This is a genomic window from Microbulbifer maximicatervae (SeqCode) (genome assembly GCF_052467815.1).
In genome coordinates, this window is sequence record NZ_CP174326.1 from 3,013,477 (window position 1) to 3,936,222 (window position 922,746).

The following is a 922,746-nucleotide window of genomic DNA, read 5'->3' on the forward strand; positions in this document are numbered from 1 at the left end:
GATTGGTTTGGCTGGCTATAACCTGTTCTTGGCTATCACTGTCTATCCACTCGTAAATGTTGCTAAAAAGCTGGCTGTAGCAGTCAAGTGTAATATTTTCCTCACCATAATCTCTTTGCAGCTTCCTAAATGCAGTTTCTACGACGATGGATTCCGGATTTCTATTGGGGCGCCATAGATTTACTTCAATATCATTGATAACGCTTGCTAGCTTTACCAGCTTTGGATCTGAAACTTCGAAGGACTCTACTAGTACTTCAAATGTTGATTGGTGCTGGGTGCGATGAAAGGTTGCACCTTCGGAGTCAAAACTTGCTGATTTTTTTGGCTCAAAAGTATCGCCATGTAGGGGGTGGATAATTATTCGGCTGCCGGGATCCAAATGCTGTGAAAGTAACCATGCTGATGCCCACTTGTCTGGCCCAAGTCCATGCGTGGTGTGGTAGGTGGGTTTAGGGTCGGTAGCAGTGGGGCCGGAATTGGCGCTTACAGAAAGGAGTACTGCGGTCGAAAGTAGAAAACAAGATGCTAAATTTAATTTGATCACGGAACAGCCCATAAGTAGCGGCGCAAAATAAATAATTTTTTATGCGCCACATTATTTTTTACATAACCGAAAATTTTAGCAAATATTTGCTTTCTAGTGAAAGCGACTTCTGCTATTTGCTTGGGTGAAGTGTGAAGTTGGTTTGTTTTGGTTGCATGAGCACGATTTTATTGACCGCAATGTCAGTTATGGGAGTTTATGTATTTTGTTCTGGGTGCTGCTGGTACTTATATATTAGTTGACATTTTTCTTCGAACTTTGATTATAATCGTGCCATCTAACGCTTGATGACGCGTTGGTTGTAGTTTTAAGGAAGGAAGCACTCAAAAAGTTTGACTGAGTGCGAGATGCATAAAGGGTGCAAGGATTGCTGTTGGAAGAGCAGTATTAAGCAAGTGGTATCAGTGCCCATTTCGTTTTTTTAATTTCTGCGGTTTTTCCTCTCAGTCTTTCTCTGAGATAGCTTGATTGCTTAGCTTTCTTGCTGCCCGTTATGCCTGGATTGATTCAAGGTGCAAATTGGGAAGGCATGTTCATGCGCAGCACGGCTTATAATCATTCACGGCTTTTGGCGTTTAAAAAAGATGCTCGACAGCTGTTGCAGTACTTGTGTGTTTCATTGCTATGTGCTTCGGCATATACATATGCCGAAGTTGCGGTGGATGAAGAAGTTTCTCCCTGGCAGCTTTCAATTGTTGGTGCCAGCACAGGTGATGTCGTTCTAAGTGGCGATGAGCAGGCATTAAGTCTTGGGATTTCAGAAATTTGTGTAGCTGAAAATCTTGTTTCTGAAGATTTTTCCTCCAGTTCAAGTGAGGACCTGGCATCGCTTGGGTTTCATAGTTTTGGTGACAAGGCCTTGTCGGTACTGAATGAACGTGTCACTGTAACCGCACAAGTTGACCAAGTTCTTTTAGCCCCGACTGTGCTAAGTGATTCAAGTGAGATTACTCTCAGCGCTTTCATTAATTCATCAACGGATGTAGATGCCGGCACCGATTCGCTCAGTATCTATTTAACTGATGCCGAATATGTTGGCTATGGGGTCCAGTATCAAGGGGACGGTACGACAGGTGTTTGGGCCCTTGTTCACTTTACAGGCGTAGACAGTCAAATCAATTTGGCTCAGGTAGCTGCGGCTGGTAATCATCCAACTACAGGGCAAACTGTTACCTTGAATCGCTCTGGCGATACTTTCACAGCTACTGTTGGAGGGGCTGATATTGGTCTCTCTTACACGGTCGGTAGCGGTATCGGCGACCTATCTCGCTATGGTATACGGGCCACATCGCTGGAGATTAGCGACAACAATTACCTAGATAATCTAACATTAACTTTTTCCTCAAGTGCTACTTGCCCTGCCTTAGCAGATACTGGTGAGTGGGATGATGCCTATTCTTTACACTTTGTATATCAAGAGTTGTTACAGCAGGGAGAGTTATTCGCCCGCTTATCCAGTCATAGTAATAGCGGGTCAGGTATTGCAGGTATTGCATTACGAAATGGCACTGCAGCAACTGATAAAGCTGTTGCGCTAGTGATGGATCCGGCCGATAACAGTATTGGACTTTTCACCCGAGATACGGATGACGCAGCCAACACATTAATTACCACTGGACAAACCGGTGCTTTACCCCAGTGGTTAAGATTGGTACGTGACGATGACACTATCACAGCTTATATCTCTACGGATGGTGTGAGTTGGACTCAGGTTGATAGCGTTTCAATCAGCTTTGACGATATTGTCAAAGCCGGAATTGCGGTGGCAGTCACCGGAAGCGAAGACCAATCCCTTGAGTACGATAACCTCAGCGTCTTGAGTGAGTTGTCCGGTGATATTACTACAGACATAGAGCTTGCGGCACATCAAACCTATTTGGTGACTGGTAATGTAGATGTTAATAGCGGGGTGACTCTTACTATTAATGAAGGTGCTACCATCCTCTTTGAGGGAAATTATACATTTGAGGTGAATGGTAGCCTAACCACTTCCGGTGGGGTGGATACGCCTGTGGTATTTACTAGTGCACAGGTTTCGCCAGTCAAAGGTGATTGGTATGGCATCGTGGCAAATGATGGTGGTTCATTAGATTTAAGTTATACCACCATTGAATACGCCAATTATGGGCTTTATGCGAAATCCGGTAGTAACTTTAGCCTCAACAATAGTACTTTACGACACTTTGACGAGCACGGTATTTACGCCCATAGCGCTATGGGTTCAATTAAGAATAGTACAATTCAATATGCAGATAATACCGGGGTCTATCTGTATGGAGTAGCAGATGTCACCGTTAGTGATAATACGATTACAGATAACCAATATGGCTTTTACATTAAAGGCAATAGTGGTACTGCTACAACCCCAACTATTACCGGAAACACTATTACTGGTAACAGTAGCTATGGCCTCTACTTGTATGGAGTTAATGATGCGGACTATGACCCGCAACCGGTGATTACGGGGAATAGTATTTACAGTAATAGCAGTTATGACTTGTTTACCTACTATTACGAAAGTGGTGCGCTCAATATTGATGCTTCAGGCAACTGGTGGAACACTACAGATCCAGAATCTATTGCAGCAGAAATCTACGATTATACGGATAGTACTTCTTACCGTCCTATCGTGGATTACAGTGGCTATCTCGATGCTGAGGATGGAAGTGCAGCAGTTAGCTATAGCTTACTTGGTTATCTGACAAGGGATACCACTTTGGTGTCGGGCACCACTTACACCCTCTTGAGCACAGTGCATGTGCAAAGCGGTGTAACCCTGACAATTGAGCCCGGTGCTCGTATTGAAGTCCGTGATAATTTTAGGCTCAAGGTTTTTGGAGCCCTGGAGGCTCAGGGGACTAGTGATAGTCCAATTGTATTTACCAGCGATAAGGCTACTCCCAGTGTTGGTGACTGGTATGGAATCGTGGCAGAAAGTGGCGGCACGGTAACTCTGGATTATGTGACATTAGAATATAGCGACTATGGGCTGTACGCGGATGCGGATAGTACATTCAGTATTAGCAATAGTACCTTGCAATACTTTGATGAAAACGCTGTATACGCCTACAAATCCAGTGGCTCAATTCATAACAACATAATTCAGTATGCAGATATTGCTGGGGTGAGCCTCTACGGTGTAGCAGATCTCACCGTAAGAGATAACCTAGTCACGAATAACCAATACGGCTTTTATGTTAAAGGTTATAGCGGTGTTGCCACCACCCCAATCATTACTGGTAATACCGTTACTGGTAACAGTCGCAATGGTTTTTACCTACATGGAACTTATACAGCAGAATACGACCCTCAACCGGTAATTAATGGAAATAGTATTCACAGCAACAGCAGTTACGATCTGCAAACTTACTATTATGAAAGTGGTGCGCTTACCGTTGATGCCGCAAGTAACTGGTGGAATACCACAGATGCTGAATTGATCGCAGCAGAAGTTTATGACTATTCCGATAGTACTACTTACCGACCTGTAGTGGATTACAGTGGTTACCTGGATGCCGAGGATGGAGATGAGGCAATTAGTAATGGCTTGCTTGGGTTCCTAGCCGAAGATACCACTCTGGTGGCGGGTACAACTTATACGCTCTTGGGCACTTTGTACGTGCAAAGTGATGTAACCCTGACGATCGAACCGGGCGCTCGCATTGAGGTCGCTGGCAATTTTAAACTGAAAGTCTTTGGCACCTTGGACGCCCAGGGCACCAGTGGTAACCCCATCGTATTTACCAGTGATGAGAGTACCCCCAGCGTTGGCGACTGGTATGGCATTGTAGCGGAAAATGGCGGCACGGTGACCCTAGACTATGTGACGCTGGAGTATGGGGATTATGGCCTGTATGCAAACTCGGGCAGTACTTTTAGCCTGAGCAACAGTACTTTGCAGTATTTTGATGAAAGTGCTATCTACGCTTACAGCGCCAGCGGCTCAATTACTAGCAACACTATTCAGCATGCCGATAATGCCGGGGTATATCTCTACGGTGTTGCGGATGTCACCGTCAGTGACAATACGATCACGAATAATTACTACGGCTTTTACATTAAAGGCTATAACGGTGTTGCCACTACCCCAACAATTACAGGCAATACTGTTACCGGCAACAGTCGCAACGGCTTCTATTTACGTGGTGTTTACAGCGCAGAATACGATCCACAACCGGTAATTACCGGCAATAGTATCCACAGTAATAGCAACTACGACTTGGAAGCGTACTATTACGAAACTGGTGGGCTTACGATCAATGCTACGGGCAACTGGTGGAATACCACGGATGCCGGATTGATCGCAGCAGAAGTTTATGACTATACCGACAGCACCACTTATCGGCCGATCGTGGATTACAGTGGTTACCTGGATGCTGAGAGCGGAAGTACCGCGACCAGCAATGGCCTGATTGGTTTCCTGGCCGAGGACACCACTTTGGTAGCGGACACCACTTACACACTCTTGAATACAATATATGTAGAAAGCGGTGTGACCCTGACGATTGAACCCGGCGCTCGCATTGAAGTGGGTGGTAATTTTAGGCTCAAGGTTTCAGGCACCCTGGATGCCCAGGGCACTAGTGACAGCCCGATCGTATTTACCAGCGATAAAAGCGAGCCCAGTGTCGGGGATTGGTATGGCATTGTGGCAGAAAGTGGCGGCACGGTAACTCTGGACTATGTGACGCTGGAGTACGGGGACTATGGCTTGTATGCGAACTCGGGCAGTACTTTTAGCCTGAGCAACAGTACTTTGCAGTATTTTGATGAAAGTGCCGTTTACGCCTATATCGCCAGTGGCTCGATTAATAGCAATATTATCCAGTATGCCGATAATGCCGGGGTATATCTCTACGGTGCTGGGGATATCACTGCTAGTGATAACGTTATTAGCGAAAACCAATACGGCTTTTATATTAAGGGTTATAGCGGTGTTGCCACCAGCCCAACAGTGACAGGTAACACGCTTACAAATAATAATTACGGTTTTTATATTCAGGGTTCCAGCAATGGTGGCACTAACCCAACCATTACCGGCAATACTATTACTGGTAATAGCAGCTATGGCTTCTATTTGTATGGGGTTCGCAACGCGGAATACGATCCTCAACCAGTAATTACTGGCAACAGTATTCACAGTAATAATAGCTATGATCTGTATACCAATTATTATGAGAGTGGTGTGCTTACCCTGAGTGCCACAGGTAACTGGTGGAACACTACGGACTCCGGGGAAGTTGGGGCAGAAGTTTACGACTATACCGATAGCACCTCCTATCGACCGCTGGTGGATTACAGTGGTTATCTGGATGCCGAAGATGGTAGCTCAGCGATTAACAATGGCCTGATTGGTTATCTGACCGAGGATACCACGCTGGTGACGGGCACCACTTACACGCTCTTGAGTACGGTGTATGTAAAAAGTGGTGTGACCCTGACGATTGAACCGGGTGCTCGCATTGAAGTCGGTGGTGACTTTAGCCTGAAGGTTTCTGGCACCTTGGACGCCCAGGGCACCAGTGATAACCCCATTGTATTTACCAGTGATGAGAGTACCCCCAGCGTTGGTGACTGGTATGGCATCGTAGCGGAAAGTGGCGGCACGGTGACCCTGGACTATGTGACGCTGGAGTATGGGGACTATGGCCTGTATGCAAACTCGGGCAGTACTTTTAGCCTGGGTAACAGCACTTTGCAGTATTTTGATGAAAGTGCTATCTACGCTTACAGCGCCAGCGGCTCAATTACTGGCAACACCATTCAGCATGCCGATAATGCCGGGGTATATCTCTACGGTGTTGCGGATGTCACCGTCAGTGACAATACGATCACGAATAATTACTACGGCTTTTACATTAAAGGCTATAACGGTGTTGCCACTACCCCAACAATTACAGGCAATACTGTTACCGGCAACAGCCGCAACGGCTTCTATTTACGTGGTGTTTACAGCGCAGAATACGATCCACAACCGGTAATTACCGGCAATAGTATCCACAGTAATAGCAACTACGACTTGGAAGCGTACTATTACGAAACTGGTGGGCTTACGATCAATGCTACGGGCAACTGGTGGAATACCACGGATGCCGGATTGATCGCAGCAGAAGTTTATGACTATACCGACAGCACCACTTATCGGCCGATCGTGGATTACAGTGGTTACCTGGATGCTGAGAGCGGAAGTACCGCGACCAGCAATGGCCTGATTGGTTTCCTGGCCGAGGACACCACTTTGGTAGCGGACACCACTTACACACTCTTGAATACAATATATGTAGAAAGCGGTGTGACCCTGACGATTGAACCCGGCGCTCGCATTGAAGTGGGTGGTAATTTTAGGCTCAAGGTTTCAGGCACCCTGGATGCCCAGGGCACTAGTGATAGCCCGATCGTATTTACCAGCGATAAAAGCGAGCCCAGTGTCGGGGATTGGTATGGCATTGTGGCAGAAAGTGGCGGCACGGTGGCCCTGGACTATGTGATGCTGGAGTACGGGGACTATGGTCTATATGCATCAGAGGGTAGTACCTTTAGCCTGAGTAACAGCACTCTGCAGTATTTTGATGAAAGTGCTATCTATGCTTATAAAGCCAGTGGCACGATCACTAACAACACTATTCAGCATGCGGATGTCGCTGGTGTATATCTGTATGGTGTGGCGAATGTTACTGCTAGCAATAATATGATTACCGAGAGCAGCTATGGCTTTTATGTTAAAGGCTATAACGGTATTGCCAGCACTCCAACAATGACAGGCAACACACTTACAAATAATAATTACGGTTTTCATATTCAAGGTTATAGCGGGGGTGCCACTAACCCAACCATTACCGGCAATACTATTACTGGCAGTAGCAACTACGGTTTCTATTTATACGGAGTTCGAAACGCGGAATACGACCCTCAACCAGTAATTACTGGCAACAGTATTCACAGTAATAATAGCTATGATCTGTATACCAATTATTATGAGAGTGGTGTGCTTACCCTGAATGCCACAGGTAACTGGTGGAACACTACGGACTCGGGGGAAGTTGGGGCAGAAGTTTACGACTATACCGATAGCACCTCCTATCGACCGCTGGTGGATTACAGTGGTTATCTGGATGCCGAAGATGGTAGCTCAGCGATTAATAATGGCCTGATCGGTTATCTGACCGAGGATACCACGCTGGTGACGGGCACCACTTACACGCTCTTGAGTACGGTGTATGTAAAAAGTGATGTAACCCTGACGATTGAACCGGGTGCTCGCATTGAAGTCGGTGGTGACTTTAGCCTGAAGGTTTCTGGCACCTTGGACGCCCAGGGCACCAGTGATAACCCCATTGTATTTACCAGTGATGAGAGTACCCCCAGCGTTGGTGACTGGTATGGCATCGTAGCGGAAAGTGGCGGCACGGTGACCCTGGACTATGTGACGCTGGAGTATGGGGACTATGGCCTGTATGCAAACTCGGGCAGTACTTTTAGCCTGGGTAACAGCACTTTGCAGTATTTTGATGAAAGTGCTATCTACGCTTACAGCGCCAGCGGCTCAATTACTGGCAACACCATTCAGCATGCCGATAATGCCGGGGTATATCTCTACGGTGTTGCGGATGTCACCGTCAGTGACAATACGATCACGAATAATTACTACGGCTTTTACATTAAAGGCTATAACGGTGTTGCCACTACCCCAACAATTACAGGCAATACTGTTACCGGCAACAGTCGCAACGGTTTCTATTTGCATGGTGTTTACAGCGCAGAATACGATCCACAACCGGTAATTACCGGCAATAGTATCCACAGTAATAGCAACTACGACTTGGAAGCGTACTATTACGAAACTGGTGGGCTTACGATCAATGCTACGGGCAACTGGTGGAATACTACGGACTCTGAATTAATTGCAGCAGAAGTTTATGACTATACCGACAGCATCACCTATCGGCCGATCGTGGATTACAGTGGTTATTTGGATTCCGAGGATGGAAGCTCAGCGGTTGGTAATGTTTTAAATGGTTACCTGACCGAGGATGCCACTCTGTTGGCAGGTACTACTTATACCATTTTGAGTACAGTGTACGTGCAAAGTGGTGTAACTCTGACGATAGAACCGGGCGCTCGCATTGAAGTGGGGGGAGGTTTTAGTCTTCAGGTTGCAGGTACCCTGGATGCCCAGGGTACTAGTGACAGCCCAATCGTATTTACCAGTGATAAAAGTGAGCCCAGTGTCGGGGATTGGTATGGCATTGTGGCAGAAAGTGGCGGCACGGTAACTCTGGACTATGTGACGCTGGAGTACGGGGACTATGGTTTATATGCATCAGAGAATAGTACCTTTAGTCTGAGCAATAGCACTTTGCAGTATTTTGATGAAAGTGCTGTCTACGCCTATAAAGCTAGTGGCTCTATTAGTAACAGCATTATTCAGGATGCAGATATCGCTGGGGTGTACCTTTACGGTGTAACAAATACTACTGCCAGCAACAACTCGATTACCGGTAGCAATTATGGCTTTTATATTCGGGGTTATACCGGTGTTACCAGTACTCCAGCTATAACTGGTAATACAGTTAGCGGTAACAATTACGGCTTCTATATTCAAGGCTATAGCGGTGGCACCACCACTCCAACCATAACTAGCAATACGGTTACCGGTAATAGCAACTACGGTTTCTATTTGTACGGAGTTCGCAACGCGGAATACGATCCTCAACCAGTAATTACTGGCAACAGTATTCACAGTAATAATAGCTATGATCTGTATACCAATTATTACGAGAGTGGTGTACTTACTCTGAATGCCACAGGTAACTGGTGGAACACTACGGACTCGGGGGAGATTGCAACAGAAGTTTACGACTATACCGATAGCACCTCCTATCGACCGCTGGTGGATTACAGTGGTTATCTGGATGCCGAAGATGGTAGCTCAGCGATTAATAATGGCCTGATCGGTTATCTGACCGAGGATACCACGCTGGTGGCGGGCACCACTTACACGCTCTTGAGTACGGTGTATGTAAAAAGTGATGTAACCCTGACGATTGAGCCGGGTGCTCGCATTGAAGTCGGTGGTGACTTTAGCCTGAAGGTTTCTGGCACCTTGGACGCCCAGGGCACCAGTGATAACCCCATCGTATTTACCAGTGATGAGAGTACCCCCAGCGTTGGCGACTGGTATGGCATCGTAGCGGAAAGTGGCGGCACGGTGACCCTGGACTATGTGACGCTGGAGTATGGGGACTATGGCCTGTATGCAAACTCGGGCAGTACTTTTAGCCTGAGCAACAGCACTTTGCAGTATTTTGATGAAAGTGCTATCTACGCTTACAGCGCCAGCGGCTCAATTACTGGCAACACCATTCAGCATGCCGATAATGCCGGGGTATATCTCTACGGTGTTGCGGATGTCACCGTCAGTGACAATACGATCACGAATAATTACTACGGCTTTTACATTAAAGGCTATAACGGTGTTGCCACTACCCCAACAATTACAGGCAATACTGTTACCGGCAACAGTCGCAACGGCTTCTATTTACGTGGTGTTTACAGCGCAGAATACGATCCACAACCGGTAATTACCGGCAATAGTATCCACAGTAATAGCAACTACGACTTGGAAGCGTACTATTACGAAACTGGTGGGCTTACGATCAATGCTACGGGCAACTGGTGGAATACCACGGATGCCGGATTGATCGCAGCAGAAGTTTATGACTATACCGACAGCACCACTTATCGGCCGATCGTGGATTACAGTGGTTACCTGGATGCTGAGAGCGGAAGTACCGCGACCAGCAATGGCCTGATTGGTTTCCTGGCCGAGGACACCACTTTGGTAGCGGACACCACTTACACACTCTTGAATACAATATATGTAGAAAGCGGTGTGACCCTGACGATTGAACCCGGCGCTCGCATTGAAGTGGGTGGTAATTTTAGGCTCAAGGTTTCAGGCACCCTGGATGCCCAGGGCACTAGTGATAGCCCGATCGTATTTACCAGCGATAAAAGCGAGCCCAGTGTCGGGGATTGGTATGGCATTGTGGCAGAAAGTGGCGGCACGGTGGCCCTGGACTATGTGATGCTGGAGTACGGGGACTATGGTCTATATGCATCAGAGGGTAGTACCTTTAGCCTGAGTAACAGCACTCTGCAGTATTTTGATGAAAGTGCTATCTATGCTTATAAAGCCAGTGGCACGATCACTAACAACACTATTCAGCATGCGGATGTCGCTGGTGTATATCTGTATGGTGTGGCGAATGTTACTGCTAGCAATAATATGATTACCGAGAGCAGCTATGGCTTTTATGTTAAAGGCTATAACGGTATTGCCAGCACTCCAACAATGACAGGCAACACACTTACAAATAATAATTACGGTTTTCATATTCAAGGTTATAGCGGGGGTGCCACTAACCCAACCATTACCGGCAATACTATTACTGGCAGTAGCAACTACGGTTTCTATTTATACGGAGTTCGAAACGCAGAATACGACCCTCAACCAGTAATTACTGGCAACAGTATTCACAGTAATAATAGCTATGATCTGTATACCAATTATTACGAGAGTGGTGTACTTACCCTGAATGCCACCGGTAACTGGTGGAACACTACGGACTCGGGGGAAGTTGGGGCAGAAGTTTACGACTATACCGATAGCACCTCCTATCGACCGCTGGTGGATTACAGTAGTTATCTGGATGCCGAAGATGGTAGCTCAGCGATTAACAATGGCCTGATCGGTTATCTGACCGAGGATACCACGCTGGTGGCGGGCACCACTTACACGCTCTTGAGTACGGTGTATGTAAAAAGTGATGTAACCCTGACGATCGAACCGGGTGCTCGTATTGAAGTCGGTGGTGACTTTAGCCTGAAGGTTTCTGGCACCTTGGACGCCCAGGGCACCAGTGATAACCCCATCGTATTTACCAGTGATGAGAGTACCCCCAGCGTTGGCGACTGGTATGGCATCGTAGCGGAAAATGGCGGCACGGTGACCCTGGACTATGTGACACTGGAGTATGGGGACTATGGCCTGTATGCAAACTCGGGCAGTACTTTTAGCCTGAGCAACAGCACTTTGCAGTATTTTGATGAAAGTGCTATCTACGCTTACAGCGCCAGCGGCTCAATTACTGGCAACACCATTCAGCATGCCGATAATGCCGGGGTATATCTCTACGGTGTTGCGGATGTCACCGTCAGTGACAATACGATCACGAATAATTACTACGGCTTTTACATTAAAGGCTATAACGGTGTTGCCACTACCCCAACGATTACTGGTAATACTGTTACCGGCAACAGCCGCAACGGTTTCTATTTGTATGGTGTTCGTACCGCAGAATACGATCCGCAACCGGTAATTACCGGCAATAGTATCCACAGTAATAGCAACTACGACTTGGAAGCGTACTATTACGAAACTGGTGGGCTTACGATCAATGCTACGGGCAACTGGTGGAATACCACGGATGCCGGATTGATCGCAGCAGAAGTTTATGACTATACCGACAGCACCACTTATCGGCCGATCGTGGATTACAGTGGTTTCCTGGATGCTGAAGACGGAAGTATCGCGACCAGCAATGGCCTGATTGGTTTCCTGGCCGAGGACACCACTTTGGTAGCGGGCACCACTTACACACTGTTGAATACAATATATGTAGAAAGTGGTGTGACCCTGACGATTGAACCCGGCGCTCGCATTGAAGTGGGTGGTAATTTTAGGCTCAAGGTTTCAGGCACCCTGGATGCCCAGGGCAATAGTGACAGTCCGATCGTATTTACCAGCGATAAAAGCGAGCCCAGTATCGGGGATTGGTATGGCATTGTGGCAGAAAGTGGCGGCACGGTGACCCTGGACTATGTGATGCTGGAGTACGGGGACTATGGCCTGTATGCAAACTCAGGTAGTACTTTTAGCCTGAGCAACAGCACTTTGCAGTATTTTGATGAAAGTGCTGTCTACGCCTATCAAGCCAGTGGCACGATCACTAATAACACTATTCAGTATGCGGATGTCGCGGGTGTATCTCTGTATGGTGTGGCGAATGCTACTGCCAGCAATAATACGATTACCGGTAATAATTATGGTTTTTATATTAGGGGCTACAGCGAGGTTACCAGCACGCCAAGCATAACTGGCAATCTGACCACGGATAATGACTTTGGTTTTTATATTCAAGGTTATAGCGGTGGTGTCACCAATCCAACCATTACCGGTAATACCGTTAGCAGTAGTGGTACCTACGGTTTCTACTTGATTGGCGTAAGTAATGGAGACTACGATCCAAGCCCGATAATTACTGGCAACAGTATTCACAGTAATAGTAGCTATGAACTGTATACCAACTCTTATGAAAGTGGTGTGGTCACCGTGGATGCCACGGGTAACTGGTGGAACACCACAGACTCCGGGGAGATTGCGGCGGAGATCTTTGATCACACTGACAGTACCTCCTACCGACCACTAGTGGATTATAGTGGCTATCTGGATGCCGAAGATGGTAGTTCAGCGATCAGCAATGGCTTGAATGGTTACCTAAGTGAAGATACCACTTTGGAAGCGGGCAACACTTATACCCTCTTGAGCACTGTATACGTGCAAAGTGGCGTGACCCTGACGATTGAGCCCGGCGCTCGCATTGAAGTGGGTGGTGACTTTAGCCTGAAGGTCTTTGGCACCTTGGATGCCCAGGGCACCAGTGATAACCCCATCGTATTTACCAGTGATGAGAGTACCCCCAGCGTTGGCGACTGGTATGGCATCGTAGCGGAAAGTGGCGGCACGGTGATCCTGGACTATGTGACATTGGAGTATGGGGACTATGGCCTGTATGCAAACTCGGGCAGTACTTTTAGCTTGAGTAATAGTACTTTGCAGTATTTTGATGAAAGTGCTATCCACGCATACAGCGCCAGCGGCTCAATCAGTAGCAACACTATTCAGCATGCCGATAATGCTGGGGTATACCTGTACGGTGTGACGAATGTCACTGCTAGCGATAACGTGATCACCGATAACCAACACGGTTTTTACATTAAGGGCTATAGCGGTATTGCTACCACACCAACGATTACGGGAAATACTATTACCGATAATAGTAACTACGGCTTTTATTTGTACGGAATGAGGGAAGCAGAGTACGATCCGCAACCTGAGATTACCGGCAATAGTATCCACAGTAACGGTAGTTACGACTTGTATACGTATTATTACGAAAGCGGTGTAGTTACGGTTAATGCTACGGGCAATTGGTGGAATACTTTAGATTCAGGGGAAATACAGGCAGAAGTCTACGATTACAGCGATAGCACTTCCTATCGACCGTTAGTGGATTACAGTGGCTACTTGAGCAGTGCCAATGGAAATTCCGTATACGATCACTACCTCCGCTTGGATATTGATACTGACACGAGCTTGGCTGCGGGATCCTATATTGTTGTTGACGATATCAATGTAAATAGTGGTGTGAGTTTAACGCTGGAAGCTGGAGCAATATTGGTATTCCCTGCCGGTCACTCACTAACAGTAGAGGGAGATTTGGTAGTTAGTGGTTCCAGTTTACAGCCGGTAATATTTACCAGTGAGGCCCAATACCCTGTGGCAGGCGATTGGCAAGGTATCGTCGTAGCAAGTGGTGGCAGTGTCAGAATTGATAATGCTTACATCCAATATGCTGAAAATGCAGTCTCTACGACTTCGCCTTCTGCGTTCAGTGTTACCAACAGTATTATTACTGACTTTAGCGAAAGCGGGATCAGCATTAACAATTTTACCGGTGGCACGATTACCAATAATTTGATCCAAAATACAGGTTATATTGGTACCGGGCTAGCCCTGGATACTGCATCCCCAGCAGTAACTGACAATATTGTTACTGGCTTGAATTACGGTGCCTATATTACCGGGGCCTCTTCACCGAGCTTAACGGGTAATAGTTTTATCGATAATAATTATGGTATTTACCTGAATGGTTCGGGTAGTGATGCTACCAATCCAACGCCCACGATTACCGGCAATGATCTCTATGGTAATACCAATGGCAGTTTGTACCTCAATAACTATGGTAGTAGCTCGGCGGTGGTGTTGAATGTTACTGGCAACTGGTGGGGCAGTGCTGCACCAGAGTGGGGGGTAGATATTATCGGGGTTGATTCACCAGAAACTGCAGTAGATTACAGCAGTGCCCTGGCTGCAGAGATTCGAGTAATAACATCCGACTTAAACGGAGATTACGAATACTTTTCCCCAAATAGTGATGGCACCCAGGATTCATTAGCTATAACTGCCACCTTGAGTTCAGCTAGTAATTGGGATCTGGAAATCAGTAATGAATCCGGAACTGTTGTGAATACTTTCTCTGGAACTGGTACAGATATTAATATCGATTGGGATGGTACTGACAGTGGCAGCACCGTATTAAATGATGGTCGTTACTATTTATTCTTGAAGGTAACTGATGCGGAGAATACCAGTTATCGCGCGGGTGCTATTTGGGTAGAGCTGGATAACACTGCCCCTATAGCCGAAATGACTAATGTAAATAACGGCGATACCTTATCAACTGGGATTACGGCTCTGGAGATTGTAGGCAGTGCTACCGACAGCTTCTTTGTTGACTACACCGTGGATTACCAGCTGAGTGGTGATACCGATAACTGGGTAAGCCTCGAATCTTCAACATCATTGGTAAGTGAAAGCACTCTCGCTGAATGGGTCGTTAGCTCGACTGACGGAACTGTTGAGGCACCGGCAAATGGTGACTATCAGGTACGTTTGGTTGCCAGTGATAGGGCGGGGAATATCTCTACGATTATTCGTACGGTTACTCTTGACCTGATTAGTATTGCCAATGTTAGCCGTAACCAAACTACGGTTAACCCAGTTTCTGGAGAGAGCCTGGTAATCAGCTTTGACTTGTCTGCCGGCGCTACTGTTACGTTGGATATTAAAGACGAGCAAACTGAAGAGCTGGTTCGCAGTGTGGTGGAAACCTTTGATAGTGCGGGTAATTATTCCCTGAGTTGGGATGGCAAGAATGACGAGGGTAATTATGTTCAGGAAGAGGCATACACCTATGATCTCACCGCAGTGAGTGGAGGTGTTGAAGGTGTGTACGCTATTGAGAATGTAGGCACCAGTAGTGATGTCTTAATAGGCAGTATGGACTCCACTATGAATGCAGCACAGAACGACTTTATGAAAGCTGCAGTCACACCCACTTCGAATGTGCGTGTCTATATGGAAGTGACACCAAGTGGAGGTGACAAGCGCATTGTCTACGATAACGTTCCTATGGAAGCTGGCGCTCACTACTTGGTGTGGGATGGTCGCACCGCAGATGGCGTGCTAACTTCAGGATCTTTTTCCACCTATGTGCCTTATCCAGAAGTTCTGCCCACCAACGTGGTAATTATTGACGGCATAAACCCAAGTATCAGCGGCACACTGGACGCACCCAACATCGAAGTAAAATCCGATCCCTATCTGATGTACCACAGCTACGATCAAATCTCGAAAGTGGCTTACTTGTTGGATCAGGACTCCTACGTAACCTTCAAACTGTTACCGCCGGATATCGGTGACCCGACAGATGCCGGAGCGATCACCTTGATCGATAACCAGCTGCAAGCCGCTAATGACAGCGATGGCGCAGTAGCCACTCACGAGGTGGAGTGGACCGGTTATGAAGAGAGCGATGGCAACGCGATTATGGTCTCGGATGAAGGTGTGTACAGTTTCTGGATAGAAGCGACTTCGGCAACTACCGGAGCCAGTACCACTTACTACGGCGCATTGCAGCTGTATCAATAATGGTTAGAGCGCTAGCGGTGTTTTAGTTCACCGTTAGCGCCTAACTGACAAGTCGGCGCTAAATCAAAAAACAACCAAGAGAACAACGTGAAAGCCTTACTAAAGTCCAACGTGGTCATTGTGACTTGTGCATTGCTATGGTGTGCCTGCGTTTACGCAGAAGAGGATATTGCTTACCTGGCCCCGGGCAAACAGGGGTATTGGCAGGTATGGGTAATGGATACCCAGGGCCAACAACACCGGCAGCTCACCCACTCAGCCTTCGATAAAAACAGCCTTAGCTGGTTTCCCGATGGCAAACGTTTGCTGGTGAATGGCAGCCAGGGTGAACTGCATGAAGTAGAGCTGGCCAACGCCAAAGAATTGCCAATAACAATGCCGCTTAAAGGTTTTATTGATGCGAGCCTAGCGCCAGATGGAAAATCTGTAGTCTTTTCTCTCAGTACCTCCGACAGTGTTGACGATAACAACTTGTGGCGATTGCCATTGGATGGCAGCGACCAGCAAAAACTCACCAATATGCGTCATATGCAGCACGAACCCCGCTGGCATCCAGATGGCAAGACCGTGTATTTCTTGTCCGGGGATGGTGGCGAAGCCCACGATATCTGGGCGTTGGATTTGATTTCCGGAAGCAAGCGGCAACTGACTTTTAACAGTCTTTACAATTTTGATGTTGTCGCCGACACAAAAGGCCGATTGGTATTTTCCAGTAACCGTGCCGGTAACTACGATTTGTGGTTGCGCGAGAGCAACGGAAAACTCAAACAGCTAACCACCGATGCCGCACTGGATGCCGCCCCCAGCTGGTCCCCGAAAGGTGATGCCGTTGTATTTCAGTCTACCCGCGACGGTGCCTATAACCTGTGGAGGTTAACGCTCGATGATGGTGAGTTAACCCAGCTGACCCAATTTACCAGCGGTGCCCGTAAACCCCTATGGCGGCCACAACCCGCGCAAGGCAAATCAGTACTATGAATAAGATGTTAAAAAAAATCGGCCTCACCGCAGTATTGGCCGCTCTGGTTACGCCCTTGGCTGGCTACGGACTGTCTATTTCCGGGGTCAATATTGAATCCCGCTCTTTTGCCCCCGCCCAGGGTGAACAGTTCACACTGAATTACCATATTGATACGCAAGCCAACGTCACGATTAATATCTACGACGCTCGCGACCTGCTGATCAAAACGGAATACCGCGAACAGCTGGCGGCGGGCGATCACCAGTGGCAGTGGGACGGCACCGACCAGCAGGGGCGCCCGGTACCCGCAGAGGCTTATCACTACACCATCAATGCAAAAGCCGGTGAGCAAACTGCCGAGTACGACCTGACCGATATTACCGGTGGTGAAAGTGTCGCGGTGAACGATCTAAGTTGGAATGCGGAGCAGGGCAGTGTGGATTACACCCTGCCGCAAATGGCCCGCGTCGCAATTCGGGTGGGATTAAAAAATAACGGCCCACTGCTGAATAATATTATCGACTGGGTGCCGCGCGCGTCTGGCCAACAAAAAGAAGCCTGGGATGGACAAGATGCCTCCGGCGCCCTGAATTTAAAGGGCCACCCAGCGCTGGAATTAATTCTCAATGCCTTCGCCTTACCCCGCAATACCATTCTGGTGAGCGGAGATAAATCATCTTCTGGCGCCCGCTTTGTACAGGATATGCCGTGGGGCCAAAGCCCGCGACAAAAAAAGAAATCCCATCGCCCGCGTATTCACGCCCCAGCGCAACGGGACGCAATGAGCCGGGGAGATTTCCCGCTGGAAATTTCACTGGTGGGGGACTACCCCCAAAATAGCGAAGGCACCCCGATAGTTAGTGGCACTGTACCGGTACGTATTAATGTACAGCCGGAGCATATCGCGCAGCTGGCCTCAAAAAGATTTGAGCCTGTGTACTTTGTCGACGGACAGTACATTTATGAGAACGAAGTGGGTTACTTCCCCACCACTTATCGCTGGGACAGCCGCAACCACAACTCAGGCGAGCACTATCTCACCGTGAATTTGCGCGGCTACCTGGGCAACTTTGGTATGGCCACCCTAAAAGTGGTTATTGAAAAGCCCCAGGCCGATGATTCAGCGAAAACTCTCGCTCATAAAGATTAACTCTAATGCGAATTAGATATTCAGAAGGATGTGAACCATGAAGCGAACGACGGAATTAATCCAGATTCTATCCCTGGCAATTATTGCGCTTTTTGCGAGTACTGGAGCTTGCGCAGCCAAGCCGAGCGCCCATATCCAGCAGGTCTCCCAAGCTGAGGCTCAAGCGGCGGTTGAACAAAAGGAATATAAGCGGGCGCGGGCCTTGTACAACCGCCTGCTGCGACAGCAACCGCAAAATTACCCGGCCATGATTGAATTGGCCCAGTTGGAAAAAAAGCTAGGTAAGTACGAAAAATCCAAGAAGCACGCTTCAGTGGTATTGAAACAAAATAGAACCCATCGCCAAGCCCTGCAATTGTTGGCCCAAATCGCCATTCAACAGCAGCAGTGGGCAGAAGCGGAAACCTATTTCAGCCGCTTAATAAAAAACCACCCGGAATACGGCCACGCCTATCTTGGTCTAGCCCAGGCTTACCAGGCACAGGGCAAGGATAAGCAGGAACAAACCGCTTTGAAAGATTATCGCCTGTGGCGTGCCGCACAATAATATCGTCCGATTTGAACTGAATAAGAATCACACTCCTGGCCAGAAGTTGGGGGATAGGGAATACCCATGAGCAGTTTTGCCAACAAAATACTAAAAACACCGCTAAAAGCCCTTGCTGGATTTAGCAAAACTTTGGAGGGCGCCCGGCGCGTCTGCGCAAGCGCGAACTCTATTTGTCCGCCCCTAGCTTCAGCGATGCTGGCTTTAACCCTGGCCATAGCCGCCAGCCCCGGTCAGGCCCACACCTTTGGTGGTGGTACTGGCTCTAACAGTGATGATAGCGCTGGCGGTGATAGTGGCGATGGGGGAGGCTGCCCCGAAGAGGAAGTTGAAGGGGGTACGGTCGTACTTTACAGCGGACAGGAACGCCACAAAGAAACCGATATGGTGGTCAATGGCAGCTACCCGATTCAAATTATACGCAAATACAATAACCAATCGGATTATGATAGTGCTCTGGGTTATGGCTGGGCTTTCGATCACGATTACCGCTTGTATGAATACCCCGATGATAAAGTAATAATCCGCTATTGTGCCGGGCACCGCGCTGAGTTTGTTTACAGTGGCGGTGCCTATGTGAGCGATGTAGCTGGGTTGCGTGGAACCCTGAGTGAAGATAGCGATGGTACCTACACCTTTGCCCACAATAATGGACGTAAAGATTACTACGATGCTGAAGGCCGACTGACAGCACGGGAAAATAAAAACGGTCAGCGCCTGGAGTTTACTTACAGCAGTGAACGCTTTCCTATCGTCGGTACTTCTCTTTATTCCGTCGATCCCTCTAAGCCGATGACGGTGGCCTATAGCTACCAGTTGCAAAAAATTGAAGAGCGCCTGGCAGATGGCAGCCTGAGTGGCAACTACGTTAGCTTCAGTTACGATAGCGACACCGGCCGTGTTACCCAAGCGGTGGACCACGCCGGCCGCACTATTGTTTATAGCCACGATACGCTGGATGATAGTGAAGGTAATGCCCTAACTTCAGGCAACCTGATTAAAGTCACCGGCCTGGAAGGGCTGGTATCTACTTATAAATACGAAGATAGCAACGACGGCCACAATCTAACCTACTTCCAGGTGGGTGAAAATGCTACTCCCTATGAGGAAACTTACGATTCAGAAGATCGGGTAATCAAAGAGGTCTACGGCAATCTAACCTTCGAGTTTGACTATGTTACTGAGGGTTATGAAACTGAGGTCACTACCACTGTTACCGATGCCGATGGCAATAATCCTTATACCACCACTGAGCGCTACGTGTTTAACGAAGATGGCCGCACAGTGGAGTATGAGGACCAAGCGGGCTATCTCACCGTAAAAACCCGCGATGCTAATAATAACGTTACTCGTGAAGAGCGCTATGGCCTGGCCGATGACAATGGTGATCGTACTCTAGTGCGCGCTATCGATTACACCTACAACACTGATAACCGTCGCTTGAGTAAAGCGGTTAACCTGGCTAGTGGTGAAATCATTACCACTAGTTGGACTTACGAGAGCGGCTGGATAGCCAGTGAAGAGGTAGTTTCCACTGCTGATGCCACCACGGTGTTCCGCACCGAATATACTTTTAATTACGATACCGACGGTAACCCCCAGACCTTAGCCAGTATTAAACAATTAAAGGCAGATGGGGGCTACCAAACCACCGGCTTTACCTATAACACCCGCAATCAGCTAACAGTGACTACTTACGCCGATGGTAGCCAGTATGTGCTGGAATACGAGAATGAAAGTCTTTACCCCACCAAAGAGTATTGGAAAGACAGCAATGGCAACAGCCTGGCTACCGGGGTGCAACGCTACACTTATGACCAAGTGGGCAATCGTCTAACTGCTACTGATGCCATGGGCAACACCACCAGCTTCGCCTACGACGATAAAAACCGCCCAGTGCAGGTTACCAACCCCCTGGACGAGGAAACCCACTATACCTACGTAGATAATGACTTAGTGCAAGTGGAAATGGGGAGAGTTACAGACACTTTGAGTGGTGAAGTTTCTTCCGGGCAAATCATTCTGTTCAAGTACGATGGAAAACGCAGGCTTACCAGCATCGATCGTCAGGATAGTACCGGTGCCAACTCCACTTACCAAACTTATACTTACGATAGCCGTGGGCAGCGCTTAAGTACTACGGATGCGTTAGGTAATACTATTACCTTTAGTTATGATGTGCACGGTAACCTAGCCAGTATTACTGACCCGAAAGGTAGTGTGGTAAATCATAGTTATGATGCCTTTGGTAATGTAGTTAGTACCACCGATTCGTTAAATCGTGTCATTCTGTACACTTATGATGAAGTGAATCGTTTAACCAGAGCCGAACAGCAAGGAATAACCCCCAGTCTGGTTACATCCTTTAGTTACGATGCTAGTAACAACCTCCTGTCAGTTACTGATCCGAAAAGTAATACAACTAGTTATACCTATGATCGATTAGGTCGCACGATCGCAGAAACCCGCCCTGGTGGGGAAGCGATTAACTACGCCTACGACAGCCGCGGCCGCCTCACCACTAAATCCGGTACTCGTGGCCAAGTGTTGGTATATAGCTATGAAGATTGGGGTGGATTAGTAAGTATTGAACATTTTGGAAGCGCTACAGATTATGCGAGTAATAATATTGAGCGTGCACAGAGTTTTACCTACAATGACAATGGTCAACTGACGCAAGCTATTGATACAGCCATACAAAGCTCCGCACTTTATACAAATATTTACGATGCATTAAATCGTATATCCCAAACCACTAGCCATTATATACCTGGTGGAGATAGAGTTCTTAACTACACTTACAATTCTCTGGGTAAGTTGAGTAGGCTCAGTCTTGATAATACTGCTGAGCTAGGTGGCGTTCTAACCAATCATAGTTTTAATTATGATGATTATGCTCGCTTATCGAGTGTCACTTTGGCAGGCCAGACTCATTCATTGGCTTTCGATGAAGCTGATCGTTGGGTTAACCTTAATTATGCATCTGGAGTTCGCCGTACCAATACCTACAATACCGATGGTACTTTAGCAGGTTCTACTGTTACTAATTCCTCTAATATTGTCTTGGAGTCCTTGGGCTTCAGTTTTGATGCAGTAAAAAATATCATTGAATATAATGACAATGATGGCACCCAATTGTTTTCTTATGATGGCGTAGATCGACTAACCAGGGCTGACTATCCAGATAATACTGCCTTTACCGATGAGGTCTTTGCCTACGATGGGGTAGGAAATCGAGAGGATCCGAGTGATAGCGCGGCCTACGAATATAACAGTAACAATCAATTAATCAGCCAAAACAATAACACTTTGATCCGTGCCTATGATGATGATGGTAACTTAACGTCTATTACCGGGACGGAAAATAAAATATTTACTTACGACCTAGATAATCGCCTTACAGGCTACAGTGAGGCCTCCACCACCGCGAGTTATGGTTATGATGTTAGTGGCAGGAGGCTCTTTAAAACTATTGATGGTATCACCACCTGGTTTTTATGGAATGGCACCCAGCTAATAGCAGAGTTTGAAGAGAGTGATGGCACTGCGAGTCTTACCCAACGCTACGATTATTTACCCAACGCTTATGCCCCGCTTCAGGTTGCAGATACTAACGGAACTTATGTGGTGTACAGTGACCATCTGGATACGCCACGACTGTTGATCAATAGTGATGAGGAAATTATTTGGCGCAGTACTCGTAGTGTCTTTGGGGAAACTGTTGTTGATAATGATGTAGATGGGAATGGACAAGGAATCGTATTTAATGTGCGCTTTCCTGGGCAGTATTACGATGAGGAAAGTGGTCTAAATTATAACTATTATCGAGATTATGACCCCAGTTTGGGGCGATATTTACAGAGTGACCCAATTGGCTTAACTGGTGGAATCAATCTATATAGTTATGTTAATCAGAACCCACTTGCTGGATTTGATCCCACAGGGCTTTATGCAATACCCACTGAGCTATTAGATAACTGTTGGGTAGTTATTGTTAGTTCCTATCTTAGCAGTGATACTGAAATCACACATGGGCCTATTACACTGAAAGAAACTGCTCTTTTAGCGTATAGAAGAGGTAAGCAAGCCATTTTGGTTTCAAAAACCCTAAAAAGCGCTTATAAACTTCCAAAGCCAAACTTTAATATGGCTCTTTTATCAATAAAGGTTTGGGAGCAAACTAATACTTGGGAAACCATCGTATATGCAAATTACAATTACGAGATATGGTGCACCGAAGAAGATGAGTGTGGGAATGAAGAAATTCACAAAGATTGGGGGATGTCTCACAAAGAAGAGATAAGAAGAAAAACGAAAACCAAAACGTATGAATGGGCAGAATATGATAAGGTTATAGATATATGATTTGGTTAAATCTTTATTTAAGTTAAGTAAGGTCGATATTCATAGCTACTTCGAATATGTATGGAGAGAGATGGTTTATATGTGTATTGGTTTTTTTGTCACTTGAATTTATATTTTCCATATTGGCTATATGTATAATAATTGTCTAGTGATGGAGAGTAATTTCTTGAACGAGAAAGTACGCAACAGCTATGTACCATGATGAGGTCAGAGAGATTAATCAATATTATTCTTGGGAGTTCCTGGGGAGTTCCTGGACACCCAAAGATTGAAGATTCGAAATCTTTACGCCATTTTCTAGTAGTTGAGGAATCTATTCCGAAAAAGATATCTATTTGGCGTAAAAAATTATCACGGAGTGTTATTCAGAAGTGGATAGAGAGGCCGAGGTAGGCACACAGCTTGTTTAGTGCACTTTGCAAGCAGTTTTCATGCTATTTAAATGGGGCAGGGGCTAAGGAAGCGTTGACAGTCCCGCAGCCCGTGCACCCAGCGCTTGTTTTATACAGACTTGCCTGACTAACTCTGCCGAGCCAATCAGGTGTTTAAAGCGACTTTCAAAGTGACGGTTTAGGTAGAGCCAGTGTTTTTCCGGTATACCTAACCGTTCGAGGATCGGAGGAATATTTTCATCAATTGTCCCACGCTTTTGTGGATTGAGTTGGCGGCCACTCCGGTCTACCAGTTCTAAATAGGGAGATTCTAGGACAGCCAAAGAAGGGAGGATGGAGCCAGTAACAAAACTGACTCCCTCTCTGGCGGCTCTTTCTCTTTGATTAAGAGGTAAAGGAGACGAAATGCTGGGAATTGGTAGTTAGGTTTTGGGAATCGCTATTTTTGGATAAAAGAGCAGCTATCGAGCACTTGGAGTAGGGATAAATTAGAAGGGCGTAGCTGAGAGGAAGCGCCGGCAATCAGCTATACCATGTACCCAGCGTTTATCGAGTTGGATGCAAGCTTGCTTTACCGCCTCCACCGATCCCACTAAGCCTTTAAAGCGACTTTCAAAATTTCGATTGAGATATCGCCAGTGCTTGGGTGAAATGCTGAGCCGTTCAAGGATAGGGGGCGTGTTTTCGGTAATACAGCCTCGTTTTCTGGGGTCTAAATGCCGACCACTCCAGTCTACCAACTCCAAATAGTGATCCAATTGAAAGGGTAGCCCTTTTGGCATATTCAAACGATCACCGCCGACAAATGGAAGTAAATTTTTTGGCTGCTTGCCTGAGACTGTCGTACGAATACGCTGTTGAATCGAAGTGTAATCAGATTCTTCAGGTGTCTTGGCAATATTGGCACGGATCGGGTTGAGGTCTACATAAGCCATACAGGCGGCAAGGGCTCTTTCATCCAGTAAGGCCTGGGACTTAAAACGGCCTTCCCAAAAGCGACCTGTACACTGGTCCTCGGCATTGGCCTGGCGAGCGATAGATTCATTTAAGCAGCGCATAAACCAGCTAATATCCATTAGGCGCTCCCGCCATAGGGAAACAACTTCTTTTAGTTTGGTTACCTCACAGTGATCGAGGGCATCGCCCTGAAGATAGCGCTGAGCTAAGCTGGAAGCCTTAAATAGCTTTTGCCAGCGAGTAATTACCTCTGTAATAGACCACTTGTTAGCCGATTCTGTGTCAATATATAGCACTATATGGTAGTGATTACTCATTACCGCATAGGCGGCAATATCTAGAGCAAACGCCTCGGCCAACTTATACATACGGCTTTCAATCCATTCGCGCCGATGCTCATAATCTTTTCCGGATTCAGTATCTCTACCACACAGAAATGCACGCCGCACACAGCGGGAAACGCAGTGATAATAGGGTGTTGTATCCAGAGATATCTGGGCACTTCGCGGTAGAGTCATTGGCTGTACGCACAATTTGCTGTATGAACATACAGTATTTTGTGAGATTTTAATCTTTTGTCAATAGGGCTGGCGGTTTATACTTTCTATTTCGTGGATGTCCAGAACTGTTGATAGGGGGTGCGGCAGGGGAATTATGGCTAGATTAACAGCTGGAATATATTTGGTGTGGTCCTTATTTTGTATAGGTATTTTTTTGGGATTGATCATTATGGGGTTGAGATATAATCCAGGTGGTTTATTAACCTTGGATATGCTTTTGATGATCTCTTCGATGCTTTTTTCACCTATCTTGATTTTTATTGTTGGGTATAGACGGCAAGTGTCTAGATTATTGTGTGCAGGGATGTTGATTACATTAACTATTAATTGCATGTATTTGTTTTTTTTCGATGTGGGGCAGGTTTCGATATTTTTGGTTAATGTAATCTTTTTAGCTTTATTGCTGGTATTCGGATTTTGTAAGATTTCCAAAAACAAAAAGGACAGCCATGGTATTGGAGGGTAAAAGCTAGGTGAGAACTTCTGTGCCACAGTAAATTGTAAATTCCTGAGATAGATTCTAGGACAGCCAAAGAAGGGAGGATGGAGCCAGTAACAAAACTGACTCCCTCTCTGGCGGCTCTTTCTCTTTGATTAAGAGGTAAAGAAGACGAAATGCTGGGAATTGGTAGTTAGGTTTTGGGAATCGCTATTTTTGGATAAAAGAGCAGCTATCGAGCACTTGGAGTAGGGATAAATTAGAAGGGCGTAGCTGAGAGGAAGCGCCGGCAATCAGCTATACCATGTACCCAGCGTTTATCGAGTTGGATGCAAGCTTGCTTTACCGCCTCCACCGATCCCACTAAGCCTTTAAAGCGACTTTCAAAATTTCGATTGAGATATCGCCAGTGCTTGGGTGAAATGCTGAGCCGTTCAAGGATAGGGGGCGTGTTTTCGGTAATACAGCCTCGTTTTCTGGGGTCTAAATGCCGACCACTCCAGTCTACCAACTCCAAATAGTGATCCAATTGAAAGGGTAGCCCTTTTGGCATATTCAAACGATCACCGCCGACAAATGGAAGTAAATTTTTTGGCTGCTTGCCTGAGACTGTCGTACGAATACGCTGTTGAATCGAAGTGTAATCAGATTCTTCAGGTGTCTTGGCAATATTGGCACGGATCGGGTTGAGGTCTACATAAGCCATACAGACGGCGAGGGCTCTTTCATCCAGTAAGGCCTGGGACTTAAAACGGCCTTCCCAAAAGCGACCCTTTTCACTGAAGTCTAGTGAGGCGCCCTGAATGATCTTTCTTTGGTGGGTGGCCAAATGCCAAGATTAATACCTTGGGCAGGGTGAAGGCCTGAACCTAAATTCACGAGTTGAAAGACAGGGCTAGCCTACTGATATGTTTCCAGTCGGTTAAAGTTGATGTGGCGCACAGCCATGACACTCAACTCAAATGAAGATCTGCTCGACACTATCGTTGGGTAGAGATTCATTACGGATAGGGAACCGCCCATTGCGGACCCGCATGATGGGTGGTGTGGGGGCCGGTAGCTAAAAACTACCGGCTACCCGATTTAAGTTTCGTTTTCAATTTTTGAGATCATTTTCTCGATGTGCTCAATAACTATCCATGGGTCAGATTCGTCAAAAAGGTGCGACGCATACATCATAGTAACTGCCTCCGCATTGCGAGTGATAGCCCTTAGTTTTTCTTGAGACCGATCCCATGATTTAGTGTATGTATCTACATCTTTATAGCTCATTTTCGTCTGCCGAATACTGACGTGAGGAATGCCTCTAGACATGACAGTGATAGGTAAGTCACTGGGAATTGAATAAATTGATGTATGTGATGAAGCCTCTTCGAAATCCTCGAAAGAGTGATGATTACGCTCCCAATCCATAATCCACTCCATGGTTTTCCAGCCTTCCCGTGACATTGATGACTTCATGTCCTGATACCAGCTTTCGTGTGCCGCATCTACAAACACGATACCTTTAACAACTTCAGGTTTTTGGTTGGTAAAAGCTCTTGCCACTAGGCCTCCGAACGAATGGGGAACAAGCACTACTTTGTTCCATTCTAACTTCTCAGTAAGAGTTGTTAGCTCATCGGCTAGCTCAGACATAGTTCTAACTTTTGGATCGCCATAAGTGCTCATGCCATATCCGGCGCGATCGTACATACACACCTTATAGTTAGCAGGATCAATATTTCTAAATGTATTTTTATATGTTGATTGCACGTTCAGACCCATACCTGCGACGAGCAGTATCGTCAATTCCCCGGTACCTTTACATACATAGCCTATATTCTTTCCGTTAACTTCGACGGATAAGTGTTCTCGCTCTTGAGCCGATGTCATCAAAGGAAGTAACGCTATATGTAGTGCTAATAGATATTTGAACATTAATCAAAACCTCATAGAAACTTAACGCTAAGCTAACCGGCAGCCAGTGCGAAGCACGCTTTTGGCTGTCCGAGGGAGGCCGCTTGCGGCCGGAGTGTAGTTGAGCGCCTTGTTACACATTTACCCCATAACTCTCTAAGTGTGATTTGATTATATGTAGTTTTCTAGAATCACTGCCGAAGTTACCTGCAATTCTAATACACTGCGAGGCTGAGTAGGACGAGATATCACCACCTAGCTCTAGCAACAGTAGAAGCATATCAGAGTTTCCATGCTGAATTGCTTCGCTTACAGCTTGCTCCTGGATAGGGCTACCCAATGACCTTAAAAGCTCAACCTCTTCATATTTCAATTCCAACGCACACCATGTAAGTACATTCTCACCAATGGAGTTAGTTTGCTCTAAAATTGAGGGGTCGTCTTTGCTCATATCCGCGACCTTTTCAGGCGACTCATTCAAGACCACATCTAGCAATCTATCAAAGCCCAAATTCCTTCTTGATAAAGTCATATTCTCTTTATGGTGTGTAACGCTGAGTGCAGGGGAAGCTGGAACGCAGTGTAAGCTTTCCCGGCGCGTAGCACCCTCGCTGCCACGATTTGTTATGTGCTGATCGATGCTTCAATTTTAGCAACCGACTCTAGTACTGATAAATTTGTTGTATCGAGTACTGTTGAGTTTGCACCCGGTATTTTTGCCGCAAAATCAAACTTTTCGAGATAATCTAGTAAATATTCTTTTTTTTGTATTTTGTTTGTGTTTTTGCGACCTTCGCTTGTCACTCGACGAATGTGTTCATCTAGCTCGCACTCTAAGTGTACAAAATCAGCACTTATTTCATGCCTGTTTAAAAAATCTAGAAGTCCATTTATAAAGTAATCACTGCTTGGAGACACATAGCAAAAAGTGAAGACTATGCCGCTGGCACTATCTTCAGCAATAGTTTCAAACGCATCTAGACAAATTTTCCGCTGATGTCGTTCAAAGCCATCATTTCCAAAACCAATCACTGCGCTGGATATATCGAATGCAAGATGCTGTGGAAAAAGTTTCCATCCATTTCGCTTCGCTAACTCGCGAGCAATGCTCTCCTTTCCTATGCCTGAAGGCCCATAGATCATCACGAACTTCAATTTCCTACTCCTTTAGAGCACATAATGCCCGCGGAGGCCCGTAGGACCGGAGCATTCTGCTTGCGTTTGTTATGCGTGATCACCATGGAACCGCGCTCTTCTGCACGAAGCACGCTGGAGTCAGTGAAAATGTCTCTACTGCACCATTAACTTCTTCAGTAGCGCCGAACCTCCATCTTTTGAAGCTTTTGATTATTGCTGGCCGTAACGCTTCAGGGCCTGAATTTATAACGATGTTCTCTGGCTCACCCATTCTTAGGGAGAAGTGCACAACAAATGTCGCTCCGTCACATAGCTTACGATTCTCTCTACTAACCTTAGGAGAAACCATGACATGTATAGTGCCCTGTGGAGGGCAGTAATCATACTCACTACAAGCTTCAACCGCCTCCGTTACACTAGACACTGAAAATAGTAGAGCAATTAGTATCTGCTTAATTTTCATGACGCATAACGCCTTTAGCAACGGAAAATTACGGAGCCGAAGGCGCAGTAAGTTTTCCGTTGCCTAAAATTGTTATGAGTTTCATAGCTGCTTACTCCAATCCCTACCTCTTACTGTAGCCGTGTGGGCAGGGTCCTTTTCCTTAGCTTTTTGTAGTAAAGATAGTACTACCTTATCATCTTCCCACTCTGGGACAGGGTACTTTTCATGCATTACAGCAAGAACCCTAATCATACCCCAGGCTCGGTTCAACTCGGCCTCGCTTTCAAAGCACCCTTCATGGGGTAAAAGTTGATTCAAGCCATAAATTATATTGGATAAATCTTCAGCAAGTCTTTTGCGGGCCTCATCAGGCTGGTTTATGTTGAAATACTGGAGCGCTGTAAAAGGCAGGCGAATATCATAAAGGGAGTCTTGGAGTACGGACTCGCTATTTTCATGGGGGCACTCAGATGCGGCTGCATTTACTGCAATGGATAATAGTAGCGATAGGTATAGATATTTCATCGGTGCCTACTCATAACATTTATATAGTAATCATTCTGATCACTATTATCCTGATTACTATCTCGGAATCAATCTAGTTGGAGAGAGATAAATTTTCATTTTAAATCAGAAGGTTATACGAATTTGGGCTAATCGTACAAAATGGAAAAACGATCATCATGACTACTGTCAAGCAATATCAGAAAGCTCTTAACTTGTTGAATTATATACTATTTCAGAGTTATTTATCGTTAGTAAGAAAATAACGGTCATGATGATCGAAAATCTGACGAGCTAGCGCTTGCTAACTTTATTTGGACCTCGTGTAAGATAGGTTGAAACGGCAAAAACATACAGAAAGTGGGCTATAAACAGAGTGGAATCCTAGGAACAGTTACTCTGAATAGCTGACGATTGAGTAGTAGAAGTCTTGTGGGAAAAATCAGCTCTATTTTTGTTTGAAGTAGTAATTTATGTGGTGGTTATCTGCTTAAAAGATCAAAGTATTAAGGCGGCTAAGGAGAGGTTCTGGCTCTCCTTAGCCGAGTTTAGGGCGTGAAGCAGCTAAAAGATAGGGCTGTGTGCAGTATTGCTGCTTGACACTGATCATTGAGAGCTGGTTGAGCGGCTAGCTTCTATAGTGGCGATGTGAGTACATTATTGAACTTAGGTGAAAGCTATTTTTGAGTGTTAGTGATTTTACTATACGCAGGATGAGGATCTCGATAGATCTTGCTGGCTTTGAAAGCCTGTCAATTCAATCAAGCATGGGATTTGAAATACTGTACACAAAGCCGCTGCTTCAGCTCTTCCCGTTGTAGGGTTTACGAGCTATAGACTCATTAAGTAGTACAAAAGCAAACTTGTGATCAGTAGCTATTATTTATTACCGCTTGTTCTTTTTAATACGAAGATAGACCTCCTCACGGTGCACGGATATTGACTTTGGGGCGTCTATGCCGATGCTTATCTGGTTTCCCTTAACTTCCAATATTGTGATTGAGATCTTTGCCCCAATTCTGAGGTTTTCACCAACTCGGCGGTTTAAAATTAACATATTTCGTTCCTGCTGATTTGCAAAATAGAAGATGGCCTTCCGTAGTGGGAAGACTCAAGAAGTAATGTGTGGGATTTGAAAGAGGTGGGGCGCGAGAACGATAGGCATAGAAGAAGAAAAGGCGGGCGCAACGCTCCCAGAGCTTGAGGACACTCTCCAAGCTGCTGAATCTACTCCACTTTATTGAAGACGAGCGGGTATCTAGCGTATGATGCATATAGCCAGTGCGTCCTGAGTATTTTTTTTTTTTTTTATAAATAAAAAAAAATACGTGCTATCCAGGAGATGGAGGTCGGCCCTCCGTTATCGCTTTGCAGGAAGTGATAACAAACCCCCTCAAGGTGATCGGAGTAAAGAGCTTTGGTTAGAAGCGCTTGAGGAAAAGGCGTACGAGATACGTCAGGTATGTTGTGTAGAGACGAATGCAAATGAACCACTGATGAGGTGTCGAAAGCGTATTACCAAGATGATGTCAAAACCCGTGCACTGGCTAAGTGCGGGGATAAGCTTGGAGGTTACCTGTTTACCGACCGAGTGGCATCCGGCATAGAGGTGGCGTGAACACACAACAGGCTTTTGGGTGGAACAGGAGAACCTGTCGTCCAGGTGTTAAGGAAGAGCGTCAAGTAGAGGCCCTGCAAGACGTTGAGTACCAAGACTGGTCACAGGGGCGGAACAACCCGTAGTAGTGGAGAAGCGGCTGTAATGGACGTGGAGCGAAGGGGTTGTCGTATTCGGCGACTAACCGTGTAATCAACCCAGATGGGGAGGAATTAACGATTAGCGCAAAGCCATTCAATATTCCCAAGCGAGCGGTTTGGGAAGCGTGGAAGCAGATCAAGGCCAATGGCGGCGGAGCGGGGATTGATGAGATAACGATAGAGCAATATGAATCGAATCTCGCCAAAAACCTGTACAAGCTATGGAATCGGATGTCATCTGGCAGCTATTTTCCATCAGCCGTCAAACGAGTGGATATTCCGAAACTCGATGGCAGCCTGCGACCACTGGGTATCCCCACAATCGAAGATCGCATTGCACAAATGGTGGCTAAGCAACTGCTGGAGCCAGAATTGGAGAAGGTATTTCACCCCGACTCCTACGGCTATCGGCCAGGCAGATCTGCTATAGACGCAGTGCGTCGAGCTCGACAACGATGCTGGGATAGAATCTGGGTAGTTGATTTAGATATCAAAGGTTTCTTTGACAATATTAATCACGAACTCCTGCTGAGGGCATTAGATAAACATAATAATCATCGGTGGGTCAGACTCTATGTACAGCGCTGGTTAACGGCTCCAGTACAACATCGGGACGGACAGCTTGAAGAGCGAACACAAGGTACTCCACAAGGGGGTGTAATCAGCCCGCTACTGGCAAACTTGTTTTTGCACTACGCGCTGGACGCCTGGATGGTGAGAACGCACAGAGATATTCCTTTTGAGCGTTACGCGGATGATGCTGTTTACCATTGTCGTAATCCTCGAGAGGCGGATCGCTTACTGGCGGCTCTAAAAGCACGCCTGACTACCTGCGGGCTTGAAGCTCATCCAGAGAAAACCCGCAAGGTTTATTGCAAGAACAGCAACCGCAAAGACAACCACCCTGTGATCCATTTTGACTTTCTGGGTTATCGATTTGGTCCCAGAAAAGCAAAGAATCGCCATGGACAAACCTTCACTGCCTTTGGTCCATCAATGAGCCCAAAAGCTTTCAAGAGGATCAAGGATAAGGTTAGGCAATGGCGTGTGATTAACTGGGTGGATCGATCACTGTCGGAGATGGCACAAGCACTTAATCCAGCAATACAAGGATGGCTGAACTACTACGGTCACTTTGGGCGGAAATATGGTGTTTATCGACTTCAGAAGTATCTTGACCAAACGCTGATGCGTTGGGCCAGGAAGAAGTTTAAGCATCTGAAGCGAAGCTGTTTCAAGAGTTGGGTCTTTATTGGAAAGGTTCGTCAACAAATGCGTGGCTTGTTTGCACACTGGAGAATGGGAAGATTGAAAATGTGCTGAATACGAAGAGCCGTATGAATTGAGAGGTTCACGTACGGTTCTGTGAGAGGCTGAAGGGGAAGTTCCTTTGGTCTACTCGACTTTTGATAGTGTAGATATCAATGTGGTTAGCTGGCCCCTGGTGTTGGTAGCACCTTGGGTCAGCGCCTTTTACTTATTCTTATATTGCTCTAGCGTTCTCCTTTAAGTAGATGAGTCTTTTTCAGACTTCTTAGGTCTCTCTTGTAGCTTACTTGAACCTCATAGAGACTCATTCATGTAAACTTTATATGCCGATACATATCCATCGATTTTACGTAGCTTTGATATTAAAACAAACTTAATAAAATCCAATAAGATCATTTTTGTGCCTATATTTTGTAAATTTTCACTTCGAACTCATTGAATCACTGGTAGTAAGCCTCAGGTTGAAGAATCTATTTTTAAACTTCGGGTTCGAGGTTTGTATGGCTTACTAGCCGAATTAGATAGTTCTGAGTGAAGTTATTGGTAGGTTTGGACACCTTAACTTTGTGGGGAGACTCTACCCATTTACAAGTAATATCCTTCTAATTCGGCTGGTCTTTCTCTTTTGTGGGTTACATTCTTAGTTTATTTAATTGGTATCGTTGCTAATAAATATAATTATCCACAATCCACCAAAAATAGAATTTACTTTTCGATCCTGTGCTTTTGGCTAGCTCTTTCATTTCACTAAGGCTATGTCTATCGTAGTAGCTCTGATCCAAAATTACCCCTAGGGGCTTGGTGAGTGTGTTCAAGTTTTCTCGTGGATCGTCTTCGAGCAATAATAGTTCGGCATTAAAGCCTGTGGAAACTGAGCCCACCTTATCGTTAATGCCCAATGCTTTTGCTGGATGATGGGTTGCTGCTCGCAATACATCTTTAACAGGAATCCCCACCTCCACTAATCGTTGCATTTCTTGAATAGTGCCCAAGCCGTTGGGCGTATAGAAGGTTCCTCCGTCTGATGCTATCAGTATCTCAACACCGGCTTGGTTTAGCTGCTTGGCCATATCTCCGAAAATGTTGGATTTACCCTGCCAATCCTGTTGCGCTTTAGCGCTATGTATCCCATTAACCTTCTGCTCACCCATTGCTTTTATCGCGGGGTGATTGAGCTCGAGATCATCAGCTACGCTGTGCCAGTAGTCTGGCCCATGCTGCGCGACCTGTGCTACGTTGTCATATACGATTAATGTAGGGCTAACTGGTACGTTGCTATCTAATAGTTGCTGCACAATTTCATCGAAGCTCTCCTGCTGATAATCGTAGTTCAAATGTGCCTGAAAGATCATTTCCACATGCTCTAATGACTGCGGTTTAGCCGATAAGTATTCATTGAGAGTAATACCAAAAGGCGGGTGGCCAGCTAAAGGCATGCCGAGCTTTTGCGCCTCATCAGCTATAGCGAAGAAAACCTCACGGGATAAGCCGTCATAAACTTTAACTTGTTGGTACCCCTGCTGATATTGCTGGCGAACCAGCTGGCGAGCCTCTTCTTTACTACCAATAAACTTGTGGTGTCGGCCACTGGCATAGTGGGAATGTTGATTAACAGGTGCACCGGATAACACAATATGAGGGCCGGCTATATTCCCAGTATCGATCCATTTTTTAAGGATACGCTGAGGGGAATTGCCAGCCATAACTCTTGTGCGAGTGACGCCGTGCGCAAGCATAGCTAGTAGATCGGACCGACCCCATACATGGCTGTGCATATCGATTAAGCCTGGCATCACATATTTACCCAGGCCATTAATCCTCAGCTCGCCTTCAATCTCAAGTATTACATCGCTAGTTATTTGGGTAATTCTTCCATCTTGAATGACGAGGTTTTGGTTACTTGCGGCTGTATTATGCTGGGTGTCGATGACTGTGATATCGGTAACTACAATGCGAGCATTCTGTTCAGCTAACCCGTAGGAAGAGGGAGGGAAGTACCATGCACATCCCCAAGATCCGAGCGCAGCAACGCTAATGAACACTAAAATAGCTACCGCTGCTTTCCATGAACGAGCAAAATAGGAAGAAAACCTCATAATGACCTCTTTTGAATCAAAGAGGCCAAAATGCCAAAATTATCAGCTTCTAGCGTCCGAAATCCAGATTTTGCACGTCCAAAGTAACCATTATTGAGGTTTTGCTGCTAAATACTGACTAGGAGTCATCCCAAGGTGGCGCTTAAACAGGCTGTTGAAGCTGGATTTAGAGTTAAAGCCCGCTTCAAGTGCAATATCGAGGAGACGAACTTTTTTGTCCGAATCACTCTCTTTTACTGAATCAAGTTGCGAAACTACATCTGCCAAACGTTGGGCATTAACATAGTCATTAAAGTTACCGCCATAGCCCTGATTGATGGCCCAGGAAATATCTTTCTCTCCAAGCCCTGTATGTTGTGCCAAGTCCCGGAGGGATAGCCTTGGTAGGCGATAGAGCTGTTGACTATGAACCTGTTTGTTAAGCTCCTCGAAAAGCGTATCCGCCTGAGTCGTTTCGTCAGCTTTGCACTTTCCCTTGTCACAACCCTCTATTACGGATAAGCCCAGCGCTTGTTCACCATCGGTTAAACCCGCAAATAGCTGCGGTTCCCTAACCGCGCGAATTACAAGCAAAGCAACAATCAAAAAATAGCTCAGTTGCATAACAAGGTACCATCTGAGCAAAAGAGGAATGGGTAAGTAAGGTTGCAAGTTATGCCGCACTGCATCCACCAGTGCAACGCCAACCAGAACCCATAGGATACGCTTAACCCAATCAGCTCTCAATTTGTTAGCATCGGAGCGGTTTTGGGGCAAGATATGTTGATATCGAATAAGCGCTTTTATACTTAATGAGAAATAAACAATCTGACTTAAAGTACCGGCCGCTAAAACCCACTGGGGCCAGTGATTAAATAATAAACTGATTGCTGCTGGTACTAAGTGCACCCAGTGTTTACGCTGTTGTTGATAATTGGTGGATATTAATTGTGCAACCACAGCAAAAAATAATGGGCCCATCAATAATGAGAACGAAGGCGTGATTAAATAGCCAAGATTAACCACTTTCGTTTCTTCTACAAAATTAAATACCATCAATAATGCAGTGGCGCCTAATAAGTATCGGATTGCTGTAAAGCGGTTTTGCGCCCAAAGTAATGCAATACCTAGAGTCGATAGGGTGATAAAGGCTATCTGTAAAAAATTAGATGCGGAGTAACTTACCATGTTCGCTCAAATTATAAGCTATAAATCGATAAACAGAATTTCTTAAGTGGGAACATCGTTCGAAGCTTCCTGTTGAGCTATATTGTGAGGTGTCGGTGGCACATATTTTATAGCCAAAAGTTTCTCAATATATTGCAGTTTTCATATTTCATAATACTGGGTGACTGCTATATCTTTATTTACTGGTTTTTCGTAATTGTATAAGCCCTTCAATAATCAGGGTCGGAGGGTTAGTCGGCTTTAAGGCCTTTGAATATGGACTTAATTAGGTGGTTATATTTCATTTGGAAAGTAAAGCATAAGCAGTCAAGCCTAAAATTATAAGGGCTCCCCCCAAAATGTCCCACTGTCTTCCCTTTCTTGTAGGGTTGACGATAGTTTGGATGTGTGCCTCGTTTCCTCTGTCGTTTTCTTCAGCATTTTTTGCTTTTTCTATAACCCATTTTATTTGTACATTCAAATTTTTAAGTTCATCTCTAATTTCAATTAATAGCTTTTCTTGCTTATCCATTGGTATCTAATTACACATAACGTTGAGGCAGGGAAGTTCAATCAAAAGGTGATTTTGACGGTTCATTATTTGGCCGGATTAAAGAAAATCATCACTTTTACTATAGACAAAATCCTCTCCGCTAACTTTTTTGGCTGTGTTATAAAATTCTTCGAGAGTATCTATTAATGCTGCCTCCGGCGTTTCTCCGAAGCCGCTGATCCATTGGGGATGGTCATCTTGACCCATTACCGCAATGTTTGGGGTGCCAATAAATTTTCCGCTCTTATTTTCAAGAATTTTTATTTTTATGCAAGGGATGGCTAAATCCTTAAGTGGTGGCCCAACTTGAAAAACTGCCACAATTTTTGATATGGGTCCAAATTTGTCGCTGTTAATGAGTGTCCAATCTTTCATTTTTTAGGGTTTGTTAATATAGCAATAGTGGGTAAAGTTAGGTTGTTTTTTGCTTTTTAATATGTCGAATAAAATTCGTTAAATCTTTATTTTATGGGAGGTTACGTATGTCTTTACTCAAAAGATGATATCAAAGGCACCTGCAGAAAATCTAAAATGAAGATTTTGCTGAAAGTGCCTTTGTTTCGCTAAAAAGACATCAAATATTTTAATCCATCATCCTGAATCTGGAAGCGTTACCAAACACATCATTGCATGAATTATCAAATGCAAATTCAACCTGCTTATTCATAGCCTTGGCAGATAGGGCCACACTGGTCATGAGGCTACAGAATTCCTCACCAATATTACAGGATACAGCTTTGTACTCTGCGCATGAAGATGGTGGCGGGCTTGATAGATCTGTAGATAGCCAAATAATTGCATAATCGCTATGGATATCAATCATGGTGATTGTCTGCTCGGTATTTGGTAGTGCGGCTTGAGCTGCGTTGGATGCTACTAGTGCACTAATGGCTAGAATTTTTTTGTTGAATATTTTTTTCATTGTTACTTTTATTCCCTTTGATGTTAGTTGGTGTAAGGTTGTGCTTAGAAGCTCAGCTTTAGTGGTTGGCTGTAATATTTTGTACGGTTGCTTTAGTCGTGAAACAGCTTAACAAAACCCGCTGATTGCCCCTTTGATAGGCAGTTTGATTCCCCAACATCATACTGAAATTGTACTGGTTTATTGGCGATGAATGCACTAGTAGCCAGTGTTACTACAATGTCTGTGGCATCTTCATCATCAAGGGAAAACTTGAATCTCTTTGTCTCAGAGCAAACAGAACCCGGAACTTCTCGGTCAACATACACGACAAATGTATTTGAAGTATTGCTGACCCCCACATTTGTTATATTCATTTTCTCAACATATTCATATGCTTGTAGAGGCATAGAAAATACTGACAGTACTGCCGCTAAGCTTATCAGTTTAAAAGCTTCAATTCTTAACATACTTAATATTTACCTGGTTAGTATTATGGTTGCTGCCCGAAATCAACACAATTAGAAAGCTATAACACTCCAATATCTTGGAACGATTGTGCAAATATCAAGGTGAGCACTGTGGCTACTATCTCATGCTTTTCAGGAGTAGGTAAATATATTTTCCGTATGCTAATTTAGAGAGAATTGTTGAGGTGGGAGGTAACGGTTGCTGTGGCTATGATTTAGCCTCAGGCTGTTCGGGGCAGTGCTTATGGTTTGGTAGAAAAGAGCTGAAATATTGAGTGCTTCGATTACCTTAAATAAGGGTGGGGATTCTTAGGCTGATTATTCCAGATGCTGATTGAATGAGATCCATATGTAAATTTTTCTATCGTATTGGGAAGATAATATAACTTATTTTTGAAAATTTCATAATGGAAAAAATTAGCTTAAGGTGATTTTACGAGTCTCTATTTTAAATCAAAAGATATAATTTCCTGAGATAATTGAAGTTTTGGAAGTCTTTTTATTACCGGTCTAGCTTGAAGTGTATGCGGATACTGGGTGCTAGAAATGGGAGGGGTACGAAGTTATTGCTGAAAAGTAGGTAGGAATGGCTGCAGGAAACCTGCAGCCATTGGGACTTATTTCCAGTTCAGGATAACCTTACCGGATTCACCAGATCCCATGGTATCGAAGCCTTGTTGGAAGTCATCGATCGAAAACTGGTGAGTGATAATTGGGGTTAAATCCAGGCCGGATTGAATCAGGCTGGCCATTTTATACCAGGTCTCAAACATCTCACGGCCGTAAATGCCTTTGATCATAAGGCCTTTAAAAATAACCTGCCCCCAGTCGATCGCCATTTCACCTGCAGGGATACCGAGCATAGCAATTTTGCCCCCGTGGTTCATTGCGGCGATCATATCGCGGAAGGCGACGGGTACGCCGGACATCTCCAGGCCAACATCAAAGCCTTCGCTCATTCCCAGCTCGTTCATCACATCGCTGAGGTTTTCCTTGGCAACGTTTACGGCGCGGGTAGCGCCCATCTTGCGTGCCAGGTCCAGGCGGTATTCATTGATATCGGTGATAACTACATGGCGTGCGCCAACATGTTTGGCGACTGCTGCAGCCATAATACCGATAGGGCCGGCGCCGGTAATCAGTACATCTTCGCCTACCAGGTCGAAAGACAGGGCCGTGTGTACCGCATTACCGAGGGGATCGAAAATAGAGGCGAGATCGTCAGAAATATTATCCGGGATCTTGAAGGCATTGAGCGCGGGGATTACCAGATACTCTGCAAAAGCTCCGGGGCGGTCGACACCGACACCGTAAGTGTTGCGGCACAAGTGGCGGCGGCCGGCGCGACAGTTGCGGCAGTGGCCGCAGGTAATATGGCCTTCACCGGAAACACGGTCGCCCACCTGGAAACCTGCAACTTCCTGTCCCATACCGACAACTTCACCCACATATTCGTGGCCAACCACCATAGGGACAGGAATAGTCTTTTGAGACCATTCATCCCAGTTGTAGATATGCATGTCGGTACCGCAAATCGCGGTTTTGTGAATCTTGATCAGCAGGTCGTTGTGGCCTGGTGTGGGGGTTTCCACATCGGTAAGCCAGATTCCCACTTCAGATTTCAGCTTGGATAGTGCTTTCATTGTTTTTAAAACTACAAATGGCAGGGCGCGGTGCCGCTCCGGTGAATTCCTTGTGAGAATTACCGTATCAGCACCGCTGTTTGGTTTAGATAATATTCAGTTCGCGGCCAACTTCAATGAAGGCATCGATACACTGGTCGAGCTGCTCGCGGGTGTGGGCGGCGGACATCTGGGTGCGGATGCGGGCCTGGCCCTTGGGCACTACCGGATAGAAGAAGCCCACTACGTAGATACCGCGCTCCAGCATCTTGTCAGCCATTTTCTGCGCCAGGGCAGCATCGCCAATCATCACCGGGATGATCGGGTGGTCGGCACCAGCCAGGGTAAAGCCGGCTTCGGACATACGCTTGCGGAAGTATGCGGAGTTGTCGCGCAGCTGTTCACGCAGCTCGCCGCCTTCAGTCAGCATATCCAACACTTTCAGAGAGGCGGTGACGATCGCCGGGGCTACAGAGTTGGAGAACAGATAGGGGCGCGAACGCTGGCGCAGCATATCGATAATTTCCTTGCGGCCAGAAGTAAAGCCGCCGGAAGCGCCGCCCAGGGCCTTGCCCAGGGTGCCGGTAATAATATCGACGCGGTCAATCACATCGCAGTATTCATGGGTGCCACGGCCGTGGTCACCGAGGAAGCCCACTGCGTGGGAGTCGTCCACCATTACCAGGGCATTGTATTGGTCGGCCAAGTCGCACACGGCTTTGAGGTTGGCGATAACTCCGTCCATAGAGAAAACGCCATCAGTGGCGATCAGTTTGGTCTTGGCGCCAGCGGCGTCTGCGGCCTGTAGCTGCTTCTCCAGTTCCGCCATATCGTTGTTGGCGTAGCGGTAGCGCTTGGCTTTACACAGGCGCACGCCGTCGATGATGGAGGCGTGGTTGAGGGAGTCGGAGATGATGGCATCTTCCGGGCCCAGCAGCGTTTCAAACAGGCCGCCATTGGCGTCGAAGCAAGAGGTGTAAAGAATGGTGTCTTCGGTTTCCAGGAATTCAGACAGGCGCGATTCCAGCGCTTTGTGAATGTCCTGGGTGCCGCAGATAAAACGCACCGATGCCATGCCGAAGCCGTACTGTTCGAGCCCCTCTTTAGCCGCTTCAATCAAGTCCGGGTGGTTGGCCAGGCCCAGGTAATTGTTCGCACAAAAATTCAGTACCTGGGTGTCGTTGTTCACCTGGATCTCAGCGGCCTGCTGGGAGGTAATGATCCGCTCGCGTTTGTACAGGCCGTCTGCATCGATCTGTTTGAGTTCGCTGCGCAGGTGCTCAAAGAATTGTTCTGGCTTTGACATGGTATTGTTTTTAGCTCCTGTCGGGTGCTCTTGGCACAGGGTAACGGGCGCGAGCTCGCGGCGCCTGTTGGTTCTACTTTATCCCGCCAGTTCGCAGGCCTCATGGGCCGAAATAGGGTGCTCACTGGCGCGGCAACTGGTGGCAAATTTTAATGCCTCTTCGGCAGTGTCGAACAGTAGTTGCCACAACAACTGACGATCACCTCTTCTCACCGCGCGTACTGCCGTGTGGCTTCTTTGGCTGGCAATTTGAATTTCGATAATGTCTTTACTGGAAAACGGTGATTCGGACATGGTCCCTCCAATGGTAAAACTATGGAGGACTGACGTGGAAGCGGCGAAGTGATGTTCGCTAATCCGGTTGGTTTGCTCTGGTAGAGCCCCATCCTCCCCGCAGGCCTTGTGTGCCGCAGAGAGAGAACCACCTTGCCCCGGTCGGCAGGTTGGCGTTGGCGTCAGCCACTCTCGTGATGTGCGAGCAAAGATAACGGGGAGGGGATTAGCAGTCAACAGTACCGCCCCCATTAGAGGGCGGTGCAGAAGTTTATGCGGGAAGCTGCACGGATTTCAGTTCGATAAACTCACCGAGACCGGCCTCACCAAACTCGCGTCCGTTGCCGGAGCGCTTGTAACCGCCGAAGGGGGCGTCGTAGTTAAACTCACCGCCGTTGACAAAGCAAAGGCCCGCTTCAATGCGACGAACGATAGGCATGGCGCTTTCGGCGTCTTTAGCCCATACGCCGCTGGACAGACCGTATTCGGTGTCATTGGCAATGGCGACGGCTTCATCCATATCCTTGTAGGGGATCAGGCAGGTCACCGGGCCAAAGATTTCTTCCCGGGCAATGGCCATATCGTTGTGAACGTCGGCAAATACCGTGGGTTTCACATAGAAGCCTTTATCCAGTTCTGCCGGGAGTTCCAGACCACCGGCAACCAGGCGGGCGCCTTCCTCAATCCCTCTTTTGATATAGCCGCGCACTATTTCGAGTTGTCGCGCAGAGGACAGCGGGCCCATAAAGGCATTGGCATCAGTGCCCATGGCCACTTCTTCAGCCACCTGCTTGGCAACTTCCACCGCCTCTTCATAGTGCTCAGCGGGAACCAGCATACGGGTGAGTGCGGTGCAGGTTTGGCCACTGTTGATAAATACATCTTCGCAGCCCCAGCGAACTGCTGCTTTAAGATCCGCATCCGGGGTGATAATCAGAGGCGATTTGCCACCCAGCTCCTGGGTTACCCTTTTAACTGTGGGCGCTGCAGCCTTGGCAACTTCAACGCCTGCACGGGTGGAGCCGGTAAAGGACACCATATCGATTCCCGGGTGGGATGACAGCTCTGCACCGACGACTGAGCCAGCACCGGGGATCAGGTTAAATACGCCCGCAGGAACACCGGCTGCTTGGATAATCTCCGCCATGACGAAATCCTGTAGCGGAGTGGTTTCCGAAGGCTTGGTAATCATGGTGCAGCCTGCTGCGAGAGCCGGGGCCACTTTGCCGACAAATTGGTGCAGAGGGTAATTCCAAGGGGTAATAAAGCCACACACGCCAATCGGCTCCCGGATTAATACCGAGTGGGCCGCCTTTTCGGTCTCTTCCATGATTGAAGTGCGACCGGCGTAGTAACGCATGGCGTAGATAGGGCCATCCACATGCAACCAACGGGTGATATGGGCGGGGCAACCCAGGGTTTGTGAGATCGCCTGGATCAAGTCTTCCTTGCGCTCTTCCATTCCGTCAGCAATGGCATTCAGCAGGGCTGAGCGCTGATCTGCGCTGGTATGGCGCCACTTGCGAAAGGCGCTGCGGGCAGCGGCAACGGCAATATCCACATCCTCAGCAGAGCCTTCCACCACCTGGCAAATCATTTCTTCAGTGGCGGGGTTGATCACAGGATGGGAACTGGTGCCGAGGGGCTCGCGCCACTCACCATTGATAAACAGTTTGTCGGTATGCAGCTTGCTGAAATCTGTCATGTCACGCTTCCGTTTGCTTCGCGCCAGTTCAAGGGGCGGTGATTTCGATAATTGTTGGTGTTTTGCGTTGCAGGGCTTCTGCGACTGCCGTAGCTAATTGCTGTGGTTTGTCGATGCGACAACCTTCAGCGCCAAAAGATTTTGCCAGTGCGACAAAATCCGGAGTGCGAAGATTAACACCTTCTTGAGGTACTTCAGCGGCATCCATAAAGTCGCGAATCTCTCCATATCCGCTGTTGTTCCAAACCAGTATTGGCAGGGGCAGTTGCTGTTCTACTGCAACGGCCAGCTCACCGAGAGTAAACATCAGGCCGCCATCGCCGATCAAGGCAACTACATCCCGCTCGCTGGATAACTTGGCCCCGATCGAGGCGGGCAGGGCAAAGCCCAGCGTGCCATAACCGGTGGTGCAGGTAATATGGCTGCGAGGGTGGTACAGCGGCAAGGCGTGGTTAGTGTTATAGGCCAGTTGTGTGGAGTCGGTAACCAGAATTCCCTCATCTGGCAGGGCTTCGCGCAGAGCTTCAACCCAAGGGAAGCGCTCCTCAGAACCTTCCCACCATTCTTTGCGGCAGTTACCGATTAATTGTGAAACTTCCTCTTCTGCGCGCTGTTTTGAGCTCTCTTCGCACTGAACCAGGGCTTCGCTTAATTGCTGAAGGCTTTCTGCTGCATCCGCGCAGATGGCCAGGTCCGGCTGGGCATTGCATACCAGCTGAGCCGGATCAATGTCGATGCGGATCAGTTTGCCGGAGAAAGCGTAATCCTCTTTCACCAGATTGCGATCGGTTTCCGAAAGCTCTGTGCCAACGGCCAAGACCACATCGGCAGCTTCCACTCGCTCACGCACGCAGTCAAAACTGAGATTGGCTCCGCCACACAGAGGATGTCTTTCATCGACAACGCCTTTGGCCGCCAGAGACAGGAAGACTGGAGCTGCAATTTTTTCTGATACCTGTGTTGCCGCCTCTCCAGCAGATTGCGCGCCACCGCCCAGCAGAATCACCGGGCGTTCGGCAGCTTGCAGCCACTGGGAAGCAGTCGCGATAGCTGTCGCATTGGCTGCCGGTACCATGGCATTGGGTGCCGCGCGGTAATCGTCCAGCTTGCCGGACATAGGAGCCGGGAATAAATCGATAGGGATTTCGATATGGACAGGGCCGGGGCGGCTGGACTGCAATAGCTGGAATGCCCGTGCCATTACTTCCGGTAATTGTTCTGCCTGGGTCAGGGTGTGCTGCCAGATACAGAAGCCTCGACTGGCATCGCTTTGGCGGGGTAGCTCATGCAGGCGCCCACGGCCCATGCCAAGGTCTTCCCGGCGATTGACGGCGGAAATAACCAGCATGGGAATTGAATCTGAGTAAGCTTGCGCCATCGCAGTGGCTGCGTTGGTCAGCCCCGGCCCAGTGATCAGGAAACAGACACCGGGCTTGCCGCTGGCGCGGGCATAACCGTCTGCCATAAAGGCGGCGCCCTGCTCATGCCTTGGCGTGATATGCATCAAGTCGCTACCGGGCAGGCCGCGATACAGTTCAATAGTATGTACGCCGGGAATCCCGAAAACTTTTTCTACCTGGTATTCGCGCAGCAGGCGCATCAGCACCTGGGCGCATGTGGGCGCAGAGGACATAAGCACCATTTTCCTTATTCGTGTAAAAATGCAGTGAGCCTAGCGGCCCACCAAAAGCCGTGCAAGCAACCGCAGAGTCTGCATCTTCACAGGCAATATCGCAGGAAAATTGAGATTCACCCGGCACTGCGGCAGGAAACTTTGTACGCTTGGGTTGCTTTACCTGTCAGTAGATTTTGAGGAATTTGACGAGGTGGCTGCCGCACAATAGCCTTCCGGCACTTCGCTGAATAAACTTTGAGCTAGAACAACCGAGGAAGTATCACCATGGAAATCGATCAATGGCGTCGGGAATACCAAATGGGTGGTTTAAGGCGCTCTGAATTGAAGCCGACCCCCGTGGAGCAGTTTCGCAAGTGGCTTGCAGAAGCTGTTGAAGCAGAATTAGTTGATGCCAGCGCCATGTGTCTTGCCACCACTAACGCGGACGGGCACCCGTCGCAGCGGATTGTTTTGCTGAAAGGCTTCGATGAGAAGGGTTTCGTTTTCTATACCAATTTACAGAGTGATAAGGCCCGGGATATGGCCGTTAACCCTCAGGTGTCGCTGTTGTTTCCCTGGTGCCGTCTCGAGCGGCAGGTGATTGTTTATGGGAAGGTGGAGCCCGTTTCCCGCGAGCAGGCAGAGGCCTATTTCCAGTCGCGCCCCCTGGACAGCCAATTGGCCGCGTGGGCTTCGCATCAGAGCCGGCCGCTTTCGTCCAGGGAGGAACTGGAGCAGCAGTTTGATAAAGAGAAGGCTCGCTTTGCCGGTAAAACAATTCCATTGCCAGAATTTTGGGGCGGTTACTGTGTGGTGCCTAATGCGGTTGAGTTTTGGCAGGGGGGCGAAAATAGATTGCACGATCGTTTTATTTATCGCCGTGAAGAAAATGATAGCTGGAATATAGAACGTCGCGCCCCCTAATTTTCATATTTATCTTTTCGTGGCCCAGCCCTTTGGGCCACAACTAACCGCTGAATCACGCTTCACTTTGTGAGTACCTATCCCCTGATACTGTTTTATAGCGATGTCTTATCTGGCAATTTGTGGTCAAGGCCGCTTAGAATAATGCGCCATAAATATAGCTAAAACTATTGTCTTAAAAATTCTATAGATTCGATCGTTTTTGCAATTCGAATCCAAGGGTAGGTAGGGGAAATATGGCCATTATTGGTATCGACTTGGGAACCACAAATAGTGCTTGCGGGGTACTGACTGATGAAGGGGTAAAACTAATTCCCAATCGTTTGGGTGAAATTTTGACCCCGTCAGTTGTGGGGCTTGATGATTCTGGCCGACTGCTAGTCGGCAAAACGGCTAAAGAACGTCTTATTAACCACAGTAGTACCACTGTGGCTGCGTTTAAGCGCTTGATGGGCACAGATCACAAAGTTTCCCTGGGGAAACAGAAATTTAGTGCAACAGAACTCTCCTCGTTAATTTTACGTGCGCTCAAAGAAGATGCAGAAACTTTTCTTGGTGAAGAAGTAACCGAGGCTGTAATCAGTGTCCCAGCTTATTTTAATGATAATCAGCGCCATGCTACCAAGTTGGCAGGAGACCTTGCGGGATTAAAAGTAGAGCGGCTAATTAACGAGCCAACTTCGGCGGCCATTGCTTACGGTTTACACGACAAGCGTGAAGGAAACTTCCTTATTTTAGATCTTGGGGGTGGCACCTTCGATGTTTCCATCCTGGAATTTTTCGATGGCATTATGGAAGTCCATGCCAGTGCCGGAGATAACTTCCTCGGTGGAGAGGATTTCGTTGAGGCAATGATCGATGATGTCCTGGCTGAGTTTGAAATTAAGAAAGAAGCCTTAAGCCCTCGCGATTTGCAAAACTTATATATGCAAATGGAAAGCGCCAAACGTCGAGTCAGCCAGCAGCCTGAGCAAAAACTTGAATTACAACTTGATGGACGCTCCCTGCAATTCCAGGTGACCCCAGAGTGGTTTGAGAAACTCAGCACACCTCTGTTGTTAAGAGCGAAACGACCAATTGAGCGGGCAATGCGCGATGCAGATTTGCCCCCACAGAAAATTGATGAAGTGGTATTGGTTGGCGGTTCGACGCGCATGGCCCAGTTTCGTTCAATGGTGGGCCGAATGTTTGGTCGTCTGCCAGCCTGTCATCTGGATCCGGACACTGTCGTTGCGATGGGGGCGGCTATTCAGGCTGGCTTAAAAGAAAAGAACTCAGCACTGGATGATATTGTCCTGACCGATGTATGCCCTTACACCTTGGGAACTGGGGTTATCAATGAAGATAATCCTCAGCTCGGTGCTTACTTTATGCCTATTATTGAGCGCAATACCGTTGTACCAGTCAGTGTTGTAAGGCGGGTTTGGACTGCTCGGGATGATCAAACCCAACTTTGTGTAGACGTATACCAAGGAGAGAATCGCCTGGTATCTAAAAATGTGTACCTGGGTGAGATGACAGTTCCTGTGCCGAAAAAGCCTAAAGGGGAAGAATCGGCAGATATTCGCTATACCTACGATATGAATGGGCTTTTGGAAGTGGATGTGACCGTGGTCTCCACGGGTAAAACCTTCAACAAGTTAATCGAGTTTACGCCGGGAGCTCTCTCCGATATACAAAAGGCTGAAGCCCTGCAAAAACTGGCAAAACTAAAATTCCACCCTCGAGAAGATGAAAAAAACCAGGCAATCATTGCTCGTGGTGAGCGCCTGTATGAATCCAGTTTGGGCGAGCAGCGTGAGTATATAGCTCAGTTGCTATCATCCTTTGATAGTGTCCTAGAAAGACAAAATCCTACAGAAATTATTAAAGTGCGAACTGAGGTTAGTGAAATTCTGGATCGTTTGGATGGTGAGGACTGGATTTGATGAATCCCTGGGCCATTCTTGAAATTAACCCCGTCACTGATGCTCGGGCGATTAAGCGTGCTTATGCAAAAAAACTTAAGCAAACTCGCCCAGATGAAAAACCGGAAGAATTCCAGGCCCTTCATGCGGCTTATAAGCAAGCACTGAAACTGGCCGAGCAGTTACAAGAGGAGGCTACTGGGCTTACGGAAGCCTCCTTGGGAACTTCTTCAACAGGGCAGGCAGAAAATACAAACCATGAGAGGGTTAATAGTGAAAGGGTAGCAGTATTAGAGGGAGCGCAGGAAGTTGAAGTGAGGCCTTCTGCTGATGGAATATCAACTCCGCCAGTGGCTGAAGAACTCTCAGTGAAACAAGAGAGCGATTCTGAACCCTTGGAGCAGAGCGAAAGAGTTTCCCCTGATAAGCAGTCAAGTGAATCTCAGGAGACGCGAGACCCGGATAGAGATTTGCGTATCGAAGAATTTCGGCGGGTACTTAGGCAAGTTGATGAGATGCTCAATAATCATTTGGAAATGAGCTTGGAAAAAAATTGGGACTTTCTCACCAAGAGCCCCTATATGCTGGATGAGGAGTACAATTGGAACTTAGGTCTTTCGGTATTTGAACGCTTTGCCCAATTTAATCAAAGTGCTGTAGAGGGGAGGGGATCTACGAGATTTCGCCCACAAGTAACGCCGAATATTTTGCAGTACTGTGATCAGCTGTTTAATTGGCGAGGTAATGCGTCTTACCTCTACCAAGCGCTCGATGAAAAGTTGTGCAATAGCATATTTAATAGCTTGGAAATCCATGAGTCCCGTATTGATCCCTTGCAAGGGCTTCGTGGCGGGGGCAAGGTGGAGGCTCAAAGTGAAGGGGAATTTGAAGAGCATTATGAAAGGTACTTTTTTGGTGATTTTGTACCCAGAAGTGTTGCCCTCTTTTTAGACTTGGTTATGACTTATATGGTCGTTGGCTCTCTTGCTACTGCGGCAGTGATGAAACTCTTTGATTTTCCGGAAGCTGTAGCAGCCGCAAAAGTCATGCCTTTTTGTTTTGGAGCCTACCTGGTGTTTGCTTGGCTATTTGAGTGTTCCAAACTTCAGGCAACACCCGGCAAGTATATAATGGGCTATCGGGTAACCAGTCAAAAATTCGAGCGGATTGGATACTTGCGAGGCCTTTGGAGAACTGTAAGCTTTGCCTTCACTAGTGCATTTGGGCTTATTGCATGGATTATCAATTTCTTCCTGGTTGGAAAATTATTGCATGATCGGTTAAGTCGCACTTATGTCATTAATATGCGTAAGACCCATGAAGAGCATTTGCGCCGTTTGAGGAAAGCTTAGCTTTAGGGCGGGGATACGTTCCCGCTCTTCCCTTATTATATTTATTAACTAGCCATACAGATAAAATATTAGGCTAAAGCAGCCACCTTGCAGAGGCATCGTGGCGGGGGTGAAGTAGTAAAGGTTAATAACGAAGCTATAATTGATGACTGCGAACAGTATTATTTTGGCTATTTGTTGGCTAAGGGGGGGGCTGTTTTGCGGGATTTGTTCCTACTTTATGCAGTTATTAGTTTTTCGACATCGATTATTCTAATGAAGGCCTCCGAGAAACCAGACGGTATTGCAACCTTGGAGGCTGCTGGAATTTGCGTTTTGGAATATTTATTCTTTGTCTGGCTATTAGGTGGCTCTCGATTTCCGGCTACTCCGGGGAAATGCTTGATGGGCTAAGACCAATCGTCAATTTGGGCATATTTGTTACTTCTTCTCTTTTAATAGCTTTGCAGTGAGTAAAAGCTGTAAAGTTTTCTTGAATGTTTATGGTGGTACTAAGGGGGGCTAGCCATCTAACTGAAAAATATCGAATAACTGGCTAGCCAAGATGAGTTAGAATCTGAGGGTTTTTTTTGGGTGTTTAATTGTTGTTTACGTTGAAATATCCAAAGGTCGGGTAAATGCCATCTTCATAACATGAATCTAGAACATAAAAACTAGCTTTTTTTCCGGCAAAAAATGCCGCGGTTAATAAGCTTAGAGTTTCTTGGCCGTTTTCGGCATCTTTGCTCCAACGTATCGAATTGCTGCTGCAGCTATCTGGACCAACTGTTTGATCCAGATAGACGTAGCAGGTTGCATTATTCATGTGGCAGCCTACCTTGTTAATAGTGACATCACCAGATGAGCCTGCGGCGAAGGCGCTTTTTGATAGGGTCATCACAATTAATGCAGTCAGAAATTTGAATTTCATAGGGATCTCCAGCTTATGGTGTTGTTTCATTAATTCTAAAGAGTTTTGATGGCTTATCAAATGGTAAATTACTAATCTATATGTTTTCTATTTTATGCCGGGTTGTTATTTATGTCATAGTTTTGAGCAAAATATCAAGCTCCACTTGGTATGCAAGCACCATTTACGGGTGTTGTGAGGCGCTGAAGTAAAGGTGGTCTTGGGTAGGTGTCTAATTTGGGGTCGATAGAATAAGTATGTACGGATCATAATGATGAGATTCTTTTTAGTATCTGGGGGTGCTTGAGTTAGTGTGTGCCAGCCCGAGTTAATTTCTAGCAGGTGTATTTTTTAAAATATCTTAGGCTAAAAGTAGAATTTTATGTTGTGTGAGATGCTTCTTATAATTGATAGATGGAACATTTGTTCATGTTTTATCTTTTGAAGAGGAGAGATTTGAAATTTCTAAGTCAGCACATCTTTTAATGCCTACCAAATAGAGGCATGGGTCGGGTTTTTGGTGGTGTGACGACAGATTTACTTTGTAATGATTTGCGGTAGCTTTTTGTTTTGTCGTACTATTTTGGGATGGTCTCTTTCGGGGTGGTATTGACCTGTTAGAGTTGACTAGAGATTTTTGTCGTTCTCATGGGCGAATTTCACTTTGCCGATATGAGAATAAATTTTGTACGGTTTGGGATAGGGAAGTTTATGTGGGAGAATGTTAAGAAGCTACCTCTTGTTGGGTGTCTGTTGTTTGCTTTGCCAGATGGTGTGTTGGCTCAAGAGGAGATGACGGCTGCAGCCGACTTGAAAGAGCCTGAGATACTTATATTACATGGAGAGGTTGCTACTCCAATAATTTTTCCCCCGGGAAACGTTGTGCCTGATCATATAGAGGCATTTGGTTTTTATCACTCGGGTAAGTACGTTGATTATATTTCGGAAGTCGCTCCTTTTTCGACTTTTATTAATCTGCATTGGAGTAATGTGGATGAGAAGTTGGCAGAGGCTAAAAGGCATGGGGTAAAAGTTTGGGTAGAGCTGGCGCCTATATTTTTTGATTCACAGTCGGGCTACACCAAAAGAGAAGATTATCTTGAACAGTGGGAAGCTGCTAAAGAAAAATTAAAGCCTTATGAAGATATTATCTATGCGCTAGACCCTTTGGATGAGCCTTTTTATCGGTCAAGTATGAGCGATGGTGAAGTAAAAGAGTATTTGGATGAAATAGGCCTTATTTTGATGCAGGACTTTCCTGATGCATATAGAGCTATAACTTTCACAGAGGATAGTGTTGAAGGAGTGTTGTATTGGGGGACGTATGTAGATTGGATCTCTCCGGAAGGAGATTATAGTGGGTATAGTGAATATATGCCAATCAATTACAATTTGTTTGGTGTAGATAAATATAAGGGTGTTAATTTTCAGGGTGGAATGACCGATCTTTTGAGAGAAAACGTATGGGCAGTATGGGAGCATACGGGCGCTTTGCATGATGCTAAGTTTTACATAATCCCTCGTGCATTTATGACCGAAAACACAACTTATGGCTATCTTACGGAAGAGCAATTGATAACAAGAGCTCAACAAGCTTATGATCATGCTGTGAGGAATGAAGATGTGATCGCCATTTATCCTTTTGCTTGGCCTGAAGTGTATGCAAGTAAAGGGACTCTTTACGGGCCGCGCTATGTCCCTGAAGTAGAAGAAGAGTACCGAAAAATTGGTAAAGCGATTAAGCTGTTCAGGGATTAATTAATAGATTCCCTATGCAAGTCTTTCTGTTTTAAGTCTTGCATAGGGTGTTGTTTTAGTGAATTTGGCTTTGCTATATTTCTTTTCTCAGTGTTAGCAATAACACCTTATTGAAGGTTTATTTAGGACTTGATTGTTTTTGAGTTTCTAATTGAGAGAACTTGAGCCTGAATAAATTTTGTTCTCTTATATGGTTGTCTGAACTTAATAATCCAACCTTGAATATAATTAGTGAAATTAGGTAGCTAGAGATTTGGCTACTTTTACATCTATATTTGTATGGAGGTTAGTATAGTGCGAGAATTGGAGCAGTTTTTCTCTTCACGGGCTTTTAAGTCATTTGTATCTCTCGGGCAATAGAAATATCTGATTTATTGTCGTACTAATCGAGATTGGAAAAAGTATTTTGGGATCATTCTCTGCTTGGGGCTCTATTATTATATATGCTCTATTTTGATCTTAATTAAGCTTCATTTTTGCAGGATGCGCAGTCTGTAATACAAAGTGAGCATCTATCTTCTTCGGTCATGGAGGGCGTTTTTTGAGTTTTTTTCAGCAGTTAAAGAAATGGTGCTTAAGTGGTAGTGAAGTAAATTTATTTTTTCCAGGCGGCTGGCTTAAAAATGGCCCCTATTTGAGGTCCGGCCCCCATCCTGGAGGCCGGAAAATAAATTATTCTTCAGTCCATATCTGAAGAGAAATTAATTCAGCACGATAACCGTTGCAGGTATCCTCTACGTAAGCCATGACAGGCTTTTGTGCCATTTGCGCAGACAGTGCTATAGATAATATATGGTCCATCATCTCATTATCGTTTTTACTGACAAAGACACTTGAACTCCATTCGCAGCCTGGGTCTGTACCATCGTATGTGACCTGTCTGTCGAATTGTATCACGATACCATTCTTACCCCATGCAGTTTCGATCCATTTAACGTAGAGTTTGTTGTCTGAATCGGATTTTACTCCAGCTTGTGCAAATACCGGTAGCAGGCAAACAAATAGAGTTATAATCACTCTCATATTTTTAAGTCCTTGTCGTGCTTGTTTTTAAAGTTTTCGTAATATACTTTACTTTATGATTTTTTCAAGGCCTTACTCGGGGGGGGGAAATACTCTTTTTGTATATTTGTTGGTAGGTTTTATTGATTCTTATTGTGTTTGTAATCAATGTCAGTTTGTTGGTGGTTGGGCAAGGTGCGCTAGGAAGAATATTTCCAGATGGTACCTTGGTTCTAAATATCTTTTCTGTCCCTTTATCATAGCCTGGATTGGCAGCACTATCGTAGTTCTCATTTTCAAATGCGCGCTTTCATAGTGTAAGGCTATTGTAGTTGCGAGATTTCAGTCTTTTTGCTAGTTGAGAGAAGTCTTTTACTGCATAAGCGGAGGCGACTTTACTACAAGTCCCCTCGCGACCAATAAATACACGCTTTTTCCCGAGTCGGCATTGCGTGCTGCATAGGTCAATTCATTATCTAAGATTTTCTTATCGGCCGACAAATACCGCGGCTTCCAATGACGTGTCGGTTAAGGCTCTTGGCCTGGTTTAAAGGCGTATGGAGAGGGAGGGCCGAATCCAGCGAACACCCCGCCAGGGTTTCGTCTCCTCCGCCACCTTTAAAATTGCTATCGATAAAGAGTTACAGTTCCTCTTCGATAAACTCAAGAAAGTGATCGGCGCGCCCACCGAGTTAGGCTTCTCTGATTACGTTAGCATAGGGGTGAAGTTCATTGCTCGCACGGCGAAATATTGGTTGTCAGCAGCGTGGAGGATATCCAGCAGATTTACAGGATATATCAAAGCTCATCGGGAACCTGCTCTTGAATAAGGTTGGGACTACTTACAGGGGGGGGCTAGAGGTCATCGGTCATAAAGTGACAGGGTGGCGATCAGTATTTTTTGGGGTATGAGAGAGTAAGTGTTACGTTATTTCATCATTGTTAATTTACGGTAGGCACTAAGAGTGCTTTTTGTGTTTTACGAGGTGGTAGTCTACCTTTTCCACCTAAAAAAGAGCTGTTCAGGGGATTGTGGTGGCTGGTGAATAGCGACTCCTGTGGTGTAGCCAGATAGTAACACCATAATGAATATGTGCTGTTTCCGCTACTATATTTTTTGCGTTTCTTGTGGTTTTAAAGGTTAAGTTTTGTTAGGATGCCGCGTCAATTTTTAAGTTGCTGATTAATTATTATACTGGGCTTAATAAGTGCTGAGTAATTGTCCAGTACTTTCGGGGCGATTGAAGAATTTTGCTTGTTAAAAGCTAAACGATATAGAGAGTTAAACCGTACGGTATCAAAGGTTATTTGGGGCTGAAAAGTAGCAGCTACTAAAGAAAGATTTAGCATTCATTGTTGGGGATTATATGAAGCTCAATTCAAACTATTTAGTTCAAACTATGCTAATGGGGCTCGCCCTATTTGGTGGTAGTGCATATTCAAGTGCATCTACTATTGCACCTAGCAGTATTCATTCTAGTGAAATTTCATTAGTTGATAATGAAAGTGTTGATACACTGCGTGTAAGACCTGCTAATTCTAATGGAATTTCTTGGAATCAATTCAACACCTTCTCTGTATCTGGGCAGCCACTGCAATTATTAAATATTCCCGGGTTGCTAGAGGATTCTACGCCTGTTGAGGCGGCTTCCTTAATTGTAATTATCGCTGATCGTATAAGCCTAAGCGGCCTCGTAGAAGTAATGGGGGCACCAGCAGATGTATTGTTTTTATCCAAGGATGAAAACGGTAGTATTAGCTGTCTGAACTGTAGTTTTAGTAATATTCCTCGAATCACTATGGCCGCTGCTCAGCCGTCAAAGACAATTAGTGATAATGTTGCAGATATTGGCGAGCTAACAGCCACCAGTGGCTCCATCAGTCTTTCAGGGATGAGCGCTCCGGGAGCATTGTTGGTAGAAACCCTATCCGATGAGCTATTCATTAGTGGAGCCCTAGATATTCACCAGCCGGCCAGTAAGGATAGTAATGGCCTTATTCCTGATGAAAATGGTAATTACCTACTGGGAACAGGTCTGGTAAATGCCATGGCTGGCGACATAAGCTGGAATTATGATTTACAAAAGATAGAAAATATTATTCCGAAATCTGGGGCGGTATCCCAGACGCTGGAAGGATCAATTAGGGCTGCGGCTGTCAAGCTCACTACCGCAAATTGTTTAACACTTGATACTGAGATTGATACCACCTCTGATTTCTTATCATCAGTACGTTACCAGAATCAGGTTGTGCTCTCTGGAGAGTCTGTAGAGGTACAAACTTTTGGAGTATGTGACACGACTGTTACGGAAGATATGACCAGTAATGGTGATATTACTATCAAGTCCAATGGTTCCCTATTGTTTCCTTCCTCAAATGTGAATATTGAGGGTAAGGGCGTAACGGCAATTGCAAATGGGCGACTTGAAAACAAATCTGAAATTTTTGCACATACGCTTAAGGTTGCCTCCGATGAAATTGTGAATTTCGGCCTGCTGGAAGGGGGAAGTACTTTATCGGCGTGGGCAGACAATAATGTCTACAATCAGTTTGGAGGTAAAATTACCGGAGGAGTTGTAGACGTACAATCTCAAAACGGTTTTGTAAGAAATGGCTCTCGCACTCCTTATCTGCCAAATGAATCTTCCGTAGATGACTTGCTAACATTTTATGCTGGCGATTTAACTTTAGAAAAGCCGGAAACCTCTGAATTTGGCACCTATTATCGATCTGGGATAAATGTAAGCACGACGAGTAATTTTTCACAGCCTTCAGATACATCCGCTCATATTATTGGTGAATATGTCCGGATTAAAGCGAAAGGGGTTGAAAATATTAATCCCTACTGGGAGAAAGTTTCTGACGATAAGACCACTGTTCTCCTGAGAAGTCTGGTAAATCAGACCACTATTTCAGGTGAAAATGGTGTAGAAATTCAAGCCCAGAACTACCTGTTAAATTCATCAGCGGTATTGCGGCTAAATAAGGGTAGTGGAACTCTTAAATTAGAAGGTAAGTATATTGTTAATGAGCGATATAGAAACTTAACTCTTCTAGATCAAACTTATTACACTATCTTAGATGGTAATACTACAGAAAATATTGAAACCTACGAAACCAGGGCGTATACATATTCCCCACCAGGGATCATAGTATCACTTGGTGATTTAGAGACTTATGCTACAGCAGGGTTGGTGAATAACGCCGCTTATTTAGAGGTTTATGGGCAAGCACTATTTGATACACCTGTCGTTCATGATTATGGTATCTCGCATAAAGCAATTAGCAAAGAAACTACCACGACAAAGGTTTATTTGTGCGAAGATTTAAGAGGTCCGGGAACAGTCTTTGTTCCGTGCTCCGGTAGTGATGATTATGTACCGGTAATGTCTGGCAATGAAATTGTTGTTGCTGAACCTAAAGATGCTGACTCACTATTTTTTGTGCATGGGAATGTTAAAGGTAGTGGCGAGTTTGAAAGTATAACTCACAATACTTTTGATGGTTTTAAAGAGGTTGCTGTATCTGATTTGGTTATAAAGTATAGCCCAGATGGTTGGAATAATTATGATGATGTCCTAATGCCTAGTCAGCCAGGTCAATCCTCGAATGTTAGCCTTTATGAGGTGAATCATGTATTTGAACATTCTAGTAATCTGACCAATGATACCTTACAAATTTTCTGGACCCACAATTGGGATGTCGAACTTAGGGCAAATGAACAAGTACAAGGAATTATTGGGTCAAATTCTGAAGATAAAACTGAAAGTTTTTCCCTTTTTGAAGTGATTAAAGATATGTTTGAGTCACTTAGTAATGTGATTGCTGATTTTCTAAATGAATTTGACTGGTGGAGTTAAGGGCTTAAAAAATAAGATGAATCAAGAAAACACCACTGTCACCAGTTGTAAAAAGAGAATAGGGATGCGTTTCTTTACCCACTTGGTCGCTTTCTGTTTCCTGTTTCAGACAATGTTGCCAGCTTATGCGGCAGCTTTGTCATCAGGGCAAATTCAGCAAGTTCTGGATTCCATTGCGGAAATTGAGTTTTCTACCACTAGTGGTAGCTATCAATATACGGCGGCGCCTTATATTGATACATCCGCTCAAGATGGATATTCCAACATCCAGGACTTTTATGGAAGATTACGGGATGAATATATTGAATCCTTAGGGTCGCCTACCTATGTACCTATTGGGGTAGGGGGTATCACTACAATCCTCCCAATTTATGATAACCCCAAGTTGGTAGGGGACAGCTTTGTACAGTCACGATATGTTAGAGATCAAATACAAGAGCTTCTGGGTAGGCATTTAATCGACTCTGATAGCGCCTACTTTAAAGATGAAACCAGCCAGTTAAAGACCTTGTATGACAATGCGTTTCTCTACGCGAAGTTGGCGAGCACGACAGAGATTTACGGTGATCCAATTTCGGAAAGTAAATTTGATCGCGAAAATAGCCCTTACGATATGGTTTGGCCAGAACGCCGGGTTATCCACGGAGAAACAGTAATTGTCCCTGTTGTTTATTTGACAGAGCAAACAATTGCTGAACGACGAGTGACTGATCATAGTGTTGGTTTTAATAGTAATGTTAGCTTTAGTCGTATCAATATTCAGGATGTTGATATCAAGCTTGGCCGTGAAGCATTCCTAAATGTAGCCGGTGATTTTGTAGTACAAAATAGCAGTGTTAGTGGCTGCGAGCTGGATATAGTAGTAGGTGGATCACTTCGTTTACTATCAAGTCAAGTTGATGCGTGTGGCAATCTAACAATTGCCGCTAACAGTATTGAAGCTTCTACCCTTGTCCACCGTTATGATTTTGGTAATGAAACGGGGGGCTTCTTTGGCGAGGTGACTTCGATATCTGCGAGTGGTGATTTACTAGTTCGCAGTAGTACGAATATCATCTTACAAGGCGTTACAGTGAGTGCTGGAGATCAGCTAACTTTTGCGGCGAACGGCAATATATTTATAGGTGCACAAAATATTACCTCTAGTTTTGAAGGGGGGCAGGGTGGTTGGTATGTCCGCCGATCAGGAGTTAGCTATCTGCAGTCAAAACTAACTGCGGAAGAAACCATTCAACTGATTGCTGGGGGGCAAATTGTTCTGGATGCTGCAGAAATTGTTAGCGATCGGGGACATATAGAATTACTTGCGGGCTTGGGTATAACTATTGAGGATGAGCTGGAAACAGTTCAGTCCTTTAAGAAGGGGAAGTTTGGTAAGCGTAAAATAGAGGAATCCATTTACCAAACCATAGCCATTCGTTCTTTACTGGATGCAGGAAAAAATATCAGATTGCACAGTGATTTCGGTGATATCACATTAAGAGCTGCTGATATTAAGGGTGGCCTGGGAACCGAGGTTAAAGCTGCAGGGGGTAAAGTTAACCTGCTGATGACAACTGAAACCGATCATTACACCTATAGTTCGGTTAAAAAGGGGCTGTTTACAGTAACAACGAAAAATAAAGGCCATATCAAGGAGACTGGTGTACCTAATACCATTGTGGGTGGTTTTGCTGTAGAGGCTTTAGGTGGAGTTTCAGTTGAGTATGAGGGGAATCCTGAGCTATCCCTTGATGAGCAGATTGCGGAGCTGTCTAAATTTGAAGGTATGGAGTGGATGGCAGATGTCCGAGCATCTTCACCTGAAGTAGATTGGACAGCTATTGAGCTTCAGTATGAAACTTGGAAAGAATCTAATACTAGTATTACCCCTGCTTTTGCAGCTGTAATAGCAATTGCAGTTGCTTGCGTAGCTGGCCCAGCAATTGGTAGCTTTGTGGGAGAGTTTGGTGGTGTAGCTGTATCTGCAGCAATTAAAGCAGGTATGACATCGTTTGTTAGTCAAGCAACTCTTGCCGCAGCTAACGGTCTTGTGAATGGTGATGTGGGTGGGGCAATGGAAGACCTTGCCTCCAGTGACACCTTAAAGAGCTTAGCAGTGGCAATGGTTACGGCCGGCGCAATTGCCCAAATCGATGCGGCTATTTTTGATATTGATACAGAGTCTGTTAATGAAGCAGCGACAGCAGCTAAAGATTTGGCAGAAGCTGGAAATGCTACGCAGGCTCAAATTCAGGCCGCAGTTGATGCGGCAATAAAAGAAGCCTCGACTCTTTCACTGGAAGCGCAGCTAGTTCAGACAGTTACCCATGCTTCAGTGAATGCCGGTATTGAAACTGTAATAACCGGGCAAAACTTTGAAGAGAGTTTTATGCTGTCCCTCGGTCAGTCAGCTGTGAATTCTATTGGCAAGCATATGGCAAATGAAATTAAAGCCAATTGGGATGGGCCAAATGCAACTGATCTTGATACCACTATCAAATATATTGCTCACGCTGGCGCCGGATGTATTATCGGTGCAGCAAAATCAAGTTTGAGCAGCAATAGTAGTCAGGAGGGGTGTCAATCTGGCGCTCTTGGAGGAGTCGTTGGAGAGCTGGTCTCTGATGTGCATAAAAGCCAGTCGCAGATTGCTGACGATGTGGCAAATTTGGAGAGATTTCTAAAGGATAATGGATTAACTGATCCTAGTATGCTTACACCGGATCAGCTAGAGCAGTTTTCAAAGCTAGATGTCTCTGCTACCGTTAGTGAACTATTGGAGTTACGTAGAGATGGTATTAACTTAGCTAAGCTGGGAGGCGCTTTAGCGGCATTTATTAGTGGTGCCGATGCATCTCAAGTCAATATTGCTGCTTTAACGGCTGAAAACGCCGCAGCAAATAATTCTCTATATTTACTGCCTCTTGCCTCAGAGATGTTAAATGTAGTTGAGCTCGTTTCTAATAATGAAAGCTTGTATCAATTATACCTGGCATGGATCTCTGGAGATGAATATACATTTCAATTGGCCCTGATGGTATGGGGTGGAGAAGATCAAGAGAATCCTACTTTCTGGGATAGGATTAATATTTTTTCAAGATATAATCTAAAGAAAGAATATGTACGAAGAATGAGTGTCTGCCCTAGTACAAGCCTCACACAAACCTGTGATGGTCGTACTATTACACCAGAGATGGCTGAGACTTTTTCGGAGCTTGTAGGAGGCACGCTTGGAGCTGTGACTCCGGGTGAAGCTGTAGTGCTATCCGGTGAAGCTCTTCTTGCTAAATTAGCATTACAAAAAAGTAAACCGCGATGGAAAGGCTCTTCAGATAACGTAGAACTTCCTAATGGTAGCGCTATTGAGGAAACTGTCACCGTTAGACGAGTACAGGGAGGAACAGATCCTGACCTTAATAAGCAAAGTAAGTTTTTGATCGCTGTAGATGACACAAATAATGCGATAATCAAAAAAAATGAAAGGCTAAATGTAAGCATCGGCGATGATTTACATGCTGATTATTTTTTATCCAAAAGACCTGGTGCTGAGATTGTTGAGTTTCAGATTCCTAAGTGGATGGATGATTTTATTGAAGAGTCGGCACTGCCTCAACTGAATGCCAGTAGCAATCCACTGTATGATAAGCTAATAATACCATTGAGAAATGACCCGACTACTCCTGGCCGCTCGTTTGAGTTCCCACCTATTTGGGCCTCTTGGCTGGAAGAGGTTGCTATTCCTGGGTCCGCAAAGATAGTTAAGGAGCATGATTAGGAATGTCACTTCAAGAAAAGATTGTTGCAGTTGTAAAGTTTAAGGACGAAATCTCTTACTATAGGAGCAAGCGTGCAGATTGGATTCTGGATTTGAATAAGTTGAGACAAGCTTATATCGATGCGGGTTACTCTATGCCGGAGCTTGATGATTCAGATAGGTTTGGTATCCACTCTATTGCAGATAATAATTTTGAATTATTTTTGCAAAAGATGGAGCCGAAGAAGATTCAAAAAGACACTCTTAGCTTGCTTCTTGCGAAAAAATTTCCTTCTGCGCATTCATGGTGGGATGTTGGTGAAATTTTTCCGACAATTTTTGTCGATTTCGACCGCAAGGTGGTCGGCGCATTCTATTATGAGGGAACCAAAATGGAGGTTTATATTCCGAATGAATGGAAGGGAGAGTTTATAGATTTTTCAAATGATTACCCTGAAGAGGTATTCCCAAAATCTGAAAAATTTTGGATAAAAGGTGATTCTGATCTCTTGCAGATATTGAATGAACGAGGCCGCAGTAAATAAGTTTGTTTATTTGCCTATTCAAAGATATTGTTTGGTGTCGTTACGGTGTATTGCGGTGGTTGCTAGAAAGCAACTACCGTAATAATTTCTGAAGAAAGATCTAAATATATGTTTAAAATTAGAGGCCATTCGCATAACCGGTAGTAGGGTGTGTAATAGTTCGGGCTTGATTTAACGGGATGTCCTCTGAAAGACAGATAACTATTAAATCAAGTCGAAACTGTTGGTAAGAATTTTTTCAGTTTATTTTTAAAATTTCCACCTTGCCAGGTCTCGCTATTCAGCACAGTAAGGCTATAAATTGAATTATTTCTCGCTTCAAATTTGTAGGGATGTCAGTTCAGCGCGTGAATAGCTGCAAGTATACTCTATATATCATTACGGAATTTTGAGTATCTGTGTTGCCAAGACAATGAATAACATCTGACCCATAATCTTACTATTCACGCTGGAAAAATTGCCTTGGGATCATTCATGTAGCCTGGATCTGTAGCGTTATATGTAGTCTGTCTATCAAGATTGATAACCAAGCTATTATCCTCCCATCCGGTTTTAATTCACTCAATGTAGAGCTTGTTGTCTGATTTTGGCTGTACCCCTGCCTGTACGAAGGCAGATAAAAAGCAAGCAAAAAAAGTTATCTAAAGCCTTGGTTCGATAGATGTCTTTTAGGAAAGTATGCCCAATTTCTGTGCTGACTGGACTTGAGCATAGGGCATAATAGGTTCATCTGTGAAAGATTTAGTTAGTCTTTCTGAATTAAAGAAAAATACTGAATAGGCAATTTTTCATTCAAGTGCTATCCAACAAGGTATGAGAAATTGTCTATAAATTAGGCTGACGGTATTGTATCAAGTGTTATTCATTCCATACTCGTATAGAGATAAGTTCAGGTCTTTGATTGAAGCAATCATCCTTAACATATAGTGTGACAGGTTTGTGAGCCATTTGGGCACCCATGGCTAATGATAAAGTCTCACTGTGTAAGTTATCCTCATTAACTTTAATAACCACACTTCTTGTCCATTCGCAATTGGGGTCTGTACCGCTATAAGTAATAGTCCTATCGAATCCTATTGCCAGTGTGTCTTTACTCCAGCCGGTTTCTATCCATTCAATATAAAGCTTGTTGCTACTATCGGATGAAACTCCTGCGTAGGTTAATGTGGGTAATAAGCTGGCGAATGCTATTAAAAGTCTTTTCATTTTTAATCCTGAGGGGAGGGAGAATTATGGAGGGGGAGGAATATACTTAAACAAAATTATTTTTCAAGCTCTTACTTATCCTGAATCAAATAGACAGCTCTTAGAAGGAATATTTCCTAGGTAATACACTGGTCTTAAATACCTTTTCTATCCCTCGATCATAACCTGGATTAACAACACTACCGTGATTCTCATTTTCAAATACACGCTTTCTTAGGGTAAGGCTATTGTAGTTACGGGACTTCAGTCTTTTTACTAGTTGAGAGAAGTCTTTTACCGCGCAAACCGAGTCGATTTCACTGCAAGTCTCCTCATCACCAATAAATAAATATACGCTTTTCCCCAAATCCGTATTGCGTTCCGCATAGGCCAATTCGCTATCTAAAATTTGCTTATCGGCCCACCAAATACTGGGGCTTCCAATAACATATCGGTCAAAGCTATTGGTGTAGTTAAAAAGTGCATGGAGAGCTAGAAGCCCACCCAGGGAATGGCCCACTAGGGTTTCGTCTTCTTCGTTACCTTTAAAATTATTATTGATAAAGGGTTTGAGTTCCTCTTCGATAAACTCAAGAAAGTGATCGGCGCCTCCACCTAGTTCGGCACCTTTGATCACACCAGGCACGGGGGTGAAATCCAATACTCGTTGGGCGAAATTTGGACTGTCAAAAGCGTGGGAGATACCGACCAGAATTACAGGGGGCATTTTGACATTGCCAAACTCATCGGGAACCTGTTCCTGAAGAAGGTTAGGGGCTGTCATAGGGAAATGCAGAAAGCCATCGGTCATATAAATGACTGGATAGCGATCGGTGTTTTCCGGGGTGTACGAGAGAGGCAGCATTATGTCGATAACGTACTCACGCTCTAGTAAATCAGAGTAGAAGTTGTATGACAGTATCCCTGGGCGGGTGAAAGTTGTGGGTTCGGCACTGCCGGCTGCTGCCAGCTGGCAACAGGCACTAAGAATACCTATCACTAATAATCTAATTATTTTCATTACTATCCCTGAGGGGCGCTGAAACTTACCTGTTATCGCCCTGCTTACTAGAGGTATCTATATGGAAGCCTAACAGATAGATAAAGGGAATCGCTAGCTGGGGAGGGGGTTACTGCCGCAGGAATCACTCTTCATCGCAAGTTTTTGCTCAAGAAGTGGTCGTAATCACAGAAATAGGGATATTGCACTTGGGAACCACGCCCACTGAGAAGAGGATGGGCGGGAAGGGGATGTCCCCTCCCTGGTTTAGGCAATGACGTTTTTAGTGTTGTATAGGTGCTGGGCCATCCGCAGAGAGCCGACTTCACCGGACCTTCCCACTAGTTTTGGCGCAACGATATACCGTTCAATATTACTTTCTGAGACTTGGGGAAAGTAACCACCGGCTAAGGCTAGGAATTTTTGTCTTATGCGATTGAATAGGTGCGCCTGTATCATCACTCCACCCCCCAGTATGATCCGCTGTGGTGAGTAGCAGCTGGTAAGGTTGACACACATAGTGGCCAGATACTCCGCCTCCAGGTCCCAGGCCGGGTGGTGTTGTTCCAGGTGTTGGCCACGCAGTCCCCAGCGCTCCTCTATCGCAGGACCTGAGGCCAGTCCTTCAAGGCAGTTGTTATGAAATGGGCAGTTGCCTTTAAAAGAATCCTTTTGGCTGTCTCTAGGCATCAACATATGCCCAATTTCCGGGTGCATAGATCCATTGATCAGCTGCCCGTCGATCATAATGCCGGCGCCGATACCGGTACCGATGGTGACGTAGACAAAGTTCTTTACATCTGTAGCGGCGCCGCAGAGGTGCTCTCCAAGGGCGGCGCCATTAACATCTGTATCGAAAGCAACTGGTACCGACAGGGCTTGGCTGAAGTAGCCAGCCATATTGGTATTGGACCAGCCAGCTTTAGGTGTTTGGGTGATATAGCCATAGTAGGCGGATTCTGGGTCCAGGTTTACCGGGCCAAAGCTGGCTATGCCCAGCGCAGAAACGGTGCCGTGGCGCTGACTGCTTTCGTGAAAAAACTGAGCGACCTTGGATAGCGTATGTTCTGGGTCGGTGGTTGGGAAGCTGGCTCGCTCACGGATGTCATTAATCCCAGCGGCTACCACACAGTTAAATTTGGTACCACCGGCTTCAATTCCGCCGAGCAAGGTATCTACCGCATTGCCTTGCATTTCCATCCTAATCCGCTCCCCGGGTTACATAAGTTATTCGTATTATCAGTTGATGGTTGCTGAACTTACACCACTGATAGTTTATAGCTGGTTATATTGTTTCTGAAAGAAAAAAACCGAGCGCCGGTGGGGGCCAGACGCTCGGGGTTTGCAAAGCTATGGGCAGAACTGCAAACCACTTACTAGAGTAGGGAAGAACAACGATCAAAAAGCGTAATTGAAACTGACGCTGGTGGAGCGGCCACTGATAGCCCGTCCGCGTACTATGTCTCCAACTTCTGCGTAAGACTCTTCAACTTCGGTAACAACAAATTCATCGGTGAGGTTGTTTATATTAAAGGAAACGGTAAGGTCTTCTGTCAGGTAATAAGAACCAAACAGATTGACCAGGACATAACCTTCCTGTTTCAACTGGTTGGAGTCAGAAACAAAATATTCTGTAGACCCTTGGAGGCTTGCACCAAATGTAAAGTCATCACCAAAGTTATATTGCGGTGTAATCGTGTAAATGAAATCAGCTTGACGGCGCGGCGTATTTCCTACGACAGAACTGTCGTTGGCATCTTTTGAAATTTCGGCGTCGGTCCAGGTGAGGTTTCCATTTACGGAAAAGTCTCCATAACTGTAGGCTGCTTCCAGCTCGATTCCTTGGGCTTCATACTCGCGTACAAACGTTAAGCCGCTAGTGATTTCTGCATTGGTCTCTTCAGTGACCGTATTGAAGTAAGTTGCAAAGAAATCCAGATCGCCGGTTGAGAGTTTGTATCCAATTTCCAGCTGGTCCACAGAGTCGAAACCATCGGTGGTGTCAGTTAGGCTTCCGTCACTGTTGAGGGCGCCGCTAATTTGTAGAAGCCGATCGGCAATTGCTCGACCGCCCTCGCTGTAGCGGGCAAAAATAGCCATGCTGTCGTTGAGAATATAATTCCCACCGAGAGAGAAAGAGGTGTTGTCTGCATCGTAGTCAACGAGCTGGGTGGATCCATTGGCCATTGTGATGACGCCGCCGGTGAATCCAAAGGCATCGGAAGCGCTAGCACTTTCCACATCGCTGATAATACCATCGCCATTCAGATCGTAGTCTGTATCACCACCACAACAGCTGGAAACCAGGGAGCCTTTGGCATTGACCATATCGTGGCGGGCACTGACATCGAAGGTAAAGTCGCCGATGTCGATCGCCACATTCATATAGGGTGCATAAGTTTCATATTCCAGGTCCCAGGCCCAGGAAAGAAAGCTTGCAGACCAGACCCCATCATCTACCAGTACATCTCCGTTGGCATTGGCAGTTATGGTGAGGTTTTCAGAATTGCTGCCGTCAACAGTTTGAACTAGGGCATTCCAACTATTCCAGCTGGTTTTGATATTTTGGTTGGAGTAATAGAACCCACCGGAAACAACAATATTATCGCCAATTAATTTATCGACTTTAAAGTCGTTAACTATCAGACCCAAATCGTGTATTTCTGTATCAAAGAGCAGGTCGACATAGGCGAGGCCTTCGGCCTCTTCACCATTGGCATAAGTCACCGTTGTGCCGGCGCTACAGTCTATGGCCTCTCCGCTACTGCCTACGGCATTTGCACAAATGGTATCAGCCATATCCTGTGTGGATTGTGGTCCGTAATCGCCGAAAGTATCGGTAAAGGGGGAAATAAAGCTGCCGCTAACATCAGAAATTCTGAATTTGTCGGTAACAGTCCAGCCATCATTAAATTCGAATTTGGTTTCAAAGCCATAGGCTTCCACCAGAGATTCGATACCGTCGGATAAGTCGCGGGTTACCGGATTGCCGTAGGCATCAAAAGTGGAAATGTATCGATAATTATCGGAATGCAGGGTTTGGCTGCTGGCATCGAAGTTGGCAACCGTGCCGAATTCACCATCGCCCTTATAGGTTACAGGGCCAGGAAGATAAGTTGTTACCCGGTCATCGAGATGTTTGTAATAGAGGCGGACATAACCGTTATCAAACTCTTTGGTGAGGTTGGCCTTGAGTTGGCCGCCGGAATCCCCATCAAAGCCGGTCTCGCGGATGCCTTCTCCCTCTCTTAAAAATCCGCCGACATAGAATCGCAAAGTGTCATTCAAGTGGTGGCCATAGCCAAAGTCCAGGCGGGACTCATCGTAGTCCGCACCAAACGAAAGTCCTACATTACCACCTTCTTCTTCGCCGGTATTGCTGATCATATTGATCACACCGCCAGGGGAATTACTGGCAAAGGTGGAGGCAGAGCCGCCGCGTACGCTTTCTATACGTGCGAGAGAGGAGTCGGTGCGAACAAAGTTGTCAGTGTTACCGAAATTAATATCGCCGTATTCTAATACAGGCAATCCGTCTTCCTGGATTTGCATATATTTGGAGCCGCCAGTTGCCAGGGGAATACCTCTAACGGTGATATTTGCATTGCCGCCGCCACCGGAGGATTCCGCCCGAATACCGGGTAAGCTGCGGAACAGCTCTGCGGTAGAGCGCGGGGCGTACTTCGCCATTTCCTCAGTGTCCAGTGCACTAACGGATACGCTGGATTCCATCTTGGTAACCGGTCGAGCGGTTGCGGTAACCATCACCTCTTCAATTTCCGGCATTTCCTCAGCTGTTGCCGGTACCGCTACGCTGGAGGCCATGGCAACTGCCAGGGCTATGGAGTGTGGTTTAAAGTGTTTCTGTGTCTCTGAACCTGCTTGGAAGCCCTCTGCAATCACGGCGCTCTCCTCAATCATCTCTTATGGTTATTAGATTTTTCACGGCCCGTTCTCTGCGGGCTCGAGACTCTCTTCCTGTTACCGCATGGGTGGGACCTCTCCCCGCGAACACATTTATTAAATCACTGTGATTTAATAAAGGCAATACGAAAATTTGCGGAATTTACGCATTGGAATTAGCAAATAAATAAGTAGACCAAAGAGAAGTAGTGATTTTTGCGGTATCTATCTTTGCTTTTGGTGACAGCGCTGCTTGTCTTTCTAAGTAACACTGGTTCCGAGAGAAGGGGATACGGGGCAGTAGATGCTTCCGGTGAGCATCTACCTAAGAATTTTTTTGCGATTCCTGCCTGCTAGTCTTTGGCCAATTCCAGTTGTCCATCGTCCATAAACTCGATGCGTTTGGGGTCGCAGATACCGCCGATAAAGTTGCCCTCGGCATCGTCCCTATTAAAAGCCAGCAGATACCAATGTTGGTCCGGCCCCTGAATGACCCGGCCAGAATAGAGTGATCCCTGCTGGTCTGCGCCGATAAAGCCATCTCCAAGTACTTCGTATGGGCCATTCAAATCATCGGCGACAAAATATTTTGTGCCAGTCAGTGGTGTACCCTGCATGGATTGTCGATGGGCAGCGCTGTGGAACTTTGTCGATACTGAGCAGAATAGGTAGTAGCGGCCATGGATATATTCAATTTGCGGTACTTCCATTTCACCATACCAGCCGGGAGCCAGTACCGGTTGTCCTACTTTCCAGTGAATTAAGTCTGTTGAACTGGCATAGCCAACTGCGCCACGCCCATCAGGGCTGCCCTGGTTACAGCGCGCAGTGAGATACATATGGTAGAGATTCTGCGAGGGGTCTTTAACGATCCATGGGTCACGCCAGGATGCATCGTGCCAATATTCAAGGTTCAGGCCATCGTAGAAATTGGGATCTAATTCCACCAGGGGGTTGTTGGGGTGTTTTTCCCAGTGTAATAAGTCTTTGGAAGTTGCCAGGCAGACCCGCTGAACCAGGCCTTTCTCCGAATATTTAGTACCGGTATAAAACATATACCAGGTATCGCCTTCCCTGTGTACACAGCCGGTCCAGGTAGTGTAAGAGTCTGCAGCTTCCTCACTGGCGGTTGCAGTTCGAGGTGAGGGTTTTAATGCATCCTGGAGCGTTGTCCAATGAATAAGGTCCGTAGAAACGGCATGACCGACAGATACATTCCAATGGCGCAGCTCAGGATCGCCCAGTGATTTATCGGCTTGAAGGTAAAATACATGGTACTGGTCGCCGTCCTGCGCGAACCAAAAATCCCATACCCATTTATTATCGAGATTAAATGCCATGATATTTACCTCATTAGTGCTGATTGGAAATTTGCCGGTGAGTTATTGCTTTGATTATTCTTAAGGAGCCCAGAGTTATTTTTATGCTTTTCTGGGGTTCCAATTAAGGCGCAATCAGGTAGATATTCTTCCTGGTATGCCGCCCTTTAATAGAACTGTTTTATCCGGTGCAAAAATTGAGTAAAAAGGCAAAATCGCACCGCCTGTGGCGATGGCATCGACTCCAATTTTTCCACTGACAATTTTGGGCGCAAATACGCCTGAAGGCGCCACCTGCTTTATCCTGCGAGAAATCATTTCGACCAGTTCGTCTAATAAAAAGCGGGGTAAATGCGCATCGACAATAATAGCCTCCAGGTCCAGTACGCTGTTTGCCGATAGAAATGCATAAACCAGCGCATCTGCACAGTCGTCCAGCCACTCCTGGATCTGAGGGCGGGCCTGGTCCATTACCGTTTCAAGTTCGGAAGTGCTGGTAATTTCGATGCCGCACTCTCGTAAATGTCTGCGCAGCCCAAATAGTGAAGCGCGATTGAGGAGTAGCTCAAATGCCCCTTGATTTTCAGGGGTACTGCTAAGTTTTGAGGGGGGCACTGGCAGGGAAACCAGATTGCCCGCATTGCCATGGACGCCGGTTTCCAGGCTGCCATTTAATACCAGGCCTCCACCGATAAAGGTCCCGATATAAACGTAGAGAAAATTGGATATGTCCTGGCCATTGCCAAACTGCAATTCGGCAACAGCAGCAGCGGAACAGTCGTTCTCGAAGAAGACCGGCAGATGTGTGCGCTGAGCAACTTCTTCAGCAAAATTAATTTCTTTCCACTGGGCCGCTAGTTCCTCGCTCATATTGAGCTCTTCAGTCCAGGCGCCGATAAACCAGGGCATAGCGATACCAACGCCCACTAGTTTCCCTCTGTCTTTAGCGGGTAGGGTATCAGTAAGTGCCTGGAGGCCCGATTCAATTTTTGCCAACAAAAATTCGGGCTCCGGGAATTCAAACTCGTGGCAAATCTTCTTTAGTACTGTGCCACCAAAATCCATTAGTAGCAGCTCGATATTGCGCCGTCCCACCTTGATACCGACAGAGTAAGCACCAGTAGGGTTAATAACGTACATAATCGAGGGTTGGCCTTTACCGCCCAGTCGCCGCCCCTCTCGCATTACCAGCCCTGCGCTTTCCAAATCATCGACAATTCGGGTAACCGCCTGAGCAGTGAGGTCAGTTTGGCGCGCTAGGTCGGACTTGGAGGCTGCGCCAGTCTTCCGCAGGGTCGTAAGCACCACTCGCTCGTTATAACGGCGTAAACCACTGGAATTGCTACCTTTACCCATCCGTGCCCCCTGAGATGAAACGTGATCTGATCCGGCCACTGATTGTCCGGTTCTATTGTTAAAAGTGTAACTTTAAAGCCTTTGCTTAGTCTATTGACTTCGTTGGCACTAAGATCAGGGTTTATGTAACCTATTGATTAATATGGCTTTTTTTGTTTGTTGAGGCTTAGCTTTACTTAATTAAATCACTGTGATTTAATTTTTGCCCAAGTTCAAGCAAATCATTCTAAAAATACGCTGCTAGCAGTGAACGAGGAAGTTATGCCGGTCGATTTTGGTCTCCACCCAGTCGATGCGACCATTCTGGTCGTCTATTTCGTTTTCACCATCGCCCTTGGGCTCTTCCTAAGTCGCCGCCACGATACTGCAGAGGACTACTTCCTGGCTGGGAGGAAAATGGTATGGCCCTTGATTGGCTTATCCCTGTTCGCTTCCAATATATCGAGTACCACTTTGATCGGCTTGGCCGGAGATGCTTACAGCACTGGCATAGCGGTCTTCAACTATGAGTGGATGGCGGCGGTTATCCTGGTTTTTTTTGCCGTTTTCTATCTGCCGACAATTCTTCGCTCGCGCATTTACACGATGCCGGAAATGCTTGAGCGTCGCTTTAACAGCACCGCGCGCACTTATTTTTCGGGATTGACTATTTTCCTGAATATTGTGGTTGATACTGCAGGTAGCCTCTATGCAGGGGCCCTGGTAATGAAATTGATATTTCCTGAATTACCAATTTGGACCACGATTTCAATTTTGGCGGTGATCGCGGGTATCTACACCATCTGTGGAGGTTTGGCGGCCGTTATTTATACCGACACCATTCAGGCGCTGCTGCTGATATTTGGTTCAATCCTGATCAGTATTTTTGCCCTGGATCGCGCAGGAGGTTGGGAAAATGTTGTATCCCAGGTCTCGGCGGAACAATTGAGTCTGATACGGCCCATTGGTGATTCGAGCGTACCCTGGTTGGGGCTAATTACGGGAGTCACTTTGCTGGGCTTTTATTTCTGGTGTACTAACCAATTTATGGTGCAAAGGGTACTCAGTGCAAAAGATGTTAATCACGGCCGCTGGGGAGCCTTATTTGCCGGTCTGCTCAAACTTCCCGTGCTGTTTATCATGGTTCTGCCTGGCACTATGGCGATTGTTATTTTCCCCGAGCTAGAGCGCGCAGATATGGTTTATCCCACTCTGTTATTTGAGCTGTTGCCTGTTGGTATCCTGGGGCTAGTGTTGGCAGGTTTTGTTGCTGCACTAATGTCGCAAATTGATTCCACGCTTAATTCAGCTTCCACGCTGGTGACCATGGACTTTGTGCGGAAGTTTTTTCCGGGCCTAAACCAGCACCAGTTAATGCGTGTAGGTCAGCTGGTCACCTTTATCTTTATGATACTTGCCGTACTTTGGGCACCACAGATTGAAAGTTTTGGTTCCTTATTCCAGTATCTGCAGAAGGTACTTTCCTATGCAGTTCCCCCTGTACTGGCACTTTTCCTGATCGGATTCTTTTGGCGTGGTGCTAACTCCAAGGGAGCCATAGCTACTTTGCTGTTAGGCACCTTGGGCGGTGTTGGCCTCTTTTTTGTCAATGAAGTCTTCGACTGGACAAACTTACATTTCCTCTATATTGCTCCAATTTTATTTGTCTTCTGTTCACTGGTATTGGTGATTGCCAGCCTGCTTTATCCTACTGAGATTAGCGAAGAAGCCAAATCTTTCACTTGGTCTAAAAGCGATTTTGACACTGAGACCGTATCCCTGAAAGCACAGCCACTATGGAAAAACTATCGAGTTCAGTCTGTGCTACTGCTTGTGGTTACTGCGTTGGTGGTGGGTTCGTTCTGGTAGCGCGAAGTCAGATTACTTCTATTTTTCACCCCACAGGATGGAAAACTTAAACAATAAAGGCAATACAGGAGGGTTGGACACGGACGAAGTTGACAAAAGGTTGTACTCAGATAGTTGTATCCGTTTAAAAGAATAATCTTATAAAGAAGGTGTTGACTATGAAGTATTTCGTCACAGCGATGTTAGGTTTATTGGCTTCTGTGCAGATTAGTGCAGCAGAAAATATTTTGGATCAGTACTTTAATACATCAGATAATGGTGGGACCCTAAGGTACGATACAATATTTCAGTATGGTAAGAGCGGGAATGGTAGCGATTTCGATATGTGCGATAGCTATGTTACCACCCGAATCCCTGGAGACAAGATCACCGCTATAACCAGTTTTAGCGGTGATGAGAGAATCAAAGGGTTAAAACTCGAATACTTATATGCAGGAGATGAGGAGGTTGGTAAAACCACTATCTCCGGGTATCGAAAGTTGCTTGGTGCTACCGAATATATTCAGGGTTGGCGCTTCTATAAAAAGCGCGATGGCAATATTTCCAGGATTCGAGTCTACTTGAAAGACATGGCGGATAACTCAACCCGTGATATTACCTTTGGAGGTAATAATGGCTGGTATAAGTGGGAGGAATACCATCTAAGTATTGGAACCCGGTCAGTAGTTGGGTTTGCTGGTACTGCGAGTGATAGTAAAGTTTGGAGTATCTACCCATGCGTTGCGGATCGTTTGGAGTTGGTGGAATCTGGAGTAGAGATTCACTGGGATCAGATTGTGGAAACTCCCAACAATACCAGGACATTCTTTGGTGAGAGATTGCTTGAGAACTCCGGCAGTATTGCCCAAAACGACAGTACAGAAGTCTGGTATACCGACGGGAAGAGTGAAACAGATACCTGGACTAATACTATGGGTATTTCGGTTACTGCTGGAGTTAGCTTGACCGAGGGTTACAAGGTCGGTGTTCCCGGCACTGTTGAAAATAGTGGCTCCATTACATTCAGTTTTTCTGAGACTTTTAGTGTTTCAACGACCGTTGGGGAAACATCGACCAAAAGCAACCAGGAAACTGTTAAAGATGCCATGCCATCTAATGTACCCGCCTATGGATTGATGATGGCGCGGATGATGGTGGAAAATAGCGAGGTTGAAGTTCCCTATACCACAACGGTCATGAATCCCCATAATGGTGATGAGTTCGAGTTGAAAGGAGTTATCAAAGGTTCCAGCTATTCCAATGCGCGGAAGCGCTGGGATGAAGTAGGGCGGGCCTATCCGACTCGTTATGAGATATACCAGAGTTATGCTTGGGTGATCGAGTACTATGGGTTGGAAAATGCAAGTTTGATAGATGATCCGGATATTTTCTAGATTGACATTGGTAAGAATTGACTGGCTCAAATTATAAAGAGTCAGTCAATCATATGAGATTTGGCTATTCATCCTGAAACCTGATTGAGCCTAAACGAATCCTGTCATCTTCGCATCCATAATAACTGAACCTAACAGTTTTTTGGGACATATAAGCGGAAAGTAGAAAAGACACCTTGGTGTTGTATATAGCAGATTCGTCATTAATAAGAAAAAAGGTGCTTTTACTCAAGCAGCTCACCTCTGTCTCTGGATTGACAAATCCTCTAAGTCTGACATCTACACCATTTGAGTGTACTTTCAAGTAATATATTTGCGCCTTCTCTGTCCAAGCGGCTTCACTGATAAGTGGCAGTGTAAATGGGATACTCAAAAGTAAATATTTTAGAGACTTCATCCTTGATTCCTTGCCCATTCATAAATGGTAATTAAACCCTTGCTCTCCGTGTTGGTTAACTACATCTTGTAAAACTATAGCAAATAAAGTCGCTTGAATAGGTGGCGCTCTGCGTCGTAAAGTGCTTTTCGAAGTAAGTATAAACGCCCATTCTGGCATAAAAATTATGCTTCCAGTTTGGGCGTGAATAAATTGAGGTCAAATGAGGGATATCACGCAGTAGTAGCTTCTGGCAATTTCAGGTCACTCTTTTGAGCAGTGGCAGATATTTGAGTGCTAAATAGCTTCCGTGATAGCAAGGCAGCCATAAATGCCAAGACAAATAAGGCGCTAAACACCATTCCGCCGGTAATAACCGTAGCTAGACCGCGATAGATCGCTGCGCTACTTCCGGGGTTAAGCACTAAAGGGATATTGCCAAAGATACAGGTAATTGTCGTAAGCATAATGGGGCGGACACGCAAGTTGGCAGCCATATATATCGCCTCTAATTGATTGGCACCGTTTTGCAATGATTTATGAAATTGGTTGACTAGTAGTATTGCATTATTAACTACCAATCCCATTAAGATCACAAATCCTATCATGGTTATTACATCCAAACTTTGCGGAGTAAATAGATTTAAAACTTGTAAGCTAAGCATTCCGCCTGCGAATGATAAGGGTACAGCACAGAGTACTGCTGCTGCTAACTTTGCGGACCTTTGGGCGAAATACATTAATAAGGCCAATACTGCGATAGCTGCTGCAAAAATCTTTAGAAACTCACTGAGGAACAGGTTGAGTTCATTGGCGCTACCTCTAAACTGTGTATGAAGATCATTGTAGGAACTTTCTGATAAAAACTCATTCACAGATTGATCAACATCCTCGACAAAAGACTTCATAGCAACGCCTTCGGGAGGAGTTAAGTTTATTGATGCGCTCACTTCCTGGCCGACACGAAGTATACTGGCTGGCGCTTGAGTGATTTTGGCGTCGGTCAATTCACGTAGAGGAATAAAACCGTGATTGTTAATCAGTATCTCTGTATTTAGGAGTATCTCAAGATTTTGCGGTTCTCTTGCTTTAAAGTAAAAAGGAAGAGTATTGGTCCCCGTATAGAAGTGGCCAATATATATTCCATCGGTTAAAGCCATCAGGTGATGATTTAATTCCGATATTGTAATACCTAAACGAGCTAATTGTACTAGCTTGGGTTGAAATTCAATACGAACCGCTCTATTTTGAAGTGCGCTTCCCTCTTGAATTTGCGCTTCTGGAAATTCTAAGCGTAAATGACTCATCAGCTCACTCCCTGCCATCTGTAGTCGAGATAGCTCTGCCCCTTTGATATCTAACTGGCTAATACGGTTGTTGGGTAGGGCAAACCTTAGTAAACCACCTTGCCTGAAATGTATTCGAGTCCCAATTAGTCCAAATAGAGCTTTTTCATTTAGCCAACTCTTTAGTTCTTCAAAATCCCAGTCCCCTTTTGTGTATAGATAGAGATTGCAATTATTTGGGTTGCAAATTATTCCATAGGTTGAAACTTGGTTCTCTATTTCTTCTCTATTGGCTGTGATTCTATTTACGACCCGTTCCCCAATTTCATTTTTTATGGTCTCTGTAGATAAAGGACTTTCAAAGTTGATATAAACAGAGACCATATTTTGTTTAGGGTCTGGGAGGACATCAATGTCAGGGCTGGAAAAGAAGGTAGCGATGAGTGCGACGGGTAATCCTAACAAAATCACAGTGGAGGCTAGCTTAGGATTGCTTGTAGAACGGATAGAAAGCTTCACCCACCATTCAAGCACCTTATTGATTTTAATACTACTGGATCCCTCCTCAGAAATTTCTGCTTTTCCAAGTAAGTATTTGGCCAATGAGGGTAGTATTAGTAGAGCAAACAATAGTGATGCTAATAATGCACTTGAAATTGTGAAGGCCAGATCTTGAAAAAGCTGCCCTGTTGCTGACTGCATAGCAATAATGGGCAAGAATACGATAACACTGGATATTGTAGATGAAACTAATGAGCCCGAAACTTCTTTAGTTCCCCGCGTGATACTTTCCTGAATATTTATACCCTGCTTGCGCAGTCTTTGAATGTTTTCTACGACAATAATTGCTGCATCGACCATTAGCCCGATAGAAAGTGCAATCCCTGCAAGTGAAATAACGTTCATACTTCTATTTCCAAGATACATTCCCAGAACTACCAGAGAGATACAAATGGGAATGCTTAGAAATATCAGGGTTAGAGTTCTGGGGTTACGTAAAAACCAATAAATAACCAGGCAGGCGAGTAGTGATCCCAGCAAGAGGCTTCCGTATACCAGACTGAGGGAATTCCGAATACCCGTGGAGTCATCCCGGCTTATGGCGAGCTTCATCCCCAATCGATTTAACTCTCCGTCATTTAATTCTTCTATTGTTGATTTGAGCTGGGCGATGGTTTCTAGAACATTGACATTTTCGGTAGGGCGTAGATAGAAGTATAGAGATCTATTGCCTTCAAGGGCAAAGTATAACCAATCTGAAGCTACACGCTCTTTTACCGAAGCAATATCCGAGAGTTGAATGATTTGGCTTTCTCGTGTTGCGATAGGTAACGTTGAGAGTTCCTCTAGTGGGATCTGACCCTTGAAATGAAGGGCATAATCTTTTGACCCAATTTTTAGATTTCCACCCGATCGATCTGTTAAGTTGTTTAGATTTTCGGTTATCTCACCAATGGTTAAAGAGTACCGAGTCATCTTTTCCGGGTCGAACTCAATATCGACCCGTTGGGCAGTGGGTGTGCCGGCTTCTTCAATGGACTGTACACCAGGAACTTTACTAAAGGCTGGCTTAACATGATTTATAAACGCGTCGATTAATTGAAGTTCGCTAGCCGGTTTCTCAGAATATAGGAAAAAGGATCCAAGCGTAGCCCCTGCGCCATTTGCAAAATTGAATACATCCGGTGTGCGAACTTGTGTTGGCCAATTGGGTACTTGGTTGATTTTGGAGAGGACCTCAATATACATTTGCTCCATATTTGCTTCCGAATGGAAGTCAATTACGGTCCAGGCCCAGCTACTATTAACATTGGTTTGCAATTCTATTAGGTGGCTTAGGCTGGAGAGCTCCTGTTCTAGCGGAGCAATTAGTATTTGTTCTATTTCTTCTGCGGTCTTTCCAGGCCAGGAGGTTGCGAGTGCAATTTGTGGGCGGTTAATAGATGGAAGTAGGGCATTTGGCAAATTTAGTCCAGCTATAATACCTGCAATAACTAGTGCGAAACTGCAGCTTAAAACTATTGAGCTATATTTTTCAATGGATTTCACGTGGCTGTCCTCCTGGTTGGAGAGACAGCTTGATTGGGCTCCAACCCTTCGTGGCCTTTCACCACCAATAGATCTCCTGGTTTGATCGTTGAGCGTACAATAAAGTGATTTTGAAGAGTATCTATTATTTGTATGTCTTTACTAACAATTCTTTTATCGCTATTCACGGCCCAAACTTTATATTGGTGGCCTTCGAGTAGTACTGCATCACTTGGAATCTTGGTGATAAGCTCTTGTTGGCTCATGCTCGAGAGAGAAGTCAATACTGTCATCTCAAAACGCTGTCCAACCAATAAGGACTGAAATTTCTCTCTACTCGCTTCAAAATAGAGGTTTAGGTTCTGTGTTTCCGGGTGAACTGTATAGCTGATATTTCTAAGCGCAATATCTTGTCCTTCCAGCTTAAAACTGCTATTTCGCTCTATGTCATTTTTATCTAAATGCTCTTCAGGGATGCTGCATTCAACTTGGGCCGTCGTAATGGGAAGCAGCTGCATGATTTTTTGTCCCGGATTAAGTCGTTCCCCAGGGTTGGCTTCTATACTTAATACCTGACTATCGGCTTGTGCAAAATGCTTCAGTTTTTTTAATCGGTACTCAGCTATTTTTAGCTGTTCCTCAAGTCTTTGCTTGGTTAATCTGTGGGTATCTACATCTAGTTTAAGATTGTTTAGGTGCGATGGGGATACCATATCGGATACTCGAAGCTTTACTAGTCGGCCCAGCTCTTCTTCGGCGTAATTAAGGTGGATTTTTGTAGTCTCTATATCTGTGCGGATTATTTCAATTTCTTGATTCAGGTAAAAGTCATCTTGCTTTGCCGCCAGTTCGCCTGCTCTGATAATGGAGCCTGTTGGTTTTACGTGTGTAAGCTCTGCCTCAGCATGGCTTGATATTTGGTGTAAAGGGGGCATAGCCACTGAGCAATAGACATTTGTACTAATAAATTGATTCCAGGAGTCTACCGGTTCAACTAGAACAGGAATTCTATCCGTGGCAAATAGTTTTGAGCTAGACAAAAGTATTGTTAGGGAGAGTTTAAGAGTAACCGTATATTTAGAAGTGATATTTCTCATCCTAAGGCCCTGAATAAAATTATTTTCATGTCTCAAGGTGTTGCACAATTTTCTGGTTAGAATATATACGATCCGTTGCCGCCTGAAAGCCTATGCTTGCCATTAAGATATATTTGAGATGCTTTATACACAATTCGCGTTCGATAATATGAGAATCAGAAGGGATGAATGGTTTTCTTTAATTTAAACGGTTGAGTCAGAACGATTGGTTTCAATTTAGGAGGTGTATATTTTGAATATTGATTTAGGTTTGCTGGGGTTATATTGAAGGTGTGATTTGAGGTTTTGATAGACTAATTGCACATTGGTTCCAATTGGGGGGGTGGTGTCCACTTCGGATATTGTTACAATTGCTGGCTTTACATTGAGGAGATTTGATTATGGGTTTTAAGAATATTTGGATGGTGGGTGGTCTACTTCCAGTATTGCTGTTTTCTTCTGCGAACTCTGCATCAAGTAGTATTTATTGTGTTGGTAAAGTTGAAGATTGGGATGTTACTAAGGCAGGCTATTTTTACGTGGATGGCGATTGGAATAGCTCTGATGAATCACAGCGAATGTGTAATGTCACAGCGGAGTATGATGGGGTTAGCGTTGAGGTTTGCAACGTTTGGGTTTCTGCGATAATGGCTGCTACCGTTGCACAGAAAACAGTAAAGGTTAAATATTTAGATGTAAATAGTTGCAGTGCCGATGATCTGGGTACCTGGTCAGATACCGTTGCGACGCCAGAATATATTCGTTCTTACAAATAAGTAGGTAGTATTTGAGCGGGGGGTTGTAGGCAAGCCCTTCTAATTTGAGCCCTAATAATTAATTAGGGCTCAAATTTCTTAAATTGGGCTCTGGGGTTACTAGTCAAGGATATCAATAGATGTGGCTGATTCGCAATCGCTGGTGTCATCTGCCCAAACATCTATTTTGCTATTAGAGACCAATGCAGCGGTTAATGCTGAGTAAGCTCTGTTCATTGCATCAATATTGCCATCACCATTAATAAGGGCTGAATCGAGCTTGATTCGTGAGTCCACGCAAATACCTGTTTCGCCTGACAAATCTTTGGTTGTGGTTATGCTCTGGACGGTAAACTCAGAATCGGCGACTGTTATTGCTGGTGTAAATAATAGGAAGCCTGGGGCAACTTCCAACTTCATGATTTCGCCAGCAGGTTTTGAGGTGGTTATATAATATGGCTCTTAGGTTTTCTGGGCCTATTAGGGGAATAAAGATACCCATAGAGCCTAAGATATCAGATTTCTCATACTGCTTTAAAGAATATTAGCTGGCGTAGGGGTTGTTATTTCAGCGCATCTCATCTAGGTAGTCATGATAGAGTTCGCTGCACCTTTTAACTATAGACTTCCGCTTTTGAGACATAATTTTTATGTATAGCAGGGCGGTCAATTTTTGTACTTAATTAATAGAACTCTACCTGATAGTTTGGTAGGATCGCGGCGTTTTCTGTATGTCGGGCAAGAACGCTTAATTTTGTGATGCTGATACCGCTAAATATTGGGCTTACATAAATAAGGCTGTATTAAAGCATCGAATCATCACTAGGCGCTAAATTTGATCGGGGTTTGGGGGAGTAGTGAGAGATTTTGTTTCAATGGTAGAGTTCGGTCGGGTATCGGCTGGCCGGTTAGTTCAGTTGGTGTTAATAATGTGCTTGATGGCAGTCTCAGCGATTGCAAATGCACAATACTATATTTATGCCCCATCACAATCCTCAAGTGGCAGCTATACGGTTAAAGTAAACTGGGGATATATAGAACATATAACGATCAAGGAGTCAAAGCAGGGTGAGGGGCAAATCCGGGAAGTAACCCTTGCTTATGGCGAAGATCTTGACGTGAGTGGCTATAGTGAGGGTGTTTACACCTATCTGGCTACAGTTAAGCTGATAGATGAAACAAATACCGGTAGGGATGTCACTTACACGGATAGCACTGAAGTACTCAAAGCCTTGTCATCCCCCTCCAGTGCTTCTATTAGCGATTCCGCAGGTACGCTCGGCGATACAATTGATCTCACTTGGAGTGCGGTTTCTGGCGCAGATTACTACGATATAGAGTTTCGAGTGGATTCTGGCGTATGGCAGGATCTAGATGAGGTGGATTCTGATCAGCCTAAATCTCTGAGTGTTGAGCTGCTACACGCAGGGTCGGTAGAATTTCAGGTACAGGCGTGTAAATTTAGTAATTACGGCACTGGGAATTATATCTGTAGTAGCGGTGAGGAGTCTGAGGCAATTGATGTCTCTTTGCCTATATCTGCTCTAGATTTCTCATTGGATAACTACGGTTATGCCGTCTTTGTTGATGACTATAACAGTGACGGTTTCTTGGATTATCACTTTTACAGTAGTGAAAGGCTTCTCATTTTACATGGTGACATTGCCACTCCTATTACGTTGCCCCCCAATCCAATCTTTACTATTTATGGTTCCGAGCCTAGAACTTGGTTTGATGGGGATACCCATTATCTGGAATATGAAAATATTTCTGAAGTCCTATTGGCTGACGCGGTCCAACTAACCTTCGGAACTGATTACCTGGTAGGTGATTTTGATAACGATGGACAGGTTGATTTCCTGTTCCGTGGTGAATCAGATGGGGAATTGCCATTCATTGTTTATGGTATTAATCAGTTCAGCTACCCCTCTGCAGCTGACGATATTGAAAATGAAACCTTGGCAGGGTTGGTTAATGATCGTAGTAATAGTATTTACATTGACGATGTAGGTGGTAATGGATCAGATGACCTTATTATTGATTCTGGAAGTAGTCTAATAGCAGATACCGCCTACTTATCAGTTTCTGGCATGCCTACCACAGAAACTGAGCTTATTGAGCCTGAGCTGGAAAATGCAAATATTGCTGGTAGTCTCTCAGGTACTGCAGCCGTCTCCCCTTCTGGGGCTGCAACCTATAATTTGCAGCTAGAACTTCCTCAAGGTTCAGGTGGCCATACTCCCGAACTGTCCCTTGGCTATTCTAGCCAAGGTAGAAATGGCTTAATGGGGTTAGGTTGGGGAATCTCAGGCCTTTCTGTTATCCGTTATTGCCATCGGACCTTAGTGCATGATGACTCAGAGGTGCTGCTTGGTGAAAAAGATCGCTTCTGTGTGGATGGACAGCGTTTGGTTGTTACTAGTGGTAGCTACGGATCTGTTAATTCTACTTATGCGACTGAACTAAATAGCTTCCGCACCTTTAAGGCTACTGGCAGCGGCAGTATTACAGGATTTGAGGTAACGACCAAAGGTGGTGAGACCGCTTACTACATAGTTAACAGTGGGGGCGACTCATTTGTCCTCGATAAGCTTTACGATAGTTCGGGCAATAACGCCATAGAATACTATTACATAGAAGATAGTAATGGCTTCAGGATTGACCGCATAGAGTATGCTTTTGGCACTGGCTCTGAAGCAAATGCAGTTATTCAGTTTGAATACGAGAGTCGCTTGGACTTTGTTCCCGAGAACCTCATGGTGGGTGATTACCCATTGAAACGCCGCCTTAAGGCGATCTCTATTACTAATAATGACGCTAGTTTCAGGGAGTATAACCTTGGCTACTTATATGAATCGCCAAGCACTGAAAACCCTCCCCTAAGTCGCCTATACAGTATTCAACAGTGTGTTGGGAATAGTTGTTCAGAGGCAACGACTTTTGACTGGCAGGTAGTCGACGCCCTTGGATTTAGTTCCACAGAATATACAACCATGAAGTTCCATTCCAATGCCAACAGGTTCCAGCCTGGGCGTGTTGCTGACTTGAATGGCGATGGAATGGACGATTATATTTGGTTCTATAAGAACAGTGATGAAGAGCGATACCTACAGGTTGCTTTGTCAGATGGCGAGAAGTGGGATGTTCAGGACACCAACCACTCAATAAGAGCCTATTACTACCTGCGTTATGACTGGAATCTGTTGGATTACGATGGTGATGGTCAATTAGATTTCATTCATCGGCAGAGTGATAACAGTTGGGCTGTGAGGCTGTTTGACGGCACTAAATTTTCTTCGACGGCAACAGAGATCATTCCTTCTGGAGCGGGTACTCAAAGTGTCTTATCTGATATTACCGGTGACGGCTTAGGTGATCTTATTATCAGGGATACCGATAAAAAGGGTATCAGTTTCTATTACGCTCAAAGAGGGCAAAACGGGGTGGTTTCTTATCCGACCAGCCCTAGTAAATCTATTGCCATAACGGATAGCTCAAATCAGGATTGTAATTCTTCTGTAGAGGTTGGCGATTTACACTCTATGGAAGTTATTGATTCCGATGGGGATGGTCGCACAGAATTCCTAGTACCTGTTATTTATAAGTGTGATAAAACCTATAGGGGTTGGAGAACAGTTACTCTCTCATCGAGTTCATTTTCAGGTTTCAACTGGGAGCAGGCGAACACCCATAATTATATCTGGCTTCCAGCAGACCTTAATCATGATGGCCTGACGGATATGATCCTGAAGGATGAAAATGATGATTGGTATTATACCTTGTCGGATGACGGTGATTTAGATAACTACATTGCCTTGTCAGAAGTGACAGGGAAAAAGGTTCAGCTGGTTGATTTCAATCATGATGGGTTTCTAGATATCGTTTGGCCTGGAGACCAGTTAAAAGTTAAGTTGTGGAATGGCAGCGGCTTTGATGGCGTTATTGAAACAAGTATATCGGCTGGCTCTGGTGATAGTATTCACGCAACTTACGCCGATATAAATGGAGATGGATTCCAGGAGTACGCGCGAATTTATGATGGTGAAAGCAATCACTACGTGAACTTTTATGCGCCAAATGCTTCATATTCGGCTAACAATGTTATTAAAGCGGTAAATGGTGGCTTGGGCGAAGAATCCACTTTCACATATAAGCCGTTAACGGATACGAGTGTTTATGTAAAAGGGCAGGGAGCTGCGCTGCTCGATTACGAGTCTCCCGTATTTGATATTGGTGGAACCAGCTACATAGTCTCTCAGCTTGAGTTTTCCATGCCCACGGCTTCCAGCGCCAATAATACTGAGCAACTTACCTATAACTATGAAGGCCTGCGCTTCCAGGGTGGCGGTCGCGGTAGTTTGGGTTTTGAGAAAATAACCACGACAGATAGCCGCACAGGGTATACCACAACAACTTTCGCTCAAGAATTTCCCTATATCGGGATGCCTTTGAGTGTTAAGAGGTACACACCTCAAGGTAAGCTGCTCTATAGTCAAGCCAATACGCTCGCCAAGCGTGGAAGCTCTACAGCGCCCTATTGGCCGTATACCGAAGAATCTACAGAAGTTTTCTACTTGCTCAAGAGTGATGGCGCTGCCGCAGGTAGTAAGTACAAAACCGTGGTTACTGAAAACACTTATGATGATTATGGCAATCTCGAAGAGTCCACGGTAAGTACCAAAAATGCTGCAGGTGGTGTAGTACAAAAAGTTGTTCAAGAGAATGGGTTCGATGGGGAGACCTGGTACCGAGAAAAAGGACGGGTTACCAGTACTAAAATTACCACTACTCGCGGCAGTGATGTAGAGACTCGAGAAGTATCTTTTGAGTATTACCCGGAGGGCGGAAGTCAGTATGGCTTACTAAAAGCAGAGCATATTGAGCCCGAATACAGTGGTGAGGACGCCGCTGAAATTAAGCTGTCGACGACCTACACCTACGACGATTATGCAAATCGGTTAAGCACAACTAAAAAAGCAACTGAGCAAGCTTCAGAGCCGAGTCGTACAAGCTACTCAGAATATGATGCGGATAAGCGCTACGTCGATAAGGTAAGGGATTCTGATAATCGCTTGCTCTCTGACGTGGTGAGTCGCGATGATATGGGGCTGCCCACCAAGACCCGAACTTACCTGGATGCCTCGGCTTCTAGCTATGTAACCACGACCTACGAATATGATGCCTTTGGCCGTGAAACTTACAGGGCGACTGACGGTGCTCCCTCGGTAACTACCGAATATGGAATCTGTAGTGGTTCAAAGTGTAGTCATAGCGATGCGGCCACCTATGTGTTGACCACCAGTGAAACAGGGGCTTATTCCACGACCTATTTCGATATGCTGGGCCGCCAGTTGCGCCAGGAATCCACTGGCCTCACCCAAAGCCAGATTATTGTTACCGATACGGAATACGATGAACTGGGCCGGGTTGAGCGACAAAGTGAACCTTATACCAAGGGCACCGTGGCCGAATACTGGACAACCAATTACTACGACCTGAACTCCAGAATCACCTCTGTAGAGCTGCCAGATAGCAATACAGTGAGTAATTCCGAGCTGACGCTGGAAAATAATCTGGTGGTGGCTACCAGCACCAACCCAGGTAGCCAGAATCGCACGGAAAAAACCAACGTCTTGGGTGAAGCGGTTTATATCCTGGATCACTACCAAGGCACGGTGGAATATCAGTATGACCCGGTAGGAAATGTGACTGAGGTTATCAGTCACGGCCGCTCCAGTGAAAACCTGGGTATTACCATTACCGCCAAATATGATGCCCGTGGCCGCAAAGTGGCCATGTCCGACCCGGATAAGGGTGACTGGACTTACACCTACAATGCGTTTGGTGAGCTGGTTGAACAGGAAGATGGCAAACAACAGCGCACAGTAACGGAGTACGATCACTACGGCCGCCCACTGCGTCGTACCGACTACACGGCCGCCGGCAGCGAAGAGGGTCATACTCGCTGGTACTACGACGATAAAGATGCTGCTGGTGTTTCGGTTGCCAATGCGCTCGGCAAAGTGACCGCTGTCGTCATGTCAGCAAGTGCCAATGATGAGCAGTGCTACACTGGCACCTCCCACTATTGTGCGATCTATTCATATAACTCCCTGGGGCAGCAGACCGCAGTAGCAACGGGCCTCGGCACTGTGGGGAATGAAGAGTTTTTCGCCTCAAGTGTGGGGTACGACAGCTTCGGCCGTCCCCAGTATCAGTACGATGTTTTGGATGGCGAAGTGTCCAATGGTGCAAACGGTATCACCAGTGGTATCCAGGAGCACTACACCAATACTGGCGCTTTGGAATATGTCACCGACCTGAATACCGGGCGTGAAGTTTACCGGGTGCTCAGCTCCAATAGCCGTGGCCAGGTAACGGACTTTGATATCAATAGCGGCGGTGTTCGTATTAGTAATGGCTACGATAGCGCCACTGGACGCCTGTTGTCGCAAAAGGCCGATAACTCCGCATCTGCGACTACCGTTCAGCAAATGGCTTACGGTTGGGATGCCGTGGGTAATCTGGTAAGCCGCAACAACCAGCGCACCGGCAAGAAGGAATCCTTCTGCTACGACAACCTCAACCGCCTGTTGCAGGTTAATGCCAATACCACCAGCACCAGTAGCTGTAACTCCGACGCTACTGACACCCAGTATCAATACGACAGTATCGGCAATATCCTCAGCAAAGATGGTGCCGCTTATCTGTATGAAAGTGCCAAGCCCCACGCAGTTACCAAAGCGGCCGGGGTGGATTACGCCTACAACGATAGCAATGGCAACCTGACTTCCGACAGCACCGGCAGGGCGTTCACCTACACCACTTTCGATAAGCCGTCCCTGATTACCAATACCCAGAGTGGTGACAGCACCGCCTTTACCTATGGCCCGGATCGCGCCCGCTATCAGCGTGTTGATACCCGCTCCGATGGTGAGGTGGTTACGACTCTCTATCTGGGGGGCGTAGAGCGGATACATTATCAATCTGAAGGAAGCTACCACTGGAAGCGTTACCTGCCCGGCGGTGCCGTATTTACCTACGAAACCAACGGCGCCTATGAGCAGCAATCGCTAACGGAACGCTACCTGCTCACAGACCATATTGGCTCAACCGATGTGGTGCTGGATGAAAATGGCAGTGTGCTCGAAAGCCAGAGTATGGCCTTCGATCCCTGGGGTAAGCGCCGCGATAGCGATTGGGATTCCCTGGAGATCAGTGACCTGATTGGCAGCAGTTACCAGCTGATGGATAGCCTGAATGAGGTCACCACTCACGGCTTTACCGGCCACGAGATGGTGGACGCCCTCGGCATTATTCATATGAATGGCCGTATCTACGATCCCAACCTGGGCCGCTTCCTGCAAGCGGACCCGATGATTGATGGAGTTGAGGATACCCAGGGCTATAACCGCTATAGCTATGTAAAAGGCAACCCGCTGACCTTGACTGACCCTACTGGTTACTATAGCTGGGGAGACTTTAAAAAGGATACTAAAGAGGTCTGGGATAGTATTACTCGTAGGGGTGTTCAGGTGGGTACCGATTCGAATGGCAATTATAGTTTTAGCATCGGCCAGAATCCGGACCATGCGGGTTTCTGGGCTCCACAGGGCGCAGGTGGTGCCCAGGCACCAGAGGGGGCTTCTTCTGCGACCTTTGCCAGGGATAACAACGATAGTGTTGAATTTTATGAGTATTCGGCACAGGGGCGTGGAGGTTTTGACTCAACTGTTAGTGAAGAAGCTCTACTTTACCTAATCAAGTCTTATGGTCTAGACGGTCGTATAGGTGAGGGAGATGCGCCAGTCGGGCGTCCAGCTGGGTTAAGTGGTGAAGAAAGAGCTGCGCTAGATGCGAAAATTTCAGATCTCAACAAATACGCAGGAAAGGGCTTTCAGGGTACTCCTGATGCTGTGGCAAAATGGCTGCATGCCAATGCTTATCAGCTATCTGTAGATTATGGTGTTGAGCTAGGCGCGGCCATCAGAGTTTATGACAATAAAGAATTTGGCTTTAAGGAAATAACAACCGACTATTATGCAAATAAAGTTGACATTGGCACAAAGACTCCATGGCGAGCGGGGTATAGAGGTAGGTGGCATACACACCCAGAGTCAAGTAACACTTTTTGGGAGTGGGATGTTTATCCGAATTTGACAAATGCAACAAATGGTTACTTGTCCAGTCAGGCTGGGCTAGAGAAGTTTGACTATAAAAAGATGAGTGACTCAATGCAAAGTCAACTAGGCGTTCTGATGACCAGCAAGCAAATTAAACAATTTAAATATAAAGTGATGAAATCAAGAGGGGAGCCGTATGTTTACAAGATTAACTAGCGTTTTACTCTTTTTTCTTATATCTGTCAGTGCTTTTGGCCTGGATATAATGACGGATGAGGTTAGTTTCATACAACTTGCCGCCTCTCCTGAAAAGTATAAAGGCAGAACTATAGAAATAGCCGGTGTTTTAAGTATTGGTGAGAGCGGCCGTGGGTATATTTTTATGTCAATAGAGCAGTATGAAAATCTTGTCATACCTAATGCTATCCGGGTTATTGTGAGCGAGGAGTCTCGGGAAGATATTGAGGAGGGGCAATATGTGCGGATTACAGGTGAACCTGTAGTAGATGAAAAGGGAAATTTACTTTATTTCAATAATGGAAGAGATATAGGGCCTATTCTTTGAATGAACAAATCTAGATATTTATAGATAAGAGAAAGGCGCTGGCAGTATTACTGGCGCCGATCTTTAGCGGTAATTTCTTTTACTTTAGATCTAAGCACTATGAATCCCTGAAGAGTTTCACTTAGAGCTTGAAATGCTGAATTAGGATACAAGCAGTAGGGAGAGTGTTGGGAAATCGAGTGGGAGTTAGCTGGGGGCAGTAGAAAGGAGACGCCAGCAATCGCTTATACCCAGTGCCCAGTGTTTATCGAGGTGAATGCAGGCCTGTTGTAAATCCCACTAGGTCTTTAAATCAGCTTTCAAAGTTTTAATCAGCGTGGAGCCAATGTCTCGGTGCTATACACAGCCGTTTAAGTGTAAGGGGCGTGATTCCAGATATGGCACCTACACAACTTAGGATGTATAAGGCTATGGCTGACTTGGGACTAACTTTTTCTACAGACCAAAGCTAATCGAGGGTGTTGCGGTAAAAGCTGTATCTCGCCCTGATTTTCACGCAAAATCTGGAGTAATCCAGGACATCCAAAGAATGGAGAGTCGGAATCTAGACAAGAATTTTTTCGCCACCACTTGGTAGCCGGTATATCTGTCTCAAAATAGATGGCAATTTGGCGTTAAAAGATCATTTGGGGAGTCCATAGGGGATCAGGCGGGGTGTAGAGTCGGGAGCGATGGAATGTAGGGGCAGCTGATAAGCGGATTTCTGTAATCTAGCAGGGGGCGGGGCTAAGAAAGCGCTGGCAATCGCGCAGCCCGTGTACCCAGCGTTTATTTTGCTGCGCACAGACCTGGCGTACCGCTTCGGCCGAGCCCACCAAGCGTTTAAAGCGACTTTCAAAATTGCGGTTTAGGTAGAGCCAGTGTTTTGGCGAAATACCCAGCCGATTTAAAATAGGTGGGATGTTTTCGGGAATAGCGCCGCGCTTTTTAGGGTGCAGCTGCCGGCCACTCCAGTCTACCAGCTCTAAATAGTGATCCAGCTGAAAAGGCAAGCCTTTAGGCATATCCCGGTGCTCTCCGCCCACCAGCGGCAGTAGGCTTTTGGGCTGCTGGCCTGAGATGGCTATGTGGATGCGTTGCTGGATCGAAGTGTAATTGGATTCTTCTGGAGTTTTAGCGATACCAGCACGGATAGGGTTGAGGTCCACGTAAGCCAGGCAGGCGGCAAGGGCTCTTTCATCCAGCAAGGCCTGAGACTTGAAACGCCCTTCCCAGAAACGACCGGTGCAGTTGTCCTCGGCATTGGCCTGGCGGGCGATGGACTCGTTCAGGCAGCGCATAAACCAGCTGATATCGACCAGGCGCTCGCGCCAAAGGGATGTCACCTCCTGAAGTTTTTCCAGCTCGACGGCATCTAGGGCTTCACCGCGAAGATAACGTTGGCTCAGCGCAGAACCTTTGAAAAGTTGTTGCCAGCGTTCAATTATCTCGATAGTGGACCATGAGTTTGCTGTGTAGGTATCGATATAGAGCACAATATGGGTGTGATTACTCATTACCGCATAGGCAGCGATATCGAGAGCAAAGATTGAGGCCAGCTTATGCATCCTGGCCTCAATCCACCGGCGTCGGTGCTCATAGTCTTTTCCGGATTTAGCATCCCTACCGCAAAGGAACGCTCTACGCACACAGCGGGAGACACAGTGATAATAGGGTGTCGCATCGAGAGAGATTTGCGTGCTGCGCGGAAGAGTCATGGATTTTTATCTTTGACTGTACTTATATCCAGTATTTTGATCATTCTGCCTGTGTTGTGTCAATTGACTTGACGCTTTAAGCTTCTACTTTGGGGTACTTTGGTGGGTGTCCAGAATTGTCTGACTTTGGGGTACTTTGGTGGGTGTCCAGAATTGTCTGCACGACAGGTGTTGGAGTTATCGGTGACCCCAGTGAGGCACTCAATACCGATTTGTCAGTATTTGTGGATGCATATAGAGCTGTATATTACCCTCTGGCAGGTCTTTGGGGAGATGCAGTTGGTCATTATTACGATTTACGAACATCTTCCACTGGAGATAGTAATGGACAATAGAGCCCTTACTACCTAGGCAGCAGCAAAGAATACAGTCGACTCTTGAAAAAATGATTTCACAAGTTTTCTATTTTTCTTGATGCTCTGCAAATCTGCATTTGCACGACTCAGTAGTGTCTCACCTTTTTTCAGCGGCCTCTTTGAAGTCCCTATATTTCTCATATGATTCCAGACCAACTCATCTGGATTTAGGTCTGGTGCATATGGCGGTAAGAACACCATTTCAAGCTTTCCATCCTGTGAATCGACATACTCCAATACCTTTTTCGATTTGTGTACTGGGTGCCCATCAACAATGAGAATCACTGGTCTTTTCTGACTTCTCTGGAAATTTTTGAAGCATTCTACGCACTTTTCTGCCGTGAACTTTCCACTATAAATATGATACCAGAAGCCACCTCTATTCGATAAAGCTGAGATCGCATTGATTGACTGTCTTTGACCACTCGTTTTTACCACTGGAGTTTTTCCTTTTTCTCCCCATGTCCTTTGGAGTGGATCGTCTGATCTGATACTAGCCTCGTCCAGCCAAAATATTTCTGCACCAGTTTTTTTCGCATAAGATTTAATCTTTGGATAGACTTCCTTTACCCATTTATTCACCGCCTTCTCATCTCTCTCGTAAGCTCTTCGTAGAGGCTTTTGTGGCGTCAGGCCCAGTCGATGTAGAAGTGTGCCGACACTAGAAACGCTAAGTTCAATTTTGAATCTCTCAAAAATCAAATCCGATACGATCTGACGTGTCCACAATCCGAAATCAAAGCCATATTGCCTTGGATCGCCACCAATAATCCATCGTTTGACTTCCTCTTCTTCAATAGCTGACAGTTTTCTACCGCGTCCAGGTCTAATTTTTGGAGATAGCGCTTCAATACCTTTCTCCCGAGCAGTCCTTAACCATGGGAAAATAGTTCTGCTCCCCAGCCCTAAGCTACGACTAACCTCCGCCGCAGATTCTCCATCAAATACTCGCTGAACAGCAATTTTACGTATGAGGTGCTGCTCCTCAGTACTAAGTTTTCTGGCATCGTATTTCATGCAGTTTATATTACCAGGGTGTACTGATTATTTCTGCCCCGCTAGTAAGTTTGCTCTTTTCATATGCTTCTCTGTTGTGATTTTTTATTTGTTTTGGTCAGTAAAGCAATCACGTCAGGATTTTTTTAACAACATAAAACTCATTGATACAAGAAACATAGAAAGCGTTGTCTTCAAGGTGAGAGGGAAAGAGTTTGAATTGTTGCCGAAGTACTTTGATGAGTTTGCTGGTTGCTTCTCTGAAGTAGAGGTTGGAAATATCCGTGTAGGGGGTGAGGTTGCGGAACTCCGTATCTACCTAAAGTCGAAGGGGATATTCTATGCACAACTTGGACTGGTTCATGATCGTGAGCTTGTCAAATTTGGAGGTTTGCCCATGAAATTTATCTGGCCTGAGAAAAATATTAATATAGGTCGTGGAGGTTTTATGGGGGCAAGTGATTGTCTATATTTGTATTTTAAACAAGGTCTAAATTTGCGTGATTAAATTCTCGCCTGATAGTCGTCTTGGGTATCCATAGAAATCAAATCTAGACACCCAGAGCCCCAAAGATTGGAAAAAGGCGCTTGTAGTATTACTGGCGTCGATCTTTGGCGGCTATTTCGGCAGTGGTTCACAGCTAGGCGCTATTGAGCCAGGTCCAGGATCGCCATAAATTGAGTGAGTGAAAGGTACTAGCTGATACGAAGGCACTTCTTACGGCTTTTACTTCTTTGATTGATACTAAGGCGTAATGAAAGTATTAAGAATCAGGTTTTGGGTTCAAAAATTGCGGCTTTAGATAAAAACAAAGTGGAATATAGGTTAGGGAAGGGGGGAATAATCAGCAGGGTGCTGTAGAAGGGTAGCGTCGGCAATCGTCGATGCCGTGTACCCAGCGTTTCCCGAGTTTGATACAAACTTGTCGTACAGTCTCTGCTGATCCAACCAGGCCATTAAAGCGGCATTCAAAATTACGACTGAGATACAACCAGTGTTTTGGTGGTATACCCAGGCGTTCAAGTATGGCGGGAGCCTTCTCAGAAATGGAGCCGCGCTTTCTGATATCTAAATGTCGACTGCTCCAGTCCACTAGCTCTAAATAGTGATCCAGCCGAAAGGGCAACCCTTTCGGCATATTCGGTTTCTCACTGGCTACTCCTCCTGATACGCACATAAAGTTCTTCGCGGTAAACAGGCAGGGATTTGGGGGCATTGATCCCTATCTTCACTTGATTGCCCTTAACCTCCAATACTGTAACTGAGATATTGGTTCCGATTCTTAAGTTCTCGCCGGTCCGGCGCTTTAAAATCAACATGGTAATTTCCTGCAGAAACTAAAACCGTGTGCGGATCTTCCGCATGGGGGATGCTTGGTAAATATTGCGTTGCAGAAGTGAAGGGCGGTGCACGAGAACGGTAAGCGTAGAATAAGAAAAGACAGACGCAACGCTGCCAGAGCTTGAAGAATCTCTTCAAGACTCTGAATCTGCTCCACTTTATTGAAGACGAGCGGGTTTCTAGCGTATTATCCACTGAGCCACTTTGATACTAGGGTTATCAATTTGGTTAGCTGGCCCCTGGTGTTGGTAGCACCTTGGGTCAGCGCCTTTTACTTACTCTTACGTCACGCTACCGTTCTCCTTTGAGGGATGGGGTTGGAAAACTCTTGGGTTTCTTGATCTTTTGGTTGCGAGCCTATTCAGGCATACTCAATTACGGCCAAAATATCGATAAATATCTGCCAATTTTACGCAGCTTTGACACTAAAACAAACTGAATAAAATCTAATAAGATTATTTTCGTGCCTATATTTTTATGGGCTTTATCTATAAAAATATCAACTTCCTATTAATAGCTCGCGCTTAAGTTGAGATTGTCCTGATTTAACAAGCCGAATTAAAAATTAATAATGCCTCAACAGCGGTCGCAGTAGCTTCGAATACAATGCCTTCGGCGAGCGTACTGTCAGCTCCGGTGCCAAGATCCAGGTGGCAGGCACCTTCTACGATAAGCTCGGCCGGGTTCCCGGCACGGTCAATAATAGCGATACCATTGCCAGGCTGTACGACCAGGACAGCCACTTCGGGCTTTTAACCACCGAAGCCCATATTCGTCTGTTTGAGTATCAGCTGGGCACCTATCATCGGATGGCTACCTGTACGGTGATCAATGAAGAAAAAGTCCTTCAGGAAAAACTGCCAGGGGTACGCCTTATCACCGGCCTATCGCTAGCTGCTCCGCCGATGGTGAAATCTTCTGCAGTCGTTATAACAGCCTGTGAAAGCGCCAACCCCCACGTGGTTGCCAAAGCTACTGGGGTTGGTTGAGTCTACAACAGTGGTAACCTGGCTTCCGGCGTACTGGCGGGGTGTTCACTTGCACCATTTTCGATTGACCCCTGGGGTAAACGCCGCGATAGCAATTGGGGTTCCCTGGAGATCAGTGGCCTGATCGGTAGCAGCTACCAGTAGATGGATAGCCTAAATGAGATCACCATTCATGGCTTTACTGGCTATTAGCTGGTGGATACCCTTGGCATTATCTATATGAATGGTCGTAACTAGGACCCCATGATTGAGTTGAGGATACCCACGGCTATGCTCGTTAGGGAGGTTCATCAGCCGTACACCCACAATCTATTTTAAGTTCGAGGCGGATAGAAATAAAAATACTGCTGCCCACGATTTTGGGCGCGCTCTTGGGCTTGGGTATCAGAGGAATTTTACCAATAGCTTAATATCTTATGGTCAGCCTAGATCTGGGGTCCTGTATGATAAGGAATTTGATTGGCTGTTGTCCCAATACGGAGGTTAGTGATGCGTTTTCGAAAACATTATCTACTGTTCCTATTTGTCTTACTTGGTATTAATTCGCACGGTGATGTAGCCTTTGGTAAATGTACATTTACAGGCGAGAATGTCTGTGTTAGGCGTGGCGAGACAGGGAGTCGATATTTTTCCGTAGAAGCCAGGAATTATCGAGGGCATGAGATAGTATGGTTATCGAAAATAGATTCCGAAAGTGCGGTATATAAGTGGAGCAATAGCTCGGAAGGTAGGGCATCATTCTACGTTTTTCCGAAGGGATACTCTCCGAAAAGAGCGGGTGAGATTAAGGGACGGGATGCTATTCATGTAAGGCTTAACAATAGCTCTGCTGAAGAAAGTGTTGAGCAGTTTTTTAGTGTATACGAAACCGTATCTAGAGCTAAGTTTTCAGCGAGGGAATTTGAATCTGTTTTTTCTGGTTTAAGCCTATGGAAGCGGTTTCTTCATAGGTACGGAGATTTTAAAAAGGCTTACCTTAAAGCTGAAGGAAGACCTGTCGAGCTGAAATCGGTAGTATATGCTTCGACTCCTGAATGTAACAATTGTCTTCATTTTATATTTTCAGGGGAGGGTGGGCGCTGGTTGCTGTCTGGTGTGATGGTTGATTCAAGTGTAAATATATCTGACTTGGTGAAGCTGGATTGATAAACGAAATTAAAAGCAGCAATGAACAGGAAAAAATTTAGACGTCCATAGATTAGAGAAAGGCGATAACGGTATTGCTGGCGTTGATCTTTAGGGGGCATTTCAACTTGATTCAGAGATAAACGTTGTAAAGTCGTGGAGTTTCACTTAAGGCTTGGAATGATGAATTTGGATAAAAGGAGAAGGGATAGTGTTGTGGAACTGAGTGGGACTTGGCAGGGTGTTGTATAAATGAAGCACTGGCAGTCGCTTATGTTCTGTATCCGAGTTGTTGCGCATCCCCTACCGATTTGAAGTGGCTTTCAAAGTTTCGACTGGGCCAGAGCCTTTGTTTTGATGATATACCCAACCGTTTAAAAACAGGGTGTAAGAATGGTACTGGGGTCTAAGTTTTGGCCGCTTCGCTCTATCAGCTCTGAGTAGTGATCCAGCTGAAAGGGTAATCCTTTTGTATATCTAGGCGCTTACTGTCAGCAAGTAGTAGAAGTTCTTTGGCCTGCCGTCCCGAGATTACCGCACGAATACGCTGTTGAGTAGAAGCATGATCATAGTCTTCAGGAGAGTTTGCCTTATTGGCTCGTGTAGTGTTGAGATTTACATGAGGCATGCAGGCGGCGAGGGCTCTCTCATCCAGTAAAGCTTGGAACTTAAAGCACCCCTCCCAAAAGCGGCTTGTGTGGTTATCTTCCGCATTGGTCTAGTGAGCGATAGATTGATTTAAGCGTAATATGAACCAGCTGGTATCCGTCAATTATTCTCTCCAGAGGGCGATAAGTTCGTTGAGCTTTTCCATCTCTCTGTGGTCAAGGGTATGGCTCTGAACGTAGAGTTGAGTCAGTATGGAAGTATTAAAAAGCTCCTGCCCGCGATGAACGGTTTCAGTGTCGGACCAAGTTTTGGCTGTAGTTGAATCAATATAGAGCACGATATGGTAGTGATTACTCATTACCGCAAGGGCTGCGGCTTCAAGGGCAAAGGTGCCAACCAACGTTTGTGCTCTGGCTTCAGTCCAGTGGAGCCGATGCTCATAGTTCTTCCCAGATTGAGTATCTTTCCCATAAGGAATACCCTACGTACACAACGGGAGAGGCAAAGATGGCAAGTTGTTGCATCAAGAGATATCTGTGAGCATTGAGGTAGGGGTATGGGATTTAAGCATGAATGTTTCTATATCCAGAAAATTGTGGCGATCCCTATATTATGTCAATGGATTTGACGTTTAAATATACTTCTTCTATGGGTGCCCGGAAATACAATGTTGCATTTTTTAAGTACCCCTGCCATGAAACAAAATTCTATTAAAATCTTAGAATTATTAAGGTCTGTAAACATAAAATTACCGAAAGTATTCTATAAAAATGATTGGCTTTCTGGGGCTAAACTATATTCAAAGGGTGAAAGTAGTATTATGGATCTTGTGCTTCCTGTAAAGAGTATTACTTTTTGTGGGTAATAAGATGGGTGGCGGTAATGGGTTTTAGTATTTCCTATCACAGTACAATAAAGGTTGCTTAGAGTTGGTCAGCTGCAACCCCCTATTCTAAAAAATAAGGGGAGCATTTTTTACTTGCTAAGCTTTATATAGGTGGCTTCGTTACAGCTTGAACTATCTGAATAGCTATATATGCTTACTCTCTTTCCTGTGGTTAATGCTGCTATAGATAGGCTAAATGCTCTGTTGTGAATGTCTTGATCTCTTCCACTACTTCCAGCTGAATCTAAGGGAAAATAGATTGTTGTATCTTCGCAAGGGTAGCTATCATTACCGTCGGTAACAATAATCGCAAAACCTTCGCCGTTAGATTTTGTATTTGTAACTGCAGAAATTTCTACATCAGTAGCAATCCAGCCTGCACTAGCATTTGCCTGCACAGAGAGTGCCATTAAACTGCAAGAAATAATTTTTTTCATGCTTAGATCCGCTATAAGTTTTGAGTGAGGTATTTTATAGTTTTTTTGTTGCTCGTCAAATAAATATTAATTGATCCTGTTCAACTTTTTTCCAGTTAAAAATTTCTATTTTCAGGCTTATTTTCTCTCGTGTAAGTAATTTGTGTTGGCCAAGCCTGTTTGTATATAAGAATGGCTGCACAAGATGAATATAAGGTGGCGCCTGCTTTAAAAGAGGAGGCTCTCCAGGCAGCGTTTAAGTCAGTTGATATTCATTAAGTTTCCTTGAATCGGGCTAATTAACTCTTCAGGCTTTATTTCTTTATTATTATCCGGAGAGGATTCCTAAATGGGACGCTCGACCATATTGGAGGTCTTGAATAGCCTTCCCCAGTAGATGCTGGCCTCGGCTTGTAGTGGTTTACTAAACCCGGGTGCCAATTAGGGTGGTAAAGTTGCCACCGAAGATAGAGGCGTTCTATGAGTAGGCAGCGGCGATCCTTTTCTCCCGAATTTAAATTAGATGCTGCCTGCTTGGCTGTGGATCAAGGCTATTCAATCCCTGAAGCGGCCCGATCGCTGGATGTTGGTACAAGTGAATGGATACCCTCTCTCGGATACAACTCCATCACAGAAGGGGGCCGAGACATCAGTCATTACTTGGTGACTTACCACAACTGGGAGCGTCCCCATCAACATAATGACGGATCGCCGCCTGCAAAAGCGGAAGAAAAACTTAACTTACTGTCCGGAAATGGTTGACCAGTACAGTTTTAGGGGGCATAACTTCGCAGGAGTATTTTTTAATGTGAGGTAAAGTACCACAAAGGTATGGGAGTCAATAGTTCTAGCTGACCGCAAAGAAAGTAATGGCTAAGGCTGTATGATTGTTATTGATTTAAACTTTTCTTCCGGTTTTTGAATTTTCTTATTACGTTATTTTTAGAGTGTATGCTGTCCGCGTGTAGTGATGTTTAAGATGAGGGTGGGTAAATTTTGATTGAGGTTATTTATTATTTGTCCTGATTTTTATACGGTGCGAATTAAGGTGAGTTGTGTGTGACCGTTTGCGTCATGTAGGTGCAGGGCTGGATTTTTGTGAACTTGTAGCTCATCAAAAATCTATAGTAATATGCAATCAAGATATTAAATTTATAGTTAATTTGGGGTGTGTGGTTACAATAAATTTACTGTGATGATTGCTGATGAAAATATATATTTTAGGGGATGAATTTTGAATAACAAAAAATTTTTATTGTTTGGCTTTTTTCTGGCCTCCGTTAACGCTTATTCTGATAGTCAGACATGTACTGGCAATGTTGCTACAGTAGAAGTTGCTGCAAATGGAAATATTCACGCTAGCATACAGGATAGTGGTGGAGATACTAATTTTTATAGTGTTGGAATTTGCAGGGTTACAGAAACCGTGGGTGAGTTTGCTGAAGAGTCCTGTAAGGCAGCCTTAACTCTTCTAACCACGGCACATGCGACAGGAAAGGAAGTGACCTTGTGGTTTCGAGAGGAGCAGTTTTCTTCTTGTACTCAATCATGGGGGGAGGTTTGGTCTCAGGGCGTTTATCATCTTCGGTTAAAGGAAAACTAAGAGCCCAGGTTTTCCTGATAGATGAAGAGATATTAGCCGGAAGAAGTCCAATACGCCATGTTGATCCGTAAAAGACTGGATACAGAAGCTTTGGAAGCATGGCCCCATAGATTGGAGAAAGGCACCAGTAGTATTATAGGCGCTGATCTTTAGTGGCCGTTTATAGCTTTTGTCCAGCTTTTTGTTGAGTTGGATAGAGGTCTCTAATATTGCAATGCCATGAATGCTAATTCACTTCGGTTGGTTGATTTTTTGACTTGGTACTTTCGTCAAGGTTAGCGGTGGATCTCTCTAGTTGTTACTAATTTGGCGGTGTTGTAAGAGTTTATTTTCCTTAATTAATGTAATTGAGTAGGGGGTTGGTGGTAGTATGCGCGGAGTTTTCCTTTAAGTTAAAGTCTCAGAGAGGATGTTCTGAAATGAAGATAGCATTACTATTGTTTTGTGCTTTGTTTTCGGTAAATGGGTGGGCTTCTGGTGGATACATAGCTCAAAGTGTCGAGATTACGGCAGTGGCAAATACCGCAGCAAATGGTATGTCTTTTACGGTGAAGACAGCTAATGGTAACGGCTTATGTAATGGTGAGTCCATAACCTTCCCTTTGTCGGTGGCAGGTAATGCAGGAAATAATGAGGAGATTCATAGCCGAGCCTACGCTGCTGCTCTTACCGCGCTGACAACTGGAAAGAAGGTTTCTATATATAGCTATGAGGACTCCTCGGTTTGTAATCGTGCGGCCTTTATCGAGATCTTTCAGTAAGTTATTGGTTTTTATTTTATAAATTTAGGGTGGAGACATGATAAAATTTAAGGCTTTTATTCTTTTAATTGTTCTTTCGTTTCCAGCGGTTGCGGATGAAATTTGGTTTACTTCAACGATCACAAGAGTATATCCCCATGGAGATGGCCGATTCGTTATAACGTTTGCTGACGATTCTACCAGCTGCACAAACGGTGTTGATCCAAAGTACCATTGGGTAAAGGTCGGGGAGAAAGGTGTTACAGAGGAAGGGTTAAATCTGATGTTTGGTGCAGCTTTAGCAGGAGCTGCAGCAGGAAAACAAGTTCGAGTTAATTTTGATGATAGCACGAGCTACTGTTATATAAGTAGGTTGTTTGTTATATATTGAGAATATGTATAGCGATATCCGCAAAATAGTGAAATGTAACAAGCTGCCTGCGGTTATATGATTGGCCTGATAGTGAATGATATTTATTCTTTCACTATCAGGTCGGCTACTACATATCTTAAGCTTACTCTTCTCGTCTCAACTCTAAACGCTGAGATTCGCGGATACGAAAACGCCGCTTATTTTCCCGCTCACCACGAATACGTACTCGTTCACCAGATTGCATTCCTTTTTCTTTCGCCTCCCGCGCATCGATGAAATAGTATTCACCGGTAGTTTCGTCTTTTACTGAGAAGCGGTGATCCACTTCTCCAGTTTGAAAGTTCTCGGAGATCTCTTCCTCTAAAACGCCAGTTACGGTCTCCTCGGCCATTACCGAAGAGGAAAGAGCGAGAAGCAGGGCTAAGGGTAGATTTTTCATTGCGGTCATACTCCCCATTAAATTATTCATCGTAAGTTACGGAAACAGTTGCAGAGTTATTGCTGCTGTCAGTGGATAGGAATTCAATAGTGATCCCAGCGGATGAGTCAGTAAAGCTCTCCCCAATAGTGGACAGTGTGGCGACCTGATTGGCGGTAACATTGTTATTGCTAGTGCCGCTAAGGTAGTGAACCGTTACCGCATTTTCGTGATGTGGGCGGGGATTGAGGGTGTCGTGCTCAACATGGTATTCGATGTAATAGTAGTTTTCCCCATTTCTGCTACCAATACTCTCTACTTTTAAGAGCTGGGGAAGAGTGCCACTAAGCTCACCTGCAGTAAGCTCTATAGCTTGAAACTCAATACTAGTAGTACTGCCTGAAACTGCCTCAATGGTTTCAGTGTATCCGGGGAATGAGTCATACCACCCCATATAGTCACGGTGACCGCTTCCGAATAAGCGCGACTGCCAGGCATTGCCCATTAGGGAGCCGTCACTGCCATACTCGCTCTCACCACTATCGTTGGTGTCTCCATCATTATTATCGTCATTGCCGGCGTGGCTCAGGCCAATATTGTGGCCAATTTCATGGCCCATAATCAGTTGATCGCTATCGGCAATTATCATACTCCAGCGGCCACCAACAGAGGCCACCCCTGTGCCAACTAATCCCGCGCTAGCTGCAGCTTCAGGGAAAATGTAGACCCGGTGACGCCAATCACTGAGATCTACAGGTTGGCTATTGGAGTCTACATAGTTACTTTCAATCCAGCTGGTTGCGTTATCTCTCCAGGTATAGCCGTCATCGTTATACTCGCTGCCAGAGCGGGATTGTGCATCTTCGATACTCAACACCCCACCATTTTGGCTGTCAGGAATGCTGTAGTTGAAGCAGTCGATAGAGGTGCTTTCATCGCTGTCTTCTCCGTAGCAGTACTGGTCCAGTGCTGTGTCACTACTAAGGTGGCGGCTAAACTTCAGTTGTCCCAGAGAATTCTCCTGGTAGGCATTGTCGAGAGAATCTGTGTCATTGAAAGCCATATCGGCGATTTGGGAAACACTGAGATCATCTTCTACAGAGACGTCTGAGAAGTTCATAAAGATAAAGACGATGCTGCTCTCTGTAGCTTCGATGGTTTGAACTGAGAATACAACATAAAGAGTGCTGCCATCTGTGAGTTCAAAAGATATAGTATCTTCCACCGACTCGCCATCGTTTAAGTTCTGAGAATTGGTGTTTAATTGGTATTCCCAGTTGCCACTTTCATAGAGGGTAAAATCACCGTAGTCTCCGGCAACACTATTGGCCTGAAAGGTGGGGCTATTACTATCAGTATCTTCAAGGGTGAGGGTTCCACTGGCGTATTCTTGTGACCCTACGACAAGTGTTGCCAGGGGGCTACTGGGGTTAAAGGTGTACCCGCCCGTATCTTCCCCCTCGTTATCGGAGTCGTTACTGTCACTGCTATCAGTGCTTGTTTCCGTTTCAGTAGCCTCATCGCTGGAACTGCTACTACTGGAGCCGCCTCCGCCGCAAGCTGTGAGGAGAACGGATAAGCTGAATGCTGTAAGGAATTTTAGGGTATCAGGCATGACAAACTCGACGTATTTCTTAATGCAAGTGAGCGGGGCGATCTGTATTTGATGGACAGCTGCTTAAAGGTCCGGTTCCTATTGGGTAGTAGTTAAATAACCGAAATTGGATTCTGGGTCACCGAAGGCTAAATTGCTATCTGTTTTTTGGCAGGTTGTGACGGTGTTGGACCATTGATTGTGATTATCTTTAAGTAGTGTGAACCTGGTTTCGGCAATTGATGACAAGGCTCTTAAGGGTTAATAGGTTAGTGGGTAGGATAAAAGAGATAGCCCAAAAGTTAAATGAGTCGTGCAATATATCTATGGGTTTTCTTTAGGGATCGGAGCTTATGGTTTAGGCCTGCGGTTGGGCAAAGAGAAATAAGGATGTTATCAGCTGCTGAAAAATCCAAGGAACGAGGCAACAAAGTTACGTTCATGGAGGTTCTTTCCTGTACAGGTCTTTTTCTGCTGGTAGCTAATGCCAAGTAGCTACCTTCTTAAATCTTAATTCTACTTATTCTACCGGGGATATTATCGGTTCTCTTCATGGCGTAGGGGGTTATTGCAATGGAGAAGTTAATAACGTTGATGAGCGCAATACACCCGTAGATGGTTATAACCTTGGATTAAACTATCGGTGTTTTGAGTTTGTAAAGCGCTATTATTTTGAGCGTGTTGAAAACTGAATGTTTATATGTTCGGCCACGCTAAAGATTGCTCTGACCTGACCGTTGATCATGGAAGTTTCTATACCTAAAGAGGACTTCTGCAGTTTTTCAATCAAGACACTATGCGTCCAGATGTCGGTGATATCGTTGTCTATAGCGGTTCTTTATTTAATCCATTTCTATTGTCTTAATTGCAAATGAGCTGAATGGGGTCCTAGGGGGCATTCACAGGAATACCCGCTCATTTTCTTCATCGCGATGGCGGTCCCCTCTTATTTTTAGTCGCCAGGGTGCTAGCGATTAGGTAATGATCGTATTCTTGGTTGATTGCAAAACAGCCAACAACAACTAGGGTTAGTGATCTGTAAGTAACTGCTTCCGCCAATCTCCATTAGTAGCCATTTATCCGAGCGATATACCATTTGTCTTACCGACTGGCTTGGCTCTGGGAGATTGCTAGTCTGCCTCCATTGAAGGGAGGTAACTATGAAGTCTTTCTATATCTGGGCTCTATCTCTAATGTTTGGCAGTGCCATCAGCCAGGCGGGTGCTCTTGAGTCGCAGTGGGAGCTGGCGATGGCGGCTGCTTATAACCGAGCTTCCGATAGTGCACTCTTCGAAGGAGAGTCAAATGTGTCTCGACAAGCCTTGCTGCAGGGAGCCTTCCAATATGAAGCCTGGGAGGGGCAGGTCTCTGCTTTCCATCAGGCTGAGAGAGGTGGTAGTGAAGACTCACTGCTAGTGGTTGCGGAGCTTTTCCGGCAAGGGAGCTGGCAGGACTGGGATTGGCTGATAGGTAAGCGCCGATTGGATTTTGGGGTTGGTTATGGGCATCGTCCGCTAGATTGGTTTTTGCCCATGGAGCGAAACCCCGTTTCACTTCAAGTGAACGAAGGTGTTGGGGTGATGTCAGCGAGTCATTTTACTGGCAGTGGCGAGTTCAGTGTAATGTTGGTGGATGCAGGTATTAGCCAGCATTCTGGTGGTACGTTGCCAAAGGGTATTGCAGCTCGCTGGTATCAGCTTGGGGCAAGTGCCGAGTGGCAGTTGTTGGGCTATATCGATGACAAGCGAGGTGTTAACTTAGGTGGTAGCTGGGTTAATACTTATGGAGAGCAATGGGAAGCCCATGCAGAATGGCGTTATCAGCAAGACCATTGGCGCTGGCAGCCCCCGGAACTGAAGGCCATACCGAAACAAGAAAAAGAAAATAATGGTTGGCAGGCTCTTATAGGAATGACTTGGGCAAATAGCGCTGGGCATTCCGTAATTTTGGAGTACTGGTTTGATAGTCGCTCCTGGGGCAAAAATGAGTGGGATCAGGTGTTTGACTACAGCCAGTGGTACCAAAATCAGGGGGTGCAATGGGATAGCTTTCGTCGGTCCTCTGCGATGGCGTTTTCTGATGAAAATGCCTTGAGGCACAATCTGCTTTTACATTGGATGCTTTCCAATAATGAATATCACCCTAAAGTCGATTTAATCTATACACCTGAAGATAGCGGTCTTATTTTAACTATCGGTGGTGAAAGGAAGTTAACTGAAGATTGGGTACTTGGTGCGTCTGCAAGATTTTTTGGTGGTCGTAACGAATCTGCTTTTGCACAGCTTCAAAGCCAGGCCGCATTTACTTTCAGTACGACGATAGTTTTTTGAGTGGAGTTAATGGTGAACTTGTTCAAAGAGTATTTGCGCACTTTGATAATTTGTGTGGTGGTAGCGGTAATTACCCAGGCCGTGTGGGGGGGAGGCTATTTTCTGAATGGTGTGATTTCTTTTGGGTATGGATTTGTAGCTCTATCTACACGGCAACTAGCCTGGTTTTTTAAACCTGCTTGGTCTTCTAAAGTGAAGCTAACAGTTACAGCTTTTGTGGCCTTCACTGTAGGTTCTCTACATGCTTGGTGGTGGATATCGGGCTTTGCAACTTTTCGAGGACTTGACTCTTTAATCATTGCTATCCCTATTTTTCTTTTCGTATATCAAATCGAGCTTAATCGAGAGCAGTCTCGCCAGCTGGAGAGAGAGCTTCAAGAGGCCAAATTACAGCAGGCTGAGCAGCAAAAGAGTTTGGCCCAGAGCCAATTAAAAATACTGCAAAGTCAAATTGAACCTCACTTTTTATTCAATACACTGGCTAACCTCAAAATGCTTATTCGTCATGATCCCCCAAAAGCAGAGGATCTTTTAGATAACTTTAGTGAGCTTTTACGCTTTAGTCTGAAAAAATCCCGCTGTGATCAGGTATCTTTAAAAGTTGAACTAAGTAGCTTGGAGTGCTACTTGGAAATACAAAAGATACGTTTGGGGTCAAGGCTAGAGTATGAGGTTGATTTGTCTGCGGATATTAGCTTGGAAACAGTTGTTCCTCCTTTATTAATGCAGCCTTTAGTGGAAAATGCGATTTTTCATGGAATTGAACCTGCAGCCAATGGTGGATTGGTTAGATTGAAGGTTAAGCAACAAGAAGAACAGTGGATTGTCGAAGTAGAAGATAATGGTGTGGGACTCGCTGCCGGTATCAATAAGCTTAGTTCAGGTAAGCACAATGGAATTGCATTGAGCAATATTCGGGAGCGACTTTCTGCTCTTTACCAAGAGCGTGGTAAGCTATTGATCCAAAGTAATAAACAGGGTGGAGTTACTGCCCGTTTGGAGTTTCCATGCGTGCCATAATTGCAGATGATGAACCCCTATTGCGCCATCATCTTGATCAAATGCTTGCAGATTTTTATCCTGAGCTTGAAATAATTGGGAAGGCGGTCGATGGAGAAGAGGCATTAAATTTATGCCTAAATAAAAAACCGGACGTGGTTTTCCTGGATATTCGTATGCCAGGGCTGGATGGGCTAGCAGTTGCAGACGCACTTAAGAAATCTGATAAGCAGCCAATCGTTGTGTTTGTTACAGCATATGATGAGTATGCTGTAAAGGCTTTCGAGCACGAAGCTGCGGATTACTTGCTTAAACCGATTGATGAGAAACGCTTGGCGCAAGCCTGTGAGCGTATTCGTCAGCGTTTAAAAGAGCGGGAGGAGAGTGGCGTCACTGCAGGCCCTGATATAGAAATCATACTCAAGCAACTCTCGACAAGTCTACCGGGGTACTTACACTGGATTCGGGCGAGCAAGGGAGAGGATATTTACCTGATCGCCTCCGATGAGGTTTCAGCGTTCGTTGCCGAAGATAAATACACTACAGTTTACTCGGAACAAGGTCAGCATATAATTCGAACGCCATTAAAGGAACTTTTGTCCCAATTGGACCCGGATTTATTTTGGCAAGTGCATCGTTCAACCATTGTTAACGTGAAGCGTATTCAAAAGATTAGCCGAGGATTGACTGGTGGCGTCACTGTCGTGATGAATGATGGTCGTCACTATACAGTTAGCCGGCGGGCTACCTCTATGTTTAAGTCTATGTAAGAGAGGGTGGTTTGTACTTTTTACTCTCCAAAAGTGTTTGGATTTTTTGATGGATAAAAATGAATGAATTCACTGCGCACCAGGAAGGCTTTGAATACATTATTAGAAGCTTGTAATCAACTTCTGTGCTCCATAGCATATTGGAATAAAGTGTGCTTTGAGACACTGCTTGCTCGTAAAGATAACGTTTAGCCCCTTCTGGTTTTCTCAAGTTAGAAGTCTTTACGATTACTGAACACTAGCCCCAGTTAGGCTGTGACTCGGCTGCCTTGGGTAATTCAGTGTTTGCTCAGTATTGATTTTGATGTCGCGTTGATGAGGTTGTGAGAATGGTGATTCTGAGTTTTAAGGCAGAATAAAAATAAATTGTGGTATTGGTCTCGCTGATAGTCTAAAAAGGGATCTGTGTGGAAATTCTACTTGTCGTATTTTCCATAAAAGTTAAAGAATTTAGTTGTAGTCCTTCAGTATGAGAAATTTGATAATTTTTATCGCCCTTGTTGTTGTAATTCAAAGGTGGGATGACATCAGTCGTGTTTTTTTGTCATCACCTTCTATGATGGATGTCACCTCCGAAGTAGAGGCGTCGGAAGGGCAGGTTATTCTATATGCCACTAAGTGGTGCGGATACTGCAAGAAAGCTAGAAAGCTAATGCGTAAAAATAATATAGACTTTGTTGAGTTTGATATTGAATCATCAAAGGAAGCGAGAGCACAATATGATCGCTTAGGTGGTAACGGGGTACCTTTGTTGCTAGTTAATGGTGAGTTGATACAAGGCTATAATGCAGGGAAAATACTTCGAGCTTATCAAGGCTCTGAATAGTGCGCCCATAGTCTGTCATGCAATGGTAAATATGAAGGGGCGGTCATTTGTTGGCATTTTCTCTGTGTAATTCGCAGTAATTTACTTTTTTAGGAATGACCAGGATAATTGCCTGCAATACGCACTTGCATATAGCAATAGTCCGCTTGAATGAATGATATAGGTTTTTCGGTGTAGATAACACTTCAGGCCTCCGGATCCGACGGGGGTTTTTACTTAAAAATCAGACCTGTACTCTTACATTTTTATTAAGAAATATTGGTGCTTCTCAATAAGAAGTTTGATTTTGGGGCTGCTGTGCCAATTATTTATAATTTGTGAGGCTTTACCTTACCCATTTGTGGTTGTGCTACCGGAGCCTACTTAGCTTTGGTGTTAAAGTTCTAGTGGAAATTCAATAGTATTTACCACAGTGCAGATGCTTGTGCACTAATTTTTATATCTGCTAATAATGGATCTATTATGCTAAACAGTCTCAATTTGGCTTCTTACGCTATCTCTGTTGATGGTATTGAGGACTTAATTGAAGTTAAAGCGCCTTACTTTGCACTAGAGTCTTTACACTTTGATGTTGATGGTTGGCTGATTTCAAAGGTACCGATTCAATGTAAAAGTACTTTTGAAAAGACTTTGATGGATGTATCTGAAATAGGTAGGCACTTAGCCATTTTAGGGTCATGTTTTGGAGCATTGGCGAACCCTGTGAAGTCCAGGCATTACTACTTGGCTTGTAAAGCTGACCTTACAACCTTTGATAATTTTGTGTCAGATGAGCGTCCTGAGTTTCTCTATGCGAGAACTAAAGCAGTATTCACTAACAAAAGAGAGCTGGTTGCTGAGGCTGAGTTGTTTGATACTGTAGGTGAGGTTGCGGCTAGACTTGAAGTTACATACCACGTAATGAAGGAGAAATCCTTCCACAGAATCTACAGCGGAAGTATTCAGGATATATCCCCTTCTATTGAGGGTGTTAACCCTTACGAGAAAAGTATTGATGTAAAAGTCCTCATGGTTAATGACCAAACTTTAAATGCAACAATCGGTCGGGTGACACCTGAAATGTGTCTAGGACATTTCGATAAGGTGAAAGCGTTACCCGTAGCAATTGCCGCTCAGTGCTTGTTGAAGTCATGCTGCCTATTTTTAAGGAATCTACTAGGTGAGGATGAGGCAAAATTTGTCCTGACGTCAACAGAGTTGCGAGCAGCTAATCTGGCTTTAGCTGGCCAGGAGGTGGATATTCATGTTTCCCTTGATGGTATTGAAGGTGACACCTATATTGTCCGCAGTATTGCTAAAAACAATCTTGGAGAGGCGGTAGGCGAAGCGGTTAGCTACATTAAAAAAGCTATTTAGTCTTCTATTCCATATACTTCAATATGTCGGTATGAGATGTATTCATCTTATACTGACAATGCTTTCCACAGAATCTATATATCAGCCAAAATCCTGCCTAAGAATAGTGATAAGTCAATATTTTTCGCTATGAAGCTGTAAAACTGTATGTCCTTTCAGTATCTTCCCTAATCCGTACCAGTTTTTGAAAGGAGAAGATACGCTTCACATAGAGTCACCTAATTACCACTCATGCTAAGCCAATTTTTAGTAACCTTTCCGGCATCGGCGGCGTCCGAAGAGAGACGTAAACCAGTCTTGGAATGAGTGCCGATAAATCAAACCTCCGATTAAAGCGATATTGAAATTCTGCCAAATAGCGCTGTGCATATTTCGGCCTAATAGAATGGTAAGTACTACGCAGTGCACTCTTTAAATTACCAAGTACCGTATTTACCCAATAGAACTCAGGCTCTTCAACAGAAGCTCTGCCACCACCACAAACAATTTTGTCATGCACACAACCGGCCTCCTTAATGGCATTGAAGCATGGAAGACCATCTGAGATGACTGTGCTGCCACTACAAAGGGATTTTTTACTCCAGGTTGAAATTTCACTGCTTTTGAAGCCCTTGATAATTGAGAGCTTAATACGGGTTGGATGTCCCTCCTTGGTTGTTTCAACGGCAGCTACAAAGGGAGTTTTACCCTTGGCTCCGCGCCCCGGTTTGCATCCAGTACGCTCACCACCGAGATAGGCATCATCTAGTTCAATAAAACCGGATAGTTTGTATCGCTGGTCTCGCTCCATCATCACTTGCATGAGTTTCTGCTTCATGCGCCATGCTGCGTTGTAAGAGATGCCCAGATGTCGAGATAGCTCCATACAGGAAATACCCTTCTTATCCTGTGTAATCAGGAAGATACCGAGAAACCAGGTGGTAAGGGGGAGCTTCGTAGAGTCAAAAATCGTACGGGAGGTAATCGATGTCTGACGTCGACACCGGTTACATTGCTTAAGCTTGCGATAAGCGAGGTCGCAATGCTTGTCATGTCCGCAGTGAGGACAACTAAAGCCATTGGGCCAACGCCATCGCGACAGCGCATCGAAGCACTGTTCCTCGCTGCCGTACATTTTGAGGAATTGGATCAAACTAATCCCCTTCTGAAACTGTACCTTGTTGCGAGCCATGCTGTATTCCCTTGCAGATCAACGAGATATCTGTATTTATATACAGTTAAGATTGACTTAGCAAGAGTGGTAATTAGGTAGAGTCATGTGGAGTGTGGATGCTGACTAGGAGCACGAAGGAATCTAGTTACTGTGTATTTCGGGATGGTGTATTCGCTCTTAATTTCCAGCAGTACCCTCAATTAAAGTTGTAGATCCACTTCTATTTAGCCATTCAGCATTGCTTATTCCCGCCTATCGCACCTGGTGACTGTTTATCGCATCTTAAAGATCATTAGTCATGCTTCGGTTAGCCTGCTCCCAACTTGAATACAGGGAGAGACGTAATGAAAAATTTGATAGCAGCACTGATTGTTAATTTGGGAGCAAGTACCTCCTCCTTTGCCGCAGTTGATGCGCAAATGGAAGACTTATACCAAAAAGCCACAAAGGCGGGCGGTACGGCAGTGATGGCGTCTTATAAGGCTTTCAAACTGGCGCAAAAAGAAGATCCGTCTGATCCTATTGCACTCTTTTATCTGGGGGCCAGTGAAACACTAATGGCAAAAGAAAGCTGGTTTCCCTGGAGAAAGGTCAGTTATGCAGAGAATGGAATTGCCCGTATGGATAAGGCGCTCACCATAATTGAAGAAATGGATAACCCTGGCCGTTCCTCTCAGGGGATGCCTCAAGACTTGCTGCTTAAAGGCATTGCCGCAACAACTTTTACTAAAGTTCCAAAGTTCTTTAATTCTTTTGACCGTGGGTTTGAACTTTATCATGAGTTGATGGGTGATCCACGCATGGGATATATGCCTCCAGACGCTACTCGCTGGATTTACTGTGGCGCATTGCAGGCTGCAGAGCTTGAGGGTGACAAGGAGTTAGTGAATTTATGGGGAGTAAAGGCTGAGAGTCATGGCATATCAAATCCATGTGGTGATGTTAAAAAATCTGACTAATAGTGCGAACAGGTAGTGAATCTATGTTACAGCTCACTCATATTGAAAAGACTTACACTTCCGGTGAGGTTCAACTTCGGGCCCTAAAAGATGTGAATCTGGATATTCGAGCAGGCACTATGGTAGCTCTGTGCGGACCATCGGGGTCTGGTAAAAGTACCTTGTTAAATATTTGCGGGCTACTGGATCATGATTACAGCGGAGAAGTCTGCTTTGCCGGTGAGGTGTTGGGGAAAAGCCATCGGCAATCAATGAAGATCCGTCGTACCCAGTTGGGTTTTGTATTCCAAAAGTTTAATTTGGTTCCGGTAATGACAGCCTTTGAGAATGTAGCCTTTCCACTTCTTTTGAATGGAATCAAAGAAGGTGAAGTAAGGCGGCGTGTAATGGGCATGTTGGATCATGTCGGGCTGTCCCAGTTTTCCAACTACAGGCCAGATCGACTTTCAGGTGGACAACAGCAGAGAGTAGCAATCGCTCGAGCACTGGTGCATCAGCCCAAACTGGTAATTGCCGATGAACCTACGGCCAGCTTGGATAGTGTTACCGCACAACAAATTATTGAGTTAATGAAAAATTTAGGAATGGAGCAAAAAACAGCTTTTATTGTTGCCAGTCATGATGATCGAATGACTCGTCATTGCGATAGAGTTGTTGAGCTGAAAGATGGTGTAATTCTGCAGGAGAGTGCTTTATGCGTCGCTTAAAAGTCGCGGTTTTAAATTTATTGCGCAATCGTCGCAGAAGCTTTCTTGCCGTTGCCATTATCTCCATTGTGGTAACGGCCTTGATGACCTCCGGAGGTTTTGGCCTCTTTACATATCAATCCCTTAAAGAGAGCGCGGCGCGTAGTGAGGGGCATTTGGTGCTAACACAGTCGGGATATTTCTCTTCTGATGAGGACTTCCCTCTTCAGCTTGGTTTAGATAATGCCAATAAATTACGTAGGAACTTGTTGGTTGAGGAAAATGTGAAGGCTGTGCAGCCTAGAGTTTATCTGCAAGGATTAATTTCCAATGGTGATAAATCCTCTATTTTTTTAGGGCAGGGGATATTGCCAAGTGAATTTCGGGTGAAGGGGCCTTTTCTAAATGTCACTGAGGGCAGTATTTTATCAAACCGTGAAGATATCAGTGATCCTGAGATTATGCTGGGTAAGGATCTCGCAAGAAATCTTAATGTAAGGCCAGGGGATTATATTACTTTAATGTCCTCTACCATTCATGGGGCTCTCAATGCAATGGATTTTAAGGTTAGGGGAGTTTTCGGGACTGGTGTTCCAGATATGGATAAGCGTCAAGTATATATTTCTGTTCAGGCTGCGCAGTTCCTTTTAGATAGTGATAGGGTCTCAACCATGGCAATCTATGGCTACAGCCTTGATAAGACAGCGAGCTTACAGGAAAAACTGCGGGAGTTAGTTCCTGAGCTGGAAATTACAACTTGGGAGGATCGTGCCTTTTTCTATCAGGGAGTGAAGAATCTTTATGATCGAATTTTTGGGTTGATGGGAATCATTATGGCACTGGTTATCTTTGTCTCGCTTTTCAATACGCTGGCAATGTCGGTAACAGAGAGAACACGGGAAATAGGTACCTTGTCCGCATTGGGTGCATCCAAAGTGGAATTGATAACAGGGTTTATATTGGAGGCTTTAGTACTTGCGGTAGTGGGTTCTTTAGCCGGTGTTATTTTGGCTGGTCTGATAAGCGCTGGATTGATGATGTTTGACATTACTATGCCGCCACCTCCGGGAAAAACAACGGGATATCCTTTGACTGTTTATTTCTCTATTAACTTGGCTTGGATGATTTCGGTTGCAATAGCTGCGATATGTGTTTTTTCATCTTTCCTTGCGGCGCGGAAAGGTGTCAATAAACCGATTACCGAGGCATTGGTCCATGTATAAATTAAGATTAGGTAAAGTTAGCTTGGCGATTGGTTTGTTGTTGATGTTCTCTCCCTTTGTTTCAGCTGGGACTGAGGATAAGGAAAGTCATTTTTCCGCTGTACAGGTTGAAAGCATGTTGGCCAAAGCCGATTCCTATCGTCTTGGAGAGTCATCTTCAAAAGTTGTCACCAACATCCAGGTTTTTAAACAGGGAGAGTTAGAAAGCGAAGATCGCTACCATGTTTATACTCGCCCTGAGAGAAAATCATTGGTGGTATTTAAAGGTGTTGGTGAAGAGGGGCAAAAAATGCTGATGCTGCAGGATAACTACTGGCTATTGATGCCCCGCAGCCGCCGCCCTATCCGCATTACACCGATGCAAAGATTGCTGGGGGAGGCTTCAATTGGTGATATAGCCACTTTGACTTGGAGCCAGGACTATCGGGGTCAATTCGAAGCAAGTGAAATTCTAAAGGGTAAATTGACCTACAAACTTCAGCTGGAGGCAAAAACCAAAGGAGCCAGCTATCAAAAGATAACATTGTGGCTTGATAGTGAGAGTCTCTTCCCAATCCAAGCGGAGCTTTACTTGAAATCTGGGAAGTTGGCTAAGGTTGCGCATTTTGTATCAGGGATAAAGGATGAAGAGCTGTTTGTGGAGGAGATGGTTTTGGTTGATAGCATCAAAGCTACCACTGAAACCAGAGTTCACTACGAAAGTAGCACTGCGCATCAGTTAGCGGAAAAATTTTACAATCCGGCTTACTTGAGTCGACAGTCAAAAATGGATCTGTGAGAGTGGATCTGAGCGGGTAACTGCCTCTGCCAGTATCAATTCCGATACTGGCAGAGGTGCGGAAAATTAGGCTGCCTCAATTGATGCTATTTGAATTTTCCGCTCTTCGGAAAAAGCTCTATCAAGCTCTTCTGCCTCCCTGAGACGTTTTATTTTATCAAAGAACAATTGGGCTTCAGGAAAAGCCAATTTCAAGTAAGCGAGCCATTGCTTAATACGATTGCCCAGATACTTGGAAGGGTAAACTTCTCGGGTGGTTTGATAGTAACCCCAAAGAATTTCGATAATCTCTTGCCAGCCCATTGCTGTATAGCTCTCACCTGAGCAGTAGGCTTTTATCTGCTTGCCCAAATCTGGCCTGGCTAGCAGGCTGCGACCAAACATAAATGCTTCGCATCCGGTTACTTCACGGCAGCGTTGAAATTCCTCAAGTGTCCAGATATCCCCGTTGGCAATGACTGGGACTTCGAGGTTTTGGCGAATTTCACCGATGTATTCCCAGTAGGCTGGGGGTTTATAGCCATCGACTTTGGAGCGAGCGTGTACTGCCAGTTCATTTGCGCCGCCAGCTGCTGCGGCCTGGGCGTTATCCATATAGCTAGAGCGATCATTAAAGCCCAGTCGGATTTTTGCGGTGACCGGGATGTTTTCCGGGACAGCACGGCGAACGGCTCCTACAATAGCTTCCACTCTGTGAGGGCTTTGCAATAGGCAGGCGCCACCGTCGCTATTATTTACTGATTTTGCAGGGCAGCCGAAGTTGAGATCAATTGCTGTAGCACCGAACTCAACTGCTTTTACTGCATTAATTGCCATTGCATTAGGGTTGCCGCCTAACAGCTGTAACCGAACTGGAATCCCGCTTGGGGTCTTGGCACCTTTGTCGACCTCTGGGCACAAGCGGGTGAATACTCTGCGAGGCAAGCGAGTATTAGTGACACGAACAAACTCTGTAACACAGATATCGACCCCTCCAATGGCGGAGAGCAGGGCACGCACGTGATGGTCGATTACCCCCTCCATTGGTGCCTGGTAAATCGTAGGTTCTGGGGTAGGTGTCTTGTCGGTCATAAGTCAGTTGAGAGGTAAATCATAAATCTAAAGGCGCATATTCTATCAGCAAGTTATTGTAATGGCGCAAAAACGATCATTCTTCAGTATATAAAAGTAGGAGAAATAAACTCAGCCTATTGATGTTTCGCACCAAAATTGGGCGTGGCAATTTAGACCCCTCCGTTGCCCCTGAAACCAATAAGTGTTTGATTTTAAAAGCAACTTGTATTGATAATAGAAAAATATCAGCATTTTGGAACTAACGAATTTTTTCCTGTGTGCCCGCTCTTTTTGGGGGAGGACCAGGTGCAGCGGCGGTTGAAATTACCGGTCTAGGGAATAAGATTCCGATGTGCAGAAATTTGGGACGGCTGGGCTAAGTGAGATTTTCCCGGGCAAGTTTATTGGTTGTACGACATAAATTTGTTTAATTGTGAGCGAAGATTTTACATATGCACAAAATATCAATTGGGGTGTTTCAGCTGTCCTGAATAAATAGGTACGTAAATTCATAGTGTTACGGGGACAGATGAAACCGTCCGGAATGGCTGGTTTTATTGCCTGGTGCCAGGGGGAATAAACAGTGCAAGAAACACTTTTGCAACAGGGGCTAGATATCACCCTGTTTGGTATGGGAATTGTTTTTACTTTTCTGCTATTGCTGGTGATCGGTACCGGTATTATGTCGAGAATCATCTCCCGCTATTTTCCCGAAGCGGAGCCCGTATCCCACACGCCTTCCCCAACCGCAGGGAATGATAAGGCCCATTTACATGCGGTGATTAAAGCGGCGATCGAACAGCATCGCAAAAGACGCTAACCACCAATCGCTTCCAAACAATTTCCAATAATTTCTGCCGAGAGAGATAACCCATGACTGAGGTTAAAAAGCCATTGGGGATTACCGATGTAGTCCTGCGCGATGCCCACCAGTCACTGTTCGCTACCCGACTGCGACTGGACGATATGCTGCCGATTGCTGAGAAGCTCGATAAAGTTGGCTTCTGGTCTCTGGAGTCCTGGGGGGGTGCCACTTTCGATTCCTGCATTCGCTATCTCGGCGAAGATCCCTGGGAGCGTATTCGCGAACTGAAGAAAGCTATGCCGAATACGCCCCAACAGATGCTGTTCAGGGGACAGAATATTCTCGGCTACCGCCACTATGCGGATGACGTGGTTGAGAAGTTTGTAGAGCGCGCTGCAGTCAATGGGGTAGACGTGTTCCGCGTGTTCGACGCGATGAACGATATGCGCAACCTGAAAACCGCACTGGCTGCGGTGAAGAAACAAGAGAAGCACGCTCAGGGCACCATCTCCTATACCGTGAGCCCAGTACACACCATGGACTTGTGGGTGGATCTGGGGCGCCAGATTGAGGATATGGGAGCGGATTCCATCGCGATCAAGGACATGGCCGGTCTGCTGCGCCCCTATGAGGGCTACGAGCTGGTGAAACGTTTGAAGGCCGCCGTGGACATCCCCATCCATATGCAGTGCCACGCTACTACTGGTTTATCTACGGCTACCGCTCTCAAGTGTATTGAGGCGGGTATCGACAACGTGGACACCGCGATCAGCTCTATGTCCATGACCTATGGTCACAGCCCAACCGAAGCGTTGGTGGCCATTTTGGAAGGCACTGAGCGGGACACTGGGCTGGATATTAACCTGCTGGAAGAAATCGCGGCCTACTTCCGTAACGTCCGCAAGAAGTACGCGAAGTTTGAGGGTTCCTTGAAAGGCGTGGATTCCCGCATCCTGGTGGCCCAGGTACCCGGTGGCATGCTCACCAATATGGAAAACCAGCTGCGCGAACAGGGTGCCGGGGATCGCCTGGATGATGTACTCGAGGAAATCCCCCGGGTGCGTGAAGACCTGGGCTGTATCCCGCTGGTTACTCCCACGTCACAGATTGTGGGCACCCAGGCGGTACTCAATGTTCTGACTGGAGAGCGTTACAAGTCGATCTCTAAAGAGACTGCCGCCGTCTTGAAAGGCGAATACGGTGCGACACCTGCTGAAGTTAGCCAGGAGCTGCAGGTCCGGGTCCTGGATGGAGCGAATCCGGTTACCTGCCGCCCGGCGGACCTGTTGGCACCAGAGTTGGACAAGTTAACCCTGGAGCTTCAAGAGAAAGCGGGTGAACAAGATGTGGCCCTGACCGATGGTGCGGGGGAGATCGACGATGTGCTTACCTATGCACTCTTCCCGCAGATTGGTCTGAAGTTCCTGAAGAACCGTGGCAATCCAGAAGCTTTTGAGCCAGTACCTACCGGTAATGAAGGTGCTGCAGTCAAGAACGACAAAGGTGAAGAAGTTTACACCGTGACTGTAGAGGGACAGAGCTACACCGTCACTGTGGCTGATGGTGGCGACTTAACCAATATTGCCCCAGTGTCTGGTGCTGCTCCAGCACCTGCAGCTAGTGCACCTTCCGTGCCTGCTACCGGAGGTGAGCCTGTTAATGCGCCTCTCGCTGGAAATATCTTCAAAGTAATGGTGAAGCCTGGGGATCAGGTGAGCGAAGGCCAGGCGGTGTTAGTACTGGAAGCGATGAAGATGGAAACTGTGGTGAGTGCCCCTCGTGCCGGTAACGTCGCCAGTGTGGCAGTAAAAGAAGGCGATTCAGTGGCGGTGGGTGATGCCCTGCTGTCTATTGCATAGCCAAAGGTAGGAGTCACACGTGGATAATCTGATTACTCTTTGGCATTCCTCCGGTGTCGCGCAGATGGCATCGGGCCAGTTCATTATGATTTTGGTGGGCCTGGGCCTGCTGTTTTTGGCCATTCGCAAAAACTTTGAGCCCCTGCTTTTGGTACCTATCGGTTTCGGCGGGATCCTGGCCAATATTCCCGGCGCTGATTTGGCACTCTCAGCCGCAGAGACAGCCCTTACCCAGGGAGATGGAGCTGTTTTGGCGCAAATGGCCCAGATCCTGGGCCTTGATAGTACTTCAGCTTTACCCGCGCTAAAGGAAGCTCTGGCCAGTGCGCCGGCAGCCGTGCAGGTACAAGCAGCTGAGTTTGCCCGGGATGCCGGTTTCAATAACGGTATGTTGTATAACTTCTATTCCGTAGCTATTGCTTCCGGCATTGCACCGTTGGTGATTTTTATGGGCGTAGGGGCTATGACCGACTTTGGTCCGTTACTAGCCAATCCGCGCACCTTGTTCCTCGGTGCAGCGGCCCAGTTTGGGATCTTTGCCACGGTGCTCGGTGCTGTGGGTCTCTCGGTAGCGGGAATCATGGACTTCTCAATCGCCGATGCCGCTGCGATCGGTATTATCGGTGGAGCAGATGGCCCTACAGCTATCTATGTTTCCAGCCTATTGGCCCCGGACCTGTTGGGGGCTATTGCTGTAGCGGCTTATTCGTATATGGCGCTAGTGCCTATGATTCAGCCGCCGATTATGCGAGCCCTGACCACTGAGCAGGAACGCAAAATTGAAATGGTGCAATTGCGCCATGTGAGCAAGCGGGAAAAAATTGCCTTCCCGATGTTGCTGCTGATTTTGGTGGCCCTGTTCCTGCCGGCTGCTGCACCGCTATTGGGTATGTTCTGCTTTGGTAACCTGATGCGTGAGTGCGGAGTCGTTTCCCGGTTGTCGGACACTGCTCAGAACGCGCTGATCAATATCACCACTATTTTCCTGGGACTTTCCGTTGGTTCGAAATTGGCGGCAGACAAATTCCTAGACCCTAAAACCCTGGGTATTTTGGCTTTGGGTATTGTGGCGTTTGCGATCGGCACTGCGGCTGGCGTGTTGATGGCTAAGTTGATCAATGTATTCAGCAAGCACAAGATTAATCCATTGATTGGTTCTGCCGGTGTTTCTGCCGTACCTATGGCCGCGCGGGTGTCCAACAAAGTGGGGCTCGAATCCAATCCTCACAACTTCCTGCTGATGCACGCAATGGGCCCCAACGTAGCTGGTGTTATCGGTTCTGCGGTGGCTGCGGGTGTGATGATCAGTATGGTGCGGAGCCTTACTGGGGGTTAGTTGGGGGCCGTTGAATTTCAAAAAAGGGCGAACTTTGTTCGCCCTTTTTTATGGCTGCAGGAAAAGGCTGAAATAGTGTTGTCTTTAATTGAGGCTTTGCTGGCCTTTTGTGCGCTTTAAATGTAGGGGTTCGATGGTTGGCTATTGTCAATCGACGGGGTTCATTTTGAGTTAAGGTTGATTGCGCTATATTCATCATCAAGTTTTAGTTGAAATAGAAATTTACTCGGAAGTAAGTTTATGCGCAGCCTGCCATTTATTATTTTTTTTACACTTCTCTCCTCCACCGTTTTTGCTCACGATAATCATCAAACTGCAGAAGAGGTCCGCCAGCTAAAGAAAGAGGTGATTAAGCTCCGTAAAGAGGTGCATGCTGATCATAAGCAGAGTGTTGGAGCTGAAAGTGTCCGTGATCTAGAGAAGGAGGTGGTCAGGTTGCGGAAAAATGTCCACCAACTACAGGATTTGATTCTTGAATTACAGGCGACTATCGAAGCTCAACCTCACATAGTGCAGTCGGCTCCGGTAGCGGAGCGCCCTAAGTGGGTTTGCTATATGAAGGATGCCAGAGCTGGCGGAATGCATGCAAATGGTTTTAGCCGTGTAGAGGCGAAAGGAAAACTGCTTGAAACCTGTACCCAGCGCGGTGGTATTTGCTTTGAGAGCGGAATCAAATGCTCTGAGTGAGGAAGCCATTTGATTCTGAGTCATAGGAGAGTGGCGGTTAAAAGAGATTGCCACTTTCCATTTATTTTAAACTTCTTTTCCTCACCCAATACCATCAAAGTTAAGGCTGCTTGACTTTAAGAAGTGAGCGTCAAGCATCTTAAATAATGAGTTGCGCCCTTTTTGGTGCAGCTCTTCAGGGGAACCATGGACTTTATAGTATTCAGGGAATAATTGGGCGATATCTTCACTTGACCACTCTAGGTGAAACTGTAAGCCCAGCACTTTTTTGTCGAACAAAAAAGCTTGATGAGGGCATAAGTTGGACTCAGCCAGGCATCTTGCGCCCTCTGGGATAGCAAAGTAATAGCTATGTGCCTGGAATACCGTGTGTAAATTTAAATCCAGCTGAGTAGAAGATCTTATAGGTAGCCAGCCCATCTCTTCGTGGGGGAGTTGTTGTATCTCTGCACCTAATGCATAAGCAAGAATCTGTGCCCCTAGGCAGATGCCTAATATTGGAATAGGTTGTTCAATGCGGCTTTTTACCCAGGCAATTTCCTCGGCAAGCCAGGGCAGGTTTTTATGCTCGCAAACATCCATTAATCCGCCTAATAGAATAATGCCGCGAAAGCCGTTTTGAGGAAGTGGTGACTCCTGTGGTTTAATGATAGTAAGCGGTATTTGATTCTCTACAGCCCAGTCATAAATATACCCAGGGCCCTCTTTTTCTTCATGTTGAATAACCAGAATTGGCTTGCTCATTTATTGGAAATCCTGGCTTTCAAAATACAGCTCTTCTTTAAAGTGAATTCCCGCTGCAGTTAGATTCTCCGGCCAATTGCTCTCTGAGAGTGGATTGGTGCTGCCGCTGTAAATTTCATTGGGTTTAGCTTCGTTAGTATTAACTAACAGTACTTGGTCGAAGCTGGGGGTGGATCCAATTTTATGTACAAGCAAAGTGAAGTTTCTATGGGGTATTAGTTGATAATGCCCATTTTCTGTTCGGGAAAGGGGGGTATCCATTAGTCGAGAAGTCACTCGGAAAGTAACAGCCCGCAAAGCAAGTTTTCCACCTCGTTCAAAGTGCCCTGTAAATATTTGGGCGTTAAAAGTATTGATTTCTCCCTCGCGTAATTTGCGCAAAGAAAGCTTCTCCGGAAGTAGTGTGACCAACTCGTTTCGCTTGAGAAGATTTTGTACTTCTTCCTGGTCTTTGGTCTCCAACACCAAAATAACTTGATGGTTGTGTTTTCCGCCATGTAGCGGCATGTGAGTGGCAATGACTTGCCCATCGACGGTAAACATGGCCATTCCATGAGTTCCGATCGAATTGTCTTCCTGTGCTAACGATGGCTGGGCAGCGCACAAGCTTGTACTGATTATCAATGCTAAAAAGAGAAGAATATGTTTCATCGATTTTGTGTCGCTATAACCTTGGATACAGAGGATTCTAAGCGTACATTAGTGATCAATCGATTCTGAAATAGAGACAATTGATTCCATTATGGAAATAGAGGCACTTGAGAAGTTTCTCATTATTGCGGCGACGGAGAACCTGCAACGCTCTGCAGACAGGCTGGATACCAGCCCGGGTGCATTGAGTAAAACCCTGAAGCGCCTGGAGACTGAGCTGGCTACTCGACTGTTTGATCGAGTCGGCAAGCAACTGAAAATCAATGACGCAGGCCGCAGACTGCAAAGTCGGGCGGTTGAAATGGTGGCGATTGCCAGAAGGGTTCGCTCAGAGGTTGGTGAACTAGGGGGAAACCAGGAGTGCCGGATTGCTGCTCCAACCATGTTGCAACTGGCCTGGGGTGCGTTCATTCAGCGAAAATTCCTCGCCGAAGAAACCGCAGTACGGTTGTCATTTACCTCGGCCTATGAAGCCTTGGCATTGAAAATGTTATCCAGGGGGGAGGTGGACCTGGCCCTGATAACTGGGGCGGTGTTGGGGCAGGTTTCCTCCACGATGGAGGTTCTACCTTTGGGTTCACTCTCTATGTATATTGCCGCAGGACCTGATCACCCATTGATAGCGGAACCAGGCACGCAAGTGAAGGCTGCATTGTCAGATGTCCTGCAATACCCATTTGCCGCTCCGAGAATTTCTCCTTTCTGTGGTGAAGAGCGGGGGATAGGTAGCGATGGTTGGCCAGAAATAAATTATCCTCGTAAGGTGCAGGTCGTTGTAAATGACTATGGAGTTCTTTGCCAACTTGTACTAAATAGTGGGCTACTCGCTTTTTTACCTGAATCTCTCATAACTGAAATGGGTGGGGTGATCGTTAGGGTGGAGGATGGCCCTGTAAAATCTAGAGAAGAACTCTTTGTTGCGGGAAGGAAAGCGGACACCACTTGGTTAAGTAAATTCCCAGCTTGGGTTTAGTGCTTGGAGTTGAGCCAGTTAGGCCAGCTTCCATAGTGGGTGATATCGTTTGCCCCCTGGATGCCCCAGCTTTCACAAATAAATCCTGTCTCCCAGCTTCCATTGGCCAGCTCAACTTTTCCTATTCCAACTGGAGCGGGTATTGCAGCAACAAAACTGCCGAAATATTCAGCTGGTAACTGCCATATTTCTACCCGGATGGCTTGTCCCCCTCCGGATTCATCGCGAACCAGAGCGGGGCGCTCCCCCTCGGGGAGAACATAGAGTCGGTATTGGTGACTGGTTGTTGTTTCCTGAAATAACTGTCCTCCCCGCTCAGTGAGTTGCCAGTTGAGAGGTTGCCCTTCGAGATGTGCACCACATACTACAATTTTGATCAGCTTGTCCGGTGTAGCCAATTGGCAAGAGCTGCTGTCTTGGTTGGATATCTCTCCTGGACGTTTTCCTGTAGCAGCCAATGGGAGATTGCAGGTCTGGTGTAAACCATTAGCAAAACTCAGTAGGGACATATCGCAATATTTCTGGCTAAACAAAGTAACTCCCCAGCTAATTCCGGAACTAAGAAAGCCAACGGGCACTGCGGTCGCAGAATAGTCCAATAAGTTCATAAAATTTGTGTAAGTTCCGAGAATGGAGTTTCTTTGAATGGGTTGCTTGGATATTTGCTGGCGGGTGTAAGCAGTCGGTATAGTGGGAATAATGATAAAATCGACATTCTCCAGTGTTTTATCACAGATTCTTTTTAGTGCTTTTAGGCGATATTGTCCCAAGAAAGCATCAGCTGCAGTTTTTGTTTTCGCGGAGTTAATAACCTTCCGGATTACCTCTAGCATAGATGCCGGTTTTACGCCTTGAGTTGCAATCCAGCGCTCGGCTACCCAAGGACCTTCGTACAATAGCTTTGCGGCTTCTATAAAAGGGTTAAAGTCTACAGTTACAGCCTGTCCGCCCAGCGCTTTTAATTGTTTGATAGATTGATAAAAGAGTGCCTGGGTTTCCTTGTTCCCTTGAAAATCGAGTTGCTCAGGTATACCAAAAGAAAAGCTTACTTTATTATTAGAGAAATTTTCCTGGAAATACCGCAGCCTATTGAAAAATGGGGTGGTACGACTATAGATATCAGCCGAATCAAATTTCGCAGTAATATCAAGTAGCTTGGCGGCATCTCGACAGCTTAGAGCGAATATTGATACACAGTCGAGACTCTTACAGGCCGGGACAACCCCTGTAGTGCTCAGCAGTCCCCGAGTGGGTTTGTGGCCTATTAAATTATTGAGTGCTGCAGGTACCCGCCCGGAGCCAGCAGTATCAGTTCCCAAAGCAAAACTGACTTGCCCAAGTGCTGTGGCAATAGCTGATCCCGCACTACTCCCGCCAGAAATATACTCCTGGTTAAAAGAGTTTTTACCTTCTCCGTAAGGGGAGCGAACACCTACTAGGCCGGTGGCGAATTGATCGAGATTGGTTTTGCCGAGCGGCACGGCTCCTGATTTAATCAATAGCTTTACAACAAATGCGCTTTCGCGAGGGGTATAGCTAAAGTCTGGGCAGGCTGCTGTTGTGGGCACTCCAGCAAGATCAATATTATCCTTGATAGCAAAGGGCACTCCGTATAAAGGTAGATCGATGGGCCTTACTCGGTCCAATGTTTCTAGATAGGGCTCTAGCTCTTCTCTGGTTAATAAGGTGATCCAAGCGTTATAGTTGGCTTGCTGCTGTGCTTGTTTTAATAGGCTCGTAATGAGTTCACGCGGTGTTGTAATACCTTTCGAGTAGGTGTTTCTTAGATGGTCTAGCGTTAAATCGTGGGCCATAAAAGGGTTCCGAGAATAACTTCAACTAGGGAGCCTCTGAATAACTCCGTGATACCTCTGGCATGCAGAGCGGTTCACAATCAAGGCGCGGCTTCGCAGGAATGTCTAGACCTTTCAAGAAGTCGCAACGCGGAGTGTGAATCGCTCTGCACGCCCCGAAGGGCGGGCCTTGAAGGCCACAGCTGCTGCGTTGCAGCTCTTGCAAAGGGCTACGGCCATTCGCGGCGAGCTGCGCCTAACATCTGCAGCCTTCAAGACCCGCAGAGGCATTACGGAGTTATTCAGAGGCTCCCTAGATACCAGACTGTTATTTACTTCGATGTTTGTATTACTAAGATTATATTTTTTCAAGAATTATCATCTCACTGTAAACCGCATAACTTTAGATTTAGCAAATACATAATTAGTTTGATGCCCTCTCTGGTGGACAGGGTGTCCCTGCTGCAATCCAGCCTTTCATTGCTTCAATGAACTTGTCGTGGGGGATATTTACCGGCTGACGGCTGTCACCGGGGTGCCAGCCCCACAATACCAGTGGGCTGGTACTAACAAACTCCAGTTGACTGGTTGGTGCTCGCCCGCCGTTGTCCTGGGGAGTGGTTAGAAGTTTGCAGATTTGAGCTGAGGATTTTTGTGACCAGTTCAACTCAATAGGTGCCATGATCCACCCCGGAGCTCCAGGCGCACCGGTAACAGGGTTGTTTTTATTTGAATGGCAGTTATTGCAACGCATGGTACCTGCCCCCATATTATCTGGACCACGCTCCACCCTGGGAACATGGGGAGACCCTTCATTTATAAGCGGCATCTCCAGCTGGTGGCAATTGAGGCAGCGTGGGTTCAGAAGGACCTCTACGATAGTTTCCCAGTCCTGGTGCCCTGGAGTACTAGTGGCCTCCTCTTGCTGGGATGAACCTCGATGTTGATCGCAACCGGTTAACGTGAGGAGTGCTATGGCACACAAAGCCAATAGGGGGCGAAAGAGAGCTGTGTCTGGCCGCATTTTCATTCGGCTTGCCTTTAAGTTCGATTTTCACTCTCAAACATAATTGGGCCTGAGGACTAGTGATAGTTTCGAGATTGATTGCCGCGTCAAAAGATAGACCTGGCGGGTTCAGCTCTATTGAGCTGTGACCAGCAATTCATGCTTGGGGGTTAAGGCGCCGTAGTACGTGGTATGATAGGCGCGTTTTACTTGTTTGATTCTTATATAGCGGGCGCGACTTTTAGCGTCTAGGAGAGTGTATGTCCTGGTTAGGGGCGGGGTTAGGTGCAGGCTTTGGTTTTATGTTTGGCGGCCCAATTGGTGCGGCATTGGGAGCCTGGATCGGCAGTTCATTTGGTTCCAGTTTGCAGCAGCGCCTCGGGAAGGCTGCTTCGGCCCTGAGCAGGGATGGAGCCCAGACAATCTTCATCGTGACTCTATTTTCGATGTTGGCGAAAATGGCCAAGGCAGATGGCCTGGTTTCTAAAGCTGAAGTGGAGTTTATAGAGGGGTTTATTAGAAACAACCTCCGTCTGGGCACTGAAGAGCGCAAGCATGCAATCCGTATTTTTGAAAATGCCAAGACTGATAAGTACAGCATTTACGATTACGCAAAACAGTATCGCCAACTGGTTCGCGATCAAGCAATGCGGGAAATGGTGTATCGCCTATTATTTGCAGTTGCTTATGCCGATGGTGAATTACATAGCGCAGAAGAAGAGATTTTAAAACGCATCACTGTTGATCTAGGGTTGCATGAATCTTTATTTGCGGCAATGCAAAATGAGTTTGTGAACGGGGGGAGGAATACAGTTGCAAACCTGGAGCAGCATTACGCAGTGTTAGGTTGCACCCCGGAGACTAGCGATAAAGAACTTAAATTAGCTTATCGCCGAAAAGCAGCAGAGTATCATCCAGATAAAATTGCTTCCAAAGGGTTGCCTGAAGAGTTTATGCGTCACGCTGATGACCAGATGAAAAGTATTACTGTTGCCTATGAAGCGATTGTTGAGGCGAGAAAGCAACAGGCTAAGGTTGTCAGTTAGGTTCTGGAGAGCAGCCTTGCTGTATTGCAAATAAAGGAGTTGATAGATGAGTCTTGCTGAGACAATTAAAGATAAACTGACTGCGGAATTTTCACCTCAGCATATTGAAGTGCAATGTGAAAGTCATATGCACAATGTACCCGTTGGCTCTGAAATGCACTTTCGGGTCGTTTTGGTAAGTGAGGCGTTCAATTCTGCAAGGAAGGTACAGCGCCATCAAAAAGTCTATGCGGCTTTGTCTGAAGAAATGGCTGGCCCAATACATGCTCTGGCTCTGCACACTTACAGCCCGGAAGAGTGGGAGGGACAGGCCCCCCAGAGTCCTGAGTGCCAGGGTGGTGGAAAAAAGTCGTAATTTAGCGCTTTATTTAAAACAATTCAGACAGGTTCCAGTTCTGGGGCCTGTCGCGTTTTTCATGTAAATAGCCATCCAAAGATTTTCAGTTTCTTTTTGCGTCACGAAAGCCCTCATAAATTCTTACTGGTTGATAAGAATCAGTAGTGAATTGGCGTCTATTTTTTGTTTATAAATTTAGATCTCTTCATACCGCTCTTGCTCTGGTGGCCGCTAGAATTCCAAGAGGCGCCTATCCATTTTAAAAATCATACTTTGTTCGGGAAAACTAAACGCCAAAAAACGGTTTAAGTGCCAGAAAACAATAAATACTTTTTTACACGCCAACATTTGTTTGTTTTTTCTACACCTGTTACTTCGTGCGACTAGACTGACCATTGATTGGGCTGATTGCTGTTTGATCTGCTGAATATCAATGGAGTTACCACAAATGAAGATGACGCGTATTCTGATCCCCGTTATGACGCCCCTCGCCTTAGCAATCTCTAGTGTCGCTTCGGCAGGACCGGCTGGCTATGCCCCTCCCCCACCAAAGACCCAGGAGTTTAAGGTTCGAATTGGTGGGGCCTATATCTCGCCCAATTCGGACAATGTCACATTTGCTGACAGATGGCTCGAAGGGCCAGATGATTTTATTGACGATTGGGGTGCATTCCGCTCCAACGTTGATCCCAGTGATGAGTGGGGCTGGTTTATCAATGTAGAGTGGCGGGCTACCGACCATATGAGTGTATCCCTGAGTTACACCGAGGGTGACCGCCATACAGGAGGAGATAATAGGCCCTGGCTACGTCGCTTTAACCCGGACTTTGACGAGTTCCATCGCCGCCGCGATTTCGCTAGGTGGAAGCCTCAGATCACGGCCGCCTATCTGAATTATTATCCGTTAGACCCCAGCTGCATGGTTCAGCCTTATATGGGAGTAGGTATCAACTATACCGACTTTACCGATGAGCGTCTGAGACATTGGGGTTGGTGGGATTACGATGATGATAATGAAGTATTCCGTCCTTGGGATGGTCGTGTAAATCTGGGTGACAACTGGGGATACACTTGGCAAATTGGTGTCGACTTTAATTTCGGTCATGATAGTAGCTGGCTGATTAACCTTGCCGCTATTTACTATGATGTAGATACCGATATTGAGGTGGATGCCTTCTGGTTCGATACCAATGATGATAATGAGTTCTATCGTCACAGATTTGGTGGTGATTATCTCTTTGACCCCTGGTCATTCAATATTGGTGTAGGCTACAAGTTTGATTTCCATTGGTAATCAGGCGCGCAGCCAAAAAAGGGCGCTTCGGCGCCCTTTTTATTTAATACTGGAGTGACCGCAATGGAGTCTACTAAATACTTTTTTGGGGTGGAGCTGAATTGTTGATTACAAGTGACGTTTATATTGATCGCAGTTGTAATCTTTGAATTTCTCTCTTAGCTTACGGATTTTGTCTTTCCACTTTTCCATTTGCTCCCCTGATCCACCATCTTTTCTTTCTTCCCGAAAGTGCTCAATTTTTTGTTGCCATTTTTTACATTTCTTAAAAGATGCATCTTGCTGTGCTGCTGCCGGGATGGCAGCTGTGAGTGCGGCAATAAGAGTGATAGTCAGACTAGTGGTTTTCATAATAATTATTCCAGGCATTGCTGGATAAATGATCTCACTCTGTTTGCACAAAGTAAATCTAACTGATCTTAAAAAACTAACTTATTTGATTTCTTGTGAGCTGTTTAAGACGTTTTAAGCACGGAAGTGATATTTGGAGTGGGAGAGGGTAAGGGCTCCTTGGGGAGTGTTTAGGGGCTAGCTCCAGTGGTCTGTGGCAGTTAGCGGCTGCAATTTAATGATAAAAAGGCCCGTCAAGTTACGGGCACTTCTTATAATGACTTACTTCGGTGATTACTGATTTGAAGGAAAACTGAACTGAATGCCTTCCCTTACGCCACTGGCAGGCCAGCGCTGGGTAATGGTTTTGCGCTTAGTGTAAAAACGCACTGAATCGGGGCCGTAGGCGTGGAGGTCGCCAAACAGTGAACGCTTCCAGCCACCGAAACTGTGATGTGCTACCGGTACCGGCAGAGGTACGTTGATACCGACCATTCCAACTTTAATATTGTCGCTGAAATAGCGTGCGGCCTCACCGTCGCGAGTAAATAGACAGGTGCCGTTACCGTATTCATGAGCATCGATAATATCCATGGCCTCCTGCATGGTTTCGACACGCATCACACAGAGTACCGGGCCAAATATCTCCCCACTATGAATCGACATTTCCGGAGTGACTCGATCGAACAGACAGGCGCCCAGGTAATTACCATTTTCAAAACCGGAAACGGTTTGGTTGCGCCCATCTACAGCCAACTCGGCACCCTCTTCGATACCAGCGGCAATATAACTCTCCACTTTTTGTAAGTGTTGCCGGGTTACCAATGGCCCCATATCGCTTTGGCTGTCCATACCATCGCCGATTTTCAGATCAGCAATTTGTACTTTGAGCTTCTCAATAAGGGCGTCGGCGGTTTCATTACCTACCGCTACAGCGACAGAGATGGCCATACAGCGTTCACCACAGGAACCATAGGCTGCGCCCATTAGAGCAGCGGCAGCGTTGTCCAGGTCGGCATCGGGCATGATGATCGCATGGTTCTTGGCACCGCCAAACGCCTGCACTCTTTTTCCATGAGCAGTGCCTGTGGTGTAGACATACTCTGCGATCGGAGTCGATCCCACAAAGCTCACCGCTTGGATACGTTTATCAGTGAGGAGTGTATCGACAGCCTCTTTACCGCCGTTAACCACATTCAGTACCCCTGTAGGGATGCCGGCTTCTATACCCAGCTCCGCGATAAACAGTGCGGAGGAGGGGGTGCGTTCGGAGGGTTTTAGTACAAAGGTATTGCCGCAGGCAATTGCCATGGGCCACATCCACAGGGGGACCATAGCGGGGAAGTTAAAGGGGGTTATGCCGGCACAAACACCCAGCGGTTGGAATTCGCTCCAGGAGTCTATTGCCGGCCCGACATTTTTACTGTGCTCGCCCTTTAGCATTTCCGGAGTAGAGCAAACGTACTCGATATTCTCGATGCCCCGCTGTAATTCCCCCATCGCATCGTCGAGGACCTTGCCGTGCTCCAGGGTAATCAGTTCACAGATCTTTGCGGCGTTCTCCTGCAGCAGGTCTCGCAGGCGGTACATAATTCGTACTCGCTTGGCCGTCGGAAGGTTTCGCCAAGCGGGGAAGGCTGCTTCAGCTGCGCTAATGGCCTCTTCAACAGTCGCTTTAGAGGCTAGCGAAACCTGGGCGATCACTTCGTTGGTGGAGGGGTTGGTGACCTCTTGGAGTTCGGAGTTACCTGCGGCACCGGTGTCATTAACCATGTTGCCATTAATCAGGTGGCCGATTACTTTCATAGTTCTCTCTCAGTCGGGTTTATCAATTATTGTTCTACTGCTTTGCCCCTTTGTAACACAGCTCTGTGTTTTGGGGAAAAGCTCCCGACTGTTCGGAGTTATTCGTGTTTGGGAAAATCCCTGAGAACCGCCAAAAATGCATCGCCGAAGCGTTCGAGCTTACTGTCTCCAACGCCGGAGACCGCTAATAGCTCGCTGCGTGTTTGTGGGTGGGCTTGTACCATGCCGCGCAGGGTCGCATCGTGGAAGACGACATAAGGCGGCACGCCGCGCTCTTCTGCCAACTGTTTGCGACAGTTGCGCAGGGCTTCCCAAAGCACTTGGTTTTCTGGGCTGAGATCATCCAGGCTGCGACTGTCACGGCTCTGCGAGCGCGCTGCTTTCGGGGGAAGCTTGCGCAGGTTGAGAGTCTCTTCCCGTCGCAGCAGCGGGCGACAAATTTCAGTGAGCCTCAGCCCCTGGAATTCTCCCTCGACCTCCAGATAGCCGCGAACAATCAGCTGCCGCACGACTGCCCGCCATTCGGCCGCGCTCAGGTCTTTGCCGATGCCATGAGTGGAGAGCTGGTCGTGCTCGAATTTGCGGACTTTCTCGTTCTCGGAGCCGCGCAGTACATCGATCACGTGGCTGGCGCCAAAGCGCTGTCCGGTGCGATAGACACAGGAGAGTAGTTTTACCGCTGCCTCACTGGCATCCCAGGTGGCCGGTGGCTCCAGGCAGGTATCACAGTTGCCGCAGGGGTTGTCCAGTGGTTCCGCAAAATAGTCCAGCAGGGCCTGGCGGCGGCAGCTGGTGATTTCACACAGCCCGAGCATGGCATTCAAGCGGCTGCGTTCCTGCCGCTTGTGCTCTTCGCTGCCCTCTGAGGACTCCACCATCTGGCCGATCTTTACCACATCCTCGAGACCGTAGAGGAGTAAAGCAACTGAGGCCCCACCATCGCGGCCTGCACGGCCAGTTTCCTGGTAGTAGGCTTCGATACTCTTGGGCAGGTCCATGTGAACAACGAAACGCACATCCGGTTTATCGATCCCCATACCAAATGCAATGGTGGCGACAACAATGACGCCCTCTTCATGCAGGAAGCGGCGCTGGTGCTCGGCGCGGGTCTCGGCGGGTAGCCCGGCGTGATAGGGCAGGGCAGTGAAGCCCTGCTGGCTCAACCACTCCGCAGTGTTCTCCACTTTGGCTCGGGACAGGCAGTAAATAACCCCGGCGTTGCCCTGATGTCCGTTCTGTAAGAATTGCAGCAGCTGGCGGCGCTGGTTGTCCTTGGGCTCAATGCGGTACTGGATATTGGGGCGGTCGAAGCTGCTGACGAAGTGGCGGGCCTCTTCCAAGTCCAAGCGGTGAGCAATTTCTGCACGGGTGCGCTTGTCTGCTGTCGCTGTCAGGGCAATACGGGGCACCCGGGGGAATTGCTCGTGCAGGCAGTTGAGTTGCAGATAGTCGGCGCGAAAGTCGTGCCCCCACTGGGAAACACAGTGGGCTTCATCAATGGCAAACAGCGACAGTTCAACCCGTTGCAGTAATGACAGGGTTCGTGGCTGTAGCAACCGCTCCGGGGCTAGATAGAGGAGATCCAGCTCACCGTGTAATAGCTGGCTTTCGATTGCCTGGATTTCGTCGTAGGCCACTGATGAATTCAAGTAAGCGGCGCGGATGCCGGCTTCCTGAAGAGCTTCTACCTGGTCCTGCATCAGGGCAATCAGGGGAGAGATAACAACTCCACACCCGGGGCGCGCCAGGGCGGGAATCTGGTAGCACAGGGATTTACCACCGCCGGTAGGCATTAATACCAGGGCATCATTGCCGGCTACCAGTGTGTCGATAACCGCTTTTTGAGGATCGCGGAAATCGGTATAGCCAAAAACGTGTTCGAGAATATGCTGTGGGGAATTCATGGGCGGGGAGTATACCTTGTGGCTCGACCGTGCGCGGTATGTTTATTGATGAGTATGCCGCTGAAATTGAATGAAATTGACGGCTTTACGCCTGTGACATAATTCGCGGGTTATAATCCTACGCCATCACAGCGGCAAGCTAAGGATAGGGCTATGCGCACATTGATTTTGTCAACTGTGTTGTCGTTGACGGTTCCTGCCGGACTTCTGGGGTGCACCTCCACTTCCCCTCATAATTTGGTTCAATCTGTTGTTGCTGACACCCACCTGGGGTGGCAGTCAGCACCGGAAAACCAATTGGCATTTTCCCTGGCGACTGCATCGGGTGTTGCCCAGGTTGAGCTGCAGCCTTTGCCGGAAGAGTTTACGGTGGTCACTCTTGAATTGCCCGGTATGCAAAAAGTTGAAAATGTTCAGTGGGAAAATGAAGAAGGGAAATTCACTACGCTGTATGACGGCGAGGCGAGTTTGGAAGGCGTCAGCCTACAGAGCAGGGGGCATGGCTATCGCTTGCAGCTGCAGTTGTCTGCGATGGACTATATCAGGGATGGGGGTGTGCTGACCGTTACAGATCAGCGTTAGAAACTCTAGTGGTGCTCTCAAAGCCCAGTCCCGCAGGGCGAATCAAATAGAGCTGTTTCCAGTACTTTCCAGTTACCCAGAGCCCATTTTTGGCTTTGTCCCAGGCGATCCCATTGGCCACAGTATCTGGATGGTTCTTGCCGGCGGGATTGAGGTCACTTAGATCGATAATGCCGCGCACTTGGCCACTTTCCGGATCTATGGCAATAATCCGTTTCTCTTGCCAGATATTTGCCCAAATCAGGCCCTGGGCAAATTCTAATTCATTAAGCCTGGACCAATTTTCACCTCCGCCTTGAACTTTGAGATGCCGGATCACCTCAAAAGTATCGGGATCGCGGAAAACCAGTTCGCCACTGCCATTACTCATGATTAGCTGCTGGCCGTTACTGGTGAGGCCCCAGCCTTCACCTTGATAGTGCATGACCTTCAGATGTTGGAGCTTGTCTGCGTGGTAAATATGGACTTCTCCTGCCTTATAGGTCAGCAGGTAGAGTTTATTGTTGAGAACTGTGAGCCCTTCGGCGAAACGGTTCCTAGCCAGCCATTTGCGTCTTACGGGATTGGCTCCAGGGTCGGTATACTCGGCGAGCCAGGAGCGGCGGTAGCGACCACTGCTCTCCCACCAGCGTTGACCATCGTAGAAAAGCCCCTGGGTGAAATGGTCCCCTCCACGCTGGCGCTCTTCCAGGATGGAAAAAGGGATTGTCTGGAGTTGTGTCTCTGCAGCTGCACTTTGCGGCCACAGGGCGTAAAGCAATAACAGTATCCAGCTGTTCACGAGAAGTCGGTTCATTAATAGCCTATGACCAGAATTAAAACTTTTATCACTTTGACGCTGCTGGGTGGACTTGCAGTAGTGCTGCCTATAGCTATCTTTGCCCTGCTGTTTCAGTGGCTGTTCGGTCAAGTTAGTGATCTTGTAGCCCCCGCTGTGGTGTGGCTTGAGGCGCATACAGAGTTTAAGGATACCCTTGCCAGGCTTGTGGTGATAGCCCTGATCCTTGGTGGTTGTTTCGCGATTGGTTTGTTGGTGAAAACCAGTATTGGCAGCTGGTTGCACCGCCATGTGGATCACTGGTTGGGGCGCCTGGCACCGGGTTATAGCACCATCAAAGATGTGGTGATCCAGTTTATTGGCGGCGGTGGTGAAGGTGTTCTGGCGGGGCCGGTAGCCAAGGTCCGTATTCACGGCATTAATAATCCACTCACAGTCACCGCAATTGTTACTTCTCAGCATCCCAATGGGGATATGACTGTCTATGTGCCCACAGCGCCGGTACCCACCTCCGGGTTTGTGTTTCACGTACCGGCAGAGTGCATAGAAATACTGCCCGGCGTGAGTGTTGAGGCGGCGATGAAGACGATCGTCGCCTGTGGTTCCGGTAGTGCCAACTTGCTGTCTTCAGAGAAGAAGGAGACTGGAGTCCCCTCTACTTGATATCCCGGTTTCTCCCCAGATCGCGAATGGCAAAGCGAGCCGGGTGCAGTGCTTTGGCCAGGGTTGCGCTGACCGGAAGGGGCTCGTTGAGCATCCAGGCAGTTAGGACTTCGGCAGTGAGCGGTGCATAGGTAAAGCCACGGGAACCCAAGCCTCCCATTACATAGAGGCCTTGCTGGTAGCCAGCCCGCTCGGGAACGTACTGCTTGCGGTTCTTGCGCAGTGCGACATAGGTAGCGTTGATAGAGTCCCAGTTGGGTAAGGGGCCGGCTAAGGGTAGGTAGTCGGGGGTCGCTGCGCGCAAAGCCGCTCGGCCAGAGAGAGACTGTTGTGAGAACTCATCCGCTATTTGCGGCAGTAGCTCTGCCAGGGTTTGTAGATTCTCGCTGTGCTCGCTAACCCGTAGATCAGTAGCGGTCTCCTTAAGCTTAAATGTGGCCCCAAAGCTCTGGCGGCCCTGATAGGCTGGAGTGATATAACCCTCACCGCACAGAGCCATTTGTAACTGCGAAGAATTTTCAGTGGCGGCTGCTCTGGACACCTGCCCGCGAATTGGCTTCAGGGGGAGGGCCGCCGCAGGGGCAAATTGGCGAATGTCATTGGCACCGCACAGAACTACCGCATCAAATTGAAAGTCACTGCGGTCTGTTTTTACTGACCAACCGCTCTCTTCTCGCTCTAATTCTTTTACCAAGCTGTTGCTGTGCAGGGTGATATTTGGATGCTGCAATAAAGTGGCGCAGACTTTGCGCGGTTCAATCCACCCGGCGTGAGGAAAGTGCAGTCCACCCACGGGTAGGTCGACGCCGGCCAGGGAGCTGGCCGCTCGAGCATCGACAGGTTCAGCCAATAGCTGCCCATCGCTCTCCGCCAGTGTAGCGGCAACCTGACTTTGTAATTGCTGTTCCCGCTCAGTTTGCGCCAATTGAAGCAGACCGCTGAAGTGGCTCACTTTAGAGCAGCGGCTGCGATAGTAGCGCTGGGCAAACATCAAAGCGTGGAGATTGAAGTCTCCGTTGGGGCCGGGCTTGGGAGATAACTTGGCGTATAGAATTCCCTGGTCATTCCCAGAGCCGCCAGAGCCGGGTTCCTCACCCTGTTCAAATACCTGAACATCGATGCCGCGCTCTGCCAGTGCCCGGGCAATAGTGGCACTGGCTATTCCCGCGCCGACAATAGCGACGGTTTTAGGAGGCTTGCTTTCCTGGTGAGGCAGGTGCCACGGAGTTTCTCTGGTTTCGCTCACTTGTGGGCTCTCCAGAGTGCCACACAGCATCTCTCTTTTGCGCCCGAAGCCGGGAACCTTGCGCAGGGAAAAACCGGCATCGCGGAGTCCGCGCTTAACCAGCCCGGCACAGGTAAAGGTGGCGAAAGTGGCGCTGGGACTGCTCAGAGCGGCCATGTTGTTAAACAGCTCTGGTGTCCACATATCCGGGTTCTTGGCTGGGGCAAAACCGTCCAGGAACCAAGCGTCTACCTGGTGATCGCTGTCCCTTTGCAGGCGCAAGCTGTTCAGGGCCTCACTTGCCTCCCCGATAATCAGGGTCAGGCTGACTGGGCCAAAGTGCAGCCGGTGAATGCCGGCGGCCAGCAGGGGAGGGTAGCTATCAATCAAGGGCTGGGCGAACGGGGCCAGTTGTGGCCAGAGATCCAGTGCCCTGCGCAGGTCGTTGGGACGCAGTGGGAACTTCTCGACCGAAATAAAGTGCAAGCGAGCACTTTCCGGGGCTGTTTTCTGCCAAAGCTCCGCAGCGGCGAGAAAGTTCAGGCCGGTGCCGAAGCCTGTCTCGGCAATGGTAAAGGTGCCGTTCTCTGCGAGCTGTTGCCAGCGTTCAGCCAGGGCATTTTGCTGCAGGAAAACGTAGCGGGTTTCCTCCAGGCCGGAGGCGCTGGAAAAATAGATATCGTCGTAGGCGCGAGACAGCGGTTGGCCGTCTTCACGCCATTCAATTTCTGCGTACTTCTTGTCCGGTTCGCTCACAATAAGACTTCCGTCAGCCCCCATCCTGCAAGCCAAACTCGCGCATTACCTGGTCGCACCAGCGCTGGATACGCTCCTCGCTCAGATCGAATTCGTTCTCCTCATCCAGGGCCAGCCCGACAAACTGGCTGCCATCGGCAGTTAGCCCCTTGGACTCTTCAAACTCGTAACCTTCTGCGGACCAATAGCCCACTGCACGGGCTCCGCAGGCGAGGAGCTGTGAATGCAAATAGCCCAAGGCGTCCTGGAACCACTGGGGGTAGCCTTCCTGATCACCCAGACCAAACAGCGCGACCTTTTTCTCGTGCAGGTCCAGCGCGGCCAAGTCGTCCCAGATATTTTCCCAGTCCTCTTGCAGTTCGCCGTAGTCCCAGGTGGGAATGCCGAACAAAAGGAAGTCGTAGTCTTCGGCGAGGCCAATATCCGCCTCTGCGATATTGTGGATATCAATCCATTGAGGACCGATACACTGGCGGATCTTCTCCGCAGCCATTTCGGTATAGCAAGTGCTGGAACCGTAAAAGAGTCCGATTGGGGCTTGGGAACTTTGCATAACAGGTGAACTTCTTACTGCTGGGACACGGCGCCACTAAAATCCAATTGTCGCCAAGCCTCGTAGATAACAATGGCGGCGGCATTGGACAGGTTGATACTGCGGCTCTCGGCACGCATGGGGATACGCAAAGTGTTTTCGGCCCCTACTGCTTGCAGGAACTCTGCGGGTAGCCCCCGGGTCTCCGGGCCAAACACAATGGCGTCATCCGCCTGGAATTCGATTGCGGTATGGCTTTTGCTTCCCTTGGTGGAGAGCGCCAGCACCCTGGCGGGTTGTTCGCTATCGATAAAGGTCTGCCAGTCCTTGTGGCGCACCACGCGACTGTACTCGCTGTAGTCGAGGCCGGCGCGACGCAGGCGTTTGTCATCCATATCGAAACCTAAGGGCTCGATAAGGTGCAGCTCTGCCCCGGTATTGGCACAAAGTCGAATAATATTGCCGGTATTTGGCGCTATTTCAGGTTGGTATAGAACAATCTTGAACATGAGGTGGCGTTTGCGCTGGAGAGACTTCTAGCTAGACCGGACAGCAGTGCCCGGCCCTGTACGGCTGCGGATTATTCCACAATTAGATGGGGGTGGCGATCTCCTCGCAATCGATCTCGACCCCGAGTTCATTGGCAATCTGGTCCAGATCGTCACGCAGGCCGTCGAGATCTATGTCTTCGGCCACACTGATAGTGCACTCGGCATTAAACAGGGGCTCACCGCTCCAGGGGGTGCTGCCGTAAGTGGTTTCCAGATGCTCCATATTGATATGGTGAGCGGTAAGTGCGCGCGAGATCTCGCGGACTATGCCGGGACGGTCGTTGCCAACCAGTTTCAGCGTCAGCGTTTGCTGGGGTTTGGCGGATACTGCAATGGCATCTTCAATGACCAGGTTGTAGCCTGCGTTTGCCAGGGCTGATAACGCCTCTTTAAGTGTCTCGCTTTTATCTGCGGGCACCGCCACCCGCAGGATTCCGGCAAACTTCCCAGCGAAGTGGGCCATATGGCTGTCTTCCCAGTTGCCGCCGTTATCTGCGATAACTGCTGAAAGCTTTTCCACGACACCGGGCTTGTCATCAGAGATCATGGAGATAACGAGATGCTGTTGCATATAGGGTTCCTTTGCTTCACGAGAGACGTTGAGCTGACATTGTAATAGGATCTCGTCGAATAACTCTATCGGCCAATCTCAAAAGCGTTATTTTGAAACCAATATCCAAGTACTTTAACGAGGGACTGTTGATGAACGTGATTGCTGACTTATGTGTGATCCCTATCGGCGTTGGTGTTTCCGTCAGTAAATACGTTGCTGAGTGCGAGCGGGTGCTGGAAGAGGCGGGGCTTTCCTATCGCCTGCACGCATACGGTACCAATATCGAGGGGGACTGGGATAAGGTGATGGCGGCAGTTAAAGAGTGCCACGAGCGGGTGCATCAAATGGGCGCCGACCGAATCAGTTCCAGTCTGAAATTGGGAACTCGTATTGACCGCGAGCAATCTATGCAGGATAAGGGAGCCTCTGAACAGCTCCGTGATACCTCTGGCATGCAGAGCGGTTCACAGTCAAGGCGCGGCTTCGCAGGAATGTCTAGACCTTTCAAGAAGTCGCAACGCAGAGTGTGAATCGCTCTGCAAGCCCCGAAGGGCGGGCCTTGAAGGCCACACCTGCTGCGTTGCAGCTCTTGCAAAGGACTGAGCCATTCGCGGCGAGCTGCGCCTAACACCTGCAGCCTTCAAGACCCGCAGAGGTATTACGGAGCTATTCAGCGGCTCCCAAGATCGACAGTGTGCAAATGAAGTTGGACCAACGATAACAACACAGGAAAAACTATGACGAGCAATTTTAAGAAATCCCTGGTGGCCCTGGCCGGTGCCCTGGCTTTGGCGGGCACAGCCCAGGCTGCAGATTTCTCTGCTGCCATTAAGGGGGATCATCGCAACAAGGATTATGTCGCCCGTGATCAGTACCGCAATCCAGCGGAGACCCTGAAGTTTATGGGGATCGAGCCGGATATGACGGTAGTGGAAATTACTCCGGGTGGCGGTTGGTACACCGAAATTCTGGGGCCCTATCTGAGCAAGGAAGGGACCTTATATGCGGCGCACTTCCCCGAGAATAGTGAGTCCGACTACTTCAAGCGCTCCCTGAAGAACTTCAAAGCGAAGCTGGCTGCCAATGATAAGGCCTACAAGAAAGTGATTGTGACTGAGTTTGCCCCGCAAACCGGTCGCGAGATTGCTCCGGCAGGCAGTGCCGATGCCGTAGTAACTTTCCGCAACGTACACAACTGGATGTATCGCGATTATGCCGATGAAGCTTTTGCCAGCTTTTTTGCCGCGCTGAAGCCCGGTGGTGTTCTGGGGATCGTTGAGCACCGTGCCAAGCCAGGTACCAGCCTGGAAGATATGGTGAAAAGTGGTTATGTCACCCAAGAGTATGTTATCGACCTGGCTAAAAAAGCGGGCTTTGAGTTCGAAGAGGCCAGCGAGGTAAATGCGAACCCCAAAGACACTGCTGACCACCCCAAAGGCGTATGGACCTTACCACCGGTAATGCGCTTGGGTGAAGAGGACCGTGAAAAGTATCTCGCTATCGGCGAGAGCGATCGTATGACCCTGCGCTTCCGCAAACCCAAGTCCTGATCGTTTTACAATATTCTGGGGGTGGCTATGGCTGCTCCCAGCCTACCTGAATTAGTCGCTGTATGATTATTCCCTTCGAACAACTAGATGCCGATACTCTGCAAAGTCTGCTGGAAGAGTACGCCACTCGCGAGGGCACCGAATACGGTGAACGTGAAGTGGAACTGGTGGACAAAGTTGCCAGCCTGCGTCGCCAGCTGCAATCCGGCCAAGTGGTGATCTGGTTTGAGCCCGGTGAAGAAACTGTAAACCTGGTCCTGGCCGAGGACCTGCCCCCCGATGTCTGAGTGGTTGATCGATAGCCCGAGAGAGCCCCTTGCGCGCTTTCTGTTTGCCCATGGCGCCGGGGCACCGATGGACAGTGAGTTTATGCAGTTCCTGGCGCAGGGGTTGTGTGAGCAGGGTGTGGAAGTTGTCCGTTTTGAGTTTCCCTATATGGCGCAGCGGCGCACCGGGGGAAGTAAGCGGCCACCCAATACCATGCCCCAGCTACAAGAGTCTTTTCGCAAGCAAATCGTCCATTTTGGCCCCGAATTGCCCCTGTTTATCGGTGGTAAGTCCATGGGCGGGCGCGTGGCGAGTCTATTGGCGGATGAATACTGGGGGCAGAAGGCGATTGCCGGTGCCGTATGCCTGGGGTATCCGTTTCACCCCCAGGGCAAGCCGGAAAAGCTGCGTACCGAGCACTTGGTAGATATTCGCTGCCAGACCTTGGTGATACAGGGAGATCGGGACCCATTAGGCAGCCGGGCTGAGGTAGAGGGCTACGGTTTGGCGAACACCGTTGAGGTCGAGTGGCTGGAAGATGGCGATCACGACTTTAAACCCCGTCGCGCCAGCGGTTTTAACCAGCTTCAGCATTGGCAATCCGCAGTAGAGTTGGCTGCCCAGTTTATGCTGCGATCTCGAGGACAGTAATGCGCTCTTCCCGCACCATCAGTGGGTTGAGTAGATTCATCTGTGCGCGGCGCTCCTGGCTGGTATACCAGTGTTGCCAATGGAGTTCAGATTGCCATTTGGAGAGTGTAAAGCGCCGCAAGGGATTGCCTTTTTCGATATAAGTCTGCCCCTCGATAAAGCCTACGGTGCGGTAGGCGCAAGTGAGGATTTTGCGGGCGGCCTCTTCATAGCTGCCCTGCATTTCTGCCGCAATTTCCCGTTCTATCAACACATAGATCATTGTCAGCCCGAATTGCGTAAGTCCTATGAGGATTTTAGTGCGGGCGCAGGGGAATTACCGCGCGGCACTCATTCCTCTGGAGATGACGACGGCGGTAAAATTGCGCACAATGATACCTATGAAGTCAGATCACACCTTAGATGCCCGTGGCCTCCTGTGCCCGGAACCCGTCATGATGCTGCATTCAGCGGTGCGCAATGTCGCCGATGGTGAAGTGTTGAAAATGGTTGCTACCGACCCCTCCACTCAGCGGGATGTGCCCAAGTTCTGCCAATTTCTTGGATATGAGCTGGTACAGCACGCAGAGGAAAAAGACGAATTTGTCTACTGGATTAAAAAAGCGGAATAGCGGGTCGCGGTTGCTCCAGCCCCCATGCCATTGGCGGGGGCTGGCACACTCCTGAATATTAAGACCCAACAGTCCCTAGGGGGCTGTCACCAGGGCAGCGATAGCGGCCAGGGCTTCGGGGTCCTCGGATTTAATTTTGTTAGCGATATGGTGTTGGAAAAAGTACCGGAATCCCTCGCTCTCCTGCGCGGGGTACAGGCAGTGATCCCCCGGTAAAACCGGAGTGGTTTCAACAATATCGTGGTCTATTAGCATGCCGTGAATCTCCCCGTCGGCGTGCAACCTCCAGCTGACGACCTCAATCAGTGTCAGGTTCTCTCGCTGTTCATCCATAAACACAGCGTGGGTGCCGATGGTGTCGGGGATCTCCTGGAGTACTTCCTCAGCTTTATTGCTCTCGTATTCAAAGTATTCCGCCGCAGTCTCCAGCTCGACGATCTTGTGAATGGGGGGCTGATGGAAGATTTCCTCGATGCCGGGGTCATAGTAGCCCTCAAAGCGTCCGTCGAGAGGGTCCTTGATGTCGGGACAGGCCACTATGGTGTTTAACCAGGGAACGAGGCCTACGACCTCGCCATTTGCTTTGAGACCCCAGCATAAAACTTTCAGGCTATATAGATCTGTGCCGCTGGAGTTGTTGGAGTAGAGCATTTCCAAGCCGTCTAGCTCCGGCGAAAGACGAATAAAGCGCCTGTCCGCAGAAGTTTCGATGGGCTCGCCGGTGAAGAGGTCAACCACATTGTTGATGCTGTGGTCTGTCATGGAACACCTCCTTGCAGGGCCGGTTGTATACCGTCTCCACGTCAGATGAAGGTGCGACAGCGAAATGCCCTACCTCTGAAGGAAGACTGGGGCAGGAGGGTGTTTGATTGCTTTAATTCCCTCCTCGGGGAGACGCTAGAAGGACACGCCCTCTGCGGCATCCCTGTTCCTAAAGGTATATGTTGATTTGCCGAAATACAACCAGCGCCTTTTGCGCCCCGCAAGCGCCTGCACTTTGATCGGGGCGCAGGCGTTGATATAGTCCCCGCCTTTGAGGTATCCCGGAGAACGCCTTGCCTGTTGCAACCGCAGAAATGGCTTCTGTTCCTACGAAACTGCCAATGGCTGATCGTATCATCAGAGTCTTCGATCACTGTTTTTCAGACCCAAATGGGCTCAATACCCGACTTCGCGGGGGCTTCTGCGAGCCCTATTACCGGCCCAGGGGGGAAGGTCAAACCTACCACCAGGTAGAGTTCACCCTGGACTATGCCGCCAGCGCTTTGCATGAAGTGGCGCACTGGTGTGTCGCCGGAGAGGCCCGGCGGCAGTTGCCAGATTACGGTTACTGGTATGCGCCGGATGGCCGCAGTGCTGACCAGCAGGCTGAGTTCGAGCAGGTAGAGGTCAAGCCACAGGCCCTTGAATGGATCTTTGCACGGGCTTGCGGACTCAAGTTCCGCGTGAGCGCCGACAATCTAGAGAATGGATTGGGCGCCAGCGACCCGTTTAAAAAGGCCATCTGGCAGCAAGTTCTGGACTATTGTGATACCCGGCCCAACCCTCGGGCCCGTGCATTCGCCGAAGCCCTGATGCAGGAATTCGGTTGTCCCAATCCTTTTGACCGGGGCAGCTACCAATTGGCGGATCTCTCTTGAATAGTTATCTCATAGACGCATCGGTATATATTTTTCGCTACTACTTTGCGCTGCCGCCCAACTGGGAGAGTCGCAGTGGCTACTCCACTGAAGCCGTTTACGGCTTTACTAACTTCCTGCTGGATATGTTGGCGCGAGAACCGAGCTATATTGCCTGCGCCTTCGACGAATCATTGGGAAGCTGTTTTCGCAATGAGATTTACCCTGACTATAAGTGCAGTCGCGCACTACCAGATGAAGCCCTGGCTTTCCAGCTGGCGGCGTGCCGGGAAATGGCTGAGGTACTGGGTATTGCCAGCTTTTCCAGTGAGCGCTACGAGGCCGATGACATACTGGCCACGTTAACCCGGAAGCTGCACCGGCATAACCCAGTGGTCGTGAGCCGGGACAAGGATCTGGGGCAGCTGCTGGCTCGGGGCGCTGTATCCCTGTGGGATTTTGCCAACGACTGGCACCTGGATGGCGAGGGCGTACGGGAAAAGTTCGGTGTGCGCCCGGAGCAGATTCCCGACTATCTGGCCCTGGTGGGAGACACCAGCGATGATATTCCCGGGGTACCCGGCGTTGGCCCAAAGACTGCGGCACGCCTGTTAGAGGCATTCGACACTATAGAAATGTTGCTGGAGCAGCTCGATACCCTTGCCACAATACCCATTCGCGGAGCCAAGGGATTGGTGGCCCGGATAGAGGAATACGAAGAGCAGCTGCACCTAGCCAAGCGCCTGACCAGTCTTGAGGAGCGGGTTCCTCTGGATATAAAACTGGCAGATTTGCGCCCGCAGCCGGTAGATGTCTATCTGGCCCGTGCCCTGGCGGAGGAATTTGGTATCGGCGGCCTCAGCAAGAAGATTGAACGCACCTTAGCGGGTGTTGATGGAGAACTTACATGACGGATAGCGCTGCACAGAGTGCGGGATTAAAAATTGTCGCCGATGAGAATATTCCTGCGTTGGAGGAGTATTTCGGTGATCTGGGAACGCTGGAGCGCTACCACGGCCGCACCTTGAGCCGAGAACAATTAATTGATGCGGATATTTTGTTGGTGCGCTCGGTCACCCAGGTTGATCAAAGCCTGCTGGAGGGGACCCGGGTGCGCTTTGTTGGCAGCTGCACCATAGGCACTGATCACCTGGATACCCAGTGGTTGGAACGCAATGAGATCTTCTGGAGCGCCGCGCCTGGCTGCAATGCCAACTCCGTGGTGGAGTATGTTTTCTGCACCCTGGCGGCACTGGAAATTGACTGGCATGGGCGCAGCTTCGGCATAGTGGGCTGCGGTAATGTTGGCGGGCTTTTGCAGCAGCGCTTGCATGCCCTCGGGGTTTCCTGTGCAGTTTACGATCCCTGGCTACCGGAAAACCCGGATGCGAGTGAGCTGGCAAAGGTGCTGAGCCAGGATATTGTTTGCCTTCACGCACCGCTGGTTAAGGGCGGCACCTACCCCAGTTTCCATATGATTGGAGCAGAGCAGTTGCGCCAGCTTCGCGATGGCAGCGTACTGATTAGCGCCGGCCGGGGTGGGGTGGTAGACAACCGGGCACTGCTGGCGGAAATCCAGCAAGGCAAGCGTTTTACTTCCGTACTGGACGTATGGGAGAACGAACCGGATATCGATACTGAATTATTACAGCATGTTGACCTGGGGACACCGCATATTGCCGGTTACAGCCTGGATGGGAAGCTGGCCGGCACCCGTATGATTCGCGAGGCCCTGTGCCGGGAATTGGGTATTGCACCTATGTCTGCGGAATGTCAGCCGGCTGTTACCTCTAAAGAGATCACGGGAGACTCAGCAGAAGAATTACTGTTGCAGATGTACAACCCCCGCGCGGACGATCGCCGCCTGCGCGCGGCGGCAGCAGGTGATGTGCCGATGGAGAAGGCTTTTGATTTGCTGCGTAAAGAGTACCCCGAGCGCCTGGAATTCAGTCACTACAAAACTTCAGCCCAGACTTTGGGTGACGAAGAGAAGCGGCAACTGGAAGTGTTGGGGTTGGCGTGCAGTTAAGTAAGCAAGTAAAAAAGCTTGGTTTAATTATTAACCCCTGGGCTGGCATTGGTGGCCCGGCGGGTCTCAAGGGGAGCGATGGTGCCGAAACGGTGCAGCGCGCGCTGGACGCAGGTATCGAGCCCCAGGCAAATCAGCGTGCGGCGCTGGCCCTTGAGGAGTTAAAACCCTATAAGGATGAGCTGGAAATCCTGTGCTTTGCCGGCGATATGGGGGCCAGTACAGCGCGTAAACTCGGTTTTTCTGTCTGTGAAGTGGGCGTGGCCGAGTGCTCGCCATCCTCCCCGGAAGATACAGAGCGTGCAGCAGCCACTATCCGCAACAATGGTGCAGACCTCATTGTTTTTATTGGCGGTGACGGCACTGCGAGAAATATCGTCAATGCCCTGGGGGATAATTTCCCGGTACTCGGTATTCCCGCCGGAGTGAAAATGCACTCCGCCTGTTTTGCGATTTCCCCTAAAGCGGGTGGCGAGGTTTTGCGCCGTCTGATGGCGGGGCAGTTGGTGGACCTCGCTGAGCGTGAAGTGCGGGATATTGATGAGCAGTCATTCCGCAGTGGGCGGGTAACCACGCGTTATTACGGCGAATTGCTGGTGCCCCAGGAAGGTCAGTTTTTACAGGCGGTAAAAAATGCCGGCCGCGAAGTGGAAGAGCTGGCGGTTGCGGATATCGCCGCAGAGATTACCGAAGATCTGGACCCGCAAACCCTGTATGTCGTTGGCCCAGGCTCTACCACTTTGGCAATCCTCAGCGAGTTGGGCTGTGAGGGAACCCTGTTGGGGGTGGATTTATTACTGGATGGCCAGTTGTTGCAGCTGGATGTTAGTGCGCCGCAAATTGAACAGGCCATCGCCGATCACAGCGGGCCGGTAAAAATCATTCTCACCGCCATTGGTGGCCAGGGTCATTTAATTGGCCGGGGTAACCAACAATTGTCAGCCAATGTACTGCGGCGCGTTGGGCGTGATAATTTAATCGTGGTTGCGACTAAAACAAAAATTACGGAATTGCATGGGCGCCCGCTATTAATCGATAGCGGTAACCCCAAGCTTGATAAACGGTGGAGTGGTTTTATTCGAGTGGTTACCGGCTACCGGGATGCCATTCTTTATCCACTGAGTAACGGGGATATTGAATAAGCGATGAGTGCAGATTGGCAGTTACTGCTGGAGCAGGTAGGAAATAAACTAGGACAAAATGTTGGCGACAGCCGTCGTTTTTTTCACGGCCGGGGTCGCAGCTACGAGGGCTTGGAGCAGGTCTGCGTCGACAGCTTTTTCCCCGCTTTGTTAGTGACTTTTTTTGAAGAATATGAAGGTGAAGTAGAGCTGTGTGAAAAACTCTGGCAAATGGCCGAGGCGCGAGGTTATCAGGGGGTCGCTGCGCAGCGACGTTATCTCCCTGGGGCACCTTTACAGTGGCACTTTGGCGAACCGGTAACAGACCCGGTCGCGCAGCGTGGAGACCTTAAATTCCCCCTCACGTTTGATCGACAAAATGTGGGTTTCTTCCTGGATATTGAGCCGGGCAGGGCCTGGCTTGAAGAGCAGGTGCGTGCAAGAGCTGGGCAGACGTCGGCAAAAATGCTCAATCTTTTCGCTTTCACCTGTGCCTTTTCTGCGGTCGCGCGAGCGGCAGGTGATATCGATATTGTAAATGTGGATGTCAATCGCGGTGTTTTAAATCGCGGACGGGAAAATCACGAGGTTAATGGGCTGTCGCTCAAAGGGGTTCAGTTCCTGCAATTCGATGCACTGCGTCAATTCAAGCGCTTCGACCGTCGCGGCCCCTTTGACCTGGGCATTGTCGATCCGCCGACACGACAGAAAGGTCGCTTCGATGTCAGCCAGAATTATGAAAAGTTGCTGAGGCAGCTGCCCGCTTGTCTCGCCGCTGAGGCGGATCTGCTGATGGTAATCAACTCGCCCCGGCACAGCGAAGCCCAGTTTAGAGAGTTAATCCTCGGATCTGACAGCGGTTATGAAGTTGTAGCGCGCTTGGAGCAGAACCCGGATTTCCCTGATCGGGACCCGGATGCTGCCTTAAAAATGCTGCACGTTAAATATCGTCGCCAATCCCAGTAATAGCGATTGCCAATGCCGCGCATTAAAGCGCGGCAAACTCCCGCATCAAGCGCTCCATCAGCGCCTGCAACTGGTCTGATGATCCCTCGCGCACAGCGCTGTTGAGCAACTGGGCGTTGCTCTGCCCGGACTCAGCCCCGGCATTAATCATTAGCAGGAAACCCTTGTGGGTTAATACCGCATCCTCCATCGCCTCCTGGCGCACCAGCTGGGAAAAGCTGATATAGCCACTCTGCTTAAGCCAGGTCATGGATCCCAGGCAGGCTAAATGGCGGGGGGAGTGCAGCCCGTACTCATCCGGTGAGTCGGGGCCGGAAATATCTTCCACGTAAACGGTTGCCGGTACCGGGAATTGATTAAACATTGCCAGCAGTACCCTGCCGGCATCCCGGTAAAAATCGTGAATATGTAAATCGTCCAGCATCAGCAGGAATATCGCTCCAAAAAGTCGCGCAGGCGTTCCATCGCATGCGATAAGTCGTCGGCACGGGGCAGGAAGACAATGCGCAGGTGGTCCGGTGCATCCCAGTGGAAGGCACTGCCTTGGGCCAGTAGTATTTTTTCCTGGCGCAGGAAATCCAGCACCAGCTGCTCGTCATTTTCGATCTTATGATGATCCAGATGCAGCTTGGGAAACAAGTAGATAGCACCGCTAGGTTTGACACAGCTCACACCGGGAATGTCATTGAGCATGCGGTGGGCCATATCTCGCTGTTGGCGCAGGCGCCCGCCGGGCAGGACCAAATCGTTAATACTCTGGTAGCCACCGAGAGCGGTTTGTACTGCGAACATGGCGGGTACATTGCCGCACAGGCGCATGGAAGCGAGTATTTCCATCCCCTGGATAAAGCCCTTGGCCCGGTGTTTGGTGCCGCTGATAATCATCCAGCCAGAGCGGAAGCCGGCCAGCCGGTAGGACTTGGACAGGCCGTTAAAACTCAGGCAGAGCACGTCCGGGGCCAGCTTGGCCATCGGGGTAAATTCCGCATCGTCGTAGAGAATCTTGCTATAAATCTCATCGGCGAAGATCACCAGGTTGTGACTGCGGGCAACCTCGACAATATCCTCCAGTAGTTCCCGGGGATAAACGGCGCCAGTGGGGTTATTGGGATTGATAACCACTATGCCGCGGGTTTTTGAAGTGATTTTTGCTTTGATATCCTCAATATCAGGCAGCCATCCGGACTCCTCATCGCAGCGATAGAGAACCGGCTTGGCACCGGTGAGGTTGGTGGCGGCCATCCACAGGGGGTAGTTGGGCATTGGCAACAGCATTTCGTCGCCATTGTTGAGAAGGGCCTGGGTGCTCATGGAAATCAGTTCGGAGACGCCGTTGCCCAGGTAAATATCGTTAATCTCGACACCCGGGATACCCAGGGTCTGGCACTCTTGCATAATGGCCTTACGCGCAGCGAAGAGCCCTTTGGACTCGACGTAGCCCTGTGCCTCAGAGAGATTGTGAATGACGTCTTGGATAATCTCGTCGGGGGCGTTAAAACCGAAAGGGGCAGGGTTGCCAATATTCAGCTTGAGGATGCGGTGGCCTTCCTCTTCCATGCGCTGGGCCTGCTCCATCACGGGGCCGCGAATTTCGTAGCAGACGCCGTGCAGTTTTTCTGATTTATTGATGTCCTTCATGGTGACCTGGAAGCTCTATTGCAGAGCAGGAGCGGCCCAGGGCCGCGAGTTCAGTGCGCGAAAACCGGGTAATGTCCACCAGCGGTAGGTACCACTCCTGCGGGAAACCGGGAACCGATACATATAGGCTTTGCCACAAGGCGGCGCCTGACCGGAAACCCCAATTGATTACGGAAACACTAGAGTATGTCAAAACAGATGGATGAGAACTACTGGCGGGATAAGCTTACAGATGAGGAGTTTGAGGTCTGCCGGGAAGGTGGGACAGAGGCGCCGTTTAGCGGCGAATATTGGGATGTTTTTGACGATGGCGTCTATCGTTGTCGTTGCTGTGGCGAGGTTTTATTCGGCTCGCAGTCAAAATTTGAGAGCGGTTGTGGTTGGCCCAGCTTTGATGCAGAGCATTATGAAGGTGCGGTGAAGGAGCTGCCTGACAGCAGCTACGGTATGCAGCGTGTAGAGATTCGCTGCAGTAAGTGCGATGCCCATCTCGGCCATGTATTCGACGATGGCCCCACTGATACAGGGCTTCGCTACTGTGTGAACTCGCTATCGGTGAAGCTGGACCAGGGCAGCGATGAAACGGAGGATGACACTGAGTGACGGAATCACACTGGAGTAATTGGCTATTGCGGGTGCAGTGGATTCTGTTACTGCTGATCGTCTTTGCGGCTGCCGCCTTGCGTTACGGGCTGCTGCACTTCTCTGTGGTTTTCAAAATATTTGTGTTTTCTGGCGGTGCAGCCTTGGCAGTTGCACTGTTGAGTTTGGTTGTTTTTGTCTGGGGAGTGAGCAAGAGCAAGCCGTTGGTGCGCAGCAATGCTCTATGGGCGGCGTTGCTCGGACTACTGCCGGTGGCAATACCCCTGGTAACTGTGGGCAAGGGCAACTTCGATGTACCGAGGATTCACGATATCAGTACCGATACCCGCAATCCCCCCCAGTATCAAGAGGTATTGAAGTTGCGCCAGAAAGGCGATAACAGTGCCGAATACGGTGGAGAGAAGGTGGCCGAATTGCAGCGGGAGGCAGATATATATGCCGATATAATGCCGTTGCACGTGGACTTCCCGATAGCTCGTACCACTGAGATCGCTGCTGAAGTGGCCGAAGACCTGGGCTGGAAAGTGGTTGCCTATGAGCCTCAGCGGGGCCACCTGGAGGCTGTAGCGAAAACACCGATCCTCGGTTTTACGGACGATATCGTTGTACGGGTCAGCGCTGACGTGGGTGGTGGCTCCAAAGTCGATGTGCGTTCCAGCTCCCGAGTCGGGGTCAGTGACTTGGGTACCAATGCGAAGCGTATCCGCCAATTTCTGGAAGAGTTGCACCTGCACGCGCTGGTGCTCGAGGGAACTGGCACAGAGCGGTACTAGAATGCACTCCAGAAATGGCTGGGTTTTGTAAGTGTCTGACAACAAAAGAAAAAAAATCAAAAAGAGTGTTGACAGGTTTAGCGGTGATCCATAGAATGCGCCCCACTTCTGACGCAGGGCTACACTCAAAGGTGGAGCGAAACGACAGAAGGTTTCTGGGTCCCCATCGTCTAGAGGCCTAGGACACCGCCCTTTCACGGCGGTAACAGGGGTTCGACTCCCCTTGGGGATGCCACGCGGGAATAGCTCAGTTGGTAGAGCGCAACCTTGCCAAGGTTGAGGTCGCCGGTTCGAACCCGGTTTCCCGCTCCAATTTTCCGCTTTGCGAGATGATCTCTAGTCAACTCGGAAAGCACGCCACCGAGAAATCAGTGGCACTGCCATGGACAGCATGGCAGCACCGGATCGCAAGATCGAAGTGCAAGTTTCTGTCCCCATCGTCTAGAGGCCTAGGACACCGCCCTTTCACGGCGGTAACAGGGGTTCGACTCCCCTTGGGGATGCCAATACGATCCGGTAGCAGTGCTGCCGGATCAATTGCGGGAATAGCTCAGTTGGTAGAGCGCAACCTTGCCAAGGTTGAGGTCGCCGGTTCGAACCCGGTTTCCCGCTCCAATTTTCCGCTTTACGAGATGATCTCTAGTCAGCTCGGAAAGCACGCCACCGAGAAATCAGTGGCATTGCCATGGACAGCATGGCAGCACCGGATCGAAAGGTCGAAGTGCAAGTTTCTGTCCCCATCGTCTAGAGGCCTAGGACACCGCCCTTTCACGGCGGTAACAGGGGTTCGACTCCCCTTGGGGATGCCAATACGACCCGGTAGTAATGCTGCCGGGTCAATTGCGGGAATAGCTCAGTTGGTAGAGCGCAACCTTGCCAAGGTTGAGGTCGCCGGTTCGAACCCGGTTTCCCGCTCCAATTTTCTGCTTTGCGAGATGATCTCTAGTCAACTCGGAGAGCATGCCATCGAGAAATCAGTGGTATTGCCATGGACAGCATGGCAGCACCGGATCGAAAGGTCGAAGTGCAAGTTTCTGTCCCCATCGTCTAGAGGCCTAGGACACCGCCCTTTCACGGCGGTAACAGGGGTTCGACTCCCCTTGGGGATGCCAATACGACCCGGTAGCAGTGCTACCGGGTCAATTGCGGGAATAGCTCAGTTGGTAGAGCGCAACCTTGCCAAGGTTGAGGTCGCCGGTTCGAACCCGGTTTCCCGCTCCAAAAATAAAAAGCCGCTCAATCGAGCGGCTTTTTGTTTTTCCGATATAGTAATTCTTATCTTCTGCACGGTTACTTTTGCCCGGGACTCCTGCAAGTTCCGGTTCGTCCCACCAAGTGACGTGTATGAAAAACCCTAGCTCCCCTCAGGTTGAAATTATTCGGGCAAGCGCGTTGAATAACGCTCCCCACTATAGGAGTGCAAGATGAGCGCTGCGCTATCGATCCATAACTTACAGAAAACCTACGACAATGGTTTTCAGGCCCTGAAAGGCATCAGTTTTGACGTGCAGCCGGGAGACTTCTTTGCGCTGCTGGGTCCCAATGGGGCGGGGAAGTCCACCACAATCGGTATCATCTGTTCCCTTGTGCGCAAAAGCGGTGGCTCAGTGTCGATTTTTGGTGAGGATATCGACGTCGATTTTGCTGCGGCCAAGCGCCTGTTAGGTGTTGTGCCACAAGAATTTAACTTCAGCCAGTTTGAGAAAGTGTTCGACATTGTCGTTACCCAGGGCGGTTTTTACGGTATGCCGCGCAAACTGGCTGAAGAGCGCACTGAAAAATACCTGAAGCAGCTGGGTCTGTGGGATAAGCGCGCTACCCAGGCGCGCATGCTCTCCGGCGGTATGAAGCGCAGATTGATGATTGCCCGCGCGCTGATTCACGAACCAAAATTGCTGATTCTGGATGAACCCACAGCTGGAGTGGATATAGAACTGCGGCGTTCTATGTGGAGTTTCCTAGAAAAAATAAACCAGCAGGGCACCACAATTATTCTCACCACCCACTATCTGGAGGAAGCCGAGAGCCTCTGCCGCAATATAGCGATTATCGACAAGGGCACTATTGTCGAGAACACTTCGATAAAGTCACTGCTGAAAACCCTGAACCGGGAGACCTTTATCCTGGATTGCGCAGAATTTCTCACTGAGTGCCCGGACTTGTCCGGTTATGAAGGGCGTTTGCGAGACAATCACTCACTGGAAGTCACTATTGAAAAGGGACAATCTCTGACCGAGGTATTTGCGTCATTGCAGCGACAGGGCATCACAGTCACCAGTATGCGCAATCGCGCCAATCGCTTGGAGGAGTTGTTCCTGTCCATGTTGTCGGAAGAAAAAATGTCGGGGCTAGAAGAGTGAAGGGCAGATTAATCTGGATATCATTCAGCACTATTTACCGTCGGGAAGTCCGGCGCTTTATGCGTATATGGCCGCAGACCCTGGTACCGCCGGTAATCACTATGTCACTGTACTTTGTGATCTTTGGCTCCCTGATTGGTCGGCGAATTGGTGATATGGGGGGCTATCCGTATATCGAGTTTGTTGTGCCGGGTTTGATCATGATGTCGGTGATTACCAATTCCTACGCCAACGTAGTTTCGTCTTTTTACAGCGCTAAATTTCAGCGCAGTGTGGAGGAGCTTTTGGTCTCGCCAACGCCGAATTGGGTGATTATGGCGGGCTATGTTCTCGGTGGCGTGTCACGGGGATTAATGGTGGGGTTGATAGTGACTCTCGTAGCGATGTTTTTTACCTCGCTGACGGTAGAGCACATCTTTTTCACGGTAGCGATTGTATTTTTGACAGCGGTGCTGTTTTCCCTGGCCGGGTTTATCAATGCTATTTTTGCCAATAGTTTTGATGCTATCTCTATTATTCCGACCTTTGTATTAACTCCCCTCACATACCTGGGAGGTGTGTTTTACTCTATCGACCTGCTGTCGCCTTTTTGGCAGGGGTTGTCGAAATTGAACCCCATTCTTTATATGGTGAACTCCTTCCGTTACGGCATTTTGGGTGTTTCCGATATTAATGTTGTCGGGGCATTTTTTGGCGTCCTGGTATTTATTGCGCTTTTGGGATCCTGGGCCATTTATCTGATGAGCCACGGTAAGCGACTGAGACATTGAGAAATTTATGACAAGAGAAGACTGGCAAAACCTCCCCCTGGGGCAGGAGACCACCTACGAATCCACTTACAACCCCGAGTTGCTCCATCCAATTCAACGCTCAGTATCCCGAGCCCAGTTGGGACTCTCTGCCGGCGCAATGCCTTTCTTTGGAGAGGATGAATGGTGGGGTTTTGAGCTTTCCTGGCTGAACCCCAGGGGCAAACCACAGGTGGCGGTGGCTCGTTTTAGTTTTCCTGCGGAAAGCCCCTGCATGGTGGAGTCAAAATCCTTCAAGTTGTATTTAAACTCTTTTAACCAGAGCAAGTTTGAATCCTGGAGATTGGTACAGGATGCACTGGTGCGGGACCTCTCTGCAGCGGCGGGGGCAAATGTCGGCGTTACCCTGATGGATGTGGAAGATGCAGCGCTGGCAGTTGAGAAGCCAGAGGGTTATTGTCTGGATCATCTCGATATAGAAGTGAATAATTACGAGCCGGATCCTGCACTTCTCGCCTTCGAAGGCGGTGAGGAAGATGTGAGTGAGGTTCTTTATAGCCACTTGCTGCGCAGTAATTGTCCGGTAACGGGACAACCGGATTGGGCGACAGTGGTTGTGGACTATAAAGGACCGGCACTGAAGCGAGAGGCACTGTTGGCTTATATTGTTTCCTTCCGCGAACACCAGGATTTTCACGAGCACTGTGTCGAGCGTATCTTTTGCGACTTGCAACAGTTGGCGGAATTTACCGAGTTAACTGTATGTGCCCGCTATACCCGTCGTGGTGGCTTGGATATTAATCCGCTGAGATCGACTCGCATTGAGAAACGTATGCCTCCGCGTTTTGCCCGTCAATAATTTCCTTTCTTAAGTGCCACCGGAGTCCCCGGTGGTACGGTCCTTCAATTTCAATCTTTGCTTGGTGCCGGCCTGGGTTGGCGCTGCGGACTCTTAAGCTACGCTTTCCAGATAGGCCGGGGAAACCGACAGTGTAGTTGTGTTGGCCACCCCACAGGAGGTGGAGTTGAGGCTGACAGATGGAGATTAATACGAAGTCCCCAGTAATCCCTGCCGTAGTAATCGGTTTTGCCCCACTTCTTTTTTCCCAACCTTCCACTGCAGAAGTTTATGTTAAAGCTGATGAACTGATACGGGTGATTGAGGCCCAGCAACAGCAGCTGGAAGAGCAGCAGGCCCAGATCCAGCAACAACAGGCAGACCTCGAAGCCCTGCGCCGGCAAATTGAGCAAATGCAGCGGGCATCACCACCCCGCCCCTCAATGGAAGTAATTCCTGTGCAACCCGCTGAAGCGCCAGCGAGTAAGGGAGAGCTAAATGATTTGCAGCGACAGATTGAGGAGATACGCCAAGTGGTCCCGCCCGGTTCGCTACCTCCGCCGCGGGCCCAGTCTGATCAGGCAGTACCTGACCCCAGTGATATCGAAGATGTGATTGCCAATGCGACAACGGAGTGGCCCGGCTCCATTCCCCTGTTGGGAAGCACCATGAAGGCGAAGCTCAGCGGCTTTGCAGACCTGGACGTTAATTATGATACTGACGCGATCATCAGCCCCGCACAATTTGTTCCTGCCGATATTGTGACTTTCGACAAGACGGCTGCAGAAGGAGCAGACGGGCAGACAGAATTTACCGTGCAGACCTCCAGGTTGGTATTTGAGACCCTGCAGCACTGGGAGGGACGTGAATTTAAAACCCTGATTTCGATGGACTTCCTGCAGGACTCCAGTGTTACCACTCCCAACCCCCGTATGCGTAAAGCTTATGGAGAAGTGAGCAATGCGCTTTGGGGGGGCAGTATTCTTGTAGGGCAGCAGTGGTCAACATTCGCGAACTTGGAAGCGGTCCCCAATACCCTGGATTTCCAGGGGCCTAATTCGGCATTTGGCTTGCGCCATTCAATGGTCCGATGGATTAAGAGGTATGGACCACAGTATTACTTTAAGGTGGCTATTGAAGCGCCAGATTCACAAATATTCGAGGATGCAATCGAGGTTGCCCGCTGGCCCGATGCGGTATTTGCCCTGGAGTCGGACTTGCCCAAGTCCCAGGTACAAGCGGGTTTGGTATTAAGGGATTTGCGCGCGAGTGGCGATCCGGATTCAGCCGTATCGACTACCGGCTGGGGATTAAATTTAAGCGGCACTTTCAATATGCCCGGCGCACTTTCTAAAGACGTTCTTTATTACTCTTTGTCCCTCGGTGCGGGATATAGCGGTCTACTTAATGATGCGCCACCAGATGCAGCTTATGATTTTTTTGATAACTCCGTAGAGGCACTAAACACTACAGCCTGGTATCTGGGGTACCAGCACTGGTGGACTCCTTGCCTGTATACCGTGGCGACCTACGGTAGGGTGAGGCAGGATAATCTGGACTTCCAACCCGGTGAGTCCTACAAAGCAACCCAATACCGCAGTATCAATATTGTCTGGTTACCCTTTCCCCGTTGGCTGACTGGAATCGAGGTACTCTACGGCGCTCGCAAAGACAAAGATGGAGATAGGGGCTCTTTGGTTAGGACACAATTTACGACCCGAATGACGTTTTAAAAAAGTAAAGTGTTTAAACGAGGTGTTCAGGTTTATGCGAGTCAAACGAGAGAAGCTATTTCAAGCACGAGTTATTCGGTTGTTATGCAGCCTTTCAGTGATTTCTCTTCTGCTCGGATGGACTTCAGCCAGTACCGTGGTTACGCGGGTATGGCAGTCCCCATATATTGGTATTCAAAGTTTAGGAAAAACCCTGGTACTCGCATATACCCTGGTACCGAGGCCGATAGTCGGTGGGCAGGTAGAAAGGGAGTGGGTCATGCAACTGCAGGATACGGGTATTGATGCGCATTCCTGGAGTGCTCTCGGAGCAATAACGGGTGTTCCCTCAATGGGGGATATTGCACCCTTACTCCGGGAGAGAGGATTTGACACTTTATTGGTTACCCAATTGTTGGCATTAAAACGGATCAACCCGAATATCCGCAACTCCCAGGTTGCTGTTGTGGAGACACGTCTATATTCGGCGCCTAGTGACGAAGTTTATTGGTCGGTTCAGTCGGATACTTTTTTATACAAGTATTCAGGGGAGGAGCTGCGCCATCCCAATGAGAGAGATTTACGCGAGTTTGTAGAGGTGATGATTCGCACTATGTCTGGCAATGGCGTTTTATAGCCGCTAATTTATCGTGATTTTTATCGAACCTTTCTCCAGGCCAATAAAACTGTTGTATTCAGCTATTCTGGTGAGACAAACCGTTGATGGGCCTATCAAAGAGTGCGCGTTCAATGGTTCGAAAGGGAATTCAAAGCGTTAGCAGGAATAGATGCCGGCTAACTACTTTTGGCGGTAGGCTTTACCATGGATTGGAATCTAAAAGCCCCTGTGGTTTTTTGGCGTGCGTGTCTAAGGTGCTGGAGATGTGTTGATGTACACGCTCCACGATTATTATTTATTCTGCCAGTTTTTCTTTCAATTTTATTAATCCCCTATTCAGCCAGTGCTTCTGAAACCTTTCTGATGCCGTTGGGACCAGTGGCAGAGGAGCAGAAAGTACACTTCTTTTGGGCTATGGCACTCACCATGGTCGCTGTTCTCCCGGTATTTATCCTGGTGCCAGTAATCCTCTTTAAATACCGAAGAAAAAAAGGTCACGGATTCTATGCGCCAAAATGGGAAACCTATGGTCCGCTCGAAGTAATTATGTGGGGTGTGCCATTCCTGGTCATAATTGTGCTGTCAGTGATGCTCTGGCGTGCAACGGCACGGCTCGATCCCTACAAGGAAATACAGGGCGTTGTACCCCCGGTAAAAGTGCAGGTGGTGGGGCTCGACTGGAAGTGGTTATTTATCTATCCGGAGCTGGATATTGCAACAGTCGGTGAATTGGTTGTACCGGTACACACTCCAGTCTCCATGATATTAACCAGCGATACGGTAATGCAGTCGTTCTTTATTTCTGCATTGGCTGGGCAGATTTATGTGATGCCGGGTATGACGACAAAGCTCAATTTTATCGGTACAAAAACCGGCGACACCAGAGGGGAGAATACCCAATACACCGGCAATGGTTTTGTCGACCAGAATTTTGCAGTCAAGGTTGTGACTGATGAGGACTTTGAAACCTGGGTAAAGCAAGTACGGACGGGTGGGATTGTCCTGAGTCCAGAAAATTATAACCGCCTGGCACAGCGAAACACCAAAAAACAAGCATACAAAGTCTTGGGAAATAGCAAGATGCCAGAAAATACACTGTATTTTAACTTGCCGGGCACAGACCTTTTTCACGAAATAGTAATGCGTTATCACTCCGGTAAACCGCTGAGCATCGAAGAGCAGCCCGGCACCCGAAAATTCGGCCGGGGCGAGGATGATGCCGAGGGAGCGCAGCCATGAACAATTTGGATTACGGTTGGCTGGGTAAGCTTAATTGGGATTCTCTGGTGTTTAGCGGGTTTCTTGAGCGGCCCTCTGTCAGTGAGGCCGTTGCCAGTGTGGCGGGCTCGATAGTAATACTGGCAACAGTGGGAATCCTGTTTTTATTGACCTGGTTTAAAGTCTGGGGAACACTCTGGCGGGATTGGTTGACCAGCACTGATCACAAAAAAATCGGCATTATGTATATCGCTTTTGCGATCGTGATGTTGGTTCGAGGTTTGCTAGAGGGAATGGTAATGCGTGCCCAGCAAGCCGCCGCACCGGAAGGTTTCCTCTATGCAGATCACTTTGCCCAGTTGTTCAGTACGCATGGCACCATAATGGTGTTTTTTGTGGCAGTTCCGTTTTTGGTGGGCCTCATTAATTTCGCTATGCCGCTGCAAATTGGTGCCCGTGATGTGGCCTTCCCGGTACTTAATCAGATCAGCCTGGCGGTGACAGTTTCCTCCGGTATTTTGTTGATGGTCTCTCTGGTGGTGGGGCAGTTTTCTACAGGGGGGTGGTCGGCTTATCCACCTTATACGGGGGCGGATTTTAGTCCCGGGGTTGGGCCTGACTACTGGATATGGGCGATCGTATTTTCTGGGGCGGGCACGACATTAACGGGAATTAATTTCACCGTCACCGTGTATAAATGCCGTGGTCCAGGAATGCACTTATTCCGTATGCCACTGTTTTGTTGGACCGTACTCTGCGCCTCCATTCTAATGATTTTCGCAATGCCGCCCCTTAGCGTTGCCGCACTAATGTTGGGCTTGGATCGCTACCTGGATTTCCACTTCTTCACCAATGACCTCGGTGGAAATATGATGAACTATGCCAATTTGTTTTGGCTCTTTGGTCACCCTGAGGTCTATTTGTTGGTGCTGCCAGCCTATGGTATTTTTTCCGAGGTCTTTTCCACCTATTCGGCCAAAACCCTGTACGGCTATAAATCCCTGGTGATTGCTACCATGTGTATTGCGATCCTGTCCTTTACGGTGTGGTTGCATCACTTTTTTACCATGGGGCAGAGTCCGACGATCAATATTGCCTTTGGTATAGCGACTATGCTGATCGCGGTGCCGACCGGGGTGAAAGTTTACGACTGGATGGCGACCATGTATCGCGGTCGAATACGTTTTACCACTCCAATGGTTTATGCCATCGGCTTTTTAATCCTGTTTGTGATTGGTGGTCTATCCGGCGTTATCCTGGCTAACCCTACCGTCGATTTCCAAGTGCACAATACACTGTTCTTGGTGGCGCATTTCCACAATGTTCTGATTCCCGGCGTGCTGTTTGGAATTTTGGCAGGGTACAACTACTGGTTCCCCAAAGCATTTGGTTTCCGCCTTAATGATAAGTGGGGTAAACGCTCAGCCTATCTCTGGTTTGCAGGATTTATGGTGACATTTTTCCCGCTCTATGGCGCCGGCTTATTGGGAATGCCAAGGCGATCATTCAGCTATGCCGATCTCACATTCAAGCCTTACATGATCGTTGCTTTTATTGGCGCAATGATTGTTCTGGCGGCCTTAATCTCGCTGGTTATTCAATTTATCGTAAGCATCAGAGACCGAAAGAAAACCCAGGTTCCTGTGGGTGATCCTTGGGATGGACGCTCCCTGGAATGGAACTCTCCCGCTCCGGTACCGGCTTATAACTTTGTTGAAATACCCAAGGTTACTGATCGGGATGCATTTACTGAGGCTAAGGAGCATGGTGAAGCCTATAAGCGGCCTAAAGTCTATCGAGACATAGAGCTCCCTAAAAATAATCCTCTCGGATTTATTTTGTGCGTTGTCAGTGGAATTTTGATGTTTGCCCTGGTTTGGTACATCTGGTGGCTTGCACTGATCTCCGCATTAACCATTTTGGTTGCAGTTATCGCGGCCACCTTCCGCAAAGAAACGGAATATATTATTCCTGCCAGTCAGTTAGAGAAGGATACGGAAGCTTGGTTGGCCTTGGTCGAGAAGAGCGAGGCAGTGAGCCGGGACCTGGAAGATTCCCCGCGAAATGTCGGCCTTGCGAAGCTGGAGATCTAAATGAATCCCGTCTCTTCACCGAAAAGCCCGGGCAGCATCAATCCCCACGAAGCCATCCACAGAGATCCCGATATGGTGATCTTTGGCTTCTGGGTCTTCATGATGAGCGACCTGATTTTCTTTGGGGTGGTATTTGCGATTTATATCACCATGGTGGGCGCTACCGCCGGAGGGCCGGGCCCGAAAGAGCTTTTTGATTTCGGCAGCTTGTTCGCCCAAACGATGCTTCTTCTAACCAGCAGCCTCACTGCGGGTATTGCGACAGTTATTGTTAAGCATGAACGCAGTCGCGCTGCCTTTCTATTTTGGGTGGTGATAACCCTGTTGCTGGGCATGGGTTTCCTGGCGTTGGAACTGTACGACTTTGCCGGGATGGCCGAGAAGGGCGGGGTGCCACAGCGCAGTGGTTACCTGTCAGCCTTTTTTGGCTTAGTGCCCTTGCACGGTCTCCATGTTACTTTCGGTTGTCTGTGGATGATCGTTTTGATCGTTCAGGTTTTCACTATGGGATTGGGAGATGTCGTAAAGCTGCGCTTTCTGCGCCTGGCATTGTTCTGGCACTTCCTCGATTTGATTTGGATCGGAATTTTTTCCGTGGTTTATTTCGGTGGCTGGGTCTATGGCTAAAGAACCGACTTTTGCGCAACACCTGCGTCTGTATATCACAGGTTATATCCTGTCTATTGTGCTCACTCTGGCGGCTTTTGCCGCAGTGCTGACGATCGGTAGGGAGAATAAAAGTGTCTTGATTCTCGTTGCGTTACTAGGGGTTGCGCAACTGGTGGTGCAATTAAAATATTTCTTGAACGTAACGACCCAACGGGACCGGAGGGATAACCTGGCGTTAATCCTTTTCTCTAGCTTAATTCTTTTGATTATTGTGTTGGGTACAGTCTGGATTATGGGGAACCTGGCGGTGCGTATGCATACCACTATGTAGAAATTTGAGCCTACACACCTTTTATAAAACTAGATAATGACTTTGCTCTTCAGGTTGGATGCTGCTTTTTGCAGGGACTGTAAAACCTTTTCCTTATCGTAATTTCGGATTTTATCCAGGTCTAAATGCATTGAGAATCCGGGGGCATGCTCCTCCAGGTAACTCTGCTGGCCACCCAGGTTCTTACGCAGATCAGTAACCTGGTAAACCTTCACCGGGGTACTAATACCTTTTACGGTGATATGCCCTTTGTCCCGGCACATAACCGTGTGTTTGATCATGGCCCAGGTCTCGTGGCTAATCAGGATTTCTCCCGGCTGGGCGGCGCCTTCCAATCGCGAAGCGAGGTTAACGTGGGTACCCATCACCGTGTAAGACTGGTAGTTAGCGGTACCAAAAATGCCGACAGTACAGTAGCCGGTATTAATACCCATACGAACCTGCAAGGGGCGCGAGATACCTTTGTTATACCATTCCTGCTTCATTTCACGTACGCGTTTACGCATCGCCAGGGCCATAGCTACGCAGCGCAGAGCGTCTGACTTTGGTCCTTTACTCTCATCGTCCCCAAACACAACCATTACCGCATCGCCGATAAACTTATCGATAGTGCCGCCGTATTGCCCAGCGATGCGTGCCATTTCAGAGAGGTAATTATTGAGCAGCTGGGTAAAGGTCTCTGCCTCTAACTCCTCGGTGAGCTGGCTGAAGTCTTTGATGTCAGAAAAGAAAACGGTGAGGAGCTTTCTCTGGGTCACCAGAGCTTCTTCATCCCCAGTAGTGACAGAGCGCCACAGCTTTTGTGGCAAGTACTTGGAAAGTTTGTAGGAGCGAACCTTGCTAACGCGCTGCTCAACCATCAGGGAGTGATTGGCTTCCTTAAGCTGGCCAATCTGGCGGTGGGTAAAGAATGCATAGGCGCATAAATAGGCCAGAATACAGATCAGGCTTACGGTGCTGATAGTGAGGTCAGCGCTCACCAATAGGGATGGTTCGTGCATCAGGTACCCGATAACGACCCCAACCAATAAGCCGGTATTGTGCTCAAACCAAGCGCGACCGCCGCCGCCCCCAGTGAGGGCATTCAGCTGGACCATGGTAACCAGCAGCAGCGAGGGCAGCATGCTGAAGTCTGCCAGGGATATGGTGATGCCGATCAGTACTGTATCCAGGAAAGAAAGGCAGCGGCGGGTTTTCAGTGCTTTTTTATCGCCAGTTTTGTAGAGGATAAATTGGGCGAGAGCGGTATAAGCAATGATAAAAAGAGCAGATCCGGTAATAACCAGCTTGTCTGATTGCCATGGCGCATCCCAATTCACCGCGTTTGCCAGGGTGCCGGCAGCGGCAAATAAAATCAGGGTGCGAAAATAGGTGGAGTAGCGAGGGTTAACATTCCGCCCCGTGCTCTCCTCAAGCTGGTCCTGCATTTGTGTTGTTCTTTGTCCGTTTGAGCAGAAAGTGAACACCTTGCGCGTTGGCGATAGGGTGGCTCCGATTTCCCCATCCACCGTATAGCCACGCCGTGACTCCAGCAGCGCAGTTTACTCTTCCGAGGAACAGAATGCGAAAAAACTGTGCATGCAAGTGATATTTTTCTCGTTGTTGTTGCCAGTGATATTACCGCACCTCCAGCCTCAGAACCTCCCAATTTTCATGGCAGATTTGCATTTAGGCAGGCGGGGCACCGTCAAGGCTTTGCGTAACAGGGGGTATATAGATAGCGATCACTGACTCTACAGCGGATGGAGAATTATGACAGAGTGCCTTTCTGACATTATTAACCTAGATCAAACCGAATTCTGGAGTCCGGGTGTTTTGCGCCGTGATGAAGGGAGGTGTGTCGGCAAAAGATAAGTTGCGCTATAACTACTTACTTTAAGGGCCCAAGGAAAGAGAAGGCCCCGAAAGCTATGTTAGTCGGTACTAGTGTAGAGCCTGGGTTTAGGTGACTAATCGAGCCTTCCATCTAAACCTGCGACATCTCCTGAGCCCATTTGAAAGAGTACATAGCAATGGTACTTGCGGCGGCTGACCCAAAACACCTTTATGAACCCCCGTTTTTACTGTCCGAGATACTTTTTTCGCATTAGTGCTTGCACAACCGGGTACATTTGGGTAAAGTGCGCGCTCTCTCGACGACACAGCAGCTATCTTCCTGATTTCCTTGAAGATTTCTCTGGAGAAAGAGGCCGCTACAAGGCGGAGAGCCCTCATGGAGGGTGACAATTTGGTGAGGTGTCCGAGTGGTCGAAGGAGCACGCCTGGAAAGTGTGTATGTCGCAAGGCATCGAGGGTTCGAATCCCTCCCTCACCGCCATATTCTAAAAGCCCGGTTTATACCGGGCTTTTTTGTTTCTTCTCTCGCATAATTCCATTCTGTCTTTTGGTAGTTCCAGCCGTTATTTGTGACACTTTTTTTGGTTCTTCAGGACGGGATGCCCCAAAGATTGGCCCAAATTCGAATGGGCTTAAAATCGATGAGTTATTTGATTTGAGGGAGCTGTAAAAGGCTATTTTCACTCAGGATTTTAATTGATCGTTTTATATTTCCTCTCATTCTGGGGCAGTTTTTTCGTCTGCCCAGGTTATTTTATTTAAGTTAGTTTCGTGAGAGTGTTCACTGCGAATGTAATTCCCTGCCGCTATTTTTAAATTGTAGCTACATTCTCTAATTCGCAGCTAATTCACGGTTATATATTAAATTTCCTGGCTAAATTATCTTCGTGATTATTGCCTGCTTGGTGGTGAATTCTTACTTACAATCCTTATATATTTTCACAGTATGCAGGGTTTGGCATGTAAAATTTACTTATGCCGTCAATGACGGCCACTGCTTCGGTATTATCGAGCGAGATACTATGAATCAAAAAATTGCTAAGGCTGTGAGCTGCTATTGCGACTGAGGTCAAAATGGTGTGTGAATTAATATGGCTGGAAGATCTACGCATATGGTTTATGTGATAACAAAGATATTAGCCAATGATGAAAGCCTTCCAGTGCATGTATCGATCAATATCAGCACTGGGGATACCCGGTGCTTGATTGTTAGAACTACTTATCAGGCTGACTCTATGTCAAGAGTCCGATTACTTTAATGGATTTTATTGAGCGGTTGATCAGCGATTTATCAGGGTTGGTTGTGTAGATACTATCCTTGAGTTTTTCAATTGGGACGTTTGTGGAGTGAAAATTTTTGTGGAGACAGGGAGAGTTGAAATACAATATATTGGACAGATTTAATTTAGTTGGTCTTTAGTGGATGAATGGTATTTACCATAAGGTGAATCTATACAAGATCGGCGATAAATATGGATTACTATGATGTGAACCATATTTTCTCAGGAAGTGGCTCTAAAATCTGTTCGAAGTTTTGTTGTATCTCATAATGTATTAAATGGAATGTGATTTTGAAAAACCTGGATGTAAGCTACCCTATGCACAGTGGTGTGCTGAAAAATTCTATCGCTGGTATTGCTTTAATCTGCGCACCGTCATTGATTCAGGCGGATACATTAAGTTCAAAAATAGACCTCGGTGAGGCATTTCCTTTCAGGTTGGAGGATGGGGTTGATCATGAGGTAGATTTAGATATTGGCTATCAATTCGATAATATCGAAAGAGTTTGTGTCAATACTGAAGTTAAAGATGGAGATGCGAATTCGGCAGTTTTTATAGTAGAAAAAGAATTTATAGATCCAGATATCCCTTGGATTTCTGCCCAATATACTCTGGTGGACCTGTTATATAACCATGCTCTGCCAACTCCGGACAACTCCAATCCTTCTTCACAGTTACAAAATTTCAACTACTGTGTTGATGAAAATAGCTTATTGTCGAAAAACCTACTGGATGGGGAGGGTGAGATAAAGCTCAGAGTGCAAGGTGGTTATGTAGAGCTATGGGATCTTGAACTGGTTGTTGAGGGTGACGTCTCTGACACTCAGTTAGCGATTGTGCTTGATGAGCCTGCCGAGTTTTTAGTTCCTTCCTACGGGGGAAGAGTCAATTATGATGCGAGTATACGTAATTTAGACTCTTCACAATCGTTGGTTACACTTGAGCAATGGAGCCTACTCACTTTTCCCAATGGGGATAGTTATCCCATTCATAATTCACGAGATGTTGTGCTGAATTACTCTGAGACAAAGGACTACACTCGGAATTATCTAACTATACCAGAGTGGTTTGAGGCCGGAGATTACGAGTTAACTTGGTATGTAACTAATCCAAGCACTGGGGCTCGAGTAAAAGACAGCCTGTATTTCACAAAAAGTGCTGACTAAGTTTTAAATTGTCAGTGGGCTGGGGCACTTATGCGCCCCAGCCTTCTATTGAACTGAAGTAGCGAGCACTGAGAAGTATCACCGACGAACCTTGGAGCGTTCTGGAAGAAACTTGCCCTGGTGGCCACGTTATAGTTTTCTTTTATTGCCTTTAACAGGATGGGCAGGACACTTTCTTGAGGTAAGTTTTAGACACCGATAGGTTATGAAAAGGTACTAGCAGTCAATTTACACCCTGTACTCAGGCTGTATCGGGTTGGATATAGATTTGCCATGCAGTCTTGACTGGTTCCACTGGGCGTTCCCCCTTTCTTTCCCAGATCCTCCGCCATACCAGCCCCTTATTACTTGGTCGGCGTGCGGTGTTCAAATTCTAAATGGTATTGGTCGTATGAGCGCACACAATTTGTATGAAATCTAACCAGGAGCATTGGATGTGCACCAAAGAGAATGTACGGAGCTCATTCATCTCAGATTTCACTGGAACTTTCTCTAACATTTGGGTAAAGTGCACTCTCTCTCAAGGCTAAAGTAGCTATCTTATTGATTTATTTGAAGATTTCATTAAGGCGAGAGAACGTTGAAAGACGGACCGCCCCAACAGGGGGTGACAAGAGAACTTGGTGAGGTGTCCGAGTGGTCGAAGGAGCACGCCTGGAAAGTGTGTATGTCGCAAGGCATCGAGGGTTCGAATCCCTCCCTCACCGCCATCTTCTAAAAGCCCGGCTTATGCCGGGCTTTTTTATTTCTGAAGCTTTTGTTCTTTAGTCTTGAGTATCAAAGACCTTAGCTGTCACTGCTTTCTCCTATAGACGGAGGAGGCTGCTAGGCAGAGACCCTATTTATTACCGCAGTACTCATCAAAATTACTGGGAGTGTTAGCAAAGCCAGCCTTCTCTGCAAGTTCCCATGGTCGTTCGCATTCTTTAGTTTTACTACACCAAAGGTAGCCGGCTGAGTTTATACACCCGTGGGCATCCTTGTCTGAACCGACCGGTGTGGTGGGCTTGGGATCCTCTGGAGTATCTGAGGAGCACCCCATCAGGGACGCGACTAGGATAAAAGCGGCGGCTTCTTTGATTTTGAGCATTACAATCACCAGAAAGTTAAGGTTATTGTTAAGGAGCCTCTGAATAACTCCGTGATACCTCTGGCATGCAGAGCGGTTCACAGTCAAGGCGCGGCTTCGCAGGAATGTCTAGACCTTTCAAGAAGTCGCAACGCGGAGTGTGAATCGCTCTGCTTGCCCCAAAGGGCGGGTCTTGAAGGCCACATCTGCTGCGTTGCATAGGGCCATTCGCGGCGAGCTGCGCCTAACACCTGCAGCCTTCAAGACCCGCAGAGGCATTACGGAGTTATTTAGAGGCTCCTTGAGTATACGATTTAGTGCAGTACCCTTCACAAGCCGTGCCTAATCGTTACTTCAAGGCCAGTTCAAGTGGGTCTTTTAACATTATTATTAAGTTTGAAAGGGTATGGGGTTGATAAGCCCCTTCAGTCTAGTAGCTTATCTGCAAATCTGGCTATACTTAAAAATCACCCTCTCGATAACTCTCAAAACTCCTGGTTACTTTAATATCCTGTCTTAGGGCTGTGATATCTCTATCGCAGGAAAAAATAAGTCCGTAAGTAGTAGCGGATTGCCTAAATTTACAGCATTTCATACTGACTTCACCATACTGGCAAGCAGCTTTTCACATGCTCTATAGAGAATAGGTTCTAGCTCTTTTGCTCCAAAAACAGGCCTATATCTGAGCATCCCTCTTAGGCTGAATACTCCTGAAAAATATTCTCTCCATGGCATTTTCTCTCGAGCCCTATAAGAGGAGTGTGTTTTTTTGGAGTCGGCGTAATAGAGTCGAGCTGCGACTTCAATCTTTGGCCGCCAGAATACAGGCATTGCACCAAATTCTCCAAAGCATGCGGTGTCAAACTCACCCCCTCTTACTTTTAAGACTACAACCTCTAGTGCTAAATCATTGGATTTAGGTTCTATTCGACTCGATATATGTGGTAAGGAGAAAATTTCTACCAGCCTATGACGAATGCCCGCCTCTAAATCTTCGCCCTTAAAAGCCCCCCAAGCACCAATCTTGCTAAATTCATTCTGTGAGACGACAATCATTTTATCCAGATAGACTCGTGGTTTACTCTTTTTAAATAACTTTGAGAACATTCTTACTGTAGCCAGATATAGGTTTTGTGAGGATGGGTACAAGGGTTAGTGCTAGAGGTATCGTGTGAAACTGACATCCTATTAGACATGGAATGATAGGTTTTCTGTCTATATTTTGCACTACTGTTAATGGCTAAATTGTACCTCCCATGGGCAAAGAGCGAAATAGATATTGCTTGTCGGGAACCATCTTTTCTCTGCCGCCCATGATGACCGGTTGTAGCATGAGCTTGAATGAATGATGTTAATAAACTAAAGGTATAGTGTTCTTGGGGGATTAGTTACCTATTAGTTTTGGTAACTCTCTCATCGCTAGAAAGGACACTACGCCAACGGTATTAGATTCTTCATTAAAACGATTAAAAAAGTAAGTTTTCATGCCTGCTTCTATACCAGCCTGAACTCCCACTGGCCCATCATCTATAACGGAGCAGTTCTCAGGATGGTAGCCCATACTTTTTGCGGCATGCAGGTATATGCCTGGATCAGGCTTCCATATGCCTACTTCATATGAACTGAATAAATTATTTCCGAAATACTTAGATAGTCCACATATATCTAATGCATGCTTGATTTTTTGCAGGGGGCCGCTAGATACTACCGCTTTCTCACCATCAAGTGCCTCAAGAGCGTCTGCTACACCTTCAACAGGTTTTAACTCTCTGGTAAAGAGTTTTGTGACTATATCGCGATAAGCTGCAACAAAATTTCTTTTCAGTTTGATATTATTCTCTTCTTCTAATAGGGGTAGAATGCTTGCCAGTTTCCAGCCCCAAATCTTATGACCAGTTCATCAGCATCTAGTTTTATTCTGTAATTTTCGAACATCATAGCTAAGCCAATACTGGAGAGATGTTCGCTATCAACTAAGGTGCCATCGTTATCAAAAAGTAGGCATTTGCTCACGGACGAAGCTCCTATTGATTTCTATTATGTTACGCTATTTTTCCCATAGTGAGTTTATATAAATGATATATAAAGCCGCCGCCGCAATAGGCATGAAGTGCCACCAATAAGAGGAGGCACCCCCTCCGAGGTTGTATTGGTATATAACAATACCGGCGGCAAGTATGCTAATTGAGGGTAGTAAGTATAGGGAAGCAGCAAGTATCACTGATGAAAGTTTTGATAAATTTCCTCTATTAGCTACGCCACCTCCAGCGAATGCGGCCATCATAAAAAGGAATCCGCAAAAAGACAATTGAAGAAATGAGCCTACAATAACCCAAGTTAAAGACATGTTGATCCGTCTCCTTTGTACAATTAACTCTAAAATCCTGCCGTGCTAACTGACCCTGGTGAGAGTATTTCTGCTTTTTCTTTTTTGTGGCTTATTATTCTAATTATATGATTTATTGCGGGGTCTTCTCCTGTGAAATACTCTTCAGATGAGAGTGTTACGGGAACATGTGGTGCAATCCAGATACGATGATCTTCGGCCTTTGAGGCCTGATGATATTGAGATGAAATAATCCCCCAGACACCGCTGTAAGGAAGTTTAAACCATCCCGCTTCACCTAAATGGTTGGGTCTGCTCCCACTTGGTTCACCGACAATGATGATGTCAGTCAAGCGATCGAGGTCTGCAAGTAACAAATGTGCAGCGGAGAAGGTATTCCGTCCAATAATCACAAATAGATTATTCTCTTCGCTATTTTCTGAAAAATGAATTAACGATCTTGTTAAGGGAGGGATAATAGAACCATTGCCGCCGCTGTTGTGACGCAAATCTAGAACAAGATTTTTGACTTTTCTACCCTTGGTGAATGCTGTGATCTTTTTGCTGAATACGTCCAGTGGGTGTGACTTATCTTGTGCGACCCTATTAAATTGTAAATATAGGAGATCATAGTCAGAATTGTATTCAAGCCAATAGTTTTCTTTCTTGTTCTTTAGGTAAAGTAAGTTGTCCCTATTATTAGGTGCGGGTAAGGTTGGAAAACCTGTAAACTTGAAAGGTTTTCCTGATAGAACTACTTGCTCTTTGGCTCCTGATTTTTCTTCCAAAGTTAGTGGGATCTTCGATGCACTTTCTACTATGCCTAAACCCTCGAGAACCTCCGGTAAGGCCAGATAGTAAGGCCCCAGCCAGTATTGTTGCATTTCGTTATCGCGGGCATTTACAGTGGCAATCTTTTTCATTGCTGCATCTATCGGCTGGTTGGCTACAGAAAGGAGTTTTTTTCCTACAAGATGCTTATATTCAGTATCGGCACCTACAATGAATATCCCATCATTAAACCAATAGAGCTGGATGGGTAACTTGCTGAATGAGCCATTCCTAGAGTAGGTTGGGACAATAAAGTTGTGTCCATTCCCTAAGCTGGCAAGTAGCGCCATCATTCTAAATACGATTTGTTGGTCGGTTAAGTGAGGGATTTCTGTTTTAATTTTGTTTATGTGTAATGCTAGATCTTCCTTTGATGAGTGATGGTAGGGGTTAACATGTAGGCGTAATATTTCATCAGCTAGGAAGTTTAAATCTGTCATCCAGCGTTCATCTCTCGATAAATTTTCCAGCTGGCTTTCCCCCGAAAGCTTCTTATACATATCGTCTTGAGATATGTATTGAAAATCGCTGCTGCCAATGAGACTCTTCCGGTCATCCCATCTGGAATCGAGTGCTTTTTGAATCCAGCCCAGCGCTTGGTCCTTCTCTTCCATTTTGGAATGACATTGTGCAATTTTAATCATTATATCGTTAGAGGGGGATGAAGCTGATCTTATCCTCGACATGATTGTCCCTAGTTCTAGGGTTCGTTTGAGTGAGGGAATTGCTTTGTTACATTGGTTCGTCTCAATGTATCCATGCCCGAGTAAAAACCAAATGTCTCCATCATCTTTATATTGGGCGGTTAGTTTTTCGAGCAAGGGAATAGCTTTTTCCCAGTCATCGGTTTTTGCGAAACTTACTGCTTGTTCTCGCTCTATCCAATATTCGGAGCCGCTAGAGGGAAAGGACTGGGAGGGCATTTGACCAATAGCGCTGTTGGTCATAAGGTCTGCCTTTGAAGCGACTACTTCAGGTGATGGAGTTAAGAAAAATCCGAGTACCGAAAAGGTCAAAAAAATTTTCATGCTTGTTTGTGCTTATTCTTTTACGATTGAGATTCTTAGGGGTAAGCTTGAATCGGGTATGCCTGAAGCAACATTAAACTTAATGTTAGTAATCGCTTTACTGTTTTTGTTAATGGGGGGCTCATTCCCTGCTCGTAAAGGCGAGTTTGAGTCCTAAAGCTGCGAAGCTACCAGCAAAGGCTCGTTGAATGATAACGCTAATTTTTTCTGAGTGAATAACATAATTTCGAATGACTGTTGCTAGTAAGCCATAAACAATGAAAACCAGAAAGGTCATAACCATGAAGGCAAGCCCAAGTATCAGCATACTATCTACGGGGTTCTGTATTTGAGAGGGAATAAACTGGGGTAAGAATGCCAGGAAGAAGATGGTTAGCTTTGGGTTTAAGATATTAATCATAAATCCCTTGAAAGCAATTGAAGTTAAACTCTGTTTCTTTTGATTTTCTTCTAGAGTCAGAGAGTTGCTGGATTTAAGCATTGACCAAGCTAAGTACAGTAAGTACGCGACCCCTGCATATTTTACAAACTGGAATGATAATGCACTGGTATGAATGATTACGGACAGCCCCATGATGCAAGCAAGGATAGAGGGGATGATGCCTAGCGTACAACCTAACGCTGCAGAAATACTTGCCCTTTTACCCTTGAATAGCCCCGCAGCAACTGTATATAGAACTCCCGTTCCCGGTATCAACACAACGATAAAAGAGGTAATCAAAAACTCAATGCTTATCATAAGGACAAGTCCTGACATAAATTATAGATTTAAATGCTGGATTCAGGGATAACCCTTTTGAATGGTGGCCTCTCAATCTTCTTCAATTTTTAAGCTTACACTAGCTATTGGTGTTCCTGGGGGAAGGCCGCTGAGTTGCTCATGTATCTGTCCTAACAGATCTAGATGGACTTCCCAAGATATAGATTGATAATTTTCTGTAATGTACTCCCCGCCCATTATCGGTGGTTGGATTGGTGAATAGCAACAACCATTGAGTTAATGGTTGCTCCACTAACTCAAGTAATAATCTATATTTAAACCAGTGGCCCGGAATATCTTTCATTGCTGCCATTATCTCTCGGAATGCATTCCGGGATTTAGCGGCAAGTTCCATTTCTCCTGTGCCAGTATCTAGGAAATAGACACGTTCCTTGTTCAGTAGGCCTTCCTTCCTTTTGAAGAATAAATCCCCCATGGAGGTCAGAAGGCACATGGAGGCCTTTTTGCCAACTAGCCATCTCCAGCATTCAAGGGCATCTCTTTTTCCTGGATCAGTAACTGGAGCAAAAATATCTACTTCATTATCCATAATGTATTTCTATATGCCTGCGGTAAAATTGCCAAAAACTAATGATTGTTCTTAATCAAAGCCTCTGTCACACGTCCATGGTGCTACGTCAAGAGTTTTGTGGAGATAATAGTTCGCTTGCAGGTTGAGCGGAGCCGAACTCTTGTTGGCCCTTTCTCCAGAAATAAATGCTGATACAAAAAATAACTACAGGTAAAACCATACCAAATTCATTGAGATACCAACCTGAATCTGTGCTTTGTAGGGTCAATGGATTAAAGAATTTTTGAATAAATGCATTGTGGCTCATGTGGAAAATAACGGCAGGCCAAACACTGTTAGTCTTTAATCTTACGTAAGTCATGATGACTGACATTGACATTAAGCCTAGCGTAAAGAAAAACAACTGATAGCTGAGAGGGGCTGTTTCATTCCCGTAGACACCTGCTACCATCATGGGCCAATGCCAGGCGGCCCATATAAACCCAGAGGTTAGTGCGATCCCTGAGAAGGACATAAGCTTTGAGAGTTCAGGTACAAGCAATCCACGCCATCCAATCTCCTCTCCTAAAACTCCAGGCAGTATCAATAAAAAGCTGATACTTGCAGTAATTAAGAATCTAAAGAGGATTACACTGGTATCACTCCAGCCATCTACTTTATACCCTTCTCTTAGTGCCGTAACGTATTCTGAGTTATACCACTCCCCGAAACCTAAGATCCACATAATGAGGTAGGCAGCTGCTACATAACCCAAGGGTACCAAGTAGCTTAACCACTGATATCTCCAGCTTCCCCAAGACCATCCTAAGGAGCCCAGGCTCTTCTTGAATATCAAGCATGTTGTGACCGTGGCAAGCCCAACAGAAAGCATTAAGGGTACTGCGCTTTCCATGTGAAAAATTAGCCAGTATCCGATAGGGTAGAGGCTCGCTGTGAGAATTAAAAAAACAGCGATAATTTTGAGCGAACTCAGCGATTCTTTCATCTAGATCGTTAACTCCGTGTTATCTTGAAAATGGCTAATCTACAGTATGTCTATGTGCGAAATAGGATATCTCTTGTACTGTTAATGAGTGGGGATTACAAGAGGCGTAAAGTGTTGAAGGTTGACCTGCAGAGTACTGTTATTGAGGTAAGGTTAAATTTACATTTTCTGAATCATATTTTCTAAATGCGGGAGGAATTGCCTATCAACTGTCTCTCGAATTAATGTTCCTTGGATTTTTTACTGAGCTATTCGATTATAGTGAATTCGATCAGTTTTTCCTTACTTTTACCTAAGCGGTTTTGATCTTACCAGACGGGTCATTGTATTTTCTTGTAGATTCGTTCAATGACATTCTGTATGGGATGTTTAGAGTTGTTAAAACAAGTGTATTAGCCTCAGGTAAGTATTTTGTATTTGATAGAAGTTAGGCCATGACTGTAGCCGCTAGGTTAATAACTGCTAACCGAAGTAGTTGAGGTGCTATATGTGGTTGAATGCCTGTACACTTGTACAATGAAGGGGCTACGTCCTCCTTTCTATAGCTTAATGCTGTTAAGTAACCTAGAGGGTAAGACATCGCTCGGAAAGTGACGTATAGGTAGTGTCCGGCGATTTAGTTATTGAGCCGTTTAATGTGAAGCGCTGTGCTGCTCCTGAGTTATAAAAGGGCATTGGTTAATGTTGTTTCCACTCTATGGTATCGCCTAAATTTTGTTTTATGTTTTCAAACATTGCGACTCTGCTAGAGTTGGGGAATTTTTGGATAAAGAAGTCGATTTGCTGTTTTGCTTTGGGGATGTCTTGGTGATAGATATGCAAGAATACATAACCAGATTCGACCTCACTGTTAAGATTGGGGCTAAAATGTTCTTTTAGTATGGATAAGCTTAGCTCTGCTTTGTCTAAGTATGCGGGGCCAATTGACAGGTAGAAATAGGATGCTGAAAAGTTGCACATCACGGACTTTTTAAAAGTGTGAAGACACGCACTTAGGTTATTGAATGCTTTTTCCGCGCTACCCTCTACATCCATGTTATGGCCCTGTCGGTAAAGTTCTGATAGCAGGTAAAGCGACTCTTCTGAGCCATTATGTACTGTGTAAAATGCTTCTGCTTCGGAAACTAATACAAGCCATTTTCGATAGATCAACTCTCTTTCTTTCTCATTTGTAAAACTGGGTGGGTATCCACCAATAAACTGATTGAGTTTTAATATACTCTGTCTAATCTCCGAAAAGGACATCGTGGGTGAATCTATTACTGGGGGATTTAGTTCAAATATCCGTTCTTGGAGTGTGGTGCCAGGGATGTTGACTTGAGATGAAGCGTTGGCAGAAAGAAGTGTGATGAAAGTTAGTGCTAAAGATAACTTCATTATTCTGTCTCTTATATCCTTGCTGTAATGGTTCTCGACCTTTAAGTAGTATAGGGGATAGCTATTGTTACTACATACCGATTTCTTAACCATCTAAATTTTTTCAGTCGTATATTAGCTTAATGATATTCATTCGTTGGAGTGGGTGGATAAAGTACACTTGTACCGATTTTTGCTCATGTCAAACTGGATTGGCTTCTTGACGGAGCTCAAAGCTATAATCAAAATGCTCCCCCAGCAGTAATTAGCCGCAGTTTAGCTTTATGCGACTCAAGTCTTTATTAATAGTGTCCATGCTGACCCTCAGCGGGTGTTATGAAGTAACCCCTCAATCTTATGATCGCAGTGAGTGGTTGCCACGGTGGTCTGATGTCGATGGTGATTGCCAGAATACTCGCCAGGAGCTATTGATCCGTCTCTCTTTGGCTCCTGTTGCCTTCAGCAATGAAAAGAGCTGTACAGTGGTTTCAGGCCTGTGGATGGATCCCTATACGGGACAGTTTTTTGAAAAAGCTTCGGATCTGGATGTGGAGCATATAGTACCGCTATCTTGGGCTCATAAGTACGGTGGTGCTAGCTGGAGCCGGGAGCAGCGTAGAGCTTTTGCAGAAGATCCTGCAAATTTGTGGCTGGTTGATGATGGCCACAATCGCAGTAAGGGAGATAAAGGGCCCGATCAGTGGCTGCCGCCCTATAAGCCAGCTCAAGCCATTTATATTCGTCAGTTTGAGGTTGTGGCCCGTAAGTATCGGCTTGGAGACTGAATACGACACTCTACCGTTAGAGCTGACATTGAGCTGATTTTTAAGTAAATCGGCTCCTGATGGAAATCACTGATCTCCGGATTATTTAGATTCTTCACTCCTTGCTCCCCATCCTATTATCTCCTTCGGGTTAATTGGCAATAGTGATATTTAGCTATCCACCTAACCTACAGGTCCTGGCATGAACGCTAGTCAGAAATGGCATTAATGTACACTTCGGTTAAAGCACTGTGACTTTCTTCTCTTGCTGAATATTCATTTCTGCGATTACTTGCTGCTTAGATAGGGTGGGGTGTTACGAATTTGGCTTCCTTGGGTTACATAATTAAAGTGATATTTACAGGCATTGAATTGAGTTCAAAGATGATAGGGGAGAGCTATGGATAGAGTTGCTGGTATCTCGGCGTTTGGCATGGGGTTAATTTATATTAGTGCGTTTGTATTCTTTGGTGCTTTTTGGTCTTTTCCATCGGATGGGAGCCCCATAGAAAAAATGATGTTCTTGGCAGAAAATCAACTGATTTTTAATATTGCCTATACCCTTATGTACTTGGTTTTTGCGATCTTTCTGGGCTGTGTGGTAGTTAGCTTATATGAAAAGCTAAAAAGTAAGAGGAGGGAGATAGCTGCATTGGCATCCTTGTTCGGAGCAGTCTGGGTGGGCCTTGTCATAGCGAGCGGCATGATCGCAAATATAGGGCTCGCCTATGCTTTGGGGCTTATGGAGGTCAGTGTTCAGCAGGCTTTCGATACCTGGGGAATAATATACTTGATGGTTGAGAGTCTTGGTGGTGGCAATGAGTTGGTGGGTGGACTTTGGGTTCTGCTAATTAGCATTGCTGCATTGCAAATTGGACTTTTTTCCCGGCCATTAAACTTTATCGGAGTGTTAGTGGGAGTGGCGGGAATTGCGACTATCTATCCGGACGATATCTTTACAGAAATATTCGGAATTTCCCAAATAGTCTGGTTTATTTGGTTAGGTTTCTCTTTGCTAAGGCTGGGTAGGCACAGTCAAAAATGGGAGGCAGCAAACTCTATTCCGAGCGCTAATAGCTAAAGGTGTACATAGGTAAAGCCTGCTTCTTCACATGGAATGCGTCTGGACAATAAAGTTTGTATGCAAGTGGGTAAGGATGTGTTTTTGATTTTCCCCAAAAAATGAAAAATGCGTCTATCCTTTCAATGGGCCAAGCATTCGTTGATTCAGTGTCTTGGCTTGCGTTTCCGCTGTCGTAAGGCTGGTGAATCCGGGGCTATTCCTTGCCTCGCTGTTTGTCGCAGTCATTTTAGTGACTTGCCGGCCAGTCCTCCCCGGCCCGTGGGTAGCGAGCGGATTGCACATTACCTGCAATTGATTCACGGGGTGATAACCCTGGATATTTTGGAGATCTAATTGTGAAAAGTAAGCAGTTCATTCTTCCTTTGGTAATTGCCAGTCTTGCTGCTTCTGCTGCCTTCGCGGATAACCATCCCAAGAAGCCGGCGAAAGACTGGACCTGTGCGGATTTCCTGGCTATCGACGATGAGTTTAAACCTAAAGCAGTTTATTGGGCTGCCGCCTACGCCAAGAAAGGCACGGAAGAGGGGGATATGCTGGATATTGAAGGCACAGAAAAAGTGACGCCGATGGTGATTACCGCCTGCACCAAAGCGCCAAAAGAATCTTTCTGGGCTAAGTTCAAAGATGAGTGGCACAAGGTGGGGATGCACCACAAGAAGGACAAAGCTGAAAAGCAGATGATGAAGATGCAGAAAAAAATGCAGGATGGCACTCAGATGAACAATAGTAATGGTGGCAGTGGCACAAACGGGACTAACCAGTAGGCGCTGTTCGTCAATACTTGCATTGCTATTGTTCTGGGCCCGGCTTGTGCCGGGCTTTGTCTATCCTGAGATGGAGATTCACCAGCGAAATGGTTTCGGTTAGTATTTATGGTGAATGGACGAAAAGTAGGCAAATGGATTTGTGATATGGGAAAGACTGTAAGAAACGAAGCCAGGCGCGGGAGAACAATTAGCCGTTCTACCAGGCTCTTCTGGGGTGGGGTGCTGTTGGCTGGGTTGTTCCTGGCGCTGTTTATGCATTCGGCAAAGGCAGTCGTTTGCTAATTTGCCTTGATATGTATGGCGCCCCCGGGTGGACTCGAACCACCAGTCCGGACTTAGGAGGTCCGTGGTTTATCCTGTTAACCGACGGGGGCGGGTATCAGCACTGCTGAAGAGCGGCGCTATTCTAGCCTGTGGAAAGCCCTGTGTCATGTCATGCTTTTCACTATTAACTCACCTTCCATCAAATCGTACCAATTTGTTGTGTCACTGAGGGTAACATTGGCGCCACCCGGTTACTGCTATTCCCGTCGTTCCCTTTTCTTAAAATTTTCGAAAAACTTTCATAAATCTGTCTTTTTTCTTCGCTACTTTGACTTCGAAATGGCGGTTTTTGCGGATAGCTTTGTTCGGGGATCAGTTGGAAAGTTTTGAAGTGAAAGCGGCATTTCCACTTGATAAATTATTGCTTGACCACGATTGATTGAGCTGGATAACCTGCAATTGCACCCTTGGTGCGATAAGGATATTTCTGCTTTCTCTAATCAAGATTATGGAGTTTCGTATGAGCGGCCACGTTAACGAAAGACGCCTAGATTTTGATAATGTGGGTATTCCACAAATTGCAACTGAAGTGCTGAAGGAAGCTACCTCTCAGCCACCACGCGACGCACGTCGAATGGTAGAAGACAAATTGGAGGAAAAGCGTTTAAGGCGTGAATTAATGGACTATGATTTCGACTAACGAAATATGCTGAAACTTTAACGGCTACAGCCAGCTATGCAGGGTGCAGATAATAAATAAAAGTAATCTAAAAATAGGGTTGCTTAAACTGTACTCTGCGTAGTTAATAGATTTTATTGAAAATTTGCCTTTCCTGCCCAAGTCACTGCTGTTTTTCCCTAGCTCTTCTCTGTGTTTTTAAATCGTTGGGCTCTGTTTCCCCGTATTGTATTTCCCATTAATTAAAGTTGTTAGGTTTATTGCTTTTACAATGGTTGCTTTGAAAAGAGGGAGGAAGATGTGTATGTACAGAGCCCGTAAGGGATGCGGGCTCTATCGTAGGTATTGAGTTGACTGTAGCTACATATTTTGTGTGGCCGCAGAGTTGCCTCCAAAGCAGCCCAGCAGACGCTTGAGTTTTGAAGTTAATTTGCCGCGCTTGGCCTTTCTGTTCTTGTCAGCATCGCTGACTAACCAGGCTACCTGGATAACCAATCTTTTACCCTCAAAAGGCAAGTGCCCATGGAACGAGTTATCGGCTCGCTTAAATGCGGCCAGGGTACCGTACGAAGGTTTTACTTCCGGGGCTGCGGTATCTTCAAAGTTATCGCCGCTTTTTAAGAAGCGCAGGCAGCCTGTGCCGTCCAAGGACCACTCCGGGTTTAGGTAGAGCAGGGCGGTAGCAATTTTTGACTGTCCGTCGGTATGGATGCGGCCGTGGCGTTTCTTGAGTGTACGGCTAATGGAAACATAGGTTGGGTATTGAGAAAGATTCTCAATACCCAGGTTGTTGCCAATAGCATCGGCAAATTCCGGAGCCCTAAACTGTTCAATCAGTTCATTTATTGTGGTGCCACAACTGCTTTTATCGTAGGGAAGGTAGCCTGCCCCTTTAAGCTTTGGGAAGTCTTTGACAAAGGATGCCATCAGGTTCTCGGCCAGCAAGTTCTTGGCAACGAAGAAAGGAAATGGCTGTTGGTGAATCTGGCTTTCTTGGCCAATTAAAGTAGTAGCGTCGAGCCACGGACCGATATGGGTGGCGAGATTATTCATAGACACGCATCCTTACGAGCAGAGGGATAGGCCCTTCTTGGGGGCCAGCTTTATGTCGACCTCTGAGATTACCCACTTCCTTGAGGGTACAGCGAGAAACAGGTACACCGTCTCACGACGGTGTGAAAATACCAAAACTACAATTCAGTGCCAATTTAAATAGCGCTTTTCAGTGTGAATCAGTGGGCATTCTTGCGAAAGATCAAGGGTTGCTAAAATGTTGCTCGCTGAGACAATGCAATTAGCGCTGGTGCCGGTATAATGCCGTTCAGATTTGTCAGAGCGGTTTTATCCTGGAATGTCTGTGACCCCTAAGTCCCAAGTTGTGCTGCAAGTGAGAGATCTCGCCTGCGAAAGGGATGGTCGGCGCTTATTTGAGGGCCTTCAGTTTTCCCTTCAAGCCGGCGCTGCAATTCAAATCAAAGGCAGTAATGGCGCGGGTAAAACGACCTTGCTGCGCACTTTGATTGGCAGTAGCAGTGATTTCACTGGAGAGATCCTTTGGTGTGATAGCGCCTATCCGCAATCGCTCTCGGCGATGCGTGAGTCCTTACTATATATCGGGCATAGGGGCGGAGTGCGCAGTGGCCTGACTCCGCTGGAAAACCTCACCTGGTATGGTGCTGACCATGAGGACGCGCTCAATGCGCTCGACAAAGTCGACCTGACCGGCTTTGAGGATAGCTTGTGCCACTCCCTTTCCGCCGGCCAGAATCGCCGGGTTGCCCTAGCGCGATTATTTCTACCTGATTCCCCTCGATTTTGGATACTCGATGAGCCATTGACCGCCCTCGACGTTGTGGGCGTTGCTGCTTTGGAAGAGCAAATGGCGGTCCATCTTTATAGCGGTGGTTCAATTCTGCTGACCTCACACCAACCTCTGTCATTAGCCGGACTCAGTGAGGTTAATTTGTCTGACTATTCAGTCTCTGAGCCTTTTGAGGATTTTGGGGGAGAGCATGTCGACAGTTGATGTCCAATCGCCGGTGAGCGAAGTGCGCAGTGGCCCCGGTTTTATGGCGCTGTTTCGGATTGAAATGCTCCTGGTGTTGAGAAAACGAGCAGATATTGCCAACCCCTTATTATTTTTTGTGACGGTTTTAGCACTTTTGCCGTTAGGGGTAGGACCTGAGCCCGAACTTCTGGCAAAGATGGCTCCGGGCATGATCTGGGTAATGGCCCTACTGTCCACCATGCTATCCCAGGAAAGCCTTTTTAAAGGTGATTTCGAAGATGGCACCCTGGAGCAGCTCACCCTGTTACCACAACCGCTTTACTTTGCGGTTCTTGCAAAATCCCTGGTGCACTGGATTGCCACAGGCTTGCCGCTGGCATTGCTGTCGCCGCTGCTCGCCTTAATGCTGAATCTGCCCGTGGATGGTTATGTTTGTTTGCTGGTTTCCCTATTGCTGGGAACCGCGAGTTTGAGTTTGATCGGGGCCATTGGTGCAGCACTCACTGTTGCCTTGCGCCGCCCCGGTTTGCTCTTGGCACTAATTGTTATGCCGCTGTATGTGCCCGTGCTAATCTTCGGCACCGGCGCAGTTCAGGCGGCAATTGATGGCTATGCGTACAGCGCCCAACTGGCGATATTGGCAGCACTCCTAGCGGCTGCTGCGGCACTGGCGCCACTCGCTGCTGCGGGTGCAATACGTATTAGCCTGGATAATTGATTTGGAGGTCTTTCTTGGCTTGGCAATGGTTTCACCGCCTGGGTTCGCCCCGCTGGTTCTATCAAAAAACTGAAGCCTGGCTGCCATGGCTGGCGCTGGCTAGTGTTGTATTGCTCGCTGTAGGCAGTGTTTGGGGCCTGGGTTTTGCCCCAGAAGATGCCAAGCAGGGCAATAGCTATCGGATTATCTTTATCCATGTGCCCGCCGCCTTCCTGGCACTGGCCGGTTACTACATTATGGCGATCAGCGGTGCTATCGGCTTGATCTGGAAGATGAAGCTCTCCTTTGCCGTGATGCGCGCTGCCGCGCCGATCGGTGCGGTATTGACCTTTGTCTCGCTATTTACCGGTGCTGTGTGGGGTAAACCTACCTGGGGTGCTTACTGGGTATGGGATGCCCGCATTACTTCAATGCTGATACTCCTGTTTCTCTATGTCGGCGTTATGGCACTTACCCACGCAGTGAACCGGGAGCAAGTCGCCGACAAAGCTTCTGCGTTGCTAGCCTTGGTGGGTACCGTGAATATCCCGATTATTTACAAGTCCGTAGACTGGTGGTTTACCTTGCACCAGCCCGCGACCATTCGCCTGACCGAATCCAGCAGTATTGATCCGAGTATGTTCTATCCGCTGCTGACCATGATTATCGGTTTCTACTGTATGTATGCCTGGACCCTGCTGACTCACACTCGCACTCTGCTGCTAAAGCGCGAGATGCGCACCAAGTGGGTACAGGAAGAACTGGTGGGAGGTCGATAAAGTGGAGTTTCAATTTGCCAACCTGGCTGATTTTCTAACGATGGACGGCCACGGTGTATTTGTGTGGGTGTCCTACGCGGTGACTTTCCTGAGTCTCGCGGGAATGGCTCTCTACCCTTACATTGCCCGCCGTGGCCTGAAGGTAGAGCTGGTGCGACAGCAGAAAATTGCCCAGCGCCGCCGCCAGGCAGTGAGTGAGCGCACAGTAACCACAAAGAAAGAAACAGCAGAGGAACCGGCTTAATTTCAATTTGCCGGGTTCCAGCGGATAGGGCGATGGAGAACCTATCAGCGCAATAGAATTAAATAGTTATGGAGTAGGACTTAGACAATGCACCCTGTACGCAAGCAACGCCTGATACTCGTACTTGTCCTGGTGGTATTGTCCAGTGCAGCAGTAGGTTTTGTAGCCTATGCGATGCGCGGCAATATCGATTATTTCTATGCCCCCAAGGCCTTTGCAGCGGGTGAAGTCCCGATGGAAAAGCGGATTCGCGCGGGAGGCTGTGTTGTCCCGGGCAGTGTGCAGCGAGCTACTGATAGCCTGGAAGTCCAGTTTGTGATTACCGATGGCGAGGCTCAACTCTCCGTAGTCTTCGACAAAATCCTGCCGGACCTATTTGCCGAAGGCGAAGCGGCAGTGATTACCGGCCAGTTGATGCCAAGCGGTGTTCTGCGTGCGGACCAGGTGCTGGCCAAGCACGATGAAACTTATACGCCACCAGAGGTAGCCGACACCATGGTTTCCCATGAAGGTTGTTCCGATGGAGCGAAAATATGATCCCTGAGCTGGGCCATTTTGCGTTAATTGTCGGCTTGCTGCTTTCGGTTGCTCTCGCAACAGTGCCGATGGCCGGTAGCTATTCATCGCGCCCTGTGTGGATGGATGCGGGGCGTCCGCTGGCTCTGGGTATTTTTGCGTTCGTTCTGATCGCTTTTGCCTGCCTGACCACTTCTTTTGTGCAGAGTGATTTCACGGTTAATTACGTAGCACAGAACTCCAATAGTATCCTGCCGGTTTATTACAAGGTTACTGCGGTATGGGGTGGGCACGAGGGCTCCATCCTGTTGTGGCTATTGATCCAGGCTGGTTGGGCTGCGGCAGTAGCGCTATTTGGTAAGCAACTGCCCCCAGAGCTTTCCGCGCGGGTCTTATCCGTACTCGGTTTTGTACTGATCGGGTTTTTCCTGTTTATTCTGTTTACCTCCAACCCATTTGATCGCACTCTGCCATTCCCGCCAATGGAAGGTTCTGATTTGAACCCGCTGTTGCAGGACCCGGGTATGATTTTCCATCCGCCCTTGCTTTATATGGGGTATGTGGGTTTCTCGGTAGCCTTTGCTTTTGCCATTGCAGCACTACTCGGTGGCCAGTTGGACGCGGTGTGGGCCCGTTGGGCAAGACCCTGGACGGCTGTGGCTTGGGGCTTCCTGACACTGGGTATTGCCCTGGGTAGCTGGTGGGCTTATTACGAGCTCGGCTGGGGCGGCTGGTGGTTCTGGGATCCGGTTGAGAATGCATCCCTGATGCCTTGGTTGGTGGGGACTGCCTTGATGCACTCCTTGGCGGTAACTGAGAAGCGTGGGCTGTTTAAGAGCTGGACTATCCTGCTGGCGATTTTCGCTTTCAGTCTCAGCCTACTCGGCACCTTCCTGGTGCGCTCAGGGGTGATTACCTCGGTGCATGCATTTGCTACTGACCCACTGCGAGGCAGCTTTATTCTGGGCTTCCTGGCTGTAATTGTCGGCACTTCGCTGCTGTTGTTTGCCCTGCGCGCACCGACAGTGAGCGCTCGCAGTGTTTTCTCTTTCCGCTCTTTGGAAACCTTCCTGCTTGGCAATAACATCCTGTTGATGCTGATTATGGGCATGGTTTTGACCGGTACTCTTTACCCGCTTCTGGCCGATGCCATGAACTGGGGCAAGGTGAGTGTGGGTCCGCCCTTCTTTAATCTTTTCTTCGTGCCACTGATGGTTGTTCTCTGCCTGTTGGTGGGTATGGGCGTGCGCGCCAACTGGAAAGACAGCCGCTGGGACAAACTGCTGAGCGCATGGCGTTTGCCATTTGTCGCTTCGTTGGTAGTTGCGTTGCTGTGGACCCTGGCCCTGGGAGATTTCCACTGGGGAGCGGCGCTCGGAATCTTTATTGGTATCTGGGTCTTTGCTTCCAGCCTCGCTGATATCGTGGCTAAAACCCGCAACTCCAGCTCATTCTTTGCCGGCCTTAAGCGTCAGAGAGCCAGTTACTACGGTATGCATATCGCACATATTGGCCTGGCAGTTTCGGTGTTGGGGGTAGTACTAACTACCGTTTACAGCATTGAGGAAGATGTGCGTATGGGGGCTGGGGACAGTTTCCAGGTTTCCGGTTACGACTTCAAATTTGACGGAGTTCGTATGGTTCAGGGGCCTAATTACCGAGCCTTTGAAGGTGTACTGCATGTCAGTAAGGACGGGAAGCCGGTTGCAGAGCTGCATCCCCAGAAACGCAATTACCTGTCTGGTGGCAACACCATGACAGAGGCAGCGATCGATACCGGATTCTTCCGTGATATTTATGTGGCCCTCGGTGAGCCTATGGACAGGTCTAACCCAAGCGGTGATTGGGCTGTGCGACTTCAGTACAAAGCCTTTGTGGTTTGGATTTGGCTGGGTTCGCTATTGATGGCGATTGGTGGAGCTATTGCTGTAGCGGATAAGCGCTATCGCAAAGCGAAGGCCGCTAAACCTGTAGATGTAGAAGTTACAGGCAATGTTGCTACGGCGTATTAGTTGGAAAGGATAATGTCTAGACTCAAACTCTTTTTGCCCCTGGTAATATTTGTCGTGCTGGCCCTGTTATTTTGGCGGGGCCTCTACCTGAATCCACAGGAAATGCCATCTGCCCTGCTGAATAAACCTGTACCGGAATTCTCTTTGCAAAAAGTGGCGGATAACAGCCAAATTGTAGAGAAGAAAGATCTTCCCAATGGCCCGCATTTGATGAACGTATGGGCCACTTGGTGTGTAGCTTGCCGGGTAGAGCACCCCTATTTGAATGCTCTGGCTGAGCAGGGTGTGCCGATCGTTGGCGTTAACCTCAAAGATGAGGATGAGGCAGCAATCAAGTGGTTGGAGAAATTCCACAATCCCTACTTGTATAGCCTCGCCGATAGAGATGGCCGTTTGGCTCTGGACCTCGGTGTTTTCGGTGCGCCGGAAACTTTCCTGGTGGATTCCGAAGGGACTATTCGCTGCAAACACGTTGGCGTTGTCGACAATAAAGTCTGGCAGACCAAGCTCCAGCCCTTGTACGAAAAATTAAAAAACCAGCGCTGGGACGATATTGTCGGTGAGTTATCAGATTCCCTCATCTCCCGTTGTCAGTGAGACAGAAGAAAAGAAGAGCCGTTTTATTTGTTGGCTGGGGCCAGTAGAGGATAAAGCGGCTTTTCAGCAACAGCTGGATACTGTCCGCGCTCAATATCCCGATGCAAGCCACCACTGTACCGCGTTGGTGATCGGCAATCCTTCCAACCCGGAAGTAATGCAAGCAGATGACGACGGCGAGCCCGGTGGTAGCGCTGGGCGGCCAATGCTGGAATTGCTGTTGAAGCAGGGGGTCGGCAATGTGGGCGCTATAGTGACCCGCTATTTTGGTGGTACTAAGCTTGGTGTGGGTGGCTTGATGCGTGCCTATCGCGGTGCGGTAGGTGCCGCGTTGCAAGATATTCCATTGCAGCCCTTTGTTCCCCTGATGCATGTTTTGGTTCGCTGTGATTTTTCCCAGGAAGCCCGCCTGCGCTTTTTGGTGGGACGTCACCAGGGGAGTTGTGGGCAGGCGGAATATGCCAGTGATGTCACCGTGCCAGTTTCACTCCCCCAGGATCAGTGGTCGCAATTGCAGGCGCAACTATTGGCAGAGGGCTTTCAGCTTCTCGATGATCAATAGTTCATTTCAAATGATGCCGTACTTGGCAAGCTTGGCTATCTCAGCCCCGGAATAGCCAAGCTCAGCCAGGATATCCTTGGTGTCTTCTCCCAGGGTAGGTGCCCGCTTGAAATTAACCATCTCCCCATCGCAGCGAATTGACGGTGCCAGTATTTTAATATCCTTGCCGTGATCACCGGGTATTGTTTGGATGCGGTTGGTATCGGAAACAAAGGGGTTTGTTAGCGCCTGCTCAACATCATATACCGGGGCTGCCGGCACCTGACCAGCTAAAATTTTTAGCCACTCTGCGGTATCTTTTTTTGACAATATCTCATCGAGTATTTCAGTTAACTCCGATTGGTTTTTCCTACGCTCCCTAAAATTTGCAAACTTAGGTGCGTCAGCTAATTCCGGATATTCAATACATTGACACAGGGCTTTCCAGAACTTTTCCTTATTGCACATCAGGTAAATCCAGTCGTCCTTTGTTTTATAAAGTTGACAAGGGCTCAGGGAAAAGTGTGCCGATCGCGGCACCCGCTTTTGGTTGTGCCCTGCATTTAATTGCCACATGGCCACATAACTTAAATTATATAAAGCGTTGTCAAAAAGACTGACATCAATATCTCGACCCTTGCCAGTTTCCCTAGCACTAAGCACTCCGGAAACAACGGCCAGCGCGAGAGCTACTCCAGTGGATAAATCCACCAAGGACAAGCCACACCGGGTGGGCGGACCGTCAGGGTCACCTGTTAATTTGAAATATCCTGCTTCCGCCTGCACGGGGTAATCATACCCTGGCCATTTGGCCCTTTCGCCATTCCGGCCGTAGGCCGTCAAGTGGGCGCAAACAATTTTGGGGTTCAGCTTTCCCAGTTGTTTGTAAGTAATACCCAGCTTGCCCGGTACGTCTCCCCGTAAGTTATCGGTCAGGGCATCTGCGCTAAGAATTAATTTGTGCAAAATTTCCTGCCCCTGGGGAGAGGAAAGGTTGAGGGATAAGCTGCGTTTGTTGTGATTGAAAGCCTGGAAAAAAAGGCTGCTATTATCCCCGGATTCACTTTCCAAGAAGTAAGGGCCTACGGTACGACCGACATCTCCGCCACGAGAGATATCTTCGATCTTAATGATTTCTGCTCCCAGATTTGCCAGATACAAAGTGCCAAAAGGGCCGGCACCATATTGTTCCACTGCCACAATCCGCAATCCTGAAAGAGGTAACATGTCGGAATATTCCACTAAATACAGATACGCCGTACCCCTCAGCATAGAGCAGGAGCTGTAAATTCGATGGGGTTGATTGGTAGATATTGAGAATAACTGGTCACTCGTATTTTGGTGATCTGGCCGCTAGGTAGAGCTCACGGAAGGTGGATGTCGCGATTTAATACAGAGTTGCTAGTCTTTTGGGTGAGCTACTGGATTGGTTCTGAATCCGGTCGTTGAGAAGGGCACCGGGAATGGATATCCGGCTATCTGTCAATTTGTTGAAAGGGTGCCGCTAGATGGGCAGTGTCATTAACAGAAGCAAGTACTTTCGCAGTGTCCTGTTTGTTCCTGCGACCCGGCCGGATCGCTTTGAAAAAGCGGTGGCCAGCGGAGCAGATATTGCCTGTGTGGATCTGGAAAATGCTGTTTCCCTGGCAGATAAAGATACCGCAAGGGAGCAGGTGGTCAAATTATTTACAGGAAAAGAGGTTACCCCCACTCAGCGAGCATTGAGAATCAACCAGCTTGACAGCGATTGCGGCATCAAGGATATGTTGATGCTGCTAGATCTACCGCAGCTGCCAGATGTTGTGATTCTTCCCAAGGTTCAATCTGCAGAAGAAGTGATTGGTTTTTGCCAGGTTATGGCCCCCTCCCACAAGTCGATCCGAATAATAGCCCTGATTGAATCCCCTAAAGGTTTGGAGAATGCGTTGAGTATTGCCCAGGTAGAGGAGGTAGTCTGCTTGGCCTTTGGTGCAGCTGATTACAGTGCGGCCGTTGGGTCAGATATGAGTTGGGATGCTCTTCTATACGGCCGAGGGCGACTAGTTCAAGCTGCTGCATTTGCCGGTATTGATGCTGTCGATGGCCCCTTTTTGGAATTGGAGGATGAAAGAAGTCTATTGGAGGAAACACAGAGAGTCTCTGCCCTGGGTTTTTCCGGAAAAGTAGCTATTCATCCAAAGCAAATTAAGCCAATTCACCGAGGATTAGCACCATCCAGTGAAGCGCTGTCGCATGCTCAGCGAGTACTGAAAGCTTATAAAGAGAACCATGGTGGGGTCCTTGTAGTTGATGGACAGATGGTGGATATGCCTGTGGTTGAGCGGGCACTGAAAACTGTGGCGGCCTCGAAGGGATTGTGACAAAGCTGTTGTAGAGTCAAACTCACTGGAGCCTTTCGGTTATGTAAGAGGTTTCTATGCCCCGCTATTACTTTCCTGCGTATATTAAAACCGGCGAAAATCACTACAGAGAACGCTATGGTCTCGATTTCGAAGACTTTAAAGTCGGGCAGGTTTTCCGGCATCGGCCTGGAGTCACCATAAGCCAGCATGACAATAAAGAAGAATGTATCAATACATTGAACCAAGCAATGCTACATTTTGACGAATGTTACACTGCTCAAACCGAGTTTGGTCGACCGTTGATAGATACTACTCTGGCTGTTCAGCAACTAATGGGGCTAATCTGGAAAACTTACAATCGTAGAAAGAAAATAATAGGGTGGAGAAAAATTTCTATGGTAGCACCAGCTTTTGGCGGTGATACTTTATACTCTGAAAGTGAAATTCTGGAAGTGAAGGCAGGAAGCGAACATTCAGAAGCTGGTTTAGTGCGAATTGGGATTTATGGTAGGAACCAGGATAAAAAGACTATTTGTGAAATGCATTGCGATATGCTGATCTACAAGCGCAATCGCCTACCTTTCTCAGCTAATGGATATTGATGTGAACCCATAGCCTCTACGCTTAGGTAGCCTCGATGAAAGAATCATTTAATTTTTTACGAGAAATCGAAAAGGATGTCTACGTAGAAACTGTAGGCATCGATTTCGAGGATTTTGAAGTGGGGCAGGTATTTGAGCATCGCCCAGGAAGAACATTTACTGAGGCCAGTTGCACTAACTATGCGCTTCATTCATTTGATCTTACTCCATTTATTACAGATCAGGTTTATGCACACCGAGTGTACGGTAGTAGAACGCGTGTTTTGGAAATTTTCGTGCTCAGTGCTATGGCACACACAACAAAGACATTCGGTAAAGTTGTTGCAAATTTAGAGATGGTTGATTGTGAATTACAGCCTGTTTTTGTGGGAGATACGCTCTACTTTGAATCAGAGATACTATCTAAGCGGGAGTCAAAGTCACGTCCAGGCCAAGGGCTGCTCAGTATATACTCGCGAGCAAAAAACCAGCACGGTGAAAAGGTGTGCTCTTATAAGCGAACACTGTTAGTGTACCGCAAAAATTTCGGCCCTTATGAGGCGGCTGGATATTGAATGATGAATTCCATATGGGGAAAGGTGTCGTTTTTTTGCTGTGTTTTTTGGAGAATCTATATTCTCATCGGTGTTGATCAGGCTGATTCTTGATATCTAAAGTAGAGAAGTTGTTTGTTAAATGCCTAGATTATAGAGTTGGCTGATATAGATAGCCTTAAGTTGGAAGTATTTTGGGGCTTTCATTTATTCTTCCAAATACATCTCTTTCGAGTTCAGTTTGTTGATCCTGTAAATTGTCAATAGCTGGGGTCAAGCTCAGCTTGGCGTATTTACTTGTATATTTTGTACCAATTATTAGTTGTTGGGCTTTTAACTGATTGTTGGTTTATCCTTCTTTGAGTGTTGTAACAAGTGATACAATAATGATTCGGTTTTAATATAATGATATGAATGTAAAAATTAATGAAGGAATGGTAAGTGGTGGATGATAAAAAATATGCAGGGTTTTGGTTGCGGTTCGCTGCAAACATGGTTGATTCTATGTGGCTGACAGTGGTCATGTTTACTCCAATTATAATTGTGATATGGGGTGAATATCTTGAGGCGGACAGCGCTGCCTACATAGCTCTATATCTTTTTTCCCAATTTATTCTGCCTGCCATACTTGTGCTCTGGTTTTGGCAAAAATGGCAGGCTACTCCAGGTAAAATGGTTTGTGGTATTAAGGTTGTAGATGCGGAATCGCACGAGCCTCCAGGGCTTCTTAAGTACTCTTTAAGGTACGTTGGCTACTTTATCTCAATGATTCCTTTATGCCTGGGCTATTTCTGGGTGGGGTGGGATAGCAAGAAGCGGGGGTTTCACGATTATCTATCCAAAACTGTGGTAATACATTCCTAACAAATCTAGGTGATCGGGGAAATTACGAGTCTTTTGGATCTGTAATTTCCCACTGCTGAAGGTCTTAATTTTCAAGGGTAGAGATCTGCAATGAAGTCGAAAGAAAGATGGGAAAAGATTCGTACTAAAGGGTCGCTTTATTTTGTATTGACGAGAGGGGTGCTGGCGGCAGGTTGTTTGTTTATTTTCCCGGGGTTTTTATCAAGGCAGTTGGCTAATAATTAGCCTGTTTTCAGCATGGAGACATTGCCGGTATTATTAGGCTGCCTTGCTTCTGGTTATCTTTTGGCTGGCATAATCTGGACGATCAATGAAGCCAGGTACAATGGGCATAACTTTTAGCAAACAAAAGTTAACGACCGTTCGGATACTCTGATCTGAATTATTTTATAGGGAATTTTCATTAGACTTAAAAGAGTTGAATTTGAAGGCAACCTATCGAGTTTAATTTTGTTCCTTTTAGGGTGCTTATACGTATTGTATCCAATCTGAATGATTGGTCGAAAGGATTTTTATTTTTTACTGGAAATTTCCGTATATATATCTTCTTGTTCTTTAGGAGTCGTAGATATGGGATGTGTTTGTGGAAGATCCTGTCTTTTACAAGCAGGGAAAGCACTGCTGGTGGTATCTCTTTGAGTAATAAGTTTTTAAATGCTGTGGAATTAAATAGACTGATGGACTTTAGTTGACTGATTGAACCAGTTCCAGCTATAAAAGCGATTTCCCGTCAGGCTGCCTGCGCTTAATTTCGTTTATTGCTTAAAAAAATATTAGGATAGCTAAGATGTGTGGTACAAAAGATACAGTTATAGGCATCCATTAAGTAGCGGCGGTATCTGCTATCTAGATGTATTCGTATAGGTTGTCGGCGGCTTTACGTCTGCATTTGTGGCATCGCTACTAAAGAAAAATTCGTGCTTCTATGGTTTTATATTCCGTTTACTTTTCTCGGTTTCTGGATGGCAGAGAAAAGCTTTGCAAATGAAGGTGGGAGAATACGTAAGCGTCGATTTTAATTATATATTGAGCAAGCTAACAAATACCTAAGGGAGGGGGTGAGTAAGGTAGAATACTCAATCAGAGGGTGGAAATATATGGAGATATACCTGGGGGTCTGGAAAAGTATAAAAACTTTAATTGGTCATTTAATAGTTGCCCTAAGTTATGAGTAATATTAGTTTAAAGTGCGTTTTACTTTAATAACAATTTTCGTTAATTGAGATGGTGTCCCTGTAAAAAGGTGGGGGTTATAGAAAATATAAAAAGGCCTGATTTTGGTGGGTTTAGATGGTTATCTTAAATGTCAATGTATTTAAAGTTCAAGCTCAAGGCGCTTAATAGGAAATGTGATCGAATATTTTTCGATAACATAAAGTGATAGGTGGCTTACAATCGATTTGAGAGAAGGTAAATTGATGGTGTCTGAGGAGAAATTAGATTTGGGGTCTATGATTGATGCTGTGTCTGATAAATAGTATTGAAAATTTGATGAGATATGGCAATATTTGTTGATTAACTATGTTGCAAGGATTTTGGGTGGGTGAATCGATAGTCAAGTTATTTTAGTTTGACTGGTGGGAGGTTGATCTAATGTTTGGCTGGATGAATTCTGGTTGAACAAGAAGTATAGTAAAATTTTCTGCAGATTTATTTTCCCTGCTAGGGAGTATTATGTTAGACACAGAAGAACATGACATTATTGATACGGCTAAGACATTAAATGTTGGGGCAGTAGTTCCAGAGCTTTATAAGGATGCTATTAGTCCTGCCGCAAAAGAAATTGGAAAAGGTCTTCAGACTATTGCTAAAGCCGCGAACCTTGCACTGCGGCCAGTGGCTGGGCTTGTTTGGGGGTATGAGAAAATTGAAGACTATATTGCCTCAGAACTCCCCAAAAAGATAAGATCTAAAGACCCTAAAAAAATTGTTACTCCAGAACTCCATTTGGCAGGACCGTTACTTGAGTCTTTAAAGTTTACAGGTTATCAAGATATATTAAGGGAGATGTATTTACACTTACTGGCTACTTCGATGGATAAGGATGCTGCTATTAGAGCTCACCCAACATTTGTTGAAATTATTCGGCAATTATCGCCAGATGAAGCTAAGTTATTGGCATTTATTGGCGCTCTTCCAGGTTATCCAGAAATAGATGCTAACTGGTTTGCCCGTAGTTGGTGGAAGTATGAAGTTTATGGTGATATGAAAAATCGATTCAAAGCCATATGCGAAAGGGCTGAGGTGAAATGTCCTGAGCTGTATTTAAGCTATCTTGATAATCTTCGGAGGTTACAGCTTATTGATTTTAAGCAAGAAGTCGGCGAAATTGAGATTTCAAATTCAGGCGGTAACTTGAAAGTTGAGCAAGAAAGCCGAGAATATATGTTTGTAACAAGCCTTGGTCAACAATTTATAGATGCGTGTTTAGGTGAAAATATGGAAGATGTTGGGGAGGGATAGGTATGTAGTTTGTTGGTAGCCAAGTGTGTACATTGGGAGTATTTGAGAAGGTATCCATTTCACTTTGGTTTTCTAGGCGTACTTTGAATATTTTTCTGGTGAAAATTAAAGCGTTTCGCAAATTTAAAAATTTGTATGTCCGGCTAAAAATGATTGGTAACTCTAAAGGTGGATGGGGCAGGCTTGGCCTATCAGGAAGATCTTGATGTTATTGATGGTGCTATTGCTTAGATAAAAGGCTAAATTGTTTTGGGTGCTCTAATTATATTAGTTCTATGAGAGATCTAGGAAAAAAGAGAACTTATCTGATATGTCAGGATGATCTTATTGATTTATATACTAAATATGGGCTTATTCATCTTGGTAAATCCGATTCTAGTCATGGTGGGTTGAACTGCCATGAAATATCTCTTTTGCTATAGGGTAAGCAATACTAGTATGCCCATATTTCCTCAATTACTTTCTGGGTATATTTTGGATTTAATCTATATCTATTGGATTAAGTTATTTCAAATAAAGTTGCTTTAGGGATTGCAGAATTTGTTCATTGCTGCCTACCCCGCCTTCGGGGATAGCAGCTTAAATCTAACGTAGAATATTTATATAGCACTTTGACTCAGCTCCACTTCCATGTTGTGCGATGCGGTGAATAGATGGCGGCGCCTGACAACTGCTTCAGATAGCAGCTCTAAAATATGGTAGGTATCCTTCCATCCGATACAAGCATCGGTAACGGATTGCCCATAGCGCATATTGGCTGGTTTGCTGATCTTTTGATTGCCCTCTTCGAGGAAACTCTCAATCATTACGGCTGAAATGTTTTGTTGTCCTGAACCCATTTGATCGCACAATGAATCTACAACAACCATTTGGTTACCATGTTTTTTTTGGCTATTCCCATGACTGCAATCAACCATAATGCCGGTCGGTAGCGATACAGAGTCAAGTTGGGATATCGCCAGTTCGATGTCTTCGGGGTAGTAATTGGGTATTGTTCCTCCGCGAAGAATTAAGTGGCAATTAGAGTTGCCTGTAGACTGAACTGCTTCAAACTTTCCATTGCGAATCGTGGTGCAGAATATCTGTTGAGATTGGGCAGCTTGAATCGCATTCATTGCAACTTTGATATTTCCGTCGGTACTGTTTTTAAATCCGATAGGGCAAGGAAGTGCTGAAGCTAATTCCCGGTGTGTTTGTGATTCTGTGGTGCGGGCACCAATGGCTCCCCAGGAAATCAGGTCTGCGATGTATAGTGCGTTCAAGGGACAAAGAAATTCGGTGGCTGCTCCCATGCCCAGAGCATTGATATTAAGCAATAGTTCCCGAGCCATAGTGAGCCCAGTATGCATATCGGCACTACCATCTAAATTGGGGTCGTAAATAAAACCTTTCCAGCCGATGGTGGTACGTGGCTTTTCAAAATAGGTACGCATTACCAGGCAGAGATTACTTTCAAACTGGGACTTAATCTCAGATAGCTTTTGCGCATAATCTAGTGCGGCGATGGGGTCATGAATTGAACACGGGCCTACCACAACCAAAAGTCGATCATCCTCCCCTCGTAATATTCGGGAAATCTCATTACGGGTTCGTTCAATAGTTAAAGCGGTAGTAGATGGGCATGGCATTTTTCGGATTAGCTCATCATTACCCGGAAGTTGCATATGAGTCCGTGCGCTCAAAATAGCAGGAACGTCAGACATAAAATGGTCCTTTTCTTTTAACTGAGATAGCGCTGTTATTGTCGAGATTGACTAATACTCAACGATGCTCAATATGCCGTCTTGATGTGGTTGATATGTACCAGTGTAGGTATTTCCACTGAGAACTCTGGATGAGAGATCCCGCAAAATTTTCAGTTCTAATTTTTGTTGCAGGGGCAGCAATGTTGTAATTTCAGCATCCAGAAAGTCAAAGTATTTTCCAACTAGAGGATATAGTGCCTTGAAAAGGCTTTCTTTAATGGAGAAAGCCATAGTCAGCCACTGTTCCTGGGGGAAACCGCTCTCTGAAAGTAGGGATTCTTCTGAATCACTGACTATATTACGCTTGATTTCTTCAGCAGTTTTACCTGCAATAGTTGTTTCATAATCAATCCCAAGTCCTTGAGAAGTAGTGCTGACTGCACAGATTGCTCGGTTGCCTGCATGGGTAATCGAGGCTTGTACTCCCTCTGGCCATACTGGACTGCGGTTTATACCTATAGGGATTTCTCTCACTGGCACACCCAGCTCGTTGAGTGCAAGGTGAGCACAGCTTCGTCCAGCAAGAAATTCAGCTCGTCGTGATGGGACGGCTTTTACTAATGAACTTGGAAAAGGAATATTCAACTGGGAGAAGAACTGATCATCATACCTTTCCGGGCAAAAAGTAGTCTCTACCATATGGCCCGTAAAGTACTTGGACTTCACCACCTTGTATCCACCTAAAAAGCTGGGTATCGGGTTGTCAATTTTATAAGAGGATTCCCAATTCATGATGCTGTGGCTTCAGTATCCATTTTTTCTTTTTTCGGGGCGGGGCTTTTAGGAGGCGTTTGCGATTTATTTTTAATAAATACAGCGTCCTTCAAACTTCTGAATCCCAAGGACATAGCAACAGTAATGCCAATTGCTGTAGCAGCAAAGTAGAGAGTACCGGCCATTGGGGCAAACAGCTTGCCTAAGATGCCGAATCCCATTGCGCCAAAAGTATCGCCGGTTACATTTTGGGCAGCCCAGAGACTGTTAACTCTTCCTTGTAATTGGTTAGGAGTATGACTCTGAACCAAAGTAATCTGAATTAGTGAACTAATAGCCCCTAAATAGCCATAAGCGACTAGTGCAACTAAAGCGATATAGAGATGGTTGGCGAGAGTGAGGCCGCACAAGGCAACAAAAGAGAGGGTGCAAGTGAGTAGTAAAACAGCACCGGGACGTTTTAATTGGGGCGCCCAGCCGCTGGTTAGGGCACCCAACATAGCCCCTAAGGGCACAGCAGAATACATCAGACCGATTTCGAATGCACCTCCACCAAAAATAACGGTAACCATTGCGGGGAATAGAACGCGGATGCCTTTGCCCAGGGAATCCAATGTCCCTACTGCAATCGCACTGCCAACAATTCTATGACTGAATAAAAATGAAAAACCCTCAGCTAGTGCTTTTAGAGGTTGCTTTTTCGGCTGCTTTCCTGGCGCCATGGAGGGCAATCGGGTCAGCGGGATCAGCGTGGCAAAAGTACCTAAGGAGGCCGCGGTATAGTTCCAGCTGATATCAGTGGCGGCAATAATCAATCCGCCAATTGCCGGCGAGATAACGGTACCGATACGTACGGTGAGCATGCCCAAAGCATTGGCAGGGGCAAGATTCTCTTTGCCTACAATTGAGGGAATTGAGGCCATTAATGCAGTGATACCAATTGCACCAAACAAACCACTCCAAATTGAAAGAGCATACAGGGCTATTAGTGAGGGTGATGTAAAGAAGCAATTTATAGCTAATGCAGCAAAACCCAAGCCGCAACCGAAGCGTCCAATCAAAATCAGTGTGCGGCGGTTATGGCGGTCGGCGAGCACACCTCCCCACAGCAAGCCAATAAACATGGCTATACCTTCCAGAGCCATAATGACTCCTACCTGGATAGTAGAGCCTGTCATTGCATGGACTTGTACCGGCACCGCGACTGTTAACATCCCCAGGGAGATAATCGAAATCATCCTGGCAACAAAGATCATGCGGAAGTTTGCATTGCTCTTGAGCAAGTCAAATCTCATAAATAGTGAACGGTTCATAGGGATGTTACAGCCTCTTGGGGATCTGCTTTTTCTGTCTGGTTAGTTAAAGTTGGAACCCTTGCCAATATACCGTTGAGTAGGGGCCCGAGCACTTCAAGAGATGTCGGCGATAGAATATCGTCATGGGCAAAAGGCAATCGGTGTTGTTGCATGTCATTCAGGAATGGAGTCCAGCACTTATCTACGTCCCAACCTTCAGGCAGTGTCTTTTCCGCAACAAATAATTGCACATTACCAGAATAGGGTTGGGTGTCTGCATCCGATAGCAGGCGTACAGTATCATCGTAATTCGCTACGATATCGTTAAACATTTTGGTCTGCTCTGCCAGTGTTGCTTCATCGGCAAATTCGCCTTCAGCTGCGCTGAGGAATTGCTGTTTCTCGCGCTCTACTTCTTCCCTGGCTTCATCTTCGGTGGGTCGTTTCCATTCCTGGCCTTCAGGTGGGTAAGTATCGAATAATCCGACAAAAGCTACCTGGTGGCCGAGTGCCGTCAGCTTGGATGCCAGGGCTACGGCAACAGTACCGCCAAACGAGTAACCCATTAAGTGATAGGGGCCTTTGGGCTGTGCACTTAAGAGGGTTTGTAAGTAGCGCTCAACGGCTTCGTCCATCGATTCACTGATAGCTACAGGGCCGTTAGGTCGCGGTGATTGAAGGCCAATAATCGGCCAGTTTCCTTTAAGGTATTTGGGGAATCCGGTGTACTGCCATGAAAAACCTGAACCGGGGTTAATACAGAACAGCGGCGTACCTGTTCCACCCCTAATCGGAAGAATATTGCCGAAGCCCGCTTTTTCAGGGTCTTTGCGCAAATTCTCATCGGTCAAAACCGCCGCAAGTCCCTCAACAGTAGGAGATACCATAATTTGTCCTACTGTTACTGGAAGGGACAAGCATTGGCGTAGTTCTGCAGCTAGCCGCATAGCCAGTAGTGAATGACCACCAAGCTCAAAAAAGCTCACTTCTGCTGTTACAGATTCCAAGTCCAGCATCTTGCAGAAGGCATTGGCAATAATTTGCTCAGCCCCTTCACTGGGGGGACGGCCGGAATCAGTTTTATTGCTTTCTGGGTCTGGCAGTGATTTTCTATCGAGCTTGCCATTGGCACTGAGTGGGAACGTTTCCACAGCAACCAATGCTGACGGCACCATATGTGCGGGTAAGGATTGAGTCAGCTGGTCCAAAAGTGGGCTAAGAGTCTCCGGGAACTTTTCTGGGTTATCGAGTATTACGTAAGCGACCAATTGACGGTTGTCACCTGTTGCTTTGCTTTGGCTCAATACGCGCGCGTGAACGGCAGCCTGCCTCACTCCCTCCAAGGAAGATAGCGCTTTTTCAATCTCACCAATCTCAATTCGCATTCCACGAATTTTAACCTGATCATCACTGCGCGCCAGATATTCCACGTTACCATCAGGCATCCAGCGAACGACATCACCGGTGCGATACATTCTCTCGCCTACTGCATAGGGGTCGGCTACAAACCGCTCGGCAGTCAGGCCGTGCCTGTTGAGATAACCGAGTGCGAGCTGCATACCGCTTAGGTAGAGTTCTCCGGGAACACCGATGCCTACCGGGCGTAAAAATTGATCAAGAATCCTCAGTTGGGTATTCCAAACCGGTTTGCCGATAGGTATGCCTGTACCTTCTCCAAGATTTAACCCTAAATCAGCGGGGCAGTATGTAACGTCAACAGCGGCCTCAGTGGGGCCGTATAAATTGTGCAAAGGCGCTTTAAAGTAACTTGCATAGGCAGAGGCAAGTTCTTTCGAAAGTGCTTCGCCACTACAAAATACCCGGCGCAGCGACTTGGTAAGAGGTACTGAAGATGGCTGGCTATCCAGGTAGTCCACCATGGCTGCAAGCATTGAGGGTACAAAGTGCATGGTTGTTACCTGGTATTTGGAGATAATCTGCAGTAGATGCTCGGGATCTCTGTGTGCTTCCGGTGGGGCCATGACCAGCTCTGCCCCCCGGATCAGTGGCCAGAAGAACTCCCATACTGAGACATCGAAGCTTGATGGTGTTTTCTGCAGCACTACATCATTTTCTGTGAGATTGTATTCCGCTTGCATCCAAAGCAGCCGGTTCACTATGGCTTCATGGGAAACCAGAACACCTTTGGGGCGACCTGTCGACCCTGACGTGTAAATCAGGTAAGCGGGATCTTCCGGTCGAATTTCTACAGCAATTAATTCAGTGGGTGACGACTGCTGGAGAAGATTTTCAATAGCTAGTACAGGTGCGGTGCAGGGCACCGCAGAATTTTCACCAAATCGGTGAAACTGATTTTCTCCAGCAATTATCAGTTTGGGGTTAGCATCCTCCAGCATGAGCGCCAAGCGTTCATCCGGGTAGCTAATGTCCAATGGTAAGTAAGCGGCTCCGGCTTCTATTACAGCTTGTAGGGAGATGCTGAGCTCAACACTGCGCTCAACAGCCACGGCGACAATATCGCCGCGACCCACGCGCTGAGCGTTGAGTTGTGCAGCAATACTGCGAACACTTTGACGCATACTTTGATAGTCAAAGGAGCTGATTTCGTCTGTGAGCGCTCTACCATCTGGGCTAACTTGAGCTTGCCTAATTAATAAATCGCGTAAAGTGACACGATCAAATGTCTGTTTGGTGTCATTGATACTTTCAAGAAGCTTGTGCTCAGTGTCCGTCTGCAGGGACATGGCAACCAACGGTTGTTCTGGATTTTCGGCAACCTGTGTAAGCAGGTCGATAAATCGATGAACAAGGTTTACAGCATTGACAACCGCATCCCGATATTCAAAAAGTATTCTCGGTTTTTCTCCAGGTAATACTAATAGTGTCAGTGGATAGTGAGTAAACCCGCGATTTTGAACTGCATTTAAATGAATCCCGGCGTGATTCTGCTGTGTCAGAGCTTCGTCGGCCGGGTAATTTTCCACAACCAGAAGTGTATCGAACAGGGTATCTGTGCCGGCAATACGTTGGATTTCACCCAGGCCAATCCCGTCATGATCAAACAGTGCGATTTGTTGCTTCTGCAATGATTGCAGCTGCTTGATCAGAGGTTGTTGAGGTTGCAACTGGACACGAACGGGTAGGGTGTTACTGAATAAACCAATCACCTCATCAATCCCATCTACCGCACTGGATCGTCCAGAAACTGGGCTGCCGAATACTACGTCATTGCGCCCGGTTAATGATCCCAACATTGCGCCCCAAACACCCTGGATCACTGTATTGAACGTGAGTCCTTCCTGTTGGCAGAGCTGATTCAGCTGTTTGTGTAAGTGCTCACAAAGTGGGACTTCTATTTCATGAACTGTTTCTTTATCGCGACTCTCTGCGAACGCGATAGTGGGGGTGACACCTTTGAGAAGATCTCCCCAATGCTTGATGGTATTTTGTTTTTCCTTATTAGACAGTTCCATTACTACCGGACTGTAACGGTTAGGTTCTGATGTGACTTTCCCGGTATCCTCTCGATAAGCTTCAAGCAGGTCCTGCAATAGAATTGGAGTCGACCAGCCATCGATAACCAGATGGTGTGCAGTGATTAGCAGAGCGTAATTTTCTACTGATGTTTTTACAACATGAGCATGTAGCAGAGGTGTACGGGTTTCGGCATGCATACGAATATCAAAATGCAGCCCGGCCTGCTGCAGCTCCAGATTAAGTAGCATCTCCTGTTGCTGTGGTTCTGGTAGCTGGCTCAAGTCAATTTCTGTCAAAGGCCATTTTCCAGCAGTATCGGCATCGCTACTGATTTGGGGAATAAGCTGCAGAGGGGCATCCCAGGATTCGCAGTCGAATAGGGCTCCTAGTTGAGGGTGCTTAGCTAAAGTGGAGTTTAGGGCTCGGCCCAACCGGGAGATATCCAGTTCGCCTTCGAGAGTTAATTTTGTCGTAAAGCTATAGGAGTTTTCCTCGCTACCCAATTGGGTCTGGAACAGTAGACCTTCCTGCAGGGGAAGCACAGGGAGTACAGCGGTCAGAGGGCCATATTTGGTCTCTGCTTCAACCAGGGGTAATCCCAATCTCGCCGGTAAAATTTCTTTGGATTGCTTCTCTAAAGGTGTGAGATTGAGGGCAATCTGCTCAGCAGAGCGCAACTTGAAAATTTCTTTTGGGCGCAGGTCGTAGCCAGCTTTGCGCATTGCCGTGCAAAGGCGCATTGCTGAAATGCTGTCTCCTCCCAATTGGAAGAAATCATCTTCTGCTCCAATATTGTCGATCTCCAAAGTGCTCGCAATAGCGCTACACACAAGTCTCTCAGCGGTTCCTATTGCCGCTCTTGAACTTTTTTGAGGCGTCGCAGAAGGCATTGGCAAGGCTTTTTTATCGAGCTTGCCACTCACAGTTAGAGGAAACTCTTCGAGAATAATTAAGCTAACAGGCACCATATAATCTGGTAGCTGCTCGTTCAGTTGTTGTATAAGTCGGCTCTCAATCTCCTGCTTATTGCCGTTAGACGGTGTCTTCAGCGTACAGTAAGCAAGCAATTGATTTCCTGTAGCAATTGGTTTGGCAATTACAGCCACTTCTTTGGTTTCGTCGAGAGATGAAAACGCAGCTTCTACATCGCCGAGCTCAACCCTGAATCCGCGTACTTTTACCTGGTTGTCACAGCGCCCGATAAACTCCAATTCTCCATGGGTGCCCCAGCGAACCAAGTCCCCAGTTAAGTACATAACTTTACCGGGGCGGTAGGGGTTTGCTACAAAGCGGCTGGCAGTGGTTTCTGGGCGGCGCAGATATCCAATGGTCATATTGTCCCCTGCGAGATAGAGCTCGCCGGGGACACCAATGGGAACTGGACGCAGTCGTTTATCCAATACATAAACTTCGGTGTTGGCTAGCGGACTACCGATAACCGGGTCCACCAGATCTGTGGATACCTGTGCACTGGTCGCATAGACGGTGAATTCTGTGGGGCCGTAAATATTATGCGCTTGCAGTTTGGGGAACTGTTGTAATTGAGACCATAAGGCTGGAGATATGGCCTCCCCGCAAATATCCATCAAGATCGGGTGATGGTGGCCTTCATCCATAAGTCCGGCTTCCATTAGTTGAGTAGCCAATGATGGAGCGACGGCAAGAGTATCTATTTTTAATGTGCGGATAGAATCGATTAACCCATAAACATCTCGTTTGGCATCGTCACCAAACAAGTGCAGCTCATGGCCGAGCATCATAAGAAGAATTGGATCCCAGGATGTATCAAATGAAAATGAGCCAGTCAGTGCTACCTTTAAGCGGGTGTTGGCACAATGTTCAATGGCATTTTCAAAAATTTCCTTTTGCAGGGCTAGCGCCAGGTTAAGGAGCGCCCCGTGAGGTACCATTACACCTTTAGGCTTTCCGGTAGAACCTGAGGTATAAAATATATAGGCCCTCTGCTCCCCAGAATTAATCAATGCCTGGTCGCTATACGTTTTGGGGGTGGCAAGCGCTGCTGCATTCAGATGCACTTGGTCAACAAAGGATGGAAGCCTGTGGGCATGATTGGATAATGTAATAACCTGTGCCGGCTGCGCATCGTCACACATAATGGCAATACGCTCATCCGGGTGCGTAAGGTCGAGCGGTAGGTACGTGGCACCAGAGTAGAACACTGCCAGGATGGCGGCAATAGAGTCAACGGTTCTTGGCAGAGCGACGGCAACAATGTCCTGTGGTGTTATTCCCTTGTTCTGTAAGGAAGCACAAATCTGTAGCGCGCGCAGTGAAAGTTCACTGAATGAAATTTCCTGCCCCTCGAAAACCAGGGCAGTTTCATTGCTGCGAGTGTGCACTTGCTGTAAAAAAATATCCAAGGCACTGATATGACTTTCAGTATTGGTGATTTCTATGCCTTTAGCCCAGCTGTCGATAAGGCCTTTTTCACCGATAGGTATTGGAGAGAATTCACTGGATAAACAGTGGCTATTATGGTGAGCCTGAACAAAGAGATCGCTGATTCTATGTCTGTGGAGTTCTAGCTCCTTTTCACTGTATCGATGAGCGTTGGCTGCGAGTTCAATAGTTATTGTTTCTTTGCCGAAGTAAATTGAAAACTCTATGTCTTCAATGGGGCCTGTTGCTATTTGATAGGTTTTACCGGGGGCCCCATCAAAATTGAGTGTGTAGTCAAAGATCTTGCAATTGATAGTGGGGCCATACAGACGTCTGTGTGAGCCGACCAGCCCAAGATCTCTTTGTAGCTGCTCGGATTCGTAGCGCTGATGTTTACGGATTTTGCGTAATTCCCTGGATAGAGAGCGGGCAATATCAAAAATATTTTGCTCGGCGCTGATTTCAAGTTGTAATGGCAGTACATTAGCAACGGGACCTGTAGAGTTAAGCGCGGAGGAGCCCATACGCCGCATAAATGGGTAGCCTACGGTAACTTTATTGCTATCACATATTCTGGATAAATAAATAAAGATCATTGCTGTGGTAAGGTCGACCACCGACAGTTTCTTTGCGTCCGTCAGCTGGGTTAGATCTTCAATTAAACTTCGAGCTATCGAAATACTTTGACGATGCACAAGGCTGTTGGCGTTGTCGAGCGAGCTGGTAGTCTTACTCGACAACGTCAGTGGTGCTGTCAAGCCCTTGGCGTATTCTGTCCAAAAGGCTCGATCCTGTTTGAATTTTTCCGATTCGGCATACTCTAAGTACTCATCAACGACTGCGGGAAACCCCGTAAATGGAGAGCTGGCTATTGGTGCACCGTTAGTAAGTGCATTATAAATTTTCTCGATTCTTTTAGTGAGGGCGGTAAAGCTGAAGCCATCCACCATTAAATGGTGATAGCGCTGGTACCAGAGAAAGTGTTGCCCATTTGAACTATCGGGTAACTGAAAAATAATATGATGATAGAGGCAAGTTTCGCTATCTGCTCTTAATTCCCCTTGAATATCATTGAGCATCAAGGATTTTGCAGAAGCTACCGGATCAAGCGGATCTTCAATTTTTATGAGGTCTACAGCGTTTAAGGATTCAGGTTCGGGCGCTGACTGGAGCTGTTGGACCGGAACGTTATCTTCCTGGTGATATTTTGCATGAATCGTGTCAGCTTCACTTAATCCAATATGAATAGCTTTTGTCAGCAGCTCCACATTAATTGCGCCGTGGATCTCTACATACTGGGCCACGGCGAAGGTATTGCTGCTTTCCGAAAGTTGATCAGCCAACCAGATTCCTACTTGAGGTCCCACCAAAGGGTACGTGTTATCGCTAAGCTTACTTGCAGAAATGGTTGCGCTTTCTTCTTGCACAGTAACAATCCTTTTTCAACATATTGAGTTGGCACAATGTCTAGGTGGGAAAAAAGTGGCCAAATATTTCGTCCTGATCTACTTGGCCACGCCCCTGAAATATGAAAATAGTGTGGCACAGACCTTAGCCGTATTTTCAAGCGGGTGTTGCTGGCACTTTCCAGCTGCAGTTAGTCCCTTAACCGCCAATAAATAGAGTCTTAAACCTCTCAAGTCTCATTGGTTGTATTTACTCTTTACGAGAAGTAGCACAACCGCAGAAACTGACGGCTATCAATGATTGAGGCTTTTCCAGTTCTCTTCTACATATTCAACACATAGTCGACGATCCTGAGGTCCATATACTGTCTTCCAGCCCCTTGGGATTCCTGCAAATTCTGGCCACAGACTGTGTTGGCCAAGATCGTTAGTTAACACAAAAAATTGGTGGCTCTCATCATCAAATGGATTTTGGTATTCTGATTGCATAGCAACTTTAATCCTGATAACTGAAATTTTGTAATAAATATGAAAGACCCGTGATTAGTCCCTCACGCCAACACAGCGTGTCGTGTCCGCCGACAAATTTCTGGTACTTAACATCAAAGCTTTTACTATTTAGGACTTTATTCAGCTGGTCATTTACTCTGATTAAGGAATATTCCCGAGTGCCCACTTGCTGAAAAATCTTCAGTCTGGCTGGCTGGTAGGTTTCCGATAAGATCTGCTCTGTGAGCCAGCCTTTGTCAGCGCTGTTATTATCTTTACCCATGAGTTTATTGTTTGGCCACCAGAAGGAGCCTGATTGGCTTAATACACAGCCAAATCTTGCGGGCCACTTTAATCCTGCAAACATCGCAGCTAGTCCACCATAGCTTTGTCCAGTAACAATTGTATGCGCTGGATTTTCAGTATGAGGTAGCTCTTCTTTAATCTGGGGGATCAGTTCTTTCTGAATTGCCAGCCAAAAGTCCTCACTACAAGTAAGATCTTTCTCTCGCTGTTTCCCGTTGACTGAATCAATTAATAAATAGAGTGCCGCAGGTAAATGTCCGGATTGTGTCTGTTCCTTCAAAACTGAGAAAATAGGCATTTCTTTTGCCCATCGATCACCATCCAATAGAATTACAAGTGGGCGCTTCTCAGGATCAGATGCTTTGCCACATGCGTAGGTCCAGACCCTGCGGCTAATTCCCAGGATGGAACTTTGCCAGCACACTTCTCCCACGCCGGAAGAATTTTTATTTTCCGACTCTGAAGACTCAGGTTTTAGATCGAATTTTTGCCATAGACTTTGCTCCATAAGTCCTGGCAAATGAATTGCAGAAAACTTTTTGTTCCACGAACCGACACTCGGCGCTTGTCGATTCAGCGGGTCGGGTATGGCTGCTTTAAGCAGGTTGCGCCACCAATGTCTTTGCATTTTCCGGGAATCGTCGTTGGGTTGAAGTGCTTTTTCCCAGTTGGAGCCGATCCATTTTTCTGTAGTTGGAATTAAGCGATAGCTACCCCGCCAGGATTTTTCGATCTCTACTTGCCAATACCACACATCTGTATTTGGCAACCGTTCTAGGGAGGGCGGTGAAAATGTATGGTGGTTCGTTACACAATTTATATCGATATAAACTTGTTTGATCGGTGAGTGAGATTCGCTACCATCTGGATCTCTCCACAAAAATGTCAGAATTAAATTTTCTTTATTCGAGGGATTTTTATTAACAAGCGGTAGCCCCTGCCTTTCCATCTCCGACCACCAAAGCGCGCTGCCAATCTCAGAAACACTGGATTGAGTAATACGCAACAAATTTGAGTGCATGACAGCGGTCATGGCATTCCCGTTTTTAATGGTTAAACTTTCCATGAGTTTTATGAAAAGTCATGTGCTTAGTTCTACTTTTCAAGAAGTAGTAATAACTTGCCAACAGGCTACCGCAAGAGGATGCTTGGTGTAAATAGAAATTATTATCATTCGCGTCTTGTGTGGGGCAATTCAAAAACTCAGCAAGGAAAATTTTATTTAGTTGCATGGTTTGACGGCAATTAAATGTGACGGAAATTGCAAGAGGTTACTGAAAAACAGAGAAAATCTGCCTGGGTGGTTACAACTGAAATAAATAAAAATTTATTTTTTAGATCACTCTTGTTTTTTTGTCTCGCACATTTAAACGTTTGCCTAGCTTCTTAGCTCGTGTGACGCCTCCCTCGCTGCCTTTCTTGCAGATACTTCTCAAATATTGAGTACACCAATTGACAAATGCTTTTGGGTGTGAATTATAATGATAGTCATTCTCATTTGCATATTCAATGGAGTGTCCGTTTATGCTCTTCCCGACTCAGGACATGGAATCTGGACGATCGCCTATTTCCAATTCCGCTGATTTTTTGTTTTCCTCCTCTTACAGAAGCTTGCGGGGCAAGGGAGTTTTTGCAGAGATCAACCAGCCGGTGATACCGGGAGCGAGTGGAGGTAGCCAGCTATTTCACGAGTCGGTGCAGGGGGCTCTTGCCAAGGCGAGAGAGGCGGGAATCTGCAACCCTATTGTAATTGGTGCAGTTCCTTTCGACCTCAGCCAGCAGTCTCGCTTGTTTATTCCTGCCGACTGTGAGTTTTTTGATCGCAGAGAAATGGTTTCAGCCCTTGAAGGAAAGTGCACGTCTGTCCCCCGGGTAGAAAAGATGCAAAGCGTTCCCAGCGAGTGGCGCTTTAAGCAATCGGTGGAGCAGGCGATTGCTAATTTCCAACACAGCGAATTACGTAAAGCCGTACTGTCCAGGGTACTAAACGTAGAGTTGGCTGATAAAGTTTCTGTTGATGAAATTTTTTCAAGATTAATTGTGCAGAATCCCTCCGGTTATCATTTTCGGGTCCCCATTGAGGGAGATCAGGAGCTTATCGGTTCAAGTCCTGAGTTGTTAGTACGAAAAGTAGGAAGCGAACTGACTTCCAATCCCTTAGCCGGTTCAGCTAAACGGCAGAACGATCTGGAGAAAGATAAAGCTGTAAGTGAATCGCTACTTACTTCTGCAAAGGACAGCTACGAGCATAAATTGGTCATTGATGAAATTCGCCAAGTACTCACACCGTTTTGTAGCTCGCTCGATATCCCTGCTGCTCCTGCACTTATAAGCACCCCGGCTATGTGGCATTTATCGACTCTCATCCACGGTCAGCTGAAAGACCCTGAAATTTCTGCTTTGGAACTTGCTTGTCAACTGCATCCAACGCCTGCTGTTTGTGGCTTTCCCACAAAAGATGCTCGTAATTTAATCCGCTTAGTGGAGTCTTTTGAAAGAGGTGTTTTCACTGGAATGGTGGGGTGGTGTGATGCTGAAGGTAATGGTGAGTGGGTAGTTACTATTCGCTGTGGCACGGTTAACGGCAATCATGTTCAATTATTTGCTGGGGCGGGTATTGTTGAGGACTCCTGCCCTGAATCGGAGTGGCTGGAAACTGGTGCGAAGTTGGGCACAATGCTCAATGCTCTGGGAATTACACAGCAGGAAGCACTTTAATGAGTATTGAATTTACGCCCTGGCCAGAGTCGGAGACTCGCCGTTATCGGGATCTTGGCTATTGGGAGGATAAGCCGCTAACGGATATCTTGAGAGTGTCTTGTGAAAGAGATGCTAATGCCACAGCAATTATTTGTGGTGGTCGACATTTCTCATATGCCCAATTAGATCAGCTTTCTGATAACCTGGCTCGCTCCCTGAAATCAAAGGGGGTTAAACCTTACGATACGGCCTTGGTCCAGCTACCGAATATTGCTGAATTTTATATTGTATTCTTTGGACTGTTAAAAGCAGGTGTCGTTCCGGTCAATGCGCTGTACAGTCATCAGCGCTTGGAGCTATTGGCTTATGCTGATCAGCTTCACCCTACTCTTATTATCGCCTCGGCCTCCCACACGTTATTTTCTGATGTTGCTTTTATAGAAGAGCTAAAGCAGAAAACTTCCTCTGTAAATCATGTATTGTTGTGGGGAAAGGATAACTCTGCCGATTCACTTGATGCCAGTATAAATATAACGGAACCTAATGGGGAATTAGAGCCAACTCCTCCTGGAGAAGTTGCTTTTTTTCAGCTTTCGGGTGGCAGTACCGGTACACCAAAGCTCATTCCCCGCACCCATAATGACTATTTATACAGCGTTCGTAGAAGTGCAGAGATATGCGATCTGAGTCCTCAGACCCGGTATTTATGCGCACTTCCCGCTGGACATAACTTTTCATTAAGCTCACCAGGTTCTCTTGGGGTGTTTGATAGCGGCGGCACCGTAATAACAGCTTCTGATCCAGAGCCATTAAATTGTTTTGCGCTGATAGCAAAGCACGAAGTTAATATGGTGGCACTGGTACCTCCGGCGGTTTCACTTTGGCTTAAAGCTGCCCCGCAGCACAGTGAAAAGTTGACCACGCTTTCTCTAATACAGGTGGGTGGAGCAAATTTTGCTGAAAGTGTCGCTCGCAGAGTGCCGGAAGAGCTAGGATGCCAACTGCAACAAGTATTTGGTATGGCTGAGGGTTTGGTTAACTATACCCGCTTGGATGATGATACTGCTTTGGCTTTTTGCACCCAGGGATGCCCCATGTGCCCTGATGATGAAGTCCGGGTCATTGACGAGAACGGAGATGCGGTTCCTGCCGGAGAGACCGGTATGCTGGTTACTCGAGGCCCATACACAATACGCGGTTACTACAACAGCCCGGAGCATAACAAAAAAGCTTTTGACAGTGAGGGTTTTTACCGCACCGGGGACCTGGTGCAGCGTGATGACCGTGGATACTTGAAAGTAGTGGGTCGGCAAAAGGATCAAATCAATCGCGGTGGAGAAAAGATAGCGGCTGAAGAGATAGAAAGTCTTTTGTTACGTCATGCATCCATTACTCAAGCGGCCTTGGTAGCAATGCCGGATGATTTACTGGGCGAGAAAAGTTGTGCTTTTTTAGTGTCAAGTGATGATAGCTTGCGCCCTGTAACTCTGAGAAAGTACTTGCGAGAGCTCGGGGTAGCTCAATTCAAGCTGCCAGATAAATTTAAATTTGTGCAGACTTTGCCGCTTACTCCGGTAGGAAAAATAGACAAGAAAATTTTGCGCAAAGAACTGCTTGAAAGTATAGCCGCTCCAAAGATTTAAGGTCTTAATATTTATGTCAATTCCATTACTGGATAACTATAGTCTACCCACGATTGATTCTCTCCCCCAAAATAAGGTGGGCTGGAAGATTGACCCCTCCAGAAGTGCTTTGCTTATTCATGATATGCAGGAGTATTTCGTCCGCTTTTTTGGTGAAGGAAGCGAGTTGGTCCGCAATATAGAAAACAATATTGTTGCGGTGCGGGCTTGGGCTAAAAAGCATCAGGTACCGGTAATTTATACGGCTCAACCCACTGAGCAAAGCGATAAAGATCGCGCATTGCTAAACGATATGTGGGGGCCAGGACTTACCAAAGCTGACCCCAGCTTGCAAAAAGTAGTGCCTGCTTTGACGCCAGATGAAGATGATATTGTATTGGTTAAGTGGCGATATAGTGCTTTTTACCGATCTGAGCTTCAGGAAATTCTTGCAGAGAAAGGAAGGGATCAACTCTTGATATGCGGTATATATGCGCATATCGGCTGTTTAACCACAGCATTGGATGCTTTTATGCGAGATGTTCAGCCATTCATGGTGGCTGATGCTGTTGGTGATTTCTCTGAAGAAGAGCATCTTATGGCACTTAAATATGTAGCTAATCGTTGCGGAAGTGTCATTGCAACAGATGATGTCGTATCTCTCGGGGTTTCATCAAAGGATAAGTTAACCTGGTCTTTTCTCAAGGAGCAATTGCTGGAGCTGATTGATGAAGAGCCTGACCAATTTGATGCAGATGAAAATCTCATTGATTATGGGCTGGACTCGGCCCAGCTAATGGGCTTGATTACTGATTGGCAAAAGCTAGGAGTCCAAATGACATTCGAAGAGCTGGCTGTTGCCCCCTCACTCAATGGGTGGTGGAAGCTGATTCAGGGTAAATACCCTGAATTAAAAGAGTAGTGGACATATGAATTTTTCAGGGAAAAGGGTTTGGGTTACCGGTGCCGGTCGAGGAATTGGGGCAACCATAGCGAATTTGTTTTGTGAACATGGTGCTGCTGTATTTGGTTTAGATATAAAATTTCCTGAGGCTGAGTATGGTTATGAGACTGTCCCTTTGGATCTTTCAAATTCAGATCAGATTGTTCAGGTTTGTAAGGGGTTACTTACTGACAACCTGGGCCCGGATATTCTAGTTAATGCAGCGGGTATTCTACGGATTGGAGGTATATCCGAACTGACACTTTCCGATTGGCATGATTGCTTATCAGTAAATGTGACAGGCCCCTTTAATTTGATAAAAGAGCTGGCGCTCCATTTCAAAAATCAGGGTAAAGGGGCTATTGTAAATGTAGCCTCTAATGCAGCCCATGTTCCAAGACTGGGAATGACGGCATACTGCGCATCAAAATCTGCCCTGGTTGGACTGAGCCATTGCGTAGCTCTTGAGCTAGCAGAATATGGCGTCCGTTGTAATTTAGTTTCACCAGGATCTACAGATACTGAGATGCTGCGTGAACTGTGGGGAAGTGAAGGCAGTGAGGCTGCTACTGTTGCCGGTAATCCAGAAGGATATAAGCTGGGTATCCCCTTAAAAAAGATCGCGAGTACTTCTGATATAGCAAATACTGTTATGTTTCTAGCCTCGGATATGGCTGCGCATATCACCATGCAAGATATTGTTGTTGATGGTGGGGCAACTTTAGGAAGCTAAATAGCCCTTTATTGTTTTTCTCCTCCAGGTTCTGATATCTGGGGCTTGGGGGGGGGCAAGTTTGGTATTCAATGCCAAAAAGCAACTTTATCTAATCGGGTTCACCCCACTTCTATTTCCCTTGCTCTGATTCATTTTAATCAGAAAGGTGTCTTTTTTTACTTCTTTTTTGTCTTTATTTGATTGAAGGCAATACTGTATCTTGCCAAACCTACCCCTTGAGTGAGTCATTTTACCTGATACCCGACAGTTGCCAGTAACCAATAGGTGTAAGAAGTGTAGTCGGTACAAGTATACTAATTCAAAAGTGATGTTTTATATGAAGCTTAGATATTAGCTGTTGCGACTGTCTTCTAGTGTTGTCTCCTCCGTCTTTCGCTTTAACCTTTTATGGTTTTGCTTTTTGTTGAAGTTTGATAGGGTGCGCGCGAAAAAATTGTATCCTTGGGGAGGGATGTTGTGAGATTTATTAATAGACCGGTCATTGTTGCATGCAGTTTATTTCTAAGTGCATGTGGGGGTGGTTCATCCGATGGGGGGGCAGATGATACTGTTGCCACACCAGCATTTTCAGAAGCGGCGATCCCCTATCTGTATTTTGATTCCGCAAAAGTTTTCACTTTTGAATGGTCAGATATTGATGGTGCTACTTATTATCAGCTTCTTGAGAACAAGGATGGCCAGTCTGGCTATGAGGTGGTTAGTGACCCAATTTCTGTAGGCTCTGAAGTTGTGGAAATCAAGGTGCCTGTATTTGAGCGACTGAACGCTCGTTATATATTGCAAACCTGTGATGATATAGCCTGCCTGGATTCAAGAGAAATATCGATTGATGAAGAAGTGTTCGAAAGTATTGGTTATTTTAAGTCTGGTAATACTGATGCCGGCGATCAGTTTGGTTGGTCTGTTGCGGTTAGTGATGATGGCTCTGTCATTGCTGTTGGTGCTACAGGTGAAGATAGTAATGAGCTAAGTGAATTCAATAATGCAGCTAGCGGATCGGGAGCTGTATATATTTTTGACTATGGTGAGGATGGGTGGGTTTACCGAGATGTTTTAAAAGCTTCCGTAGTTGAAAGTGGGGCTGCATTTGGATCTTCAGTTAGTATCAGTGGTGACGGGAATACTTTGGCTGTAGGTGCTTATAAAGAAAATGGTGAGGATGACAATTTTTCAGCTGGAGCAGTTCATATATTTACTCGTGAGAATTTGGAGTGGACTCACAGCGCTAAACTAAGAGCAGATAATCATGGCTACTATGATTTTTTTGGGCGGGCGTTGAGTCTAAGTGGTAATGGAACAACCTTGGCAGTAGCAGCCCCATCTGAAGATAGCAGTGTTACTGGTATCAGTGCCGGCTTTGATAATGATTATGCTCTCGATTCCGGTGCGGTGTATATATTCCAGTACTCCGGGGTTGAGTGGAATCAGGAAGCCTTCTTGAAGGCAAGTGATAGCAATGCAGGTATGGACTTTGGCTCATCCGTGAGCTTGAGTGATGATGGTTCCATTTTGGCAGTTGGCGCTATTGGTGGAAACGGAGCCAAAGGAGCTGCTTATATATTTTCCAATAGTGACGGTTGGGTTCAGGAGCAGTTACTTACTGCAGGTAATGCAAATATAGGGGATCGCTTTGGTTGGGATGTAAGCTTTAGTGGCGATGGTACCCTACTTGCGGTGAGCGCAACGCTCCAGGCAGGAGCCTCACAAGATCCCGATGACCTTAGCGGCTATAACAATGGTGCTGTCTATTTGTTTTCCCACGATGGAGATGCTTGGTTTCAGGATGAATATCTGAAAGCGAGTAACACTGATGAAGGTGATGTCTTTGGTTCGGCTATTAGTCTTAATACTGATGGCTCACTACTTGCGGTAGGGTCTCAGGAGAGCAGCGCTGGCAAAGGCTTCGATGCTGATGCCAGTGATAATTCGGCAGCGAATGCAGGTGCTGCTTATCTCTACAAGAAAATGGATGGACAATGGGTTGAGAGCGCTTACCTGAAAGCGAAAAATACTGATGCGGGAGATTACTTTGGGACTTCAATTGCTATAAGTGGTGATGGAAACACATTGGTAGTTGGTGCTTCTGAGGAGCAGGGTTCAGGAGCTGATCAGGACATAAATGATGCAGATGCTGCGGGTGCTGTCTATATTTATTAATTAAATCTCTCTTTTATTTTTTTTTACCTGAAGGGGCTTCAATCCGAAAAGGCTATAATTTGGGTTGGAGTTCCTGTAAGCGGTTTGCGGAAGTGATTTTCTAGCTTTTTTGCTCCCAGTGCTGCAAAGAAAGGCAGCAGTGTTCGACTTTCTATCTCTCTTTCGGAGTTTACGCAGGGTTATTTGAGCTTGTTAATCTTTACTGAGAGCCCAGCGTACGGTGGTTTTGGTAATATGGTTCCAACAGAGTACACTAAATACTAAACATCCAGAAATTACCTCGAACCCTTAACATCGCGGACATCCATAAAGGCCCCCATAATGTCTGCTTTTTCTTTAGTTGATACAAGGGCGTAATGAGAAAATTAACAATTATCCTTTGCATTTATTAAGGTAAAAACCAAGAGGAGTTAAGGTAGCTAAGGAGGGAATAATCAGTAGGGTGCTATAGAAAGGTAGCGCCGGCAATCGCGGGTGCCGTACCCCCGGTGTTACTGAGCTGTTTGCAGGCTTTTAGTACGGTCTCTGCTGATCCAACTAAGCCTTTTAAAGTGGTTTTCAAAGTTGTGACTGAGATAAAGCCAATATTTTGATGGTATACCCAGTCGTTCGAGTATTGGGGGAGCGTTCTCAGAAATGGAATCGCGCTTTCTGGGATCTAAACTTTACCATTCCGGTCCACCGGCTCTAAATAGTGATCCAGCCGAATGGGAAGTCCTTTAGGCATGTTTAGTCGCTCATCGCCAACAAACGAGAGCAGCTCTTTGGGCTGCTCACCTGAGATTGCTGCATGAATACGTTGCTGAATGGAAGGATAGCAAGAATCTTTCAGGGTTTTTGCTATTTTGGCTCGGATAGGATTGAGATCGACATGGGCCATGCAGGCAGTGAGAGCTCTCTCATCTAGCAAGGCCTGGGATTTAAAGCATCCTTCCTAAAAGCGGCCTGTGCAGTTATCTTTCACATTGGCCTGGCGAGCGACAGATTCAATTAAGCAGCGCATAAACCAGCTGATATCCATCAAGTTTTCTCTCCAAAGAGCAATAAGTTCCTTGAGCTTTTCCATCTCACCGTGATTAAGGGTGTACCTCTGAACATAGTGTTGAGCCAGTATGGGAATATTAAAAAACTCCCGCCAGAGATGACTTCAGTGTCGGGCCAAGTTTTGGATGTATTTGAGTCAATATAGAGCACAATATGATAGTTATTACTCATTGCTGCATAGGCTGCGATATCAAGGGCGAAACTGCCAGCCAGTTTTTGCATCCTGGCCACAATCCACTGGGGTCGATGCTCATAGTGTTCCCTGGCTGAGCATCTTTCCCGCAAAGGAATGCCCTGCGTACACAATGAGTGACGCAGTGATAGTAGGGTGTTGCATCAAGAGAGTTCTGTGAGCATCAGGGTATGGTTATGGAAACAAATTTAATATATTTTTATATACAGTATGTTGTCGTGATCTCTTTGTTGTGTCAATGTATGTGACGTTTAGACTTTTTTCTTTGTTGTTTTGATGAATGTCCGGAAGCAACATTTATACAACGTTCTACGGCCGTTGGGTTAACTTGCGCCATGAATACATCAGACGTTTTTAATAAGTCGAAAGTCTTCAATGGCCTAGATGGTCAGACTTGGCTTCCAGGAAAACTTTCGGAGAAATTTGAAGGTGCAACTGTTAAATGATCGAGCTTTTATAAGGCGAATCTTGTCAGTATTCGTAACCGCTAGCGTATTATGGTTATGGCTAACCCAACTTAAATTTAAGTATAGTGAGTCCTATTTATTGTTGCTTCAGTCATTGGGTGTTGTGTTGCTTGCTGCTCTTATAGTTAGACTTAGGTTAAACTTGGTTTGCGGAATTTGTTTGGCTGTTTTCGGCGGGTGGGGCGTAAGTTTTATAGCGAGTGTTATTTTGGAGGCTATATTTCTACCTGGTTTTATAGCGGCGATACTTAGTCAGTACCAAGCAGGTTTTCTTTGGGGGCAGGTTCTAGCGTGGGGCGCCTTTTCTTTTCTGTATGGTGGGGCAATTCAGTCTGCTATAACTTACTTGGAATTCCGGGAATAATTTAAAGGAGGGAATCCTGGGTGCCGAATGATTGTAGAGTTGAAATAAAAAGGGATCTTTTGTGCAGCTACGTTGCGAATTGAATAAAGGGTAGGCTTCTTCTTGACCACTAAACGACAAAGTTCAGTAGCGCAGGGTTTTGTCGTTTCTTAAAGTTCGCTTTACCCCTTAGTTGTCTTTCCCCTCTAGTTTTTTTCACAAAACTAGCAACCCCAAAATCTGTGTTTGCTAGTCGGTGTCTGGTAGATTTTTGGCTAGCTAATTCTGGGTATCCAAAATTGTGAGCCTTTCGGCGGTATTAGTTCTATGGATTACGGCAATGGTATCAGCCAGAGCTATAGCTACGACCTGGATGGCCGACTGGAAACTGTAAGTGCCTCGGGGATCGGTAATGTTCGCTCTGAGTTTTATACCTATGACTTAGCCAACAATATCACCTGTATAGAGGATAACCTGGATAACGCCAAAGACCGGGGATTTATCTACGATAAGTTAAACCGGCTTACGGATGAAGGCTATATCGAGGGAGAAAACAGCTATCACTACGATTCGGTAGGCAATCGCACCCAGCAGGATACTACCAGCACCGATGATATTGAGAGCAGTACTGTTTACAGCTATGAAGCCAGCTCCAACCGCCTGACCAGCAAAGGTGACGAGGCCTGGGTGACCGATGAGGTAGGCAACACCACTAGCATGGGGAATGGTGCCAAGCAGTACGCCTACAATCATGCCAACCGCCTTAAAACCTATAGCGAAGACAGTATCCTTAAGGGTACCTATTATTACAATGCCCTTGGCCAGCGAGTGCGCACAGATAAAACAGAAGATAATCTGCTGCACTATGACTTGGGTGGCCAATACCTGACGGAGACCAATATCGCTGCCGATGACAGTGAGATTCAAAGCCAGGTTGATTATATCTATCTCGACAATATGCCAGTGGCGCAGATTGAGATTAGCTATAGCGAAGGGGAGGTACAGGGTAGCAACTTAACCTATTTGCATACTGACCATCTAAATACTCCGCGTATTGCTACAAATGAAAGTGAAGCGATTGTTTGGCGCTGGGATAGTGATGCATTTGGTAAGTCCGAGCCTAATGTTGATCCAGATGGTGATACTAACCTGGTATTAGTCAATCTTCGATTTCCTGGGCAAGTCAAGGGAGATGAGGCTGAGCATTATTATAACTACTTCCGAGATTATGATGCGGGTAGTGGGCGTTATTTGCAAAGTGATCCTATAGGGCTCAATGGTGGAATAAATACTTACGGATATGTTTATCAAAACCCTGTCGCGAATGGGGATCCTACAGGATTGGTCTGTGGTACTGGGCTTTGTGTGGGAGCAGTAATTGGTGGAATAAGGGTTGCACAACTTGGGTATCGTGCTTATAGAAGCTATAGAGCTGTGCAGGCCTTATCTCAACTCAGCGAAAACGTAAGCGACTTACAAAGCGAAATCGAATATGAGGCTAATAAAAGTGAGTATCATAACCGTTGCGATGAACCTGAACCGCCTGGGTTTCTTGATCCATGTGATAGGGCGAAGTGGCAGCTCAAAAAGGCTCAAGATTGTAGGAATCTGAGGCAGTCAATGACAGATAGGTGGTTTAATGGAGTGCCAGATGAAGAGCATATGAGGCACATGCAGCAAGTGGATAACCAAATTAAAAATGCTGAACGTGCAGTAAAGCAAAATTGTCCTGAGCAATGTCTCTAAAATTAGCTAGCAGGGTAAAGCAGAATGTTTAAGTCGTATGATGAACTATTGGAGTTGGCGCCACTGATGACAGTGGAGGAGTTAATTCTTAATGGTTTTGATCCTACAGTGCCAGATTCTGAAGGGGTTTACGTTTTGAATCCTGTTTGTAGAGCATTTAATGTGGATTTTGCACGGCAGTTGATAGGCGCTGGTGCTGATGTTAATGCTAAAAGTAGTGATGGGTTTACCCCGCTACTTTCATCAATTGACCGCTCAAATGTTAATCCTAAGGGTGCTTTAGAAATTATTTCCTGTTTGCTGGAAAATGGAGCTGATATTGAAGGTCGTGGTGATTGGGATAAAACTCCATTTCTTAAATCATGCACAAGAGGTGTTTTAGAGGTGACTCAGTTATTGGTTGGCAATGGTTGTGATACTCATGCGCAAGCTAATGAAATAGCCGGAAAAATGGATGGGGCGGACTTTGCAAATATGCCATCAAATTCTAATGAGTTTAAGTGCTACATTAATCAATTAGTATCGTAAGTCTATTGTCCTTTAGCCATAAATTTGAGAGTCCTTAGATTGGATGGCTGGAACCTTGGTCTGAAATTGTGTGCCGTCACTAAATGGGCGGCACATCACATTCTGAGTATTCATAGATTGGAAAGAGGTGTCAGTTACGCGATAAGTCCTGATTCTGGGGGCTCTTTATCTCTGATTTATAAATTTTGGACGTGAAATACTGCGAATTTGCACTCAGGTTTTGGAAAACAGTGTTTCCTGAAAAAAAATCGGAAATTTTGGTGTCAAGTGTTTGGTGAAGGCTAGATTAGCTGAGAAAATGTGCTAGCAGTCACCCATGCCCGGTACCCAATGTTTATCGAGGTTGCTACAAGCTTCTTCTACTGCTCCTGCTGATCCCATCAAGTCTTTAAAACGAGTCTAAATTCTGGGTGAGATATAGCCAGTGCTGGGGTGAGATACCGAGACGCTCTAAGATGGGGGGTGTGTTTTCGTCAATACAACCTCTTTTTTGGGGGCTATATTCCGACACCCCCAAACCGCTAACTCTAATTAGTGATTCAGCTGAAAGGATAGTTCTTTCGGTAAATACAAGCGCTCATTGCTGACAAAGGGAAGTGGATCTTTAGGCGCTCACCTGAGGCTGCCGCATAAATGCGTTGTCGAATCAAGGTATAATCAGGCCTCACAGGTATTGCCGTTACAATTGGTTTAACCTAAAAATAACCAGATAGGTGCAATATGGGGTGATGACTTGCTACTTGGTAACTTTACACCTTAGCCCTATTTATCCTTACAATAGATTCGCGGTCTTCCTGCCTTTCGCAAAGGAGCATGGCAACGTGCATAAAGCTGATAAGCTATTTAGTTTATCGGTAAACGTCTGCTTTCTTCTGTTTCCCCCTTCCAGCTAGCTATGTGATTGAGAGTTTAATTCTTCAAGCTTTTCGAAAAAGCACAAGGGGAATTCCAATTTAAACAGCAGCTATTGGTTATTATCTGAGATTTCAGAAGCCAGAAATGATAAAAATATAGGCACGAAAATGATCTTATTGGAATTTATTAAGTTTGTTTTAATGTCAAAGCTGCGTAAAATCGATAGATATTTCTAGTATTTTGACCGTAATTGAGTGAGCTGATTAAAGCGGCTTTACAGGCTTGAAAGCCTAGAGAGAGCCGAGAATTTTCCAAAAGACCCATTCCCTAAAAGGAGAACGGTAGCGTGACGTAAGAGTAAGTAAAAGGCGCTGACCCAAGGTGCGCGAACACCCGGGGCCAGCTAACCAAATTGATACATGTCCTATCAAAATGGCTATATGGATAATACGCTAGAAACCCACTCGTCTTCAATAAAGTGGAGTACATTCAGTAGTTTGGGACCGATTCCCAGGCTCTGGAAGTCTAGCGCCCGCCTTTTCCTCTTCTGTGCCTACCGCCCTCGCGCACCACCCCACATTTCCTCCAAACGTTGAATCACAAGTTCCCCCATCCCGGAAGTGCCCAAACTTTGATTATTGAAGGAAATGAGAATGTTGATTTTAAAGCGACGGACAGGTGAGTATCTAAGAATTGGATCAAATGTCTCAGTCACAGTGCTGGAGGTAAAAGGTAATCAAGTTAAGATAGGTATAAGCGCACCCAAGTCACTGCCTATCCACCGTGAAGAAGTCTATGTGAGGATCAAAAAGAAACAGAAATTGGAGGCTTGAATATGTCGTAAGGAGACAATTCCGGGGGGCAGGCGATTAAGAAGCTAGACTCCAAGCATAAAGTTTTAGCCTTTGGCTGGCAGGCGATATACGCACTCTGGTTCGAGTGTCTCTTTGCTGCCAAAAGGCTCTTTTGAATATCAAAGCTAGTTAGGTGGCGGAAGGGCTAATTGTTTTCTGTTAGGTGAACTTTAGAACTCTCCGTTTCTTTTTGTATTACAAGTTGAACTTGCAATCCTTGCTAAAAAGCCAGTTTTTATTTATGCCCCTTTGAAGATACCTTCCACCTTATCTCGATGCAGCGATATTTCCGAGCTTCTTTCGCAATTGCACTCAATAGGGCTTGGGTAATCTCTTCTTTTCGGTTTGTATCGCAATCCTCGATATATAGCTCACTGATAATAGCCCAGGCCGCCGAGCTTTCACTTTCTGGAATAATATTAAAGCTGATATACCCCTCAAGGTTGTGGTCTTGTTCCACAACTAGCACTTGATGCTCTTTCCTCTGAAATAACCTATTTTGCAATTCAAATTGGGTAATATGGAAAGAGTCAGTTGAATTATTATGCCTGGCTAAGCAGCGCATCATATTGTAGAGATAAAAACAGTCGGTGGGATGGGCGTGGCGAACAAACATATCAGTACCAATTAATCAGTATTTCTTTGAGTAGGCGTTTGATAGCTTGGCACATCCTTGTGCCAAGTTATGTCATCCTGGAAAAGGCTAACAATAGGAGTTAAATTGATTTGGCTGTTTCTTGGATGAGGGTAAACCCTTCATCTAGCCATCCGGTGATGCCGCCGATCATTTTCTTGACCGGCCTGTTAAGCGTGGCCAGCCTGATAGCAGCTTTTTCTGTCGCATTACAGTGTGGGCCTGCACAATAGACAACAAATAAAGTATCTGAAGGGTATTCGCTCAGCCTGTCTTTATTGATACGGCTGTATGGTAAGGATTCAGCTGTTTGTATATGTCCGTTTTTATAGGCCTCTTCACCTCGCACGTCTAAAAGTACAAAGTCCTTGCGATTTTGGCTGACTGCGTGGTGTACATCCCAGCAGTCTGTTTCAAAAGATAGGAGGTTTTGGAAGTGGTTTAGCGCATCTTGGCTGTTGGCAGCGGGTACTCTACTTACGGCTGAACTCATATATTACTCCCGGTGGTTTCTCGGTGTTCGTCAGATTTCCAAGTGGCGATAGTGTCCCTTTTTGATTGCTCCCGGGCGATCTACCTCTGAGCCAGATAGCATTAATTTTGCGCCAATTCTGCGTGCAAACTTGTGGGTCGGCCTTGGCTAGTGGGGTTCGGCTTTACTTATTTGAGGATGATGGTGATTTACCGATCAAATAATGCTTCAAAGCTTGAGGGTTTTATTCCCGGCATTGCTTTCAATAACTGCTCAACTGGGTATGCTGGATTGGATTTATTCGTTAACCTAATTTAATTAACTGCTGAGGGTTAGGGGTACCTATGTCGACGTTGGCACAAAAGCCTAATAAGAGCCAGAAAGTGGCTGTTCTCGCCCACCGGCAGGTCTCACTCTTCGAACTCGGTTGCGCTACCGAACTCTTTTGCCTACCCCGACCTGAACTTAGCGAGCTCTACACCGGTGAAATTGTGACTTTCGCTGAGGAAAACCCTCTGGCGACCGGCGGTCTGGCTCTGGCTTGTCGGCGGGTAGAGAGTTTGATGGATTATGATCTGCTGGTGATTCCCTGTTGGTCGACCAATGCACAACCACAAGATGCTTATTTGGAGCGCGTACATAGGGCGGTGGCTGAGTTTGCCGCTGCCAGCCGCCAGATTCTTACTTTTTGCTCCGGTGCTTTTCTGCCTGCGGAACTGGGACTATTTGATGGTCGGCAGGCGACTACCCACTGGTTGTTTGCGGATCGTTTTCGTGAGTGCTTTCCTGCGGTGGAGTATGTGGGAGACGTTCTCTATGTGTGGGAGGATGCACTGGCTTGCGCAGCGGGTAGTAGTGCCGCCATCGATCTGGGCATTGAGTTTTTGCGGCGCAATCACGGTTATGAATTAGCCAATTCGGTGGCTCGTCGGTTGGTGATGGCACCCCATAGGCAGGGTGGCCAGGCCCAATATGTGGAGATGCCCGTTGCCAAACGGCCAGACCACTTCTCCGCCGCGCTGGATTGGGCGATTGGCAATTTGGATGGCGCTATCAAAATTGATGATATGGCGCAGCGCGCTCATTTATCCCGCCGTAGTTTTGACCGAAAGTTTCGCCAGTCGATGGGAATTGCTCCCAAGGAGTGGCTGATTCAGCAGCGCTTGCGGGCGGCGCAGAAGGCGCTGGAGTCCGGTAGGGAGTCTGTAGATCGGGCAGCCCAACTGGCTGGTTTTGAGAGTAGTGCGACATTGCGTCACCATTTCCGTCGGGCGTTTGGGATCTCACCCAGTGAATATCAGCGCCAATTCCAGGTTTCCGCCAAAGTGGCGCTTGAGGCTTAACGTTGGCCGCGTGTTGGTACGGCTATGGGGAGTCGGTACCTTTGGTTGATACACCCCCGGGCACTAAAGGGGTATGATTCGGTCTCTATTGCCTGATGACAGTACAGACTACGAAGGAATTATGACGAAACAGCGCGTATTAACCGGTATTACAACAACCGGTACTCCACACCTGGGGAACTATGTGGGTGCAATCCGCCCGGCGATCGCCGCGAGTCAGGATGAAAACAACCAATCGTTCTACTTTCTGGCCGATTACCATGCACTGATTAAGTGCCAGGACCCGGCACAGGTCCATCAGTCCACCCTGGAGATCGCTGCAACCTGGCTGGCCTTGGGCCTGAATACCGACAATGTGGTGTTCTACCGTCAGTCCGACGTCCATGAGATTCCTGAATTAACCTGGCTGCTCACTTGTATGACCGGCAAGGGCCTGATGAACCGTGCCCACGCTTATAAAGCAGCGGTAGATGCCAACCGTGCCGATGGCGAAGATTCCGATTTTGGCGTCACCATGGGGCTGTATAGCTACCCGATCCTGATGGCCGCCGACATCCTGATGTTCAACGCCAATAAGGTGCCGGTGGGTAAAGACCAGGTACAGCATATCGAAATGGCTCGGGATATTGCCCAGCGCTTCAACCACCACTACGGCGAGCACTTCGCTTTACCAGAAGCGGTAGTTGACGACCACGTAGCTGTGCTGCAGGGCCTGGATGGTCGCAAAATGAGTAAGAGTTACGGCAATACTATTCCGCTGTTCCTTCCTGAGAAGAAGCTGAAAAAGCACATTAATAAGATCAAAACCAACCTGCTGGAGCCAGGTGAGCCAAAAGATCCGGATACTTCCACTGTATTCCAGGTTTGGCAGGCATTTGCCAGCGAAGAACAGACAGCAGAAATGCGCAAAGCTTTTGAGGAGGGCATTGCCTGGGGTGAGGCCAAGAAGCAGTTGTTTGAGCTGGTGAACGGCCAGATCGGTGAAGCTCGCGAGCGCTACAATGAGCTGCTGGCTAACCCGGACCAAATTGAAACGGAGCTGGAGAAGGGGGCTATTAAGGCTCGCGCTTACTCTGCGCCCTTTATCGAGAAGTTGCGTCACGCGGTTGGTATCCGCAAGATAGGTTAAAGCTTTTCCTGAAAAAGCAGGAGGCCATGGAGTAGCGGCCTCCTTTTAAATAAAAAATAATAAATGTACAGGGTGCAAACATGGAAAACGTTCAGGCAAATCCTGATGCCGGCAATAGTGCCGATAATAAAAATGGCTGGATTAATCGAGCGCTCAATTTTATTGAGGTTGTCGGTAATAAATTACCCGATCCGGCTGTTCTGTTTTTGATCTTGATGGTGGGAATCTGGGTACTCTCCTGGCTTCTCTCTGGTGTTAATTTCGAAGCCTTACACCCCGCTACCGGCGAGGCGATACAGGTAACCAACCTGCTTTCCAGTAGTGAAATGGCTCGCTTCCTGTCTGGCATGGTAACTACCTTTACCAGTTTTGCGCCCCTGGGGGTAGTACTGGTAGCCATGCTGGGGGTCGGTGTGGCTGAGCAGAGTGGCTTTATCAATGCGGTATTGAAAAAGCTGCTGGCGGTAACGCCGCAGATGCTTCTGACACCTATGTTGATTTTGGTGGCCATCGTCAGTCATACAGCCGTAGATGCAGGTTATGTATTGGTAATTCCTCTCGGAGGGGTGATCTTCTATGCGGCAGGGCGCCACCCTTTGGCGGGTATCGCTGCCGCATTTGCCGGAGTTTCAGGCGGCTTCTCTGCCAACTTTGTTCCTTCAGCGATTGATCCCTTACTGCAAGGCTTTACCCAGACAGCGGCACAAATCGCCAACCCGGAAATGCAGGTAAACCCCCTTAACAACTGGTTCTTTACTTCGGCATCCTGCCTGCTTGTGACCCTGTTGGGGTGGTGGTTGACGGATAAAGTCATCGAGCCCCGCCTCAAGAATGTAGAGGTGGATGGCGATGAAGCGGATATGCCAGTAATGCAGGAACTGGGCGCCCGCGAGAAAAAAGCCATGTACCTGGCGGTAACTGTGATGGTGGCGGGTATCGTCGGGCTTGTGGCCTGGATGCTGCCAGAGACCTCAGCCTTGCGCGATGCAGAAGGGGAATTAGCCTCCTTCACTGCGCCAATTATGAAGTCGATTGTGCCGCTGATCTTCCTGCTGTTTGTGATTCCCGGTGTGGTGTTTGGCTATGCGGCCGGTACCTTCCGCCAGAGTAAGGATGTTATTGATGCGATGTCCAAAACCATGGGCTCCATGGCTTATTACATCGTGATGGCTTTTTTCTGTGCGTTGTTTATCTCTGAGTTTGCCCGCTCCGGTTTGGGTACGCTGCTTTCGGTAGAGGGAGGGAGCTTGCTCGCGGCGATGGAGCTGCCGGGCCCGATTACCCTGATGGGCATTATTGTACTGGTAGCCTTTATCAACTTATTTGTGGGATCTGCCTCTGCCAAGTGGGCGCTGCTGTCCCCCATCTTTGTGCCTATGTTGATGCAGATCGGTTTCTCCCCTGATCTCACCCAGGCCGCTTACCGGGTAGGTGATTCCTCCACCAATATCATTACCCCGTTGATGCCTTACTTCCCCTTGGTGGTTGTGTACTGCCAGCGCTATGTGAAGGGAACGGGTATTGGGACACTTGTATCCATTATGTTGCCGTACTCCATTGTGTTCCTGATTTGCTGGTCGCTGTTCCTGGTGGCTTACTGGACACTGGGAATGCCTTTGGGAGTGCAGGCTAGTTATACCTACCCTTGAGTGGCTGGAGCACCCCTAGGCGAATTGGTCGAATAAAATAAAATACTAAACTGGATGGCGGCTGCTGAGCGGTCATCCAGCTATCTTCTTGTGTTCAAGCCGAATCTAAACCTCCTGAGCCCCATTCTAGGCCTGAATTAACTGGTAAAAACGTGCAATTTAGCTGCTGTGAGATTGTCTTTCTCTGCTGGTATTTTTGTCATTAACTGCCGCGAGGACATTTTTAGTAAAAAAATGTTCCAATAATGTTGTAGATGATAACGATTCCTATTAGGATTCGCGACCAGTTATCAAGGTCACACCTAAAACGTGATCTATCTAAATTCAGTTGGCATTGAGAGATCTCTATGAGTACCGCTCGAACGAAAAGTATGCAAAAAGCTTCTCCTGTAATTTCTGGAATCAGCCGTTCCTTGTTGGCACTGGCTATTGCTGCGGGCGGTTCTTCTGTAGCGTTTGCTGCGGATAACACAGATGATCGTATTGAAGAGGTAAATGTAACCGGTGAATTGAACCTGTCTCGCCAAACCTCTATCGGTAAGCTGGATATTCCGGTTGATGAGACTCCTTTTTCCATCTCTTTACGGGATAAAGACTTCCTGGACTCTATCGGTGCCAAGTCCGTTCAAGATGCTTTGCAGTATGTCGCTGGCGTTAATGGTGGGACTTATGGTGTGGATGCGCGCGGTGACTGGTCGACAGTTCGCGGCGTAGATCCGGTTATGTTTATTGACGGCCTGCAGTCTATCTTTGGTAGTTACACCAGCTCTCGCGCTAATGCGTATGCTTTTGAGCGCGTTGAAATCCTAAAAGGACCATCTTCCGTGCTTTACGGTCAGGGTTCTACAGGCGGTATTGTGAACCTGGTCTCTAAGCGCCCTAAAAATGAGTTTGGTGGCGAAGTGATGGTTCAGGCTGGCGACTACGATCGTCTCGTTTTTGCTGGTGACGTTACTGGAGCGATAGATAGTTCCGAGCAATGGCTGTATCGTGTAGTTGGATATGACCGTGATGCGGATGCTCAAGTTGATCATGTAGATGATAACAGCACCCTGTTTATGCCTTCAGTGTCTTGGCGCCCGAGTGCTAATACTGAAGTTACTTTCCTGACCTCCTATCAAAAAGATGAATCTGGTACTACCACCGCATTTTTGCCTTGGGGCGGTACCCTGATTGATAACGCAAACGGTGATATTCCCACCGATACTTTCTTAAGTGAGCCGGGCTGGGATAAATATGATACAGAGCAAACCTCTTACAGTGTTTGGGTTGATCACCGCTTCAGTGATAGCTGGGCATTAAATGCCGGATTGCGTTACTCCGAAGGGGAAGTTGATTACAACTCTATGTGGACCAACTTTGATGCCACGCGCCTCAACCCGGATATCAGTGAAGCAACACGTACTATCTACATGAGTGATGCGACAAGCGACCTGCTCATCTTCGATTTGCGTATGTCTGGGGAGTTTGCCACAGGCGCATTGGAGCATCAGGTTTCTTTTGGTCTGGATAGCCAGGATGCAACAACAACCAATGATCGTCTGTATTTGTATGGCTACGGCGGGACCATTGATATCTTTAACCCGGTTTACGGTTACGTGCCTGCTGGTCTGAGTAGCTTGAATGACTTGGAAGGCTTAACTGATTACTGGTCTGAGAGCAGTACAGATACCGAGCAGCTTGGATTCTACTTCCAGGATCAAATGAGCATTCAAAACTGGATTATCACCACTGGAATTCGTCGCGATAATGCGAAGTCCGACTCTGGTGATTCTTCATTTGAGGATGATGCTACGACTATGCGCTTTGGTGTAATGTATGCCTTCGATAACGGTATCACACCTTACGTAAGCTATTCTGAATCTTTCGAACCTGTAAACGATTCTGATGCGAATGAGACTCCGTTCAAGCCAGTTGAGGGGGAGCAGGTAGAGGCAGGTATCAAATACCAACCTGAAGGTACCAATCTGTTGATTACAGCCTCTGCTTTTGAAATCAAGCAGAAGAATTTGCTAGTAGACGATTACGATAATGAGGGCTACCAAACCCAACTTGGCGAAGCCGAGCTCGATGGCTTTGAATTGGAGGCAGTAGGTAAGCTTGGTGATTTGAGTCTGGTTGCCAACTACAGTAGCCTCAACATTGATGAGGATATCGAAGCTGTCCCTGAAGAGCAGTTTTCCGTCTGGGGGAACTATGACTTTGGCAACCTGTTACCTGGTTTGAATGCCGGCATCGGTGTTCGTTATGTGGGTCAAAGTTATACCGGTGTCGAAGATTCAACCGGAACCTTCCCGTCCTATAACCCGTCATACACTCTGTATGATGCCGCTATCGGCTATACCCTGGAAAGCTGGAAGTTCCAGTTGAATGCAAAGAACTTGACCGATGAAGTTCACACTACCGCTTGTCTGAGCCGAGGTGACTGCTTCTACGGTGAGCGTCGCTACGTAACTGCGGAAGCACGCTACACCTTCTAAGTTAGTGTAGGCAGGGAGTTTGTCCGCAGGGGGAGTCTGTGGGCAGGCTCCCTTTTTTACGTTTTAGCAATCAGACGGGAATTGAATCCCGCTGTGATGGTAATACCAATGTCTTTTTATATGATTGCCGGTGCCTCCAGTGCTTTTGCTTTAGCTGGTATTTTGCTCCTTTATTCCGCCTGGAGCCGTAGTGGGGCAGAGCCAGTACGCAGGTGGGGTGGTTGGGCTGCCATGGTGTTATCGGCCATTGGCTGGAGCTCAATTGTTGGAGTGGAATTCGGAATTAGTATTGCCACTCTGATTGTGATGCTGGGGGCCTTTGCTCTGCTGGCTCTAAAGGCAGACTGGCCCAAGGGTTCCAGGCCGATTGAAAAACAGCGCTCGGGGACACCCGAATCTCAAGCCCTGCTTCTATTGTGGTTGCGGGGCTTCATGCGTTTTATGGCAGCCTTTCTGTTGCCCACTGCTAGTGGCCTAATCGCCGGTCTGCTTTTCTTCGGTTTTACCGGGTTTTCTGAAGCTGCCCGATTAGTTGGTGGTGCCTTCATGTCAGTGACCATTTGGACCCTGGCGATGATTTGGTGCTGCGCTGATAAAAAACTATTACGCCCTTCGGCTGCCCTGTTGGCGTTCTCAGCGGTTAGCGGTTTGTTATTGGCATTTTCGCTTCCGGCTTCGGCAGCATAAATCAACGGACTTGAGCAGGAATTTAACGTGAAACTTTCCTTTAAACCGACCCCTGGCTTTGTCCGTAATATGACTGATGGGCATTCAGTTCTCGGTCTGGCGATATCCACCCTTTTATATATTGTTTGTGTCAGCGGAACACTGGCGGTTTTCTACAATGAGTTCGAACGCTGGGAGCAGGCCTCAGAGTTGGAAAACCTTAATGTTGAAGCCTCTGTGTACCGGACTGCGACAGAGAATGCTATCGCGCTGGCCAAGCAAGAAAAGGAAGATCTCGAGTCAATCAAATTCACCATCCCCAATCAGGATATGCCTAGATTGGTGGTTGAAGTTGGTGATATGGAGCGGTATGTCGCTGAAGATGGCTCCCTGCTTGGTAAAGTTGAACACGAATGGACCCACTTCCTAGCCTATTTGCATTTTGCGCTCAACCTCCCGGTTGGCTATGGAGTTATACTGGTTGGCCTAATCGGTGTGGTGATGTCAGCATTGATTGTCTCCGGTTTGTTGGCCCATCCAAAAATCATTAAAGATGCTTTTTCTTTTCGCCTTGCGGGCTCTAAGCGCTTGCAGCAAGTGGATTTACATAATCGGTTGGGTGTTTGGGCTTCACCTTTCCATCTTGCTATCGCTATTACGGGTGCTTTTATTGGGTTGTCCCAGGTAGCTGCTTTTGCAATTGCCGGCGTATTCTTTGATGGAGATACGGAAAAGGTCGAGCATATGCTCTATGCGGACCATCCAGTGATGGAGGAAAATGCTCCTGAAGTCGATTATCCAGACTACGCTGCGATCTTGGCAACGATGGATCGCATCGCACCGGAGGAGGAGCGCACCCGTATTGAGGTAGCATTCCCAGGGCGTGAGGGTCAGGTTGTTGAGGTGTGGACTCGGGTTCCTGAGCGGTTAGTCTGGGGTGAGCGATATCACTTTAATCCCGACGGCAGCCTGATTCAAAAAGAGGGCTGGTCTGAGGGCGATGGGGCCAAGCAGGTTTATCTTTCTACTTACCGCTTACACTTTGGCCACTTTTCAGGCTTTCCGGTGAAAATCGCCTACTTTCTGTTAGGGGTGGGAATGTGCCTGCTGGTGGTATCCGGTATTAATATCTGGTTCGTACGCAAGCGCCAACGTGGTAATCCTGCTGTGCGCCTTGAGCGAGTCTGGACTGCCCAGGTATGGGGTATACCATTTGCTATAGCGCTGAGTGCGGTTACCTACCTTGCCTTTAAGCTCAATGCGGCACAGGTATTCTGGTTGGTGACTTTGCTGCTAAGTGTTGTGGCGGCGTTTGTAGGGACTGTGGCTAAGTGGTCCATGTTTCTGCGGATTGCAACCATTCTCGCTTGTGTTGGAGCTGTAGCGGTGCATGTTGCGCAATTTGGTGGGGACTCCTTTGTGCGGGCGTCCCTGGTAGCTAATGCTGTTTGGCTGCTAATTGCTGCAGGCATTGCAGCTTCATGCTTTTACAGCAAGGCTCGCCAGAGAGGTAGTGAGCCTGTGCCTGCCAGTGCCAGTCCTCTGGGTAGCAATTAATTTCCTGGGCTGCAGTAACCCTGCAGCCCCCTGGCGCCCCCTCAGTTATGTGCGGGGCGAAGCATCTCGATATGCGGGATACCATCCTCCTGATATGGCTCAGACACCTGCTCAAAGCCAAACTCTCCATAAAATCTATCCAAATGTTGTTGAGCTGAAATGCGAATACCAGTGTTGGGGTATTCTTCGCATGTGTGCATTACGGCTCGGCGAATCAGCTCCTTGCCCAGGCCTGTTCCGCGACTGGCTTCTGCGGTTAACACTCTTCCTATCGAAGGTTCCCGGTATTTAAGACCTGGGAAAACAACTCTCAGGTAGGCCATAACCTGCGGGTTATTTTCGTCGCCCTCCCAGCAGATCAGGTGCCAGGAGTGTTGGTCTTTACCATCGGCATCCTGGTAGGGGCAGTCTTGTTCTACTGTAAAAACCTCCTGCCTTATTCGTAAAACTTCATAAAGTTGACTGAGCGTAAGCTCATTAAAGCTGCACCATTGCCACTGCATAAAGGTGAATTCCAAATTATTGTCACTAATTTTTGTATTGTGATTGGAGTTAAAGGGTATAGGTTATTTATAAGATCGATAAATTTTAATTGGATGCTTGATTATCAGCTCTGTGAAAGAATCCATGCTTCAGGTAGTGAATAACCTGAGAGATAACTTTTTTGTCTTTCATCATAAATACGTGTGTGACGGGCATTTGTAGGTGATCGTTCATGCCGTCCAGTTTTGTACTGGATACAGAGACTTTACCATCATCGGTCTCAGGAATAAGGCGGGACAGGATCAAGTTGATGCTGCGAGTGCCGGCAATAATACCTACATCAAAATCGGCGCTTCCAAGTTTATTAGGGACGCTCATCTCGCCGGTACCCAACTGCAGCCCGGCATCTCCAAACATGAACTTAAAGCCGGGAAATGATCCCAATTTATCGACAACTTCACTGCCATTGTTAGGTGGGCCCAACATGACAACGCGATTCAGGTTTTTGATTTCAGCTGAATGTAGATATTGCCTTACCAGAATGCCGCCCATGGAGTGAGTGACAAAATTGATTTCTTGCGCGTTACCGCACTCCTCGACAGCAGGCGCTATGGCCATGCTAGCCAAGGTTTCAATGGAGTGCTTGGTCGAAGGGTAATCAATATTGACCGTTTGGAAACCTTCGGCATCTGTGGCCTTTGCCAGTTTCTCCATTGAGCTATCTGATTTGGCTAGTCCATGCAATAAAATCACACAAGCGGAGTGAGCACTTGCTGATAGCAGCGTAAATGCGGCGGCAATTATAAAAGCGAACTTTTTCATCGGTTTGAACTTCCTGTCGACTTCTCGTGCCTATTCGTGTGGCGTTGTTGTCGGAGCAATTAATTTGGATTGGGTTGAAGTTGGCAGTGTTGGCGGAGAATGTCCGCTGCCCGCTCCGGTTTATCGGGGGTGATCACGATAGTTTGTGTAGCCAGACGCAGTACGACAGATTTTTGCTGATCGGTAGCAAATGCACGATAGCGCCCCAATTTTTGGTTTTGAAACAGGCCTATATAGCCAAATAAGCCGGAGTTGCCAAAGATGCGGACTGATCCTTGCATGGCGGTTGAGTCGGGGAATGCTTCAGATAGCCCCTCCAAGGAGATGGTGGTTTTCCAGCCCGGGCGCAATATCAAGAGGTTGCCATTTTTGATGGCGTAACCACGGATGGCAAAGAAGGCGCTGAGAGCCAGTATTGCCGGCGGAAGTGCTATGGCAATGCTATAGAGGGTAGATGGAGCAGCTGGTGCTCTCGATGCCAGAAAGAGCGGCAGTCCCAGTAGGAGTAATGTGCATATGGCACTGATAATTTGGAGCTGGCGGCTCCACGGCGCTTTAAACGCAATTGTTGGCATACTTGGTTTAACTCAACGGATTACCTGAATGCCTCAATCATAGTGCTATTGGAATCTGCTTGGCAAAGGTAGAGATGGTTTGGTTTTAACGGTTGCTCGCTATGGAAGACTGTATTTTGATTAACGAGAATTCCCAGTCAGCCCTTGTGGTCGAAGGGGGTGCTATGCGGGGGATTTTCGCTGCAGGCGTATTGGATGCATTTTTGGAGGTGGGCTATCGGCCATTTGATTTTGCGATCGGTGTATCCGCAGGCTCCACCAACTTGATTGGTTATCTGGCGGGAAACCATGGGCGAAGTCGGCAAATACTAATGGACCATGCCCGGCGGGCGGACTTCATTGACTGGCGCCGCTATCTCCGAGGCGGTCATTTTTGTGATATTGGCTGGTTGTGGCATGCGTCATATCAGGATATTCCGCTCAGTGTCGATAGTTATGTTGAGAATGGAATACCGCTTTATGCCGTGACTACCAGTATCAACACGGGGGAGGCTAGATACCTGAAAGTAACTCCGGAAAACATGCACCAGGTTTTCCCGGCTTCTTGTGCCATTCCGGTTGCTTACCGGGGGTTTCCTGAAGTGGATGGGGAGCCTATGACCGATGGTGGCCTGGCTGATTCGATACCGATTATTCAGGCCTATCAGCAGGGGGCCAGAAATATAACCGTTATTCTTTCGCGCCCTCTGGGGTATCGGAAAATTAAGGGGCCTGCTCCAAAGTTTATCAAACAGTTTTTCCGTGATCATGCCCGGCTATTTGAGGCCGTGCTGGAGAGGGGGGAGAAATATAATCGGGCTCTGGAGTTTATCGAGGTGCCTCCAGAGGGGTGCCAGGTTTCGGTTATTGCGCCTCCAGACAATTTCCCGGTTAAGCGTTTTACCCAGGAAGCAGAGTTGCTCGAGGAAGGTTATGAGAGCGGCAGGACCCGGGGTTGGGAATTTCTTCGTGAGCTTCCCGGTCAGCGGGACTCTTTACCGTCAATTGAATAGTAGTGCCGGTATGAATGGGTTGATTGAGCTTAATCAGAATGTGAATGGTGAGGTAATCGACTGGTGGAAATACGTTTGCTCGGAGTGACAGATGCGCCCGCCATATCTGCATTTTATCTATCTAATGAAGAGCACCTGAAGCGCTGGGAGCCCATACGTGAGCCTGGTTTTCACAGTTCCGGGTCCTGGATTCGACGCATCAGCTCTGGAGGAATTTTAAAGTTTGCTGCATTAGAGTCCGGGTGTGATCAGTTACTGGGCGTTTGCTCCTTGACGAATATCATCCGAGGCCCATTTCAGGCCTGTAATATGGGATATGCAGTTGACCAGTCCCACGAGGGGCGGGGCTTAATGGGGAGCTTGTGTCGTCATGTCGTTGATTATGCTTTTGACACCTTAAATTTGAATAGAGTGATGGCCAACTACATGCCTGGTAACGATAGGTCGGCAGCCCTACTGGAGGCGTTGGGCTTCGTTGTCGAGGGTAGGGCGGCAAAATACCTGAAGATCAATGGATGTTGGGAGGATCATATCCTCACGGCGAAGCTAAACCCCAGATCCTTGGATATTTAATGATATTCGTTGAATGAGGCGCCAAATGGCATTTACTTCACTGTGTGTCTATAGGAGTCTTGGGTAGGACTGAGATATTGTTGCTAACCTATTGCGATTTCATGGACGACTTCGAATAACAGTTTTGCGGAAGGAGAAAGGGATGAATGGTAAGTGCCTATGCGGTGGGGTTGAGTTCCAGCTGGAAGAGCCAATTCCAAACCTTTACCAATGCCATTGCTCGCTCTGCCGCAAATTGAGTGGTTCCGCCTCGGATACTGCCATGTTTATTAGCCGGGATCAGTTTCGCTGGGTGCGGGGCTTAGACAGAATCTCTTCATTCCGGACTCCTACGGGCTATCGATCTGACTTTTGCGGTGGATGCGGAAGTACAGTTCCTCACTTAATGAGTAATACAACGCACTTCTGGGTGCCTGCTGGATTGCTGGAGGGGGATATCGATGGGAAGGTCGTGGCCCATCTTTGCACTGAATCCAAAGCATCCTGGGATGAAATTTCTGGTGAGGCGGAGTGCTTTAACGAAATGCCGGAGCTGGAGCGATTGATGCATCTATTGCATGGCGGCGAAGAAGCAGTGGATGGGGAATGGGAGGAGAGCCAGGCGGCTTCAGCTGAAGTTTAAAAAACCAAACTCTTTTCTAATTAGCGCATACAAAAAAGCCCCGCTCTTGCGAGCAGGGCTTTTTTGTATATGGCGGACCGGACGGGACTCGAACCCGCGACCTCCGGCGTGACAGGCCGGCATTCTAACCAACTGAACTACCGGTCCGCATTCCTGCTTCTCTTGGTTGCTCTTGCCGGGCAAGAGTAAGAGAAGTGGTGGGTGGTACAGGGGTCGAACCTGTGACCTACGGCTTGTAAGGCCGTCGCTCTCCCAACTGAGCTAACCACCCCGTGTCAGGAGCTGCGTATCATAATGATTTTTTTACTTAGGTCAACAACTTAGGGAAGTTTTTCTAAAAAAGTTTGCGTCTGGCTTTAAGTGTGAGAAGCGGGTGTGTATTTGAAGAAATTGCTGCTCGTCTATTGGCAATATTTGGTAATAAAACAGGGTGCTACTTTCATTGCCCCGGTTTTCTATTAATTTTGTTAGTCGGTCTGCACAGTTTGTGGTGGGGAGTGGGGAGGTGGTTGTGTATTGAAAAGTGGTTTTGAATTTTTCATATACAAAAAAGCCCCGCTCTTGCGAGCAGGGCTTTTTTGTATATGGCGGACCGGACGGGACTCGAACCCGCGACCTCCGGCGTGACAGGCCGGCATTCTAACCAACTGAACTACCGGTCCGCATTCCTGCTTCTCTTGAACGCTCTTGCCGGGCAAGAGTAAGAGAAGTGGTGGGTGGTACAGGGGTCGAACCTGTGACCTACGGCTTGTAAGGCCGTCGCTCTCCCAACTGAGCTAACCACCCCGTGTCAGGAGCTGCGTATCTTAATGATATTTTTTTTACGGTCAACAATTTTGTTGGAAGATTTTTAAAATTTTTTTTAAGAATAAAAAACATCCAGAAATTGTTTAAAAATTAATTAATTAGAGGGTTTTTTGAGGGCTTTTTAAGCTGTTTTTATCGGTCAAAATCAGCTGCGTAGAAATTCAGAAAATAAAAATTCAGGCTGGAGAAAATTGTTGCAGAAAAATTTTGTCGGCACTGCGCCCGCATTATTTTTTTACGCTGAGATTTGGTTATTTTTTTGTGGCTCTTTCAAATTTCCAGCGTAAGCAACTGAAAATAAAATGTGAGAAAAATGAAAAGATATGAGGCACAAACAAAAAAGCCCCGCTCTTGCGAGCAGGGCTTTTTTGTATATGGCGGACCGGACGGGACTCGAACCCGCGACCTCCGGCGTGACAGGCCGGCATTCTAACCAACTGAACTACCGGTCCGCATTCCTGCTTCTCTTGAACGCTCTTGCTGGGCAAGAGTAAGAGAAGTGGTGGGTGGTACAGGGGTCGAACCTGTGACCTACGGCTTGTAAGGCCGTCGCTCTCCCAACTGAGCTAACCACCCCGTGTCAGGAGCTGCGTATCTTAATGATATTCTTCGTGGCGTCAACGCCTTTTTTGAATTTTTTTTTGTCTTTCAATGAGTTAACGCGCTTTTGTGTGAATTCGTGGGCGTGTCCGCCGGGGGGGGACACTGTTATAATCGCCCCAATTCCCGTTAGTTAGAGCGTGAGAAAAGCTGTGACACAGAAGACCTGGCTGGCCCAACTTGTACTGGCATTCGGTATGTTTTGCCTGTCCATCGCTGCACATGCGGTAGTGGAGACACAAAAATTGTCCTCTCCCGAGCTGGATGCAAGGTATCGCGTGCTTATTGAAGAGATGCGATGCCCCAAATGTCAAAACCAGAACCTGGCAGACTCCGATGCGTCTATTTCCTCGGACTTGCGCCGTGAAATCCGCCGTTTGCTGGAGGAGGGATTTACGGACCAGGAAATCGTTGACTACATGGTGGCCCGCTATGGGGATTTTGTGCTCTACCGTCCACCTGTTCAGAAAAATACCTTGATCCTGTGGTTGGCTCCGGGAGTCTTTGCCGTTTTCGGGCTTCTGGCCTTGATTGTGATCGTGATGCGCTCAAAAAGTGGTACCGGGGCTCGCCAGGATGACAGCAGTGGGGAACTCACTGATGATGAGCGGCGTCGATTAAAGCAGTTGTTGGGAGATGGAGCTGTAGATGAAGGTAATAGCGGGAAGGAAGGTAAATGATTGATATCTGGTTTGGTGTAGCCCTACTGCTACTGTTGGTAGCTTTTGTATTTTTGATTCCTGCTTTGAGAGCTGCAGGCAGACGTCGCAGCGGTAGTAGCAAGCGAGAGGCTATGGCAGCGCTCTACCGGGAGCGCAGTAAAGAACTTCGCGCTGCGGTGCAGAGCGGTGCGATGGATGAAAAGCAGTTTGCCCAGCTGGAGGCAGATCTCGCGCGGGAACTGCTGGCGGCTCAGCAGGAAAGTCAATCTGGTGAAGCCAGGCAGGGTGGCGGCCGATTGCTAATCGGGCTGGCGGTTTTGGTGCCTGCAATTGCAGCAGCTGCCTACGGGTTTTCCGACCGACCGTCCGAAGTAGCTTTGTATCGCGATATGGTGGCGAGCCAAGGTGGGCACACCTCTTCGGAGGAAGAGGCAAAAATCACCCGTCAGTTGCAGGAGCGGGCTAAAACTCATCCAGATGATCTTAGCAGTCGCTATATATTGGCGCAGCGGCTACTGGTGAGTGGCGATTTGGCTGGGGCGGTAGATTCCTATCGCTATGTTGTGGCTCGCGAGCCCCAGGCGGCCAATGTTAAAGCTGAGCTGGCGCAAGCGCTGTTTTTTGAAGGCGGTTCCAAGATTACCGATGAAATCCGCTCCTTGATTGAGCAGGTGTTACAGGTGCAGCCATCCAATGGCACTGTGCTGGGCCTGGCGGGTATTGCCGCTTTTGAAGATGAGGACTACCGTAAGGCTCGCCAGCATTGGCAGCTAGCACTTAGCCAGCTTCCCCCAGGATCTGCAGCAGCAGAGGCGCTTCAGGCTGGCGTTGCCAGGGCTGAAAGCGCTTTGGCAGACAGCGGTGAGGCTGTAGCGGTGCTGGCAAAGGTAGAAACGAAAGAGAAAGGCCCGCAGATTCGAGTTCAGGTCAGTTTGGGGGAGGGAGTTGAAGCTCCAGAATCTACCCCGGTATTTATCTATGCACGCAGTGCTGCGAGCCCGATGCCTCTGGCTATTGTGCGCCTCACGGCTGGGCAGTTACCGGCAGAGGTTGTGCTGGATGAGTCCCGAGCAATGATGCCTGGAAGCTCCATCGCCACTGTCGACTCTGTACAGTTGGTGGCGCGACTGGCCATTAAGGGGGATGCGCGTCCGGCTCCAGGGGATTGGCAAGGAATGATTAGTGAATTACCTAAATCCCGCTGGAGTGAAACTCAGTCAATAGCCATCGATAGTCAGCTGTAACTGGCTGTGACTGTCGAAAATGAGGTCACAGTGTAAGCTGTGGCCTCATTTTTATTTGCGGCCGGATGGCATTCTTGCGTCTAATTGGCCTCAAGCTCACATTGCCCCGATATTGATGAGTTCTATTGGGGCAAGTTGGCATTTGGTAGCGATCGTCATGTTTGACTTGACCGCTGCTTGGTCGGATTGATAATCCCGACTGAACATTACTGTGAAGAATAGCGCTGAATGCTCTGGCGACACCAAGTAAGATTGAAGGTTTGGTGTCCCGCCCGGCAGAGAAAAATATCGAGTTTATAAATACATGCGTCTGAAGTGCATCAAGCTAGCGGGCTTCAAATCTTTTGTTGACCCTACCACTGTCTATTTTCCGACAAACCTCAACTCGGTGGTGGGTCCCAATGGCTGTGGTAAATCCAACACCATCGATGCGGTGCGCTGGGTAATGGGGGAATCTTCCGCAAAGAACCTGCGCGGCGATTCGATGACGGACGTTATCTTCAACGGCTCCAGTGGCCGCAAGCCCGTGGGGCAGGCCTCGATTGAGTTGGTATTTGATAACTCTGAGGGCAAGCTTTCTGGAGCCTATGCCTCTTTCTCGGAGATTTCCGTCAAGCGCAAGGTAACCCGGGAAGCACAGAACACCTATTACCTGAATGGCGAGAAGTGCCGCCGCCGCGATGTAACCGATCTCTTCTTGGGTACCGGCCTGGGCCCGCGCAGTTACGCCATTATTGAGCAGGGCATGATCTCCAAGTTGATCGAAGCCAAGCCCGAAGAGCTGCGCGTCTATATCGAAGAGGCCGCCGGTATCTCCAAATACAAGGAGCGCCGCCGGGACACCGAAAACCGGATGAGACGGACTTCGGAAAACCTTGAGCGCCTCACGGATATCCGCGATGAGCTGGATCGTCAGTTGTCCCGACTGGAGCGACAGTCCGCCGCAGCGGAAAAATACAGCCGATTTAAAGAGGAAGAGCGCAGCCACAAGGCTAACTTACAGGCACTCAAATACCGCGAACTGGATGACCAATCCAAGGCCAAGCAGCAACAAATAGGTGAGCTTGAACTCACCGTTGAAGAGCTGGTTACCCGCCAGGTCACCTGTGACACAGGCATTGAGCAAAAGCGCGTGGGGTACCACGAGCTATCTGACAGCTTTAACGAAGTCCAGGGGCGCTTCTACGCCGTCGGTGGAGATATCGCCCGCTTGGAGCAGAGCATTGCCCACGCTCGTGAGCGCTCTACTCGCCTGCATTCCGATTTGGCGCAAACCGAACAGGAATATCGCGAGGCGGAGACCAACCTCGAAGTGGATCGCGAAAAAGCGGCCCAGTTTGAGGAGGAACTTGAGATTATCCTGCCGGACCTGGAGATGGTCTTGGCAGCAGAAGAGGAATCTGCTGCGGCGCTGCTCGAATCTGAAGAGCAGATGCGCAATTGGCAGAACGAGTGGGACCAGTTTAACCAGGGTGCCTCTGGCTCCCGTCAGAAAGCTGAAGTGCAACAATCCCGCATCCAGCACTTGGAAACTTCTGGCCAGCGGCTGCTGGAGCGGATCAATAAGCTATTGGCGGAGCAGTCCGGCCTCCAGGTCTCTGACGACGATGAAGAGACACTGCAGCTGAACGAGCAGATGGCCGAGCTGGAAATGCAGGCTGAAGAGCGCCGCGAGGAAGCGGCAGAGCGTCGTGAGTCTCTGGACAGTCTCCGTGTGCAGGAGCGGGAGCTGGCTACCGAACTCGATCAGTTACGCTTGCAGCTGCAAACCGGGCGAGGCCGTCAGGCGTCTCTGGAAGCCTTGCAGCAAGCTGCTTTAGGGCAAGGCAAGGCAGTTGAGAATTGGCTGCAGCAGCAAGCCCTGGCTGACAAGCCCCGGCTCGCTGACCAGATTAAAGCCCAGCCCGGCTGGGAAACCGCAGTTGAAACTATCCTCGGCCCCCAATTGCAGGCGGTATGTGTTGAGCAGCTCGAGTCCGTGGCTGAAGGATTGGCGGCACTGGAAAGCGGTCAAGCGGTTCTGATCGATAACAGTGCTGTAAATAGCAGTGCGAAGGGAGCACTTCCTTCGCTGCAGGATATGGTTCAGGGGCCGGCCTCTCTCTCCGGCATCTTGGCGGGAATTTATACCGCAGAGGATTTGACAGAGGCGCTGTCCAGACGCGCGAGTTTGCAAGCTCATGAGTCTATTGTGACTCGCGATGGGCTCTGGCTCGGTCCCAACTGGTTGCGAGTGAATCGTGCCAGTGATGCAGAGGCCGGGGTCCTGGCGCGCAAGCAGGATCTTGAAACCCTGGGGCAGGAGTTGGCCCTATGTGAGGAGCAAATAGAGAGTATTGCCGAGCGACGCGAGTCCCTGCGCACGCAAACGGTCGATCTTGAGCGCTCCATCGAACAAGCTCGCAATGAGTCCGACCAGCTCGGGCGTCGCGAGGCAGAGCTGCGCAGCCAGTTGTCCGCCCGACGGGCGCGTGCGGAGCAGATGAATGAGCGCCGTATCCGAATTGAGCAGGAAATCGATGAGGTGCGTGAGCAGCAGGAGTTGGAAGGGGAGTCCCTGTCGGAAGCTCGTCTAATGCTGCAGGAAGCTGTCGAGGCGATGAGTGATGATACCGATCGTCGCGAAACGCTAATGGCACGCCGGGAGGAATTGCGCGAAGCTTTGGATGCCGTGCGCCAGCGCGCGCGGGAGGACAAGGATCGCGCCCATGAACTGGCTATGCGCGAGCAGTCAGTGCGCACCCAGATGGTGTCTCTCGAGCGCACTTTACAGGTGATGAGCGAGCAGCTGGAAAGGTTGCGCAGTCGTCGTCAGCAATTGCAGGAGCAAATGGAGGAGACCCAGGACCCCTCCCAGGATTTTCAGGCTGAGTTGGAAGAAAAACTCGGCGAGCGCATTGAGGTGGAAACGGAACTCGCCGATGCGCGCAAAAAGCTGGAGGAGGTTGAGACCGGCCTGCGTGAGCAGGAACAGGAGCGCCACAAAGTGGAGGCGGCTCTTCAGGGGGTGCGCGCCCAGCTTGAGCAGGAGCGTCTCGCTGCGCAGACTCTGGAAGTGCAACGAAACGGATTGGTAGAGCAGCTGCGCGAGAGCGAGCACGATATCGATCAGCTGCTCGAACAGTTACCTGGCGATCTGACGATTAAACAGGTACAGGAAGATTTGGAATTGGTAGCTGCGCGTATCTCGCGCCTCGGGCCGATTAACCTCGCCGCTATCGATGAATACAAGCAGGAGTCTGAGCGCAAGAACTACCTGGATCGCCAGCATGGGGATCTGATGGAAGCGCTGGAGACTCTGGAAAATGCAATTAAGAAAATCGACAAGGAAACGAGAACCCGCTTCAAGGAAACTTTTGATCAGGTAAATGCGGGCCTGCAGGAACTCTTCCCGAAAGTTTTCGGTGGTGGTAATGCCTATCTGGAACTTACCGGTGAAGATCTGCTCGATACTGGTATCGCGATCATGGCCCGCCCGCCGGGCAAGCGCAACAGCACAATCCATCTGCTCTCGGGTGGAGAAAAAGCGCTGACGGCGATCGCATTGGTATTCTCGATTTTCCGTCTGAATCCAGCACCTTTCTGTATGTTGGATGAGGTGGATGCTCCCCTTGACGATGCTAACGTTGGTCGTTACGCACGAATGGTTAAAGAAATGTCAGAACACGTTCAGTTCATCTATATTACCCACAACAAGATCGCAATGGAGATGGCGGATCAGTTGCTGGGGGTTACCATGCACGAGCCGGGTGTATCCCGACTGGTGTCGGTGAATGTGGAAGAAGCAGCCGAGCTGGCTTCTGCATAAGGGCGTAAAGGGAGAGGCGCTAAAAAATGGATAACTGGCTGGTTACAATCCTGGTTGTCGTTCTGCTGGTCGTTGTGGTCGATGGCATACGCCGGGCGATCTTGCGACAGCGCGCGGCAGTTAAGGTCTCCCGCAATCTGTCGCGGGCCATGCAATCTGAAGTAAAAAATGAAGCTGATCCGGTCTCAGAGAAGGCTGAAGAAGAACCCCCGGTCCGCAAACCTCTAGAGACGCGAGAGCCCAAGCCCGCGAACAGCGAACTGCCCGGGCAGGCTCGCGTTGTTCAGCGCCGTCCGCTAGAGGATGCGCTACATGTGAATCGCCAGGTGCAGGAGAGCTTTATTTCCTCGCGCAAACCGCTCGCTGGCAGCAATCCCCAGAGGAGCCCGGAAGAGCAGGGTATCCTCGATTTGGAAGATCAAGTCCCCACCCTGATGGAGTCGGTCGGTGAAGAGCAACGCTATGAGCCTGCATTAGATGAGGCTGAAAGCCTAAATGCGGTGGATAGCGCTCACAGTCCTGAGCATGAAGCGGTGCATGAGGATTCTCAACCCGAGCGATCTTCTCAGTCTCCAAGCTCTGGCAGTGTTGGTGAAGGTGCTCCCACCCGTGAGGTGTTGGTGATTAATGTAATGGCGCCAGAAGGAGATTACTTCGAGGGTAATGACTTACTTCGGGTAATGGTTGCCTGTGGCATGCGCTTTGGTGAAATGAATATTTTTCACTACCATGAGCACGGCGGTGCTGATGGGGCCATTATCTTTAGTCTCGCCAATATTGTTGTGCCCGGCGTTTTCGACCTGGCCCAGATGGAAGAATTTGCCACGCCGGGTGTCAGCTTGTTCCTGACACTACCTGTGGAAGGCGAGGCGATTAAAGCTTTCGATCAACTGCTTTCCACCTCATACAAAATTGCCGAGCTGCTCGGTGGCGAATTGAAGGATGAGAATCGCAGTGTATTTACCGCGCAAACGGCGGAGCATTATCGTCAGCGGGTTGTGGAGTACCAGCGTCGCAGGACTTTAGCGATGGCACAAAGCTAGCCCGCAATCTCTAAATAATTGTTGCCATTTTTAATGCGGCCCGGGATGCCGGCTGATTTTCATTTTGGAAATTAGCCGTAAGCTCGGGCCGTATTTGCATGTAAAATCGAAATAATTTTCTAACTATTATTTTTATTCACTCGAATTGCCGATGACTCATCAAACTATTTCCCCTCAAGTGCGCGAACGTGTTCAGGAATTACATGAAATCCTCCAGCGTGCGAATCACCAATACTATGTGCTTGATGATCCTGAGTTGCCGGATATTGAGTACGACCGGCGCCTGCGCGAGTTGCAGGACTTGGAAAGTGAATTCCCTCAGCTACTGACACCGGATTCTCCCACCCAGCGGGTAGGCGCAGAGCCGCTCTCCTCTTTTCAGGAGGTTCGCCATGAGGTGGCGATGTTGTCTTTGGATAACGCCTTTAATGATGAAGAGTTGCTGGAGTTTGACCGCCGGGTGTGTGAGCGCCTCAACAGTAAAGGGCCGGTGGAATACGCCTGTGAACCCAAGTTAGACGGTATCGCTATCAGCCTTTTATATCGCGACGGAGTGCTTGAGCGAGCGGCAACGCGAGGGGATGGCACGACCGGTGAGGATATCACCCAGAATGTACGCACCGTGGGATCTGTACCTCTGCGTTTGCGTCAAGCAGATGGTATTGAAAAGTATCCGGGTGTATTGGAGGTGCGCGGCGAAATCTATATGCCGAAAGCGGGCTTTGCCGAATTGAATCGCAAAGCGGCTGAGGCGGGCGAGAAGCTTTTCGTAAATCCTCGAAATGCCGCTGCCGGCAGTTTGCGTCAATTGGACTCCCGTATAACAGCACAGAGACCGCTGGAATTGTGTGTGTATGGCACTGGCCTTGTAGAGGGCGGTGAGCTGCCGGAAAAGCACGTTGAGACTTTGCAGCTGCTGGGGCATTGGGGCTTCCGTACAAACCGAGAGATGCGCGTCGCTAAGGATATTCAGGGCTGCATCGACTACTACCGGGAAATCGGCGAGAAGCGCGAGGACCTCGCTTACGATATTGACGGTATTGTTTTTAAGGTCAACAGTATTCCCCTGCAGCGCCGTCTCGGTTTTGTTGCCCGCGCACCCCGTTGGGCCATGGCCTATAAGTTTCCCGCTCAGGAGGAAATGACTGAATTATTGGATGTTGAATTCCAGGTGGGGCGCACCGGTGCGGTTACCCCGGTTGCTCGCCTGCAGCCGGTATTTGTCGGCGGCGTTACCGTTTCCAATGCAACTCTGCACAATCGAGATGAGATCGAGCGCCTCGGCGTACAGGTGGGTGATACCGTCATTATTCGCCGTGCCGGAGATGTTATCCCGCAGGTGGTTTCTGTAGTGGAGAGCAAGCGCAAGCCGGGTGGCCACGCTATTGAATTCCCCACGCATTGCCCGGTATGCGGCTCGCCGGTGGAATCCACGCCTGGTGAGGCGGTGGTCCGCTGTAGCGGCGGCCTGATTTGTAGTGCCCAGCGCAAGCAGGCCATCAAGCATTTCGCTTCGCGCAAAGCGATGGACATTGATGGGCTGGGAGACAAGCTGGTAGAGCAGCTGGTAGATGAGGACTTGTTACACTCGGTGTCCGGGCTCTACCACCTCACCTTGGAGCAGGTGGCGGGACTTGAGCGAATGGGGCAAAAGTCTGCCCAGAACCTCCTTGACGCACTGGAGCGCAGTAAAGAGACCACGCTGCCTAAATTCCTCTATGCCCTGGGTATCCGGGAAGTGGGTGAGGCTACAGCGCGCAATTTGGCGCGGCACTTTGGCGAATTGAACCCGCTAATGTCGGCAGATGTCGAGGCTTTGCAGGAAGTTGAAGATGTGGGCCCAGTGGTCGCTCATTTTGTTGCTGAGTTTTTTCAGCAACCTCATGCCCAAGAAGAGGTGGAGGCACTGCAGCAGGCGGGTGTGCATTGGCAAGCGGAGGAGAGTGACGAGCAGGATCAGCCCCTGGCAGGGGAAACCTGGGTGCTCACCGGCAAACTGGAAACCCTGTCCCGCAGTGAAGCAAAAGACTACTTACAGAGGCTGGGTGCGAAAGTCGCAGGAAGTGTTTCCGCCAAGACCGGCACTCTGGTTGCCGGGCCAGGCGCTGGCTCAAAATTGACCAAAGCGCAGGAGCTAGGTATCACAGTTATGGATGAAGAGGCGCTTCTGGATATGCTGCGCGAAAGGGGCTTTGAGATTTAGTTCTGGTATTTTAGGCGGGGCACCATTAGTAACTGAATAGCCGAACTTTTGAGCACTTTGCAGGTTCGTGTTTTGTTTTGTGGCTTTCTGGTCGCTTCGCCGTTAAAGTTGATGCCTTAGATCTGTTTTGCCCTGGGTACCTGATGTCCAGTGGCACTGTGGTAAGGAATGGAATTAATGCTTCAGGGCGATCAGGAATCCATCGTTTACGGTTGTATCAAAGACAGCAATAGCCTCGCTGGCGGCAGCGATCGGCGCAGGGTGAACCGCAATGCTGTGCTCGCTCTGCCCAGTGCTGATGAATGGCCATTCCTGTGCCGGGATATGTTTGCTATTCCCACCATTAAGGTGAAGCAATCTCAGTACCAGACCGATGTTATCCACTTTGGCGCTTCCTATCGGGCGGTAGAATACGAGTGGGATTTGTGGATACAGAAGTTTGAAGAGTTGCTGAAGAGTATGTATTGGGTTTCGGCAACTGTGCATTTGGAAACTGAGCTTTCCGGCGTTCACTCTTTCAGCTGGGAGTCCGCTGGCCTCTATCACGAGCCTGGCAGCGGCGATATGCAGGTTCGCTGCGAATGGACCCAAGAGGGTCGGGTGAGTATCTGATTTTTCTGGCCCGGTTGGTCCGGGCTCTCTCTTGCCTAATTGCCGCAAAGCAGATTTAAATAAGTAGCCCTGTCACAAATCCTATCTCTCTTTTTCTTTCCGCAACTATATTCCCTGATAGTCTCTGGAACTGAAACTTTGGTCTGTTAAAGTGTCTTTGCCGAACGGTACCAAGGTGCCGCGGCCGAGAAGCTGTAAAGCCAGATTATAAGAATTGGCGCGATCTGGGCGCCCTATCAGGAAGGAATACACATGATTAAATCCAGTTCTCTGCTGTTTGCCAGCGCACTGATGTTGTCGCCGCTGTTACATGCGTCTGAGCACGAAAGCAAAATGGATATGAGCAGTAAGGCCCCAGCAGATGCCAAGGTCTATATTATCTCGCCGAAAGATGGAGAGAAGGTGCCCCAGACATTTACGGTGAAGTTTGGTTTGTCTGGTATGGGTGTGGCACCGGCGGGTACCAATCAAGAGAATACCGGCCACCATCATCTGCTGATTGACGTGGATGATATGCCGGATATGAGCAAGCCTTTGCCGGCGAGTAAGAACATCATTCACTTTGGCGGCGGGCAAACCGAGACTCAAGTTACCTTGCCACCCGGCAAGCATACGCTACAACTAGTTCTGGGCAACTATATGCATGTGCCACATAAAGAGCCTGTGATGTCCAAGAAAATTACCGTCGTGGTCGAGTAGGGCTGCAGCGGCTAAATAACCTTCTGTCGATGCATTAAGCGCATCTGGGGAGAGTGAAATGGGTGGCGAATTCCGCACTGAAAAGGACAGCCTGGGCGAAGTTCAGGTGCCGACTGAGGCGATGTATGGCGCGCAAACCCAGCGCGCCGTGGAGAATTTTCCTGTCAGTGGTCACGGCTTGCCAGCAGAGTTTATCCGCGCCATTGTGCTGATAAAGAAATCTGCCGCGGAGGCCAACCGGGACTTGGGGTTGTTGGATAAAGCCCAGGCTGAGGCCATTATCAATGCCTGCGACAGTCTCGGTGATGAGGAGTATGCCACTCATTTCCCTGTCGATATTTACCAGACAGGTTCTGGTACCAGTTCAAATATGAATGTTAATGAGGTGCTCGCCCACCTCGCAGAAAAGCATAGTGATCAAACCATCAGCCCCAATGATCACGTGAATATGAGTCAGAGCAGTAATGACGTGGTTCCCACCGCAATTCATGTGTCTGCCCTGCTTGCAGTGCGCGACACCCTGCTGCCTGCGTTGCGCCATTTGCACACTGGCTTGTGCGACAAGTCCACGGAGCTTGAAAGTATTGTAAAAACCGGTCGCACCCATCTGATGGATGCAGTGCCTATGACAATGGCGCAGGAAGTTGGAGGCTGGGCTGCACAAATAGAGGCGTGCCGGGAGAGAATTCGCGCGGTAATGCCTCGGCTTGCCCAGCTGGCTCAAGGCGGTACGGCGATTGGCACCGGGCTCAATGCTCACCCGGATTTTGCCGAGCTGTTTGCACAAAAAATCAGCGCCCACACATCTCATCAGTTTCGCCCGGCAGAGAACTTTTTTACCGCAATTTCCAGTCAGGATACGTCGGTGGAATTGTCCGGGCAGCTCAAGGTGTTGGCAGTTTCCCTGATGAAAATTGCCAATGATTTGCGTTGGATGAACAGCGGTCCGCTTGCTGGCCTCTCCGAAATCGCCCTGGAGGCCTTGCAGCCAGGGAGCAGCATTATGCCGGGCAAAGTGAACCCGGTTATTGCCGAATCAGTTACTATGGTTTGTGCCCGGGTGATGGGTAATGACACCACAGTGACCGTGGCGGGACAGAGCGGCAATTTTCAATTGAATGTTATGTTGCCTTTAGTAGGCAGTACGCTGCTGGAAAGTATTAACCTGCTCGCGAATGCATCGACCCTATTGGCTGATCGAGCCGTTGCCAGTTTCGCGGTGAATCGGGCGCATATTGAGGGAACCCTGGGCCGCAACCCCATTTTAGTGACCTCCCTTAACCCAGTGATTGGCTACCTGAAAGCGGCGGAGATTGCCAAGGCCGCCTATGCCAGCTGTAGGCCAGTGCTGGATGTTGCTGTTGAAATGACGGACCTGGATAGAGAAACGCTTGAGGAATTGTTAGATCCCGCCCATTTGGCCAAGGGTGGGCTGATCAGCTAGGGGCAAAAAAGGCGATTCCCAACAGTATTAACGATATAATGGCGGTCAGGCACATAAGCCAGTGCAAAAGCCTTAACAGCGTGGCTCGATCCTCTGGTTCCAGCATTCTTCTGCTCATTGGTGCCTCCTGCGGCGTTGACAGGAACCGGCCAATCCCTCACGATTCGACGCCGCGTCGGTACTGGGTGCCGACAATACAATGGTAGCGCCACAAAATGTGGCAGTCTCACCTGTTTTGAAAATCAATGTATCCAGATCGTCATGGCTAAAAGAAGTCGCCGCTCCTTTATTACCAGTGTCCTCGCCTGTGTCGCCTTTGTAGTGGCGGCAGTCTACAGCTGGGACCTGCCCGTTAAGGATGTTGTCACCTATTTCATTCTTCTGTTAGTGATATTACTTGTCATCATTGCTCTGGCGTTTGGGTGCGGGGCTTTATTGAATTGGTTGCGCAGGCGTAAATAATAGATGGCGTCAACGGAAGAGGATATTCGCATCCCTATCGCCTACCTCGAGCGACTGCTCGAAGAGGCGACCAGGCACGGGTGTGATCGCAAGGAGCTTTTAGCTTCTGTCGATATCGATGAGTCTGAATTGCAGGGCGTATCCGCATTTTCAGCAGTGAAGTATGGCCGCTTGTACCAGCGCGTGATGTGGCTGGCGCAAAATGAGTGGTTTGGCATGCTTAGCGGTGGAAGGGTCCGTTCCGGGTCTTTTCGCTTGTTGTGTCTGGCGGTGGTGAATTGTGCAACCCTCCGCCAGGCGATTACGCTCTGTGCCGAATTTATGGAAATCTGCCGAGGTTTTAAGGTGAAGCCGGTACTCGGAGAAGGTGGCCATGGGCGCGAGCGGGTTGAAATTTGCGGGATCAGTTCGCTGGGCAAAGGCGAATTTGAGCAGCTGCTGAATAACACGAGCCCCAGTGTGGTGCGTACAACTCTAGCGGTTTGGCACAGGTTTTATTGCTGGCTGGCAGGGCGGGAGATTCCGCTGGCCAGGTTGCACTTCTCATTTGCTTGCCCGGAAGAGTTTCGCAGTCTCGCGCAAAGCGAGGCTAATGAGTTGTTATTTGAGCAACCGTTTAATGCGCTCGAATACGATACCCGCTACCTGGAATACCCTGTGGTGCAAAGCCCGCAGATGGTTGAGGACTTTATTCGCACCGCTCCTTACCACCTGGTGATCAGCGACGGCAGTGCCAACAGTATCAAAACCAAAGTAAAAACCATTTTGAACCGGGATGTGAGCGAGTCCATGCCTGCCGCTGAGGCGGTGGCGGAGAGGCTCAATATGTCGGTCACCACGTTGCGACGTCGTCTTCAGCAGGAGGGTACCTCCTACCAGAAGCTCAAAGACGAATGTCGGATGGAAGCGGCTTTTCACTACCTCAGCTGCCCGGATCTTTCCAATGGGCAGATCGCAGAGATGCTTGGGTTCGATGAATCCAGTGCTTTCTTCCGCGCCTTTAAAAAATGGACGGGAATTACGCCAGGCGAGTATCGCCGGGGTGGTCGCGCTGCAGCTGGCCTGGATATTTGACTGGGCCAGTCACCTTTTTTCATCCTCTCGCCTCGATTTGTCACCGCTTTGGACGGGTTTGGCCATAGAGGGGGCTGCTCGCTTACTACTATGATGAACCAATCTTAGAAATTAGTCATAAATATGACTGGATGGTTTTGCCTCCGGTCCCAAACATAAGCGAATTGAGGTTATCAGGATGACCGATATCAAAATGCCACTGCGTGATTTGCGTTTCGTAATGCGCGAGATGCTGGACTCAGAAAAGCATTATGAGTCACTTGGATATGAGGAGGCTACTCCTGATGTCGTGGATGCCATCCTGGAAGAGGGTGCAAAGTTTTGTGAAAACGTTATTGCACCGCTGAACCAAATTGGCGACCAGCAAGGTTGCACCTGGAAAGATGGTGAAGTTACTACCCCGGAAGGCTTTAAAGAAGCCTACCAGCAGTTTGTAGAGGGTGGCTGGGCTGCGCTGCCTCACGATCCTGAGTACGGTGGCCAGGGCCTGCCGCCCTCGCTCGGCACTATCATGAGCGAGATGGTTGGCACCGCCAACTGGTCCTGGGGCATGTACCCCGGTTTGTCCCACGGTGCCATGAACACCCTGGAAGAGCACGGTACTGAAGAGCAGAAGCAGGTTTACCTGACCAAGCTGGTTGAAGGTAGCTGGACTGGCACTATGTGTCTGACCGAGCCTCACTGCGGTACCGATCTGGGTATTCTGCGCACCAAGGCCGAGCCGAATGACGATGGCTCCTACGCGATTACCGGCACTAAGATCTTTATCTCCGCCGGTGAGCACGATATGACTGACAATATTGTTCATATCGTACTCGCCCGCCTGCCAGACGCACCTGCTGGCACCAAGGGTATCTCCCTGTTTATCGTACCCAAGTTCCTGCCGAACGCTGATGGCTCTGCCGGTGAGCGCAACGGTGTGGTATGTGGTTCCCTCGAGCACAAAATGGGTATTCACGGCAACGCCACTGCAGTGCTGAACTTTGACGGTGCTAAAGGCTTCCTGATCGGCGAGCAGAATAAAGGCCTGAGCTATATGTTCACCTTTATGAACACTGCGCGCCTGGGTACTGCTCTGCAAGGCCTGGCTCACTCCGAGATCGGTTTCCAGAAGTCCCTGGCTTATGCAAAAGATCGCCTGCAAATGCGTTCTCTGTCCGGCGTGAAAAACCCGGAAGGCCCGGCTGACCCGATTATTGTTCACCCTGACGTGCGCCGCATGCTGATGACCCAGAAAGCCTTCTCTGAAGGTGGTCGTATGCTGGTTGTTAAGTGCGCACAGCTGGTTGATATCACTCACAAAGGCGATGCTGACGCGAAGAAAGCCGCTGACGATATGCTGGCTTTCCTGACGCCGATTGCAAAAGCATTTTTGACAGAAGCCGGTTTTGAATCTGCCAACCTGGGTATGCAGTGTTTCGGTGGCCACGGTTATATTGCCGAGTGGGGCGTGGAGCAGAACGTACGTGATGCGCGTATCTCCACTATCTATGAAGGCACCACTGGTATTCAGGCTCTGGACCTGTTGGGTCGTAAGGTTCTGATGACCCAGGGTGAATTACTGCGCGGTTTCACCAAGCAGGTTCACAAATTCTGCCAGGCGGAAATTGATAACGAAGCACTGGCGCCTTTCGTTGCTAAATTGCAAGAGCTTAACAAGCAGTGGGGCGACCTGACCTTGCACGTTGGCGGCAAAGCTATGGAAAACCCAGACGAAGTCGGTGCTGCTTCTGTAGATTACCTGATGTTCTCCGGTTACACCGTACTGGCCTTCCTGTGGGCACAGGCGGCTAAAGTTGCCAATGAAAAACTGGCAGCGGGCACTGGAGAAGAAGATTTCTACAAGGCGAAAATTACTACCGCGCGTTTCTTCTTCGAGCGTATCCTTCCTCGCACTTCCAGCCACGCAACGTCCATGTTGAGTGGAGCAGGCAACTTGATGGAATTGGATGCCGAGCATTTTGCATTCTGATCCCGCTCTGAAATGAAAACCGCCGGCAAATGCCGGCGGTTTTTTTGTGAGTAATAAAGCGGCTTAAACGGAGAATTTCCGATGCAATTGCCGGATTCAGTTCAAGAGCGCCTGTGTCACTTAGCTTGTTCGTACCCGCTGGCTCGGGTACAGTTCCGGCTGCCAGATGCCTGTGACTTCTATGTTTATGTCACCGAAGTATCTAAAAATTACAAAGTGATTTCCGAATTTGGTCAGACTGATAATCCAGAACTAACATTGGAAATGGAAAACAGCACTCTCAGTGCTATATTGGACGGTCAATTAAGTGGGCGTCACGCCTTCCTTTTGGGGGATGTTCAATATTCTGGAAATCGCGAGTTGGCCGCAGCATTGGCAGGTTTATTTCCTGCGAATAGTGAAGAGGGAGATCGGTAAAGAGAGGTTTTAAACCTTCTTTTTCACCGTCTCAAAGATACTACAAACAATAAATAAATTCTCGCTCGCCCAGAGATATGGCAGCTTTCGCCTATGGAGACGGAAGGTGTGGGCAAGCGACGACAACAATCAGGAATGGGAGAAGAGAGTTGGACATTGATCGCAGCATACTTGATGTCTTTAAAGGCGCTTGCGCCAAATTCGGTGACCGGCCGGCTTTCACATGCCTGGGGCGTACACTTTCAATCAATGATATTGACACGCTAAGTGGAAAATTCGCCTCTTATTTACAAAATCATACCGACTTGAAGCCCGGTGATCGCATCGCTGTCCAGCTGCCCAACGTGCTGCAGTACCCAGTAGTTGTTTTTGGTGCACTGCGCGCAGGTTTGGTTGTAGTAAATACCAATCCGCTGTACACGCAGCGCGAGCTTAAGCACCAGCTGAATGATTCAGGGGCCAAGGCTCTGGTCGTACTGGCGAATATTGCCGATACCGCTGCTGCGGTGGTTGCTGAAACCGATGTAAAACAAGTTATTGTTACTGAGATTGCGGACCTGCACAGTCCGCTGAAGCGTACCTTGATCAACAGTGTGGCGAAGTACGTTAAGAAAATGGTGCCCGAATTTTCGTTTGCCAATGAAGTTAGCTTCCGCGATGCAATGGCAAAAGGCGCTGAGCGTCCTCATAAGGATGTTGAGCGCACCAAAGAAGATATTGCAGTTCTGCAGTATACCGGCGGTACTACCGGGGTTGCCAAAGGGGCAATGCTGACTAATGGTAATCTGGTTGCGAATATGGAGCAGGTTCGTATCGCATTTGCCAGTGGTATGAAAGAAGGTGAGGAGTTCTATATTGCACCTTTGCCTCTTTACCATATCTACGCATTTACCATCCACTGCATGTGCCTTTTCTCCACGGGCAACCACTCGTTGTTAGTGCCCAACCCGAGGGATATTCCGGGTTTTGTGAAGATGCTGAAAGGCCTGCGTTTCACTGGATTTGTTGGGCTCAATACCCTGTTCAATGGCCTGATGCGCAACAAGGATTTTGCTGAACTGGACTTCAGCAAATTGCACTCAACAGCTTCTGGTGGCATGGCGTTAACTCGCGATACTGCTAAGCGCTGGGAGGAAATGACCGGTTGTATGATCATGGAAGGTTACGGTATGACTGAAACCTCCCCGGTTGTTTCATTTAACCCCACTGACGGTGTTCAGCTGGGTACAGTGGGCGTTCCTGTTCCCGGTACCGAGGTCAAGGTTGTCGATGAGAATGGCAATGACCTGCCAAACAACTCTCCTGGCGAGCTGTGCGTGCGCGGACCTCAGGTGATGAAAGGCTACTGGCAGCGTCCGGAAGCGACAGCGGATACCATCGACAGTGAAGGTTGGTTGAATACCGGCGATATGGCCGTTATTCAGGATGATGGTTACATCAAAATCGTAGATCGCAAGAAGGACATGATTATTGTGTCCGGCTTCAATGTATATCCCAATGAGATTGAAGACGTGATCAGCGCGCATCCGAAGGTCACTGAAGCTGCCGCTATCGGTATCCCGGATGAGAAAAGTGGTGAGCAGGTGAAGCTCTTCCTGGTGAAGGCTGATCCATCTTTGACTGAAGATGAAGTTGTCGCCTACTGCCGTGAGCATATGACGGCTTACAAAGTGCCGAAGCATGTGGAGTTCCGTGAGGACTTGCCCAAAACTAATGTGGGTAAAATCTTACGCCGCGAACTTCGCGATGAAGAGTTGAAAAAGCTTGAGGCTACTAGCGCTGCTTAAGTCGCTATTTAGCTAAAGAGCTCATTCGCATAAAAGGCCCTGCTGGAGACAGTGGGGCTTTTTTATTGGTTTTGATTCAGGGAGAGGCACCTGCAGCTAATGCAGGGTTGATATTTGGGGTGGGAAGTTTGGTGGCACCGAGGAGGTGCCACCAAGGAAAAGCGGGATATTTATCCTGCTTGGTTATTTGCGGCTTTCGGCACTGGCGTCGCGAATAGCGCGGAACTCATTGCCTTCATACCAGTTGGGCCAGTCGCGGCTGTTCGCCAGCTTCAGGCCCAATTGCAGGCCCAGTTGCAGATTCATAGCGGCGCCTTTCAGGTTCCAGTTGGGGTCGTACTCATCTCCCGGCTTGTGGTAGTGCTGGCTGAGATATTCCTTGTCCTTGGATTGTGCCCACTCCCGGCCGTGCTCATGGTTTTCGCTACCGGAATCAAAATACAGCATTGGCACGCCTTCTTTTGCCAGGCTGAAATGATCTGAGCGATAGAAGTAGCCGCGTTCCGGGTGCTCTTCAGCAGCCAGATAGCGGCCCTGCTTTTTGGCGGCTGCTTCTAAGAGATTTTCCAGCTCGCTGCTGCCGAAGCCTACGACGGTGATGTCTTTGGTGGGGCCCAAGACATTCATGGCGTCGAAGTTAAAGCCGGCAACCGTCTTTTCCAGAGGTTCAACTGGGTTGGCGGCATAGTATTTGGAGCCGAGTAAACCGGACTCTTCAGCAGTTACTGCAACGAATACCAGGGAGCGATCAGCTTGATCCTCTTTTACTGCTTGGGCTGCAAGAGCAAGTAGTCCGGCGGTGCCGGTGGCATTGTCCACTGCGCCATTGAAGATATGGTCTTCGCCAGAAGCATTTCTGTTGACCCCTAAGTGGTCCCAGTGGGCAGTGTAAACAATGGTTTCATCTGCGTACTTTTTGCCGGGTAACTTAGCAATAACATTGCGAGAGTTGGACTTCTCAAGGCTGTTGCTGAGTTCGATGCTGGCTTTGAGTTCCAGTAACTTAGGCTTGAATCCCGGTGCTTTTGCAGCTGCCATTTCTTCGGCCAAATCGAGACCTGCTGCCTGGAACAGATCCTTCGCTGCCTGGTTGGTGATCCAGGCCTCAATCGCCACGCGGTCGATATTCTTGTTTTCTGCTTCAAGGGTTACCTGGGCGCCAGACCAAGAGCCGCTCACTACCTCCCAGGGGTAACCGGCAGCGCCATTCTCATGGATGATAATGGCCCCTGCGGCGCCCTGACGGGCAGCTTCTTCAAACTTGTAGCTCCAGCGACCGTAGTAGGTCATGGCATTGCCGTTAAATAGAGCCTCATCTTGGGTGGCATAGCCGGGGTCATTCACCAAAATGACTGCGGTTTTGCCCTCCATATCCAGACCTGCGTAGTCATTCCAGTTGTTTTCTGGAGCTACGATGCCGTAACCGACAAAAACCAATTCGCTTTCATTAAGGCTGGATGCGCTGGTTTGGCGCTGGGTAAACGCGACCATATCGTCAATAGGTTTTAGAACCTGGCCCACACCTTCGCCCTGAATAGTAAGGGGGGTGGATTGAATATCCATTTCTACAATGGGGACTTCCTGGAACCAGCTGGGGTTACCGTCGGAGTCTACGGTACCAGGGGTAAGTCCGAGCGCCTTAAATTGCTCTGCCAGATAGTTTACCGTCAGCTCTTCACCTTTACTGGCGGGAGCGCGGCCTTCGAATTCATCGGAGGCCAAAACGGCGACATGCTTGTGCAGGTCGGCAGCGACAGTATCAATTTGAGCCTTCTCAGCGGCTTCTAGATTGAGCTTTTCAGTGCTGTGCTCGATATGTTCTTTATGGGAGTGCGCTTGTGAGCTGACTTCTTCGTTGCCCTTGCTACAACCGCTGATAACACCGCCGATGGCTATAGCTAAGCCAAGGCGGCGCCAGGTGGTAGGAATTCGCATAATTTTGTCCTGACAGTCTTGTTAGGAGGCAGATTATGCCTGATCTTGTCTTAACTAACGACATATCAGCGATCAGTGGAGAGTAGAGTGTGGCTGGGCCCAGAGCTATATTCCCGTTTTGGTAATTTAGTTGAATATGGTGACAGGATTTGTGTTTGAGAGGTTTCAATAAAACTCGCCTTGGATAGGAGGCTCGGGCTTAGCCTCCTATCCAGCCTAAACCCTCAAGTCGAGATTTTTGAGGTTAATTGTGCTGCCACTGGCCCTCAGTTATCTGGTCCTGATAGTTAATCCACACCTTGTCATAGCCAGTGGTTTCCTTGGCATTTTTAAGGGCTTGGTTGTCCTGGCTATTGGTGGGGGCGGAAAACACATAGTCATTGTCCAGTGCCTGGCACACCCCGGCACCATAAGAGAATGGGCCTGTGGAGGCGCTGACCAGCCAGCTACCGTCAGCCGTGTTCTTACATGCGAAGCTATATTGGTTGCTGCAGTTGGCATCATTCCAGCGCCCGTTGCCCCACTGCATGGCGCAGTCCTCATTGTTCAAGTTATTTGGCTCATTCTGATCCCATGACCAAATAGCTGCAGCGATGCGGCCATCAGTCGTATTCATATTATCGAGGTTGATTATGTTGTGACCTATAGCAAAGCCATTGCGAACATCATCGGCTGTGATTCGTTCAATACCACCGCTAAAAATTTCCCCTATGGTGCCAATAGTGGTGCTGTCTTCCCACACTCGACCGATTTCCCCTAATCCGGTGAAGGCCATGTTCTTCATGTCACCATTTCCAGAGCAGCCGCTATCTTTCCACACGACGACTTGTTTCCCTGCAGCAAGCACATCATTTTTTGTAAGGCTGCTGGGAATGCTCTGGCAGCCGCCACTGTAGAAAATCTTATCCCCGAATCGATCGGTTATTTGGTTGTAGAGATCTTGATGGCGCCCATCAGAATGGTCCTCAATATATAAAATGATGACTTCGTCCTGGTTGGCACTGTCATTTAGCCAGTCCTTTATTTCGTTAAATCCTTCAGTCGCGTACTTGTCATTGATACTGCAGAGCCCATGGCACAGAAGTAATCTTTTGGGATAGGAAAAAAGGCTCTCCATTTTCGTTGTCCAATGGACATCCAGTTCTATAAAGCGAGCTCCCATGCGCAATTGATCTTTTATGGAATGCTCCTGTTGAGGGTCCAGGTAGCGACATCCCACTGAGAAGTTACAGGCGCGATACACTTCTGAGTTGTAAGAATTGTGTGTCCCCAAAATATTGTTTTCACTCATGGGAGTGTGGTTGTCTATTTGACGCTGTAGATCCAAGGCTGTGCCTGTCCAGCTGTTTTGGAAATCAGAAATGCTATCGGCCCAAAGGGGGGGAGAGGCGAAGGAAAGTACAAATAGAATCGATAGGATCATCTGTCTGATAGTGTGTTTCATTATTTTTCTCCGGACTGAGTAGATACGCTACCTTTGCAGTAGACGCTAGTGAATATTTTTTAATTTTTATTGGTGTGTGGTGCCTTAAGGTACCGTTTTTATTATTTTTGCTTTTTACTACGAATTGGACTTTTTTGTCTATGTGAAGAGGGTTGGTTTCTTGTTGTTTTCTGGTGGCATCATAATTCTATTGATAATGGATGGGTTGTGTAGCTCTCTCAGCAATAAATGCCGATAAATTATTCAGGGTCTTTCCTTGCTTTAATTAACAAGCTGCATAAGGGGAATTATGCGACTAATGAATAAGTGGGTTGTTTTGCTTGGCTCCTTTCCAGCCACCTTTATTTTGGGGTTGGACTACACCATTGTCAGTATTGCGCTGCCGACAATCCAGCAGAGTTTAGGTGCATCCTTTATTCAAACCCAGTGGGTTATGAATATATTTATGTTGATGCTATGTATCCTGATGGCCAGTATGGGGAGATTGGGGGATATTGTGGGCTCGCTGAAGATGCTCAATATTGGATGGGTATTACTTGCAGTTAGCTCCCTTTTCGCGGGATTGGCTGAGGATCCACTTTGGTTAATTGTCTGGCGGGCCTTTCAAGGTGTCTCCATTGCCATAATCGTGCCGAATAATATTGCGTTGCTGTCCCACACTTTTGTAGAAAAAGAAGCTGGATTTGCAATGGGATGGTGGATGTCGGTATTGGCTGTCGGCTTTGCCCTTGGTCCGGTGTTGGGTGGGGTCCTATGTGAGTATTTGTCTTGGAGGTCGATCTTTTTTATTAATATCCCCTTTGTGCTGGTCAGTATGGTGCTTGGCCTTTTTGTAATGCGGAGCCCGCAAAATTTAGATAAAGAAAAAAGTTATATTGACTGGCGTGGAATGATACTTCTTGCGCTTAGTGTGGGTTCGCTAGTGGTGTTAGTAGTTGAAGGGGCGCAAGTGGGTTGGTTGAGCTGGCCGATACTGTTGTTATTGGTTATTTCTATATTGAGTTTTATTGCCCTTTTTCGTGTTGAGCGAAAACTGGAGCAACCGTTGATCCATTTTGCCTATTTTAAGAATTCGCTATTCTCTGCTTGTGTTTTAACCAATTTTAGCTTGTTGATATTTCTCATTTCTGCTTTCTTTTTATTGCCATTTTATTTGCATATTGTGCGTCAGGATACAACGGTAATGTCCGGCCTGATTTTACTCCCTATTACCTTGGTGATGGCTTTGGTATCTCCTGTGGCGGGCAGAATGGCAGCTAATTCCGCACCTGCGGCTCCAATCTTAATTGGTGTCATATGTATTTTGATTGCGGCAATCGTAATGACGCAATTCTCAGTGGATACCAATTTTTCAACGCTTTTGCTGGCTTTTATACCTTTTGGTGTGGCTTGGGGGTTTGTATTTAGTGCGACAGCGCCAATCGCTATTGGCGCTTTGCCGCCTAATAGTGCAGGTATAGCAACCGGAATGTTGTGGGGCATACAAAACATAGGCGCAGCACTTGGTTTGGCTGTAGTGGGTACTGTATTCCGGATAATGGAAAAACAGAGTTTGCTAAATCAATTGCAGGAAAGTGGGGTGCAGATTACCAGTGCACTGGAAAAATATATCGATGCATTGCTGATTAATCCTGAAAGGATAGAGCGTGGCGCAATGGGGGTGTCTGCTGCTCTGCACAGTCGCATCGCTAACATGTTTAATGAGGCTTTTGCCCAGGCTTTTCAGTCGGTGATGTGGGGGTTGGTGGTATTTACTTTCCTTTTGTTGGTTGCTGTAGCTGTATTATTAAAAAAATCACAGCGTAATAAGAAAAGTTAGAGATGTTGTTTTGATGATCTCTGCAATCTTTGAAATATAGAGGCTATCCTGTGACTTTTGGCTCAAAAATAAACGCCTACTCGGTTTTTATAAATCAATAATTGCAATAAGAAAAGTCTCTCTAAAACTGGGCTGCCGTTTGAAACAGCCCAGCTCAAATTAATTTCTCTTACCGGTAACGGTGATTTAGTTCACCGGATAGAGGTTATTTGAGTGTTTTTAACACTTCGCGAATTGGGAAAAGAATATCGCGAGCGAGTTGTTGGCTTCGCGCCGGGGACCAACCTTCGATCAAGTCGGGCAGGTCATCATTGTCTTTAAACGGCATCTCCAATGTTAGAGCCAGGGTGCGGAATTGATGTCCAGCCCAGGCGGTACCAATTGTCAGATTTGCTTCGCCGGGTTTATCCAGCTCATATCCATGCTCCGTTTGGAAGTCGGGGCTGATGGCCTCATAAGCTTGCTTAAATGTCTCTTCCAACTTGGCGTGGCGCTCGTCATAGCCGGGAATACCTTCACAAGCCGCAACAAAGTTATAGGGCAGGGCTTCATCACCATGAATATCCAGGAAGATATCTCCGCCCAGCTCCAGCATCTTCTCCCTGACCAAAAAGACCTCCGGGCTTCGCTCCATTGTGGGGTTGAGCCACTCACGGTTCAGGTTGGCGCCCGCAGCGTTAGTGCGCAGATGCCCGCGAACGCTGCCGTCGGGGTTCATATTGGGTACTACATAAAAAACGGTATCTGCCAGCAAGCTTTGCGCAGTAGGATTGGCATGGTCGAGCAAGGTTTCCAGGAAGCCCTCGACAAACCATTCTGCCATGGTCTCTCCTGGGTGTTGGCGGGCAATCATCCAAACACGATGTTTTGCGGTGTCGGCGTTGCCAACCGTGAGCATGGTCATATCGCGCTCATCAAGGGTTTTACCGAGAGTTTGCAGTTTGACCAGGTCGTGGCTCTGCGCCCAAGCGAGCAGGTCCAGGTGGCGTTCCCAGGAGTAGGGGGCAAAATAGGCGAGATAGATACTGGGTTCATCCAGGGTTACAGTGAAGTCCAGAGTATTGCCGTCGTAGTTGGCGCCAATTCTGAACCAATTTTGACGATCGTAAGAGGCACAGATGCGGTAGTTTTCCCAGCCTTCCGGGTAGGCGGATTTGCCGGCATTAACGATGCGCAAGGGATAGCTGGTGCCAATATCGCCTTCCAGACGAAAGTGAAACCATTGGTAGAAGTCAGAATTGTTGTCCTGACGGATTGCTAGCTCTATTGGATTGCTGTCGGTATTGATAACTTCGATATTGCCGCTGTCAAAGGCGCTGCTGATATACATGTAGAGAGCTCCACTCTTGTTCTTGGGCGCAGGATACAGCGGTAGGGGGAATTTTCCAGGAAGAAAGGTAGGGGATCTCGCCAATTTTGGGTGCGATAGGACGAAATCTCCTTTATTTAGTGAAATAGAAAAGCACGGCATCGATAAGGATACCGTGCTTTAGCCAATCCCTGGCGGCACCTGCTACGACTACTGCTCCCTGAAATTTCCGGTGTCGGACCCCAGGCGACTGCTTACTGCCCGGTCAGATCACAAGTGCGTCACTCCACACTGTCAGAAATTAGTAAATCTCCTTAACATCCCGCAGCAAGTGCTGGTTAAAGTTTAGGCAATCGAGCCTGTTTGATGTTGTACGAACGTTTCGATCGGCGTAAATTTGATGATCTTTTTGTCTCAGGGCTATCTGACGTGAATTTGTACAGATAGAGAATAGATCCCATGGCATTAGTGGGAATAGAAAGAACAAGTAATAGCTCCGCATAGGGGGCTTTCGTGAGAGGTGACACCATGAATAGAGTGATTAAACGAAGTGTCGTGGCATCCGCTGCGCTTGTAACAGTGATGAATCTGAGCGCCTGCGGCTATTTCCTGTACCCGGAGCGCAAAGGGCAGGCGGGTGGGCGAGTTGATCCTGCGGTCGTAATCTTGGACGGCGTAGGCCTGCTATTTGGCCTGCTGCCGGGCATAGTGGCCTTCGCTGTCGATATTACCAATGGCACTATTTATTTGCCGCCAGGTCACAGCTCTGTGTTTGATCGCCATTTAAGCAGTACTGACCAGGGGGCACCTGCGGAGGTTACAGACGAAGAGGGGCAGGTCTGGATCCGACTTCCGGTGGAGGGCGTCGATGAGAATACCCGACTAGAAGTACTCAGTGATCAGTTATCAGGGATAACAGGGCAGCAAGTAGAGGCTGAAGATATTGTTTGGTTACAGGACTCAGCCGAGCTTCGTGCAGTAAGCCGTTTCCAGGCTGCGTCTCGCTAGTTTTTCCTAGCTCTGAGCGCCTCGGGAGCTAGGCTCCCGAGCTTAAGCTGTTGAAGAGACCTTTCAGGTGGCTGCGCCAAAGGGGGTAAGCCCCTCGAGGGCCAAGGGGATAACGCTTGCAGCAAGCAACAATCCCATAGCAATGTTAAAGCTTCGTAAGTAGCGTGGTTCAGTCAGGAACCGTTTTAGCCCAACGCCAAAGAATAGCCAAATGGCAACGCAAGGCCCGCCAATGGTGATAAATGCCAGTGCAACCTTAACAACTCCCGACCATATTTCTGTGCCGGGACTGGTGAAAGCAGCCAGTGCTCCAGTGGCCATAATCCAGCCTTTAGGATTGATCCACTGAAAAGCCATCGCCTGAGTAAAGCTCAGGGGTTGGCTTGAATTTCCAGAACCCATTTCCCGGGTCGAACCAATTATCCATGCCAGGTAGAGTAAATAGGCAATGCCTGCCCAGCGAATTACCTCATGCAAAAAAGGGAAGTGATTGAAGGCGGTTCCCAGTCCCAAGCCAATGGCAACCACCATGGCGGGAAATCCCAGCCAAATTCCCAGTAGGTGAGGTGTTGAACTGTAGATGCCGTGATTGAGTCCTGAGGACATAATCATCAGGTTATTAGGGCCCGGTGTAATACTGGCTGAGAAAGCAAAAAGGGCGATTGGCAAAAGAGATTCAATCACAGGTGTACCAGAGGAAAAGGCGACTTCATGCTAATATGCGCGCGAATAATGGGTATCACAAGTGAAATTTATAGACAGCCATTGCCACTTTGATTTTGAGGCTTTTTCACTGGACCGGGATCAGGTGTGGCAAAGATGTCTCAATGCCGGAATAGATAGGGTCATTATCCCCGGCGTTTGCGAGGCTCAGTGGCAGTCGTTGGGCGCTCTGGTATCGGAACAGCCCGGTTGGATGATGGCTGCTGGTGTTCACCCTTGGTGGGTGAAGAAAATCCCGCAAGATTCCAGCTGGCGGGAAAACCTGATGGAGTTGGGAGTACGGCTTAGTGAGAGCCTTGAGAAATACTCATGTGTCGCTGTTGGAGAGTGTGGCTTGGATGCCTCTATCGGCACTGACTTGAATAAGCAGGAAGATATTCTCAAGCTTCATTTGGAGATTGCTAGTAACCATGAACTGCCGATTATTCTGCATGTTCACCGGGCCCACAATGAACTCCTGAGGCTGTTAAAGCAATTCAAGCTCCCCCGGGGAGGTGTGATCCACGCTTTCAGTGGAAGTGAGCAAATGGCGCAAGAGTACTGGAAGCGCGGCTTCTATCTGGGTATCGGTGGAACAATTACTTACCCACGGGCAGCGAAAACCCGACGGGCTGTGTCACGTGCGCCGCTGGAGAGTTTACTGCTTGAGTCGGACGCCCCGGATATGCCCCTTTCAGGTCAGCAGGGTATGCGTAATAGCCCTGAAAACCTTTCTAAAATTGCACAAGCACTGGCTGATTTGCGGGGAGTTTCCGTGCGGGAAATCGCCAATGCTACCTGTCGAAATACTGAGAAGTTATTTTCCCTATGAGTTTTTCCGCTGAATCATTCAGGCAGTCATTTCCCCTCTTTGCTCAAGAGGAGAATAAGGAGTTGGTATACCTGGATAATGCTGCAACGACGCAGAAGCCAGAGGCAGTGATTAATGCTGTACGCGATTACTATGTGCACAGCAATGCCAATACGCATCGCTCCAGTCACCGTTTGGCGCGTAAGGCTACAGAAATGGTGGAGCGAGTGCGTCGCCAAGCGGCACAGTTTGTTAATGCTGCCAGCACAAGGGAAATTGTATTTTGTCGCGGTGCTACTGAGGCATTGAATTTGTTGGCGCACAGCCTGTGTAGTGAGTTGCAGGCTGGGGACGAAATTGTCATCTCAACAGCGGAGCACCATGCAAATATTATCCCTTGGCAGATGGCGGCCAAGCGATTCAATTTGAGTTTGCGCTATGTACCCCATGTAGCGGGTGTCCCGGAATTTGATCGCCTGGGAGAAGTGCTGAATGAGCGCACAAGAATTGTATCCCTGACCGGTGGTTCCAACGCACTCGGATTGCGGCCGGACCTGGCTGCAGTGAGGCAATTGCTGCGCAGAAAGCACTTGATGTGGATTGTTGATGGCGCCCAGTTGGCAGCTCATGAAGTGATTGATGTACAGAAAATTGGCTGTGATTTTTTTGTTTCCTCCGCACATAAGTTTTATGGCCCATCAGGAATTGGTTTCTTATACGGTAGGGAAACACTTTTGGAGTCTATGCCGCCATGGCTGGGTGGTGGAGAAATGATCTCCGATGTTGAGCTTGAAACGAGTCATTATGCAGGCTTGCCGCACAAATTTGAGGCAGGCACTTCTCCGCTGGCGGCAATAGCGGGTCTTGGAGCGGCACTGGAATTTCTTGAGCAGCAAGATAGGGTCGCAATAGCGGCGCATGAGCAGAAATTGGTGCGATGGATACATCGCGAACTGATAGCGTCCCCCAATTTTAGAGTTATCAGCCAAGTGCGCCACAATCTGGGTATTGTCTCTTTTGTGCCTATTCATGGTAGCGCTGCCGATTTAATGCACTGGCTGGACGAGCGCGATATTGCAGTGAGAGTAGGCCATCACTGTGCACAATTGTTAGGTAAAGAGAGCGGTGATTTGGTGACGGTCCGAGCCTCAGTCGCAGCCTACAATACCGATAGTGATATTCAGGCTTTTTTGCAGGCCCTGGAAGAGTATTGTGAGATCCAGAAGTCAATTGAACAGGGGGATAGTATTCAGAGTGATGAATGGGCCAGGGATGATTTTTCCTCGTTATTGCTAGAGAGTTTGGTTTCCCAGCGCAACTGGCAGGGACGTTATAGAGAATTAATGCTGTGGAGTAAAACTATTGCTCGAAAGCCCGAGATACGTACCGAAGAAAACCTGGTGCGGGGTTGTGAGTCTGCAGCTTGGTTAGCGCACCGGACAGAGGGTGGTAGGCACTATTTTGGATTGGAAAGCGACAGCCGGGTTGTAAAAGGCCTGGGTGCGTTATTACTTTCACAAATCGATGGCCGCACGGCTACTGAGATTAGAGAGAGAGATCTTTCCCTGTTATTTGCTGAGCTGGGGCTCGGAAAGCACTTAAGTGAATCGCGCAGCAATGGTTTTTACGCATTGCTGCAACGTGCTTTGAATCTGGTGGAGCAGACCTCCCATTAACTTAACTGGAGCGGGGTATGGGGGTCTCCACCGCAATAGGCCCGATATTGGAAATAGGCTTTAAACCAAACAGCGGCCGTAAAACTGGATTTCTTCGGATGATAAATTCATATGAAGCCCAGCAGCCGAAAATAGTGATTAATAATACTAGCAAGGGCTCCAGGATGGGCCCCAGGGCGAGTTGCCCCAATTGATACACAGCGATTACGGTAATGGTTTGATGGAGGATATACCAGGGATAAACCGCTTCAGTGGCATAGGGTAACCAACGGAATTGCTTATTGAGAAATCGATAAGCGCAGGCTAAAACAGCCAGGAGCCATACCCATCGATTTGTATAGATAACAATAAAAAGCAGTATTTTTTGGGCGGGCATACTGCTATCAGGTAGTACTCGATCAAATAATAGATATAGGGCGAAAGTGAGGGGCGCTGCAATAACCAAGCGATTGCGCAATCTTGCCAGTATTTCCCAAGGGGCGTTACTGCTGACCAGCAAGTAGCCGCAGAAGAAATAAGTAAAAAATCTGGCATGGGTGTACCAGTCGTCGACGACGGCATAGTTTATCCCACCAAAGCGCGGAAATAGGACCAGGCCGTATACCATCATGGGTACAAGCGGCAGAATTAGCAGTTGCCAAGATTTAATATTCTCCATGAATCGGCCCAGCCACCGTTGGTGTTTAAACCACAGGGCTAGAGGAGTAAGGGCCAGGGTGTAGCATGCCAGATAGGGTAGATACCACAGATGGTTCCAGGTCAGGCCAAACTCACTCCCAGCAAAGGCATTCTCTGGCCAGGGGCTGAACGAGAAGTACTTCAGCAGGAATGATAAGTATCCAGGCTCAATAATGCCGTTGCTTAGCGCTTCATAGTAGGCCTGGGGTGGAACCACCACCAGCATTCCAAATGCTAGCGGAATCAATAGCTGCTTCATTCTTCTCAGTAAGTAACCCCCAGTGCCCAGCTTGTGGAAGAGAAAATAGCTGGCTGCACCTGAAATCAGGAACAACAACGGCATCCGCCACTGGTTAACCGCTAGCATTACCAGTTGTAGTGGCTCGCTTTGGTAGCTGCTTTTTACATGCCACCCCCATTCCGCGACATAGGCCATTCCCAGGTGGTAGAGAATAAGTAGGCCAAAGGCTAGTACACGAAGGGCGTCAATATCGTGGCGTCTCTGTGTTATTGAATGCATAGGTTTCGTCGTTCAAGGCTGTTTTAGTCGCTTGCTATGCTCCCGTTAGTATTTGCCATTAGCTATCCCAAAGTGCCGATTTGTAGGGTATTAGGGGCCAGTGGTGGTTTTTGGGGGTGAATTGGGGGTAGACTGCCGATGAATTTTTATACTGGTTCAGGAGCAATGACGGTTCAGCAGTATTTGATGCACCGGCGACAGTTTGAGGTGGGATTCTGGTTGTTGTTTTTTGTCGGCCAATGGCTTGTTCAGTTCGCTTTGGCATACTTTGATCACCGCCGCTGGGGTTCTATTTTTCAGCCATGGGAATTTCTGGTGTGGGAGGGAACCAGTATCCTAATGATCGCAATCTTATTTCCGCTGATATTGCTTCTTGATCATTATTTCCCCCTGCGTAAGGGGAGAGTTCGGCAGAGCTTGGCCATACATTTATTTTTCACTTTGCCTTGGTCCTTGATCCACGTTTCCGGCATGGTGTTTATGAGGACGGTCATTTACCACCTCAATGATGGTTCCTATAACTTTGGTAACTGGCCTGTAGAATTTTTCTATGAATATCTCAAAGATATTCAAACCTATGCCGCTCTTTTAAGCTCTGTTTATTTGTACCGCTTTTTGTTGGTACGTTTACAGGGTGAGGCGCGCTTACTAGAGGAGCCAGATGAGGGAGATGCTGCTGAGCCAGTAGAAAGGCCGGAGCGTCTTCTGGTGAAAAAGCTGGGAAAAGAATTTCTGGTTAATGTGCAGGATATCGAATGGGTAGAAGCTGCTGGCAACTATGTCAATCTGCACTTGGGCGATAGAATTTACCCCCTGCGGGAGACTATGACCAAGTTACTGGAGCGTTTGGATCCAGGATCATTCGCTCGCATCCACCGCTCCTATATTGTGCGCTTGGACTCTATTGCGGAGATTGAACCCCTGGAGAGCGGTGATGCGCGTATTCACTTGGTTGGCGGCCAGCTGATCCCGGTGAGCAGGCGCTACCGCGATCAGCTGAGGGCTCAATTAACCCCGGCTTAGTTTTTTGCCTGGAGAAGTCGCTCGATGGCCCGGTTGGCGGCCAAAAACCCAAAGGTGCCGGTAATCATAGTTGCCGCACCAAAGCCGCCACTGCAGTCTAATTTAACACCGTCCTGCATAGCGCTCTTCTGCTGGCATACTTGCCCATCTGGCTGCGGGTATACCATTGCTTCAGTGGAAAAGATCGCATCGATGCCAAACTGGCGCTTGCGACTCTTCTGGAAGTTGTGAAAGCGGTATAGATGTTGGCGGACTTTTGCCAGCATCGGATCATTAATTGTACGGCCGAGATCGGCGCACTCAATGCGATCGGGGGAGCGCTTACCTCCTGCGGAACCAACCGTTATCAAGCGTATTTTTCGGGCTTTACAGTAAGCGATCAGGGCGGCTTTTACCCGTGCAGAATCTATTGCATCAATCACCACATCGATAGGGTGTATATCGGGATTGATCAGCTCTGAGAAATTGTCATTAGCGATAAAGTCCTCTTCCGTATGAACTGTAATCTCCGGGTTAATCTGCCGTAGGCGCTCTGCCATCACCTCGACCTTGATATGGCCTACAGTATCGGCGAGTGCGTGGCTCTGACGATTGGTATTGGTGATGCAGACGTCATCCAAGTCTATTAGCGTCAACTGACCAATGCCGCTTCGCGCCAAGGCCTCTGCGGTCCAGCTCCCTACGCCACCAATACCGATCACCAATATGTGAGCAGAGGATAAAATTTCGAGGGCCTTATCGCCATACAGGCGAGCAATGCCGCCAAATCGCTGTAAATACTGGTCAGACAAGCTCATCTGGGGTCTCTTCAGGTACATCTTCCAAAAACCGCTGTTTGTCAGCGTCACACGGCAATAGGCAACTTTCCCGTTGACCAAACCAGCGATAGCGGTTTCGAGCAACCAAGTCGTAGAGCCAATCCCTTGCCGGGCGGGGAATGTAGCGCAAAATGGCCAATAAACGCCAGGGTTGTGGTAGGCGGCTGGCAATTCTCAGTGCCGCTTCACTTTTGTAAAAGGATTGGTAAGTGCCACCATGTCGTTCCAGCAAAATCATGGTCTGGTAAGTGTCCAGCGGCAGGTTCAGCTGTTTAAGGAAGTGTTGGCCTGCATTGGACTGCACTCGGCACAGGGTAAAGCGCTGCTCTCTGTCGCGCTTGAGTATTAGTTGACTCCAGCGATTGCACAGGTTGCAGATGCTATCAAACAGGATGATGTTGTTTGGCAATGACATTGAGGAAGGGGGAAACGCCGCGCGACTGGCGGCGTTTCATATCATGGGATCAGTGCACGTGACCGTGGTCAACCTCTTCAGCAGTCGCTTCGCGCACAGAAACAACTTCGATTTCGAAGTGCAGCTCAACGCCGGCGAGGGGGTGGTTGCCATTGATAGTGACTTCGTCGCCGTCGATGTCGATAATTTCCACTTCAATCGGGTGACCTTCGGTGCTCTCTGCACGGAATGCCATGCCTACAGATAACTCTTCAACACCGCCAAAGGCACTGCGGGGCATAGTCTGGATCAGCTCTGGGTTTTGCTCCCCGTAGCCGTCTTCTGGAGCAATTACTGCGGTAAATTTGTCACCAGGTGCCTTTTCCAGCATTTCGCGCTCAAGCCCTGCAATGATATTGCCGACCCCCTGCAGATATTTGAGTGGCTCTCCATTGGCTGAGGAGTCAATGACTGTTCCGTCAGCATCTTTCAGGGTGTAGTGGATCTCCACAACTGTGTGGTTGGCAATCTTCATGAATAATCTCTGATATAAAAGAGTATGTGAATGAGCGCTTACCGCTGCGCAATAAAACGGGGGGGTAAAGGCTGTGAAGCGCAATTGTATTGACAGGGGCGGCGCGCCGCAACTTGTGCGTTCGCGCTGCTGGTAAAGATTAGCAAGCGATTGATAGGTCTTGCTCACAACCGCCATAGAGGTTGGTTACGACTGTAACCAGCTCTGTGCTGAAGTCCGGCTGGTATCCCAACTCTAACAAGCGCCCCTCAAAATATTCCAACATTGAATCAAAGAGCTCAGGGTTTAGTCCCCTGGCTAAAAAGCGTGCGCGACTACTCCGGTCTGGTTCCGGTGTTGGCGATAATGCGTGACTTAGAAATTGGGCTTGGCGACTTAACTGTTTGCGGAAATCGCAAGTTTCGTAGGCTGAAAGGTGGTGGCTGAGAGCACCGTAAAATTCACTGACTGTACGGTTAACAAATTTAGCACCACCGACCTGATCCAACAGGCTTTCCATATCTCTCCCCCCGGTGAGCAGTTGGCACTGATTTAAAGTTTACCCGCAGAGCCGAAAAAGTATTTTGGTTACAAGAAGCACAATGTGCATTGGCTCAATGGCGGTACAGCATTAATTGGTGACGAGCCTAAGACATATTCTTTCTGTATGCCAACTTGGTTTAAGAAAATTGTCATTCTGTTCGACAGGTTGTCATATATTAGAGGCTTATTTCGCCAAAGAGGAAAAATAGTGTTTGTGCAAGTATTTTCCGTGTCTTTACACTTTATTTTTTCCGCTTGGTGTTAGACTGCACGTTTGAACCAAATAAAAAAATTCAACCTTTTGGGAAAGTTTATGGCAAGTATTTTTACTCAGATAATTAATGGCGATTTACCTGGCAATTTTATTTGGAGAGATGAAAAGGTCGTAGCTATTTTGACCATTTCACCCATAAAGGCTGGTCATTGTTTGGTCATCCCTGTTGAGGAAATTAATCATTGGGATGATGTTCCAGAGGAGCTGGCGACTCATCTAATGCTGGTTGCGCAAAAGGTGGCGAAAGGGCTGAAAGCAACTTACTCACCGAAGCGAGTGGGCGTGATGATCGCTGGGATTGAAGTGCCACATACCCATATCCACCTGATACCCGTAGATGAATTGTCAGACTTTGACTTCTCTAAGCAAAAGCCTGCTTCTTCAGAGCAGTTGGCACATGAGGCGGAAAAGATTCGACAATCCTTAAAGGAACTGGGCTTTAGCGAGGCGGAGTGCGGCTAGGACGTTAAGATTGATTTTTTAGACTGGTCGGTCATATGGTGTCCCCAAAATATTTGTGGGACACTGCATCCAAGTCCCCCGCTTACTGAGTCACATAGGTATGAACTGGTAACAACGATGAGATTCCTCTAATGATGATTTTGAAGAAGACGCTCTTTGCCCCGCTGCTAGTAGTCCTCGCTACAGTCGCTGCGTTTTGCACTAATGCCCAGGCAGAAGAAATGGAAACTAAGCGTTTCGATATGGAAGGGTTCACTCAGGTGTCTCTCAAGGGAAGTTCTCACTTGAAGTTGATTCAGGGGGACAGTTTTGAGGTTGTCGCTGTCGGCCCTGTCAGCACAATGCCCTACGTCAAAGTTGAGGTAAAAGGGGAAAGGTTGGAGTTATCTGTGGAGGAAAACACCCAGAACCTTTTTGGATTTGTCACCATATCCCGAGGGCAAGGAGATGAAGTTAACTTCACCGTGACTATGCCTAAAGTTGAGGCGCTTAAGGTGACTGGCTCTGGTGAGGCTAGATCTTCAAGTGTTGAGAGTGAAGGCCTAACTTTGGGGGTGACGGGCTCAGGAATGATCAATATCGACAAGGTCGCTGCGGAATCCTTGAAAGCGTATGTTACTGGTTCCGGTGATTTGTTCCTCAATAAGGCATTGACTGTCAAAGGGGAAGTAGCGGTGACTGGCTCTGGCGACATGAAGATAAGTACTATTACCGGTGAGAGTTTACTTGCGGAGATACAAGGTTCCGGCGATATATTGGTTGGCGGGCGAGTTGCCGATGTGAACGTTCGCCTCATGGGTTCAGGTGATTTTATTGGCCGCAGTCTGCGCGCCGATAATGCCAGCGGTTCAATAATGGGATCGGGAGATATTGTCTTGAAACGGCCGGGAAGTGACTCCTTCTCAGTAATGGGGTCGGGAGACGTAGCGCTGGTTGACTAAGCGCGGCTCCTGAGCCCCCTTGCATCTAAGGCGTTCGGCCAGTAGGGCTGTGCGCCTATTTCTTTTTGGGGGTATTCTTGAGCCTCCATCATCCTCTCTATCCCCATTTCTGGAAGTCAGCTTTATATGGAACCCAAAGTGACAGAGTGTGTGTCGCTGGACCGCGAAGATTCTATGTCTCGCGAGAGTCAATCTCGCCCACATTTAAAAGAAAAGCTACGGCGCTGGAGCCGAGAGGCCCAGGATAAATCCCACTGGGCCGCCGAGCGCTTGTTGGACCGACGCATCTGTATCGGTATCACTGGGCTCAGTGGTGCTGGGAAGTCCACGTTTCTCACCAGTCTGATATACCAACTCTGCAATCCGGAGAGGTCCCAATTACCTGGTTTTGCCCCTGCACTCAATGGCGATCTGTTGGGGGCAGAGTTGAAGCCAGCGCTGGACTCTGGTTTGGCGCCGTTTGACTACCAGACCTGCCTGTCGGCACTGATGGCTGAGCCACCTAGTTGGCCACAGAGCACTAGAGATGCTTCGGCTATGGAGTTACACATCCATTTACGCAGCCGGCGCCGTTTTCGGGGTAATGGTAGAAAGACGTTGGTAGTGGAGTTGCGTGACTACCCAGGGGAATGGTTGATGGACTTGCCGCTATTGCGTATGGACTATGCAGAGTGGTGTCGTCATCAAGCACACCTATTTTCTACAGATGCGCGATCAATGCTGGCCCCCCGGTTGATAGCTCAGCTGGCAGCACTGTCCCCCCAGGCGAATGCCAGTGAAGTAAATTTGGACGAATTATGGGGGGAATACAGAGCTTATCTCCTGAGTTGCCGAACCAAGTTGAATCTCAGTTATTTACAGCCTGGTAGAGCGCTGCTAGATGAGGAGGCGTACGGGGTAGTTCCACTCCTGGATTTGCGTGGTTTAGATGCTGGGCAGTTAGCTGTTTTGTCTGAGAGTAGTGTTTTTAAGGTTTTGCAGGCGCGTTACGAACGCTATGTGCAGGCGCAGGTAAAACCCTTTGTAGACAGCCATTTTCGACATATCGATCGACAACTGGTACTGGTAGATATGATTGGCACTCTATTTGCTGGTGAACAGTCCCTGGAAGATATGCGTCTGGCATTTGCTCATATCGCCGATACATTCCGCTATGGCGAATCGGGGTTTTTAAGCAAACTATGGCGCCCAAAGGTTAATCGACTCCTTTTTGCTGCGACTAAAGTCGATCAGGTACTTGCTGCCGACCACGATGCTTTGAGGCAGCTTCTAGGCCAGCAGTTACAACAGACTTTCTCCGATGCCCGCCACCGGGGTTTGCCGGTATTTAGTGAGGCGGTTGCCGCGGTTCGCTGCTCTAGAGAGGGGCAGAAGAATGGACGGAGAATGCTGATGGGTTATGACCTCGAGGGCCAGTATTTAGGTTTTGAGAATGCGGAAATTTTTGCCCAGGCGCCCTATGAAGAGCAGGGGTGGAGCCACTATGCGGGAGCTGCACCACCACAGCTGCGGCCTCCAGTGGGAATGCACGCAGGACATATTCCACATATACGGGTGGATGCTCTTTTGAACCTTCTGTTGGGAGATAAGGTTTGATTAATAGTGATAAAAATACTGAGTACCGTCGCGAAACACGTATCGAGTCGCTAGATGAGCCCGGGCAGGAGGTCCCGCACAGAGATGCGACGCGGGTGGAACCGCTTGCGGAAGAGTCAGGGGAGATTCCTAGGTCCATAACTACTGGAGAGTCTCTTCCAGATCGGATTGCTTTCTCCGAGTTGCGCCTACCCACTTTCCGGTTTAAGTGGCTAAAGCCAGCAGTGCTCTCTGCGCTTGCAGTAGTGGTGGCCGTGGTCGGATGGGAGTTTTATGGACTTTATCAATGGGCTGTAGACAAGCATTGGAGTCTGGGACTTTTTGTGGCCGTTTTGATGGCGGGCTTCGGTGTAATCATTGGCAGTTCCGTGTGGGAGTTTTTCCGAGCGGGGCGCCCACTGAATAAGCTTGAGAAAACTCAAGCCATTGCTACTGAAGTCCGAGACTGTCGCAGTCACCAAGAGGCGCAAGTATTCAGACGCAATTTGCAGGAGCACTTTGCCGGTAAGCCCCAGGGGGTGCTGCTCAATCGAGTCCTAGATGAGGCAGCTGACTATTACGATAGCAGTGAGCTGTTAGAGCATTTAGAGGTTACCTTCTTAAATGCCCTTGACCAAGAGGCTCTAAGGAGAGTCGTACGCCACTCAACGAGCACTGGTGCACTGGTTGGGCTGAGCCCTTTTGCCAGTATCGATATTCTGGTTGCCCTGAGGCAGTCACTGCGAATGATTGATGATGTGGCGCAAATTTATGGCGTGCAGCCGTCTCTAGTGGTGCGATGGCGCTTGTTCAAGAGGGTTTTGTCTCTGGTCGCCTACACTGGCGCGAGTGAGTATGCGATCAGTGAAATGTGGCCGGAACTTGTTGGCGATAGCATGCTCAGTACAGTCTCTGTGCGTTTGGGGCAGGGGGTCGGAGCCAGTCTGTTTGTTGCGCGTATCGGCTTGGCGACAATGCAAAGCTGTCGACCAATCCCTTTTACTGAAAAGCAGCGCCCTCGCCTGAGATCAGTTATGGCCCGTATTGGTGGTGGCCTTAAAGAGAAGATGCCCGAGTTGTTTTCTATGGTTGGGCTTAGCTCGCGAAAGGAAGCAAGGGCTCGGAAGGCGGGTACCGAGTAGCTACTGAGATCGTAAGCAAATCTCTTGGGCTGCCTATTTGATGTAAGGGGGCGAAAACCTGCCCCCTTAGTCAGCAACTTATTGAAACTGTTTTTTCATCAGTATACGAGTGTGATGCCGATCAACCAGTTGGGCCAAGGTTTCATAGCGGCGTTGTATAAAGGGTGCGGGGTTGTTATTTCCCGATTCATCCCGATATTCAACACCAGACCGGACGTGTTGGAGTTCCTTGGCTAATTCTCTGATGGCTGAAAAGATTTTTTGTGTGTCATCTTTACTATGAAATACTGAGTTTTTTGTGGTGTCCGTTAAGTAGTCATCGCATTCGCTCAGCCAGTCTAACCGCTGTTCCAGAAACTGTATTGTATTGCGAATTCCCCCCGTGTATTCGGGGTTGAAATTGTGATTGATATACTTGTCGAGGCTGCGCATGCCTGAGCCGACAAACTGCTCAACCACATCGCCGCAGTATTTTTCTGATAGATAGGAAGGGTGAGACTTTGCGCTGCTTAAATTGCTGATGAGCAGTAGAGAGGTAAGCAATAGGGCGCGCTGCATCAATGCATTTGAGTATCTCATTTTATTGCCCATAGGTTTTGCTCTTATTAATGGCTGTTATTTTATCCGCCTAAGGTCTTTTTTGTTGTGCAATGTCCTTGGCGGGCTGATATCTGTGACAGCAGTCACATGAATATCTAATGCAAAGTCAAGTGTCAATGGTTATTAAGTAAGAATTGTCAGCTTGAAATGGTTGTGCACGACAAACTTAATATTTTGCTGTGTAAAAAGTATTCGAAAGTATCGCTAAGTGGGAGTGTATTTTGGCTGAGTATGACTTTGATCTGTTCGTTATTGGTGCAGGTTCTGGAGGCGTTCGTGCGAGCAGGATGGCTGCGGCTCAAGGTATGAAGGTCGCTGTGGCTGAAGACCGTTACATGGGAGGAACTTGTGTAAATGTAGGCTGTGTTCCCAAGAAATTATTTGTGTATGCGAGTGGTTACTCTGCAGATTTTTCTGATGCCCGGGCATATGGTTGGAACTGTGCGGATGTTGCGTTTGATTGGTCGACACTCCGGGATAACAACGCAAAAGAAGTAGCCCGGCTCAATGGGATTTATCGCAACCTGCTGGAAAATTCTGGGGTGGAAACTCTGAATGGTAGAGCCAGCATTAATGGGCCCCATAGCGTAGTTGTCAATGGTAAAGAAGTCACTGCAGAGCGTATTTTGGTGGCGACTGGCGGTTGGCCATTTATCCCGGACATTCCTGGCCGTGAGTTTGCGCTGACTTCTAATGAAGTGTTTTCAATGGAGGCTTTTCCCAAGCGTGTATTGGTTGTTGGAGGCGGTTATATAGCTGTTGAATTTGCAGGTATCTTTGCTGGCCTGGGAGCAAATGTGCACCTGTCGTATCGTCGGGACTTGTTCTTGCGGGGGTTTGATCGCGATATTCGCTCTTTTGTTCGCGATGAAATGCAGAAGAAAAAAATCGAGCTGAAATTCAATCATAACGTTGTGTCTATCGAAAAGCTCCAGGATGGTAGTTTACTTGCCCATGCTGATGATGGCTCCAGTATTAATGTGGATATGGTGCTGTATGCCACTGGGCGTGTCGCCAACACTGCAGGGTTGGGGCTTCAGGAGCAGGGGGTTGTCTTGCATAAAGATGGAACAATCTCTGTCGATGATAATTTTAGGACAAGTGTACAGTCGATCTATGCGCTGGGGGATGTAACTGGCGAGCCTCAGCTTACTCCTGTTGCTTTGGCAGAGGCTATGGCTTTGGTGAAGCATTGGCGCACAGGTGAAACTGCAGAGATTGACTATAACAATATTCCGACAGCGGTTTTCTGTCAGCCGAATATAGGTACTGTGGGGTTGTCGGAGGAGGAGGCGCGAGACTCTGGTCTTAGTGTCACCATTTATAAGTCTGAATTTAGACCAATGCGTCACACTGTTAGTGGCAATTCAGAGCGGACACTTATGAAGTTGGTTGTGGATGCTGCCAGCGATAAGGTGATTGGCGTGCATATGGTAGGGGATGACGCGGGAGAGATTATTCAGGGAATTGCTATTGCTTTGAAGGCTGGGGCGACTAAAAGTACCTTTGACTCAACAATTGGTATTCACCCTACAGCAGCTGAGGAGTTTGTGACAATGAGGACGCCTAGCGCTTAAATGTGAGCTGTTATCTTTGTATAAGAGTTGCGCTTGAGGAGGGTGATAAAAGGCGGCGGATGGGCCGCCTTTTAATTATATAGCGATTTTTAGCTAGGCTCTTCCACCACCACCACCTCCTGTATGGCTTGGTGTCGCCGAGTTTTCTTGCGTTCGCTGCGCTCTTTTAGGCAGCGTTCGGCAGAGGCAAATGTGTCGTTTACGGCTCGGTGGATCGATTCGTTCTCACTACTAATAGTCACGGGATTGCCGCTAATGGCAAGCTCTAATGATGCCTTGAAGTGTCTGCCTTTAGTTTTGTGTTGATGGGGGGCTTCGAGGACAACGCGACTATGTATGATGTCGCCACAATAACGTTCCAGCTTGTTTAATTTCTTGGACACGGTAGTCGCCAGGGCGGCTGACTTGTCGATGTCGCGGAACACAATGTTATCGTTAGGCGCTGATTTCATGGGCACATACCTCCGGTTAAAAGAAACCATGCAGGCCGCTGTTGCGGTTTGCTGTAAAGAAGGTAGGGCGCCCTAGTGGGAGGGTTCGAGGCTGCAGTTGAAGCGCCGAGCTGCCGGAATCGCAACGATTGTTTGCTGACAAAGCAGCTATGGGTGTTTTACGTCCGGGTCGGGTTTCCACTGAGTCCAGCGATCTTCTCCCTGGTATCCATAATGCTTCCGCTGAAAAAAAAATCAAGCGCTATTGCGGAAAAATTTCACATAAATTTGGGCGCTGTGTCACTTTAGTGACTCAACATTGTGTATTTGAAGGTTAATTGATCAGCCGGTAGGCTCAGATGGACGCAAGGTCATTGCCGATAGCTTGCTCCGTGCGTAAAATTGACCGCATTGCGCAGTATCTTCACCTTGCTAGAAGGCATAGAAAAACTGCGCTTCCAACATACGAAACACATCAATTCGAGAAATGGGTTCAGGACGATGGCGGTAAAGCGGTGTTGCTCGCTTCTTTTGGCGGGCTTAGTGGTTATAGGTGGGGCAGTGGCACAAGCGCAAACGCCCCTCACGGCGGAGAAAAACCGCCTTGCGCGGCTAGAGCAGTCTCTTGAAAACAGGAGTGTTGTGCTTGAAGATATTGAGAATGAGCTGCTCTCGTATGAATATAAGCTCGAGCAAGCCCAAAAGTCCCTTGATGAGTTGCGTCTGGAATATGAGGCGAGTCGCCAGGAACTCAACCAAGCGAATCGAGCTCACGAGTCAAGCTCCAACTCCGATACTGAGCGCCGTTTAAAGAAGGCCAAGCATGCATTTGCTATGGCGGAGAGGGGGGTGGATAGCCGCTCACGTCGCCTTGACTTCATCAAAGAAAATCATCAGCAATTGCAACAAAAACTTGTTGAGGAGAAGCAGGCAGTTGTTGATGCAAAAGCGAAGATTTCTGCTCAGCAGGATAAAATCAGTGCGATGGTCGAGGATATGCTTGCAAAGGCGGAGGCGTCTGAAAGAAGAGCTGCAATGGCGAAAGCCGCCGCAGTAACTGAAAAGCCCAAGCCCCCTAAAATTCGGGCTCAAGTTGAACCGCCAAAGCGTGAAGAACCGGCGAAGGAAGAGGTTACTATCAAGCGCGAGATTGACGGCGAGCTGCTGGAATATGTGAAGCGTGAGACGGCGCGCCTAAATGACCTCTTGGCTGATGAAGAGGGTAACGACAGGAAAACATTTAATAACCTTGAAATGCGCCCAATTGGTGGAGAGAGGGTTCCTTTTGAATTTCTGGGTGAAAATCAGTATCGCCTGGTGACTACTGTTGAATCAGGCCGACAAACTTACAAGATTAATACCTGGAAATTCCGCCGCACTATCCCGGCTGAGGACGATGGTGCTCGCTATGTCTTTATTTTTGATGCGCGCCGCCTATCTAGGCCGCGGTTGGTTATGTACCCAGAGTATGTATTGGCAGAGTTAAACTGACCACCCCAGTTATACCGTTAAGTAAAAAAGCGAGCCATTGGTTCGCTTTTTTACTTTTGGGTACCAGGTAAAGTTCTGTAATTCCGCAGGATTATAATTGTGCGTTTGAATTTTTTAGTGGGCGTAGGGTTGTTGTCTGCAGGGGAGAGTAGCGGCTGCCATATTGGCTGGGTTGGCTTTGGTAGAGCGTGATGTTGTTTAGTGTTAGTGGGTGCTCAAGCTTCAATGGAGAAAACCATTGAAATTGCTTACCGCTCCTGCATAGGGTGATATGCGGACGATAGCGCCGGCTCTCTGCCGGTAAGGATAGCCTTTTGGCTAGCTGCTTGATGGATTCATGTAGAGCCTCCAATTGCTGGGTAGCCACAACTTCTGCTGCAATTAAGTGAGCGTCATTGCCCGGAAAGGTGCCGAGTTTAAAAAAATTGGTTTTCAATTCAGTTGTGGCCTCTGCAATGGATGTGAGCCCGGTTTTAAGTAGAGGGATTACTTCAATAGGTAACTGGCCTAGAAAACAAAGGGTGATATGACGGTTTTGGCGGGTTATCCAGCGAGTGCTGGTAATTGATGCAGCATCTTGTTTGCGCTTTATGGCGACCGTTAACTTATTTAAAAACTCCTGTGTCGTTTCATCTAGCTGGATGCCAATAAAAATTCTGCAGGTGGGCTCGAGAAGCTTTTTGTGAGTTTTTGACATAAAATTTATCTTTCACCCTTGAATAAGAAATCTCTGCCCATATTTCTTTTATGCAGGCGGTAGCTTCAATAGAAAGTGCCCCTGAAAAGAGTCTGGTCATTTGACGGACGTAGTTTCAAATATTGCTCTGAACTGAGGATATGATAATGCGTAATTTTGATTTCTCCCCACTTTATCGATCTGCTATTGGCTTTGACCGTATGGCCAGCCTGCTTGATGCAATGACCACTAGCGAGCAAAAGCAGCCTTCCTACCCCCCATACGATATAGAGTTAACCGGTGATGATAGTTACCGAATTACTATGGCTGTTGCCGGCTTTGAGCAGTCTGAACTTGATATTCAAGTAGAGCAAAATCGTTTAGTGGTTAGCGGTACTAAGCCGGAAAATAATGGTCAGGGGAAGTATTTACACCGGGGTATTGCCGCAAGAAATTTTGAGCGGCGCTTTCAGCTCGCTGATCATGTAAAAGTAACTGATGCAAAGTTGGCGAATGGGTTGTTGCATGTAGAGTTAGTGCGTGAAATACCTGAAGCAATGAAGCCGAGAAAAATCTCGATTACAGAAGGCAATATTCTCCAGCATGCAAAGAGTGACACCGAGTCCAGTGCGGCAGTAGCGTAAGTTGTCACTGCAGTGTCCGCTGTGCCGCCATCGTGCGGTGCAGCCTTACCATCGAGATAAATTCCGCAGCTATCATCAGTGTGATAACTGCGCGCTCGTATTTGTTCCCCCGAAATTCCACTTAAGTCCCGATGAAGAAAAAGCTTACTACGACCTTCATGAGAATTCGATAGAGGATGAAGGTTACCGTCAATTTCTCAGTCGTTGCGCGCAGCCCTTGCTAAAAGAGCTGAAGGGCTCATGTTGTTATGGTCTGGATTTTGGTTGCGGGCCGGCCCCCTTGTTGGCCAGAATTTTAGAGGGCAATGGGCATAGAGTCGATCTGTATGATCATTTTTATGCGCCAGCTCAAAAGGCGCTGCATGGGAATTATGACTTTATCGTCGCAACAGAGGTGATCGAGCATTTGGGGCAGCCTGGAGCGGAGATCGAGAACCTCTGGGGTAGGTTGCGCACCGGAGGTGTTATGGCCCTGATGACCAAATTGGTTATTTCTGCGGAGCGTTTCGCCAATTGGCACTACATTAGAGATCCTACACACATTTGTTTTTTTAGTGTGAAGACATTTGAGTGGTTGGCTCGGTCACTAGGTGCCGAGCTCCAGTTTGTCCATAGTGATGTTATTTTTCTGAGAAAATTAAGTATTGACCCTGAATAGTTTAGCGCGCACCGTAGTGCGGTATTCGCTGGGGGTGGTTGCCAAAAACTTTTTAAAAAGTGCAGTGAAATGCCCCATATCCTGATAGCCAACTTTTTCAGCAATTTCATTGACCGATAAATTACTTGATTGCAAAAGTTCGCGCGCCATATCAACCCTGACATTTTGTAAGTATTGCAAGGGTGTCTGTCCTGTTGCTAGTTTGAACCGGCGATTGAATGATCGCACGCTCATGTCAAAGAGTTGTGCCACTTCGCTAAGGCGTACTTCAGTATTGCAGTGTTCTTTGAGCCAGGCTTGGGCTTGAACGATATCTTCGTCTGGATGTAGCTGAACAGATCCCTCAGAATAGGCGATCTCTTCAAAGGGGCGGCGAATTTCGTGAGAGAAATTTCGCTCCACATGGCTGGCAATGGCTGGTCCATACAGTTGGCGAATCATGTGAACGGTAACGTCTGCCAAGGCATTGACGCTTGCTGCACAGAAAAGCTTGTCTGCTTGGGTGATAAAATATTGACGCTTTAACTTTACCTCTGGATAGTCTGAGCTGAATTGATCAAAATAATGCCAGTGGGTAGTTGCGGGCTTACCGTTTAGAAGACCTGCTTCGGCCAGAAAGCACACCCCGGTACCCACAGCGCTGATAGCGGCCCCTTGTTTTTCCTGCTGGCGCAGCCACTCTAATATTTTTCCGCCTCGTTTTAGGGCGGGGCGGGGGTTGCGCCACATGGTCGGGATGTAGATTAGATCGCTGTCTGGTGCATCGCTGAGAGCGACATCCGGCTGAAGGGTAAATCCGCAGCGGGTATTTACTGGTGTCCCATCCAGACTGGCGGTCACCAATTTTAGGTTGCCCTTGATACCCTCCACTCTTGCGCGACTCTCTGCGCCACGGAGCATCTCGAGGGGAAGAACGGTGCCGGTTGCCAGCATCTGGTCGATAAGTAGAAAAGTTACTGTTCGCATTACATATCTGTGCGCACTTGCGCTATTGGCCAAAACACTCAATTTTGCTGGCCAGTATGCCCATAACTGGACAGAATCGCCACCCCCTACACTCGCATCTCTTATTTTTATAGTGTTAAGTACTTGGCTGGAGGTCAGGATGCAGCGCCTTCCCGTAATCACCGCATTCGGTGGATTCAACCCTGCTGGACGTAGTTCTTTCCATAAGGGGTACTCTCGCCTCGTGCTAGACAAACTGAGTAAGAAAGAGCGGGATAGCACTCTTTCCGACCTGGCTGCCCTGATGGGCTTGCGAACCGGAGACAACGCCGAAGGCATTTTGGATCCTGCCCTTGAGCAGCAGGTGTTGGATGGTACATTGGTGCGCGAACTAGAGAGTCGCTATTACGACTACCGCAAGTGCCATTTCCATCAGTCTGCCCAGCTTGCAAACCCCCAGGGCCTGACATTCGAAATTTCCACCCGGCAACTTCCGCAGCCTGTGCCAGCTCATTGGCACTTGGAGCATATCCAGGGTGGTAGGGTTCGAGTCACCACAACTGAGCTGTCAGTTTTGTTGGATAGCCACCGCGAGATAAGTGTGGCCGCCGCCGGCCAGCTCCCAACTGGATTTGAACCGGGCACTAAATATAACTCTCGATTTCATCCTAGGGGGTTGCAGCTGGCCCTCTTGGGTGCGTCAGATGCGGTGCAGTCTTTGGGGGTTGACTGGGATACTGTTGTGTCTGCGGCTGGGCCGGGGAATATTGCCCTCTATGCCGCCTCGGCAATGAGTCAGCTGGACCCATTTGGTAACGGCGGTCTATTGCAGTCTCGCCTGCGAGGTAGTCGCGTAAGTTCTAAACAACTAGCGCTTGGTTTAAATAGTATGCCAGCGGATTTTGTTAACGCTTATGTGCTCGGAAATGTCGGTTCTACCGGCGCTGTTGCCGGTGCTTGCGCGACCTTCCTGTACAACCTTCGCGCTGGCGTTGAAGATATTCGCTCGGGTAGGGCGCGGGTCGCTGTAATTGGTGCGGCTGAGGCGCCCCTTGTGCCTGAAGTTGTCGATGGCTATTCAACGATGGGTGCCCTTGCCACTACCGAGAATTTACGCAAGCTTTTCCCCGGAGAAATTGATTATCGACGCACCAGTCGCCCGTTCGGTGAGAACTGTGGCTTTACCTTGGGTGAGGGTACCCAGTGGGTCATCTTAATGGACGATGCTCTGGCGCTCGAGTTGGGTGCTTCTGTATATGGTTCGGTTGCCGGTGTGTTTACCAATGCCGACGGCACAAAGAAATCGATTTCTGCGCCGGGTCCCGGGAATTACCTGACGATGGCCAGAGCAATGGCGGAGGCGCGGGCAATTGTGGGTGAGGATAGTTTGCGGCGTCGCAGCTTTGTGCAGGCCCATGGCTCCAGTACGCCGCAAAATCGAGTTACTGAGTCCGCCATTTTTGATCGTTTGGCCGGCGCATTTGGCATTACTGAATGGCCGATTTGTGCGGTTAAGGCCTTTTTGGGGCATACCGTCGCTTCAGCCAGTGGGGATCAGTTAGTTACAGCGTTAGGTGTATTTGATCGCGGCATACTCCCGGGAGTGACCACCGTTGATCGCATCGCTGACGATGTTCATTGTAAGCATCTTGATATCTCCCTGGAGCATACGGATAGAGGGCGGGGAACGCTGGATCTTGCGTTCCTAAACTCAAAAGGTTTTGGTGGTAATAATGCGACAGCGACAATTTTGTCGCCCCAGATTACAAAAACAATGATGGAAAAGCGTCATGGCAAGTCTGCGATTACAGCTTCTCAAGTGCTAAATGAGAAAGTTGTAGAGCAGAGTGACAAATACAATGCCAAGGCTTCTCGCGGTGAACTGGATGTTATTTATCGGTTTGGTGAGGGCATGATCGACGAAAATGAGATAGCTATCTCAGAAGAGGAAATATGTTTGCCCGGGATGCCGCCAGTGAAGCTGCCAAATGGAAATCCATTTGAAGATATGGTGTGATTGGTTTTCAAGTAATACCTCAAATGTGTTGATTTTTACCTGAGGGAAAATAACGCAAAAGGAGCTTTTGGGGAGCATGGATGATCCTGAAGAGGATGTTGGCGCCCGTTTAAAAATGGTGCGCCACATTTACGGTATTTCGCAGAGGGAATTGGCGAGGCGGGCTGGGATGACTAACGCAACAATTTCTTTTATAGAGCTTGGAAAGGTTAGCCCTTCTGTCGGTTCGCTACAGAAGATATTGGGTGCAATACCTATGTCGCTAACCGATTTCTTTTCCCTGGAGATGTCGGGCGCAAAACAGATTTTTTTTCGTGGAAGTGAAGTGCCAGACATCGGTCACGGTACTGTATCCTGCCGTTTGTTTGGAGGAGCAAAAGCAAACTGCGGCATGTCGCTATTGTGGAAAGTGTTTCCCGCTGGGGATGACGCCGGCTTTTCTCTCGAATCTGCTGAGGGGGAGATTGGTGGGGTGGTTGTCAGTGGTGACCTGGAGGTTACGGTTGGCTCCGACTTTGCCCTGCTGAGTACCGGCGATGGGTATTATTTTGATGCTCAGCGTCCGCACCGCTTTCGAAATACAGGTCGCTGTGACTGTGTAGTTGTCAGCGCAATGATGCCGGCTTATGGGCATCCCGACCTTCAAGAGCCCAACTCCTGAAAGATGGTTTAGAAAAGAGGGAGTTCGTGCCAAGTGGCTGATAGGGCGGCACGATCCGAGATAGACTAGCCCAGCTTTAATTTCTTTCCGTTCGCAAACTGGCGAATTTCTGTACTTTGGCACTCCTGGTGCCACTCCATTTGTAAGAAATAGTATTCAAACAATCGTTTGAATCTGGCTATACTACGGCTGACCAAATTGGGCCTAAGTGTCACCGCGCTGTGCGGGGCGGCCCTTGGTTGCACAAAAATTCCGACCCCGGGCCCAGGATCGCGGCCCAGAATAAAAGAGGTCAATCAATGTTATTTAGTGGCAAAGCGCTCACGGTACAGATGCTGGATAACGGCATCGCCGAGCTCAAATTCGACCTGCAAGGCGAATCCGTCAATAAATTTAACCGTCAGACGGTTTCTGAATTCTCCCAAGCGCTGGATGCTATCGAAGCAGCGGATGGTGTAAAAGGTGTACTGCTGACCAGCGGTAAAGGCGTCTTCATTGTTGGTGCTGATATCACTGAGTTTGGTGGTGCCTTCTCTGCAGGTGCAGAGGGCGTTGCTGATCTGATGAATCAGAACAACGAAAATATCAACCGCCTGGAAGACCTGCCGGTACCGACTGCGGTAGCAATTAATGGCTACGCGCTCGGCGGTGGTTTTGAGGTGTGTCTTGGCTGTGACTTCCGCCTGATGGGTGAAGAGGCCAAAGTTGGCCTTCCGGAAGTTAAGCTGGGCCTGATTCCGGGCTGGGGTGGCACTGTTCGCCTGCCGCGTGTAGTGGGTGTTGATGTTGCTGCTGAGTGGATTGCAGCGGGTAAAGAGCAGAAGCCTGCCGCCGCTCTGGAAGCTCACGCTGTCGATGCGGTGATCCCCACTGCCAAGCTCAAAGATGCAGCGATCAAGCTGCTTGAGCGCGCTATTAATGGCGAGCTGGACTACAAAGCCATTCGCGAGCTAAAGAAATCTCCAATCCCCTTGAATGATACCGAAGCGCTAATGGCCTTCTTTACCACCAAGGCATTTGTGGGTCAGCAGGCGGGTAAAAACTACCCCTCTCCCGTAGCTGCGGTTGAGTCAATCGAGCAGGGTTACAAGTTGACCCGTGATGAAGCGCTGAAAGTCGAGCAGGAAAAGTTCATTTTTTGCGCGCAGACCGGCACTGCGAAGTCTTTGGTAGGGTTGTTCCTGGCTGACCAGGCAATTGGTAAGGTTGCCAAAGGTTGGGAGAAGAAGGCCGATAAGCCGATTGAGCGTGCGGCAGTATTGGGTGCTGGCATTATGGGTGGCGGTATCGCTTACCAGTCTGCCTACAAAGGCACTCCGATCAAGATGAAGGATATCGACCAGAAGGGTATCGACCTTGGTCTGAATGAGGCGAACAAGCTGCTGTCCAAGTTGGTTGATCGCAAGCGCCTGACCCCCGTTAAAATGGGTGAAGTGCTCAACCGTATCGAGCCTACCTTGAGCTACGACGGCTTCAACGATATCGATGTTGTTGTGGAAGCGGTGGTTGAAAGTCCCAAGGTGAAGCATGCGGTATTGAAAGAAGTGGAAACCAAAGTAAGCGAAGACACTGTAATCGCTTCTAACACCTCCACTATTTCTATTAACCAGCTGGCTGAGCCGCTCTCCCGTCCGGAGAACTTCCTCGGTATGCACTTCTTCAACCCAGTGCACAAAATGCCGCTGGTTGAGGTGATTCGCGGAGAGAAAACTTCCGACACCGCTGTAGCTCGCGTTGTTGCCTACGCAAATAAGATGGGCAAGAAGGCTATTGTTGTACGCGACTGCCCTGGATTCCTGGTTAACCGCGTTCTCTTCCCTTACTTTGCCGGTTTCTCCATGCTGGTGCGCGATGGCGCTGACTTCCAGGCCGTTGACAAGGTGATGGAGCGTTGGGGTTGGCCGATGGGCCCCGCTTACCTGATGGACGTTGTCGGTATCGATACCGGTGTTCACGCGGAGAGCGTAATGGCTGAAGGTTTCCCTGAGCGCATGGGTAAAACCTTTACCGCTGCTTCCGACGTTATGTATGAGGCGGGTCGTTACGGCCAGAAGAACAACAAAGGCTTCTACAACTACGAGCAGGACAAAAAAGGTCGCCCGAAGAAAGTGGCTACCGAAGAGTCCTACGAGCTGCTTAAGCCGCACGTTGCTGAACGTCGCGAGTTTGAAAAAGACGAAATTATCGAGCGCATGATGGTGCCTATGGCAACCGAGCTGGCTCGCTGCCTGGAAGAGGGTATTGTGGATTCCCCAGCTGAAGCTGATATGGCGCTGATCTACGGCATTGGCTTCCCTCCGTTCCGCGGTGGAATCTTCGCGTGGCTGGACAGCATTGGTCTGGATGAATTCGTGAAGATTGCCGATAAGTACGCCGATCTGGGTGAGCTGTACAAGCCGACCGATCGCATGCGTGAAATGGCCGCAAGTGGCAAAACCTACTACGGCGACAAGTAAGGAGAATAGCGATGAGTTTAAATCCTAGAGATGCCGTAATCGTCGACTACGCGCGTACGGCCATGGGTCGCTCGAAGAATGGTGTATATCGCCATGTTCGCGCCGATGATATGTCCGCTGAGCTGCTGAAAAAGTTTATGCAGCGCAATGACAAGCTTGATCCCGCCGAGATCGATGACCTGATCTGGGGCTGTGTTATGCAGCGCGATGAGCAGGGCTTTAACGTAGCTCGCTTTATCCTGCTGCGCGCTGGTCTGCCACACACTATCCCGGCGCAAACCGTCAACCGCCTGTGCGGCTCATCTATGTCCTCCCTGCATACCGCAGCTGCCAACATCCAGGCTGGCGTTGGCGATGTGTACGTTGTGGGTGGTGTTGAGCACATGGGTCACCTGAACATGATGGAGCATGTTAGCCCCAACCCAATGCTGGGTCGCTATATGGCTAAAGCTGCCGGCTCCATGGGTATGACTGCTGAATACCTGGCGATGATGCACGGTATCCAACGTCAGCAGATGGATGAGTTCGGTGCGCGCTCTCACCATCGCGCCGCTGAAGCTACCAAGGCTGGCAAATTCAATCGCGAAATTATCGCTATTGAAGGTCATGACGATGACGGCGTACCTTTCCTGGTTGAGGCGGACCAAACCATCCGTCCGGACACTACCGTGGAAGGTCTGGCTCAGCTGAAACCAGCATTCGATCCGAAGCACGGTCAGGTAACAGCTGGCACCTCTTCTCAGATCACCGACGGTGCCTCTGTGATGCTGGTAATGTCCGCTGAGCGCGCTCAGGCTTTGGGTATGACTCCTATTGCCCGTGTGAAGGAAATGGCGCTGGCTGGTGTTGATCCGTCCATTATGGGTTATGGCCCGGTGCCCTCTACCAAGAAGGCGCTCAAGAGAGCGGGTCTAACTGTTGGTGATATCGACAAGTTTGAGCTGAATGAAGCATTTGCGGCGCAGGCGCTGCCGGTGCTGAAAGACCTGGATCTGCTCGAGCAGATGGATGAGAAGGTCAACCTGTACGGTGGCGCTATTGCCCTGGGTCACCCCTTCGGCTGCTCTGGCGTGCGCATTACCGGCACCCTGCTGAGCGTTATGCAGAATGAGGGCGGCAACCTGGGTGTGTCTACCATGTGTATCGGTCTGGGGCAGGGTATTACCACTGTTGTAGAGCGAGTCTAAGGAAATTAGACCCCGAAAAAAGGCGCCTTTGAGGCGCCTTTTTTTATTTTATGAGAAAAGTGTTCAGTAAAGTGTTGAAGACCCCAAAATGCTGTGGCACAATCTGCACCCCTTGTCGCGATGGGCTCTAAAAAAGTAGCGAAAGCGCTTAAATATCAAAGAGTTAGCGGCAGGTTCGATTTGGGGACGTGGTGAAATTGGTAGACACGCCAGATTTAGGTTCTGGTGCCGAAAGGTGTGGGAGTTCGAGTCTCCCCGTCCCCACCAAATTAAAAGCCTTGAAGTCCGTGTGACTTGCCCTGGAGGGGTGGGTGCGGGCTTCTTGTGTATTTGGCGGCAGCACAAAAGTATTGTTTTGGTGCTGGGCCTACGAGGTTACTGACTAAGTCTCGGTGACCCGGTATTCGTTGGCGCTGCGGCGCGATTACAGAGATAGTCTCACGAGGATAAACATGCAGGTTTCCATCGAAACTACTTCCGGTCTGGAGCGTCGCTTAACGGTCAACTTGCCGGCAGAAATTGTCGACAAAGAAGTGGATAAGCGTCTCCAGCAGGCTGCTAAGACTGTTCGCATCAATGGCTTCCGCAAAGGCAAGGTGCCGATGAAGGTTGTTCGCCAGCGCTTTGGCGCCGGTGTTCGTCAGGAAGTTCTGGGTGAGGTAATGAGCCGTTCTTTCTACGAAGCGGTACAGAAGGAAGAGGTTAAACCTGCCGGCCAGCCTAGCATCGAAGCTAAGCAGACTGCTGCTGGCGAAAACCTGGAGTACGTTGCTACTTTCGAGGTTTACCCTGAAGTTGAACTCGCTGACCTGGCTGAGATCGCTGTAGAGCGCCCTGTTGCAGAAGTTACTGATGCAGATGTGAAGAGCATGATCGATGTTCTGCGCAAGCAACAGTCTTCCTGGAAAGATACCAAGCGCAAAGCTCAAAAGGGCGATCGTGTTGTTATCAACTTTGTTGGTCGCAAAGACGGCGAAGAGTTTGAAGGCGGCAAGGCCGAAGGCCACCAGTTGGTACTGGGTTCCGGCCAGATGATCCCTGGCTTCGAAGAGGGCATTCTGGGCATGAAGCCCGGTGAAGAGAAAGACATTGATCTGACCTTCCCGGAAGATTACCAGGCAGAAGAGCTTCGCGGTGCTGCTGTTACCTTTAATATCAAGGTGACTTCTTCCGAGAAGCCTGAACTTCCCGAGCTGAACGAAGAGTTCTTCAAAGCTTACGGTGTTCAGGAAGGTGGCGAAGAGAAGTTCCGTGAGGAAGTTCGCAACAACATGCAGCGTGAGCTGAAAAATGCCGCTCTGAACAAAGTTAAGACCCAGATCATGGATCAGCTGTTCGAGAAGCATCCAGTTGAGCTGCCGTCCGCTCTGGTTGCCAGTGAAGTAACTACCCTGCGTGGTCAAATGGTTCAGCAGTTTGGTGGCCAGATCAAGGCTGAAGATGCCGAGCGCATGTTGCCTGACACTATGTTCGAAGAGCAGGCAAAACGCCGTGTAGTTCTCGGTTTGGTAGTCGGTGAGATTGTTAAGCAGAATGAACTTTCTGTTGATGCCGATCGCGTAAAGGCGAAAGTTGAAGAGCTGGCTTCTACCTACCAGCAGCCGCAAGAAGTGGTTGACTACTACTACAGCAACCGTGAGCTGCTGTCTGGTGTTGAGTCTGTTGTACTGGAAGACCAGGTTGTTGATCACGTACTGGCTTCAGCTAAAGTATCTGAAGTTGACAGTAGCTACGACGAAGTGATTAAGCCGCAAAAACAAGGCTAATCTCTCACTTCATTCAGGTGTAAGGTGGCGTCCGCTCAAGCGTGACGCCCCTACATCTCCTTCCTTTTTACCGGCTGGCTTTCTCTCGCCTGACCGGTTAAGCTCTGAAAACCAAATTTTTCAGCATGGGCATACGATGCCTATTCGCTGGCCTGCCGAATACGCCACAAAAGGAAGCAATGGTACCTATGGCACGAATTGATTTTCCAAAAGCTTCGATAGAGCCCTCAGCATCAGGTTTAGTTCCTATGGTGGTAGAACAAACCGCCAGAGGGGAGCGCTCATTTGATATTTATTCTCGCCTGTTAAAAGAGCGTGTGATTTTCCTGGTCGGGCCTGTAGAAGACCACATGGCCAACCTAGTTGTTGCGCAGCTGCTTTTCCTCGAGGCAGAAAATCCAGATAAGGATATTCACCTCTACATTAATTCACCGGGCGGTTCGGTAACTGCCGGCATGTCTATCTATGACACCATGCAGTTCATTAAGCCTGATGTCAGCACTATGTGCATTGGGCAGGCCTGTAGTATGGGCGCCTTCTTGTTGACTGCAGGTGCTGAAGGCAAACGCTTCGTAACACCAAACTCCCGTGTGATGATTCACCAGCCCAGCGGTGGGGCCCAAGGGCAAGCGAGTGATATCCACATTCACGCCCAGGAAATCCTCAAGATTCGTCATCGTTTGAATGAGCTCATGGCACATCACTCTGGACGTCCAGTCAGTGATATTGAGAGGGATACAGAGCGCGACAACTTTATGAGCGCCGATGAGGCCAAGGAATATGGCTTGGTCGATGATGTATTGTCCCGCCGACAGGCATTCGATAAGTAGATTTTTCTACATTAAAAGTTTGCCGGAGGCGGATTTCAGCGAAAGTTAGTTTTTTTGACAGGCTGGCTTTCGTTGGGACTTGAAAATTACGCCAAAAGGCAGCATCTTGCTGGGTAAGCTGAATTTAGGGCCCTGGCCGGCCAGTGACGACGGAGTATTTTGATGACCGACAAAAGCAGCGGAGAAGACAGCGGAAAATTGCTGTACTGCTCTTTCTGTGGCAAAAGCCAACAGGAAGTGCGGAAGTTAATCGCTGGGCCGTCAGTCTTTATCTGCGATGAATGTGTCGAGTTGTGTACCGACATTATTCGTGAAGAAGTACAAGAGACTGCGGAGGGCCCTGAAGGGCGCCTGCCGACACCCCGTGAGATTACTGAAATCCTCGATCAGTATGTGATTGGGCAGGAGAGAGCCAAGCGTGTGCTGGCTGTCGCCGTATACAATCACTACAAGCGTCTTCGCACCAAGTCTGGTGTTAAAAGTAAGGATGAAGTAGAGCTCAGCAAGTCTAATATTTTGCTGGTAGGCCCAACCGGTAGTGGTAAAACCCTTCTTGCCGAGACCCTGGCTCGCCTGCTCAACGTTCCTTTCACTATTGCCGATGCAACCACCCTGACCGAAGCTGGTTACGTGGGTGAGGATGTTGAGAATATCATCCAGAAGCTTTTGCAGAAGTGTGATTACGATGTAGAAAAAGCCCAGCAGGGTATCGTCTATATCGATGAGATCGACAAAATTTCGCGCAAGTCAGACAACCCTTCAATTACCCGTGATGTGTCCGGTGAAGGTGTGCAGCAAGCGCTACTGAAGTTGATTGAAGGCACTGTGGCGTCTGTACCGCCGCAGGGTGGACGCAAGCATCCGCAGCAGGAATTCTTGCAGGTCGACACCTCCAATATCTTGTTTATTTGTGGCGGCGCTTTTGCGGGGCTGGATAAGGTTATCCGCGATCGCTCGGAGAAGGGTGGAATTGGTTTCAGTGCCGAGGTTAAATCAAAGGATGGCACCAGTAATTTTGGTGAGATCCTGCGTGATCTGGAGCCTGAAGACCTGGTTCGTTACGGGCTGATCCCGGAGTTTGTTGGACGCCTACCGGTGACCGCAACTTTAGAAGAGTTGGACCGTGAGGCTCTGGTACAGATTCTCACCGAGCCACGCAATGCCTTGACCAAGCAGTACGCAAAACTGTTTGAGATGGAAGATGTTGAGCTGGATTTCCGCCCCGATGCGTTGGATGCAGTTGCCACCAAGGCAATGGAGCGGAAAACAGGCGCCCGTGGCCTGCGCTCTATCATGGAGTCCGTATTGTTGGAGACCATGTATGACATCCCATCCACAGATAATGTGGTGAAAGTTGTGATTGACGAGGCGGTCATTAAAGGCGAATCAGCCCCGCTGCTGGTTTATGAGAGTGAGTCCCAGCCGCAGAAGGCGGCGCCGGAAGAGTAGCTCAAATCCCACCTCAAAAAGCCCCAATATTGGGGCTTTTTTTATAGTTTTTTCTGATTACCCGGGTATCTAACTACCTGTCTGGGTATTCCTGGCTCGAATAGCACTCTTAGCTCGGCACAAATTGGTCGCGAGATTAGACTTGTATTTCGGGCCCTTCCCCCCCATTACTAGCATCTGAAGGGCGGTGGCCCAGGTTAAGCTGTCAATTCCAACAGCAGCATGATGCCGCGCCAAATACCCAGTGATAGGGCCGAGAGGAGTTCTATGGATCAGTCATCCGACACCACACTTGAATATCCGTTGTTGCCATTGCGCGATGTTGTTGTTTACCCCCATATGGTGATCCCGCTTTTTGTCGGCAGGGAAAAGTCCATAGAGGCCCTGGAAGAGGCCATGCGCAGGGATAAGCAGGTATTGCTTGTGGCGCAGCGAAAGGCATCTGAGGATGACCCAGGTGCAGACGATATCTATCGCGTGGGCACTATTGCCAGTGTCTTGCAGTTACTCAAACTCCCCGATGGCACTGTGAAGGTGCTAGTAGAAGGGGGAGAGCGCGTAAATATCCACGAAGTGATGGAAAGGGAGAACCATTTCGAGGCGACCGTTTCGCCGATGGAGACGCAGGAGTTGCCGGAAGGCGAAGCAGATGCCCTTGTGCGCTCTGTGATGTCTCAGTTTGAACAGTACGTTTCTGTAAGTAAGAAAGTCCCCAATGAGGTTATTACCTCTCTGTCGGGAATTGATGAACCTGGCCGCTTGGCAGATACCATTTCTGCGCATATGTCCCTTGAGTTGGCTCAGAAGCAAGAGCTTCTGGAGACTCTCAGTGTTAAAGAGCGTTTGGAGCATTTGCTGGGCCTTATGGATGCTGAAATCGACCTGATCCAGGTGGAAAAACGCATTCGTGGGCGTGTGAAAAAGCAGATGGAGAAAAGCCAACGCGAGTATTATCTCAATGAGCAGATGAAGGCGATTCAAAAAGAATTGGGCGAGATCACCGAAGAGCCCAATGAAATTGAAGAGCTGGAAAACAAAATTGCCGAATCCGGCATGAGTGCGGAGGCAGAGAAGAAAACCCGCGCTGAGCTGGCTAAATTGAAAATGATGTCGCCTATGTCTGCGGAAGCTTCGGTTTTACGCAGTTATATCGACTGGATGTTGAGCCTGCCCTGGAAAAAAGCCAGCCGGGTGAGACACGATTTGGTTAAAGCCGAGGAAATTCTCGAGAAAGAACACTACGGCTTGGAAGAGGTTAAAGAGCGGATTCTGGAATACCTCGCGGTACAAAAGCGAGTGAAGAAAGTGAAAGGGCCGATCTTATGTTTGGTTGGTCCTCCCGGGGTGGGTAAAACCTCCCTTGGTCAATCTATTGCCCGAGCGACAAATCGTCAGTATGTGCGTATGGCCCTGGGCGGCGTTCGCGATGAAGCTGAGATTCGCGGGCATCGACGCACTTATATTGGCTCGCTGCCGGGCAAGCTGATTCAGAAAATTTCGAAAGTTGGAGTGAAGAATCCCCTGTTCCTGCTCGACGAAGTCGACAAAATGGGGATGGACCAGCGTGGCGATCCCGCCTCAGCGCTTCTTGAGGTTTTGGATCCAGAGCAGAATAAAACCTTTAATGACCACTATTTGGAAGTGGACTATGACCTTTCCGATGTGATGTTTGTCTGCACCTCTAACTCGATGAATATTCCAGGTCCATTGCTCGACCGTATGGAAGTTATTCGAATCCCCGGTTATACCGAGGACGAAAAACTGAATATTGCACAGCGCTATCTTGTGCCGAAGCAGCGTAAAGCCAACGGTCTTAAAGATGATGAGCTGGATCTCTCCGATGACAGTATTCGAGATATTGTCCGCTACTACACCCGTGAAGCGGGTGTGCGTGGTCTGGATCGGGAGATTGCCAAGATCTGCCGCAAGGTAGTAACCGAGCACGTTCGCAATCCTTCAGAGAAGAAGGCTGTAATACAGCCAGAGCAACTTGAAGAGCTTCTCGGTGTTCGCAAGTTTGATTTTGGCCGTGCAGAGGAAGAGGACAAAATCGGAATTGTCACCGGTCTCGCCTGGACCGAGGTGGGTGGTGAGCTTCTTAACATTGAAGCTTCAGCTGTGCCGGGTAAAGGGCGCATGATCAAAACCGGCTCCCTCGGCGATGTTATGCAGGAGTCTATTCAGGCGGCCTTGACGGTTGTGCGTTCTCGCTCCCAGGCACTGGGAATAGGTCCGGACTTCCACGAGACCCGGGATATTCATATCCACGTGCCTGAAGGTGCCACCCCGAAAGATGGCCCTTCGGCGGGTATTGCCATGTGCACCGCTTTGGTGTCTGTATTAACGGATATTCCCGTTCGCTCAGATGTGGCGATGACTGGAGAAATTACTCTGCGTGGAGAAGTTTTAAGAATTGGTGGTCTTAAAGAAAAGTTATTGGCAGCGCATCGGGGCGGTATAAAAACTGTACTGATTCCTGCTGATAATGAGCGAGATCTGAAGGATATTCCCGATAATATTCTTCAGGATTTGGTAGTTAGGCCCGTCAAGTGGATCGATCAGGTACTTGAGCTGGCGCTCGAGCACAAGCCTGAATCCCTGTCTGATGAAGAGTATTCCGCCTTACAAAAAAAGGCAGAGGAGCGCTCGCAGCGCGGAATCCAAACTCACTGACTCTTGTAATGGGGTGACTTTTGTCGCCCCTTTACAACTTACAAGGCCAAAACTTCGCCAATCAGGCTGTCTGCGCTGCTTGAAAAGTGTGCATCTGCCCGGAAACCCGCATGGTTCCTTGACCCGCTTCTGGGCAGTTGGTATAAAACGGGGCTTATTGCCCGGCGCGTAAATTGCCGAAGGCTAAAAAATTTAAAGTATGGGTGTCTCTTGTAGATCACCCGAAGCATATTTAAAAAGAACAGAGGGATTAAGCGTGAATAAGTCCGAACTGATTGAAGCAATTGCCGCATCTGCAGATATTCCAAAAGCAGCAGCTGGCCGTGCTTTGGACGCAATGGTTGATAGCATCACTGATGCCCTGAAAAAAGGTGATCAAGTTGCCCTCGTTGGCTTCGGTACCTTTGCTGTGAAAGAGCGTGCAGCTCGTACTGGTCGCAATCCTCGCACTGGCGATCCCATTGAAATCGCTGCGGCAAAAATTCCTAACTTCAAGGCCGGTAAAGCCCTGAAAGACGCTGTAAACTAAGTTTTCAGCAGGCTTTGAGACTTTGTAAAAGAGTCTGATTGTCAAAGAGGCGTGTCAGTTGGGATACGCCTTTTTTGTATCTGATAGCAGTTAAAACAATTAATTTTCGGAGCTGAGCATGCTTCAGTCCATGCGTGACAACCTGAAAGGGACAGCCGCGATTATTGTCGCAGCCTTTTTCGGTTTTATTATGGTCATTGGGGGAATTGATTTCTTCACCGGTGCCAGTGGAGGTGCTGCCGATGCGGTAGCCGAGGTTAATGGCGAAAAAATTACAAACTTGGATTTGCAACGCGCAATTCAAAATCGCCGCAATATGATCATTAGTCAGTACGGCGAAGATGTGCCCGCTGATTTAATCAGCGATGAGCAGTTGCGTGAGCCAGTTTTACGCCAGTTGGTTTCCAGTGCTGTGATGCGCCAAGCCGCCCAGGACAGCGGTATGGTGATGAGCTCTGCGGCGGTCGACAGAGCGATCGTGGGAATCCCGGCTTTTCAGGTGAACGGCAGTTTTGATCCGCAGATGTATCGCGATGCTTTGCGTCGTATGGGGTATAGCCCCGCAGGCTTCCGCCAGATTATGGAAAATGATATGGCGTTGGAGCAGTATGCAAACAGTGTGGTTGAAAGTGCTTTTACTACCCAGGCGGATGCAGAACAAATTGTTGCGGCCTCTATGGAAGAGCGTGATTTTGATTACGTGGTGATGCCTGTTGAAGGCCTGCTAGCAGAGACTCAGGTTTCAGATGCTGAGGTAGAACAGTACTACCAAGAGAATCAAGGGCAATACCAGCGTCCAGAGCAGGTGGCGGTTGAGTATATCGAGCTAACTCCTGGAGTATTTGCCGGTAACATTGATATTTCTGAAAGTGATGTTCGCGCTCAGTACGAGCAAGAGCTGACAGGATTCGAATCGAAACTTCGTCGTCGCGCTGCACATATTTTGCTTGAAGAAGCTGACGCAGAAAAGATTGCTGAGATTCAGAGCAAACTGGATGCCGGCGAAGATTTTGCCGAGTTGGCAAAGACTTACTCCCAAGACGTAGGCTCTGCGGAGGAAGGTGGTGAGTTGGGTTACACCACGGGTGATGTATTCCCAGAGGCATTCGAGCAGGCCTTGGCCGCGCTTGAAGTGGGTCAGGTTTCTGCTCCAGTGACCACCGATAGTGGAACTCACTTTATCAAGCTGTTGGAAGTAGAGCAGAGTGAACCGCCGAGCTTTGAAGAGCAAAAAGTGGCGATCGAAAAGCGACTGCGGTCATCTGTTGCCGAGCGAGAGTTTGTTGATGCCTTGTCCCGTCTTGCCGATCTGGCATACAACGCGGATAGCCTGGCTGAGCCCGCTGAAGAGTTGGGTGTTCCCCTGAAGACTGCCGATCTGTTTTCGCGCGAGAGCGCATCTGGCGTGCTTTCTAACGGGCAGGTTATCGAGGCTGCCTTCTCTGTGGAAGTGAAGGAGGATGGCAATACTTCAGATGTGATCAACCTGAACAATGAGCACTCTGTCGTTTTGCGGGTCACCGACTCTAAGCCCGCAGGTACCTACCCTCTGGAAGAGGTTCGCCAGCAAATTGTTGACCGTTTGAAGCGTGATAAGGCCAGTGAGCAGTTGGCTAAGCAAGCGGAAGAGCTGAAAGAGAAACTCGCTACTGGTACTAGTTTTGCGGAACTGGCGGAAGCGCAAGGTTTAACCCTGGAGACCAGTGATAAAACTCGTCGCGGTGGTTTTGCTCAGCGCGGCGAGATTAATGCCAAGGCATTTGCATTGCCTGCACCATCTGCTGGCAAAGATGAAGTGACCAGCTTCGCTACAAATAATGGTGATCTGGTAGTTCTCGATCTGCGCAGCGTGCGCCCGGGCGAACTGTCCAAGCAGAGCAAAGAGCAGCGTCAGGCACTGATGCAGCAATTGGCCTCTGTAAATGGTGGGGCTGAGTTAGCAGCAATCCAGCGCTACTTGTCCGATCAGGCAAAAATCGACCTGACCTCTTCTGCCGAGTAACGGTTGTTATCGAGCCATAAAAAAACCCGGCAATTGCCGGGTTTTTTTATGGCTAACTCCTGTAGGGAAGTGCGCGCTTTAAGTGTTGCTGGCACTATCCACAAATAAGGTTAAGCGCTGTCCGGGTTGTAAATACTTGGACTTGTTTATTTTATTCCAGCGGAGAATATCATCGATTTCGATACTGAATTTATTGGCTATCCGATATAGAGAGTCACCGCTGCGTACCCGATAAGAAACTTTGCGGGTAGTGCGGTTGTTCTCTGATGCTGCGGGGGAGCCGTTGTAAGCTACCAGGGTGCGTCCAGGGCGCAGGGTGTCTCCCGGTGCCATGCTGTTCCAGCTGGCCAGTTGCTTTACGGTCACATCCAGCTTGCGTGAAATCCCCCAAAGGCTGTCGCCAGGGCGTACAGTGTAATTAACTTTCTGGCCCTTGCCGGAAGACTGCTTGCGTTTAACTCGCTGATCGAGTGCGTAGGCATACTGTCCTGCAGGGCCCGATGCGCTGGGGATTAACAGTGTTTTACCGGCGCGAATATTATTGTTCCGCAGTTTGTTTGTCTCGCGTATAGCTCCCACGGTGGTCTGGTAGCGGCGAGCGATAGTGGAAAGGGTGTCGCCTCGGGCAATGGTGTAGCGCTGCCAGCTCACCCTCTCTTCCTTGGGAAGTTGTGCCAGGGCGTTCTCAAACTTTTCCTGGGTCTCTATTGGAATCAGTAGTTGGTGGTTTCCGTTGGGGTCGGTTGCCCAGCGGTTATAGCCTGGGTTCAGTAGGTACAGCTCTTCAATCTCAATTTCTGCAAGTTCTGCAGCTTGGGCCAGATCGATCTGACTGCCTACATCGACACGGGCGTAGTAGGGTTTGTTGGCGACGTCATGTAGCGGAATCTTGTAGTGGTCGGGGCGGGATATTACCTCTGCCAGTGCTAATAGCTGGGGCACGTAGCTTCTGGTTTCCCGAGGCAGTTTAAGGTCCCAATAACTGGTGCCGAGCCCACTGCGGCGATTTCTTTCTACGGCTCTGCGAACTGTGCCTTCGCCGGCGTTGTAAGCGGCCAGTGCCAGCTCCCAGTCCCCGTCAAAGCGATCGTGGAGGTAATTGAAATACTTTGCTGCGGCCTGGGTGGATTCGTGGACATCGCGGCGGCCGTCGTACCACCAGTTTTGTTCAAGTCCAAATGAGCGCCCGGTGGCCGGGATAAACTGCCACATTCCGGAGGCTCGGGCATGGGAGTAAGCAAAGGGGTCGTAGGCGCTCTCGACAATGGGGAGCAGTGCCAGCTCCAAGGGAAGGTTTGCCTGTTCCAGCTGTTCGGCAACATGGAAAATATAACGGCGGGAGCGCTCGCTTACACGAGCCATATAGCCCTCATTACGGGCAAAGTAAGCAATATATTCCTTTACCTTAGGGTCACCGGTGCGATGGTCCATGGCGAACCCCTGGCGCAGTCGGGCCCAAATATCCACCGGAGGTTGGGCGGCCTTTGTAGGCTCGTGTTTTTTTACAACGGGATCACTCGCGACAGAGGTTTCCTCTGCAGGGATATTTTCAGTTTCAGGCGTAGGCCCCTGTTCCGGCAATTGCGAGCAGGCTCCTACCGTAGCAGCTAATAATGCTACGGCAAAATTCTTGTGAACCATGTGTGATATCCGCGAGTCTTCTTTTAATTCATCCCGACGCATTTCAGAACAATTATTGGTAAAGCATCAGGCATTTGGTCAATTACTTTTGATTCTAATTAAGCAAATTAGTTTCGGTCAATATCTTTGGTTAAAAAGCATACAAATTGTTAGTTTGTTATCCAGTTTGAGAGGAGTTTAGGCGAAGTTGGGGCTTAGAAGTTATCCTTCCAGTCGCGTAAGCTTGTAAAAACGGCTACATCATCATTTTCGGGAAATGGATCGGTTTGAAGGTGGGCCACAGCCTGTCTGACATCCGGATATGCGCAGCGAAGAAATGGGTTGGTGTCCAATTCCAGAGCGATAGTTGAAGGTAGGGTTGGCTTGTTATCCGACCGCAATACCGCACACTGGGAAATCCTTTTTTCAATAGCTTGGTTTTTGGGTTCTACCGCTTGAGCAAACTTTAGGTTAGCGAGCGTGTACTCATGTGCCGGATATACTAAGGTTGCAGGGCGTAACTGGCTGAGCTTGTGCAGCGAATGATACATCTGCTCAGGGCTACCTTCGAATAACCTGCCACAACCTGCAGAAAAGAGAGTGTCACCGCAAAAAAGGTGTAATTGTTCCTTGGCTGCCCCTGTGGTTTCATACAAAACCAAAGCCAAGTGGTCTAGAGTGTGCCCCGGTACGGCGTATATTTGGAGGGGCATGCCGAGGATTTGCAGGGAATCGCCACCGGCAATTGGGTGCGTGACGCCAGGTATGTCTTCTGGGCCGTAAATGGGGCAATGATATTGATTGGAAAGCTGCTTGATGCCACCAGTGTGATCATAGTGGTGGTGAGTGATAAGAATGCCATTAAGTTTATTCCCCTGAAGAGCCTTTTCAACAGGCGCTGAATCACCAGGATCGACCACCCAGTGCTGACCATCCTGTTGCAGGTGCCAGATATAGTTGTCATTAAAGGCGGGGATTGGCGTAATGGATAGCATAATCGGATCGTCTTTTCACTGAATGGAAGAACAATATCACGGAAGGTGAATACTCGTGTGATCTGTTACATATGGGCCGATTTGCTTAGAGTAAGGTTTTGGCGGGATCACCCGAGTGTAAAATTAAAAAAAGCGCACTCGACTCAATCTATGGAGATATGATGACCGGAAAGTTCAGACCTGGTAATGATGAGGACTTATCCCCTCTTGGCAAGGTTTGTCCGGCGCTGTCCCATTGGTTTTCAAGTTCATTGGGTGAGGAAATTCTCTCGCAACAACTGGCATTGGCCCAGCCCCTGGTAGAGGGCTTTTTCGGTTACCACCTTCTCCAGGCCAGTGTGACCCATTCTGTCGATTTTGCAGCCTCTAGTCGTATCAATCATCGTTTTCGATTGGGGGCGACAGCGGAGCAGGATGGGGCTGCAATAGTCGAGTTTGAGCAATTACCACTTCCTTCCGATTCTATTGATGTAGTACTGCTGCATCACCTGCTGGATTTCTCCAGTCACCCTCACCAGATTCTGCGGGAAGCGGCCAGGGTTTTGATACCCGGCGGTCACATGCTGTTAATCGGTTTTAACCCGTTTTCCTTGCTGGGCTTGTCTCGTCTGCTGTTTTCCAGGGGGGCCTACCAGCGCGGAAATCAACTGCGGGCCGCCCGAATTGCCGACTGGATGAATCTGTTGGACCTGCAAGCCGACAGGATAGATCGCGGGTTTTTCCGCTTGCCATTACAGCAGAAGGAGTTGTTATCCAAAACTGCCTGGATGGAGCGCTTCGGCTCCCGCTTGCACTTGCCTTGGGGGGGCTTTTACATCATAGTCGCCCGCAAAGAAGTGGCACGTGTTCGCACCATTAAAATTAATTGGCGGGCCGAGAGAAACCCCGCTCTGGTTGCCACCCCGTCGAGCCCTCGCGTTGCAGCACGCGGGAAGCATCATAAGCGCTGATTTCATTTAAAATCGGCCTCATATCTACTTTTGGCGTAAGTTTTGAAACAAATTACTATCTATACAGATGGCGCTTGTCGCGGCAATCCTGGTCCTGGCGGCTGGGGTGCCTTGTTGGTTTATGGTGAGCGGGAGAAAGAGCTGTTTGGTGGTGAGGCACATACTACCAACAATCGCATGGAGCTGCTGGCTGCGATAAAAGCCCTGGAGGCTCTTAAACAGCCGTGCAAAATTGATTTGCATACTGACTCCCAGTATCTACGCCAGGGGATTACTGGGTGGATTAATAATTGGAAAAAGAATGGCTGGAAGACAGCGAGTAAAAAACCTGTAAAGAATGCAGACTTGTGGCGTCAGCTGGATGAGAGTGTCGCTCAGCATGAAGTGCAGTGGCACTGGGTAAAAGGCCATGCGGGTCACCCGGGTAATGAGCGGGCTGACCAGTTGGCAAATCGCGGTGTCGATGAGCTGGAGTCCTGAAGGGGAAATTACACATGCGTCAAGTAGTTCTCGATACAGAGACAACAGGTCTCGACCCCAAAAGCGGTCATCGGATCATTGAAATTGGTTGTGTGGAGTTGGTTAACCGAAAGTTGACTGGCCGCCATTACCACCAGTACATCAATCCTCAGCGACAAGTGGAAGATGGGGCTATTGAGGTCCATGGAATTACTAATGAATTCCTGGCGGACAAACCCGTATTCGCTCAGATCGCCGATGAATTTATGACCTTCTGTGAAGGTGCAGAGCTGGTTATTCACAACGCGCCCTTCGATGTCGGTTTTATTGATGCTGAGCTGAGGCTGCTGGGTAATCCGCGCTGGCGCAATGTCAATGCGCATTGTGGGGTTTTGGATACCCTGACAATGGCCCGGGAAAAGCACCCCGGGCAGAAAAACAATCTGGACGCCCTTTGTAAGCGCTACTTTGTCGATAACTCCCAGCGGGATTTGCACGGCGCATTGCTGGATGCGGAGATTCTTGCCGACGTCTACTTGATGATGACCGGTGGCCAAACCGATTTGGTGTTGGCACAGGGTGATTCCTCGGAAGGGGAGGAAGGTAAGAAGGCGGAAAATGATGCGGCGGGTGAAGCCATTCGTCGCCTATCGGCAGATCGCGCGCCCCTGCTAGTAGCGCGTGCTACGCCACAGGAAGCTGAAGCGCATCAATCGATGCTAGGATTGCTGGAGAAATCAGCGGGCAAACACTTCTGGTAGCACATCAATGAAGAGGTGTTTTCTTTAATCTTGATGTTTATTGCGCTTTTCTTTTTCTGGATGGGTGGGAATTATCAATCCCCACCCATCCAGATAGTCTCTTATACAAGCTCTCTTTAGATCGCGTAGACCACGCAAATCAAAGCAACAATACTCAGTACGATGGTGTAGGGCAGAGCCATGATCACCATGCGGCCATAAGATAGGCGTATGAGAGGTGCCAGGGCCGATGTTAGCAGGAACAAAAATGCAGCTTGTCCATTGGGAGTGGCAACGCTGGGTAGGTTGGTTCCGGTATTGATGGCAATGGCCAGCTTGTCAAAATGTTCTCGGGTAATGTCACCTGCGGTGAGGGCAGCCTTAACTTCGTTAATATAAACCGTTGCCACAAAAACATTGTCGCTAATCATCGACAAAATACCGTTTGCCATGAATAGCAATCCTGGCTGCTGTTCGGGCTTTTGTGCGAGAACGAAGTTGGTTACAGGCTCGAATAGGTGCTGCTGGTGAATCACTGCAACAATTGCAAAGAAAACCACGAGCAGTGTAGTAAATGGCAGTGCCTCTTCAAACGCGTGGCCGATTCTAGCTTCTTGAACAACGCCGTTAAACGAGGTCAGAAGTACAATAATCATCAGGCCAATGATACCGACTTCGGCAACATGAAATGCCAGGGCAAAAACCAGAACCACAGCGACAATGCCCTGAATCCACAGCTCGGCAACCTGTGCCGAGGTGCGCTTCTTTTCTTCCTCTTTGGAAAAATTAACCAGTACCTCACGTACGGCGCTAGGGAGCTGGGCTCCATAGCCAAACATTTTAATTTTCTCCAAAAAGAAACAAGTAGCTAAGCCGGCAAAGAATGTTGGAATGGTTACTGGAGCCATCTGCAGGAAAAACTGTACAAATTCCCATCCGGCTTTCTCAGCGATCAGTAGGTTTTGCGGTTCTCCAACCAAGGTGCAAACACCACCGAGAGCAGTACCTACAGCGCCATGCATAATCAGGCTGCGAAGGTAGGCTCGAAACTGGTCCAGGTCCTCGCGGTGATACTCTACGACATGCTCATCGTTGGAGTGGTCGTGGTCATGGTGGTGGTGTGGCTGCTGGGAGGCGACCCGGTGATAGACCGAGTAAAAGCCTACGGCAACTGCAATCAGGACAGCGGTTACGGTCAAGGCATCTAAGAATGCTGACAGCACTGCGGAGACAGCACAGAAAAGTAATGACAGCAGTGATTTTGATTTCACACTAATCAAAATTTTAGTGAATACATACAGAAGCAGGCTCTTCATAAAGTAAATGCCGGCCACCATAAACATAAGCAGCAGAATAACTTCAATATTCTCAACTACCTCGTGGTAGACGGCATCGGTGCTTGTCATACCCATCAATACGGCTTCAATTGCGATCAGTCCGCCGGGTTGAAGTGGGTAACACTTCAGGGCCATCGCCAGGGTAAAAATGAATTCTGCAATAAGGACCCAGCCTGTTACAAAAGGCCCCGATACATACAGTATTAATGGGTTGAGAAGCAAAAAGGCGGCTATGGTCAATTTGTACCAATCAGGCGCTTCGCCGAGAAAATTTTCGGCAAAGGCGCGACCAAATCCGCCGCCGGATGCCGCAATGGTGTTGTTGTAAGTGTTCATCATTTACTTCCTTGGTTAACCCATTGGTGTGGGTCAAAATGGAATCTTTGGGAATCGGCGGTGTATGCGAAATAGATACCTGAGCTCAATTATCGCTGCGTGCTTCCCCGGGTTTATTGTGCACAGATTGATTGGTTTTTGTTCTTTAACACAAAAAAACGTACAACTTTAAACTTGAAAGTAGCAAACGCTACTGGGTTTTCTGGAAAATTCAAGTAATTTAGGGGCTTCAGCCCCGTCGCTAGGTTATTTGTCGATTATTCGGTGGAAATTGTTTGGCGAAAGGTGGACTCTTTTATTTATTGGGGTAAATTGCCCTTAATGAGGCCAGAATCATCCTGATCTGGTTGTTTTTTGTTCGATTATAGGAAGAATGCAGCGGTGCAGCCAAAGACTGAATTGCGCAAGATCAATATCACTTCTGTCAATGTAGTGAAGGATGAGCTGGTAGCTACCATCGATAATGCCGCCTCACACTTGGATAAATTTGCCGCGGATACTTCCCAAAAGCAGGCTCTCGAACAGAGCTTGGCTGCACTCAGGCAGGTTAGTGGAGTATTGCAGATGGTGCAGCTCCAGGCAGCTGAGCTCCTCGCCCAAGAGAAAATCAAAGCGCTTACAGAGGTGTTAGAGGAGAGACAGAGCGCCTCAGAAGAACTGATGGAGGCGCTGGGCACAGGTTTTTACGTAATGGGACGCTACTTGGATTTTGTCCAAAGTCGTGCCATTGCCCGTCCAGAATTGCTGATTCCCTATATCAATAATTTGCGCGCGGCCCGGTCCCAGCCCCCTGTGCCGGAAAGTCATTTTTTCCGTTGTAACTTGGAGGGGGCTGTGCCTGGTGCAGGGGCTTCTGCGGTAATGTCGGAAGACTTGAATAGCTTTGTTCGCCGATTCCGTCATATGTACCAGGTTGGTTTGTTGGCTCTGTTGCGAGGTAAACCTCGGGGCCCAGCGTACACGATGATGTCTCGCGCCCTTGAGAGAATCGCAAGCATCACCATGGGGCGCCCAAACGGGCGTTTATGGGTGGTAGCAGGGGCGGCACTTGCAGGAATGGCCTCCCAGGAAATGCGCATCAGTCGATCCCGGGTGATGGTTTTCAGTATGTTTGATCGCTGGCTGCGAGCATTACAAAAAGAGTGTGATACAGCTTTAGATCAGCCTGCGCCACCGATTTTGCTGAAAGAGTGCCTCTATTGGCTGACTCTTTCCAAGCCTGAGGGCTTTGGTGGCAAGTTGCTGGAAGCCTTCTCCGCAGAGGCTCTTGATTACAGTGAAGAGGAGTTAGAGAGGGAGCGAGCCACCCTTGGGGGCCCTGGCGCCACGGCAATTACCGCAGTTGCTAACGCCTTGGAGGAAGAGTTGTCCGGTGTGCGCCGAATGTTGGATGACGCTGAGTTAATTGGTACTACTACCTTGGATGCAGAAGATGGCCTCGCTTCTTCTCTACAGAGAGTGGCCGGTACCTTGCAGATGCTCAATTTTAAGCGGGTTGGAGAGAGTTTGCGCAGCGCGGTTGCGGAATACCAGAGTGCCTCTGGCGCGGGCGGTTCCATAGCGGACAGCGCACTGCAGAAACTGACAGGCCAGGTGTTGATGGTCGATAGCACGGTAAGGGCTCTCAAGCAGAGCACTTCTATTGATCTGGATGAATACGGTCATGCGGATATTGCCTTTGAGCACAGCCAGTTGGCAGAAGCGGAAGTGGCTGTACTTAAAGAGGCCGAAGCCGGTTTGGCGTTGATTAAGAGAGCGCTGGCGGCCTATGCAGAGTCCGACTTTGATCATGGCCATATTCGCAATGTTTCCACTACTTTGAACTCAGTGCGCGGAGGCTTGATCGTTCTCAACTTAAGTAGAGCGGCGGCCGTAGTTGAAGGTTTGCTGAACTTTGTTGAGACTGTTATCGACCGCCATGATGCCGGTCCTGAAGTAGAGCAATCTTTGCATATTTTTGCCGATGCGATTATCAGCCTTGAGTACTATCTGGGAGAGGTAAAGCTGCATAGGCAAGCAGATATTCAATCCCTCAGTCTCGCTATCGAAAGCTTGACTGCTCTGGGTTATCCCGTTGAGGCCGCATAATTAAGGAGGTCTCCTTGGTAGATAAGTTTGTCCCAGCGGGTAATGTGTGGGCAGTTCCGGAATTTTCCCAGCATATCCTGATTGCTGATGGACTGATTCTCTGCCGAGGAGATTTTTTCCTCCACGACGCCCAGGTGTTGGTAGCGGAGGCTGTTCAATCCAGCCACTACTTGGGAGAGTTAAGTGGGCGGGCGTGTGGTGTCCACGTTTTGTCTCGCCAGGTTGAAATTGCCGGCTATGAATGGCGAAACCTGCGCAGCCTGCTGACTTTGGTTGAGGAGCCGATGTTTGCATTGGCTGGGCGGGCGCTACAGATTTCCCATTGGGATAGCCAACATCGATTTTGCGGTCGTTGTGGCACTCCTACCATCTATCACTCTAATGATCGCGCTCGCACCTGCCCGGCTTGTGATCTCACTGTCTACCCCAGAATCTCCCCCTGTGTAATTATGCTTGTTACCCGGGGAGATGAGTGTCTCTTGGCTCGTCATGCCTCGCGTCGAAATGCAACTTATACAGCCCTCGCTGGGTTTATAGAGCCCGGTGAGAGTGCTGAGCAAGCGCTGGTGCGTGAAGTCTATGAGGAAGTGGGGCTCAAAGTGGGTGCCCTGGAGTATGTGGGGAGCCAGTCCTGGCCTTTTCCCGGGCAGTTGATGATCGGGTATTTGGCGGAGTGGCAAGGTGGGGGATTGTGCTTGGACCCCAATGAGATAGAAGAGGCAGACTGGTTCCACTACAGTTCATTGCCAGCTATACCGCCCATACAAACCCTGTCCGGCCGCTTGATCCACACTTTTGTTGAAAAGGCTGCAACGAAGAACCGCCCGTAAGGTTGGTTTAAAGATGTTGCGCAGTATCAGGGAGTAGAAATCATAATGTATATAGCGATTACCTTTATTATTGCCATCCTGGCGTTGTTGTTAGTGTTTTGGGGCGCGCGAGTCCTGCTATCGGGAAATTGGTTCCTGGGGTTTATACGTGGTTTCGCCGGTCTTTTTCTTTTTGCAACTGCCCTTTGGATTGTTCTGATTGCTGCAGATGTTTACAGCTATAGAAACCTGGCTGAAGAGCACAGTGTTGGCATTGTTTCGTTTCGAAAAATTGCCGAGCAGCAATTTGAAGTCAAGTTTTCCGATGCGGATGGTATAGCGCAAAAGTTTGAATTGCTTGGGGATCAGTGGCAGTTGGATGCCCGAATGCTCAAGTGGCAGGGTCCATTAGCCCGCTGGGGAATTAAGCCCGCTTATCGTCTAGATAGGTTGAGTGGTCGCTATCTCACGCTGCAGGATGAGCGAGCTCGCGAGCGTTCTGTCCATGAAATAGAGGGGGCGAACTATGGCGTGGATGTTTGGCAGTTTGTACGCGGTGTTGATCGCAAGTTGCCCTTTGTTGATGCGGTATATGGCAGTGCCACATTTCTACCTATGGAGGACGGTGCGGTTTACGAGGTACGTATTAGCCACAGCGGTTTGTTGGCTCGCCCCCTTAATCAGCGAGCAACTTCCGCCCTGGAAGGTTGGCAGTAAAATACTGAAGCTAAATAAAAATTAGTTATGACGGAAAATGGAGTCTAAGTGGAATTTTTAATTGAATACGGCCTTTTTCTAGCCAAAATTGTTACGGTTGTTGTGGCCTTAATGGTGTTGATAGGTTTTATTTTTGCAAATCGAGAGCAGCTGAAAGAGCGTGTTCAGGGACATATCACAGTTACACATTTGAATGATCGCTATGAGCAGTTTAAAGAAACACTGCTTGAAGCTGTGATGGATAAGCACGAATTCGCCCGTCGTAAAAAGCAAATGGCGAAAGAGAAGAAAACTCAAGAAAAAGCCCTGGCTAAAAAACATAAAGCTGAGAGCAAAAAGCAGCCGGAGAAAAGTGCTGCTACTTCTTCCGACGTTGCTAAAGAGGAAGGAGAGCATGAGTCCAAGAGTATAAAAGGGGAGTTGGTCTCCGAGCGCAAGCGTGTCTTTGTTATGCAATTTAATGGGGATATCAAAGCGAGTGCGCTTTCCCACTTGCGTGAAGAGGTGACGGCCATTCTTCAAGTGGCAGAGCCCGGAGATGAAGTTCTCCTTTGTCTTGAAAGCCCTGGGGGCATGGTGGCGAACTATGGCTTAGCCGCCAGCCAGTTAACCAGGATTCGCAGTGCAGGTATCCATTTGACTATTGCTGTCGATAAAGTGGCTGCCAGCGGGGGCTACATGATGGCCTGTGTTGCAGACCGTATCCTGGCAGCACCCTTTGCGATGTTGGGCTCTATTGGTGTTTTAGCTCAGATGCCGAATTTTAACCGCCTGCTGAAGCGCAATGATATCGATTACGAACTGTTTACTGCGGGCCAGTACAAGCGCACTGTAACCATGTTTGGTGAAAATACTGAGGAAGGTAAACAGAAGTTCCAAGACGATTTAGATGAGATCCATATTCTGTTTCAGCACTTTGTCGGGGAGTACCGTCAAAAACTCGACGTTGACAAAGTTGCCACGGGCGAGGTTTGGTTCGGGCAAAAAGCCCTATCCTTGGGACTGGTCGATGAGCTGAAAACATCAGATGAATACTTGACCAGTTGTGCTAAGGACTGCGACTTGTATCAGGTGGAATTCAAAGAACGGAAAAATATTGCTAAGAAAATAGGGCTGGCGGCAGAAGCAGGTGTGGAATCGGCGGTCACTCGTCTCTTTTCACGGCTGGCAGCTCTGCGTCATCAGGCTCAATAGTTGTAACGTTACAGGTTGATAGTGCTGCGGGATATACCCCATGGAAATAGAAAAGGATGAGAAATTTCGGGCAGTTCAGGTTGCCGAAGTAGCTTCGGGAAAGTTTGACCAGTCTGTTGTTGAGCGTCAACTTTCTGAGCTTCCCGATAACCCCTTGCTGTTGGCCGTAAGTTATTCATCCTTGAATTTCAAAGATTCTTTATCTGCGTTTGGCAATCGTGGGATTACTAATACCTACCCCCATACCCCGGGTATTGATGCGGTGGGCAAAGTGCTATTCGATCGGAGCAAGACGTTTCAACCGGGTGCCGAATTATTGGTCAATGGCTACGATTTGGGCATGAATACTTCTGGTGGACTTGCAGAGCGTATTGCCGTTCCTCCGCAATGGGCCTTGCCAGTCCCCGAGGGCCTAACAGCTTGGGAGTCTATGGCACTGGGTACGGCGGGTTTTACCGCCACGCTGTGTGTTGAAAAGCTCCTGGAGTCCGGCGCATCTCCTGAGGATGGAGAGATTCTGGTAACAGGTTCAACGGGGGGCGTCGGCTCTGTTGCCGTCGCCTTGCTGGCAAAGCTAGGCTTTCGTGTCGCAGCAGTGACGGGAAAGTTGGAGTCTGCTGATTATTTGGCGAGATTGGGCGCATGGAAGGTTCTCGACCGGGATACACTGGCCCCTTTTGCCAATAAAGCGATGGCCAAGCCATTGTGGGCTTGGGCTGTAGATACTGTGGGCGGGGAAACGCTTTTTAATGTCATTAAATCCCTGCGCTACGGAGGCGGAGTGGCTGCTTGTGGTATGGCTTCAGGTGCTCAATTTCACGCCAATGTATTTCCATTTATCTTGCGCGGTATTAGTTTGTTGGGTGTGGATAGCGCTGTTTTGCCGATAGAAAAGAAGGCAGAAGTATGGAAGCGGTTGGCCAGTGAGTGGTATATCAGCGATAAGCTCGACAGTATTGCGGAGAATATTAGCCTTGATCAGGCTCCAGAGTTTCTTGCGCGCTTAAATAGAGGGCATGGAATAGGTCGTTACGTTGTAGATATGGCGCTCTAATAGATCTATCGATTTAGAATAATAAGTACATTTAAAAGACTCTATTTATCTTATCAAATATCCCCGACAACTCTGAATCTGAGTTGTATATGGGCTTTTTTCTCAATAGCCTTTAAGCGGACTCTGTTGTTTGCGGGCTTGTTGTATTGGAAGAAAACTTTGTCGACAAGTAACAGTGAAAGTAACAAACCTGGCCAGCGTAACGCTCTGGTTCTCTCTGGGGGAGGTGCGCGTGCTGCCTATCAAGCGGGCGTTTTAAGGGCGCTTGCGGAACTGGTTCCAGAAGATAATCCTCGGCCCTTTCAAATAATCTGCGGCACCTCTGCAGGAGCTATGAACGCGATGCTTCTCGCCTCTCATACAGGCACCTTTAAAGAAGCCGTCGACAGAATGTGCTCAGTTTGGTTGCAGCTTAGTGTTGAGCAGGTTTATCGCACCAGTTGGCGTAGTTTACTTGGAAACCTGTTTTCTATCAGTCGTTCGCTCTTGAACCAAGGTGTGGGTAGACAAAAACCTTTGGCACTCCTGGATAACAGCCCGCTGCGCAGCTTGGTTGAGCGCGAGATTAACTTTGACAATATTCAAAAAAATATTTCGGCTGGGCATTTGCATGCCACAAGTGTTAATGCGCTTTCTTATAGTGAAGGGCAGTCCGTCAGCTTTTTTCAGGGAGCGGAGAATGTTAAAGGGTGGCAGCGGTTTCGTCGCTTTGGAGTGCCTACTCAATTAACTTCGGACCACCTATTGGCGTCAGCAGCAATTCCTGCCATTTTCCCGGCGGTCAAATTGGATGGAGTTTATTTTTGCGATGGCGCCATTCGTCTGATGGCCCCGATTAGCCCGGCTCTGCATCTCGGTGCCAAGCGTGTCTTTGTGGTGGGTGTGTCGGACAACCGTTCTCCAGCCCATTGGGGGAGTCGCAACAGTCCTGCGCAGATGGAGTCCCCTTCGATGGCACAAATAGCTGCTCAGTTATTCAATGCCGCATTTATCGATAGCTTGGAGGCAGACTTGGAGCATCTGGATCGAGTAAATATGTTACTTGACTATGTGGATCCAACAGATCACACGGATTTGAAATTGTTGCGTTCGGTAGAGTCGGTTGTTATTGAACCCTCGCAGAGTTTAGGGCGTCTTAGTGGCAGAAAACTTGGTCACCTTCCCTCGGCGCTACGCTGGTTATTCCGCTCAACGGGTGCGACCAATCCCGGTGGCGGTGTTTCTGCAGCCAGTTATTTATTATTTGAAAGGCCATATATCGAAGAACTTATCGATCTCGGCTATCAGGATGCCATGTGGGAAAAAGATAAATTGCGCAGTTTTCTACAGCCGGAGCCGGAAGGTAAAACTGAGCGCAAGGGGCTCTTTGGGATTCGCAGTAAATCTCAAGAAGAGGCTTCTCACGGTAATTCTGAACACTGACCTTAGTTTCTCTCCCCTCATTGGCGTGACTAGCGTCTTTCATCTTAGTGAATATTTTTTCCTCAAGTTTCTAAAGGGCGTTAAACGCCCTTGAATCCATTATTATTCCGCCAAGGCGGCGGGAGTCTTTGCAAGCCTTTCACATTTATTTTCGCGCTCTCTTATAGTTGTCTTGGACTATGTGTGCTCTCGCTCATCCGAACAAGTAGCTTCTATATTTAATAGTGATGTCAATGCTGTCGGGTATTATTCAAGATGTTTTCTGTGTTTTTACTCGTGACTCTTTTTTCATTTAGTACAGGTAATCAGGATTTCGCCCAGATGATCGGTAGGGTTGATCGGGTTGAATATTTGGGGGGAGGCTTGGTTGTTTCTGGGTGGGCTTGTCAGAAAGGAGTATTCAAGTCAGTTTCTGTTGGTCTTTATCTAGGTGGGGATAGTAGAAGCGGGTTTCCGATAAAAATTTCCAGAGCTGATCAGACGTCGTCAAAAGGAATTGCCAATATATGTGATACTCAGGGCGTTCCCCATGGATTCAAGTTCTATTTGAATTATGAGGAAATGAAAAAATTTGTAAGAAAGAAGATCTATGTATACGGGTTTTCATCAAATCAAGGCAGATTCAGTGCAATTTCAAATTCTGGTAGATATCGGGTTGGGATCCCCTACATGAAATATACCGATATTACCTTGTTGCGAAGAACTTTTGATTTGCAACCACTGGTAACGTTTGATGATCAGCATTTAAGTTTAATTCCAATGCCCGGTTATGGGTATGCACTAGAAGCTCAGTATATTCCTTATGAAAAGGGTTCGGAGAGAATTAGCACATCAACACAATTAGCCAAATCTGTTTCATCGGCAACTCTCGCTTACGATGTGAAGTTTCATCGGAACTTCGAATTTGTTAAGGGCGGTAAGCTACACGGCCTTGCTGGTGGGGGACAGGCTTCAGGATGCGTACCTATTGATCCGAAGAGTTGGAGTGTGCGGGTTAAGTTTGGTGCGGAGGGTAGGGTTGGGCTCTATACCTATCATCAGGATAGAGTCGCTCGGTGTGGAGATGGGTATCAAGGGAATGACAGTTTTAGGTTTGAACGGGATATCTGGTATCGGATTGAGTTGTTTGTGCAATTAAATAGCAGCGCAAATAATGCTGACGGATATATAGAGCTATTTATAAATGGCAAAAAAATTGTAGAGGAACAAGGGTTGCGGCTGACGGGTAATGATAGGGTAGCTATTGATAAATTTCAGTTCAGTACTTTTCATGGCGGTAGTTCAGCTTTGTGGTCACCCTCCAAAAAAGTCTATGCCTACTTTGACAATATTTCAGTGAAGCAAGGGAGAAAGATATATGGCCTTAAGGGGGCTGTATGCGAAAATGAGAAAGCTGGAATATACAGTGGGTCGGGAGCTTGCTGTTCCAGCTCGTGTGGGGCCTGTGGCGGCCCTGGGTGCGGCCAATTAAATGGCGGAAGCTCAGCCTGCTGCACATCGGAAATTATTTATTCAGCGCCATTGTGCTCCTATCCTGGGCAGGTCGCCCCATGCACTATGTAAGGCTTGAGGGTTTCTGAGTAACTTGGAGGCTTTATAAATTAAAGTTTCCATTTAAATCGCTGAATTAATTGTAAGAAACTTCCCTGTATTTCGCATTGCATTTTCAGCTGAGAACCGCTCACCGGATGTTCAAGCTTAAGTTCACATGCGTGCAAAAGTAGTCGAGAGCACTCGAGCCTGCTGGCAAAGAAGCGATTATGGATTGACTTTCCATATTTAGGGCAGCCAATTAGTGGGTGGTGGATATGCTTGAAATGCCTTCTTATTTGATGGCGTCGCCCTGTTTTCAATTGTATTTCTACTAGGGAATACCGGCTGGTCGGGTAGCGGTCAACCTCATAAGGTAGCTCAATAGTCTCCAAGCGCCGGTACAATGTAACAGCCTGCTGACGTGGCAGATCCGTTTTTGGTCGCTTCCTCTGGTGTTTGAAGTCGGCAACGGGGGGGAGGGCATAGTCAATGACACCTTCTTCCGGGCTATACCCTCTGCATACAGCAATATATTTTTTTGATGATAAATCACTTTCCAGCTGCTGCTGTACCTGCGCAGCAATCTCACTGCTTTTGGCAAAAATAATAACACCGGAGGTAGGCTTATCCAGTCGATGTACTGGATAAAGAAAGCTGCCACATAGGTCCCTCAAATATTGCAAAAGTACACGCTTTTCATGACGGTCTATTTCTGATCTATGAACAAGCCACCCCTCTGGTTTATAAGCGGCAAGTAAGTAGTCGTCTTCAAAGAGAATGGTAGGTTCTTGAGTGGTCATTTTGGGGGCGTGGCGACTGGACTGTAATTTCGGTAGCACGATTTTATGGCATTGCGAGCCCTCAAGCTATGTTGAAAAGTAAAAGTTGGTTAGTGAATTCAGGGTAGAGTTTTTATCGATAGGCAAAAAACAGGCTTGACATGGTACCAAATGAGAATAAACTGCACCTAAATTCCATTGCTGATCTAGTTTCAAGGTTGGCATTCTAATTGGCAGTATTTTTGAAGTGGATCGCACCACTAAGGAGCCGTGAAATGCGAAATGTAGATATCAAGAGTTTATTTGTTTAATCACTTTTCACGCGCTTGAGCTTGGAAAGTGATATTGCTTTCCAAGCCAGACCTTCCAAAAGCCCTGGCAAATGCCGGGGCTTTTTTGTTTTAGCTTGGATTGCCGTTTCAGTTAAGTGGATTAATCCAGGGATAAAATATGCCTGTAAAAACAGTGTTAAATCGAAATGCACCGCCTGGCACGGTACCGGTAAAAATCTATACCGATAATATTGAGCCCCAGGCAATGCAACAGTTAAAGAATATTGCCCAGCTTCCTATTGTGCACTCCCATGTTGCTGCTATGCCGGATGTGCATTTGGGAAAGGGGGCAACGGTAGGATCGGTGATTCCAACGGTAAGTGCGATAATTCCTGCTGCCGTTGGGGTGGATATTGGTTGTGGAATGAATGCGGTGCGAACTTCGCTACAAGCCCATCAGCTGCCAGACAATCTGAAAGCACTGCGGGACGCCATTGAGGTGAAAGTGCCGGTTGGTCAGGGACGACATAAACTGATCAGCGCCAGGGAATCTGCCTGCAAACTTTTAGCTCCCGGTGTGGATAGATTGTTTTCAAAGCATCCAGGGTTATTGAAGAAGCTGCATCAACCACAAAAAACCTGGGTGACCCAAATGGGTACATTAGGGGGAGGCAATCACTTTATCGAAATTTGTATTGATGAGAGTGGTGCTGTCTGGGTGATGTTGCATTCGGGGAGTCGAGGGATTGGTAATGCTATTGGTCAGCATTTTATCCAGTTGGCCCGACGGGATATGGCTGGGCATATGCACAATCTTCCGGATAAGGATCTGGCCTATTTCTCAGAAGGCTGCCAGAATTTTGACGATTATATTGAGGCGGTTAACTGGGCACAGGAATATGCGCGCTGGAACAGGCAGGAAATGATGAAGCTTGTGCTTGGATGCCTGAAGGTAAGCTTGCCAAAGTTTACTTTGACTACAGAGGCAATTAACTGCCACCACAATTATGTTGTTCGCGAGCGCCATTTTGATAGAGATGTATTCGTGACTCGCAAAGGGGCTATTAGTGCTCAGAGAGATCAACTGGGAATTATTCCCGGCTCTATGGGGGCTAAGTCATTTATCGTGCGTGGGCTTGGCAATAAGGAATCTTTTTGTTCTTGCGCACACGGAGCTGGCCGAAAAATGAGTCGTACAGCGGCTCGCCAGCGTTTTACCAGAAAGGACTTGGAAGATCAGACCCGAGGTGTGCAATGCCGTAAAGATAAGGGCGTTCTGGATGAGATTCCTGCTGCTTATAAGGATATTGATCAGGTGATGGAGAACCAGTCGGATCTTGTGGAAGTGGTACACACGCTACGCCAGGTAATTTGTATCAAGGGGTAAATATGGAGGTATCAATACAAGTTTTGAGTGAGAAGATATTTGGAAGAGTGGATCTACTAAAAGTAAAAGGTGAAGTTTTATGAAAAAGAAAGAAAAAATTCGTAGTTACGTTGCGCGTAATCCGCTAATGAGAAAGGGCGGTGCCCACGTAAAGGCAAAATCTTCGGGGCGTTTCGCTAGCAAGCAGAAGCTGCGTAAAGAGGTGCGGGAGTGCGACTCCCGCCCCCAGGCCTTTGCTGCTATTTTTTCTTTGATATCGCCTCTTTAGCTAGCCGTGTTTTCTGCTAGCCTATTTCCCATCAGGCCAGTTGGGTAGAGCTTCCAAATATACCCAGCGCTTCTTAAATAACTTAAATAGTGAAATTTCGTGAATCAGGTGTTCTTGGTCATTTTCTGTATACCAAGCCTTAAATTCCACAATCGACTTTTTTAGTCCCGCCTTACTCTTAATAACTTCCAATTGTGTCCACTGGGTTTCAATATCCTCAGCTTGCAGTTCTGGGCAGGTGTCGGGATGCCAGGTTTTTTTCAGGTACCGAAAATTTCCGGTTGCAAAGGCCGTATAGCGACTGCGCATAACCGCTTCTGCATTATTGGGGTAAGCCTTTCCCGACAAATAGAGTCCGCAGCAGGTATCAAGGGGCTTGCCCGATCCACAGGGGCAGTACCGATCCGTCATAAATCACCTCTCCAGCGTGAGCTTAACGCTCTCGCAACACTTTTTAGCCATGTTTTCTGGTGGGGGAGCGTAGCATAGCTTGACCTTTGAAATGTTGCCGCTAAGATACCGACCAACCGGTTGGTTTTGATTGGTGATGCCCAGGAGGTCATGTGTCGAGAGTCGACAAAGCTGCCATTGTGCGAGCAGCAGAAGAAGTAGTCCGGGATCGCGGGGCGCGCAAGTTGACCCTGGATGCGGTGGCTGCACAGTGCGGGCTCAGCAAGGGCGGTTTGATTCATCATTTTCGAACTAAGCAGTCACTCCTGAAGGCGATGCTGGAGGCGGCAATAGCTCGTGAAGATGACAGTGTTGCCACTTTTGTGTCCTCCGGGGACAGCTTGTTGGTGTCGCGCTTGAAGAGCATTTTTGAATTGATGGAGGACGACAAGGGGCTGCCTCGCTCACTGATCGCCGCCGTGGCCGAAGACCCCATGTTGCTGGGACCGGTAAAAGACAAAGAGGAGCAGCAGCGTCGCGATATCTGCGATGCGTATCGTGACCCGGAAATGGCGGAGCTGCTAATCCTGGCGGCCCAGGGCATGTTCCTGGGGCGCGTACTCGGTGTTGTTGAGTCTGAAGACCCGATTATTGAACGTTTACAGGGACGTCTGCTGGCGCTCTCTGCCGACCTGAACTAAAGGTCAGCCCCAGTTAATACAGTTTGTGGATGATGAATATGAATATATCGCCAAGATCGCGTTTCTCATTGGCCGTTTTGATCGCAGCAGTTGCAGTTCTGGCAGGATGCTCCGAATCGAAGACGGAGCAGGCGCAAGCAGAGCACGTCTGGCCCGTGAAAGTAGCTACCGTTGCCAGTAATAACCAGGTCAAAGATCGACAGTTTGCCGGTCGTGTTAAGGCAGTGCAGAGTGTCGACCTATCTTTCCAGGTTGGTGGGAAGCTGGACAAGCTCACAATTCGCGAGGGTGAAATTATTCCAAAGGGAACCCTGATTGCAGAACTTGATCAGCGGGATTACCTGCGCAGGGTAAAAGAAGCCCGATTAAATGTAGAGTTGCTGGAAAAAACCCTCAATCGTCAGCGCTCTCTGGCAGGGTCAAAAGTTATTTCACAGCAGCAACTGGATGAAACAAAAAGTAACTTTGACTTGGCTAAAGTTACCCTGGAACGTGCTGAGCAGGACCTGGCTTATACCCAGCTAAGGGTTCCATTCGATGCTTTGGCGACTCGCCAGCTGGTAGAGAATTACACCAACGTCCAGGCCGGCCAGGCAATTGTCCGTTTGCAGAATATTTCTGAAGTTCGAATTCAAATCTCCGTGCCTGAAAAGCTGTTGGCCACGGTTAATGAAGAGCAAGTCAACTCCATGACCGCCGAATTTGAATTTTTGCCGGGCAAGGAGTTCCCACTTACTTACCGTGAGCATCAGGCTGAGGCAGACAGCGTTACCCAGACTTACGTTGTCGAGTTTGGAATGCCCCGCCCCGAAAATGTACAGATCCTTCCCGGCATGACCGCTCGCGTTAGTGTGAAGTTGAATAAAGCGAGTGGCGACCTGTGGGTTCCCCTTTCAGCGGTGCAGACTAGCCCGGAAGGTAAGCCCTATGTTTGGCAAATTAATGCAGACCAATCTGTTTCCAAATCTTCCGTGACCCTCGGGCGTACTGATGGTGAGTCGGTTCAGATTAAAGATGGCATTAGCCCCGCTATGAAACTGGTTGCTGCCGGCGGCCAGCACCTTTATGACGGTGCAAAAGTACGCAATTACGCACAGCACTAATTAGTGTGTTAGCTCTGGCCCTGTTAACAGTAGGGAAAATGTTGTGAAGATTTCTGACATATTTATAGAAAAGCCAGTTTATAGCTGGCTGTTGATGCTGATTTGCTTAATCGGTGGTCTTTGGGGGCTTTCAGATATTGGCCGCCTGGAAGATCCTGCGTTTACGATCAAGGAAGCCCGTGTTTACACCTTCTACCCAGGCGCTAGCGCCCAGCGTGTAGAAGAGGAGGTCACCGAAAAGCTTGAGGTGGCCATCCAACAAATGGGGCAGCTGGACAAGGTCTCTTCCACCTCAAGCCCGGGAATGTCTGAAATTCGGGTGGAAATCAAAGATCAGTATGCCTCGCAGGAACTTGCCCAGGTTTGGGATGAATTGCGGCGCAAGGTTAATGATGCTCAAAGTGACCTGCCCAGCGGTGCTTTACCCTCTATTGTGAATGATGATTTTGGTGAGGTTTACGGTATTTATTATGCGATTACCGGAGAAGGGTTTTCGCTGACTGAAATGCGTGAAATTACCAAAGCGATTCGCCGGGAGTTACTGGGAGTTGAGGGGGTTGCCAAGGTTTCCCGCTCAGGCATTATCGACGAAGTGGCTTACCTGGATATTGATGAATCCCGCCTGGCCCAGTTTGGTTTTTCCCTGGATGACTTAGCACAGGTACTGCAATCTGAAAGTTCGACCCAGAAAGTCGGCGAGATTGGAGGCCAGGATTTACGTACCCGTATACTGGTTGATAATCCTGCGAGTGACCTGGAATCCATTCGTAATATTCTCGTCGGCGTGCCCGGTTCTACCGCGATGCTGGCCGTCCGTGATATCGCCGATATTTCTCTCGGTTACGATGAGAGCCCCAGCTTTATTGCCCGATTTGATGGTAAGCAGGCCATTCTGCTGGGTGTGGCCGGTGCGGAAAATACCAATATCGTGAACGTTGGCAAGGCGGTAGAGGCCAGGCTGGAGCAGATTAAGCAGGCATTGCCCCTGGGTGTAGAAATCCATCCTATTTACGAGCAGCATCAGGTAGTAGAGGAGAGTGTTGACGGTTTCCTCTTTAACCTGGTTTCTTCTGTCGTGATCGTTACTCTAGTACTTTGTGTATTTATGGGCTGGCGATCCGGTGTTGTGGTTGGCACTGTCCTCGGTTTGACCGTTTTGGGCACCGTGTTAATCATGAACCTGTTTGGCTTGAATTTGCAGCGGATCTCTCTCGGTGCCCTGATTATCGCCATGGGTATGTTGGTTGATAATGCCATTGTGGTTGCCGAAGGGATGCTGATGGGGGTTCAGAGAAAAGAAGAGCCTAAGAGTGCTGCCAGGCGCGTAGTCCGCCAGACTTTCTGGCCACTGCTGGGTGCGACCATTATCGGTATTATGGCGTTCTCCGGTATCGGTCTGTCCGATGATGCTACTGGCGAATTCCTTTTCTCCCTGTTTGCGGTAATTGGTATCTCCCTGTTACTCAGCTGGATACTGGCGATTACTATTACCCCTTACTTGGGCTATCACCTGTTTAAGCCGGGTAAGCAAGCCGACTCGGATGATCCGTACGATGGCCGCTTCTACAACATGTATTCCGGTGCTTTATCAGGAGCGTTGAAGCGCAGGGGCCTGACCATTGCAGTACTTATTGTGGTGACCCTGGCCAGCTACTTTGCTTTCGGGTTTGTGAAGCAGGGATTCTTCCCCAATTCAAATGCTCCTCTTTTTTATGTTAACTACTTCATGCCTCAGGGCAGTGATATTAACCGTACGGACAAGGCGCTTCAGGAAGCGACTGCATTCTTTCAGGAACAGGATGAAGTTGTCTCCGTGACGGCAGTAGCTGGTCGCGGAGCCGATCGCTTTATGCTGACTTATGCTCCCGAGCCACCCAATGCGTCTTATGGCCAGTTGATTGTTCGCACTGAAAACCGGGAGCAAATCCCCCAGTTGATTGAGAGCGCCAAGGCGAAGTTGCGTGTAGCGCAGCCGGAAGCATTGATTACTTTCAAGCGATTGGTGTTTGGTCCCGGTGGTGGTTCGGATGTTGAGGTGCGTATTTCAGGTCCGGATTACCAGACACTGCGTACCTTGGCAGTCAGTGTAGAACAGCAGTTCCGTGAAAAAGGACTGGAAGATATTCGTCACAACTGGCGCAGCAGAGAGCCTACTCTGCACGCACATCTGGATGATGAGCGGGCGCGAGTTGCCGGCGTTACCAATGCTGATGTCAGCCGTATGATTCAGTTTGCCACTGCGGGTTACACCGTTGGCGACTTTGAAAGCGGTGACCGTATTATCCCTATTGTTGCCCGTATGCCAGAGGGAGATCGCAATCAGGTGGGTTCACTGGAAGACCGCTTGGTGTGGAGCCCCAATGAGCAGGGATATATTCCGGCAGGACAGTTGATTACTGATTTCGAGTTAACCGCTGATGAAGGATTGATCCAAAGACGCAACAGGGTGCCGACTATTACCATCAGTGCGGATGCGCCTGAAGGTGTTACAGCAATGTCAGCCTTTGGCCGTATACGTCCCTGGGTTGAAGAAATGAAGTTGCCACCTGGCTTCAAGATTGAATTCGGTGGTGAGTACGAAAGTTCTACCGATGCGCAGAAGTCGTTAGGTAAAGGTTTACCCTTGGGCTTCCTGATTATGATCCTGGTGTCGATACTGCTGTTCGGTACTGTTCGGGAGCCGGTGATTATCTGGCTGGTTGTTCCTATGTGTCTCGTCGGTGTTGTTGTCGGGTTGTTGGCGACGGGATTACCATTTGGATTTATGTCTCTTCTCGGTGTCCTCAGTTTGTCTGGTATGTTGATTAAAAATGCCGTGGTATTGGTGGATGAGATTGAGGTTCAGACCCATGCGGGCCTGCCGAGGTTGACAGCTATCCAACGGGCCAGCGTTAGCCGTTTGCGTCCGGTATTCCTTGCCGCTGTCACTACTATTTTAGGAATGTCCCCGCTTCTGTTCGATGCTTTCTTTGCGGATATGGCGGTGACAATTATGGGTGGGCTTGGATTTGCTACGGTGTTGACACTGATTGCAATCCCTGTGTTCTATGCGGTATTCCACAAAGTGAGACCCAATGAAGTAATCGGCGGGGAAACTGAAACCAAAGAGAAACGCAAAGAGGCGGCTATTAGCGAACCTGTATCCGTTTAAAACATGCTAGCCCTAATTGGGGGCTGATTTAAGAGTCCCGTACCAAGTTTCTATTCGCTTGGTACGGGATTTTTTTTGTCTTCGTTTTTCATCCATTAATTACCAGGTTGTTTTCTGAGAGGGAGATTTTCATTGAAACATATGAAGAGCTTTGTGCAGAAAATTAAATTTATTGAACTAAATTATTCTTCGTCTGTAATCAAACCTTATTAAGTCTGTCATTTAGCACAACTACTCTATGCCGCCTTTATAACTGGAACTGCCTTCGGGTGGGGAATCAACGCATTGGAGTGGCAATGAAAAATCATAAATTTTTCAAAAGAGCAGCGTTAGCTATCGCTATACCGGCAATTTTGGCTGGTTGCAGTGACGATAATGATGATCCGGTAGTGGTAACTCCAGATCCGGAAGTGCCTGAGGAAGTCAGTCTATTTGAATCAGTTGCTGGTTCTGAGGTTGCTGCGAATATTGGTCCCTCAACAATGCAGGTGCCACATGTTGTCGCCACGGCTGAAAACGTCAAGGTAATTAATCTGCTCAGCAATGGTTATCTCCCCACCGATTACTCCAGTGAAAACGTTCCCCAACAGGATATGCTTCCTATATTCGAGGAGCACCCAAGTCTCGATGCTGCGGATACGGATGGCCTTTATGTATTGTCTGGAGAGCCCGATGGTTTGGGGTATCTGGATAATGACGACGGTACATTTACCCTGTTTATGAACCAGGAACACTACAACTTTGTTGGCGGTGATGGGGTGGTGCTGGAGAACTCAAATCGCAGTCTCCGATCGACAGGCACCTTCATTTCAAAGTGGGTAATCAATAAAACCACCGGGGAAATTGAGGGTGGTGAGGACCTGATTAAAGGTGTTTATGCCTGGCGGCGTACCCTGTATGACACGGATGGTGAGGTTGCTGAATCTCCAGGATATACCTACGTAACACAAATGAAACCCTATTTTGATGCGGATGGGGACCTTGTGAATACGGGAGCATTCGAACGCTTCTGCTCCGCAACTCTGCCAGCTGAAACTGCTTTCTATAATGCGGAAAGCGGCAAGGGCACCCAGGTGCGGATGTTCTTGACTGGCGAAGAGAGTGACGGTGGCGAAAGCCTCAAAACTTACTACGATGGTTTGGTTGAGAAGCGTGGTTATGAGGGGTTGCGGTTTGATGCTTTTGGTAGCATCAGTGGTGAGGCGAGAGCCAAGAGTGAGATCGAGTCTGTCTACGAGTACGATAAATCGGAAATTTATATCGGACGCGGTATCGCTGTTTTGACAACCGGAGACAATGCTGGTGATGCTTATGAATTGCCACTACTCGGTAAATCTCGCTTTGAGAATATCGTACCCAACTATAAAGCACAGGATAAAACCATACTGCTGTCTGTCGATGATGAACGGCCTCGGGGTGATGAGGATGATGCTTATCGCAATGGAGGTTTTCTCACAGTCTATGTTGGTGAAAAAACTAATGAAGGCAGTGAAGTTGATAAGGCTGGCTTGACCAATGGTGAGCTGTATGCGGTTCGGGTTCTGGATAGCGATGGCGCGCCGGTGGTTGATTTTAGTGATAGTAACAATCGAGCGCTGTTTGACGATAACGAATTGATGTTTGAGTTGGTACAACTCTCCAGCCAGGATACCGACGGAGATGGGAAGCCAGAAGATATTCGCGATATGAGCCAGCAGGCCTTCCGCATTCATACCACTGGAATGGATGTCTCCCAGTGGCGTTCCCCGGAAGATGGTGATTGGGACCCATTAGATCCCAATAGCTTTTATTTTGGAGCCAAGTACGGTGTATACCAGCTTGAGTTTGCGGATATCACCAATCCAACAGATGGTGGAATCATCAAGAGAGTAGTGAGTAGCAAATCCGATGGCGATATAACTGACAACTATGAGAATTTCGACAATATGGCAGCGGTTGCTGGTGTCGATAATAAGACTCGCTTGGTGTTGCAATTTGATAAATCTAATTATTACTCACCAATCTACGTTCTCGACCCTGAAACCGGAGAGATGATTCGTGTTGCCGAATTTAACCCGGAAATTATTGGCGATAGTGAAGACGAGCTCGATCTGAAGATCGAGAAACAGCTGGCAAGTGGAGAATTGGAAGCTGAGCCTACTGAGGAGGAATACCAAATGCTGCTGGAAGAGCATGTGGCGAGTAAGCCCTACCGTCAATACTACTCACAATCCTCCAAGGTTCGCAGTGGGCTGGATGATACCGGGATAGAGGCTGCGCTCTCTACCGATGCTGAAGCATCCGGGGTTATTTATGTGGGCGATATTCTGGGTGATGGTTGGTTCTTGAGTTCAACCCAGTTTCACTATGATTTTGAAGGTCGAGTGGATAGTTACCTGAATTCCTTTAATGTGCGTGACCAAAAAAATGGTCCCACTACACAATTGATTCAGGAAATGATGGCCGGAGGACAGTTGCACGCAATCTATATCCCTCAAGCGGTAGGGCTGGACAAGTAGCAAAATCTATCGTTGATAAATTATGCCCTGTCAAGCGTTAATCAGGCAGGGCATTTTTATCAGGTGTAAAAAAATTGATCGAAATATCCTGCTCTTCATTACCCTTGCTATAGCCCTATTTTTTCATTTGGGGTGTTTTGTATAACGTTTGAACCATTTCTTATTGATTTGAACCGCCACATACAATTGGTACACACTTTCTTGTAACCTAGCGCTCTGGTTTGATTGGTAGTTGATGTATGAGCGTTCGGTCAGTTTCTAAGCTTTTTTCCATTGCTGTAGTTTTCTCCTTCAGTTTTTCCGCTTTTGCAGCGTCCTATGATCGGGCGGAGTGGCTGCCCAAGTGGTCTGATTCCGATCGGGATTGCCAGGATACCCGCCATGAGTTGTTAATTCGCTATTCACTGTCCCCGGTAACCTATACCCGCTCCAATCACTGCAAAGTAGACACCGGTTTGTGGCTGGATCCCTACACAGGCGGCTTCTTTGTAAAAGCTTCAGATCTTGATGTGGAACATATTGTGCCTCTGAAGTGGGCGCACGATCACGGGGGAGCTGATTGGACGCGCAAGCGAAAGCAGCGGTTTGCTGAGGACATCGAGAATTTATGGCTGGTTGATGACGGTCGTAACCAAAGTAAAGGCCACAAAGGGCCGGACAAGTGGATGCCGCCCTATGGACCGGTCAAGCAAGTTTACCTCAAGCGGTTTATGGCAATCGTAGATAAGTATGGTCTTCAATTGAGTGCGGGCGAGCGCCGCAAATATCAATCGCTAATGGCGGATGGCTGAGGACAAGTAATCTCCGGGGGGTATAACAAGGTTCCGGCATCCGTTAGAATTTTGTTGTCCCCCAGGAGTTATTTGCAATGCAGCACCACCCCAAGAAGTTAATCGAATACTTTCGGCGCTGCTATCAAGCTGACAGTTACGACCTCTCCCTCAACAATATTCTAAACCTCAAATCGAATCGGCGTCTGTTCTTAGATGAGCGGGACTATTTGGGGGTTGATGAGTTACCACGTGTACCTGTCTCCGCTACTGCGGGAGCAAAACTGCTGGAACAAGTGGATGCTTACCGAAAGGAGCGGCGGCTGATTTATGGTTGCCTGTTTATTTGTGGTAACTACGCTCTCCAATCTGGACTAAGTGCAAAGCGCAAGCTCTGTGCACCACTACTTTATTTTCCCGCCAAGCTACATTTTGATGAGGATTGTTTTGTAGAGATCAACTCTGCAAACATTCACGTTAATCTCCCTGTTTTACGTCAACTGCTTAAACCTGATGTTGAGTCCTCCATAACAGATAGTTTCCCGGTGCTTGCTTCGCCACTGTCTTCGACACAGCTGGCTGACGTCGGTCGCTGGCTAACCCATTACACTATTTTGGAAAATGTGGAGGAATTGGGGCGCTGGCCTAACCTGAGTGGTAAGGCAGCTGTTGAAAGTGCATCGAAGGGTGCTCAGTTGTCCTTGGTCTCGGCGGGTGCGGTAATTCTTGCGGATAGATCAAGGGGCTCTCGTGGAGTACTGCACGAATTACAACTTTTAGGCAGGGAAAAAAGATTATCTCCTCCGTTACAGGCATTGCTGGGAGAGTGCCACTGGGAAACGGCACAGAAAGCGTGTGAGCCGGATATGCTGCCAGGTCTGTTGAGTGGGGCTCAGGAGGGGGCACTGGAAAATGCGGCTCGCTTTCCTCTTAGCCTTGTTTCAGGTCCGCCCGGTACGGGAAAGAGTTTTACGATCGCCGCTATGGTTCTCGATCGAGTGCTGCATGGTGAAAGTGTTTTGGTGGTATCGAAAAACCAGCAAGCATTGGATGTGGTGCGGGATAAATTGCGAGATGAGTACGGACTGACTCAGGGGTATGTACATCGAGAGGAGCGGGGTTTTATCCCCAGCTTAAAAGCTCATCTGGATAGGCTGCTGAAAGAGGGGGTGGAACTTCCAGAGAGAAAGCCTGCCCAGGTGAAGAGGGAACTGAAGAGGGCTTATCGAGCCTTGAGGGGCTTGGAAAAGCGCTTCTCCAAAGAGCTGGGATTGGCGCGCGCTGTTAGTGTAGGTCGATTTGCTCAGTGGGTAGCGCGACATGCCTGGAGCTTCTTTGCAAATCGATTGAGTGTTAAAAGTCTGTGGCAATCACAAGGTGCGATTGATGATTGTCGGCGCAACTTTGAAAGTCTGGCAAGTCAGTATTTGAATACTTATCGCCGCGATACATTGCACAGACTGCTGGAAAAGAATCGGGGTACCCTGAGCCAATTCAATCAAGCCTTGCGATCTCGAACTTCAAAAGTACAGGCGGAGCGCTTTGCCCAAACTGATATGCGGGTGGTAATGCAGGCGTTCCCCATATGGCTGGTGGAGGCAGATGAACTCAATGAAGTGCTGCCGTTATCGCCCGCCATGTTCGATTTGGTAGTCTTTGATGAGGCAACCCAGTGTGATATTGCGAGTTCACTGCCGGCTCTGTTTCGAGCTGAGCGGGCAGTGATTGTCGGTGACAGTAAACAACTGCGGCATGTTTCATTTCTTTCCCGCAACCGGCAGCAAAGTATCTGGCAGGGAGTGGTAAAAGATGCCGGGGTGCCGCCAAAACTGAGCTATAGGGATCAATCACTTTTGGATTTGGCTTCAGACGTGATTCCCACTCAACAAGCTGTTGTGATGCTGGATGAGCACTTTCGCAGCCATCCAGAGCTGATCGCATTCAGTAACCATGCTTTTTACTCCGGCCGCTTGAAAGTTATGAGGGCCAGGCCCAAACCATTACCAGAGTCGGCGCTAGAATTTTATCAACTTCCAGGGCGCCGGAGAAAAAATGGGAGAAACACTGTAGAGCGCGACTGGGTTATTGCGCAATTGAAAGCGCATTTCGAGCGCTATGCCGATGCTGCAATTCGGCCGTCGGTCGGTGTTTTGTCTCCCTATCGGGATCAGGCCGATTATTTGGAAGGGGAGTTGATTAAGGTCTTCTCCTCTCAGAAGTTACAGAGTTTTTCTGTACGCGTTGCCACGCCCTATGGTTTTCAAGGAGAGGAGCGAGATTTAATGCTTATCTCCATGGCTATTGATAGTCAATCGTTGCGGGCAGCCAGCTACTTAAACCGGGCGGATGTGTTTAATGTTGCAATTACCAGGGCAAAAGAAAAGCAGTTGGTTGCGTTGTCGATTGAGCCCCAAGCTCTCCCTACGGATCATCTCTTGCGTCAATATGTTGAGTTTCCACACTCCGTTGGCAGTCATTTGCAGGGTGATGAAATCGTATGTCGTTTTGCGAGTGAAGTTAGCCATTTATTAACCCAGCACGAAATTCCCCATTGGGTAGGCTTTCCTGTGGCTGGGCAGATTGTAGATGTGGTTTGTGCTGTGAGCGGGCGTTTTATCGGTATTGACCTGATTGGGTATCCCGGCGACTACGAGTCTTACTTTAGTGTAAAGGTCTACAAGGCATTGTATCGGGCGGGCATTCCGGTCTTTCCCCTGCCGTATATTAACTGGCTAAAAGACCGGCAGGGCTGCATCGAGCAGTTATTGACGATCCTTCAGCAGGAAGGAAAAAGTGCCTGTATCTGAAGCTGCTATTCCTGACGGTTAGTGCCGCTGCATAGGGCTCAGAGATGAAAGTTACGCCGCAGCTGCTAGTCTTCAAGGAGATTTGAGCAAAATTCCAGAGTAGATCTATGAAATCCTGGTTGCTGATTCTCTCCCTCTCGGTGGTTGCAATTGCCGGAGTGCAAGTTTCTTTGGCTGATCCCCAGCAGGTTCAAGGGGTGCGAAGTCCCACTTTAAGTTTCTGCCAGGCGCGGTTCTATGAGGAAGAGGACGGACGCCTCTACTGTAACTGGGCAGTCAATTTCAGGTATGCCTGCTTTGTTTGGTGGCCAACGAATAAGATTATTCCTGCAGGGGCCAAGCTTTCAGAGCCTGAGGTTGTCGGAAAGTGCGGTAATGGTGAGCCAGTCGTCAAATTGCATCACTACTAACTCACCTGTAAAGAAGCTATGCAGGTGAGTCGTGGATACCCCGGTTTTTCAGCGGGTAAGCTTGATTACTGACGACGGAGTCAAAGTGTGATCGCGTGTACTGGTGTCCAAGGAGATGGCGTGTTAGCTTTTCTCCTGCTCGGCATAGAGTCCTCGATCTTGCAGCTCACGGGCCTGTTTGAGGATTTCAAGCATGGCGCTGTCCTCCACCGACATGGCATCGATGATGGCTGCCAGCAGATCTGCTGAAAACATGCACTTGCTGACTTTGCTGCGCAGGTTTTCCGGTGTCATTGAAATTCCTCTCTCGGCCAGTGCTTGGGCGAGATCTCCGTAACGCATGCCCTTTAGTGCCATTGATGCGCGCACATAGCGAGCAATTGCCTGCTTGTAAGGGGTCAATGCTTGCTGGTTGCTCAGGCTTTGCTTGTGGTCCATGGGCTCTACTCCGTCCTATTCACTATCACCAATGTGGTAAATATTATCTTTGTGTGTATTATTTGCAACATTAGTTTGTAATAAGTTATTGACCGCAGATTTTTTGGTGCTATATTTGTGACCAATATTCCACAGCGAGGGAGTTGAGATGACCTGGAACAATGAGAACCTGCGCCAATTGGCGGAAAACCACTCCGGATGGGTGGTCGAATCTGAGGGGGATTGCCTCAGTATTTCCAACGATGAAGGCGTCGATGCGTTTGTCTATGTTGGCGAGAAGCAGATAGTTGTAGAGAGCATTCTGTTTCCCGTGAGCCAGGTAGATGATGTGGCAGCGCTCAATGAAATGGTTCTGCAAACACATCAGCTGGTGCCCCTGACAGCCATTGCGATCAAGAATATTGGTGGTGAGAACTACTACGTCGCTTTTGGTGCTCTGTCGGTGTCCAGCAAGGACGAAGTTGTTATCGAGGAGGTTGAGACCCTGTTTTCCAATGTGGGTGACTTCCTGGATTTATTTGCCGATCATTTTGAAACGGAGGGTGTAGCATGAGCCTTAAGAGAATTTGGACTGCTTTGAAAGGCGCAGTTAACGAAGGAACAGAAGCAGTAGCGGATAGCCAATCGATTCGTATTCTTGACCAAGAATTACGCGAGGCGAAGGAAGAATTGAAAGCTTGCGATGAAAACCTGACCAAAATCATGGCGAAGCGCAAACTTACTGAGAGTAAGGTCCAAGCGCTGCAAGCCGACGTTGAAACCTATAGCACTCACGCAATCAACGCGAGCGAAAAGGGCGATAACGAACTCGCTCTTGAGTGTGCAGAGCGTGTTACTGAGCTGGAAAGCCAGCTGGAAACTGAGCGCAGCATCCTGGATGGATTCCTGAGTTCAGAGAGCACCCTGAAAGGTAACATTACCCAGGCAAAAACCAATGTGCGCCGTATGGAGCAGCAGATTGACCAGATCAAAGCGACTGAGTCTGTTCAGAAAGCACAGGTAGCGGTTTCTTCCCGCCACATGGGTGCGAACAGCAAGATCAAAACAGCGCTGGACAGCCTGGATCGCATCAAAAACAAGCAGGAGCAGCGTGCTGCTGAGCTTGAAGCTGCGGAAGAGCTGGCTTCAGAGGAAACCGGTTCCAGCCTGGATGCCAAGCTGAAAGCGGCGGGCATCAAGCCCGGCGGCCAGAAAAGTGGCAGCGATAAGTTGGCTCAACTGTTAGCGGGCCGCGAAAAGGCTTAACACAGTGCTGCTTTATCGAGTGCGACGCCTTCTGGCGTCGCTTTTCATTCGGGCCAATGTAACCACCATTCTCATAGCTGTAGGCAGCTATGTTTTCATCTCCTATTGGCTGCTCAAAATTGCCGGTGAAGCTGATATTGTCGCGGGCGAGAATTTCTTTTACTGGTTGGTTGTTACCGCATCGACAGTAGGTTACGGCGATTTCTCCCCGGTAACCCCTGAGGGTAAAGTCGTAGTTGCCGCTTGGGTGATCCCAGTGGGCCTCAGCCTGTTTGCCATGGTGGTCACAAGAATTGGCTTTGCGGTTTCAGAATTTGTGCATCGCGGCAAGAAGGGCTTGCGTATGACAAACCATATTGATCACACAGTAATTATCGGCTGGAACGGTACCAGAACGCTCCGCTTGATTGAGTTGCTACTCTCCAAAACAAACGGTAGCGCAGCAGAGATTGTCCTCTGTGTTGAAGCCGATATCGAAAATCCGATGCCGGGTAAGATTGATTTTGTCCGGGTGGAATCGTTTTCCCACGGGGAAGGTATGCAGAGGGCAGGATTGGCCGATGCCGCTCGAATTATTATCGACAACCCTCTGGATGATGTAACCCTTACAACCGCCTTATTCTGCGACAAGCTCAGCCCGAACAGCCATAAAACGGCTTATTTCCAAGATGAAAATGTGGGTGAATTGCTCCGTGCCCACTGTCCCAATATTGAATGTATTCCCTCTGTCGCTGTAGAGATGTTGGCAAAATCCTCGCTTGACCCCGGTTCCGCAAGGTTGCACCGACAGTTGCTCGATAGCACTTACGGCATGACCCAATACAGCGTTGAATATCGGGGTGAGAAGCCTCTTCCTGTCGGTGAATTATTTGACCATTTCAAGCGGGATCTCTCTGCGACCTTAATTGCGGTACGTAGAAAGGGCGTGGTTAAAATTGACGTGAACCCGGGGCTTACCGATCAGGTCACCGAGGGCGACATGCTGTATTATATCTCTGCAAAGCGGCTCGATGAAAAAAGCTGTTTCGATATAAAAAGTAATGAAGAAGGTGTTGGTACATGTTTACCAAACTGATAAATAAAATAAAGGGAAAGGACGCTCCAAAGGTCAAGACTCCAGAAATTATGGGCTTGCGAATGGGGGCGAGTTTTGAGCTGGACCCTTTGGCTATTCGCCTGATACTCGATGAACTGACCATTGAATCCTGTTCACCGACCCAGATCATTAAAGCGGCCGGTGTTGTCGAACTAGATGGTACCTGGATTTATCGCTTTTACACTGATGATGATGCCTGGCTGCAAGTGATTGCTGAGGGCGGTCAGCGGGATGAGCATGTGGTCGATGTAAAGCTGTTCCATTTTTACGACACTCTGGATGTCGGTTCGGAGCAGGCTTGGAATAAATTGTTAAAGAGTGATATTGGCGCACCCAGTTATCACCTGCAGGATCGCTCTTATAGCCGTGTATGGACCGCAGCAGGGGACTACCACAACCCAGTGCATATGGCCGAGAAGACTTACGATGAAGATGGTGATTATTCAGTAACGGATCAATTCACCATGCTTTTCGAGCGCGAATTGTCTGATCAGCAAACCGAATCCCTTTTTCTCTCAGCTGAAGAGAAAGAAGAGGATGCAGGCTACTTGAGCCGCAGCTTGGTGATTAGCACCGGCATTACTCTGACCCCCTCACAAATAACAATACACGGATAATAAGGAGATATTTAATGGACCAGCCTTATGATTTACTGACTGGTATCTTGCATTTTGCGGCCTACTTTGGCCTGTCGCTGGTACTTTTGATCGCGTTTAAATTTTTATACGCACTGGTGACGCCTCACGATGAGTGGAAGTTGATCCGCGAAGATAAGAATACGGCTGCCGCCATTGGTTTTGGTGGTGCTGTTTTGGGTTTTGCAATTGCCGTTGGTGGTGCTGCCAGTAACTCTATTTCTATTGTCGATTTCGCCATCTGGGCCCTGGTTGCATTGATCGCCCAGTTAATTGCTTTTGCCATTATCCGCTTTGGGTTTATGCCGCGTATTGTTGAGCGCATCGAAGATGGAGAGGTGAGTGCCGGTGTTATGTTGGCTGCAACTACAATCGCTGTTGGCGTATTGAATGCGGCTTGCATGAGCTACTAATTGGGGGTGGTAATGAAGCGTACCAAGAATATTAACCTGGCAAGGATGCGCAAGGGCGGTGGCTCCAATTTTTTACTGCGCCCACTTGCCTTAGGTGTAGCGGCTGCCCTGGTCGGTTGCTCCTCAGATGAGGAAGTTAAAGTCGTCTCTTCAGTAGATGACTGTGTGGCCAATACCCCGCTGGACGAAGCTCAATGTGAAGCAGCTTATCAGCGCGCGGTTGAGGAAGCAGAGCGCACCGGGCCCAAATATTCCCGTCTCTCTCAGTGTGAGGCTGAGTTCGGTAGTTGCCAAGAGACCAGTAGCGGCGTCTGGATGCCTCTGATGGCGGGCTTTATGGTTGGCTCCATGCTCAATGACAGGGATCGCCACTACAACTATGGCTACTACAACCCGGTCTACCGTTATTCAGGCTCCCGTTATCGCGACAAGCTGATGACAGCTGACGGCGGTATTATTGGCGACTATGGCCGTTCATCTTATAAGGTGGATAAAAGCGCTACGGCACCTAAGCCTAAAGTTACCAAAACTGTTTCCCGTGGAGGCTTTGGTGCTGTGGCATCGGCCAAATCCAACTGGGGAGGGGGGCGCTCCAGCAGTGGTGGTTCGCGCGGCTGGGGAGGTTGATTTGTGCTGAGGTTGCCGATTGGTGAGCGCCCGCGTTGGCAAGAGCGAGCGCAGGAGTTTGGGTTTCACTTCCATACCATGTATGGCGAACCCTACTGGGATGAAAGCGCCTACTATCAATTCTCTTTGGAGCAGATAGAAAAGCACATTGAAGATCCCACTGAAGAAATTCACCAGATGTGCCTGGATGTCGTTGCCCGTGTGCTTGAGGATGAGGAGTTGCTGAGGCGGTTCTGTATACCCGAGCAGCACTGGGACTTTGTGCGAGCATCCTGGCGTAACGGCGACCCCAGTCTCTATTCTCGCCTGGACTTTGCCTATTCCGGCCAGGGGCCGGCAAAGCTCTATGAGAACAATGCTGATACTCCCACTTCTCTGTATGAAACCGGCTTCTGGCAGTGGTTGTGGCTACAGGACAATGTCGATCGCAGGTCTCTGCCGCTACAGTCTGATCAGTTCAATAGCCTGCAGGAAAAGCTGGTTAACCGCTTCCATGATTTACAGTTCCTGACCCCGGGGCGGGAGTTGCATTTCGCCTGCTGTAAAGATACGGAAGAGGACCGGGGCACGGTTCAATATTTACAGGATTGTGCCTCCGAAGCGGGGATCAATAATCATTTTGTCTTTATCGAAGATATTGGCCGGGATGAAGCGGGTCAGTTTACCGATTTGAATGATCAGGTAATTACCTGGATGTTTAAGCTGTACCCATGGGAATTTATGCTCCGAGAGGAGTTTGGGACCCTGTTGGCAGGAAGCAATGTCCGTTGGTTGGAGCCGCCCTGGAAGGCGATTATTTCCAATAAGGCGCTTCTGCCAATGTTGTGGAAGCTTTTTCCAGAGCACCCGAATCTCCTTCCCTCTTTTTTTGAGGATGAGCTGGACAAGGCTGCGGATTTCCCGGAATTAGTTAAGAAGCCAATCTTTTCACGAGAAGGGGCGAATATTTCGGTAGTAAAAGGGGCGGATACCACTTTGCTGTCCGATGGCCCCTATGGGCAAGAAGGATTTATCTATCAGGCTCTGCATCCTCTCCCCAAGTTTGGAAAGAACCATACCCTGGTGGGAAGCTGGCTTGTTGATGACTTGGCAGCGGGAATGTCCATCCGGGAAGATTCAAACCTGATTACCCAGGATATGAGCCGTTATCTGCCACATATCATCCTCTAGGCCCGCCAACGACTGCAGGCGCTGACATCAAGCCGGCGCCTGCTCAATCCTCTTCTTTAAAAGTTATAGTGCAGCCGCAGCTCAAAAAAATTCACTCCGGAATTTTCAGAACAGGTTCCTGCATTTGAGTAGTGCAGTGCGTAAGTTGTGACTCCCCAGCGGCGCTCACTCCCAAAGTCAGAGCCCAATCCGATTCGATCCTCAAACTGGAAATGACATCCCAGAGTTGTGTGATTTGTGTTTTTACTCACAATATTGGATTCAGTAATGTAACTGGCCCCCACGGAAAACTCGAAGTAGGGAAAGATAGGCTTGTCCCACTGGGGTAGGTACTCAAGCCTCCATACCGGGCTCACTGACATACCGTGAACTAAATCCTCTCCCCGTTTGGAGACGTCTGGATCGCCATCGTCCAGGCCGGATCGCCATTCAAAGTAACTGGTCTCCAGTCGCGTTTTGAGCGTCCATTTCTCAGCAAGGGACCACTGCCAGGGTAGGTCCTTGGATATGGCAAGGCGATATTGGGTGAGTTCATTGCGACGATTGGAAAATCCCGGGCCGGCTCCAACAATTGCAGCCCACCGTTTATCCGGGTTTGTTGCCGTTTCAGCCAAAGACCAGGCTGGAAGCAAAAGAGAAGAAAATAACAGACACAGGCCGAGCCTGCGGATAATCAAGTACAACATCATCCCTGATCCTACCTTTCCTACTACGAATGGTGACTACAAGAAAATGATTGGTTAGGGAAACTCAAAATCATCCGGGTTCTTTTCCAGTGTAGACAGAGGTGAGCGAATATAGGTCTTTTATCCCAGTGGTAATTTACTAATGGGAATAATTTACTGGGCTGCAGTTGTATTTGTTGCCAGGAAAACGCTTGCAGTGACAGTTTAAAAAAAGCGGTGACAGTAATGGTTTTCTTATATGTAACGAGGTTTTTTCTTAGGATGAAATACGTGTTTGTAGGTTGGGGTGGCTGCCAATCCCCGTCCTTCTGGCAACTGTTGTGGGTAGGCAGTCTCGAGAGATTTATGGTTTTAAGACAGTCAGGTTTATCTATTTTGAATTGTAATAGGAGGGCTATTCGTAAAAGAGGGTGTCATCTATTGATAATTATTGGGTGTGGGGACTTATATTAAGTTAAAAATCGGTTGTGAAATTTCTCATCCTGTTGAAGGTTTGCTTCTCCTCTATTTAAGGATTCTCTATGGTTTTTCGTCTTATTTTTTAATTGATAATTTATTTTTGAAAAAAAATACCTCTTGATGTTATGTTTTAAGAAAAATGGTGCGCTGGTGGTCTTCTGAAGTTTGTAAATTTATATCAATAATTGTCAGGAACCGTGCTGTTAAGTAGCGGTCCATAATTCTGTCGCCAACATTACACATCGAGTATGTGTAATCAGGATAAGGACCTGGTTCAGCTGGGGAAGGAGGTTGGACGAAATTGAATAACAGGCATAGATATGATTTTACGAAAAACCAAACTAGCATCTGCAATTAAACTACCCGTATTAAATAGTGCCCTGATGGCAATAGCACTGGCCGGTATGAGTTCAAATGCACTTAGCCATGGCTATGTAGAGGCCGCTGATGGCGGCGTTGCATCCGCTCGTGGAACCTTGTGCAAATATGCTCTCGATACGGGAGAGATGAATGTTGACTGCGGTGCTGTTCAATGGGAACCGCAAAGTATAGAAGGGGATGAAGGTTTCCCTGAAAGTGGTCCTGCTGATGGGCAGATAGCCAGTGCAGGAGATAGCTCCTGGTCAGAATTAAATGAGCAGTCCTCTGATCGCTGGGTTAAGAATTATATTAGCTCCGGTTGGCAAACTTTTAAATGGCGCTTTACCGCCAATCATGTAACCCGGGACTGGAAATATTACATTACCAAAGAAGGTTGGAATCCAAATGCGGTTTTAACCCGCGACCAATTTGATCTGGATCCATTCTGTGAGGTTGATGGCAACTATGAGCAGCCTGCGGTAAATACGACACACGAGTGTCAGGTGCCGGAACGTGAAGGCTACCATGTAATTCTTGCTGTGTGGGATGTGGGTGATACGGTTAATGCTTTCTATAACGTTATCGATGTCGAGTTTGATGGTGATAATGTTGTCAATACTGACTGGAGTGTTGGGGGCACTATTAACCCAACTCAAGATCTGAATGTGGGTGATAAAGTTTACACTCGTGTATTTGATAGCTCCGGCGAAAACTCTTCATACTCTACTGTCCTGGAAATTGCTTCGGATGAACAGGGTATCGCTGAAAACTGGTCTCACGATCTGGCTGAGCTGATCAACCAGGAGCAGAGCAGCATCCGCGCCGGTGATTATGATGGTAGCAGCAGTTTTGAGCCTCTATATGGTATCAACAGTATCTACTTGTTAGAGAGTAGCAGTTTAGAAAATGTTGAAATTGGATATGAGCTTGTTCAAGACCAGGATGATGACTCTACCGATGACGACAATAATTCCGGTGATGATAATTCGGATAACAGTGGAGACAATGGCGACTCTGGAAATTCCGGTAATTCCAGCTGTGAAGCGTTTGTGCAGCAGTATGGCGGTGATCCAGGTTACTCGATTGGCGACGTAGTTATCTATGACAATGTTGCTTATGAATCTACACATGAGCCAAACTGGTGGTCGCCGAGTGCCGCGCCGCAATTCTGGAATGAAACTACCTGTGATGGCTCCGATAGTGGCTCAGACGATAGCTCTGATAACGGCTCCGATGACAGCTCTGATAGCAATAGTGGAGACGATAGCTCTGCAGTTTCCTGCCCTGAGTTCCAGCAGCCTTACGCGGGTGATGACGGTTACCAGGTTGGAGATAGAGTGACCTTCGGTGGCCAAGTTTATATCTCAACCTATGGACCAAATTGGTGGTCTCCATCTGCTGCTCCGCAGTTTTGGGAAGAGAGCTCCTGTCAGTAGCTGGCAAATTCAATCACCTACCAAAAGGTAGGTGATTGAACTGGGTTCGATCTAAGAGCATGGTTTCCTGAAGTCGGACAGATTTATTAACCTATCTGGTGTATTACTTCTTGTGATACACCAATCTCGCTCTCTCCTGTTAGATGAACAGGCTTAATTCTTCACTCCTAATCAGCTCTCTGCTCCTGGGTTGAGATAATCAAGCGTTGTTAGTGGATGGCTCCACGAGTAATGATCAATCCCCATTTCTGCACTATGTCCGCTTTATTGGGTCAAAAATGGCTCAACAGTTAGCTTGCACGCCTGATATTTTATCCCCATGTCGGTATTTGCGATCGAATAATACCGTCTAGCTCTGGAGCTATAAATAAGTAATAGCAATTGCTTTTTTAGGCTTGGTTATTTAAATGCTGGATTATATCGTCTGTCATTCCAAGTAAAATTTAGTTGAGTAGATAGAGTATTTCAGGGGCAATAGTTGCTGAAACTGGAAAATAAACTATTTGCCTAGTCTAAGTGTTGATCTAAAAGTCTAACTGTCTGCATAGAAAATTGTTAATCCCTTAAGCGGTGTTTACATTGGGTCATAGTGAATGTGCAATGTATTTTATTATTTTACTGCCTTAATAGCGTGAGAGTAGAGGGTGCTTCTATAGGTTCTGTATGTGTGTGATCTCAAGAGTATATTTCTCATAGCACTGCCTGGGAGTTGTCATCTACTGGCAATTTAATTGTTTCGAATGCTCAGGGCCTTGCGTATGACGACTTTGTTTTTGTTGTGCTGACTATGATTTTCGCGTTTAGATGTTAATTGTAGTTACGTATTTATTAATATTTTTTAGTATTGGGTTTTTGGTTGGGAATTGGTTGTGTAAGTTTTTCTTGTGGTGGGAAATTCCATTGGTTTGAATTTAATGGGTGTGTAAATTTATGAAAATAATTGTCAGGAACCGTGTTGATAAACCGTGGTCTATAGGTTTGTAATAATTATTATATTCGAGGTTTGCCTCGCCAGGTAATACTAACCTGTTTCAAATGGGGAAATTAGACAAGGTTGAATAACAGGTAAAGAGATGAATTTACAAAAATCCAAACTAGTATCGGTAGTCAATCAATCCGTTTTTATGTGCTTGCTTAAGGCTGGAGTATTGTTCGAGGTTAGATCAAAGACTTTTAGTCGTAGTGATGAAGAGGCTGCCGATGGGTAAATTGTCGGTGCGGGAAACAGCGTCTGATCGCTAATTTTAAAATTATATTCGCTCTGGTTGAAAAACCTTTATCTAGCACTTTTATGCAGGTCCATTGTCCGCAATTTATTGAGAAAATGGTCTCCCTTAGTAGCAGGAAATGGGAGAGCGAGCCGTATTCAGCTTGGCTCAGCATCTAAAAAATAACTACCTGATAAGAGAACCATTTTGATGTTTGGCTTTCTCTTCATTATCGGCGCCATGTCTATATGGATGTATGAAATTAATCGATATGAAGCGGTGGGGATCAACATAGGGGGCAGGTTTGTAGTTTGCAAGCAGAGACTTGCGAGAAATATTACTCGGCATGATTTCTACAGCCTGATGCGATTTACGAAAGCATACTTACGGCCACTGATAGATGTACTGATTCAGCGCGCCCTTTAATATCTAAGGACGTAATACAATGAACCATATCTTTTTAAAAACATCAGCCTGCTTTTTAGCTGCCGGCTTATTACTGGCAACGGATGTTGTACAGGCTCAGAAGACGAAGGGTAAGCAGCCCAAGGGACAAACCAGTGCTTATCTAGGAGAAACCAGCCGATCAACTCTTTCCAAAGGTGTACTTGATCGGCTTGAGCGGACATCGGGGAAGTCTGGTGAGCTTAATAGACCTAGAGACCGTGTTGTATTTTGGTTTAACACGATGCTCGACTCATCGGCTATCGATCATACTCCCGACCCTGATACCGGTGAAGTGGATTTCTACCAGGGGGGGCCTACCCGGTCCAGTCGCGCATTCGCCATCGTACAAACTGCTGTGTTTGACGCTCTGAACGCCTTTGACGGCAAATACCAACCTTATAATGACCTCGGTGTGCTCGACACCAGAGATGCATCCAAAGATGCAGCTATCGCTTACGCCGCTTACGAAACCTTGCGCGCACTCTATCCTGATCAGTCAGAGCGGTTGCAGGAATTACTGCAATCCGACCTCGACCAGTCAAGAGATAGTGCTGAAAGGATTGCCAAGGGCCAAGTGATCGGCGAAGCCGCCGCTGCGGCCATGCTCGCGGTGCGAAGCAACGATAAGGCCGACCACTTGGAGCCCGCTTATGGTGAGGGCGGTGCTGTCGCGGATGGGGATGACACCTATCACTCTACATCGGTCAACACGGGGGCTACGGTACCGGGAGAATGGCAGCCAGATCCTGTGGACCCTGTTGGCCACGATTCCGTGGCTCTCGGAGCCTATTGGGGCAGTGTGACACCTTTTTCACTAAGTTCAGGTGATCAATTCCGCAGTCCGATTCCGCCTACAATTACGTCTGAGGAATATGCCGAAGCCTATGAGGAGGTGGCAGCCCTCGGCGGATCCCCAGCCAATACTATTACCCCATCGACGTCCACGGCAGAGACACGATTTATCGGGAATTACTGGGGATATGACGGTGTACCGTTATTGGGCATTCCCCCGAGACTATATAACCTTATTGCCCTGCAGGCGGCACTGGATAACAACATCGAGAATGAGCTGGATCTGGCCCGGTATTTTGCTTTGATCAATGTGGGGCTGGCGGATTCTGGTATCGCTGCGTGGGATAGCAAATACTATTACAACTATTGGAGACCGGTTACCGGTATTCGCATCGATGACGATAACCCATCGACCTTGCAGGATGAGCAATGGTTGCCGGTAGGGGTGTCAGTCATCAATACCACCATAGCGATTAGGCCAACACCGCCGTTCCCCTCCTACCCATCGGGTCATGCTACCTTTGGTGCTTCCACCTTCGAGATTATGCGCAGCATGTTTGGAGACCAGCCCTTTACTTTTGTATCGGAAGAATACAATGGGGAAGGCTTCGATCCATTCACGCCGGATACACCGAGGCCTTTGGTACCTGTCCGTTTTGAATCCTATACCGCCGCTCAACAGGAAAATGGCCTCAGCCGTATCTATAACGGTGTGCACTGGGACTTTGACAATATTGCAGGCCAAATCATGGGCGAGCAGATCGCGCAGAATTTAATGAACAACGTCGAAGCGTTTAGCTTGATTAGTAGATCAAGGACTCGCAGGTAAACTATTTTTACGCTATGAGCTAAATTCTCACTCTCCATCAGGTGCCGCTCCGTAAGGGGCGGCCACACCAAAGGTAACTCACCGTATGAATAGCAAACGATATATTGCAGTGGCAGTGTTCGGAATAATCGCTTTTGGGTTTTTAGCTACGCACACACTCATAGAGCCAGTCGAAAACGAGAAGGTCTGGGTAGGTAAACAGGAGTCGGCACAGGATGTTGAAAGCGTTATCCACCCCGCAAAAACACCCGCTTCAGTGGCACTGGCTAGCAACGACATTAAGGCTGCATTCGAGCGGGATACTGTTATCAAGTTGAATAGTATTGTTCGTCGTTCCCTGACTACTATTCGTAAGTATGATGCTGAGATAAAGGCCGTCCGAGCGGAGAGTCTTGCGGCGACTCAAGGCCGGGTTGATGGGCAGCAAGTGGCATCTGCGAAGGCAAGTCTCGCCAAGCTGCAGGAGTGGGATTTGGAAGCATCCAGGGCTCTCAAGGATATGAACGCAGCCGTTGAGGAGCTTGAGGCAAGTGGAGAACACTATAACGCAGCAATTTTAGCGGGCATGGTACGTTTCGTGGAGACTGTGTCCACTGAAATAGGAGACGAGCACACCAAGCTGACAAGATTGGTGGGGAAGGGGACCGTAGCGGCAAAATTGTGACATACCACTAAGAAAGCATCGGCTTGAAAATTATCGAGATTGTACTGAGCGGGAAGATGATGATATATCGATTGATTTTGGTTTGGGGGCTGCAAGCGCTAAAGTAAAAGGAAGTTCTGTTTGAGCTGCTTTTGGGCGGCCTTATCCTGATTACTTTATCACTTCACTTTTTACAGCGAATTATCATAGAGGTCATTCCATAAGCCAACAATTGGTATCTGAACTCTGTGGCGTAGCTGTCAGCTAGGCTGGTTGCGGCGATTCAGATAGAGTTTGTTTGTTACCTGGGTAAAGTTATTTTTCCGCTGGCAATCATCTCTTCAATCTTTTTACTGAGGCGCTCGAACGTAAATGGTTTCTGAATGCAATCCAGAACCCCGTCAGAAATTACTTCCTGAACTTTACTATCCACGCTGTAACCGGTGGAAAGAATAGCTTTCACTTCGGGGTTAATCCGTTTTAAAAAAGCGAACAATTCTTGCCCATCCATGCCTGGCATAATCATATCCAGCAGGACCAAATCTACTTCATCACTATATTTTCGGTAGTAAGTTATTGCCTGCTCCGCCGTTGCAAAGGTAACGACGTTGTGGCCGTTCATTTCAAACAGGGCTTTAGAGTAGGTGCGGACAATTGCCTCATCGTCGACAACCATAATGCGCAACTTGCGCTCGCGAGCCAGTTTCTTGGCCTGGTAAGTTCTCTTTTTGGCTGGGGGCTTGGAAATTGGCAGGTATAGCTTAAAGCAGCTGCCAATTCCCTCACGGCTCTGACACTGTATAGCGCCCTTATGTAAATGAATGGTGCCGTGCACTGCGGCAAGGCCCAGTCCAGCACCACGTCCACTTTCCTTGGTGGTGAAAAATGGTTCAAAGATACGACGCCGCACTTCGTCAGACATGCCAGTGCCGCTATCGGTAATTGTTATTAAAAGATATTGACCCGGTTGAACTTCAAAATCAGCGATAGAAGCTGATCTTTCAATGGTGATATTAGTTGTTACAAACCTCAGTGAACCACCGCAGGGCATGGCATCCTTGGCATTGATCCCAATATTCAGTAGGGCGCTCTTAAGTTGAGCGGGATCACCTACGATATGTGGGCGACTTGCATTTAACTGCTGCTCAATTTCGATTCTACGATCAATTGTGCGGGTCAGCATGGCGCAAACATCACGAATAATTTCGTGAGTATTACAGTCCTTAAGTTGGTAATTTCCTTTTCGAGCGAAGGTAAGCAGCTGCTTGGTAAGCTCTGCCGCATGCCGGGCTGTCGTTAATATATGATTGGTATACTCATTGATGCGGGCATCAGTGGATATTTGCCGAATAACTTCAGCATAACCATTGATCCCATGAATCATATTATTGAAATCGTGGGCAATTCCACCAGCAAGCTCACCGATGGCTTGCATTTTTTGAGCTTGTCGAAGCTCTTCTTCTAGCAATCGTTGTTTAGTGATGTCCGAGCCAATGCTGAGAATTCCCGCAGGATTGCCTTTTTCATCTGAAATGATTTTATTGGTCCAGGCGATCCATATACGCTTACCGCTTTTGGTAACGTTTTCATTAATATTGTAACGGTGTTCTTCTGGGGATTGGCAAATACGCTCTATCAATTGCCGTAGATCTCGGCCGCTTGTCTCGCTAGCAGGGACAATTGTACCAATTAAGTGTCTGCCAATTATCTCGGCTTCTGTATAGCCAAATAACTGTTGAGCGTACTCGTTAAAGGATGTGATACGACCGTGTTGATCGCAGCGCATAATGATCGAATTGGCATGTTCAACCAGCTCCCGATAACGTTCCTCACTTTTACGCAAGGCTTCATAGACTTGAGTTGAGTCTTTATCCGAATTGGTAGCAATCGATGGGGAGAGCGGAAAAATGGGCATGTTGTTTTCCTTGATCACCTATTTTTCCTCCTGAATGCGGCGGCCTGTTTTCCCGCCAGAAATTCCACCATGAAGATGTTCAAAAGTATATAGGCAGGGCGGTGTATTTTGACCGTATAGACATTCTTTGTTGACTGGCTGTTCTTTTTAGTTCGTTATGTCATCCCGTGTATTTTCGCGTTGCAGTAGCGATGCTTGCAGGCTGCTATGAATACTTTTGTGAGGGGGTATTTGTTTATTGCCGGTCATTTGTGACAAATTGGGTAGTGGCTCTGTCGGTACAAACTGGTAGCATTCACCGCCAATATTCAAAACAATTGGATGAATGACTATGCAGCTGCAATCCCGAATTCTCGGGCGCAGTATCGCGGCTCTATTAGGTGCCTCGCTACTGCTGTCCGCATGCGGAGAGAAGCGTGTTGACAGCGAACCGAGATCCCTCGATTTCGCTCGTGTGGATGCCTTCCCCTCCACTTATTCTGTAACTCAGTCCCGCCCTGTGTTGATTCAGGGAGCTACCCTGCTTACCGGCACTGGGGAGCAGCAAGAAAATGCGGACCTGTTGTTTGAAAATGGCAAGATCAAGGAGATCGGTAAGGGATTGCAGGCCCCCGAAGGTGCCTTGATTGTCGATGGCAAAGGTAAGTGGGTCACTCCCGGCATTATCGATGTGCATTCTCATCTGGGTGATTATCCAGCTCCGGGGATTGAATCTGCCCAGGATGGCAATGAGATGACCTCGCCAAACACTGCCCAGGTTTGGTCGGAGCACTCTGTCTGGACCCAAGACCCCCAGTTTCCCTTGGCTCTTGCCGGAGGTGTAACAACCCTGCAAATCTTGCCGGGCTCGGCTAACTTGTTTGGCGGCCGCAGTGTCACCCTGAAAAATGTACCCGGCCGCAGTGTTCAGGATATGAAATTCCCCGGCGCTCCCTACGGCTTGAAAATGGCCTGTGGTGAAAACCCCAAGCGGGTTTACGGTGGCAAAGGTAGCTCCCCCTCAACTCGAATGGGTAACGTAGCCGGCTATCGCGATGCCTGGATTAAAGCGAGTGCCTACAAACAGGAGTGGGAGGATTACGTTGAGAACGGAGGGGATGAGCCCAAGCGCGACCTGCAAATGGAAACTCTGGCGGGCGTACTCAATGGCGATATTCTCGTCCACAACCATTGCTACCGCGGTGAGGAAATGGCGGTGATGATGGACGTTGCCAAGGAATTTGATTTCAAAATTTCCACTTTCCACCACGCAGTGGAAGCTTACAAGGTGGCTGACCTGTTGGCTGAAAACAATGTTTGTGCGGCAATGTGGGCTGATTGGTGGGGCTTTAAGCATGAGGCCTACGATATGACCGAGGCCAATATTGCCATTGTGGATCAAGCCAAAGCCTGCGCAATGATTCACTCGGACTCCGGTGTTGGCGTACAGCATTTGCACGAGGAGACCGCGAAGGCAATGACTGCAGGTCAGCGTGCGGGCTTCGATATTCAGCCCAAGGATGCGGTGGTTTGGATGACCTTGAACCCCGCCAAGGCTCTGGGTATTGCCGATCAAACTGGCAGCCTTGAGAGCGGCAAGATGGCGGATATCGTTGTTTGGTCCGGCAGCCCCTTCAGTGTTTACACCCATGTAGATCAAGTTTTCATCGATGGAGAATTGATGTTCGATCGCGCGGACAAGAAACGTCAGCCACGCACCGATTTCGAGTTGGGTATTCTCGATGCAGAGGGAGAGCGACTGTGAGAAAAGTAGCTGTTTATTGTGCGCTGGCCCTGGGGTTGATGTCAGCCGCTGGCCAGGCAGAGACCATCCTGATCAAGGGTGGCAAGGTACACACCTTGGCGGGGCAGGGCAGCCTGGAGTCCGCAGATATTCTGGTTGTGGATGGCAAGGTCCAACGGGTGGCCCCCTCATTGGAGGTGAATGCAGATCAGGTAATTGATGCGCGCAACAAGGTGGTGACGCCGGGTGTGATAGCGCCCATTTCTGAACTGGGGTTGGTCGAGATCAGTGCGGCCAGCGCCACCAATGATCACCAGGTGACCGGTGACAGTATCGGTAGTGCCTTCAATCCGGTACCTGCTTACAACCCTAAGTCCACCCTGATCCCATTCAACCGGGCGGGTGGAGTCACCAGTGCCGTTGTTTCACCGGGAATCAGCACTTGGGACAGCGGTGCTATCGATGCTCAGCAGATATTTGCAGGGCGCAGTTTTGCCATCAAGTTGAATGGTGAATTTGATAGCGTCAAAGTAAAGAATGTTGCGCAAAAAGCTTATCTGGGAGAGTCCGGTGGTGAATTGGCCGGCGGCAGCCGTGCCAATGCTTATGCCAAGGTGGAGAACGCTCTGCGTGAAGCTCAGGAGTATCGTGATAATCGTGCAGCAATTCACCGTGGAGAGTGGCGAGAGCTGGATTACGATCTGGCAGATCTGCAAGCTCTGCAGCCGGTGATCGATGGTAAGGAGCCTTTAATGGTAACTGCCAACCGTGCCAGCGATATTCTTGCTGTGCTGGAGCTGGCTAAAGCCTACAAGGTGAAGCTCGTCATTGTCGGTGCAGCAGAAGGTTGGATGGTTGCAGACAAACTGGCACAGGCCCAGGTGCCTGTAGTCATAGATGCGATCAACAATATTCCGGCTTCATTTTCCAGCTTGGGAGCGCGGCTGGACAATGCTGCGATTCTGACCAAAGCTGGGGTAAAGGTAGCAATCAGTGGGCCCGATTATGTGGCGACTCACAATGTCTACCTTTCCCGTCAGTCCGCCGGAAATGCTGTAGCCAATGGCTTGCCCTATGAGGAAGCCCTAAAAGCGATCAGTAGTAATGTTGCTGAGATTTTTAATCTTGAGGGCGGTACGTTGGAGCAGGGTGCGGTTGCGGATATTGTGATCTGGAGCGGTGATCCCCTGGAAGTTACCAGCTACGCTGAGCAGGTCTTGATTGAGGGTGAGAATCAATCTCTGGTGAATCGCTCAACGCGCCTCAGAGATCGACACCTCAAGCCCGCAAAGGGCCATGAGTTTGGTTACAAGCACTAAGATGCAAAGAGCGGGCTTCTAGCCCGCTTTTCTTTTTCCGCCTACCTGTTGGTCTGAAAGGTCCATTGGCTTGTACAGGATTTGTGTGGCGGAGTACTTGCTTTCGGGGATATATTCCCTGGCCAGATTGATAAGAACAAGGAAAAAACATGGCGAATATCACAGCACTCTACACCGGCCTTTGTGCGCTTCTGATTATTTACTTGGCATTCAGGGTAGTCGAGTTTCGTCGCACAAAGAAAGTGGGAATTGGAACCGGAGATGATCGTTTCAATGAGATTAGGGTGCGAGTTCACGCTAATGCGATTGAGTACACTCCGATAGCGCTGCTTCTATTGCTGGCTGCAGAGTTGGGTGGATTGCCCGCACTGTGGTTACACCTCTTTGGGGCGCTCTTTTTTATCTCACGGGTACTTCATGCCTATGGACTGACCAAGGGCAAAGGCGGGCTGCACTTTGGACGCTTCTGGGGAACTTTAATCAGCTGGGTCGTTATCGTTGTGTTAGCGGTCATTAACATTGTTAATGCCGTAATTAATCTTTGAAGTTTATTGGTGAGGCTCAGTATGAGCCCCACGCAAAAAAGCCCGGTAGAACCGGGCAGAGTACAGGGATGAATCTATAAGCGTTTACTGATTGGCGGCGAGCGGAGTTACGCGATCATCTTCGCTTTCCTGCACCATGTTTTCGTCTTCTTCGAGCAGTACTTCAGGCTTCCCTTTACAGGCTTTAGCCAGGGCATCGCGGCGTTTGGCCAACAGCAGGCCGATCTCTTCGCCCACTTGCTCATCAATGCTGTCGATGTGGCGCTCAATCAGCGATGTGATGTTAGCTGCGAGCTCCAGCATCTTATCGTGTTCTTCAGCGTCTTTTTTGTTGTCGAACATTGCTCCGTCTCTATCGCATTTCCAAACAGCTACTACGGCCATCGTGTGCCTCCCAATCGTCTATTAGACTGTCCACTTAGTTTGTATGCCGCTACCCTAACTGTATAAATATTCAGTGTCAACGATGCGGTGAAGAAAGGGCCCTATGCGGTCAAAAGACCAGCAGGTGCGATGATTGGTCCGCCATTAAGCGTGAACACTGTCATAATGTGCATACAGCCAGACGCATTCCCCCCGGGGCGACTGGCTGTCTTCACATCATTTAACAGGCCCGCTTGCGGGCCTGTTTTTTATTTGGGTGTGGTGAAACTGAGGTAGTGAAGTTTTCTGCAGGCCTGAGGCTTTAGATGCTAAGGATCAGCCGGGCAGCCAGTCCTATCAGTAAGATCCCGAAAACCTGTTGGATGCGATGGCCAATATGCTTGCTGACCAGCTGGCGTTTACGGCTGGCGTGAACCGCCAGGGCAACGATACAGTACCAAATTGCATCCACTCCTGAAACCAGGGCCGCCATGCCCAGCTTGGTGCTCAGGGCCTGTTGTTCTGACACAAACTGGCTGAATAGGGCGGTGAAAAATACGGCGATCTTGGGGTTGAAGAAGGCAACACCAAAACCTTGAGCGATAGAGCGCTTCAGGCTCTGGTGTGGAGGTTGTACGGTTGCAGTACCGGTACCCGGTGCGGGCGCACTGAGGGCTTTCCAGCCCAAGTAGACCAGCATTGCTGCACCGGCCCACTGCAGAATGTTAAATAGAAGAGGAGAGCTAGTAATCAATACCGCCAGGCCAAATGCGGTAAGAATTGCGTATATAGCGACCCCGGCTCCGTGAGCAATAGCGCTGGCCAGGCCTTGCTGTAGGCCAGAGGAAGCGCTGCGTAAGACGATAAGAAGACTTGGTCCCGGTGACATGGCACCGAGGGCACAGATCCCCGCGAGAGATAACCAACTGAGTAAATCCATTATTTAAAGCCGCCCCCTTGAGCCAGCCATTCTTTTTCTGCTTGAGTGGAAGTGCGACCCAAAGCCGCATTGCGGTGAGGGAAGCGCCCAAATCGCTCGATGACCTCTTGATGGGCAAGGGCGTATCGATAATGAGTGTCGAGATAGGGCGAGGCAATTTTGTCTTCTGCGAAGGTTTGCTGCAACTGCCGAAAGTAGTCTACCGAGCGCTGCTGGGTCACGAAGTCTTCGCTGTGCTCTAGCGGCATGCCCAGGAATATCTGCTGGTAGAGCCCAAGATTCGGGGCCTCTCCGCGCTGAATCAGTGACATCGTAATTGCCAGTGCCTGGGAATCTGCAGCGAATGCCTGGCGAGTGCCCCGGTAAATGTTTCTGGATAATTGGTCACAAACCAGTAGCAAGGCGAGTTCGCCTTCCAAAGTTTGCCGCCAACGGTCCAGCTCTCCACGCTGCGCTGACTCGGCAATAGCTCCAAATCTTGCCTTGATGTCGGCGTCCACTTCCGGAGTAGCGGCAAACCATAAACCCTGCTTCTCCGCAGCAATAGAGTTGCCACGAATATCAGTGCTGCCAAACCAAAAAACCAGGACATCATCAGGGGTTGTCATATCGAAGTTCTCATTCCGTATTGTGTTCCGAGTTTATCCGATCGTTCCAGCCCAGTGATGACCATTAGAAGGTGGTTCCAAGTGTTGGCGTAAAAAAAATTATACAGCTGCATCCAACTGGGCTCCCCGAATCGTCATAGTGGCGTACAAGGGAAAAACGGGAGATCACAATGTTTACTGCGAGATCAACTAAAAAGGTACAATTTTGCGTCGCGCTATCTCTAATAGTTGCGGCTCTGCAAGTGGGTCAGGCTAATGCCTCCGAGCTGACGCTTTCCCAGGATGGGATTCACCGAGAGCTCACACAGAAAATTGATCAGCAAATACTTAGGAAGCTTGGTGAGTGCACTGATAAGAGTGAGAAGGTTAGCCGGCTAACTCCTGTGCGTATTGCTGAGGAAAAGGAGCCCCGAGGAGGAATGGCTTACCCCTACTCCAAGGCTCGAATGATGGTGATGTAGGTCACCTCCCCCCAACGACGGTTCACACCACTGATAACGAAAATGATTAGAGAGTAAGTAATGAGAGCGAGAAATAAACAATCATTCCAGGCAGTCATCTGCTGTTGGGTGGCCATTGCGGCATCCAGCATAAGCATGGGCAGCTGGGCCCAGGAGGAGGACTCATTTGTCCCAGAGCCCCCGCCGCCGCCAGGTGTGGAGGCCTCCGAATCTGAAACCCGCGTCCGTATATTGCGTGAAGATGGTGTTCTCACGATCAAATCCGAAGGAGAGAATGGTGAGAAAAGTGAAGTGCGGGTTGACTTGGGGCAGGACTTTGGCGGCCCCCTAAGCCAGGAAATTATTGAACGGCTGAAAAGCAAGGGCATTCTGGATGTAGACGGAAAGGTTACCGAAGATACCCTGAATAGCGTACCGGACAATGTCAAAATCAGGCTATCGGAGAGTCGTGACTACCGGGGTAGGCACTGGGACCATCATGATTCACACCACTCTGGAAGTGATGACTCATCTGTAATCCCAATAGTAGCGCTGCTCTGTGTATTTGGCATGCCAGTATTTATTGTCTGGTTGGTAACGCGCAGCAGCTATCGCAAGAAACAACTGGTTATGAGCAATATCAACCAGATGGTTGCTGATGGTCGGGATGTTCCCCCGGAGCTAATTGATCTTTTGGATGAGAGAGAGCCAAATAGCTCCAGTGATCGCGGTATCACTCTGATCGCAATAGGCGCTGCAGTATTCCTCTCCCTCTCAGCTCTTGCAGGTATTGGAGTAGGCAGTCTTGGCTTGATCCCTCTGTTTATCGGTGTGGCTCGCTATGTGAACTGGAAGCTTGATAACAAGCAGGTGTAGGAAAGGCGAGTATGGACCTCAATGACGAGGAATTAATCAGGCGAGCCGTCAAAGACGGGGACCAGCGGGCATACGCCCAGCTGGTTCGTCGCTATCAATCTCAGCTGCGATACTCGCTCCGACAGCTGTGTGATGGTGACCAGGGTCTGGCAGACGATATGGCGCAGGAGGCCTTTATTAAGGCCTATAAGGCGTTGCCGGCGTTCAGGGGGGATGCCCGCTTCAGCACTTGGCTGTACCGTATCGCCTATAATCTCGTCATGAGCCACAAACGTAAGAATATGCCCGATGTGGATCAGGAGGCAGTGGATAGGGCTCAGGCCGATGAGACTATCGAAGAATCCCGGCAGTTAGGGATGGCTAGGGACCTTACTGCCGCGATGGATACCCTGAGTGGCCCGCAACGGCAAGCAATCCATCTGTGTATGCACAGGGGCTTTTCTCACGAGGAGGCGGCAAGTATTATGAAATTGCCGCTTGGTACGGTAAAATCCCATGTCAACCGTGCTCGGGCCAAGCTGCGTAGCTTGCTACAGCCCTGGCGTGAGGAGGTGGTAAATGGTTAACTTTGAACAGCGCAACACGAAAGGTAACGCCTTGAGTGAAATGGCATTAGAGGGCAACGACCGGGAGTTTGACGCCTGGCTAAGCGAACAGCTCCAGTTCAATGAGCCCCATTTGGATAACGATGGTTTTTGTGACCGTGTGATGGCCGCGCTCCCTGAGCAGCCTAAACGCTCAAAGCGTCGTTCCAGTTACTCTCAGTACATTGCGGTAGCGGCTGCCTTAGGGATCATTGCCTGGCAGTTCCCTTTCAGTGAGGTAGTTGCCGAGATGGCCAAGCAATCCATTAGCTTGTATAGCTTGGTAGGTGTTGGACTTTTATCTTCTTTAGCGGTAATGGCCGGTGGCATTTTCGCCGCACGCCGCTAACGAGAGCCTGCCTTTATGGAAGCCCGCGCCTAAATCAAGATAGGGCGGGCAGCTTCCTTTTTATTGCTTTGCAAACTTTCCTTTAATTTTTAGTGGGCGCACTTCACATTAAGAGTGTGTCTGGCCTTCGAGTAGATTTTGTCAGCCTTTGCAGCGAGCGTGCTCTTCAGTCTGGTTGCACATCTCTTTCAATATGGTTTTCCCCGCCTCTTCATAGCCATTGTTCAGCAGGTATTCTGCTGTCTCAACTGTGGCATCGATCCCGGTGGAAATTTCTTTGATGGTGTATGCGATATGGAGTTTTAATTCGCTGGCTGCGTTTTCAGAATCGGAAATGGCATGGTGGGCCATCAAGCGCTGTAGGGTATTGGTGGGAATAACTACTTTGAAGCCAAATTTATCTGATAAATTATGGTAGTGATTTGTCAGTCCATCAAATCCACTTACTTTAAGTTCGTAAGTAGGTTCCCACCCTGCAAAGGTGTGTTGTAGGGCAAATTGCATAGAGTGATGTTTGGTCGTTCTGTGGGATTGCTCTGGGAATTTCTGGAAGGTAAAGGTTGCACCCGGTACATTTGCGAGAGTTTGGCTCAACTCGTCAAATGGGACTTGCATATGATTCCCCTCGTTAGCGATGGTCACGGTCAGCGGGGAAAGCTCTTTGAGTTGTTTAGGTGCTAAATTGGAAACTCGCTCGGTTATATATTTATCCTCTAATGATGGGCTAAAAGCAAAGTACTGTGAAAATGGTGCTTTGTCGTTTAGCCAGTAGTCCAGTACGAAGCGGCCAGAGTTGGAGTGCCCAGACAAAATACTAAAATCTGCGGTTCGATAGTTTTTATTGACATAGGGCACAACTTCGCTCGCTAGGAACTGAGAAAATGCTGTCAATTTACCTTGATCCGGGCGCAACTCCTTGCCCATTCCCTCTACACCAATCACGATAAAATTGGGCACTTGGCCTTCAAGTAAATCGACAGTAGACAAAGTAGAAAGCATGTCCCACTGAGCGTGTAATACGTAGAGCACAGGATATTCTTTGTCACTATCCTTATATTGTTCGGGAAGTTTCACCAAGATGGTTCGGTTTTCACCAAGAAAATCTGATTTGATTTCCGTCTTTTGTGCGAGAATAAAATCTGAAGCATTTGCTATCAGCGAACAAACACTTATCAAGGCTAAAAATAGAACTCTCATTTTCCACTCTCCATGTAGGTATTATTTTAGGGGGTAATGTAATACTAAAGTTCGGGTTAAATTAACCAGCTAAAACTGGTTGAAGAAAGCTGCTTTTGCCTGCTTGTCAGGTATTTTCAGTAGAGGGTACTCGTGTCGACGTGCACCGATGTTTGTGCCGAAAGAAGTTGCCAATTTATTGTTATATGACTTAAATCTATTTATTGACCCTTTAGATGTCAAGTGCCTTGACTGGGAGATATGCCTTGTTGAGCGGGGGTAAGTCGAAGAAGTAGGGCCTGCAGACTTAAAGCTTAGGGCTGGCTGAAGTCAGTCTGCCCTAAGTTTAACAAAATAGTGAATGCTACTTAGTTTCTATATTCTCCAGAAATTGATCGACCACTGCATTGAATTCATCGGGTCTCTCCCAAAACATCATATGCTTTCCCATATAAGCGGTAGTGGCGGAAGGGGTATTAGCTTTGATCCATTTGTCAGCCACTTCCTTAACTTCATTTCGTACCACATATAGCATGGGAATCTTCCCTTCAAGGCCGATAAGGTCTTTGCTGTAGTCGAGGTAAAAACCAGTAGCGTTGGTAATTGCGGCGACGCTGCTAGAGGTTTGATTGGCGATATTAGACACCCAGGCAATATTTTCTGCAGTGGGATTTTCAAGCATCCATTTGACGAACTCTGCAATCACATTTTCGCGATCCTCAATAATCCCCTCAGTGAATGAGCGCGAGTATCCGTCTGAATCATCATTCAGATACCAGACCCACTCGTCCCGGCTGGCCCCAGAAATATCCGGACCAGTGTCGATCATAATCATGGCTTTTATCTTGTCAGTGCCGAACTGGTTGAGATAGGCCAGTTGCTCGGTCACTCCATAGGACCAACCCGCGAGAATCACGCTATCAAGCCCCAGCCTGTCAATCAGTGCAGCTAAGTCCCGAGCGTGTTGCTGATAAGTATGGCCCTCAACAGGCTTGGATGACATGCCCTGGCCGCGGGGATCATAAGCTAGCGCGCGATACTTGGTGGAGTCCTTGAAATGGGCAAGTTGATGCTCGAAAACCTTTGTAGACATCATCCAGCCGGGAATAAAGATGATTGTCGTATCGCCATTACCCGCTTGTTCGTAGTGGATAGTGAGAGAGTTGTCGATCTTAATTCTCTCTGCTGCCACATAAGTAGAAAAAATAGACAGGATGCTAAATAAAATTACCAGATGAAGAGTCTTCATGACGCAAATTAACCCAATAAAATTTCTATAACGTTATCAGAGGAAGTTCGTAGGCGAAGGGGCCTCGGCTACCAATATTCGCTTATGCCCACATTGTACCGTGGAATTACTCCTGTTAGTTGTTGCTACAATATTGCCGGCCATATAAATTGCACAAACGTCCGTTTTATAGGGTTTATTACTTAAAGCCAAAGTAGGTGGGAGCTTACGGTAGTTGGTTATGATTTTTCCCATTTGGGTTGGTATAAAAATCTATATTGGGTGTGATTGCTCGGTATTTATCCAGAATGATCATAATGAAGAATAAAGGAATAAGTGACAGTGCTGAGAAGTGTAGTGCAATGAATTTGGTCTCCTCTTGTATGGGAGTGGAGGAAAATATAATTACTTCGATAATAAGTAAGAAAATAAATAAAAAACACTTATTGAAATCTGATATTGAGTCAAATATTTTGGGACCCAATATCCAATGCTTCCAGGATTTGTGCGCAATAGCATCTAGTAAGTAATAGAGACCGCAGGTAAAGCTAACCGATGTTGTAAGCAGTAGTTCAAATACCCAGGCGGGAGGCTTGCCTGGTGCGGGAGGCCAAGCATTCGTAACTCCAAATTCCGTAAAAGAGAGAATGGCAAAGAGACCGGTCGCCAGCAGTACAACTGGAAATCGAAAGACTAAAATTACCATACAGATTGCAGCAAAGGTCTCGAATACTCTCTGGGTTGGCATAAAGATCTCGGCGTGATCCGCTACCCAGGCCAGGGCTCCCCGATACCAATACGGTGTATTCCCGTATTCGACATAGGAGTTAATGAGACCTCGGTACCCTTCTACAGTAAACCAATTTAATAGCCCATCCTCAAAAACCTGAAAGACTAACATTACCCCGATGGTGAAGGTAAAAAGATCAATCCAGCGCCCTAATATCGGAGTTGAATCCTGTTTGGGGGGAGTATTTCGATACTTGTCTAAATACTTTGAAGCTATTGATAAAATGGCAATGGTAATGCTGGATAGGGCGCTTACAGTGAATACGTAATCGCCACCATTACGTGACATTGTAAAGACCCCAAATAAGAGAGCAGATGCTACAACAATCGCACAACCCCAGGTTAATAGGCTTACTCTCGGTGCTATCACCGCGCCTAAAAACCGAGAACGAAAATTGTATTGAGAGTCTTTATGGAGCTTGTAAATGCTAACTGCCAAGATTAAGGCAAATAACGCAGGTGACAAAAACTCGAAGTACCAGCTGTTTTCTCCCATGTAAGTCAACCCCCACAGCAAGATAAAGCCGAAAAACATGAGTGTCGCGCCCAAAACAATAAAAACACGCAATATCAAGAGGGTTCCAGCAAGCAATAGTGCCAGGTGGAGTGTATAGGTCACAAAAGCTGAGTAGGGGATAAGGTAGCTGACCAGTGATTTGACAAGTGCAGGTGTGCCCTTAGTCTGTACAAGCTGATGTAATAAACTTGCGAAGACATCCGGTGCCATTTGCCCATTAAAAAAGCGCATGATAACTAACTGAATACAGGCTGCGCCTAAGAGGAGGCTGATAATGGCTAGCCAAGTAGTTTGAGATGTGGCGCTTCTTGCTTGCTCAGTACTTAAGTGTAGGCTGGATATAAGCATGTATCTTATCCGAGGCCCTTTAAGATTGATTGCCTTATTAGTGATTATGGCAAATTAGGTAAATAACTTACAAATTTTCGCCATGTTGATACTGTTGTAACTACAAGGCTGGCTACAGCCAACCTTGTAATCGATGAGTTGATAAGAAATTTCCAAAGCGACATTTGGTGACAGCTTTAATTATGAGTTTCTCCACTCTGCAGCCAGGTCAATTGCTTGCTGCAAGATTGGCCACTCCAAAAGACTTTGCTGGTATTTGGTAGCTTTCTCGCTTAATGAGATATTATAAACATATAGTCTATAAGCGAGTATTGCGTAAAATGCGTCTACAGCCCCAGCAGAGCCGAACATGAAGGGCAGTTTTGCTTTCGAGAAAATATCTTCAATCCTTTTTAACTCAGCCTGAATTCCAGAGTTAATATCCGGAGAGGAGTTGCTTTTATCTAAAGTGAAAGGGCAGTTGCTTCTTAAAGCGATAAAACCGGAGTGAAGTTCAGCACATAGGCTTCTTGATTGTGCTCGCTCAATATTTGAAGAAGGGTACAAGATGCCTTTGGAGAGCTCATTAAAATACTCAGCGATTGCTAGTGAATCATGAATGTAAGTATCTTCAAGCAACAATACAGGTACAAGTCCAGCTTGGGAATATTTAAGTACTTCGTTTTTGTAGTTAGGGCTGGAGAGGTCTATGGCTTTGATCTCAATGTCAAGGCCTGCGATTTGGGCGCATATCCAGACTCTTAAGGACCAGGTGGAATCAGTGCCTGTGATTAATTTCAAAACATGTACTCCTTTTTGGTGTTGCTGGAGAAAGTGGCAGGGTATTCAAGAGTATCCGAGAAGCTGTATGTTGCCTCCCTTCGCGATATTTAGAATAGAGTATACAGAATCTAGTGTTTAAACATTATACTGAGACTTTCATGCTGACTGAAAATTTAAGGGTGAATTTAGAGGTAGCATTAATTAGTCAGGTAGCTTCTTCAGTAGTTCAATAATGTTAGGTTTTTCATCTGTTTTTCTCATGAAATACCGGGGGTATACCTTGTTTAAGTTTGGACCTCTCAGCAGAAAAATAAATTCTCCGCCTAATGATGACCCTTGGATATTGCCGAGTTGATAGTGCCACATCTCCCAAAATTCTACGTAAAATTCCGGGGGGGATATGATCAAGATTGTTTTTAATTACACCATTTGGCATCAATTTAACATGGAGCCTAATCTTATTCCCTGATAAGGGACTGGTTCTCCCATCTGGATTAAAGGTGATTTCTCCGCTTGAGGTGATCATATCTACCTTTTGAACCAGAGCATGTGGAACGTGATCGGTGCTTTCTAGAAACTGTCCCAGTGTTGCAGGCTCTATAGCTGTTCCATTTGCACAGCTAGAAAATAGTAGAAAGAAAATCAACTTTTTCATGAGTATTATCTATTTTTGTAGGTTATACCAGGCACAACATTGATTGCCTAGGGCGGAGCTTTTTAATAGCTGTTTTCGTCAGTAATGTTAGTATTTCTGTCTGGTTTCGATGGTTTTTCTATTCTAGTCAGAATATGAAGAGCCAATTCACAAGCCGCTACTTACTTGTACCTCATTATTCATTGGTACCTCAATAATGGCCAATCACACCATCGTTTACAAAGAGATATCTATATGCTTTGGTGTTAAATCCTTCTTGAGTTGAATTTTGGTGGTTGCTATCTAGGGCTTTAGTAAGTATTTGTTCGGGAAACTCCTGTAACAAATCGTCGGCATGTACGATAACGGTTGTCGGTAAAAAGTGATTGTAAGAAGGGCTTTTGATAGAGTTTTATTATACCTTGTCTGCATCTTAATAAGTCTGAATAAATTTTTTAAGGCAAATGCTGGATCTGTGTTTGTGGGCGTATGTTGTGTCGGTTGGTATGTTCTCGAATTTTGATGTCATAAAGGGCTTTGGTACACTCCTGTCAAATTATTGTTTTAAATATCACTTGTTTCGCGGATCATTATTTTCAGGAGGTGCTATATAAGTATGTGTTATGAAGTATTTTTTCTTGAGCGGCTGTAGGATGTAGGTTGGGTTTTTATGTTAGATGGATTTGGTTACTGCTAATTTTATAGGTTTTGTTCGATGAAATGTTCGGAAATATAGTCATTTAGCCGTTTCCAGTTATGGAGGCTATATTTGGCATCTGTTCGAGATGGTATCAGTGTGAGAGAAGCCCGCCAGCAATTTGAGTTGGTGGAGCTTGCTGACGGAAAAAGAAAGTTTGTGTCATTTCTAAGAGTTCATCTCAAGTGAGATGAAGGTTATATGCTGAGAAAGTAAAAGAATAAGCAAGAGCTTTTAGGGTTCCTAGATGGCAAGATTTGGAGCTCGAAAAATTCTGTCGCGAGGAACAAATTGAATGTGAAGGTCCCGAGAAATATTTGGTTCGCTGATATGCGAATAATCTCCGGTCGCTGTGAATTTATACATTTGTAAATTTCGTCCAGCGATATACCTTCCTAATCCCCAATAGCCTTGGTAATTAATGGCCTGATCATCAGGGATTTGATTTGCAAGAGTGCTTATTCTGCGATCAACACGTCGATTTCCAATCATGTTCCTTCCCATTCTTAATCCTGTTACGTGTGCAGACCCAATAGGGATTATTCCTCCTGGGCGCCCACCTATATTAAAATGGTGAATAACACGTCTCGCTATTCCTTTTTGACGTTTTTCTGAAGATTTCCAAGCTCCATTTCCTCTCCATGAGTCTACGCATGCTATATCCCAATTTTTTCGAGTAGCCAATTTGATTAATAGCTCTGATGTTTCAGTGTCAGTTACACCCCCTGCGAAGTAGTCTTTTATCCTTTGAGGGTAAGTGGCTAGGCTCCCCGCAGCTTTAATTTCATGTGGTGCTTCAACGAACAGCGAGTGAGGTTGATCGCTATTGTCCGCTATAGCTTCAGCAGCAAAGGAGAAACCGTGGGGAACATCGTTATGTGGCTCTTGTATAATTACTAGGCCGCCGGCCTGTAAAGTAGCTCGAACACGGGCTTTTGCATCTTGCAGGGTTATATTATTTACTGGCATTTTTCTATCTCCATCTTACTATAGAATGACTGATTCAGAGTCAAATGTAATCGGTATCCCTCTCGTTGAGGAGCACCTTTTATTTGGCTCGGACTCAACTACAAATGCAGGAGTTATCATAATTCGGTTTGTGTCATGCTCATTTAATTATCAAGCTACTCTTCATTAAAGTTGGGTTCAAGCGATAATTTCAGCATTCTTTTAATGTTTACTTAAATTCACGAATTATTTATTTATCGGCTCGTCGTTATGGTAGATGGTGGCTGCCTAGTAATGCTGTAGCTACTTTTTTGGTTTGTAGCATGGGTTCTATTTTTTCTGCTGGTCGTAAATTTCTGTGCCGGATATGGTTGGTATTATGGAGGGGGTGATTAAATTATTTAGATTTTTATGATATTGTTCTTTCTGGCGTTTTACTGAATTACGGTTCCGAGTCATCCTGGCATATGGGGAATAACTTTCTTGTGAAAAACAGTAACGAATTGATAGGGTGTTTCGAGTACACACAGCGAAGTAATTATTATTGTGCATTGCTTGCAATGCAGGATGCGTCTCTATTATTTTGAGCTTAAAAGCTATAAAAGATTTTGGGAGGGCTTCTATATTTCTGCTATAGCAAGTAAAAATATCGGAATCTTCAGGGCGAGTTTTGAAGCAATTAAATAGGCTAACTCTTTGATTAAAGTGGGTTAAGAGGGAATGGTATAAAAAGCAAGCTGCCGATAGGCAGCACTTTGAAGTGGCTAGTTGCTTAGCCCTAATTCCCGCTCAATCTGAGCCTTTTTCCAAACTGAGTAACTGGCTGGTATCTTTGCCTCTTTGGTGCCATCGGCAATAATGGCGCGGCCGAGGTTTGGCCAGCATAGTACGGCCAATACCCTAGGCGCGATTACTTGGAAGACTTTGGGTGGCCCCATTAAGGATTTAAGCCTCTGTATTAATGGTAGCCAGGATGCGGGGACTACCTGTTCTGCGATCATCCATGAGGCCTGGGGATCACTGCCCAGTTGCTTTGCCAAGGATTCATAGCGCAATGTAGCGGCTCTCAGTGAGGCTTGGGGTGGTGCGAGTATGACAGCGCGGGCCCTTCTCTCTGCACAGAGCAAGCAAATCTCTTTGGGGAGACCGCTACTTTCTGCAAGCTTTTGGTTGAGTGCCCATCCACTGGCTTTGATATCGCATTGGCAGATAGAGCAGTTATATTTCGGGTTTTCAGGGGTAAATACAGAGCTAACTTTTTGGGGGCGTTCGCCATTTTTCCAGATGAGAGAGTGTCTTCGAAAAATATTGCTGGCAAAGTATCGGGTATAGGTCAGCCAGTCGATATTGGTTACATTGCCGAAACGGTCTTTGTGTACAACGTCGGGAATATTGTGGCTGTAAAGGTGACGTAAGCAGTGAGGGCATGGCTTTAATTGATCCTGGGGAAATGACTTGCACGCTTCGCTATAGTCACTACTGATCCAAACCGGCCCCTTATAGCTATTCACTATTGGGCATTTGGGGTAAATATGAACTTGACCAAAAGAGTCCGGGTTTTGTTCCAGGCCAAATAAAAAAACCGGAATACCCCGGTAGCGCCAAGCCACAGGTACGCTATCCAGATCGCTTGAATCGAGTTGCATTCCAGTACGGATGGCTTTGGCTAAGCTGTTTCGATCAGACATTTCAGATAAGCGCTGTGCTAAGGGGCGTTTGCCGGCTGGGAATGAATCTCCACCGCTAATCTCATAGGATACTGACAATGCTCGTGTGGCGCTTGGCAGCGCTGTGATAGCCTGACGGTTTTGAATAGGCTGAAATTTTGTGAGGTTCACAGAGCTTCCTCAAGGATTTGCAGGATATGGCTTTCTGAGTCTCTAACTACCCTGAATGCTACCCGGCGGGAGCGATCCGGATCTTCTACCCCATTCTTATCCAAGACTGGGCGAGCCGAGGAGTAACCGACAGCTGCTACCTTGGCCCGTACCAGGACGGCTTGCTGCGAAGGCAGTAATGAATGGGCATATTGCATTACGGCTCGTGAGCGCTGTTGGGAAAGTCGCAGGTTGTGGAAATAACCTGCTTCCGGTGCGGATTGGTCTCCCCATTCAGAGCTTGTGTGCCCTTCGATCTGTATTGCGGCAATGGAATCCATATAGGGCGTCAGCACTTCGATGTAGCGAGGTACAAAGGAGGACATAATCTCGCGGGCATTGTCGCTTAGGGTAAAGTCACCGGTTTTAAATAAGGCATCACTGTTATTAAATGAGATGGCCAAGGTTTGCTTATCCAGGGACGCTCCCCATCGAGTTAAGTCGTGGGCAAATTCCTGTTGCAGAGTTTGATAGATGGCCAACTGGGTGTCCCGGTAAGACTCAGCGAGTTCACGAATCTTGGCACGTTCGTCGATAAGGGAGCGCATTACAAAGACGGCAATACAGAGAAATACCATCATCAGGCCAGCCATCATGTCCGATAGACTAATCCATTGACTATCGCTGGACTCACTACTGGCTTGCGTGCTTTCAAACATGCGCCTCTCCAGTGATTCTCTGAGCCTGCGCATCGATTCTCTTCATTTGCTGGATGAGCTGGCGGAAGTCTCTGGAGAATTCTCCGCTTAAAGTGCCTAGGGCATCGCCCATCGCTGCCATAACACTATCTACTTCATCGCGTAGACGCTCATCCAGAAGCTCATATTGGCGCTTGATGCTGACATCGGCATTACTCAGATCGCGAGTAATCACTTGTGACAATTCGGTAATCATCTGGTTGTGAGTTTTGGCGATCAGCTGAGCTAGCTCGGCCATGGATTCCCGGTGACTGGTAGCCTGCTCGTGAATTGCTTTAGAGAAGTGGTTGGGGTCCATACTGGTAACCACATCGGCCAGGGCTACGACCCTACTGGTTCTTTGGTCGAATACTTCCGCCTGGGTCCTACTCAGGGAGATCAGGTTGGAAACCTGGGCCCCCAGTTGCTGTTGAGCTTGGTCAATTCCTCGGGTGAGCGCTTCAAACTTGGGCGCAATATCGGGGATCGATTGCTGTAGAACTTCAATAGAAGCTTGCTGCTCATTCAGCATGATTGATATCTGCTCTGCGTGATTGCGCTGCTGCTCTACCAGGGTGGGAATCACGTTGAAAATTTCTGGCAGCTCAGTAATACGTTGGTGTAACAGTAGAAGGTTTTCCTGAGCACCATTAATTTCATTGAGAAGAGTTGCAGTTTGGTCGCGGTAAATAGTTGCGAGTTCTGCGTGCTGCTGATGCTGATCTATTAGGGCTTGCAGGGCAGGGGATACGGCCTCCAATTGCTGGGTAAACTGCTGTAGGTTCTCACCCATCTGGGCATTCAGGCCGCTATTAAACTTTTCTACAACCGCAGTGAGTGACTGTAGGACTTCATCACTAATCTGTCGCTGGAATTTTGCCAGATCTTCGCGCTGGCCATTAATAGCTTGCAGTATGTCATCTGCTGTCGCTTTAGGGGCTTGTTCTTTAGTGAATATTTGAAAAATTGTTCGCAATATCAGGGAAAGGAAGAGCCCCAAAATACTGGTCATAAAGGCGGTTTCCAGACCTTGCATCAGTTCTGAAATTGAGGTGTCAATATCGTTTAGATCAAACCCGTAGATACCGATAATGATACCGATAAAAGTACCTAAAATACCGAGGGCCGTCAGTAGTGATGGTGTTTCCTTTACAAAGCGGGGAAACTTGCCTAAAGGGTAGAGGATTATGGCTATAGCACCAATGGCAAGCATGACCATAAGAAAGGTGTCGGTAACCTGTTCCGCAGACAACTTGGTTAACCAGTGGTAGAAAAACTGGGTCATTATTTATCCTTTACAACTTTTTGCATTGTTATTTCGTGATAAAAAGGTCCGTTGGGTATTCGCCCGGTTCCCTGGCTGAGTACTTTCATCTCTGGTAGAGATTTCACAACATCGGTGATGGTGCGGAGTTGGGTTTGCTTACTACCTGAAGCGTGAATATAGGTTCCAACCTGGCCCGACTTTTGAATTTCAAATACACCACAGTTAACGGGAAGCTTGTTTTGTTTAAATAGCAAAAAGTGCATCACGCCACCCTCACTGAGATATTGATACAGGGCCTTAGTGATCGATTGTATTTGCTCGGTGGAAAAGAAGTTGAGAAGATCCCAGAGGAGGATGCAATTGAGATCCTTTGGCAGAGTTGCTTGTCGCAATGCGGCCTGCACCGCTTCTTCAAATGGCACTTTTCTGCTGGTTTGCCAAGCGAGTGATGAGTAAAAATCAGAAATAAACAGTTCACCGACCTCCCTTTGGAGGTGCTCCATATTTCTCCCAGCCTTTTGCCCAATATCCAGAACTTTGCTGACCGGTGAGCGCTTAACGTGAGTCAGGGCGGTGCCTAGAGCGGTTAGCGAAATATTAGTAAGGCGGTTTTTCTGGAAGGCGGATACCGCTGCTGATGATCCACTGGCCATTACGGAAGTTGGCGATTTTACATTGCCATATTCAAACATTAATTCGATAAGGTCTTTACGCATCCCCTCTCTTTGTAGCAGGGAGGAGCGCAGGGAGAAGTTGCCCATAGTCTTCATTAAATTCAAGGATGAGTACCTATAAGTGGGCAGTGGTTCTTCCATGTGGAGCGGCTCTGTATTGAAGGTAAAGCCAGAAAGGCGCTTAAAGTCAGCGGGCCCCTTGGGCATAGTGCCGGTGTACAGCATTGTATGGAAAATGGTACGAGGCTTTAAGTGGGGTCGGATTTCCTCAATGAGCTTAGTAATAAGCTCAGGCTCCATAAAGTTGAATAGATCCCAACAGAGCACCACATCAAGCTTGATTCGTTGGGGCTTTTTGGTGAGATATTCAGAAAGCTTATCGGCCCTGACTTCTTTATCGAGGGCAGAGGTGTCCAGTAGCAGGCTGCGTAAATCTTCGATAAATGTCTGGCAGGAGCGCTCCAATAAAGGCTGTGTGGTGCCAAACGAAAGGCATCCCAAATCTAAAACTTTACTACCCGGTTGAATGACTTCATCCACCAAAGCAGCAATACCAAATGAATGATGCTGCAACATATTTCCCACACCAAAACTAAAGCCCCGGCATTAGCCGGGGCCCATATTGAGGACTAGCTAAGAAGGTTTCTTAGCTTTCCTCAGCTTCTTCTTCGGTTTCTTTAGCGCCGAAGAGGTAGTCGCTAGTGTCGGACAGGCGAGAGGAATCGCTTGTGCTCGTGGTGCTGGAGGAGTAGGTAGAGCTACCGCGAGTACGGGCTGCCGGCTTTTCTTCTGCTGCGGGCAGGTCTGGGTGTACCAGACGATCAGAGAACTCCTTGTGGCGCTCTTTCATTTCGGAATCGGTATCAACCATGTCCATGGAGCCACGGAATTTACCGCCGTCGTCCAGCTTGATTCTCGGTGCAATCAGATTGCCATTAACTTGTGCGGTGTTGCGAATTTCGATCAACTCATCGGCAAGGGCATCGCCGTCCAAGGTGCCTTCTACAACAATATTTTTTGCGTGGATATTGGCAGTAACTGCACCACCAGTGCCAACAGAAAGATTGTGGCCAACCATGATCACAGTACCATCAACAGTACCTTCCACGTGCAGATCTTCGGTACCGATCAGCTCGCCACGAAAGTTAATACCTTCACCCAGCACTGACTTGGAGCCGGAGCCCGAAAGAGATGATTGCTGCTCAACAGCGCTCATGCCTGCTAAAAATGGTGTGGAGTCATTGCTTTTGTCAGTGCTCATAGAAATAAGTCTCTCTGTTTAGAAAAGTCAGCTGTTGCGTCGATTGCACCGATAACCGTGGTTACAGGGTTGTCGATACGTTGGGTTTTTGTTAAATCGGAAAATCAAAATTTTCAAAAGTGATAAGGCACTTTTAATGGCGGGTACAGATTATTTTGATACTGAATAAATCTATCAAAGCAAACGACCCTACATTTATGTCAATTTTTTTTCTTTGCCATGAGTGTTTTGCTAAAAAAGAAAATTAGACTATGAGTGCTTTTGGTCACCTAAAATATCCCTGTCTCTGCCTTTTCCCTATTGTGCACATACCTTAAGAACGACTTCCTTTGTCCTTTTACAGTTTTCGTCTCTCTCGTAGAGTTGCAATGCACATTTTCTCGTGCTTGCATCAAGGTGAAGAAGAGGTTCTTCCGACCTTAAGCTACGATCGATTTTTGCGATTGCTCTTGATATCGCTATATTCTCGCTATTTACTTCAGACTTGACCTGTAAGTAAATATTTACTTCCTTTTGTGGAGGGCATACTTCTAATTGTCTGCTGATGGGTATCGAGCCTACTGGCACAAAACAATATATGATTGGAATACTACCTACAGCGAGCTTACCAGCGTTTTCGGTCCGGCAATCAATCAAGCTGACCTCGACTTGAATGCGCTGAATTTAGCACGGATTGCATGCTAAAAGTGTGACTTGTAGCACTTTTTGGTCGTGATGATCGTCGTTTCTTGTTTTTTAATCTACTCGCGATTTTCGGTATAAAATATTGCTGCAATATGCGACGTATTCATATGTAAAGAATTGTTTATGTTGGCATCTGGATTAATGTCTGAGCCTTGCATTCTTCCGCTTCCAAAATCTTACCCTAAATGTAAGTGTGTACTTATTTGCAATAACTACTAGGTGTGCTCAGGAAGGCAGTTTTCGCTAGGATATATATCACTCGCCGCATACCTCTCAGGCCCACCCACAACAAGGTAGGCCTAGGAGATATTCCTGATAGCGTTGATGAGGTGCCAGCCTTGCTGGGCAGGCTAAATTTCAGGGGTAATTTGGATTTTAAACGGGGTTCCGTTTGAAGTTTTAAGCTCTACCTCTGCAGCTTGGTTGAACCCTGTCACCAGAATGGGGCTTGCTATCTGCTTATAACCACTAGAAGCCCCAAATTCATATATTTTCGTCTGTAATCGAATTTGGTTTTCAGAAACTTGCTCGGCAGATACCTCGAACCTAAGTGTGTTTTCGATTTGGATTTCGCTTTCATCTCCTTTGTTATTGAGGAGGCGGACGGAGGCCAGGTTCTCGTTTCTGGTGCTGGCATCTACCTTAAGCATTATTGGAGAAGCTGACGATAAGGAGGTATACAAGAGCAAAGTCGTACCCAGGGCCAATATTGCGGTGAGATATTTTCTGCCCTGCTTGGCCATCGATATTTTCGGGTTTTCTTCAAGGATTATATCTATGGGCTCCAGTGAAAATGCTGAAGATATTGCTTTAATTGAATCTTGAGAGGCATTTCCACTTTTTTCTATCCGTTGAATGGTTCTAAGGCTTAATGATGCAACATCGGCTAGTTGTTGTTGACTCCAAGCTCTAGTTGTTCTCAGTTTAATAATTTTCTTTGAGTTAACTTTCATTTCCATACTTCTGTCCCCTGAAAATTGAGCTCCATTTTCAGGGGGGCAGTCCTTATTGGTTACGATGTTCCTGCGACGCTTACCTGACAGCTATATGACCTTGTCCAAATAATAGACTGTCTGTGCAATTTACGGTCAATGGTGGCGTGTTTGAAGGTTAGGTGATTCACTGATGTACTACAAGGGGCGCGCAATCTTTAACTATTGCCCTGGATCTACATTCTGGGTCAGGAAGACATCTATAGGCTCTAAGTTCTCACTTTGAGATAAGTAAAAGGCTAGGGTGTTGAGTCAGGTTGTAACTGGAGGTTCGGATAGTGGCTCTTCTGTTTTTTTTGGGGGGGGAAGGTTACCACTAAGCAAAGCCAAAGAGCTTTCAATGAGAATATGTAGCAAGATGACTTATGGAGCTTCTGAACAATTCCGTAATATCTCTGCGAGCCAGAAGCATCACGGATTTATTTAGAGACTCCTTATATAAATTTAACTCTCCAAGCTATTAAATCTTAATACTGCCGTGAAGATAATCTACAGCGCCTCCCTTAAGAGAGACTCTGTTACTATGCAGTTCGCAGTGAATTAGTCCAGTCCGCTTGGAGAGTTGCTTAGCTAAAAGTACATCCTTTTTAAATTGTTGGCTCCAATATGGTGCCAGTTGACAGTGCGCTGACCCTGTCACAGGATCTTCGTTTACCCTTAATTTTGGATAGAAGCATCGGCTAACGAAATCAATATCGTTACTTGCTCCAGGAGCGGTAATGATAACTCCTCGTTTATCCAGCTGGGAAAGTTTTATAAAATTTGGATTTACAGATTTTAGATCGGTTTCGCTACCTAACACAGCTATATAATCATATGCGCACAGAACTTCTCGCGGAGTGATGCCGAGGCCATCAATAAGAGCGTCTGGTGCTTCTGTGGATATCGGAATGCTAGCCGGAAAGTCCATGCTATAGACAGCTCCCGATCTCTGGACTAACAGTGGGCCGCTTTTTGTATCAAACTGGATGGTTTGGCCTGAGTATCTTAAATGAGTAAATAGAACGTGGGCAGCTGCGAGTGTGGCGTGGCCACATAAATCTACTTCTGCCTCAGGAGTAAACCACCTCAGAGAAAAGGAATCTTCATTTTTAACAAAGAATGCGGTTTCAGAGAGGTTGTTTTCCTCAGCTATCTTTTGCAGTGTCTCATCCGCAAGCCAGTTATCAAGAGGGCACACAGCAGCAGGATTACCTTCAAATACCTCGGAGGCAAAGGCATCTACTTGATAAATTGCTAGTTCCATTAGTTTTTTCCTTGAGCAATAGATGCTATTTTCGGTCAGTATAAAATTATTGTGATAGTTGGTGTGTTTATGCCAGATTGCTTTGTGGTACCAATTTTCTAAGGCTAAGGGAAGCTAGGATACTTATACCTGGGTGTCCTTTAGGGCGGGTCTTCAAAGTCCACAGAGATATAGCTAATTATTTACAGGCTCTCTAACTGCGCAAAGCGACGTTCGTAATAAAGCAGGCCGTTAGATATACGCATAATCTCAAGAAGGTCTCCAGAAGAAAATCCAACAACAATTTTAATCGGTGCTTCTTCACTGTATTGGAGAAGTTGTTCGTTTTTGCAGAGTTCTCGTGCTAGGAGGGATGTATAGCATAAGCTGAAACCAATGTATCCGTCTCTATTTAGGTGTTTCGGCTTGTTAGCTCCTTTACACAAGGCTGCAATATTTCTCAAATATCTCGAGCCCAAATCAGAATTCGAATATATCCAATCCCGTCTGCTTTTAAATAGTTGAGGAAGTAGTGTTAAGCTGATATCCGGGAATTCCCGGCCGATACTATCTCTGAATTCACGCAGCTCGAAATATAGGACTGAAGGAGAAAGCGAGTCCCCAGCAGCTACCAGTTCTGTATCGAACCATGTTTGGGCTAGGTCAAGTTCATCCGTTCCTAGCATAGTGGGCAGCTTTAGCCATGCCAAATTGGGGGTTCGGCCATCAGCCCAAAAAGAAAGGTTTTCAAGGCCGTCTTGGATGGATTCGTTTTTTTCCAGCGTATCGAAAATCACTTCATAGTATTCAGCTATAGACAAACCCCGAACTCCTGTCATATCCCATTTTTGCTCAGTATATCGATCAAGCAAGCCAGTGGGGACGTTTTTGGCATCTCCTTCTGATTCAGCAGTATGTGCGCTGGGGCGCAATCTAAAACAACCATCCCGTTCGAAATGAAATTCCAACAAAAGCAAAGAGAACGGACAGTACTGTAACTGGGATAATATGGTATACCAGTGCAGTGAGATTTTTTTCAGAAAGATTTGGAATGATTCGCAGCCTTGCGTCAATTGCCAGTAAGAAAGTGCATGCCAAAAGAATCAGTTTGAAGGATACCAGGCGAGAAATTGGATTGGAGAAGTTGAACCACTGCGATAAGTCAGGCAGTAGGGTATATGAGAGATATAGCCCGGAGAGTATTTGAATGAGCAGGGCGGGGATGCCAATCTTTTCGTAGCTGCTTTCAAACCGGGAAAGAAAAGCTACATCCTTATCCCGTAAAACTTTGGGTAGTATTGTGCAGGCAAGTATCAGATGCCCACCGGTCCAAATTGTTGCACCTAGAAGGTGAAAAAAAAGTACTACGTTGTACATCCTGTCCCCCAGACAAATCCTTGTTGGGGGACTATAGCGCTAAAATCTACGGGTGTCTGCTGCCAAATAGGGGTAGAAAGTAGCGTTGTCTACTCCCTGGGTTCCGGCCGTGACCAAATCCAGTAGGCGCCGCAGCTGATGCCGCCAATGGTAAAGCAAAGAAGGTAAATATTACTGATATGAAGGATGGCAAAAGCTAGGGATATAGCCATTGTCAGGCTGGCCAGTAACTTGGTTCTGCGGCTTACATAACCACTGCGCCAAGTCCGCAATAGATGCCCAAAGAGATGGTGTTCTTCGATCCATTGGTGCAGGCGCTGGGAGCTGCGTGATGCGGCCCAGGCACCGAGGACAATAAATACAGCCGACGGCAGGCCGGGAAGAATGGCTCCGATAATGCCAAGGGCGATAAAAAAGCAAGCAGCGGCGCCCCACAGCCAGCGCATCCAGCCCTTTGCCAACGGCGGGGTGTAGGACATTACGCTGTCTTCAGTGGATTCTTTCATTCGGTACCTCTACCTTCTAGCTTATTGCAGTAGTTGTGCATCAAAAGTAACAATATTTGTCCGCTTGGTCTGCTTGCTCATAAGCAGTTTGCCCAGCACCTAGTCAATAGAGTCAGCAGGCCGATAGGTCGCTAGTGCAGGGTAACGGATTATGTGGATGATTTCCTCTGTCCAGGGAGGTGACTTTCTGGTTTATGTGAAACCAGGCCTCCCAGTTCTGAGAAAGCAATTTATTTTGGTTAACGAATAAAAAATTCGACCGGAACGGCCATTGTCAGAGGATCACCGGGTACCTCTTCTGGTGGTCTAGGCAGTGGTTCTGCCCTGCGCACCAAAGCCACGACTTCTCGGTCGAGAGCCGAGATACCACTGGCTCGGTGCAGCTCAACCTTTAGTACCTTGCCTTGCCGGTCCATCGTGAATTGTACCCAGGGAATACCCTGTTGACGCCGTATTTGGGCGCTACGGGGGTAGCGTTTTCTTCGCTCAAGATGAGCCTGTAATTGGTTCTGCCAGGTTAATCTGGCTTGTGATTCCCTCTGGTTCAAGGCGCCCACTTCCGGTGCCGCAGCTTGCTCTGCTTCTGCTACATCTGCCGCGAGAGGGGCTGATGTTTCTTCAACAACAGTTTCTCCAGTAGCCTCTCCACTGGAGTCTTGTTGCTGTGCGATTTCCTTCTCTTCCACTGGCTCAGGGGTCTCTTCCTTTTCCTCCGTGGGGGGCTCCTCTTCGGGCTTCTTAATGGCAATTTCCGAGGGGGCTTCTGGCAAAATAACAGGCTCTGACTGCGCAGAGGTTTTTTGTGGCTCGCTGCTCTGCTGGTTTGCGGGAGAGGATTCCTGTTGTTGAGGACCTACCGGTAGCGACGTGGGTGGTGCCACTGGAGCGGCTACCATACTGACTTCAAATACCTGTGGTGCTGCAGCAGGGGGCAGCGCCAGTTCGGATTTGGGCTGCCATAAAAAATAGGCGGCAATAAGTCCGTGAAGGGCTAGGGCGCAGCAAAAGGCGCTGAGCGATAGAAAAAATCGCGGACGCTTCGCAGATTTTACCTTCGGGCCGGCCAAGAGGCTCATTGGTTTACGGTCGCCGGTTTATCCAGACCTACCAGAGCGATTTTCTGGTATCCGGCACTGGCAAGGCGGTTCATCAGGTCCATCAAATCCCCATATTCCACTTTGCTGTCGGCACGCAGCAGGATTTGCTGTTCTGTGCCAATTTCATTTGCCAGGAGTTCAGCAGCTAAGTTCTCCCGCACAATAACTTTGTCCTCACCGAGAGTCAGGGTGAGGTCCTTTTGCAGGGTGAGATATTTCGGATCTTCTGCCTGGGGTTGTTGTGGAGCTGTCGCCGAGGGTAGATTGACGGGCACGCTTACAGTGGCCAACGGAGCCGCAACCATAAAAATAATTAGCAATACCAACATTACATCGATAAAAGGTGTGACATTGATATCGTGCTGTTCTGGCAGTTCTTCGCTATTGCTGCTGTTGAGATTGAATGCCATTAGTTGACGCCCTGAACTTGCGGTATCGCGCGCTTTTTGTTCGCGCTAACCAGTTCGGCGAGCGGGCGCGCATTTGGATGATGGCGATCCAGGTCCCGACTAATCAGTACCATTAAGGCGGTGACATTATCGGCCAATACCGCACGATAGTTGCCGATAGCCCGGGAAAAGTAGTTGTAAATTACTACCGCCGGAATCGCAGCAACCAGGCCGATCGCAGTTGCCAGCAGGGCTTCGGCAATACCTGGAGCCACTACGGCCAGGTTTGTGGTTTGGGTTTTTGCGATACCGATGAAACTGTTCATGATGCCCCAAACAGTTCCGAATAGACCGACAAAGGGGGCGACGGAACCGATGGTTGCCAGAATTCCGGTGCCACGGTTCATGTCGGTAGCGAGAGAAGCTTGGACTCTTTCCAGGCGAGCCAGAACACGTTCTTTTAAGCCGTCATCTGACACTGGGCCACCAGAAGATAAGTCGAGTTCGTGACGACTCGCTTCTACCAATAACAGGGCACCGCCGGTTTGGCCTGAAAGCTTCGATTCGGCATTGGCGAACGTCTTGCTTTGGATCAGGATTGCCAATAATTGTTTGGCCTTGCGACGTGTTATTACCAGCTGCACGGTTTTAAAAAGCCAAATAGCCCAGGTTAAAACAGAGGCCAACAGTAGGCCGATCATTACGCTTTTAACGACGATATCCGCGGCGTGATACATTCCCATGGGAGATAAATCGTGTGCGCTGAAAGCGGTATCTCCAATGTTGGAGGTTGCAGTCGAGGTAGGGTTGTCTTGATTTTCTTGCAACCCCACGGAGGTTTCCACATCTCCCTCGAGAACTATTTCTGTATTGCTTTGTTCGCTTGAGTTGGAATTATTTTCCTGCGCTAAAGCCGGCAATGGGCCCAATGTGCTGCCTAGCAGGCACAATAAAATTACAGTCCAGATTTTCATTACCGACTCCTGGCTTCAGGTGAAAAATAAATTAGGGTGTAGCGGGCGCTAATAATTGTTCGACATTTTGTCGTGCAAAAGCAAAGGCTTGTTTGGCCCCATTGAGGGCTACTTCTTTTTGCTCTTGGTTGAGTTCAAGAGCATCTAACGCAGTTTTGAATTGGCGCCAGTGTAACCCGCGACCGTCTTCATGTCCTGCCAAGTGGCGTGCGCCGAACTCTTCTGATAAATCCAGATGTTTGCGCGCGTACTTGAGAAGGAATGCCGCTCCTAAGTTGGAGCCTTCAACTACGTATAGCCAGCCCAGTGCAGAGTGGAAATCAGTAATTGTGACTTCTGCTGCGGCTTGTTGATCAGCTTTTAAATCGCTCTCGGGCATTTCGAAATCAGCACAGTCCTGGAGGACTGCTTCAGAGCGGTCTCTCTCTTTCAGGCCGGGCAAAAAATTATTTAATTCGTCACTTTGAAACCAATCAGACACCGCTTGATGCAGTCGCGATTGCGTGCGAACAAACAGTGCATACCGCTCGCGATTGGAAAATGGTGACAGGGACATAATGCGTTTATCAAGACTCTCGTGGGTCGTATTAGTGCCTTCTTTCAGCCAAGCGGAAAAGGTGGGCTCTTTCGGTTCAATGGATTGGCATTCTGCTGGATTGCTCACGGGTTTTTTCCAAAACAAATTAAACAATAACCGCCCGGTTATTCCGGTGGCTTTGTAATGGGTGACGGACCAAATTCAAATTAACCCATCCCGTTGATCAATATTTTTTGAAAAATTCACCGGGTTATTCCAAATTGATATAACATTCTCAGCTCAGCCACTTTAAATGAGAATAGATATCATTTACAGTCCCCGCCCTCAAAAGATTACAGCGCAAGGTCTGAGTTTTGGCCCCGGAAACCCCTTCAACCCCAGGATTTGATGAGCTTTACCAAGAGCACCACGAGTGGCTTGTCCGTTGGATAGCGCGCCGAACTTCCGGTGTTGATAATGCCCAGGATTTAGCTCAGGACACTTTTATTCGTCTGCTGGATAGGCCGAGCCTGCCTGCGGGGATTCGAAGCCCGAGGGCTTGGTTAACCAAAGTGGCCGGGAACCTACTGATCGACCAAGCCCGTCGCCAAGTGCTGGAGAAAAATTATTTAGCGCTGCTGGAAAATTTGCCGGAACCGGAATGTCCTTCCCCAGAAGATAAGTGGGAGCTATTGGGGCTTTTGGAGCAAATTGATCAATTGCTCAGTGGTCTGCGCCCGATAGAGAAAACGGTATTTCTAATGGCGAGACTAGACGGCTTAACATACCGCCAGGTGGCTGAGCAGCAGGGGCTGAGCCTTTCCTCAGTAGAGAAATATATCGCAAAAGCCATGCTCAAGTGCTATGCCGCTGCGTACGATAACGAATAATTTTCTATGGACTTGGAACTTGCTTGCTGATGTCAAACGCCCCAGAAAAAAATAGAGAAAAAATTCCTGAAGCAGTACTGTTGCAAGCCGTTAGCTGGCGCGTTCGCCTGGGTTCCGGCGAGGCGCTTGACTCAGAGCGCGATGCTTGCAGTCAATGGCGTTCGGCGGACCCTCTGCATGAACTGGCGTGGCAGCGTTTTGAGCGGATGGAGTCGCCTCTAGATACGGTGGCTCGCCGAGCGCCGCGTTTGGCCCATTCCACCCTAAATCAAACCGATGCAGAAATTCGCCGTTTAAATCGCAGGGCTGCTCTTAAAACCATGGGCGGTGGTGTCCTTGGGGCTTTTGCCGTTGGCCTGGTGGGATATGACACCGGTTTGCTGAAGTATATGTCTGCTGACTATTCCTCTGGTTCTAAGCCGGCCCAATATACTCTGGATGATAAGAGCCAAGTCTGGCTAAACACCGGTAGTGCCATTGAGTGGGAGTCGGGCACAGCAATCCGTTCCCTTGTGCTGACTAAAGGTGAAATGCACTTGACCAGTGCCGCTGACCCGAGGCCAATGCAGGTATCGGTGCCTCAGGGGCAGCTGATTTCCCGTGACTCGCGCTTTTTTGTGCGCAATGGCGATGACCACACGATTTTGCAGGTTGTGGAAGGTGGGGTGCAGGTTCAGCCGAGTGCGGATATAGAGCCCTTTGCAGTTAAAGCGGGTGAGGCTTATCGCCTTACTGGAGCCGGTTCGCTCGCTCTGGACAGCAAGATGTTTGATTACAGCGGATGGATTGACGGGGTGCTTTCAGCTCGGAGCATGCCATTAGGAGCACTGCTTGAAGAGTTGTCTCGCTATCGTGTTGGTTTTTTACGCTGTGATCCGGCATTAAGGGATCATCAGGTTTCCGGGGTTTTCCAGCTTCACGATATCGACACCATCCTAAAAATATTGGCGCGTTCGGCGGGAGCTGAACTGAGCTATACCACGCGCTGGTGGGCAACGGTTCAATTGCCGGGCTGATAGTAAGTCGCATCGCTCCCTGCCTTCCCCTATGCGTTCGGGCTGACGGTTTTTTCGGAACGGGCAACCTTTAATTCCTGCTCTTATTGCCAGATGACCACAAAAAAGTTATCCGAAGGTGTCATTTTTTATTTTTGATGACGCTTTTGATTGCTAGTTTTCCCTCCGAAGCAAAAAAACAAAATAATTCTCATTTAGTTTACGGGTTTTTGGTTTTCGTTCGGCTTCCTAGTTATACACCTGAGAATAGGAAGCCGCTTAAATGCAGTCCCGCGCCCCAAAACATATTTTGCCCACCTTGTTGGCACTGTTGTTGGCCGTAGTTCCCGTATCGAGTTTTGCGCAAGCCCAGCAGGGCAATACAGCGTTGATCGAATTCAGTTTGCCTGCGGGCAATCTGGGGGATGTGCTCAACCTCTACTCGCGTCAGGCTGGGGTAACGCTCTCTTTCGACGAAAACCTGGTGGAAACTATTTCTGTTCCAGCACTATTTGGCAGCTATCGTGCAGAAGAAGCTCTGTTGAGCTTGTTGCGCGGTACCAATCTGCAAGCGGTTCCCGTTGGTAGTGGTGCCTGGCTGATCCAGTCCGCTGGCGAGCAGGATCTGATGGTACTGGACAGCATCCAGGTTGAGACTCGAGATGGTGGTGAAAAAGACCAGGAATTTCGCGAGTCCGGTTCAGTAAATATTCTCACCCAGGAAAATATTGAGCGCTTTCGCGGTACCAGTGTTGGCGATATTTTTCAGGGCACCCCCGGTGTACTTATCAGTGAAAACCGCAATTCCGGTGGTCTGGATGTCAATATTCGCGGTATGCAAGGGCAGGGTAGGGTTCCTGTCTTAATCGATGGCAGTCGCCAGGAAACAACGATTTATCGCGGTTATGCCGGGGTTTCCAGTCGCAGTTATATTGACCCAGATCTGATTGGGTCCTTGCGTATTGATAAAGGCCCAGTAATGGGTGCCGAGGGCACAGGCGCTACCGGTGGCGTTGTCAGTGTAAATACCCTGAGAGCGGAAGATGTCGTAAAACCCGGCGAATTGTCGGGTTTCCGTGTTCGTGTCAGTGGTATTGGAAACAATAGCGAAGCCCCAAAGCCCGGTACCTACGCAGGCTATTACCTGCCGCGAAATGCATATCGCTCCGATTGTCGCTTTGCCAGCTATTGCACAGACGACTATGCAATGCCGGAGAGCTTTGCGCCTGATTACGGTATGGACAGTCCCAGCTTGTTGGATTTCGAAGGTTACGCGGCGAGTTTTGCAGGCGCCCAGCGTTTTGAGTGGGGTGATTTGGTGGTGGCCCACGCTCAACGTGAGCAGGGCAATTACTATGCGGGTACTGATGGTCTCGCACCGGAAGTGATTGTTGGCGAATCTCAAGAGTTGGCCTGGTATACCGAAACCCCGGTCACTCTTGTAGGGGCATCTCCATTCCGCGCGGGCGAGCAAATCCCCAATACCAATTTTTCTAGTGACTCCTGGCTATTAAAAAGCAGCCTCTACCTGCCAAAGGACCAGAGCCTGGAGCTGGGCTACCTGCGCTATAACAGCATTTATGGCGAAATGATGCCCTCCCAGATTGTTTCTTTTGGGCAGGCGCGCCAGTGGCTTGATAGTGAGGTACTGAACCAAACTTATACCGCTCGTTACCGCTGGCAACCCGTAGAATATGACTGGGCAGATTTGCGTATTAATTTCTGGCATACCGATGCGGTTACCGACTTGAATACCCCTGATGTGGGTTCTGTTGAGCTGGAAGACAATACTGCGCGTACCGATGACTATCAGCGATTTGGTTTGGATATAACCAACAGCATGCGCTTCTACCCCATGGGTGAGCTGCGCTGGGATTACGGTATTTCTGCTCAGTGGGAAGATATGGATACCGACACTCCGGCAACCGATAGTTTTTATTCCGGTTCTCGCAGTGGTTGGCGCGATGAATACAGTGCATTTACCAGTATTGAGTGGCAACCATGGCCGGAGTGGACTCTTGAATCAGGGCTTCGCTATACCCGTTTCTCCTCAAAAGATAACAATGCACTCCCGCTAAGTACCAGCGACCCTGCATGTGTTGCTGATGGAGAAGGTGGCTGTTTACCGGTTCACTATAAAAATAATCACTCTGGCACTGCGCCAATGGTGATCCTGACCTGGGAGCCGATTAAGGGCTTACAGTTTTATGCCCGCCATGCACAGGCATTGCGTATGCCGAGTCTTTTTGAAAATACCTCCGGTTGGTCGGTGAGCCCGGCGCTGGATATTCCACTGAGCCCTGAGCACGCTAAAAATAATGAAGTTGGGATTAACTACCTAAATGGTCAGTTATTTGAAGCAAATCATCAGCTGCGTGCAAAAGTAGCTTACTTCGAAAACCATGTTGATGATTATCTGACTCGCACCCAGCCCAATGCCTGGGAAGAGTCCCAAGATGGTCTCGACTTCTTCCGCATGCGTAATATCGACAGTCTCGACTTAAAAGGTTTGGAATTGAACCTTGGTTATGATGCTCACTGGTGGTTGCTGGAGCTAAGCGGTACCAAGTACAGCCATATAGAAGTCTGTAACGTCGGCAGTTACGTTCGCTACTACTGCACAGATTGGGGCATCCCGGAAAGTTATATCAATAACATGATCCCGCCAAACTGGCATGCCAGTGCTCATTTTGGTCTGCGTTTGTTCCGCAAAAAATTGGAGCTGGGTGTGCGTGGCACCTTTGTTGGTGAGCGGAATTCTATCCCTCGTTACAACGCACCCACTAGCTTTAATGAGCCTGTTTTATGGCACAGCTATGAAGTGCTGGATATTTATACCAGCTACCAATTTAACGACAGTTTCTCGATGGATTTCACCGTCGATAACGTGGCCGATAAATATTACCTCGATGCTTTGAGTCTTGGTCTTGTTCCCGCACCTGGGCGCACTGCGAGACTCAGCCTGACTTATCAATATTAATTATTTGGAGCACCACAGATGAAAAGAGCAATTGCCCTATTGGGCATGCTATTTCTGTCTCTCACGCTCGCCGCCTGCGGTGGTGGATCGGGCGGAAGTTCAGTTAAAAAACCCACTGCTAGTATCAGTTTGTTGTCTCCTGTGGATACTACTTTCTCTCTGGCAGATGGTGACGTTACTGTTCAGCTGAATGGAACTGATAGCAGCAGCCCAAGAGATGCGAATCTCACTTACCGGTGGGAGCTGATTGAGTGGCCTGAGCTTAGTTTAGCTGAGCTTACCAGTGCAGATGATGCTTACACTGAATTTACCGCAGACCTTCCAGGGGACTATGTGGTAAGCCTGATTGTCGATGACGGTACTGAAACCAGTGAAGCGGCTCGTATGACGTTGACTGCAACCAGCCCATATCCCGTAGCGATTACTGAACCTGTACACAGCATTATTCTGGGTACGGAAACTCTGGGTCTTGACGGTAGTCTGAGCACGCCCCCGACTGGTGAAACTGGGGACCTGGAATATTTATGGACCCTCGTTGAAAAACCTCTAGATAGTGCCGCATACCTGATAAATAGCGATTCAAGCAAGCCGACATTGCATTTGGATATCGAAGGCGAGTACAGGCTTGAGTTGGTTGTAACATACAACGGCGTTGCCAGTGAGCCCGCAGAAGTTCTGGTGACAGTTTCGGCGGGTGATGCACCTCCCGTTGCAGTGACAGAAGAGCAGACCATTGTTCTCGGTGAGCAAGTTGTATTGGATGCTAGCGAGAGTTATGACCCTGAGGGTAATTCGCTGCAATATCGTTGGAAATGGGATTCCAGTCCAGTTGAAACGGATGGCGTACCAATTCCTGAGTTGAAAGGTCAGACAACCTCTACTCTTAAGTTCACACCTATAGCTGCCGATACTTACAATTTGATTTTGTTTGTTTTTGACGGTGCTAGAAAAAGTGAAGAGCGTGAAGTCACTATCGTAGTGGAAGCCGATTCCGATGCGGAAGTGAATGAGGCTCCAATCGGTGAGATTGAAGCAACAGGTTATTACCCATCCTACAGTATTGGAGAGCAGGAGCTGGGGCTTCGTGCGGAGTTCAATTTTGTTGGCTATGACCCGGAAGGCGATGCCCTGCAGATTATTGATGCTGAGCTAATCGAAAAACCTGACGGCAGCGTTGCAGAATTGGAAGACATTGGCTCCTGGAAGCCAATGGGTAAAAAAATCCAAGAGTTGGATGTTGTAGGCACTTATCGTGTAAGCATGACTGTTTCTGATGGGGCCAACAAGGTGACTTTGGAAGCGACTATGGAAGCGAAGATTGGTAACGTAAATGGTTACCCTTCCACTCGAAGTGTCGAAGCCCAATCCAAGTCTGTTCTGGTGGGAGAACCGCTGATCTTTGATGCTTCCAGTAGTGACCCCAATGATGATCCGATGACTTTCCATTGGGAGCTGGTAGATAAGCCGGATGGTAGTAATGCGGTTATTGAGGCGGTCATTGAGCCCGAGAGTCAGGAGCTTCGCCGAGCGCAGGTAATTACCGATGTGCCGGGTTCCTATACTGCGCGTTTAATCGTAAGTGATGATCGTGGTTTATATGCAAAGACGTATTCTGAAGATGACGGTCTAGCTAAAATTTCCAATGCAGTACCAGAAATTCGCTCCGTAGTTTGGGCGCGCAACTGGGGTAGTCTGTCTACCGGGGAAGATTTCTACCAAATTCTACCGTGCATGTCCCTGTTGCACCGCCCGGTCGTAGTTGACCCGGATGGTGATGAAGTATTCACCTATGAAGAGCTGCATAGCGCTCCAGAAGATGGTGAGTACACGAGCTATCCTGATAGCGATGACTGTGAAAATACGACTGGCACTGTATTTTCCAAGGCGGGCACTTACGTATTCCGCTACTATGCTACTGACTTAATTGATAATGCGCCGAAATATGATTTTGTTGTAGAAGTCGAGCCCATGAGCAATGCTAAGGGCGTTCGTCTGCGGAATATTAACTCCTGGGATGAAAGCCTTTGGCTGCCGATGCCCTATGAGAATATTCCGACTTACGCTACCCCGTCTAACTTGCAATGGGATACCTCCGCGACGGAAGAGGAATACTTGCAGTGGTCAATGACTGCCGTTGACTCCGACTACACGATTGAAAATGTACAGGTTCAGCATATCAATGGTGACTTGAAAAGCCTCGCTCCCTGGTTTGAAGGACTGGAAGAGGGGCAAGTTATAAGTAAAGGCGAGTCTCTTAACTTTAAAACCTGGATGCCGGCTGTGCCTTGTATTCGTACTGATGACAAAGCAGAGGGATTCCATTTCTCTTTCAATATTAAAGAAATTCCGGAATTGAGCTTCACCTATGAAACCTGGGTGGCTGCTGATGACGGTATCTTTGGTGATTGGAGGGAGTGTGAAGCAGGGGAGTTGGATTAAATCTCCAGTGACTTTCGCAAGAACTCGGACATTGTATTTGAGTTGAATAAAAGGGCATCTATCACGATGCCCTTTTTTGTTGAAGCCTGTAGTTAAAAACTACTCTGCTCCCAATCATTGATTGTTTCTAAAGCAAACTGTTGGCTCTTATCGCTTTCATCACATTTGTAAACCTGAAGACGCTCACCTACGTCGGCTGAACTACCCGGTGCGTCTATACAGTAGGTCCAGTTCTTATCGCGATTCTGGATGATTCCACTTTCCTGGATTTGCCATTTTTCCGAATTGCCGCCGTCACAATCCCACAGGTGCATTTTATCGCCGTTATCAGCAGAGCCAGTGTTGAAGTCAACACAGTATTTATTATTACCCTTAGGGCGGAGTTGGCCTTCAGCAGTGTAAACAAACTGCTGTTCATTGCCGGAGCCACAGTTGTTCATATTTAGGTTTGAGCCATTGCTATAGCCCTGGGAGACGGTCATGCACAAGTCAGCATTTGACGCAGAACGGATTCTCAAATAGCCGGGAAGACTTCTCCTTACTCCTACAAAAGGAATTGCCGTGCCAGTATAATTGGGGGTGGTTGCGACTGTATCAGGATCTATCCCAATTGCAGTGGCACCATGTGCGATTGCTGTAAATATGTAGCCGTAGTCGGTATTGCTAAAATCGCCAGAACTATCCCATAGGTGCATCAGCTGTTTGGTTTCAGCGGCTGCGTTGGCTGTTATCTGGTAATGATCGCCAGCCTGGACATTGCCGCAAAATATTCTTTGCGAACTACTGCTGTCTATTGAATCAATGGAGCCGGTAAATTCTTCTGGATCTGCGGTATCTATATCAGGACATAAAAATGCGCTCATCTCGTAAGAGTCTAATGCGGATTCCATTCGATTATTGACGTTGCCTGACTGTCCTCCGGTAAAAATAACGATTACTTTTTTGCCGTTATTTAATAAGTTGCCAACGCTAGGCCATCCTGTACTTTTAAGCGTGGTACGGTAATTTTCTGAGGAAGAAATTTGTTGTAAATATGAAAGCATATCCTGGTAGCTGTACTGGAGGTCGCCCAGCTCTTGTTGGATATACTGGTCAAGCAAATAAATTTCATCTGCATACCAGGCGTTAAACCAATCTAAATTGGTTTTCATATCGATATACAGCATTATTGGCGCTTCAATAGTGTTAACGGAGAGCCAGGATTTGATATCGCCCAGACAGTGTTCCAGACGATCATCATCTCCGTTGCTATTGCACATGTGATTACCGATGTCGTTTTGTCCATGAGCAACATAGGGCCCATGGCTGCTACCCTGCCAGGCACCGTGATCTACGACATCGATTTCCAGTGATCGAAAGCCTTTGTCGAGCCAGTCAGTCAGTGTTTCACCGTTTTCTAGCCGCTCATAGCTGTTATGGGGCTGTAAGTAATAAAGCTCATCAATACGATGCTCACTGGTGGCTGCTTCTGCTTGGTAATCGGGCCAGTGAAAAGTGTCAGCTTTACTGATGCTGGGTATAGATACCGAAAGTGATAGACATAGAGCGCCTGTAGAGAATTTGAGGAAGGACATTGGGGTTCCTGTTATCGTTTTAATAGTATATTTATTATTGTTATATAAAAAGTGTGTTAATACTTTGTTACCAGAACTCGATAATTTAAGCCTGTTAATTAACTGTTTTTTGTCAAACGGCTTGGGATGCGTAGATTTTTATTTAGATTGCAGGTAATTGTTCGTAAGTAGGGAAGTATTTGGAGTTTTGTGTTGAAAGCGAGGGGTTTGGAGAAGAGTACTTTAAGGAAAGTACTCTAACATCTAAAGCATATGCTTGTATTTGGCGATGCTCCATCGTGCACGATTTATTGCTATTTACGCCCCATTCTCTTATCTACCTGCTTTCTCTCCCAATCTTCACCAAAGAAATTAAATAAATTGAAGGTGCTAATTGCATGGGAGGCGAGCCCTATACCCCAGCCAAATGCCGCCCAGAGTGACCATAAGTATCCGGGAGCGAGTATTAAGTTGGCAATTACTAGCCCCGAGATAACCAATAAGTAGGTGATTAGGTGTTGGTAAAAGCTCTTCAGCTTTTTGACATGCTCAATGACTTCTTTTTCTTTGGGGGAGATCTGGTCTTGGGAGTTCATATTGATGACCTCGGCTGATTAGCTACAGCAGTGGGGAATATTATTATTCGAGTTATTTTCAAGTTTGGATAGAGATATTAACCACAGGCAATGAAATGTGGCAAGTAGTGAAATTTTCGAGTGTATGTAGGATGCCCGATGCGACCGGGCATCCATAAAAGGGTACTACACAATACAGTCTGGCTGTTCTGAAGGGTGGGCCTTAATAAAGGCCGGCAGTTCATTGCAAGCGTCTGTGATTTTCTGGATTTTGGGGTACTGGGTCATATCCAGGCCAAAGCGTTCCGCACTGTATACTTGCGGGAGTAAGCAACACTCGAACAACCCTGGATTGTCTCCAGCGGCGAAAGGCGAGGGTCTTAATTGCTTCTCCAGCGCGGAGAAGCCCAGGTGTATCCAGTGCTGAATCCATTGAATTTTTTGCTCATCACTGACTTTGAGTTCAGCCTGGAGGTACTGCAGAACCCTGAGGTTCTGTATAGGTTGAATATCGCTGGCAATACTTTGCGCGAGCGCGCGGATATGTGCGCGGGCCTCAGGCGCTTTTGGAAGTAGCGCTGGTTCTGGGTGGGTTTCATCCAGCCATTCCAAAATGGCGAGGGATTGGGTGAGACTGGTTTCGCCATCATTCAGGGTTGGCAGTAGCCCGTGTGGATTCAACGTGCGGTAGTCGTCTCCGTGCTGATCTCCCTTGAGCAGGTTTACCGGGTGATACTCGTATTCCAGGCCTTTCAAATTGAGCCCGATACGCACTCGGTAGCTGGCGGATGAGCGAAAGTATCCGTAAAGGTCCATTCTCTTTCCTTTTCTTTGTTTTGGCGTTTGGCTGTTTGAATGTCAGCCTTTTTGGTGTTGTCTGGATGCGCTGTATTCACTTTGGCTTCCAGGAGTTTACATAATCTGTTAGCTCCACGGCATGGGCATCCGGGAGAATATCCCAGGGGGTGCGGCTGTCGATCATTACAGCAACTTCATCGGTTTCCTTGCGCGCATGCCGGGCCCCGGTAGCAAATGCCTTGGGGTGGGGGCCGTGGGTGAATCCCATGGGGTGGAGGGTAAGCATCCCCGGATGAATATTGTCGCGGCTAAAGAAGTCACCGCGGTGATAGAAGATGAGTTCATCAAAGTCATCATTGTTGTGAAAGAAGGGGACTTTGAGTGCGCCCGGGTCACTCTCAATCGGGCGAGGTACAAAAGTCGCTACAACAAAACCTTGTGCGACAAAGGTGGTATGAGCCGAAGGGGGTAGATGGTAGCGGTGGCTCATCAGCGGGCGTATATCGCGCCAGTTGATACGAACGGTTAGGTTGTCCCCAGTCCAACCACAGGCGTCCAGTGGGTTGAAGGGGTAGGTAATGGTCGACAGCTGTTGCCGGGCTTTAACTACAACCCGCCACTCATCATCGCCCTGTTGATCGAGAAAGGCTTTATCTATACGAGGCACATCCAGCATCGCCTGGTCAAAAATTGCATTGGGGCCAAGGATGCCTTTTTCGGGGAGCTGAAAATGGCTACCTATCGCCTCTACCATCAATAGTTCCAGCGGCTCATCCTCTGTCGGCGTCAGGCGCCATAAGGTGCCGCGGGGCAGCAGGATATAGTCGCCATCGCGAATAGAGAGATGGCCGAAATCACAGAACAAGTCGCCACTCCCATTGTGTATAAACAGGAGTTGGTCGCCGTCAGCGTTGCGCACCAGATGATCCATAGGCTCCCGGCAGGTCCAGAGGGCGACCTGGCTATCCTGGTTTCGCAGGATCGGCTTTTGATCCCAGGGGCTTGTTCCTTTGTGCTTCATTTGCGTGGCATCAAAAGCGTGGGGACGCAGTGGACCTTCGAACTGGCTCCAGCCGGTGGGGGGATGGCGGTGATAGAAGTGGGTGCAGGGCCCAAAAAAACCCTCTTTGCCCATTTCCCTTTCAAAGCTGTTGGGTGGGAAATCTGCATGGGCTTGGCGGCTTGTATTTCCTTCCGTTCGCGGAAAGCTGATCCACTGTTTCATGGCGTGGCCTCGCTTCTGTGCGGATGGTTCGAAGGGGTGGCGAAAAATTGAGCATCTCAGCGCCACTTACACGCAAATTTCTTGCGCCATAGACCCAATTAGTTCGCAAATATGGCGCAAAAAAACCTATACTGTCCGGCCATTTTTTCGTATGGCCCGGTAACTTTTCCAGAAAGTATTTGTGCCGATAGTGGTTACAATTGAAACCAATGTTAGTTAAATTGAGTATCAGGTACAACCGGGACACCCGAGCAGGCAGGTTTGAGGGCAGCTATGACAATCGAACAAAACACGCGACCCACCGTTGTTGAGAACGACGAGCTGCGCCTCGAAAAGTTCTTACCCTACCGCCTCTCGGTACTTTCCAACCGAGTGAGTAATGCTATTGCGCAAGCTTATGGTGCGCGCTTCCACCTCACCATTCCTGCTTGGCGGGTTATGGCAATTCTGGGCCGTTTTCCCGATTTATCCGCCGCCGAGCTGGTTGAGCAGACGGCGATGGACAAGGTGGCAATCAGTCGGGCCGTCTCGTCCCTGTTAAAGAATGACTACATTACACGCAGTGAAGATCCCGGTGACCGGCGCCGGCAAGTGCTGAACCTGTCGGAGCTGGGGCGTGATATTTATGCCCGCATAGTGCCGCTGGCCCATCAGTACGAGAATGACTTGATGGCATCCCTCTCCACTGAGGAGCGGGAACAACTGGATTGCATTATTGATAAGTTAATGGTGCGCGCGAAGGAATGGTCTGAGCGCGGCCTCGTTGATGAATAAATGAGATAACTAAGAGGAGTTTTCAGATGTTTGAGCATTTAAACAGCCTTCCGCCAGATCCGATTTTGGGCCTTTTGGCCAGCTACCGCGCGGATGAAAACCCCAGCAAAATTGATCTCGGTGTGGGCGTCTACAAAGATGAGGCAGGCCATACCGCTGTCTTGCAAGCCGTTAAGGAAGCAGAAACCCGCCTATTGCAGGGTGAGGAAACCAAGGCCTATATCGGCCCGGCCGGAACTCCGGGTTTCAACACCGCCATGCAGGAGCTGGTACTGGGTGCCGGGCATCCTGCGTTGGTGAGCGGTCGCGTTCGCTCAGCTCAAACTCCCGGTGGATGTGGTGCTTTAAGAGTTCTGGCGGAATTGATTGATCGCGCCAAAGCTGGGGCAACCGTATGGGTGAGTGACCCCACTTGGGCTAACCATGTGCCGCTTCTGGGTAATGCGGGCTTGCAAATCAAGAGCTACCCCTACTACGACCGCGCTACCAGTAGTTTGCAGTTCGACAAAATGGTCGAGACTCTGAAGGATGTGGGTGAGGGCGACGTTGTTCTTTTCCACGCCTGCTGTCATAACCCCTGTGGTGCGGATCTGTCCCGTGAGCAGTGGAAAGTGTTGGCGGAAATGGCGCAAAAGCAGGGCTTCACACCGTTTATCGATATGGCCTATCAGGGCTTTGGCGAGAGCCTGGAAGATGATGCCTACGGCCTGCGCTTGATGGCTGAATCTGTTCCAGAAATGCTGGTTGCGGCTTCCTGCTCGAAAAATTTTGGCCTCTATCGCGAACGTGTTGGCCTGGCTATGGTGATTTATGCGAATGGTGAAGCTGCCGATAAAGGCCATAGCCAGATGCTGAGCGCTATTCGTGGCAACTATTCCATGCCACCTTCCCACGGTGCTGCCATTGTAGAATCTATTCTTACTGATGCGGGACTGAAAGCGAACTGGGAAGCTGAGCTGACCGAAATGCGCGAGCGTATTAACGGTTTGCGTGCTGGATTGGTAGAAGGGCTCGCCGCAGCGGGTGCTGCCGGTGAGTTTGGCTTTATCCGCCAGCAGAAAGGGATGTTCTCATTCCTGGGTATCAATCCTGAACAGGTACAACAGCTACAAAAAGACTATTCCATTTATATGGTGGACTCTAGCCGAATCAGCATTGCCGGCCTGGGCTCCATTAATATGGAATACTTCTGCAAGGCTGTTGCCAGCGTGCTGTAATTTCGGCACATTTGGGGGTGAGCAATATGCTCACCCTTAAGATTTATCCTTTAGAAGTAAGAGTGAAAGATGGAAGTTGAGCTAGGAGTCCCAGTGCCCGAATCCCCCACCCAAATTTGGACCCCCCAGAGCTGGCGAAACTTCACCGCACATCAACAGCCCCAATACACCTCTGCTGAAGACGTTACCCAGGTAGCTAAACAGCTCTCTGGTCATCCGCCCCTGGTCTTTGCGGCAGAGGCTCGCGAACTTCGCCGTCAGCTGGCTCAGGTTGCCGAGGGGAAAGCCTTCCTTTTACAGGGTGGTGATTGTGCTGAATCTTTTGCCGATTTTAATGCAAACCGTATTCGCGATACTTTCAAGGTATTGTTGCAGATGGCTGTCGTGCTCACCTTTGCCGGTAACCTGCCGGTGGTGAAAGTTGCGAGAATGGCCGGCCAGTATGCCAAACCCCGTTCGGCGAATACCGAGACGGTGAACGGAGTAGAACTGCCCAGCTACCGTGGCGATATTATCAACGGTATTGATTTTACCGCTGAAGCACGCATACCTGATCCACAGCGGATGGTAACTGCCTATAACCAGTCTGCTGCGACTCTTAACTTACTGCGGGCCTTTGCCCAAGGTGGTTTGGCAGATTTGCACCAGGTACACAAATGGAATCTCAGCTTCCTGAAAAATAATCCACAGAGGGAGAAGTACGCCCAGTTAGCTGAGCGCCTTCAGGAAGCTTTAGAATTTATGGCGGTATGTGGTGTTACCTCTGAAAACACCCCCGCAATTCGTGAGACGGTACTCTATACCTCTCACGAAGCACTTCTACTCGAATATGAGCAAGCGCTGACTCGCACTGATAGCCTCACTGGTAAGTGGTATGACTGCTCTGCACATATGTTGTGGATTGGTGAGCGCACACGACAGCTGGATGGTGCTCATGTGGAGTTTCTTTCTGGCGTTTGCAATCCGATTGGGGTGAAAGTTGGCCCCAATATGCAGCCGGATGAGTTGTTGCGTTTGATCGATAAACTTAACCCTGAGAATGATGCGGGTCGCCTCACCTTGATCACCCGGATGGGTGCCGATACCCTGGGTGAAAAGCTACCGGCTTTAGTGCGCGCTGTGCAGGCGGAAGGGCGCTCAGTGGTATGGAGTACGGACCCGATGCATGGCAATACCGTTAAAGCGGGTAACGGCTATAAAACGCGGGATTTTGATAAGATCCTGCGGGAAATTCGTGAGTTCTTTTCAGTGCATTGGGCTGAGGGAAGCCATCCCGGCGGTATCCATCTGGAGATGACCGGTCAGCATGTTACCGAATGTACCGGTGGCGCCTGGAAAATTTCTGAGTCAGATTTAGCTAGCTGTTACCGCACCCAATGCGATCCGCGTTTGAATGCCGATCAGGTATTGGAGTTGGCATTTTGTGTTTCTGAATGGTTGCGAGCAGGTCGAATTTCTTGATTTGCAGTTCGCCATAGTTCAGAGATCTTGAATCTAAATCCCCTTATCTTGACCCTTTGGTTTAGGTAAGGGGTTTTTTTATTTTCCCAGCGTAAAATTACCGCTAATTTACCTTCCCTGGTTGCCTTCTTCATTGTAAAGAGATGCCCGGTTTGCATTTCAAAGGTTAATGCTGATAATTCCATGGGTTAACTGATAATGACAATCTTTGGGGATGGATATGAAGAAGATCAATTCATTTATGCTGTTAAAGGTGGATAGTATTGTAAAGCAGCTATTCTTGCCATTTTTTGCGCTGATGATAGGTTGCGCCTTAATTATTCTTCTTGGTGGCTACTTTGAAATACCTTATTGGGGGGTGTTATTAAGTGTAGCTGGTTTTTGTTTCGCAACTAAACCTCTAGAAAAAACAATTCGCCCTTTATCTTTCCAATTAAATCGATTCCCACAACGGGATGCTATTGAAGCCACAGTCAGATATAAGGCCGCGAACATTAAGGGGGCTTTAGTCTCTGCAAGTATAGAGGGTGATAATTTGCATGTGGTAACTGAGGGGCATAAGAAATCAGGTGAAATCAAGCTGCCAATTGATGAGGTTGGAGGTAAGTTATCTTCTTTTCTTGTTGAGGCTGTAAGTAATTTGGAGGGAATAACTTCTCTCAACGACAATGCTCAGATTAAAGAGACGGGCATGGACGTCCATAAGAAAGTTAATCTTGAAAATATAAGCCTTCTTCGGATAGGCAATATACGTCACTTTTTGACAGTCAAGCTAATCCTGATTCTTGTGGGTATTTCTTTGAATGTGTGGATGTTGAGTTTTGTTTGATGCTGCGGTATTTGGGTGAGTTAGGTGGGATACTGGCTTTACCTAAAAAATACAATTATGGGGTTTCTGATTAACGGAAAGGTGGTGTAATAGTGCGTACTCTGGAATTTTTGCTAGGTTTAAGTCTTGTATGCCTTGGAGTTTACAGGGCAATCAATATTGAGATCGATATTTACGCGATAATGCTAGTCGTGCTTGGTGTAGGTTTAATGGCACGATGGTCCGGTTCCTCCAGTAGGGGGGAGGATGATGGTTGGTATGATAGTGATTCAGATAGTAGTTCGAACGGCAGCTCCTACAGTAGCGATGATTAGGTTATCTCGTCTGGCAAACTGTTGTTAAAGATTGCTATATTGGCCCGTTGTGCGTGCGGTAACTTGCATTTGTCAGGATGATCTATTGCGCTGTTGATACTCGCCGATTCTATGTGCAGGAGCCTTGGTTTGTAGGGGGAGAGGCAGCTCCCTTTCTGATTAATCCCCTGGTATTTCATTCCCCTTTCTATAACTGGCATGACTATATTTTCAATATAGTTATGTCATGTTCACATGCAGAAAGAGCACAACTCAAGATTGTCGAAGAGTGTGGTGTTCAAATTATAATCGAGATTGCTAGAGAAAGCTTAGAAATAGGGTGTAATCGATTTTGGTCTTTAAATCTGTATCATGTACCATTTTGCACTGGCTTGGAGCTTAAGTGAGTTGTCCGCAGTGCTAGCTAACCAGTTTGAAACTGGTTTTATAGGGATAGAGCAAAATGACAGATATGGTAGAGGGACATTACTCAGTCAGTCGCAGGAAGTTTTTGGCTGCAAAAATATTGGGGGTATTGTCAGCATTAGTAGCAGTGCTATGGGCACTTACCCAGTATCTATTTCCTGAGCCCATGATTTACCTATACGGCATATGGCGCCCTGAGTATTTTGTAGCCTTTATGGCTATTGTGATTGTGTGCACTTCGCTATCTCTGTGTATTTGGAGCTACTTAAAAAATCGCTACCTATTTGGTGTGGTTGTGGTTTTGGCTTATTCGATCTCTTGTTTTTCATTTTTTATTCTGGGGAAGGAGTATCACAGTCCGGATTTTGCTGCAGTTCTTCCAAAAACGACTTCTGAAGGAGGTGTTGTTTACCTGCAAGGGGTCGAGATCCATCACAATCATTGTGTAAGGCAGGGCGGTACAGTGCAGTGCCGTATGACAGTGACTAATCGGAGAAGTCATCAAAAAGTAAGGCTTTCCTCCTGGCGCCTGATTATGAAAGATGGCGCTGTCTTCAAGGAGTATGAGGCATTTAGGGGGGGGCAGGAGGTGAGGGGGATGGTACATCTGGAGCTTCCCCGCGGTTCTGAGGCTGAGCTGGAAATCGTATTTTTTGAAGTCCCTGAGAACTATACTGAAATCTTGAATCTCGGTTTTAAGGCTGGGGGTAAAGAGTTTGGATTTAAAAACATAAATGTCAGGTAGTTTCTTCTAAAAATAGAAGGGTAATGGAATCGGTAGGCTTGAAGCCACAGAAATTTTCCACTTAGGTGTTGTTTGCAGTGTTATCAAGTGTGGATTTGAAACGATATATTCGTGAGTTCTGGTTGTTTGGCTTGAGGCAGGCTTATGCCTGTATTTTCGGTGGCTTCTTGCTGGGAATTATGATTGTCACCAACTATTGGTACCCACTGGAATCGATTCACCGGTATGACTTTATCTTTCTGGCTGCTATAGCCTTTCAGGTCTTTCTTCTAGCTACAAAACTGGAAACATTCAGGGAGTCAATAGTTATTGTCGTATTTCATGTCGTTGCGACCGTCATGGAGATATTTAAGACATCTGACGCTATTGGCTCATGGAGTTACCCGGAAGAGTATTTCTTTGGGATTGGTAATGTGCCACTGTTTACAGGGTTCATGTATAGCGCAGTGGGCAGTTACATTGCTCGAGTGTGGCGAATTTTTGAATTTGAATATTCTCACTATCCATCGAAATTGCTGACAGTTGTTCTGGTTGTGTTTATCTATGTCAACTTCTTTACACATCACTATATCTGGGATTTCCGCTGGGCGTTACTAGCGGGAACAGTGTTATTGTTTTATCGAACCAATATTTACTTTAAGGTCGTTGAAAAGCATCGCTCTATGCCGCTTCTTTTGGGGTGGTTGCTGGTAGCACTGTTTATTTGGTTTGCTGAAAACATTGCTACTTTTGCAAATATATGGATTTACCCTAATCAATCCCACGAATGGCAAATGGTATCCCTGGCGAAGCTCAGCTCATGGTACTTGTTAATGTTGCTAAGTTTTGTGTTGGTCTCATTGATAAGTAATATAAAGATCCGACCTGTGGCGGTAGCCAATCTGAGTGAGGAGGGTAGGTCGCCTGCTTAAGGCGACCTATCTGCAAATACGAAGAGGTCAGGACATCGTGGGATAATTGGTATAACCGTTTGCACCGCCTTGGTAGAAAGTGCTCGGGTCTGCTTCATTCAAGCTGGCCCCTGCTTTAAATCGCTCAAGTAGATCCGGGTTGGCCAGGAATGGAACACCAAAGGCCACTGCATCCACCTGTTGCTGACCAATGGCCTCATTGGCCTCATCTCGCCCGTAACCCATATTACCGATTAAGTTGCCCTTGTACTGGTCCCTGGCGGGGGTCAATACATCTCCAAGTTGCTCGCCTAGAAAGTCCGCTCGCATCAGGTGCCAGTAGGCCAGATTAAATTTATTGAGTTTGTTGGCGAGCCAGCGGGTATGTCCCACGGGATCGCTGTCTTTCATGCTATTAAATCCGTTTAGGGGGGATGTTCTTAATCCGACCTTGCCCGAGCCCCAAACCCCGATGACGGCATCCAGAACTTCGAAGAGTAGGCGTGCACGATTCTCCAATGTCCCACCGTATTCATCTGTTCTTAAGTTTGAGCCATCCCGCAGGAAAGTGTCCAAAAGGTAGCCGTTAGCACCGTGAACCTCAACTCCATCGAAGCCGGCGTCTCTTGCATTGACTGCCCCTTGCTTGAAAGCCGCAACAATTTCTGGGATCTCTTGGGTTTCAAGGGACCTTGGGGTGGTGTAAGGTTTTTTTCCATTCGGTGTGTGGACCACATCATCAATGGCTATTGGGCTTGCAGCTACTGCGGTTGTGTCATTGTTCAAATCAGGGTGACTAGCCGGTCCACCGTGCCACAGTTGTAAGAATATCTTGCCGCCTTTTGCGTGAACCGCGTCAGTGACCCTTCGCCAGCCTTCAACTTGCTCCTGGGAATAGATGCCGGGCTCATGGATGAAGGCTGAAGTACCTTCGGTAACCATTGTGGCTTCGGCAATAATCAGGCCGGCACCCGCCCTCTGTGCATAGTACTCAGCCATTAAAGGGGTAGGTACATGGTTTTCAGCTCTTGCGCGGGTCAGGGGGGCCATCACCGCACGGTTAGTTAGTTTTACATCACCTAATTGAATGCTTGAAAACAAGTCTTGTGTCGCAGTCATCTTGTTCACCTAAAATGTTGTCGCTAAATGCAGTTGTCTATCGATGGCGCACAGACTATGCTCTTGGGTAATTTGAAACAATAAGGCATTTGGAAATTGATTGTTCGCGATTTGGAAACTATAGACTTCCGAACTTTATCTATCTTTGTGACCACTTGCAGACTGATGAGTCTGACTAACTGCGCTGAAGAGCTGGGATTACCCAAATCTACGGTGAGTAAGGCCATATCGAAGTTGGAAGAACAGTTACAGGCCAAGCTGTTGGAGCGATCTACCAGGAAAATTGAGATTACTGATGCAGGTAAAGTCACTCTGCGTCGCGCTTCTCTACTGGTAGAGGAGTTCAAGTCCTTACGTGAAGATGTGCGGGAAATAGAGCAGCAGGTGCAGGGCCTTTTGCGTATTTCAGCACCTCCAGCCATGGGAAGTTATTTGGCCCAGTATATCCTTCCCCCATTTTTGCAGCAGTGGCCTAAAGCCCAGGTATCCCTGGAGCTCTCCAACGCTTTTGATGACCTTTTTATTCAGGGGATAGACCTGGCAATTCGTGTTGGGCAAATTGCAGATGACCGCTTGGTAGCAAAAGAGGTTGGGTATACGACCCAGGTATTGGTTGCAAGCCCACACTATTTAAGGGAGCACGGGATACCCGAATCACCAAAAGACCTTCGTCAGCACAATTGTATTACTGCTGGCGTGGCCCAGGAGTCTGCCATTTGGAGTTTGGTATCCGAAAGTTCAACAGAATCAGTCGAGGTGCGCAGTAATTTTCATTGTGATAACCCGGAAATGGCTAAAAGAGCTGCCGCAGGGGGAGTGGGTATCGCTCAAATTCCTGTCAATAGCATGATCTGTGAGTTGGAGAGACAGGAGTTGATTCGTATCTTTCCAGACTGGCATGCGATCTATATGCCTATCTATTTGGTCTATCGGACTGGAGTCAACAAGCCAAAGCGAGTCTCGGCTTTATTGGACTATTTATTGAGCATCAAGGAGCGTTTTGAGTTCGGCCCAGATCACCAGTTATGCCAATATAAGGAGTGTCCACTTGGAGCTGGGAAAAAATAGGGGTTGAACTGCGCTGCTTTAAAAGTTGCATCATCTCCGGCGCAGAAAGTCTTGTAGTTTCCTGAGTTGATTAAATGTAAATACTATTTAGGTGTTTGCTTTCGTTTGGTCTTCGAGACAGCACTTGGATTTTTACTGAGGAAAAATAAAGCATGATCTCTCACATCACACTTGGTGCTAATGATTTATACCGGGCAAGCCAGTTTTATTCGCAAGTTTTCGAGATTTTTTCCTGCTGAAGAGGTCTATCGTTCTGATTCAGTAATATTTTGGCAGTTTAAGGGCTCTCTGACAAAGCTGGCAATTACTGTGCCGTACGATAGGCAGGTCGCAAGCTTTGGTAGTGGCACTATGCTGGCCCTGGATATTGGAAGTATGAAAAACATTGATAAAATTTACTCCCTAGCCCTTAAGCTCGGGGGAGTGTCAGAAGATAATCCGGGTTATAGAGATTCAGGCTCTTTTTACGGTGCATATTTTAGGGGGTTGGATGGGAATAAAATTGCCATATTTACACGTAAGATTTCAGGGTAGATTGGAATGAGAAAGTTGGTGAGTTCTGGCTCATATCTTGAAGAACCCATAGGTTTTTCCAGGGCCTGCAGAATAGGAAATCAAATTGCCGTTTCTGGCACGGCACCTTTATTGGATGGAAAATCGGCCTATATTGGTGATGTTCGTGGTCAGACGAAGCTTTGTCTGGATATTGCCGTTACTGCGCTGAAGGAGGCTGGTGGAAACCTGCCTGACGTGATACGAACGCGTATAATGTTGGTTGATATTAGGTGCTGGGAGGAAGCCGCGAGAGCGCATGGAGAATTTTTCTCGGATATTCGACCTGCATGCACTTTTGTGGAGGTAAAAGGATTTATTGATCCCGACTGGCTGGTGGAGGTCGAGATGGATGCGATTGTCTTATAGACTTCTTGATCTGACTGACCGCACTACTTATTAGGTAATTTCAGTTTCCATGATGCCCTGATAGGGCTACTACTCTTAAATACTAAAAGCAATAACCCTTTCGTGTTTGTCAGCAATTCAATCAAGACAGTTTGGGTAGGTACTCCCGGCGATGTTCCCTGACCAAAGATTATTGTTAATGCTACAGTCTTCGGCTTCGAATAGATCAAAAAGGTCGAATATTCCATTGCCAGTTGTAGTGTTAAAAACTATGCTATTACCGATAACATCAATTCCGGCAACATAAATCCCGTAGGCACCATTGTTGCTGCTGGTATTTTGGCTAAGGCCATTGTTAGACGCTAAGCTCTGCAATAAAATTCCAGATGATCCATTACCAGTTACTGTATTATTTGAAACAGTGCATGAGCTACCCCCAATGACAATGCCTGTACTGTCATTATTCAAAATAGTGTTGGATACAAAAATATTGTAGTTTCCGTATAGCTCGACTCCATCACTATCCGAGCCGGTTATGGTGTTTTCTATTATCGTGTTGGAAACTCCAAATATCTCCATGCCTTCATCACCGGAGGACTCAATAGAATTTTGAGAAATATAATTATAATTTCCATTGATGTCGATGCCATCGTCTGAATCACTCCCGTCTCCCACTGTATAGTTGCCAATTACAGCATTGCTATTACTGCTCACGACAATGGCGTCATCTAGTGGGAAAAATATGTTGATACCGTATACGGTATGAAATCCTCCATCTGAAAGAACAATCGCATCGTTACAGCCATTTATTGTTCCTGTGGACAGTTCACCGGATGAACCCGTAAGAGCTATGCCATTTGACTGATCCAGCCCCGAGCAGGTCAGTGCGAATCCTGCCATATAAAGACTGCCACCGGGCCCCTGAATGGTTAGGGCTGCACTGTTGGGGTCGTCGATTGAGCAGGTTAGATCCTCTGTAAGTGTGGCTGGTTCTGTAATAATGTCGCCACATTCTATGGCACTAATATTTGATGACAATGAGATCCCTAAAAGTATTAGGGTTGCGTATAGAGTTTTTGGGTAATTAATGGGGTGCAACATGTTTAACTCCTTTTAACAGATTTAGCAATTGTAGATAGTTTCAGTTGGATGCGCTTGCGAGGGTAAATTTAGGTGTCTGTATCTTTTAACGTGATGAATGGAAAATGTATTTTCTAGGTGTATGGTGGTTTTTAATTAGGCGCTTTTGGAGTGGTAGGGTTGTGTATATTTGAGGGAGCTGGTTTTAATTCGGGGATGCAGTATGACAATAAAAAGCGATTCTCCTTTTTAATAGAGAATCGCTTTCAAGTTCAAAGCGTGGTTGACAGGGAAGTTAACTATCTAGCACTTTTTGAATTCTTTGCCTTTTATTTCATCCAGGGCTTAATTCAATCCAAGCAGGATGGGTCAGACGTGGTAAATGTATTGTTTTGCCAGGTATTACTGTCAGTACAGTCAGGGTCAAGTGGATCAAATAAGTCGTAGGTTTGGCCCTGTGATACGTTACCAGAAATAGTATTGTTGGTGGGCTCATCATCCAAGATGAATATCCCATTAGTGCCATTGTTAACGACATTATTATTGGAGATACTATTACTGTCGCCTTGATCTAGATTGATTCCCCCTTCCTCATTATCAGAAACATTATTTAGCGAGATAGTACCGTTGTCGCTATCAATTTCAATGCCACTACTGCCATTGTAAGCGGTAATGTTATTCGTCACATGCGCAAAGATGCCATCAATCTCTATGCCGTCATTATCAGAGTAGTAAACTTCGTTAGATGTCACCGTGTTGTAATCTCCTCCAACCTCAATACCTTCGTCACCGGCAAACTCAATGATATTGCTGTTGACGAGATTGTTATTCCCCTGAATATCAATACCTTCATCGGAGTCTGTGCCATCGCCAACAATATGCATATTGCTAACTACGTTGGAGTCACTTTCGACATAAACAGCATCATCACCAAAGTCCGTGATAGTGACACCAGTGACATAATGGTTGCCGTTTCCTCCAAGAGTCACGGCATCTCCGCAACTGATTACACTCCCCCCGGTAAGTCGGGCACCACTCCCGAGTAAAATAATACCAGTGCCAAATTCATTGGTAGAGCAAGTCAGGCTGTAATCGCCCATTGTTAAGCTACCAGATGGCCCTTCTATTGCTATGGCGACAGAAAATTCATCAGCAATAGTGCATGTTAAATCACTGTCGAGAGTAGTAGGTGTAGTTATTACATCACCGCAGCTAACAGTCTGAGCCTGTGAGCCTGTGGTAATACCCATTGCCAACACTGCTATAGCTGCGCTTAGAGGTAAACTGGATTTCTTCTGCATGAGTCTGTCCTTAACTTTTAATCAGTTGAACGAGTGATTTAATAGAGTAAAAAACCAGATTTCCGGGTTTGTTATTTGTGCTTGAAAAAGAGCACCTGCGTTTCGTTTAAATATTGCCCGATTTGTCTCGGTTAGATAAATATTGTTTTGAAGTTTCTATAGTATTTTTTAATGAGAATGATTATAAAAAATCGCATAAAATGCGTAAAAGTATTCCTGCGACTGCAAGTGTTATTGTAAAGTTCGCTGATGTATATGAAAAATTTTTTAATGCGGTATTTGGTTGTCGTTAAATAGCTTTTGCTAAGGGAAACTATTTTAAATAATTATGGGTTTCACATTGGAATGATATTTTTCGAAAGATAAAAGTTTCTGCTAATTATAAATAGAAATAGGATTTCTTAAGTTCATTTAAATCTGTCGGCCATGTTTGTGCTGGTTTTTAAATCGGGGTAGATCTAAATGCCAGCTACTGCATTGAGCAAAACCTGGTTTTCAATCTGAGCAATCATGTGCCCATGATGCTTATGTACTAATAGGTGCGAGATAACAATCTTTAAAAATACACAATGGAAAAGATGTGGCGCTTGTTACGATTCTCTGTTGAGGGGTTGTTTGGGCGAGACTTAAGGTGCATCTTGATGATAGGAAGAATTACCTATGACCCGGTAAAAGCTTTAGGTCGAAACTGTTATTGTGGCCGTATCAGGGTTGCAATCGAGAGGAAGCTGTATGGGGAGTTATTTCGCTCAGACTCTATAGTCAAATTTTTAGGAAGTTATCGCGTATTTCTTTCACTTTGCCGCAGTCATGGCTGAGAATGGCGGTAGTATTGGCGGGCATAGGCCAACTGGGGTTAAACTCCCGCTCTTAAAACTATTACAAAGCTCTATCTTAGAGGAGATACCAATGCGTCAAACAATGATCGCACTATCCGTGGCCGCAGCTCTTGCGGTAGTGGGCGGTTGTGGTGAAAAGGCACAAAAGGCTGAGGTGGTCAAAGATACCGTGAATGCGGAGAAGTCCATGGCTGTTAGTCCTGAGCACGCCAGCAATATGCTTTTGGCGGAGTGGACAGGCCCTTTTGGTGGTGTTCCTGCGTTTGACAAGATGAATCTTGAAGATCTCAAGCCCGCGATTGAAAAGGGAATAGAGATGAACCTGGCAGAGCTGGACGCCATTGCGGCAGACCCTGCTGAACCGACCTTTGCCAATACCTTTGTGCCGATGGAGCGCAGTGGAGCTGAGTTGGGCCGCGCATCTTCTTACTACGGAATTTGGGCTGGGAACATGTCTTCCCCTGAATTCCGCAATGTCCAACGCGAATTGGCACCTCTTTGGGCTGATTTTGAGTCCAAGATTTACCAAAACAAGGCTCTCTTTAAGCGTATCAAATCTATCTATGACCAGCGTGAGTCTATGGATTTGGACGCGGAGCAAAAACGTGTTGTTGAGCTGGTATATACCCAGTTCGCAACGAACGGCGCTACCCTGGAAGGGGAAAAGAAAGAGCGCTATGCAGAGATCAATAAGCGCCTGGCAGAGCTTTACACGAAGTTCTCCAATAACGTTCTCGCAGATGAGGAAGGCTACGATATCTTCCTGACCAAAGACCAGTTGGGCGGTCTCCCGGATTCCTTTGTTGCCGCAGCGGCTGCGCTGGCGGAAGAGAAGGGAGAAAAAGGTAAGTATGCTATTACCAATACTCGCTCTTCCATGGCCCCCTTCCTGACTTACTCAGACAATCGCGAGCTACGTAAGCAGGTTTGGACCAACTACTACAGCCGGGGTGACAACGGTGATGAGCACGATAACAACGCTATCATCGCTGAAATCCTGAAGCTACGCGATGAGCGCGTTGGCCTGCAAGGCTTCGACAATTACGCCCAGTGGCGCTTGCGTGACCGTATGGCCAAATCGCCAGAGCGTGCCATGGACTTAATGGAAGCGGTATGGCCAGCTGCAGTGGCTCGCGTAAAAGAAGAAGTGGCTGATATGCAGGCTGTGGCTGATGCCGAGAAAGCCAATATCACTATTGAGCCATGGGATTATCGCTACTACGCGGAAAAAGTTCGCAAGGCCAAATACGACCTGAACTCTGATGAAGTGAAGCAGTACCTGCAGCTCGATAACCTGCGTGAAGCTATGTTCTATGTAGCTGGCGAGCTATTCAACTTTGAGTTCACTCCAGTGAAGGAAGGCACGGTGCCGGTATTCCATGAAGACGTTAAGGTCTGGGAAGTTACCGACAAGACCAGTGGTGACCATATCGGCCTCTGGTACCTGGACCCATTTGCCCGTTCAGGTAAGCGCTCTGGGGCCTGGGCAACCATGTACCGCGACCACTCAACTTTTGATGGCAAGAAGAATGTTCTTTCTTCCAATAACTCCAACTTTATCAAGGGGGCTCCGGGTGAGCCTGTATTAGTAAGCTGGGATGACGCTGAGACCTTCTTCCATGAGTTTGGCCATGCGCTGCACTTCCTCGCCTCCAATGTAACCTACCCGACCCTGAACAGTGGTGTGCGTGACTACACCGAGTTCCAGTCCCAGTTGCTGGAGCGTTGGTTGTCTACCGATGCAGTTATCGATAACTATTTGGTGCACTATAAGACCGGTGAGCCAATTCCGGCAGACTTAGTGAAAAAGATCAAGAAAGCAGCCAAGTTCAACTCAGGATTTGCCACTACGGAGTACCTGGCATCTGCACTGGTGGATATGAAGTTCCACACCGCTGATCCTGAAGGTATTGATCCAGACAAATTTGAGCGTGAAACCCTGAAAAAGCTGGGTATGCCGGATGAACTGGTTATGCGTCACCGCTCCCCTCACTTTGGCCATATCTTCTCCGGTGAAGGCTACGCAGCTAGCTATTACGGTTACATGTGGGCTGACGTACTGACCTCGGATGCTTCTGAGGCATTCGCTGAGTCCAAAGGCGGCTTCTACGATAAGGACGTAGCGGCGAGACTGGTGAAATACTTATTCGCCCCTCGCAACGCCTTGGACCCGGCAGATGCCTATCGCTCTTTCCGTGGTCGCGATGCCAATATCGAAGCGTTAATGCGCGATCGAGGCTTCCCGATCCCTGAAAAGAAAGCGAGTACGGTAGCTGTTAAGGACTAATTAGCAATAGTCCCCGTGACGAAAGAGCCGTATCATTCGATGCGGCTTTTTTTTGATTTAACTTGGTCTATGAGTGTTTCAGCTGGTTTCTGATTTCATCCTCTGTGAAATTTTTTTGCTTGTTTAGCCGCAGCCGCTAATTAATTTAGCCGGCAACATAGTTATTTTGAATATATTCCCGATGTTTAGCTTTATTAATGACCTTCAGATTTGAAGGATTTCTTTATAAGAGTTAGTGCGTAGCTGGTACTAAAATAAGCTTTGGGATACTGGCAGGATCTGATGACAAAGGTTAGCTGTGGGGTGAAAATAAGCCATTGTTTAGCCAACCCGAAATCTCAACACTGTTTTCAATTTTTCCGGTACCACCTTCCTGGTATCAGAAAGATAAATTTCCTTGTGTACCTTGGATAGGCGATTTAAGCCCTGATCTTTAGTAAAGGCTTCCATTTTCTCAAAGCTAATTGGCTCATCTTCAAATCTCCCTAAATGGAGCATTTGTACACACTTTTCCTCTGAAATAGTTTCAAAGTTAACTTGATTCAGCAGTGGATTTGTTTTTTTGTTTTTAACGGAGTTAAGCATTTCCTTGAATAAAGGTAGCTTGACAAAATCAGGTTGACGTATTATCAGCTTATAGGCGAAATCCTGCTTCTTGATCTCCCCAGAATAACTCTCCTTAGCTTTATTATTGATATCCCAAACTCCCTCTAATGGGTAGACTGTGAAATCAAAGTATCCACTCGGCTTCTCATCCATTTTTTTGGGAAGCATTTTGATGGCATAAGCCAAGGAATATAGGGCGCCGATACGGCTCGTAAACGCCTCTTCGGCGGGGCTTCCTTCCCCATGAATAGTGATGTAATTGAGTTTTGGGACCTCAATAACTTCAGGTTGAGTTTTAGGGATGTAGAGAGATTTTTCTTTTTTTCGCCATTCATGCTTTGCTGACATAGTAGTTCCCTAGGTTTTGTTATATTATTTTACTGTTTTTATATACAGTATTCAAGATGGATGATTAATTGTTGATATTTGGTTGGTCAAGTTAGATTAGTCGAAAGGATTTTTGCCACTTAGAGTCGATTAGCTTTTCGGTGACTTTGAGCTTGGCGCGCTGAGTGATACTTGAGCGATGATTAAAAGGTGCGAGTCTGCCATTCTGGGTAGGGACTGAGTGTTGACAGTTTTATTGGCGCCTAGTTGTAATATCTAGTGAAAGTCGCAACATATCTTTGTGTTGAACCCCGTCTTCGACAATGGGCTGATCATAATTGTGTAAAAAATAATCTTTGTTGACAGATTCTACCCTGAATCCATGGCGCTGATAAAAAGTTAACTGATAGCCAAAAGTACCGGTTCCCAGCTCTACCCTGTGAATCCCTTTGGAGCTGAGCTCTGAAAGAGAGAACTTTAAAAGTTTTGAGCCAATCCCTTGCTGTCGCATTTCAGGGGACACTGAAATATTAAAAATCTCAGCGATTGCTGTGTCGATTTCTTTTACTACGCAAATACCTTCCACGGTACCTGCATCAATTGCTGCGAAGCACCATGACTCGGGTAAATAAGTGTCTATTTTCTTTTTAGAGGGGTCTGCTTCAAGCAAAAGATATAAGGGAGCATCACTTACGGGTATTTGGATGTATTTCATAGCGCGCTCGATACTGTTTCTACTAGTGACATTAGCCCTTGTGCGCTTTATTCATAAATTTATCTAGTATGCACAAAAAATAGTATAGAAATACTGTAATACAAGTCTATTCACGAAATAGTGAGGGTAGTTGGCGTTTATATGGGATACTGCCTTTCGGCAGTATCCATAGGCTTGAGATTCTGAGGAAATTGATGCTCAGTATCTGGCTGCAGGGGTTTACGGTAAACTTGTTCTCCCTCAATCCAGGTCTCTAGAATCTGTACTTTCCAGATCTCTTGAGGATCTATGGTAAAAATATCCTTGTCCAGCAAAATAAAATCGGCGAATTTTCCGGCTTCAAGGTTGCCGATGACTGTTTCCTGATGGCTGGCATAGGCTGCATCCAGTGTAAAAGCGCGCAGGGCTTGTTCCAGAGTCATGGTTTCTTCTACGCGCCATCCTTTACTGGGGTTACCCTGGCGATCGCGACGAGTAACGGCGGCGTGTAATCCAAAAAGGGGGTTCGCGGGTTCTACAGGGAAGTCGGAGCCTGCGGCTATAGGGGGGCCTTGTTCCAGTAGTGTCTGCCAGGCGTAGGCGCCGATCAGGCGTTCATTCCCCAGGCGGTCGCTGGCCATATTCTTATCGCTGGTAGCGTGAGTGGGTTGCATAGACGCAATCAGGTTAAGCCGGGCGAAGCGCGGAATATCTTCCACCTCAATAACCTGGGCGTGCTCCACTCGATGACGATGGCTAGCCTGGCTCTCTGCCTTGTTTAGGGTTTCCAAATGGTTCAGTACGATATGGTTAGCCCTGTCGCCGATCGCATGTACGTTAACCTGGAAGTTATTGTCGGTAGCTAGCTTGAGCAAAGTCAACATTTTGTCTTCCGGGTAGAGCAGCAGCCCCTTTTCCTGAGGGCGGTCGTGGTAGGGCTCCAGCAGGGCTGCGCCTCGGCTGCCAAGTGCACCATCGGCGGAAAGTTTGATGCTGCGCATATACAGGCGATCTGATGGCTCGCCAATATGTCCCGCCCGCAGTAATTGAGCATAGTTGTGGCTCTCTACTGAAAGCATAGGGTAAATACGTAAAGGAATGGCCTTCCTTTCGGCTAATTCCTGATAGGCGTGGAGGGTCTGCTCATTGATGCCAGCATCATGGACACTGGTCAACCCCAGAGAGAGAGCGGTGGAAAAAGCTTTTTGTAAGCTACTTTTTTGTTGGGCCAAAGTGGGTGCGGGTATCGCCTTATGCATCAGGCTCATGGCGTTATCGATCAATATGCCTATCGGTTTGCCGTCCTTATCCCGCAAAATCTCGCCTCCCTCTGGCGATTGGGTATCCTTGTCAATCCCTGCTAGCTCTAAAGCTTTGCTATTAGCCCAGCCTGCGTGTCCATCGACCCTGCGTAACCAGATTGGCTGGTCTATTTGCAATTCATCGAGATGCCTGCGGGTTGGAAAAGATTTGTCGGGCCAGGTAACCTGATTCCAGCCGCGGCCCGCCAGCCACTCATTGGGTCCCAGGTTTTTTGAGTACTGTTTAATTGCTGACAATGACTCCGCGAGAGAGTGATCTCGTAAATCTAATTCTCCAGTGAGCTGCCCAAGGCCCAACATATGTCCATGGGCATCAATTAAGCCAGGTAATAGTGTCTTGCCTTGGGCATCTATTTTTTTTGCACTGGGGTACTTATTATATAGCTCAGCTATTTCGCCGGTTTCTAATACCTTACCTTGCTCGAAGGCTATAGCGTTAAACTGGATAATATCGCTATCCGTAGTATGGTAGCCGGAAATGTTATGGATAAGTGTTGTAGCCGTAGAACTACTAGAGTTGACGGTAAGAAGTAGTGAAACCAGAATCTGGGCAATCCGCATAATGGGGTGTCCTGTTATTTTCCTACCTTCCATTCTATGGTGACTGAGCGACCAATGGGAAGAGGTGTTCAGGATGAATGTATTTGCAAGAATATCGAGCGAGAATAACTAGATTAAGCTGGGTAGAGGCAGGGAAGAAATAGTTGTGGTGGTTTGAGGTAGTTAAAAAATTGAATAACTTTGATTAGTTTGCCTTCCAAATTATTTCTATATGTATGTAATTTTATTTTCTTTTCATAATTAAGCTGGAGTTTCGTGTTTGTACTTGTCGGGTGTAAATATAAATTCCTGATCGAAACAAATATGAATTATTGGTTTTGAGGGAAAGTGACACAACTTTCTCCAGGCAAATAGTATGAGCTAGCTGCTTAGGAAGCGCCGCTAGATACTAAAGTGGCGCTCCTCTCTCGTGTTAAGCATGCATTAATACTTGTGACAATATTTTTATATAGTAATGCTTTAGTGAGTACTTGGAGGTTTCCCACTTGCTTTTATGTTTGCCACTTGTCTTATTCCCAGGCCAAATCTTTTGGCTACGGTTGACCTGGACTCCCCTCCTTGCAGTGCATGTAAAATCTCACGATTACGCTCTTGGATGTCGATCTGCCTTGAAGTTGGTAAGGTAAGATAAGTACCACCATAGGCGACGCTAAGGATCTGTAGTGACTTGATTGGCAATATGTCAATAAGTTTGCTTCTTGTTGGGTATTTGGGGATATAGACATCTTGCCCCCCAAATGTGGAAATAAGAATGAACATATCTGCATACCCAATCAGTTCGATAAGTTCTTGCATCAGATCTGGTAACTTCTTGTGATCAATCTCCGCATTGTGCAAGCGGTTATGGTTCTCTTGCTTCATACCGTCGTCCTTGTCAGATAAAGCTATTAACGAGGGTACGATTAACTATATCTTGTGGCGTAGAGTGAAACGTTTCCCTGTGTATTGAGATGCATACTTGTGAAGTTTGTAAATAAAAAGGAATTTTTTTCTATACACCTTTTGGCAGTATTAGTTTCTTAGGGTTGTACCGAAAAAGTACTGAAGCTGGCCGTTTTTATCGGTGTTAAAGTCATTATTGATGTATTAATTTTTCTAAGAAGATGTGTTAGTAAGTCCCTTTTTCTAAAGGAGGGGATGCGAGGATGTGTATTTCTAAGGCTGCTGGATTTTAAGTTTCAAGAAAGAGGTTTGTAAGTTAATAGTTTTCCGGATAACCCTTGGTAAGATTGGTGATTTATCCAGTTGCGCTAGAATCTAAAAAGGTGGGACGTAAGAGTATGGCTTGCCGTAGCTTTTTTCAAGTTGATAGCACTTTTTAGTTTGGTGATAATTATAGAGTTTTATGTCTCCGCTTTATAGATAGTTCTATTTTTGGTGTTTAACTTTTATTCTTATATTGCTGGTGTCCTCCTTGTAGTTTTTTCTGTAAAAAATTGTCGTGATTCCTTTGAAAGGGGGTGGTCGGAAGTTTTCTTGGGGGCTTGGTTGTAGTGTGTTTGTGTTTCTTAATGTGAAATATATATTGGCTAATTGGTTTCCTGTGTGGATTTCTACTTTTATGAGCTGCTCGATAGCTTAGATTATTTATATCGATTTGATAGTGGAAAATTCCTTGTGGTTTAGTGATCTATTTGTATTTTGGTGGGTTGATTTCGTCAGGAGCGAGAAGCAATTCTGCAAGAACCCATATTGCCCCAATTCCCGGAAGTGCGACTAGCAGCATGCGGCGTGGGAGTCCTGAGCGCTGAAGGCGTTTACTGCATACTGTAAACGTGGCCCAGGCTATAGATGTTTGAAGCGGAATAAAGATAGCTGCGAACACTATTTCAGCAGCCCTCCAACTGTAATTGCTATAGTTAAAACCACCGAACTCCAAAACGAGACCTAAGGTCAATTGTATATAGACCACTGGGAGTATAAAAAATAGCCAAAACTGCTTCCGGGTTACGTTCCCCTCAAAACTGAAGTAAAACTGTAAAAAACTTGGCCTTTTCATAGGGCTTCTTTCCATTTGGGGTTGTGAGCGTCAGTGTGTGACTAATAGCGATTGTTCGGCGTTTTGAGGTGATTTTTTGCTTGTATTTATACTTCTAAGTCGGGTTCTGTATTTCTTTTCTTGAGTGAATATCTTGCGAACATATAGACGGGTTTCTGCACCACGGCAATAGCCATATCGAACTATTGGATTATTGTAGAAGTCCGCTTTTTGGAGTAATAAGATATAGTCTTCAACACCTTTACTTCTATTGGTTGAGAACCATTGGTTAGGGTTTTCCCCTGCTTGTTTAGCTAGTCGCTGGGCATCTAGCACGTGTCCAGCGCCTGCATTATAAGATGCAAATGTAAAAGCCATTGCGTCTTGTACAGGTAAATGTCTCCATCGCTCGTACTGTTTTACGGTGTATTTAACTCCACCCTTAATATTTTGTGCTGGGTTAAAACTATCAATTACCCCCATCTCTTTAGCTGTTTCAGGCATTAATTGCATTAGTCCCTGTGCTCCAGCGCGAGATACTGCATCTGATTTGAAGTTTGATTCTGCTGAGCTTTGAGCGGCAAGCCACACCCAATCAAATGGTTCAGTTTCGAAACGTTTAAATAGCTTGTCCCATGGGCTTAAGGAACCTTTGGGAGGCACATATAAATCTCGTCCGCTTTCTTTTCGAAATCTTAATCGGGTGAGGTGAGATTTAATTATGGACTGAGCTTCATCGCCTTCTAGCCAATTGTTTAAGGAGTTAAGTAGTGAGCTATCGCTATTCTTATCTAATGCAAACGCAATACGCCGATTTACTCCAAATACAAATGATGTATCCAAATTTTGATTGTATCCATTACTTCCATTGACGATATGTTCATCGGCGATTGTAAAATCTATCTCTCCTGTGCTTACAGCGTCTATTAATTCAAGTACTGATATCTTTGAGGATGCGGGAGTTATGGTTATTGCTAAACTATTGTCAGGATTAGTAGGGAATCGTAAAGGAATATTTTTTGACTTTGCAAATGTCGTAATTTCCTCCAGGTAAGCGCTGTCGGTATGTATGGTTAATACTTTTCCTCTGAGTTCTTCAAAGTTAATTAGTGCAGGTTTTGTTCTTTGTACAATTACTTCCCGTGTTTCAAAAAGTGTGCTACTAAATACCAGGTTTTTTTCTCTACTGCTAGTATGAGTCAGATCTGATGCTGCTATATCTACCTTTCCATTCCTAACCATAGTCAGGACTTCATTTATTGAGGCCGCCTTTTGAAAATCTATTTTCAGGCCTAAAACGTTTGCGTAAGCTTGTAATAGGTCACACTCTAATCCAGCAGGTTGGTCTTGGTGAAGGTAACACCCCACGCCATTCATGCGCGTAGCTACGGTCAGAATGCCTGACTCTTGGATGACATCCAAACGTTTTTTAGATGGAATACTGATAGATATAGAAACGCTAATCAAGATTAACATAGTAGGTAATAACATCCACAATCTATTTGTATGGATCATGGTTTATTCCTCAGTTATTGATGACTGAGAATATTTGTCAATATCACTCTTTATATAAATCGGGAACTATTTCCTAATTAACTGAATCTTCGATGACGAATAGTCTGTGATTGCTGCAAACATACAAGTCTTTAAAAAGGAAATGACATGGCTGATGAAAGTGATAATAAGTTGGAAGGGATTGATCCGGCGCCTTACCGTGATCGGCTAGATCCAAAAGTTTCTGATCAAACTACTGGAAGTACTGCGCAAAGCTTAAATCTTGATGGCTTACGTGATTTATCTGCACTATCTAAGTTGCAAGTTCGTGAGTTTACTCATACGAGTTCTACTCAAATGCAAGCCACATCTAATGCTATGACACAAATGGCTGCGGCGGGTGCTACGGCAGTAAATTCTGTATTAGGAGGTAGCGTTAAAAGTAAAGAGCGTAAGTCTTCTTCCCTGTCAACTGATTACTAACAGGGAAAAGCTTCCTGATTATCAGTAAATACTGATTCAAATACAGTGCTAGAGCCCAATAACTGGGCTTGTAATTAACTTTGATAGGAAAAAAATTATGTCTGATGAAACTAAAACAGAGGATGGCATTCAGCCTTCACCTTACCGTGATCGTGTAGATCCAAAAGTATCTGACCAGACGACTAGTTCTTCGTCACAAAGTCTGAACTTGGATGGCTTACGTGATTTATCTGCCCTTTCCAAGCTACAGGTTCGAGAGTTTACCCATACGGGTGCTACTCAGATGCAAGCCACCTCCAATGCAATGACACAAATGGCGGCGGCTGGTGCAAAAGCAGTTAACTATATTATGGATGGTGGTAAATAAGGCTGGCAAGCCTTAAAGGGGGGGCAGTGAATCCATCACTGTCCCTTTTATGCAAGGAGCATGCTATGAGCGATACATTTCGAGACCGGCTGTCAGGGAAAGTAGTGGACCAGATGGCGACCTCTGCGGCGTTGAGTCTTCATCTGGATAGTTTGAGAGATTTGTCGGCGTTGTCAAAATTGCAAGTTCGAGAGTTTACTCATACTGGTGCGACACAAATGCAGGCTACAGCAAATTCTATATTGCAGATGTCTGCGGTAAGTGTACGTACAGTAAATCAACTTATTTAATTGATTATGAGGGTTAATCTATGGCGAAGTCGGAAGATACATTAACTATTCGTGAGCTTTCCGGAGAAAAGGGAAGGCTTATTGATGTCATGTCAAGTGCTTACCTCCAGCGTTCTATCAATAGTGCGGTAGAGACTACTTTACAAGATCAAGTGAATGCACGAAATCAGCGAATGCTATTGATGACAAAGCAACTGAATAAAATTGTCGATCTTTAAGATCAATGGATGATGAAGGGGGGGCTGCAAAAGAAGGGAAGAAAATGTCTTCCTCTTTTTTGGTTCAATCAGCGGCTGATCATTTACGGGATACCGCTCTGCAAACCTCCACTATTGCCGGCAAAGCTTTTCAAAAATGGTTGATGCAGCCACTAAACTTGTTCTTTCTGCTGATTATTATTGTTGCTCATATTCAATTGATTGTGGCAGTAGTTCAGAGTTTTTTGATGTTGTTGTTATCAAAGCTTATGGGATAGAGGATTCTATGTATGTCTGATAATGAGCCTGATTTTAACAGTTACTTGCCGGAAGATTTTGAGGAGCAACTTGATAGGCTCATTACGAGCCAGGGCACAGATACCGATCTGGGGCAAGAGTTGCAGCAGTCAATTATGGATATATGCCGTGAAGTTAATGATGCCTTGACTAAATCGTTCTCGGATATATCAAAAACAGGTTTTGAATTGGAAGTCAAAGACAAGCAGCAAGGAGATAGCAATGAGTGAGAAAGTTGAAGATGCCACCCAGCCGGATGTCAGTAATATTTCAAAGCAGATTGTAAGGAATACTGTAGAACTACAGGGGATTCATTTTCTTCAGGGGAAATTTGACTCATTGCGAGATGAACGGCTGAGTAATATGATGCTGAAAAATAATATTATGATGAAATGGTTGCAGAATCCATCAGATACTCATTATAAGGAAATAATTACTAGTATCGGGATCAATTCTTTAAGGGATGATGTGAAGGATTCATACAGGTATGCATTAGATATGGTGAGTCAAAAGAAATGAAGTTTTACCAATTGTCCTCAAATATGATTTTTGCCTAATCCTTCAATTATCTTTTATATTCGCAGGTTGAGGTTAAGGGAGTAAAACGTGCATAGAGAACTTGCCTCAAGGGGCGAATTTTTAATTTCGTCCCAAGTGACTATGGATATTTAAATTTAGATTATTGTTTTACTGGGTCTATACGTATTAAATGGCCCTTGGGTCCATCCGTGAGTATATAAAGACCGCCATCATGGTCTATTTCGACATCGCGTACACGGTCCCCAATAGGTATCCTTAGCTCGTCAATAGCGGCATCATCTTTTATCTGAATGACCCGTAAATCTTCACTAACTAATCCGGCGGAAATCAGTCTTCCTCTCCATTCGGGGAAGGTATTGCCGGTATAGAATGCCAGTCCTCCAGGGGCGTGGGTATCGAGCCAGGCCAGTGCGGGCGAGGTAAATTCTGCATCCTCGATTTTGAAGGCTATATTGGAGCCATCCCGGTAGTCCCGACCAAAAGTGACCCTTGGCCAGCCATAGTTACTACCAGCTTTGAGGCGGTTCAATTCATCGCCTCCAGCGGGGCCGTGTTCGGAGGACCAGATCTCTCCACTTTGTTGATCGATCACCAATCCTTGGGGGTTGCGGTGGCCAAAGCTCCAGATTTGCGGCAGGGCATCTGCTTGGTTTTTGAAAGGGTTGTCGTCGGGAATGGATCCGTCCCCATTTATACGAATAATAGAGCCGAAGTGGGTTTGTAGGTTTTGGGCCTGTTCCCTGGCAAAAATATCGAGGAATTCTTGCGGGGGATTACCGCCATCGCCAATGGTAGCCAGCAACGTTTTATCAGGTAGGAACGCGAGCCGGGAACCGAAGTGTGCGCCGTTATTTTTACCCTGCGCGGACTTGAATATCTCTTCAAAGTTTTCCAACTTGCCGTTATTCCATTTAGCCCGACCAATGGCAAGTCGGTTGTTGTCCATATTGCCAATGGCATAACTGAAGTAGAGCATCTGGTCTTGAGGGAAGGTGGGGCTCACAGCGATATCCAGTAGGCCCCCTTGGCCAAGAAACAAGATTTCTACTGGAAACCCGATAGGGCCCGCCAATAATTTTCCATCTTTTACAATTCTGAGTTGTCCGCTGCGCTGGGTGATAAGAAAACTTCCATCGGGCAGGCTGGTTATACCCCAAGGGTATTCAAGTGGGCCGGCGATTGAAGTAAGGGTAACCTCTTCGGCGAGCGGGATAGTGCCCCGGGAAATCAAAGGATTACCCTGGCTATTGGCAGCAGTGCTAAAAAAGATGCAGATTGTGACAACTACACTAAGGAGGTATTTCACCACATGGCCTCTATCGATTTGTCTCGGGATTGAGCATAGATAGAGTAGTCACTGGGGAATGTCCAGGCAGTGCGCCAGGGTAACTGTCAGGGCGTTAAATCACTCTGTAGGGAGGCGAATAGATGTCCCGCTGGTTGATTATCGCAGGAATAATTTTAGTGCTGGTTGGGGTGCTATTGCACTTTTCCCCTGGGTTATTCAGCTGGTTTGGGCGCTTGCCGGGAGATATTCGCGTGGAGTCGGGGCGCACCCGTTTTTACTTTCCAATTGTGTCGATGATTATCGTTAGTTTGGTATTGAGTTTACTGGTGAATTTATTTCGACGTTAATAAAAAACCGCCAGGGCAACTATCTCCTGGCGGTGAGAGGGAGTTTAAGGAGTGTAGCGGAAGCGCATCAGCTTGTAGGGCGGCTTGGTATTACCAAGGCCAGAACTGAAAGCAGGGTGCTGGTGAAGCTGATCCTGGGTGATATATACCCAGCCATTGCTAATGGCGAGGCTGTCAGGCCAGGAGAGTTGTTTGTCCTGTAGCAGAATTTGGTAATTGCCCTGGGTGGTTAGTCCAATGGCGTTATTTTGCAAGTCGGTAACCAGCACGCCACCTCCAGGTGCCATAGCAATGCCATCGCTGGGGTTTTTGGGGCCAAACTCTTCAATTTGTGTGGTTAGTTTGCTCTCGGAAATATCGGCGTCCGCCAACTGCGCCGCAGGAAGGCGGAAGATTTTATCGCCGCTGAGGCTGCCAAAGTAGAGCCATTCAGCCTTATCGTCCAGGGCAATGGGATTGAGACCAAAGTGCAGACTTTTATTCGTATCACCTTCAGTTTTAGCCGCTAGCAAAACTCCGCCGATGATGAGATCCTGCTTTGGCGGCATAAATTCATTAGCGCTTTCCAGTACGCGCCGAGAGCGTCCGGTTTTCAGGTCGACGACAATAATTGCCGGTTTGGTCGCGCCGTTAAAATTACCGAAAGACATATCGGCGATGTAGATTTTTTGGCGCTTTTCATCCAGGGAAAAATCCTGCGGAAATGAATTTTCCACTAATGCGGACTTGGAGATTTCAATCTGTTGGTGCAGTTTATTATTGACGCTGTCCCAAGCGACAAGTTGGACGGGTGTATTTTCACCGCCCATATCCAAGATCCAGACGATGCCTTTGCTATCAGAGTGAATGCCAATTACTGATCCAAAGCCCACTTCACCTTGTTCAGGCCCATCAGCCCAATCTCGATTGGGAAAGGGTTGCTTGGAGCCGTTGGCCATTACCTCGAGTACTTTTAGTTTTGGCGCATCCAGTGGGTGCATGCTGACCAGTACCCGGCCATTGGGGGTGACAGTGACACCGGCAGCGCGGGATTCGCTGAATTCAGTGACTGTTTGCAGGGACTCCGCTTCAGCTGCGTGAGTGACACTGGTGGCTAAGCTGCCAACACCTGCAAGAGCCAGAGCGGCAAATAGTATTTTTGGGGACTTCATTGCGACTTCCTTAAATTTTACGGTGTTTTAGTTTTTGGCTTGTTTGCGCAGCGCATCTTCCAAGGCGCTGAGCTTTTTGTTGCCGATATAAAGCTGGGACAGGGCAGCCAGGGCGGCGCTGCCAATTTTCTGTTTGGCATCTTTGCGCACGATGAGCGTTGCTTCATCTTGAGTGCCGAGAAGCCCTTTGGGCTCTTTTAGTGCGCGGATGGTGTAGCGGTTGTGGAGAAATTGCGGGTGCCACAAGGGAATCACTACCCAGCGCTCCTGCGCTACGGCGTCTTCAAAACGGTTGAAGCAGTCCGCTTCTGTTCCCGGTCGGAATTCGTAACCTGCCTTATCAAGACCATAGGCATGAATCATTTCAGTGGAAAAGCGGCTAATACCGGCACCGGGATTAATTCCCTGGATCAGGCGATCCATACGGGTGAGAGCAGGTTCGCTGAGTAGGTCATCAACACTGGCAATTGCTTTTTCGGGCACATAATCCGGCACACCCCAGATACAGTAGGGCTCATACAGCACGGTCACTTTTTCGACCTGGTCCAGCAGGGGATTCAGGTAGACCTCGTGGCTGGAGGGCAGCCAGGCCGAAGTTAAAAGGTCGATTTCCCCGTTTTTTAACAGCTCGAAGGCCGCCTCATGGGGGGCGGACTTGAAGCTGGTTTGGTGGCCGTGAGCCTCAAGAACCTTGGCGACTTCCCGGGTGCTGGCCTCGTGGAAAGAGAGCGCAATGTGTCCGATGCGAATACTGTTATCCATACCGAAACTCCCTAGTGTAAGTTTGTGACTGTGCAGTAGTGGCTGCGATAGGGGTATTGTGGTTGCTTTGATTTACCGGATAAACTGCAATTAATAGAAATCAATATTCGATATTTCCGATCAATGCTGATAGATAATCTCAAGTTGTTCCTGCAAATTGTTGATAAAGGTAGTCTGGTCGCCGCAGCGCGGGACTCGGGCCTATCTTCCAGCAGGGTTTCCGAGCGCCTTGCGGCATTGGAGTCGCACTTTGGTGTGGTGCTACTGAATCGAACAACCCGGGCAATTAGCCTGACAGAGGAAGGTCGCACCCTGATTGAGGGTGCTAAACAGATTCTGGGTGAAGTGGATGACCTTGAAAGCCGTATCCGATCAGGGGCACAGACCCTGTCCGGTAGCATTCGCGTAAGTGCCCCCTGCGACTTGGGGCGGGCGATTGTGGCCCCGGAAATTGACCGCTTCTTACTGGATCACCCGGCTATTTCTATTGAATTGCTGTTGTCGGATGGTTATGTGGACATCGTCGGTCAGGGTATTGATATTGCCTTGCGTTTCGGCACAATCACCGACAGTTCACTTCGGGTCAGGACCCTGAGCCAAAAACAGCGCATCCTCTGCGCTTCTCCCAGATATTTACAAGAGCGCGGCACTCCACAAAAGCCTGACGACCTGAAGGGTCACAACTGTCTGGTAATGCGTTTCGGTGAAAACCTGGATAACCACTGGCGCTTTCTCGACGGCCGCGATGGATCGGGGAGTGAGCAAACTGTGGTGGTGCGTGGTGACCGGGTGACCAATGACGGGGAACTGGCTCGCCAGTGGTGCCTGAAGGGAAGTGGCATTATTTTAAAATCAGAACTGGATGTAGGGCCGGATATCCAAGCGGGCAGGCTGGTTCGCCTGTTAGAAGAGTACACTCCACCGCCGGTACCGCTTCAAATGTTGTTCCCACCAAGCCGGGCCCAGCCGCGCCGGGTGACGGTGTTTGCAGACCGATTGGCCATTAAGTTTGGGCTTACTGCGGCAAGTGCTTAGCAGGCTTATGTCTGTCAATTTTTACTTTGAATATTCCATTTAATTGCTTTGGGGCTGTGGCATTTTTTTATTCTTCTATAATTAGGTTTATGACTTTCTAGTTCAATTTATCTCAGTGCCGATATTAAGTATTTAGTGGCGGAGGCAGTTAATGATACTAGACATCATCTATGCAGTAATTATTCTGTACTTATTACTTTGCCTGGTTCTCTATTTTAAAGACAAGTCCTACTTCTATAAGAATTCGGTCATTATCCAAGCTCCGCCAGAGGCCCTGTTTGATTTTGTGGTAGACCTGCGTAGCTGGGAAAGCAAATATCCCAATACTTTGTTTGCTGAATACAATTTAGGGGGAGATAAAACCACGGTGGGTAGTGTTGCGATCGAAAAGTACTGGGGTATCACCGGCTACCACGTAATGAAACATCAATTAATGAATTATGAGCGACCCAACAAAATTGCCTGGGAGGGAAAGATAATTTACGGCGGAGCACTAGTTCTTCTGTTTTTACCGATCACCAAATATATAACCGGTCATTTTAGTTACTCCATAACTGAAATGAAGGGGGGATCAAGCCACTGGGAGAGGCAGTGTTATTTTAAAATGCACTCGGCTAATCCATTATATCGGTTGGTTTACCTGATCTACATGCCACTATTCAGACTTGAGCTGTTGAAGGCGTTACGGCTGTATCAGGCGGAAGTGAAAGAGATGATGGAGAAAATCTACACGGATCAGTTTTAGTTTTGTGGGGCAATAAAAACAAAAAAAGGCCGCATGGGAGTACGGCCATCAAGGGACTTATTTGCGAGGTAGGAGAGTGTAAAACTCGTTAATTAAAAATCGTATCGGATTGACGCAGAGAAAGTACGTCCCGGCGCAGCATTGACAGAAAGATCACTGCCTTCATCCCAGCCTGCAACATTCAGGTAGGGAACGTAGTATTTATCCATCAGGTTGTTAACCGCCAAGTTCACAGACATGGAGTCCATTACCTGATAACCCAGGGTCCAGTCTACAGTGCCATAACCGGCAGTTTCAGTAGCGCCGTCGTTCACTTTTTCCATACGGTCTGCCCAGCGTACCAGTACCTGGCTGGAGAGTTTGGCTCCGCTGTAGCTGGCACCGACCACGCCAGACAGTGGGCTGATGCTGGTTAGGTATTCACCGGTGGTGTCGTTTTCACCGCGCTGGTAGCTGGCATTAGCAAACAGTTCGATCGAAGGAGACAGGTACCAGCTGGCGCTCGCCTCTATACCTTTGATGGTGACAGATTCGATGTTCTGGTACTGGTACTGCTCAAATACATGAGAGAAACTACCGTCGTCATCGAATACGGTTTCGCTATTAACGAGTGTGGTTTCCAGGAAATCATCGTATTCGGTATAAAACGCTGCAGTACTGAAAGCTACCGGGCCCAGGTGCCCGCGCAGGCCGAGCTCGAAGGTGTCACTGGTTTCCGGTGACAGATCGTCGGCGGGAAGTACCTCATAGATGTAACTGGAGGTCGGCTGCAGGTAGTGCTCAATGTAAGCTAAATCGTAGGCCGGTACTTTAAAGCCCTGTCCATATTGGGCAAAGGCAGATAACTTTGGATTGATTCGATACAGAGTGCCCAGGTTGAAGGAAACATTGCTTTCTTCAATGGTGGCAAATGGAGTGCCGTCAGTCTTCAATGCGCCGTTCGGGTCCATTTCGTACCAGTCGTAGCGCAGGCCCGGGGTAACGGTCAGCTGGCCATTGGCGAATGACATTTCGTCATTGATAAACAGGCCGGCGCGCGCCACTTCGTTTTCTGGGAATTTCTCGGTGGTGGAGTCCAGGGTGGAGCTACCCGCAACTTCACGGTATTGGTGAACGGTACGCTCGCTCTCGGTTTGCTCCAGGTCCAGACCGTAACCCAGGGTATGGGTTTCATTCAGGGTTTTGCTGGCGTTGGACAGCAGGCCGATAGTGTCCTGGCGGTAGAGGCCGGTTTCCCACATATCGCGGATTTCGATCACGCCGAACATGGGGGCGTTGATGTCCAGTTGCCCGTACTGCTCGTCTTCCTGTTCAGACTTGTTGTTGTACAAGCTGATATTTACCTGATCGTAAATCGCAGTTGGAGTCTCGCTGTGGTAGCGGAGCTGGTATGCAGTGGTCTCTTTGTCGGAAACAGATTGTTCAGCGACGATGTTGTAGCCGTAGTCGGCGAGTCCGCGGAAGTAATACAGCAGGCCATCGGCACTGTCACCGACAGTTTCCTGGTTCCAGTGGTCGATGCTGAAGCTGATAAAGTCTTCGCCACCCAGGTTGTATTTACCCTTGTACAGGATGCTCTTCGATTCAATCTCGAAGGGGTCCTGGGTTTCGTCGTAGTTCTGTTGTTCTTCACCATCGCGGAAGGTGGTGTGCAGCAGTTGCTCAAAATTGCCGGTGCGCAGGGCAAGGGTAGGGGAAACATTTTTCTGGCTGGTGATGCCGTTGTAGCCGGTCTTGATAGAGCCGCCAAACTGCTCGCCATCTTCCAGGTAGTCGGAAGCATCTTTGGTGGTGAATACTACGATACCGGCAAGGGCGTCTGAACCGTACAGGGAGGAGGCTGCGCCTTTGGCAACTTCAACCTGCTTTAGGGTGTCCACTTCAATAAAGCCGCGACCAATAATGTCGTTTTGGCCATTGGCGCCATAACCCTCGTTCACCCGCATACCGTCTTTGATAATCAGTACACGGTCACCGCCCATGCCGCGCACCAGAATATTCTGCGCGCCGCCAGCCTCACCGGTTACTTCAACACCGGGCTCGTATTGGAACAGTTGGTTCATGTCATTGAGCTGAAGTTGCTCAATTTCTTCATTGGTCACCACGGAAACGCTGCCCGCAACGTCTTTCAGGGGTTTTTCTGCGCGCCCGCTGACGACGATCAGCTCGAGTTCATTGCTGGACGGAGAGGTCGGGGTCTCTGCGTACAGATTTGAGGCGGAGGCTAAGCCCAAAATGGCTGCTGCTAGTGGGCGACGTTTCATGGTGAATTCCTTGATGTCGTTGATTCGGTCTGCTCGTTAAGGGTCTTAGTGCTGCCCTTTCGCTTGGTCTTGTCGACCAGTTCGGAGCGAGATTATATGGATACTTATTAAAATGTAAAGCTAAATGCGAATCACTATCACTAAGATTAAATTTGACCTTGTGAGTTTCTTTGGGTAGTTTCCGCCCAAATTCGTGAACAGCATCAATTTCCGGGCTTGGGAGGCTTGCGGTGAATATTCAATCAGTTGAGACCTTAATGGCGGATGTGGCCGACTTGTTTATGGCCCCAGTATTACTGGCAATCCTGGTCCTTTTTATCTATTCGCTATATGCCGCAGGGCGCTTTATTTCACTGTGGATGCTTCGCCGCAAAAATGCCGGAGCCTATCGGTTGGCATTGAAGCAAGGTCGGGTTGAGCGCCTGCCGGGCTACCAAGTACACAACTTTTACGTGAATAACCCTTTGGCATGTGACGACGAATTGGAAGTTTTTGCGTTGAGAAAACTGGAACTGTTGCGCATGGCTACCCGGATTGCGCCTATGTTGGGTTTGATTGCCACCATGATTCCCATGGGGCCGGCACTTCGCGCTCTGGCCGATGGCAATATTCAGGGAATCAGTGAAAACCTGATTATTGCTTTCGCCGCTGTGATCTGGGGCTTGGTAATTTCCACGATTACCTTTTGGCCTGCCTCAGTGAAAAAACGCTGGTTTGCCTCTGAGCTGATCAATATCCGCAAGCTGAAGGAGGCCGACTGATGCGCTTCCTAGACGAAGATGAAGAACTGAATCCTATTCTGAGCGCAGTGAACCTGATCGATGTGTTTCTGGTCATTATCGCCGCGCTGCTGATTGCCATTGCGCAAAACCCCTTGAACGTTTTTTCCAATGAAAAGGTCACGGTAATTAAAAATGCCGGCGAACCCAATATGGAAGTGATCGTCAAGGACGGTAAGGAAATCAAACAATACAAATCCACCGGGGAAATTGGCTCAGGGGAGGGCACCCGTGCAGGTGTGGCTTACCAGATGGCCGATGGCAGCCTGGTTTATGTACCGGAAGGGGAAGGTAAAGATGCTCCCGCCGGTGAAAAAGCTTCGGGGGGGAATTAGTGGTGCGTAATAAACTGTGGGCACGTTTTGTGTGCCTGTTGATGAGCTTGGCCTTTGCAACCTTTGCTCAGGCCAGCGATAAACCCAAAGTACTCTTGATGATGTCGAGCCACACGGCCAAGGCGAAAGGTACATTGCTGGCTGATCTCTCTGCAGACCAACCCTTTGAGCTGGAGATCTTTAACAGCAAAGGTAAGAGCGATGAGGAAATTGACCTGGCTTGGTCTTCCGCTGACCTGATAATGTTGGATGGCATCAACCCGGCGCTTTCTGCTTTTATGTTTGGCAAGTTCCAGCCAATGCTGGCCAAGCATCCGCAAGTTCCGGTGATTTCCCTGGGGGATGCAGATAATAAGTCCATGAACCAAGGGTTGGCAGAATCCGAGCATCGGGCGATTGCCGCTTATTTTAATAATGCGGGCCGCAAAAACTACCGTCATATGATGCAGTTTTTGTCGGCAGAGGTATTTGACCTTTCCAGTGGCTCAGTACCGGCACCGATAATTGTACCCAAGGTGGGGTTTTATCATCCCCGCTTTGAGCAGCTTGTCACCGATAAAGAGGAATTTTTCTTTGACTGGTTAAAGCCCGCTGAGCAGCAGCCAGTGATTGCCGTGGCTATCCATCGCTCCGTGGTGGATTACGAGCAGCAGCAGGTTGTCGACACCCTGTTGAATGGTCTTGAGGCTAAAGGTGCCAAGGCTTTCGCCTTCTTCTTTGAAGGCGAAGACTTGCCGCTTTCCTATCCGGACTTATTGCAAACCGAAAGCGGCAATACCCGTGTCGACTTGATGATTAATTACCGCTCCCTGCACTATGTCAGCAAACGTCGCGCTGAATTTGAGAAGCTGGGAGTGCCGGTTATTCACGCGCTCAATTACACCGAGGGCAGTGAAGAAGAATATTTTGCTGATAATAGCGGTGTATCTCCATCCCTGACTCCATTCTTCCTAGTAATGCCTGAAGATACTGGCAGTATCGATCCGGTGATTATCGCTGCTCATAAAGACGGCAATAAAGTAGTGATGGATGTACAGATGCAGGCCTTGATAGAGCGCGCCTGGAATCACGCCTCCCTCGCTTATCAAAGCAACACCAATAAAAAGGTGGCAACGTTTATTTGGAACTACCCGCCTGGGGAAAAAAATATCGGTGCGGCTTTCCTGGATGTACCCAGCTCGATTGAGTCGATTGCCCAGGCAATGCGAGAAAGAGGCTATGAGGTACATATCAGGGATTCAAAAACCCTTATCGATTGGGCCGGGCAGTTGTTGCGCCCCTATTATCGTCGCGAAGACAGCGTAGCCTTGATCGATAAAGGGTTGGCTGATTGGATGCCGCTGTCCACCTATCAAGCCTGGTTTGACCAACTGCCTGCAACTGTGCGGGACCCTATAGTAGAGCGTTGGGGTAAGCCGGAAGACAATGCCATGTTGGCCGAACATAACGGCGAGCCTGCATTTGTTATTCCCCGGATGACCCTCGGCAATTTGATTGTGTTGCCGCAAGGCGTTCGCGCGGATAATGCCAAGGATCACTCTTCCCTCTACCACGACATGAAAACCCCGGTGAACCACGCCTACCTGGCGGTTTACCTCTATGCGCGGGAAACCTTTGGTGCTGATGCCTATATTCACCTGGGAACCCATGGCTCCCAGGAGTGGCTCAGTGGCAAAGAGCGGGGCCTGTCGGTTTACGATGCACCTAGTTTGGCTCTGGGAAATATCCCGGTGTTCTACCCCTACATTATCGATAATGTGGGAGAGGCTATGCAGGCCAAGCGCCGTGGCCGTGCCACCATGATCAGCCACTTGACCCCAGGCTTTGCGAAAGCCGGCCTATATGCGGAAGTGGCTGAGTTGTCCGAGTTAATTGGCAATTACCTGGTATTGTCTGAAGGGCAGACCCGGGCCAATACCCAAGAGCGTATTATCGGTCTGGCCGAAGAGCTCAATATGCTCAAGGATCTGGAAATCAGTGCTGAAGCCTTAAGTGCGGATTTTGATGGCCAACTGAGCCGCTTGCAGGATCATTTGGGTCAATTGGCAGAGATGAGCCAGCCGCTGGGCATCCATCGTTTTGGTCAGTTGCCAAAGACCGAACATCTCACCAGCACCATGTTGCAAATGTTGGGTGAAGGGTTTATCACCGCAGCGGATGAATATGAGGCGGAGCACGGGTTGCGTTTGCCGGAAGAGCAAACCCGGGATGAGCGCAATGTTGTGGCTTTGGAAGCGCAGGCGGGGTTCCAGTTGCTGGATACCTTCCTGGAGGGCGGTGAGCTGGAGCAGGTTCCTGAGCCCTTGCAGGCCCAGTTGGATCAGGCTCGGGAATACTCCGATAACTTTGCCAAAATTGCCGAGCTGGAAAACCTGATGTCGGCACTCGATGGTAACTACATTCCTGTAAGCCATGGGGGTGACCCGATTCGCAACCCGCAGGCGGTGCCCACCGGCCGCAACCTGATTGGCTTTAACCCGGCTAAGGTGCCGTCGAAAGAAGCCTATGAAGCTGGTGTACAGCTGATGGACCAGACCATTGCTGACTACCATGCAAAGCATGGCCGCTTCCCGGACAAGTTGGCTTTCTCCTTGTGGTCCCTTGAAACCATGCGCCACCAGGGTGCCCTGGAAGCCCAGATCCTGCACGCCCTGGGCCTAAAACCCAAGTGGAACCAGCAGGGCAATGTTACCGGTACAGAAGTTATTCCCTACTCGGAATTAAAGCGCCCGCGTATTGATGTCGTAATCTCTGCGACAGGCCTTTATCGGGATGCTTTCCCCAACGTGATGCTGTGGTTGGCAGAAGCCATCGATAAAGTGGCGCAGATGAAAGAAGACAATAACTTTGTCTACCGCCACAGCCAGGCATTGCAACAGCAACTGTTGGAAGACGGCAACAGTGAAGAGGATGCTCGCTATTTGTCATCGGTGCGTATCTTCTCCAATGAAAGCGGCAACTATGGAACGGGCCTTGCCGCCGCCAGCCTGGCCTCTGACAGTTGGGAGGGGGATGACAAGCTCGCTGACCTCTATATGCGCCGTATGGGCTTTGCCTATGGCAAAGATGAATCCCGCTGGAGCGAGGATCAGCGCAGTGTTGAGCTGTACGGCAAAGTGCTGTCTGGCACTGATGGGGTGATTTTCTCCCGCTCCACCAACCTCTACGCCATGATGACCAATGACGATCCCTTCCAATACTTTGGCGGTATCGGTCTGGCGGTTCGCAATCTGGATGGCGCAACGCCGGAAATGTATGTTTCCAATTTGCGTCGCAAAGATAACGTAAAAGCGCAAACCCTTGCGGAGTTCATTAACCAGGAAATGCGCAGCCGTTACTTCCATCCCCGCTGGATTGAGGCGATGCAGGATTCCGGCTACGCAGGCGCTACCGCTATCCTGGATCGCGTCAATAATATGTGGGGCTGGGAAGTAATGACCCCGGAAACTATTCGCGACGACCAGTGGCAGGAAATGTTTGAAGTCTACGTGGATGACAAATATGAAATGGATATGCGCGAATTCTTCGAAGAGCACAATGCCGAGGCCCTGGCCCAGATGTTGGAGCGAATGCTGGAAGCGGTGCGCAAGGGATATTGGGATGCGAAGCCTGAAACCCTGAAGAAAATGGTAGAGACCTATACCGAGCTGGCAAATCAGTTTGATGTGGCTACCGACAATGACAAGTTCAAGGAATTCGTCAATCAGCAGGCATTAGGGTTTGGCCTCGCGGCCCTGGCCAATGCCCAAGCATTGGATAACCCTCAGGTTAGCAGCGCCAATGCTGCGCAACAGGTCAGTGGCCAGAAGCTGGAGCAGGTTGCAGAACCGACTCCCAGTGATAAGCCGGAAAAGCTGATATGGCTACTGTTGATGGCTATTGTGTTGGCAGGCTTTGTCAGCGGTTTCTTTGATCATAAGTGGGTGCGAACCAAGCCCGCTTAATGCCCTTCTTTAACGGCACCTGATCTGCTTAAGACCGGGTGCTGTTAACCTCCATTTGTTTTACCCCTCCCGCGTAAATAATCTTAAAGCTGCCTCGGCTACAGGGTTAAGAATTGTTGACCCCGGCAACTATTACTCTCTTACTGTGTTAGCTTTCTATATAGAAGGTGAAAAGTGCATTTTGATTACTGTGTAAAGCATTAAGCTTGGTGCGCTTCTGACTAAAGTTGTCTCTCGAAAGGAGGTTGGAACGATGGGAAAACGATATCAGGCGGCCTTCTTGGGCCTTATCTCGATTACGGCAAATGCGTGGTCCCTGGAGAATCACTACTCTGGTGCTGGGAGTGTGGCTGAGGATTCTACCAAAGTGGAAACACAGAACCTGTTTTCCTGTGCTTCCGGTCGCTCCCGGTTGTCGCCAAAGGGGGTGAAGCAGGTAGAGGGCAAAGCCTTTACCGTTCCGGCTGAAGTGAATTACAGCAAGCGGTACTTTGCTGCGGATCTCTATAACCAGTGCTCTGGGGTCACCCCACCCTCATTGGGTGATATTGATCTTACAAAGGTACCGGTGATCGATATCGACAAAGAAGGTGAGGTGGTTACTGGTTATATCTTTGCCGACAATTATTTTGAGCTATATATCAATGGCAAGTTAGTTGCTGTTGATCCGGTTCCATTTACGCCCTTTAACTCCAGTGTGGTTAAGTTCAGGGTGAAGAGGCCCTACGATATCGCTATAAAAGCGGTTGACTGGGAGGAGAACTTAGGAGAAGGCACAGAGAGTAACAGAGGTGTCCGCACCCATGCCGGTGACGGTGGCTTTATTGCCAGCTTTTCAGATGGCACCAAGACGAATTCAAAGTGGCATGCACAAACTTTTTATACAGCACCTATTTATGATTTGGGGTGCTTGAAAGAGCGGGGAGAAGAGCGAACCTCATTGGACTGTGCTGAGAGGCCCCCAAAACCAGGTGCACAAGTCTATTCTCTCCACTGGGATATTCCGAAAAATTGGAAAGTCGATGACCGCTACCTTTCTTGGCCTTATGCGACAGGATACACGGAGCAGCAGATAGGTGTGGACAATAAAGCGGCGTATATGAATTTTCGGAAACAGTTTTATGGCAGTGGTGCTAAATTTATCTGGTCAAAAAATATAGTCCTGGATAATTTGGTGTTGTTGCGCTATCGAGTTGAGTAACGGTGTCACCACTGGCCAATTAATTACTGTGCGCTGAAGTTACTGCGTACATCTCTATCTCTACCCAATCAAGAATTAACAGATTGTCTGAATTGCCTGCCTAGTTACGATTCTCCAGTTTGTCCTTATATTCACTTTTTTCTAACAGAAAATTCCTTTCCAAAATTGAAGAGAAATTTTGAGCTCTCACTTTTTTCTTCTATTGTCTTTCGCACGCTGAAATTGTTGATCCTGCTTAAAAATCTACCAAATTTGTTTCCTATGAAACTTGTTTTTTTGGATTTTACAAATGGTTCCAGCGCGTCTTCGGGGGGGGCGCCACTGGTATTTGGCTTGAGCTAATTTGGTGCAGAATGGGTTTTCGTGAAATATGTCTACTTTAATTCCGAAGTTCTCCACAATTTTGAAAAATAAATTAGATTCTGTTCAGTTTTTATGAAAATTATGTGAAAAATTTCCCAAAAAAAAGCTGCGTGATAATTAGGATCGATCGTCTCAACTAAATATCGAATGTTAAGAATCGTAAAGATGCCAACATGAGGTGGGGCTGGTTAAGCTGTCAATAGGACGTGCTTTGCCGTTGCACGTAGCATTATTTTTGAGAGAAAAGCTTGTGAGAAAAATAATTCCTCTCGTCGCCATTGCTGTGGCAGTAGGGTATTTCGTTTGGGCCAAAAGCCAATCTGAAGGTCAAAAACCAGTCGCTGAGCTGGAGAAGCCCAAACCTGCTATCAGTAAATCTGCTGAAAAAGCAGAGCAACTCAAACCTGAAGAGGTTCAGACAGGTGAAGAGGAACTCCTTGGAGGTGATGAAGAAAAAGCACTTTGGGTCGAGTCAGAGCTGGCCAGGAAAGTTCTTCATGAAAATGGCCGCTTACCAGTAGATCTCAATGGTGAAACCTATCTCGAGCTGGATATTGAGATGCTCCGGAATCTCACAGTTGGTGATTATGTCGACATTGACTTGCCTGGCATTGAGGGTGACTACGATGCACAAGTTGGTAGTATTGAAGAGCATGCCAGTGGTAATAAAAGCTTACAATTAAACTTCCCGGGAATGACTCGCCTGCATGGCGCAACTTTTACGCTCGGAGCAAATTCCGTCTATGCTCAGCTAAACCTACCTTCTGGATCATATACGATGGAAGCTCAAGGTGGTTTTGCATGGATAGCGCCTAATGGTGCATTAATTAAAAACCACGTAGAGAAACATGATAAGGATATGTCCTCGGAAGCACCTCGTGACAAAGATTGGTCGGATGAAGATGTACCTTTAAATGACTTCAAATAAGAAGAAATTGATTCATGGCGATTGTGCTTTGAATTAATAATCAGGCAAAGGAAGGCCCAAGAAAATCCTGCGAATACCGGGGGCTCGTCTCCTCAGGCGATTAAAATACTAGGGATAGCTTTTTAATCGAGTCAGGGTATTAAAAATGTATTGTTAACTCCTTTGGGCAGCAATTTTAATTAATTGCTGGGGGAGGAGTGTGCACTACTTATTATAATAAAAGGAGTCTTATAATGAACCTGAAGAAAAGCCTGGCCGCTGCTATTGCAGCGATGACGGTTTCCGGCGCTGCAAGCGCGGATACCGTTGATATTGCTATTATGTACACCACCCAAGCGGCGGAATACACTGGTGATATCTCGGCCAAGATCGACAACTATATCAGTTATGCCAACAATTCTTTTTCAAGAAATGGTATTGATATTCAACTTAACTTGGTAGATAGCTGGCATGCTTCCAGCTCTGACTACCGTGTAAACGAAGATACCCTAGATCTGATTACCTTTCACAGCACTGTAAATAGCTGGCGAGCCTCTGAAAAGGCTGACATGGTAGTATTCCTGGGTAAAGCCGAAGAGACCGTAATTGATGGCAGCACCTATATCACTTGTGGTATTGCCTGGGTTGGACAGGGTAGCAATGGCACCATGTACTCCAGCGCAAAAGAGCGTGCTTATAGTGTAACTGGCGTTGACTGTGGCTATAACACTTTCGTTCACGAGCTGGGCCACAATATGGGTCTGGTTCACTCAACCAAGCAGGGCGATACCTCTGGTGGTGTATACTCTTACGGCATGGGTCACGGTGTAGATGACAAGTTCTCTACCATCATGGCCTATCCTTGGAGATATGGGGAAAACGTTACTCAGTATGATTGGTTCTCTGATCCTGACTGGTACGAGTGTGGTGGCTTGGCCTGTGGTGAGCGCTCAAACGGCGTAGACGTTTCTAACGCTTACCGTGCTCTCGGTCCTATCACCGATGATCTCTCTGGTTACTACTAATCGGCACTAATCTGCTGAAAGTAATTGTAGAGATTATTGGCTTATAGCCAAGGGGAAATCGGGAGGTGCTCTCCCGATTTTCTATCTGTAAGGTAAGGTTAGCTATTTAACCAAAAAATCGAATACTGAGCGGGTAGCGCCAGAACTGGCCTTCATTGGCCCGGATTGCACCAATCACAATAAATATAACATTGATTATTGCTAATGCAATCAGCCCAAAAATACCGATAACAAAAAATATCAGTATGACGGAAATTATAGAATAGATAAGCAAGCTTAACATCCAGTTAAATATCATCTTGCCGTGTTTATCGATTTCTTGAGAGCGGTCCCTTGTTGTTGCCCACATAATAATGGGTAAAACAAAACCAGCACCAGGAATTACGATCCAAGCCAATTGACTTAGATGAAGCAGCATTATGAAGGTATTTAGTTCCATATCCCAAGGGCGATAATCTTCCATTTAGCGAATTTCCTTTTATCCAATATCCTGTGTGAGCAGATTTACCTAGCTGGCTCGTCCGGTTGATAGATAGAAACCCCAGTCATCCCTCCCTTGCGCAATAGCAGCTCGGGCAGCTTTATCTGCATCATAACTTACCTTAAAAAATTCTGCGCTCCAGGTTCCGTTTTTGCTTCTCTCTATCAGGGCGTAACTCGCATGGGGGCTAAAGGTTTCCATAATATGGGGTTGCGGTTCACTGTCAGTATAAGCCGGTAGCCCAGCGCTGCCTGGATTTACGACCAGCTGGCCACTACTGACAGAGATACAGCGTGGTTGATGTGTATGCCCACATAGAATTACTTTTGAGGAAATCTTTCCAAGGAGGTTGAGGATTTCATGGTTGGAACGTATCTGGGGGCGGCCGCTGCTGGTATCTTCCAGCAGATATATGAGGTCACTACTGGGTGTTCCATGGCAAAGAAAGACTTCATCGGTGATTTGTAAGCTGGGTGGTAACTGCTTCATCCATAATAGTGGTTCAACACCAAGGTCTTTCAGAATAAATTGCAGGGTTGGGTTGCTTTCTATTTCGGTAGATGTGGCTTCATATATTTGTCGGTCCTGATTACCGCGAATTGTCGTGTAACCTTGCTCCATTAAGCGTTCATAGGTGAGTCGTGGCGCAATAGGGCCATATAAAATATCACCCAGGTTCACCGTTAGATCGGCGCCTCTCTTTTTTAGATCAGCAACAATGGCATCGAGGGCATAAACATTGCTATGGATGTCAGACAGGACCGCTATTCGCATTGAGCTCTCCGCTGGACTGCTGAAAGTACTTTGACTGCCGCTATATTTTCACAGAAAGCTTCCTGTCGTCCATAAAACCATAAAAAATCAGCGGTCAAAAGCCAGGCGAGAGGCCAAGCCGAGGAAAATAACTCCAAGGAAACTATCCAGGTGCCGCTGAATATTGGCCTGTGTAGCAAGAGATTTTCCCAGCTTGCTAAACGATAGGGATACCAGGGTGTTAAAAGCCAGCGCTGTAATGCTTAAGAGTACGCCCAATACAAGGATTTGGGTCGTGATTGCTTGGGATGACACGGTAAATTGAGGCAGGAAAAGGCTAAAGAAAAGTAGGGCTTTGGGGTTCATTAGGTTGTTGAGTAAGCCCCGGGCGATCAGCTGTGTTGCCGGCAGAACCACGGTATCTGGTTGGTTATTTTGTCTCACTTTATTTTTGCGCCAATTGCGAAGGAGTGACAATCCAAGCCAAGCTAAATATACGGCGCCTACCAGTTTTACTACCAGTGCTACCAGAGGCATCGTCTGCATGATATGTCCGAGTCCGAGAGCAACTAGCGCCGTTTGCACTATCCCAGCAGTAAAAATGCCCAATGAGATCATTACTCCTGCAGCGAATCCGCGAGCCGAAGAGTAAGCAGATATTAACAGTAGGTCTGGACCAGGGGAGGCCGCTAGAACAATCGCTGCGATCAAGAAGGCGGGTAAAATACTGAGGTCGATCATATGAGGGGTGCCTTGAAATTGCGATTTTATCACAGCAGGTGAGTTTAATTCTATGATGGCCGTGCCTTGCTTTTCCCAGGCTTCTACAATAGAAGTGAGTTCTACGACAGGGTGCAATGCTACCAGTGAGCCATATAGACCGTGTGTTAGTGGTTGGTGCGGGTCCAACGGGGTTGGCGGCAGCTTGTGCTTTGTCTTTCTATGGAATCAAATGCCGAATAGTTGAACGCCGTACCAAGCCCAGTGAACTCTCTCGGGCAGTCGGTATTTTTCCCTGCACCATCAGGCGCCTTCTTAAGGTTGGTGTTTCAGATAACTTGGTATCTGAGGCGATGCGACTCTGCAAAGTTCAATATCTTCAAGCGGGTAGGCCGCTATTATTTTTGGATAACCGGGGCGATGCATATAAAGAGTATGTGGGCTTTGGGTTACCGCAAAATCGCACTGAGGAGATCTTGAAGGACGCTCTGCTCACACAGGGTGTTGTAGTTGAATACGGTATTGCCGCTATTGAGGTGGACTCTAGTGAGCACAGAGTGGAAGTCACCCTGTCTGACGGTAGTGTCGAATGCTTTGACTGGTTAATTGCTGCTGACGGAGCTCATTCAACAATTCGTGAGAAGCTGAGTATTCCATTTCCTGGTACAGATTTGCCGGAACCTTGGGGAGTCGCTGATGTAGATATAGAAGGAGAGTGTGATCCTGATTTAGTTAGCGTGGATATTCAGCGGCCCGGCAATCAATTTACAATTACTTTACCTATGGGTAAACAGCGTTTAAGAGTAGTTGCTACCCAGCCAGATGCGTTGGGAGCATTAGATGTGCCGCTAAAAATTAAGAATATCCATCGCTCCGGTAGTTTTCAAATTTCAATCCGGCAGGCGAAGAGTTATCGCTCCCAGCGCGTACTTTTAGTCGGAGACGCCGCTCACTGCCATTCTCCCGTAGGTGGCAAGGGTATGAATCTGGGTATTGCCGATGCGATAGCTGCAGTTGATGCGATTATAAATGGCACAGTAGATAGTTATTCAGTTGAAAGACATAAAATAGGCGCGGCGACGATTCGAAAGACAGAAATCGTTAGGCGAATGATAAGCTCAAATTACTGGTTTAATAAAATGCTGATACGGATGCTGGCAAAGCTCATCGTAACTTTCCCTGTAGTGCGACATGCATATACTCAAAATCTGACCAAGCTTTAAATGAACGTTTATTCTTTAAGGATTTCGTTGTAACCGTAGGTATCATTGCCGAAAACCTGAAAAGTGTTGACTTTAGGGATATCATATTCAACAAGTCCCTCATAGGTTGAATATAAATCTTTTCCGTAGGGGGCTACCTTTATGTGGTTGGCAGTGCATCTTCCTGCAAAGGAGAACCTTCCACTATTATCGCTGGTATTGGAATAGGAAGCATGAAAGTTCAATGGAGAAAAGATCAAACACTCCCCAGCTTTCATCTCTAAATCTACCACCATAAATTGATTAAGGAAATCATCTCCAATTAATTTTATGGAGCTAAGTAAAATAAGGGTACTTTTATTAATAAGCTCCGGAGTTTTGGCAGCTGGACCTAAATACTCGTCCACTATTTCACGGCCTGTAGGTAAGTATTCCCTATTTGGATATACCCAGCCATTCATATCAAGGAGGGTAGCAACTGCTTTATCAATGATATAGGGCCAGGGTGTAAAAACCCGAATATGGCCCCATTCCAGCATGGTGCTGCCGGCCGATATGCCTTTCTATGACACCAAGCGCTTTAATTTTCTCGACAAGAGCTGTGCAACGGCAGTAATTGCAATAGGCCCTACACCAATGATAATCGCGTCATGTATCTTGTTCATTAGTCTCCTCCAAAATACCTGGAATTAAAACAGAAGGGTGTACAGGTAACCCGCTGTGACAGCCATACCTAAAACCACCACTAAAAATGCTGTGATCATCTGGGTTTTAAAGATGGACCTTAATAGGATAACTTCTGTCAGGCTGGCGCCAGCACTGCCGATAATTAGTGCCATTACCGATCCGAGAGCCATGCCCTTTTGCACCAAACCAGCACTCAGAGGGATAACAGCAGAGGCACGTATATAGAGTGGAATACCGATTACAGCTGCAATTGGAATCGCGTACCACTTGTTTTCTCCTGCGTAGGTTACGATCAAATCAGTAGGAATAAATCCGTAAATGAGTGATCCCAGAGAAATACCGAGCAGTAAATAGGGGAGTGTTTTTTTAAAATCTTTCCAGGTGGAATTCCAAATAATGACCCAGCGATTTAGTTTCTGGGTTTCTACTCCCCCCTCAGAATCACAGCTATTTGCCGGAGTATTGATACAGCAGGTTGTAGTTTCTCCAGTTTTTGCAGCTGATGATAGAGAAGATATTGTTGCTGTATTGGTTGCGCCAGTTGTAGTCAAGACTCTATTATTAAATGCCAGATTATTGGCTATCTCTTTGTTCTCATTGGATGAAGGGGGATTTTTACTATTTGTGTCTCGGTAGACGCCATCGCGGACAAAACGCTCGAATCCAAATTTTTCCAGTGCAAATCCCGCAGAAATTGACACAGTCATCGCTAGAGTGAAATAAAAAATCGCTACGTTGAGACCAAATGTAAAGATCAACAAGCCAATAACAATCGGATTAAGTAGAGGGCTGGAGAATAGGAACACCATCATTGGTCCGAAACCAGCGCGGGCGCGAAGTAGTCCCTTCAAAAATGGAATAGTAGAGCATGAACAGAAAGGTGTAATGGAGCCAAGTAATGCGGCTATTACGTAGCCTCGGCCATTGCGTGAGCTTAGGGTCGCTTGGATTTTTTCCGGTGTAATGTACTGCTGCAATACACCAACGAGGTAGCTGATAGCTAAAAATAATACTGTCAGCTCAACTGCAAGAAAAGCAAACATAGAGAGAGCTTCTTCTAGCATGGATACGAACTCTGGGGGCATTGTTTTAGCTCCTTAATTTAATTTGTTAGTACCAGAAATATAGAAATAATGAATTTTGTCAGTGTGTTTTCATTAGCTTTGAAGTGTGATTTATGGTGCCAAGAGATCCCTTTTACGGATCGCTTGTGATGTTGTCAGGCGACATTGGATATCAGTGAATCTAAAACGCCCTTGCCACTATGCACGCCACCCTCCATTTCCTGAGAGGATTTACTCCGAACTAAGTAGCCAGCAAAACCTTGCTCTGAAGTAGCTGGTTGACCATTGAAATGAATAGTAAACATACCTATTTCACTGATTAAATCGCCTACTAAATATAATTCAGAGTCCCTGACTACCAGGGCGGGATTGTTTCTAGGGGGCGGGCTCAAGCGTGGCATTAGTGCCCAGGCAGGGTATTCGTCTACTGAGAGCTGTTTGAGTTTCAGCTTGATATCCTGGCCAAAGACACAGTGCCCGCCGCCTTCTCCCTGATTTTTGAGCACCCACTTAGAGGCGTTCTGCTGACTGAACCATTCTATCGTCTCTGATGAAATTGGTTGCATGTCGCCAAGTAGTGACTTGATTAAAACCGCTTCATCCTGGGATACATTGAATCCGGTTAGCGTTTCTACTGACATGGACGAAAGGATCATTTGTACACGCTTGCTGGTAGCCAGTTGTTGGCTTACGGTTGCATTAATTGCGATCCGATGGCTCTCAAGCAAAATTCGCGATTGCATCAGTGTTTCACAGCAGCGCTCGCTATCCAGGTCTTTGGCGACATAATCACAGTAGTTGTAGCCGGCTCGTAAATACACGCAATCTACAGGGCCTATTCCTTGCAGCAGGAGCCTATTGTTGGGGCCTGTTACCAGGCCCGCTTTGAGTTCGCGAAAGGTCTTTCGTACCGTACGTATGCCTTTTTCAGCTAAGGCATATTCAAGAAGGTGTTGGTCGAAGACATTGTCTTCATACTCCTGTATCACCATTAGAAATGTTGGGCTGCCACCATCTCCAAATTCGCTTTTGATGGCTCTTGTCGCATCGGCAAGGCCTTGGGAGAGTCGCTCAATTGCTGGGTTCTCTATAGGTTGGCCGTTCGAAGTATTGGACCAATCGGAATAGGTCTCAGGACTTTGCGAGTGGATGAATTGGTGCAATTCGTAAATACGCTGCCCGAAGGGCCCCATTCCTGCTGCGATTCCATTGAACTCAATGAGCTTTGGTCCTTGGCTCACATCGTCCATAAAGTCACTTCTCATAACCAGGAGGGGGAGGCGGGGCGCATTTTTTATTTGACCATGCATGGCGAGTAAGGCACCGAAAAACGGGTCTCCATGTGCAACAGGCCTGATAGCTTCGTGAAGAAATTGGTGATCTTCTGAGACTTGATGGATCAGCTTTCCCAATAGGGGTACTGCTTTCTTTAACGTCTCAAACCGTTCCAGGGCGATAATACTTGGGGTAAGGCTAAAAGGTACATGGCTCGCTGAGCCACGACTAGATTTGAAAGCCAGGCCATGGGCAAGCCCCCACTCTACCGCTTCATTGGCTGCCTGAATGGCGTTTGGATGGCTCTTACTCATGGGTTTCCTCTGGCCTTTGCATACTGGGGCACACAATTTAGAATGTGCTGTATTTCTAGAATAATAGAAATATAGGGATTAAGTAAAGGTGTGTGTTTGAGTTATTTCCGAGGTATCTAAGAAAGGTATCAAGGGAAGGGAGCCAACTAAAGCTGGCTATTGCTGTAAATGGTCATTCTAGCGGTACTTAATGCAGAATTTAGGGCCTAAATGTACCTATCGGGGTGAAGAGAGGAAAGTTCGGACGTCATCGATAGAGGTCGCCCAAAGCAGGAGCGACATTGTTCAGTGCTGATCCGGTACCGCACACTTGATATCAGGACACTTTATCGGTGTATTGAAATCATCGTGACAGCATTCATCTTGTAAAAACTGAATAACCTCAGTTAAGTGCTGATATTCGGCTACGCAGAACAGGGTTCGGCTCTCACGCCGCTGGAAGATCAATCCCGCCGAAATCAGACTGGAAATATGGTGGGAAAGGGTTGATCCGGGGATATCCAACTGCTCCTGGATGTTGCCTACAGGAATACCCGGTAGGCCAGCTTTGACTACTTTTTTGTAGATCAACAAGCGGGTTGGGTGTCCCAGCTCTTTAAGCGATTTGGCTACTTCTTCGATTTCCATCATGATTTGGTCATAAGTTCTATATTCGTCGAAATATATACAGTTTAGTGCTAAAGATAAAGTGTCGTGTGGGGGGCTGCTCAAGTTAGTGCTGCCACTAGTTTCTTAGGATATTGAGAGGAAGCTACATTACTTATATTTCTTTAAACTATATTACCAAACTTACCGAAATAACGCTTTTACTGCTAATTGCCCCATAGTAGAAGGGTTAACACCGATTCTGAAGTAGACTCATTATCATCCAGAATTTCATTGTAGCCGTAAGAATCTTTGCCAAACACCTGAAAATTACCTACTTTGGGCAATGTGAATTCCAGCAAGCCCACCATGGTTGAAATGTTGTCTTTGCCATAAGGAACAACTTTTATGTAATTAGCTGTATACCTCCTGGCAAACGAAAATCGAGATTTATCTTTTGATGTGTTTGCATAGGATGTGTGCATATTTAGGGGTGAGAAAATAAGGCATTTACCGGCTTTCACTTCCAGGTCTTTTACCTCTAGATCAGCAAAGAGATCTTCTTCAATAATTCCCCTTGCGTTGAACAAAAGGATGGCCCCTTTTTGAAAGATCTCGCCAAAAAGGAATTGCTTGGCAACTCCTTTTCGTCTTCAGCGCTAGAAAACAGGTTGGCCAATGTACTTTTCTTTCTCTTCGGTGGGGCTTTCATTTAGGTTGCCCAGAGATTTTTATTTCAGGAGTTTTTAATGCAAAAGTCTTTAGTGTTAATGAGTTGATCTGAGTCTCAAATTCGAAGCAGTTGGATTAACGGCATAGGCATAGAGAGCAGCTAAAACGCGATCTGAACATGAAAGGGCGCCGTTAGCAGAAATAAAATCTCAGCTTATGTGATCGGCGCCCAGGTAACTTTGGATTGCTATAAATCTTGGCCTCGCCAAGTTTTGGCTAGCAGGCTTACTGATGTTTAGCCAATTCGACCGGTCCATGGTCATCACAGTGATCACCATGAACATGGTGAAGTCGCCCGTTAACCAGGTAGTCAACATGATCTCCGTGGGGAACCTGCTCATGGCCACAGTTTTTGCCGTGGACATGGGAGCTGTCGTAGCCCCCTGTAACAGGGTGGCAACCCTCCGGGTTTTGGGTGCTTACTTCCAAGACGTGCTCGTCGTAGTGGTCTTTGTGGGGATGGTGTAGGTGGCCGTCATGGAGGTAGCAGATATGGTCCCCGTGGCGAATAGCTGTGTGGCCACAGTGGCTATTATGTGTATGTGAATGATGCTCCGCCTGTTGGCACTTGCCTTTTTCCACGATAACTCTCCCGGCCGCTTGGCACTTGCATGGAACCACTCGTCGCCGAATGCTTCTAGAATCAATAATTTGGCGCCACATTTGGACAGCCCTACATACTAAATCTAAGAACATCCGGGTGTAGTTTCCAAATATGATCTTCTATCAATGGCAGAAAATCTGCCCCTACCCCTCAAATCTTGATCTGCGATGGCCTTACGGATGACTAGTCACTCAAATCTAGCCATTAATTCAATTTGCAATCGATTGCATTTGCGCATTATAGTTAAAGCACGGTGCATCAAGTGCGTTTAGCAACTCTTTATGCAATCGATTGCATAAAGCTTTATAAAAATAGCACCGCAGTATCAGAACATATAAGAATGACGACGAGAGGGAAGAGTTGATGAGCAAGAAACCATTGGCGCAGGCCGTATCCATGGCCGCGCTCTCCGTTGGTCTTTGCGGCTATGCCGCAGCCCAAGAAATTAGCCCTGAAAACGATATGGTGATGGAGGAAGTCATCACAACAGGCACCCCTGGCGGTGCAGGCATGCGTAAGCTGGATGCCAGCTTTTCTATCACAACTTTAAGTGATGATGAGATTGGCAAAGCCTCTCCTTCAAGTACTGCAGACCTGTTGAAGTCCGTTCCAGGCCTGTGGGTTGAGAGCTCTGGCGGTGTTTCTGGGGCAAATATCGATGTTCGCGGTTTCCCCGGCGGTAGTGATGCACCCTTTGTTACGGTATCAATGAATGGATTGCCTCTGTATCCAGCGCCAACACTCTCATTTTTAGAAAACTCTTCTCTATTTCGTGTCGATGAAACTATTCAGCGAGTGGAAGCTCTGCGCGGTGGACCCAATCCGGTTTTCTCCAATGGCCAGCCAGGTCTGACTACCAACTTTATCTTAAAAGAAGGTACTGAAGAGACTGAGGGGCGAGTTAAGTACACTTTATCTGACTATGATCTGCAGCGAACAGATGCCGTGATGACCGGTAAGATTTCGGATGATGTGTACTACATGGTTGGAGGCTACGTATCTTCTTCCCCTGGCATTCGTGATGCGGGTTTTGATGCGGAAGAAGGGCATCAATTTACCCTGCATATCACCAAAGAGATGGATAACGGCAAAGCGGGTTTTTACATCCGGGATACAAAAGATACTGGTACCTGGTATTTGCCCAATGCTGTATTTCTGGAAACAGATTATACCCAGGTAGGCCCCAGTAATCGCAAGGTTTCTGTACCTATTACTCTGGCTGACGGTAATGGCGGCTCAGAAACTACCTGGGAAACTTTCGATATGGGCGAAGGGCGCGGGTGGAATGGTAATGTAGCCGGTGCTTATCTGGAGCTAGACTTGGGGGATGGTTGGAGTCTCACCGAACGCTTTGGACTTACAGCAGGTAACGCTGATACTTTGGGTTTTGTTCCTAATGGTGCGCCTGTATCGCTGAACGCCCTAACGGATCAAACTGTAGTAACCGCCTCTGGAAACGAACTTAGTGGCGATACTGTGGTACAGCAGTTTGGTGCCTGGGTAGTACGCAAAGATATCGAGGCTACGACAAATGACATTAGCCTGGCAAAAGAGTGGGATAACTTTAAAGTAACAGCCGGTTATTACACCTCAAGCTGGGAAGTTGATGAATGGTGGTCCCTGGGTAACCAGAAATACTACGTACTGGGTCAAGATGGGGAGCTGATCACAGGAACTGCTGATGGCTCTGAGCTAACTGGTGATCTCGCTTGTAATACATCCGCAGATATTTCCACTTGTGATTGGAAATATGATGTGGATGCCGTGGGTGATGCCCGTGAAAACGCGCTTTATCTCGCCGGAGAGTTCTACTTAGGGGACTTTACCTTCGATCTGGGCGTGCGTTCCGCAAACCGCAAAACCAATTACTCCGTGGATCATGGTGAGCGAGACGGCAATTTTACCACTTATAAAGCGGACGAAGATGGCACTGCTTATACTGCCGCAGTGGACTGGGCGTTTGCCGAAAATATGGGCACTTTCTTCCGTATAAACTCCGGCTTTAAGTTCGCAGACTTTGACAACTATCGTGAGTTCGGTGATAGCTTCATTGCTGGGTCTGACCTTGTAATCGACATTGACCAATACGAACTGGGTTATAAATTGCAGGAGCAAGATTATTCCCTCTTTGCGACTCTGTTCTACAACGAAACCCAGGGCATGCCTGACTGTATCATTGGCAGCAGTACCTGTACTCGTTTAGAGACTGAGGCGCTTGGTCTCGAATTGGACGGTAAAGTTCACTGGGGAGATTTCACCTTTGGGTTAAATACTACCCTGCAAAAGCCAGAAATCACGAGTGGTGAATATGAAGGCAACCAGGTTATGCGTCAGCCTGAATACCAGGTGCGCCTGAGCCAGAATTATGATTTCACACTGAATGACATTGATATGGCTGTGTATACCGATATTAGTCGGGTAGGTGATCGCTTTAATGGAAGCAAGAATGAAGTAACTTTGCCAGCCTATACCAAAGTTGACCTGGGTGCAGTGGCCTATATCAATGATATTACTGTCCAGTTGGCTGTGGACAACTTAACTGATGAAGATGGTATCACCGAAGGTGATCCCCGCGATCCGCTAGCGTCCAATGTCCGCTACATCTTACCGCGCAATATCAAGCTCAGTTTCGCGTACGATTTTTAACCTCATGCCTCTCCCATAGGCTTCCAAGCTTTGCCGCACACTTCTCCAGTGTGCGGCTTTTTTATTGCCTGAAAAATTTAACTACAATCCATTTTCAAATCCATACAAATAATGAAGCTTCGATCTTTGTGGTCTAACCCAAATCCTTCCGGAGGCTCCCCAATAAAGTATGTGGTTAAACTGCTTTCATGAAGCGAAATTAGAGTCGAGGTGGAGAGCCCTAAGGTCATTGCAGGTGTGAAACCTTAACGTTCGTATGCAAATTTAAATTGGCAGTGGGAGATAGTTCTACTAGGTTATGAGCAGTTACTCCAATTCCTATTGCTAGCTGTATGTTGACGTTCGGACTAAAAAGTGGCATTAAAGTGGCGTAAGGGTTTGTTAGCTGTACTCTTTTCCCCTACTTTTTATTAGTTTAGTAATGTTTCATATATATTGGTTATTTTGGGTTGGTACATTTTTGGTAATATGAAAAAATTTATTGGATTTCTTGTTATTGTTTTGGCAATACCACTGCTCGTCTATTTTTTTACCTATAAGGGGGAGAGAAGTTTTACCAATCATCATGGCCTTCCAAATGTTAATCTGGTTGTCGATAATGCATATTCTCTTTGGTTTACGCCTTATGATCCACTGATGGGGATGTATAATAATATAGGAGGGAAACTTGGATTTATTGTCTGTAGTGATGTACCTAATATCGCTTACGGAATGGCTGGATATTCATTTCAGGTCTTATTGAGAGATAGTTTTGTAAAAAATCCAAATTTTTATGATGCTCGAAATGGTAATAATCCAGAGAGTCCATTTTTCCATCGCCGAGCAAGAAATCTATATTCCTATTTCCAGTCTATTCAATCTTTGAAACCAGTATCTTATAAGCCGCAGTTGGGGGATCTGGTTTTTTATAGAAAGACTGAAAAAGGATATATTGCTCATGTTGCTTTAGTTACTTATGTTGATGGTGGGGGATATAAAATCATGGAGTCAGCACCCAAAACCCTGTTCGCCAGGGAGGTAGACATGGATTCTCCAGTGAAAAGGGGTTGGATCTTGGCGGGCTTTGGTAAAGTGTATTGAGGTGTTGTCCATGATTCATAGTCATGAGAGATATTGTTCTTACAGTGATATATGCATCCCAGTGACTTTTGTAGCCTAATTTCTCCTAGGCTCAATTCCTGTTCACTGATAATTGAGATATATTGCTGGTAGACAGCTTACATCCAGATGGGTATTTCAATACATCTAACATGTTTTTAATGGTAAGAAGTTTGATTAATCGGCTGTACTTAGCTCAATGGTTTCAGACTTGCCAGATTGGCATTATGAGGTAATTTAAGTGATCTGGCGCCTAATAAGGTTTCTAAATGTAAAAATTAGAGATCGTGCCATGTTTTAGGAGCATATTTATCCTTATTATCTAGTAGGATAATAGGTATTTTTCTACAGTTACCTTTTCAGATTTGAAGCACCGATAAAAGCGCCACAATGGATGATCTCTGGATTCCCACTGATCTAGCTTTTCAGAAGCAAGGCGCTAACTTAACTTTCAACTAAAAGAGGGTTGCCGATGTCTATTGAACGATTGAGAACTCCTGAGGAGCGTTTTTCTTTACTACCGGGTTTTCCGTATACCCCTAACTATATTGATAGCCTGGAAGGCTATGATTCTATGCGTATGGCATATATCGATGAGGGGGAGCAGGATTCGGATACCACCTTTCTTTGCCTCCATGGGGAGCCCAGTTGGGGTTACTTATATCGGAAAATGATCCCAGTTTTTGTTGAGGCAGGACACCGGGTAATTGCTCCAGATTTGTTTGGATTTGGTCGCTCAGATAAGCCCGTCAATGAAGATGTGTACACTTTTAACTTCCATCGTAACAGCCTGATGCGTTTGATTGAGCATTTGGATCTTAAGAATATTACGCTGGTTTGTCAGGATTGGGGTGGACTTCTGGGATTGACACTTCCAATGGATATGCCGGATAGATTTACCCGATTACTGGTAATGAATACGGCTATCGCAGCAGGGGATGGCGCATCAGAGGGGTTCTACCACTGGCGGAACTTCTCTGTCAATGTGCCTGAAATCCCTGTGGGAGGGCTCATTGCCAATGATGCTCAATCTGAGGTCAATTTATTCGATATAGTAGCCTATGATGCCCCTTTTCCAGACAACCGCTATAAGGCTGGCGTTCGTCGATTCCCGTCAATTGTACCGGTTGATCCTGATATGGAGGGAGCAGAGCTAGGGGTAAGGGCTCGAGAATTCTGGTCTAGGAGCTGGGGTGGTGAGAGCTTTATGGCGATTGGAATGAGGGACTTTGTACTTGGTGAGAAAGTGATGGAGTTGCTGAGGGGAACCATCAAAAACTGCCCCGAGCCTCTCAAAATAGCGGAGGCGGGCCACTTTGTGCAGGAATATGGTAAAGAAATTGCTGAAAAGGCTCTCAGCCACTTCAAGCTTTCCTCTACAGTAACTGAAAATTAAGAGCGTACTAGTGCCGGGATAAGTTAGATCCTGGCGCTTTATTCCTGTGCAGCCTAAGAGGTTTAGGTTGCTCTCATCTTTCATAGCTAATTTACCACTGGGACTCTGTTTACCTTAGTCTTGTCATCAAACTTCAGTGTGCTCAAAGTGGGGCTTTTATCGATAACTATTACCTTTTATAAGGTAAATGGTATTCTGCACAGCTCGAATAGATACCTTAAGCCATTATTTTGAGTTGGGGGTTTAATATGATCAATGGTAGCTGCCACTGTAAAAGTGTCAAATTTGTAGTTAATGAGAAATCACTGGATGTTCGCAAGTGTTATTGTGAAACATGTAGAAAGCTAAGTGGAGCTGATTATTCAGTGGTGGCATTGGTGAATAGGAGTCAGTTTAAGATTATTAGTTCTCCCCAGAAGCTTTTACAATATATTTCTAAACCAGGAAAAACTCGGCACTATTGTCCCACTTGTTTTGCCCCGGTTTTTGTTGAGGTAGAACCCCAATCTAATCTCTGCCGGATTCGTCTGGGATTACTTGATGATAATCCTGAAGTTAATATATCTGGTCACATGTGGGTTAGTGAGATGCCCTCTTGGTGTAGTATTAGCGATAATCTTCCGGTATTCACTCACGATTACTCTGAATGATAAGACAGAGTTAGAAACTGTGGGCTGGTAAGTTGAGTTGTAATGAAAGGGTATTTGAATGAGAAGTATATTTGTTTTATTTTTGTTCTTTTCGGTTAATGTCCTAGGGGAAGTAGCACATTTTCGTATAGATTCAGAGATCCTGGGAGAGGAGGTTACAGCTCGCGTATCTTTACCGGATACCTATCACCATTCTGAGAGTTTTTCTTATCCTCTACTAGTGATATTGGATGGCTCAACGCAATTTAATCATATGGCGTCTAGTGTACATTTTTATAGTACCTATGCTGTTATACCTGAAATGATAGTGGTCGGTATCAGCACTCAGGATCGGCTCGCATATTTTACTCCCACTGAACCCGAAGCCTACGCGGGGCGCTCAGGCAAAGCTGACAAACTGACAAAATTCTTGGAAGACGAATTCTCAGGAATCTTGAGTGAGAAATATCGAATTTCTCCATATTCTATTATCTCAGGTCACTCACTTTCTGGGCTATATACTAGTTACTTGGCAATTAATAATGAATCTATGTTTGATGCAGCAATTTCAATTAGTCCCAGTTTATGGTGGGATGATTCATCTCTTATAGATGATTATAAGGGTAGCCATGCAAGTAAGGAGAATAAGCCTTTTAGATGGTTTCTGAGTATGGCAAATGAGCCAAATGAAATGCCGTCGGCTTTTAACGGTATGCTTCAAGCATTAAATGATATGCCAAGATCAGGATTGTACTTCTCTTATGCACGATTCCCCAATGAAACACATGACAGTACACCCTTAGTAGGCAATGCAAAGGGGTTGCAAGCAGTTTTCTCTGGTTGGAATGCTGTGCCTGAAATTGATGTTATGTCTTTAAATGAATTAAAAGAGTTTTATAGTTCTAAAGTTGATGAGTATGGCTATTTATTTCCACTTTCTGTACATCAATATAATGTCTATGGGCTTAAAGCGGCCTATGAAGGTAAGACTGATTGGGGGATTGAGATCCTAGAGCAGGGAGCTAAGGAATTTCCCGATTCTGAGATTTTATGGGATAGTTTGGCAACTGCCTATAAGTTGGGCGGAAAACTAAAGGGTGCAATGAGTGCTTCAGATCGAGCCGTTAAGTTAGCAGAAGAGACCAACTCAATCTTTCTCAGCGAAATAAATACTCAAAATGCTCAGCTTAGAGCCACGCAGGTAGAAGGTTCTTTGGGAGATATATAAGAGAGAGGATAGGGTAGTACGAGCATAAGATTACAGTAGGATTTTGGGGCGATAAACTTGGTATACACATTGGAAATTTCATACTTCAATAGAATCTGTAGTCTTTATTAGAGAGTTTAAAGTGAAGTTTAAAGACAGTCGTGGAATTATTCTGACTATTTTGGCAATGCTCTGTTTGGCTGGTATGGATGCAACAGGTAAGGTTCTCGTTCAGAACTATTCTATCGTTCAAATAATGGCGATTCGTTTCGCGATATTTTTTTTCATCGTTATAAGCTTGGCGAGACTCAAAGGGAGCTTGGAGTTAGTGCGAAGTAAAATACTTGGCACTCAATTAGCCCGCTCTATTGTTCTCGCCCTTGAGGTGTCAGTATTTGTTTTTGCTTTTAGTATGATGTCTTTGGCTGATGTGCATGCTATAGCTGCGACAACCCCATTATTCGCAATATTAATGGCTGGATGGTTTTTAGGGGAGAGGATAGATACAAGGAGCTGGGTAAGTGTTGCGGCTGGATTTATAGGTGCCCTTATTATCATTAGGCCTGGAATGGGAATGATGGGTTGGCAAACCTTGATCCCCATCTTGGGAGCTATCCTATGGGCCGCATATCAAGTGCTTTCACGCCGTGTTTCACACTTTGATAGTGCCGATACAACCGTTTTCTATACCGCGACTATGGGTCTTATTATTTTTGGAAGCTTAGCACCATTTTATTGGGTAGAGCCGACAGTATCAGGGTGGCAATTGTTGATTTTAAATGGGCTCTTAGGTGCAATGGGCCACTATTTACTGATTAAGGCACTGGCACTTACTCCAGCTTCTATTTTGCAGCCCTTTAGTTACGCTTTACTATTTTGGGCTATTGTTATTGGCTTTGTAATCTTCGGAGATCTGCCTGATGGAATTACATTATTTGGCGCCTTCGTAATATTGGCTGCGGGATTTTATGCTTCAGACCTAGGCCGCGCATTGATTGGTGTTTCACAGATTAAGGCCAAAAAGGGGAAGGATGATGCTGAATCAGAGTCAAAGTTAATGAGTTAAAAAACCAATTTGATAAAGGGCGCTCTAATGATGGTAGTTGAGCCCCATTAATATATCGGTGGCGAAATTGTTTAACGCCACCTTGAATTCAGTTAGTGATTAGGTATCTGTTCTTAGAATATTTAAAACTCATGCGTCACGATGCTCAAGGAAGCCGCCATCTACCCAATTGATTATCAAGTCAACATACTCTTGTCCAGCATCTTCCGATGAGAAGTGAGATGCGTTGTCAAATATAACTAGCTTGCTATTGGGGATATGCTTGGATAAGGCAGTCGCATTATCCACTAAAACAAATGGATCTCTCTTGCCCCAAGTGATCAATGTCGGAACTTTAATACCATTTAGTTTTCTCTCAATCCATGGAAGCTCTTTCGAATAGCTTCCAAAGAAACTGATGGCGCACTTGTGACTATCACTATTAAAGGCTATGTCATAGTACTCTTGGATAGCTCGTTTGCTGGGTTTGTAGTTGTGATAGCCGTCTTTGACGGCAGTCAGGAAGTTGGTTTTCATTACTGACTTCTTGTTTAAGCCTTTTGCTATCCAGCGAACCATTCGGGATCTGACAACGGCCATAAGAATAGGAGAGAGTTTTGGAGGGAAGGTGCCTGGGCCGTCAAAGATATTGAGACTCAAGAATCGTTGAGGGTGGTTAATAACGGCCGCTAAAGCAATAGGCACACCCACATCCGGCCCTACCAGGTGGGCCTGCTTGATGCCAAAATGGTTCATTATTTGAACAAGGGCTTCGCTCAGGCTGCTTGGAGACATATCTCCTTCCTCCGCTTTTGATAAGCCAAATCCTGGGATATCAAAGGCTAGCACATCAAACTTTTCACTAAATGCTTCAATGGATGACTCCCACATGCGAATACTTTGGGGTAGACCATTCAGCAGTAGTAGGCTGGGAGCCTGAGGTTTTTCCTTGCGTAGAAAGCGAATGTTAAATTTCCCTACAGAGACAAACTGCGGTGTAAATATATCGTCAGCGGTTGAGGGTCTATTGGAGGCGTATTGGGTGAGGGCCTTGTCTAAGAGAGCTTGGGTCATAACAGGGTATATATCTATATGGGTCTATAGGTGATTTCGGGTTAAGTTACTTATTTATACTAGGTTACTCACTTGAGAGTTGGTTGCCAATAAGGCACTATTAAGTGGTTAAGTTACTTTTTGATAACCTATGGAGTGGAAGGGTGGGGACGCAGAATAAAAATAGTGAGAGGCGCGTGTTTGTGAATGATGATGAATGTCCCGTTCGTAATGTAGTAGCTCAAATTGGTGACAAGTGGTCCATCCTGATATTGTTTGCCCTTGTTGATGGTCCAGATCGCTTCAACTCCCTGAAGTCGCGTATTGAAGGGATTTCACAGCGAATGTTGACGCAAACCCTGCGTGACTTAGAGCGCGATGGTTTTGTACTCCGTACTGTCTTTGCGCAGGTTCCAGTTAAAGTGGAGTATGAATTAACTGACCTGGGAAGGGGGTTATCTGCAGCTGTGTGGAAGTTAGTCTCTTGGGCAGATGAACATCATCCCGAGATTCGTAAAGCGCGCCTAAGATATGATGAGGATAATCAATCGTAGATTAAGGATTCTATCTTCTATTGTCCCCATTTAGGGCTTTTCTCAAAGATTCTTAGCCTGCTTTATAGTAAATCATGATTTGTACTTGCAATTTAGTTCAATAGAGCCTTTTGTAGCTGAAGCATTACTGTAAATATATAGTTAGAATGATTGGCAATCTTAGTTTTCTTGAACTTGAGGCATAACGGAATAGGACTTACAAGTAAATTTAAATTTCTTACCCTTGATAATTAAATAAAATCGATAAATATAAGTAATTAGAAGGTGAGTCATGGATTTTTTTGAAATTAACCGACACTCCTGGGATAGCCGCACCCGTATTCATGTGAAGTCTGAATTTTATAATATTGATGGATTTCTAAGCGGAAAATCTACCTTAAATGAAGTCGAGCTTTCAGATATAGGTAGTGTGTCTGGAAAAAGTTTACTCCACTTACAGTGCCATTTTGGATTGGATACCTTATCTTGGGCTCGATTGGGGGCGAAGGTGACGGGAGTTGATATTTCTTCTATAGCCATTGCTGAAGCACAGGTTCTTTCTGATCGTTCAGGTTTACATGGAGAGTTTATCTGCAACGATATCTACAGTTTTGGAGAGTCAAACAATAAAGAATTTGATGTCGTCTTTACTTCCTACGGCGCACTCTGTTGGTTGCCGGATATTGAACGATGGGCATCAGTTGTTGCTCAATGCTTAAAGCCGGGGGGGACTTTCTACATCGCAGAATTTCATCCATTTTATGATATTTTCTCTGGTTACACATACTTTCATCGAGCCGATCCAGATATTGAAGAGCAGGGTACCTATACAGAGAATGATCGGGGTGACAAGTCTACCCTAGCCACCTGGTCACATCCGATTAGCGATGTTGTGAGTGCATTATTAAAATATGGTATTCAAATCGCTCAACTAAAAGAATACCCGTATAGTCCTTACAACTGTTTTGATGGCATGGAGGAGCGTGAGAAGGGGAAATACTACCTGTCTTTTAAAGGACATGAGATTCCGCTAATTTATACTATTAAAGGTGTCAAAGTTACTTGAGACAAAGAGCAATAATAGTAATCAGGCTGGCGGTAGATTTGCGCAGATTTTTTTTGGGGGAGGGAAAAGGAGGGTAATGAGTGCCGCCCCCTTAAACTTCCCATGTAAAGGCCCATTGGCTTCATATCCAACACTGCTTTCTTGCGTTTTGTCTAATTGGCGTAGATAGCCACTATTTACCATTCACAGATGTTTAGATTCCGTACTTAGTTGCCATTTCTTTAAGAGAAATTTCTTATAGCCCTTTTAACAAGCTGGATCACACTCTGTTCAGGAGAAGGTCATTATTAACTGATTTTATAGAGGGTAGTAAGATGGCTATATGGCAATTACAAGGTATGAAGTGTTCTTTATCTATATTTGCAGGTGCTTTTTGCTTGCTAATATCCGGGCTTGCATCGGCGGTTGATTGTGGTGATACCATTAACACCCGAGAAGTTTTGGATGATGATTTGGTATGTACAGATAATATCGCGATAACCATTGTTGGCCCAACTGGTGGCCTGGATATGAATGGTCATACCATTACTTGTGACAATAATTCTGCAATAGGCATAGATGTTGTCGGTCTTGTGGGGTATTTGGAGGGCGCAGGTACTATATCATTCTGCCAGACGGGGGTTAGATTGGCTGGTGATGGATTTCATAATGTAACCAATATTTCTGCTAACAATAATGACTTTGTAGGGTTGGCAGTATCGAGCGACTTCAATCTAATTACTAATTCAAGTGCTAATGGTAATGGTAATACTGGTATATTAGTTACGGGGCTAAGAAATACCTTGATCTCAAATATTATCGAAAGTAACTTACTAGATGGGATTCAGTTGGATGGTGATGCCCCAAATTTAACCCAAAATTATATATATGATAATAAACGATATGGAATTTATATTGCTGATTCCAGCTTCGGGAACTATAGCCAGAACACCTCTGAGATGAATGGTTCAGTGGGTATCTATATGGAAGCGGATAATCAGTTTTTTAATTATATTCTCAACAATACATCTGAGAGTAACACGGTTTTTGACTTGGAAGAACTAAATGCAAATGCATGTAGTAATACCAATGTTTGGCTTGGAAATACTTTTACTACTGCTAACCCCAGCTGCTTAAATTAGAGCTGCCTGCAAGGCTCATCCTAAAGTAATCTGGGTGAGCCTGTGTTCAATTCGTATCCGCTCAACCATTTTGCTTGTTGTTCTATAAGGATTAAATTTCACTGATGCATTATGTGGTAATGTAATATCAGACATATTTATAACTCTGATTACAAGGTGCTGATTAATCCATGAATCCTGATAACTTAATTGATCATCCTGAAGGCGGGAAATTTCTTCAGGTGTTTAAGTCAAATTCAAAAGTAACAAGGGAGGATGGGCAGAAGCGAAGTGCATTGACGCATATTTACTTCTCCCTACAGAAAGGTGAAGTGTCGAAATTTCACCGGGTCGAATCTGATGAAATTTGGAACTTATATCAGGGGGACGGCTTGTTTCTTTATATTTGGACTGAGGGGGATAGCTGTTTGCAAAAGATTGAAATTTCTGCAGAGAATAATACATTTTGCTGTGTTGTTCCTGCTGGCGCTTGGCAGGCTGCTGAGCCAATGTCAGGCCCCGTGCTTGTGGGCTGTTCGGTGGGGCCTGGGTTCGAGTTTTGTGACTTTAAATTGATTGATGTTGAAGATCCAATAACAGGTTATATCTGCAAGATAGATCCTTCCCTGGTAAGATTTATTGAACAATAGGATTTTATCGAGCTGCCACTAGATTATCTAATAGTGTCGATTGGCAATGTTATTTTAGCTTGGAGTTGTTTCCTGCTGATGTCTTGGACATGAAAACATCCTTCTTGTCCAAATACTGGTTTCAAAATATAACTGGCACTTATGATGAAAATTGTGCTGCTTCACTGAGCCAAGTATTGCCGTGATAGCAATGTATTTAATAGTTGTTGGTATTGCTGATTCCCTGGTAACTAAAGAATATCCGCCCCCGTTTTATCAGGCGAAGTAAGGCCCCTTAAGCTGATAACTTTTTCGTTGAGAATAATTTCTCATGGTTGATTCTCAAATTTAGACCAATATGGGTTAGGTCTACTTTATAGGTGGGCGTTTATAATTTCGCTTGAGGAGATTTTATGAAAGATAGATACATCAAACGGCCTTCAGGTTTGATTCGTATGTTGTTTGCAGGATGTGTATTGATTACATCCTACGGCGCAAAGGCTGATGTCTCCTGCGGTGATATCATTACTACAGCTGAAGTTCTCACGGAGGATTTGTCTTGTTCATCAGCGTTTGACCTTGCACTGACGGTCGTTGGACCTGGCGGTTATCTTGATTTAAATGGATTTACTATTGAGTGTGATTTTGATGTTGATGGGATATTTCTAGATGGCACTGGAGCTGTTGTCACTGGGGGAGCTTTATCAAATGGTAAGGTGCAAGGTTGTGGGTTCGGTGTAGAGGCAATCGGAAACGGGGCGCATACGGTGACAGGTATAGCCTTTGAGGGCAATGCCGTTTCAGTTGCTTTTGTGTCAGACAATAATACATTGTCTAACTCGGTAATCTCTGAAACTACGGAAATTGGAGTAGCTATAAACGGCAGTAATTCTACACTTATTGCAAATGAAGTCTCTACATCTACCAGTGCTAGTGGAGCTTGGGGGGTGATTCTTCAAGTGGGTGCGGACAGCTCTTATCTTTTGTCGAATATGGTATCTGGTTTTGATCAGTATGGAGTGATTGTTTGTAGTGATAGGAATGTTATCTCGCAAACTGTTGTAGAAGGCAATGGAGTGGAAATTACTAATACTGCAACTGGTGTTTATTTACCGGGAGATACTTTTGTTTGCGATGACGGTCAAGAAGGCAATACCATTGTTAGTAATGAAGCGACTAACAATAATAATGCGGACCTTGGCGATAATAACTTCCCATGTGTGAACTCTTGGGTTGGGAATACGGCTGATGCTGTTGAGGGCGCTTGCTTTGAAAATTAGAGGTTGAATGTCTCTAATAAGCATGGCTGCTACTTTTTACATCTCCAAAGCAATATGTAAGTTGTAGAGGAGTAGCAGCCTTTAGCTATTAATAATGGAATAGCAATTTGGTAGAAAGACTCTATCTGAGCTAAATGCTTGCTCTATAAATAGGCTTTCACTCTTGTGCTTATCTCACTTCATTCGTTAACAGCCAAGCCTTTATTTTGGCGCATACCCGATTCTGCTAGTACTGATAGAAAGAAATCATTTGGCACAAATTGTTCCAGACTGTCCAGCGTATAGTCTGCGTCCTTTAACGAATCTGGATTACCTATGCCTACAGCCGTCATGCCATTTGCGAACTTAATTGCACTGACTCCAGCGGGCGCATCTTCAAAAGCAATGCAAAACTCTGGATCAATTCCGAGGCCTTTGGCGGCGGCTAGGAATATATCTGGTGCAGGTTTAGGTGCAGATTTTTCTGGGTCTGCAATAACAGAAAAGCAACGGGATATTCCCAGGGCTTCCAATACCGCCGGTGCGTTTTTACTCGCTGAGGCGAGGCCGACCGGAATATGCTGAGAATTTAACCATGCGAGCAGTTCACCGGCGCCCGGTAACAGGTCTGCGGGGGATAGGCTGCGGATTAATTCCTGGTAGCGGCTGTTTTTCCTTGCAGCCAGTGCAATTTTTGCTTCTTCAGTGTAATTGCTGCTTTTTTCCCCGAGAATCACCTCAAGGGAAGCCATTCTTTCCAGGCCCTTTAAGCGCTCTTCAGTATCCGCTGTCCAGGAAAGGTTGAGACCTTCAGCCAGCTGTTGCCATGCGATCAGGTGGAGACGTGCGGTGTCTGCAATAACGCCGTCGAGATCAAAGATTGCTGCACGATAGATCATCAGGATACCTCCTCCATCGGTGCTATTTGAATGGTTTCTGTTTGCCCTGGTGTCTCCAGGAATAGAATTTTCTTGCCGTGATGAAGGCTGAGCGCTTCACCTTTCACCAAGGTGTACCTGGCGCTGTAAGAATCGACATCGATTGCGATCGTGCGGCCACGGAATTGCAACCGGAAACGATAGCCGTCCATTCCATTGGGCAGGTATGGATTGAAGTTGAGTTCATTGCCGTGCAGGCGCATTCCTGCAAATCCCTGGACCATACACATCCAGGTACCTCCCATGCAGGCAGTGTGTATGCCGTGCTGGGTATTGTTGTGGTGGTTATCCAGATCCATTCGCGCAACTTGCTGGAAGTAATTCAGCGCTTTATCCGGATACCCAACTTCACTGGCAATAATGCTGTGAATACAAGCGGACAAAGTGGAGTCGTGTGTGGTGAGCGGTTCGTAGAAGTCGAAATCCCGCCGCTTCTGCTCAATTGAAAATTCTGAACTCTCCAGTAACAGGCCAAGAACGACATCCGCCTGCTTACAAACTTGGTGTCGATAGATCACCAGGGGGTGATAGTGAAGTAACAGCGGGAATTGATCGGCAGGCGTTTCGGCAATATTCCAGCGGGGTTTGTTTAGAAAACTATCGTCTTGAGAATGTATACCCTGCTTTTCATTGTAGGGCAGATACATGCTTTCTGCGGCCTTGGCCCAGTTATCAATTTCCTGTTTGTCGAGTTGAATACGCTGGGTTAACTCATCGCATGCTGCAGGATCGAATGATTTTAACCACTGTAATACTTCAACAGCATATTCAAGATGGGCCTTGGCCATCAGGTTTGTGTAGAAATTATTGTCAACCAGGGCAGTGTACTCGTCTGGTCCGGTAACCTCATTAATGCAGAACTGGTTGTCGCGAAGTGCGTTGAAGTGGCCAATCTCCAACCACATACGCGCGCCCTCTATCACGACTTCTGCGCCCTTGTTGCGCAGAAAATCGACATCACCGGTAACCCGGCAGTAATGTCGCACGGCGTAGGCAATATCCGCATTGATATGGTATTGCGCAGTGCCTGCCGGGTAATAGGCTGAGCACTCCTCACCGCCGATGGTGCGCCAGGGAAACAGTGCTCCCTTTTGAATCGACATTTCCCTCGCCCTTTTTCGTGCGGCATCGAGGATTGAGTAGCGGTATTCCAGTAGACCGCGCGCTAATTCGGGTTGGGTGTAGAGGAAAAACGGTAGTACATAGATTTCTGTATCCCAGAAATAGTGACCGTCATAGCCGTCACCGGAAAGTCCTTTGGCTGCAATATTGGTATTGCCATCCCGACCTAGGGATTGGAACAAGTGGTACTGGTTGAAACGTATTCCCTGCTGCAGGGCATCATTTCCACTGACCTGAATATCGGACTCAAGCCAGAAGTTGTCCATTTGGGCACGCTGGGTTTCGATATGGTCCGCAAAACTTTTAGCCGCACAGCGCTCCAGGTAATGATGCAATTCGCCAGCTGATATCGGCTCAGCATTTTGCTGTGCAAAGTAAGCGACGTACTTGGTTAGGCGAATAGGGGTGTTGCGGCGGGCAGCAAAGCGATAGTCAACCGAGACGCAGTCTTCACTGCGGAGGTTATTGGACGTGTAATCGCTGTCACTCTCACAAAGGTGCAGGGCTGCGCATCGTATAGAGAAGCCACTGCTCTTAACGGATAGAGGCAGGGCTAAATAACCATCTTCAGCTGTATTTTCCAGCCATTCGATATCTCCCCGGTCAATAGGGGAGGCAAGGCGTGGGTCCTCACTGCGTTCTGCCTGGGCAAGGTCACCATCAAGGCAGGATTGCAGGTGTACCTCTCCGTCAAAATCGATGGGAGTGAGTTCCAGTTGCAGAGCTAATAGGTTTTTCTCACTGAGGGAAACCAGGCGCTGCACTTTGAGTTCAATGGTTTTTCCTTTTGGGGAGCACCAAGTGAGTTTTCTCTCGCTGAACCCCGCGGCCATGTCCAGCCGGCGCTCGTAATTGAGTAGCTCGCCTTGGGCGAGACTAAAACGTTCTCCATCCAAGCTGATATAAATGGTCTTGCCGTCGGGAACCGTCAACATCCTCTGGTTGTTGCGCGCGTAGCCATAAGCAGACTCACCATAGGTGATAGGTTCGCTGGCGTAGACTCCATTCAGGTAACAACCATCCGTAAAGGGTTCTGGATCGAAACCCTCCTCAAAGGTACCGCGCAAGCCGATATAGCCATTACCGAGGGAGAATAGGGTGGCATTGAGGCTGTAATCTTCGGGCTGGAAGGTGTCCTCCACCAAGTCCCAGGGGTGGATCTTGTGTTTGATTTGTTGTTTTTGCTTCATACCACTTTCACTGGATTGGAGATTGGGTTCTAGGGCCGGGTCTGCTGGGCCTCCGGCTACTGGCATTCAGTCTATCCGTAGTTGATGTCTTTTTGCAATCGATTGCAAGATTGAGATTGAGCCTGGCTGTTACTGGAAGATGGACCTGATTTTCATCTCCGAAAAGTCTGTAACCTGCTGAAAAATAGAGGTTATTTTCTTTTTCTGGGTCAATTGCCAGTTGTTTTGTGACTGATCGGCATAAGGCATTCCCAAATTTTCATTGATTTTTATGCAAACGATTGCAAATTTTTGCCAGACTGATACATACTGGGTCTCTTCAGGCATTGGGGCGGAGTCGCCTTTCTCCACAAAGTCTGGGTAAAAAATGTACAATAACAGGTTGGTACGGCTGACTGCCTAAACCACAGAGCCAGATAGAATCCACTATGAAGAATCAGCGCATACTCCTATCTCTATTCGCTATCTACTTTGTCTTTGCCATTTTGTTGAACAGCGTGGGTACTGTGATCCTGCAGGTAATCAATACCTATGGGGTGAGTAAGTCTGCTGCGAGTGTGCTGGAGGGGTTCAAGGATATCCCCATCGGTATTGTGTCTTTCCTGATTGCCTCCCAGCTTCCCCGACTGGGGTTTAAGCGGGCGATGCTGACGGGACTGGTAATCGTCACCCTGGCTTGTACAGCTATGCCCCTGTTACCCGGGTTTTGGACGGCGAAGTTATTGTTCTTGTCGGTGGGTGTTGCGTTCGCATTGGTAAAGGTTGCCGCATACTCCACCGTGGGATTACTAGCGCAGGGCCGCAGCGCACATGCGAGCCTTCTAAACACCCTGGAGGGGGTGTTTATGGTGGGGGTTCTCAGTGGTTACTGGCTGTTTAGCGCTTTTATTGATTCATCGAACCAAGGGTCGACTGCCTGGCTCAATGTCTATTGGGTGTTGGCGGTGGTCTGTGTGATTGCATTTGTATTGCTCTGGTGCACAGAGCTGGATGAATCCGGGGCGCGAATCGAAGAGGCTAGCCCGAAACAGGACTTTATCGCGATGATAAAGTTGATGGCCAAACCCCTGGTGTACATCTACGTGATCTCAGTATTTTTCTATGTATTGATTGAGCAGGGGATAGGAAGTTGGTTGCCGACCTTTAATAATGAAATTCTTAAGCTGCCGGCTGCAATGAGTGTTCAGGCTGCAAGTATCTTTGCCGCAGGGCTGGCGTTGGGGCGACTTGGTGCCGGTGTGATGATGCGCAAAGTACACTGGTACCCGATGCTGAATGTCTGCTTAGTTGCGATGGGATTACTGGTGGTCGTTAGCTTGCCCCTGGCGAGTAATATTGTGGCGAATCCCGATGTAAACTGGCTTAGTGCCCCAGTGGCGGCTTTTGTTTTACCACTGATTGGCTTGTTTATGGCACCTGTATACCCAGCTATCAATTCTGTGATGCTCAGTTCATTGCCCACCCACCAGCACTCTGCAATGACAGGTTTACTGGTGATTTTTTCTGCGCTGGGCGGTACAACGGGCTCACTGATTACCGGGTCGGTTTTCGAGGCTTTTGATGGCCAGGTGGCTTTCTACTTATCCCTGGTACCCATCACAGTAATTCTGATTACCCTGTTCTTTTTCCGTCGCGCCGTAGAGCGGGGGGATGAGACGCTTGAGGCCTCAGCCCCCCTGGCTGGGTAACAGGGTGGTTTTACAAACTTGGGCGACGGGCCTAAGATGGCATTTTTCCCGCGAACAAGGTGAAGTACGCCATGCCCAAGGGGTCCTCCTCTCCCGTTTCCATGTCCGATATTGCTCGGTTGGCGGGAGTTTCTGAATCTACTGTTTCGCGAGCGCTGAACGATAATCCATTGATTAACGAAAAGACTCGCGAACGTATTCAAAAAATCGCGAGCTCCATGAATTACAAAATCAATGAGAGCGCGCGAAACTTACGCCTGCAACGCAGCCATACAATTTCGGTTGTGATTAATACGGGGCGCAGTGGCGGCCAGACATTTTCTGATCCATTTATGATCGATATGATTGGTTCAATTGCTGATCGCCTCGCGGTGCATAAATACGATTTACTGTTTTCCAGCAGTATCACCAGCCGCTCGGATTGGCATTCTTATCTGATGAGTTCCAGGCGGGCTGATGGCGTTATTGTGATAGGCCAGGGGGTGGACGATACCCCACTTCGTGATCTGCAGCAGCAGGGGGACCCTCTTGTTGTCTGGGGAGGGACCTCAAGGCAGGGGGCCGAATATTGCATCGTCAGTAGTGACAATCAAATGGGCGGGCGTCAGGCCACAGAACATCTTCTGAATTTGGGGCGGCAGCGTATTCTCTTTCTGGGCGATACCGCACACCCTGAGGTTAATGGGCGCTATGAGGGGTATTGTGCGGCCCTCGATGGGGCCGGTCTGTCGGGTTCTATCAGGCAGTTGGCAGCAGGCTTTTCCAGCGAAAGTGGTTATCAATCCATTGTCGAGTTGGTTGAACGGGAAGGGCGTAGTTTCGATGGCATCTTTGCTGCCAGCGACAGTATTGCCATGGGGGCGATCAAAGCGTTGCAGGCCGGTGGCCACAAGGTACCTGAAGATGTTGGCATCGTTGGCTTTGATGATATTCCGATTGCTCCATTTTATACCCCTCCGTTGACCACCATACGCCAGAGTATCCACCGGGGGGGGGAACTGATGGTGGAGAAGATGATGCAACTTCTCTCCGGGCAATCGGCGGAGCCTGCTGTGCTGCCCACAGAGTTGGTAGTGCGAGGTTCTTGTGGCGCCAATCCGGATTACCAGCCTGTAGAGGAATTCTTTCAGGATGGGCAAGGCGAGGGCTAGGTAGCTCCCTCGCACCTCTGTTCTTGTTCGCCATGAGGAGTAAAGCTAGTGTCCCTGCCGTTCACTGAGATTGAGCCACAATTGTAAAACTGATCTCTGTGGCTGGACTCAAAGCATGGCAGGCGAAAAAACTAAACTGACCAGAACCCAGGTATTGGGGTTATTTGCCCTGAGTTTGGCAATATTTCTGATCGGGAATGATCTCACGGCATTTTCTGTGGCAATTCCTGCCATTGAAAAAGACTTCAACTCCGACATCACCACTACCCAGTGGATTATTAATGGCTATACCTTGGCTTTTGGCGTGCTGCTAATCTCAGGTGGGCGCCTGGCGGATATGCTTGGCCGGCGTAAGATTTTCTTTATTGGCATGGCCGCGTTTGCATTTTTTTCCCTTCTTGGTGGTATAGCCACCAATATCCCAATGCTGCTGGCAGCGAGGGGGCTAATGGGCATCGGCAGCGCCCTTATGTGGCCGGCAATCCTGGGGTTGATTTACGGAATGTTGCCGGAAGACCGCTCGGGATTTGCGGGAGGTTTGGTGATGGGTATGTGCGCCGCTGCAAATGCGATTGGCCCGGTATTGGGGGGCATTCTTACGGATTTACTAAGCTGGCGTTGGATATTCTTCATTAACTTACCGGTGGCTGCATTGGCATTTTTTGTCTGCTGGAAAGTTATCCCGGATGATACGCCGGAGAATGTCACAGAGCGTATCGACTACGGTGGTGTAATTACCCTTACTTCATCGCTGTTTTGTTTACTGTTGGCACTGGATTTAGTCGTGGATATCGGCTTTAAAAACCCGGTGATTATTGCCTTGGCCTTGGCCACCTTTCTCTTTATGGGGGCATTTATCCTGGTGGAGCGCCATGTGGGCAGGGATGCATTAATTCCCGTAGATGTTGCTACAAATCATGGTTTTTTTGCTGCAGGAATTGCCACTTTATTACTGTCTGTCGTGTTCTTTGCTGCATTGGTATACGTTCCTCAGTATTTGAGTAAGGTTCACAATCATTCGGCGATGTTTTCGGGGATGGGTCTGCTTCCTATGATGGTCTCATTTGGTTTGGTGTCTTTTATTGCCGGTGGGCTATACGAAACTGTAGGGGCAAAAACCATCGTCTCATCAGGTACTATTGCCATGTGCATCGGTATGTTTATGCTTTCTCACCTGCATAAAGAAACAACTTTTGTACAGATGATACCGGGGCTGGTGGTTCTCGGGGCGGGCATTGGTCTTTTTTACTCTGCCATCACCACCGCTGCGATTACGGTTGTTGCGCCAGAGCGAGCGAGCTTGGCAGGAGCAATTCTCTATATGTTCCAGATTGGTGGGGGGGCAATAGGCTTGGGTATGAATACAACAATTGTGGCAATGGCTCCCAATATTTCTACGGGGATCGATCGTGCTTTTACGGTAAATGCCTATCTAGCTATGGTGGGGTTGGTAGTGTGTCTGTTATTTGTTTCAGGGAAGCCTGAGGATAAGCCCCCCCTGTCGGAAAAGTAGTTTACTGCTCGCTTAAATCTTTATTGCCTATTTCTGCAAAATTCACATTCGTGATGATGCCATTTGTGTTGTAACTAAGAATTAGTACTTTTTGATAAGAAGCCGGTTGGAAAATAGCCTTATTGGTCTGGCTATACATATAAACTTTGGCTTTCTCGGACTTATTGCTGATCAAAGGGTACTGGTACTCACCGGAAGGTTTACCCAGTAGATCCAGCGCTTCGAGAATACTGGTTTGGCCTTCACTGATAAGTGGTACTTTTGACTCATCAAAGTCAGTAGAATCTTCGGCGAGAGAGCTGACAAAATCCTGTCCGACTAATTTATCATTGTAAAAGTAGAAGCCCTGATTGCGGGTACCGCTAATATTTTTGCTAACCGCCTTTTTACCAGTAGTGGGGTAGGCATAAGCGAGTGTTAAAACTTGTTGATTGTTTTTTACAAATACGCCTTTTTCATAGGGTTTGCCGAGCTTTTCTTTAATTGTCTGCTCAGTATCTACACCGAGTGTTACATCGTTTTCCCCCAGGGGCTTGGTGCCAATACCGGTACACCCGGATAGCATTAATAGGAAAAAAATAACCGTTACCAGTCCTTTCACTACAACCTCCTGCACTGTATTTCCCAGGTTTTTGGCGACCTCGAATTTTCGGCGCATCCTACAATCGGCATGTATTAATTACCAGTAATTTGTAAAGCAAATCGATGTCCCGAGATTACAGCGCTATGACAGGAATCGAGCGGGCGCGGAGAAGTGCACTGATTAAGTCACATTGTACGCTTCTAAAAAATTACAGCGTAATGAGTGACATCTGTATTAGAACTCAGTTCCTGAAATTGCCTCATTACGCTATTACTTTTTTAAGTAAAACTGAAAAGCGTTTTTCACCAGGACTTTTTCTGCTAGTGACTCATCGAGACTGTCGTGAATTAACAAAATGTCTTCAGGCTTGAAAGGGCGGGGTGCTCGAGTGGAGGGAAGATCAGAGCCGAACATCAGACAGCTGGGGTTGGCTTGGCAGAGTTCGAGTACTGCCACTGCTGGATCGAAGTCCAGGCGGCCGAAGCCGCTCGCTTTTACCTTAACCCCTTTTTCTGCCAACTTGAGTATGGTGGGAAAGCCACGCTTACTGAGCCCCATATGATCTATAGAGAGTGCCGGCAGCGCGATTAGCTTGTTATAGAGACGGTCCAGCGCAGATGACTCAATGTAAAGCTCGACGTGCCAACCGGCCAGTTCAAATACACGTCGAGCCAAGCTGTCGAGGCAATCCACTTGCTCCGAGCTGCCCCGTACCAGATTAAAGCGCAAAGCTCTAACCCCGTGCTTGTGAAGTGACAAAATGACGGTGTCGGGAGTATTTGCGGATAGCTGGGTTACCCCAACATAGTTTTCGCCCAGCTTCGCCAGGGCATCAATAAGGTAGGCTTGGTCTTGCCTCTGGAATGAGCCGGAAACCACTGCGCCACCCACAAGCTGGTAATTTTGTAACTCGCGCCGGTAGTCGTCCAAGGTAAATGCTGGCGGCAAGTAACCGTGATTTGGGAACAAGGGGAATTGGGGGTTAATGATGTGGAAGTGGCTATCAAAAATTTGCAGCTTCTGCGCTCTCATGGTCTGGCCCGCCAGGCTGGTTTAGATTTCCTGTATGATCCGTATACGATCTGTAAAAGCTCGCTGTGAGACAGGAATATCTGGGGCAAAAAGTTCCCAAGAGTGAATCACGCCGGGCCGAACATGTAGCTCTGTACTCACACCGGCATCGGTAAGTAGGCGCGCGTATTGAATATCTTCATCGCGAAAAATATCCAGTTCGCCAACGTCGATAAATGCGGGGGGCAACCCTTTGGCATCTAACAGGCGCGCCGGAGCCGCGTGAGGACTGACGGTGGGACTACCTACCTGGTTGCCCAGGTAAGCGGTCCAGCCTGTGAGGTTGTCTTCGTAGGTCCAAGTAATAAATGGCAATAATAAGGGGTCGGGAGTAACCGTCCTGTCATCCAGCATTGGGTATAACAATATTTGTCGTGCCAGAGGCGGACCTTTCTTGTCGCGAGCCATAATTGTCAGGGCTGCGGCCAGCCCACCTCCAGCACTATCTCCCATAATGCCAATTCGCACTGGATCAACGGAGAGCTCCTGTGCGTGTTGTACAAGCCAGATAAATGCTCGATAACAATCATCAATCGGTTTAGGGTAGGGGAATTCTGGGGCTTTCCGGTAGTTTACTGAGAGGAAGGGGACACCACTGGCGGCCACATAATTAGCAACAACCAACTCGTAGCGCGAGATATCGTGGCAGATAAGCCCGCCCCCATGAATATAGAAAATAGCTGACCCTGGATTGCTATTCGTCTTTTGATACCAGCGCAACTGTATCTCATCTTGATCCGCGCTTTTGATTGCGAAGTCCCGGAAGGACACACCTGGGGGAAAGCTGTGTCCCAGAAATAGTGCCTGGGTGACTACTTCGCCATTCCTGCGGCGAGTTTCCACGTCCCCAATAGGTGCTGCAGCAAGGGTATCCAGCAAGTCACCGAATTTGCTGAGGGCGGTAGAAAAGTCTGGGTCCAGGGAGAAGCTCATTGATGAGTATCCTTATCAGAGTTCCTATCAGATCTGGGCCCTCAGCCAAGCGTGGGCCCTTGCTAAATGTGGACCTTTAAAGGGGAAATGTCAGCATCCTCAGCAGGGTTCGGCGACACCGCTTTCCGTCATTAAAGTCTCAATTGAGGCCATTGTGGATGCCGGTTGCTGCGCTTTGTTCTCGCTATACCGCTCGGTCAGGTAGTCACCTTGGTTACGCATCAGCACAGTAGTCTTAACAAGCTCTTCCAGAACGTCGATCACTCGGTCTCTAAATGGAGAGTCCTTAAGTTGCCCCCGGTTATCAAATTCCTGCCATGCCTTGGCAATAGAGGATTGATTGGGAATCGTGAACATACGCATCCAGCGGCCGAGAACCCTCAGGCTGTTGACTGTATTAAATGATTGGGAGCCGCCGGAAATTTGCATGACTGCCAGGGTTTTCCCCTGGGTTGCCCGGCTCGCTGATTGGTCTAGCGGCAACCAGTCGATCTGGTTTTTGAAAACGGCAGAAATATTTCCGTGTATTTCTGGGCTGACCCACACTTGACCTTGGCTCCAGGCAGACCATTCACGAAGCTGTTGAACCTTTGGGTGATCCTGGCTGACGCCGTCATATAGGGGCAGGTCAACGGGGTCAAATAAGCGTACATCTGCACCAAAATGCTGCAATATTTCAACAGCTTGGTTGGCTAGTAAGCGGGAATAGGAATTGGGCCTTAAGGATCCGTACAACACTAGAATCTTGGTGGGTTCACTACTGGGAGGAGAGTCCGCCAGGTGATTAAGAATATTGCTGGGGGTGTGGTTCGGTAGCATCATGAGTTACCTCAAAATTTCTATATTTCTGTAATAGTCGAAATAATTGATTTGGCAACACTTTGCTCTTGCAGCTTGACCTAGCGCAAAGAGAGTCATTCACCTCCTCTTAGGAGAAAGAACTGGGCAGTCGAAAAATGTGGGGGCGGTAAGAAGTTCTGGAAGCCAAGGGGGGGTTGACTGGCTTCCATCTTTGTAAATCCAGTAGTAGGTTGCAGGGGTATAAGGTGCCCCTGCTACGATCTTAGTTAGGCTCTTTTTTCATTTCGAGAAAATCAATCCCATCCTCTTTGGCACCTTCCTCAAGAGCATATTTACCTGACTCAAGGTCACTAGCAAATTGAGAATACATATTAGTGATGGATGGACTGCGTAAGAAAGCTGATTTGGAGTCGTACTCAAGCAGAACAATTTGCCCATTGCTACCATTCTTATCTGCTTCTAGGTCAACATAGAGTGTACATGTACTGCAATCATCACCAATCGGTATTCGTTTAGTGCTGAAATCAAAAGAGTCTGACTTAATTCCGGGGTCTGCATGTTTTAATGGCAGCTTTCCATAGTGAAGCTGTAGTTCAATATTGGTAATTACATCAGAGATAGGAAGAAATTGAAGCCCATAGACTAAGTTAGCAATAGCTCTTGATTTTATGCCATTATGAATTTTATAAAGCTCATATAAATCGCGGGGTAGTTTATAACCAATAACGGACTCTAGCTTTTCTATTTCGGTCCCAGTAGCGGGCGGATTTAAAGCATCATAGATTTGTGGGGCATTCTTTTTTAACCAGATATGAATACGGGGCCATGATTTTGATAGTGTTTCTGATGACATAAATTCTTTGTATCATAAGGTAAAAACAGCATAAAAAGGATAACATATTTTCTTTGTTTAAAGTCGGATTCAATAGAGACTTTCTTTTTAAGTGTACTCAAGTGTACTCAAGTGTGCTCATACTCAGAGAATAGTTACTTACTTATTTCTCTTTGCTCGATCACCTCAATATTGAACCTCTCTGATAAGGTTGGTTCTTCAAAGTACTGATTAACTTGTTTGAAGGTCTCTGGATTATCAAAGGTGGCTCTTTCAGGGTGTGATTTTTGTCTTTGGGTGATGCGCTGTAAGCATAATTCATCCTCTGCTTTCAAGTAAATTAATTGATGGGGAAAGAAATTATCCTGAAGTATCTCTTTGAACCAGGATCGTTGTCTTCTTGTATTACCTGGAAAGTCCAGTATTACAGAGGTGCCATGCTTTAAAATATTCTGGATATGAGGCTTGATTATTGATTTTAACCTTGCAGAATATTCTATGTAGTTTGAGAGTGAGCAAATCTCACGAGGGTATAAATTTGAAAGCCACTCATTTTCGGAGATAAGGATAGCTCCCGTATTTTGTGCCACTTCTACCGCCTTGGTACTTTTTCCTGCCCCCATCTTTTCACAAAATAAAATAAGAGTTCCGTTCTCTTTCATCGCTCTTTCTGTTTGATCTGTAAGGTGAGTTTTTTCTTGATAAGAATCACGCCTGAAATTTAACATTTGGTAAATAATGGGAGCAGCTGAGGGGGTGAGTACGGTGCTTCGGAGGGAGGATGGATTTCCAATACCTGAGTGCGACTATAAATTTAAAGTAATTGTGCGGATTTAGAGTGAAGGTCCAATGTCTTAGGTGCTCACACCAAACTCAATGACGAGTTTGATATAAGCACCTTGTCTTTGACTAGCTACGGCACTTGATAAAGACCATGGATTTTGACCAGCTTTCGGTAGCATCGAATTCTTTTATCAGAGGATCTTCAGTAGCTCCCGTGAATTTTCTTAACCCATGGGAAATCATATAGATAGGTATATAGGATGGGGGCTCTGAATCTGTTAAGTATGTACACACTTCGAGCTTCCTTGCGCCTCCTTTATCAAGAGAGTTGATGCTGGAGAATAGTTTGGTACGATCCTGGTCAGGCAGAGAGCCAAATTCCCTATTAAAAATTACTCTTAGTACATTATGCCCAGTTTTGTCACTTACTCTCTGTGTATCGAAGTAGGCAAAGGCACTCGCAATCATTAAGAGCTCAGCAGCATTATCAAATTTGGCCTCTTCTGCGCATGTTTTGGCGGCAGCAGTAATGTCTGTCGGTGTGTGAGTGGATTTTACTGATGTTGCACTGATGCACCCAAGAGGAGGCGTTGTGGTTTGACTGTCCTTGGTAACATAATTGTTGGCCTGCACGCCGTGAGTAAATACGAAGAGCAGTAGAGACAGGATTAGAGGCAGCGTTTTTCTCATGTGTCGAGATTCCTTAACTGGATGCCTCCTTAATCATAGACTCGGAAGTGCCAGCAGTATCTCAACCCCTAGAAAATTTAGTCAATAAGTGGTGTGTGATCTGAATGAAACCTGCCGCCTGGATGTGAATTTATACATTTCAGGGGCTACGGAAGAAAAGGTTCAGGCAGATATGGCACTGGAAACGTTAATTGAGGGAGTGTCGCTTTAGCCGTAAAGGTTTAGTACCTGCGAGGCTTGGCGACACATCAATATCTTCAATGTTGTCGAAAATTTTGTTTTAAAGGTTTGAAGTTAACCTTGTTGAGGTTTTGAAGCCTATTCTGTATTTGATTTCGTAACGTTTGAACCCTGAAATAGCAGTTTTATCAGGTCCTGCGTGATAGCTTCCTGGTGTTCGGTCCTCAAGTCTTTCATATATTCAGACTCTCCTGGGACTACTATTTCCGGCAATATTTCTTTAACGGCAGCGTCGCCGTTCCACTCTATGGTAGCTTGGCTATCGAAGCTGGTTCTAAATTTTATGTATTTGTCTTTATCAATAAAAACATAGCTGTTTGAGAAGTACTCAATATCGTATTTGTTAATGAGGGTGAACGAAGATTTCTTTCCTGTGAAAACCTTTTGTCCAGTATTAAAGCTAAAGTTTTCGATGGTCTCGTCGGATCTGGATTTGTAGTGTCCTTGCTCTATAGCCATGTCAATTTCATCTATAATGTCGCCCATTTCAATGGAGATTGTTTCGTCTGTATCGTCCCATGAAATACTGTCGATTGGGTATATATAGATATTAATAATATCGGTAGGGTATTGCTTGTTGTCGTATTTTAGTGCGATGCCTAGCATGGGTTCATCGAAGATGCTACTTTCAGTGAGAACAAAGCTCTTTGTCTCCTCCGGGGTAATAAGTTCCTGTTGGTAATTGCTTGCGTTGTTCGGACGTATCGATCCACATGAGGCTATAACGAGGCTAATTATTACAAAAAGTGCTTTGGTTTTCATTCTCTCTCCCTGATAAGGCTGACTATTTGATTTGAGGCGTTTAGTTCTGTTTATGCAATACCTGAATAAGATGGCCACTCCCTGAGCGTGCGGATCAATACTGTATTTGACTTATGACAATACAGAAAGGCGTATTTTTCATTGCCTGCTTACTGTTAAGCTCTGTTTTATGGCGATTAATTCCTAATTACGACTTATTTTTTTAAACGCCAGAATTGATTCTGACAAATCCCTGATTTGATTGCACGGATTTTTGAGGGGCTCGTCTATACCCTTGTTATCGTTGAATGCGGAAAGTAAATATCCCTCGCTATTAAGGGCCTGGGAGCAGAAGGTATTTATTAGTGATTTCTAATAATGAAATAAGTGCTTGGTTAGTGGAATGTTGTTTGTGAGTTGGCGGGGGAATCATCTGGCTTAATTTTTTAGACTTGGCGGTCGTAGTTGGCGGTTAAGGCTTTTTGCTTGAATGTGGGGATGGTTGGTTTTTGGGGACTTTATTAATGGCGCATTTTTCACAAAAGAATAGAAAATTACAAAGTTGCCTTATGTTCTTAACTGACTAGTCACAATCTGTATTTACTATTTGTATCTTCTGTAAGTAAGTCTTATTTCGCAGGTTTAAGTTGGAAATAGATATTTGTCAGAATTGAGAGATACGTAAATTATGAAAGTGTAAAGTAGGGTAAATGACCGAAATTGACTGACTGGTACTGTTGTAATTTAACTATTCGTGACACGTGTGCACGCTTGTTCTAATTGATCAATTCAACTGGGGGGAAATAGTTACTGGATTTTTATTTGTGAGGTAATTATTAAGATACTTATCAGGAAAAAAATAATGAATAAAACAGTTGGTTTGGTATCAAGTTTAATTTTGGGATTATCTCTGTCGATGTCCGCCATGGGAGAGATTGATTCCGGTGATGATAAAGTGAAGCGCCTGGATTTACAGGGGCAGATTGATACAAAGGCTCCTTTATCAAAGACCTTGTGGGCGGGAGCGCATAATGCCTATGCATCCTATCAGTGGGATCAGGGTGTATATACCGATGTAAACCAGTGGTACGCGCCGGAGAAATTGTTCAGTCGCGGAATACGCCTGGTCGAATATGATACTTATCCTGCTTCGAGTGTCAGCTCAACACCGCACCTGTGTCATATGGGCCTGGAAGAGGCCACTATGTGTATTTATATGTTTGGCACAGCTGCAACCTTGGGGGATGGGCTGGATGAGATTAAGGATTTTCTTGAAGATAATAATGATGAGGTCATATTCCTAAAGTTTGAGGCCTACGATTCTGATTACCACCAGAACTTCCGCAATAAGATTGGTGAGAAAATTGAAAGCAGGTTGGGGGATCTGGTATTTAAGCCTACCGACTGGGGCTATACAGAAGATGATTGCGCCTCCCTGCCGGCGCAAACACTGACTAAACAGGATGTGTTGGATGCGGGACGCAACGTTATCCTATTTATTCAGGTGCCCAGAGAGTATCCGCACACTGGTGATAACAATCTGTGTGATTACCATGACGAGTCAAACACATCGAAATTCAGACGCAATGTCTGGATCGGTGTGGATGAGATGGATGCATCTGGAAACCTCACTTCCAATGAGCCACTTGCACAAAATTCCAGCCAGTTAACAGCAGATATCGACGGTAATGCTAGCGCAACCAGCCACTACAACAATGGGAATTTAAGTGTCGCCCTGGATGCAACAACGGAATATAACAAGGATGACATCAAGTATTCAGGCAGTGAGATCCTGGAGAAAGCAGTATCTGGGTATAACATGCTTGAGTTGGCGCTGGTGGAGGCCAATGCGACCACTATAGGTGCTTCTAAAGCACCCCAGATTGAAGATTTTACGTGGTCTTGGCGGAATGACTCTCCCAGTGGTAACAATAGTTGCGCCTGGTTAAGTAATGACGGTGAAATTCGCGACTATAGCTGTAGTACGGAGCGAGTGTTTGCCTGTGTAGACGATGAGCGAAACTGGCACATCAGCAGTGCATCGGGAGCCTGGAGTGAAGGTTATTCCGCCTGTGAAGCCGATGGCTATCGCTATGGAATGCCTTATAACGCTTTGGAAAATGCCGCTCTCTATGCCAAGAGGAATTCAGAAGGTGTAACTACCTCGGTTTGGGTGAATTACTACGAACCATTTGATGGGTTCTGGATCGCCAACCAAGACAGCTACTCGGATTTTGGCTATATCAAAAAAGATGTTGTGGGTGGTACCGGAGGTGATGCGTTTGATTCAATCGACCTGGTAAAACGTAAGCTACTCGGCAGCGGTACTATGAATCTGAAATCTGTCCAGATTCGTTCCGGTGGTCGAATTGACGGTTTTAGAGCTTGCTATGAATTTAAGCAATCCCTAAGCCATGCCACAGCCAGTGATCATGAATATTGTATTGAATACGGTGATGGAGATGGTGGCTCGATGGGGAGTGTGCTGAGTTTTAACTCCGCCAGCAGCGAGTATCTGGATGACGTTAAAATTTGTGTCGACGATGAAAAGCATGAAACAGGTAGTGTTTACTACCTTAAATTGACTTCGAGCAATGGCTCATCTATTTCCGGGGGGACTCAGCAGGGGACTTGTACAACTTATTCTTCCACTTCATCCCAGCAAATTTTTGCTTTCCACGGGCGCCACGGTGATGAAATCAATGCTTTGGGCGTGCACAAGTTGTCCAACAGCTTGGTAAATCCAGGGTACTACGCAACCGAGTGGCTGGACCTGGATGATCCCTCCTCAGGTGGCATTGATTATGAGAGCTTTAACGAACACAAGTCAGCGGGAAATATAAGCAATAGCTGTGCTGTCAGTGATGTTGCTGGTATTGAGGCAAGGGTTGTTGATACGAAGTTGGATTATTCCTTAACCGGCGAAAGCATGCATATAGGCGATATCGGCACTAATTACCGCTTCTTTTGTGCAACAGAGGATTGTAGTGACTACGAAGTAAAGTATTTCTTCACTAACGCAGCCTGCCTACCTTAACGACTCACAATATCCCGGCGGTGAATATGCTGCCGGGATTCCTGTTACTACTCACTCACTAAAGGAAGCTCTCTCGGCTGAATACGGGGATTTCGCCTATAGTCGAACTCAAGCAATGTGCGGTATCAATCGGCAGAGCGAAGCCCATGAAATATGACGAGATACATGAGGATCATGCTGATCCCCTGATCAACCAATTACATCGAGCAATAAAATATGCCGTTAAATTTCTCGCCATTCTTATGGTGTTGGTCATATTCTGGACCATTGCGGATGTCGTCTATGTACTTTATGAAAGGCTAATGGAGACGCCATTCCTATTGCTGGATATGGAAGATATCCTCGAGACTTTTGGGGCCTTTCTCGCCGTTCTTATTGCCATTGAAATTTTCACTAATATCCGACTCTACCTGGGTACTAATGTGATACCGGTGCAATTGGTATTGGCTACAGCCTTAATGGCTGTAGCTCGGAAGGTTATTGTGCTCGACTTAAAATTTGTTAATGCGGAGCAAATAGTTGGAATTGCCCTGGTGACTATCGCCCTGGGAGTTTCCTACTGGCTGGTGAGGGAGAAAAGTAATAAACCTGGTTAGTACTTGTGATTTTTTGTCCTTGATAATGCTCACTTTATGATTTTATTTTTTGTATTTATACAGTTGGCTAAAATAGAATCATATCGTTAACTGCATTAATAGCTACTTACAATAGTTAGCCCGAACTAAGAGAGCCGGGCATTTGGCTGAGTGCCAAACCCACGATAAACCTTATTAATGAATAAGTCTTTCTGCTTCAATCGCACGAGGTGGTTGCAGGTTGTTACTGCGAAAGGTAGCTGCACTAATCCTTGCTTCTGGCCAATGGGAACTAGTGCCATTAGTGGGTTTCGTTTATAGCTTTTGGTACTTTTTCCTTTTCTATTTCTGGCGATGGCCTTTGCCAGGTATTCACCTTGCTGAGAGGCGAGGTAGCCCAGTTTGGCCTCACCAATATCGGCAATGTCTCCGAGTGCATACAAGCTTGGTTCGTCAATAACTTGAAGTCTGTTATCGACTTTCACAAATCCCTGCTCATTAAGGATATGCGCTAAGTGCGGTTTTAGGTAATCATTGTTGGGCAGCGCACCAATTGCTTCAAAAACCAGGTCTGCATCGCTGGCTTGGCCATTGTTGAGATTTATATAGCGGCCATTTTGATTTTGGTAGCGGCTGTTAAACTGAATTTCTACACCTAAATTCTCTAATTGTCTCTGGGCTTTGATCTGTGCTTTAGGCTTGAAGTTGTCCAATAAGACCTCTTTATTGTGTGTCAGAATTACGTGAGTGCTCGGCATAGCGTGCGCGATCTCTCCTGCCAATTCGACACCAACGACCCCTCCACCTATCACCATGACTTTCCTTGCTTGTTTCAGTCGCTGATGCTCGTTCAACAGTTCTTGGTTTCTGGATTGAATATCCATTGCGCAAAGGGATTTGGCCATTGGCATACTCGGATATCGGGTGCCGGAGGCGAGTATGGCACTGTTGAAATGTAACTCTGTTCCATCTGCCAAACGCGCTGATTTCGCAGACATTTCCATTACATCTCCCTGAATGAAGCGGCCATAGAAAAAGTCCCTGTAGTACTTGCGCGCTTGATTCCCGGTACTGGATGGATCGGTTACATTGCGCAAGGTGGCAAAAGTGACTTCAAAATAATCTTTTTTGTCTACCAGAATGGTATGGAGCCCATGTCTTTCCAGTGCTTGCGCGACAGACACACCGGCGAAACCACCGCCTACTATCAATACTTCCGCTTTAATTACCATATTTTTCAACCATTAGAGGGTGTACAGGTCATTTGAATCCATTTTATGGTGTAGCGAATATGCTGTGAATGTGTGATTGTGAGACTCTGATGTGCATATTTGCACATGCTGAGCATTGGGGGCTTGAGGTAAATAATGGATAAATGGACTGAGTTAAGGACCGCTTACAGGCTGGCCAAACTGGGCACTCTGAGTGCAACGGCCCAAGAGATTGGTATTCATAGGTCCACTGTGATGCGCCATATTAATGTATTGGAGGAAAGCCTTGGGGTTGTACTATTTCAGCGTAATGACAAAGGCTATATTCCAACGGAGGCGGGGCTGGAGGTTATGCGCCTGGGAGCGGTGACGGACAGCCATTTTTCTCAGTTGTCATCGCGGTTGCAAAGCAAAGAGCAGAATTTGCAAGGCAACCTCACCATCACTTCTGTCGGCGAAATGGTAGACCTGTTGATGCCGATAATTAAACAGTACCAGACGCAGCACCCAGGTATGCTTGTCAATTTAATCGGGGATCTGCGCAATTTTAACCTAGAGTACGGTGAAGCTGATATTGCGATTCGTGTCGGTGAGAAACCAACGACACCTGATAATATCGTGTTGCCGTTTTTCACTACAGAATTCGTTTTCTATGCACACAAATCCTATATTGAAGACTATGGGCTTCCCGATAAAAGTAACCTTCAAGAGCACAGATTTCTGGCTTTAGGTGATCGCCCGTTACACTTTGGCTGGAATGAATGGATTTATAATCATATTCCCGATCAAAAGATTGTGCTGACTGCTTCCAGTCAGCAAATTCTTAACCAGGCAGTGCTTTCAGGCTGCGGTATTGGCGCCATGCCGAGAATCCTGGCTAAAAAATTTGAAGACATTATTGAGATTCCTACGCCTGAAAGCTGGCAAGTCTCAACTTGGATACTTGTTCATCGCGATATGTTTAACATGCCAAAAATCCGTGAGTTTCTTAGCATCTTAAAGCTCTGGCGAAAATGAACAATACCAAGTGCCAGCCCAGAGAAAATCATAATAGCGGCCATTAACTTTTCTGAACCAATCGATTCGCCAGTTAATAACCAACTGAAAAAGAGTCCAAAAACGGGGCAGAGTAAACCTAAAGGCGCAACAGTAGACAGCGGGTACTTAACGATTAACCGGTTCCAGAACCAGTATCCCAGCAGAGTGGTTGGGTAGGCCTGAAACAATATGGAGAAAATTAACTTTCCACTAAGGTTGTTTTGAATTTCATAAAATATATCCGCACCATTTTTAATATAGGTAGCAGCGAACAGTGGTAACGGTGCAAAAAATAGCCCCCAGACAATAAAGCTAAATACTTGCTGTGTGCCACTGGCCTTTACAATGAGCCCACTGATGCTCCAGCTGGTAGCCGCTATTAGGATAAGTGCAATACTGATAAGGGGCACAGTGCCATCTTCAACCATCAAACTTAGCAACAGCCCTCCCAAGGCAAGTAGAGCCCCAAGAGCTTTCTGCGGGATAATCTTTTCTTTCAGGAATACCCAGCCGAATAGTAAGCTAATCGCAACATTTACTTGCAAAAGAAGTGAGGCCATTCCCGCAGAGAGTCCGCTAGAGATTGCCCAGGTGGCCATCCCCCAAACCCCACAGCCAAAAGTCAGGCTGTAGGCCAGAACGTACTTCCAGCTGACTGTCGGCCTGGAAACGAAAAGCACTGCCGGAAAGGCTGCCAAAGAAAAGCGTAAAGCCACCAGAAGGAGTGGGTCCAGATCTTCCGTTCCCATCTGAATAACAATGAAGTTGAATCCCCACATTGCCATTAGTAGCACACCAAGTAATAAATCCGAGTACCGCATCAGCCCCTCCAATTTGTCTCGGGGCTAACTATCCAAGAAATAAAAAAAGGTATACAGATGCAATTTTTGTATAAAATAGGTATACAGTTTGGGCGGAGACGGAATCGGAGACGGAATCGGAGACGGAATCGGAGAGGGGATAGGTGCGGTATAAAGAGCTTGCCGAACGCTGTATAGAGGATATTCAGTCAGGGAGAATACCCAGCGGTCATAAACTACCGTCCCTCAGGCGGTTCGCTGCACAAAACGAAGTGAGCCTGACAACAGCCCAAAGTACGTACTACTTGCTGGAGGAACTCGGCTGGGCGAAGGTTCGACCGCAATCTGGATTCTTTGCCTCAGTTCCTCCCAGCAGTAACCCGCCTCCCATAATGCCCGCATTCACCTGCCGAACAACAGATCCAGTAAATCACGATTGCTATTTCCGTGGGTTGGGAACAGGGCCATTGGGTGTTGCGTCTTTATCTCCAGAGCTATTGCCGTTAGATTCCCTGGAGCGCAGTATGCGGCGGGCAACCCGAGAGGCTGGCGCCAGTATGCATGGCTATCCGGTTTCCTCAGGGGAGCCGCTTTTGCGCAGTGCGCTTAGTGCACACTTTGCCAGTTATGATTTGCATTTCTCTGCCAATGAATTAGTAGTGACGAATGGTTGTATGGATGCCGTCCGCACAGCGATTGCCATTACGACTAAGCCCGGTGATGCGGTTGCGATCAGTTCTCCTTGTTACAACGGTCTTCTTAATCTGTTGGCGTTGATGGGGCGAAAAGTTGTTGAGATACCGACTGTTGAAAACGGTTTAGACCTCGCACAGCTAGAGCGCTATATGCAGCAGGGATTGGTCCAAGCGGGTCTTTTTAGTAGCAGTCATATGAATCCTACGGGTGTGTCCCTGAGCTCGGAGCAGAAAGAGAACCTGGCCGCACTGGCTGGTAAATATCGGGTTCCAATTGTCGAGGATGATGTGTATTTGGAGCTCGGATTTCAAAGAAGTCTGCCCATGCCCGTGCGCTACTGGGACCGGAGCGGGTATGTGCTTTGGTGTGGCTCTATCTCCAAGACATTGAGCGCAGGCTATCGCCTGGGGTGGTGCTTACCAGGAAGGTATCGAAAACAATATGAACGCTATCGATTTACCGAAAGTTTCGGTGTGAACTTGCCCGTCCAATTAGCGGTAGCCGATTTCATCGGTACCAATCAATACTCCCGTCATGTACAAGGGCTCAGGCAAAAGCTTGCCTTCCAGGTCGCATCCTATCGCAACTACTTAAGTTCATCCTTGCCCGATGAATCGCGTATCAGTGACCCCCATGGAGGAATGGTGATTTGGTTGCAGATCCCAGGGTTGGACAGCCGGAGTCTTTGCCGTATGGCTTCCGAAGAAAATATAGCCTTGTTGGGCGGTGCAGATTTTAGCACGCTTGATCTCTACGGTGATTGTGTGCGGGTGAATTGTGGTTGGCCGCTTGAAAGTAAAGATGGAGGGAAGACTGAGGCCGGATTTCAGCTGGAACGTTTTATCGAGTTAACTCACTCATGCCGATAATTAATATTATTCAGATATTCACAACCTTGGAAGAAGGTACCTGAACTTTCATATCGTTACACTGCTTTTGATAGTTTTTTTTCCTCTGCTAGAATCCGCGTCCCTTTTAGGATGATTGTTCACGGAGGACATCTAATGAAAACTCTTGCCACTTTTACAGCAGCGATTGCTATTGCCGGTGCGGTTCCCGCTCAAGCAGAACAGACTTTTGAACTGCCTAAGTTTAGTCAGTGTTCTGTAGCAGCTTCTGCAAGTAATACTAATGATCGCGAGGTTTATCGCATCTTTTCAGACTTCTATTATGAAATAGAAGACTCTCGAGAGTATGCAGTTAAGGCTGTGCAATACTGGGCTGAAAGCTTTGCAGAAGACTGTGCCGGGGAGACAACTCAAGTCAGCCTGGATATGGTTCAGTGTGATAATTTTATTGGCGGTGCGCCGGTTTGTAGAATAGAAAGTGATGAAGGTGATTACGTCATTGTGAAAGACTATGTTGATTCAACCAACGTAGTACTCTCTCAACATGATCAACAGAATTGGCCAGGAATACATTCTTCGAATGATCAGGAAACTCTGTGGATGGCCAGACCTGAACTCTGCTATAGCGAGCTTCTGGAAGGGGGTATTGATTCACAGGCATATTACCTGGATGCCTATAACTATCGCTACTTTGGTGATTACCGCTATGTATTGGCAAGGAGCAGCCGCGATTTAGTGCAAACTCTTGACAGCCAATACAGTCAGTGTGAATACGATGCTTCGGGAATTGAAGCCTACAAAATGCAGTGTTCTGAGACCTCCCAGGGGACGAAGGTGTGCGCAACTGCACATACTGGCGCCGGCTATTTCGTATTCGTGAGTGACGATCATCACGGCATGCACGTTATTTTCAACCGCTGGGACTGATTACTCTATTAGTCCACTTATACAGCGCCTCCCTGTAAAGGGAGGCACCTGATTGCGAACCCTAATTAGCTTGCTCTATACAGTGCGCAGAGCTTATTGCCAGCAGGGTCTCGTAAGTAGGCGAGGTATATTGGGCCTACGGCGCTATCCCGTACGCCTGGAGGCTCTTCGCAGCTGGTACCACCGTTGGCAATACCTGCAGCATGCCAGGCATCAACCTCTTCAGAACTGTTTACTGTAAAGCCAATAGTGCTGCCGTTGCCATGGCTTGCGGGCTCCCCATTGATGGGTTTGGTGATGGCAAAAATACCGTTGTCATTAAAATAAAAGTAGCGGCCACGATCATCAATAGTGCCGGGTTTGTAACCCAATATTCCAAAAGTGGAATCGTAAAATACCTTTGATTCCTCGATATCGTTGGCCCCGACCATAATATGACTAAACATTAATGTCACCTTAAATTAATTTTAGGGTAGTTGTGCATAAAATATTGTATACCAATACAATTAAACATCAATGAATAATCATTTTCTCAATGTCTAATAGAATTGTCATATATCCACTGCTTCCTAGCTGTACCTCTTAGGGGGGCTGATGCAGCTTTCGATCTGTTGGCGCATATATATGAGGTGCCTCATGGATATATTAAATATTGTGCGATTCAATGAGTGTTAATATTTATTTTAAATTCTGTTGTTGATATTAGTCTGGTGGTTGTTTTGGGCGATATCGGATTTCTTATCGATATTTTTTTGTTTGACTGATTGGTATTTTTTATTGTCCTGTTTGATAGGTTTTGTTTTCTAGTTTGGTTTGTTTTTATTGTTGTATAAAGGTTGATGGTGTGAATTTTAAGGGGTTAAAATTCTAAAGGGTTGATTTGATAAGAATAATAAGTGGTTTTCGCCTAAAGGTTTATTTTGGGCGTGAATTGCGCCAATTATTTAATTAAAAATTTAATTTTATGGTCAGATTAAGCTGCCGACCGTATTTTTTAGGGATAAAAAATGAAGCGTCGAGATCTATTGAAGGCCGCAGGTGTAATGTCTGCATCACCGCTTATGGGAGTGGCATCAGTTAAGGCTGGGGCAGGCCATACTTTGGATGGCTATAGTTTCCCAGAGTCAATAATGGTTGGTGATTTGTCAGATTCCTCCGGAGTGCTCAGTGTAATACAGGGAATCTTACCCGATGATGTTATTGGCCATCTTCTTATGGCTGAGGGTATTCCACTGGCGTCCAACCATCTTACACCTAATGGAAAGGGAGCTTTGACCCGGCTCGACTTTACTGGGCGGAGCAATAACAGTGAAGTTCCCTATACCCGAAAAATGATACGTACCGCGTCTGCGATAATGCAGGAGCAGGATTTAACAGGTTTTGATAAATTCAATTTGTTAGGTGGGACAATATACTCAAGCCCGAATCTGGGATTTATGAACTACTGCAATACGGCCCCCAACTACATGGGAGATAACCGTTTTGCAATGAGTTATGAAGGGGGTATGCCCTATGAGTTTGATGCTACAACTCTAGAGATGGTAACCCCTATTGGAGAAGTGGATGAATGGAAATCGAGCTTACCTCCGCTGCTTGAAAATCTAACCCCAGAAAAGTGGCTATTTCCCCAGGTTCGGACCACCGGTCACCCTTTCTTTGATCTGGAAACAGGTAACTGTATCACTATCAACTATGGTGGAAATATTGGTGATTCTGGTAGCTCAGGATTTATTCGATTAATTCGCTGGGATCGAGAGGGTGCATTTGAAAGTTGGAACATTCGGGATCGTCAGGGTAACAACGCCTATATTGCTGCAAGCTCACACTCTCTTGGAGTAACGCGAAATCATATCATTGTCTTTGAAACTGCAGCGAGAGTTGAATCTACCCGAATTATTGGAACAAGAATAGTTCTGCCTCAAGAACACCGGACCCGGTGTTGGGTTATTCGGAAGGCCGATATGGTGCCGGGTGCTGATACTATTATCGCAGATTACCTGGAGCTCGGCTTTGATACTTCGGACATTGTCTGCAACTACGATGACAATGCGGGTGAGATTACCCTGTATGGCCAATATATGGGGGCAATGGATAAATCTGAGCAGTTATTCCGCTTTGAAATCCTGCAGAAGGGAGGTTTGGTACCCAAGTGGTTGTCCGGATACCCTGCAGCACCGCTGGATGTTGGAGGTTTGGTACGTGCCCGGATTCGAGTTAACTCAAATTCAGCTATTGAGATAAAAGAAGATTACCGGGTTATTCGGGATGATGCGCTTTCCTGGGATATGAATGATCCGGCTTACCGTGGGCACTTCCAGTTCCCTGAAACCTTTGAGCACCTTTATTGGGCTGCTGTGGGTTACAGGCCTGACCATATATCTATGCGGGTTTCCTGGGCATATCGCGATTATCCTGAGCGCCACTACGGCTATTGGAATATGCCTGAAGAAAGTCGCCCTTCCGCCTTGATTCATATGGACTGCGTCAATATGAAGATTGCGGATGCCTTTCAGTTCCCAGAAGATTGCGTAATGCGTACCCCGCAATTTATGGCCCGCCCGGGCTCCACGGCCCAGAACGACGGTTATGTGATTGCAGCAGTTGTACGCAAATATCCAACGACATCCGATTCCAATGGTAAAGAGTTTTGGATTTTTGATGCGGCACGTCTCAGCGGTGGGCCAATTTGTATCCTAGCTAACCGATCACTGGAATTTGCAACCACGAATCATGCACTGTGGGTGCCATCCATTGGTCGTCGCCCTTTATCAGCCTACCGGTCAAATTATGCTGATTTTCTTCGCAGTAAGGCGCCTGATCACAGCAGTAATGTTCGGGACATTATCGATGGGGAGCTGCTTCCCCGTTTTGGTTGATTTATCCACCAGTCTACGTTAATGCAATAAAGGGAGTTTAGGTATGTGTGCAGAAATAATAACCAAATCCAAACATTTATTGAGGTGGTGTAAAAAAGCTCTTTGTATAGTGGGTGTTTTCATGGCTGCTACAAGTGTTGCAGAGCAGCTACCGCCACCAATTGAAGTGCCTGAGGTATTAAAAAACTACCAGGATACTCAGGATTGTTTCCCTGGTGTTATCCATGATCCGACCAGTATTGATGAAGTTCAGCAGATAGTACGTGATGCAGCGGATCAAGGCCGTAAAGTGATGACCGGGAGTCGCCGATTCAATAGTCAGATTGATGCGGCCTGTGCAGGAAATGGAGAGGTGCAAATCACTCTGGAAAATATGGATCAGGTCGTTAGCCTGGACAAAGATAACCTGTTGGTTACTGTCCAGGCTGGTATGAGATTCCGGGATTTTACCGCTTATCTTCGAGAGCATGAACTAAGCGTGCCCATGGTGACAGAGCTGGCCATATTCACGATAGGCGGTATGCTGGGAAGCGGTACTCACGGTTCAACTTTTACACAAAAAAGCAGCATGATCTCTGATTATGTCACCGAATTGAAGTTGGTTGATGGCAATGGGGACTTACGAGTAATCAATGGTGAGATGCTCAATGCCGCCAGGGTAAACCTAGGTGTTTTAGGCGTAGTTGTTGAAGTGACCATAGAGGTTGAACCTGGCTATAAGGTACAAGCAAAAGTAAAGGGGTATCACAGCGATGATGAGCTGGAGGGTGTTGTTCTTGATTTGGCTCGAGATAATCATTCAGCAAATGTTGCCTGGTTCCCGGGATTAGGGCGTTATACCGTAACAACTTACAACAAGGTACCTTTGTCTACTAAGGGTAATGCCTACAACGCCCAGGCTGATGTGTCAGACTTTTCCGAATATTTATTTGGATTGATATTCGATAGCCTTCATGAAGCCGACAGTGCCACACTGCAGTGTTTTGCAGCCTCCCTTCGCCATACTGCACGCTCCAGTTCCTATTTCAGGGATGTTGATTCAGGCCTGAAGAAGTTGATCAAACCCACTGGGCATGCGGATCTGATGCAGCACTTTGTATGTAAAGAGCCCGACAAATGTGTCTGGGACAACCTTCCAATTGCACTTCAGGAGGTCGCGATTCCCTTTGAAGAGCTGCCCAACTGGATTGGAGATGTCCGCCAGATTATTGCAAATAGTGAAAAAACCTGTTTCCCACTGAATGGTATTTATTTTCGTTTTGGCAAGGCTTCCGATAGTTATTTAGGGATGACAGCAGGCCGTGATACAGCGTTTGTAGGAATTGAATATACCTTGCGTCAACGAGGTGAAGCTGTGCCCAAGAACTACTTTGTCAATTTGGAAATTGAGCAGATGTCTCTCAGGAAGTATGGAGCCAGGCCTCATTGGGGTAAGAATTCAGTCGCTATCTTTGAGGATATGGCCGCGCGCTTCCCTAAATGGTCCCAGTTTATGGATGTGAAAGAAGAGTTGGACCCAAATAATATGTTTTCCAACCCCTTCTGGGATCGGGTAAGTGGGGCTGATCCGTTGGAGAATTATTTAACCCCTGGCTGCAATCCCGATGGTCAGTGCTATTGTCAAACAGATGAACACTGTGAAGAGGGTTCCAGCTGCCAAGCGGGAGTTTGGTATTCAGACGCAAGGATTTGTAAAGCTGATTAGAGCGCCTTAGGGGGGGATAATTCCACCCCCTATATTTAATTGATAGTGAGTAATAATAAGAGGCTTTTAACTGCTGAGCGGGAAAGAATACTCGAGAGACTAAGCCTACAATCGGTTTTCATGCCTTATAGGTATTCTTTCCCTGCTCTTTATAATTAAGTTACAATTTGCTGGTCACAGCAATTGGTAATGTGCTCCCTCACAAGTTGGCAGAAGCGTGCAGGATTTTCGAGAGGTAGCATATGATTTGCTGAGCTTACCTCTTGTGGATGGGTGCCTGGGATTAATGTTCCCGCCGCAAGCGATACAGTTTTAAATAGCTGGCGAGTATTGTTGCCGTAGGCCACGGAAACTGGAATAGATATGCCTGATAGGCTACTAGAGTTCAGTGCGGGTTGTTCAGTTTGATTAAGCTGTAGAGGCAGGGTGTAGGCATTATCCAGCTGCTGTACACGATATTTAAGGGGCTGCTGAGAGAAGTAGCCTGCTTGATTCCCAGAGCCGTTGATTAGTAGCTTAACGGCAGTATCCAGCCCACCCTCAGCTGTTGTTTTGAAAATTTCTGCAAACATAGTTTCAGCATCTCGGCGATACTCTTCCATGTTATTGCTTTCAATGTATCCCGGATATCCAGGCTCATAAAGGTACAGACTTTTGATTAATTTAGGTGCCTTTATGGCAGCATTTAAGCTCACATCGGCACCATAGGACCATCCTACTAGGTGGGCAGGGCCTATATCTAGGGCCTCAATCAGCCCTACTAGGTCTTCTGCATGGGTATCAATTCCAAAGGGGCCTTCTGAAGGGTTACCCGGGTTACCGAAATGCCTTTGGGTGAATGAAATCGCTTTAAATTCATTTGATAGAATTTTGCAGTGTTCTTGCCACATACGAGCATCGGCCAGTGCACCATGTACAAAAACAATGGGTTCTCCCTGCCCCTCCTGGAAATAAGAGATAGAGTGGTTGTTTACAGTGATAGAGTCTTTTGGATTTCCGTCCATGGGGCTAGCTTCCTGGGAGCCACTTTTAGCGCTTATCATAGTCTATAGGAGCTTTATGCTTAACATTTTCTAGTTCAGTTGTTAGGAGAGAGAGACAGCTGCCCTAATGGCTCTCTTATGAGAGTAAACCGATAGGTCTCCTAAGGGTAATCAACGAGTTTTTCGGGTATAGTTGATTTGTTTTGACGTAGCAGGTGGATGTATATGGAATCGCTGATAAAGGACCGCTTGAAATCACTGGAAGTAGAGCGAGATATTGAAATTATCTATGCTTGTGAGTCAGGAAGCCGCGCATGGGGATTTGAATCCCCTGATAGTGACTGGGATGTTAGGTTTATCTACAAACGTAATATTCAGCAATATCTCACGATAGGTACTCCCAGAGATGTTGTTGAGGTTCCATTTGATAAGAAACTTGGCGATGAACTGGACTTGGTCGGCTGGGATATTAAGAAGACTTTAACTTTAATGAGGGCAAGTAACCCCACTTTAATCGAGTGGCTATTTTCGCCAAAGGTCTATTTCAGAAATGAAGATATTTTGGGGGCACTGCAGGATTTGGCTCTAAAATGCTGGCAGCCGCGAGCATTAGCTCATCACTATGTCAGTATGGGGTTTAATAATTACTCCAGGTTTGTTCGAGAGGATGATCGAGGCTTTAAAGAGATTAAGGTCAAGAAGTTACTTTATGTGCTGCGCTCACTGCTTAATGCGCTGTATATAAAAGAGTTTAAAAAATTCCTCCTGTGGACTTTAGTCATATGTACACCGAGTTGTTGCCTTCCACAGGAAATGAGTGGCTTCTGGATATTCTTTCCAGTTTGATTTTGAAAAAGAAGGAGCTTGAAGAGGGCGATTTGATAGCCGTTGATGGCAAACTGGATGGCTGGATACAAGCAAATCTGGATAGATCTGGTGCCAACTCTATAGAGGAAAGGCCAAAGTTGGATCTTCCAGAATTTGACAGGCTTTTTCGTAAAGTGCTGGGCGTATAGCCTTTTAAATCGGGCGGATTGGAATTTTGTGCATAGGCGGTGCGCATAGGGTTTGGCGAGTAGCGGGAAGAGCAGTTGTGGGGATTAGCCCGAATTAACAGGTAACTATATAGCCACCTGTTACCTTGTGATAACGTTATATCTCACCTAATTTCGAAAGGGATTCCCGATGAATATATGTATGAAAGTGCTACTACTGGCTGCCTTATTCACTCTGGGTGGCTGTGCCTCATATACTACTCCTGGAGGCTCGGTGCATCTGAGTGAGCTGGCGGATGCCGATATCAATGAATTGATGTCTAAAGAGCCAGCAACGCCATTCCCTGCAAATATCTCGGTTGCCCGAGTTCAGGCATCAGGGTACCAATCTTACCGGCTCAATAGCTTTGGCACAGGTCGCTATAGTGTTGTTACGACTCGGGAGGTGGAGACTGAGGGGGATTTTCTTCGTTTATCGCAGCTACCGGCAGTATCCAATGTAGCGCCGCTTAATAAAATCCTTCTGCCGACTAATCTAGACTCAGTACGGTCACTTCGGGAGGCTTCGGCGCGGCTAAAAGCTGATATTTTGCTGGTGTATACTTTTGATACTTCTTTTCATGCCGGTGAGCAGAAATTTGCACCACTCAATGTTATCTCCCTGGGTTTTTTAAAGAACAAGGAGGTAAAGGTAACAACCACAGTCTCGGCAGCATTTTTTGATGTCCGCACCGAGTATCTGTTCGGTATTTCTGAAGCCACAGCAACAGACAGTACGAGTGCTAGTGTTTGGAGTACCTCGGATGCGGTTGATGATTTACGGGTTGCGACAGAGAAAGCCGCGTTTCAGGACTTACTGCCAGAAATTGAGAAGGCCTGGGCGGGTATTCTGGCTCAGTACGCGAATTTTACCTTGGAGTGAATGGCTTGCTTCACTACTGAGAAAGGTTAAACCGGGTGTTAGAGAGCCCAATGGGCTCTCGTAATAATCTTACTCGTCTGGTTTAAACTCAAGAATATCGCCAGGCTGACACTCAAGTGCTTCACAGGTTGCCGCCAAAGTATCAAACCTTACTCCTTTCACTTTGGCGCGCTTCAATAGGGATAAGTTGGCTTCGGTGATTCCAATCTGAGCCGCCAGTGATTTCGAGCTGACTTTACGTTTAACCAGCATAACGTCCAAATTGACAATAATTGCCATGCTGAATAAACTCTTTGTTTTCTTGGTCAATTTGTTTTGCGGCGCGAAAGGTATAAAGAATGCTCACCAAAACAATTAGAGTAAATATCCTGCCTATATCAAACTCAATGAGCAAAGTAAGCTCATTGCCGTGCAAGTGGGATAGGTAGCTAATCCATTTATGTAACCTGTGTACCTAGTCGGGCATCGTGGAGTGCGGGCCTACCCCAATTACGAGACAATATTGAGCAAGGGATAAGAATGAATAAAGTAGCCGCACTAATAATACTGTCTATGTTAGGCTCATTCTCTATTGCTGAAGAAAGAATTATTGCTGTTGAAGGCTCGGGAGTGGTCGAGGCTGTGCCTGATCTTATTCGTATTGGGTACAACGTATTCAGTCTGAGTAAGAACGATCCATCTGAAGCCAAGGCAAAAGTTGATGAGATTTCATCTTTGTCAGTGCAATCACTGTTAAAACTTGGTATTGCCGAAAAAGACATAACATCCTCTTCACTGAATATCGAAACAGCTGAAGATTATAATGATAATGGAAATGCCTTTATCATAGGTCATTTGGTGCGTAGGAATATTGATATCGTCATCCGAGATGTCAGCCTTTACGGTGAGGTAATCCAAGCCCTGGTAGATAGTCATGTATCAGAAATAGATAGCATAAAACCAGATGTATCTAACTATGAAGAGTTAAAGCGAGAGGCTTTGGCTAATGCGGCTCAATCAGCAAAATCTAACGCTGAGTTCTTGGCCAAGCAGTTTGGGGCTGAATTAGATAAGGTGCACCAAATAGGCAAGCAGAATATACGTCGCCAGTACAGCCTCGAAGAAGTCGTAGTAACTGGCAGCAAAAGACGTGCCTCAAATATAAAAAGCACACAGTACGAGTTCAAGCCAGGCAATGTAAAAGTATCATCGGAGATTTACGTCGAGTTTCAGCTCAAGTAAAGCTCTCGAGAAGGACTGCCGTACTGGTAGTCCTTGTGGTGCCCTATCGAGAGGGGGCATAAAGCTAAGATAACGCTCCTTAAACTGTTATCTTTTCTCAATAGCTTGAGATGGTAGCTTTATGACCGTGACGTAATCAACAAAAGGCAGTTGCAGTTGATTCGATTAGCAGAAAGTTAATTTTGGCTTTCCAGCAACTGATCCAGCGGCAACTCAGTGCGGTAACGCACCTGCTTTAAAGAGAAGCTGCTTTTAATATGATCGATGCCTGGGAGTTCAGTGAGTTTTTTATCCAGGAATTCCTGATAAGCCTGCAAATTGGGTACAACAACTCGCAGCAGGTAGTCGAAATCACCGGTCATCAGGTAGCACTCCATCACTTCCGGCCATTGGCCGATAACCGATTCGAAGTCCTGCAACTCTTTTTTCACTTGGTGGTTAAGAGTAACCTGGATAAATACACTTACCGGTAACCCAACCTTTTCCGGTTCAAGCAGGGTAACTGCGCGTTTTATAAACCCTTGCTCGTTTAGATTTTTAACCCGCCGTGAACAGGGGGAGGGTGAGAGGCAGACTTTTTCTGCAAGCTCAATATTTGGAATGGTGGCATCCTGTTGAAGGATTTCCAGAATTTTCTTGTCGATGGCATCCAGTAAATAGGCCATGGTTATATTCCGTATCTCATCTCTCTGAACGTACGCCGGTATCGCCGGCTGCTAATCATCAACCTGCCAGTGAATCTTTGCTTCCCAGCGTTCTCCGGTAAATTGTGTGCATTGCGTACATGGTTTTTTTTGGTTTGTTATGGCAGTAGCTTCCTATACTGCGCATCTTTTGTGAGACCTTCTCGTTTTTTATTAATTTCCCGCTTATGGGTACGTTGCCCAACCGGTTGATACTGGTTAGCTGTAAACGGACGGAAACTGATATCCCCTGATCAGTTCCAGGCTATGCCTCTCAAAAAGCAGAACCTTTGGCGCTTATTTAGTCACACAGAGTGTGAAGGCCAGAGGCGAGCACCATAAGAGGGCATGTCCTTTCCGTTGTATCCCCCAAAATACTTCATTTTGAGTGATTTGTTGCCAGTAGCTGGTCATCTTTAGCGAGTTATGGCGGCATTATGCCTGAGTTGGGCCAATTTTGGTATGACCTGCTCTGCCGGGCAGTGTTAATTTTAGCGCTATTAAACAGCTCTGGTCTGTTCTGCTGTAACTCGGGAGATGCCGCGAATATTTTTGCGACATGTTACTGGCGTCGAGAACCGGAGTGATGAAAGCAATAAAGATAAAATAGGTGGTACCCATGGCAATGGTCGAAGGCGATCAGGAATTGGGCTTTGATAGCGAGTATTCGCTGAAAGCGGCTTTTACCCGTGAATCTGGCCGTGTATTCCTGACCGGAATTGACGCCCTGGTTCGTTTGCCCTTAATGCAAAAGCGCATGGACGAGCTGGCGGGCCTCAATACAGCTGGCTTTGTTTCCGGTTATCGCGGTTCCCCATTGGGCGGTTACGACCAGGCCCTGTGGCGGCACAAGAAGCTATTGGCCGAGCGGGAAATCCATTTTGAGCCGGGCATTAATGAAGACCTGGGGGCGACCAATATTTGGGGCACCCAGTTGCTGGATCACTATCGCCAGCAGGCAACGAAAGACGGCGTCTTTTCTATTTGGTATGGCAAGGGCCACGGTGTAGATCGCACCGCAGATGTTTTCCGCCAAGCCAATATTCAGGGCACCTCAAAACTAGGTGGTGTTTTGGCGTTGTGTGGGGATGACCACACTGCAGAATCCTCCATGTTTTCCCACAATACCGACCAGATTTTTGAGTCGGTAATGATGCCGCTGATATTTCCGTCCTCCATTGATGAGTACCTGACCCTGGGCCTCGCGGGCATTGCCTTATCCCGTTTTTCGGGCTTGTGGGTGGGTTTTAAGGCAATTACTGAAACTGTAGAGGCCGGTGCTTCCTTGATTGTGCCGGAGTTGCCCCAGTTTACAATTCCAGCTGACTTCCCAATCCCGCCACACGGCCTGAACTACGATCCCCACCTGAATTGGCCTGCGGAGCGCCTCGAATATGAGCGCCGTATGCTGGAGGAGCGTTTGCCTGCAGCCAAGGCATTCGCCTATGCCAACCGCCTGGATAAAACCACCCACAGTGCGGAGCGAAAACGCTTCGGCATTGTAACGGTGGGTAAGGCACACGGTGATTTGCTTGAGGCTTTGAAACTGCTCAACTTATCAGAGGCAGATCTGAACTCAGCAGGCATCTCCATCTATAAAGTGGCGATGTCCTGGCCGCTGGAGCCTAGGGGCATCAGTGAGTTCGCCAAGGGCATGGAGCGCTTGCTAGTAGTCGAGGAGAAGCGTCCCCTGGTGGAGGATCAGCTGAAAAACCTGCTCTACGGTTGGGAAGATAGTTATCGTCCGAAGGTAGTCGGCAAGAAAGACCTGGATGGCAAGGATCTGTTGCCGGCAGTGTGGGGCTTTGGCCCGGATCAGGTGGCCAAGGCCATTGTCCGCTGGCTGGTGGATACTGAACTGGCGGCACAGCTGATTCCCCTGGCAGAAAAACTGGGGGGCAATGTCGCTGCAAAGGCCCAGGGCTTGTTGGCTCGTGAACCCATTTTCTGTGCAGGTTGTCCTCATAATACTTCCACCAAATTGCCAGAAGGCAGTTTGGGGAGTGCCGGTATTGGCTGTCATATTATGGCTTTGGGTAAAGGCCTGCGCACTGATACCTATTCCCATATGGGAGGCGAGGGCGCCCAATGGGTAGGACTGCACCGTTTCTCCAGCGCCGAGCATATTTTCCAGAATATGGGCGATGGAACCTACAACCACTCCGGGCTATTGGCCATTCGCCAGGCCGTGGCGAGCCAGGTGAATATCACCTACAAAATTCTTCTGAACGATGCGGTGGCCATGACCGGTGGCCAACCCGCTGATGGCGAAGTTAATGCTCCCTCCCTGGCTGCACAGTTGCTGGCCGAGGGGGTTGGTACGGTTATTCTTTTGACCGAGAACCCCGACCACTGGCGTGAACACCGCGGCCAACTGCCCACTGCCGTAGAAGTTCTTCCCCGCTCTGAGCTGGACGCCGTGCAGCGTCGCCTGCGGGAAACTGCCGGTGTGACGGCGATTATTTATGAGCAGGTCTGTGCGGCCGAGAAACGCCGCCGCCGCAAGAAAAAACAGATGGTCGATCCATCCCAGCGATTGCTGATTAACCACCGGGTCTGCGAAGGCTGTGGCGATTGCAGTGTGCAGTCCAGCTGTATTGCCGTGGAGCCGCTGGAAACCCCGTTGGGGCGCAAGCGTCAGATCAATCAGTCCAGCTGCAACAAAGATATGCGCTGTGCCGATGGTTTCTGCCCGAGCTTTGTCACTGTGGAAGGGGGAGAACTGAAAAAGCCCCCGGTGCAGTCCCTGGCGGATGCCTTAGACGTGGCTATTGCCGGATTACCTTCTGCACCGGTCGCGACTCTGGCCCAGCCACTCAGTATTTTGGTGGCCGGCATTGGTGGCAGTGGTGTGCTTACCGTGGCGGCACTGCTGGGTATGGCGGCGCACTTGGAAGAGAAGGGCAGTACAACTTTGTACTTTACCGGTCTCTCACAAAAAAATGGTGCCGTAGTGGCTCATGTAAAAGTGGGAGAAAACCCCGAGGCGATTACCACCGCTCGTATTCGCGATGGTGCGGCGCAGTTGTTATTAGGCTGCGATATGGTCACCGCCGCTGGCCAGAGGACCAAATTTGCCACCGACGAAATGCGTGCCCTGGTAAATACTGCTGAAGTACCGGTAGCTGCCTTTGTTCGCGACAACGAGCTGGCATTCCCCGCCGATGCGACCCAACAGAGTATTGAGTCCCTGTGTGCGGAGTATTTTGCCTTTGATGCGAATAAATATGCCCAGGCACTGTTTGGCGATACCGTAGCCAGTAACTTGATGATTATGGGTTTTGCCTGCCAGAAAGGACTGCTGCCAATCGGTGAAGCGGCCCTGGAACGGGCCATTGAACTCAATGGTGTGGCGGTAGAGAACAACCTGCGCGCTTTCCGCGCTGGCCGTTTACTGGCGGAAAACCCTAAGGCGATCGAGCAATTGGCAGTCCCGGCCAAGCCGGTGAAATTGGTGGAGCCTGAGGAGTCGGTGGAGCAGTTGCTGGAGCGATTGGCAGCAGAGCTTCGCGACTATCAAAGCCCGGCCTATGCGGCAGAGTTCCTTCGCCATATAGAGGCGCTGCGCAAAGCAGAATCCTCACTGCCAGCTGCTCGGGGCGATCTTACCCGTATGGGTGCGCGCAGCCTTTATAAAGCGATGGCTTATAAAGATGAGTACGAAGTGGCGCGCCTCTACACCGGTGAAGATTTCAAGCGACAGCTACGTGAGACATTCAGCGGCGACTACACCCTGAAATTCCATATGGCGCCGCCGCTTCTTGCGCGTCCCGATAGCAGTGGTCGCGTGCGCAAAATGCAGTTTGGCCCCTGGATGGGCAAGCTGATGCCGCTGTTGGCTAAGGGCAAAGTTCTTCGCGGTACTGCACTGGATGTCTTCGGTTACACCCAGGAGCGCCGTGCTGAACGGCGCTGGGCCCAACAGGTGGCCAAAGCAGTTGATAGCGTAGCCGCGCATCTATCCGGCGAAAACCTGTCAGAGGCACAAGAGCTGCTCGAAATCCCCCTTCAAGTGCGAGGCTATGGCCATGTGCGCGAGGAAAAATTCGCGGCGGTCAGCGATCGTTGGGATGAGCTTTCTGCAGTATTTGTGGATGGGGAGCAAGAGCCGACTTCTCTGGCGGCGTCCTAGACGCCGCAGCTCTTTTAATCGGTGTCAGCCCGGACGAAACGGGATAAGGCGGTTTAGCAACCAGCCGCTGACACCGGTAATCGCCACCGGTGCCTGTACCGCAGAGAAGCACAGGCACTCTTGATCTTCTGTGACCGTCGGGCGGTGCACGTCGCCGGGTTCCCGCAACAGAAAGTCCCCTGGACTATAAACACCATCGCTATCAGAGAAGCTGCCGTACAGAACTAGGGTGAGTTCGTAGCCCCGGTGATCGTGCTCTGCAACTTTGCCGCCACAACTCAGGCGATGAAAGCTCACTTCATATTGATCCTGCCCGGTTTTTAGTCGACACATTTTTAGGGCGGGCGCGATAGCTTTCCACTTGATCGGGGGATTTTTCTCCAGCAGCTTGTGCACGACTGGCGGTGCATCCGCCAGCATGGGCTCTGTGGATTTGGATCTCTCTGGAGCCAATTGTTGCGCCGATTCAGCTGCCTGATCAATACGTCCCATCAGGCGTTGGAAAGCCTCATCGTTTACTGCCTGTGGTACACAGGACTCCAGAATGGAGCCACCCAGGGTGTTCATGGTTTGATACTGAGCGCGACACTCGGCACACATTTGTATATGGGCGGAAACGACCAGGCTGGCGCCTTTGGGAAGGCTGCCGGAAGCGTATTCAAGGAGTAAATTTTTATCGGGGTGGTGGCGAATCATACTAAACCTACTTGGCCAACCTCGCTTGTAACTTCTTTAGGGCCAGTCGCACGCGGGACTTTACCGTGCCCAATGGTAATTCCAGCTCCTTGGATATCTCACTGTGGGATTTTCCCTCCATATACGCCTTTTCCAAGACGTGGCTCTGTTCTGCTGGCAGGCTGTGCAGGCCTTCCGCAACTTCCTTTTCGTTGCGTCTTCTCTGTAGAAATATCAACGGTTGGTGCTCGGGGGTTTCATCCCAAACATCCATGGCTTCAATAATCTCGGCGTTTTGATGACGCCCGTTACGGCGCAACATATCGATACGAGTGTTGCGCATAATGGTGAATATCCAGGTGCTGGCAGAAGCCTTACTGGCATCGAAGCTGGGGGCCTTGCGCCAGACTTTAAACAGGGTCTCCTGAACTAGCTCATCGGCGGCTTCAGCGCTAATTGCCTGGGTGGTGCGGCTGTGATGGAAACCCTTAATTAGTGGGGCAAAGTGGTGAAAGAGCCGCTCAAAGGACTGGCGATCACGCTCCGCACCGACTCGCGTCAGCAGGGCACTCCAGTCCTGGTCTTCTCTTTGTGGCAGTTTCACCGGGCGTATTTCACTTCTTGCTTGGGGGCTATGCGCCATGTTAACGGTCTTACTGTCGTTGTCGATACTCACGCAATCAAGCATGTCTGGAAATTAGAGTTGGGAGCTGTTGTGGTACATCCGTGTACCACATTCTGCAACAGACTCTCAGGGGGAGACTTCCAAGTTGTCTGATAACTACTTACGCAGAGAGGGCATAACTGGATCACTCTGGCCTACCTTTTATTGAGCGGTGATCCACCCGATGGGGTGTGGCGTATTTATCTGCAGCTAGAACAGTAAGGAATCCGATGATGAGCGCGTTGATTGAGGAGCTAGAGGAGTACTACAAAGACTTCCTGATGCAGGAAACTGGCAGCCTTGGATCACTATATAGCGACGATGTCATTTTTTGTGACCCGTTGCATCGGATAGAGGGATTGCCTGCTCTAAAGAGTTACTTTGCGGGAATGAGCAGGGGGCTTACCCAGTGCCGCTTCCAATTTGATGATCTGCCGGTATTGGGCGAGGGCAGCGCCTGCCTTTCGTGGACTATGCACTACCGACACCAATCACTCAAAGGTGGACGCCCATTACAACTTCGTGGCTGTAGCCTGTTGCGTTACACCGATAAGATTCACTACCACGAGGACTTTTACGATATGGGTGCCATGGTCTACGAGCAGGTGCCGGTATTGGGCTCCTGCATAGGTTTTATCAAGTCGCGAATGGAGCGCAACTAAGTGTCCCAGGGTATTCGCGATAAAACCATCTGGATCACAGGTGCTAGCTCGGGTATTGGGCGCGCGCTTACATTGCGCCTGGTGGAACAGAATAATTTTGTGATTGCCAGCAGTCGCAGGCTCGATGCGCTGACGGAGTTACAGAACATAGCCCCCCGTCGCCTCAGGGTTTTGGACTGTGATCTTAGTGATGATGCGGTGATGCCGGGTGTTACTCGGCGATTAGCGGACTTCACAGATCACCTGGATATGGTGATTGCTTGCGCTGGTACCTGTGAATATGACGACGACCTTCAATTGGATGTCACCATGTACCGACGGGTTTTTGATGGCAATTTCTTTGCCTTGGTGAATACCTTGAAGTGCGCGCAGCCACTGTTAGCCGCAAGCCGGTCTCCGGTATTTGCCGCGCTCGGCAGTCTCTCGTCAGTGGTACCTTTTCCCCGCGCCGAAGCGTATGGCAGTTCCAAAGCGGCGGTGGCCTATTTTTTGGAGTCGGTGCGCGCCGATACCAGCCTTACTCCACTTCGAGTGGTCCACATTCGCCCGGGGTTTGTCGACACCCGCCTTACCCAGCGCAATGACTTTGACATGCCTTTTTTAATGACTCCAGAGCAGGCCGCCGAGCGCATTGAACAGGGGCTCTGTGGTGTTGGGCATACAGTCGATTTTCCCAAACGGCTCAGTTGGCCTCTGCGGTTTCTGGGTTTTTTCAGCTCAATCTGGTTCCGTTTTTGCGTACCCAAAATGACAAGAATCCGCACACTAAGGAAGAATTGATGCGAATCGCTATTGTTGGCAGCGGCATTGCCGGTCTTACTGCCGCTTATCTATTGAATCGAAAGTACGATGTCACCCTGTTTGAGGCACAGGCGCGCCTGGGAGGGCATACCGCTACGGTTGATATTGACGAGGGGGGACGCCGGTTAGCCGTGGATACCGGCTTTATTGTTTACAACGACTGGACCTATCCGAATTTTATTCGCTTGCTTAAAGAGCTGGGAGTTCAATCCCAACCCACCTCCATGGGCTTTAGTGTGCGCTGCGATCAGGAGGGGTTTGAATATGCGGGTAACAATCTCAACAGCCTGTTTGCACAGCGCTCGAACATCGTCAGCGCTGGGCACTGGCGTATGCTCTGGGACATTGTGCGCTTTAACCGCAATGCCCTCCGCGACTGGCAGGAGGGGAGGCTGAGCGAGACATTGACCCTGGGTGAGTATCTACCTGCGAACGGTTACTCCGCGGAATTCGCCAATCGCTATTTGGTACCTATGGGATCTGCTATCTGGTCTGCCAGTATGGCGCAAATGCTGGAGTTTTCTGTCAGTTTCTTTGTCCGCTTCTTTGTCAATCACGGCCTGCTCAACCTGGTGCGTCGCCCGCAGTGGCGAGTGATTAAGGGTGGGTCGCGTGAATATATTGATCCGTTAATACAATCTTTCGCAGATAAAATTCGCTTATCTACGCCCATTGAGGCCGTGCAACGCTGTCGAGAAGGTGTGAATGTTCGCACCGCTGCAGGGGAAAATCTGGAGTTTGATGCCGTTGTTTTCGCTTGCCATTCCGATCAGGCCCTTCAATGTTTGACCGACCCCAGCGGCAGTGAGCAAAAAATCCTGGGGGCTATACCCTATGCAAAAAATGCCGTGGTCCTGCATACAGACAGCACCTTGCTACCCCGTCACCGTCGTAGTTGGTCGAGTTGGAATTACCAATTGCGCAGTGAACAGGATGCACTGCCTGTTTTGACATACAACATGAATATACTTCAGGGCTTGAATACCGAGAAAACCTATTGTGTCACCCTGAATGCCGAAGAGCGTATCGATCCCAAGTCTGTGCTCGGTCGTTTTGAGTACGCCCATCCTCAGTTTTCTGTGGCCGGAACGCGAGCGCAACAGCAGTGGGATAGTATTAATGGTGTTAACCGCACCTGGTTCTGCGGCGCTTACTGGGCAAATGGATTTCATGAAGACGGTGTAACGAGTGCGTTGCGAGTGGCTCGGGGGTTGGGTGTTGACTGGTAAGGAGGCCGGTATCATGGAAAGTGCGATTTATACCGGGTGGTTGGAGCACCGGCGCTTTGCGCCCAGAGCTCATCAGTTTCGCTACCAGGTTTTTATGATGTACGTCGATCTGGCAGAGGTGGAAGCCATTTGCCAGCTTTCACCTCTTTGGTCCTCCCAGCGGCGGGCACCTGCGAGATTTTGTCGTAGTGATTTTTTTGGCGATGAATCCCTCAGTCTTGATGAGGCGGTTCGACAGCGGGTGGAGGAGGAAGTGGGAGAGCAGCCTTCCGGGCCTATTCGCTTGCTGGCCAATTGGCGCTACTTTGGCTACAACATGAATCCGCTCAGTGTTTACTATTGTTTCGATGCTGAGGGACAGAATGTGGATTGGCTGCTCCTGGATGTGCACAATACTCCCTGGAAAGAGCGTCACAGCTATGTTTTGGATTGCCGTAATAATACCAAGTTGCAAAAAGCGACCTTCGCAAAAACATTTCATGTCTCGCCTTTTATGCCCATGGCCCAAGGGTATCGATGGAGGGGGACAAAACCTGGAGAAAAGCTGACAGCCTACCTGCAAAATTTTGATGCGAGTGCCGATGATACAGAAGATGGCACTCGCCCAATGTTTGATGCAACCCTGAGTTTACAGCGCTGCGAAATTAGCGGCCGATCGCTTAATTCAATATTGATCCAGTACCCCTTGATGACCGTAAAAGTTATAGCCGCCATTTATTGGCAGGCACTGAAATTATGGGTCAAGCGTATCCCGGTATTTTCGCATCCTCGCGACGATGCTGAGGTTCAGGCAGGAGATAAACAACTATGAGAGCAGTTCAGGAAGTTGATCAGGCTTCGTCGTCAAAATCAGAAGTATCGGCACAGTCCTGGCTCGTTCGCCTGGCCCGCAAGCTGGTGTTGGAAAAACTCAAGGGTATTGATCGTGGCCACTTGCTAATTGAAGAGGGGGAGCAGTGTTACCACTTTGGCCAGAGGCCAGAAGAAGCAGAGATCTCGGCACATATTTGCCTACACGATCCATCCAGCTATATACAGGTGCTTTTAAACGGAACCATTGGTTCTGGAGAAGCCTTTATGCAGGGCGCCTGGACCTCAACCAATACCGTGGACCTGATTCGCCTGATGGTGGACAACATGGAATTGGTGGAAGGTATAGATAGCCGATGGAGCTATTTACCCCGGTTAGGCCTGCGCTGGTTACATCAGTTAAATGCGAATAACCGCAATGGCTCACGCAAGAATATTTCTGCACACTATGACCTGGGCAATGAATTTTTCCGGTTATTTTTGGACAGGACCATGCTGTATTCATCTGCGGTCTACCCGTCTGAAAATGCAACCCTGTTTGAAGCCTCAAATCATAAATTGGAACTGATCTGCCGAAAGCTAAAGTTAAAACCCTCCGATCACCTCCTTGAGATTGGTACTGGGTGGGGGGGGATGGCCATTCATGCAGCCAAGTACTATGGCTGTAAAGTAACAACCACTACTATTTCACAAGAGCAATATGACTATGCCCGTCAATGGGTAAAGCATGAGGGTTTAGATGATCAGATAACCCTGCTATTACAGGACTATCGGGACCTGAAAGGTCAGTACGATAAAATTGTATCGATTGAAATGGTGGAGGCAGTAGGGCACGAATTTCACAAGACCTTCTTCGCTGGTTGTAGCGAATTACTCAAAGAAGATGGCTTAATGGTGATGCAGGCAATCACCATTCGCGACCAGCGCTACCACGAGTATCGTAAAGAGGTCGATTTTATCCAGCGATATATCTTCCCTGGTGGCTGCCTGCCGTCTAATCAGGTTATCGCGGACCATATTGCCAATTCAACAGATATGCAGATTGTTGGACTCGAAGACATCACCGCCCATTACGCCCGCACATTAAGTGACTGGCGCAAAGCATTTCTTGAGCGAATTTCCAAAGTGCGCGAGTTAGGTTTTGATGAGCGCTTTATCCGTATGTGGGAATTCTATTTATGCTATTGCGAAGGGGGATTTTTGCAACGAGTGATTGGTACCGCCCAATTTGTGTTCGCCAAGCCCCGGTACTTAAGGGGCTTCTGAACAACTCCTTGATGCCGCTGTCTCGCAGAGCGGAGTGTGAATCGCTCTGTAATCCCTGAGGCGTGGACCTTATAGATCACAACTACTGTGTTGTCTTGCAAAGGGCTAAGCCTATTCGTGCCGAGCTGTGCCTAATATCTGCAGCCTTCAAAACCGTACGGAGTTATCCAGATTCTCCTTAGGTGGATCCTGTTAGTTTACCACGTAGGTAAATATTCTACTGCTAATTTTATATAAGGAGGGAGAGTGAATCCTTTGTTGAGCTGTTTGAATTTTATCTGGATTTAATTTGTTTGATAGAGTGGACGATAGAGTCTTCCTATATGATTTTTGTCAGTCAGGTTTGCAGTATGTTGTCTTGGTAAATCTATCTGTGCTTTGCTTTTTAATCTTGTGTGAGAATTGTAAAGGTAGTCTGCGATTTATTAGTTGTTTGTTAGGCCGAGCTGTCAGGGTAGGTGAAGCTTTTGATGATTAAAAATATAGGATGTGTTGAATCTTTGATGAGCTAAGATCAGTCTAGGCATGACATTATTCTATAAGATTAAGTTATTTTTATTGTTGTTATCTTGATGCTGATAAAGCTGTGGCTACTTGCGTTTTTTTAAGGTTTTGGAATAGTTGATAAATGTTGGTTTGTTGAGTGAAGATTTTTGTTAATTGTGCGTGTCGTTAGTTTGTTTTGGAATTTTTTCAGTTCTTAAAGTTTATTCTTTGGGGGGAATTGTGACCTGGCTGACATTCTGATATTTTTTGCTCCATTATTATCATTTCCGCGATCTGTATTACTTTACTCAATAGAGGCCGTTAATGATGAAAACCATAGTTCTTTCTTTATTCCTAGCCGTACTCTCTGTGTCTGTCGCAGCTTCAGAGGTGGTTTCTTATTCAGCGTCAAGTCGAATAAAGGTGGCTTATTTTGAAGTGTCATTTAATAGTGATCCTGAAGAAACATTTGTTTTGCAGTTAACAGATCCGGATAAAATTAAGGAGGCTCGAAGAATACTCTTAAATGGAGAGGAGGCCTTTTATCACTTTATTGGTTATGTGGTTCCAGGGGAAACCTTTTACAATCCAGGCTGGAGTTTTCATGTGGATACTGACTCTATAGATTTTGCTGAGATATCCATTGAGGTTTGTGATTCTTCAGCACAGTATGTAGAGGACAACTGGGAAGAAGTCGGTGGCGCTTTTCTGCCAGGTAATATCTGGTGCCCCTGGAGTTCTACTCTGGTTAGAGAGCTTCATCTTTACTCTTTAGGACTGTAAATAGAACTTCCCATTCTTCATGAATGTATGATCCCTTATAGTTCAGCTATGAGGGGTCTCTATTAATATCCTGATTAATTCTGGTGTCTATAATAGGCATAACTTTCTTCCGGTAAGCTCTATAGGTGAGTCTGAAAAGGAAAGTGTTGGTAGGAGGTATAACTACTAAAAGACAGTGCAAGTTATCGCTGTGCTGTCGTTTTCCCTTGGAGGAAAGTGAAATGTGGCGTTTTGTCGCGAATGCCCTACTTTTCGATATCGCCTGGCCACTGTGTGTCATAGTGGCCAAGGTGTGGTTGGTGGTTCCCTTTACTCTGTTCAACCTTTTTGTACATCTGCGCTATATCGCCAATTTGCCCAGGGAACCGCTTTGGTTAGCGGGGGTGTTTATCTTTGGTGTGTCTATAGACTCTATCTTGTTTCATTTGGGGGTGATGCGAAATGACAGCGGTTCCTCCTGGCCTCCCTTATGGCTGATTTGCCTGTGGTTGAACTTTGCCATGACCTTGCGATACAGTTTGGTCTTCTTACAGAAAAATCTATGGTTGGCGGTAATCCTGGGTGGTTTTTTTGGACCATTTAGCTACTTTACCGGTGCATTCCTAAATGGCACTGTGGAATTGCACAGACCTCTGTGGCAATCCCTGGGAATACTAAGTGTAATTTGGGCCTGCATCCTGCCATTGTTTGCCTATTTGGCAAGAAGGATTTGTCAAAAGGAGGTGAGCAATGCTTGAATTTATTGCGATGTCGGCTATTGCCGGAACTAACTGTCACTATGAAGGGCCTTTTCTGGCAAAAGGTTTGGCCTATGATCCGGATAATCAACAGTTGCAGTACTGCGAATATTATACTTCGCAAGATAATGGCGAAATAACTGTTTTCTACTATGCTCCCCAGGGTGATTTGATAGCAGAGAAAACCCTTCGAGAGCGAAATGGCCCCGCAGCTGGTCGCAGTGCCTTACCTAGTGCCACTCAAATAGATCGGAGGCATGGTGAAGTTCGTGAGGTCCTTTGGGATGACGGCCAGTGGATGATGCGCTATAAAGCCAACGAGGATGAAGCTTGGAAAGTAAGTTTGCAAGAGGCACGAAGTGTTGATGTAGTTGATGCAGGCTTTGACACCTATGTGCGTGACCACTGGGACTTATTGTCTTCAGGAAAAACTCTTAAATTCAATTTTGCTTCGCCATTGCATGGTCGATCGATAAAGTTGCGCGCTAAAGCAGTATCCTGTAGTCAATCCGCTAGTGATAATACCTGTATACGGGTGGATGTGGCCCAGCCTCTTATCCGTCTTTTCGTAGAGGACTTAAATCTTACTTACGATACAGACAGCCGGCGGTTAAAGAGCTTTAAGGGCATAGTAAATATCCTCGATCCACAAGCGAAATCCCAAGAGTTAGAAGTGTTTTACCAATATTCAATTCTGCCAACAGGAACCCTGCCTGCAGATCCATAGATAGAAGGCGCTCTGCACTAACAGCTATACGCCTATTGGGTTTGTTGTCCAGCGGGTCATTCATTTTTAGGCGCCTGACTGGCGCCAAGTTCTACCAGCAGCTAAACCTAAAGAAGAAAAGCGTGACAAGCTCACTATCCTGTGGTGAAAGCGATATGGGGTGTTTGATGAAGACTGCTATTTCTGCAACTGCTGGAATTATGATGTCGCTGCTTTACGGCTGTGCTGCTCAGCCAGAGCAGGTTCCCGGTGCCGGTGGAATTGTTATCGATACCTGGGGCGTTAATATGAATCAGTATCAAGCGGACCTTGCAGAGTGTAAGGGAATCGCTTACTCCACATACAGTGACCAAGGGCGTAGAACAGCTGCCGGAGCTGCAGGTGGAGCAGTAGTCGGCGGTGCGCTCGGTGCATTAGTCGGCGATAGTGGCCGTGCTGCGGTAGCTGGAGCCGGTGCCGGCGCGCTTGTCGGGGGCTTGTCAGGAGCAGGTAGTGCGAGCTCAGAGGCTACCTACATCATTAAAAATTGCCTGGTTGGTCGCGGATATCGAGTATTGAATTGATCTTCTGCGTAAAACTGCGGTCCAATTTTCCATCAGTCCTCTGCTATTCAGCAACCTCGCAGGACTTGGCACTGGCCGGGGGAAGTACCCCCGGCCTTTTTTCTGTTTTGCAGCTCTAAGGAGCCTCTGAACAACTCCGTGATACCTCTGGCATGCAGAGCGGTTCACAATCAAGGCGCGGCTTCGCAGGAATGTCTAGACCTTTCAAGAGGTCGCAACGCGGAGTGTGGATCGCTCTGCATGCCCCGAAGGGCGGGCCTTGAAGGCCGCAGAGGCATTACGGAGTTATTCAGAGGCTCCCTAATTCCAATCTTTTATTTTTTACCGGTTATCACTTTTAATTTTTATGCTAGATAGTAAGGCCGCCGGCTTACTAGAAAATAAAATTGTAAGGATGTAATAAAGTCCACAGCTGAATGGCGTCTAAACTTTTAAGATAATTTTCGATTTCCTTTTTTTGGGGAGCTCGCCATGTCTACTGCATCCACTATTAATGCCTATGCAGTCTTAGAGTCCGGTGGTCCATTTAAGACCTATCAAATTGCAGCAGGAGAGCTGGGTGCAACAGAGGTTGAATTGGAAATTATGTACTGTGGCATCTGCCATAGTGATTTGAGCATGATTGAAAATGAATGGGGTATTGGACAGTATCCGATGGTTGCCGGTCACGAAGTTATCGGCCGTGTCACTGCGATGGGTGAGCAAGTAGCTCATCTTAAAAAGGGGACTGTTGTTGGGTTGGGTTGGAATTCTGGCTACTGTGAAACATGCCATACTTGCCGAATTGGTGATCTCAACTTATGTAGAGAGGCAAAGTTCACCATACTCACTAATGGAGGCTTTGCTGATAAAGCCAGGGCGGATATGAGTAGCCTGGTTGTTATTCCTGATGGTGTGGATTATGCATCGGCCGGCCCCCTTTTATGTGCGGGTATTACCGTATTCAATCCATTGGTCCAATTCGATATCAAACCCACTGACAAAGTGGCTGTAATTGGTATTGGTGGCTTAGGGCATCTTGCCTTGAAGTTTTTCCATGCCTGGGGGTGTGAAGTTACCGCGTTTACATCCAGTGAGGAAAAACGTAAAGAGGCCTTGGCTCTGGGCGCTCATAAAACACTGAATTCCCGTGATCCCGCAGAGATTCAAGCGGCGGCAATGAGCTTTGATTTTATTCTGTCAACTGTGAATGTCAGTCTTGATTGGGATCTGTATATCCAGGCTCTAAAACCAAAAGGGCGTTTACACTTTGTTGGAGCTGTAACTAACCCAATACAATTTACTCTATTTCCATTATTGTTTGGACAGCGCTCAATCTCAGCATCTCCTGTCGGCAGTCCCGGCACGATCGAAACCATGCTTGAGTTTGTAGCGCACCATAAGATTAAACCTGAGATAGAGATTTTTCCAATGAGCCAGATAGAAGCGGCATTTGAGCATTTAAAATCAGGTAAGGCTAAGTACCGGATTGTTTTGTCGCAGGAAGGGTAGGGTTGTATTTATATTGTAGTTGTAGTATTTGCTAATTGGTGCTTTTAGGAGTGGCAGTTGTCATGGTGCAAGGCGGGTGCTCATGTTCTTAACAAAAATAGAGATATGTAACAACAACTCACAAATCAGGAAGTATCAATCTTTGCATAGGAGTACCAAGTAAAATAGCTCTTAGAAGGTCTTTGGAGCAAGTTAACTTGGGGCCGAAGTCGTGAGCTGGTGAGGCATAAAGCATTTGTAATTACGACAAATATAGATTTGATCTAAGGGGCCCGTGGGGGTGATGAATTTACAAATCGGCTCACATGTTAACGCTTCCGTAGGGGGGGTTATCTATCAATTAATATATATAAAGGAATACTTTTATAAGATTGCATGTAAATTCAACCAATGACTAAGAAGAACTTTGAATTATTTCATTACTACTTAAAAGCTAGAGGTGAGCCTTACATCCACCAGTTGAACCAACCCTGCTTTTTAAGATTTCTTTCTTTATCCGCAACTGCCTATTTTCGTGCTGTAAATGTCTCAACGCTGAACCTTCGCTAGTATACAACCTTGAACGGATTCCTGCTTAAACTCGTTTATTCTTTTCATCGATTGCTGGATGAATTTCTATTGATCCTATCCATCAATAACCGACGCACTGCCGAGCAGTTAGTTGCTCCTCAAATGCCTTAAGACTGAGCTGGCCAATGGCGCTGCGACGGCAATTTTATATACCCAAATACGGCCTCTCGCGTGAAGGACCTTGTGAGAAAGCGATCGCCATGGAATTGCCCCTACTTTAATTAAGTGGAAAAAGTGTAGTCTTCTAATCTCCTTGGCCTCCGAACCCTAAGCATCCTCACCCTCAATTAACTGCCTGCGTTGTGAACTATACAGATTACTTATAAAGACATATACCTGGGCTTTCCATTAGCCATGAACACTACTTTATTAAAATCGAAATAAAATAAAGAGCAGGTTTCGACTATAAGGTGGTCTTCTCACGATTTTTTACGTTATACTTCGGCCGCCAAACTGAGCGAATCATGTATATCTAATTACAAATGGACGGTAAATATCGATATGATGAAACAAGTAAGTAGAACAATAGCAGCCTTGGCTTTTCTATTAGGCTCAAGCATTACTTTTGCTTATGGGGATGGCGATGACCCTCTCTGCACCTATGGCTGCCTTATGTCATCTAGTGCGGAAATTACTGAAATAAGAGCGTATACCCACGTCGGAGATCTAGTCGTCGCCGTTGACACGGGGTTTGACGAGTGCCCAGAAGGTGGGTTTGTTGAGAGTAACTCCGATAATCGTGCAGAATTAACATCACTGCTGTTGAGTGCTTTTCATGCAAGCACTCAAGTGAAACTTCAGGTCTATAGAAGTAATGAATGGGGTGCTACATCAGGAAAGACACATTGTATGATTAGGGCTGTAAGACTGTACCAATAATAGGATTGGACAGTAGCTGCGGTCTGCCATGGCCTTTGTTGGCCATGGCATTAATTCTGTAGCGATTGATTTTCTTGCTTAGTCAAACTTAGGTGTTAAAAATAGTACTGAGGTGCAAATTATATTCATGTTGACTGCATTACTTCTTCCTTAGTGCATCATGGCCGAATCTTCGATGATATAAATAACTCACTCAGATTAATTTTTGCTTAAGAAGGATTATGTAGGCTTATAATTCAGTAGGCTTTTGCTCCTCAAAGGGAAAATTATCAAACTCAATGCGCCGATAAGAACCTCTACGAAAACGAATTTGTGCTTAGTTTTATTTAACTGCTCCATTTTATCGATTGCTTCATTCGGGTCTTCGTATATTTGCTTTATTTCCTGCGCTTCATTTATTAAAAATGCCTGAAAGGCTGATATGTGTATATGGTTTTTATTGCTGAGTGTAACTCAAGCTGGTGGTTTAAAAGTTAACTGGCATCAACTTCAGAGTCTGTTTTCATTTCAGTTTTTATTTGTATAATAGGTCTCCTTGTTTCTACCTCTCCGTATTGATATTGGCCACAAAAATTAGATGCACCTGAAAAATTTTTTAAAAAAATATGCAAAAGAAAAAGTAGAAGAGTTCAAGCTAGCTTGGCACAAAGTCTTTAACTCTTTTCATATTCTTTACCTTTGTATCTTTATTTACTTTGGTTGATTGGGAGGTGCGAGGCCATGCCAGGTAGCAGCAACTTCAAACCGTCATATATATTGATCCTACCCATTAACAACGGATACACTGCTAAACGGTTACCTTAAATGCCTCAGGGCAGAGGTAGCAATTGGCTCTGTGAAGGCGATATCATTATAGTCTACCTCTATATACTCAAATATTATTTTTCGTATGAAGTACCTTGTAGGAAAACGATTATCATGAATTGACTTTACTTTAAGGGAGTTTGGCTTCAAGTATTAAGTACAATTTCGATATAGCTCCTTTCCATCAAAGGCTTGATTCTTAGCCAGAAGTGGGGGGCTTGAAAGGGGGGGGATATACGAGAGACCTCTAAATACTTGAACTAAATATAAAAGTAGGTTTCCTTTCAATTCACGATTATACGTATGGGCTGACTTCTCTAAATAAAATCTATGTATCCTCATAACGCAATGAATACGCTCATTGTTCTAGCGTGATTGTCACAGCCACTCTTTGAAACTAAGAGCCTCTAAAATAGTTTTTGTGCAAAAGAATTTATCACTCTTTAAATCTTAGCCCATCAGCTAATAGTGAGACCATACGTTGAACTTGCCCAGATGAGTCTTCAGATGAGGACATCCCTAATCTCGCAATTCCTCCAAGTAGTTCATCTGCAGTTATATCTGAACGAACATCTCCCGATTCTATTGCTGCACCTAACACCATAGACAGGGTAGGCCTTAAGTGCTGGTCAAAATAGCTTGGAAGGGTTTCAAAGGCTGGATCACCTGAGTGCAATACTTCGGATAGCCCTCGCTTAGTGGCAAAAAAGGTCGCAAATGTTTGCATACAGCTGGCCAAGGCTTCAAAGGGAGGTAGGTGTTTTGCTTGTTCTTCCACTTCTTCAGAGCAGCTATCGATCTCCCTGCGGAAAACTGCCGCGATCAGGTCTGCCCGCTTTGGGTAGTGCCGATAAAGGGTGCCGACACCGACACCGGCCTTACCCGCAATCTCCCGCACTGGGGCATCTACGCCTGAGGTGGCGAATACTTCCTTGGCTGCCTGGAGCAGGGCGTCATGGTTGCGCTTGCCGTCTGCTCGCTTACGTTGGCTCGAATTAGTGTCATCAGGTTTTGGCATATCTACCCCTTGCTAAACGGAACATTGTTCCGTATATTTAATCGGAACGTTGTTCCGATTTTGCCATAGCCATTTGCTGGAGCCAATGGCCCATGAGCTGTATCTATGTGGAGACTGACGATGCACGGTAGACCAATTGCATTAATAACTGGTGCCAATAGGGGAATAGGATTACAAGTCGCGAGGGACCTGAGTGCTAGAGGCGTTTCTGTCTTAGTTGGGGCTCGTGATTTGAAGCTGGGGCAAAAAGCCGCTGATTCCATAGGCGAAAGCGCTTGGCCTATTCAGCTAGATGTTACTGATGAAAGCAGTATCCGAGCTGCAGCCAACACTATAAGAAAAGACTTTGGGCGTCTCGATATATTGGTTAATAACGCGGCGATTAGCCATGCAGGGGAGGCTGGAGTCACTCTGGCGGAAATCGGCAAAAAGACTCAGGTTAGCGCTGTAACTTTGGCTGAATTACGAGAAATATTTGAAACTAATGTTTTCGGGGTTGTAGCGGTTACCCAGGCAATGCTACCTCTTCTCAAACTCTCTCCTTCTGCCAAAGTAGTTAATGTTTCTAGCGGTACTGGCTCGTTGATGAGCCATTCAAATCCCAACAATCCGGCACGAAAAATGTTTGGTGCCTACTCCATGTCAAAAACTGCGCTAAATGCTGTAACTATGGCTTTCTCAATTGATCTTGAAAAATCAAACATAAAGGTAAATGCCGTATGCCCTGGGTTTACTTGCACTGGCTTAAATAATTACGAGGGTGAGCAAACTGTAGCAGAGGGGGCGAGGGAAATTGTGCGTGTCGCCCTTCTGGGCCGAGAAGGGGATTCTGGTACTTTTACTAGCTTTAATGGTTCTATGCCATGGTAATTCGGTACTGATTGCAAATACCAGTGGCCACTTTACCGAGTTCTATTAACCCCATCGATCAAGTGGGAAATTAAAGTTGAAGGAGAACAATTTATGACAACTTCAGATCACACATCAGTAAAAAAGCAAGGCCCTTTTGTTATACATCATGCTGTATTACTGCCTGACTCGGTCAGGGGGCAAGAGCTAAAGGTTCGTGTAATCGCACCGGTGAATGGTGAAAACTTACCAATCGTTATCTTCGCCCATGGATACAAATCACCACCTTATGGATACGCTCCAATAACTGAATTTCTCGCCTCTTTGGGTTTTGTAGTTCTGCAACCAGTTTTCCTGGATTCTGAGGTGCCAGATGATGACCCTAGAGTGCCTGAAATCTGGCAGTATCGAGTATCTGACATGAAGAGAGTTCTGGATGAGCTGGACAGTATCGAGAAAGCTGTTTCCATGTTGCGCGGCCGTCTAGATAAAGAAAAGGTAGTTGCTATTGGGCATTCCTATGGAGCACAAACTGTAGGTATGTTACTGGGGGCTCGGGTATTAAATGAAGACAATATCCCAGGCCCCGATTTATCAGATAAGCGGGTGAGAGCGGGTGTTTTACTTTGTGCAACTGGAACGGGCGGAGAGAACCTATCCCCTTTTGCGGCCAAATTCTTCCCATTTATGAATCCAAGTTTTACGGAAATGACTGCACCATGCTTAGTTGTTGCAGCGGATCAGGATGATTCTCCATTAAGTACCCGTGGACCAGACTGGTTTACTGATGCTTTTACTTTGGGAACTGGTGCAGAGTGCTTGCTGACCCTTGTGGGGGCAAAGCATTTACTGGGTGGAATTAATGGGTATGGCGTTATAAATGAAGAAGAAAATAACCCTGCCCATGTATCAATTGTGCAGGCCGCAATTTCTGCGTACTTAAGTAAGCAGTTCTATGAGAAAAAGTCCGATTGGGAGGCATTACTAAGCACGCTAAAAAGCCAAGATCCATCTATTGGTTTTGTTGAAGAAAAGTCAGCCAACAATTTTATGGCTTTATAGTCTGGAAACCTGTTAATTCGTTTCATTCAATTAATCAGTTTTTCTGGGCAGAAAGTGAAGCACCGCTTTGCCTTTAATCACGTCAACCTTTAGTGAATGATCTGGTAGTGTGATGAGTATACTTATCCAGGCTTTAATTGCATTGTAGTGAATACTATATTGAGTCTCTATATCGATAGAATATCTGATTCACACCCAGGAAAAGATATAACGATTGTAAGGCGTATTATTTAGAAAGCCAGGACTATAAATGGCAGGAATATTGGTTGTGTGTAATTTATACAATTTCATGGAGTTTGATTCCTTATTCTATTCTGTGTCAATATTTCTGACATGTATCGTTGTGGCTTTGTTGGGTGCCCTACATTGCTAATACAGTTTGGAATTTTAAGAAAAGGGTTGTGTTGTGAACAATGCCATTTATTGTAGCTCTATATATTTCCCAGGACTTAATCAATGAGAGTTGCGATACTGGTTGTGTTATTGCTAGTTAGTGTTGTTTATCTAAGCAGGCCGGAGAAAGCGAGCGAATTACTTGCTGAGTACTGTGAAGATTCTCATCCAGATAAATCATTAGCCTACTGCAGACAGCAAATAACAACGCCTAAAATTAGATGTGATGTGCTGAAGGGCACTTTAGAAAAAGATGGTACTTGTGTTAGGTGGGGACCGCCAAAAGGAAGTAGGCGCGGGCTTGATAATGATATCAACTTGTAAACTTTCGCTGACTTAGTGAGCCTAAAATAATCCTTAGATTTATTTGCCACAGCTCTAAATTGGGGTAATTAGCTAAGTGAGCTGATATCTACAGCATCACTGCCTATATCTTCAATCTATAAGTACTTAAGATCTAGCAGGGTTCCTATCTCAGCAAAAATTGCAGTATTCAGTTCTCTAATTTATGAGGCTGTCCCGAGAGCACTTTCACATTTGAAGTCAAAGCTCCTCTCCAAAATCGGCTGTAGTTTCTTATCCGGAATATAACCCCTTAGCCAGCTGAGCGGCTCTCCGTTGGAGGCGATAAGGAAGCTAAATGGAGTGCCGGGAGTTTCGCCCAGTACTTGTTGAAGCTGTGTGCTTGCCTGAAGCATGGGAAATTCCGGGCGTAGCTTTCGATATTCGGCCAGTAGGGCTTTTCGGGAGCCATTGATACCTAGAGCGATGGGTTGAAACTGTTGGGGGCACTCGCTGGTAAGCCGGTTGAGTGCTCGAACCTGGCGAAAGCACCAGGGGCAGTTCGGTTCAACCAGTACTATTAAGCTGGGTTTCCCTTTGAATTGCTGCAGGTTGATACGCTCGGGGCCGGCGAGGCTGCGCAGTTCAAAATCGTAAAGGAAAATGGCAGCTTCTGTCGCGCCAGCAGGCGCGAACAGAAGTGTGATTAGTGCGAGCCAGGTTCGCATTACAGGTTCCAGTCGAAGCCCAGGTAATATTCACGCCCTCGTAGCGGGCCGTAGATATAGGCTACGTCGTAGGCACCACTGGTATCCCAGAATAGAGGGCTCTCACCTTCCTCAACCTGGGTGTAATCTGTCAGGTTGTTTCCGCCCAGATACAGGCTCAGGTTTTCAGTGACGTCAAAGGTTAATTTAAGATCTACTGTCCAATAGGCGTCTGCGCTCGTGCTTTTTAAACTGGAGTCGCCCAACTGGTTGAAACCTTCGTAGCCAAATTCATCCAGATCCCGGGAGCCTACCCAGGTAGCGCTGGCGTATAGCATCCAGTAGTCGGCTTTGTAATCCAGATTAAATAGTGCACGCTGCTCTACTGGAGCAATGGCAAAAGATTCCCGGAAAACATCGTCGTAATCATAGGTCTCCAGTGTGCCACCGATAGACAAATTTTCGGTAAGCGCATAGCCGAGAGTGATATCGGCAGCACCTACGGAGGCGCTTTCCTGCATCTGGGTAAGCAGTGGTACTCCATCCTCGGTTTCGCTCAGTGCTGCGAGGTTATCTACTTCGGTAAATGCCAGTGACAGGGTGCTGTTGAGGCGTTCTCCCTCGAAGCTCAATGCATAAGTTGCAGATAGAGATTTTTCAAGGTTTTCGATCTCGATGGCAAAGCCATCACCGGCATCAAGAATGCCGTGATCTGTTTCGAAAAAGGATAGGGGGGCTCGGTATCCTCGTCCCAGCGCTACCCGGGAGGTCCACTGGTCGTCGTGCAGATAGCGGAGGTCTATACGCGGGGCGACCACCGTTTCATCGATCTCTGTACCGGGTTTTTGCTCGGCGACAAAGTCGGCTTTGGCGTTGTCTACGCGTATGGCCAGTGCCACTTCGAGGTCCGCTGAAACGGTCCAGGTGTCCTGTATGTAGAGGCCGGTGGTCTGGTAGTCGAAACTGTCTTCGATGTAATTATCGCTTTCCTCTCCTGCGACAGAGTCGGAACGCATGGATTCATCACGAAGATCGACACCAAAGGTGAGCATGTGCTGATCGTTAAGGATCAAATTGTTGCGCAGGTCGAAGTAGTTGAGTGTGTCTGTAGCGGTGTAATCGAACCCTTCGTAGAAGGAGTCCTGCTTGTGCTCAGACCAGGCGACAGTAAACAGCGTGTTATAGGATTCGCTGAATTCGTGGAGCCAACTTGAGGAAATTTCACTGCGAGTGGTGGAGATCCATTCGGTGGTTTCCCAGGGTTTGCCAATGTATTGCTGCCGCACATCATCGTCGACAAACAAGTGGTCAGATTCCACACCATCGTAGCCTTGTAGGACGGAACCAATGCTGTATCCCTGAGGGCCGCCAAAAATACTGGAGTCGGTATAGGCTGTGCGCAGTACCACGTTGTCCCGCTCACCCAGGTCATGGGAGAGGCGAACTACATAGCTGGCGTTCTCTTGCAGCGGTGCTTCGCTAACTCCGTTGTCATCATTGTCCATCTGGTGGTGCTTATCATCCTGAATGACCAGCGATGTACGGGTGCGTTCATCATCGCTTACATAGCCGCCCATCATGCCTAGAAAGTAGCTGTCGTTGTCCTCCATGGAGGCATTGATGTTGAGGCCGGTTTCCTCGACTTCCTTGGAGATGACATTGATGGTTCCGCCGATTGCTTCGGGTGCGAGCAGCGATGCTCCCGCACCTCGGGCCACTTCGATACGAGAGACACCTGTTGTGGCCAGTGCATCCACTGCGTAATAGCCAGCCATCATGGTGTGAAGAGGAACGCCGTCGGTGAGGATGGTGGAGTGCTCACCGCGCATGCCGTTCAGCATTATTCGTTTGACCCCGCACATGGAGCACTCATTGGAAACCCGAACACCGGGGGACTTTTCAATGGCGTCAGTGAGGTTAACCGCCTGCAGGGATTTGATCAGACTTTCATCAACAACCTCAGTTTTCTGGATTGCATCCAGCAAGGCTCCGCGCTCATAGAGGCGCTGGCGCACACCGACTACTACGGTTTCCTCCATTACCGTGGGCTGATCTGAGGGAGTTTCATTGGCGAGGGAGGCGGGTACTGCGGCTGCGAGTGCAGTAGCTAGCAGGGTTTTGCGAAACATGAGAGGACTTCCAGCAAGTAAACTGCCGAATATGATAATGATTCGCATTTGCGCGGCAAGCGAGCAAAGGTGGTAGTTTTAGTGGCTTTGGATTTAGCGGGCCAGGAGGTATGGGCTCTAACTTGGAGGGGGCACTCAAGGGGCCTATGAGTTTCTTTGGGTTGGCTTAGTGTGCTGCTCTCATGAAAGAGTTGGAAAACCTTGGCCGATAGATTGCGGTTGAGGCCCGCTGTGGGCCCTCATTTAAGGGGAAGTTGATTCTCAGCGTTTTCTGTTACTGAGTTTCTGCTCCCTTTGAATACGTATATAAATTTCTTCGCGGTGAACTGCTAGGGATTTGGGGGCATGAATCCCGATCTTTACTTGGTTACCCTTAACCTCCAGCACTTTGAGTGAGATGTCTGTTCCAATTCTTAGGTTTTCACCAGTCCGACGCTTTAAGATCAACATATTTTTTCCTACTGAATTTCAAGCTATTTTTTTGGCTCCGAAACCGGAAGGCTTAGAAAGTCGTGATTGCAGGAAGGGCAGGGGGGGAGCGCGAGAACGGTAAGCATAAAAGAAGAAAAGGCGGGCACTACGCTCCCAGAGCTTGGGCAATCGCTTCAAGCTTCTGATTGCGCTCAGCTTTATTGAAGACGAGCGGGTTTCTAGCGTACTATGCATACAGCCATCTTGATAGGTGATTTATCAATTTGGTTAGCTGGCCCCTGGTGTTGGTAGCACCTTGGGTCAGCGCCTTTTACTTACTTTTACGTCACGCTACTGTTCTCCTCTAAGAAATGAGTCTTGGATTTGCTTGAATCAACAATCCTTAAAAAACTGCTGAGTAAGACTCTAATTCCGATAAATATTCATCAATTTTACGCAGCTTTGACACTAAAACAAACTTAATAAAATCCAATAAGATCATTTTAGTGCCTATATTTTTGTGTTTGTTTGAAAAGTCTACAGCGGTTTGTTGTATTACTGGGGGGAAGGATAACGCTGCTTGTCATTCTCTATATTGGTTTTTAAAACTAATACCATCAGTTCAATTGAGCCCCATTTGCTGACCAAAATTTTCATCGGACTTTGCGATTTTTGGACGTGTCACAGGGGCTTAACGTTGGTATTGGCCATGCAGGTTTACATTTCCAACCTTTCTTTTAATGAAATACTTAAGGGGTACTCAACCTCTGAGGGAAGAAGATTTTCCGCTTGCTCAAATTCTCTAGCTTTGACTAGTTGGTGAATTCTGTGGGCACTTTCGGTTACATCAGTAATTTTCTGAATCCATTCATTAACGTAAAGCATTACAGCTTTATTCGACAGCCCAATCTGAATAGCTCTGTGAGGAAGGGGTTCCAGATCTAAACTCCGTTCAGGGTCCCATTGAATACGGACAGGTGTAGTTCTCTTAGCTTCCAACCATACTTCTTTCGTTTGGTATTGATCGGTTTGGTGGCTAAGCAGGCTATTCTGTAAGGCCCATTCAAATCCTTCTCTAGTGATATCTATCGCCAGAATGCGGTTTTGCCCGCTGTCTTTTTCTCCCCAACCCGAACGGTACATCATCCATAGGAAAGAGGGTTTAATCCAGGTCATACGTTCCATTTTGAATGGTGGGGATACAAAGGTTCTGTTTTGTAGGGCGGAATTTGCAATGGCTGTGTTGTATGCTTGGTAGACGCGAATGGTGTGATTATTAAAGCTAGCGCGGATCTGGCGCGTGGGGATAGTCATTTCTTAACCTCTAAATACATACTGTAATGTTACAAGTGGTTAAGTCATTAGTAAAATTCTATGCAAATTTACTCCTCAAGAGGAGGAGTAGTAGAGTTCGATGATATAACGAAGCTCTACTACCAAATTATTAGTTAATTATTCATGCTTCAATAATCAGCACTAATCCAAACATTTTCAAAGTCGGTATAACCATAGATAGTAATATACCAAGTGCCCGATTGAGGAGCGTTCAAATTTATGGATTCATAGTTGCCCCAGTTTTCAGAAGCGTAGTCGGCATTTGACTCAGTGGCGGGTTCACCGTGCTTGATGTAGAGATCTGCATCACCAATGGAGTTGAATAGCGCTGCACCCGTAGCTACAGAAAGCTGGGTCGCTCCTTCAGGAACTTCAATCTTAAACTCTAATTGATCTCCTGCATGGCCATTCAGGTCAGAGATAACTTCGCCGGGAATTATAAATTCATCAGTAGATGATTCAGTAAAAGAGCCGGTCAGGGATACTTGATCGAAGTCTGTATAGCCGTGGAGCATGACATGCCAGATCCCGGGAGTTGGGTTTGCTATAGCAACGGACTCCTCATTGCCGCCTAAATAGGGCCGATAATCATAGACCGATTCAGTAGGTCTGCTAGCAAAACGAATATAGAGATCCGCATCGCCACTACCACCGGTCATCTCAAATGAAAGGTCGCTGGCATTTTCCGGTACTGTGATGGTGTAGAACAACGACTCTCCTGCACTGGCATTAAGACCGCTGACAGGTTTCTGATTAACCAGAATATTGTCGGACTGATCAGCCAGGGTTACCGTTGCCGTTAAATCTACACCCTCGAAGGAGCGTTCGATAGGAGACAGTAATATGTACCAGCGGCCGGTTTCAGGCGAAGTGATCTCAATATCTTCAATATTACCGCTATTTTTAGAACTGAAGTCAAAATCGGCTGGGGTAGGTTGGCGATTATAGGCCACATACATATTCATTTCACCGCCCAGTTCATCGCCTGAATTGTCAGTAATAACTGTCAAGGTTTGAGCATTTTCGGGCACGTCGATATGGAATACTTTTTCGCCTTTGCTACTTAAGTTCTCTCGCGTTTTTGATGGAATAAGAGTTAGCTCTGCCTCCTCATCACAAACTATTGAGTTACCGCCTTTAGCGGGGCTGAAGCTAATGCTCCCTTCATTAAGATAAGAATCAATTAACTCAAGTGCTTCGCAGGAGTAGACATCGAGGAGATTGTCCGTAACATCAATATCAGTTAAGAAATGTCGGTCCATTACCCACTCGAATTGCGCAGTGCCCAAGTAGTTGCCGGCAATATTTAATGTTTCTAGACGTTTAGGTAATTCGGGTAACTCTGTGAGGTTTTCATTAACAGCGGTTAAGTGCTTTAAGTATCGGAATACGTGAATACCTTGCAGTGACTGGATTTCCCCGTTGCCTGGAGTGCGAATTTCTTCAATGTTTGCTGCTTCCAGGCTGTCGATCTCACCATCGTTGTTTGTGTCGAAATAGGACGTCAAATATGACTTGAATGCAGGGTCAGGAATATTAATATTGACCGCACCATAGTGGGATGCTGCCGCAACCTGATCACCGCCGCCCAAGTCGATACGCTGGGCCATTATACGGCTGAAGTGCTCATAACCCGTTTTAGGGATAATAGTCTCTTGGCCATTAACCGAAAATGCACGTGATGGATAGTGCATGACAGACAGGAAGTCATAGTTACTGTAGTTGTGGGTTTGCCGTATATCAAAATTGTGGACATACTCGGGTTTAATATTATCCTCAATGATTTCGACATATTCATCACGATCAGATCGCTGATGTTCATGCCTCATACCAATAACATGGCCCAATTCATGGACAATAATGTACTTGGTATCCCAGTTGTTCATGCTGAAGAATTGCCCGCCGCCAGTTTTTCCAACCATGGAGCGGTTTTCAGTTCCGTTTCTTACGTGAACGTAGTCTGATTGATCGGTGCGCCTTAAAAATTGTAAGTCTGCAATTTCTTCCCAGACTTTGGTGGCGTCGATAAAACGCTGTTGATTTTCTTCAGTGACACTATCGTAAAAGTCGTAATATATGATTCCATCAGGCCACTTATTCGCTGATATTTCAACAGCGGACATAATGCTAACTTGACCGGAATCCTCTTGAACTGGCTCCAGCATATCTCCGGTCAGCTGGTATAGTTTGCCATCAATAATGACTTGGCTCGATTTGGGTTGCTCTTCCAATTGAGCAAACTCATTGCCGGTGTAACTTGGTATCGTTATATCTACAGCCTGACTGTATGCCACTGCCGACTGCAAGGTTAGAGTCAAGGTCGCTGAAATTCCCAGTGCTGTACTGGTAAATAGTTTCATTTTCATGTTCCTGCTTTGAAAATGTTTTTAATGTTTTGCCAAACTTTTATCCATAAATAGTCGAGTAGGAGGCATGTCTGATTAACTCTGGCAACAAGTTAAATCAGGATGAATATGCCGCCGCGCGGGAGAATACCGATGTTTGGATTTGAGGTCGATAGGTGGTTTTAAGTTGATTCAGAATGCGAGATTTGATTCGTGGCATTTCTCGAAGGATGGGCTTACGAACGAGATAAAATGTAGAGGATGACTATCAATTTTCGAGTGTATATCTTGGTGTTATTAGCAATACTTGTATTCTGAATATTAGAGATCACCCAGGTGCTTTGTTAGCTGGGTAATTAGTGCCAGATTCAAATCCACTTGCTCTAAACTACGAATATCTTCGAGACAATTTCATATGAATGAGTGGGGTCGTATCCAGTTTGGGGATATGGGGCCACGTCAACCAGTCGTACAAACCCCTCAAATTGAACAACAAATAGCCTGGAAGGCAGTAGAGTGCCCTGTTAGCCTCTCTTGCAAGCTAGATAGGAAGGAGCGGGCCTATGCAGGAGTCGGATGTTGCCAATCGGCTAATCGATGCGGCGCGAGAGTGCTTTTTGAACGATGAGTACCAACGGGTCACAACTCGCCAGATTGCTGCTAAGGCTGGAGTGGCGGTATCGATGATTCGATATTACTTCGGTAGCAAGGATGGCCTCTATGAAGATATGATCCGCCAAACCCTTCTGCCATTGATCGAGGCCGTAGAGCAACTCAGCCTTGATGGCGATTGGGATTTTGGAGATTTCTTTGCCCTTTACTACTCCACCATGCAAGAGAATCCCAAGTTTCCGGCTCTGATCCTGAAAGTCATGGCCCTTAATCAAGGGCCGGGGAAAAATGTGATCCGTCAGCTCCTGGAGCGGGGGCGTCAAAGGGGGTCTCGGCGGTTAGCTGAAATTAAGGGTGAAGAAGCTGAACCTGAAGACCCCAAGTATGATTTACTCAGGATTTCATTTGTCAGTTTGGCTATGTTGCCGATGTTGGCCAAACCCGTCCTGGAAGAGCAAATGGGGCACGTTATGGACCCCGATTTCTTAAAACAGCTTGCAGAGTTTAATGGCCGACTTCTGAAGTCAGGTTTGCAAAGCTTATAGCGATATGGCCTCAGCAAGTTGACGCCTGTCCCTTTTATCTATTTTTAATCAGATGTTATTTCTGAGGAGTTCTTATGCCCCAGTCAATGCAAAGAAATAGGGCCGTAAATTGGGTCTTTCAACGCGCTTCTAATATGATTAATAGTATTTGTAATATTCCTAATGCTCTGATGCCGCCGCCATTTCGAGTAATGCAAATTGGATCGCTATTTTGGCAGTCTAGATGTCTGTATACGGCTGTCCGACTCAATATAGCTGATCATATTAACGGTGAAGTTGTTCCAGTAGAAAAACTGGCAAATGATTGTAATGCAGATAAAGAGCATCTATATCGATTGATGAGGATGTTGTGTGCAATGGGGATTTTTAAGGAGGTAAAAGCAAGGCACTTTTCACACAATCGAAACTCTGAAGTGTTGCGCAGTGATGCCAGTAACAGCGTAAGAAGCATGGTGCTTATGCATAACTCCCCTGAGTTCAGCAAGCCTTGGTTTAATGGGTTTGAAGACCATATTAAAGATGGGAGTGTGCCTTTTGAAGGTGTTTATGATCAGGAAATGTTTGATTATATGAATGATCATCAATCTGTGAGCACGCTGTTTTCGGACGCTATGGATACCGTTGATAATCTTACCGGGCTACAGTATTTACAAGATTTTGATTGGAGCAGGTTTGATAGGATTATTGACTTGGGCGGGGCAAAAGGCAGCAAAAGTGCGAGTGTCCTCTCTTCATATAAACACATGATGGCGATGGTGGTCGACAGGAATAATGTTGAGGGGACGGCAAGAGAGTACTGGAAAAACTCATTGAGTGATTCAGTTGAAGAGCGATTGGACTTCTTCCCAGCAGATATTATTAACGATAGGCTGCCGGTAGCTAATAGTGATAAGGATATCTACTTGTGTACGGCCGTTTTTCACTTGCTGAATGACAGTAAGGCAAAGCGACTCCTTAATAATATTTACTCTGCCATGCAAGGGCAAAATGCTACGCTCACCATTGTTGACGCAGTATTACCTGAGAAGGGCGCAGACCTTAATTTGGCTGCCATGGACATGCAGATGTTGATGGGAACTCGTGGGCGGGAGCGAACGTTGAGTGAATGGAACCAACTCTTTAGTGATAGTCCTTTCTACTTGGTGGAGACAGTCTCCGTGCGTACCTTTGCAAAACTGATGGTGTTGAAAAAGAGAAAGGGTTAGGTGCTAAGCAGTAAGTGGGTGTCAACAAGCGCAATGTTAGTAATTATGAAAATGAAAAAACATTGCGCTTATTGTATTGGTGGCACGAATAGTCCGCTTGTCAATTATAGATACGCCAGCAAGCCAATATCCGTAGTAGCTTAAAGTGCAGTATCACCTGTATTGGTTTTATATACGCCTATATTTACCTATAGCCTCTTTCTGCTAGTCGACTAAGGTTTCGGCCTTTGGTGTCTCAGTGGATATTACAGAATTACTTAGGGGGCTCTGAGCCAATATATTTGAAATTACTGGATCTTAGCTATGTATCTAGTGTCCCGTCTAATAGGCAGCTTGCTAGTTTTATCGGTTATTTATGTGGGGTATGTTTGGGCTGATCTTGAGGATCGAGAGCTAGTTGCTGGGGTTACTTATGATATTCCAGGGCTGGCGTATAGAGAACCCTCTTCTGGCGCTATAGAAGGCTTTGAGCCTGACCTGGTCAGGGCAATTGGGGAGAAGTTATTTGGCGGCCCTGGCTATATAAGGCTAACCCGTGTGCTGGATGAGGATCGTATAAAGGCACTTGAAGACGGAAGAGTGGATATGGTGGTATCCCAGTTTACCATCACTCCAGAGCGCGAAGAAAAAGTGGACTTTTCGATTCCTTATTACGTCACTGGGGAGGGTTTACTGGTCCATAAAGATAGCGATATTGAGAGCTTTATTGATCTGGAAGGTAAGATAATTGCTGTTACTAAAGGCTCACTTTCCCTAAAAAGAATGCGTGCTGTCCTGCCGTCATTGGAGGGGGCAAGATTGGTTGTAGCGCCCACAAGCTCAGCGACCTTAGAGGCTGTTCAAAGCGGAAATGCTGATGCTGCCTCCAATGACATTATTAACCTAGTACTTTTGCGTAAGGCATCAGCCTATCCGACTTTATATCGTCTGGTGAATATTAGTGGAGACTTCCCGCCAAAGCCCTTTGGTATCGGTGTTAAGAAAGGGAATAAGGAACTGCTCGAACGATTAAATGCTGCTCTAGAAAGCCTAAAGGAGAGTGGGGAGATCAATAGAATGCTGGATAAGGCCGTTTCCAGTGTGGGTTCAGAGAATGACCCTGATGATACCTTCAGCGGCTCACAGTAGAATAGTCGCCGAAGTATCCGTACAGATAAAGTCTAATTAGGGGCGATATGACTACTAAATCCCCCAGTGTCTTCTTTTCTTTGCTTTTCAGCTCAGTCCTTTTCTTGGCTATTACTTACAGCAATTATCTACTGGGGAATTCCCCGATGCAGGCTACCCATTCGATCTTGGTGGAAACGGATGCACATGAGGGGCTTGTTTATGTACCCTCCCAGAAACGTCTCTACTTCACCAGTGTTCCAGATTTAGAGATTGAGAATCCACAAATATCGATCCGTTACTACGACTTTATTACTGGCGAAGTTGTAACCTGGAAGCACCGAAGCAATATGGCAAACAGCATGTGGCTTAGCAATGACGGTGAACATTTATTGGTTGCAGAGCAGGGGAAAGGAGCAATCCCGGGCGCTATCAGCCGCATAAGCCTTTCAGACGGTCAACGAGAAGTGTTCGTAGATGCCTATAAAGGTAAGCCATTTAATTCACCCAATAAAGTTGTACAGTCACCCTCTGGCTGGATCTACTTCACCGATCCAGATTATGGCTACAACCAAGGCTTCAAGCCTGAGCCAATGTTAACGCCAGCTGTCTACGCTTTTGATCCTTCAACAAAAATGTTAATTCGCTTGTCAGCGGAGTACATGATGCCTCATGGGTTGGCAATCTCTCCAATGGGCAACCAAATTTATATTGGTGATACTGCAGCTATCGATGGAAAGAATCCTTACAACCCCAAAAAAACAAAAGACATTTATGTAAGCTCTTTGCTAACCCCGGAAAAATTGGAAGAGAAGCAATGGGTGTTGTCGGTACCAGTAGGGATTCCTGATGGTTTTATTGTTACTGGCCCCAAAAATGATCTGTGGGTGGCGGCAGGTGACGGACTGCGACACTATCGAGAGAACGGCTCCCTGGTTAATCTTTACCCTGTTCCCGGCGGTGTGTATAGCGTAGCAACTGACGGTAAAGCAATTTACTCATCAAGTAATACCGCTATATGGAAGACAATTCCCCGAGGGGAAGAGGGGGGATAGTTCCTCTTACTTTTGGAGTGTTATTACCTGTTCGATCTGTCTAGCTACGGCAAGTAGTGCCAAATCCGCTCCAGGTAACCCATCTATCTCCAAGCCCACCGGTAATCCATTGGTACCAGGCCCGATGGGGATGCTGATGCTTGGGGCACCGGTAACTGGTGCGGAGACATTGTTGTATATCAGTGTGTCCAGGGTGGGGAGTGTCTGTCCATTTAGCTCCAGTTGATATGAGGATGTTTCCAGGGGTTGCGCTTCGATAGGTGCAGTTGGAAATACGATCGCGTCCAGTTGATGCTGCTGGATGATCTTCGAATAGCTCTCGTGCACAGCAGGCAATTTCTTTAAGGCCGCTTGATAAGCTGAGTCTGGCGGTGCCTTAGGGCCGAGCACTGATTCCTGATAGACCTCTTTCACATCCTCACTTTTGATCATTGCTACCAAACCCTCTAGTTGAGTTTGCGGTTGATAATTCGCCAGAAAATGCCCCATGGCTGTCCGCATCTGATGAAATCCGACGGGAAATCCGATTTCGAGAGCGGCGCTGACTATTGGCGAAAGGTCTACTTCTACAAGGTCTACTCCGGCATCAATAAGGGTGCTTATTAGAGCCCTGAAAGACTGGTTTACTCCAGGTGAGAGGTTGTCAAATAGAGGGTGGGCAAGCCCCAAGCGCAACTGATTGATTGGCTTGCATTGGGGTACGGAGCCCCTTGTCATCACTTCAAACAGATAGATGGTATCTTCGACACTAACAGCCATAGGGCCGATAGTGTCAAATGCTGGCACAGAGGGTACGACTCCCTGGCTGCTAAGGCTGCCAGTTGAAGGGCGAAAGCCAACAATACCAGTTAACGCCGCCGGTAATCTGACGGAGCCGGCGGTATCGGTGCCGAGGCCAGCGGGCACAATCCCCGCGGCTACAGCAACAGCGGTGCCCCCCGATGAACCGCCGGGGAAGTAAGCGATGTCCCACGGATTCCTTACGGCACCAAATGCAGCGTTATTGGAGGTTACGCCAAAGGCGAGTTCATGTAGATTGGTCTTCCCAACCACTATGGCCCCACATCCCTCTAGCCGTTCAACCACTGGGGCAGAGGACTTCGGCAGAAAGTTCATGCCAAGGGTCCCAGCAGTGGTATGCATACCCTTTACATTGATATTGTCTTTAACAACGATGGGGATACCGGCAAGGGGCCTACGGTGGCTACCGGAGGCCAATTCCCTGTCAATGCATTTGGCTTTTTGAAGGGCGCCATGCCGATCGAGGCAGATAAAAGCATTGAGTTCGGAATGAGCAACTGCATTGTCACAAGCTTCTTCAATCAGTGATACTGCGCTAATCTTTCTTGCGAGCACCATCTCCACAAGCTCATGAAGGGAAGTCGTCATAGTTTGCTTACTAGCTTCTGATTGTACTTGGGATCTTAGATCATAGTGAGAAAGAAAGTAGGACGATAAGAATGATATTGGCTAATTTGATAGCACTAGCCTTGATCTCTCCGAGGCGTATCTGATGGTGAAGAGTGAGCAGCGCGTTTCTGGCCATTGAAAATATGAGGGTTATGGGTTTTGAAAATTGATGTATTACTGTTTGATCTCGGCGGCGTACTAATAGAGCTAAAAGGCCGTCCATTACCAACCGGTAAAGCGCCTGTGACTGATGTCATTATCTCCGGTCCGGTAAGGCAGTTTGAGAGAGGAGAAATCACCACGGAAGAATTTGCAAACGCTTTAAAATCTCAATTGGAAATAGAGGAATCGATAGAGACTATTATCGATCATTTCACAAACTGGCCTGCTGGATTCTATCCAGGAGCAATTGAATTACTCAGCTCTCTAGAGACAAACTACAGAGTGGCCGCATTGACAAATACCAATGAACTTCACTGGCCACGCATCACTCATGAATTTAATGCACATAACTACTTGGGCCGAATATTTGCTTCCCACCTTATAGGTATGGCAAAGCCCGATGAAGCATTTTTCAAGCACGCGCTTGAGCAGCTGGAAGTTGAAGCCAGTAGTGTTGTCTACATGGATGATATCCCTAGAAATGTAGAGGTGGCGAATAAGGTGGGTATGAATGCGTTTCATACGAAGGGCTTTAATTCGGTGTTGGAAGTGATAGAACGTTTAAATGTTCAAAAATAGATTTTTGGTAGTAAGAAAGCTTGAGGTCTAATAGGTTATTGTGTAGAGGTAGTTTCTTGGCCTTTAAAATCTACTTAAGCCATCCAGACATGCCTGCCCTCAAAGTTGCTCCCTCTTTCTAAATATTAAGTTTTAGGAGCCTGTTCACGGTTCACGGTTCACGGTTCACGGTTCACGGTTCACGGCTAAGTTCATTCGAATATTGGTTAGACTATAATTTGCGCCAGTTAGTAAGTGCCAGCACGGTGAAATATGATCATGATGAGTGTTATTTCTGGGTTCGATTGAAAAACGGTGAAAAACACTTATAAATTATGGGGTTACGTGAGTAGGGTAAAATTGAGATAGTAGTCATAGTGATCGTTTTTGCAGTTTGTTTAATCGTGCCATTTTGGTGTAACTAACTGACTTTCAATGGGAAACTGTAGTGGTGGCGGCAGATTGATTATGAGATAGTAGTCAATATAATAGTGGTCAGAATGATTACTATATAGCTGTTAGCTCCTAATATAACTAGCAAAGGGACTTATGGGAAAAAGTACGTACCAGTTTGATCGATGGAAACCGAGAGCAAAAAGTTCTTGGGCGTGGAGGGTGTTTAAAAAACACAATATTGAATTTCAAAGAATGTACACGTCCTTTGACACCGGCAGAAAATACACATATCAAAATCTGGGAAAAAATGGTGCTCAAAAAAACGATGAGCCCGACAAGCATTTTAAATTTGATCGTCCTTGGGAACCTAAAAACTTCGGTGATTTAGAAGACTGGATATCAGCGTTCAATGACCTTGAAAATTGGATGAACTTAAATGCTCTTGTGGCTATTTTGTCTAACTTAGAAACGTATATTGCTACAATAGTTCCACTGGCACTGGAGTCTGATATAGGAACCTTATATGGTGTCTCACACCGGATAGATGGAATAGAGATATTAAAGCACGGTAAGGATAGGCCATTTGATTTTGACGATATTGTTACGTCGTGTACAAAAGGCACTTGGGATAGTCGTATCTCAGCATATGAGCGTGCGTTTGGAAAAGCTCCTAGGTATCTAAAGAACCATGTTTCCGAATTGGATCGGATGAGGAACCTAAGAAATAACGTAGCACATGCTTTTGGTAGGGAGATAGAAGCTGCCAGAGTTAGTGGTGATGTGAAAACAATTCCTATCGAAAGGCTCTCAAGGGATCGTCTATTAAAATATCAAGCAGTGGTATGGAAGGCTACCAAATCTATCGATGCACACTTACAGAATTTCCATATAGGTGAGTACCAAGCAGTTCTTTTTTACCATAATTTGTATCCGTCGCTTAATCATAATGTGCACCAGAGTATGAGAGCTATGGAACTCAAGAAAAAAATTGGGCAATTCGGCATCGAGTCTCAAGGTAAAGAGTTTTGCAAGGGTTTGGTCGCATACTATGAGTCAATCTGAGCTAACAAACGCGTCAATTAGGACGCTCGCAGGCTCGCGCCTATTACGCGGGCGCTAAGTTTTATACACAAGTTTTTCCGGTTTTATTATGTAAATCAATAAGTTACAGTTTGACCTGGCATGAATTACAGATTTGATTGGATAATTATGCAGGACTGGGTCATGGAGGAAGTAAAAAATCAGGTTATGGGTGATACACGTTTGAATAAGCGCTTGTCCAATATTCTTAGTAGTTTAAGTTCAGATCCAAAGAATAGCATTCCCTGTGCAAACAAAACTTGGGCAGAAACGTTTGCAGCTTATCGCTTTATCGAAAATGATAAAGTCAATTTTGATTCTATTATGAGCGGCCATAAATCGGCAACTCTTGAGAGAATCAAGGCGCAGCCCGTTGTTCTTATCCCTCAAGATACCACCTTTCTAAATTTTGCCACTGACTTAGAAAGTAAAGAGATGGGAACACTTAGGCGGAAAGAGACCAATCAGCAACTCTTGCACACCTCCATCGCTATAACGCCATCAAGAGTTAACTTGGGTGTTGTTGAGGGTAGTATGTGGCAGAGAGACAAGGAATCAAGCTCTAATTCCCGTTATACCAAGTCGATAAAGAATAAGGAGAGTCGACGCTGGCTAGACCATTACGAAACGGCTTGTCAGATACAGGAGCGCTGCCCTGAAAGTACAATTGTGAGTATTGCTGATAGAGAGGGTGATATTCATGAGTGGTTTCAACTGGCTGAAGATCAAAGTGAACAGCGGCGGGCGAGCTATATCGTTCGAGCTAAGGCCAATCGCACTTTAGAGCTCGATGGAGAAGAAACGGTTTTGCTTTGGGATCATATGAATGAGCAGAAATCTGTTGGTCTATACACGGTAGATATTCCCAAACGGAATGGTGAATCTGGAAGAAAAGCCAAAGTCAGTGTATCCACTACTGAGATACGGCTACTTGGGAAAGGAAAATCTAAACGACCACTTTCTCTCTATGCTGTATTGGCTAAAGAATTAAACCCACCAGAGGGTGAAAAAGGCATTGAGTGGATGCTGTTAACTGATCTTCCAGTTGAAGACTTTAAGCAGGCAAGGGTCATCATTGAGTGGTATCGAAGCCGGTGGGAAATTGAAACCTATTTTCGGGTGGTGAAAGGCGGATGCCAGATAGAAAGTAACCGTTTTAGAACAGAGCAGCGCATGTTGAACTGCATTGCGATCTATATGATTATTGGATGGCGGCTACATTCGATAACTACGCATGCACGAAGAGTTCCTGACGCACCGTGTACAAGTGCCTACTCTGAAAAAGAATGGCGTATGATATGGATGATGCGAGATAAAACTACTCCACCAAATGAACCCCCAAGCATGAGGGAGATAACCCGTATGTTGGCAGGTTTAGGAGGTTTTTTGGGGCGTAAAGGGGATGGCGAGCCAGGAGTTAAAACCGTTTGGCAGGGATACACCAAGCTACTTCATTATATAGAGGCAGCAGAAACTCTAAATGGACTTAAATAATGTGTATAAAACACAGCGCGGGCGTTATGTTCTCACAAGAATTTAAGTATGGATGAAATCGTTTGGCTTAAGAGGATTGAGCCTTTTAAATACACGAGCAAACCATTCCACTATAAAAAGTCGAATTGGTGCAATATTCAAAAACGTCAATTCCGCTCATATATTGTTCGCATATCAATGAGAGAGCGTCGTAGCTACCCAGGACCAGTTCGTAGTCACTGGCGCCAATTACGATTTGAGGCCATAAAATATTTCGAGTCTAAGTGGGGTGAAGTGCCTCAGGCTATTCGGGGTAGGCATGTTCCACCAAACTCCGTACTATTTAAATCAGAAGGTTGGTCGCAATGGGCAAGATCTTAGACATAACAAATCAATCAAAGATGCCCCTACGGGGCTGGACCTCCACTCCGCGGCTTCGCCGCTGCGTTCCGGCCCTTTATTGAGGCGTTATTGTGGCGGCCGATTTTCAGATGTTCTGTAGCTGCTGCAAGCATCAATCTCTATCTGAGCACTTTTTTCTGAGAGTTTTTCTGCAATTTGGTACTACAGTTTCGTTCCAGTGCCATCGTTTTAAGTCAGCAAGCCCTGCAAGCCAGCTACGCCATCATGGAGTGCCAATCAGATAGTTAACCGGTTGGGAAAGTATGGTATTTTCCCCTTTAAATTTATCGGGCAGTGGCCAGCCAAAGTTGGCTGGTAGAGAGCAAGTAGGTGGTTCAGTGCGCGCCAGCCATAACCAGGCTAGTCAAGCTCGCCCAACCCCTCCGGGGCTGGGCTGGACAGCCTACGCGTTGCTTCGGCTGCCCTTGCTAGCAGCGTGTGTGCCAGGCATGGCATTTAACTAGAGAGGTGAAAGTCCTCTTACCAGGTATTCGTGGAGCCGAAGGTTAGCGAAAGGGCAAGGTTAATATCGCGAGGTATTAGCTGGAGGAAGCTCAACGCAAATTCACGGGGTGATGAACAAGAACTGGATATGAGGTGTGACGTAGGTGGAGCCAGTGGGCACGTGACCATAAAGCTCTCCATCCACAATTGGCCTACTTTTTATAAATCCAGCATCTACGTGAAGAAAGTTAAATGTCTTACCCTGGGAGGTCTATGGGTTGTTAATGGAATAACTGAAAACTGAGAGATTGGTTTTGACCGACCCATAGAAGTCAGCAGAGGGCATAGTAGGTAGATTTCGTGCTACTGAAGGCCTGAACAATTCTGGACAGTATTATTAATGCAGAGCTTGATGACTGCATCTGACAAGTAACTTAGTTGCCAGAAAAAAAATATTTTTTTCTGGATGAACATCAAACTGGAAACTTAATCATACATTGTCCAATTTCCCATCTCTTTTAATGCAGCGAATTCTAGATAGGAATAATCTGTTTCGAGCATTACAACAAGTTTCTCGTAACCAGGGTGCGCCAGGTCTCGATGGTATGACGGTAAAACAGTTGCCGGAACATCTTAAGCAGACCTGGATTGCTACCCGACAAAAGGTGTTAAGTAGTAGCTATCGTCCTCAACCGGTGAAATGCATCTTTATACCAAAAGGCAATGGAGGCCTGCGTCCATTGGGTATACCAACGGTGCAAGATAGATTGATCCAGCAAGCTATCGCACAGATACTCAGTGAGCAACGGGAGCCGAAGTTTCATGCTCTTAGTTTTGGTTTTAGACCAAATCGATCGGCACACCAGGCGATTAGACAGGTCCAAAACTTTGTCCGGCAAGGAAAGCGCTGGACGATCGATATGGACTTGAAATCCTTCTTTGATGAAGTGAATCATGACAGGCTCATGCTAACACTGAAGCAAAGCGGAATACCGGCTGATGTGCTGGGGTTGATAAATCGATACCTAAAAGCGCCAACGGTAGTCGATGGCAAGGTAATAGCTACAACAAAAGGCGTCCCGCAAGGTGGGCCGTTATCGCCACTTCTAGCGAATATTGTGCTTAACGAACTGGACTGGGAGCTGCACAAGCGCCAACTCAGTTTTGTGCGATATGCCGATGATTTTCAAATACTGGTGGGAAGTCGTCGGTCTGCAGAACGGATAAAAGCAAACCTTACGCACTTCATCAAATGTAAGCTGAAGCTCACAGTAAATACTGAGAAGAGTGCAGAGGATCATTTCTGGAAGCGGAGCTTTCTAGGATTTAGATTGCTGAAGAAAGATGCCCGGATAAAGGTATCAGAATCATCGATGAATAAATTGAAAGCCAAGATCAGAATGATCACCCGCCGAACACGAGGCCGCAAGTTTACTCAGATCATGGAAGAGTTAAAGAAGTCCCTGCTTGGTTGGAAAGCGTACTTTGACATCAGTGAAGTACTGAGCCCTCTGAAAGATCTGGACAAGTGGATAAGGCGGAAGTTGCGATGTTATTTATGGAAGCAATGGGGACGTAGTGGTTACCGCAGATTAAGAAGGCTGGGCGTTGATCGTTTTTTAGCGTGGAACACGGCCAAATCAGCGCATGGACCATGGAGGCTAAGCAAAAGTCCTGCCCTTTACAGAGCATTGCCAAATAGATACTTTAGGAACTTGGGGCTGCCGGAATTGGCAGATAGGAAGGGGAATAGAATTGAACCGCCATGGTACGTGACCCGTATGCCTGGTGGTGTGGGAGGAGGGGCATCGTGAGGTGCCTCCCTATCCCGATTATAAGTAATAAAAAATGGAACCTGAAGAATTGAGATGGAAGCTTGATATAGTCGCGACTTCTTGCATACAGCTTTCCGGTGAGTTGCAGTCTCTCTACGCACACTTAAGCTTGAGTCTGGATAGAAAAGCGATTCGAGAAATAATTACCAATCTGCATTGGGTGGCTGAAAATTTTACAGTCGTCGGGCTCCACCAAACTGGAGAAGTGCTTGATGATAATATGGGTACTGGTCTTCATGACTGAAATTATTCGTAGGGAGCACCGGCACAAATACAGGTTTCACGCTTTGTGCTTGTGGCAGGTTGCTTGCTTGTGCGGCTGGGGTTAAAACTCACTATGAAGAAATGTTGTGGGAAGTATCTAATTCCGAAAATCGACTACAAAGCGAGTCTTCTTGATTCACTAGGGCTTTGTATATTGTTAGGATTTTTCATAGGAATTGCCATTATTGCTACTTGGTTGGCATGGGTCACACTTGTATCTTCCATTGAGGGTGGTTCGTTCACTGAAAGGGGTATATTTGGTCAGAGGATAGTCCCTGGAGGGGTGGTAGTATTACTATTTCTATATTATTTCTTGCCTAAGGTTATTAATGCCTCTAGTTACTTGGTCAACTATACGCTCAAAATCGATATAGACAATGCAATTCATTTTGGCCAAGTGAAGGACTCCGAGGTAAGGTATAGTAACTTCCAAGCCTCTGTAGCTAAGTTGCAGGAACAAATCCGTACTATCAAGGGCAATCTAATCTTTGGCTTCGGTGCCAAAAAGCTTAGTAATGGCGAGTACGCTACTGAAAATCTTCGGATCCATATTGGTCATATGAAACAAAATGAAGTTGTGTGGGCTGTTGGTTCCAATTTTCTACTTAATCACTGTAACTGAATGTGACAGATGCTCGTCATTGCGGAAAATTGCGCGAAAACTATGCTTTATATAGTGCGGTAAAGTATTATGATATCTTTCAGAGTATTGAAGCGGGAAATATCGATGGAGCAAAGGAAAAGTTGTTAACTTTTCAGGCTGCCGAATTTCTCGTTCTTGAAGGATTACGAAAAAAATCATCTCTAATAAATCTAAGTTGGCAATTGCACTGATTCGTAAATATAATAATAGAAATGTAGAGTAAACAAAAAATAGGCTGCGGCGCTTTAGCCTGGTAGTATTTGGGGTATCACAGCCTTAGGAGTTTGTTGGCCTGATGTAAGGCATATGTGTCAAGAAATTTTATGTAAGTAGGTGTAAAAATGGAAGAGTCAATTTATAGCCCTCCTGATTCTGAATTAGAGCCGACGAAGCCATATAAGGATTTATCTCTTTCGGAGAGGTTGGCTGAGTCGCGCCGGCAAATAGAAGAATCCAGGGCAATCCAGACATTGAATTTTGTATGGGGATTGCGGCTTGCTGGAGATGTTATTTTTATTTTAATCTTTGTGGTTGGATTGATTGGGACCGAGGATAATATTACGGTAGCCAATGTGATGGTTGCTGGCTTTATCACCTTATTTTTTGGGGCTGAAGCATTCTGCATTATTGGTTATTTTCGTAGAAAATCCTGGTGTCAAATTCCCCTTCATATATTTGCGGCCTTTTCTTTGTTAAATATACCAATTGGTACCATTTTGTCGGTACTACACTACTATAAAATGCCTAAAGTTAGATTCGATAAGTAACGGTTATGATTTTATACCGAGTATGATGTCGCGGTCGGGTGAGTCCTTGGGGTTGTTACTCCTTGCTTGCTAGTTGTTTGATTGTCATGAAAAAGATAGCACCCTAAGGCCTAATATGACGGGCGTAAGAATCATACTATGAGTTGAGGAAATTTTTAGAAATGTAGAGGCAGTGGCGGACTTTATTGGGCATAATGTAGATTCTATTAGGTGCAGAAACGGATATGGAGCCCCCCTTTACATTGCGCTGCAGAGCAAAATTAACCCGATGCTATTATTTTATTAAGAAAGTTAGGTGGGGTTAAAATGTTACCGAATAGCGATGGTGAAACACCCGTAGAGCTTACGTTTTCTCTTGATAATATGGAGGCTGTTGATGCGTTCATGAGAAGTGTATATAGAGAGGTTTAATTTGTTTATAGATTGCCGCTCAATTTATGCATGATATGCTGATGATGTTAGAATAAATTCAAAATAGCTTCCGTTAATTTTATCCAGAAGCCAAATAGTTACGGACTTGGGATGCCTGTTGCAGCACTGTTTGTAGTGCATCTGACCTGCTGTTTTTTGGATATATATGAGTGGAATTCGGTAAAATCAGATATTCTAAATTAGAGGGAAGTAATAATAAGAAAACTTATTCTGGCGAGTCTTATTTCTTTAGTTTCAGGTATGGCTAATGCCTTTGAGGCTGCTGAGCTTAATGGCACCTGGTCCTTTTATGAGCAGGATGCGGCAGGAAATGTTGTCTCGAAAAAAGTTACGATAACTTTAAATAAAGATGGTTCATATCATTGGGTTGATAATTTTTGGAGGCAGAATGGTACTTGGTCTGTGGAAGAAAATAGATTGATGATGTCGAATGTTGGATCACATAAGCTCATATCTATTACTGCAGATGAAGTTGAAATGAAACGTGGCAGCACCATGAGGATGCGCAAAGGTTCACGCTAACTAATAGCATATTACCTTGGTAAATTCCTGTAGGGCTTGTGGGTGCAAATTACGCTTCAGTTACTAGGAACTGTGGTTATATTTTTTTTGCGCTTAGGGTGTTTTTGTTAAGTTTAAAATTGAATGTAGGCTTCTAAGTCAGGGTTTTAATGGGGGTGTCCGCAGGGTGGGTTTGTTGAAAATATATGTAGCAGCCTGGTTTGATCTTTCTTTTACGATAGAAAAGTTATTTCTTAATGGTTTGTTGATTCGTATGGATGGAAGATTCACATTTCCGTGGGTTCGGTGATTGCAAAGTTAACTACGGCTAGTAGGTTAAATTTCTCAGAGTAGGGGAGGCTCAAAATATATTCGCCAAGTCCATATCTTTGTGATAGCTCTAGGAGGCTCAATTCATAGTTTGGGCCTGTGAGTCGCTCTATAGGGCTATATTTTCGGTTTTATTATCCTTTTGTTGGCGTGGTAAATGATTAATAAGTTAGTACTTTTTTTCTCTATATTCCCCTTTATATTTGCATGTGAGGCTAAAAAGAGTGCGCTAGTAGGTGTTTGGAAATCTAATGCGGACAGAACAATTTCCAGTATGAGTAAAGTTCAGGGAGTCCCAGAGAAAGCGCGAAAGTTTATGGAGGATGACTTTTTTGGGCATTTATTTTTTGAGTTTACAGAAACTGAGGTGAGGGTTTACTTCGATAAGGAGGAACTCAATACTGAGGAAAGTCAAAACTTCGCCTCGTATACACTGGTTTCTGAGTCGGAACAGTATTTTGAATTAAATCACTATGATGAGCTTGAGGCGCGGGAAGTGACAGAAATACTTCACCGCGAGGATAATTGTTTCTATAGGGAAGTAGCTCCATGGGGCTTCTATGAGTATTTCTGCAAAGTGGATGACTAGCTTTAGTTAAAGTTAACCAAGGATTGCCCGCCAGAGCTTTTTATGGTGTAACAAGGCTAAAATTACGATCAAACTTATCAAATAACCGCCCAAATTTTATTAGTGCCAAAGGATTTCCGCTTACCTTGAGTCTACCATCTTTGATTAGAGTAGGGGCGCCTACTAACCCGCTAAACATCATACGTAAGTCGGTACTGTTCAGAGCGAGGCTGGCAGAGGGCTCGTTACTGTGTCGGCCGGGGTAGCCGTGCAGTACCCCATTTTGCACTACGACTAAGTACTTTTCTCCAGTGTCAGTCATATCGATATTTAAGCGGATATCTGCATCTGCCGCTTTCTCACCGTTAAGGCGCACCGCCATCGCGTCGAAAAGCAGCTGGAGAGGGACTCGCGCTACTATTTCTTCATCGGGCAGTATTTCTTCACGGTACTCAATTCCATGGCGTAGCTCCTTGGCACCTGAGAGGTAAAAGTTACGCCAGATACCTGATTCTGCCTGGTAGCCGAGTTGCTCTAGGCTGTCAGCTAATAGATAACGGGCTTGCTCGTTCTCAGGTTCAGCGAAAACCAAGTGCTTTAGCACCATGGCTACCCAGCGATAATTGCCCTGGGCAAAATCCTGTCGGGCTCGAGCCATAATGGCTTCTCCCCCCCCCATGTAGTCGATGTAGTGCTCTGCAGCTTCTTCCTGAGGAATAGGGTGGAGGTTTGCTGGGTTGCCATCAAAATAACCCAAATATCGATTGTAAACTGCCTTGGCTCCAACATTGACAGTTCCGTAATATCCTCGATTGGCCCAAGCCTGAGAAAGGTTCTCGGGCAGCTCAAGGCGCTCTGCAACTTCGACCATATCGTAACCGTGGTTAGCTAGGCGCAGTGTTTGGTCGTGGATATATTTATAAAGATCCCTCTGCTTAGCCAGGTAATCCATAGCTTCATCTTTGCCCCAGGTGGGCCAGTGGTGGCTGCTGAAAACCACCTCGGTCTTATCGCCAAATTTCTCCATGGCGTACTCAATATAGCGACTCCAGGCCTTGGCATCGCGGGTTTTCGCACCACGCAGAGTGTAAATATTATGCAGTGTATGGTTGGCGATCTCACTCATGCAGAGTGCGTTAAATTGAGGGAAGAAAAACACAATCTCTGCGGGTGCTTCGGCCCCGGGCGTGTTAATGAAGACGATGTCCACTCCATCAACTGTCATCTCTGCACCGGTTTCAGTAATCTCTATTGTTGGCGTAGCTATTCCGTGCTCACCATCTGATACCCGGTTGCCTAAGCCGGAGGAGACAAAACCCTCCGGGCTGGAGGGCAGCAAATTTCCAAATTGGTATAACGCACGACGTTGCATTACGTTTCCGGTGCGCACATTCTCGCTAATCGCCTCCTCAGCAAAACCCTCTGGTGCAATAATGTCGATAGAACCGCTCGCGAGCTGTTCTTTAGTCAGAACTCCAGTTATTCCGGCGAAATGGTCTGCGTGGCTATGGGTAAAGATAACTGCACTTACCGGTTGCTCTCCTAGTGCCTTGTTGGCCAGTGCAAGTGCTGCAGCTGCAGTCTCCGCAGAAGTGAGAGGGTCGATAACAATCCAGCCGCTTTCTCCCTGCACAAGAGTCATATTGGCCAGATCCAGCGAGCGCACCTGATAGATACCATCTACCACTTTGAACAGGCCGTTATTCAGGACGTTGAGCTGGGCCTGACGCCAAAGGCTGGGGTTGACGGTATCAGGAGGGGTGCCCTGTAAAAATTGCATCTGGGATAGGCCATAGACTTCCCGACCTTCGGTATTTTTCACTTGGGCGCCGGGAATAGATTCAATAAAGCCTCGTTTAGCCAGCAGAAAATCAGTTTCATCGCCGAAGGGGAGTTGTTTTGCCAGGGATCTATTGTGGGAAATAGTTGCCTTGGAGGCGGGTTTGATCTCGGTATTTAAATTTTCTGTGTGAGTTTTCGGTTCACTACCACAGGCAATCAAAAAGAAGGACAGCAACCACATCAGTATCAGCGAGCGCATTGAGACTCCCCAAAATCGGTGTACATGAAACTTCATTTTTATACTGGGACAGGGTTTTTATTGCCCAGAGTGGCCTTAGCTTCTCCCACCTGCGGTGGCGCGTCAAGACAAGAACTGTCCCTTTGGCGGCGTAAAAGTCTTTCTGCAAGGGAAACAGTTTCATGTTACCCACTGGTTAACCAGTTTTGTCATTGGGCTTTGTATTTTCTACCAATACAGTCACGATTGTCGGCATTGTGATGTGTGAAGAGTTTGTGGTTCCTGAATCGAAGGCGCTGGATTGTCGTAGCTGATAGTTTAATCTGATCTGTTTTTATATGCCCTTAGGGATTTTATATTTAACAGGTTTAGGAAGGCTTCTATGGTAGTGAATGGTCGTAAAGGTAAATTTATTTTTAGCTTTTTTCTGTTGGTACTAGTACCAAGCTGGCCATTCAAAATAGGGTGTCTTATTTATCAAATTCTATTTTACAAAAAGACACTATCTTACTGAAGTTTGATCAGATCGTCGATCAAAAGTTCTTTACCTTCTATTAACCTTAACTTGATAGATAATTAAACGGCAGGTGATATATTTGCGCTCTTCTTAGAGAGCGTTGCGCTTAAGAATGCGAAAAATACTAGAGCTACGATATGAGGCAGGTAAAGTGTGTATTCACTGGTGTGGAAAAAATACAGAGTGGCTTCGCAGGCAATAATGGCAATTGCTGCAGTTGCCCATGGATGCAGTTTTATCAGCCTAGATGCCAAGAAAATGAGTGTGAAAACAATTAGTCCATATCCTAGTAAATGGACAACAAAAATTTCCCAAAGGACAGCTCCTCCATCTGAAAGGAGTGCTCTGAAAGCTTCGAGTATAGCGATGGCTGCAGAATATCCTGTAATTAATGGGCCTAAGTATCCGGCGACTAAGCCTATTATTATTCCAGCTATTGTATTTTTCATTGAATCCATTCTATTTTTATAAAGTTGGCCAACTATACCTTATGTGGAGCTGTAAAAGAAAATACTTGGTTGTTGCCGCAAAAGACTGCGCTTGAAATTGAACTAATTGCCATGATTCATCCGATTAATTTACAGGGGCTGAAAAATTTACAGGAAAGGGAAGTTTGGAGTTGGTATTTTGTGGGTGGTTAGCGAAATGATTCTCCACAAAAAAGCGGGCTAAAAGCCCGCTCTCTCATTGTTTTATCGAAGCTTATTGCCCCAATGTAAACAGTGCAGTGTTACCGCCAGTGGCAACAGTGTTAATAGTTTTGGTTTTTTCGCTGGCGAAACGGAATAGGTAGTGCGGGCCACCGGCTTTGGGGCCGGTGCCGGATAGGCCGTGGCCGCCGAAGGGGTTAACACCTACTACTGCACCAACCATATCGCGGTTTACATAGCAGTTGCCGACGTTGATACGCTTGAATACCGCGTGGGCGCGGCCTTCGATGCGGGAGTGCAGTCCGAAGGTAAGGCCGTAGCCGGTGGCATTAATGCGGCGGATTACGTCTTCCAGCTCGTCTGCCTTGAAGCGAACTACATGTAGGAAAGGTCCGAAAGTCTCGCGCTTGAGCACGGAGAAATCTTCAATCTCTACTACCTGCGGGCCGAAGAAGGTGCCATTGCTGGGCTTCTTCGCTTCCTCAAATGCAAATAGCGGCTTGGCTTCTTTAGCCATGCGCTCGCGATGGGATTCCAGCATGCCGAGGGCTTTTTCGTCGATAACCGGACCGATATCGGTATCCAGTTTACCGGGATCGCCGAGGGTTAGTTCTTCACACGCGCCTTTCAGCATATTCAGCAGGTTATCAGCGATGACATCCTGTACACACAGGATACGCAGAGCGGAACAGCGCTGACCGGCACTGAGGAAGGCAGATTGAATTACATCGTCTACCACTTGCTCGGGCAGGGCAGTGGAGTCTACGACCATGACATTTTGGCCGCCGGTTTCGGCGATCAGCGGTACAATCGGACCTTCTTTCGCTGCCAGCTGCTGGTTGATCAGGCGTGCGGTTTCAGTGGAGCCGGTAAAGGCTACACCGCCCAGGCGGGGATCTTCGATCAGCAGTTTGCCCACTGCGGCACCGGTACCTGTGATCAAGTGCAGTACTTTTGGCGGCACGCCGGCATCGAGCATCAAGCGCACGGCGTGTGCAGCGATGATGGGGGTTTGCTCTGCGGGCTTGGCCAGTACGGCATTACCGGCGGCGAGTGCGGCAACTACCTGGCCGGTAAAGATTGCCAGGGGGAAGTTCCAAGGGCTGATGCACACGAAGGTGCCACGGCCACTCAAATACAGCTGATTTTGCTCACCGGTAGGGCCGGGCAGTTCGGTGGGTTCACTGAAATGCTGGCGTGCGCCGTTGGCATAATAGCGGCAGAAGTCGATAGCTTCGCGGACTTCACTAATGCCGTCATTTAGGGTGCGGCCCGCTTCAATACAAATAATTGCAGCCAGTTCATTGGCTTTGTCTTCGTAAAGATCGGCAATTCTATCGAGAATATCCGCGCGGTGTTTTCCACCCTGACGATCCCAGTCGATCTGCGCCTCAGTGGCGGAGGCATAGGCCTGCTCAATCAGGTGCTTGTCAGTATTCGCGGTGTGTCCAATTTTTTCGCCGGTTGCCGGGTTGTAAACCGGTTCTTCTGCTTCGCCCATGGTGCCGTTGACGATAGGGCCACCGAGGAAATGCTTTTCGCGTTGCTGCTCAAGCTCTTTCAGCAGGGGATCAACGGAGAGTGGATCAGTCAGTTCGATGCCGTGTGAGTTTTTCCGTGGCAGGGCTTCTGCGCCCATATAAATATTCTCCGGGACAGGAATTTGCGGGTGACGGTAGGGGTTGCAGGCTTCGCTTTGTTCCAGGGTGTCCTGGACCAGGGCTTCAACCGGCGTTGCCTCGTCCATAAAGCGGTTAACAAAGGAGCTATTAGCTCCGTTTTCCAGCAGGCGGCGAACCAGGTAGGGCAGTAAGTCACGATGTGCCCCCACGGGTGCGTAGACGCGCACGGGCACACGCTTGCCGTGTACCGCTTCAATTTGTGCGTACAGCAAGTGGCCCATGCCGTGCAGGCGCTGGAATTCAAAGTCGGTGCGGCCATTGGCCAGCTCGAGGATCAGCCCGACGGTGTAGGCGTTGTGGGTGGCAAATTGCGGATAGATTGCATCGCCAGCTTCCAACAGTTTTTTCGCACAGACCTGGTATGACAGATCGGTGTGGCATTTGCGCGTGTACACCGGGTAGTCCGGCAGGCCCATCTGCTGGGAGTGTTTGATTTCACTATCCCAGTAAGCGCCTTTAACCAGGCGCACCATCAGCTTGCGACCTGTATCGCGGCCCAGGGCAATCAGCCAGTCGGCGACATGGGGGGCGCGCTTTTGGTAGGCCTGGAGTACAAAGCCCAATCCTTGCCAGTCTTTAATTTCGGGGTCTCGGGCGAGCGCCTCGAAGATATCCAGAGAGATATCCAGGCGGTCTGCCTCTTCTGCATCGATATTAAGGCCCATATCGTATTGGGCTGCGGCGACACAAAGACGCTTCACCTGGGGCAGCAATTCGTCCATTACGCGATCCCGCTGCAGCACACTGTAGCGGGGGTGCAGGGCGGAAAGCTTGATGGAAATACCGTTGGCCTCAACCACATCCCGCTGGGTGTTGTCTTTGCCGATCTCTTCGATAGCCATCATATACGCATCGAAGTAGCGGTGGGCGTCGGCCATGGTACGGGCGCCTTCGCCCAGCATGTCGAAGGAAAAGCGGGTGCCCGGGAGGTTTTCTTTGGGGCCGCGCTTCAAAGCTTCCTTGATGGTGCGGCCGAGTACGTACTGGCCACCCATAATTTTCATGGCCTGCATCATAGAGGTGCGCACCATGGGTTCGCCGATACGGCTCACCAGGCGTTTCATCCAGTGGGAGGGGCGCTCGGTGATATCCGGGTCCAGTTCTACCACGCTGCCGGTAAGCATCAGGCCCCAGGTTGAGGCGTTCACAAACAGGGAGTCGGACTGGCCACGATGGCTGGACCAGTTGCCGGAATGCACTTTCTCGGCGATTAGTTTGTCGGCAGTATCGGCGTCTGGTACCCGGAGCAGGGACTCCGCCAGACACATCAATGCAACCCCTTCCTTATTGGAAAGGCCGAATTGCTGAAGGAAAGCGTCCAGCGTTCCGCGCTTGCTGCGCTGCTGTCGCGAATGATGAACCAGTGCGCGCGAGGTGTTCAGAATTTTCTTGCGCATCTCGTCGCTGGGGCGTGGCGCAGCCAGCAGCTCGCTCACGCAGAGGTTTTCGTCGGCGTGCAAATACTCGCGTGCCCGGTCCCGGGCATTCTGGAGGTCTCCGGCGAAGTTTGTCGACATATCGTCTCCCAAGCTCTATATCTAGGGTCAGAATAAAAAACCGGATTATGTGCGAAAATCGTTAGAATTAATCGCCATAATGTTGCGAGTTGTGGTTAAATATCACGCCTATTTGCGTGATTACCAGTAGGGTATTTTGTAATGTCTCGACAGTTGGAAGATCTTGATCGTATTGATCGCCAAATACTGCGAATTCTGCAACGTCACGGCCGCTTGCCGAATGTGGAATTGGCGCGCAGGGTTAACCTTAGTCCCACCCCTTGCCTGGAGCGAGTCAAGCGGCTCGAAAGGGAAGGATTTATTCGCGACTATGTAGCGCTACTCGACCCGCTCAAAGTTCATGCGGGCCTGGTGGTCTATATCCAGGTGACCCTGAACAATACAGCAACTGAGGCATTGGAAGCCTTTAATGAGCATGTGGCCGGGCTGGAGGAAGTTCAGGAGTGCCATATGGTTGCCGGTGGTTTTGATTATCTGGTGAAAATTCGTATTAAGGATATGCTGGGTTATCGCCGCTTCCTCGGTGAAAAGCTGGCATCCGTACCGGGAGTAAGGGAAACCCACACCTATGTGGTGATGGAGGAAGTGAAGACTGATACCGCTGTAGCGGTACCGGACCCAGAACCCAGTGTGAAAGGTTCGCGGCGCTAATTGAGCGCAGTCAAATATCCTGTGCGGAGTGAGAGAACTGTAGCGATTTTGCTGGTTGGCTTTTTTAGGAACCTGGGTAGGAATCTGAATTCTCTCCTCAGGCCTCAATCATAGGGATTGATTGCTGATTTCATGGCTGAACAGGTGGAATTGGCAACCATTGTCGGCGCGGTTTTTATTATGCTCGGCATAGCGATGCGGTACCAAGGTGGGTGCCGTGTGATTTGTCCGTAATAACTATAAGTAGGTACTGTATGGATTTTTCACTGAGCGAAGAACAGCAGATGATTCAGGATGCAGCAAAGCAATTTGCTGACAGTGAACTGAAACCCATTGCTGCCGAACTCGACAAGACCGGTAATAGAGAGCTCTTGTTGGAAAAGCTCAAGCAATTGGCAGAGCTGGGCTTTATGGGAATCAATATTGATCCCAATTACGGCGGTACTGGTGCTGGTACTGTGGCGTTTTCCCTGGCGATTGCTGAACTGGCGAGAGGCTGTGCATCCACAGCAACCACCACCTCGGTAACCAACATGGTGGCTGAGGTTATTCAGGCGGTAGGTTCGGAAGAGCAGCGCCAAAAATACCTCCCTAAGATTTGTAGTGGTGAATACCCAGCAGGTTCTTTCTGCCTCACCGAGCCCGGTTCTGGTTCAGATGCGGCCTCTATGCGCACCCGTGCGGAGAAACAGGGCGACGAATACGTTCTCAATGGCAGTAAGCTCTTTATTAGTAGTGCCGAATTTGCCGGTATTTTTGTTGTTTGGGCGGTGACAGATTCTTCCGCGCCAAAAGGCAAAGGTATTTCCTGCTTCCTGGTTGAAGCCGGCACGCCTGGTTTGGTGATCGGCAAGGCCGAAGAGAAAATGGGGCAGAAGGCCTCTGTTACCAATGAGGTTTCCTTCGACAACTGCCGAATTCCTGCGTCCAATTTACTGGGCGAAGAAAACCGTGGGTTCCGTATTGCTGCGGGTGAACTTGCAGGAGGTCGAATCGGCATTGGTTCCCTGGCGCTGGGTATTGGCTTTGAAGCTTTGGATTGTGCCAGGTCTTATCTGCATGAGCGGGAGCAGTTTGGTAAAAAGCTGGCGGAATTCCAAGGGCTGCAATGGCAGCTTGCCGATAAATATACTGAGATGGAAGGTGCGCGACTCCTATTGTTGCAAGCCGCTTGGCAGAAAGATGCCGGAATGCCGTTTGGCCCTGCCGCTTCAATGGGCAAACTGTTCGCTAGTGAGAAGGCTAACGAGGCATGTTATCTATCTCTGCAAATGCACGGTGGCGTGGGCTATACCCGTGAATACCCACTCGAACGTATGAGTCGGGATGTGAGAATCACTACAATCTACGAAGGTACCAGTGAGATCCAGCGCCTGATTATTGCCAGGCATTTACTGGATGTCAGATAATATTTAATGACACATAAGCCGGCGCTCTTCGCCGGCTTTTTTGTTTCTTTCCCCCTAAATTTGTCAGTTATTCTCCTGATGCCGGCATAAATACCCGTCCGCTTAATAGTTTCCTACCTATCCTCTACAAGGGGCTCTGCCGCATCACTTTGCGAATCATGGAAAGGAAACAACTGATGAACGTTAACAAGCTGCCGCTGTTTTCGCTATTTCTAGTATTCCTTGGCTGTTCGCTAACGACCGTAAGTGTCATGGCGCAAGAACCCAATCCTGCCAGTGTCGTCACAATGAAATCAAACCAAGCTGTATTGAAAGAGCTCCCCTTTGCAAATCGAAAGGATTTTGAGGATGTAAAGCGGGGCTTTATTGCTCCTTTGCCAAACAGTGGTGTTATCAAAAACAGCAAAGGCGATACGGTGTGGAACTTGGAGCAATTTCAATTTGCTCGTGATAAAGAGGCTCCTGACACTGCCAACCCCAGCCTGTGGCGGCAACTGCAATTAATTTCGGAAGGTGGTCTTTACGAGGTGATACCGCGAATCTACCAGGTTCGCAGTGCGGACCTCTCCAATATTACTTTTATTGAGGGCGATACCGGGATCATTGTTATGGACCCGCTGATCTCTGCCGAGACGGCTGAAGCAGCGTTGAACCTCTATCGGCAGCATCGCGGAAACAAGCCTGTCGTTGCTGTGATCTACACCCACAGTCACGTTGACCACTATGGGGGTGTTCGCGGTGTTATCGATGAGGAAGATGTAAAATCAGGCAAGGTTAAGGTAATAGCCCCGCAAGATTTCCTGATTGAAGCTGTTAGTGAAAATGTCTTTGCAGGAAATCATATGGCGCGTCGTGCCAGTTTTATGTACGGAAACCTGATTCCTAAAGATCCCAAAGGTACCTTAGGATCTGGCCTCGGTCTTGAAACCTCCACTGGCACCATCACACTGATAGAACCGACAGACTCCATTGTTGAGACGGGGCAAACTTTGGAACTGGATGGGCTTGTCTTTGAATTTTTGTTGGCTCCGGGCTCTGAAGCGCCGGCAGAAATGCACTTCTATATTCCTCAATTGAAAGCCGTAACTGCCGCCGAAAACGCAACCCACACGCTGCATAATCTCTACACTCTGCGGGGAGCAAAGGTCCGAAATGCTCGTGACTGGTCTCGCTACCTCAATGAAACAGTGCAGCGCTGGGGTGGAAAAGCCGAAGTCCTGTTTGCGCCCCATCACTGGCCAACCTGGGGGCCAGAGAATGTGGTGAATCACCTGAAAAAGCAGCGCGACCTCTACAAGTACCTCAACGATCAAACCCTGCGATTAGCCAATCACGGATACAACATGGTTCAAACGGCTGAACTGATGGAGCTGCCCCCAGAGCTCTCACAATATTGGGCCAATCGAGGCTATTACGGCAGTGTAAATCACGATACCCGTGCGGTTTGGAACTACTATCTGGGGTTTTTTGATGGCAATCCCGCCCGCCTATATCCAATGCCACCGACGGCAGCGGGAATAAAGTACGTCGAGTATATGGGCGGGGCAGCCAATATCATCAAACAAGCAAAGAAAGACTATGAGGCTGGAGAGTACCGCTGGGTTGCGGAGGTGCTCGATAAATTGGTTTCCGCAGAGCCTAATAATCGTGCTGCAAGAGACCTATTGGCAGATGCATTAGAGCAATTGGGTTATCAGCAGGAGAATGGCACCTGGAGAAATTTTTTCTTAAGTGGTGCCAGGGAGTTGCGGGATGGTATCCAGAGATACCCGGTTCCTCTGACTGCGAGCCCAGACACAATTCGCAGTATGCCGGCTGGTTTGATTTTTGATTACTTGGGAATTCGGCTCAACGGCCCCAAGGCAACTGGCAAAAACCTCTCCATCAATATCACCATGCCGGACGTAAATGAAAGGTATGCGCTTGAGCTTGAGAATGCGGTACTGAACTACGGGCCTCCTGTTAAGAATCCAGGCAGTAGTGTCCAGATAAACCGCTCAGATCTTAATGACATCATCTTGGGGAGCGCATCTATCCAGGAGAAGATGGAGGATGGGAAAATCAAAATTGAGGGCGATGCGGGAGAGTTGAAGGCATTACTTTCCTTAATGGACCGGTTTGATTTTTGGTGGAACCTTGTTACGCCTGAACCGATGGACAAGATGGTGCCAAAAGATTTCTGAACTTGGGCTAACTTTGTGATAAGTGGATACCTTCAGTTGTATTGGGAGGCTTAATTAAGGTGGCAGGAATGGCGGAGAAAGGAAAAACGCTTTCTGAGATGTTAAAAGGAATCGGTACACTGGAAGAAAGTGCTGATTTTGATGTTTCCTGGTTTCGAGTAGTACATATTTGTTCTGCAATTGTTGTGCTTATTGCATATCGATTTTTGGTTGCGCCATGGAAAGGTCGGAAAAAGATAGCATTCAATACAGAAATGAAATCGCTTAAGAACTTGCCGCTTCGGTTACCTGATCCAATATTGGGTAGTGAATCTGAAACTCAGTATTTCCTAAATGAGAATGAGTTAGAATTTTTCAAACAGAACGGTTATCTGCCCCCATTTTCCGTAGTTTCTGAACAGGAGGCTGCCGAGTTAAAAGATCTAGCTTTGGATGAGTATGATAAAGATTTCCATGGGATTAGCTTTCTTGGGGATAAAGTTCATGATATTGAATTGAAGCATGGAAATTGGCCGATAGAAGATGCTGGAACTTATCAGGCTTTGCGATTGCCTCAGTTCAGAGAGCTTCTAAGGAAACCGCAAATTGCACATCGACTGGCTAGTTTGTTGGGGGAGGAAGTGATTTGCTGGAGGACACAGTTCTTTCATAAGTTGCCAGATACTGAGCCGACAGTTTGGCATCAAAACGCGACCTTTAGAGAATCTGGAAAATTTGCCAAGCTTCAGCCAACCCTAGACACAGATCCAGCGATGATTCAGTTGAACGCATGGGTGGCGCTTTCCGATTCCACTCGTGAAAATGGCTGCTTGCGATTGCTTCCTGGATCATGTGCCGATGCCCGGATTAGTTTTTTATATGAATATATACAAAACAATAGATACTTCTATTTGTCGCAGCTTCCGCTTTCACTTTCTTATTTATACGCTATAGCAAAAATCGGTTTCTATGGCTCAATATTTGCAAAGAGTGCGTTGGTTTTTTTTACGGCGGTAGAGATTTTAGGGGAAGATTTTTTTGAAAACTTTGAGGTTCTTGATGTTGAGATGAAAGCGGGGGAATGTCTTATCTTTTCTGCCTTAAATATGCATGCGTCTTACCCGAATATAACTAAAAGTGACTGTCGATTTTCCTTTCTGGGGCGATGTACAACAACTCATGTAAAGGTTTCCCCCTCCGGTAAAGATAGATTTCCTAGTGCTGAGGGGTTGGTTGAGTTTGAATTGCCAGAGGTTAGTTCTTTTCAAATATACGGTGGTGATTCTTATGGGTACAACAAAATATTGCGAAACTAGTGGGTGGTAGTATCCATTACTTAAAAGAGGTGAAAAATTGATGGAAGCTGGCAAAAGTACTTTTTCGGAAATGCTGAAGGGATTTGGCTCTATGGGAGATGCTGCAGATTTTGAAATCTCCAAAGTGCAGGCTTTTCAGGTTCTATTGATGATCACTGTCGTTTTACTTTATAAGTTATTGATTCTCCCATGGCGTGGTTCGAAAAAGAAACAGATGTTTGATGAGTTGGATAGGCTGAGAAATATGACAGTGTCTATTCCGAGGGAAAATGTCTCCAGAGATGGTGGTAAGGATGAGTTCCTAACAGAAGAGCAAATATGTTACTTTGAAAAAAATGGGTATCTGCCTCCATTTCAGTTAGTTTCTAAAGAGCAGGCAGCAAATTTGCGTAAGGAGGCTGAGAAAGCATTTTCGGAAGATTTTCAAGGGGTAAGCTATGTTGGCAGTAAAGTAAGAGAGATAGAAAAGCGACATGGGCAATGGCAAATTGAAAGTGCAGGTCTTTACCAGGCCCTGAGAATGAAATCTTTTAGGGAGCTACTGAGGAATCCAAAGTTATCGCGAAAGCTTGCCAGTCTATTGGGTGAAGAGGTGATGTGTTGGCGATCTCAGTTTTTTGATAAATTTCCTGGTGCTAGCGGTACCATATGGCATCAAAACGCGACTTTTAGGGAAACTGGTAAATATGCGAAATTGCAACCTACAAAAGATACTGATCCTGCGGTAATACAGCTTACTGCCTGGATAGCTCTATCAGAATCCACTATTGAAAACGGCTGTTTGAGATTTTTGCCGGGGTCTTTTAGTGATGCAAGAATGGATTTTCTATATAGCTTTATCCAAGATAATAAATTGTTTTATATTTCTCTGCTTCCTTTTTCATTTCGGTATTTTTTTGATGTTTTTAAGGTGGTTTTATTTGGTCAGATTTTCGCTAAGAGTATATTAGTCTTTCTTACAGCGGCGAAGCTTTTAGGGGAGGATTTTTTTGATAAGTTTAAAGTTAAAGATATGGAGATGAAGCCGGGTGAGTGTATTGTTTTTTCATCTCTAAATATGCATGCATCATATCCAAATACATGTAGTAGTAATTCTCGGTTTTCCTTTGTGGGAAGATGTACGGCAAATCATGTACGGATTGCACCGGGAGGTAAGGATATATACTCAACAGCGGAGGGAATGGTGGAGTATGAACTTCCAGAGGTAGGTAGCTTCCAAGTGTATGGCAGGGATACTTTTGGCTACAACAAGATATTGGAGGATTAACATTTATGCAGTTTTAAAAGGGGTTGCCTTACGGAATCCCCTGTAGGCTGCTATTTATATTGGGTTATAGCGTTCAATGCGGTATGCAATAGGGGGAGGGTCCTTACTTGTTACTTTTGCGGAATGAATTTTCGAGTTGTAATTTTTTGAAAAATCAGTTCCTTCGTAAGATATGTTTGCCCATTAGGGGCGGGAAAACGGCTGGCGGTATTTTTGACTGAGTTTGCGTAATAATTTAGTTTTTTATTTTTATAATGCCTTGTTTGTTTTGCCATTATTTCAGCAGGTTAGTGTTAGATACCCTATGTTGAATGGTGTTTAATACCTTTTTATCTTTCGATGCCTGGGGCCCGTATACTCTATTTTGATTGTGGTCGGTGTTGAATGTCTCATATTTGGCCTTCCTTATTGTGTTCACATTTTATTAAGTTACGCACAGAATTAAATTTTGTTCCGACTAAAATCCTGTTCATATTTTCATTTCATGACTGCTTCGGAACTTGTGTTTTGGGCAGTACTCAACATCAAAATAAAAAACAAAGCACTTAAGGCGATTATGGACAATTTACTCGGGCAGAAACTATTAGTACTGGCGCTTACTGCAGCACTGGCAGCTTGTGGTGGTGGAGGGGGATCATCAGATTCTGACTCCGAATCAGCACCTGTGAGCGATGGGGGAGGTCAGGGGAGTGGGTCAGGAGATAGTGGAAGTAATTCTTCTCTGCCGGATAATGATCCATCGACAGTTATAGTTGGTGATGTGTCACAATCAGAATTAGGATTTGCGACTATTACTGCTACAGATATCACTCTACCTGATGCGATGGTAAATGCTCAGGAGGTTTATCAATTAGCCCACTACATAGGTCGTACGGACAGTGAGCAGGATGAGGAAAACATTGATATCCCCATCCGAAGCTATACAGCCACCTGTGCCACGGATACTACTGAACCGAGAATGTTTGTTTCCACTACTCTGTCAGAGGGGCAGAGCGCTTCTGATACAACCTATGGGTCAATTTACGAGCTTAAATATAACCCGGATAGTTTGAGTTTTGAGCAAACGGGTAATGCTACAATACTGAATCAGTGTTATGAGTCACATGGCATAACGGCCAGTGCAGATTGCTCCAGGGTAGCCGTTTTATGTAACACTGAATACAAAGCCAGTGAGCAATATGATATTGAGAAGGATCTGGTCGAAGAGTACGGTACCACTTGGATGAAGATTGAAGACAATCTTTCCAGTGTTGAAGGTACTGATAATGAAGAGAAATACAATGATCAAATTTGGTTATTAGAGTGGGATGATAAATCGATAACAGAGGTCCCTGATGCCTATGTTGTCAATAAGATGCATGGTGGCACTCATTTGGGGACTCAAGAGCTACTGTATGTAGAGGATGATAGCCAGGGACGTACAAGTTATGCATTTTCCGTAACTGCTCGTGTACTTGTTAGTGGTTCGCATTATTCGGCAGGGTTAACGGTTATTAATCGAGATGACTGGTCAATGTCTTTCTCCGGTGATGATCATCGGGGTTGGTACTGGGCATGTGGCCATGGCCATGTTCTGAACATTCGAGCCTTTTATAATCCCAGGAATGAGATGTACGGGGCTCTTTGTACTAGTGACGGAAATAAATATTATCCATCCCCGGGCCTGAATGCGATCGCCATTAAAATGGAGGACAGTGGATCCTCTGTTTATGAAGGCACCTATAATCATTTAGTACCCTCGACAAGTGCAATGATATCCAATGGTGGTGGCCATACGGTTGTCCCGGTTGATGCCGATACAAATCTCTCAGTAATTGTCTCTCCAAAGTACATTGAAGATTCGAACATGGATATGTTCTTACAGGACGAGCTGGGTATCGATACTAGTGGTGATGGCCCCTTCGATGAGGAATGTGCTGATAATGGCATTCGCAATTGCTTCTTCTCATATATCGACAGTGGTGAATATCCCGTAATTTCCAGGCAGGGTCTCTATTCTGGAGATGCCTTGGATACTACTTCCCTGACACGTGTAGGTATTGCAAAAGTTGATGGGGAAGGCAGTATTGAAGGTAATGGCATTGAATGGCTGGCAACGGATTCTGATTGCCAAATTAGTGATCCCCAGTTGGTTGATCTGAAAAATGGCCGTTACTTATTTGGTTACGCGCAGTTCCAGTGTATCTCCGATAACCTCCCGTACAATCGCAGTTACAATAAGAGTGGTGAGGCCATGCGTATGCTGGTACCAAAAGCCTACTATGTAATGGAGATTGATGCTGACTTAAATGTACTTGAGGGGCCGGTAAAACTGACTGACTACGGTTGGGGTGGTTTGGATGAGCCTATGTACTTGGGTAATGGTAAAGTTGCCTGGAGCTATATTAAGAATCCTACCCTGGATAATTATATAGGTGGCCAACAAAATGTTTGGCAGGCAATAGTTTATCATTCTGACAGCGTAAATTGATTGCGCTGATTTGGGGTAAGCTTAGGCTTGCCCCAAACTAAATTATACTTATACATTTGTAGTAATTTATTTGTAGTAGTTCATGTTTGATCTGACAGTTACCGGTTTTTGAGGAGGTGCCCTTTCTGGTCAAATTTAGTTTACGAGTATTTCCCTTCAGATCCTTTTATAACTCTTCTATTAATCCATAAATCTTGCGGCGTGATGAAGGTTGGTAGAACTCTTCTAAAATGGTCTTATAAAAGCGCTCACAGGTTTCGTTAGTTTGTGGATGACTGGCTTTTGTCTTGGTTTGTTCTATTTCGATCACACTCAGATCTAACTGGTAGATCATGTATGGCATAAAAGGGTAGTACACGGTCATTCATAAGGTCCGCCGAAGTAATTGGCCTCAAGTGCCATTAATCACAATTTGAAGTTAGCCAGGTCATGCCGTAACCAGATGCTCCAAACGCCACTAGGGGACACAAATATACCGCGTTTACGCAGTTCATTGGTAACTCGAACCTCTTCATGGGTAGATAGTGGTTGATGCAGATATTTTTATTTATTTTATTTTGGGTTGTAGATTTATTCGGATATCTCATTGGCTAAACACTCGCTTTGGATAATGTCCTTTGCTGCTGAGATATATAGTGCAGTAGAAAGTATGTAAGCCCAGCTAAATGTTATTTTTCGAATAAAGATTTACCGTACCCAATCATCGATGTCTGAATTTGTCGACTTTATGTCATTTGCGACCGAATTTACTAGCTTACACTTCCAGCTGTATCCCCAATAGATACCTTGATTATATGTTTGTGCTTAGCGTGTGATATCCAATGAACGCTAAAGCATTTATCTCTACTTGCCTAAAATAAAAAGGAAATAGCCATGCGTTCTTTAATCTGGGCTGGCCTATGTTCGCTACTGTTTAGCAATATGGTCTGGGCCCACTCTACGTCCAAAGATGCCTTTCATATTGGAATATTACTGTACGATGGTGCGCAAACCATTGATTATGCCGGGCCCTATGAGGTTTTTGGGCAAGCCAATTATCGTTTAACAACGGTTTCGGAAGATGGTGGAACCATTACTTCAGCCATGGGGCTTAAAGTGGCTCCAGATACCAGCTTTGATCAGGATAATCAATTTGATGCAGTAATTATCCCAGGGGGCAGCATTAATGAAGCAATGGAGAGCCCGGAAGTATTACAGTGGATTAAAGAGCAGTCCAAACAGGCTCAGTACGTTCTATCGGTATGTAACGGTGCCTTTATCCTGGCAAATACTGGGCTTCTGGATGGTAAGAAAGCAACCACGATTCGCGGAGCATTTGATTCTTTCGAGAAGAACTTCTCAGATGTTGAATTGGTAAAGAATAAAAAGTTTGTTGATAACGGCAAGTTTATTACTACAGCTGGCCTTTCATCTGGTATAGACGGCGCTTTATATCTGGTAAGCAAGGTTGATACGATTGAAAAAGCCAAAAGTGTCGCAGCTAAGATTGAGTACCTGTGGCTGCCAGAGGGGGGCTATATCCGGGGGATGATGGCGGATAAAATCATGCCAAACCTTGGTGACTTGCCTGAGTCAATTCAGTTTGTTTCTAAGGAGTATAGCTATGGTAGCCTGGAAGAATGGTATACCGCGTTTCAGCTTTCCGGTGATGTGGAAACTGTAAAAGCCTGGTTAAGTGAGCAAATGAAAGAAAATCCCGAGTGGAGGAAGGGGCAGGGTAAGTCTATTGACAATAAATGGGTGTATCAGTTTTCTGATGATCGTACTGTATTGCAAGTTGACTTCGTTGCTCCCTCTGATATTAATCCTTGGGTGCTTAAGTTCAGCATATTAGATCAAGCGTCATAATTTGGTAGCTTTCGTTAAAGGTGGAGACGATAAAACCTAGAATATAGGAAAAGTATTTGCTTTCTGGTCTTCAGATTGAACATACCGTTTGCAACGCCACATCGTCATTTTTGAATTACATTGGGAAGGTTCTTCATTCCGGCGATAGCATATTTGATAGGGCTTGGAAATTGACCAGCCTCTTTTTATGTTATTAAAAGTTTGGAAATTTGTGAACGACGGGTTTTTTCCGCCGGTAACTTGAATTTGACAAATTCTGTCCCAGTTTTCTAGTTGTATACTTATAGAAGACGCCATTGAAGCTATTGATAGCGAGGACAAAATTAAAAAAATAATCACAGCTCTCACAGTAAGCCATCCCGTTTGGTGACCTAATATTCGGATTTGCTACCCCAAGATTATATGGTTACGTGAAGCCCGTAACGAATTTCGAGAAGGCATCGGTGGCGGATTAATTAGAAGTGTTTGTTACTTTTTTGTGAGGTGCGACTGTTAGGTCAAATTATGTTGGTAGCGGTTGTTCACTATGGGGTTTTAGTCTGGGCTTGGAGTTAGGCATTTTGTGCGGCCTCTATATCCGTCTACCTGATGAAAAGTAAAATAGATGCGAGCCGAGGCTCGCATTCTTAATGCTACCTGAAATTTAAATACTGCTTACTTCGATAGAGGATGTGTTGTTTTTATCTTGTGCCTTTTGAGTTTTCTCGGTGTCAATTTGGTGGGGCAAAAAAGTTAAAAATTCATCCTCAATCGCTGAATCAAGGAGTATCTTACAGTCCTCTTCATAGTTATTTAACAGGCGCCATGGATAGCGCTTACCTTGCCTGGGAAGTTCTCCATTTGCCCGTTTTACATAGCCAGAGTCCAGGCTGCTCATTACCGAACCTTGTTCAGAACTGCCTTCGCTATCTATCGCTGTACACACTTGAAAGTTATGTGTGTCCATATACTTGAATAATCGGCAAATATAGCGAGCGGTAATGTCTGCTTTAAGAGTCCAGGGGGCGTTGGTATAGCCGAATACCCATGAGATGTTAGGAACCCCCTCCATTAGCACTGCTTTGTAAGTCAGCTTTTGATTGACTGCTACCGGTGCACCATCAATACAGAGCTTGATACCTCCTAGCACTTGTAACTTTAATCCGGTCGCACTGATAACAATGTCTGCGTCTAATTGTTGCCCTGACGTAAGCAGGATACCCTTATCTGAGAAGGTTTCTATTTCACCGGTGGCAACAGAAGCTTTCCCTGAGCAGATTGAGGAGAACAGATCTCCGTCAGGTACAACGCAGAGACGTTGATCCCAGGGGTTGTAACTGGGATCGAAGTGACTGAGATCGTAATTAGCTGGAAGGCTTTTTCTTACATCTTTTAATAGTAACTTTCTAATAAAGTTAGGCCAGCGCTTAGCAGCTTTAAAAATCCAGCGCTGCAATTTGATATTGCGCCAGCGTCCTAGCCTGTGGACCCAGGGTGCTGGCAGAAATTTTGATAGTACACGAGAGATTTTATCGATAGATGGAACTGAAATGATATAGCTTGGGGAGCGTTGCAACATGGTGACATGTTGGGCGGTGGTTGCGAGCGAGGGGACCAGGGTAACAGCGGTGGCGCCGCTGCCGATCACGATAATACGCTTGCTGCGGTAGTCCAGATTTTCTGGCCACTGTTGGGGGTGAATCAGTTTTCCTTGATAGTGTTCTATACCTGGATATTGCGGCAAGTAGCCCTCTTTATGGTCGTAATACCCAGTACAGGCAATCAGAAAGCTACAGGTATATCTCACTGGGCTGCCAGATTCGCTGTTGTGACCTTCCAGAGTCCAAGCTCGGTCTGTACTGGACCAGTTTGCCGTAGTTAAATTTATTCCAAAGTGAATTCTCTTTTTAACGTCATATTGCTCTGCGGTGGTTTCAATATACTTTTGGATAGATGGGCCATCCGCGAGTATTTTCTCGCCGGACCAGGGCTGGAAGTCATAGCCGAAGCTGTACATATCGGAATCAGATCGAATGCCAGGGTATTTAAATAGGTCCCAAGTGCCGCCGACTTGTGCCCGACGCTCGATAATGGCGAAGCTGCGCCTGGGGCATTCGCGACTTAAATGACAAGCCATTCCTACCCCTGAGAGTCCCGCGCCGATAATTAATACATCGAAATGAGTCGATTTCACAATCCCTATCCCTGCAAATTTCTATGCCTTATAGACTGGGTAGATGTGCCCATGATTTATTGTTAGATTGCGACAAATAATTGTCTTTCCGCGCCACAAAGAAGGGGAGCAAGTTATGGGTAGCCTTGTACGAGTCAGTATTCTTTCCGGTTTCAGTGAATTCCTGGAGCAGCTTGGGGGCAGGAGGGAAGCCTTCTTGGCCGAGTTCGGTATGCCTTGTGATATCAGCCCGGCGGATTCCCGCTTGGTATCATTTGTTGAGGTCGCGCGCCTGCTGGAAACTGCAGCATGCCGGTTAGATCGCCCCGATTTGGGGCTGTGCCTCGCATCGCGACAAGGGGTGGACCGCTTGGGTGGGATAGGTGTAGTTGCATGCAACGCGGCCACTCCCCGGAAAGCCTTGCTATCCGTTAGGCGCTTTCTTTCTCTTCATAGTTCATCCCTCAGTATGCAACTGGAGCCATTAAGTGAGGGAGATGTACTACGTATTGTTTTTGATTGGCAGGACCCAGCTCTCAGTAGCTATCGCCAGATCCGGGAGCAGGTGCTGGGAAATACGCTGACGATGATACGGATGTTGGTAGAGACTGAGTGTTGCCCGCAAAACGTACTGCTGCCTCATGGTCCTCAAATGGCAGAGGGTGACTACTGCAATTACTTTGGCTGTGAGGTTCTGTTTAGCTCGGGCTATTGCGCGATGGACTTCCCAGCTGCATTTCTGGATACACCACTGAAGTCTGCCGATCCAGTGGTTGAGCGATTGGCCATTCACCATTTGGAGCAGCAGAGCGCGACGCTGCCGGTTCCTCTAACTGTAGAAATTCGACAATTGCTCAGTGAAATATTGCCCAGCGGCAGATCTCAGCTCGGCACTGTGGCAGGGGCGCTGAAGCTCCACCCCAGAACTTTACAGCGCCGCCTGTCTGCGGAAGGGCTTAGGTTCGAAGAGCTATTGGATAACGTGCGGCGGGATCTGGCGACTCGATACTTATCCGATCCGAATCTGGCCTTGGGGCAGATTACGGGTTTGTTGGGGTACTCCGAGCAGAGTACATTTCAGCGAGCTTGTCGACGTTGGTTTGCGGAGACTCCCCGGAATCACCGCATACGCCTTGCAGGCAGCGCAATTGTGGGGCGGCCAGAATCTCCGTAAAAGCCTGGAGGGGGCAGTTCTTTCAATATTCAGTAGGCTCCACCTCTCCAGGACGCCAGGTTTTCTCCAGCCATGGCCCCAAGGGTCCATACAGTCTCAGGATTACGAAGAAACCTTTGTTGGGTAGGGTCTCCAGCCAGTTTTTCTCAAACCCTTTTGGCGCCTTGGGTCCAAAATAAACGTCATAAGAACCATCGGAGTTTTGTCTTATCCCTTTCGACTGGCTGCTTACTGCGGGAAAGGGCTGGCTGGTTTTTAACATTGAGCGCGTTTGGCTGTCGTAGATATTTACTGCCCAAAAGGCATTGACAGGTACATCGGGGGGCAGGTGCAATTTGTATTTTCTAGAGCCGTCAAAGGGCTCTTTATTTTCATCGACAAAGGCTATGGCGTAATCAGAACCTTTGCCAGGTTCAATGGCAGTCATTGCTGGGCTGACACCAGTATAGGGATAGAAGTAGCTGACTCGAGCGTCACTATTAATGGTTTTGCCATCGGGGCCATTGAAGAAGATGTTCTTGCCGGGAAACGCCATTACCCAGGCGCTATCTGTGCCTGGGTAGATTTTGATATCGGAGAGGGATTTGTCTGTCCGTGGGTACCAAACAATTGAGCGGGCTATACCATTACCAATTGCAACTGCGTCCGTAAGAATTTTGGTCATTCTTTTATCTGGACTGAAGGCTTTCCCTTTTTCAATGCCTATTGAGGCAAAGAGGCCGCGCGTTTCTGGGTTAAGCATCCCAACCCACTCGTATTGAACGACTTCATTAAGGTGCTTATAGAATTGATAGTCATTGGGGTGGATGGTGTTGAAGGCCTTTCCAGACGCACTGATAAAGACCATCCTTGGCGGGCTACCTTTCTGAGCCAGGGGGTAGATTCTCAAGTTGTCTTTGATGTTTTGCACGGCCTCCGGCAAAGGCTGGTTACTTGGCGAGCGCATAAACACCCACAGTCGGAAGGAGCGAGGGTAGATGGGAATGTAGCCGAAGGGAATATTGCCTTTATAGTCTGGTGGCAGTAACAGAAACTTTCCCCCGCGCCCCTTATCCGGGCCAGAGGAGCCGATATCTTCAACAAAGCGGAACCAGGCATCATTAAACGCGCCCATAACGTCGGGCGGCGAGTGAAACACAGTTGGTCCGTCTCGTTTTAGATCTAAAAAAGCCAGCGTATAGATAGTCGAAGTATTGCCTGTGAGAAAAAGAGACTCAGAGTTCATTAATCGATCGAAAATTAAGACTTCATTGGCAGACTTAGCGCCAAGCTCTCTTCCCCCTTTCATCAGAGCATGTACCGATGCTCCCTGAATTCCTTTGAGGAAACTATCCACCGCACGCATATGATCCAAATAGTCGTAGAGCTTTTCTGCGGTCTGGGGGTAGGGAGCGCCATCGCGGAATTCGAGAGTGCCAATACTACTGTCCACCTTATCTGGAGTACTGATTGATTTCAGAGTCTCTGGATGTAAATCGGCGCAAAGCGGCAGAGAGCTGGTTAACAGAAGAAAAATTCCGACAGACCCAAATGCGTACTGAAGTAATCGAATCAAAATAGCTACCTCTATATGCAAGGCGTGCGTGATACGTAAGTGTGTGGTATTGCTTCCTCTATTGGGGTTATTTCGTGCCAATTTTTTGTGTTAACTGCCGGATTATAAAGATGGCTATCCCCAGGCGTAACTTGGGTATCTTTAGCGATAAGTTTGGCTTAATTTTGATCTGGTGAGGCCGGTGATTTAAAAGGTCAATCTTATTGTAATTATTGGTCTGTCGTATTTAGGCTGGCGCCCGTGTTTTGTCTGGCAGACCTGGATTTAAAGGTTTACTTGAAGTCAGTAATTTCACGCCGCTACTGATCTGACTCTCCTGTAACCGAAATTATTGCATTAACTTGCATTCAAATATTTATCTGGCTTTCAGCGCCGGTAGCCGATCACTTGTAAAAGAAATCTCTCAAGGTTTCATGGTTCTCAAAAACCACCTTCAGAAATAAGTTTGAGTAATTTTTAATATTTGCCCATCCTATTTTGTGACCATTCGGTTCAAATTTTTTGGGCTTTATAGGGTTTTACTACAAAAAAAATTATTTTCTTTTTTTTGGTCATTTGATGGAATTAAATCCTGAATAAATTGGTTTTTCATTGCCTATTTTTTTACTTGGTAGTGGTGCGAGATCGGAAAAAGGGTTTATTAACTTCTTGATTTATTTGTCTTTTGGAATGTTTGTAATGTTTAGTCAGATCGAATAATTTCTAACAGGATGAAACTTTTCATGGATTGATAAAGAGGTTGTCATAAGCTTTACAGAAAATGCTTGTCATTATTGGGTCATCCGATTTATAAAATGATCGTCCCATGTAGCCGGTTTGAATAGTTTTTTTTAGGCTTATTCGGACTAGATCAAAAATCTTAGAATAATAAATGGACTAAAAATGTTTTCTCTTGCCAGCCTGTTCGAGAAAGTTGTGGAAAAATGTTGGCAAGGTCGTCTGGAAAATCTGGATGGCGAGGTTTTGACCGCGGCTCACTGTGAGAATGCGTGGCTCTCACTTACAAATGAAGAAGTTTGTTTCAGTGCTGGCGACCGCATTTTAGTGTGTACTCAGCCTGAAATAGAGGCGGTCGCCATTATGTTGGCGGCGTGGAAGATGGGGTTGGTGGTTGTACCTGCAAAGGGGGATCTGAGCCATTCTTCAATTAAAATGATCGCTTCAGACTGTAATGCCAAGGCGATATGGCGTGCTGGAAAAATTCAGGCCTTGCCCGATTATCAGCAGGAATGCTCAGAGTTTGAAGTGTCTTCTATTCCAGTGGTCACAGGCGTAGATCTGGCTCTGGTGATCTATACCTCAGGAAGTACTGGTAAGCCAAAAGGCATTATGCTTACCCATCAAAATATTCTGACCTCTTTGGCCTCAATATCCCAATATTTGGGCCTGACAGTACAGGACAGAATTTTGTGCTTATCCCCTTTATCATTTGACTACGGTCTTTATCAGGTACTATTTGCGCTATATAGCAACTGTACAACCATCCTCTACGACAAACCATTTAATCCCATACAAGCCCTTAAAACGATTTCAGAGAGGGATATATCTGTTCTTCCGATCGTGCCAGCAATGGGGGCTGCCCTGGTGAAACTGGTGGGTTTGGTTAAACCTGATCTCAGCAATCTGCGCAGTATCACCAATACTGGGGGCCATTTATCTGAGTACATGATTCGCGCCTGGAAGGAGTACTGCCCAAATCTAAATGTTTTCTCTATGTATGGTTTGACTGAGTGCAAGCGAGCCTTGTACTTGGAGCCAGAGCTTTGGGAAGAAAAGATGGGTTCAGTTGGCAAGCCGATCCCTGGCCTGGATGCACGTGTATTTATACCTCACTCAGAGGTCAGTAAATTTAGAGAAGCAAAAGCTGATGAGGTAGGTGAGCTTTATGTTCGTGGGACGGCAGTGATGCAAGGCTACTATAACCCCGCCGCTCAAGGTGGTGCAGAAATCTTTTCGGGCAGATATCGGGACGACAATTGGTTGGCGACGGGAGACCTTTTTACCCGTGATCAGGATGGCTTTTTCTATTTTAAAGGGCGTTCAAAAGACTTAATAAAACAAGGTGGATTTTGCCTGTTTCCAAAGGACTTGGAAAATCATATTGATATGTGCCCATTGGTGCATATCAATGCAGTCATCGGCACCAAAGATAAACTCGAAAATGAAGTGGCTACTTGTGTTGTGGAGCTTCATGAGAATACCGCTGACAATCAGAAGCAGTTTCGCACTTGGCTGAAAGCGAACATAGATACTGACTACATGCCGAGAGATATCAGGTTTGTTGATGGAATTCAATTAACCGCTAATAGCAAGGTCGATAGGAAGCGCTTAGAACAGGATTTACAAGTCCATGCCTAATGATCTGAGTATATTTAGGCGGGATCCCGCCTAAGACATAAAACGCTAACTTAATAAAAATATAAACGATACGTTTAACCCTTGGGGGAGTTATGGGTGCACTGTCAGATGCGCTGGTTCAACAGTTGGGCCAAAATAAGAAACAGCTATCTACACCTTGTTATATCTATTCCGTTAAAACTGCTCACGATAACTACAAGCAGCTGAAGGAAGCTCTGGGCACGGGATTGATATACTCTCTAAAAGCCAATAGTTGTCTTGATTTAATACTTCGTTGTGGGCACATCTTTGAAGACGGTATTGAGATTGCATCTATAGGCGAACTAAATCTACTTCCCAAAGGGAATAGTCCCCGATTTGTCAATAACCCATCGGCAGATAAGGCCTTTATACGCGCTGCCATTGCGAGTAAGTGCCATTTAATTATCGACAACCTGAATCAATTAGCTTTGGTTGAGGAGTTGAAGGCAAGGCGGCCGGTAAACCCTGTCGTTTTAAGGCTTAATCCCTCAATCTTGAGCCACTTTGATAGAAATCAAAAGAGCCTAAGAAAAGATCATTTTGGTTTCGACTGGAATGGCTGTCTTGAGGCTTTGGATTTTTGTAAGAAACATGGGATTCCAGTTTTAGGTTTTCATTTGTTTAGGGGCTCATACTCCTTTAATAAAGGTGCTTTCGACACTGCCAAAGTGGCCTTGCAAGTTTTTTATGAGTTTGAGGAAATACTGGGATACCCTCTGTCATTAGCCAATCTAGGTGGTGGGTTTGACCCCAATTGGCGAGAGCAGGAGTTTGATTTTGAGCAATATAGAAATTTGATTGCTGAATTTCCAGATCATATCAAGGTAGTTCACGAGAGTGGTCGAGCAATTATGGGCTCAGCCGGTTATTTCGTCACGGAAGTTCGCTATAAAAAGTCCATTAACGGTGACAAGTACGCCGTATGTGATGGGGGAATGGCCCAAAATTTTCTGTTGGCGAAAACGGAAAGTACCTTTAAACGATTCCAGCAACCTCATGTTTTGCGTAATGGGACTCCTCTAAAAGGGAATGATGAGGGGCAGAAAGTCCTTTTAGTGGGCACATCTTGTAATAAGGAAGATGTGATTGGGGAAGTCAACAATATTGACCTTCGAGAAGGGGACTTAGTCATATTTGATGGATGTGGTGCCTATAACGCAAGTTATACCGTAGCACCTTTCCTCAAGTTGCCGGCTCCGAACTCTTATCTGGTGGAGTAGATCATGGAAATGCAATCGGTTGTAGGTGGTTTTGTTCTCAATCAATTATCCAGTATTTCACCAGTGCCCAGCACATTGAAATCGCTGTTAGAAAATTCTTGTGCTCGGCTATTCGATGCATCAATGATTATCGAAGATCCTTTGACAGAGCTTGCACCACTTAGGGACGCTTCGGTTCAGCAGCCATTAGAGCAGTTTGAGCAGACCTTTGTTATTGATCAAATTATTGACACTGTCCGGGATGAAGGACTGGATAATCACTTTCACAATATGATCGGGCTATTTGGCTCGATTATGTTGAGCCTGACTGCTACAGATGATCAGCTTGCCCAGGTCAATAAATGGGTGGAGCAGGGGATTTTTGGCCACTTCCTTATGACAGACCCCGGCGGCCCGAGCCTTATGGGTTGGAAGACAGAGCTGGTTGAAACTGATAGCGACATGCTACTGAATGTCGACAAGATCCACGGCATTGAGGCACATAAACTTGGCTTTGCCATGGTAGTTACCAAGCAACCGGGAAGGCCTTTTCCCCTGACAGTGATGTTGCCGCCAGAACTCTGTAACCAACTACGGCAGAGTACTGTAGGAGAGCCGTTTTTAAATAGCACCTTACAGCTGGGAAATTGTAAGGGTAAAGTATCAATTACCAAAGACATGTTGTTGAGCAAAGGTGGGTTGGGTAGCGTCAATCGATTTTTAACACTGGTTCGCCCGCGCTTTGTTAAATCACTAATGCACTTTGTGCTTTGGCTACATGACTGTAAAGAAGCTCATTTAACCAGCGAAGATCAGGCTCATATAGAGTATCTAATTTATTTGTGTAATGAGCAGGTAGCTGCAACCACTTTCTCTATGCACAGTGTAAACCGTGTACTGGCAACGAAATTTACCAGCAATGAGCTTTTGCTGAACCTGGTCTTGTCAGGAAAGATCAAATCCGTGAATCGACAGCGCGATCTGTTGGCTTTCACAAAAATGGAAGGCAGTTCATATCGGTGCTTCTTTGAGATATATAGCAAATTTAAGGGGCTGCGGGTATGAGCCTGTATTTACGATCTGCAGCTTTTATCCCTATAGAAGGTATCACTGCCTCATCCAGTAGTGATGTATCAACTGCCTTTGGTGATATTGCCAGGATTATCCGAAGACAGACAGATAGTGTATTAGATGCTGCTCCAGAGATAAAAGATTCGCAAATAGATCGCCATTTTTTATGCTCTACCATGATTGAACTTCCTTTGAGTTCATCGGCGATTAGTGAGCAGGACTTCAATTACGGTGATAATGCAAGAGCGCCAGTTACCAGTTTTGTTAATACCTATGAATGTGCATCTTGGGGTTATAGCCTTCGGCATTACCTGACACAAAATCCGGAATCGCGCTACTTACTGGTTAGTATTCTTGACGCCAATGTTTTAGATCTAACGTTTTGGCGAGAAAATGAAAATTGGGGCGATAGTGGTTTTGGTCTCTGTACACTGTTGTTTGAAGTGCGGGATCTTGACAGTATAAACCTTAATGCATCCTGCACGATTACTTATAATACAACTCCGGAATTTGCCACTGTCATCCGAAAAATGGCTGTTGGACGAGATGACCTGACTTTATCTTTACCATTCTTTCCAGAGAATATTCGCCAGATTTTCTCCAAATTGTTGTCGGCCAATCAAAAGTTACCAGACTTGCATGATCGATGGGGGCATTGTTTTGGTAGTGATCCCTGGCTGAATATTATTTGCCAAGGCGCTGAAGAAGGCTTTGACAAGCAAGAAAATTTTCTGGCTTGTTCGATTGCATTGAATGGCTATTATTGCACTGTAGAAGTTACCGTTGATGAACAAAGTCACTTCTATCTAATGGAGGCCGCGTGATGAAGACTGTTGAGTTATCAACGTGTCTTGAACGTAACCCCTATCCGGACACATTGAAATCCTGCTTAGCACAAATGCTGCCGTTGAGTACTGAGCAGGACTATCTTGCATTATCCAGTCTACCTGTTAATTCCAGCCCGGTGCTACTGAATCATTCGGAGCACTATCAATTACTGCTGGATATTCTGCGATACTTTGAAGATTCTGGACTGGATATAGACTTAATCTTGATAAAAATGCAGATGCCCGCTGGCGGGCGTATGCCAAGTGCTCTATTACAAGATACCGTTTTAATGCTTCATGACCTGGCTGGTGAAGAAGAAATATTGGTTAGAGAAGGAAAACGATATATAGCTATTGAAGATAGCTTGGTTCGCCACCCATTTGAAGCGGGAACAAACCAGCTGAAAATCAGGTTGGCAGTGGATGTTGATCGCCATGATCTCTTAATTGAGGGGCTTTCTAAATTACTTATCGAGTGCGGTTTCGGTGATATAACAATAAACACCATGGACGGGACAGCATAAAGATGTTTATTAAAAACCTATGGGTAGACAGTGGCGGGCAGGTTGATCGATTACTTGATGCCTTGAGAGGATACCTGGATCAATATGATTTGTTACCAGAACTTATCTATGTGGTTTCTGCGGGAGAGGCTAATGTTCTACAGGATAGTCGGGTTGTAGAGTTTATAGCAGACCTTGAAGATGGTGGGCATAATATTCGATTTGTGGGTAGTGCCTGCACCAGCTTCCATGCTGCAGTATTGAGTTTTTCAAAGTGTAGTGAAGCCGAAGCTTTGATCTTAAATCTCGAACTGGGCAAAGAGCGGCAACAAGAGTGCCTGGATTCATTGGGAATTGGAGTTGGACCTGATCAAGATGGCTTAGATGTTCTTGTAGGTGTGGCGGCTACCTGGATCTGTCGAGAGTATTGTGAAACACATCTCTGTCAAATATCCAGCTGCGATATTCTCTCTCAAGCGCCATCTTTATCTGGCGCACCAGATTTAGTAAAGAGTATTAAGCAGGTAATCTCAACCAGCTCTAGTGATGATACTCGAGTAGTTTCCTTTGATATCCGCTCGAAATGGGCCAAGGGGCTCCTGAAAGGGTTTTCGCACAGCGATAAGGCGTCATGGTTACCCAGTATCGAAGAGGACGGCTGGCACTATTTGAGTATTAAACCTCTGTCTGAATTGATCAGCTATTACATTGAGGAAACGGTGACTGATCTATGGCTGTTAACTCTAGGGGGTGGCGGCAGGGTAGGTTGCCTGAAAATAGACATTCCTTCGCCCAATTTTCAGGGCTTTCTTTCAAGATTGGTAAATGTTGAGAAATTGGTGTTAGAAGACGCCTATATAGATTTTAGTTCCGCCCAGCATCTGGGTGACACTCTAGGCCAGGATTACCTTTCGCATATTCGTGAGGCATTAAGGTATCCCAAGAGGATTTACCGTGGAAGACATAACCAGATATTTGACTGGGTATTAGGTGCAGGTAGTTGGCGTACGCTGTTGGAATATCAAGGAGCAAGACATGGATAATAATATTTATAAAACTGATATAAGAGAATTTAAATTCCTTATTGAAGAACAGTTCCATGAAGCTAAAACTCTGTTCAGTGACCAGATGTTTAAAGGGTGCTCACCAGAGATTCTCCATGAAATTTTAGTTCGGGCTAAAAAATTCTCTTATGAGGTTCTCGGGCCGGGATACCAGGATTCAGATCGAGAGGGATGCCAGTTAGAGAATGGGAGAGTGAAGCTCCCGAGCGCATTCCCTGAGATGTGGCAGAGGTTTAAGGATGACTGGGGGAATATCTCCTCATTTGAGGGCGAACAAAATACGACTATTCCGCCCTTTGTAATGCAAATGCTCCTGGAAATGTTTATGGGGGCAAATCCAAGTTTTATGACTTATGGTGGTTTTTGCCTGCCGTCCTCCACCTTGGTGGAAAAATATGGAACCGATCTGCAAAAAGACTTGTTTAGGGACAAATTAGCCACTTCAGAGTGGACATCTTGTCTCTGCCTCACCGAACCCCAGGCGGGAAGCGATGTATCCCTTGTAGAGACTCGCGCTGCGAAACAGGAAGATGGCACTTATTTGTTAACGGGCGAAAAATACCTGATCAGTGCCGGTATGCATGACCTGACAGAAAACACCATTTATTTCGTTATGGGTCGTGGCGAAAAAAGCGGCTCGGGCACCTACGGTTTGTCCTGCTTTATTGTGCCTAAGTACTGGGTTGAAGAGGATGGGAGTCTCGGCGGGTTTAATAATATCGAATGCATTTCTCTAGCTGAGAAAATGGGCTTTAAAGGGTGTGCAAACACTCACCTTCGGTTTGGTGACAATGGCCCCTGTAGAGCTTACCTACTGGGGAATCGTGAGAATGTAGGCTTGTTGCAGTTTCTTACATTGATGAATCAGGCACGAATCAGCACAGGTGTTTACGCCTTGGGTATGGCTTCCTCAGCCTACTACAATGCACTTTCCTATTCGACAAAGCGCTTACAGGGCAAGAGATTTCACGAGAGCTTTAGCTCTACCGCAAGCCGGGTCAATATCGTTGAGCATACCGATGTCCAGCGTATGTTGTTGGAAATGAAATCCAAGGTAGAGGGCTGTAGAGCACTGATTGCTAAACTGACATTGTCAGAGAGCTTAGTCAAAATCTACCAGGGGCAGGAGGACAAAAAGGATCGCATTGCTCACTACCAGGGATTAATGAACCTGCTAACTCCAGTTGTTAAAGCCTATATCAGCGACCAGGCTTGGCGTATCTGTGAATTGGCAATTCAAACCTGTGGTGGTCAGGGGTATCTCAAGGATCTGGGTATAGAGCAATATGCCCGGGATATTAAAGTGCTGGCAATCTGGGAGGGGACGAATTATATCCAGAGCCAGGACTTGATCCGGGATAAGTTAGGATTGGGTAATTCCAGTAAGCTATTCCAATTCTACCAGGCAGAAATTGACAATTTCCTCAATCGGGCCACGGACTACCCTCAGTTTGAGATTGAATTTGAGCGCTTAAAGACCTCGTTTGGACATTTCGTGGCAGCACTGAAAGCTGTGCAGGTATGGGTGAAAACAAAAGAAATGTTCAAAATCCCTGCCTATAGCACACGTATTCTACATATGCTTGGTGATATAACCTTGGCCTGGCTTTTATTGGAGGCTGCATGTGCGTCATCAGATAAGTTGAGTCAGGACCTGAATGATACTGATGAGGAATTCTATCGCTCGAAAATTGTCAGTGCTAAATTCTTTATTCGCAATGAGTTACCCCGTACCAAGCTGGTGCTGGATATCCTTCAGGATCAGGACTCTTTTTGTGAAATGGACGCTTCCTCCTGGAATTCATTATTGTCAAATGTGGAGGCTGTCTCATGAACAAGCTTGATCAGCTGGAATCCAATTACGATGTAGTGATTATCGGTGGTGGATGGGCTGGCTTAACCCTGGCCCGTCAACTTAAGCTCAATGATGGTGCTTTAACCATATTGGTTGTTGAGGCAAATACTGAGTTTAAGGCCAAAGTTGGTGAAGCGACAGTGGAGATGACCGGCCACTACTTTATGAAGCAGTTGGGTTTGGTGAATTATCTCTATAGGAATCACTTGCCTAAAAACGGTCTGCGTTTTTTCTTCGATAACCCTGAGCATACACTGTCATTAACAGAGATGAGTGAGCACGGAACCACCAGTATTCCGCCTCATCCAGCTTTTCAAATTGACCGGGCCAGATTGGAATCCGACCTTGTCGATATGAATAGGGCGAATGGCATAGAGGTTATTCGGGGCGTAAAAGCAAAAAATCTCAACATACAAACAGGTGATGAACTCCATTCTATAGAGCTTATGGAAGATGGCGCTAGCGGAGTGGTTAACGCCCGCTGGTTAGTAGATTGCAGTGGTCGAAATCGGGTTGCTAAGAAGCATAAGAAGCTTACCCGTGTTGAGAATGTCCCTAAACACTTCTCTGCCTGGGGTCGGTTTAAGAACATACAGGATATCGACTCCATGGGAGATATGAATTGGAGAAAGAAGGCCTTTGGACGCTTTCTTTCAACGAATCATTTTTCTGGAGATGGTTACTGGGTTTGGTTTATACCCTTAAGTGGTGGCTATACCAGTGTAGGTATCGTTGGCGAGAATAGTAAATTCGACAAACCGCCCACAAAGAAGCAAGATTTCCTAGATTTTCTGTTGGCTTATAGAGCTATTTCGGAGCTTCTGGAAGGCGCCGAGCTTATTGATTTCGAGGCTTGGGGGCAGCTTGCCTATAGAGCGGATGAGTTTATCTTTGAGGACCGCTGGGCTACCTCCGGATTTTCCTCGATGTTCCTTGATCCTCTGTTTAGTGGTGGGGGCGATATGATAGCCCTGTTTAATGACCATATTTGTAAGTACATTGTTGCCGATATCTCAGATAGTAATCGTGATGAAGCTCAGCAGCGGCTTGCAAAAGAATTGCCGATCGCGAATCAAGTGGTCACAGAATTTTACCAGGGCCTCTATGCTCATGTAGCAAATGTATACCCGGTTATTGACTCTGCTGAACTGTGTTCTCCTCTGCTTGCCTACAATACCGCTGCTTATTTCCTGGAGAGTGCCTGGGATTATATGTCAGGTAATTATCTGGATCAGGAGTACTGGCTACGCAAAAGTTACCTGCGCCGTGGATACATGGCCCTTGAGTTAATCCTGCAACGCCTTTTAGTTGAAACGGCAAAAGAGCTTAAAGCTCAGAATCGATATTTTCGCAGAAACAGTGAAGGCTTCTTTGAGTCCGGTGCCGATCACTATAAGTACTTTGTATATTTAATGGGAACCCAAGGCCGGGATGGTTGGCGAATCGATCTGCGGGTCAAACTTTGGGTTGAAGTTTTCCTGAGTGTTGTCCAGGCGCGACTCGACCTCCCTAAACTGGCAAACCGGATGGTTGTTCAGCAGGCTATCACTCTGCCTGATCTTTTACAAAAGCCAAATATGAATGGGGCTGACCTCAATTGGCTGCTTGAGAAGTTATCTATCAAGCTTACAGATCTAGTCAATGAGGATATAGCAGATCCAGTGAGCGTTATTGTATCGGAAGAGTCCTTCCACACAGATACGATTGAAGTTATGGATCTTGCGGGTAGCTACTCCAATAAAGAACTTGCTGAGGTTAACAAGAAAGCAAAATCTATCTGGGTGCAGACTCAGGAGTATATTGCGATCCCCAGTATGGTTCCTGTATTTCTTGCTTTTGCACGCAGTCAGCCGGATAGCATAATGGATTCGGTCATTGACCAGCGTGAAGCTATGCGCACAGTTGAATTAGACTCTGCTCATGCGGATTCGGAGGTTGTGTGATTCAGGAGTTCTTTCAGGCGCGGGATGGAAAAAAACTCTCCTTTCGCTGGTTGCCGTGCGATGAATCTGACTTGGTGCTTGTCTGCATGCACGGGAGCACGTTCAGTAGCCAGTGGTATTTAATGTTCGGACGAATGGTACACCGGAACGGCATTAGTGTGTGTCTGCCGGACTGGCGAGGCCATGGTAAGAGTGAAGGTGTTCCGGGGGATCTCGATTATTCCGATCAACTGCAAGACGATCTTGCCGACCTATTAAAACACCTCAAAAAAAGAGGGGCTAAGGCCTTTGTTCTTGGGGGACACAGCGCGGGATCACTGGTTGCACTTAAATATCTGCACCTATATGGCAGTAAAGATATTGCAGGTTTTTTTGCGATAGCGCCGCCTCTGACTCAGTCAGAAGAAACAAGAAAGTACGATATTCCCGCATCTGGCTTTGAGTATTACATTCGTTACGGAAGGAAGCGTCACTATACGCGGCCTAGGGCATCGGCTGGTGATCAGAATCTGCCAAAAATAAAAATGCTGAAATATTGGCTGGCACTTTTGTTCCCCCCATTGAGGAAGTTATCAGTGCTGAGCTTTCCCCCGGTGGGATCAGCAGCGGGGAATCAGGGGCGAGTTCTGGACTGTACGTTTAACTTACTCAGTGCCTATAACGTAAAGAGATACGCGGATCTCTTTGCGAGTTTAAATGTACCCTGCCACTTTTTTGTCGGTGAGAAGGACGAAGTACTTGATACCCACGTGCTCCACACCGTATTGAGTTGGTATCTCTCTCCCAATATTAAGGCTGGACTCACCGAGTTGCCCAGAGCTACTCATATGTCAGCTATTTCTGCTTCGGCGAAGCCTATTTCCAGCTGGTTGACAACTTTGGTGCGGCAATCTGAGGGAGCTGTTGCATGAGACCTAGCAAAGGCAAAACTCCCCTGATGCGAGAAAAAATGTTGCCCGTCGGTGCAGAGGTTTCACTGAGCTCATTTTTAAATGATACCGATTGGGGAGCAGGGCATGGCGAAGATTGGACATCTTTAGGAACTATAAAGAGAAGTGATAAAAACACTTTTCACTTGCAAGTTGGCAAGGCGTTTCGATTTCCCCTTTATTATTACCTGAAGGACGATCGTCTATTTGTTGGCCAGGATTTATCACTATTTCCTGCTGTTGGTGCCGATACGGTAGATTGCCACTACTTAATTGAAATAGAGTATTTTGGTTTCTCCATAGAAAGAAAGAGCCTTTTGCAGAATGTCAAAATGCTCTTTCCTGAAGATGATGTTGTTATATCAGCCAGAGAGCTTATTTGGCTCTCTGCTGAACATCATCAATCTGGGTCATTTGATGCAGCCCTGGTGACTCCTGAAGAAACTACCGATAAACTCTTCAACAGTTTACCTGAGGTGTCCTCTAAGCTTTTCTCGCCTGTTGATACCACTTTTTATGCTCATATTGCCAATCGTTTGGCGGAGTCAAGCGGCACCAAATTAAAAGTGGGTAGACAAAGCCTGCCTTTAACGGTTGGCTATCAGGAGAAGCGGGCAAAGATCTTTAATACGGCTCATAAAAATAGAGTCGTAGAAGGGATCGATCTACAAAGTTACACCGATATGGTACAGGAAGAGTTGGATCGAGCCTGGCAGGACTCAGAATCAAGTCTCGATAGGGAAGATTATATCTTCCAGACATTCTATCTGCCTTTTGCCCAGTTTTTACTCAATATACTGGCAATGAATACCAGTAAGATGGTGGAGATTGTTGGTGGTTCGGGAGATGAGGGTGTAATACCCCCGGCACTTTCAATAAGTGATAAACCTATCTGTAATGTTTACGAATCTTTTCAGCGGGTGTTTTTTTATGGACACCATTGGCTTGCAAAAGTCTGGTTCTATATACCGCCCATGATCAGTTCTACTGCCATAAAACAGCAGAAAAAATACTCAGAACGAGAGCAGCATGTTTGTGTTTTTACTTTAACGTTGGACTACTTGCTGCGATTTAATAACTTAAAAATAGGAAATGTTACCGGAGAGTAAATATGTCTACAGCAGTTGTAGAAAGCAATGTACAAGAGCTATGTGAGCAAATAGCTCTTATGCTGAATGTTGATGCTGTCGATGCAGATACACCCATTGCAGAACTCGGGGTGGATTCCCTGAATATTGTCGAGGTGATTCTAATTTGCGAGCAGCTGTACCCTGGGGTGATGAGCCCCGAAAATCTCGTTTTCGATGAGCACACCACCCTAAGGGAAATGGATGGTCAATTACTTGAAAACTCGGAAGAAGTCTAGCGTACTTCGGGAGCAGTCAATGTTTAAAAAAGTACTTACCATTCTTATCAGTAGTTTTTTTATTGGAAATGTTGTTGCCTGGTTTTCAGGTGCTGCTCCCATCGAGTTTGGCAAGATTGCCTATTCAGAAGGCGAGATGGAGCAGGTGGAGTTTCTCCAGCAGGAGATTGGTGAAAATAGTACAGACCCCGACTTGATGTTGGAGCTTGGGCAGTTATTTAGTCACCATAACGAGCTTGAAAAGGCTGCACACTTGCTGGAAGCCGCGTATCAACAGCGTCCAGACGACATGTTGATACGTGCAGCGTATTACTCCAATGAGGGCAAGCGCGCAGGTGCAATGTTTGATCCTGCGATGGGTCTTTACAAGCTCTACCGTCTACGCCATGCGATGGATGAGGTGGATCAAGCGGGTCTCAGTGCCGATTCAGACTTTAATGTACGCTTGATACGGCTGATTACTTTTTCTTATGTAGGAGAAGTAAGCGGCCACTTTGAGCGGGTGTTCGAAGATGAAGCCTGGTTTAAGAATCTGATGGATTCAGAGCCCGATCTATTGCCGGCTGCTATGCAGCAGGTGGTGTATTTGTCTTTGGCTAATGCCTACTGGGTGAAAGCTGGAGAGGGCACTGAGGATTTGGCAGAGGCCAGGGATTACTACCAAAAAGCAATAGCAATGGCTCCTTGTCCTGCCACGATGCAAACCTCTTGTGAGCAACTGGGGCAAATGGCAGTCACCCTGGGTAAAAGTTAATGTTGGTTGAGCTTAAGCGTGTTTCAAAGCGCTATCGATTGGGCGATCTCTGGGTCGACGCCTTGCGGGATATAGATCTTGCCATCGATCGAGGTGAGTTTCTGGCTGTAAAAGGGCCCAGCGGTAGTGGTAAGAGCACATTATTGAATCTTCTATCCGCATTGGATCAGTGTGATTCCGGATCAGTTCATATTGATGGCGTTAATCTTGGGAGTTTGGGAGAGCATCAGCGCTCCCTGTTCCGAGGTCGTCATATTGGGATTGTTTTCCAGTCTTTTAACCTGATTCCCGTGCTTACAGCACTTGAGAATGTGATGTACCCGCTGACACTGCGGGGGGCTAACAATGCCAGGCAACTAGCGTTAGACGCTCTGGAAGCAGTAGGGCTTGCCAAGTTGGTTAATCAGCGTCCTACCCAGCTTTCGGGGGGGCAGATGCAGCGAGTGGCGATTGCCAGGGCAATTGTCAGTAAGCCGGATTTGGTGCTTGCGGACGAACCCACAGCCAATCTGGATTCGCGCACGTCGGAGAGCATTATGAGCCTTATGAAGCAGCTCAACCGGGAGCAGGGTGTCACTTTTATCGTAGCCACCCATGATGATTATGTAACCAGCTTGGCATCCCGTGTTATCACGGTACGAGATGGTCATTTGGTAGAGGATACAGCTTCGCCTCAAGGTATTGTTCAGGAGGCTATTGCATGACAGCAATCATGAAAATGTTGCTGGCTAGGGGCCCGCTAACTAGAGCGGCTTTGGCTATTTCAGTTGTATTCTTAATTTCTGCACCAGCTTTGGCTGAAGACTTCGTCTATCCAACTCCGATTCCATTCACCAATAGCGAAAGGGAAGCGCTGTTTGCTGCTGTCAATGGAGAAACGACCAGTGAGCAGAGAAAGCAGGCCTACTTGGCTCAGCTTGCGCGCCTTACGTCGATGGAAGATGCAGAGTTGCAGGATGTTGAGGAGTTAGAGGCTCTGATGCAGTCACTGGTGGAGAGTCTCCCGGATGACCCGGAACTCAATGCTGCATTGGGATCGACAACTTCCTTTAAATCCAGCTTCTACCTTGATCGATTGGCAAAACTATCGCTGTTCTCCAGACGAGGCAATCGCATGATGGATCGGGCTGTTAAACAATCTCCATTCAATCTGGGCGCCCGCCTTCAGCGGGGAATCAGCTGTGCCAATATGCCGGCCTTTCTAAAAAGAGCGCGCTACGCTGTTGAAGACCTGGAGCTGGTTAGGGAACAGGTGGGCAATCGGTTCGGTAAAGAATTTCTTGGCTTTGTAGAGTTCTACCTTGCCCAGGCTTACGAGCGCAATAAACAGCCCGATGATGCCCGGGTTCTTTGGGGAAAGGTGGCCGAGTCGGATACCGACTGGTCCGCTAAAGCCAAGCTGGCGCTTCGGAGTATTTAGTCATGGGTTTGGGTTGGAAAGTTGCACTGCTGAATATTATGCGTAACGGGCGCCGCAGCCTGATTACCTTGGCTGCGATCGTTTTCGGTTGTACCAGCCTGATTATTTTTGGCGGTTTTGTACAGTCGATGTATGAGGGGATGCGGGAGAGTATGATCCGCTCGCAGCTTGGTCATATACAAATCTATGCCAAAGGCTACAACCAGTTTGGCAAAGCGGAATCGGAAAAATACCTGATTGCTGATGGGGAACTCAAAAAGATTTCCGAGCTGGTAGAAAACGAAACCGATACACTGGTGGTAGCGCCTCGCCTTAATTTCAATGGCCTGCTTAGTGATGGCAAGCAATCGATAGCCATCACTGGAATTGGTATCGATGCGGAGAAAGAAGTGATGCTTTCCTCTGCAATTCAGATTGTTCAAGGGGACGATCTATTTCCAGAGGATATTTCTGCTACACACCTTGGAGAAGGCTTGTTCAATGCCCTGGATGTTCAGATTGGGGACTACTTGACCCTGTTGGCAAGCACCCAGGATGGGGCAATCAATGCTGTCGATGTACAGGTGATGGGGGTAATCACAACCGGTGTTAAGGAACTGGATGATCGCTTGCTCAGGATGAATTTGCCTCTGGCCCAGGAACTGCTCTATACGTCAGATATTACGCGGCTAGTGGTTTTATTGGAGGAGACCGAACTTACATCTACCTCAATTGCGACGCTGGCCAGTGTCTTTGAGCAGAACAATTTGAACCTAGAAATAAAAAGCTGGGAAGAACTGGCGGGTTATTATCATCAGGTTGTTGGCCTGTTTAACGGGGTTTTTGGTTTTATTACCGTCATTGTGTTGGTAATCGTCGCGTTGAGTATTTCCAATACCATGTTGATGGCAGTCATGGAGCGCACCCGTGAGCTGGGTACTATCCGGGCCATGGGCGGCACTCCCCGCCAGGTTGTAAACCTGATTTTACTGGAGTCGGTATTTCTCGGTTTAATCGGAAGTTTGCTGGGGCTACTGATTGGTGCACTGGCAGCCAAGGGAATTACCTATGCTGAATGGATGATGCCCCGGCCACCGGGCAGTACCCAAGACTATCCTATCCGTGTGTTTGTCGTGCCGGATATCTTATTGAAAACATTCCTGTTGGGTTTTTGTATTTCACTTGTTTCCAGCCTTTATCCAGCGATAAAAGCATCCCGGCTGCCGGTAGTAAAAGCACTTAGGTTTACTTGATTTGGGTCTTCTATGTGTAAGTTGAATTCTTTTTATGGGTGGGTGTTGGCGATAGCCTACTTGTTGTTTAGCTACTCAAGTTATGCATCGGTTTCGGCCGAGTCACTGGTTAATAAGCTGGATGACTTTCGCGGGTTCAGGGATCAGGGATTTAGCTTTGATATCACCAATATCAGCTATAAAAAGGACAAGGAACCCCGCACCAATAAGCTCAGTGTCAAAGTGTTTAATGAGCAATCACTGATCCAGTTTTTGGCACCCGCTCGGGAAAAGGGCCGGGCAATGCTAAAAGAGAGCGCCAATATGTGGCTCTATATTCCCGGCACGCGCAGGGTTATCCGGATTGCACCCTCACAGCGATTAATTGGTGAGACCAGTAACGGTGATGTAGTGGGGGCAAATTTCTCCAGGGATTACACCGCAGAGCTGCAAGGGCAGGAAACTGTTGATGGGGAAGATTACTGGGTGCTGTATTTATCGGCAAAATCGTCAGGCGTTGCCTATGACAAAGTAAAAATATGGATGGCACAGGCTGAGGGAAACCTGCCTTTAAAGGGGGAGTTTTATACCCGCTCCGGGCGCCTCCTTAAAACAGCTCACTATAAAGAGTTCAAGCAGTTTGAAGGCGAGCTGAAACTGTATAAATTACTCTTGGTGGATGCACTCATTGACGAGAGTTATACCTGGATGAAGTTCGATGACTATCGTCTTGAGAGCCTGGACCCGGCAATTTTCCAAAAAGGCTCCCTTGGCAGGCTGAATTGAGGTGAGTAAGTAATGGTTATCAGAATCAGGACAATTCTCCCATTTATACTCCTTCCTCTTGCTTTTGCTGAAAAAGTTGCCAGTGCCGAAGACTATCAAGATCCTTTCGAGACCAACTCGGAACTTTTCGATGAAGTGAGCACTGAGGATGGGGTTTCTCGAGTTGTTTGGGGTATTGATGCTTCGCTACTCGGGTATCACCAGCAGAATGAAGTTCGGGGTGATCCCTATTTCGATCCGGGTCTGTTTGTCTTTGATGAACAAGAGTCCTTGCTTGCTCTGGATCTCAGTGGCCAGTTTTCCCTGGGAGCACACTTCTCAGTTTACTCGCGGTTTGCGGCGATAGAGCACTATCGGTCTAATGAGGCTGGAACATCTGAAAAAGAGACAGAATCCCATCTGCTAGAGGGGTATTTCTCTTCTTACACTGACAACCGAAGGTTTGGTATTAATGTCGGTCGGATAAAACCTCAGTGGAGCAACGGTTACAACTGGTCTCCGGCAAATCTTTTAAAAGCCACATTTGATCGCCCCAATCTGGATGCCGATGAGCTTACCCAGCAACTGGGCTGGGATATGGCCCATCTCGATTTCCGCTATGGTCGCTGGAACACCGGCATTTATATGGCTCAGGTTGAGGACGATCTGGATGGTCACTTTGACACTAGCGTAAATGACCATGAGTTTCAGTACGCACTCGTGGTGAATCGTGAAGGTGACTTGGATACCCGCTTGGTATTACATCAGATAGAGGGGGAGGCAACCAATGTCGCTCTCGGGTTGAGTACCTTGGCTGGAGACAGTGCCACACTCAGGTTGGAGGGAGCTTGGGAACATCAGCGGGAGTTACCGCAGCCGGGCGAACTCTCCTATTTCCCGGCAGAGGACGATGGTTATTTGAAGCTGGTACTTGGTACTCAGCTCAGCTTCAACCAGGGATGGGATGTTACTGCGGAGTATCTGTATAACCAGCATGGATTCGATGATGACGAGTGGGGTTTGGTTCAAACGCAGGTAGATAGTGCAAAGAACGGATTGAACAGCGCGCGGGTTTATGAGGCGATTTCATTTCTGTCCGAAAGTTTTAACCTTTTATCTACCGGACAACTACGGCAGGAGTATTTGTTCTTGATGTGGGGTAACACCCGGCTGGATAAGAAGTTTCAATATCGCCAGAGTGTGCAATACAACCTGGATGACAAGAGCCAGTACCACAACCTGGAATTGATTCAGAACTGGACTGAGCATTTTAGTACTCGACTGCAAGCCCAGTTTTTCCGCGGCTGTGAGTCCTGTGAATTTGGTCTGCTGCCTACTGAAAGGCTTCTTAGGTTAAGTCTCTATTATGATTTTTAGCGTTTACTGGCTAAAAGTGTTTCATATTTTTGTGCGATTTCCCGCTTGCCGGATTCCCTGCTAATAGAAATTAATGCCCGCAAAATATCCAGGTCCTGCGGAAACTGGTGATAGCCGTCTTCTAGAATATCCAGGGCGAGTTCGCTGTTGCCTTCCGAGTGAACGGCTATGGCATATACGTAGAGATAGCGACTCTGGGTTTGCTCATGCTCAGCCGCCGCCTTTAGAAAACCCATTGCCTCCTGGTGGCGGTTCTGACGAACCAGGGAAAGGCCTAAGGCATGCTGGATTACGGTGTTTTCCTCACTCTTCGAAAGTGCCCCTCTAAGTAATAATTCCGCATCGGTTTCACGTCCACTTGCCCGGTAAAGGTCGGCCAAGTTGATATAGGCGGGTGTGTAGTAGGAGGCCTTGATTATTGCCCGGCGATAGAAGGCTTCCGCTTGTTGCGTATTTCCTCTCTGGAAATGAAGGTTGCCCAGGTTTACCAGGGATTCCGGCCGGTCGCTGTTGAATAATTCTGAGGTGGTATAGGTTTTAAGGGCCTTGGAATATTGCTGCTGTACTTGGGCGGGCATAGTCCCGATCTGAGCATCGGTAACGCCATTGGCAGCCAGCGACCTAGTCACGGCCATTTTACTGAAAAGCAGCGGTACACCGATCATCAGTCGCAATTGCTCTGGTAGTTCATCCAGAGACTGCGCAAGGGCCAGGTTTAATAAGGGTTCTTCGCCCTGGGCAATTTGTTGGAGTAACTGAGCGGAATTTATCGTCAGGTAGCGCGGTAACAAACGGATTGCGCTGGCCCGGACAATCTCCGGTTGACTGCTGTCCTGAATAAGGTCCATTAACATCTTATCGGCCTCGCTATCCCCGCGCATAGCTGCGTGCAATGTCTGCCCGTAGTGAAGGGGAGGTGAGCCGTATTTGTCTTCCAATATCTTCGCCGCCCACTGGCTCGATTTATCTTGATGGCAGCTGTTGCAGGTATTGGGGGTGCCCAGCGCTTCGGAAAGGTCAGGTCGGGGAATACGGAAACTGTGATCCCGGCGCCCATCCACCTGCATAAAATTTTTCTTTGGCATATGGCAGTTTGTGCAGCGGGCACCAGAGCTTTGAGTGGGGTGCAGATGGTGGTCAGTACGGGCGAATCGCTCCGGCATATGGCACTGGGCACAAACTGCATCACCGGCTGTTCGCAGTTGTAGACTGTGAGGGTTGTGACAGTGGCTACAGGTAACACCTGCTGCGTACATTTTGCTTTGCAGAAAAGATCCGTATACGAATACCTCGCCATCGGCCTGGCCATCTGCGTGGTAGAGAGGCTCTTGCAGAAGTGTAAGGTTGAAATGATCCAGTAATTCGCTGTTAGCCTGCGCCCCCGGTAAATGGGTACTCCGCCGAGAATGGCACTGGGCGCAAGTTGTTATTTCACGCTGGATGGCTGCCGATGGCGCAAGCTTGGCAATCCCCGTTTGCAGATCCATTTCCCGGAGCTGTTGGGTTGGGTCAATAAGATGTGGGGCAAGCCCTTTATTCTGCAATGTCTCATTCTGTGTTTTTGCCCACTGAAGGTGTCTCGATCCCGGGCCATGACAGGATTCGCAACCAACACTGATCTCTGACCAGGATGTCTGGTAGCTATCGGTTTGTAGGTTATAGGCCTTTTGCAGATTGGTGGAATGGCAGTCGGAACACATAAAGTTCCAATTCTGGTTTATGCCGGTCCAGTGCAGGGGGTGTTGATGATCTATCGCTTGATCGGGATAGAGATGGAACCAGCGCTGGCCACCGACAGATTTGTCCCGGCTGTCCCAAGCGATACTCAGTGCCTGAAGACGTCCGCCTCCCAAATCAATCAAGTATTGCTGTAAAGGGTGGACACCAAATGTATAGGCAAGGGGATAGTCCTGGAGTTCTCCACTGGGCCCATCAGTGCGTACGTAATAGCGCCCTTCCTTTTGATAGAAGTGAGATTTCTGCCCCTGATATTCAAATGCCACCCCGGAGAAATCACCGAGAACGCTATCACTATTGGCGGCCTGCATTGCCAGCTGGTGGTGGGAACCTTGCCAGGCACTGGCCTCATCTTTGTGGCATAGGGCGCATTGCGCGGAGCCCACGAAAGTGGCTTCTGAGCTGATTGCTTCATCCTGGCGCTTGAGAGGTTGGGTATCAACCGGCTCTTTGTCACTACAGGCCACCAGTAGGAGACAGATAAGGCTGATTTGGAGGAGGCTAGTGCCAGCTATATTTATCACGGTTTTTTATTGTGATGAGTTCTTTTCTCAGGTCAAAAGATTAGTTCATGTGCCGTAAATGTCATTTTGTGAGAGGGCCAGAATGCTGGATTGGAAATTTAGGGTTGCCCTGAGCCGAGGGTGTCTGCTGCTGGTTTTGGCAATCAGCTTACCGGCACTCAGTTCTCCCTTGCCATCCTGGCAAGATGGCGTTAAAGCCCAAATTATGGCCTTTGTTGACAAGGTTACCCGTAAGGACAGCGCCGACTTTATACCTGTCGGTGAACGTATTGCGGTATTTGATAATGATGGCACCCTCTGGTCTGAGAAGCCCGTGTACTTCCAGCTTCTCTATGCCGCTGATGAGGTTAAAAGGCTAGCGCCCCAACACCCAGAGTGGAAAACCCAAGAGCCCTTCGCTTCGATTCTAAAGGGCAATTTATCAAACCTGTTGGGGCAAGGCAGGGAAGGTTTGGAAGTAATGCTTACTGCGACTCATGCGGGATTGAGTACGGATGCCTTCCAGCGCTCTGTTGCCCAATGGCTCAAGAGTGCTAAGAACCCGGAAACTGGCAAACACTACAGTGCGATGGTGTTCCAGCCCATGCTGGAGTTGCTGGAATACTTAAGAGCAAATGGTTTTAAAACCTACATTGTGTCGGGGGGCGGCACAGATTTTATCCGAGTGTTTTCCCAGGAGTTATATGGAATCCCCCCAGAGCAGGTTATCGGCAGTCGCCTAAAGTCCCGCTATGAAAATGGGGGTGGGCATCCCTATATCGTGAAATTAGATGAACTGGCCTTCCTCACCGATAAACAGGGGAAGCCTATCGCAATCAATGACGTGATTGGCCGGAGGCCAGTTTTTGCCGCAGGCAATTCCGATGGTGATTTACAAATGCTGGAATGGACCACCGCCGCTAAGGGGCAGCGTTTTGCCATGCTGATTCATCATACCGATGCCAAAAGAGAATGGGCATACGATAAGAACTCCTCAGTGGGGCGCCTGGACAAAGCGCTACAAGCCGCTAAGGCAAATAGCTGGTTAGTGGTAGATATGGCGAAGGACTGGCGGACGGTGTTTCCGCCAGAAGAGAAGGATCAATCAAGCCAGGGGCCGGTGATTCCTCAAGTTCCCGCCTACCAGGACTAGTCTTAAAGCGGTGTATTGAGCCTGCCAATATTGAGGTGTGTAATGCTCCTGATCTCCCGAACCCGTCTCCGACAGTTCCTTTTGGTTGTACTGGTTGCTGTATTCCTTTCCCCTGGTAGCCTCTTCGCGCAGACCAAACCCAATATTTTGGTGATCTGGGGAGATGATATTGGCATCTGGAACATCAGCTTCAACAGTCGCGGCATGATGGGATACACCACGCCCAACATTGATCGGTTGGCGGTAGAAGGGCTCTCTTTTACCGATTACTACGGCCAGCAATCGTGTACAGCAGGCCGCGCAGCGTTTTTAGCGGGTAATGTCCCAGTGCGCACCGGCATGACTAAAGTGGGGCTTCCTGGTGCCAAAGAGGGTTGGCAGAAGAGTGATGCCACTATCGCCACGGTAATGAAAAGCCTGGGTTATGCCACCGGCCAGTTTGGTAAAAACCACCAAGGGGATAGGGACGAACACCTGCCCATCAACCATGGCTTTGACGAATTCTTTGGCAACCTCTATCACCTGAATGCGGAGGAAGAGCCGGAGAACAGGGACTATCCCAAAGACCCAGAATTCCGCAAGAAGTTTGGCCCCAGAGGAGTGATTAAAGCCAAGGCCGGCGGACCAATCGAAGATACCGGCCCCCTCACCAAGAAACGGATGGAAACGATCGATGATGAAACTCTAGCGGCAGCTATCGACTTTATCGAACGCGCACACGAGGCTAAGACCCCATTCTTCGTCTGGTGGAACGCAACCCGGATGCACTTTCGCACCCATGTCAGAGAGGAGCACACAAACCTTGCTGGCCCCAACAGCAATGAGTATATGGATGGCATGGTTGAGCATGACATCCTGGTAGGAAAGCTGCTAAGTGTGCTTGACCGCCTGGATATCACCGACAATACCATCGTGTTTTACTCCACAGACAACGGCCCCCACTTCAATACCTGGCCTGATGCTGCAACTACGCCATTTCGCAGTGAGAAAAATTCCAATTGGGAAGGAGCTTATAGGGTGCCAGCCTTTGTACGCTGGCCGGGCAAATTTCCAGCGGGCACTACGCTGACAGGTATTGTCTCCCATGAGGACTGGCTGCCGACCCTCGCTGCGGCCGGGGGGAACCCGAATATCAAGGAACAGCTCAAGGAAGGGGTCGAGCTCAATGGTCGCGAGTACAGAAATTATGTTGATGGCTACAACATGATGGATTACTTCACCGGCAAAGCAAAACTTTCACCAAGAAAAGAATTTATCTACGTAAATGATGACGGCCAAATTGTAGCTATGCGCTACGAACCCTGGAAAGCTATTTTCCTGGAAAATCGCGGGCGGGGTTTTGAAGTCTGGCGAGAGCCCTTTACTGAATTACGAGTGCCACTATTGTTCAATTTGAGGCAAGATCCTTTTGAAAAAGCCCAACACAACTCGAATACCTACAACGACTGGTTTATTGATCGTGCTTTTGTTTTAGTCCCTATGCAGCAGCTCGCATCAAAATTTTTGCAAACTATGAAAGAATATCCACCCAGCCAGGTACCCGGATCTTTTAATTTGGATAAGGTACAGAAGCAGCTGGAAGCTGGGGCGAGTGGTAGTAATTAACAATATAATTATCGCAGATCTGACATTATTGGCATTACCTGGGAACTCTTTAAGGTGAAATTTTAGGTGGATGAAATCAACAAGGCTTGGCCTAAAGCCAGCTACCACCCAAAGGCATAGCTGCCGGGGGCCGAAATTAGTCAAGAGGGCTGGTAACACCGCGCTCATGTACGCCTATAACATGGGTGTAAATCATGGTTGTACTGATATCGTTGTGGCCGAGTAGTTCCTGGATATTGCGTATATCAGTACCAGCACGCAGAAGTTTGGTGGCAAACGAATGGCGAAATGTATGAAGTATTGACCTGCAACTATTACAGAACTTAGATACAATTTATATAATGTAAATCTGTTATACTTGTGGCTGAATGCTTGCAGATTTTTTTCAGAAAGGTATCGATGTCGTCACCTGAGGCAGCTCCCATTTATTGCTAGAAAGTATCACTCGATATATACGTTATCTTGTCATCCCTAGAGATATTACCGAGCTCTTCTGTTAGATTGAGCGATCAGATCTTGTGTTTGATAATGTGACTATTAGTGTGGATCGTGATGAGTTATTTATGACTTTAGGCTTGAGATACCTCATAAGATATTTTTCCTCTTCAGGTGGGTCTGCTTTGCGTTAATTAACATATTATTTATCACTTTTATGAAGCATGGGTAGGGATCTGCTGCAAAAAATGGGTTGAAATTAATTTTCTTTCGCTGGGATTAGCTTATATGTATGCAAGGCCGAATAGGGAAAGGCTCACTAATAAAATATAAATGGCGAGCTAGGTTAGCATCAATGCAGCTTCACCTAATGTTTCTATATAATTTAACCTTACACGCAATACATAGCTGCGACCACGTACCAAACGTACGTTTAATTTAGCATTAAGTGATGTGCCGCTATCATCATCGCCTTTGTAATAAATGCAATCATCACCTGTTTTTTCAAATAAAACTAATGCTGTATCGGCATTCCCGAATGTCTGTATAGTATATTCTCGGCTATATTCAGGTTTAATTAAAAAGTTCGATTGTTCGCATGGAAGTATTTTAATGCGATGAGATTCCCAAGGCTTCAACTCTATCAAATTAGAGTCTAAAGCCGGGTAAAAACGAAGTGCTTCTTTAATATCTGTAGGTGACAAACCTGGAGCAGGGATAAGGGGTTTTCTCTGGTACTTGTTAGGTTTTAATATTAGTCCAGGATCAAAAGGATAGTGCATAATAGAATCTTTATCCCATTTTGAACCGCTAACCTCATGTGTGTACAGCTTGTTAAGAATGTTATAATGAATTGCTTCTTCATCCCAATAGTTAGGCTCCCCCGAAAAATACTCAAGAACGGCTTGCTTGTTCCACACAATCCCAGACATTGGGTTTTGATGTTCGTGTGAAAACCCTAGGGCATGTCCTATTTCATGTAGGGCTGTATCATATCCATGTGTTTCAGTAAGATCCCACCCAAAATTCATGGTATTAAATTTGGGGTCCTTAGCTTCTTCTATATTTATATTGTCTCTTCCAACATAAGAATATGAGCCTTGATTATAATCAAATGAAATGCGAATTTCTGCCTCTTCAGGCGAAAAAACTTCAGAGAAATCCAATCCTATCCCCAGGTTTTTCCATTCTAAAAAAGCTTTGCGAACAACATCCTTTTGGGTGGAGTCACCACGCCATGAAGCTGGATTTTCAAAAAAATAGTAGTGAAGTACTGTTCCGTTTGTCCATTTCTTCTCATTGAGGCGTATGAGTGACTCTCTGTGTTTGCCAATTTTCTTGCTCAATTTTTTAATTGGCACTTCAGGTAAAGCGCATAAGGTTTTCTTATTGTCTTGGTTTTTGCCCTTTTTTGACTTCATAGCTCCCACCATATTAGCTTATATACATGGAAATACTTAAACACATACGTTTATTTTAGTATGTAGTTGATAAGCCTGCTTGGAGGTTGAAGGTAGGTGAGCCAATAATTGATAAGTTTTATCCTTTATTAGCTTGAATATGGATGTGTCCAAGTTGAAATTGAGTTTTGGGATTACAAGTGAGCCTGTCTTCAACTGGTTTGTTGAGGTTATAATTCTTACTTTTACTTTCCCTATCAAAAAAGTGAGTGTCTGCTTAATGGGATAGACTCTCGATTGGCTGAGGATTTATGGAATATAAATATACTTGTGAAAATAGTTTGTTATTCCATTGCATATGTGCTGTAGATGGGACTTTGGGGGAAATTAAAAAATGATTCTTCGGAGGAATCGCCAAAGAACCTTTAGTTAGAAGTAGTGATATATCGTAAGGTTCTGTCATCTATGAAGGGTGGCTAGTGTAATAGAGAGTACACAGTTGGCAGCTAGGCAAACGTATTAACATAAGGGTAAGTAGCAGAAAAATTATAGTATATGAATTTTCTGGTAGAAAAGTAATTGCTAGCCTCCGGTATTGAAAGTTTAGGTTGACTGTAGGCGATTTAAGGTCTAATAAGGAGGTAGATAGTACGATTCTAATACTTGCCAATAAGCGTTTGTACCATACTCATATTGATCTTAACTGAACTTGAAGTTTATACCCAGAGTACTTTCGATTCCTCTTTGATTGGATATCATAAAAAAAATAGTTCTGTACATTAAAAAAGCAAGAGCTGTATGCTATTTCTAAAGGTATGACTCAGAATGTGAATGGAGAGTCATCTAGTATTGAAATGTACTGTAGAGCGACCCTGTAAATTAAATTTTGTGTGAGATAGCGCTGATTCATGGAGGTTGTAGAGCAATGAAATTGAGAAAGCGTGAGTTTTAAAAGTCTCCTATAATAGAAGGATCTACTAGGGCAAAGGTTGCAGAGCATCTTGAATGTTTGGGGCTTGGGCTTAACACTTAAAATTTATATTTTTATTTATTGAGATTTTAGATGCAGTAATCTTTCAATTAAGATCTTTAGTTGTAGCCGCACTGTGAGAGTTTTCTAGGGTTTTGAAAGAGCCAGTTGAGCTCTGGATAGAATAAGGTTGGGGTGCCCGCATTTATATATTTTCGGAAATTCATTCGTTAACGTTAAGAATTTTTTCGAATATTCTTTTATGTGAAAAAAACCTTATCATATATATTTAAGTAAGGCTGTCTTCTTATTTTTAGCTACAATAAATTTCATTATTTAGATTTCAGTGTTGTCTATTTATTTGTTGTTTTTTTCGAGAAGGCAGGTGTTGAAAGAAATAAATTCTTAACTTAAATGAGTGAAGGATGTTTGGCCAAAATATAGTGTTTCCGGAGTTGAGATATCTGAACTGAATTTAAGGGAGATGTAGCTAAATCGATTCTGACGGTAGATTTAATTAATGATTAGGATTATTCGACAGAAAGAAGCCCCATTTTTGTTTTTAATAGTCTTAGCTTCATTTGGCTGGGCTGCAAATCATCTTGCAAGTAGAACATTAAATCAACCGATTATTACATACACAGAGTACACAGAGGATTGCAGGCCAGAAAAAGAAGGTCGCGATGACTCTTATGGCGCTAATATTACTTACACAGAGGATTGCAGGCCAGAAAAAAAGGGTCGCGATGATTCTGATGGCGCTAAAGAGAAGATTTGGGATTTCTGTGATGATAACAAAACAAAATCTGATGGTATAAGGAAGCACTCTAACAAAGATGATGACATTATTCATAAGTTTCAAATAACAAATATTTCTAAAGTGAATTGGGTTAAAGATGTTAAGTTTGTTATTAAGTCTAGAGGGGGGTATGACATTAAGAGCTGGACGGAAGCGCCAGACCAACATACTAATCTCAATGAAAAGAATGTCTCGTATTGCACAGTTGATTACTGGGAGTCTGCTACAGTAACATTAAATCCGACTGCGAAATATATCGTTAAGGTGAGAACAAATAGTGCTCCAAAAGACAAGAAAGACTCATCGTATCAGTTGTTGTTGACCGTTAAGGAGTCGTCAGGGCCAATATATTTAAGGACCCCAAACTGGGAGACAGGATTAATTACTCATGAGGGGAGCATAATCATTTTTTTTCTAATTGCCATTGTCATTGTAGTATTTTTCTATTTGTTTGTGCTTTTTAAAAATGGTAATGAAAAAGGCAATGGTTGAAAACTAATTCCTCTGGCTTTAATTGGTGGCTATTTGATCGTATTGTGAGGTAGGCATGCAGTTTAGGTTCTATTTTTTGTTGGGAATATTTGTAGTGTTAATACTCTTTTCAAGTTTATCCCTGGGTAAGGATAAAGGTAAGCATGATATTCAAGTTGAAGACGCTGATCGAGAAGGGGTTCAAAGTGATGTGACTATAACTAGAAGGAAAAATGATGGTGATAAAGAGGAGGTGGAACTTACAACTAGAGATGATGGATCTTTGTCGGGAGAGAAGTGTATACCTCGCACAAAGATTAAAGTTGATCCACATCCTCGGAGGTATAAAGATGAGGAGGCGAGTTGTGAAGGGGAAAAGGGAACAACTATAGTCGTTGCCTCTAAAGAGGCCCTTGGAAATCTGAAAATAAGGGCAAATAGATACTTCAATGATAAAGAATATGGGAAGGCTGCTCTTACCTATAATGAGTTTGCGGTGAAAGTCGGTGATCGAGATGAAGAAAATGCTTTGCGGGCTAGGCAAAATGTTTTGATAATGTTTCTAAAGGCTGTATCTGGCTCAAAATATGGAGTCCATGATCAGGTGGAGGAGGCCGTTATTTTTGACCCTAAGCAGAAAAGGTTAGTGTTAACAAAGTATGGGGAATATATTGTGGAGAAGTATAAGGCAGACAATGACTTATCTGGTAAAATTGGGGTGATAGGTAAAAATGTTCTAAAGAAAATCTCCGGAAAGCTCAATAGCCACACTCTGTGGAGTGAAAGTGAGCGTAAAGATTTAGAGGAAAGTAGTAGCGATAGGTCTTGCTTTCAATCTCCTTGTGTATTAGATCTTGCAGAAGAGTACAAGAGTGGTGATTTGTTTTCTAATACGGTAAATGAGGGGAGGAGTGTGCTAGTCAGAAGAGCAAATAAATTATATGAAGACAAAGAATTTGGTCCCGCAGCATTTGAATATAATGAAATTTTAGCCAGACTTGAAAGAGGGGGTGAAACATCAAAGAAAATATTAAGGCAAAATGTCCTAATTCTATTTTTTTTGGCGTTAGAAAAAATGGGGAGGGAAGGCAATTTAAAGGATTTTATTGTTTATGATCCATCGCAGAGTGAATATGTGTTAAGTGTCAATGGTAAAAGGACTGTTAAAGCTTTTCAATCTGAGTTTGGTATGAAAAATACCTCGGGTATCTTAGATGGCAGTACACTTGCGTTGCTTAAAGGTGGAGAGGAGGTGGGCTACGATAAAATGTTAACGATATCTCCTAGTGAAAGTAGAAACTGTACAAATCCTGCATGTATTAATGACTTGGCCAAGGAAAGGATGTGAGTTAGTTTGTCTAAAGAGATTTGGTGATAAATAAAAAAATCTGTCATGGAGCCGATTTCATTTGTTTAGTTACAGCCGCATCTAAGAATACGGGGTAATAGTTGTCTGTAAAATAGTAAATTGTGGGCCGCTCACAGTTAAATATATCGGGTTATATTATCTGATTTTTCCGCCTAAGATTTTCAGCGGGAATTGCTTGGTAAAGAGGTTTTGTCGCCTGGACAATAGGATTTATATCGCTATCTTTTAAATATGGTGTGGTTCCTACCCATAAGAAACTGGAATGGACTCATTACTTGGATTGCCGGTAGGCGAACAGTGTGAAGTTTGATACACGCAGATACTGAAATCACCATGGCATCGAATTACGCTAATGCCTGGTTCTATTCCCATCAATGCTTTAGCGGCCGCTCTATTCGTTACTTAGCGATATTTTGGAGGTAAATTATGGCACGCATGCCGGGTGCTATTCGGGAGCGCGAATACGGCAAGGTCCCGATGACTCGCCATGATATTGTCTGTTTGCATACAATCGTGGGATTTGCGCCTGCACATGCTGCGCACTTTTCTACCAAGGCGGATGGCACAATTATTCAATCCCGTGACACTGACTACCGATCAGCAGCCAATCGAAGTGGCAACTACCGAGTTATTGCAGTCGAAAATGAGGATCATGGTCCTGCTTTCGGAGACTGGAACGTTGATGATGGACATGCTGTTCCGGCGTTTACTGAGCAACAGATCGAAGCCATCGCAAAGATCTGCGTATGGGCGCATAAGACCCACGATATTCCGCTCGTCGAATGCCCTAACAGCAAACCCGGCTCACGGGGGATCGCTTACCACCGTCAGGGTATCGATGGTAATTGGTCCGGCTACGATTACAGTGGGCGAATTTCTGGAGGAGAAAAGTGGAGTAATGCTGGGGGTAAGGTATGCCCTGGGGATCGACGTATTTCACAGATACCTCAAATCATCGCGCGCGCAATACAGATTGCAGGTGGAGCAGATAAGGAGAAGGATAAAGAAAGTTATTTGAGTGGTTGGAAAGAACTGTTAAAAACAGCCAGCCAGAAAACTACACTCAAGCGAGCTCGGAGTTGCCTTGAAAGAAAGACCCGATACAAATTGGGAAAAGGGGGCATAAATCCTCTAAATCCGTTAGTGGCAGAGTGTGATTGCTCCGGCTTTGTGGCTTGGTCGATTGGCGTCCCTAGAGAGCTTCCGCCAGGTAGCGCCAAGTGGCTCCAAACAAGTAGTTACTGGGAAGGGGGAGGAGAAGTTGGGGATGATTTATTTGCTTTAGTCACTTCAGCCCAGGCGCAACCCGGTGACCTGTATGTGTACCCTGATCATGGCAGAAAGCAAGGGCACATGGGGATTATTACTGAAGTAAAGGGAGGTGAGCCCACAAGCGTAATTCACTGTTCTTCTGGTAATAACAAAATACATGGCGACGCGATTCGAGAGACCAGTATTGATATTTTCCGAAATCATCCAAAAGCCCGTATCATGCAAATTGACTACGCGGCATTGCGAGATCTTTTTGACCTCCCGGAGCCTGATATAGATGAAAGTGAAGCTGACCAGCTTCCGTCCAATATGCGCCTCCATCACAGGTTGCTTTCATATGACACGACCTTAAAGCTGGTTGTCACAGGAAAGCTGATCCTTGAGCCTACCGGTGATTACATGGGTGGTTGTGGTGCCCTGCATGATGCTTTGAATCAACTAACCCCAATCAATCCCAAATATCAGGTTGATCTAGGGGAAAATCAAGAATATCGTGGATTTTATGGCCCTAAGACTGCTGAGGCGATCAAGAACTTTCAGGCTGACCAGGGCCTAACTCCCTCTGGTGAAACTGATGCTGTTACCCTAGTAGCTTTAGACGGCGTACTTAGCAAGCTCTGTACAGGCAGTGAAGTCACACATGATGGCGCTGCAAAGCACACAAATAATCGATGGAGTTTAGCCCTGGCTGCAGCTAGCACAAAGGGAGCTTCTGCTAGAACCGCTCGTCAAGATAACCTACCCTCTGGAGTGGCGTCTTCTCATAAAATGGCACGAACAGACCTTGAAAGAGTGCTTGACCTTCGTGAGCTGTTTCGTACCTGTGGGGATAAGTTTGATGTTCCTCCGGCGCTACTGGCAGCTTTAGCCAGTCGCGAGTCCCGTGCAGGCAACGTCCTGGACAAAGATGGCACCGGTGATAAGGGACACGGGTGGGGTGTTATGCAGGTTGATAATCGACACCATAACCCGCGAGGAGGACCATATAGTATTGACCATATTGAGCAAGCCACAGAAATATTTGTTCGCTTCCGTCGTCAAGTTCAAGAAAAACGCCCGGAGTGGGAAGATAAAGATGTTCTGAAGGGAGCTGTCGTAGCTTATAATTCGGGCGTCAGTAATGTACAGACTATTAAACGTATGGATGTCGGTACGACCGGTAATGATTACGGAAATGATGTTATCGCACGTGCACAGTTTTATATGAAACATTTGGGTTGAGCGTCGTAAGCTAATAAAACTAGACTAATCTAGTTTTAAGCGGCCTTGTCGGACTCCTAATCGATTTTGGGGATCTCGATCGGGGTCCAGATTACCAGGCTGTGGATTGCCGTGTTCCTGATAGTCATTTGTGCTGTTTTTGGGATGCCAATGAATTAGCGGTGGTCCACAAACTCACCCGTCGGGATAGCTCAGAAGCCCTCTAGTGGTAGTTTGTCGAAACAGTTTTGATTGTGAGGTATCGAGAAGCCACACAAAGACCGTTTTATGGATCCTGGTAAAGTTGAATAAAATATAGGCTTATTCAGCCTCTATTATGAAACTGCCTGAGATGAGGCTCTAACCTCTGAGTCGTAAAGTCATACAATTCCCTATTAAATATCTAAGTATTCTAGTAGGACACAGATCTTTAAGGCTGATGAGGCGTGTCTGCGTTGTAGGGCAGATAAAATTAATCGTACTAATTCTTCCCCGGTTAAGCTTGAGCGCCTTCTCCAGCATACTCTTTAGTTCCTAGAAAATTAATAGTTACGCTTCTGTTGACGTCGAAGTCCCTTCCTTCGGCGTGGGTAATGGCAGGTTCAAAACCCATCAATAGTTAATCTTTGCTGTAAGTGGCGTACACAGTAAGTCTTTTAAAATTTGATATTTCCAGCTTAGATAGACAGTTTGATTAACCCATCCTCCTATATTGAAGATAAGCAAAGTATAGAGCATTAGTGCCTCATATTATACAAGTAATACTTGGCTGTCGGTTGTATCAGCTTTAGTGTACGCTGTCATCTATATCGAGATAAAGTTATTCTGCAACTGCCATGAATAAGCGGAAGGTTAAATTGTGCGAACGGAAAAGCAGTTTGATAGAAGCAAGTTTGATGTATAAGGCGTTTTGACTGAATCAATTAATAATCAAGAGAGCCTCAAGGGAGTACAGGCAAGCTATTATATAAAGATCTATCTGATTCACCTTGACAAAGGAGCAGAGCATGTATGTTATCACCAATCGTGAAGTGCTTGCGAGAAAGAAGGGTTTAAACCAGTTTGGTAAAAGCGTCAATCAAAAAGGTCCTAATGAGTTGCGGATAGCGAAAATAACTAAAAAGAAAAGAGGTTGGAACGTAGAGTTTTTGGCAGATGATTTAACTCGGGATGAAGCAAAGCTACTCATCAATAAATATAAATTGCCCCTTGATGCAAAAGAAAATCACTATGTCAGTTTGAAAGTTGCTTGTGAAATTGCAGAAGAAGCACGTGAGAAAAAATCCCATATACTTTTTTTTGTGCATGGGTATAACAATGATATGGGCGATATTGTAGATCGAGCTAAAAAAATAGAAAAACAATACGGTGTGATTGTAATAGTATTTTCTTGGCCCGCAAATGGTGGAGGTATAATCGGAACTATAAGTTATAAATCAGATAAACGTGACGCAAAAGCATCAACTTGCGCACTGGAACGTACGCTGCATACATTTCATGAGTACTTGCGCCTCATTACAGAATCACGGAGAAGTGAGCTTTATAAAGCGGCTTCTGAAAAATATCCAGATAATCCTGAGAGAAAGGAAATGCTTTTCAGTAAGTTGCTGAAGAAGGAGTGCCCTTTTACTGTGAATGCTTTATTTCACAGTATGGGGAATTATCTTTATAAGCAAATGCTGAAGAGCACAATCACAGAGGGCGGTGGGTTGATATTTGACAATGTAATATTGGCAGCAGCTGATACTAATAACTTTGATCATAGTTTGTGGGTTGACCGTATTGCGTTTCGGAAACGTTGTTTTATCACTATTAACGAAAATGATCGTGCGCTCGGAGTGTCAAGAATTAAATCTGGCTATGAACAACTTGCACGACTTGGGCACTCTCTGAGGAATTTAAATTCTAGAAACGCTCACTATATCAACTTCACTAACGCACCTTGGGTTAAGGACTCACATTCCTATTTTGCCAATTCGTCGGTGAAGAAAAATGCCAAGGTACACAAATTTTTTCAGAGGGCGTTCTCGGGTGAGTCTGCGGAAGATGAGCTGTATTTTCATGCGGAAGGAAATTGGTTCAGTTTTTGATGGGCTTGGTTATTGACTGACAATTATTCAGCTTTTCGGCAACTTAATACTTGAATATATTTCAAGCAGCAAAGGAGGTACTACCTAGGCAGCAGCAAAGAATACAGTCGACTCTTGAAAAAATGATTTCACAAGTTTTCTATTTTTCTTGATGCTCTGCAAATCTGCATTTGCACGACTCAGTAGTGTCTCACCTTTTTTCAGCGGCCTCTTTGAAGTCCCTATATTTCTCATATGATTCCAGACCAACTCATCTGGATTTAGGTCTGGTGCATATGGCGGTAAGAACACCATTTCAAGCTTTCCATCCTGTGAATCGACATACTCCAATACCTTTTTCGATTTGTGTACTGGGTGCCCATCAACAATGAGAATCACTGGTCTTTTCTGACTTCTCTGGAAATTTTTGAAGCATTCTACGCACTTTTCTGCCGTGAACTTTCCACTATAAATATGATACCAGAAGCCACCTCTATTCGATAAAGCTGAGATCGCATTGATTGACTGTCTTTGACCACTCGTTTTTACCACTGGAGTTTTTCCTTTTTCTCCCCATGTCCTTTGGAGTGGATCGTCTGATCTGATACTAGCCTCGTCCAGCCAAAATATTTCTGCACCAGTTTTTTTCGCATAAGATTTAATCTTTGGATAGACTTCCTTTACCCATTTATTCACCGCCTTCTCATCTCTCTCGTAAGCTCTTCGTAGAGGCTTTTGTGGCGTCAGGCCCAGTCGATGTAGAAGTGTGCCGACACTAGAAACGCTAAGTTCAATTTTGAATCTCTCAAAAATCAAATCCGATACGATCTGACGTGTCCACAATCCGAAATCAAAGCCATATTGCCTTGGATCGCCACCAATAATCCATCGTTTGACTTCCTCTTCTTCAATAGCTGACAGTTTTCTACCGCGTCCAGGTCTAATTTTTGGAGATAGCGCTTCAATACCTTTCTCCCGAGCAGTCCTTAACCATGGGAAAATAGTTCTGCTCCCCAGCCCTAGGCTACGACTAACCTCCGCCGCAGATTCTCCATCAAATACTCGCTGAACAGCAATTTTACGTATGAGGTGCTGCTCCTCAGTACTAAGTTTTCTGGCATCGTATTTCATGCAGTTTATATTACCAGGGTGTACTGATTATTTCTGCCCCGCTAGTAAGTAACCGAAGCAATACTTTTTCTTCGAAAAGTTGTTCAGTCGGAATGAGTTATGGCGGATATTATACACAAATGTAGGCTATCAAGCATCAGTAGTTGTTCCGCTGTACAGTCAGTGTGGCGGTGTCACAGGTATTAATCTCGACCTGAACTCACCCTGTGCAACTGAGGCTTAAAGTAAGTGGTTTCTGGAGAATGTTGGAGATACTGTTAAGAACAGTAGCACTCTGAAGAATATTTCACCGGTATATCTGGCACAAAACCTTCAAAGGCCTGTATTTATTATTCATGGTGAGAAGGATGAAACTGTTGATGGTGAACATATGTACCGCATGAATATGATGTTAAGTAAGTTTGATAAGGACTATGAGTGAAAACTATATCCAGATATGGCTCATGGTCCTACGGATAGTGAGCACCATAGAGCTATTTTTGGGTCGATCATCAGCTTCCTTAAAAAGAACATGTAGGTTTCTGGGATTATGGAGGCTCGGAGTAATTTCATAGCTGTATTTGCGGGATTACTTAGAGCCATCTATTACCCAATTAGAGAGCTAGCTGAGACTTTAATACTCTCCTTTAAGATGGATAGAAAACTGCGAGATACTGGGATAAGTGTATCTGTTCCGGAGAGCCGGACAAAATGGCGTCGTGACTGTAACTTTAATTCAAGGATTCTATGGCTGTTAATGATGTAGCTTCGATGTAATCGGTAAAAAGTTTCCTTAGGTAGCTGCTCACTGAAACTGTCAAGTGTCATATCTGAAATAATGGTATTTGTATTGTGAGATTTAACTCCTGTCTCGGTAAGGTGGATGCGACGATAACGACCGATACTGTCGATATAGTTAATTTGGTCATATTCAAATATCTTCATTTGATTGTAATCACTCAAAACCAATCGGTTTCCGCTTGTTGAAGACGTCTGTTGCCCTAAGGCATACATCTCTTGCCGTAATATCTTGCGAATGCTTTTCTTTATTAATTCTGGATGAGCAGGCTTTGTCAAATAGTCAATTGCATTTGTGTCGAACGCACGCAGGGCATAGTGCTGATAGGCTGTTAGGAAGACAAGTTGATAGTTTATATGTTGAGTTGCATTGGCCACATCAAAGCCATTCACCTCTGGCATTTCAATGTCAAGGAATACGATATCAGGGCTTTTGGTTATGATCTGCTTTATTGCTGACTTTCCATCAGTTACTTGCGCCACAACTTTCAATTCATCGAAGGTGTTGATTACTTCTATTAGATTGGATCTTGCTGCAGGTTCGTCATCGACAATAATTACTTTTTTAGTATTCATTTTCGCCATTTTCAACCTGCGGGGTTATGGATGAATTTACTTGTGGGAAGCGAATTTTCAAACTTGCTCCTTCACCGCTTGAATTTAGCTTAAGGGCGTGGTTGTCACTGAAGTTGACTCTTAATGTTTGAGTTAGAATACGTAATCCTTCACCATAAGTGATGTTCTTGTCATCAAAGCATGCCCCTGTATCCTGAACTTCCACTTCTATGTAGCTATTATTTAGTTCCACATTTACACTCACATGCCCACTTTTAGCGTAGGGTGCAATACCGTACTTTATGGCATTTTCCACAGCTGGCATTAATAGTAATGAAGGTATATTCATTCCATTCAAATTTTGTGGGCAGTCAATATCAAAGGTGAATCGATCCTCAAAGCGCTTTTGCTGCAGCAAGAGGTATAACTCGATTAATCTTAGTTCTTCCTCAATAGTTATCCATTGGGTTTTGGTTAAGTTGATTGTGTCGCGCAATAAATCGGATAGGCTGTAAATGAGCTCTTTAGCTTTTGATGGGTGCTGAATGACTTCTGATGCAATCAAATTTAGAGTGTTAAATAGAAAGTGAGGATTTGATTGCATTTTAAGTATTTGTAGCTCTGCCTGTTGCGCATGAAGCTGCGAGCGATAGAAGAAACTTTGCTGTTGAAATATATATATGGCAAAAATATAAACTGTGGATTCAAGTAGCATTATCGCCAATGGTAATATTTTAATATCAGGCACTTTGAAAGTTAATGGGGGTTCTACGATCGGTGCAATGCTTATAAATAGAAAAATGACTACAATTGGTCTAAGTAAGTAGGTGTGTTTTTCTTTTAACAATCGTAGAGGGCTGTTGGGAAGATTTTCAATAAAAATGAAAAGAAGGTGACATAAAATAAACGTTCCCCATATTTTAGCTGTAGCCAACAGGAAGAGGTGGGGGGTTAGTGACTCAAGTGAATAAAGTGTAGCAGAGACGATAAAGATATTCACCCATGGCCATATTAGAAGAAATATCCATGCTTGGATCTTATTTATTTTGCGAAATTCAAACAAGGTTTCTTGCCTATGTTACATTCAATATCGATTTTATATATCAGAATATCAACAGTGAATGATATAGGTAATCTCATATGAAAGAAACTTGCCATTTGCTCCATTGAGCTTGAAATATGCACCGTTCATACAAAACATTCTCGATTGAAAGCAAATTTTTAAGTATCTAAGCATAAGTTTATGTATCTCAGGTTCTTAAATTGGCGGAAGTTAGTCATGTGCTTTTTTATAGGGTTTTCCCTGTTTAATTAATGATAAAACTTCCAACAGTTCTGGTCGTGCGGAGATTTTCACCATCCGCACAATTCTGTCATAGGTGGATGCTCTGATGGTGATATGAATATCCTCTCCAGTTAAAGGAATTTCTATTTAATGTAAAAGGAAGGTTTATATTATGAATTATTCTTTTGTCTCTATATCTAAAACTCCCCAATATATCTCTCTATTCCGGTGTCTGTTCGGTATCTGCTTTTTGGGTTCCCTATTGGTTGCTTGTGACTCGGATGACTCTGAAGATGTCTCAGGGACAGAGATTCCCTTAGTTACAGGCCCAAATAGCGATGCTTGTAAATTGTCTGAAAGTGAAATACATGCAACCGCTACGGGTTTGGAATATATTGTTACTCCCGATGCCTGTTTTGACTCCCTTTCCGGATATGAGTTTGAGCCAAGTTACGTAGAAATTGACGGCTTAAATATGCATTACGTGGATGTTGGGCCTGATAATGGTGAAGTTATACTGTTACTACATGGTCAACCCAGCTGGTCCTATTTATACCGAAAAATGATCCCGATCCTTGCTGATGCCGGTTACCGAGTGATTGCACCAGATCATATTGGAATGGGAAGGTCAGACAAACCGATTGACGTCACTGTACATCAGTATGAACAGCATGTTGCTTGGAATAAGGCATTTATTAATAAATTACAATTAACTGATATCAACCTTTTCGTACAGGACTGGGGCAGTCTTATCGGTCTTCGTATTGCGGGTGATATGCCACATGTAATTGCTAGACTGGTTGTTGCTAATGGTGATCTTCCCCTCATTCCGGTGGGTCAAAACCCATATATTTACCCGACATTTGAGATCGATGAGTCACTGGGTGATGCGGCTACATTCTTTGCGTCAAAAGAACCTGATGGAGTGGAGGGGTTTCAGCAGTGGATTGACTATGCTGCCGGTGTGCCAGAATTAATAGCTGGAGATGTACTGCAAGTAGTAACCAGAGTTGAGCTGAGCAGTGATGAAGTCGCAGCTTACAATGCTCCATATCCTGCTTTCGAGTATAAAGCGGCAATTCGAGCTTTTCCTGCGATGTCGGCAGGTATTGAAATGGAAAATTTTTCAGCTTGGAAAACACTTGGAGCCTTTCACAACCCCTTTATGTTTAATGCGGGAGCTTATGATATAAAGTTGGGTAGCTTAGAGGTCCAGAAGAAGTGGGTTGGACATGTACCTGGATCAGACGGCAATGATCATAAGCGGTTTATTGCCGGCCACTTTATTCAAGACGATGTAGGCGAAGAATTGGCCATACACTTTTTAGATTTCTTGCGAAATACTACGGTTGAGGAACCATTGCAAGCTGGCGGTCCACTCTTTAATTTTCGCTATTGTGAGATATTACTTTCTTATCTAGACGGGGCTGAGGAGTCAACAGAGATTTGGGGTACCCCGGGTGTTAATTTTTGTCCCCAAAATCTGTGGGATGCTATCAACTTCAGCGATATAGAAATTGAGTATGGTGTGCTTTTTGCAATCCCTAATGGGCCGCGTTTTTTTGTGGTGGATGAAATTTTAGGTGGCGATATTGTCTCACCCAGTCCGGATGATGAACACCGTTTTTTCGGTGACTTAGAAATGCGCTTATTGACTACCATGAATTATAGTTCTGATCTTGGAGAGAGTGTTTCCTATATTCCTGGACAGGTACTAAGGAATAATACTTGGTTGTTTTATGAAGGCCGTCGTGTTTATGAGCTAACTGATATGAATGGGCAGGTGTATATTATGCAATCATTTAGTCGTATTGAGGTCTCTGATCTTCAGTTTGACGATTTAAAAGACCTGGGAAGTCGCCTCAATCTGCCAGAAGGCTGGACATTTAGAAGTCGCATTCTAAGTGAGCCATTAGAAATCTCCGCCATCGATGGTATTGCTGAGGTGGTACAAGACGACTTAGGTAATAGCTACCAGTTAGTGCCGTAGTATAAATGAAGTAACATTCATTGGTGTTATAAGGAATTACTGTTCTTTAAGAAGCCCATTTTTATTAAGGTGGGCTTCTTATACATCGCCATACCCTTCAAGTGCATAGGTTAAAGGAGGCTTAGGTGGTCTCTATGTCAAGTTGCTAGCGCTTGTTACTTGTGACTCTGTCAATTAAATGGATTCTACGCTCTATCTCTGGGATTTATCTATAAATATCCTCGCTTCGCCGATATTCCGCATTTGAGGTGTTGAAACTCATTTTGTTACAGTGCCTACTATAAAACAGGAAGTTGAAGTTTTCTTTGTAGAAACCTTTTTAATGAGTTTTATGTTGCGGTCTTATAAGAATGATTAATGTAAAAAGAGCGGGTTTAGGTGTATTGGTAGTTTCATCGGTCCTAATGGGATGCTCAGTTACTGATAACCAAACTGATGTGGCCGGTAGGGAAGCTATTGACAACTCGGCACTACTCCATGATCTAGCGGATCAATATGCCGAAGCTTATTTAGAAAACTTCCAGCCGTACGCTTACTTCTCAGATATGGAGCTGGACAGGCACAACCTTTTTTTAAGTAATTCCCCCAGTAACGCTGCCTCTCTAGCGGCATCTGAGGACAGAATACTCAATAAATTGGCAGAGATAGATCTTGATGGTCTAAAAAGTGATCAAGAGAAGGTATTCTACTTCAAACTGAAAGAGCGATTAGAGTCCAATGTTGGCCTAAGGGTGTGTAAGACTGAACTCTGGTCTGTTGATCATATGTTTGGGCCTCATATCATTCTTGGCTTTTTGACCGAGGTTCAGCCGGTTGAAACAGCCCAAGAAAAGGCAGATGCGATTGAACGTTGGCTTGACGCGGCTCGTTACTATGAGCAAGAAATAGCCAATCTCCGCCGGGGGTTAGAGCAAGGTTACTCCGCACCTCAGAGTGTGGTTAAGCGAGTCATTCAGCAAGTTGATGGCTTGACCCAAGTACCTATCGATGAGCACCCGTTCTTGGGGTTAGTGAAGAAAGCTGGGGACCCTGAGTTTGCAGCTGCATTTAAACAGGTGCTTTCAGATCACGTTATCCCCTCAATGGAGAATTACAAGAATTTTCTAGAGTCTGCCTATTTACCTGAAGCCAGAGCCGAGCTTGGTATCCATGCGATTCCTAATGGCCGTGAATGTTATATGGCTCAGTATCGTTCTTATACGACTTTGCAGAGAACACCAGAAGAAGTTTTTGAGTTGGGTTTAAGGGCTGTCAACTCAAACAAGAGCGAAGTGGTTCGCTTAGGCAAGGAGTTCTATCAAGTAGATTCCTATTCTCAGGCAGTGGCAAGGGCCAGTGAGGATAAAACTCAGAAATTTAATAGCGCTGATGAGATGCATCAGTTTTATGAGCGCCTGGTAGATAAGTCTAGAGATTTAACCGTTGATTTCTTCCATGAAATGCCTTTGATCGAAATGGAAGTAAAAGCTATCCCTGAGCATGAACAGGGCTCAGGTCGCAGCGCACACTATATTCCGGGCACCAAGGAGCGCAAGGCGAGATTTGGATATGATCCGACAACTTACAAGGATGAGTCTTACGCTTCTGCAGAGAAGGTTACTATCCACGAAGGGTACCCGGGCCATCATATGCAAATTGCTCTCGTACAAGAGCAAGAAAAGTTTCACAAAATAGAAGATGCTTTGTCTAACTCTGCTTTTGCTGAAGGTTGGGGTAGGTACTCTGAACATCTAGCGGAGGAAGCGGGAATGTATCAGTATGGGTCAACCAAGATCCTAAGGAGAGCATGGCCTGCGCGAGGTATGGTAGCGGACACCGCAATGCATGTACTCGGTTGGAGTGATGAAAAGGTTGCGGAGTTTTTGCAGGATTCTGGAGCTTCATTTGCTAAAGGCCCGAGAACTCTGATGGACCGAATGGCGGTTATGCCGGCCCAGCTTACCTCTTATGATTCTGGTGCACTTGAGATTTTCGCCTTGCGAGAACTGATGCAAAATGAACTTGGTGAAGACTTCGATATTAAGGACTTCCATGAAATCATTCTGAGAAATGGCAATGTCCCTATGGCCGTACTAAGTGAGCAGGTAAGGGACTTTATCGAAGAAAAGAAGCAGGGTTAATTTAAGCGGGATTTTCGCTAACTCAGTCCCACACCCATGCGGGACTGAGTTAAAAATAGGCTTAGCAAGGCTTTTATCCTTGCCTTAAAGGCTACCTTAAATCCCCATTTGCCTGGACGCCAGATCCCGCATAATTTCTTCAGATCCGCCACCAATCGCATTCACCCGCACTTCACGATAGATACGCTCAACACGGCTGCCGCGCATATAGCCTGCGCCGCCCAACACCTGCATAGCCTCCCGAGCGCAGAACTCAAGGGTTTCTGTGGCTTGGACTTTGAGTAGTGCGATATCCGCTACTTTGAGCTGGTGTTGTTGCTCTGCCCAGGCACAGAGATCCAGATAGGCTTGGGTGGCATTGATGCGTTGAAGCATCTGGGCAAATTTGTGTCGAATCACCTGGTGATTGGCGAGACGCTTTCCGAAAGTTTGGCGCTCCTGGGCCCACTCAATGGCATCCTGCAAACAGACCCGGCTGAATTCTACACAGGAAGCGGCAATGCCCAGGCGCTCGCGATTGAAGTTGTGCACTATGGGCAAGAAACCTTGGTTCTCACCGCCAATTAGATTACTCGCGGGCACGCGCACCTGATCAAAAAAGATACTGGCCGTATCAGAACACCACCAGCCCTGCTTTTTATCGAGAAGCTGCCGGCTAACGCCTTCGGCATCCGCAGGGATTAAGAGCAGGGAGATACCGCCGAAGCCTTCCTCGCCAGTGCGCACCGCAGTAGTAAACCAGTTAGCGCGCATACCGCCGGTGATATAGGTCTTTTCGCCGGTAACGATATAGTCATCCCCATCACGCTCTGCGCGGCACTGGAGATTGGCTACATCGGAGCCTGCGCCTGGTTCGGTAACAGCCAGGGAAATATGCTTTTCGCCACGTAATACCGAGGGAATAACCTGATCTTTTAGGGCCTCACTGCCATAGTGCAGTAATGGGGGCAGGGCAATGCCGTGGACCATTAGGCTGGCGTAGAGGCCACCAGCGCCGGGGCGGGCTAACTCCTCTGCGGCAACAATCATATGGAAGACATCGGTTTCGATGCCGCCGTAGTTTTCCGGATAACTCATCTGCAGAAGGCCAACTTCTGCGGCTTTTTTCCAAAGCTCGGCGGGTAGCTGGCCGTCTTCGTCCCATTCAGTAATGTAGGGAGTAATCTCACGGTCGACAAAGCGGCGCAACTGGGTGCGCCATTCCTGATGGCCTTCGTCATAGAAGGGGCTTGCCATACGGGAGGCATCAATATCGTACATGCTGATCTCCTTTAGGAAGTAGCGTCGCTGGGGATTTTGGCGGTTTCCGTGGGAGCGGCTTCGATCTGAACTAACAGCTGGCCACCGCGTACCTGGTCTCCTTCACAGGCGCCCAGTTTAATTACGGTACCGTCGCGGTCTGCGCGCAGGGCGTGCTCCATTTTCATGGCTTCCATTAAGGCGATAGTGTCTCCCCGCTGAACTCTTTGATTGGGCTCAACCAATACCTGCACCAGGCAACCGTCCATAGGAGCCGTGATGCGGCCACTGCCTTCGTTAAGGCTCGATTTGGCGGGGGCGTGGGTGATATCGACAAAATGAAATTGCCTGCTGTCTAAAAGGAGGTGCAGATTGCTTTGGTTGGCTAGAAACAGTCTCTTTTGGCTAACGCCATCCAGCAGAAGTTCAGCGCTATAAACTCCAGTTTCTTTTTGTGATTTCTCAAAATGGACCCACAGAATCAGGAACTGCTGGTCGCCTACTGAGATTTGATAAGAATTATCTACTAACGCCAGCAGCTCACAGTTTAGGGTTTGTCCTGCAATTTCCAGTCGGTAGTTGATCGGCACGCTGTTGTCACCACTGCGCCAGTCACTGCGGCCGCTACGCCGATCCTGAGGGTTGGCTTGGTGCAAGTGATTAAGTAATGTGGCTTGGGCTGCAATTACTGCTGGAACTGGTTCTGCGGATGTCAGCGTGCTGTTTTGGTCGAGAAAGCTGGTATCGGCATCGCCAGCGATAAACTGTGATTCGGCCAGGATCTTCTGCAGGAAATGGATATTGTTTTTGGGGCCGATAAATTCCAGCCGGGTTAGGGCTTGGGTTAGCTTGCGCCGAGCTTCTTCTCGATCCTGCCCCCAAGCAATTAATTTGCCGAGCATGGGGTCGTAAAATGGCGTAATTTCGCAACCATTTTTCAAAGCGTGGTCGATACGGATTCCTTGCCCCTTTGGCGCTACCCAGTGGAGTACTTTTCCGGCCTGGGGCAGGAATTGTTGTTCCGGGTCTTCGGCATACAGGCGGACTTCAATGGCGTGCCCCTGCTGGGAGACTTGCTGCTGGGAAACGCATAGGGCTTCGCCGCGTGCTACTGCCAGTTGCCAAGCTACCAGGTCAAAACCGGTTACCATTTCTGTTACCGGGTGCTCTACTTGCAACCGGGTGTTCATTTCCAGGAAATAGAATTCGCCGTTGGGGCAGAGTAGAAACTCTACGGTGCCCGCGCCTAGATAACCGCAGGCTCGCGCGGCGTCGACTGCGGCTTGCCCCATTCTTTCCCGCAGCTGGGTGTCGACCGCTGGGGAAGGGCACTCTTCGACCACTTTTTGATGGCGTCGCTGTACGGAGCAATCCCGCTCCCCCAGGTGAATACAGTTGCCATGACGATCCGCAAATACCTGGATTTCGATATGGCGAGCGTTGACCAGTGCCTTTTCCAGAATTAACTCGTCGCTGCCGAATGCACTCATGGATTCACTGCGGGCGGCGCGCAACTGGGAGGCCAGCTCGTTGTCTCCGTGAGCCAGGCGCATGCCGCGCCCACCACCGCCTGCGGCAGCTTTGATCATTAACGGGAAGCCAATGCGCCGCGCCTCGGCGACCAGGGTGTCGTCGTCCTGGGCACCCTGGAAGCCGGGAATACAGGGTACGCCGGCAGCGGCAACAAACTCCTTGGCTTTGCGTTTGTTGCCCATCAATTCTATGACTTCGGCACTCGGGCCAACAAAACTCAGTCCATTCTCTTCGCAAGCGCTGGCAAATTCCGCATTCTCAGCGAGAAAGCCGTAGCCAGGGTGGACGGCAGTGGCTCCGGATTTTTTAGCTGCGGCGAGAATTTTTTGGATATCCAGATAGGACTCTGCCGAAGTCTGCCCGCCAATGGCTACGGCGATATCGGCAGTCTGTGCGTGCAGTGCATCGCAGTCCGCATCGCTGTAGACGGCGACTGTGCGATAGCCTTCCGCCCGAGCAGTTCGCATAATTCGCAGTGCGATCTCGCCTCGATTGGCGATTAACAGGGTCTCTGTTGTCGACATCAGTGCTGCCACTCCGGTGATCGTTTTTCCAGAAATGCACGGGCGCCTTCGCGCCCTTCATGGCCTTGAATTGCACGGGAAAACTGCTGCGCAGCGCCGTCGAGCAGTTGGCCGAGGGCAGTCTCATCGCTCACCCGTGCAGCATCCAGCAAGATCTGCTTGGTCGTTGCCAGGGCGCCGGGAGCGCAGGCATTGATCGCACCCAAGTGTTCCTGCAGCGCGCCTTCGAGGGCTTCGGAATTATCGAGCAACTGGTGGATTAACCCAATTTCCAAGGCCTGCTGTGCATTGACTTTTGCTCCGCTGAGGGCCAGGCGCCGGGCCTGGGAGAGGCCGACTCGTGCCACGACAAAGGGAGCAATTTGTGCAGGCGGTAAACCCAAGCGAGTTTCCGGAAGGGCAAAGCGGCAACTACGATCGGCGATGGCAATATCGGCACTGCAAGCGAGCCCGAAACCACCGCCCATTACGGCACCTTCCAGTACGGCAATGACTATTAAAGGGGTGCGATTAAATCGTTCCATCAGTTCACCGAAACGACGGTTTAAGTGAAAAAATACATCACTATTTCCATCGCTCGCGCCCTGCTGAGCATTGAGCATATCGGCAATATCGCCACCGGCGCAGAAGTTGTGTTCTGCACCCCGCAGCACCAGTGCTCGCACCTGCGGATCTTCTTCCGCTTCTGCGAGTTTTTGTAGAAGCTCATCTACCATTTGCAAACTGATGGCGTTGCGCTGTTGCGGGCGATTTAGCGTGAGATGACGGGCGATGCCGATGGTTTCATCAATAATTGTCTCCATGGCCTGACCTCACGCGGTGGGTTTGCGTTTGCTGGGCAGTATGCCCATCAGCTTACAGATAATGCCGAGCATTACTTCATCTGCACCGCCGCCGATAGCGGTGAGACGGCTATCCCGGTAAGCACGGTTGATTACAGTCTCCTCGATATAGCCCATGCCACCCCAGAACTGCAGGCACTGATCGGGAATAGAGCGGGACAGGCGACCAGCCTTGAGCTTGGCCATTGAAGCAAGGGTAGTGACATCTTCACCTGCCACATAAGCTTCCACCGCGCGCCAGGTTAGAGAGCGCAGGCATTCCACTTCGGTCTGCATTTCTGCGAGGGCAAAGTGGATAGTTTGATTGTCGATCAATGGCGATTTAAAGGCATGGCGTTCGCGCACATAGTCGATGGTGCTGGTTACACAGTGCTCCAGGCCTTTTAAGTTCAGCGCGGCGCCGGCGAGACGTTCTTCCTGGAACTGAAGCATCTGCAATAGGAATCCGGCACCTTCATCGCCGATACGGAAATGTTTGGGCACCCGTACATTGTCAAAAAAGATGGGAGCGGTTTCCGATGAGCGCATGCCTAATTTGTCGAGTTTTTCGCCGATGCGTACACCAGGCGTTTTCGCCGGAATAATGACCAGGGATTTGTTGCTATGGGCTTTGCCCTCACTGGTATTGACCAGGGTGCAGAAAAAATCGGCGCAGGGGGCGTTGGTGATCCACATCTTGCTGCCGTTAATCACATAGTCGTCGCCATCGCTCTTGGCGGTGGTCTTAATCGAAGCAACATCGGAACCGGCGCCGGGTTCGGAAACGGCAATTGCACCGATCATCTCGCCACTCACAGCGGGAATCAGGAACTGTTCTTTCAAATCCTGGCTGCCAAAATTAGCCAGGGCCGGGGTGCACATGGAGGTTTGCACTGAAATTGACAGGGGTACACCGCCACAGTGGGCGCTGCCCAGCTCTTCCAGGAAAACGGTTTCGTAACTGAAGTCGAGGCCCAGACCACCGAAGTCCGTGGACTTGCTGATGCCCAGCAGGCCCAGGTTGGCCAGTTGTTGGAAAATTTCGTGGATAGGAAAGCGGCCGGCCTTTTCCCATTCCGCCACATTGGGATTGATTTCCTGCTGTACAAAGTTTTGTACAGTGCGCTGTAGTTCCCGGTGTTGATCGCTAAATATCATTATTGTTTTCCCTGCCTTGAAGTGTGAACCCGGTGATTGTGTTAATGGGCAACCGCACTTCCTTGTTGCCCCGGTTTTTCGTTAGAACCTAGCTACGCCAAAGGTATTTTTATTGAGTTTTCTCTGCTCGGCCTCATTGCAAATTTCTAGCAACATACCTAAAAGTTTGCGTGTATCGCGGGGATCGATAATGCCGTCATCCCAGAGGCGTGCACTGCAGGCGAGAGCATCGGAATTGCCATGCATAAATGCGCTGGTGTCATTTTCCAATTTGTCCAATACAGTCTCATCCACATTGCCACTGCGTTGCATTTTTTGCTCGGTGACGATGCGCATTACCTTGCCGGCCTGGGCTGCGCCCATAACTGCGGTGCGGGAGTTGGGCCAGGCAAAAATAAAGCGGGGATCGAATCCGCGACCGCACATGGCGTAGTTGCCGGCCCCATAGGAACCGCCCACGACAATACTGAGTTTTGGTACGCTGGCATTGGCCACGGCCTGAATCATTTTGGCCCCGTGCTTGATGATGCCGTTGCGCTCCACCTCGGTACCCACCATAAAGCCGGTGGTGTTATGTAAAAACAGCAGTGGCGTGCCACTCTGCTCGCACAACTGAATAAACTGCGCGGCCTTGTTGGCCCCCTTGGGGGTGATCGGGCCATTATTCCCAATAATTCCCACAGGGAAGCCTTCGATACGAATATGACCACATACGGTTTGTCGATCGAATTCCGGCTTGAAATCCAACATGGCAGAGCCGTCGGCTACACGAGCGAGAATTTCGCGCACGTCGTAGGGCTTTTTACTATCTGCTGGAATCAGGCCGAGCAGGTCGTCGATAGGGTGCAATGGGTCTCGGTAGTCTTTTTGTACTGAGCTTTTAATGGGGGAGGGTAGGGCGGCAATAATTTCCCTCGCTATGCGGATACCATCGGCGTCGTTCTCAGCTAAGTAATCGCCACTGCCGGATTCGGTACAGTGCATTTCCGCTCCGCCGAGGCTTTCCGCATCGGCAATTTCACCGGTGGCTGCTTTCAGTAGCGGCGGCCCAGCCAGATACATACCGGTTTGCCCGCGTACCATGACCACATAATCTGACAGGCCTGGCTGGTAAGCACCGCCGGCAGTAGCGCCGCCATGTACCACGGTTACTTGCGGAATACCGGCAGCGGACATTCGAGCCTGGTTAGCAAATCCGCGTCCACCGGGAGCGAAAGTGTCGCTGGCATACATCAGGTTGGCACCACCACTTTGTGCCAGGGCGACAATCGGCAAATGATTCTCCAGAGCGATCCTCTGCATTCGCAGGGCTTTATCCATCCCGGCTGGTGAGATGGTGCCACCTTTTACGGCATAGTTATCCACCCGAACCATACAACGTTGTCCGCTGACCTGGCCAATGCCACAAATGGCTCCACCACCCGCACCGGTACCATCCTGGTCGTCAAAAAGTTTATAGCCGGCAAGGGAGCACAACTCTACAAAAGGCGCGCCGGGGTCGAGCAATAAATTAAGGCGCTCCCTTGGCAGCAGCCAGCCCCGGTCACGATAGCGTGCAGCCTTACTTTTCTCTGCCTGTACCGGACGTCGCTCAGCTTCACGAAAATGGTTGATCTGTTCCAGCATGGCAGCTTGGTTGTCATTGAACTCTGCCGAGCGGTTGTCGAGCTGGGAATCAATCGGCTGCATTAGAGCTTGCCCTCCGCTTCCAATTCTTCCACTACCTGCGGCCGGCGTTTGCGATGGAATCCGTTGAAGCGCTTAGAGTTACGGGCCGCCTGTGGCTGCCAAAGGGGAGAGTGATGTTTGAGACTCGAGCCACCATCGATACGCAGCGTTTGTCCGGTGATATAGCTGGCGGCATCGGAAAGCAGGAAGCACACGGCCCCACTAATTTCCGCTTCCTCTCCCAATCGATAGAGGGGAATACTGTCTCGGAAGCCCGGTAATAGCTCGCGCAGGAATTTGGGGTCGTAGGTATCAAAACCGCTGGAGAGAATATAACCTGGCGCCACGGCGTTGACTCGAACCCCAAATGGCGCCCACTCTAATGCGGAAGTTTCGGTAATATTTTCCATGCCTGCTCGAGCGGCACCGGAATGCCCCATCATTGGCATACCGCCTGCGTTATCTGCGGTGATATTTACGATACTGCCGCCGTGCTGTTTCATAGATTGAACAAAAACTTCTCGGGACATTAAAAAGCCACCGAGCAGGTTGCTGCGTACAACAGCATCAAAACCTTTTGTGTTGATCTGCTCAAGGGGGGAGGGGAACTGGCCACCGGCATTGTTCACTAATCCGTGAATTTGGCCCCGGGCCTGGACTATTTGCCCCACTGTCTCCTGCACCCCTTCTTCATCGCGAATGTCCAGGCTGAATAAGCTGCACTCGCCAGCATCGTTGTTGATCTCGCCGGCAACCCTTTCCAGCTTGTCCAGTTTGCGCCCGATCAATACTACATGGGCGCCGAGGCTGGCCAGTTCGTGGGCGATGCAGCGTCCAATACCGCTGCCGCCGCCGGTGACGATATAGGTTTGCTCGCTAAAGCTGCCGGAGCGCAGCTGGCTTTGATAGCGCATGAAAGTTTCCTTTTTTACGGCCTTACGGCTTATTCAGTTTTTATTGTTCTTGTCGGCGCTTGCGCCTGCGTGTGGGAAAACGCAGAATAGCTTAACGCTACCAAGCAAGCGCTTGGTATTCAATACTTGGCGCCTATTTGATTAAAAATTCTCAGGGCCGTTAAGATGTTTGACTCAAATTGATCAATACGGGGAGTGGTTCGTGATTGAAAGTGGGCAGGATTTAGTGAGAGTTCCCGAAGAGTTATCGCCGCAGCAGCTGGTAGGTGCTTTGGTGGCAGAGGGAGTGCTAACAGATCCTGAATCTGCCCGTGGACGCTTGCTGAATGCTGCAGCGCGATTGTTTGAGCAAAAAGGGTTCGCCCGCACAACAGTGCGGGATCTCGCTGCGGAAGTGGGTATTTTGTCTGGCAGTATTTTTCATCATTTCTCTAGTAAGGAGCAGATTCTCTGCGAAGTAATGCGGGAGGTGACGATATTTGCCGGTGCGCGAATGCGAACCGCAGCGGAACAGAGTCGAACACCGCAAGAGAGGCTTCAGGCCTGTATTCAGTGTGAATTAGAGGCTATTCATGGGTTGGCAGTACCGGGTTTTTCTATCCTGGTGGTGGAATGGAGAAGCCTATCCGAAGAGAGTCAGCAGGAGGTTTTGCGCCTAAGGGAGGAGTATGAGCAGATATGGCTGGACGCTATTGAGGCCGCCGAATGTCCTGGTGGTGATCCCGCACTGGTAAGGCGTTTGCTGGTCGGTGCCTTGAGTCACACATACAGTTGGTATAAGCCGAGAGATAAGGGGTTGTCTATTCCAGATCTGGCGGCGCGTGTTCTAGCGATATTCACTCCCTGATTTCTTCCTAAATTGGCAAAGCGTGCCAGAAAAACTGTGAACTTTGCCTTCTTTCCTGCCATTTTTGTTTTTGAACTGGCTTGGTGAGAACTGGTGCGCAACTGATTTTCTCTGAATCTTTTACTCTCCGCGCAAGATGTAATAAATGTGACAATTTGCGTCACTTGGTGACAGGAGAGGGAGATGGCGGGCCAGGATTTGTACCAGGTGGTTTCCACGGGAAGGACACTTCACGCCAAAGAACCGGGTCCGGTTATCCGGGATGTGGCGAAGTTGTTCTCTATCTCGGAGCCCCAGGCGCGCAGGCTGCTACTAAAAGGCTGGGTAATTAAAGATCGGTTGGTTTCTGACCAGGCGCTGGAGTTTCGCACCAGTCTGCAGAAAATTGGCCTGCGAGTGGAGGTTTGTCCGGCGGGACGGTTTGATAACCGCGAGCTGATTGCAAAGATAAAAGTCGCCCAGCGGCGCAAGGCCCAGGTCAATGCTGCATCGGTGGATGCGCCGGATAAGGCGCGCGCTGGTACTGACCCTTTTGTTCCTGTTAGCCAGAAAACTCTCGAAGCAGACGAGCCCCAGAAAGTCGTTTCATCCACTCCTGCCGCAGGCAATCCAGCAATAAAGCCGGAAGGCTCCCAGGATTCGGTTGAGTGGTATTTATCTGATGCAGGCCGATTACAGGCTGACAGTGTCACGAGTCAGGGCAAGGCAGTTTGGGGAGTGGTCAAAGCAGTAATCGTGCCCTCAATATTCTGGTTGGTACTGTTCGCTTGTGTTTTCTCCAGTGGATATGCCCTATGGCAAATCCCTATGGCCGTTTGGCAGGGAGAACTTACTTGGGTGGGGGTGTCGCTGAGTATTTTAACCGTACTTCTCGCCCTGCTTGTTGGTCTGCTGTTTGTCTGGCCATTTTTCTGCTTATCCTCCCGTTTGCGAGATTCATCGGAGCCCCGTCAGCTGTTGCCCTCTGAAAGTAAGGAGGCCTTGAAGTTAATTAATTCATTGGTCGATAAGCTAGGGCTGCCAAAGATCAGCCAGGTCTTTGTAAGTGCAGACTCCCATATTCTGTCCCAGCCGGGATTTCTTCAGGTTTTTAGGCAGAATTTACCACTTACGGTAGGGCTTGCCAGCGTCGCCTCATTGAACGGAAAGGAGGTCCTGGCACTCGTGGGCCGGGGGCTCGCCTTTTATCGCGGCCGTTTGCTCGGCGCACTTGGTTGGTTGACTTACGGCACCGTGCAGCGATTGGAACTGATGCAGTGGGCTTTTGAAAATGAGCGCAGTGTTGTTAGCCCGGATAATACTCCGGGAGCATTGGCCGCGCCATTTCACCGTATGCTAGTGACAGGTGGATATATTTTGCTCCCTATCTTGCAGCGCCTGGAGGCACTGCATTGCCGCTTAACCGCAGGCAGTGCCGTAATGCTACAGGAGAGGGCTGACGGTGTTGCGGCGCAGATAATAGGTAGTGATGCGTTGGCAGACTTCGCTAGGAAGTGGCATCGGTTAGTGCACGCAGATCTCTTAGTGACAGAAATTAATCGCGAAGCCCAGGCGCTGGGGCGCAGTTGTGCAAATATTCCCGATGCCGTCCGTTGGATGCAGGAGAATCTGGATGTTGATACCTGCGATGTAGTTGAGGCTGCTATGACGCAGGCCAGGGACCCCTGGGATATTCAGCAGGCGATCGACAGTGAATGTGTAACGGTGTTGATTGAGCGGGAATTTGTGGGGCAGGTTAGATCTGCGATACCCCTGCAATCCATGTTTGTGGACTTTGCCGGGCTGGCAACCGCTGTGACGTCTGAAGTTGCTGGCAAAGACTGTGAGATGGTCGAAAACCGACTTTTACTGAGTTCAAGTAAGGAGTCAGAGGAGTCTGCTGAGGTACTGGACGAGTATTTCAATCGCCTGGCGCCCTTGACCCTGATGCCTCTGCGCAGGCCATCCTCTGCGGAAATACAGGCGCTGGATCTGCAGGGCACTATCGATTGGCTGCGCAGTAAACTGGTGGAGTTGCGTGATTTGCGTGGACGCCGTGAGGACTTGCAGATCAGGGTTTTTACAATGCAGCTGGGAGCGGCGCTGATACGCGGCAAAATCCCTTTTACCGCTGAAGACTTTTGCTTGAAGGGGGCCAGCCTTGCAGGAGCTCAAGAGCAGATCGCTGTTAAGCGCGCTGAACTGGAGGAGTCACACAAGCAATTACAGCAGATCTATGGTGTTTTCTATCAGCGCCTGTGTCTATCCCTGGTAACTATGCCCACGGATCAGCGCCAAACAGCCAGGAATCAGCTGCGCCATTTGGCCGCCTACGATAGCTTGGCACCACATCTGGATCGGCTCGCCGGTTATAGCCACTCGCTGGCAATATTTGCCCAGCACCTATCACCAGAGTTGAATGAAAGGGAACTGCTGCAAAAATATACGGCGCTGTCTTTGCGAGAGATAGATGCCATAGTAGCGGCAGTGGAGAGTTCGGCTCTATTAAGAGAGCAAGGGGTGGCGGCGGCAATAAATTTGAAAGCTCAGGGGGAGCCTTTCAGGCAGCTGCCACAAGGGAGACAGGAAGTGCTGGATTCTCTGCAGGTTTTGGAATCGCGTTGCAAACACATTCGCGCTGCGATTCTGGAGCAATATCATATCCAGCTAGCCGCCTTGCTGAGTCAGTGTTTGGAGCGGGAAAAGCAGTTGCAGTTAAAGCCACTGCGACTGCTTAAGGCCGGCTAACCGCCGGCCAGTTTTACCGTGTGGTTGCGAGATTCCAGGAATGTTTTGATCTCAGTACGCTTGTCACCCTGAATCTCAATCACTCCATCTTTGAGGGCGCCACCGCAGCCACAGCGCTTCTTGAGTTCTGCCAGGAGCAGCTTGAGTTCGCTGTCAGTGCCTGGCAGCCCGCGTACGCAAGTCACCCCTTTGCCTTTGCGGCCCTTGGTTTCCCTTTGGATTCGAACTATGCCATCTCCATCACGGCGCTTCTCTGTCTTGGATTCCTCTTTAATTCGACCGAGGTCAGTTGAATAGACGAGACGATTCTCCTTAGCCATGGCTGGGAATACTCCGTTGGTATTTGCTGAAAATGCCGGGAATTGTGCCCGAGGTGCGCAGGATGTCAAAGCCGCTGTAAACGATGTTGAAAATGGGGCGACCCCTGAAGCCTGAGAGGTTAGAATTTTGCCGCAATATGAAACAGCAGCGTAGTTGAGGTGATAGATGGCGTTGACGGGACGTCGCAAACTGTTCAATGAGGTAATTTTTGGAACCGAGACCCGGGCAGGGCGGAATTTTGATGTTTTTTTGATCTGGGCGATCCTGATCAGCGTGGGTTTGGTGCTCCTGACCTCCATAGGTACGGTGCGCGATCGCTATGAGCACTTACTCATCGGCCTGGAATGGGTATTTACTGGCCTCTTCACCATTGAATATATCGCCCGGATATATTGCACGGTGAATCGCCGCAAATATATTTTCAGTTTCTATGGGATTGTGGACCTGCTCGCAATTCTCCCCAGTTACTTGGCGCTTCTCTATACTGGCGCCACCTATCTTTTGGTGATTCGCCTGTTGCGGGTGCTGCGGATCTTCCGAATCCTGAAGCTGGTTCGCTACTTACGTGATGCCAACGTCTTGTTGCGAGCCCTCGGGCTGGCCCGGCGCAAAATCCTGGTGTTTTACTCCAGTGTTTTGGTTATGTGCATTATTTTTGGTTCCCTGATGTTTGTGGTGGAGGGGCCAGGCCACGGATTTACCAGTATTCCCACGAGTGTTTATTGGGCTATTGTGACCATCACAACCGTTGGTTATGGCGATATCTCTCCGCAAACGCCTTTGGGGCAGGGCATTGCTGCAATGACCATGCTGATTGGTTACTCAATTATTGCAGTGCCTACCGGCATTCTAACGGCGGAATTGGCTGGAGAAATGCATCGGGAGCGAGTGCAACAGCGCTGTGATAACTGCAGCCGTAGTGCCCATGACCCAGATGCGGAATACTGCAAATTCTGTGGCCATCGCCTGGAGGATATGGAAGAGAGCGAAGCGCTGTAAGTTATTCGCACTTTGTCACTGCCGGCCAAAACAGGGCCGGCAGCCATTTATCAGCTTATGGTTTTACCATTCATCAGGGACGCGGACTGCTATGACTTCTGCCTTGGCGCAGAGGCGTCCATTGCTGGTGAGATTGCAGTGCAGAACAGTTTTCTTGGAGGAGCGCTGAACAATAGTGGCTTCGAGAATGACCGGTTTATCGATGGCAGCCGGTGCCAGATAGCTAATATCCAGTTTGCCGGTGGCATACCAGATCTTGTCACCAGTGCCGACAGCTCGTCCGGCTTGCAGGTAGCCATCGGCGATGGCTGTGCATACGGTATGGCAGTCGATAACCGTAGCGATAATTCCACCGTTTAAATATTGAGCAGGTCCGGCATTGTGATGGGAGCTGGGAAGGAACTCGCAGCGGGTTTGATCCTTCTCGGTCCAGTAGCTTTTAATACGCAGGCCCTGGTCATTATCTGGGCCACAGCCGAAGCAATGATTGCCCTGGATCTGATCTTGAATTGCGCTTTCCTGAGTCATATTTATCCCTCGCTATGAGCGCGCAATACTACCGATTTGCGCCGCAGAGTGGAAGAAACTACCCTTGCGGGCTTGCAACAGAGTTATCCGAATTATCTGGACGTAAATACATGGACATATACGGCTTTTGTGCCCCTGGTTTAGAGGCTCTTTACGATGCTTTTGCCAGAAATTTTCGCGAGTGTGGTGATACAGGAGCGGCCTTTGCCGTGCGCCAGCACGGAGAATTAATCTGTTCCCTGTGGGCGGGAAGTGCAGATCGAGGTGCAGAGAGGCCATTTACCGAAGATACGTTGGCCAATGTATTCTCTTCTTCCAAAGGTATTCTCGCAGTATTGGCGATGCAGCAAGTTGCCGCAGGCAAGCTGGATTTGGATCGCCCGGTAGCGGATTACTGGTCTGAATTTGCCCCAGGCAAAGAAACTGTCACCGCACGCCAATTGCTGTGCCACCGCAGCGGACTTGTCGCTTTCCGTGAGCGGGTAAAAGACAGTTTGATTTACGATTGGCAGGCCGCTTGCGACCAGGTGGCTGGCAGCGAGCCTTGGTGGAAGCCCGGAAGTGCACAGGGTTACGCCCCATTCTTATACGGCTGGAGCTTGGGTGGATTAATTGAAAGGGTTGCTGAAAAACCCTTGTTGGAACTTTATCGGGAATTGCTAGCCAAACCCCTCAATCTTGATGGGGGCTTTGGGGCAAATGGACACCTCTCGCAGAGAATTGCCGATGTCAGCCCGCTGAAACAACCCTTACCAGAGCTTCGGGAAAATGCCATTGGCCGCGCCATAAAAGAAGACCGCAAAGGGCCTGTTGCGATGGCATTTAGCAACCCGGTGAGCTTGATGATGGGTACCAATAGCTCCGAGTGGCGCGGTGCTTTAATTCCTGCAGCCAATGGCCACTTCAGTGCGAGAGACCTGGCAGCGGTTTACGGTGAACTCACCTGTGACGAGCCGACTATTTTGCCCAAGCGGTTGATAGATGAAGCGGCAAAGGAGCAGAGTCATGGCCACGATAAAGTATTGCAGGCTGAGGTGAGTTTTGGTTGTGGCTTTATTCGCAGCAGTTCCGCGGCGGACTTGCGCTTTGGGGGTAGCCAGGGCTTTGGCCATCCGGGAGCGGGTGGTAGTGTCGGCTTTGCTGATCCGGAAAAAGGGCTGGGCTTCGGATACGTGACAACTCGTTTGGGGCAGAGCTTATTTATGGATCGTCGAGCGGTCGGTCTGGTAGATGTTCTTTACGGGTTGTTGTGATGACTGAAGAAATAAAGGCTCTGGTAGAGCGGGTCGATGAACTGGAGAGCCGTTTGGCTTTCCAGGAAGACACTATAAGCCAATTAAATGATGTGATTACTCGTCAGGATACGGATATTCGCACTCTACTCGCACATATGCGCGAGTTGGGCGAAAAGTATCGGACGATTGCTTTTGAGATGCAGGGGGCCGGCAAGCCGCTGGATGAAAAACCTCCGCATTACTAATTCAGTGGTTACAAAAGGGTTTTTATAGAAGTCCACAGGGGCTGGCACGAAATTTTTTTTGTTACTAAATGACAGACATAGTGGTATTCGCTGCCTCTTGGGGGCGACTTTAAAAACAAAAGCGTCTAAAAAAATTGCCTCAGTGGAGCGCGAGGCTATTGACAAACTTTTCCACATGCGCAGTTGGCAAAATTTGCCTTCAAGCAAGAAGATATCCACTGCTATTTAATGCCAAGGCAGATTTCTAACTTATTGTTTTTTAAAGAAAAACTGAAGAGTTTAAAAAATGTGCAAAACGCTGTAGGCGAGAGTTTACGCCGGCTGGCGCCACGGATAGCTTATTAGTGCACAGTTTTATCCACAGATTTTGTGGAAGACCGGGAGGCTGATCACTTCTTGCTCGTTATTTTGTCCGTCATTGGTACGTAGTTATGAATAGTTAGTACGTAATGGGGACTAGTCAGTAGAACTGACAATAAATTCGCTTTAGTCTATGGAAAATTTCATTGGGTTGGTTCAGCCGCCAGTCAGATAGTGTGTTGAACAATACAGAGATTGCACAAGACATGTGTAGCTCAATACCCGTTACTTAAAAATGCGTTAGGAGAGCCAATAATGAAATATTGGGTAGCAGCCCTGGCACTGGGTTCGATGGTTGGTTGTTCCACATTGGACCCTTACACAGGTGAAAGTAAGACCAGTAATGCCGCCAAGGGGGCTGGAATTGGAGCTGTAACTGGAGCGATCGTTGGTGTCGCTACTGCCAGTAAGAAAGACCGTGGTAAGGGAGCCTTGACAGGTGCCCTGGGTGGCGCGGCGATCGGTGGTGGCATTGGTTACTATATGGATCGTCAGGAAATGTTGCTGCGTCAGCGCCTGGAAGGTACCGGCGTACGCGTTGAGCGTGAAGGTGATAATATTCGCCTGATCATGCCGGGTAACATTACCTTCGGTACTAACCGCGCGGATATTCGTACAGACTTCTATGACACCTTGGAATCGGTCACTGTTGTATTGCAGGAGTTCGATAAAACTGCAATTCGAGTCAGCGGCCATACCGATAGCACTGGTTCAGATGTTTACAATCAGAGCTTGAGTGAGCAGCGTGCTAACTCTGTAGCCAGCTTCTTCAGCGGTCAGGGCGTGTCTTCAGGTCGTGTTCAAGCTGTAGGCTACGGTGAGCGCTATCCTATTGCCAGCAATGACTCTGAAGCTGGGCGCCAGGCCAATCGCAGAGTTGAGCTGGAATTGTTGCCACTGTAAGTACTAGTGATACAGCCAGAGGGCTGTGTACAGCGAGGCCCTGGACAATAATGTCCTGGGTCTCGAGTCTACTCTAACCTCTAGAATCCCTTCTGTTTTGCCTCCTCGGAAAACTTTTTACCGCTCATCGTATCCAGCCTGTATTTCAACTCCTTTTCTTGCGCTAAATTAGTCAAGTTCTATGTCGAGAGTTAAGATGTTCTTTTTTCTGTCGGCTAATAAGAATGAAAAAGATATTGTTCGCCACTTTGCTGTTTGCCTCTGCGGTACAAGCAGAAATAACCCTGGATCAATTGCAAGTACCTGAGGGGTTTGAACTCAGCTATTTTGCCGAAGATGTTGAAACGGCTCGACAACTGGCTCGCTCTGAGTCGGGGACAGTTTTTTCCGGCTCTTTTCGAGCAAAGAAAGTCTACGCCTTAAGAGATACAGACAATGATGGCGCGGCAGATAAGCGCTGGGTCCTGATGGAAAACCTAAAGGCTCCTACAGGTATAGCCTTCAAGGATGGCGACTTATATGTGGCTGATGTCGATAAAATTATTCGCTTTCCCCAGATAGAGCGTAATCTGGATCAACCAAAGTCAGAAGTTGTTTACGATCAATTTCCGACGGATAGGCATCATGGTTGGAAGTTCTTACGCTTTGATCGTGAAGGGCAATTAATTGTGCCTGTGGGCGCACCCTGCAATATCTGTGATGCCAATGAAAACTATTCAAAGATATTTTCCCTGGATTTGTCCTCTAAAAAAACAAAAATTATTGCCAACGGGGTAAGGAATTCAGTTGGTTTTGACTTTCATCCACAAACCAATGAATTGTGGTTTACCGATAATGGCCGGGACATGATGGGGGACGATATCCCGCCCTGCGAAATCAATAAGGTGAGTTTTTGGGGAGAGCATTTTGGCTATCCCTATTTTCATGGAGATGATATTGCAGACCCGGAATTTGGGCTGGGTAAGAACGCTGCTGACTACTCTAAACCCGTGTTAAACCTTGGTGCCCATGTAGCGCCATTGGGAATCCACTTTTATCGCGGCGAACAATATCCCAAGGATTATCGGCACAATCTGTTGGTTGCTGAGCATGGGTCCTGGAATCGGAGCGAAAAATCTGGCTACCGAGTGATGTTGGCGACTGTCGAGAATAGTGAGATAACGAAGTATGAGCCGCTGATTACCGGCTTTATGCAGGAGGAAACCACATATGGTCGTCCGGTTGCATTTTTGGAAATGCCAGATGGAAGCGTCCTGATTTCCGATGATTTTGCGCATAAAATCTATCGTTTATCCTATACGGGTATATGAGCAGTAGATGTAAAGGTTGCCTGGGCTGCCAGCTTGGTGGCCCGCTCAGTTGTCCACTTCCTCTCAGATCAATCCATGCCAATTTTTCTGTCGAATAGTTTTCTCTTCGAAGTTATGACAAAACAGTAAGCCGATCTTGATGGCTTGTGCTATTTCTACTGCGATAAGAATACAAGTAAGGAGAGGGTGGTGGCGGAAAAAATGTCTTTCGAATTATTCCCCCGAATTGTGGGCGGTATATTCTTTTTTCTAATGAGTGGCCTGGTGCATACGACTGAAGATATCGCTGCGGCATCTACTACTCACTTGGAGTTGCGATTTGCCCAGGCTGAGATTGTTGCACAAGTAGAAGTGATTGATGTCCACCGGGATGTGGATAGCGCACTGTCTGAAGATGGAGTTACAGCTATATCCGGCTATATCTATTCAGCAGTGCCAAGCCAGGTATGGAAAGGGCCTATGGGTGGAGAGATAACCTTCCGCCTTGGGTTTGAATCCTGTGATATAAAGTTGGAGCAGGGTGAAAACTATCTGATCTTCGCTAATTTGGATAGCTATGGAAGGTTACACCTGAAGAGCTGTGAAGCGGTTATTGCTGAGTCAGATGCCACCGCGATACTTGCCCAACTTAATGAGTTTATAAAACAGGGCTAGTAAGTTGTTTTCTTGTCGACCTGTTAGAACTAATGGTTTTAACTGAATCTTTCTTTACAGCAATCCAAACTGCTACGAAGTAGATCTCTCCCTTGAAGAACCCCAAAGGCGGGTTATTCTTATCAGTATTGGCGCGACCTTCTTTTACAGGCGCTGCATCTCATTAAGTTGCGCACCGTTGTAAACAGGCTGGAGTGTCAGGGTTTGGGATTGTTATCGAGAGAGTACACCGACCAGCACTGTGTAACCGGCTCGATTTTAATGATTAATGTCTTCTTTTGAGTTTGCCTGGGGTCGAGAGGTCCAGATATGAAGAAGTTACTGATTCCCCTGATCATTTTATTACTGATCATCGGTTATTTTATGTCGCGCAGCGGCGAGCATAAGGCTAAAGAAGCCTATAACTCGATGGAGCAGGAGCAGAAGAGTGAACAGATGAGGGGATCCTCTACTCCCTCTAGTGGAGGAAGTAGCGGTGGCTCAATGGCCCCAGCAGATACCTCGGATTCCCCGGATGGTATGGGCAATCCCGATTCCCAAATGCCTCAGGACTCTGACTCAACCGATCCCGCTCCTCCGGGGTCTTCAGATAACGGGGGCTCACCTGACGCTACTATGTCTGGGTCAGACAATATGGGTGCAGATGGCAACATGAGCCCGGATGCTAATGATTCTAGCTCCATGCCAGAGGCGAGCAATAACTCTGGCGGCGACCTAAATCAGCAAGCGGATAAGGTCGTAGAAGATGCTACAAAGGAAGCCAATGATGCTGTAGAGGGCGCGACCAACGATATGGATGCCTCCGCCGACGGCACTGAAACAGATACAGAGGCAGAGACCGGTCAGGATGAGGGGATGGAAAGTAACGATAACTGACCAATAGTAATGACTCAGCTACATCGAGCTAAGCGAAAAGCAGGGCCGCTCAGAAGTGTGGCCCTGCCGCATTCTCAAAATATGATTGAGCATATCTGGCATCAGGGTGATCGAATACTCGAAGTTAGACCAGTTGGGAAGTTAACCGTTGAGGACTTCCAGTTGCTAGCCGCGCAAGTTGATCCGATCATCAGCAAGCGGGGACGTATAGAAGGGTTGCTAGTCAATGCGGGAGATTTTGCTGGCTGGGAGAGCTTCGTCGCAATGATCTCTCATTTCCGCTTTATTCGAGAGCATCAACGGCATATCCGCCGGATAGCCGTGGTTACCGATAATCCTATCCTCCGCTTTATGCCCAACCTTGCCTGTCACTTCATCAGTGCTGAGGTGCGTCCCTTTCCCGAAGAGGAGTCCGCTCAAGCTCTGGAATGGTTACAAAAACCGGGTTAGCATCGCCTCCCTTTTTCAATGTTACCTGGAGGGCAGGTGAGTCCATCGTTGGCTATTGTCGCTGCGGCGCCAGAATATGTTTCCGCAGCGGAAGAACTATCCGCTCAGTTAGATTACCCCCTCCTTGGAGCTATTTCTCCTGCTGATGTGGTCGACTTTCCCCAAGTGTTGTGTCTCGGAGAGCAACTGCAGTTATGTGCGACCGGGCGTAAAGCAGCCGGGCCAGTATGGGTGGACTTTGTTTCTGGAACACTTGCTCATCGCCGCAAGTATGGCGGCGGTAAAGCTCAACCAGTAGCAAAAGCTGTTGGTCTGCGTTCTGGCTTCCATCCCAAAGTCCTCGATGCCACCGCTGGTTTGGGTAGAGATGCTTTTGTTCTGGCGGCGCTGGGATGTGAGGTGCAGATGCTGGAGCGCAACCCGGTTGTTTTCCAATTGCTGAAAGATGGAATACGCCGGCTGCGACAGGCGTCTATCGGGGATATTGAGTTGGCTGCAATTTCTGAGCGAATGAGCTTGGTGGATTGCTGTACGGCGGCGTCAGAGTGGCTCGCGCTGCAATCGGAGGAATCCATCCCTGTTATTTATCTGGATCCGATGTTCCCTGCGCGGGGGAAAGCTGCCAAGGTCAAAAAGGAAATGGCTGCCTTCCATCATTTGGTTGGGATTGATGAGGATGCGGATAGCTTATTGAGCCCTGCCTTGGCGGCCTGCTACTACCGCACAGTAGTTAAGCGCCCTAAGCTTGCCCCCTATTTGGCTGATATGAAGCCCAACCTTTCCTTGGAGGGGAAATCCGGCCGCTTCGATATCTACACCAAACATGGGGTTCCAGGCTAACTGCCATATACCGCTGCCCTGGCCGATTTCTCCTTGGGTGAAAGATGGTGTGGGCACCGACTTGCTATGAATTCTATGTTTCCATAAGTCCGTTGCTAAAAGGGCGGCTTATGCCTTGGTAGAGGCACCTCTGTTATCCCATCTATCCCGCAGACTCCCACGATAGGCTTTGCTTCTTTGTACTGCCGCAAAAATATTGCACTCCAGGGAGGTCCCATCAGTGCGACCAAAAGGGAGCAGTGCATCGAGCACCCCGGATATTGCCAACAGAAAGATGTTTTCTGTGGCTGCTCTCGGGCTCCTAACTGCCGCAACGGTTGTTACCAGCTTGCGTACCCTGCCGATGATGGCGCAAGAAGAGCTGACGATGTTTTTCTATATCGGCTTTGCGGCATTGCTGTTCTTGATTCCTGCAGGGCTGGTGTCGGCAGAACTTGGCAGCGCCTTTTCAGAGCGCACTGGGGGTGTCTATACCTGGGTTGGTGAGGCTTTTACCCCGAAGGTGGGTTTTGTCGCTATATGGTTGCAGTGGATCGAGTGCATTGTCTGGTATCCCACGGAGTTGGGTTTTGCCGCTGCGGCGGTGGCTTACGCGGTGGGCGATAATACCATCGCCCAGAATACCTACTATATCGGTGGGTTTTGTATTCTTGCCTATTTGCTAGCGACACTGATTGCCCTTACCGGAACCCGCTTTCTGGTAAAAGTGGCACAGTTTGGATTTCTGGTGGGTATTGTATTTCCGTGCTTGGTTCTAGTTGTTCTGGCTGTGTGGTGGGTGGTGAGTGGTAATCCTATTGGCTGGGAGACCTTGACCGACCCGGAAGTAGCAGTGCGTCGGGATGGTTATGATCACCCGCGCTGGTTTCCCCATATTAACGGTTTGGGGGCGATTGCTTTTCTCGGGGGTATTTTACTTGCCTTTGCTGGAGTGGAAGCACAGGCCACGCATGTGTCGGAACTACGTGATACCCGTCGAGGATATCCAGCTGTAATTGCCATCGCCGCCATTATTTCCATCCTGGTGTTCACTCTCGGCGCACTCTCTATTGCTGCAATTTTGCCCTATAAAGAGATATCTGTAGAAACTGGCTTATTTACAGCTTACGAAAGAGCTTTTGGGCAGCTACTTGGGATTCAATGGCCCGTGCAAGCACTTTCCTGGCTAATTGGCTATGGTGCACTAAGTGGTGCCTTGGCATGGTTGGCTGGCCCCAGTCGAGGGCTGCTGGCTACGGCCCAGGATGGGATGTTGCCGCCCTGGTTTCAGCGAGAAAACCGGGTGGGTGTACAAAAAAATATTCTCCTCGCACAGTTTGTAGTGGTAGCGGCAATCTCGTCCATTTACATTTTAATGGATAATGTATCTACAGCTTTTGTTTTAATTTCAGTGATGGCTATTAGCTTATATATCATTATGTACATAATGATGTTTGCTGCGATTATTCGATTGCGGATCACGCAACCAGACTTACCCAGAAGTTTTCGTATCCCGGGAGGGCTGCCAGGGGTTTGTATTGTTGCTGGAATAGGCTTAATTTCCGTTGTTTTTGCCTTGGTAGTTTCATTTTTCCCGCCAGAACAGCTCACGATAAAAAACCCTGTAACTTATGTGGCTCTCAACCTGGGTGGAATTGCTATAGCGATCACCGTTCCCTTGTTAATTTTCTATTTTCACAATCCCTCCTGGCGGGGGGAGGGTGGCCATCAACAGCAGTCATTTTCTGATATTGATGAGTGAGCCGGAGGTAGGTAGTGAAAGAGCAATCTCCATTTGACAGGTTCTTTGACGAATACAATGAAGATATTCCAGAAAAGCATTTTCCCCGGTGTAGTATTTCAGCAGAGGCTGCCGAGGCTATTGTAACCAGTGAAACCTGGGCTGATGCAAAGCCTGCGATGAACTTATCTTCGTTTGTCACAACTTTTACTGAGTCAGAAGCATTTGAGGTCGCTAAGAAACATTATCTGAAGAACTATATTGATCACGACATGTATCCACAGCTGTTCGCGATGGAAGCGCGAATGGTTGGCTGGTTACACAACCTTTGGAATGGACCTGAGGGAGTAGAGCCATACGGCGCAGCAACCATAGGCTCGTCAGAGGCCTGCATGTTGGCTGGTTTGGCGCACAAGTGGAATTGGCGTAAGAAGAGGCAGCAAACCGGCAAAGACGGCTCAAAACCTAACCTGGTTACCGGAGCCAATGTGCAGATTGTTTGGGAAAAATTTATGCGGTACTTCGATGTGGAGCCGCGCATAGCACCGTTAAGGCCTGGTCATTACCGCTTTACCAGTAAACACCTGGATGAATTGGTCGATGAGAATACCATCGCTGTTGTTGCTATCGCCGGGCAAACCTTTACCGGTGAGGATGATGCATTTAGGGCGATTCAAAACTGGTTGGATAAGTATGAAGAGAGAACAGGGCACGATATCCCTATGCATATTGATGGGGCGTCGGGAGGGTTTGTTAATCCATTTCTCTACCCGAACTATAAATGGGATTTTCGCTTGCCAAGAGTGAAATCTATCAATGCTTCCGGGCACAAGTTTGGCTTGGTGCCGCCGGGATTGGGGTGGATAATTTTTCGTGAAAGAGCAGTTTTTGATGAAGACTTGATGTTTTATGTTAATTACCTGGGTGGGGAGATGCCTACAGCCACATTGAACTTCAGCCGAAATGCATCACCGGTTGCCTACCAGTATTACAACTTTATACGTTTAGGCTATGAGGGTTACAGGCAGATTATGCAGCACACCTTGGAAAATGCGCAGACTCTTCGTCAACTTCTGGTGGCCAGTGGGTACTTTGAAATAATGAATAAAACCCAGAGAATCCCGGTTGTTGCCATGACCCTGAATAAAAAATATAAGAATTTTAATGAATATGATATATCCAATAAAGTACGTGAGCGGGGATGGGTTCTTTCTGCCTATTCGATGCCGCCAAACGCTCAGTCTGTAAACTCTCTGAGAATTGTTGTTCGCCCTCATCTCAATCAGAATGCAATCAGTGGCCTTGCAAAGGATATTATCCATGCTTGCGATTGGCTGAGTAAGCATTGTGGTAATGCAACTCCGCCCAAGTTGCATGACCCGCAAAAAGTAGCCCCCAGTAAGTGTTAATTCTTACGGGACTTTAACGATCCTTGCATTCAATGACTGGGTAGATAAGTGGGCTATTTTGGAATCTCAGAGGTATCTTTGACAACCCTAACATGCTGCATCATGCCCCCATCCTCATGATAAAGTAAGTGGCAATGCAGAGGATACTTCCCGGTAAAATCCTTGAAACGAGTACGGAATTTGACATGTCCATGGGGCGGTACTTGAAAGGTGTCGCACCAAAACGGTAGTTTGAGTGTGTGGTGCATGGGGTCTTCTCCAACCACCTCGATAACATAATACGGATTAACATGAATATGGATTGGGTGGGGGAATTCACTTTCATTAACCAAGGTCCACTCCTCTACTGCATCAAGTTCTACGTAATGATTAACCACTTCACATCCTTCGAATGGTGAATGGTCAATACTGACATTCAGCCCGCGATAATATTTTTGGGGGTCATCAAGCGTGTTGGCCTGGAAAGTGAGTCGACGTGTATTGGTGATCTCATCATCTGTAATAGGTTTCAGTAAGTCCACTTTAAAACTGCTGGGGAAGGGTGGGGGCGCACATCGAGCGGGTGGTTTGCTGGGAGCATAGATTGCCGTTCCGATTTCCTCTCCCTGGGCAATAGCGATAACAAAAAGTGGACTGTTGTTATGGTACTTATAATGCGGCATTTGTTGGAACTCAATCGCATTATTGTAAATGTAAAAATGAGCTCCCGGAGTGGCGGCTTCACTGATTTTTAAGAAAAGGGAGGCTCGATTAGCGGGGCCCAGGCTTACTCCGTCTTGTAGGCGGTAGTCATCAGTAGGGTTTCCATCAAACCCGTAGATGTACATTTGCGCGAACCAAGGGCAATCGATGTCTATCGATGTGCGAGTGGTAGCATTGAGAAGTCTCAGATTGAGAAGCTCACCCACCGTTGCATGAATGATAGGGCAGTATTGTCCGTTAACGGTTATACAGTATTCACTATCTGGGAACTTAGCGACCTGGTGTTGATCCTCTACTTTTCCGTGCTCATCTACGGCAATATTCTGGAAGACAAGAATATGTTCCTTAACTCCCATTGCCTCAAGTTCATCATCAAATTCATCCCTTACGATTAGGGCACCTGCCATCCCGCTGCCGACTTGTATAGCGACAGAGCCGTGCTTATGGGGGTGGTACCAGTAGAGTCCTGGGGGTTGGTCCTTGGGGATGTCATATTCGTAGGTATAACTTTCCCCTGGTTTGATCTTCATGCAGACATTGTCGGCCGGAGATTCTGGGGAGACGTGGAGCCCGTGAGTATGCAAGTTGTAGGTATTGAACTCATGGGGGAAGTTTATTGTAGCGGGTGTATTGAGGGGGTCTTCCTCTGGCAGCAGGTTGTTTGTCTGGATAGTAAGGTGGCTATCAGCGCGAATTTCAATGGTAGGGCCTGTCAGTGTGAAACCTGCTTCTTGAGTGATTGATGATGAAAATACACGGGTCCAGGTTGGTGTGTCATGGGTTTTGTAAAAACTGAAAATGTTATTCTTTTCGTACTGTACATCAAGTTTAAGTTCTAATTTTCTATTTTCTTTATCCATTGAGTAAGCGGGCGGATTTTTTATGGGTTCTAGAAAGGAAATATGCTCTCTATTGCTCACTGTTAACTCCGAGGATTTTGTGGGAAGCAAGATTGGTAAGGGGTAGTTAATGAACGAATAACAGTTTAGATTCTAAGGTAGGATTATTTGTGGATTTGCTTGCCATATAATCGTTAATTGAAAGGCAAGTTAGGGTTGTAGTAATCCTTCTGCAAAATTCATAACTATTCGCGCGACTTTATTGGGGTGTGCTTGAGCAATAAAGTGTCCACCAGGAATATCAATGACATTGAGGTTGATGTATATCGCAGATATATCGGTGACAGCTTTTTTCCTGATAAGTCGATCTCTATCCGGGCGGATATAGATGGCAGGGATTTCCAATTTTTGGGATGGTTTGGAGATAGAGGCGATATTATGAAGCCTTTGCTTTAGTTTGCCTCTGTTGGTATTTAGTAGGGCGTTATAGGTGCTGTCAATGAGTATGTCACTGCCTTTGCCATTGAAACCAAAGAAATTTAGTGTGATTTTGGTTAAAGATGGGCAGTCTATAAGCGAGATTGGAGCTAGTTGTGCTGCCTTGGATAGCAGCGAAGGAGAGGTTATAAAGCTAGCTATAAAGGTAATGCCTAAAATTTTTTCGGGAGCTAAAAGGGATAGCTCATATGCAACGCTTCCTGAATAGGATTCAGCAATAATGTAAGTCTTCTCATTGAGATAGCTCTTGGCGATTGATTGAGCTTGAGTCGGGTAAGTATCTCCTGGAAGTTCAGAAAGGCAGAGGGTTTCACTTGTCCACTGTTTTGGTAGTGCCTTAATTAAATCTGAAAATAGTGCTCCAGTTCCATCGAGTCCTGGTAGTAGTAAAACCCGCAAATCTAAAATTCCTATTTTAGTAGTCTTGCACATTACATATTAACATGAGCTTCTAAAATTTCCTTTTGTTCAGGCTTCTATAACCGAACATCTTATGAAGTGTTCATGCCGGCCAGGTATAGTATGGCAATACCTAAAAATTATATGTTTCGATGATCTGCTAAGAAGCAGATGCCAAAGCTCCACAGGTGAATCGGAAGGAAAGGGGCCCCTTGGGCTACAAACTGGTGTGTTCCATTAAAAGTTTAGTATCTACGGCTAAAGTTATGGTCGTTTATGCCTACAAAGACCGTGAAGTAGCTCGGAGTTTATGATATGAAGGTTAGCGATAACGAGTGAATTAGGTTTTTGACTATGTCTGTGTTTCAAAAATTGAAAGCATCAATAGGTATCGGTGCTGCAAAAGTAGATACTGTTTTACAGAACCCTGAGCAGGTTCAGGGTGGGGTAATTGAAGGGGCTATCCATATCATTGGGGGGGATGTCGACCAGCAGGTGGATGCTATAAGTTTGAAGCTCTGCACTGAGATCAAGGTGGAGACCGATGAAGGGGTAAGTTATGAGCGTTTTGTATTGAGCGAGATGCATGTACAAGACCCATTTGTTATCGGCGCTGGCGACAGCCAGGAAGTTCCATTCGAGATGGAACTGCATGAAGAGACACCGGTAACAGTTTTGAATGCACGTAAAAATAAAAGTTTCGTGTGGCTGGAAACCTCTCTGGATATTGATTTTGCGCTGGGCCCAAAAGATAGGGACCCATTGCAAATTAGGCCCTTGCCAGTCGTGGAAAAAGTGCTCTCTATGATTGAGGAAAGTGGCTTCAAGATGGTAAAAGCAGATGTTGAAAAGGGACATCTGCGCGGAAGAAATTTTGCCTCCCAGTCCGGCTGTTATCAGGAAATAGAATTTAAGAGCAGTGGTTTGTTGACTTCTAAAGAGGTTGAACTCTCCTTTATCGTTGAAGGTGAGCAGGTACACTGCTTGGCAGAAATTGATCGTAGATTCGGACTGCGCGGCGATGAATATCATTCGTTTTCATTAGCGCATGATGCGAGTGATAATGAGGTTGTCGCAGCAGTTCAGTCTATTTTGCCTCTATAGGCTGGGCTGATCTACAGAGCCTGGTGGCACTGAGCTGCCGGGCCCTTGAGCTCGATTTGTATAGCCTCCATTATCTCTCTAGTGGGCCCCTTCTAATCTCCAGCTAACGTATTAGAGCGATACCTTAACGTAAATGGCTTCAAGAGCTGGCTCCGGGCATGCCAAAGAGTGCCCGCCAACCCCCTTGAGGAATTGGCTCTGAAGGGGCTAGGTAAGTGGCTTCAGGGGTTGATTTCGCAGCTTTGAGAATCCGGCCTTGTCCACTATGTTTATAGTGAATTTAAACCTCCCAGGTTTTGAAAACTGACCCCAGAGCTCATGGTGTAACATGTGAGCCACCTGGAGGGACACTATAAATCGGGGGATTTGCTTTTTGGGAAGCGAAAGTGTTCCAGTTAAAACAGTATACTCTTAAAACAATTGCCGCCAGGTTCGTTAGTGATCCAGGAGGATTTCTTAATGAGATTGGGGGGGAGAAACATAACAATCAGAGTCAACATCATGAACCTCTGGTTATTTATGGAAAATACAATTATGCAATTGCGAAGTATAAATGCATAAAAGTTGTTGTTATCTCCAAATTGTCTGTCTCGGGTTTGCGGTATTGTTACGCTTCTGGCCCTGAATCAAGGGGTTAGGTTTCCATGAACCACTTCGGGGGAATCCACGAGCCTTCAAAATATGTATTTCCCCATTTGGCGATTGCCTGAAGAATCGGTAAGACATCCTTGCCTTTCTGTGTTAGCAGGTACTTATATCGCTTAGGCTTTGATTGATATTGTTCCCTCACCAACATTCCCTCTGCTTCTAGCATTTTTAATCTTTCTGCTAGTCTATTGGTTGGTATTTTCTCTGGTGAGTCAGCTAGCTCGCTATAGGTCTCTTTACCACACAGTAAGTCTCTTAGAATAACTAATGTCCATTTATCGCCGAATACGTCCAGTCCGTTCACGATAGGGCATCCCGAACGCATAAATTGATTATCAGGACTCATGCTCACACTCTTACTGCCAGAAAATCAAATACTAGCCTAGTTACTTGCGAAGTTGAAGTTATTGATTTAGGCTAAGGTTACTTCAACTTCGTAAGTAACAGGGGAAATTTATGTCCAAAATATCTGGAGAATGCCTGTGCGGTTATATTAGTTATTCTTGCTCTGAAGAGCCGGTAATGGCGGGGCATTGCCAATGTACAGATTGTCAGAAAATTAGTGGGGCTGGACACATCGCTAACATTGCTATTCCTCGCGGAAGCTTAACCATTAGTGGCGATCTTGCATTTCATGAGAAGCAGACAGATAGCGGCAATACAGTAAGGAGAGGTTTTTGCCCTCGCTGCGGTTCGCATATTTATGCGGAAAATAGCGGTATGCTGCAGTTTGAATTTATCCGCGCTGGAAGTCTTCATGACCTGGAGCAATTCAACCCGACAATGGTGGTATATGCTGGTAGTGGTGCATCTTGGGACTATATGGACCCGGAATTACAAAAATTTGAAAAAATGCCAGAAATGTGACCTTAACAATCAAAAGTAGGGGATGCAGCGCATAGCTGTTTTTGGGTTAAGGAAACTTCTGAAAATCACATTTCTCTCAATTTATCTCCCTGCAATCCCCATGACTCGCTGCTTACGGGTACAAAAAAGTAACTCATAAGAGTGCCCTTGAGAGCAGTGGTTTGTTGACTTCTAAAGAGATTGAATCCTCTTTTACCCTTGATGGTGAGCAGGTGCATTGTTTGGCAGAATTATTCGTAGATTTGATTTGCGCGGCGATTGATATTATTCGTTTTCGCTAGCGCACGATGCGAGTGATAATGAGACTGACCCATCGGTTCAGTCCATTTTGTCGCGATAATTGACTTGCCTCCAAGAACCCAGCGGCATCTAGGCTGGAAGGCTCTTGGGTTTTGGCTTTTACAGAGTGTCTATTAGGCCTTGAGGGATTCCTCCCAGTTATTAGCCCATTCCCTCAGCGGATCAAGGGTTTCCATTAACGAAACTCCCAGATCTGTCAGTTGATATCCATTCGTACACTTATTAATTAATTTAGCTTCGCTCAACTGTTTGATTCTTGTATTTAGTACCGAAGGGGACATGGCATCACACTGGGCTTGGAGTTCCCTGAAGCTCCGGGGTGTGTTCCTCAGTTCCCACAGTATTCCCATATTCCATTTTCGCCCGAGCAGATCGAATACAGCCATAATGGCTATACCGCTAGTCGAGCCTCTGAACAGTTTTTACATCTTCTAAAGATGAGTTCACATTAACAGTTTTAAGAGTGAGCACAAAGAGGGAGTGCCATCGCAATAATCCCCATACGTTTTGAGGGGGATACCATAAGCCTGGAAGGCAGATGAAGCTCTTCAGGCCACATGTAACTTGATTAATCTGAAGTATCGTCTATTTAGCACTATTGCCTAAAGAAAGGTACTTGATGGCACCATTAAATTAAATGATGCCCGATCATCAATCTCCGATGGTTTCCATTTAAGCTACTACTTGGGGATTATCCTCTATCGCCAAGGTGGAAAGATTTGCTATCTATTAGATTGGTGGAGGCTATTTCTGCAAGCTTAAAGTGGTGTAAAGAGTTGATATATAGCCCCTAAGGAGGGGGGAGATGTTATGTTTTTAGTGAACTTGAATTTCCCGGATCTTAAAAAACTGACCCCAGAGTTAATGGCGGAGCATGTGAGCTACCTGGAGGGGCACTATAAATCGGGAGACCTGCTTTTTGGGGGAGCGAAAGAGCCTAGAACTGGCGCGATAATTATTTCACGTCACCCCTCTGAGGAGGTGCTGAGAAAGGTTCTGGAAGAAGACCCTTTTACAAAACATGGGGCGTCGACTTTTACGATCACTGAATTTGTACCCGTTATGGCTTCAGAGGAATTTTCCAGCCTCTTGAAAGAACCCTAGACCGGGTTCCTTCGAGGCTTGTGTTACTTCTTACTCAGACAATCTTCGGCCGTTTTATTCGCTAAGGTCTGCGGTGATCACCGAATCAGAGAAGCTCTGATAAGCGGCTTCAAAAGTCTGCGACATGGCATCCGGGAAGAGGTGAAAATCCCCATTTTTTAGCGCGCCAACAATTTCCTCAGCCACTGCACCGGGGGATTCTCCGTCCTCCAGCCCAGCCTGTTTGGCCATATCTGTTTTGATGGGGCCGGGGTGAACACTCAATACTTGTACGCCTCGCTCCTGAAGCGTTTCTCGAAGTGCCTGGGTAATTGCGTAGCTGGCGGCTTTGGATGCGGAATAGGTGCTAACGTGTGGGAAGGTACGCAAGGATACTACCGAATTCATTTGTACCAGGGCGCCTTTGCTCTTTTCCAAATGGGGGGTGAATGCTTTGGCTACACGGACAAGCCCAAAGGTATTCACTTCCAGTTCCTGCTTAAGAGAGTCCTCTACATGGTCGCTAAGCGGGTCTGCGGGCGCAAGTACCCCGGCATTGTTCACCAGAATATCCAATTCCTGAATCGCCTTTGCTGCCGCCCCTACACTTTGGGCTTTTGCCACATCGAGTTCCAATGTGATTACTTTGTCGCCATATTTTTCTGTCAGTTCTGTCGTTGTCTCCGGGTTGCGAACGGCCAGATAGACTTTTTTTGCGCCACCGTCGAGAAAGCGCTCGACAATTGCCTTGCCAATTCCGCGGTTTGCTCCAGTTACAAGGGCAGTTTTTCCTTCGATTGAAATGCTCAATTTCGTTCTCCTGTGAAGGGTTGATCAATATTGTACCGATCGGTAAGGTTTGAGCTAAGTCTTACCGATCGGTACAATATTGTCAAAACAATTTTTGGGAGATTGCCAATGGCGGGTCGCAAGCCGGAGTTTGATAAGGCGCATGCGCTGGAATCAGCAACGAAAGTCTTTTGGAAAAAGGGCTATGTGGGCGCCTCAATGGCCGACCTGACCAAGGCTATGGGGATTAATAAGCCAAGTCTGTATTCTTCCTTTGGCAATAAAGAGAAACTGTTTGTTCTTTCATTGGGGCAATACCTGGATAGATATGCCAAAGATCGTATGCAGTTCCTGACGGAAGAGGGAGTGCCGTTGCGGCAGCGATTGCATAGTTATTTGCTGGCTACCGTTAAAGGTCAGGCCGGGGAGGGAACCCCGAGGGGTTGTTATCTGGCGTTTGGATTATCGGAAACTGCCGGTGACGCTTTGCCTTCTGATGCCATTGACGCTTTAAAAGCTGCTGACGCAGAAGCGGTAAAGCAACTGGTTGACTTGTTTCGTTCTGATAAAGAGTCCCAGGCTATAGGGCTGGATCGACGTGCCGAGGAGTGCGCTATGTACCTGATTACCCTGCTGCATGGCACAGCATCGGTATTGCGATCCGGGCGAGAACTCAAGGAGGTGGAACCCTCTTTGGAGTTTGCACTTAATGGATTGGGGCTGGAGGCGTGATGGAAGTGGAAATTTAGACCTCTGAGTATTCAGAGGTCTAAATTGAGCTTTAGAAGCGGCGACGGAACATGGGCAGCGGTTGGTCGACCCCTGTTTGGTAGCTATCGCCAAAATCGCTCATCGAGTCTTTAAGGCTTGCCAGAGGCTGCTCGCCTTCAAATGCGTAGGCATTGAAGCCGCAGCGCTGTAAATAGGTCAGCTGGTCTCGCATAAACCCGCCTACTGCGCGTAACTCTCCGGTAAAGCTGTAGCGCTCGCGCAGCATACGGCCGGCGGTAAAGCCCCGACCGTCGGCAAATGCTGGGAAGTGCACGGCAATTACCGGCAATTTGGCAGCTTCTTCCGCAATCTGCTCGGCACCTTCTTCACTGTCCAGCCAAACACCGACTTCGTCACTGCGGGATGACAGCGCATCGCGATGCGCCAGCCACTGTCGCAGTGGCAGGATAATTTTGCCGGAGGGCAGGGTGCTTGGGTCCAACTCCTCTCCCGCTTCCAGTTGGGGTACCAGCTGCCATTCGTTGGTCTTTACTTCACCATCGATGATCAGTTCTGCGGGGTTGCCCGGCTGTGGGCCCAGTTTAGCTGGCTTTGGCATAAACTCTCTCCTTGAAGGGCTGAAGGCCGATGCGGTTGTAGGTGTCGATAAAGGGCTCTTCCGTTTGGCGCTGCTCGACATAGAGGTCGAGGATTTTGCTGATCACGTCTGGCACTTCAGCGCGGGAGAAACTGGGGCCCAATACTTTGGCCAGGCTGGCCTCGTTGGATGCACTGCCGCCCAGCTGAATCTGGTAGAACTCTTCCCCTTTTTTGTCGACGCCGAGGATGCCGATATGTCCCACGTGGTGGTGGCCACAGGCATTCATGCAGCCAGAGATATTGAGGTTGAGATCACCCAGGTCGTACAGGTAGTCCATATCGTCAAAGCGACGCTGGATGGCTTCGGCTACCGGGATGGACTTGGCGTTGGCAAGTGAGCAGTAGTCACCGCCGGGGCAGCAAATCATATCGGTCAGGGTGCCGATATTCGGTGTGGCGAAGCCGTGCTTGCGGGCCTGTTGCCAGAGTTCAAACAGTTTGTCCTGCTCGACGTCTGCGAGTACCACATTCTGGTCGTGAGTTACCCGAGCTTCACCAAAGCTAAAAGTATCGGCGAGATCGGCAATAGCCTCTAATTGGGCATCGGTTACATCACCTGGGGGTACACCAGTGGGTTTGGTGGACAACTTAATCGCGCGATAACCGGGTACCCGGTGCGGGTAGGTGTTGCGTTCAAGCCAGCGGGCAAAGGCTTTGTCGCTGTCAGCTTGTTGTTGCAGTGCAGCTTCAGCAGCTGATCCGTCAAACTCGCGATATTCCGGGGCTGTGAAGAAGGATTTAGCCCAATCCAATGCTTCCTGGGTTAACTTTTCAGCGCCGTCTTTAATATGTTGCCACTCTTCTTCCACGCGGCGGCCGAACTCTTCAGGGCCGAGGGCCTTGACCAGAATTTTAATGCGCGCTTTGTACTTGTTGTCGCGACGACCCAGCTGGTTGTAAACGCGGACAATCGCTTCAAGGTAGGAGAGCAGGTCTTCTTCCGGCAGGAAGTCGCGGATGGTCTCGGCAATAACCGGTGTGCGGCCCTGACCGCCACCTACCAATACCTGGAAGCCAATCTCTTCACCGCGCTTAACGATCTGTACACCGATATCGTGTACGCGGATGGCGGCGCGGTCCTGTTCTGAACCACTGACGGCAATCTTGAACTTGCGCGGCAAGAAAGCGAATTCCGGATGGAATGTAGACCACTGGCGAATCAGCTCGCAGTAGGGGCGCGGGTCCGCAATCTCGTCGAGCGCAATGCCGGCGTAGGGGTCCGAGGTGGTATTTCGGATACAGTTGCCGCTGGTTTGTACCGCGTGCATTTCCACTTCCGCCAGTTCATCGAGAATAGCGGGTACATCTTCCAGCTGCGGCCAGTTGTACTGGAGGTTCTGGCGCGTAGTGAAGTGGGCGTAGCCTTTATCGTAGTCGCGGCTTACGCGAGCGAGACGGCGTAACTGGGCACTGTTGAGCAGGCCGTAGGGAACGGCAATACGCAACATGGGGGCCAGTCGTTGAATATAGAGGCCATTTTGCAGGCGCAGCGGCAGGAATTGCTCCTCGCTCAACTCGCCGGCAAGGTAACGTTCCGTTTGGCCGCGGAACTGGGCTACGCGATCGTTGATGATGGCGCGGTCCCGGTCGTCGTATCGATACATAACAGCTTGATTCCATTGCCTTTGTGCGCTGATGGTGGAGAAAGGGGCAGGCCCCGGACGATTCTCCGCTGGCGCATAACATACCAGCGCTCTTATGCAATAAATAACAATATTTTCCGCTATATCTGTAACTAACAGTTATAAGAGGTGGATGGTCCCTTCTATTCTTGTTAGCTGCTAAGTATTGGTGAAGCGCTGGCGGCTTGGTGGTAAAGGATTTCAGCCCGCTTTTACTGTAACTCAGTCAGTTGAGTGTAGCGACGTTGCCGGTGAGCTGATGTAACAAAACAAATTCGGGTAGGTGTGAATTGGTACCATCTTTCAGATTATAAGCGGTGATATAAAGTGCGGATGATCAGTCACATTTTGAAATTCTTGTAGATGAGTCGGTGGCTGAGTGCTTTTAGCAGTTAAAAAGGGCAATAAGATGGCTAAAGATATCCTTGCAGCGATGATTGAATTTGATGATTCATCAAAGTTCATGGGCGTAAGTAACGCTAACTTCAGTGTATTTGAAGGGGCAGTAGTTCGTGCCAAGGCCATGATGCAGGACTACCCTGACGATAAATATATCAAGATGCTGGTTGCGCCAGAGTATTATTTTTCAGGATATTCTTCTAAAGCAGTAACCAATCATATTGACTCTTTGAGCAAAAGCTCCAAGAGCGACATCTATTCCGGCTTACGCAGGGTTTCTCGTCAATACCCGAATATTTTGATTGTTGCAGGGACAATTGCTTATACAAAAGGAGGGGGTTGCTGTTTTTCTTCAGCCTCTTACTTGAGCATTGCTCCTATTCTGGCTGGTGGTAATTTCTTACTGAAAAAATATAAAGTTGGCAATGACCAGTATCAAACTGCTGATGCTTTTGCGACTAAGCAAAGTGACAGTACCTTCACTTACAAGGGCTTAACGTTTGGCATTGATATCTGTCTCGACCACAATAATAAAATCCTAAAGAAATCATTGGATGGAAAGTCTGTAGATGTCCATATACTGATCTCTGATGGCTCAAGTCCCACTCCCAACTCCCTGGCAACTAATAAAAATGGTGGCGGGGCCGTGGTATTTTGCAATATGAGGAGCATTAACAAGGGCAAAGGTGTGAATGGAATCATGTCAGTGTCCCCAAACAAGTTTGGCAACCTGAATGTCAATGTTGACAGTCGTACACAAGTCGCTAAAACGGGGCAGACCCTTGCTGGAGGGTTTCATATTGCCCTGTATTCTGGTCAGGCTTAATAGGTTAATTGGATGGGTATACTTGTTGCGAGGTTCCACCTTGCAACTGGTGGCTTGATTTGCTCTACTTGAGTTGTCGCTACTTGCGACTCAACTACTTTAAATAACAATAAAAGAATGGTCGGAGAGATTCGATGAATGATGAAGTAGCTGTAGTTTCTGAAGACGATAATGTAGTAGATGCGATTGCCGCTGTAGCACTGGTCGCAATTTTCGTAGCCACCTGTGTTTTTTGGGTGGCCACACGCTAGTTATTTCTGGCCTGGAGCCGTGCAGTCCCAGGCGGTCTTAATTGGTATTTAGCAGCAATAAAATAGATAGTATTTTGTTTATTTTATTGCTGCTTATGTAATAAAAATCTGGGTGCTCTCAGCCCATATTACTGAGAACTATTTTCACAATAAGTGCCAATCCGATTACAAATACGGCGGTAAAAACAACGCCGGCAATAACGTACGTCATAATACTGCCGCTTTGAAAATCCCTTTCGCGGTTTTTATCACTCTGCACGCCAATTGCGGCGGCCAGGGTACTGACTACCACCTGGCCAAAATTGGGCTTTTTCGCTTTCTTATTATTATCTTCCACGGGCTCACTCCTCGAGGTTGGGACGTAGCCAGCGCTCCAATTCCGGTTCGCTGACCCCTTTTCGTTTAGCCAGGCTTTGCAGCTGATCCCTGCCGATCTTGCCCACATTGAAGTACTTTGCCTGGGGGTGGGCGAAGTACCAACCGCTCACCGCAGCTGCGGGCATCATGGCAAAGTGCTCGGTAAGGCTGACGCCTGCATTTTGCTCCGCTTGTAGCAATTTGAACAGGGTAGCTTTTTCCGAATGATCGGGGCAGGCGGGATAGCCCGGGGCTGGGCGGATGCCCTGGTAGGCTTCCTTGATCAGCTCCTCATTGCTCAGAGTTTCGTCTTCGGCATAGCCCCAATATTCTTTTCGCACCAAACGGTGCAGTGTCTCAGCAAAGGACTCTGCCATACGGTCTGCCAGGGCCTTTACCATAATGGCGTTGTAATCGTCGTGCTTGGCTTCGTAGGTGTCTGCCAACTCGTCTGCGCCGATGCCAGTGGTAACCGCGAAGCCGCCCACATAGTCTATTTGGCCGGACTCCAGCGGCGCGACGAAATCTGCCAGGGAGCGGCACAGGCCATCGCCTCCGCGTTTCTGTACCTGTTGGCGCATATGGTGAAGGCGAGCCAGCTCCTCACTGCGGCTTTCATCCTTGTAGACGATGATATCGTCGCCGACGCTATTGGCGGGCCATAGGCCGAATACAGCCCGTGCGCGCAATAGCTTTTTATCGATAATCTCTTTTAACATGCGCTGGGCGTTGTCGTAGAGATCGGTAGCGGCTTCTCCCACAATTTCGTCTTCAAGGATTGCCGGGAATTTACCTGCCAAATCCCAGGAAATAAAGAAAGGCGTCCAGTCCATAGTGTCGAGCAGTTTCTCCAGAGGGAAATCGTCGATCACGGTAAGGCCCAGCTTGTTGGGTCGTGCTGGCTGGTAGTTTTTCCAATCAAATTCCGGGGCAGTATCCCGCGCTTCCTCGTAGGTTAAGCGGGTGTCATTGCGCTTGCGGTTGGCGGTGCGGGTGCGCACCTTGTCATACTCTGCCTGGATTTTTTCCACAAAGGCTGGGCGCAGCTCATTGGAAATCAGGCTGCTGGCCACGCCTACGGCGCGGGATGCATCGGCTACATACACCACCTGGTTGCGGTGGAATTGGGGATCAATTTTTACGGCGGTATGGGCTTTGGAGGTAGTGGCTCCGCCGATCAATAATGGGATATCAAACCCCTGGCGCTCCATCTCGGCGGCTACGTGAACCATTTCATCCAGGGATGGGGTGATCAGGCCGGACAGGCCGATAATGTCACACTCCTTTTCCTTTGCTGTTTGCAAAATGGTTTCCGCTGGCACCATCACGCCGAGGTCGATCACTTCATAGTTGTTGCAGGCCAGCACCACGCCCACAATATTTTTGCCAATATCGTGCACATCCCCTTTAACCGTGGCCATCAGGATGCGGCCGTTGGAGCGGCTGTCTTCGGTTTTTTCCGCCTCAATATAGGGTTGCAGGTAGGCTACCGCCTGTTTCATAACCCGGGCGGATTTCACTACCTGGGGCAAGAACATTTTCCCTTCGCCAAACAGGTCGCCGACGATATTCATACCGTCCATCAGTGGACCTTCGATCACATCCAGTGGGCGTGAGGAACTTGCACGGGCCTCTTCGGTATCTTCCTCGATATAGTTGTTAATGCCTTTCACAAGGGAGTGTGCCAAGCGTTCCTTCACGGGCAATTGGCGCCAGCTCAGGTCCTCTTTGCGCGCGGCTCCACTGCCATCCCCCTGGTATTTGGGGGCAATGTCCAACAGGGCTTCAGTGGCATCTGGGCTGCGGTTGAGGATCACATCCTCAACTTTTTCCCGCAGCTCCTGTGGGAGTTCGTCGTAAACGGCCAGCTGTCCGGCGTTCACGATACCCATATTCAGGCCGGCTTTAATAGCGTGAAACAGGAATACTGAATGAATGGCTTCACGTACCGGATTGTTGCCCCGGAAAGAGAAGGAAACATTGGAGACGCCGCCACTGATCTGGGCACCGGGCAGGTTTGTGCGAATCCAGCGGCACGCCTCGATAAAGTCCACCGCGTAATTATTGTGTTCCTCAATACCGGTGGCGACAGCAAAAATATTCGGGTCGAAAATAATATCGGTGGGATCGAAGCCGACTTCATCGACCAGCACATCGTAGCTGCGTTTGCAGATCTCAATTTTGCGCTCGAAAGTATCCGCCTGGCCATCTTCATCAAAAGCCATCACCACCACAGCTGCACCGTAGCGCAGGCACAGTTGAGCCTTTTCGATAAACTCCTCTTTGCCTTCCTTGAGGCTGATAGAGTTCACAATGGGCTTGCCCTGGATACATTGCAGGCCGGCCTCGATCACCTCCCACTTGGAGGAGTCCACCATAAATGGCACCTTGGCGATATCCGGTTCGGTAGCGGCAAGGTTGAGGAAGCGGCGCATAGCGGCGAGTGCATCCAGCATCGCCTCATCCATATTGAAGTCGATTACCTGCGCCCCATCTTCCACCTGGGCGGCAGCCACTTGCAGGGCGGTGTCGTAGTCCTCTTCAAGGATCAGGCGCTTAAATCGGGCGGAGCCAGTGACGTTGCAACGCTCGCCCACATTGACGAATAAGGCGTTTTCATCGGCGACAAATGGCTCCAGTCCGGACAGGCGCAGAGCAGGTTTTATTTCCGGCTGCTGTCGTGGGGGTATATCGGCCACTGCATCGGCAATTGCACGAATATGACCGGGGGTGGTGCCACAACAGCCGCCGAGGATATTAATAAATCCGCTGCGGGCAAATTCCGCTACGATTGCGGCGGTCTGCTCAGGGGTTTCGTCGTATTCGCCAAACTCATTGGGCAATCCCGCGTTGGGGTGGGCGGAGACATTAGAGGTACAGGCGCTCGATAAGGCTTCCACATAAGGGCGCAATTCGGTGGCGCCCAGGGCACAGTTGAGCCCCACAGAAATTGGCTTTGCGTGGGCAACGGAATAGTAGAAAGCTTCGGTCGTTTGGCCGGAAAGGGTGCGGCCAGAGGCATCGGTAATGGTGCCGGAAATCATAATTGGCAGTTCGAAACCCAGCTCCTCAAAGAGCTGCTGCATGGCATAGATAGCGGCCTTGGCATTGAGGGTGTCAAAAATGGTTTCGATTAAGATCAGGTCGCTGCCGCCTTCGACCAAAGCACGGCCCGCTTCTACATAGTTTTCTACCAGTTCATCGAAAGTGACATTGCGTGCCCCTGGATCATTGACGTCTGGTGAAATACTGGCAGTGCGGGAAGTGGGGCCGATGACCCCGGCTACCCAGCGCGGGCGCTCTGGGGTAGAGAGTGCATCTGCTGCACGGCGCGCGATCTCTGCGGAGGCCCGGTTGATCTCTACCACCAGGTGTTCCATATCGTAATCAGATTGGGACAGCTGGGTTGCGTTAAAAGTATTGGTTTCGATAATGTCCGCGCCCGCCTCAAGGTACTCCCGGTGAATCTTTTCGATCAGCTCCGGGCGGGTCAGGCTGAGCAGGTCGTTATTGCCTTTCAAGTCGCGTGGGAAGTCGGCGAAGCGCTCACCCCGGTAATCGGCCTCTTCCAGCTTCTCCCTCTGGATCATCGTCCCCATAGCGCCATCCAGGATCAGGATACGCTGCGCAAGCGCGGCATTAATTTGCTCGAGACGTTGGTCGCGGGACTGCTGGGACATTTACCAATCCTTATATTGTCGATCTTTTGCCGATGGTGGGAATGGCGCCAATCTTAGCACAGTCACGCCCACTCACTGGCTGCGACTTACGCCTTTTTGGTTGATCCACCACAATAACAGAGCAGTTTTGATTAAAGTTGAGCAATTTATAGATACTTCACAGCGCCTAATCACTATAAATCCCTAGACGACCGGTCTAGTTTTGCGTAGAGTGCTAGGCATGAAAAGCAGCTATGAAGATACTCGCCAACATTTGTTGGATACCGGTTATACCGTGATGGCCGTAAAAGGTTTCTCCGGTGTGGGTTTGAGTGAAATTCTCAAAACCGCCGGTGTGCCAAAGGGATCCTTTTATCACTACTTTAAGTCCAAGGAGCAATTTGGCGAGGCTCTGCTGGAAGATTATTTTCGCAGCTACCTGGAACAGATGGACGTTGCCTTTTCCTCCCGGGATCAATCTGCCGCCGATAATTTATTGGCCTATTTTGATGCTTGGCAGAAGAGTAGTGGGGAGCGTTACGATGCACACCGCTGCCTGGTGGTTAAGCTTAGCGCTGAGGTGGCAGACCTGTCTGAATCGATGCGGGTTATCCTCAGAGATGGGACTGAGCATATTATTCAGAAGCTCCAGAACTGTATTGAGCTGGCAGGGGAAGACGGTTCTCTGCCTAGCACCCTCAATGCCCGTGCCACCGCAGCTTCCCTGTACCAGCTGTGGCTGGGAGCCAGCCTGTTGGCCAAGTTAAACCGCAACGATACGCCAATGGCAGAGGCGATGCTGGCGACCCAGGAGATACTGGGAAAACACTGAGTTTTTTACTGAGCCCGCGAGGGGAAAACCGTTGCGGGTATTTTTATGGCGCCTTTCTAGACGACCGGTCTAATTTGGCGACTTTGACTTCCATTTTACGAAGTTATGGAGAATAGAGAATGCAATCGAGCGATATAAACCGCCGCCTGGTATTGGCATCCCGCCCTGAAGGTGCCCCGACGACAGATAACTTCCGCCTGGAGCATGCCCCTGTGGTCAAGCCGGAGGTCGGCGAGGTGCTGTTGCGCACAGTATTCCTATCGCTCGATCCCTATATGAGGGGGCGAATGAGTGATGCGAAGTCCTACGCAGAGCCTGTTTCACTGGGAGAGACCATGGTTGGAGGGACGGTGAGCCGTGTGGTTGAGTCCCGATTGAATGGCTTCGAGGAGGGGGATTGGATACTCGGTTATAGCGGCTGGCAGGACTACGCCATTTCTGATGGTACCGGGTTGATTAACTTGGGTAAAAATCCGGATTACCCCTCCTTCTCCCTGGGAGTGCTGGGTATGCCGGGAATCACCGCCTACTTTGGCTTGCTGGAAATTGGGGAGCCAAAAGAAGGGGAGACTCTGGTAGTTGCAGCTGCTACCGGTCCTGTGGGGGCAACAGTTGGACAAATCGGCAAGTTGCAAGGGTGCCGGGTAATCGGTGTTGCTGGAGGTGAGGAAAAGTGTCGCTATGCGGTAGAGGAGTTGGGCTTCGACCTGTGCCTGGATCACCGCGCCGAAGATTTTGTCGATCAATTGGCTGCGGCTTGCCCTGAGGGTATCGATATCTATTTTGAAAGTGTTGGTGGCAAGGTCTTTGATGCGGTGCAACCGCTATTAAATGATTTTGCGCGGATTCCTGTATGTGGGCTTATCTCTCAGTACAACGCAACCTCATTGCCGCAAGGCCCGGATCGCACCAGTTTGTTAATGCGGGATGTACTGACCAAACGCTTGAAAATCCAAGGCTTTATTATTTTCGATTACTACGAACGTTTTCATGAAGCGGTACGTACATTAAGCCAGTGGGTTGCGGAAGGCAGTATTAAATATCTTGAGGATATGGTCGAAGGGTTGGAAGAAACACCCAATGCATTTATCGGGCTTCTGGAAGGAAAGAACTTCGGCAAGTTAGTTGTGCGCATAGGAAATGATGATTGAAGCAAAGCTGACAAAGTTTATAAGGACAGAAATATGAAAATACTGATGGTTCTGACTTCCCACGATGAACTGGGGAATACCGGTAAGAAAACGGGGTTTTGGCTGGAGGAGTTTGCCGCACCTTACTACACCTTCAAGGACGCCGGTGCTGAAGTGACCCTGGCCTCTCCAAAAGGCGGGCAGCCGCCTCTCGATCCCAAGAGTGATGAGCCAGATTTTCAGACGGAGGCGACTCATCGCTTTCAGGCTGACGCCGATGCTCAGCAGGTTCTGGCCAATACCCACAAATTGGCTGATATGAATGAGTCTGATTTTGATGCAGTCTTTTATCCCGGTGGCCATGGTCCCTTGTGGGATCTTGCGGAAGACCCGGTCTCAATTGCACTGATTGAGAATTTTTTTGCTGCAGACAAGCCGATCGGTGCTGTGTGCCATGCTCCGGGCATTTTCCGTCATACCCGCCGCCAGGATGGCGCTTACCTGGTGTCGGGAAAAAGTGTGACCGGATTTGCCAACTCGGAAGAGGCTGCGGTTGAACTGGTGGATGTCGTGCCTTTCCTGGTTGAGGATATGCTCAAGGGAAATGGTGGAAACTACTCCAAAAGTGGTGATTGGGCACCCTACGTAGTGGTAGATGGCAAACTGGTAACTGGTCAAAATCCGGCCTCTTCAGAGGAAACCGCCCAGACTCTTATGGGATTTATCCCCACCTAGGAGAGTGGTGAGGCCGGTCGGTCGAAAGGGTTCCAACTGACCGGTTTCCCTTGAGTCTTTCTGAGAGTAGAATACCCGACAAAGAAGCTTGGTTATTTGAGAGCCTATATGTCTGATTTGAATGTCACTATTACTGAACCCGCTCAGGAATACCTGAAAGAGCTGTTGGCCAAACAGGACTGTGAGGGAATTGCCATTCGCATGTTTGTTTCCAGTCCCGGCACGCCTAACGCCGAGACCTGTATCGCCTACTGCCGCCCGGGAGAGGAGGAAGAAGGTGATGTGATGTTGGAAATGAACGGTCTCAAAGCTTACTTCGAAGGGCGCAGCGTTCCCTATCTGGATGATGCTCGGGTCGATTACTCTTCGGACAAGATGGGCGGGCAGCTGACGATTCGCGCGCCCAACTCCCGTATGCCGAAAATTACCGATGACAGCCCTATCCAGGACCGTATTAACTATGTTTTGTACAACGAGGTTAATCCGGGCCTGGCAGCTCACGGTGGCCAGGTAAGCCTGGTAGAAGTGACCGAGGATATGTTTGCTGTGTTGAAGTTTGGTGGCGGCTGCCAGGGCTGTGGCATGGTTGATATGACTTTGAAGGAAGGCGTGGAAAAGACTCTCAAAGAGAAAATCCCCGAATTAGCTGGCGTGAAAGATATTACTGACCACACCGACAAGTCCCAGGCCTACTACTGAGTTCCTGAGACCATTCTGAGTCGGCCAAGTGGCTCAAAAGAAAAAGGCGAACCTTGTGTTCGCCTTTTTTATTGCTGTGAACCTCTCAGGTTAGATCCCGCGTAAGCCTCCCTACGAACTACTCCCACACTGTATATATTTGAAATATTCCTCGGTGCTTTTGAGGCGCTGGGGCAATGTAAAGTGCCGGTGCAGCGATCTAGTGATTGGTCATGCTCGTGATTGCTTGTGCGCCAACTCCAGGGAAGAACAATCTATGTTTGACCAAGTGGTGTTTGCCGGTGGCGGCGTGCGCTGTACCTGGCAGATCGGCTTTTGGGAGTCGGTTGCAAAGGAGATTGATCTAGAACCGAGGGTAGTCAGTGCGGTATCTGCCGGTGCCCTAGTTGCAAGCTTAGTTTTGATGGGGAGATCGCTTGACGGAGTGGATTACTTCGTTTCAGCATTTAAAGCCAATGGGAAAAATGTCCATTGGGGCAATATGTTTCGTAAGGACCCAGTATTTCCGCACTATACAATTTATCGTCAAGCATTAAGCGACTTATTTTCTGGGGGCTTTGATCAACTTAGGGAAGCCGCAGACCTACGTATTGGAGTCAGTACTTCGCCGAAATGGCTGCCTGGTCCGATCGCGTTAATGATTGGGGCAGCTATTGATTACTCTGATACTTATATTTTCCCAAACCTTCACCCCACTACTGCACTTAAATTGGGCTTCCGCCAATCTTTTTATAAGGTTCGCCACTGTTCGGATCCTTCCCAGTTAGAGAAGCTGGTTATTACTTCATCCTGTACGCCACCTCTGACACCGCGCCTGAAACAGGGCGGTGCAGAGGTTTTGGATGGAGGGGTTGTAGATAGTGTGCCTATTGGTGGGCTGGATACTGCTGAAGGACGGGTGCTCATTTTGCTAACCCGACGTTTCCCGCAGCTGCCGGACCGTTTTACGGTACAAAAATTTAACCAGGAATGGACATATGTTCAGCCCTCTGGGCATGTTCCACTTAATGTGTGGGATTTTGCCAGTCCGGAAGAGGTGAAGGATACTTTCCGTATGGGAGTTGCAGATGGGCGTGCATTTTTAGCGGCAATTAGTGGCGAAGGGCGGTTAATTGAGAGTCCTCCCTGACGTGACTGGGGAGATCTTGAATTACTGACCGGAAGATTACGATCTTAGGATTAGGATTAGGATTAGGATTAGGTTTGCACTGAGTGTTGAGATAAAAGCGCCTTCTGTCTCAATACCAACTTGGTTTGAAAAGTGAAGTCTTTTTGATATCTATTTGTATCGAGGTGGTTAGCAAGCTTGCTGATTGTGATGTGTAACAGTTGGGAGAGAGTCATTGGTTGCGATCTCGCTTTAACGCCTAGTGGCGATAGAGGCAAAGTTCCCTGGTCTAAGTTAAATTCAAAAGTTCCCGTATTTATTCCGATAGCCTCACTTAGAGGGTGTCGTCATGTTTAATCAAATGGTATTTGGTGGCGGCGGAAGCCGTTGCACTTGGCAGCTTGGTTTTTTGCTATCGCTAAGCCGTGAATTACCGATCCGGCCGAAAGTTGTTTGCGCTGCATCCGGAGGCAGTATGGTGGCGGCACTCATGCTTACGGATCGTTGCCGTGAGGGTGTCAATTACTTTCACTCAGCTTGCAAAAAAAATGAAAGGAATTTCTACTGGAATAATTCATTTCGCAAAGAACCAATTTTCCCGCACTTTGAGATCTACCGCAAAGGAGTGCATGAATTTTTTCACGATAGTCTTGAGTCTCTGCGTCAATCTGCCGACCTCAGGATTGCAGTGACTTATCCCCCGGAATGGTTGCCTGTGCCGCTCGCACTGACGCTGGGGCTGGCAATTTTCTACTCTAACAAACATATCTTTCACGACTTGCATCCAAATACAGCGTTACATCTGGGGTTTCGCCAAATGTTTCACCCCGTGAGTAAATGCAAAGATGGGACAGATCTTGAGCAGCTTATTTTGAGTTCCTGCTGTGCCCCTCCTATATCCCCAAGGCTGTCGCTTGGTGGTGCCGAGGTACTGGATGGAGCCCTGGTAGGTAATGCTCCGGTCGCCGGCTTGGATGCTAGCAAAGGGCGGGTTCTGATTTTGGATACAGGGAGCTTTCCACACCTACCGAACAGTTTCAGCGTGCAAAGGGGGGATCAGGTGTGGACTTATGTGCAGCCTTCCAGTCCGTTGCCCATCGGGATGTGGAATTTTGCTGACCCCAGTGCGATGAGGCACACCTTGAAAATTGGGGTTGCAGACGGTTATTCCTTTCTCGATGCGCTTGTGTCCGGTAAGGAACGCCTGGTGGAAATTTGAGTATTCAGTGAGTTCAGGGTCAAGACGATCAGTTGCACAATACTTGTGATTCGATTAGCTTATGCAATTAGTTGCATATTGTTATCGTCATCAATATGTCATCATGAAGGCTGAAACTAATTGGTCATAAGTGTCGGCGGTAACGCAGAGAGCGGCCTGAAACTGCACTTGAGAGGATGTAAAACACAGAATGGACTCAGGAAGTTCCAGCCGGAAGGCTGCTGCAGGGAAGCGAGATCATGTTTGACCAAGTTGTTTTTGCCGGTGGTGGTGGGCGGTGTACCTGGCAGATTGGCTTTTGGGAGTCCATAGCCAAAGAAATTAGTCTTTCTCCGAAGGTGGTTACTGCTGTTTCGGCAGGGGGCCTAATGTCGAGCCTGGTGCTGATGGGTAAGACGGAGGAGGCTCGAGAGCATTTCTGGACCGCGTTCGAGACTAATGAAAAAAATGCTTATTGGGGAAACCTTTTTGGTAAAGAACCTGTGTTCCCCCAATATGGAATCTACCGCAATGCGATGTTAGAGCTGTTTCGGGATGGACTGGAGACCCTTCAGCAGGGCGCAGAGTTGCGAATTGCGGTTGTTCACCCACCAAAAGGTCTATCTGGAGGTTTGGCTTTTGGAGTGGGGGCCATGGCCTACTATGCCGATAAGCATTTTTTACGCAGCCTTCACCCCAAGATCGCCCAGCGCTTAGGTTTTAAGCAGCAATTTTATCGAGCCCGGGATTGTTCCAGTATTGAGGAGTTGGTGGACCTGATTTTGTGCTCCTCCTGTACGCCGCCATTCACGCCAAGACTTAAGTTGCGGGGGCGAACAGCACTCGATGGTGGGGTGGTAGATAATATCCCGGTGGCAGGATTGGATGATGGAAAGGGAAGGGTGCTGGTGTTGTTGACCCGTCGTTACGACCAGTTCCCAGACATATTTACACAGCGTAAAGGCGATCAGGATTGGACTTATGTCCAGCCCTCGAAACCGCCATTCATCAGTGTTTGGGACTACACAAGTCCAGAGCTGGCCCAAAAAACTTACGAGTTGGGGTGTGCTGATGGGAGAGAATTTTTACAAAAACAAGTGAGTGAAGAGGAAGTCTCCAATGAACAATTCCAATAAAAAAATAGCGGAATCTATTGCCCTATGGCATGAGATGGTCGCTGCACGAGATCTGAGTCGCTTGCCCGCGATCGTTGCAGAAGATGCTGTTTTCCGTTCACCGGCATTTTTTAAGCCCTACCACAGCTCCGCTGCTGTGTGCCTGATTCTCAATACGGTGATGCAGGTTTTTGAGAGCTTTGAATACGACCGTGAATTTACTACCGAATCGGGACACGATCTGGCTCTTGAATTCGCAGCCTCCATCGGTGATAAGAGCTTGAAGGGGTTGGATATTATCCGCTTTAATGATGAAGGCAAGATTATTGAATTTGAGGTGATGATACGCCCGCTCAACGCCCTGCAAAAATTGGCAGAGGAAATGTCCGGGCGGCTTTCCCAGTATGTGACTCAGTATAAGGATACTCAGCAGGCTTGATTTCTAGCAGGCAATAGAAAAGCACACAACTACTCAATTTATGGGTAATTGTGTGTTTTTCGTCAGTTTATTAATGCTTAAAATCAGCTGGTGGACTTTTGTCCAAAGCTTGATATTTCGCAGCTTGCAGAATCTGACTCTACATAGCGAACAAACATCTTTGAGTTAGCTGCTTTAGCAGCTAAGACTGTTGACCAGAATCGATTTTTACTTTCAGTGGTAGCTGAATCCAAATGGAAGGATGTACAGATGTTATTGGTGTCATCTGCAACATTGAAGACTTTAATTGCTCCGTTATCGGTGTAATTTTCAAGCTTCCAGTCTGATGGTATTACATCTATCTCTCCTGCAAACACGGTAGATGAAAAAATAACTGTAAGTACTATCGAGTTAAGAATATTTTTATACATAGGATTTTTTTGAATCAATTTGTATGCAGGGTTGAGATGATATAAATTTTCTTGGGGGTTGGCTAGAATCTTATTCAGTTAGCAGCCAAGTATCATGTAATTTTCAGTTGAACTAATGAATATCAACCATATGAGGCGTTGTCGTGCTTTTCCTCGTTGGAATCGTGCTGCAAACAACATCATCTCTTCTCTTTCTACAAAGCAGACTTTTTCCCTTTATCACCCCTCAATGTCTTCGGAAGTGGTCTGTAAAACCCTTTCTGAGGTTGCTTGAAAGTTGGTGACAATTTCATTGCAGTTAACATAGGTCTCCGCATTTCTTGCTAACAAAAAGCTTGTAAGTAATATGCTCTGTAAGCGTCTACTTATAAGTTGTTTTCTCTTTGTATTCTGCAAGGTGCAGTGAGCATTATATAAGTGATTTGTTGAAATCAGGGCGATAGGGGTTTCAATAAGGGGGGGTAAATTTTAATACAGGAGTTCCATTTGGCTACTTTACTATGTAATGCCTGTGTTTGGTTGTTCTTATTCGTCTATTTGTTCGGGTGAACGGTCATTGTACGAATAGGGCTAGCCTTAATCGGTTGTTTTGGGGGCCGGTCTCTTTTGGGCGGTTAGTAATCGCTTGAATCGAAGTATTCAAATGCATCGATTCCATCCATATAGGCCCCATCGAATCCAGCATCAACGATCATATAAATGTAAGAGTCATCATTGCCGAAAATAATTTTTTGCCAGCCCTGTTGCCAATACTTCACGTAGTAATTACCGGGTTCACCTGGTACTTCTCCCAGTAACCATTCGGGTGGGGTGTTGTACCAATAGGACTTCCAATAGTAGCGATAATCTTGTGCTTCGCCGATATTGATATAGGCCAGCACCAAGCGCCGTCCACCATTTTCTTTTTCTTTGAGCTGCTCAATTTGTTCCTGGGTGTAAGTTTCGCCGTTAAAGAAGAAATCGATAATCAGGATGTCGTAATTGGTTTCACTTAATGCGTCGACAAACTCTTCAGGTGTTGAGTAAAGGCGTGGATTGATAATGTTTATAAAGTTGCTGGCTTCTCCGAGGCTATCAATGTCACGTGAATTTACATTGAATGGCTCATCGGGGTATGGAGGGATATTATCCAGGGCTTCACTGTCTGCAGCAAAAGAAATATACCCTGCATCTTCATTATCCTGATATGAATCGTCAACATTCCGGATAATGCTGGCAAAATCCGTTATTAGGATTTGATCTCCTTCATCTTTTGCCAAATCAAGATAAGTTTGCAAGCGCCGGGTTTCAGACGTGCTGGTTGGTTCATCGACAATGCCATTTGCCCCAAAAAACAGGGCTTCCTGAGCAATGCCGTCTGTGGCATTCAGGTAGGTTTCATCCACAGGCCCCGTGGTAGTTGTCGTCGTCGTAATTAACTTAACCCCATTTTGGGGAACAATGAGAAAGTGGCGATTGATACCCTTGGCGTAGGTGCTTATATCTTCTACCAGATAACGCATTTCCTTGTCGTAATCAGTAGATTTTTGATTTATGTCATCGGGAAGGTCATCAAGACTACAGCTTAGTATCATTAGCGGACTAAAAAATGACAAAAGTATCCGGCGCAAAATACATCTCCATTGCTACAAATGATAGTTTTTCTGACCTTAAGATATTGCTGTAGGCCAAAATCACTGGCACAAGCTCCTATCTTATGCTGCGGGGTAAGCTATCTAATTAATGCTGAATGATAACTTAACCGCCGCTCAGAAAAACTGTTTTTCTGCCACTGCGGCAGGAAATTGAAGAGGGTTATTTCCCCATATCCATTCTCTTCTTCGTCTTTGTAGTAGCTTTAGCCGTCAGAGGATCATCGGGCCAGTAATGTTTCTGGTATTTAATACGCAACTCCTTTTTTACCTCTTGGTAAGTATTGGCCCAGAAATTCACCAAGTCACGGGTAATTTGAACGGGGCGACGTGCCGGAGAGAGCAAATGAATCATCAGTGGATAGCGATTCTTTAAAATTGTTGGAGTTTGTGCCAATCCAAACAGTTCCTGCAGGCGCACTGCCAGAATAGGTGGGGTTTCTCCATAGTCGATACTAATCCGGGAGCCGCTAGGGACCAGGTAGTGGGTGGGGACCAAGTCATCAAGTTTTTGTTGTAGTCCCCACTCAAGCTGTCCTCGCAAGATGTTATGCAAGTCCAGCTGCCCCACCTGCTCAAGCCTGCTGAGCCCCTGCAAATGAGGAAGCAGCCAATTCTCCATGGTCTCCAAAAGAGCGTCATCACTCCAATTTGGTACTAAAGTGTCGCCTAGTAAATCCTCACACTCTTTACTTTGGCGCAGAAATTCAATTCGAAAGCGCAATTGGTTAGTTTCTGTATTCCAGGGGAGGGAAGACAGGCCTTTCTTACGTATGGCTTCCAGTAATGCGCGGCTGAGGGTTTCCTGTGGGATATCTGCAGCCGGCCGTTGGTGTAAAACCAGTGCCCCCAATTGCGTTTGCTGGAGGGCGATAGCCCGGCCGCTAGTCTCGTCCCAGCGAACTGAAATCTCTTCTTTGATTTGTGTGGCGAAGCACGACCGTAAAGCGGGCAAGGAGATTTCAGCTGCCAGTTGGATGCGTGCGTCGCGGCCCTGGCCATCTAGATCAGCAATGACCAGGTATTCGTTCAAGGAAAGGGCGTCATCATGGGAAAAGTGTGCACCTCTGCCACTGGAGAGTAGAAATCGACGGGCAGAGTCCTTGCGAGTTTTTGCGATCCGGTCTGGATAGGCCAGTCCAAGCAAGGCGCCAATTTCATCTGAATGGTCGATGGGTGGTGAAACGCAGTTTGCGCTTGGCACAATCTTCTTTAATTGAGAGCCCCAGCTTTTGGATTGCTGGCGTACTCTATGCACCGTGCCGCGATCTACCCGGTAATCAGAGCCTTGGGATTGAAGAGCCTGAATTCGCTTATTGATATCCCGATCCCATCGGGCCTCGCCACGGAAAATATCCCGCTCAGATAGCAGTGCTGCCAGCAGGCAGGCTTGCTCCTGTAGGCCCCAGTCCACACTGGCAACTAACATATGTGCGAGGCGGGGATGGGCGCCAAAGGCCAGCATGGTGTTACCGTGTGGGGTAATGCGCAGTTTGTCATCCAGTGCACCCAGTTGCTGTAAGAGCTGCTGAGCCTGAGCCATGGGTCCAGGGGGCGGTGTGTCGAGCCAGCTGAGCTCGCTGACATCAGTAACTCCCCACTTGGCCAATTCAAGTGCTAGGGGGGCGAGATCACTGCGAGTTATCTCCGGTGTATTTTTGGCACTTAGTGACCGCTGCCGACCCTCGCTCCAAAGTCGGAGGCAGTATCCCGCGTTGAGGCGCCCAGCTCGCCCCGTACGCTGAGTGGCTGAAGCTTGTGAAATCGTACTTGTCACCAGGCGGTTCATACCGCAGTTAGGATTAAAGCGCGACTCGCGCATCAGCCCCGAGTCGATAACTATTCGAATACCTTCAATAGTCAGACTGGTTTCGGCCACGTTAGTGGCCAGTACAATCTTTCGTGTATCCGGAGCAGTTGGCGCTATTGCCTGGTCCTGTTGCTCGCGACTCAGGTCCCCGAAGAGTGGAGAGATAGTGATGGGTCCCTTCGGAGTCATTTCCGTCAGGCGTTCCTTTAGCAGGACTTCAACTTGCTTGATTTCTGCGACACCAGGCAAAAAGGCGAGAATACTGCCTTCTTCTTTATCTAAGGACTCGACAATTTTCCTGGTCATCAGCGCGGGGATCTGACGCTTGTCTTCAAGCTCTTCATTAGGATTCAAATACTCAATATTGACGGGGTAGCTGCGCCCTTCGCTAGAAATGATAGGCGCATTATTTAGAATCGAAGACACACCGCTGGTATCCAGTGTGGCGGACATCACCAGAATTTTCAGGTCCTCGCGAAGATACTCCTGGGATTGTAGGCATAAGGCGAGGGAGAGATCTGCTTGCAGGCTGCGCTCGTGAAATTCATCGAAAATTACCAGGGCTGTTGATTGAAGCTCCGGATCTGCTTGCAAAAGCCGAGTAAGGATTCCTTCGGTGACAACCAATATCTTGGTTTTACCGGTTGCTCGGCGCTCCCCTCGAACCTGGAAGCCAATAGTCTCGCCAACCTCTTCTCCTAGCTGAGCTGCCATACGAGCTGCTGCTGTCCGCGCTGCCAGGCGGCGCGGTTCTAACATAATAATTTTCCTTTCGTTTAACCATGGCGCGTCTAAAAGAGCGAGTGGTACAGCAGTTGTTTTGCCTGCCCCTGGTGGCGCCTGAAGAACAACATTACTGTGCTCATCTAAGGTTTGGAGCAATTCGGGAAGGGTGCTTTGAATAGGTAATACTGACATGGGCGGGATTATAGTGACTTCACGATGCGGGTGATACCAAATTCAATAAGGATATCTGGTCCGAGCATAGATTTTTCAGGCTTGAAGATCATGTGCAATGGTCTGGCAATACCGGACTAAAAGTACATAAGGGGGGCTACTTTGTTGGTGCTATATTGCCCTCAGGCACCGCCATAATAGTTAGGGACAGCGCTATGACATTAAATATCCGCAGAGTGGTAACCGGGCATAATTCACAAGGTGAGCCTGTGGTATTAATGGATGATCGAGGTTTATACACAAGCCAATGGCGACCCCAGATGTCTCAACAGCAGTTGTGGACTACAGAGGATCTACCTGTAGCGCTGATAGACGATGGTGAGGATAAAGGGGCGCGCGATGTGGTCGGAACCACGATTCCCGGTGGTTCTGTCTTTAAGGTGGTAGAGTTTGGTCCTGGAGTTACCCCTCGGCTACATCGGACCGATAGTATTGATTATGCAGTTGTACTATCTGGTGAAATTGAGATGGAAATGAAAGAGGGGCTATCGGTAAAGTTATGCGCTGGAGACACTCTTGTTCAGCGTGGCACGGTTCACAACTGGGTCAACCGGGGTGAAAAACCCTGTGTTATCGCATTTGTTTTGTTGAGTTCTACAGGCCATGCTGCTTACGGCTAGGTTGTGTGGGCCTGTGGTGAGCCTAAATCTTCTGTAATTAGTTGTTATTGATAGTTGGGTTGCTATTAGTTAATTTGGATTGTTTAGGCTGGAAAAAGCCAAATTATAATAATTTTTTGGGGTTTATTTTGTCTTACTTGTTTTTATTTTTTGCGATTGTCACTGAAGTTACAGCTACCTTGCTGCTTAAAGCTTCCAACGGCTGGGAAAAGTGGTGGTTGGGAATGGGGTCTATATTTTTCTATTCCCTGGCGAGTCTATTTCTAGCTTTTGTGCTAAAAAATATGAATGTTGGGATGACTTATGCTATTTGGTCTGGTGTGGGTATTGCACTTGTTTGTGCAGCCTCTGTTTTTATTTGGCAGCAAAAATTTGATGTCTACGCTATCTGTGGTGTTGCTCTGATATTTATGGGGACGGCTCTGATTACGATAAAATCTAGTGTATTTGAACATTAGGTCTTTTAGGTGGATATTTTGGGGCAGTTTTTAGGAGTGCGTTACCAGAGAAAAGTTGGTGGCATTGGTTTGTAAAGTGTGTGCATTGGTAGACTTTCTGGGCTTTTCCTAAAACTGGTTTCGGGGTGAATTTTGACGTGCCTCTATTGTCACTTGGAGGAGTCTGGATTTCTTTAAGCGTGCTTGAGGTGTGAGGTAGCTCTTATAACGCATGAAGGTAAGGTTGTCCTATTATATAAGTAGTTCTGAAATCTTATAAGATCTCTCTCAAGAGGTGGGCATAGCATTGGCTGGGCTAGGGATGGTTTATATGGAACCGGATGCTTGTGAAACTTATGAGACTGCAGTTGATTTACAGCTAGCCTTGATTCGGATTTATATCGGATTTACTTTTGTTCATCACTTTACAGAGAAGTTTGGCCTGCTGGGCGCAGACGCTTTCAATAATGTTGTGCATTACTTTGAAGGTATTGGATACTCACCTTCAATGGTAATTATTTCTGGCATTTTTGAATTTTCCGCATTTGTTGGATTTACCTTTGGTTTATTCACAAGATTTGCCGCTGCTGGAACAGCATTCTATTTGATAATTGCCTTATTTGAGGGGAGGCATAACCTTGCGGGTTTTTCATGGGTAAGCCATGTCAGTGGTATAGATATTAATGGCAAAATACAAACAGTTTATGGTGGTTGGGAATATCCACTTTTTTGGGCGTTTATTTGCTTTTCTTTTGTGCTGACGGGGGGCAGAAAGTGGTCTGTAGATCAATACTTGAGGACGACGAACTCTTTGATATTACAATTTCTCAGTAGGTGACGCGAGTTTTCTGTGGAAATGAGTGATTTGTAGTTAATCATGACTTGGTCAATGAAAGAGCTTTTGGACATTGATGATTAAACAAGGGATCTATAATGGAAAAAGGTGAGTCGATTTTCCAGGAGTTCTATCATCTTTGGTGTGATAGAAGTGGAGGGTCAAGGACCACGGTAGAGTATTTGACAGGCTTTGATTTGATGCAATATTCCAATCCAGCACCTGAATATCATTGCCGTGATGTACCAAAAGTTAGTCGTAGTGAGTTTGCAATTTTGCCTCCGGGGTGGGAAAGTGATTTTCACTCTACTCCGAACCCTCAGTGGGTTATTACTTTATCTGGTCGCTGGCGTACGACAACTCGAGATGGTGTTGTGGCAACCTATATGCCAGGAGATGTTCATTTTGGAGGGGATATCCTTGTCAGTGGAACAGATGTTGATCAGCAAGGACACTGTACAGTTAATCCCTCTAAAACGGATCCTGTAAAACTGCTTATATTAATTGTTGATTCATTGCTTGCTATTCCTGAAGAGTAAACATCCGTTTATTTGATAGATTCTAGGTTATATTTCCTGTGGCTATTGAAAGTTTTTTTTGATTTGAAAATAGCATATTTACATTCATTTACTTCTCTGGTTTAGTGGGATACGATTTTCCTCGATATAATTTTATTTGTAAACTTTGGCTTTAAAGGCTGGGGAGGGTTTATGTCGACAAAGGAGTTTTTTCGTAATGTAAGAGGTGCTTTGAAAGATTATTTTGGTAATAAGGCAATCGCACTTTGGCACACTTTTGATGATTCTGAGGTGGCGGCAGCTGGATATTACCAGTGTGTAGACCTTGACGGACGCGCCTGGTTATGGACTCCTCGTGGGATGGCAACAAACAGGTTAATTATAACCGCTCACGGGCTTCGCAGAACCAACACCAGTTTCAAAATAGAGTATAACGTTAACCTACATTTTTACTCGCGCGATAAATTTAGTGTAAATGACCCAGGTCTCGCCAGGTTTTATTCTCGAGGAGCCAATTCAGTTGAAGATCTAGGGATTAATGATCCTTGCTTTAACTACATTCTTACAAAATATACTAGTGGCGCTACAAATAGGCACAATACTAATAATGAAACTTATACTTCGGTTAATGCAATTATGTCGCACAATAATAGTGATAGTCGAAGACGTAGAATTCAAAATGCTAATAACATCGGAATGGTTGCCAAGGCGAATAGTATCCAGTCCTTTCAGCCGCCCAGTATTCTAACCATTAGAAATAGACAGTTTATGGCAGCAGTAAACCTGAAATGGGTTCTGGATACTCTGGAGAGAAAAGGGCATCATTTTAATGATATTGATTGTCTTTTCTGTAGAAATACTCTTTGGACAGGAGCAGTAGCTGTGATGTCCGGACTGTCTGGAGGGGATAAATATAGTGATGATGTTGCAATAAATTAGTACTAGAAGGGTTTATTTTGTAGTGCCGGTAGGGTCTGTTTTTCATGTGGTAAGAACATTTAGTGATCTACTCGGTGCTTTGAGTTATTTCGTTGACCTTTCTTTCTTTGTTGGAACTGTATGTTGATTACATAAAGATTGCTAGTAGGGATAATATGACCTTACTTTCTTCACCGAAAGTAAGGTTTTTATTTAAAAAAGAAAATTGGGGTGATTTCAATAAAGAAGTTGTTGTTGGGGGTATTTTAGGCGTTTTGTCATTCGGGGGCTAGCAAAGGACAGTAAACGTGAAAGCGTTAAAGAGCTGCTGGAAGTATCAAATGCTGAGGCCATGGTCGATACCATCTATGCGCAAATGGACCAGATGTTTGGAGCTTCGTCAGTCAATTGGCGGTAGGGTCTTCAGAGCGCGAGCTTTTTGAGCAGCATATGAAAAAACTTGTACTTTTGTGAAGGAAGAAATGAATTGGGAGAAAATTAAAGAGCTAATGATTGATGTGTGCCTGAAACATTACTCCGAAGAAGAAGTTCAAGATATACTGGCTTCCGGACTGAAACTGGCCAGTCGATGCTGGTTAAAATGCCTACGGTGATGAATGACTCAATGGCTATTTCGCAGCAGATAGTGCAAAGTTTTATACCAAAGCTAAGGGAGCTTTCTATGGCCTTTAAGGCGGATTTAGAAGAACAAAGAAGCGTTGCGAGTGAGACAGTGCAAAATTGATACTTCAATACTTTCTAGGGACTTATAAAAGTGGGGGGCCTAGAGAACCAGTGAGGGGAACCCCCTCACTTTATACCCCTAAACAGTTCAATTTGATTAGATTTGTAAGTGAGAAGGGATCGGATCGTCAGTGTCGCGCGGGTTAGCTAGTGCGGCTTCAATGGCGGCCTGTATTCCAAGGGCGGCAGTTTCTTTTGACATGCTGGGATTACCGATATTTTCGGGCAGTGCGGCAATCTGGGGTAGTTGAGGAAGATGTATCCAGCCGGCAGGGATATTCAGCTGATTAGTTGCAATATAGTGAAGCGCGCCATACATCATATGGTTGCAACAAAAAGTACCCGCAGTATCAGAAATATCGGCAGGAACACCAATATCGCGCATTGCCATAACCATTGCGCGGATAGGGAGTGTGCTGTGGTAAGCGACAGGACCATTTTGTACAGTCGGCTCACCCTGCATTTCAACTCCCCGGTTATCTTTTAGGTTATACCTGGTGGAATCATTATAATTTTGTGCAATTCTCTCAGCCGTAATGATTGCACGGCCACTGTACTCTCCTAACATCACCACTAATTGCGGTTCTGTTTTTTCAATAGCATCCGTGACAACTTCAATACTCTCAAAAAAGTTATTGGGTATCAAATGACCGTGAATATCACCATTGGCTATTCGTGTTCCGTCCAGCATACGCATAACTGATTCCGCTGGATTTATCGGTGTGTTACCGAAAGGCTCAAAGCCAGTCAATAAAACTTTTGCCATAGAGGTGTTATCGTAAATGGATACAGAAAGGTTAATATGTTGTTAGTTGTCAAAGGTAGCGCTGTGTAGTCTACCTTTGACTGGTTCGTGGTCGGCTATTCAACTAAGCCTAATTGCTCCAGGAAGGTATATTTATCCCAGTCCACCCAACTTTCCACCATTTTTCCATCTTTATATCTGTCAGTATGTACGCCAGTCCAGCTACTGGTTTTTCCTGTAGCTTCATACTGAAGAAACTTGCCGGTATGGGTAGCGGTTATTCTCCAGCGTGTGCAGACGTAATCTCCCTCAGAAATTTGCAACAGAATTTCTAACTTTGTATTGGAGAATCCCTTGTGAAAATCTGCGACAAGTTGCTGCCACCCTTTTACTGTGAGTGCTGAAGTGTCGCCTCCAGCATAGGGCATTTGGTGGTTTTTATAATCCGGTGATAAATAATCTGTCGCTTTGTCGGGGAAGTTGTCCCCCCACAATTCTAGTATCGCTTTTGATGTCTCTTTGTGATTGTTCGCCATTTTTGTCCCACTGTCAGTTAGGTCGGAATTTGGTAGCCCAAGCATAGTTCAGTGAATTTAAGGGGGGAGCGAATCGAAGTGGGATTAGATTCAATATTGATAGTCGATTGATATGAGTTGGCGCAGATTACATGATAAATAAATATATTGAGTAACTACTTTAAGCTTTACAGGGTGTTGTGCGTTCTGCGAACTTTAATAGAGTATTCAACTGCTGGGTTTTAGTGGCACTAGGCTTTTTAAGGTCTGGTTCGGCCAGTTCTTTATGGGTAAAACTATGACAAGTAGCGCAATCAAAGCCTTACTAAAGCGTCGTCGAATGCTACCCGTTTTGATACTTGGTGGAATTTTAATGGCTATGTCGCTGGTGGCCAGTCGACAGAAACCACAAAGATACGAAGGGCAAGTTCCGGAGCTGCTGGTGGAGGCCATCGAAGTGAAGCGAATGCCTATTCGAGCTGAAACTGTTGCTTTTGGAGAGGTGATGCCGAGCCTTATCCTTGAGGCAAACTCTGAAGTTGGTGGTCGAGTGGTTTCAGTGTCGGCTGATTTGGAACCTGGCGCAATAATATCTGCCGGGGCACCAATCCTAAATATTGACGAAACCAGCTATCAATTGGCCGTTGCTCAAGCGGAGAGTGACCTGGCTGTTTATCGCGCAAAATTGCAAGAACTGAAGGTTGAAAAGGCTAATAGCCAGCGTTCGTTGGAAATAGCTCAGAGGACACTGGAATTAGGGGAACAGGAATTACAGCGAAAAGAGCAGTTGGCGGTTAAGGGGATTGTTTCTCACTCTGCGGCTGATGCGGAGGAGCAACGGGTATTGAAGTTGCGACAAGAAGTTGAACTTCAAAATGGTAATCTCTCCCTCTTTCCCACTCGTAGGCAGGTGATAAAGGCCCAGATAAGTCGTGCTGAAGCGCTGCTTGGTGAAAGTCGCTACCAGTTATCGCGAACCCGGATAAGCCTGCCCTATAACGTGCGGATCGGTGATGTCTATGTGGAGGCTGGCCAGTCTGTTGCCCATGGGACTCGGCTTTTTGTCGCTTATGGCATGGATCAGGTGGAGGTTTCAGCCGAACTGACAATGGCTCAAATAGTGCCTCTTTTTCGGAGTATTGAATCTCCCAGTGATCAAACTCTCTCGCCTGATGACTTCTCAGATGCCTTATTGGGATTGGAGGCCAGGGTTGGACTGGTAGGTGGTATTAAGCCGGTGGAATGGCGGGGCAGGGTAGTGAGAGTTGGAGGTACCATGGATACCACAAGTAGAACTCTCTCCGTAGTGGTTGCAGTGGATAACCCTTATCGAAATATAGTAGCCGAGGGTCGGCCGCCCCTATTTCGTGGTATGTATGCCCGGATTAAGCTTATTGCACCTCCTTCGCCAGCTTTGGTTATCCCTCGCAGAGCCATGCATGAAGGGCGGGTCTACTTGGCTGAAAATAATCAATTGAAGATTCGTACCATAACGGTGGACTACTACCAGGGTGATCTAGCTGTTGTGCGCTCTGGCTTGGTGCCTGGAGATCTGGTGATAACTACTGATGTTATCCCAGCAATCAGCGGGACGGCAGTATCTGTCATCGATATCAAAAAGGGAGTTTCAGACTTGACCGTGGCAGTAGAGGAAGTTGGCGAGTGATTCGCTTTTTTGCGATCCACCCAACTGCTGCCAATTTGCTTATGGTGGGTTTGATGCTGGCTGGCTTTTTCGTATTGCCGACGATGAAGCGAGAGACTATGCCGGAAATCGACAAGTTCGAAGTACAAGTCTCAGTATTTTATCCTGGTGCAGCTACCGCTGAGGTCGAAGACAGTATCTGCCTCCCTCTCGAAGAGGCAACGGATGGCATCCCATTTATTGATGAGCGCCGTTGTGAAGCTGCAGACAATCTTGGTGTGATGAAGCTGAAAATGCTGGAAGCAGGTGATATGGGGCAGTTTCTTGCCGACATTGAATCTGCGATAGATGCGATAGATTCCCTTCCGGCTGAGAGCGAAAGACCAGCAGTAGAAGAGCTGGGACGTACCCAGCCGGTGGTGAGTGTTGCCCTAAGTGCAGATTTGCCTTTGATCCAGCTCAACCAATTGGCCGAGCACTATCGCCGAGAGTTACTTCGTCATCCGCTGGTGTCCATTGTCAAAATTTCCGGTTTTTCAGACCATCAATTGCAAGTGGAAATTTCAGATTACAATTTGCGACAGTATGGACTGAGTGTTGCCGATCTTGCCGCAATTATCGATAAGCAGGCAATTGATATGCCCGCCGGTAAGGTAACTGCACCCGATCGGGAGTATCAGGTTCGTTTTACCGAAAAGCGGCGCACCGCAGCTGAGCTTGAAGAGCTTATTGTTGTCAAAGGAATGGATGGCGCAGAGGTGCGCTTGGGTGATATTGCCACAATCCACGACAGTTTTGAAAAGGAGGAGGACAAAATCACTTTTGATGGGCAGCGAGCCGCATTGCTTGTTGTTCAGAAAAATAGCGTGGATGACAGTTTGAGGGTGTTGGAAGCGGTTCGCGAATTTGTACAAGCGGAAAATGCCCGTTTGCCGGAAGAAATGCGGTTGATTCTTACTCAGGATAGCGCCTCAATTGTTGCTGATCGTTTAAGGATGATTATTACCAACGCCTGGCAAGGGCTTGTTCTTGTTGCGCTGACCCTTTATTTGTTTTTTAGCGGGCGATATGTGTTTTGGGTGGTGATGGGCTTGCCCGTTTCATTTCTCGGCGCCTTTGCTGTGATTACTGCTTTGGGTATATCCATCAATATGATCAGCTTGGTGGGGCTGCTGATTGCAATTGGCATCTTGATGGATGATGCCATTGTGGTTTCGGAAAGTATCGCCACCGAATACCGGGATGGCCGTACACCTCTTCAGGCGGTGGTTATCGGAACCAAGCGTGTTGCAAGGGGGGTTATCTCCTCATTTGTTACTACCGTGATCGTTTTTTCTGGATTAGCTTTTATCAAAGGGGACATGGGGCAGGTCCTCAAAGTTTTGCCAGTTGTTTTGATCTCTGTACTAGTGGTTAGCCTGATTGAAGCCTTTCTTATTCTCCCCGCCCATTTGCGTCATGCCCTTTCGCACAAGGAAAACCCATCAGCCTGGAAAGTCGCTTTTGCTCAGCGATTTGAGTTGTGGAGAGAGTATGTCGGGCGTGTCGCTGATAAAGCGGTTGAATACAGATATGCTTTTGTCGGCGGCGTAGTGGGACTATTTTTTGTTACGGTGAGTTTACTTCCTGCGGGGTTAGTTAAATTCCAAGGGTTTCCTACATTGGAGGGAGATTTACTACAGGCCCGAATTCTAATGCCCCAAGGAACCTCCCTCGTAGAAATGGAAAAGCTGGTGGCGTATCAGAAGAAGGCCCTGTATTTAGCTGCTGGAAACCTCTCAGGGAAAGAGGTAGCGCCACTTATCGAGCACATTAGTGTTACTTACGGTGTGAATGGCGATGCTTTTGAGAGTGGAGCTCATGTAGCCACAATAAATGTCGACCTACTGGCTGCAGAGGTTCGCCATACAAGTATCAGTGAGTTACGTCAGGCCTGGAGTAAGGCTGCTGGCGATATACCTGGTGCGATCGCGATTTTGTATAAGGAGCCATCGCCTGGTCCAGCTGGACGAGCTATTTACCTTCGCTTGGCCGGGCTGGATATTGATCAGCTAAAAGGAATATCTATACGTCTACAAAACTGGCTGCGCAGTTACGAAGGCGTGGTGAATGTACTGGATGACCTGCGTCCTGGTAAGCCACAGCTGACGGTCCGAATGCGGGAGGGGGTTTATGCTTCTGGTATTGATGCCAGTGTTGTGGCCACTCAATTGAGAGCCGCCTATCAGGGCACAGAGATTGATGAAGTGCAGTATCAGGGAGAGACTTACGAAATTCGTGTTCGAATGGATGAGCCATCTCGCAGTGCTCTGTCACGATTTGACGAGCTTGTCATTATCCACCCTGAGACAAGGCAGCGTGTACCCTTGATGGCAATTGCCGATATTGAAATGCACCGGGACTATGCGCGTATCCAGAGAATAAATGGTGAGCGTGTTGTTACGGTCTTTGCAGATGTTTTTACAGAGAGGGCCAATGCTAGTGAAATTCTGCTGGATACCCAACAGAACTTTTTTGCACCATTGGAGCAGGAATTTCCGGGCCTAAGGGTAACCATGAAGGGAGAGATCGAAAATAGTCTCATTACAGGTCTATCGATGGGTAAGGCCTTGTTGATCGGGGCAATAGGAATTTATTTACTACTGTCGCTTCAATTTCGTAGTTATACCGAACCTGTAATTGTGATGATGGCGATTCCTCTGGCGTTAATAGGTGTAGTCTGGGGACATATTATTATGGGACAGAATATGACGATGCCCAGCATGATGGGATTTGTCTCTCTCACTGGAATTGTGGTGAATGATTCAATCCTGTTAGTAGAGTTTGTGAAGCTTCGCGTCCGAAAGGGAATGGACGTTCACACGGCGGCGAGTCAAGCCAGTCGCGACCGGTTCAGGGCTATTTTCCTTACCTCACTGACAACAGTGGCCGGATTGTTGCCACTGATGTTCGAAACCAGCCTTCAAGCCCAGATACTGATTCCACTGGTAACCAGTATTGTATTTGGGATAAGTAGTTCAACCGTTTTGATTCTGTTAGTCCTGCCAGCCCTTTATGGCATTCTCAAGGACTTTGGCTTAACTGAGCGAATTCAGGAGCAGCTAGATCGATTACCTGAAGATATCGCCGCTTCTACGACCTAAAGCACCCGGATAATCTTGATTGTTGAAGTGAAAAAGTAGCCGAAATGTGTGGTAGAAGAAGGAAGATAAAAGAGAAAGCAGTGGTAATGCTTTGAGCTCCGGGAGGAATTATTCATCAATTCTTAATTAGCGCACTTGTACGAGTATCCAATATAGGGTTTCGGAGTTGGTTTAAGTAGTCGAATGTTTCATGTACGTCACGGAATAAGTAGCGAATAGTCCTTGTTGTCCCCTTTACTTCAATTGATAATCAGGAAGATAAATTTGAACTTGTCTTCTTTTGTACAGATTCACTCTCAAAATGATTAGAAAATACAATAAAAATGACTATCCAAGTGTGCTGGATATATATGCCCGTTCGAAACTCGATGAGCTACGGTTTGAAAGCCGGAGTTTCAATCTACTGCCACTGGATAAAGATCAAAAACGTTTGGCCCAGCTGATGGAGTCGGATATTTATGTGTACGAAAAAGGTGATGTTCTTGGCTATGGCGCGCGATATAAGAATGAGATTCGTGCACTATTTGTACATCCTTCGTTTAGAGGTCAGGGGATAGGGCGGGAGTTGCTGGAGTACCTGTTAGGGGACATCAGTGGCGCTGTACACCTGCAGGTTGCCAAGACTAATGACCCGGTGAAAAACCTGTATCGCAAATATGGCTTTGTGGTGACCAGGGAGCTGCAAACTACCTACAGCGGGGCCCCTGTACTTGCCAATGAGATGGTTCGCGCCCCCAGCGCCAACTAAATACACAAACACCTATGCTACATGGGTGTCAGCAGGCGTTGTTCTCAAAACATTCCTCCAGAAACCTCCAAAAGCCATCCAGCTTGGCGGAGGCGGCTCTTCTCTGCTGATACACCGCAAAAAGTGGCCTGCTTGATTGCTGCCAATCCGGCAGAACCTGAACCAAGTTACCCGCCGTCATATCCCGCTCTACCAAATAATCGTAAAGGCAAGCTATACCGGCGCCAGACAGGGCTGCTTGGTAGAGGGAATAGTAGTTATTACTTGAAAAGTAGGGCTTGGGGGCAATCGTGATCGATTCCTGCCCCTTTTGAAAAGTCCAGGAAAGTGGATCGCGGCTGTACTTGTAACACAGTAGTTGGAATTTATTGAGTTGGTCCGGGGAGGAAAAGGACTTAATCCTTGCCAGGTACTCAGGAGATGCTACCAGGAGCCGATCGTGCCGGCCGATTTGATGAGAGTAGAGCGTTGATTGGGGCTGTGCAGGTTGGGATCGCAATGCCAGGTCAAACCCTTCACCGGTAAGATCCCGAAGCTGATCATCCAGAATCAGGTCCAAACGGATATCTGGGTGCTCAGTTGTAAACTTCGGTAGCCTAGGTGCCAGCCAGAACTGCCCCAGAGCCGTTGGGGCGGTAATCCGCAACAATCCAGAGGGCTGCCCTTTGGAGCTGGTTAGTCGCTCTTCCACTTCCCGTAGATCATTAAGGACACGCTCTGTGGTTTCCAGGTAGTCCCGCCCCGCATCCGTAAGGCTTTGGGATCGGGTAGTACGGTGAATTAGCCGAGTACCCAGTCGCTGCTCAAGCTGTTGGATGGCCTTGCTCACAGCGGACACCGTGGACCCCAATTCCCGGGCGGCACGGGTAAATGACCCCAATCGCGCCACCGTAGTGAACACCTGAATTAAGTGGAACCGGTCCAAAGGAACCTCCAATAATTTCCTAGCAGGAAAAAGTGAATATCAAAATTATGCTATTAACGCATTTATAGGAAAAAGTCACAATATCTTGGCAGATCGACAAGTTAAGAAGGGTTTCTGATGAGAGTGATTGTATTGCTATGCCTGATTTTGGTTCCCAGCGCTTTTACGCTGGCCGAGGCACCGCCAAACAGCCAGCCATTTCACGTCAAGGGGGGTGATTTTAAGTTGCCAGTGGGTTGGCACTTTGGGGAGGTTGCGGGGGTGGTCCGCAGGGAGAATGGCCACTTTGTTGTGTTTCATCGAGGGTCTCATTCGCTGTTGGAGTTCGATGGACAGCGGCGTTTTGTTCGTGAAATTGGCGCGGGACTGTTTGAAAATCCGCATGGTCTTCGTATAGACCATAAGGGCAATATTTGGACTACCGATACTGCCACGCACCTGGTATTGAAATTTGCACCTGATGGCGAAGTAGCCATGGTATTGGGGAAGCGAGGTGCAGCCAGTGAAGGCTGGTTTGATCGCGACTACAACTTGGTGCTGTTCGATCAGCCCCAAGATGTTGCAGTGGATAGAAATGGATTTATTTATGTGGTGGATAAAGGCAACAGCCGCATCGTAAAGCTGGATAAGAATGGCCTTTTGGTAACCACCTGGGGTGGTCAGGGGGAGGCCCCTGGAGAGTTTAATTTCCCTCACTCCATTGTGATTGATTCTGAGGGGCAGTTATATATTGCCGATCGTGAAAACCGCAGGGTACAGATCTTTGATTCAAAGGGTAAATATTTAACTCAATGGAGAGGAATAGGTTACCCCTATGTTCTGTTTCTCAAAGGTGATGCTTTGTGGATGACAGATGCGCGGGCCGAGGAAGTGCGACAGTACGACCTGTCTGGTGATCTCAAGATGCGCTATCAGGGCCAGCCTGGGCGGGGACAGAAGCAATTTGGCTTCGTACATGGGATCTATGTGGATGACGACGGACTTTGGGTGTCCCATATCTTGAATTGGAGCATCAATCGCTTACTGCCAGCGGATACACTACCCGCTCCGGTCATGTAGCTTTTCTTTCAAAATTTACCTGGGAGTATTTATGCCTCACTGTGTTATCCAGTGTCCTTCTAATCTACTTGAGTCGGTAGATGTTGATAGCTTACTGACTTCTATCCATGCCGCTGCAGATCAGTCTGCACTGTTTGAGTCAGGGGATATTAAAGTTCGTTTGTTACCTGTCGAGCACTATTTGGTTGGACCTGAACCAGCACCGTTTGTACACCTGGAATGCAGTCTGCTTTCGGGTAGAAGTATTGAGCAGCGACAAAACTTGGCTCATTTACTAGCCAAGGCACTGTGTGTAGCCGTGCCCGATGTGGAGATGGTTTCTGTAGAGGTCCGCGAGATTGTGCGAGCTACATATTGTAATCGCGCTGCATTGGAGCTTGCAGTGTAGCTTATTTCCCGTGTTTAAGAGTGCCGGGGTGAACTACAAGAAAGCTTCGGCAAAAGGTACTCATTCGCACAAGTGGAGGGCTTGGCCCCCACTTGCGCACTTTCAGGCCGGTTAGAGGCAGTAGCCCCCATCAACCTTCAGGTGTGCATTTCGCATACCGACTGAGTGATCTGTGGCCAGGTAGTGGATTGCTGGCACTATGTCATCCACCTCAAGTGCACGGCCCAGTGGCGTTACCATCATACTCTCTGTGAGATTTTGAATGTCTGATTGGCTCATGCCGGCTTTTTCCTGGATTTCGGTCAGGGTGATTCCGGGGCGTACGCTATTGATACGAATTCCCCTCACTGCTAACTCCGCATTCAGGACCTGGGCATAACCTTCAATGGCAGACTTACTCGCGCTATAAGCGGAAGTTCCCGAAAAGGTTTTCTCTACGGCAATACTTGAAAGCAAAACCACGCTGGAGGGGTTATTCATCACCGGTAGTAATTTTTGCAGTGTGAAAAAAGGTCCCTTCACATTGATATCAAAAGTGTGATCGAAGAGGGCCTCATCGGTTTCCTCAAATATCCCAGGCCTGAAAATACCGGCATTCAAGATAAGGGCATCCAGTTTAACCTCATCGTTTTGTAATTTTTTTCCCAGTTGCTCAATTTGGTCGAGTTTTCCACTATCACATAGGTGGCATGTCAGCTGGCCGCTACTCCCAAAGAGGCCCGTGATATCCTCGGCTGTTTGTTCCAGTTTTTCAGCGTTTCGGCCCGTGATGATGACTTGCCAGCCCTCGGATAAAAAGTGCTTAGCTGTTGCGAGTCCAATACCGGCAGTGCCACCAGTGATTGCGATGGTTTTTGTTTTCTGCTGGTGTCCCATAGATCCTCTCTTGCGATTGTAATGGTGCAATGAATGGCAGTTGCCAAGATTAGGCTTAGGAGGATATGTTGTTAGACTGGTATCAATAAGGCACCGTTAGGGCAACACTTTGGTTCTAATTTGGAAGCAAGGAGACAGAATGCAGCATCTACATCAATACTTGGGACATTTGTACGTCTTCCGGTTGGTCATTGAGCAAGGCAGTTTTCAGGGGGCTGCTAATCAGCTGGGCTTACCTCGCTCATCAGTCAGCAAGAAGCTGGCACAGCTGGAGGGGTTTGTTGATCAGCGTCTATTGCACAGAAGTACGCGGCAATTGCGCCTTACGGATGCCGGTGCTGCTTTGTTGGAAGCAACGGAGACTATGGCTCAGCTAATGAGCAATACCGAACACCTGATCCTCTCCCACCAGGATGAAGCTGTTGGTAGAGTTAAGATAAGTTGCTCTACCTTAATGGGGCAGCGGTACTTATTGCCATCCATACCATTACTAAAGCAACGCTACCCAAAAATTACTTTTCAAGTGAACTTAAGCGATAGGGTTGTGAACTTACTGGATGAAGGCGTTGATATTGCCATTCGCACTGGGCACTTGCCGGACTCTTCATTGGTAGCGCGCCGAATAGGTGAAAAGCGTTGGGGGTGGTTTGCCAGCCCGGATTATTTGGCTAGTTGGGGGGAGCCTAATTCTCCAGATCATTTAAGCCAGCATCAATGCTTAGTGTTTAGTAACCAAACAACAACCATTGACCACTGGCACTTTTCTAACGATGGTAACGAAATAAAGACCATTGCCATTGATCCGGCGATGGTAGTCGATGATGGCCGTACATTGGTTGAATTAGCTACAATGAGTCAAGGTATAGTTATGATTGATCCTCTTCTGGTGCGCCGGGAATTAGCGGAGGGCAAGTTGATGCCTATCTTTCAGCAATGGAGAAGCCCTGAGCTGCAACCGATCCATCTAGTGTGCTTGGGAAGGTCTATAAGAAGTAAAGCGGTAGAGGTAGTTTGGCAGGCATTGGTTGAGGGCTTGCAGAGGGATTTAATTCAGCCTTAAAAGCAAATATGGCAGGGTTTTACGTATCATCTCTTTTTTTCTTTTGAATTTCCTGAAGCTTCTTTCTTTTTAATTCTCTTTTCTTTTGGTAGTAGCGCTTATCGACATATCTAAGCAGTAGCCATAAGACAAGTGCAGCAACAATGCCAATCAGGTATCCTTTCCCGTACATGCTATATGCGACCTTCTGCTGGCCAGATTGAAACCAATCTGGCCTTTCTCAAAGATGGATATCTAGTAGGCAAAATAGGGCAGGTAAGAACTCCAGTCGGTCCATGCGAGATGTTGGACGGTTCTGTTTATGCCATTGGTTTGCATATAAAAGTTCCACCGGCCCGCTTCCTTAACACCAATTACGTTTTTATTTTGGAGATTAATGGCCGCAAAGTTTGATTGAATCAAAATATAACGATTAGGGTCCAAGCCGCCAATTTTAGAGGCATCGATCAGCTGGGTGACATCAGTTCGTAAATAGCTTCTCTGCGCGCTAGCAAATACACTGAGAGGAGTATTATTAATGATTCCTTGATTTACCTGGTTATAACTATTAAATGGATGGGGTTGCAAATGCCCCATAGATAGCTGGCCGCCACCCCAGTCAAGAATAATCAAGCTGCAGCCAGTTTGGCGCTCAGTTACCCAAAAATCTGCATTTGCTGTATTGGGCCGCAATAGTGCTGTATATCGATTGACAGAGCTGTGCCCGCGGGTCGGAGTGGTGAGGGCCTGAATGTAGATCCTGCTGTCATTATTCGCTGCGCCGGGGCCGATACTGATATTCCCCATGTTTAGAGAAAATGGCACTCGAGCCAGCTGCGTTTGATGCCCTGGCTGGAGGCCGATCTGTAGTCGGTAGTTTTGTAGGGCAGTTTGAGGGTCAGCTTTCAATGCCCTGAGTGCGTTACGTGAATTTATTTGATCTTGTAATGGCATGGCTTCAAACTCCTTTTCAATTATGTTTGTCATAATACCGCATTTTTTTGGCGGTTTCTCAAGGGTTTGAGATTGAGTCAATTACACATCATTGCGAGGTCATGAAATTCTTGATTAGTGAATAATTTTTGAATGGCGGTGTGTTAGGCGATGCTCCATATAGTTATGTATTTAAAATAGAAGTTTTTTGTATTGGAGGAGCTTTTGTTTGGATGTAGGGTGCTAATTGGACGGTGAGCGTCTTTATTGGTGCTTATATGTTTATGTCCCAGGGTGGCTTTGTAGGTGTGGTTTATAGGGACGTTAATACGCTCAGCGTGAGTGATTTTGACATGTGTCACACTAAGGGGGCTTGATTTGGTATCTATAAATGTGGGGTGGTGGGTTGTTAATTGGTGCATGTTATACTGCGATTTAAATATTTAGCTATTTAAACTGGGGCTCCAAGAGTGATGTTGAGTGCGAGAAGGTTGATTGACAATTATGAAAGCAAATCAGGGAAGTATTTCTCTATATTTATTCAGTGTTTGATAGTCGCATCGTTAGTTTCATTTTCAATTAGTACTATCCCGGATTTAACTCAAAGTCAGAAGGGTTTTTTGCATGCCTTTGAGGTTTTCTCGGTGATAGTTTTTACTGTGGAATATCTAGGTCGAGTATATGTCGCAAAAAATAAGTTGAACTTTATATTTAGTTTTTATGGTTTGATTGATCTTCTGGCATTCTTGCCATTTTATATTGCTTCGGGGTTGGACTTAAGGGCGCTTAGGGTTGTTCGGTTATTTCAAGTTTTTAGGGTTCTTAAGCTATTGCGTTATAGTAAAGCTGTGGCTAGATTTAGCCGTGCATTTCGTATGGTCAAAGAGGAGTTAGTTCTGTTTGGTGTGACTGCACTGATTTTACTTTATTTGGCTGCGGTGGGTATCTATTATTTTGAGAATACTGCCCAGCCAGAACAATTTAAATCTATCTTTCATAGCTTGTGGTGGGCAGTAACAACCTTGACCACAGTAGGATATGGCGATATGTACCCAGTTACTCTCGGAGGAAGAGTATTTACTTTCTTTGTTCTTTTGATCGGTTTGGGAGTGGTTGCGATTCCCACAGGGCTCGTTGCTTCCGCCTTATCTAAAGCTAGGCTCGAGGAAATGGATGACAATTAGGCGCGGTAATAGAGTATGGCCTCGTAGATTGGGAGGCCATACTTGGGTTTAATCAAATTCAATAGCTTTGTTGTTAATGAATAGTTGGGTATCGACCGGTGTCGCGCTAGCAACGGTTTGAAGGGACATGCAGGCTTGCCGGCAACAATGCATAAATTCCACCAGTTTTTCTTCGGGCTCATCGCTTTCAATAATTAAGTGTATCTCTACCTTGTCACCTTTGCCGAATACGTTTTCAGGTCTGATGCCCCCCAAGTTTAAAGTCGTTGAGAATTCAGTTTTCTGTTCTAGCCTTACATTCTTTAGATTAATTGCCGCGAGTTTTGCTAGCATTTCGATGTGAGACATCATGCAAAGGGCTAGACCTGCAGAAAAGTACATAATTGGAGACGGGGCACTGCCTCTACCGCCAACTGCTGTGCCTTCATCACAGATCAGTTCCCAGGTTCCACCATTAGGAACATTGGAAAATATGGTGGCTTTCTTTAGATGATGCCCCTCAGGCATTTGCTCGACATTAATATGAGCGTGAAATTTAAGTAGTTCGCCCTGCTTCACTTTATCGAGGTGAGGCGGAGAAAAAGTGACTTGGTGGGCATCTTCATCTAATTTGCGAGCAATAGTAGAGCTCGACATTTCCCACTGAATTGAGTCCATTTCGAAGCTCCTGGCTTTTGTTTGATTTGACTGAGAGGTAGGATAGTGTAGATTCAGATATACTGCTAAAGCTCGGAAATAACTGTATCAGCTGTATAGAGTAAGGTGGGATGGCAAGTAGTCCCACCACTTATCGGATAATAGGGGAGCTAGTCGAGTAGAGGGAGCGCGGTAAATAGTGCAAGTTGATGTGCGTAAGCCATCGCATCTTCCCTGGAGGGAAAGATCTGAGCCTGAATGTAATCTCTCCTATTGCTATGGAGAAAAACCAATATAACCTGCCAGCTGGAAAGGTTACTTTTACGATTAGTATTGTGAGGTGAGTAAGGGATAACTTTAACTCCCTTAAAAGCTTCTAGAGATTGCGTTTCCGTCCAGCAGTGCCAAAGGGCTTGCCGCTTGGAGATATAGCTTTTCGATTCTCCATCGATGTAATGTGTTGCCTTGAAGGAAAGGGTGGCTATAGATAAAAGTGTACACAGAGCGGCGGCAAGCCAGGAGATGGTAGAGCCACCATCAAGGGCAAAACTAAGGCTGACTATCAGCCAGGTCAGAGTAAACCCACCAATAATATAGGTGGCCACCTTGTTGGACTGCAGTTCCATGTTTGCCGTCTTCCTATTTTCCTCTAGGTACAAGATTAGGCGCCAGAATCCGACTACAACTAACTAAGCCGCTAATGCACACTTTGCTGGCTTGAGGGAATATATGACAGATGTGTATCACGGCACGGCAAAAGTACCCCTTTTGTAGGGGCTTTATCAAGTGGAGAGTGTAATTTAATAAAGGGCAGATATTACAATTATCAGCAAATGATAGGAAAGAGGCCCGTAAGGGGCCTCTTAAGAAAGTCTGTCTAAGAAATGCGCACTTTAAGGGGCTCACGTAGTTGCTCAGCCATACTCAATAGCAGAGTCTCGGTAGTTTCCCAATCGATACATTTATCGGTAACAGAAACTCCATATTCCATATCGTCCAAATTTGGTAGGATTTTCTGGTTGCCAGCCTTCAGGTTGCTTTCCACCATAATGCCAATAATCGACTGATTACCATCGAGTATTTGGTGGGTCACGTTGTCGACCACGAGGGGTTGTAACTCATGGTTTTTATTGGAATTGGCATGACTGCAATCGACCATAATGTTTGGCACGATATTGGACTTGCGCAGCTCCTGCTCGCACATCGCAACACTTACCGAGTCGTAATTTGGTTTGTCATTACCTCCCCGTAGTACCACGTGACCGTATGGGTTGCCTGCAGTATGGATAATTGCGACTTGACCGCGCTTGTTGATACCGAGGAAGCGATGGGGGTTGGCAACAGACTGAAGGGCGTTGATAGCGACTTCCAGGCCACCATCGGTACCATTCTTAAAGCCTACGGCAGAGGAGAGGCCGCTGGCCATTTCCCGGTGAGTTTGTGACTCAGTAGTACGAGCGCCAATAGCAGACCATGAGATCAAGTCTTGCAGGTACTGGGGGGAAATCGGGTCCAGAGCCTCTGTTGCGGTGGGCAGTCCCAGTTCGGCGACGTCCAGTAGCAGTTTACGGCCAATATGCAGGCCTTCCTCAATCTTGAAGGAGTCGTTCAAATGGGGATCGTTGATCAGGCCTTTCCAGCCAACTGTAGTGCGGGGCTTCTCAAAGTAGACACGCATTACAATCAGCAGAGTATCGGAGACCTTATCTGCAATCGCCTTCAAGCGCTTGGCATAATCCATTGCTGCGTCCACATCGTGTACGGAGCAAGGCCCGATAACCACCATCAGGCGGTGGTCTCTGTGATCAAGGATGTTGCGCACGGCGGCGCGCCCTTTGGCGACGGTCGCCTCAGCGGCATCGCTAATGGGGAGTTCTGCTTTCAGCGTCTCCGGGCTGATCAGTACTTCCTGGGAGACAACATTTAAGTCGTCGAACTGCTGTGTGGTCATGGCGTCTTCTGGTTTCTCTATTCCTTGGTACCGCGCTGCACCTGCAGGCGGAGTACCTATCCTACTTTGCCATACAGAATAGGGCGAGGGTTTCATTTGCAACCAAATATTTGGCCCTTTTTTGGGATAGCCATTATCCTTCCACTTAAAGACAGGTTGGCAAATAGTAAGAGGTATTCAGGGGCTCCTTAAGCGTGGATTACAGGCGACTTCGCCATGTTGGGACTAACTGAAGCTTCATCATATTCTATAGATCGGAATTACTATAGAAGAGGTGGCGAAACATTGCTCTTTCTGGCGGAAATATACTCGTACCGGAATGCCACGAAATAACCTAGTAAATCCAGAAAGGTTCAAGCTGAAGGTAACCGCAACCGTATTGTAGATCTCGCAAAGGGCTTAGACGTTGCTCCTATCATCTAGTGTTCCCAAAGTCTGCAAAGATACTAGCTGAGCTATCCCGACGCTTTTTAGAAAACAGCTTTATTCATAAACAGGGTAAATTGAAGAGTACTCATGAATGAAGCATGAGAGATGCGGTGAGCTATCGGAGCTGGTGATATCAGCGGTCAAAATCGTGATCCGGGCGCTGAGTAAGTTTAAGGGTAGTTGGATGCCGGTTCCCAATCGCCAGTGAGATCCCCCCGCTTCTTTATTGGTTTACTGAGCGATTAAGGCATTAGTACATAACCAGTTAATCTGCCTCTTTTAACCCTTGGTGTTTTATGTCCAGCGTCTCTCCAGCTTCTAGGGTAATAAATCGTTTAGCCACGTCCTGCATTACCAAAAGGCCTGCAAGTTATTACGGGATTTTTTACATTGGTCAAGTAGGTTAACCAACCGGCGGTATGTCTTGCTAGGATTTGATAAGCAACTCCCGTGAGAAAGATCACTTTTAATTGTTAATAGATGTAGCAAAGTTGCACTTTTTAAAACTCAGACTCTTGGTGTCTGTAAAAGTGTAGATTCTATTTTTTTGTCGTCACTACTCCCCCCGCCCAAAATATCTCTTTTGCCAAGCAGTAATTTAGGCGTAATCAATTTTTTTCAGGATGCGATAAGTATCCGATAAGTCAAATAAGTAATTATTCGGTTTGCTGTCAAAAAGGTGTAGCGTTGAGGCAAGTTGGGGCTAAAATGTCCCTGCCCGAAGCTTTACATCTATTTAAGTTTCTACTGCCTACCAATCCATGCAGCATTCTGGCTTTCGCAAGCTAAAATCCCTAAAAACTTGATAGACATCAAGAAACTTCAAAGCTTGTCCTTCTAAACTTTCACTTGAGATGAATCATCTCGAGTGAAATAGGGGGATATCATTATGTCTGTTTCATCCAAAGATATAATACTGGCAATCTGTGCCGTCTTACTGAGCGTACCGATCTCCTTGAATCAATCCGAAGAACCAAAGCTATTACTAAGCCTGGCAATCGAAATACAAAGAGTGGCCGACGAGATAGTATTTTCTGGCATACCAGAAATTACTTATAAGCAAGGCTATCAATATAGAGCACGAGATACGTTATCTTCAAGGAAATACGATGCAGAGGTAATTTAGATCTGGGATGTAGATCATCGTATTCATTTGTTTATGTTACTTGCCTAACTTAAGTAAAAGTACTTTATGTCCAATACAATCATAGTCAGGATTTCTACCCAGCAATAGGTATCACAAAGGTTGCTAATGATGAAAGGATGTTACAGATTATTAGCCGATTCTTGGGTGTATCTATGCTTTAGTGTATTGCTATTTTTTGCTTTACCTAATGGTGCACAGTCAATGGTGCCAGTTAGTGAAGAGCAACAAAGGGAAATTATATTCCAGGTATTTCCTGGAGCTACCAAAATTACTAATAAAGAATCTCTGGTTGATGGGCAGTTCTTAATTCGGCGCATTTATAAAGATGATGTTGAAATCGGATATGCCTTCAATACCAATGATATTGTAAAAATCCCCGCCTATTCGGGTAAGCCCATCAATACTTTGATTGTGATGGGAAAGGATGGGAAGTTTTTGGCTGTTCAGGTGCTTGAGCATCATGAGCCTATTCTATTGGTAGGTATTCCAGAGCAGAGACTTTTTGATTTTGCAAATAGATATCAAGGCCTGAGTGTTACTGACCATATTCGCGTAGGTAATGATAGTAGTGAAGAAAAGCACCATATAGATATGGTGTCCGGTGCTACTGTTACAGTTAGGGTGGTAAATGAGACTATTATGCGTGCTGCTCGAAAAGTTGCGCGTCATTTAGGTCTTGCAGGGCTTTCCCTTAGAACTGTAAAAGTTCGAGCCAGTATAAAATCAGAGAAATTTTCCGAAGCCGATTGGGGCAGTTTGACGGAAGATGGTTCAATTCGGAGGCTTTTACTTAAGCGTAAGGATGTCGATTTAGCTTTTGTAGGCACCAAGGCTGAAAACCAAACGGCTAAAAATCCTGAAGAAGCAGAGAAAGCATTAATAGATCTATATTATGCGCCGGTTAATATACCGTCTGTTGGTAGAAATTTATTAGGTGATTCTCAGTATGACTGGCTAATGAGCGAGATTAGTCCTGGTGATAGTGCGATTGCAGTGATGGGAAGGGGCGATTACTCCTTCAAGGGTAATGGCTACGTTCGCGGTGGGATCTTTGACCGTACCCAGTTGCTACAAAACGGTAAGGTCATCAGTTTTCATGACTCAGATTACTATAGACTTGATGATGTTTACATTGATGGTTTCCCCGGATTTGAGGAAATGGCGATCTTTGTTATTCGGGACCATTATGATTTTGATCCAGGAGAAGCCTGGCAGCTGGAATTATTAGTTCGTCGTCAGATTGGAGCGCTAGATAGCGTATTCACCAGCTTTTATGGTGATTATTTAACTCCGGAAAAATACTTGTCACGTCCTGAATTAATCAGTTCTGATTTAGAGCCAGAATCTGAAGCCCTATGGGTCAGCATCTGGCATGAAAAGGCATTCCAGATCGGGATATTGTCCGTAGCACTATTTGTGCTACTTGGGATTGTCATTTTTCAGGATATTCTCGTCCGCTATCCTCGACTGATGCAGAATCTTCGTCAAGGGTACCTGATATTCACACTTGTCTTTATTGGGTGGTATACGTTAGGGCAGCTCTCTGTAGTTAATGTTTTTACTTTTCTACATGCGTTCCAGGGGAATTTTCAATGGGACTTGTTCCTACTTGATCCCATACTTTTCCTTCTCTGGAGCTTTGTTGCAATGACTATGTTGCTGTGGGGGCGGGGAATTTTCTGTGGTTGGTTATGTCCATTTGGTGCCTTACAGGAACTTATTAATGAAGCCTCTCGGCGGTTAAAAATTAAGCAGTTCGAGATTCCTTTTGCCGTACATGAGCGCCTCTGGGCAATCAAGTATGTGATTCTTCTTGTGTTATTTGCAGTATCTTTGGAATCTCTGTCTGAAGCTGAGTATTACTCTGAAGTAGAACCATTTAAAACCACTTTCCTGCTGAAATTTAATAGGGAGTGGGGGTACGTGGTTTATGCCGCTGTGCTACTTATAGTCAATATTTTTACCCGCAAGGTGTATTGCCGTTATATCTGCCCACTTGGGGCAGCCTTGGCTATTCCTGCTCGCCTACGTTTATTTGACTGGCTGAAACGCCGTAAAGAGTGTGGTCAGCCGTGCAGGGTATGTAGCAATGAATGTGAAATACAGGCGATTCACCCAGATGGTTCAATCAATGCCAATGAGTGTCATCACTGTTTGGATTGCCAGGTAACTTATTATCGAAATGACAAATGCCCGCCGTTGGTGATTAAAGCTAAAAAACAAAATAGGCAAAAAGCGGCAATGGAAAGAATAAAAGCTCTGGATGTGACTGAGTCGGTACCAAACACTTAATCCTTTTAATGGGGAATGTGAGAATGATAGATCCGAAAGATAAAGACCTACCTACGGTTGATACGGAAAACTCGCAGCTAACAGAGCATGTGAAAGTTAGCAGGCGTTTATTTCTCAGTGGTTCAGCGGCATTGGCGGGTATCGCAAGTACGCTTGGGGCAGGAGTTGGGAGTACTTTATTATCCTCCAGTGCTCAAGCTTCCACTAGTGATGATGGTTCAGTTCGCCCAGGGGAGCTGGATGAATACTATGGCTTCTGGAGTGGAGGGCACTCTGGCGAAGTGCGTGTTCTCGGGTTGCCATCCATGCGAGAGTTGATGCGAATTCCAGTATTCAATGTAGATAGTGCAACTGGTTGGGGTATTACTAATGAGAGCAAAGCCATCCTGGGAGAAAATGCCCCGTTAAATGGTGATAGCCACCACCCACATATGTCGATGACCGATGGTCATTATGACGGTAAGTATGTTTTTATTAATGATAAAGCAAATACTCGAGTTGCGAGGATTCGCTGCGACATTATGAAGGCTGACAAAATCACCACCATTCCGAACTGTCAGGCTATTCATGGGTTGCGGGTACAAAAAGTACCTTATACCAAGTATGTATTTGCCAACGCTGAATTCCGGATTCCCCATCCAAATAATGGCCTAAACATGGATGATGTACCGGGTTATTACACTCTATTTAGTGGTGTAGATGCAGAAAGTATGGATGTGGCATGGCAGGTAATAGTGGACGGTAACCTCGACAATACCGATGCGGACTATACAGGGAAGTATGCATTCTCTACCTGTTATAACTCAGAGGGTGCGATTGATCTCACCGGCTCTATGAAGGCGGAACGGGACCATCTGGTTATTTTCAATATTGAACGTATTGAAGCCGCCGTAAAAGCGGGCAGGTTTACCACTCTGGAAGGCTCAAAAGTGCCGGTGCTAGATGGTCGAAAAGGTTCTGATCTAACACGCTATGTACCGGTTCCCAAAAATCCTCATGGTATTAATACAGCTCCGGATGGAAAGTATGCAGTAGCCAATGGGAAGCTATCGCCTACGGTGACAATGTTCCAATTGGACAAGTTTGATGCCTTGTTCGAAGATAAAATAAAACCGCGCGATACCGTTGTTGCTGAAGTAGAGCTGGGGTTAGGGCCATTGCATACCGCATTTGATGGTAAGGGCAATGCCTTCACTACATTGTTTATTGATAGTCAAGTATGTAAATGGAATGTGGAAAAAGCCATTCATGCATACAATGGTGAAAATGTTGATTACATTTTGCAAAAATTGGATGTTCATTATCAACCGGGTCACAATCATACCAGTATGGGAGAAACCCGTGATGCCGATGGCAAATATTTGGTATCACTACAAAAATTCTCCAAAGACCGCTTCTTACAATGCGGGCCCTTACATGCCGAGAATGACCAGTTAATTGATATATCTGGCGATGAAATGAAGCTGGTACATGATGGCCCAACTTATGCGGAGCCCCATGACTGCATGATTGTACATCGTTCCAAGGTAAAAACCCGGAAGTTGTATGACCGTAATGACCCTACGTTTGCCGCCACTATTGCGATGGCAAAGGCTGATGGCGTCGATGTTTATAGCGAAAATAAAGTAATACGCGATGGCAAAAAAGTGCGTGTTTATATGACCTCAGTCGCACCCGTTTACGGCATGAATGAGTTTCGGGTAAAGCAGGGAGATGAGGTTACTGTGGTTGTTACCAATCTTGACCAGATTGAGGATGTTACCCACGGATTTTGCATGGTAAACCATGGCGTACAAATGGAAATAAGCCCACAACAAACTGCCTCCGTAACCTTCACTGCTGATAAACCAGGAGTTCAGTGGTTCTATTGCAACTGGTTCTGTCATGCGCTGCATATGGAAATGCGTGGTCGCATGCTGGTGGAACCTGTGTAACAAGTATAGATACCCGGCAGGGCTAAATTCCTGTCGGGTTTATTTGAGGAGTGTCCATTCTGAATTTTTCCAGAAAAATTTTGGGCCTTATAGCTCTTTTGGGTAGCTGCATGGCCAATGCAGCTGTCATTTCCCTAACCCCGCAGGATGATTTGCAACTAGCACTGGATCGGAGCCAAGTGGGAGACACCCTGATATTGGGAAAGGGGATGTATCTAGGAAACTTTATCCTTCGAAATACAATAGAGCTAACTTCGGAAGAGGGGGCCGTAATTGATGCAGGTGGCAAGGGCCATGCATTACAGGTTGAAGCAGAAAATAGCTATGTGCATCATTTGCAAATTATAAACTGGGGAGAAGACCTGACAAGTCAGGATGCCGCAATCCTTTTGTCGAGTTCTGCAATCGGAAGTCGTATTGAAAACAATAGTCTACATGGTGGCGGATTTGGTATCTGGGTGGATACGACCCGTGCAGCTAAGATTTTAAATAACAAAATACGAGGTAATCCAGGATTACGGGCAGCTGACCGTGGTAATGGTATTCACTTATTTAATGTGTCACAGGTTTTGGTTAAGGGAAACGAAATTTGGGAAACTCGGGATGGCATCTATATCGACAGTAGCAATAACAATGAGTTGATTGGTAATTACTTACACGACTTGCGCTATGGCGTACACTACATGTATTCATACCACAATTTACTACAGGGTAACCTAACTGAAAATACCCGTACTGGTTACGCTTTAATGCAGTCAAAATATCTGAAAGTGCTAAATAATCGTTCGGTAAATGATGTGAACTACGGAATCTTGATGAACTACATCACGAATTCAGTCCTGCGAAATAATGATATTAGAGGTATCCAGAATCGCAATAATCCTCATATGCAAAAAACGAGCATTAAGAAGGCGAAAATAACTGGGCTGGAAGGCAAGGCGCTATTCATTTACAACTCACTATTCAATGAATTTTCCGGTAATAGGTTTGCCGATAGCGATATTGGTATCCACCTGACAGCGGCATCTGAAGATAATGCACTAAAGGGAAATTCTTTTGTAAATAACAAAACTCAAGTTAAGTATGTATCCAGTCGTGGCCAGGATTGGGCAGGAAATTACTGGAGTGATTACCTGGGTTGGGATATGAACGGAGATGGTGTCGGTGATATTAAATATGAGCCGAATGATAGCGTTGACCAGATTTTGTGGAAATTTCCATCAGCAAGGCTTTTGCTCAATAGCCCAGCAATAGAAACTCTACGCTGGGTGCAAAGACAATTTCCGGTGTTTAAAGGTCCTGGAGTGATTGATAGTCAGCCATTAATGACTGAGACAATATGGAAGGAGGTAGAAACGAAACTTTCTGATGAGAGCGACTTTCTGCAGGAGCGTATTCAGGCAGGTGCAGAATAATGGGCCAAACAGCGAATATTGTTGAATTACAACAAGTAGGGAAGAAATACAGAGACATTAGGGCTTTACAGTGCCTTGATCTGTATTTGAAAGCGGGTGAGGTTTTTGGCCTATTTGGACATAATGGAGCCGGCAAAACAACAATCATCAAATTGATTTTAGGGTTAATAGGTGCTTCCTTTGGCCGAATCAGCGTCTTTGGTAAAGATCCGGCTCAACAGGGGGGGCGTGAATTTCGTAGTAAATTGGGATTCTTACAGGAGAATGTCAGCTTCTATGCTCAACTTACGGGTTTGGAAGTCTTGGAATATTTTGCTCAGTTAAAAGGAGCCACTCGAAAACAGTGTATGGAGCTACTTGAGCAGGTAGGCTTGAAAGATGCCTATGATCGGCGAGTTAAAACCTACTCTAAAGGGATGCGCCAACGCCTGGGGCTAGCGCAGGCATTACTGGGTAACCCGCGCTTATTGCTATTGGATGAGCCAACCGTTGGCTTGGACCCAATTGCCACTAGGGAGTTTTATCATACTATTGATCACTTAAAGCATCAGGGATGTACAATTGTACTTTGTTCGCATGTGTTACCAGGCGTTGAGAAATATCTAGATCGGGCGCTTATTTTGCGGCGGGGTAGGGTTCTGGCCGCTGGTAGTATTGAGCAACTGCAAGACCAGGCAAGTCTACCTGCGGTATTCCAGCTAAAAGGACAGTCCGGCTTGCTAGAAGAGCTGCCTCAAGAATTGAGGCCTTTGACCCGGAGTCATAGCAAGGGCGCAGAGCTGCTTGTACCTATGGATGAAAGAATGCAAGCTCTGCGGATACTTACGAAGTTAAGAGGTATTGATAAGATCGATATTCAATTACCCTCTCTCGAAGACCTATACACCTACTTTAATCAGCAGCGCTTTGACCAGGAGGGTGTTTTATGACGGGCCCGATATTTGTCGTTGCCGCAAAGGAATTTCGGGATGGCCTGCGTAACCGTTGGGTGTTATCAATATGTATTATATTCTCGGTATTGGCAACAGGTTTGGCATACTTTGGAGCTGCAGCAGCGGGAAAGGTTGGTTTTAGCTCTCTATCAACAACAATTGTTAGTCTTGCAAGTTTAGCGGTATTTATTATTCCCCTGATCGCAATGATACTGTCATATGATGGCATTGTTGGTGAAGATGAAAGTGGTACTCTACTGCTATTAATGACATACCCTCTGTCCCGTACTCAGCTCCTATTAGGGAAGATGTTAGGGCAGGGCGCGATAATGGCATTTTCAACACTGGTAGGTTTTGGTTCTTCCGCAGTGGTGATTGGACTATTTTCCGCTCATACTTCCTGGAGCGAATTACTGATACCTTATATGGTATTTATTTCGTCTGCAGTTCTGCTGGGCTGGATATTTATTGCTATTGCCTATGTAGTTAGTGCTAGTGTATCAGAGAAATCCAAGGCGGCCGGTATAGCTATATTAATATGGTTTGTTTTTGTGCTGGTGTTTGATCTTGGCTTATTGGGGTTGTTGGTATCAACTGAAGGCAATGTAAATGCCGATCTGTTTCCCTATTTGCTATTAGTTAATCCAACGGACATCTTTCGGTTGGTTAACATTACTTATTTTGCGGACCAAAATCTCAGTGGATTTATGGCGCTTGCGAATCAATCCCAATTTTCATTATTCGGGTTGCTGGGTGGGATGTTGGTTTGGTTAGTGTTACCCACTAGTCTGGCACTGTATATTTTTAGTCGCCGTGAGTTATGAATTTGGGAGGGTGAGATGAAATATCTATTAGCGCATGCTTTTGTAATCAGAATATTGTTTCTGCTATTGATATTGGCTGCTTCATTAATAGGTTGTACAGCGGACAAGAAAATTTCTTTGGCTCATCAGGTAGTAGCGATTGAAAATGGTGAAGAATGTCATTTATGCGGTATGATCATTACCAACTACTCTGGCCCTAAAGGTCAGCTAATTAGTAAAGGGGAAGAGGGAAATCTCAAATTCTGTTCCACCCTCGATATGTTTGCCTTTATTGTAGATCCTGAAAATAGCCATAATATTCAGCAGGCCTTTGTACACGATATGGCGGTAACACCTTGGGACCGTCCTGATGAGGAAACCTATATAGATGCCCGCAAGGCCTGGTATGTGATAGGGCATGCGAAGCAGGGCTCCATGGGGGCAACATTGGCAAGTTTTGCTAGGCAGCAGGATGCCCAAGCTTTCGCTGATGTAGAGGGCGGCGAAGTGTTGAGTTTTGATCAAATCAATTTACAGACTTTGGTAGACATGTCCAGTGTGCATAAAAGCCCTATTTAGGGAGCTGTTGAATATCCTGTGTTATCGCTGCAGGCCTCAAAGGTTCGCCTTGCTGGGCTTTGAAAGCGACCCCGTGATTGTGAGCTGTTCAGGGAGCTAGAAGCATCGCTGAACTATTCATGGGCTCCTGAGCTTTGTTATGGAGACTTCAAACCAAGGGTAAGTGATGTGCTGTCTAAACTGACTAATCGGTAAAGGTGTTGTCGACATATTGATGAAGAATTAAGCAGATCATATTCTTTGTGAGTATTTTCTTTAAAGTTTGATCGTTAGTTTAAATGAGTGATTTTTCATTTACGGGTTGTTACTTGTGGGGTTCGGTTTTTATATTTTCTGGCAATGGAGAATTTCTGAGGTCCTTTGAAGGTTAAAGATTAAACGCTAGTGTCTAAAGCCTGGAGATGTGAAGTGGTTATTTGTAAGTTAAAAATCGCAATATAATTAGATCTAGGGTACTGAGTAGAGGGCTTCTAATGTCAATAACTTTTCGAATATTTTAACGATAAGGTTCCATCTATTTGTTCAGCGAAAATTGTGTTTTTGTAAACATTTAATTATCAAAAATAATTGACCATTAAAGAGCGGCATGAGTAAAGCTAGAATTTATATGAAATGTGAATCAGGCTGACCAAATCAAAGAACTGGTTCACGGCGCCATTCGGGGCATACCTATAAGCTGCGCCGGTAAATTCAGCATCTTTAAATGACAAATAATGTTTATACGTACCAATAGAAATTCCCACCCTCAAAAGACATTAAAGAGTCCTTTTGTACTATTGCTAACTGCCATGCTTTTTGGCTGCGGCGGCGGTGGCGGCAGTAGTAGCGATGAGGCAACTCCACAGGAGGGTTCTGGTGGGGGAGTAGTAGATACTCCCTCAGGGGGGAGTGCCAGTAACACTCTACCCATTGCCAATGACCAGCTGGTAGAGATGGCTGCACATGGCCGCCTTGCTAAATCCATATTTCTTGCCGCTTATGATGCGGATTTAGATTCACTAGACTATTCCATCCAGTCTGAACCGGCTCATGGTAGTTTAACGGGCAGTGGGCGACGCTGGGAGTACCTCCCAGCGACAGATTTTACTGGTACCGATAGTTTCTCTTATTTAGCGTCAGACGGAAGCGGTGCAAGTAATATTGCGACGGTTACTATTGAGGTCGCGGCAAATGATTGTGTCAGCGATTTCTTGGAAGGACCTGCAGACAGCCTGTTGGTACATGTTCCTTCTCACTTGGAATTCCGTGATGTAGCCGGTGGAAACTCTGTGGTTGTTGAGGGTACGGCATTAACAGAAAGTGCATCTTCAGATCCTGATTTAGAAGGGCGCACAATGTTTGTCAGTCGCAATGATTTCAACAGCGCTGACATGACTGTAGACCTTCCCGAAAAAGATGATCTCACCTATTTTAGCTTGTCATTTAAGTTTATTCCGGATAGCAATGAAGGCGATGAAGTAATAGTTCGGTCTATTGCTGATCCTACAGGCAATAACAATGCAGGCAGTTTTTATGTAGGTACCAGCGGTGGTGATATTGTAGGACAGTTGGGGAGTCAGGATAGCCAACAATTTTCTAATGGTGAGAGCACTTTAAAAACTCGTAGCTGTAATCATGTCGCTATTACAGTCGATAATGGCACATTGACTACCTATTTAAATGGTGAGGCATCTTCTTCGGTTTCTATTGATAGTGATAGTTACTCCAGTTTGGGTGATATGCTGCAATTCGGACCCTTTGCAGGAAAAATTTGGGATGTACGGCTCTATGAGCGTGTGTTGACATATGATGATGTCATGGATTTGGGGGGCAGCAAGTGTAATGAATCCATGATTGCTGCCAGTCCCTATGATGGCTACAACAATTACCTTTGTTCAACCTATCAGTGCCAGTGGTGGTCCGATGATACTGATAAGACCATGGCTAACTTTGAGCACTATATAGTGGCTCAAGAGAGGGTTTGGGAAAGGAATATCTTTGAGGCCGGAATGTACGGCAAAGGTGAACTTTGCACCTACTTCAGCGATGAGGGATCTACCCGTGATTTGGAGTTGAACGACGCGATTAGCAATACTTTTGTTAAGGATTATACCCTTGAAGATAATCCGCTTACCCAGTCTAATGCCCAGCACTGGATGCATGAGAACTTCCACTCTTATCAGGGCCGCTTGAATAGGGTTACAGGTGAATCGAGCGGTAAATATACTTTGGAATCCTCTGCAAGCTGGGGAGCAGATCATAATATCCCGGGCGTTAAGGATAGCCTGTTGGGTTACTATACCCTCCACCCGCATATTTCCCTTTGGGCCATACAAGACTCTCCCGTTGATCATCAATATGGTTATGACTTTAAAGGTGGGCATCAGTACGGCGCTTATATTTTCTGGTCTTGGCTTACAAATTATGCGGTTAGCAAGGACCTGATGGGAGGTGTATTCCGCAATTCCAGAGATGGGCTCAACGACCTGGAAGCAGCCGATGCTTACTTAACAGCCCAAGGGCACGACATGAAAGCCCTGTTTGCCGATTTTGCTGCACAAATTACGACTTGGGATATGGTTGAGAGTGAGGCCTATCAGATTTCGGAGGCAGCCTCTTTGAGTAGAATGTTGAGTGAGCACCCCGATGCCAGTACCCACGATAATAAGTACACTCAAACATTTGACCAGGAAGGGACGGGTAATAGCTGGACCGATATGGATACTGGTTTTGTACCAGGCTCTTGGGCTTTTAATGCCTTTAAGGTAGAAGGTATTACTGAAGACAGTAACTACACCATTGCGGTTAGGGTTGATGCTGAAAATAACCCAGATCATGCGGACTTCCGTGGTCGTGCAGTGGTTTACAACCCATCTACTGGTTCTCGTAGTTATTATCCATTTGATATTGATAGCTCCGGGGAAGATTCAAGTACCGTAGTACCGGTACCTGCCAATCATGAACTCTATGCTCTCGTAGTCACAACTCCTGACACCTTCAGGGATTTTGAGTTTTATGATTATGATTTTGCTATCTATCCATCTGGTGGCGACGTAAATACCGATCCAGTGGGTGATACTTCAGATGAGGATGTTGTAAAAGTTGTGGTTATGGCAGGCCAGTCCAATATGGAAGGCAACAACACCCGGTTAGATCGCTTGCAAGAGCTGATTTGCCATGCCAATGCAGATTACACCTACGGCGATGTCGACTGTGGTTCTACGGCGATTAGTGATGACCAGATAACAGAGCAGTTTATCAATAATAGTGATTCGCTAGCCGATTATAACCAGAGACTTAGCGATGATAACGAAGATCCTGTGGTGCAGAAGCTCGGGCAATTCCTCTGCCGTGCAGGCAGTCTCGACTCTCATACAGGTGAAACCTGTGATAGCCGTAACTTTGATCTGACTGACCGACTCTTTGCCACCATCAGTAGATATTACTTCTCCTCTAGCGATGGCTCCTATGGGTACAATTACGATGCCCGGATGCAAATGAGTACTGCTATGGAGGTAGCTGAGATTTATACTGATGGTCACCTGGACGCAGCTCTTGAAGGTGCACGAGACGATATTACTGTACTGCAGTATCAGGGTTCATTGAATGATACCGGTTCTCTCTCCTTCTCTGAGCGCCATGGTGAATTGTTCCCCAATTACGGCGTGTCTACTAACCGCTATGGACCAGAGCTCACTTTAGGGCACTACCTCGGTGAAGAGACTGAGAACGATCTGTTGCTTTTAAAAGTGGTTCAGGGTGGTACTGACCTGAGAGTTGACTGGAAGGTCCCTGGCTGCCATGACTCCGCCGCTAATGAGTGGACCCAAGATGAGGAAAATCAGGAGTCTCTTTACACTGCGATGTTGGAGAAGATTGAGGCCTTGCGCGACCCTGAAGTCTTGGCTGGTTACTTTCCGCAGTATGAAAATAAGTCGATTGAAATCGATAGTTTTATCTGGTTCCAGGGTTGGAATGATGGAGGGCAAAGTGTAAATGAAAACAACTATGAGGCGAATTTGACCTGTCTGGTGAATGGCCTACGGGAAGCGCTAAATGATTATGACTTGCCCATTGTTATTGCTAAAAGCCACTATGGTGATGCCAGTGGAGCTATTCAGTCTGCCCAACAGTCTGTTGCAGACAACATCTACAATGTTGAGGCTCATGAAACAGATGATCTCTCAGGTTATTACCATTTTGATCCAGCGGCGCATTTAGCGATAGGTAAGAGAATGAAAGAAGAGATGGATAACTTACATTGATTTAGGACTCATTTACAGGGGTTAAGTAGTGGATAAAACCATCATTCTTAAGGTTTTATCCGCTCTGGCTTTGCCTTAAAGGCTTACAAGTTAACTCCAATATACTCTCAGGTTGCCTTGCTTTGGTATATCGCTTTGCCTAGGCCAAGCGAGGTACCTAAGACCTAATTTAAGTCGTTCATTCCTCACATTATTACAATTCCTTCAACTCATCGCTGCCTTTTTCTGGACCGGGAAAGGTGGTAGTGCTACCAGTAGAATTTTCCCTGATTAATGGCACTTACTACTCGTAGCGAAGCAAAACAAGATTTACTTTATTTTGTGAAAACGCACAGCCCGACTAGAGTTTAATCTTTATATATGCGGCTAATTATTTACTTCTACAACTGGAGGCGAATGACATATGGGAATTTTGTTAAAAATTTTCGAATTACTCACCCTCTTCAGATATTCAAGTTGATACTGTGAGCGTTGGAGTATTGAATCACAAGGGGCAAATTGATCTTTAACATCTCGTGAGTTGTATTTTAGGAATCCTCACTTCCTAGGTGTGAAGAGTTAATAGTTTCTATCCTAATAGAAAGTTATGAATATCATTTGTGAATTGATCTAATCGCAACCCTTAATACCTAACATGGATTCGTGAGGTTGTAATTGTACTTGTATGTAATCGTGCTGACCCATCACAGTAGGTTAGAGTATGAATTTTAGCTAGGCATAGCCATAATTTATTGCTATGCGATGGCGGCGTTTCAACCAGGAATGGTGATAAAGATGAGCAGGTCGGTACATGCTTTAATAATTAAGTTTGGTCTTGTTCAGGCTGGAATATCAGCTATAAGTGGGATGATTGCTCCGATTATATTCTTGTTGTTTATGAGTAAAGGAATCGAGCTTCATGAAATGGGTATATTGTTGGCAGTAGCAACAATATCCACTGTTGCTTTAGAGGTCCCGTTTGGAGCGCTTGCTGATAGATACGGGAGAAAAAAGACCTTTATAGCTGGCGAGCTGGTTCTACTGTTTGTAGTGATAGGTTTTTGGTGGTCGTCTAGCTTTGCGGAATTGATTGTATTTATGATTCTTAATGGATTGTCTATAGCTCTTTTCTCTGGAACTATTGATGCACTTTTTGTTGAGCAGTTTAAAGTGGTTTCTAGAGATGGTGAAACAAACTTGATGGAAGCCCAAGCTTCAGTAAATATTTTCCAGATGATTGGCTTAGCTGTTGGGGCAGTATTTTCAGGACTTATCCCAGTATGGTTTTCATTTGTAAGTGATAGCTACGATTTTATAGGGTTTTATGAGGTGGGTTTTGTCTTTCTTGTTCCTTTAATATTAATACATATGCTTTGTACTTTCTATTTTGTTGGTGAATCAGATTCTATGGGGGAGCCAGTTGGTTCGAATTTTTTCCGCGAGGTTCACAGTACCATTAAGAGTGCTTTTGATGTGATTGTTGAGAATCCAGTCTTTAAACCACTTTTATTAATTGACTTCATAAGCGGGGTCGCGTTCATTAGTTTAGAGCAACTTTGGCAGCCAATGCTTTCTACTTTAGTCGACAGCAAGGAAAGTCTTTGGTTGTTTGGTATTCTATTTGCGTTAAATTATGTTTGTATGGCGGTAGGGCAGGGATGCTCCATTCCCTTGTCAAGAGTTTTTAAAAATAATTATTCGAATATGCTATTGGTGCTTGAGTTCTGTACAGGACTACTATTTTTTATATTTGCAATTCAAAGTGATTTGTATGGTTTTATAGTTGTATATTTACTATTGCATGTTGTTGTTGGGATTTCGATGGCTCCAGGATCGGCAATGTTTCACGAGAAAATTCCAGAATCTAGAAGATCAACAATGCTATCGGTGAAATCTTTAATTGCACAAGGGGGTGCGACGGCAGGGGCTTTAGTGGCAGGGTATACAGCTCACTATTTTAGTATTTCTATTGCGTGGTCTATTGCTGGATTTGTGTTTATTATTTCCTCTTTCCTTTATCTATTGCCGTCTATCTCGAACTTGTCAAAAGATATGGCTATTGTGCTAAACAAGAGGTTTCAGCCACAACCCGAGTAGTACTTTCTGCGCTCAATAAAAATCTGAGTTGATGGTATGTAAATAGCTATCAATATTTTATTGATATGTGGGCTCTGAAATCTGGAATGTGCATTAATTGATGATGAGAATCTTCCTATATCCAAGTTGTATATCTCGTGCGTATAGCAGTTCATTGAATCTAGTGAGTCTCTGAATAATTCCTCAAATTAATCCAGGAATTAGAAATTAATCCAGAGAAATTAATCCAGGACATCCAAAGAACATCCAAAGAATGGAGAGTCGGAAGCTAGACAAGAATTTTTTCGCCACCACTTGGTAGCCGGTATATCTGTCTCAAAATAGATGGCAATTTGGCGTTAAAAGATCATTTTGGGAGTCCATAGGGAATCAGGTGGGGTGTAGAGTCGGGAGCGATGGAATCTAGGGGCAGCTGATAAGCGGATTTCTGTAATCTAGCAGGGGGCGGGGCAAAGAAAGCGCTGGCAATCGGGCAGCCCGTGTACCCAGCGTTTATTTTGCTGCGCACAGACCTGGCGTACCGCTTCCGCCGAGCCCACCAAGCGTTTAAAGCGGCTTTCAAAATTGCGGTTTAGGTAGAGCCAGTGTTTTGGCGAAATACCCAGCCGATTTAAAATAGGTGGGATGTTTTCGGGAATAGCGCCGCGCTTTTTAGGGTGCAGCTGCCGGCCACTCCAGTCTACCAGCTCTAAATAGTGATCCAGCTGAAAAGGCAAGCCTTTAGGCATATCCCGGCGCTCTCCGCCCACCAGCGGCAGTAGGCTTTTGGGCTGCTGGCCTGAGATGGCTGTGTGGATGCGTTGCTGGATCGAAGTGTAATCGGATTCTTCTGGGGTTTTAGCGATACCAGCACGGATAGGGTTGAGGTTCACGTAAGCCAGGCAGGCGGCAAGGCCTGAGACTTGAAACGCCCTTCCCAGAAACGACCGGTGCAGTTGTCCTCGGCATTGGCCTGGCGGGCGATGGACTCGTTCAGGCAGCGCATAAACCAGCTGATATCGGTCAGGCGCTCGCGCCAAAGGGTTGTCACCTCCTGAAGTTTTTCCAGCTCGGCGGCATCCAGGGCTTCACCGCGAAGATAACGTTGGCTCAGCGCAGAACCTTTGAAAAGTTGTTGCCAGCGTTCAATTATCTCGATAGTGGACCAGGAGTTTGCTGTGTAGGTATCGATATAGAGCACAATATGGGTGTGATTACTCATTACCGCATAGGCAGCGTTATCAAGAGCAAAAATTGAGGCCAGCTTATGCATCCTGGCCTCAATCCACCGGCGCCGGTGCTCATAGTCTTTTCCGGATTTCGCATCCCTACCGCAAAGGAACGCTCTACGCACACAGCGGGAGACACAGTGATAATAGGGTGTCGCATCAAGAGAGATTTGCGTGCTGCGTGGAAGAGTCATGGATTTTTATCTTTGACTGTATTTATACCCAGTATTTTGATCATTCTGCCTGTATTGTGTCAATTGACTTGACGCTTTAAGCTTCTACTTTGGTGGGTGTCCAGAATTGTCTGCCATTGCTGGAATATTTGCATGGGTTCAACCCTCTGGGCAAATAACGTGGAATTGGTATGCTTCTGGCGAGGTTGCGAATCTAATTTCATCAGGCTTAAACTTTTATGATGCTGATGGAGGAGGTGAGTTTGGTTGGATTCCTAATTCTCCTGTTAATGTTCTAGAAGGAGCTTATTCTATTAACGGGGTAAGTGCAGATTATGCCTATTTTAACGCATCATATGAAATGACCCATTCAATGCCGTTTACAAAGCCAGGTGAATTAAGCTTGCCTAGCTATACTGGCACTCAAGTAACCTTCTCATTCTCGGCTCCTGGAGCTGCGACATCTGTAAGGACTGCGACAGGTGTTGGAGTTATCGGTGACCCCAGTGAGGCACTCAATACCGATTTGTCAGTATTTGTGGATGCATATAGAGCTGTATATTACCCTCTGGCAGGTCTTTGGGGAGATGCAGTTGGTCATTATTACGATTTACGAACATCTTCCACTGGAGATAGTAATGGACAATAGAGCCCTTAAGTTTGCTCTTTTCATATGCTTCTCTGTTGTGATTTTTTATTTGTTTTGGTCAGTAAAGCAATCACGTCAGGATTTTTTTAACAACATAAAACTCATTGATACAAGAAACATAGAAAGCGTTGTCTTCAAGGTGAGAGGGAAAGAGTTTGAATTGTTGCCGAAGTACTTTGATGAGTTTGCTGGTTGCTTCTCTGAAGTAGAGGTTGGAAATATCCGTGTAGGGGGTGAGGTTGCGGAACTTCGTATCTACCTAAAGTCGAAGGGGATATTCTATGCACAACTTGGACTGGTTCATGATCGTGAGCTTGTCAAATTTGGAGGTTTGCCCATGAAATTTATCTGGCCTGAGAAAAATATTAATATAGGTCGTGGAGGTTTTATGGGGGCAAGTGATTGTCTATATTTGTATTTTAAACAAGGTCTAAATTTGCGTGATTAAATTCTCGCCTGATAGTCGTCTTGGGTATCCATAGAAATCAAATCTAGACACCCAGAGCCCCAAAGATTGGAAAAAGGCGCTTGTAGTATTACTGGCGTCGATCTTTGGAGGCTATTTCGGCAGTGGTTCACAGCTAGGCGCTATTGAGCCAGGTCCAGGATCGCCATAAATTGAGTGAGTGGAAGGTACTAGCTGATCCGAAGGCACTTCTTACGGCTTTTACTTCTTTGATTGATGCTAAGGCGTAATGAAAGTATTAAGAATCAGGTTTTGGGTTCAAAAATTGCGGCTTTAGATAAAAACAAAGTGGAATATAGGTTAGGGAAGGGGGGAATAATCAGCAGGGTGCTGTAGAAGGGTAGCGTCGGCAATCGTTGATGCCGTGTACCCAGCGTTTCCCGAGTTTGATACAAACTTGTCGTACAGTCTCTGCTGATCCAGTCAGGCCATTAAAGCGGCATTCAAAATTATGACTGAGATACAACCAGTGTTTTGGTGGTATACCCAGGCGTTCAAGTATGGAGGGAGCCTTCTCAGAAATGGAGCCGCGCCTTCTGGGATCTAAATGTCGACCGCTCCAGTCCACTAGTTCTAAATAGTGATCCAGCCGAAAGGGCAGCCCTTTCGGCATATTCAGTTTCTCACAGGCTACTCCTCCTGATACGCACATAAATCTCTTCACGGTAAGTTGGCAGGGACTTGGGGGCATTGATTCCTATCTTCACTTGATTGCCCTTAACCTCCAATACTGTAACTGAGATATTGGTTCCAATTCTTAAGTTCTCGCCGGTCCGGCGCTTTAAAATCAACATGGCAATTTCCTGCAGAAACTAAAATCGTATGCGGATCTTCCGCATAGGGGATGCTTGGTAAGTAATGGGTGGCAGAAGTGAGGGGCGGTGCACGAGAGCGGTAAGCGTAGAATAAGAAAAGACAGGCGCAACGCTGCCAGAGCTTGAAGAATCTCCTCAAGCCTCTGAATCTGCTCCACTTTATTGAAGACGAGCGGGTTTCTAGCGTATTATCCACTGAGCCACTTTGATACTAGGGTTATCAATTTGGTTAGCTGGCCCCTGGTGTTGGTAGCACCTTGGGTCAGCGCCTTTTACTTACTCTTACGTCACGCTACGGTTCTCCTTTGAGAGATGGGTTTTAGAAAACTCTTGGGTTTCTTGATCTTTTGGCTGCGAGCCTATTCAGGCATACTCAATTACGGCCAAAATATCGATAAATATCTGTCAATTCTACGCAGCTTTGACACTAAAACAAACTGAATAAAATCCAATAAGATTATTTTCGTGCCTATATTTTTATGGACTTTATCTATAAAAATATCAACTTCCTATCAATAGTTCGCAATTGAATTGAGATTGTCCTGATTTAACAAGCCGAATTAAAAATTAATAATTCCTCAGCAGCGGCCGCAGTAGTTTCGAATACCATACCTTCGGTGAACGCACTGTCAGCTCCGATGCCAAGGTCCAGGTGGCTGGCACCTTCTACGATAAGCTCAGCCGGGTTCCCGGCACGGTCAATAATAGCGATACCATAGCCTGGCTGTACGACCAGGACAGCCACTTCGGGCTTTTAACCACCGAAGCCCATATTCGCCTGTTTGAATACCAGCCGGGCACCTATCATCGGATGGCTACCTGTACGGTGATCAATGAAGAAAAAGTCCTTCAGGAAAAACTGCCAGGGGTGCGCCTTATCACCGGCCTATCGCTACCCGCGCGGCCGATGGTGAAATCTTCTGCAGTCGTTATAACAGCCTATGAAAGCGCTAAGCTCCATGTTGTTACCAAGGCAGCTGGGGTAGGTTACGCCTAGAACGATAGCAATTGGGGGTCCCTGAGATCAGTGACCTGATTGGGGCAGAATCTACCTGCTGATGGATAGCCTGAAAGAGATCACCACTCATGGCTTTAGCCGCACAGGCTCTAAGGGCTGCTGCAAATAACCTGAGACGCCGGAGAATAGGGTTGAATCAAGAGGAGAGTGGTGTGAGATTAGATTTGATCGCAACAATGCTCTAAATACCTACTCAGAAACTTCGAAAGTGTTTTCATCAATCAGTTCACCATCCAATGTTTCACTGCCACCACGATAGCGCATAGTCATTTGGCCGGTAGCAATTAAAGTTCCTTCACTGTCGTATACCTCTGTATATGAATAGAATATCTTTCGTCCAGTACTCGTTAGCTTACCTATCGCAGTGAGTTGATTAGTCTTGGCCTGACCGGTGAAATTTGCTGTTAAAGACAGTGTAAAGGCTCTGCGACGGCGGTTGGCGTGGGGGCAGTAGAGGCCGCAGTAAGAGCCAGCGATATCGATTAATGTTGTAATAAAACCACCGTGGGGTACACCGTGGGTATTCATATGTTCCGGTTGTACTTCTACGCTGATTGCAACATGGCCTTCCTGCCAATTATCTATGGTTACACCTAGATGGTCATTGAACGGGGGTTGTTTCTTGTTCTGCCAATTCATCCAATTTCACCTTAGAAAGTAAGTTTATGATGGGTCGCTACAATTTGTTTTCTGAGTTGAAAGGTAGACTGTGAGCAATCCTGCACTGATAACGATCAGCGTCCCCACCAGTGCAATAGTATTAGGTAAGTGCTGCCAAATGAGCCAACCTAGAAGTCCGGCAATAACCACACCAAAGTAACTGATTGGCGACACCACACTGGGTTTTGCATAGCTATATGCTTTGGTGTACAGCCAGATAGCCAAGAGTACAGAGACACCGTTAAAAAAAAGATAGGGGAGTGTCCATAAAGGTATTGGTTCCCAATAATAGATACCTAGGGGCAGGCTGCACGCGAACGAGATTAATACGTAGTAAAACAATATAAGGCTGGGCCGGTCGGTACGGGACAAAATTCGTGTTCCGACCATAGAGGCAGCCAGGGTAAGCCCAGAAATCAGGCCGAACGCATGGCCGCTACTAATACCGTCCACGTTGGGTTGAAGAATCAAGGTGATCCCCAATAAGCCCAGTAAGATTGGTAGCCAGTGGGTTATGGGGATCTGTGCTCGAGACCAAAGCCAGACAATAAGGGGAACAAAAATGGGAGCTGCATTACGCAATAACCCTGCTTCCATTAGTGAAATTTTGCTTAGGGCAGAAAAATATGTGAAAAAGCATAACCACCCTGAAACACTGCGTATTAGGTGGGTTCTCCAGTGTTGGGTGGTAAGGTGTCGAGGCGTTTGTCGCACTAGCCATGGGGTTAGCAGTATCAGGCAGATACTATATTGGCTGAGCGTAATTAATGGCACGGGGACAGCGGTAGACACCCATTTGCTGGCTGCAGCCGCTGTACTTGCTACCAGGGCGGTAGCCAATGCAAAACCAATGCCCTTCCAGTTTTGGATATCCGTACGGAGTGGCTGACTTGGTGGAGATTGTACTTCGACTAAGGCATCAGGCCTACTCATGGTGACACAACTTCTTTATTTGGCTGCAGCGGGTAAAGTGGGAAGCCAGTTGTCATACTGACTTCCCCTATAGTTTACAAACTTAGATTTTGCCATCAGCCCATTGCGCAAATGTTTTTCCCTCTTGGGCTAGCCGTTCCAGTAAAGGGGCTGGAGTCCAGTAGGCATCTCCATGCTGCTGGCGGAAAGTACATATTTTTTCGTAGATTTCCTTCAAGCCAATACTGTCGGCATAGTGCATCGGTCCTCCACGATGGGGCGGAAAGCCATAACCGTAAACATATACAACGTCTATATCGCTCGGACGTTGGGCTATACCTTCCTCCAGGATTTTGGCTCCTTCATTAATCAGCGCGAAAGTTAGGCGGTTTAGAATCTCCTCGTCGGAAATTTCCCGCCTGACTACCCCTTGGCTTTTAGCTTGGGCTTCAATGACTTTCAGTACTTCCGGGTCGCTGCTGCGAGCGCGAGTTTCGGGATCGTAGCGATAGTAGCCGGCTCCACTTTTCTGCCCCAGGCGGCCCATTTCAACCAGGGCATCTGCAATACAGTAGGTTTTTGGCTCTCCTCTTTCTGATTCGCTCAGGCCCTGGCGGGCCTTGTAACCGATATCCAGTCCCGCTAGATCTCCAACGGCGATAGGGCCCATAGCCATCCCCCAAGACTGCATAACCGAATCAATCTGCTCCGGGGTTGAGCCCTCGATTAAACACAGCTGCGATTCTCTGCCGTAGGGGCGCAACATACGATTGCCAATAAAGCCGTAACAGTTTCCCGCTAGTACGGGAACTTTCTTGATCGTTTTAGCGAGTTGCATGGCAGTGGCAATTACATCGTCATCACTTTGCGAGCCGCGAACCACCTCGAGTAGTTTCATTACATTGGCAGGGCTGAAAAAATGCATCCCTATAACGTCTTGAGGCCTGTTGGTTGCAGCTGCGATTTGATCAATATCCTGGTAGGAAGTGTTGGTTGCAAGGATGGTACCGGGTTTGCAGGAGCGATCCAATTTGGCAAAAATTTCCTGTTTGAGCTCCATATTTTCAAATACGGCCTCAATGACCAGGTCTACGTCAGCTAGGTCTGCGTAGTCAGTTGTGCCGGAAATCAACGAGAGACAATGAGTTTTTTGACCTTCTGTGAGTTTCCCTTTCTGCATGCTGATGGTGTAATTCTTGTCGATCACTGCTAACCCTCGATTTATCGCAGCTTGATCGATTTCTACCAGTTTGACTGGAATACCGACATTGGCAAAATTCATGGCGATGCCTCCGCCCATAGTGCCTCCACCGATAATGCCCACGCTCTTTATCTCCCTGGTGGGTAGGTCTTTTGGTAAGCCCGTGACTTTGGTTGCAGTGCGCTCGGCAAAAAACAAATGCCTGAGGGCGGCCGATTGGCTGGAGAGCAGGCATTCGATAAACAGGTCGAGCTCTTTCGCGAGACCTTGATCAAAAGGCTGGTGAACTGCGGCCTCTATACAGGTAACAATATGTTGCGGTGCAAGCTGACCTCGTGATCTCTTTTCAAGGCGCTTGCGGAAATCATCAAATACCCCCTCAGGAATGCTGTCAGGATCTATTGCGATGTCTCTGACTCGGCGGAGAGGAGCTTCATTTGCTATCAATTCACGGGTAAAGGCGAGGGCTCCCTCTAACAAGTCATCATCGATAACCCGGTCTATTAACTTCATACTTTTGGCTTTAGAGGCCGGTATTGGACTCCCTTTTGTGATTAATTCCAGTGCAGCGGCAACACCAGCCAAGCGTGGGGTGCGCTGGGTGCCACCGGCCCCTGGCAGTAATCCCAGTTTGACTTCTGGAAGCCCCACTTTGGCCGATGCTATTGCACAGCGGTAATGGCAGGCTAGTGCGACTTCGAATCCACCGCCGAGTGCCGTGCCGTGAATGGCGGCGATCACTGGTTTACAGGAGTTTTCTATTTCCTCAATCACTTCTGATAGGGCGGGCGCCTGTGGTGGCTTGCCAAATTCCGTAATGTCGGCACCAGCGATAAAAGTTCGGCCTTCACACACTAGCACCAGGGCTTTTGATGCATCACCTTGAGCGTTCTTAATCGCTCCCCAAATGCCCTCACGCAAGCCGTGAGAGAGGGCGTTCACAGGGGGATTGTTCAATCGAATTACACCGATATCGCCAATGAGTTCATAACTTACACTAGACATTGCTATCTCCAGATCTTAAGTGATAACTGTTCGGTCTCGGTTTTATTTACATCTAATCAGGTTCATATGCGTTCTATGATTACGGCGATGCCCTGGCCAATCCCGATACACATGGTGGCCAGTGCATAGCGCCCGCCGGTACGTTCCAGCTGGCGCAATGCTGTCAGCAAAATACGGGCACCACTGGCCCCTAGGGGGTGACCAACGGCGATGGCACCACCATTGGGATTTACCCGTGGGTCCGCATAATCAATTTCGAGCATTTTGAGGCAGGCCATAGCCTGTACTGCAAAAGCTTCGTTGAACTCCATTACATCCATATCCCCAAGCTCCAAGCCCGCCCGGGCAAGGGCTTTACGGGTAGCCGGTACCGGGCCCAACCCCATCACCCGTGGCTCTACTCCTGCAATGGCGCTGGCGAGAATTCGTGCCCTAGGTTTTAGATCCGCTGCTTGGCCGGCTTCGGTGCTACCAATAATGAGTGCCGCCGCGCCATCGTTGATGCCGGAAGCGTTGCCGGCAGTAACCACTCCATCTTCGAAAAGTGCGGGTAGGGCTTGAAGTCGCTCCAATGTTGCATTGGGACGGGGATGTTCATCTGTATCGATAAGAAGCGCTGGCTTCTTGCGTCCTTGGGGTACTTCGATGGGAATAATTTCATCGACAAAGAAGCCATCGGTACGTGCCGACTCGTATTTAGTTTGTGATGCCAATGCAAATGTATCGCACTCTTCCCGGCAAATATTCAGGTCTGATGCAATATTGTCTGCGGTCTGAGGCATGCTGTGGTTTCCATACTCAGCAACAATGTCTGGGTTGGTGAAGCGCGGGCCTAGGGTCGTATCTGCCAGTACCTGATTGCGATCAAAAGCACTGTTGGCTTTGGAGAGAACCAGGGGGGCGCGACTCATTGATTCGACACCTCCCGCGATAAATAGCTCTCCTTCTGCGGCGCGAATGCAGCGAGCGGCATCTGCTATGGCGGACAAGCCGGAACCACAAAGGCGATTTACCGTTATGCCGCCAGTGGATATGGGCAGGCCTGCTAGCAGGCCTGAAAATCGGGCAACGTTGCGACTGTCTTCTCCCGCCTGATTGGTATTGCCCGCAATAACGTCCTCAAAATGTTGAGGGTTAAAATTGTTTCTTTCAGTCAGGGTCCTGATGACATGGGCAAGCAGGTTGTCGGGCCGGATACTGGAAAGGCTGCCCCCGTGGCGGCCAAAAACACTGCGGCCGCCGTCATAAATATAGGCATGTGACATAGTGAAATTTCCGATATTGGAGTTCTAAGTGCATTGAGTCATGCGGTAATTTCTTTTATTCAAACTCCAAAGCCACGGGTAAATTTTCCAGGGCTTCCTCTACAGCGGCTTTGCTGGAGGCTTGTTCAAGTTGAACTTTTGCTACCTGGCCAAGGGATGCATCGAAGTGGGCGGAAAACTTAGCGGTAATACTTTTTTCCTCTAATGCCTGGCCTACGACATATTCGGTAGCGCGATTGCGCAGAGCTGGTTTGAATACTTTGGCTACAGCAGTGAGTGGAATCTCATCAATAATTTCCACGCGTTTAGGAATGGCTGCACGCTCAGAAATTTGGCTACAGCAATAGTCAATGAGTTGTTCTTCTGTGGGCGGGTTTGTGGATGGAAACAGGGTAACGTAAGCTACTGGAACTTCTCCGGCATAAGCATCTGGTTGACCCACTGCAACGGCAATAGCAACGGCAGGGTGACGGGATAATGGTTCTTCGATCAGAGCCGGATCTATATTGTGGCCGCCGCGAATAATTAAATCCTTGGCCCGCCCGGTTAAGAACAGGTTACCATCTCCATCGAGATATCCCATATCGCCGGTATTAAACCAGGACTTATCGACCCAGGCTTTAGCATTATCCTCTTCTGATAAGTAGCCAGAAAAAATATGTGGCCCGCGCGCGAGTACTATGCCCACCTCTCCTGTATTGCAGGTTCTAACCAGTCGGGTACCGTCTACTTCGGCAATTTTCATTTCCATATAAGGCAATCGCCGGCCGACGCTGCCTTCAGGGGCTTGCATATCGGTAGGAGGGCGAGCTAAAAGGCAGCTGGACTCTGTCATGCCATAGCCATTACTGACAAGGACGTTGAACTTCTCCTCAAAGGCATTCTTCAACCCCGTTGGCAGGGTGGAGGCTCCACAGCCAATGTCTGTCAGACAGCTGATGTCATTGTCACCCACTGGAATTTGCATCAATACACCGAGGATGGTGGGGACGGCGGCAAAGCCCTTCACCTGAAAACGCGCAACATGATGCCACCAATTTGGCAGGACATTGGGTGAGCGAAAACCAGAGGGTGTCATGATAACAATTGTGCGTCCGGCCAATAGGGTGCCAATACCCGCAACAACCGTACCGAAAATATGAAACAGCGGAAGTCCGCTCAGGGTAGCGAAGCGCCCTTTACTGGATGACGTATCAGCACTTAATTGAGCGACGAAGGCAATATTGCTGTGAGTTAAGCGGGCTATTTTAGGTCTTCCAGTAGTGCCCCCGGTGTGGAAATAACTAGCGGTTTCACTCCCCTGGATATAACGTTCACTCTTTAGATGATCGTCCGGCTGTTGGGATATAGCCGAGACAAAATTATCTGCGTGAATACCCGCTGGGACTGGAGTATTGCTAATTGGCTTTTTACTGATTAGTAACAGAGTTTTTAATGTGGGAACTTGCTCGAGAATTTGCGTTACTTTATCCCATATTTCCTCGCTAAGATCTTGGCCAAGAGTGACCAGGACTTTAGCCCTGGTGGTATTCATAATTTCGATTATATGTTCGGGTTCCAGCAACGGATTAATAGGGCTGGTAATACCTGCTGCCTGGCCTCCCCAAAGTGCAAAATGGGTTTCTGGCAAATTGGGTAGTAGTAAAGTCACTGTATCGGTTGGCTCAACACCGATGGAGTGAAGAAGATTGGCAGTCTGGTGCACTCGCTGGGATAACTCGGAGAAACTTACTTTAACCGTGTCTTCGTCAGGTGCGGCCGTTGGCAGGAATTCTATGGCTGAGTCATGTTGGTAGAGGCGGGCAGATTGCCGGATTAAATCAAAAGTGCTTTCCCAGGGGTATCGCTGCGAAAGGGGGACTTTTTCATACTCCCGAATTTCAGCAAGTGACTGCAACATTGTATCGGAGGATTGAATGGGCGTGATCGACATGGGGGCTTCTCTCACTTTGGTTATTATGGTGACGACCATAGCAAAAGTGAATACAGCATTCCACTCTGCGGAATAAGGTGTTAGTGTTTTACCTATTAAGAAGTGCCTAATGCATTTTTTAATGGAAAATGGCGCAAAAAAACTTATAAAAAACAAAGAGGCGCCATGTTGTTGAGGTTTTTCCTGTTTTATTTTTCGAGCTGTTGATTTGTGTGCCTATCTGGAGTTGATTGGCGCTAGAAATGCTCGGATTTTTATTTCCGATAAAGGTATTTTGCGCCAATAAATTAAATCGTTGGGATCGATTCAAAGGCAATTAAGTAACTTGTCGAGGTGAATCTGTTAAACACTAGTTCCGCCTGTACCGGGGATCTTTCAAAAGATTGCGTATTTTTGCTGCGCAAGATTGTGATAGAAGCAGTTTGTAGGAGCTGCTGTTCAATGCGCCGACTAATAAAGGAGCAGGCGAATGAATATAGATTTTTCTCCCGAAGAGTTAGCTTTTCAGCAGGAGGTCCAGCAGTTTCTCCAAGAGAAACTTCCTGAAGATATTAGAGAGAAAACCCTGAAGGAAATCCCCCTGGATAAAGAGGATTTTGTTCGCTGGCAAAAAATACTCTATGAGCAAGGGTGGGCAGCAACGAATTGGCCGGTTGAATATGGAGGTACCGGTTGGACACCTACTCAGAAACACATTTGGGCAGACGAATGTGCTAACTATGGCGTACCAGAGTTGATTCCTTTCGGCTTAAAAATGGTTGCTCCAGTGATCTTTACCTACGGTAGTGAAGAACAAAAGCAACGATTTCTGCCTGACATCCTGGCAAGTAATGTCTGGTGGTGTCAGGGGTATTCGGAACCAAATGCTGGCTCAGATTTAGCTTCCTTAAAAACAACAGCTGTCCGTGATGGCGATGAGTATATTGTCAACGGCACTAAGACCTGGAATACCTTGGGTCACTTTGCAGACTGGATATTTTGTTTGGTTCGTACTGGTGGGCCTCAAGTAAAGAACCAGGCTGCTATCAGCTTCTTGCTAATTGATATGAAACACCCCGGTATTACGGTTTCGCCAATTATGACCTTGGGTGGTCACCATGAAGTAAATGAAGTCCATTTCAATAATGTGAGGGTACCGGTAGAAAACCGTATTGGCGAGGAGGGGCAAGGGTGGACTTACGCCAAGGTTTTGCTAACCCACGAACGCACCGGTATTGCGCGGGTGGCAAAATCCAAGAAACGCTTACAAACGTTAAAGGATTTAGCCAAAGAGACCTGCGATGGAGAAAGTAGTCTGCTTGAGAACCCGGCTTTTGCCCAAAAACTGGCCGAAGTTGAAATTGATCTCTTGGCTCTGGAGTTTACTGAACTACGTACGCTTGCGGCGGTAAGTACAGGTGGTGCCCCAGGAGCGGAATCTTCCATCCTTAAAATCAAAGGAACCGAAGTCGCTCAACTTATCGATGAACTGTATATGGAGACGGCGGGTTACTACGGAATGCCGTTTGTGAGAGAGCAGTTTAGGAGCGGGTTTGACGGAGAATGGGTGGGTCCCGGTGTTATTGCCAGCAGTGTGCCTCGTTACTTAAACAACCGTAAATCCTCAATTTATGGCGGAAGTAATGAGATTCAGAAAAATATTATCAGTAAATGGGTACTTGGCCTGTAAGTGCAGCATCTAAAGAGGACTTGAGCGATGGATTTTTCCTACAGCGAAGAGCAGCGGATGCTGCAAAGCAGTGTGAGCAAGTTTATCCAGCAGGATTATGACTTTGACCGTCGTTGTAAAATAGTGAGTAACGATATTGGCTTCAGTAAGGAAAATTGGAAGCTATTTGCGGAACTCGGCTGGTTAATGGTGCCATTTGGAAAGGATGATGGAGGCCTAGGAGGCTCCGCCGTAGACTTGATGGTGGTTATGGAGGAGTTCGGCCGAGGTTTAGTGGTTGAGCCTTTCCTGGCCAGTGTTGTTCTCAGTGGTGGTCTTATCGCTGACTGCGCTAGTGAGGTGCAAAAGCGAGAACTCCTGGGAATGTTAATGGAAGGCCAATTGCAATTGGCATTTGCTTTTACTGAGTCACAGAGTCGCTATAACCTTACTGATATAGCCATGACTGCGGTAAAGGATGGAGACAATTACCTCCTGAATGGACATAAAGCTGTCGTTCTAAATGGTGACGTAGCAGATAAATTCTTAGTTGCTGTACGAACGAGCGGAGCACAGCGAGATCGTGAGGGGATCACCTTACTACTTGTCGATCCCAATACAGAAGGGCTTCAGCGGCATGGATATGCCACTGTGGATGCACACCGTGCCGCCGAAATTAAATTCAATAACGTGAAAGTACCCATAGCTAATCTGATAGGGGAAGAGGGGGCGGCTTTAGGAGCTATAGAAAAGGCTGTTGATAGAGCGACGTTGGCATTGTGTGCAGAAGCTGTTGGAGCTATGGAAAGGATCTATAAGAAGACAGTTGAGTACACTAAGACGCGGGAGCAGTTTGGTGTTCCTATTGGCAAGTTCCAGGCACTACAGCATCGCATGGTGGATATGTTTACTGAGTATGAGCAAGCGCGCTCAATATTGTTGATGGCTGCGCTACAGCTTGATAGCAATTACGGAGTTGCGCCTAAGGCGATATCCGCTGCAAAAAGCCGTATTGGAAAAGCTGCGCGGTTTATCGGTCAAGAGGCGATACAGTTACATGGCGGTATAGGGGTTACTGAGGAGTTGGATGTAAGTCACTACTTTAAGCGTCTAACAACAACTCAGTACCTATTTGGCAGTACTGATTACCACACTTTACGATTTGCCAGGCTGTAAATTATAAAGTACTGACTATACGGCCAAACTCACTCTCTACTTGCCACTTTGCGAGGGCACACACATGGAAAAAGTTGTCGAGCACACCAGATCTGTGAGCATAGGTAAAGTAGAGAGTGTTTTTAAACTTCAAAAGGATGCATTTAATAAGAACCCCTACCCGAGTCTTCAGGAACGCCTGGAAAGTTTAAAAAAATTAGAGCAATTGATCCTGGAAAACCAGAAATCCATAGCAAAGGCAATAAGCGAGGATTTTGGTAATCGTGCCATCCAGGAAACTAAAATTGCAGAGATCTATGGGTGTATCGAGGAGATTCGTTACACTCGTAAGCGCTTAAAAAGGTGGATGAAAATTCAGAAGCGTCATGTGCCTTTGCTACTTCGAGGAGTAAAAAATCGCGTATTACCTCAACCAAAAGGGGTGGTTGCTATTGTTACCCCCTGGAATTATCCACTACTTCTGTCTGTCGGGCCCTTGGTGAGTGCGATATCCGCAGGGAATCGCTGTATGATCAAGATGGCCGCTAACTCACGCGCCCTTTCTACATTACTACATCAGCTATTTAATAGGTTCTTTTCAGAGGATCTGGTAGCTATTCTTCCTGGAGTGAGCGCTACGGAGTTTACAGCCCAGGCATATGATCACATGATTTTTACTGGATCTGGCAAGGTAGGAAAAGTGGTAATGCGGAGAGCTGCGGATCACCTAACTCCTGTGACACTAGAACTGGGGGGCAAGTCTCCAGCCATAATATGTGGTGACTTTGATGAAAATATTGCTGCGGAACGTATTTTGAGCTCAAAATTCTTCAATGCGGGCCAAACTTGTGTAGCTCCAGATTATTTATTGATTCCTGAAGAAAAACTTTCAGGATTCTTAGAGTCGGCTAAGAGACTTGTGCCCAAATGGTATCCATCTTTAAATTCAGAAGGTTATACTTCGATTGTTGATGAAAAGGCGTTTAATAGGCTGACTACTTGTCTAAAGGATGCTCTGGAGAAAGGGGCTACAGTTCTGCCGTTATTGGATGTTGAAAACAATAAGGGTTTGCAAAAAATTGCTCCCACCTTAGTGTTAAACCCGACAGAAGACATGAGTCTGCTACGTGAGGAGATATTTGGCCCTATTTTACCTATTCTTACCTATAGGGATCTGTCTGATACGATAGATTACATAATTAGTAAAGATAGGCCTTTAGCATTATATATTTTTAGTTCTAGCGGGGAGATTCAGGAAAAGATTATCAAAAGCACAATGTCTGGAGGTGTTTGTATCAATGACTGCGCGATGCATGTCTCCCAGGCAGACTTGCCCTTTGGTGGTGTTGGGGCGAGTGGCATGGGGCAATATCACGCTTATGAGGGTTTTTTGGAATTCTCAAAATTACGCCCGATCTTTACACAAGCCAAAAAGTCAGCGGCGGTGCCTTTACGACCACCTTACGGCCAAAGATTTGATAAAATTTTCAACTTTCTACTGCGTTTCAAGCTGTAGCTGTACTGGTCGAAAAAAACTGGAGTTTGAGTCGACTAATATCGGATTAACATAGCTTCAATATTACCTACCAGGTTTTTCAGCAGAGGAGCTACTTCATTTTCTAAATATTCCGGGTTAAGCCTAAAAGCAGGTCCGCCAGCATTAAAAGTGTAAATATGGCCTTGACTTAAAGAGAGAGGTACTGCGATACCGTTGACATCGCGATTCCACTCGCCAAAAGAACAGCAGAAGCCGCGCTGCTTGTAGCTAGTGACCGCTTCTTCAATACCGGCTCTGATCGCTGGCCATTGATCACCAGCTTTTTTCTCCAGATAGCCATAAAAATACTCCCGTTCTTCTTGAGGGAGTGCTGCCAAAAAGGCTCGCCCGGAGCCGCTGGAAGCTATGGGAACGCGATTTCCGATTTCATGGCGAAAAGTTGTGACATTTGCTGGAGCACAGAACTCGACAAAAATCATATCCAGCCGGTCCCGATCAGAGAGACCAACAGCGGTACCGGTAGAATTGGCCAGATCCTGCATTAAAGGCTTAGCTACCTGCCTGACTGTGAGATTTGAGACAAAAGCATAACCAAGAGCCAGGACGCCACTACCCAGCTGATATTTTTCCATTCGATCGGAGTAGGTTAGATAACCTAACTTGGTTAGAGTATAAGTCAGTCTGGAAACACTGGAGCGGGGCAGGCCAGTACGCTGGGCGATCTCCAAATTACCCAAAAAGCCATCACCAGGTTGAAAAGCTCGGAGCACATCCAACCCACGAGCTAGAGCCTCAATAAATTTTCGATCTGGTTCGGTATCTTTTTTTCTATGTAGATCACGCAACAAAACCATGAGCTTATATCCTGCTTTATTGGTGTAAATTATACAGTTTTGCAAGTAAGCCTAAAGATAATTTTTTGATATTTTAGAGTGAATATTTCCCTGTTCTGAAGAGCGATTTCTTTAGTGTGTATATTGGTTCATCTGTAATTCGAATTTGATTGTGATAGATAGGTGTGCATTATGTTGATGGGTAAATCGTAAGTAGGGTATAGGTTATCTTGCGGGGGGGAGGCCAAGGACTCAACGAAAGAAGATATTTAGGCGTTTAAAACAAACGGAGTAGAGATTGATGCCAGGTAATGGTTTAATTAATTTCGTGTCAGGATTGGGTTGGCAATATACAATTCTAGTTGCTGTGCGAAGTCATGATGAAGAAGGTGTTGCTGTTGTAGTTATAGCTATAGCTCTCTAGGTGTATTGATGGATAAAGAACATAAGATGAAATATAGGGGCGGCATTAATTGTTGTGGGTTTTTGGCGGGCATAATTTGCACGCCAAAAAGGTTCTTCGGATGCTTTTAAGGTTTTAGGAATTCAATTTTCCAGCCTGTGCAGCTATTTTCGTCGTAGAATTCATCTCGCGTCAGTAGTTGCATGCCTAGTCTTTCAAATACTGCTATAAGATTATTCATGTCTCTATCTGACAATGATGAATCTAGCTGGTTTTGCGATCTTAAAGCTGTATATTTCAGCTCTGTATCAAAAAAAGAAAGAAATCTATCTTTTGTGGCGTTACTGGATGTTAAATTTTTTTGTAGGAAGCTTTCTAGAGAGTTTCGCACAAAGAAGGTTGTTGCAGATTTTGGGTGCTTGGAGATTAGCATTTCCACGGATGCAATTAGACGCTTTAATTTTTCGGCTGTATGCGGATTTCCTAATTTTATTTTTGCTTTTTCAGTGGATTGGGTGTCTTCAAAATCATGGATCAAAGATGTAGTTTTCTCTAAAATTTTTAAATCTTCGATGACTAGTTTGTGGGCCGAAACTTCATCTGAGCAATCTTTGTAGGGTTTGGAGTTTGTTTTATGGCATATCGCTTTAAACATGCCCCCAGGCTCAAGTGATTTTTCTATGCTTGTTGCCGCCTCTACTTTATTACTATACTCGAAGCCAAATTGTGAAGTGATCAGGCTGAATTTTTCATCAAGTGAGTGAATTTTTTCAATTTCCATGCAGGAATGAAAGTTTAATTTCTTTAAGGTTTCTTGATGTCTAGGGTTTTTGTTAGTTGCTAGGGGAGTGATGTTGGCTGCATCAGCGGCATGAATTTCTAGTGGTTTTCCAGACTTTGATGCTTCATCTGCAATTAATAGAGCTACTGCGCCATTACCGCATGCAATATCGAGAACTTTAGAGTTGGGATGTAACCCAGAGACTGTGGATCTCCAATATTCTCCCGTTTTTCCTATATAGCTATTGGGTAGAACTTGCGCAAAAGAGGTGGGGAATCCTTGTTGCCAGAAATTTGTCCACTGTTCCAAATGTTGCATGGGTACCTCGATTTTTTTTTGATTTATGTGTCGAATAATACGGTAAAGGCGTATTTAAGAGCTACTTTCTGTGTCTTTGGGAATGGAGAATGGGCGGCTAATTAGAGTCATTAGCCCCTCACAATGGTCAGGCAGATGTAATTAGTGTGACGTTTGTGACATTTGGGAGTTTTTAATGTGATGCAAAATATTTAATATATTTACCTATTGTTAGGATAGGTTTATTTCTCTCCTTTCCCCTATAGGATACATATCTTTTTAATGGGGAGGTGCAAACTAGTGCCTTGCTTTTCCGACGCCACGGCTAGTTTGTGTAGTAAGCAGGCCAGATATATGGTGGTTTTGAGGCGGTGAAAAGGCAATTGACTTGCTGGTCAAGCCTGACGGGGCTCTCCAAATACATATAGCCCTTTTGATAAGTTGGTGTTTATAAACCTTAGTGACTGAACGTGCTTACTTGGTTCTACCCCACAGCGTAAGTTCATTTGTCGTATTGTGACTTTGAATTTCAGTCTAGTTTTTAGAGGAAGTCGTTTTTCTATTTGGTCCAGTTTTTTCAATTGACTATTTTGGTGTAAAGAGGGCTATATATATTTATGAGTCAGTAGTCCTGACTCTGCCAGTTTTAGATGCATAAAGTCCTCAGCTAAAAACAGTTGTCCCCTGTAAATTGATTGAGCCTCACTCCTGATTTTCTCGATTGAGCATTGCGCATTAGGCTCTTTTTGATAGCGAGTACTGAAATGGGTAAGAACTAGATTTGGTATTGACATACTCTCTGCAAAGGAGGCTATTTGAGTAGAAAAACTATGCCCTACACGGCTCGCTTTTGCGGACATATTTTTTGCGTAAGTCGATTCATGCACTAGTACACTGCTGTTATTACAGGTATTTTTTAATAATTCAGGTTTATCATTATCTCCACAAATAGTAATCTTACGTGGGAGCCTCGGCTTCTGGATGAAGTTGGCCGCGCTGTATGCCTTACCATGACAAACAATATCGATACCCGCCTTTAATTTTCCCCACAGGGGACCTTTAGGGATGTCACAGGAGAGTAATCTCTGCGTATCTAGAGTAGTTTCAATATATCTTTCAGTAAAACTATACGCATAGGAGGGCACCCTATGAGAAAGTTGTGTAGTAGTAATCGTGAACTGCCCTATGTCTATTTGGGGTAGGTCTTCAACGGGAATGAAACTGAGGTCAAATGGAATGTAAAGTTCGGTGATTTTTTGAGTTGATAAAAGCCAATCATAGACGGCTCTAGGGGCAATAAGTGTCAGTGGTGCCGTTCTTCGCTGCATCCCTGAGCTGCCAAGTAGACCGGGCAGCCCGTAACAGTGATCACCATGCTTATGGGTAATAAAAATTGCCTTTAGTCTACTAAGTGATAAGCTCGTATGTAGAATCTGCTGCTGAGTACCTTCTCCACAGTCGATTAAATACCAGTTCTTTTTCCGGCTTTCTAATAGTCCAATACCAGACACATTCCGCTGCTTGGTCGGAGTGCCTGATGATGTCCCTAGAAACAGTATTTCCACCAAGTCCTCCTTGGTTGTTCTCGCTCTGTTAGCGATATTCGGGTCTGTGGTGGCTAAGTAATCCCTGCGCTTTAGCCCAGGTACACTTGAGATCATAACCAGTGTAGAAGAGCCGAATAAAGTTATTGACCTAAAGTTAGGTTTAGGTATTAAGCTGCCCTCTATTGTTTGGGAATTTGGAATTAGATGAGGCAATTCACGATGGCTATCCCTGGTATTAATTTGCAGAAATATTTAGATCGTATCAATTTTGAAGGAGTGCCAGCTGCTAACTTAAAGTGCCTGCAGGCATTAGTGACCCAGCATGTTCGTACTATTCCATTCGAGAATGCCACTTCATTCTTGGGAAGCCCCGTCAATATTGAGTTGAGTTCTATTGAGGCCAAGCTGATAGAGCAAAAACGAGGGGGGTATTGCTATGAACATAATGCCTTGTTAGGGGCCGCGCTTAGACAAATGGGTTTCAAAGTTACAGACCTTGCGGCACGGGTTCTTTGGCAAATGCCTATTGGGCATCAAGCTGCCCAATCTCACATGATCCTGATGGTGGAACTTGAGGGTTCTCGCTTTCTGATCGATGTTGGATTTGGCAGTAACACTTTGACTGCACCATTGAATATAGATTCTAGTGATCGTCAGAGCACACCGCACGGTGTTTACCGCTTTACTTTAATAGATGATGATTACCTGTTAGAGGTCACAACCGATAGTGGTTGGCAACCTATGTACAGCTTTGACTTGAAACCTAAAACTCATGGTGATTATAAAATTGGTAATTGGTATTGTTCAACGCATCCTGAATCCAGGTTTGTAAAGCACTTGATTGTCGCTCGGTCTTTCCCAGAGGGACGGCATACACTTTTCAATAGACAGTTAAGCTATCAGCCACTTTTAGGCTCCAAGAGTGTTGTCATGTTGGCGGATGTCGATGAGCTTCGGGCTACTTTACTAGATGTTTTTGGGATAAAAGTACCAGCAGGCAGGGAAATTGATCAAAAGTTAGGCCGGATATTTGAGTTAGACGGTATAGCGGAGCGAGTCATATGAAGAGGATAGGTGTTGTTTACCATTCTGTATCTGGCTGCAGCAAAGCTCTTGCGGAGTCTGTGGTGGAGGGGGTTAACACGGTAGAGAAGTGCATCGGTGTTGCCCTTGAGGTTCAAGGGGAGAGCATTGATCAAGGACGTTATAAAGACCAGTCATTATTAGTTCAGTTGGATCAATGTGAAGCTATAGTAATGGGTTCGCCGACCTTTATGGGTACTGTCTCCGCTCAATTCAAAGCATTTATGGATGCAGCAAGTGAGCGCTATGGAGATCGATGCTGGTTGGATAAGTTAGCTACAGGATTCACCGTAGGCAGTAATTTTAGCGGTGATCAATTAGGTACCATCAGGACACAACAGGTCTTTGCTGCACAAATGGGCATGTTGTGGGTTCCCTTGGATATTTTACCGAGTCAAGATTCCCTGGGTAGAAACCGAGGTGGCTGTCAGTCGGGCTTGGTAGCTGTCGCTGAAAGGGCTGGAGAAATTCATGAGTTGGACCGACTTACAGCTGTACATTTAGGTCATCGAATGGCGGACTTAGCACTACGAATTTCCGATTTTAGGGCTACGCCTTTTGAGTAGCTTTTTACTACTCAAAAGCAGGCTGCTGATGCAGCCTACGATGACGATAATGCCGATTAGCTGGAATCCCGCTTGGTATTTGTAGAATCCCTCTGTTGGTTGTTGAACAGAGTCAAAAAAGTTGGCTAGCAGATCACTGAGTGAGCGGATGTAAGCGAACTCTATATCTTGATCTAGTGAGAGTCCGATGAGGGTTTGAATTATCCCTCCTAAAATAAAGCCTCCAGTCACGATTAGGGCTGAGGCAAAAGCATGGACCTTCTTTGGAAGCTCGGACTGTACTATTGTAAGAGATAGGATGGCGCTGCTGAGGCCAAACCCCAAGAGAAAATTTGCAGCCAGAGTCCAGAAGTCGGGCAAGTGAATGCTCAATAAGATTGCAACAGCGATAATTGCTGAGAAGCTAAAAACTCTGGCTGGAATTACGTAATCGCCCCTATGTTGAGACCAAGCGCCAACGATAAAGCTGCCAATAATAATACCCAGTGAGGCGGCAGTATTAAATAGAGCACTTTCTCCCGGCGTTTTACGAAAAAAAGCAACTTGAAACTGTATATCCCATAAGTCTAGATAGGCGACAATTACGCCGAAAAGGCAGGAATAGAAGACGAAGGCCAACCAAAAAGGCCTTGATTTTACGCATAGTTTTAGCTTGCCAGCGAGTGATGATTTTTCTGTTGGAATCGTATTGACTGAGTTTTGGCGACTGCCGATAAAGAGAAATAGCAGTATAGCGAGGCAAAGAAGAAATAAGGTTGCGGCAAAGTAGGGCTCTCGAAAAGAAACCTCCACATCAAAGACACCGAAAAGTAAAGAGAGTGAGGCCGCCGCGAAGTTTGACAGCCCCTGGCTAATAGCGACCATCAACGAAAACCGGCTGGGTAAATCCCTCCCAATAACGTAAACAACTCCCAAGAAACTGCTGGATAGACCAAGGGCGATTAACAATTGTCCAGCAAGGGCTGAGCCGAAAGAGTGGCTGCTGGCAAAAATTGCACAGCCGCTAGCTGCAAAAATTGCCGATACGCCCAATAAATATCGCGGACTTATTGGGCCTAATAGCGAGCCGAGTGCAAGTTGGCCAATCGAGTAAGCAATAAAATAATATCCGCCTAAAATCCCCAGTGCATGATGACTTAAATCGAGTTCGGCAGCCAGATTTGGCGATAGAAGTGCAAATAAGATTGAGTTCGAAATGCTGGCAGCAAAGAAAATGAGCGCAAATATCCAAGCTGTGTATCTTTTCTTTTCCTCTGCCATAATTTAATTGCCGCTTGAATCAGCTACCACGAATCAATTTCAGGCTCCAGTTGTTATGCTCCTCAATAACCTGTTCTAAATCTATAGTTGTAATATTTCCATCTCGGACAATAATGCGGCCGTGAATAACTACAGTTTTTGCGGTTTGGGGTGCCCGGAATACGATAGCTGCTACTGGGTCTGAAAGGCTTCCGGCATAGTTAATCGTGTTTAGTTCAAGGGTGAAAAAGTCTGCACAGCGGCCGACTTCAAGTGCGCCAATATCGGAACGATTCAGGACACTGGCTCCTCCAATGGTGGCCAATTCCAATGCCTCCCGCGCTGTCATCCACTCTTTGTCGCGCAATGGATGGGATTGGGGGAGTTGAGAGTACTTTAGTGGTCCCTCCGGTGGGAGTAATCCCATTCGAACTCTGCTGAGAAGCATTGCTTGGCGGGTCTCCAGTAATAAATTGGATGCATCATTGCTGGCTGAGCCATCCACACCGAGTCCCACACGGATACCGGCATTTAGAAAATCCTTGATAGGTGAAATTCCCGATGCAAGCCGCATATTTGAGCTGGGGCAGTGCGCAATACCGCACTGGTTACGAGCCAGAGCTTGGATCTCCAGGGTATCTATGTGTACTACATGGGCGAACCATGTATCTGACCCTAGCCAGCCCATTTCTTCCATCCACTCTAAAGGGCGTTTGCCAAAGTGCTCTAAAGTAAGTCGTTCTTCATCGAATGTTTCACATATATGAGTATGAAGCATTACACCTTTATCTCGTGCCAGGCTAGCCGTGTCCTTTAATAGTCTTTCTGAAACAGTGAAAGGCGAACAGGGCGCAAGAGCTACCTGGGTCATGGCTCCATGGCTGGGGTCATGATAGCGATCGATAACGCGAATACTGTCGTTCAGGATAAATTCTTCATTCTCTACGCAATTGTCAGGAGGCAACCCTCCCATTGAAGTGCCCTGTGACATGGAGCCTCGGCTGGCGTGAAATCTAATTCCCAAATCTTGCGCTGCTTCAATAATCACGTCGACATTATTGCCATTCTTAAATAAATAAGCATGATCAAAAACTGTGGTGCACCCTGACAGAAGCAGCTCGCAGAGCCCCACGAGTGCGCTGGTACGAGACGCTTCTGGGGTGATGCGTGCCCAAATGGGGTAGTGCAGCTGCAGCCACGTAAATAAGTTTGTGTTTTGAGCGAGGGGGAGATTGCGGGTAAGGGTTTGGTTAAGGTGGTGATGAGTGTTTATAAACCCTGGGAGCACAATCTGATTGCTGGCATCGATAACTGTGTCTGCTTCCTCTGGCAGGCAGCTTGTGGGGCCGACAGAAGTGATGATTCCATCCTCCGCAAAGAGAGCTCCGTTTGCGATTTCTCTTCGGGAGTTATCCATAGTTACCAGGATTTCGGCATTCTTGACTAACAGGGTCTTGGGAGTGTTGATAAAGCGAATCCTCTGCTTATCGGTGAGTTCCAAATTTTGGATCTGTATATAGAGATAGTATCTGTAGCGAGGGCTGCTGAGCTGGTTCTGGCGCCATTGATGGTACTAATGCGCCAGTAATCTATAGCAAAAAAGAATACACTTACAAAGTCGTTATCAGGGTGTTTAATTTATCCATTTAGAGAAATCCCGCGAAACAAGTAATCAGAAAGGGGGGGGTAATGTGCCCAGGGGTGCGGAAAAAGAGTTGGTCAAATAATAAGCTTTATTGGGGGGCCATTATGCTTGTCTGATGATGATCGATGCGCCATAAGTCTTTTCTAGCCAGTCGTATTAATGCCGTGAGTGATGGCGTTTTTGCCATTGCTATGACGCTGTTGGTTTTTAATATCCAGATTCCCGATCTGGAGGATATAAAGCCGGGCGAGGATTTCCACAGCAATATTCTTCAGCAGTTGCCCCACTTTTTTTCCTGGATACTGAGCTTTGCGATTCTCTGTCGGCTGTGGCTTACCCACAATCATCTGATGTCGGACCATCAATTTAAATCGGTAGCCTTTACCAGTTTTAACTTTTTGTTATTGGGGGCGGTGGCGTTTATTCCCTTTCCAGCAAGTTTGATGGGGGAATACCCTGACCAGGTTTGGTCAGTGATCTTATTGTCAGCAAGCTATGCGGTGGCCGCTATAGCAATTGCGGGTATGTGGTGTGTCGCTGCCAATCGAACGAACGTATCCGCGCACCGTGTACTAGTGGTCAGTATGGTGATGTTGTGTACCAGTATCCTGGCGTGCTTGTTGACCCTTTTCAATCCCTATTGGGGGCTCGGGCTTTGGATAGTGTATGTGTTGGGGATAGCGCCTTTGGCTCACTTTGTCGAGAAGCGCTATGCCCCAGTAGAGAGTTGAGGTGGGGCCGGGCCTGTCATATGGTTGCTGGTGGCAGGCCTCAAAATGGTCAAATCAGGCTGCGAACCATTTTGATATGGGGAATGCCCGCTTCGTAAAACATGTCGCCTTCCACCTCAAACCCAGCCTGCAAGTAAAACCCCTCAGCATGTTGCTGTGCATGTAAATGGACTTGCTGAAAGTTTTGTACCTTCGCCTGCTCGCAGATGGCTTGTAATAGCTGGGCCCCGATGCCGCTCCCACGTGAAGACTTTTGCACAGCCATACGACCAATTTTTCCGCCTTGGGTGAGGCGCCCGGTGGCAACTGGGATTGTTTCGCGGAAGACGAGGAAGTGCTGGGATGTCTCCTCTTGATCATCCCATTCCAGATCCGCAGGTACCTGTTGTTCTTGTACAAAAACGGCCTCGCGTATTGAGCGAATTGCGTCCCGGTCAATGTTCCAATCGGCTAGGCGTATAGCTATTGGCATCTCAGAAATCCTCAGGAGGGTAGATCAAGGTGCCCTGTGCAACCAGCTGATCGAGAAGGCCGCTGTCTTCGGCTATTTCCGGGAAGTCTTCGATATCATCCCAGGATATTTCACGGGATTCAGCAAATTGCTCGGCAAATGCCAGGGGGCAGGGGAAGGCTTCACCATCAACAAACAATGTGGCTGGCTCGCGGCAAAAAGCGGTGCGGGAAGCGGGATTTAAAACCAGTTGTGCTCCCTGGGGCATTTGTTCACGCCAGTCTGCAGCATCGTCAGCGTCCAGGGCGACAGTATCCGGGTATTTTGCTTCGGTCATAATTGCGCCAAACCACTGGGCGATTTTCTCCGGCTGCTGCAGCCATTCGCCGAGTTGTTGTTGCAGGCGGGCAACAGAGGCGGGGTCAATTTCCGCTGGGTTTTTCGCCACTTCAGCACCGGCATCGGTGTAACGCTGGCTGTCCGGCAAATCCATAGCGATTTCAGCGGCGAGATCTTCGAGGATCGCCGCAGCGGAAGGGGCGCGGAAACCAATAGAGATCGTGGTGCACCCACCTTCGGCTATCCCCCAATGGCTGTATTGAGGTGGCAAGTAAAGCATATCGCCGGGCTCTAGTACCCAGCTGTTTTCTGCTTCAAGTTCTTTCAGGATATTGAGGGGGGTTCCTTCAAGGCGGGGGTTGCTTTCATCCACCTTGGGGCCTTGTTGCCACAAACGCTTGCCTTCGGCCTGGAGAAGAAACACATCGTAGTGATCGTAGTGGGGACCAACGCTGCCCTTATCGGCGGCGTAACTGATCATCACATCATCCAGGCGCCACTCGGGGATAAAGCGGAAGAAATCTTTTAGTTCAGCAATTTCTGACATCCACTGATCGACAGCTTGTACCAGCAGGGTCCAGTGGGTTTTGGGGAGGGAGAGAAAATCCTCTTCAGTGAATGGGCCGGTGCGAAGCTCCCAAGGGCCACTTTCACCATTTTCCAATACCAAGCGAGACTCGACCGCCTCCTCCAGGGCCATACCTGCGAGTTCTTCACCCGAGATGGGTGATTCAAAGTTGGCGAAAGCATTGCGTATCAGCAGGGGTTTCTGCTGCCAGTAGTCACGCATAAAAACTTCGATGGGCATGTCGCCAAGATGGGTAAGGGGGCTGGCCACGGTAACTCTCACTGTCAGAAGGCTGGGGTTTGTATCTGGATATTCTGAGGTTCGAAAACTATCCAGCGTACTTTTGTATTTCTTAAAAGATGACCAGCCGCACTGGGTGCGGCTGGTAGCTGGGCTCGGTTAAATTTTGCGAGCCTGTTCCACGGCATTACCGATATAAGATGCCGGAGTCATTTCCAGCAGATCGCTCTTGGCCTCTGCGGGAATCTCCAGATTCTCGATAAATACTTTCAGGGTTTCACGGTTGATACCCTGGCCACGGGTCAGGGCCTTCAGTTTTTCGTAAGGCTCTTCAATGTTGTAGCGACGCATAACCGTTTGGATCGGTTCCGCCAACACTTCCCATGAATTATCCAGGTCTTCCGCCAGGCGCTCGCGGTTGATTTCCAGTTTGCCCAGGCCTTTCATGGTGGCGGCATAGGCAATGGCGGAATAGCCCGCACCCACCCCCATATTACGCAGCACGGTTGAGTCTGTCAGGTCGCGCTGCCAGCGGGATACTGGAAGTTTGGCGGCCAGGTGCTGGAATACGGCGTTGGCGATACCCAGATTGCCTTCGGAGTTTTCGAAGTCAATGGGGTTAACTTTGTGCGGCATGGTGGAGGAGCCAACTTCACCGGCTACGACTTTTTGCTTGAAGTAACCCAGGGAGATGTAGCCCCATACATCGCGGTCAAAATCGATCAGGATGGTGTTAAAGCGGGCAACAGCGTCGAACAGCTCAGCAATGTAGTCGTGGGGCTCGATCTGGGTGGTGTAGGGGTTCCAGCTAAGACCCAGAGAAGAAATGAATTCTTCAGCATTTTGCTCCCAATCAATATTGGGATAGGCGGACAGGTGAGCGTTGTAATTACCTACCGCACCGTTAATTTTACCCAGCAGCGGTACCGCTTTAATCTGGGCTACCTGGCGGCGCAGGCGCGCGGCCACGTTGGCAAGTTCTTTACCAACAGTAGACGGGCTGGCTGTCTGGCCGTGAGTACGGGACAGCATGGGGACGTCGGCAAACTCCTGGGCCAGGCCTACGATAGCGTCAATCAGGGCTTCCATCGCAGGCAACATGACGTTGTCGCGGCCGGCGCGAAGCATCAGGGCGTGGGACAGGTTGTTGATGTCCTCAGAGGTGCAGGCAAAGTGTACGAATTCACTCACTTTTGCCAGCTGGGCATTGCTGCTGATTTTATCCTTGAGGAAGTATTCAACCGCTTTTACATCGTGGTTGGTGGTGCGCTCGATTTCCTTGATGCGCTCAGCATCTTCCAGGGAGAAGTCGGCCACAATGCTGTCGAGCAGCTTGTTGGCAGCTTCGTCGAACTGCTCAACTTCGGCGATCTCTTTATGTGCGGAAAGTTTTTGCAGCCAGCGTACTTCCACTTCAACGCGGGCGCGGATCAGGCCGTATTCACTGAAAATTTCACGCAGGGGGGCAGTCTTGCTCTCGTAGCGACCATCAATAGGGGATACCGCTGTGAGTGCGGAAAGCTCAACTGTCATAGTAAATCTCCGGGATTAGTGTTCTATAGATTCGATATGTGCGATCAATTTGTTGGTCGCATTCAAAAGCTTTTTGCGCTGGAACAGAAGGTGCAGGCGACGCCCACCCAGCTGTCGCCATAGGGTTGCCGAGCGGATGCCGGCAAATAGCATGGAGCGAATTTGGTTGGCGATACGCTGCTGTTGCAGGTAATTGAAGTCACCCAGTACTTGAATCCGGAAGCGGAAGGTACCTAGCGTATCGCTGTAGATGCTGGCGAGGTTGGAAAATACATTCTCGTGAGTCAGCTCGAAGTGCTCTGCTTGAGTCTTGGCCTTATCCAATCGGCTGCCAATGATTGATAGCAGGTCATTATTCTTGCTGAGTTGTCGCTGCAGGTAGATCACCGAGAGGGCGTAGCGTAGACCGTCGGTATATTCCGGGTGTTGCCGGGTCTTTAGTATTTGCTGCGATACTTTTAAGCCGGGCAGCAGCTTGTCAGCACCGGCGAATATATCTTCAGTGCGATCAGGGTTTAGTTGGAAGAGGCTATATACCCCGGTTTCCAGCTGTTCCTGCGGTGCAGAGCCTGTTTTGGCCAGGCGCTCCACCAGTGTTGCGGATTGGAATATTCCTGCCAGTGCCAGTGCCTGATCCCGCCAGTTATTCAAAATTACTCCTTAATCTTTCTTGTATTTTTCCGGTACTGCGGCGCCAATTCCCGTGGCTTTCTCGATCACCGCACCACCTAGACAGGTTTCTCCATCGTACAGTACCAGAGATTGTCCCGGTGTGATTGCGCGTTGTGGCTCGTCGAACTCTACAACCAAATCGCCATTGTCCTGCAGGTGCACGGTGCAATCCTGATCTGGTTGGCGATAGCGGGTCTTGGCCTGGCAATGGAAGGTTTTGCCCGGTGCTGCGCCATTAATCCAGTGGGTTTGTGTTGCTTCCAGCCCCGTTGCATAAAGCAGGGGATGATGTGCACCCTGAGCCACAATCAAGACATTGCGCTCCAGGTTTTTTCCGACAACATACCAGGGCTGTTCGCCAGCACCTTTGACGCCACCAATACCGAGCCCCTGGCGCTGGCCAATGGTGTGGTACATCAGGCCCGCGTGACGCCCCATGGCTTCACCCTCTGGGGTTTCCATATCGCCGGGCTGGGCGGGCAGGTACTGCTCGAGGAAATCCTTGAAGCGGCGCTCGCCGATAAAGCAGATGCCGGTGCTGTCTTTCTTGTTGTGGGTGATAAAGCCGTTTTCTTCAGCGATACGGCGAACCTCGGGCTTCTCCAGCTCCCCTAAGGGAAAGAGCGAGCGGGCAAATTCGGCTTCTCCCACCGCGTGCAGGAAGTAGCTCTGGTCTTTGTTGCCGTCGAGGCCCTTCAATAAATAGGTGCGGCCATCGATATCGCGGCGACGGGTATAGTGCCCGGTGGCTATTGCATCGGCACCCAGCACTTCGGCGTACTCAAGAAAGACCTTAAATTTGATTTCCCGGTTACACAGGATGTCCGGGTTGGGAGTGCGCCCGGCTTTATACTCTGCCAGGAAGTACTCGAATACGTGATCCCAGTACTCCGCAGCAAAATTGGCGGTGTGCAACTTGATGCCCAACTTCTTACAAACTGCCTGGGCATCCGCCAGGTCCGCCTTGGCAGTACAGTATTCTGTGCCGTCGTCTTCATCCCAGTTTTTCATAAACAGGCCTTCCACTTGATAGCCCTGCTGGATCAGCAGGTGTGCGGCTACAGAGGAATCCACACCGCCGGACATACCGACGATGACGCGCTTTGGCTGTTTGTTGTGGGTGGAATCAGGCATAAGAAGGACAGTCACTACTTCACTGGTATGAAAGGGGGGCGAATTTTACCTGCGAACGCCCCGTTTGACCAAGACCGCTTTGATCTTCCGTTATAGATTATCGCTTTCGGCGCGGTCGATTGCGGCTATTTGCCGGCTTTGTTCGGGGCTTGGGAGCGCTAAAAACCTCTTCCGTTCGATATTCGCCAGGCTTTAATACGTCGAGCTTCCAGCTGCCTATCGCCACCCGAATTAGCCGCAGGGTAGGGAAGCCTACCGCCGCAGTCATCCGCCTTACCTGGCGATTTCGCCCCTCGGAAATAGTCAGCTCCAGCCAGCTGGTTGGGATCGATTTGCGCTCGCGAATTGGCGGTGTGCGAGGCCAGGGCTCCATATCAGGCAGGCGCTTGGCCTTGGCAGGTGCGGTTCGGCCATCCTTCAGGTCGACCCCTTGCCTGAGCATATAAAGGGCATCATCAGTAATGTCACCCTCCACCTGGGCCCAATAGGTCTTGGGCATTTTCCGCTTGGGGTGACTGATTTGATGTTGTAGCGCTCCATCATCAGTCAGTAGTAGTAATCCTTCAGAATCGTAGTCCAGGCGGCCCGCCGCATAGAATCCCTTGTGCTGGATAAAGTTAGCCAAAGTGGCGCGATCCTGATCATCTGTAAATTGGCTTAATACGCCAAAAGGCTTGTTGAGGAGAATAATCTTTGCCATAAGAAAAATTGAGTATTGTAATCCAACTACAAAAATTAGCCGAGGCTGCTATAATCCCGCCGTTTTTCATCCCCGCCCTAAGGTCCCGGGGGAGCGGTGCAAGCAACGCTGGACCTAAAAAGTCATAGAATTTTGGGAGTTTACGCAATATGGGTCATATCCAAGTGCCGGCAGACGGCGAAAAAGTTACAGTCAATTCCGACGGTTCGCTGAATGTTCCGAATCGCCCGGTTATTCCTTTCATCGAGGGTGACGGCATCGGTGTGGATATCACCCCGGTAATGCGCAAGGTGATCGACGCGTCTGTAGAAAAAGCTTTCGGCGGCGAAAAGAAAATCGAGTGGATGGAAATCTACTGCGGTGAGAAAGCGGCAGAGACTTACGCTGGCGACTGGTTCCCGGCTGAAACTCTGGAAGCGATCAAAGACTACGTTGTTAGCATCAAAGGCCCCCTGACCACTCCAGTAGGCGGCGGCTTCCGTTCCCTGAACGTAGCCCTGCGTCAGGAGCTGGATCTGTACGTATGTCAGCGCCCGGTGCGCTGGTTCAGCGGTGTACCTTCTCCGGTTAAAGAGCCGAACAAGGTAGACATGGTTATCTTCCGTGAAAACTCCGAAGATATCTACGCTGGTATCGAGTGGAAAGCTGACACTGACGAAGCTAAGAAAGTTATCAAGTTCCTGCAGGACGAGATGGGTGTTAAGAAGATCCGTTTCCCTGAGAACTGTGGTATCGGTGTTAAGCCGGTTTCTGCAGAAGGTACCAAGCGTCTCGTGCGCAAGGCTATCCAGTACGCTGTGGACCAGGATCGCGATTCTGTAACCTTGGTACACAAAGGCAACATCATGAAGTTCACCGAAGGTGCCTTCGCTGATTGGGGTTACGAGCTGGCTCGCGACGAGTTTGGCGCTCAGCCGCTGGACGGCGGTCCTTGGCACAGCTTCAAGAACCCGAAGACTGGCAAGGAAATCGTTGTTAAGGACGTAATTGCTGACGCTATGCTGCAGCAGATCCTGCTGCGTCCGGCTGAGTACGACGTAATTGCTACCCTGAACCTGAACGGTGACTACCTGTCTGACGCACTGGCTGCACAGGTTGGTGGTATCGGTATCGCTCCGGGCGCAAACCTGTCCGACGACGTTGCCCTGTTTGAAGCAACCCACGGTACTGCGCCTAAGTACGCTGGCCAGGACAAGGTTAACCCGGGCTCCCTGATTCTTTCTGCTGAGATGATGCTGCGTCACCTGGGCTGGAACGAAGCTGCTGACCTGGTAATCAAAGGTATGGAAGGTGCTATCGAAGCCAAAACCGTAACCTACGATTTCGAGCGTCTGATGGACGGTGCTGAGCTGAAGTCCTGTTCTGCGTTTGGTGACGAAGTTATCAAGCACATGGCGTAAGCCGCACTCGTGAGGTCGGGTTTGCTTTAAGCTGGCCCGAACCCCATGAAAAAAGCCCTTCATTTTGGTGAAGGGCTTTTTTATTGTCTGTTTGCTGGGCTTGTTTAGCCGACAGCTTCCGCTTCCTTCTCCCTGGATTTTTCTGTGTGCACTGCATCGGAGTCAGCCGTGTTTGGCGTGGTCTCAGTGGTTAGTGCAGAAATGTTGGCAGCGTGGTAGCCCTTGTCTCCTCGAATGATATCGAAAGTGACTTGCTGGCCGGCCTTCAGGGTTCGGTAGCCTTCCATCTGAATTGCGGAATAGTGCGCGAACAGATCCTCCCCTCCCTCATCTGCAAGAATAAACCCATATCCCTTAGCGTTGTTGAACCACTTTACAGTACCGGTAGGCATAACGATTCCCTCTAATTGCCTGAGTGGCCCCTGGCCACCTTACAGAGTTTTTATATTTATTTGACCTGCTGGTTAGTCGGCTGCGATCCTATCTGCGACTAACGTTTGATGTAGCGGTCACTACCTCTTGTAGTCAACAGCTGGGGGATTGTCAAGGTTCCCCGCTGACCGCTGTGTCAAACGTCAAATAAGGTTACAATGTCACGTCATTGAAGGTTGCATTAGCTGCAATTTTCAGGCTCGATAGAATTCATTGATAATTGTTATGAGTACTTCGCTAATCATTAAACTAAGCTCCAGTGATTCCGATGGAGACAACCCTTACCTGGATGACTTCGATGGTGGGTTGGCCCTTGAGGAGGCGCCGCCGCAGCTGAAGCGGCCGCCGATGTACAAGGTCATTATGCTCAATGATGACTACACCCCCATGGATTTTGTTGTTGAAACTTTGGAGTTGTTTTTTTCAGTAAACCGGGAGCGCGCCACACAGTTGATGTTGCAGGTTCACACACGGGGAAAAGCAGTGTGCGGTGTCTATACTCGGGATATAGCGGAGACAAAGGCTGCACAGGTCAATCAGTTCGCTCAAGAGAATGAGCATCCCCTGTTGTGTGAAATTGAAGCGGACGAGAGCAAAGAGGATTGATTCTGACAAAAACTGCTTTGAACAAAGGGTCCCGTCACCTGAAGGGAATCAGCCAGGATATAAACGCCGGCGAAAGGTGCGCGCCTACCAGCGGAGTCGGCGGGAAATATTGGCGATTAGGGTTTGAGGTTTAGATGCTCAGCAAGGACTTAGAGGTAACGCTTAATTTAGCGTTCAAAGGTGCTCGGGCGAAACGGCATGAGTTCATGACCGTTGAGCACCTATTGCTGGCGCTCTTGGATAATGAATCCGCAGCAGATGTGCTACATGCTTGTGGAGCGGATTTAAGTGCATTGCGCCGTGAACTCTTGGAATTTGTAGATTCCACAACACCGTTAATTCCGGAGGCTGATACAGATCGTGAAACCCAGCCGACACTGGGCTTTCAGAGGGTTTTGCAGAGGGCTGTTTTTCATGTCCAATCATCCGGTAAGAAGGAAGTCACCGGGGCTAACGTTCTGGTTGCTATTTTCTGTGAGCAGGAGAGCCAGGCTGTTTACTACTTAAAGCAGCAGAGTGTTGCCCGGATAGATGTCGTCAATTACATCACTCACGGAATCTCCCGTGTTGGCTCCAGTGGCAATAATCACCATCACGGTTCCGACACCGCACCTGAACAGGTTGATGAGGAGATTAGTGGCGGCTCAGAGCCTGGTGGTTCCGATCCGCTGGAAAGCTATGCCACCAACCTCAATCAAGAGGCGATTCTTGGCCGTATTGACCCCCTTGTCGGTCGTGCTCCCGAAGTTGAGCGTGTCACCCAGGTTCTCGCCCGCCGCCGCAAGAACAATCCATTATTGGTGGGGGAGTCTGGTGTCGGTAAGACTGCAATAGCAGAGGGGTTGGCGCGACGAATTGTCGATGAGGACATCCCTGAGCCGTTAAAAGAAAGCACTATTTATTCACTGGATTTGGGCTCCCTGTTGGCAGGAACCAAATATCGTGGTGATTTCGAGAAACGGTTTAAGGCGCTGTTGGCCGAGCTCAAGAAGCGTGAGCACGCGGTGCTGTTTATCGATGAGATTCACACCATTATTGGAGCTGGCGCCGCTTCCGGGGGCGTTATGGATGCCTCTAATCTTCTCAAGCCTCTGCTTTCCAGCGGCCAGTTGCGTTGTATCGGTTCTACCACGTTTACTGAATATCGTGGCATCTTTGAGAAAGATCGCGCTCTTTCGCGTCGCTTCCAGAAGATTGACGTCAGTGAGCCCTCAGTGGAAGAAACCGTGCAGATCTTACAGGGACTCAGAAGTTGCTTTGAAGATCATCACAAGGTTCGTTTTACAGATGGGGCTCTGGATGCTGCGGCTCAGCTTTCTAGCCGCCACATCACTGAGCGATTTTTGCCGGATAAGGCTATCGATGTAATCGATGAGGCCGGGGCCTACCAATCCCTGCTGCCTGCTGAAGAGCGGAAAGAAATTATTGGGATTTGCGAGATTGAAATGGTGATCGCCAAAATGGCGAGAATACCCGCCAAGAGTGTGTCTGCTTCTGACAAGGAGCAGTTATCGCGCCTGGATGACAATCTCAAAATGGTGGTGTTTGGGCAGGACAGCGCGATTGATGCCCTGGGTACGGCGATTAAGCTGAGTCGCGCCGGTCTGGGTTCTGAAGAGAAGCCTATCGGCTCCTTCCTGTTTTCGGGCCCCACCGGAGTCGGTAAGACAGAGCTCTGCCGCCAGTTGGCGAAGGTAATGGGGATCGAACTGATTCGTTTCGATATGTCTGAGTATATGGAGCGCCATACGGTTTCCCGCCTGATCGGCGCGCCTCCTGGGTATGTTGGTTTTGACCAGGGTGGTTTACTGACAGACTCGGTTACCAAGCACCCTCACAGTGTTGTGCTGCTCGATGAAATTGAGAAAGCACACCCCGAAGTATTCAATCTGCTTTTACAGGTGATGGATCACGGTACCCTGACCGATAACAACGGCCGCAAAGCGGACTTCCGTAATGTCATCCTGATTATGACAACCAATGCGGGCGCTGAGGTGATGAGCCGTCGCTCAATCGGTTTCTCCCATCAAGATCACTCCACCGATGGAATGGAGGAGATCAAGAAGATGTTTACCCCGGAGTTCCGCAATCGCCTCGATAATATTATTCAATTCCGTTCTCTGCCTCTGGACGTAGTGAAGACGGTGGTGGATAAGTTTATCGTTGAGTTGCAGGCCCAGTTGGATGATTCCAAGGTGACACTGGTCGTTGATGATGAGGCTCGCGAGTGGCTGGCGGTGCGGGGTTATGACGAGAAGATGGGCGCGAGGCCTATGTCCCGCTTGATTCGTGACAAGCTGCGCAAGCCTTTGGCAGAAGCTGTGCTCTTCGGTGAGTTGGCAGAAGAGGGTGGGCGTGTTTGCGTCACCATTGAGGATGATGAGCTGGCGATTAAAATGGCGGTGCCCGCCTGAATTATTAGCTTCAGCCAAGCAATAAAAAAGCCACCGAGAGGTGGCTTTTTTATTTCAGGTCAAATTGCCTTGCGGAATTTGGCCTCTGAGCGAATTAGCGCGCGCGGTACGTAATGCGGCCTTTGCTCAGGTCGTATGGAGTCAGCTCCACTTTCACCTTGTCGCCGGTGAGAATGCGAATGTAGTTTTTACGCATCTTTCCAGAGATATGCGCAATTACCACGTGTCCATTTTCCAGCTTTACGCGGAAAGTGGTGTTCGGCAGGGTGTCGATCACCTCGCCTTCCATTTCAATATAATCGTCTTTTGCCATGCGGCAGCAACCTTACAATAACTTGATCAGACCTTTACCCCGGAGGCTCTTTGGCCTAGCCGCGGCTTGACGGGCGAGCATTTTGCACGAAAAGGCAAGATAGAGCAAAGGGAGAGTGTGTTGAACTAGAGCGATTTAAGGCTCCAGCGGTTTTCTTTTAACATTTCGATGGGGCGAAATTGGCTTTTATAGGCCATTTTGTGGCACTTCTCAATCCAGTACCCCAGGTAGAGATTAGGTAGCCCCAAGCGCCGGGCCCATTCGATCTGGTAGAGGATGCAGTAACTGCCCAGGCTCCGTTTGTCCTCATCGGGATCGAAGAAAGTATAGATGGCCGATAACCCGGCAGTCAGGATATCTGTTACAGCCACTGCCACCAACTTGCCTCGGGCTCTCAGCTCAATATAGCGAGTAGACCCCCAAGCCTGACTCAGGAAGCTGCGGTATTGTTCCCGGCTGGGCGGGTACATCTCCCCATCGGCGTGGCGCTGCTCGATATAGCGGGCGTAGAGTTCGTAATGCTCATCTGTATCGATGGACTCGATATGGAATATGTCCAGGTCCTTGTTGCGCTTCCAGCAGCGTCTCTGGTTGCGGTCGGGGACAAACAGGCTCACAGGTACGCGAGCCGGTATACAGGCGCGACAGGTCGCGCACTGGGGGCGATAGAGGTAGGCACCACTGCGCCGGAATCCCAGCTCTGACAGACGGTTGTACAGACGCTGATCCACTTCTGTTTGCGGATCGACAAACACCGTTGTTGCCTCCCGATCCGGCAGGTAACCGCAGGGGTGGGGCAGGGTGGCCAACAGGCGCACTGAATCCAGCTGAGAGTATTTACCCATAAGTCCACGAAAGCTTCCAGGGCTGCGGGAAAGGCGGCTGCTTAACGCCGTCTGCCAGCAGTTGTTCGAAATCCTTACGACACATTTCCACCGCCCCAAGGCTGCTGAGATGAGGATTGCTCACCTGGCAGTCGATCAGTGGGCAGCCCCACAATTCTAATTGCCGAACGAGGTGGACAAAAGCGACTTTTGAAGCGTCTGTCTCCCGGTGAAACATCGACTCCCCAAAGAACACTCGCCCCAGCGCAATACCATAGAGTCCGCCAACGAGTTGACCGTCGCGCCAAACCTCCACTGAGTGGGCAAATCCCTGATGGTGCATGTCGATATAGGCATCGCACATCTCATCGGTGATCCATGTGCCGGTTTCATCCGCCCGGGGGGCACGGCAGGCCTCAATTACCTCGGGAAAGGCTTGGTCGAAGGTGACCGAAAAGGTTCCTCGGCGCAATACTTTGCGCAAAGTGCGGCCAATACGAAAGTTTTGCGGGATAACCACGCAGCGAGGAGAGGGGCTCCACCACAAGATCGGCTGGTCATCTGAATACCAGGGGAAGACACCTCTTTGATAGGCTTCAACCAGCCACTCGGGAGTTAGATCTCCTCCGGCCGCCAGCAAGCCATTGGGGTCATCCAGTGCGAATTCAGTTGGGGGAAAGTCCACAACGGTGTGGTCGAGCCACATCAGGCGGCTTTGGGTGTTCCCTGCCACGATCTGACTCCTGTCGGTAGAGGGGGATACCGGGCAGAAAAGCTCTGCCCGGGGATTTGACTTACTTCTCGGCGTCGAGGAAGCGCTCGGCGTCCAGGGCGGCCATACAGCCGGTACCCGCAGAAGTTACCGCCTGGCGGTAAATATGGTCGGATACGTCACCTGCGGCAAATACACCGGGAACAGAAGTCTGAGTGGCATTGCCGTTCAGGCCGCTCTCCACAATGAGGTAACCGCCATTCATTTCAAGCTGGCCTTCAAAGATACCGGTATTCGGTTTGTGACCGATAGCAATAAACACACCGGAAACGTCCAGCTCTGTAGTGGTGTCGTCCTGGGTGTTGCGCAGGCGCAGCCCAGTTACACCGTTGTCGTCACCGAGCACTTCGTCCAGGGTGTTGTGCCAGCAGACGTTGATGTTGCCGTTTTCCACTTTATCCATCAGGCGGTCCTGAAGGATTTTTTCTGCGCGAAGCTCGTCGCGGCGGTGAATCAGGGTCACTTCACTGGCGATATTGGAGAGGTACAGGGCCTCTTCTACGGCGGTGTTGCCACCACCGACAACAGCAACTTTCTGGTCGCGATAGAAGAATCCGTCACAGGTCGCACAGGCGCTGACACCTCGTCCCTGGAAGGCTTCCTCAGAGGGTAGGCCCAGGTACTGTGCTGAGGCGCCAGTGGCGATAATCAGTGAGTCACAGGTGTAAGTTTCGTTGCCTTTCAAGGTGAAAGGACGTTGTTTCAGATCAACAGATTCGATGTGATCGAAGATGATTTCTGTCTCGAAGCGCTCTGCGTGCTGCTGCATTTGCACCATCAGGTCCGGACCTTGAAGCTCCGGAATACCGCCCGGCCAGTTCTCGACTTCAGTGGTGGTGGTCAGCTGCCCACCCTGTTGCATACCCGTGATAACAACCGGGTTCAGGTTTGCCCGTGCAGCGTAGATAGCCGCGGTGTAGCCGGCAGGGCCTGAGCCGAGGATGATCAGTCGATGATGGTTATTGCTCATGAAGTACTCTTTAAAACTCTCAATTTGCGAAGTTTACCCAATGGGCTGGGAGTCCATATGCCCGTCCATTTTTTGATCAGGCGAGACTATTAAATTGGGCGATATAATAGGCGATATTTACCATTCGGCGAAATAGTTTGCCTTAATTTGTTCGATTGATCGTACCTATTCAACTCTCTTTGACCTGGCTAGAGGTTTGGCTCAAATCGGAGTTTGCGCCAAAGCTGGCCGTAAGAGCTGGAAAAATGTAAAAAAGTTCCAATCTGAAACAACTGCTGCTGGCTTTGCTAGGGGGAGAATGGGGTGTCACAAATTAGAATTACGGATTGTTAGATGTATTGAGTGTGTGAGCGTCATAGAGGCCAGTGACTTCGAGTAAGTGCCAAAACCCCAGTGGGTTGAGGATCGTTATGCGCTACAAAAGAAAGTTCATACCCTTAAACCTGAAGCGAGAGCAGTTGGGGCATCCTAAAACTTTTCTGACCCTTAGTGAGGAGGCCCAGGCTTTCGTAGCCGAAATTATCGACGATAGTTATTCGTTGCGTTTTTCCATTGATCTAGAGCCCGATGGCGATCACCGGGCGAGCTTACATGGCCCACCCCACCTGCTGGATCTATTTACCGCGCTCAACTTGCAAATACGCTGTGAAATTGTCTCTGATGGATATGGTGATACAGGAGGTGGGGCGGTTACTTGCGCGGGTGAGCCAGAAGAACTCGAGAAGTTTGCTATGGCGCTGGGCCTCAGCAATGGTTGTCGAGTTCTCGACTTGATGTGTGGCAGGGGAGTCCTGAGTAGCTACCTGCTTAAGTTTGCCAAAGCTCATGGGGTTATTATTCAATGTAGCTTGTGCGATTCCCACCCTTCGCAGCTTGAAAACCTTGACCCAAATATTCAATTGCTGGCTGCCGATATCACTATAGGTGATGGAAGAAACTTGCCATATCCCAGTGAATTATTTGATGCTGTGGCAATCAGAATGGGCCTGCACGAAGTACCTTATAAAGATCAGCCCCTGGTTCTCCAGGAGTGTTATCGGGTTTTGAAGCCGGGAGGTCCGCTGTTGGTTTGGGACTTGATGCCGGCGTCTGCCGGGGTCCAAGATTTACTGTGTGCCCAAAAGCGAAAACTGTCAGCGCTGACACACCGTGAATCGTTGCTCTTGGATCGGTTCTTTTTGCGGGAAGACCAGTTGTTACAATTGCTCAGCGATGCAGGCTTTTCGCAAGCAGAGCGGGTATCCAGAACCTATTACCGGGATAGTACTCAAGACAAATTAAAAACAGAGTTGGGCGGGGATCAATACAAATTGGAAATTCTGAATAGTTACCTCCGCGAGAGAGTTACCCAGGCGATTATTGATGAGGTTTGCTGGGAGGATTCAGGGCAAGATATCTCGATGATGATTCCAAATTGCATCTATCGCACGTACAAACCGATAAATTTAGAAGAGAATACTGGCTAGGAATCGCTCCAGGTTTTCCGATACTGCCGCCAAACAACAAAAAACTACTTGGTGTCAGGGATCGTAAGGCGCAATCTGAAAGCGTAGATTGTAAAATAGCCTGATTGATTTGCTTTCTTCTGTAAGCAATACAGAATTTTGTCAGGCGGCATGGGGATTCAGGTCCCAGGTAGACACCGCCAAGTTCATGTGGACATAAAAAGTACAGCATTATTGAGGTAAGCCATTGAAGGCCGAAAGCGCAACTGAAAAAAGCCCTGCAGAGAGCAATGCATTGCCAGACTCATTGATCGCCCGACTCGTTCGCGAGGGGGCCCTGATCAGTTTGCTGGCTGGTGCCCTGTTGCTCGCCATTAGCCTGTTAAGCTTTAGCGCAGAAGATCCGGGCTGGTCGCAAACTGGCAGTACCCAACAAGTGCACAATGCCATTGGGCCAGCCGGTGCTTGGCTGGCAGATGTGTGTTTGTCTTTGCTCGGATGGATGGCTTACCTGTTCCCCTTGCTGATTGGTCTGCGGGCCTATCACATTCTTCGCGATCGCAATGCCCGCTTCCATTTGCCGCTATTTGCTTTGAGAATATTTGGCCTGCTGCTTGTTCTTGTCAGCGGGGCGGCAATGGCGACTCTATGTTTTGATCCCGCAGAAAACCCTTTGCCGTTTACCAATGGAGGCATCATCGGCAGCGCGATGGCGTCTGCCCTGGGTTCTAGCCTCGGCTATGTAGGGGCAACCATTTTACTGCTGGCGATATTTGCTATCGGTGTCACTATTTTTACGGGGTTGTCGTGGCTCAAATTGGCAGAGGCAATTGGAAAGAATGTGCTCGGTTTTTTTGCCTTGCTGGGCAGTTTCTATCAACGCTGGCGGCAAAAGCGCAACGAGCGGAGGGTGGCCAGAGAGGCGATTGTCGTGCGCAAGGCCGCTGTGGAGGAAGAGAAGCAGCGAGTTGCCAAACGAATTCCCCCGAAGATTGAGCCCGCAGCCCCCAAGCCGAAGCAGAGTCCTCGGGCAGCAAAGGAAAAACAGCGAGAGCTTTTCAAAAGTGGCCCGGTTACTGGAGCCCTGCCGCCGCTGGGTCTTCTCGATCCAGCAGATCAAAACAAGAAGGCCGGCTTCTCCCGGGAATCCCTGGAAGCGCTGTCGCGCCTGCTGGAACTTAAGCTGAAAGACTTCGGTGTTGTTGCCGAAGTGGTATCTGTTCTGCCGGGGCCGGTAGTAACCCGCTTTGAAATTCAGCCAGCTCCCGGCGTAAAGGTGAGCAAGATTTCCAATCTGGCAAAAGACCTGGCGCGCTCACTGGCGGTGATCAGTGTGCGTGTGGTTGAGGTAATCCCAGGCAAGTCGGTTGTGGGTATTGAAATCCCTAACGAAAATCGACAGATGGTGCGCCTCAGTGAAGTGCTGTCGGCAGATGTCTACGATAATGCCAAATCGCCGCTGACTCTGGCGCTCGGTCACGATATTTCCGGTCAGCCGGTGGTGGCCGATCTGGCCAAAATGCCTCACTTGCTGGTAGCGGGTACCACCGGTTCGGGTAAATCTGTGGGTATCAACGTTATGTTGTTGAGCCTGCTGTACAAATCGACGCCCGATGAGGTCCGCCTGATTCTGGTGGACCCAAAAATGCTGGAGCTCTCGGTGTACGAGGGCATTCCACATTTGTTGACCCCGGTCATCACCGATATGAACGATGCCGCCAATGGTTTGCGGTGGTGTGTTGGAGAAATGGAACGCCGCTACAAGTTGATGGCGGCAATGGGGGTGAGAAACCTCGCAGGCTTTAACCGCAAAGTGAAAGAAGCGGAAGAGGCCGGGGAGCCGCTGATCGATCCTATCTGGCAGCCAGATCCCGCCTCCAGCGTGCCGGAAGATGAACAAACCGCACCGGCTTTGAAAGCACTGCCTGCCATTGTTGTCGTGATTGATGAATTTGCCGACATGATGATGATTGTCGGTAAAAAGGTCGAACAACTGATCGCGCGAATCGCACAAAAAGCCCGTGCAGCTGGGATCCACTTACTGCTTGCAACCCAGCGTCCGTCGGTGGATGTTATTACCGGCTTGATTAAAGCTAACGTACCTACTCGAATCGGTTTCCAGGTTTCGTCCAAGGTGGACTCCCGCACAATCCTCGACCAGGGCGGCGCGGAGCAGCTGCTCGGTCATGGTGACATGTTGTACTTACCGCCTGGAAGTGGTGTTCCCGTTCGTGTCCACGGCGCTTTTGTCGACGATCACGAAGTGCATAAAGTTGTCGCCGATTGGGGCCGTCGCGGTGAGCCTGATTATATCGATGGTATTGTCGACGATAGTAATAACAGTATTCCCGTGCCTGGATTACAGTCTGAAGGCGGTGAGGATGAAGACCCTGAAGCCGATGCGCTCTACGACGAAGCCGTAGCTTTCGTCACTAAATCCCGCAAGGCGTCAATTTCCTCTGTGCAGCGTCAGCTGCGGATTGGTTACAATCGCGCGGCTCGAATTATTGACGCCATGGAGGCTGCTGGGGTGATATCTGCGGCGGGCCACAACGGCAATCGAGAGGTGCTGGCACCGCCGCCAGCCTGATAGGAGTTTGGCCCTTGGAGCAGTGGCGGGTTAAGCCACTGTTCACTTAGTCGGGGTTAATCTTTAAGGAAATCAATACGTTGGGACTCCACTATGAAAAGAATTCTGCAGGGTCTGCTGCTTTCAATCAGTGTTACCGCCAGCGCGGCCTGGGCTGATGCCACCGATGACCTGAGCGATTTACTCAAGCCGTTGGAGGCGATTTCGGGTAATTTCAAACAGACATTGATCGACGAGCGCGGTGAGGTCACACAGAAGAGCAATGGTAGCTTTTCTGTGCAGCGCCCGGGCAAATTGCGCTGGAAAACCGGTGAGCCTTACCCCCAGTTACTGGTGACAAACAACAAGACGCTCTGGCTGTACGATCCGGATCTGGAGCAGGTGACAGTTCGCCCAGTGGATGCCCGTATTAAGGATACCCCAGCCCTATTGCTGGGGGGCAAAGTAGAGGAAATTCGGGGCTCGTTTAATGTGAGCCAGAAAGAAGGGGTTTATCACCTGACCCCCAAGAACCCCTCGGCCCCTTTTAAAGCCATGGAAATTCGATTTGCCAAAAATGGCTTGCCGTCGGCAATGACCGTGCGCGATGGTATGGGACAAACCACTGAAATTCAGTTCAGTGGTATGGAGGCGAATCCAAAACTATCCGCTTCTATATTTGATTTTAAGCCCCCGGCCGGTACTGACATTATTAAAGATGAGTGATCTGTTCGATACTCCCAAAACCCACCAACCCCTCGCGGCCCGTATGCGACCGAATTCCCTGGCCCACTATGTGGGCCAGTCGCATTTATTGGGGGAGGGCAAACCTCTGCGGGAGGCCGTAGAGCGCGGCCAGCTGCACTCTATGATTTTGTGGGGCCCTCCCGGTGTGGGTAAAACCACTTTTGCGCGGTTGCTAGCAGAAGAGTGCGATGCTCGATTTGCCACACTGTCTGCGGTACTCGCCGGAGTGAAAGATATTCGTCAGGCGGTGGCCGAAGCTGAGCAGCACCGGATACAGTCGGGCCGACACACTATTTTATTTGTCGATGAAGTGCATCGATTTAATAAGGCTCAGCAGGATGCCTTCCTTCCCTACGTGGAGGAGGGCACTGTGACTTTTGTCGGGGCGACTACGGAGAACCCGGCTTTTGAGTTGAACAATGCGCTCCTGTCCCGGTGTCGGGTCTATCTTTTGCGCAGTATTCCCGAAGAGGAGTTGTTGGGGTTGCTGCGCTACGCCCTGCAAACCGACCAGCAATTGCGCGAGCGGAGCGTCAACATTCCCGAAGAAGTGTTGGGTAAGATTGCCCGGGCTGCCGATGGGGATGCCCGCAGTGCTTTGAACTTGCTGGAAGTGGCCTGCGATCTGGCCAAAGAGGAGGCTGGGCGACTGATTGTCGATGAAGACGTGCTCGCCGAGGTGCTCAGTGCCGATGTTCGCCGTTTTGATAAAGGCGGCGATTATTTTTACGATCAAATTTCCGCCATGCATAAATCAGTGCGGGGGTCTGACCCGGATGCGGCGCTCTACTGGTTTGTGCGGATGCTGGATGGAGGCTGCGATCCGTTATATATCGCTCGCCGTGTCGTACGTATGGCCAGTGAAGATATCGGCAATGCGGACCCGAGGGCTTTGCAGTTGTCGCTGAATGCCTGGGATGTGCAGGAGCGCTTGGGGAGCCCCGAGGGCGAGCTGGCAATTGCCCAAGCCATTACTTACCTGGCGGTTGCGGCAAAAAGCAATGCAGTTTACTCCGCTTACAATCGTGCCGTGGCGGATGTTCGTCGCGAGCCCAGTTACGAAGTGCCAGTGCATTTGCGCAATGCCCCTACCAAACTGGCAAAAAGCCTGTCCCACGGTGCGGAGTATCGCTACGCCCACGACGAACCCGATGCTTTTGCTGCGGGAGAGAATTACTTCCCCGAAGAGATTGCTGAGCGCGAGTACTACCAGCCGGTTCCCCGAGGGCTGGAGTTAAAAATTTCAGAAAAATTGCAGACTCTGCGCCGACTGAATCGCGAGAGTGACAGGCAGCGTTACAGAAACTCTAAATAGATAGAAAGGAAGCAGCTAAATGCAGTGGCTGGCAGTCGCCCTGGGCGGCGCACTTGGGGCAGTTCTTCGCCACCTGGTGAGTATCTGGAGCTTTCCGGTATTTGAGGGTCGGTTTCCGCTAGGAACCATCATTGTCAATTTAACAGGCTCTTTTTTGATCGGTATTGTTTATGTACTGATCGCTCACCGCGCCATGTTGGGGGAGGAATGGCGTCTACTGTTGATGACCGGCATGTTTGGCGCACTGACAACCTTTTCCACTTTCTCCCTCGAAAGCCTGATACTGTGGCACAATGGCCAGCCGCTGGTGGCCATTGGCTATATTGTCGGCAGCCTTGTTGGTTGTTTGTTGGCCACCGCTGCTGCTGTCGCTTTGGCGACACGGTATTTTTAATTTAACTTCTCTGTTGTAGGAGCCTGATAACAGGCGAACTGGAAACGATGCTCGATCCCAAACTGATTCGCACGGATATGGACCAGGTGGCCGCTGCCCTGAAAAAGCGCGGTGTAGAACTGGATACTGCCAAACTTGAAGCCCTTGAAGAACGCCGCAAAGAATTGCAGGTGCGCACCGAGAGTTTGCAAAACGAGCGCAATAGCAAGTCGAAAAATATCGGCCGTGCCAAGGCGAATGGTGAAGATATTGCTCCGCTTTTGAAAGAAGTGGAGTCCCTCGGTGGTGAGTTGCAAGATGCCAAACATGCACTGACAGAATTGCAGGGAGAGTTGGATGCAATCTTGTCTGCGATTCCCAACTTGCCGGATGCCTCAGTGCCTGAAGGCGAGAGTGAAGACGATAATGTAGAGGTTCGCCGCTGGGGCCAGCCGCGTACTTTTGACTTTGAAGTTAAAGACCACGTAGACCTGGGCACACACCTTGGTGGCCTCGACTTCGAGATGGCAGTGAAGCTCACCGGCTCCCGCTTTGCGGTAATGAGCGGTGATGTTGCGCGTCTGCATCGCGCGTTGGCACAGTTTATGCTGGATACTCACACCGAAGAGCATGGTTACCAGGAAACCAATGTGCCGGTTGTTGTGAATGCTGATTCCCTGTACGGCACTTCCCAGCTGCCTAAATTTGAGGAAGACCTGTTTAAGCTCGAGGATGATCGTGGTTTCTACCTGATCCCGACTGCGGAAGTGCCCCTCACCAATATGTATCGCGATCATATTGTTGAAGACAGTGCTAGCCTGCCGCATAAATTGGTTGCTCACACTACCTGCTTCCGTTCTGAAGCTGGCTCTCACGGCCGCGACACTCGTGGCATGATTCGCCAGCACCAGTTTGAAAAGGTAGAACTGGTTTGGGTGGCGCGTCCGGATCAGTCTGAAGAGGCATTGGAAACCCTGACGCAAAATGCTGAGACCATTTTGCAGAAGCTGAACCTGCCATACCGCACAGTGATTCTCTGCGGTGGCGATATCGGTTTCTCTGCTCGAAAGACATACGATATTGAAGTTTGGATTCCGTCCCAGGATAAGTACCGCGAGATATCCTCTTGCTCCCTGGTAGGTGACTTCCAGGCGCGCCGAATGAAGGCACGCTGGCGCAACCCGGAAACCAATAAGCCCGAATTGGTGCATACACTGAATGGCTCCGGCCTTGCCGTGGGTCGTACCCTCATCGCTGTTCTGGAAAATTACCAGCGCGAGGATGGCAGTATTGAGGTGCCGGAAGTATTGCGGCCCTATATGCGAGGCCAGGAAGTGATCTCAGCTTCCTGAGCGTAGCACTCCAAAAGGGCGAGCGTAGAGTTCGCCCTTTTTTATTTGTAGTAATGAGTTTCACTTTGCCCGCTATTTGATGGAATAAGAAGTTGCGTTATTTACCCCTCGCATTTGATGTCAAAGATCATCCCTGTTTGATTGTTGGAGGCGGCTCCATTGCCACCCGTAAAGCTCGCTTATTGCACAAAGCGGGTGCACGGATATTGGTGGTATCCCCGGAAATTACCGATGAGCTTCAGCAAATGGTGACTGATTCTGGTGGGGAATGGTTTCATTCAGTTTATTCGAGCGAGTATTTACAGAAAGCGGGGCTGGTCGTTGCTGCATCTGATAGTGAGTCCGTGAATGCACAGGTTTCAGCCGATGCCCAGGCTCAGCGCCTACCTGTCAATGCGGTGGACGCGCCAGAGTTGTGCACGTTTACTTTCCCGGCCATTGTGGAGCGGGGAGATCTATCGATCGGTATCAGTAGTGGCGGCGCGGCTCCAGTACTGGCGCGCAGAATCAGGGCTCAGTTCGAAGCTCTGCTATCGCCGGGTCTGGGACCGCTGGTGACTTTGGCGGCGCGAATGCGCGATAGGGTTAAGGCAGCGTTGCCAGAGTCTCGCCGCAAGAATTTTTGGGAGTGGGTTTTTGCCGGCCCCGTTGCCAACCGCATGGAGGCCGGGCAACCAGCAGATGCCGAGCAGGCGCTGGTGGATGCGCTTCAAGACTGGCAGGGGAGCCCGAATCCGGTGGGTGAGGTTTACCTGGTGGGTGGAGGTCCGGGAGATCCAGACCTGCTGACTTTTCGCGCACTGCGCTTGATGCAGCAGGCAGATGTGGTGCTCTACGATCGGCTGGTTTCACCGGAAGTGATGGAGTTGGTGCGCCGGGATGCAGAGCGGATCTATGTGGGTAAGCGCAAGGCTTTCCACGCGGTGCCACAGGACGATATCAATCAGCTGTTGGTAGATCTGGCCAGCCAAGGTAAAAAGGTTTTGCGGCTTAAGGGAGGCGATCCCTTTATTTTTGGTCGAGGCGGTGAGGAAATAGACAAGTTGTCAGAGGCGGGGATCCCCTTTCAGGTAGTGCCGGGAATCACTGCCGCCTCTGGTTGCGCCAGTTATGCCGGTATCCCACTGACTCACCGGGATCACGCTCAATCTGTGCGCTTTATTACCGGACACCTGAAAGAGGGGGAGTTGGACCTCCCTTGGCAAGAACTTGCGGGCCCAGCACAAACCCTGGTTTTCTATATGGGGCTTACGGGGTTACAAACTATTTGTGCTGAATTGATTAAACACGGGCTCGATGCGAATACGCCGGCTGCCTTGGTTGAAAAGGGCACTACGCGAGACCAACGAGTAGTTGTCGGTGACTTGAGCAGCTTGCCGGCCCTTGCTGAAAACAGTGAAGTTCGAGCGCCAACACTCACCATCATTGGTGGGGTAGTGAGCTTGCATGAAAAGCTTCAGTGGTATCAGCCAAATCGAGAGGATTAAGGCAGGCACCCAATGACGCCGAGAGTACCTATACTGAAAAGGTACTCTCAGAGTGGTGTTCAATATGCTGCTTGCATTTATTCGCTTTTATTGCACCAATGCTGTGCGCTTTTTTCTCCCACCGGTCCGTGAAATAGCAATTCCTGCACAGCTAGACAGTCACACCCGGCGCTACACCTACCACTACCAGCAAAAGAAGAGCTGGGTGAGAAATCTCTGGATTACATCGGCGGCATTGATGTTGTGCTTTCCCGTGCTGCCTTTCGTTGTGAGTCTTGCCTTCTTCACCACGTTTCTGTCTTTCGCAATTCTCGATGAGACTGCTTGACTTTAGCGTCCCTGCGGTACCTCTAATTTAACGTGAGTCGGTAGCGAGGCTCGCGTTCAACAAATGATGAAGCGTTTCCCTTTACCCAATCCTGATGGCCGTTACCGAAAAATGGTGAGAGTGGATGGGCACTTTGACCTGTTGCCATATGGAAAATACCGTCTGCATCCCGACCCGGTGAAACCACTAAGCGCTGGGATGCGCCATGAGTGGGAGACTGGAAGCGGGGCATATGGGTATCTCCTGCGAGAGGCTCCGCAGGCATTGCCAGGAACCAGTTCAGCGGTGGTATTGCTTTGCCCAGTGGATGCTGGATCTTTGCCGTGTTTTCAGCACCCCAGGATTGACGCTTAAGGGGCTGATTGCTGCGGTTCATTTTTTCCAGTACTTGATCCAGGGCGGCGAGCTTTATCGCGTTCCAGGATTCAAAATCCGGGTTGAGAAGCTGTTTTGGCTCTTGCTGAGCCATTTCCCAAAGTGGGTATTCAAATTGGCGTTTGAGTTGGCCGAAAGAAAACTTGGGCTGATAGCGGCGCATGTAAGTCAAAATGGGCGCAGTCGTAAGCTCCATCAACTTCAGGCGATAGTTGCGAACGATGCGATAGCCTACGGAGTCGATGGCGGCTCGGCCTCCCCAATTTTGAATCTGTATATATACCTCGCGGTAGTCTTTCTGATCTTCAAGTAAGGTGAGGAGGTGTTGCTGCCACCGCTCGAGAAATACTGCCTGATCGTCGAGTTGGATATTTAAAAGGTCCTGCTCATTGAATTTCTCTTGAGCGAAAAGCCGTTCGCGAATTTGTTGCTGACGTGCGCCGAGCGCATAGCCGTGGTTGCCCATGAGTTTGAGATAGTCCCCATCAACGATACGAGCGTTGGCACTCCAGATTCGGCCGGACTCCGGGTTATACAGGCGGGGGTGCTCCTGGGGGCTTAAATAGCCGTCCCAATAGGCACTACCATCTGCCCAGCTGACTGATCGACTGCCATCAAACCCGACTCGCTTGGGAATAGCGCCAGCCACAGTCCAACCAATATTGCCGTCACTATCGCCAACCACTAGGTTTTGATGAGGGATGCCTATGGTGGGGCCAAGCTCCAGAGCTTCTTCGGCGGTGCGAACAACTTCCATATCAATCAAGTTCATATTGCCGCCCAGAGTGTCGTGAGCAACCCAGCGGAATGCGAGAGGAACGCCATCGTGGTTTGTACCGATAACGGGACCCCAGATAGTTGTGCGAACTTCTATGGTTTTTGGGTCGCTGCCTTTGACGGCAATAGATTCTGTTTCATAGGCAAAATTCCTCCAGCCTTCAGGCGTTTTATATTGATTGCCGTCTTCGCTGAGTTCCAGTGGAATCAGGTCACTCCAGTCGCCACCGGTGTTGGTAAATCCCCAGGCAACTAATTCGTTGCTTCCGGCAACCATAATTGGGCCGCCTGGAAGGGTTACGCCACGAACAAATCGGTTGGTGCCTGGTATGCTCCAGCCTGCTCGGAACCAGATATTGGGAACACTCAGCCCGAGGTGCATATCGTTGGCAAGAATGGCTCCACCGTGCGCTGTTAAATTACCGCCGACCACCCAGTTATTACTGCCGTAAATCTTGTCATCACTCTCCATCGCCTGATAAACGATAGTGTCCTGTTCATCTAAAAGTGCAGAAATCGGTGTTTCTGGGAGGCTGACCTTTTCTCGTGCTTCGCCAAATAGTGGTGCGTCCCATCGCCCGCCTTGGGGAAAATAGAAAGCGTAGAGATCTGCTGGAATCAATTCGGCTAAAGCGGTGTCGCGAAGTTCATAACTACCGCGTTCACTTTGTAGCGTCAGGTACATGCTGTAGATCGTTAACAGGCTGTCGGCAGAATTCCAGGGGCGCGGTTCCTGACCCAATAACAAATACTCCCAGGGTTTTGCGGGAAGCTGGTTGAGGCCAAAATTAATACCGTTGATATATTGATCCAGAAGGGCCTTTTGTTCCGCCGGCATCGCAGCAATGTTTCGCTCTGCTCGCTGGCGAAATTGATGTAAACGTACCTTTTGATCGTGTTTTATAGTGGATGGGCCCAGTAATTCTGATAATTCCCCAGCAGAACTTCTCCGCAACAGATCCATTTGGAAAAAACGTTCCTGCGCGTGTAAAAAGCCCAATGCGAAGGACGAACTGTTTCGGTTTTCAGAATGAATTAATGGCACTCCCTGTGAATCGCGCTCGATAATAACCGGGTCTTTTAATTCACCCGTGGTAATGGTTCCATCGAGAATAGGCAAGCTCTGTCGGAGCCAGATCCAGGAACCCATTAAAAATAAAATGATCAGCCCCAATGCGCTGATAATAAGTACTGACATATACCGCTTGAGAAATGGAAATTTTGTCATTGTGATTGCCGCTAAATCTCTGGGTTTAAGTCGGTAGCACAGTTTTGTGCATTTTTAATTTCACTTGCAAAGTTACCAAGGGATACAGGGAGTAACTTTTAGTGACAAAGCCCAAGCCTTGAATTCTCAGATTTTCCTGCCATTCGCTGCTATCTATCGAAGAACTGACTGGTCACAAGAAAAAAGTCATCGCAGGGTTTTCAATACGAAAACGCAACCGTAAGATGGCGTGCAATAACAAAAACAACAACAAATCGAAAACATCAGGCTGTATAACAATAAACGCGAGGACGCGATGATGCACGATGTTGGTAGAGATGTAACAAACCGTAGATTCAACCTTTCCATTCTTTCTGGAACCATTGCATTCCTCACTGCTGTTGGCTCTCACGTTCACGCTGCAGAAATTGAGGAGGTTGTGGTTACGGCGCAGAAACGGGCAGAAAACCTGCAAGACGTACCTATCGCGATTTCCGCCTTCACTGGAGAAAATATAAAGGAAGCCGGTGTCAAAAATCTGACTGACTTGGGGAAATATACGCCGGGCGTGGAAATGCACAACGATACCGCCCTGCAACCAACGTACAGTATTCGCGGCGTGCAAACTAATGATTGGACTATAGGCTCTGATCCCGCTGTGGCAGTTTATGTAGATGGCGTCTATACCGGTCGCAGTGCGGGTGCTGAGATACCGCTTACCGATATTGAGAGGGTTGAAGTCCTTAAAGGGCCGCAGGGTACGCTATTCGGCCGTAATGCCACCGGTGGTGCGATTCACATTATCACCACCAAACCGCAGGCGGATGATTCTACGGAATTAAACCTGACAGCCGGTAATTATGGGCGCCAGTCATCGGATCTCCTGGTAAATCGCCAGATTAGTGACAATCTGTATGGGCGCTTTTCAGCGTCGACAAATCGCCGCGATCCATATGCCGATAATTTAGCAAATGGCTTCTCTGTGGGGGACCAGGATACTCAGACCTATCGCGCCTCTCTGCTGTGGGAGCCGGCGACGGATACCGAGGTGCTGTGGCGCGCCAATTACGGGATTATGGATCAAGGCAGCGCTTTGCGAACAACCATAGTGCCCAGCCTCAAAGATGAAACGGATGTTTTTGGCGACTACGCCCTGGATACCCCGACCATTGAGGATCGTGATTCCTTCGGCACATCACTGACAATTACCAAAGATTTCGATAATTTCACTTTTACTTCGATTACTGCCTACAGCGAATTCGATGCCCACCTGCAGCAGGATGAGGATGGTACTGCCAACCCGGACTATATGTTTGGGTCAGCTAATACTGATGATCAAAGCCAATTTTCTCAAGAATTCCGTATCAATGGTGCTACAGATACCATCAAATGGACTCTGGGAGCTTCTTACTCCGAAGAAGAGGTGGATCACACCACTTATGCCAATTTCACTACCGGATCGGTGGAATCCTTCGCCGTTTATGAAGGGGTAAAGGCTGCCTATCCGGACCTGACCCAAACCGAGCAAGAAGACTTAGCGGTTATCACCCGTGCGCAGCTACAGCAGGCGGGGTTGGAGGGAATTGCCAGCGCTTCCTTTGTCTATGACCTGATGCTGCAAACAGGCCAGGTAGATGCATTACTCGCTCAGTTAGGGGCCACTGGAATAACCGGCGATATGCTCTATGCGGAAGATGTAGTTGGACAGATGATGGCGGGCTTCAATCCCTGGATAGCTTCGGATGCACATTGGGGGGAGAGCGTTCGCAACACAGGTGATTACCGTTCCAGTGCTATTTACGGTGACATGACCTGGAGCCTTACTGATAAGTTGGACCTGACTGTTGGTGCTCGTTATACCTACGATCAAAAAGATTTCACCATCCAGACGGCTTATGGCAACAGTATCCCACTGTCCCTGTCCGGCGGAGATGTGCGCTTGGTTGACGGAGATGGCAACGTAATCGGCACTGTAACCCTGCCTGAAGTCGACTTGGGGTCCCAGTTGTTTGGCATTGTGTTTTTCAACAATGGCCAGCCGGTTTTGGACTCCAAATTGAGTGATAGCTGGAGCGACCTTTCCGGTCGTATAGTGCTGGATTACCGCTGGAACGACGATGTGATGACCTATGTCTCCCTGGCGGATGGTTTTAAAGCCGGTGGATTCAATAGTCTTAACTTTGGTCCCGGGGTTGAGTCATCTTTCGATCAGGAAGATGTCGTTAACCTGGAGGTTGGTCTTAAGAGCAGTCTGTTCGACAACCGGGTACGCTTGAATACCTCTATTTACACCTACGAATACAACAATTTGCAGGAACTGGATCTGGTGGGTACTCCTATTCCCAGTTATAACCTGCGGAATTCGGATGCAGAGGGTACTGGGGCGGAGATCGAAGTACAGTGGGCAGTAACAGAGAGCTTGTTTATTGCCGGTAATTACTCCTACCTGGATACAGAGTTTACTGACTACCAGATCATCGAAGCCATTGGTGAGACTGAAGAGGACTCGAAAGTAGGCCAGTCTCGGGTATCAACGCCAGAGAATAAATTCAACCTAATGGCTGAATACACAGTGGACCTTGCATCTGGCGGGGAGTTTATTTTCCGTGGCGATTATAACTGGACAGATGAGCGAATTGGTTCGATTACTGACCGGACACGTATCGTGGAAGACTATCAGTTATTCAACCTGCGGGCAGCCTGGAACAGCCCTTCAGATAGTTATTCTTTAGCGCTCTGGATACAAAATTTGACGGATGAAGAAATCGCTGGCGGCTATGGTGGTACCGGCGCAGCCATTGGTGCCAGTCCCGCTTGGCGCTTTATGCCGAGAATGTACGGTGCGGATTTAACTGTCCGATTTTAATTAACCCATGGGTTAATACGGCACAGGGATGTGCTGTTGTCGACCTTGGGAAGGCATTTAAAGGCCACTGGGGCATTGTGGGATTATTTAGAGCTCCTTATTTCGGCAGTAGCCTATAAAAAACGTTTAGATTGTGAAAATTGCGTCTAAATTTTGAAAGAAATAGTACATAAAACAATTTTTGCTCTATTTTATTAAGTTATTCCTGTCAGCATGACGAGAGAGTGGGCCGGTTTATCCGGCCCTTTTTTTTATTGATTCTTCAAGAGAAAAATAAACTGGCGCATATACCCTTCTGTTGAATAGCTACCCTCTAGGTTTACACCTAAAACTGCGTATGATGATTTCAATAGAGAAGAAATGTGTCGCAGTTGATTACTAATATGGCAATACACGTCGGTGAAGTAACTTTAGAGGAAGTACAACATCAACTTCTCAGTGATTACCAGAAAGTTCGTGCAGAGACAGAGAACCTCGCGTTGCCGTTATCCCCGGAGGATATGCAGCTACAGTCTATGCCAGATGCCAGCCCTACCAAATGGCATTTAGCACATACGAGCTGGTTCTTTGAGACCTTTATCCTTGCCAACCGGTTGCGGGGATATCAAACGTTTAACCCACACTTCAACCACCTGTTCAACTCTTACTACAACAGTTTGGGTACCCCCTTTGCACGCCCTAACAGGGGGCTAATTTCACGTCCTGATAGTGCCCAGGTTTATGAATATCGAAAATTCATCGATGACTCCATGCACCGGTTGCTCTGTGAGTACCCGATTCCTGAAAATTTGGCCGCGTTGGTCCAGCTGGGCTTGAATCATGAGCAGCAGCACCAGGAATTGATATTGACCGATATCAAGCATGCCCTATCAACTAATCCCATGGCACCAGCTTACCGGGATATATTTCCTGAAGATGAAGACGGGGCACTGGAACCGCTACGCTGGTTGAGTATACCCAAGGACTTCTATGGGATTGGGAGTAATGGGGACGCTTTCTGCTTTGATAATGAAGGACCTGAGCATCAACAGTTTATCGATGAGTTTGTTATTGCCTCCCGACTGGTTACCAATGGCGAGTACCTTGAATTTATAGAGGATGGTGGCTATGAACAGCATCGACTGTGGCTTTCGGATGGTTGGTTGTATTTGCAGAACAACCAGCAAAAGCATCCATTCTATTGGCGGCTGAATGGCGATGGTTGGCATCAGTACTCCCTCTATGGATTGCTACCCTTAAATCCAGCTGAGCCTGTCTGTCATCTTTCTTTTTATGAGGCAGATGCTTTCGCAACCTGGGCTGGAAAACGATTGCCTACCGAATTTGAATGGGAGGCAGCTGCTTGTCATTTACGTCAGCCGAATCAGATGGCATCAGCTAATTTCCTGGAAAAACGCCACTTCAGGCCGTTGCAGGCGCAGCGAGGACAAACGCAGTTCTTAGGGGATTTGTGGGAGTGGACTTCCAGTGCTTACTTGCCTTATCGGGGCTTCAGAGCCCGGGAGGATGCAGTAGGGGAGTACAACGGAAAGTTTATGTGTAACCAAAAGGTTCTTCGCGGTGGATCTTTTGCAACCCCGGCTGACCATATCCGGATCAGTTACCGCAACTTCTTTTATCCACATCAGTCGTGGCAATTTACCGGTATCCGTTTGGCAGGAGACTAAATGTGAAAGCAGCCGTATCATCAATGCAGGAAAGTTCACAACAAGACCATGAATTTCTCAATGATGTGTTACGGGGGTTGGCCGGAGATCAGAAAACACTACCGTGTAAATACCTATACGACGAACTTGGTTCTCAGTTATTCGAGAAAATATGTGATGTAGACGATTATTATTTAACCCGTACTGAGGCTAAGATATTCAATCAGTATCTACCGGATATTGCTGAGGAAATTGGCCCAGGGGCACTACTGGTGGAGCCCGGTGCAGGCAACTGCGAAAAAGTAGAGGGCTTACTGCATCTTTTAAAAAGCCCTAGCGGATACTATCCCATCGATATTTCCCCGGAGATTCTCTATCTGGCGGGGCAACGAATTAAAAAAGGCTTACCTCATATTTCTATCTGGCCGGAAGTGGGTGACTTTACTCAAGCCGAAGTATGGGACAATCTGTCAAATATTGAGTCAAAAAAACGTGTGGTGTTTTTTCCTGGTTCGACAATTGGAAACTTTGAGCCGGATAGGGCGGAGCAATTGCTGGAGACGTTTGCGGCGAATTTGAGAGCGGGAGACGGCCTGCTTATCGGAACTGATTTAGTTAAAGATTCCGTTGTGCTGGAGAGGGCGTATCACGATAGTGAGCATATTACGGAGCAGTTTAACAAGAACCTCCTGCAACGAATTAACAGTGAGTTGGGAGGCAACTTTGATTTGTCATCTTTCTCTCATCGCGCCTTCTATCAGCCATTGCGACAGCGCGTAGAAATGCATTTAGTTAGCCTTCGGGATCAGAGAGTCGCAATCGCTGGGGAACAAATCGTCTTTTTGGAAGGAGAGACTATTCATACCGAGAATAGCCATAAATATAAAGTGAGTAGTTTTAATACCCTGTTGATGAAAGGCGGCTTTAAGCCTGTTCGCCACTGGACTGATTCCTCTGAATCTTATGCTATTCACTATGCCCAGGCTATCTAGGGAATGTCTTCTCCTCTCACTGGTGATATTGGTCGTACCAGCAAGTTTTGCTGTTACGGAGGAAAAAAAACAGTGGGATGCCGATAGTTTTATTGTGTATAAACACCCGCTTTGCTTCTGTTGTAACAAGTGGGTGGATTATCTACGGGGTAACGACATTGCTGTATCTACCAGTTCTGAGCTGAATATGGCAAAAATTCGGCAGCGATGGGGGGTTCCTCGGGGGATGGAGGGTTGCCATACGGCGGTGTGGCACAACAAATATGTTTTTGAAGGCCATGTTCCGGTCAAACATATCCTGCAATTTATTTCCTCTCCTCCAGAGAATGGAATTGGTCTGTTAGTACCCGGGATGCCAGTTGGCAGCCCAGGGATGGAAGTGGATGGAAAGTTTGAACCTTACAATATTTATTTGCTGCTGGAAGGGGGAGACTACCGCCCCCTTGTCCGAGTCGAGAAGCCCCAGAGTTAGCTCCTTTTTTAGGTCTGTAGCGAGCTGTACCAAATAATATAGAGATAACTCGCTGCCACACTGATAACACTTACCGGCAACATCAATAAAAAGAATTGCCAGAAGTTAAATGGTTGCACACCAAATTTTTCCGCCTGCTGCAGCACTATTACATTGCTGGCTGCGCTGATGATAAAGAGGTTACCAGCAACTGTAGATATGGCTGATAGCATCATAAGTGTTTGGGTGTCGTGTTCATGTAGCAGATTCAGGTAGATTTCCACTACGGGAACATTGGAAAACAATTGACTGGCAAAAAAACTGGCAAAAGTTACGGTTTCAGGTTTAGCCAGATTAATCCCGCTTTCGTGCAGAAAAAACTGTAGTGATCCGGACTTGAGTAGTGAGCCGGTCACAATAAACATGGAAATAAAGAAAAAGAGGGTGGGCCAGTCTACTTCTCTCAGTATTCTTCTTCTTTCATGACTCGCCAGATAAATGGGTGAGCAGGCGACCAAGCCTATTTGACCCAAGGTTGGGTGGTAAATACCTTCTACGTTATGAAGTACACTGCCTAATGCTATTAGAATAACCAGAAGGGCTGCCGACAATAGAGGTGGCCATTTTTGTGCTATCTCATTGTCCTCTCGTGGCTGAATGCCTACATTGTGACTGGGTTCGTCAACTTTAAGAAACCTTTTTAACCAAAGAATCGACAGCAGCATGGTGATTGCTGCCGGGATAAAGATCCACTCGGCAAATACCAGAAACATATTGTCAAACCGCCCTGCGTTGGCAATCAAGATATTCTGTGGGTTGCCGACTGGGGAGATCATGCTTCCGATCGTTACTGTGGCGCAAAGTAAAATAAGTAGGGGTACAACACCCCAGTTCATATCCCTAGCCATCAATAGAGCGATGGGTACACCAATCACTGCTGCAGCATCATTGGTGAGAAGGGCGGCGCAGACGGCCATGATCAGGACATAGCTTGCCAGTATGGTATTGGGGTTTTTTCGGGAGAGTATTCGCTTGCTGATTTGCGCTGAAATCCCTGTGTCGTATAGAGCGGATGCAATCGAAAATACAGAGAATAAGTAGAGGATTAAATCCCAATCTACAGCAAAGAATGCGTCTTTAAGTGTGATTTGCCTCAAGGCCAAAAGTGCTACTGCGCCAAGGGTCATGATGTGCCAGATACGAACGGCAGACGGTAGCCATTGGCGCGCGGCTATTAGGATAAAGATGATCGCCGAGACGGTTAAGCTGATAGACATCTATCGTTATCCGAGTGTCGCTAGTCCCAACTGCTACTCTGGTTTTCAGCATTGCTATTTTCTGAGGCTCTATTCAGTGCAGCGGAGTGCCAACAAGGCCGTTCATAAGAGTTTAAACAAACCTCTTCTCTTTACGAATTTCTTTGCTGGAGATGTGGTTGCGGGGTTGGGGCCATATCTGGCGATCTACCTGCTCTCTGCCATGCACTGGAAGCCGGGAGATATTGGGGTTGTCCTGGCAATTGGCGGGGTAACCACTGTACTGCTGCAGACACCTGCTGGCGCATTTATCGATAGTACTCGCTTCAAGAGAGGGCTTATTGCCACTTGCGGGATCATTATCGGTATTGTTTCTATCACTATTGTGGAATTTACCAGCCACAAGCCATTGATTTATCTCTCCCAGATTTTGATGGGAGGCGCAATTGCCTTCGTGGCTCCTTCTATTGCGGCAATCACACTCGGGGTTACCAGCGATAAAAACTTTACCTATCAAACCAGTGCCAACCAGGCCTCCAATCATGCGGGCAATGTCTTTGCTGCTGGACTTGCAGCGATTCTTGCCCTGACTATTTCCGGGCAGGGGGTGTTCTGGTTGATGGCGGTTATGGGTGCCCTTATGGCGATCTCGGTAGCCTTTATTCCGGGAAAATCTATCGATCATATCCGTGCTCGGGGCGGAGAGCACAAGGATCTAGAGGGCAAAGCGCAGCCGTCAGGCTTTAAGTCACTGCTGTCTGACCGGCGCCTGGTCGCTTTGGCTGTCAGCGTGTTTCTATTCCACTTTGGCAATGCCGCGATGTTGCCCTTGGTGAGTCAGAAACTGTCGATTAACTCGAATGCCGATATAGCTATTGCCTTTACATCAGCTTGTATCATCGCCGCCCAGTTTATGATGATGCTGATGTCCTTTCTGTGTGCGGCCAAAGCGGATACCTGGGGGCGCAAGCTAATCTTCCTTATCGGTTTTTTTATCAATCCGGTACGGGCGCTGTTGTTCATGTCTACGGACAATCCGTACTTCCTGGTAGCAATTCAATCCCTGGATGGCGTGGCTAATGGTATATTTGGCGTCATTATTATTTTAATGTGTGCCGACCTGACACGTGGTACGGGCCGTTTCAATGTTACTCAGGGCGCTATGGCTGCCTTGGTGGGAATTGGTTCGGCATGTAGTAATTTTTCTGCGGAATATATTGTTCAGTATTTTGGCTATGGCGTTGCTTTTCTTACTTTGGGAGCTATTGCTCTGATCGCCGGTACATTTTTTCTGATTTTTGTCCCAGAAACGAAAGGGGCAACAATCCCTAAACCATCAGCAGGAAACTGATAGCCCCGGTTGTTTCGACTATTGATAGAAATCTATGGTTAATTCTTTTTCTCCAGCCCCAGGCCTTGGTAATCGACATATCCAGACCGTATTCAGTCGTTTTCACCGCGCCACCCCCTGGATTGAGACAGATTGCCGCTGGTACGAAACGCCTGATGGCGACCGCCTTTCTTTGCATTTTCCCAGGCCGCTACGCAATGATCCCGATTATCCCCTGGTATTGATACTTCACGGTTTGGGAGGTTCGGTTGAATCGCCCTATGTGCAGGGGCTGATGGAAACTCTTCTGGCATACCATTACCAGGTCGCTGTAATGCATTTTCGAGGTTGTGGTGGTGTGCCTAACAAGTTGCCGAGGGCCTATCACAGCGGTGACACTGAGGATCCTCGCTGGCTGGTTAGTGAACTTAAGAAGCAGTTTCCATTAATGACGATTGCCGTGGTTGGCTTCTCATTGGGCGGAAATGTTGTCCTGAAAATGTTAGGTGAGGATGGCGGCTGCGGGCAGGCAGCCGCTGGGATTGCTGTTTCGGCGCCAATGGACCTCCATGCCTGTAGTCGCTACATCAACACTGGTATATCCCACCTTTATGAGCGCCACCTGATTAGCGGGCTTCGTTTGAGCCTGCTTCATAAGGCTAAAGACCCACAGCTGGCAGCGGCCTTACCCGATCTCAATTGCAGTGGAGACTTTGTCGATTTCCGGCATTTCGACAGTGCTTTCACTGCGCCGTTACATGGTTTTCGTGATGTGGATGAGTATTACACCCAGGCATCCAGTAAGCCTTTACTTAAAGATATTCGCACGCCGACTTTGATTATCAACGCTGTTGATGATCCTTTCATTTGCCCATCAGCGATCCCTGTAAACAGCGAAGTCAGCTCTGCTGTCGATCTGGCGGTGAGTGATCGAGGGGGGCATGTAGGGTTTATAGATGGGACGGCATGGAGCCCCAGCTATTGGTTGGAGAAAAAGATACCTTACTTTTTGGGGGCGGTAGTTGGGATTCCAAAGGGAGCCCGTTAGGGGGCTCCCATTTCCAGGGTCAGGGTTAACAGCACTGGGTACTCGATTGATCCGCTTCGGGAGTGCCGCTGGCAAATGGCATTTCCTTGCCGCAGCCGGGAAACAGGCCAAAGTGCCGCGAAAAATCGCCAATAAACTCGAAGTGGGGTGCGAGACGGGTTTCTGCGAGCATTCTCCAAGTATTCCCGCACACAGGGAATATTCGTCCGGTTTCAATAATGTGGTGTCCATCGAGAGTGAATTGATCGGCAGAGCCTGGCAGTGTGCCTTTATAAATCACGGCTTGGCCGTAATCTTCACAGTCTTTTTCCAATTGCGATAATTTGAATAAGCGGTAAGTGGCGGAAAAAAATCGAATTGAACCACAGCGCTGGGCCAGGGTTGGGTTGGTGATAAGTAATGGCCGACTCTCCACCAGGCGTGGATCGCGGAAGCCGCTGCCCTGAGCAATTTCCAGGAAGTCATTCCAGTAGAGTGCGCCCCCAAGACACTCGCCGAATAGTTCGGGATCAGAGCTAATTGCGGGGGGAATGCGACGGTCGGCATAGACATCGGAGAAGTAAAATTCTCCCCCTTGTTTCAGCAGCCGGAACAAGCCTTTGAGTACAGCATCTTTGTCTGTGGAGAGGTTAACCACACAATTGGAAATGATCACATCAAAGCTTTCAGGCTCTAATTCCAGTTCCTCCAGCTTTTCGATGTAGCCGTGCAGGAAGCGGACATTGTCATAGCCAAACTTGTCGGCGTGATGGGCTTGGTGCTGCCTGGCCACAGCCAACTGCTCTTCCGTCATATCGACACCTACTACTTCACCTTTTGGGCCTACCAGCTGGGAGAGCAAGTAAATATCCCGGCCTGAGCCACAGCCAAGATCCAGTACCCGGCAACCTTCCAAAAGTGGAGGGCAGACAAGTCCGCAGCCGTAATAGCGGGATAGGACATCAGGGTGAATATTGGACAGTAATGGTTTTAGCCACTCTGGCATATCGCTGGGATCACAACAGGCATTGGTCTTCAGGTCCGAAGAGTTCTTTAGTTGGCGTCCGTAGTAGTCCTGTACTAAATCGTGCATTGGCTCTTTACCTATTGCGGGGGTTAACCAAAAAGGCGCAGTTGCGCTGATATTGGCGCATTTTGTATTTTTGCTGAGGAAGTGTAACAAGTCTGCGGTTCTTGCGACTAAAAACCAGAGAAATCACGAAAGAGTTGAGGAGTTATAAGTTCTTCTGTCAAAGGTTTCTGCTTTCGAAACTGATACAAAGCCCTATACTGGCATGATATTTAACTTATTCTGGCTCGAGGGGCGGGGCAAAGCAGAAAAGTCTCAATTGGCACAAAAATACCAGCATGATGCACTGGATATTTCAGAATCCGCAAAATTGCCTTTTGGCGCCAGTGGGAATTGGTTTGTAGAGAATCGCATTATTTTCGTTAATATCGACTCTCTCCGCTTCGATATTATGAGGGAACGTAATTGAGCGATCACCTAGCTCCCAGTGCTTCGACAGAGTCCGCCGAGGATTCTTTACAGAATTCGCAGTTCTTGGTGGATTTGCGCCAGCAGATGCTGCGTTTTGCCAGTTTGCAGTTGCAGGATACACAGCTGGCTGAGGATGCTGTTCAGGAAGCGTTGATGGGTGCCCTAAAGAACTCGCGCAGCTTTTCCGGTCGCTCGGCTTTGAAGACCTGGGTCTTCGCCATTCTCAAGAACAAGATTGCCGATATATTGCGACAGAGACAGCGCTTCGTGGATGCGGATCAATTGGTTCGTGGGGATAGGGAAGAATATGATCACGATGAGCTGTTTGATCAGACAGGGCACTGGCAGAAGGATGAAAAGCCCAAACGCTGGGCTGATCCTGAGTCGGCAATTCATGATAAGCATTTCTGGCGAATCTTCGAGGCCTGTCTCAGCCATCTTCCCTCGCGCCAAGCGCAGATCTTTATGATGAGGGAATTTATTGAGCTGGAAAGTCATGAGATCTGTGCTGCCATGGAGATTACCGTTAGCAACTTAAATGTCACATTGCACAGGGCGCGCCTTCGCTTGCGCGAGTGCCTGGAAGATAACTGGTTTGGTGTGGAGAAGTGACAATGATGAAGACCTGCCGGGAAGCCACAAGGCTGATGTCTGAGTCCCAGGAGAGGGACCTGCTCATTTCCGAGAAGGCGAGCCTGAAGTTACATTTGGCGGTTTGTGCACCTTGCCGCAATTTCGGCAAGCAGATAAAGACCCTCAGGCATATCACCAAATCCTATGCTCAGGGTGGCCCCGAGAAAGCTGACAACGAAAAATAGCATTTCGAACTTGGGGCCACTTATCCAATATTGGCGTTCCTAGCGGGGAGGGCGAACCGGGCGGTAGGCGATATGGCCACCGACAAAGTGCGGTTCATACCAGTAGGACCCGCAGTGCTCATAGGTAACGTTACCAACAGTTACTGCAACACAGCTGCGAGGCAACGTATATAACCACCCGCCGACACCTACGGCTGCTGCCGTACCCCAAAATGCTGGTCCCGGGTAGGGCCAGTAGTGGGGGCGCCAAGGGGGCGGTGGGTAGGGTGGATGATGGGGGTGAAATGGGGGGTGATTGGGAAAGCGCCTTGCAAACTCCCCCGGGGCATAGCCACCGTGGAAGCCTCCACCCATCGGACGCATCCCATTAAAATGTCCCCCAATATTGAAATGAGCCCCACCACCACCAAACCGACCAAAGGCTTCGGCTGAGGGACTGGCCAATGCAGTCAGTAGTGCCCCCGTGACCAGGGCAGGCACAACCAGTTGTGCAAGGAAACCCGTCTTTTGACCGTTGCGATGCATCATGGTGTGGCCTCCTTATTGGGTTCCGCCTTCTTAAACTGAATTTGCTTGAGCTTGTCGGTGGAAGGGGTAAATTGCCCGGCGGCACCAGGTTTGGCTTCCATCCATTTCAAGGTGGCAATAAAGCGCGGCTTGGCGGGGTCGCGGGTATTCACTGTTGAAATACGCAGGGGTAGGGGCTTGTCACCAGCCTTGATCCAGATTTCCCAGTCCAGGTTTTCAGAGCGAAATGCCCAGTGCTCGGTTTTTTGGCCGTCAACCATAGGCCGGTTTACCAGAAAGCCTTCTTTGATACCGGACCAAACATTTTCCTTCCTTCCCCATTCGAGGAGGTCGGCAAAAGGAATCTCAATGCCGTAATCCTTGGCGGCTTTGGTTAAAACTTCCGCTGTAGGCTGGGGTGCTTCCATTTCTGCGAAGTAACCATCGCGGGGAGCAATCACGGTGAACTTGTCGCCATTGTGAATAAACTGACGGGTAATAGAATCTGTTTTCAGGTCTACGCGCAGTTGCTTCGGTGGCATTGCCATATATTTGACGGTACCGCCAATCAGGAGCTTTTCCTGATTTTCCAGAACGACCTCAGTGAATATATCGGCGTTAAACATCATCATTTTGAGACTGGCGAGGTAGTCACCCATTCTTTTCAAGGTTGCCATCGCCTTGGGGTCTAGGGGCTCGTTTGATTCCATGGCCCCCATTTGGCCTTGAGGAGGTTTTCCTTGCTGCATTTGCCCTGGCGGCTGGGGGGTATTGCTGTCATCGGTCGATTGAGTGGGGTGCCCTGGTGGCGGGGTTTGGCCTTGGGAGCCAGTGCTATCGGGTTGCGGGGGTGGAGTCGGGTTTTGAGCGACAATCGCAGGGGCTAATGCCACCGTCGCTGCAAGAATCAGCGCCCTAGCCAAGCCACCAAAGGGTTGAAAAGCAAGCATTTACCGGTACCTCCCAATACATAGCCATAGTTGTGGCATCTGAATCAGTGTAGAGGAGAACCTTCGCGCCTGCTGTTGCGTAAAAACGAGTATTGAAACGAGACTGGCTATCCAGAATTGCTGGTCAATAAGCTGTTGTTTTACAAAACTTTTGCCGTATTCAATTGAGGCTCTGGGTTATGTTTGCTAGAGTCGATCCATTATTGATACTAGCCTGCTCCTATGAATGTGGTTCGTCTGTCATTTTTACTGATTGCGCTGCTGATTTTCCAGACAGCTGGCGCCTTCTATGACAGTCATGATGAGCTAGAAGATATCACCATCCACTTCTCTTCAAATCATACAGATCAACTCCCGGGGGTAGCTCCTACTGACGAGCCTGATGGGGGTTCCGTCACTTTCTCGCTGCCTTCCTCCGGTGAAGAGCAATCTACACCGACGTTGGATTTCTGTAATCACTGTTGCCATTGTCACGGAATTAATGCAACCGGGCTTTTGGGGCAGTCTTATCAACCTCTTCTTCGGGGCACTATCAGTTACAGTGACACAATCAGTGCAGCTGTGCCCTCAGGTTATTTTTCTCCACTTTTACGCCCACCTATAACCCAAGTCTGATTAGTTAAATACTGCGTGTGCCGCTATAGAAGTATGTAGCTTTTGCCCACGCATGCTGATCGAGTTGTGACTTGGGAGAATTCCATGGATTTTAATTACACGCTCTTTAGGGGCGTGGTGGGTCGTGCAGCCGCTAAATTCTTGCTGGCGACCACTTTGAGTTTATCTGCGCAAACTGTTTTTGCGCAGAAAGGGGAGCTATTAACACTGCCAGAGGCAATACAGAGAACGCTGGCACAAAACCCCCAAATTGCAGTTTTTCCTTTCCAGCAATGGGCTTTGGATGGTGCTGAGTTCACCGCAAAACAGCGTCCTGCTTGGGATTTTGGCTTTGAAGCTGAGTATGCAACCTACGACGATGGCTCATCAGGTAATGGCCCTCCCGGGCCTCCAGGCCCCCCGGGTCCTCCAAGTGACGACGATGATGGCGATGATGAGTATACCGAGCTTGAACTGACCGCCTCACTGTCGTCAGTTATTGAGTTGGGTGGAAAACGTGAAGCTCGTATTGATGTAGTTAATGCCCAACGGGATCTCTTGATTGCTGATGAGCAGGCGACTGCGTTAGATGTCTTGGCCGAGGTAGTTCGAGCCTATGCCCAGGTACTTGCTGCCGCGGAGTTGCTTGCTCTTGAAGCAGAAAAAGTTTCACTGGCCAAAGAAACGCTGAAAGTGGTGACTACGAGGGTGAATGCCGCAGCTTCGCCAGTGGCTGAACGCATGCGGGCAGAATCCGCGTTGGCTAAAGCCATTTTGGCTGCTGAGGCGCAGGAGAGAATGCTGACGTACTACAAGTACGTATTGTCTGCACTTTGGGGGCAGCCGACGCAAGACTTCACTGTTGATTCCAGCGTGTTGTTTCGTTTTGAGCCAGGTGCGAGTTTCGAGGTGTTGTACGAAAGAGCTCAGGAAAACCCTGCCATTGCTCGATTTGCTTCGGAAGAGCGATTACGTACATCGCAACTGCACTTGGCACAGGCGAAGTCGAAGCCGGATATCGGTTGGTATGCCGGTTACCGTATCGACCGCGAATATGATGAGAATGCGGTGGTGGCGGGTATTAACGTGCCTCTTTTCACCGGTCGACGCAACCGGGGTCGGGAAATCTCTGCGATGGCTGAGTTGGAGCAGGTTCAGTTAGAGAGAGAGGCGGCGCTTCTAAAACTCTACCCCCAACTTTTCCTGGCGGTGACAAGCCGGGAACAAGCCCTGGCTACCGTCGATGAAATGGAAAACACCGTAATCCCTATGCTGCGCGAGGGGCTCTCCGAAGTGGGTCGGGCTTATCGCCGTGGTCGCTATTCCTATGTTGAATTAATTTCTGCCCGCGAGGAGTTGCTCGATGCCGAGCGCTCCCGAATTGTTGCGGCGCGATCTGTCCATTTATATGGCGCGGAAATTGAGAGATTAACTGCCCGACCTTTAGGGGCTGTAGCTGCTGATAGCAGCAAATGAATTTGGATTTAGAAAATGAGCAGATCAAATAAAACATTAAAGTTTGCGATGTTGTTCTTCTCCCTTTTGGTATCAGCAATGGGGGTGATCAATTTCAGTTGTGCAAGTGGCTCCCATGGCGGAGGGCATCATGAAGAAGAGTCCAAAGGGCCCCATGGAGGGCGACTTCTGGAGCGCGGAGACCTAGTGGTTGAGCTGGCTTTGGTAGAGCAAAGTGGTAAGGCTGAGTTTCGCGCGTGGGTTCAGAAAAATGGAGAAGCACTGAATAATGCGGACTTGAGCCTGATTCTAGTTCGACTTGGGGGTGAGTCAGAACGAATAGCTCTTTCCCGTGATGACAGTATTGATTACTGGCGCAGCCACAGAAATTTGCCTGAGCCCCATTCATTCGATATTGAACTCTCCCTGACCTACAAGGGGGGTAGTGCTGAATGGAAGTTCGAATCCTATGAGGGCCGCGTAAAGATAGCCGAGGGTATGGCTGCAAAAGCCGGCATTAAAACTGCGATTGCCGCACCGGGAGTTATTCAAGAGCGCGTCACTCTTTACGGCAAAACTGCTATCGATCATCGCAGCCTCAGCCATGTTCGCGCCCGCTATCCGGGCACAATTATGACGATTGAAAAAGCATTGGGTGATTCCATACAAAAGGGGGAAAAGCTGGCAACAATTGAGTCCAATGACAGCTTGCAAACTTATTCCTTGATAGCGCCTATCAGCGGTCAGATTATCGATAAGCAGGCCAGTCGAGGGGAGTTTAGCGGTGATCGGGTACTGTTTACGATTGCGAACTACAAGCAAATATGGGCAGAGCTTCAAGTATTCCCCACTCGCCGGGGACAAATTACTCGCGGGCAAAAAGTTTCTATTACCGCCGATGGGCTCTCATTTGATTCGACAATTGTCAGCTTGGCACCGGGGGGCAATGGCACGCCTTTCGCAATAGCCCGCGCGATGATTGAGAATCCAGAGGACATTTGGACAACAGACCTGATGGTTCAAGGAGATGTGGTCACCCATGAGAGTCCTGCGCCCTTAGTGGTGGAAAATCAAGCGCTACAACCCTTCCGCAATTGGACCGTTGTGTTTGTAAAAGTAGGGGATGCTTATGAGATTCGCCCACTGGAACTTGGGCGGACCGATGGCAGGGTTACAGAGGTATTAAGTGGACTCAACCCTGGAGACCGCTACGTCACTGAAAACAGTTACTTAATCAAGGCGGATATAGAGAAATCCGGCGCTGCTCACCACCATTAATTGAGGCCAGAAGATGATTGAAAGCATCCTGCGCTTCTCCATTGAGCGGCGTTATTTCGTACTGTCCCTAATTTTCATTCTGGTGGGGCTCGGGGTTTGGAGTTACCAGAAACTCCCTATTGATGCGGTCCCCGATATCACCAATGTTCAGGTGCAGATTAATACTGAAGCACCTGGTTACTCGCCTTTAGAAGCTGAACAGAGAATCACCTATCCGGTAGAGGCGGCACTTGCTGGACTTCCCAACTTGGAGTACACCCGTTCGATTTCGCGCTACGGGCTATCCCAAGTGACCGTGGTTTTCAAAGAGGAGACAGATCTCTATTTTGCGCGAAACTTAATAAACAGTCGTCTGGGTACCATCGAGAGCAATCTGCCCCCGGGGTTGGAGCCGGAAATGGGGCCCATTGCCACCGGGCTCGGTGAGATCTTTATGTATACCGTGGAGGCTCTGCCCGGAGCAACCCAGCCCAATGGCCAGCCCTACGACGCCACTGCACTGCGGGAGATTCAGGATTGGATTATTAAACCGCAATTGTCTCTCGTTCAGGGGGTTACGGAACTAAATACTATCGGTGGCTATAGCAAGCAGTATCACGTAACACCGGACCCCCGCCAGATGCTTAACTTCGGCGTATCGATGGAGGATATTGCCGAGGCTTTGCGTCGCAACAACGAAAGTCGAGGTGCTGGCTATCTGGAAAATAATGGACGCCAACTGTTAGTGCGTTCACCGGGACAACTACAGAATATCGGAGAAATTGAAGACGTAGTAATTACCAGCCGATCCGGGGTGCCGGTTAAAATTTCTGATGTTGCTGAAGTGGCTATTGGTAAAGAGCTGCGTACCGGTGCTGCTACGCGAGATGGTGAAGAAACCGTATTGGGCACCGCTATGATGCTGGTGGGGGAAAACTCCCGCGAGGTCGCGCGCAATGTGGCGGAAGCTTTGGAGCAAGTAAAATCCACTGTACCTGAAGGTGTAAAGGTGGAAGCGGTTTACGATCGCACGACGCTCGTGGACAAAGCCATCGCTACAGTACAGAAAAACCTTATTGAAGGTGCGTTGCTGGTAGTCGTCGTGCTGTTCTTGCTGCTTGGAAATATTCGGGCTGCCTTTATTACAGCTGCTGTAATCCCGCTGTCCATGCTCGCCACTATATTTGGTATGGTGCAAACCGGTGTTTCTGCCAACCTGATGAGTCTCGGTGCGCTCGATTTCGGTCTGATTGTCGATGGGGCTGTAATTATCGTAGAAAATGCGATTCGCAGGCTCGCCGAAGCCCAACAGCGCAAGGGCGGTAAGTTACCTCTGCAAGAGCGATTGGAGCTGGTATTCCAGGCCACCAATGAAGTGATTCGCCCGAGCCTTTTTGGAGTGTTGATTATCACGGTGGTGTATATTCCTTTGTTCACACTGACTGGTGTCGAAGGGAAGATGTTTCACCCTATGGCCGCTACTGTGGTTATGGCGTTATTGGCTGCATTGGTTCTTTCTCTCACCGTAGTACCTGCAGCGGTTGCTGTTTTTCTCACCGGGAAAGTCAGTGAAAAAGAAAATAAGGTGATAGTTGCTACTAAGTCACTGTACAAGCCGCTTTTAATTGCCGCAATGAAAGTGCGTTGGCTGGCACTATCAGGGGCTCTTGCTTTAGTACTGTTTTGTAGTTGGCTAGCAACTACTCTCGGTTCTGAGTTTATCCCCCAGCTTAATGAGGGCGATATTGCACTACACGCTTTACGTATTCCGGGGACTGGCCTCGAGCAGTCGGTGGAAATGCAGCGTCTACTAGAGCAGCGCATTAAGGAGTTCCCCCAGGTAGACAAGGTATTTGCAAAAATTGGTACTCCAGAGGTGGCTACAGATCCAATGCCTCCGAATGTGGCTGATAACTTTGTGATCCTGAAACCCAGAAATCAATGGCCCGATCCAAAACTGCCTCAAGAGCAATTAGTGGCAGAAATCGAAGCAGCCGTTCGAGAGCTTCCAGGTAATAACTACGAATTTACCCAGCCAATCCAGATGCGTTTCAACGAGTTGATTTCTGGTGTGCGTGCAGATCTGGGCATCAAAGTATTTGGTGATGACCTGGACCAGCTGGTCGCTTCGTCTAATCAAATCCTGGGTGTGTTAAATGGGATTGAGGGTGTAGCCGATGCTCGAGTAGAGCAGGTTGAAGGTCTGCCAGTTCTCTCTGTAGTCCCCAAGCGTATAGCGCTTGCCCGCTATGGCATCGACCTGAAAACCCTACAGGACTTGGTGTCAACCGCAATTGGTGGGGAATCTGCAGGGCTGATTTATGAGGGTGACCGCCGCTTCCAATTAGTAGTAAGGCTGCCGGAAGGGCTGCGCCGGGACTATGAAAATCTTGGTGACTTACCTGTACCTTTACCCGCTGGTAGCCCGCTAGGTAGCTATGTGCCTTTGTCTGAAGTAGCCAATCTTGAAATGACACCGGCTCCCAATCAAGTCAGCCGTGAAAATGGCAAGCGCCGTGTAGTGGTAACCGCGAATGTACGCGATCGCGATTTAGGATCTTTTGTGGAGGAGGCAAAAGCCCGAATCCAACAACAGGTGTCTTTGCCTGCCGGTTACTGGTTGGTATATGGAGGTACATTTGAACAACTGGAATCTGCAAGTACGCGTCTTTCTATCGTTGTCCCACTGACGCTTTTGGTAATCCTCGGTCTTCTAGTAATGGCTTTCGGCTCATTCAAAGATGCCTTGATCATTTTTACAGGAGTTCCCTTAGCGCTAACTGGCGGGGTGCTAGCTCTATGGCTGCGCGGTATGCCTCTATCGATTTCTGCAGGGGTTGGGTTTATTGCCCTTTCTGGTGTTGCGGTTTTAAACGGCCTGGTAATGCTGTCATTTATTCGTCAGCTGCGGCAACAGGGCGGTGAGCTTTTGGTTTCGATTATTGACGGAGCAATGATTCGTCTTCGTCCTGTACTGATGACTGCTCTGGTCGCCAGCTTGGGGTTCGTGCCTATGGCATTGAATGTGGGTACCGGCGCAGAGGTACAAAGGCCCCTGGCCACGGTTGTGATTGGGGGGATTATTTCTTCCACACTTCTAACTCTGTTTGTACTTCCGTTACTTTATAGGATTGTGCATGGGAGGGAAAAAGCTGTTAAAGAGTATATGAGACTGAGCTAAGCTTCCGTGAGCACCTACTTCACCTTGAGGAGAAGTAGGTGCTCCCAAAGTGAATATAAATTTATTGTTAAAAGTGCTCTGATTTAGGACTTACAGTGAAGTTGGGGGTGTGTTTCTAATATCCACGGAGGCACTCTTTCGAGTGCTACACAGGATTGCGGCTTAACTAGGCAAGCCTGATTGGTTGCTTCTTGTGCTAAAGGTGGCGCTTATCCATGCGGACATGTTGACGCCTTGAAATAGTTAACTTTCAATGATGTATAAATATGTTTAGTGTATCTGTGCTTGGCTGTTTGCAAAGTAGTATTACATGTCACTTAATTCCAGTTTTTTTAGAGTATTTATAAACCTTTCCGCAAAGTTTAAAATATTGTCCCTTTTGGTTAGTGGGTCACAGTATGAAAAAACAAATACAGAGTTGCGCATGGTTGAATAAGTTAATATTGAAATTGGGTGGGCGCCGTGGGTTTGAAGTGGAATTCCACTGACAATCTCAAAGTATTTCATTTCTGTATTAAGTGCTTTCATACTTCCTACATTAGAAACACAGATTCCCTCAGGAAATACTGGTTTATTATTTTCATATTCTTGTACGAAATCTATTATGTCATTCAACTTATAGTTTTGCGGGAATAAAAATTTGCAAGACTCTCCTGCCTCTGCTTGCCTATCAAGTTCAAACTGTAAGTATTGTGCTAATTGCCATGTGTCCTCTATGTCAATATCTGGCATTATCTCAAGGGTTGTTGCTGCAGAGAAGGCACCGATAGCACTAATTCCAATCTGTGAGCCACATAGATCCCTAACATCCATGGGGAGTAAGATACTTATCCAGTCCTTATGATTTGGCAGTATTTGAGCGGCTTGAATAGCTGCCGCACAAAATAGGGCTGTGGGCCTTACTTTATGACGTTTTCCCAATATTGCCAGTTGTGTAATTTCTTCTACGGGAAAAGCACGGTAGATGGCATGTCCTTCTCGCTCAGCAGCAAATGCAGGTTCCTCTACTGGCCACTTGAATAGATTGTTTTTAAATTGTGATGATTCTTTGTTTGCAAAATGTTTTGGAGAGTTGAAATAGCTTTCAACTGGATCATAAAGAGGTTGCTCTTCAAGTCTAAATGAATCATCACTTTTAAAATAAAGATCCAAGACATAGAATAAGGTCATAATTGACCGGCCATCCAAAGCTGCATGGCTACTTGCTAAGGAAACCCATTCTACTTTGTCATCAGAATTGATATAGAAGGTAATAGTATAAGTACATTTGCTGACATCAAGCCCTGATTCGCCCCTACGATTGAATTCGTGTTCAAAATCGAAAGGTTTGTCGAGTCTTCTAATCTCAAAGGGGATCGATTCGAATGGTACGTCACACCGCCAAAATAGCTGCTCCCCAGTCTCTACCCTTGCTTGTAGTAGGGGATATATTGTGTGAATCCAGGCAAATCCAGACTTGAGTTGCTCAATACTCATAGGGATGAGAACTTTGATAAATGAGATTATCAAGGTTCCGCCGCATGTTCTTCTTGCCAGCTCAGTAAATAGTACTTCCTCGGGGCCAAGTGCTCTGGAGAGCTCTCTGCCGGACATAGGGAGCCTCGCCTCTAACCTGTATTCATGTTATGTAAAGTAGTTGTTTCGGCCCTTAATCACAAAAAAGTTCGAAGCATCATTTGTGCTGATTGCGGCCAATTAAACAATGTATATATCAAACGGATGGACTTATGATGTATTGGACTTTACAAAAATTTAAATATGCTCGAGTTTATCTGTTTGGCTCAAGCTAGTTAGCCAAAAGTCAGGGTGAATAAAGCTAAAGTTTCAAGCAGGCAGCCTGTTTTAGTATGTCGATAAATAAGTGTCGAACTGGATTAAATAAAGTATCAGAGTTTCTGTAAGCCTGAGTGACTCTTAGGGAACCTCTGAATAATTCCGAGCCAATTTGGTAGTATTCAGTAATCCGTCAAGACTACGATAGATTATGCACCAAGTCACCTTTGCCGAAGCAGAATATAAGCTAAAGCGCCGTATAACTCGCCGAGAGAAGTTTCTTTCTCAAATGGAAGCCCTCATCCCATGGCAGCGACTAGAGGCTCAGATCACTCCTTGCTATCCACAAGGCAAACGTGGCCGACAGCCATATCCATTAAGTGTCATGCTCCGTATTCATTGCATGCAGCTATTTTATAATCTCAGTGATCCCGCTATGGAGGATGCACTGTATGAAATTGAATCCATGCGTAGTTTTGCTGGATTGACTTTGAGCGGCCCAATTCCCGATGAAACAACGATTCTTAACTTTCGCCACTTACTGGAGCTGAATCAGCTAGGTACAGCCCTTTTTGAAGAAATCAATAAACATCTTGCTGAGAATGGCATGGCACTGCGTGAAGGCACCATTGTAGATGCCACTATTATCTCTGCACCAACTTCAACTAAGAATAAAAAGAAAGAGCGTGATCCAGAAATGCATCAAACAAAGAAAGGCAATCAGTGGCACTTTGGAATGAAGATGCATATCGGGGTTGATGATGTGCTCGGAGTAATACATAGCGTAGATACAACAGCAGCGAATTCGCATGATGTTACAGCCACAGAGCGAGTCCTCCACGGGGAGGAAGGAAGAGTCTGGGGTGACTCCGGATACATTGGTGCGGAGAAGCGTGAAGAGTTGAAAGAACGAGAGGTGGATTGGTACATAGCAATGAAGCCGAGCAAGCTGAAAACTCTTCCTGGGCGTGATGCACTCTGTAAGGCGGAAAAGATCAAGGCGCAGATAAGAGCGAAGGTTGAGCACCCCTTTCGCTACATTAAACGGGTATTTGGTTATAACAAGGTCCGCTATCGGGGACTGTTAAAGAATACTGAGCGGCTGTGCTTGCTAGCAGGCTTTACTAACTTACTAATAGGGAGAAAATACTTGGCCACCTAGGGGTGGTGTGCCTGAAATCCGCCAACTGGGGATTTCAGGTGAAAAATTAGGGGGCTATTACGCGAAAATTAAGCGTTTTGCGTAGAAAAGTGAATTTTTCAAACAATTCAGCTTAATTCTAGAAAAATGCTTCATTGATCAGAGGTTCCTTAGGTAGAGAGCCTTGTTAAAGTTTGATTTCTCAATCCGTTAGTTATATTTTCTATTGGTGATTTAAATGATAATTTGCTGATACCACTGTTTGGAAACACTTATATATGTTAGAACAATTCTTGGAAGCCCTTCCTTTTTGGCCAATTTTACCGTTGGTGGCGGCAGCCTTTTTGCTTGCTAAAGCTATTGTTATCGTTGAGCCAAAACAGTACCACTTTGTTCTATTTTTAGGCAAATACTGGAAGACTGCTACACCTGGATTCAACTTGATTATTCCTTATCTATCTTGGGTTGATAAAAAGGCTTCTACAGCACTGCACGAAACGCCAGTAGAGCTTAGCTTGAAAACAAGTAATCATGTAACCTTTGGGTTGATTTTAAAAGTGCAACATCAGGTGGCCTCAGATGTGGGGCTCGCCTACAAGGCATTGTATGACCTGGAAAATTATCAGGCACAACTAAAATCTTTTGCAACGGATGCCGCTATTCCTGTTGCTAATGGCATTGAGCTTGAAGATGTTTATAACAAGAAAGAACAGATAGCGGATAAGGCCAAAGAGCGTCTTCGCCACTTTTTCCATGACTTTGGTGTTGAGATTGTCGATGTATTGTCGGATGAGCCACGCCTGCCGAAGTCGGTAGAGGTTCAGGCTAACAAAGTTATGGAAATGCAGCGGGAGAAGCAGGCCGCTACCTATGAGGCTGAGGCAATCCGGGAACGCGAAGTGGGTAAAGCTAAAGCTGATGGTGAGTCCGTAAAGATCCGTATGGAGAAAATGGGTGAGGCGCGACGGGTATATGCCGAAAGTGCTGCCGAGGCTATCAAGGTTCTTACCAGCGCAGGCACCAGCGCTGACGAAGCGCTGCGCTTTATGACTGCCATTGCGGATAATGATGCGCTTGTAACTGCCGCACGTCACGGTAGCACTGTGGTAATGGCTACCAGTCAGCCGCAGCAAGCACCTGTCGCTTTGCCTTTACCTGATAAGGCGGCTGCGGTAGCAAAACAACGATCCTTGAGAGAGTCCGAGCTTGTTTAATAAGGTTGTCCGAGGGATAAGCCTATGGGCTATCCTTTTGTTGTGGTCAACTCCAACCGGACACTTTCCTAAGCACATTTTTCAAATTCGATAGGGGTTACGTCCCCCAGTGTTGTATGTATCCTGCGTGAATTGTAATACGCAATATAGGCCCTCACGTCTGTTATCGCACCCTCCCTTGTCGGATAGAGGTTTCCTGTTAACCATTCCCGCTTCAGGCTACTAAAAAAACGCTCAGTAGGTGCATTGTCCCAACAATTTCCCTTGCGGCTCATTGAGCACACCATTCCATGCTGCTTTAGTAGCGCTTGGTAGCTATGGCTGGCATACTGGCTACCTCGATCAGAGTGATGCAGCAGACCTTTTGTTGGGGTGCGCAAATTGATAGCCATAACCAGTGCACGACTTGCCAGGGCCGTCTCCATCTGGCGGTCTAAGTGCCAGCCAACAATCCGGCGTGAATAAAGATCAATTACCACTGCTAGGTATAACCAACCCTGCAAAGTCCAGATATAGGTAATATCCGTAGTCCAAACTTGATTTTTAGCACTCGGTGAGAAATCCCTATTTAGAAGATTCTCAGCAACTGGCAGTTGGTGCTTGCTATTTGTGGTTAGTGTAAATCGCTTCTTCTGTTTTACAACCAAGCCGAGCTTTTTCATGAGTTTGCGGACTCGATAACGCCCAATTTCAAAGCCTTCTTTGCGCAACAGCTTCATTAACCGACGGCTTCCGAGACTCTCACGAGATTCTGCAAATAAGGCCTTCAATCGATGGCATAGTTGCCAAATCTGGCCATCTATTGGGCTATCACTACGACGACACCATTCGTAATAGCTGCTCTTATTTACTTGCATTACTCGGCAGAGCACTCTAACTGGAAAGCTACCTTGCTGCTTTTTAATAAATTCGTACTTTATTTCATTTCTTTCGCAAAGAAGGCGCTGGCCTTTTTTAGGATTTCCTTCTCCATCCGCAATTGCTTTACTTCACGTCGCAGTTGATCCAGTTCAGCTCGTTCGCCCGAATCCAACCTTACTCCGCTCTCTTCCTGCTCCAGCTCCTTTATCCAGCGTCGCAGATTGTTAGCAGTGGTTCCTACAGCCTCTGCGGCCTTGGAAATCGAATACCCTTGTTCTGAGACAAGAGCTACGGCGTCTTTCTTGAACTCCGGCTTGAATTTCCGGCGTGTACCTTTTGTTGTCATACTTCACCTCGCTAGGTAGTTTTACCATCTTAACGAAGTGTCCGGAAGGATTAGACCACTACATTTGGTAGCTTCAAAGTGAATGGCGATTTATATGCAGTGAGTGGGGCTGCCAGATGGCGCTTTATTGATATTGGTTGTGAAGTTGCGTTTTGGATAGTGTTATTCTTGGGCTTGTTGTTTAGATAGGCTATAGACCGGAAAAATTTAGGTCTAAGCCCTATTTATTATCACTAGCTCTGAGAGTTAGAGGTACTTTGCGAGTCTGTGTTTAATTTCAACAGTAAATTTTCAATTTAGAAAAATATCGGAGGCTTAAAAATGTCTTATGCAGATGGATTTGTAGCAGCTGTACCCACAGACAATAAAGAAGAGTATATTAAGCATGCAAAAATTGCTGCAGAAGTATTTAAAGAGCAGGGGGCTCTAAAGGTTGTTGAAACTTGGGGTGATGATGTTCCTGAGGGCGAATTAACCTCGTTCCCTTTGGCTGTGAAGTGTGCAGGCAATGAAACCGTAGTGTTCTCCTGGGTTGTTTGGCCTTCTAAAGAAGTTCGAGATTCTGGGTGGCAAGCGGTTATGGATGACCCGAGGATGCACCCAGATCAGAACCCCATGCCATTTGATGGTAAGAGATTAATCTATGGTGGTTTTAATATTATTTTGGATAGATAAGGCATATTTGTAGGTTGTTGCAGCATGTCAACATGAGTGGTTGAGAGCAATATCAACTCCTTAGCCTGCGTTGCCATGAGATTGTATTTTAGTGGTACAAAGGTGTCACAGACAGTTGGCATGCATGTGTCCTCGGAGTATAGATCTACTAAAAATACTTTAGATGAGGTGATAAAGGTGGTATACAGGGGCCTCTCTTTAATAAGCCACTTTGAATAGAAATTTCTAACAAATATGTACCCCAAGTTATCCAGAAGACTTAGAGCATTGATGATTGATTCTTTGGTGCTAGTTGTAGTTGTTGCCTTTTCAATAGCTGTTGGTACTAGCATCGGCTTAAAAAATGATGTGTACCAATCAGCTTTAATTCTAATGCCGATCATCTTATTTGAACCGGTATTGGTTTCGTTAACTGGTGGGAATGTTGGGCATCATCTAATGGGTATTCGTATCCGTAAGGTGGGAGCCAATAAAAAAATTAATATTTTTCAGGCACTTGTCAGGACGTTCTTTAAACTATTCTTAGGGGTTCCTTCACTAATCGCTATTCTTACATCAAAGAAGCGTCAAGCTGTGCATGATTTTCTCTCAGTGTCGCTAGTGGTTGTAAAGGACCCGGCTTCATTGCCAGGCTATGAGGTGCTTGATGAGCGCACTGAATCGCTAGACTATAAGTATCCAGGAAAGGTCCGGAGATTGGTTGTAGTAGGTGTATATCTATTACTTTCAATGCTCTTCGCATCCATGATTTCTTTTTTTTCAGTATCGGAGCTGTGTGCTTTTAGGCAGATTTGCAGTCAGCTGGAAAGTTCTATGCAGTTTCTAATTAGTTTGTGCTTTTGGGTCTCGGCTTTTGTGCTTCCTTGGCTGGGGTGGTCTGGTCGCTTATATGGGGCGAGGAGAATAAGGCTGGAAGTTTACTAGTCTACTACCGATTTGCCTTCCCCTGAGGAGCAATGGTCAATTAAGGTGAGTTAAATGGCATTTGAAAGTTGGTTAGCCTTTTGCGTAATCGCACTCTTGGCGACTGCTACCCCAGGGCCTGCGGCACTACTGGTCTCTATCAATACTCTATCGGACGGTGTTAGAGGGGGTGTGTTCACGGCATTGGGTAATATATCTGGTTTGTTTGTTATGTCCGGGCTTTCAGTTATTGGATTGAGTGTAATTGTCCTTAACTCTTCCGTAGCGTTTACTATGGTAAAGATGATTGGGGCTGGATATCTGATTTATATGGGGGTTAAACTTTGGAAAAACGGAATAGGAAGGGCGGATTCTGCTGATGTAGCTTGTAATGCTAGGCGAGGCGCATTGAATTTGTATATTCAAGGGGGCTTAATTGCCTTAACGAACCCTAAAGCGATTATATTCACAACCGCGCTTTTCCCGCAATTTATTTCCTTGTCAGATCCACTCTTACCCCAGTTCTCCTTGCTGGTTTTCACTTTTATGGCATTATCTTTTAGTTGTTTGTTTTGTTATAGCTTATTAGTTTTTGGTACTAAAGAAAAATCCAGGAATATGGCCTCAAGTCGATTGCTCGGTCGTATATTTGGTTCCACTTTTGTTGGTGCTGGTTGTGTTTTAGTTGGCACATCAAAATAGGAAGGTGTATGTAAGAATATACAAAAATCTATGTTGGGTACTTCTGTAAAATATACAGCGCCCCTCCCGCTGTCAGAAGCAAGGTGGTAAGTAGGTCGCAGTTAGATGAGTAGGGTAAGCCGTACCCGTTGCTCTAAATGGAGCTGTGTACCCTCCCCAAAAAAAATACAGCAAGTAGTTTCGCGAGTTACGTAGTATGGATATTAAAGATTATATTGAGTTGATTCATAGTTTTTCAAAGACAAATTTCGAACTTCAGGGAGGCGGAAACTCTATCTATTTTCGGTTGCAAGAGGAAAGGGATATTGTTTTTCCGAAAGAGTTTCAAGAGTATATAGTCCACTATGCGCCTGCACACAGTCAATATCTTGATGGCGTGGGCAATCCAATTGATCTTTATAGTGCCAGGCGCTTGTCATGGCTGATGAATGGATATAACTACAACCCAGTTGACAATCAGCCAATACCCGGTTGGGATAAAACTTGGTTTTTATTCGGCGATGAGGGGGCAGATCCAATCATTGTTGACTTGGCCGAAAGCAACCGAAATTCAAAGGTATATCGTGCCATGCATGGGGCTGGGGGGTGGGATTTTAGGCCTATCGCCGATTCAATAGGGCAATTTCTACTATGCGCTTCAGCTCTACATCATGCGCTCTCCGGAATAGTTGACAAAGATGTACTTGTTGATGATGGATGTGGGTTTAATCTTCATGAAAGAAGTGCATCTTGGTTGTTTCCATTCTTTCGTCAATATGCGGATAAATATTACACAGATTGGCTTGCAGTATTTGATAATAGTTAGCGGAATGATTTATTGATAAATTCTTTATTATGGCTGCAACTCAAGGTTGATCTCAGTTTATGTGAAGGTACCTTGCTAAGCGCTTTTGAAATCTTGCTCATGAATAACTAGTACTTATGTAGTGAGGGAATACCCGGCTCACGAACAAGCTTCCCTCACATTTTTTGGCTTCTGTTGACTTTCCGGTACCTTTCCACTAGTTTCGCGACCACGATTAGAGGTGCCTTCTGCCCTGAATTGGCTGAGAAGGTTAAACGGGAAGTCCGGAAATCCGGCGCTGCCCCCGCAACGGTGATCCACCTGTATTCTGAGTGGTAAGCCCGATACCGGCCTCTTTTCTAAACACGATGGAGCGGAGGGCTACCATCTTGCAATACGATCTTTCGCGCTTCGGCGTGCCGCATTGCTATTCCTCCCTCGATCCCATGTGCTTTTGTCTTAGGGGTTGAAACTTGAAAAAATCTATATTGAGCCTGGCTGTACTGTCAGCCGTGAGCGCGCCGTCTTTTGCTGAATCCACTGTTACCGAATCTTCAATTCCAGACCTGGAAACCGTGGTTGTTGTGAGCTCCCGTCAGGGCGAGCCGCTGCGCCAGGTAGCTACTTCAGTAACTGTATTGGATGAAGAGCAGCTAAAAGAGCGGGGATTGGTGTCCCTTGCCGATGTTTTGCGCAGTGTGCCTTCCGTGTCTGTTACCAATACAGGGGGTATGGGCAAGACAACCTCCTTAAGGGTACGTGGAGAGTCCGGTTTCAGAACCTTGGTCCAGATAGACGGTATCGACATTTCTGACCCAACCGGTACCCAGGCGGGGGCTCATATTGAACATATTATGAGCAGCAACTTGCAGCGCGTGGAATTATTACGCGGTCCACAAGGTATGCTCTACGGAGCCGATGCCGGTGGTGTACTGGATATCTCGACTCGCCGCGAGGGTGAAGGGCAGCGCTTTGAGCTGTCTGCCGAGGGAGGTAGCTTCGATACTGAACGCTACAATGCCAGCGCTAGCGGAGCCAATGAAACATTGGATTATTTTGTTTCTGCAGCAGTGGCAGAAACCGATGGTTTTAATACTAGTAGTTATGACACCGAACTGAAAGATGACGACGGTTATGATAATGAAACCTTGCATGGCCGTGTAGGCTGGAATATCTCTGAGCAGTGGCGACTTGAGGCCGTAGCGCGGGATACCGATGCCTCAGGTGAATATGATCGCTGCGGTTGGTTTGTTCTTCATGACGATTGCAACTTTGAGTTTAGTCAGGAAAGTGCTCGTGTTAGCTTGGCTCACAAAGGTGAGGACAGCCAACAGGAATTAGCCTATACACGATCTGAATTGCAGCGTACCTATATCGATGAAGGTGTGACTTCCTATGAAGCAGAAGGTGATATCGAAAAGTTAAACCTAATGGGCTCCCACGGGTTTAGCCGCGAACATGGGGTAGTCTACGGGGTAGAGCATCGTGAAGATACTTCGGGAGACCTGGATCGGGATCAGTGGGCAGTTTATTCCGAATATCAGGGAAGCTATGCTGACAAGGCTTATATCACCCTTGGCCTTCGTCATGACAACAACTCCGATTTTGGCAGTTACAATAGCTTCCGCGCCAGTTCAGCCTATTTGTTCGAAGGTGTTGCCAACGGTACCGTAAAGATAAAAAGTAGTTATGGGACTGGCTTCCGTGCCCCAAGCCTGTATGAAGTTAACCACAACGCGACTGCATTTGATTGGTTGACTTTTACCCCATTAGAGTTGCCGTCCCTTAAGCCGGAAGAGAGTCAGGGTCTGGATCTTGGTGTCGAGTACTTCAATGAAGATGCACTGTATCTCGAATTTGTGCTGTTTGACCAAGTTATTGAAAATGAAATTGGCTGGAATGGGGATGCATTTGGTTATTTGCAAAGTAGTGGAACAAGCAAATCTCGTGGAGTCGAATTGGTTGCTGAAACACAGGTAACTGATACCTTGCTGTTATCAGCCAACTACACCTACACCGACGCTGAAGAAGCCGATGATTCTCCCCGAGCTCGTAGCCCCAAGCACTTGGCCAACCTAGGCTTCACATATAAGCCTACCAGTGACTTGAGTCTGGTTATGAACCTGCGCTCCAGTGCGGATGTGGTAGATAGCGATGGCACCTCGCTGGATGATTATCAAGTGCTGGATGCCAGTGTCCGTTATCAGCTGAACAACTCCACGACTGTATTTGTTCGCGGTGAAAACCTTACCGACGAAGATTATGTGGAAGTCACAGGCTATAACACTGCGGGCCTCGCCGGTTATGCTGGTGTGGAATTTAGCTTCTAAAGCACTTTCTTTTATAGGTTCTTGAACGAGGTGGCCATGTCGGAAGACGAGCAAAAACGAAATGCCAAGCACAAGCAGGCAATGCAAAAACACAAGGAGAAGGTTGATGCCAACATTGCAGCAGCCGATATCCAGCGTGGAGTTGCTGTCCTGCTCACCGGAAATGGCAAAGGGAAGTCGAGCTCAGCTTTCGGCATGGTGATACGCGCACTGGGTTACGGGCAGAAAGTGGGTGTGGTGCAATTTATTAAAGGCGCACAGCAATCTGGGGAAGAGCTTTTCCTTAAAAACCATTGCCCGGAAGTTACTCTCTATCAAATGGGCACCGGCTTTACCTGGAATACTCAGGATCGCACCAGCGATATTGTTGCTGCAGAGAGAACCTGGGCAGAGGCAGAAAAAATGCTCACCGATACCACCTATGACTTAGTGGTGTTGGACGAGCTCACTTATATGCTCGCTTACAAATACCTGGATGAGTCCAAAGTATTGGAGACTCTAGCCCAGCGGCCACAGGAACAGAGTTTGGTGGTAACTGGTCGAGGTGGTGGTAGTGCACTACAGGAGCTAGTGGATACGGTATCTGAAGTGAAAGATGTTAAGCACGCTTTTAAAGCGGGCATCAAAGCCCGCAAAGGCGTAGATTACTAGGTTGTTTTCACTATGTCCGTGTTGATGGTTCAGGGCACGACTTCCGATGCCGGCAAGAGTACTTTGGTGGCCGGGCTCGCTCGTTACTTTTCCCAGCGCGGAGTCAGTGTCGCACCTTTTAAACCGCAAAATATGGCACTCAATAGTGCCGTTACGGTGGATGGTGGTGAGATAGGGCGGGCACAAGCGTTGCAGGCCCAGGCCTGTGGAATCGACCCCCACAGCGATATGAACCCGGTGTTGCTTAAGCCCGCTTCAGATACTGGGGCTCAGGTTATTATCCAGGGTAAAGTGCTGGGGAATATGCAGGCGCTGGATTACCATCACTACAAGGCTACCGCGCAAAATGCAGTGCTGGACTCCTTCGCACGGCTCGATGATCAATATGAGCTGGTGTTAGTTGAAGGGGCTGGCAGCCCGGCAGAAATTAACCTGCGGGAAAACGATATTGCCAATATGGGCTTTGCCGAGGCCGTTGATTGCCCGGTTGTACTGATTGCCGATATCGATCGCGGAGGTGTGTTCGCCCACTTGGTAGGCACCCTCGAATTGCTGTCTTCCTCAGAGCGAGAGCGTGTCGTCGGTTTTGTGATCAACCGCTTTCGTGGCGATCTGCAATTACTTCAGCCGGGGCTCGACTGGTTAGAGGAGTATACCGGCAAGCCAGTTCTCGGAGTCTTACCTTATCTCCATGACCTCTACCTTGACGCGGAGGATGCCATTAGTACCCAACAGAGCGGTGCTGATGCTCGATTGAAAGTGGTAGTGCCGGTATTGCCGCGCATAAGCAATCATACAGATTTTGATGCGCTGAGGTTGCATCCGGATATCGATCTGCAATTTGTCAGTGTCCTCGAACCAGTCCCTCAGTGCGACTGGATTATTCTTCCTGGCAGTAAAAATGTACGGGCAGACTTGGCCTACTTAAAAGAAAACGATTGGCCTGCACAGTTGGATCGGCATCTGCGCTATGGCGGCAAACTCGTGGGTATTTGCGGTGGTTTGCAAATGCTGGGGAGCGAGGTACAGGATCCGGATGGGGTAGAGGATACTCCGGGTAACGAACCGGGCTTGGGTTATCTGGATTTCACAACTCGCTTGCAGCCAGTCAAGGCACTGAAAAATATTACCGGCTTTTTAGCTTTGGAAAATGAAGTAAAAGAAGCTACTCCTGTTCAGGGCTATGAAATCCACTGTGGTATAACAGAAGGTGTAGCTCTGCAAACTCCAGCGGTATATATCTGTGATAAAGGCGGAAATTCCAGGCCTGATGGTGCAATAAGTGCTGATGGACAGATATTCGCGACCTACGTGCATGGGCTGTTCGATTCACCCGAAGCGTTGAGTGCACTTTTTGCCTGGGGTGGGTTGAAAGACTCTACGCCGCTGGATGTGGGTGAACAGCGGCAGCAACAATTGGACAGGCTGGCTGAGACTATTGCCGAGAATATCCAGGGAAACTGGCTCGAGCAATTTGAGGGAGCCAGGGAGACGGCAGCGTTGCAAGAGGATACCCAGTGACTGTTGCCCGTATCAAAGCATTAAATATTGCCTGGTGGTTACTGCCCGCAGTACTTGCCCTTAGTTTTTCTGCTGCCGTTGCCATAGGGGCAGTGTATCTCTCACCCTCACAATTATTTGCCGCGATCAGTGGCCAGGGCGATGGTGGGCTCGCTGGGGATATTGTTCAGGTAATACGATTACCGAGAGCCATGTTGGCGGCTGGAGTGGGTGCTGTGCTCGCTATCTGCGGGGCAATGTTACAAGGCTTATTTCGAAACCCTCTAGCTGACCCATCCCTGATTGGTGTTACCGCAGGGGCTTCTCTCGGTGCTTGTTTGGCCATCCTGCTAGGAGCGGAGGTTGCCGCTGCGTTTGGGAGTTTACCCGTTGTATCCATAGCTGCTTTTTTCAGCGGCCTTTTAGCGGTGACACTGGTCTACAAAGTGGCGAAAAGTATTAATGGCACTTCCGTGGCCACCATGTTGCTAATGGGGATTGCCGTTACCGCTTTTTCCGCAAGCCTGATCGGGCTAATGGAGTACTTTGCTGATAATGACACCCTGCGCCGTATGAGCCTGTGGCTTATGGGAGGGCTGGATGCAGCGAGCTATCCTCGCGCTTTTCTGGTTTTGGCCGTGCTGGGCGCTTTGCTTGCCAGTATGTCCCACTTCGGCACCTCACTAAATGTTCTTTTATTGGGAGAATCCCAGGCGCGGCACCTCGGTATTGATGTGGAGCGGGTAAAAACCCGTTTGATAGTGCTTGTTGCGGCTGGAGTGGGCACTTCGGTTGCTGTAGCCGGCAGTATTGCTTTTGTGGGGCTGGTAGTGCCCCATATAGTGCGTTTGTGGGTAGGACCTGATCACCGGCAACTGTTGCCGCTTTCTGCCCTGGCTGGAGCCAGTTTATTACTAGTTTCCGATACCCTGGCACGAACCATTATTGCCCCGGTGGAGATCCCGGTAGGGCTGATTACCGCACTGATTGGGGTGCCTTTTTTTGTTTCCTTGTTGCGTAAAAGCAGGGGGGCAATTTAATGGCTCTGCTACAGGTGGAGGGAGTTGCGGTTAGTGTCGATAATCGGCCGCTGTTGCAAGATATCAACCTGGAGGTAGATGTCGGCGAGCTGGTTTGTGTGATTGGCCCCAATGGCGCGGGGAAGTCGACCCTGCTGCGTGCCCTTTGCGGTGAAGTCAGGATGGATTCCGGGCAGGTCCACTTTAAAGGTAACTCTTTTTCAAAATTGTCGGCCCGCAATCGAGCCAGGCAAGTTGCCGTCCTGCCGCAAAATAACCCACTGACATTTGCCTTTACCGGGCTGGAATTGGTCGCCCTCAGTCGAACTCCGCATTCCACTGGCACTGACCGGGACCGAGAAATCTGCCTGGAAGCCATGGCAGCGCTGGATGTTAGTCATTTGTCTGAGCGCCTGTACCCAACATTATCCGGCGGCGAGCAGCAGCGCTTGCAATTGGCTCGGGTGATGGCCCAGGTCTGGCGGGCAGAGGATGGGGGAGAGCGGCTCCTCTTATTAGATGAGCCCGCTGCCAGCCTGGATATTGCACACCAATATGGAATGATGAGAGCGGTAAGAGACTTCGCGCGAAGTGGCGTAGCTGTGGTAATGACGGTCCATGATCTGGCCCATGCCAGCGGCTATAGCGACAGAATCCTCGCCTTAAAGCAGGGGCGCAGTATGGCCTACGGAAATCCGGAGGATGTATTGACTGCGGAGAAAATGCAGCAGCTTTACGGCTACAGTGTCACGGTGATGCCACACCCGGTAACCGGTAAATCCCTGGTGATTGCCGATGTCTAGTGCCAGTGGTGTGCATCTGGTACTAGGGGGCGCCCGCAGCGGAAAAAGCCGGCTCGCACAACAGCGCGCGGAGCAGTGGCTAAATAGCAGTAGCGATGGTGGACTTATCTACCTGGCAACGGCTACGGCGGGCGATCAAGAAATGTCTACCCGTATTGCTCGACATCGGGAAGACCGGGATCATCGCTGGCAGACCCTGGAAGAGCCTATTGCATTGGCAGAGGCTCTGGTTACCGCTCCTGAGTCCCACTGTGTACTGGTGGACTGCCTCACTTTGTGGTTGAGCAACTGTCTTCATCAGGGCGTTTGGGAGCGTGAGCAAGAGGCGCTTCTGCAATGTATCGATCAGAGGCTTACCCTCTCTAACGGTAATACCCCACCTTGGATTTTTGTCAGTAATGAAGTCGGTTCGGGTATTGTGCCCCTTGGGCAGTTATCGCGGGAATTTGTGGATGCGGCAGGTTGGCTTCATCAGGCATTAGCCGAGCGAGCTGATAGCGTCACCTTGGCAATTGCTGGTTTGCCACTCACTGTAAAGTAAAGAATCACTTGAGACTGAGACTGAGACTGAGACTGAGACTGAGACTGAGACTGAGACTGAGACTGAGACTGAGACTGAGACTGAGACTGAGACTGAGACTGATAATGATGACATATAAACTCAGTTGGCTCGATATGCCTGCACCAACCCCGGACCAGAGTGCGCGCAATGCCGCGATTGCCCGCCAGAAGCAATTGATTAAGCCGCAAGGCGCGCTCGGCCGGCTCGAGAGCATTGCCGTGGATTTCGCCGGATTCCAGGGGAGGGAGCAACCCCAACTGAATAAATTGTCGGTGCGCGTATTCGGTGCTGATCACGGTATTGCAGCTCAGGGAACTTCCCGATTTCCTCAGGCAGTCACTTCTGTAATGCTGAAACTATTTTGCGAGGGTGGGGCGGCTATTAATGTGTTGAGCCGCGAGCAGAATGCTGACTTTGCCGCAATTAATCTGGGTTGTGTGGTCCCCGCTGAACACCCTGACCTGATTGATGAAGTTATAGCTCCCTCTACTGCGGATTTCTCCCAAGGTAACCCAGCTATGACCCAAACGCAGCTGGCTCTTGCTCTTGATGCCGGTCGCCGCCAGTGTACCGATGCAGATTGTTTTATTGGCGGAGATATGGGTATTGGCAATACCACTTCCGCCGCTGCCATGTTTGCTGCCCTTTTTGAGCTAGAGGTTGGCAGCATTACGGGGCGAGGAACAGGTGTCGACGATGCAGTGCTCGCCCACAAGGTGGAACTGATCGAATCTGCCTTGGAGCAGCATCGGGCAGCGCTGGGCTCACCACTTGCTATTCTGCAAACTTTTGGTGGCTTTGAGATTGCAGCCTTAATAGGAGCGTTTATCGCCAGTGCCCAGCGAGGTGTCCCTGTATTGGTTGATGGTTTTATGGCGACTGCCGCGGCAGCTATTGCCGGTGCTATTAATCCGTCAGTGAAACCCTGGTTGCTCTACGCCCATCTCTCTGACGAGTCTGGTCATAAACTAGCCCTCGAGTGCCTGGGGGTGAAGCCATTGCTGAGCTTCAATATGCGCCTTGGCGAGGGCACAGGTGCAGTGTTGGCCATAAGTATTATCAAGCAAGCGCTGAACCTGCATAACAAAATGTTCACTTTCAGTGAGGCAGGAGTGCCAGTTGCGGATTGATCTTTTACGACACGGTGCCTGCGAAGGTGGGAATATTTTTCGCGGCCAGATTGATGTGCCCCTAACCAGTGAGGGTAGGGAACAGATGTTGCAAGGGCTTGCCGAACTCGATGACTCCTGGGACCGGATTATTACTTCACCCTTGAAACGCTGCCAACGCTTCGCTGCTCAGCTTGCCCGAGAGAAAGAGCTGCCGATAACTGAAGTTCCTGATATTCGGGAAATTGGTTTCGGGGACTGGGAGGGGCAGTCAGTCGATAAGATCTGGACTGAGCAACGAGCACTGTGTGAAGCCTGGGGGCGTGACCCGGAAAAGCACGCACCGCCGGGAGGTGAGCCCTTTCCCGTATTTCGATCCAGAGTTCTTCAAGCTATTGATAATCTAGCCCAGCAATATTCGGGAGAGTCCCTGCTACTGGTTACTCACGGTGGCGTTATCAAGTTGTTGCTCGCGTATGCGAATAACTGGCTCCCAGTGAAAATGATTTCGCTGCAAGTTAACTATGGGTTTGCCGCATCGCTGAGATACGACTCGGACAATAAGACCTTTACCGTTTCCTACCCAGAGCAGTCAGCTTATGTTTATTGCCCGTAAGTTGTACAACCTATCCCAAGCATTTCTCTATGCGCTGGTATTTCTTACCCGGCTGCCGGTGGCGGGTTTGCTGCGGGAGGTGGACAAGGAAACGGTGAAGCGGTCGATATATTTTTACCCCCTGGTTGGAGTGGTGATTGGTATACTGTTATCCGGGGCCGCCTACCTTCTGGCTCCTTTAGGTGCCCAGTTGCAAGCCGCAATACTATTGGGTTTCTGGGTGGTCCTGACAGGTGCACTACACCTCGACGGCCTTGCTGACTGTACTGATGCCTACTTTGCTGGACATAAGTGTGCGGATCCTGAAGAACAACGTCAGCATATTCTGAGAGTAATGCACGATCCCCACTGCGGCTCTATTGCGGTAGCGGCTGTTGTTGTCTTCCTACTGATAAAGTTCGCTGCAATAGCAACCCTGCTAGAGCTAATAAACCCAGTAACAAAAGATGCTTGGGTCTATCTGCCGTTAGTGCTCTCACCTATGTTAGCCAGGGCTGCGGCCCTGGCTTTAATGGGAGTTTCACAATACGCACGTGTTGAAGGCCATGTACCGCCCGCTGGCTCCGAGCGCCGATGGGACCTATTGCCGGTAGTTGCAATCGTAGTTGCTATTGGATGTTTAGCGGCGCCAATACCCATTGCCATAGGCATCGTCTGTAGTTTGATTGCCCTGGTCTTATTCTGGCGTCGCCTGTGGGATAAGACTATTGGTGGTTATACCGGCGATTGTTTGGGCGGTTTGGTCGAGATAAGTGAATTGTCGATATTGATATTATGGGTGGCAGTGGCTGCCAATGTGAGTTACGGAGCTGTTTAGAAGCTCCTCAGTTATAGTCGAGTTAAAGAGATGTCTCGAAGCAGTATTGTCCGTGTTGTTTTAACCTTGAATCTGTTATTGGTGAGTAATACTTGGGCGGATGATTCCGTGCGGGTAAAAGATGCCCGTGGCCAATGGGTTGAACTGCCTGCACCAGCAGAGCGTATTGTTGCGCTAGCGCCAAATATCGTGGAGAACTTTTACAGTGCCGGGGCAGGGGATAAGCTAATTGCTGCGGTAAGCTACAGTGACTACCCCGAACAAGCCAAGCAATTACCGGAGATAGGTAACTATAAAGCGGTAAACTATGAAAGTTTACTATTGCTAAATCCTGACTTGATTGTTGCCTGGGGATCGGGAAATGGCGATCAGATGATTAATAAACTGGAGGATCTCGGTTTTACAGTTTTCGTATCTGAATCTCACACTCTTGAAGATATCGCTGTGAATGTAAAGCGCTTCGGTAAACTTGCAGGAACAAGTGACTATGCAGATAAATCTGCCGGAGAGTGGCTTGAGCGACTGAATCAAATACAGCTCAGCCATAAGGACCTGGATTCGGTCAGTGTTTTTTATCAGGTTTGGAATGAGCCACTGCAAACACTTAATGGCGACCACCTGATTAGCGATGTTATTGAAACCTGTGGTGGCCGTAATATATTTGCCGATGCATTGGTATTAGCACCGAAGATTAGCATTGAGTCTGTACTCGATAGAGACCCGAGAGTAATTATCGCCAGCGGAATGGGTGAAGAGCGGCCAGATTGGTTGGATGCCTGGGCAGCTTACCCAAGAATTAATGCAGTTAAAGAGGGAAACCTGTTTCATGTACCACCGGATATCATTCAGCGACATACTTTTCGGGTGCTGGATGGTATGGAGATGGTTTGTGATGATTTGAATCGGGTGAGAGGAAGTTGAAGGTTTCAACTTCCTAATTATCTAAATAGAATCCTTGCTTTCTGTTGGCAATATGTCTAATGGGTCCACGTAATTCTCTCATAAGCCAGTTGGTGTTGGGATTCTTGGACATAATTCCAATTTGTCTAACTTTTGGTTTAGCTCGATCGGAGATTGCGTTGGCGTAGTAACAATTCTTAGACTGTAAAGTTTTAACGGTGAGAATAGGGGCGAGTCGCTCTGGAAACACCTCTTCTGGGGAAATATTTACCTTTATTTGTTCACTTTAGAAAATAAAGTCACGTGTTAGGTCTGTCCGATATAGTGGAAGGGGTACTTTGGACTCTTTACTATCAATTTATTCGTAAATAAATTAGTTTATCTGTTATTAGAGGCTTAACTACAAACACTCTGTTGGTCACCAATAGCCAAAAGAGTCTGTTTGCTGAACTTGGTATAGTCCTGATTATTAACTGTTCCGATTAAATTGCTCGGCTTCTTTGTGCCGTATATTTAAAAATATTATCTGTTTTTGACTATTTAGTCTTCTTGAGCTTTATGTTTTCGTGGTGCCAAACTGTGTATAAATCATTGCTGATTTCTGTATTTTTGTCTGTTACCTTGTCGGGGTGTTCCGCTTCTGGGCCTATGTATACAGAGTACAAGCGACTCAATTTGGATACTGGAGTCCTTTACTTGTATAGGGAATCATCTCTCGTAAATATGGCTGTTGGCCCGAAGGTTTATATTGATGGCGGAGGCGGGCAGATTTTGAAAAATGGTGGGTATTTGGCATATGAATTGAGCCCAGGTAAACATACTATTATCGTAGGTGATGATAGTTTTGGATTTGATAACAAGGTTATGGAGGTTGATCTTAAGCAGGGCGAAAATTTATACATTAAATGGAAGATTGGATCTCTGACAACTATGGAAATTATGGTTGTAGGGGATGCGGCAGCTGGTTATGGCGAGCGCGATTACCATTTGATAGCTATGCCTGGGAGTGTGGCAGCCCAAGAAATATCTGCTTTAAAATTATCAAAGTAATTGATTTTGTAGCTTTATATCCGTTCAGAAGTGGGTGAGATAATTGATATATAAGCTGAGTCGGTTAGAAAAATTAATAAGGGGGATAATGTTGGGTTTTATTCCTCCTATTTTTACGTTATTTACAATTGGTCCAATAATGCCCAGTAACGAGCTTTGAATTCCGGTAAAATACTCAGTGCAAAAGACTGAGTGAGAGTTATGTATGAGAAACCATAGGAGATTTAGCTAATTATATGGGAGGTATAATAGCCTAGGTTTAACTCATGCTCTTACAGTTTCTGCTTCAAAGGCCAATGGCCCAACACTTTGCTTTCTTCATAGTCATCGTTAAAAATATTGAAGTTATACGTATAGTCTCCCCATGCTATGGGCTTATAGAAATCCCTTTTGAAAAGTACGATCTTATAGATATATACGTTGTCACCTAGGAAGCCAATCATCACAAACTGCGATGCCTCTACGAGAAGCTTTGCTCCTAGAAATGGAATTGCTGAAGAGTCAGCCACAGAGATGGCCGCTGGACCTCTCACCTGTTACTTACACGATCAGTGAGTAGTGAAAAAATCACTTTTTGGTAGATCATGGCTAATCAATGGTAAAGCCGCCCCTAGCTGTATTAATGTTGAGTTCAAGTCAAATAGCCCCTTAATTTCATTGCCAAATGTTGGCGGTATTTCCAAGGTGTCTAAATTATTCGTATCGTTATCTAGCTTGCGGTATTGAAGTTAAGAAAACGGCTATTTTCTTGGGTAGGTATCCTTGGAGCCTGGAACAAAACCCATCCCACAGTCGAAGTAGGCTGAAAAGCAAAAAACCTATTGACGATCGGTTTTTACCGCTCTACCATCATTCAAAGAATAGTTTTAACCTCTGGAATAATGGTCTATGCGACTTGGCGATCTTGAGAAACAGGTGCTCCAATATCTCTGGGATAGAAAATCTGCGGATGCCAAACAGGTCCACTCTGACTTGAGCAGGGCCCGTGGAGGTTCTCTCAATACGATCCAGAGCACGCTGGATCGCCTCTACAAGAAAGGTTTGCTGTCTCGGGAGAAGCAGGGGCATGCATTCCAATACAGCCCGGCAGTGGAGCGCTACGAGTTTGTTGGACAGCTGATTCAAGATGTTACTCGTGAGTTCGTTGATGATGAGAACGGGTTGGTAGCCGCATTTACCTCCATCTCATCGGAGTTGAGCGAAAGCCAATTGGAGCAGCTGGAGCAGTTGATCGAAAGCCAGAAGATTAAGCGCCAGCAGGGTGATCGCTAATGATTTTGGGGCAGGTTGCACTCTGGCTAAACCTGCTGACTATTGCAGCGCTTGGCCTGTTTGTCGGTATTTTACTGGTATCAGCTGCCTGCCTTTCTGCTTCCCGGCATTCACTTAGCTTGTCTGTCAGTAGCCGGCGTTTACTGCTGTGGAGTGCGGTATTGCTGCCGTGGTTTGCGGCTTCCACTGCCGCTGTTATCCTGGCTTTCCCCAGCCTTTTGGGAGGCGTTGCATCACTGGCGCACTGGCACCATATCAATGCTTTTAACCTCTACAGTTGGCACGGTGTTTTTACTATTGCGTTTCTTTTCTTTAGCGGTTTTTTGGCGTTTCAAAGTTTTAAACGAGCTCATCGCCATTTGGCGCAGCTCCGTTTGTTAATGCAACTTTGCGAAAGGGATAAGTCTGACCAAAGTATTATCCAGGCAAAGGGGCCCCAGGCTTTCACCAGTGGTCTGCTCCGTCCGCAAGGGTTTTATACCAGCGGTCTGCGAGACCAGTTAACAGCGGAAGAATTTGAGGTGGTGCGCCTGCATGAGGAAGCCCATGCGCAAAAATTTGATCCTCTGAAGAAATTAATATTCGCTTTATTTGCCAGCTTTTTCCCTACGCGTTTGGGGAATTACCTGAATCGGCAGATGGCGCTGTGTATGGAGCAGCGTGCAGATGCTTATGCCCATAGGCAGGGGTGGAGTGAGACTTTTATCGCCCAAACCCTACTTAAAGTAACCCGTATCTCCAATGGGTTGCATCCCAAAGAGAGAAGTTCAGCAATGGTCTGTTATTTCGCTCTTGACCAATTGGATGCTCGTATTCGTTACTTGCTGTCTGATGATAAGGGGCGCAACTTACCCCCCTTGTTATTAGCTGGAATGTTTGTGGCTCTTACAGGCACTTGCCTTGTTTCGGTGGATGCGCTCCACCACACCGTCGAAACCCTTTTCTCCCACTAAGGAAGCCGAAGTGTTTAATTGTTTGCGTTTAGTCATAACTAAAAAACCGATTGTTGATCGGTTTTTTGTGGCCGGAGCCGTGTTCTTTTTAGTCGCATTAAGTGGACCCCTTAGGGCAGAACAGGGCGAGGAGTTATCGGGACTTACTTATGAACAGGCAATTCTTAAAAGCTTGCAAAATCACCCTGAACTGGCGGGTTACCGATATCAGTTTGAGGCTGTGGATGCTTTATCCAAGCACGCCAAGCTTGGACCACGCCCGGAGCTTAGTGTTGCCGCCGAGGGGGTGGGGGAGGAAAAGGACAGCGATGGCAACGGCAGTTCCCAGGTAACAGTAGGCATCAGTTGGCTATTACAGGGTGATCTCGCAGAAAAACGTGTATTGGCTACACGCAGTAAGACTTCCGTGATTGAGGCCGAAAAGCAGGTTCTTGAGTTAGAAGTTGCCGCTAATACTGCGCGTTACTTTTTCCAGGTCCTGGCTCAGCAGGAACGCCTGGAAATTGCTAAAAGATCAGTCGACCTGGCTCGCAGGATATCCGCCGAAATTAATCGCCAAGTTAGTGTTGGCAGAACGAATGAAGCCGATGCTTTTCGGGCGGAAGTCGACTTACAGCGTCGACTCTTAGCTGTGGAGGATGTCGAACACGAGCTGGATATTGCCAAATATCAATTAGCTGCCCAGTGGGGCTCCAGAGAGCCAAGTTTTCGTGCAGTGGTTGGTTCTCTTTCCAGTGTCCTTCCAGAAGTTGATTTATCTAGATTGCGAAGCTTGGTGGCGAGCAACCCAAATTTGGAAATATTCATGAGTCGCGAGCGCGTGGCGCAGGCGGAAATTGATTTGGCACGTGCAGAAGCTGGTATTCAGTGGAGGATTGATACCGGAATTCGTCGCAACGAAGCGAGCGGAGATTATGGGTTGGTGGCAGGGTTCGCAATCCCACTAGGTAAGGGTGACCGTAATCGCGGCAAGGTATCTGCTTTGAGGGCAGAACAAAATCGTTTCCGAGCAGAAAGAAATGCGAAAGAGATTGAGTTGGATACACAGCTCTTTGTGATGACCCAAAGGCTACAGCATCACCGGCACGTAGCTACCGCCTTGAATGAAAAGATGATTCCCAGTTTGGATAAAGCGCTCATCGCTACGCAAAAAGCCTATCGACGTGGCCGCTATAACTACTCGGAGTTGGCTCTAGCCCAACAGGGGCTTAGCGATGCGCAGCTTTCACTATTACAGGCGCAGTACAACGCACACCTTAGCCTGATTGAAATTGAAAAATTGACAGGCCTGTCACTGGCACAGATAAGCGAGAGCGAGATATGAGATCCGCAGTTTTTTCCAGCCTGATATTCGGTGCTTTACTTTCCTTGTTCCTAAGTGGCAGCGGCAGTGTGTATGCGGCCGGAGCTGTCGCAGAGGCAGAACCGGAAAAAGGGCCCAATCGTGGGCGCATGTTGAGAGAAGGTAATTTCGCCGTTGAGCTAAGTATTTATGAAACTGGTGTTCCCCCGGAGTTTCGGGTTTGGGTGAGTAACGATGGAGAGCTGGTTAATCCTCGGCAGGTTGATCTTAAAGTGGTTCTTACAAGGCTTGGAGATGGAGAGGATCACATCGAGTTCAGGCCTGAGGGGAATTATCTGCGTGGCGATATGGTGATCTATGAGCCCCACTCATTTGTTGTGACTCTAACAGCCAAGCACCAGGGGCACGAATACCGTTGGCAATACGATAATTTTGAGGGGCGAACCCGTATCGAATCCGGTATTGCTGAATCCATGGAAATTGATACGGAAACCGTCGGCCCCGCCAGGATGAGTGAGACCAACCGCGCTTATGGCAGACTTATTGTAGATCCAGAACAGGTACGTGAAATCCGTGCGCGTTTCGATGGATTTGTAGAAACTGTGTATGTGGGATTGGGAGAGCGCGTTAAAAAAGGGCAACCCCTAATCGCAGTTAACAGCGATCAAAACCTGAAAACTTACAGTATTAAATCCCCCATTTCCGGTGTGGTAATTCAGCGCAATGTAAACCCTGGTGAACAGACCGCAGGTAGAGCTTTATTAACGGTTGCCGATGATACTGCTTTATTGGCAGAGCTGGATGTTTTTCCCTCGACACGCCCCCAGATTCGCCAAGGCGCGCCCGTTTCCGTAAATATCAAGTCCCTGGAAACTCCTCTACTCGGGGTAGTTAAACAAATTGATACTTTGATGAAGCCCAACCAGGCCACTGCCGTTCGAGTGTCACTGCAAGATATTCCCTCAGGCCTCGCACCAGGTTCTTTTGTAAGCGGCGATATCCAAGTTGCTGAATATGAGGTGCCTCTCGCTGTTAAGCGTTCCGGTTTACAAGCGTTCCGCGATTTTACTGTCGTTTATGCCAAGGTGGGCGATCAATATGAAGTGCGCATGTTGGAGCTGGGGCGTGAAGCAGGCGACTGGGTTGAAGTGCTGGGGGGGATTCGACCGGGAATCGAATATGTCACCGGTAACAGCTACATCATTAAAGCGGACATTGAAAAGTCCGGTGCATCCCACGATCACTGAGGGTTCGACATGCTTGAGTACTTGATAAGAACCTCAATTCAAAATCGCGGGCTGGTTATTACCTTTGTGCTTTTACTGTGCGGTTTGGGCATTTGGAATTTCAACCGGCTGCCCATTGATGCGGTACCGGATATCACCAATATCCAGGTGGTTATTAATACGGAGGCACCGGGGTATACCCCTAAAGAAGTTGAGCAACGGGTTACATACCCAGTGGAAAATGCAATGGCTGGTTTGCCGAGCCTTGCTTATACACGCTCCGTTTCGCGATATGGGCTGTCTCAGGTTACGGTGATTTTTGAAGATGGCACCGATATTTATTTTGCCCGCCAGTTAGTGAATGAACGGCTCACTAGTGTACGTGGTGCACTGCCTGCTGGTTTGGAGCCAGAGCTTGGACCCATCGCCACAGGTCTTGGCGAAATCTTTATGTTTACAGTGGACTCCGAACCCGGAGCTACCAATGCTGATGGCAGTGCAGTAACACCCAAAGACTTGCGTTCGGTGCATGACTGGATTGTGCGCCCGCAGTTATTGCGTGTACCAGGTGTGGTGGAAGTCAATCCGATTGGCGGATTCAAGAGAGAAATTCTGATTGCTATAGAGCCAGAGAAACTGCTGGCATTTGGCCTGACCCAAGAAGACCTGATTCGCTCGATCGAGGAGAACAATCGTAACCGCGGTGTAGGCTTTATTGAACACAGTGGCGCCCAGTGGTTGTTGCGGGTTCCGGGGCAGGCAAGCTCGTTAGAGACACTGAAGGATTTCCTGGTTGCGGAGGTGAATGGGGTTGCTGTTCGCCTTGGCGACTTGGCCAAGATCGAAGAGGGGCGCGAAATGCGCACCGGGGCGGCTACTCAGAACGGCAGGGAAGTGGTGATGAGTACCGTTTTCATGCTGGTTGGCGAAAATAGTCGCACCGTTGCAGGTGCAGTTGGTGAAAAGTTAGGGGATATCAAACAGAGTCTACCACCAGGTATCACATTGACTGCGGTTTATGATCGTACCGGTCTGGTTGACCAGACATTGCGCACTGTACAAACCAATCTTATGGAAGGTGCGCTGTTGGTTATCGCGGTTCTTTTCCTGCTGTTGGGCAATGTTCGAGCAGCAATTCTCACTGCGCTGGTAATTCCGGTGGCCATGTTAATGACCATCACCGGCATGGTTCAGGCCCGCGTAAGTGCAAACCTGATGAGTCTGGGGGCACTGGACTTTGGCTTGTTGGTGGATGGAGCCATCATTATTGTCGAGAACTGCCTGCGACGCCTTAGCGAATCCGCCCGCGAGCGTGGCCAGTTAGATCTAAAAGAACGGCTTACCCTGGTATTTCAATCGACGCGGGAAGTGATTCGCCCGGCCATGTTTGGTGTGTTCATTATCACAGCCGTGTATTTACCCATTTTTGCCCTGACTGGAGTGGAGGGCAAGATGTTCCATCCAATGGCTATCACCGTGGTGATTGCGCTGCTTTCTGCGATGTTTCTTTCCATCACTTTGGTGCCAGCCGGCATAGCGCTGCTATTCCGCAAACCGGTGATCGAAAAGAAAAACCCTGCACTTGAGAAGCTGAATAGCTTTTATCGCCCGGCCCTAGAGTTTGCATTGCGCCAGCGTGGCATGGTTGTCGCTATTGCTGCGCTACTGGTGTTGGTTTCCGGCTATACGGCAAGCAGAATGGGTAGCGAATTTGTGCCGAATCTGGATGAAGGCGATATTGCCATGCACGCCTTGCGTATTCCTGGCACATCCCTGGAACAAGCGATTGCACTACAAAAATCCCTGGAGGAGCGGATTAAAGAGTTGCCCGAGGTGGAGCGTGTATTCGCCAAAATTGGGACTGCGGAAGTGGCTACCGATGCCGTTCCCCCAAGTGTTGCCGATAACTTTATTATCCTGAAACCCAGGTCTCAGTGGCCAGATCCGGATAAGCCAAAAGAGCAATTGGTAGAAGAGCTGGCAAAGCTGGTAGAACCAATTCCCGGCAACCGCTATGAATTTCTCCAGCCAATCCAGATGCGCTTTAACGAGCTTTTAGCGGGGGTACGCGCGGAATTGGCGATCAAAGTCTTTGGCGATGATTTCGAGCAATTAGAGCGTTTGGGCAGTGAAATTGAAGCGGCTATCGGCAGAGTTGAAGGCGTTGCTGATATACAGATGGAGCAAACCAGCGGTTTACCGGTTCTCGCCATTGTTCCTGACCAGGCCGCACTAACCCAGTATGGGCTGGCTATCAATCAGGTACAGGAGCAGCTGGCAACCGCCCTGGGAGGTACGGTTGCTGGCCGCTTTTATGAAGGAGACCGCCGCATCGATATTGTTGTGCGTTTGCCAGAGGTATTGCGCCAGGATTTGGATGCGCTAAAGAAACTGCCGATTCATCGACCCAATGGCAACTATGTGCCCCTGGAGGAAATTGCCAGCTTGGAACTCACTGCCGGTATCAATCAGGTTTTCCGCGAGAACGGTAAACGCAGGGTAGTGGTAACGGCCAATGTTCGGGGTAGGGACCTGGGTAGCTTTGTTGCTGATGTACAGCAGTCCGTTTCCGATAAAGTGGAAATACCACCCGGCTACTGGGTTGAATATGGTGGAACCTATCAAACCCTACAGTCTGCTACTGAACGCTTATCGATTGTAGTGCCGCTGACCCTTGTGTTGATTATGGGGCTTCTCCTGCTGGCGCTTCGCTCCATAAAAGATGCGGCAATTATCTTTACCGGTATACCCCTCGCATTAACCGGCGGTGTGCTCTCTTTAATGTTGCGGGATATCCCTTTCTCCATTTCCGCAGCCGTTGGTTTTATCGCACTTTCCGGGATTGCCATCCTTAACGGCCTGGTGATGGTTTCCTTTATTCGCGACCTGCGAGACCAAGGTTACAGCATAGAAAAGGCCATTATTGAGGGCGCACTGATCCGCTTACGTCCGGTCATTAGTACCGCACTGGTTGCCTCACTCGGTTTCGTGCCCATGGCGCTGAATACTGGTATTGGTTCTGAGGTACAGCGCCCACTGGCTACGGTGGTTATTGGCGGTATTGTCTCATCAACAATCCTGACACTTTTAGTGTTGCCGGCACTCTACAGAATTTTACATGGCAGGAATGCCAAGTCGGAGAGCTTACAAGATAACCCTGAAGTGGCTCTGGCTGGAGCCAGTTAACTGGGCCTGTGTGCGCTTTGGTTTACAAGAATTTAGAACTTTAATAACGGGAGATAGTAACGTTGTACAATAGTTTAAAAACAGTTTTCGGCTTGATGGCGCTGATAGCAGGTATGGTGATATCTATGCCGCTATTTGCCCATGGGGTGGACGATGCTACCAAGACTTTTCTTGCCGGCAATGAAGGGGTATCTATTATTCCCTTTTTATATATTGGCGCCAAACATATGGTGACAGGCTATGACCACCTGCTGTTCCTGGTGGGAGTCATTTTCTTTTTATATCGATCAAAAGATGTTCTTATCTATGTAAGCTTCTTTACTCTCGGTCATAGCTTAACCCTTTTATTTGGAGTGCTTAACGACACCCATGTGAATGCCTATTTGATCGATGCCATTATTGGATTATCCATTGTCTATAAAGGCTTCGATAATCTCGGCGGGTTCAGGCGGGTTTTTGGCTTCCAACCTAATACCAAGGCTGCCGTACTGATTTTTGGACTCTTCCACGGTTTTGGTTTGGCAACCAAGTTAAAGGAATTCAAGTTGTCCAGCGATGGGTTGGTGGAGAATATCCTGGCCTTTAATGTCGGAGTAGAAATTGGTCAGTTTGTTGCGTTGCTGTTTATTCTTCTCGCCATCAATTATTGGCGTCGCTTTGACAGTTTCCTGCGCTTTTCCACTATGACAAATACCTTACTGATGAGTGGTGGATTGATGTTGGTGGGTTACCAGATGACAGGCTACTTCGTAGGTTAGATAGCCTACAATTTTATTGAACAGAAAGAATCCAGATTTAGAGCTTACAGAATGAATACAACTGAAATGCCAGTGCAGTCTGCACAAACGCTGATTAAATCCACACTTGCTGCTGGCGTGCTTGCAGCCATTATGTTGATCACAGTAATCCTGCCAGCTGAATACAATATAGATCCTACTGGAATTGGCAGTGCGCTGGGGCTGACTGAATTAAACAGTCAAGAGCAGGAAATTGCGGTACCAGAAGTAGTGCAGCGTGGCGACCAGTCATTTGCTTATCGGACTGACACTACAACTATTGAAGTGCCCGCTGGCCGTGGAATTGAATACAAATTTCAATTGGATAAATACGGTCATTTGGAATATGAGTGGGGAACGGAGAGTGGTGAACTTTACTTTGATTTTCACGGCGAACCCACAGGCGATACTACCGGCTACTTTGAGAGCTTTGCTATTGCTACCGCAAGTAAAATGAGTGGCTCTCTCACCACGCCTTTTGATGGTTCCCATGGCTGGTATTGGAAGAATAACGGTCAGGAGTCTGTGAAGATCACTCTAAAAACAAAGGGGTTCTACGAGGTTATTGGACTCAAACAGTAACGTTTTTTATCAACATTTACTAAGACTGAGAAGAAAGAGAATATTATGAATAAGTTAATTCAAGTTATCTGTGTATCAGTTACCCTAGGTATTGCAAATCTTGCATTCGCCCATGGTGACCATGAGAGAGACAATTTTGCCACTGTGTCTATGGTCGAAGCCAAAGGTATCGCCAGCCAGGAAGTAGCTCGCCTAATCAAAGAGGGTAAGCTCAACAAATCCTGGGCTGACAAGCCGCTCAATGCAGCCATGCAGCGTGTTGACAACCAGCGACAGTGGGTTGTCAGCACTCAGGGCAAGGATGGAGGTCTGGATAAAATACTGAAAGTGTTTTTATCAACGGAAGGGTACTTTATTTCTTTTAAAGTGACTGATCGTTAAAAAATCAGTAATGTTCCTGCACTGCTGTCTGTAGGCATCGGCGCAGGAACATGACCTATAACTCTGATATGCCCAGTGCGGCTATGAGAGTAATTATAGCTCTACATCTAGGCCTCTTTTTTACTGAACTGGCTAGCTGCGTTTTCAAAGAATGTCTTGAGCAAAGTTGGTTTTCTGCCCAATAACTTTTCTACCTGGTTAGAAGGTTCAATGGTTTGGCCCCACTCGCGGGTTATAGGTCAAAGTTGTGTCATCGCATCGGTAGCTCTCTCTCTGTAATCCCCCGCATTTAATAATCCTGATCTTGCTGGTTTATCACTAGTAGGTTGGTACGTAATTTTTCTCTCCAGATATACAGGTAATATATTTTCTATGTCTATAAAATCCGGAGAATCTCGTGGCGCATCGACTTTTATCAATTTTCACCTTCAAATAGAAAATTTCGAGTGGCTAGTAATAATGCTATCATACGAATCACTACAAAAGCGGGAGTGAAGCTTCGCATGAGTTATAATTGAAATATGCAAGCAGAAATTTTGAGGGTTCCTTGGTTAGAGTACTGCCTGGATATCATATAGATGATCCATCAGATATTTGGCTCGCCCACCCAAAGTTCAATACTCTGATATCTAAAGCGCGAGTATTTGTTGGCTACCTGATTGAGAAATTGAATATCCCCAAGTTTGGGGGTAGTAGATTGTTGGTTCATCAAAAGGAATCCGCTTCACAAACTCTGTTTTGACTAGTATATGCGCTCAGGGAAGGCCTGGGAGGTCAGCTGGAGGCCCTTATTTTTTCAAGTCATAATTCGTGGCCTGATGTGCTCTCCCTTTCTAACTTGGTAAATGCTCAATCTATTAAAAAATATATATTTAGTGGATATCTTGTACGTCAAGTACTGATACGTTAGCTGTATAAGTCTATCCCTCTTAATTCAAATGGCCAAAATCTAAAAAAATATGTCTAAACCCTAAAGTCTACGGTCCAAATTGCGTGTAGGCTTCAGTTTAAGAAAAATCTGGGAACCGTTCGGTACTTTAGGTAATACGATCCATGGGCTTTGATGTTTATATAGCCTTGCCCTTATGTATGGATGCGGGGCTGGGAATTTTTCAAGCTAAGCTTACCAATTAATTTGGCTTTAATTATTAGGCTCGAAAGGTTGATTCAGTTTGTGTTCACAAATGCAGACCTATAAAGAACTAGGATTAGGGAAGGTGGTCAAGAGCTTTGCTCAATAGTGTTTGATAACAGCGGTCGGACTGATGATCATTTCTAAAAGCATAAAATATTGACTTGGTAGCTCTATATTGGCCGTATTTTACCTCTAGATAGTTGTGTTTATTTGGCTAATCAAAACTTATGTATGGTGCCCCAAAACAGGAAGTTGAACTATGGATCTTATATTTAACAATGCCGCATTGCGCCAAAACCTTATAGGCTGTCCGGCATCTCATGCCGATGCATTTAAGGCAACGGCTGCTTCTCAGCGTTGTGTTATTATCGTTCGCGCAACAGGTCCAACTTGTACCCAATTACTTGAACAAGGATATGATACAAAGGGCTTTAGAATTCACGGAAAGTCATGTGACTGGGGGCCGATGGCAGGCTTTGTTTTACGGGACCCCCGATTAAATAAACATGGAATGAGAAAGGCGGTCTATAATCGAGATCAGCATAGTGAAGCTTTCACTGATCTCAACTCTGGCGCAGGTTGGACTGCATCAACAACACCGCTTTGTTTACACCAGGAAAGGGTTGATTGGCTTATTCGAAGCGGAAAGATCAATGTTTCAAGAAAAACTCAAGATCGATATGAAGGCGTAGCCAGCCACCCTACCGGTATTACTTTTCATTATTCACTTATCAGGGTTAACACATGCCTGGGGGATATGTGGGGTGTTTATGTTGATAAGGAAAAAAGTAGGCAGTCAGGTTTTATCCAAGAGCGCGGAAACATCGTTGTTCAGTATGACACTAAGTACAAAGATATGTATGAGCCGCTATTGGCAATGACTAATCCTGTGGAGCATCGCCAATTTCGAAATGAGCACCCCCTTAACGCTATTACCGGAGATTATGATCTATTTGCCATCTGGCCATTTAGGCAGGGCACAAAAAGATATGATCGATATAGAGATGATCGCCGTATTCTAGGCACGGTACAAGCCTGGTCGCAGCGCCAGCGTATCGAAACTCAATTGGAAAGAAATTTCACTACTCGCAGGCAAGGCACCAAGCTGGGTAACATAACTAATCGGATTTATGAAGTAAGCCAGTTGCTGAATTCCACTATCGGCGGCATCCGTAGCCCAAGAGCTGGAGCTGGTCGGTGGGGGCCGTTCCCCAGAAGAAATGTACTATGGCACAGTGATGAGGCCGCACGTCCATATGTTAACGATATAGACTTACCCCTAATTGCATTTACTCCAGCCCGCAATGAAGTAGTTGTTCAAACTTTGCAGGCTTTTAGAGAGCTTATAACAATGTGTGAAAGACAGGGTATCAATGTCACTCTGGCGGAGGGCTGGGTAATGAGCCCCACCCATGATAAGCCCGACCGCTTGGGGCAAGGCTACAGTGGGTATGTACCTCGCGACTGGCACTTTGGTCAGTGGATTGTCCCACCTTGGTACAATGCTTAACTATCGGGCTGTATGAAATATTAGTGGGCTCTTAGAAGGTGACCCTTATCTTCGCTTACTGTAGTTGCGCTCCAGTATTTCCTGGCGAGCTTTCTCTTCAAAGGAAAGCTCTGCGGTGGGTCTTATCAATAGTCGCTGCAGCCCGATAGGGTCACCGCTGATTTCGCAGTAACCGTAGCTGCCATCTTTTATTTTCTCCAGAGCCCGCTGGATCTTTCTCAACAGCAGGTTCTTTCGACCGGTAAAGCGCAGATGTTGCTGGTTCTCTTGCTCTGCAGTTGCCCGATCCAGGTCATCAGCTAGGGCAAGTTTCGTGGTAGCAATAGCCTGTTGCCCTTGTGCAAGCTCGGCCAGCAGGTCATTTCTCAATTCCATCAGAAGCTGTTTGAAGAAGAGTAATTGCTTTTCGTTCATATAGTCTGATGCAGGCATCCCCAGCAGTTCTTGTTCACTGATTTTTGGCATTCCATGAATCCCCTGTTGCATAACTCCAGTTGACTTGAAATATTAAATTTATGATATAACATATCATCAAGTTGATTGAAGTGTATGTGATTGTCTTGGGTTCTCGTAGATTAAAAGGATTGTTGTGAGAGATACTTTAGGAATTTTGGCTTCTGGGCTTTGCTTGCTGCACTGTCTTTTGACTCCTTTGTTACCGGTATTGGGAGGTTTGGGGATATTGGGTGCTTTACAAGAGGACCAGTTTCTCCACTTACTATTGCTTGTACCCGTGGTAATTCTGGCCTTGGTCAGTTTCCCAGCCTCTTGCCGGCGCCATCAGCGCTACGCGGTAATGATTGTTGGTTTCTCCGGGGCATTGCTATTGGTTGGTGCGCTATATATCGAGGGGGTATGGGAGCTAGTTGCCAGTGTTTTTGGTGCAGGCTTATTGATTGTTGCCCACTGGGTAAACCTGCGCTTGATTTATCGGGATGCTTTAGTCGAGTAGGTGAGGGTCATGAAACTTGCAGGGGCATTGTTTGTTGCGTTGTTTTGGGCCGGTCCAGTCGCTGGGGAAATGGGAAGTCATGTTCACGGTAAGGCGATGATGTACCTGGTGGCCGAAGCAGACAAAATCATCGTCGAGCTGGAGTCACCCACAGTCGATCTAGTGGGATTTGAGCATGCGCCACGTAGCGATGCCCAAAAGCAGCGGTTAGAGCAGGTTGTTCACGAGCTATCCAAGCCAGATCATTTTCTTGAGTTTGTCGGTGCCCAGTGCAAACCCTTAAGTGTGGAAGTTAAGGCGCCATATAGCGCAGAAGTTACCAGTGACAACTCGGTGCACAGTGGTTTCCGTGCTAGTTACCAATTCAAGTGTGATAATCTGGCACAGTTCAACAGTGTCATTGTTACCCTGTTTGAGAGGTTTCCCGGTATTCATGGGATTGCAGTGCAATGGATCAGCTCCGGTCGTCAGGGGGCTGAACTGCTCACTGGTAAAGACAACAAATTGCAAATGAAATAGGCTATGAAAGCATCCCAAATCAAACAGACCCTGAGTGTGGCGGAACAAACCTGTCGCAGTTCAGGCGCCCGCCTGACTGAAAAGCGTAAGAACGTTCTTACCGTGTTGTTGCGGTCAAAAACTCCGCTCTCTGCCTATGAAATAGCGGAGCATTACAATGGTGACTTTGGCGACTCAATTCCCGCCATGTCAGTCTATCGAATGCTGGACTTTCTGGCAGCAGAGAACCTGGTTCACAAACTCAATTCAGAAAACAAGTACCTGGCCTGTGCTCATATTGCCTGTGACCACAGCCACCAGACTCCACAGTTTTTAATCTGCAATCGCTGCAGCAAAGTGCGGGAAATTGGCATTAGGCCCGAAGTCATTGATGCATTGCGGGATACGGTTGAAAGTGCTGGATATCATCTCCAGACATCCCAGTTGGAGCTGGATTGTGTTTGTGATGAGTGCAGCCGGGATGCAGCTTAGTGGCAGCTAGTCAGTTAATACGCGGGGTACCTACCAACGTTATCACTGGTTTTTTGGGCGTTGGCAAGACAACAGCTATCCGGCATCTCCTGGAAAGTAAGCCCACTGATGAGCGCTGGGCTGTTCTGGTCAATGAGTTTGGAGAAGTGGGCGTTGACGGCGCACTTTTTGAACCGGACCAGGAAGGCAATATTTATATTCGGGAGGTGCCCGGCGGCTGTATGTGCTGTGCTGCTGGTTTGCCGATGCAGGTCGCTTTAAACCAGTTACTGGCTAAGGCCAGGCCCCATCGATTAATAATTGAGCCGACGGGCCTGGGGCACCCTAGAGAGGTGCTGGCGGCTTTGTCTGATGCAGTGCGCGGCGGTGTGTTGGACCTTCGCGGTACGCTAACTTTGGTCGATGCTCGCTGTATTGAAGATAACCGCTACTTACGTAGTGAGACTTTTCGGCAGCAATTAGAAGTTGCTGATCTGGTAGTGGCTAATAAGTCTGATCTCTATGGCCCCGAAGACTTGCAAAACCTTCAGCGATTTCTCTCGTTCTTAGGTGAGGGCGCTGAAAAACCGCTGCAAGTGGTGGAGCAGGGGCGTATCGAATTGGATTGGCTCCAACTGCCCTGCAGTTTTCAGGTCTCGTCGGGGAGTGACCACCACCACCCAGTAACCCAGGCGATGGGTGAGGTTGAGCTATTGCCAGAGTGTGGCTATCTCCGCTCAGAGAATAGCGGAGAGGGATACTACAGCTGTGGCTGGCGTTTTAGCCCTGAATTTATATTTGATTATGATGCGCTCTTTTCACTATTCAGTGGCACTGACGCTGAGAGAATCAAGGGGGTATTTATTACCGAGCAAGGTGTATTTGGATTTAATAAGGCTGACAAAGTGCTTACAGTTTTAGAGCTGGATGACACATTGGAAAGCCGGGTAGAGGCGATTAACCAAGCGCGTTTGGATTGGGATGCAATGGAGAGCTCCTGGATCGCTGCCCTGGCGGATAACCAGGGTACCGAAACAAAAGTGTTTTACGAATCCAAATAGCTATATGGCCAGGTATTCAAATCTGGCCTGGCTTATTAGAAATTTTTGCATAAATTCGGTCATTTTTTCGCGACCGTATTCCGTAAAGTTTTAATCTGACGTAAATCTCTGAAGTAAACCAATGAATATAAAATTACTCGGCTGCTTAACTGTGGCATGGCTTGCTATGTCCGGAACCTCGGGCAGCTTTGCCGCAGATCCCCTAAATGTAACCGGTGATAAGTTCCGCCAGCTGGAGGAACTGCTGCCGACACCGAATAGTTACCGAACAGCGTCGGGCGCTCCGGGCCATGCCTATTGGCAGCAGCAAGCGGACTACGATATCAAGGTTTCACTAGACGATGATAAACAACTGATAACTGCTTCAGAGACCATCACTTACACTAATAACTCACCAGATACCCTGCGTTATTTGTGGGTGCAACTGGATCAAAACCGTTTCAAGCCGAATTCCTCTGGTAATTTGGCCACGCCAGTTGATATGGAGGCGATTGCTCCAGATACCATTCCATTCAAAAGCTTTCGTCGTGCTGTCGTATCCGACGAATTTCCAGGCGGATACCAGATTACCAAGGTGGCCGACACTAGGGGTAGGGAGCTTCGCCATACTATTGTCGATACCGGGATGCGAATTGACTTGCCCCAGCCTCTGGCATCAGGTTCCAGCGTGAGTTTCCAGATTGACTGGGCTTACAAGGTTATTGAGCAGAAAGCACTGGGTGGTCGTTCCGGTTATGAATATTTTGAGCGCGACGATAATTACTTATACGAGATAGCCCAATGGTTCCCTCGTATGGCTGCATATAATGATGTTAGCGGCTGGCAAAATAAGCAGTTCCTGGGGCGCGGCGAATTTGCGCTGGAGTTTGGGGATTATCGTGTTGCTATCGAGGTGCCGGCGGATCATATCGTTGCTGCAACCGGTGTTCTTCAAAACCCAAAGGATGTGTTGACCTCCAAGCAGCGTGAGCGCTTGCGAAAGGCCCGTACTGCAAGTAAGCCAGTGATGATTGTCACAAAGAGTGAGGCTCTGGAAAACGAGAAAAGCCGCTCTTCCAAGCGCAAAACCTGGGTTTTTGAAGCGGAAAATGTCCGTGACTTTTCCTGGGCATCTTCGCGTAAGTTCTTGTGGGATGCACAGGGTTATAAAAAGGGCGGCACCGACACACTGGCGATGTCCTTTTACCCGGAAGAGGGGACTCCGCTATGGGATAAGTACTCGACAGAGTCCATTATTCATACAATAGATGTCTATAACCGCTACAGTTTTGACTATCCCTACCCAGTATCTATTTCAGTCAACGGCCCTGTGGGGGGAATGGAATACCCCATGATCACCTTTAATGGTCCGCGACCGGAAATAGATGAAGAGGACCGCAGCAAGCGTACTTACTCCCGTCGCACCAAGTATGGGCTTATCTCGGTGATCATTCATGAAGTAGGGCATAACTACTATCCTATGATCATTAATTCTGATGAGCGCCAGTGGACCTGGATGGATGAGGGACTGAACACTTTCGTACAGTTCCTGGCTGAGCAGGAATGGGAAGAGAAGTACCCATCCCGCCGCGGCGATGCACGAAAAATTGTCGAGTATATGAAGAGTGAGAACCAGGTTCCGATTATGACGAATTCGGAATCCGTACTTCAGCTTGGCAACAACGCCTACGGCAAGCCGGCAGCTGCACTGAATATCCTGCGTGAATCGATTATGGGACGTGAGCTGTTTGATTTCGCTTTCCGTGAATACGCTCAGCGCTGGAAGTTTAAGCGCCCTATGCCGGCAGATTTTTTCCGCACTATGGAAGATGCGTCGGGTATGGATCTGGGTTGGTTCTGGCGTGGCTGGTTTTACACCACTGATAATGTCGATATCAGTCTTGATGCTGTACATCACTATACCGTTGGTACACAAAACCCCGAAGTGGAGGGACCTTGGAAGCGCGCCCAGCATAAACGGGAACCTGAGACTGTTACTGTTATTGAAAATCGTGCGAAAAAGTTGACTCGAGTCGTCGATGCCAAGCCTGAGCTGGAAGACTTCTATAACACTCACGATGAGTTTGATGTTTCTAATGCGGATCGCAATAGTTACCAAAGTAAGCTGGAAGGTCTGAAAGACTGGGAAAAAGACATGCTCAAGGTTGAGAGCAATGTCTACGTGCTGGACTTTAGCAATATTGGTGGCTTGGTAATGCCACTGTTCCTGAGGTTGGAGTATGAAGATGGAAGTGTTGAGGATTTGCGTATCCCCGCTGAAATCTGGACTCGCAATGCCAAGAAAACCTCCAAGATGTTGGTGAGGGATAAAAGCAAGGTGCTTAAGTCTGTAGTACTCGATCCCCATTGGGAAACAGCGGATGTCAATGTGGAGAACAATTTCTATCCACGTCGAATTATCAAGTCACGCCTGGAACTATTTAAGGATGAAAAGCAGCGTAACTTGATGAAGGATTGGGATGAGGAGCTTGAAGAGAAAGATTAAACCATAGACAGCGGTGTAGCTCTCAGACAATTGACTTGGAGAGCTGTACTTCGAGCGTTTAACTCAAGTATCCCTCTGAAACATTCATTGTGTATTGGTAGTAATTGATGAAAGTTTTATTTTCCTTTTTATTGATAGTCACGACCTCGGTATTCGCACACCAAGCTAGCGCACATCGCTATCATTTTGGTTTGACCGATATCTCTGTAAATGAGCGTACTCAAACACTAGAGATTTCCCATCGTTTTTTTGTTGCTGATATTGAAAAGGCCCTATCAATAAGTGCCAGTAAGGAGTTGAATGAAGCGCAGAAACAGATGGAGAACTATGTCAATTCAAGATTCCAAATTAGCCAGGAAAATGGTGAAGTGGTGAAGCTCAATTGGGTAGGTATGGAAGCTGATGTTCATGATATCTGGATATATCAGGAAGTGCCCATAGTAGATATTTCCAGTAAAAAATTGAACGTTAAGCAATCAATGTTGATGGAGATAGAGCGGGACCAGGTGAACACATTGAATGTTAATAATGGTAGGGGAACTCAAAGCTACACCTTAAAGCCCGGTGAGAGTAAGGTAGGGTTCACTTTATGAGCTGGAAACTTATCAGATAGTATCTAATTCTTTAGTTGATTGAATAACTGTAGTTCAGGATTGGCCTGACAGAAGACCTTCTGAAAACCGGTAACTGTCAGATCAAGTCTGAACTACTACACATAATATCAACCTAAGCTTTTACATTACTTGAAGTTTATTGTTGTAATTTTTTGTGATGCTTTTGGGAGTTGGCAGACGCTGGGCACTTTGGGGTTATATTTCTTTACGCACTTGCTTAAACCAGCTAAGTACTTTCTGGTGGTGCTCTGTTCCATATAAAAGAATAAAGTTGCGCGTATGGTAGTTACTGTTGTCTTGCAGCGCGCGGATGCGTTGATCAGCAAATTCTGGAGTTAGCTCAATGCCGCACTCTATCGTAATGCAATGCAGCCACGCGTTGTAATTCTCGGGTACTATTGACCGGGTCATATTAATTCCTAGTTAGATACTTGGTGTCTATAGATCCAGGGGAAGCTCTTGTGAGAATGTAGGGACATTCCTCAGTTCTTATTGAGAGTTGTTTGTGTATAAAAAACCACCAGCAATAATTTTTGTTGGTGGTTTTACCGATATACTAGATCCTATTCCTAACTAGAAGCTGCCCCGCAATCCAATACTAAAGCTCCGCCCCGGCAGTGGAGCAAGTTCTTTTAGGAAGGACGAATGCACATAGGCTAACTCGTCCGTCAGGTTATTAGCCTTAAGGTAAACGGTCAGGTTGTTTTGGTTCCCTAGAAAAGTGTACGCAAGCTCAGTATTCAAAAGTGTGTAAGCAGCGGTGGTGGTTTCCAGTTCCGCTACTTTGGTTTGCTTAAACGCATGCGTAATCTCAATCCCTGCATCCCATCCATTGGAACTATAATTTAGCATGCCGCCCAATCGCATAGGTGGGATGCGAGGCAGATTACCTCCGTCATCCAGCTTTCCTCGAATAGTGTCTCCCCACAGTGTCAGCGTGAGAGGCTTGGATAATTGCCAGGCAAATTCAGCTTCTAGACCGTAGAGTGTCGAATCCGCTTGATCGAAGACATAAACCGGCAGTTCGCCATGATCATGACCTTCTTCTTCCTGTTCGTGATCGTGTTCTTCAAAGTCTTCGCTGGTGTAGCCCGTATTGCGTTCGTAGTAGAAATTATCTATCTGGTTGTAGAATAAGTTCAGTACCCAGCCGATATTTCCTGAATGCCTGCGAAAGCTCAAGTCAATGTTGTTGGATACTTCTTCATCAACATTGTTCTCATAGTAAAAATAGGGCTCTTCTGTGTCATCATCCAGTTTAAAGAGTGCGCCGACTTCGAAGCTACTGGTGCCGATATGGGGGCCATACGAGAAAAGTTCAGCGGCGCTGGGGGCCCGTTGTGCGTGGGTAAAAGAGATCCCGGCATTGTAATTGGCGGCGATATCCCAGACCAAGCCAGCAGAAACGCTATAGGGCGTGAAAGCCAGTTTATCGAGATTTTCTCCTTCCCATTCATCATCGGCAGCTTCAACCGTGACTCTTTCGACACGGGCCCCTAGTTGCCAGAGGAATTCACCCGTGTGCTTTTCTTGTATCAGCCCAATTGCTGAGTTTTCTGTTGTGCTCGGCGGGGTGAAGGCCTCTTCACCTATCGCTTCAAAATCTGTAGTTTTGCTCTCCAGGGTTATTGCGCCGCGCCATCCAGCCCTTTCTTGCAATAATAGGTTGACCCGAGCTTGAAGTGTCTGATTACTGAATGTTGTACCGACGGCGTCGTTTTCGATTTCAGAGTGTTCGTAGTCTGTGTATCCAATTCTGGTGTCCAGACCACTCAACCATACGTTGTCCAGGGACAGTTCACTGACCAACTGCCATCGGTCCTGTTTTAAATCAGAAACAACTTCTATTTCTTCTTCATGTTCATCATGATGCTCTGATTCATCATCTTCGTGTTCATCAGAGTGACCGTGCCCGGGAATACCATTAACTCGCTCCAGGCGTCCATAGGCAAGGCCGATTGAACCATTATCTAAAAACCAGTTGCCACCGATGTTGAACCCTTTGCTTTTTGAGTCACTGTTCTCTAATACCCCACTGGATTCTTCGCCATAGTCGCTTGAGGTGGGAATTTCATAGTCGTCACCTTTGCGCCAGAAGCTGTCCACGTGATACGCCAGCTGATCATTGCCGCCGGTATGAGCCAGCGAGGCTTCGCGCTCATCTGCCACGGTATTGTTTCCCAGCGAATAAGCAGTCCTGTTTTCACCAGAGGTGGGTATTCTCTCGTCTACCACATTGACTACACCACCGATGGCTCCGGACCCATAAAACAGGGTGGCGGGGCCTCGCAGGATTTCTATCTGCTCTGCGGTAATTGTCTCGGTGGCGACGATATGGTCTGGGCCAACCCGGGAGGCATCAGCGCTGTCGAGTCCATTTTGGGTAATCAGGACACGGGGGCCGTTGAGCCCCCGGATGATTGGACTACTGGCTACTGGTCCAAAGTAGCTGGAATGAACTCCCACTTCATTTTTGAGGGTTTCTCCCAGAGTGGAGGCTTGTTTTCGACGTAGCTCTTCGCCAGCGACTACGGTTACAGGTTGTGCCGACTCAATAGTGGAGGCATGTAATGGTGTGGCTGTTACATCGATTTGTTCGATAACGGTGTGTTGCAGGGTAACCTTGAGGGGCTCATCCTGACCGGCTTGTAAAACTATTGTTTTGTGGCTGTGCCCTGGGGCATTGATGTGGATTTCGCGGAGTTGCGAAGTATTCACCTCAAGTGAAAATCGGCCCTGGGCATCTGTTTGGGTCTGTAGTCGACTTCCCGCGACTTCAATACTGGCGCCATAGATGGGCTCTCCAGAAGTATCTAATACCTGTCCGGAAATTCCATGGGCCAAGTTTGAAAGAGTCATCAGTGCGAAAAGGTTCGCGGTAAATTTCATGGGTTATTCCTAATAAGAGTTTTACGTCCCAGTAAGCGCTCCTCACTCGTCGGTGGACCCGAAATCGAAAGTGAGTAGCAGTCGCAGTTGGCCGGGCTCGACACTCGGCGAGCGGTGGATTAGACCGGCTCCTTCATTGCCCTCCCAGAGTTCGCCTTTGAGAAGGGCAACCGAGCCGCATGCCAGGTGATTGATGGAAGTTGGAGGGAATTCCTGGTTAGCCTTTAAGTCGAGCGTATTTGGGTCAATAGAGTCTGGAGTCAGCCACTCTGTACCCGTACCTAAATATGTCGTAATCAATCGGCAGGGCACCCGATCTACATGAAACTTGGGGCACATTGCGCCACTCAGAGTTGTTAAACGAATACCGACTCCGCTTAGCTCAAATAGGTAACTGAACATATCTGCCAGTAGCTGGATATCAGCACACAAGTGCGGGTAGGGGGCAAGCTCTGGCAATGCTTCACCGAGGCGCTCGATCTTGGAGGTGGGTAATAGAATCCTGCGGTTGGGGTGTACACCACTATTTAAGAGGGTGAGGCAATCGCTGGCTATGCTACTGGGCAGTTCCCGTTGCCAGATGGCCATATTGATATCAGCTTGGAAAATATCTGCTAAAACTTCTCCATTATCTGCAGATACGGCCCGACGGGTATTTGGCAGGTCTGCCTCTGACAGTCCTTCCTCTTTCGGAGCCAGTTCAGCACTTGGAGTTTGTGTGATAAGTGTCTCATGGCTTCTTTCTGTAAAGTCGGTCAGGCTCAAGCTAATCTCCAATTAAGTAACTTCGGCTAATAAATACTATTTTCAGAGGCTTTAATTGCTTTGCTCTCTACTATGGCGGGCGCTGCAATACCTAAATTCCTCACCCGCACTACCCACTCCTCAATGCAAGCTATGATATAACATATCATATTGAGAATGGTCGGCCTTGGCAACCTCCAACATTGGGGTGAATCAAGCTTGAAGACCGAATTCATCGGGAGTTCTGATAGCTGGAGGGAGCCTTGGTGAGGCGTATTGACCACTGCCTGGCGCAAGTAGATTATTCGGCGATGTTCTTTTTAGCAGCAAAACTGTTTATCGCAGATTTCTTTCTTGCTGTCGTCGTAATTCACATTTTGCTCAGATTTGATTGAGTCAAAATGATACAGTGTATCAATTGTGTATTTATGGTTTATCTCACTTGAGTGGAGGAGCCAGGGAAATAATGGCAATGATTGGAAGGATTTAGCTAGGGGTGCAGCTTCGTGCCGGCTTGCAGCCGGGGAGGGTGTGTTACTCTGTCAGCCTGCCGTGTTTATAAGTGAATTTTCGGTGTACCGGAAAAGACAGGGTTAGCGTTGGGAAGTGCCCAAAATTAACCTGTTATTTTTTAAATATTGCTGAGTAAATATGAAAATAAATAATTCTTTTGTTTACGGGGTTGCAACCGCTGTACTTCTTGCTGGTGCCAGTTGCTCCAGCCTCGCCGCAGAGAAAGAGAGCGTTTCGACCGAAGGCATGTGGCAACCTCACCAGTTGCCTGAGCTGTCCAAAGAGCTTCGCACTTATGGCCTGGAGCTGGACCCAGCCAGCATGACCAAGCTTACCGAATTTCCAATGAACGCGGTGATCAGCCTGGGAAACTGTTCTGCTTCCTTTGTCTCTCCCACGGGATTGGTGATTACCAACCACCACTGCGCCTACGGTTCAATTTCATACAATTCAACCGAATCCAAGGATTTGCTGGCTGAAGGTTTCCTGGCCGGAGATTTGTCTGAAGAGCTGCCTGCTGCACCGGGCTCCCGCGTCTACGTCACCGTTGCAATGAACGAAGTAACGGATAAGGTTAACGAACGCCTGACAGATGAGATGGATGGTGCTGCACGTTTTGCCGCAATCGAAGAAGCGGAGAAAGCGCTAGTTTCCGAGTGTGAAAAAGATCCGGGCCATCGTTGTGAGGTTTATAGCTACTACGGCGGTTTGAATTACTACCTGGTTAAGCAGCTGGAAATCCGCGATGTGCGTTTGGTTCATGCGCCGGCGTCTTCGATTGGCAAATTCGGCGGCGATATCGATAACTGGATGTGGCCTCGCCATACTGGCGATTACGCTTTCTACCGCGCCTATGTTGGCAAGGATGGTAAACCGGCTGATTATTCCAAAGATAATGTTCCTTACGAGCCCAAGCACTATTTGCCCGTAGCGGCAAAAGGGCCTAAAGAAGGCGATTTCGTGATGGTTGCCGGTTATCCGGGGCGTACCAACCGTTATCGCACTGCCCAGGAAGTGGAAAGCAACTTCAACTGGTATTACCCAAACATGCAAAGGGTGCTGGGTGAATGGTCAGAAACGATCGGTGCGGCTACTGCCGACAATAAAGATGCAGAGTTAAAGTATGCAAGCCTCGTGGCAGGATTGAATAATTACTCTAAAAACTTTACCGGCATGATGGAGGGTTACCAGCGCAGCGATCTATTGCAGCGTAAAGAAAAGCTGGAAAAAGATTTGCAAGCTTGGGTGGATTCAGACAAAGCCCGCGAGAAAAAATACCAGTCTACTATTGATGACCTTGAGGCGCTGGTTGTAGAAAAAGAATCAACTCGTGAACAGGACCTGGCCATCGATTATATGGATCGTTCAGCCATGCTGGGTGCCGCAAGCAAACTGTATCGATTGGCTAAAGAGAACGAAAAACCCGATGCTGATCGCAAGCCGGGTTATCAGGAACGGGATCTAACCCGATTCAAAGAGGGCATGCGTCGTATAGAGCGCAGCTATCACCCATCAGTCGACACGCAGATCTGGCTTTACTTCCTGGACCGTTACCAGGCGCTCCCTAAGGAGCAGCGTATAGCCAGCTTTGATCGTTACTTGAATATCGGCAAAGGCAATACTGACTTAGAGGCAACTCTCGACAAAATGTATAAGGAAACAGAGCTTTCCAATGTCGAGGTACGTGAAGCGTGGATCGGTAAAAAGCCCGAAGACTTCAAAGAGAGCAAGGATCCGTTTATCCAGCTGGCAGTGGCCATGTACGATGATATGCTTACGCGTGAAGAGCATGAGGAGTCCATGAAAGGGCGCTTCGCCCAATTGCGCCCACAGTATATGGAGATGCTGATAGATTATTACCACTCCCTAGGTAAGCCGGTCTACCCGGATGCAAATAGCTCTCTTCGCGTGACTTATGGCCTGGTTAAAGGCTATGAGCCACCAGCTGGAACAATTAAAGAGGCAGCAGATGGTAATGACGGTAAACAAGGCTTTGTACCTTTTACAACATTGCGTGGTATTAAGGCAAAGTATACCGGCGAGGACCCCTTTGATGCTCCCAAGGCTTTGATGGAAGCGATCGATAAGAAGAACTATGGCCGTTACTATGAAAAGCAGCTGGATTCAGTACCGGTTAATTTTCTAAGTACCGTAGATATTACGGGCGGTAACTCAGGATCTCCGACAATGAATGGTCGTGGCGAGCTGGTGGGAGTCGTATTTGACGGAACATACGATAGCATCAATGCTGATTGGGACTTCACCGATAGTACCCGGGCGATTCATGTCGATATCGCTTATATTCTCTGGGTAATGGAGAATATTGACGGGGCCGGATACTTGGTTCGGGAGATGGGCCAGTAGCCGGCAATCGATGAAGTAGTGTCCTCGGGTGAGCAGCGCTCGCCGGGGACATTATTCTGTGTAAGGTTGTATGTTATCCACTTCCATACTGTAAGCCGCAGTTCCGAACTCGCTTTCTATCTTCAATGTTCTCAGTTTCCCTTCTATAGAGAAAGGTTCGTACAGAGCGTCAACTTGAACTCCCTCAGAAAAACTGCCATGGATAACCTGATTTGGAGGTGGGGGCGGCAGGTGGATACAGGCTCCGAAGTAGGGAACAAAAAGGAAATTGGAAATTGTTAATTCGTCATTGAATTCAATTGGAACTATAAACCCAGCAATACGTATCTGTTGGTTGTCGAACTCTGGTTTTATTCGAGTGGAAGTCAAAGCGGCTTGGTAACGGCTTTCATTTTCGCTCGTAGAGGCAATAGCTGATGTGTTAGGCATTGAGTCGGCAGTGGAGCCTTCAACAATATCATCTATGTATTCTGGTGGGTTGAGTAACGCATCCAGATCATCTTTCGGGATTAACTCTTCCCAGCTGACTTCGCGATAATTGATACTTACTTGTTTGACTTGAGTATGTTCTGCAACTGGGGGCGAAATTGGACGAGTTTCAATTCGACTGTCACAGGCAGCAGTGAGTAGTGCGGTGGTCAGGGTGCAGGCTGCCGAAAGGGGAGTTCTGTTCATGGCTCGGATTTATTTACTATACAAAATGATGTGATATATCATTATATATCTGTTTGCAAAAATCCATGCTGTAAATGAGGTAAAAGATGAATGCCTTCACTACAAGACCTCAACTTGCTATTGAGGTGGAGCAGTTGCGCTTCGCCTATCGTAAAGGCCCGGCAGTTTTAGAAGTCCCCTATTGGTCGCTACCAGTGGGGGAGCAGGTGTTTTTACGCGGCCGATCCGGTAGTGGCAAGTCAACGCTGCTGAACCTCCTGGCAGGCATTCTGGTTACAAAATCGGGGAGCCAAAAGGTTCTAGGCCAATCGTTGGATGAACTGAGCGAGCGCAAGCGGGATCGCTTCAGGGCGAGACATGTTGGCGTTGTATTTCAGCGCTTTAACCTAATTCCCTATTTGAGTGTGGAGGACAATATTCGTGTCGCTACCCACTTTTCTGGTTTCCGTGGCGATTTTCGCGGCAGGGTTAATGAGCTGCTAACGGGACTCTGTTTAGGAGAGGAAATTTTACCCAAGAAAGTGGCCAGCTTGAGTGTCGGACAGCAACAGAGGGTGGCAATCGTGCGGGCATTGATCAATGAACCGCAGTTATTGCTGGTTGATGAGCCTACATCTGCTTTGGACCCTGAAGCGAGAGATGCTTTTGTCCAGTTGTTGATGACTGCATGTCAGCAAAAGAAATGCACTCTGATCTTTGTCAGCCACGATAGCTCTTTGGAACGACACTTCCCTCTGGTTATGGATATGCGCGAAATAAATATTGCCTGGAAACTTAGGCCCGAGTGGGACACTGCACCAGAGGCTTTAGCCGATGTTTTTTAAACTTGCTTGGCAAAGCCTGATGCAGCGTAAGGGTAGTGTGTCACTGGCCGTATTGTCTGTAGCAATCAGTTTGATTCTAATGTTGGGGATCGAGCAGTTGCGAAGCCATACTAAAAACAGCTTTAGTCGAACTGTGTCAGGGGTAGACCTTATTGTTGGGGCGCCTACGGGACAATTGAATCTCTTGTTATACAGCGTATTCCATATTGGGAATGCCAGTAATCATATTTCATGGGATAGCTACCAGGAACTTTCTCACTTACCCCAGGTAGGTTGGGCGATACCCCTATCCCTGGGGGATTCGCACCAAGGTTACAGGGTGGTGGGAACCTCAACGGGATTTCTCGATCACTATCGGTATGGGAATAAGAGGCCATTGGAGCTATCAACCGGCCAGAATTTTATCGATACTTTTAGTGTCATATTGGGGGCGGAGGTCGCTCGGGAACTCAACTACCAACTTGATGACACTCTCACACTGGCGCACGGTTTGGTTGGAACGCGCTTCACAGAGCATGGTGAAAACCCCTTTATCGTTAGTGGCATACTCAAGCCTACTGGTACACCAGTAGATCGAGCACTCTATGTAAGCTTGGCGGGACTGGAAGCCGTTCATGGTGCTGATGCGGAGCACGATGATCTGGTGCCTAATAACATTACTGCCTTCTTACTCGGGCTTAATTCCCCTATAGCTACATTTCAGGTACAGAGAAAAATAAACGAATATTCGAAGGAGCCGCTGCTGGCAATATTGCCGGGCATTGCACTATCGGAGCTTTGGCAGATATCCGGTGGTATAGAAAAGGTATTATTTTTTGTCTCAGCTATGGTGGTTTTGGCTGCATTACTTGGCTTATGTATCTTACTACTTTCCACGATGCGCGAGCGCAGACTGGAGATAGCACTACTGAGAACTGTAGGTTCTGGCCCTTTGTTTTTATTCCTATTGATCCAGACTGAGGCATTTTTGGTTTTACTTTTAGGTGCGACAATTGCTGTTTCTGGATTGATAATGGGAGGCTGGCTGGTTGAGCCAATTCTGACAGATAAATTTGGAATCTATTTGGACGGCGTTGTTATAGGCGAACATACGATTGTGCTTTTAGCTTTAGTACTGGTAAGCACATTAATTGTGGCTGCTATTCCCGCTATAAGTGCATGCCGCCAGTCTTTGGGGGATAGTGATCTTCTGCATTGACTAGAAGGTGAGGCGGAGCCAAATTCAGAGTAAGACTTTCTCTAGATTTTGATGTCAGAGGTAACCGAATATCTTTTATTTTATGGGCGATATTAGCTTTGTAATTTCTATATATATTTGCTTTGTTGCCTTTCCATACCATTCGTGATCCTATTTCCAGGCTGCGAGCTTTTCCTGTCACTGGGACTATTTATATCCCGTGGCTTGTAGCAGCCTACAAACACTATCTAATAATTTTTCATGACAAGGAAATAGTTTTGAATAGGATAATACTAACAATCTTAATGTTGCTGGGTAGCCTCAATATATTTGCTTCAACCCCAGATATTGAGCAGGCCAGAGATTCCTTAGAGATTGTGAAAGAATTAACCCCCTGGCCTTGGGAAGAGCCGGTAACTCCAATTATTGAAGAGTATATGGCAGCTGAATTCGATCAATACTCGGGGATGGCAAAATCCCACTATATGGTTGAAGAATTACTGATGCACAAGTGGGGCCAGACAATCACAGAATTTATTGTATTAGCTGAACTTCTGTACACGTTTCAGCCAGAAGATTACCAGGAGCAATACAGGCCGGAATTTGATGCCGCTATTGCCGACCTGAATCTATTCAGATTGGCAATTAATGAGTTACTGCTTCCCCATGTACCCGGTTATAAACTGAAACAGCAAATTTTGACTAAGCGCTTTGATGGCGAGGGTATGGTAATTGCTGTCTTTGATTTGTTTGATCCGACACGCTTACAAGAGCAGCGCGAACAGTATCCCAATATTGAAGCAGAAGTTGCATTTGGTGATCCCATTACTTTCCTTCATGGTAACACCGTAATTGATATCATTTTGGATATTGCCCCTAAGGCAACTATTGTACCCGTTAGTGCTGAGAGCAAAACTTATAATGATGCAATGGCCTATATGCGGTATCGAGATGACATTAGTGTGATTAATATGAGCCGTGCATTCCATATCACCAATGACCAACTAGACCCAGAGTTTGCAGAGCATCTTTCCGCTATTTTACAAAGTAAGATTTTTACCAAGTCACTGGGAAATACAGGTACGGATCTTGAGCATAACAACTCCGATGTGAGAGAGCGCTTGGAACTACCGCCACTCGGCAGCTTCTTTACCTATGACCTGGATTTAATCAGGGCATTCCTTGCTCAGAATGAAGGGCAGGCCGGTGCTGAAAATTTGTTTTTTGCAATCAATCTCCAGCCATTCTCAAATGAGATCTCACTTACCGCGACGGTTCCGGGTTACAACCCCTTGGCTATTAAGCAGAGCTTTGCTATTGCCGGCGATGCAGTATATTCCGCTTCCAGTCAAAACTTTGAGTCCGGTAGCTCTTTTGCCGCTCCTCAACTAGCGGCTGTGAGTCTATTGCTCCTTGAAATGGCAGACTACTATGGCCTTAGCAGGGTAGAAGCTGCTCAACTAGTGAGCAAGTCATTGAAAGATAATGCTCGCCGCAGTTGGTTAGGTAACCACAACACCGGGCTTGGGTTCGTTGACGCCCACCGGGCTATGAGCACTATTCTGAGAGCGAATAGTAAATAAGCTTGATTTAGTCATCGAGTTGACTGAGAGTGCGCTGGCAGGTTGAATATTTGCAGCCTGCCAGCTACCTGTATAGATGGTACTGTGGGTAAAGGACGTGAATAGGAATAGGAGTGAATATTGAACATACTTTCTGCTCATATGGGGTCCTCATTCAATGAATTATCTCCACTGTTGCAATTTGCACACACTGGGGTGAAGAGGTTTGAGGGTTCTGTTGTAGTCAAGCGAGGTGGAGTTATTGCGAATACTATTTGTTCAATATTTCGATTTCCGAAGGCGAGTTCAAGTTCGCAGTTAGTTGTTGATTGTGGGCACTTTTCCGATCGGATGGATTGGGTGAGAGATTTCGATGGGTTCAAGATGAGTTCATCATTTTATTCAGAAAAAAATTACCTGGTGGAAAGGATAGGCCCTTTGGAAATGCAGTTTACCGCTCATAATGTCAACGGAGCACTTGAATATCAGTTTTCGAAAACGAAGCTATTAGGTATAGCTTTACCCAAATTTCTTTGGCCCAAAGTCAAGGCATATGAAACAGAAAGTGAAGGGCGGTATCAATTCAGTGTCAGTGTGCACATGTTTTTAGTGGGGTTCATCTTGTCATATGCTGGAGAGCTGCATGTTAGGGCGGCAAGTTGAGTAGAAGTACTGTTGTATGAGAGCCCAAGTTGCACAGGGCTCCCCCTTACCTGCTTTTAGAGGCTTCAGTTAAACCTTTCAAAAACTTCTTACTGTCAGTGTATGCGCCAAAAACGCCCCCTTGCATAGTAATCATTTTCAGGGCTGCACCATGATTAACGATGTCTGTAGCACCTGTACAGTCTGTTAGTGTGATGCACTCAAACCCTCGATCATTCGCCTCTCTCATTGTGGTATGAACACAGACATCAGTAGTCACACCGACAAGAATTAGGTTTTGAATATTTCGCAGCTCTAATATAAGTTCCAGGTCAGTTGCAAAGAATGATCCTTTGCCGGGTTTATCTATAATTACTTCGCCTGGAAGTGGTTCCAGTTCTGAGATGATTTCCCAGCCGGGTTCTCCTCGAACGAGAATTCTTCCCAGAGGGCCCTGATCCCCGATTCCTGCAGCTATTTGGCGCGACCGCCAAAGCTTATTGGGAGGGAGGTCAGAGAGGTCAGGGCGATGCCCCTCTCTAGTGAAAATAATGTAATAGTTCTCCGCGCGCATAGTATTTAAGATGGTTCTAATGGGTTGTATTGGCCGGCGCATTGCCTCTAAATCATACCCCATTTTGTCTACATACCCGCCTTCGCCGCAAAAATCAACTTGCATGTCGATAATGACAAGGGCGGTATTTTCTGGGCGCAGATCACCATTAAATGGCCAGTCATAAGGGTGTGCTTTCACGGGACCATTTTTATCCTGTGAGTCGTTGGTTCCAGGAATACTCATTATCAAGTTCTCAATTTTTTGGAAGACAAACTTATTGCTAATGCATAATAGCGTTGATTTTGAGCTTTCTTGTGAGGTAAGGCTTTTCCAGGCGTGCAATTCCTGTTTGATGGAAGTGTAACTGGGATTGTGTATGTGATATCAACTGTTTTAGTTGTGGATTTATATGTACTACTCTAATGCCGTTCCTCATTGTATATGCGGCGATATTTTTGGCATTTATTTTCCTGAGCATACATCAAGTCTATTGCGAGACTTACTAAATGACTCCTTTCCAGTGTGGTTTTACTTCAAGAAGTTTCATTAAATAGATGTATTACTCCATAAATTGTAATGGAGCATGTTAATATCTTTTGGGTAGCTACATACTTTAAATAAAGGAGATTTAGATTGAGGCGCTTTAAATGGTTTATTGCAGTTTTTGTTTTTGGTGTCAGTAGCTCGGTGATAGCTGAAGATGAAATCTCATGCGGAAAGCTATGTGCTTTCGTGCTTAAGAATAGTCGAACTTCTGAATATACGGTAATCAATAGGGAGAGGGCAGCCAGGCAGTTCACACCATTCTCTACTTTTAAGGTTCCCAATACCCTTATTGCACTTGACTTGGGTTTAGTTGAGAACCTGTTACAAGAGCTAACCTATAATCATGACAAATACCCGGCTAAAGCGTGGTGGCCTGCAATCTGGTCAGAAAGGCCTTTGACAATTCGCGAAGCATTTCAAAATTCAGCGGTTCCGATCTATCAGCAATTAGCAACGGAGATTGGCGCTAAGAGAATGAATCGGTATTTGGCAGGTTTTAATTATGGTAATCGGGATGCTTCGTCTGGTATTGATACCTTCTGGCTCAATGAGAGTATCAAAATATCAGCGTTGGAGCAGGTAGACTTCCTGGAGCGTTTATTTACTGGTCAATTACCTGTATCGCAGTCAGCTATAGATAAATTTAAAGAAGTGATGCTGGTAGAGGAGACTGATACCTATAAGTTATATGCAAAAACAGGAGGAGGGCCATTAGCTAAGAATAAGGCTTTAGGCTGGTATATTGGAATTGTAGAGTCCAATAACAATATTCATTATTTTGCGATTAACATAGATGGCAGCAGTTTTCGGGAAGTACAAAAGAAAAGAATTGAAATTGCCAGAAAAAAACTATCTGAGTTGGGGGTTATTTAGGCTCTTTATAGCGAAGCTGTGGTACGTTTGTTTTTGCAATGGTTAGTGCTTTTTGATTGATTGTTGTGAGTCAATCGGCATAATGGCGATCAAATTCACTTTCATATGGAGCTTCCTATGGGAACTCAAGCTGTAAAAGTTATATTTGCTCTACTCATCAGCACCTTTTGCTCATTATGCCTGGCTGGCGATAAAGTTGCCAATTTGGATAAGCTTCTGCTTGTATCGGGTTTCACTAAGCAAGCTGAGGGGTTTCCTGAGCTAGTAAAATCTGGATTTGCGGAAGGCGTACAGCAGGGTGTACCAATTCCTCAGGATAAACTGCAAAAGATTCTTGAAAGTGCAGATAATACGATTTTACCGTCCATCATTATGGGTGAAGTGCGCTCGTCACTGAGTACTTCTCTGACCGATAAAGATGTTGAGGTCTTATTGGCTTGGTATGAGTCAGATATCGGTAAGAAAATTACCAAGGCTGAAGAGGAAGGAAGCTCTGAAGAGGCATTCCAGAATTTGATGGCTAATGCTCAGCAGTTGATGGCTGACACAAAGCGCGTTGAAATGGCAACTCGTATTGATCAGCTTGTTGGTGCTACCGATATGGCGATGGAGATGCAGATCTCTACGAGTATTGCTGTCTATTCCGCAGTGATGGCAGTGATGGCTCCCGGACAAGAGATCAATCTGGATGCTTATAAGGCGCAAATGGAGGCAATGAAGCCCCAGATGCGTCAAAATGTTGAGCAATTTATTACTCTCTCTTTCGTGCAAACTTATCAAGGCTTAGACGATGCAAGCTTAGCGAAATATGAGGAGTTCTTGAGTCAACCAGAAGCCAAAAAATTCAACTCCTCTTCAATGGCAGGGCTTAACAAAGCTCTAACACAAGTAATCGGCCGTTGGTCCGGTGATACGGTTTCTATACTTAAGAGCGAAGCGAACTGATTATAAGGTAGAGAGCTCCTGAATATCTTTATATTTCTTAATTAGAGCATTTAGGGGGGTCTAGGCTTACCGCCTGCATCCATATTAGCTGTAAAGGAAGCAGGCGGTATAACCATCACACTTTAACCCTTCCACTCTACCCCCTAAAGAGAGTCTCATAGGCTTGTCAGCTATTTGATAAAATAACTTTTAAATTCAGATCATTATATTCTCTTGTACTTCGACAGTCCGATTCGCTGGAATACGGTAATAGTCTATAGTACTGCTTGAATTCCTTACCATGGCGGCAAAGATTCGCTCTCTCCAATTTGCCATCTTGCTATAGCCGCCTTTAACAGGAAATATATTGTATCGGCAGGTAAAGAAAGAAGACTTACTTGGATCTATATCCAAAAGGTGCATTTTGTTGAGTTTATTTATGGCTCCTTCGACATCTGGGCGTTCCATATATCCATAGCGTAAGATTAGCCTGAAACATCCCTCTCTTATCTTGCTAATGATTGCTCGGTTCTTTGGGAGTACTTTTGGGGTGTTGGCCGACGTAACGGTTAGGAAAAGGTTCTTTTCGTGAAGGACACTGTTATGTTTCAAATTGTATATCAGGGCATGAGGTACAAAGAGTTGATTGGTTCCCACAAATATCGCTGTTCCCGGTACTCGTAATGGGGGATTATCAAAAAGTGAGTTTAAATAGGGTTCCAATTTATAATTCTTACCCTGCAAGTAACAATTTATTGCTTTTTTTCCATCTCTCCAAGTAATCATCAGCATCGCAATAAAGGCGGCTAAACTAATAGAGAACCAACCCCCGTGGCCAATCTTTGCCAGGTTTGAAGCAACAAAGGCAAAATCAATAAAGGCAAAGAATGAGCCGACAGTCAAGCAAATTATCAAGTTGTATTTGAGGTAGTGGCGATAAACGATTGCTGCAATACAGGAGGTAATCAACATTGCACCACTCACTGACACACCATAAGCACTGGCAAGGTGGACTGAGCTTCCAAAGAGAATTGCCACCAGTATTACCGCTGTCATTAATAGGTAATTGACGCCGGGCATGTAGACTTGTCCCGCGAGTGCTGATGACGTGTGCCGGATGGCAAAACGGGGCATCAAGCCAAGCTGGATTCCTTGTTTTGTCAGGGAGAAGGTCCCCGAGATACAGGCCTGGGAAGCGATGCAGGTTGCTACAGTTGCAAGAATAATCATTGGGTAGAGCGACCAGTCCGGGTACATCCGGTAAAAGGGGTTGTCTACCGCAGAGGTGTCACTAATAAGTAGAGCGCCCTGTCCCATATAGTTCAACACCAGGGCGGGGAACACCAAACCTATCCAGGCAATTCTTATAGGCATGCGTCCAAAATGCCCCATGTCGGTATATAGAGCCTCTCCTCCGGTAAACACCAGTAACACTGCACCTAATATCCAGAATGAAGCCATGCCATGGTTAGTGAGGAAGCTCACAGCATGCAGGGGATTAATGGAGTGGAGGATTACAGGGTTCTGGAGCACCCAGTAAAGGCCCGCGAGCAGCAAAACTAAGAACCAGATGGCGGTAATCGGGCCGAACAGTTTCCCTACGGTTTCGGTGCCGAAGCGCTGTACAAAAAACAATCCAAAGAGTATGCCGATAGAAATTGGCAGGATAAACGGTTTTAGAGTCTTGTTGACTATCTCCAGTCCTTCGACTGCGGAGAGTACGGAGATGGCTGGTGTGATAACGGCATCACCAAAAAATAGTGCCGCCCCACAGATCCCGCCGCCGATAATGAGCTTTCTTAATAATTCTCGCCCTTTTGTCGCTTCCAGGGCCAGTGTCATCAGCGCCATGATCCCACCTTCCCCTCGGTTGTCCAGGCGCATTACCAATATGACGTACTTAATAGTGACAATGAGGGTAAGTGCCCAGAAGACAGCAGAGACCCCACCAATAATGGTTTCGGTGTTATGGGGAATTCCAAACCGGGGATGGAAAATCAGTTTAAAGGCGTAGAGTGGGCTAGTGCCGATATCACCAAATACAACCCCGAGAGCGGCAAGTGATAGAACCCAGTGTTTTCTTGCGCCTTCTGAGCGAGATTCCATTTGCAACTCTTATCATCCGGTGTCATACAAAGGCAGTGATTTAAGACTTATCAGGGAGTTTGCTGTCATCACTTGGATGGTGGATATCAGCGCGCAAGAAATTAATTTTCCCTGAGACTGATCTTAGCAATACATTGCCAAGGCACCATGTGAGCTACTGTGCAGGGTGCAAACTTACGAGCCGATAAAGTGAGATGTAAGAGAGGTATCCGCGTAATTGAGCAATCGTGTCAGGCAGTTATAAAAACAGCTCTTTTGGCGGGGATCTTATTGTTAGTAAGGCGGGACTACAGGAGCCTCCCCAATGAAAGCATCGGACCTTTTTATTCGTGCCCTGGAGAAAGAGGGCGTTGAGTATATCTTCGCGATTCCTGGTGAGGAAAACCTGGATATGCTGGAGTCTTTGCGGGGCTCAAAGATAAAACTAATTGTCACGCGCCATGAACAGGGTGCCGGTTTTATGGCTGCCACCTATGGTCGGCTTACGGGCAAGCCAGGTGTCTGTATGTCTACTTTAGGTCCGGGGGCCACGAATCTGGTGACTGCCGCAGCTTATGCCCAGCTCGGTGGAATGCCGATGGTGATGGTCACCGGTCAAAAACCTATCAAAAGTTCCAAGCAAGGGCAGTTTCAGATTATTGATATTGTTGACATGATGCGCCCCCTGACCAAATTCACCAAGACAATCGTGGGGGGCGACTATGTGCCAGCTCATGTCCGTGAAGCCTTTCGGCAATCTGAAGAGGAGCGGCCGGGGGCAACCCACTTGGAATTTCCTGAAGATATTGCCCGTGAACACTCCACCATGCCGGTCTTGGAGCCCAGCTATAACCGCAGGCCAATTGCCGAAGAGAAGGCGGTGCGCAAAGCTGCAGAAGCGATTGCGGCATCCCGTAAACCACTACTGTTGGTGGGAGCAGGCGCAAACCGTAAATTAACCGCCAAAATGTTGCGCAAGTTTGTCGACAAGCTGGGTATTCCGGTAGTGACAACTCAGATGGGTAAGGGAGTAATTGATGAGTCGGGCCCGCACTTTATTGGTAATACCGCGCTATCCGATGGGGATTTTGTTCACCGAGCCATTGAGCAGGCCGACCTGATTATCAATGTGGGCCACGATGTTGTAGAAAAGCCGCCTTTCTTTATGCGTCCCGGTGGCCCGGAAGTTGTACATATCAACTTCAATTCAGCGCAGGTGGATCCGGTCTACTTTCCGCAGATAGAGGTGGTTGGCGATATTGCCAACAGCTTGTGGCAGCTGGACCAGCACTTGGAACCCCAGGATCACTGGAGCTTTACCGATGCGCACCGTATCCGTGCCGCGCTTCAAAAGCATATCCAGGAGGGCTCAAATACCACCACTTTCCCAATTCGTCCGCAACGACTGGTGAAAGACCTCCGCGAAGTAATGCCGGAGAAGGGCATTATTGCGCTTGATAATGGCATGTTCAAAATATGGTTCGCGCGAAATTACCCGGCTTTAGCCCCCAATACCGTGCTGCTCGACAACGCACTGGCAACGATGGGGGCGGGCTTGCCTTCGGCAATGGCTGCCAAGTTGGTGTGCCCAGACCGCCGTGTGGTCGCTATCTGTGGGGATGGGGGCTTTATGATGAACTCCCAGGAGATTGAAACGGCGGTTCGCTTAAAGCTTGACCTTATCGTACTTATTTTGCGCGATGATGCCTACGGTATGATCAAGTGGAAGCAGGCGATGATGGAGTTTGATGACTTTGGCCTGGATTTTGGTAATCCTGATTTTGTCGATTACGCAAAATCCTATGGTGCTCATGGCCACAGAATAACCGCCACGGATGAGTTTAAACCGATGATAGAAAAATGTTGCAGGGCGGGTGGGGTACACCTGGTGGATGTGCCTGTGGATTACAGTCACAACGACCGTATCCTGAATCATGAAATTCGCGAGTTGTCGAGTAAGTTGTAGGGGTAGCCGGCTCGGGTAAGGTAGTTGTAACAGGGAGGTGTTTGGCTTTCTTTTAAACAAGCTCCTCGGGCCCAAGTACTTTAAAGTAGGGGCCAATATCCAGCCTTATGGAGGACATGGCAATCTTGATCATTTCTCTGCGATCTTCGAGTATGTCCTCCTTAGCTATTCCATGTAGAACCATATAATCTTCATATTTCCCGGTAATAAAGTCCTCTTTCCGTATACCTTCGTAAGCTCTACATAAAACTCCATGAAGGTTCTCTATGAATTGGCGGCGGCTCTGCATTGTTTGTCGGGGCCCATGCTCGACTTCGAGTTCATGAGCATGTTCATAGTTGATATTCACCAAGCAAAAATTTGTTTTGTTCTCTTTCCATGCTCTTGCCGCCTGGTTGAGTTCTACGATCAGGGTGAAGGGCAGGTCGGCAAACATGGGATTGTGGTCAGTGAAATCGAGAAATGCGTATCCTGCCCTAAGGTAACTGCTGGCTCTTTCAGTGAGGTCGTAACTATGAATATCACCGGTACGGATTGACTCGCTATCGGTATCCATCTGGCAGTTGAGACACAAAAACCCTATTTCCACTTCTGAGCTGGCATGGCCGCAAGCATTGCAAATAAGTAGTGTGCCGGGTTTGTCGTAGTCACTGCCAAAGTGTAAAAGCTCCTTTCGACATTTGGGGCAAATCAGGTCTTCACCTTCCCTGAAGTCAGCTTCGCGTCCAAGGTAGGCGCAGCTGAAATGGTGCAGATAGAAGTCTTCGGTAAGGTTAGAGGATCTGCATACCGCGCACTCTTCGCGGACATTAAACTGGGAACCTCCACAGCCGTTACAGATATGGCGTCGATCGAAAAACTTGCCCAGTAGAAATCCTGATTCGATCAGTTTTTCGCATTCCGTCACAACCGTCGGGCTATCGAGGATAATATTAAAATCAACAGTCGCTTTGGAGTTGGGACTATAGTGCGGCGAGAGACTTACGCCAGATACAAATAATCGCGCTAGTATTTTGTCGCTATCTTTCTGAGTGGTGTGGAAATCCAGGTGGACTTGCGCGCGCCGATAATGAAAGTCGTCAATAACCTGGCTCACAACGGGTATATCCTGCGTACTAAGCTTTGAGCAATCCAGATCTGCCTTCTCGCCGACTGTTCCAGTGAGATCAATAACCGGGAGTAGATACAAGCCACCACGCATATGCCATATATGCGTCAGGTCATCTACTGATGCTGGCTCCTCAATCAAAATAGCGTCTTTGGATTCACCGGTATGCGATGTCACCTTGGAGTCGCCGGGCCAGCGAAAAAAGCTATATTCGTCACTTAGAAAGGAGATACTGATTCCTCCACGCCTATATAATTTTTGGTGCTTGAAAGATTAACTGAGTGTTTTAGCTTGTTTCATGCCAGTTATACGTAATTGTGTAATCTGTGATGTATATGACGTCCTTTTAACTGAATAGATTGTTGAGTATTAAGAAAAGATAGGTGAAAAATTGGCAATAGGCAGGGATAGGTGTGTTACTTCACTGGCAGGGATTAGGAATAATTGTATGACATAAAAAATAGTCGTCATCTGGGGGTTAATTAATGAATTTATCAATAATGATATCAATCCAGTCAATCTTTAGGGTTATGGTAACTTTCTCATTCACCGGAAATTTTGATGGGTCAAGTAAGACTATTTTGGCCAGCTGATTGCGCGATGTGGGTTTGAATGTATTTTGGAATTCCTGGGGTAGTGCGGCTGAGAGGGGGATCATTTCTACAAGCACTCCTTTATCTTTAAAGCGCCCACCAGCAACCAACACCTCCATTCCAGGCTTGATCGCGAACTGATATTGATTGGGCAAGTAGGCAAGGACATAGGCCTCCCCGGTGTAGATAGCCATTAGTGGCTCTCCGGCATCATAAACATTGCCTACATGGGGAACCGATGCGCCCACCAGCCCAGACGTAGGGCTTTGAATAATGCCGTTGTTGTAATGTTCTTCCAGTTTTCTTAATGCTTGTTCTGAGCGGTAGAGCGCCTCGTCTACAGATCTACGTTTTCCTTCTAATGTGGCGCTTTCTACTTGAAGTTTTACCAGGGTTTCACTGGCCTCGAAGCTATCTTTCAGTACATCTTGATAGCCGACCTCGCTGACAACGCCTTTATCCGCAAGCTTATTAATTCTATTTACGATTCTTCCAATTTGCTCCTTTCGTTCTTGTGCTGGTAGTAATAATTTTTTGGCGGTTTCGGCTATTAAAGTAAATTCTGCGGAGATTTGCATCAAGTTGGCCTGTCGGTTGGATAGGTCCGCTATACGCTCCAACAACTCCATAGATTCGATCTTTAGTAGCAGTTCACCTTCCTTTACCATTTGTCCTTCATCAACAGCAACCTCTACCACTTTTACTAGATAGCCCATTTCAATAACGCTTTGATCGCGTAGTACTAACCCATCGCTTCGCAGTAAAAACCAGTCACCCCATATATAGCGAATAACGCCAATGCCAAATAGGATTAACATGGCTAAATATATTCGACGGCTTGCAGAACCCCGGGTTTTTCGCTGTTCACTTTCGAAACTATCAGGGCGTAATCGTTTTCGCAGAGCCTTCATAAAAACTACTCGCGAACACGATGGACTTTTAGTGGTGCGAAAGAATCTTTATAGGATGTTCTAAAAATCCACTCCTGCACATATGCGTAGAGTCGAACAACTCTCATGAAGTTTACATAAAAGATGCTGTAAGCTGGAATATAAGGCCAAAGGGGAAGTGATTTAACTTTTGGAGTCGCATAAGAGGCTAAAGCAAAGGTAATTGTATCGAGCGCAATTAATACAACCTGGGCCCCAGCCAAAATAAACCAGGCATTTTCGCCATAACGCACGAATAGCCAGATTAAATAGACTGGTAAAGCTATTGCGGCAATAACATTGAAAACCAGGAATTCATATTGGTGAAAAAACTCTTTTAGCTGCATTCCTTGGCGGAACGGATTAATAAAATGCAGGTACTTGCGATAGCGAAGACGAATAGCATCCCGCTCCCACCTAAAGCGCTGGCGCATTAGAACGGTGATGCTGGTGGGAACATCGGTATAACAAATCGCCTCAGGTGCAAATTCCACTTTCCAACCGTAATCCCGCAAACGAAAGGTGATATCTAAGTCTTCTCCTCCGCCGGCATCAAAGCCGCCAATTTGATTCATTGCGGATACCCTAAAAGCACTGAAGGCACCGGAGGCACAACACATTTGGTCGAGCATTGCCAGTGAGTGTCGCCCCAAGCAAATACTGATTACATATTCAATGGCCTGGAATGAGCTGAGTATATTTTCTGTGGAGTTTCGGACAATTACATTACCTGAAACCACGCCAACCCTGGGATCGGCAAAGCCTTGCATTACATATTTCATAGCGTGGCGATCGAAGGTGCAGTCGCAATCAATTGAGGCGATAAAGTCGCCTGTTGAAAATCTCTGTCCTAAATTAAGGGCTGAGGCCTTGCCTCCACGCAGTTCTGTTGCATGAGCGCCATCCAAGCGACCTTTATTTTGCAGGTAGTGAATATCGTCCCGGGTTTTATCTGTGGAGCCATCGCTAATCGCGATCACTTCATAGGGGATATAGCTCTGTTCCTGTAATCGCTCGCCACATTTTTCAATAGAATTTTCCTCGTTGTGGCCGGCGATTACCGCTGTGAGTCTGCCTAAAGACTCTATATCTTCTTCAAATTCAGGTTTGGAGGCGAAAAAAAATACAGAGGTAAAAAACGACATTAAATATCTGGGGAACTCCAGCACCACGACAATCCAAAACATTGTAAAGAGGGTGGCGTAGCTCTGAGTGGCAAAGAAAGTAATTCCATCATCGATCATTTCCCACATTTAGGTCTGCTCCTGAATAGGCGAATACAGGCCCCGGCTATTGCTGTTACTTATCTGTGATGTGGTAGTGATCTTATTTGGAGAACAGCGAGTGTCTTGCGGCACTTCGCTTGGGTGGACTAGGGGGCGAGCATGGAAGGCTGGTCTTACGCTTGGCTTCCAATCACTGGTAAGGGCTATCAGCTCACTACTTGTAAAGGCTAAGCCCAATTTTGATACCCCCTGACTTTGGCCCTTTATGCTATAGAGCCTGTAAAAGAGACCTTGGCTCAACCAGAGGGGCAGCCATAAGTCTCCCTAGAAGGAAATGCTATCTCTGAGACTGTCAGTATAGTCCACGGTGGTTTGAGGTGTCGGGCAATGCAGAGCCCCAGAGCCAGCAGAGGCTCTGGGTTGATTTATTCGCTGCTAATAGGAAGGGGGGAATTCGGAGGCGGCGGTTCAGCCTTTATCGAACCTCAAGGTCCAGATTGTATTGAGCAACCACGCGACCTATGTAGCCCAGTTTTAGAAACGTCGCACTAATCACCATAAAGATATGTCCTGCGACTTGCGCGGGAATTGAAAATAAGTGCGATAGGGGATAGCAGATAACAATCGTCAGAATAAGCAGGGGAACTGACAGAAGCAGCGTAAAGTTACCGGCTTTTAGCAGAAGCTTGAAACGCTCACGCAGTAAGGGGTTTTCCGTATTCAGCATATCGGCCTCAGGTTCAAACGGCGTCAATCTATCTTTAGCAACTGCTATGCCAAATATAAATACCAATAAAAACAAGGGGTTATGGTTTATTCTTGGTATTTATGTGTCAAATTGACCTTTATGGTTGCTGTGTCATAATGACTCTAAAAGGTCTTTTGGACTGATTTGGCTATGGTAGATACCAACGCAACCTTACTGCTCGAAGTGGCTCTGGACCTGGCTAATAGCCTTAACAACAGCGATCGTTTTGAGCGTCTGCTCTCTACTATCCGTAAAGCGATCAAGTGCGATGCTGTTGCCTTGCTTGGGCTCAATGGCGCTACACTCACCCCTCTCGCAGTTCAGGGGCTTGCCCGAAGGACTCTGGGGCGGCGATTCCTGATTGATGAGCATCCACGGCTAGCGCAAATCTGCGCCTCGGAACACCCGGTCCGCTTCCCATCTGACTGTCAGCTACCTGACCCTTTTGATGGGTTGCTGTTGGATAGGGAAGGGGATCTTCCCGTGCACTCTTGTATGGGCTTGCCTCTCTATTCAGATAACCATCTGATTGGTCTGGTAACTGTGGATAGCATGACAGCAGATGCCTATGCCCGAATCAGTGATCGAACCCTTGAGTTGATAGCCGCACTATCTGCGGCCACTTTGCGCACAGCCCTCGAGCTAAAAGCCCTGTCACACTCCGCCGAGCATGCCGAGCAATTGGTGAAAGACCTAACCCAGCAGGCACTGGAGCGGGATGGAGGTGAATTAATTGGTGAGAGCGCGGAAATGCAGTCCCTGCGCAGTGAGATAGAGCTGGTGGCTGGGTCGGATTACAACGTGCTGATTCTCGGTGAAACGGGAGTGGGGAAAGAGTTGGTGGCCCGTACCGTCCACAGGTTGTCGGCTCGCAAGGAGAAGCCCTTAGTCTATTTGAACTGCGCTTCCCTGACTGAAACCCTGGCGGAAGCTGAACTTTTTGGCCATTCAAAAGGGGCCTTCACCGGCGCAGATCGCGAGAGGCCCGGTAAATTTTTACTGGCGAACGGCGGCACTATTTTCCTGGATGAGGTTGGCGAGTTACCGCTTGTGGTGCAGAGCAAATTGTTGCGCGTATTGCAAAGTGGTGAGATTCAGCCGGTAGGTAAGGACACGGTGCAGCATGTAGATGTTCGTATTGTAGCGGCGACTAACAGGGATTTACGCAAGGGGATTGAAAACGGTACTTTCCGAGCTGATCTCTACCACCGCCTTTCTGTATATCCCCTTGAAGTCCCACCGCTATGTCGGAGGGGTAATGATGTCCTGCTGTTGGCAGACTACTTCTTGGAGCGCTCCCGCAGGAAGCTGGGTTTTCGTCAGTTGCGTCTCAGTACAGAGGCCACCAATAAACTACATCGATACGCTTGGCCGGGTAATGTTCGCGAGCTGGAACATATTATCAGCCGCGCAGCCCTTAGGGCCCGCAAAGGTAGCTCTCCAGAAGCTATTGTTGCCATTACTGCAGCACAAATTGAAATTCCCGATGACCTGGTTATTCAGAAGCCTCCGCACAAACCGGTAGAGTCGCTGTCTGAGGCTATTGATTTAAGGGGGGAAACGGAAAACTATCAGCGCGAACTCATTGGGAGTGCCCTGGCTAAGACCGATGGGAACTGGAGTAAAGCGGCCAAATTACTATCCGTAGACCGAGGGAACTTGGTGCGTCTCGCTAAAAGATTGGGCGTTTACATCAAGAAAGAGGTTGTTCGAGGTAAGTAATCTATATGAAGCAAGGGGTTGCAATGTTGATTAGCGATAAAGGATTACGGTTTGCGCTGGTTGTAGGGGTAATTTCCCTGACTATCGGCTTACTGGCATTTGCGTATAACTGGAAAATTGTTGGTGGGGGTTGGCCGTATTTCGGTACATTTTTATTTCCAGGCAATATTGTACTGTCATTCTTCTCTGAAGAAATAGATTTCTGGCCAAAGTTTGCGCTGCAGATGAGTGGCCAGTTTTTGGTTCCTTTTTTGGTTACGCTCGGTGTTTTCAGATTAAAGAATTGATTAAGAAAGCGGGCTATAAGGTAATTGAGGTATAAGTTGGGGCAGATAGGCTTCCCGAATTGATGAGCGCTGTGAACTTTGCTATCGGTAATATCGACACATCGTTCTCCAGCGCTCGATTAATTGATGTAAGAGGATTTCCTATTTTCTCATCACTCGGAGCCCATTAAAGACGACTAACAAACTGGTCCCCATATCGGCAAAAACAGCCATCCACATGGTTGCTTCTCCGGCAAAAGCAAGCACTAGAAAGACCGCTTTAATGCCCAGCGCCAAGATAATGTTCTGCCAAAGAATGTGGGCCGTTGAACGAGATAGTTGAATAAAAGTGGCGATCTTGCCCAGATTGTCGTCCATCAGGGCTACATCAGCGGTTTCTATCGCTGTGTCGGTTCCCGTTGCTCCCATCGCAAACCCTATATCAGCACGGGCCAAGGCGGGGGCATCGTTAATGCCATCGCCAACCATACCAACCTGGCCTTTTCCTGATAGAGCATCCACCTCTCTGAGCTTGTCTTCCGGCAGTAGGTTGCCTTCAGCCCGATCGATGCCGACTTGTTTGGCAATCGCATCTGCAGTGTGCTGGTTGTCCCCGGAAAGCATCAGTGTTTTCACGCCCAGCTTGTGAAGGCTCTCAATGGCGTGTTGGCTCGATTCCTTCACGGTATCGGCGACAGCAAATATCGCCAGAACGGAGTTCTCCCGGGTCAGCATCACAACAGTTTTCCCTTCTTCCTCAAGGGTTCCCAATTGGCGCTCCAGCTCGGCGGAGCAAATGCCTAATTCTTCAATAAGCCGGTGGTTACCCAGGTAGCACTGATCCCCTTGAATTCTGCCCCTGACGCCGCGCCCGGCCAGGGCTTCAAAAGTATCCACTTCTTGTAGGCGTTCGTGGGGAATCTGAGCAAACTCCAGTACGGCCCTGGATACCGGATGATCGGAACGTTCGGCTAGGCTCGCCGCCAGGGTTTGTACCTCTTCCGCGGGCATTGGCGCTAACACTTTAAAATCCGTGACGGTTGGCAGGCCATGGGTGATGGTTCCAGTTTTATCCAATGCCAACCAGCGAAGGTGGCGCCCCTGCTCAAGGTAGGCCCCGCCTTTGACAAGGATTCCGTGGCGGGTGGCCGATGCCAAGCCGCTTACGATGGTGACAGGAGTTGCGATCACCAGTGCGCAGGGGCAGGCGATTACCAGTAACACGAGTGCGCGATAGATCCATTCCATCCAGCTGCCGGCAAAAAGCAGCGGCGGTATTACTGCAGTAGCCAGTGCCACTGCAAATACCAGGGGCGTATACCAGCGGGCGAATTGGTCGACAAAGCGCTGGGTTGGTGCGCGACTACCTTGTGCGGCTTCCACCGCATGAATGATTCGGGCGAGCAGGTTATCGTTGGCAGCTGCCGTAGATTGGTATTCGAGTGCCCCGGATTCGTTGATACTGCCGGCGAAAAGTTCATCTCCAGGACCTTTGTCTACCGGAAGGCTCTCCCCGGTAATTGGGGCCTGGTTTACTGCTGAATTGCCGCGTATTACTTCCCCATCTAGAGCGATACGTTCGCCGGGGCGCACCCGGATGGTTGTGCCAACCGGAACAGTCTTGGCTGACATGGAAACCCACTCGCCATCTGGCCCCTGTACAGTGGCGGTTTCCGGGGCCAGGTCCATCAACTCCCGAATCGCATTGCGGGCACGATCCAGGGATTTGGCTTCAATTAATTCTGCCAAGGTGAATAGCACCATGACCATTGCCGCCTCGGGCCAGTGACCGATAAGCAGGGCGCCGGTGACCGCGATGGACATCAGCGCGTTCATATTCAGGTTGCGATTGCTGAGCGCAATCCAGCCCTTTTTGTAGGTCGTGAGTCCGCCGCCAGCGATAGCGGCCAGGGCCAGTATCATTACCAGCCAATTGTTCCCCCCTTGTAACCAGAATACGACCTCGGAGGCAATCGCCGCCAAACCGGCGGCGCCCAATAACCACCAATTTGTATGGGTGGTCGGTGGCGCGGAATCGATGTCATCATCTGTGGCCAGGCGTGCGTCTAGGTCAAGAGGGGTCAGGGTGTTGAGGATCTTGCTCTCCATACCTGGCGCGTGGCGCACCTGTAGGATTCGCTGCACCAGATTAAAGTCCAGCTGGTAAATGCCCTGCATACCGGAGAGCTTGGCACGGATTAGCCCCTCTTCAGTGGGGCAGTCCATCTTACTGATGGAGAATAGGGACAGGTCACCTTTGTCGCTGTTGTTATTGGTGTTTTGAACTGGTGCCATGGTTGCGGCTTGGGTTTCCCCACTGCAGCCACAGCTGGAATCGCGCTTGACCATTATTCACTCTCGGATAGATCAGTCGGTGAGCCAGTATTACAATCCCTCTAGTAACTATAGAGTCAAGAGGGAGTGGCATGGCTTACAAGATTGGTGAAGCTGCCAGGAAGGTTGGCTGCAAAGTGGAAACGGTTCGCTTTTATGAGCAGGCGGGGTTACTTCCCGAGCCCGCTCGCTCTGAGGGCAACTTTCGACTCTATTCTGACACTCACCTTGAGCAGCTCCGCTTTATTCGCCACTGCCGCTCATTGGATATTCCCCTCGATGATATCCGTACCCTGTTGCAGCTAAAGGAGCACCCAGCTGAAAACTGCACCGATATCAATCAGGTGATCGATGAACAGATTGTACGAGTAGACGCACAACTGGAATCGCTGAAACAATTGCGAGCCAGTCTGCTTACATTGCGTAGCCAGTGTGTAAGTGGTGAGGCGGAAAATACCTGTGACATTCTGCGGGAACTAATGGGTTGTAGTTGTCACGATCTCCAAGCTGATAAACAAAGAAGATAGTTAGCCTCTGAGGTAATTTTGATGGCTTTAAGAAAGTTGCGCATAACTTTTATCGTTTTATGCTGTTTGGGATTGCTGCTGGCCATCTGGGCATTTTTTGTTGAGCCTTCGAGTTTAAGAATCAAACAAGATCGGATCGAAATAAAAGCTTGGCCAAAGACATGTAACGACCTCAGGATTGCGGTGCTCGCTGATCTGCATGTGGGCTCACCCTATAAGGGGCTAGAGAGTCTGCGTAAATTGGTCGCTGCCGTTAACAAAAGTAAGCCCGATCTTATCCTGCTGCCTGGAGATTTTGTTATTCAGGGCGTTGTGGGTGGTTCCTTCGTATCGCCGGAAGATGCAGCGCGAATTCTCAAGGCTCTCAGAGCACCTATGGGGGTGTTTGCGGTGCTGGGCAATCACGACTGGTGGCTCGATGCTGAGCGGGTAGAGTTGGCCCTTTCGCAGAATGGCATCCCTGTGCTGGAAGATCGCTCCCAGCTAATTACAAAGGGCAGTTGTAAACTGCGGCTTGTGGGTATCAGTGATTTTTGGGAGGGGCCCCATGATATTGATAGGGCAATGAGCGATGTGCAGGATGGGGAGACTGTTTTGGCTTTTACCCATAACCCTGACATTTTTCCTCAGCTGCCTGCCCGTATCGCTTTGACAGTAGCTGGGCATACCCATGGTGGGCAAGTCTATTTGCCTTTTATTGGCCGCCCAATAGTTCCCTCTAGTTATGGAGAGCGCTTTGCGATTGGCCACAAAGTAGAGGAAGGGAGGCACATTTATGTAAGCCCGGGTGTGGGCACCAGTATTTTACCGGTTCGGTTTCTGGTTCCTCCAGAAGTGACAATATTGGCTGTCTCCAACGGGTCTTCTTAGATACTTAATTTTCGCAGGATAAAAATTCAGGATGATTACGATAAAAAGGCAGGTATTGTTTGGTGACTGCGACCCGGAAGGCATCGTCTACACCCCGCGATTCTCACACTTTGCCTTGGAAGCCACTCATGAAGCCATGGGGCAGTTAATGGGCGGGCCGGCAATTGCCACTATGAAGACCTTGGGGTTTTTAACCCCGGTTAGAGCCTTTGATCTCGAATTTCTTAGCCCCGTTAGATGGGATACTGAACTCCGAATGGCCGTTGAAGTATCCAAAATCAGTAAGCATGCTTTCTCGTTTTTGGTGAACGGCTATGTAGCAGATGAGCGGCTGGCATTTCGGGCGACTATTACCTATGTCACCATCTCCGTCTCCACAAGGGAAAAGATACCGGTCCCGGATCACTTCAGGGAACTGCTCACACCGTCTTGTCCCCAGTTATCGCTCTAGGTAAGCGGCTGTCGCCATACCACCAGCAGTACAGACTCCAATAATTGCTCTATGGGCGTCGCGCCGGCCCAGTTCTAATAGGGTTGAACCGAGATAGCGGATGCCCGACATACCGTAGGGGTGGCCGAGGGCAATTGCACCGCCATTGACATTGGTAATGTCCCAAGGGGTTTTAAGTTCAGCCTGGTTGTAGAGGGTGGTGACGGCAAAAGCTTCGTGCAGCTCCCAAAGGTCAATCATATCCTGGGTGAGTTGGTGGTGCTTCATAAGCCGGCTAACCGCTGGCGCTACCGCAATACTCATTTCTTTTGGCGCTACTGCACCAAGCTGCATACCGCGAAACAGCCCCAGAATAGGCAAATTTTTCTGTGCTGCCAGCTCAGCATCCATCATAACGACGGCAGCGGCTCCATCGGATAGTTGGGAAGCATTACCGGCAGTTACTGTCCCCCCGGTATTCACGGGCTCCAGTGCAGATAGGGTCTCCATGGTGGTGCCAGGGCGGGGGCCTTCATCTTCTGACAAGGTGACTTTCAGGCGATTCGTTTCGCCACTCTCCTTATCTTTCACTGCCATTACCGTATCAAACGGCGTGATTTCCTCGGCAAACTTTCCGGCCTTTTGAGCTTCAGCAACACGCTTTTGTGACTCAACCACATAGCGATCTTGGTCTTCGCGACTGATGTTGTATTGATCGGCGACATAGTCGGCCGTTTGGATCATGGTCCACCACACCGCCGGCACTTTCTTTTGTAAGGGTTCATAGACAAAATGGTTCAGGTTCAAGTTGAACTGCACCAGGCTGATACTCTCGACGCCACCGGCCACCCCAATTTGCATTTCGCCAGCAGCAATACGATTGGCCACAATAGAAGCCGCATTAAGGCCAGATCCGCAGTAACGGTTAATAGTAAAGCCCGGCACCTGAGACCCAAAGCCAGCATAGAGCGCGGCGTTGCGGGCCACATTGTGTCCGGTGGCTCCCTCGGGCAACCCGCACCCCAACACAACGTCTTCCACTTCCTGTGGTGTCAAACCCGCCTTATAAACCACCTCTCTCAGAACATGGGCAGCCATAGAGATGCCGTGAGTTTCATTTAGCGCGCCCCGCCGGGCTTTGGCGATGGCAGTTCGGCAATAGGCAACAACGGCGACATCTCTCATGGGTGTAGCTCACACGATCGGGGAGGGGATGTGTTTACATTAGATCAGATAGAGGGGCTTGCAGGAGGGGACATGAGCCACGAGTTGTTTTCTAGCGTTACATTGCCAGTGGTGTGGTTGTTTTGGAATCTAATTCCACCATGCTTGGCAGTTAAGGTAATGAGGGAGTCTGCGGTACACGTGATAACCCACTGGCGGCGACTGATTCTATGAGTTTTGCATAAGAGAGAGGGTAGAACGCAAACCTATTAAAGAAGAGGTAGTGGGGTTAATTTCAGAAATGCCGATGATAAGCGGTGTCGCGTGACGGCTAGTTAGGTTGCCTCTGTTGAATTAAGGGAAAGAACAATTACTTATATATGGCCGAGGTGGTGGAGTAATAAATCAGGTATTGGTGGGATTGTCTCTAAATGGATACTGGGCACCCGAAGATAGAATAAGTGCGGAGAAATTTCTAAGTGAAGTTCTATCTAGTTTTTCTTTTGCCCCTCTTGTGTTTTGTAAGCGGTGTTTGATCGGAAGGGCATGAAATAGATTTGGCAATGATGAGCAAAATGGAAAATGGAGGAATAGGCAGTGCACTGAAGCTATATGAATATTATGGGTAAAAAAGGTTAATGTTGAAGCTGTAAACTACTGGCTAATGGTAGCAGGTGGAAGCCTTTTGCCCAGTAAGCCGTTGGGGTGCTGATGTTTGGTAATGGTCGGCGTTAAGTGTAAGTGGGGGTGGCTCAGTTCCCCATGATATAGGTGCCTAGTTTGTATAAAAATGGAAATTTTGGTGTGTTTGAGAGAGGTTGAAGATTTACTTTTCGGTGCTGGTTATTTTATTGGTACGCTTTTATTAAGTTCGCATGTCTGACCTACTTAGATATCGTTTTCTTTTGCAATCAAAATGCAAATAGACAGTATTGTCAGGGGAAAGGGTGTGTTTATATTCAAAATATAATTTTTAGATAGTGCAGGCCTATAGAAAAGGTCAAAGGTCCAAGGTATATTTCGCGCACATAAATTACTTGGTCGGAAAGGGTGTTGAGGTGAGTGTTTTACGGGTAGTTAGTGCTGTTTGGCTTTTGCTATTTTCTCTATGTGCTCATCCAGCAGCGACACTAAGGGTATCCCCAAGTTCGTCAACTGGGAGTTACACCCTCAGTTGGGATGCTCATTCCGATGTAAAATTCAACTATAAAATCGTTGAAAAATACAATGGCTCAGAAAGCTCCTCTACGGTGGGTGTGAGTATTCTGTCCAAGAGCTTTTCCAAGGTGAAGAATGGGACTTATACATATCAAGTATATGCTCAGGGCGAGTATTACAACCCTGAAGTTGGGGAGTATTTCCCTAAGAGTTACTCTGTTGGAAGTGCTGTTTCTGTAGTTGTAACTGTACCAAAACCCGGCGCTCCTGGTTCAATTTCTGCCCCTTCTTCAACTGACACTGATGGCTCCTATAGCGTTAGCTGGACTTCGTCGAGTGGAATTGTTGACTATTATCAGTATCGACAGTCAAAAAATAGTAGTTGGGGAAGTTGGGTTGGAATGGGGTCTAGTAAATCCAAATCCTTTAGCGGTATGGGTGATGGAACTTATAAATATCAAGCTAGGGCTTGTAATGACTCTGGATGTGGCAGTAGTAAAACCAGTGGCTCCTTTTCTGTTTTGCAAAAGCCTGGCACTCCCAGCTCTATCACTGTTCCCAGCGGTTATAATACAACTGGCTCCTATAACGTCAGCTGGGGAACTGCATCGGGAACTGTTGAATACTACTCATATAGGCAGCTTAAGGGGAGTAGCTGGGGGGCTTGGGTTAATAATGGTACAAGCCGGACAGAGCCTTTTTCAGATCAAGATGAAGCGCAATATCAATATCAGGTAAAAGCCTGTAATGCTACGGGTTGTGGCGGTACCAAAACTAGCAGTTCATTTATAGTTCTAGAGCTGCCTAGTGCTGTTACTGGACTTTCCTCACCTGTTTCTCAAGTAACATCCAGCGTTTTATTAAGCTGGAATCCGCCATCCAGTGGTTCCTACGATGAATATCTGATCGAAGAGATGCATGAAAGTGGAACTTGGATTGAGAGTAAGAGAGTCGATGCTGAAATCACCGAAGATACCCTCGATATTGAACTGCAAGGTGACTATACCTTTCGAGTTTCAGCTTGTAATGCTGCAGGTTGTGGTAGTACCTCAAATACTGTAACGGTTACAGCTGACGCAATAATGGTGGAGCCCTCGCCGTCAGAAGGAAATTATATTCTCCGTTGGTTACCTTACGATTCTGAAAATGGTTGGCAATATGAGATTACAGAAACATTCAATAATGTTTCTACTGTTTTGAGTGCAAAGAAATATGAAACGAGTAAGGAATTTACCAAAACCAAGAACGGCACTTACACCTACTGGGTAAGCCAGAATGTTGATGTTAACGGTGATGGCTCCGAGTTTAAATTTTATGATGTTGGCAATATTGATGTTGAGGTGATATTACCCTTACCGACCATGGTAGGTATTAGTGTTAGTGCTAACAAAAAATGGGTTAACGAATCAGTTGTTGTGTCGTATGCCCCCCTTACTAATGTGCATGTTGACTCGTATGAGCTTCAGTATAAGAGTACCGGCGGCTGGACCCCAATCAACAATGGGGACTCCGTAACCTTATCCAATTCAGGGACATATACCTTCCAGGTTCGTGCTCGCAATGACTCCGGTCCGGGCCCTTGGGGTCAGGTTGATGTTGAAGTCTATGAAAAACCCGAGGCTCCAAAACTGTTTGTAAATCATATCGGTAAAGATGGTGAAGTTGAGCTGTGGTGGGATGAGACTGCCGGTGATGCTGACTACTTTCAGCTTACCAGCTCTACTGATTCAAACTTTGAAGACCCAGGTCCTTTAAGCGGAACTAGCCATACACTTATTGATGCCCCTGTCGGTTACCAGAAATATCAACTGGCCGCTTGTCTATCAAAGATGAATGACTATTGCTCAGACTACTCTGAAGAGGCGATGGTTTATGTCTTTAACTTCGATGAAAATGATGAAAATCTAACTGTTCTTGCCGCGGCTACAGAAGATTCCCTCTTTAGTATCCCATCTGATGAAAATGTTGCGATTTGGGAGGGCGACATCTCTGTTAATGGCGGGGCGGTAAATTACAATTTTCCTGTCGCATTGCCCCCCGGCAGAAATGGCATGGCTCCAAGCCTTAGCGTGAGTTATAGCAGCCAGTCTGGGTACGGTAACCTTGGCTTTGGCTGGTCAATAGGCACCGGTGGAGCGGTGTCTCGCTGTCAAAAAACCTTTGCTATTGACGGAAAATCGACTCCTGTTCAGTTTGATTCCAGCGATAAACTCTGCCTTAACGGCCAGCGCCTGATTTTGGTGTCGGGTTCGTATGGGCAATCTGGCGCTGTTTATGCTACTGAGATTTATGATGGCAGTGAGATTACTCAAAAGGGGGGCGCAATAAGTTCAAGTTCCTCCTACTTTGAAGTAGAGACGAAAAACAACCAAATTCTGACATTTGGTGGAGGTAATAACGCGGTATTTGTGCCCAGTGGCACTTCCGCCCCCATGGCTTGGAAGCAGGCCTGGGAAGAAGATGCTTTTGGTAACAACATTGCCTGGAAGTATCAAACCGTCAGCGGTGAGCACCGCCTGGATGCAATCTATTACACCGGTTATCAAGGAGCCTATGGCAGTCGAGAAGTAGATTTTATCTATGAAACTGCCAATCGTTACCGGAGCCAGTTTGTTCACGGAGCAGAAGTGGTAAGCGCAAGCCGCCTTGAAAAATTAAAAATTTATATTAATGGAGCAGCTGGCCACGAGTATCGCTTTGATTATGCGAATGATAGTGCGATTGATCGCCTTGTTAGCTTGAGCTACTGCCCAACAGGTTCAAATTGTACGGTGAATGATATTGAATGGGGGCAGGAAGAGTCCCTGCTTGGCTCTGATATTCCCGCCGTTGATATTGAACCGAACTATGTCGAGCACGAAGATGGTTTGGCAACGCAAGCCGTGGGCGGCCGCGACTTTGATGGCGATGGTCTATTTGATATCTGGGCCCGGGATCAGGGAATCTACCTATCCTCTGAGCAACAGTGGGTAGACTATCCGGAAATTAATGATCTTAAGAGTTTGTCTAACCAGTTTGATGAATCCCGTATCGATATCAACCTGGATGGTCGTGATGATCTGCTATTTACCACCAGTGACAAAAAGCTGAAGTACGCAACTTGGGATTCCAGCAGCTCCAGCTTTAAGTTTGTTGATACTGGTATACAGTCCAAGTGTGAATATATTTTGGCGGTGCCGGCTAACCCGGCGGCACGGGCAATGGTCAACTTCTGTGAAAGTGCAGCTTCAGATATCGATGGCGATGGAGCGATTGATATCCTCATGCCCGATGAACAAGTGGATAACTACACTTATACCTATAATCTCTATCGCAACAATGCCGGCACCTTAGTTAAGCAAGCCCAGTTTGAGGCGGGTGCCTTCGGGGCAATTAGCATGAAGGACCTGGATGGCGATGGAGTTAAAGATGTTCTTGTGAGTGCCTCCCTGTTAAAGTCAGATAATAAAATTTACTGGTATAAAGTCACCGATATTAATGGAAGCTGGTCAGTCGGCGCAGAACAAACCATAACTGTTTCAGGCCTGGTTGGTAATCGCTTTTCTGATGGCCGTAGTACCATTAAGTGGGCAGATGTGAACGGTGATGGACTGCAAGATCTCCTGGCTTTAAGCACACCAAACGACCTTGAGTACGAATGGTATTACGCTCTTAATAAAGGGAATGGCTCTTTTACCAGCTTCGCCAGTACCGGCCTGGAAGAGTTCGCCTCGATACGTACGATGGCTGGTAACACCTCCAATGGCGCTTACGCATGGAATCATTTGGCTTTTGCGGTTGATATCAACCATGATGGCATCGAAGATTTAATGGCACCGAGCCGCACTACCTACAAAGCCCTTTGTGATAACGGTTCTTACCAAAACAATCCGTGTAATATTGATACGGAGCTTGAAGCAGCCCCCGTTCAGTATGATGTGTATAAGTGGTCTGCCTATATCGCCACCTATGATGAGAGTGGCCTCAGCTATACCGAGCAGGACCTTGGCATCCAGTCTCATCAGGAAAACCTGTTCCAGGCAGATGTGAATGGCGATGGGGTAACAGATTACGGTGCCTATCTCGGTGCCAGCGGAAAGACCTATACTTACCGTGGTCCAACCCCAGGCGTTTATCTGTATCTTGGTAATCGCAGTGAGTACGACCTGGTGAGTGGCATTAAGTTGGCCGATGAGCGTATCGAACGACATCGTATCAACTATGCGACTCTGGTAGAGCAGCACGATAGTGGAAGTCGTATTTTTACACCTAACTCAGAGGCACAATCCTATCCCTATACCAACTTTATCAATGGTATGCGGATCGTAAAAAGTGTGGAGTCCGATAATGGAGTCGGCGGCTTTAATGAAGAGCGCTACACCTACAAAGGTGCAGTTGCTCACTTAAAGGGTAGGGGCTTTGCCGGGTTTGGCCAAATCACCCGCGAGGAAATGACCACCGGCAATCGTGATATCAGCACCTTCTATCAAGCATTCCCTTACACTGGAATATTGGAAAGTCGTCAGCAATACAGTGGTGATGACATCCTATTTTATGATTACCAGGTCAATACAAAGAAAAATAGCTTTGGCCAACCCAGCGGAACTTATCTGCCCCGCGTTACCAAGGACACGACCAAAGAATATGAAATCGGAGACAATGGTCTTGCTGCTACAGTCACCAACACCAGTGACTACGACAGCCTGGGCAATCAGGTTGAAGCGATACTTGTAGAAGTGGACCCCTACGGCCGCTCAAGCCAAACCACCACGGCTGAATTTTCTACCTCATCCAGCTGCCGCAACACCCCGGTTTATAGCCAAGTTGTCAGCCAGCGCAATAATTACGATGTTGGGGTTGGTAGTCTCAACACAACAGATCAGGATGTTCGCAGTGATTTCAGCAGCTTCGAAAACTGTGCGCCCAAACGCACCGAAATTACCGCCAGTGGCAGTACCCTTACCAAAGCGGTAGTACTGAGCTTTGATCAATACGGCAATGTATTAAGCTCCACCAAGCAGGGTGGCAGTGACGCAAACCGGGTTGCTACCAACGTTTACGACTCCGAAGGTTATTTTGTTGAATCGACGTACAACAACGAATGGGGTAGTGGCGCAAGGAGTTATCAAACCACCAACCCCTGGTTTGGCACCGTAGTCTCGGCCACTGATCCCCTGAACCGTCAGGCCGATACCACCTTAAATGATTTCGGCCAGCCGCTTACAGTAACTTCTGATGCAGCCCCCACGGTCAAGAGTCGCCGCGCCTGGTGTGATGGAAGCTGCCCGCAAGATGCGCTGCAAAAGAGCGTTACCTGGAGCCTGGGCAGCCCACCGGTAACTGAATACCTGGACAGCCTCGGCCGCACCCTTCGCACCGAAACCCTCGGCTTCGATGGGCGCACCGTGGTTGCCAATAAAGAGTACGACCAGCGCGGCAATTTGGTTCGTACGGAAGAGCCGCACTACGACGGCGCCACTACCACCTATGAAACCTGGTCTGAGTTCGACGATATGAACCGGGCCGGAAAGCACGAGCGCTACAGCAACCCGCTCAGCTTTACCACCACCTACACCTATAGCCGCACAGGGGTAGCCGTCGATGTCGTTAATGGTGATGGGGCTAGTCTCTCCATGTTTAAGGCTTTTGCAGCGAACAAAAAGCTGGTCTACACCCAGGATGCCAAGGGCGGTAAAACCTACTACCGCTACGATGGTGCCGGCCGATTGGTCTCTTTAGTCGATGCCGCAGCCAATGATATTCGCTACGAATACAACGGCTTTGGGGAAGCCATAGCAGTAGATGATCCCAACAGCGGCCGCAGCAGCTTCGAATACAACGCCTTCGGTGAGCGCACTGTCAGTACCGATGCCAACAACCAGGTGACTGACACCTTCTACGATAAGCTCGGCCGGGTTACCGGCACGGTCAACAACGGCGATACCATTGCCAGGTTGTACGACCAGAACGGCCACTACGGGCTCTTAACCACCGAAGCCCGCAATGAAGAGTACATCCGCCTGTTTGAATACCAGTCGGGCACCTATCATCCGGCCGCTACTTACACGGTGATCGACGAAGCCAAGGCCTTCCTGGAAAAAACCGCTTGGGATACCACTTACCACCGGCCCACCGTCACCCGTGCCGCCGATGGGGAAATCTTCCGCAGCCGTTATAACAGCCGTGGCCACGCCTACCAGCACCAGCACTACCAAGCGGATCAAAGCTGGGTCACCACCTGGACGCTCACCGATACCACCGCCAGCGGTGCTCCGGTTATCCAACAGTTTATGGGCGGTATTGAGCAAAAGATCAGCCGCTATGCCGGCAGCGATATTATCGACGGCATCTGTGCCGGCGGTGTCAATTGCCTGCAATCGGACCAGATCCAATCCATCGACTACCGCCACAACGCCTGGGGCAGCGTTACCGGTGAAGCCCACCAGCACAACGGCCTGGATTACGCCTACAGCTACGACACGCTACACCGCCTGGAAAGTCAGACTGTTACATCCAGTGACTACCCCCATTACGACCGCAGCGTAAGCTACACCTACGACGCCGTCGGTAATCTCACTTCAAAAAGCGACTACGCCACCAGCCTGAGCTACGGCAACAGCGCCAGAAGTGCCGGCGGTAACGCCGGTCCCCACGCCGTACGTCAAGTCACCACCACTGATGGCCAAAGCCACAGTCTGGTTTACGACAACGCCGGCAACCTGATTACCGGCATCGATGGCCTCAGTGTGGGATACGACAACTACAACCAAGCCAATCGTATCGAACGCAATGGCATCGTCACCGAGTACTTCTACGGCACCGGTATCGATGCTTATAAAAAGATTGAGACAGAAGGGAGTAACGTTACTACCACGCTCTATATCGGCAATTACGAAGAGATCACTACCGACAGCGCTACCAAAGAGCGCACCACCCACGGTGGCTACCTGGTAATTACCCGTGAAAACGAAACCATAGAGCAAAGCATCCTGTTAAAAGACCGCCTCGGCAGTATCACCACTATTGTCGATGCCAACCTGCAACCCGGGGATAGTGATTTTGTACGGCAGTTCCGCAGCTACGATCCCTTCGGCCAAAGCCGGGACTTCCAGGGGCAGGACAACCTGGATAGCTTTAACACAACCGATCAGGGTTTCACCGGCCACCGCCACCTGAACGATCAACAGCTGATTCATATGCGCGGCAGGGTGTATGATTACCAGCTCGGCCGCTTCCTCTCTCCAGATCCGATTATTCTGGACCCGCAGGATAGCCAAAGCCTGAATGCCTATAGCTATGTGATGAATAATCCACTGGCGGCGGTTGATCCTACGGGTTATGCGGCAGAGGGCGGTGATACGGGGCAGAAGCCCAATGGGCGTTCTAAGAGTGAGGATAATCCTACAACTGAGAGTGGGCAGAAGGCTGTAAAGACTAAGACAGTATATAAAAAGCTGAATAATAGTAGGATTAAGATACCTGTAGGGAAGGTTCCCGTTGGAGTTGATGGTAATGGGGGCAGCATATCGGTTTCCTCTATAGCCGTAGGGCAAGAGGCTATTACTGATGCCGGTGAGGGGAGTCGTTCTGGTGGGCAGAGTAATGAAACCATCATTTCAAATGATGGCCCTCCCTATGACGATATTCCTACGTTACCCACAGGTAATGAACCTAGCACTATAAACTATACAGAGTACAACTTAAAAAATGCCGGAAGGGAAATTTTAAAGTTGTTCGAAGGGATGCTACCCGTTGAAGGTGTAATTGCCGGAGGGGCAGCCAAGCTTGGATCTTTCTTATTTATCAGGAATGCTACTGTAGCTACAAAGAGTGCGGGCCAAGTTGGACGAGCTGGCGAAGAGGCTGTGCAAGCTGCTTTTGAAATTGGTAAAAAACAGAAATTTACTATAAATGGTCGTAATAGAATTCCTGATGGTGTTACCAGTACAACACTTTCCGAGGTTAAGAACGTGGCATCTTTGAGCTATACTCGGCAACTTAGAGATTTTGCAGATATTGCGAAACAACAGGGATTGCAGTACGACTTATATGTACGCCCATCAACAAAATTAAGTGGCCCGCTTACCCAAGCGATACAAGATGGTGTTGTTAATCTCAAATTTATCCCTGGAGCAAACTGATGAGTAAAACAGCTGCTGAATTGATGGCGGAGCTAGCAAAGAATAAAGAATATCAAGCAATGAAAAAGGCTCAAAATGAGCGGTTGACTGATTTGGAAAAGCTTTATGCTGATGATGAAAGGGAATTGGTCAAAGAACTAAATCAAGCGGGTTTTGCAGTAGCTTCTGTTTGGGATTTCGTTAATTCTAAGAATGATTATATGGGGGCGGTTCCCATTTTAATTAAACATTTAAAAAATAAGCACCACCCTAAAATTTTAGCAGGGCTTGCTCGCTCTTTAGCAGTTGCTGAATTTTCCAGCAATGATGAGCTTTGGAGTGTACTTGTTGAATTGTATAATAAAGCGCCATCAGATTCAGAAATAGATATTCCAGAGGAGCGCGGTGCTCAGGAGGCAATCGCCGTTGCTTTAGAATCTTTGGCACTTAGTTCTCGAACTGAAAGCCTGAAAAAGCTCATCGAAAAAAACCAAAGTGGAGATGGAATACATTGGCTCCGTGACAAGCTCAAAGAACTTAGTTGATCTGTCAGGATATTTACTAAGCACTATTTGCTTCGCTAGTGGGCCTTTTTGTAATTACAAGGATTACACCACCCACATTGGTTATCTGGTTATTACCCGTGGGGGCTCGAATACTGAACAGAGCATCCTGCTATAGGATCACCTCGGCAGAGCAATCTGCCGGGGCTTTTATTATCCGGTACGTGTCCAGCGCCGGGCCTCGTACTTCACAATCATGCCTTCCAGCAGCTCGCGGATAATCAACTGTTCCTCTTCGCTGAGTCTCTCCACCGCCTCGAATAACAGCTTCATGCGATCACTGGGGCCGCGCTCACTCTCCTCGAATACCAGTTCATCCAAACTCACATGCAAGGCTTTGGCCAGTTTTACCAGCCCTTCCAATATTTTTTTTCCTGGACACCCAAAGATTAGAGAGAGGTGCGAGCGGTGCTGTTAGTACCAGCCCTAGCGACTATTTCTTTCTGGTTTAGTGTTAAGGTGCAGTGAAAGACTGAGAAAATATACTAGGGGTTGGAAAATCGTGGTTTGGATACAAGCCGGGAGGAGAAGTATCGATAGATTGGGTGGTAACTAGCAGGATGCTGCAGAAAGGAAGCGCCGACAGTCGCCTATACCGTGCACCCAGCGTTTATTGAGCTGTATACAGGCTTGTTGTACTGTCTCCACTGATCCCACCAATCCTTTGAAGCGACTTTCAAAGTTTCTGTTGAGGTATAGCCAGTGTTTTGGTGAAATGCCTAGTCGTTTGAGGATGGGTGGCGTGCTTTCAGCAATATAACCTCGTTTTCTGGGGTCTAGATGTCGACCACTCCAGTCCACTAGCTCCAAATAGTGATCCAACTGAAAGGGAAGCCCTTTAGGCATATTTAGGGGCTCTCCACCTACAAGTGGTAGAAGTTCTTTGGGTTGTTCACCTAAGATTGCTGCACGAATACGTTGTTGGATCGAGGTATGATTAGAGTCTTCTGGTGTTTTTGCCATATTGGCACGGATAGGGTTGAGGTCGACATAGGCCATACAGGCAGCAAGGGCTCTTTCATCTAATAAAGCCTGGGACTTGAAACGACCTTCCCAGAAGCGGCCTGTACAATTATCTTCGGCATTGGCCTGGCGGGCGATAGACTCGTTTAAGCAACGCATAAACCAGCTAAGATCCATCAAGCGATCTCGCCATAGAGCGATGATTTCCTTTAGTTTTCTCATCTCACAGTGATCGAGAGTGTCCCCTTGAAGGTAGCGACGGGCCAAATTGGAAGCTTTGAATAGTTTCTGCCAACGGATAATGACCTCGGTATCCGGCCAATTCAGCGCTTTCTCTTTGTCGATATAAAGTACGATATGGTAGTGATTACTCATAACTGCATAGGCAGCGATATCAAGGGCAAAGATTGAAGCTAGATTATGCACTCTGGATTCAATCCACTCGCGGCGATGCTCATAGTCATTACCAGACTTCATATCTCTACCACACAGAAACGCCCTTCGTACGCAGCGGGACACGCAATGGTAATAGGGAGTGGTGTCTAACGAGACTTGTGCGCTACGAGGTAAGGGCATGAATCTTTATCGGCATGTATATTTATACAGTATTTGATCCCAGCATCTCTACTGTGTCAATATTTGTGGCACTTAAAGCGACGACTTTTGTGGGTGTCCAGAATTTTGCTACTGCTGGTGAGGGGGGGCGTGCCGGAGGGGCAAGTGAGGAAAGTCGGGCTGGAGAACAGAGTCGTGGAGGAAATGTTGCTGCTGTTAATCAATCTAAACTTGTGGGATGTGGTAGCCCTTGCCAGGGGTCCAAAGAGAGTAGCTCTAGCGATTCAAATAATAATTTGCACGATGGTTCACTGCTAGATAGATTTAAGCAGGCAATTTCATTAGTAGTAGACGGGTCTAAAACATTATCACTGGGGGTTGAAGCTTCAATCTCAGGTTGGCTTGTTGAAGAGCTTGTTAGTCCTGACATTGATTATGACATTGGTGGATCAACGGCACTTGTTATTGATTTTGATTCTATTGATGTTGGATTTTCCGTTACGCGAAGTGCCGGCGGAGGTGTGGGTGTCGCTATGGGATCTAGATTCGCTTCCATAGGTTTTCTAAACTTGGTAGATATGGCAGGACAAGACACTTCAGGGCTTCTTCACGTATGGACTTATGGGGGAGGTGCAACAGTGAATGATGCGGAGAAAATAACAAGTCTAAATCTAAAGGCTGGATTGGGATTAGAAGCACAAGTCATGAGAAATGCAACCTCGGTATGGTCTGTTAGGCAAGCTATCAAAGCAAGGTCGGTATCCGGGGGGTGGATAGATAGTGGTTGTTCAAATTTGGTGTGCTAAATGATAAACATAGCTGAAGATTTACTTGCTTTTTTGGAGTTTGTGCTCTTTATAATTGCTGCATATTGTTTTGTAGCTTCTTTTGTATACGATAGGAAGGTTAGAGGACATATTTCTTCTAAAGCTAATTTGCTTGTAAAATTTTTTGTACCATCGATATTTATTTCCAATAGTTTTTTGGATGAACAAGGGGTTAAGTATAAAAAGCAATCAATTGTGTTGATTATTTATACGGCTCTTTCTTTATTGTTAGCAGTAGGGTTGCTTTATTCAGGTATTGAAATATTGAAAACCTTGGAGACTACTTCATGAAATTTGTAAATTCTGGATACCCTAACGAATTCAGGACACCCGTAGACTAAGGTATGAGTCAAGGCACCTCGATAATCACCTTCACCACATGGTTATGTGGCTATGGCCTCAAGAGGTGCCTCGGAAGTGTCAATAGTGAGTGTTGGAGTACTTTGGGTATGTTTAATATCTAGGTGGACAAAAATTAACTCACTGATGCTGAGCGAGTTCAACTAGGTGTGATTTCCGGAAAGGAAACGCTGGCAATCGTACAAACCGTGCACCCGGCGTTTGTTCAGCAAAGAAATAAATTCTGGACACCTAAAGATAAGAGAGAGGTACGAGCCGTGTAGTTAGTACCAGCTCTAGCGACTATTTCTTTCTGATTTAGTGTCAAGGTGCAGTGGAAGACTGAGAAAATATACTTGGGGTTGGAAAATCGTGGTTTGGATACAAGCCGGGAAGAGAAGTATCGATAGGTTGGGTGGTAACTAGCAGGATGCTGCAGAAAGGAGGCGCCGACAGTCGCCTATACCGTGCACCCAGCGTTTATTGAGCTGTATACAGGCTTGTTGTACTGTCTCCACTGATCCCCCCCCCAAACCTTTAAAGCAACTTTCAAAGTTTCTGTTGAGGTGTAGCCAGTGTTTTGGTGAGATGCCTAGTCGTTTGAGGATGGGTGGCGTGCTTTCAGCAACATTACCTCGTTTTCTAGGGGCTAAATGTCGACTACTCCAATCCATTAGTTCTAAATAGTGATCCAGCCGAAAGGGCAGCCCTTCCGGCATGTTCAGTTTCTCACTTCCTGCTCCTCTTGATACGCACATAAATCTCTTCACGGTAAACGGACAGGGATCTGGGAGCATTGATTCCTATCTTCACTTGATTACCTTTAACCTCCAATACTGTGATTGAGATATTGGTTCCAATCCTCAAATTCTCGCCAGTCTTACGCTTTAAAATCAACATATTCATTTCCTACAGAGACTAAAACTATGTACGGATTTTCCGCGATGGGAATGCTTAGTAAGTAATGTGCGATGGAAATGAGAGGCGGTGCACGAGGACGGTAGGCGTAGAAGAAGAAAAGACGGACGCAACGCTGCCAGAGCTTGAAGAACCTCTTCAAGCCTCTGAATGTACTCCACTTTATTGAAGACGAGCGGGTTTCTAGCGTATTATCCACTGAGCCACTTTGATACTTGCTTATCAATTTGGTTAGCTGGCCCCGGGTGTTGGCGCACCTTGGGTCAGCGCCTTTTACTTACACTTACGTCACGCTACCGTTCTCCTTTGAGGGATGGGTTTTAAAACTCTTGGGTTTCTTGATCTCTTGGCTACGAGCCTATTTAGGCATATTCAATTACGGCCAAAATATCGATAAATATCTGTCAATTTTACGCAGCTTTGACACTAAAACAAACTGAATAAAATCCAATAAGATCATTTTCGTGCCTATTTTTTTATGGTCTTTTATCCATAAAATCTCACTTTTCTATTAAAAGTTGCAGCTTAAATTGGAACCTTCTCTGATTTAAAAGGCAGAGTAAAAAAATAAAAATTATTAATGTTCCAGCAGCGGCCACAGCAGCTTCGAATACAACGCCTTCGGTGAGCGCACTGTCAGCACCGATGCCAACAACTAAGTGACTGACACCTTCTACGATAAGCTCGGCCGGGTTACCGGCGAAACCCACCAGCACAACGGCCTGGATTACGCCTACAGCTACGACACGCTGCACCGCCTGGAAAGCCAGACTGTCACCTCCAGTGACTACCCACAGTACGACCGCAGCGTAAACTACACCTACGACGCCGTCGGTAATCTCACTTCAAAAAGCGACTACGCCACCAGTCTGAGCTACGGCAACAGTGCCAGAAGTGCCGGCGGCAACGCCGGCCCCCACGCCGTACGTCAAGTCACCACCACCGATGGCCAAAGCCACAGCCTGGTTTACGACAACGCCGGCAACCTGATTACTGGCATTGATGGCCTCAGTGTGGGATACGACAACTACAACCAAGCCAATCGTATCGAACGCAATGGCATCGTCACCGAGTATTTCTACGGCACCGGTATCGATGCCTATAAAAAAGTGGAGACAGAGGGTAGCAACGTTACCACCACCCTCTATATCGGCAATTACGAAGAGATCACCACCAGCAGCTCCACCAAAGAGCGCACCACCCACGGTGGCTACCTGGTAATTACCCGTGAAAACGAAACCATAGAGCAAAGCATCCTACTGCAAGACCGCCTCGGCAGTATCACCACCATTGTCGATGCCAACTTGCAGCCTGGTGATAGTGATTTTGTCAGGCAGTTCCGCAGCTATGATCCCTTCGGCCAAAGCCGGGACTTCCAGGGGCAGGACAACCTGGATAGCTTTAACACAACCGACCAGGGCTTTACTGGCCACCGCCACCTGAACGACCAAAAGCTGATTCATATGCGCGGCAGGGTGTATGATTATCAGCTCGGCCGCTTTCTTTCTCCAGATCCGATTATTTTGGACCCTCAGGACAGCCAGAGCCTGAATGCCTATAGCTATGTGATGAATAATCCATTGGCGGCGACTGACCCTACAGGTTATGTGGAAAATAAAGGTGATACGGGGCAAAAGCACAATGGGCGCTCTAAGAGCGAAGATGATCCTACAACTGAGAGTGGGCAGAAGGCATTAAAAGTAGTTATTGGTAAGGCGAAAATCAGTAAAACCGGTAGCCGGATCAAGAGGACAGAAACGGTTGCCGCAGTAGTGGATGGTAATGGGAATGTTACCAGCTTTACCGTTCTTAGTGATTCTGGCCAGGGAGGGACACAGGGTGCTGGTCAGGGTGCGGCTTTTACTACTGGTGGACGATAGAATCCTAGATACTCAAAGATAGTGTTCTCTTATTCGCTGTGGCAGGTTTCCCTTTAGGGATTAGCCCTCCTATTCAGAGGTTAAGGTTGCGATGCCTTCCTTGGGCTTCAGTCCGAAATGCCGACTGATATCTTTTATTGTCATGTTGGATCTCACTTGGCAGTTTTACTATCCTGGTGAAGTGTCCAGAAGCATTGGATCACTGCCGATGGTAGATAGCAGGTATCGACTCCAGCCACTGTTTAAACTCTCCTCTCTTGAATATGTTTTACCTATTGTTAGATGGATAAGTTAAGGAAAATCTATTTGTTTGATATAGTCACCCTTTTGTTATAAGGAAATATTTAAGATGTTTTATAAGGGAAAAGGATTAGGGAGGCAGTTTGCTTGTCTTCTTTTAGGGTTATTGGCAACTAATCAGGGTTGGGCTTTTAAGCTAAAGAGCCATGTGTTTGTTGGGCAGCAAGTGATTAATGACCTTGCTGATGATGGCAGGGTCACTTTTGAAATCAATAATAATTACTATGATATTGATGTTCCTGATGATGTTTCTTCTGCGATCCTAGAGAACCAGTCCGCTTATCTGCTTGGCAATATAGGGCCTGATGCTTCTCCTGATTTCGTAGTTGGGCAGACCAGTGTTCACCCTGGAGCTTTGGATAAGAATGAAGCTGGAGATGCAATAGTCCAAGAGGATAGTACGCGCTATAACACAGACGATTGGCTGAAGTACTTGTTGACTCAAAAGGATGCCTCAAATACGGGTAAGGCGTATGTCTATGGATATCTCGGGCATGCTTCGGCAGATGTGTTTGCTCATACATACGTAAATCAGTATTCGGGTGATATTTTCGCTATTTTTGATGGCGAAAGTCTAAACGAAAAGCGCCATATTGCCCTTGAATCTTATATCGATTCAAGGGTGCCGGTGTTACGTGATTACCTGGGTGAGGCACTTGGCGAGCCTTATCAGAGGATTGACTTGAATGATGATGAGCTATTTGAGTTTCTAAGGGATAAGTTAATTTATGCGGATATCCCTACAGAACAATATGAAAAAAACCCGATGGCTTCTCATTTAGCTGCGATTTCAAAGTTTAGAGAGGAATTATATCGGCAGGCAACGGACGCTAGAGGATATTGGCACACTATTGATGTTTGGGTAGTTCAGTATCTTATCGAATACTATGCGGGTTATTCTGTGCCAGAATCACTTGCCAGTGATCTTGTAGATATTGGTAATGATCTTATTGACGAAACCAATGTTGCAATAGATAAGCTCCAATCAATTAATAGCAAACTTCTTAGTTATAAGCGAGACTTTGAAGATTTTGGGTTTGATTCAGTAACTTCTGCGCTGGATAAAGCTCAATCTTCTTACTCTGATCTGACCAATAAGAGGCAAGAGCTTGAAGAGGCGCTTTTAGATTGGCGCAGTGAGGTAGCTATTAATGGCTGCGAATTTGCAATTAAATCAATTGACCCCACTGGCTTGGTTGATGAGGCAATTAATCTTGATCCGGTTGCCAATATGTTGGGTCTTGATAGTGTGGAGGAGGTTGTTGAGTATTCTCTGGATCCGCTAGGTTTATTTGGTAGTCTATTTGGTGGGGATGATGGGGATCACTGGACTGAGACAGGTAATGGCATCTCGGCATATGAAGTTTTCTCTGATTCATATTTTAATGAGTGGTCCGAAAATCTAAAGGCTGATATTGAATCAGAACAGATAGCGTATACAAGAAATTTTGCTCTAGGGCACTTGCCTTTAATAAATAGTGGGGTTTTGGCAGCTCTTGAATTGACTCGGGAGATAATCCCTGCACCGTTTGTTCCCATTGCTGTTGGTGATGTTGTTGTCCCCATCGTTAACAATAAAACCTATGACTGGAATGTTCGTGTATCCACCTCTTATGATTATGTAGACCGTTTCTGGGTTAAAGAATCTAGTTCAGGAAAGATAGTAATTCATTTTGAAGCAGAAAAATTGGCCTCTGATGATGTGGGAGTTTGTGAAAATTTATCAAAGATGGTTTATTCAGCAGACTATGCAGCTCTTAATGCCATCCATAAGCTTGAGGACGAAGTTAATGATATGGCAGAAAAGAATATTGAGGATGTAGAAGCTGCTTATGAAGAGATGAAGGAGGCTGAGGACCACTTATACGCTATTCAAGATGCTGCTGTAGACTTGATGCAGCTGCTAAATAGCAATGTGAGTCCAGTTCAGTCAATATTCGAAATGTGGCAATCAAGTATTGATGTTGCAATGACTGAATATACTCGCACTACCGCTACCATGATGGTCAATACCATGAATGAAAATGCTAGCAATGTAGATCCTTTGTCAGATTGGGTATCTTGTTATGGCCCCACCTTTATAGGTGTTCCGTCACAGGCTTGTGATATATGGAAAAATACTAGTGGTATAATTGAGGCGCTCTCCAATGTTTTAGATATTCTTGATAGTGCTCCAATACCTGTAGGCTTGATTGATGCAAGGGAGGAGCTTCGAAAGGTAATCGATGGGTTAAAAGAAGAAGTAAAAGAGTATGCGATTGAAGAGGTGGAAGATATGCTGCCCACCGAGTTCAAGGAGCTAATCGATCTGCTTGATGCACCCATGACCGATACGGCACTAAATACCTGGTACTCAAAAAATGAGTCGCACAGTGAACATTTAGTTAAAATCCCGGATATGGCCTATAGGGTTACAGCAGAGATGCAGCTGGATGGCAATGGCGATTATAGTGCAAGTGGTTATCCGGTAGTTGCCAACGCAATTACTTTGGCAAAACTAGCCTTACTGGATGCCGAGGGCCTGAAAGCCTTGGCAAGGACCCAGGGTTTGAGTGAGTCTACTTTTAATGGGGTAAGCGCAGATAACTTAGTTGCGGGAGCCTTCAAAAGTATCGACGGTAACCATCAGTGGATGACATGTGCTCCTCCGTTACCAAGATCTATTGGTAGCGAAGATAAGTATCGCTTCTTCGATAATTACTCTTCCAGCTCAGGTTTCGTGCTTTGGCAGGACGGGAGTGCTAGAGAGTCTTTGTTTAACGGGTTATTTAAAGGACCGTTAACTTCTGGAGTGACGAACCCCTCTTTGATAGGTTTTGAGTGGATTCTTGATGCGGGCTCTGCTTATAAAACGCTGAGTGAAAGCTTCCCATATCCAGATGAACAGTGTGCTAGTGACAATAATTTTGATATGGGCTTGTAATACATGCCATCTAAAAACTTACCTTAAATAAAAGATTAAAAGGCTATATCTTGAGGAAAAAGGCACCTATTTTAGGTGTCTTCTTTGTCAAGCGGCTACTATCTGGGTTGTGGGCTGGTTATTTTTTGTGCAGGAGCGGTTAGTGATATCTACCGTTCCGTTAGTGAAAGCCTTAGCCCGCAATTCAAAAGTCTGCTTATTTAAGATTAAGTTGTAGTATCGGATAGTACAGAAAATCATCCTGGACACCCAAAGATTAGATAGAGGTACGAGCCGTGTTGTTAGTACCCGCTCTAGCGACTATTTCTTTCTCGTTTAGTGTTAAGGTGCAGTGAAAGACTGAGAAGATATACTTGGGGTTGGAAAATCTTGGTTTGGATACAAGCCGGGAAGAGAAGTATCGATAGATTGGGTGGTAACTAGTAGGATGCTGCAGAGAGGAAGCGCCGACAGTCGCCTATACCGTGCACCCAGCGTTTATTGAGCTGTATACAGGCTTGTTGTACTGTCTCCACTGATCCCACCAATCCTTTAAAGCGACTTTCAAAGTTTCTGTTGAGGTATAGCCAGTGTTTCGGTGAGATGCCTAGTCGTTTGAGGATGGGTGCCGTGCTTTCAGCAATATAACCTTGTTTTCTAGGATCTAAATATCGGCCACCCCAATCCACTAGTTCTAAATAGGACGACTTTTGTGGGTGTCCAGAATTTTTGTCCGTTCAGGGAGCTGGTCAGAGTACTGCTTTTACTGCTGGTGAGGGAAGTCGGGGAGGAGGATAGAATGGAGAAGGTATGATCCTACCCATCAACAACGGACACACCACTAAGCGACTAGTTGTTCCTCAAACGCCTCAGGACTGAGATAGCCATTGGCGCTGTGTAAGCGATTTCGATTGTAGTCTATCTCTATATACTCAAATACGGTCTCTCGCATGAGGCACCTTGTGGGAAAGCGGTTACCATGGATTGCTTCTACCTTAAGTGAGTGAAAGAATGTTTCTGCACAAGCGTTATCATAGCAATTACCTTTGGCGCTCATGCTGCACCGCAGACCATAAGCTGTAATCAAAGATTGATAATCTTTAGAGCAATACTGGCTTCCCCTGTCAGTATGCACGATAACATTCGTAGGTTTCTTACGTCGCCATAAAGCCATTTGAAGAGCGTCACAGACCAATGTAGCTGTCATCGTTTCTGACATCGCCCAACCAATAACTAGCCGACTATATAGGTCTATCACTACAGCCAGATATAACCAACCTTCTTCCGTTCTCAGGTAGGTTATATCCCCAGCCCATTTCTGATTCGGCCCTTCAGCATTGAAGTTCTGCTCGAGCAGATTTGGAGCTACTGGCAGGCCATGTTTTGAATAGGTTGTGGCTTTATATCTCTTGGCGGCTTTAGCCCGTAGGCCCTGTCGACGCATGCTGGCAGCAATTGTTTTTTGATTATATTTACTCCCCTCACTGGCCAACTCCTTCGTCAGGCGAGGAGAGCCACTACGTTCTTTACTGGCTATAAAGCGCTGCTGTACCAAGCTATCGAGCTGCATTCGGTACTGCTGGTACCTGGATTGGCCGGCCGATCTTGACACCCAGTCGTAAAACCCACTGCGAGATACGTTCAATACCTTGGCCATCGCTTTGATGCTGAATTCATGCCTGTGCATTTGCATGAAGGCGTACCTCATTTCAGGCTCTTTGCAAAGTACGCTGCGGCCTTTTTTAAGATCGCCAGCTCCTCTGCCTGCTCAGCCAGCTGCCGCTTAAGGCGAGCATTCTCTGTGGCCAGCTCTCTCTCGGCATCCCCTCGGCTCTGATGTAACTTAGCCTTGCTTCGCCATCCGTAAATCTGAGAAGGATGTAACCCAAGCTGTTTAGCGGCAACGCTTACCCCAACTTTGAGCGCAAGTGCTAGGGCATCCTTTCTATACTCCTCTGAGTACTGTTTACGAGTGGTTTTGGTTGGTTTATTTGATCTTGTCATAGAGCACCTCTGCTGCGTAGTTTATCGCTTAAGAGAGTGTCCGTCGTTGGTGGGTAGGATCATATTGGCACGGATAGGGTTGAGGTCGACATAAGCCATACAGGCAGAGGGCTGGCTCAGGGGGCGGGCTAGGAGTGGCCATGGGTGAGCGAGGAGATTTAAATGTTGTTTCTCGATCTTTGAGAAACTTTATAGCGTTGGAGTTATAAAGATGAGATTAATTTTAGTGTTAATTATATCTGTTAGCTTGGGGGAATTAGCCTATACCTATAATCCTAAATTGGGAGTTAATCCGATTTTATTTTTGTTTATAATTTTGGGGGCACTTCCATATGTCGCATTGTTAATAAGGTCTAGTTACTTTAGAAAAGAAATTAAGTGTTGGGCGGAAAACAATAATATAAAGGTTTTAGATGTACAGAATAATAATCTATTTAAAGGAAAGTTACGTTGGAGGGTGTCAGATATTCAAGATGTATTCCTTTTAAAGGGATGTGATGCTGAATATTGGGTCGCCTGTGGGACATGGTTTTTAGGTTCATTCAAGTGCGGATTGAAAGTTTACAAAGAATCAAACGGACACTTAAAGGTGGTGGCTTCCTTATAAGTCACAACATCTACACAAAAGGGGGATGTTGAAGTTTTTGGTAAGCTCAATAGGTCTTTGACTTGGCGTATAGGTGTGGGGGTTGGGTTATATGGAAAACTCGAAACTTCTCGTGTTAGTGCCGAGCTCGGTGGTGCTATTACCTGGGGTGGCGTTTACTCATAGAAAGGGATCTGGTCGGAGCTGAAAGGCAAGACTGGTTTTTAATTTGAGCTTGATAAGGTTATACAAGCGGAGTTGAAAGGAAAGTAGGTGAGTAAAATATTATATTACGGAGTAATTCCAGGTTCCGTAAAATTAGATAAGGAGTTTGCAATCAATGATAGCAATTTTTCTCAATAGTTGAACGGAGCTTCAGGGGTTACAGTCACAGTCTTTATCGTTAAATTTTTAATGAAAGTTGATTGGCTAAAATATGATTGTTATGAGCGGCAACATTTTTAAAAAGAATGGTTTTTGGGATTTCTGTAGGCTTGGGTTTTCTACATCTTTTATAGCGGGAATTTTAATTTCATATGCGCCCGCTAGCGAGCTTAGAGATGATGTTCTAATTTTTTGGGGTGCTGCATTAGTAGTTTTTACCTTCTTATTTACGGTGTTTGGTGTCTTTTGGAGTTTATGTAATCGAGAAAAGCTTGGTCTTTTGACTACCTCTGTATACATTTTGGTGTCAATTTTTTGCGCTGCGCTTTTTGGGTATTATTTATACATGTGCGAACGTAAAGGAGCCTTGCCATTGGGTGGCTGATTTATAGGCTTAAAACTAATTCTGGACGCCCACAGATTGGAGAGAAGTACGAGCCGTGTTGTTAGTGTCCGCTCTAGCGACCATTTCTTTCTGATTTAGTGTTAAGGTGCAGTGAAAGACTGAGAAGATATACTTGGGGTTGGAAAATCTTGGTTTGGATACAAACCGGGAGGAGAAGTATCGATAGATTGGGAGGTAACTAGCGGGATGCTGCAGAAAGTAAGCGCCGACAGTCGCCTATACCGTGTACCCAGAGTTTATTGAACTGGATACAGGCTTGCTGTACTGCCTCCACTGATCCCACCAATCCTTTAAAGTGACTTTCAAAGTTTCTGCTGAGGTATAGCCAGTATTTTATAGAGTGCGTGTAGCTAATGGAGACTATTCTAATTATACGCCTTAAGGTGATCGTTATGAAAAAAGAGTTGCTGTTAGTTTTTTGTGTATTGTTTTTTTCTGGTGGTGTGTTGGGCGATAGTGAGATGAGACTTTTCTTGGAAAACGTTGATTCAAAACTTCGGATTTATGTGATTAATGAGGGAGTGCGTGAAATTTATTTTAATAAACGATTTGCTGTTGGTCCTACTGGCGGCCCCAATGAGATTGTACTCCATATATTGGATCAGGAAGGGAGTCCTTTTCCATTTGATGCAAAGATTAGATTGCGTTCGGCAGGTAAAAAAGATTATGTATTTCTGGCGCCGGGGGACTTGGTTGGGCGTGAATATCCTATTGATAATTTGATCACCTATTATAGCTTACAGCCAGGTTCGTATAGTTTAAGAGCTTTTTATGGAAATCAGCATGCTGAACCAGAAGAATTGCCGAGAGTAAAACTTGAATCTAATGCGATAACATTACGAGTAGAGGATTAAGTAATTAGAAGCATATTCTGGACACCCAAAGATTAGATAGAGGTACGAGCCGTGTTGTTAGTCCCCGCTCTAGCGACTATTTCTTTCTGGTTTAGTGTTAAGGTGCAGTGAAAGACTGAGAAAATATACTTGGGGTTGGAAAATTGTGGGTTGGATACAAGCCGGGAAGAGAAGTATCGATAGATTGGGTGGTAACTAGTAGGATGCTGCAGAGAGGAAGCGCCGACAGTCGCCTATACTGTGCACCCACCGTTTATTGAGCTGTATACAGGCTTGTTGTACTGTCTCCACTGATCCCACCAATCCTTTAAAGCGACTTTCAAAGTTTTTGTTGAGGTATAGCCAGTGTTTTGGTGAGATGCCTAGTCGTTTGAGGATGGGGGGCGTACTTTCAGCAATATAACTTCGTTTTCTGGGGGCTAGATGTCGACCACCCCAGTTCATTAGTTCTAAATAGTGATCCAACTGAAAGGGCAACCCTTTAGGCCTATTCAGGCGCTCGCCACCTACAAACGGTAGAAGTTCTTTGGGTTGCTCACCTGCGATTGCCGTACGAAAACGTTGTTGGATCGAGGTATGATTAGAATCTTCTGCGTTTTTGCCATATGGGCACGGATAGGGTTGACGTCGACATAGGCCATGTAGGCAGCAAGAGCTCTTTCATCCAATAAAGCTTAGGACTTGAAGCGACCTCCCCAAAAACGGCCTGCACAATTATCTTCGGCATTGGCCTGGTGGGCGATAGGCTCGTTTGAGCTGCGCATAAACCAGGTAAGACCCATCAAATGATCATACTATAGCGCGACGATTTTCTTTAGCTCACCTTACAGTGATCGAGACTGTCCCTTTGAAGGTAGTCACGGGCCAATTCAGCGGTTTTCTTTGTCGATATAAAGTACGATATAGTTGTGGTTGCTCATAATTGCATAGGCAGCGATATCAAGGGCAAAGATCGAGGTCAGATTGTTGTGGTCAACTCCAACCGGACACTTTCCTAAGCACATTTTTCAAATTCGATAGGGGTTACGTCCCCCAGTGTTGTATGTATCCTGCGTGAATTGTAATACGCAATATAGGCCCTCACGTCTGTTATCGCACCCTCCCTTGTCGGATAGAGGTTTCCTGTTAACCATTCCCGCTTCAGGCTACTAAAAAAACGCTCAGTAGGTGCATTGTCCCAACAATTTCCCTTGCGGCTCATTGAGCACACCATTCCATGCTGCTTTAGTAGCGCTTGGTAGCTATGGCTGGCATACTGGCTACCTCGATCAGAGTGATGCAGCAGACCTTTTGTTGGGGTGCGCAAATTGATAGCCATAACCAGTGCACGACTTGCCAGGGCCGTCTCCATCTGGCGGTCTAAGTGCCAGCCAACAATCCGGCGTGAATAAAGATCAATTACCACTGCTAGGTATAACCAACCCTGCAAAGTCCAGATATAGGTAATACCCGTAGTCCAAACTTGATTTTTAGCACTCGGTGAGAAATCCCTATTTAGAAGATTCTCAGCAACTGGCAGTTGGTGCTTGCTATTTGTGGTTAGTGTAAATCGCTTCTTCTGTTTTACAACCAAGCCGAGCTTTTTCATGAGTTTGCGGACTCGATAACGCCCAATTTCAAAGCCTTCTTTGCGCAACAGCTTCATTAACCGACGGCTTCCGAGACTCTCACGAGATTCTGCAAATAAGGCCTTCAATCGATGGCATAGTTGCCAAATCTGGCCATCTATTGGGCTATCACTACGACGACACCATTCGTAATAGCTGCTCTTATTTACTTGCATTACTCGGCAGAGCACTCTAACTGGAAAGCTACCTTGCTGCTTTTTAATAAATTCGTACTTTATTTCATTTCTTTCGCAAAGAAGGCGCTGGCCTTTTTTAGGATTTCCTTCTCCATCCGCAATTGCTTTACTTCACGTCGCAGTTGATCCAGTTCAGCTCGTTCGCCCGAATCCAACCTTACTCCGCTCTCTTCCTGCTCCAGCTCCTTTATCCAGCGTCGCAGATTGTTAGCAGTGGTTCCTACAGCCTCTGCGGCCTTGGAAATCGAATACCCTTGTTCTGAGACAAGAGCTACGGCGTCTTTCTTGAACTCCGGCTTGAATTTCCGGCGTGTACCTTTTGTTGTCATACTTCACCTCGCTAGGTAGTTTTACCATCTTAACGAAGTGTCCGGAAGGATTAGACCACTACAGAGGATGGGGGGGCATGAATTCAGGACACTCAAAGTTTAGAGAGAAATGCGAGCCGTGTTCAGGCTGTAGGAAAACTCTTAAAGGTTAGCTTTTTTGTTAAGATGGAGGTCTTGATGTCGAGATTATCCATATGCCCAATTTCAGGCATTAAGATTACAGCCAAGATGTAATGGTTGTCATCAATTTCAAAGGACAACTACAGCCTGAAACCTTCGAGCTTACACTTTATCATCTGATTGATGATCACATCGTCCTCTCTGACTTCCATAAAAAATATTAAAATGGTAGCGGCGGATGAGTCGCGTATGATCCGGTTATTCTACTGAAAATCATATTGTTTCCTTACTCAAAAGGCATTACCTCAGGCCGTGAAATTCAACGGCAAAGTGAGAACAACACCTTCTTCAAAGCACTGTTATGCGATACGGTTCCACATTTTACTAGTGTTACGAATTTCGTAAGCAGTTATCCTGATGTGATTGACTCAGTATTTGAGCAAGTGTTACTGGTCTGCGATCAGCAGGGGCTGCTTGGCAACGAACTTTTCACAATAGATAGATACAAGATGCCATCCAATGCCAGCAAAGAACATTCGGGAACTTCTAAAGAGCTGAAAAAGAAGCAGGAAAAATTCGCAAGAAGATCAAACATTGCCTCAAAGAGGTTCGATGGCAGGAAACCTAAAGAATAAGACCGAAAGCAAGCGGTAGCTAAAGCGGCGGATACTCTACAGAAAAACTTCGATAAAATTGATCAGTTCTTAAAGAATCACTCCTCAGGGTGGGGCAGGGCAAGAACCCTACATAAGTAAAAAGTAATATCACGTACAATAGGTCAGCTAATATGACTACCAGCATGGGAACCATCCAGGGCTATAACGGTGTTGCCGCAGTTGATAGGAAGCATCAGATAGTCGTTGAGGCACAGGCCATTGTTGAGGTGCAAGAACATCATACACCGAAGCCTATTCTCGATGGCATCAGTTGTCATTATCAGCGTATAGGAATCGATGAAGACATATTGACTAAGCAGGCCATCATTACTGTTGATACTGGATTCTGTAACGATGCTAACTACGACTACCTGCGAGAAAACGGTATTAATACCTACATCCCTGATAATAAATTACGTTCACGTGATAAAGCTTTTGCTAAGCAAAAAGCCAAGTATGGCATGCGCAAACAAAAACGCAGGGATAATGTCCAGCAGACTATCCCAGCTAGTGAGTTTACATTCAACAAAAAAGAGAAAGCCTGCATCTGTCCGGCAGAAAAATCCATGCTCTTGTTAAAAGAAGAGAATGTCAGTGAAGGTAAGAAAAACTATTGTTCGAAGGGCGCCTCACTGACTGCAGGAAATGCAGCCTTAAAAATCAGTGCATGCGAAACCCAGATTCTGCCGACTCTCGAAAAGGACATGGAAGGCAAGTATCCCTAACTTGGACAAACGGACGGACTGGAAAACGGACGGACAGCCACTGACTGGATGAAAAAGCGGGTTGATAGTATCGAAGGCAAGACCATTTATGGGCATTGAATGTCTATTATCGAGTCAATGTTTGGGAACACTGGTGCCAATAAGCGATTGAATCGCTTCTGGCTATGAGGAAAAAGTAAGGTTCAGGGGTAATGGCAGATGTTCTACTTGGTACAGAACATTGAAAAGTTGATGGGATATTGCAGTATCCACTGATTGAGTATAAATTAAGGACAAAATTTAGCTGGAGGAACTTGAAGAGTGACAGCTTCTTCTAAAACTGTTTTTCTATAGCCATCGTTGTTGATGGGTAGGTTCAAAAGCCAACCAGCACCCTCTGCTATCACCAAGCGTGCCGATTGTTGTGAGAATCTAGGAATTACTTCTGATAGGTTTATGGTGGTAATGCAGCCCTGCAGCTTATTTCACGTTCTAGTTTCGATCACTTATCTTTGAGTTTTCTAATATTTTTCTGGTTTACCTAATACTTATGTTTCATTTTATAGACTCATATGTGGGAATGTTTACTGGGAGAGTAAGATTTTAAAAATAGGTTCGCTTATTTTTATGGTTGAATAAAAAATAGCTAAAACTCCACTTCCGTAAAGTATAGATGCAAGTTTATAATGGCGCGAGAATAAAAATAGCTAAAGCCATGTGGATCAGTTGGTTTTAGGTAAGTTATTTTATTTCTTCACGACTCTTGCCGCTAGGTAAGGATATCCTAAGTTAAGATGGTAAATATAGGTTAATATGAAAAAGTCACTCTTCAGCATTTTACTCCCTTTCTTGGCGTCGGGTGTTCACGCTACAACTTATGACCAGGTATTGGCTGAGTATAATGGCGGTGTTCTTGGTAGTGTAAATAATTGTGGAGTTAACTTTTCTGTTGCTCCTCAATATTTGCGGGGAGCTGGCTCTGTACAGATGTTGGAACCAGGCGAATATTTCTATGGGATTTCCGCACTGGGTGAGGCTGGAGTCGTTTCAGTACTAAAGAATGGTGACGTATTTTATAGTCCTGATGGATTAAATATGGCAGGCGGTGGTGATACTGTATCATTAGGTAATGTGGGGAGCTATGATGATTTTTCTGAAAAACCATATGTTGTAGAAGTTGAAGGTGAAGAAAAGGTAATAATCCAAAAAAGAAGCTCTTATGGTGGTACAAGTATTGATGTTTTTGACTCATCTGGCATCGTGTTCTCTTTCAGTCATGGCGGTTTGAAATTTATCGGTTCTGTTAATGGTAAAATCATTACTCAGACGACTGAAGGGGATATCTATTCACTAGAATCTATTGAAGATATTATAAGCTGGTCTGGGGCAGAGTTTATTGAGAATTCATCAAAGACTATTGAGGTTGTCACATCATATAACGGTGGGTTGTTAACAATGGCAGATGGGGGGCTGTACTATTCCCCAGATGCGAATTATTTATTGACAGGGTCTGCAGTTGAAAATTTGCACTCTGAGGATAATGGAAACATTTCTCAGGTAATAGTTGTTTCTGAGGAGCCCACCTATATTCCTATTGCAAATTCTGATATAACATTTTTTATTCCGGTTGAAAATGATCATATCGTATATTCAACTTTTGATGGCGCTATAATCATGGATGGCGAAACCACATTAAGCCCCATTGATACTGAAAGCCTAAAGAGCAGTTTGCAGCAAAATACAATTATAGATGCTTTTGAAATCGATAAAACCGTTGACATGTTAAATTATCGAAAGGGCGAAGAGTATGGCTCTGGGTATTTTATTGCAGAAAATGTAGTTAATGAAACGTCAGGTATTGTACTCGGGCTTAATGGGAGACCTGCTACAGTTGAACTTTTTGATAAAGGTTGGAGTGGTTTTGAGTATAAATGGAGATATCAGGGAGAGGTGACTGGAACATTCTCGCATATATATGATGGATCATTTATTGGTGAGAATGAAATGAGGGTTGAGGCAAATAATTCATGTGCGATTGTTGCCGCTGTGACATATGAGAATTTAACACCCTATGAATTTTCAATTGGTATGAGTGGAATATATGGGCTGCCTGAGGGTAATAGCGAATTTCCATTAATTATAGGTGATGCAGGATCTGATACCCAATGGCCAATGTTAAATGCATTTTTCGCTTCCTGTAAAATGATATCAAAGATAGAATTATTTGGTAAAAGTATAGATTCAGATAAGTTGGAGAGCTATGGTTGTCCCACAGGGTATACGATTCCTGTGTTTAATCCTGATGCAGGCCAGCACTTTAAGTTTATCGATGGAGAGCTTGTCTGGAGTACCCTTTGATATTTGAGTTTGTCGGGTACAAAGAGTGACATTAGCTGTATTTGATAGAACGTTATAAGTTCCTTTTCTGTACTCCTATATGTGTGTGGGGCTGCTTTGTAAGCGCCCCACTATCTAGGGGGAAGTTCCTTGTGGTTTTAAAGGGGTGGTTATCTGATTTTTTGCTCGCTTTGTTTTTTGTGTTAAAAATTAGATTTTAAATTTAATAACTTCCTTAGGGCTTATTAATAGGGTTTATTTTTTCTTGATCAGTCTGTCGGTTGTAGTGGTCAACTATTTCAACTTCCTTTAGCAACTCTCTTTAAACTCTCTAACTCTCTAACTCTCTAACTCTCTAACTCTCTAACTCTCTAACTCTCCTCCTCCTCTCCTTTAGGACACCCATAAATAAACTTTCTTTAGTAAACTTTCTTTAGGACACCCATAAATTGAGGGGGAGGTGCTAGCTGAGCTGCAGGCGCCTTCTTAACGACTTTTTCTTCTTTGATTGAAAGGATCAAGAGTTAGGTTTGGGGAAGCCAAGAGGAATGAAAGTAGCTAGGGAAGGGGAAAATACTCAGTAGGGTGCTGCAGAAAGGTAAAGCCGGCAATCACGGATGCCGTGTACCCAACGTTTATGGAGCTGGATACAAGCTTGCAGTATGGACTCTGCTGATCCAACCAAGCTTTTAAAGCGATTTTCAAAATTGCGATTGAGATAAAGCCAGTGTTTTGGTGGTATACCCAGTCGTTCGAGTATGGGAGGGGCGTTCTCAGAAATAGCGCTGCGCTTTCTGGGATCTAAATATCGACCACTCCAATCCACTAGCTCTAAATAGTGATCCAGCCGAAAGGGCAGTCCTTTCGGCATACTCAGTCGCTCATCGCCTACAAGTGGCAGTAGCTCCTTGGGCTGTTTGCCTGAGGTGGCTGCATGAATACGTCGTTGAATCGAGGTATGATCAGAACTTTCTGGTGTTTTTGCCATTTTTGCTCGGATAGGATTAAGATCGACATACGCCATGCAGGCGGCGAGGGCTCTCTCATCAAGCAAAGCTTGGGACTTAAAGCGTCCTTCCCAGAAGCGACCTGTGCAGTTATCTTCCGCATTGGCTTTGCGAGCGATAGGTTCATTTAAGCAGCGCATAAACCAGCTGATATCCATCAATCTCTCTCTCCAGAGAGCGACAAGCTCTTTGAGCTTTTCCATCTCACTGTGATCAAGGGTGTGGCCCTGAATATAGCGTTGGGCCAGTATGGATGTACTGAAAAGCTCCTGCCAGCGATGAATGACTTCAGTATCGGGCCAAGTTTTTGCTGTATTTGAGTCAATATAGAGAACAATATGGTAGTGATTACTCATTACCGCATAGGCTGCGATATCAATAGCAAAAATGCCAGCCAGCTTTTGTATTCTGGCCTCTATCCAGTGGCGCCGGTGCTCATAGTTCTTTCCTGACTGGGTATCTTTCCCACAAAGAAATGCCCTGCGTACACAGCGAGAAACACAATGATAGTAAGGTGTTGTTTCAAGAGAGATCTGTGAGCATCGGGGCAAGGTCATGGTATCAAATTTTAACTGTTTTTATATACAGCATGTTGGCGAGGTTTCCATACCGTGTCAATAGAGAAGACGTTTAAACCTTTTTCTTTGGTGGGTGTCCAGAATGGTGTTTTCCAGAATGGTGTTTTCTTTGGTGGGTGTCCAGAATGGTGGCATTCTTTGGTGGGCATCCAGAATGGTGGCAGAAAGGTAAAAGTGGTAGGACACCCTCCAGAAAGATATCCACTTATGGCACTGATATCTTCGAAGATTGTGCGAGCCTAGTGTTTATCTATAAGCGCTTGTTATAAATGTAGCATGGGTATAGCTCTTTCTCGTTCTATACTATTGATAGTGATCTCCCTATTGGGAAGAGCCTGCAATGAATAAAGCAAAACCTTTTCGTAAGCTTGGGGCTCAGGAAGCACTCTTTGTAGAGTTGACTGAAAAGTCAAACGGTGCAGTCCAACTGGCTGTCTTCTTCAGGGCATGTAGGTCTTTGGGAGTCGAAGAATTAATAAAGGGAATGGAATACCTCCATAACCTGCATCCCATGCTCCATTCTCGGGTAGAAAAAAATCATCATGCTTATTGGTTCTGCGACGTAGAATTTGAAGCTATTCCTATTGAAATTAAGCGTGATGCATTGCCTTTAAATTATCAGGAAGAGTTCAAACGTTTAGGGGCTAAAATTCTTGAGCTGGAAAAGTATGTTTATCGTTTTACGGTTTATGTGAATGGGCATGGAGATGTGGAGTGGGTTGCTTTTATGGTAAGCCATGCTGCCATGGATGGACGTTCATTATTACTCTTGGTCAGAGATTTGGACCGGTACCTGAGAGGTGATTCAGGAGATAGACCCTCTGCTTCGATAATGCAAAAATCGGTGGTGGATTATGTTAGCTCCATAAAACATCTTAAAACAATACAACCGGTGGCTAGTAACGATAATAATGCTTGTTCAAAGTGGCCTGTAGAGCAAGCAGTAAATGCTTCCCTTCGAAAGGGATGTTCTATTTATCGCGTCCTCCCCAAAAGGTTTTGTGACCAATTGTACCTACTTTCAAAACATGAGAATGTTCAAATTACCTCTATTTATAACGCTATTGCTATTATTGCTTCCCGGTCATTGCCAGGTTTTCGCCCCGTAACGGAGTTACTGCTGCCTATAAATGCGCAATTCTTGTGTAAACACCAGATAGATCGGGATGTTATAGGGGAGTGTACAACTATTTTAACTATATCCTTATCATCAGATGAAACCAGCCTCGACTTGTTAAGTCTCGCGCATTTAATTCAAAAAAAAGTCTATTTACAGTTGAGAAATGGGCACTTTTTTGAGCCTCCGCTTGTGCCCGATTACAGCCTCGTAGAGATCGAACGTTTAGCTAAAGAATCTAGCACTGAAAAAGATTACTTCCCTTCTGGGATTTGTGTATCCAATGTTGGGGATATAAGTGAGTATACGGGCCCTTTGACGTTCTTTGACTTTGGTGTGGTTATGACCGTTCAAACACATGGAGAACACCCTATAATGCTAGTGACTTGCACAATAGATGGAGAAGGGGTGTTTGTTTTCGGATATTGTGAACCATTGGTTAGCAAAGAGAGTGCTTTAAGGTACATAGAAAAATATATGAAGACATTAAGAGAGTTTTCTGAGAGCAATGGTCCTTATACAAGTTAGCGGTCTACTGGGCATAACTAGAGTTTAATGAATTAGCTGTTGGTGCAATTTCTATACTCAGGCGAGCGGTTACGGATCCTTAGGTTCCACGGCCCGTTTTGAAATGGCTCAGAATTACCAAAGTTGGGAAAGTGGTGTGACACTGGCAGATACCTCCCCCCCAATTCAGAGCTTTAGCACAATAAGCCATTCTTGCGTGATGATGCCGATATACCTTATGGAGAAATAACTGGATACTGGGTGGAGGTTAACATGGCCTGGAGGAAAGGAAGTACCGACAATTGCTTGCGCTGAATACCTGGTGTTGCAGGGCTGAGAGCAGGATTAGCACTCTTGAGCTAAAAGTGGTCAAAACTCAGTTTTCGTATTAGGACTGCCATATCTTGTGAGGCTGGGAAACTGACGCCAGTTGGCAGGCAATTGCCACAACAATCTCTCTGGCCAGCCCAATGGGAAATGAATCTATTGGGGGGCTAAAGTTATATAGAGTCCCGTTCTGTAAAGACCCGCCTGAGGCATGAGTTAAAGCATCATTACTGCGCCTCAGGTAGGTTTGCCCCCTATTTGCTGAAGGTAGTGACACTTTGCCATCTACTTATCAAAATCATTCCCTGGGTGTTGGGCTAGCTCTTATCGGCGGAGTGTTGATGGGCTGTGTCGGTATTGCCGGTAAGCTTGGTGCTGGCGCGGGCCTCAGTCCCTTTATGCTATTGGCTGCACAGGTCGTATTACTTGCTCCATTGTCGGGTATGTTTCTCCTGATGCGGCAAGGATTGGCGGGAATAAAGCCGGTGAATCCGCAAATCCTTGTTCTTCGCTCTATATCGGGTTTTGTCTATTTCGCTGCTTTCTACTGGGCACTGAAGGGAATACCAATCGCGGATGCGTTGGTACTTGAAAGCACGAATCCATTCTTCGCTATGTTGATGGCAAAGGTGTTTCTTGGCCACCGGGTTAGTACCGCCACAATCTTTTTAGCGATATTGGCATTCTTTGGCGTATGCCTAATTTTGATCCAGCATAGTGTTCAGGGCATTTTCAATCCCTACTCACTGCTTGCCTTGCTGGCGGGAGTGGCGCGTGCCGCAGGCAGTATCACAACGGGTGTTGCAGGTCGGACTGAACCGCCTGAGCGCATTATGTTCTATTTCTCTGTTGGGATGTTGGTCTTTAGTCTGTCTATTGTGTCCTGGGAGGGCGCGAAGGTGGAGACATCGTCTCTATGGATACTTGCGATTCCTGCACTGCTGTTTGTCCCCCAGAACCTAGCCTACACAATCGCTAACCGTGTCGCACCTGCTTACTTAGTGGGAGCACTGTTTTACAGTGCGATCCTCGTTGGTGTGTTAGCCGATCGATTTATCTTCGGCACGGAATTCGGTATCCGTGGTGTGATAGGCATGGGTATAACGGTTGCCGCTGGGCTCGGGTTGGCCTGGCTGCGGGCGAAAGAGCTTAAATAATAGTCAGACTTTAAGCGTTCCGGTATTGTAAACACCTAAGCTCTGTTGTGGTCAACTCCAACCGGACACTTTCCTAAGCACATTTTTCAAATTCGATAGGGGTTACGTCCCCCAGTGTTGTATGTATCCTGCGTGAATTGTAATACGCAATATAGGCCCTCACGTCTGTTATCGCACCCTCCCTTGTCGGATAGAGGTTTCCTGTTAACCATTCCCGCTTCAGGCTACTAAAAAAATGCTCAGTAGGTGCATTGTCCCAACAATTTCCCTTGCGGCTCATTGAGCACACCATTCCATGCTGCTTTAGTAGCGCTTGGTAGCTATGGCTGGCATACTGGCTACCTCGATCAGAGTGATGCAGCAGACCTTTTGTTGGGGTGCGCAAATTGATAGCCATAACCAGTGCACGACTTGCCAGGGCCGTCTCCATCTGGCGGTCTAAGTGCCAGCCAACAATCCGGCGTGAATAAAGATCAATTACCACTGCTAGGTATAACCAACCCTGCAAAGTCCAGATATAGGTAATACCCGTAGTCCAAACTTGATTTTTAGCACTCGGTGAGAAATCCCTATTTAGAAGATTCTCAGCAACTGGCAGTTGGTGCTTGCTATTTGTGGTTAGTGTAAATCGCTTCTTCTGTTTTACAACCAAGCCGAGCTTTTTCATGAGTTTGCGGACTCGATAACGCCCAATTTCAAAGCCTTCTTTGCGCAACAGCTTCATTAACCGACGGCTTCCGAGACTCTCACGAGATTCTGCAAATAAGGCCTTCAATCGATGGCATAGTTGCCAAATCTGGCCATCTATTGGGCTATCACTACGACGACACCATTCGTAATAGCTGCTCTTATTTACTTGCATTACTCGGCAGAGCACTCTAACTGGAAAGCTACCTTGCTGCTTTTTAATAAATTCGTACTTTATTTCATTTCTTTCGCAAAGAAGGCGCTGGCCTTTTTTAGGATTTCCTTCTCCATCCGCAATTGCTTTACTTCACGTCGCAGTTGATCCAGTTCAGCTCGTTCGCCCGAATCCAACCTTACTCCGCTCTCTTCCTGCTCCAGCTCCTTTATCCAGCGTCGCAGATTGTTAGCAGTGGTTCCTACAGCCTCTGCGGCCTTGGAAATCGAATACCCTTGTTCTGAGACAAGAGCTACGGCGTCTTTCTTGAACTCCGGCTTGAATTTCCGGCGTGTACCTTTTGTTGTCATACTTCACCTCGCTAGGTAGTTTTACCATCTTAACGAAGTGTCCGGAAGGATTAGACCACTACAGCACTTGCTGTGCTGTTTCCGGCAATTCTACAAAACTTATAAAGTGATTTTTAAAGTTTCGGTTAGTTTAGAGCCAGTATTCCGACGAAAAGGTACTCATTTGAGTATAAGAGGGTGGTGCAAGTTAAGCTGGGGTAAGGTATGGCTTGTTTGAACTAAATTAGATGGTGAGTTTATATCGGGGTAAGTAAGTTTATTTAAGGTGTAGTCAGTAGGATGACCTACGGCTTAAGTTAAGAGAATCTTACCATTACATTCGATAAAATTATCTAGGCTAGTGTATTTAATTTATATACAATATGTGAAATTTTATAGGGATATTACTGAAATGAGAGTTCTGGCACTAGCCTTTCTTGCGATTACTTTTTCTGGCTGTACATCAAATAGTGTTTCATTTTCTGACTGCACATCATATGAGCAGTGCCCCAAAATGATATATTCACTTAAGGCATCGGATGAGTCTCGTGAAGCCGCAAAACAAAAAGGAGAGCCTGTCCCTTTATTTTCAACTCCTCCTATCTATCCATTACAGGCTGTAGAGGAAAAGATAGAGGGGTTTGTTGTTGTTGAATTTAATGTAGATGTAGACGGCCAAGTTACAGATCCGAAGGTGGTGAATTCCAATCCTGCTGGGGTTTTTGATGAGTCAGCATTGGCAGCTGTAATGCATACTAGGTATGAGCCATTAGATCAGAAATATTATGGGTATGGCATGAAGTATAATTTTGACTATCCATTTGAAAGTGATCATATAGTATGTCGAACTGATAAAGTATTGGGTAGCAGGATAAAAAAAGCCAAAGTTTGTGTTGATAGGAGAAAATCCAACCCCCTTATTGACCGGATACGTAGCGGGACACACCACTGATATTGCCTAATATTAAAGACAGGATCGAGATTTGGTTAATTTGGGGCTAAGGAGCCTCTGGTCGTGAATTTCTGCCTTTACTAATATTCGATTGGTGGCTTTCGGGTATAGGTAGTTAACCTCATAGCTGAGGTTTTATGATTGCGTACCCTGTAGCTGGCAGCATTGTCTTTGTGCTAGCTGGCTTGCGGGGTTCTTTTATGACATTTGGCGTGATAATGGGCGGTTGTCCACTTTTTGATGTTGCGTAGCTGATCTTTACTAATAGAACACCCCCTTTTTAAGTTGATGCTATGGCGGAGAAAGCTAATTTCTTATGCAAGCTATTTACACCGATAAAGACACCTAAGAGCTATGTTCAGCAATACTTAAAAGGTTATGGTTGCGTATCCACACTGGTCGTATATATCTTCGGTAAAAACAGCCAATCTGAACTAAGCAATTGTTTGAGTAAGCTCTATGATTTGGTTGCATTGACTTCTGCACCACATTCAAAACCCTATTATCTAGAGAAAATTACGGAACTTCAAAACGAATTGGTGGGTAGTCACGGAAGGAAGGAGCTCTATAAGAGATTAGAAAAGGCTGATATCCCTATTTATATTCATTTTGACAAGGTATCTGTATATTTTATAGTCAATCATGATTACTTTTCCGGTTATACCGGGCTGCTTTTCTCTAAGTATGCTAATTTTTTATTGAAGAAAGATAAGATTAAGTCAAATGAATATCTCCTAATCATAAGGCGCCTATATAACGGTAATGACCAATATTCATATTTTGATAGAGTCGTTGGTCTGGGTAAAGCTGTCTTCTTAGGGATTGGTTTAATATTAAGTAATAAGAAGGAGGGTAGGGCTAACCCATTTTTTTTGAAGGAAGGAGGGGATGTATATGGAGAGCTGGATGATATCGTGTTGGTTTCAGCTAAAGTTGAGTCTGATGAGATATCTTTTGAGAACATTTTAACAACCCTGATAGATTCCTTTACTTGTATCTTTGATCGGCATAGGGCAAATATACTAATAACTCAGGAGTTCATTCACGGTATTCCCAAACAGGGAGGGAATTTGCGTGGAATAGGCAATACGGCTTCTGGTTTCTATTTTTCACTGAAAGGCTTAGATGATTTTGCCAGACATCAAATTTTTCTTTTAAAAAAATATCATATTGCATATTATGCAGTGGTGCTACTTGATATGTTAAAAATAGAGAAGAAACTTAATTCAAATATTAGCGAAGACTTTATCTTTAGTTACCTGCCAGCAAGAGAAGATGGTTGTATAGCAACCTATTCGATCACACGGGATGCTCTGGTTTTTGCAATTAGCAAATCTGTTGATGGTTATCACATTGATGTTACTGTAAATAAGGCTATTTTCTCACTTGAGACTGTCCTTTTTTTCCTAAAGCAGATTTCGGCTGAGGTCGAATTGCTTGAAATTTAAACTTAATCAGTGGGCTGCTTAAATGATTGTAAGTCCAAAGCGCTTAAATTCACGATTACTAAATTCGTAGTATCCGGGGATTTTCTTGCATATATATTGATAGTTCGGGTTTTTTAGATCCTTGAGTTTGATACTTTTTTCGTTCACGGCCTCTGCTGGGTCAATTTTATCTTGATGGTATACAACAGCCTTTTCCATATAAATGGGTCTTACCTTAAGGTTATTGATTACCCGGTAGGCTAGATCTATATCATCATACCCCCAGGTTCCATCATACTTTTCATCAAACAAGCCTGCTTTGATAACATGCTCTTTCTTAAACACCATATTACAGCCATAAAAATGACCCCAAGGATGCTCTGTGTTCGGTAGATGCTCAATTTTGCCCAAGCGCCTGTCTTTACTGAGCCCATAATTTGATGAACTATTAAACCTTGGGAAGTTGCTGAGGTATACGCCACTACTATCTATTTTGCTCGGAACTATGTCTTTGGAATTAATAAATTCCCTTATTCCTGTCATGCAGATATTTGATCCATGCTCATTAATTAATTTTTGGATTTCTGTTAAGTACTGGGGGGAGGGGATACAGTCACTATCTGTAAATATACACCAGTCATATTTGGCAATATTAACACCTAAATTGCGTGCCGAGTTGAGTGCAAATGGGTCTGGTAAAAGGTGCCTAAATAGTAAAGTTACAGTTAGTTGATTCTTGAATTTGTTGTAACATGAAATGATATTGGGATCTTGTGAGTTGTTGTCTACAATGATGAGTTCAAAATGGCTTTTGGGAAATGTTTGTAAAGAATAGCCTTGCAGAAGGTTATATAAGAGGTCAGCGTTGTTGTAACAGGGCATAATGATGCTGAATCGATCGGTCATACACCTAAACTTCCCATCGTTCTTAGATCAATAAATGACTTAGGTTATACATTAAATACACAATAAATCATCACAGGTTGACTTGGTGGCGAGACTAGCCGGATACCAAGCTTGATGGCTGAATTTTAGAGTCGCTTTAAGTAGATAGTGAGCAGGATTGCTACTGGTGGGATATATTTCTTATCTAGAGACATTTCAGGTGCCTTGCAAAATAGGTGGCGGGGAGCAAGAAAAAATGGTTGCTATAATACTTGGTTATTTATTGGGTTTAAAATGCTCATTAATAATCAAATAGAGCAACTGTATAAGTCTAGTTGCAAGTGGTTTCATTCGAGTTAGGTTTTTATCTTTCGTTATTGAATAGATAGCATTTGGCCTGAAGTACATTTTTATAGGAAAAATTCCTGTATGGCCCCCCTCGACCAATGGTATTTCTTATGATTGACTGGAAGTGCTGGGTTTGGCATTAGCTTTTCCCTATGGTTTGTGTTGAATGATACATGGAAACCATAGGTAAATGATTAAAGAAGAGAGAATCTCAACCAAAGATGGGATACAGCTTGGGGCCAAGCTTTTTACACCCAATGAGGAGCCAAAAGCGGGCATTATCATTAACTCTGCTATGGCTGTGAAGCAAAGTTTCTATTGGGATTTCGCCAGCTTTTTAGCCCAGAATGGCTACTTGGTTCTGACTTATGACTACCGGGGCATTGGGAAGTCTTCTGTCGCCAACCAGAGAGACAAACGGCTGACTTTGAGTGCTTGGGGAGAGAATGATCTGGAGGCGGTAATTGACTGGTGTGGTAAACACTCTAAAGCGCTGGTTTGGCATTGTGTTTGTCACAGTGTCGGTGGACAAATCCTAGGTCTTGCATCAAATAATACTCAACTTTCAAGTGTGTACTGCGTATCAGCTCAAAGTGGCTTTTGGAGGCTTTGGGGGGCTAAGCATCAGCCAAAGCTAGTGCTGGCGTGGTACTTTGCCTTTCCGGTGTTATCGAGGGTTTTAGGGTGGGTGCCAGGCGCACTCTGGGGAGGGGAGAACCTACCTGCAGGTATTGCTAGCCAGTGGGCTTTTTGGGCCCGTCATAGGGACTATGTGGTCGATCGGCAGGGCAGACCTATTCGCGAGGGGTTTGAGCGCTTGCAGTGTGATATGAAGTTCCTGTTTATCGATGATGATAAGGACTTCGCGCCAGAGAAGGCGGTGCGTACATTAAGGGACTTCTATTGCAACGCAAATACGGATATTGAAACCATCCAGTCCAGTTCTATTGGCAATGGATCGATTGGCCATTTTGGATTCTTTAGGAAGAAGTTCAAGGATAGTCTTTGGCGCAACGTTTTAGACTGGTTGGAGTAGGCTGTTAGGGTGTTTTCGTGTGCTCGTAAAGTCGTAGTGTGACCAGATAGGGACGCATGTTAGCCCCATGAAAAGGCGTGTGCTGTGCAATAGTCTGCAAGAACCGGAAGGTCCCGTTTGCCTGCCTGATGGCCACATTTATGTCGCTGAAATGTCATCTTCGCGGCACTGTATAAGCCGTATTGATCCGACAGGGCAATACCAACGGGTAGGAGACCCCGGTTGGCGCCCCAACGGTTTGGCAATTGATGGGAGCGACAGCCTTTGGGTCGCCGGTGGGGGGAGGGAGCGGCTTGTGCGTATGGGGTTAGATGGGGCACTGCTTGATATCTATGGCGGACCAAAAAGCAAGCCTTTCTTATGGCCTAATGACTTGGCTTTTGCTGAAAACGGTTTGCTCTATATGACAGATTCCGGAATTGATCCGGGTGAGTTTGTTCAGGGGCAGGCTATCCGGGCTGATTTCCGAAATTGTCGTTACGATGGACGGGTATACGAGATAGACCCCCGCAGTGGTGATGTGTTGCGACAGCTGGATTCAGGGTTGCGCTTTCCCAATGGTATTGCCATTGATCTACAGGGCCGCTTATATGTGGGGGAGACTATTAGCGGCAATATCTACCGCTACGATCTCGCTTCTTTAGCAACTCCGAAACGGGAGGTTTTCAGCAATGTGGTTTTCGGGGCGCCAGAGGGATTTGTAGGACCTGATGGAATGGTTTTTGGTAGTGATGGGCGATTGTATTGTGCAGTTTTCGGTCAAGGTGATGTGACTGTTCTTGATAGTGATGGAAAAGTTGTCGAACGTATACCCACCTGTGGCAAGCGGCCCACTAATATCGCTTTTTGCGAGGACTCAAGGGGTGGAGCGGTGGTAACGATTTTGGATGTCGGGTGCTTAGAGTGGTTAGGGCTACCTTGCGCGGGCAGGCAGCTTTACCGTCCAAAAATATAGATTGGGTGGATTGTCGACTCAATGGTGTTGCCATGGGTTACAGAGAGGCGTTACTGGGTCAGTCGTTAGTTTTCTGTTGTATATAGTTGCGCCATCCATGAAACTTGGAGATGTCTTCCTGCTGCTGGGTTAAATAGTTTTCGCCCAATATCCCTAAGACTTGCTCACCATTTTCTAAGCTCACTTTGCCTAATGTTAGCCCTGTCGCTTCTAAATAGAGCACTTCAATTAAATTGGCCTTGGGAAGGGACCAGATTTCAATGTCAAACCATGTTCCTCCTATAATCACTCGCTGCATAGAAGGGTACTGGCCTTTAATTACCCACATTCGGTAGATGGCCTCTGTTCTGTCCTCCCTGACAAAGGTTGCATTGTTTTGTAGCAGGTTGCTTTCTAACTCAAGGCCGCGCATCAATGGTCCATTTACTGCGACTTCTGTATATGTGCTCATATTGGTTGCCGATATCCGATATTCAATATTAGTGCTACTGATCGGTTTCATTACTACTCATACCCAAACTCTCCGCATAGGCTCGCCAGCCATGCCACTTGGAAATATCTTTCTGGTTTTGCACAATATAGTTTTCACCTAGTATCCCTAATACTTGTGTTCCATCCGCTAAAGCAACTTTACCTAAGACTAATCCTTTAGCCTCCTCCTCTAATAGGTTGACTAAGTTTGCTTGAGGAATTGACCAGATCTCCAGTGCAATCCATGTGCCGCCACTAAGCACTCTCTCCATTGCAGGGTATTTGTCTCCAATGGACCACATTCGATAGATTGGTGCTGTTTTAGCCTCACGCACAAAAGTGGCGTGGTTTTTCAGCATATGTTTTTCAAGGACGAATCCGCGCATTAGGGTGCCATTAACTGCGACGTCGATAGATTCAGCGTTCGCTAGTGGCACCAATAGCATTAAGCTAGCAGCAACATATCTGAGTATCCTGAGCATTGATTTATCTCGAGTTTAGGCTGTATGAATTTAGCTTATATATGGAAATAAGAAGACTCTAGATTATGCTTGGGTCTCGTTAATTATTTTAAATTGGTACCAGAGAAACATCTTGCCACTTACCAATAATCACTAATGGAGATACATTGTGAGTCTGACGGATTTATTGTTACCTACGTATATACAAATGTTGGAGGCTCTTTCCTGTTGGCTTGAGAAAGCAAAAGCAGAATTGCCAGAAGACAAGTCCGAAGCCCTCCTTAAAGCGAGGCTCGCTCCAGATATGTTTCCCTTATCATCCCAAGTTCGGTTTAGTTGCTTGCAGGCGCAAGAGGCAATATTTCGATTGGGGCGGCGTGCGATTCCAGATTTTCTGGAGGAGTTGGCTCGAGAAGGGCAGGGAGCTGGTGAAAATCCTGGGTCCATTTCCGAAGCTCAAGAGCGAATTCGACAAGCGCTGATACGTTTAAGAGGCGTTACTCCAGAAACATTGATGTTGAGAAGGGATGAGCTTGTGACAATTAAACTTCCTAATGGGATGATTTTTGATATGACTGATGATCAATATGCCAGGGATTGGGCGTTACCCCAATTTTATTTCCATATTAATACGGCTTATGCAATCTTGAGAAACCAGGGTGTTTCATTGGGAAAAGCTGATTATGTGCAGCATGCTTTTGCTTACCTCAGGTCAGAGATGACTTCAGACGCCTAAATCACGGGAATACTTGATTTTTTTAATTTATGGCTAAAGAGATGTTGGTGTAAATTAATTTCAACTGACTTTTGTGCCTTAACCTTATAAAAGTTAAATTCAGTAGGTGAGGAGATTATTTGATAAAAAGTCAAACTTCTTTGTTGGTACGTTCTTCTATAGAATCCGCCCCCTTTCCGATTCTTCATGCGTACGATAACAGGAAGTTGATTTATGACCATCTCCCGCCGAACTTTTGTCCAGGCTATGGGTGTTGCACTTTTGACCCCCTTTGCGGTTCGTTCTCTCGCGGACACAGATAGCGAAACCTATGCACGTTTTGTGCTGGGCGGCACCACATCTACTGATCAAATTGATAACGATGGAATTGTTTTTGATTTATCCGTGGCCTCGGGAGATCCCAGTCAAACAGGGGTGGTTCTTTGGACGCATATTAATCCAGACTCCTATATAGATGGCCAGTCTCTATATGTAGATGTTGCGTTGGATGAGGAATTTACTCAGCCAATTCTAAGTGCTGAAATCAATGCTAGCGATATCACGGCAGACCGCGATTACACCGTCAACATTGACCTGGAAGGCTATTTATCCTCTGATCAGCGTTATTACTACCGGTTCAAATACGGCACTATTTGTAGTCGTACTGGCCGCTGCCACACTTTGCCAACTGGCAGCCTCGAGACTCTAAAGATGGCTGTGGTCACTTGCCAGGATTACACCACCGGTTACTACAATGCCTATAACCATATTGCGGACGAAGATGTACATTGCGTACTGCACTTGGGGGACTTTATCTATGAATATGCCGAATATGAGGGTTTTGAAAGCTCAGTAGTGCATTCGCTCTCTCTGCCTTCTGGCGGTTCGGTTGCGATGGACCTTGAAGATTATCGCCATATCTATAAGGAGTACCGCAAGGATAAGAACTTGCAGCGGGCGATGGAAATGCACTCATTTATCATCACATGGGATGATCATGAAACGGCAGACAACGCCTACTGGGATTATGAGAGAGATACTCTGGGCGTGCCGTCTCACCCCTACCAGACCGGTGATAACGATCCTGATCAGCTGCGCCAGTTACGTCGCGATGCCCAGCAGGCTTGGATTGAATATGTCCCAGCACGGGTAAAAGTTGATGAGTCCGCAAGCCATGCTTTTGACTACTTGCAGATATATCGGTCATTCCAGTTTGGGGACTTGGTTGACCTTTATATGACAGACAGCCGCACTTATCGAACCAAGGAGCCTTGCACTGACGGTACTACTTGGGAAAATTACTGGTGTACAGATTACGAAAAAGATAGCCAAACCATGCTGGGTAAGACACAGCGGGATTGGTTGATAGATGGAATTGTAAATTCCAGTGCCCGCTGGAAAGTATGGGGGAACCAAACTCTACTGGCCCAATTGGCTGGGACTATCTTGGGGCGTTCACTGGTTTATGCCAACTATGATGCCTGGGACGGTTACCAGTGGGAGCGGGAACAGATTCTGTCGTCGGTTAAAGACAGTAACGTTGACAATTTTGTGGTACTGACAGGAGATCTTCATTCCAGCATCGCGTCGTACCTAAAAGTAGACTTCAGCAAAATCAGCAACTGGAACTACGACAACTTGGTCGGTGTTGAGCTGATGACCCCATCTATATCTTCTCCTAATATGAACGATACGATTGAAAAAGGTATTGATGTTGGCAGTGTGTTTACCTCATTGCTAAATGGTGGGGTTCAGGTCAACAATCCACATATCAAAGATTTTGTCAGTAATATCTATGGATATGCGGTGATTGAATTCAATGTTGATGAATTGAATTGGACCGTATACAACATTGATAAGAAGAGTGACAATCCGGATACCGAAAAGGCCATTTACAAGAAGTTTAATTATGAGCCGGTTGGCATGTGGTTGACTGAAAAATAACTAGCTGCCATTCAATATGAAGTTGGGGGCGCTGGCCCTCAACTTCATAAGATTCCCGTATATCTATTTCTTTTTCATCACAGCTAGAAAATCCTCCCCTGCTTCCGGAGCTAATGGGTCTGCGAGTACACATTTGATATATGCCTGCGGGTCATCTATACCCGACGATGGGCACAATGCTGTATCTGGCGTTGGGGCACTCTTGATAGATCAGACATCAAGTAAAAGGATATTACTTTGCTGCAAGACTCTTACCCTTACTACCTGGCCAATGAAGCAGTGCATGCCAACACCGATCTGGAAGTTACTGACAAGTATTCAGGGAAAGTAGCTACCCGGGTTGCAATGGCTGATGCCAAGGTTATTGACAGTGCCATCGACTGGGCGCTTTTGGCAGAAAAACCGATGGCTAATTTGCCGTCTTACAACCGCCAGGAAGTTTTACAGCATTGTGTTGTACGTTTTCGTGAAAGGTTTGAAGAGCTGGCCGAAGCGCTGTGTATTGAAGCTGGTAAGCCAATTCATGATTCACGGGGCGAGGTACTGCGTTTAATCGATACATTTCATGTGGCTGCTGAAGAGGCAGTGCGTATCAATGGCGAGATTATCAATCTTGAGATATCCAAGCGCTCACGGGGTTATCGCGGATATATCAGACGAGTGCCGGTGGGCGCATGCTCATTTATATCGCCGTTCAATTTCCCTTTGAACCTTGCCGCTCACAAGGTGGCACCTGCCATCGCGGCTGGATGTCCCTTTGTACTGAAACCTGCAAGCCGGACACCTATTGGGGCATTGATTATCGCTGAAGTCCTTGCGGAGACTCAGTTACCGAAGGGCGCTTTCTCTGTATTACCTTGCCACCGGGAAGGGGCAGACCTTTTTACTGTGGATGATCGATTCAAACTACTCAGCTTTACCGGCTCACCTTCGGTGGGTTGGGATCTAAAGGCCAGGGCGGGGCGAAAGAAAGTGGTTTTGGAGTTGGGAGGTAATGCAGCCTGCGTTATCGATCGGGATACAGATCTTGATGATGCTGTAGAGAGGCTGATTTTCGGTGCTTTCTATCAGTCGGGCCAAAGCTGTATCGGCGTCCAGAGGATCTATGGGCATTGCAGTCTATATGAAGATTTGAAGCGACGACTGGTTGAGCGTACCAAAAAGCTTAAGAAAGGCGATCCTCGATCAGAAGATACATTTATTGGCCCAATGATTTCTGAGGGAGAGGCCACCCGCTTGCATACCTGGGTGGAAGAGGGGGTTCAAGCCGGGGGAACCCTGCTTTGTGGAGGTACACGAGATGGCGCCATGCTTGATCCAACGCTATTGGAAAACGTGCCCCATGACTGCTCCATTGTACAGCAGGAGGCATTTGGCCCTGTTGCAATTCTGGAGCCTTTCGATAGCTTTGATGATGTTTTAGACAAGGTGAATGACAGTGCCTTTGGTCTGCAGGCTGGCATATTCACTCGTGACCTTTACAAAGCCCAGCAAGCCTGGGATACCTTGGAAGTGGGTGGTGTGGTTATTGGTGATGTACCCAGCTGGCGGGTAGATAATATGCCCTATGGTGGTGTTAAGGATTCGGGTCTTGGTCGGGAAGGGGTACGCTGGGCTATTGCGGATATGACCGAGGAGAGGCTAATGGTGGTGCGTGAGTTAAATAGCTAGAAAATTAATAGATCTCCAGGCCCACAACTCTCCTTGCAGCTGTGGCCTTGGACTAACGATTGACCTTACTTATTAGTTTGGGTATGTCTGGCTGAGATGCTGGGCATGAAACCGAAGATGTTCCTCAATAAAGCTGGCGATAAAGTAATAGCTGTGGTCATAACCGGAATGGCGGCGAAGTTGGAGCGGGTAGTTACTTGCTTTGGCAGCCGCTTCGAGCATCTCGGGTTTCAGCTGTTCAACAAGAAAGCTATCGGCTTCCCCTTGATCCACCAACATCGGCACAGGCTTCTCGACACTTTTGAGTAGTTCGCTGCTGTCGTAGCCGCGCCAACTATCCCGATCTTTGCCCAAATAGGTTTCAAAGGCTTTTTGCCCCCATGGACACTGAGTGGGGTTGCTAATGGGGCTGAAGGCTGATGCGGAAACATAACTTGCCGGATTGCGTAGGGCGATCATCAGTGCGCCATGGCCCCCCATTGAATGTCCTGCAATGGCCCGCCGTGTTGTCACAGGGAAGGTGGTCTCGATAAGTGCCGGCAGTTCTTCCACCACATAATCATACATGTGGTAGTGGCGACTCCAGGGCGCTTGGGTGGCGTTGATATAAAATCCAGCACCTTGCCCCAGATCATAGGCTTCATCATCGGCAACAGATTCTCCACGGGGACTGGTGTCGGGAGCAACGATGGCTATCCCTAGTTCGGAGGCAATCCGCTGGGCTCCTGCCTTTTGCATAAAATTCTCATCGGTACAGGTCAGACCTGACAGCCAGTAGAGCACCGGAACCTTGTGCATTTGTGAAGCTTGCGGTGGCAAATAAATAGCAAAACGCATTTTGCAGTTAAGTGACTGTGAGTCGTGAAGGTATTGCTTGTGCCAGCCGCCAAAACTCCGGTTGGCACTGATATTTTCAATAGACATGATGGATAGCCCTAATTGGACCACCTCCAAGAGATGGCCCAATTGATCATTGCTGGTTATTGATCGAAGTGAATGACGGTGCGGATACTTTCGCCTTTATGTAACAGATCGAAAGATTTATTGATGTCATCCAGGCTCATGGTGTGGGTGATAAAGTCGTTGAGCTGGAATTCGCCATTCAGGTAGCGCTCTACGTAGTCTGGTAATTCGGAACGTCCTTTAACTCCGCCGAATGCGGACCCGCGCCAGACTCGGCCTGTTACCAGCTGGAATGGGCGGGTAGAGATCTCCTGGCCGGCACCAGCTACACCGATAATGACCGATTCACCCCAGCCCTTGTGGCAGCACTCCAGAGCGGAGCGCATCACATTGACGTTGCCAATGCATTCAAAGGAATAATCAACACCGCCCTCGGTGAGCTCGACAATCACTTCCTGAGTCGGCTTATCGTAGTTGTTGGGGTTGATGCAGTCTGTCGCCCCCAGTTTGCGGGCTAATTCAAACTTGCTTTCATTGATATCGATGGCAATGATTCGCGAGGCCTTTGCCATGGTAGCGCCGATAATCGCCGAAAGGCCAATGCCCCCAAGGCCAAAAATCGCAACAGTATCGCCTTCTTGAACTTTGGCGGTGTTCATCACAGCGCCCATACCAGTAGTGACACCACAACCCAGCAGGCAGACTTCCTCTAGCGGCGCAGCCGGATTTACTTTTGCCAGTGAAATCTCTGGCAATACGGTGTACTCCGAAAATGTCGAGCAGCCCATGTAGTGGTAGATGGGTTTGCCATCTTTATAGAAGCGTGTGGTGCCGTCGGGCATCAGGCCTTGCCCCTGAGTTTCACGGATCTTTTGGCAGAGGTTCGTCTTGCCGGACTTGCAGAATTTACACTCGCCACATTCTGGGGTGTACAGGGGGATCACATGATCACCCTCTTTGACACTGGTAACCCCTTCACCGACATGCACGACAATACCGCCACCTTCATGGCCCAAAATACAGGGGAATTTGCCTTCCGGGTCGTCGCCAGACAAGGTGAAAGCATCGGTGTGACACACTCCCGATGCAATGACCTTGATCAATACTTCACCAGCCTTTGGCAGCATGACATCCACTTCTTCGACCGATAACGGTTGGCCAGGCCCCCAAGCGATGGCGGCCTTCGACTTGATAAATTGTTCAGACATTAGATTACTCGCTGTTAAATCATGTCATTCAGGGCCTGGAGTTGGTTGGCCCCGCTGTGACGACTGGGGAGCCATTATATTGATTGCAGAATTGATTATAATTGGGTGTTTTTGAAACTTACTTTTACATATTTGCAATAATGAAAGATTGGGAAGGTATTACAGAGTTCGTTTATGTCGCTGAAAGCGAGAGCTTTACCTTGGCTGCGCAGAGGCTGGCTATTTCCACCGCTAAAGTCAGCCGCCAGGTCAGTGCTTTGGAGAGCCGCTTGAATGTCAAACTGCTATATCGAACCACGCGCAAGGTGTCACTGACACAAGAAGGTACGCTGTTTTACCAGCATTGCCGGGGGGTGCTCGATGGGCTGGAAGCGGCGGAACGAGCAGTAACTCAATTACAGAGCCACCCACAGGGTAAAATCAAACTGACGGCACCGGTCACTTATGCTGAAAAGAAGGTTGCACCACTGATCAATGATTTTGTGATTCAAAACCCTAAGATTGAGGTCAATGCCTATTTCACCAATCGCCAGGTTGACCTTATAGATGAGGGTTACGATATCGCCATACGCCTGGGTAAGTTGCAGGACTCAACCTTGATGGCAAGAAAGTTGGCGGACCGGCGAATTCATCTGTGCGCCTCACCGGATTATCTTGAAGAGCACGGGACCCCACACTCGTTGTCGGAATTGAACAGGCACAACTGCCTGCTGGGCACACTGGATTACTGGCGATTCAATACCAGGGAAGGAGAAAAAAACCTTAGGGTCAAAGGTAGCCTTCGTTACAACAACGGAGGGGCGCTTTTAGATGCTGCGCTTAAAGGCCTGGGGGTTGTGCAGTTGCCCGATTACTACGTCGAGCAATATATCGCTGAAGGAAAGTTAATCACCCTCTTAAGTGATCTCGAAGATAGGGATGAAGGGGTATACGCAGTTTACCCCGGCAATCGATATATCGCGCCGAAAGTCAGGCTGCTGATTGATTATCTAGCCGAGTATCTCACTTGAGAAAAGGGAGGAGGCAGATTAAGGGTTTGGTGTAGTAAAGGGTTCACAGTGATTTATTGCTAGTGGAGGTGGTTTTTTGAAATTGTTGGCTTACTCACGTGCTGCAGAATTCTGCAATCCGCTTCCATTTTGGCTCCAGCATTAAATAGTGACCATAACCTTCCGCTCGGTAGAAGGTGGTATTTTTTCCTTGCCACTCAGCAATTAACCTTGCTGTGGAAGGGGGGATTGCCAGGTCATCGGTTCCCGAAACCATTAAAGTGGGGCAATTGATTTTTTGATAGTCAATTCTGGTTGTTTTATTACTGTCAAAAATCCAGAAGAACAATTCAAATAGGACTTGCCCAGATTCAGGACCTAATCGATCAAAGACCTTGTGCTGGTCGCCTGGATTGAGTTTGTTCAACCCGAATTTCACCATTGTCGCGAAATCCGGTAACAGGACATCATTCCAAAATTCACCCGCAGCCATAAACAACTTGCCCAGCGCACTCTCTTCTTCTGTGGTGGGCAGTATTCCCCAGTTCACGCTTCCGTTAAGCAATACGATTGCCCGTGCCAAATCCATAGTTGCCAATTTTTGTGCAATAACACCGCCCAGGGAGTGGCCGACTAGAACAGGCTTTTCATCTAAAGATTGTACAAATGCCCTGATGTCATCAACGTAGTCGGCAATACTCAGTCCTTTAAGGTGCTGCTGATTTTGTTCTGACTTTAGATCTTCATGGTAGCGGTAGCTTGGGCTGTGACAATAGAATCCTTCCTCCTCAAAATACTGGTGGAAGTTCTCCATTGTCCAGGGGCCGGCATTGGTCCCATGGATGAAGACGATAGGGGTATCCAACGCTGACTCCTGGTTTCTCAAGGCTTCCTTAGACTTTAGATGCGAGAATATCCGCAGTCATAATTTGTGGTTCTGATGCGAGCAGTTCATCCGCTTTGCCAAGCAATGCTGCAGCGATCTTGCCGTTAAGATGTGCAGTCAAGCCGTCTTCATCGCTAAAAGTGTCGAAAATAGCAAATCGCGTAGCGTTGATTTGTACGGCATACCAGCTCAGGGTTCCTTGCTCTTCCACAGCGAGCGGTTGGGCTGAGGTAAGCAGCGCTTTTACCTCATCAGCCTTATCCGCTTTGGCGTCGATCAGTGCCACGATGGCCAGCTTTGCTTCAGTCATTGTTTTCTCTCACGTTGTTTGGTGATGAGTATCCTAGAGGAAGCTTAGGCTTGACTATCAGTGTCCAAAAAGACAATGATCAGACAAAATTCGCCACTTTGAGGATTTATGGCCCAGATAGTCATCTTATCTATGCCGCGAGTTTTGCCGTCGGCTCTGGCTGGCGTTCAGGATATGTTTGCCCTGGGTGGCCTCCGCTTATCTGAAAGCCAACACTCCCTGGACCCTGCCTATCAACAGTCCTGGTCCCCCGAAATCCTGGTCGCCAGTTCTGATGGCGCCGACATTATAGACGGGCAGGGCAGGTACTTTGCTGTAAGCCATGGGGTATCACAAATATCCAGTTGCGAAGCCGTGATAGTCCCCGGATTTATGCCCAACCAGTTTGGTGTGCCCCCTGAAAAGCTGCTGGATCAACCGACTTGCGAATGGCTGCGAACCCAATATAGGCGCGGGGCGATTATCGCGGGTTCCTGTAGTGGCGTTTTGGCGCTGGGTGAAGCGGGTCTGCTAAATGGACGACAGTGCACAACCACCTGGTGGTTACACAATGAGTTGAAATCCCGCTTTAGCAATGCCTGCCCGCTATGGGCCAGTGGACTGTTAGTAGATGAAAATATAGTGACAGCGGGTGGCCCTTTATCTTGGGTAGATGTGACTCTTCAAGTGATCAAGATGGTAGCTGGCGATGAAGTCGCTACCAAAGTTGCTGATCTCGCCGTTGTGGACTCCCACCCGCGTTCGCAAACTTTGCATGTACCAAAAGGCTACCAGGTATCAAAAGAGCAGTTTCTGGTGGATGCAGAGAATGTAGTTCGCCAATATTTTGGCCAACAGTTAAGCAGTCAGTTGCTGGCAAAAGAACTGTCGATATCTGAGCGAACATTACACCGGCGGCTAAAACAGTTAACAGCGCAAGCACCCAAACAATTTATCGATAGCGTCCGTATGGAATACGCACGTAGCCTTTTGCTAAACCCAGCCAATAAGGTTGCCAGTGTCGCGCAAGAATTAGGCTATTCCGATGATGCAGTATTCCGACGTGTATTTAAATTACATGTGGGGATGAGTCCCAGTCAATTTAGGCAGAAAAATCAGAAGAGCTAATTTGTTTGGCAGGCTACCGTCAGGGCTGGGGTCAAGTTAGGCGGTAAAGCTGATAGTTGAGATAAAGAGTATTCTAAAGATAGATATTATTGACCTCTTCTCCCAAGGATTGGCTTAGATCTTTCCTGGCAGAAAACCAGTAGCATCAATATTTATAGAGGCTCGTTTGTAGTGGTTGTCTTGGCGTGAATGAGAATTCTGGTAGGAGATCAACAAATTACTTTTAAGATATTAGAAGCTATATCAAGGCTGAAGCTAGGGGTGAATAGAAGTTTAACCGGCTTCGATATTCTGGGTGGTGCCAAGTAATTGTTTTTTTTGTTTTATATAATTTTATGCAACCAAAAGATTTATTTCGCTGGGTGGGTTGTGCCTGTAGTTGTGTCAAGTGAAAAATGTGAAGTGCTTCTAATTTGAAGTGGTGGTTTGAGTATTTTTAATTTTTGTCACTATTGACAGGTTGATGATTTAAATCAAGGTTATGTCATTATTTGCACATTCTTCGACATTTTTTTTGGTATGCTAACGATAATTGCGTCAACCAGTATTTTGAAAATACGTTGGTTGTAGTTTTAAGGAAGGAAACACTCAAGAAACTTGATTGAGTGTGAATGCATGAAGGGTGCATGGATTGCTGTTGGAAGTGCAGTTTTGAGCAAGTGGTATCAGTACCTATTTCGTTCTTTTAATTTCTGCAGAGCTTTCTTTCAGTTGACTGTGTGGATGGCCGAGTTGCTTGGCTTTCTCGCTGCCCGTTGTGCGTCGATTAGTTCAAGGTGCAAATTGGGAAGGCATGTTCATGCGCAGCTCAGCTTATAATCATTCACGGCTTTTGGCGTTTCAAATTAATGCCAGGCAGCTGTTGCAATACTTGTTTGTCTCATTGGTATGTGTTTCGGTTTTTACGTACGCCGAAGTGGCAGTGGATGAGGATGTTTCTCCCTGGCAGCTTTCTATCGTTGGTGCCAGCACCGGTGATGTGATTCTAAGTGGTGATGATGCGGCATTAAGCTTAGGAATTTCAGAAATTTGTGTAGCTGAAAACCAGGTTTCCGAAGATTTTTCCTCCAGTTCTAGTGAAGATCTCTCCTCGCTTGGATTTCATAGCTTTGGTAGTGAAGCTCTATCGTTACGCAATGAGCGCGCCACTGTAACTGCCCAAACTGATCAAGTCCTGCTGGCCCCAACGGTGCTCAGCGATTCAGATGAAATTACTCTCAGTGCCCTCATTAATTCATCAACGGACGCTGGAGCCGGTACTGATTCACTCACTATCTATCTGACTGATTCTGAATATGTTGGTTATGGAGTCCAGTATCAAGGAGATGGTTCAACCGGCGTATGGGCTCTGGTTCAATTTACAGGTGCCGAGAGTCAATCCAATTTAGCTCAGGTGGCTGCAACTGATAATCATCCAACAACTGGGCAAACGGTTACTTTAAATCGTTCTGGCGATACGTTGACGGTTACTATAGGAGGAAGTGATATTGGTCTTACCTATACTGTAGGTGAGGGCATTGGTGATCTTTCTCGCTACGGCATACGTTCTACCTCACTTGGCGTTAGCGACAATAATTACCTAGATGACCTAACGCTGACTTTCTCTTCTACTGCTACTTGTCCAGCCTTGGCTGATACAGGTGAGTGGGATGATGCCTACTCTCTGCACTTTGTATATCAAGAATTGCTGCAGCAGGGAGAATTGATTGCACGTTTATCCAGCCATACCAATAGTGGATCTGGCATTGCTGGTATTGCGCTACGAAATGGCACGGCAGCAACTGATAAAGCCATTGCATTGGTAATGGACCCGTCTGATAACAGTATTGGACTTTTCACCCGAGATACGGATGATACAGCCAACACGCTAATTACCACCGGACAGACTGGCGCCTTGCCCCAGTGGTTAAGATTAGTGCGTGATGGCGACACGATTACAGCTTATATCTCTACGGATGGTGCAAGTTGGACTCAGGTAGATAGTGTTTCGATCAGCTTTGACGATATTGTCAAGGCCGGAATTGCAGTGGCAGTTACCGGCAGTGAAGCGCAAACGCTGGAATACGATAACCTGAGTGTTTTAAATGAACTATCTGGCGATATTACTTCAGATATAGAGCTTGCTGCACATCAAACCTATGTAGTGACAGGGGATGTGGATGTTAATAGTGGGGTGACTCTAACTATTAATGAAGGCGTGACAGTCCTATTTGAGGATTATTTCACCTTTGAGGTGAACGGCAATCTCACAGCTACTGGTGAAGCAGACGCGCCGGTAATATTTACTAGTGCACAGGCCTCGCCAGCTAAAGGTGATTGGTCTGGCATTGAAGCAAAAAGCGGTAGCGTAGTGAGCTTGGACTATGTGACTTTGGAATACGGAGATCGTGCTCTTTACGCAGCCCCTGGTAGCACCTTTAGTCTCAGCAATAGTACATTACAGAATTTTTCAAAGAGCGGTATTTATGCCTACAATTCTACTGGCGTAATTAGTAATAACACCATTCAGTATGCAGATAATGCTGGACTGTATTTGCATCTCGTTGCAGATGTAACCGTCAGTAATAATATTGTCAGTGATAATAAATACGGTATTTACATTCATGGTGCTAGTGGTGGAGTTACCACCCCAACCATTATCGACAATCAAATTATCGATAATAGTAGTTACGGCTTTTATTTATATGGTGCAGGAAATGCCAGCTACGACCCCCTTCCAGTAATTAATGGAAACAGTATTTACAGTAACGGTACCTACAACGTATATACAAAAAACTATGGAAGTGGATCAACGACAAACGTTGATGCAACAGGTAACTGGTGGGACGCCACCGATCCTGGTTCTATTTCTCCAACAATTTATGACCATACCGATACTGGTAGTGACTCCAATCCATTTATCGATAATGGTGGGTTCTTGGATGCTGAAGATGGAGTGGCAGTAGTCAGTCATTCATTGATAGGTACCCTAACAGAAGATACTACTTTGCTTTCGGGCAATACCTACACCATGTTGGGACACCTTTACGTTGGTTCAGGCACGGTACTAACTGTAGAGCCTGGTGCGCGAATTGAGTCGGGTGGAGGCTATCGAATCGTTGTTGATGGAACTCTAAAAGCCGTAGGCACCAGTGAATCGCCAATTGTATTTACCAGTGATGAAGAGTCTGCATCCAGTGGTCAGTGGAAAGGTATTCGCGTTGACGAAGGCGGCTCGGTAGAACTGGACTATGTGACGTTGGAGTATGGCGAATATGGTCTTTATGCGCAGTCGGGTAGTAGCTTTAGTCTGAGCAACAGTACTGTGCAATATATTGAGGAAGATGGTGTTTATGCCTATAACGCCAGCGGCTCAATAATTAACAATACTATTCAGTATGCTGAAAATGCTGGGGTATACCTATACGGTGTAGCGGATGTCACCGTCAGTGACAATGCGATCATTGATAACAAATACGGGTTCTATATTAAGGGCGATAGCGGTACTGCTACCACCCCAACGATCACGGGCAATACCATTACCGGTAGTAGTAGCTACGGCTTTTATTTGTACGGAGTGAGGGATGCAGCGTACGATCCGCAACCTGCAATTACCGGCAACAGTATTCACAGTAACAGTAGTTACGACTTGTATACCTACTATTATGAAAGTGGGGTGCTTAACGTCAATGCCAAGGGTAACTGGTGGAACACTACAGACTCTGGCTCTATCGCGGAAGAAGTATACGATTATAACGATAGCACCTCTTACCGGCCGCTAGTAGATTACAGTAATTATTTAGATGGTGAGGGTGGCAACGTAGCAGTTAACAATGGCTTGCTTGGGTATTTGACTGAAGACACCACGCTGTTGGCTGATACCTCTTATACCGTATTGGGTAACTTATACGTACAAAGTGGTGTGACCCTGGCAATTGAATCGGGTGCTCATATTGAAGTGGGTGGGTATTTTACTTTCAAGGTTTATGGCACCTTAGATGCGCAAGGAACCAGTGATAGCCCGATTGTATTTACCAGTGATGAAAGTACTCCTAATGTTGGTGATTGGTATGGCATCGTGGCGCAAACTGACGGTGCGGTGAATTTGGATTATGTAACGCTGGAGTACGCTGATAGAGGTCTTCAAGCATCTTCAGGTAGTACCTTCAGTCTGAGTAACAGTATTTTGAGGTATCTTGAGCGAAATGCTGTTTATGCCTATGACGCCAGTGGCTCAATTACGAACAATACCATCCAATATGCTGATGATGCAGGGTTGTATCTGTACGGTGTAGAGGATGTCATTGTTAGTGATAACACGATTACAGACAATAAATACGGTTTTTACATCAAGAGCCATAGTAGTGGTGTCACCACCCCAACCATTACCGGCAACACGATCACAGATAATAGTACTTATGGTTTTTATCTGTATGGCTCAGGAAATGCTAACTATGATCCCCTTCCAGTAATCAATGGAAATAGTATTTACAGTAACGGTACCTACAACGTATATACAAAAAACTATGGAAGTGGATCAACGACAAACGTTGATGCAACAGGTAACTGGTGGAACGCCACTGATCCTGGTTCTATTTCTCCAACAATTTATGACCATACCGATACTGGTAGTGACTCCAATCCATTTATCGATAATGGTGGGTTCTTGGATGCTGAAGATGGAGTGGCAGTAGTCAGTCATTCATTGATAGGTACCCTAACAGAAGATACTACTTTGCTTTCGGGCAATACCTACACCATGTTGGGACACCTTTACGTTGGTTCAGGCACGGTACTAACTGTAGAGCCTGGTGCGCGAATTGAGTCGGGTGGAGGCTATCGAATCGTTGTTGATGGAACTCTAAAAGCCGTAGGCACCAGTGAATCGCCAATTGTATTTACCAGTGATGAAGAGTCTGCATCCAGTGGTCAGTGGAAAGGTATTCGCGTTGACGAAGGCGGCTCGGTAGAACTGGACTATGTGACGTTGGAGTATGGCGAATATGGTCTTTATGCGCAGTCGGGTAGTAGCTTTAGTCTGAGCAACAGTACTGTGCAATATATTGAGGAAGATGGTGTTTATGCCTATAACGCCAGCGGCTCAATAATTAACAATACTATTCAGTATGCTGAAAATGCTGGGGTATACCTATACGGTGTAGCGGATGTCACGGTCAGTGATAACGCAGTAATCGATAACAAATATGGATTTTATATTAAGGGTTATAGCGGTACTGCTACCACTCCAACGATTACCGGCAATACCATCACTGGTAATAGCAGTTACGGCTTCTATTTGTATGGGGTAAGGGACGCAGACTACGATCCACAGCCTGCAATTACTGGTAATAGTATTCATAGTAACAGTAGTTACGATCTATATACTTACTATTACGAAAGTGGAGTCCTCACTGTTAATGCCACAGGTAACTGGTGGAATGCCACGGACCCAGGTGAGATTGGCCCAGAGGTTTATGACTATAACGATAGTAGTTCTTATCGGCCGATAGTGGATTACAGTGGCTTTCTGGATGCCGAAGACGGTAGCACAGTGATCAGTAATGGATTGATTGGCTACCTAACCGAAGATACCACTCTGTTAGCAGACACGACTTACACCCTAGTGAGTTCGCTACACGTGAAAAGTGGTGTGACTTTAACGATTGAACCTGGTGCTCGTATTGAAGTGGGTGGAAGGTTTTTTCTCAGGGTTTATGGCACTTTGGATGTACAGGGCACCAGTGATAATCCGATTGTATTTACCAGTGATGAAAGTGAGCCTAGTGTTGAGGATTGGTATGGCATTGTGGCGCAAAGTGGCGGCATGGTGAACCTGGACTATGTGACTGTGGAATACGCGGATTCTGGCCTTTACGCAGTCTCGGGGAGTACCTTTAGTATCAAGAATAGTACTTTGCAGCATTTTGAGTTTAATGGAGTTTATGCTAACAATGCCATTGGCTCAATTAATAACAGTACTATACAGTATTCTGAGAATGCCGGTGTTTACCTGCATGGTGTAGCGGATGTCACCGTCAGTGACAATGCGATCATTGATAACAAATACGGGTTCTATATTAAGGGCGATAGCGGTACTGCTACCACCCCAACGATCACGGGCAATACCATTACCGGTAGTAGTAGCTACGGCTTTTATTTGTACGGAGTGAGGGATGCAGCGTACGATCCGCAACCTGCAATTACCGGCAACAATATTCACAGTAACAGTAGTTACGACTTGTATACCTACTATTACGAAAGTGGAGTACTCACTGTCAATGCCATGGGCAATTGGTGGAATACCACGGATTCGGGTTCTATCGCAGAAGAAGTTTACGATTATAGCGATAGCACTACCTACCGCCCGTTAGTGGATTACAGTAATTATTTAGATGGTGAGGGTGGCAACGTAGCAGTTAACAATGGCTTGCTTGGGTATTTGACTGAAGACACTACATTGTTGGCTGATACCTCTTATACCGTATTGGGTAACTTATACGTACAAAGTGGTGTGGCCCTGGCAATCGAGTCCGGTACTCATATTGAGGTGGGAGGGGATTTCAGCCTTGAAGTGTACGGCACCTTAGATGCGCAGGGCACTAATGATGATCCAATTGTATTTACCAGTGAGGGGGGCAGTGTCGGAGATTGGTATGGCATCGTGGCGCAAAGTGGCGGCACGGTGAATTTGGACTATGTAACAGTAGAGTACGGGGATTACGGCCTTTACGCAGCCTCGGGCAGTACCTTTAGTCTCAGCAATAGTACCTTGCAGTACTTTGATGGGAACGGTGTTTATGTCTATGACGCCAGCGGCTCAATCAGCAATAATACCATTCAGTATGCAGATAATGCTGGGGTGTACCTTTACCGTGTGGCGGATGTCATTGTTAGCGATAACACAATTACAAGTAATAAATACGGTTTTTACATAAAGGGGCATAGCAGTGGTGCAACAACTCCAGATATTACTGACAATTTAGTAGTTGCGAACAGCAGCTATGGTTTTTATTTGTTTGGAGTGGATGACGCAGACAACGATCCTCAACCTGTAATTAGTGGAAACAGTATTTATAGTAATAGCAGCTACGATGTTTATACTGATAACTATGAGAATGGCGTAGCCACAGTGGATGCCACTGGCAACTGGTGGAATACTAAAGACTCTGGGTCGATTGCAGCTGAAATTTACGATTATTCTGACAGTGCTACTGATAAACCATTTGTAGATTATAGTCGCTATTTAAATAGTGCTAATGGTAGTTCAGTATACGATCACTACCTTCGCTTTGATATTGAGTCAGATACAAGTTTAGCCGCAGGTTCCTATATTGTTGTTGATGATATTAATGTAAATAACGGTGTTAGTTTAACGCTGGAAGCTGGGGCAATATTGGTATTCCCTGCTGGTCACTCACTAACAGTAGAGGGAGATCTGGTAGTTAGTGGTTCCAGCTCCCAGCCGGTGCTTTTCACCAGTGAGGCAGAATATCCTGTGGCAGGAGATTGGCAGGGTATCGTTGTTGCCAGTGGTGGCAGTGTCAGTATTGATAATGCTTACATCCAATATGCAGAAATTGCAGTCTCTGCGACTTCACCCAGTGCGTTCAGTATTACCAACAGCATTATTACTGACTTTAGCGAAAGCGGGATCAGTATTAACAATTTTGCTGGTGGCACTATTGCCAATAACTTAATCCAAAATACGGATTACACAGGTACAGGGATAGCCCTGGATACTGCATCGTCAGCCGTAACTGACAATATTGTTACTGGCTTGAATTACGGTGCCTATATTACCGGGGCCTCTTCACCGAGCTTAACGGGTAATAGTTTTATCGATAATAATTATGGTATTTACCTGAATGGTTCGGGTAGTGATGCTACCAATCCAACGCCCACGATTACCGGCAATGATCTCTATGGTAATACCAATGGCAGTTTGTACCTCAATAACTATGGTAGTAGCTCGGCGGTGGTGTTGAATGTTACTGGCAACTGGTGGGGCAGTGCTGCACCAGAGTGGGGGGTAGATATTATCGGGGTTGATTCACCAGAAACTGCCGTAGATTACAGTAGTGCCCTGGCTGCAGAGACCCGCGTAATAACATCCAACTTAAACGGAGATTACGAGTACTTCTCCCCGAATAGTGATGGCAATCAGGATACGTTAGCCATTAGTGCCACCTTGAGCTCAAGTGGCAGCTGGAATTTGGAAATTAGCAATGAGTCTGGAACGGTTGTGAATACTTTCTCTGGAATCGGTACAGATATCAGTATTGATTGGGATGGTAGTGACAGTAGCAGCGCGGTACTGAGTGATGGCCGTTACTATTTACATCTAAATGTGGCCGATGGGGAGAGTTCAAGCTATCGAGCGGGTGCTATTTGGGTGGAGCTGGATAACACTGCACCCTTGGCCGATATGAGTAATATGCTTGATGGAGATACCTTATCCGGTACCAGTCTGGAAATTGAGGGCAGCGCCATTGATGATTACTTTGTGAGCTATGCACTGGATTATCAATTAGTTGATGATACTGATGCTTGGGTAAGTATTGAGTCTTCCACCTCGGCTGTAAGCGAAAATACCCTGACGGAATGGGTGTTTAGTTCTACTGATGGTACTGTTACAGCACCAGCAAGTGGTGACTACCAAGTGCGCTTAGTGGTTAATGATAAGGCAGGTAACGTAAGTAAAGTTATTCGTACTATTACTATCGACTTGGTGGGAATCTCTAACGTCAGCCGCAACCAAACCACAGTGAATCCGGTTGCTGACGAAAGCCTGGTAATCAGTTTTGATTTGTCTGCTGGCGCTACCGTTACGTTGGATATTAAAGACGAGCAAACTGAAGAGCTGGTTCGCAGTGTGGTGGAAACCTTTGATAGTGCGGGTAGCTATTCCCTGAGTTGGGATGGCAAGGATGATGAGGGTAATTATGTTCAGGAAGAAGCATATACCTACTTCCTGACTGCAGTGAGTGGCAGTGTGGAAGGGGTGTACGTTATTGAAGATGGTGGAAGTACTAGCGATATCCTATTGGGTACAATGGATACCACCATGAATGCAGTACAAAACGACTTTATGAAAACTGAAGTTACGCCCACGGCGAATGTGCGTGTCTATATGGAGGTCACGCCAGATGGGGGAGATACTCATATTGTCTATGATAATGTCCCCATGGAGGCCGGTACCCACTATATGACTTGGGATGGTCGCACCGCTGATGGCGTACTTACTACTGGGTCTTTTTACACCTATGTGCCAGCACCTGAAGTTCTGCCCACCAACGTGGTAATTATTGACGGCATAAACCCAAGTATCAGCGGCACACTGGACGCACCCAATATCGAAGTTAAATCCGATCCTTATTTGATGTACCACAGCTACGATCAAATCTCGAAAGTAGCTTACTTGTTGGATCAGGACTCCTACGTAACCTTCAAACTGTTACCGCCGGATATCGGTGACCCGACAGATGCCGGAGCGATCACCTTGATCGATAACCAGCTGCAAGCCGCTAATGACAGCGATGGTGCAGTAGCCACTCACGAGGTGGAGTGGACCGGTTATGAAGAGAGCGATGGCAACGCGATTATGGTCTCGGATGAAGGTGTGTACAGTTTCTGGATAGAAGCGACTTCGGCAACTACCGGAGCCAGTACCACTTACTACGGCGCATTGCAGCTGTATCAATAATGATTAGGGCGCTAGCGGTGTTTTAGTTCACCGTTAGCGCCTAACTGACAAGTCGGCGTTAAATCAAAAAACAACCAAGAGAACAACGTGAAAGCCTTACTAAAGTCCAACGTGGTCATTGTGACTTGTGCATTGCTATGGTGTGCCTGCGTTTACGCAGAAGAGGATATTGCTTACCTAGCCCCGGGCAAACAGGGGTACTGGCAGGTATGGGTAATGGATACCCAGGGCCAACAACACCGGCAACTCACCCACTCAGCCTTCGATAAAAATAGCCTTAGCTGGTTTCCCGATGGCAAGCGTTTGCTGGTAAATGGCAGCCAGGGTGAACTGCATGAAGTGGGGCTGGCCAACGCCAAAGAATTACCAATAACAATGCCGCTAAAAGGTTTTATTGATGCGAGCCTGGCGCCGGATGGAAAATCTGTAGTCTTTTCTCTCAGTACCTCCGACAGTGTTGACGATAACAACTTGTGGCGATTGCCGTTGGATGGCAGCGACCAGCAAAAGCTCACCAATATGCGTCATATGCAGCACGAACCCCGCTGGCATCCAGATGGCAAGACCGTGTATTTCTTATCCGGGGATGGTGGCGAAGCCCACGATATCTGGGCGCTAGATTTAGTTTCCGGGAGCAAGCGGCAGCTGACTTTTAACAGTCTTTACAACTTTGATGTTGTCGCCGATACAAAAGGCCGATTGGTATTTTCCAGTAACCGTGCCGGTAACTACGACCTGTGGTTGCGCGAGAGCAACGGAAAACTCAAACAGCTTACCACCGATGCCGCACTGGATGCCGCCCCCATCTGGTCCCCGAAAGGTGATGCCGTTGTATTTCAGTCTACCCGCGACGGCGCCTATAACCTGTGGAAGTTAACACTCGATGATGGTGAGTTAACTCAGTTGACCCAATTTACCAGCGGTGCCCGTAAACCCCTATGGCGGCCGCAGTCCGCGCAAGGCAAGTCAGTACTATGAATAAGATGTTAAAAAAAATCGGCCTCACCGCAGTATTGGCTGCTCTGGTTACGCCCTTGGCTGGCTACGGACTGTCTATTTCCGGGGTCAATAGTGAATCCCGCTCGTTTGTCCCCGCCCAGGGTGAACAGTTCGCTCTGAATTACCATATTGATACACAGGCCAACGTCACGATTAATATCTACGACGCTCGCGATCTACTGATCAAAACGGAATACCGCGAACAGCTAGCGGCGGGTGATCACCAGTGGCAGTGGGATGGCACCGACCAGCAGGGGCGCCCGGTACCCGCAGAGGCTTATCACTACACCATCAGTGCAACAGCCGGCGAGCAAACTGCCGAGTACGACCTGACCGATATTACCGGTGGTGAAAGTATCGCGATCAACGATCTGAGTTGGAATGCGGAGCAGGGCAGTGTGGATTACACCCTGCCGCAAATGGCCCGCGTCGCAATTCGGGTGGGATTAAAAAATAACGGCCCGCTACTAAATAATATTATCGACTGGGTGCCGCGTGGGTCTGGCCAACAAACAGAAGTCTGGGATGGGCAGGATGCCTCCGGTGCTCTGAATTTAAAGGGCCACCCAGCACTGGAATTAATTCTCAATGCCTTCGCCTTACCCCGCAATACTATTCTGGTGAGCGGGGATAAATCATCTTCTGGCGCTCGCTTTGTGCAGGATATGCCGTGGGGCCAAAGCCCACGACAAAAAAAGAAATCTCATCGCCCGCGTATTCACGCCCCCGCGCAACGGGATGCATTGAGCCGGGGAGATTTCCCTCTGGAAATTTCACTGGTTGGGAACTACCCCAAAAATAGCGAAGGCACCCCGATAGTTAGCGGCACTGTACCGGTACGTATTAATGTACAGCCGGAGCATATCGCGCAGCTGGCCTCAAAAAGATTTGAGCCGGTGTACTTTGTCGACGGTCAGTACATTTATGAGAACGAAGTGGGTTACTTCCCCACCACTTATCGCTGGGATAGCCGCAATCACAACCCTGGCGAGCACTATCTCACCGTGAATTTGCGCGGCTACCTGGGCAACTTTGGTATGGCCACCTTAAAAGTGGTTATTGAAAAGCCCCAAACTGAAGGCTCAGCGAAAGCTCTCGCTCATAAAGATTAACTCTAATGTGAATTAGATATTCAGAAGGATGTGAACCATGAAGCGAACGACGGAATTAATCCAGATTCTATCTCTGGCAATTATTGCGCTTTTTACCGGTACTGGGGCTCACGCAGCCAAGCCGAGCGCCCATATCCAGCAGGTCTCCCAAGCTGAGGCTCAAGCGGCGGTTGAACAAAAGGAATATAAGCGGGCGCGGGCCTTGTACAACCGCCTGCTGCGACAGCAACCGCAAAATTACCCGGCCATGATTGAATTGGCCCAGTTGGAAAAAAAGCTAGGCAAGTACAAAAAAGCCAAGCAGCACGCTTCAGTGGTATTGAAACAAAATAGAACCCATCGCCAAGCCCTGCAATTATTGGCCCAAATCGCCATTCAACAGCAGCAGTGGGCAGAAGCGGAAACCTATTTTAGCCGCCTAATAAAAAACCACCCGGAGCACGGCCACGCCTACCTTGGCCTAGCCCAGGCTTACCAGGCACAGGGCAAGGATGAGCAGGAACAAACCGCTTTAAAAGATTATCGCCTGTGGCGAGCCGCACAATAATATCGTCCGATTTGTACTGAATAAGAATCACACTCCCGACCAGTAGCCGGGAGGATAGGGAATACCCATGAGCAGTTTTGCCAACAAAATACTAAAAACACCGCTAAAAGCCCTCGTTGGATTTAGCAAAACCTTGGAGGGCGCCCGGCGAGCTTGCACAAGTGTTAACGCCATACGCCCGCCTATAGCCTCAGCGCTATTGGCTTTAACCCTGGCCATTGCCGCCAGCCCCGGTCAGGCGCACACCTTCGGCGGTGGTACCGGTTCCAATAGCGGCGATGGCACTGGTGGTGGTAGTGGTGCAGGTGGGGGGTGTCCCAAAGAGGAAGTTGAAGGGGGGACGGTTGTACTTTACAGCGGCCAGGAACGCCACAAAGAAACCGATATGGTGGTCAACGGCAGCTACCCGATTCAGATTATACGGAAATACAATAACCAATCGGATTATGACAGCGCCCTAGGGTATGGCTGGGCCTTCGATCACGATTACCGCTTGTATGAATACCCCGATGATAAAGTAATAATCCGCTACTGTGCGGGGCACCGCGCCGAGTTTGTTTACAGTGGTGGTGCCTATGTGAGCGATGTAGCTGGGTTGCGTGGGACCCTGAGTGAAGATAGCAATGGTACCTACACCTTTGCCCACAATAATGGACGTAAAGATTACTACGATGCTGAAGGCCGACTGACTGCGCGAGAAAGCAAAGCTGGTCAGCGCCTGGAGTTTACTTACAGCAGTGAACGTTTCCCTATCGTCGGGACTTCTCTTTATTCCGTTGATCCCTCTAAGCCGATGACGGTGGCCTATAGCTACCAGTTGCAAAAAATTGAAGAGCGCCTGGCAGATGGAAGCCTGAGTGGCAACTACGTTAGCTTCAGTTACGATAGCGACACCGGCCGTGTTACCCAAGCGGTGGACCACACCGGCCGCACTATTGTTTATAGCCACGATACGCTGGATGATAGTGAAGGTAATGCCCTAACTTCAGGCAACCTGATTAAAGTCACTGGCTTGGAAGGGTTGGTATCTACCTATAAATACGAAGATAGTAACGATAGCCACAACCTGACCTATTTCCAGGTGGGTGAAAATGCTACGCCCTATGAGGAAACCTACGATTCAGAAGATCGGGTAATTAAAGAGGTCTACGGCAATCTAACCTTTGAGTTTGACTATGTCACTGAGGGTTATGAAACTGAAGTCACTACCACCATTGCCGATGCTGATGGTAATAACCCCTATACCACTACTGAGCGCTACGTTTTTAACGAAGACGGTCGCACAGTGGAGTATGAGGACCAAGCGGGCTATCTCACGGTAAAAACCCGCGATGCCAACAACAATATTACCCGTGAAGAACGCTATGGCCTGGCCGATGACAATGGCGACCGCACCCTGGCCCGCGCTATCGATTACACCTACAACACTGATAACCGTCGCCTGAGCAAGGCGGTTAACCTGGCTAGTGGTGAAATCATTACCACTAGCTGGACTTACGAGGGAGGCTGGATAGCCAGTGAAGAGATAGTTTCCTCTGCTGATGCCACCACAGTGTTCCGCACTGAATATACCTTTAATTATGATAGTGATGGCAATCCCCAGACTCTGGCGAATGTCAAGCTATTGAAAGCTGATGGCAGCTACCAAACCACCAGTTTTAGTTATAACTCCCGCAATCAGGTAACAGCAACTATTTATGCTGACGGTAGCCAGTATGTGCTGGAATATGAGAGTGATGGCCTATACCCAACCAAAGAGTATTGGAAAGACCAAAATGGTAATGCTCTGACCGCCGGCGAGAAGACCTTTACCTATGACCAGGCGGGTAACCGCCTGACCGTCACTGATGCCATGGGCAACACCACTAGCTACGTTTACGACGATAAAAGCCGAGTGGTACAAATAACCAACGCCCTAGATGAGGAAATTCACTACACTTACACGGACAACAACCTGGTGCAGGTAGAAGTAGGACGCAGCACCGACAGTTTAAGCCAGGAAATCACAGCTGGGCAGATCACTTTGTTCAATTACGATGGCAAAGACCGGCTTATTGGCATTGAGCGTCAGGATAGTGCAGGAACTAAGACTACCTATCAGAGTTACGCCTACGATAGTTTGGGGCGACAATTAAGCATCAGTGATGCACTAGGGAATACTACCGCCTTTAGTTACGATGTGCGTGGAAATTTGACTAGTACTACTGACCCTGAGGGTAGTGTGGTCAGCCGCAGCTACGATGTCTTCGGCAATGCAATCAGCACAACCGATCCATTAAATCGTGTGACTCTTTACACTTTTGATGAACTGGATCGATTGACCAAAACTGAACAGCAAGGGGTTAGCCCAAGTCTTCTTACCTCCTATAACTACGATATCAGAGGTAAGCTAATAGCCGTTACTGATCCTGAAAATAATACTACTACTTATACCTATGATCATTTAGGTCGCAAAACCTCAGAAACTCGTCCTGGCGGGGAAACTATTACTTATAGCTACGATGATCGAAATCGCCTTGCCATTAAAACTGGCGCTCGCGGTCAGATTCTGGAGTATAAGTATGAAGATTGGGGGGGGCTTGCAAGTATTGAGCATTTTGCCAGCGCCACTGAGCAAGCCAGTAATAATACTGAACGTACCCAGAGTTTTTCCTACAATGATAATGGACAACTGACACAGGCTACTGACTCGGCTATACAAAGCACCGCACTTTATACGAATAGTTATGATGCTTTAAATCGCTTGTCTCAAACTATTAATCATTATATCCCTGGTGGAGATCGTACTCTTAGCTACACCTATAATGTTCAAAGTAACTTAAGCGTACTTAGTCTGGATAACACTGCTGAAACAGGTGGTGTGATGACTAGTCACAGTTTTGGTTACGATGACTACGCTCGATTAACTAGCGCTATTCTAGCTGGCAATAGTTACACCTTAGGTCACGATAGTGCTGATCGTTGGACCAACCTTAGCTATGCATCCGGTGCAACTCGAACTAATAACTACAATGCCGATGGAACTTTATTTAGTTCTACCATCGTAGATGCTTTCAATACGACTCTGGAAGCTCTCAACTATACTTTTGATAGTGCCAGAAATATTACTGTCTATTCTGATAACGATGGCACTCAGACACTTTCTTATGACGGAGTAGATCGGCTTACTAGTGTTGATTACCCCGATAGTGCACCTCTTGCTGATGAGACTTTTACCTACGATGGAGTGGGTAATAGGGAAAATCCAAATGATAGCAATACCTATGAATACAACAGTAACAATCAATTAGTCAGTCAAAATAATAATGCCTTAATCCGAAACTATGATAATGATGGCAATTTAACCTCCATTACTGGAACGGAAAATAAAACTTTTACGTATGACCTTGACAATCGCCTAATCAGCTATGCCGACGACACCACTACCGTTAGTTACGGTTATGGAGTCAGTGGTCGGCGACTCTATAAAACTGTGGATGGTAATACTACGTGGTTTTTATGGAGTGGTGCTCAGCTAATTGCAGAGTTTGAAGAAAATAATGGCACTGCAAGTCTTACCCAGCGTTACGACTACTTGCCTAATGCCTACGCCCCCCTTCAAGTAGTGGATACCAACGGAACTTACGCAGTTTATAGTGACCATCTTGATACTCCAAAAGTTTTGATGGACAGCAGTGGAGAAGCTGTTTGGCGCAGTACTCGTACGGCATTTGGAGAGACAGTTATCGATAGTGACGTGGATGAGGACGGACAAACCGTCGTTTTCAACATACGCTTCCCTGGGCAGTATTATGACGGGGAAAGTGGGCTGCATTATAACTATCATCGGGATTATGATCCGATGCTTGGAAGGTACATTGAAAGTGATCCGATTGGGCTTAGGGGGGGATTGAATACTTACGGGTATGTTTATCAGAACCCCTTTAGATATATCGATCCTGCTGGTGAAGCTACTCTAGCACTTTATGGTCTGGGTTTATTGGCGGTTGGAGCTGTTGTGCTTGCTGTGAATAGTGGGAATCCTGCTGTTCAAGATGCACTGAATGATCTAGCGGGCTCGCTCGCGGATTCATTTGGTGGCTCGGATGACTGGATTAGTCCTTTTGATGATGTTGGTCCTGATCCATTGGACCGTCCATGGGATGATCCCATGGATGATCCCATGGATGATAAAGAGGAGTGGTGCAGGGAATACTGCTCCGAAGTAGCCCTGCCAAGTGGTGACAATGGATATCGATATTGGAACTGTTATAATAAATGTATGGAAGATCCAAATGATAATTGCGGGATTTAAATAGTATGAAAAAAGAGGTGGCAGGTGAAATTGTCAGCTTGATGTTGGAGTTTGGCGCTAGACTTGACCAGTCTGTTGCGCTGGTCCAAGACAATTGCTCAAAAGATGAATTGGTTTCCTATCGCCGTGCAGTCGGGAAACTGATGGGGAATATGTTATTGGATATTATGAACCCAATATTCAATGAACACCCTGAACTGAAGCCTGATGAGTTGGAATAGAGCAGAAGTTCGTGTAGATTTGGTGGCGTAAGTTCATACCTTCATTAGGAATATTTCGAAAGTGGAGCCTTTTAATAGCCCCCAATTCATCCATTCAGCGAAATTGATAAAGGAAAAAATAGAAAATTTCGAAGACTTTCCGCTAACGCTTCCAATTTTGCAGTGCTTCGATAGTATTAATTTTCATCCCCGTGTTACTTTTTTTGCAGGAGAAAATGGCACGGGAAAGTCTACTTTTCTTGAGGCATTGGCTGTTGCTTGGGGATTTAATGCTGAAGGTGGAACAAAGAACTTTTCTTTTTCTACCAGAACTTCACATTCACCGCTATGGAAATATCTTCGCCTATCGCGATCATACCAGCGGCCGAGAGATGGATTCTTCTTACGTGCGGAAAGTTTCTATAACATTGCAACTGAAATAGAAAAATTAGATGAAGGTCCTGGCGGCCCACCAATTATTAACTCATACGGTGGTATTTCCTTGCATGAACAATCTCATGGAGAATCGTTCTTTGCACTAATGATGAATCGGTTTGGAGGTCAAGGTTTATACATATTGGATGAGCCAGAAGCAGCACTTTCACCTACGCGTCAAATGGCAATGCTTGCAAGAATGCATCAACTAATAGCTGATGGGTCACAATTTATCATTGCTACCCACTCACCTATATTAATGGCATATCCAGATTCTAAAATTATCTCACTTGACAATGGTGAAATGACTGAAATTAACTATGAGGACACAGAACATTACGCTGTAACAAAGCACTTTTTGAACAACCATGAGTCAATGGTAAATCAGTTGATAGCTGACGAGGGAACAGATTAAAGAAAAAATAATTAGAGGGCAAAATAATAAGAACAGCCATAGATTGGAAAGTAAAAGCTGGGTGAGAGCTTCTGTGCCATAGGGCAGGTAGGGATACCAATACTCTGGAGATAACTAAGGCTCGAAACTACTTTGTTCAGCTGGGCGCGGGGTTAAGAAATTGTTGGCAGTCTCGCACCACTGGTATCCAGCGTTTATCGAGCTGAATACAGGCTTTTCGTACAGCCTCTGCTGATCCCACCAAGCTTTTAAATCGGCTTTCAAAGTTCCGGTTGAGGTAGAGCCAGTGTTTTACTGAGATACCCAGCCGATCTAGGATCGGGGGTGTATTTTGAGAAATAACGCCCCGCTTCCTCGGGTCTAAATGCCGACCACTCCAGTCCACTAATGCCAAAAAGTGATCCAGCTGAAAGGGCAGTCCTTTCGGTATATTAAGGCGCTCGCCGCCCACAAACGGCAGTAGTTCCTTGGGCTGTTCACCTAAGACCGCAGCACGAATGCGCTGCTGAACGAAGGTGTAATTAGAGTCTTTTGGTGTTTTGCCATCTTGGCACGGACCACTGGCGTCGATGCTCATAATCTCTCCCAGAGTGAGCATCTTTCCCGCAAAGGAATGCCCTACGCGCACAGCGGGAGACACAATGGTAGTAATAAGGGGTTGCATGGAGAGAGATTTGCGAGCGGCGAGGCTGGATCATGGGTCTAGGATTTAACTGTTTTGATATACAGTATTTCTATACTGCTGTTCGTATAGTGTCAATGGATGTGGCGCCTTACGATCTTTCTTTGGTGGGTGTCCAGAGTTGTTTTATTTGAGACATGAGATTGGTGTAATATCTCAGAATTTATATCGTCAAAAGGCAATTACGTTAGTCGAAGGATATGTAATGAGGAATCACATTTTTATGCTGTTAATGATTTCTGCGGAGTTTAATGTTTCCTATACGCTTGGGTTTTTGAAAAGGAAATTTGTGATCCAGATACTTCGGGAGTACGGGCATATACAGAGAAATTTTAGGGGAGATAATTCTGGACTCTCGGATGTTGCGTGAGCATAGTGGGTTGCAATGAGGAAATGATTCGAGAGTACATAAATAATCAAGAGGTGGAAGAGTGTCATTAAGAGTAGATGCAACTGGCGAATCTGTAACTAGACCCTTCTGGGGGGCACCATACTGGCCACGATGCGGGTGGTTGCTGATTGAAAAAACTGTATGAAATTTATCAATAAGAATATTATTGACTGGAGAGCTTCGTGGGTTTTTCAATATTCAACGTAGTATTTTTTGTGTTGTATTGTTATGTTTGCATGAAGAAACCACCATTTTCAGCAGGGTGGTATAGATTTAAACTCGTTATTCTAGTATTGATATTGGGTTATTTGACAACCTACGGGATAGTTAACGTAAGTAACGCGTTAGGTGTTACCAATGAAGGTGTAATGAAGGGAATTATCTATTACTCTGTATTTTTATCGATTGCTTTGCTGATTTGTGCTTCGATTATCCTAAAGCAAATAATGAATGTAATTGCAAAAATAAAGTAGAAAGAGCAGAAAGAGCAAAATAAAAAGGACAGCCATGGATTGGAGGGTAAAAGCCAGGTGAGAACTTCTGTGCCATAGGACAGGTAGATGGAGTGCCTACAGCAAAGTGGGTGGCGGATTGGCGCTGATAACGTGTTTATTAGATTGTAGGTAAAAAGGTGCGGGGCAGGTAGGAATACCAGTACTCTGGGGATAATGGATAACTAGGATTCGAAATTATCTTGTTCAGCTGGGCGCGGGGCTAAGAAATTGTTGGCAGTCTCTCAACCCATGTATCCAGCGTTTATCGAGCTGAACGCAGGCTTTTCGTACAGCCTCTGCTGATCCCACCAAGCTGTTAAATTGACTTTCAAAGTTCCTGCTGAGGTAGAGTTAGTGTTTTACTGAAATGCCCAGTCGCTCAGGGTAGGGGGTGTGTTTTGAGAGGTGTCGCCCCGCTTCCTCGGGTCTAAATGCCGACCACTCCATTCCACTAGTACCAAATAGTGATTCAGATGAAAGGGCGATCTTTCTTTTGTGATTGGCCAAAATGTTATGGCGCTGAAGCTTATATTGATTCGTTTGATGAAGCTGATGTGCCTTATTATTAAAGGATCATAATGCTTTGAGTATTAAGATTAGTTTTAAAAGAAAAGTTAAGGCCGTATTGACGTTTGTTTGTGTTATGGTCGTGTACTGGCAGGTTGTTGATTATATTTTTGAGGATAGTAACCCTCCACTAGAAACATTCTCATATCAAAAGAGGGATGCGGAAAAATTACAGCAACTGTGCTTGTCTTTGAACTCAACTTACGATGAAAATAGGATGGATAACTCTCTTGATTTAAGTGTTAGAAAGTTTTCATCTGAATCGAGAGATGGGAGAAGGCTTTTTTATTGGGTTCCGGAAGCTCCAAAATTTTTAGCAGTTCCAGAGAAAAATTATTGTCGGGTCATTCTTGATCGTAGGGGATATGTTTTGAAGGCGGAGTTTGTCAAAAAATTTGAGCGTCCATAGGTTGAGAGATTTAAATCTAAATCATCTAGGGCGCCCAAAGAAGATAAAGGGCAAAAAGGACAGCCATGGATTGGAGGGTAAAAGCGGGGTGAGAACTTCTGTGCCACAGAGCGGATAGATGGAGTGCCTGCAAAAAAGTGGGCGGCGAATTGGTGCTGATGGAGTAATTGCTGGAGCTCGTGGCATAGCCATTGGTTTGGGAAGTGGTGCTGCTGGTGCAAAGAAATGAATCAATGTGATGGCGAGGATGATGGTTGTAATGCACAATGGTGGAGAACTTACAGTAACAATTTTAATTATATCCGTGAGTGTTGGTTTGGCCAAATATTTTGATGTGGATGTATATGCTTTTCTGGGCGCTATGATTGTTAGTGTTGTCAGTGTCTTTTATAGGAGAGAAAATATTTTGAGGCGGAGGATTTCAATTTTGGAAAGAAAATTGGAGGCAGGCTATCGAATACCTAATAAAAAAGACAGCCATAGATTTGGATTTGATAGATTTGAGAATAAAAAGGAAAATTCCTGGACACCTAAAGATTGAGGGTTCGAAATTTTGGCAAAAATTTTTACGCGACTTTCTAGTAATTAAGGTATCTATTCCAAAATAGATATCTATTTGGCGCTAAAAATTATCGCGGGGTCTTATTCAGAAATGGATACGGAGTCCGAGGTAGGCACGCTGCTTGTTTAGTTGCTTTGCAAGCAATTTTTATACTGTTTAAATGGGGTGTGGCTAAGGCCGCGTTGACAGCCCCGCCTGACTAATTCTGCCGAGCCCGTCAGCTGTTTAAAGCGACTTTCAAAGTTACGGTTTAGGTAGGACCAGTGTTTTGCCGGTATACCTAACCGTTCGAGGATCGGAGGAATATTTTCATCAATTGCCCCATGCTTTTGTGGATTGAGTTGGCGGCCACTCCAGTCCACCCGTTCTAAATAGTAGTTCAGCCGAAAAGGCAGGCCCTTGAGCATATTCAAACGTTCTCCCCCCCCCACCAATGGCAATAGGTTTTTGGGTTGCTTGCCGGAAATTGCGGTTTGAATCCGTTATTGGATTGAAGTGAAATTGGACTCCTCAAGAGTTTTGGCTACTTTGGTTCGGATGGGATTACGATCCACATGAACCATACAGGCTGCCAGAGCCCGTGATTTCTATATTGTGTCAATGGGGCTGACGTATTAATCTTCTTTGTTGGTGGGGCGTCCAGAACTGTTGATGTTCTTGCTAGAGAGGTATCGATTTTTGAATGCTAGGGTTGGTTTAATGAGTAGGGTTTGGGCGATATGTGTATTTGCTTTTTTTATGGGGTTATATTTATTTATTGTTGAACATATTTATGAAGATGAAAATCCACCATTAAAAACATTTTCTTATAATGAGGGTGATACGGCAAAGTTACAAAAGCTGTGCCTATCCTTGGATTCAACATACCATGAAAATAGCATAGATAACTTTACTGATTTGAGTGTTAGGCAGCTTTCATTTGAGTCAGAAGCCGGGAGAAGGCTTTATTATTGGGTTCCTGAAGTCCCAGGTGACTTGGGAGTGCCAAGGAGAAATTATTGCCAGGTAATTCTTGATGGTAAAGGATATGTTTTGAAGGCTGAGTTCACCAAATGAGAGACTATATTGATAGCTAGCCCAATCAAGTAGTCTAGCTGACTCTTCCCTGAAAGGCAGGTAAATCTAGGCTTCCGAAGATAAGGATGTTTGATTTTTTACTGTTCCCTGCCTATCAAGGGTTACTCTGAATAGAGTCTTGGAGCAGTGTTCATGTATTTAAAGTTCTAACCGACTGAGTAAAACGGGAAGAGTGTTAAATTACTCAGGTGGTAGATAAACATTCACGGTCTCCGCAATTGACTGCGATTTTTCTTTCCCAAATAAACAAGTGACAAGTTCAAAAGCGAACTCTATAGCGGTACCGGGCGATTGGCTGGTGACTAAATTCCGGTCGATCACTACTCTTTGATCACTGGTTTCCTTCACATATTGACTAAGTTCGCCGCGAAACGTCTTGTAACAAGTGGCCGTAAAATTGGTTATCAGCCCCTGCCGCCCAAGAACGATCACTGGAGCGGTACAAATTGCTCCTAGCCAGCGACCCGATTCAAGTTGCTTTTGGATAAGCTTTATTAGGGGGGCTGAGCTATACATTCGCTCGGCACCTTCCTTGCCGCCTGGTAGGGCTATTAGATCCCACGTGGAGTCCAAGCAATCCTCTATGGAGTAGGGGGCTTCAATAACAAGATTGCGTAGGGTAGTTATACGTCTACTCGGCATAATCGATGCCAGTGCCAGCTCTGCATCCGTTCGGCTCAAAATGTCGTAGATGGCAACGGTTTCTATATCCTCGTTACCATCGGCGACGGGAATTAGTATTTTGGGCACGATCGCAGCTCCAAACGATGGGGTTAACCTATTTATAGGCTTTCTGGGCTAATCCTACCTCTTTGAGCTGACCTATAACTTTGGTAGGTCAGCTAAGAGTCCCCCTGATATGTCGCACCAGATGCTCTTTCAACTTTGTGTTCTCAATGCTCTTAAGTGCTTGTACTGCCGCATTTTGCTTAATCACAACATAGGCGGTCATGTGCAGCACGTTGAACTTGCCAACATTTTTACCGTTTAACGGACGATCGCCACCTTTAGGGCACCCACGATATCCTCAGGGTGGACCTTTTGCTTCTTATCACCATCGATTTGTAGGGTGGCAATCGGTGTCTGGAAAGGGGATGCATAATTTGCTGGTCGGTGGCGTTGTATCTGGAGCGAATAGTGGGGCAGATTCACACGAAGCCGCTTGCTCAGCAGCGCAACCGCACTTAATAGCACGGCCGGTCCGGTTGGTATGTACTTCCGGACCTTTGGCGATATCCAGACCGCGAACTGTCACATCGGTGGCCACTAGAATTGAGGCGATCAGGCAATTGTGAGCCTCAGTGTTGCTCCCTTTCCCCTATTCATAATTCCAGCAGTCCTGCTAATGCCGTTTGCAATGATAGCCACTCCAAGAGAGTGGTTGCCCAGGGTAGTCGTAAGCGGAAAGAAGCGGGCTAAATTTGTTAGTTGTGATTATTTATGATGTATTCCAGGTGTCTTGAATCAGTACCGCAGCAGCCGCCCAATATATTGAATCCGTGATTCTGATTTAAGTGGAGCATATGGTTGCCCCATTCGGATATGCTGTCGGAGTGCGTCGATTCGCTATTTTCTAGCTCATTGTGCGTTAGTGATGAAGCATTGGCTTGTATGCCGATTAGCCTGTTAGGTAATTGATTTGAAGCGTCTAGAAAAGATGGATGAGAACAGTTAATAAAGTACCCAGAAGGTTTAGGTGAAACCTGATAATCAATATGTGAAATTGCTTCTTGAATGGTATGGCCATCTAAAAGACGGCCATCTGAGCCAATGACGAAGCTAATAAAATATGGCTTTGAGTGGTTTGACATTAGAGATGCAATTCCAAGTGCCTCTGGTACAGCTGGTAGAGTTACTCCCATGAGGTAGTCAGCTTTAGAGGCTCCGAGCTTATCAATTTGCCAACGATGATAAGAAAGAGATTCTTTGTAAGTTAAGCTTTGTTGTGGTTTGTAGCAGTCATTTTTACAGCCGACTAGGCCCCCTACATATACATTTCCTTCTTTTGGCAAGATATTCGAAAGAAAATTAACTGCGTCTTCATTGATAGACGAAGGCGCCTTGGCTAGAGAAACTCTCTCTGAGCTGGCCCTCCATGTGGGAGTTGCAAGCAAAAGAGGGAGTTTTGCATCAATTGCAAGGTTTATGTATTCACTGTAGATTCGTTTAAGGCTTTCAGCACCAGTTTTGCTATAGATTAATTTAGCATGATCGACATGACGGCAAAGGCTTATATCTTTATTGCGCCTGACTCTTTCGAGAATGGCTGCTTCAGTAAGAATCAACTTTTCTGAAATAATTCCTTGCATGGTGCTCCTCGGTGTTAGCTGTCGGGCGTCAAAGGCGCGAAGTGAGTTGAATTTTTATGAGTTACCTCGCACCTTGTCTTTTACTCCAGCTAGCTGCAATGGTGCGACATACATTTTCATAGTTTTTGATACAACTGAAATGACCAAAGGTGCCACCAAAAATGTCACCACTACAAAGCCAATTCGATTAAATCTTGCATCTTCTAGAAGCGTCAGAGCCGCTTGAAGTATCAAGAAATATAGGGAGCCGGCTCCAACAATCTGCACAAATTTGAACCAGCCACGAACTTTAAAGATAGATACACAATTCCGGCAGATAAAAGTTGTCGAGAACAATGGAATCTCCAGAGTCCTTCTCTTACATTCTGGGCAAGTTTGTTTAAGCACTCGTAATTTCAACGGATTCATAACGTTGCCAGCGGGGGCAGCTTGTTTTGTGTTCACTTTGTGCGAAATGCGTACAGGGTGAGCCGTCCCGCGAGGGGCCAAAGACCTGTAGTAACCTGCTTGTATTTGTTAAGCATGGTTTTCCTCAATCATTCTACGGAGTGAATGGCTACCAGGCTCTTCACCCCACTCTTTGAGTAAAAAACTATTACATTTATCCCATTCAGCCTGCACACCTTGCACCGAAAACGACTGGTTTTGATAAGAAGCTGAACCGCCAAATTTACTAATAATGTTTGATGATAATTCTAACGCTAGCAACTGATCTGAGCTTGGACGAGTTGCCAATGGATAAAAAATATGAATTTCATCGAAGTTATCTTGCGCATCTACTTCACTGCCTTCTTTGAATAGGTGGAGGTGCAAAACTGAATCCGATTGCCAAATTTCACTTGAATTTGCATCAAAACTATAAACATCGTAATGAAGAGTAGCCCCTAGTTCACGAAGTAATCTATTGCCTTTTCCGGCATCAATTGATTCAGGTAACTTAACAACTATTTTTTTTACTTCGTGCAATTCTCCCCACATAGGGCAATGCCTCCTGGATGCTTAAAGTTATGAACAGCGGCAACCGAAAAAGAGCGTAGATTGTCCAGCCCGGCCCCCGGCTGAGCGATCTTGCCTGGCCTGGTTATACCTGGCGCTCTCTGAACGACCTGCTTGCTTTCTGCTAGCCACCGTTGGGTGGTAACTGGCCAATAATTTCATAGAGAAATACCATATTCCCCCCACCAATTAGCTCTCTCATTGGCACTCCGCAACGGGCCTGCGGAGTGCAGGACCTGCTATTTACTTATTTTCCAGCCGAGTAAACAGAAATAAACCTGTATTTGTAAAGCTCCACTCCTTCAGAGGAACAGCTAACGTCTTGGGTTACTTTCTTCATATTTGCATTTTCTGACACACTTAATACTGAATATTGGGGGTTGACGAAATAGCCTTCGGATTTATCTAGGTGAAATGAGAACTCAAAATACTTACTAGGCTCTTTTGCTACGCCCTCTAAATTGATTGATGTTGCAGGCTTAGAGTTCCAATACTTACAATCGATTTTTTGATTTGGCTTAGCATCCTTGTAGTCAAATGAGTATCCGTACCAAGTACATTTGAATTCATTTCCATTTGAAATGCATGAACTTTGACCTGTGATTTTAATTTCCTCTTGCGCAAAACAAACCCAGCCCATGTCATCTTTATTAATCCCACACATCAGTCCTGACTTGAAATTACTTATCTCAATCGCTTGAATAGGAATTGAGATAAAAGCAAGCAAGCAAAAAAGTAAATTCTTCATGATTCCTCTTGAAATATAATGCCTAGAGCAGCATAGCGCGTCCGAAGCCTCCCCCGGCGTTGCCAGGGGATAATCACTCGACTTAGCCTCGAATACGCCGCACCCGAAATTTACGTCCTTTCAACTTACCGTTTTCTATTTTCTTCAGTGCTTGTGATGCTACGTTGCGTTTAATCGCAACATAGGCGGTCATGTCCAGTACGTTGATCTTGCCAACATCTTTACCGTTAATCGGGCGATCGCCGCCGGTTAGGGCACCGAGGATATCGCCGGGGCGGACCTTTTGCTTCTTGCCGCCATCGATTTGCAGGGTAGCCATCGGTGCCTGGAAAGGGGGTTCACTTAATATGCTGGCGGGTGGCGGTGTATCTGGATCGGATAGTGGGTCCTGGGTTAGGTCCATACGAACCAGTTTGTGGCCTTCTTTCTCGGCAAAAAAGGAGTAAGCGCAACCGCGCTCACCGGCGCGGCCTGTCCGTCCGATGCGGTGGGTGTGAACTTCCGGGTCTTTGGCGATATGAAAGTTGATAACGGCATCCAGCTTGTCGATATCAAGGCCGCGTGCAGCCACATCAGTAGCTACCAGAATTGAAGCGCTGCCATTGGCAAATCGAATCAGGGTTTCATTGCGCTGGCGCTGCTCCATATCACCATGCAGGGCGAGGACATTGAAGCCAGCCTGTTTCAGATCATCGGCCACCTCATCGGTTTCGCGTTTGGTGTTGCAGAAAACCAGGGTATTGACTGGCTTATCATTGAGCAGGACACGCCGAGTCATCTCCAGGCGATCCTCGAAACTCTCAGTTCTGTAAAAGCGTTGTTCGATCACCTCGTCGCTATGGGCAGAATCAATTTTAACCATCACCGGTTTTTGCATCACTCGGGCGCTGAGCTTTTCAATTTCATCGGGATAGGTAGCGCTGAATAGTAACGACTGCCGCCCAGTTGGCACCTGCGCCAGAATAGTGTCGATAACGTCCTGGAATCCCATATCGAGCATTCGGTCGGCTTCGTCAAAGACCAGCGTATCGACATGCTCTAAGGAGAGTGTTCCTTTGCGCAGGTGTTCTTCGATACGTCCTGGAGTACCAACGATGATATGGGCTCCATGGGCCAGGGAGCCGATTTGAGGGCCGAAAGGCATGCCGCCGCAGAGAGTCAGAATCTTAATGTTGTGAATTGCCCGTGCCAGTCGGCGCAGTTCCTGCGCAACCTGGTCCGCCAATTCCCGTGTTGGGCACAGAATCAGCGATTGAATCCGAAAGCGGCTGACATTGAGCCGATGCAGCACCCCCAAACCGAAGGCGGCCGTTTTACCGGAACCGGTTTTTGCCTTGGCGATAACGTCCTTGCCGTCAAGAATGATCGGAAGCGTTTTGGCCTGAACCTCGGTCATGGACTTGTAGTTGAGTGACGCCAGGTTTTTCAGCAGGGCGGGGTTTAGGGGAAGATCGGAAAAAGGTGCAGTCAAGGTGAATCCTGGAGTCGTTAAATGTCAAATACGCGTATTACACAAGCAGTAGGGAAAGTGATCGTCACCTACTTAGCCTTTGTGATCGCTGCAATTTTGCAGTTTGTGCGATACAAAATCTGTATGGAATTTTAACAGTTAACCCTGAAGAAACCTATGAATCACCTTGTTCCCATCATAGTCTCTTCTATTCAGATTATCTTCTTGTGAAATGAGAACTGAGGCACTGGGTAGCATAAACCCGGTGCCCCAATTTACTAACGTCAGCTTTGCTTTCCTTCGCGGGCCTTCCACTGATAGAAAACCCCGGGCATCACTAACAATACAAACAGCAGTGTGGTTATGGTGCCGCCCACCATTGGTGCTGCGATCCGTTTCATAACATCTGCACCGGTGCCATCGGAAACCATGACTGGTATCAATGAAATTAACAGTGTCAGGCTGGTCATTAGCATCGGGCGAATACGGCCAGCTGCCGCTTGGGCAACAGTCGCTGTATTACCGCGCTCTGAGTTATGTCCGGCGGCAGATAAGTAGTGCAGCATTAATAACCCCATCTCAGCGGCGAGACCAGCCATGGCAATCATGCCGACCCATACAGCAACGCTCAGTTTGTAGTCGAGCAGGTATAACAGCCAGAAGGCGCCGATCAGTGCCATTGGCATGGCGGTGAGTACAAACAGGGTGTCGGATAGCCTGCCTCGATGCAGATACAGGAGGAAGCACACAGCCAACAAGGTCAGGGGCACTAACCATTGCAGGCGGGACTTGGCGCGCTCCAGGTATTGGTATTGGCCGGCCCAGGCGATACGTTGCCCGGGAATCAGATTAACCTGATCGGCAACAACCTGCTTTGCGCGATTAACATAATCAGCAACGCCGATATCGCCCTTCAAGTCGACAAATACCAAGCCCACCAACTGCCCATCCTCATTGCGGATCATGGGCGGGCCAGTGCGGAAGTCCAGATCAGCCAGCTGGTTCAGGGGCACTTGGGAACCATCAGAGGCGGGGACCAGGATTTGTTCCAGCTGTTCAGGAGTATCCCGGTAGTCGCGGGCATAGCGCACTAACACATCGTAACGTTCGCGGCCTTCGATGGTCTGGGTTGCGGCCAGGCCACCAGCCGCTGCGGCGATCACATCTTCGATATCCTGTACATTCAAGCCGTGGCGGGAAGCCCGTGCGCGATCGATATCAAAGTCCAGGAAGTAACCGCCGGTTAGACGCTCGGCGAAGACGCTTCGGGTTTGTTCCGAAGTGCGTTGGTCACTGCGCAGTGCTTCTTCGATGGCTAAAGCGGTCTGTTCGATTTCCTCCAGGTTATCTCCAAACACTTTGATGCCGAGCTGGCTGCGAATACCGGTGGCGAGCATCTCAGTGCGGGTTTGGATGGGCATCCACCAGATATTGGGCATGCCCGGATAGCGCAGCTTTTCATCCATTTCCGCCAGCAGGTCGTCCCAAGTCATGCCGGGGCGCCACTCACTTTTGGGTTTTAGGGTGATAACGGTTTCTACCATTGAGAGCGGTGCAGGATCGGTGGCGCTATTGGAGCGGCCAATCTTGCCAAAGACATGCTCAACTTCTGGGAAGGCTTTCAGTTCCTCGTCCATTTGTTGCAGCACCTTGCCCGCTTCGGTAACCGACATGCCGGGTAGGGCAGTGGGCATATACAGGATGCTGCCCTCATTGAGCGGCGGCATAAATTCACCACCTAGCTTGCTAATGGGGTAGGCCACGGAAACCAGAGCTAATACCGCGAGAGTGGCTACAACTTTGCGTTGCCGCACGCAGAAGTGAATCATTGGCTGTAGTGTATGGACTAAAACGCGGGAAATCGGGTTTTCCCTGTTGCGAATTTTGCCGCGCATTAGCAGTACCGCGAGCGCTGGAATCAAGGTGATTGCCAATAGGGCGGCGAAAGCCATGCTGTAGGTTTTGGTGTAGGCGAGGGGTTTGAATAATCGGCCCTCGGTAGCTTCCAGCGCGAATACCGGCAGAAATGAAACCGTGATAATAATCAGGGAGAAGAAAATACTCGGCCCGACTTCCTGCATTGCCCGAACGATTAGCGTTCTTTTCTCGCCTGGAGACAACTCCTTATCCCCATCGGCTGCCAGCTTTTTGTGGATGTTATCCACCATTACCACTGCCGCATCCACCATGGCACCGATGGCTACGGCAATACCTCCCAGTGACATAATGTTGGCGGTAAGCCCTTGTAGGGACAGTGGAATAAAGGCCAGTAAAACTGCAATCGGCAGAGTGATTACAGCTACCAATGCGGAGCGGGCGTGGAGTAGGAAAATAGCGATCACAGCGGCGACCACCAGCATCTCTTCAATCAAGGTGTTCTTGAGATTGTCGATCGCACTATTAATTAATTGTGAGCGATCATAGGTCACTACCAGCTCAACGCCTTCCGGTAAGCCCGCACGGACTTGCTCGATACGCTCTTTAACTCTCTCAATAACCTTGAGGGCATTTTCACCGTAGCGCATCACCACGATGCCACCTACGGTCTGGCCCTCGCCGTCCAGCTCGGCAATACCGCGCTGCATCGCAGGCCCCAGGGTAATATCCGCTACCTGATCCAAAGTCACCGGAATCTTTGCCGCATTGACCCCGATCACCACCTCTTCGAGATCGTCAACACTGCGGATATAGCCACGGCCACGCACCATATGTTCGTGGCCCGCGATCTCCAGTACTCTTCCTCCGGTGTCGTTGTTACTGCGGCGAATGGCCTCGACCACTTTGCCAAGCGGAACTTTAAACATCTGCAAGCGATGGGGGTCGATTTGGACCTGGTACTCCTTTTCGTAGCCGCCAATGGAGGCGACTTCGGCCACGCCCTCGACAGAAGTGAGCCAATAGCGCAACTTGAAATCCTGTAGCGCGCGCAGTTCCTGCAGGTCGTTGTTACCGCTTCGATCAACCAGTGCGTACTGGAATACCCAGCCCACTCCGGTGGCATCCGGGCCAAGCTTTGGTTGAACACCTTGTGGGAGCTGGTCGGCTACCTGGTTGAGGTATTCCAGAACCCGTGAGCGGGCCCAGTAAATATCGGTGCCGTCTTCAAAGATGGCGTAGACAAAGCTGAGACCAAAAAAGCTCTGGCCCCGCACATATTTGACTTTGGGCAGCCCTAGCATTGCGGTGGAAAGCGGGTAGGTGATTTGATCCTCGACCAGGTCAGGGCTGCGCCCCGGCCAGTCTGTCATCACAATCACCTGGGCGTCGGACAGGTCCGGAATAGCATCCAGGGGGACACTGGTTAGCGCCCGGTATCCCGCCAGGGCTGCGATCGCTACAAGGATCAAAGTGATGCATGGCTTACCTGCGCAGGCCCCAATAATTCGGGCAATTAGCCCTTTGGGTTCAGAATTTACCACTGCTGTACCCCCGACTTCAGGCGGCTTTCCGCCGCGATCAGGAATACACCAGAGGTGACAATTTTATCTCCGGCCTGGAGGCCAGAGCGGATAACAATCCTATCGCTGTCGCCATATCCGGTGCGTACTTGTACCGGTTCAAGACGACCCTGGCCCAAGTCGCGGAAAACAATGCGTTTCTTGCCGGAGATCAATACTGAATCCCTGGGTACCACCAGGAGATTTCCCAGTTCGGCGGTTAACATGATGTCCGCAAACAGTCCCGGGCGCAGTTCACCATCGGTATTGGGCAGGGTCACACGCAGCCGTGCACTGCGGTTATTGTGATTAAGGAAGGGATCAATCTGGGTGAGGGTGGCAGGGATTTCCTCATGGTAGACGTTGGTTAAACGCACCTTGGCCGGCATGCCTTTTTCTATCAGTGGCAACTGATCTTCGTAGGCGTGGGCTTCAATCCAAACCTGGCTGAGGTCGGCTATACGCAGCAGGTTGTCGCCCTTTTCAAATGCAGAGCCCGCGACAATATTCTTCTCAATAATCACACCACTGGCGGGTGCAAAAATCGGGATATAGTCCTGCGCTTTTTGTTGTTCAACCAGCCAGTCGATTTGCTCTTCAGAGAGCCCCCACAACAGTAGACGCCTTCGTGCTGCTTTCTCCAGGGCGTCGCCACGTCGGCGGGCCTTTAGATACTCGTCTTGGACTGCGAGCAACTCCGGGCTGTAAACAGAAAACAGTACCTCGCCGCGCTTAACCTGCTTGCCTTCAAAATCTGCATCTAACTCACCAATCCAGCCGTCGAAGCGTAGGCTGATATCCCGCAAGCGGGTTTCGTCATAGGTAACCTGGCCGTGTAGGTGAATGGGCAAAGCGAATGGCTGTCGCTCGACGATACCGGTTTTGATACCAATGGCCTGGCGTCGGCCGCTATCCACTACAATGCTGCCACTTTTCAGTTCATCGTGGCTCACAGGCTGCAGGTTCATACCGCAAATAGGGCAGCTACCGGCTTTGGCAGCTCTCACCGATGGGTGCATCGAGCAGGTGTAATAGGCGGTATCTGAAGCCTCAGGCGCAGATTTCAGGCGTAGGCCTTTGCGATTGGTGCTCATATCAAAGGCAAGATCGACATGCTTATCGTGGCCTGTCGCTACATCTACCACCATGGGCCAGGAGCCCACCATGGCCAGCTCAATTTCACCGGTGAAAATACCGGGGCTGGCTTCACTGATATCGGCGACGGCACGCATAGCTGGCATGGCGCCCATGGCGGGCATCTCGGCTACCGCGCGAACTTCAGCTCCAGATACCGGCTCATTGTCAGCATTGCGAACTTCAATTCGAATTTGGTTTTTACCCGCTTGGGGTTGCAGCGGATCGACAGACACCGCGATCTGGAAGGGGCCTGCTTGCACAAAATCGGCATTTGGAGCTTCGGCTTGTACAGAAGTTTTCTTCCAATAAAAGGCCGCGCCGGCAGCGGCTAACAGCAGGGTAAGAGCGATTAAGCTCAATGTTCTTTGCTGGCTCATAGGGCACCCTCCTGAATGAAGGAAAGGGGCATCTGCGCGCAAAGCACGTTATCAATGAGCAGGCCACAAATGGCCGCTATAGCTTGTTGGGAAATCAAAAGGTTCACTCCTAGAACAATCTTTCTGAAGCCGCCAGCATGGGCTGGGGGCATATTTCGCTAGTCAGAGAGAAAGGGAGTGATCAAATACGCAGGCGCAAAGTGGCAAGCCAGGTTCGGTTGCCGGGGTGGGATTCTGTCGAAGTGGGGGATAGTTCGGCCGCACTGGTAGGCGGAGCCAGAATCTGGGGCCATTGGTAGGTTGGCGGTGGCGCCAACTGGGGAAGCTCCAGATTCAGGTGCGCGGCGGTGAGAGCAACTTGATGGTCATCAAGGGAAGTCTTCAGGGAGACTTGGGCATCATAGTCACAACAGTCATCATCAGAGTCTGACCCCTTGGCCATATCATCGCAGCAACATTCCGCTGCCGGCTTGGGGTCCTCCATCATTTCGCAGGCGAGCACGGTCTGAACCTGCAAGATCAGCAGGAGCAGGGCCGCCACGGCTATCAGCTTGGCGCGAAATGTGGACGAACAGTTCTTCATTACTGATAAATCATACACCAGAGGCCGGTTGCCCGACAAAGGTTGCTTTCGCTATGTGACCAAGGGGTACCTCCAAGTCTTTCCTTCTTCTACTAAGGGTAATTACGGCACAGGTTAACCCTTCGGCAGAGATTTCTTGACGATAGTTAGTAGATTCCCTTCGATAAATGCGACTACAACAGCACCACAAGGTGTCTCTATGAAATTAACTCCCCCGGTTTGCCTCCTTCTGATCTTTTTATTGGCGGCACCTTCTTTTGCAGATTCTAAACGCACATCTCTCGAGGAGTTATTTGCGACTACCTATAAACATAATGAAGAGATTAACAGTGAATGGGTGCTGAGTAGGGAGCGGAACTGGGCTGCCTGGCAAAGAATGAGGGCTGTTAGGGAAGCTGCTAATAGAGGGGAGGACTTGTCATACCTCAGTAAGTATGGGCTTGAGAGAAAGTCCGCTTGGTACGAGGTCAATTTAGGAAAGTATCCTGAGTGGCTCACTTCATACAGACTGCTAGGGGTATTGTCTTATTGGGTGATACTTAAAATTGCATCAGGAAAAGCTTTATGAGCTTGGTATGACTGTGGCTGAGGTGGAAAAGCTGGGTCGGTATGTTATCGACAATGACATCTATGAAATGAGAATTCAGGCACGATTGGATTATTTCCACAATGAGGAAGCTGGTTACACAGGCCGAATTCTTCAAGGCGGAGAGGACTTTTCCGCAATCTATCTAGAGCTTAAAGATAATATTGAAGCACTTGAACACCTTGTGGAAACTAATTGGGCGAAAGATCTATTTAGCCAGCTTGATGCTTCGGCTCAAGAGATATTACTGACATATACCTTGTCCGAAACTAGCTCACGTAACTACCGAGAGGGAATGGGTCAAAGTAGCTACAGTTTGGATCAAGAGGCCGAAATGTTTGTAGATAAATTTCTCTCTGGAGAGATCAAAGCAATGACGAAGGAGGCTTTGGCAAGGCATCAAGAGAAAAGGCTGGCTGAAAGAGCTAAGATCAATGTGGAATTTAAGCCACCGGTTGATTCGCCCGTAAATGAGTGCAAGTGCCCCCCCGATCAATGTTCCTACGATAATTCTTGATTATACTTAATTTAATAGATTTCCCGTCATGATCGACCGCGTGGCATGGTCTTCACTTCGAGTGGTAGTTGTAATGACTGTAACAAGGATCTGTTTTTGGCTTGTCGCGCTTTTCTATTCCTTATCCCCCTTTGCAGATGAATACATAGTTCAGAGCGAGGACTACGACCCCTTTACCCAGATGACAGAGCTCTGGCTAAAGGGTGAGATTTCTAATCGTCAGATAAGGGACTTGGCACTCAGAGGCCGCTATCAAAACAGCTCTGCCGCCAATAGTGCTCATGTCTCCTTCTTTCTTGATGAAATGCAGGTGATTGCGCGGGGGAATTCTGTATCGGGTCGTTCGGCCCAGATATCCGTCCAGGTTGATGAGTCAATTTTTGATTTGGATTATGACCTCGTATCAATGCATATGATGATCAATGGTCATGGAAATGGATTGTCGAGTAAGCAGAAATTCCTTTTGGTTACTTTTATGTATCGTTTAGCAGCAGAAGGTTGGAGCAAGTCTTCTGGGGTCGATGAAATGGAGAAACATCTTATTTATCGAACTCTCGATTACTTATCTGAAATGCCTGCAGATTATAAAATGTGGGTGATAGCTAAAGAGATACAATATCCGGTTCATTAGAGTATTAATTCATTTCTATAATTAAGTTTAAGCGGGCTTAAGAAGTCATAACAGGCTTCTGCATTGATGATAAGATCATAACTTAACCAGTGATGTTGTTAGAAAGGCTTCGCACACTCTAATTGGCGCATGCGAGCAGAAAAATATAGTGATTTCTTCCTCTTTTCCTGTAATCTCCTCCTCTTTAAATCCGTATCGTATGTTGGTTTTAAAAGGACTTATATGCAGGATCTAATATCACAATTGGATTTGTTAAGGGGCGTTGCTTTACTGGGGCTTCCTTTAATGAATATAATAAATTTCTCAATGCCTATGGCGGCTTATTTGAATCCAAAGGCCTATTTGCCAAATGGCCCTTTGAATGATTTTCTCTTTAGCTTTTTTATTTGTTTGCTGATCAAAAATTCATGGGGCTTTTTGCCATGCTTTTCGGGGCAGGCATCATACTTTTAGCTGAGAAACGTGAGCAACAGAATAAGTCTGCTGCAAAAATTCACTACAGTCGAAATTTCTGGCTATTGTTGATTGGCCTTTGTCATGGCATCTTCGTTTGGGAAGGCGACATCCTGATGATCTATGCCTTTATAGCTATGTTTGCCTATTTGTTCCGCAAGCTACATGGAGGTTGGCTGATTCCACTGGGGGTGATTATCCTTGCTCTGTCTGCATGTAACTCATATTTGGCTGGGGTTTATGTAGAATCACTGACAGGAGAAGCTCGATATGCAACAGCAGCCATTTTTGCTCCTGATGCAGCGCAGATCTAGCAAGATATAGACTTATATCGAGGAGGGTTCCGGGCTCTGTTAGAGAGTCGTTTCCTTGGTGGCAATTTAGCCTCTAGTCCAGAATCGGCAATCGTTATTTCCTACTTTAGTCTCTCCATTATTTTAAAAGCTGCCGCTATGATGTTGCTGGGAATGGGCCTGTTTAAGTTGGATATCCTACGTGGCAAAGCCAGTTCGTCTGTCTACAAAAAAGTAGCTATTGCTGGGGTGGCTATTGGTGTGACATTGACCGGTATAGGGCTTATCTGGAACTATAGTCATGACTGGAGTATGGATGATTACTTCACCTATGGTGCCATTTTTAATTTGGTAGGGTCTACATTTACCAGTATCGGTTATATCGGCTTGATCTGCCTTTGGTTCAAGTTAGGTAAGCACCTATGGATCAAAGGCAAGATCCAAAGTGTTGGGCGGATGGCATTTACCAATTACTTGGCTCAATCCATTATTTGCATTTATATTTTTTATGGCTTTGGATTGGGTTTGTATGGTGAGCTGACACGTATAGAAGTACTTGGGGTTTGTGTTCTGCTAGGTATGTTGCAGCTGGCCTATTCAGATCTTTGGCTAAAAGTATTCCGTATGGGTCCTCTGGAGTGGATTTGGAGAACACTCACTTACTTTAAGTTTGCACCGCTTATGAAAGATAAGGCTTTACCAGCTGCTGAAGTGAGTAGCTAGAATAGCTACATATTCTTCTTTTTATATTGTTGAGTTACTGCTGACCTTTGTTGGCAGTAGCTTATAGGGCATCACACCTTTTTTCTCTCAGTAAACCATTCCCAACATAACAATAAGCTAGAAAAATTAACTATTTCAACTTACTTGTGGTTTTCTTGCGGACACAACAAAGAAGTAACCCAGGGCTCGTCTGCACTGAGTGTCTTCGAAACCGGCTTTTTCAAGCATCTCATTTAGCTCATCGGTGGAATAGAGCTGAGATCCGTGATTCATAAATAGGTGAAAGCAAAACAAGCTCGGGGTCAGGCGGGTTTCATCGAGTAGCATGTCGTGAATAAAGAGATGCCCCCCATTTGGCAAGAATGCGAAGGCTTTATCGATTAAAAATTGGCATGTTTCAGGGCGCCAATCGTGCAGAATATTACTTAAGCAAATCCCGTCACAGCCTTCTGGCCAAGAGCCTGTAAAGAAGTCGCCGGGTACAATTCGAACCTGCTCTTTTTTGCCGAAATTTTGTACGTACTCACTTGCTACTGCGCACACGGGCGTTAAGTCAAACAGTACTGCCTTGCGTTTCGGGTAGGAATCGCAAAACGGTAGGGCAATGGCCCCTGAGCCACCACCCGCATCCATTAAGCACTGAACCTCTGCAAAAATTCCGTTAGAGACAGCTGTGACTGCGGAGGCAAATCCTTGGGAGTGCATCAGGTGTGTAAAGGCCGCAGCGGATTCTGAGTCCATGTCGTTATTTTGCCACATATCGGTTACCGAACGGCCTTTGCACTCAAGTTCATACTCTCGCTCCAGGCTGGTCAGTATCTTTTTATCCAGATGATTGACGTTGTAGATATGGAAGGGGTCTAGTAGCACTTCACCCCAGTAGTAGAGACTATCTTTTGATAGATAAGACTGGCTCAATTCTGTATTTTTTAACCGATGATTGTCGTAACAGATGTGCCCTAAATGACTTAAAACCAGAAGAAAAAATCTCATTCCCTTATCGCTGAGCTGTAACTTCTGGCTGAGCGACTTACAGGTGTCATATCCCTGCTCAATCAACCCGGTAATATCCAGCTGAGCGGAAACCATTAGACAGGCAAAATTGTAGTTCCCCATCAACCGGTCCCACATAGGGCTATCGGCAACTGTCGGTGGTGTTATCTTGTGGGTTTTGTTATTACTCATCGTCTGTTACCCATATGACCTGGGGGATTTTGTTAGTCCGCAGAATTCGTCTGAGTTGGTGTACTTTTTTAGCGTTGAAGGACTGGGGGTATTGTTTTGCTACAGAGGCCAGGTTATGGATATTTTCCTGCACATATTTACTGACTTTGCTGGCATCTGCATTGCCAGTAAACTGTAAGGTAATCCTGTCTGCTGATTTTTGATCGGGTGAGCGGCAACTGAGTAAAAGCTGGACCTCTTCTACACCAGTACAGTCATAGGCGAGGCTTGTGATCTTACTGGTGCTTAAAAGAGCGCTACAGAGGCTGATAGCATCGTCTGCTCGCCCTTCAATCAAAAGTGCTCTGGGGCGGCCACAGCGGCATGTTGTTGGCTTGATCAGATCTCCTAAGCGATAGCGAATAATTGGAACTGTCCAGCCTTCACCAATTCGTGTGAGTAGGGCGCCTTGGTCATCGGTTTCAATAAGCTGCCCCTCCAATAAATGGTACTTCTCCAGGTCACACCCAGGTGAATTGACAGCAATACTATTGGTTTCTACTGACCCATAGTCGCACCAAAACCCAGCGCTTGGGAAAGCCTTGCGAACGGTTTCAATCTTGGTTTTGGTCCAGGGTTCTCCCATCCATATGATTGACTCAATTGGGAGTTGGCCAACGGAATTTAGTGCTCCCTGGGCAAAGTCAGCTAGGCCTGTAGGGGCGCCAGCCAGGGCATTTACGTGGATGCCCTGTAGAAATTCTATCCAGTTGCTAGCTTCATCTGATGCGAAAGGTCCTGTAGGGGCTACGGTACACCGGGAGGCATCGGCCAAGGCTTGAATGAAGTAATGTGCACCCCATAACCGACCAGGGTTGAACAAATTGAGTAGTACACTTTGGGGACTGAGAGGCTGCCACTCTTTAAGAAGTCGATCAATCGCCTGGTGGTAAGGGGTGTAGCAGAGCTTAGGTTGACCGGTAGTGCCTCCACTGGACATTAAAATAGCCCCACCTCTCTGTGCGGCAGCGAGACTGATTCGCTCTATCTCAATGGGACCGCTGATCGGCAGGTCTTCAAAATTACGCACCGACTCAGGTACATTCAGCCCGCCAATTTTGGAGAGCTTTCTTGCTTGAGAAAGTGCGGCACTCCTGTCCAGATCGCCGATATTCATTGAAGTAGGGTGACTCCCAAAGAAGCTAAGCGGATAAAAGGTGCGCTCTAATAATTGTAGTAATCGTCCCGAGCGGTAGTGATTAGGAGGGTCATGGAAGCGCTTTGATTTGGCCGCACTTAACGGTAATAGATGGTGCCAGCTTGCGAAAGCTGATCTATTTCATCCTTCGGGATACCTAGTCCATTTAGTATCTCCAATGTGTTCTCCCCGTAGAGAGGAGCTTGCTGAAACTCCATGGCGGGCGAATCAGGGATGGAAAACGGGGCGCTGATATACTGGACAGATTTGCGCTTCTCACTACGTGTGTAGGGAATAGAAGTTACCTTGCCATTATTCCGTACATAGGTGTTATTAAGTGCTTGAGCAATATCATAAACTGGAGCACAGGGAATCTTTCCCTCCATCTGTGCACACCAATCCTCTGTATTTTTCTTTGTAAAGTGCTGGTCGAGGGTATGGGTCAATAGCTCCCGATGCTTCATTCTGTTGTCATTACTTAAAAAGCGGATGTCAGATTGGAGTTCCGTGGAGCCCAGCTCATCGCATAATAGCTCCCAAAACTTTTCGGTCAAACAGGCGATATAAAGCCATCCATCAGAAGTCTTTACCAGCTGACACGGGGCTTGTGAAGCGTGGGCTGAGCGAGGTTGCTTCCCTGGAACTATCCCCTCGTTGAGAAACCATAACCCTTGGTAGCAGAGGCAATTTAGTGCAATATCGAATAAATTAGTGTCAAAATCACCGCCTTTTCCTGTAACTTCGGTTCGCAGTAGCCCTGAAACTGTGCAGAGGGCTGAATAGACGCTCCCTAGGAGATCCACTACCGACACGCCAACTTTGGTTGGGATAGATCCTGGTTCTCCAGTCACTGACATCCAACCAGTTTCTGCCTGCATAAGGAAATCATATCCTGGCCAATGTTTTCTATTGTTGTCTCTGCCATACCCTGAGAGATGGGTACAAACAATTTTAGGGTTCGCCACTTTGAGGTCTGCATATGTAACCCCCAACTCTTCCGGCAGTGATCCACGAAAATTATCGATAACAGCATGTGAGTTATTCACAAGCTTCAAGAATACCTTCCTGCCAGCGGGAGCCCTGATATCGAGGGCCAAGCTCTTTTTGTTGTGGAGCGTCGATTCACTTGTCTCATTGTCTTCGCGAGCTTCATCAAGATAGATTGATCCCATTTTTCTAAGTGGATTCCCATCTTGTTTAGGGTCTTCAATATTGACAACTTCTGCGCCCAAAAAAGCTAGTAAAGTGCCATGAAAGGAACCTGCGCCCCAGGTTTCGAATGAAAGGATACGCTTTCCGTGGAGAGGGAGCATCATGATATACCTGATTTGCGCAAACAAAATTAGTGACCAGTCAAGTTTTGGCCGCTTAGTTACAAGTGGGTATTAGTTTATAGATCACTGTGTAAATCTGATGTAGGAAAATAGAGTATGAAGTTTGTATTGGTTATTAGGCTCTATTGCAGCTAGGTCGGACATTGAGTGTTTAATTACTCCTTATAGGTTTGGTTGACAAATAGCATTCCGAGCCGAGAAATAGTTTGTGCCTGGTAGTAAGACTAAGTATGTGCCACTTACGCACAAACGGGCATTGCAAACTAGACTCTTTGAGATCCAGTTAATGGCTTTTAAGGATGTGAATATGGATCGTTTTCATATCAGTAGGGTGGAGTTATATGCGATAGCCGATAAAAGTGCGCCGCCAATTTGTTGGACTGCTAATCAAGCCCCGCTGTTATATACCAACAATATTATTCGCATTAAAACCAGCAGTGGTATCGAAGGTATCGGTGCGACATTGAGTTATACCGAGAACGGTTTTGATCGATGCATTATTGAAGCCATGCGCACAATTGCACCGGGTATTTTGGGGAAAAACCCTTTGAGGACAGAGGAATTATATAATTGGCTAATGGAACGGTGTACTTGGGGCGGGTTGCCTGCTAAATCGCCTTTTGATATTGCCGCATGGGACATAAAAGGTAAAAAGGCCGAGATGCCGATTTATGAACTTTTAGGTGGAGCACGCTCAAAAATACAATCTTATGCATCCTCTCCTATGTTTGACACTGTGGAGAAATACGAAACATATGTCGAAGATTGTTTAGCGGAGGGGTTTACAGCAATAAAGTTTCATTGCTCTTGTATATATGAGAGAGATATGGAATTAGTTTCAGCAATTCAAACACGTTTTGAGGGGGAGCGTGTGCGTTTCATGCTGGATACAGCCTCTCTATATACTCCTGCTGAAGCCATGGGCATGGCCAAGTGGTTGAGCGAAAACAACTGGGAGTGGTTTGAAGCTCCAGTTCCAGATTCTGATTGTAGGACTTATCAAGATCTTGTTAATAAATTCGATATACGAATATTAAGTGATAGTAATTCCTTGTTAACACTACATGAGATAACCAATGCGTTGAACTTGGATACCTGGACTAGTGTTCACCTAGATGCCACTGTTTGTGGAGGAATTACGCCTTTAAATAAATGTTTTGCCATTGCGGAAGGGTTTGGTAAAACGTTAGAGATACAAAGTATGGGATTTACGCTTACACAAGCTGCGAACCTACACGTTGCCCTTGCACATAAAAATTGCAATTATTTTGAGCAATTTTTCCCTTATGAAGGTTTTGAGCTTGCGAGCAAGGTGTCTATTCGAACCGATAAGGAGGGTTATGTCCATGCCCCTCAGGGAAATGGGTTGGGAATAGCCATGGATTGGGAAAAGGTAAAGGATAACTGTTTTTGTCAATATGTGTTTGAGTAGGGTGATCTAGACTATGCAGGAATCGGATGCCAAGAAATATATCATGGATAAGAAGTTAACACTGGTTAGTTTCTTTTTGGTTTTACTTCTTGGTGTTGTTGCAGTTATTTATCCTGAAGGTACTAAGGACTTTATGAAAGAAATGTTAGCTCTAACTATAATAGACTTAGGGGCAATATTTCTTTGGTATACCCTTTTAGGGACCTTGGCCCTTTTGTTTTTAGCCTTTTCAAAATATGGCAAGCTTCGTTTGGGAGAGGGGAAGGCAAAGTATTCTCTTGTTCAGCTTTTTTCTATGGCTCTCTGTGCAGGTATGGGAGCTTCGACGATGTATTGGGCATATATTGAAGTAATTCATTACTATATGGACCCCCAGTTCGGTATTTCTGCCGAATCAATTAAGATGGAGTACGCAACGGCTTTCAACATTTTCCACTGGGGGTCGGCAGGATGGGTTATCAATTTGATGGTGGCGATCCCTTTTTCTGTGAGTTTTCATATTAAAAAGAATCGAACCCTTAAGTTGTCCTCTGTATTAAATAATATGCTTGATGATCGTATGCCTGAGTGGTTGAAAAAAGGCGTAGATTTATTGTTCATTGTGACCACGCTTTCGGCTACGACATTAACCCTTGGCCTTGCGATTCCAATGATTTCGTATAATGTCAGCGCCTTAACGGGTATTCCGGATAGTCTTTCTACAGGAATAGCCATTATCATAGGTTTGTCTCTCCTTTTCTCATTGTCGTCATTTATTGGCATTGAGAAGGGGATGTCACGTATATCTGGGTGGACCATCTATATAGCAATATTCCTACTTTTATATACGTTTATTGTTGGGCCAAGTGCTCTTGTTGCAAATAATGTAACGAATAGTTTGGGGATATTGTTTTCTGAATATTTCCGTATGTCCTTGAGTACAGACCCATATGGAAGTACTCATTTTCCTCAGTATTGGACAATTTTCTTTTGGGCAACCTGGATATCCTATTCGCCGGGTGTAGGTGTGTTTGTTACAAAAATTTCTCAGGGGCACCGTCTGAGAGATGTGATTTTAACTTTGATCCTTGGAGGAGGGCTTAGTAGCGCATTTATCTTTGGGATAGCGGGAACTTACGCTGTAGATCTTATGAACCAAGGGGCTGTTAATGCAGTGCAAGAGCTTTCCAGTGGAGAGCCTCTACGTCTCGCCCATGATATTTTAAGTCAATTGCCGCTTCCTGAGTTGGCGATAGCCATTTTTCTACTGTCAATGATACTGTTTTGCGTGACAACCTTGGATGCAACTTCATATTCATTGACCGGGGTTGTCACAAAAAATCTTGATGCTGAGGCAAATGTTATGCCGGCATATCGAGTTTTTTGGTGCGGGTTGCTAACGGTGATACCTATTGTGTTTTTATTTATTAACGCCGATATGGATACGCTAAAAGCTTTTCCCGTTTTAATTGTAATCCCTCTCCTTCCTATATTGGTAATTCTATGTGTTAAAACAGGAGCTTATCTGTCGTCTCAATTTGGCGACATGTCTGAGGGCGAGATTGAAGTGTATAGAGCACCTGCTAAGATGTAACGTGTAGGAATTTATTGAGTTGTACCTTAATTATAGAGTGTAACTCTGTGCTAAATAGCTGGCCAAATGACATGAAAAGATAAGTGGTCGCGGAGTGTCCTGATTTTCAGCCTTCCCTCTTGAGTTGTCCGATATAAAAGTATCGGTACTATTAGAGTGTCAGTTTTGATTGTAGTTTATATCGAAACTCAGCGTGTTTAAACGGGGTGTATAAATTTAACCGCTGCGCTCTTATATTGTTGGTTTATACCCGTTCATCACATTGCTAACACCTTTCGGTACCCTGGCAGTAAATTGAGCTCTGGAAGTTTGGAGTTACTGCTACTTTTAAATTCATAGGAGTATAGATTTACTTTGAATCCATTACTTTTATTGCACAAGAAAGCCATTTATCGATATTAGGATGAGAGTGTTGACAAATAGTGTCTTGTTCCGCCGTAGAGGACTATTAATCATATCGATAAATCTCTGTATTGGATTCTGTGTGGGTTTTGAGTTGTGTGAAGCGACAAGGAGGTTACTATGCGCCTGCACTCAGCTGTCATTTTGGGAACACTTATTTTTTCCATGGAGGCTATAGCCGCTGACTATAGCAGTCTAGAAAACCCGTGGGGGTTTCGTCCATATGTTTCACTAAATGGTGGAGTTAATAGGCTGGAGGTTAAGCAGGATTATCGTACTGTAGGGGTACTTTATGACCCATATTTCTACTACGATTATTTTTACGAATATAGTTACTACAAAACCTCAAGTTCAGGAAGTGAGCCTTGGGGCAGCGTCGATATCGGGATCGACTTCAATGGCTACCCGTTTGAACTTCGCTTTAGCTATGGCAGAACAAATTTAGGGCGATCGATATCGGTAGAAAATATCGATTATATTGATGACGAAGTTACAGTAGTTGAGCGATACCAGGTCAATCAGAAACATCGCTTGGATGTATTTTCAATTACAGGGACTCTGGATTTATCTTGGTATTGCGACAGGTCCTGTATGTATTTGTTGTTGGGCTATAGTTTTGCGGAGCTGGACTGGTCATATACTATGGCTGAATTTTACGCCGGCGGTAACTATTATGGGACAACAGAATTTAGTAAAAGCTATTTCCATGTAGGTATAGGGGCGCGTTATAACTTCAACAATTCTTTGCGTATAAGTGCCGAATATGTGTTGCACAATGTTGGTAAGGTAGGGGAATATTATGTTGATGACTTTGATCACATAGAATTTGATTTAAGAAACCTCAATATGTTGCAAGCAGGTATATCTTTTATCTTCTAATCTCAAGTACTCTGCTCGTTAGAAATGAAAGTATGCGCTAAGGCCATACTTTCATGGATATCGAAAAGCGCCATGTACTTTGTGATGATATAAGTCAACGTCGTATTTATATGGGGGAATTTTATTCCCCCATATAAATATTTAGAGCCCTGAAACAGGTTGTCGCCGTACTTGGGTCGCCTCAAAGAGGTCTTTAATTAGTTCTTCAATACTCTCTATCTTATCTCCACGATCAGTGTTGGCCAATAAGATTACTCCGACGTTATCCTTTGGGTTGAAAACCATATAGGAGAAATATCCAATCTCAGCTCCGTTGTGGCCTATTAGAATATGGTCTTTACCCCCATAATTCCAAAGCCAGTCTGAATACCAGAAGATCCCAAAACCATTCTGGATAGGCGTTAGCATTTGGGTAACTGAACCTGGCTCAAGAATCCTGACTTCGGATTTTCTCGAAAAAAATGTTCCCTCATTCATTATTGTGGCAAGAAATTTTGCCATATCAGATGCGCTGCTTCGCAGGCCACCATCTGGCCAGGTTGCGAGCTCATAAAATGGAATTGCTGATAGGGTATTATCAAGTGTGGTGTGGGGGGCTGCCAGATTACTCTGGTTTAACTTGGAAAAATTCCAGCTGGTATTGTGCATACCAAGAGGACTAAATATCTCTTGCTCTGCATATTCGGCCAGAGTTAGGCTGGTGCTAAGTTCTACGGCGTAGCCTGCTAATGCTGCGGCGATATTTGAATATTTGTAGCCTTGCCCGGGGGGTAAGCCAGTGTAGTTACTGCTGGAATCGTAAAACTCCCCTTCACTGTCTAAATAGGCACCGAGAAATCCATCCAGTGTAATTGGGCTGCTATCCGGGCAAAGCCCCGGTTCTATTAAGTTGACCAACTTTGTATGAGTGCCATCACCATGATCGATATAGTAACTGCACTGGTAAGCTGTGCCATCTTTAATACCTGAGCTGTGAGTTACGAGATCTCGAATGGTGATAGGTGACGAGCCAGGATTGTCGATGTTAAAGTTATCTCCAGTCAGTAAGTTTTGAATCTCCTGATCTAAATAGAGATAACCGTCCTCCTGCGCTTTGGCTATAGCGGTACCCACAACCACCTTACTTATAGATGCCAGCCAAAATGAAGTATTCCTGGTAACCCTTTCATTACTCACCAGGCTTTTTACTCCGTAGCCTTTAGACCATATAACGGGCTTTTTTGGGTTGGTAACTATGGCAACGGCCATACCTGGAATTTTGTTGTCCGCCATATATTTTTTGATTAGGCGATTAATTGTCTGCTTCTTACCCGGCTTAAGTACCTCCGTATAGGCTTCCGCTCTGTCATGATGGTTTTCTGAAATTTTAGTATCTACAGCGCTCCCATTGTTGGATATTAGTAGGATGAATAACAGGAGAGGTTGAGCAAATACTGATTTTATATTGGGGTATTCCATGCTATAGCTTCCTTTACTTGAATGTTACTTCATTGGGTAAAAGTGTGCCGTACAGCTCTATATCTGGAGTATTATTTTCAGTAGTTGCTGAACCTCTGATGAATATAATTGTTAAAACGTAGCCGATAAATATCGAAAACCCAGGTGTTAAATCAGGTGCTAAGCATTGAGTTCCAGGAGCTTCTTTTTATCGACTTTACCGACGGCGGTAACCGGAAGGCGAGATAGCACATTTAGTTGCTCGGGTAGTTTAAAGGTGGCTAAACCCCTTTCGGCCAAGAAATCGCGCAAACTTTGTAGGCTGGGCGCTTTATCTGCACATACGATAGCGGCTCCAACTTGCTCTCCCAACTCTTTATCTGGGAGGGGAATGACAGCTGCATGCTGGATACTGGGGTGAGCGAGTAGATGCTCTTCGATTTCGTCACAGGCAAAAGTTTCTCCTCCTCGATTCACCACATCTTTGAGTCTGCCGGTAACTACAATATTGCCATTGTCGAGAATTCGAACACGATCCCCACTGCGATAGAAGCCATCCGGGGTAAAGGCATGACGATTGTGTTCCTCTGCTCGATAGTAGCCTCTCAGGGTGTAGGGGCCACGAGTGAGTAATTCGCCTTCCTCTCCGACTTCTACTTCTTGACCGTAGTCATCGACCACCCTTAGCTCATCCAGAGAGCTCATAGGTCTACCTTGAGTATTGGTGATGATCTCGTCGCTATCCTCGTGATGGGTGTAGCAGATCAGTCCTTCGGCCATGCCGAAAACTTGCTGTAGTGCACTGGGAAATGCATCCATAGCAGCCCGGGCGTCGGTTGGGCTCAGCTTTGAGCCGCCAACTTGTAGCAGGCGGAGAGAACTTAAATCAGTATCTTCCCACTCTGTCGCAGCAGTCCAGACCTGAGCCAGTGCCGGGACCAGGGCGGTTGCGGTAACACCGAAACGTTCTATTAATTCAAAGCAGGAATCCGGGCTGGCATCTTGAGTGAATATAACCTCTCCACCGACTGACAGGGTGCCCAGAATACCAGGGCAACCCAGTGGAAAATTATGCGCGGCAGGGAGTACAGCCAGGTAGGCATCGTCCTCTCCCAGTTTGCAGGCAGCTGTTGCGCAGGCAATGTTGTAGCGGTAATCGTTATGAGAGCGCGGAATCAGTTTAGGCAGACCCGTTGTGCCGCCTGACACCAGAAATAGAGCGGGAGTATTCGGGTCTACGGAGGGGGGAGTGAAATTTGCATTTTGGCCTCTGGGGAGTGAGGGGAAAGAATCATTGTCATTAGAAGTATAAATCCCCCTAAGGGTTGTAGCTTGTGAAGCAATTTGCTCAATCATGTTGCGGTGACTTTCATCTCCTTCAGCCACTGAAGTGATATAGATGCTTGCAGCTGAGACCTGTGCAAAGTGGCAAATTTCATTTTGGCGGTGGGCAGGTAAGGCTAATACCGGTACTAATCCAGCACGCAATAGGCCAAGTAGGATGGTTGCGAAGCTCACTTGGTTGCTCCACTGTAGTATTGCTCGCTCGCCAGTCTCGTAACCACATTCAGCGAGACCTGCGGCAATAATATCGGCCTCCTGCACCAGCTCAGAGTAAGTTAGATGCTCGGAAAGGTCTCGAACTGCGCAGCGATCTGGATAATCTTGAGCATTGCGTGTCACCAGCTCCCAAATAGGTTGGTTGTCCCAAATATTCTTTTGCTGATAGTAAGACTCAAGCTCACAGGGGTGGGGCTTGTAACCATGGAGTAAGTTGTTTTCCATACTGGCTTCCTTAAATTTGTGGTTGGAGCGGAACCTGTTTTTATCTGGATTAAAATTTCTATAATTTAAATTAGCAGGTAGTATTCTCGGCTTAAAATTTGATACTGAGATAAATCTATGTCCGGAGCTTGGCTACAAATCCCACTCCCGAAACCCAATGCGACAGTCAGGCTTTTGTGTCTGCCCCATGCGGGCGGCACGGCAGCACTTTACCGACCTTGGGCAAACTTATTGCCAGACTGGATAGAGCTGGTTCTCGTCTGCCTGCCGGGCAGGGAGCAGCGTTGTAACGAATCGATGCCAGCAGATATGCAGGCGTTAATCAAGCTACTGAGTAGGGCTGTCACGCCGATTCTCGATCGTCCCTGGGCTGCATTTGGCCACAGCATGGGGGCGACAGTTGCACATGAATTAGCTCTCTCCTTGTATCGCGAAAACCTTCGCGGACCTGAGCATATATTTGTCTCTGCTCGCGAAGCGCCGCAGTTTCAAAAAGGCGGAAGCGTACATAAGCTGGACGATGACTCTTTATGTCAACAACTTATTGAGCTTGGAGGAACCTCTCCTGAATTATTAGAGATCCCAGAATTAAGGGCATTATTACTCCCAGCAATTCGTCAAGACTACCGATTGATCGAAACCAATGGCTTGTCTTCGGATCAAGTATTAAGTTGCCCGATTACTGCGATGGTGGGGCGGGATGACCCCGAATTAAGCATCGATGAGGCTCGAGGTTGGCAGCAATGGACAAGTTGTGAGTTCCACCTTGAGGAATATCCGGGCAATCATTTCTATTTATCTGGTTGTCCTGATTTGGTAGTTCGTCATATTGCTCAGAAACTTAGCTTATCTCAACCCCAGGTCAAGTTACGCTCACTGGATACTAATTAAATGTTCTGCTCCTCGTAACATTACTGAAATAAATTGATAGGAGAGTATGGCCGTTTAGGGGCTGAACACTCTCCATCAGACCGGTAGGTTACGAGTTCTTCCTTGTTTCCCCCAAGTTTGTCGTATTTGACAGTCCTTGAATTTCTCACCCTTTTAATAAATAGCACTCTCTCTCCACCTTGGCGCCGAAATCCAGTAGAAACATCACGTTGATTTCATAAATGATATGTTATAACGTTTCTTCATTGATGGGAAGATGAACTGGTTAGGTGATGGAGTTTCTATGCAAGCAATGAAGCTGCCAATGGAATGTGAAAACCTGAATGAAATCCGCGAGGGTATCGACTCCATTGATCGCGAGATCATCAGGCTGTTGCAGCAGCGTATGGGTTATGTTCTGTCCGCAGCACAGTTCAAACCGGATGAGTCCAGTATTCCCGCTCCAGATCGGGTTGCGTCTATGTTGATCGATCGTCGTCGTTGGGCTGAGGAAGATCAGTTATCGGCCGATTATATAGAGCAGCTTTTTAGCGGCATTATCCAGTGGTTTATCAATCAGCAGAAGCTGCACTGGCGAGCCGAGCATGGCTTGCCTGTTGAGGACGATGTATGAAAGGCCGCTCTAAATATGCCGGCCTGGAGGCGTGTCTGCAGGAAGCAAAATCCAGGTTGAGTCAGGTACAGCCAGAAGTTTTGGCATCATTTTCATTTCCGTGTCATAGGCAGAATCCGATTGGATTGTTCGCCACAAATTATCGACATGAGCGGATCGCTTCCCTATGGGGAGCCCCCTCCAGTGATAATTATTCTGTGAGCTTTGGCTCTGCCTTTGAATTTAGCTGTGCTCCTGGAGAGTCTTGGTCTGAAATCCAAACTAGTTGGCAAAAATTATTGTCTTCCTCCGTTGTAAGTGGGGGGCACCAACCAATTTTGTGTGGTGGGTTTGCTTTTGATTGCCAAAAAGACTCCTCAACCCTGTGGCAAGACTTCCCTTCTGGGGTGCTCACACTGCCTGAGTTGGCCCTTTACTGTGACGAGGATCGCAGTTATCTGGTAATGAATTTTATTGTTACGAGCCAAACAGACTGTAACCGCGTCGCTGAGCAAGTGAAGGCGAGGTGGCAAGCTATTTTATCCCGTAACTCTGGCTCTTCCGCGAACGACAATTTATTGCTGGGCGAGTCTGACTTTAACAGTAGTAATGAGCATCAAACAGCTTGGCAGCAGCGTGTAGTTGGTGCGGTCGAATCAATCAAGCGCAACGAGTTTCAAAAAGTAGTTCTCGCTCGTTCTGAATCACTGAGCGCGGATTGCTGCCCGGGAAGTATTCTCGGATATTTACAAGAATCTTACCCCGATGCCTATATATTTGCCTTTTCCCGAGGAAAAAGTTGCTTTCTTGGGGCTTCGCCTGAGCGCTTAGCGGCTGGTAAAGACGGGCGTATTAGCACAGTGGCTTTGGCCGGTAGCGCACCTCGGGGAAAAGACCCGGCAACTGATTACAAATTGGGGATATCCCTGCTTGACAGCGATAAGGACCGATTTGAACACGACCTGGTTGTCCAACATCTCCTTTCTATTTTGCGTAAATACTGCCACAGCGTAGCGGAACCTGAACCGCCCCAACTCTGTAAATTAAAGCAAATTCAGCATTTGCTGACGCCTCTAGAGGGCTTGGTTAAAGATGGCGTAAATCTGTTGGATATCTTATCGGATTTACACCCCAGTGCTGCGGTGGGAGGCCTGCCGAGGAAAAAAGCACTGAAGTATATCCGTGAAAATGAAGACCTGGATCGCGGTTGGTATGCCGGACCTGTTGGTTGGCTCAATGCTGAGGGGGAAGGGGAGTTTGCTGTCGCGCTGCGCTCTGCACTTATTACTCCGGGCAAGGTAACACTATTTGCCGGTTGTGGCCTGGTTGAGGCTTCCCTTCCTGCCCACGAGTATCGTGAAAGTTGTATCAAAATGCGTGTTATCCGAGACGCAATAAGGAGCGTATCTCTTGTCGCCGAAGCCGCAGAATAAATCAGAGCCAATCAGTCCGGCCAGTTTGTTAAAGGATTTAGTTTGTCAGGCTATTGATGCCGATATTAATGGCATTCATCCGCAGGATGACTTAATTGCACTGGGGCTTAACTCAGTACAAGTCATGAAGATAGCTGGTCAATTAAGGCAGAAAAAGATCAAAGTAAAATTTGCTGATCTTATTGCAGTGCCTCAATTGAAAGCCTGGCTTTCTCTACCTCAGTTGGCTACTGGAACTGAAGAAAGTACCAGTGAACATTTATCTGTGCCGGGAGCCTTTGATGAAGGCACTCCCTTTGATTTGGCACCGATGCAACATGCCTATTGGATTGGACGAGACCCGAATCAATATTTAGGGGGCGTTGCCGCACATTTTTATCATGAGTTTGATGGCCAGGATGTAGTACCTGATCGTTTGGAACAGGCTGTGCGCTTCCTGTTCGAGCGGCATGGGATGTTGCGTGTTCAAATCCTCGATGTTGGTCGACAGCAGATTCCCACAGAAGTGAGCTGGCCCGGTTTAAAGGTTCATGATTTCAGGCATCAGGCTGCCGCAGAAGCGGAGCAGAGTCTTATCGCTGTTAGGGAGCAACTCTCCCATCGGCAGCTGGATATATCGCAGGGCGAGGTTTTTGATGTACAGCTCTCATTGTTACCTGCGGAATTAAAAGCTGGCGGCACACGCCTGCATATTAATCTGGATATGGTCGCTGCAGATGCCTTTAGTCTGCGCGTATTACTGAATGACTTGGCCAAGCTCTACCTGGAACCAGAGCAGTCTCTGGTTCCGCTAAATTACAGTTATCCGCGCTACCAGGCTGACCGCAGCGCTCTTCACTCAAAGGAAGAACGCCGAGCTGAAAAGCAGCAGGCCAAAGAACACTGGCAGGGTCGCCTGGCAGATTTGCCCGGTGCCCCTCAGTTGCCAACCGCAATAGGCGCTGAGTCTAAAGACACTCGTCGAGTTGTTCGGCGTCACTATAGCTTGTCTGCTGACCAGAAAAACCAACTGGCGGAACTTGCGAGCCGTCACGGTATTACTTTATCCATGACCCTGGCAGCGGCGCTTGCCGAAGTGCTTACGGTCTATAGCGAAGAGTCAGATTTTCTGCTGAATCTCCCCCTGTTTGACCGGGAATCTCTACATCAGGATGTCAATTCACTGGTGGGAGATTTCACTTCTTCGATCTTACTCTCCTGGCAGGGCAGCCAGAGTGGAACCTTTGTTGAGCGTGCACAGCGTTTACAACACAACTTCCGTCAGGATGTAGCGCACGGGAGTTATTCCGGCGTAGAGGTGCTGCGTGACCTCAGCAGGCAACAGGGACAAACGGTGTTTGCGCCGGTTGTCTTTACCAGTGCGCTTGGGTTGGGAGAATTATTTGGCGAGTCAGTTCGCAGTGCCTTTGGAGATGTCAATTGGATTATCTCCCAAGGGCCACAAGTGTGGCTGGACGTACAGGTTATGGAACTCAAAGGTGGCCTGTCCGTAAACTGGGATGCGCGGGAAGCTGCTTTTGCTCCCGGCGTCCTGGATGGCATGTTTGCCGCCTTTACGCAGTTACTGGAATGCCTGATCGGCAGCCCGGAATTCTGGGCCCAGCCGATACCATCGCTGCTGCCAGCGGAGCAAAAGCAGCAACGCCAGCGGGTAAATTCCACGGCTAAAAAAACTCAGTCTCACCAATTACACGAGCAGTTTTTTAACAATGCTGAAAGCCACCCGGAAGCCGCGGCTTTGTATTGGAACGATGAGCAAATTAGCTATGGGGACTTGGCCCACAGCGCCTTGGCAATGGCAGCATACCTGCAACTTCAGGGGGTTGAGCCTGGTGATATGGTCGGGATTTTATTGCCCAAAGGCGCGGAGCAGATTATTGCCGTTCTTGGGGTAATGGCTGCTGGAGCGGCTTACCTGCCGCTGGGAATAGACCAGCCACCGCTGCGCAGAGAGCGTGTGCTCAAGCTTGCCGGTGCCAAGCTGGTTATTGATGACTTGTCTGTGCTCTCGGGTGTCGCCCCTTTATCCCGGCCCGTAGTGGGTGAGACAAAAGATCTCGCTTATACCATTTTCACCTCTGGCTCTACCGGTGAGCCCAAGGGGGTTGAAATTAGCCACGGGAGTGCCTGGAACACCATAGCAGACATTAACGAGCGCTTTGCTGTTGATGAAAATGATCGCGTGCTCGCAGTATCGGCCTTGGATTTCGACCTATCCGTTTACGATATTTTTGGGCTGCTGTCCGCAGGTGGTGCACTGGTATTGGTTGAAGAGGAATATCGGCGGGATGCAGAGCGCTGGCACCAGCTGGTGTGTCAACATAACGTTACTGTTTGGAATACAGTACCGGCCCTTTTGGATATGCTGTTAACCACCGGTGGTGATACTCCAGCGGGAGAGCTGCGCCTGGTATTAAATTCCGGAGACTGGATCACCCTGGACCTGCCGGAAAGGTTAAAACGTGTAAATCCGGGTTGCCGCTTTATCGCTTTGGGTGGGGCCACCGAGGCTTCTATCTGGTCCAACAATTTTGAAGTAAAAGAAGTCGATCCCTCTTGGAGATCCATCCCCTATGGTTACCCCTTAGCCAACCAGCAATTCAGGGTGGTGGATTCCCTGGGCCGAGATTGCCCTGACTGGGTGACAGGGGAGTTGTGGATCGGTGGTGCGGGCGTTGCCCTTGGATACCGAGGTGCTGCTGAAATTACCGCAGCACGTTTTGTAACAGACGGAGGCGAACGTTGGTATCGTACCGGAGACCTGGGCCGCTACTGGCCAAATGGTTGCCTGGAATTTTTGGGCCGCGCCGATAACCAGATCAAAGTGCGTGGACACCGTATCGAACTCGGCGAGATTGAAGCCGCGCTGACTGCGCACAATGCGATTGCGCAAGCGGTCGCTCTGCTGACCCAGCGAGGTGTGGTGGCGGTTGTAGTTCCAGTGCCCAAAGTGGCGAAATCCAGCACCGCTTCAGAAAAGTGCTTTGTTGATTTGCAGCAATTGCAGGAACCCTTGAGCGACTTGCGGGAATTCCTGACCCAGCGATTGACCAGCGCCATGCTTCCCAGTGAGCTTTGCTGTCTCACTGAGATCCCCCTTACCGCCAATGGCAAAATTGATCGCGGTAGTTTGCAACAGTTTGCCGATGAATCCCTAGCGCAGCATCAGGCAAAACAGAATCCGCCGCAAGGCAAGTTAGAGCAGCAGGTGGCTGCCGCCTGGAGTAAATTTCTCGATGTTGCTGATATCGCCCGGGACGACAACTTCTTCGCACTCGGTGGAGACTCCCTGTTAGCAACCCGTGTTGTGCGAGTTCTGCGTGAGTTTGGTTTTGAAGGTGTCACACTGTCGGAATTGTTTAGCCAGCCAAGCCTGGCCGCCTTTGCTGCGACATTAGCTCAAGACCCTGTTGAGAACCCAGAGCAGAATAACAGCGCCACCGAAATTGCCACTACGCCTTGGCAATCGGATACGGCCAATCGCCACGAGCTTTTTGAACCTACTGAGGTTCAACGGGCCTATTGGCTGGGAAGGGACCCAGAATTTGTTTTGGGTGGCATTGGTTGTCATTTTTATCGCGAATATGACGTTGTTGATCTCGATCTGGAGCGTTTGGAATCTGCGCTGAACGACATGATTGCCCGGCATGAGATGCTGCGGGCTGTATTCGACAGTGAGGGGCGACAGCGCATCCTTGCGGATGTGCCGAGATTTTCCATCAATGTTACAGAGATAGACAGTGATCCGACTTCTGCTTTAGCGGAACTGCGGCAGGAATATGCGCAGCAGGTGTTTGAGCCAAGCCGATGGCCGCTGTTTGATGTCCGTGCAGTGCGCTGTGAGCGCAATACCCGATTGGCTATCGGGTTGGATAATTTAATTCTCGACGCTTTCAGTATTCTGCTGTTTTACCGAGAGTTAAATATCCTCTATCAGAGCCCTGAAACTGATCTACCTGCAATCGATCTATCTTTCCGCGACTATGTGCGCAATGTGTTGCCGCAAACTACCGCGGTATTTGATAGTGATCTTGAAGAAGGTCCCCTGGCTGCCGCAAAAACATTTTGGCAGCACAAATTATCAGAGCTACCCCCCGCGCCCCAATTACCCATTATTCGGGAGCCGGCATCCATTGAACGGCCGCATTTCGTGCGTCATCAACAGCATATCGACAAGAGTACCTGGCAAAGCCTGGTTGCACGTGCTGCTGAACAGGGAATCACGCCTTCGAGTCTGCTTCTAACTGCATTTGCCGAAGTGCTTAGCCGCTGGAGCAGTCGCCCTGATTTGAGCCTGAACCTTACCTTATTCGACCGCCGTGAGGTTCACCCGGATATTTATCGGGTAATGGGCGACTTTACCTCTTTGACCCTGGTGGGTTACTGGCCAGAAGCCAGCGACAGTTGGTTGGCAAGAGCGCGAAAAATACAAGGGGAAGTTGGCGCGGCCCTGGAACATCGCGAAATTTCCAGTGTAAGCCTGATGCGGGAATTAGCCCGCCGGCAGAGCGACGCGGAAGCCACAATGCCCGTGGTTTTCACCAGTGCACTGGGTATTCCCGGTGGCACAGCGGCACCGGAGGATGGGCCTCTGCGGGAACCCATCTGGGCCCTGACACAAACGCCGCAAGTCTGGTTGGATCACCAGGTGGTCGAAGTCGAGGGAGGCGTTTTCTTAAATTGGGATGTGGTCGAAGCGCTTTTCCCTGAGGGGATGTGCGCGGAAATGTTCCAGGCCTATATCGGCTTACTCCAATGGGCGGGTGACGCTGAATGGGATTCCACACCGCCTGATTTATTACCCAAGGCTCAACGGGAACTGAGAACCCAGCTTGAAAAGCGTACCGCAATTGACCCAACGGATAATTTGTCGCAGCGATTTTTCCAGCGGGCAAAAGCAAATCCCGACAATATCGCCTTATATTGGGGAGACGATAATTCTCTGAGTTATGGCGTTCTGGCAGAACGTGCTTTGCGTATCGCTGCCTGGTTATTGGAAAGCCAGGTTTCACCTGCCGAGGTGGTGGCCGTTAACCTGCCGAAAGGACCCGACCAGATTGCCGCTGTTTTGGGCGTACTCGCAGCGGGAGCCACTTATTTACCTGTCGGTATCGATCAACCGCAGGCGAGGCGTGAGTCAATGTTGCGCCGTGCCGATGTAAAAGTGGTGCTCGACCAAAGTGCAATTCAACAGGCCGAACAGTTCGCTCCTATAGATGAGCCTATTGCAACAGAAGCTGAGCAACTGGCTTATATCATTTTCACTTCCGGCTCCACAGGTGAACCCAAGGGCGTCGAAATTAGTCATGGTGCCGCCTGGAATACCATTGCGGATATCAACGAACGTTTCTCTGTTGATGAAAATGATCGTGTACTGGCCATTTCAGCCCTGGATTTTGACCTCTCTGTTTACGATATTTTCGGACTGCTATCGGTCGGTGGTGCGCTGGTATTGATTGAAGAAGAGGACCGACGGGATGCCGAGCGCTGGCATCAATGGGTATGTCACTACGGCGTCACCATCTGGAATACGGTACCGGCACTACTGGACATGTTACTCACTGTCGGTGCCGGTACACCGCCTGGCAATTTGCGTTTGGTATTAAATTCCGGCGATTGGATTGGCCTGGATTTACCCCAGCGATTAAAACAAATACAGCCCGATTGCCGTTTTATCGCACTGGGGGGCGCCACGGAAGCTTCTATTTGGTCCAACAGTTTTGAAGTTATAGACGTTGACCCAAGCTGGCACTCGATCCCCTACGGATACCCCCTGGCTAACCAGAAATTCAGGGTAATGGATGCCCAGAGGCGCGACTGCCCTGACTGGACAACGGGTGAGCTGTGGATTGGCGGTGACGGAGTCGCCATGGGCTATCGCGCGGCTCCCGAGTTGACTGAAGCGCGCTTTGTTAGGGTCGATGGTGAGCGCTGGTATCGCACAGGGGATCTTGGACGCTACTGGCCGAATGGATGCCTGGAATTTTTGGGGCGCGCCGATTGCCAGGTCAAGGTCCGTGGCCATCGCATAGAGCTGGGTGAAATCGAAACCGTATTTAATCGTCAGATGTTTGTGCAGCGCGCCCTGGTGCTGGCCACAGAAGAACAACAGCTGGTCGCTGCCGTTGTGCTCAAACCTGAATGTCCTTCAACTTTTAGTACTGATGACTTACGCGAGTATCTTCGCTGTTACCTGCCTTCCTACATGGTTCCGGATTTCATAGTGACTTTGCCGGAAATGCCCCTAAGTGCAAACGGCAAATTGGATCGGGCTTCAGTATTAAAACTCGTGAATGCGGTGGAAAAACCGCAACAGGAAAAAGCGGCTGAACTGGTGACGGATAACGAGCGTCTGGTAGCCCAGATTTGGCAAGAGCTTCTTAGCCTGCCCGTAATAAACCGCGATCAAAATTTCTTTGAATTGGGTGGCGATAGTTTATTGGCAACCCGGTTTATTGACCGCCTAAAACAGCAGCACCGTTTGCTCCTTCCCCTCAGACGTTTATTTGCCTCTCCGAGACTGGCAGATGTTGCCGGTGCCCTAAGCACAATGGAACCGCCAGTGGATATTGATGCGGATATGGTGGAAGAGGGCGTGATATGAATTTGATAAGTAAATTATTTTTCAGCGATTGGACGGAGTTTTAACCCCATGACGGCTATGGAACTGATCGACGAACTACAAGGGCTTGGGGTTGAACTTTGGACCGAGTCTGAACAATTGCGTTTCCGCGCAGCCAAAGGCCTGCTGACCGAGCAGCACAAGCAAAGGTTACGGGAGCATAAGTTACAAATTATTGAAATATTAAACGCTGCTCAATCAGGCGCTGGCAATGACTCTGGTTTGGGGGTGGTGGTCGAGGCCGACACAGAAAATCGGCATGAGCCTTTCCCTTTAACCGATGTACAGACTGCCTATTTGTTGGGGCGGCAAAATGCATTTGGCTATGGTGGCGTTGCCTGTCACGGCTACCTGGAGCTGGAATATCCCGGATTAAACCCAAAAGGTTTGCAGGAAGCCTGGAACCAGCTGATTGAGCGTCACCCTATGTTGAGGGCGGTTATTGAGCAGGAGGGATATCAGCGGGTCCTCCAGGAAGTGCCGCACTACCAGATGATCAGTCAGGACCTCACCGGCATGGATGAGGAAGCCTTGGAACTCGCCCTTAAATCGGTGAGAGATGAACTGGACCACCGTGTGTACACCATTGGTGAGTGGCCGATGTTCGAGCTGCGCCATACCCGCACGGATAAAGGACATATCGTACATTTCTCTATGGATGCACTGATCGCAGATTGGGCCAGTGCGGGCATACTGTTCAGCGAGCTTGATACTCTGCTAGCGAATCCCAGTGCCTCCCTACCTGCACTGGAAATTGATTTTCGCGATTACCTACTGGCCGAACGGAGTCTACTGGACAGCCAAGGCTACCAAAACGATCGTCGCTATTGGTTGGACCGCCTCGATCAACTGCCGGCAGCACCTGAGCTACCGGTATTGCCGCCAGCCTCAGAAGCGGAATCTGTGCGCTTTAATCGCCATCACTACCGCTTGGATATTACCCATTGGCAGAAACTGAAGCAGCGAGCCGGTGCTGCTGGACTGACCGCATCAGTTGCCGTACTGGCTGCCTACGCCGGGGTATTGCAGCGTTGGAGTCGTCAGCCACGCTTCAGCCTGAGTCTTACATTATTAAATCGATTGCCCTTACACCCTCAGGTCAATCAGCTGATCGGGGACTTTACTTCGGTCAGTGTATTGGCGATTGATGATTCCACAGGAAAGTCCTTTCGCGATTGGGCGGCCAGTATCGGCGAGCAGCTGTTCAATGATATTGATCACCGCTTGTTCTCCGGCGTGGAATTACTGCGGGAGCTATCCCGTGCACGAGGACCGGAGGCCGCATTGATGCCGGTGGTATTTACCAGTGCTATTGGCCTGGGAGATACAGAAAAACCTGCCAGCGGTAGAGAGTCTGGCAGAGGAATTACCCAGACACCGCAAGTCACCTTGGACTGCCAGGTGAGAGATGACGCCGATGGTCTGGAAATCAACTGGGATGTGCGCCAGGGCGTTTTTCCATCGGGCCTGGTGGAAGATATGTTCGCGGCATTTACCGGCTTGTTGAATGAGCTTTCCACGAGTGGCGATGGGCAATGGCTGAGTACATCTCCGGTTTCTTTACCCGAGTGGCAGCAACAGGAGAGATATCAGGTTAATCAAACCGATGGACCTGTTCCTTCAGCGTTATTGCATCAGGGCATTTTTGCCCAGGCAGCGGCGACGCCGGAAGCTATCGCCATTATTGATTGCAATGGCAGTGTGAGTTATGGCGACCTGGCAAAAAAAGCGGCGGGCATCGCCAAAGCTCTGGCTAAAGAAGGTTTCCAGCTGGGTAGCCGTGTCGCTATTGCAATGCCGAAAGGGCGAGAGCAAATAGCGGCGACTCTTGGTGTGCTCCTGGCCGGCGGTATCTATTTGCCACTGGATGCGGCACAACCGGAAATACGCCTCAATAAATTATTGCTCAGTGCAGAGGCGGAACAGGTCCTGACTCTCAGTGACCTCGCCAGCCAAGTTCAGTGGCCATCAGAAGTGCAGGTGATCAGTGTCGATAGCCTGGCTCCTGAAACTGAAATTCCGCTGGCCAGCAACGGTGACCCGGAGCAGCTCGCTTACGTTATCTATACGTCCGGTTCTACCGGCGATCCCAAAGGGGTGATGATTAATCATCGGGCCGGTTTGAATACGGTGCTGGATATTAATCGGCGTTTCGAGGTGGGCTCGAGCGATCGTATTTTGGGTTTGGCTCAACTCAGTTTTGATTTGTCGGTCTACGATATTTTCGGCCCCTTGGCAGTGGGTGCGACTTTGGTATTGACCGATCCAGCCCGTGGCGCAGACCCTTCGCACTGGGCGGAAGTCATGGATGAGCACCGGGTGACACTGTGGAACTCTGTTCCCGCGCAGTTACAAATGCTGGCTACCTATTTGGATACAGAACCTCGTCCATTGTCTGAGTGGCGATTGGCAATGCTGTCAGGAGACTGGATTCCGGTTACTTTACCGGAACATATCAGGCGCCATGTGCCAGCACTCGACCTGATCGGTATGGGTGGGGCTACTGAAGCTGCGATTTGGTCCAATTACCACCGTATTGATCGGGTCGACTCTGCTTGGACCAGTATTCCCTATGGCGTGCCGCTGACGAACCAGGGCTTCAGGGTATTGGATAGCCAATTGCGCGATGCCCCTGTTTGGGTAGCGGGTGAGCTGATGATTACTGGCCTCGGATTGGCCGATGGTTATCTCGGTGATGCGGCGCTCTCTGAACAGAAGTTCTTTTCTCATCCTTTGGATGGCCAACGCCTTTACCGCACTGGTGACTTGGGCCGCTATTTACCCGGTGGTGAACTCGAATTCCTGGGCCGTGAAGACGGACAGGTAAAAATTCGCGGACACCGTATTGAGCTGGGAGAAGTGGAATCTGCATTGCTGGCCCACCCCGCAGTGTCAACAGCGGCGACGGTGATTGAAAAGAAAGAGGGAGACTCGCGAGCGGATTTAAATCTGTTAGGTTTTGTGGAAAGCCGTCGCTTAGATGATGCAGAACCGGCGACTATTGATCCCGAGCTGGTGAATTCAGTGCGTCAGTTTGCGCACTATCAGGCTGGTGAGCCAGAAGGTGCCAGTGTCGGCGATTATGTGCAGGCACTTGAAAATGCATCCCTGTTATCAATGCTTCACGGTCTGGTGGAATTAGGGGCGTTTACAAATTGTGAGCAGGGATATAGTGCAGAAGAAGTTCTCTCCTTAGCCAAAGTACATGAAAAGCATCACTGGTTAGTGCGTCGTTGGTTGGACCTTCTCGTTAACGCAAAGCTGCTCAGCTTATCCACTGCCAGCTCCAGTACTGAGGAAAAATACACGCGAACCCAAGAAATTGATACTTCCGCTGTTGATGCTGTGTGGAAGCGGGTTGAGCAGGGGATTGAAAGCAGCTTTTGTAATCGGGAATTCCTGCAGTATCACCGGGATCATATCGAGTTATTACCGCAGTTATTAGCGAATCAACAAAACCCATTTGAGTTGTTGTTCCCCCAGGGCGACCAGCAGGTGGCTTTGGCTCTCTATCGGGATGATCTTATTGCCCGCTATAACAATGCCGCCGCTGCCGCATTAATTAACCGTATTGCCGCCCAGAGCGATAGAGGGTTAAGGGTTCTTGAGCTGGGTGCGGGCACGGGGGCTACCAGCGCTTCTGTTATTCCTATGTTGGATGGATATGACGTCGATTATCTATTCACTGACATGACCGCATTTTTCCTGACTGAGGCTCGCCGCCAATTTAAAGAGTGGCCTTGGGTACGCTTTGGATTAATGGATCTCAATACCGACTATCGCGCCCAGGGTTTGGCTCCTAATAGCGCAGATGTCATTTTATGTGCAGGTATGCTCAACAGCACCCGAGATCCAGAGGCGGCTATTGCCAGTGTTGTGGAGTTACTGGCACCCGGAGGCTGGTTAATCCTGACTGAGCCAACGGTGGATCACGCCCATATCTTACTCACCCAGGGCTTTATGATGGACCCGGCGGGTGATGATCGCGCTTGTGGTGCGACCAAGTTCCTTTCTATCGGGAAATGGCAGTCGCTGTTGAAAGCCAATGGAGCCGGACAGATTCTTTCCCTGCCTGAAGATGACCATCCTTTGTCTGCCTTCGGCATGAATCTACTGGCCGCGCAGATGAAAACTGACAGACAGGATTTGAGTGCCAGGACACTGCGGGACTTTTTAGCGAATCGGTTGCCCGCACATATGGTGCCCGCACATTTGCAAGTTCTCGATCAGCTACCGCTCACCGCCAATGGCAAGATCGATCGCAAAAAGCTGGCTGGTTGGCGTCCAGCAACGGGGGATACGCAAGAGGCTGCGAACTCAGAGCAAATGGACCCACTGGAAACTGCCCTGTGCAAACTCTGGGCGAATGCGTTGGGTCTCGAAAATGTCGGCCGCCAGGATAGCTTTTTTGATCTCGGTGGTGATTCGCTGATTATGGCGCGGGTTGCAGGGCGATTGCTGGAAGAAATTCCGGAAGCGAAACTTTTCACTTACGACGCCTTGTTGCGACACATGCTCAACGGACCAACGGTTGCTGCATTGGCCAGAGCCCTGAGAGTTGAGCCGGATGCTGTTGCCGAGGGGCAGGAAGATACTGAGAGCGACACTTTGGTTGCCACTACCCGCGAGGGCAGCAATTCCTTGATGGTTCCTTTCAGTCATATAGGCGAGGGTAAAGGGGCATCTAAAGAAGGGGCGCCGGTACGGATTATGTTCCATGCGGCCCTGGGTACCCTGGATTATTTCCAGCACTTGGGCAAAGCGCTTGCGGCTCAAGATCTGGGTCCAGTATTTGGGATTGCGGTAGCGAATACGGAAGAGTATTTGTCGATCGATGCAAAAGAATTAATCGAACGCACCGCCGACGATTACGCCCAGCGAATAATTGCCGAGGGCTACCAGCGCTGCCAGTTAATTGGTTACTGCCTGGGTGGTCTGCTGGCGACGGAAGTTTCGCGGAGATTGCTGGAGCGCGGTGTCGATGTGATTGACCTGAGCCTGATCGACAGTATCCCAATGTTTGTCGATACCGATGAAGAGCTGGCTTTCGAAGCGATTTTTGCCCCCAACCTAAATCTCGACCCAGTAAAAGCGGTATTTGGTGAGCATATCGAGAGCGAAGATATTTCCCGCGCGATCGAGACCTTAATGCAGAAACACAACGGTCGTGTTCCCGCCGGTGCAATGGCAGAACTCAATGGTGATGCGGGGCTGGAAGCGGTAGCCGAAGCCGTGCGACAACGCTCTGAACTCACTCAGGAACAGCGCCTGGCCAGTTATACCGAAATGGCCTCTGCCCAAGCGGGTGTGCCGGTCGAAGCCGCGATGATACCGGGGCTTTTCCGGGTGTGCCGACACAGTATGCGCGCCGCCTGTTTTGACCTTCCTCCCTATATTGGCGATATGACGTATTTGCGCTGCCAGGAAGAGCAATCCTTCGGTGTCACCGCAGGCGTAGGGCATATGGCTGCGCCTTATTGGCAGGAAGTTTGTCTGGGTGATTTTGAATTAATCGATGTGCCGGGCAATCACTTTAGCGTTATGGAACCGCCGCAGGTTGCCACCGTCGTCGAGCATTTGGCAAAACCATTACAGCGCGGTAAAGCGGATAAATAGATGGCTGAGCAAATTTTGCCAAAGTCCGACCTGCGGGAACTGATGCGCCCATTTCGTGGCCTCGTGTGGCTGGGGGTGGCGCTCGGTGCCTGTGGTGCGCTCACTTCACTGATTCCTTTTATCGGTATCGTTGAGTTGGCTCGCCTGCTCCTCGCGCCGGATATCAGTGATATTGCCGAGGCGATTATTCCTGTTGTGTTGGCGATAGTTGCCGGGCTGGCGATGGGCTGGATTTGCACCGTAATCGGTTTGTGGTTAACCCATATTGCCGACCAGCGTATGCAGGCGGAACTGCGACGTGCCCTGGTGCGGAAATTGGGGCAGGTGCCTCTGGGTTGGTACAGCGAGCACACTTCCGGTGCGATCCGCAAGGCCGTGCAAGATGATCTCGATGATCTCCACCATATGGTTGCGCATCATCAGGTGGAGTTGGCCGCTGCGTTTGCACTGCCGCTGGCGGGCTTGGGCTACTTATTCTGGCTCGACTGGCGCTTGGCCCTGTTAGCGGTAGTTACCCTGCCAATTTACCTCGTGTCCTACGCCTGGATGATGCGTGGTTTCGGGGAAAAAATGCAGCAGCTGGATAAGGACTTTGGCCGGGTCAGTGCTGCGATTGTTGAATTTGTCCACGGTATTGCGGTGGTCAAGGTTTTCTCGCAAACCGGTCGCGCCCACAGGAATTACCAACAGGCCGTGGAAGATTTTAGTCGCCGTTATACAAGCTGGGTTACACCGCTTGTGCGTCTGGAGGCAGTCACCTCTCTGGCCCTATCGGTGCCGGTCATCATGTTGGTGAGTCTGGGAGGGGGCGCCTGGTTGGTAGTGAATACAGGCATTCAGCCGATTGATGTTCTCGCAACCACACTGATCGCGGTAATGATTCCTCAGACCATCCTGACTTTGAGCCAGGGATTAACCGCACAGCAAAAAGCCAAAGCTGCCGCCGACAGGATTGATCATCTATTGGCGGTTCCTCCTTTGGCGGTCACCTCTGAACCGAAGAATCCCAAAGACGCTGAGCTGGTTTTTAAGCAGGTCAGCTTTGCCTATGCCCAGGATCGGCCGGTATTGCGGGATATTACCCTGCGCTGTCGACCGGGTTCTATCACTGCTTTGGTGGGGAGTTCCGGTGCCGGGAAATCTACCTTGGCCAAGCTGGTACCGCGTTTTTATGACGTGACCCAAGGTGCTGTACTTCTGGGAGACGTCGATGTCCGTGATATAGATCCGGACAATTTATATCGACATGTGGGTTTTGTACTTCAGGAGACTCAGCTGTTGGCTGGCACTGTGGCAGATAACCTGCGCCTTGGGCGCCCGGGTGCCAGTGACCAGGAGTTGGTAGATGCAGCGCGCAGTGCCTGCATCCATGAAAAAATTTTAAGTTTCCCCCAAGGTTACCAGGCGGTTATTGGCAAGGATGCCTTTTTTTCTGGTGGAGAAGCACAGCGTTTAAGTATCGCGCGCACGCTTTTAGCAGATGCCCCTGTGTTGATTTTGGATGAGGCCACAGCTCACGCCGATCCGGAGTCTGAAGCCCAGATTCAACAGGCATTATCTTGTTTGGTGCGTAATCGCACTGTGCTGGTGATTGCCCATAAGCTGCACACCATCGCCGGCGTTGACCAGATTGCGGTCCTGGACAGTGGCCGCCTGGTTGAATGCGGAACTCATCGACAACTGTTGGCAGAGGGCAAGCACTACGCGGAATTATGGCGTTTGTACAACAGTGCTGAACAAAACGAAGAAGCAATGAATGGTGGGGCTCAGGTTATCAGCGGGGTCTCATCATGATTCGTAGTTTGCTTGCCATTCTCGGACCCGCGCATCGCCGTGAAGTTGGCACTTATACAGTATGGCTTCTCGCCTATGGCGTGTTGCAGGGAATCGCGGTGACGCTTCTGGTACCTCTGCTCAGCGCACTGTTGGCATCTGAGATGGAGGCGGTTGGGTATTGGTTACTTTCCCTGTTATCGGTAGTCGTGATTGCTTGTATTGCCCGTTACCAGCAAACCGTAAAAGGGGCTGCACTGGCCATCCTGGTATTGAAAACCCTGCACAATCGCTTGGGTGAACACCTCTCTCAACTTCCCCTCGGTTGGTTCAGTGCAGAAAAAGTCGGTCGTTTGTCCCGCAGCGCAACCGGGGGCACCTTGATGGTGACTAACGTTTTTGCCCACCTGTTGCCCCCTGTTGTCAGCGGTGTTGTCACTCCGCTGACAGTGGGGGTGGCAATGTTGTGGTTTGACTGGCGACTGGGGCTGACCGCGTTGTTGTTTGTGCCCTTGATTTATGTTGGCCATCGTTGGTCCTCCCAGTGGATCGGCGCCATGGAAACGGAAGTGGATGCTGCTGGTGCTCGCGCCAGCAACCGGGTAGTGGAGTTTGCGCGCAACCAGGCGGTAATGAGGGCATTTGGTAAAAACGTCAGTGGTTATCTCCCACTGGAAGAGGCGATTGCCGGGCAAAGCGGAGCGGCGGGTTCCATGTTGCGGCAGACCTTCCCCCGCTTGTTTGCCGGTGGATTTATGGTGCAACTCGCCTTTGCCGCAGTGATTGCCGTGGGTGTTTGGCTCACGCTCAATCAACAACTTCCCCCTATTGAATTGGTGGCTTTGCTAGCTTTGGCGGCCCGATTTACCGGTCCTCTGGCGGAACTCGCCGGGCGCAGTGGTCTGCTGCGCATGGCCGGTAATGATTTGCACAGACTGGCCGCTATCTTTTTTGAGCAGTCGCTACCTGAGCCATCCAGATCTCAGCCTTTTACCGAGCAGGGTGGGTTGGTTGAATTTTCAAATGTGAATTTTAGCTACGAGTCGGGGCAACCGGTATTGAAGGATCTTTCCTTTAGGGTTTCTCCGGGTACCACTACAGCGATAGTCGGTGCATCAGGCTCGGGTAAAACCACCATCACTCGTTTGTTGTTGCGTTTTTTTGATACCGACCAGGGCCAGGTAAAAGTGGGCGGGGTGGATGTGCGGCAACTGCGCACAGAAGACCTGATGCGGCAGATCTCTATCGTTATGCAGGATGTGTATCTGTTCAGCGACACCCTGGAAGCGAATATTCGATTGAGTCACCCCAAAGCCAGTCAGGAAGCCCTGGAGCGTGTGGCGAAACTGGCTGGAGTAGACGAGATTATTGAGCGCTTGCCCCAGGGATGGCAGACGCAGGTAGGTGAGGGGGGCGCTGCACTTTCTGGTGGCGAACGCCAGCGGGTTTCTATCGCCCGTGCCCTATTAAAAGCTGCACCTATTGTTGTGCTGGATGAAGCAACAGCAGCACTCGATCCGCGCAATGAAAAGTACCTGAACAGTTCCCTGCAGCAATTAAAACAAGGGTCCACTGTCATTGTGATCGCCCATCAATTATCCACCGTTATGAACGCGGATCAAATAATCGTACTTGAAGAAGGTGCGGTGGCTGAAGTTGGCAATCACCGCAAGTTGTTATCACTGCAGGGTCTGTATGCACATTTTTGGCAACAGCGCAGTCAAGCTACTGGCTGGCGTTTGGTTGAGTCCGATATGGGGGTAAGCCTATGACAATTGCGATTTTAGGTGGTTATGGCGATGTGGGCGCAGCGGTTACCGGTTATTTACAGTCCCTCGAGTTGGGTGCTATGCGTATCGGTGGTCGCAACGCACATAAACAGCCGCTATCCAGTGATTCGGTAATTTCTTATCAGACGGTGGACTACCTGGATACAGCCTCACTGGATCAGTTTGTAACTGGCTGCGAGGTTCTGATCAATTGTGCAGGACCTTCACATTTAATTGGCGACAGGGTTGCCAAAGCTGTGGCACAAGTGGGAGCTGCCTATATCGATGTTGCTGGCGATGAAGCTCTCTATGAGCAACTCGATGGATCCTATTACCAGAGTCATGGTTTGACTGCAGTTTTATCAGCCGGCTTACAGCCGGGGCTCAGTAGTCTGCTACCACGCTGGCTGGCAGAGCAGGAGTTTTCACAGGTAGAGAGCCTGATCAGCTATTTCGGCTTGCGCGATCGATTTACCGATGTCGCCGCCGATGATTATTTGCAAGGCGCCAACGAACAGCACGGTAAACCCTTGGCGGCCTGGCGTAATGGACGCCGGGTGAATGGAATGTTGAAACGCCGTTCCGATGTCGAGCTGCCCTTTTTTCCTGAATCTACCACTGTGCTTCCGTATTTAAATAGCGAGGGCGAGCGCCTGGCTCAGGATTTATCCCTCTCTGATGGTGATTGGTATAACGCGGTTAGCGGCTCTTATATTTTATCCGCCTTTAATACTGCCCATGGTTTTAGCCGCGATGAAGCGCGTGCAGCCCTGTGTCGGGCCAGTGAACTGGATCTGGCGGGGCGCGATCCCTATGTGCTGATGCTTTTGCAACTTACCGGTAAATACAACGAGCAAGAGCGCACTCGCACCGCCGCGTTGCGGGGCACTGGCAATGCCGATCTAACAGCAGCAGTAGCCGCAGTTACCACTATGGCTGTACTTCGCGATGAAATCCCAGCGGGTTGTCACTACTGCGCCCAAGTATTGCCGCCGGTGTCAGCGATGGAGCGTATGTCGGAGATTGGGGCATTCAGTTTTTTAACCACCCTGGAAACAAGTATTGAAGATATGGTGTGCCTTGAGGAGGGAGCCATTTGAAAAACCTAACACCTCCACCCGCCGATACCGCCCATGAGGCTGGGCTGGCAGCTTTACCCGCTGAGCTTGCTACAGACAGTGGTTTGGCAAAACTGCCGGCTGCAATGCAGAGGCTTGAGTTCATCAGCCTGCGGGCGATTATGGAGTTATTTTCCTCCAGCGGAGCGCTGACTCCAGAGAGTGTTGGGCGCGGCAGTGAGGAAATTATTAATACGCTAGGTGCGGCCTGCCGACACCACTGGTTGGTTCGCCGCTGGCTGGTGGCCTTGGTTGAGCGAGAGTTTTTGAAGCTCAGTAATGGCAACTACTCCTGGGAGCAAATTCCCGAGAGTGCAGTCGGAGCAGATAAATTACCGGAGGCCTACGGTGCGCTGGGATTCCCCCCTGAAATGGCCGAGTCACATCAAAAGCTCCTGAGGCATTTGTCTGAACTGGTGCGGGATCAAGTCTCCATTAATCAATTGCTGTTCGAGAATGGAGAAATACTAACGGCACTGGCCGCCTACCAGAACAACTGGTTTACGACGTATCTCAATTATGCCGCAGCGTACATCGTAAAACAGGCCGTCAAGCCAGGGCCTATGCTGAGAGTGCTTGAATTGGGGGGAGGTGCAGGCCTAACCACTTCGGCAATTTTAGATACTTTAGCCGGAAGGCCGGTTAATTATCGCTTTACCGATGTATCGCCAGTATTTACCACTGCGGCACAGAAAAAATTTCGCAATCACATCGGTTTGCGTTGCAGCCTGCTCGATATCAATGTCGATTTTTCTGTGCAGTCAATTGCACCGGCAAGTACCGATATCGTTGTGGCTGGCAATGTTTTGCACAACGCTGCTCATATTGGCCAAACGCTAAAGCGTATTCGCAGGTCGCTTGTCCCTGGTGGCTGGCTATTGTTTAGCGAATCCACTCGGGATAACCACGCCATGTTAACGGCTATGCAGTTTCTGCTTTCCCCTGCTGAATCCGGGACTCTTTTGGGCAGTGAAGATCGGCGAAGGGGCTCGGATCAGGTATTTATCGATAGCGCAGCCTGGCAGGAAGAGCTGGTTAGCGCTGGCTTTGAGATTAAGTACTTCCTGGCACCCTCGACATCGCCGCTATCAGTAGCCGGCCAAACCTTATTTGTTGCAAGGGCGGTTTAAGGGACTGTGATGAAAATAGAAGCAATAGCAGCAAATATTTTAAGTGGTTTGGAACAGTTGGGTGAAGATCCCGCATTATCACTTGAAGGCTGTGACTGGAGTGGCAGTCAGGTGCTGACTTGGACTGGTTCGGTGGTTGCAAAGCTCAATGAGCAGCTTGCAGAACAGGGCTCACAGCGAGGCAAAACACTACTCTGGCAAGCTGATAATTCTGGGAATGGGTTGCCTCTGCTGATGCATCTGGTGGCACTAAGGCTGGGCATCGGGTTTGAACTTGTGCCTGAGGCGAACCCAGAGAAGGATTGCTTGACCTTAGAGGTACAAATCCCGAATGCGTTAGAAGGCCATCGAGGTGAGTTTTCGGTATTGCTGGCAGAAAACACCACCGTGGAGACAAACCTGACCTTACTCGAAGCGCAGCAAGAAGCTTTGGGGCCTATTCAGGGAAAGGTCGCCGTATTTTCTCCGCTCAATAAATTTGCTCGCTTTGGTATTTTCGCAGCATGGAGTTGTGGGCTACCTGTGCGATTGCAGGACCCCGCTATCAACCCAGCTAAAGCGCTGGTTGCTCTGGAGCGTTCAGGGTTTTCCGGTGTGGTATTGACGTCAACTTTGCTAAAAGGCTTGGTCGCACACCCGGCATTGGCCTTGACCAATCTCAAAAGCCTGCATTGCCTTTTGTATGAAACCGATGTCTTGCTATCACAATCTCTGTTGCGGGATATTCAACGCTTATTGGCAAAAGATATTTCCGGTTGGGTCTGTACCGATAAAGGTATAGAACCCGTTGCAAAGGTCCAGCAAGCCCAGACCCAAAAGCTTGCGACTCTTGTCGAAAGTGTGTCGAAACACCCTGCGGTCGCCAGCTCCGTGACAATTCCCCTTGCTGGAGAGAATCGCTGGGCGGTCTTTGCGCAGCCCAAAATGCAGGCAGAGGCCAGTAACCTTGATATGGCAGGGTTGTTCGAGCGAATTAATACCGAGCTGGATGCAGAATTTGCCCATATTGATTTGGAACATGCGGTAAAGGTAACGGAACAACTTAACGCTACTGCTTTGCTATCCATGCTGAATGCTTTCAGCCACCTGGGATTGTTTTGCGATCGACATTCAGTACACAGCTTAGCGGAAATACTTGAAGCCCCTCCGGTGGCTCAGCAGCACCGAGCTTTGATCAAGCGCTGGATCAAGGTTTTGCAGGAGCAGCAGTTACTTCGTACTGATGGCGAGTATTGGTCGCTTGAGGTAGATCCAGACAGCTACAGTGATGCTGCCCTGGCTCTGGCATGGACTCGGCTGGAACAGGAATGGCGGATGCTGTCTGGAGCCAGTAAAACGATCGATTACGCCCGCGCTAACGCGGAACAATTACCGGATCTGATTCGGGGCAAAGTCCAGGCTGTGCACCTGCTGTTCCCCCGTGGTAGCACTGAGTTGGCGAGTGCGCTTTACCGGGAGGGTATAGCGGCCAGGTACCAGCAGCATTCAGTAAGAGCTTTATTGAAGTCCATCTTAAATAATTGGGAAGGCCAGCAACAGACTCTGAAAATACTGGAAGTTGGCGCTGGCACTGGGTCGACTACCCAGGCTCTACTGCCAGTGTTGGATGGTGTCAGTGGCCATATCAACTTTGAATACCAGTTTACGGATATCTCTGCGGCTTTTCTCGATAGCTTTTTCGCAAAACATGGGGATCAGGAGCAGCGCCCCTGGTTGCACCGTGGATTGTTTGATATTGATCGTTCACCGCGCAGCCAGGGATTTTCCCCCAATAGCTTCGATGTAATTATTGCCGGCGGTGTTTTTAACGCCGCCCGCGACACAGATGCATCATTGCGCAGGGCAGCCGAGTTATTGCGCCCTGGTGGTTGGTTCATTATGACGGAGCCAACCAGTGAGGAGTTTTGGGTGATGGCATCACAGGCGTTTATGCTGGTGGATGCCGTCGACGAACGTACGGATTCCGGTGCAACATTTCTGTCACTTTCCCAGTGGCACAATGCCCTGGAGGCTGCCGGATTAGAGTTGGCTATGGATTTGCCTGTATCTGAATACCCCCTATCCAGGCAGGGACATCGCTTCTTTGCCTGTAGAGCCAAGCAACATCAAATGCGACTGTCAGCAGATTGCCTGGCCGAATATCTCGATCACTTTAAGTCAGAAATTTATATCGAAGTTTTGGACAAATTGCCTTTGACTCTTGAGGGGCAGATAGATAAGGACCAATTAGAGAAATGGGCCGTGTCCATGGCTGAAAACCGGGGAGAGTCAAATGGGAATTGATAACCGCAAGCGGGTTGTCGTTGCAGGGACAGGTTTTGGTCGTATTTATCTCGAAGCCCTGACATCGTCCAGATTACCCGGCCGAGAACATTTTGAACTCTCTGGATTATTGGCTCGTGGCAGCGATTATTCCAGGAGCTGTGCCGAGCAATATGGAGTACCGCTCTATACCGAGGCAGAGCAGGTCCCCGATGATATCGATATTGTGTGTGTTGTTGTGCGTTCTGGTGCAACCGGGGGCGAGGGTTCTGAAATAGCACAATCGTTTCTTAAACGAGGCATTCATGTATTGCAGGAGCATCCGGTCCACACCAAGGAAATTACCGCCAACCTGCTAGCTGCAAAGCAGGGGAATTCGGCCTATGCCGTTAACACCCTCTACCCCAATTTGCGCTCCACCAGGCAGTTCCTGGCTGCGGCAGAATACTTGCGTCGGCACCAGCGCCTGGAAATGATCGATGCTATTTGCAACAGCCAGATGGCCTATCCGCTATTGGATGTTATTGGTCGTGCAGTGGGCGGGCTTCGCCCCTGGTCTTTTAGCGAGCCGGTGCAACCAGAGGGCCATCCTTTTCAAAGTCTGTCGGCTACCTTTGGTGGTGTGCCCATGACTTTGCGTATTCAGAATCAGGTTCATCCACAGGACCCTGATAATCATTCCCTGCTATTACATCGGCTTGCTATAGGTGGCGAGGCTGGGGTTTTGACTTTGACTGATACTCACGGCCCCGTGCTCTGGAATCCCAGGTTGCATTCACCAAGGGACCAAACCGGCCGGCTTATTTTAAAGGGTGAGGGTACAGAGCGGCTGGCCGTTCCCAGCATGGTTACCCTGGGCGATACGGAAATGCGTAGTTACCACGATATTTTTGCCCTCACTTGGCCGGAGGCGGTTATTGAGGCTCTGCACTCCCTTTGTACTGATATCGCACAACCCGAGAAGCGCAAGCAAAGTGGTCAATGGGCATTGAGTGTCTCAATGGCGTGGAGTGAT

General features: G+C 47.4%; 764 protein-coding genes, 18 tRNA genes, 4 pseudogenes and 2 riboswitches (2 of these 788 cut by a window edge). Of the genes and pseudogenes, 483 read left to right on the plus strand and 303 right to left on the minus strand.

The window, feature by feature from the left end; all coding sequences use genetic code 11:
* Positions 1-547 carry the 5' portion of a chromate resistance protein ChrB domain-containing protein gene (locus tag ACJJIW_RS13140; RefSeq protein ID WP_444935403.1) on the minus strand. It extends 458 nt beyond the left edge of the window, so only the first 547 of its 1,005 coding nucleotides appear in the window; the start codon lies at positions 545-547; its stop codon lies beyond the left edge, outside the window.
* A gap of 535 nt (positions 548-1,082) precedes the next feature.
* Between ACJJIW_RS13140 and ACJJIW_RS13145 the strand changes: the two genes are divergently transcribed.
* From ACJJIW_RS13145 to ACJJIW_RS13165, 5 genes are all read left to right on the plus strand, one after another.
* Positions 1,083-16,382 (plus strand): beta strand repeat-containing protein, encoded by a 15,300-nt coding sequence (locus ACJJIW_RS13145; protein WP_444935404.1) that lies wholly within the window; start codon positions 1,083-1,085, stop codon positions 16,380-16,382.
* A gap of 87 nt (positions 16,383-16,469) precedes the next feature.
* Positions 16,470-17,360: a TolB family protein gene (locus ACJJIW_RS13150; protein ID WP_444893971.1), complete on the plus strand. Its 891-nt coding sequence runs from the start codon at positions 16,470-16,472 to the stop codon at positions 17,358-17,360.
* Positions 17,357-18,493, plus strand: a complete 1,137-nt coding sequence (locus tag ACJJIW_RS13155) for a FlgD immunoglobulin-like domain containing protein (protein ID WP_444935405.1) — start codon at positions 17,357-17,359, stop codon at positions 18,491-18,493. Before ACJJIW_RS13150 ends, ACJJIW_RS13155 begins: the two co-directional genes overlap by 4 nt.
* Before the next feature lie 37 nt (positions 18,494-18,530).
* Positions 18,531-19,040, plus strand: coding sequence for a tetratricopeptide repeat protein (locus ACJJIW_RS13160; protein ID WP_444935406.1), 510 nt, complete (start codon positions 18,531-18,533; stop codon positions 19,038-19,040).
* Between the two features lie 66 nt (positions 19,041-19,106).
* The gene (locus ACJJIW_RS13165; RefSeq protein ID WP_444935407.1) at positions 19,107-23,405 is read left to right on the plus strand and encodes an RHS repeat-associated core domain-containing protein; all 4,299 of its coding nucleotides are present in this window, start codon (positions 19,107-19,109) and stop codon (positions 23,403-23,405) included.
* 880 nt (positions 23,406-24,285) lie between these two features.
* On the opposite strand, the gene ACJJIW_RS13170 is transcribed toward ACJJIW_RS13165, so the two are convergent.
* The 9 genes from ACJJIW_RS13170 to csrA (ACJJIW_RS13210) all read right to left on the minus strand — a co-directional run bounded on the left by ACJJIW_RS13170 (position 24,286) and on the right by csrA (ACJJIW_RS13210) (position 30,795).
* Positions 24,286-25,272: a transposase gene (locus tag ACJJIW_RS13170; protein ID WP_282931925.1), complete on the minus strand. Its 987-nt coding sequence runs from the start codon at positions 25,270-25,272 to the stop codon at positions 24,286-24,288.
* Between the two features lie 60 nt (positions 25,273-25,332).
* Positions 25,333-25,806 (minus strand): hypothetical protein, encoded by a 474-nt coding sequence (locus tag ACJJIW_RS13175; RefSeq protein ID WP_444935408.1) that lies wholly within the window; start codon positions 25,804-25,806, stop codon positions 25,333-25,335.
* Between the two features lie 206 nt (positions 25,807-26,012).
* A complete protein-coding gene (locus ACJJIW_RS13180; RefSeq protein ID WP_444935409.1) occupies positions 26,013-26,582 on the minus strand; it encodes a hypothetical protein in 570 nt (189 codons plus the stop codon).
* A 254-nt stretch (positions 26,583-26,836) separates the two neighbouring features.
* Complete coding sequence (locus ACJJIW_RS13185) at positions 26,837-27,673, minus strand: alpha/beta fold hydrolase (RefSeq protein WP_299583569.1); 837 nt, start codon at positions 27,671-27,673, stop codon at positions 26,837-26,839.
* 112 nt (positions 27,674-27,785) lie between these two features.
* Complete coding sequence (locus ACJJIW_RS13190) at positions 27,786-28,103, minus strand: hypothetical protein (RefSeq protein ID WP_444935410.1); 318 nt, start codon at positions 28,101-28,103, stop codon at positions 27,786-27,788.
* Positions 28,104-28,276: 173 nt separating this feature from the next.
* Entirely contained in the window at positions 28,277-28,807 is a 531-nt protein-coding gene (locus tag ACJJIW_RS13195) for a DEAD/DEAH box helicase family protein (RefSeq protein ID WP_444935411.1), read from the minus strand.
* Positions 28,808-28,886: 79 nt separating this feature from the next.
* Positions 28,887-29,252 carry a hypothetical protein gene (locus ACJJIW_RS13200; RefSeq protein ID WP_444935412.1) on the minus strand — a complete coding sequence of 122 codons (366 nt, stop codon included), beginning with the start codon at positions 29,250-29,252 and terminating at the stop codon, positions 28,887-28,889.
* Positions 29,253-29,333: 81 nt separating this feature from the next.
* On the minus strand, positions 29,334-29,759 hold the full coding sequence (locus ACJJIW_RS13205; RefSeq protein WP_444935413.1) for a hypothetical protein: 426 nt from the start codon (positions 29,757-29,759) through the stop codon (positions 29,334-29,336).
* A gap of 865 nt (positions 29,760-30,624) precedes the next feature.
* The gene (csrA, locus tag ACJJIW_RS13210) at positions 30,625-30,795 is read right to left on the minus strand and encodes a carbon storage regulator CsrA (protein WP_282931928.1); all 171 of its coding nucleotides are present in this window, start codon (positions 30,793-30,795) and stop codon (positions 30,625-30,627) included.
* A 725-nt stretch (positions 30,796-31,520) separates the two neighbouring features.
* Between csrA (ACJJIW_RS13210) and ltrA (ACJJIW_RS13215) the strand changes: the two genes are divergently transcribed.
* A complete protein-coding gene (gene ltrA, locus ACJJIW_RS13215) occupies positions 31,521-32,819 on the plus strand; it encodes a group II intron reverse transcriptase/maturase (RefSeq protein WP_444935414.1) in 1,299 nt (432 codons plus the stop codon).
* Between the two features lie 611 nt (positions 32,820-33,430).
* Here ltrA (ACJJIW_RS13215) and ACJJIW_RS13220 read toward each other — a convergent pair.
* The 11 genes from ACJJIW_RS13220 to ACJJIW_RS13270 form a co-directional block, all read right to left on the minus strand.
* Positions 33,431-34,861 carry an amidohydrolase family protein gene (locus tag ACJJIW_RS13220; RefSeq protein WP_282933639.1) on the minus strand — a complete coding sequence of 477 codons (1,431 nt, stop codon included), beginning with the start codon at positions 34,859-34,861 and terminating at the stop codon, positions 33,431-33,433.
* Between the two features lie 90 nt (positions 34,862-34,951).
* Positions 34,952-36,028 (minus strand): helix-turn-helix domain-containing protein, encoded by a 1,077-nt coding sequence (locus ACJJIW_RS13225; protein WP_282933638.1) that lies wholly within the window; start codon positions 36,026-36,028, stop codon positions 34,952-34,954.
* A gap of 280 nt (positions 36,029-36,308) precedes the next feature.
* On the minus strand, positions 36,309-36,539 hold the full coding sequence (locus tag ACJJIW_RS13230; RefSeq protein WP_444935415.1) for a hypothetical protein: 231 nt from the start codon (positions 36,537-36,539) through the stop codon (positions 36,309-36,311).
* A 78-nt stretch (positions 36,540-36,617) separates the two neighbouring features.
* The gene (locus ACJJIW_RS13235) at positions 36,618-36,935 is read right to left on the minus strand and encodes a hypothetical protein (RefSeq protein WP_444935416.1); all 318 of its coding nucleotides are present in this window, start codon (positions 36,933-36,935) and stop codon (positions 36,618-36,620) included.
* Between the two features lie 208 nt (positions 36,936-37,143).
* Complete coding sequence (locus ACJJIW_RS13240) at positions 37,144-37,482, minus strand: hypothetical protein (protein ID WP_282933635.1); 339 nt, start codon at positions 37,480-37,482, stop codon at positions 37,144-37,146.
* Between the two features lie 92 nt (positions 37,483-37,574).
* Entirely contained in the window at positions 37,575-37,931 is a 357-nt protein-coding gene (locus ACJJIW_RS13245) for a hypothetical protein (RefSeq protein WP_282933634.1), read from the minus strand.
* A gap of 617 nt (positions 37,932-38,548) precedes the next feature.
* Positions 38,549-39,574 carry an L-threonine 3-dehydrogenase, zinc-binding type gene (gene tdh / locus ACJJIW_RS13250; RefSeq protein ID WP_282933633.1) on the minus strand — a complete coding sequence of 342 codons (1,026 nt, stop codon included), beginning with the start codon at positions 39,572-39,574 and terminating at the stop codon, positions 38,549-38,551.
* An 85-nt stretch (positions 39,575-39,659) separates the two neighbouring features.
* Complete coding sequence (locus ACJJIW_RS13255) at positions 39,660-40,859, minus strand: glycine C-acetyltransferase (RefSeq protein WP_282933632.1); 1,200 nt, start codon at positions 40,857-40,859, stop codon at positions 39,660-39,662.
* A gap of 78 nt (positions 40,860-40,937) precedes the next feature.
* Positions 40,938-41,153 (minus strand): hypothetical protein, encoded by a 216-nt coding sequence (locus ACJJIW_RS13260; protein ID WP_108732493.1) that lies wholly within the window; start codon positions 41,151-41,153, stop codon positions 40,938-40,940.
* 58 nt (positions 41,154-41,211) lie between these two features.
* A riboswitch (SAM-I-IV-variant riboswitch) is annotated at positions 41,212-41,338 on the minus strand.
* A 65-nt stretch (positions 41,339-41,403) separates the two neighbouring features.
* Positions 41,404-42,837: an aldehyde dehydrogenase family protein gene (locus ACJJIW_RS13265; RefSeq protein ID WP_282933631.1), complete on the minus strand. Its 1,434-nt coding sequence runs from the start codon at positions 42,835-42,837 to the stop codon at positions 41,404-41,406.
* A 28-nt stretch (positions 42,838-42,865) separates the two neighbouring features.
* Positions 42,866-44,470, minus strand: coding sequence for a 5-guanidino-2-oxopentanoate decarboxylase (locus tag ACJJIW_RS13270; protein ID WP_282933630.1), 1,605 nt, complete (start codon positions 44,468-44,470; stop codon positions 42,866-42,868).
* A 267-nt stretch (positions 44,471-44,737) separates the two neighbouring features.
* On the opposite strand from ACJJIW_RS13270, the gene pdxH reads away from it, so the two are divergent.
* The 4 genes from pdxH (at position 44,738) to ACJJIW_RS13290 (ending at position 49,028) form a co-directional block, all read left to right on the plus strand.
* On the plus strand, positions 44,738-45,376 hold the full coding sequence (pdxH, locus tag ACJJIW_RS13275; RefSeq protein WP_282933629.1) for a pyridoxamine 5'-phosphate oxidase: 639 nt from the start codon (positions 44,738-44,740) through the stop codon (positions 45,374-45,376).
* A 236-nt stretch (positions 45,377-45,612) separates the two neighbouring features.
* On the plus strand, positions 45,613-47,304 hold the full coding sequence (locus tag ACJJIW_RS13280; RefSeq protein ID WP_282933628.1) for a molecular chaperone HscC: 1,692 nt from the start codon (positions 45,613-45,615) through the stop codon (positions 47,302-47,304).
* On the plus strand, positions 47,304-48,635 hold the full coding sequence (locus ACJJIW_RS13285) for an RDD family protein (RefSeq protein ID WP_444935417.1): 1,332 nt from the start codon (positions 47,304-47,306) through the stop codon (positions 48,633-48,635). The genes ACJJIW_RS13280 and ACJJIW_RS13285 overlap by 1 nt, the downstream gene beginning before the upstream one ends.
* An 87-nt stretch (positions 48,636-48,722) precedes the next feature.
* Entirely contained in the window at positions 48,723-49,028 is a 306-nt protein-coding gene (locus ACJJIW_RS13290) for a hypothetical protein (protein WP_444935418.1), read from the plus strand.
* Positions 49,029-49,212: 184 nt separating this feature from the next.
* Here the strand turns inward: ACJJIW_RS13290 and ACJJIW_RS13295 are convergent, their stop codons facing one another.
* Complete coding sequence (locus tag ACJJIW_RS13295; RefSeq protein ID WP_444894477.1) at positions 49,213-49,545, minus strand: hypothetical protein; 333 nt, start codon at positions 49,543-49,545, stop codon at positions 49,213-49,215.
* Positions 49,546-50,235: 690 nt separating this feature from the next.
* Here ACJJIW_RS13295 and ACJJIW_RS13300 point away from each other — a divergent pair.
* A complete protein-coding gene (locus ACJJIW_RS13300) occupies positions 50,236-51,282 on the plus strand; it encodes a hypothetical protein (protein WP_444935419.1) in 1,047 nt (348 codons plus the stop codon).
* Between the two features lie 672 nt (positions 51,283-51,954).
* Here the strand turns inward: ACJJIW_RS13300 and ACJJIW_RS13305 are convergent.
* Positions 51,955-52,179, minus strand: coding sequence for a hypothetical protein (locus tag ACJJIW_RS13305; RefSeq protein WP_444935420.1), 225 nt, complete (start codon positions 52,177-52,179; stop codon positions 51,955-51,957).
* Positions 52,180-53,651: 1,472 nt separating this feature from the next.
* On the opposite strand from ACJJIW_RS13305, the gene ACJJIW_RS13310 reads away from it, so the two are divergent.
* Genes ACJJIW_RS13310 through ACJJIW_RS13320 form a run of 3 tightly spaced genes read left to right on the plus strand, consistent with a single transcriptional unit; the run spans position 53,652 to position 60,425 of the window.
* Entirely contained in the window at positions 53,652-56,144 is a 2,493-nt protein-coding gene (locus ACJJIW_RS13310) for a hypothetical protein (protein ID WP_444935421.1), read from the plus strand.
* Entirely contained in the window at positions 56,122-59,901 is a 3,780-nt protein-coding gene (locus ACJJIW_RS13315; RefSeq protein WP_444935422.1) for a DUF637 domain-containing protein, read from the plus strand. Before ACJJIW_RS13310 ends, ACJJIW_RS13315 begins: the two co-directional genes overlap by 23 nt.
* A gap of 2 nt (positions 59,902-59,903) precedes the next feature.
* Complete coding sequence (locus ACJJIW_RS13320; protein WP_444935423.1) at positions 59,904-60,425, plus strand: hypothetical protein; 522 nt, start codon at positions 59,904-59,906, stop codon at positions 60,423-60,425.
* A gap of 858 nt (positions 60,426-61,283) precedes the next feature.
* On the opposite strand, the gene ACJJIW_RS13325 is transcribed toward ACJJIW_RS13320, so the two are convergent.
* From ACJJIW_RS13325 to ACJJIW_RS13350, 6 genes are all read right to left on the minus strand, one after another.
* Positions 61,284-61,631: a hypothetical protein gene (locus ACJJIW_RS13325; protein WP_444935424.1), complete on the minus strand. Its 348-nt coding sequence runs from the start codon at positions 61,629-61,631 to the stop codon at positions 61,284-61,286.
* Positions 61,632-61,731: 100 nt separating this feature from the next.
* A complete protein-coding gene (locus tag ACJJIW_RS13330) occupies positions 61,732-62,631 on the minus strand; it encodes an alpha/beta hydrolase (protein ID WP_444935425.1) in 900 nt (299 codons plus the stop codon).
* A 246-nt stretch (positions 62,632-62,877) separates the two neighbouring features.
* The gene (locus ACJJIW_RS13335; protein WP_444905883.1) at positions 62,878-63,810 is read right to left on the minus strand and encodes an ROK family protein; all 933 of its coding nucleotides are present in this window, start codon (positions 63,808-63,810) and stop codon (positions 62,878-62,880) included.
* A 198-nt stretch (positions 63,811-64,008) separates the two neighbouring features.
* Positions 64,009-66,513: a TonB-dependent receptor gene (locus ACJJIW_RS13340; RefSeq protein ID WP_444935426.1), complete on the minus strand. Its 2,505-nt coding sequence runs from the start codon at positions 66,511-66,513 to the stop codon at positions 64,009-64,011.
* A gap of 353 nt (positions 66,514-66,866) precedes the next feature.
* Positions 66,867-67,853: a glycoside hydrolase family protein gene (locus tag ACJJIW_RS13345; protein WP_444935427.1), complete on the minus strand. Its 987-nt coding sequence runs from the start codon at positions 67,851-67,853 to the stop codon at positions 66,867-66,869.
* Between the two features lie 114 nt (positions 67,854-67,967).
* Positions 67,968-69,188, minus strand: coding sequence for an ROK family transcriptional regulator (locus ACJJIW_RS13350; RefSeq protein ID WP_444912554.1), 1,221 nt, complete (start codon positions 69,186-69,188; stop codon positions 67,968-67,970).
* A 246-nt stretch (positions 69,189-69,434) separates the two neighbouring features.
* On the opposite strand from ACJJIW_RS13350, the gene ACJJIW_RS13355 reads away from it, so the two are divergent.
* Positions 69,435-71,036, plus strand: a complete 1,602-nt coding sequence (locus ACJJIW_RS13355; protein ID WP_444932672.1) for a sodium:solute symporter — start codon at positions 69,435-69,437, stop codon at positions 71,034-71,036.
* A gap of 158 nt (positions 71,037-71,194) precedes the next feature.
* Positions 71,195-72,409 carry a hypothetical protein gene (locus tag ACJJIW_RS13360; protein WP_282933610.1) on the plus strand — a complete coding sequence of 405 codons (1,215 nt, stop codon included), beginning with the start codon at positions 71,195-71,197 and terminating at the stop codon, positions 72,407-72,409.
* Between the two features lie 609 nt (positions 72,410-73,018).
* Here the strand turns inward: ACJJIW_RS13360 and ACJJIW_RS13365 are convergent.
* Positions 73,019-76,120, minus strand: coding sequence for an efflux RND transporter permease subunit (locus ACJJIW_RS13365; protein WP_444935428.1), 3,102 nt, complete (start codon positions 76,118-76,120; stop codon positions 73,019-73,021).
* On the minus strand, positions 76,117-77,196 hold the full coding sequence (locus tag ACJJIW_RS13370; protein WP_444935429.1) for an efflux RND transporter periplasmic adaptor subunit: 1,080 nt from the start codon (positions 77,194-77,196) through the stop codon (positions 76,117-76,119). Before ACJJIW_RS13370 ends, ACJJIW_RS13365 begins: the two co-directional genes overlap by 4 nt.
* Positions 77,197-77,576: 380 nt before the next feature.
* Here ACJJIW_RS13370 and ACJJIW_RS13375 point away from each other — a divergent pair, with 380 nt between their 5' ends.
* The gene (locus ACJJIW_RS13375) at positions 77,577-77,951 is read left to right on the plus strand and encodes a hypothetical protein (protein ID WP_282933607.1); all 375 of its coding nucleotides are present in this window, start codon (positions 77,577-77,579) and stop codon (positions 77,949-77,951) included.
* 99 nt (positions 77,952-78,050) lie between these two features.
* Here ACJJIW_RS13375 and ACJJIW_RS13380 read toward each other — a convergent pair whose 3' ends face one another.
* The gene (locus ACJJIW_RS13380) at positions 78,051-78,350 is read right to left on the minus strand and encodes a DUF5992 family protein (protein ID WP_444935430.1); all 300 of its coding nucleotides are present in this window, start codon (positions 78,348-78,350) and stop codon (positions 78,051-78,053) included.
* A 437-nt stretch (positions 78,351-78,787) separates the two neighbouring features.
* Here ACJJIW_RS13380 and ACJJIW_RS13385 point away from each other — a divergent pair, with 437 nt between their 5' ends.
* Both ACJJIW_RS13385 and ACJJIW_RS13390 read left to right on the plus strand, forming a co-directional pair.
* Complete coding sequence (locus tag ACJJIW_RS13385; RefSeq protein WP_444935431.1) at positions 78,788-86,269, plus strand: RHS repeat-associated core domain-containing protein; 7,482 nt, start codon at positions 78,788-78,790, stop codon at positions 86,267-86,269.
* Entirely contained in the window at positions 86,250-86,618 is a 369-nt protein-coding gene (locus tag ACJJIW_RS13390) for a hypothetical protein (RefSeq protein WP_444894461.1), read from the plus strand. The genes ACJJIW_RS13385 and ACJJIW_RS13390 overlap by 20 nt, the downstream gene beginning before the upstream one ends.
* A 710-nt stretch (positions 86,619-87,328) precedes the next feature.
* Here ACJJIW_RS13390 and ACJJIW_RS13395 read toward each other — a convergent pair.
* The gene (locus ACJJIW_RS13395; protein ID WP_444935432.1) at positions 87,329-88,315 is read right to left on the minus strand and encodes a transposase; all 987 of its coding nucleotides are present in this window, start codon (positions 88,313-88,315) and stop codon (positions 87,329-87,331) included.
* 116 nt (positions 88,316-88,431) lie between these two features.
* On the opposite strand from ACJJIW_RS13395, the gene ACJJIW_RS13400 reads away from it, so the two are divergent.
* Positions 88,432-88,650: a hypothetical protein gene (locus ACJJIW_RS13400; RefSeq protein WP_444935433.1), complete on the plus strand. Its 219-nt coding sequence runs from the start codon at positions 88,432-88,434 to the stop codon at positions 88,648-88,650.
* Between the two features lie 12 nt (positions 88,651-88,662).
* Here the strand turns inward: ACJJIW_RS13400 and ACJJIW_RS13405 are convergent, their stop codons facing one another.
* A complete protein-coding gene (locus ACJJIW_RS13405; RefSeq protein ID WP_282931436.1) occupies positions 88,663-89,688 on the minus strand; it encodes an IS630 family transposase in 1,026 nt (341 codons plus the stop codon).
* On the opposite strand from ACJJIW_RS13405, the gene ACJJIW_RS13410 reads away from it, so the two are divergent.
* A complete protein-coding gene (locus ACJJIW_RS13410; RefSeq protein ID WP_444935434.1) occupies positions 89,687-90,175 on the plus strand; it encodes a hypothetical protein in 489 nt (162 codons plus the stop codon). The genes ACJJIW_RS13405 and ACJJIW_RS13410 overlap by 2 nt on opposite strands.
* A 337-nt stretch (positions 90,176-90,512) precedes the next feature.
* On the opposite strand, the gene ACJJIW_RS13415 is transcribed toward ACJJIW_RS13410, so the two are convergent.
* Together ACJJIW_RS13415 and csrA (ACJJIW_RS13420) are read right to left on the minus strand one after the other, a co-directional pair.
* Positions 90,513-90,806, minus strand: coding sequence for a hypothetical protein (locus ACJJIW_RS13415; protein ID WP_444935435.1), 294 nt, complete (start codon positions 90,804-90,806; stop codon positions 90,513-90,515).
* Between the two features lie 10 nt (positions 90,807-90,816).
* The gene (csrA, locus tag ACJJIW_RS13420; protein WP_444935436.1) at positions 90,817-90,987 is read right to left on the minus strand and encodes a carbon storage regulator CsrA; all 171 of its coding nucleotides are present in this window, start codon (positions 90,985-90,987) and stop codon (positions 90,817-90,819) included.
* A 672-nt stretch (positions 90,988-91,659) separates the two neighbouring features.
* On the opposite strand from csrA (ACJJIW_RS13420), the gene ACJJIW_RS13425 reads away from it, so the two are divergent.
* Both ACJJIW_RS13425 and ACJJIW_RS13430 read left to right on the plus strand, forming a co-directional pair.
* Complete coding sequence (locus ACJJIW_RS13425) at positions 91,660-91,998, plus strand: hypothetical protein (protein WP_282933602.1); 339 nt, start codon at positions 91,660-91,662, stop codon at positions 91,996-91,998.
* A 489-nt stretch (positions 91,999-92,487) separates the two neighbouring features.
* Positions 92,488-93,144: a hypothetical protein gene (locus tag ACJJIW_RS13430; protein ID WP_444935437.1), complete on the plus strand. Its 657-nt coding sequence runs from the start codon at positions 92,488-92,490 to the stop codon at positions 93,142-93,144.
* Positions 93,145-93,553: 409 nt separating this feature from the next.
* Here ACJJIW_RS13430 and ACJJIW_RS13435 read toward each other — a convergent pair whose 3' ends face one another.
* Positions 93,554-93,751, minus strand: a complete 198-nt coding sequence (locus ACJJIW_RS13435; RefSeq protein ID WP_282933600.1) for a hypothetical protein — start codon at positions 93,749-93,751, stop codon at positions 93,554-93,556.
* A gap of 144 nt (positions 93,752-93,895) precedes the next feature.
* Positions 93,896-94,132 carry a hypothetical protein gene (locus ACJJIW_RS13440; RefSeq protein ID WP_282933599.1) on the minus strand — a complete coding sequence of 79 codons (237 nt, stop codon included), beginning with the start codon at positions 94,130-94,132 and terminating at the stop codon, positions 93,896-93,898.
* Positions 94,133-94,399: 267 nt separating this feature from the next.
* Here ACJJIW_RS13440 and ACJJIW_RS13445 point away from each other — a divergent pair, with 267 nt between their 5' ends.
* A complete protein-coding gene (locus ACJJIW_RS13445) occupies positions 94,400-94,597 on the plus strand; it encodes a hypothetical protein (protein ID WP_444935438.1) in 198 nt (65 codons plus the stop codon).
* Positions 94,598-94,707: 110 nt separating this feature from the next.
* On the opposite strand, the gene ACJJIW_RS13450 is transcribed toward ACJJIW_RS13445, so the two are convergent.
* Positions 94,708-95,055, minus strand: a complete 348-nt coding sequence (locus ACJJIW_RS13450; RefSeq protein ID WP_282933597.1) for a DUF5992 family protein — start codon at positions 95,053-95,055, stop codon at positions 94,708-94,710.
* Between the two features lie 459 nt (positions 95,056-95,514).
* Here ACJJIW_RS13450 and ACJJIW_RS13455 point away from each other — a divergent pair.
* From ACJJIW_RS13455 to ACJJIW_RS13470, 4 genes and pseudogenes are all read left to right on the plus strand, one after another.
* Positions 95,515-95,649 (plus strand): annotated as a pseudogene (locus tag ACJJIW_RS13455) (transposase); the annotation flags it as partial.
* A gap of 619 nt (positions 95,650-96,268) precedes the next feature.
* Positions 96,269-96,637, plus strand: coding sequence for a hypothetical protein (locus ACJJIW_RS13460; RefSeq protein ID WP_282933596.1), 369 nt, complete (start codon positions 96,269-96,271; stop codon positions 96,635-96,637).
* 419 nt (positions 96,638-97,056) lie between these two features.
* Positions 97,057-97,398 carry a DUF5992 family protein gene (locus tag ACJJIW_RS13465; protein ID WP_444935439.1) on the plus strand — a complete coding sequence of 114 codons (342 nt, stop codon included), beginning with the start codon at positions 97,057-97,059 and terminating at the stop codon, positions 97,396-97,398.
* A 37-nt stretch (positions 97,399-97,435) separates the two neighbouring features.
* Positions 97,436-97,768 carry a response regulator receiver protein gene (locus ACJJIW_RS13470; RefSeq protein WP_282933594.1) on the plus strand — a complete coding sequence of 111 codons (333 nt, stop codon included), beginning with the start codon at positions 97,436-97,438 and terminating at the stop codon, positions 97,766-97,768.
* Between the two features lie 124 nt (positions 97,769-97,892).
* Here ACJJIW_RS13470 and ACJJIW_RS13475 read toward each other — a convergent pair whose 3' ends face one another.
* Entirely contained in the window at positions 97,893-98,189 is a 297-nt protein-coding gene (locus tag ACJJIW_RS13475; protein ID WP_282933593.1) for a hypothetical protein, read from the minus strand.
* 22 nt (positions 98,190-98,211) lie between these two features.
* Complete coding sequence (locus ACJJIW_RS13480; protein WP_444935440.1) at positions 98,212-99,783, minus strand: VCBS domain-containing protein; 1,572 nt, start codon at positions 99,781-99,783, stop codon at positions 98,212-98,214.
* Positions 99,784-100,922: 1,139 nt separating this feature from the next.
* On the opposite strand from ACJJIW_RS13480, the gene ACJJIW_RS13485 reads away from it, so the two are divergent.
* The 5 genes from ACJJIW_RS13485 to ACJJIW_RS13505 all read left to right on the plus strand — a co-directional run bounded on the left by ACJJIW_RS13485 (position 100,923) and on the right by ACJJIW_RS13505 (position 106,043).
* Positions 100,923-102,092, plus strand: a complete 1,170-nt coding sequence (locus tag ACJJIW_RS13485; RefSeq protein WP_444935441.1) for a hypothetical protein — start codon at positions 100,923-100,925, stop codon at positions 102,090-102,092.
* Positions 102,093-102,104: 12 nt separating this feature from the next.
* Positions 102,105-103,112, plus strand: a complete 1,008-nt coding sequence (locus ACJJIW_RS13490; protein ID WP_444935442.1) for a sensor histidine kinase — start codon at positions 102,105-102,107, stop codon at positions 103,110-103,112.
* Complete coding sequence (locus tag ACJJIW_RS13495; protein WP_444935443.1) at positions 103,100-103,861, plus strand: LytR/AlgR family response regulator transcription factor; 762 nt, start codon at positions 103,100-103,102, stop codon at positions 103,859-103,861. Before ACJJIW_RS13490 ends, ACJJIW_RS13495 begins: the two co-directional genes overlap by 13 nt.
* Positions 103,862-104,330: 469 nt before the next feature.
* Complete coding sequence (locus ACJJIW_RS13500) at positions 104,331-104,687, plus strand: glutaredoxin family protein (protein WP_444935444.1); 357 nt, start codon at positions 104,331-104,333, stop codon at positions 104,685-104,687.
* 462 nt (positions 104,688-105,149) lie between these two features.
* Positions 105,150-106,043 carry a hypothetical protein gene (locus ACJJIW_RS13505; RefSeq protein WP_444935445.1) on the plus strand — a complete coding sequence of 298 codons (894 nt, stop codon included), beginning with the start codon at positions 105,150-105,152 and terminating at the stop codon, positions 106,041-106,043.
* Between the two features lie 229 nt (positions 106,044-106,272).
* Here ACJJIW_RS13505 and ACJJIW_RS13510 read toward each other — a convergent pair whose 3' ends face one another.
* The gene (locus ACJJIW_RS13510) at positions 106,273-107,214 is read right to left on the minus strand and encodes an IS1595 family transposase (RefSeq protein WP_444935446.1); all 942 of its coding nucleotides are present in this window, start codon (positions 107,212-107,214) and stop codon (positions 106,273-106,275) included.
* 326 nt (positions 107,215-107,540) lie between these two features.
* On the opposite strand from ACJJIW_RS13510, the gene ACJJIW_RS13515 reads away from it, so the two are divergent.
* The 4 genes from ACJJIW_RS13515 to ACJJIW_RS13530 are packed head-to-tail and all read left to right on the plus strand — an operon-like array spanning position 107,541 to position 110,842.
* Positions 107,541-108,155 carry a hypothetical protein gene (locus ACJJIW_RS13515; RefSeq protein WP_444935447.1) on the plus strand — a complete coding sequence of 205 codons (615 nt, stop codon included), beginning with the start codon at positions 107,541-107,543 and terminating at the stop codon, positions 108,153-108,155.
* Between the two features lie 23 nt (positions 108,156-108,178).
* Positions 108,179-108,862, plus strand: coding sequence for an ABC transporter ATP-binding protein (locus ACJJIW_RS13520; protein WP_444935448.1), 684 nt, complete (start codon positions 108,179-108,181; stop codon positions 108,860-108,862).
* On the plus strand, positions 108,850-110,064 hold the full coding sequence (locus tag ACJJIW_RS13525) for an ABC transporter permease (RefSeq protein ID WP_444935449.1): 1,215 nt from the start codon (positions 108,850-108,852) through the stop codon (positions 110,062-110,064). The genes ACJJIW_RS13520 and ACJJIW_RS13525 overlap by 13 nt, the downstream gene beginning before the upstream one ends.
* Entirely contained in the window at positions 110,057-110,842 is a 786-nt protein-coding gene (locus tag ACJJIW_RS13530) for an outer membrane lipoprotein-sorting protein (RefSeq protein WP_444935450.1), read from the plus strand. The genes ACJJIW_RS13525 and ACJJIW_RS13530 overlap by 8 nt, the downstream gene beginning before the upstream one ends.
* 66 nt (positions 110,843-110,908) lie before the next feature.
* Here the strand turns inward: ACJJIW_RS13530 and ACJJIW_RS13535 are convergent, their stop codons facing one another.
* On the minus strand, positions 110,909-111,913 hold the full coding sequence (locus ACJJIW_RS13535; protein WP_444935451.1) for a tRNA dihydrouridine synthase: 1,005 nt from the start codon (positions 111,911-111,913) through the stop codon (positions 110,909-110,911).
* Between the two features lie 565 nt (positions 111,914-112,478).
* Here ACJJIW_RS13535 and ACJJIW_RS13540 point away from each other — a divergent pair.
* From ACJJIW_RS13540 to ACJJIW_RS13555, 4 genes are all read left to right on the plus strand, one after another.
* Positions 112,479-112,715 (plus strand): OadG family protein, encoded by a 237-nt coding sequence (locus tag ACJJIW_RS13540; protein ID WP_444935452.1) that lies wholly within the window; start codon positions 112,479-112,481, stop codon positions 112,713-112,715.
* Positions 112,716-112,768: 53 nt separating this feature from the next.
* Entirely contained in the window at positions 112,769-114,559 is a 1,791-nt protein-coding gene (gene oadA / locus ACJJIW_RS13545) for a sodium-extruding oxaloacetate decarboxylase subunit alpha (protein ID WP_444935453.1), read from the plus strand.
* A 19-nt stretch (positions 114,560-114,578) separates the two neighbouring features.
* Positions 114,579-115,895 (plus strand): sodium ion-translocating decarboxylase subunit beta, encoded by a 1,317-nt coding sequence (locus tag ACJJIW_RS13550; protein ID WP_282933579.1) that lies wholly within the window; start codon positions 114,579-114,581, stop codon positions 115,893-115,895.
* Between the two features lie 240 nt (positions 115,896-116,135).
* A complete protein-coding gene (locus tag ACJJIW_RS13555) occupies positions 116,136-116,582 on the plus strand; it encodes a hypothetical protein (protein WP_444894434.1) in 447 nt (148 codons plus the stop codon).
* 81 nt (positions 116,583-116,663) lie between these two features.
* Here the strand turns inward: ACJJIW_RS13555 and ACJJIW_RS13560 are convergent, their stop codons facing one another.
* Positions 116,664-117,326: a type 1 glutamine amidotransferase gene (locus ACJJIW_RS13560; protein WP_444894433.1), complete on the minus strand. Its 663-nt coding sequence runs from the start codon at positions 117,324-117,326 to the stop codon at positions 116,664-116,666.
* A complete protein-coding gene (locus tag ACJJIW_RS13565) occupies positions 117,327-117,869 on the minus strand; it encodes a hypothetical protein (RefSeq protein ID WP_444935454.1) in 543 nt (180 codons plus the stop codon).
* Positions 117,870-118,068: 199 nt separating this feature from the next.
* Here ACJJIW_RS13565 and ACJJIW_RS13570 point away from each other — a divergent pair, with 199 nt between their 5' ends.
* Positions 118,069-118,950, plus strand: a complete 882-nt coding sequence (locus ACJJIW_RS13570; protein WP_444935455.1) for a LysR family transcriptional regulator — start codon at positions 118,069-118,071, stop codon at positions 118,948-118,950.
* Here the strand turns inward: ACJJIW_RS13570 and atzF are convergent.
* Positions 118,947-120,764 carry an allophanate hydrolase gene (atzF, locus tag ACJJIW_RS13575; RefSeq protein ID WP_444935456.1) on the minus strand — a complete coding sequence of 606 codons (1,818 nt, stop codon included), beginning with the start codon at positions 120,762-120,764 and terminating at the stop codon, positions 118,947-118,949. The genes ACJJIW_RS13570 and atzF overlap by 4 nt on opposite strands.
* A gap of 403 nt (positions 120,765-121,167) precedes the next feature.
* A complete protein-coding gene (locus tag ACJJIW_RS13580; RefSeq protein WP_444935457.1) occupies positions 121,168-121,773 on the minus strand; it encodes a hypothetical protein in 606 nt (201 codons plus the stop codon).
* A 236-nt stretch (positions 121,774-122,009) separates the two neighbouring features.
* Here ACJJIW_RS13580 and djlA point away from each other — a divergent pair, with 236 nt between their 5' ends.
* From djlA to ACJJIW_RS13595, 3 genes are all read left to right on the plus strand, one after another.
* Entirely contained in the window at positions 122,010-122,795 is a 786-nt protein-coding gene (djlA, locus tag ACJJIW_RS13585; protein WP_444894428.1) for a co-chaperone DjlA, read from the plus strand.
* A gap of 46 nt (positions 122,796-122,841) precedes the next feature.
* A complete protein-coding gene (locus ACJJIW_RS13590) occupies positions 122,842-123,150 on the plus strand; it encodes a BolA family protein (protein WP_282933570.1) in 309 nt (102 codons plus the stop codon).
* Between the two features lie 430 nt (positions 123,151-123,580).
* The gene (locus ACJJIW_RS13595) at positions 123,581-124,426 is read left to right on the plus strand and encodes an OmpW/AlkL family protein (protein WP_282933569.1); all 846 of its coding nucleotides are present in this window, start codon (positions 123,581-123,583) and stop codon (positions 124,424-124,426) included.
* A gap of 108 nt (positions 124,427-124,534) precedes the next feature.
* Here the strand turns inward: ACJJIW_RS13595 and ACJJIW_RS13600 are convergent, their stop codons facing one another.
* The 3 genes from ACJJIW_RS13600 to recQ form a co-directional block, all read right to left on the minus strand.
* Positions 124,535-124,777, minus strand: a complete 243-nt coding sequence (locus ACJJIW_RS13600; RefSeq protein ID WP_282933568.1) for a hypothetical protein — start codon at positions 124,775-124,777, stop codon at positions 124,535-124,537.
* A gap of 273 nt (positions 124,778-125,050) precedes the next feature.
* Entirely contained in the window at positions 125,051-126,562 is a 1,512-nt protein-coding gene (locus ACJJIW_RS13605; RefSeq protein WP_444894426.1) for a CoA-acylating methylmalonate-semialdehyde dehydrogenase, read from the minus strand.
* 98 nt (positions 126,563-126,660) lie between these two features.
* Positions 126,661-128,466 (minus strand): DNA helicase RecQ, encoded by a 1,806-nt coding sequence (gene recQ, locus ACJJIW_RS13610; protein ID WP_444935458.1) that lies wholly within the window; start codon positions 128,464-128,466, stop codon positions 126,661-126,663.
* A gap of 153 nt (positions 128,467-128,619) precedes the next feature.
* Here recQ and ACJJIW_RS13615 point away from each other — a divergent pair, with 153 nt between their 5' ends.
* The gene (locus ACJJIW_RS13615) at positions 128,620-129,048 is read left to right on the plus strand and encodes a hypothetical protein (RefSeq protein WP_282933565.1); all 429 of its coding nucleotides are present in this window, start codon (positions 128,620-128,622) and stop codon (positions 129,046-129,048) included.
* Here ACJJIW_RS13615 and ACJJIW_RS13620 read toward each other — a convergent pair.
* On the minus strand, positions 129,032-129,844 hold the full coding sequence (locus ACJJIW_RS13620) for a glutaminyl-peptide cyclotransferase (protein ID WP_282933564.1): 813 nt from the start codon (positions 129,842-129,844) through the stop codon (positions 129,032-129,034). The two genes, ACJJIW_RS13615 and ACJJIW_RS13620, sit on opposite strands and share 17 nt — an antisense overlap.
* Before the next feature lie 9 nt (positions 129,845-129,853).
* On the opposite strand from ACJJIW_RS13620, the gene ACJJIW_RS13625 reads away from it, so the two are divergent.
* A complete protein-coding gene (locus tag ACJJIW_RS13625; RefSeq protein ID WP_444935459.1) occupies positions 129,854-130,489 on the plus strand; it encodes a DUF502 domain-containing protein in 636 nt (211 codons plus the stop codon).
* Here ACJJIW_RS13625 and mnmC read toward each other — a convergent pair.
* The 4 genes from mnmC to ACJJIW_RS13645 all read right to left on the minus strand — a co-directional run bounded on the left by mnmC (position 130,482) and on the right by ACJJIW_RS13645 (position 134,124).
* Positions 130,482-132,470: a bifunctional tRNA (5-methylaminomethyl-2-thiouridine)(34)-methyltransferase MnmC2/FAD-dependent 5-carboxymethylaminomethyl-2-thiouridine(34) oxidoreductase MnmC1 gene (gene mnmC / locus ACJJIW_RS13630; RefSeq protein WP_444935460.1), complete on the minus strand. Its 1,989-nt coding sequence runs from the start codon at positions 132,468-132,470 to the stop codon at positions 130,482-130,484. The two genes, ACJJIW_RS13625 and mnmC, sit on opposite strands and share 8 nt — an antisense overlap.
* A 13-nt stretch (positions 132,471-132,483) precedes the next feature.
* Positions 132,484-133,023, minus strand: coding sequence for a flavodoxin FldB (gene fldB, locus ACJJIW_RS13635; protein WP_108732552.1), 540 nt, complete (start codon positions 133,021-133,023; stop codon positions 132,484-132,486).
* Positions 133,024-133,037: 14 nt separating this feature from the next.
* Entirely contained in the window at positions 133,038-133,511 is a 474-nt protein-coding gene (gene trmL, locus ACJJIW_RS13640; protein ID WP_108732553.1) for a tRNA (uridine(34)/cytosine(34)/5-carboxymethylaminomethyluridine(34)-2'-O)-methyltransferase TrmL, read from the minus strand.
* An 82-nt stretch (positions 133,512-133,593) separates the two neighbouring features.
* Complete coding sequence (locus ACJJIW_RS13645; RefSeq protein ID WP_282933559.1) at positions 133,594-134,124, minus strand: glycine cleavage system transcriptional repressor; 531 nt, start codon at positions 134,122-134,124, stop codon at positions 133,594-133,596.
* A gap of 131 nt (positions 134,125-134,255) precedes the next feature.
* On the opposite strand from ACJJIW_RS13645, the gene ACJJIW_RS13650 reads away from it, so the two are divergent.
* The 4 genes from ACJJIW_RS13650 (at position 134,256) to ACJJIW_RS13665 (ending at position 136,574) form a co-directional block, all read left to right on the plus strand.
* Complete coding sequence (locus ACJJIW_RS13650) at positions 134,256-134,636, plus strand: MTH1187 family thiamine-binding protein (protein WP_444935461.1); 381 nt, start codon at positions 134,256-134,258, stop codon at positions 134,634-134,636.
* Between the two features lie 207 nt (positions 134,637-134,843).
* Positions 134,844-135,656, plus strand: a complete 813-nt coding sequence (locus ACJJIW_RS13655; RefSeq protein WP_444935462.1) for a class I SAM-dependent methyltransferase — start codon at positions 134,844-134,846, stop codon at positions 135,654-135,656.
* Between the two features lie 62 nt (positions 135,657-135,718).
* Entirely contained in the window at positions 135,719-135,943 is a 225-nt protein-coding gene (locus tag ACJJIW_RS13660) for a YheU family protein (RefSeq protein WP_108732557.1), read from the plus strand.
* Entirely contained in the window at positions 135,936-136,574 is a 639-nt protein-coding gene (locus ACJJIW_RS13665; RefSeq protein WP_444935463.1) for an alpha/beta family hydrolase, read from the plus strand. The genes ACJJIW_RS13660 and ACJJIW_RS13665 overlap by 8 nt, the downstream gene beginning before the upstream one ends.
* On the opposite strand, the gene ACJJIW_RS13670 is transcribed toward ACJJIW_RS13665, so the two are convergent.
* The gene (locus ACJJIW_RS13670) at positions 136,549-136,836 is read right to left on the minus strand and encodes an antibiotic biosynthesis monooxygenase family protein (RefSeq protein ID WP_413665059.1); all 288 of its coding nucleotides are present in this window, start codon (positions 136,834-136,836) and stop codon (positions 136,549-136,551) included. The two genes, ACJJIW_RS13665 and ACJJIW_RS13670, sit on opposite strands and share 26 nt — an antisense overlap.
* A gap of 118 nt (positions 136,837-136,954) precedes the next feature.
* Between ACJJIW_RS13670 and tusA the strand changes: the two genes are divergently transcribed.
* The gene (gene tusA, locus ACJJIW_RS13675; RefSeq protein ID WP_444937366.1) at positions 136,955-137,185 is read left to right on the plus strand and encodes a sulfurtransferase TusA; all 231 of its coding nucleotides are present in this window, start codon (positions 136,955-136,957) and stop codon (positions 137,183-137,185) included.
* Between the two features lie 75 nt (positions 137,186-137,260).
* Here tusA and ACJJIW_RS13680 read toward each other — a convergent pair whose 3' ends face one another.
* Complete coding sequence (locus ACJJIW_RS13680) at positions 137,261-137,947, minus strand: hypothetical protein (RefSeq protein ID WP_108732560.1); 687 nt, start codon at positions 137,945-137,947, stop codon at positions 137,261-137,263.
* 293 nt (positions 137,948-138,240) lie between these two features.
* On the opposite strand from ACJJIW_RS13680, the gene ACJJIW_RS13685 reads away from it, so the two are divergent.
* The 5 genes from ACJJIW_RS13685 to ACJJIW_RS13705 are packed head-to-tail and all read left to right on the plus strand — an operon-like array spanning position 138,241 to position 142,920.
* A complete protein-coding gene (locus ACJJIW_RS13685) occupies positions 138,241-138,825 on the plus strand; it encodes an elongation factor P hydroxylase (protein WP_444935464.1) in 585 nt (194 codons plus the stop codon).
* Complete coding sequence (locus ACJJIW_RS13690) at positions 138,822-139,715, plus strand: 5'-3' exonuclease (protein ID WP_444935465.1); 894 nt, start codon at positions 138,822-138,824, stop codon at positions 139,713-139,715. Before ACJJIW_RS13685 ends, ACJJIW_RS13690 begins: the two co-directional genes overlap by 4 nt.
* Positions 139,712-140,833, plus strand: coding sequence for a 4-phosphoerythronate dehydrogenase (locus ACJJIW_RS13695; protein WP_444935466.1), 1,122 nt, complete (start codon positions 139,712-139,714; stop codon positions 140,831-140,833). The genes ACJJIW_RS13690 and ACJJIW_RS13695 overlap by 4 nt, the downstream gene beginning before the upstream one ends.
* Positions 140,824-141,975, plus strand: a complete 1,152-nt coding sequence (locus ACJJIW_RS13700; protein ID WP_282933550.1) for an ATP-NAD kinase family protein — start codon at positions 140,824-140,826, stop codon at positions 141,973-141,975. The genes ACJJIW_RS13695 and ACJJIW_RS13700 overlap by 10 nt, the downstream gene beginning before the upstream one ends.
* A 3-nt stretch (positions 141,976-141,978) precedes the next feature.
* Complete coding sequence (locus ACJJIW_RS13705; RefSeq protein WP_444935467.1) at positions 141,979-142,920, plus strand: class I SAM-dependent methyltransferase; 942 nt, start codon at positions 141,979-141,981, stop codon at positions 142,918-142,920.
* Between the two features lie 22 nt (positions 142,921-142,942).
* Here the strand turns inward: ACJJIW_RS13705 and ACJJIW_RS13710 are convergent, their stop codons facing one another.
* Positions 142,943-143,344 (minus strand): hypothetical protein, encoded by a 402-nt coding sequence (locus ACJJIW_RS13710; RefSeq protein WP_444927312.1) that lies wholly within the window; start codon positions 143,342-143,344, stop codon positions 142,943-142,945.
* Positions 143,344-144,558, minus strand: coding sequence for a pyridoxal phosphate-dependent aminotransferase (locus tag ACJJIW_RS13715; protein WP_444935468.1), 1,215 nt, complete (start codon positions 144,556-144,558; stop codon positions 143,344-143,346). The genes ACJJIW_RS13710 and ACJJIW_RS13715 overlap by 1 nt, the downstream gene beginning before the upstream one ends.
* 186 nt (positions 144,559-144,744) lie before the next feature.
* On the opposite strand from ACJJIW_RS13715, the gene msrB reads away from it, so the two are divergent.
* The 19 genes from msrB to cyoD all read left to right on the plus strand — a co-directional run bounded on the left by msrB (position 144,745) and on the right by cyoD (position 156,463).
* Positions 144,745-145,161 carry a peptide-methionine (R)-S-oxide reductase MsrB gene (gene msrB, locus ACJJIW_RS13720; RefSeq protein WP_413665066.1) on the plus strand — a complete coding sequence of 139 codons (417 nt, stop codon included), beginning with the start codon at positions 144,745-144,747 and terminating at the stop codon, positions 145,159-145,161.
* Positions 145,158-145,934 carry a DUF1499 domain-containing protein gene (locus ACJJIW_RS13725; protein WP_444935469.1) on the plus strand — a complete coding sequence of 259 codons (777 nt, stop codon included), beginning with the start codon at positions 145,158-145,160 and terminating at the stop codon, positions 145,932-145,934. Before msrB ends, ACJJIW_RS13725 begins: the two co-directional genes overlap by 4 nt.
* A 159-nt stretch (positions 145,935-146,093) precedes the next feature.
* Positions 146,094-146,169 (plus strand) — tRNA-Glu (locus ACJJIW_RS13730).
* 1 nt (position 146,170) lies between these two features.
* Positions 146,171-146,246: transfer RNA gene (locus ACJJIW_RS13735), tRNA-Gly, on the plus strand.
* A 118-nt stretch (positions 146,247-146,364) separates the two neighbouring features.
* A tRNA-Glu gene (locus ACJJIW_RS13740) sits at positions 146,365-146,440 on the plus strand.
* Positions 146,441-146,473: 33 nt separating this feature from the next.
* A tRNA-Gly gene (locus ACJJIW_RS13745) sits at positions 146,474-146,549 on the plus strand.
* Between the two features lie 118 nt (positions 146,550-146,667).
* Positions 146,668-146,743: transfer RNA gene (locus ACJJIW_RS13750), tRNA-Glu, on the plus strand.
* A gap of 33 nt (positions 146,744-146,776) precedes the next feature.
* Positions 146,777-146,852: transfer RNA gene (locus tag ACJJIW_RS13755), tRNA-Gly, on the plus strand.
* Between the two features lie 118 nt (positions 146,853-146,970).
* Positions 146,971-147,046 (plus strand) — tRNA-Glu (locus ACJJIW_RS13760).
* Between the two features lie 33 nt (positions 147,047-147,079).
* Positions 147,080-147,155, plus strand: a tRNA-Gly gene (locus ACJJIW_RS13765).
* Positions 147,156-147,358: 203 nt separating this feature from the next.
* The gene (locus tag ACJJIW_RS13770; RefSeq protein ID WP_413665083.1) at positions 147,359-148,294 is read left to right on the plus strand and encodes an ABC transporter ATP-binding protein; all 936 of its coding nucleotides are present in this window, start codon (positions 147,359-147,361) and stop codon (positions 148,292-148,294) included.
* Positions 148,291-149,064, plus strand: a complete 774-nt coding sequence (locus ACJJIW_RS13775; protein WP_444935470.1) for an ABC transporter permease — start codon at positions 148,291-148,293, stop codon at positions 149,062-149,064. The genes ACJJIW_RS13770 and ACJJIW_RS13775 overlap by 4 nt, the downstream gene beginning before the upstream one ends.
* Positions 149,065-149,071: 7 nt before the next feature.
* A complete protein-coding gene (queF, locus tag ACJJIW_RS13780) occupies positions 149,072-149,902 on the plus strand; it encodes an NADPH-dependent 7-cyano-7-deazaguanine reductase QueF (protein WP_444935471.1) in 831 nt (276 codons plus the stop codon).
* A 179-nt stretch (positions 149,903-150,081) separates the two neighbouring features.
* A complete protein-coding gene (locus ACJJIW_RS13785) occupies positions 150,082-151,614 on the plus strand; it encodes a DcaP family trimeric outer membrane transporter (RefSeq protein WP_444935472.1) in 1,533 nt (510 codons plus the stop codon).
* Between the two features lie 34 nt (positions 151,615-151,648).
* Positions 151,649-152,230 carry a hypothetical protein gene (locus ACJJIW_RS13790; RefSeq protein WP_444935473.1) on the plus strand — a complete coding sequence of 194 codons (582 nt, stop codon included), beginning with the start codon at positions 151,649-151,651 and terminating at the stop codon, positions 152,228-152,230.
* A gap of 345 nt (positions 152,231-152,575) precedes the next feature.
* Positions 152,576-153,451 (plus strand): cytochrome c oxidase subunit II, encoded by an 876-nt coding sequence (locus tag ACJJIW_RS13795; RefSeq protein WP_444935474.1) that lies wholly within the window; start codon positions 152,576-152,578, stop codon positions 153,449-153,451.
* On the plus strand, positions 153,448-155,523 hold the full coding sequence (locus ACJJIW_RS13800; RefSeq protein ID WP_444935475.1) for a cbb3-type cytochrome c oxidase subunit I: 2,076 nt from the start codon (positions 153,448-153,450) through the stop codon (positions 155,521-155,523). The genes ACJJIW_RS13795 and ACJJIW_RS13800 overlap by 4 nt, the downstream gene beginning before the upstream one ends.
* Positions 155,524-156,150 (plus strand): cytochrome c oxidase subunit 3, encoded by a 627-nt coding sequence (locus ACJJIW_RS13805; protein ID WP_444894403.1) that lies wholly within the window; start codon positions 155,524-155,526, stop codon positions 156,148-156,150.
* Entirely contained in the window at positions 156,143-156,463 is a 321-nt protein-coding gene (gene cyoD, locus ACJJIW_RS13810; RefSeq protein WP_444912603.1) for a cytochrome o ubiquinol oxidase subunit IV, read from the plus strand. Before ACJJIW_RS13805 ends, cyoD begins: the two co-directional genes overlap by 8 nt.
* Before the next feature lie 29 nt (positions 156,464-156,492).
* On the opposite strand, the gene ACJJIW_RS13815 is transcribed toward cyoD, so the two are convergent.
* The gene (locus tag ACJJIW_RS13815; protein ID WP_282933535.1) at positions 156,493-157,890 is read right to left on the minus strand and encodes an adenylate/guanylate cyclase domain-containing protein; all 1,398 of its coding nucleotides are present in this window, start codon (positions 157,888-157,890) and stop codon (positions 156,493-156,495) included.
* Positions 157,891-158,692: 802 nt separating this feature from the next.
* Between ACJJIW_RS13815 and ACJJIW_RS13820 the strand changes: the two genes are divergently transcribed.
* The 3 genes from ACJJIW_RS13820 to ACJJIW_RS13830 all read left to right on the plus strand — a co-directional run bounded on the left by ACJJIW_RS13820 (position 158,693) and on the right by ACJJIW_RS13830 (position 161,456).
* Positions 158,693-158,780, plus strand: a tRNA-Ser gene (locus ACJJIW_RS13820).
* A 1,090-nt stretch (positions 158,781-159,870) separates the two neighbouring features.
* The gene (locus ACJJIW_RS13825) at positions 159,871-160,746 is read left to right on the plus strand and encodes an RbmA family biofilm matrix protein (RefSeq protein ID WP_444935476.1); all 876 of its coding nucleotides are present in this window, start codon (positions 159,871-159,873) and stop codon (positions 160,744-160,746) included.
* Positions 160,747-161,368: 622 nt separating this feature from the next.
* Positions 161,369-161,456: transfer RNA gene (locus tag ACJJIW_RS13830), tRNA-Ser, on the plus strand.
* A gap of 128 nt (positions 161,457-161,584) precedes the next feature.
* Here the strand turns inward: ACJJIW_RS13830 and ACJJIW_RS13835 are convergent.
* From ACJJIW_RS13835 to ACJJIW_RS13880, 10 genes are all read right to left on the minus strand, one after another.
* A complete protein-coding gene (locus tag ACJJIW_RS13835) occupies positions 161,585-161,836 on the minus strand; it encodes a hypothetical protein (protein WP_444896630.1) in 252 nt (83 codons plus the stop codon).
* A gap of 570 nt (positions 161,837-162,406) precedes the next feature.
* Positions 162,407-162,922, minus strand: a complete 516-nt coding sequence (locus ACJJIW_RS13840; RefSeq protein WP_444894399.1) for a hypothetical protein — start codon at positions 162,920-162,922, stop codon at positions 162,407-162,409.
* Between the two features lie 277 nt (positions 162,923-163,199).
* Positions 163,200-163,700: an HAD-IA family hydrolase gene (locus tag ACJJIW_RS13845; protein ID WP_444937367.1), complete on the minus strand. Its 501-nt coding sequence runs from the start codon at positions 163,698-163,700 to the stop codon at positions 163,200-163,202.
* The gene (locus tag ACJJIW_RS13850; protein WP_444894398.1) at positions 163,661-163,828 is read right to left on the minus strand and encodes a hypothetical protein; all 168 of its coding nucleotides are present in this window, start codon (positions 163,826-163,828) and stop codon (positions 163,661-163,663) included. The genes ACJJIW_RS13845 and ACJJIW_RS13850 overlap by 40 nt, the downstream gene beginning before the upstream one ends.
* A gap of 34 nt (positions 163,829-163,862) precedes the next feature.
* Entirely contained in the window at positions 163,863-164,162 is a 300-nt protein-coding gene (locus tag ACJJIW_RS13855; RefSeq protein WP_444935477.1) for a hypothetical protein, read from the minus strand.
* A gap of 29 nt (positions 164,163-164,191) precedes the next feature.
* Entirely contained in the window at positions 164,192-166,000 is a 1,809-nt protein-coding gene (locus ACJJIW_RS13860; protein ID WP_444935478.1) for a hypothetical protein, read from the minus strand.
* 121 nt (positions 166,001-166,121) lie between these two features.
* On the minus strand, positions 166,122-166,739 hold the full coding sequence (locus tag ACJJIW_RS13865) for a LysE family translocator (RefSeq protein WP_444894395.1): 618 nt from the start codon (positions 166,737-166,739) through the stop codon (positions 166,122-166,124).
* A gap of 139 nt (positions 166,740-166,878) precedes the next feature.
* Positions 166,879-167,310: a hypothetical protein gene (locus ACJJIW_RS22370; protein WP_507021869.1), complete on the minus strand. Its 432-nt coding sequence runs from the start codon at positions 167,308-167,310 to the stop codon at positions 166,879-166,881.
* An 88-nt stretch (positions 167,311-167,398) separates the two neighbouring features.
* Positions 167,399-168,277, minus strand: a complete 879-nt coding sequence (locus ACJJIW_RS13875; protein ID WP_444894393.1) for a CPBP family intramembrane glutamic endopeptidase — start codon at positions 168,275-168,277, stop codon at positions 167,399-167,401.
* Between the two features lie 678 nt (positions 168,278-168,955).
* Positions 168,956-169,654: a hypothetical protein gene (locus tag ACJJIW_RS13880; protein ID WP_444935479.1), complete on the minus strand. Its 699-nt coding sequence runs from the start codon at positions 169,652-169,654 to the stop codon at positions 168,956-168,958.
* A 263-nt stretch (positions 169,655-169,917) separates the two neighbouring features.
* On the opposite strand from ACJJIW_RS13880, the gene ACJJIW_RS13885 reads away from it, so the two are divergent.
* The 4 genes from ACJJIW_RS13885 to hdeA all read left to right on the plus strand — a co-directional run bounded on the left by ACJJIW_RS13885 (position 169,918) and on the right by hdeA (position 172,245).
* Positions 169,918-170,418 (plus strand): HNH endonuclease family protein, encoded by a 501-nt coding sequence (locus tag ACJJIW_RS13885; RefSeq protein WP_444935480.1) that lies wholly within the window; start codon positions 169,918-169,920, stop codon positions 170,416-170,418.
* A gap of 379 nt (positions 170,419-170,797) precedes the next feature.
* On the plus strand, positions 170,798-171,478 hold the full coding sequence (locus tag ACJJIW_RS13890) for a hypothetical protein (RefSeq protein WP_444927330.1): 681 nt from the start codon (positions 170,798-170,800) through the stop codon (positions 171,476-171,478).
* A 108-nt stretch (positions 171,479-171,586) separates the two neighbouring features.
* Positions 171,587-171,814, plus strand: coding sequence for a hypothetical protein (locus ACJJIW_RS13895; RefSeq protein WP_444935481.1), 228 nt, complete (start codon positions 171,587-171,589; stop codon positions 171,812-171,814).
* A 2-nt stretch (positions 171,815-171,816) separates the two neighbouring features.
* Positions 171,817-172,245, plus strand: coding sequence for an acid-activated periplasmic chaperone HdeA (gene hdeA, locus ACJJIW_RS13900; RefSeq protein ID WP_282933522.1), 429 nt, complete (start codon positions 171,817-171,819; stop codon positions 172,243-172,245).
* Between the two features lie 301 nt (positions 172,246-172,546).
* Here the strand turns inward: hdeA and ACJJIW_RS13905 are convergent.
* A tRNA-Arg gene (locus ACJJIW_RS13905) sits at positions 172,547-172,622 on the minus strand.
* Between the two features lie 410 nt (positions 172,623-173,032).
* Between ACJJIW_RS13905 and ACJJIW_RS13910 the strand changes: the two genes are divergently transcribed.
* Complete coding sequence (locus ACJJIW_RS13910; protein WP_108735213.1) at positions 173,033-173,212, plus strand: PA3496 family putative envelope integrity protein; 180 nt, start codon at positions 173,033-173,035, stop codon at positions 173,210-173,212.
* A 339-nt stretch (positions 173,213-173,551) separates the two neighbouring features.
* Here the strand turns inward: ACJJIW_RS13910 and ACJJIW_RS13915 are convergent, their stop codons facing one another.
* Positions 173,552-174,244 carry a 2OG-Fe(II) oxygenase gene (locus tag ACJJIW_RS13915; protein ID WP_444894390.1) on the minus strand — a complete coding sequence of 231 codons (693 nt, stop codon included), beginning with the start codon at positions 174,242-174,244 and terminating at the stop codon, positions 173,552-173,554.
* A gap of 298 nt (positions 174,245-174,542) precedes the next feature.
* Here ACJJIW_RS13915 and ccmA point away from each other — a divergent pair, with 298 nt between their 5' ends.
* The 8 genes from ccmA (at position 174,543) to ACJJIW_RS13955 (ending at position 180,606) form a co-directional block, all read left to right on the plus strand.
* Positions 174,543-175,217, plus strand: a complete 675-nt coding sequence (gene ccmA / locus ACJJIW_RS13920) for a cytochrome c biogenesis heme-transporting ATPase CcmA (protein WP_444935482.1) — start codon at positions 174,543-174,545, stop codon at positions 175,215-175,217.
* A complete protein-coding gene (gene ccmB, locus ACJJIW_RS13925) occupies positions 175,204-175,917 on the plus strand; it encodes a heme exporter protein CcmB (protein ID WP_444935483.1) in 714 nt (237 codons plus the stop codon). The genes ccmA and ccmB overlap by 14 nt, the downstream gene beginning before the upstream one ends.
* A gap of 14 nt (positions 175,918-175,931) precedes the next feature.
* Positions 175,932-176,675, plus strand: coding sequence for a heme ABC transporter permease (locus ACJJIW_RS13930; RefSeq protein WP_444935484.1), 744 nt, complete (start codon positions 175,932-175,934; stop codon positions 176,673-176,675).
* A gap of 1 nt (position 176,676) precedes the next feature.
* Positions 176,677-176,919, plus strand: a complete 243-nt coding sequence (gene ccmD / locus ACJJIW_RS13935; RefSeq protein ID WP_444935485.1) for a heme exporter protein CcmD — start codon at positions 176,677-176,679, stop codon at positions 176,917-176,919.
* A gap of 87 nt (positions 176,920-177,006) precedes the next feature.
* Complete coding sequence (locus tag ACJJIW_RS13940) at positions 177,007-177,456, plus strand: cytochrome c maturation protein CcmE (RefSeq protein ID WP_413665106.1); 450 nt, start codon at positions 177,007-177,009, stop codon at positions 177,454-177,456.
* The gene (locus ACJJIW_RS13945; protein WP_444935486.1) at positions 177,453-179,447 is read left to right on the plus strand and encodes a heme lyase CcmF/NrfE family subunit; all 1,995 of its coding nucleotides are present in this window, start codon (positions 177,453-177,455) and stop codon (positions 179,445-179,447) included. The genes ACJJIW_RS13940 and ACJJIW_RS13945 overlap by 4 nt, the downstream gene beginning before the upstream one ends.
* Before the next feature lie 12 nt (positions 179,448-179,459).
* Positions 179,460-180,044, plus strand: coding sequence for a DsbE family thiol:disulfide interchange protein (locus ACJJIW_RS13950; RefSeq protein ID WP_444896644.1), 585 nt, complete (start codon positions 179,460-179,462; stop codon positions 180,042-180,044).
* Positions 180,007-180,606 carry an IMPACT family protein gene (locus ACJJIW_RS13955; RefSeq protein ID WP_444935487.1) on the plus strand — a complete coding sequence of 200 codons (600 nt, stop codon included), beginning with the start codon at positions 180,007-180,009 and terminating at the stop codon, positions 180,604-180,606. The genes ACJJIW_RS13950 and ACJJIW_RS13955 overlap by 38 nt, the downstream gene beginning before the upstream one ends.
* Before the next feature lie 6 nt (positions 180,607-180,612).
* Here the strand turns inward: ACJJIW_RS13955 and ACJJIW_RS13960 are convergent, their stop codons facing one another.
* Positions 180,613-181,857, minus strand: a complete 1,245-nt coding sequence (locus ACJJIW_RS13960) for a CaiB/BaiF CoA transferase family protein (protein ID WP_444935488.1) — start codon at positions 181,855-181,857, stop codon at positions 180,613-180,615.
* 236 nt (positions 181,858-182,093) lie between these two features.
* Here ACJJIW_RS13960 and ACJJIW_RS13965 point away from each other — a divergent pair, with 236 nt between their 5' ends.
* From ACJJIW_RS13965 to ACJJIW_RS13990, 6 genes are all read left to right on the plus strand, one after another.
* Positions 182,094-182,945: an HpcH/HpaI aldolase/citrate lyase family protein gene (locus ACJJIW_RS13965; RefSeq protein WP_444894384.1), complete on the plus strand. Its 852-nt coding sequence runs from the start codon at positions 182,094-182,096 to the stop codon at positions 182,943-182,945.
* 56 nt (positions 182,946-183,001) lie between these two features.
* Positions 183,002-183,529 (plus strand): MaoC family dehydratase, encoded by a 528-nt coding sequence (locus ACJJIW_RS13970; RefSeq protein WP_444894383.1) that lies wholly within the window; start codon positions 183,002-183,004, stop codon positions 183,527-183,529.
* A gap of 35 nt (positions 183,530-183,564) precedes the next feature.
* Entirely contained in the window at positions 183,565-184,083 is a 519-nt protein-coding gene (locus tag ACJJIW_RS13975) for a MaoC family dehydratase (protein WP_444935489.1), read from the plus strand.
* A 420-nt stretch (positions 184,084-184,503) separates the two neighbouring features.
* A complete protein-coding gene (locus tag ACJJIW_RS13980; protein ID WP_282933508.1) occupies positions 184,504-184,926 on the plus strand; it encodes an RDD family protein in 423 nt (140 codons plus the stop codon).
* A 90-nt stretch (positions 184,927-185,016) separates the two neighbouring features.
* Positions 185,017-185,151 (plus strand): hypothetical protein, encoded by a 135-nt coding sequence (locus ACJJIW_RS13985; protein WP_444894381.1) that lies wholly within the window; start codon positions 185,017-185,019, stop codon positions 185,149-185,151.
* A gap of 1,449 nt (positions 185,152-186,600) precedes the next feature.
* Positions 186,601-187,389 (plus strand): DUF4393 domain-containing protein, encoded by a 789-nt coding sequence (locus ACJJIW_RS13990; RefSeq protein WP_444894380.1) that lies wholly within the window; start codon positions 186,601-186,603, stop codon positions 187,387-187,389.
* Positions 187,390-187,988: 599 nt separating this feature from the next.
* On the opposite strand, the gene ACJJIW_RS13995 is transcribed toward ACJJIW_RS13990, so the two are convergent.
* From ACJJIW_RS13995 to fes, 6 genes are all read right to left on the minus strand, one after another.
* Positions 187,989-189,092 (minus strand): 3-deoxy-7-phosphoheptulonate synthase, encoded by a 1,104-nt coding sequence (locus ACJJIW_RS13995; protein WP_444935490.1) that lies wholly within the window; start codon positions 189,090-189,092, stop codon positions 187,989-187,991.
* 51 nt (positions 189,093-189,143) lie between these two features.
* On the minus strand, positions 189,144-189,773 hold the full coding sequence (locus ACJJIW_RS14000) for a 4'-phosphopantetheinyl transferase family protein (protein WP_444935491.1): 630 nt from the start codon (positions 189,771-189,773) through the stop codon (positions 189,144-189,146).
* 89 nt (positions 189,774-189,862) lie between these two features.
* Positions 189,863-191,161: an enterobactin transporter EntS gene (gene entS / locus ACJJIW_RS14005; RefSeq protein WP_444935492.1), complete on the minus strand. Its 1,299-nt coding sequence runs from the start codon at positions 191,159-191,161 to the stop codon at positions 189,863-189,865.
* Positions 191,158-198,408, minus strand: a complete 7,251-nt coding sequence (locus tag ACJJIW_RS14010; RefSeq protein WP_444935493.1) for a non-ribosomal peptide synthetase — start codon at positions 198,406-198,408, stop codon at positions 191,158-191,160. Before ACJJIW_RS14010 ends, entS begins: the two co-directional genes overlap by 4 nt.
* A 273-nt stretch (positions 198,409-198,681) precedes the next feature.
* Positions 198,682-198,876, minus strand: a complete 195-nt coding sequence (locus ACJJIW_RS14015; RefSeq protein ID WP_444894375.1) for an MbtH family protein — start codon at positions 198,874-198,876, stop codon at positions 198,682-198,684.
* Between the two features lie 7 nt (positions 198,877-198,883).
* Positions 198,884-200,248, minus strand: coding sequence for an enterochelin esterase (gene fes / locus ACJJIW_RS14020; RefSeq protein WP_444935494.1), 1,365 nt, complete (start codon positions 200,246-200,248; stop codon positions 198,884-198,886).
* A 458-nt stretch (positions 200,249-200,706) separates the two neighbouring features.
* Between fes and ACJJIW_RS14025 the strand changes: the two genes are divergently transcribed.
* The 5 genes from ACJJIW_RS14025 (at position 200,707) to ACJJIW_RS14045 (ending at position 207,340) form a co-directional block, all read left to right on the plus strand.
* A complete protein-coding gene (locus tag ACJJIW_RS14025) occupies positions 200,707-201,900 on the plus strand; it encodes an isochorismate synthase (protein ID WP_444894373.1) in 1,194 nt (397 codons plus the stop codon).
* Positions 201,900-203,525 (plus strand): (2,3-dihydroxybenzoyl)adenylate synthase, encoded by a 1,626-nt coding sequence (locus ACJJIW_RS14030; protein ID WP_444935495.1) that lies wholly within the window; start codon positions 201,900-201,902, stop codon positions 203,523-203,525. The genes ACJJIW_RS14025 and ACJJIW_RS14030 overlap by 1 nt, the downstream gene beginning before the upstream one ends.
* 13 nt (positions 203,526-203,538) lie before the next feature.
* Complete coding sequence (locus ACJJIW_RS14035) at positions 203,539-204,426, plus strand: isochorismatase family protein (RefSeq protein WP_444935496.1); 888 nt, start codon at positions 203,539-203,541, stop codon at positions 204,424-204,426.
* 7 nt (positions 204,427-204,433) lie between these two features.
* A complete protein-coding gene (dhbA, locus tag ACJJIW_RS14040; RefSeq protein WP_444935497.1) occupies positions 204,434-205,180 on the plus strand; it encodes a 2,3-dihydro-2,3-dihydroxybenzoate dehydrogenase in 747 nt (248 codons plus the stop codon).
* 459 nt (positions 205,181-205,639) lie between these two features.
* Positions 205,640-207,340, plus strand: coding sequence for an FG-GAP repeat protein (locus tag ACJJIW_RS14045; RefSeq protein ID WP_444935498.1), 1,701 nt, complete (start codon positions 205,640-205,642; stop codon positions 207,338-207,340).
* Positions 207,341-207,998: 658 nt separating this feature from the next.
* On the opposite strand, the gene ACJJIW_RS14050 is transcribed toward ACJJIW_RS14045, so the two are convergent.
* Positions 207,999-208,220, minus strand: a complete 222-nt coding sequence (locus tag ACJJIW_RS14050) for a hypothetical protein (RefSeq protein ID WP_444935499.1) — start codon at positions 208,218-208,220, stop codon at positions 207,999-208,001.
* Positions 208,221-209,714: 1,494 nt separating this feature from the next.
* Here ACJJIW_RS14050 and ACJJIW_RS14055 point away from each other — a divergent pair.
* From ACJJIW_RS14055 to csrA (ACJJIW_RS14065), 3 genes are all read left to right on the plus strand, one after another.
* Entirely contained in the window at positions 209,715-211,133 is a 1,419-nt protein-coding gene (locus tag ACJJIW_RS14055) for an RHS repeat domain-containing protein (RefSeq protein ID WP_444935500.1), read from the plus strand.
* A 24-nt stretch (positions 211,134-211,157) separates the two neighbouring features.
* On the plus strand, positions 211,158-211,661 hold the full coding sequence (locus tag ACJJIW_RS14060) for an ankyrin repeat domain-containing protein (protein ID WP_444935501.1): 504 nt from the start codon (positions 211,158-211,160) through the stop codon (positions 211,659-211,661).
* 1,508 nt (positions 211,662-213,169) lie between these two features.
* Positions 213,170-213,349, plus strand: a complete 180-nt coding sequence (csrA, locus tag ACJJIW_RS14065) for a carbon storage regulator CsrA (protein ID WP_444894366.1) — start codon at positions 213,170-213,172, stop codon at positions 213,347-213,349.
* A gap of 256 nt (positions 213,350-213,605) precedes the next feature.
* Here the strand turns inward: csrA (ACJJIW_RS14065) and ACJJIW_RS14070 are convergent, their stop codons facing one another.
* Both ACJJIW_RS14070 and ACJJIW_RS14075 read right to left on the minus strand, forming a co-directional pair.
* Positions 213,606-213,839, minus strand: coding sequence for a hypothetical protein (locus tag ACJJIW_RS14070; RefSeq protein ID WP_444935502.1), 234 nt, complete (start codon positions 213,837-213,839; stop codon positions 213,606-213,608).
* 247 nt (positions 213,840-214,086) lie between these two features.
* Positions 214,087-214,497, minus strand: a complete 411-nt coding sequence (locus ACJJIW_RS14075) for a rhodanese-like domain-containing protein (protein WP_444935503.1) — start codon at positions 214,495-214,497, stop codon at positions 214,087-214,089.
* A 323-nt stretch (positions 214,498-214,820) separates the two neighbouring features.
* Here ACJJIW_RS14075 and ACJJIW_RS14080 point away from each other — a divergent pair, with 323 nt between their 5' ends.
* The 6 genes from ACJJIW_RS14080 (at position 214,821) to ACJJIW_RS14105 (ending at position 223,300) form a co-directional block, all read left to right on the plus strand.
* Positions 214,821-215,819 carry a helix-turn-helix domain-containing protein gene (locus tag ACJJIW_RS14080; RefSeq protein WP_444935504.1) on the plus strand — a complete coding sequence of 333 codons (999 nt, stop codon included), beginning with the start codon at positions 214,821-214,823 and terminating at the stop codon, positions 215,817-215,819.
* A gap of 121 nt (positions 215,820-215,940) precedes the next feature.
* On the plus strand, positions 215,941-216,948 hold the full coding sequence (locus ACJJIW_RS14085) for a tryptophan--tRNA ligase (RefSeq protein ID WP_282933487.1): 1,008 nt from the start codon (positions 215,941-215,943) through the stop codon (positions 216,946-216,948).
* A gap of 80 nt (positions 216,949-217,028) precedes the next feature.
* Entirely contained in the window at positions 217,029-218,597 is a 1,569-nt protein-coding gene (locus ACJJIW_RS14090) for an AbgT family transporter (protein ID WP_444935505.1), read from the plus strand.
* Positions 218,598-218,944: 347 nt separating this feature from the next.
* Positions 218,945-221,077 carry a TonB-dependent siderophore receptor gene (locus ACJJIW_RS14095; protein WP_282933485.1) on the plus strand — a complete coding sequence of 711 codons (2,133 nt, stop codon included), beginning with the start codon at positions 218,945-218,947 and terminating at the stop codon, positions 221,075-221,077.
* A 108-nt stretch (positions 221,078-221,185) separates the two neighbouring features.
* Complete coding sequence (locus tag ACJJIW_RS14100) at positions 221,186-221,764, plus strand: hypothetical protein (RefSeq protein ID WP_444894360.1); 579 nt, start codon at positions 221,186-221,188, stop codon at positions 221,762-221,764.
* A gap of 27 nt (positions 221,765-221,791) precedes the next feature.
* The gene (locus tag ACJJIW_RS14105; RefSeq protein WP_444894359.1) at positions 221,792-223,300 is read left to right on the plus strand and encodes a PepSY-associated TM helix domain-containing protein; all 1,509 of its coding nucleotides are present in this window, start codon (positions 221,792-221,794) and stop codon (positions 223,298-223,300) included.
* A gap of 41 nt (positions 223,301-223,341) precedes the next feature.
* On the opposite strand, the gene ACJJIW_RS14110 is transcribed toward ACJJIW_RS14105, so the two are convergent.
* From ACJJIW_RS14110 to ACJJIW_RS14120, 3 genes are all read right to left on the minus strand, one after another.
* Positions 223,342-223,803, minus strand: coding sequence for a GNAT family N-acetyltransferase (locus ACJJIW_RS14110; protein WP_444935506.1), 462 nt, complete (start codon positions 223,801-223,803; stop codon positions 223,342-223,344).
* An 85-nt stretch (positions 223,804-223,888) separates the two neighbouring features.
* Positions 223,889-224,605 carry an esterase/lipase family protein gene (locus ACJJIW_RS14115; RefSeq protein WP_444935507.1) on the minus strand — a complete coding sequence of 239 codons (717 nt, stop codon included), beginning with the start codon at positions 224,603-224,605 and terminating at the stop codon, positions 223,889-223,891.
* Positions 224,606-224,664: 59 nt separating this feature from the next.
* Positions 224,665-225,180 carry a PH domain-containing protein gene (locus ACJJIW_RS14120; protein WP_282933480.1) on the minus strand — a complete coding sequence of 172 codons (516 nt, stop codon included), beginning with the start codon at positions 225,178-225,180 and terminating at the stop codon, positions 224,665-224,667.
* A gap of 101 nt (positions 225,181-225,281) precedes the next feature.
* On the opposite strand from ACJJIW_RS14120, the gene ACJJIW_RS14125 reads away from it, so the two are divergent.
* From ACJJIW_RS14125 to ACJJIW_RS14135, 3 genes are all read left to right on the plus strand, one after another.
* A complete protein-coding gene (locus ACJJIW_RS14125; protein WP_444935508.1) occupies positions 225,282-226,172 on the plus strand; it encodes a patatin-like phospholipase family protein in 891 nt (296 codons plus the stop codon).
* A 63-nt stretch (positions 226,173-226,235) separates the two neighbouring features.
* A complete protein-coding gene (locus ACJJIW_RS14130) occupies positions 226,236-226,745 on the plus strand; it encodes a GNAT family N-acetyltransferase (RefSeq protein ID WP_444894356.1) in 510 nt (169 codons plus the stop codon).
* Between the two features lie 142 nt (positions 226,746-226,887).
* A complete protein-coding gene (locus ACJJIW_RS14135) occupies positions 226,888-227,367 on the plus strand; it encodes a GFA family protein (protein ID WP_282933477.1) in 480 nt (159 codons plus the stop codon).
* A gap of 70 nt (positions 227,368-227,437) precedes the next feature.
* Here the strand turns inward: ACJJIW_RS14135 and ACJJIW_RS14140 are convergent.
* From ACJJIW_RS14140 to ACJJIW_RS14165, 6 genes are all read right to left on the minus strand, one after another.
* Positions 227,438-227,514, minus strand: a tRNA-Asp gene (locus tag ACJJIW_RS14140).
* A gap of 48 nt (positions 227,515-227,562) precedes the next feature.
* Positions 227,563-227,638: transfer RNA gene (locus tag ACJJIW_RS14145), tRNA-Val, on the minus strand.
* 314 nt (positions 227,639-227,952) lie between these two features.
* Positions 227,953-228,029: transfer RNA gene (locus ACJJIW_RS14150), tRNA-Asp, on the minus strand.
* Positions 228,030-228,077: 48 nt separating this feature from the next.
* A tRNA-Val gene (locus ACJJIW_RS14155) sits at positions 228,078-228,153 on the minus strand.
* Between the two features lie 396 nt (positions 228,154-228,549).
* Positions 228,550-228,626 (minus strand) — tRNA-Asp (locus ACJJIW_RS14160).
* Between the two features lie 48 nt (positions 228,627-228,674).
* Positions 228,675-228,750, minus strand: a tRNA-Val gene (locus ACJJIW_RS14165).
* Positions 228,751-228,926: 176 nt separating this feature from the next.
* Here ACJJIW_RS14165 and ACJJIW_RS14170 point away from each other — a divergent pair.
* The 13 genes from ACJJIW_RS14170 to ACJJIW_RS14230 all read left to right on the plus strand — a co-directional run bounded on the left by ACJJIW_RS14170 (position 228,927) and on the right by ACJJIW_RS14230 (position 246,201).
* Positions 228,927-229,454 carry a cytochrome c-type biogenesis protein gene (locus tag ACJJIW_RS14170; RefSeq protein WP_444935509.1) on the plus strand — a complete coding sequence of 176 codons (528 nt, stop codon included), beginning with the start codon at positions 228,927-228,929 and terminating at the stop codon, positions 229,452-229,454.
* Positions 229,451-230,680, plus strand: coding sequence for a c-type cytochrome biogenesis protein CcmI (gene ccmI / locus ACJJIW_RS14175; RefSeq protein WP_444935510.1), 1,230 nt, complete (start codon positions 229,451-229,453; stop codon positions 230,678-230,680). Before ACJJIW_RS14170 ends, ccmI begins: the two co-directional genes overlap by 4 nt.
* 304 nt (positions 230,681-230,984) lie before the next feature.
* Positions 230,985-234,488, plus strand: coding sequence for a chromosome segregation protein SMC (gene smc, locus ACJJIW_RS14180; protein ID WP_444935511.1), 3,504 nt, complete (start codon positions 230,985-230,987; stop codon positions 234,486-234,488).
* Positions 234,489-234,514: 26 nt separating this feature from the next.
* Positions 234,515-235,531, plus strand: a complete 1,017-nt coding sequence (zipA, locus tag ACJJIW_RS14185; protein ID WP_444935512.1) for a cell division protein ZipA — start codon at positions 234,515-234,517, stop codon at positions 235,529-235,531.
* Between the two features lie 151 nt (positions 235,532-235,682).
* A complete protein-coding gene (gene ligA, locus ACJJIW_RS14190) occupies positions 235,683-237,734 on the plus strand; it encodes an NAD-dependent DNA ligase LigA (protein ID WP_444935513.1) in 2,052 nt (683 codons plus the stop codon).
* A gap of 177 nt (positions 237,735-237,911) precedes the next feature.
* Positions 237,912-238,346, plus strand: a complete 435-nt coding sequence (locus tag ACJJIW_RS14195; protein ID WP_282933471.1) for a hypothetical protein — start codon at positions 237,912-237,914, stop codon at positions 238,344-238,346.
* 252 nt (positions 238,347-238,598) lie between these two features.
* The gene (locus ACJJIW_RS14200; RefSeq protein ID WP_282933470.1) at positions 238,599-239,045 is read left to right on the plus strand and encodes a DUF4399 domain-containing protein; all 447 of its coding nucleotides are present in this window, start codon (positions 238,599-238,601) and stop codon (positions 239,043-239,045) included.
* A gap of 58 nt (positions 239,046-239,103) precedes the next feature.
* Positions 239,104-240,489, plus strand: coding sequence for a class II fumarate hydratase (locus ACJJIW_RS14205; RefSeq protein WP_413665142.1), 1,386 nt, complete (start codon positions 239,104-239,106; stop codon positions 240,487-240,489).
* 261 nt (positions 240,490-240,750) lie between these two features.
* Positions 240,751-240,951 (plus strand): hypothetical protein, encoded by a 201-nt coding sequence (locus ACJJIW_RS14210; RefSeq protein ID WP_282933468.1) that lies wholly within the window; start codon positions 240,751-240,753, stop codon positions 240,949-240,951.
* A 3-nt stretch (positions 240,952-240,954) separates the two neighbouring features.
* A complete protein-coding gene (locus tag ACJJIW_RS14215) occupies positions 240,955-242,025 on the plus strand; it encodes an AraC family transcriptional regulator (RefSeq protein WP_444935514.1) in 1,071 nt (356 codons plus the stop codon).
* Positions 242,026-242,203: 178 nt separating this feature from the next.
* Positions 242,204-243,997, plus strand: coding sequence for an acyl-CoA dehydrogenase C-terminal domain-containing protein (locus ACJJIW_RS14220; protein ID WP_413665143.1), 1,794 nt, complete (start codon positions 242,204-242,206; stop codon positions 243,995-243,997).
* Between the two features lie 81 nt (positions 243,998-244,078).
* Positions 244,079-244,414, plus strand: a complete 336-nt coding sequence (locus ACJJIW_RS14225; RefSeq protein WP_282933465.1) for an SCP2 sterol-binding domain-containing protein — start codon at positions 244,079-244,081, stop codon at positions 244,412-244,414.
* A 149-nt stretch (positions 244,415-244,563) separates the two neighbouring features.
* Entirely contained in the window at positions 244,564-246,201 is a 1,638-nt protein-coding gene (locus tag ACJJIW_RS14230; RefSeq protein ID WP_413665144.1) for an AMP-binding protein, read from the plus strand.
* Positions 246,202-246,384: 183 nt separating this feature from the next.
* Here the strand turns inward: ACJJIW_RS14230 and ACJJIW_RS14235 are convergent, their stop codons facing one another.
* Together ACJJIW_RS14235 and ACJJIW_RS14240 are read right to left on the minus strand one after the other, a co-directional pair.
* Entirely contained in the window at positions 246,385-248,136 is a 1,752-nt protein-coding gene (locus tag ACJJIW_RS14235) for a M28 family metallopeptidase (RefSeq protein WP_444935515.1), read from the minus strand.
* Between the two features lie 244 nt (positions 248,137-248,380).
* Entirely contained in the window at positions 248,381-249,580 is a 1,200-nt protein-coding gene (locus ACJJIW_RS14240; RefSeq protein ID WP_444935516.1) for a phosphatidylinositol-specific phospholipase C domain-containing protein, read from the minus strand.
* Between the two features lie 298 nt (positions 249,581-249,878).
* Here ACJJIW_RS14240 and ACJJIW_RS14245 point away from each other — a divergent pair, with 298 nt between their 5' ends.
* Positions 249,879-251,399 (plus strand): MFS transporter, encoded by a 1,521-nt coding sequence (locus tag ACJJIW_RS14245; protein ID WP_444935517.1) that lies wholly within the window; start codon positions 249,879-249,881, stop codon positions 251,397-251,399.
* Positions 251,400-251,604: 205 nt separating this feature from the next.
* On the opposite strand, the gene ACJJIW_RS14250 is transcribed toward ACJJIW_RS14245, so the two are convergent.
* Positions 251,605-252,729 (minus strand): M14 family metallopeptidase, encoded by a 1,125-nt coding sequence (locus ACJJIW_RS14250; protein WP_444894347.1) that lies wholly within the window; start codon positions 252,727-252,729, stop codon positions 251,605-251,607.
* 507 nt (positions 252,730-253,236) lie between these two features.
* Between ACJJIW_RS14250 and ACJJIW_RS14255 the strand changes: the two genes are divergently transcribed.
* Complete coding sequence (locus tag ACJJIW_RS14255) at positions 253,237-253,716, plus strand: hypothetical protein (RefSeq protein WP_444935518.1); 480 nt, start codon at positions 253,237-253,239, stop codon at positions 253,714-253,716.
* 63 nt (positions 253,717-253,779) lie between these two features.
* Here the strand turns inward: ACJJIW_RS14255 and ACJJIW_RS14260 are convergent, their stop codons facing one another.
* Entirely contained in the window at positions 253,780-254,400 is a 621-nt protein-coding gene (locus ACJJIW_RS14260) for a LysE family translocator (protein ID WP_413665151.1), read from the minus strand.
* Positions 254,401-254,461: 61 nt separating this feature from the next.
* On the opposite strand from ACJJIW_RS14260, the gene ACJJIW_RS14265 reads away from it, so the two are divergent.
* On the plus strand, positions 254,462-255,250 hold the full coding sequence (locus ACJJIW_RS14265; protein WP_444935519.1) for a TatD family hydrolase: 789 nt from the start codon (positions 254,462-254,464) through the stop codon (positions 255,248-255,250).
* Complete coding sequence (locus ACJJIW_RS14270) at positions 255,247-256,905, plus strand: aminotransferase class V-fold PLP-dependent enzyme (RefSeq protein ID WP_282933455.1); 1,659 nt, start codon at positions 255,247-255,249, stop codon at positions 256,903-256,905. Before ACJJIW_RS14265 ends, ACJJIW_RS14270 begins: the two co-directional genes overlap by 4 nt.
* A gap of 1 nt (position 256,906) precedes the next feature.
* Here ACJJIW_RS14270 and ACJJIW_RS14275 read toward each other — a convergent pair whose 3' ends face one another.
* The gene (locus ACJJIW_RS14275) at positions 256,907-258,103 is read right to left on the minus strand and encodes an acyltransferase family protein (RefSeq protein WP_444935520.1); all 1,197 of its coding nucleotides are present in this window, start codon (positions 258,101-258,103) and stop codon (positions 256,907-256,909) included.
* Positions 258,104-258,241: 138 nt separating this feature from the next.
* Here ACJJIW_RS14275 and ACJJIW_RS14280 point away from each other — a divergent pair, with 138 nt between their 5' ends.
* Entirely contained in the window at positions 258,242-259,126 is an 885-nt protein-coding gene (locus ACJJIW_RS14280) for a LytR/AlgR family response regulator transcription factor (RefSeq protein WP_444935521.1), read from the plus strand.
* Here the strand turns inward: ACJJIW_RS14280 and tcdA are convergent.
* The 4 genes from tcdA to ACJJIW_RS14300 all read right to left on the minus strand — a co-directional run bounded on the left by tcdA (position 259,123) and on the right by ACJJIW_RS14300 (position 261,372).
* Positions 259,123-259,923: a tRNA cyclic N6-threonylcarbamoyladenosine(37) synthase TcdA gene (gene tcdA, locus ACJJIW_RS14285; protein ID WP_282933452.1), complete on the minus strand. Its 801-nt coding sequence runs from the start codon at positions 259,921-259,923 to the stop codon at positions 259,123-259,125. The two genes, ACJJIW_RS14280 and tcdA, sit on opposite strands and share 4 nt — an antisense overlap.
* Positions 259,910-260,359: a thiol-disulfide oxidoreductase DCC family protein gene (locus ACJJIW_RS14290; protein WP_282933451.1), complete on the minus strand. Its 450-nt coding sequence runs from the start codon at positions 260,357-260,359 to the stop codon at positions 259,910-259,912. Before ACJJIW_RS14290 ends, tcdA begins: the two co-directional genes overlap by 14 nt.
* Before the next feature lie 49 nt (positions 260,360-260,408).
* Positions 260,409-260,873 (minus strand): FKBP-type peptidyl-prolyl cis-trans isomerase, encoded by a 465-nt coding sequence (locus ACJJIW_RS14295; RefSeq protein WP_282933450.1) that lies wholly within the window; start codon positions 260,871-260,873, stop codon positions 260,409-260,411.
* 139 nt (positions 260,874-261,012) lie between these two features.
* Entirely contained in the window at positions 261,013-261,372 is a 360-nt protein-coding gene (locus tag ACJJIW_RS14300) for a hypothetical protein (protein ID WP_282933449.1), read from the minus strand.
* A gap of 297 nt (positions 261,373-261,669) precedes the next feature.
* On the opposite strand from ACJJIW_RS14300, the gene ACJJIW_RS14305 reads away from it, so the two are divergent.
* The 4 genes from ACJJIW_RS14305 to ACJJIW_RS14320 all read left to right on the plus strand — a co-directional run bounded on the left by ACJJIW_RS14305 (position 261,670) and on the right by ACJJIW_RS14320 (position 265,789).
* Positions 261,670-262,131 (plus strand): HIT family protein, encoded by a 462-nt coding sequence (locus tag ACJJIW_RS14305; RefSeq protein ID WP_444935522.1) that lies wholly within the window; start codon positions 261,670-261,672, stop codon positions 262,129-262,131.
* Positions 262,132-262,262: 131 nt separating this feature from the next.
* Positions 262,263-263,072 (plus strand): GIN domain-containing protein, encoded by an 810-nt coding sequence (locus tag ACJJIW_RS14310; RefSeq protein ID WP_282933447.1) that lies wholly within the window; start codon positions 262,263-262,265, stop codon positions 263,070-263,072.
* Between the two features lie 126 nt (positions 263,073-263,198).
* Complete coding sequence (locus tag ACJJIW_RS14315; RefSeq protein WP_444935523.1) at positions 263,199-264,668, plus strand: YcjX family protein; 1,470 nt, start codon at positions 263,199-263,201, stop codon at positions 264,666-264,668.
* Entirely contained in the window at positions 264,665-265,789 is a 1,125-nt protein-coding gene (locus ACJJIW_RS14320; RefSeq protein WP_282933445.1) for a TIGR01620 family protein, read from the plus strand. The genes ACJJIW_RS14315 and ACJJIW_RS14320 overlap by 4 nt, the downstream gene beginning before the upstream one ends.
* 78 nt (positions 265,790-265,867) lie before the next feature.
* Here the strand turns inward: ACJJIW_RS14320 and ACJJIW_RS14325 are convergent, their stop codons facing one another.
* A complete protein-coding gene (locus tag ACJJIW_RS14325) occupies positions 265,868-266,380 on the minus strand; it encodes a hypothetical protein (protein WP_444935524.1) in 513 nt (170 codons plus the stop codon).
* A 230-nt stretch (positions 266,381-266,610) separates the two neighbouring features.
* Between ACJJIW_RS14325 and gorA the strand changes: the two genes are divergently transcribed.
* Positions 266,611-267,966 (plus strand): glutathione-disulfide reductase, encoded by a 1,356-nt coding sequence (gene gorA / locus ACJJIW_RS14330; protein WP_282933443.1) that lies wholly within the window; start codon positions 266,611-266,613, stop codon positions 267,964-267,966.
* Positions 267,967-268,055: 89 nt separating this feature from the next.
* On the opposite strand, the gene ACJJIW_RS14335 is transcribed toward gorA, so the two are convergent.
* Positions 268,056-268,418 (minus strand): HPF/RaiA family ribosome-associated protein, encoded by a 363-nt coding sequence (locus ACJJIW_RS14335; protein WP_444894333.1) that lies wholly within the window; start codon positions 268,416-268,418, stop codon positions 268,056-268,058.
* 540 nt (positions 268,419-268,958) lie between these two features.
* Here ACJJIW_RS14335 and ACJJIW_RS14340 point away from each other — a divergent pair.
* On the plus strand, positions 268,959-269,888 hold the full coding sequence (locus ACJJIW_RS14340) for a hypothetical protein (protein WP_444935525.1): 930 nt from the start codon (positions 268,959-268,961) through the stop codon (positions 269,886-269,888).
* Positions 269,889-269,979: 91 nt separating this feature from the next.
* Here ACJJIW_RS14340 and thpR read toward each other — a convergent pair whose 3' ends face one another.
* Positions 269,980-270,585 carry an RNA 2',3'-cyclic phosphodiesterase gene (gene thpR, locus ACJJIW_RS14345; RefSeq protein ID WP_282933439.1) on the minus strand — a complete coding sequence of 202 codons (606 nt, stop codon included), beginning with the start codon at positions 270,583-270,585 and terminating at the stop codon, positions 269,980-269,982.
* Between the two features lie 146 nt (positions 270,586-270,731).
* On the opposite strand from thpR, the gene ACJJIW_RS14350 reads away from it, so the two are divergent.
* Together ACJJIW_RS14350 and ACJJIW_RS14355 are read left to right on the plus strand one after the other, a co-directional pair.
* Positions 270,732-271,208: an Hsp20 family protein gene (locus tag ACJJIW_RS14350; RefSeq protein ID WP_282933438.1), complete on the plus strand. Its 477-nt coding sequence runs from the start codon at positions 270,732-270,734 to the stop codon at positions 271,206-271,208.
* 1 nt (position 271,209) lies between these two features.
* Positions 271,210-271,866, plus strand: a complete 657-nt coding sequence (locus tag ACJJIW_RS14355; RefSeq protein ID WP_282933437.1) for a class I SAM-dependent methyltransferase — start codon at positions 271,210-271,212, stop codon at positions 271,864-271,866.
* Here the strand turns inward: ACJJIW_RS14355 and ACJJIW_RS14360 are convergent.
* Positions 271,846-272,832: a GlxA family transcriptional regulator gene (locus tag ACJJIW_RS14360; protein ID WP_282933436.1), complete on the minus strand. Its 987-nt coding sequence runs from the start codon at positions 272,830-272,832 to the stop codon at positions 271,846-271,848. The two genes, ACJJIW_RS14355 and ACJJIW_RS14360, sit on opposite strands and share 21 nt — an antisense overlap.
* A gap of 139 nt (positions 272,833-272,971) precedes the next feature.
* Here ACJJIW_RS14360 and ACJJIW_RS14365 point away from each other — a divergent pair, with 139 nt between their 5' ends.
* The 11 genes from ACJJIW_RS14365 (at position 272,972) to ACJJIW_RS14415 (ending at position 288,381) form a co-directional block, all read left to right on the plus strand.
* A complete protein-coding gene (locus ACJJIW_RS14365; protein WP_282933435.1) occupies positions 272,972-274,828 on the plus strand; it encodes a beta-ketoacyl synthase in 1,857 nt (618 codons plus the stop codon).
* Between the two features lie 76 nt (positions 274,829-274,904).
* A complete protein-coding gene (locus tag ACJJIW_RS14370; protein ID WP_444935526.1) occupies positions 274,905-275,489 on the plus strand; it encodes a helix-turn-helix domain-containing protein in 585 nt (194 codons plus the stop codon).
* A gap of 299 nt (positions 275,490-275,788) precedes the next feature.
* Positions 275,789-277,945 (plus strand): fatty acid oxidation complex subunit alpha FadB, encoded by a 2,157-nt coding sequence (gene fadB, locus ACJJIW_RS14375; RefSeq protein ID WP_444935527.1) that lies wholly within the window; start codon positions 275,789-275,791, stop codon positions 277,943-277,945.
* A gap of 11 nt (positions 277,946-277,956) precedes the next feature.
* Positions 277,957-279,132 carry an acetyl-CoA C-acyltransferase FadA gene (gene fadA / locus ACJJIW_RS14380; RefSeq protein ID WP_444916096.1) on the plus strand — a complete coding sequence of 392 codons (1,176 nt, stop codon included), beginning with the start codon at positions 277,957-277,959 and terminating at the stop codon, positions 279,130-279,132.
* 182 nt (positions 279,133-279,314) lie between these two features.
* Positions 279,315-279,399, plus strand: a tRNA-Leu gene (locus ACJJIW_RS14385).
* Positions 279,400-279,584: 185 nt separating this feature from the next.
* Complete coding sequence (gene tig, locus ACJJIW_RS14390) at positions 279,585-280,898, plus strand: trigger factor (RefSeq protein WP_444894325.1); 1,314 nt, start codon at positions 279,585-279,587, stop codon at positions 280,896-280,898.
* A 188-nt stretch (positions 280,899-281,086) separates the two neighbouring features.
* Entirely contained in the window at positions 281,087-281,728 is a 642-nt protein-coding gene (clpP, locus tag ACJJIW_RS14395; RefSeq protein WP_282933430.1) for an ATP-dependent Clp endopeptidase proteolytic subunit ClpP, read from the plus strand.
* Positions 281,729-281,890: 162 nt separating this feature from the next.
* Entirely contained in the window at positions 281,891-283,177 is a 1,287-nt protein-coding gene (gene clpX / locus ACJJIW_RS14400) for an ATP-dependent Clp protease ATP-binding subunit ClpX (RefSeq protein ID WP_282933429.1), read from the plus strand.
* Positions 283,178-283,444: 267 nt separating this feature from the next.
* Positions 283,445-285,850, plus strand: a complete 2,406-nt coding sequence (gene lon, locus ACJJIW_RS14405; RefSeq protein WP_413665176.1) for an endopeptidase La — start codon at positions 283,445-283,447, stop codon at positions 285,848-285,850.
* Between the two features lie 199 nt (positions 285,851-286,049).
* Entirely contained in the window at positions 286,050-286,379 is a 330-nt protein-coding gene (gene hbs, locus ACJJIW_RS14410) for a non-specific DNA-binding protein Hbs (protein WP_282933428.1), read from the plus strand.
* 118 nt (positions 286,380-286,497) lie between these two features.
* Entirely contained in the window at positions 286,498-288,381 is a 1,884-nt protein-coding gene (locus ACJJIW_RS14415; protein WP_444935528.1) for a SurA N-terminal domain-containing protein, read from the plus strand.
* Positions 288,382-288,459: 78 nt separating this feature from the next.
* Here ACJJIW_RS14415 and ACJJIW_RS14420 read toward each other — a convergent pair whose 3' ends face one another.
* Complete coding sequence (locus ACJJIW_RS14420) at positions 288,460-290,022, minus strand: LysM peptidoglycan-binding domain-containing protein (protein ID WP_444935529.1); 1,563 nt, start codon at positions 290,020-290,022, stop codon at positions 288,460-288,462.
* A 194-nt stretch (positions 290,023-290,216) separates the two neighbouring features.
* Positions 290,217-290,996, minus strand: coding sequence for a hydroxyacylglutathione hydrolase (gloB, locus tag ACJJIW_RS14425; RefSeq protein ID WP_444894321.1), 780 nt, complete (start codon positions 290,994-290,996; stop codon positions 290,217-290,219).
* A 161-nt stretch (positions 290,997-291,157) separates the two neighbouring features.
* Between gloB and ACJJIW_RS14430 the strand changes: the two genes are divergently transcribed.
* The 3 genes from ACJJIW_RS14430 to dnaQ are packed head-to-tail and all read left to right on the plus strand — an operon-like array spanning position 291,158 to position 293,166.
* A complete protein-coding gene (locus tag ACJJIW_RS14430; protein WP_444935530.1) occupies positions 291,158-291,946 on the plus strand; it encodes a class I SAM-dependent methyltransferase in 789 nt (262 codons plus the stop codon).
* A gap of 42 nt (positions 291,947-291,988) precedes the next feature.
* A complete protein-coding gene (gene rnhA, locus ACJJIW_RS14435; RefSeq protein ID WP_282933423.1) occupies positions 291,989-292,426 on the plus strand; it encodes a ribonuclease HI in 438 nt (145 codons plus the stop codon).
* Between the two features lie 14 nt (positions 292,427-292,440).
* Complete coding sequence (gene dnaQ / locus ACJJIW_RS14440; protein WP_444894319.1) at positions 292,441-293,166, plus strand: DNA polymerase III subunit epsilon; 726 nt, start codon at positions 292,441-292,443, stop codon at positions 293,164-293,166.
* A 116-nt stretch (positions 293,167-293,282) separates the two neighbouring features.
* Here dnaQ and nhaB read toward each other — a convergent pair whose 3' ends face one another.
* Positions 293,283-294,818: a sodium/proton antiporter NhaB gene (gene nhaB, locus ACJJIW_RS14445; RefSeq protein ID WP_444937368.1), complete on the minus strand. Its 1,536-nt coding sequence runs from the start codon at positions 294,816-294,818 to the stop codon at positions 293,283-293,285.
* Positions 294,819-295,199: 381 nt separating this feature from the next.
* Here nhaB and ACJJIW_RS14450 point away from each other — a divergent pair, with 381 nt between their 5' ends.
* The 7 genes from ACJJIW_RS14450 (at position 295,200) to ACJJIW_RS14480 (ending at position 303,665) form a co-directional block, all read left to right on the plus strand.
* Positions 295,200-296,906 carry a FimL-related protein gene (locus tag ACJJIW_RS14450; protein WP_413665183.1) on the plus strand — a complete coding sequence of 569 codons (1,707 nt, stop codon included), beginning with the start codon at positions 295,200-295,202 and terminating at the stop codon, positions 296,904-296,906.
* Between the two features lie 14 nt (positions 296,907-296,920).
* On the plus strand, positions 296,921-297,736 hold the full coding sequence (nudC, locus tag ACJJIW_RS14455; RefSeq protein ID WP_444894318.1) for an NAD(+) diphosphatase: 816 nt from the start codon (positions 296,921-296,923) through the stop codon (positions 297,734-297,736).
* A 45-nt stretch (positions 297,737-297,781) separates the two neighbouring features.
* Positions 297,782-298,432: a cation/multidrug efflux pump gene (locus ACJJIW_RS14460; protein WP_444894317.1), complete on the plus strand. Its 651-nt coding sequence runs from the start codon at positions 297,782-297,784 to the stop codon at positions 298,430-298,432.
* 48 nt (positions 298,433-298,480) lie between these two features.
* The gene (gene sohB, locus ACJJIW_RS14465) at positions 298,481-299,626 is read left to right on the plus strand and encodes a protease SohB (protein WP_444935531.1); all 1,146 of its coding nucleotides are present in this window, start codon (positions 298,481-298,483) and stop codon (positions 299,624-299,626) included.
* Positions 299,627-299,666: 40 nt separating this feature from the next.
* Positions 299,667-300,680, plus strand: a complete 1,014-nt coding sequence (locus ACJJIW_RS14470) for a YhdH/YhfP family quinone oxidoreductase (protein ID WP_444935532.1) — start codon at positions 299,667-299,669, stop codon at positions 300,678-300,680.
* Positions 300,681-300,839: 159 nt separating this feature from the next.
* A complete protein-coding gene (locus ACJJIW_RS14475; protein ID WP_444894314.1) occupies positions 300,840-302,102 on the plus strand; it encodes a patatin-like phospholipase family protein in 1,263 nt (420 codons plus the stop codon).
* Positions 302,103-302,366: 264 nt separating this feature from the next.
* Positions 302,367-303,665, plus strand: coding sequence for a polysaccharide lyase (locus ACJJIW_RS14480; protein ID WP_444935533.1), 1,299 nt, complete (start codon positions 302,367-302,369; stop codon positions 303,663-303,665).
* Positions 303,666-303,703: 38 nt separating this feature from the next.
* Here the strand turns inward: ACJJIW_RS14480 and ACJJIW_RS14485 are convergent, their stop codons facing one another.
* Positions 303,704-304,474 (minus strand): pseudouridine synthase, encoded by a 771-nt coding sequence (locus ACJJIW_RS14485; protein ID WP_444935534.1) that lies wholly within the window; start codon positions 304,472-304,474, stop codon positions 303,704-303,706.
* Between the two features lie 390 nt (positions 304,475-304,864).
* On the opposite strand from ACJJIW_RS14485, the gene ACJJIW_RS14490 reads away from it, so the two are divergent.
* Both ACJJIW_RS14490 and ACJJIW_RS14495 read left to right on the plus strand, forming a co-directional pair.
* The gene (locus ACJJIW_RS14490) at positions 304,865-306,073 is read left to right on the plus strand and encodes an RtcB family protein (RefSeq protein WP_444935535.1); all 1,209 of its coding nucleotides are present in this window, start codon (positions 304,865-304,867) and stop codon (positions 306,071-306,073) included.
* A gap of 79 nt (positions 306,074-306,152) precedes the next feature.
* Positions 306,153-306,341 (plus strand): hypothetical protein, encoded by a 189-nt coding sequence (locus ACJJIW_RS14495; protein WP_413665191.1) that lies wholly within the window; start codon positions 306,153-306,155, stop codon positions 306,339-306,341.
* Between the two features lie 21 nt (positions 306,342-306,362).
* Here the strand turns inward: ACJJIW_RS14495 and ACJJIW_RS14500 are convergent, their stop codons facing one another.
* On the minus strand, positions 306,363-306,752 hold the full coding sequence (locus ACJJIW_RS14500) for a YchJ family protein (RefSeq protein ID WP_282933410.1): 390 nt from the start codon (positions 306,750-306,752) through the stop codon (positions 306,363-306,365).
* A gap of 152 nt (positions 306,753-306,904) precedes the next feature.
* Here ACJJIW_RS14500 and ACJJIW_RS14505 point away from each other — a divergent pair, with 152 nt between their 5' ends.
* The 7 genes from ACJJIW_RS14505 to ACJJIW_RS14535 all read left to right on the plus strand — a co-directional run bounded on the left by ACJJIW_RS14505 (position 306,905) and on the right by ACJJIW_RS14535 (position 318,171).
* Complete coding sequence (locus tag ACJJIW_RS14505) at positions 306,905-307,432, plus strand: TetR/AcrR family transcriptional regulator (RefSeq protein WP_282933409.1); 528 nt, start codon at positions 306,905-306,907, stop codon at positions 307,430-307,432.
* A gap of 38 nt (positions 307,433-307,470) precedes the next feature.
* Positions 307,471-308,535, plus strand: a complete 1,065-nt coding sequence (locus tag ACJJIW_RS14510) for an efflux RND transporter periplasmic adaptor subunit (RefSeq protein ID WP_444935536.1) — start codon at positions 307,471-307,473, stop codon at positions 308,533-308,535.
* A gap of 43 nt (positions 308,536-308,578) precedes the next feature.
* A complete protein-coding gene (locus tag ACJJIW_RS14515) occupies positions 308,579-311,686 on the plus strand; it encodes an efflux RND transporter permease subunit (RefSeq protein ID WP_444935537.1) in 3,108 nt (1,035 codons plus the stop codon).
* Positions 311,687-311,982: 296 nt separating this feature from the next.
* The gene (locus tag ACJJIW_RS14520) at positions 311,983-314,184 is read left to right on the plus strand and encodes a hypothetical protein (protein ID WP_444935538.1); all 2,202 of its coding nucleotides are present in this window, start codon (positions 311,983-311,985) and stop codon (positions 314,182-314,184) included.
* Positions 314,185-314,423: 239 nt separating this feature from the next.
* Complete coding sequence (locus ACJJIW_RS14525) at positions 314,424-314,975, plus strand: GmrSD restriction endonuclease domain-containing protein (protein ID WP_282933405.1); 552 nt, start codon at positions 314,424-314,426, stop codon at positions 314,973-314,975.
* A gap of 77 nt (positions 314,976-315,052) precedes the next feature.
* Positions 315,053-317,761, plus strand: a complete 2,709-nt coding sequence (locus ACJJIW_RS14530) for a DEAD/DEAH box helicase (protein ID WP_444935539.1) — start codon at positions 315,053-315,055, stop codon at positions 317,759-317,761.
* Between the two features lie 107 nt (positions 317,762-317,868).
* Positions 317,869-318,171, plus strand: a complete 303-nt coding sequence (locus tag ACJJIW_RS14535) for a hypothetical protein (protein ID WP_282933402.1) — start codon at positions 317,869-317,871, stop codon at positions 318,169-318,171.
* A gap of 123 nt (positions 318,172-318,294) precedes the next feature.
* Here ACJJIW_RS14535 and ACJJIW_RS14540 read toward each other — a convergent pair whose 3' ends face one another.
* Positions 318,295-318,609 (minus strand): DUF6471 domain-containing protein, encoded by a 315-nt coding sequence (locus ACJJIW_RS14540; RefSeq protein ID WP_108732688.1) that lies wholly within the window; start codon positions 318,607-318,609, stop codon positions 318,295-318,297.
* Positions 318,610-318,757: 148 nt separating this feature from the next.
* Here ACJJIW_RS14540 and ACJJIW_RS14545 point away from each other — a divergent pair, with 148 nt between their 5' ends.
* Genes ACJJIW_RS14545 through ACJJIW_RS14575 form a run of 7 tightly spaced genes read left to right on the plus strand, consistent with a single transcriptional unit; the run spans position 318,758 to position 323,795 of the window.
* Entirely contained in the window at positions 318,758-319,162 is a 405-nt protein-coding gene (locus tag ACJJIW_RS14545) for a DUF2170 family protein (RefSeq protein ID WP_108732689.1), read from the plus strand.
* Complete coding sequence (locus tag ACJJIW_RS14550; protein ID WP_282933401.1) at positions 319,159-319,854, plus strand: PspA/IM30 family protein; 696 nt, start codon at positions 319,159-319,161, stop codon at positions 319,852-319,854. Before ACJJIW_RS14545 ends, ACJJIW_RS14550 begins: the two co-directional genes overlap by 4 nt.
* Positions 319,855-319,858: 4 nt before the next feature.
* Positions 319,859-320,929 (plus strand): potassium channel family protein, encoded by a 1,071-nt coding sequence (locus ACJJIW_RS14555; RefSeq protein ID WP_413665197.1) that lies wholly within the window; start codon positions 319,859-319,861, stop codon positions 320,927-320,929.
* Entirely contained in the window at positions 320,914-321,567 is a 654-nt protein-coding gene (locus tag ACJJIW_RS14560) for a YjfK family protein (protein ID WP_413665198.1), read from the plus strand. Before ACJJIW_RS14555 ends, ACJJIW_RS14560 begins: the two co-directional genes overlap by 16 nt.
* Before the next feature lie 14 nt (positions 321,568-321,581).
* Entirely contained in the window at positions 321,582-321,998 is a 417-nt protein-coding gene (locus ACJJIW_RS14565; protein WP_282933398.1) for a DUF350 domain-containing protein, read from the plus strand.
* Between the two features lie 12 nt (positions 321,999-322,010).
* Positions 322,011-322,625 (plus strand): DUF1190 domain-containing protein, encoded by a 615-nt coding sequence (locus ACJJIW_RS14570; RefSeq protein WP_444935540.1) that lies wholly within the window; start codon positions 322,011-322,013, stop codon positions 322,623-322,625.
* 3 nt (positions 322,626-322,628) lie between these two features.
* Positions 322,629-323,795 carry a glutathionylspermidine synthase family protein gene (locus ACJJIW_RS14575; RefSeq protein ID WP_444916115.1) on the plus strand — a complete coding sequence of 389 codons (1,167 nt, stop codon included), beginning with the start codon at positions 322,629-322,631 and terminating at the stop codon, positions 323,793-323,795.
* Positions 323,796-323,851: 56 nt separating this feature from the next.
* Here ACJJIW_RS14575 and ACJJIW_RS14580 read toward each other — a convergent pair whose 3' ends face one another.
* The gene (locus ACJJIW_RS14580; protein ID WP_282933394.1) at positions 323,852-324,484 is read right to left on the minus strand and encodes an acyloxyacyl hydrolase; all 633 of its coding nucleotides are present in this window, start codon (positions 324,482-324,484) and stop codon (positions 323,852-323,854) included.
* 776 nt (positions 324,485-325,260) lie between these two features.
* Between ACJJIW_RS14580 and ACJJIW_RS14585 the strand changes: the two genes are divergently transcribed.
* The 3 genes from ACJJIW_RS14585 to ACJJIW_RS14595 all read left to right on the plus strand — a co-directional run bounded on the left by ACJJIW_RS14585 (position 325,261) and on the right by ACJJIW_RS14595 (position 330,676).
* Positions 325,261-326,736: a lytic polysaccharide monooxygenase gene (locus ACJJIW_RS14585; protein WP_444935541.1), complete on the plus strand. Its 1,476-nt coding sequence runs from the start codon at positions 325,261-325,263 to the stop codon at positions 326,734-326,736.
* 1,653 nt (positions 326,737-328,389) lie between these two features.
* Positions 328,390-330,012: a vanadium-dependent haloperoxidase gene (locus ACJJIW_RS14590; protein ID WP_444935542.1), complete on the plus strand. Its 1,623-nt coding sequence runs from the start codon at positions 328,390-328,392 to the stop codon at positions 330,010-330,012.
* An 85-nt stretch (positions 330,013-330,097) separates the two neighbouring features.
* On the plus strand, positions 330,098-330,676 hold the full coding sequence (locus tag ACJJIW_RS14595; protein WP_444935543.1) for a hypothetical protein: 579 nt from the start codon (positions 330,098-330,100) through the stop codon (positions 330,674-330,676).
* 280 nt (positions 330,677-330,956) lie between these two features.
* Here the strand turns inward: ACJJIW_RS14595 and ACJJIW_RS14600 are convergent, their stop codons facing one another.
* Positions 330,957-332,570: a hybrid sensor histidine kinase/response regulator gene (locus ACJJIW_RS14600; RefSeq protein ID WP_444935544.1), complete on the minus strand. Its 1,614-nt coding sequence runs from the start codon at positions 332,568-332,570 to the stop codon at positions 330,957-330,959.
* A gap of 331 nt (positions 332,571-332,901) precedes the next feature.
* On the opposite strand from ACJJIW_RS14600, the gene ACJJIW_RS14605 reads away from it, so the two are divergent.
* From ACJJIW_RS14605 to ACJJIW_RS14615, 3 genes are all read left to right on the plus strand, one after another.
* Complete coding sequence (locus ACJJIW_RS14605; RefSeq protein WP_444935545.1) at positions 332,902-334,314, plus strand: amidohydrolase; 1,413 nt, start codon at positions 332,902-332,904, stop codon at positions 334,312-334,314.
* Positions 334,311-335,612, plus strand: a complete 1,302-nt coding sequence (locus tag ACJJIW_RS14610; RefSeq protein ID WP_444935546.1) for an amidohydrolase family protein — start codon at positions 334,311-334,313, stop codon at positions 335,610-335,612. The genes ACJJIW_RS14605 and ACJJIW_RS14610 overlap by 4 nt, the downstream gene beginning before the upstream one ends.
* Before the next feature lie 149 nt (positions 335,613-335,761).
* Positions 335,762-336,157 carry an MAPEG family protein gene (locus ACJJIW_RS14615; protein ID WP_444935547.1) on the plus strand — a complete coding sequence of 132 codons (396 nt, stop codon included), beginning with the start codon at positions 335,762-335,764 and terminating at the stop codon, positions 336,155-336,157.
* Positions 336,158-336,241: 84 nt separating this feature from the next.
* Here the strand turns inward: ACJJIW_RS14615 and ACJJIW_RS14620 are convergent, their stop codons facing one another.
* From ACJJIW_RS14620 to ACJJIW_RS14630, 3 genes are all read right to left on the minus strand, one after another.
* On the minus strand, positions 336,242-336,541 hold the full coding sequence (locus ACJJIW_RS14620) for a YebG family protein (protein ID WP_108732704.1): 300 nt from the start codon (positions 336,539-336,541) through the stop codon (positions 336,242-336,244).
* A 301-nt stretch (positions 336,542-336,842) separates the two neighbouring features.
* On the minus strand, positions 336,843-337,460 hold the full coding sequence (locus ACJJIW_RS14625) for a LysE family translocator (protein ID WP_444935548.1): 618 nt from the start codon (positions 337,458-337,460) through the stop codon (positions 336,843-336,845).
* Positions 337,460-338,068: a DUF924 family protein gene (locus ACJJIW_RS14630; protein ID WP_444935549.1), complete on the minus strand. Its 609-nt coding sequence runs from the start codon at positions 338,066-338,068 to the stop codon at positions 337,460-337,462. Before ACJJIW_RS14630 ends, ACJJIW_RS14625 begins: the two co-directional genes overlap by 1 nt.
* 170 nt (positions 338,069-338,238) lie before the next feature.
* Between ACJJIW_RS14630 and ACJJIW_RS14635 the strand changes: the two genes are divergently transcribed.
* From ACJJIW_RS14635 to ACJJIW_RS14650, 4 genes are read left to right on the plus strand one after another with little or no spacing between them, the layout of a single operon-like run.
* Positions 338,239-338,529: a hypothetical protein gene (locus ACJJIW_RS14635; RefSeq protein WP_444935550.1), complete on the plus strand. Its 291-nt coding sequence runs from the start codon at positions 338,239-338,241 to the stop codon at positions 338,527-338,529.
* A 60-nt stretch (positions 338,530-338,589) separates the two neighbouring features.
* Positions 338,590-339,384, plus strand: coding sequence for a DUF6249 domain-containing protein (locus ACJJIW_RS14640; RefSeq protein WP_444935551.1), 795 nt, complete (start codon positions 338,590-338,592; stop codon positions 339,382-339,384).
* Positions 339,385-339,395: 11 nt separating this feature from the next.
* Positions 339,396-339,950, plus strand: a complete 555-nt coding sequence (locus ACJJIW_RS14645; RefSeq protein ID WP_413665211.1) for an RNA polymerase sigma factor — start codon at positions 339,396-339,398, stop codon at positions 339,948-339,950.
* Entirely contained in the window at positions 339,943-340,317 is a 375-nt protein-coding gene (locus tag ACJJIW_RS14650; protein ID WP_444935552.1) for a hypothetical protein, read from the plus strand. Before ACJJIW_RS14645 ends, ACJJIW_RS14650 begins: the two co-directional genes overlap by 8 nt.
* 141 nt (positions 340,318-340,458) lie before the next feature.
* Here the strand turns inward: ACJJIW_RS14650 and ACJJIW_RS14655 are convergent, their stop codons facing one another.
* From ACJJIW_RS14655 to ACJJIW_RS14745, 19 genes are all read right to left on the minus strand, one after another.
* Positions 340,459-341,514: an alpha/beta hydrolase gene (locus ACJJIW_RS14655; RefSeq protein ID WP_444935553.1), complete on the minus strand. Its 1,056-nt coding sequence runs from the start codon at positions 341,512-341,514 to the stop codon at positions 340,459-340,461.
* Positions 341,515-341,857: 343 nt separating this feature from the next.
* Complete coding sequence (locus ACJJIW_RS14660) at positions 341,858-342,742, minus strand: alpha/beta fold hydrolase (protein ID WP_444935554.1); 885 nt, start codon at positions 342,740-342,742, stop codon at positions 341,858-341,860.
* Positions 342,743-342,947: 205 nt separating this feature from the next.
* Positions 342,948-344,375, minus strand: a complete 1,428-nt coding sequence (locus ACJJIW_RS14665) for an alpha-amylase family protein (protein WP_282933379.1) — start codon at positions 344,373-344,375, stop codon at positions 342,948-342,950.
* Positions 344,376-344,555: 180 nt separating this feature from the next.
* Entirely contained in the window at positions 344,556-345,155 is a 600-nt protein-coding gene (locus ACJJIW_RS14670) for a glutathione S-transferase N-terminal domain-containing protein (RefSeq protein ID WP_444894295.1), read from the minus strand.
* Positions 345,156-345,381: 226 nt separating this feature from the next.
* Complete coding sequence (locus ACJJIW_RS14675; protein WP_444935555.1) at positions 345,382-345,792, minus strand: hypothetical protein; 411 nt, start codon at positions 345,790-345,792, stop codon at positions 345,382-345,384.
* A 919-nt stretch (positions 345,793-346,711) separates the two neighbouring features.
* The gene (locus ACJJIW_RS14680) at positions 346,712-347,437 is read right to left on the minus strand and encodes a hypothetical protein (RefSeq protein ID WP_282933376.1); all 726 of its coding nucleotides are present in this window, start codon (positions 347,435-347,437) and stop codon (positions 346,712-346,714) included.
* Between the two features lie 743 nt (positions 347,438-348,180).
* On the minus strand, positions 348,181-349,254 hold the full coding sequence (locus ACJJIW_RS14685; RefSeq protein ID WP_282933375.1) for a hypothetical protein: 1,074 nt from the start codon (positions 349,252-349,254) through the stop codon (positions 348,181-348,183).
* On the minus strand, positions 349,251-349,952 hold the full coding sequence (locus ACJJIW_RS14690) for an OmpA/MotB family protein (RefSeq protein ID WP_282933374.1): 702 nt from the start codon (positions 349,950-349,952) through the stop codon (positions 349,251-349,253). The genes ACJJIW_RS14685 and ACJJIW_RS14690 overlap by 4 nt, the downstream gene beginning before the upstream one ends.
* Positions 349,945-351,255: a MotA/TolQ/ExbB proton channel family protein gene (locus ACJJIW_RS14695; protein ID WP_444935556.1), complete on the minus strand. Its 1,311-nt coding sequence runs from the start codon at positions 351,253-351,255 to the stop codon at positions 349,945-349,947. Before ACJJIW_RS14695 ends, ACJJIW_RS14690 begins: the two co-directional genes overlap by 8 nt.
* Positions 351,255-352,487 (minus strand): class I SAM-dependent methyltransferase, encoded by a 1,233-nt coding sequence (locus tag ACJJIW_RS14700; protein WP_444894293.1) that lies wholly within the window; start codon positions 352,485-352,487, stop codon positions 351,255-351,257. Before ACJJIW_RS14700 ends, ACJJIW_RS14695 begins: the two co-directional genes overlap by 1 nt.
* Before the next feature lie 70 nt (positions 352,488-352,557).
* Positions 352,558-353,172, minus strand: a complete 615-nt coding sequence (locus tag ACJJIW_RS14705; RefSeq protein ID WP_282933371.1) for a bactofilin family protein — start codon at positions 353,170-353,172, stop codon at positions 352,558-352,560.
* A 1,034-nt stretch (positions 353,173-354,206) separates the two neighbouring features.
* Positions 354,207-354,815, minus strand: coding sequence for a helix-turn-helix transcriptional regulator (locus ACJJIW_RS14710; protein WP_444935557.1), 609 nt, complete (start codon positions 354,813-354,815; stop codon positions 354,207-354,209).
* Between the two features lie 493 nt (positions 354,816-355,308).
* Positions 355,309-356,094, minus strand: a complete 786-nt coding sequence (locus ACJJIW_RS14715) for a PhzF family protein (protein ID WP_444935558.1) — start codon at positions 356,092-356,094, stop codon at positions 355,309-355,311.
* A 182-nt stretch (positions 356,095-356,276) separates the two neighbouring features.
* Positions 356,277-357,005, minus strand: coding sequence for a hypothetical protein (locus ACJJIW_RS14720; protein ID WP_282933368.1), 729 nt, complete (start codon positions 357,003-357,005; stop codon positions 356,277-356,279).
* 534 nt (positions 357,006-357,539) lie between these two features.
* Positions 357,540-357,956: a YbaN family protein gene (locus ACJJIW_RS14725; RefSeq protein WP_108732723.1), complete on the minus strand. Its 417-nt coding sequence runs from the start codon at positions 357,954-357,956 to the stop codon at positions 357,540-357,542.
* 239 nt (positions 357,957-358,195) lie between these two features.
* On the minus strand, positions 358,196-359,032 hold the full coding sequence (locus ACJJIW_RS14730; protein ID WP_444935559.1) for an energy transducer TonB family protein: 837 nt from the start codon (positions 359,030-359,032) through the stop codon (positions 358,196-358,198).
* A complete protein-coding gene (locus ACJJIW_RS14735; RefSeq protein WP_444894288.1) occupies positions 359,029-359,463 on the minus strand; it encodes a biopolymer transporter ExbD in 435 nt (144 codons plus the stop codon). Before ACJJIW_RS14735 ends, ACJJIW_RS14730 begins: the two co-directional genes overlap by 4 nt.
* On the minus strand, positions 359,463-360,416 hold the full coding sequence (gene exbB, locus ACJJIW_RS14740; RefSeq protein ID WP_444935560.1) for a tonB-system energizer ExbB: 954 nt from the start codon (positions 360,414-360,416) through the stop codon (positions 359,463-359,465). The genes ACJJIW_RS14735 and exbB overlap by 1 nt, the downstream gene beginning before the upstream one ends.
* Positions 360,417-360,447: 31 nt before the next feature.
* Complete coding sequence (locus tag ACJJIW_RS14745; RefSeq protein ID WP_444935561.1) at positions 360,448-361,080, minus strand: biliverdin-producing heme oxygenase; 633 nt, start codon at positions 361,078-361,080, stop codon at positions 360,448-360,450.
* Between the two features lie 227 nt (positions 361,081-361,307).
* Between ACJJIW_RS14745 and ACJJIW_RS14750 the strand changes: the two genes are divergently transcribed.
* From ACJJIW_RS14750 to ACJJIW_RS14765, 4 genes are all read left to right on the plus strand, one after another.
* The gene (locus ACJJIW_RS14750; protein ID WP_282933363.1) at positions 361,308-361,823 is read left to right on the plus strand and encodes a sigma-70 family RNA polymerase sigma factor; all 516 of its coding nucleotides are present in this window, start codon (positions 361,308-361,310) and stop codon (positions 361,821-361,823) included.
* A gap of 29 nt (positions 361,824-361,852) precedes the next feature.
* A complete protein-coding gene (locus ACJJIW_RS14755) occupies positions 361,853-362,839 on the plus strand; it encodes a FecR domain-containing protein (RefSeq protein WP_444935562.1) in 987 nt (328 codons plus the stop codon).
* A gap of 262 nt (positions 362,840-363,101) precedes the next feature.
* Positions 363,102-365,798, plus strand: coding sequence for a TonB-dependent receptor (locus tag ACJJIW_RS14760; RefSeq protein WP_444894284.1), 2,697 nt, complete (start codon positions 363,102-363,104; stop codon positions 365,796-365,798).
* 18 nt (positions 365,799-365,816) lie between these two features.
* Positions 365,817-368,237 (plus strand): PKD domain-containing protein, encoded by a 2,421-nt coding sequence (locus ACJJIW_RS14765; RefSeq protein WP_444935563.1) that lies wholly within the window; start codon positions 365,817-365,819, stop codon positions 368,235-368,237.
* A gap of 92 nt (positions 368,238-368,329) precedes the next feature.
* Here the strand turns inward: ACJJIW_RS14765 and ACJJIW_RS14770 are convergent, their stop codons facing one another.
* The 4 genes from ACJJIW_RS14770 to ACJJIW_RS14785 form a co-directional block, all read right to left on the minus strand.
* Positions 368,330-369,811: a ricin-type beta-trefoil lectin domain protein gene (locus tag ACJJIW_RS14770; protein WP_444935564.1), complete on the minus strand. Its 1,482-nt coding sequence runs from the start codon at positions 369,809-369,811 to the stop codon at positions 368,330-368,332.
* A gap of 293 nt (positions 369,812-370,104) precedes the next feature.
* Complete coding sequence (locus tag ACJJIW_RS14775; RefSeq protein ID WP_444894281.1) at positions 370,105-370,386, minus strand: 2TM domain-containing protein; 282 nt, start codon at positions 370,384-370,386, stop codon at positions 370,105-370,107.
* Between the two features lie 165 nt (positions 370,387-370,551).
* Positions 370,552-371,181 (minus strand): maleylacetoacetate isomerase, encoded by a 630-nt coding sequence (gene maiA / locus ACJJIW_RS14780; RefSeq protein WP_444927426.1) that lies wholly within the window; start codon positions 371,179-371,181, stop codon positions 370,552-370,554.
* Positions 371,182-371,257: 76 nt separating this feature from the next.
* Positions 371,258-372,388 (minus strand): homogentisate 1,2-dioxygenase, encoded by a 1,131-nt coding sequence (locus ACJJIW_RS14785; protein ID WP_282933356.1) that lies wholly within the window; start codon positions 372,386-372,388, stop codon positions 371,258-371,260.
* 273 nt (positions 372,389-372,661) lie between these two features.
* On the opposite strand from ACJJIW_RS14785, the gene ACJJIW_RS14790 reads away from it, so the two are divergent.
* From ACJJIW_RS14790 to ACJJIW_RS14815, 6 genes are all read left to right on the plus strand, one after another.
* Positions 372,662-373,162 carry a MarR family winged helix-turn-helix transcriptional regulator gene (locus tag ACJJIW_RS14790; RefSeq protein WP_444894279.1) on the plus strand — a complete coding sequence of 167 codons (501 nt, stop codon included), beginning with the start codon at positions 372,662-372,664 and terminating at the stop codon, positions 373,160-373,162.
* A gap of 26 nt (positions 373,163-373,188) precedes the next feature.
* Positions 373,189-374,379, plus strand: coding sequence for an amino acid aminotransferase (locus ACJJIW_RS14795; RefSeq protein ID WP_444894278.1), 1,191 nt, complete (start codon positions 373,189-373,191; stop codon positions 374,377-374,379).
* A gap of 69 nt (positions 374,380-374,448) precedes the next feature.
* Complete coding sequence (locus ACJJIW_RS14800) at positions 374,449-375,840, plus strand: class II 3-deoxy-7-phosphoheptulonate synthase (protein WP_444894277.1); 1,392 nt, start codon at positions 374,449-374,451, stop codon at positions 375,838-375,840.
* A gap of 220 nt (positions 375,841-376,060) precedes the next feature.
* Complete coding sequence (locus ACJJIW_RS14805; protein WP_444894276.1) at positions 376,061-376,669, plus strand: hypothetical protein; 609 nt, start codon at positions 376,061-376,063, stop codon at positions 376,667-376,669.
* A gap of 756 nt (positions 376,670-377,425) precedes the next feature.
* The gene (locus tag ACJJIW_RS14810; RefSeq protein WP_444935565.1) at positions 377,426-378,133 is read left to right on the plus strand and encodes a hypothetical protein; all 708 of its coding nucleotides are present in this window, start codon (positions 377,426-377,428) and stop codon (positions 378,131-378,133) included.
* A 95-nt stretch (positions 378,134-378,228) separates the two neighbouring features.
* The gene (locus ACJJIW_RS14815) at positions 378,229-379,044 is read left to right on the plus strand and encodes a DUF817 domain-containing protein (protein ID WP_444935566.1); all 816 of its coding nucleotides are present in this window, start codon (positions 378,229-378,231) and stop codon (positions 379,042-379,044) included.
* Positions 379,045-379,071: 27 nt separating this feature from the next.
* On the opposite strand, the gene ACJJIW_RS14820 is transcribed toward ACJJIW_RS14815, so the two are convergent.
* Positions 379,072-380,142: an alkene reductase gene (locus ACJJIW_RS14820; protein WP_444935567.1), complete on the minus strand. Its 1,071-nt coding sequence runs from the start codon at positions 380,140-380,142 to the stop codon at positions 379,072-379,074.
* A 111-nt stretch (positions 380,143-380,253) separates the two neighbouring features.
* Between ACJJIW_RS14820 and ACJJIW_RS14825 the strand changes: the two genes are divergently transcribed.
* The 3 genes from ACJJIW_RS14825 (at position 380,254) to ACJJIW_RS14835 (ending at position 382,131) form a co-directional block, all read left to right on the plus strand.
* The gene (locus tag ACJJIW_RS14825) at positions 380,254-381,210 is read left to right on the plus strand and encodes a LysR family transcriptional regulator (RefSeq protein WP_444937369.1); all 957 of its coding nucleotides are present in this window, start codon (positions 380,254-380,256) and stop codon (positions 381,208-381,210) included.
* A 375-nt stretch (positions 381,211-381,585) separates the two neighbouring features.
* Positions 381,586-381,744: a VOC family protein gene (locus ACJJIW_RS14830; RefSeq protein ID WP_444935568.1), complete on the plus strand. Its 159-nt coding sequence runs from the start codon at positions 381,586-381,588 to the stop codon at positions 381,742-381,744.
* 6 nt (positions 381,745-381,750) lie between these two features.
* On the plus strand, positions 381,751-382,131 hold the full coding sequence (locus ACJJIW_RS14835; RefSeq protein WP_444894270.1) for a RidA family protein: 381 nt from the start codon (positions 381,751-381,753) through the stop codon (positions 382,129-382,131).
* A 117-nt stretch (positions 382,132-382,248) separates the two neighbouring features.
* On the opposite strand, the gene ACJJIW_RS14840 is transcribed toward ACJJIW_RS14835, so the two are convergent.
* Together ACJJIW_RS14840 and ACJJIW_RS14845 are read right to left on the minus strand one after the other, a co-directional pair.
* Positions 382,249-383,211: a right-handed parallel beta-helix repeat-containing protein gene (locus ACJJIW_RS14840; RefSeq protein ID WP_444935569.1), complete on the minus strand. Its 963-nt coding sequence runs from the start codon at positions 383,209-383,211 to the stop codon at positions 382,249-382,251.
* A 329-nt stretch (positions 383,212-383,540) separates the two neighbouring features.
* Positions 383,541-384,491: a right-handed parallel beta-helix repeat-containing protein gene (locus tag ACJJIW_RS14845; RefSeq protein WP_444935570.1), complete on the minus strand. Its 951-nt coding sequence runs from the start codon at positions 384,489-384,491 to the stop codon at positions 383,541-383,543.
* Positions 384,492-385,400: 909 nt separating this feature from the next.
* On the opposite strand from ACJJIW_RS14845, the gene ACJJIW_RS14850 reads away from it, so the two are divergent.
* A complete protein-coding gene (locus ACJJIW_RS14850) occupies positions 385,401-387,617 on the plus strand; it encodes a M3 family metallopeptidase (RefSeq protein ID WP_444935571.1) in 2,217 nt (738 codons plus the stop codon).
* 321 nt (positions 387,618-387,938) lie between these two features.
* Here the strand turns inward: ACJJIW_RS14850 and ACJJIW_RS14855 are convergent, their stop codons facing one another.
* The 6 genes from ACJJIW_RS14855 to ACJJIW_RS14880 form a co-directional block, all read right to left on the minus strand.
* Positions 387,939-388,571 carry a GyrI-like domain-containing protein gene (locus ACJJIW_RS14855; protein WP_444935572.1) on the minus strand — a complete coding sequence of 211 codons (633 nt, stop codon included), beginning with the start codon at positions 388,569-388,571 and terminating at the stop codon, positions 387,939-387,941.
* A gap of 232 nt (positions 388,572-388,803) precedes the next feature.
* Positions 388,804-389,265, minus strand: coding sequence for a GNAT family N-acetyltransferase (locus tag ACJJIW_RS14860; protein WP_444894265.1), 462 nt, complete (start codon positions 389,263-389,265; stop codon positions 388,804-388,806).
* Positions 389,266-389,402: 137 nt separating this feature from the next.
* Positions 389,403-391,127, minus strand: a complete 1,725-nt coding sequence (locus tag ACJJIW_RS14865) for an amidohydrolase (protein ID WP_444935573.1) — start codon at positions 391,125-391,127, stop codon at positions 389,403-389,405.
* Between the two features lie 459 nt (positions 391,128-391,586).
* Complete coding sequence (locus ACJJIW_RS14870; RefSeq protein ID WP_282933338.1) at positions 391,587-391,988, minus strand: hypothetical protein; 402 nt, start codon at positions 391,986-391,988, stop codon at positions 391,587-391,589.
* Positions 391,989-392,757: 769 nt separating this feature from the next.
* The gene (locus tag ACJJIW_RS14875) at positions 392,758-393,141 is read right to left on the minus strand and encodes a DUF805 domain-containing protein (protein WP_444935574.1); all 384 of its coding nucleotides are present in this window, start codon (positions 393,139-393,141) and stop codon (positions 392,758-392,760) included.
* A 15-nt stretch (positions 393,142-393,156) separates the two neighbouring features.
* Complete coding sequence (locus tag ACJJIW_RS14880) at positions 393,157-394,620, minus strand: MltF family protein (protein ID WP_444935575.1); 1,464 nt, start codon at positions 394,618-394,620, stop codon at positions 393,157-393,159.
* Between the two features lie 147 nt (positions 394,621-394,767).
* Here ACJJIW_RS14880 and ACJJIW_RS14885 point away from each other — a divergent pair, with 147 nt between their 5' ends.
* From ACJJIW_RS14885 to ACJJIW_RS14915, 7 genes are all read left to right on the plus strand, one after another.
* A complete protein-coding gene (locus ACJJIW_RS14885; protein ID WP_282933336.1) occupies positions 394,768-395,082 on the plus strand; it encodes a hypothetical protein in 315 nt (104 codons plus the stop codon).
* Positions 395,083-395,179: 97 nt separating this feature from the next.
* The gene (locus ACJJIW_RS14890; RefSeq protein ID WP_282933335.1) at positions 395,180-395,449 is read left to right on the plus strand and encodes a hypothetical protein; all 270 of its coding nucleotides are present in this window, start codon (positions 395,180-395,182) and stop codon (positions 395,447-395,449) included.
* A gap of 65 nt (positions 395,450-395,514) precedes the next feature.
* A complete protein-coding gene (locus ACJJIW_RS14895; RefSeq protein WP_282933334.1) occupies positions 395,515-395,739 on the plus strand; it encodes a hypothetical protein in 225 nt (74 codons plus the stop codon).
* Between the two features lie 20 nt (positions 395,740-395,759).
* Positions 395,760-395,957: a hypothetical protein gene (locus ACJJIW_RS14900; RefSeq protein WP_282933333.1), complete on the plus strand. Its 198-nt coding sequence runs from the start codon at positions 395,760-395,762 to the stop codon at positions 395,955-395,957.
* A gap of 5 nt (positions 395,958-395,962) precedes the next feature.
* Positions 395,963-396,214: a hypothetical protein gene (locus tag ACJJIW_RS14905; protein ID WP_444894262.1), complete on the plus strand. Its 252-nt coding sequence runs from the start codon at positions 395,963-395,965 to the stop codon at positions 396,212-396,214.
* A 12-nt stretch (positions 396,215-396,226) separates the two neighbouring features.
* Entirely contained in the window at positions 396,227-396,463 is a 237-nt protein-coding gene (locus ACJJIW_RS14910) for a hypothetical protein (protein WP_282933331.1), read from the plus strand.
* Positions 396,456-396,752: a hypothetical protein gene (locus ACJJIW_RS14915; RefSeq protein ID WP_282933330.1), complete on the plus strand. Its 297-nt coding sequence runs from the start codon at positions 396,456-396,458 to the stop codon at positions 396,750-396,752. The genes ACJJIW_RS14910 and ACJJIW_RS14915 overlap by 8 nt, the downstream gene beginning before the upstream one ends.
* A 160-nt stretch (positions 396,753-396,912) precedes the next feature.
* Here the strand turns inward: ACJJIW_RS14915 and ACJJIW_RS14920 are convergent, their stop codons facing one another.
* On the minus strand, positions 396,913-398,079 hold the full coding sequence (locus ACJJIW_RS14920; RefSeq protein ID WP_444935576.1) for a PQQ-dependent sugar dehydrogenase: 1,167 nt from the start codon (positions 398,077-398,079) through the stop codon (positions 396,913-396,915).
* Positions 398,080-398,201: 122 nt separating this feature from the next.
* Here ACJJIW_RS14920 and ACJJIW_RS14925 point away from each other — a divergent pair, with 122 nt between their 5' ends.
* Positions 398,202-398,408, plus strand: a complete 207-nt coding sequence (locus tag ACJJIW_RS14925; protein ID WP_282933328.1) for a DUF2905 domain-containing protein — start codon at positions 398,202-398,204, stop codon at positions 398,406-398,408.
* A 44-nt stretch (positions 398,409-398,452) separates the two neighbouring features.
* On the opposite strand, the gene ACJJIW_RS14930 is transcribed toward ACJJIW_RS14925, so the two are convergent.
* Positions 398,453-399,559, minus strand: coding sequence for an L-dopachrome tautomerase-related protein (locus ACJJIW_RS14930; RefSeq protein ID WP_444935577.1), 1,107 nt, complete (start codon positions 399,557-399,559; stop codon positions 398,453-398,455).
* 27 nt (positions 399,560-399,586) lie between these two features.
* Positions 399,587-400,321 carry a glycine betaine ABC transporter substrate-binding protein gene (locus ACJJIW_RS14935; protein ID WP_444935578.1) on the minus strand — a complete coding sequence of 245 codons (735 nt, stop codon included), beginning with the start codon at positions 400,319-400,321 and terminating at the stop codon, positions 399,587-399,589.
* A gap of 123 nt (positions 400,322-400,444) precedes the next feature.
* Between ACJJIW_RS14935 and ACJJIW_RS14940 the strand changes: the two genes are divergently transcribed.
* Both ACJJIW_RS14940 and ACJJIW_RS14945 read left to right on the plus strand, forming a co-directional pair.
* Positions 400,445-401,356: a LysR family transcriptional regulator gene (locus ACJJIW_RS14940; protein ID WP_444894259.1), complete on the plus strand. Its 912-nt coding sequence runs from the start codon at positions 400,445-400,447 to the stop codon at positions 401,354-401,356.
* A 151-nt stretch (positions 401,357-401,507) separates the two neighbouring features.
* Entirely contained in the window at positions 401,508-402,101 is a 594-nt protein-coding gene (locus ACJJIW_RS14945; protein WP_282933324.1) for an SRPBCC family protein, read from the plus strand.
* Between the two features lie 92 nt (positions 402,102-402,193).
* Here the strand turns inward: ACJJIW_RS14945 and ACJJIW_RS14950 are convergent, their stop codons facing one another.
* A complete protein-coding gene (locus ACJJIW_RS14950) occupies positions 402,194-404,365 on the minus strand; it encodes a TonB-dependent hemoglobin/transferrin/lactoferrin family receptor (protein ID WP_282933323.1) in 2,172 nt (723 codons plus the stop codon).
* 230 nt (positions 404,366-404,595) lie between these two features.
* On the opposite strand from ACJJIW_RS14950, the gene ACJJIW_RS14955 reads away from it, so the two are divergent.
* The 6 genes from ACJJIW_RS14955 (at position 404,596) to ACJJIW_RS14980 (ending at position 412,919) form a co-directional block, all read left to right on the plus strand.
* Positions 404,596-405,126 (plus strand): MotA/TolQ/ExbB proton channel family protein, encoded by a 531-nt coding sequence (locus ACJJIW_RS14955; protein ID WP_108732764.1) that lies wholly within the window; start codon positions 404,596-404,598, stop codon positions 405,124-405,126.
* Positions 405,126-405,479: a DUF2149 domain-containing protein gene (locus ACJJIW_RS14960; protein WP_413665264.1), complete on the plus strand. Its 354-nt coding sequence runs from the start codon at positions 405,126-405,128 to the stop codon at positions 405,477-405,479. The genes ACJJIW_RS14955 and ACJJIW_RS14960 overlap by 1 nt, the downstream gene beginning before the upstream one ends.
* 2 nt (positions 405,480-405,481) lie before the next feature.
* Entirely contained in the window at positions 405,482-409,423 is a 3,942-nt protein-coding gene (gene cobN, locus ACJJIW_RS14965; RefSeq protein ID WP_444935579.1) for a cobaltochelatase subunit CobN, read from the plus strand.
* Between the two features lie 253 nt (positions 409,424-409,676).
* Positions 409,677-410,624 carry a hypothetical protein gene (locus ACJJIW_RS14970; RefSeq protein WP_444935580.1) on the plus strand — a complete coding sequence of 316 codons (948 nt, stop codon included), beginning with the start codon at positions 409,677-409,679 and terminating at the stop codon, positions 410,622-410,624.
* A 613-nt stretch (positions 410,625-411,237) separates the two neighbouring features.
* Positions 411,238-411,915 (plus strand): protease inhibitor BamI-like protein, encoded by a 678-nt coding sequence (locus tag ACJJIW_RS14975; protein WP_444894254.1) that lies wholly within the window; start codon positions 411,238-411,240, stop codon positions 411,913-411,915.
* 233 nt (positions 411,916-412,148) lie between these two features.
* Positions 412,149-412,919, plus strand: a complete 771-nt coding sequence (locus tag ACJJIW_RS14980) for a zinc-dependent metalloprotease family protein (protein ID WP_282933318.1) — start codon at positions 412,149-412,151, stop codon at positions 412,917-412,919.
* Positions 412,920-413,025: 106 nt separating this feature from the next.
* Here the strand turns inward: ACJJIW_RS14980 and ACJJIW_RS14985 are convergent, their stop codons facing one another.
* The 3 genes from ACJJIW_RS14985 to ACJJIW_RS14995 form a co-directional block, all read right to left on the minus strand.
* The gene (locus ACJJIW_RS14985; RefSeq protein ID WP_282933317.1) at positions 413,026-413,382 is read right to left on the minus strand and encodes a DUF4870 domain-containing protein; all 357 of its coding nucleotides are present in this window, start codon (positions 413,380-413,382) and stop codon (positions 413,026-413,028) included.
* A 45-nt stretch (positions 413,383-413,427) separates the two neighbouring features.
* Positions 413,428-414,174: a metallophosphoesterase family protein gene (locus tag ACJJIW_RS14990; protein WP_444935581.1), complete on the minus strand. Its 747-nt coding sequence runs from the start codon at positions 414,172-414,174 to the stop codon at positions 413,428-413,430.
* Positions 414,175-414,261: 87 nt separating this feature from the next.
* The gene (locus ACJJIW_RS14995; protein WP_444935582.1) at positions 414,262-414,894 is read right to left on the minus strand and encodes a LysE family translocator; all 633 of its coding nucleotides are present in this window, start codon (positions 414,892-414,894) and stop codon (positions 414,262-414,264) included.
* Between the two features lie 125 nt (positions 414,895-415,019).
* On the opposite strand from ACJJIW_RS14995, the gene ACJJIW_RS15000 reads away from it, so the two are divergent.
* Positions 415,020-416,096, plus strand: coding sequence for an FAD-dependent oxidoreductase (locus ACJJIW_RS15000; RefSeq protein WP_282933314.1), 1,077 nt, complete (start codon positions 415,020-415,022; stop codon positions 416,094-416,096).
* A gap of 8 nt (positions 416,097-416,104) precedes the next feature.
* Here the strand turns inward: ACJJIW_RS15000 and ACJJIW_RS15005 are convergent, their stop codons facing one another.
* The 6 genes from ACJJIW_RS15005 to ACJJIW_RS15030 form a co-directional block, all read right to left on the minus strand.
* Complete coding sequence (locus tag ACJJIW_RS15005) at positions 416,105-416,614, minus strand: phytanoyl-CoA dioxygenase family protein (RefSeq protein WP_444935583.1); 510 nt, start codon at positions 416,612-416,614, stop codon at positions 416,105-416,107.
* A 150-nt stretch (positions 416,615-416,764) separates the two neighbouring features.
* Entirely contained in the window at positions 416,765-417,847 is a 1,083-nt protein-coding gene (locus ACJJIW_RS15010) for a permease (protein WP_444935584.1), read from the minus strand.
* A gap of 134 nt (positions 417,848-417,981) precedes the next feature.
* Complete coding sequence (locus ACJJIW_RS15015) at positions 417,982-419,415, minus strand: hypothetical protein (protein ID WP_444935585.1); 1,434 nt, start codon at positions 419,413-419,415, stop codon at positions 417,982-417,984.
* Positions 419,416-419,700: 285 nt separating this feature from the next.
* The gene (locus ACJJIW_RS15020) at positions 419,701-420,045 is read right to left on the minus strand and encodes an ArsR/SmtB family transcription factor (protein ID WP_413665278.1); all 345 of its coding nucleotides are present in this window, start codon (positions 420,043-420,045) and stop codon (positions 419,701-419,703) included.
* Positions 420,046-420,227: 182 nt separating this feature from the next.
* Positions 420,228-420,590: a phytanoyl-CoA dioxygenase family protein gene (locus ACJJIW_RS15025; RefSeq protein ID WP_444935586.1), complete on the minus strand. Its 363-nt coding sequence runs from the start codon at positions 420,588-420,590 to the stop codon at positions 420,228-420,230.
* Between the two features lie 367 nt (positions 420,591-420,957).
* Positions 420,958-421,314, minus strand: a complete 357-nt coding sequence (locus ACJJIW_RS15030) for a hypothetical protein (RefSeq protein ID WP_282933309.1) — start codon at positions 421,312-421,314, stop codon at positions 420,958-420,960.
* 385 nt (positions 421,315-421,699) lie between these two features.
* Between ACJJIW_RS15030 and ACJJIW_RS15035 the strand changes: the two genes are divergently transcribed.
* The 6 genes from ACJJIW_RS15035 (at position 421,700) to ACJJIW_RS15060 (ending at position 429,378) form a co-directional block, all read left to right on the plus strand.
* Positions 421,700-423,982, plus strand: a complete 2,283-nt coding sequence (locus tag ACJJIW_RS15035) for a TonB-dependent receptor (RefSeq protein ID WP_444935587.1) — start codon at positions 421,700-421,702, stop codon at positions 423,980-423,982.
* Between the two features lie 468 nt (positions 423,983-424,450).
* The gene (locus ACJJIW_RS15040) at positions 424,451-425,062 is read left to right on the plus strand and encodes a CHAP domain-containing protein (protein ID WP_444935588.1); all 612 of its coding nucleotides are present in this window, start codon (positions 424,451-424,453) and stop codon (positions 425,060-425,062) included.
* A 490-nt stretch (positions 425,063-425,552) separates the two neighbouring features.
* Entirely contained in the window at positions 425,553-426,476 is a 924-nt protein-coding gene (locus tag ACJJIW_RS15045) for a haloalkane dehalogenase (protein WP_444894244.1), read from the plus strand.
* A 248-nt stretch (positions 426,477-426,724) separates the two neighbouring features.
* Positions 426,725-427,126: a GFA family protein gene (locus ACJJIW_RS15050; protein ID WP_444935589.1), complete on the plus strand. Its 402-nt coding sequence runs from the start codon at positions 426,725-426,727 to the stop codon at positions 427,124-427,126.
* A gap of 58 nt (positions 427,127-427,184) precedes the next feature.
* On the plus strand, positions 427,185-428,333 hold the full coding sequence (locus ACJJIW_RS15055) for an alpha/beta hydrolase-fold protein (protein WP_444935590.1): 1,149 nt from the start codon (positions 427,185-427,187) through the stop codon (positions 428,331-428,333).
* Positions 428,334-428,454: 121 nt separating this feature from the next.
* The gene (locus ACJJIW_RS15060; protein ID WP_444935591.1) at positions 428,455-429,378 is read left to right on the plus strand and encodes a DMT family transporter; all 924 of its coding nucleotides are present in this window, start codon (positions 428,455-428,457) and stop codon (positions 429,376-429,378) included.
* A 129-nt stretch (positions 429,379-429,507) separates the two neighbouring features.
* Here the strand turns inward: ACJJIW_RS15060 and ACJJIW_RS15065 are convergent, their stop codons facing one another.
* Positions 429,508-430,431, minus strand: a complete 924-nt coding sequence (locus ACJJIW_RS15065; protein ID WP_282933303.1) for an alpha/beta fold hydrolase — start codon at positions 430,429-430,431, stop codon at positions 429,508-429,510.
* A gap of 182 nt (positions 430,432-430,613) precedes the next feature.
* On the opposite strand from ACJJIW_RS15065, the gene ACJJIW_RS15070 reads away from it, so the two are divergent.
* The 5 genes from ACJJIW_RS15070 to ACJJIW_RS15090 all read left to right on the plus strand — a co-directional run bounded on the left by ACJJIW_RS15070 (position 430,614) and on the right by ACJJIW_RS15090 (position 435,018).
* Positions 430,614-430,964: a winged helix-turn-helix transcriptional regulator gene (locus ACJJIW_RS15070; protein ID WP_282933302.1), complete on the plus strand. Its 351-nt coding sequence runs from the start codon at positions 430,614-430,616 to the stop codon at positions 430,962-430,964.
* 271 nt (positions 430,965-431,235) lie between these two features.
* Positions 431,236-432,009, plus strand: coding sequence for a class I SAM-dependent methyltransferase (locus ACJJIW_RS15075; protein WP_444894240.1), 774 nt, complete (start codon positions 431,236-431,238; stop codon positions 432,007-432,009).
* Positions 432,010-432,323: 314 nt separating this feature from the next.
* A complete protein-coding gene (locus tag ACJJIW_RS15080) occupies positions 432,324-433,130 on the plus strand; it encodes a right-handed parallel beta-helix repeat-containing protein (RefSeq protein ID WP_444935592.1) in 807 nt (268 codons plus the stop codon).
* A gap of 170 nt (positions 433,131-433,300) precedes the next feature.
* Complete coding sequence (locus ACJJIW_RS15085) at positions 433,301-433,759, plus strand: cupin domain-containing protein (protein WP_444894238.1); 459 nt, start codon at positions 433,301-433,303, stop codon at positions 433,757-433,759.
* 392 nt (positions 433,760-434,151) lie between these two features.
* On the plus strand, positions 434,152-435,018 hold the full coding sequence (locus tag ACJJIW_RS15090; protein ID WP_444935593.1) for a NosD domain-containing protein: 867 nt from the start codon (positions 434,152-434,154) through the stop codon (positions 435,016-435,018).
* A gap of 179 nt (positions 435,019-435,197) precedes the next feature.
* Here the strand turns inward: ACJJIW_RS15090 and pgmB are convergent, their stop codons facing one another.
* The 3 genes from pgmB to ACJJIW_RS15105 all read right to left on the minus strand — a co-directional run bounded on the left by pgmB (position 435,198) and on the right by ACJJIW_RS15105 (position 438,574).
* Positions 435,198-435,896 (minus strand): beta-phosphoglucomutase, encoded by a 699-nt coding sequence (gene pgmB, locus ACJJIW_RS15095; RefSeq protein ID WP_444894236.1) that lies wholly within the window; start codon positions 435,894-435,896, stop codon positions 435,198-435,200.
* On the minus strand, positions 435,896-438,313 hold the full coding sequence (locus ACJJIW_RS15100) for a glycoside hydrolase family 65 protein (protein ID WP_444894235.1): 2,418 nt from the start codon (positions 438,311-438,313) through the stop codon (positions 435,896-435,898). Before ACJJIW_RS15100 ends, pgmB begins: the two co-directional genes overlap by 1 nt.
* A gap of 63 nt (positions 438,314-438,376) precedes the next feature.
* Positions 438,377-438,574 (minus strand): hypothetical protein, encoded by a 198-nt coding sequence (locus tag ACJJIW_RS15105; RefSeq protein ID WP_444894234.1) that lies wholly within the window; start codon positions 438,572-438,574, stop codon positions 438,377-438,379.
* Positions 438,575-438,675: 101 nt separating this feature from the next.
* Here ACJJIW_RS15105 and ACJJIW_RS15110 point away from each other — a divergent pair, with 101 nt between their 5' ends.
* The 3 genes from ACJJIW_RS15110 to ACJJIW_RS15120 all read left to right on the plus strand — a co-directional run bounded on the left by ACJJIW_RS15110 (position 438,676) and on the right by ACJJIW_RS15120 (position 442,599).
* The gene (locus ACJJIW_RS15110; protein WP_282933293.1) at positions 438,676-439,935 is read left to right on the plus strand and encodes an MFS transporter; all 1,260 of its coding nucleotides are present in this window, start codon (positions 438,676-438,678) and stop codon (positions 439,933-439,935) included.
* Positions 439,936-440,006: 71 nt separating this feature from the next.
* On the plus strand, positions 440,007-441,086 hold the full coding sequence (locus ACJJIW_RS15115; RefSeq protein WP_444935594.1) for a LacI family DNA-binding transcriptional regulator: 1,080 nt from the start codon (positions 440,007-440,009) through the stop codon (positions 441,084-441,086).
* Between the two features lie 115 nt (positions 441,087-441,201).
* Positions 441,202-442,599, plus strand: a complete 1,398-nt coding sequence (locus ACJJIW_RS15120) for an MFS transporter (RefSeq protein ID WP_444935595.1) — start codon at positions 441,202-441,204, stop codon at positions 442,597-442,599.
* 1 nt (position 442,600) lies between these two features.
* Here ACJJIW_RS15120 and ACJJIW_RS15125 read toward each other — a convergent pair whose 3' ends face one another.
* The 8 genes from ACJJIW_RS15125 to ACJJIW_RS15160 all read right to left on the minus strand — a co-directional run bounded on the left by ACJJIW_RS15125 (position 442,601) and on the right by ACJJIW_RS15160 (position 449,294).
* Positions 442,601-443,200 (minus strand): hypothetical protein, encoded by a 600-nt coding sequence (locus tag ACJJIW_RS15125; protein ID WP_444935596.1) that lies wholly within the window; start codon positions 443,198-443,200, stop codon positions 442,601-442,603.
* A gap of 252 nt (positions 443,201-443,452) precedes the next feature.
* Complete coding sequence (locus ACJJIW_RS15130; protein WP_282933289.1) at positions 443,453-444,214, minus strand: amidohydrolase family protein; 762 nt, start codon at positions 444,212-444,214, stop codon at positions 443,453-443,455.
* A gap of 21 nt (positions 444,215-444,235) precedes the next feature.
* A complete protein-coding gene (locus ACJJIW_RS15135; RefSeq protein ID WP_282933288.1) occupies positions 444,236-445,186 on the minus strand; it encodes an alpha/beta hydrolase in 951 nt (316 codons plus the stop codon).
* 99 nt (positions 445,187-445,285) lie between these two features.
* Positions 445,286-446,008 carry an arsenical resistance protein ArsH gene (gene arsH / locus ACJJIW_RS15140; protein ID WP_282933287.1) on the minus strand — a complete coding sequence of 241 codons (723 nt, stop codon included), beginning with the start codon at positions 446,006-446,008 and terminating at the stop codon, positions 445,286-445,288.
* A gap of 241 nt (positions 446,009-446,249) precedes the next feature.
* Positions 446,250-446,840 carry an SMI1/KNR4 family protein gene (locus tag ACJJIW_RS15145; RefSeq protein ID WP_444935597.1) on the minus strand — a complete coding sequence of 197 codons (591 nt, stop codon included), beginning with the start codon at positions 446,838-446,840 and terminating at the stop codon, positions 446,250-446,252.
* A 134-nt stretch (positions 446,841-446,974) separates the two neighbouring features.
* Positions 446,975-447,481, minus strand: coding sequence for a P-loop nucleotide/nucleoside kinase family protein (locus tag ACJJIW_RS15150; RefSeq protein WP_282933285.1), 507 nt, complete (start codon positions 447,479-447,481; stop codon positions 446,975-446,977).
* Between the two features lie 247 nt (positions 447,482-447,728).
* A complete protein-coding gene (locus ACJJIW_RS15155; protein WP_444935598.1) occupies positions 447,729-448,292 on the minus strand; it encodes a hypothetical protein in 564 nt (187 codons plus the stop codon).
* A 318-nt stretch (positions 448,293-448,610) separates the two neighbouring features.
* On the minus strand, positions 448,611-449,294 hold the full coding sequence (locus tag ACJJIW_RS15160) for a hypothetical protein (protein WP_444935599.1): 684 nt from the start codon (positions 449,292-449,294) through the stop codon (positions 448,611-448,613).
* 841 nt (positions 449,295-450,135) lie between these two features.
* On the opposite strand from ACJJIW_RS15160, the gene ACJJIW_RS15165 reads away from it, so the two are divergent.
* Together ACJJIW_RS15165 and ACJJIW_RS15170 are read left to right on the plus strand one after the other, a co-directional pair.
* Positions 450,136-452,310 (plus strand): jacalin-like lectin, encoded by a 2,175-nt coding sequence (locus tag ACJJIW_RS15165; protein WP_444935600.1) that lies wholly within the window; start codon positions 450,136-450,138, stop codon positions 452,308-452,310.
* A gap of 146 nt (positions 452,311-452,456) precedes the next feature.
* Positions 452,457-452,906, plus strand: a complete 450-nt coding sequence (locus ACJJIW_RS15170; protein WP_413665304.1) for a phosphate-starvation-inducible PsiE family protein — start codon at positions 452,457-452,459, stop codon at positions 452,904-452,906.
* Positions 452,907-453,031: 125 nt separating this feature from the next.
* On the opposite strand, the gene ACJJIW_RS15175 is transcribed toward ACJJIW_RS15170, so the two are convergent.
* Positions 453,032-454,117, minus strand: a complete 1,086-nt coding sequence (locus ACJJIW_RS15175) for an NAD(P)/FAD-dependent oxidoreductase (RefSeq protein WP_444894223.1) — start codon at positions 454,115-454,117, stop codon at positions 453,032-453,034.
* A gap of 135 nt (positions 454,118-454,252) precedes the next feature.
* On the opposite strand from ACJJIW_RS15175, the gene ACJJIW_RS15180 reads away from it, so the two are divergent.
* A complete protein-coding gene (locus tag ACJJIW_RS15180; RefSeq protein WP_444935601.1) occupies positions 454,253-455,113 on the plus strand; it encodes a LysR family transcriptional regulator in 861 nt (286 codons plus the stop codon).
* Here the strand turns inward: ACJJIW_RS15180 and ACJJIW_RS15185 are convergent.
* A complete protein-coding gene (locus ACJJIW_RS15185; protein WP_444932834.1) occupies positions 455,044-455,955 on the minus strand; it encodes an EamA family transporter in 912 nt (303 codons plus the stop codon). The two genes, ACJJIW_RS15180 and ACJJIW_RS15185, sit on opposite strands and share 70 nt — an antisense overlap.
* A gap of 143 nt (positions 455,956-456,098) precedes the next feature.
* Between ACJJIW_RS15185 and ACJJIW_RS15190 the strand changes: the two genes are divergently transcribed.
* On the plus strand, positions 456,099-457,499 hold the full coding sequence (locus ACJJIW_RS15190) for an aminotransferase-like domain-containing protein (RefSeq protein ID WP_444935602.1): 1,401 nt from the start codon (positions 456,099-456,101) through the stop codon (positions 457,497-457,499).
* Positions 457,500-457,634: 135 nt separating this feature from the next.
* Positions 457,635-458,405, plus strand: coding sequence for a hypothetical protein (locus tag ACJJIW_RS15195; protein WP_444935603.1), 771 nt, complete (start codon positions 457,635-457,637; stop codon positions 458,403-458,405).
* A 65-nt stretch (positions 458,406-458,470) separates the two neighbouring features.
* On the opposite strand, the gene ACJJIW_RS15200 is transcribed toward ACJJIW_RS15195, so the two are convergent.
* On the minus strand, positions 458,471-458,851 hold the full coding sequence (locus ACJJIW_RS15200; RefSeq protein ID WP_444894218.1) for a VOC family protein: 381 nt from the start codon (positions 458,849-458,851) through the stop codon (positions 458,471-458,473).
* Between the two features lie 561 nt (positions 458,852-459,412).
* Between ACJJIW_RS15200 and ACJJIW_RS15205 the strand changes: the two genes are divergently transcribed.
* Together ACJJIW_RS15205 and ACJJIW_RS15210 are read left to right on the plus strand one after the other, a co-directional pair.
* Positions 459,413-461,281: a carotenoid oxygenase family protein gene (locus ACJJIW_RS15205; RefSeq protein ID WP_444894217.1), complete on the plus strand. Its 1,869-nt coding sequence runs from the start codon at positions 459,413-459,415 to the stop codon at positions 461,279-461,281.
* Between the two features lie 121 nt (positions 461,282-461,402).
* Positions 461,403-462,986 (plus strand): D-arabinono-1,4-lactone oxidase, encoded by a 1,584-nt coding sequence (locus tag ACJJIW_RS15210; protein WP_444935604.1) that lies wholly within the window; start codon positions 461,403-461,405, stop codon positions 462,984-462,986.
* A 155-nt stretch (positions 462,987-463,141) separates the two neighbouring features.
* Here ACJJIW_RS15210 and ACJJIW_RS15215 read toward each other — a convergent pair whose 3' ends face one another.
* Positions 463,142-463,990, minus strand: a complete 849-nt coding sequence (locus ACJJIW_RS15215) for an alpha/beta fold hydrolase (RefSeq protein ID WP_444894215.1) — start codon at positions 463,988-463,990, stop codon at positions 463,142-463,144.
* A 204-nt stretch (positions 463,991-464,194) separates the two neighbouring features.
* Here ACJJIW_RS15215 and ACJJIW_RS15220 point away from each other — a divergent pair, with 204 nt between their 5' ends.
* The 3 genes from ACJJIW_RS15220 to ACJJIW_RS15230 all read left to right on the plus strand — a co-directional run bounded on the left by ACJJIW_RS15220 (position 464,195) and on the right by ACJJIW_RS15230 (position 465,886).
* On the plus strand, positions 464,195-464,815 hold the full coding sequence (locus tag ACJJIW_RS15220) for a nucleotidyltransferase domain-containing protein (protein WP_444935605.1): 621 nt from the start codon (positions 464,195-464,197) through the stop codon (positions 464,813-464,815).
* Positions 464,812-464,985 carry a hypothetical protein gene (locus ACJJIW_RS15225; protein ID WP_444935606.1) on the plus strand — a complete coding sequence of 58 codons (174 nt, stop codon included), beginning with the start codon at positions 464,812-464,814 and terminating at the stop codon, positions 464,983-464,985. Before ACJJIW_RS15220 ends, ACJJIW_RS15225 begins: the two co-directional genes overlap by 4 nt.
* A gap of 181 nt (positions 464,986-465,166) precedes the next feature.
* Positions 465,167-465,886 carry a hypothetical protein gene (locus tag ACJJIW_RS15230; protein ID WP_444935607.1) on the plus strand — a complete coding sequence of 240 codons (720 nt, stop codon included), beginning with the start codon at positions 465,167-465,169 and terminating at the stop codon, positions 465,884-465,886.
* Positions 465,887-465,955: 69 nt separating this feature from the next.
* On the opposite strand, the gene ACJJIW_RS15235 is transcribed toward ACJJIW_RS15230, so the two are convergent.
* A complete protein-coding gene (locus ACJJIW_RS15235; protein WP_444894212.1) occupies positions 465,956-466,165 on the minus strand; it encodes a helix-turn-helix domain-containing protein in 210 nt (69 codons plus the stop codon).
* A 240-nt stretch (positions 466,166-466,405) separates the two neighbouring features.
* Between ACJJIW_RS15235 and ACJJIW_RS15240 the strand changes: the two genes are divergently transcribed.
* Positions 466,406-467,107, plus strand: a complete 702-nt coding sequence (locus tag ACJJIW_RS15240) for an SIMPL domain-containing protein (RefSeq protein ID WP_444894211.1) — start codon at positions 466,406-466,408, stop codon at positions 467,105-467,107.
* 176 nt (positions 467,108-467,283) lie between these two features.
* On the opposite strand, the gene ACJJIW_RS15245 is transcribed toward ACJJIW_RS15240, so the two are convergent.
* Complete coding sequence (locus ACJJIW_RS15245) at positions 467,284-467,772, minus strand: Lrp/AsnC family transcriptional regulator (RefSeq protein ID WP_282933267.1); 489 nt, start codon at positions 467,770-467,772, stop codon at positions 467,284-467,286.
* A 637-nt stretch (positions 467,773-468,409) separates the two neighbouring features.
* Here ACJJIW_RS15245 and ACJJIW_RS15250 point away from each other — a divergent pair.
* Complete coding sequence (locus ACJJIW_RS15250; protein WP_444935608.1) at positions 468,410-471,922, plus strand: indolepyruvate ferredoxin oxidoreductase family protein; 3,513 nt, start codon at positions 468,410-468,412, stop codon at positions 471,920-471,922.
* A 24-nt stretch (positions 471,923-471,946) separates the two neighbouring features.
* On the opposite strand, the gene ACJJIW_RS15255 is transcribed toward ACJJIW_RS15250, so the two are convergent.
* Both ACJJIW_RS15255 and ACJJIW_RS15260 read right to left on the minus strand, forming a co-directional pair.
* Complete coding sequence (locus tag ACJJIW_RS15255; protein ID WP_444935609.1) at positions 471,947-472,618, minus strand: ChrR family anti-sigma-E factor; 672 nt, start codon at positions 472,616-472,618, stop codon at positions 471,947-471,949.
* Between the two features lie 7 nt (positions 472,619-472,625).
* Positions 472,626-473,273: a sigma-70 family RNA polymerase sigma factor gene (locus ACJJIW_RS15260; RefSeq protein WP_444935610.1), complete on the minus strand. Its 648-nt coding sequence runs from the start codon at positions 473,271-473,273 to the stop codon at positions 472,626-472,628.
* Between the two features lie 221 nt (positions 473,274-473,494).
* Between ACJJIW_RS15260 and ACJJIW_RS15265 the strand changes: the two genes are divergently transcribed.
* The 11 genes from ACJJIW_RS15265 (at position 473,495) to ACJJIW_RS15315 (ending at position 484,265) form a co-directional block, all read left to right on the plus strand.
* On the plus strand, positions 473,495-473,923 hold the full coding sequence (locus ACJJIW_RS15265) for a nuclear transport factor 2 family protein (RefSeq protein ID WP_444935611.1): 429 nt from the start codon (positions 473,495-473,497) through the stop codon (positions 473,921-473,923).
* Positions 473,924-474,703 carry an SDR family NAD(P)-dependent oxidoreductase gene (locus ACJJIW_RS15270; RefSeq protein ID WP_444935612.1) on the plus strand — a complete coding sequence of 260 codons (780 nt, stop codon included), beginning with the start codon at positions 473,924-473,926 and terminating at the stop codon, positions 474,701-474,703. It abuts the gene before it with no gap.
* Complete coding sequence (locus tag ACJJIW_RS15275; protein WP_444935613.1) at positions 474,703-475,953, plus strand: NAD(P)/FAD-dependent oxidoreductase; 1,251 nt, start codon at positions 474,703-474,705, stop codon at positions 475,951-475,953. The genes ACJJIW_RS15270 and ACJJIW_RS15275 overlap by 1 nt, the downstream gene beginning before the upstream one ends.
* Before the next feature lie 13 nt (positions 475,954-475,966).
* Positions 475,967-476,764, plus strand: coding sequence for a DUF1365 domain-containing protein (locus tag ACJJIW_RS15280; protein WP_282933260.1), 798 nt, complete (start codon positions 475,967-475,969; stop codon positions 476,762-476,764).
* On the plus strand, positions 476,761-478,029 hold the full coding sequence (locus ACJJIW_RS15285; protein ID WP_444935614.1) for a class I SAM-dependent methyltransferase: 1,269 nt from the start codon (positions 476,761-476,763) through the stop codon (positions 478,027-478,029). The genes ACJJIW_RS15280 and ACJJIW_RS15285 overlap by 4 nt, the downstream gene beginning before the upstream one ends.
* Positions 478,030-478,839: 810 nt before the next feature.
* The gene (locus tag ACJJIW_RS15290; protein WP_444935615.1) at positions 478,840-479,298 is read left to right on the plus strand and encodes a BP74-related protein; all 459 of its coding nucleotides are present in this window, start codon (positions 478,840-478,842) and stop codon (positions 479,296-479,298) included.
* Between the two features lie 221 nt (positions 479,299-479,519).
* Positions 479,520-480,035: a DUF2878 domain-containing protein gene (locus ACJJIW_RS15295; RefSeq protein WP_444935616.1), complete on the plus strand. Its 516-nt coding sequence runs from the start codon at positions 479,520-479,522 to the stop codon at positions 480,033-480,035.
* Positions 480,028-480,762, plus strand: a complete 735-nt coding sequence (locus ACJJIW_RS15300; RefSeq protein ID WP_444935617.1) for a hypothetical protein — start codon at positions 480,028-480,030, stop codon at positions 480,760-480,762. The genes ACJJIW_RS15295 and ACJJIW_RS15300 overlap by 8 nt, the downstream gene beginning before the upstream one ends.
* A 122-nt stretch (positions 480,763-480,884) precedes the next feature.
* Positions 480,885-481,325, plus strand: coding sequence for a YMGG-like glycine zipper-containing protein (locus tag ACJJIW_RS15305; protein ID WP_282933256.1), 441 nt, complete (start codon positions 480,885-480,887; stop codon positions 481,323-481,325).
* Positions 481,326-481,796: 471 nt separating this feature from the next.
* Positions 481,797-482,816 (plus strand): NADPH-dependent aldehyde reductase Ahr, encoded by a 1,020-nt coding sequence (gene ahr, locus ACJJIW_RS15310; RefSeq protein WP_444935618.1) that lies wholly within the window; start codon positions 481,797-481,799, stop codon positions 482,814-482,816.
* Between the two features lie 1,071 nt (positions 482,817-483,887).
* Positions 483,888-484,265, plus strand: a complete 378-nt coding sequence (locus ACJJIW_RS15315) for a hypothetical protein (RefSeq protein WP_444894198.1) — start codon at positions 483,888-483,890, stop codon at positions 484,263-484,265.
* 1,240 nt (positions 484,266-485,505) lie between these two features.
* Here ACJJIW_RS15315 and ACJJIW_RS15320 read toward each other — a convergent pair.
* Positions 485,506-486,087: a TetR/AcrR family transcriptional regulator gene (locus ACJJIW_RS15320; protein ID WP_444894197.1), complete on the minus strand. Its 582-nt coding sequence runs from the start codon at positions 486,085-486,087 to the stop codon at positions 485,506-485,508.
* Between the two features lie 120 nt (positions 486,088-486,207).
* Here ACJJIW_RS15320 and ACJJIW_RS15325 point away from each other — a divergent pair, with 120 nt between their 5' ends.
* From ACJJIW_RS15325 to ACJJIW_RS15335, 3 genes are all read left to right on the plus strand, one after another.
* Positions 486,208-486,957 (plus strand): SDR family NAD(P)-dependent oxidoreductase, encoded by a 750-nt coding sequence (locus ACJJIW_RS15325; protein ID WP_444894196.1) that lies wholly within the window; start codon positions 486,208-486,210, stop codon positions 486,955-486,957.
* A gap of 93 nt (positions 486,958-487,050) precedes the next feature.
* Positions 487,051-487,998 carry an alpha/beta hydrolase family protein gene (locus ACJJIW_RS15330; RefSeq protein ID WP_444935619.1) on the plus strand — a complete coding sequence of 316 codons (948 nt, stop codon included), beginning with the start codon at positions 487,051-487,053 and terminating at the stop codon, positions 487,996-487,998.
* 456 nt (positions 487,999-488,454) lie between these two features.
* Positions 488,455-488,715 (plus strand): hypothetical protein, encoded by a 261-nt coding sequence (locus tag ACJJIW_RS15335; protein ID WP_444935620.1) that lies wholly within the window; start codon positions 488,455-488,457, stop codon positions 488,713-488,715.
* A 182-nt stretch (positions 488,716-488,897) separates the two neighbouring features.
* On the opposite strand, the gene ACJJIW_RS15340 is transcribed toward ACJJIW_RS15335, so the two are convergent.
* The 5 genes from ACJJIW_RS15340 to ACJJIW_RS15360 form a co-directional block, all read right to left on the minus strand.
* A complete protein-coding gene (locus tag ACJJIW_RS15340; RefSeq protein WP_444935621.1) occupies positions 488,898-489,401 on the minus strand; it encodes a TlpA family protein disulfide reductase in 504 nt (167 codons plus the stop codon).
* Entirely contained in the window at positions 489,401-491,509 is a 2,109-nt protein-coding gene (locus ACJJIW_RS15345) for a TonB-dependent receptor plug domain-containing protein (RefSeq protein WP_444935622.1), read from the minus strand. The genes ACJJIW_RS15340 and ACJJIW_RS15345 overlap by 1 nt, the downstream gene beginning before the upstream one ends.
* A 261-nt stretch (positions 491,510-491,770) precedes the next feature.
* The gene (csrA, locus tag ACJJIW_RS15350; protein ID WP_282933247.1) at positions 491,771-491,959 is read right to left on the minus strand and encodes a carbon storage regulator CsrA; all 189 of its coding nucleotides are present in this window, start codon (positions 491,957-491,959) and stop codon (positions 491,771-491,773) included.
* Positions 491,960-492,637: 678 nt separating this feature from the next.
* On the minus strand, positions 492,638-493,234 hold the full coding sequence (locus ACJJIW_RS15355; protein WP_444935623.1) for a DUF4291 domain-containing protein: 597 nt from the start codon (positions 493,232-493,234) through the stop codon (positions 492,638-492,640).
* Between the two features lie 149 nt (positions 493,235-493,383).
* Positions 493,384-495,615, minus strand: coding sequence for a pre-peptidase C-terminal domain-containing protein (locus ACJJIW_RS15360; RefSeq protein WP_444935624.1), 2,232 nt, complete (start codon positions 495,613-495,615; stop codon positions 493,384-493,386).
* 548 nt (positions 495,616-496,163) lie between these two features.
* Here ACJJIW_RS15360 and ACJJIW_RS15365 point away from each other — a divergent pair.
* The 4 genes from ACJJIW_RS15365 to ACJJIW_RS15380 all read left to right on the plus strand — a co-directional run bounded on the left by ACJJIW_RS15365 (position 496,164) and on the right by ACJJIW_RS15380 (position 500,124).
* Positions 496,164-496,757: a TetR/AcrR family transcriptional regulator gene (locus ACJJIW_RS15365; protein ID WP_282933244.1), complete on the plus strand. Its 594-nt coding sequence runs from the start codon at positions 496,164-496,166 to the stop codon at positions 496,755-496,757.
* 74 nt (positions 496,758-496,831) lie between these two features.
* The gene (locus ACJJIW_RS15370; protein WP_282933243.1) at positions 496,832-497,962 is read left to right on the plus strand and encodes a methyltransferase; all 1,131 of its coding nucleotides are present in this window, start codon (positions 496,832-496,834) and stop codon (positions 497,960-497,962) included.
* A gap of 303 nt (positions 497,963-498,265) precedes the next feature.
* On the plus strand, positions 498,266-499,090 hold the full coding sequence (locus tag ACJJIW_RS15375) for a transporter substrate-binding domain-containing protein (RefSeq protein ID WP_282933242.1): 825 nt from the start codon (positions 498,266-498,268) through the stop codon (positions 499,088-499,090).
* A 47-nt stretch (positions 499,091-499,137) separates the two neighbouring features.
* Positions 499,138-500,124 carry an SMP-30/gluconolactonase/LRE family protein gene (locus tag ACJJIW_RS15380; RefSeq protein ID WP_444935625.1) on the plus strand — a complete coding sequence of 329 codons (987 nt, stop codon included), beginning with the start codon at positions 499,138-499,140 and terminating at the stop codon, positions 500,122-500,124.
* 6 nt (positions 500,125-500,130) lie between these two features.
* Here the strand turns inward: ACJJIW_RS15380 and ACJJIW_RS15385 are convergent, their stop codons facing one another.
* Positions 500,131-501,513, minus strand: coding sequence for an amidase family protein (locus tag ACJJIW_RS15385; protein WP_444935626.1), 1,383 nt, complete (start codon positions 501,511-501,513; stop codon positions 500,131-500,133).
* 180 nt (positions 501,514-501,693) lie between these two features.
* On the opposite strand from ACJJIW_RS15385, the gene ACJJIW_RS15390 reads away from it, so the two are divergent.
* The 10 genes from ACJJIW_RS15390 to ACJJIW_RS15435 all read left to right on the plus strand — a co-directional run bounded on the left by ACJJIW_RS15390 (position 501,694) and on the right by ACJJIW_RS15435 (position 511,410).
* Positions 501,694-502,275 (plus strand): HAD family hydrolase, encoded by a 582-nt coding sequence (locus ACJJIW_RS15390; RefSeq protein WP_444894183.1) that lies wholly within the window; start codon positions 501,694-501,696, stop codon positions 502,273-502,275.
* A gap of 594 nt (positions 502,276-502,869) precedes the next feature.
* The gene (locus ACJJIW_RS15395) at positions 502,870-503,712 is read left to right on the plus strand and encodes a hypothetical protein (RefSeq protein ID WP_444894182.1); all 843 of its coding nucleotides are present in this window, start codon (positions 502,870-502,872) and stop codon (positions 503,710-503,712) included.
* A gap of 147 nt (positions 503,713-503,859) precedes the next feature.
* Positions 503,860-505,224 (plus strand): IS4 family transposase, encoded by a 1,365-nt coding sequence (locus ACJJIW_RS15400; RefSeq protein WP_507021870.1) that lies wholly within the window; start codon positions 503,860-503,862, stop codon positions 505,222-505,224.
* Positions 505,225-506,570: 1,346 nt separating this feature from the next.
* Entirely contained in the window at positions 506,571-507,863 is a 1,293-nt protein-coding gene (gene ltrA / locus ACJJIW_RS15405; RefSeq protein WP_444935628.1) for a group II intron reverse transcriptase/maturase, read from the plus strand.
* A gap of 34 nt (positions 507,864-507,897) precedes the next feature.
* A complete protein-coding gene (locus ACJJIW_RS15410; RefSeq protein ID WP_282933231.1) occupies positions 507,898-508,128 on the plus strand; it encodes a hypothetical protein in 231 nt (76 codons plus the stop codon).
* 45 nt (positions 508,129-508,173) lie between these two features.
* Positions 508,174-508,770 carry a hypothetical protein gene (locus ACJJIW_RS15415; protein WP_444935629.1) on the plus strand — a complete coding sequence of 199 codons (597 nt, stop codon included), beginning with the start codon at positions 508,174-508,176 and terminating at the stop codon, positions 508,768-508,770.
* Positions 508,771-508,772: 2 nt separating this feature from the next.
* On the plus strand, positions 508,773-508,982 hold the full coding sequence (locus tag ACJJIW_RS15420; protein WP_444894179.1) for a hypothetical protein: 210 nt from the start codon (positions 508,773-508,775) through the stop codon (positions 508,980-508,982).
* A gap of 150 nt (positions 508,983-509,132) precedes the next feature.
* Entirely contained in the window at positions 509,133-509,558 is a 426-nt protein-coding gene (locus tag ACJJIW_RS15425) for a hypothetical protein (protein ID WP_444894178.1), read from the plus strand.
* A gap of 672 nt (positions 509,559-510,230) precedes the next feature.
* Positions 510,231-510,512 (plus strand): hypothetical protein, encoded by a 282-nt coding sequence (locus ACJJIW_RS15430; protein ID WP_444935630.1) that lies wholly within the window; start codon positions 510,231-510,233, stop codon positions 510,510-510,512.
* 583 nt (positions 510,513-511,095) lie between these two features.
* Positions 511,096-511,410 carry a hypothetical protein gene (locus ACJJIW_RS15435; protein ID WP_444894176.1) on the plus strand — a complete coding sequence of 105 codons (315 nt, stop codon included), beginning with the start codon at positions 511,096-511,098 and terminating at the stop codon, positions 511,408-511,410.
* Positions 511,411-511,450: 40 nt separating this feature from the next.
* Here ACJJIW_RS15435 and ACJJIW_RS15440 read toward each other — a convergent pair whose 3' ends face one another.
* The 3 genes from ACJJIW_RS15440 to putA form a co-directional block, all read right to left on the minus strand.
* Positions 511,451-513,430, minus strand: coding sequence for an alkyl/aryl-sulfatase (locus ACJJIW_RS15440; protein WP_444894175.1), 1,980 nt, complete (start codon positions 513,428-513,430; stop codon positions 511,451-511,453).
* 555 nt (positions 513,431-513,985) lie between these two features.
* Positions 513,986-514,375: a hypothetical protein gene (locus ACJJIW_RS15445; RefSeq protein WP_444935631.1), complete on the minus strand. Its 390-nt coding sequence runs from the start codon at positions 514,373-514,375 to the stop codon at positions 513,986-513,988.
* Positions 514,376-514,628: 253 nt separating this feature from the next.
* A complete protein-coding gene (gene putA / locus ACJJIW_RS15450) occupies positions 514,629-517,775 on the minus strand; it encodes a bifunctional proline dehydrogenase/L-glutamate gamma-semialdehyde dehydrogenase PutA (protein WP_282933223.1) in 3,147 nt (1,048 codons plus the stop codon).
* Between the two features lie 141 nt (positions 517,776-517,916).
* Here putA and ACJJIW_RS15455 point away from each other — a divergent pair, with 141 nt between their 5' ends.
* From ACJJIW_RS15455 to ACJJIW_RS15480, 6 genes are all read left to right on the plus strand, one after another.
* Positions 517,917-518,426 carry an Lrp/AsnC ligand binding domain-containing protein gene (locus ACJJIW_RS15455; protein WP_108732847.1) on the plus strand — a complete coding sequence of 170 codons (510 nt, stop codon included), beginning with the start codon at positions 517,917-517,919 and terminating at the stop codon, positions 518,424-518,426.
* 254 nt (positions 518,427-518,680) lie between these two features.
* Complete coding sequence (locus ACJJIW_RS15460; RefSeq protein ID WP_444894172.1) at positions 518,681-519,835, plus strand: acyl-CoA dehydrogenase family protein; 1,155 nt, start codon at positions 518,681-518,683, stop codon at positions 519,833-519,835.
* A gap of 176 nt (positions 519,836-520,011) precedes the next feature.
* Positions 520,012-522,018 (plus strand): alkyl/aryl-sulfatase, encoded by a 2,007-nt coding sequence (locus ACJJIW_RS15465; RefSeq protein WP_444894171.1) that lies wholly within the window; start codon positions 520,012-520,014, stop codon positions 522,016-522,018.
* A 68-nt stretch (positions 522,019-522,086) separates the two neighbouring features.
* On the plus strand, positions 522,087-523,313 hold the full coding sequence (locus ACJJIW_RS15470; protein WP_444894170.1) for a phytanoyl-CoA dioxygenase family protein: 1,227 nt from the start codon (positions 522,087-522,089) through the stop codon (positions 523,311-523,313).
* A gap of 40 nt (positions 523,314-523,353) precedes the next feature.
* Complete coding sequence (locus ACJJIW_RS15475) at positions 523,354-524,580, plus strand: phytanoyl-CoA dioxygenase family protein (protein ID WP_444894169.1); 1,227 nt, start codon at positions 523,354-523,356, stop codon at positions 524,578-524,580.
* A gap of 556 nt (positions 524,581-525,136) precedes the next feature.
* On the plus strand, positions 525,137-527,050 hold the full coding sequence (locus ACJJIW_RS15480; protein ID WP_444935632.1) for a hypothetical protein: 1,914 nt from the start codon (positions 525,137-525,139) through the stop codon (positions 527,048-527,050).
* Between the two features lie 169 nt (positions 527,051-527,219).
* Here ACJJIW_RS15480 and ACJJIW_RS15485 read toward each other — a convergent pair.
* Positions 527,220-527,566: pseudogene (locus ACJJIW_RS15485) on the minus strand (transposase family protein); the annotation flags it as partial.
* A gap of 357 nt (positions 527,567-527,923) precedes the next feature.
* Here ACJJIW_RS15485 and ACJJIW_RS15490 point away from each other — a divergent pair.
* The gene (locus tag ACJJIW_RS15490) at positions 527,924-528,898 is read left to right on the plus strand and encodes a DJ-1/PfpI family protein (RefSeq protein WP_444935633.1); all 975 of its coding nucleotides are present in this window, start codon (positions 527,924-527,926) and stop codon (positions 528,896-528,898) included.
* A 643-nt stretch (positions 528,899-529,541) separates the two neighbouring features.
* Here ACJJIW_RS15490 and ACJJIW_RS15495 read toward each other — a convergent pair.
* Complete coding sequence (locus ACJJIW_RS15495) at positions 529,542-531,071, minus strand: flavin-containing monooxygenase (RefSeq protein ID WP_444935634.1); 1,530 nt, start codon at positions 531,069-531,071, stop codon at positions 529,542-529,544.
* Positions 531,072-531,186: 115 nt separating this feature from the next.
* Between ACJJIW_RS15495 and ACJJIW_RS15500 the strand changes: the two genes are divergently transcribed.
* On the plus strand, positions 531,187-532,224 hold the full coding sequence (locus tag ACJJIW_RS15500; protein WP_444935635.1) for an AraC family transcriptional regulator: 1,038 nt from the start codon (positions 531,187-531,189) through the stop codon (positions 532,222-532,224).
* 22 nt (positions 532,225-532,246) lie between these two features.
* On the opposite strand, the gene ACJJIW_RS15505 is transcribed toward ACJJIW_RS15500, so the two are convergent.
* Positions 532,247-533,779, minus strand: a complete 1,533-nt coding sequence (locus ACJJIW_RS15505; RefSeq protein WP_444935636.1) for a DUF1254 domain-containing protein — start codon at positions 533,777-533,779, stop codon at positions 532,247-532,249.
* Positions 533,780-534,661: 882 nt separating this feature from the next.
* Here ACJJIW_RS15505 and ACJJIW_RS15510 point away from each other — a divergent pair.
* The 17 genes from ACJJIW_RS15510 to ACJJIW_RS15590 all read left to right on the plus strand — a co-directional run bounded on the left by ACJJIW_RS15510 (position 534,662) and on the right by ACJJIW_RS15590 (position 552,442).
* Complete coding sequence (locus ACJJIW_RS15510) at positions 534,662-536,137, plus strand: class I adenylate-forming enzyme family protein (RefSeq protein WP_444935637.1); 1,476 nt, start codon at positions 534,662-534,664, stop codon at positions 536,135-536,137.
* 92 nt (positions 536,138-536,229) lie between these two features.
* Positions 536,230-537,378 carry a type III PLP-dependent enzyme domain-containing protein gene (locus ACJJIW_RS15515; RefSeq protein WP_444935638.1) on the plus strand — a complete coding sequence of 383 codons (1,149 nt, stop codon included), beginning with the start codon at positions 536,230-536,232 and terminating at the stop codon, positions 537,376-537,378.
* A 3-nt stretch (positions 537,379-537,381) separates the two neighbouring features.
* Positions 537,382-538,422, plus strand: coding sequence for a hypothetical protein (locus tag ACJJIW_RS15520; RefSeq protein ID WP_444894161.1), 1,041 nt, complete (start codon positions 537,382-537,384; stop codon positions 538,420-538,422).
* Entirely contained in the window at positions 538,419-539,252 is an 834-nt protein-coding gene (locus ACJJIW_RS15525; protein ID WP_444935639.1) for a hypothetical protein, read from the plus strand. Before ACJJIW_RS15520 ends, ACJJIW_RS15525 begins: the two co-directional genes overlap by 4 nt.
* Entirely contained in the window at positions 539,252-539,779 is a 528-nt protein-coding gene (locus ACJJIW_RS15530) for a hypothetical protein (RefSeq protein WP_444935640.1), read from the plus strand. The genes ACJJIW_RS15525 and ACJJIW_RS15530 overlap by 1 nt, the downstream gene beginning before the upstream one ends.
* Positions 539,780-539,781: 2 nt before the next feature.
* Positions 539,782-540,801 carry a hypothetical protein gene (locus ACJJIW_RS15535; protein ID WP_444935641.1) on the plus strand — a complete coding sequence of 340 codons (1,020 nt, stop codon included), beginning with the start codon at positions 539,782-539,784 and terminating at the stop codon, positions 540,799-540,801.
* Entirely contained in the window at positions 540,794-542,656 is a 1,863-nt protein-coding gene (locus ACJJIW_RS15540; RefSeq protein WP_444935642.1) for an acyl-CoA dehydrogenase family protein, read from the plus strand. The genes ACJJIW_RS15535 and ACJJIW_RS15540 overlap by 8 nt, the downstream gene beginning before the upstream one ends.
* Positions 542,653-544,620 carry an NAD(P)/FAD-dependent oxidoreductase gene (locus ACJJIW_RS15545; protein WP_444935643.1) on the plus strand — a complete coding sequence of 656 codons (1,968 nt, stop codon included), beginning with the start codon at positions 542,653-542,655 and terminating at the stop codon, positions 544,618-544,620. Before ACJJIW_RS15540 ends, ACJJIW_RS15545 begins: the two co-directional genes overlap by 4 nt.
* A complete protein-coding gene (locus tag ACJJIW_RS15550; protein WP_444935644.1) occupies positions 544,617-545,531 on the plus strand; it encodes an alpha/beta fold hydrolase in 915 nt (304 codons plus the stop codon). Before ACJJIW_RS15545 ends, ACJJIW_RS15550 begins: the two co-directional genes overlap by 4 nt.
* Positions 545,528-546,658 (plus strand): hypothetical protein, encoded by a 1,131-nt coding sequence (locus tag ACJJIW_RS15555; RefSeq protein ID WP_444935645.1) that lies wholly within the window; start codon positions 545,528-545,530, stop codon positions 546,656-546,658. The genes ACJJIW_RS15550 and ACJJIW_RS15555 overlap by 4 nt, the downstream gene beginning before the upstream one ends.
* A 2-nt stretch (positions 546,659-546,660) precedes the next feature.
* The gene (locus tag ACJJIW_RS15560) at positions 546,661-546,915 is read left to right on the plus strand and encodes an acyl carrier protein (protein WP_413665416.1); all 255 of its coding nucleotides are present in this window, start codon (positions 546,661-546,663) and stop codon (positions 546,913-546,915) included.
* 19 nt (positions 546,916-546,934) lie between these two features.
* Positions 546,935-547,669, plus strand: coding sequence for a tetratricopeptide repeat protein (locus ACJJIW_RS15565; RefSeq protein WP_444935646.1), 735 nt, complete (start codon positions 546,935-546,937; stop codon positions 547,667-547,669).
* Positions 547,669-548,373 (plus strand): ABC transporter ATP-binding protein, encoded by a 705-nt coding sequence (locus ACJJIW_RS15570; protein WP_444896901.1) that lies wholly within the window; start codon positions 547,669-547,671, stop codon positions 548,371-548,373. The genes ACJJIW_RS15565 and ACJJIW_RS15570 overlap by 1 nt, the downstream gene beginning before the upstream one ends.
* Positions 548,370-549,089 (plus strand): hypothetical protein, encoded by a 720-nt coding sequence (locus ACJJIW_RS15575; RefSeq protein ID WP_444896902.1) that lies wholly within the window; start codon positions 548,370-548,372, stop codon positions 549,087-549,089. Before ACJJIW_RS15570 ends, ACJJIW_RS15575 begins: the two co-directional genes overlap by 4 nt.
* 2 nt (positions 549,090-549,091) lie before the next feature.
* Positions 549,092-550,321, plus strand: coding sequence for an ABC transporter permease (locus ACJJIW_RS15580; protein WP_444935647.1), 1,230 nt, complete (start codon positions 549,092-549,094; stop codon positions 550,319-550,321).
* Positions 550,322-550,333: 12 nt separating this feature from the next.
* Complete coding sequence (locus ACJJIW_RS15585) at positions 550,334-551,086, plus strand: outer membrane lipoprotein-sorting protein (RefSeq protein ID WP_444935648.1); 753 nt, start codon at positions 550,334-550,336, stop codon at positions 551,084-551,086.
* A gap of 12 nt (positions 551,087-551,098) precedes the next feature.
* Positions 551,099-552,442 (plus strand): hypothetical protein, encoded by a 1,344-nt coding sequence (locus ACJJIW_RS15590; protein ID WP_444935649.1) that lies wholly within the window; start codon positions 551,099-551,101, stop codon positions 552,440-552,442.
* On the opposite strand, the gene ACJJIW_RS15595 is transcribed toward ACJJIW_RS15590, so the two are convergent.
* Positions 552,439-554,703 (minus strand): tetratricopeptide repeat protein, encoded by a 2,265-nt coding sequence (locus ACJJIW_RS15595; protein ID WP_444935650.1) that lies wholly within the window; start codon positions 554,701-554,703, stop codon positions 552,439-552,441. The genes ACJJIW_RS15590 and ACJJIW_RS15595 overlap by 4 nt on opposite strands.
* Before the next feature lie 82 nt (positions 554,704-554,785).
* Between ACJJIW_RS15595 and ACJJIW_RS15600 the strand changes: the two genes are divergently transcribed.
* Together ACJJIW_RS15600 and ACJJIW_RS15605 are read left to right on the plus strand one after the other, a co-directional pair.
* A complete protein-coding gene (locus ACJJIW_RS15600) occupies positions 554,786-555,835 on the plus strand; it encodes an HAD family hydrolase (RefSeq protein WP_444935651.1) in 1,050 nt (349 codons plus the stop codon).
* A gap of 42 nt (positions 555,836-555,877) precedes the next feature.
* Positions 555,878-557,440 carry an arylsulfatase gene (locus ACJJIW_RS15605; RefSeq protein WP_444935652.1) on the plus strand — a complete coding sequence of 521 codons (1,563 nt, stop codon included), beginning with the start codon at positions 555,878-555,880 and terminating at the stop codon, positions 557,438-557,440.
* Positions 557,441-557,576: 136 nt separating this feature from the next.
* On the opposite strand, the pseudogene ACJJIW_RS15610 reads toward ACJJIW_RS15605, so the two are convergent.
* Positions 557,577-557,735: pseudogene (locus tag ACJJIW_RS15610) on the minus strand (tyrosine-type recombinase/integrase); the annotation flags it as partial.
* Between the two features lie 481 nt (positions 557,736-558,216).
* Complete coding sequence (locus ACJJIW_RS15615) at positions 558,217-559,296, minus strand: M12 family metallopeptidase (RefSeq protein WP_282933192.1); 1,080 nt, start codon at positions 559,294-559,296, stop codon at positions 558,217-558,219.
* Positions 559,297-560,765: 1,469 nt separating this feature from the next.
* Between ACJJIW_RS15615 and ACJJIW_RS15620 the strand changes: the two genes are divergently transcribed.
* The 4 genes from ACJJIW_RS15620 (at position 560,766) to ACJJIW_RS15635 (ending at position 567,446) form a co-directional block, all read left to right on the plus strand.
* Positions 560,766-561,536: a hypothetical protein gene (locus ACJJIW_RS15620; protein ID WP_444935653.1), complete on the plus strand. Its 771-nt coding sequence runs from the start codon at positions 560,766-560,768 to the stop codon at positions 561,534-561,536.
* Between the two features lie 94 nt (positions 561,537-561,630).
* Positions 561,631-562,863: a hypothetical protein gene (locus ACJJIW_RS15625; protein ID WP_444935654.1), complete on the plus strand. Its 1,233-nt coding sequence runs from the start codon at positions 561,631-561,633 to the stop codon at positions 562,861-562,863.
* Positions 562,864-563,310: 447 nt separating this feature from the next.
* On the plus strand, positions 563,311-565,377 hold the full coding sequence (locus tag ACJJIW_RS15630) for a peptidoglycan-binding protein (RefSeq protein WP_282933188.1): 2,067 nt from the start codon (positions 563,311-563,313) through the stop codon (positions 565,375-565,377).
* 986 nt (positions 565,378-566,363) lie between these two features.
* On the plus strand, positions 566,364-567,446 hold the full coding sequence (locus ACJJIW_RS15635) for an alpha/beta hydrolase (RefSeq protein WP_444935655.1): 1,083 nt from the start codon (positions 566,364-566,366) through the stop codon (positions 567,444-567,446).
* Positions 567,447-567,530: 84 nt separating this feature from the next.
* Here ACJJIW_RS15635 and ACJJIW_RS15640 read toward each other — a convergent pair whose 3' ends face one another.
* The 3 genes from ACJJIW_RS15640 to ACJJIW_RS15650 all read right to left on the minus strand — a co-directional run bounded on the left by ACJJIW_RS15640 (position 567,531) and on the right by ACJJIW_RS15650 (position 570,951).
* Positions 567,531-568,556, minus strand: coding sequence for an IS630 family transposase (locus tag ACJJIW_RS15640; RefSeq protein ID WP_282931436.1), 1,026 nt, complete (start codon positions 568,554-568,556; stop codon positions 567,531-567,533).
* Between the two features lie 585 nt (positions 568,557-569,141).
* The gene (locus ACJJIW_RS15645) at positions 569,142-569,918 is read right to left on the minus strand and encodes a LytR/AlgR family response regulator transcription factor (RefSeq protein WP_444935656.1); all 777 of its coding nucleotides are present in this window, start codon (positions 569,916-569,918) and stop codon (positions 569,142-569,144) included.
* Positions 569,899-570,951, minus strand: a complete 1,053-nt coding sequence (locus ACJJIW_RS15650; RefSeq protein WP_444935657.1) for a sensor histidine kinase — start codon at positions 570,949-570,951, stop codon at positions 569,899-569,901. The genes ACJJIW_RS15645 and ACJJIW_RS15650 overlap by 20 nt, the downstream gene beginning before the upstream one ends.
* Positions 570,952-571,345: 394 nt before the next feature.
* Here ACJJIW_RS15650 and ACJJIW_RS15655 point away from each other — a divergent pair, with 394 nt between their 5' ends.
* Positions 571,346-573,163 carry a haloalkane dehalogenase gene (locus ACJJIW_RS15655; protein WP_444935658.1) on the plus strand — a complete coding sequence of 606 codons (1,818 nt, stop codon included), beginning with the start codon at positions 571,346-571,348 and terminating at the stop codon, positions 573,161-573,163.
* Between the two features lie 350 nt (positions 573,164-573,513).
* The gene (locus ACJJIW_RS15660) at positions 573,514-575,283 is read left to right on the plus strand and encodes a DUF885 domain-containing protein (protein WP_444935659.1); all 1,770 of its coding nucleotides are present in this window, start codon (positions 573,514-573,516) and stop codon (positions 575,281-575,283) included.
* A 96-nt stretch (positions 575,284-575,379) separates the two neighbouring features.
* On the opposite strand, the gene ACJJIW_RS15665 is transcribed toward ACJJIW_RS15660, so the two are convergent.
* The 6 genes from ACJJIW_RS15665 to ACJJIW_RS15690 form a co-directional block, all read right to left on the minus strand.
* Positions 575,380-576,543, minus strand: coding sequence for an acyl-CoA dehydrogenase family protein (locus ACJJIW_RS15665; RefSeq protein WP_444935660.1), 1,164 nt, complete (start codon positions 576,541-576,543; stop codon positions 575,380-575,382).
* A gap of 11 nt (positions 576,544-576,554) precedes the next feature.
* Complete coding sequence (locus ACJJIW_RS15670) at positions 576,555-578,579, minus strand: acetyl/propionyl/methylcrotonyl-CoA carboxylase subunit alpha (RefSeq protein WP_444935661.1); 2,025 nt, start codon at positions 578,577-578,579, stop codon at positions 576,555-576,557.
* Complete coding sequence (locus ACJJIW_RS15675) at positions 578,579-579,382, minus strand: enoyl-CoA hydratase/isomerase family protein (protein WP_282933179.1); 804 nt, start codon at positions 579,380-579,382, stop codon at positions 578,579-578,581. The genes ACJJIW_RS15670 and ACJJIW_RS15675 overlap by 1 nt, the downstream gene beginning before the upstream one ends.
* 9 nt (positions 579,383-579,391) lie before the next feature.
* Positions 579,392-580,558: an acyl-CoA dehydrogenase family protein gene (locus ACJJIW_RS15680; protein ID WP_282933178.1), complete on the minus strand. Its 1,167-nt coding sequence runs from the start codon at positions 580,556-580,558 to the stop codon at positions 579,392-579,394.
* An 81-nt stretch (positions 580,559-580,639) separates the two neighbouring features.
* The gene (locus ACJJIW_RS15685; protein ID WP_444935662.1) at positions 580,640-582,247 is read right to left on the minus strand and encodes an acyl-CoA carboxylase subunit beta; all 1,608 of its coding nucleotides are present in this window, start codon (positions 582,245-582,247) and stop codon (positions 580,640-580,642) included.
* Positions 582,247-583,140: an SDR family oxidoreductase gene (locus tag ACJJIW_RS15690; protein WP_444894137.1), complete on the minus strand. Its 894-nt coding sequence runs from the start codon at positions 583,138-583,140 to the stop codon at positions 582,247-582,249. The genes ACJJIW_RS15685 and ACJJIW_RS15690 overlap by 1 nt, the downstream gene beginning before the upstream one ends.
* A 202-nt stretch (positions 583,141-583,342) precedes the next feature.
* On the opposite strand from ACJJIW_RS15690, the gene ACJJIW_RS15695 reads away from it, so the two are divergent.
* Positions 583,343-583,987, plus strand: a complete 645-nt coding sequence (locus tag ACJJIW_RS15695; RefSeq protein WP_444897600.1) for a TetR/AcrR family transcriptional regulator — start codon at positions 583,343-583,345, stop codon at positions 583,985-583,987.
* A 183-nt stretch (positions 583,988-584,170) separates the two neighbouring features.
* On the plus strand, positions 584,171-586,714 hold the full coding sequence (locus tag ACJJIW_RS15700; protein ID WP_444935663.1) for a mevalonate kinase: 2,544 nt from the start codon (positions 584,171-584,173) through the stop codon (positions 586,712-586,714).
* Here the strand turns inward: ACJJIW_RS15700 and yciH are convergent.
* Entirely contained in the window at positions 586,711-587,034 is a 324-nt protein-coding gene (gene yciH / locus ACJJIW_RS15705) for a stress response translation initiation inhibitor YciH (protein ID WP_282933173.1), read from the minus strand. The genes ACJJIW_RS15700 and yciH overlap by 4 nt on opposite strands.
* 166 nt (positions 587,035-587,200) lie before the next feature.
* On the opposite strand from yciH, the gene ACJJIW_RS15710 reads away from it, so the two are divergent.
* On the plus strand, positions 587,201-588,034 hold the full coding sequence (locus ACJJIW_RS15710; RefSeq protein ID WP_444935664.1) for an ion transporter: 834 nt from the start codon (positions 587,201-587,203) through the stop codon (positions 588,032-588,034).
* Positions 588,035-588,097: 63 nt separating this feature from the next.
* On the opposite strand, the gene ACJJIW_RS15715 is transcribed toward ACJJIW_RS15710, so the two are convergent.
* Positions 588,098-588,562, minus strand: a complete 465-nt coding sequence (locus tag ACJJIW_RS15715; RefSeq protein WP_282933171.1) for a PaaI family thioesterase — start codon at positions 588,560-588,562, stop codon at positions 588,098-588,100.
* A 110-nt stretch (positions 588,563-588,672) separates the two neighbouring features.
* On the opposite strand from ACJJIW_RS15715, the gene ACJJIW_RS15720 reads away from it, so the two are divergent.
* The 10 genes from ACJJIW_RS15720 (at position 588,673) to gad (ending at position 598,564) form a co-directional block, all read left to right on the plus strand.
* Complete coding sequence (locus tag ACJJIW_RS15720; RefSeq protein ID WP_444935665.1) at positions 588,673-589,815, plus strand: serine hydrolase domain-containing protein; 1,143 nt, start codon at positions 588,673-588,675, stop codon at positions 589,813-589,815.
* On the plus strand, positions 589,815-590,042 hold the full coding sequence (locus tag ACJJIW_RS15725; RefSeq protein WP_282933169.1) for a SlyX family protein: 228 nt from the start codon (positions 589,815-589,817) through the stop codon (positions 590,040-590,042). Before ACJJIW_RS15720 ends, ACJJIW_RS15725 begins: the two co-directional genes overlap by 1 nt.
* Positions 590,043-590,657: 615 nt before the next feature.
* Positions 590,658-591,305 carry a YiaD family glycine zipper/OmpA-like lipoprotein gene (locus ACJJIW_RS15730; RefSeq protein ID WP_282933168.1) on the plus strand — a complete coding sequence of 216 codons (648 nt, stop codon included), beginning with the start codon at positions 590,658-590,660 and terminating at the stop codon, positions 591,303-591,305.
* A gap of 224 nt (positions 591,306-591,529) precedes the next feature.
* On the plus strand, positions 591,530-592,615 hold the full coding sequence (locus tag ACJJIW_RS15735; RefSeq protein WP_444935666.1) for a PQQ-dependent sugar dehydrogenase: 1,086 nt from the start codon (positions 591,530-591,532) through the stop codon (positions 592,613-592,615).
* A gap of 201 nt (positions 592,616-592,816) precedes the next feature.
* Positions 592,817-593,269, plus strand: coding sequence for a netrin-like domain-containing protein (locus ACJJIW_RS15740; RefSeq protein ID WP_282933166.1), 453 nt, complete (start codon positions 592,817-592,819; stop codon positions 593,267-593,269).
* Positions 593,270-593,578: 309 nt separating this feature from the next.
* Complete coding sequence (locus ACJJIW_RS15745; protein WP_282933165.1) at positions 593,579-594,145, plus strand: hypothetical protein; 567 nt, start codon at positions 593,579-593,581, stop codon at positions 594,143-594,145.
* Between the two features lie 81 nt (positions 594,146-594,226).
* Positions 594,227-594,595 carry a SpoIIAA family protein gene (locus tag ACJJIW_RS15750; protein ID WP_413665487.1) on the plus strand — a complete coding sequence of 123 codons (369 nt, stop codon included), beginning with the start codon at positions 594,227-594,229 and terminating at the stop codon, positions 594,593-594,595.
* A 36-nt stretch (positions 594,596-594,631) separates the two neighbouring features.
* Positions 594,632-595,435, plus strand: a complete 804-nt coding sequence (locus ACJJIW_RS15755) for a class I SAM-dependent methyltransferase (RefSeq protein ID WP_444935667.1) — start codon at positions 594,632-594,634, stop codon at positions 595,433-595,435.
* A 220-nt stretch (positions 595,436-595,655) separates the two neighbouring features.
* A complete protein-coding gene (locus tag ACJJIW_RS15760) occupies positions 595,656-597,176 on the plus strand; it encodes an amino acid permease (protein ID WP_444935668.1) in 1,521 nt (506 codons plus the stop codon).
* 14 nt (positions 597,177-597,190) lie between these two features.
* Entirely contained in the window at positions 597,191-598,564 is a 1,374-nt protein-coding gene (gene gad, locus ACJJIW_RS15765; protein ID WP_282933161.1) for a glutamate decarboxylase, read from the plus strand.
* Positions 598,565-598,617: 53 nt separating this feature from the next.
* On the opposite strand, the gene ACJJIW_RS15770 is transcribed toward gad, so the two are convergent.
* Both ACJJIW_RS15770 and ACJJIW_RS15775 read right to left on the minus strand, forming a co-directional pair.
* The gene (locus ACJJIW_RS15770) at positions 598,618-600,186 is read right to left on the minus strand and encodes a multicopper oxidase family protein (RefSeq protein ID WP_444935669.1); all 1,569 of its coding nucleotides are present in this window, start codon (positions 600,184-600,186) and stop codon (positions 598,618-598,620) included.
* Between the two features lie 129 nt (positions 600,187-600,315).
* The gene (locus tag ACJJIW_RS15775; RefSeq protein WP_444894124.1) at positions 600,316-601,002 is read right to left on the minus strand and encodes an alpha/beta fold hydrolase; all 687 of its coding nucleotides are present in this window, start codon (positions 601,000-601,002) and stop codon (positions 600,316-600,318) included.
* A 354-nt stretch (positions 601,003-601,356) separates the two neighbouring features.
* Here ACJJIW_RS15775 and ACJJIW_RS15780 point away from each other — a divergent pair, with 354 nt between their 5' ends.
* A complete protein-coding gene (locus tag ACJJIW_RS15780; protein WP_444935670.1) occupies positions 601,357-602,106 on the plus strand; it encodes a sporulation protein in 750 nt (249 codons plus the stop codon).
* A 634-nt stretch (positions 602,107-602,740) separates the two neighbouring features.
* Here ACJJIW_RS15780 and ACJJIW_RS15785 read toward each other — a convergent pair.
* On the minus strand, positions 602,741-603,100 hold the full coding sequence (locus tag ACJJIW_RS15785; protein ID WP_444913539.1) for a winged helix-turn-helix transcriptional regulator: 360 nt from the start codon (positions 603,098-603,100) through the stop codon (positions 602,741-602,743).
* Between the two features lie 110 nt (positions 603,101-603,210).
* On the opposite strand from ACJJIW_RS15785, the gene ACJJIW_RS15790 reads away from it, so the two are divergent.
* Complete coding sequence (locus tag ACJJIW_RS15790; protein ID WP_444935671.1) at positions 603,211-603,621, plus strand: GFA family protein; 411 nt, start codon at positions 603,211-603,213, stop codon at positions 603,619-603,621.
* A gap of 413 nt (positions 603,622-604,034) precedes the next feature.
* On the opposite strand, the gene ACJJIW_RS15795 is transcribed toward ACJJIW_RS15790, so the two are convergent.
* Positions 604,035-604,307 (minus strand): winged helix-turn-helix transcriptional regulator, encoded by a 273-nt coding sequence (locus ACJJIW_RS15795; protein WP_444935672.1) that lies wholly within the window; start codon positions 604,305-604,307, stop codon positions 604,035-604,037.
* A 424-nt stretch (positions 604,308-604,731) separates the two neighbouring features.
* Between ACJJIW_RS15795 and ACJJIW_RS15800 the strand changes: the two genes are divergently transcribed.
* Positions 604,732-605,025: a YciI family protein gene (locus ACJJIW_RS15800; RefSeq protein ID WP_413665500.1), complete on the plus strand. Its 294-nt coding sequence runs from the start codon at positions 604,732-604,734 to the stop codon at positions 605,023-605,025.
* Between the two features lie 54 nt (positions 605,026-605,079).
* Here ACJJIW_RS15800 and ACJJIW_RS15805 read toward each other — a convergent pair whose 3' ends face one another.
* On the minus strand, positions 605,080-605,814 hold the full coding sequence (locus ACJJIW_RS15805) for an SDR family oxidoreductase (protein ID WP_444935673.1): 735 nt from the start codon (positions 605,812-605,814) through the stop codon (positions 605,080-605,082).
* Positions 605,815-605,922: 108 nt separating this feature from the next.
* Here ACJJIW_RS15805 and ACJJIW_RS15810 point away from each other — a divergent pair, with 108 nt between their 5' ends.
* Entirely contained in the window at positions 605,923-606,525 is a 603-nt protein-coding gene (locus ACJJIW_RS15810; protein ID WP_444935674.1) for a TetR/AcrR family transcriptional regulator, read from the plus strand.
* 49 nt (positions 606,526-606,574) lie between these two features.
* Here the strand turns inward: ACJJIW_RS15810 and ACJJIW_RS15815 are convergent, their stop codons facing one another.
* Both ACJJIW_RS15815 and ACJJIW_RS15820 read right to left on the minus strand, forming a co-directional pair.
* Positions 606,575-607,123, minus strand: a complete 549-nt coding sequence (locus tag ACJJIW_RS15815) for a DUF934 domain-containing protein (RefSeq protein WP_444927588.1) — start codon at positions 607,121-607,123, stop codon at positions 606,575-606,577.
* The gene (locus ACJJIW_RS15820) at positions 607,107-608,768 is read right to left on the minus strand and encodes a nitrite/sulfite reductase (protein WP_444905527.1); all 1,662 of its coding nucleotides are present in this window, start codon (positions 608,766-608,768) and stop codon (positions 607,107-607,109) included. Before ACJJIW_RS15820 ends, ACJJIW_RS15815 begins: the two co-directional genes overlap by 17 nt.
* Positions 608,769-609,195: 427 nt before the next feature.
* Between ACJJIW_RS15820 and ACJJIW_RS15825 the strand changes: the two genes are divergently transcribed.
* Entirely contained in the window at positions 609,196-610,011 is an 816-nt protein-coding gene (locus ACJJIW_RS15825) for a hypothetical protein (RefSeq protein WP_444894119.1), read from the plus strand.
* Positions 610,012-610,380: 369 nt separating this feature from the next.
* Here ACJJIW_RS15825 and ACJJIW_RS15830 read toward each other — a convergent pair whose 3' ends face one another.
* Together ACJJIW_RS15830 and metH are read right to left on the minus strand one after the other, a co-directional pair.
* Positions 610,381-610,599, minus strand: coding sequence for a DUF2970 domain-containing protein (locus ACJJIW_RS15830; protein WP_282933148.1), 219 nt, complete (start codon positions 610,597-610,599; stop codon positions 610,381-610,383).
* A gap of 4 nt (positions 610,600-610,603) precedes the next feature.
* Complete coding sequence (gene metH / locus ACJJIW_RS15835) at positions 610,604-614,299, minus strand: methionine synthase (protein WP_282933147.1); 3,696 nt, start codon at positions 614,297-614,299, stop codon at positions 610,604-610,606.
* Between the two features lie 220 nt (positions 614,300-614,519).
* Here metH and ACJJIW_RS15840 point away from each other — a divergent pair, with 220 nt between their 5' ends.
* From ACJJIW_RS15840 to ACJJIW_RS15875, 8 genes are all read left to right on the plus strand, one after another.
* Positions 614,520-615,110 carry a TetR/AcrR family transcriptional regulator gene (locus ACJJIW_RS15840; protein WP_282933146.1) on the plus strand — a complete coding sequence of 197 codons (591 nt, stop codon included), beginning with the start codon at positions 614,520-614,522 and terminating at the stop codon, positions 615,108-615,110.
* 119 nt (positions 615,111-615,229) lie between these two features.
* On the plus strand, positions 615,230-616,261 hold the full coding sequence (gene curA / locus ACJJIW_RS15845; protein WP_444932977.1) for an NADPH-dependent curcumin/dihydrocurcumin reductase: 1,032 nt from the start codon (positions 615,230-615,232) through the stop codon (positions 616,259-616,261).
* A gap of 33 nt (positions 616,262-616,294) precedes the next feature.
* Entirely contained in the window at positions 616,295-616,975 is a 681-nt protein-coding gene (locus ACJJIW_RS15850) for a type 1 glutamine amidotransferase domain-containing protein (RefSeq protein WP_444935675.1), read from the plus strand.
* Between the two features lie 108 nt (positions 616,976-617,083).
* Positions 617,084-617,674: a Fe-S biogenesis protein NfuA gene (gene nfuA, locus ACJJIW_RS15855; RefSeq protein WP_282933143.1), complete on the plus strand. Its 591-nt coding sequence runs from the start codon at positions 617,084-617,086 to the stop codon at positions 617,672-617,674.
* Between the two features lie 256 nt (positions 617,675-617,930).
* Positions 617,931-618,803: a patatin-like phospholipase family protein gene (locus ACJJIW_RS15860; protein ID WP_282933142.1), complete on the plus strand. Its 873-nt coding sequence runs from the start codon at positions 617,931-617,933 to the stop codon at positions 618,801-618,803.
* Between the two features lie 328 nt (positions 618,804-619,131).
* Positions 619,132-620,001 (plus strand): patatin-like phospholipase family protein, encoded by an 870-nt coding sequence (locus ACJJIW_RS15865; RefSeq protein WP_282933141.1) that lies wholly within the window; start codon positions 619,132-619,134, stop codon positions 619,999-620,001.
* Between the two features lie 239 nt (positions 620,002-620,240).
* Complete coding sequence (locus ACJJIW_RS15870; protein ID WP_282933140.1) at positions 620,241-621,116, plus strand: patatin-like phospholipase family protein; 876 nt, start codon at positions 620,241-620,243, stop codon at positions 621,114-621,116.
* Positions 621,100-621,534: a nuclear transport factor 2 family protein gene (locus ACJJIW_RS15875; RefSeq protein ID WP_282933139.1), complete on the plus strand. Its 435-nt coding sequence runs from the start codon at positions 621,100-621,102 to the stop codon at positions 621,532-621,534. The genes ACJJIW_RS15870 and ACJJIW_RS15875 overlap by 17 nt, the downstream gene beginning before the upstream one ends.
* Positions 621,535-621,617: 83 nt before the next feature.
* On the opposite strand, the gene ACJJIW_RS15880 is transcribed toward ACJJIW_RS15875, so the two are convergent.
* The 3 genes from ACJJIW_RS15880 to hrpB form a co-directional block, all read right to left on the minus strand.
* Positions 621,618-621,944, minus strand: coding sequence for a hypothetical protein (locus ACJJIW_RS15880; RefSeq protein WP_444935676.1), 327 nt, complete (start codon positions 621,942-621,944; stop codon positions 621,618-621,620).
* Between the two features lie 614 nt (positions 621,945-622,558).
* On the minus strand, positions 622,559-623,554 hold the full coding sequence (locus tag ACJJIW_RS15885) for an endo alpha-1,4 polygalactosaminidase (RefSeq protein ID WP_444935677.1): 996 nt from the start codon (positions 623,552-623,554) through the stop codon (positions 622,559-622,561).
* A 184-nt stretch (positions 623,555-623,738) separates the two neighbouring features.
* Positions 623,739-626,303 (minus strand): ATP-dependent helicase HrpB, encoded by a 2,565-nt coding sequence (gene hrpB, locus ACJJIW_RS15890; protein ID WP_444935678.1) that lies wholly within the window; start codon positions 626,301-626,303, stop codon positions 623,739-623,741.
* Between the two features lie 194 nt (positions 626,304-626,497).
* Between hrpB and ACJJIW_RS15895 the strand changes: the two genes are divergently transcribed.
* The 6 genes from ACJJIW_RS15895 (at position 626,498) to ACJJIW_RS15920 (ending at position 630,415) form a co-directional block, all read left to right on the plus strand.
* Positions 626,498-626,962, plus strand: a complete 465-nt coding sequence (locus ACJJIW_RS15895; protein ID WP_444935679.1) for a cupin domain-containing protein — start codon at positions 626,498-626,500, stop codon at positions 626,960-626,962.
* 128 nt (positions 626,963-627,090) lie between these two features.
* Positions 627,091-627,420, plus strand: a complete 330-nt coding sequence (locus ACJJIW_RS15900) for a DMT family transporter (protein WP_444935680.1) — start codon at positions 627,091-627,093, stop codon at positions 627,418-627,420.
* Positions 627,421-627,730: 310 nt separating this feature from the next.
* Positions 627,731-628,237: a DoxX family protein gene (locus ACJJIW_RS15905; protein WP_444935681.1), complete on the plus strand. Its 507-nt coding sequence runs from the start codon at positions 627,731-627,733 to the stop codon at positions 628,235-628,237.
* A gap of 95 nt (positions 628,238-628,332) precedes the next feature.
* Positions 628,333-628,773: a cupin domain-containing protein gene (locus ACJJIW_RS15910; protein WP_444935682.1), complete on the plus strand. Its 441-nt coding sequence runs from the start codon at positions 628,333-628,335 to the stop codon at positions 628,771-628,773.
* Between the two features lie 171 nt (positions 628,774-628,944).
* Entirely contained in the window at positions 628,945-629,691 is a 747-nt protein-coding gene (locus ACJJIW_RS15915; protein WP_444935683.1) for a putative adhesin, read from the plus strand.
* Between the two features lie 499 nt (positions 629,692-630,190).
* Positions 630,191-630,415 (plus strand): DUF2059 domain-containing protein, encoded by a 225-nt coding sequence (locus tag ACJJIW_RS15920; RefSeq protein ID WP_444935684.1) that lies wholly within the window; start codon positions 630,191-630,193, stop codon positions 630,413-630,415.
* A 96-nt stretch (positions 630,416-630,511) separates the two neighbouring features.
* Here ACJJIW_RS15920 and pcp read toward each other — a convergent pair whose 3' ends face one another.
* Together pcp and ACJJIW_RS15930 are read right to left on the minus strand one after the other, a co-directional pair.
* Positions 630,512-631,180: a pyroglutamyl-peptidase I gene (gene pcp / locus ACJJIW_RS15925; protein WP_444935685.1), complete on the minus strand. Its 669-nt coding sequence runs from the start codon at positions 631,178-631,180 to the stop codon at positions 630,512-630,514.
* 95 nt (positions 631,181-631,275) lie between these two features.
* Positions 631,276-631,695, minus strand: coding sequence for an ester cyclase (locus ACJJIW_RS15930; RefSeq protein ID WP_444935686.1), 420 nt, complete (start codon positions 631,693-631,695; stop codon positions 631,276-631,278).
* 277 nt (positions 631,696-631,972) lie between these two features.
* On the opposite strand from ACJJIW_RS15930, the gene ACJJIW_RS15935 reads away from it, so the two are divergent.
* From ACJJIW_RS15935 to ACJJIW_RS15945, 3 genes are all read left to right on the plus strand, one after another.
* Positions 631,973-633,340, plus strand: coding sequence for an efflux RND transporter periplasmic adaptor subunit (locus ACJJIW_RS15935; RefSeq protein WP_444935687.1), 1,368 nt, complete (start codon positions 631,973-631,975; stop codon positions 633,338-633,340).
* Positions 633,337-636,462 carry an efflux RND transporter permease subunit gene (locus ACJJIW_RS15940; RefSeq protein WP_444935688.1) on the plus strand — a complete coding sequence of 1,042 codons (3,126 nt, stop codon included), beginning with the start codon at positions 633,337-633,339 and terminating at the stop codon, positions 636,460-636,462. Before ACJJIW_RS15935 ends, ACJJIW_RS15940 begins: the two co-directional genes overlap by 4 nt.
* A gap of 301 nt (positions 636,463-636,763) precedes the next feature.
* Positions 636,764-637,210 carry a GNAT family N-acetyltransferase gene (locus ACJJIW_RS15945; RefSeq protein WP_444935689.1) on the plus strand — a complete coding sequence of 149 codons (447 nt, stop codon included), beginning with the start codon at positions 636,764-636,766 and terminating at the stop codon, positions 637,208-637,210.
* A 28-nt stretch (positions 637,211-637,238) separates the two neighbouring features.
* Here the strand turns inward: ACJJIW_RS15945 and ACJJIW_RS15950 are convergent, their stop codons facing one another.
* Positions 637,239-638,135, minus strand: coding sequence for a LysR family transcriptional regulator (locus tag ACJJIW_RS15950; protein WP_444935690.1), 897 nt, complete (start codon positions 638,133-638,135; stop codon positions 637,239-637,241).
* Between the two features lie 117 nt (positions 638,136-638,252).
* Here ACJJIW_RS15950 and ACJJIW_RS15955 point away from each other — a divergent pair, with 117 nt between their 5' ends.
* Together ACJJIW_RS15955 and ACJJIW_RS15960 are read left to right on the plus strand one after the other, a co-directional pair.
* On the plus strand, positions 638,253-639,194 hold the full coding sequence (locus ACJJIW_RS15955) for a peptidyl-alpha-hydroxyglycine alpha-amidating lyase family protein (protein WP_282933123.1): 942 nt from the start codon (positions 638,253-638,255) through the stop codon (positions 639,192-639,194).
* A 31-nt stretch (positions 639,195-639,225) separates the two neighbouring features.
* The gene (locus ACJJIW_RS15960) at positions 639,226-639,582 is read left to right on the plus strand and encodes a 5-carboxymethyl-2-hydroxymuconate Delta-isomerase (protein WP_444935691.1); all 357 of its coding nucleotides are present in this window, start codon (positions 639,226-639,228) and stop codon (positions 639,580-639,582) included.
* Positions 639,583-639,693: 111 nt separating this feature from the next.
* Here ACJJIW_RS15960 and ACJJIW_RS15965 read toward each other — a convergent pair whose 3' ends face one another.
* A complete protein-coding gene (locus ACJJIW_RS15965) occupies positions 639,694-640,458 on the minus strand; it encodes an SDR family NAD(P)-dependent oxidoreductase (RefSeq protein WP_444935692.1) in 765 nt (254 codons plus the stop codon).
* Between the two features lie 139 nt (positions 640,459-640,597).
* Between ACJJIW_RS15965 and ACJJIW_RS15970 the strand changes: the two genes are divergently transcribed.
* Complete coding sequence (locus ACJJIW_RS15970) at positions 640,598-641,518, plus strand: LysR family transcriptional regulator (RefSeq protein WP_444935693.1); 921 nt, start codon at positions 640,598-640,600, stop codon at positions 641,516-641,518.
* 19 nt (positions 641,519-641,537) lie between these two features.
* Here the strand turns inward: ACJJIW_RS15970 and ACJJIW_RS15975 are convergent, their stop codons facing one another.
* Both ACJJIW_RS15975 and ACJJIW_RS15980 read right to left on the minus strand, forming a co-directional pair.
* Positions 641,538-641,690 (minus strand): hypothetical protein, encoded by a 153-nt coding sequence (locus tag ACJJIW_RS15975; RefSeq protein WP_444935694.1) that lies wholly within the window; start codon positions 641,688-641,690, stop codon positions 641,538-641,540.
* A gap of 62 nt (positions 641,691-641,752) precedes the next feature.
* Positions 641,753-642,484 carry a hypothetical protein gene (locus tag ACJJIW_RS15980; RefSeq protein WP_444894100.1) on the minus strand — a complete coding sequence of 244 codons (732 nt, stop codon included), beginning with the start codon at positions 642,482-642,484 and terminating at the stop codon, positions 641,753-641,755.
* Positions 642,485-642,903: 419 nt separating this feature from the next.
* On the opposite strand from ACJJIW_RS15980, the gene ACJJIW_RS15985 reads away from it, so the two are divergent.
* Positions 642,904-643,614, plus strand: coding sequence for an ion transporter (locus tag ACJJIW_RS15985; protein WP_282933118.1), 711 nt, complete (start codon positions 642,904-642,906; stop codon positions 643,612-643,614).
* A gap of 48 nt (positions 643,615-643,662) precedes the next feature.
* Here ACJJIW_RS15985 and ACJJIW_RS15990 read toward each other — a convergent pair whose 3' ends face one another.
* The 3 genes from ACJJIW_RS15990 to ACJJIW_RS16000 all read right to left on the minus strand — a co-directional run bounded on the left by ACJJIW_RS15990 (position 643,663) and on the right by ACJJIW_RS16000 (position 646,201).
* On the minus strand, positions 643,663-644,271 hold the full coding sequence (locus ACJJIW_RS15990) for an OsmC family protein (RefSeq protein WP_282933117.1): 609 nt from the start codon (positions 644,269-644,271) through the stop codon (positions 643,663-643,665).
* A gap of 149 nt (positions 644,272-644,420) precedes the next feature.
* Complete coding sequence (locus tag ACJJIW_RS15995) at positions 644,421-644,876, minus strand: hypothetical protein (RefSeq protein ID WP_444935695.1); 456 nt, start codon at positions 644,874-644,876, stop codon at positions 644,421-644,423.
* A 251-nt stretch (positions 644,877-645,127) separates the two neighbouring features.
* A complete protein-coding gene (locus ACJJIW_RS16000; RefSeq protein WP_282933115.1) occupies positions 645,128-646,201 on the minus strand; it encodes a 3-deoxy-7-phosphoheptulonate synthase in 1,074 nt (357 codons plus the stop codon).
* A gap of 1,681 nt (positions 646,202-647,882) precedes the next feature.
* Between ACJJIW_RS16000 and nosR the strand changes: the two genes are divergently transcribed.
* The 8 genes from nosR to ACJJIW_RS16040 all read left to right on the plus strand — a co-directional run bounded on the left by nosR (position 647,883) and on the right by ACJJIW_RS16040 (position 662,052).
* Positions 647,883-650,069, plus strand: coding sequence for a transcriptional regulator NosR (gene nosR, locus ACJJIW_RS16005; protein WP_444935696.1), 2,187 nt, complete (start codon positions 647,883-647,885; stop codon positions 650,067-650,069).
* A gap of 23 nt (positions 650,070-650,092) precedes the next feature.
* Positions 650,093-652,003 carry a TAT-dependent nitrous-oxide reductase gene (gene nosZ / locus ACJJIW_RS16010; RefSeq protein WP_282933113.1) on the plus strand — a complete coding sequence of 637 codons (1,911 nt, stop codon included), beginning with the start codon at positions 650,093-650,095 and terminating at the stop codon, positions 652,001-652,003.
* A 110-nt stretch (positions 652,004-652,113) separates the two neighbouring features.
* Complete coding sequence (locus ACJJIW_RS16015) at positions 652,114-653,418, plus strand: nitrous oxide reductase family maturation protein NosD (RefSeq protein WP_444935697.1); 1,305 nt, start codon at positions 652,114-652,116, stop codon at positions 653,416-653,418.
* A complete protein-coding gene (locus ACJJIW_RS16020; RefSeq protein ID WP_444935698.1) occupies positions 653,418-654,347 on the plus strand; it encodes an ABC transporter ATP-binding protein in 930 nt (309 codons plus the stop codon). Before ACJJIW_RS16015 ends, ACJJIW_RS16020 begins: the two co-directional genes overlap by 1 nt.
* Complete coding sequence (locus tag ACJJIW_RS16025; protein ID WP_444935699.1) at positions 654,344-655,174, plus strand: ABC transporter permease subunit; 831 nt, start codon at positions 654,344-654,346, stop codon at positions 655,172-655,174. Before ACJJIW_RS16020 ends, ACJJIW_RS16025 begins: the two co-directional genes overlap by 4 nt.
* A 15-nt stretch (positions 655,175-655,189) precedes the next feature.
* Positions 655,190-655,732 carry a nitrous oxide reductase accessory protein NosL gene (locus ACJJIW_RS16030; protein ID WP_444935700.1) on the plus strand — a complete coding sequence of 181 codons (543 nt, stop codon included), beginning with the start codon at positions 655,190-655,192 and terminating at the stop codon, positions 655,730-655,732.
* Positions 655,733-656,445: 713 nt separating this feature from the next.
* Positions 656,446-659,976, plus strand: coding sequence for a sialate O-acetylesterase (locus ACJJIW_RS16035; protein WP_444935701.1), 3,531 nt, complete (start codon positions 656,446-656,448; stop codon positions 659,974-659,976).
* Positions 659,977-660,750: 774 nt separating this feature from the next.
* A complete protein-coding gene (locus ACJJIW_RS16040; RefSeq protein WP_444897543.1) occupies positions 660,751-662,052 on the plus strand; it encodes an MFS transporter in 1,302 nt (433 codons plus the stop codon).
* Between the two features lie 434 nt (positions 662,053-662,486).
* Here the strand turns inward: ACJJIW_RS16040 and ACJJIW_RS16045 are convergent, their stop codons facing one another.
* Both ACJJIW_RS16045 and ACJJIW_RS16050 read right to left on the minus strand, forming a co-directional pair.
* Positions 662,487-662,924, minus strand: a complete 438-nt coding sequence (locus tag ACJJIW_RS16045) for a hypothetical protein (RefSeq protein WP_444935702.1) — start codon at positions 662,922-662,924, stop codon at positions 662,487-662,489.
* Complete coding sequence (locus tag ACJJIW_RS16050; protein WP_444935703.1) at positions 662,921-663,454, minus strand: nitrogen fixation protein NifB; 534 nt, start codon at positions 663,452-663,454, stop codon at positions 662,921-662,923. Before ACJJIW_RS16050 ends, ACJJIW_RS16045 begins: the two co-directional genes overlap by 4 nt.
* Before the next feature lie 106 nt (positions 663,455-663,560).
* On the opposite strand from ACJJIW_RS16050, the gene ACJJIW_RS16055 reads away from it, so the two are divergent.
* Both ACJJIW_RS16055 and ACJJIW_RS16060 read left to right on the plus strand, forming a co-directional pair.
* Positions 663,561-664,082 carry a hypothetical protein gene (locus ACJJIW_RS16055; RefSeq protein WP_444935704.1) on the plus strand — a complete coding sequence of 174 codons (522 nt, stop codon included), beginning with the start codon at positions 663,561-663,563 and terminating at the stop codon, positions 664,080-664,082.
* Entirely contained in the window at positions 664,072-664,530 is a 459-nt protein-coding gene (locus tag ACJJIW_RS16060; protein ID WP_444894454.1) for a hypothetical protein, read from the plus strand. The genes ACJJIW_RS16055 and ACJJIW_RS16060 overlap by 11 nt, the downstream gene beginning before the upstream one ends.
* A 337-nt stretch (positions 664,531-664,867) precedes the next feature.
* On the opposite strand, the gene ACJJIW_RS16065 is transcribed toward ACJJIW_RS16060, so the two are convergent.
* Positions 664,868-665,161, minus strand: a complete 294-nt coding sequence (locus ACJJIW_RS16065) for a hypothetical protein (RefSeq protein WP_444935705.1) — start codon at positions 665,159-665,161, stop codon at positions 664,868-664,870.
* A 10-nt stretch (positions 665,162-665,171) separates the two neighbouring features.
* On the minus strand, positions 665,172-665,342 hold the full coding sequence (csrA, locus tag ACJJIW_RS16070; RefSeq protein WP_444935706.1) for a carbon storage regulator CsrA: 171 nt from the start codon (positions 665,340-665,342) through the stop codon (positions 665,172-665,174).
* Positions 665,343-666,015: 673 nt separating this feature from the next.
* Between csrA (ACJJIW_RS16070) and ACJJIW_RS16075 the strand changes: the two genes are divergently transcribed.
* The gene (locus ACJJIW_RS16075) at positions 666,016-666,360 is read left to right on the plus strand and encodes a hypothetical protein (RefSeq protein ID WP_444935707.1); all 345 of its coding nucleotides are present in this window, start codon (positions 666,016-666,018) and stop codon (positions 666,358-666,360) included.
* Positions 666,361-666,570: 210 nt separating this feature from the next.
* Here ACJJIW_RS16075 and ACJJIW_RS16080 read toward each other — a convergent pair whose 3' ends face one another.
* The 5 genes from ACJJIW_RS16080 to ACJJIW_RS16100 all read right to left on the minus strand — a co-directional run bounded on the left by ACJJIW_RS16080 (position 666,571) and on the right by ACJJIW_RS16100 (position 673,357).
* Entirely contained in the window at positions 666,571-667,020 is a 450-nt protein-coding gene (locus ACJJIW_RS16080) for a PaaI family thioesterase (RefSeq protein ID WP_444935708.1), read from the minus strand.
* A gap of 24 nt (positions 667,021-667,044) precedes the next feature.
* A complete protein-coding gene (locus tag ACJJIW_RS16085) occupies positions 667,045-667,974 on the minus strand; it encodes a DMT family transporter (RefSeq protein ID WP_444935709.1) in 930 nt (309 codons plus the stop codon).
* 82 nt (positions 667,975-668,056) lie between these two features.
* Positions 668,057-670,159 carry a 3-hydroxyacyl-CoA dehydrogenase NAD-binding domain-containing protein gene (locus ACJJIW_RS16090; protein ID WP_444935710.1) on the minus strand — a complete coding sequence of 701 codons (2,103 nt, stop codon included), beginning with the start codon at positions 670,157-670,159 and terminating at the stop codon, positions 668,057-668,059.
* Between the two features lie 62 nt (positions 670,160-670,221).
* Positions 670,222-671,424: a 3-oxoadipyl-CoA thiolase gene (locus ACJJIW_RS16095; RefSeq protein WP_444935711.1), complete on the minus strand. Its 1,203-nt coding sequence runs from the start codon at positions 671,422-671,424 to the stop codon at positions 670,222-670,224.
* Between the two features lie 55 nt (positions 671,425-671,479).
* A complete protein-coding gene (locus ACJJIW_RS16100) occupies positions 671,480-673,357 on the minus strand; it encodes an acyl-CoA synthetase (RefSeq protein ID WP_444935712.1) in 1,878 nt (625 codons plus the stop codon).
* A gap of 469 nt (positions 673,358-673,826) precedes the next feature.
* On the opposite strand from ACJJIW_RS16100, the gene ACJJIW_RS16105 reads away from it, so the two are divergent.
* The 3 genes from ACJJIW_RS16105 (at position 673,827) to ACJJIW_RS16115 (ending at position 677,676) form a co-directional block, all read left to right on the plus strand.
* On the plus strand, positions 673,827-675,026 hold the full coding sequence (locus ACJJIW_RS16105) for an acyl-CoA dehydrogenase family protein (protein ID WP_444894079.1): 1,200 nt from the start codon (positions 673,827-673,829) through the stop codon (positions 675,024-675,026).
* 27 nt (positions 675,027-675,053) lie between these two features.
* Positions 675,054-676,181 (plus strand): acyl-CoA dehydrogenase family protein, encoded by a 1,128-nt coding sequence (locus ACJJIW_RS16110; protein ID WP_444935713.1) that lies wholly within the window; start codon positions 675,054-675,056, stop codon positions 676,179-676,181.
* Between the two features lie 64 nt (positions 676,182-676,245).
* Positions 676,246-677,676: a coniferyl aldehyde dehydrogenase gene (locus tag ACJJIW_RS16115; RefSeq protein ID WP_444935714.1), complete on the plus strand. Its 1,431-nt coding sequence runs from the start codon at positions 676,246-676,248 to the stop codon at positions 677,674-677,676.
* Between the two features lie 35 nt (positions 677,677-677,711).
* Here ACJJIW_RS16115 and ACJJIW_RS16120 read toward each other — a convergent pair whose 3' ends face one another.
* The 3 genes from ACJJIW_RS16120 to ACJJIW_RS16130 all read right to left on the minus strand — a co-directional run bounded on the left by ACJJIW_RS16120 (position 677,712) and on the right by ACJJIW_RS16130 (position 681,537).
* The gene (locus tag ACJJIW_RS16120; RefSeq protein ID WP_282933091.1) at positions 677,712-678,512 is read right to left on the minus strand and encodes an IclR family transcriptional regulator; all 801 of its coding nucleotides are present in this window, start codon (positions 678,510-678,512) and stop codon (positions 677,712-677,714) included.
* A gap of 509 nt (positions 678,513-679,021) precedes the next feature.
* Positions 679,022-679,993, minus strand: a complete 972-nt coding sequence (locus tag ACJJIW_RS16125) for a class I SAM-dependent methyltransferase (RefSeq protein ID WP_282933090.1) — start codon at positions 679,991-679,993, stop codon at positions 679,022-679,024.
* A 584-nt stretch (positions 679,994-680,577) separates the two neighbouring features.
* Entirely contained in the window at positions 680,578-681,537 is a 960-nt protein-coding gene (locus ACJJIW_RS16130; protein WP_282933089.1) for a ribonuclease Z, read from the minus strand.
* Between the two features lie 201 nt (positions 681,538-681,738).
* On the opposite strand from ACJJIW_RS16130, the gene ACJJIW_RS16135 reads away from it, so the two are divergent.
* Together ACJJIW_RS16135 and ACJJIW_RS16140 are read left to right on the plus strand one after the other, a co-directional pair.
* The gene (locus ACJJIW_RS16135; RefSeq protein ID WP_444894074.1) at positions 681,739-682,584 is read left to right on the plus strand and encodes an arylamine N-acetyltransferase family protein; all 846 of its coding nucleotides are present in this window, start codon (positions 681,739-681,741) and stop codon (positions 682,582-682,584) included.
* Entirely contained in the window at positions 682,581-683,168 is a 588-nt protein-coding gene (locus ACJJIW_RS16140) for a flavodoxin family protein (protein WP_444894073.1), read from the plus strand. Before ACJJIW_RS16135 ends, ACJJIW_RS16140 begins: the two co-directional genes overlap by 4 nt.
* Here ACJJIW_RS16140 and ACJJIW_RS16145 read toward each other — a convergent pair.
* A complete protein-coding gene (locus tag ACJJIW_RS16145) occupies positions 683,130-684,428 on the minus strand; it encodes an MFS transporter (protein WP_444935715.1) in 1,299 nt (432 codons plus the stop codon). The two genes, ACJJIW_RS16140 and ACJJIW_RS16145, sit on opposite strands and share 39 nt — an antisense overlap.
* Positions 684,429-684,447: 19 nt before the next feature.
* Complete coding sequence (locus ACJJIW_RS16150) at positions 684,448-685,908, minus strand: 8-oxoguanine deaminase (protein WP_444894071.1); 1,461 nt, start codon at positions 685,906-685,908, stop codon at positions 684,448-684,450.
* A gap of 269 nt (positions 685,909-686,177) precedes the next feature.
* On the opposite strand from ACJJIW_RS16150, the gene ACJJIW_RS16155 reads away from it, so the two are divergent.
* Complete coding sequence (locus ACJJIW_RS16155) at positions 686,178-686,783, plus strand: TMEM175 family protein (protein ID WP_444935716.1); 606 nt, start codon at positions 686,178-686,180, stop codon at positions 686,781-686,783.
* Between the two features lie 49 nt (positions 686,784-686,832).
* Here the strand turns inward: ACJJIW_RS16155 and ACJJIW_RS16160 are convergent, their stop codons facing one another.
* From ACJJIW_RS16160 to ACJJIW_RS16185, 6 genes are all read right to left on the minus strand, one after another.
* Positions 686,833-687,255 carry a GNAT family N-acetyltransferase gene (locus ACJJIW_RS16160; protein WP_282933083.1) on the minus strand — a complete coding sequence of 141 codons (423 nt, stop codon included), beginning with the start codon at positions 687,253-687,255 and terminating at the stop codon, positions 686,833-686,835.
* Between the two features lies 1 nt (position 687,256).
* Positions 687,257-688,411, minus strand: a complete 1,155-nt coding sequence (locus ACJJIW_RS16165) for a JmjC domain-containing protein (protein ID WP_444935717.1) — start codon at positions 688,409-688,411, stop codon at positions 687,257-687,259.
* Positions 688,412-688,540: 129 nt separating this feature from the next.
* Positions 688,541-689,914, minus strand: a complete 1,374-nt coding sequence (gene purB, locus ACJJIW_RS16170) for an adenylosuccinate lyase (protein WP_282933081.1) — start codon at positions 689,912-689,914, stop codon at positions 688,541-688,543.
* A gap of 15 nt (positions 689,915-689,929) precedes the next feature.
* Positions 689,930-690,568 carry a high frequency lysogenization protein HflD gene (gene hflD, locus ACJJIW_RS16175; RefSeq protein WP_353057064.1) on the minus strand — a complete coding sequence of 213 codons (639 nt, stop codon included), beginning with the start codon at positions 690,566-690,568 and terminating at the stop codon, positions 689,930-689,932.
* Positions 690,569-690,574: 6 nt separating this feature from the next.
* A complete protein-coding gene (mnmA, locus tag ACJJIW_RS16180) occupies positions 690,575-691,720 on the minus strand; it encodes a tRNA 2-thiouridine(34) synthase MnmA (RefSeq protein ID WP_282933079.1) in 1,146 nt (381 codons plus the stop codon).
* Positions 691,721-691,817: 97 nt separating this feature from the next.
* The gene (locus ACJJIW_RS16185; protein ID WP_282933078.1) at positions 691,818-692,420 is read right to left on the minus strand and encodes a pseudouridine synthase; all 603 of its coding nucleotides are present in this window, start codon (positions 692,418-692,420) and stop codon (positions 691,818-691,820) included.
* A gap of 149 nt (positions 692,421-692,569) precedes the next feature.
* Here ACJJIW_RS16185 and icd point away from each other — a divergent pair, with 149 nt between their 5' ends.
* Positions 692,570-693,820: an NADP-dependent isocitrate dehydrogenase gene (gene icd / locus ACJJIW_RS16190; RefSeq protein ID WP_020415259.1), complete on the plus strand. Its 1,251-nt coding sequence runs from the start codon at positions 692,570-692,572 to the stop codon at positions 693,818-693,820.
* A gap of 104 nt (positions 693,821-693,924) precedes the next feature.
* On the opposite strand, the gene cspD is transcribed toward icd, so the two are convergent.
* Complete coding sequence (gene cspD / locus ACJJIW_RS16195; protein ID WP_282933077.1) at positions 693,925-694,212, minus strand: cold shock domain-containing protein CspD; 288 nt, start codon at positions 694,210-694,212, stop codon at positions 693,925-693,927.
* 265 nt (positions 694,213-694,477) lie between these two features.
* Here cspD and clpS point away from each other — a divergent pair, with 265 nt between their 5' ends.
* Both clpS and clpA read left to right on the plus strand, forming a co-directional pair.
* Positions 694,478-694,858, plus strand: a complete 381-nt coding sequence (gene clpS / locus ACJJIW_RS16200; protein WP_282933076.1) for an ATP-dependent Clp protease adapter ClpS — start codon at positions 694,478-694,480, stop codon at positions 694,856-694,858.
* Between the two features lie 134 nt (positions 694,859-694,992).
* Positions 694,993-697,272 carry an ATP-dependent Clp protease ATP-binding subunit ClpA gene (gene clpA, locus ACJJIW_RS16205; RefSeq protein WP_282933075.1) on the plus strand — a complete coding sequence of 760 codons (2,280 nt, stop codon included), beginning with the start codon at positions 694,993-694,995 and terminating at the stop codon, positions 697,270-697,272.
* 94 nt (positions 697,273-697,366) lie between these two features.
* On the opposite strand, the gene infA is transcribed toward clpA, so the two are convergent.
* The 4 genes from infA to trxB form a co-directional block, all read right to left on the minus strand.
* Positions 697,367-697,585 (minus strand): translation initiation factor IF-1, encoded by a 219-nt coding sequence (infA, locus tag ACJJIW_RS16210; protein WP_010130378.1) that lies wholly within the window; start codon positions 697,583-697,585, stop codon positions 697,367-697,369.
* A gap of 125 nt (positions 697,586-697,710) precedes the next feature.
* Positions 697,711-698,430 carry an arginyltransferase gene (locus ACJJIW_RS16215; RefSeq protein WP_413662222.1) on the minus strand — a complete coding sequence of 240 codons (720 nt, stop codon included), beginning with the start codon at positions 698,428-698,430 and terminating at the stop codon, positions 697,711-697,713.
* Positions 698,423-699,115 (minus strand): leucyl/phenylalanyl-tRNA--protein transferase, encoded by a 693-nt coding sequence (gene aat, locus ACJJIW_RS16220; protein ID WP_444916208.1) that lies wholly within the window; start codon positions 699,113-699,115, stop codon positions 698,423-698,425. Before aat ends, ACJJIW_RS16215 begins: the two co-directional genes overlap by 8 nt.
* A gap of 88 nt (positions 699,116-699,203) precedes the next feature.
* Positions 699,204-700,151, minus strand: coding sequence for a thioredoxin-disulfide reductase (trxB, locus tag ACJJIW_RS16225; RefSeq protein WP_282933072.1), 948 nt, complete (start codon positions 700,149-700,151; stop codon positions 699,204-699,206).
* Positions 700,152-700,561: 410 nt separating this feature from the next.
* Between trxB and ACJJIW_RS16230 the strand changes: the two genes are divergently transcribed.
* The 8 genes from ACJJIW_RS16230 (at position 700,562) to ACJJIW_RS16265 (ending at position 709,767) form a co-directional block, all read left to right on the plus strand.
* Positions 700,562-701,617 carry a methyltransferase domain-containing protein gene (locus ACJJIW_RS16230; RefSeq protein ID WP_282933071.1) on the plus strand — a complete coding sequence of 352 codons (1,056 nt, stop codon included), beginning with the start codon at positions 700,562-700,564 and terminating at the stop codon, positions 701,615-701,617.
* 226 nt (positions 701,618-701,843) lie between these two features.
* Complete coding sequence (locus ACJJIW_RS16235; RefSeq protein ID WP_444935718.1) at positions 701,844-704,186, plus strand: DNA translocase FtsK; 2,343 nt, start codon at positions 701,844-701,846, stop codon at positions 704,184-704,186.
* 93 nt (positions 704,187-704,279) lie between these two features.
* A complete protein-coding gene (gene lolA, locus ACJJIW_RS16240) occupies positions 704,280-704,891 on the plus strand; it encodes an outer membrane lipoprotein periplasmic chaperone LolA (RefSeq protein WP_282933069.1) in 612 nt (203 codons plus the stop codon).
* On the plus strand, positions 704,884-706,227 hold the full coding sequence (locus ACJJIW_RS16245) for a replication-associated recombination protein A (protein WP_413662219.1): 1,344 nt from the start codon (positions 704,884-704,886) through the stop codon (positions 706,225-706,227). The genes lolA and ACJJIW_RS16245 overlap by 8 nt, the downstream gene beginning before the upstream one ends.
* A 19-nt stretch (positions 706,228-706,246) precedes the next feature.
* Positions 706,247-706,621, plus strand: a complete 375-nt coding sequence (gene crcB / locus ACJJIW_RS16250; protein WP_444935719.1) for a fluoride efflux transporter CrcB — start codon at positions 706,247-706,249, stop codon at positions 706,619-706,621.
* 47 nt (positions 706,622-706,668) lie between these two features.
* Entirely contained in the window at positions 706,669-707,952 is a 1,284-nt protein-coding gene (gene serS, locus ACJJIW_RS16255) for a serine--tRNA ligase (protein ID WP_282933066.1), read from the plus strand.
* A gap of 92 nt (positions 707,953-708,044) precedes the next feature.
* Positions 708,045-709,439: a siroheme synthase CysG gene (gene cysG / locus ACJJIW_RS16260; protein ID WP_444935720.1), complete on the plus strand. Its 1,395-nt coding sequence runs from the start codon at positions 708,045-708,047 to the stop codon at positions 709,437-709,439.
* Positions 709,440-709,503: 64 nt separating this feature from the next.
* Positions 709,504-709,767: a hypothetical protein gene (locus ACJJIW_RS16265; protein ID WP_444908100.1), complete on the plus strand. Its 264-nt coding sequence runs from the start codon at positions 709,504-709,506 to the stop codon at positions 709,765-709,767.
* 22 nt (positions 709,768-709,789) lie between these two features.
* On the opposite strand, the gene ACJJIW_RS16270 is transcribed toward ACJJIW_RS16265, so the two are convergent.
* Positions 709,790-712,147 carry a penicillin acylase family protein gene (locus tag ACJJIW_RS16270; protein ID WP_444935721.1) on the minus strand — a complete coding sequence of 786 codons (2,358 nt, stop codon included), beginning with the start codon at positions 712,145-712,147 and terminating at the stop codon, positions 709,790-709,792.
* Positions 712,148-712,442: 295 nt separating this feature from the next.
* Here ACJJIW_RS16270 and ACJJIW_RS16275 point away from each other — a divergent pair, with 295 nt between their 5' ends.
* The 4 genes from ACJJIW_RS16275 (at position 712,443) to ACJJIW_RS16290 (ending at position 718,102) form a co-directional block, all read left to right on the plus strand.
* Positions 712,443-714,992, plus strand: a complete 2,550-nt coding sequence (locus tag ACJJIW_RS16275; protein ID WP_444935722.1) for a TonB-dependent receptor — start codon at positions 712,443-712,445, stop codon at positions 714,990-714,992.
* 362 nt (positions 714,993-715,354) lie between these two features.
* Positions 715,355-716,659, plus strand: a complete 1,305-nt coding sequence (egtB, locus tag ACJJIW_RS16280; protein WP_444935723.1) for an ergothioneine biosynthesis protein EgtB — start codon at positions 715,355-715,357, stop codon at positions 716,657-716,659.
* A gap of 2 nt (positions 716,660-716,661) precedes the next feature.
* The gene (egtD, locus tag ACJJIW_RS16285) at positions 716,662-717,630 is read left to right on the plus strand and encodes an L-histidine N(alpha)-methyltransferase (protein ID WP_282933059.1); all 969 of its coding nucleotides are present in this window, start codon (positions 716,662-716,664) and stop codon (positions 717,628-717,630) included.
* Between the two features lie 187 nt (positions 717,631-717,817).
* Positions 717,818-718,102, plus strand: coding sequence for a DUF411 domain-containing protein (locus tag ACJJIW_RS16290; protein ID WP_444935724.1), 285 nt, complete (start codon positions 717,818-717,820; stop codon positions 718,100-718,102).
* 8 nt (positions 718,103-718,110) lie between these two features.
* Here ACJJIW_RS16290 and ACJJIW_RS16295 read toward each other — a convergent pair whose 3' ends face one another.
* The gene (locus ACJJIW_RS16295) at positions 718,111-719,358 is read right to left on the minus strand and encodes an ArsB/NhaD family transporter (RefSeq protein ID WP_444935725.1); all 1,248 of its coding nucleotides are present in this window, start codon (positions 719,356-719,358) and stop codon (positions 718,111-718,113) included.
* Between the two features lie 76 nt (positions 719,359-719,434).
* On the opposite strand from ACJJIW_RS16295, the gene ACJJIW_RS16300 reads away from it, so the two are divergent.
* Positions 719,435-720,688 carry an MFS transporter gene (locus ACJJIW_RS16300; RefSeq protein WP_444935726.1) on the plus strand — a complete coding sequence of 418 codons (1,254 nt, stop codon included), beginning with the start codon at positions 719,435-719,437 and terminating at the stop codon, positions 720,686-720,688.
* Positions 720,689-720,722: 34 nt separating this feature from the next.
* Positions 720,723-721,715 carry a hydrolase gene (locus ACJJIW_RS16305; RefSeq protein ID WP_444935727.1) on the plus strand — a complete coding sequence of 331 codons (993 nt, stop codon included), beginning with the start codon at positions 720,723-720,725 and terminating at the stop codon, positions 721,713-721,715.
* Positions 721,716-721,740: 25 nt separating this feature from the next.
* Here the strand turns inward: ACJJIW_RS16305 and ACJJIW_RS16310 are convergent, their stop codons facing one another.
* On the minus strand, positions 721,741-722,787 hold the full coding sequence (locus ACJJIW_RS16310) for a methyltransferase domain-containing protein (protein WP_444935728.1): 1,047 nt from the start codon (positions 722,785-722,787) through the stop codon (positions 721,741-721,743).
* A gap of 402 nt (positions 722,788-723,189) precedes the next feature.
* Between ACJJIW_RS16310 and ACJJIW_RS16315 the strand changes: the two genes are divergently transcribed.
* Positions 723,190-723,807 carry an RNA polymerase factor sigma-70 gene (locus tag ACJJIW_RS16315; RefSeq protein ID WP_282933052.1) on the plus strand — a complete coding sequence of 206 codons (618 nt, stop codon included), beginning with the start codon at positions 723,190-723,192 and terminating at the stop codon, positions 723,805-723,807.
* A 2-nt stretch (positions 723,808-723,809) separates the two neighbouring features.
* The gene (locus ACJJIW_RS16320) at positions 723,810-724,013 is read left to right on the plus strand and encodes a zf-HC2 domain-containing protein (RefSeq protein ID WP_444935729.1); all 204 of its coding nucleotides are present in this window, start codon (positions 723,810-723,812) and stop codon (positions 724,011-724,013) included.
* Positions 724,014-724,052: 39 nt separating this feature from the next.
* Here the strand turns inward: ACJJIW_RS16320 and ACJJIW_RS16325 are convergent, their stop codons facing one another.
* On the minus strand, positions 724,053-724,541 hold the full coding sequence (locus tag ACJJIW_RS16325) for a hypothetical protein (protein WP_413662207.1): 489 nt from the start codon (positions 724,539-724,541) through the stop codon (positions 724,053-724,055).
* Positions 724,538-725,470, minus strand: coding sequence for a DUF2092 domain-containing protein (locus ACJJIW_RS16330; RefSeq protein WP_444935730.1), 933 nt, complete (start codon positions 725,468-725,470; stop codon positions 724,538-724,540). Before ACJJIW_RS16330 ends, ACJJIW_RS16325 begins: the two co-directional genes overlap by 4 nt.
* A gap of 222 nt (positions 725,471-725,692) precedes the next feature.
* Here ACJJIW_RS16330 and ACJJIW_RS16335 point away from each other — a divergent pair, with 222 nt between their 5' ends.
* From ACJJIW_RS16335 to ACJJIW_RS16350, 4 genes are all read left to right on the plus strand, one after another.
* On the plus strand, positions 725,693-726,085 hold the full coding sequence (locus tag ACJJIW_RS16335; protein ID WP_444913965.1) for a hypothetical protein: 393 nt from the start codon (positions 725,693-725,695) through the stop codon (positions 726,083-726,085).
* Positions 726,086-726,169: 84 nt separating this feature from the next.
* Positions 726,170-727,540, plus strand: coding sequence for a TolC family protein (locus ACJJIW_RS16340; RefSeq protein ID WP_444935731.1), 1,371 nt, complete (start codon positions 726,170-726,172; stop codon positions 727,538-727,540).
* Between the two features lie 15 nt (positions 727,541-727,555).
* Positions 727,556-728,797 carry an efflux RND transporter periplasmic adaptor subunit gene (locus ACJJIW_RS16345; protein ID WP_444935732.1) on the plus strand — a complete coding sequence of 414 codons (1,242 nt, stop codon included), beginning with the start codon at positions 727,556-727,558 and terminating at the stop codon, positions 728,795-728,797.
* Between the two features lie 13 nt (positions 728,798-728,810).
* Positions 728,811-731,957 carry an efflux RND transporter permease subunit gene (locus ACJJIW_RS16350; RefSeq protein ID WP_444935733.1) on the plus strand — a complete coding sequence of 1,049 codons (3,147 nt, stop codon included), beginning with the start codon at positions 728,811-728,813 and terminating at the stop codon, positions 731,955-731,957.
* A gap of 306 nt (positions 731,958-732,263) precedes the next feature.
* On the opposite strand, the gene ACJJIW_RS16355 is transcribed toward ACJJIW_RS16350, so the two are convergent.
* Positions 732,264-733,550 carry a hypothetical protein gene (locus ACJJIW_RS16355; RefSeq protein WP_444935734.1) on the minus strand — a complete coding sequence of 429 codons (1,287 nt, stop codon included), beginning with the start codon at positions 733,548-733,550 and terminating at the stop codon, positions 732,264-732,266.
* 391 nt (positions 733,551-733,941) lie between these two features.
* Between ACJJIW_RS16355 and ACJJIW_RS16360 the strand changes: the two genes are divergently transcribed.
* Together ACJJIW_RS16360 and ACJJIW_RS16365 are read left to right on the plus strand one after the other, a co-directional pair.
* Positions 733,942-734,892 carry an IS5 family transposase gene (locus ACJJIW_RS16360; RefSeq protein ID WP_444935735.1) on the plus strand — a complete coding sequence of 317 codons (951 nt, stop codon included), beginning with the start codon at positions 733,942-733,944 and terminating at the stop codon, positions 734,890-734,892.
* A gap of 257 nt (positions 734,893-735,149) precedes the next feature.
* A complete protein-coding gene (locus tag ACJJIW_RS16365) occupies positions 735,150-736,085 on the plus strand; it encodes an SPFH domain-containing protein (RefSeq protein ID WP_444935736.1) in 936 nt (311 codons plus the stop codon).
* Positions 736,086-736,153: 68 nt separating this feature from the next.
* On the opposite strand, the gene ACJJIW_RS16370 is transcribed toward ACJJIW_RS16365, so the two are convergent.
* Positions 736,154-737,292, minus strand: a protein-coding gene (locus ACJJIW_RS16370; RefSeq protein WP_282932108.1) for an IS3 family transposase whose coding sequence is annotated in 2 segments (ribosomal slippage) — positions 736,154-737,043 and positions 737,043-737,292 — 1,140 coding nt in all. Because the reading frame shifts where the segments join, the coding sequence is not laid out codon by codon here.
* 321 nt (positions 737,293-737,613) lie between these two features.
* Here ACJJIW_RS16370 and ACJJIW_RS16375 point away from each other — a divergent pair.
* The 24 genes from ACJJIW_RS16375 (at position 737,614) to ACJJIW_RS16490 (ending at position 764,037) form a co-directional block, all read left to right on the plus strand.
* Entirely contained in the window at positions 737,614-737,967 is a 354-nt protein-coding gene (locus ACJJIW_RS16375) for a DUF1428 domain-containing protein (RefSeq protein ID WP_444935737.1), read from the plus strand.
* 234 nt (positions 737,968-738,201) lie between these two features.
* Positions 738,202-738,891, plus strand: a complete 690-nt coding sequence (locus ACJJIW_RS16380; protein ID WP_444894044.1) for an RDD family protein — start codon at positions 738,202-738,204, stop codon at positions 738,889-738,891.
* Between the two features lie 54 nt (positions 738,892-738,945).
* A complete protein-coding gene (locus tag ACJJIW_RS16385; protein WP_282933038.1) occupies positions 738,946-739,572 on the plus strand; it encodes a LysE family translocator in 627 nt (208 codons plus the stop codon).
* A gap of 196 nt (positions 739,573-739,768) precedes the next feature.
* Positions 739,769-740,377: an SMI1/KNR4 family protein gene (locus tag ACJJIW_RS16390; protein ID WP_444935738.1), complete on the plus strand. Its 609-nt coding sequence runs from the start codon at positions 739,769-739,771 to the stop codon at positions 740,375-740,377.
* Positions 740,378-740,578: 201 nt separating this feature from the next.
* Positions 740,579-740,726: riboswitch (cobalamin riboswitch) on the plus strand.
* A gap of 103 nt (positions 740,727-740,829) precedes the next feature.
* Positions 740,830-742,686: a TonB-dependent receptor plug domain-containing protein gene (locus tag ACJJIW_RS16395; protein WP_444935739.1), complete on the plus strand. Its 1,857-nt coding sequence runs from the start codon at positions 740,830-740,832 to the stop codon at positions 742,684-742,686.
* A gap of 36 nt (positions 742,687-742,722) precedes the next feature.
* Entirely contained in the window at positions 742,723-743,337 is a 615-nt protein-coding gene (cobO, locus tag ACJJIW_RS16400; RefSeq protein WP_282933035.1) for a cob(I)yrinic acid a,c-diamide adenosyltransferase, read from the plus strand.
* A gap of 12 nt (positions 743,338-743,349) precedes the next feature.
* Positions 743,350-744,858, plus strand: a complete 1,509-nt coding sequence (locus ACJJIW_RS16405) for a cobyric acid synthase (RefSeq protein WP_444935740.1) — start codon at positions 743,350-743,352, stop codon at positions 744,856-744,858.
* Positions 744,855-745,877, plus strand: a complete 1,023-nt coding sequence (locus ACJJIW_RS16410; RefSeq protein WP_444935741.1) for a FecCD family ABC transporter permease — start codon at positions 744,855-744,857, stop codon at positions 745,875-745,877. The genes ACJJIW_RS16405 and ACJJIW_RS16410 overlap by 4 nt, the downstream gene beginning before the upstream one ends.
* Positions 745,877-746,659, plus strand: coding sequence for a heme ABC transporter ATP-binding protein (locus ACJJIW_RS16415; protein WP_444935742.1), 783 nt, complete (start codon positions 745,877-745,879; stop codon positions 746,657-746,659). The genes ACJJIW_RS16410 and ACJJIW_RS16415 overlap by 1 nt, the downstream gene beginning before the upstream one ends.
* Positions 746,652-747,200: a bifunctional adenosylcobinamide kinase/adenosylcobinamide-phosphate guanylyltransferase gene (cobU, locus tag ACJJIW_RS16420; RefSeq protein WP_444935743.1), complete on the plus strand. Its 549-nt coding sequence runs from the start codon at positions 746,652-746,654 to the stop codon at positions 747,198-747,200. Before ACJJIW_RS16415 ends, cobU begins: the two co-directional genes overlap by 8 nt.
* Positions 747,201-747,304: 104 nt before the next feature.
* The gene (gene cobT, locus ACJJIW_RS16425; RefSeq protein ID WP_444935744.1) at positions 747,305-748,351 is read left to right on the plus strand and encodes a nicotinate-nucleotide--dimethylbenzimidazole phosphoribosyltransferase; all 1,047 of its coding nucleotides are present in this window, start codon (positions 747,305-747,307) and stop codon (positions 748,349-748,351) included.
* On the plus strand, positions 748,341-748,946 hold the full coding sequence (locus tag ACJJIW_RS16430; protein WP_444935745.1) for a histidine phosphatase family protein: 606 nt from the start codon (positions 748,341-748,343) through the stop codon (positions 748,944-748,946). Before cobT ends, ACJJIW_RS16430 begins: the two co-directional genes overlap by 11 nt.
* A complete protein-coding gene (gene cobS, locus ACJJIW_RS16435; RefSeq protein WP_444935746.1) occupies positions 748,930-749,763 on the plus strand; it encodes an adenosylcobinamide-GDP ribazoletransferase in 834 nt (277 codons plus the stop codon). The genes ACJJIW_RS16430 and cobS overlap by 17 nt, the downstream gene beginning before the upstream one ends.
* A 30-nt stretch (positions 749,764-749,793) precedes the next feature.
* A complete protein-coding gene (locus tag ACJJIW_RS16440; RefSeq protein WP_444935747.1) occupies positions 749,794-750,684 on the plus strand; it encodes a cobalamin-binding protein in 891 nt (296 codons plus the stop codon).
* A 558-nt stretch (positions 750,685-751,242) separates the two neighbouring features.
* Positions 751,243-751,713, plus strand: coding sequence for a DUF2846 domain-containing protein (locus ACJJIW_RS16445; protein ID WP_444935748.1), 471 nt, complete (start codon positions 751,243-751,245; stop codon positions 751,711-751,713).
* Between the two features lie 888 nt (positions 751,714-752,601).
* Positions 752,602-752,985, plus strand: coding sequence for a BlaI/MecI/CopY family transcriptional regulator (locus ACJJIW_RS16450; protein ID WP_282933025.1), 384 nt, complete (start codon positions 752,602-752,604; stop codon positions 752,983-752,985).
* On the plus strand, positions 752,985-753,938 hold the full coding sequence (locus tag ACJJIW_RS16455; RefSeq protein ID WP_444935749.1) for a M56 family metallopeptidase: 954 nt from the start codon (positions 752,985-752,987) through the stop codon (positions 753,936-753,938). Before ACJJIW_RS16450 ends, ACJJIW_RS16455 begins: the two co-directional genes overlap by 1 nt.
* 10 nt (positions 753,939-753,948) lie before the next feature.
* Entirely contained in the window at positions 753,949-755,262 is a 1,314-nt protein-coding gene (locus ACJJIW_RS16460; RefSeq protein WP_444935750.1) for a TolC family protein, read from the plus strand.
* Entirely contained in the window at positions 755,259-756,488 is a 1,230-nt protein-coding gene (locus tag ACJJIW_RS16465) for an efflux RND transporter periplasmic adaptor subunit (protein ID WP_444935751.1), read from the plus strand. Before ACJJIW_RS16460 ends, ACJJIW_RS16465 begins: the two co-directional genes overlap by 4 nt.
* Positions 756,489-756,497: 9 nt before the next feature.
* Positions 756,498-759,653, plus strand: a complete 3,156-nt coding sequence (locus tag ACJJIW_RS16470; RefSeq protein ID WP_444935752.1) for an efflux RND transporter permease subunit — start codon at positions 756,498-756,500, stop codon at positions 759,651-759,653.
* Positions 759,654-759,715: 62 nt separating this feature from the next.
* On the plus strand, positions 759,716-760,411 hold the full coding sequence (locus ACJJIW_RS16475) for a HupE/UreJ family protein (protein ID WP_444935753.1): 696 nt from the start codon (positions 759,716-759,718) through the stop codon (positions 760,409-760,411).
* 51 nt (positions 760,412-760,462) lie between these two features.
* Positions 760,463-761,011, plus strand: a complete 549-nt coding sequence (locus ACJJIW_RS16480; RefSeq protein WP_444935754.1) for a hypothetical protein — start codon at positions 760,463-760,465, stop codon at positions 761,009-761,011.
* Between the two features lie 45 nt (positions 761,012-761,056).
* Positions 761,057-761,392 carry a DUF6488 family protein gene (locus ACJJIW_RS16485; protein WP_444935755.1) on the plus strand — a complete coding sequence of 112 codons (336 nt, stop codon included), beginning with the start codon at positions 761,057-761,059 and terminating at the stop codon, positions 761,390-761,392.
* 1,394 nt (positions 761,393-762,786) lie between these two features.
* Positions 762,787-764,037, plus strand: a complete 1,251-nt coding sequence (locus ACJJIW_RS16490; RefSeq protein WP_444935756.1) for an anthrax toxin-like adenylyl cyclase domain-containing protein — start codon at positions 762,787-762,789, stop codon at positions 764,035-764,037.
* A 45-nt stretch (positions 764,038-764,082) separates the two neighbouring features.
* Here the strand turns inward: ACJJIW_RS16490 and ACJJIW_RS16495 are convergent, their stop codons facing one another.
* A complete protein-coding gene (locus ACJJIW_RS16495) occupies positions 764,083-764,502 on the minus strand; it encodes a TraR/DksA family transcriptional regulator (RefSeq protein WP_444935757.1) in 420 nt (139 codons plus the stop codon).
* Between the two features lie 124 nt (positions 764,503-764,626).
* Between ACJJIW_RS16495 and ACJJIW_RS16500 the strand changes: the two genes are divergently transcribed.
* The 6 genes from ACJJIW_RS16500 to ACJJIW_RS16525 all read left to right on the plus strand — a co-directional run bounded on the left by ACJJIW_RS16500 (position 764,627) and on the right by ACJJIW_RS16525 (position 770,097).
* A complete protein-coding gene (locus tag ACJJIW_RS16500; protein WP_444935758.1) occupies positions 764,627-764,989 on the plus strand; it encodes a MerC family mercury resistance protein in 363 nt (120 codons plus the stop codon).
* Between the two features lie 9 nt (positions 764,990-764,998).
* Positions 764,999-765,508: a ZrgA family zinc uptake protein gene (locus ACJJIW_RS16505; RefSeq protein ID WP_444935759.1), complete on the plus strand. Its 510-nt coding sequence runs from the start codon at positions 764,999-765,001 to the stop codon at positions 765,506-765,508.
* A 3-nt stretch (positions 765,509-765,511) separates the two neighbouring features.
* Positions 765,512-765,979 (plus strand): Fur family transcriptional regulator, encoded by a 468-nt coding sequence (locus tag ACJJIW_RS16510; protein WP_282933007.1) that lies wholly within the window; start codon positions 765,512-765,514, stop codon positions 765,977-765,979.
* Positions 765,979-767,019, plus strand: a complete 1,041-nt coding sequence (locus ACJJIW_RS16515; RefSeq protein WP_444935760.1) for a CobW family GTP-binding protein — start codon at positions 765,979-765,981, stop codon at positions 767,017-767,019. Before ACJJIW_RS16510 ends, ACJJIW_RS16515 begins: the two co-directional genes overlap by 1 nt.
* Before the next feature lie 121 nt (positions 767,020-767,140).
* On the plus strand, positions 767,141-769,504 hold the full coding sequence (locus ACJJIW_RS16520) for a M1 family metallopeptidase (RefSeq protein WP_444935761.1): 2,364 nt from the start codon (positions 767,141-767,143) through the stop codon (positions 769,502-769,504).
* Between the two features lie 107 nt (positions 769,505-769,611).
* Entirely contained in the window at positions 769,612-770,097 is a 486-nt protein-coding gene (locus tag ACJJIW_RS16525) for a DUF6702 family protein (protein WP_444935762.1), read from the plus strand.
* A 216-nt stretch (positions 770,098-770,313) separates the two neighbouring features.
* On the opposite strand, the gene ACJJIW_RS16530 is transcribed toward ACJJIW_RS16525, so the two are convergent.
* From ACJJIW_RS16530 to ACJJIW_RS16540, 3 genes are all read right to left on the minus strand, one after another.
* Positions 770,314-770,529, minus strand: a complete 216-nt coding sequence (locus ACJJIW_RS16530) for a hypothetical protein (RefSeq protein WP_444935763.1) — start codon at positions 770,527-770,529, stop codon at positions 770,314-770,316.
* 162 nt (positions 770,530-770,691) lie between these two features.
* Positions 770,692-773,007, minus strand: a complete 2,316-nt coding sequence (locus ACJJIW_RS16535) for a TonB-dependent receptor (RefSeq protein ID WP_444935764.1) — start codon at positions 773,005-773,007, stop codon at positions 770,692-770,694.
* 42 nt (positions 773,008-773,049) lie between these two features.
* A complete protein-coding gene (locus tag ACJJIW_RS16540; protein WP_444935765.1) occupies positions 773,050-773,772 on the minus strand; it encodes a DUF1826 domain-containing protein in 723 nt (240 codons plus the stop codon).
* Positions 773,773-774,402: 630 nt separating this feature from the next.
* Here ACJJIW_RS16540 and ACJJIW_RS16545 point away from each other — a divergent pair.
* Positions 774,403-776,628, plus strand: coding sequence for a S46 family peptidase (locus ACJJIW_RS16545; RefSeq protein WP_444935766.1), 2,226 nt, complete (start codon positions 774,403-774,405; stop codon positions 776,626-776,628).
* A gap of 51 nt (positions 776,629-776,679) precedes the next feature.
* Here ACJJIW_RS16545 and ACJJIW_RS16550 read toward each other — a convergent pair whose 3' ends face one another.
* A complete protein-coding gene (locus ACJJIW_RS16550) occupies positions 776,680-777,303 on the minus strand; it encodes a DUF3299 domain-containing protein (RefSeq protein WP_444894019.1) in 624 nt (207 codons plus the stop codon).
* An 86-nt stretch (positions 777,304-777,389) separates the two neighbouring features.
* On the opposite strand from ACJJIW_RS16550, the gene ACJJIW_RS16555 reads away from it, so the two are divergent.
* The 4 genes from ACJJIW_RS16555 to ACJJIW_RS16570 all read left to right on the plus strand — a co-directional run bounded on the left by ACJJIW_RS16555 (position 777,390) and on the right by ACJJIW_RS16570 (position 781,529).
* Positions 777,390-778,127, plus strand: a complete 738-nt coding sequence (locus ACJJIW_RS16555) for an ABC transporter ATP-binding protein (protein WP_444935767.1) — start codon at positions 777,390-777,392, stop codon at positions 778,125-778,127.
* Positions 778,117-779,325, plus strand: coding sequence for an ABC transporter permease (locus ACJJIW_RS16560; protein ID WP_444935768.1), 1,209 nt, complete (start codon positions 778,117-778,119; stop codon positions 779,323-779,325). Before ACJJIW_RS16555 ends, ACJJIW_RS16560 begins: the two co-directional genes overlap by 11 nt.
* A 257-nt stretch (positions 779,326-779,582) precedes the next feature.
* Positions 779,583-780,887, plus strand: a complete 1,305-nt coding sequence (locus ACJJIW_RS16565; RefSeq protein ID WP_282932996.1) for a S8/S53 family peptidase — start codon at positions 779,583-779,585, stop codon at positions 780,885-780,887.
* 141 nt (positions 780,888-781,028) lie between these two features.
* The gene (locus ACJJIW_RS16570) at positions 781,029-781,529 is read left to right on the plus strand and encodes a DUF4166 domain-containing protein (protein ID WP_353057101.1); all 501 of its coding nucleotides are present in this window, start codon (positions 781,029-781,031) and stop codon (positions 781,527-781,529) included.
* A gap of 46 nt (positions 781,530-781,575) precedes the next feature.
* Here the strand turns inward: ACJJIW_RS16570 and biuH are convergent, their stop codons facing one another.
* Positions 781,576-782,307: a biuret amidohydrolase gene (gene biuH / locus ACJJIW_RS16575; RefSeq protein WP_444935769.1), complete on the minus strand. Its 732-nt coding sequence runs from the start codon at positions 782,305-782,307 to the stop codon at positions 781,576-781,578.
* A 390-nt stretch (positions 782,308-782,697) separates the two neighbouring features.
* On the opposite strand from biuH, the gene ACJJIW_RS16580 reads away from it, so the two are divergent.
* Positions 782,698-783,483: a penicillin-binding transpeptidase domain-containing protein gene (locus ACJJIW_RS16580; RefSeq protein WP_282932994.1), complete on the plus strand. Its 786-nt coding sequence runs from the start codon at positions 782,698-782,700 to the stop codon at positions 783,481-783,483.
* A gap of 117 nt (positions 783,484-783,600) precedes the next feature.
* The gene (locus ACJJIW_RS16585) at positions 783,601-784,428 is read left to right on the plus strand and encodes a DUF2059 domain-containing protein (protein ID WP_444894017.1); all 828 of its coding nucleotides are present in this window, start codon (positions 783,601-783,603) and stop codon (positions 784,426-784,428) included.
* A gap of 195 nt (positions 784,429-784,623) precedes the next feature.
* Here the strand turns inward: ACJJIW_RS16585 and ACJJIW_RS16590 are convergent, their stop codons facing one another.
* Positions 784,624-786,513: a potassium transporter Kup gene (locus ACJJIW_RS16590; RefSeq protein WP_444935770.1), complete on the minus strand. Its 1,890-nt coding sequence runs from the start codon at positions 786,511-786,513 to the stop codon at positions 784,624-784,626.
* 304 nt (positions 786,514-786,817) lie between these two features.
* On the opposite strand from ACJJIW_RS16590, the gene ACJJIW_RS16595 reads away from it, so the two are divergent.
* Positions 786,818-788,458 carry an acetolactate synthase large subunit gene (locus ACJJIW_RS16595; protein ID WP_282932991.1) on the plus strand — a complete coding sequence of 547 codons (1,641 nt, stop codon included), beginning with the start codon at positions 786,818-786,820 and terminating at the stop codon, positions 788,456-788,458.
* 52 nt (positions 788,459-788,510) lie between these two features.
* Here ACJJIW_RS16595 and ACJJIW_RS16600 read toward each other — a convergent pair whose 3' ends face one another.
* The 4 genes from ACJJIW_RS16600 to ACJJIW_RS16615 form a co-directional block, all read right to left on the minus strand.
* Positions 788,511-789,743, minus strand: a complete 1,233-nt coding sequence (locus tag ACJJIW_RS16600; RefSeq protein ID WP_444935771.1) for a TackOD1 domain-containing metal-binding protein — start codon at positions 789,741-789,743, stop codon at positions 788,511-788,513.
* A gap of 301 nt (positions 789,744-790,044) precedes the next feature.
* Entirely contained in the window at positions 790,045-791,070 is a 1,026-nt protein-coding gene (locus tag ACJJIW_RS16605; protein WP_444894015.1) for an HlyD family secretion protein, read from the minus strand.
* A 5-nt stretch (positions 791,071-791,075) separates the two neighbouring features.
* Positions 791,076-792,341 carry a glycosyltransferase family 2 protein gene (locus ACJJIW_RS16610; protein ID WP_282932988.1) on the minus strand — a complete coding sequence of 422 codons (1,266 nt, stop codon included), beginning with the start codon at positions 792,339-792,341 and terminating at the stop codon, positions 791,076-791,078.
* Between the two features lie 448 nt (positions 792,342-792,789).
* Entirely contained in the window at positions 792,790-793,041 is a 252-nt protein-coding gene (locus ACJJIW_RS16615) for a hypothetical protein (protein WP_444894013.1), read from the minus strand.
* A 171-nt stretch (positions 793,042-793,212) separates the two neighbouring features.
* On the opposite strand from ACJJIW_RS16615, the gene norR reads away from it, so the two are divergent.
* Positions 793,213-794,784 carry a nitric oxide reductase transcriptional regulator NorR gene (norR, locus tag ACJJIW_RS16620; protein ID WP_444935772.1) on the plus strand — a complete coding sequence of 524 codons (1,572 nt, stop codon included), beginning with the start codon at positions 793,213-793,215 and terminating at the stop codon, positions 794,782-794,784.
* 5 nt (positions 794,785-794,789) lie between these two features.
* Positions 794,790-795,071: a hypothetical protein gene (locus tag ACJJIW_RS16625; RefSeq protein WP_444935773.1), complete on the plus strand. Its 282-nt coding sequence runs from the start codon at positions 794,790-794,792 to the stop codon at positions 795,069-795,071.
* 141 nt (positions 795,072-795,212) lie between these two features.
* Here the strand turns inward: ACJJIW_RS16625 and ACJJIW_RS16630 are convergent, their stop codons facing one another.
* Positions 795,213-797,399 carry a heavy metal translocating P-type ATPase gene (locus ACJJIW_RS16630; RefSeq protein ID WP_444935774.1) on the minus strand — a complete coding sequence of 729 codons (2,187 nt, stop codon included), beginning with the start codon at positions 797,397-797,399 and terminating at the stop codon, positions 795,213-795,215.
* A gap of 77 nt (positions 797,400-797,476) precedes the next feature.
* On the opposite strand from ACJJIW_RS16630, the gene ACJJIW_RS16635 reads away from it, so the two are divergent.
* Genes ACJJIW_RS16635 through ACJJIW_RS16645 form a run of 3 tightly spaced genes read left to right on the plus strand, consistent with a single transcriptional unit; the run spans position 797,477 to position 799,232 of the window.
* On the plus strand, positions 797,477-797,911 hold the full coding sequence (locus ACJJIW_RS16635; protein WP_444894009.1) for a Cd(II)/Pb(II)-responsive transcriptional regulator: 435 nt from the start codon (positions 797,477-797,479) through the stop codon (positions 797,909-797,911).
* Positions 797,912-797,932: 21 nt separating this feature from the next.
* Positions 797,933-798,781 (plus strand): metallophosphoesterase, encoded by an 849-nt coding sequence (locus ACJJIW_RS16640; protein ID WP_444935775.1) that lies wholly within the window; start codon positions 797,933-797,935, stop codon positions 798,779-798,781.
* A gap of 31 nt (positions 798,782-798,812) precedes the next feature.
* Positions 798,813-799,232 (plus strand): acyl-CoA thioesterase, encoded by a 420-nt coding sequence (locus ACJJIW_RS16645; RefSeq protein WP_282932981.1) that lies wholly within the window; start codon positions 798,813-798,815, stop codon positions 799,230-799,232.
* Here the strand turns inward: ACJJIW_RS16645 and ACJJIW_RS16650 are convergent.
* The gene (locus ACJJIW_RS16650; protein WP_444935776.1) at positions 799,221-800,396 is read right to left on the minus strand and encodes a thiolase family protein; all 1,176 of its coding nucleotides are present in this window, start codon (positions 800,394-800,396) and stop codon (positions 799,221-799,223) included. The genes ACJJIW_RS16645 and ACJJIW_RS16650 overlap by 12 nt on opposite strands.
* A 1,235-nt stretch (positions 800,397-801,631) precedes the next feature.
* Between ACJJIW_RS16650 and ACJJIW_RS16655 the strand changes: the two genes are divergently transcribed.
* Positions 801,632-809,653 (plus strand): FG-GAP-like repeat-containing protein, encoded by an 8,022-nt coding sequence (locus ACJJIW_RS16655; protein WP_444935777.1) that lies wholly within the window; start codon positions 801,632-801,634, stop codon positions 809,651-809,653.
* Positions 809,653-810,177, plus strand: a complete 525-nt coding sequence (locus ACJJIW_RS16660) for a hypothetical protein (RefSeq protein WP_444935778.1) — start codon at positions 809,653-809,655, stop codon at positions 810,175-810,177. The genes ACJJIW_RS16655 and ACJJIW_RS16660 overlap by 1 nt, the downstream gene beginning before the upstream one ends.
* A 171-nt stretch (positions 810,178-810,348) precedes the next feature.
* Here ACJJIW_RS16660 and ACJJIW_RS16665 read toward each other — a convergent pair whose 3' ends face one another.
* Together ACJJIW_RS16665 and ACJJIW_RS16670 are read right to left on the minus strand one after the other, a co-directional pair.
* Complete coding sequence (locus tag ACJJIW_RS16665) at positions 810,349-810,558, minus strand: hypothetical protein (protein WP_444935779.1); 210 nt, start codon at positions 810,556-810,558, stop codon at positions 810,349-810,351.
* 189 nt (positions 810,559-810,747) lie between these two features.
* On the minus strand, positions 810,748-811,635 hold the full coding sequence (locus tag ACJJIW_RS16670; RefSeq protein WP_282932967.1) for a transposase: 888 nt from the start codon (positions 811,633-811,635) through the stop codon (positions 810,748-810,750).
* A 113-nt stretch (positions 811,636-811,748) separates the two neighbouring features.
* Between ACJJIW_RS16670 and ACJJIW_RS16675 the strand changes: the two genes are divergently transcribed.
* A complete protein-coding gene (locus ACJJIW_RS16675; protein WP_444935780.1) occupies positions 811,749-812,519 on the plus strand; it encodes a hypothetical protein in 771 nt (256 codons plus the stop codon).
* Positions 812,520-812,831, plus strand: coding sequence for a hypothetical protein (locus ACJJIW_RS16680; protein WP_444935781.1), 312 nt, complete (start codon positions 812,520-812,522; stop codon positions 812,829-812,831).
* A 777-nt stretch (positions 812,832-813,608) separates the two neighbouring features.
* Here ACJJIW_RS16680 and csrA (ACJJIW_RS16685) read toward each other — a convergent pair.
* A complete protein-coding gene (gene csrA / locus ACJJIW_RS16685) occupies positions 813,609-813,779 on the minus strand; it encodes a carbon storage regulator CsrA (RefSeq protein ID WP_282932948.1) in 171 nt (56 codons plus the stop codon).
* Positions 813,780-814,456: 677 nt separating this feature from the next.
* On the opposite strand from csrA (ACJJIW_RS16685), the gene ACJJIW_RS16690 reads away from it, so the two are divergent.
* On the plus strand, positions 814,457-815,677 hold the full coding sequence (locus ACJJIW_RS16690) for an RHS repeat-associated core domain-containing protein (protein WP_282932941.1): 1,221 nt from the start codon (positions 814,457-814,459) through the stop codon (positions 815,675-815,677).
* Positions 815,678-816,026: 349 nt separating this feature from the next.
* A complete protein-coding gene (locus ACJJIW_RS16695; RefSeq protein ID WP_282932940.1) occupies positions 816,027-818,900 on the plus strand; it encodes a zinc dependent phospholipase C family protein in 2,874 nt (957 codons plus the stop codon).
* Positions 818,901-819,720: 820 nt separating this feature from the next.
* On the opposite strand, the gene ACJJIW_RS16700 is transcribed toward ACJJIW_RS16695, so the two are convergent.
* Positions 819,721-820,883, minus strand: a protein-coding gene (locus tag ACJJIW_RS16700) for an IS3 family transposase (protein WP_282932943.1) whose coding sequence is annotated in 2 segments (ribosomal slippage) — positions 819,721-820,625 and positions 820,625-820,883 — 1,164 coding nt in all. Because the reading frame shifts where the segments join, the coding sequence is not laid out codon by codon here.
* Between the two features lie 211 nt (positions 820,884-821,094).
* On the opposite strand from ACJJIW_RS16700, the gene ACJJIW_RS16705 reads away from it, so the two are divergent.
* The 3 genes from ACJJIW_RS16705 (at position 821,095) to ACJJIW_RS16715 (ending at position 823,113) form a co-directional block, all read left to right on the plus strand.
* Positions 821,095-821,490, plus strand: a complete 396-nt coding sequence (locus ACJJIW_RS16705) for a hypothetical protein (protein ID WP_444935782.1) — start codon at positions 821,095-821,097, stop codon at positions 821,488-821,490.
* A gap of 415 nt (positions 821,491-821,905) precedes the next feature.
* Positions 821,906-822,238, plus strand: a complete 333-nt coding sequence (locus ACJJIW_RS16710; RefSeq protein ID WP_444935783.1) for a hypothetical protein — start codon at positions 821,906-821,908, stop codon at positions 822,236-822,238.
* A 413-nt stretch (positions 822,239-822,651) separates the two neighbouring features.
* Positions 822,652-823,113 (plus strand): hypothetical protein, encoded by a 462-nt coding sequence (locus ACJJIW_RS16715; protein ID WP_444935784.1) that lies wholly within the window; start codon positions 822,652-822,654, stop codon positions 823,111-823,113.
* A gap of 994 nt (positions 823,114-824,107) precedes the next feature.
* On the opposite strand, the gene ACJJIW_RS16720 is transcribed toward ACJJIW_RS16715, so the two are convergent.
* A protein-coding gene (locus ACJJIW_RS16720) for an IS3 family transposase (protein WP_444935785.1) occupies positions 824,108-825,246 on the minus strand; the annotation gives its coding sequence in 2 pieces (ribosomal slippage) (positions 824,108-824,997 and positions 824,997-825,246; 1,140 coding nt in all).
* A 398-nt stretch (positions 825,247-825,644) separates the two neighbouring features.
* On the opposite strand from ACJJIW_RS16720, the gene ACJJIW_RS16725 reads away from it, so the two are divergent.
* The 3 genes from ACJJIW_RS16725 to ACJJIW_RS16735 all read left to right on the plus strand — a co-directional run bounded on the left by ACJJIW_RS16725 (position 825,645) and on the right by ACJJIW_RS16735 (position 829,084).
* On the plus strand, positions 825,645-826,001 hold the full coding sequence (locus tag ACJJIW_RS16725; RefSeq protein WP_444935786.1) for a transposase: 357 nt from the start codon (positions 825,645-825,647) through the stop codon (positions 825,999-826,001).
* Positions 826,002-826,153: 152 nt separating this feature from the next.
* Positions 826,154-826,747, plus strand: coding sequence for a hypothetical protein (locus ACJJIW_RS16730; protein WP_282932929.1), 594 nt, complete (start codon positions 826,154-826,156; stop codon positions 826,745-826,747).
* Between the two features lie 792 nt (positions 826,748-827,539).
* A complete protein-coding gene (locus tag ACJJIW_RS16735) occupies positions 827,540-829,084 on the plus strand; it encodes a hypothetical protein (protein WP_444935787.1) in 1,545 nt (514 codons plus the stop codon).
* Positions 829,085-829,640: 556 nt separating this feature from the next.
* Here the strand turns inward: ACJJIW_RS16735 and ACJJIW_RS16740 are convergent.
* Positions 829,641-830,627, minus strand: a complete 987-nt coding sequence (locus tag ACJJIW_RS16740) for a transposase (RefSeq protein WP_444935788.1) — start codon at positions 830,625-830,627, stop codon at positions 829,641-829,643.
* A gap of 361 nt (positions 830,628-830,988) precedes the next feature.
* Between ACJJIW_RS16740 and ACJJIW_RS16745 the strand changes: the two genes are divergently transcribed.
* Together ACJJIW_RS16745 and ACJJIW_RS16750 are read left to right on the plus strand one after the other, a co-directional pair.
* Entirely contained in the window at positions 830,989-832,293 is a 1,305-nt protein-coding gene (locus ACJJIW_RS16745) for a hypothetical protein (RefSeq protein ID WP_444935789.1), read from the plus strand.
* Positions 832,294-832,877: 584 nt separating this feature from the next.
* The gene (locus ACJJIW_RS16750) at positions 832,878-833,756 is read left to right on the plus strand and encodes a DMT family transporter (protein ID WP_444935790.1); all 879 of its coding nucleotides are present in this window, start codon (positions 832,878-832,880) and stop codon (positions 833,754-833,756) included.
* 73 nt (positions 833,757-833,829) lie between these two features.
* Here ACJJIW_RS16750 and ACJJIW_RS16755 read toward each other — a convergent pair.
* Positions 833,830-834,968, minus strand: a pseudogene (locus ACJJIW_RS16755) (IS3 family transposase).
* Between the two features lie 391 nt (positions 834,969-835,359).
* On the opposite strand from ACJJIW_RS16755, the gene ACJJIW_RS16760 reads away from it, so the two are divergent.
* Together ACJJIW_RS16760 and ACJJIW_RS16765 are read left to right on the plus strand one after the other, a co-directional pair.
* Positions 835,360-835,899: an energy transducer TonB gene (locus ACJJIW_RS16760; RefSeq protein ID WP_282932921.1), complete on the plus strand. Its 540-nt coding sequence runs from the start codon at positions 835,360-835,362 to the stop codon at positions 835,897-835,899.
* Positions 835,900-836,192: 293 nt separating this feature from the next.
* Positions 836,193-837,347, plus strand: a complete 1,155-nt coding sequence (locus ACJJIW_RS16765; protein WP_444935791.1) for a hypothetical protein — start codon at positions 836,193-836,195, stop codon at positions 837,345-837,347.
* A gap of 18 nt (positions 837,348-837,365) precedes the next feature.
* On the opposite strand, the gene ACJJIW_RS16770 is transcribed toward ACJJIW_RS16765, so the two are convergent.
* The gene (locus ACJJIW_RS16770; protein ID WP_444935792.1) at positions 837,366-838,232 is read right to left on the minus strand and encodes a glycosyltransferase family 2 protein; all 867 of its coding nucleotides are present in this window, start codon (positions 838,230-838,232) and stop codon (positions 837,366-837,368) included.
* A 517-nt stretch (positions 838,233-838,749) separates the two neighbouring features.
* Between ACJJIW_RS16770 and ACJJIW_RS16775 the strand changes: the two genes are divergently transcribed.
* Both ACJJIW_RS16775 and ACJJIW_RS16780 read left to right on the plus strand, forming a co-directional pair.
* Positions 838,750-839,595 carry an alpha/beta hydrolase family protein gene (locus ACJJIW_RS16775; RefSeq protein WP_444893985.1) on the plus strand — a complete coding sequence of 282 codons (846 nt, stop codon included), beginning with the start codon at positions 838,750-838,752 and terminating at the stop codon, positions 839,593-839,595.
* A 67-nt stretch (positions 839,596-839,662) separates the two neighbouring features.
* Entirely contained in the window at positions 839,663-840,550 is an 888-nt protein-coding gene (locus ACJJIW_RS16780) for an SMP-30/gluconolactonase/LRE family protein (RefSeq protein ID WP_444935793.1), read from the plus strand.
* 58 nt (positions 840,551-840,608) lie between these two features.
* On the opposite strand, the gene ACJJIW_RS16785 is transcribed toward ACJJIW_RS16780, so the two are convergent.
* Entirely contained in the window at positions 840,609-841,052 is a 444-nt protein-coding gene (locus ACJJIW_RS16785) for an allophanate hydrolase-related protein (RefSeq protein WP_444935794.1), read from the minus strand.
* Entirely contained in the window at positions 841,036-841,503 is a 468-nt protein-coding gene (locus ACJJIW_RS16790) for an allophanate hydrolase-related protein (RefSeq protein WP_444893982.1), read from the minus strand. The genes ACJJIW_RS16785 and ACJJIW_RS16790 overlap by 17 nt, the downstream gene beginning before the upstream one ends.
* 148 nt (positions 841,504-841,651) lie before the next feature.
* On the opposite strand from ACJJIW_RS16790, the gene ACJJIW_RS16795 reads away from it, so the two are divergent.
* From ACJJIW_RS16795 to ACJJIW_RS16805, 3 genes are all read left to right on the plus strand, one after another.
* On the plus strand, positions 841,652-842,218 hold the full coding sequence (locus tag ACJJIW_RS16795) for a DUF1993 domain-containing protein (RefSeq protein WP_444893981.1): 567 nt from the start codon (positions 841,652-841,654) through the stop codon (positions 842,216-842,218).
* A gap of 213 nt (positions 842,219-842,431) precedes the next feature.
* Positions 842,432-844,141 (plus strand): alkaline phosphatase D family protein, encoded by a 1,710-nt coding sequence (locus ACJJIW_RS16800; RefSeq protein ID WP_282932912.1) that lies wholly within the window; start codon positions 842,432-842,434, stop codon positions 844,139-844,141.
* Between the two features lie 237 nt (positions 844,142-844,378).
* Positions 844,379-845,812, plus strand: a complete 1,434-nt coding sequence (locus ACJJIW_RS16805; RefSeq protein WP_444935795.1) for an aldehyde dehydrogenase family protein — start codon at positions 844,379-844,381, stop codon at positions 845,810-845,812.
* Positions 845,813-845,884: 72 nt separating this feature from the next.
* Here ACJJIW_RS16805 and fghA read toward each other — a convergent pair whose 3' ends face one another.
* Positions 845,885-846,736 (minus strand): S-formylglutathione hydrolase, encoded by an 852-nt coding sequence (fghA, locus tag ACJJIW_RS16810; protein ID WP_444935796.1) that lies wholly within the window; start codon positions 846,734-846,736, stop codon positions 845,885-845,887.
* Between the two features lie 56 nt (positions 846,737-846,792).
* Complete coding sequence (locus tag ACJJIW_RS16815; protein ID WP_444935797.1) at positions 846,793-847,923, minus strand: S-(hydroxymethyl)glutathione dehydrogenase/class III alcohol dehydrogenase; 1,131 nt, start codon at positions 847,921-847,923, stop codon at positions 846,793-846,795.
* A gap of 140 nt (positions 847,924-848,063) precedes the next feature.
* On the opposite strand from ACJJIW_RS16815, the gene ACJJIW_RS16820 reads away from it, so the two are divergent.
* A complete protein-coding gene (locus ACJJIW_RS16820; protein ID WP_413662089.1) occupies positions 848,064-848,933 on the plus strand; it encodes a LysR family transcriptional regulator in 870 nt (289 codons plus the stop codon).
* Between the two features lie 94 nt (positions 848,934-849,027).
* On the opposite strand, the gene ACJJIW_RS16825 is transcribed toward ACJJIW_RS16820, so the two are convergent.
* The gene (locus ACJJIW_RS16825; protein WP_444935798.1) at positions 849,028-849,777 is read right to left on the minus strand and encodes an alpha/beta hydrolase; all 750 of its coding nucleotides are present in this window, start codon (positions 849,775-849,777) and stop codon (positions 849,028-849,030) included.
* A gap of 28 nt (positions 849,778-849,805) precedes the next feature.
* Positions 849,806-850,108 carry a putative quinol monooxygenase gene (locus ACJJIW_RS16830; protein WP_444908198.1) on the minus strand — a complete coding sequence of 101 codons (303 nt, stop codon included), beginning with the start codon at positions 850,106-850,108 and terminating at the stop codon, positions 849,806-849,808.
* 108 nt (positions 850,109-850,216) lie between these two features.
* On the opposite strand from ACJJIW_RS16830, the gene ACJJIW_RS16835 reads away from it, so the two are divergent.
* From ACJJIW_RS16835 to ACJJIW_RS16870, 8 genes are all read left to right on the plus strand, one after another.
* A complete protein-coding gene (locus ACJJIW_RS16835; protein WP_444935799.1) occupies positions 850,217-851,215 on the plus strand; it encodes a GlxA family transcriptional regulator in 999 nt (332 codons plus the stop codon).
* A 799-nt stretch (positions 851,216-852,014) separates the two neighbouring features.
* Positions 852,015-860,897 carry a right-handed parallel beta-helix repeat-containing protein gene (locus ACJJIW_RS16840; protein ID WP_444935800.1) on the plus strand — a complete coding sequence of 2,961 codons (8,883 nt, stop codon included), beginning with the start codon at positions 852,015-852,017 and terminating at the stop codon, positions 860,895-860,897.
* A gap of 87 nt (positions 860,898-860,984) precedes the next feature.
* Complete coding sequence (locus ACJJIW_RS16845) at positions 860,985-861,875, plus strand: TolB family protein (protein ID WP_444935801.1); 891 nt, start codon at positions 860,985-860,987, stop codon at positions 861,873-861,875.
* The gene (locus ACJJIW_RS16850; RefSeq protein ID WP_444935802.1) at positions 861,872-863,008 is read left to right on the plus strand and encodes a FlgD immunoglobulin-like domain containing protein; all 1,137 of its coding nucleotides are present in this window, start codon (positions 861,872-861,874) and stop codon (positions 863,006-863,008) included. The genes ACJJIW_RS16845 and ACJJIW_RS16850 overlap by 4 nt, the downstream gene beginning before the upstream one ends.
* 37 nt (positions 863,009-863,045) lie before the next feature.
* Entirely contained in the window at positions 863,046-863,555 is a 510-nt protein-coding gene (locus ACJJIW_RS16855) for a tetratricopeptide repeat protein (RefSeq protein WP_444935803.1), read from the plus strand.
* Positions 863,556-863,622: 67 nt separating this feature from the next.
* Positions 863,623-867,849 carry an RHS repeat-associated core domain-containing protein gene (locus ACJJIW_RS16860; RefSeq protein WP_444935804.1) on the plus strand — a complete coding sequence of 1,409 codons (4,227 nt, stop codon included), beginning with the start codon at positions 863,623-863,625 and terminating at the stop codon, positions 867,847-867,849.
* Positions 867,850-867,854: 5 nt separating this feature from the next.
* Positions 867,855-868,070 carry a hypothetical protein gene (locus ACJJIW_RS16865; protein WP_444935805.1) on the plus strand — a complete coding sequence of 72 codons (216 nt, stop codon included), beginning with the start codon at positions 867,855-867,857 and terminating at the stop codon, positions 868,068-868,070.
* A gap of 61 nt (positions 868,071-868,131) precedes the next feature.
* Positions 868,132-868,899 carry an AAA family ATPase gene (locus tag ACJJIW_RS16870; protein WP_444935806.1) on the plus strand — a complete coding sequence of 256 codons (768 nt, stop codon included), beginning with the start codon at positions 868,132-868,134 and terminating at the stop codon, positions 868,897-868,899.
* A 136-nt stretch (positions 868,900-869,035) separates the two neighbouring features.
* Here ACJJIW_RS16870 and ACJJIW_RS16875 read toward each other — a convergent pair whose 3' ends face one another.
* The gene (locus ACJJIW_RS16875; protein WP_444935807.1) at positions 869,036-869,476 is read right to left on the minus strand and encodes a hypothetical protein; all 441 of its coding nucleotides are present in this window, start codon (positions 869,474-869,476) and stop codon (positions 869,036-869,038) included.
* Positions 869,477-869,711: 235 nt separating this feature from the next.
* Between ACJJIW_RS16875 and ACJJIW_RS16880 the strand changes: the two genes are divergently transcribed.
* From ACJJIW_RS16880 to ACJJIW_RS16890, 3 genes are all read left to right on the plus strand, one after another.
* Positions 869,712-869,951 (plus strand): transposase, encoded by a 240-nt coding sequence (locus ACJJIW_RS16880; RefSeq protein ID WP_444935808.1) that lies wholly within the window; start codon positions 869,712-869,714, stop codon positions 869,949-869,951.
* Between the two features lie 1,098 nt (positions 869,952-871,049).
* Complete coding sequence (locus ACJJIW_RS16885; protein ID WP_444935809.1) at positions 871,050-871,442, plus strand: hypothetical protein; 393 nt, start codon at positions 871,050-871,052, stop codon at positions 871,440-871,442.
* 238 nt (positions 871,443-871,680) lie between these two features.
* A complete protein-coding gene (locus tag ACJJIW_RS16890) occupies positions 871,681-871,983 on the plus strand; it encodes a hypothetical protein (protein WP_444935810.1) in 303 nt (100 codons plus the stop codon).
* Positions 871,984-872,129: 146 nt separating this feature from the next.
* Here the strand turns inward: ACJJIW_RS16890 and ACJJIW_RS16895 are convergent, their stop codons facing one another.
* Entirely contained in the window at positions 872,130-872,411 is a 282-nt protein-coding gene (locus tag ACJJIW_RS16895; protein ID WP_444935811.1) for a hypothetical protein, read from the minus strand.
* A gap of 292 nt (positions 872,412-872,703) precedes the next feature.
* Here ACJJIW_RS16895 and ACJJIW_RS16900 point away from each other — a divergent pair, with 292 nt between their 5' ends.
* Complete coding sequence (locus tag ACJJIW_RS16900) at positions 872,704-873,060, plus strand: hypothetical protein (RefSeq protein ID WP_444935812.1); 357 nt, start codon at positions 872,704-872,706, stop codon at positions 873,058-873,060.
* Positions 873,061-873,261: 201 nt separating this feature from the next.
* On the opposite strand, the gene ACJJIW_RS16905 is transcribed toward ACJJIW_RS16900, so the two are convergent.
* From ACJJIW_RS16905 to ACJJIW_RS16945, 9 genes are all read right to left on the minus strand, one after another.
* Positions 873,262-873,831 carry a DJ-1 family glyoxalase III gene (locus ACJJIW_RS16905; protein ID WP_444935813.1) on the minus strand — a complete coding sequence of 190 codons (570 nt, stop codon included), beginning with the start codon at positions 873,829-873,831 and terminating at the stop codon, positions 873,262-873,264.
* Between the two features lie 674 nt (positions 873,832-874,505).
* Positions 874,506-875,390: a homocysteine S-methyltransferase family protein gene (locus tag ACJJIW_RS16910; RefSeq protein ID WP_444935814.1), complete on the minus strand. Its 885-nt coding sequence runs from the start codon at positions 875,388-875,390 to the stop codon at positions 874,506-874,508.
* A 54-nt stretch (positions 875,391-875,444) separates the two neighbouring features.
* Positions 875,445-875,798, minus strand: coding sequence for a hypothetical protein (locus tag ACJJIW_RS16915; protein WP_444935815.1), 354 nt, complete (start codon positions 875,796-875,798; stop codon positions 875,445-875,447).
* 108 nt (positions 875,799-875,906) lie between these two features.
* On the minus strand, positions 875,907-876,368 hold the full coding sequence (locus ACJJIW_RS16920) for a hypothetical protein (protein WP_444935816.1): 462 nt from the start codon (positions 876,366-876,368) through the stop codon (positions 875,907-875,909).
* A 265-nt stretch (positions 876,369-876,633) separates the two neighbouring features.
* Positions 876,634-877,134 (minus strand): hypothetical protein, encoded by a 501-nt coding sequence (locus tag ACJJIW_RS16925; protein ID WP_444935817.1) that lies wholly within the window; start codon positions 877,132-877,134, stop codon positions 876,634-876,636.
* An 82-nt stretch (positions 877,135-877,216) separates the two neighbouring features.
* Complete coding sequence (dbpA, locus tag ACJJIW_RS16930) at positions 877,217-878,605, minus strand: ATP-dependent RNA helicase DbpA (protein ID WP_444897417.1); 1,389 nt, start codon at positions 878,603-878,605, stop codon at positions 877,217-877,219.
* Between the two features lie 263 nt (positions 878,606-878,868).
* Positions 878,869-882,003, minus strand: coding sequence for an efflux RND transporter permease subunit (locus tag ACJJIW_RS16935; protein ID WP_444935818.1), 3,135 nt, complete (start codon positions 882,001-882,003; stop codon positions 878,869-878,871).
* The gene (locus tag ACJJIW_RS16940) at positions 881,997-883,535 is read right to left on the minus strand and encodes an efflux RND transporter periplasmic adaptor subunit (protein WP_444935819.1); all 1,539 of its coding nucleotides are present in this window, start codon (positions 883,533-883,535) and stop codon (positions 881,997-881,999) included. The genes ACJJIW_RS16935 and ACJJIW_RS16940 overlap by 7 nt, the downstream gene beginning before the upstream one ends.
* A 181-nt stretch (positions 883,536-883,716) precedes the next feature.
* Complete coding sequence (locus ACJJIW_RS16945; RefSeq protein WP_444935820.1) at positions 883,717-884,118, minus strand: hypothetical protein; 402 nt, start codon at positions 884,116-884,118, stop codon at positions 883,717-883,719.
* Between the two features lie 199 nt (positions 884,119-884,317).
* Here ACJJIW_RS16945 and ACJJIW_RS16950 point away from each other — a divergent pair, with 199 nt between their 5' ends.
* The 5 genes from ACJJIW_RS16950 (at position 884,318) to ACJJIW_RS16970 (ending at position 887,321) form a co-directional block, all read left to right on the plus strand.
* Positions 884,318-884,686, plus strand: a complete 369-nt coding sequence (locus ACJJIW_RS16950) for a hypothetical protein (protein WP_444935821.1) — start codon at positions 884,318-884,320, stop codon at positions 884,684-884,686.
* A complete protein-coding gene (locus ACJJIW_RS16955) occupies positions 884,664-885,221 on the plus strand; it encodes a hypothetical protein (RefSeq protein ID WP_444935822.1) in 558 nt (185 codons plus the stop codon). The genes ACJJIW_RS16950 and ACJJIW_RS16955 overlap by 23 nt, the downstream gene beginning before the upstream one ends.
* A gap of 28 nt (positions 885,222-885,249) precedes the next feature.
* A complete protein-coding gene (locus ACJJIW_RS16960; RefSeq protein ID WP_444935823.1) occupies positions 885,250-885,852 on the plus strand; it encodes a hypothetical protein in 603 nt (200 codons plus the stop codon).
* A gap of 386 nt (positions 885,853-886,238) precedes the next feature.
* Entirely contained in the window at positions 886,239-886,619 is a 381-nt protein-coding gene (locus ACJJIW_RS16965) for a DUF418 domain-containing protein (protein ID WP_444935824.1), read from the plus strand.
* A 138-nt stretch (positions 886,620-886,757) separates the two neighbouring features.
* Positions 886,758-887,321: a DUF418 domain-containing protein gene (locus ACJJIW_RS16970; RefSeq protein ID WP_444935825.1), complete on the plus strand. Its 564-nt coding sequence runs from the start codon at positions 886,758-886,760 to the stop codon at positions 887,319-887,321.
* A gap of 135 nt (positions 887,322-887,456) precedes the next feature.
* Here the strand turns inward: ACJJIW_RS16970 and ACJJIW_RS16975 are convergent, their stop codons facing one another.
* From ACJJIW_RS16975 to ACJJIW_RS16985, 3 genes are all read right to left on the minus strand, one after another.
* Positions 887,457-888,506, minus strand: coding sequence for a methyltransferase (locus ACJJIW_RS16975; protein ID WP_444935826.1), 1,050 nt, complete (start codon positions 888,504-888,506; stop codon positions 887,457-887,459).
* Positions 888,499-889,662 (minus strand): AMP-binding protein, encoded by a 1,164-nt coding sequence (locus ACJJIW_RS16980; protein ID WP_444935827.1) that lies wholly within the window; start codon positions 889,660-889,662, stop codon positions 888,499-888,501. The genes ACJJIW_RS16975 and ACJJIW_RS16980 overlap by 8 nt, the downstream gene beginning before the upstream one ends.
* Before the next feature lie 119 nt (positions 889,663-889,781).
* Positions 889,782-890,999, minus strand: coding sequence for a CaiB/BaiF CoA transferase family protein (locus ACJJIW_RS16985; RefSeq protein ID WP_282932879.1), 1,218 nt, complete (start codon positions 890,997-890,999; stop codon positions 889,782-889,784).
* Positions 891,000-891,324: 325 nt separating this feature from the next.
* On the opposite strand from ACJJIW_RS16985, the gene ACJJIW_RS16990 reads away from it, so the two are divergent.
* The 3 genes from ACJJIW_RS16990 (at position 891,325) to ACJJIW_RS17000 (ending at position 895,303) form a co-directional block, all read left to right on the plus strand.
* Complete coding sequence (locus tag ACJJIW_RS16990) at positions 891,325-892,449, plus strand: mandelate racemase/muconate lactonizing enzyme family protein (protein WP_444935828.1); 1,125 nt, start codon at positions 891,325-891,327, stop codon at positions 892,447-892,449.
* A 13-nt stretch (positions 892,450-892,462) separates the two neighbouring features.
* Positions 892,463-894,022 (plus strand): BCCT family transporter, encoded by a 1,560-nt coding sequence (locus tag ACJJIW_RS16995; protein ID WP_444935829.1) that lies wholly within the window; start codon positions 892,463-892,465, stop codon positions 894,020-894,022.
* Positions 894,023-894,544: 522 nt separating this feature from the next.
* Positions 894,545-895,303 carry a putative outer membrane beta-barrel protein gene (locus ACJJIW_RS17000; protein ID WP_444935830.1) on the plus strand — a complete coding sequence of 253 codons (759 nt, stop codon included), beginning with the start codon at positions 894,545-894,547 and terminating at the stop codon, positions 895,301-895,303.
* A 141-nt stretch (positions 895,304-895,444) separates the two neighbouring features.
* Here ACJJIW_RS17000 and ACJJIW_RS17005 read toward each other — a convergent pair whose 3' ends face one another.
* Positions 895,445-896,761 (minus strand): serine hydrolase domain-containing protein, encoded by a 1,317-nt coding sequence (locus tag ACJJIW_RS17005; RefSeq protein ID WP_444935831.1) that lies wholly within the window; start codon positions 896,759-896,761, stop codon positions 895,445-895,447.
* Positions 896,762-896,920: 159 nt separating this feature from the next.
* Positions 896,921-898,525, minus strand: coding sequence for a (2,3-dihydroxybenzoyl)adenylate synthase (locus ACJJIW_RS17010; protein ID WP_444935832.1), 1,605 nt, complete (start codon positions 898,523-898,525; stop codon positions 896,921-896,923).
* Between the two features lie 117 nt (positions 898,526-898,642).
* On the opposite strand from ACJJIW_RS17010, the gene ACJJIW_RS17015 reads away from it, so the two are divergent.
* The 11 genes from ACJJIW_RS17015 to ACJJIW_RS17065 all read left to right on the plus strand — a co-directional run.
* Entirely contained in the window at positions 898,643-899,416 is a 774-nt protein-coding gene (locus tag ACJJIW_RS17015) for a thioesterase II family protein (protein ID WP_444935833.1), read from the plus strand.
* A 283-nt stretch (positions 899,417-899,699) separates the two neighbouring features.
* Positions 899,700-900,029: an isochorismate lyase gene (locus ACJJIW_RS17020; protein ID WP_444935834.1), complete on the plus strand. Its 330-nt coding sequence runs from the start codon at positions 899,700-899,702 to the stop codon at positions 900,027-900,029.
* Positions 900,026-901,441, plus strand: a complete 1,416-nt coding sequence (locus ACJJIW_RS17025) for an isochorismate synthase (protein WP_444935835.1) — start codon at positions 900,026-900,028, stop codon at positions 901,439-901,441. The genes ACJJIW_RS17020 and ACJJIW_RS17025 overlap by 4 nt, the downstream gene beginning before the upstream one ends.
* Positions 901,419-908,045: a non-ribosomal peptide synthetase gene (locus ACJJIW_RS17030; protein ID WP_444935836.1), complete on the plus strand. Its 6,627-nt coding sequence runs from the start codon at positions 901,419-901,421 to the stop codon at positions 908,043-908,045. Before ACJJIW_RS17025 ends, ACJJIW_RS17030 begins: the two co-directional genes overlap by 23 nt.
* Positions 908,046-908,093: 48 nt before the next feature.
* The gene (locus ACJJIW_RS17035) at positions 908,094-913,679 is read left to right on the plus strand and encodes a non-ribosomal peptide synthetase (RefSeq protein WP_444935837.1); all 5,586 of its coding nucleotides are present in this window, start codon (positions 908,094-908,096) and stop codon (positions 913,677-913,679) included.
* Positions 913,680-915,473 (plus strand): ABC transporter ATP-binding protein, encoded by a 1,794-nt coding sequence (locus tag ACJJIW_RS17040; RefSeq protein ID WP_444935838.1) that lies wholly within the window; start codon positions 913,680-913,682, stop codon positions 915,471-915,473.
* The gene (locus ACJJIW_RS17045) at positions 915,470-917,224 is read left to right on the plus strand and encodes an ABC transporter ATP-binding protein (RefSeq protein WP_444935839.1); all 1,755 of its coding nucleotides are present in this window, start codon (positions 915,470-915,472) and stop codon (positions 917,222-917,224) included. Before ACJJIW_RS17040 ends, ACJJIW_RS17045 begins: the two co-directional genes overlap by 4 nt.
* A complete protein-coding gene (locus ACJJIW_RS17050; RefSeq protein ID WP_444935840.1) occupies positions 917,221-918,321 on the plus strand; it encodes a saccharopine dehydrogenase NADP-binding domain-containing protein in 1,101 nt (366 codons plus the stop codon). The genes ACJJIW_RS17045 and ACJJIW_RS17050 overlap by 4 nt, the downstream gene beginning before the upstream one ends.
* The gene (locus ACJJIW_RS17055; RefSeq protein ID WP_444935841.1) at positions 918,318-919,469 is read left to right on the plus strand and encodes a class I SAM-dependent methyltransferase; all 1,152 of its coding nucleotides are present in this window, start codon (positions 918,318-918,320) and stop codon (positions 919,467-919,469) included. The genes ACJJIW_RS17050 and ACJJIW_RS17055 overlap by 4 nt, the downstream gene beginning before the upstream one ends.
* 9 nt (positions 919,470-919,478) lie before the next feature.
* On the plus strand, positions 919,479-921,752 hold the full coding sequence (locus tag ACJJIW_RS17060; protein WP_444935842.1) for a class I SAM-dependent methyltransferase: 2,274 nt from the start codon (positions 919,479-919,481) through the stop codon (positions 921,750-921,752).
* Positions 921,742-922,746 carry the 5' portion of a Gfo/Idh/MocA family oxidoreductase gene (locus tag ACJJIW_RS17065; protein ID WP_444935843.1) on the plus strand. It continues 102 nt past the right edge of the window, so only the first 1,005 of its 1,107 coding nucleotides appear in the window; the start codon lies at positions 921,742-921,744; its stop codon lies beyond the right edge, outside the window. The genes ACJJIW_RS17060 and ACJJIW_RS17065 overlap by 11 nt, the downstream gene beginning before the upstream one ends.

What these genes read in the sequence shown, in the direction of transcription:
- ACJJIW_RS13145 (WP_444935404.1), top strand. Translation starts at nt 1,083, where the DNA reads ATGCGCAGCACGGCTTATAATCATTCACGGCTTTTGGCGTTTAAAAAA.
- ACJJIW_RS13155 (WP_444935405.1), top strand. Translation starts at nt 17,357, where the DNA reads ATGAATAAGATGTTAAAAAAAATCGGCCTCACCGCAGTATTGGCCGCT.
- ACJJIW_RS13160 (WP_444935406.1), top strand. Translation starts at nt 18,531, where the DNA reads ATGAAGCGAACGACGGAATTAATCCAGATTCTATCCCTGGCAATTATT.
- ACJJIW_RS13165 (WP_444935407.1), top strand. Translation starts at nt 19,107, where the DNA reads ATGAGCAGTTTTGCCAACAAAATACTAAAAACACCGCTAAAAGCCCTT.
- ACJJIW_RS13170 (WP_282931925.1), bottom strand. Translation starts at nt 25,272, where the DNA reads ATGACTCTACCGCGAAGTGCCCAGATATCTCTGGATACAACACCCTAT.
- ACJJIW_RS13185 (WP_299583569.1), bottom strand. Translation starts at nt 27,673, where the DNA reads ATGTTCAAATATCTATTAGCACTACATATAGCGTTACTTCCTTTGATG.
- ACJJIW_RS13190 (WP_444935410.1), bottom strand. Translation starts at nt 28,103, where the DNA reads ATGAGCAAAGACGACCCCTCAATTTTAGAGCAAACTAACTCCATTGGT.
- ACJJIW_RS13200 (WP_444935412.1), bottom strand. Translation starts at nt 29,252, where the DNA reads ATGAAAATTAAGCAGATACTAATTGCTCTACTATTTTCAGTGTCTAGT.
- ACJJIW_RS13205 (WP_444935413.1), bottom strand. Translation starts at nt 29,759, where the DNA reads ATGAAATATCTATACCTATCGCTACTATTATCCATTGCAGTAAATGCA.
- csrA (WP_282931928.1), bottom strand. Translation starts at nt 30,795, where the DNA reads ATGTTAATTTTAAACCGCCGAGTTGGTGAAAACCTCAGAATTGGGGCA.
- ACJJIW_RS13220 (WP_282933639.1), bottom strand. Translation starts at nt 34,861, where the DNA reads ATGAGGTTTTCTTCCTATTTTGCTCGTTCATGGAAAGCAGCGGTAGCT.
- ACJJIW_RS13225 (WP_282933638.1), bottom strand. Translation starts at nt 36,028, where the DNA reads ATGGTAAGTTACTCCGCATCTAATTTTTTACAGATAGCCTTTATCACC.
- ACJJIW_RS13230 (WP_444935415.1), bottom strand. Translation starts at nt 36,539, where the DNA reads ATGGATAAGCAAGAAAAGCTATTAATTGAAATTAGAGATGAACTTAAA.
- ACJJIW_RS13235 (WP_444935416.1), bottom strand. Translation starts at nt 36,935, where the DNA reads ATGAAAGATTGGACACTCATTAACAGCGACAAATTTGGACCCATATCA.
- ACJJIW_RS13240 (WP_282933635.1), bottom strand. Translation starts at nt 37,482, where the DNA reads ATGAAAAAAATATTCAACAAAAAAATTCTAGCCATTAGTGCACTAGTA.
- ACJJIW_RS13245 (WP_282933634.1), bottom strand. Translation starts at nt 37,931, where the DNA reads ATGTTAAGAATTGAAGCTTTTAAACTGATAAGCTTAGCGGCAGTACTG.
- tdh (WP_282933633.1), bottom strand. Translation starts at nt 39,574, where the DNA reads ATGAAAGCACTATCCAAGCTGAAATCTGAAGTGGGAATCTGGCTTACC.
- ACJJIW_RS13255 (WP_282933632.1), bottom strand. Translation starts at nt 40,859, where the DNA reads ATGTCAAAGCCAGAACAATTCTTTGAGCACCTGCGCAGCGAACTCAAA.
- ACJJIW_RS13260 (WP_108732493.1), bottom strand. Translation starts at nt 41,153, where the DNA reads ATGTCCGAATCACCGTTTTCCAGTAAAGACATTATCGAAATTCAAATT.
- ACJJIW_RS13265 (WP_282933631.1), bottom strand. Translation starts at nt 42,837, where the DNA reads ATGACAGATTTCAGCAAGCTGCATACCGACAAACTGTTTATCAATGGT.
- ACJJIW_RS13270 (WP_282933630.1), bottom strand. Translation starts at nt 44,470, where the DNA reads ATGTCCTCTGCGCCCACATGCGCCCAGGTGCTGATGCGCCTGCTGCGC.
- pdxH (WP_282933629.1), top strand. Translation starts at nt 44,738, where the DNA reads ATGGAAATCGATCAATGGCGTCGGGAATACCAAATGGGTGGTTTAAGG.
- ACJJIW_RS13280 (WP_282933628.1), top strand. Translation starts at nt 45,613, where the DNA reads ATGGCCATTATTGGTATCGACTTGGGAACCACAAATAGTGCTTGCGGG.
- ACJJIW_RS13285 (WP_444935417.1), top strand. Translation starts at nt 47,304, where the DNA reads ATGAATCCCTGGGCCATTCTTGAAATTAACCCCGTCACTGATGCTCGG.
- ACJJIW_RS13295 (WP_444894477.1), bottom strand. Translation starts at nt 49,545, where the DNA reads ATGAAATTCAAATTTCTGACTGCATTAATTGTGATGACCCTATCAAAA.
- ACJJIW_RS13300 (WP_444935419.1), top strand. Translation starts at nt 50,236, where the DNA reads ATGTGGGAGAATGTTAAGAAGCTACCTCTTGTTGGGTGTCTGTTGTTT.
- ACJJIW_RS13310 (WP_444935421.1), top strand. Translation starts at nt 53,652, where the DNA reads ATGAAGCTCAATTCAAACTATTTAGTTCAAACTATGCTAATGGGGCTC.
- ACJJIW_RS13315 (WP_444935422.1), top strand. Translation starts at nt 56,122, where the DNA reads ATGAATTTGACTGGTGGAGTTAAGGGCTTAAAAAATAAGATGAATCAA.
- ACJJIW_RS13320 (WP_444935423.1), top strand. Translation starts at nt 59,904, where the DNA reads ATGTCACTTCAAGAAAAGATTGTTGCAGTTGTAAAGTTTAAGGACGAA.
- ACJJIW_RS13325 (WP_444935424.1), bottom strand. Translation starts at nt 61,631, where the DNA reads ATGAAAAGACTTTTAATAGCATTCGCCAGCTTATTACCCACATTAACC.
- ACJJIW_RS13330 (WP_444935425.1), bottom strand. Translation starts at nt 62,631, where the DNA reads ATGAAAATAATTAGATTATTAGTGATAGGTATTCTTAGTGCCTGTTGC.
- ACJJIW_RS13335 (WP_444905883.1), bottom strand. Translation starts at nt 63,810, where the DNA reads ATGGAAATGCAAGGCAATGCGGTAGATACCTTGCTCGGCGGAATTGAA.
- ACJJIW_RS13345 (WP_444935427.1), bottom strand. Translation starts at nt 67,853, where the DNA reads ATGGCATTTAATCTCGATAATAAATGGGTATGGGATTTTTGGTTCGCG.
- ACJJIW_RS13350 (WP_444912554.1), bottom strand. Translation starts at nt 69,188, where the DNA reads ATGGGTAAAGGTAGCAATTCCAGTGGTTTACGCCGTTATAACGAGCGA.
- ACJJIW_RS13360 (WP_282933610.1), top strand. Translation starts at nt 71,195, where the DNA reads ATGAAGTATTTCGTCACAGCGATGTTAGGTTTATTGGCTTCTGTGCAG.
- ACJJIW_RS13370 (WP_444935429.1), bottom strand. Translation starts at nt 77,196, where the DNA reads ATGAGAAATATCACTTCTAAATATACGGTTACTCTTAAACTCTCCCTA.
- ACJJIW_RS13375 (WP_282933607.1), top strand. Translation starts at nt 77,577, where the DNA reads ATGGGTTTTAAGAATATTTGGATGGTGGGTGGTCTACTTCCAGTATTG.
- ACJJIW_RS13380 (WP_444935430.1), bottom strand. Translation starts at nt 78,350, where the DNA reads ATGAAGTTGGAAGTTGCCCCAGGCTTCCTATTATTTACACCAGCAATA.
- ACJJIW_RS13390 (WP_444894461.1), top strand. Translation starts at nt 86,250, where the DNA reads ATGTTTACAAGATTAACTAGCGTTTTACTCTTTTTTCTTATATCTGTC.
- ACJJIW_RS13395 (WP_444935432.1), bottom strand. Translation starts at nt 88,315, where the DNA reads ATGACTCTTCCGCGCAGCACGCAAATCTCTCTCGATGCGACACCCTAT.
- ACJJIW_RS13410 (WP_444935434.1), top strand. Translation starts at nt 89,687, where the DNA reads ATGCAGTTTATATTACCAGGGTGTACTGATTATTTCTGCCCCGCTAGT.
- ACJJIW_RS13405 (WP_282931436.1), bottom strand. Translation starts at nt 89,688, where the DNA reads ATGAAATACGATGCCAGAAAACTTAGTACTGAGGAGCAGCACCTCATA.
- ACJJIW_RS13415 (WP_444935435.1), bottom strand. Translation starts at nt 90,806, where the DNA reads ATGCCGAAAGGGTTGCCCTTTCGGCTGGATCACTATTTAGAGCTAGTG.
- csrA (WP_444935436.1), bottom strand. Translation starts at nt 90,987, where the DNA reads ATGTTGATTTTAAAGCGCCGGACCGGCGAGAACTTAAGAATCGGAACC.
- ACJJIW_RS13430 (WP_444935437.1), top strand. Translation starts at nt 92,488, where the DNA reads ATGCGTTTTCGAAAACATTATCTACTGTTCCTATTTGTCTTACTTGGT.
- ACJJIW_RS13435 (WP_282933600.1), bottom strand. Translation starts at nt 93,751, where the DNA reads ATGCCTCATGTAAATCTCAACACTACACGAGCCAATAAGGCAAACTCT.
- ACJJIW_RS13445 (WP_444935438.1), top strand. Translation starts at nt 94,400, where the DNA reads ATGTTGCATTTTTTAAGTACCCCTGCCATGAAACAAAATTCTATTAAA.
- ACJJIW_RS13450 (WP_282933597.1), bottom strand. Translation starts at nt 95,055, where the DNA reads ATGAAAAAAATTATTTCTTGCAGTTTAATGGCACTCTCTGTGCAGGCA.
- ACJJIW_RS13465 (WP_444935439.1), top strand. Translation starts at nt 97,057, where the DNA reads ATGAAGATAGCATTACTATTGTTTTGTGCTTTGTTTTCGGTAAATGGG.
- ACJJIW_RS13470 (WP_282933594.1), top strand. Translation starts at nt 97,436, where the DNA reads ATGATAAAATTTAAGGCTTTTATTCTTTTAATTGTTCTTTCGTTTCCA.
- ACJJIW_RS13475 (WP_282933593.1), bottom strand. Translation starts at nt 98,189, where the DNA reads ATGAAAAATCTACCCTTAGCCCTGCTTCTCGCTCTTTCCTCTTCGGTA.
- ACJJIW_RS13480 (WP_444935440.1), bottom strand. Translation starts at nt 99,783, where the DNA reads ATGCCTGATACCCTAAAATTCCTTACAGCATTCAGCTTATCCGTTCTC.
- ACJJIW_RS13485 (WP_444935441.1), top strand. Translation starts at nt 100,923, where the DNA reads ATGAAGTCTTTCTATATCTGGGCTCTATCTCTAATGTTTGGCAGTGCC.
- ACJJIW_RS13495 (WP_444935443.1), top strand. Translation starts at nt 103,100, where the DNA reads ATGCGTGCCATAATTGCAGATGATGAACCCCTATTGCGCCATCATCTT.
- ACJJIW_RS13500 (WP_444935444.1), top strand. Translation starts at nt 104,331, where the DNA reads ATGAGAAATTTGATAATTTTTATCGCCCTTGTTGTTGTAATTCAAAGG.
- ACJJIW_RS13505 (WP_444935445.1), top strand. Translation starts at nt 105,150, where the DNA reads ATGCTAAACAGTCTCAATTTGGCTTCTTACGCTATCTCTGTTGATGGT.
- ACJJIW_RS13510 (WP_444935446.1), bottom strand. Translation starts at nt 107,214, where the DNA reads ATGGCTCGCAACAAGGTACAGTTTCAGAAGGGGATTAGTTTGATCCAA.
- ACJJIW_RS13515 (WP_444935447.1), top strand. Translation starts at nt 107,541, where the DNA reads ATGAAAAATTTGATAGCAGCACTGATTGTTAATTTGGGAGCAAGTACC.
- ACJJIW_RS13520 (WP_444935448.1), top strand. Translation starts at nt 108,179, where the DNA reads ATGTTACAGCTCACTCATATTGAAAAGACTTACACTTCCGGTGAGGTT.
- ACJJIW_RS13525 (WP_444935449.1), top strand. Translation starts at nt 108,850, where the DNA reads ATGCGTCGCTTAAAAGTCGCGGTTTTAAATTTATTGCGCAATCGTCGC.
- ACJJIW_RS13530 (WP_444935450.1), top strand. Translation starts at nt 110,057, where the DNA reads ATGTATAAATTAAGATTAGGTAAAGTTAGCTTGGCGATTGGTTTGTTG.
- ACJJIW_RS13535 (WP_444935451.1), bottom strand. Translation starts at nt 111,913, where the DNA reads ATGACCGACAAGACACCTACCCCAGAACCTACGATTTACCAGGCACCA.
- oadA (WP_444935453.1), top strand. Translation starts at nt 112,769, where the DNA reads ATGACTGAGGTTAAAAAGCCATTGGGGATTACCGATGTAGTCCTGCGC.
- ACJJIW_RS13555 (WP_444894434.1), top strand. Translation starts at nt 116,136, where the DNA reads ATGCGCAGCCTGCCATTTATTATTTTTTTTACACTTCTCTCCTCCACC.
- ACJJIW_RS13560 (WP_444894433.1), bottom strand. Translation starts at nt 117,326, where the DNA reads ATGAGCAAGCCAATTCTGGTTATTCAACATGAAGAAAAAGAGGGCCCT.
- ACJJIW_RS13565 (WP_444935454.1), bottom strand. Translation starts at nt 117,869, where the DNA reads ATGTTTACCGTCGATGGGCAAGTCATTGCCACTCACATGCCGCTACAT.
- ACJJIW_RS13570 (WP_444935455.1), top strand. Translation starts at nt 118,069, where the DNA reads ATGGAAATAGAGGCACTTGAGAAGTTTCTCATTATTGCGGCGACGGAG.
- atzF (WP_444935456.1), bottom strand. Translation starts at nt 120,764, where the DNA reads ATGGCCCACGATTTAACGCTAGACCATCTAAGAAACACCTACTCGAAA.
- ACJJIW_RS13580 (WP_444935457.1), bottom strand. Translation starts at nt 121,773, where the DNA reads ATGAAAATGCGGCCAGACACAGCTCTCTTTCGCCCCCTATTGGCTTTG.
- djlA (WP_444894428.1), top strand. Translation starts at nt 122,010, where the DNA reads ATGTCCTGGTTAGGGGCGGGGTTAGGTGCAGGCTTTGGTTTTATGTTT.
- ACJJIW_RS13590 (WP_282933570.1), top strand. Translation starts at nt 122,842, where the DNA reads ATGAGTCTTGCTGAGACAATTAAAGATAAACTGACTGCGGAATTTTCA.
- ACJJIW_RS13595 (WP_282933569.1), top strand. Translation starts at nt 123,581, where the DNA reads ATGAAGATGACGCGTATTCTGATCCCCGTTATGACGCCCCTCGCCTTA.
- ACJJIW_RS13600 (WP_282933568.1), bottom strand. Translation starts at nt 124,777, where the DNA reads ATGAAAACCACTAGTCTGACTATCACTCTTATTGCCGCACTCACAGCT.
- ACJJIW_RS13605 (WP_444894426.1), bottom strand. Translation starts at nt 126,562, where the DNA reads ATGAAAGTAATCGGCCACCTGATTAATGGCAACATGGTTAATGACACC.
- recQ (WP_444935458.1), bottom strand. Translation starts at nt 128,466, where the DNA reads ATGAATTCCCCACAGCATATTCTCGAACACGTTTTTGGCTATACCGAT.
- ACJJIW_RS13615 (WP_282933565.1), top strand. Translation starts at nt 128,620, where the DNA reads ATGCGCACATTGATTTTGTCAACTGTGTTGTCGTTGACGGTTCCTGCC.
- ACJJIW_RS13620 (WP_282933564.1), bottom strand. Translation starts at nt 129,844, where the DNA reads ATGAACCGACTTCTCGTGAACAGCTGGATACTGTTATTGCTTTACGCC.
- ACJJIW_RS13625 (WP_444935459.1), top strand. Translation starts at nt 129,854, where the DNA reads ATGACCAGAATTAAAACTTTTATCACTTTGACGCTGCTGGGTGGACTT.
- fldB (WP_108732552.1), bottom strand. Translation starts at nt 133,023, where the DNA reads ATGCAAAGTTCCCAAGCCCCAATCGGACTCTTTTACGGTTCCAGCACT.
- trmL (WP_108732553.1), bottom strand. Translation starts at nt 133,511, where the DNA reads ATGTTCAAGATTGTTCTATACCAACCTGAAATAGCGCCAAATACCGGC.
- ACJJIW_RS13645 (WP_282933559.1), bottom strand. Translation starts at nt 134,124, where the DNA reads ATGCAACAGCATCTCGTTATCTCCATGATCTCTGATGACAAGCCCGGT.
- ACJJIW_RS13650 (WP_444935461.1), top strand. Translation starts at nt 134,256, where the DNA reads ATGAACGTGATTGCTGACTTATGTGTGATCCCTATCGGCGTTGGTGTT.
- ACJJIW_RS13655 (WP_444935462.1), top strand. Translation starts at nt 134,844, where the DNA reads ATGACGAGCAATTTTAAGAAATCCCTGGTGGCCCTGGCCGGTGCCCTG.
- ACJJIW_RS13660 (WP_108732557.1), top strand. Translation starts at nt 135,719, where the DNA reads ATGATTATTCCCTTCGAACAACTAGATGCCGATACTCTGCAAAGTCTG.
- ACJJIW_RS13665 (WP_444935463.1), top strand. Translation starts at nt 135,936, where the DNA reads ATGTCTGAGTGGTTGATCGATAGCCCGAGAGAGCCCCTTGCGCGCTTT.
- ACJJIW_RS13670 (WP_413665059.1), bottom strand. Translation starts at nt 136,836, where the DNA reads ATGATCTATGTGTTGATAGAACGGGAAATTGCGGCAGAAATGCAGGGC.
- tusA (WP_444937366.1), top strand. Translation starts at nt 136,955, where the DNA reads ATGAAGTCAGATCACACCTTAGATGCCCGTGGCCTCCTGTGCCCGGAA.
- ACJJIW_RS13680 (WP_108732560.1), bottom strand. Translation starts at nt 137,947, where the DNA reads ATGACAGACCACAGCATCAACAATGTGGTTGACCTCTTCACCGGCGAG.
- ACJJIW_RS13695 (WP_444935466.1), top strand. Translation starts at nt 139,712, where the DNA reads ATGACGGATAGCGCTGCACAGAGTGCGGGATTAAAAATTGTCGCCGAT.
- ACJJIW_RS13705 (WP_444935467.1), top strand. Translation starts at nt 141,979, where the DNA reads ATGAGTGCAGATTGGCAGTTACTGCTGGAGCAGGTAGGAAATAAACTA.
- ACJJIW_RS13710 (WP_444927312.1), bottom strand. Translation starts at nt 143,344, where the DNA reads ATGCTGGACGATTTACATATTCACGATTTTTACCGGGATGCCGGCAGG.
- ACJJIW_RS13715 (WP_444935468.1), bottom strand. Translation starts at nt 144,558, where the DNA reads ATGAAGGACATCAATAAATCAGAAAAACTGCACGGCGTCTGCTACGAA.
- msrB (WP_413665066.1), top strand. Translation starts at nt 144,745, where the DNA reads ATGTCAAAACAGATGGATGAGAACTACTGGCGGGATAAGCTTACAGAT.
- ACJJIW_RS13770 (WP_413665083.1), top strand. Translation starts at nt 147,359, where the DNA reads ATGAGCGCTGCGCTATCGATCCATAACTTACAGAAAACCTACGACAAT.
- queF (WP_444935471.1), top strand. Translation starts at nt 149,072, where the DNA reads ATGACAAGAGAAGACTGGCAAAACCTCCCCCTGGGGCAGGAGACCACC.
- ACJJIW_RS13785 (WP_444935472.1), top strand. Translation starts at nt 150,082, where the DNA reads ATGGAGATTAATACGAAGTCCCCAGTAATCCCTGCCGTAGTAATCGGT.
- ACJJIW_RS13790 (WP_444935473.1), top strand. Translation starts at nt 151,649, where the DNA reads ATGCGAGTCAAACGAGAGAAGCTATTTCAAGCACGAGTTATTCGGTTG.
- ACJJIW_RS13795 (WP_444935474.1), top strand. Translation starts at nt 152,576, where the DNA reads ATGCCGTTGGGACCAGTGGCAGAGGAGCAGAAAGTACACTTCTTTTGG.
- ACJJIW_RS13800 (WP_444935475.1), top strand. Translation starts at nt 153,448, where the DNA reads ATGAACAATTTGGATTACGGTTGGCTGGGTAAGCTTAATTGGGATTCT.
- ACJJIW_RS13805 (WP_444894403.1), top strand. Translation starts at nt 155,524, where the DNA reads ATGAATCCCGTCTCTTCACCGAAAAGCCCGGGCAGCATCAATCCCCAC.
- cyoD (WP_444912603.1), top strand. Translation starts at nt 156,143, where the DNA reads ATGGCTAAAGAACCGACTTTTGCGCAACACCTGCGTCTGTATATCACA.
- ACJJIW_RS13815 (WP_282933535.1), bottom strand. Translation starts at nt 157,890, where the DNA reads ATGCAGGACCAGCTTGAGGAGAGCACGGGGCGGAATGTTAACCCTCGC.
- ACJJIW_RS13835 (WP_444896630.1), bottom strand. Translation starts at nt 161,836, where the DNA reads ATGCTCAAAATCAAAGAAGCCGCCGCTTTTATCCTAGTCGCGTCCCTG.
- ACJJIW_RS13840 (WP_444894399.1), bottom strand. Translation starts at nt 162,922, where the DNA reads ATGTTCTCAAAGTTATTTAAAAAGAGTAAACCACGAGTCTATCTGGAT.
- ACJJIW_RS13855 (WP_444935477.1), bottom strand. Translation starts at nt 164,162, where the DNA reads ATGTCTTTAACTTGGGTTATTGTAGGCTCATTTCTTCAATTGTCTTTT.
- ACJJIW_RS13860 (WP_444935478.1), bottom strand. Translation starts at nt 166,000, where the DNA reads ATGAAAATTTTTTTGACCTTTTCGGTACTCGGATTTTTCTTAACTCCA.
- ACJJIW_RS13865 (WP_444894395.1), bottom strand. Translation starts at nt 166,739, where the DNA reads ATGATAAGCATTGAGTTTTTGATTACCTCTTTTATCGTTGTGTTGATA.
- ACJJIW_RS22370 (WP_507021869.1), bottom strand. Translation starts at nt 167,310, where the DNA reads ATGGATAATGAAGTAGATATTTTTGCTCCAGTTACTGATCCAGGAAAA.
- ACJJIW_RS13875 (WP_444894393.1), bottom strand. Translation starts at nt 168,277, where the DNA reads ATGAAAGAATCGCTGAGTTCGCTCAAAATTATCGCTGTTTTTTTAATT.
- ACJJIW_RS13880 (WP_444935479.1), bottom strand. Translation starts at nt 169,654, where the DNA reads ATGAAGTTATCTTTAGCACTAACTTTCATCACACTTCTTTCTGCCAAC.
- ACJJIW_RS13885 (WP_444935480.1), top strand. Translation starts at nt 169,918, where the DNA reads ATGCGACTCAAGTCTTTATTAATAGTGTCCATGCTGACCCTCAGCGGG.
- ACJJIW_RS13890 (WP_444927330.1), top strand. Translation starts at nt 170,798, where the DNA reads ATGGATAGAGTTGCTGGTATCTCGGCGTTTGGCATGGGGTTAATTTAT.
- ACJJIW_RS13895 (WP_444935481.1), top strand. Translation starts at nt 171,587, where the DNA reads ATGCGTCTATCCTTTCAATGGGCCAAGCATTCGTTGATTCAGTGTCTT.
- ACJJIW_RS13910 (WP_108735213.1), top strand. Translation starts at nt 173,033, where the DNA reads ATGAGCGGCCACGTTAACGAAAGACGCCTAGATTTTGATAATGTGGGT.
- ACJJIW_RS13915 (WP_444894390.1), bottom strand. Translation starts at nt 174,244, where the DNA reads ATGAATAATCTCGCCACCCATATCGGTCCGTGGCTCGACGCTACTACT.
- ccmA (WP_444935482.1), top strand. Translation starts at nt 174,543, where the DNA reads ATGTCTGTGACCCCTAAGTCCCAAGTTGTGCTGCAAGTGAGAGATCTC.
- ccmB (WP_444935483.1), top strand. Translation starts at nt 175,204, where the DNA reads ATGTCGACAGTTGATGTCCAATCGCCGGTGAGCGAAGTGCGCAGTGGC.
- ACJJIW_RS13940 (WP_413665106.1), top strand. Translation starts at nt 177,007, where the DNA reads ATGCACCCTGTACGCAAGCAACGCCTGATACTCGTACTTGTCCTGGTG.
- ACJJIW_RS13945 (WP_444935486.1), top strand. Translation starts at nt 177,453, where the DNA reads ATGATCCCTGAGCTGGGCCATTTTGCGTTAATTGTCGGCTTGCTGCTT.
- ACJJIW_RS13950 (WP_444896644.1), top strand. Translation starts at nt 179,460, where the DNA reads ATGTCTAGACTCAAACTCTTTTTGCCCCTGGTAATATTTGTCGTGCTG.
- ACJJIW_RS13960 (WP_444935488.1), bottom strand. Translation starts at nt 181,857, where the DNA reads ATGCTGAGGGGTACGGCGTATCTGTATTTAGTGGAATATTCCGACATG.
- ACJJIW_RS13965 (WP_444894384.1), top strand. Translation starts at nt 182,094, where the DNA reads ATGGGCAGTGTCATTAACAGAAGCAAGTACTTTCGCAGTGTCCTGTTT.
- ACJJIW_RS13970 (WP_444894383.1), top strand. Translation starts at nt 183,002, where the DNA reads ATGCCCCGCTATTACTTTCCTGCGTATATTAAAACCGGCGAAAATCAC.
- ACJJIW_RS13975 (WP_444935489.1), top strand. Translation starts at nt 183,565, where the DNA reads ATGAAAGAATCATTTAATTTTTTACGAGAAATCGAAAAGGATGTCTAC.
- ACJJIW_RS13985 (WP_444894381.1), top strand. Translation starts at nt 185,017, where the DNA reads ATGAAGTCGAAAGAAAGATGGGAAAAGATTCGTACTAAAGGGTCGCTT.
- ACJJIW_RS13990 (WP_444894380.1), top strand. Translation starts at nt 186,601, where the DNA reads ATGTTAGACACAGAAGAACATGACATTATTGATACGGCTAAGACATTA.
- ACJJIW_RS13995 (WP_444935490.1), bottom strand. Translation starts at nt 189,092, where the DNA reads ATGTCTGACGTTCCTGCTATTTTGAGCGCACGGACTCATATGCAACTT.
- ACJJIW_RS14000 (WP_444935491.1), bottom strand. Translation starts at nt 189,773, where the DNA reads ATGGTAGAGACTACTTTTTGCCCGGAAAGGTATGATGATCAGTTCTTC.
- entS (WP_444935492.1), bottom strand. Translation starts at nt 191,161, where the DNA reads ATGAACCGTTCACTATTTATGAGATTTGACTTGCTCAAGAGCAATGCA.
- ACJJIW_RS14015 (WP_444894375.1), bottom strand. Translation starts at nt 198,876, where the DNA reads ATGCAATCAGAATACCAAAATCCATTTGATGATGAGAGCCACCAATTT.
- fes (WP_444935494.1), bottom strand. Translation starts at nt 200,248, where the DNA reads ATGGAAAGTTTAACCATTAAAAACGGGAATGCCATGACCGCTGTCATG.
- ACJJIW_RS14025 (WP_444894373.1), top strand. Translation starts at nt 200,707, where the DNA reads ATGCTCTTCCCGACTCAGGACATGGAATCTGGACGATCGCCTATTTCC.
- ACJJIW_RS14030 (WP_444935495.1), top strand. Translation starts at nt 201,900, where the DNA reads ATGAGTATTGAATTTACGCCCTGGCCAGAGTCGGAGACTCGCCGTTAT.
- ACJJIW_RS14035 (WP_444935496.1), top strand. Translation starts at nt 203,539, where the DNA reads ATGTCAATTCCATTACTGGATAACTATAGTCTACCCACGATTGATTCT.
- dhbA (WP_444935497.1), top strand. Translation starts at nt 204,434, where the DNA reads ATGAATTTTTCAGGGAAAAGGGTTTGGGTTACCGGTGCCGGTCGAGGA.
- ACJJIW_RS14050 (WP_444935499.1), bottom strand. Translation starts at nt 208,220, where the DNA reads ATGGCCCATGTCGATCTCAATCCTATCCGAGCCAAAATAGCAAAAACC.
- ACJJIW_RS14055 (WP_444935500.1), top strand. Translation starts at nt 209,715, where the DNA reads ATGGATTACGGCAATGGTATCAGCCAGAGCTATAGCTACGACCTGGAT.
- ACJJIW_RS14060 (WP_444935501.1), top strand. Translation starts at nt 211,158, where the DNA reads ATGTTTAAGTCGTATGATGAACTATTGGAGTTGGCGCCACTGATGACA.
- csrA (WP_444894366.1), top strand. Translation starts at nt 213,170, where the DNA reads ATGTTGATTTTAAAGCGACGGACAGGTGAGTATCTAAGAATTGGATCA.
- ACJJIW_RS14075 (WP_444935503.1), bottom strand. Translation starts at nt 214,497, where the DNA reads ATGAGTTCAGCCGTAAGTAGAGTACCCGCTGCCAACAGCCAAGATGCG.
- ACJJIW_RS14080 (WP_444935504.1), top strand. Translation starts at nt 214,821, where the DNA reads ATGTCGACGTTGGCACAAAAGCCTAATAAGAGCCAGAAAGTGGCTGTT.
- ACJJIW_RS14085 (WP_282933487.1), top strand. Translation starts at nt 215,941, where the DNA reads ATGACGAAACAGCGCGTATTAACCGGTATTACAACAACCGGTACTCCA.
- ACJJIW_RS14090 (WP_444935505.1), top strand. Translation starts at nt 217,029, where the DNA reads ATGGAAAACGTTCAGGCAAATCCTGATGCCGGCAATAGTGCCGATAAT.
- ACJJIW_RS14095 (WP_282933485.1), top strand. Translation starts at nt 218,945, where the DNA reads ATGAGTACCGCTCGAACGAAAAGTATGCAAAAAGCTTCTCCTGTAATT.
- ACJJIW_RS14100 (WP_444894360.1), top strand. Translation starts at nt 221,186, where the DNA reads ATGTCTTTTTATATGATTGCCGGTGCCTCCAGTGCTTTTGCTTTAGCT.
- ACJJIW_RS14110 (WP_444935506.1), bottom strand. Translation starts at nt 223,803, where the DNA reads ATGCAGTGGCAATGGTGCAGCTTTAATGAGCTTACGCTCAGTCAACTT.
- ACJJIW_RS14115 (WP_444935507.1), bottom strand. Translation starts at nt 224,605, where the DNA reads ATGAAAAAGTTCGCTTTTATAATTGCCGCCGCATTTACGCTGCTATCA.
- ACJJIW_RS14120 (WP_282933480.1), bottom strand. Translation starts at nt 225,180, where the DNA reads ATGCCAACAATTGCGTTTAAAGCGCCGTGGAGCCGCCAGCTCCAAATT.
- ACJJIW_RS14125 (WP_444935508.1), top strand. Translation starts at nt 225,282, where the DNA reads ATGGAAGACTGTATTTTGATTAACGAGAATTCCCAGTCAGCCCTTGTG.
- ACJJIW_RS14135 (WP_282933477.1), top strand. Translation starts at nt 226,888, where the DNA reads ATGAATGGTAAGTGCCTATGCGGTGGGGTTGAGTTCCAGCTGGAAGAG.
- ccmI (WP_444935510.1), top strand. Translation starts at nt 229,451, where the DNA reads ATGATTGATATCTGGTTTGGTGTAGCCCTACTGCTACTGTTGGTAGCT.
- smc (WP_444935511.1), top strand. Translation starts at nt 230,985, where the DNA reads ATGCGTCTGAAGTGCATCAAGCTAGCGGGCTTCAAATCTTTTGTTGAC.
- zipA (WP_444935512.1), top strand. Translation starts at nt 234,515, where the DNA reads ATGGATAACTGGCTGGTTACAATCCTGGTTGTCGTTCTGCTGGTCGTT.
- ligA (WP_444935513.1), top strand. Translation starts at nt 235,683, where the DNA reads ATGACTCATCAAACTATTTCCCCTCAAGTGCGCGAACGTGTTCAGGAA.
- ACJJIW_RS14195 (WP_282933471.1), top strand. Translation starts at nt 237,912, where the DNA reads ATGCTTCAGGGCGATCAGGAATCCATCGTTTACGGTTGTATCAAAGAC.
- ACJJIW_RS14200 (WP_282933470.1), top strand. Translation starts at nt 238,599, where the DNA reads ATGATTAAATCCAGTTCTCTGCTGTTTGCCAGCGCACTGATGTTGTCG.
- ACJJIW_RS14205 (WP_413665142.1), top strand. Translation starts at nt 239,104, where the DNA reads ATGGGTGGCGAATTCCGCACTGAAAAGGACAGCCTGGGCGAAGTTCAG.
- ACJJIW_RS14210 (WP_282933468.1), top strand. Translation starts at nt 240,751, where the DNA reads ATGGCTAAAAGAAGTCGCCGCTCCTTTATTACCAGTGTCCTCGCCTGT.
- ACJJIW_RS14215 (WP_444935514.1), top strand. Translation starts at nt 240,955, where the DNA reads ATGGCGTCAACGGAAGAGGATATTCGCATCCCTATCGCCTACCTCGAG.
- ACJJIW_RS14220 (WP_413665143.1), top strand. Translation starts at nt 242,204, where the DNA reads ATGACCGATATCAAAATGCCACTGCGTGATTTGCGTTTCGTAATGCGC.
- ACJJIW_RS14225 (WP_282933465.1), top strand. Translation starts at nt 244,079, where the DNA reads ATGCAATTGCCGGATTCAGTTCAAGAGCGCCTGTGTCACTTAGCTTGT.
- ACJJIW_RS14235 (WP_444935515.1), bottom strand. Translation starts at nt 248,136, where the DNA reads ATGCGAATTCCTACCACCTGGCGCCGCCTTGGCTTAGCTATAGCCATC.
- ACJJIW_RS14240 (WP_444935516.1), bottom strand. Translation starts at nt 249,580, where the DNA reads ATGAAACACACTATCAGACAGATGATCCTATCGATTCTATTTGTACTT.
- ACJJIW_RS14245 (WP_444935517.1), top strand. Translation starts at nt 249,879, where the DNA reads ATGAATAAGTGGGTTGTTTTGCTTGGCTCCTTTCCAGCCACCTTTATT.
- ACJJIW_RS14250 (WP_444894347.1), bottom strand. Translation starts at nt 252,729, where the DNA reads ATGTATATCAGCAGCGCCTTTGACAGCGGCAATATCGAAGTTATCAAT.
- ACJJIW_RS14255 (WP_444935518.1), top strand. Translation starts at nt 253,237, where the DNA reads ATGAATAGAGTGATTAAACGAAGTGTCGTGGCATCCGCTGCGCTTGTA.
- ACJJIW_RS14270 (WP_282933455.1), top strand. Translation starts at nt 255,247, where the DNA reads ATGAGTTTTTCCGCTGAATCATTCAGGCAGTCATTTCCCCTCTTTGCT.
- ACJJIW_RS14275 (WP_444935520.1), bottom strand. Translation starts at nt 258,103, where the DNA reads ATGCATTCAATAACACAGAGACGCCACGATATTGACGCCCTTCGTGTA.
- ACJJIW_RS14280 (WP_444935521.1), top strand. Translation starts at nt 258,242, where the DNA reads ATGAATTTTTATACTGGTTCAGGAGCAATGACGGTTCAGCAGTATTTG.
- tcdA (WP_282933452.1), bottom strand. Translation starts at nt 259,923, where the DNA reads ATGAGCTTGTCTGACCAGTATTTACAGCGATTTGGCGGCATTGCTCGC.
- ACJJIW_RS14290 (WP_282933451.1), bottom strand. Translation starts at nt 260,359, where the DNA reads ATGTCATTGCCAAACAACATCATCCTGTTTGATAGCATCTGCAACCTG.
- ACJJIW_RS14295 (WP_282933450.1), bottom strand. Translation starts at nt 260,873, where the DNA reads ATGAAGATTGCCAACCACACAGTTGTGGAGATCCACTACACCCTGAAA.
- ACJJIW_RS14300 (WP_282933449.1), bottom strand. Translation starts at nt 261,372, where the DNA reads ATGGAAAGCCTGTTGGATCAGGTCGGTGGTGCTAAATTTGTTAACCGT.
- ACJJIW_RS14310 (WP_282933447.1), top strand. Translation starts at nt 262,263, where the DNA reads ATGATGATTTTGAAGAAGACGCTCTTTGCCCCGCTGCTAGTAGTCCTC.
- ACJJIW_RS14315 (WP_444935523.1), top strand. Translation starts at nt 263,199, where the DNA reads ATGGAACCCAAAGTGACAGAGTGTGTGTCGCTGGACCGCGAAGATTCT.
- ACJJIW_RS14325 (WP_444935524.1), bottom strand. Translation starts at nt 266,380, where the DNA reads ATGGGCAATAAAATGAGATACTCAAATGCATTGATGCAGCGCGCCCTA.
- ACJJIW_RS14335 (WP_444894333.1), bottom strand. Translation starts at nt 268,418, where the DNA reads ATGAAATCAGCGCCTAACGATAACATTGTGTTCCGCGACATCGACAAG.
- thpR (WP_282933439.1), bottom strand. Translation starts at nt 270,585, where the DNA reads ATGTCAAAAACTCACAAAAAGCTTCTCGAGCCCACCTGCAGAATTTTT.
- ACJJIW_RS14350 (WP_282933438.1), top strand. Translation starts at nt 270,732, where the DNA reads ATGCGTAATTTTGATTTCTCCCCACTTTATCGATCTGCTATTGGCTTT.
- ACJJIW_RS14360 (WP_282933436.1), bottom strand. Translation starts at nt 272,832, where the DNA reads ATGCGAACAGTAACTTTTCTACTTATCGACCAGATGCTGGCAACCGGC.
- ACJJIW_RS14365 (WP_282933435.1), top strand. Translation starts at nt 272,972, where the DNA reads ATGCAGCGCCTTCCCGTAATCACCGCATTCGGTGGATTCAACCCTGCT.
- ACJJIW_RS14370 (WP_444935526.1), top strand. Translation starts at nt 274,905, where the DNA reads ATGGATGATCCTGAAGAGGATGTTGGCGCCCGTTTAAAAATGGTGCGC.
- fadB (WP_444935527.1), top strand. Translation starts at nt 275,789, where the DNA reads ATGTTATTTAGTGGCAAAGCGCTCACGGTACAGATGCTGGATAACGGC.
- fadA (WP_444916096.1), top strand. Translation starts at nt 277,957, where the DNA reads ATGAGTTTAAATCCTAGAGATGCCGTAATCGTCGACTACGCGCGTACG.
- tig (WP_444894325.1), top strand. Translation starts at nt 279,585, where the DNA reads ATGCAGGTTTCCATCGAAACTACTTCCGGTCTGGAGCGTCGCTTAACG.
- clpP (WP_282933430.1), top strand. Translation starts at nt 281,087, where the DNA reads ATGGCACGAATTGATTTTCCAAAAGCTTCGATAGAGCCCTCAGCATCA.
- clpX (WP_282933429.1), top strand. Translation starts at nt 281,891, where the DNA reads ATGACCGACAAAAGCAGCGGAGAAGACAGCGGAAAATTGCTGTACTGC.
- lon (WP_413665176.1), top strand. Translation starts at nt 283,445, where the DNA reads ATGGATCAGTCATCCGACACCACACTTGAATATCCGTTGTTGCCATTG.
- hbs (WP_282933428.1), top strand. Translation starts at nt 286,050, where the DNA reads ATGGGTGTCTCTTGTAGATCACCCGAAGCATATTTAAAAAGAACAGAG.
- ACJJIW_RS14415 (WP_444935528.1), top strand. Translation starts at nt 286,498, where the DNA reads ATGCTTCAGTCCATGCGTGACAACCTGAAAGGGACAGCCGCGATTATT.
- ACJJIW_RS14420 (WP_444935529.1), bottom strand. Translation starts at nt 290,022, where the DNA reads ATGGTTCACAAGAATTTTGCCGTAGCATTATTAGCTGCTACGGTAGGA.
- gloB (WP_444894321.1), bottom strand. Translation starts at nt 290,996, where the DNA reads ATGCTATCCATTACGCCAATCCCCGCCTTTAATGACAACTATATCTGG.
- ACJJIW_RS14430 (WP_444935530.1), top strand. Translation starts at nt 291,158, where the DNA reads ATGACCGGAAAGTTCAGACCTGGTAATGATGAGGACTTATCCCCTCTT.
- dnaQ (WP_444894319.1), top strand. Translation starts at nt 292,441, where the DNA reads ATGCGTCAAGTAGTTCTCGATACAGAGACAACAGGTCTCGACCCCAAA.
- nhaB (WP_444937368.1), bottom strand. Translation starts at nt 294,818, where the DNA reads ATGAACACTTACAACAACACCATTGCGGCATCCGGCGGCGGATTTGGT.
- ACJJIW_RS14460 (WP_444894317.1), top strand. Translation starts at nt 297,782, where the DNA reads ATGTATATAGCGATTACCTTTATTATTGCCATCCTGGCGTTGTTGTTA.
- ACJJIW_RS14470 (WP_444935532.1), top strand. Translation starts at nt 299,667, where the DNA reads ATGGAAATAGAAAAGGATGAGAAATTTCGGGCAGTTCAGGTTGCCGAA.
- ACJJIW_RS14490 (WP_444935535.1), top strand. Translation starts at nt 304,865, where the DNA reads ATGCCTGTAAAAACAGTGTTAAATCGAAATGCACCGCCTGGCACGGTA.
- ACJJIW_RS14495 (WP_413665191.1), top strand. Translation starts at nt 306,153, where the DNA reads ATGAAAAAGAAAGAAAAAATTCGTAGTTACGTTGCGCGTAATCCGCTA.
- ACJJIW_RS14500 (WP_282933410.1), bottom strand. Translation starts at nt 306,752, where the DNA reads ATGACGGATCGGTACTGCCCCTGTGGATCGGGCAAGCCCCTTGATACC.
- ACJJIW_RS14510 (WP_444935536.1), top strand. Translation starts at nt 307,471, where the DNA reads ATGAATATATCGCCAAGATCGCGTTTCTCATTGGCCGTTTTGATCGCA.
- ACJJIW_RS14520 (WP_444935538.1), top strand. Translation starts at nt 311,983, where the DNA reads ATGAAAAATCATAAATTTTTCAAAAGAGCAGCGTTAGCTATCGCTATA.
- ACJJIW_RS14525 (WP_282933405.1), top strand. Translation starts at nt 314,424, where the DNA reads ATGAGCGTTCGGTCAGTTTCTAAGCTTTTTTCCATTGCTGTAGTTTTC.
- ACJJIW_RS14530 (WP_444935539.1), top strand. Translation starts at nt 315,053, where the DNA reads ATGCAGCACCACCCCAAGAAGTTAATCGAATACTTTCGGCGCTGCTAT.
- ACJJIW_RS14535 (WP_282933402.1), top strand. Translation starts at nt 317,869, where the DNA reads ATGAAATCCTGGTTGCTGATTCTCTCCCTCTCGGTGGTTGCAATTGCC.
- ACJJIW_RS14540 (WP_108732688.1), bottom strand. Translation starts at nt 318,609, where the DNA reads ATGGACCACAAGCAAAGCCTGAGCAACCAGCAAGCATTGACCCCTTAC.
- ACJJIW_RS14545 (WP_108732689.1), top strand. Translation starts at nt 318,758, where the DNA reads ATGACCTGGAACAATGAGAACCTGCGCCAATTGGCGGAAAACCACTCC.
- ACJJIW_RS14550 (WP_282933401.1), top strand. Translation starts at nt 319,159, where the DNA reads ATGAGCCTTAAGAGAATTTGGACTGCTTTGAAAGGCGCAGTTAACGAA.
- ACJJIW_RS14560 (WP_413665198.1), top strand. Translation starts at nt 320,914, where the DNA reads ATGTTTACCAAACTGATAAATAAAATAAAGGGAAAGGACGCTCCAAAG.
- ACJJIW_RS14565 (WP_282933398.1), top strand. Translation starts at nt 321,582, where the DNA reads ATGGACCAGCCTTATGATTTACTGACTGGTATCTTGCATTTTGCGGCC.
- ACJJIW_RS14570 (WP_444935540.1), top strand. Translation starts at nt 322,011, where the DNA reads ATGAAGCGTACCAAGAATATTAACCTGGCAAGGATGCGCAAGGGCGGT.
- ACJJIW_RS14580 (WP_282933394.1), bottom strand. Translation starts at nt 324,484, where the DNA reads ATGATGTTGTACTTGATTATCCGCAGGCTCGGCCTGTGTCTGTTATTT.
- ACJJIW_RS14585 (WP_444935541.1), top strand. Translation starts at nt 325,261, where the DNA reads ATGATTTTACGAAAAACCAAACTAGCATCTGCAATTAAACTACCCGTA.
- ACJJIW_RS14590 (WP_444935542.1), top strand. Translation starts at nt 328,390, where the DNA reads ATGAACCATATCTTTTTAAAAACATCAGCCTGCTTTTTAGCTGCCGGC.
- ACJJIW_RS14595 (WP_444935543.1), top strand. Translation starts at nt 330,098, where the DNA reads ATGAATAGCAAACGATATATTGCAGTGGCAGTGTTCGGAATAATCGCT.
- ACJJIW_RS14600 (WP_444935544.1), bottom strand. Translation starts at nt 332,570, where the DNA reads ATGCCCATTTTTCCGCTCTCCCCATCGATTGCTACCAATTCGGATAAA.
- ACJJIW_RS14605 (WP_444935545.1), top strand. Translation starts at nt 332,902, where the DNA reads ATGCAGCTGCAATCCCGAATTCTCGGGCGCAGTATCGCGGCTCTATTA.
- ACJJIW_RS14615 (WP_444935547.1), top strand. Translation starts at nt 335,762, where the DNA reads ATGGCGAATATCACAGCACTCTACACCGGCCTTTGTGCGCTTCTGATT.
- ACJJIW_RS14620 (WP_108732704.1), bottom strand. Translation starts at nt 336,541, where the DNA reads ATGGCCGTAGTAGCTGTTTGGAAATGCGATAGAGACGGAGCAATGTTC.
- ACJJIW_RS14625 (WP_444935548.1), bottom strand. Translation starts at nt 337,460, where the DNA reads ATGGATTTACTCAGTTGGTTATCTCTCGCGGGGATCTGTGCCCTCGGT.
- ACJJIW_RS14630 (WP_444935549.1), bottom strand. Translation starts at nt 338,068, where the DNA reads ATGACAACCCCTGATGATGTCCTGGTTTTTTGGTTTGGCAGCACTGAT.
- ACJJIW_RS14635 (WP_444935550.1), top strand. Translation starts at nt 338,239, where the DNA reads ATGTTTACTGCGAGATCAACTAAAAAGGTACAATTTTGCGTCGCGCTA.
- ACJJIW_RS14640 (WP_444935551.1), top strand. Translation starts at nt 338,590, where the DNA reads ATGAGAGCGAGAAATAAACAATCATTCCAGGCAGTCATCTGCTGTTGG.
- ACJJIW_RS14645 (WP_413665211.1), top strand. Translation starts at nt 339,396, where the DNA reads ATGGACCTCAATGACGAGGAATTAATCAGGCGAGCCGTCAAAGACGGG.
- ACJJIW_RS14650 (WP_444935552.1), top strand. Translation starts at nt 339,943, where the DNA reads ATGGTTAACTTTGAACAGCGCAACACGAAAGGTAACGCCTTGAGTGAA.
- ACJJIW_RS14655 (WP_444935553.1), bottom strand. Translation starts at nt 341,514, where the DNA reads ATGAGAGTTCTATTTTTAGCCTTGATAAGTGTTTGTTCGCTGATAGCA.
- ACJJIW_RS14660 (WP_444935554.1), bottom strand. Translation starts at nt 342,742, where the DNA reads ATGAAGACTCTTCATCTGGTAATTTTATTTAGCATCCTGTCTATTTTT.
- ACJJIW_RS14665 (WP_282933379.1), bottom strand. Translation starts at nt 344,375, where the DNA reads ATGCTTATATCCAGCCTACACTTAAGTACTGAGCAAGCAAGAAGCGCC.
- ACJJIW_RS14675 (WP_444935555.1), bottom strand. Translation starts at nt 345,792, where the DNA reads ATGAAAAAGTTGATTTTCTTTCTACTATTTTCTAGCTGTGCAAATGGA.
- ACJJIW_RS14680 (WP_282933376.1), bottom strand. Translation starts at nt 347,437, where the DNA reads ATGCCAGTAAATAATATAACCCTGCAAGATGCAAAAGCCCGTGTTCGA.
- ACJJIW_RS14690 (WP_282933374.1), bottom strand. Translation starts at nt 349,952, where the DNA reads ATGTTTGAAAGCACGCAAGCCAGTAGTGAGTCCAGCGATAGTCAATGG.
- ACJJIW_RS14695 (WP_444935556.1), bottom strand. Translation starts at nt 351,255, where the DNA reads ATGACCCAGTTTTTCTACCACTGGTTAACCAAGTTGTCTGCGGAACAG.
- ACJJIW_RS14700 (WP_444894293.1), bottom strand. Translation starts at nt 352,487, where the DNA reads ATGTTGCAGCATCATTCATTTGGTATTGCTGCTTTGGTGGATGAAGTC.
- ACJJIW_RS14705 (WP_282933371.1), bottom strand. Translation starts at nt 353,172, where the DNA reads ATGAGCACTGACAAAAGCAATGACTCCACACCATTTTTAGCAGGCATG.
- ACJJIW_RS14710 (WP_444935557.1), bottom strand. Translation starts at nt 354,815, where the DNA reads ATGGAAATGAAAGTTAACTCAAAGAAAATTATTAAACTGAGAACAACT.
- ACJJIW_RS14715 (WP_444935558.1), bottom strand. Translation starts at nt 356,094, where the DNA reads ATGGAACTAGCAATTTATCAAGTAGATGCCTTTGCCTCCGAGGTATTT.
- ACJJIW_RS14725 (WP_108732723.1), bottom strand. Translation starts at nt 357,956, where the DNA reads ATGAAAGAATCCACTGAAGACAGCGTAATGTCCTACACCCCGCCGTTG.
- ACJJIW_RS14730 (WP_444935559.1), bottom strand. Translation starts at nt 359,032, where the DNA reads ATGAGCCTCTTGGCCGGCCCGAAGGTAAAATCTGCGAAGCGTCCGCGA.
- ACJJIW_RS14735 (WP_444894288.1), bottom strand. Translation starts at nt 359,463, where the DNA reads ATGGCATTCAATCTCAACAGCAGCAATAGCGAAGAACTGCCAGAACAG.
- exbB (WP_444935560.1), bottom strand. Translation starts at nt 360,416, where the DNA reads ATGAAAATCTGGACTGTAATTTTATTGTGCCTGCTAGGCAGCACATTG.
- ACJJIW_RS14755 (WP_444935562.1), top strand. Translation starts at nt 361,853, where the DNA reads ATGTCAAACGCCCCAGAAAAAAATAGAGAAAAAATTCCTGAAGCAGTA.
- ACJJIW_RS14760 (WP_444894284.1), top strand. Translation starts at nt 363,102, where the DNA reads ATGCAGTCCCGCGCCCCAAAACATATTTTGCCCACCTTGTTGGCACTG.
- ACJJIW_RS14765 (WP_444935563.1), top strand. Translation starts at nt 365,817, where the DNA reads ATGAAAAGAGCAATTGCCCTATTGGGCATGCTATTTCTGTCTCTCACG.
- ACJJIW_RS14770 (WP_444935564.1), bottom strand. Translation starts at nt 369,811, where the DNA reads ATGTCCTTCCTCAAATTCTCTACAGGCGCTCTATGTCTATCACTTTCG.
- ACJJIW_RS14775 (WP_444894281.1), bottom strand. Translation starts at nt 370,386, where the DNA reads ATGAACTCCCAAGACCAGATCTCCCCCAAAGAAAAAGAAGTCATTGAG.
- maiA (WP_444927426.1), bottom strand. Translation starts at nt 371,181, where the DNA reads ATGGACCTTTACGGATACTTTCGCTCATCCGCCAGCTACCGAGTGCGT.
- ACJJIW_RS14785 (WP_282933356.1), bottom strand. Translation starts at nt 372,388, where the DNA reads ATGAAACAGTGGATCAGCTTTCCGCGAACGGAAGGAAATACAAGCCGC.
- ACJJIW_RS14790 (WP_444894279.1), top strand. Translation starts at nt 372,662, where the DNA reads ATGACAATCGAACAAAACACGCGACCCACCGTTGTTGAGAACGACGAG.
- ACJJIW_RS14795 (WP_444894278.1), top strand. Translation starts at nt 373,189, where the DNA reads ATGTTTGAGCATTTAAACAGCCTTCCGCCAGATCCGATTTTGGGCCTT.
- ACJJIW_RS14800 (WP_444894277.1), top strand. Translation starts at nt 374,449, where the DNA reads ATGGAAGTTGAGCTAGGAGTCCCAGTGCCCGAATCCCCCACCCAAATT.
- ACJJIW_RS14805 (WP_444894276.1), top strand. Translation starts at nt 376,061, where the DNA reads ATGAAGAAGATCAATTCATTTATGCTGTTAAAGGTGGATAGTATTGTA.
- ACJJIW_RS14810 (WP_444935565.1), top strand. Translation starts at nt 377,426, where the DNA reads ATGACAGATATGGTAGAGGGACATTACTCAGTCAGTCGCAGGAAGTTT.
- ACJJIW_RS14820 (WP_444935567.1), bottom strand. Translation starts at nt 380,142, where the DNA reads ATGACTGCGACACAAGACTTGTTTTCAAGCATTCAATTAGGTGATGTA.
- ACJJIW_RS14830 (WP_444935568.1), top strand. Translation starts at nt 381,586, where the DNA reads ATGAAAAACATTGATAAAATTTACTCCCTAGCCCTTAAGCTCGGGGGA.
- ACJJIW_RS14835 (WP_444894270.1), top strand. Translation starts at nt 381,751, where the DNA reads ATGAGAAAGTTGGTGAGTTCTGGCTCATATCTTGAAGAACCCATAGGT.
- ACJJIW_RS14840 (WP_444935569.1), bottom strand. Translation starts at nt 383,211, where the DNA reads ATGTTGCACCCCATTAATTACCCAAAAACTCTATACGCAACCCTAATA.
- ACJJIW_RS14845 (WP_444935570.1), bottom strand. Translation starts at nt 384,491, where the DNA reads ATGCAGAAGAAATCCAGTTTACCTCTAAGCGCAGCTATAGCAGTGTTG.
- ACJJIW_RS14850 (WP_444935571.1), top strand. Translation starts at nt 385,401, where the DNA reads ATGCGTCAAACAATGATCGCACTATCCGTGGCCGCAGCTCTTGCGGTA.
- ACJJIW_RS14855 (WP_444935572.1), bottom strand. Translation starts at nt 388,571, where the DNA reads ATGTCAGCAAAGCATGAATGGCGAAAAAAAGAAAAATCTCTCTACATC.
- ACJJIW_RS14860 (WP_444894265.1), bottom strand. Translation starts at nt 389,265, where the DNA reads ATGAAATACATCCAAATACCCGTAAGTGATGCTCCCTTATATCTTTTG.
- ACJJIW_RS14865 (WP_444935573.1), bottom strand. Translation starts at nt 391,127, where the DNA reads ATGCGGATTGCCCAGATTCTGGTTTCACTACTTCTTACCGTCAACTCT.
- ACJJIW_RS14870 (WP_282933338.1), bottom strand. Translation starts at nt 391,988, where the DNA reads ATGAAGCAAGAGAACCATAACCGCTTGCACAATGCGGAGATTGATCAC.
- ACJJIW_RS14875 (WP_444935574.1), bottom strand. Translation starts at nt 393,141, where the DNA reads ATGGAAAGAAGCCCTATGAAAAGGCCAAGTTTTTTACAGTTTTACTTC.
- ACJJIW_RS14880 (WP_444935575.1), bottom strand. Translation starts at nt 394,620, where the DNA reads ATGATCCATACAAATAGATTGTGGATGTTATTACCTACTATGTTAATC.
- ACJJIW_RS14885 (WP_282933336.1), top strand. Translation starts at nt 394,768, where the DNA reads ATGGCTGATGAAAGTGATAATAAGTTGGAAGGGATTGATCCGGCGCCT.
- ACJJIW_RS14890 (WP_282933335.1), top strand. Translation starts at nt 395,180, where the DNA reads ATGTCTGATGAAACTAAAACAGAGGATGGCATTCAGCCTTCACCTTAC.
- ACJJIW_RS14895 (WP_282933334.1), top strand. Translation starts at nt 395,515, where the DNA reads ATGAGCGATACATTTCGAGACCGGCTGTCAGGGAAAGTAGTGGACCAG.
- ACJJIW_RS14900 (WP_282933333.1), top strand. Translation starts at nt 395,760, where the DNA reads ATGGCGAAGTCGGAAGATACATTAACTATTCGTGAGCTTTCCGGAGAA.
- ACJJIW_RS14905 (WP_444894262.1), top strand. Translation starts at nt 395,963, where the DNA reads ATGGATGATGAAGGGGGGGCTGCAAAAGAAGGGAAGAAAATGTCTTCC.
- ACJJIW_RS14910 (WP_282933331.1), top strand. Translation starts at nt 396,227, where the DNA reads ATGTCTGATAATGAGCCTGATTTTAACAGTTACTTGCCGGAAGATTTT.
- ACJJIW_RS14915 (WP_282933330.1), top strand. Translation starts at nt 396,456, where the DNA reads ATGAGTGAGAAAGTTGAAGATGCCACCCAGCCGGATGTCAGTAATATT.
- ACJJIW_RS14925 (WP_282933328.1), top strand. Translation starts at nt 398,202, where the DNA reads ATGTCCCGCTGGTTGATTATCGCAGGAATAATTTTAGTGCTGGTTGGG.
- ACJJIW_RS14930 (WP_444935577.1), bottom strand. Translation starts at nt 399,559, where the DNA reads ATGAAGTCCCCAAAAATACTATTTGCCGCTCTGGCTCTTGCAGGTGTT.
- ACJJIW_RS14935 (WP_444935578.1), bottom strand. Translation starts at nt 400,321, where the DNA reads ATGGATAACAGTATTCGCATCGGACACATTGCGCTCTCTTTCCACGAG.
- ACJJIW_RS14940 (WP_444894259.1), top strand. Translation starts at nt 400,445, where the DNA reads ATGCTGATAGATAATCTCAAGTTGTTCCTGCAAATTGTTGATAAAGGT.
- ACJJIW_RS14945 (WP_282933324.1), top strand. Translation starts at nt 401,508, where the DNA reads ATGATACTAGACATCATCTATGCAGTAATTATTCTGTACTTATTACTT.
- ACJJIW_RS14950 (WP_282933323.1), bottom strand. Translation starts at nt 404,365, where the DNA reads ATGAAACGTCGCCCACTAGCAGCAGCCATTTTGGGCTTAGCCTCCGCC.
- ACJJIW_RS14960 (WP_413665264.1), top strand. Translation starts at nt 405,126, where the DNA reads ATGCGCTTCCTAGACGAAGATGAAGAACTGAATCCTATTCTGAGCGCA.
- ACJJIW_RS14970 (WP_444935580.1), top strand. Translation starts at nt 409,677, where the DNA reads ATGGGAAAACGATATCAGGCGGCCTTCTTGGGCCTTATCTCGATTACG.
- ACJJIW_RS14980 (WP_282933318.1), top strand. Translation starts at nt 412,149, where the DNA reads ATGAACCTGAAGAAAAGCCTGGCCGCTGCTATTGCAGCGATGACGGTT.
- ACJJIW_RS14985 (WP_282933317.1), bottom strand. Translation starts at nt 413,382, where the DNA reads ATGGAAGATTATCGCCCTTGGGATATGGAACTAAATACCTTCATAATG.
- ACJJIW_RS14990 (WP_444935581.1), bottom strand. Translation starts at nt 414,174, where the DNA reads ATGCGAATAGCGGTCCTGTCTGACATCCATAGCAATGTTTATGCCCTC.
- ACJJIW_RS14995 (WP_444935582.1), bottom strand. Translation starts at nt 414,894, where the DNA reads ATGATCGACCTCAGTATTTTACCCGCCTTCTTGATCGCAGCGATTGTT.
- ACJJIW_RS15005 (WP_444935583.1), bottom strand. Translation starts at nt 416,614, where the DNA reads ATGCTGGAATGGGGCCATATTCGGGTTTTTACACCCTGGCCCTATATC.
- ACJJIW_RS15010 (WP_444935584.1), bottom strand. Translation starts at nt 417,847, where the DNA reads ATGCCCCCAGAGTTCGTATCCATGCTAGAAGAAGCTCTCTCTATGTTT.
- ACJJIW_RS15015 (WP_444935585.1), bottom strand. Translation starts at nt 419,415, where the DNA reads ATGAGTAAGAGCCATCCAAACGCCATTCAGGCAGCCAATGAAGCGGTA.
- ACJJIW_RS15020 (WP_413665278.1), bottom strand. Translation starts at nt 420,045, where the DNA reads ATGATGGAAATCGAAGAAGTAGCCAAATCGCTTAAAGAGCTGGGACAC.
- ACJJIW_RS15035 (WP_444935587.1), top strand. Translation starts at nt 421,700, where the DNA reads ATGAGCAAGAAACCATTGGCGCAGGCCGTATCCATGGCCGCGCTCTCC.
- ACJJIW_RS15040 (WP_444935588.1), top strand. Translation starts at nt 424,451, where the DNA reads ATGAAAAAATTTATTGGATTTCTTGTTATTGTTTTGGCAATACCACTG.
- ACJJIW_RS15045 (WP_444894244.1), top strand. Translation starts at nt 425,553, where the DNA reads ATGTCTATTGAACGATTGAGAACTCCTGAGGAGCGTTTTTCTTTACTA.
- ACJJIW_RS15050 (WP_444935589.1), top strand. Translation starts at nt 426,725, where the DNA reads ATGATCAATGGTAGCTGCCACTGTAAAAGTGTCAAATTTGTAGTTAAT.
- ACJJIW_RS15055 (WP_444935590.1), top strand. Translation starts at nt 427,185, where the DNA reads ATGAGAAGTATATTTGTTTTATTTTTGTTCTTTTCGGTTAATGTCCTA.
- ACJJIW_RS15065 (WP_282933303.1), bottom strand. Translation starts at nt 430,431, where the DNA reads ATGACCCAAGCTCTCTTAGACAAGGCCCTCACCCAATACGCCTCCAAT.
- ACJJIW_RS15075 (WP_444894240.1), top strand. Translation starts at nt 431,236, where the DNA reads ATGGATTTTTTTGAAATTAACCGACACTCCTGGGATAGCCGCACCCGT.
- ACJJIW_RS15080 (WP_444935592.1), top strand. Translation starts at nt 432,324, where the DNA reads ATGGCTATATGGCAATTACAAGGTATGAAGTGTTCTTTATCTATATTT.
- ACJJIW_RS15085 (WP_444894238.1), top strand. Translation starts at nt 433,301, where the DNA reads ATGAATCCTGATAACTTAATTGATCATCCTGAAGGCGGGAAATTTCTT.
- ACJJIW_RS15090 (WP_444935593.1), top strand. Translation starts at nt 434,152, where the DNA reads ATGAAAGATAGATACATCAAACGGCCTTCAGGTTTGATTCGTATGTTG.
- pgmB (WP_444894236.1), bottom strand. Translation starts at nt 435,896, where the DNA reads ATGATCTATCGTGCAGCAATCTTTGATCTCGACGGCGTTATTGCAGAC.
- ACJJIW_RS15100 (WP_444894235.1), bottom strand. Translation starts at nt 438,313, where the DNA reads ATGCCAGTAGCCGGAGGCCCAGCAGACCCGGCCCTAGAACCCAATCTC.
- ACJJIW_RS15105 (WP_444894234.1), bottom strand. Translation starts at nt 438,574, where the DNA reads ATGCCTGAAGAGACCCAGTATGTATCAGTCTGGCAAAAATTTGCAATC.
- ACJJIW_RS15110 (WP_282933293.1), top strand. Translation starts at nt 438,676, where the DNA reads ATGAAGAATCAGCGCATACTCCTATCTCTATTCGCTATCTACTTTGTC.
- ACJJIW_RS15115 (WP_444935594.1), top strand. Translation starts at nt 440,007, where the DNA reads ATGCCCAAGGGGTCCTCCTCTCCCGTTTCCATGTCCGATATTGCTCGG.
- ACJJIW_RS15120 (WP_444935595.1), top strand. Translation starts at nt 441,202, where the DNA reads ATGGCAGGCGAAAAAACTAAACTGACCAGAACCCAGGTATTGGGGTTA.
- ACJJIW_RS15130 (WP_282933289.1), bottom strand. Translation starts at nt 444,214, where the DNA reads ATGAGAGCGCAGAAGCTGCAAATTTTTGATAGCCACTTCCACATCATT.
- ACJJIW_RS15135 (WP_282933288.1), bottom strand. Translation starts at nt 445,186, where the DNA reads ATGAGCTTCTCCCTGGACCCAGACTTTTCTACCGCCCTCAGCAAATTC.
- arsH (WP_282933287.1), bottom strand. Translation starts at nt 446,008, where the DNA reads ATGATGCTACCGAACCACACCCCCAGCAATATTCTTAATCACCTGGCG.
- ACJJIW_RS15145 (WP_444935597.1), bottom strand. Translation starts at nt 446,840, where the DNA reads ATGTCATCAGAAACACTATCAAAATCATGGCCCCGTATTCATATCTGG.
- ACJJIW_RS15150 (WP_282933285.1), bottom strand. Translation starts at nt 447,481, where the DNA reads ATGAAAGAGAACGGAACTCTTATTTTATTTTGTGAAAAGATGGGGGCA.
- ACJJIW_RS15155 (WP_444935598.1), bottom strand. Translation starts at nt 448,292, where the DNA reads ATGAGAAAAACGCTGCCTCTAATCCTGTCTCTACTGCTCTTCGTATTT.
- ACJJIW_RS15160 (WP_444935599.1), bottom strand. Translation starts at nt 449,294, where the DNA reads ATGAAAACCAAAGCACTTTTTGTAATAATTAGCCTCGTTATAGCCTCA.
- ACJJIW_RS15165 (WP_444935600.1), top strand. Translation starts at nt 450,136, where the DNA reads ATGAATAAAACAGTTGGTTTGGTATCAAGTTTAATTTTGGGATTATCT.
- ACJJIW_RS15170 (WP_413665304.1), top strand. Translation starts at nt 452,457, where the DNA reads ATGAAATATGACGAGATACATGAGGATCATGCTGATCCCCTGATCAAC.
- ACJJIW_RS15175 (WP_444894223.1), bottom strand. Translation starts at nt 454,117, where the DNA reads ATGGTAATTAAAGCGGAAGTATTGATAGTAGGCGGTGGTTTCGCCGGT.
- ACJJIW_RS15180 (WP_444935601.1), top strand. Translation starts at nt 454,253, where the DNA reads ATGGATAAATGGACTGAGTTAAGGACCGCTTACAGGCTGGCCAAACTG.
- ACJJIW_RS15185 (WP_444932834.1), bottom strand. Translation starts at nt 455,955, where the DNA reads ATGCGGTACTCGGATTTATTACTTGGTGTGCTACTAATGGCAATGTGG.
- ACJJIW_RS15195 (WP_444935603.1), top strand. Translation starts at nt 457,635, where the DNA reads ATGAAAACTCTTGCCACTTTTACAGCAGCGATTGCTATTGCCGGTGCG.
- ACJJIW_RS15200 (WP_444894218.1), bottom strand. Translation starts at nt 458,851, where the DNA reads ATGTTTAGTCATATTATGGTCGGGGCCAACGATATCGAGGAATCAAAG.
- ACJJIW_RS15205 (WP_444894217.1), top strand. Translation starts at nt 459,413, where the DNA reads ATGAAGCGTCGAGATCTATTGAAGGCCGCAGGTGTAATGTCTGCATCA.
- ACJJIW_RS15210 (WP_444935604.1), top strand. Translation starts at nt 461,403, where the DNA reads ATGGCTGCTACAAGTGTTGCAGAGCAGCTACCGCCACCAATTGAAGTG.
- ACJJIW_RS15215 (WP_444894215.1), bottom strand. Translation starts at nt 463,990, where the DNA reads ATGGACGGAAATCCAAAAGACTCTATCACTGTAAACAACCACTCTATC.
- ACJJIW_RS15220 (WP_444935605.1), top strand. Translation starts at nt 464,195, where the DNA reads ATGGAATCGCTGATAAAGGACCGCTTGAAATCACTGGAAGTAGAGCGA.
- ACJJIW_RS15230 (WP_444935607.1), top strand. Translation starts at nt 465,167, where the DNA reads ATGAAAGTGCTACTACTGGCTGCCTTATTCACTCTGGGTGGCTGTGCC.
- ACJJIW_RS15235 (WP_444894212.1), bottom strand. Translation starts at nt 466,165, where the DNA reads ATGGCAATTATTGTCAATTTGGACGTTATGCTGGTTAAACGTAAAGTC.
- ACJJIW_RS15240 (WP_444894211.1), top strand. Translation starts at nt 466,406, where the DNA reads ATGAATAAAGTAGCCGCACTAATAATACTGTCTATGTTAGGCTCATTC.
- ACJJIW_RS15245 (WP_282933267.1), bottom strand. Translation starts at nt 467,772, where the DNA reads ATGGCCTATTTACTGGATGCCATCGACAAGAAAATTCTGGAAATCCTT.
- ACJJIW_RS15250 (WP_444935608.1), top strand. Translation starts at nt 468,410, where the DNA reads ATGGCAATGGTCGAAGGCGATCAGGAATTGGGCTTTGATAGCGAGTAT.
- ACJJIW_RS15255 (WP_444935609.1), bottom strand. Translation starts at nt 472,618, where the DNA reads ATGATTCGCCACCACCCCGATAAAAATTTACTCCTTGAATACGCTTCC.
- ACJJIW_RS15265 (WP_444935611.1), top strand. Translation starts at nt 473,495, where the DNA reads ATGAGCGCGTTGATTGAGGAGCTAGAGGAGTACTACAAAGACTTCCTG.
- ACJJIW_RS15275 (WP_444935613.1), top strand. Translation starts at nt 474,703, where the DNA reads ATGCGAATCGCTATTGTTGGCAGCGGCATTGCCGGTCTTACTGCCGCT.
- ACJJIW_RS15280 (WP_282933260.1), top strand. Translation starts at nt 475,967, where the DNA reads ATGGAAAGTGCGATTTATACCGGGTGGTTGGAGCACCGGCGCTTTGCG.
- ACJJIW_RS15285 (WP_444935614.1), top strand. Translation starts at nt 476,761, where the DNA reads ATGAGAGCAGTTCAGGAAGTTGATCAGGCTTCGTCGTCAAAATCAGAA.
- ACJJIW_RS15290 (WP_444935615.1), top strand. Translation starts at nt 478,840, where the DNA reads ATGATGAAAACCATAGTTCTTTCTTTATTCCTAGCCGTACTCTCTGTG.
- ACJJIW_RS15295 (WP_444935616.1), top strand. Translation starts at nt 479,520, where the DNA reads ATGTGGCGTTTTGTCGCGAATGCCCTACTTTTCGATATCGCCTGGCCA.
- ACJJIW_RS15300 (WP_444935617.1), top strand. Translation starts at nt 480,028, where the DNA reads ATGCTTGAATTTATTGCGATGTCGGCTATTGCCGGAACTAACTGTCAC.
- ahr (WP_444935618.1), top strand. Translation starts at nt 481,797, where the DNA reads ATGTCTACTGCATCCACTATTAATGCCTATGCAGTCTTAGAGTCCGGT.
- ACJJIW_RS15315 (WP_444894198.1), top strand. Translation starts at nt 483,888, where the DNA reads ATGATGAAACAAGTAAGTAGAACAATAGCAGCCTTGGCTTTTCTATTA.
- ACJJIW_RS15320 (WP_444894197.1), bottom strand. Translation starts at nt 486,087, where the DNA reads ATGCCAAAACCTGATGACACTAATTCGAGCCAACGTAAGCGAGCAGAC.
- ACJJIW_RS15325 (WP_444894196.1), top strand. Translation starts at nt 486,208, where the DNA reads ATGCACGGTAGACCAATTGCATTAATAACTGGTGCCAATAGGGGAATA.
- ACJJIW_RS15330 (WP_444935619.1), top strand. Translation starts at nt 487,051, where the DNA reads ATGACAACTTCAGATCACACATCAGTAAAAAAGCAAGGCCCTTTTGTT.
- ACJJIW_RS15335 (WP_444935620.1), top strand. Translation starts at nt 488,455, where the DNA reads ATGAGAGTTGCGATACTGGTTGTGTTATTGCTAGTTAGTGTTGTTTAT.
- ACJJIW_RS15340 (WP_444935621.1), bottom strand. Translation starts at nt 489,401, where the DNA reads ATGCGAACCTGGCTCGCACTAATCACACTTCTGTTCGCGCCTGCTGGC.
- ACJJIW_RS15345 (WP_444935622.1), bottom strand. Translation starts at nt 491,509, where the DNA reads ATGTTTCGCAAAACCCTGCTAGCTACTGCACTCGCAGCCGCAGTACCC.
- csrA (WP_282933247.1), bottom strand. Translation starts at nt 491,959, where the DNA reads ATGTTGATCTTAAAGCGTCGGACTGGTGAAAACCTAAGAATTGGAACA.
- ACJJIW_RS15355 (WP_444935623.1), bottom strand. Translation starts at nt 493,234, where the DNA reads ATGACTATCCCCACGCGCCAGATCCGCGCTAGCTTTAATAATCACACC.
- ACJJIW_RS15360 (WP_444935624.1), bottom strand. Translation starts at nt 495,615, where the DNA reads ATGAAACTATTTACCAGTACAGCACTGGGAATTTCAGCGACCTTGACT.
- ACJJIW_RS15365 (WP_282933244.1), top strand. Translation starts at nt 496,164, where the DNA reads ATGCAGGAGTCGGATGTTGCCAATCGGCTAATCGATGCGGCGCGAGAG.
- ACJJIW_RS15370 (WP_282933243.1), top strand. Translation starts at nt 496,832, where the DNA reads ATGCCCCAGTCAATGCAAAGAAATAGGGCCGTAAATTGGGTCTTTCAA.
- ACJJIW_RS15375 (WP_282933242.1), top strand. Translation starts at nt 498,266, where the DNA reads ATGTATCTAGTGTCCCGTCTAATAGGCAGCTTGCTAGTTTTATCGGTT.
- ACJJIW_RS15380 (WP_444935625.1), top strand. Translation starts at nt 499,138, where the DNA reads ATGACTACTAAATCCCCCAGTGTCTTCTTTTCTTTGCTTTTCAGCTCA.
- ACJJIW_RS15385 (WP_444935626.1), bottom strand. Translation starts at nt 501,513, where the DNA reads ATGACGACTTCCCTTCATGAGCTTGTGGAGATGGTGCTCGCAAGAAAG.
- ACJJIW_RS15400 (WP_507021870.1), top strand. Translation starts at nt 503,860, where the DNA reads ATGCAGGACTGGGTCATGGAGGAAGTAAAAAATCAGGTTATGGGTGAT.
- ltrA (WP_444935628.1), top strand. Translation starts at nt 506,571, where the DNA reads ATGCAGCGAATTCTAGATAGGAATAATCTGTTTCGAGCATTACAACAA.
- ACJJIW_RS15410 (WP_282933231.1), top strand. Translation starts at nt 507,898, where the DNA reads ATGGAACCTGAAGAATTGAGATGGAAGCTTGATATAGTCGCGACTTCT.
- ACJJIW_RS15425 (WP_444894178.1), top strand. Translation starts at nt 509,133, where the DNA reads ATGGAAGAGTCAATTTATAGCCCTCCTGATTCTGAATTAGAGCCGACG.
- ACJJIW_RS15430 (WP_444935630.1), top strand. Translation starts at nt 510,231, where the DNA reads ATGGCTAATGCCTTTGAGGCTGCTGAGCTTAATGGCACCTGGTCCTTT.
- ACJJIW_RS15435 (WP_444894176.1), top strand. Translation starts at nt 511,096, where the DNA reads ATGAGTAAAGTTCAGGGAGTCCCAGAGAAAGCGCGAAAGTTTATGGAG.
- ACJJIW_RS15440 (WP_444894175.1), bottom strand. Translation starts at nt 513,430, where the DNA reads ATGCGCTCGCTGATACTGATGTGGTTGCTGTCCTTCTTTTTGATTGCC.
- ACJJIW_RS15445 (WP_444935631.1), bottom strand. Translation starts at nt 514,375, where the DNA reads ATGAAAAATACAATAGCTGGAATAATAATAGGCTTAGTCGCCGGATAC.
- putA (WP_282933223.1), bottom strand. Translation starts at nt 517,775, where the DNA reads ATGTCGACAAACTTCGCCGGAGACCTCCAGAATGCCCGGGACCGGGCA.
- ACJJIW_RS15455 (WP_108732847.1), top strand. Translation starts at nt 517,917, where the DNA reads ATGTCTCGACAGTTGGAAGATCTTGATCGTATTGATCGCCAAATACTG.
- ACJJIW_RS15460 (WP_444894172.1), top strand. Translation starts at nt 518,681, where the DNA reads ATGGATTTTTCACTGAGCGAAGAACAGCAGATGATTCAGGATGCAGCA.
- ACJJIW_RS15465 (WP_444894171.1), top strand. Translation starts at nt 520,012, where the DNA reads ATGAACGTTAACAAGCTGCCGCTGTTTTCGCTATTTCTAGTATTCCTT.
- ACJJIW_RS15470 (WP_444894170.1), top strand. Translation starts at nt 522,087, where the DNA reads ATGGCGGAGAAAGGAAAAACGCTTTCTGAGATGTTAAAAGGAATCGGT.
- ACJJIW_RS15475 (WP_444894169.1), top strand. Translation starts at nt 523,354, where the DNA reads ATGGAAGCTGGCAAAAGTACTTTTTCGGAAATGCTGAAGGGATTTGGC.
- ACJJIW_RS15480 (WP_444935632.1), top strand. Translation starts at nt 525,137, where the DNA reads ATGGACAATTTACTCGGGCAGAAACTATTAGTACTGGCGCTTACTGCA.
- ACJJIW_RS15490 (WP_444935633.1), top strand. Translation starts at nt 527,924, where the DNA reads ATGCGTTCTTTAATCTGGGCTGGCCTATGTTCGCTACTGTTTAGCAAT.
- ACJJIW_RS15500 (WP_444935635.1), top strand. Translation starts at nt 531,187, where the DNA reads ATGGGTAGCCTTGTACGAGTCAGTATTCTTTCCGGTTTCAGTGAATTC.
- ACJJIW_RS15510 (WP_444935637.1), top strand. Translation starts at nt 534,662, where the DNA reads ATGTTTTCTCTTGCCAGCCTGTTCGAGAAAGTTGTGGAAAAATGTTGG.
- ACJJIW_RS15515 (WP_444935638.1), top strand. Translation starts at nt 536,230, where the DNA reads ATGGGTGCACTGTCAGATGCGCTGGTTCAACAGTTGGGCCAAAATAAG.
- ACJJIW_RS15520 (WP_444894161.1), top strand. Translation starts at nt 537,382, where the DNA reads ATGGAAATGCAATCGGTTGTAGGTGGTTTTGTTCTCAATCAATTATCC.
- ACJJIW_RS15525 (WP_444935639.1), top strand. Translation starts at nt 538,419, where the DNA reads ATGAGCCTGTATTTACGATCTGCAGCTTTTATCCCTATAGAAGGTATC.
- ACJJIW_RS15530 (WP_444935640.1), top strand. Translation starts at nt 539,252, where the DNA reads ATGAAGACTGTTGAGTTATCAACGTGTCTTGAACGTAACCCCTATCCG.
- ACJJIW_RS15535 (WP_444935641.1), top strand. Translation starts at nt 539,782, where the DNA reads ATGTTTATTAAAAACCTATGGGTAGACAGTGGCGGGCAGGTTGATCGA.
- ACJJIW_RS15540 (WP_444935642.1), top strand. Translation starts at nt 540,794, where the DNA reads ATGGATAATAATATTTATAAAACTGATATAAGAGAATTTAAATTCCTT.
- ACJJIW_RS15545 (WP_444935643.1), top strand. Translation starts at nt 542,653, where the DNA reads ATGAACAAGCTTGATCAGCTGGAATCCAATTACGATGTAGTGATTATC.
- ACJJIW_RS15555 (WP_444935645.1), top strand. Translation starts at nt 545,528, where the DNA reads ATGAGACCTAGCAAAGGCAAAACTCCCCTGATGCGAGAAAAAATGTTG.
- ACJJIW_RS15560 (WP_413665416.1), top strand. Translation starts at nt 546,661, where the DNA reads ATGTCTACAGCAGTTGTAGAAAGCAATGTACAAGAGCTATGTGAGCAA.
- ACJJIW_RS15565 (WP_444935646.1), top strand. Translation starts at nt 546,935, where the DNA reads ATGTTTAAAAAAGTACTTACCATTCTTATCAGTAGTTTTTTTATTGGA.
- ACJJIW_RS15570 (WP_444896901.1), top strand. Translation starts at nt 547,669, where the DNA reads ATGTTGGTTGAGCTTAAGCGTGTTTCAAAGCGCTATCGATTGGGCGAT.
- ACJJIW_RS15575 (WP_444896902.1), top strand. Translation starts at nt 548,370, where the DNA reads ATGACAGCAATCATGAAAATGTTGCTGGCTAGGGGCCCGCTAACTAGA.
- ACJJIW_RS15580 (WP_444935647.1), top strand. Translation starts at nt 549,092, where the DNA reads ATGGGTTTGGGTTGGAAAGTTGCACTGCTGAATATTATGCGTAACGGG.
- ACJJIW_RS15585 (WP_444935648.1), top strand. Translation starts at nt 550,334, where the DNA reads ATGTGTAAGTTGAATTCTTTTTATGGGTGGGTGTTGGCGATAGCCTAC.
- ACJJIW_RS15590 (WP_444935649.1), top strand. Translation starts at nt 551,099, where the DNA reads ATGGTTATCAGAATCAGGACAATTCTCCCATTTATACTCCTTCCTCTT.
- ACJJIW_RS15600 (WP_444935651.1), top strand. Translation starts at nt 554,786, where the DNA reads ATGCTGGATTGGAAATTTAGGGTTGCCCTGAGCCGAGGGTGTCTGCTG.
- ACJJIW_RS15605 (WP_444935652.1), top strand. Translation starts at nt 555,878, where the DNA reads ATGCTCCTGATCTCCCGAACCCGTCTCCGACAGTTCCTTTTGGTTGTA.
- ACJJIW_RS15615 (WP_282933192.1), bottom strand. Translation starts at nt 559,296, where the DNA reads ATGAAGTCAAAAAAGGGCAAAAACCAAGACAATAAGAAAACCTTATGC.
- ACJJIW_RS15620 (WP_444935653.1), top strand. Translation starts at nt 560,766, where the DNA reads ATGATTAGGATTATTCGACAGAAAGAAGCCCCATTTTTGTTTTTAATA.
- ACJJIW_RS15630 (WP_282933188.1), top strand. Translation starts at nt 563,311, where the DNA reads ATGGCACGCATGCCGGGTGCTATTCGGGAGCGCGAATACGGCAAGGTC.
- ACJJIW_RS15635 (WP_444935655.1), top strand. Translation starts at nt 566,364, where the DNA reads ATGTATGTTATCACCAATCGTGAAGTGCTTGCGAGAAAGAAGGGTTTA.
- ACJJIW_RS15640 (WP_282931436.1), bottom strand. Translation starts at nt 568,556, where the DNA reads ATGAAATACGATGCCAGAAAACTTAGTACTGAGGAGCAGCACCTCATA.
- ACJJIW_RS15645 (WP_444935656.1), bottom strand. Translation starts at nt 569,918, where the DNA reads ATGGCGAAAATGAATACTAAAAAAGTAATTATTGTCGATGACGAACCT.
- ACJJIW_RS15655 (WP_444935658.1), top strand. Translation starts at nt 571,346, where the DNA reads ATGAATTATTCTTTTGTCTCTATATCTAAAACTCCCCAATATATCTCT.
- ACJJIW_RS15660 (WP_444935659.1), top strand. Translation starts at nt 573,514, where the DNA reads ATGATTAATGTAAAAAGAGCGGGTTTAGGTGTATTGGTAGTTTCATCG.
- ACJJIW_RS15665 (WP_444935660.1), bottom strand. Translation starts at nt 576,543, where the DNA reads ATGTACGATATTGATGCCTCCCGTATGGCAAGCCCCTTCTATGACGAA.
- ACJJIW_RS15670 (WP_444935661.1), bottom strand. Translation starts at nt 578,579, where the DNA reads ATGTCGACAACAGAGACCCTGTTAATCGCCAATCGAGGCGAGATCGCA.
- ACJJIW_RS15675 (WP_282933179.1), bottom strand. Translation starts at nt 579,382, where the DNA reads ATGGAGACAATTATTGATGAAACCATCGGCATCGCCCGTCATCTCACG.
- ACJJIW_RS15680 (WP_282933178.1), bottom strand. Translation starts at nt 580,558, where the DNA reads ATGATATTTAGCGATCAACACCGGGAACTACAGCGCACTGTACAAAAC.
- ACJJIW_RS15685 (WP_444935662.1), bottom strand. Translation starts at nt 582,247, where the DNA reads ATGCAGCCGATTGATTCCCAGCTCGACAACCGCTCGGCAGAGTTCAAT.
- ACJJIW_RS15690 (WP_444894137.1), bottom strand. Translation starts at nt 583,140, where the DNA reads ATGCGCTATCAAAGCCAGCTGCGCTCCGGCAGCTTTAGCGAGCAAACC.
- ACJJIW_RS15700 (WP_444935663.1), top strand. Translation starts at nt 584,171, where the DNA reads ATGGCGGGCCAGGATTTGTACCAGGTGGTTTCCACGGGAAGGACACTT.
- yciH (WP_282933173.1), bottom strand. Translation starts at nt 587,034, where the DNA reads ATGGCTAAGGAGAATCGTCTCGTCTATTCAACTGACCTCGGTCGAATT.
- ACJJIW_RS15710 (WP_444935664.1), top strand. Translation starts at nt 587,201, where the DNA reads ATGGCGTTGACGGGACGTCGCAAACTGTTCAATGAGGTAATTTTTGGA.
- ACJJIW_RS15715 (WP_282933171.1), bottom strand. Translation starts at nt 588,562, where the DNA reads ATGACTCAGGAAAGCGCAATTCAAGATCAGATCCAGGGCAATCATTGC.
- ACJJIW_RS15720 (WP_444935665.1), top strand. Translation starts at nt 588,673, where the DNA reads ATGGACATATACGGCTTTTGTGCCCCTGGTTTAGAGGCTCTTTACGAT.
- ACJJIW_RS15725 (WP_282933169.1), top strand. Translation starts at nt 589,815, where the DNA reads ATGACTGAAGAAATAAAGGCTCTGGTAGAGCGGGTCGATGAACTGGAG.
- ACJJIW_RS15730 (WP_282933168.1), top strand. Translation starts at nt 590,658, where the DNA reads ATGAAATATTGGGTAGCAGCCCTGGCACTGGGTTCGATGGTTGGTTGT.
- ACJJIW_RS15735 (WP_444935666.1), top strand. Translation starts at nt 591,530, where the DNA reads ATGAAAAAGATATTGTTCGCCACTTTGCTGTTTGCCTCTGCGGTACAA.
- ACJJIW_RS15740 (WP_282933166.1), top strand. Translation starts at nt 592,817, where the DNA reads ATGTCTTTCGAATTATTCCCCCGAATTGTGGGCGGTATATTCTTTTTT.
- ACJJIW_RS15745 (WP_282933165.1), top strand. Translation starts at nt 593,579, where the DNA reads ATGAAGAAGTTACTGATTCCCCTGATCATTTTATTACTGATCATCGGT.
- ACJJIW_RS15750 (WP_413665487.1), top strand. Translation starts at nt 594,227, where the DNA reads ATGATTGAGCATATCTGGCATCAGGGTGATCGAATACTCGAAGTTAGA.
- ACJJIW_RS15780 (WP_444935670.1), top strand. Translation starts at nt 601,357, where the DNA reads ATGTCTGTGTTTCAAAAATTGAAAGCATCAATAGGTATCGGTGCTGCA.
- ACJJIW_RS15785 (WP_444913539.1), bottom strand. Translation starts at nt 603,100, where the DNA reads ATGAGTCCTGATAATCAATTTATGCGTTCGGGATGCCCTATCGTGAAC.
- ACJJIW_RS15790 (WP_444935671.1), top strand. Translation starts at nt 603,211, where the DNA reads ATGTCCAAAATATCTGGAGAATGCCTGTGCGGTTATATTAGTTATTCT.
- ACJJIW_RS15795 (WP_444935672.1), bottom strand. Translation starts at nt 604,307, where the DNA reads ATGGCTGTATTCGATCTGCTCGGGCGAAAATGGAATATGGGAATACTG.
- ACJJIW_RS15800 (WP_413665500.1), top strand. Translation starts at nt 604,732, where the DNA reads ATGTTTTTAGTGAACTTGAATTTCCCGGATCTTAAAAAACTGACCCCA.
- ACJJIW_RS15810 (WP_444935674.1), top strand. Translation starts at nt 605,923, where the DNA reads ATGGCGGGTCGCAAGCCGGAGTTTGATAAGGCGCATGCGCTGGAATCA.
- ACJJIW_RS15815 (WP_444927588.1), bottom strand. Translation starts at nt 607,123, where the DNA reads ATGCCAAAGCCAGCTAAACTGGGCCCACAGCCGGGCAACCCCGCAGAA.
- ACJJIW_RS15820 (WP_444905527.1), bottom strand. Translation starts at nt 608,768, where the DNA reads ATGTATCGATACGACGACCGGGACCGCGCCATCATCAACGATCGCGTA.
- ACJJIW_RS15825 (WP_444894119.1), top strand. Translation starts at nt 609,196, where the DNA reads ATGGCTAAAGATATCCTTGCAGCGATGATTGAATTTGATGATTCATCA.
- metH (WP_282933147.1), bottom strand. Translation starts at nt 614,299, where the DNA reads ATGTCCCAGCAGTCCCGCGACCAACGTCTCGAGCAAATTAATGCCGCG.
- ACJJIW_RS15840 (WP_282933146.1), top strand. Translation starts at nt 614,520, where the DNA reads ATGAAAAGCAGCTATGAAGATACTCGCCAACATTTGTTGGATACCGGT.
- curA (WP_444932977.1), top strand. Translation starts at nt 615,230, where the DNA reads ATGCAATCGAGCGATATAAACCGCCGCCTGGTATTGGCATCCCGCCCT.
- ACJJIW_RS15850 (WP_444935675.1), top strand. Translation starts at nt 616,295, where the DNA reads ATGAAAATACTGATGGTTCTGACTTCCCACGATGAACTGGGGAATACC.
- nfuA (WP_282933143.1), top strand. Translation starts at nt 617,084, where the DNA reads ATGTCTGATTTGAATGTCACTATTACTGAACCCGCTCAGGAATACCTG.
- ACJJIW_RS15860 (WP_282933142.1), top strand. Translation starts at nt 617,931, where the DNA reads ATGTTTGACCAAGTGGTGTTTGCCGGTGGCGGCGTGCGCTGTACCTGG.
- ACJJIW_RS15865 (WP_282933141.1), top strand. Translation starts at nt 619,132, where the DNA reads ATGTTTAATCAAATGGTATTTGGTGGCGGCGGAAGCCGTTGCACTTGG.
- ACJJIW_RS15870 (WP_282933140.1), top strand. Translation starts at nt 620,241, where the DNA reads ATGTTTGACCAAGTTGTTTTTGCCGGTGGTGGTGGGCGGTGTACCTGG.
- ACJJIW_RS15875 (WP_282933139.1), top strand. Translation starts at nt 621,100, where the DNA reads ATGAACAATTCCAATAAAAAAATAGCGGAATCTATTGCCCTATGGCAT.
- ACJJIW_RS15880 (WP_444935676.1), bottom strand. Translation starts at nt 621,944, where the DNA reads ATGTATAAAAATATTCTTAACTCGATAGTACTTACAGTTATTTTTTCA.
- hrpB (WP_444935678.1), bottom strand. Translation starts at nt 626,303, where the DNA reads ATGTCAGTATTACCTATTCAAAGCACCCTTCCCGAATTGCTCCAAACC.
- ACJJIW_RS15895 (WP_444935679.1), top strand. Translation starts at nt 626,498, where the DNA reads ATGACATTAAATATCCGCAGAGTGGTAACCGGGCATAATTCACAAGGT.
- ACJJIW_RS15905 (WP_444935681.1), top strand. Translation starts at nt 627,731, where the DNA reads ATGGAACCGGATGCTTGTGAAACTTATGAGACTGCAGTTGATTTACAG.
- ACJJIW_RS15910 (WP_444935682.1), top strand. Translation starts at nt 628,333, where the DNA reads ATGGAAAAAGGTGAGTCGATTTTCCAGGAGTTCTATCATCTTTGGTGT.
- ACJJIW_RS15915 (WP_444935683.1), top strand. Translation starts at nt 628,945, where the DNA reads ATGTCGACAAAGGAGTTTTTTCGTAATGTAAGAGGTGCTTTGAAAGAT.
- pcp (WP_444935685.1), bottom strand. Translation starts at nt 631,180, where the DNA reads ATGGCAAAAGTTTTATTGACTGGCTTTGAGCCTTTCGGTAACACACCG.
- ACJJIW_RS15930 (WP_444935686.1), bottom strand. Translation starts at nt 631,695, where the DNA reads ATGGCGAACAATCACAAAGAGACATCAAAAGCGATACTAGAATTGTGG.
- ACJJIW_RS15935 (WP_444935687.1), top strand. Translation starts at nt 631,973, where the DNA reads ATGACAAGTAGCGCAATCAAAGCCTTACTAAAGCGTCGTCGAATGCTA.
- ACJJIW_RS15945 (WP_444935689.1), top strand. Translation starts at nt 636,764, where the DNA reads ATGATTAGAAAATACAATAAAAATGACTATCCAAGTGTGCTGGATATA.
- ACJJIW_RS15955 (WP_282933123.1), top strand. Translation starts at nt 638,253, where the DNA reads ATGAGAGTGATTGTATTGCTATGCCTGATTTTGGTTCCCAGCGCTTTT.
- ACJJIW_RS15960 (WP_444935691.1), top strand. Translation starts at nt 639,226, where the DNA reads ATGCCTCACTGTGTTATCCAGTGTCCTTCTAATCTACTTGAGTCGGTA.
- ACJJIW_RS15965 (WP_444935692.1), bottom strand. Translation starts at nt 640,458, where the DNA reads ATGGGACACCAGCAGAAAACAAAAACCATCGCAATCACTGGTGGCACT.
- ACJJIW_RS15970 (WP_444935693.1), top strand. Translation starts at nt 640,598, where the DNA reads ATGCAGCATCTACATCAATACTTGGGACATTTGTACGTCTTCCGGTTG.
- ACJJIW_RS15975 (WP_444935694.1), bottom strand. Translation starts at nt 641,690, where the DNA reads ATGTACGGGAAAGGATACCTGATTGGCATTGTTGCTGCACTTGTCTTA.
- ACJJIW_RS15980 (WP_444894100.1), bottom strand. Translation starts at nt 642,484, where the DNA reads ATGACAAACATAATTGAAAAGGAGTTTGAAGCCATGCCATTACAAGAT.
- ACJJIW_RS15985 (WP_282933118.1), top strand. Translation starts at nt 642,904, where the DNA reads ATGTTGAGTGCGAGAAGGTTGATTGACAATTATGAAAGCAAATCAGGG.
- ACJJIW_RS15990 (WP_282933117.1), bottom strand. Translation starts at nt 644,271, where the DNA reads ATGGACTCAATTCAGTGGGAAATGTCGAGCTCTACTATTGCTCGCAAA.
- ACJJIW_RS15995 (WP_444935695.1), bottom strand. Translation starts at nt 644,876, where the DNA reads ATGGAACTGCAGTCCAACAAGGTGGCCACCTATATTATTGGTGGGTTT.
- ACJJIW_RS16000 (WP_282933115.1), bottom strand. Translation starts at nt 646,201, where the DNA reads ATGACCACACAGCAGTTCGACGACTTAAATGTTGTCTCCCAGGAAGTA.
- nosR (WP_444935696.1), top strand. Translation starts at nt 647,883, where the DNA reads ATGATGAAAGGATGTTACAGATTATTAGCCGATTCTTGGGTGTATCTA.
- nosZ (WP_282933113.1), top strand. Translation starts at nt 650,093, where the DNA reads ATGATAGATCCGAAAGATAAAGACCTACCTACGGTTGATACGGAAAAC.
- ACJJIW_RS16015 (WP_444935697.1), top strand. Translation starts at nt 652,114, where the DNA reads ATGGCCAATGCAGCTGTCATTTCCCTAACCCCGCAGGATGATTTGCAA.
- ACJJIW_RS16020 (WP_444935698.1), top strand. Translation starts at nt 653,418, where the DNA reads ATGGGCCAAACAGCGAATATTGTTGAATTACAACAAGTAGGGAAGAAA.
- ACJJIW_RS16025 (WP_444935699.1), top strand. Translation starts at nt 654,344, where the DNA reads ATGACGGGCCCGATATTTGTCGTTGCCGCAAAGGAATTTCGGGATGGC.
- ACJJIW_RS16030 (WP_444935700.1), top strand. Translation starts at nt 655,190, where the DNA reads ATGAAATATCTATTAGCGCATGCTTTTGTAATCAGAATATTGTTTCTG.
- ACJJIW_RS16035 (WP_444935701.1), top strand. Translation starts at nt 656,446, where the DNA reads ATGTTTATACGTACCAATAGAAATTCCCACCCTCAAAAGACATTAAAG.
- ACJJIW_RS16040 (WP_444897543.1), top strand. Translation starts at nt 660,751, where the DNA reads ATGAGCAGGTCGGTACATGCTTTAATAATTAAGTTTGGTCTTGTTCAG.
- ACJJIW_RS16050 (WP_444935703.1), bottom strand. Translation starts at nt 663,454, where the DNA reads ATGACTCTTCCACGCAGCACGCAAATCTCTCTTGATGCGACACCCTAT.
- ACJJIW_RS16060 (WP_444894454.1), top strand. Translation starts at nt 664,072, where the DNA reads ATGGACAATAGAGCCCTTAAGTTTGCTCTTTTCATATGCTTCTCTGTT.
- ACJJIW_RS16065 (WP_444935705.1), bottom strand. Translation starts at nt 665,161, where the DNA reads ATGCCGAAAGGGCTGCCCTTTCGGCTGGATCACTATTTAGAACTAGTG.
- csrA (WP_444935706.1), bottom strand. Translation starts at nt 665,342, where the DNA reads ATGTTGATTTTAAAGCGCCGGACCGGCGAGAACTTAAGAATTGGAACC.
- ACJJIW_RS16080 (WP_444935708.1), bottom strand. Translation starts at nt 667,020, where the DNA reads ATGAATTGGCAGAACAAGAAACAACCCCCGTTCAATGACCATCTAGGT.
- ACJJIW_RS16085 (WP_444935709.1), bottom strand. Translation starts at nt 667,974, where the DNA reads ATGAGTAGGCCTGATGCCTTAGTCGAAGTACAATCTCCACCAAGTCAG.
- ACJJIW_RS16090 (WP_444935710.1), bottom strand. Translation starts at nt 670,159, where the DNA reads ATGTCTAGTGTAAGTTATGAACTCATTGGCGATATCGGTGTAATTCGA.
- ACJJIW_RS16095 (WP_444935711.1), bottom strand. Translation starts at nt 671,424, where the DNA reads ATGTCACATGCCTATATTTATGACGGCGGCCGCAGTGTTTTTGGCCGC.
- ACJJIW_RS16100 (WP_444935712.1), bottom strand. Translation starts at nt 673,357, where the DNA reads ATGTCGATCACGCCCATTCAATCCTCCGATACAATGTTGCAGTCACTT.
- ACJJIW_RS16105 (WP_444894079.1), top strand. Translation starts at nt 673,827, where the DNA reads ATGAATATAGATTTTTCTCCCGAAGAGTTAGCTTTTCAGCAGGAGGTC.
- ACJJIW_RS16110 (WP_444935713.1), top strand. Translation starts at nt 675,054, where the DNA reads ATGGATTTTTCCTACAGCGAAGAGCAGCGGATGCTGCAAAGCAGTGTG.
- ACJJIW_RS16115 (WP_444935714.1), top strand. Translation starts at nt 676,246, where the DNA reads ATGGAAAAAGTTGTCGAGCACACCAGATCTGTGAGCATAGGTAAAGTA.
- ACJJIW_RS16120 (WP_282933091.1), bottom strand. Translation starts at nt 678,512, where the DNA reads ATGGTTTTGTTGCGTGATCTACATAGAAAAAAAGATACCGAACCAGAT.
- ACJJIW_RS16125 (WP_282933090.1), bottom strand. Translation starts at nt 679,993, where the DNA reads ATGCAACATTTGGAACAGTGGACAAATTTCTGGCAACAAGGATTCCCC.
- ACJJIW_RS16135 (WP_444894074.1), top strand. Translation starts at nt 681,739, where the DNA reads ATGGCTATCCCTGGTATTAATTTGCAGAAATATTTAGATCGTATCAAT.
- ACJJIW_RS16140 (WP_444894073.1), top strand. Translation starts at nt 682,581, where the DNA reads ATGAAGAGGATAGGTGTTGTTTACCATTCTGTATCTGGCTGCAGCAAA.
- ACJJIW_RS16145 (WP_444935715.1), bottom strand. Translation starts at nt 684,428, where the DNA reads ATGGCAGAGGAAAAGAAAAGATACACAGCTTGGATATTTGCGCTCATT.
- ACJJIW_RS16155 (WP_444935716.1), top strand. Translation starts at nt 686,178, where the DNA reads ATGCGCCATAAGTCTTTTCTAGCCAGTCGTATTAATGCCGTGAGTGAT.
- ACJJIW_RS16160 (WP_282933083.1), bottom strand. Translation starts at nt 687,255, where the DNA reads ATGCCAATAGCTATACGCCTAGCCGATTGGAACATTGACCGGGACGCA.
- purB (WP_282933081.1), bottom strand. Translation starts at nt 689,914, where the DNA reads ATGACAGTTGAGCTTTCCGCACTCACAGCGGTATCCCCTATTGATGGT.
- mnmA (WP_282933079.1), bottom strand. Translation starts at nt 691,720, where the DNA reads ATGCCTGATTCCACCCACAACAAACAGCCAAAGCGCGTCATCGTCGGT.
- ACJJIW_RS16185 (WP_282933078.1), bottom strand. Translation starts at nt 692,420, where the DNA reads ATGGCAAAGATTATTCTCCTCAACAAGCCTTTTGGCGTATTAAGCCAA.
- icd (WP_020415259.1), top strand. Translation starts at nt 692,570, where the DNA reads ATGGGTCATATCCAAGTGCCGGCAGACGGCGAAAAAGTTACAGTCAAT.
- cspD (WP_282933077.1), bottom strand. Translation starts at nt 694,212, where the DNA reads ATGCCTACCGGTACTGTAAAGTGGTTCAACAACGCTAAGGGATATGGG.
- clpS (WP_282933076.1), top strand. Translation starts at nt 694,478, where the DNA reads ATGAGTACTTCGCTAATCATTAAACTAAGCTCCAGTGATTCCGATGGA.
- clpA (WP_282933075.1), top strand. Translation starts at nt 694,993, where the DNA reads ATGCTCAGCAAGGACTTAGAGGTAACGCTTAATTTAGCGTTCAAAGGT.
- infA (WP_010130378.1), bottom strand. Translation starts at nt 697,585, where the DNA reads ATGGCAAAAGACGATTATATTGAAATGGAAGGCGAGGTGATCGACACC.
- ACJJIW_RS16215 (WP_413662222.1), bottom strand. Translation starts at nt 698,430, where the DNA reads ATGGGTAAATACTCTCAGCTGGATTCAGTGCGCCTGTTGGCCACCCTG.
- aat (WP_444916208.1), bottom strand. Translation starts at nt 699,115, where the DNA reads ATGTGGCTCGACCACACCGTTGTGGACTTTCCCCCAACTGAATTCGCA.
- trxB (WP_282933072.1), bottom strand. Translation starts at nt 700,151, where the DNA reads ATGAGCAATAACCATCATCGACTGATCATCCTCGGCTCAGGCCCTGCC.
- ACJJIW_RS16230 (WP_282933071.1), top strand. Translation starts at nt 700,562, where the DNA reads ATGCGCTACAAAAGAAAGTTCATACCCTTAAACCTGAAGCGAGAGCAG.
- lolA (WP_282933069.1), top strand. Translation starts at nt 704,280, where the DNA reads ATGAAAAGAATTCTGCAGGGTCTGCTGCTTTCAATCAGTGTTACCGCC.
- ACJJIW_RS16245 (WP_413662219.1), top strand. Translation starts at nt 704,884, where the DNA reads ATGAGTGATCTGTTCGATACTCCCAAAACCCACCAACCCCTCGCGGCC.
- crcB (WP_444935719.1), top strand. Translation starts at nt 706,247, where the DNA reads ATGCAGTGGCTGGCAGTCGCCCTGGGCGGCGCACTTGGGGCAGTTCTT.
- serS (WP_282933066.1), top strand. Translation starts at nt 706,669, where the DNA reads ATGCTCGATCCCAAACTGATTCGCACGGATATGGACCAGGTGGCCGCT.
- ACJJIW_RS16265 (WP_444908100.1), top strand. Translation starts at nt 709,504, where the DNA reads ATGCTGCTTGCATTTATTCGCTTTTATTGCACCAATGCTGTGCGCTTT.
- ACJJIW_RS16270 (WP_444935721.1), bottom strand. Translation starts at nt 712,147, where the DNA reads ATGACAAAATTTCCATTTCTCAAGCGGTATATGTCAGTACTTATTATC.
- ACJJIW_RS16275 (WP_444935722.1), top strand. Translation starts at nt 712,443, where the DNA reads ATGATGCACGATGTTGGTAGAGATGTAACAAACCGTAGATTCAACCTT.
- ACJJIW_RS16290 (WP_444935724.1), top strand. Translation starts at nt 717,818, where the DNA reads ATGGCAAAAATTCGGCAGCGATGGGGGGTTCCTCGGGGGATGGAGGGT.
- ACJJIW_RS16295 (WP_444935725.1), bottom strand. Translation starts at nt 719,358, where the DNA reads ATGTCTATCAGCTTAACCGTCTCGGCGATCATCTTTATCCTAATAGCC.
- ACJJIW_RS16305 (WP_444935727.1), top strand. Translation starts at nt 720,723, where the DNA reads ATGGTTAATTCTTTTTCTCCAGCCCCAGGCCTTGGTAATCGACATATC.
- ACJJIW_RS16310 (WP_444935728.1), bottom strand. Translation starts at nt 722,787, where the DNA reads ATGCACGATTTAGTACAGGACTACTACGGACGCCAACTAAAGAACTCT.
- ACJJIW_RS16320 (WP_444935729.1), top strand. Translation starts at nt 723,810, where the DNA reads ATGATGAAGACCTGCCGGGAAGCCACAAGGCTGATGTCTGAGTCCCAG.
- ACJJIW_RS16325 (WP_413662207.1), bottom strand. Translation starts at nt 724,541, where the DNA reads ATGATGCATCGCAACGGTCAAAAGACGGGTTTCCTTGCACAACTGGTT.
- ACJJIW_RS16330 (WP_444935730.1), bottom strand. Translation starts at nt 725,470, where the DNA reads ATGCTTGCTTTTCAACCCTTTGGTGGCTTGGCTAGGGCGCTGATTCTT.
- ACJJIW_RS16335 (WP_444913965.1), top strand. Translation starts at nt 725,693, where the DNA reads ATGAATGTGGTTCGTCTGTCATTTTTACTGATTGCGCTGCTGATTTTC.
- ACJJIW_RS16340 (WP_444935731.1), top strand. Translation starts at nt 726,170, where the DNA reads ATGGATTTTAATTACACGCTCTTTAGGGGCGTGGTGGGTCGTGCAGCC.
- ACJJIW_RS16345 (WP_444935732.1), top strand. Translation starts at nt 727,556, where the DNA reads ATGAGCAGATCAAATAAAACATTAAAGTTTGCGATGTTGTTCTTCTCC.
- ACJJIW_RS16350 (WP_444935733.1), top strand. Translation starts at nt 728,811, where the DNA reads ATGATTGAAAGCATCCTGCGCTTCTCCATTGAGCGGCGTTATTTCGTA.
- ACJJIW_RS16355 (WP_444935734.1), bottom strand. Translation starts at nt 733,550, where the DNA reads ATGTCCGGCAGAGAGCTCTCCAGAGCACTTGGCCCCGAGGAAGTACTA.
- ACJJIW_RS16360 (WP_444935735.1), top strand. Translation starts at nt 733,942, where the DNA reads ATGCACCAAGTCACCTTTGCCGAAGCAGAATATAAGCTAAAGCGCCGT.
- ACJJIW_RS16365 (WP_444935736.1), top strand. Translation starts at nt 735,150, where the DNA reads ATGTTAGAACAATTCTTGGAAGCCCTTCCTTTTTGGCCAATTTTACCG.
- ACJJIW_RS16375 (WP_444935737.1), top strand. Translation starts at nt 737,614, where the DNA reads ATGTCTTATGCAGATGGATTTGTAGCAGCTGTACCCACAGACAATAAA.
- ACJJIW_RS16380 (WP_444894044.1), top strand. Translation starts at nt 738,202, where the DNA reads ATGTACCCCAAGTTATCCAGAAGACTTAGAGCATTGATGATTGATTCT.
- ACJJIW_RS16385 (WP_282933038.1), top strand. Translation starts at nt 738,946, where the DNA reads ATGGCATTTGAAAGTTGGTTAGCCTTTTGCGTAATCGCACTCTTGGCG.
- ACJJIW_RS16390 (WP_444935738.1), top strand. Translation starts at nt 739,769, where the DNA reads ATGGATATTAAAGATTATATTGAGTTGATTCATAGTTTTTCAAAGACA.
- cobO (WP_282933035.1), top strand. Translation starts at nt 742,723, where the DNA reads ATGTCGGAAGACGAGCAAAAACGAAATGCCAAGCACAAGCAGGCAATG.
- ACJJIW_RS16405 (WP_444935740.1), top strand. Translation starts at nt 743,350, where the DNA reads ATGTCCGTGTTGATGGTTCAGGGCACGACTTCCGATGCCGGCAAGAGT.
- ACJJIW_RS16415 (WP_444935742.1), top strand. Translation starts at nt 745,877, where the DNA reads ATGGCTCTGCTACAGGTGGAGGGAGTTGCGGTTAGTGTCGATAATCGG.
- cobU (WP_444935743.1), top strand. Translation starts at nt 746,652, where the DNA reads ATGTCTAGTGCCAGTGGTGTGCATCTGGTACTAGGGGGCGCCCGCAGC.
- cobT (WP_444935744.1), top strand. Translation starts at nt 747,305, where the DNA reads ATGATGACATATAAACTCAGTTGGCTCGATATGCCTGCACCAACCCCG.
- cobS (WP_444935746.1), top strand. Translation starts at nt 748,930, where the DNA reads ATGTTTATTGCCCGTAAGTTGTACAACCTATCCCAAGCATTTCTCTAT.
- ACJJIW_RS16440 (WP_444935747.1), top strand. Translation starts at nt 749,794, where the DNA reads ATGTCTCGAAGCAGTATTGTCCGTGTTGTTTTAACCTTGAATCTGTTA.
- ACJJIW_RS16450 (WP_282933025.1), top strand. Translation starts at nt 752,602, where the DNA reads ATGCGACTTGGCGATCTTGAGAAACAGGTGCTCCAATATCTCTGGGAT.
- ACJJIW_RS16455 (WP_444935749.1), top strand. Translation starts at nt 752,985, where the DNA reads ATGATTTTGGGGCAGGTTGCACTCTGGCTAAACCTGCTGACTATTGCA.
- ACJJIW_RS16465 (WP_444935751.1), top strand. Translation starts at nt 755,259, where the DNA reads ATGAGATCCGCAGTTTTTTCCAGCCTGATATTCGGTGCTTTACTTTCC.
- ACJJIW_RS16470 (WP_444935752.1), top strand. Translation starts at nt 756,498, where the DNA reads ATGCTTGAGTACTTGATAAGAACCTCAATTCAAAATCGCGGGCTGGTT.
- ACJJIW_RS16480 (WP_444935754.1), top strand. Translation starts at nt 760,463, where the DNA reads ATGAATACAACTGAAATGCCAGTGCAGTCTGCACAAACGCTGATTAAA.
- ACJJIW_RS16485 (WP_444935755.1), top strand. Translation starts at nt 761,057, where the DNA reads ATGAATAAGTTAATTCAAGTTATCTGTGTATCAGTTACCCTAGGTATT.
- ACJJIW_RS16490 (WP_444935756.1), top strand. Translation starts at nt 762,787, where the DNA reads ATGGATCTTATATTTAACAATGCCGCATTGCGCCAAAACCTTATAGGC.
- ACJJIW_RS16495 (WP_444935757.1), bottom strand. Translation starts at nt 764,502, where the DNA reads ATGCCAAAAATCAGTGAACAAGAACTGCTGGGGATGCCTGCATCAGAC.
- ACJJIW_RS16505 (WP_444935759.1), top strand. Translation starts at nt 764,999, where the DNA reads ATGAAACTTGCAGGGGCATTGTTTGTTGCGTTGTTTTGGGCCGGTCCA.
- ACJJIW_RS16510 (WP_282933007.1), top strand. Translation starts at nt 765,512, where the DNA reads ATGAAAGCATCCCAAATCAAACAGACCCTGAGTGTGGCGGAACAAACC.
- ACJJIW_RS16520 (WP_444935761.1), top strand. Translation starts at nt 767,141, where the DNA reads ATGAATATAAAATTACTCGGCTGCTTAACTGTGGCATGGCTTGCTATG.
- ACJJIW_RS16525 (WP_444935762.1), top strand. Translation starts at nt 769,612, where the DNA reads ATGAAAGTTTTATTTTCCTTTTTATTGATAGTCACGACCTCGGTATTC.
- ACJJIW_RS16530 (WP_444935763.1), bottom strand. Translation starts at nt 770,529, where the DNA reads ATGACCCGGTCAATAGTACCCGAGAATTACAACGCGTGGCTGCATTGC.
- ACJJIW_RS16535 (WP_444935764.1), bottom strand. Translation starts at nt 773,007, where the DNA reads ATGAAATTTACCGCGAACCTTTTCGCACTGATGACTCTTTCAAACTTG.
- ACJJIW_RS16545 (WP_444935766.1), top strand. Translation starts at nt 774,403, where the DNA reads ATGAAAATAAATAATTCTTTTGTTTACGGGGTTGCAACCGCTGTACTT.
- ACJJIW_RS16550 (WP_444894019.1), bottom strand. Translation starts at nt 777,303, where the DNA reads ATGAACAGAACTCCCCTTTCGGCAGCCTGCACCCTGACCACCGCACTA.
- ACJJIW_RS16555 (WP_444935767.1), top strand. Translation starts at nt 777,390, where the DNA reads ATGAATGCCTTCACTACAAGACCTCAACTTGCTATTGAGGTGGAGCAG.
- ACJJIW_RS16560 (WP_444935768.1), top strand. Translation starts at nt 778,117, where the DNA reads ATGTTTTTTAAACTTGCTTGGCAAAGCCTGATGCAGCGTAAGGGTAGT.
- ACJJIW_RS16570 (WP_353057101.1), top strand. Translation starts at nt 781,029, where the DNA reads ATGGGGTCCTCATTCAATGAATTATCTCCACTGTTGCAATTTGCACAC.
- biuH (WP_444935769.1), bottom strand. Translation starts at nt 782,307, where the DNA reads ATGAGTATTCCTGGAACCAACGACTCACAGGATAAAAATGGTCCCGTG.
- ACJJIW_RS16585 (WP_444894017.1), top strand. Translation starts at nt 783,601, where the DNA reads ATGGGAACTCAAGCTGTAAAAGTTATATTTGCTCTACTCATCAGCACC.
- ACJJIW_RS16590 (WP_444935770.1), bottom strand. Translation starts at nt 786,513, where the DNA reads ATGGAATCTCGCTCAGAAGGCGCAAGAAAACACTGGGTTCTATCACTT.
- ACJJIW_RS16595 (WP_282932991.1), top strand. Translation starts at nt 786,818, where the DNA reads ATGAAAGCATCGGACCTTTTTATTCGTGCCCTGGAGAAAGAGGGCGTT.
- ACJJIW_RS16605 (WP_444894015.1), bottom strand. Translation starts at nt 791,070, where the DNA reads ATGAAGGCTCTGCGAAAACGATTACGCCCTGATAGTTTCGAAAGTGAA.
- ACJJIW_RS16610 (WP_282932988.1), bottom strand. Translation starts at nt 792,341, where the DNA reads ATGTGGGAAATGATCGATGATGGAATTACTTTCTTTGCCACTCAGAGC.
- ACJJIW_RS16615 (WP_444894013.1), bottom strand. Translation starts at nt 793,041, where the DNA reads ATGCTGAATACGGAAAACCCCTTACTGCGTGAGCGTTTCAAGCTTCTG.
- norR (WP_444935772.1), top strand. Translation starts at nt 793,213, where the DNA reads ATGGTAGATACCAACGCAACCTTACTGCTCGAAGTGGCTCTGGACCTG.
- ACJJIW_RS16625 (WP_444935773.1), top strand. Translation starts at nt 794,790, where the DNA reads ATGAAGCAAGGGGTTGCAATGTTGATTAGCGATAAAGGATTACGGTTT.
- ACJJIW_RS16630 (WP_444935774.1), bottom strand. Translation starts at nt 797,399, where the DNA reads ATGGTCAAGCGCGATTCCAGCTGTGGCTGCAGTGGGGAAACCCAAGCC.
- ACJJIW_RS16635 (WP_444894009.1), top strand. Translation starts at nt 797,477, where the DNA reads ATGGCTTACAAGATTGGTGAAGCTGCCAGGAAGGTTGGCTGCAAAGTG.
- ACJJIW_RS16640 (WP_444935775.1), top strand. Translation starts at nt 797,933, where the DNA reads ATGGCTTTAAGAAAGTTGCGCATAACTTTTATCGTTTTATGCTGTTTG.
- ACJJIW_RS16645 (WP_282932981.1), top strand. Translation starts at nt 798,813, where the DNA reads ATGATTACGATAAAAAGGCAGGTATTGTTTGGTGACTGCGACCCGGAA.
- ACJJIW_RS16650 (WP_444935776.1), bottom strand. Translation starts at nt 800,396, where the DNA reads ATGAGAGATGTCGCCGTTGTTGCCTATTGCCGAACTGCCATCGCCAAA.
- ACJJIW_RS16660 (WP_444935778.1), top strand. Translation starts at nt 809,653, where the DNA reads ATGAGTAAAACAGCTGCTGAATTGATGGCGGAGCTAGCAAAGAATAAA.
- ACJJIW_RS16670 (WP_282932967.1), bottom strand. Translation starts at nt 811,635, where the DNA reads ATGAAGTCTGGTAATGACTATGAGCATCGCCGCGAGTGGATTGAATCC.
- ACJJIW_RS16675 (WP_444935780.1), top strand. Translation starts at nt 811,749, where the DNA reads ATGTATATTTATACAGTATTTGATCCCAGCATCTCTACTGTGTCAATA.
- ACJJIW_RS16680 (WP_444935781.1), top strand. Translation starts at nt 812,520, where the DNA reads ATGATAAACATAGCTGAAGATTTACTTGCTTTTTTGGAGTTTGTGCTC.
- csrA (WP_282932948.1), bottom strand. Translation starts at nt 813,779, where the DNA reads ATGTTGATTTTAAAGCGTAAGACTGGCGAGAATTTGAGGATTGGAACC.
- ACJJIW_RS16695 (WP_282932940.1), top strand. Translation starts at nt 816,027, where the DNA reads ATGTTTTATAAGGGAAAAGGATTAGGGAGGCAGTTTGCTTGTCTTCTT.
- ACJJIW_RS16705 (WP_444935782.1), top strand. Translation starts at nt 821,095, where the DNA reads ATGAGATTAATTTTAGTGTTAATTATATCTGTTAGCTTGGGGGAATTA.
- ACJJIW_RS16710 (WP_444935783.1), top strand. Translation starts at nt 821,906, where the DNA reads ATGATTGTTATGAGCGGCAACATTTTTAAAAAGAATGGTTTTTGGGAT.
- ACJJIW_RS16715 (WP_444935784.1), top strand. Translation starts at nt 822,652, where the DNA reads ATGAAAAAAGAGTTGCTGTTAGTTTTTTGTGTATTGTTTTTTTCTGGT.
- ACJJIW_RS16730 (WP_282932929.1), top strand. Translation starts at nt 826,154, where the DNA reads ATGACTACCAGCATGGGAACCATCCAGGGCTATAACGGTGTTGCCGCA.
- ACJJIW_RS16735 (WP_444935787.1), top strand. Translation starts at nt 827,540, where the DNA reads ATGAAAAAGTCACTCTTCAGCATTTTACTCCCTTTCTTGGCGTCGGGT.
- ACJJIW_RS16740 (WP_444935788.1), bottom strand. Translation starts at nt 830,627, where the DNA reads ATGACCTTGCCCCGATGCTCACAGATCTCTCTTGAAACAACACCTTAC.
- ACJJIW_RS16745 (WP_444935789.1), top strand. Translation starts at nt 830,989, where the DNA reads ATGAATAAAGCAAAACCTTTTCGTAAGCTTGGGGCTCAGGAAGCACTC.
- ACJJIW_RS16760 (WP_282932921.1), top strand. Translation starts at nt 835,360, where the DNA reads ATGAGAGTTCTGGCACTAGCCTTTCTTGCGATTACTTTTTCTGGCTGT.
- ACJJIW_RS16765 (WP_444935791.1), top strand. Translation starts at nt 836,193, where the DNA reads ATGGCGGAGAAAGCTAATTTCTTATGCAAGCTATTTACACCGATAAAG.
- ACJJIW_RS16770 (WP_444935792.1), bottom strand. Translation starts at nt 838,232, where the DNA reads ATGACCGATCGATTCAGCATCATTATGCCCTGTTACAACAACGCTGAC.
- ACJJIW_RS16775 (WP_444893985.1), top strand. Translation starts at nt 838,750, where the DNA reads ATGATTAAAGAAGAGAGAATCTCAACCAAAGATGGGATACAGCTTGGG.
- ACJJIW_RS16780 (WP_444935793.1), top strand. Translation starts at nt 839,663, where the DNA reads ATGAAAAGGCGTGTGCTGTGCAATAGTCTGCAAGAACCGGAAGGTCCC.
- ACJJIW_RS16785 (WP_444935794.1), bottom strand. Translation starts at nt 841,052, where the DNA reads ATGAAACCGATCAGTAGCACTAATATTGAATATCGGATATCGGCAACC.
- ACJJIW_RS16790 (WP_444893982.1), bottom strand. Translation starts at nt 841,503, where the DNA reads ATGCTCAGGATACTCAGATATGTTGCTGCTAGCTTAATGCTATTGGTG.
- ACJJIW_RS16800 (WP_282932912.1), top strand. Translation starts at nt 842,432, where the DNA reads ATGACCATCTCCCGCCGAACTTTTGTCCAGGCTATGGGTGTTGCACTT.
- fghA (WP_444935796.1), bottom strand. Translation starts at nt 846,736, where the DNA reads ATGTCTATTGAAAATATCAGTGCCAACCGGAGTTTTGGCGGCTGGCAC.
- ACJJIW_RS16815 (WP_444935797.1), bottom strand. Translation starts at nt 847,923, where the DNA reads ATGTCTGAACAATTTATCAAGTCGAAGGCCGCCATCGCTTGGGGGCCT.
- ACJJIW_RS16820 (WP_413662089.1), top strand. Translation starts at nt 848,064, where the DNA reads ATGAAAGATTGGGAAGGTATTACAGAGTTCGTTTATGTCGCTGAAAGC.
- ACJJIW_RS16830 (WP_444908198.1), bottom strand. Translation starts at nt 850,108, where the DNA reads ATGACTGAAGCAAAGCTGGCCATCGTGGCACTGATCGACGCCAAAGCG.
- ACJJIW_RS16835 (WP_444935799.1), top strand. Translation starts at nt 850,217, where the DNA reads ATGGCCCAGATAGTCATCTTATCTATGCCGCGAGTTTTGCCGTCGGCT.
- ACJJIW_RS16840 (WP_444935800.1), top strand. Translation starts at nt 852,015, where the DNA reads ATGCGCAGCTCAGCTTATAATCATTCACGGCTTTTGGCGTTTCAAATT.
- ACJJIW_RS16850 (WP_444935802.1), top strand. Translation starts at nt 861,872, where the DNA reads ATGAATAAGATGTTAAAAAAAATCGGCCTCACCGCAGTATTGGCTGCT.
- ACJJIW_RS16855 (WP_444935803.1), top strand. Translation starts at nt 863,046, where the DNA reads ATGAAGCGAACGACGGAATTAATCCAGATTCTATCTCTGGCAATTATT.
- ACJJIW_RS16860 (WP_444935804.1), top strand. Translation starts at nt 863,623, where the DNA reads ATGAGCAGTTTTGCCAACAAAATACTAAAAACACCGCTAAAAGCCCTC.
- ACJJIW_RS16865 (WP_444935805.1), top strand. Translation starts at nt 867,855, where the DNA reads ATGAAAAAAGAGGTGGCAGGTGAAATTGTCAGCTTGATGTTGGAGTTT.
- ACJJIW_RS16875 (WP_444935807.1), bottom strand. Translation starts at nt 869,476, where the DNA reads ATGAGCATCGACGCCAGTGGTCCGTGCCAAGATGGCAAAACACCAAAA.
- ACJJIW_RS16890 (WP_444935810.1), top strand. Translation starts at nt 871,681, where the DNA reads ATGGCGAGGATGATGGTTGTAATGCACAATGGTGGAGAACTTACAGTA.
- ACJJIW_RS16895 (WP_444935811.1), bottom strand. Translation starts at nt 872,411, where the DNA reads ATGCTCAAGGGCCTGCCTTTTCGGCTGAACTACTATTTAGAACGGGTG.
- ACJJIW_RS16900 (WP_444935812.1), top strand. Translation starts at nt 872,704, where the DNA reads ATGAGTAGGGTTTGGGCGATATGTGTATTTGCTTTTTTTATGGGGTTA.
- ACJJIW_RS16910 (WP_444935814.1), bottom strand. Translation starts at nt 875,390, where the DNA reads ATGCAAGGAATTATTTCAGAAAAGTTGATTCTTACTGAAGCAGCCATT.
- ACJJIW_RS16915 (WP_444935815.1), bottom strand. Translation starts at nt 875,798, where the DNA reads ATGAATCCGTTGAAATTACGAGTGCTTAAACAAACTTGCCCAGAATGT.
- ACJJIW_RS16920 (WP_444935816.1), bottom strand. Translation starts at nt 876,368, where the DNA reads ATGTGGGGAGAATTGCACGAAGTAAAAAAAATAGTTGTTAAGTTACCT.
- ACJJIW_RS16925 (WP_444935817.1), bottom strand. Translation starts at nt 877,134, where the DNA reads ATGAAGAATTTACTTTTTTGCTTGCTTGCTTTTATCTCAATTCCTATT.
- ACJJIW_RS16940 (WP_444935819.1), bottom strand. Translation starts at nt 883,535, where the DNA reads ATGAGCCAGCAAAGAACATTGAGCTTAATCGCTCTTACCCTGCTGTTA.
- ACJJIW_RS16945 (WP_444935820.1), bottom strand. Translation starts at nt 884,118, where the DNA reads ATGAAGAACTGTTCGTCCACATTTCGCGCCAAGCTGATAGCCGTGGCG.
- ACJJIW_RS16950 (WP_444935821.1), top strand. Translation starts at nt 884,318, where the DNA reads ATGAAATTAACTCCCCCGGTTTGCCTCCTTCTGATCTTTTTATTGGCG.
- ACJJIW_RS16960 (WP_444935823.1), top strand. Translation starts at nt 885,250, where the DNA reads ATGATCGACCGCGTGGCATGGTCTTCACTTCGAGTGGTAGTTGTAATG.
- ACJJIW_RS16970 (WP_444935825.1), top strand. Translation starts at nt 886,758, where the DNA reads ATGATGTTGCTGGGAATGGGCCTGTTTAAGTTGGATATCCTACGTGGC.
- ACJJIW_RS16975 (WP_444935826.1), bottom strand. Translation starts at nt 888,506, where the DNA reads ATGAGTAATAACAAAACCCACAAGATAACACCACCGACAGTTGCCGAT.
- ACJJIW_RS16980 (WP_444935827.1), bottom strand. Translation starts at nt 889,662, where the DNA reads ATGAATATCGGCGATCTGGACAGGAGTGCCGCACTTTCTCAAGCAAGA.
- ACJJIW_RS16985 (WP_282932879.1), bottom strand. Translation starts at nt 890,999, where the DNA reads ATGATGCTCCCTCTCCACGGAAAGCGTATCCTTTCATTCGAAACCTGG.
- ACJJIW_RS16990 (WP_444935828.1), top strand. Translation starts at nt 891,325, where the DNA reads ATGGATCGTTTTCATATCAGTAGGGTGGAGTTATATGCGATAGCCGAT.
- ACJJIW_RS16995 (WP_444935829.1), top strand. Translation starts at nt 892,463, where the DNA reads ATGCAGGAATCGGATGCCAAGAAATATATCATGGATAAGAAGTTAACA.
- ACJJIW_RS17000 (WP_444935830.1), top strand. Translation starts at nt 894,545, where the DNA reads ATGCGCCTGCACTCAGCTGTCATTTTGGGAACACTTATTTTTTCCATG.
- ACJJIW_RS17005 (WP_444935831.1), bottom strand. Translation starts at nt 896,761, where the DNA reads ATGGAATACCCCAATATAAAATCAGTATTTGCTCAACCTCTCCTGTTA.
- ACJJIW_RS17010 (WP_444935832.1), bottom strand. Translation starts at nt 898,525, where the DNA reads ATGGAAAACAACTTACTCCATGGTTACAAGCCCCACCCCTGTGAGCTT.
- ACJJIW_RS17015 (WP_444935833.1), top strand. Translation starts at nt 898,643, where the DNA reads ATGTCCGGAGCTTGGCTACAAATCCCACTCCCGAAACCCAATGCGACA.
- ACJJIW_RS17020 (WP_444935834.1), top strand. Translation starts at nt 899,700, where the DNA reads ATGCAAGCAATGAAGCTGCCAATGGAATGTGAAAACCTGAATGAAATC.
- ACJJIW_RS17025 (WP_444935835.1), top strand. Translation starts at nt 900,026, where the DNA reads ATGAAAGGCCGCTCTAAATATGCCGGCCTGGAGGCGTGTCTGCAGGAA.
- ACJJIW_RS17035 (WP_444935837.1), top strand. Translation starts at nt 908,094, where the DNA reads ATGACGGCTATGGAACTGATCGACGAACTACAAGGGCTTGGGGTTGAA.
- ACJJIW_RS17040 (WP_444935838.1), top strand. Translation starts at nt 913,680, where the DNA reads ATGGCTGAGCAAATTTTGCCAAAGTCCGACCTGCGGGAACTGATGCGC.
- ACJJIW_RS17045 (WP_444935839.1), top strand. Translation starts at nt 915,470, where the DNA reads ATGATTCGTAGTTTGCTTGCCATTCTCGGACCCGCGCATCGCCGTGAA.
- ACJJIW_RS17050 (WP_444935840.1), top strand. Translation starts at nt 917,221, where the DNA reads ATGACAATTGCGATTTTAGGTGGTTATGGCGATGTGGGCGCAGCGGTT.
- ACJJIW_RS17060 (WP_444935842.1), top strand. Translation starts at nt 919,479, where the DNA reads ATGAAAATAGAAGCAATAGCAGCAAATATTTTAAGTGGTTTGGAACAG.